General features: G+C 66.3%; 850 protein-coding genes, 9 tRNA genes, 4 pseudogenes and 2 riboswitches (2 of these 865 cut by a window edge). Of the genes and pseudogenes, 417 read left to right on the forward strand and 446 right to left on the reverse strand.

Annotated features, from left to right (window positions below):
• Both DFR24_RS02975 and DFR24_RS02980 read right to left on the reverse strand, forming a co-directional pair.
• On the reverse strand, positions 1-91 hold the 5' portion of the coding sequence (locus DFR24_RS02975) for a hypothetical protein (RefSeq protein ID WP_133879852.1). 839 nt of this gene lie to the left of the window's left edge; 91 of the gene's 930 nt are visible here — the first part of the coding sequence; its start codon is at positions 89-91; its stop codon lies beyond the left edge, outside the window.
• Positions 92-2494 carry a cyclic nucleotide-binding domain-containing protein gene (locus DFR24_RS02980; RefSeq protein ID WP_133879853.1) on the reverse strand — a complete coding sequence of 801 codons (2403 nt, stop codon included), beginning with the start codon at positions 2492-2494 and terminating at the stop codon, positions 92-94.
• Between the two features lie 196 nt (positions 2495-2690).
• On the opposite strand from DFR24_RS02980, the gene DFR24_RS02985 reads away from it, so the two are divergent.
• The 13 genes from DFR24_RS02985 (at position 2691) to DFR24_RS03045 (ending at position 17480) form a co-directional block, all read left to right on the forward strand.
• Positions 2691-4001 (forward strand): multiheme c-type cytochrome, encoded by a 1311-nt coding sequence (locus DFR24_RS02985; RefSeq protein ID WP_133879854.1) that lies wholly within the window; start codon positions 2691-2693, stop codon positions 3999-4001.
• A gap of 123 nt (positions 4002-4124) precedes the next feature.
• The gene (gene gyrA, locus DFR24_RS02990; RefSeq protein ID WP_133879855.1) at positions 4125-6899 is read left to right on the forward strand and encodes a DNA gyrase subunit A; all 2775 of its coding nucleotides are present in this window, start codon (positions 4125-4127) and stop codon (positions 6897-6899) included.
• A gap of 174 nt (positions 6900-7073) precedes the next feature.
• Positions 7074-7505 carry a nuclear transport factor 2 family protein gene (locus tag DFR24_RS02995; protein WP_133879856.1) on the forward strand — a complete coding sequence of 144 codons (432 nt, stop codon included), beginning with the start codon at positions 7074-7076 and terminating at the stop codon, positions 7503-7505.
• A gap of 119 nt (positions 7506-7624) precedes the next feature.
• Positions 7625-7870 (forward strand): ribbon-helix-helix domain-containing protein, encoded by a 246-nt coding sequence (locus DFR24_RS03000; protein ID WP_133879857.1) that lies wholly within the window; start codon positions 7625-7627, stop codon positions 7868-7870.
• Positions 7867-8277 carry a type II toxin-antitoxin system VapC family toxin gene (locus DFR24_RS03005; RefSeq protein WP_133879858.1) on the forward strand — a complete coding sequence of 137 codons (411 nt, stop codon included), beginning with the start codon at positions 7867-7869 and terminating at the stop codon, positions 8275-8277. Before DFR24_RS03000 ends, DFR24_RS03005 begins: the two co-directional genes overlap by 4 nt.
• A 43-nt stretch (positions 8278-8320) precedes the next feature.
• The gene (gene serC, locus DFR24_RS03010) at positions 8321-9403 is read left to right on the forward strand and encodes a 3-phosphoserine/phosphohydroxythreonine transaminase (RefSeq protein WP_133879859.1); all 1083 of its coding nucleotides are present in this window, start codon (positions 8321-8323) and stop codon (positions 9401-9403) included.
• Between the two features lie 105 nt (positions 9404-9508).
• Positions 9509-10681 carry a phosphoglycerate dehydrogenase gene (locus DFR24_RS03015; protein ID WP_133879860.1) on the forward strand — a complete coding sequence of 391 codons (1173 nt, stop codon included), beginning with the start codon at positions 9509-9511 and terminating at the stop codon, positions 10679-10681.
• Between the two features lie 70 nt (positions 10682-10751).
• Positions 10752-11849, forward strand: coding sequence for a prephenate dehydratase (pheA, locus tag DFR24_RS03020; RefSeq protein WP_133879861.1), 1098 nt, complete (start codon positions 10752-10754; stop codon positions 11847-11849).
• Between the two features lie 29 nt (positions 11850-11878).
• Complete coding sequence (gene hisC, locus DFR24_RS03025) at positions 11879-13027, forward strand: histidinol-phosphate transaminase (RefSeq protein WP_133879862.1); 1149 nt, start codon at positions 11879-11881, stop codon at positions 13025-13027.
• Positions 13024-13887 carry a prephenate dehydrogenase gene (locus DFR24_RS03030; protein WP_133879863.1) on the forward strand — a complete coding sequence of 288 codons (864 nt, stop codon included), beginning with the start codon at positions 13024-13026 and terminating at the stop codon, positions 13885-13887. Before hisC ends, DFR24_RS03030 begins: the two co-directional genes overlap by 4 nt.
• 11 nt (positions 13888-13898) lie before the next feature.
• A complete protein-coding gene (locus tag DFR24_RS03035) occupies positions 13899-14654 on the forward strand; it encodes a TerC family protein (protein ID WP_133879864.1) in 756 nt (251 codons plus the stop codon).
• The gene (gene aroA, locus DFR24_RS03040; RefSeq protein ID WP_133879865.1) at positions 14651-15976 is read left to right on the forward strand and encodes a 3-phosphoshikimate 1-carboxyvinyltransferase; all 1326 of its coding nucleotides are present in this window, start codon (positions 14651-14653) and stop codon (positions 15974-15976) included. The genes DFR24_RS03035 and aroA overlap by 4 nt, the downstream gene beginning before the upstream one ends.
• Positions 15977-16115: 139 nt before the next feature.
• Entirely contained in the window at positions 16116-17480 is a 1365-nt protein-coding gene (locus DFR24_RS03045; RefSeq protein WP_133879866.1) for a GNAT family N-acetyltransferase, read from the forward strand.
• Between the two features lie 39 nt (positions 17481-17519).
• Here the strand turns inward: DFR24_RS03045 and DFR24_RS03050 are convergent, their stop codons facing one another.
• Positions 17520-19082: a phosphoethanolamine transferase gene (locus tag DFR24_RS03050; protein WP_162851004.1), complete on the reverse strand. Its 1563-nt coding sequence runs from the start codon at positions 19080-19082 to the stop codon at positions 17520-17522.
• A gap of 319 nt (positions 19083-19401) precedes the next feature.
• On the opposite strand from DFR24_RS03050, the gene DFR24_RS03055 reads away from it, so the two are divergent.
• On the forward strand, positions 19402-20463 hold the full coding sequence (locus tag DFR24_RS03055; protein ID WP_133879868.1) for an SDR family oxidoreductase: 1062 nt from the start codon (positions 19402-19404) through the stop codon (positions 20461-20463).
• Between the two features lie 79 nt (positions 20464-20542).
• On the opposite strand, the gene DFR24_RS03060 is transcribed toward DFR24_RS03055, so the two are convergent.
• Complete coding sequence (locus DFR24_RS03060) at positions 20543-22033, reverse strand: flavin-containing monooxygenase (protein WP_133879869.1); 1491 nt, start codon at positions 22031-22033, stop codon at positions 20543-20545.
• Between the two features lie 146 nt (positions 22034-22179).
• Between DFR24_RS03060 and DFR24_RS03065 the strand changes: the two genes are divergently transcribed.
• The 13 genes from DFR24_RS03065 (at position 22180) to DFR24_RS03125 (ending at position 41317) form a co-directional block, all read left to right on the forward strand.
• Positions 22180-23208, forward strand: a complete 1029-nt coding sequence (locus DFR24_RS03065; RefSeq protein ID WP_133879870.1) for an AraC family transcriptional regulator — start codon at positions 22180-22182, stop codon at positions 23206-23208.
• Between the two features lie 111 nt (positions 23209-23319).
• Positions 23320-24006: a (d)CMP kinase gene (gene cmk / locus DFR24_RS03070; RefSeq protein WP_133879871.1), complete on the forward strand. Its 687-nt coding sequence runs from the start codon at positions 23320-23322 to the stop codon at positions 24004-24006.
• Positions 24007-24152: 146 nt separating this feature from the next.
• On the forward strand, positions 24153-25832 hold the full coding sequence (gene rpsA / locus DFR24_RS03075) for a 30S ribosomal protein S1 (RefSeq protein ID WP_133879872.1): 1680 nt from the start codon (positions 24153-24155) through the stop codon (positions 25830-25832).
• Positions 25833-25964: 132 nt separating this feature from the next.
• Positions 25965-26300 (forward strand): integration host factor subunit beta, encoded by a 336-nt coding sequence (locus tag DFR24_RS03080; RefSeq protein WP_133879873.1) that lies wholly within the window; start codon positions 25965-25967, stop codon positions 26298-26300.
• 6 nt (positions 26301-26306) lie between these two features.
• A complete protein-coding gene (locus DFR24_RS03085) occupies positions 26307-26630 on the forward strand; it encodes a LapA family protein (RefSeq protein ID WP_133879874.1) in 324 nt (107 codons plus the stop codon).
• Entirely contained in the window at positions 26630-27817 is a 1188-nt protein-coding gene (locus DFR24_RS03090; protein WP_133879875.1) for a hypothetical protein, read from the forward strand. Before DFR24_RS03085 ends, DFR24_RS03090 begins: the two co-directional genes overlap by 1 nt.
• 15 nt (positions 27818-27832) lie before the next feature.
• Entirely contained in the window at positions 27833-28468 is a 636-nt protein-coding gene (locus DFR24_RS03095; protein ID WP_133879876.1) for a DsbA family protein, read from the forward strand.
• 214 nt (positions 28469-28682) lie between these two features.
• Positions 28683-34481 carry an alpha-2-macroglobulin family protein gene (locus DFR24_RS03100; protein WP_211346576.1) on the forward strand — a complete coding sequence of 1933 codons (5799 nt, stop codon included), beginning with the start codon at positions 28683-28685 and terminating at the stop codon, positions 34479-34481.
• A complete protein-coding gene (gene pbpC / locus DFR24_RS03105; RefSeq protein WP_133879877.1) occupies positions 34481-36625 on the forward strand; it encodes a penicillin-binding protein 1C in 2145 nt (714 codons plus the stop codon). Before DFR24_RS03100 ends, pbpC begins: the two co-directional genes overlap by 1 nt.
• A gap of 221 nt (positions 36626-36846) precedes the next feature.
• Positions 36847-38367, forward strand: a complete 1521-nt coding sequence (locus DFR24_RS03110) for an aldehyde dehydrogenase family protein (RefSeq protein ID WP_133879878.1) — start codon at positions 36847-36849, stop codon at positions 38365-38367.
• A 490-nt stretch (positions 38368-38857) separates the two neighbouring features.
• Complete coding sequence (locus tag DFR24_RS03115) at positions 38858-39235, forward strand: hypothetical protein (RefSeq protein WP_133879879.1); 378 nt, start codon at positions 38858-38860, stop codon at positions 39233-39235.
• A gap of 187 nt (positions 39236-39422) precedes the next feature.
• On the forward strand, positions 39423-40445 hold the full coding sequence (locus DFR24_RS03120; RefSeq protein WP_162851005.1) for an alpha/beta hydrolase: 1023 nt from the start codon (positions 39423-39425) through the stop codon (positions 40443-40445).
• 44 nt (positions 40446-40489) lie between these two features.
• Positions 40490-41317, forward strand: a complete 828-nt coding sequence (locus DFR24_RS03125; protein WP_133879881.1) for a putative RNA methyltransferase — start codon at positions 40490-40492, stop codon at positions 41315-41317.
• Here the strand turns inward: DFR24_RS03125 and DFR24_RS03130 are convergent.
• Entirely contained in the window at positions 41289-43196 is a 1908-nt protein-coding gene (locus DFR24_RS03130; protein ID WP_133879882.1) for a B12-binding domain-containing radical SAM protein, read from the reverse strand. The genes DFR24_RS03125 and DFR24_RS03130 overlap by 29 nt on opposite strands.
• 177 nt (positions 43197-43373) lie before the next feature.
• Here DFR24_RS03130 and DFR24_RS03135 point away from each other — a divergent pair, with 177 nt between their 5' ends.
• From DFR24_RS03135 to DFR24_RS03150, 4 genes are all read left to right on the forward strand, one after another.
• Complete coding sequence (locus DFR24_RS03135; RefSeq protein ID WP_133879883.1) at positions 43374-44609, forward strand: NAD(P)/FAD-dependent oxidoreductase; 1236 nt, start codon at positions 43374-43376, stop codon at positions 44607-44609.
• A gap of 96 nt (positions 44610-44705) precedes the next feature.
• Positions 44706-46013, forward strand: coding sequence for a chromate efflux transporter (gene chrA / locus DFR24_RS03140; RefSeq protein WP_133879884.1), 1308 nt, complete (start codon positions 44706-44708; stop codon positions 46011-46013).
• A 168-nt stretch (positions 46014-46181) separates the two neighbouring features.
• Positions 46182-47285 carry an amidohydrolase family protein gene (locus DFR24_RS03145; RefSeq protein WP_133879885.1) on the forward strand — a complete coding sequence of 368 codons (1104 nt, stop codon included), beginning with the start codon at positions 46182-46184 and terminating at the stop codon, positions 47283-47285.
• A 222-nt stretch (positions 47286-47507) separates the two neighbouring features.
• Complete coding sequence (locus DFR24_RS03150) at positions 47508-50033, forward strand: CaiB/BaiF CoA transferase family protein (RefSeq protein WP_133879886.1); 2526 nt, start codon at positions 47508-47510, stop codon at positions 50031-50033.
• Between the two features lie 88 nt (positions 50034-50121).
• Here DFR24_RS03150 and DFR24_RS03155 read toward each other — a convergent pair whose 3' ends face one another.
• Entirely contained in the window at positions 50122-51297 is a 1176-nt protein-coding gene (locus tag DFR24_RS03155) for an alkane 1-monooxygenase (protein ID WP_133879887.1), read from the reverse strand.
• A gap of 72 nt (positions 51298-51369) precedes the next feature.
• Here DFR24_RS03155 and DFR24_RS03160 point away from each other — a divergent pair, with 72 nt between their 5' ends.
• The 3 genes from DFR24_RS03160 (at position 51370) to DFR24_RS03170 (ending at position 54868) form a co-directional block, all read left to right on the forward strand.
• Positions 51370-52446 carry an AraC family transcriptional regulator gene (locus tag DFR24_RS03160; protein ID WP_133879888.1) on the forward strand — a complete coding sequence of 359 codons (1077 nt, stop codon included), beginning with the start codon at positions 51370-51372 and terminating at the stop codon, positions 52444-52446.
• A 169-nt stretch (positions 52447-52615) separates the two neighbouring features.
• On the forward strand, positions 52616-54439 hold the full coding sequence (locus tag DFR24_RS03165) for a virginiamycin B lyase family protein (protein ID WP_133879889.1): 1824 nt from the start codon (positions 52616-52618) through the stop codon (positions 54437-54439).
• A gap of 39 nt (positions 54440-54478) precedes the next feature.
• The gene (locus DFR24_RS03170; RefSeq protein ID WP_133879890.1) at positions 54479-54868 is read left to right on the forward strand and encodes a c-type cytochrome; all 390 of its coding nucleotides are present in this window, start codon (positions 54479-54481) and stop codon (positions 54866-54868) included.
• A 66-nt stretch (positions 54869-54934) separates the two neighbouring features.
• Here the strand turns inward: DFR24_RS03170 and DFR24_RS03175 are convergent, their stop codons facing one another.
• Together DFR24_RS03175 and DFR24_RS03180 are read right to left on the reverse strand one after the other, a co-directional pair.
• Positions 54935-55732, reverse strand: a complete 798-nt coding sequence (locus tag DFR24_RS03175) for a class I SAM-dependent methyltransferase (protein WP_133879891.1) — start codon at positions 55730-55732, stop codon at positions 54935-54937.
• A 47-nt stretch (positions 55733-55779) separates the two neighbouring features.
• Positions 55780-56721 (reverse strand): fatty acid desaturase family protein, encoded by a 942-nt coding sequence (locus DFR24_RS03180; RefSeq protein WP_162851006.1) that lies wholly within the window; start codon positions 56719-56721, stop codon positions 55780-55782.
• 370 nt (positions 56722-57091) lie between these two features.
• On the opposite strand from DFR24_RS03180, the gene DFR24_RS03185 reads away from it, so the two are divergent.
• Complete coding sequence (locus DFR24_RS03185; RefSeq protein WP_162851007.1) at positions 57092-57994, forward strand: N-acyl homoserine lactonase family protein; 903 nt, start codon at positions 57092-57094, stop codon at positions 57992-57994.
• Positions 57995-58122: 128 nt separating this feature from the next.
• Here DFR24_RS03185 and DFR24_RS03190 read toward each other — a convergent pair whose 3' ends face one another.
• The 3 genes from DFR24_RS03190 to DFR24_RS03200 form a co-directional block, all read right to left on the reverse strand.
• Complete coding sequence (locus tag DFR24_RS03190; RefSeq protein ID WP_133879894.1) at positions 58123-59301, reverse strand: GAF domain-containing sensor histidine kinase; 1179 nt, start codon at positions 59299-59301, stop codon at positions 58123-58125.
• A gap of 220 nt (positions 59302-59521) precedes the next feature.
• Complete coding sequence (locus DFR24_RS03195; protein ID WP_133879895.1) at positions 59522-60163, reverse strand: outer membrane beta-barrel protein; 642 nt, start codon at positions 60161-60163, stop codon at positions 59522-59524.
• Positions 60164-60434: 271 nt separating this feature from the next.
• The gene (locus DFR24_RS03200) at positions 60435-61208 is read right to left on the reverse strand and encodes an SDR family NAD(P)-dependent oxidoreductase (RefSeq protein ID WP_162851008.1); all 774 of its coding nucleotides are present in this window, start codon (positions 61206-61208) and stop codon (positions 60435-60437) included.
• 298 nt (positions 61209-61506) lie between these two features.
• Between DFR24_RS03200 and DFR24_RS03205 the strand changes: the two genes are divergently transcribed.
• Positions 61507-62715 carry an acyl-CoA dehydrogenase family protein gene (locus DFR24_RS03205; RefSeq protein WP_210772493.1) on the forward strand — a complete coding sequence of 403 codons (1209 nt, stop codon included), beginning with the start codon at positions 61507-61509 and terminating at the stop codon, positions 62713-62715.
• A gap of 56 nt (positions 62716-62771) precedes the next feature.
• Positions 62772-63611 (forward strand): hypothetical protein, encoded by an 840-nt coding sequence (locus DFR24_RS03210; protein WP_210772494.1) that lies wholly within the window; start codon positions 62772-62774, stop codon positions 63609-63611.
• A 32-nt stretch (positions 63612-63643) separates the two neighbouring features.
• Here DFR24_RS03210 and DFR24_RS03215 read toward each other — a convergent pair whose 3' ends face one another.
• The 3 genes from DFR24_RS03215 to DFR24_RS03225 all read right to left on the reverse strand — a co-directional run bounded on the left by DFR24_RS03215 (position 63644) and on the right by DFR24_RS03225 (position 67505).
• Positions 63644-63838, reverse strand: a complete 195-nt coding sequence (locus DFR24_RS03215) for a hypothetical protein (protein ID WP_133879897.1) — start codon at positions 63836-63838, stop codon at positions 63644-63646.
• Between the two features lie 105 nt (positions 63839-63943).
• A complete protein-coding gene (locus DFR24_RS03220; RefSeq protein ID WP_162851009.1) occupies positions 63944-66121 on the reverse strand; it encodes an FUSC family protein in 2178 nt (725 codons plus the stop codon).
• 103 nt (positions 66122-66224) lie between these two features.
• Positions 66225-67505, reverse strand: coding sequence for an alpha/beta hydrolase family esterase (locus DFR24_RS03225; RefSeq protein WP_133879899.1), 1281 nt, complete (start codon positions 67503-67505; stop codon positions 66225-66227).
• 218 nt (positions 67506-67723) lie between these two features.
• On the opposite strand from DFR24_RS03225, the gene DFR24_RS24305 reads away from it, so the two are divergent.
• From DFR24_RS24305 to DFR24_RS03280, 14 genes are all read left to right on the forward strand, one after another.
• Entirely contained in the window at positions 67724-67897 is a 174-nt protein-coding gene (locus tag DFR24_RS24305; protein ID WP_162851010.1) for a hypothetical protein, read from the forward strand.
• 564 nt (positions 67898-68461) lie between these two features.
• Complete coding sequence (locus tag DFR24_RS03230) at positions 68462-70096, forward strand: flavin-containing monooxygenase (RefSeq protein ID WP_133879900.1); 1635 nt, start codon at positions 68462-68464, stop codon at positions 70094-70096.
• A 561-nt stretch (positions 70097-70657) separates the two neighbouring features.
• Entirely contained in the window at positions 70658-71887 is a 1230-nt protein-coding gene (locus tag DFR24_RS03235) for a tyrosine-type recombinase/integrase (RefSeq protein WP_133879901.1), read from the forward strand.
• Between the two features lie 550 nt (positions 71888-72437).
• Positions 72438-72905 (forward strand): hypothetical protein, encoded by a 468-nt coding sequence (locus DFR24_RS03240; RefSeq protein WP_133879902.1) that lies wholly within the window; start codon positions 72438-72440, stop codon positions 72903-72905.
• A gap of 325 nt (positions 72906-73230) precedes the next feature.
• Positions 73231-73953 carry a hypothetical protein gene (locus DFR24_RS03245; RefSeq protein ID WP_133879903.1) on the forward strand — a complete coding sequence of 241 codons (723 nt, stop codon included), beginning with the start codon at positions 73231-73233 and terminating at the stop codon, positions 73951-73953.
• Between the two features lie 116 nt (positions 73954-74069).
• On the forward strand, positions 74070-74294 hold the full coding sequence (locus DFR24_RS03250) for a helix-turn-helix domain-containing protein (RefSeq protein ID WP_210772500.1): 225 nt from the start codon (positions 74070-74072) through the stop codon (positions 74292-74294).
• On the forward strand, positions 74291-74479 hold the full coding sequence (locus tag DFR24_RS24655; protein ID WP_162850940.1) for a hypothetical protein: 189 nt from the start codon (positions 74291-74293) through the stop codon (positions 74477-74479). Before DFR24_RS03250 ends, DFR24_RS24655 begins: the two co-directional genes overlap by 4 nt.
• Positions 74476-74664, forward strand: a complete 189-nt coding sequence (locus DFR24_RS03255) for a hypothetical protein (protein ID WP_133879904.1) — start codon at positions 74476-74478, stop codon at positions 74662-74664. The genes DFR24_RS24655 and DFR24_RS03255 overlap by 4 nt, the downstream gene beginning before the upstream one ends.
• Positions 74665-75645: 981 nt before the next feature.
• Complete coding sequence (locus DFR24_RS03260) at positions 75646-75915, forward strand: hypothetical protein (protein WP_133879905.1); 270 nt, start codon at positions 75646-75648, stop codon at positions 75913-75915.
• A gap of 776 nt (positions 75916-76691) precedes the next feature.
• The gene (locus tag DFR24_RS03265) at positions 76692-77756 is read left to right on the forward strand and encodes a phage major capsid protein (RefSeq protein ID WP_162851011.1); all 1065 of its coding nucleotides are present in this window, start codon (positions 76692-76694) and stop codon (positions 77754-77756) included.
• On the forward strand, positions 77753-78595 hold the full coding sequence (locus DFR24_RS03270) for an HK97 family phage prohead protease (protein ID WP_162851012.1): 843 nt from the start codon (positions 77753-77755) through the stop codon (positions 78593-78595). Before DFR24_RS03265 ends, DFR24_RS03270 begins: the two co-directional genes overlap by 4 nt.
• Positions 78592-78810 (forward strand): hypothetical protein, encoded by a 219-nt coding sequence (locus tag DFR24_RS03275; RefSeq protein WP_133879908.1) that lies wholly within the window; start codon positions 78592-78594, stop codon positions 78808-78810. Before DFR24_RS03270 ends, DFR24_RS03275 begins: the two co-directional genes overlap by 4 nt.
• Positions 78811-78972: 162 nt before the next feature.
• Positions 78973-79146 (forward strand): hypothetical protein, encoded by a 174-nt coding sequence (locus tag DFR24_RS24315; RefSeq protein WP_162851013.1) that lies wholly within the window; start codon positions 78973-78975, stop codon positions 79144-79146.
• Positions 79143-79751 carry a hypothetical protein gene (locus tag DFR24_RS03280; RefSeq protein WP_133879909.1) on the forward strand — a complete coding sequence of 203 codons (609 nt, stop codon included), beginning with the start codon at positions 79143-79145 and terminating at the stop codon, positions 79749-79751. The genes DFR24_RS24315 and DFR24_RS03280 overlap by 4 nt, the downstream gene beginning before the upstream one ends.
• A 22-nt stretch (positions 79752-79773) precedes the next feature.
• Here the strand turns inward: DFR24_RS03280 and DFR24_RS25255 are convergent, their stop codons facing one another.
• Complete coding sequence (locus tag DFR24_RS25255) at positions 79774-80412, reverse strand: DUF4124 domain-containing protein (protein ID WP_133879910.1); 639 nt, start codon at positions 80410-80412, stop codon at positions 79774-79776.
• Between the two features lie 39 nt (positions 80413-80451).
• Between DFR24_RS25255 and DFR24_RS03290 the strand changes: the two genes are divergently transcribed.
• The gene (locus DFR24_RS03290; RefSeq protein WP_133879911.1) at positions 80452-80754 is read left to right on the forward strand and encodes a hypothetical protein; all 303 of its coding nucleotides are present in this window, start codon (positions 80452-80454) and stop codon (positions 80752-80754) included.
• 140 nt (positions 80755-80894) lie between these two features.
• On the opposite strand, the gene DFR24_RS03295 is transcribed toward DFR24_RS03290, so the two are convergent.
• The 9 genes and pseudogenes from DFR24_RS03295 to DFR24_RS03335 form a co-directional block, all read right to left on the reverse strand.
• Positions 80895-80970: transfer RNA gene (locus tag DFR24_RS03295), tRNA-Phe, on the reverse strand.
• 70 nt (positions 80971-81040) lie between these two features.
• The gene (locus DFR24_RS03300; RefSeq protein WP_133879912.1) at positions 81041-81325 is read right to left on the reverse strand and encodes an oxidative damage protection protein; all 285 of its coding nucleotides are present in this window, start codon (positions 81323-81325) and stop codon (positions 81041-81043) included.
• A 56-nt stretch (positions 81326-81381) separates the two neighbouring features.
• Positions 81382-82428: pseudogene (gene mutY, locus DFR24_RS03305) on the reverse strand (A/G-specific adenine glycosylase); the annotation flags it as partial.
• Positions 82425-83006 (reverse strand): SRPBCC family protein, encoded by a 582-nt coding sequence (locus tag DFR24_RS03310; protein ID WP_133879913.1) that lies wholly within the window; start codon positions 83004-83006, stop codon positions 82425-82427. The gene DFR24_RS03310 and the pseudogene mutY, both read right to left, overlap by 4 nt.
• Positions 83003-85582: an AsmA family protein gene (locus DFR24_RS03315; protein ID WP_133879914.1), complete on the reverse strand. Its 2580-nt coding sequence runs from the start codon at positions 85580-85582 to the stop codon at positions 83003-83005. Before DFR24_RS03315 ends, DFR24_RS03310 begins: the two co-directional genes overlap by 4 nt.
• An 89-nt stretch (positions 85583-85671) precedes the next feature.
• Positions 85672-87216: a GAF domain-containing protein gene (locus DFR24_RS03320; protein WP_133879915.1), complete on the reverse strand. Its 1545-nt coding sequence runs from the start codon at positions 87214-87216 to the stop codon at positions 85672-85674.
• Positions 87217-87223: 7 nt separating this feature from the next.
• On the reverse strand, positions 87224-88162 hold the full coding sequence (locus DFR24_RS03325) for an alpha/beta fold hydrolase (RefSeq protein ID WP_133879916.1): 939 nt from the start codon (positions 88160-88162) through the stop codon (positions 87224-87226).
• Positions 88163-88187: 25 nt separating this feature from the next.
• A complete protein-coding gene (locus tag DFR24_RS03330; protein WP_133879917.1) occupies positions 88188-88628 on the reverse strand; it encodes an SRPBCC family protein in 441 nt (146 codons plus the stop codon).
• Positions 88629-88660: 32 nt separating this feature from the next.
• Positions 88661-89272 carry an NUDIX hydrolase gene (locus DFR24_RS03335; RefSeq protein WP_133879918.1) on the reverse strand — a complete coding sequence of 204 codons (612 nt, stop codon included), beginning with the start codon at positions 89270-89272 and terminating at the stop codon, positions 88661-88663.
• A gap of 139 nt (positions 89273-89411) precedes the next feature.
• Between DFR24_RS03335 and DFR24_RS24320 the strand changes: the two genes are divergently transcribed.
• The 8 genes from DFR24_RS24320 to DFR24_RS03380 all read left to right on the forward strand — a co-directional run bounded on the left by DFR24_RS24320 (position 89412) and on the right by DFR24_RS03380 (position 97252).
• A complete protein-coding gene (locus tag DFR24_RS24320; protein WP_162851015.1) occupies positions 89412-90263 on the forward strand; it encodes a hypothetical protein in 852 nt (283 codons plus the stop codon).
• 67 nt (positions 90264-90330) lie between these two features.
• Positions 90331-90933, forward strand: coding sequence for a DUF938 domain-containing protein (locus tag DFR24_RS03350; protein WP_133879920.1), 603 nt, complete (start codon positions 90331-90333; stop codon positions 90931-90933).
• Positions 90934-91066: 133 nt separating this feature from the next.
• Positions 91067-91154: transfer RNA gene (locus DFR24_RS03355), tRNA-Leu, on the forward strand.
• A gap of 44 nt (positions 91155-91198) precedes the next feature.
• Complete coding sequence (queA, locus tag DFR24_RS03360; protein ID WP_133879921.1) at positions 91199-92224, forward strand: tRNA preQ1(34) S-adenosylmethionine ribosyltransferase-isomerase QueA; 1026 nt, start codon at positions 91199-91201, stop codon at positions 92222-92224.
• A gap of 112 nt (positions 92225-92336) precedes the next feature.
• The gene (gene guaA / locus DFR24_RS03365; RefSeq protein ID WP_133879922.1) at positions 92337-93908 is read left to right on the forward strand and encodes a glutamine-hydrolyzing GMP synthase; all 1572 of its coding nucleotides are present in this window, start codon (positions 92337-92339) and stop codon (positions 93906-93908) included.
• 219 nt (positions 93909-94127) lie between these two features.
• Positions 94128-94673, forward strand: coding sequence for a LemA family protein (locus tag DFR24_RS03370; protein WP_133879923.1), 546 nt, complete (start codon positions 94128-94130; stop codon positions 94671-94673).
• On the forward strand, positions 94670-96610 hold the full coding sequence (locus tag DFR24_RS03375) for a DUF2207 domain-containing protein (protein ID WP_133879924.1): 1941 nt from the start codon (positions 94670-94672) through the stop codon (positions 96608-96610). The genes DFR24_RS03370 and DFR24_RS03375 overlap by 4 nt, the downstream gene beginning before the upstream one ends.
• A gap of 54 nt (positions 96611-96664) precedes the next feature.
• Positions 96665-97252 carry a LemA family protein gene (locus tag DFR24_RS03380; RefSeq protein WP_133879925.1) on the forward strand — a complete coding sequence of 196 codons (588 nt, stop codon included), beginning with the start codon at positions 96665-96667 and terminating at the stop codon, positions 97250-97252.
• A 51-nt stretch (positions 97253-97303) separates the two neighbouring features.
• Here the strand turns inward: DFR24_RS03380 and DFR24_RS03385 are convergent, their stop codons facing one another.
• Positions 97304-98341 carry a DUF72 domain-containing protein gene (locus DFR24_RS03385; protein WP_133879926.1) on the reverse strand — a complete coding sequence of 346 codons (1038 nt, stop codon included), beginning with the start codon at positions 98339-98341 and terminating at the stop codon, positions 97304-97306.
• A 199-nt stretch (positions 98342-98540) separates the two neighbouring features.
• Here DFR24_RS03385 and tadA point away from each other — a divergent pair, with 199 nt between their 5' ends.
• The 6 genes from tadA (at position 98541) to DFR24_RS03415 (ending at position 102072) form a co-directional block, all read left to right on the forward strand.
• Positions 98541-99005 carry a tRNA adenosine(34) deaminase TadA gene (gene tadA, locus DFR24_RS03390; RefSeq protein ID WP_246051497.1) on the forward strand — a complete coding sequence of 155 codons (465 nt, stop codon included), beginning with the start codon at positions 98541-98543 and terminating at the stop codon, positions 99003-99005.
• A gap of 36 nt (positions 99006-99041) precedes the next feature.
• A complete protein-coding gene (locus DFR24_RS03395) occupies positions 99042-99491 on the forward strand; it encodes a MaoC family dehydratase (protein ID WP_133879927.1) in 450 nt (149 codons plus the stop codon).
• Positions 99492-99581: 90 nt separating this feature from the next.
• Positions 99582-99656: transfer RNA gene (locus DFR24_RS03400), tRNA-Val, on the forward strand.
• A 282-nt stretch (positions 99657-99938) separates the two neighbouring features.
• Positions 99939-100151 (forward strand): cold-shock protein, encoded by a 213-nt coding sequence (locus tag DFR24_RS03405; protein WP_133879928.1) that lies wholly within the window; start codon positions 99939-99941, stop codon positions 100149-100151.
• A gap of 110 nt (positions 100152-100261) precedes the next feature.
• Positions 100262-101428 (forward strand): acyl-CoA desaturase, encoded by a 1167-nt coding sequence (locus DFR24_RS03410; RefSeq protein WP_133879929.1) that lies wholly within the window; start codon positions 100262-100264, stop codon positions 101426-101428.
• 158 nt (positions 101429-101586) lie between these two features.
• Entirely contained in the window at positions 101587-102072 is a 486-nt protein-coding gene (locus DFR24_RS03415; protein ID WP_133879930.1) for a hypothetical protein, read from the forward strand.
• Positions 102073-102120: 48 nt separating this feature from the next.
• Here the strand turns inward: DFR24_RS03415 and DFR24_RS03420 are convergent, their stop codons facing one another.
• A complete protein-coding gene (locus DFR24_RS03420) occupies positions 102121-104286 on the reverse strand; it encodes a molybdopterin-dependent oxidoreductase (RefSeq protein WP_133879931.1) in 2166 nt (721 codons plus the stop codon).
• Positions 104287-104356: 70 nt separating this feature from the next.
• Here DFR24_RS03420 and DFR24_RS03425 point away from each other — a divergent pair, with 70 nt between their 5' ends.
• Complete coding sequence (locus DFR24_RS03425) at positions 104357-104821, forward strand: acyl-CoA thioesterase (RefSeq protein ID WP_211346580.1); 465 nt, start codon at positions 104357-104359, stop codon at positions 104819-104821.
• 30 nt (positions 104822-104851) lie between these two features.
• Here the strand turns inward: DFR24_RS03425 and DFR24_RS03430 are convergent, their stop codons facing one another.
• Positions 104852-105322: an SET domain-containing protein gene (locus DFR24_RS03430; protein WP_133879932.1), complete on the reverse strand. Its 471-nt coding sequence runs from the start codon at positions 105320-105322 to the stop codon at positions 104852-104854.
• Between the two features lie 85 nt (positions 105323-105407).
• Positions 105408-105866: a flavodoxin family protein gene (locus tag DFR24_RS03435; RefSeq protein ID WP_133879933.1), complete on the reverse strand. Its 459-nt coding sequence runs from the start codon at positions 105864-105866 to the stop codon at positions 105408-105410.
• Positions 105867-105993: 127 nt separating this feature from the next.
• Between DFR24_RS03435 and apbC the strand changes: the two genes are divergently transcribed.
• Positions 105994-107076 (forward strand): iron-sulfur cluster carrier protein ApbC, encoded by a 1083-nt coding sequence (gene apbC, locus DFR24_RS03440; RefSeq protein WP_133879934.1) that lies wholly within the window; start codon positions 105994-105996, stop codon positions 107074-107076.
• A gap of 86 nt (positions 107077-107162) precedes the next feature.
• On the opposite strand, the gene DFR24_RS03445 is transcribed toward apbC, so the two are convergent.
• Positions 107163-107984 (reverse strand): hypothetical protein, encoded by an 822-nt coding sequence (locus DFR24_RS03445; protein ID WP_133879935.1) that lies wholly within the window; start codon positions 107982-107984, stop codon positions 107163-107165.
• A gap of 173 nt (positions 107985-108157) precedes the next feature.
• On the opposite strand from DFR24_RS03445, the gene DFR24_RS03450 reads away from it, so the two are divergent.
• The 3 genes from DFR24_RS03450 to DFR24_RS03460 all read left to right on the forward strand — a co-directional run bounded on the left by DFR24_RS03450 (position 108158) and on the right by DFR24_RS03460 (position 109625).
• Entirely contained in the window at positions 108158-108592 is a 435-nt protein-coding gene (locus tag DFR24_RS03450) for a rod shape-determining protein (protein ID WP_162851016.1), read from the forward strand.
• Positions 108593-108597: 5 nt separating this feature from the next.
• Positions 108598-109164, forward strand: coding sequence for a dCTP deaminase (gene dcd, locus DFR24_RS03455; RefSeq protein WP_133879937.1), 567 nt, complete (start codon positions 108598-108600; stop codon positions 109162-109164).
• A gap of 77 nt (positions 109165-109241) precedes the next feature.
• Positions 109242-109625: a glycine zipper family protein gene (locus DFR24_RS03460; RefSeq protein ID WP_133879938.1), complete on the forward strand. Its 384-nt coding sequence runs from the start codon at positions 109242-109244 to the stop codon at positions 109623-109625.
• An 87-nt stretch (positions 109626-109712) separates the two neighbouring features.
• Here the strand turns inward: DFR24_RS03460 and DFR24_RS03465 are convergent, their stop codons facing one another.
• Both DFR24_RS03465 and msrA (DFR24_RS03470) read right to left on the reverse strand, forming a co-directional pair.
• A complete protein-coding gene (locus DFR24_RS03465; protein WP_133879939.1) occupies positions 109713-110642 on the reverse strand; it encodes an ROK family protein in 930 nt (309 codons plus the stop codon).
• 55 nt (positions 110643-110697) lie between these two features.
• Positions 110698-111447 carry a peptide-methionine (S)-S-oxide reductase MsrA gene (msrA, locus tag DFR24_RS03470; RefSeq protein ID WP_133879940.1) on the reverse strand — a complete coding sequence of 250 codons (750 nt, stop codon included), beginning with the start codon at positions 111445-111447 and terminating at the stop codon, positions 110698-110700.
• A gap of 333 nt (positions 111448-111780) precedes the next feature.
• On the opposite strand from msrA (DFR24_RS03470), the gene DFR24_RS03475 reads away from it, so the two are divergent.
• On the forward strand, positions 111781-112992 hold the full coding sequence (locus DFR24_RS03475) for a GGDEF domain-containing protein (protein ID WP_133879941.1): 1212 nt from the start codon (positions 111781-111783) through the stop codon (positions 112990-112992).
• Positions 112993-113072: 80 nt separating this feature from the next.
• Here DFR24_RS03475 and DFR24_RS03480 read toward each other — a convergent pair whose 3' ends face one another.
• Both DFR24_RS03480 and DFR24_RS03485 read right to left on the reverse strand, forming a co-directional pair.
• Positions 113073-113756, reverse strand: coding sequence for a histidine phosphatase family protein (locus tag DFR24_RS03480; protein ID WP_133879942.1), 684 nt, complete (start codon positions 113754-113756; stop codon positions 113073-113075).
• Between the two features lie 11 nt (positions 113757-113767).
• Positions 113768-114997 carry an acyl-CoA dehydrogenase family protein gene (locus tag DFR24_RS03485; protein ID WP_133879943.1) on the reverse strand — a complete coding sequence of 410 codons (1230 nt, stop codon included), beginning with the start codon at positions 114995-114997 and terminating at the stop codon, positions 113768-113770.
• Positions 114998-115073: 76 nt separating this feature from the next.
• Here DFR24_RS03485 and DFR24_RS03490 point away from each other — a divergent pair, with 76 nt between their 5' ends.
• Positions 115074-115985 (forward strand): LysR family transcriptional regulator, encoded by a 912-nt coding sequence (locus DFR24_RS03490; protein ID WP_133879944.1) that lies wholly within the window; start codon positions 115074-115076, stop codon positions 115983-115985.
• On the opposite strand, the gene DFR24_RS24325 is transcribed toward DFR24_RS03490, so the two are convergent.
• The 3 genes from DFR24_RS24325 to DFR24_RS03500 all read right to left on the reverse strand — a co-directional run bounded on the left by DFR24_RS24325 (position 115972) and on the right by DFR24_RS03500 (position 118309).
• Positions 115972-116133: a hypothetical protein gene (locus DFR24_RS24325; protein WP_162851017.1), complete on the reverse strand. Its 162-nt coding sequence runs from the start codon at positions 116131-116133 to the stop codon at positions 115972-115974. The genes DFR24_RS03490 and DFR24_RS24325 overlap by 14 nt on opposite strands.
• A 208-nt stretch (positions 116134-116341) precedes the next feature.
• On the reverse strand, positions 116342-116644 hold the full coding sequence (locus tag DFR24_RS03495; protein WP_133879945.1) for a BON domain-containing protein: 303 nt from the start codon (positions 116642-116644) through the stop codon (positions 116342-116344).
• A gap of 273 nt (positions 116645-116917) precedes the next feature.
• Positions 116918-118309: an OmpA family protein gene (locus DFR24_RS03500; RefSeq protein ID WP_246051498.1), complete on the reverse strand. Its 1392-nt coding sequence runs from the start codon at positions 118307-118309 to the stop codon at positions 116918-116920.
• A 709-nt stretch (positions 118310-119018) separates the two neighbouring features.
• Here DFR24_RS03500 and DFR24_RS03505 point away from each other — a divergent pair.
• The 6 genes from DFR24_RS03505 (at position 119019) to DFR24_RS03530 (ending at position 123763) form a co-directional block, all read left to right on the forward strand.
• Positions 119019-120110 carry a DUF3034 family protein gene (locus DFR24_RS03505; RefSeq protein ID WP_133879947.1) on the forward strand — a complete coding sequence of 364 codons (1092 nt, stop codon included), beginning with the start codon at positions 119019-119021 and terminating at the stop codon, positions 120108-120110.
• A 64-nt stretch (positions 120111-120174) separates the two neighbouring features.
• On the forward strand, positions 120175-120645 hold the full coding sequence (locus DFR24_RS03510; RefSeq protein WP_133879948.1) for a group I truncated hemoglobin: 471 nt from the start codon (positions 120175-120177) through the stop codon (positions 120643-120645).
• A 264-nt stretch (positions 120646-120909) separates the two neighbouring features.
• Entirely contained in the window at positions 120910-121467 is a 558-nt protein-coding gene (locus tag DFR24_RS03515) for an FMN-binding protein (protein WP_133879949.1), read from the forward strand.
• 5 nt (positions 121468-121472) lie between these two features.
• Entirely contained in the window at positions 121473-122333 is an 861-nt protein-coding gene (locus DFR24_RS03520; protein ID WP_246051499.1) for a PepSY-associated TM helix domain-containing protein, read from the forward strand.
• A 64-nt stretch (positions 122334-122397) separates the two neighbouring features.
• Positions 122398-122670: an EF-hand domain-containing protein gene (locus DFR24_RS03525; RefSeq protein WP_162851018.1), complete on the forward strand. Its 273-nt coding sequence runs from the start codon at positions 122398-122400 to the stop codon at positions 122668-122670.
• A 91-nt stretch (positions 122671-122761) separates the two neighbouring features.
• On the forward strand, positions 122762-123763 hold the full coding sequence (locus DFR24_RS03530; RefSeq protein WP_246051500.1) for an FAD:protein FMN transferase: 1002 nt from the start codon (positions 122762-122764) through the stop codon (positions 123761-123763).
• A gap of 221 nt (positions 123764-123984) precedes the next feature.
• Here DFR24_RS03530 and DFR24_RS03535 read toward each other — a convergent pair whose 3' ends face one another.
• The 7 genes from DFR24_RS03535 to DFR24_RS03560 form a co-directional block, all read right to left on the reverse strand.
• Positions 123985-124287 (reverse strand): hypothetical protein, encoded by a 303-nt coding sequence (locus DFR24_RS03535; RefSeq protein ID WP_133879951.1) that lies wholly within the window; start codon positions 124285-124287, stop codon positions 123985-123987.
• 80 nt (positions 124288-124367) lie between these two features.
• Positions 124368-124682, reverse strand: coding sequence for a hypothetical protein (locus DFR24_RS03540; protein WP_133879952.1), 315 nt, complete (start codon positions 124680-124682; stop codon positions 124368-124370).
• Complete coding sequence (locus DFR24_RS03545; RefSeq protein WP_133879953.1) at positions 124679-125359, reverse strand: tetratricopeptide repeat protein; 681 nt, start codon at positions 125357-125359, stop codon at positions 124679-124681. Before DFR24_RS03545 ends, DFR24_RS03540 begins: the two co-directional genes overlap by 4 nt.
• Positions 125346-128192, reverse strand: a complete 2847-nt coding sequence (locus tag DFR24_RS03550) for a tetratricopeptide repeat protein (protein WP_162851019.1) — start codon at positions 128190-128192, stop codon at positions 125346-125348. Before DFR24_RS03550 ends, DFR24_RS03545 begins: the two co-directional genes overlap by 14 nt.
• Entirely contained in the window at positions 128189-129955 is a 1767-nt protein-coding gene (locus DFR24_RS24330; protein WP_162851020.1) for a hypothetical protein, read from the reverse strand. Before DFR24_RS24330 ends, DFR24_RS03550 begins: the two co-directional genes overlap by 4 nt.
• 235 nt (positions 129956-130190) lie before the next feature.
• Entirely contained in the window at positions 130191-131405 is a 1215-nt protein-coding gene (locus DFR24_RS03555) for an ABC transporter substrate-binding protein (protein ID WP_133879955.1), read from the reverse strand.
• Positions 131402-131995 (reverse strand): ANTAR domain-containing response regulator, encoded by a 594-nt coding sequence (locus tag DFR24_RS03560; protein ID WP_133879956.1) that lies wholly within the window; start codon positions 131993-131995, stop codon positions 131402-131404. The genes DFR24_RS03555 and DFR24_RS03560 overlap by 4 nt, the downstream gene beginning before the upstream one ends.
• Positions 131996-132373: 378 nt before the next feature.
• Here DFR24_RS03560 and DFR24_RS03565 point away from each other — a divergent pair, with 378 nt between their 5' ends.
• The 8 genes from DFR24_RS03565 to DFR24_RS03600 all read left to right on the forward strand — a co-directional run bounded on the left by DFR24_RS03565 (position 132374) and on the right by DFR24_RS03600 (position 144208).
• A complete protein-coding gene (locus tag DFR24_RS03565) occupies positions 132374-132943 on the forward strand; it encodes an ANTAR domain-containing response regulator (protein WP_210772640.1) in 570 nt (189 codons plus the stop codon).
• Entirely contained in the window at positions 132940-134022 is a 1083-nt protein-coding gene (locus DFR24_RS03570) for a CmpA/NrtA family ABC transporter substrate-binding protein (protein WP_133879957.1), read from the forward strand. Before DFR24_RS03565 ends, DFR24_RS03570 begins: the two co-directional genes overlap by 4 nt.
• Before the next feature lie 241 nt (positions 134023-134263).
• Positions 134264-135568 carry an alginate export family protein gene (locus DFR24_RS03575; protein ID WP_246051607.1) on the forward strand — a complete coding sequence of 435 codons (1305 nt, stop codon included), beginning with the start codon at positions 134264-134266 and terminating at the stop codon, positions 135566-135568.
• Positions 135569-135888: 320 nt separating this feature from the next.
• A complete protein-coding gene (locus tag DFR24_RS03580; RefSeq protein ID WP_133879959.1) occupies positions 135889-137238 on the forward strand; it encodes an MFS transporter in 1350 nt (449 codons plus the stop codon).
• Between the two features lie 64 nt (positions 137239-137302).
• Positions 137303-139873: a nitrite reductase large subunit NirB gene (nirB, locus tag DFR24_RS03585; protein WP_133879960.1), complete on the forward strand. Its 2571-nt coding sequence runs from the start codon at positions 137303-137305 to the stop codon at positions 139871-139873.
• The gene (nirD, locus tag DFR24_RS03590; protein ID WP_133879961.1) at positions 139870-140223 is read left to right on the forward strand and encodes a nitrite reductase small subunit NirD; all 354 of its coding nucleotides are present in this window, start codon (positions 139870-139872) and stop codon (positions 140221-140223) included. Before nirB ends, nirD begins: the two co-directional genes overlap by 4 nt.
• The gene (locus tag DFR24_RS03595; protein ID WP_133879962.1) at positions 140220-141464 is read left to right on the forward strand and encodes an NAD(P)/FAD-dependent oxidoreductase; all 1245 of its coding nucleotides are present in this window, start codon (positions 140220-140222) and stop codon (positions 141462-141464) included. The genes nirD and DFR24_RS03595 overlap by 4 nt, the downstream gene beginning before the upstream one ends.
• Positions 141464-144208 carry a nitrate reductase gene (locus DFR24_RS03600; RefSeq protein ID WP_133881449.1) on the forward strand — a complete coding sequence of 915 codons (2745 nt, stop codon included), beginning with the start codon at positions 141464-141466 and terminating at the stop codon, positions 144206-144208. Before DFR24_RS03595 ends, DFR24_RS03600 begins: the two co-directional genes overlap by 1 nt.
• A 123-nt stretch (positions 144209-144331) precedes the next feature.
• Here DFR24_RS03600 and djlA read toward each other — a convergent pair whose 3' ends face one another.
• The 3 genes from djlA to DFR24_RS03615 form a co-directional block, all read right to left on the reverse strand.
• Positions 144332-145075 carry a co-chaperone DjlA gene (gene djlA, locus DFR24_RS03605; RefSeq protein WP_133879963.1) on the reverse strand — a complete coding sequence of 248 codons (744 nt, stop codon included), beginning with the start codon at positions 145073-145075 and terminating at the stop codon, positions 144332-144334.
• A 183-nt stretch (positions 145076-145258) separates the two neighbouring features.
• Positions 145259-147112 (reverse strand): TIGR01777 family oxidoreductase, encoded by a 1854-nt coding sequence (locus tag DFR24_RS03610; protein WP_133879964.1) that lies wholly within the window; start codon positions 147110-147112, stop codon positions 145259-145261.
• Positions 147109-147777, reverse strand: coding sequence for a DUF4166 domain-containing protein (locus tag DFR24_RS03615; RefSeq protein WP_210772641.1), 669 nt, complete (start codon positions 147775-147777; stop codon positions 147109-147111). Before DFR24_RS03615 ends, DFR24_RS03610 begins: the two co-directional genes overlap by 4 nt.
• Before the next feature lie 171 nt (positions 147778-147948).
• Between DFR24_RS03615 and DFR24_RS03620 the strand changes: the two genes are divergently transcribed.
• The 9 genes from DFR24_RS03620 to DFR24_RS03660 all read left to right on the forward strand — a co-directional run bounded on the left by DFR24_RS03620 (position 147949) and on the right by DFR24_RS03660 (position 156270).
• Positions 147949-149787, forward strand: a complete 1839-nt coding sequence (locus DFR24_RS03620) for a sensor histidine kinase (protein ID WP_133879965.1) — start codon at positions 147949-147951, stop codon at positions 149785-149787.
• The gene (locus tag DFR24_RS03625; protein WP_133879966.1) at positions 149784-151184 is read left to right on the forward strand and encodes a sigma-54-dependent transcriptional regulator; all 1401 of its coding nucleotides are present in this window, start codon (positions 149784-149786) and stop codon (positions 151182-151184) included. Before DFR24_RS03620 ends, DFR24_RS03625 begins: the two co-directional genes overlap by 4 nt.
• Positions 151181-151777 carry a molybdenum cofactor guanylyltransferase MobA gene (gene mobA, locus DFR24_RS03630; RefSeq protein WP_133879967.1) on the forward strand — a complete coding sequence of 199 codons (597 nt, stop codon included), beginning with the start codon at positions 151181-151183 and terminating at the stop codon, positions 151775-151777. The genes DFR24_RS03625 and mobA overlap by 4 nt, the downstream gene beginning before the upstream one ends.
• Complete coding sequence (moaA, locus tag DFR24_RS03635) at positions 151774-152805, forward strand: GTP 3',8-cyclase MoaA (RefSeq protein WP_246051501.1); 1032 nt, start codon at positions 151774-151776, stop codon at positions 152803-152805. The genes mobA and moaA overlap by 4 nt, the downstream gene beginning before the upstream one ends.
• A 9-nt stretch (positions 152806-152814) precedes the next feature.
• Positions 152815-153057, forward strand: coding sequence for a MoaD/ThiS family protein (locus tag DFR24_RS03640; protein WP_133879968.1), 243 nt, complete (start codon positions 152815-152817; stop codon positions 153055-153057).
• Between the two features lie 21 nt (positions 153058-153078).
• Positions 153079-153552 carry a molybdenum cofactor biosynthesis protein MoaE gene (locus DFR24_RS03645; protein ID WP_133879969.1) on the forward strand — a complete coding sequence of 158 codons (474 nt, stop codon included), beginning with the start codon at positions 153079-153081 and terminating at the stop codon, positions 153550-153552.
• Positions 153553-153671: 119 nt separating this feature from the next.
• Complete coding sequence (moaCB, locus tag DFR24_RS03650; RefSeq protein WP_133879970.1) at positions 153672-154598, forward strand: bifunctional molybdenum cofactor biosynthesis protein MoaC/MoaB; 927 nt, start codon at positions 153672-153674, stop codon at positions 154596-154598.
• Positions 154595-155806: a molybdopterin molybdotransferase MoeA gene (locus DFR24_RS03655; RefSeq protein ID WP_133879971.1), complete on the forward strand. Its 1212-nt coding sequence runs from the start codon at positions 154595-154597 to the stop codon at positions 155804-155806. The genes moaCB and DFR24_RS03655 overlap by 4 nt, the downstream gene beginning before the upstream one ends.
• A 29-nt stretch (positions 155807-155835) precedes the next feature.
• Positions 155836-156270 carry a hypothetical protein gene (locus tag DFR24_RS03660; protein WP_133879972.1) on the forward strand — a complete coding sequence of 145 codons (435 nt, stop codon included), beginning with the start codon at positions 155836-155838 and terminating at the stop codon, positions 156268-156270.
• Positions 156271-156342: 72 nt separating this feature from the next.
• Here DFR24_RS03660 and DFR24_RS03665 read toward each other — a convergent pair whose 3' ends face one another.
• Genes DFR24_RS03665 through DFR24_RS24340 form a run of 4 tightly spaced genes read right to left on the reverse strand, consistent with a single transcriptional unit; the run spans position 156343 to position 159515 of the window.
• Positions 156343-157119 carry a glutathione S-transferase family protein gene (locus DFR24_RS03665; RefSeq protein WP_133879973.1) on the reverse strand — a complete coding sequence of 259 codons (777 nt, stop codon included), beginning with the start codon at positions 157117-157119 and terminating at the stop codon, positions 156343-156345.
• A gap of 23 nt (positions 157120-157142) precedes the next feature.
• Complete coding sequence (locus DFR24_RS03670) at positions 157143-157829, reverse strand: VOC family protein (protein WP_133879974.1); 687 nt, start codon at positions 157827-157829, stop codon at positions 157143-157145.
• A gap of 4 nt (positions 157830-157833) precedes the next feature.
• Positions 157834-158910 (reverse strand): phosphotransferase, encoded by a 1077-nt coding sequence (locus DFR24_RS24335; RefSeq protein WP_162851022.1) that lies wholly within the window; start codon positions 158908-158910, stop codon positions 157834-157836.
• Positions 158911-158939: 29 nt separating this feature from the next.
• Positions 158940-159515: a carboxymuconolactone decarboxylase family protein gene (locus DFR24_RS24340; protein WP_162851023.1), complete on the reverse strand. Its 576-nt coding sequence runs from the start codon at positions 159513-159515 to the stop codon at positions 158940-158942.
• Between the two features lie 175 nt (positions 159516-159690).
• On the opposite strand from DFR24_RS24340, the gene DFR24_RS03680 reads away from it, so the two are divergent.
• Positions 159691-160674 carry a helix-turn-helix domain-containing protein gene (locus tag DFR24_RS03680; protein ID WP_133879976.1) on the forward strand — a complete coding sequence of 328 codons (984 nt, stop codon included), beginning with the start codon at positions 159691-159693 and terminating at the stop codon, positions 160672-160674.
• Between the two features lie 59 nt (positions 160675-160733).
• Here DFR24_RS03680 and rsmA read toward each other — a convergent pair whose 3' ends face one another.
• The 4 genes from rsmA to DFR24_RS03700 form a co-directional block, all read right to left on the reverse strand.
• Positions 160734-161579 carry a 16S rRNA (adenine(1518)-N(6)/adenine(1519)-N(6))-dimethyltransferase RsmA gene (gene rsmA, locus DFR24_RS03685; protein WP_133879977.1) on the reverse strand — a complete coding sequence of 282 codons (846 nt, stop codon included), beginning with the start codon at positions 161577-161579 and terminating at the stop codon, positions 160734-160736.
• Positions 161576-162589 (reverse strand): 4-hydroxythreonine-4-phosphate dehydrogenase PdxA, encoded by a 1014-nt coding sequence (pdxA, locus tag DFR24_RS03690; protein ID WP_133879978.1) that lies wholly within the window; start codon positions 162587-162589, stop codon positions 161576-161578. Before pdxA ends, rsmA begins: the two co-directional genes overlap by 4 nt.
• A 64-nt stretch (positions 162590-162653) precedes the next feature.
• Positions 162654-164003, reverse strand: a complete 1350-nt coding sequence (locus tag DFR24_RS03695; RefSeq protein ID WP_133879979.1) for a peptidylprolyl isomerase — start codon at positions 164001-164003, stop codon at positions 162654-162656.
• 127 nt (positions 164004-164130) lie between these two features.
• Complete coding sequence (locus DFR24_RS03700) at positions 164131-166338, reverse strand: LPS-assembly protein LptD (protein ID WP_133879980.1); 2208 nt, start codon at positions 166336-166338, stop codon at positions 164131-164133.
• Between the two features lie 132 nt (positions 166339-166470).
• Between DFR24_RS03700 and DFR24_RS03705 the strand changes: the two genes are divergently transcribed.
• The 9 genes from DFR24_RS03705 to DFR24_RS03745 all read left to right on the forward strand — a co-directional run bounded on the left by DFR24_RS03705 (position 166471) and on the right by DFR24_RS03745 (position 175068).
• Positions 166471-167460 carry an aminoglycoside phosphotransferase family protein gene (locus DFR24_RS03705; RefSeq protein WP_281280138.1) on the forward strand — a complete coding sequence of 330 codons (990 nt, stop codon included), beginning with the start codon at positions 166471-166473 and terminating at the stop codon, positions 167458-167460.
• A complete protein-coding gene (gene murU / locus DFR24_RS03710; RefSeq protein WP_246051502.1) occupies positions 167457-168188 on the forward strand; it encodes an N-acetylmuramate alpha-1-phosphate uridylyltransferase MurU in 732 nt (243 codons plus the stop codon). The genes DFR24_RS03705 and murU overlap by 4 nt, the downstream gene beginning before the upstream one ends.
• A gap of 4 nt (positions 168189-168192) precedes the next feature.
• Positions 168193-168579, forward strand: coding sequence for an OsmC family protein (locus DFR24_RS03715; protein ID WP_133879982.1), 387 nt, complete (start codon positions 168193-168195; stop codon positions 168577-168579).
• Entirely contained in the window at positions 168576-170459 is a 1884-nt protein-coding gene (locus tag DFR24_RS03720) for an ATP-binding cassette domain-containing protein (RefSeq protein WP_133879983.1), read from the forward strand. The genes DFR24_RS03715 and DFR24_RS03720 overlap by 4 nt, the downstream gene beginning before the upstream one ends.
• 43 nt (positions 170460-170502) lie before the next feature.
• A complete protein-coding gene (gene msrB / locus DFR24_RS03725) occupies positions 170503-171012 on the forward strand; it encodes a peptide-methionine (R)-S-oxide reductase MsrB (RefSeq protein WP_133879984.1) in 510 nt (169 codons plus the stop codon).
• Positions 171009-171602: a peptide-methionine (S)-S-oxide reductase MsrA gene (gene msrA, locus DFR24_RS03730; protein ID WP_210772642.1), complete on the forward strand. Its 594-nt coding sequence runs from the start codon at positions 171009-171011 to the stop codon at positions 171600-171602. The genes msrB and msrA (DFR24_RS03730) overlap by 4 nt, the downstream gene beginning before the upstream one ends.
• A gap of 193 nt (positions 171603-171795) precedes the next feature.
• Positions 171796-173184, forward strand: coding sequence for an undecaprenyl-phosphate glucose phosphotransferase (locus DFR24_RS03735; RefSeq protein WP_133879985.1), 1389 nt, complete (start codon positions 171796-171798; stop codon positions 173182-173184).
• A 50-nt stretch (positions 173185-173234) separates the two neighbouring features.
• The gene (locus DFR24_RS03740) at positions 173235-174434 is read left to right on the forward strand and encodes a hypothetical protein (RefSeq protein ID WP_133879986.1); all 1200 of its coding nucleotides are present in this window, start codon (positions 173235-173237) and stop codon (positions 174432-174434) included.
• Positions 174435-174447: 13 nt separating this feature from the next.
• Positions 174448-175068 carry a carbonic anhydrase gene (locus DFR24_RS03745; RefSeq protein ID WP_133879987.1) on the forward strand — a complete coding sequence of 207 codons (621 nt, stop codon included), beginning with the start codon at positions 174448-174450 and terminating at the stop codon, positions 175066-175068.
• A 29-nt stretch (positions 175069-175097) separates the two neighbouring features.
• Here DFR24_RS03745 and folD read toward each other — a convergent pair whose 3' ends face one another.
• From folD to DFR24_RS03770, 5 genes are all read right to left on the reverse strand, one after another.
• Positions 175098-175952, reverse strand: a complete 855-nt coding sequence (gene folD, locus DFR24_RS03750; protein ID WP_133879988.1) for a bifunctional methylenetetrahydrofolate dehydrogenase/methenyltetrahydrofolate cyclohydrolase FolD — start codon at positions 175950-175952, stop codon at positions 175098-175100.
• A gap of 97 nt (positions 175953-176049) precedes the next feature.
• On the reverse strand, positions 176050-176493 hold the full coding sequence (locus tag DFR24_RS03755; protein ID WP_211346582.1) for a hypothetical protein: 444 nt from the start codon (positions 176491-176493) through the stop codon (positions 176050-176052).
• Between the two features lie 219 nt (positions 176494-176712).
• Positions 176713-177159: a VOC family protein gene (locus DFR24_RS03760; RefSeq protein ID WP_133879990.1), complete on the reverse strand. Its 447-nt coding sequence runs from the start codon at positions 177157-177159 to the stop codon at positions 176713-176715.
• A 27-nt stretch (positions 177160-177186) separates the two neighbouring features.
• A complete protein-coding gene (locus tag DFR24_RS03765; protein ID WP_133879991.1) occupies positions 177187-177654 on the reverse strand; it encodes a hypothetical protein in 468 nt (155 codons plus the stop codon).
• Positions 177655-177660: 6 nt separating this feature from the next.
• On the reverse strand, positions 177661-178683 hold the full coding sequence (locus DFR24_RS03770) for an NAD-dependent epimerase (RefSeq protein WP_133879992.1): 1023 nt from the start codon (positions 178681-178683) through the stop codon (positions 177661-177663).
• Positions 178684-178916: 233 nt separating this feature from the next.
• Between DFR24_RS03770 and DFR24_RS03775 the strand changes: the two genes are divergently transcribed.
• The 4 genes from DFR24_RS03775 (at position 178917) to DFR24_RS03790 (ending at position 182316) form a co-directional block, all read left to right on the forward strand.
• Complete coding sequence (locus DFR24_RS03775; RefSeq protein WP_133879993.1) at positions 178917-180041, forward strand: hypothetical protein; 1125 nt, start codon at positions 178917-178919, stop codon at positions 180039-180041.
• Positions 180042-180074: 33 nt separating this feature from the next.
• Positions 180075-181109 carry an AI-2E family transporter gene (locus DFR24_RS03780; protein WP_133879994.1) on the forward strand — a complete coding sequence of 345 codons (1035 nt, stop codon included), beginning with the start codon at positions 180075-180077 and terminating at the stop codon, positions 181107-181109.
• A gap of 61 nt (positions 181110-181170) precedes the next feature.
• Entirely contained in the window at positions 181171-181830 is a 660-nt protein-coding gene (locus tag DFR24_RS03785) for a glutathione S-transferase family protein (protein ID WP_133879995.1), read from the forward strand.
• 21 nt (positions 181831-181851) lie between these two features.
• On the forward strand, positions 181852-182316 hold the full coding sequence (locus tag DFR24_RS03790) for a cupin domain-containing protein (protein WP_133879996.1): 465 nt from the start codon (positions 181852-181854) through the stop codon (positions 182314-182316).
• Positions 182317-182405: 89 nt separating this feature from the next.
• Here the strand turns inward: DFR24_RS03790 and DFR24_RS03795 are convergent, their stop codons facing one another.
• On the reverse strand, positions 182406-183746 hold the full coding sequence (locus DFR24_RS03795) for a class II 3-deoxy-7-phosphoheptulonate synthase (protein WP_133879997.1): 1341 nt from the start codon (positions 183744-183746) through the stop codon (positions 182406-182408).
• Positions 183747-183862: 116 nt separating this feature from the next.
• Here DFR24_RS03795 and DFR24_RS03800 point away from each other — a divergent pair, with 116 nt between their 5' ends.
• Positions 183863-184741, forward strand: coding sequence for a sulfurtransferase (locus DFR24_RS03800; RefSeq protein ID WP_133879998.1), 879 nt, complete (start codon positions 183863-183865; stop codon positions 184739-184741).
• A gap of 38 nt (positions 184742-184779) precedes the next feature.
• On the opposite strand, the gene DFR24_RS03805 is transcribed toward DFR24_RS03800, so the two are convergent.
• On the reverse strand, positions 184780-185499 hold the full coding sequence (locus tag DFR24_RS03805; RefSeq protein ID WP_210772643.1) for a hypothetical protein: 720 nt from the start codon (positions 185497-185499) through the stop codon (positions 184780-184782).
• Positions 185500-185734: 235 nt separating this feature from the next.
• On the opposite strand from DFR24_RS03805, the gene DFR24_RS03810 reads away from it, so the two are divergent.
• Both DFR24_RS03810 and DFR24_RS03815 read left to right on the forward strand, forming a co-directional pair.
• A complete protein-coding gene (locus DFR24_RS03810; protein ID WP_133879999.1) occupies positions 185735-186049 on the forward strand; it encodes a hypothetical protein in 315 nt (104 codons plus the stop codon).
• 62 nt (positions 186050-186111) lie between these two features.
• Positions 186112-187122, forward strand: a complete 1011-nt coding sequence (locus DFR24_RS03815; protein ID WP_133880000.1) for a sterol desaturase family protein — start codon at positions 186112-186114, stop codon at positions 187120-187122.
• Between the two features lie 210 nt (positions 187123-187332).
• On the opposite strand, the gene DFR24_RS03820 is transcribed toward DFR24_RS03815, so the two are convergent.
• On the reverse strand, positions 187333-188076 hold the full coding sequence (locus tag DFR24_RS03820; RefSeq protein ID WP_133880001.1) for a ribonuclease T2 family protein: 744 nt from the start codon (positions 188074-188076) through the stop codon (positions 187333-187335).
• A gap of 4 nt (positions 188077-188080) precedes the next feature.
• On the reverse strand, positions 188081-190420 hold the full coding sequence (ppsA, locus tag DFR24_RS03825) for a phosphoenolpyruvate synthase (protein ID WP_407075114.1): 2340 nt from the start codon (positions 190418-190420) through the stop codon (positions 188081-188083).
• Positions 190421-190820: 400 nt separating this feature from the next.
• Between ppsA and DFR24_RS03830 the strand changes: the two genes are divergently transcribed.
• Positions 190821-192494, forward strand: coding sequence for a cation:proton antiporter domain-containing protein (locus DFR24_RS03830; RefSeq protein WP_133880003.1), 1674 nt, complete (start codon positions 190821-190823; stop codon positions 192492-192494).
• The gene (gene ppsR, locus DFR24_RS03835; RefSeq protein WP_133880004.1) at positions 192491-193309 is read left to right on the forward strand and encodes a posphoenolpyruvate synthetase regulatory kinase/phosphorylase PpsR; all 819 of its coding nucleotides are present in this window, start codon (positions 192491-192493) and stop codon (positions 193307-193309) included. The genes DFR24_RS03830 and ppsR overlap by 4 nt, the downstream gene beginning before the upstream one ends.
• 54 nt (positions 193310-193363) lie before the next feature.
• Here ppsR and DFR24_RS03840 read toward each other — a convergent pair whose 3' ends face one another.
• Positions 193364-193732 (reverse strand): VOC family protein, encoded by a 369-nt coding sequence (locus DFR24_RS03840; protein ID WP_133880005.1) that lies wholly within the window; start codon positions 193730-193732, stop codon positions 193364-193366.
• 166 nt (positions 193733-193898) lie between these two features.
• Between DFR24_RS03840 and DFR24_RS03845 the strand changes: the two genes are divergently transcribed.
• Entirely contained in the window at positions 193899-194600 is a 702-nt protein-coding gene (locus DFR24_RS03845; protein ID WP_133880006.1) for a hypothetical protein, read from the forward strand.
• A gap of 51 nt (positions 194601-194651) precedes the next feature.
• Here DFR24_RS03845 and DFR24_RS03850 read toward each other — a convergent pair whose 3' ends face one another.
• Both DFR24_RS03850 and DFR24_RS03855 read right to left on the reverse strand, forming a co-directional pair.
• Entirely contained in the window at positions 194652-195737 is a 1086-nt protein-coding gene (locus tag DFR24_RS03850) for an LLM class flavin-dependent oxidoreductase (RefSeq protein WP_133880007.1), read from the reverse strand.
• A 37-nt stretch (positions 195738-195774) separates the two neighbouring features.
• Entirely contained in the window at positions 195775-196152 is a 378-nt protein-coding gene (locus DFR24_RS03855; protein WP_162851024.1) for a limonene-1,2-epoxide hydrolase family protein, read from the reverse strand.
• Between the two features lie 198 nt (positions 196153-196350).
• Here DFR24_RS03855 and DFR24_RS03860 point away from each other — a divergent pair, with 198 nt between their 5' ends.
• Positions 196351-199644 (forward strand): penicillin acylase family protein, encoded by a 3294-nt coding sequence (locus DFR24_RS03860; RefSeq protein ID WP_162851025.1) that lies wholly within the window; start codon positions 196351-196353, stop codon positions 199642-199644.
• Positions 199645-199742: 98 nt separating this feature from the next.
• On the opposite strand, the gene DFR24_RS03865 is transcribed toward DFR24_RS03860, so the two are convergent.
• Entirely contained in the window at positions 199743-200285 is a 543-nt protein-coding gene (locus DFR24_RS03865) for an HD domain-containing protein (RefSeq protein WP_133880010.1), read from the reverse strand.
• Positions 200286-200448: 163 nt separating this feature from the next.
• Here DFR24_RS03865 and DFR24_RS03870 point away from each other — a divergent pair, with 163 nt between their 5' ends.
• The 10 genes from DFR24_RS03870 to DFR24_RS03915 all read left to right on the forward strand — a co-directional run bounded on the left by DFR24_RS03870 (position 200449) and on the right by DFR24_RS03915 (position 207320).
• Positions 200449-201075, forward strand: coding sequence for a hypothetical protein (locus DFR24_RS03870; protein ID WP_133880011.1), 627 nt, complete (start codon positions 200449-200451; stop codon positions 201073-201075).
• A 46-nt stretch (positions 201076-201121) separates the two neighbouring features.
• Positions 201122-202066, forward strand: coding sequence for a DUF808 domain-containing protein (locus DFR24_RS03875; RefSeq protein ID WP_133880012.1), 945 nt, complete (start codon positions 201122-201124; stop codon positions 202064-202066).
• A 170-nt stretch (positions 202067-202236) separates the two neighbouring features.
• Positions 202237-203037, forward strand: coding sequence for a metallophosphoesterase family protein (locus DFR24_RS03880; protein ID WP_133880013.1), 801 nt, complete (start codon positions 202237-202239; stop codon positions 203035-203037).
• Between the two features lie 121 nt (positions 203038-203158).
• Positions 203159-203234: transfer RNA gene (locus DFR24_RS03885), tRNA-Asn, on the forward strand.
• Positions 203235-203434: 200 nt separating this feature from the next.
• Positions 203435-204034: an RNA polymerase sigma factor gene (locus tag DFR24_RS03890; RefSeq protein ID WP_133880014.1), complete on the forward strand. Its 600-nt coding sequence runs from the start codon at positions 203435-203437 to the stop codon at positions 204032-204034.
• A gap of 4 nt (positions 204035-204038) precedes the next feature.
• Positions 204039-204740: an anti-sigma factor family protein gene (locus DFR24_RS03895; RefSeq protein ID WP_162851026.1), complete on the forward strand. Its 702-nt coding sequence runs from the start codon at positions 204039-204041 to the stop codon at positions 204738-204740.
• A gap of 65 nt (positions 204741-204805) precedes the next feature.
• Positions 204806-205126, forward strand: a complete 321-nt coding sequence (locus DFR24_RS03900; protein ID WP_136249414.1) for a hypothetical protein — start codon at positions 204806-204808, stop codon at positions 205124-205126.
• Positions 205123-205497, forward strand: coding sequence for a hypothetical protein (locus tag DFR24_RS03905; RefSeq protein ID WP_133880017.1), 375 nt, complete (start codon positions 205123-205125; stop codon positions 205495-205497). The genes DFR24_RS03900 and DFR24_RS03905 overlap by 4 nt, the downstream gene beginning before the upstream one ends.
• Before the next feature lie 69 nt (positions 205498-205566).
• Positions 205567-206832: a tetratricopeptide repeat protein gene (locus DFR24_RS03910; protein WP_133880018.1), complete on the forward strand. Its 1266-nt coding sequence runs from the start codon at positions 205567-205569 to the stop codon at positions 206830-206832.
• A gap of 140 nt (positions 206833-206972) precedes the next feature.
• Positions 206973-207320, forward strand: a complete 348-nt coding sequence (locus DFR24_RS03915; RefSeq protein WP_133880019.1) for a hypothetical protein — start codon at positions 206973-206975, stop codon at positions 207318-207320.
• A gap of 74 nt (positions 207321-207394) precedes the next feature.
• Here DFR24_RS03915 and DFR24_RS03920 read toward each other — a convergent pair whose 3' ends face one another.
• Positions 207395-208171, reverse strand: a complete 777-nt coding sequence (locus tag DFR24_RS03920; protein ID WP_133880020.1) for a ferredoxin--NADP reductase — start codon at positions 208169-208171, stop codon at positions 207395-207397.
• A 78-nt stretch (positions 208172-208249) separates the two neighbouring features.
• Positions 208250-209431: a pyridoxal phosphate-dependent aminotransferase gene (locus DFR24_RS03925; RefSeq protein ID WP_133880021.1), complete on the reverse strand. Its 1182-nt coding sequence runs from the start codon at positions 209429-209431 to the stop codon at positions 208250-208252.
• A 1-nt stretch (position 209432) separates the two neighbouring features.
• On the opposite strand from DFR24_RS03925, the gene DFR24_RS03930 reads away from it, so the two are divergent.
• The gene (locus DFR24_RS03930; protein WP_133880022.1) at positions 209433-210326 is read left to right on the forward strand and encodes a hypothetical protein; all 894 of its coding nucleotides are present in this window, start codon (positions 209433-209435) and stop codon (positions 210324-210326) included.
• Positions 210327-210424: 98 nt separating this feature from the next.
• Here DFR24_RS03930 and DFR24_RS03935 read toward each other — a convergent pair whose 3' ends face one another.
• On the reverse strand, positions 210425-211042 hold the full coding sequence (locus tag DFR24_RS03935) for a TetR/AcrR family transcriptional regulator (RefSeq protein ID WP_246051505.1): 618 nt from the start codon (positions 211040-211042) through the stop codon (positions 210425-210427).
• Positions 211043-211127: 85 nt separating this feature from the next.
• Here DFR24_RS03935 and DFR24_RS03940 point away from each other — a divergent pair, with 85 nt between their 5' ends.
• The 5 genes from DFR24_RS03940 (at position 211128) to DFR24_RS03960 (ending at position 216519) form a co-directional block, all read left to right on the forward strand.
• Positions 211128-211898 carry an SDR family oxidoreductase gene (locus tag DFR24_RS03940; RefSeq protein WP_133881455.1) on the forward strand — a complete coding sequence of 257 codons (771 nt, stop codon included), beginning with the start codon at positions 211128-211130 and terminating at the stop codon, positions 211896-211898.
• A 42-nt stretch (positions 211899-211940) separates the two neighbouring features.
• Positions 211941-213011, forward strand: coding sequence for an alkene reductase (locus DFR24_RS03945; RefSeq protein ID WP_133880024.1), 1071 nt, complete (start codon positions 211941-211943; stop codon positions 213009-213011).
• Positions 213012-213187: 176 nt separating this feature from the next.
• Positions 213188-215248: an excinuclease ABC subunit UvrB gene (gene uvrB / locus DFR24_RS03950; protein ID WP_133880025.1), complete on the forward strand. Its 2061-nt coding sequence runs from the start codon at positions 213188-213190 to the stop codon at positions 215246-215248.
• Positions 215248-216387 (forward strand): cellulose synthase complex periplasmic endoglucanase BcsZ, encoded by a 1140-nt coding sequence (bcsZ, locus tag DFR24_RS03955; RefSeq protein WP_133880026.1) that lies wholly within the window; start codon positions 215248-215250, stop codon positions 216385-216387. Before uvrB ends, bcsZ begins: the two co-directional genes overlap by 1 nt.
• A 55-nt stretch (positions 216388-216442) precedes the next feature.
• Positions 216443-216519 (forward strand) — tRNA-Val (locus DFR24_RS03960).
• 79 nt (positions 216520-216598) lie between these two features.
• Here the strand turns inward: DFR24_RS03960 and DFR24_RS03965 are convergent.
• A complete protein-coding gene (locus tag DFR24_RS03965) occupies positions 216599-217564 on the reverse strand; it encodes a LysR family transcriptional regulator (RefSeq protein ID WP_133880027.1) in 966 nt (321 codons plus the stop codon).
• 104 nt (positions 217565-217668) lie between these two features.
• Here DFR24_RS03965 and DFR24_RS03970 point away from each other — a divergent pair, with 104 nt between their 5' ends.
• The 4 genes from DFR24_RS03970 (at position 217669) to DFR24_RS03985 (ending at position 222086) form a co-directional block, all read left to right on the forward strand.
• On the forward strand, positions 217669-218865 hold the full coding sequence (locus tag DFR24_RS03970; RefSeq protein WP_133880028.1) for an alkane 1-monooxygenase: 1197 nt from the start codon (positions 217669-217671) through the stop codon (positions 218863-218865).
• Positions 218862-219056 carry a rubredoxin gene (locus tag DFR24_RS03975; RefSeq protein WP_133880029.1) on the forward strand — a complete coding sequence of 65 codons (195 nt, stop codon included), beginning with the start codon at positions 218862-218864 and terminating at the stop codon, positions 219054-219056. The genes DFR24_RS03970 and DFR24_RS03975 overlap by 4 nt, the downstream gene beginning before the upstream one ends.
• 328 nt (positions 219057-219384) lie before the next feature.
• The gene (gene ilvB / locus DFR24_RS03980; RefSeq protein WP_133880030.1) at positions 219385-221043 is read left to right on the forward strand and encodes a biosynthetic-type acetolactate synthase large subunit; all 1659 of its coding nucleotides are present in this window, start codon (positions 219385-219387) and stop codon (positions 221041-221043) included.
• Complete coding sequence (locus DFR24_RS03985) at positions 221040-222086, forward strand: aminotransferase class IV (protein ID WP_133880031.1); 1047 nt, start codon at positions 221040-221042, stop codon at positions 222084-222086. Before ilvB ends, DFR24_RS03985 begins: the two co-directional genes overlap by 4 nt.
• 84 nt (positions 222087-222170) lie before the next feature.
• On the opposite strand, the gene DFR24_RS03990 is transcribed toward DFR24_RS03985, so the two are convergent.
• Positions 222171-223667 (reverse strand): flavin-containing monooxygenase, encoded by a 1497-nt coding sequence (locus DFR24_RS03990; RefSeq protein WP_210772462.1) that lies wholly within the window; start codon positions 223665-223667, stop codon positions 222171-222173.
• 166 nt (positions 223668-223833) lie between these two features.
• Between DFR24_RS03990 and DFR24_RS03995 the strand changes: the two genes are divergently transcribed.
• Positions 223834-224730, forward strand: coding sequence for an Imm72 family immunity protein (locus tag DFR24_RS03995; RefSeq protein ID WP_162851027.1), 897 nt, complete (start codon positions 223834-223836; stop codon positions 224728-224730).
• Positions 224731-224778: 48 nt separating this feature from the next.
• Here DFR24_RS03995 and DFR24_RS04000 read toward each other — a convergent pair whose 3' ends face one another.
• A complete protein-coding gene (locus tag DFR24_RS04000; RefSeq protein WP_133880034.1) occupies positions 224779-226209 on the reverse strand; it encodes an amidase in 1431 nt (476 codons plus the stop codon).
• An 8-nt stretch (positions 226210-226217) separates the two neighbouring features.
• Positions 226218-227144, reverse strand: a complete 927-nt coding sequence (locus DFR24_RS04005) for an oxidoreductase (RefSeq protein ID WP_133880035.1) — start codon at positions 227142-227144, stop codon at positions 226218-226220.
• Between the two features lie 186 nt (positions 227145-227330).
• Between DFR24_RS04005 and DFR24_RS04010 the strand changes: the two genes are divergently transcribed.
• From DFR24_RS04010 to DFR24_RS04020, 3 genes are read left to right on the forward strand one after another with little or no spacing between them, the layout of a single operon-like run.
• The gene (locus tag DFR24_RS04010) at positions 227331-229007 is read left to right on the forward strand and encodes an AMP-binding protein (RefSeq protein WP_133880036.1); all 1677 of its coding nucleotides are present in this window, start codon (positions 227331-227333) and stop codon (positions 229005-229007) included.
• 21 nt (positions 229008-229028) lie between these two features.
• Positions 229029-230264, forward strand: a complete 1236-nt coding sequence (locus DFR24_RS04015) for an alpha/beta fold hydrolase (protein WP_133880037.1) — start codon at positions 229029-229031, stop codon at positions 230262-230264.
• A 60-nt stretch (positions 230265-230324) separates the two neighbouring features.
• Positions 230325-230750 (forward strand): SRPBCC family protein, encoded by a 426-nt coding sequence (locus tag DFR24_RS04020; RefSeq protein WP_133880038.1) that lies wholly within the window; start codon positions 230325-230327, stop codon positions 230748-230750.
• 100 nt (positions 230751-230850) lie between these two features.
• Here the strand turns inward: DFR24_RS04020 and DFR24_RS04025 are convergent, their stop codons facing one another.
• From DFR24_RS04025 to DFR24_RS04045, 5 genes are all read right to left on the reverse strand, one after another.
• Positions 230851-231348 (reverse strand): Mpo1 family 2-hydroxy fatty acid dioxygenase, encoded by a 498-nt coding sequence (locus DFR24_RS04025; RefSeq protein WP_133880039.1) that lies wholly within the window; start codon positions 231346-231348, stop codon positions 230851-230853.
• Positions 231349-231546: 198 nt separating this feature from the next.
• A complete protein-coding gene (locus DFR24_RS04030; RefSeq protein WP_133880040.1) occupies positions 231547-232269 on the reverse strand; it encodes an alpha/beta fold hydrolase in 723 nt (240 codons plus the stop codon).
• Positions 232270-232392: 123 nt separating this feature from the next.
• Positions 232393-234552, reverse strand: a complete 2160-nt coding sequence (locus DFR24_RS04035) for a 3-hydroxyacyl-CoA dehydrogenase NAD-binding domain-containing protein (protein WP_133880041.1) — start codon at positions 234550-234552, stop codon at positions 232393-232395.
• A 43-nt stretch (positions 234553-234595) separates the two neighbouring features.
• Complete coding sequence (locus DFR24_RS04040; RefSeq protein ID WP_133880042.1) at positions 234596-235471, reverse strand: alpha/beta fold hydrolase; 876 nt, start codon at positions 235469-235471, stop codon at positions 234596-234598.
• A gap of 20 nt (positions 235472-235491) precedes the next feature.
• Positions 235492-236697 carry an acetyl-CoA C-acetyltransferase gene (locus DFR24_RS04045; protein ID WP_133880043.1) on the reverse strand — a complete coding sequence of 402 codons (1206 nt, stop codon included), beginning with the start codon at positions 236695-236697 and terminating at the stop codon, positions 235492-235494.
• Between the two features lie 237 nt (positions 236698-236934).
• Between DFR24_RS04045 and DFR24_RS04050 the strand changes: the two genes are divergently transcribed.
• Positions 236935-237558 carry a TetR/AcrR family transcriptional regulator gene (locus DFR24_RS04050; RefSeq protein WP_133880044.1) on the forward strand — a complete coding sequence of 208 codons (624 nt, stop codon included), beginning with the start codon at positions 236935-236937 and terminating at the stop codon, positions 237556-237558.
• An 82-nt stretch (positions 237559-237640) separates the two neighbouring features.
• On the opposite strand, the gene DFR24_RS04055 is transcribed toward DFR24_RS04050, so the two are convergent.
• The 8 genes from DFR24_RS04055 to DFR24_RS04090 all read right to left on the reverse strand — a co-directional run bounded on the left by DFR24_RS04055 (position 237641) and on the right by DFR24_RS04090 (position 244202).
• Positions 237641-238492 carry a DUF6929 family protein gene (locus tag DFR24_RS04055; protein ID WP_133880045.1) on the reverse strand — a complete coding sequence of 284 codons (852 nt, stop codon included), beginning with the start codon at positions 238490-238492 and terminating at the stop codon, positions 237641-237643.
• Positions 238479-239180 (reverse strand): ion channel, encoded by a 702-nt coding sequence (locus tag DFR24_RS04060; protein WP_210772461.1) that lies wholly within the window; start codon positions 239178-239180, stop codon positions 238479-238481. The genes DFR24_RS04055 and DFR24_RS04060 overlap by 14 nt, the downstream gene beginning before the upstream one ends.
• 59 nt (positions 239181-239239) lie before the next feature.
• Positions 239240-239872: a LysE family transporter gene (locus tag DFR24_RS04065; protein ID WP_162851028.1), complete on the reverse strand. Its 633-nt coding sequence runs from the start codon at positions 239870-239872 to the stop codon at positions 239240-239242.
• 125 nt (positions 239873-239997) lie between these two features.
• Positions 239998-240540 (reverse strand): GNAT family N-acetyltransferase, encoded by a 543-nt coding sequence (locus DFR24_RS04070; RefSeq protein ID WP_133880047.1) that lies wholly within the window; start codon positions 240538-240540, stop codon positions 239998-240000.
• 42 nt (positions 240541-240582) lie between these two features.
• On the reverse strand, positions 240583-241353 hold the full coding sequence (locus DFR24_RS04075) for a glutathione S-transferase N-terminal domain-containing protein (protein ID WP_133880048.1): 771 nt from the start codon (positions 241351-241353) through the stop codon (positions 240583-240585).
• Between the two features lie 122 nt (positions 241354-241475).
• Positions 241476-243092, reverse strand: coding sequence for a hypothetical protein (locus tag DFR24_RS04080; RefSeq protein WP_133880049.1), 1617 nt, complete (start codon positions 243090-243092; stop codon positions 241476-241478).
• Between the two features lie 70 nt (positions 243093-243162).
• Positions 243163-243432, reverse strand: a complete 270-nt coding sequence (locus DFR24_RS04085) for a YcgL domain-containing protein (protein WP_133880050.1) — start codon at positions 243430-243432, stop codon at positions 243163-243165.
• The gene (locus DFR24_RS04090) at positions 243429-244202 is read right to left on the reverse strand and encodes an ion transporter (protein ID WP_246051507.1); all 774 of its coding nucleotides are present in this window, start codon (positions 244200-244202) and stop codon (positions 243429-243431) included. Before DFR24_RS04090 ends, DFR24_RS04085 begins: the two co-directional genes overlap by 4 nt.
• A 75-nt stretch (positions 244203-244277) precedes the next feature.
• On the opposite strand from DFR24_RS04090, the gene DFR24_RS04095 reads away from it, so the two are divergent.
• Both DFR24_RS04095 and DFR24_RS04100 read left to right on the forward strand, forming a co-directional pair.
• Positions 244278-244577 carry a hypothetical protein gene (locus tag DFR24_RS04095; RefSeq protein WP_133880051.1) on the forward strand — a complete coding sequence of 100 codons (300 nt, stop codon included), beginning with the start codon at positions 244278-244280 and terminating at the stop codon, positions 244575-244577.
• Positions 244578-244667: 90 nt separating this feature from the next.
• Positions 244668-246023: an MBL fold metallo-hydrolase gene (locus DFR24_RS04100; protein WP_133880052.1), complete on the forward strand. Its 1356-nt coding sequence runs from the start codon at positions 244668-244670 to the stop codon at positions 246021-246023.
• Positions 246024-246169: 146 nt separating this feature from the next.
• On the opposite strand, the gene DFR24_RS04105 is transcribed toward DFR24_RS04100, so the two are convergent.
• The 3 genes from DFR24_RS04105 to purM are packed head-to-tail and all read right to left on the reverse strand — an operon-like array spanning position 246170 to position 248602.
• Positions 246170-246910 (reverse strand): DUF3108 domain-containing protein, encoded by a 741-nt coding sequence (locus tag DFR24_RS04105; protein WP_133880053.1) that lies wholly within the window; start codon positions 246908-246910, stop codon positions 246170-246172.
• A complete protein-coding gene (gene purN, locus DFR24_RS04110; RefSeq protein WP_366518899.1) occupies positions 246907-247557 on the reverse strand; it encodes a phosphoribosylglycinamide formyltransferase in 651 nt (216 codons plus the stop codon). The genes DFR24_RS04105 and purN overlap by 4 nt, the downstream gene beginning before the upstream one ends.
• A gap of 13 nt (positions 247558-247570) precedes the next feature.
• A complete protein-coding gene (purM, locus tag DFR24_RS04115) occupies positions 247571-248602 on the reverse strand; it encodes a phosphoribosylformylglycinamidine cyclo-ligase (RefSeq protein ID WP_133880055.1) in 1032 nt (343 codons plus the stop codon).
• A gap of 203 nt (positions 248603-248805) precedes the next feature.
• Here purM and DFR24_RS04120 point away from each other — a divergent pair, with 203 nt between their 5' ends.
• From DFR24_RS04120 to DFR24_RS04130, 3 genes are read left to right on the forward strand one after another with little or no spacing between them, the layout of a single operon-like run.
• A complete protein-coding gene (locus tag DFR24_RS04120) occupies positions 248806-249348 on the forward strand; it encodes a DUF2066 domain-containing protein (RefSeq protein ID WP_162851029.1) in 543 nt (180 codons plus the stop codon).
• Entirely contained in the window at positions 249335-250516 is a 1182-nt protein-coding gene (locus DFR24_RS04125; RefSeq protein ID WP_246051509.1) for an AI-2E family transporter, read from the forward strand. Before DFR24_RS04120 ends, DFR24_RS04125 begins: the two co-directional genes overlap by 14 nt.
• Positions 250513-251211 carry an HdaA/DnaA family protein gene (locus tag DFR24_RS04130; RefSeq protein ID WP_133880058.1) on the forward strand — a complete coding sequence of 233 codons (699 nt, stop codon included), beginning with the start codon at positions 250513-250515 and terminating at the stop codon, positions 251209-251211. Before DFR24_RS04125 ends, DFR24_RS04130 begins: the two co-directional genes overlap by 4 nt.
• Here the strand turns inward: DFR24_RS04130 and DFR24_RS04135 are convergent.
• Both DFR24_RS04135 and wrbA read right to left on the reverse strand, forming a co-directional pair.
• Positions 251132-251512, reverse strand: coding sequence for a DUF2069 domain-containing protein (locus DFR24_RS04135; protein WP_133880059.1), 381 nt, complete (start codon positions 251510-251512; stop codon positions 251132-251134). The two genes, DFR24_RS04130 and DFR24_RS04135, sit on opposite strands and share 80 nt — an antisense overlap.
• Complete coding sequence (gene wrbA / locus DFR24_RS04140; RefSeq protein WP_133880060.1) at positions 251512-252105, reverse strand: NAD(P)H:quinone oxidoreductase; 594 nt, start codon at positions 252103-252105, stop codon at positions 251512-251514. The genes DFR24_RS04135 and wrbA overlap by 1 nt, the downstream gene beginning before the upstream one ends.
• Before the next feature lie 172 nt (positions 252106-252277).
• On the opposite strand from wrbA, the gene DFR24_RS04145 reads away from it, so the two are divergent.
• Positions 252278-253042, forward strand: coding sequence for a hypothetical protein (locus DFR24_RS04145; protein ID WP_133880061.1), 765 nt, complete (start codon positions 252278-252280; stop codon positions 253040-253042).
• A gap of 130 nt (positions 253043-253172) precedes the next feature.
• Positions 253173-253961 (forward strand): LysM peptidoglycan-binding domain-containing protein, encoded by a 789-nt coding sequence (locus tag DFR24_RS04150; protein ID WP_133880062.1) that lies wholly within the window; start codon positions 253173-253175, stop codon positions 253959-253961.
• 105 nt (positions 253962-254066) lie between these two features.
• Here the strand turns inward: DFR24_RS04150 and DFR24_RS04155 are convergent, their stop codons facing one another.
• The 3 genes from DFR24_RS04155 to DFR24_RS24345 all read right to left on the reverse strand — a co-directional run bounded on the left by DFR24_RS04155 (position 254067) and on the right by DFR24_RS24345 (position 256910).
• Positions 254067-254654, reverse strand: coding sequence for a lytic transglycosylase domain-containing protein (locus tag DFR24_RS04155; protein WP_246051510.1), 588 nt, complete (start codon positions 254652-254654; stop codon positions 254067-254069).
• A gap of 34 nt (positions 254655-254688) precedes the next feature.
• A complete protein-coding gene (locus DFR24_RS04160) occupies positions 254689-256392 on the reverse strand; it encodes a proline--tRNA ligase (protein ID WP_133880063.1) in 1704 nt (567 codons plus the stop codon).
• Between the two features lie 98 nt (positions 256393-256490).
• Positions 256491-256910 (reverse strand): MAPEG family protein, encoded by a 420-nt coding sequence (locus DFR24_RS24345; RefSeq protein ID WP_162851030.1) that lies wholly within the window; start codon positions 256908-256910, stop codon positions 256491-256493.
• A 406-nt stretch (positions 256911-257316) separates the two neighbouring features.
• Here DFR24_RS24345 and DFR24_RS04170 point away from each other — a divergent pair, with 406 nt between their 5' ends.
• The 5 genes from DFR24_RS04170 (at position 257317) to DFR24_RS04190 (ending at position 263485) form a co-directional block, all read left to right on the forward strand.
• A complete protein-coding gene (locus DFR24_RS04170; protein WP_133880065.1) occupies positions 257317-258708 on the forward strand; it encodes an FAD-dependent oxidoreductase in 1392 nt (463 codons plus the stop codon).
• 128 nt (positions 258709-258836) lie between these two features.
• A complete protein-coding gene (locus DFR24_RS04175; RefSeq protein WP_133880066.1) occupies positions 258837-260114 on the forward strand; it encodes a sensor histidine kinase in 1278 nt (425 codons plus the stop codon).
• On the forward strand, positions 260111-260761 hold the full coding sequence (locus DFR24_RS04180) for a response regulator transcription factor (protein WP_133880067.1): 651 nt from the start codon (positions 260111-260113) through the stop codon (positions 260759-260761). The genes DFR24_RS04175 and DFR24_RS04180 overlap by 4 nt, the downstream gene beginning before the upstream one ends.
• Positions 260762-261140: 379 nt before the next feature.
• Positions 261141-262397, forward strand: a complete 1257-nt coding sequence (locus tag DFR24_RS04185) for an acyl-CoA dehydrogenase family protein (RefSeq protein WP_162851031.1) — start codon at positions 261141-261143, stop codon at positions 262395-262397.
• 5 nt (positions 262398-262402) lie between these two features.
• Entirely contained in the window at positions 262403-263485 is a 1083-nt protein-coding gene (locus DFR24_RS04190; RefSeq protein WP_133880069.1) for an acyl-CoA dehydrogenase family protein, read from the forward strand.
• 155 nt (positions 263486-263640) lie between these two features.
• On the opposite strand, the gene DFR24_RS04195 is transcribed toward DFR24_RS04190, so the two are convergent.
• Positions 263641-264954 carry an OmpP1/FadL family transporter gene (locus tag DFR24_RS04195; RefSeq protein WP_162851032.1) on the reverse strand — a complete coding sequence of 438 codons (1314 nt, stop codon included), beginning with the start codon at positions 264952-264954 and terminating at the stop codon, positions 263641-263643.
• Positions 264955-265091: 137 nt separating this feature from the next.
• Between DFR24_RS04195 and DFR24_RS04200 the strand changes: the two genes are divergently transcribed.
• The gene (locus tag DFR24_RS04200) at positions 265092-265619 is read left to right on the forward strand and encodes a MarR family winged helix-turn-helix transcriptional regulator (protein WP_133880071.1); all 528 of its coding nucleotides are present in this window, start codon (positions 265092-265094) and stop codon (positions 265617-265619) included.
• Positions 265620-265850: 231 nt separating this feature from the next.
• Here the strand turns inward: DFR24_RS04200 and dinB are convergent, their stop codons facing one another.
• From dinB to serA, 5 genes are all read right to left on the reverse strand, one after another.
• The gene (gene dinB / locus DFR24_RS04205; RefSeq protein WP_133880072.1) at positions 265851-266936 is read right to left on the reverse strand and encodes a DNA polymerase IV; all 1086 of its coding nucleotides are present in this window, start codon (positions 266934-266936) and stop codon (positions 265851-265853) included.
• A 112-nt stretch (positions 266937-267048) separates the two neighbouring features.
• On the reverse strand, positions 267049-267405 hold the full coding sequence (locus DFR24_RS04210) for a BON domain-containing protein (protein WP_133880073.1): 357 nt from the start codon (positions 267403-267405) through the stop codon (positions 267049-267051).
• A gap of 130 nt (positions 267406-267535) precedes the next feature.
• Positions 267536-267826: a CsbD family protein gene (locus tag DFR24_RS25490; RefSeq protein ID WP_133880074.1), complete on the reverse strand. Its 291-nt coding sequence runs from the start codon at positions 267824-267826 to the stop codon at positions 267536-267538.
• Between the two features lie 121 nt (positions 267827-267947).
• On the reverse strand, positions 267948-268742 hold the full coding sequence (locus tag DFR24_RS04220; RefSeq protein WP_162851033.1) for an acyl-CoA thioesterase: 795 nt from the start codon (positions 268740-268742) through the stop codon (positions 267948-267950).
• A 22-nt stretch (positions 268743-268764) separates the two neighbouring features.
• Entirely contained in the window at positions 268765-270000 is a 1236-nt protein-coding gene (gene serA / locus DFR24_RS04225) for a phosphoglycerate dehydrogenase (RefSeq protein WP_133880076.1), read from the reverse strand.
• Positions 270001-270169: 169 nt separating this feature from the next.
• Between serA and DFR24_RS04230 the strand changes: the two genes are divergently transcribed.
• Positions 270170-270397: a hypothetical protein gene (locus DFR24_RS04230; protein WP_133880077.1), complete on the forward strand. Its 228-nt coding sequence runs from the start codon at positions 270170-270172 to the stop codon at positions 270395-270397.
• A 92-nt stretch (positions 270398-270489) separates the two neighbouring features.
• Here the strand turns inward: DFR24_RS04230 and mutS are convergent, their stop codons facing one another.
• Positions 270490-273042 carry a DNA mismatch repair protein MutS gene (mutS, locus tag DFR24_RS04235; protein WP_210772460.1) on the reverse strand — a complete coding sequence of 851 codons (2553 nt, stop codon included), beginning with the start codon at positions 273040-273042 and terminating at the stop codon, positions 270490-270492.
• Positions 273043-273215: 173 nt separating this feature from the next.
• Here mutS and cysS point away from each other — a divergent pair, with 173 nt between their 5' ends.
• Complete coding sequence (gene cysS, locus DFR24_RS04240) at positions 273216-274595, forward strand: cysteine--tRNA ligase (protein WP_133880078.1); 1380 nt, start codon at positions 273216-273218, stop codon at positions 274593-274595.
• Between the two features lie 78 nt (positions 274596-274673).
• Here cysS and DFR24_RS04245 read toward each other — a convergent pair whose 3' ends face one another.
• On the reverse strand, positions 274674-275174 hold the full coding sequence (locus DFR24_RS04245; RefSeq protein WP_162851034.1) for a DUF4864 domain-containing protein: 501 nt from the start codon (positions 275172-275174) through the stop codon (positions 274674-274676).
• Between the two features lie 117 nt (positions 275175-275291).
• On the opposite strand from DFR24_RS04245, the gene DFR24_RS04250 reads away from it, so the two are divergent.
• Positions 275292-276074: a M48 family metallopeptidase gene (locus DFR24_RS04250; protein WP_133880080.1), complete on the forward strand. Its 783-nt coding sequence runs from the start codon at positions 275292-275294 to the stop codon at positions 276072-276074.
• Positions 276075-276128: 54 nt separating this feature from the next.
• On the opposite strand, the gene DFR24_RS04255 is transcribed toward DFR24_RS04250, so the two are convergent.
• The 3 genes from DFR24_RS04255 to DFR24_RS04265 form a co-directional block, all read right to left on the reverse strand.
• Positions 276129-277118, reverse strand: coding sequence for an ABC transporter ATP-binding protein (locus DFR24_RS04255; RefSeq protein ID WP_133880081.1), 990 nt, complete (start codon positions 277116-277118; stop codon positions 276129-276131).
• Between the two features lie 7 nt (positions 277119-277125).
• On the reverse strand, positions 277126-277614 hold the full coding sequence (locus DFR24_RS04260; protein WP_133880082.1) for a Dps family protein: 489 nt from the start codon (positions 277612-277614) through the stop codon (positions 277126-277128).
• 110 nt (positions 277615-277724) lie between these two features.
• Positions 277725-278636 carry a helix-turn-helix transcriptional regulator gene (locus DFR24_RS04265; protein WP_133880083.1) on the reverse strand — a complete coding sequence of 304 codons (912 nt, stop codon included), beginning with the start codon at positions 278634-278636 and terminating at the stop codon, positions 277725-277727.
• Positions 278637-278824: 188 nt separating this feature from the next.
• On the opposite strand from DFR24_RS04265, the gene DFR24_RS04270 reads away from it, so the two are divergent.
• Genes DFR24_RS04270 through DFR24_RS04280 form a run of 3 tightly spaced genes read left to right on the forward strand, consistent with a single transcriptional unit; the run spans position 278825 to position 280902 of the window.
• Positions 278825-279241, forward strand: coding sequence for a nuclear transport factor 2 family protein (locus tag DFR24_RS04270; protein WP_162851035.1), 417 nt, complete (start codon positions 278825-278827; stop codon positions 279239-279241).
• Between the two features lie 43 nt (positions 279242-279284).
• On the forward strand, positions 279285-280571 hold the full coding sequence (locus tag DFR24_RS04275) for a cytochrome P450 (protein WP_133880085.1): 1287 nt from the start codon (positions 279285-279287) through the stop codon (positions 280569-280571).
• Positions 280572-280581: 10 nt separating this feature from the next.
• On the forward strand, positions 280582-280902 hold the full coding sequence (locus DFR24_RS04280; RefSeq protein WP_133880086.1) for a 2Fe-2S iron-sulfur cluster-binding family protein: 321 nt from the start codon (positions 280582-280584) through the stop codon (positions 280900-280902).
• 92 nt (positions 280903-280994) lie between these two features.
• Here DFR24_RS04280 and DFR24_RS04285 read toward each other — a convergent pair whose 3' ends face one another.
• From DFR24_RS04285 to DFR24_RS04365, 17 genes are all read right to left on the reverse strand, one after another.
• Complete coding sequence (locus DFR24_RS04285) at positions 280995-281975, reverse strand: SDR family oxidoreductase (RefSeq protein ID WP_133880087.1); 981 nt, start codon at positions 281973-281975, stop codon at positions 280995-280997.
• Entirely contained in the window at positions 281975-282826 is an 852-nt protein-coding gene (locus tag DFR24_RS04290) for a lysophospholipid acyltransferase family protein (protein WP_133880088.1), read from the reverse strand. Before DFR24_RS04290 ends, DFR24_RS04285 begins: the two co-directional genes overlap by 1 nt.
• A 196-nt stretch (positions 282827-283022) precedes the next feature.
• A complete protein-coding gene (locus DFR24_RS04295; protein WP_133880089.1) occupies positions 283023-284375 on the reverse strand; it encodes a DUF1329 domain-containing protein in 1353 nt (450 codons plus the stop codon).
• Between the two features lie 32 nt (positions 284376-284407).
• The gene (locus DFR24_RS04300; protein WP_133880090.1) at positions 284408-286249 is read right to left on the reverse strand and encodes a DUF1302 domain-containing protein; all 1842 of its coding nucleotides are present in this window, start codon (positions 286247-286249) and stop codon (positions 284408-284410) included.
• A gap of 153 nt (positions 286250-286402) precedes the next feature.
• A complete protein-coding gene (locus DFR24_RS04305; protein WP_133880091.1) occupies positions 286403-288226 on the reverse strand; it encodes an ABCB family ABC transporter ATP-binding protein/permease in 1824 nt (607 codons plus the stop codon).
• Positions 288227-288308: 82 nt separating this feature from the next.
• Entirely contained in the window at positions 288309-290474 is a 2166-nt protein-coding gene (locus tag DFR24_RS04310; RefSeq protein ID WP_133880092.1) for a RelA/SpoT family protein, read from the reverse strand.
• A gap of 141 nt (positions 290475-290615) precedes the next feature.
• Positions 290616-291551: a carbohydrate kinase family protein gene (locus DFR24_RS04315; RefSeq protein WP_133880093.1), complete on the reverse strand. Its 936-nt coding sequence runs from the start codon at positions 291549-291551 to the stop codon at positions 290616-290618.
• Between the two features lie 81 nt (positions 291552-291632).
• Positions 291633-293162: an aminomethyl-transferring glycine dehydrogenase subunit GcvPB gene (gene gcvPB, locus DFR24_RS04320; protein ID WP_133880094.1), complete on the reverse strand. Its 1530-nt coding sequence runs from the start codon at positions 293160-293162 to the stop codon at positions 291633-291635.
• 127 nt (positions 293163-293289) lie between these two features.
• Complete coding sequence (tpx, locus tag DFR24_RS04325; RefSeq protein ID WP_133880095.1) at positions 293290-293790, reverse strand: thiol peroxidase; 501 nt, start codon at positions 293788-293790, stop codon at positions 293290-293292.
• Between the two features lie 28 nt (positions 293791-293818).
• Complete coding sequence (gene gcvPA, locus DFR24_RS04330; protein WP_133880096.1) at positions 293819-295171, reverse strand: aminomethyl-transferring glycine dehydrogenase subunit GcvPA; 1353 nt, start codon at positions 295169-295171, stop codon at positions 293819-293821.
• 42 nt (positions 295172-295213) lie between these two features.
• Complete coding sequence (gene gcvH / locus DFR24_RS04335; RefSeq protein ID WP_133880097.1) at positions 295214-295603, reverse strand: glycine cleavage system protein GcvH; 390 nt, start codon at positions 295601-295603, stop codon at positions 295214-295216.
• 49 nt (positions 295604-295652) lie between these two features.
• Positions 295653-296732 (reverse strand): glycine cleavage system aminomethyltransferase GcvT, encoded by a 1080-nt coding sequence (gene gcvT / locus DFR24_RS04340; RefSeq protein WP_133880098.1) that lies wholly within the window; start codon positions 296730-296732, stop codon positions 295653-295655.
• Positions 296733-296771: 39 nt separating this feature from the next.
• Positions 296772-296887: riboswitch (glycine riboswitch) on the reverse strand.
• A 14-nt stretch (positions 296888-296901) separates the two neighbouring features.
• Positions 296902-297000, reverse strand: a riboswitch (glycine riboswitch).
• Between the two features lie 146 nt (positions 297001-297146).
• Positions 297147-298187 carry an alpha/beta fold hydrolase gene (locus DFR24_RS04345; RefSeq protein WP_133880099.1) on the reverse strand — a complete coding sequence of 347 codons (1041 nt, stop codon included), beginning with the start codon at positions 298185-298187 and terminating at the stop codon, positions 297147-297149.
• Between the two features lie 220 nt (positions 298188-298407).
• Positions 298408-299595, reverse strand: coding sequence for a UbiH/UbiF/VisC/COQ6 family ubiquinone biosynthesis hydroxylase (locus DFR24_RS04350; RefSeq protein ID WP_133880100.1), 1188 nt, complete (start codon positions 299593-299595; stop codon positions 298408-298410).
• Positions 299592-300824 carry a 2-octaprenyl-6-methoxyphenyl hydroxylase gene (gene ubiH / locus DFR24_RS04355; protein ID WP_133880101.1) on the reverse strand — a complete coding sequence of 411 codons (1233 nt, stop codon included), beginning with the start codon at positions 300822-300824 and terminating at the stop codon, positions 299592-299594. Before ubiH ends, DFR24_RS04350 begins: the two co-directional genes overlap by 4 nt.
• 36 nt (positions 300825-300860) lie before the next feature.
• A complete protein-coding gene (gene pepP / locus DFR24_RS04360; protein WP_133880102.1) occupies positions 300861-302183 on the reverse strand; it encodes a Xaa-Pro aminopeptidase in 1323 nt (440 codons plus the stop codon).
• A complete protein-coding gene (locus DFR24_RS04365) occupies positions 302183-302770 on the reverse strand; it encodes a UPF0149 family protein (RefSeq protein WP_162851036.1) in 588 nt (195 codons plus the stop codon). Before DFR24_RS04365 ends, pepP begins: the two co-directional genes overlap by 1 nt.
• A gap of 136 nt (positions 302771-302906) precedes the next feature.
• On the opposite strand from DFR24_RS04365, the gene argA reads away from it, so the two are divergent.
• The 6 genes from argA to DFR24_RS04395 all read left to right on the forward strand — a co-directional run bounded on the left by argA (position 302907) and on the right by DFR24_RS04395 (position 310484).
• Positions 302907-304229: an amino-acid N-acetyltransferase gene (argA, locus tag DFR24_RS04370; protein WP_133880104.1), complete on the forward strand. Its 1323-nt coding sequence runs from the start codon at positions 302907-302909 to the stop codon at positions 304227-304229.
• A 110-nt stretch (positions 304230-304339) separates the two neighbouring features.
• Positions 304340-305740: an adenosylmethionine--8-amino-7-oxononanoate transaminase gene (locus tag DFR24_RS04375; RefSeq protein ID WP_210772459.1), complete on the forward strand. Its 1401-nt coding sequence runs from the start codon at positions 304340-304342 to the stop codon at positions 305738-305740.
• Positions 305741-305773: 33 nt separating this feature from the next.
• Positions 305774-306505 (forward strand): 16S rRNA (uracil(1498)-N(3))-methyltransferase, encoded by a 732-nt coding sequence (locus DFR24_RS04380; protein WP_133880106.1) that lies wholly within the window; start codon positions 305774-305776, stop codon positions 306503-306505.
• Between the two features lie 153 nt (positions 306506-306658).
• Positions 306659-307987 (forward strand): dihydroorotase, encoded by a 1329-nt coding sequence (locus DFR24_RS04385; RefSeq protein WP_133880107.1) that lies wholly within the window; start codon positions 306659-306661, stop codon positions 307985-307987.
• Positions 307988-307998: 11 nt separating this feature from the next.
• Positions 307999-308586, forward strand: a complete 588-nt coding sequence (locus tag DFR24_RS04390; RefSeq protein WP_133880108.1) for a DNA-3-methyladenine glycosylase I — start codon at positions 307999-308001, stop codon at positions 308584-308586.
• A gap of 95 nt (positions 308587-308681) precedes the next feature.
• On the forward strand, positions 308682-310484 hold the full coding sequence (locus tag DFR24_RS04395) for a metallophosphoesterase family protein (RefSeq protein WP_133880109.1): 1803 nt from the start codon (positions 308682-308684) through the stop codon (positions 310482-310484).
• A gap of 91 nt (positions 310485-310575) precedes the next feature.
• Here the strand turns inward: DFR24_RS04395 and DFR24_RS04400 are convergent, their stop codons facing one another.
• The gene (locus DFR24_RS04400) at positions 310576-311403 is read right to left on the reverse strand and encodes an SDR family oxidoreductase (protein WP_133880110.1); all 828 of its coding nucleotides are present in this window, start codon (positions 311401-311403) and stop codon (positions 310576-310578) included.
• A 115-nt stretch (positions 311404-311518) separates the two neighbouring features.
• On the opposite strand from DFR24_RS04400, the gene DFR24_RS04405 reads away from it, so the two are divergent.
• Genes DFR24_RS04405 through DFR24_RS04470 form a run of 14 tightly spaced genes read left to right on the forward strand, consistent with a single transcriptional unit; the run spans position 311519 to position 322390 of the window.
• Positions 311519-311953 (forward strand): helix-turn-helix domain-containing protein, encoded by a 435-nt coding sequence (locus DFR24_RS04405; RefSeq protein ID WP_133880111.1) that lies wholly within the window; start codon positions 311519-311521, stop codon positions 311951-311953.
• A complete protein-coding gene (locus DFR24_RS04410; protein WP_133880112.1) occupies positions 311950-314289 on the forward strand; it encodes a VIT domain-containing protein in 2340 nt (779 codons plus the stop codon). Before DFR24_RS04405 ends, DFR24_RS04410 begins: the two co-directional genes overlap by 4 nt.
• A 56-nt stretch (positions 314290-314345) precedes the next feature.
• Positions 314346-315785, forward strand: a complete 1440-nt coding sequence (gene tldD / locus DFR24_RS04415) for a metalloprotease TldD (protein ID WP_133880113.1) — start codon at positions 314346-314348, stop codon at positions 315783-315785.
• On the forward strand, positions 315785-316252 hold the full coding sequence (locus tag DFR24_RS04420) for a hypothetical protein (protein ID WP_133880114.1): 468 nt from the start codon (positions 315785-315787) through the stop codon (positions 316250-316252). Before tldD ends, DFR24_RS04420 begins: the two co-directional genes overlap by 1 nt.
• Positions 316249-316821, forward strand: coding sequence for a 16S rRNA (guanine(966)-N(2))-methyltransferase RsmD (rsmD, locus tag DFR24_RS04425; RefSeq protein ID WP_133880115.1), 573 nt, complete (start codon positions 316249-316251; stop codon positions 316819-316821). The genes DFR24_RS04420 and rsmD overlap by 4 nt, the downstream gene beginning before the upstream one ends.
• A complete protein-coding gene (locus DFR24_RS24660) occupies positions 316818-316991 on the forward strand; it encodes a hypothetical protein (protein ID WP_210772458.1) in 174 nt (57 codons plus the stop codon). The genes rsmD and DFR24_RS24660 overlap by 4 nt, the downstream gene beginning before the upstream one ends.
• Positions 316988-317482, forward strand: coding sequence for a pantetheine-phosphate adenylyltransferase (gene coaD, locus DFR24_RS04435; RefSeq protein WP_133880116.1), 495 nt, complete (start codon positions 316988-316990; stop codon positions 317480-317482). The genes DFR24_RS24660 and coaD overlap by 4 nt, the downstream gene beginning before the upstream one ends.
• A 7-nt stretch (positions 317483-317489) precedes the next feature.
• Complete coding sequence (locus DFR24_RS04440; RefSeq protein ID WP_133880117.1) at positions 317490-318263, forward strand: ABC transporter substrate-binding protein; 774 nt, start codon at positions 317490-317492, stop codon at positions 318261-318263.
• Between the two features lie 58 nt (positions 318264-318321).
• On the forward strand, positions 318322-318579 hold the full coding sequence (locus DFR24_RS04445; protein ID WP_133880118.1) for a YfhL family 4Fe-4S dicluster ferredoxin: 258 nt from the start codon (positions 318322-318324) through the stop codon (positions 318577-318579).
• Positions 318576-320258, forward strand: a complete 1683-nt coding sequence (gene ggt / locus DFR24_RS04450; protein ID WP_133880119.1) for a gamma-glutamyltransferase — start codon at positions 318576-318578, stop codon at positions 320256-320258. Before DFR24_RS04445 ends, ggt begins: the two co-directional genes overlap by 4 nt.
• A gap of 7 nt (positions 320259-320265) precedes the next feature.
• Positions 320266-320892: a MotA/TolQ/ExbB proton channel family protein gene (locus DFR24_RS04455; RefSeq protein ID WP_210772457.1), complete on the forward strand. Its 627-nt coding sequence runs from the start codon at positions 320266-320268 to the stop codon at positions 320890-320892.
• Positions 320893-320895: 3 nt separating this feature from the next.
• A complete protein-coding gene (locus tag DFR24_RS04460; RefSeq protein ID WP_133880121.1) occupies positions 320896-321306 on the forward strand; it encodes an ExbD/TolR family protein in 411 nt (136 codons plus the stop codon).
• A complete protein-coding gene (locus DFR24_RS04465) occupies positions 321303-321713 on the forward strand; it encodes an ExbD/TolR family protein (protein ID WP_133880122.1) in 411 nt (136 codons plus the stop codon). Before DFR24_RS04460 ends, DFR24_RS04465 begins: the two co-directional genes overlap by 4 nt.
• Positions 321710-322390, forward strand: coding sequence for an energy transducer TonB (locus DFR24_RS04470; protein ID WP_133880123.1), 681 nt, complete (start codon positions 321710-321712; stop codon positions 322388-322390). Before DFR24_RS04465 ends, DFR24_RS04470 begins: the two co-directional genes overlap by 4 nt.
• A gap of 91 nt (positions 322391-322481) precedes the next feature.
• On the opposite strand, the gene DFR24_RS04475 is transcribed toward DFR24_RS04470, so the two are convergent.
• The 4 genes from DFR24_RS04475 to DFR24_RS25265 all read right to left on the reverse strand — a co-directional run bounded on the left by DFR24_RS04475 (position 322482) and on the right by DFR24_RS25265 (position 326200).
• Positions 322482-323498, reverse strand: a complete 1017-nt coding sequence (locus DFR24_RS04475; RefSeq protein ID WP_133880124.1) for a hypothetical protein — start codon at positions 323496-323498, stop codon at positions 322482-322484.
• A gap of 144 nt (positions 323499-323642) precedes the next feature.
• Complete coding sequence (gene xth / locus DFR24_RS04480) at positions 323643-324413, reverse strand: exodeoxyribonuclease III (protein ID WP_133880125.1); 771 nt, start codon at positions 324411-324413, stop codon at positions 323643-323645.
• A gap of 82 nt (positions 324414-324495) precedes the next feature.
• Positions 324496-326037: a cryptochrome/photolyase family protein gene (locus DFR24_RS04485; protein ID WP_133880126.1), complete on the reverse strand. Its 1542-nt coding sequence runs from the start codon at positions 326035-326037 to the stop codon at positions 324496-324498.
• Positions 326030-326200, reverse strand: coding sequence for a DUF2256 domain-containing protein (locus DFR24_RS25265; protein WP_133881460.1), 171 nt, complete (start codon positions 326198-326200; stop codon positions 326030-326032). Before DFR24_RS25265 ends, DFR24_RS04485 begins: the two co-directional genes overlap by 8 nt.
• 223 nt (positions 326201-326423) lie before the next feature.
• Between DFR24_RS25265 and DFR24_RS04495 the strand changes: the two genes are divergently transcribed.
• Positions 326424-327359, forward strand: coding sequence for an acyl-CoA thioesterase (locus tag DFR24_RS04495; RefSeq protein WP_246051512.1), 936 nt, complete (start codon positions 326424-326426; stop codon positions 327357-327359).
• Between the two features lie 7 nt (positions 327360-327366).
• The gene (locus DFR24_RS04500) at positions 327367-329151 is read left to right on the forward strand and encodes a patatin-like phospholipase family protein (RefSeq protein WP_133880127.1); all 1785 of its coding nucleotides are present in this window, start codon (positions 327367-327369) and stop codon (positions 329149-329151) included.
• 34 nt (positions 329152-329185) lie between these two features.
• Here DFR24_RS04500 and DFR24_RS04505 read toward each other — a convergent pair whose 3' ends face one another.
• From DFR24_RS04505 to DFR24_RS04585, 17 genes are all read right to left on the reverse strand, one after another.
• Entirely contained in the window at positions 329186-329530 is a 345-nt protein-coding gene (locus tag DFR24_RS04505) for a DUF4870 domain-containing protein (protein WP_133880128.1), read from the reverse strand.
• Between the two features lie 80 nt (positions 329531-329610).
• Positions 329611-330447 carry an enoyl-CoA hydratase-related protein gene (locus DFR24_RS04510; protein WP_210772456.1) on the reverse strand — a complete coding sequence of 279 codons (837 nt, stop codon included), beginning with the start codon at positions 330445-330447 and terminating at the stop codon, positions 329611-329613.
• 103 nt (positions 330448-330550) lie between these two features.
• Positions 330551-331753 (reverse strand): cyclin family protein, encoded by a 1203-nt coding sequence (locus DFR24_RS04515; RefSeq protein ID WP_133880129.1) that lies wholly within the window; start codon positions 331751-331753, stop codon positions 330551-330553.
• Positions 331750-331977 carry a hypothetical protein gene (locus tag DFR24_RS04520; protein WP_133880130.1) on the reverse strand — a complete coding sequence of 76 codons (228 nt, stop codon included), beginning with the start codon at positions 331975-331977 and terminating at the stop codon, positions 331750-331752. The genes DFR24_RS04515 and DFR24_RS04520 overlap by 4 nt, the downstream gene beginning before the upstream one ends.
• Positions 331978-332095: 118 nt before the next feature.
• On the reverse strand, positions 332096-332809 hold the full coding sequence (locus DFR24_RS04525) for a hypothetical protein (protein ID WP_133880131.1): 714 nt from the start codon (positions 332807-332809) through the stop codon (positions 332096-332098).
• Between the two features lie 108 nt (positions 332810-332917).
• Entirely contained in the window at positions 332918-333352 is a 435-nt protein-coding gene (locus tag DFR24_RS04530) for a DUF3429 domain-containing protein (protein ID WP_133880132.1), read from the reverse strand.
• Positions 333353-333397: 45 nt separating this feature from the next.
• On the reverse strand, positions 333398-334075 hold the full coding sequence (locus tag DFR24_RS04535) for a hypothetical protein (protein WP_133880133.1): 678 nt from the start codon (positions 334073-334075) through the stop codon (positions 333398-333400).
• Positions 334072-334686 (reverse strand): hypothetical protein, encoded by a 615-nt coding sequence (locus tag DFR24_RS04540; RefSeq protein WP_133880134.1) that lies wholly within the window; start codon positions 334684-334686, stop codon positions 334072-334074. The genes DFR24_RS04535 and DFR24_RS04540 overlap by 4 nt, the downstream gene beginning before the upstream one ends.
• A gap of 120 nt (positions 334687-334806) precedes the next feature.
• Complete coding sequence (locus DFR24_RS04545) at positions 334807-335808, reverse strand: VWA domain-containing protein (protein ID WP_133880135.1); 1002 nt, start codon at positions 335806-335808, stop codon at positions 334807-334809.
• 3 nt (positions 335809-335811) lie between these two features.
• Entirely contained in the window at positions 335812-336891 is a 1080-nt protein-coding gene (locus DFR24_RS04550; RefSeq protein ID WP_133880136.1) for a vWA domain-containing protein, read from the reverse strand.
• Positions 336888-338168: an FHA domain-containing protein gene (locus DFR24_RS04555; protein ID WP_133880137.1), complete on the reverse strand. Its 1281-nt coding sequence runs from the start codon at positions 338166-338168 to the stop codon at positions 336888-336890. The genes DFR24_RS04550 and DFR24_RS04555 overlap by 4 nt, the downstream gene beginning before the upstream one ends.
• Positions 338169-338193: 25 nt before the next feature.
• The gene (locus DFR24_RS04560) at positions 338194-339006 is read right to left on the reverse strand and encodes a MotA/TolQ/ExbB proton channel family protein (protein ID WP_133880138.1); all 813 of its coding nucleotides are present in this window, start codon (positions 339004-339006) and stop codon (positions 338194-338196) included.
• 11 nt (positions 339007-339017) lie between these two features.
• Positions 339018-339260, reverse strand: coding sequence for a hypothetical protein (locus DFR24_RS04565; protein ID WP_133880139.1), 243 nt, complete (start codon positions 339258-339260; stop codon positions 339018-339020).
• Positions 339261-339269: 9 nt separating this feature from the next.
• On the reverse strand, positions 339270-341336 hold the full coding sequence (locus DFR24_RS04570) for a PEGA domain-containing protein (protein WP_133880140.1): 2067 nt from the start codon (positions 341334-341336) through the stop codon (positions 339270-339272).
• On the reverse strand, positions 341333-342895 hold the full coding sequence (locus DFR24_RS04575; protein ID WP_133880141.1) for a hypothetical protein: 1563 nt from the start codon (positions 342893-342895) through the stop codon (positions 341333-341335). The genes DFR24_RS04570 and DFR24_RS04575 overlap by 4 nt, the downstream gene beginning before the upstream one ends.
• 89 nt (positions 342896-342984) lie before the next feature.
• Positions 342985-344175: a hypothetical protein gene (locus DFR24_RS04580; protein WP_133880142.1), complete on the reverse strand. Its 1191-nt coding sequence runs from the start codon at positions 344173-344175 to the stop codon at positions 342985-342987.
• Positions 344176-344184: 9 nt separating this feature from the next.
• Positions 344185-344616: a hypothetical protein gene (locus DFR24_RS04585; RefSeq protein ID WP_133880143.1), complete on the reverse strand. Its 432-nt coding sequence runs from the start codon at positions 344614-344616 to the stop codon at positions 344185-344187.
• Positions 344617-344698: 82 nt separating this feature from the next.
• Between DFR24_RS04585 and DFR24_RS04590 the strand changes: the two genes are divergently transcribed.
• Complete coding sequence (locus DFR24_RS04590) at positions 344699-345112, forward strand: hypothetical protein (protein WP_133880144.1); 414 nt, start codon at positions 344699-344701, stop codon at positions 345110-345112.
• Between the two features lie 13 nt (positions 345113-345125).
• Here DFR24_RS04590 and DFR24_RS04595 read toward each other — a convergent pair whose 3' ends face one another.
• A complete protein-coding gene (locus DFR24_RS04595; protein WP_133880145.1) occupies positions 345126-346442 on the reverse strand; it encodes a tetratricopeptide repeat protein in 1317 nt (438 codons plus the stop codon).
• A gap of 135 nt (positions 346443-346577) precedes the next feature.
• Positions 346578-346835, reverse strand: coding sequence for a YkgJ family cysteine cluster protein (locus tag DFR24_RS04600; RefSeq protein ID WP_133880146.1), 258 nt, complete (start codon positions 346833-346835; stop codon positions 346578-346580).
• A 125-nt stretch (positions 346836-346960) separates the two neighbouring features.
• Between DFR24_RS04600 and DFR24_RS04605 the strand changes: the two genes are divergently transcribed.
• Positions 346961-348760, forward strand: a complete 1800-nt coding sequence (locus tag DFR24_RS04605; protein WP_133880147.1) for an acyl-CoA dehydrogenase C-terminal domain-containing protein — start codon at positions 346961-346963, stop codon at positions 348758-348760.
• 66 nt (positions 348761-348826) lie between these two features.
• Here the strand turns inward: DFR24_RS04605 and DFR24_RS04610 are convergent, their stop codons facing one another.
• From DFR24_RS04610 to mnmA, 4 genes are all read right to left on the reverse strand, one after another.
• Positions 348827-349168: an EF-hand domain-containing protein gene (locus DFR24_RS04610; protein ID WP_133881463.1), complete on the reverse strand. Its 342-nt coding sequence runs from the start codon at positions 349166-349168 to the stop codon at positions 348827-348829.
• An 81-nt stretch (positions 349169-349249) separates the two neighbouring features.
• Positions 349250-350023 carry an SDR family oxidoreductase gene (locus DFR24_RS04615; protein ID WP_133880148.1) on the reverse strand — a complete coding sequence of 258 codons (774 nt, stop codon included), beginning with the start codon at positions 350021-350023 and terminating at the stop codon, positions 349250-349252.
• A complete protein-coding gene (locus DFR24_RS04620; protein WP_210772455.1) occupies positions 350020-350940 on the reverse strand; it encodes an alpha/beta hydrolase in 921 nt (306 codons plus the stop codon). Before DFR24_RS04620 ends, DFR24_RS04615 begins: the two co-directional genes overlap by 4 nt.
• A gap of 128 nt (positions 350941-351068) precedes the next feature.
• Positions 351069-352160 (reverse strand): tRNA 2-thiouridine(34) synthase MnmA, encoded by a 1092-nt coding sequence (gene mnmA / locus DFR24_RS04625; RefSeq protein ID WP_133880150.1) that lies wholly within the window; start codon positions 352158-352160, stop codon positions 351069-351071.
• Positions 352161-352230: 70 nt separating this feature from the next.
• Here mnmA and DFR24_RS04630 point away from each other — a divergent pair, with 70 nt between their 5' ends.
• Positions 352231-353652: a DUF2868 domain-containing protein gene (locus DFR24_RS04630; RefSeq protein ID WP_133880151.1), complete on the forward strand. Its 1422-nt coding sequence runs from the start codon at positions 352231-352233 to the stop codon at positions 353650-353652.
• Positions 353649-355031 carry a GTPase/DUF3482 domain-containing protein gene (locus tag DFR24_RS04635; protein ID WP_133880152.1) on the forward strand — a complete coding sequence of 461 codons (1383 nt, stop codon included), beginning with the start codon at positions 353649-353651 and terminating at the stop codon, positions 355029-355031. The genes DFR24_RS04630 and DFR24_RS04635 overlap by 4 nt, the downstream gene beginning before the upstream one ends.
• Positions 355032-355083: 52 nt before the next feature.
• Here DFR24_RS04635 and DFR24_RS04640 read toward each other — a convergent pair whose 3' ends face one another.
• The 9 genes from DFR24_RS04640 to gspG all read right to left on the reverse strand — a co-directional run bounded on the left by DFR24_RS04640 (position 355084) and on the right by gspG (position 361531).
• Positions 355084-355545, reverse strand: coding sequence for an NUDIX hydrolase (locus DFR24_RS04640; protein ID WP_133880153.1), 462 nt, complete (start codon positions 355543-355545; stop codon positions 355084-355086).
• Positions 355542-356336, reverse strand: coding sequence for a type II secretion system protein N (locus DFR24_RS04645; RefSeq protein WP_133880154.1), 795 nt, complete (start codon positions 356334-356336; stop codon positions 355542-355544). Before DFR24_RS04645 ends, DFR24_RS04640 begins: the two co-directional genes overlap by 4 nt.
• Positions 356333-356860, reverse strand: coding sequence for a type II secretion system protein GspM (gspM, locus tag DFR24_RS04650; RefSeq protein ID WP_133880155.1), 528 nt, complete (start codon positions 356858-356860; stop codon positions 356333-356335). The genes DFR24_RS04645 and gspM overlap by 4 nt, the downstream gene beginning before the upstream one ends.
• Positions 356857-358062 (reverse strand): type II secretion system protein GspL, encoded by a 1206-nt coding sequence (gene gspL / locus DFR24_RS04655; RefSeq protein WP_133880156.1) that lies wholly within the window; start codon positions 358060-358062, stop codon positions 356857-356859. Before gspL ends, gspM begins: the two co-directional genes overlap by 4 nt.
• 39 nt (positions 358063-358101) lie before the next feature.
• Entirely contained in the window at positions 358102-359118 is a 1017-nt protein-coding gene (gene gspK / locus DFR24_RS04660) for a type II secretion system minor pseudopilin GspK (RefSeq protein ID WP_162851038.1), read from the reverse strand.
• 5 nt (positions 359119-359123) lie between these two features.
• Entirely contained in the window at positions 359124-359963 is an 840-nt protein-coding gene (gene gspJ, locus DFR24_RS04665; RefSeq protein ID WP_133880158.1) for a type II secretion system minor pseudopilin GspJ, read from the reverse strand.
• Entirely contained in the window at positions 359963-360382 is a 420-nt protein-coding gene (gspI, locus tag DFR24_RS04670; RefSeq protein WP_133880159.1) for a type II secretion system minor pseudopilin GspI, read from the reverse strand. Before gspI ends, gspJ begins: the two co-directional genes overlap by 1 nt.
• On the reverse strand, positions 360379-360966 hold the full coding sequence (locus DFR24_RS04675) for a pilus assembly FimT family protein (RefSeq protein ID WP_162851040.1): 588 nt from the start codon (positions 360964-360966) through the stop codon (positions 360379-360381). The genes gspI and DFR24_RS04675 overlap by 4 nt, the downstream gene beginning before the upstream one ends.
• 118 nt (positions 360967-361084) lie before the next feature.
• Positions 361085-361531, reverse strand: a complete 447-nt coding sequence (gspG, locus tag DFR24_RS04680; RefSeq protein WP_133880161.1) for a type II secretion system major pseudopilin GspG — start codon at positions 361529-361531, stop codon at positions 361085-361087.
• An 87-nt stretch (positions 361532-361618) separates the two neighbouring features.
• On the opposite strand from gspG, the gene rrtA reads away from it, so the two are divergent.
• The 11 genes from rrtA (at position 361619) to DFR24_RS04735 (ending at position 370638) form a co-directional block, all read left to right on the forward strand.
• Complete coding sequence (rrtA, locus tag DFR24_RS04685; protein ID WP_246051513.1) at positions 361619-362173, forward strand: rhombosortase; 555 nt, start codon at positions 361619-361621, stop codon at positions 362171-362173.
• Complete coding sequence (fabD, locus tag DFR24_RS04690; RefSeq protein ID WP_133880163.1) at positions 362170-363096, forward strand: ACP S-malonyltransferase; 927 nt, start codon at positions 362170-362172, stop codon at positions 363094-363096. The genes rrtA and fabD overlap by 4 nt, the downstream gene beginning before the upstream one ends.
• A gap of 9 nt (positions 363097-363105) precedes the next feature.
• Entirely contained in the window at positions 363106-363843 is a 738-nt protein-coding gene (gene fabG / locus DFR24_RS04695) for a 3-oxoacyl-ACP reductase FabG (protein ID WP_133880164.1), read from the forward strand.
• Between the two features lie 104 nt (positions 363844-363947).
• Entirely contained in the window at positions 363948-364190 is a 243-nt protein-coding gene (gene acpP / locus DFR24_RS04700) for an acyl carrier protein (RefSeq protein WP_133880165.1), read from the forward strand.
• Between the two features lie 28 nt (positions 364191-364218).
• Positions 364219-365466 carry a beta-ketoacyl-ACP synthase II gene (fabF, locus tag DFR24_RS04705; RefSeq protein WP_133880166.1) on the forward strand — a complete coding sequence of 416 codons (1248 nt, stop codon included), beginning with the start codon at positions 364219-364221 and terminating at the stop codon, positions 365464-365466.
• A 13-nt stretch (positions 365467-365479) separates the two neighbouring features.
• Positions 365480-366784, forward strand: a complete 1305-nt coding sequence (locus DFR24_RS04710; protein WP_133880167.1) for an aminodeoxychorismate synthase component I — start codon at positions 365480-365482, stop codon at positions 366782-366784.
• Positions 366784-367593 carry an aminodeoxychorismate lyase gene (pabC, locus tag DFR24_RS04715; protein WP_133880168.1) on the forward strand — a complete coding sequence of 270 codons (810 nt, stop codon included), beginning with the start codon at positions 366784-366786 and terminating at the stop codon, positions 367591-367593. Before DFR24_RS04710 ends, pabC begins: the two co-directional genes overlap by 1 nt.
• Positions 367590-368618, forward strand: a complete 1029-nt coding sequence (gene mltG, locus DFR24_RS04720) for an endolytic transglycosylase MltG (protein ID WP_133880169.1) — start codon at positions 367590-367592, stop codon at positions 368616-368618. The genes pabC and mltG overlap by 4 nt, the downstream gene beginning before the upstream one ends.
• On the forward strand, positions 368615-369241 hold the full coding sequence (tmk, locus tag DFR24_RS04725; RefSeq protein ID WP_133880170.1) for a dTMP kinase: 627 nt from the start codon (positions 368615-368617) through the stop codon (positions 369239-369241). Before mltG ends, tmk begins: the two co-directional genes overlap by 4 nt.
• On the forward strand, positions 369238-370242 hold the full coding sequence (gene holB, locus DFR24_RS04730) for a DNA polymerase III subunit delta' (protein WP_133880171.1): 1005 nt from the start codon (positions 369238-369240) through the stop codon (positions 370240-370242). The genes tmk and holB overlap by 4 nt, the downstream gene beginning before the upstream one ends.
• Positions 370243-370272: 30 nt before the next feature.
• Positions 370273-370638: a PilZ domain-containing protein gene (locus DFR24_RS04735; RefSeq protein WP_133880172.1), complete on the forward strand. Its 366-nt coding sequence runs from the start codon at positions 370273-370275 to the stop codon at positions 370636-370638.
• Positions 370639-370658: 20 nt separating this feature from the next.
• Here the strand turns inward: DFR24_RS04735 and DFR24_RS04740 are convergent, their stop codons facing one another.
• On the reverse strand, positions 370659-371675 hold the full coding sequence (locus DFR24_RS04740; RefSeq protein WP_162851042.1) for a cyclic nucleotide-binding domain-containing protein: 1017 nt from the start codon (positions 371673-371675) through the stop codon (positions 370659-370661).
• A 210-nt stretch (positions 371676-371885) separates the two neighbouring features.
• Between DFR24_RS04740 and dksA the strand changes: the two genes are divergently transcribed.
• Positions 371886-372695 carry an RNA polymerase-binding protein DksA gene (gene dksA / locus DFR24_RS25120; protein WP_281280139.1) on the forward strand — a complete coding sequence of 270 codons (810 nt, stop codon included), beginning with the start codon at positions 371886-371888 and terminating at the stop codon, positions 372693-372695.
• Between the two features lie 303 nt (positions 372696-372998).
• Here dksA and DFR24_RS04755 read toward each other — a convergent pair whose 3' ends face one another.
• The 5 genes from DFR24_RS04755 to DFR24_RS24675 all read right to left on the reverse strand — a co-directional run bounded on the left by DFR24_RS04755 (position 372999) and on the right by DFR24_RS24675 (position 376873).
• A complete protein-coding gene (locus DFR24_RS04755) occupies positions 372999-373433 on the reverse strand; it encodes a helix-turn-helix transcriptional regulator (protein ID WP_133880175.1) in 435 nt (144 codons plus the stop codon).
• 1500 nt (positions 373434-374933) lie between these two features.
• A complete protein-coding gene (locus DFR24_RS04760) occupies positions 374934-375134 on the reverse strand; it encodes a hypothetical protein (protein WP_210772454.1) in 201 nt (66 codons plus the stop codon).
• A 585-nt stretch (positions 375135-375719) separates the two neighbouring features.
• The gene (locus DFR24_RS04765; RefSeq protein WP_133880176.1) at positions 375720-376193 is read right to left on the reverse strand and encodes a hypothetical protein; all 474 of its coding nucleotides are present in this window, start codon (positions 376191-376193) and stop codon (positions 375720-375722) included.
• A 39-nt stretch (positions 376194-376232) separates the two neighbouring features.
• Entirely contained in the window at positions 376233-376484 is a 252-nt protein-coding gene (locus tag DFR24_RS25270; protein WP_210772453.1) for an antitoxin Xre/MbcA/ParS toxin-binding domain-containing protein, read from the reverse strand.
• Positions 376481-376873 (reverse strand): hypothetical protein, encoded by a 393-nt coding sequence (locus tag DFR24_RS24675; protein ID WP_210772452.1) that lies wholly within the window; start codon positions 376871-376873, stop codon positions 376481-376483. The genes DFR24_RS25270 and DFR24_RS24675 overlap by 4 nt, the downstream gene beginning before the upstream one ends.
• Before the next feature lie 180 nt (positions 376874-377053).
• Here DFR24_RS24675 and DFR24_RS25275 point away from each other — a divergent pair, with 180 nt between their 5' ends.
• A complete protein-coding gene (locus DFR24_RS25275; protein WP_133880177.1) occupies positions 377054-377281 on the forward strand; it encodes a helix-turn-helix domain-containing protein in 228 nt (75 codons plus the stop codon).
• Here the strand turns inward: DFR24_RS25275 and DFR24_RS04780 are convergent.
• Entirely contained in the window at positions 377264-378163 is a 900-nt protein-coding gene (locus DFR24_RS04780) for a DNA-binding protein (RefSeq protein ID WP_133880178.1), read from the reverse strand. The genes DFR24_RS25275 and DFR24_RS04780 overlap by 18 nt on opposite strands.
• 125 nt (positions 378164-378288) lie before the next feature.
• Between DFR24_RS04780 and DFR24_RS04785 the strand changes: the two genes are divergently transcribed.
• Entirely contained in the window at positions 378289-379395 is a 1107-nt protein-coding gene (locus DFR24_RS04785; protein ID WP_133880179.1) for a site-specific integrase, read from the forward strand.
• Between the two features lies 1 nt (position 379396).
• On the opposite strand, the gene DFR24_RS04790 is transcribed toward DFR24_RS04785, so the two are convergent.
• The gene (locus DFR24_RS04790; protein WP_133880180.1) at positions 379397-379807 is read right to left on the reverse strand and encodes a TIR domain-containing protein; all 411 of its coding nucleotides are present in this window, start codon (positions 379805-379807) and stop codon (positions 379397-379399) included.
• Between the two features lie 9 nt (positions 379808-379816).
• A complete protein-coding gene (locus tag DFR24_RS04795) occupies positions 379817-380221 on the reverse strand; it encodes a hypothetical protein (RefSeq protein ID WP_133880181.1) in 405 nt (134 codons plus the stop codon).
• A gap of 220 nt (positions 380222-380441) precedes the next feature.
• Here DFR24_RS04795 and DFR24_RS25125 point away from each other — a divergent pair, with 220 nt between their 5' ends.
• Positions 380442-381413, forward strand: coding sequence for an RHS repeat-associated core domain-containing protein (locus DFR24_RS25125; RefSeq protein ID WP_133880182.1), 972 nt, complete (start codon positions 380442-380444; stop codon positions 381411-381413).
• Positions 381410-381685 (forward strand): DUF6980 family protein, encoded by a 276-nt coding sequence (locus DFR24_RS04805; protein WP_133880183.1) that lies wholly within the window; start codon positions 381410-381412, stop codon positions 381683-381685. The genes DFR24_RS25125 and DFR24_RS04805 overlap by 4 nt, the downstream gene beginning before the upstream one ends.
• Before the next feature lie 1502 nt (positions 381686-383187).
• Here the strand turns inward: DFR24_RS04805 and DFR24_RS04810 are convergent.
• A complete protein-coding gene (locus DFR24_RS04810) occupies positions 383188-385980 on the reverse strand; it encodes a LuxR C-terminal-related transcriptional regulator (RefSeq protein WP_133880184.1) in 2793 nt (930 codons plus the stop codon).
• Positions 385981-386214: 234 nt separating this feature from the next.
• Between DFR24_RS04810 and DFR24_RS04815 the strand changes: the two genes are divergently transcribed.
• From DFR24_RS04815 to DFR24_RS04830, 4 genes are all read left to right on the forward strand, one after another.
• On the forward strand, positions 386215-387402 hold the full coding sequence (locus tag DFR24_RS04815; protein WP_133880185.1) for an alkane 1-monooxygenase: 1188 nt from the start codon (positions 386215-386217) through the stop codon (positions 387400-387402).
• A gap of 2 nt (positions 387403-387404) precedes the next feature.
• Positions 387405-387584, forward strand: a complete 180-nt coding sequence (locus DFR24_RS04820; protein WP_133880186.1) for a rubredoxin — start codon at positions 387405-387407, stop codon at positions 387582-387584.
• 73 nt (positions 387585-387657) lie between these two features.
• Positions 387658-387822, forward strand: coding sequence for a rubredoxin (locus tag DFR24_RS04825; RefSeq protein ID WP_133880187.1), 165 nt, complete (start codon positions 387658-387660; stop codon positions 387820-387822).
• A gap of 124 nt (positions 387823-387946) precedes the next feature.
• Positions 387947-388966, forward strand: coding sequence for a helix-turn-helix domain-containing protein (locus DFR24_RS04830; RefSeq protein WP_162851044.1), 1020 nt, complete (start codon positions 387947-387949; stop codon positions 388964-388966).
• A 522-nt stretch (positions 388967-389488) separates the two neighbouring features.
• On the opposite strand, the gene DFR24_RS04835 is transcribed toward DFR24_RS04830, so the two are convergent.
• From DFR24_RS04835 to DFR24_RS04910, 16 genes are all read right to left on the reverse strand, one after another.
• Positions 389489-390463, reverse strand: a complete 975-nt coding sequence (locus tag DFR24_RS04835) for a LysR family transcriptional regulator (RefSeq protein ID WP_133880189.1) — start codon at positions 390461-390463, stop codon at positions 389489-389491.
• Positions 390460-391392 (reverse strand): FAD-dependent monooxygenase, encoded by a 933-nt coding sequence (locus DFR24_RS25525; RefSeq protein WP_162851045.1) that lies wholly within the window; start codon positions 391390-391392, stop codon positions 390460-390462. Before DFR24_RS25525 ends, DFR24_RS04835 begins: the two co-directional genes overlap by 4 nt.
• A 182-nt stretch (positions 391393-391574) precedes the next feature.
• Positions 391575-392210 (reverse strand): hypothetical protein, encoded by a 636-nt coding sequence (locus DFR24_RS04845; RefSeq protein ID WP_133880191.1) that lies wholly within the window; start codon positions 392208-392210, stop codon positions 391575-391577.
• Between the two features lie 192 nt (positions 392211-392402).
• Entirely contained in the window at positions 392403-392717 is a 315-nt protein-coding gene (locus tag DFR24_RS04850; protein ID WP_133880192.1) for a non-heme iron oxygenase ferredoxin subunit, read from the reverse strand.
• A gap of 76 nt (positions 392718-392793) precedes the next feature.
• A complete protein-coding gene (gene hcaB, locus DFR24_RS04855) occupies positions 392794-393609 on the reverse strand; it encodes a 3-(cis-5,6-dihydroxycyclohexa-1,3-dien-1-yl)propanoate dehydrogenase (RefSeq protein WP_133880193.1) in 816 nt (271 codons plus the stop codon).
• A gap of 13 nt (positions 393610-393622) precedes the next feature.
• On the reverse strand, positions 393623-394219 hold the full coding sequence (locus tag DFR24_RS04860; RefSeq protein WP_133880194.1) for an aromatic-ring-hydroxylating dioxygenase subunit beta: 597 nt from the start codon (positions 394217-394219) through the stop codon (positions 393623-393625).
• Between the two features lie 13 nt (positions 394220-394232).
• A complete protein-coding gene (locus tag DFR24_RS04865; RefSeq protein ID WP_133880195.1) occupies positions 394233-395591 on the reverse strand; it encodes an aromatic ring-hydroxylating dioxygenase subunit alpha in 1359 nt (452 codons plus the stop codon).
• Positions 395588-396217 (reverse strand): 2-hydroxychromene-2-carboxylate isomerase, encoded by a 630-nt coding sequence (locus tag DFR24_RS04870; RefSeq protein WP_281280140.1) that lies wholly within the window; start codon positions 396215-396217, stop codon positions 395588-395590. The genes DFR24_RS04865 and DFR24_RS04870 overlap by 4 nt, the downstream gene beginning before the upstream one ends.
• 2 nt (positions 396218-396219) lie before the next feature.
• Entirely contained in the window at positions 396220-397050 is an 831-nt protein-coding gene (locus tag DFR24_RS04875) for a DODA-type extradiol aromatic ring-opening family dioxygenase (RefSeq protein ID WP_133880197.1), read from the reverse strand.
• Between the two features lie 25 nt (positions 397051-397075).
• Positions 397076-397348 (reverse strand): hypothetical protein, encoded by a 273-nt coding sequence (locus DFR24_RS04880; protein WP_133880198.1) that lies wholly within the window; start codon positions 397346-397348, stop codon positions 397076-397078.
• A gap of 31 nt (positions 397349-397379) precedes the next feature.
• On the reverse strand, positions 397380-398315 hold the full coding sequence (locus DFR24_RS04885; protein WP_133881466.1) for a dihydrodipicolinate synthase family protein: 936 nt from the start codon (positions 398313-398315) through the stop codon (positions 397380-397382).
• Between the two features lie 109 nt (positions 398316-398424).
• A complete protein-coding gene (locus tag DFR24_RS04890; protein WP_133880199.1) occupies positions 398425-399876 on the reverse strand; it encodes an aldehyde dehydrogenase in 1452 nt (483 codons plus the stop codon).
• Positions 399877-400062: 186 nt separating this feature from the next.
• A complete protein-coding gene (locus DFR24_RS04895) occupies positions 400063-401058 on the reverse strand; it encodes a PdxA family dehydrogenase (RefSeq protein ID WP_210772451.1) in 996 nt (331 codons plus the stop codon).
• A 5-nt stretch (positions 401059-401063) separates the two neighbouring features.
• On the reverse strand, positions 401064-401576 hold the full coding sequence (locus tag DFR24_RS04900) for an aromatic-ring-hydroxylating dioxygenase subunit beta (protein WP_133880200.1): 513 nt from the start codon (positions 401574-401576) through the stop codon (positions 401064-401066).
• Positions 401576-402910, reverse strand: a complete 1335-nt coding sequence (locus DFR24_RS04905; RefSeq protein WP_133880201.1) for a Rieske 2Fe-2S domain-containing protein — start codon at positions 402908-402910, stop codon at positions 401576-401578. Before DFR24_RS04905 ends, DFR24_RS04900 begins: the two co-directional genes overlap by 1 nt.
• 16 nt (positions 402911-402926) lie before the next feature.
• Positions 402927-404063, reverse strand: a complete 1137-nt coding sequence (locus tag DFR24_RS04910) for an alkane 1-monooxygenase (protein WP_281280141.1) — start codon at positions 404061-404063, stop codon at positions 402927-402929.
• A gap of 273 nt (positions 404064-404336) precedes the next feature.
• On the opposite strand from DFR24_RS04910, the gene DFR24_RS04915 reads away from it, so the two are divergent.
• Complete coding sequence (locus tag DFR24_RS04915; protein ID WP_407075110.1) at positions 404337-405272, forward strand: LysR substrate-binding domain-containing protein; 936 nt, start codon at positions 404337-404339, stop codon at positions 405270-405272.
• A gap of 121 nt (positions 405273-405393) precedes the next feature.
• Here the strand turns inward: DFR24_RS04915 and DFR24_RS04920 are convergent, their stop codons facing one another.
• Complete coding sequence (locus tag DFR24_RS04920; protein ID WP_133880203.1) at positions 405394-405909, reverse strand: winged helix-turn-helix transcriptional regulator; 516 nt, start codon at positions 405907-405909, stop codon at positions 405394-405396.
• 103 nt (positions 405910-406012) lie between these two features.
• Between DFR24_RS04920 and DFR24_RS04925 the strand changes: the two genes are divergently transcribed.
• The gene (locus DFR24_RS04925; RefSeq protein ID WP_133880204.1) at positions 406013-407353 is read left to right on the forward strand and encodes an OmpP1/FadL family transporter; all 1341 of its coding nucleotides are present in this window, start codon (positions 406013-406015) and stop codon (positions 407351-407353) included.
• Between the two features lie 212 nt (positions 407354-407565).
• Here DFR24_RS04925 and DFR24_RS04930 read toward each other — a convergent pair whose 3' ends face one another.
• Complete coding sequence (locus DFR24_RS04930) at positions 407566-408342, reverse strand: SDR family NAD(P)-dependent oxidoreductase (protein ID WP_133880205.1); 777 nt, start codon at positions 408340-408342, stop codon at positions 407566-407568.
• A gap of 17 nt (positions 408343-408359) precedes the next feature.
• Positions 408360-408509 carry a hypothetical protein gene (locus DFR24_RS24685; RefSeq protein WP_210772450.1) on the reverse strand — a complete coding sequence of 50 codons (150 nt, stop codon included), beginning with the start codon at positions 408507-408509 and terminating at the stop codon, positions 408360-408362.
• On the opposite strand from DFR24_RS24685, the gene DFR24_RS25290 reads away from it, so the two are divergent.
• Entirely contained in the window at positions 408487-408639 is a 153-nt protein-coding gene (locus tag DFR24_RS25290; RefSeq protein ID WP_366518901.1) for a helix-turn-helix domain-containing protein, read from the forward strand. The genes DFR24_RS24685 and DFR24_RS25290 overlap by 23 nt on opposite strands.
• Before the next feature lie 144 nt (positions 408640-408783).
• Here DFR24_RS25290 and DFR24_RS04940 read toward each other — a convergent pair whose 3' ends face one another.
• Complete coding sequence (locus DFR24_RS04940) at positions 408784-409149, reverse strand: hypothetical protein (RefSeq protein ID WP_133880207.1); 366 nt, start codon at positions 409147-409149, stop codon at positions 408784-408786.
• Positions 409150-409541: 392 nt separating this feature from the next.
• Here DFR24_RS04940 and DFR24_RS04945 point away from each other — a divergent pair, with 392 nt between their 5' ends.
• The 4 genes from DFR24_RS04945 (at position 409542) to DFR24_RS04960 (ending at position 414544) form a co-directional block, all read left to right on the forward strand.
• On the forward strand, positions 409542-411050 hold the full coding sequence (locus DFR24_RS04945) for a PAS domain-containing sensor histidine kinase (protein WP_133880208.1): 1509 nt from the start codon (positions 409542-409544) through the stop codon (positions 411048-411050).
• A complete protein-coding gene (locus tag DFR24_RS04950; protein ID WP_133880209.1) occupies positions 411047-411670 on the forward strand; it encodes a response regulator transcription factor in 624 nt (207 codons plus the stop codon). Before DFR24_RS04945 ends, DFR24_RS04950 begins: the two co-directional genes overlap by 4 nt.
• Positions 411671-411821: 151 nt before the next feature.
• Positions 411822-413591 carry a putative bifunctional diguanylate cyclase/phosphodiesterase gene (locus DFR24_RS04955; RefSeq protein WP_133880210.1) on the forward strand — a complete coding sequence of 590 codons (1770 nt, stop codon included), beginning with the start codon at positions 411822-411824 and terminating at the stop codon, positions 413589-413591.
• Positions 413592-413839: 248 nt separating this feature from the next.
• A complete protein-coding gene (locus tag DFR24_RS04960; protein WP_162851046.1) occupies positions 413840-414544 on the forward strand; it encodes a Crp/Fnr family transcriptional regulator in 705 nt (234 codons plus the stop codon).
• A 108-nt stretch (positions 414545-414652) separates the two neighbouring features.
• Here DFR24_RS04960 and DFR24_RS04965 read toward each other — a convergent pair whose 3' ends face one another.
• From DFR24_RS04965 to hemN, 3 genes are read right to left on the reverse strand one after another with little or no spacing between them, the layout of a single operon-like run.
• Positions 414653-415630 carry a universal stress protein gene (locus DFR24_RS04965; protein ID WP_162851047.1) on the reverse strand — a complete coding sequence of 326 codons (978 nt, stop codon included), beginning with the start codon at positions 415628-415630 and terminating at the stop codon, positions 414653-414655.
• A 60-nt stretch (positions 415631-415690) separates the two neighbouring features.
• On the reverse strand, positions 415691-417121 hold the full coding sequence (locus DFR24_RS04970; RefSeq protein WP_162851048.1) for a sensor domain-containing diguanylate cyclase: 1431 nt from the start codon (positions 417119-417121) through the stop codon (positions 415691-415693).
• A 55-nt stretch (positions 417122-417176) separates the two neighbouring features.
• Complete coding sequence (gene hemN / locus DFR24_RS04975; RefSeq protein ID WP_133880214.1) at positions 417177-418589, reverse strand: oxygen-independent coproporphyrinogen III oxidase; 1413 nt, start codon at positions 418587-418589, stop codon at positions 417177-417179.
• Between the two features lie 274 nt (positions 418590-418863).
• Between hemN and DFR24_RS04980 the strand changes: the two genes are divergently transcribed.
• Positions 418864-419349, forward strand: coding sequence for a TraR/DksA C4-type zinc finger protein (locus DFR24_RS04980; RefSeq protein ID WP_133880215.1), 486 nt, complete (start codon positions 418864-418866; stop codon positions 419347-419349).
• Positions 419350-419401: 52 nt separating this feature from the next.
• Here the strand turns inward: DFR24_RS04980 and DFR24_RS04985 are convergent, their stop codons facing one another.
• Both DFR24_RS04985 and DFR24_RS24350 read right to left on the reverse strand, forming a co-directional pair.
• A complete protein-coding gene (locus DFR24_RS04985; RefSeq protein WP_133880216.1) occupies positions 419402-420040 on the reverse strand; it encodes a sulfite exporter TauE/SafE family protein in 639 nt (212 codons plus the stop codon).
• A gap of 46 nt (positions 420041-420086) precedes the next feature.
• A complete protein-coding gene (locus DFR24_RS24350; protein ID WP_162851049.1) occupies positions 420087-420251 on the reverse strand; it encodes a hypothetical protein in 165 nt (54 codons plus the stop codon).
• A gap of 242 nt (positions 420252-420493) precedes the next feature.
• Here DFR24_RS24350 and DFR24_RS04990 point away from each other — a divergent pair, with 242 nt between their 5' ends.
• Positions 420494-420964, forward strand: coding sequence for a potassium channel family protein (locus DFR24_RS04990; protein ID WP_133880217.1), 471 nt, complete (start codon positions 420494-420496; stop codon positions 420962-420964).
• Between the two features lie 232 nt (positions 420965-421196).
• On the opposite strand, the gene DFR24_RS04995 is transcribed toward DFR24_RS04990, so the two are convergent.
• The 10 genes from DFR24_RS04995 to DFR24_RS05040 form a co-directional block, all read right to left on the reverse strand.
• Entirely contained in the window at positions 421197-421334 is a 138-nt protein-coding gene (locus DFR24_RS04995; RefSeq protein ID WP_133880218.1) for a cbb3-type cytochrome oxidase assembly protein, read from the reverse strand.
• Positions 421334-423511, reverse strand: a complete 2178-nt coding sequence (locus DFR24_RS05000; RefSeq protein WP_133880219.1) for a heavy metal translocating P-type ATPase — start codon at positions 423509-423511, stop codon at positions 421334-421336. Before DFR24_RS05000 ends, DFR24_RS04995 begins: the two co-directional genes overlap by 1 nt.
• Positions 423508-423726, reverse strand: a complete 219-nt coding sequence (locus tag DFR24_RS05005; protein WP_133880220.1) for a hypothetical protein — start codon at positions 423724-423726, stop codon at positions 423508-423510. Before DFR24_RS05005 ends, DFR24_RS05000 begins: the two co-directional genes overlap by 4 nt.
• Positions 423727-423739: 13 nt before the next feature.
• Entirely contained in the window at positions 423740-425125 is a 1386-nt protein-coding gene (ccoG, locus tag DFR24_RS05010; protein WP_246051518.1) for a cytochrome c oxidase accessory protein CcoG, read from the reverse strand.
• Positions 425115-425405, reverse strand: a complete 291-nt coding sequence (locus DFR24_RS05015) for a hypothetical protein (protein WP_133880221.1) — start codon at positions 425403-425405, stop codon at positions 425115-425117. Before DFR24_RS05015 ends, ccoG begins: the two co-directional genes overlap by 11 nt.
• The gene (gene ccoP, locus DFR24_RS05020) at positions 425402-426307 is read right to left on the reverse strand and encodes a cytochrome-c oxidase, cbb3-type subunit III (RefSeq protein ID WP_246051519.1); all 906 of its coding nucleotides are present in this window, start codon (positions 426305-426307) and stop codon (positions 425402-425404) included. The genes DFR24_RS05015 and ccoP overlap by 4 nt, the downstream gene beginning before the upstream one ends.
• A gap of 35 nt (positions 426308-426342) precedes the next feature.
• Positions 426343-426489, reverse strand: a complete 147-nt coding sequence (locus DFR24_RS05025) for a cbb3-type cytochrome oxidase subunit 3 (protein ID WP_133880223.1) — start codon at positions 426487-426489, stop codon at positions 426343-426345.
• A complete protein-coding gene (gene ccoO, locus DFR24_RS05030; protein ID WP_133880224.1) occupies positions 426486-427142 on the reverse strand; it encodes a cytochrome-c oxidase, cbb3-type subunit II in 657 nt (218 codons plus the stop codon). The genes DFR24_RS05025 and ccoO overlap by 4 nt, the downstream gene beginning before the upstream one ends.
• Positions 427139-428512, reverse strand: a complete 1374-nt coding sequence (gene ccoN, locus DFR24_RS05035) for a cytochrome-c oxidase, cbb3-type subunit I (protein WP_246051611.1) — start codon at positions 428510-428512, stop codon at positions 427139-427141. The genes ccoO and ccoN overlap by 4 nt, the downstream gene beginning before the upstream one ends.
• Positions 428513-428660: 148 nt before the next feature.
• Complete coding sequence (locus DFR24_RS05040) at positions 428661-429176, reverse strand: hypothetical protein (protein ID WP_133880226.1); 516 nt, start codon at positions 429174-429176, stop codon at positions 428661-428663.
• 201 nt (positions 429177-429377) lie between these two features.
• Between DFR24_RS05040 and DFR24_RS05045 the strand changes: the two genes are divergently transcribed.
• Entirely contained in the window at positions 429378-430358 is a 981-nt protein-coding gene (locus tag DFR24_RS05045; protein ID WP_162851050.1) for a universal stress protein, read from the forward strand.
• Positions 430359-431074: 716 nt separating this feature from the next.
• On the opposite strand, the gene DFR24_RS05050 is transcribed toward DFR24_RS05045, so the two are convergent.
• From DFR24_RS05050 to DFR24_RS05070, 5 genes are all read right to left on the reverse strand, one after another.
• The gene (locus tag DFR24_RS05050; RefSeq protein ID WP_246051520.1) at positions 431075-431680 is read right to left on the reverse strand and encodes an OmpW/AlkL family protein; all 606 of its coding nucleotides are present in this window, start codon (positions 431678-431680) and stop codon (positions 431075-431077) included.
• 119 nt (positions 431681-431799) lie between these two features.
• Positions 431800-432696 (reverse strand): ribose-phosphate diphosphokinase, encoded by an 897-nt coding sequence (locus DFR24_RS05055; RefSeq protein ID WP_133880228.1) that lies wholly within the window; start codon positions 432694-432696, stop codon positions 431800-431802.
• On the reverse strand, positions 432693-434204 hold the full coding sequence (locus tag DFR24_RS05060; RefSeq protein WP_133880229.1) for a thymidine phosphorylase family protein: 1512 nt from the start codon (positions 434202-434204) through the stop codon (positions 432693-432695). Before DFR24_RS05060 ends, DFR24_RS05055 begins: the two co-directional genes overlap by 4 nt.
• Positions 434204-435562: an MBL fold metallo-hydrolase gene (locus DFR24_RS05065; RefSeq protein ID WP_133880230.1), complete on the reverse strand. Its 1359-nt coding sequence runs from the start codon at positions 435560-435562 to the stop codon at positions 434204-434206. Before DFR24_RS05065 ends, DFR24_RS05060 begins: the two co-directional genes overlap by 1 nt.
• A 17-nt stretch (positions 435563-435579) precedes the next feature.
• A complete protein-coding gene (locus tag DFR24_RS05070) occupies positions 435580-435852 on the reverse strand; it encodes a hypothetical protein (protein WP_133880231.1) in 273 nt (90 codons plus the stop codon).
• A 163-nt stretch (positions 435853-436015) separates the two neighbouring features.
• On the opposite strand from DFR24_RS05070, the gene DFR24_RS05075 reads away from it, so the two are divergent.
• The 3 genes from DFR24_RS05075 (at position 436016) to DFR24_RS05085 (ending at position 437805) form a co-directional block, all read left to right on the forward strand.
• Positions 436016-436669: a BON domain-containing protein gene (locus DFR24_RS05075; RefSeq protein WP_162851051.1), complete on the forward strand. Its 654-nt coding sequence runs from the start codon at positions 436016-436018 to the stop codon at positions 436667-436669.
• A 62-nt stretch (positions 436670-436731) separates the two neighbouring features.
• Entirely contained in the window at positions 436732-437313 is a 582-nt protein-coding gene (locus tag DFR24_RS05080; RefSeq protein ID WP_133880233.1) for an NAD(P)H-dependent oxidoreductase, read from the forward strand.
• 60 nt (positions 437314-437373) lie between these two features.
• Entirely contained in the window at positions 437374-437805 is a 432-nt protein-coding gene (locus DFR24_RS05085; protein ID WP_133880234.1) for a universal stress protein, read from the forward strand.
• A gap of 198 nt (positions 437806-438003) precedes the next feature.
• Here DFR24_RS05085 and DFR24_RS05090 read toward each other — a convergent pair whose 3' ends face one another.
• Together DFR24_RS05090 and DFR24_RS05095 are read right to left on the reverse strand one after the other, a co-directional pair.
• Positions 438004-439146 carry an acetate/propionate family kinase gene (locus tag DFR24_RS05090; RefSeq protein ID WP_133880235.1) on the reverse strand — a complete coding sequence of 381 codons (1143 nt, stop codon included), beginning with the start codon at positions 439144-439146 and terminating at the stop codon, positions 438004-438006.
• A complete protein-coding gene (locus tag DFR24_RS05095; RefSeq protein ID WP_133881471.1) occupies positions 439128-441500 on the reverse strand; it encodes a phosphoketolase family protein in 2373 nt (790 codons plus the stop codon). Before DFR24_RS05095 ends, DFR24_RS05090 begins: the two co-directional genes overlap by 19 nt.
• A gap of 208 nt (positions 441501-441708) precedes the next feature.
• Between DFR24_RS05095 and DFR24_RS25295 the strand changes: the two genes are divergently transcribed.
• Positions 441709-442008 (forward strand): TraR/DksA C4-type zinc finger protein, encoded by a 300-nt coding sequence (locus DFR24_RS25295; RefSeq protein WP_366518887.1) that lies wholly within the window; start codon positions 441709-441711, stop codon positions 442006-442008.
• Here the strand turns inward: DFR24_RS25295 and DFR24_RS05100 are convergent.
• The 3 genes from DFR24_RS05100 to DFR24_RS05110 are packed head-to-tail and all read right to left on the reverse strand — an operon-like array spanning position 441942 to position 446413.
• Entirely contained in the window at positions 441942-443168 is a 1227-nt protein-coding gene (locus DFR24_RS05100) for an MgtC/SapB family protein (protein ID WP_162851052.1), read from the reverse strand. The genes DFR24_RS25295 and DFR24_RS05100 overlap by 67 nt on opposite strands.
• Positions 443168-445474 carry a GNAT family N-acetyltransferase gene (locus DFR24_RS05105; protein ID WP_133880237.1) on the reverse strand — a complete coding sequence of 769 codons (2307 nt, stop codon included), beginning with the start codon at positions 445472-445474 and terminating at the stop codon, positions 443168-443170. The genes DFR24_RS05100 and DFR24_RS05105 overlap by 1 nt, the downstream gene beginning before the upstream one ends.
• A 6-nt stretch (positions 445475-445480) precedes the next feature.
• Entirely contained in the window at positions 445481-446413 is a 933-nt protein-coding gene (locus DFR24_RS05110; RefSeq protein ID WP_133880238.1) for a histone deacetylase family protein, read from the reverse strand.
• A 153-nt stretch (positions 446414-446566) separates the two neighbouring features.
• On the opposite strand from DFR24_RS05110, the gene DFR24_RS05115 reads away from it, so the two are divergent.
• The 3 genes from DFR24_RS05115 (at position 446567) to DFR24_RS05125 (ending at position 450876) form a co-directional block, all read left to right on the forward strand.
• Positions 446567-448591, forward strand: a complete 2025-nt coding sequence (locus DFR24_RS05115; RefSeq protein ID WP_133880239.1) for a L,D-transpeptidase family protein — start codon at positions 446567-446569, stop codon at positions 448589-448591.
• 110 nt (positions 448592-448701) lie between these two features.
• The gene (locus DFR24_RS05120) at positions 448702-450174 is read left to right on the forward strand and encodes a phospholipase D-like domain-containing protein (RefSeq protein WP_211346585.1); all 1473 of its coding nucleotides are present in this window, start codon (positions 448702-448704) and stop codon (positions 450172-450174) included.
• Positions 450175-450447: 273 nt separating this feature from the next.
• On the forward strand, positions 450448-450876 hold the full coding sequence (locus DFR24_RS05125) for a universal stress protein (RefSeq protein WP_133880240.1): 429 nt from the start codon (positions 450448-450450) through the stop codon (positions 450874-450876).
• A gap of 194 nt (positions 450877-451070) precedes the next feature.
• Here DFR24_RS05125 and DFR24_RS05130 read toward each other — a convergent pair whose 3' ends face one another.
• Both DFR24_RS05130 and DFR24_RS05135 read right to left on the reverse strand, forming a co-directional pair.
• Entirely contained in the window at positions 451071-451559 is a 489-nt protein-coding gene (locus tag DFR24_RS05130; protein WP_133880241.1) for a hypothetical protein, read from the reverse strand.
• A gap of 180 nt (positions 451560-451739) precedes the next feature.
• Positions 451740-452645 carry an AraC family transcriptional regulator gene (locus DFR24_RS05135; protein WP_133880242.1) on the reverse strand — a complete coding sequence of 302 codons (906 nt, stop codon included), beginning with the start codon at positions 452643-452645 and terminating at the stop codon, positions 451740-451742.
• Between the two features lie 175 nt (positions 452646-452820).
• Between DFR24_RS05135 and DFR24_RS05140 the strand changes: the two genes are divergently transcribed.
• Positions 452821-453573: an SDR family NAD(P)-dependent oxidoreductase gene (locus tag DFR24_RS05140; RefSeq protein ID WP_133880243.1), complete on the forward strand. Its 753-nt coding sequence runs from the start codon at positions 452821-452823 to the stop codon at positions 453571-453573.
• Between the two features lie 253 nt (positions 453574-453826).
• Here the strand turns inward: DFR24_RS05140 and DFR24_RS05145 are convergent, their stop codons facing one another.
• Entirely contained in the window at positions 453827-454714 is an 888-nt protein-coding gene (locus DFR24_RS05145) for a fatty acid desaturase (protein ID WP_133880244.1), read from the reverse strand.
• A 157-nt stretch (positions 454715-454871) separates the two neighbouring features.
• Between DFR24_RS05145 and DFR24_RS05150 the strand changes: the two genes are divergently transcribed.
• A complete protein-coding gene (locus DFR24_RS05150) occupies positions 454872-455885 on the forward strand; it encodes an AraC family transcriptional regulator (RefSeq protein ID WP_133880245.1) in 1014 nt (337 codons plus the stop codon).
• Positions 455886-455950: 65 nt separating this feature from the next.
• Here the strand turns inward: DFR24_RS05150 and DFR24_RS05155 are convergent, their stop codons facing one another.
• From DFR24_RS05155 to DFR24_RS05185, 7 genes are read right to left on the reverse strand one after another with little or no spacing between them, the layout of a single operon-like run.
• Complete coding sequence (locus DFR24_RS05155; RefSeq protein WP_133880246.1) at positions 455951-457564, reverse strand: flavin-containing monooxygenase; 1614 nt, start codon at positions 457562-457564, stop codon at positions 455951-455953.
• 37 nt (positions 457565-457601) lie between these two features.
• The gene (locus DFR24_RS05160; RefSeq protein WP_133880247.1) at positions 457602-458849 is read right to left on the reverse strand and encodes a cytochrome P450; all 1248 of its coding nucleotides are present in this window, start codon (positions 458847-458849) and stop codon (positions 457602-457604) included.
• Between the two features lie 21 nt (positions 458850-458870).
• Positions 458871-460478, reverse strand: a complete 1608-nt coding sequence (locus DFR24_RS05165) for a GMC family oxidoreductase (RefSeq protein ID WP_133880248.1) — start codon at positions 460476-460478, stop codon at positions 458871-458873.
• A gap of 40 nt (positions 460479-460518) precedes the next feature.
• Entirely contained in the window at positions 460519-461997 is a 1479-nt protein-coding gene (locus DFR24_RS05170) for an aldehyde dehydrogenase family protein (RefSeq protein ID WP_133880249.1), read from the reverse strand.
• Between the two features lie 37 nt (positions 461998-462034).
• Positions 462035-463240, reverse strand: a complete 1206-nt coding sequence (locus tag DFR24_RS05175) for a CaiB/BaiF CoA transferase family protein (RefSeq protein ID WP_210772446.1) — start codon at positions 463238-463240, stop codon at positions 462035-462037.
• Positions 463237-463674, reverse strand: a complete 438-nt coding sequence (locus tag DFR24_RS05180) for a Zn-ribbon domain-containing OB-fold protein (protein WP_133880250.1) — start codon at positions 463672-463674, stop codon at positions 463237-463239. Before DFR24_RS05180 ends, DFR24_RS05175 begins: the two co-directional genes overlap by 4 nt.
• On the reverse strand, positions 463671-464858 hold the full coding sequence (locus tag DFR24_RS05185; RefSeq protein WP_133880251.1) for a thiolase C-terminal domain-containing protein: 1188 nt from the start codon (positions 464856-464858) through the stop codon (positions 463671-463673). The genes DFR24_RS05180 and DFR24_RS05185 overlap by 4 nt, the downstream gene beginning before the upstream one ends.
• Positions 464859-464962: 104 nt before the next feature.
• Here DFR24_RS05185 and DFR24_RS05190 point away from each other — a divergent pair, with 104 nt between their 5' ends.
• Positions 464963-465955, forward strand: a complete 993-nt coding sequence (locus DFR24_RS05190; RefSeq protein WP_162851053.1) for a LysR family transcriptional regulator — start codon at positions 464963-464965, stop codon at positions 465953-465955.
• A 565-nt stretch (positions 465956-466520) separates the two neighbouring features.
• Complete coding sequence (locus DFR24_RS05195) at positions 466521-468470, forward strand: DUF349 domain-containing protein (RefSeq protein ID WP_210772445.1); 1950 nt, start codon at positions 466521-466523, stop codon at positions 468468-468470.
• Positions 468471-468607: 137 nt separating this feature from the next.
• On the opposite strand, the gene DFR24_RS24355 is transcribed toward DFR24_RS05195, so the two are convergent.
• Positions 468608-468769, reverse strand: a complete 162-nt coding sequence (locus DFR24_RS24355; RefSeq protein ID WP_162851055.1) for a hypothetical protein — start codon at positions 468767-468769, stop codon at positions 468608-468610.
• 515 nt (positions 468770-469284) lie between these two features.
• Here DFR24_RS24355 and DFR24_RS05200 point away from each other — a divergent pair.
• Entirely contained in the window at positions 469285-470169 is an 885-nt protein-coding gene (locus DFR24_RS05200) for a TIGR03619 family F420-dependent LLM class oxidoreductase (RefSeq protein WP_133880254.1), read from the forward strand.
• 103 nt (positions 470170-470272) lie between these two features.
• Here the strand turns inward: DFR24_RS05200 and DFR24_RS05205 are convergent, their stop codons facing one another.
• Positions 470273-470560, reverse strand: a complete 288-nt coding sequence (locus DFR24_RS05205; protein WP_133880255.1) for a DUF1330 domain-containing protein — start codon at positions 470558-470560, stop codon at positions 470273-470275.
• 94 nt (positions 470561-470654) lie between these two features.
• Positions 470655-471914 carry an acyl-CoA dehydrogenase family protein gene (locus tag DFR24_RS05210; protein WP_133880256.1) on the reverse strand — a complete coding sequence of 420 codons (1260 nt, stop codon included), beginning with the start codon at positions 471912-471914 and terminating at the stop codon, positions 470655-470657.
• 546 nt (positions 471915-472460) lie between these two features.
• Between DFR24_RS05210 and DFR24_RS05215 the strand changes: the two genes are divergently transcribed.
• Positions 472461-474155: an AMP-binding protein gene (locus DFR24_RS05215; protein WP_133880257.1), complete on the forward strand. Its 1695-nt coding sequence runs from the start codon at positions 472461-472463 to the stop codon at positions 474153-474155.
• Between the two features lie 138 nt (positions 474156-474293).
• Here DFR24_RS05215 and DFR24_RS25300 read toward each other — a convergent pair whose 3' ends face one another.
• Both DFR24_RS25300 and DFR24_RS05225 read right to left on the reverse strand, forming a co-directional pair.
• The gene (locus tag DFR24_RS25300; RefSeq protein ID WP_133880258.1) at positions 474294-474638 is read right to left on the reverse strand and encodes a helix-turn-helix domain-containing protein; all 345 of its coding nucleotides are present in this window, start codon (positions 474636-474638) and stop codon (positions 474294-474296) included.
• A gap of 56 nt (positions 474639-474694) precedes the next feature.
• The gene (locus tag DFR24_RS05225) at positions 474695-476074 is read right to left on the reverse strand and encodes a DUF1329 domain-containing protein (protein ID WP_133880259.1); all 1380 of its coding nucleotides are present in this window, start codon (positions 476072-476074) and stop codon (positions 474695-474697) included.
• 683 nt (positions 476075-476757) lie between these two features.
• Here DFR24_RS05225 and DFR24_RS05230 point away from each other — a divergent pair.
• Positions 476758-477783, forward strand: coding sequence for an AraC-like ligand-binding domain-containing protein (locus DFR24_RS05230; RefSeq protein ID WP_133880260.1), 1026 nt, complete (start codon positions 476758-476760; stop codon positions 477781-477783).
• 325 nt (positions 477784-478108) lie between these two features.
• Here DFR24_RS05230 and DFR24_RS05240 read toward each other — a convergent pair whose 3' ends face one another.
• From DFR24_RS05240 to DFR24_RS25130, 5 genes are all read right to left on the reverse strand, one after another.
• Positions 478109-479329: a tetratricopeptide repeat protein gene (locus tag DFR24_RS05240; protein WP_246051522.1), complete on the reverse strand. Its 1221-nt coding sequence runs from the start codon at positions 479327-479329 to the stop codon at positions 478109-478111.
• 21 nt (positions 479330-479350) lie between these two features.
• Complete coding sequence (locus tag DFR24_RS05245; protein ID WP_133880261.1) at positions 479351-479779, reverse strand: ExbD/TolR family protein; 429 nt, start codon at positions 479777-479779, stop codon at positions 479351-479353.
• Positions 479780-479782: 3 nt separating this feature from the next.
• Positions 479783-480208: an ExbD/TolR family protein gene (locus tag DFR24_RS05250; protein WP_133880262.1), complete on the reverse strand. Its 426-nt coding sequence runs from the start codon at positions 480206-480208 to the stop codon at positions 479783-479785.
• Between the two features lie 34 nt (positions 480209-480242).
• Complete coding sequence (locus tag DFR24_RS05255) at positions 480243-481154, reverse strand: MotA/TolQ/ExbB proton channel family protein (RefSeq protein ID WP_133880263.1); 912 nt, start codon at positions 481152-481154, stop codon at positions 480243-480245.
• A 74-nt stretch (positions 481155-481228) separates the two neighbouring features.
• Entirely contained in the window at positions 481229-481861 is a 633-nt protein-coding gene (locus DFR24_RS25130; RefSeq protein ID WP_281280143.1) for an energy transducer TonB, read from the reverse strand.
• A 649-nt stretch (positions 481862-482510) separates the two neighbouring features.
• On the opposite strand from DFR24_RS25130, the gene DFR24_RS05265 reads away from it, so the two are divergent.
• The 5 genes from DFR24_RS05265 (at position 482511) to DFR24_RS05285 (ending at position 488606) form a co-directional block, all read left to right on the forward strand.
• The gene (locus DFR24_RS05265; protein ID WP_210772444.1) at positions 482511-483566 is read left to right on the forward strand and encodes an ABC transporter substrate-binding protein; all 1056 of its coding nucleotides are present in this window, start codon (positions 482511-482513) and stop codon (positions 483564-483566) included.
• 351 nt (positions 483567-483917) lie between these two features.
• Positions 483918-485045 carry a sigma-54 interaction domain-containing protein gene (locus DFR24_RS05270; RefSeq protein WP_133880265.1) on the forward strand — a complete coding sequence of 376 codons (1128 nt, stop codon included), beginning with the start codon at positions 483918-483920 and terminating at the stop codon, positions 485043-485045.
• 115 nt (positions 485046-485160) lie between these two features.
• Complete coding sequence (locus tag DFR24_RS05275) at positions 485161-485760, forward strand: nitroreductase family protein (protein WP_133880266.1); 600 nt, start codon at positions 485161-485163, stop codon at positions 485758-485760.
• A gap of 43 nt (positions 485761-485803) precedes the next feature.
• Positions 485804-487570: an ABC transporter ATP-binding protein gene (locus tag DFR24_RS05280; protein WP_133880267.1), complete on the forward strand. Its 1767-nt coding sequence runs from the start codon at positions 485804-485806 to the stop codon at positions 487568-487570.
• 118 nt (positions 487571-487688) lie between these two features.
• Positions 487689-488606, forward strand: a complete 918-nt coding sequence (locus DFR24_RS05285) for a dienelactone hydrolase family protein (RefSeq protein WP_133880268.1) — start codon at positions 487689-487691, stop codon at positions 488604-488606.
• A gap of 78 nt (positions 488607-488684) precedes the next feature.
• Here the strand turns inward: DFR24_RS05285 and DFR24_RS05290 are convergent, their stop codons facing one another.
• Positions 488685-489272, reverse strand: coding sequence for a malonic semialdehyde reductase (locus DFR24_RS05290; protein WP_133880269.1), 588 nt, complete (start codon positions 489270-489272; stop codon positions 488685-488687).
• Between the two features lie 529 nt (positions 489273-489801).
• On the opposite strand from DFR24_RS05290, the gene DFR24_RS05295 reads away from it, so the two are divergent.
• The 4 genes from DFR24_RS05295 (at position 489802) to DFR24_RS05310 (ending at position 495361) form a co-directional block, all read left to right on the forward strand.
• A complete protein-coding gene (locus DFR24_RS05295) occupies positions 489802-490848 on the forward strand; it encodes an ABC transporter substrate-binding protein (RefSeq protein WP_133880270.1) in 1047 nt (348 codons plus the stop codon).
• Positions 490849-491072: 224 nt separating this feature from the next.
• The gene (locus tag DFR24_RS05300; protein ID WP_162851056.1) at positions 491073-492281 is read left to right on the forward strand and encodes an MFS transporter; all 1209 of its coding nucleotides are present in this window, start codon (positions 491073-491075) and stop codon (positions 492279-492281) included.
• 342 nt (positions 492282-492623) lie between these two features.
• On the forward strand, positions 492624-493712 hold the full coding sequence (locus tag DFR24_RS05305; RefSeq protein WP_133880272.1) for an ABC transporter substrate-binding protein: 1089 nt from the start codon (positions 492624-492626) through the stop codon (positions 493710-493712).
• Between the two features lie 239 nt (positions 493713-493951).
• Positions 493952-495361: an aldehyde dehydrogenase family protein gene (locus DFR24_RS05310; protein WP_133881476.1), complete on the forward strand. Its 1410-nt coding sequence runs from the start codon at positions 493952-493954 to the stop codon at positions 495359-495361.
• A gap of 160 nt (positions 495362-495521) precedes the next feature.
• Here DFR24_RS05310 and DFR24_RS24855 read toward each other — a convergent pair whose 3' ends face one another.
• From DFR24_RS24855 to DFR24_RS05360, 10 genes are all read right to left on the reverse strand, one after another.
• Positions 495522-496601 (reverse strand): LLM class flavin-dependent oxidoreductase, encoded by a 1080-nt coding sequence (locus DFR24_RS24855; RefSeq protein WP_246051613.1) that lies wholly within the window; start codon positions 496599-496601, stop codon positions 495522-495524.
• Positions 496487-498661: an ABC transporter ATP-binding protein gene (locus tag DFR24_RS05320; RefSeq protein ID WP_210772443.1), complete on the reverse strand. Its 2175-nt coding sequence runs from the start codon at positions 498659-498661 to the stop codon at positions 496487-496489. Before DFR24_RS05320 ends, DFR24_RS24855 begins: the two co-directional genes overlap by 115 nt.
• A gap of 52 nt (positions 498662-498713) precedes the next feature.
• Positions 498714-500552, reverse strand: a complete 1839-nt coding sequence (locus DFR24_RS05325) for a dipeptide ABC transporter ATP-binding protein (protein WP_133880274.1) — start codon at positions 500550-500552, stop codon at positions 498714-498716.
• Positions 500552-501403, reverse strand: coding sequence for an ABC transporter permease (locus DFR24_RS05330; RefSeq protein WP_133880275.1), 852 nt, complete (start codon positions 501401-501403; stop codon positions 500552-500554). The genes DFR24_RS05325 and DFR24_RS05330 overlap by 1 nt, the downstream gene beginning before the upstream one ends.
• Positions 501400-502161, reverse strand: coding sequence for a dienelactone hydrolase family protein (locus DFR24_RS05335; RefSeq protein WP_133880276.1), 762 nt, complete (start codon positions 502159-502161; stop codon positions 501400-501402). The genes DFR24_RS05330 and DFR24_RS05335 overlap by 4 nt, the downstream gene beginning before the upstream one ends.
• A gap of 13 nt (positions 502162-502174) precedes the next feature.
• The gene (locus DFR24_RS05340; RefSeq protein WP_210772442.1) at positions 502175-503257 is read right to left on the reverse strand and encodes an ABC transporter permease; all 1083 of its coding nucleotides are present in this window, start codon (positions 503255-503257) and stop codon (positions 502175-502177) included.
• Positions 503258-503349: 92 nt separating this feature from the next.
• Positions 503350-504558: an LLM class flavin-dependent oxidoreductase gene (locus DFR24_RS05345; protein ID WP_133880277.1), complete on the reverse strand. Its 1209-nt coding sequence runs from the start codon at positions 504556-504558 to the stop codon at positions 503350-503352.
• A 109-nt stretch (positions 504559-504667) separates the two neighbouring features.
• The gene (locus DFR24_RS05350; RefSeq protein WP_133880278.1) at positions 504668-506266 is read right to left on the reverse strand and encodes an ABC transporter substrate-binding protein; all 1599 of its coding nucleotides are present in this window, start codon (positions 506264-506266) and stop codon (positions 504668-504670) included.
• Between the two features lie 3 nt (positions 506267-506269).
• A complete protein-coding gene (locus tag DFR24_RS05355; RefSeq protein WP_133880279.1) occupies positions 506270-507484 on the reverse strand; it encodes an LLM class flavin-dependent oxidoreductase in 1215 nt (404 codons plus the stop codon).
• 25 nt (positions 507485-507509) lie between these two features.
• Positions 507510-510242, reverse strand: coding sequence for a TonB-dependent receptor plug domain-containing protein (locus DFR24_RS05360; RefSeq protein ID WP_162851057.1), 2733 nt, complete (start codon positions 510240-510242; stop codon positions 507510-507512).
• 503 nt (positions 510243-510745) lie between these two features.
• Between DFR24_RS05360 and DFR24_RS05365 the strand changes: the two genes are divergently transcribed.
• Together DFR24_RS05365 and DFR24_RS24360 are read left to right on the forward strand one after the other, a co-directional pair.
• Positions 510746-511432, forward strand: coding sequence for a class II aldolase/adducin family protein (locus DFR24_RS05365; protein WP_133880281.1), 687 nt, complete (start codon positions 510746-510748; stop codon positions 511430-511432).
• Between the two features lie 169 nt (positions 511433-511601).
• The gene (locus DFR24_RS24360) at positions 511602-511739 is read left to right on the forward strand and encodes a hypothetical protein (RefSeq protein WP_162851058.1); all 138 of its coding nucleotides are present in this window, start codon (positions 511602-511604) and stop codon (positions 511737-511739) included.
• On the opposite strand, the gene DFR24_RS05370 is transcribed toward DFR24_RS24360, so the two are convergent.
• The 3 genes from DFR24_RS05370 to DFR24_RS05380 all read right to left on the reverse strand — a co-directional run bounded on the left by DFR24_RS05370 (position 511736) and on the right by DFR24_RS05380 (position 515489).
• Positions 511736-513850 (reverse strand): PQQ-dependent dehydrogenase, methanol/ethanol family, encoded by a 2115-nt coding sequence (locus DFR24_RS05370; protein ID WP_210772440.1) that lies wholly within the window; start codon positions 513848-513850, stop codon positions 511736-511738. The two genes, DFR24_RS24360 and DFR24_RS05370, sit on opposite strands and share 4 nt — an antisense overlap.
• Positions 513851-514052: 202 nt before the next feature.
• Complete coding sequence (locus DFR24_RS05375) at positions 514053-514691, reverse strand: glutathione S-transferase family protein (RefSeq protein WP_133880282.1); 639 nt, start codon at positions 514689-514691, stop codon at positions 514053-514055.
• A gap of 18 nt (positions 514692-514709) precedes the next feature.
• A complete protein-coding gene (locus DFR24_RS05380) occupies positions 514710-515489 on the reverse strand; it encodes an enoyl-CoA hydratase/isomerase family protein (protein WP_133880283.1) in 780 nt (259 codons plus the stop codon).
• A 237-nt stretch (positions 515490-515726) separates the two neighbouring features.
• Between DFR24_RS05380 and DFR24_RS05385 the strand changes: the two genes are divergently transcribed.
• A complete protein-coding gene (locus DFR24_RS05385) occupies positions 515727-516665 on the forward strand; it encodes a LysR family transcriptional regulator (protein ID WP_133880284.1) in 939 nt (312 codons plus the stop codon).
• A gap of 147 nt (positions 516666-516812) precedes the next feature.
• On the opposite strand, the gene DFR24_RS05390 is transcribed toward DFR24_RS05385, so the two are convergent.
• The 5 genes from DFR24_RS05390 to DFR24_RS05410 form a co-directional block, all read right to left on the reverse strand.
• Complete coding sequence (locus DFR24_RS05390) at positions 516813-517949, reverse strand: HPP family protein (RefSeq protein WP_133881479.1); 1137 nt, start codon at positions 517947-517949, stop codon at positions 516813-516815.
• Between the two features lie 681 nt (positions 517950-518630).
• A complete protein-coding gene (gene gdhA, locus DFR24_RS05395; RefSeq protein WP_133880285.1) occupies positions 518631-519977 on the reverse strand; it encodes an NADP-specific glutamate dehydrogenase in 1347 nt (448 codons plus the stop codon).
• Positions 519978-520001: 24 nt separating this feature from the next.
• The gene (locus tag DFR24_RS05400; protein ID WP_133880286.1) at positions 520002-520232 is read right to left on the reverse strand and encodes a hypothetical protein; all 231 of its coding nucleotides are present in this window, start codon (positions 520230-520232) and stop codon (positions 520002-520004) included.
• Between the two features lie 143 nt (positions 520233-520375).
• Positions 520376-520837, reverse strand: a complete 462-nt coding sequence (locus DFR24_RS05405) for a GreA/GreB family elongation factor (RefSeq protein WP_133880287.1) — start codon at positions 520835-520837, stop codon at positions 520376-520378.
• Positions 520838-521118: 281 nt separating this feature from the next.
• The gene (locus DFR24_RS05410; RefSeq protein ID WP_133880288.1) at positions 521119-521538 is read right to left on the reverse strand and encodes a hypothetical protein; all 420 of its coding nucleotides are present in this window, start codon (positions 521536-521538) and stop codon (positions 521119-521121) included.
• Positions 521539-521671: 133 nt separating this feature from the next.
• On the opposite strand from DFR24_RS05410, the gene DFR24_RS05415 reads away from it, so the two are divergent.
• Positions 521672-524815 carry an adenylate/guanylate cyclase domain-containing protein gene (locus tag DFR24_RS05415; RefSeq protein WP_162851059.1) on the forward strand — a complete coding sequence of 1048 codons (3144 nt, stop codon included), beginning with the start codon at positions 521672-521674 and terminating at the stop codon, positions 524813-524815.
• A 132-nt stretch (positions 524816-524947) separates the two neighbouring features.
• Here the strand turns inward: DFR24_RS05415 and DFR24_RS05420 are convergent, their stop codons facing one another.
• A complete protein-coding gene (locus DFR24_RS05420; protein WP_162851060.1) occupies positions 524948-525835 on the reverse strand; it encodes a LysR family transcriptional regulator in 888 nt (295 codons plus the stop codon).
• 95 nt (positions 525836-525930) lie between these two features.
• Between DFR24_RS05420 and DFR24_RS05425 the strand changes: the two genes are divergently transcribed.
• Both DFR24_RS05425 and DFR24_RS05430 read left to right on the forward strand, forming a co-directional pair.
• Positions 525931-526266 (forward strand): DUF1330 domain-containing protein, encoded by a 336-nt coding sequence (locus DFR24_RS05425; RefSeq protein WP_133880290.1) that lies wholly within the window; start codon positions 525931-525933, stop codon positions 526264-526266.
• Between the two features lie 328 nt (positions 526267-526594).
• Positions 526595-527872 carry a CmcJ/NvfI family oxidoreductase gene (locus tag DFR24_RS05430; RefSeq protein WP_133880291.1) on the forward strand — a complete coding sequence of 426 codons (1278 nt, stop codon included), beginning with the start codon at positions 526595-526597 and terminating at the stop codon, positions 527870-527872.
• Here DFR24_RS05430 and DFR24_RS25135 read toward each other — a convergent pair.
• The 3 genes from DFR24_RS25135 to DFR24_RS05440 form a co-directional block, all read right to left on the reverse strand.
• The gene (locus tag DFR24_RS25135) at positions 527869-527994 is read right to left on the reverse strand and encodes a hypothetical protein (protein ID WP_281280144.1); all 126 of its coding nucleotides are present in this window, start codon (positions 527992-527994) and stop codon (positions 527869-527871) included. The two genes, DFR24_RS05430 and DFR24_RS25135, sit on opposite strands and share 4 nt — an antisense overlap.
• Positions 527991-528782, reverse strand: a complete 792-nt coding sequence (locus DFR24_RS05435) for a crotonase/enoyl-CoA hydratase family protein (RefSeq protein ID WP_133880292.1) — start codon at positions 528780-528782, stop codon at positions 527991-527993. Before DFR24_RS05435 ends, DFR24_RS25135 begins: the two co-directional genes overlap by 4 nt.
• A 148-nt stretch (positions 528783-528930) precedes the next feature.
• Positions 528931-529716: an ADYC domain-containing protein gene (locus DFR24_RS05440; RefSeq protein WP_133880293.1), complete on the reverse strand. Its 786-nt coding sequence runs from the start codon at positions 529714-529716 to the stop codon at positions 528931-528933.
• Between the two features lie 353 nt (positions 529717-530069).
• Between DFR24_RS05440 and DFR24_RS05445 the strand changes: the two genes are divergently transcribed.
• On the forward strand, positions 530070-530903 hold the full coding sequence (locus DFR24_RS05445) for a class I SAM-dependent methyltransferase (RefSeq protein WP_133880294.1): 834 nt from the start codon (positions 530070-530072) through the stop codon (positions 530901-530903).
• 107 nt (positions 530904-531010) lie between these two features.
• On the opposite strand, the gene DFR24_RS05450 is transcribed toward DFR24_RS05445, so the two are convergent.
• Positions 531011-531385 carry a nuclear transport factor 2 family protein gene (locus DFR24_RS05450; protein WP_133880295.1) on the reverse strand — a complete coding sequence of 125 codons (375 nt, stop codon included), beginning with the start codon at positions 531383-531385 and terminating at the stop codon, positions 531011-531013.
• A gap of 197 nt (positions 531386-531582) precedes the next feature.
• Positions 531583-531906, reverse strand: coding sequence for a hypothetical protein (locus tag DFR24_RS24860; RefSeq protein ID WP_246051629.1), 324 nt, complete (start codon positions 531904-531906; stop codon positions 531583-531585).
• Between DFR24_RS24860 and DFR24_RS05455 the strand changes: the two are divergent.
• Positions 531820-532501: pseudogene (locus DFR24_RS05455) on the forward strand (alpha/beta hydrolase). The gene DFR24_RS24860 and the pseudogene DFR24_RS05455 sit on opposite strands and share 87 nt — an antisense overlap.
• Positions 532502-532622: 121 nt before the next feature.
• On the opposite strand, the gene DFR24_RS05460 reads toward DFR24_RS05455, so the two are convergent.
• Entirely contained in the window at positions 532623-533873 is a 1251-nt protein-coding gene (locus tag DFR24_RS05460; RefSeq protein WP_133880297.1) for a CaiB/BaiF CoA transferase family protein, read from the reverse strand.
• A 254-nt stretch (positions 533874-534127) separates the two neighbouring features.
• On the opposite strand from DFR24_RS05460, the gene DFR24_RS05465 reads away from it, so the two are divergent.
• On the forward strand, positions 534128-535177 hold the full coding sequence (locus DFR24_RS05465) for a zinc-dependent alcohol dehydrogenase (RefSeq protein WP_133880298.1): 1050 nt from the start codon (positions 534128-534130) through the stop codon (positions 535175-535177).
• Between the two features lie 15 nt (positions 535178-535192).
• On the opposite strand, the gene DFR24_RS05470 is transcribed toward DFR24_RS05465, so the two are convergent.
• The 3 genes from DFR24_RS05470 to DFR24_RS05480 all read right to left on the reverse strand — a co-directional run bounded on the left by DFR24_RS05470 (position 535193) and on the right by DFR24_RS05480 (position 538235).
• Positions 535193-536386, reverse strand: coding sequence for an acyl-CoA dehydrogenase family protein (locus DFR24_RS05470; protein ID WP_133880299.1), 1194 nt, complete (start codon positions 536384-536386; stop codon positions 535193-535195).
• Positions 536387-536459: 73 nt separating this feature from the next.
• Positions 536460-537449: an alpha/beta hydrolase gene (locus tag DFR24_RS05475; RefSeq protein WP_133880300.1), complete on the reverse strand. Its 990-nt coding sequence runs from the start codon at positions 537447-537449 to the stop codon at positions 536460-536462.
• Positions 537450-537542: 93 nt separating this feature from the next.
• Complete coding sequence (locus tag DFR24_RS05480; protein ID WP_162851062.1) at positions 537543-538235, reverse strand: TetR/AcrR family transcriptional regulator; 693 nt, start codon at positions 538233-538235, stop codon at positions 537543-537545.
• A gap of 163 nt (positions 538236-538398) precedes the next feature.
• Here DFR24_RS05480 and DFR24_RS05485 point away from each other — a divergent pair, with 163 nt between their 5' ends.
• From DFR24_RS05485 to DFR24_RS25310, 4 genes are all read left to right on the forward strand, one after another.
• A complete protein-coding gene (locus DFR24_RS05485) occupies positions 538399-539691 on the forward strand; it encodes an aromatic ring-hydroxylating oxygenase subunit alpha (protein WP_162851063.1) in 1293 nt (430 codons plus the stop codon).
• Positions 539688-540050: a hypothetical protein gene (locus tag DFR24_RS05490; RefSeq protein ID WP_133880303.1), complete on the forward strand. Its 363-nt coding sequence runs from the start codon at positions 539688-539690 to the stop codon at positions 540048-540050. Before DFR24_RS05485 ends, DFR24_RS05490 begins: the two co-directional genes overlap by 4 nt.
• 22 nt (positions 540051-540072) lie before the next feature.
• Entirely contained in the window at positions 540073-540387 is a 315-nt protein-coding gene (locus DFR24_RS05495) for a 2Fe-2S iron-sulfur cluster-binding protein (RefSeq protein WP_133880304.1), read from the forward strand.
• 85 nt (positions 540388-540472) lie between these two features.
• Positions 540473-540643 (forward strand): transporter, encoded by a 171-nt coding sequence (locus DFR24_RS25310; protein ID WP_133880305.1) that lies wholly within the window; start codon positions 540473-540475, stop codon positions 540641-540643.
• A 163-nt stretch (positions 540644-540806) separates the two neighbouring features.
• Here DFR24_RS25310 and DFR24_RS05505 read toward each other — a convergent pair whose 3' ends face one another.
• Positions 540807-543605, reverse strand: a complete 2799-nt coding sequence (locus tag DFR24_RS05505) for a PAS domain-containing protein (protein WP_133880306.1) — start codon at positions 543603-543605, stop codon at positions 540807-540809.
• 485 nt (positions 543606-544090) lie between these two features.
• Between DFR24_RS05505 and DFR24_RS05510 the strand changes: the two genes are divergently transcribed.
• Complete coding sequence (locus tag DFR24_RS05510) at positions 544091-544681, forward strand: hypothetical protein (protein ID WP_133880307.1); 591 nt, start codon at positions 544091-544093, stop codon at positions 544679-544681.
• Between the two features lie 120 nt (positions 544682-544801).
• Here the strand turns inward: DFR24_RS05510 and DFR24_RS05515 are convergent, their stop codons facing one another.
• The 7 genes from DFR24_RS05515 to DFR24_RS05545 all read right to left on the reverse strand — a co-directional run bounded on the left by DFR24_RS05515 (position 544802) and on the right by DFR24_RS05545 (position 551037).
• Positions 544802-545926 carry an alkane 1-monooxygenase gene (locus DFR24_RS05515; protein ID WP_162851064.1) on the reverse strand — a complete coding sequence of 375 codons (1125 nt, stop codon included), beginning with the start codon at positions 545924-545926 and terminating at the stop codon, positions 544802-544804.
• A gap of 97 nt (positions 545927-546023) precedes the next feature.
• Positions 546024-547139 (reverse strand): hypothetical protein, encoded by a 1116-nt coding sequence (locus DFR24_RS05520; RefSeq protein WP_133880309.1) that lies wholly within the window; start codon positions 547137-547139, stop codon positions 546024-546026.
• 22 nt (positions 547140-547161) lie between these two features.
• A complete protein-coding gene (locus DFR24_RS05525) occupies positions 547162-547632 on the reverse strand; it encodes a hypothetical protein (protein ID WP_133880310.1) in 471 nt (156 codons plus the stop codon).
• Positions 547629-548690, reverse strand: a complete 1062-nt coding sequence (locus DFR24_RS05530; protein WP_133880311.1) for a phosphotransferase family protein — start codon at positions 548688-548690, stop codon at positions 547629-547631. The genes DFR24_RS05525 and DFR24_RS05530 overlap by 4 nt, the downstream gene beginning before the upstream one ends.
• Before the next feature lie 6 nt (positions 548691-548696).
• Entirely contained in the window at positions 548697-549599 is a 903-nt protein-coding gene (locus DFR24_RS05535) for an SDR family oxidoreductase (protein ID WP_133880312.1), read from the reverse strand.
• Between the two features lie 29 nt (positions 549600-549628).
• Positions 549629-550441: an enoyl-CoA hydratase/isomerase family protein gene (locus DFR24_RS05540; protein ID WP_133880313.1), complete on the reverse strand. Its 813-nt coding sequence runs from the start codon at positions 550439-550441 to the stop codon at positions 549629-549631.
• 68 nt (positions 550442-550509) lie between these two features.
• The gene (locus DFR24_RS05545; RefSeq protein WP_162851065.1) at positions 550510-551037 is read right to left on the reverse strand and encodes a MarR family winged helix-turn-helix transcriptional regulator; all 528 of its coding nucleotides are present in this window, start codon (positions 551035-551037) and stop codon (positions 550510-550512) included.
• A 194-nt stretch (positions 551038-551231) separates the two neighbouring features.
• Between DFR24_RS05545 and DFR24_RS05550 the strand changes: the two genes are divergently transcribed.
• The 6 genes from DFR24_RS05550 to DFR24_RS05575 all read left to right on the forward strand — a co-directional run bounded on the left by DFR24_RS05550 (position 551232) and on the right by DFR24_RS05575 (position 557428).
• Positions 551232-551759: a MarR family winged helix-turn-helix transcriptional regulator gene (locus tag DFR24_RS05550; RefSeq protein WP_133880315.1), complete on the forward strand. Its 528-nt coding sequence runs from the start codon at positions 551232-551234 to the stop codon at positions 551757-551759.
• Between the two features lie 12 nt (positions 551760-551771).
• A complete protein-coding gene (locus DFR24_RS05555; protein WP_133880316.1) occupies positions 551772-552938 on the forward strand; it encodes an acyl-CoA dehydrogenase family protein in 1167 nt (388 codons plus the stop codon).
• Between the two features lie 44 nt (positions 552939-552982).
• The gene (locus DFR24_RS05560; RefSeq protein WP_133880317.1) at positions 552983-554113 is read left to right on the forward strand and encodes an alkane 1-monooxygenase; all 1131 of its coding nucleotides are present in this window, start codon (positions 552983-552985) and stop codon (positions 554111-554113) included.
• An 86-nt stretch (positions 554114-554199) separates the two neighbouring features.
• Entirely contained in the window at positions 554200-555015 is an 816-nt protein-coding gene (locus tag DFR24_RS05565) for an enoyl-CoA hydratase/isomerase family protein (RefSeq protein ID WP_133880318.1), read from the forward strand.
• Positions 555016-555039: 24 nt separating this feature from the next.
• A complete protein-coding gene (locus DFR24_RS05570; protein WP_133880319.1) occupies positions 555040-555816 on the forward strand; it encodes an SDR family NAD(P)-dependent oxidoreductase in 777 nt (258 codons plus the stop codon).
• A 43-nt stretch (positions 555817-555859) separates the two neighbouring features.
• Positions 555860-557428: a class I adenylate-forming enzyme family protein gene (locus DFR24_RS05575; protein ID WP_133880320.1), complete on the forward strand. Its 1569-nt coding sequence runs from the start codon at positions 555860-555862 to the stop codon at positions 557426-557428.
• 153 nt (positions 557429-557581) lie between these two features.
• On the opposite strand, the gene DFR24_RS05580 is transcribed toward DFR24_RS05575, so the two are convergent.
• Positions 557582-558364, reverse strand: a complete 783-nt coding sequence (locus DFR24_RS05580; RefSeq protein ID WP_133880321.1) for an NADPH-dependent FMN reductase family protein — start codon at positions 558362-558364, stop codon at positions 557582-557584.
• Positions 558365-558530: 166 nt separating this feature from the next.
• Here DFR24_RS05580 and DFR24_RS05585 point away from each other — a divergent pair, with 166 nt between their 5' ends.
• Positions 558531-558866: a GIY-YIG nuclease family protein gene (locus DFR24_RS05585; protein ID WP_133880322.1), complete on the forward strand. Its 336-nt coding sequence runs from the start codon at positions 558531-558533 to the stop codon at positions 558864-558866.
• Between the two features lie 21 nt (positions 558867-558887).
• Here DFR24_RS05585 and DFR24_RS05590 read toward each other — a convergent pair whose 3' ends face one another.
• Both DFR24_RS05590 and DFR24_RS05595 read right to left on the reverse strand, forming a co-directional pair.
• On the reverse strand, positions 558888-559814 hold the full coding sequence (locus DFR24_RS05590) for a diguanylate cyclase (RefSeq protein ID WP_133880323.1): 927 nt from the start codon (positions 559812-559814) through the stop codon (positions 558888-558890).
• Positions 559815-559913: 99 nt separating this feature from the next.
• Positions 559914-561593 (reverse strand): flavin-containing monooxygenase, encoded by a 1680-nt coding sequence (locus tag DFR24_RS05595; protein ID WP_133880324.1) that lies wholly within the window; start codon positions 561591-561593, stop codon positions 559914-559916.
• Positions 561594-561767: 174 nt separating this feature from the next.
• Here DFR24_RS05595 and DFR24_RS05600 point away from each other — a divergent pair, with 174 nt between their 5' ends.
• Complete coding sequence (locus DFR24_RS05600) at positions 561768-562922, forward strand: LLM class flavin-dependent oxidoreductase (protein WP_162851066.1); 1155 nt, start codon at positions 561768-561770, stop codon at positions 562920-562922.
• 15 nt (positions 562923-562937) lie between these two features.
• On the opposite strand, the gene DFR24_RS05605 is transcribed toward DFR24_RS05600, so the two are convergent.
• Positions 562938-563777: an AraC family transcriptional regulator gene (locus DFR24_RS05605; protein ID WP_133880326.1), complete on the reverse strand. Its 840-nt coding sequence runs from the start codon at positions 563775-563777 to the stop codon at positions 562938-562940.
• Positions 563778-563888: 111 nt separating this feature from the next.
• Here DFR24_RS05605 and DFR24_RS05610 point away from each other — a divergent pair, with 111 nt between their 5' ends.
• From DFR24_RS05610 to DFR24_RS05625, 4 genes are all read left to right on the forward strand, one after another.
• A complete protein-coding gene (locus tag DFR24_RS05610; RefSeq protein WP_133880327.1) occupies positions 563889-564314 on the forward strand; it encodes an organic hydroperoxide resistance protein in 426 nt (141 codons plus the stop codon).
• Between the two features lie 40 nt (positions 564315-564354).
• Positions 564355-565368 (forward strand): alpha/beta hydrolase, encoded by a 1014-nt coding sequence (locus DFR24_RS05615; protein ID WP_133880328.1) that lies wholly within the window; start codon positions 564355-564357, stop codon positions 565366-565368.
• Between the two features lie 116 nt (positions 565369-565484).
• Positions 565485-566561 carry an alkene reductase gene (locus DFR24_RS05620; RefSeq protein WP_133880329.1) on the forward strand — a complete coding sequence of 359 codons (1077 nt, stop codon included), beginning with the start codon at positions 565485-565487 and terminating at the stop codon, positions 566559-566561.
• A 62-nt stretch (positions 566562-566623) separates the two neighbouring features.
• A complete protein-coding gene (locus DFR24_RS05625) occupies positions 566624-566809 on the forward strand; it encodes a cupin domain-containing protein (protein WP_133880330.1) in 186 nt (61 codons plus the stop codon).
• Positions 566810-566928: 119 nt separating this feature from the next.
• Here the strand turns inward: DFR24_RS05625 and DFR24_RS05630 are convergent, their stop codons facing one another.
• A complete protein-coding gene (locus DFR24_RS05630; RefSeq protein WP_133880331.1) occupies positions 566929-570558 on the reverse strand; it encodes a beta strand repeat-containing protein in 3630 nt (1209 codons plus the stop codon).
• A 435-nt stretch (positions 570559-570993) separates the two neighbouring features.
• On the opposite strand from DFR24_RS05630, the gene DFR24_RS05635 reads away from it, so the two are divergent.
• On the forward strand, positions 570994-571413 hold the full coding sequence (locus DFR24_RS05635; RefSeq protein ID WP_133880332.1) for a VOC family protein: 420 nt from the start codon (positions 570994-570996) through the stop codon (positions 571411-571413).
• Positions 571414-571614: 201 nt separating this feature from the next.
• Here the strand turns inward: DFR24_RS05635 and DFR24_RS05640 are convergent, their stop codons facing one another.
• Positions 571615-572868 (reverse strand): LLM class flavin-dependent oxidoreductase, encoded by a 1254-nt coding sequence (locus DFR24_RS05640; RefSeq protein ID WP_133880333.1) that lies wholly within the window; start codon positions 572866-572868, stop codon positions 571615-571617.
• 236 nt (positions 572869-573104) lie between these two features.
• On the opposite strand from DFR24_RS05640, the gene DFR24_RS05645 reads away from it, so the two are divergent.
• Complete coding sequence (locus DFR24_RS05645) at positions 573105-574343, forward strand: thiolase family protein (RefSeq protein ID WP_133880334.1); 1239 nt, start codon at positions 573105-573107, stop codon at positions 574341-574343.
• Between the two features lie 234 nt (positions 574344-574577).
• Complete coding sequence (locus tag DFR24_RS05650) at positions 574578-575333, forward strand: SDR family NAD(P)-dependent oxidoreductase (RefSeq protein WP_133880335.1); 756 nt, start codon at positions 574578-574580, stop codon at positions 575331-575333.
• On the opposite strand, the gene DFR24_RS05655 is transcribed toward DFR24_RS05650, so the two are convergent.
• The 5 genes from DFR24_RS05655 to DFR24_RS05675 all read right to left on the reverse strand — a co-directional run bounded on the left by DFR24_RS05655 (position 575320) and on the right by DFR24_RS05675 (position 581671).
• Entirely contained in the window at positions 575320-576444 is a 1125-nt protein-coding gene (locus tag DFR24_RS05655; protein WP_133880336.1) for a YheT family hydrolase, read from the reverse strand. The two genes, DFR24_RS05650 and DFR24_RS05655, sit on opposite strands and share 14 nt — an antisense overlap.
• Positions 576445-576537: 93 nt before the next feature.
• The gene (locus DFR24_RS05660) at positions 576538-577695 is read right to left on the reverse strand and encodes an OmpP1/FadL family transporter (RefSeq protein WP_162851067.1); all 1158 of its coding nucleotides are present in this window, start codon (positions 577693-577695) and stop codon (positions 576538-576540) included.
• A 256-nt stretch (positions 577696-577951) separates the two neighbouring features.
• Positions 577952-579088, reverse strand: a complete 1137-nt coding sequence (gene tal / locus DFR24_RS05665; RefSeq protein ID WP_133880338.1) for a transaldolase — start codon at positions 579086-579088, stop codon at positions 577952-577954.
• Between the two features lie 93 nt (positions 579089-579181).
• Positions 579182-580834: an acyl-CoA synthetase gene (locus DFR24_RS05670; RefSeq protein ID WP_133880339.1), complete on the reverse strand. Its 1653-nt coding sequence runs from the start codon at positions 580832-580834 to the stop codon at positions 579182-579184.
• A 69-nt stretch (positions 580835-580903) separates the two neighbouring features.
• On the reverse strand, positions 580904-581671 hold the full coding sequence (locus tag DFR24_RS05675; protein WP_133880340.1) for an SDR family NAD(P)-dependent oxidoreductase: 768 nt from the start codon (positions 581669-581671) through the stop codon (positions 580904-580906).
• A gap of 209 nt (positions 581672-581880) precedes the next feature.
• Between DFR24_RS05675 and DFR24_RS05680 the strand changes: the two genes are divergently transcribed.
• Positions 581881-582795, forward strand: a complete 915-nt coding sequence (locus tag DFR24_RS05680; protein ID WP_133880341.1) for a bestrophin family protein — start codon at positions 581881-581883, stop codon at positions 582793-582795.
• 133 nt (positions 582796-582928) lie between these two features.
• On the opposite strand, the gene DFR24_RS05685 is transcribed toward DFR24_RS05680, so the two are convergent.
• Positions 582929-584218 carry an MFS transporter gene (locus tag DFR24_RS05685; protein WP_133880342.1) on the reverse strand — a complete coding sequence of 430 codons (1290 nt, stop codon included), beginning with the start codon at positions 584216-584218 and terminating at the stop codon, positions 582929-582931.
• 59 nt (positions 584219-584277) lie between these two features.
• On the opposite strand from DFR24_RS05685, the gene DFR24_RS05690 reads away from it, so the two are divergent.
• Positions 584278-585159 (forward strand): AraC family transcriptional regulator, encoded by an 882-nt coding sequence (locus DFR24_RS05690; protein WP_211346586.1) that lies wholly within the window; start codon positions 584278-584280, stop codon positions 585157-585159.
• 78 nt (positions 585160-585237) lie between these two features.
• Here the strand turns inward: DFR24_RS05690 and DFR24_RS05695 are convergent, their stop codons facing one another.
• Positions 585238-585609 carry a hypothetical protein gene (locus tag DFR24_RS05695; RefSeq protein WP_133880344.1) on the reverse strand — a complete coding sequence of 124 codons (372 nt, stop codon included), beginning with the start codon at positions 585607-585609 and terminating at the stop codon, positions 585238-585240.
• Between the two features lie 148 nt (positions 585610-585757).
• Between DFR24_RS05695 and DFR24_RS05700 the strand changes: the two genes are divergently transcribed.
• Positions 585758-586732: a hypothetical protein gene (locus tag DFR24_RS05700; RefSeq protein WP_133880345.1), complete on the forward strand. Its 975-nt coding sequence runs from the start codon at positions 585758-585760 to the stop codon at positions 586730-586732.
• An 88-nt stretch (positions 586733-586820) separates the two neighbouring features.
• Here DFR24_RS05700 and bfr read toward each other — a convergent pair whose 3' ends face one another.
• On the reverse strand, positions 586821-587288 hold the full coding sequence (bfr, locus tag DFR24_RS05705; protein WP_133880346.1) for a bacterioferritin: 468 nt from the start codon (positions 587286-587288) through the stop codon (positions 586821-586823).
• A 283-nt stretch (positions 587289-587571) separates the two neighbouring features.
• On the opposite strand from bfr, the gene DFR24_RS05710 reads away from it, so the two are divergent.
• Positions 587572-589692 carry a catalase gene (locus tag DFR24_RS05710; RefSeq protein ID WP_133880347.1) on the forward strand — a complete coding sequence of 707 codons (2121 nt, stop codon included), beginning with the start codon at positions 587572-587574 and terminating at the stop codon, positions 589690-589692.
• Positions 589693-589758: 66 nt separating this feature from the next.
• Here the strand turns inward: DFR24_RS05710 and DFR24_RS05715 are convergent, their stop codons facing one another.
• Complete coding sequence (locus tag DFR24_RS05715; RefSeq protein ID WP_246051524.1) at positions 589759-590316, reverse strand: DUF4142 domain-containing protein; 558 nt, start codon at positions 590314-590316, stop codon at positions 589759-589761.
• A 295-nt stretch (positions 590317-590611) separates the two neighbouring features.
• Here DFR24_RS05715 and DFR24_RS05720 point away from each other — a divergent pair, with 295 nt between their 5' ends.
• The 4 genes from DFR24_RS05720 (at position 590612) to DFR24_RS05735 (ending at position 593058) form a co-directional block, all read left to right on the forward strand.
• On the forward strand, positions 590612-590983 hold the full coding sequence (locus DFR24_RS05720; RefSeq protein ID WP_133880348.1) for a hypothetical protein: 372 nt from the start codon (positions 590612-590614) through the stop codon (positions 590981-590983).
• Positions 590984-591109: 126 nt separating this feature from the next.
• Positions 591110-591988 carry an alpha/beta fold hydrolase gene (locus tag DFR24_RS05725; RefSeq protein WP_133880349.1) on the forward strand — a complete coding sequence of 293 codons (879 nt, stop codon included), beginning with the start codon at positions 591110-591112 and terminating at the stop codon, positions 591986-591988.
• Between the two features lie 49 nt (positions 591989-592037).
• Positions 592038-592664, forward strand: coding sequence for a pyridoxamine 5'-phosphate oxidase family protein (locus DFR24_RS05730; RefSeq protein ID WP_407075115.1), 627 nt, complete (start codon positions 592038-592040; stop codon positions 592662-592664).
• Positions 592665-592845: 181 nt separating this feature from the next.
• Positions 592846-593058, forward strand: a complete 213-nt coding sequence (locus DFR24_RS05735) for a dodecin (protein WP_210772436.1) — start codon at positions 592846-592848, stop codon at positions 593056-593058.
• A gap of 52 nt (positions 593059-593110) precedes the next feature.
• On the opposite strand, the gene DFR24_RS05740 is transcribed toward DFR24_RS05735, so the two are convergent.
• Positions 593111-594127, reverse strand: coding sequence for an LLM class flavin-dependent oxidoreductase (locus tag DFR24_RS05740; protein ID WP_162851068.1), 1017 nt, complete (start codon positions 594125-594127; stop codon positions 593111-593113).
• Between the two features lie 175 nt (positions 594128-594302).
• On the opposite strand from DFR24_RS05740, the gene DFR24_RS05745 reads away from it, so the two are divergent.
• Positions 594303-594797 carry a nitroreductase family deazaflavin-dependent oxidoreductase gene (locus DFR24_RS05745; RefSeq protein WP_133880353.1) on the forward strand — a complete coding sequence of 165 codons (495 nt, stop codon included), beginning with the start codon at positions 594303-594305 and terminating at the stop codon, positions 594795-594797.
• Between the two features lie 11 nt (positions 594798-594808).
• On the opposite strand, the gene cofD is transcribed toward DFR24_RS05745, so the two are convergent.
• From cofD to DFR24_RS05790, 9 genes are all read right to left on the reverse strand, one after another.
• Complete coding sequence (cofD, locus tag DFR24_RS05750) at positions 594809-595756, reverse strand: 2-phospho-L-lactate transferase (RefSeq protein ID WP_133880354.1); 948 nt, start codon at positions 595754-595756, stop codon at positions 594809-594811.
• The gene (gene cofE, locus DFR24_RS05755; protein ID WP_133880355.1) at positions 595753-596535 is read right to left on the reverse strand and encodes a coenzyme F420-0:L-glutamate ligase; all 783 of its coding nucleotides are present in this window, start codon (positions 596533-596535) and stop codon (positions 595753-595755) included. The genes cofD and cofE overlap by 4 nt, the downstream gene beginning before the upstream one ends.
• Positions 596532-598958: a 5-amino-6-(D-ribitylamino)uracil--L-tyrosine 4-hydroxyphenyl transferase CofH gene (gene cofH / locus DFR24_RS05760; protein WP_210772435.1), complete on the reverse strand. Its 2427-nt coding sequence runs from the start codon at positions 598956-598958 to the stop codon at positions 596532-596534. The genes cofE and cofH overlap by 4 nt, the downstream gene beginning before the upstream one ends.
• Positions 598955-599605, reverse strand: a complete 651-nt coding sequence (cofC, locus tag DFR24_RS05765) for a 2-phospho-L-lactate guanylyltransferase (RefSeq protein ID WP_133880356.1) — start codon at positions 599603-599605, stop codon at positions 598955-598957. Before cofC ends, cofH begins: the two co-directional genes overlap by 4 nt.
• 4 nt (positions 599606-599609) lie before the next feature.
• Positions 599610-600587, reverse strand: a complete 978-nt coding sequence (gene gnd / locus DFR24_RS05770; protein WP_133880357.1) for a phosphogluconate dehydrogenase (NAD(+)-dependent, decarboxylating) — start codon at positions 600585-600587, stop codon at positions 599610-599612.
• Positions 600588-600701: 114 nt separating this feature from the next.
• Complete coding sequence (gene fgd / locus DFR24_RS05775; RefSeq protein ID WP_133880358.1) at positions 600702-601712, reverse strand: glucose-6-phosphate dehydrogenase (coenzyme-F420); 1011 nt, start codon at positions 601710-601712, stop codon at positions 600702-600704.
• Between the two features lie 22 nt (positions 601713-601734).
• Complete coding sequence (locus DFR24_RS05780) at positions 601735-602706, reverse strand: LLM class flavin-dependent oxidoreductase (RefSeq protein WP_133880359.1); 972 nt, start codon at positions 602704-602706, stop codon at positions 601735-601737.
• 223 nt (positions 602707-602929) lie between these two features.
• The gene (locus DFR24_RS05785; protein ID WP_133880360.1) at positions 602930-604003 is read right to left on the reverse strand and encodes an LLM class flavin-dependent oxidoreductase; all 1074 of its coding nucleotides are present in this window, start codon (positions 604001-604003) and stop codon (positions 602930-602932) included.
• A 91-nt stretch (positions 604004-604094) separates the two neighbouring features.
• A complete protein-coding gene (locus DFR24_RS05790; RefSeq protein ID WP_133880361.1) occupies positions 604095-604349 on the reverse strand; it encodes a hypothetical protein in 255 nt (84 codons plus the stop codon).
• Positions 604350-604628: 279 nt separating this feature from the next.
• Between DFR24_RS05790 and DFR24_RS05795 the strand changes: the two genes are divergently transcribed.
• The 4 genes from DFR24_RS05795 to DFR24_RS05810 all read left to right on the forward strand — a co-directional run bounded on the left by DFR24_RS05795 (position 604629) and on the right by DFR24_RS05810 (position 608368).
• Complete coding sequence (locus tag DFR24_RS05795; protein WP_407075116.1) at positions 604629-605897, forward strand: ATP-binding protein; 1269 nt, start codon at positions 604629-604631, stop codon at positions 605895-605897.
• Positions 605894-606832, forward strand: a complete 939-nt coding sequence (locus DFR24_RS05800; protein WP_133880363.1) for a response regulator — start codon at positions 605894-605896, stop codon at positions 606830-606832. The genes DFR24_RS05795 and DFR24_RS05800 overlap by 4 nt, the downstream gene beginning before the upstream one ends.
• Positions 606833-607007: 175 nt before the next feature.
• On the forward strand, positions 607008-607310 hold the full coding sequence (locus tag DFR24_RS05805; RefSeq protein WP_133880364.1) for a hypothetical protein: 303 nt from the start codon (positions 607008-607010) through the stop codon (positions 607308-607310).
• Positions 607311-607336: 26 nt separating this feature from the next.
• Positions 607337-608368: a GGDEF domain-containing protein gene (locus DFR24_RS05810; RefSeq protein ID WP_162851069.1), complete on the forward strand. Its 1032-nt coding sequence runs from the start codon at positions 607337-607339 to the stop codon at positions 608366-608368.
• A gap of 61 nt (positions 608369-608429) precedes the next feature.
• Here DFR24_RS05810 and DFR24_RS05815 read toward each other — a convergent pair whose 3' ends face one another.
• Together DFR24_RS05815 and DFR24_RS05820 are read right to left on the reverse strand one after the other, a co-directional pair.
• Positions 608430-609320, reverse strand: a complete 891-nt coding sequence (locus DFR24_RS05815) for a polysaccharide lyase family 7 protein (RefSeq protein WP_133880366.1) — start codon at positions 609318-609320, stop codon at positions 608430-608432.
• 141 nt (positions 609321-609461) lie between these two features.
• A complete protein-coding gene (locus DFR24_RS05820) occupies positions 609462-609680 on the reverse strand; it encodes a hypothetical protein (protein ID WP_133880367.1) in 219 nt (72 codons plus the stop codon).
• Positions 609681-610069: 389 nt separating this feature from the next.
• Here DFR24_RS05820 and DFR24_RS05825 point away from each other — a divergent pair, with 389 nt between their 5' ends.
• Complete coding sequence (locus tag DFR24_RS05825) at positions 610070-611743, forward strand: Na+/H+ antiporter (RefSeq protein WP_133880368.1); 1674 nt, start codon at positions 610070-610072, stop codon at positions 611741-611743.
• 172 nt (positions 611744-611915) lie between these two features.
• Positions 611916-613103: a GGDEF domain-containing protein gene (locus DFR24_RS05830; RefSeq protein ID WP_133880369.1), complete on the forward strand. Its 1188-nt coding sequence runs from the start codon at positions 611916-611918 to the stop codon at positions 613101-613103.
• 141 nt (positions 613104-613244) lie between these two features.
• Here DFR24_RS05830 and DFR24_RS05835 read toward each other — a convergent pair whose 3' ends face one another.
• The 5 genes from DFR24_RS05835 to DFR24_RS05855 form a co-directional block, all read right to left on the reverse strand.
• A complete protein-coding gene (locus DFR24_RS05835; protein ID WP_133880370.1) occupies positions 613245-614348 on the reverse strand; it encodes a hypothetical protein in 1104 nt (367 codons plus the stop codon).
• A complete protein-coding gene (locus DFR24_RS05840) occupies positions 614345-614971 on the reverse strand; it encodes an RBBP9/YdeN family alpha/beta hydrolase (RefSeq protein WP_133880371.1) in 627 nt (208 codons plus the stop codon). Before DFR24_RS05840 ends, DFR24_RS05835 begins: the two co-directional genes overlap by 4 nt.
• A gap of 135 nt (positions 614972-615106) precedes the next feature.
• Positions 615107-616501 (reverse strand): efflux transporter outer membrane subunit, encoded by a 1395-nt coding sequence (locus tag DFR24_RS05845; protein WP_133880372.1) that lies wholly within the window; start codon positions 616499-616501, stop codon positions 615107-615109.
• Between the two features lie 24 nt (positions 616502-616525).
• On the reverse strand, positions 616526-619714 hold the full coding sequence (locus DFR24_RS05850; protein ID WP_133880373.1) for an efflux RND transporter permease subunit: 3189 nt from the start codon (positions 619712-619714) through the stop codon (positions 616526-616528).
• A gap of 46 nt (positions 619715-619760) precedes the next feature.
• Positions 619761-621011: an efflux RND transporter periplasmic adaptor subunit gene (locus tag DFR24_RS05855; RefSeq protein WP_133880374.1), complete on the reverse strand. Its 1251-nt coding sequence runs from the start codon at positions 621009-621011 to the stop codon at positions 619761-619763.
• Positions 621012-621279: 268 nt separating this feature from the next.
• Here DFR24_RS05855 and DFR24_RS05860 point away from each other — a divergent pair, with 268 nt between their 5' ends.
• Positions 621280-621834, forward strand: a complete 555-nt coding sequence (locus DFR24_RS05860; RefSeq protein WP_246051525.1) for a TetR/AcrR family transcriptional regulator — start codon at positions 621280-621282, stop codon at positions 621832-621834.
• A gap of 101 nt (positions 621835-621935) precedes the next feature.
• Here DFR24_RS05860 and DFR24_RS05865 read toward each other — a convergent pair whose 3' ends face one another.
• Complete coding sequence (locus DFR24_RS05865; RefSeq protein WP_133881483.1) at positions 621936-622826, reverse strand: dihydrodipicolinate synthase family protein; 891 nt, start codon at positions 622824-622826, stop codon at positions 621936-621938.
• A 270-nt stretch (positions 622827-623096) separates the two neighbouring features.
• Here DFR24_RS05865 and DFR24_RS05870 point away from each other — a divergent pair, with 270 nt between their 5' ends.
• On the forward strand, positions 623097-624245 hold the full coding sequence (locus tag DFR24_RS05870) for a metallophosphoesterase (RefSeq protein ID WP_133880376.1): 1149 nt from the start codon (positions 623097-623099) through the stop codon (positions 624243-624245).
• 66 nt (positions 624246-624311) lie between these two features.
• The gene (locus tag DFR24_RS05875) at positions 624312-624725 is read left to right on the forward strand and encodes a hypothetical protein (protein ID WP_133880377.1); all 414 of its coding nucleotides are present in this window, start codon (positions 624312-624314) and stop codon (positions 624723-624725) included.
• 80 nt (positions 624726-624805) lie between these two features.
• On the opposite strand, the gene ilvD is transcribed toward DFR24_RS05875, so the two are convergent.
• On the reverse strand, positions 624806-626647 hold the full coding sequence (gene ilvD, locus DFR24_RS05880; protein ID WP_133880378.1) for a dihydroxy-acid dehydratase: 1842 nt from the start codon (positions 626645-626647) through the stop codon (positions 624806-624808).
• A gap of 112 nt (positions 626648-626759) precedes the next feature.
• Here ilvD and DFR24_RS05885 point away from each other — a divergent pair, with 112 nt between their 5' ends.
• Together DFR24_RS05885 and DFR24_RS05890 are read left to right on the forward strand one after the other, a co-directional pair.
• Positions 626760-627665 (forward strand): LysR family transcriptional regulator, encoded by a 906-nt coding sequence (locus DFR24_RS05885; protein ID WP_133880379.1) that lies wholly within the window; start codon positions 626760-626762, stop codon positions 627663-627665.
• Between the two features lie 265 nt (positions 627666-627930).
• On the forward strand, positions 627931-628500 hold the full coding sequence (locus DFR24_RS05890; protein WP_210772432.1) for an SRPBCC family protein: 570 nt from the start codon (positions 627931-627933) through the stop codon (positions 628498-628500).
• A 280-nt stretch (positions 628501-628780) separates the two neighbouring features.
• On the opposite strand, the gene DFR24_RS05895 is transcribed toward DFR24_RS05890, so the two are convergent.
• The 3 genes from DFR24_RS05895 to DFR24_RS05905 form a co-directional block, all read right to left on the reverse strand.
• On the reverse strand, positions 628781-629719 hold the full coding sequence (locus DFR24_RS05895; protein WP_133880380.1) for an alpha/beta hydrolase: 939 nt from the start codon (positions 629717-629719) through the stop codon (positions 628781-628783).
• Between the two features lie 100 nt (positions 629720-629819).
• Complete coding sequence (locus tag DFR24_RS05900; RefSeq protein WP_133880381.1) at positions 629820-630197, reverse strand: nuclear transport factor 2 family protein; 378 nt, start codon at positions 630195-630197, stop codon at positions 629820-629822.
• 248 nt (positions 630198-630445) lie between these two features.
• Positions 630446-631468: a methyltransferase gene (locus tag DFR24_RS05905; protein WP_133880382.1), complete on the reverse strand. Its 1023-nt coding sequence runs from the start codon at positions 631466-631468 to the stop codon at positions 630446-630448.
• 301 nt (positions 631469-631769) lie between these two features.
• On the opposite strand from DFR24_RS05905, the gene DFR24_RS05910 reads away from it, so the two are divergent.
• Positions 631770-632462, forward strand: a complete 693-nt coding sequence (locus DFR24_RS05910) for an SET domain-containing protein-lysine N-methyltransferase (RefSeq protein WP_133880383.1) — start codon at positions 631770-631772, stop codon at positions 632460-632462.
• A gap of 91 nt (positions 632463-632553) precedes the next feature.
• Here the strand turns inward: DFR24_RS05910 and DFR24_RS05915 are convergent, their stop codons facing one another.
• A complete protein-coding gene (locus DFR24_RS05915; protein WP_133880384.1) occupies positions 632554-632994 on the reverse strand; it encodes a hypothetical protein in 441 nt (146 codons plus the stop codon).
• 117 nt (positions 632995-633111) lie between these two features.
• Positions 633112-633354, reverse strand: a complete 243-nt coding sequence (locus tag DFR24_RS05920; RefSeq protein ID WP_136249373.1) for a hypothetical protein — start codon at positions 633352-633354, stop codon at positions 633112-633114.
• Between the two features lie 131 nt (positions 633355-633485).
• On the opposite strand from DFR24_RS05920, the gene DFR24_RS05925 reads away from it, so the two are divergent.
• Positions 633486-634319 carry an HAD family hydrolase gene (locus DFR24_RS05925; RefSeq protein WP_133880386.1) on the forward strand — a complete coding sequence of 278 codons (834 nt, stop codon included), beginning with the start codon at positions 633486-633488 and terminating at the stop codon, positions 634317-634319.
• On the opposite strand, the gene DFR24_RS05930 is transcribed toward DFR24_RS05925, so the two are convergent.
• Positions 634291-635310 (reverse strand): AraC family transcriptional regulator, encoded by a 1020-nt coding sequence (locus DFR24_RS05930; protein WP_162851071.1) that lies wholly within the window; start codon positions 635308-635310, stop codon positions 634291-634293. The two genes, DFR24_RS05925 and DFR24_RS05930, sit on opposite strands and share 29 nt — an antisense overlap.
• A gap of 118 nt (positions 635311-635428) precedes the next feature.
• Between DFR24_RS05930 and DFR24_RS05935 the strand changes: the two genes are divergently transcribed.
• Positions 635429-637045 (forward strand): flavin-containing monooxygenase, encoded by a 1617-nt coding sequence (locus DFR24_RS05935; RefSeq protein WP_133880388.1) that lies wholly within the window; start codon positions 635429-635431, stop codon positions 637043-637045.
• Positions 637046-637171: 126 nt separating this feature from the next.
• Here DFR24_RS05935 and DFR24_RS05940 read toward each other — a convergent pair whose 3' ends face one another.
• From DFR24_RS05940 to DFR24_RS05955, 4 genes are all read right to left on the reverse strand, one after another.
• Positions 637172-638071 carry a DMT family transporter gene (locus tag DFR24_RS05940; RefSeq protein WP_210772431.1) on the reverse strand — a complete coding sequence of 300 codons (900 nt, stop codon included), beginning with the start codon at positions 638069-638071 and terminating at the stop codon, positions 637172-637174.
• 235 nt (positions 638072-638306) lie between these two features.
• The gene (locus tag DFR24_RS05945; RefSeq protein WP_133880389.1) at positions 638307-638654 is read right to left on the reverse strand and encodes a carboxymuconolactone decarboxylase family protein; all 348 of its coding nucleotides are present in this window, start codon (positions 638652-638654) and stop codon (positions 638307-638309) included.
• A 28-nt stretch (positions 638655-638682) separates the two neighbouring features.
• A complete protein-coding gene (locus DFR24_RS05950) occupies positions 638683-639225 on the reverse strand; it encodes a cupin domain-containing protein (RefSeq protein ID WP_133880390.1) in 543 nt (180 codons plus the stop codon).
• 138 nt (positions 639226-639363) lie between these two features.
• On the reverse strand, positions 639364-640233 hold the full coding sequence (locus DFR24_RS05955) for a metal-dependent hydrolase (RefSeq protein ID WP_133880391.1): 870 nt from the start codon (positions 640231-640233) through the stop codon (positions 639364-639366).
• A 180-nt stretch (positions 640234-640413) separates the two neighbouring features.
• Here DFR24_RS05955 and DFR24_RS05960 point away from each other — a divergent pair, with 180 nt between their 5' ends.
• The 5 genes and pseudogenes from DFR24_RS05960 to DFR24_RS25315 all read left to right on the forward strand — a co-directional run.
• Complete coding sequence (locus DFR24_RS05960) at positions 640414-640626, forward strand: DUF3565 domain-containing protein (protein WP_133880392.1); 213 nt, start codon at positions 640414-640416, stop codon at positions 640624-640626.
• A 194-nt stretch (positions 640627-640820) separates the two neighbouring features.
• The gene (locus tag DFR24_RS05965) at positions 640821-642224 is read left to right on the forward strand and encodes an MFS transporter (RefSeq protein ID WP_246051526.1); all 1404 of its coding nucleotides are present in this window, start codon (positions 640821-640823) and stop codon (positions 642222-642224) included.
• A 32-nt stretch (positions 642225-642256) separates the two neighbouring features.
• Positions 642257-642508, forward strand: coding sequence for a hypothetical protein (locus DFR24_RS05970; RefSeq protein ID WP_133880394.1), 252 nt, complete (start codon positions 642257-642259; stop codon positions 642506-642508).
• A 53-nt stretch (positions 642509-642561) separates the two neighbouring features.
• A complete protein-coding gene (locus DFR24_RS05975) occupies positions 642562-642840 on the forward strand; it encodes a hypothetical protein (RefSeq protein WP_133880395.1) in 279 nt (92 codons plus the stop codon).
• A 28-nt stretch (positions 642841-642868) separates the two neighbouring features.
• Positions 642869-643054 (forward strand): annotated as a pseudogene (locus tag DFR24_RS25315) (hypothetical protein); the annotation flags it as partial.
• A 168-nt stretch (positions 643055-643222) separates the two neighbouring features.
• On the opposite strand, the gene DFR24_RS05985 reads toward DFR24_RS25315, so the two are convergent.
• The 3 genes from DFR24_RS05985 to metE form a co-directional block, all read right to left on the reverse strand.
• Positions 643223-643537 carry a hypothetical protein gene (locus tag DFR24_RS05985; RefSeq protein WP_133880396.1) on the reverse strand — a complete coding sequence of 105 codons (315 nt, stop codon included), beginning with the start codon at positions 643535-643537 and terminating at the stop codon, positions 643223-643225.
• A 113-nt stretch (positions 643538-643650) separates the two neighbouring features.
• Positions 643651-643836, reverse strand: coding sequence for a hypothetical protein (locus DFR24_RS05990; RefSeq protein WP_133880397.1), 186 nt, complete (start codon positions 643834-643836; stop codon positions 643651-643653).
• Positions 643833-646100: a 5-methyltetrahydropteroyltriglutamate--homocysteine S-methyltransferase gene (gene metE, locus DFR24_RS05995; RefSeq protein ID WP_133881486.1), complete on the reverse strand. Its 2268-nt coding sequence runs from the start codon at positions 646098-646100 to the stop codon at positions 643833-643835. The genes DFR24_RS05990 and metE overlap by 4 nt, the downstream gene beginning before the upstream one ends.
• 92 nt (positions 646101-646192) lie before the next feature.
• Between metE and DFR24_RS06000 the strand changes: the two genes are divergently transcribed.
• Positions 646193-647098, forward strand: a complete 906-nt coding sequence (locus DFR24_RS06000) for a LysR family transcriptional regulator (RefSeq protein WP_133880398.1) — start codon at positions 646193-646195, stop codon at positions 647096-647098.
• Positions 647099-647352: 254 nt separating this feature from the next.
• Here DFR24_RS06000 and DFR24_RS06005 read toward each other — a convergent pair whose 3' ends face one another.
• A complete protein-coding gene (locus DFR24_RS06005) occupies positions 647353-648039 on the reverse strand; it encodes a formyltransferase family protein (RefSeq protein WP_133880399.1) in 687 nt (228 codons plus the stop codon).
• A gap of 391 nt (positions 648040-648430) precedes the next feature.
• Between DFR24_RS06005 and DFR24_RS06010 the strand changes: the two genes are divergently transcribed.
• A complete protein-coding gene (locus DFR24_RS06010) occupies positions 648431-649555 on the forward strand; it encodes an RMD1 family protein (RefSeq protein WP_133880400.1) in 1125 nt (374 codons plus the stop codon).
• A gap of 24 nt (positions 649556-649579) precedes the next feature.
• Here DFR24_RS06010 and DFR24_RS06015 read toward each other — a convergent pair whose 3' ends face one another.
• A complete protein-coding gene (locus DFR24_RS06015) occupies positions 649580-650473 on the reverse strand; it encodes a LysR family transcriptional regulator (protein ID WP_133880401.1) in 894 nt (297 codons plus the stop codon).
• Positions 650474-650617: 144 nt separating this feature from the next.
• Here DFR24_RS06015 and DFR24_RS06020 point away from each other — a divergent pair, with 144 nt between their 5' ends.
• The 4 genes from DFR24_RS06020 to DFR24_RS06035 all read left to right on the forward strand — a co-directional run bounded on the left by DFR24_RS06020 (position 650618) and on the right by DFR24_RS06035 (position 653295).
• Positions 650618-651460, forward strand: coding sequence for an alpha/beta fold hydrolase (locus DFR24_RS06020; RefSeq protein ID WP_133880402.1), 843 nt, complete (start codon positions 650618-650620; stop codon positions 651458-651460).
• Positions 651461-651486: 26 nt separating this feature from the next.
• Entirely contained in the window at positions 651487-652122 is a 636-nt protein-coding gene (locus DFR24_RS06025; RefSeq protein WP_133880403.1) for an SDR family NAD(P)-dependent oxidoreductase, read from the forward strand.
• Positions 652123-652152: 30 nt separating this feature from the next.
• Positions 652153-652653 carry a hypothetical protein gene (locus DFR24_RS06030; RefSeq protein ID WP_133880404.1) on the forward strand — a complete coding sequence of 167 codons (501 nt, stop codon included), beginning with the start codon at positions 652153-652155 and terminating at the stop codon, positions 652651-652653.
• 432 nt (positions 652654-653085) lie between these two features.
• Entirely contained in the window at positions 653086-653295 is a 210-nt protein-coding gene (locus tag DFR24_RS06035) for a KTSC domain-containing protein (protein ID WP_246051616.1), read from the forward strand.
• 149 nt (positions 653296-653444) lie between these two features.
• On the opposite strand, the gene DFR24_RS06040 is transcribed toward DFR24_RS06035, so the two are convergent.
• Both DFR24_RS06040 and DFR24_RS06045 read right to left on the reverse strand, forming a co-directional pair.
• A complete protein-coding gene (locus DFR24_RS06040) occupies positions 653445-654329 on the reverse strand; it encodes a CHAD domain-containing protein (protein WP_162851073.1) in 885 nt (294 codons plus the stop codon).
• 244 nt (positions 654330-654573) lie between these two features.
• Complete coding sequence (locus DFR24_RS06045; RefSeq protein ID WP_133880407.1) at positions 654574-655461, reverse strand: LysR family transcriptional regulator; 888 nt, start codon at positions 655459-655461, stop codon at positions 654574-654576.
• Between the two features lie 117 nt (positions 655462-655578).
• On the opposite strand from DFR24_RS06045, the gene DFR24_RS06050 reads away from it, so the two are divergent.
• From DFR24_RS06050 to DFR24_RS06085, 8 genes are all read left to right on the forward strand, one after another.
• Positions 655579-656289: a pirin family protein gene (locus tag DFR24_RS06050; RefSeq protein ID WP_133880408.1), complete on the forward strand. Its 711-nt coding sequence runs from the start codon at positions 655579-655581 to the stop codon at positions 656287-656289.
• A gap of 33 nt (positions 656290-656322) precedes the next feature.
• Complete coding sequence (locus DFR24_RS06055) at positions 656323-656757, forward strand: helix-turn-helix domain-containing protein (protein WP_133880409.1); 435 nt, start codon at positions 656323-656325, stop codon at positions 656755-656757.
• Positions 656758-656864: 107 nt separating this feature from the next.
• A complete protein-coding gene (locus DFR24_RS06060) occupies positions 656865-657563 on the forward strand; it encodes a hydrolase (protein WP_133880410.1) in 699 nt (232 codons plus the stop codon).
• Between the two features lie 199 nt (positions 657564-657762).
• A complete protein-coding gene (locus DFR24_RS06065; protein ID WP_133880411.1) occupies positions 657763-658044 on the forward strand; it encodes a XapX domain-containing protein in 282 nt (93 codons plus the stop codon).
• Between the two features lie 10 nt (positions 658045-658054).
• A complete protein-coding gene (locus DFR24_RS06070; RefSeq protein ID WP_246051528.1) occupies positions 658055-660019 on the forward strand; it encodes an amidohydrolase in 1965 nt (654 codons plus the stop codon).
• A gap of 2 nt (positions 660020-660021) precedes the next feature.
• Positions 660022-660438 carry a DoxX family protein gene (locus DFR24_RS06075; protein ID WP_210772429.1) on the forward strand — a complete coding sequence of 139 codons (417 nt, stop codon included), beginning with the start codon at positions 660022-660024 and terminating at the stop codon, positions 660436-660438.
• Positions 660422-661684 (forward strand): alginate export family protein, encoded by a 1263-nt coding sequence (locus DFR24_RS06080; protein ID WP_133880412.1) that lies wholly within the window; start codon positions 660422-660424, stop codon positions 661682-661684. Before DFR24_RS06075 ends, DFR24_RS06080 begins: the two co-directional genes overlap by 17 nt.
• A gap of 70 nt (positions 661685-661754) precedes the next feature.
• Positions 661755-663383 (forward strand): MFS transporter, encoded by a 1629-nt coding sequence (locus DFR24_RS06085; protein WP_133880413.1) that lies wholly within the window; start codon positions 661755-661757, stop codon positions 663381-663383.
• 284 nt (positions 663384-663667) lie between these two features.
• Here DFR24_RS06085 and DFR24_RS06090 read toward each other — a convergent pair whose 3' ends face one another.
• The 4 genes from DFR24_RS06090 to DFR24_RS06105 form a co-directional block, all read right to left on the reverse strand.
• Complete coding sequence (locus DFR24_RS06090) at positions 663668-664306, reverse strand: uracil-DNA glycosylase (protein WP_133880414.1); 639 nt, start codon at positions 664304-664306, stop codon at positions 663668-663670.
• A gap of 77 nt (positions 664307-664383) precedes the next feature.
• The gene (locus DFR24_RS06095) at positions 664384-664665 is read right to left on the reverse strand and encodes an antibiotic biosynthesis monooxygenase (protein WP_133880415.1); all 282 of its coding nucleotides are present in this window, start codon (positions 664663-664665) and stop codon (positions 664384-664386) included.
• Between the two features lie 11 nt (positions 664666-664676).
• Entirely contained in the window at positions 664677-665210 is a 534-nt protein-coding gene (locus DFR24_RS06100; protein ID WP_162851074.1) for a GNAT family N-acetyltransferase, read from the reverse strand.
• On the reverse strand, positions 665207-665698 hold the full coding sequence (locus DFR24_RS06105; RefSeq protein WP_133880417.1) for a cupin domain-containing protein: 492 nt from the start codon (positions 665696-665698) through the stop codon (positions 665207-665209). The genes DFR24_RS06100 and DFR24_RS06105 overlap by 4 nt, the downstream gene beginning before the upstream one ends.
• Here DFR24_RS06105 and DFR24_RS24700 point away from each other — a divergent pair.
• Positions 665697-666215, forward strand: a complete 519-nt coding sequence (locus tag DFR24_RS24700) for a type 1 glutamine amidotransferase family protein (RefSeq protein WP_210772428.1) — start codon at positions 665697-665699, stop codon at positions 666213-666215. The two genes, DFR24_RS06105 and DFR24_RS24700, sit on opposite strands and share 2 nt — an antisense overlap.
• Positions 666216-666770: a GlxA family transcriptional regulator gene (locus DFR24_RS24705; protein ID WP_210772427.1), complete on the forward strand. Its 555-nt coding sequence runs from the start codon at positions 666216-666218 to the stop codon at positions 666768-666770. It abuts the gene before it with no gap.
• A gap of 7 nt (positions 666771-666777) precedes the next feature.
• Here DFR24_RS24705 and DFR24_RS06115 read toward each other — a convergent pair whose 3' ends face one another.
• From DFR24_RS06115 to DFR24_RS06150, 8 genes are all read right to left on the reverse strand, one after another.
• Positions 666778-667491 carry a molybdopterin-dependent oxidoreductase gene (locus DFR24_RS06115; protein ID WP_133880418.1) on the reverse strand — a complete coding sequence of 238 codons (714 nt, stop codon included), beginning with the start codon at positions 667489-667491 and terminating at the stop codon, positions 666778-666780.
• 131 nt (positions 667492-667622) lie between these two features.
• Positions 667623-669878 (reverse strand): family 2A encapsulin nanocompartment cargo protein cysteine desulfurase, encoded by a 2256-nt coding sequence (locus DFR24_RS06120; protein ID WP_407075111.1) that lies wholly within the window; start codon positions 669876-669878, stop codon positions 667623-667625.
• Positions 669853-670779, reverse strand: a complete 927-nt coding sequence (locus DFR24_RS06125) for a family 2A encapsulin nanocompartment shell protein (RefSeq protein WP_133880419.1) — start codon at positions 670777-670779, stop codon at positions 669853-669855. Before DFR24_RS06125 ends, DFR24_RS06120 begins: the two co-directional genes overlap by 26 nt.
• A 102-nt stretch (positions 670780-670881) precedes the next feature.
• On the reverse strand, positions 670882-671097 hold the full coding sequence (locus DFR24_RS06130) for a helix-turn-helix domain-containing protein (protein WP_246051530.1): 216 nt from the start codon (positions 671095-671097) through the stop codon (positions 670882-670884).
• Entirely contained in the window at positions 671094-672038 is a 945-nt protein-coding gene (gene epsC, locus DFR24_RS06135) for a serine O-acetyltransferase EpsC (protein WP_246051531.1), read from the reverse strand. Before epsC ends, DFR24_RS06130 begins: the two co-directional genes overlap by 4 nt.
• 24 nt (positions 672039-672062) lie before the next feature.
• Positions 672063-672578: a rhodanese-like domain-containing protein gene (locus DFR24_RS06140; protein ID WP_133880421.1), complete on the reverse strand. Its 516-nt coding sequence runs from the start codon at positions 672576-672578 to the stop codon at positions 672063-672065.
• Positions 672579-672997: 419 nt separating this feature from the next.
• Positions 672998-674701 carry an ABC transporter ATP-binding protein gene (locus DFR24_RS06145; RefSeq protein ID WP_210772426.1) on the reverse strand — a complete coding sequence of 568 codons (1704 nt, stop codon included), beginning with the start codon at positions 674699-674701 and terminating at the stop codon, positions 672998-673000.
• Positions 674702-674736: 35 nt separating this feature from the next.
• Positions 674737-675660: a glycosyltransferase family protein gene (locus DFR24_RS06150; protein ID WP_133880422.1), complete on the reverse strand. Its 924-nt coding sequence runs from the start codon at positions 675658-675660 to the stop codon at positions 674737-674739.
• A 189-nt stretch (positions 675661-675849) separates the two neighbouring features.
• On the opposite strand from DFR24_RS06150, the gene DFR24_RS06155 reads away from it, so the two are divergent.
• The 3 genes from DFR24_RS06155 to DFR24_RS06165 all read left to right on the forward strand — a co-directional run bounded on the left by DFR24_RS06155 (position 675850) and on the right by DFR24_RS06165 (position 678436).
• On the forward strand, positions 675850-676476 hold the full coding sequence (locus DFR24_RS06155) for a hypothetical protein (RefSeq protein ID WP_133880423.1): 627 nt from the start codon (positions 675850-675852) through the stop codon (positions 676474-676476).
• 74 nt (positions 676477-676550) lie between these two features.
• Positions 676551-677318, forward strand: a complete 768-nt coding sequence (locus DFR24_RS06160; RefSeq protein WP_133880424.1) for a hypothetical protein — start codon at positions 676551-676553, stop codon at positions 677316-677318.
• Positions 677315-678436: an acyltransferase family protein gene (locus tag DFR24_RS06165; RefSeq protein ID WP_133880425.1), complete on the forward strand. Its 1122-nt coding sequence runs from the start codon at positions 677315-677317 to the stop codon at positions 678434-678436. Before DFR24_RS06160 ends, DFR24_RS06165 begins: the two co-directional genes overlap by 4 nt.
• Positions 678437-678508: 72 nt before the next feature.
• On the opposite strand, the gene DFR24_RS06170 is transcribed toward DFR24_RS06165, so the two are convergent.
• The 4 genes from DFR24_RS06170 to DFR24_RS06185 all read right to left on the reverse strand — a co-directional run bounded on the left by DFR24_RS06170 (position 678509) and on the right by DFR24_RS06185 (position 682634).
• A complete protein-coding gene (locus DFR24_RS06170; RefSeq protein WP_133880426.1) occupies positions 678509-679855 on the reverse strand; it encodes an NAD(P)/FAD-dependent oxidoreductase in 1347 nt (448 codons plus the stop codon).
• 53 nt (positions 679856-679908) lie between these two features.
• Positions 679909-680388 carry a styrene-oxide isomerase StyC gene (gene styC, locus DFR24_RS06175; RefSeq protein WP_133880427.1) on the reverse strand — a complete coding sequence of 160 codons (480 nt, stop codon included), beginning with the start codon at positions 680386-680388 and terminating at the stop codon, positions 679909-679911.
• A gap of 368 nt (positions 680389-680756) precedes the next feature.
• Positions 680757-681404, reverse strand: a complete 648-nt coding sequence (locus DFR24_RS06180) for a Vgb family protein (protein ID WP_133880428.1) — start codon at positions 681402-681404, stop codon at positions 680757-680759.
• A gap of 9 nt (positions 681405-681413) precedes the next feature.
• On the reverse strand, positions 681414-682634 hold the full coding sequence (locus DFR24_RS06185) for a helix-turn-helix domain-containing protein (protein ID WP_133880429.1): 1221 nt from the start codon (positions 682632-682634) through the stop codon (positions 681414-681416).
• A 124-nt stretch (positions 682635-682758) separates the two neighbouring features.
• Here DFR24_RS06185 and DFR24_RS06190 point away from each other — a divergent pair, with 124 nt between their 5' ends.
• From DFR24_RS06190 to DFR24_RS06200, 3 genes are all read left to right on the forward strand, one after another.
• Entirely contained in the window at positions 682759-683526 is a 768-nt protein-coding gene (locus tag DFR24_RS06190; protein WP_133880430.1) for a DUF899 domain-containing protein, read from the forward strand.
• Positions 683527-683540: 14 nt separating this feature from the next.
• Positions 683541-684371: a DUF2182 domain-containing protein gene (locus DFR24_RS06195; RefSeq protein ID WP_210772424.1), complete on the forward strand. Its 831-nt coding sequence runs from the start codon at positions 683541-683543 to the stop codon at positions 684369-684371.
• A gap of 306 nt (positions 684372-684677) precedes the next feature.
• Positions 684678-687209 carry a glycogen/starch/alpha-glucan phosphorylase gene (locus DFR24_RS06200; RefSeq protein ID WP_133880431.1) on the forward strand — a complete coding sequence of 844 codons (2532 nt, stop codon included), beginning with the start codon at positions 684678-684680 and terminating at the stop codon, positions 687207-687209.
• 221 nt (positions 687210-687430) lie between these two features.
• Here DFR24_RS06200 and DFR24_RS06205 read toward each other — a convergent pair whose 3' ends face one another.
• Together DFR24_RS06205 and edd are read right to left on the reverse strand one after the other, a co-directional pair.
• Positions 687431-688057 carry a bifunctional 4-hydroxy-2-oxoglutarate aldolase/2-dehydro-3-deoxy-phosphogluconate aldolase gene (locus DFR24_RS06205; protein WP_133880432.1) on the reverse strand — a complete coding sequence of 209 codons (627 nt, stop codon included), beginning with the start codon at positions 688055-688057 and terminating at the stop codon, positions 687431-687433.
• Positions 688058-688092: 35 nt separating this feature from the next.
• Positions 688093-689973, reverse strand: coding sequence for a phosphogluconate dehydratase (edd, locus tag DFR24_RS06210; RefSeq protein ID WP_133880433.1), 1881 nt, complete (start codon positions 689971-689973; stop codon positions 688093-688095).
• A gap of 125 nt (positions 689974-690098) precedes the next feature.
• Here edd and zwf point away from each other — a divergent pair, with 125 nt between their 5' ends.
• From zwf to DFR24_RS06260, 10 genes are all read left to right on the forward strand, one after another.
• Positions 690099-691559, forward strand: a complete 1461-nt coding sequence (gene zwf, locus DFR24_RS06215) for a glucose-6-phosphate dehydrogenase (RefSeq protein WP_133880434.1) — start codon at positions 690099-690101, stop codon at positions 691557-691559.
• On the forward strand, positions 691556-692311 hold the full coding sequence (gene pgl / locus DFR24_RS06220; RefSeq protein WP_210772368.1) for a 6-phosphogluconolactonase: 756 nt from the start codon (positions 691556-691558) through the stop codon (positions 692309-692311). Before zwf ends, pgl begins: the two co-directional genes overlap by 4 nt.
• A 53-nt stretch (positions 692312-692364) precedes the next feature.
• Positions 692365-695079 carry a phosphoenolpyruvate carboxylase gene (gene ppc / locus DFR24_RS06225; protein ID WP_133880435.1) on the forward strand — a complete coding sequence of 905 codons (2715 nt, stop codon included), beginning with the start codon at positions 692365-692367 and terminating at the stop codon, positions 695077-695079.
• 78 nt (positions 695080-695157) lie between these two features.
• A complete protein-coding gene (gene glgC / locus DFR24_RS06230; RefSeq protein WP_133880436.1) occupies positions 695158-696465 on the forward strand; it encodes a glucose-1-phosphate adenylyltransferase in 1308 nt (435 codons plus the stop codon).
• Between the two features lie 355 nt (positions 696466-696820).
• Positions 696821-697735, forward strand: a complete 915-nt coding sequence (locus tag DFR24_RS06235) for a DMT family transporter (protein ID WP_133880437.1) — start codon at positions 696821-696823, stop codon at positions 697733-697735.
• A gap of 101 nt (positions 697736-697836) precedes the next feature.
• Positions 697837-698214 (forward strand): cupin domain-containing protein, encoded by a 378-nt coding sequence (locus tag DFR24_RS06240; RefSeq protein ID WP_133880438.1) that lies wholly within the window; start codon positions 697837-697839, stop codon positions 698212-698214.
• A gap of 89 nt (positions 698215-698303) precedes the next feature.
• Entirely contained in the window at positions 698304-699488 is a 1185-nt protein-coding gene (locus DFR24_RS06245) for a CaiB/BaiF CoA transferase family protein (protein ID WP_133880439.1), read from the forward strand.
• A 94-nt stretch (positions 699489-699582) separates the two neighbouring features.
• A complete protein-coding gene (locus DFR24_RS06250) occupies positions 699583-700884 on the forward strand; it encodes a sugar MFS transporter (protein WP_246051533.1) in 1302 nt (433 codons plus the stop codon).
• Positions 700885-701030: 146 nt separating this feature from the next.
• The gene (gene bglX, locus DFR24_RS06255) at positions 701031-703187 is read left to right on the forward strand and encodes a beta-glucosidase BglX (RefSeq protein WP_366518904.1); all 2157 of its coding nucleotides are present in this window, start codon (positions 701031-701033) and stop codon (positions 703185-703187) included.
• Positions 703188-703490: 303 nt separating this feature from the next.
• A complete protein-coding gene (locus tag DFR24_RS06260) occupies positions 703491-703772 on the forward strand; it encodes a hypothetical protein (RefSeq protein WP_133880441.1) in 282 nt (93 codons plus the stop codon).
• 219 nt (positions 703773-703991) lie between these two features.
• Here DFR24_RS06260 and DFR24_RS06265 read toward each other — a convergent pair whose 3' ends face one another.
• Both DFR24_RS06265 and DFR24_RS06270 read right to left on the reverse strand, forming a co-directional pair.
• The gene (locus DFR24_RS06265; protein ID WP_133880442.1) at positions 703992-704822 is read right to left on the reverse strand and encodes a hypothetical protein; all 831 of its coding nucleotides are present in this window, start codon (positions 704820-704822) and stop codon (positions 703992-703994) included.
• Positions 704823-705129: 307 nt separating this feature from the next.
• The gene (locus DFR24_RS06270) at positions 705130-706023 is read right to left on the reverse strand and encodes an alpha/beta hydrolase (RefSeq protein ID WP_133880443.1); all 894 of its coding nucleotides are present in this window, start codon (positions 706021-706023) and stop codon (positions 705130-705132) included.
• 319 nt (positions 706024-706342) lie between these two features.
• Here DFR24_RS06270 and DFR24_RS06275 point away from each other — a divergent pair, with 319 nt between their 5' ends.
• The 12 genes from DFR24_RS06275 to DFR24_RS06330 all read left to right on the forward strand — a co-directional run bounded on the left by DFR24_RS06275 (position 706343) and on the right by DFR24_RS06330 (position 717854).
• Positions 706343-707053, forward strand: a complete 711-nt coding sequence (locus tag DFR24_RS06275; protein WP_162851075.1) for a GntR family transcriptional regulator — start codon at positions 706343-706345, stop codon at positions 707051-707053.
• A 5-nt stretch (positions 707054-707058) separates the two neighbouring features.
• Positions 707059-708279 (forward strand): CaiB/BaiF CoA transferase family protein, encoded by a 1221-nt coding sequence (locus DFR24_RS06280; RefSeq protein ID WP_162851076.1) that lies wholly within the window; start codon positions 707059-707061, stop codon positions 708277-708279.
• Positions 708280-708311: 32 nt separating this feature from the next.
• Positions 708312-709472 carry an acyl-CoA dehydrogenase family protein gene (locus DFR24_RS06285; RefSeq protein WP_133880446.1) on the forward strand — a complete coding sequence of 387 codons (1161 nt, stop codon included), beginning with the start codon at positions 708312-708314 and terminating at the stop codon, positions 709470-709472.
• 13 nt (positions 709473-709485) lie between these two features.
• Complete coding sequence (locus DFR24_RS06290; protein WP_133880447.1) at positions 709486-710298, forward strand: enoyl-CoA hydratase/isomerase family protein; 813 nt, start codon at positions 709486-709488, stop codon at positions 710296-710298.
• 28 nt (positions 710299-710326) lie between these two features.
• Entirely contained in the window at positions 710327-711259 is a 933-nt protein-coding gene (locus tag DFR24_RS06295) for a hydroxymethylglutaryl-CoA lyase (RefSeq protein ID WP_133880448.1), read from the forward strand.
• Between the two features lie 24 nt (positions 711260-711283).
• A complete protein-coding gene (locus tag DFR24_RS06300; RefSeq protein ID WP_133880449.1) occupies positions 711284-712636 on the forward strand; it encodes an MmgE/PrpD family protein in 1353 nt (450 codons plus the stop codon).
• Positions 712637-712670: 34 nt separating this feature from the next.
• Positions 712671-714152, forward strand: a complete 1482-nt coding sequence (locus tag DFR24_RS06305) for an aldehyde dehydrogenase (protein WP_133880450.1) — start codon at positions 712671-712673, stop codon at positions 714150-714152.
• A gap of 92 nt (positions 714153-714244) precedes the next feature.
• Positions 714245-715297, forward strand: coding sequence for a zinc-dependent alcohol dehydrogenase family protein (locus tag DFR24_RS06310; protein ID WP_133880451.1), 1053 nt, complete (start codon positions 714245-714247; stop codon positions 715295-715297).
• A gap of 291 nt (positions 715298-715588) precedes the next feature.
• Positions 715589-716032, forward strand: coding sequence for a nuclear transport factor 2 family protein (locus DFR24_RS06315; protein WP_133880452.1), 444 nt, complete (start codon positions 715589-715591; stop codon positions 716030-716032).
• A 216-nt stretch (positions 716033-716248) separates the two neighbouring features.
• A complete protein-coding gene (locus DFR24_RS06320) occupies positions 716249-716950 on the forward strand; it encodes a hypothetical protein (RefSeq protein WP_133880453.1) in 702 nt (233 codons plus the stop codon).
• A complete protein-coding gene (locus tag DFR24_RS06325; protein WP_133880454.1) occupies positions 716947-717543 on the forward strand; it encodes a cytochrome c oxidase subunit 3 in 597 nt (198 codons plus the stop codon). Before DFR24_RS06320 ends, DFR24_RS06325 begins: the two co-directional genes overlap by 4 nt.
• Positions 717544-717560: 17 nt before the next feature.
• Positions 717561-717854 carry a cytochrome C oxidase subunit IV family protein gene (locus DFR24_RS06330; protein WP_133880455.1) on the forward strand — a complete coding sequence of 98 codons (294 nt, stop codon included), beginning with the start codon at positions 717561-717563 and terminating at the stop codon, positions 717852-717854.
• A 3-nt stretch (positions 717855-717857) separates the two neighbouring features.
• On the opposite strand, the gene DFR24_RS06335 is transcribed toward DFR24_RS06330, so the two are convergent.
• Together DFR24_RS06335 and DFR24_RS06340 are read right to left on the reverse strand one after the other, a co-directional pair.
• Positions 717858-718187 carry a hypothetical protein gene (locus DFR24_RS06335; protein WP_133880456.1) on the reverse strand — a complete coding sequence of 110 codons (330 nt, stop codon included), beginning with the start codon at positions 718185-718187 and terminating at the stop codon, positions 717858-717860.
• 153 nt (positions 718188-718340) lie between these two features.
• Positions 718341-719705 carry a TrpB-like pyridoxal phosphate-dependent enzyme gene (locus DFR24_RS06340; protein ID WP_133880457.1) on the reverse strand — a complete coding sequence of 455 codons (1365 nt, stop codon included), beginning with the start codon at positions 719703-719705 and terminating at the stop codon, positions 718341-718343.
• Between the two features lie 237 nt (positions 719706-719942).
• Here DFR24_RS06340 and DFR24_RS06345 point away from each other — a divergent pair, with 237 nt between their 5' ends.
• Both DFR24_RS06345 and DFR24_RS06350 read left to right on the forward strand, forming a co-directional pair.
• Positions 719943-721085 (forward strand): epoxide hydrolase family protein, encoded by a 1143-nt coding sequence (locus DFR24_RS06345; RefSeq protein WP_133880458.1) that lies wholly within the window; start codon positions 719943-719945, stop codon positions 721083-721085.
• A gap of 40 nt (positions 721086-721125) precedes the next feature.
• Positions 721126-721851, forward strand: coding sequence for an SDR family oxidoreductase (locus tag DFR24_RS06350; protein ID WP_133880459.1), 726 nt, complete (start codon positions 721126-721128; stop codon positions 721849-721851).
• Positions 721852-721945: 94 nt separating this feature from the next.
• Here the strand turns inward: DFR24_RS06350 and DFR24_RS06355 are convergent, their stop codons facing one another.
• Both DFR24_RS06355 and DFR24_RS06360 read right to left on the reverse strand, forming a co-directional pair.
• Entirely contained in the window at positions 721946-722674 is a 729-nt protein-coding gene (locus tag DFR24_RS06355) for a phytochelatin synthase family protein (RefSeq protein ID WP_133880460.1), read from the reverse strand.
• Between the two features lie 160 nt (positions 722675-722834).
• Complete coding sequence (locus DFR24_RS06360) at positions 722835-723518, reverse strand: glutathione S-transferase family protein (RefSeq protein ID WP_133880461.1); 684 nt, start codon at positions 723516-723518, stop codon at positions 722835-722837.
• Positions 723519-723787: 269 nt separating this feature from the next.
• On the opposite strand from DFR24_RS06360, the gene DFR24_RS06365 reads away from it, so the two are divergent.
• The 14 genes from DFR24_RS06365 (at position 723788) to DFR24_RS06430 (ending at position 735991) form a co-directional block, all read left to right on the forward strand.
• Positions 723788-724687 (forward strand): acetaldehyde dehydrogenase (acetylating), encoded by a 900-nt coding sequence (locus DFR24_RS06365; RefSeq protein WP_133880462.1) that lies wholly within the window; start codon positions 723788-723790, stop codon positions 724685-724687.
• Between the two features lie 13 nt (positions 724688-724700).
• On the forward strand, positions 724701-725744 hold the full coding sequence (dmpG, locus tag DFR24_RS06370) for a 4-hydroxy-2-oxovalerate aldolase (protein WP_133880463.1): 1044 nt from the start codon (positions 724701-724703) through the stop codon (positions 725742-725744).
• A 48-nt stretch (positions 725745-725792) separates the two neighbouring features.
• On the forward strand, positions 725793-727493 hold the full coding sequence (locus DFR24_RS06375) for an AMP-binding protein (RefSeq protein WP_133880464.1): 1701 nt from the start codon (positions 725793-725795) through the stop codon (positions 727491-727493).
• A 111-nt stretch (positions 727494-727604) separates the two neighbouring features.
• Positions 727605-727859, forward strand: coding sequence for a hypothetical protein (locus DFR24_RS06380; RefSeq protein WP_133880465.1), 255 nt, complete (start codon positions 727605-727607; stop codon positions 727857-727859).
• Positions 727860-727880: 21 nt separating this feature from the next.
• The gene (locus tag DFR24_RS06385; protein WP_210772369.1) at positions 727881-729170 is read left to right on the forward strand and encodes an aromatic ring-hydroxylating oxygenase subunit alpha; all 1290 of its coding nucleotides are present in this window, start codon (positions 727881-727883) and stop codon (positions 729168-729170) included.
• Positions 729170-729664, forward strand: a complete 495-nt coding sequence (locus tag DFR24_RS06390) for an aromatic-ring-hydroxylating dioxygenase subunit beta (protein ID WP_133880466.1) — start codon at positions 729170-729172, stop codon at positions 729662-729664. Before DFR24_RS06385 ends, DFR24_RS06390 begins: the two co-directional genes overlap by 1 nt.
• 13 nt (positions 729665-729677) lie before the next feature.
• Positions 729678-730652, forward strand: a complete 975-nt coding sequence (locus DFR24_RS06395; protein WP_133880467.1) for a VOC family protein — start codon at positions 729678-729680, stop codon at positions 730650-730652.
• Complete coding sequence (locus tag DFR24_RS06400) at positions 730649-731407, forward strand: SDR family NAD(P)-dependent oxidoreductase (protein ID WP_133880468.1); 759 nt, start codon at positions 730649-730651, stop codon at positions 731405-731407. Before DFR24_RS06395 ends, DFR24_RS06400 begins: the two co-directional genes overlap by 4 nt.
• Before the next feature lie 10 nt (positions 731408-731417).
• Positions 731418-731732 carry a Rieske (2Fe-2S) protein gene (locus DFR24_RS06405; RefSeq protein WP_133880469.1) on the forward strand — a complete coding sequence of 105 codons (315 nt, stop codon included), beginning with the start codon at positions 731418-731420 and terminating at the stop codon, positions 731730-731732.
• Positions 731719-732402, forward strand: a complete 684-nt coding sequence (locus tag DFR24_RS06410; RefSeq protein WP_133880470.1) for a TetR/AcrR family transcriptional regulator — start codon at positions 731719-731721, stop codon at positions 732400-732402. The genes DFR24_RS06405 and DFR24_RS06410 overlap by 14 nt, the downstream gene beginning before the upstream one ends.
• On the forward strand, positions 732399-733262 hold the full coding sequence (locus tag DFR24_RS06415; RefSeq protein ID WP_133880471.1) for an alpha/beta fold hydrolase: 864 nt from the start codon (positions 732399-732401) through the stop codon (positions 733260-733262). Before DFR24_RS06410 ends, DFR24_RS06415 begins: the two co-directional genes overlap by 4 nt.
• A gap of 19 nt (positions 733263-733281) precedes the next feature.
• Positions 733282-734100 carry a fumarylacetoacetate hydrolase family protein gene (locus DFR24_RS06420; protein WP_133880472.1) on the forward strand — a complete coding sequence of 273 codons (819 nt, stop codon included), beginning with the start codon at positions 733282-733284 and terminating at the stop codon, positions 734098-734100.
• A 129-nt stretch (positions 734101-734229) separates the two neighbouring features.
• Entirely contained in the window at positions 734230-735456 is a 1227-nt protein-coding gene (locus DFR24_RS06425; protein ID WP_133880473.1) for a phosphotransferase family protein, read from the forward strand.
• Position 735457: 1 nt separating this feature from the next.
• Positions 735458-735991: a hypothetical protein gene (locus DFR24_RS06430; protein ID WP_133880474.1), complete on the forward strand. Its 534-nt coding sequence runs from the start codon at positions 735458-735460 to the stop codon at positions 735989-735991.
• Between the two features lie 36 nt (positions 735992-736027).
• Here the strand turns inward: DFR24_RS06430 and pncB are convergent, their stop codons facing one another.
• The 6 genes from pncB to DFR24_RS06460 form a co-directional block, all read right to left on the reverse strand.
• Complete coding sequence (gene pncB, locus DFR24_RS06435) at positions 736028-737233, reverse strand: nicotinate phosphoribosyltransferase (RefSeq protein ID WP_133880475.1); 1206 nt, start codon at positions 737231-737233, stop codon at positions 736028-736030.
• Positions 737230-738033, reverse strand: a complete 804-nt coding sequence (locus DFR24_RS06440; protein WP_210772370.1) for a cysteine hydrolase family protein — start codon at positions 738031-738033, stop codon at positions 737230-737232. Before DFR24_RS06440 ends, pncB begins: the two co-directional genes overlap by 4 nt.
• Positions 738034-738133: 100 nt before the next feature.
• Positions 738134-738745, reverse strand: a complete 612-nt coding sequence (locus tag DFR24_RS06445; RefSeq protein ID WP_133880477.1) for a hypothetical protein — start codon at positions 738743-738745, stop codon at positions 738134-738136.
• A 126-nt stretch (positions 738746-738871) separates the two neighbouring features.
• Positions 738872-739948: a phosphotransferase gene (locus DFR24_RS06450; RefSeq protein WP_133880478.1), complete on the reverse strand. Its 1077-nt coding sequence runs from the start codon at positions 739946-739948 to the stop codon at positions 738872-738874.
• An 82-nt stretch (positions 739949-740030) separates the two neighbouring features.
• Positions 740031-740840: an enoyl-CoA hydratase/isomerase family protein gene (locus DFR24_RS06455; RefSeq protein ID WP_133880479.1), complete on the reverse strand. Its 810-nt coding sequence runs from the start codon at positions 740838-740840 to the stop codon at positions 740031-740033.
• A gap of 147 nt (positions 740841-740987) precedes the next feature.
• Positions 740988-741968, reverse strand: coding sequence for a helix-turn-helix domain-containing protein (locus DFR24_RS06460; protein WP_162851077.1), 981 nt, complete (start codon positions 741966-741968; stop codon positions 740988-740990).
• A 313-nt stretch (positions 741969-742281) separates the two neighbouring features.
• On the opposite strand from DFR24_RS06460, the gene DFR24_RS06465 reads away from it, so the two are divergent.
• Complete coding sequence (locus DFR24_RS06465) at positions 742282-743076, forward strand: SDR family NAD(P)-dependent oxidoreductase (RefSeq protein WP_133880481.1); 795 nt, start codon at positions 742282-742284, stop codon at positions 743074-743076.
• A gap of 61 nt (positions 743077-743137) precedes the next feature.
• On the opposite strand, the gene DFR24_RS06470 is transcribed toward DFR24_RS06465, so the two are convergent.
• The 4 genes from DFR24_RS06470 to DFR24_RS06485 all read right to left on the reverse strand — a co-directional run bounded on the left by DFR24_RS06470 (position 743138) and on the right by DFR24_RS06485 (position 747452).
• A complete protein-coding gene (locus DFR24_RS06470; protein ID WP_133880482.1) occupies positions 743138-743605 on the reverse strand; it encodes a 2,4'-dihydroxyacetophenone dioxygenase family protein in 468 nt (155 codons plus the stop codon).
• Between the two features lie 222 nt (positions 743606-743827).
• Positions 743828-745198 (reverse strand): LLM class flavin-dependent oxidoreductase, encoded by a 1371-nt coding sequence (locus DFR24_RS06475; protein ID WP_133880483.1) that lies wholly within the window; start codon positions 745196-745198, stop codon positions 743828-743830.
• 25 nt (positions 745199-745223) lie between these two features.
• Positions 745224-746474 carry an acyl-CoA dehydrogenase family protein gene (locus DFR24_RS06480; RefSeq protein WP_407075112.1) on the reverse strand — a complete coding sequence of 417 codons (1251 nt, stop codon included), beginning with the start codon at positions 746472-746474 and terminating at the stop codon, positions 745224-745226.
• Positions 746475-746648: 174 nt separating this feature from the next.
• Positions 746649-747452: an enoyl-CoA hydratase-related protein gene (locus DFR24_RS06485; protein ID WP_133880485.1), complete on the reverse strand. Its 804-nt coding sequence runs from the start codon at positions 747450-747452 to the stop codon at positions 746649-746651.
• A 261-nt stretch (positions 747453-747713) separates the two neighbouring features.
• Between DFR24_RS06485 and DFR24_RS06490 the strand changes: the two genes are divergently transcribed.
• The 8 genes from DFR24_RS06490 to DFR24_RS06525 all read left to right on the forward strand — a co-directional run bounded on the left by DFR24_RS06490 (position 747714) and on the right by DFR24_RS06525 (position 755532).
• Positions 747714-748529, forward strand: coding sequence for an alpha/beta fold hydrolase (locus DFR24_RS06490; protein ID WP_133880486.1), 816 nt, complete (start codon positions 747714-747716; stop codon positions 748527-748529).
• A 125-nt stretch (positions 748530-748654) separates the two neighbouring features.
• Positions 748655-749740, forward strand: a complete 1086-nt coding sequence (locus tag DFR24_RS06495) for a phosphotransferase (protein ID WP_133880487.1) — start codon at positions 748655-748657, stop codon at positions 749738-749740.
• 100 nt (positions 749741-749840) lie between these two features.
• Positions 749841-750719 (forward strand): metallophosphoesterase, encoded by an 879-nt coding sequence (locus tag DFR24_RS06500; protein ID WP_162851078.1) that lies wholly within the window; start codon positions 749841-749843, stop codon positions 750717-750719.
• Between the two features lie 352 nt (positions 750720-751071).
• Positions 751072-751530 carry a hemerythrin domain-containing protein gene (locus DFR24_RS06505; protein WP_133880489.1) on the forward strand — a complete coding sequence of 153 codons (459 nt, stop codon included), beginning with the start codon at positions 751072-751074 and terminating at the stop codon, positions 751528-751530.
• Positions 751531-751579: 49 nt separating this feature from the next.
• A complete protein-coding gene (locus DFR24_RS06510) occupies positions 751580-751735 on the forward strand; it encodes a DUF3309 domain-containing protein (protein WP_133880490.1) in 156 nt (51 codons plus the stop codon).
• A 47-nt stretch (positions 751736-751782) separates the two neighbouring features.
• Entirely contained in the window at positions 751783-753009 is a 1227-nt protein-coding gene (locus DFR24_RS06515) for an AI-2E family transporter (RefSeq protein WP_133880491.1), read from the forward strand.
• 132 nt (positions 753010-753141) lie between these two features.
• Positions 753142-754314, forward strand: coding sequence for an acyl-CoA dehydrogenase family protein (locus DFR24_RS06520; RefSeq protein ID WP_133880492.1), 1173 nt, complete (start codon positions 753142-753144; stop codon positions 754312-754314).
• An 81-nt stretch (positions 754315-754395) separates the two neighbouring features.
• Entirely contained in the window at positions 754396-755532 is a 1137-nt protein-coding gene (locus DFR24_RS06525; RefSeq protein WP_133880493.1) for an LLM class flavin-dependent oxidoreductase, read from the forward strand.
• A 195-nt stretch (positions 755533-755727) separates the two neighbouring features.
• On the opposite strand, the gene DFR24_RS06530 is transcribed toward DFR24_RS06525, so the two are convergent.
• Positions 755728-756174: a nuclear transport factor 2 family protein gene (locus DFR24_RS06530; RefSeq protein ID WP_133880494.1), complete on the reverse strand. Its 447-nt coding sequence runs from the start codon at positions 756172-756174 to the stop codon at positions 755728-755730.
• Positions 756175-756228: 54 nt separating this feature from the next.
• The gene (locus tag DFR24_RS06535; protein ID WP_133880495.1) at positions 756229-757374 is read right to left on the reverse strand and encodes a zinc-binding dehydrogenase; all 1146 of its coding nucleotides are present in this window, start codon (positions 757372-757374) and stop codon (positions 756229-756231) included.
• Positions 757375-757574: 200 nt separating this feature from the next.
• On the opposite strand from DFR24_RS06535, the gene DFR24_RS06540 reads away from it, so the two are divergent.
• The 5 genes from DFR24_RS06540 (at position 757575) to DFR24_RS06560 (ending at position 761878) form a co-directional block, all read left to right on the forward strand.
• Entirely contained in the window at positions 757575-758105 is a 531-nt protein-coding gene (locus DFR24_RS06540) for a cupin domain-containing protein (RefSeq protein WP_133880496.1), read from the forward strand.
• 13 nt (positions 758106-758118) lie between these two features.
• Entirely contained in the window at positions 758119-758715 is a 597-nt protein-coding gene (locus tag DFR24_RS06545; RefSeq protein WP_133880497.1) for a hypothetical protein, read from the forward strand.
• Between the two features lie 71 nt (positions 758716-758786).
• On the forward strand, positions 758787-759038 hold the full coding sequence (locus DFR24_RS06550) for a hypothetical protein (RefSeq protein WP_133880498.1): 252 nt from the start codon (positions 758787-758789) through the stop codon (positions 759036-759038).
• Between the two features lie 181 nt (positions 759039-759219).
• Positions 759220-760845, forward strand: coding sequence for a flavin-containing monooxygenase (locus tag DFR24_RS06555; protein WP_133880499.1), 1626 nt, complete (start codon positions 759220-759222; stop codon positions 760843-760845).
• A 115-nt stretch (positions 760846-760960) separates the two neighbouring features.
• Entirely contained in the window at positions 760961-761878 is a 918-nt protein-coding gene (locus tag DFR24_RS06560; RefSeq protein WP_133880500.1) for an aspartyl protease family protein, read from the forward strand.
• Between the two features lie 148 nt (positions 761879-762026).
• Here the strand turns inward: DFR24_RS06560 and DFR24_RS06565 are convergent, their stop codons facing one another.
• The 8 genes from DFR24_RS06565 to DFR24_RS06600 form a co-directional block, all read right to left on the reverse strand.
• Entirely contained in the window at positions 762027-762275 is a 249-nt protein-coding gene (locus tag DFR24_RS06565) for a DUF1272 domain-containing protein (RefSeq protein WP_133880501.1), read from the reverse strand.
• Between the two features lie 171 nt (positions 762276-762446).
• A complete protein-coding gene (locus tag DFR24_RS06570) occupies positions 762447-763577 on the reverse strand; it encodes an acyl-CoA dehydrogenase family protein (RefSeq protein WP_133880502.1) in 1131 nt (376 codons plus the stop codon).
• Positions 763578-763593: 16 nt separating this feature from the next.
• Positions 763594-764382 (reverse strand): enoyl-CoA hydratase/isomerase family protein, encoded by a 789-nt coding sequence (locus DFR24_RS06575; RefSeq protein ID WP_133880503.1) that lies wholly within the window; start codon positions 764380-764382, stop codon positions 763594-763596.
• Between the two features lie 198 nt (positions 764383-764580).
• The gene (locus DFR24_RS06580) at positions 764581-765657 is read right to left on the reverse strand and encodes a 2Fe-2S iron-sulfur cluster-binding protein (protein WP_133880504.1); all 1077 of its coding nucleotides are present in this window, start codon (positions 765655-765657) and stop codon (positions 764581-764583) included.
• Positions 765658-765665: 8 nt separating this feature from the next.
• Positions 765666-766811, reverse strand: a complete 1146-nt coding sequence (locus DFR24_RS06585) for a fatty acid desaturase (RefSeq protein ID WP_133880505.1) — start codon at positions 766809-766811, stop codon at positions 765666-765668.
• A gap of 182 nt (positions 766812-766993) precedes the next feature.
• Positions 766994-769759, reverse strand: coding sequence for a LuxR C-terminal-related transcriptional regulator (locus DFR24_RS06590; protein ID WP_133880506.1), 2766 nt, complete (start codon positions 769757-769759; stop codon positions 766994-766996).
• A 141-nt stretch (positions 769760-769900) separates the two neighbouring features.
• On the reverse strand, positions 769901-771556 hold the full coding sequence (locus tag DFR24_RS06595) for a flavin-containing monooxygenase (RefSeq protein WP_133880507.1): 1656 nt from the start codon (positions 771554-771556) through the stop codon (positions 769901-769903).
• 236 nt (positions 771557-771792) lie between these two features.
• Positions 771793-773013: an acyl-CoA dehydrogenase family protein gene (locus DFR24_RS06600; protein ID WP_133880508.1), complete on the reverse strand. Its 1221-nt coding sequence runs from the start codon at positions 773011-773013 to the stop codon at positions 771793-771795.
• 170 nt (positions 773014-773183) lie between these two features.
• On the opposite strand from DFR24_RS06600, the gene DFR24_RS06605 reads away from it, so the two are divergent.
• Positions 773184-773259: transfer RNA gene (locus DFR24_RS06605), tRNA-Lys, on the forward strand.
• A gap of 41 nt (positions 773260-773300) precedes the next feature.
• Here DFR24_RS06605 and queC read toward each other — a convergent pair.
• The 17 genes from queC to DFR24_RS06690 all read right to left on the reverse strand — a co-directional run bounded on the left by queC (position 773301) and on the right by DFR24_RS06690 (position 787322).
• Complete coding sequence (gene queC / locus DFR24_RS06610; protein ID WP_246051534.1) at positions 773301-773993, reverse strand: 7-cyano-7-deazaguanine synthase QueC; 693 nt, start codon at positions 773991-773993, stop codon at positions 773301-773303.
• A 12-nt stretch (positions 773994-774005) separates the two neighbouring features.
• Positions 774006-774701, reverse strand: a complete 696-nt coding sequence (queE, locus tag DFR24_RS06615; protein WP_133880509.1) for a 7-carboxy-7-deazaguanine synthase QueE — start codon at positions 774699-774701, stop codon at positions 774006-774008.
• A 7-nt stretch (positions 774702-774708) separates the two neighbouring features.
• Positions 774709-775539 (reverse strand): tol-pal system protein YbgF, encoded by an 831-nt coding sequence (gene ybgF / locus DFR24_RS06620; RefSeq protein WP_133880510.1) that lies wholly within the window; start codon positions 775537-775539, stop codon positions 774709-774711.
• Positions 775540-775567: 28 nt separating this feature from the next.
• Entirely contained in the window at positions 775568-776089 is a 522-nt protein-coding gene (gene pal / locus DFR24_RS06625) for a peptidoglycan-associated lipoprotein Pal (protein WP_133880511.1), read from the reverse strand.
• Between the two features lie 43 nt (positions 776090-776132).
• Positions 776133-777437: a Tol-Pal system beta propeller repeat protein TolB gene (gene tolB, locus DFR24_RS06630; protein WP_246051535.1), complete on the reverse strand. Its 1305-nt coding sequence runs from the start codon at positions 777435-777437 to the stop codon at positions 776133-776135.
• 19 nt (positions 777438-777456) lie between these two features.
• Positions 777457-778347: a cell envelope integrity protein TolA gene (gene tolA, locus DFR24_RS06635; protein ID WP_133880512.1), complete on the reverse strand. Its 891-nt coding sequence runs from the start codon at positions 778345-778347 to the stop codon at positions 777457-777459.
• A 5-nt stretch (positions 778348-778352) separates the two neighbouring features.
• Positions 778353-778820 (reverse strand): protein TolR, encoded by a 468-nt coding sequence (tolR, locus tag DFR24_RS06640; RefSeq protein ID WP_133880513.1) that lies wholly within the window; start codon positions 778818-778820, stop codon positions 778353-778355.
• Positions 778821-778822: 2 nt separating this feature from the next.
• Entirely contained in the window at positions 778823-779506 is a 684-nt protein-coding gene (gene tolQ / locus DFR24_RS06645; protein WP_133880514.1) for a protein TolQ, read from the reverse strand.
• A gap of 116 nt (positions 779507-779622) precedes the next feature.
• Entirely contained in the window at positions 779623-780018 is a 396-nt protein-coding gene (gene ybgC / locus DFR24_RS06650) for a tol-pal system-associated acyl-CoA thioesterase (RefSeq protein ID WP_133880515.1), read from the reverse strand.
• Positions 780015-781043 carry a Holliday junction branch migration DNA helicase RuvB gene (ruvB, locus tag DFR24_RS06655; RefSeq protein ID WP_133880516.1) on the reverse strand — a complete coding sequence of 343 codons (1029 nt, stop codon included), beginning with the start codon at positions 781041-781043 and terminating at the stop codon, positions 780015-780017. Before ruvB ends, ybgC begins: the two co-directional genes overlap by 4 nt.
• A gap of 4 nt (positions 781044-781047) precedes the next feature.
• Positions 781048-781638 carry a Holliday junction branch migration protein RuvA gene (ruvA, locus tag DFR24_RS06660; RefSeq protein WP_133880517.1) on the reverse strand — a complete coding sequence of 197 codons (591 nt, stop codon included), beginning with the start codon at positions 781636-781638 and terminating at the stop codon, positions 781048-781050.
• A 2-nt stretch (positions 781639-781640) separates the two neighbouring features.
• Entirely contained in the window at positions 781641-782159 is a 519-nt protein-coding gene (gene ruvC, locus DFR24_RS06665) for a crossover junction endodeoxyribonuclease RuvC (RefSeq protein ID WP_133880518.1), read from the reverse strand.
• Entirely contained in the window at positions 782156-782869 is a 714-nt protein-coding gene (locus tag DFR24_RS06670; protein ID WP_133880519.1) for a YebC/PmpR family DNA-binding transcriptional regulator, read from the reverse strand. Before DFR24_RS06670 ends, ruvC begins: the two co-directional genes overlap by 4 nt.
• Positions 782870-782975: 106 nt before the next feature.
• Positions 782976-783578: a YfaZ family outer membrane protein gene (locus DFR24_RS06675; RefSeq protein ID WP_133880520.1), complete on the reverse strand. Its 603-nt coding sequence runs from the start codon at positions 783576-783578 to the stop codon at positions 782976-782978.
• A 1-nt stretch (position 783579) separates the two neighbouring features.
• Positions 783580-785019: a dihydrolipoyl dehydrogenase gene (gene lpdA, locus DFR24_RS06680; RefSeq protein ID WP_133880521.1), complete on the reverse strand. Its 1440-nt coding sequence runs from the start codon at positions 785017-785019 to the stop codon at positions 783580-783582.
• A gap of 173 nt (positions 785020-785192) precedes the next feature.
• Positions 785193-786059 (reverse strand): metal-dependent hydrolase, encoded by an 867-nt coding sequence (locus tag DFR24_RS06685; protein WP_133880522.1) that lies wholly within the window; start codon positions 786057-786059, stop codon positions 785193-785195.
• 234 nt (positions 786060-786293) lie between these two features.
• The gene (locus DFR24_RS06690) at positions 786294-787322 is read right to left on the reverse strand and encodes a helix-turn-helix transcriptional regulator (RefSeq protein ID WP_162851079.1); all 1029 of its coding nucleotides are present in this window, start codon (positions 787320-787322) and stop codon (positions 786294-786296) included.
• 82 nt (positions 787323-787404) lie between these two features.
• Between DFR24_RS06690 and DFR24_RS06695 the strand changes: the two genes are divergently transcribed.
• The gene (locus DFR24_RS06695; RefSeq protein ID WP_133880524.1) at positions 787405-788769 is read left to right on the forward strand and encodes a cytochrome P450; all 1365 of its coding nucleotides are present in this window, start codon (positions 787405-787407) and stop codon (positions 788767-788769) included.
• 136 nt (positions 788770-788905) lie between these two features.
• Here the strand turns inward: DFR24_RS06695 and odhB are convergent, their stop codons facing one another.
• From odhB to ccmA, 16 genes are all read right to left on the reverse strand, one after another.
• Positions 788906-790114, reverse strand: a complete 1209-nt coding sequence (odhB, locus tag DFR24_RS06700) for a 2-oxoglutarate dehydrogenase complex dihydrolipoyllysine-residue succinyltransferase (protein WP_133880525.1) — start codon at positions 790112-790114, stop codon at positions 788906-788908.
• A 45-nt stretch (positions 790115-790159) separates the two neighbouring features.
• On the reverse strand, positions 790160-793024 hold the full coding sequence (locus DFR24_RS06705) for a 2-oxoglutarate dehydrogenase E1 component (protein ID WP_133880526.1): 2865 nt from the start codon (positions 793022-793024) through the stop codon (positions 790160-790162).
• 94 nt (positions 793025-793118) lie between these two features.
• Complete coding sequence (galU, locus tag DFR24_RS06710; RefSeq protein WP_133880527.1) at positions 793119-794024, reverse strand: UTP--glucose-1-phosphate uridylyltransferase GalU; 906 nt, start codon at positions 794022-794024, stop codon at positions 793119-793121.
• A 119-nt stretch (positions 794025-794143) separates the two neighbouring features.
• A complete protein-coding gene (locus tag DFR24_RS06715; RefSeq protein ID WP_133880528.1) occupies positions 794144-797455 on the reverse strand; it encodes an efflux RND transporter permease subunit in 3312 nt (1103 codons plus the stop codon).
• 36 nt (positions 797456-797491) lie between these two features.
• Positions 797492-798562: an efflux RND transporter periplasmic adaptor subunit gene (locus DFR24_RS06720; RefSeq protein ID WP_162851080.1), complete on the reverse strand. Its 1071-nt coding sequence runs from the start codon at positions 798560-798562 to the stop codon at positions 797492-797494.
• Positions 798563-798666: 104 nt separating this feature from the next.
• A complete protein-coding gene (locus tag DFR24_RS06725) occupies positions 798667-799194 on the reverse strand; it encodes a MarR family winged helix-turn-helix transcriptional regulator (protein WP_133880530.1) in 528 nt (175 codons plus the stop codon).
• Between the two features lie 274 nt (positions 799195-799468).
• Complete coding sequence (locus tag DFR24_RS06730) at positions 799469-800326, reverse strand: MaoC family dehydratase (RefSeq protein ID WP_133880531.1); 858 nt, start codon at positions 800324-800326, stop codon at positions 799469-799471.
• A gap of 24 nt (positions 800327-800350) precedes the next feature.
• Entirely contained in the window at positions 800351-801610 is a 1260-nt protein-coding gene (gene ccmI, locus DFR24_RS06735; RefSeq protein ID WP_133880532.1) for a c-type cytochrome biogenesis protein CcmI, read from the reverse strand.
• A complete protein-coding gene (locus tag DFR24_RS06740) occupies positions 801610-802065 on the reverse strand; it encodes a cytochrome c-type biogenesis protein (RefSeq protein WP_133880533.1) in 456 nt (151 codons plus the stop codon). Before DFR24_RS06740 ends, ccmI begins: the two co-directional genes overlap by 1 nt.
• Position 802066: 1 nt before the next feature.
• A complete protein-coding gene (locus DFR24_RS06745; protein ID WP_133880534.1) occupies positions 802067-802591 on the reverse strand; it encodes a DsbE family thiol:disulfide interchange protein in 525 nt (174 codons plus the stop codon).
• Complete coding sequence (locus DFR24_RS06750) at positions 802591-804573, reverse strand: heme lyase CcmF/NrfE family subunit (RefSeq protein ID WP_133880535.1); 1983 nt, start codon at positions 804571-804573, stop codon at positions 802591-802593. The genes DFR24_RS06745 and DFR24_RS06750 overlap by 1 nt, the downstream gene beginning before the upstream one ends.
• Positions 804570-805043 (reverse strand): cytochrome c maturation protein CcmE, encoded by a 474-nt coding sequence (gene ccmE, locus DFR24_RS06755; RefSeq protein ID WP_133880536.1) that lies wholly within the window; start codon positions 805041-805043, stop codon positions 804570-804572. The genes DFR24_RS06750 and ccmE overlap by 4 nt, the downstream gene beginning before the upstream one ends.
• Positions 805040-805207 carry a heme exporter protein CcmD gene (gene ccmD / locus DFR24_RS06760; protein ID WP_246051617.1) on the reverse strand — a complete coding sequence of 56 codons (168 nt, stop codon included), beginning with the start codon at positions 805205-805207 and terminating at the stop codon, positions 805040-805042. Before ccmD ends, ccmE begins: the two co-directional genes overlap by 4 nt.
• A 37-nt stretch (positions 805208-805244) precedes the next feature.
• Complete coding sequence (ccmC, locus tag DFR24_RS06765; protein ID WP_133880537.1) at positions 805245-805979, reverse strand: heme ABC transporter permease CcmC; 735 nt, start codon at positions 805977-805979, stop codon at positions 805245-805247.
• A gap of 7 nt (positions 805980-805986) precedes the next feature.
• A complete protein-coding gene (gene ccmB / locus DFR24_RS06770) occupies positions 805987-806655 on the reverse strand; it encodes a heme exporter protein CcmB (RefSeq protein ID WP_133880538.1) in 669 nt (222 codons plus the stop codon).
• A complete protein-coding gene (gene ccmA / locus DFR24_RS06775) occupies positions 806652-807239 on the reverse strand; it encodes a heme ABC exporter ATP-binding protein CcmA (RefSeq protein WP_246051537.1) in 588 nt (195 codons plus the stop codon). The genes ccmB and ccmA overlap by 4 nt, the downstream gene beginning before the upstream one ends.
• A gap of 567 nt (positions 807240-807806) precedes the next feature.
• Between ccmA and DFR24_RS06780 the strand changes: the two genes are divergently transcribed.
• On the forward strand, positions 807807-808193 hold the full coding sequence (locus tag DFR24_RS06780; RefSeq protein ID WP_133880539.1) for a hypothetical protein: 387 nt from the start codon (positions 807807-807809) through the stop codon (positions 808191-808193).
• A gap of 5 nt (positions 808194-808198) precedes the next feature.
• On the opposite strand, the gene DFR24_RS06785 is transcribed toward DFR24_RS06780, so the two are convergent.
• The 11 genes from DFR24_RS06785 to DFR24_RS06835 form a co-directional block, all read right to left on the reverse strand.
• Positions 808199-808285 (reverse strand) — tRNA-Leu (locus DFR24_RS06785).
• Positions 808286-808332: 47 nt separating this feature from the next.
• Positions 808333-808406: transfer RNA gene (locus tag DFR24_RS06790), tRNA-Cys, on the reverse strand.
• A gap of 68 nt (positions 808407-808474) precedes the next feature.
• A tRNA-Gly gene (locus DFR24_RS06795) sits at positions 808475-808550 on the reverse strand.
• Between the two features lie 258 nt (positions 808551-808808).
• Positions 808809-809399, reverse strand: coding sequence for a CDP-diacylglycerol--glycerol-3-phosphate 3-phosphatidyltransferase (pgsA, locus tag DFR24_RS06800; protein WP_133880540.1), 591 nt, complete (start codon positions 809397-809399; stop codon positions 808809-808811).
• A gap of 61 nt (positions 809400-809460) precedes the next feature.
• Positions 809461-811431, reverse strand: coding sequence for an excinuclease ABC subunit UvrC (gene uvrC / locus DFR24_RS06805; protein WP_133880541.1), 1971 nt, complete (start codon positions 811429-811431; stop codon positions 809461-809463).
• Positions 811428-812447, reverse strand: coding sequence for an SRPBCC family protein (locus tag DFR24_RS06810; protein ID WP_133880542.1), 1020 nt, complete (start codon positions 812445-812447; stop codon positions 811428-811430). The genes uvrC and DFR24_RS06810 overlap by 4 nt, the downstream gene beginning before the upstream one ends.
• A 168-nt stretch (positions 812448-812615) precedes the next feature.
• Entirely contained in the window at positions 812616-814289 is a 1674-nt protein-coding gene (locus tag DFR24_RS06815) for a tetratricopeptide repeat protein (RefSeq protein ID WP_133880543.1), read from the reverse strand.
• A gap of 105 nt (positions 814290-814394) precedes the next feature.
• Positions 814395-816815 (reverse strand): efflux RND transporter permease subunit, encoded by a 2421-nt coding sequence (locus DFR24_RS06820; protein WP_133880544.1) that lies wholly within the window; start codon positions 816813-816815, stop codon positions 814395-814397.
• Between the two features lie 162 nt (positions 816816-816977).
• Positions 816978-819341: a bifunctional acetate--CoA ligase family protein/GNAT family N-acetyltransferase gene (locus tag DFR24_RS06825; RefSeq protein ID WP_133880545.1), complete on the reverse strand. Its 2364-nt coding sequence runs from the start codon at positions 819339-819341 to the stop codon at positions 816978-816980.
• 24 nt (positions 819342-819365) lie between these two features.
• Positions 819366-820286, reverse strand: coding sequence for a histone deacetylase family protein (locus DFR24_RS06830; RefSeq protein WP_246051538.1), 921 nt, complete (start codon positions 820284-820286; stop codon positions 819366-819368).
• Between the two features lie 189 nt (positions 820287-820475).
• Positions 820476-822176 (reverse strand): tetratricopeptide repeat protein, encoded by a 1701-nt coding sequence (locus DFR24_RS06835; RefSeq protein ID WP_162851081.1) that lies wholly within the window; start codon positions 822174-822176, stop codon positions 820476-820478.
• Positions 822177-822308: 132 nt separating this feature from the next.
• Between DFR24_RS06835 and DFR24_RS06840 the strand changes: the two genes are divergently transcribed.
• The gene (locus DFR24_RS06840; protein ID WP_162851082.1) at positions 822309-823766 is read left to right on the forward strand and encodes a glycosyltransferase family 2 protein; all 1458 of its coding nucleotides are present in this window, start codon (positions 822309-822311) and stop codon (positions 823764-823766) included.
• Complete coding sequence (locus DFR24_RS06845; RefSeq protein ID WP_133880548.1) at positions 823763-824944, forward strand: YaiO family outer membrane beta-barrel protein; 1182 nt, start codon at positions 823763-823765, stop codon at positions 824942-824944. Before DFR24_RS06840 ends, DFR24_RS06845 begins: the two co-directional genes overlap by 4 nt.
• A 157-nt stretch (positions 824945-825101) precedes the next feature.
• Here the strand turns inward: DFR24_RS06845 and aceA are convergent, their stop codons facing one another.
• Together aceA and aceB are read right to left on the reverse strand one after the other, a co-directional pair.
• On the reverse strand, positions 825102-826412 hold the full coding sequence (gene aceA, locus DFR24_RS06850) for an isocitrate lyase (RefSeq protein WP_133880549.1): 1311 nt from the start codon (positions 826410-826412) through the stop codon (positions 825102-825104).
• A gap of 111 nt (positions 826413-826523) precedes the next feature.
• Positions 826524-828104, reverse strand: a complete 1581-nt coding sequence (gene aceB / locus DFR24_RS06855; protein ID WP_133880550.1) for a malate synthase A — start codon at positions 828102-828104, stop codon at positions 826524-826526.
• A gap of 338 nt (positions 828105-828442) precedes the next feature.
• Here aceB and DFR24_RS06860 point away from each other — a divergent pair, with 338 nt between their 5' ends.
• Positions 828443-829309 carry a bile acid:sodium symporter family protein gene (locus DFR24_RS06860; RefSeq protein ID WP_162851083.1) on the forward strand — a complete coding sequence of 289 codons (867 nt, stop codon included), beginning with the start codon at positions 828443-828445 and terminating at the stop codon, positions 829307-829309.
• A 59-nt stretch (positions 829310-829368) separates the two neighbouring features.
• Here DFR24_RS06860 and rraA read toward each other — a convergent pair whose 3' ends face one another.
• Positions 829369-829851: a ribonuclease E activity regulator RraA gene (gene rraA, locus DFR24_RS06865; protein WP_133880552.1), complete on the reverse strand. Its 483-nt coding sequence runs from the start codon at positions 829849-829851 to the stop codon at positions 829369-829371.
• Positions 829852-829873: 22 nt separating this feature from the next.
• Positions 829874-830398 carry a disulfide bond formation protein B gene (locus DFR24_RS06870; RefSeq protein WP_133880553.1) on the reverse strand — a complete coding sequence of 175 codons (525 nt, stop codon included), beginning with the start codon at positions 830396-830398 and terminating at the stop codon, positions 829874-829876.
• Between the two features lie 171 nt (positions 830399-830569).
• On the opposite strand from DFR24_RS06870, the gene DFR24_RS06875 reads away from it, so the two are divergent.
• From DFR24_RS06875 to DFR24_RS06955, 18 genes are all read left to right on the forward strand, one after another.
• On the forward strand, positions 830570-831571 hold the full coding sequence (locus tag DFR24_RS06875) for an FAD:protein FMN transferase (RefSeq protein WP_133880554.1): 1002 nt from the start codon (positions 830570-830572) through the stop codon (positions 831569-831571).
• Between the two features lie 179 nt (positions 831572-831750).
• Positions 831751-832206, forward strand: a complete 456-nt coding sequence (locus tag DFR24_RS06880; RefSeq protein ID WP_133880555.1) for a TolB-like translocation protein — start codon at positions 831751-831753, stop codon at positions 832204-832206.
• A 60-nt stretch (positions 832207-832266) separates the two neighbouring features.
• Positions 832267-834582: an HzsA-related protein gene (locus DFR24_RS06885; RefSeq protein WP_133880556.1), complete on the forward strand. Its 2316-nt coding sequence runs from the start codon at positions 832267-832269 to the stop codon at positions 834580-834582.
• The gene (locus DFR24_RS06890) at positions 834579-835115 is read left to right on the forward strand and encodes a hypothetical protein (RefSeq protein ID WP_133880557.1); all 537 of its coding nucleotides are present in this window, start codon (positions 834579-834581) and stop codon (positions 835113-835115) included. The genes DFR24_RS06885 and DFR24_RS06890 overlap by 4 nt, the downstream gene beginning before the upstream one ends.
• Complete coding sequence (locus DFR24_RS06895; protein ID WP_162851084.1) at positions 835105-835890, forward strand: SH3 domain-containing protein; 786 nt, start codon at positions 835105-835107, stop codon at positions 835888-835890. Before DFR24_RS06890 ends, DFR24_RS06895 begins: the two co-directional genes overlap by 11 nt.
• Before the next feature lie 16 nt (positions 835891-835906).
• The gene (locus tag DFR24_RS06900; RefSeq protein ID WP_133880559.1) at positions 835907-836617 is read left to right on the forward strand and encodes an outer membrane beta-barrel domain-containing protein; all 711 of its coding nucleotides are present in this window, start codon (positions 835907-835909) and stop codon (positions 836615-836617) included.
• Between the two features lie 13 nt (positions 836618-836630).
• The gene (locus DFR24_RS06905; protein ID WP_246051539.1) at positions 836631-837134 is read left to right on the forward strand and encodes a TlpA family protein disulfide reductase; all 504 of its coding nucleotides are present in this window, start codon (positions 836631-836633) and stop codon (positions 837132-837134) included.
• 13 nt (positions 837135-837147) lie between these two features.
• Complete coding sequence (locus DFR24_RS06910; RefSeq protein WP_133881502.1) at positions 837148-837372, forward strand: DUF4266 domain-containing protein; 225 nt, start codon at positions 837148-837150, stop codon at positions 837370-837372.
• Positions 837363-838490 carry a DUF3570 domain-containing protein gene (locus tag DFR24_RS06915; protein WP_133880560.1) on the forward strand — a complete coding sequence of 376 codons (1128 nt, stop codon included), beginning with the start codon at positions 837363-837365 and terminating at the stop codon, positions 838488-838490. Before DFR24_RS06910 ends, DFR24_RS06915 begins: the two co-directional genes overlap by 10 nt.
• 2 nt (positions 838491-838492) lie before the next feature.
• The gene (locus tag DFR24_RS06920) at positions 838493-839014 is read left to right on the forward strand and encodes an AraC family transcriptional regulator (protein WP_210772350.1); all 522 of its coding nucleotides are present in this window, start codon (positions 838493-838495) and stop codon (positions 839012-839014) included.
• 1 nt (position 839015) lies between these two features.
• Entirely contained in the window at positions 839016-840887 is a 1872-nt protein-coding gene (locus DFR24_RS24365) for a tetratricopeptide repeat protein (protein ID WP_162851085.1), read from the forward strand.
• Positions 840884-844045, forward strand: a complete 3162-nt coding sequence (locus tag DFR24_RS06925; protein WP_162851086.1) for a tetratricopeptide repeat protein — start codon at positions 840884-840886, stop codon at positions 844043-844045. The genes DFR24_RS24365 and DFR24_RS06925 overlap by 4 nt, the downstream gene beginning before the upstream one ends.
• Positions 844046-844116: 71 nt before the next feature.
• Positions 844117-844605, forward strand: coding sequence for a hypothetical protein (locus DFR24_RS06930; RefSeq protein ID WP_133880562.1), 489 nt, complete (start codon positions 844117-844119; stop codon positions 844603-844605).
• A gap of 13 nt (positions 844606-844618) precedes the next feature.
• On the forward strand, positions 844619-845329 hold the full coding sequence (locus DFR24_RS06935; RefSeq protein WP_133880563.1) for a MotA/TolQ/ExbB proton channel family protein: 711 nt from the start codon (positions 844619-844621) through the stop codon (positions 845327-845329).
• Between the two features lie 40 nt (positions 845330-845369).
• Positions 845370-845876 carry an ExbD/TolR family protein gene (locus tag DFR24_RS06940; protein WP_162851087.1) on the forward strand — a complete coding sequence of 169 codons (507 nt, stop codon included), beginning with the start codon at positions 845370-845372 and terminating at the stop codon, positions 845874-845876.
• 1 nt (position 845877) lies between these two features.
• Complete coding sequence (locus DFR24_RS06945) at positions 845878-846438, forward strand: ExbD/TolR family protein (RefSeq protein WP_133880565.1); 561 nt, start codon at positions 845878-845880, stop codon at positions 846436-846438.
• On the forward strand, positions 846435-847538 hold the full coding sequence (locus DFR24_RS06950; protein ID WP_133880566.1) for an AgmX/PglI C-terminal domain-containing protein: 1104 nt from the start codon (positions 846435-846437) through the stop codon (positions 847536-847538). Before DFR24_RS06945 ends, DFR24_RS06950 begins: the two co-directional genes overlap by 4 nt.
• Positions 847539-847893: 355 nt before the next feature.
• Complete coding sequence (locus DFR24_RS06955; RefSeq protein WP_133880567.1) at positions 847894-849144, forward strand: dicarboxylate/amino acid:cation symporter; 1251 nt, start codon at positions 847894-847896, stop codon at positions 849142-849144.
• 10 nt (positions 849145-849154) lie between these two features.
• Here the strand turns inward: DFR24_RS06955 and DFR24_RS06960 are convergent, their stop codons facing one another.
• From DFR24_RS06960 to DFR24_RS07005, 11 genes are all read right to left on the reverse strand, one after another.
• Positions 849155-849475 (reverse strand): hypothetical protein, encoded by a 321-nt coding sequence (locus DFR24_RS06960; RefSeq protein ID WP_133880568.1) that lies wholly within the window; start codon positions 849473-849475, stop codon positions 849155-849157.
• Between the two features lie 5 nt (positions 849476-849480).
• Positions 849481-849648, reverse strand: coding sequence for a hypothetical protein (locus DFR24_RS24370; protein ID WP_162851088.1), 168 nt, complete (start codon positions 849646-849648; stop codon positions 849481-849483).
• A 146-nt stretch (positions 849649-849794) separates the two neighbouring features.
• Positions 849795-850604 (reverse strand): class I SAM-dependent methyltransferase, encoded by an 810-nt coding sequence (locus DFR24_RS06965; RefSeq protein ID WP_133880569.1) that lies wholly within the window; start codon positions 850602-850604, stop codon positions 849795-849797.
• Positions 850605-850692: 88 nt separating this feature from the next.
• Positions 850693-852225: a fumarate hydratase gene (locus tag DFR24_RS06970; protein WP_133880570.1), complete on the reverse strand. Its 1533-nt coding sequence runs from the start codon at positions 852223-852225 to the stop codon at positions 850693-850695.
• Positions 852226-852540: 315 nt separating this feature from the next.
• Positions 852541-852801, reverse strand: a complete 261-nt coding sequence (locus DFR24_RS06975) for a hypothetical protein (RefSeq protein ID WP_133880571.1) — start codon at positions 852799-852801, stop codon at positions 852541-852543.
• A gap of 14 nt (positions 852802-852815) precedes the next feature.
• On the reverse strand, positions 852816-853667 hold the full coding sequence (locus DFR24_RS06980) for an MBL fold metallo-hydrolase (protein WP_210772349.1): 852 nt from the start codon (positions 853665-853667) through the stop codon (positions 852816-852818).
• Entirely contained in the window at positions 853667-854974 is a 1308-nt protein-coding gene (locus DFR24_RS06985) for an adenylate/guanylate cyclase domain-containing protein (RefSeq protein WP_133880572.1), read from the reverse strand. The genes DFR24_RS06980 and DFR24_RS06985 overlap by 1 nt, the downstream gene beginning before the upstream one ends.
• A 19-nt stretch (positions 854975-854993) precedes the next feature.
• On the reverse strand, positions 854994-856289 hold the full coding sequence (locus DFR24_RS06990) for an adenylate/guanylate cyclase domain-containing protein (protein ID WP_133880573.1): 1296 nt from the start codon (positions 856287-856289) through the stop codon (positions 854994-854996).
• A gap of 241 nt (positions 856290-856530) precedes the next feature.
• Positions 856531-857922 (reverse strand): adenylate/guanylate cyclase domain-containing protein, encoded by a 1392-nt coding sequence (locus DFR24_RS06995; RefSeq protein ID WP_133880574.1) that lies wholly within the window; start codon positions 857920-857922, stop codon positions 856531-856533.
• Between the two features lie 34 nt (positions 857923-857956).
• Positions 857957-859504, reverse strand: coding sequence for a 4-hydroxyphenylacetate 3-hydroxylase family protein (locus tag DFR24_RS07000; RefSeq protein ID WP_133880575.1), 1548 nt, complete (start codon positions 859502-859504; stop codon positions 857957-857959).
• Positions 859505-859544: 40 nt separating this feature from the next.
• On the reverse strand, positions 859545-860972 hold the full coding sequence (locus DFR24_RS07005; RefSeq protein ID WP_133880576.1) for a class II fumarate hydratase: 1428 nt from the start codon (positions 860970-860972) through the stop codon (positions 859545-859547).
• 94 nt (positions 860973-861066) lie between these two features.
• On the opposite strand from DFR24_RS07005, the gene purB reads away from it, so the two are divergent.
• The 3 genes from purB (at position 861067) to DFR24_RS07020 (ending at position 863452) form a co-directional block, all read left to right on the forward strand.
• A complete protein-coding gene (purB, locus tag DFR24_RS07010) occupies positions 861067-862443 on the forward strand; it encodes an adenylosuccinate lyase (protein ID WP_133880577.1) in 1377 nt (458 codons plus the stop codon).
• Positions 862440-862958 carry a DUF7931 domain-containing protein gene (locus DFR24_RS07015; protein WP_133880578.1) on the forward strand — a complete coding sequence of 173 codons (519 nt, stop codon included), beginning with the start codon at positions 862440-862442 and terminating at the stop codon, positions 862956-862958. Before purB ends, DFR24_RS07015 begins: the two co-directional genes overlap by 4 nt.
• 74 nt (positions 862959-863032) lie before the next feature.
• Positions 863033-863452, forward strand: coding sequence for an MAPEG family protein (locus tag DFR24_RS07020; protein ID WP_133880579.1), 420 nt, complete (start codon positions 863033-863035; stop codon positions 863450-863452).
• Between the two features lie 89 nt (positions 863453-863541).
• On the opposite strand, the gene DFR24_RS25140 is transcribed toward DFR24_RS07020, so the two are convergent.
• A complete protein-coding gene (locus tag DFR24_RS25140) occupies positions 863542-864702 on the reverse strand; it encodes an OmpA family protein (RefSeq protein ID WP_162851089.1) in 1161 nt (386 codons plus the stop codon).
• A 301-nt stretch (positions 864703-865003) separates the two neighbouring features.
• Between DFR24_RS25140 and DFR24_RS07030 the strand changes: the two genes are divergently transcribed.
• The 5 genes from DFR24_RS07030 to DFR24_RS07045 all read left to right on the forward strand — a co-directional run bounded on the left by DFR24_RS07030 (position 865004) and on the right by DFR24_RS07045 (position 872645).
• Positions 865004-866419, forward strand: a complete 1416-nt coding sequence (locus DFR24_RS07030) for a TolC family outer membrane protein (RefSeq protein ID WP_133880581.1) — start codon at positions 865004-865006, stop codon at positions 866417-866419.
• A gap of 5 nt (positions 866420-866424) precedes the next feature.
• Positions 866425-868770, forward strand: a complete 2346-nt coding sequence (locus DFR24_RS07035; RefSeq protein WP_133880582.1) for an HlyD family secretion protein — start codon at positions 866425-866427, stop codon at positions 868768-868770.
• Entirely contained in the window at positions 868752-870239 is a 1488-nt protein-coding gene (locus tag DFR24_RS24375; RefSeq protein WP_162851090.1) for a hypothetical protein, read from the forward strand. Before DFR24_RS07035 ends, DFR24_RS24375 begins: the two co-directional genes overlap by 19 nt.
• Positions 870236-871150 carry a sulfotransferase gene (locus DFR24_RS24380; RefSeq protein ID WP_162851091.1) on the forward strand — a complete coding sequence of 305 codons (915 nt, stop codon included), beginning with the start codon at positions 870236-870238 and terminating at the stop codon, positions 871148-871150. The genes DFR24_RS24375 and DFR24_RS24380 overlap by 4 nt, the downstream gene beginning before the upstream one ends.
• A 220-nt stretch (positions 871151-871370) precedes the next feature.
• A complete protein-coding gene (locus tag DFR24_RS07045) occupies positions 871371-872645 on the forward strand; it encodes an OmpA family protein (RefSeq protein WP_133880584.1) in 1275 nt (424 codons plus the stop codon).
• 319 nt (positions 872646-872964) lie between these two features.
• Here DFR24_RS07045 and DFR24_RS07050 read toward each other — a convergent pair whose 3' ends face one another.
• The 16 genes from DFR24_RS07050 to DFR24_RS07125 form a co-directional block, all read right to left on the reverse strand.
• Positions 872965-874293 carry a hypothetical protein gene (locus DFR24_RS07050; protein ID WP_133880585.1) on the reverse strand — a complete coding sequence of 443 codons (1329 nt, stop codon included), beginning with the start codon at positions 874291-874293 and terminating at the stop codon, positions 872965-872967.
• Positions 874294-874301: 8 nt separating this feature from the next.
• Positions 874302-875246 carry an extracellular catalytic domain type 1 short-chain-length polyhydroxyalkanoate depolymerase gene (locus tag DFR24_RS07055; RefSeq protein ID WP_133880586.1) on the reverse strand — a complete coding sequence of 315 codons (945 nt, stop codon included), beginning with the start codon at positions 875244-875246 and terminating at the stop codon, positions 874302-874304.
• The gene (locus DFR24_RS07060; RefSeq protein ID WP_133880587.1) at positions 875243-876109 is read right to left on the reverse strand and encodes an alpha/beta fold hydrolase; all 867 of its coding nucleotides are present in this window, start codon (positions 876107-876109) and stop codon (positions 875243-875245) included. The genes DFR24_RS07055 and DFR24_RS07060 overlap by 4 nt, the downstream gene beginning before the upstream one ends.
• A gap of 8 nt (positions 876110-876117) precedes the next feature.
• On the reverse strand, positions 876118-876402 hold the full coding sequence (locus tag DFR24_RS07065; protein WP_133880588.1) for an acyl carrier protein: 285 nt from the start codon (positions 876400-876402) through the stop codon (positions 876118-876120).
• Between the two features lie 10 nt (positions 876403-876412).
• Complete coding sequence (locus DFR24_RS25145; protein ID WP_281280145.1) at positions 876413-877204, reverse strand: CatB-related O-acetyltransferase; 792 nt, start codon at positions 877202-877204, stop codon at positions 876413-876415.
• A 23-nt stretch (positions 877205-877227) separates the two neighbouring features.
• Positions 877228-878829, reverse strand: a complete 1602-nt coding sequence (locus DFR24_RS07075; protein WP_133880589.1) for an alkaline phosphatase family protein — start codon at positions 878827-878829, stop codon at positions 877228-877230.
• A gap of 12 nt (positions 878830-878841) precedes the next feature.
• Positions 878842-883677 (reverse strand): type I polyketide synthase, encoded by a 4836-nt coding sequence (locus DFR24_RS07080; protein WP_133880590.1) that lies wholly within the window; start codon positions 883675-883677, stop codon positions 878842-878844.
• Positions 883674-891776 carry a type I polyketide synthase gene (locus DFR24_RS07085; RefSeq protein ID WP_246051540.1) on the reverse strand — a complete coding sequence of 2701 codons (8103 nt, stop codon included), beginning with the start codon at positions 891774-891776 and terminating at the stop codon, positions 883674-883676. The genes DFR24_RS07080 and DFR24_RS07085 overlap by 4 nt, the downstream gene beginning before the upstream one ends.
• Before the next feature lie 47 nt (positions 891777-891823).
• The gene (locus DFR24_RS07090; RefSeq protein WP_133880592.1) at positions 891824-892642 is read right to left on the reverse strand and encodes a sulfatase-like hydrolase/transferase; all 819 of its coding nucleotides are present in this window, start codon (positions 892640-892642) and stop codon (positions 891824-891826) included.
• 373 nt (positions 892643-893015) lie between these two features.
• A complete protein-coding gene (locus DFR24_RS07095) occupies positions 893016-893450 on the reverse strand; it encodes an acyl-CoA thioesterase (RefSeq protein ID WP_133880593.1) in 435 nt (144 codons plus the stop codon).
• Positions 893447-893662 (reverse strand): DUF1289 domain-containing protein, encoded by a 216-nt coding sequence (locus tag DFR24_RS07100; RefSeq protein ID WP_133880594.1) that lies wholly within the window; start codon positions 893660-893662, stop codon positions 893447-893449. Before DFR24_RS07100 ends, DFR24_RS07095 begins: the two co-directional genes overlap by 4 nt.
• Before the next feature lie 10 nt (positions 893663-893672).
• A complete protein-coding gene (locus tag DFR24_RS07105; RefSeq protein WP_133880595.1) occupies positions 893673-894863 on the reverse strand; it encodes an OmpA family protein in 1191 nt (396 codons plus the stop codon).
• A gap of 76 nt (positions 894864-894939) precedes the next feature.
• Positions 894940-895962, reverse strand: coding sequence for a quinone-dependent dihydroorotate dehydrogenase (locus tag DFR24_RS07110; RefSeq protein ID WP_133880596.1), 1023 nt, complete (start codon positions 895960-895962; stop codon positions 894940-894942).
• A complete protein-coding gene (locus tag DFR24_RS07115) occupies positions 895959-898145 on the reverse strand; it encodes an AarF/UbiB family protein (protein WP_246051541.1) in 2187 nt (728 codons plus the stop codon). The genes DFR24_RS07110 and DFR24_RS07115 overlap by 4 nt, the downstream gene beginning before the upstream one ends.
• Entirely contained in the window at positions 898142-898735 is a 594-nt protein-coding gene (gene ribA / locus DFR24_RS07120) for a GTP cyclohydrolase II (protein ID WP_133880597.1), read from the reverse strand. The genes DFR24_RS07115 and ribA overlap by 4 nt, the downstream gene beginning before the upstream one ends.
• Positions 898736-898877: 142 nt before the next feature.
• On the reverse strand, positions 898878-900278 hold the full coding sequence (locus DFR24_RS07125) for a 3-oxoacyl-ACP reductase (protein WP_133880598.1): 1401 nt from the start codon (positions 900276-900278) through the stop codon (positions 898878-898880).
• Positions 900279-900520: 242 nt separating this feature from the next.
• Between DFR24_RS07125 and DFR24_RS24710 the strand changes: the two genes are divergently transcribed.
• The 3 genes from DFR24_RS24710 to DFR24_RS07140 all read left to right on the forward strand — a co-directional run bounded on the left by DFR24_RS24710 (position 900521) and on the right by DFR24_RS07140 (position 904151).
• Positions 900521-901720 (forward strand): hypothetical protein, encoded by a 1200-nt coding sequence (locus DFR24_RS24710; protein ID WP_133880599.1) that lies wholly within the window; start codon positions 900521-900523, stop codon positions 901718-901720.
• A gap of 35 nt (positions 901721-901755) precedes the next feature.
• Positions 901756-902520 (forward strand): SDR family oxidoreductase, encoded by a 765-nt coding sequence (locus DFR24_RS07135; protein WP_133880600.1) that lies wholly within the window; start codon positions 901756-901758, stop codon positions 902518-902520.
• A gap of 104 nt (positions 902521-902624) precedes the next feature.
• Positions 902625-904151: a M48 family metalloprotease gene (locus DFR24_RS07140; protein WP_246051542.1), complete on the forward strand. Its 1527-nt coding sequence runs from the start codon at positions 902625-902627 to the stop codon at positions 904149-904151.
• 9 nt (positions 904152-904160) lie between these two features.
• On the opposite strand, the pseudogene DFR24_RS07145 reads toward DFR24_RS07140, so the two are convergent.
• Positions 904161-905219, reverse strand: a pseudogene (locus tag DFR24_RS07145) (NAD(P)/FAD-dependent oxidoreductase); the annotation flags it as partial.
• A 110-nt stretch (positions 905220-905329) separates the two neighbouring features.
• Here DFR24_RS07145 and DFR24_RS07150 point away from each other — a divergent pair.
• The 8 genes from DFR24_RS07150 (at position 905330) to DFR24_RS07185 (ending at position 914812) form a co-directional block, all read left to right on the forward strand.
• The gene (locus DFR24_RS07150) at positions 905330-905917 is read left to right on the forward strand and encodes a GspH/FimT family pseudopilin (protein WP_133881508.1); all 588 of its coding nucleotides are present in this window, start codon (positions 905330-905332) and stop codon (positions 905915-905917) included.
• Positions 905914-906528, forward strand: a complete 615-nt coding sequence (pilV, locus tag DFR24_RS07155; RefSeq protein ID WP_162851092.1) for a type IV pilus modification protein PilV — start codon at positions 905914-905916, stop codon at positions 906526-906528. The genes DFR24_RS07150 and pilV overlap by 4 nt, the downstream gene beginning before the upstream one ends.
• Positions 906518-907666, forward strand: coding sequence for a PilW family protein (locus DFR24_RS07160; RefSeq protein WP_162851169.1), 1149 nt, complete (start codon positions 906518-906520; stop codon positions 907664-907666). Before pilV ends, DFR24_RS07160 begins: the two co-directional genes overlap by 11 nt.
• A complete protein-coding gene (locus DFR24_RS07165; RefSeq protein ID WP_133880604.1) occupies positions 907666-908298 on the forward strand; it encodes a pilus assembly PilX family protein in 633 nt (210 codons plus the stop codon). Before DFR24_RS07160 ends, DFR24_RS07165 begins: the two co-directional genes overlap by 1 nt.
• Before the next feature lie 5 nt (positions 908299-908303).
• On the forward strand, positions 908304-912056 hold the full coding sequence (locus DFR24_RS24880; protein ID WP_133880605.1) for a pilus assembly protein: 3753 nt from the start codon (positions 908304-908306) through the stop codon (positions 912054-912056).
• Positions 912053-912562: a type IV pilin protein gene (locus DFR24_RS24890; protein WP_162851093.1), complete on the forward strand. Its 510-nt coding sequence runs from the start codon at positions 912053-912055 to the stop codon at positions 912560-912562. Before DFR24_RS24880 ends, DFR24_RS24890 begins: the two co-directional genes overlap by 4 nt.
• 36 nt (positions 912563-912598) lie before the next feature.
• Positions 912599-913114 (forward strand): DUF6896 domain-containing protein, encoded by a 516-nt coding sequence (locus DFR24_RS07180; RefSeq protein WP_133880606.1) that lies wholly within the window; start codon positions 912599-912601, stop codon positions 913112-913114.
• Positions 913115-913207: 93 nt separating this feature from the next.
• Complete coding sequence (locus DFR24_RS07185; RefSeq protein WP_133880607.1) at positions 913208-914812, forward strand: acyl-CoA synthetase; 1605 nt, start codon at positions 913208-913210, stop codon at positions 914810-914812.
• 15 nt (positions 914813-914827) lie between these two features.
• Here the strand turns inward: DFR24_RS07185 and DFR24_RS07190 are convergent, their stop codons facing one another.
• Positions 914828-915880, reverse strand: coding sequence for a hypothetical protein (locus tag DFR24_RS07190; protein WP_133880608.1), 1053 nt, complete (start codon positions 915878-915880; stop codon positions 914828-914830).
• A gap of 246 nt (positions 915881-916126) precedes the next feature.
• Between DFR24_RS07190 and DFR24_RS07195 the strand changes: the two genes are divergently transcribed.
• Together DFR24_RS07195 and DFR24_RS07200 are read left to right on the forward strand one after the other, a co-directional pair.
• The gene (locus tag DFR24_RS07195) at positions 916127-916630 is read left to right on the forward strand and encodes a DNA-deoxyinosine glycosylase (RefSeq protein WP_133880609.1); all 504 of its coding nucleotides are present in this window, start codon (positions 916127-916129) and stop codon (positions 916628-916630) included.
• Positions 916631-916698: 68 nt separating this feature from the next.
• A complete protein-coding gene (locus DFR24_RS07200) occupies positions 916699-917190 on the forward strand; it encodes a hypothetical protein (RefSeq protein ID WP_133880610.1) in 492 nt (163 codons plus the stop codon).
• A 4-nt stretch (positions 917191-917194) separates the two neighbouring features.
• On the opposite strand, the gene lpxB is transcribed toward DFR24_RS07200, so the two are convergent.
• Positions 917195-918373 (reverse strand): lipid-A-disaccharide synthase, encoded by a 1179-nt coding sequence (lpxB, locus tag DFR24_RS07205; protein ID WP_133880611.1) that lies wholly within the window; start codon positions 918371-918373, stop codon positions 917195-917197.
• 188 nt (positions 918374-918561) lie between these two features.
• Between lpxB and DFR24_RS07210 the strand changes: the two genes are divergently transcribed.
• Positions 918562-918945, forward strand: the start of a protein-coding gene (locus DFR24_RS07210; protein ID WP_133880612.1) for an efflux RND transporter periplasmic adaptor subunit. It continues 723 nt past the right edge of the window; the window shows 384 of its 1107 coding nt (coding positions 1-384); its start codon is at positions 918562-918564; the stop codon falls past the right edge of the window.

Consider the following 918945-nt stretch of genomic DNA (forward strand, 5'->3'; position numbering starts at 1 on the left):
GCAGCAACGACAGCGCGCACAGGATCAGACCGATCTTGAGATAGCGATAGCGGTGATGTCGCAGGAAGCCAACATGGGCGGGAGTCTCCACTCAGGACTCCCAGCGTCCGTGCGAGACCTTGAGGAATTTCTCGGGGCTCACGCGCAGCGCCGCGCCGGTGGGGCATGCGCGCACGCAGGCCGGTCCACCACTGATGTTCTTGCACATGTCGCACTTGGCGGCTTTCTTGATGCCCTTCTCGTGCGAGTCGCCGTGGCCGGGTTCATCGCCGCCGAACATCATCCAGCGCCACAGGCTGGGTTCGTTCTTGCTCTCGACGCCCATCTGGATCACGCCATACGGGCAGTTGCGCTGACAGTTGCCGCAGCCGATGCAGGCATCCGAGATGTAGACCTCTCCGCCCGGCGAGCGACGGATCGCGTCGGGTGGGCAGTCCTTCATGCAGTGCGGATGCTCGCAGTGACGGCACGACGTCGGCACATGCAGGTTGTCGTAGGTCGGGCCTGCCTCGCGATCCAGACGCGACAGGTTGCCATGCGTCGACGCGCAGGCTTTCTCGCACTGATCACAACGCACGCACAGTGATTCGTCGATCAGCAGGACGTCGGTGGCCTCGCCGAGTCCCTGCTTCATCAGGAACGATATGACGCCGCTGCGCTCGGGCTCGACGTTCTGCTCCACATTGCTGGCGATGCGCGAGCGGTGGATCTTGCGCACGCGGCGCGCGAGCTGCGGATAGCGCTCCATCACCTTGGCGAAGACGGCGCCATCGAGCCGGATCGCTTCGGTGCGGACAGCCGCCTTCACGGTCGCCGTGCGCGGCGTGTCCGAGATCAGGGCCATTTCGCCGATGTACTGTCCGGCGGGTACGTAGGCCAGCACCACTTCGCGACCGCCGACGGTGTGCGAGACCATCACCGAACCGCTGCGGATCAGGTACAGCCCATCGCCCGGATCGCCTTCGCTGAACACCACCTGGTTGGCGTCATAAGAGTGCACGGTGGCGCTGCCCGCGAGCATCTTCAGATCTGCCGGAGACACGCCCTTGGCGAGCTGCGTCTCGATGGCGCGCAGCAGGAACGTCTCGTCGATGACCCGGCGCACGGCCGCGACGCTGTTGATCAGCTTGAGCGTCGTGCGGCGCGGCGACTCGATCAGCACGCAGGCTTCGTCGGCGAGCACCGTGTGCGTGCGACGCCGGCCCGAGATCAGGCTCATCTCGCCGAAGAACTCGCCTGGCTTGATGGCGATGCGCTTGGTCGCATCGTCCGGATCGATCTCGATTTGCGCGCCGCCGCCGAGCAGCGAATAGAAGCTGTCGCTGTAATCGTTGCGCTTGAAGATGGCTTCACCCTTCTTGGGCACGCGCACGTTGGAGTCGAGCAGGAACTCGCGCAGCTGCAGCGACGTCAGCGACGCCAGCAGCGGCATGCGCTCCTTGATCGAAGCCAGCGCGTTGTCGACGTCGCCCTTGAAGCCGGGGAGGGCGGCGAACTTCGCCCTGAGCAGGGGCGCGTCGGCCGGCTCGATCTTGCGGCCTTCGATGGTCTCGATGACCTCGTAGCCCTGATTCATCGCCTGCTTGATCAGCGGAAAACCCGCCAGCGCGCCGACGATGTACAGGCCCGGCACATTCGATTCGTAGACGCCGGACACGGCCGGAACGCTGTTCGGATCCTTGCTCGGGAACTGTACGCCGCAGGATTCGACGAATGCGCGAGGAGGTGTGGCGCCTAGGCGAGCGATCACGCGGTCCACCGGGATCACCGCGGTGCCTTCGGCAGTCTTCAAGGCCAGTTCCGCCAGACGCGGTCCCTGCGGCGTGAGCCGGGCTTCCGATATCGAGCAGTTGTAGTAGCAGCGGATCTTGCCGGTCTCGATGGCCTTGAGGATGTCGGCCTCGTTGGCGTCCTTGGCGCGATTGAATTCCGCGCCGCGGTTGATGATCGTCACCTGGTTGGCGGCCGACAGCGCGATCGCGTTTTCGATGGCCGCATCGCCAGCGCCGACGACGACGATGGCCTCGCGTGAATAGGCGTCGGGATCGTCGAGTTGATACTGGACGAAGTCGAGGTCTTCACCCGGCGCGCCGAGCTTGCGCAGGTTTCCCTGCAGCCCGATGGCGAGGACCACGGTTTCGGCGGTCACGCGCTCGCCGCCGGGTATTTCCAGGACGAACGCGCCGCGCTCGCCCTTGATGCTCTTTACCGGCGCGCCGTGCCGGACATTGACCTTGAGGCGCGTGGAGCCCTCATTCCAGGCATCGAGGATCGTTTCCCGCTTTCCGGCCTCGAACGGCACCGCCGCGCGCAGCGGCAGCACGCCCGGCTCGGCCATGACGTGCTTTCCCTTCTGGTAGCGGTAGATCGTGTTCGAGAGATGCTGCTCGGCTTCGAGCAACACATGCGAGACGCCGAGTTCAGCCGCTCTCGCAGCGGCTGAAAGGCCCGCAGGGCCGCTTCCCACGACGGCGATCTTGAATGCACTGGTCACGATTGCTGGCCTTCCCCGGGCTGGCGCGTCGTATCGTGGCCGCGTGTCGGTACTTCGGCAAGCTCGTTTGAGAACTCGCGCACACTTTTTTGAAAGAGTTCTCGACTTCGCTTCGCACGCGGCCTACATTCGTCGCGGGACAGTTCTCGCCAGAAAGGCGGGAGCAGGCACGTCGAAGGGGGAGTCGTCGCACCCAATGTCCAGGGGAATCACTGCGTTGATGGGGGTGGTGTTCGCGCTGCTGGCCGGTCGCGCGTTCGGTGCGGACGCGCGCGTAGAAGGCGGCCATCTCGGAGTGGCCACCTGTGCCGGATCCACCTGCCACGGTGCGGTCAAGACGATCGGCACGCATGCGATCCGGCAGGACGAATACTTCATCTGGCAGCGCAAGGACGCCCACGCGGGCGCCTACAACCGTCTGCTCGAGCCGCGCTCCAACCTGATGTCCCGCCGGCTCGGATGGGGTGACGCCGCACGGGCGGAAGGCTGCCTCACTTGTCACGCGGACACGGTAGAACCTGCCGCGCGTGGCGAGAAGTGGATGGTCACGGACGGCGTGGGCTGCGAGGCCTGTCACGGCGGGGCCAGCAAGTGGATCGGCAGCCACGTGCAGGGCTACAAGACCCGCGACGACGCCAAGGCCGACGGCCTGTATCCGACCTGGGAACCCGCAGCTCGGGGACAGATGTGCCTGTCCTGCCATCAGGGTTCGCGCGAACGGCCGATGACGCACGCGATCATGGCCGCAGGCCATCCGCCCCTGCTGTTCGAACTCGACACCTTCGGCACTCTGGAGCCGTATCACCACGAGGTCGACGCCGACTACGTGCAGCGCAAGGGTGCGCAAGACCCGGCGCGAGCCTGGGCCGTCGGACAGGCGATGGCGGCGGACAACCTGTTGCAATCCCTTGCCGAAGGGCGCCACGCGGACGGGCTGATGCCCGAACTGGCGTTCTTCGACTGCGATGCCTGCCACCACTCGATGAAGGCGGGCCGCAACGAGCCCGGCCGCACGGCCGCGCGTGCGCCCGGCACGGTGCCTCTGGCGGATAGCTCGGTGGTCCTGCTGGGCCTCTGGCTGCAGTCGGTCGACCCGGCAATGGCGAAGGAATGGCAGGCGGGCTGGGCGCGGCTCTACGACAAGGGCTTCTCGGGCGACGACGCGCTGCGGCGCGAGGCGCAGGGCCTGCGGGATGTCCTGAGGGCCGTCGTGCTGGGGCGTGTGCAGGCCGCGAGCCTGGACGGCCCTCAGATTCGCAAGGTTCTGGGCGCGATCCTGGCCAGTGCCTCCGGTGCGCACGCGGGCGACTACCGGTTCGCCGAGCAGGCTGCGATGGCGTCGCTCGTGCTCGGATCGGCCTTGGGCGAGCGCGACGGGCAGGGTTTCAGCACCGCTGAGAAGTCCGCGATCGATGCGCTCTACGAGTCGGTGAAGGAGCGCGACCGCTTCAATCCGCCGGCCTATCGGGCCGCTCTGGTCAAGCTGCGGGCCAGCCTCGCGAACTGAGGCGGGCAGAGGGTTCGGAAAAGGCCCGGTAGTGAGGGCCTATCTGTTAGAATTCCCTCGCTTTTAGTCCCCTCGAATAATTCTTGACCCGACCATGTTTTTAGTGGCCGGAAGGGCTTGTTGATGACCGATTTTGCAAAGGAAGTTCTCAGCGTCAATCTTGAGGACGAGATGCGCCGTTCCTACCTCGATTACGCGATGAGCGTGATCGTCGGCCGAGCTCTCCCGGATGCGCGTGACGGACTCAAGCCGGTGCACCGGCGAATCCTGTACGCGATGAGCCAGCTCAACAACACCTGGAACCGTCCGTACATCAAGTGCGCGCGTGTCGTCGGTGATGTCATCGGCAAATACCACCCGCACGGCGACAACGCGGCTTACGACGCGCTGGTCCGCATGGCGCAGGACTTTTCGCTGCGCTATCCACTGGTGGACGGACAGGGCAACTTCGGTAGCGTCGACGGTGATCCGCCGGCGGCGATGCGCTACACCGAGTGCCGCATGTCACGGCTCACCTCGGAACTGCTCGCCGACATCGACTCCGACACCGTCGACTTCATCCCGAACTACGACGAGAAGGACATCGAGCCGGTCGTCCTTCCGACGCGCATTCCGCAGCTGCTGGTCAACGGCTCGGCCGGCATCGCGGTCGGCCTGGCCACGAACATCCCGCCGCACAACCTGTCCGAGGTCATCGACGGCTGCGTGGCGCTGGTCGACAACCCGGACATCGACATCGCCGGGCTCATGAAGCTGATCCCGGCACCGGACTTCCCGACCGCCGGCCTGCTGCTCGACGCGCACGGTCTGGTCGACGCCTACAACACGGGTCGCGGTCGCATCGTGCTGCGCGCGCGCACGCACTTCGAGGACGTCAGCAACGACAAGCAGGCGATCATCGTCACCGAGCTGCCGTACCAGGTGAACAAGGCGCGCCTGCAGGAGCGCATCGCCGAACTCGTCAAGGAAAAGAAGCTCGAGGGCATCTCGGAGATCCGCGATGAGTCGGACCGCGACGGCATGCGCGTGTTCATCGAGCTCAAGCGAAACGAGAACGCCGAGGTCGTGCTGAACAACCTGTTCCAGCAGACGGGCATGCAGGTGACGTTCGGCATCAACATCGTTGCGCTCGAAGGCGGTCAGCCCAAGACGATGAATCTCAAGCAGCTGCTCGAGATCTTCGTGCGACATCGCCGCGAGGTGGTGACGCGTCGCACGCGCTATCTGCTGCGCGAGGCACGCAAGAAGGCGCACATCCTCGAAGGTCTGGCCGTCGCGCTGGCCAACATCGACGAGATGATCGAGCTGATCAAGCGCGCGCCGAACTCTGCGGACGCCAAGGTTGGCCTGATGGGGCGGACCTGGGACGCGGGCCTGGTCACGACCCTGCTCGCGCGCGCGGATTCCAGCGCTTCTCGGCCGGAAGATCTCGCGGCAGAGTTCGGGCTGGTCGAAGATGGCTACCGGCTCAGCGAAGCGCAGGCGCAGGCGATCCTGGACATGCGCCTGTCCAAGCTCACGGCGCTCGAGCAGGACAAGATCCACGAGGAGTTCAAGGAACTGCTCGAAGCGATTCTCGACTACCTCGACATCCTGGGTTCCGAAGCCCGCCTGCTGTCGGTGATCCGCGGCGAGCTGCTGGCGATCAAGGAGCAGTACGGAGACGAGCGCCGCACCGAAATCACGGAGCTGGCGCTGAACATCGCGCGCGAGGACCTGATCCCGCCGCAGGAAATGGTCGTCACGCTCTCGCACGAGGGCTACGTGAAGTCCGTGCCGCTGGTCGAGTACCAGGCGCAAAAGCGCGGCGGTCGCGGCAAGCAGGCGGCGAGCACCAAGGACGAGGACTTCGTCGACCGCCTATGGTCGGCGCATTCGCATGACTGGCTGCTGTGTTTCGGCAGCACCGGCAAGGTCTACAAGCTGCGCGTGTTCGAGCTGCCCGTGGGCTCGCGCGGTTCGCGCGGTCGGCCGTTCGTGAACCTGCTGCCGCTGGAGCCCGGCGAGAAGATCAGTGCGGTTCTGCCGATCCAGTCCTTTGGGGTCACCGAGGCGATCGAGGCCGAGGCGGTGCCGTCGGTCGAGGGCGCCGTCGATACGGCGGAAACGGCGGAAGGGATCACGGCCAGCGGTCCGTTCGTGTTCATGGCGACGCGACTCGGCACCGTGAAGAAGACGCCCCTTTCCGCGTTCGCCAACATCCGCTCGAACGGCATCATCGCTGTGGACTTGCGGGTCGACGATGCGCTGGTGGGTGTCGCGATCACGAACGGGACCAGCGACGTCCTGCTGTTCAGCGACGCCGGTCGCGTCATCCGCTTCAACGAGAACGACGTGCGCAGCATGGGCCGTAACGCCACTGGCGTGCGCGGCATGCGCCTGATCAAGCGTGGTGAACCTGCGGGCGACGAAGCCGTTGCCGATGAAAGCGTGGAGGCCATCGAAGGTGCAGACGCCGCCGATGAGGGTGTTGCAGTGGCTGCTGCGGAAAGCGCGAAGATCATCGCGCTACTCGTGGCCGACGGCGACGACATCCTCACTGTTTCCGAATATGGCTACGGCAAGCGCACTCCTGTCGATCAGTTCCCGCTGCGTGGCCGCGGCGGCCAGGGTGTGATCGCGCAGGCGCTATCGGACAAGACCGGCAATCTCGTCGGCGCCATCGAAGTCCACGACGGCCACGAGGTGATGCTGATCTCCGAGGCCGGCATCCTGATCCGCTTCAAGACCACCGATGTGCGCACGATGAGCCGCAATACGCAGGGCGTGCGACTGATGCGGCCGGTGGACGACGATCGTCTGGTCGGCATCGATCGCGTTGAGAGCGAGCCGGAGCCCGAGGTAGATGACGGTGGTGCGGTATCCGCGCCAGATGTCGAGGGCGAGCCCGAGGCCTGAGGAATCGCGCCGTCGCGCTCTGCGGCGGCGCCCGTCCGGATCTGTTGACGTCGCGCGATAGCCGGTTCGCGCGATATCCGGAGTTACCTCGTCGGTAATTGTCCGGCTGCACTCCTGAGCCGAATCTGCACGGAGCCGCGCGTCGCGGTGTCACGTTGCAGACAGGAGAATCCGATGACCGTTTCCAACCCGGTACGCGCGCCCCGTTCGTCGCCGGCCGCTCGCCGTTTCGATCCGCCCGGCTGGTCGGTGGAGCGCTTTGCCCAGTTCTGGTCGAATCCCTCGGCCGATGATGTTCCAGATCTGGTGACGGACGATGTCGTCGGGTGGTGGCCCGGCTCCGAGGTGCCCGTCCGAGGCGTGCAGGCGTATACGCAGGCTCTGGCCGACATCCTTCAACTGTTGCCCGACATGCGTCTGCGGGTAGCGGAACACGCCACCAACGGCGATACCGTGTTCGTGCGCTGGATCATGAGAGCCACCGGCAAGAAGGGACCGTTCGAGTTCACCGGTATCGACCGGATCCGCATGCGCGATGGGCTTGTCGCCGAAAACGTCATCCGCTTCGATTCGGCGCATCTCCAGCAGCTCGCCGGACTGATCTGAGTGGACCCGTGGCCCGGGCTACCTCCGTACACCGAGCGCAACCCCGGGCTTCGACCGCGCTACGGTTGCGACGGTGTTGAGGGCGTGACTAACAGGTGCTGTTATGTCCTAATGCGCGCATGAACTTCAGCGTGCATTTCGATGCCCAGACCGTCGCCCGCCTCAGTGCCGCGGTCGAGCGGGTAGGCCTGACGCGCAACCGCATCATCGTGCGGGCCGTGCAGGAGTGGCTGGTGAAGAACGAGGCAGAGGAATGGCCCGAGGATCTTCGCGATCACTGGCGCAATCCGGCTCCCGAGCTGAGCGCCGGGCCCGTCGAATTCGAACCCTGGCGGCCGGCGGCCGACGTCTCTCCCACGCGATGAAATACCTGCTGGACGCCGGCACCCTGTCGGCCGCCCTGCGCGGGCGTCTTCCGGTCGTGCTCAAGCTGGCCGAACTCGGTCCCGGCGAAATCGCGATGTCGGTCCTCAGTCGGATGCAGGTGGAGATCGGACTTCGTACCAAGCCGCGTGCGCAGGCCCGCTACGCCCGCCTCCTGCGGACGATGGCGGAGACTGTTCGGACGCTCGAATTCGGCGAAGCCGAGGCTCAGCAGGCTGCCACGCTCGGGGCCTACCTGGAGTCGGGCGGCGAGCGCATCGGGCCGATGGAATTGATGCTCGCGGCGCAGGCCATGACCCATCGCTACACGCTGGTGGCGGAGGATCTGACGCCGTATCGGATGGTCAACGGCTTGAACGTGGAAAACTGGATCGGCAAGACGCCCTGATCCAGATACAAAAAACTTTAAATTTGTTCATCAGGATATTGATATGAAAAGAATTATCAACTTCAGCGCGGGCCCGGCCACGCTTCCCCTGACGGTTCTGCAGCAGGTCCAGGAAGAGCTCCTGGACTGGCGTGGCAGCGGCATGTCGGTGATGGAAATGTCCCATCGCGACAAGGAGTTCATGAGCATTGCTGCAGAAGCCGAGAAAGACCTGCGCGAAGTTGCTGGAATTCCTGCGAATTACAAGGTTCTGTTCATGCAGGGCGGCGCCACGGCGCAGTTCTCGCTGATCCCGCTGAACCTGCTGCGCGGCAAGGCCGGCGCGGACTACGTGCTCACTGGCGACTGGGGCAAGAAGGCGGCCAAGGAGTGCGGCAAGTACGGCAAGGCCAATGTCGCGGCTTCTTCGGAAAGCGAAAAGTTCACGAAGGTCCCGGACCGGGCTTCGTGGAAGCTGGACCCGGATGCGGCCTACGTGCACATCACCACCAACGAGACGATCCACGGCGTGCAGTTTCAGGACACGCCGGATACCGGCGGCGTGCCGCTAGTGGCCGACATGTCCTCGGACATCCTGTCGCGCCCCATCGACATCTCGAAGTTCGGGCTGATCTACGGCGGTGCGCAGAAGAACATCGGCCCCGCGGGCGTCACGATCGTGATCGTGCGCGATGATCTGATCGGGCAGGCGGCTGCGATGACCCCTGGCGTGTTCGACTACAAGGCCGTGGCTGACAACGAGTCGATGCTCAACACCCCGGCCTGCTTCTCGTGGTACGTGTCGGGCCTGGTCTTCAAGTGGATCAAGAATGAAGGCGGCTTGGCCGCGATCGGCGCGCGCAACCAGCGCAAGTCGTCGCTGCTGTACGACTACATCGACGCTCAGGATTTCTACAAGAACCCGGTCGCGAAGAAGGATCGTTCGTGGATGAACGTGCCGTTCACGCTGCCGAATCCGGAACTGGATGCGGAGTTCCTGAAGGGCGCCAAGGCCGCGAGCCTGAGCGGCCTCAAGGGCCATCGCGCGGTGGGCGGCATGCGTGCGTCGTTGTACAACGCAATGACCGAGGCGGGCGTCGCGACCCTGGTCGACTACATGAAAGAGTTCGTGCGGACGCGCGGCTGAGAAAGCCGGGAATCGGGACTGGGGAATCGTAGAAGCCGACCTCATACCGACCTGCCCCGCTTCTACGATTCCCCATTCCCGATTCTCCATTCCCGGCCTTTCCCCATGTTCAAGATTCAGACTCTCAACAACATCTCCATCCTCGGCCTCGAGCGCCTGCCGCGCGAGCGCTATGAAGTGGCCAGCGAGATGAACCACCCGGACGCGGTGATGGTGCGTTCGGCCGACATGCACAAGACGGAGATTTCGGCCTCGATCAAGGCGATCGGCCGCGCCGGCGCAGGCACCAACAACATTCCGGTCGCGGCGATGAGCAAGCGCGGCGTGCCGGTGTTCAACGCCCCGGGCGCCAACGCCAACGCGGTCAAGGAACTGGTGCTGGCGGGCATGCTGCTGGCGGCGCGCAACATCGGTTCGGCGCTGGACTTCGTGAAGAAGCTGGACGGCGACGACAAGGCGATGCACGAGGCCGTCGAGGCCGGCAAGAAGAAGTTCGTCGGTTTCGAACTGCCGGGCCGCAGTCTGGGCGTCATCGGCCTGGGCGCCATCGGCGTCAAGGTGGCGAACACGGCCATCGAGCTGGGCATGGAAGTCTGGGGCTTCGACCCTGCGATGACGGTCCAGAACGCCTGGAAGCTGGATGCGCGCGTGCGACAGGCCTTGTCGGTCGACGACCTGATGGCGCGCTCGCAGTTCCTTTCCGTGCACGTGCCGCTGCTCGACGCCACGCGCAATCTGGTCAACACCGACCGGCTCAAGCTGCTTAAAAAGCAGGGCGTCGTGTTGAATTTCGCGCGCGAAGCCATCGTCGACGAAAAGGCGGTGCTGGCCGCGCTGGACAGCGGCAGCCTGCACGCCTACGTCTGCGATTTCCCGTCGAACACGCTCAAGGGCCATCCGCGCGTCATCGCCACGCCGCATCTGGGTGCATCCACCAACGAGGCGGAAGACAACTGCGCGGTGATGGTCGCCGACCAGCTTCGCGAGTTCCTGGAGCGCGGCAACATCACCAATTCGGTGAATTTCCCGGAAGCGGTTCTGCCGTTGCTGCCCGGCAAGACGCGCCTGGCCATCTCCAACGCCAACGTTCCCAACATGGTCGGCCAGATTTCCACGACCCTGGCCAACCACAAGCTCAACATCGCCGACCTGCTCAACAAGTCGCGCGGGGACATCGCGTACACGCTGGTGGACGTCGATTCGGGGATTCCGCAGGGGGCGGTGGACGAGATCGCCGCGATCCAGGGCGTTCTCAACATTCGCGTGATCGTCGGCTGAAGTCGGTCTCGCGCGGCATCGCGCGCCGGTTTTGTTGGACAATGGCGCTTTCACCGGGGCTTTTGGACCGATGCCGGAACTTACACTTCAAGATGCACGCGTCAAGATCGATGCGCTGGACGACCAGATCCAGCGCCTGATTTCTGCGCGTGCGCGCGTCGCGCAGGAAGTTGCGCGCATCAAGCAGCGCCAGGGCGACACCGGGGATCACTACCGGCCATCGCGCGAGGCCGAGGTGCTGCGCCGCGCGATGGCACGCAACAGCGGTGCGGATGGCGGCCCGCTGACCGACGAGGTCATCGCGCGGCTCATGCGCGAGATCATGTCGGCCTGCCTGTCGCTGGAATCACCGCTGACGGTGGCCTACCTGGGGCCCGAGGGCACCTACACCCAGGCCGCTGCGCTCAAGCATTTCGGCGACTCGGTGACCGTGCGTCCGCTGGGCGCCGTCGACGAGATTTTCCGCGATGTCGAATCGGGAGCCGCCGACTACGGCGTGGTGCCGGTCGAGAACTCTATCGGCGGCGTCGTCACGCACACGCTCGACGCGCTGGTGCACACCAAGCTGCGCATCTGCGGCGAAGTGATGCTGCCGGTGCATCACCACCTGCTGTCGCGCGAAACCTCGCTGGCGTCGGTGGGTACGGTCTACGCGCACCCGCAGTCCTTCGCGCAGACGCGCAAGTGGCTGGATGCGCGCATGGGCAAGGCCGAGCGCGAGGTCGTGTCGAGCAACGGAGAGGCTGCGCGCATCGCGTCGGAAAAAGGCGGGGCGGCCATTGCCGGCTTGCCGGCCGCGCGCCTGTACGGCCTGAACATCCTGGCCTCGAACATCGAGGACGATCCGGGCAACACGACGCGCTTCCTGATCATCGGCAAGCAGGACCCGAGTGCCACCGGTGAGGACGTCACGTCGCTGGTCGCCACGGCGCATCGCAATCAGCCGGGCGCGCTGTTCACCTTGCTCAAGCCGCTGGCCGATGCGCAGATCGACATGACGCGCATCGAGTCGCGGCCGGTGCGCGGTTCGCCGGTGCCCGATTTCTACTTCTTCATCGACTTCGGCGGGCATGCCAGCGACGCGAAGTCGCGTGCAGTGCTCGACCAGGTCCGCGCGAACGCCGCCTTCTTCAAGATCCTGGGGTCGTATCCCAAGGCCGTGATCTGACCTGACCCAGGTCATTCCAGACGTCTCCCATGCCGAACCAAGACAACGCCCTGACCCGCAACGCCCTGCCCGGAATCCTCGGGCTGGAGGCGTACACCCCCGGCATGCCGATCGACGAGCTGCAGCGTCGCCTAGGCCTCGCCGACGTCATCAAGCTCGCCTCCAACGAGAATCCGCTGGGCATGAGCCCACGCGCCCGCGAGGCGCTGGCCGCGACCATCGCCAAGGACAATCTCGCGCTGTACCCGGACGGCAGCGGCTACCGGCTGAAGAAGAAGATCGGCGAGTACCACGGCATCGAACCGGGACGCGTGACGCTCGGCAACGGCTCGAACGACATCCTCGAATTCCTGGCGCGCATCTATGCGGGTCCGGGCCGCGCGGTGATGTTCTCGGACTACGCCTTCGCGGTGTACCCGATCGCCACCGAGGCGCAGAACGCCGAAGCGGTGAAAGTGCCCGCCTACGCGGCCGATCACGCCACGATGCCTTACGGCCATGACATGAAGGCCTTCGCGCGCTGCCTGCGCGAACGTCCGGACGTGAGCCTGGTGTTCGTCGCTAACCCGAACAATCCGACCGGGACCTGGGTGGCGCCGGCCGACATCCTGGGCTTTCTCGAGCAGGTACCGCCGCATGTGATCGTTGCGCTCGACGAGGCCTACTGGGACTACCAGGACGTGGCCCTGCGCCCGGACGCGCGCCCCTGGCTCGACCGTTTCCCGAATCTGGTCGTTACGCGCACGTTCTCGAAGATCTACGGCATCGCCGGCCTTCGCGCGGGTTACGCGTTGTCGCACGCGACGGTGGCGGACCTGCTCAATCGCGTGCGCCAGCCGTTCAACAACAACAGCCTTGCGCTGCTGGCGGCGGAACTTGCACTCGACGATCAGGACTTCGTGCGCCAGTCAGTGGAGCTCAACACGACGGAGCGCGCGCGGCTCGTACGCGAACTGACCGCGATGAAGCTGAGTGTGCTGCCGTCGCAGGCCAACTTCGTCACGATCGGTTTCGGGCGCGACGCCACGCCGATCCATCAGGGTCTGCTGGAGCGCGGCATCATCGTGCGGCCGATGGGCTCCTACGGTCTGCCGGAATACCTGCGCGTCACGGTCGGTACCGAGCGCGAGAACACGCGCTTCCTCGAAGCGGTGAAGGACATCCTGAAGGCGTCGTGAAACGGATCGCCGTCATCGGGCTGGGCCTGATCGGCGGTTCGCTGGCGCGCGCCGTACGCCAGGCAGCGCAGGCCGACGTCATCGTCGGCTACGACCCGGATCCCGAGCAGGGCCGGCGTGCCATCGAACTCGGCGTGGTCGACATCGCGGCCGCGAGTGCTGCCGAGGCGGCCGCCGGCGCAGAACTGATCGTGTTGTCGGTGCCCGTCCTGCACACGGCCGAAGCCTTGCGCTCGGTGCGAGGAGCGCTGGGCGCCGACACGATCGTCACCGACGTGGGCAGCACGAAGTCCTCGGTGCTGGCCGACGTCCTGAGTGTGTTCGGCGAACTGCCGCCGCGCTTCGTGGCGGGCCATCCCATCGCGGGGACCGAGAAGAGCGGGGTGGCGGCATCCAAGGGCGAACTGTTTCGCGGTCGCCGTGTCGTGCTGACGCCGCATCCGAACCAGGATCCGTCCGCGTTGCAGACCGTGCGCGCGCTCTGGGAATCCGTGGGCAGTCGCGTGGTCGAGATGGACGCGGCGCGTCACGACGCCATCTTCGCGGCCACGTCGCACCTGCCACACGTGCTGGCCTATGCCTTCGTCGACCTTCTGGCACGCATGGACACGGCCGACGAGATCTTCCCGAACGCCGGTGGCGGCTTCCGCGATTTCACGCGTATCGCCAGCTCCAGTCCGGAGATGTGGCACGACATCGTGCGCGCCAATCACGTCCAGGTCTCGCGCCTGCTCGAGCAGCAGATCGGCGAGTTGCAGGAGCTTCTGGCGATGATGAAAGGCGGACGCTGGTCCGACCTCAGAGACCGCTTCGAACGCGCCCGCGCCGCTCGCGAGCGTCATCTTTCGCAGATCGAATAGACCGCAAGCCGATGATGGAATTGCTGGCCAGTCCGGACGCGTGGATCGCGTTCGTCACGCTGACGATGCTCGAGCTGATCCTGGGCATCGACAACATCGTGTTCATCACGATCCTGGTGGACAAGCTGCCGGCGCACCAGCGCGACCTGGCGAGGCGGCTGGGCCTGGGTGCTGCGATGGTGATGCGCATCGGCCTGCTGTTCGTGCTCACCTGGATCATCGGTCTGACGCAGCCCTGGTTCGCAATCATGGGGCACGGCATCTCGGGCCGAGATCTCGTGCTGATCCTCGGCGGTCTGTTCCTGCTGTGGAAGGCGACGATGGAGATCCACGAACTCCTCGAAGGCGTCGAGGGGCACGCGTCGTCGAAGGTGGCGCCGACCTTCACCGCGGTGATCCTGCAGATCATGCTTATCGACATGGTCTTCTCGCTCGATTCGATCATCACGGCGGTCGGCATGGTCGACCAGATCGAGATCATGATCGCGGCCGTCATCGCTTCGGTGACGTTGATGATGCTGTTCGCCGGCCCCATCGGCCGCTTCGTTTCGGCGCGTCCGACGATCAAGATGCTCGCGCTGTCATTCCTGTTCCTGATCGGCGCCGTGCTGATTGCCGGCGGCTTCGATCACGACGTGCCGAAGGGCTACATTTATTTCGCGATGGCGTTTTCGATCGTCGTCGAAATGCTCAATATCCAGCTGCGCAAGCGTGCCGCACCGGTGCAACTGCATCAGCGCTACTCGAACAAGGACGAAACCCCGTGACCCCCGCTTCCGAACGCTTCGATTGGACCGTTTCACCTGGTGGCAAGCCCGCGGGTCAGGTGCGCGTTCCGGGCGACAAGTCGATTTCGCATCGCTCGGTGATGCTCGGGTCGCTCGCGACCGGCCGCACCGATGTCACCGGTTTCCTCGACGGAGAGGATTGCCTGTGCACGATGAAGGCGTTCCAGGCCATGGGCGTGTCGATCGAACGCCTGAGCGACACGAGCCTGCGTGTCGACGGTGTGGGTCTGCATGGATTGACCGCGCCCGCGCATGATCTGGATCTGGGTAATTCGGGCACCTCGATGCGCCTGATGTCGGGCCTGCTCGCTGCGCAGAAATTTCCGTCCACGCTGGTCGGCGACGCCTCGCTGTCGCGCCGCCCGATGCGTCGCGTCATCGATCCGCTGGCGCGCATGGGCGCGCACATCGATTCGCAGGACGGCAAGGCGCCGCTCCACATCCGTCCGGTTGCCGGACTTCAGGGCATCGCGCACGCCTCCAAGGTCGCCAGCGCCCAGGTGAAGTCCTGCATCCTGCTCGCGGGCCTGTACGCACAGGGGGAGACCTCGGTGACCGAACCAGAAGCGTCGCGCGACCACACCGAGCGCATGCTGCAGGCATTCGGCGTCCAGCTAGAAGCCAGTCACGGCCGCGCCGCGCTCCGCGGCGGGCAGCAACTCGTCGGCACTGCGATTCCGGTGCCGGCGGACATCTCGTCGGCTGCATTCTTCATGCTCGCTGCGGCGATCGTGCCGGGTTCGGAGATCGTGCTGCGCGACGTCGGCATCAATCCGACGCGGACCGGTGTCATCGACATCCTTCGTGCGATGGGCGCCGAGATCGAATTGCTCGATCCGCGGACGTTCGGCGGCGAGCCGGTCAGCGATATCCGAGTGCGCGGCCGCGGCCTGCGCGGCATCGCCGTGGATCCGGCACTGGTGGCGTCCGCGATCGATGAGTTCCCGGCCGTCTTCGTCGCCGCGGCCTGCGCCGAAGGGGAAACCCTGATCTCTGGCGCCGAAGAGCTGCGAGTGAAGGAGTCCGATCGCATCCAGACGATGGTCGACGGCCTGGTGTCGCTCGGCATCGATGCGGTCGCGACGCCCGACGGTGCGCGGATCCGCGGCGGGCAACTCCGTGGCGGCGAGATCAACTCGCACGGCGATCATCGCGTGGCGATGTCGTTTGCGATGGGTGCGCTTCGGTCGAGCGGGCCGATCCGAATCCTGGACGTCGCCAACGTCAACACCTCATTTCCGCGGTTTGCCGAAAAGGCGCAGGCTATGGGTCTGGCGATCGCCCCGCATAGGGCCACCTGAGGGCAACAGGGTGGTCACTCCGAGAGGGTGCCTGTACAAAGTCGTTCTGAAGCGAGGCTGATCAAGATTCACGGAGGCCCTCATCCGACTCAGCAGCTGGTTCCAGGGCAGCATCAAACGGATCGCCAGGATCGGCGCGATGCTGGCTGGAGCGTTCGTTGCCGGCCTGCTGTTGCTGGGTGTGGCGGTGCAACGAAGTCATGCGAGCGACCGGGAGCAACGACGTGTCTCAGCCAATTCCCCGATTCGCGCAAAAGGTCTCAAGGAATTTTCTGGCGCCGCACACGAAGTCGAAGACGAAAGCCCCGAACCGCAAGACATGGGCTCCATGCTCTCCATTGAAACGATAACGGAGGCGGCAGCTCTTGAAGGTCTGGCCCGGGAGTGGGAGATCCTGGAATCAGGAATCGAACCGCGAACGCCGTTTCGGTCGGTCCAGTGGCATATTTTCTGGTGGAAGCATTTTGGCGACGACTCCACCGCCGTTCGCGACGAGCTGCGGATAGTCGTTCTGCGCGACGAGGCGAATCGCCTCGTCGGTATCGCTCCGATGATGCGGACTTGTCGTCCTGGGCGTCCTCCGCATCTGGTGCGTGAACTCCAGTTCTTCGGGTCGGATCCATACGTGACCGAAGTCCGGGGTCCGATCTGCAGGGTTCCGGACCAGGCGCGCGTCTTGGAGGCGCTCGACAAGGAGTTCCAGTCCCGTCGCTCGGAATGGGACTGGATCCAGTGGTGCGGCATCAACCGCGCGGGCGGCGGACGGCAGGTGCTCGAGCGATCGGGGTCGATGGTCTGGCGCGAATCCGTCGAAGAGTTTCATTTGAAGATGCCGCAGAGCTGGGAAGAATTTCGTTTCACTCTTTCGCGGAACACGAAAGAGTCGATCCGCAAGTGCTACAACTCGTTGAAGCGGGACGGGCACGAATTCACTTTCCGTGTCGTCACGGACCCCTCGCAGTCGGGGGATGCGCTTGATCGCTTCCTCGATCTCCATGAGCGGCGTTCGCGGGCCAAGGGAATGGTTCGCCACGCCAACGTGTTCGCCAGCACCGTGGCTCGAGCATTTCTGCTGGACTACGGTGGGTACATGGCCGCGCGAGGAGGGCTCTGCGTTTTCGAGGTGCTGATCGCGGATCGTGTGATCGCGACACGCGTCGGGTTCAAGATGGGTGACTCGATCTTCCTGTATTTTTCCGGCTATGCACCCGAATGGTCGAAGTACAGCGTGATGACGACCGTGGTCGTCGAAACCTTGCGGTGGTGCATCGATCAAGGCATCAAGACCGTGCATCTCTCCACGGGGCGCGATCTGTCCAAGCTTCGATGGGGTCCGGTCGTGAGCATTCGCGATAACGGTATTCAATTTTCGCGAGGCTGGTGGAGCGCATGGCGCTTTCGTCTGTTCAGTGCGGCAAAGACATACAGTCGAGGAGCGACCCCTCTCAGCCGCCTTCTCGGCCGGATGCGGAGAAACAGACTGGGTGAATCGCCGCGCGAGTGAAGGGACCTTCTCTGCGTCGACGGCGCGATCCTTCACCTCTCAAGGCGACATGATCGCCGCCGACGTCCCCGCAAGCCGCGTCGTCCCGGATGGGTGGTAGACGCTGCCATCGTGGAGCCGTCGCTCATGCGGCCGGTAGGTATCGGCCAGCAGCAGATTCTCCGGCCGATCCTGGCGGGTGCGGACCTTGAGCAAGTCCAGCAGCGTCCAGTCGAGAACGTCGGTCTGGTAGGGCCGGCGCTCGAGTTCTGCCTTGCGCTGGGGAGAAAACGCCTCGGGCGTCCACAGCATGAAGGGGATCACCTGGCCGGCTTCGTCCGGTGAGTGCCCGGTGAAGTCACGCGTGTGCCCGACTTCCTCGGCGTGATCGGAGGTGTAGAGCCATGCCGAGCTGCTCGATCCGACCGCGTCCTTGAAATCGCTCAGCAGCCGGCTGATGACCCAGTCCTGGTAGAGCATCGCGTCGTCGTACTGGTCGCGCTTAACGCGCACCCATTCCGGTCGGCCCTTGGCTTCGAGATCACGGTCGACGTCGTCGACGCTTTCCTCGAAGTGGCGCAGGTGATCGGGGCAGCGCAGGTCGTAGTGCGCGTGTGCGCCCATCAGGTGCGCGATGATCAGCTTGCGCGGTGCGGGATCCTCCAGCGCGGCCTTCCATTCCGGGAGGATGCGTTCGTCGAGGTTGCGCTCGGCGACGGTGCCGCCCTTGTTGAGCATGTGCTGGACATCGGCTTCCTCGGCGAAGCGCGTGCTGATGTAGCGATCGTGCTGATTGCTGATCCAGAAGATCTTGTAGCCCGCCGCGCGAGCCAGCATCAGCACGCTGGGCAGCGCTTCTTCGTTGCGCGGATCCTGGATCGTCCGCGGCGTCAGCATCTGGCGGAACGACGACACGGTGCTCGACGCCGCGGACAGCACGTCGCGGAAGACCACGAGCTTGTCATCCGCCTGCTTGACCAGTTCCGGCGTGGTGTTGCGCGAGTAGCCGTAGAGCTGCCAGTTCCAGCGATTGGTGCTCTCGCCGATGACCAGGCCCACCGTGTGCTTCTCGGGGCCGGCGTAAGTGGGCATCCAGTCGCCGAGACCGGCCAGCGCGTTCTCGCGCTTGGTCCGCAGCGTGTCCACATTGGCGCGGAATTCTTCGACGGTCGCAGCCTGCACCGGCCAGAACACCAGCGGATTGGCGCGACGCACGCCCGGATGCAGGTGGAGCAGCGCAAAAACGGCCGTTGCCACGACGACGCTGCGTCGGCGCGAGCTGCTGTGTCCTGGGTCGGGCCGCGTGGCGACGAACAACAGCACCAGCAGCACCGAGAGCTGCAGCGTGTAGGTCCCGAGCAGCCGCCAGTAGTTCATCAGGAACTCGGCGGACTCGTCGCTGTTGGTGTTCGAAATGGCTTCGATGACCAGCGCGGCATCCGGCCGGCTCTTGTAGACCGTCATCAGAAAGGCTTTCACGCCGAGGTCGACGACGAAGGCCAGATTCCAGGTCAGCGGCAACCAGCGGCTGCTGGGGCTGCCACGGCCGAGCACGCCGAGGATGTGCGCCCCAAGGCAATAGACCAGGGCGGCCTCGGCGGTGTCGCGCCAGCCGAGATTCATCAGGCCGTAGCCGCAGGCGACGAGCAGGGTCCCGGTTACCGCGGGGTGGCGGCGCAGCGCCGCCGCACATGCCCGGAGTGCCGCGTGTGCCGCGGCTTCGCTTCGGGTCGGGGTGTTCGTTCCGCTCGAAGCGGTTGTCTCTTCTGACTGGCGCATCGAGCCAAGCGTCCGTCGTTTTTCAGTTCGTGGAAGTGGGCCCTCGCGTGCCCGCCGTCCTATTTTAAATACGTCGAACCGGTGAACGTCGCATGAATTTTTCGAGAAACGAAATGGCAGAATGTGGCGCCGTCAGCCTGGACGGCCCCTGCACCGAGGTCGCATGACTCTCATCGATCGCAATGCCCCCGTCCTCGTCACCGGTGCCAGCGGCTACATCGCGAGCTGGATCGTCCGATATCTGCTCGAGGAGGGACGCACGGTGCATGCGACGGTGCGCGATCCCTCGAAGAAATCGAGCGTCGGACATCTCGAAGCGATCGCGGCCAAGTCGGGTGGCAAGCTGAAATTCTTCAAGGCCGAACTGCTCGAGCAGGGCAGCTACGACGCGGCGGCGCAGGGCTGCGAGCTGGTGATGCACACGGCTTCGCCTTTCATCATCGGGGGATTTACCGACGCCAACGAGGCGCTGGTGCGCCCCGCCGTGGAAGGCACGCGCAACGTGCTGGAGACCTGCAACCGCACCGCGAGCGTCAAGCGCGTCGTGCTGACCACCAGCATTGCCGCCGTGTTCGGCGACAACCAGGATCTGCGCAAGATCCCGGGCGGCGTGTTCAACGAAGAGCACTGGAACACGTCCAGTTCCGTGGACCACCAGCCGTATTCGTATTCCAAGGTCGCCGCCGAGCGCGAAGCCTGGAAGATGGCCAAGGCGCAGACGCGCTGGGACCTGGTCTGCATCAATCCCGCCTTCGTGCTCGGACCCTCGCTGACCAAGGTCAGTGCCTCGACCAGCATCGAGACGATCCAGAACCTGGGCAGCGGCAAGCTGCGCACGGGCGTCCCCCGTCTGATGTTCAGTCTGGTCGATGTGCGCGACGTGGCGAAGGCTCACATCCTGGCGGGCGATATCCCGGCGGCGAACGGCCGTCACATCATCGCGGCGGGCGAGGCTTCGCTGCTCGACATGGCGAAGATGCTGGCGCCGAAATTTCCGAAGTATCCGTTCCCGAAGATGGAGATCCCGAAGGCAGCGGCCTGGCTGTTCGGGCCGCTGACGGCCGGCATTTCGCGCAAGTTCGTCAGCACCAATGTCGGCTGGCCGCTGAAGCTGGACAACGCACGCAGCAAGCGGGAACTCGGGCTGCAGTATCGGCCGATCCAAACCACGCTGACGGAGCACTTCCAGCAGCTCATCGACGATGGGCTGCTGAAGCGTCGCTAGGTCCGTAGCCCGGGTGAAACCCGGGGTTCCGCTCGTTGATCGAGAAAACCCCCGGGTTTCACCCGGGCTACGGTGAGTGCTACGCCGCCGCGGCGAGCGGCGCCGCCTTGGCGGCGTCGGCACCGAACTGCAGCACGCCGTCATCGATCGGCTCGTCTAGCAGCATCGGACGGTCGAGTTCGAGATTGTGCGTGACCGCCCACGGCGCCTTGGCGCCCTGGCGCATGATCTTCTGCTTGCCGCGCTGCACGTAGCCCGAACGCAGCGAGCCGAAGATCGATTCGTCGAGCGTGAGGTTCTCGCGATCGATCGGCGTTGCGACTTCGAGACCCTTCTGGTCGAGATGCTTGATCAGGCGGCAGACGTAGGCCGAGGCCAGGTCCGCCTTCATCGTCCAGCTCAGGTTCGTGTAGCCGACGATCGCCGCCATGTTCGGCAGGTCCTCGAGCAGCACGGCCTTGTACATCTTCTTGTCCTCGACACGCTGCACGACGCCGTCGACGCGTACTTCCATGCCGCCGAAGGTCTGAAGTTGCAGGCCGGTCGCCGTGATGATGATGTCGGCTTTGAGTTCCTGGCCGGAGACCAGGCGAATGCCGTCGGGCGTGAACGTATCGATGTGATCGGTGACGACCGAGGCCTTGCCTGCGCGCAGGACCTTGAACAGGTCACCGTCGGGCACGGCGCAGAGGCGCTCGTCCCAGGGGTTGTAGCTGGGCGTGAAGTGCTTCATGTCGAAGTCGGGCCCGAGCTGCTTGGCGACTCCGCCCTGCAGCAGCTTGCGCATGGCCTTGGGCCAGCGCTGCGCCGCCTTGTAGCTCCAGCGGTAGAACTTGATGTTGCGCAGGCGCGTCAGGCGGTGCGTCCACTTCTCGGGCAGGAATTTCTGCAGCACCTCGGTGATCTTGTCGTAGTTGGGCAGGCTGAAAACGTAGGACGGCGAACGCTGCAGCATCGTCACATGCGCGGCCTTGTCGGCCATCGACGGCACCAGCGTGACGGCGGTGGCGCCGCTGCCGATGACGACGACGCGCTTGCCGGCGTAGTCGAGATTCTCGGGCCAGAACTGCGGGTGGATGCGCGTGCCCTTGAACTGCTCGACACCCGGGAATTCCGGCAGGTATCCGCCGTCGTAGTTGTAGTACCCGGTGCCCATGACGACGAAGCGTGCCGTGACCTCGCGGACCTGGCCGCTGGCTTCGTGCAGCGCGGTGATCGTCCAGCGGCGACGGGCGCTCGACCAGTCGGCGCGCTGCACCTTGAGTCCGTACTGGATCTTCTTCTCCACGCCGAATTCGCGTGCGGTATCGCCGATGTACTGGCGGATCGACGGACCGTCGGCGAGAACCTTCAGGCTGCGCCAGGGACGAAAGCCGAAGCCGAACGTGAACATGTCGGAATCCGAGCGGATGCCGGGGTAGCGGAACAGGTCCCACGTGCCGCCCAGCGATTCACGCCGTTCGAGGATCGTGATGCGCTTGTCGGGGCACTCGCGGCTGAGCTGGCAGGCCATGCCGACGCCGGAAAGGCCGGCACCGATGATCAGCACGTCGTAGTGGGGTAGATCCATGGTCCGTCTCTCCTCGGGTTTTCGCTGCTGGAAGTAGGGAGCGGCGGTCCCGCTTCCTCGATGACGCATCCTGCGCCTCTGGGGACGGGGCGACTTGATCGAACACGCGGAATATTTGACTCTGCGCGCGGAACCCGGAGGCAGGCATGGCCGGCTACTACGTTCGCAGCGCGATTCTCGTCGGATCCATTCCGCTGCTCGCGGAGCGGGGAGCCGACGCCCGGGAGCTGGCCCGCTCGATCGGCATCGACGCGGCGGCCCTGACTGATCCGGATATCCCGGTGCCCGCGGCGCAGATCCTCGATTTCTACGAACGCGCCGCGCGGGTGGCCGACTGTCCGACGTTCGGTCTGCGCATGGCCGCACGCACCGGCATCGCGGTGGTCGGGCCGCTGTGGATCCTGCTGCGCCAGGCGCAGACGCTCCAGCAGATGGGCGAGGACCTCGCGGCGCATTTCGAACTGTACACACGTGCGGCGATCGTGAAACTGCGTCGCGTCGGCAACGACGCGCTGCTGACCTGGGGCATGGCCGGCGACGTCGACCGCACGGAAGTGCAACTCGCGGAATTCTCGCTGGCCGTGCTGTGCGCCGAACTGCGGCGACATGCGCCTTCGGGCTGGGAGCCGCCTTCGGTGCGCTTCCGGCACGCTGCGCCGCGCGATCGCGCGCCGCTGCGCCGCGTATTCGGCGCCAATCTGAGTTTCGACCAGACCGAGAACGGCATCCTGATCGAGCGCCGCGTGCTCGATCAGCCGCTGCGGGCTGCGGGTTCGCGCACGCGCACCTTGCTCAGCCACGTGCTGCGCCAAGGCGAGGCCTCGGCCGATCCCGGTCTGTTGTCGCGAGCGGATGCCGCGGTGCGCGCGATGCTCCCGTACGGCCGCTGCACGCTGGAGGACCTGAGCCGCGCGCTCGCCATGGCGCCGCGGACCTTGCAGGAGCACCTCAAGGCGCAGGGCAGCAGCTTCCAGCAGATCCGCGATGCCGCGCGCGCGGATCTCGCCGGCCGCTACCTGCGCGAATCGCGGATGAGCCTGTCCCAGGTCGCTGACGTGCTGGGTTTCGCCGAACTGAGCGTGTTCAGCCGCTGTTTCCGGCGCTGGCACGGTGTCAGCGCGCGGCAGTGGCGCAGTGCGGCGCGGGCTCGCGACGAGGCCGTCGCCACGAGCTGATCGTGCCGGGGGTCTGGGGCTGCAGATGTTCTCTTCCGCGAGTGGCTGCCAGCCGACGTTCGGGCGCGTATGCTGCGCGCCCTTCAACGCCGGACAGTCGCAACGGGAAGGATGGAACAGCGCGCACAGGTGATTGCCGTCGACGGGCCCTCGGGAGTGGGGAAGGGTATGGTCGTGCGCGGTCTTGCATCACGACTGGGCTGGCATCGACTCGACAGTGGCGCGCTGTACCGGATCCTCGCCTTGGCCGCGCAGGCCGCATCCATTGACCTCGCGGATACGGACCGGGTCGCGGCGCTGGCCGCCAAGCTCGACATACGCTTCGACGGCGACACCGAGGAGGACGAGCGCATCCTCGTCAACGGCACCGACGTGGTGAAGGAAGTCCGCTCCGAGACCACCGGCGGGCTCGCTTCCCAGATCGCGACGGCTCCGGCGGTGCGCGCGGCGCTTCTGCAACGCCAGCGGGACTTTCGTGTCGCGCCGGGCCTGATTGCGGATGGTCGCGACATGGGCACCGTGGTGTTCCCGGATGCCGGGCTCAAGATCTTCCTCACCGCGAGTGCCGAAGAACGCGCCAAACGGCGTGCAAATCAGTTGAGCGCACGCGGTCAGGTGGTTAGACTCGCCGACCTTTCAGCGGAGATCCGCGCGCGTGATGAACGCGATCGGACTCGGGCAGTGGCACCACTGGTGCCGGCACCCGACGCCGTCGAGATCGACACCAGTTTATTGAATCCAGCTCAAGTATTTGAACGGATTGACGAACTTCTGAAGACCCGTGGCTTCCTCCGCTGACGCCGACCCGCAAGGGAAGGCGTCAGTTTCGTTTTGGCGGTCGAGAAAAGATTCAAAAGCGGTACGGGGGCTGCACCGGAGCAGCCTCATACATCTACCCGTTCTGCCCGATCCGGTGCGCGGCAGTCAGTTCCTGTGAGTTCTTAATGATCGAAAGTTTTGCTGAGCTTTTTGAAGCAAGCGTCAAGGGTGGCCAGTCGATGCAGCCTGGCACCATCGTCAACGCCATCGTGCTGGCCGTGAAACCCGACGTGGTCATCGTCGACGCCGGCCTCAAATCCGAAGGCGTGATCCCCCTCTCCGAATTCATGGTCGATGGCGAGATCAAGGTCGCCGTGGGCGATCAGGTCGAAGTCGCCCTGGAAACCGTCGAAGACGGCTTCGGCGAAACCAAATTCAGCAAGGAAAAGGCCGAGCGGATCAAGACCTGGGAACGCCTGAACAAGGCTTTCGAGGGCAAGGAAACCGTCATCGGCATCATGACCGGCAAGGTCAAGGGCGGCTTCACGGTCGACATCGGCACCGTCCGCGCATTCCTTCCCGGCTCGCTGGTCGACGTGCGCCCCGTGCGCGACACGTCCTACCTCGAAGGCAAGCCGCTCGAGTTCAAGGTCATCAAGCTCGACCGCCTGCGCAACAACGTCGTCGTCAGCCGCCGCGAAGTGCTCGAAGCCGAGTACAGCGCCGAGCGTGACAGCCTCCTCCAGAACCTGCAGGAAGGCGTGGTGCTCAAGGGCGTGGTCAAGAACCTCGTCGAGTACGGCGCGTTCGTCGACCTGGGCGGCATCGACGGCCTGCTGCACATCACCGACATGACCTGGAAGCGCATCAAGGATCCTTCCGAAGTCGTGCAGGTGGGTGCGGAAATCGAAGTCAAGGTCCTCAAGTACGATCGCGAGCGTCGCCGCGTGTCGCTGGGTCTCAAGCAGCTCGGCGCCGACCCCTGGGTCGACATCGCTCGCCGCTACCCCGAGAAGACCCGCATGTTCGGCAAGGTCACGAACATCACCGACTACGGTGCGTTCGTCGAGATCGAGCCGGGCGTGGAAGGCCTGGTCCACGTGTCGGAAATGGACTGGACCAACAAGAACATCAACCCGGGCAAGGCGGTCGTCATTGGCCAGGAAGTCGAGGTGATGATCCTCGACATCGACGAGGAGCGTCGCCGCATCTCGCTGGGCATGAAGCAGTGCGTGCCGAATCCCTGGGAAGAGTTCGCGCAGAACTTCCAGAAGGGCGACAAGGTGCACGGCCAGATCAAGTCGATCACCGATTTCGGCATCTTCATCGGCCTCAACGGCGGCATCGACGGCCTCGTGCACCTTTCGGACCTCGACTGGAACGACGACGGCGCCAACGCCGTGCGCCGCTACTCGAAGGGCATGGAAGTGGACGCGGTGGTGCTGGCGATCGACGCGGCCCGCGAGCGCATCTCGCTGGGCGTCAAGCAGGTGGCCCAGGATCCGCTCACGCAGTTCATGGCCGAGAACCAGAAGGGCGTCATCGTCAAGGGCATCGTCAAGACCGTCGAGCAGCGTGGTGCGGTCATCGATCTGGGCAACGGCGTCGAGGGCTACATCAAGGCCAACGACCTGTCGCGCGAGAAGCTGGAAGACGCGCGCACGGTGCTCAAGGATGGCGACACGCTGGAAGCCCGCTTCATCGGTGTGGATCGCAAGAACCGCATCGTGTCGCTGAGCGTCCGCGAGAAGGAGATCCAGGAAGAAGCCGAGGTGGTGGCCGAGTACAGCCGCAACGCCTCGACCGGCCGTACCAGCCTGGGCGACATCCTCAAGCAGCAGATCGGCGGCGGCGACTCGAACTGAGTCCCGTCCGCTGCATCTCTTTAGATTGCTGGCGTATCCGCTAGAAACTAAAGAGAAAAAACGAAGGGCCGCGCTTGCGCGGCCCTTTTTTTTGGCCTATCGTCCCTGGCATTCCCGGGTGGGTGAGAGCACATGACGAAGTCGGAACTCATCGAGCGGTTGGCAGCACGCCAGACGCATCTCATGCAGAAGGACGTCGAGCTGGCGGTCAAGCAGATCCTCGATCGCATCAGCCTGGCGCTGGCCCGGCAGGATCGGGTCGAGATCCGCGGCTTCGGCAGCTTCGCGCTTCACCACCGGCCGAGCCGCGTCGGGCGCAATCCCAAGACCGGCGAGCCGGTCACGATTCCCGCCAAGCACGTGCCGCATTTCAAGCCGGGCAAGGAAATGCGGGAGCGTGTCAACGCGGGCGCGGCCACCCATCCGATCGTGGTGTCGACTTCGGTCGACGCCGACAACGATGACTGAGGCCGCGTGCTGCGCATCTTCGTCATCGTCGCGCTGATCCTGTTTCTCGTCCTCGGCGCTTCGATCGGGTACTTCAACGCGCAGGAAGTCGAGTTCGACTACCTCGCCGGCACCGTCAAGCTTCCGCTCATCGCCCTGGTCATCGGCGAGTTCGTACTGGCCGTGATGCTGACGCTCCTGATCTGCCTGGGACGCATGCTGGGCCTGAAGACGGAGATCCGCCGTCTGCGCAAGCAGGTCCAGAGCTCCGAATCCGAACTCAAATCGCTGCGTGAACTGCCGATTCGCGAAACACCGCCCGGCGACATCGTGGCCGCCAAAGAGGCCTGATGCTGGATAGCACCCTGGGCGGGCTGCTGTTCCCATTGGGCGTGGCGCTGGGCTGGTATCTCGCGCGGCGTCTGCCCGGCTCGCGATCCGCCGGTCCACAGTCCGGCCCGGACACGCACAGCCCGATCGCCGGCATCAGCACGCTGGTCCACGATGACCCGGACCAGGCCGTCGCCGCACTGCTCAACACCGAGCATCTCACCGAGGAAGCGGTCGAACTGCACCTGACGATGGGTGGCCTGTTCCGGCGGCGAGGGCAGGTGGATCGCGCGCTGCGCGTCCACGAAGCGCTGCTGTCGCGCACGACGCTGACACAAGCGCAACGCAATCGCACCGAGTACGAGCTGGCCGAGGATTACCTCAAGGCCGGCGTCTTCGACCGCGCCGAGCAGATCTATTCGTCGCTGGCCGATCGCGGCTTCAAGCTGCTGGCCTGTCTGGAAGCGGTGATCTCGATCCACGAGAGCTCGCACGACTGGCCGGGCGCCATCGCAGTCAGCCGCCGCCTGGAGGCCGCCAGTGGCAACTCGCGGCGGTCCATCACGGCGCAGTACCAGTGCGAGATGTCCGAAGAGGCCCGGCGTGCCAAGAACGACGACGAGGCCCTGGTGCAGGCCCGCCGCGCCCTGAGCACCGACAACACCTCGGCCCGCGCGCATCTGGTCGTCGGACGGCTGGCGCAGGCGCGCAGCGACTGGTCCGAAGCCACCACGGCCTACGCGAAGGTCGCTGAACTCGAGCCCAAGCTGATGCCCGAGATCGTGCGTCCGTTGTGGGAGTGCTGTCGCGACTGGGGCCGCCCCGAGTACTTCGTGCACTGGATGGAAGACCTGCCCGAAGACCAGCGCATCGGGATCATCGACGTGGTGCGGGCCGAACTGCTGAACGAGACCGGCATGGATCCCTCCGGTTTCCTGCTCGAGGCCTTCGAGTCCCGTCCAAGCTGGAGCGTGCTCGAACAGGTGACGCGACTCGAGACGCCCGAGAACCCGGAATTGCTCGGCCGCGTGTCCGGCGCCATGCGCAGCGCGCTCAAGACGCTCAGTTCCGAGCGGCAGAAGTACCAGTGCCAGAGTTGCGGCATGAAGCCCGCGCAACTCTTCTGGCATTGCCCGAGCTGCAAGCAATGGGGAACGGTGTTCCCCCTCGAAGACCGGCTGCAGGTTCGCAACAGCCCGCTGCCCTGACAGGAGGATAGGCGCGTGGACACGCAAGTCGAGAAGGAACTGATCTACGTCGCAGACCCCATGTGCTCGTGGTGCTGGGGCTTCTCTCCGGTGATCGAGCAGCTCGCCCGGATGCTGCAGGGCCGCGCCACGATCCGCGTGCTGCCCGGTGGTTTGAGGCCCGACGTGCGCGAGCCGCTGTCGGAGCACGAGGTCGGCTACATCATGGCCGAGTGGCGCAAGATCGCGCAGCAGACCGGGCAGCCCTTCGATTTCGAACAGCCGCTCGATACGACCTACGTCTACAACACCGAGCCGAGCTGCCGCGCGCTGTCGGTGATGATCCGCGAGCGCCCGGCCTGCGGGCTGGACTACCTCAAGAGCCTGCAGCAGGCGTTCTACGTCGGCCGCCGCGACCTGAAGGATCCCGAGGTGCTGGCGGATTACGCGCAAAGCTTCGGCGTGCCGCGTGCGGTGTTTCTCGACAAGCTGGATCAGCCCGCGGCCGTCGAGGCGTTCAACGAAGACGTCGGCTTTGCGCGCCGTTGCGGCATCGAAGGTTTTCCGTCGGTGCTGCTGCGCAGCGGACTGCGCATCCAGCGCCTGACGGTGGGCTACCAGCCCATCGAAGTCCTGCAGCCGCACATCCTGCGCTGGCTCGAAGCCGCGTAACCCCGTAGCCCGGACGAAGTCCGGGATCCCCCTCGAAATCAGAGCGCCCCCCGGACTTCGTCCGGGCTACGGGTTTGACGGTTGACGACCGCGTTCCTGCTCGTCACCGTTCCATGGCGCAGGCCTGCATAAAAAATTCACGGAAATTCTTGGGGACCGGCCCTTGATGTCCGTGGCAGGCTGGGACATGGGGCCGGATCAGAACGAGGGAAGCATGCAGACGACGACTGTCACGAAGTGGGGTGCCCGTTCGATTGCGGGCCGGGCTGGCGTCTTGCGGTCGCTGTCGATGAGCGGCGCACTTGCGCTGCTGCTGCTGACGCTCGTCCCATTCGTGGCGCAAGCCGCCACGGTGACCAGCTTCTCGCCGCAGGGCGCGGTGCGCGATGTGCGCCAGGTGACGGCGCGCTTCTCCGATGCGGTCGTGAAGTTCGGCGATCCGCGCCTGCCCGATCCGTTCACCGTCGAATGCGCGGCCAAGGGCAAGGGACGCTGGGCGGATGCGCGCAACTGGGTCTACGACTTCGAGTCCGATCTCGTCGCCGGCGAGACCTGCACGTTCAAGCTCGTCGAGGGCCTGAAAGACTTGGCCGGCAGCGCGATCACCGGAACATCCGCGTTCTCCTTCGCCACCGGCGGTCCGGCGATCCGCGCGTCGATGCCGTACGAAGGCGCCACCGTCGACGAGAACCAGGTCTTCGCACTGGGACTGGATGCCGCGGCCACCGATGCCTCGGTGGCCGCGAACGCGTACTGCGCGATCGAGGGCGTCGAAGAGCGCATCCCGCTGGTCGTGCTCACCGGCAAGGAACGCGAAGAGATCCTCGCGCAGCGTCGTGTGCTGGGCTACGCCTACTACGCCGTGCTGTGGAAGGACGGCGACACCGGCGGCGTCCAGGTGACGCACGACGCGCTGAAGAAGGCGGAGAAGAATCTCGTCGTGGCGCGCTGCTCGCGCCCGCTGCCGAACGCGGTGGCCTTGAAGCTGGTCTGGGGCAAGGGCGTGGCGACGCAGAGCGGCCTGCAGACCGTCGAAGACCAGGTGCTGGGTTTCCGCGTGCGCGACGCGTTCACCGCACGCTTCAGCTGCGATCGCGTCAACGCGAGCGCACCCTGCGTTCCGGTGCTGCCGATGTCGGTCTACTTCTCGGCGCCGGTGTCGCGCGAACAGGCCGCCGCGATCCGCCTGGTCGGAAAGGAGACGCGCAAGCCGAACCTGGGCACCGGCGAAGACAAGTTCGTCGAGAGCGTGACCTTCGACGCGCCGTTCCCGACCGCGCAATCGTTCGAGCTGCGCCTGCCCGATGATTTTCGCGACGACGCCGGACGCGCCATTGAGAACCGCAGCAGCTATCCGCTGACGGTGGCCACCGACGAGGCGCCGCCGCTGGCCAAGTTCAACGGCGAGTTCGGCATCCTCGAGCGATCCGAAGGCGGCGTGCTGCCGATCACGATCCGCGATCTGGAAGACCACCCGACGAATCGCAGGATCGGCGGCCAGTCGAAGCGCATCGAGACCGAGGCCGAGATCCTCGACTGGATGAAGCGCGTGCGCACGGCGATGAACTCGCGCTGGGACGACAGCACCTTCATCCAGCCGGGCATCGACTCGGTGTTCTCGGACGAGGATCAGGGCACCGAGTTCGAGTTGCCCGCGCGCGAAGGCGGCAAGGCCTTCGAGGTGATCGGCATTCCGCTCAAGGAGCCGGGCTTCCACGTCGTCGAGATCGCGAGTCCGCGCCTGGGCGCCGCGCTGCTCGGCGAGGATCGTCCGCGTTACGTGGCGACCACCGCGCTGGTGACCAATCTCGCGGTGCACTTCAAGTGGGGCAAGGAAGGCTCGCTGGTGTTCGTGTCGACGCTCGACGGCGCCAAGCCGGTGGCCGATGCGGTGATCCACATTGTCGATGGTTGCGATGCCAAGGCGATCTGGGAAGGCCGCACCGGCGCCGACGGCACCGTCCGCATCGAGAGCGGACTGCCGAAGCCGAAGAGCTGGTCGAGCTGCTCGAACGACGACTCGCATCCGGTGATGGTCAGCGCCCGCAAGGACGACGACCTGTCGTTCACGATGAGCGACTGGAACCAGGGCATCACGCCCAGCGACTTCCAGCTCGAAACCGGCTTGTGGGATTCGCCGCTGATCGCGCACAGCGTGTTCGACCGCTCGCTGTTCCGCGCCGGCGAGACCGTGTCGATGAAGCACTTCTGGCGCCAGCAGACGGCGAAGGGACTGTCGATTCCGGCAGAGTCGCCCAAGGAACTGGTCATCGAACACCAGGGCAGCGGCTCCACGGTGACGTTGCCGTTGAGCTTCGACGCCAACGGCATCGCCGAATCGCAGTGGGCCATTCCCAAGGAAGCGCGCCTGGGCGAGTACCAGGTGCGCGTCACCGGCACGGATCTGTCGCAGCCGTCCGGCAGCTTCCGCGTCGAGCAGTACCGCATCCCGCAGATGCGCGCCGTGATCACGCCGCCGGCCGAACCCGCGGTGGCGGTGACCTCGCTGCCGCTGGATCTCTATGTCGGCTATTTCTCCGGCGGTGCCGCCGCGAAGCTGCCGGTGAAGCTGCGCACGCAGGTGCGCCCGCGCGTGGTGACGTTCCCGCAGTACGACGGCTTCAGCTTCGGCGGTGCGCCGATCAAGGCCGGCATCGTCGAGGGCGGCGACGGCGGTTACTTCCCGGACGACGAGCAGGAACAGGAAGCGGCGCGACCGATGCCGGCGCAGACGCTGCCGCTGACGCTGGACGCCAACGGCTCGGCGCGCACGACGGTGCCGGACCTGCCGGCCTCCGCCGAGGCGCAGGAAGTCTTCTCGGAACTCGAGTACCCGGATGCCAACGGCGAGCTCACCAGCGTGCGCTCGACGGTGCCGCTATGGCCCGCGAAGCTGATCGTCGGCCTGTCGGGCGACGACTGGGCCGGCAAGAGCGAGTCGCTCAAGTTCCAGGCCGTCGTGCTGGATCTCAAGGGCAAGCCGGTGGCCTCGCAGCGCGTCAACGTGCAGCTCTGGTCCAACGTCACGCATTCGTATCGCAAGCGTCTGGTCGGTGGCTTCTACGCCTACTCGCACAGCCAGGAGACGAAGAAGCTGTCGGCGACCTGCCGCGAGAAGACCAACGCGCAGGGCATCGTGAGCTGCACGGTGGAGCCCGGCGCGAGCGGGGAAGTCCTGCTGGAAGCCACGACCGAAGATGCCGACGGCCGCACCTCGCGTGCCGTGGCCTCGCGCTACGTCGCCGGCAAGGATGACTGGTGGTTCGCGCAGGCCAACAACGATCGTATGGACCTGATCCCGGAATTGCGTGAAGTAGAGCCGGGCGCCGTCGCGCGCGTGCAGGTGCGCATGCCGTTCCGCGAGGCGACCGCGCTGGTGACGGTGGAGCGCGAAGGCGTGCTGCGCTCGTTCGTCACGCAGATCTCGGGCAAGGCGCCGGTCATCGAGGTGCCGATCGACGGCGCCGATTCTCCGAATGTCTACATTTCGGTGCTCGCGATGCGCGGGCGCGTCAGCAATTTCCGCTCGCGCTTCTACGACTTCCTGCGCTGGCTGCACCTGGATCGCTGGTTCAAGCTCGACGGCGGTAGTCCAACTGCGATGGTCGATCTGTCGAAGCCCGCATACCGGCTGGGCATGACGCGGCTCGACGTGGGCTGGAGCGCGCATCGGCTGAAGGTCGAAGTGAAGCCCGCGCAGGAGTCGTACAAGACGCGCGGCAAGGCCATGGTGCAGGTGCAGGTCACGCCGGCAGGTGGTGGCGCGATGCCGGCCGACGCGGAGATCGCGTTCACGGCCGTCGACGAGGCGCTGCTCGATCTGCACGTGAACACCTCAGTGAACGTGCTCGAGCAGATGATGCAGCGGCGCGGGGTTTCGGTGATCACGTCGACCGCGCAGATGCAGGTCGTCGGCAAGCGACACTTCGGCCGAAAGTCCTTGCCGCCGGGCGGCGGTGGCGGTCGCGGCGCGGTGCGCGAACTGCTCGACAGCCTGCTGCTGTGGAAAGCACGCGTGCCGCTCGACGCGAAGGGGCAGGCCACGATCGAAGTCCCGTTGAACGATGCGCTGAGTTCGTTCCGGCTGACGGCGGTGGCCAGCGCAGGGCCGGATCGCTTCGGCACCGGCAACGCGAGCATCCGCACGACGCAGGACATCCAGCTCATCTCCGGCGTGCCGCCGCTGGTGCGCGAGAACGATCGCTTCGAGGCGATCTTCACGGTGCGCAACACGACGGCCGACGCCAAGGAGATCGAAGTGGAGGCCGAGGCCATCGCGCCGGGCGTGAAGGAGCCGCTGGTGCACGCCACGCAGGTGCTCAAGGTTCCGGCGGGCGAGGCCTTGCCCGCACGCTTCGAGCTGACTGCGCCGTTCGACGTCGCGCAGGTAACCTGGACGGTGCGCGCCGAAGGCAAGGGTGGCGAGCCGCTGGATGCGCTGAAGATCGTGCAGGACGTCGTGCCCGCGTTCCCGGTGCGCGTCTACCAGGCCACGCTCTCGCAGCTCGAAGGCGCGACGGAAATGCCGGTCGAACGGCCGGCCGACGCCATCGCCGGGCGCGGCGGCATCCGTGTGAACCTGCAGTCTTCGCTGACGGCGTCGCTGGACCCGGTGCGCGACTGGATGCGCCTGTACGCGTACACCTGCTACGAGCAGGTCGCGTCGAAGGCGGTCGTGCTCGAGGACCGCGCGATGTGGGATCTGCAGATGGCGCGCCTGTCTTCGTACCTGGACGGCGAGGGGCTGGTCCGTTATTTCCCGTCGCAGATGCTCGAAGGCAGCGACACGCTGACGGCCTACCTGCTGGCGATCGCGCACGAAGCCGGCCTGCCGATTCCGGAATCCGACCGCAACCTGATGGTCCAGGGCCTGACCGGCTTCGTCGAAGGCCGCGTGCAGCGCGGCTCGCAGATCCGGATCGCAGACCAGACCGAGCGCAAGCTCGCGGCCATCGAGGCGCTGTCGCGTTACGGACTGGGCAAGGCCGCGTGGGTGACGTCGCTGACCGTCGATCCCAACCTCTGGCATACCTCGGCGGTCATCGACTGGATCGGCATCCTGCAGCGCGTCCACGACATCCCCGAGCGCGATCGTCTGCTCGGCGAGGCCAAGACCATTCTGCGCGCGCGCCTGAATTTCCAGGGCACGACGATGGGCTTCTCGGCGGAGCAGGACGATGCGCTGTGGTGGCTGATGATCTCGGCCGACGTCAACGCCAACCGCGTGATCCTCGCGCTGCTCGACGACGCCGACTGGCGCGAAGACCTGCCGCGCATGATGCGCGGCTCGATCGGGCGCCAGCAGAAGGGTCACTGGAATCTCACGACCGCCAACGCCTGGGGCGTGCTCGCGACGCGCAAGTTCGCGGCCGCGTTCGAGCGCGATCCGGTGGGTGGTGTGACCACCGCGTCGCTCGGCCCGGTACAGCAGACCAAGGACTGGAAGGACCCGGCGGCGGCGACGCTGGACCTGCCGTGGCCGGAAGGCGCCGGTGTGCTCAAGCTGGCCCATGCCGGTTCGGGCAAGCCGTGGAGCATCGTGCAGAGCCGCGCCGCGCTGCCGCTCAAGGAGCCGTTCTCGTCGGGCTATCGCATCAAGCGCACGGTGACGCCGATCGAGCAGGTCGCGCCGGGCAAATGGACGCGCGGCGACACCGCGCGCATCAAGCTGGAGATCGACGCGCAGTCCGACATGACCTGGGTCGTCGTCGAAGATCCGGTGCCGGGCGGCTCGACGATTCTCGGCGGCGGCCTCGGACGTGATTCGCAGCTGCTCGCCGAGGGCGAGGAGCGGGAAGGCGAGGCCTGGCCGGCGTTCGAGGAGCGGCGTTTCGACTTCTACCGCGCCTACTACGCCTTCGTGCCCAAGGGCGGGTTCAGCCTCGAATACACGGTGCGCTACAACAACGGTGGCCGCTTCATGATGCCGGCGACGCGCGTAGAGGCGATGTACTCGCCCGAGATGCTGGGCGAATTGCCGAACGCGCCGATGCAGGTGGAAGCCGCGCCCTGATGCGCCGGCGTCGCGCCCTCGGGCCGGTCACCGCGGCGAGCGTGCTCGCCGGGATGATCGGCTGCGCGTGGGTGGGGCATGCGACGCGCCCGCCGGCGATGCCCTCGTTCGCCGACGTCCACGATCGCTACCAGGCGTCCGAGTCGATGCTGCTGGACCGGCAGGGTCGCGAACTGCAGCGTCTGCGCGTGGACTTCAGCTCGCGGCGGCTGGACTGGACGCCGCTGGCGCAGATGTCGCCCGCGCTGCCGATCGCCGTGATCGGATCGGAGGACCAGCGTTTTCGTTCGCACGGAGGCGTCGATGTCGTGGCGCTGCTCGGCGCTGCGCGCGATCGTCTTGCCGATGTGTCGCGACGCGGCGCCAGCACGCTGGAGATGCAGCTCGTCGCGTTGCTGGATCCTGCCTTGCGCGCCAAAGGCGGCCGACGTGGCGTCGTCGAAAAGCTGAGGCAGATGCGCGCCGCCCGTGCGCTCGCGTCTTCGTGGAGCAAGGACGAGACGCTCGAAGCCTATCTGAACCTGGTCGGCTTTCGTGGAGAGAGCGAGGGCATCGCGGCAGCGGCACAGGCCTTGTTCGACAAGTCGCCGTCGGGACTGACGGCCGACGAATCGCGAATCCTTGCCGCACTGCTGCCAGCGCCGCGCGCGTCCTCGCAGCAGGTCGCGCGACGCGCCTGCGCCGCTGGCGGCCTGCAGGGCAGGGACTGCGACGCGCTGCGATCGATCGCTTTCGCGGCGCTCGACAACCCGCGTGCGACGACGCTCGAAACCGGTCTGGCGCCACACTTGGCGAGGCGCTTGCTGCGCACGCCGGGCGAGCGCGTCCGCACGACGCTGGATCGCGATGTGCAGGCGCTCGCGCATCACGCGCTCCAATCACAGTTGCGGCGCCTGGATGCGCTGCAGGTGCGCGACGGCGCCGCCGTGGTCGTCGACAACCGCTCGGGCGACGTACTTGCCTATGTCGGCTCCGCCGGCCCGGCGAGCCGCGCCGCGCAGGTCGACGGTGCGCGCGCGCAGCGCCAGGCCGGCTCCACGCTCAAACCCTTCCTGTACGCGATGGCGATCGAGCGCGGCTGGCTCACCGCCGCGTCGCTGCTCGATGATGCACCGGTGGCGCTCGAAGCCGGCCCGGGCCTGTATCTGCCGCAGAACTACGAGCACGACTACAAGGGCCTGGTCAGCGTGCGCACCGCGCTCGCAGGGTCGCTCAACATTCCGGCCGTGCGCACTCTGATCATCACCGGCATCGAGCCGTTCCGCGAACGCCTCAACCAGCTCGGCTATGTCGGCGGACTCACCGAGTCCGGCGAGTATTACGGCTATTCGCTGGCGCTCGGATCGAGCGAGGTCAGCCTGCTCGAACAGGTCAACGCCTACCGCACGCTCGCCAACGGCGGCCGCTACACGCCGCTGCGACTGTCGCCGGACGAGCCGGTGGCGGACGCAAGGCCGGTGATCTCGGAAGGCGCCGCGTGGATCGTGTCGGACATCCTGGCGGATCGTGCCGCGCGTGCCGTGACCTTCGATTTCGACGGTCCGCTGTCGACGTCGTACTGGTCGGCCGTCAAGACTGGCACCAGCAAGGATCTGCGTGACAACTGGTGCATCGGCTACACCTCGCGCTACACGGTGGCGGTCTGGGTCGGCAATTTCGAGGGCGACCCGATGCGCACGGTCTCGGGCATCACCGGTGCGGCGCCCGCGTGGCGCGAGATCCTCGACGGGCTGCAGTCCGGCACCGCCGCTGCGCCGCGCACGCCGCCCGAGGGCCTGACGCACCAGCGCGTGCAGTTCACCGCCAGGACCGAGGGCGACCGCGACGAGTGGTTCCTGGCGGGCACGCAGATGACGCAGATCACGCCGGCCGTGCGTCGCGCCCCGCGCGCCCGGCTGGCATCGCCGGCCAACGGCAGCCTGATCGCGCTGGATCCGGATATCCCGCTGGATCGCCAGCACATCGTGCTGCGCGCCGATCCGGCCTCGGCCCGCCTGCACCTGCGCCTGAACCAGCGCGACCTCGGTTCGGCCGCCCAGGCGCGCTTCTGGACGCCGATGCCGGGCGATCACCTGCTCGAGCTGATCGATGCCGACGGCCGCTCGCTCGATGCCGTGAGTTTCACCGTCCGGCCACCGGCCTGACACACAAACAGGGGGTCCGTCCTCACTTGTGATTTTTGTGCGGTGCGATCGGCAGATCACCGGCTCCTGCCCCCCCACGCACCCCCTCTCGCCCACTCCTGCGAGTAGCTTGCGCTCACCTGCAAACAGTGTTTTTCTGGCGGTTCTGGTACCGCCGGAAGTACATGCGGCGGACCGCGGTTTTTATAGACGCCGACCACGTCGGCACATGAGGAGAAGCAATGGACGGAGATCGTGGTTTGACGGCACTGCTGCCGTCGGTGAAGGCATTCATCGGCTCGCCGCGCAAGGTTCTGATCGACGGCAAGTGGGTGTCGGCGAAGAACGGCAAGACCTTTGAAGTGTTCAATCCGGCGACGGGACAGGTGATCGGTCACGCAGCCGCTTGCGAGAAGGCCGACGTCGATGACGCGGTGAAGGCTGCGCGCAAGGCGTTCGACACCGGTCCCTGGACCAAGATGACGCCGTCCGAGCGTGGTCGGATCATCTGGAAGGTGGGCGATCTGATCCTCAAGTACACCGAGGAACTCGCGCAGCTCGAGTCGATCGACAACGGCAAGCCGATCTCCATCGCGCGCGCTGCCGACGTCGTGCTCGCTGCCGACATCTTCCATTACATGGCCGGCTGGGCGACCAAGATCGAGGGCAACTCGCTCTCGCTGTCGGTTCCCTACACCCCGGGTGTCGAGTATCAGGCGTTCACGCGCAAGGAGCCGGTCGGCGTCGTCGCGCAGATCATTCCCTGGAACTTCCCGCTGCTGATGGCCGCGTGGAAGCTGGCGCCGGTGCTGGCGTCGGGTTGCGTGGTCGTCATGAAGCTGGCCGAAGAGACCCCGATGTCGGGTCTGCGTCTGGCCGAGATCATGCAGGAAGCCGGCGTGCCGGACGGCGTGGTCAACATGCTGACGGGCTTCGGTGAGACCTGCGGCGCGCCGCTGGCCGGCCACCCGAACGTCGACAAGGTCGCGTTCACGGGTTCGACGGAAGTCGGCAAGCTGATCGTCAAGGCCGCGTCCAACGATCTGAAGAAGGTCACGCTGGAACTGGGTGGCAAGTCGCCCAACATCATTCTCGACGACGCGGATCTCGATGTTGCGATCCCTGGCGCCGCGATGGGCATCTTCTTCAACCATGGCCAGGCCTGCTGCGCGGGTTCGCGCCTGTTCGTCCAGGAAAAGATCTTCGACAAGGTCGTGCAGGGCATCGCCGACATCGGCAAGAAGATCAAGCTCGGGCCGGGCCTCGACCCGACCACCGAAATGGGTCCGATGGTCTCGCAGACCCAGTACGAGCGCGTCTCGGGCTTCCTGACCTCCGGCAACGAGCAGGGCGCCAAGGCCCTGTGCGGCGGCAAGCCGGTTTCCGGCAATGGCTACTTCATCGAGCCGACCGTGCTCGTCAACACCAACGACCAGATGAAGGTCGTGCAGGAAGAGATCTTCGGACCCGTTCTGACGGCCATGCCGTTCAAGAACGTCGATGAAGAGCTGATCCGTCGCGCGAACGACAGCCTGTACGGTTTGGCCGGTGGCGTGTTCAGCACGAACATCAGCCTCGCGCACAAGATCGCCAACCGCTTGAAGGCGGGCACGGTCTGGGTCAACTGCTACAACATCTTCGACGCCTCGATGCCGTTCGGCGGCTACAAGCAGTCGGGCTGGGGTCGCGAGATGGGCCACGAGGTGCTGAAGAACTACCTCGAGACCAAGTCGGTCTGCGTGTCGCTCGGCGGCAAGCTGTAAGCAGCACGATTCTTTCGAGTCGTACCGAAGGCCGCCCCGAGAGGGGCGGCCTTTTTCGTTTCCGTCGTCCGAGTGTCGAACGGTGCGGGAAGACCCCGGGGTGTCGCAGGCAACGGAGCGATGGAGGCGGGCCAAAATATTTTTTGCAGATCCGGCGCCGTGTGGAATTCAATTTCTGGTGCAAGCGATCGCCGCGTCGTGCGACGACGTGCACTTGGATGAGTCATCGGGCGCCGCGATGCACACGCACTGGGCGCCTTCGGACGATGGATGCACGCGCACCGAGCGCAACGAATGGGCGGCGCTCCGAAATGCAACTTTCGAGCTTCTTTTGAGGGCATTTCGCGTAGCGACAGCCTGACGCGACGACGGTCCGGAACGTGCAACCTTTGCGCGAGACGCTCCGTTTTTGCGAACGAGCGATCTGCTTCGTCGACATGCTCGCGACGGAGATCGTGTCATCTCACTCACGCGCCCTGGAGATTTTTTCATGCGACGTCACACGCTGTTTGCTGCTGCTGCCCTCCTTGCCCTTTCTGCGCCCGCGCATGCCGCGCCGCCCGCCCTGAACCTGCAGGCGCTCCATCTCGACGGCGTGATTCGCGATGTCGTCTTGCCGGTCGCCTTGCCGTTGGTGGGCAACCTGGTCGCCGACCTGGCCTCGTTGCACGCGCTCGATGCTCTGCATGGCCTCAACGGCCTTGTTCCTGGCCTTCTTTCCGGTGCGGCGCTGCCCCTGGCTGGCGCACTCACGCAAAACGGCTTGCCCGCACTGCCCGCACTCGATGGACTCGGCGGTGTGGTCAACGTCGTCGTTTCCGATGTGGCGTTGCCGGCGGTGGGCCAGGTCGTTCTGATCATCCGCTGATCTCGCGCTGAACCGATCGCCCGGCATGCGCCGGGCGATCTTGTCGTATGCGAATGCGAGGACTGCGCAGCGCGACGGATGCCGGATATTCCCGAGGCGACGAGTGCCTCGATCGAACCGGATAGGCGCGCCGGCCCGCGCTGCCCCACACTGCGCCCTGAACATCCGAACCCTGGGTCCGCAGCACTTGAGCATCCATCACAAGCAGATCCACATCAGCCGGCGCTCGCGCATCTGGACCACCCTCTTTCGCTGGTTCCTGAAGCCGATGCTGCGGCACATGATCCACGGCAGCTTCGAGAAGATCGCGCGTCAGCAGTTGCGTCTTGCCGGGATGTCCTGCCGCGATACGGCCGGGCTCGCGCAGGGCTATCGCATCGTCAATCGCGTGCCGGGCATGACCGTCGGCAACTTCGACGACCGCAGCAAGCCGCTGATCCTGTGGCTGCACGGCGGCGCGTTCATCCTGCCTGCGGTGCCGGCCGTGCACCTGCGACTGCTGGCGCTGCTGTGCAAGGAACTCGGCGCGGTCGGGTTCATGCCGGATTACCGGCTCGCGCCGTTCAACCGCTTCCCGGCGGCGCTCGATGATTGCGAGCGCGCGTACAGCGGCGTCATCGATCTCGGCTTCGATCCGGCGCGCATCGCCATCGGCGGCGACTCCGCCGGCGGCAACCTGCTGCTGGGCGTGCTGCAACGCGCGCGGCGCAAGGGCATTCCGATGCCGGCCTGCGTGCTGCCGGTGTCGCCGGCGACCGAGCTCGGACGCATCCACGGGCCGCCATCGCGCTATCAGCAGCGCCGTCGCGACGCCATCCTGCCCATCACCGCGCTGCAACGCGTCGACGATCTCTACGCCGGCGACTGGGACGCCTCGGACCCCGAACTCTCGCCGCTGTATGCGGATTACCGCGGGTTTCCGCCGATGCATTTCATCGTCGGCGCGGAAGAAGTCCTGGCCGATGATTCGATCATGGCCGCACAGCAGGCCGAAGCCGCGGGAGTCGACGTGCGCTGCGACGTCTGGCCGGTGCTGCCGCACGCCTTTCCGCTGTTCGAGCAGGTCTTCGCGGAGACCGCGGTGGTGCGCGCCGACATGGTCGAATTCCTCGGACGCCATCTGCGGCCTGCGCCGGTAGTGACGGCGCCGCCGGATCTGGACCTCGACCGCACCGTGATGGTGACAGCGAAGGATCTCGCCAAGCGCTAGCGATACGCGGGCAGGGTCGTCGCGCCTTCATGCATCATCCCGCGATGACTGCGGCCTTCCTCGTCTGCCCGCTCTGCGCAGGCCCGTTCGATATCCAGAACGGCGTCTGGCGCTGCACGGCAGGTCACACGTTCGACGTCGCCCGCGAGGGCTACGTCAATCTGCTGCCGGCGCACCACAAGCACAGCAAGGACCCCGGCGACCGGCCGGAGTCGCTGCAGGCGCGCCGCGCGTTCCTCGATGCGGGTCATTACGCGCCGCTGCGCGCCGCCCTCGTCGAGCGGCTCTCGGCCTTGCGGCCGACGGGCCTGCTCGATATCGGCTGCGGCGAGGGTTACTACACCGCGGCGATGGCGGCGCAGGCATCGACCACCGTCGGCCTGGATATCGCCAAGCCTGCGATCCGGCTCGCGGCCAAACGCCATTCCGGGATCACCTGGGTGGTCGGCAGCGGTGCGCGCCTGCCGGTGGCGAGCGAATCCGTCGACGTGATCTGCACGCTGTTCACGCCGCTGCACGAGGCCGAGATGGCGCGCGTGCTGCGCCCGGGCGGACGGGTGCTGATGGTGACGCCGGACGCGGCGCACCTGCATGACCTGCGGGCGGCGCTGTTCGATGTCGTCGAGCCGCACGAGCCGGAAAAATTCCGCAAAGGCTTCGAGCCGCTGTTCGAATTCGTGGATCAGCAGGCGGTCCGTTACCCGCTCGCGCTGTCGCCGCGCGACGTGAACCTGCTGCTGGAGATGACGCCCTACGCGTGGAAGGCGCGGCCGGAGCGGCGCGTCGAGCTCGAAGCGCGCGAAGCGGGGCTGCAGACCGAGGCCGCGTTCTCGATGCTGGAATTCACGAAGACGCCAGCGCCCGCTCGATGAACTGACGCGGCACCTTGGTCCGCGGCACGCGTTGCTCGAACCAGCCACGCACGTCCTGATCGAGCCCGAGCCCGTGCATGTAGTTGTAGAGCGCCTTGTTCAGCGCAACGCCCAGCGACGCGTGATCCACGCCACTCGGGTCGACGAAGTCGATGTCGTTCTTCGCGAATCGTCCGTCGGGCGGCGGTACCAGCGAGATGCCGTACTCCTGCGGCTCGCGTCCGACCGGCGAATGGACGGTGCAGGAAAAGCGATGGAAATACCCGGACTGGATGCAGCCCGCTTCGAACAGCTGGCGGACGTATTCGAGCGCATCGACCGTGTCCTGCACCGTCTGCGTCGGAAAGCCGTACATCAGGTACGCGTGCACCAGGATGCCGGCGTCGGAGAACGCACGCGTCACGCGCGCCACCTGGTCCACCGACACGCCCTTCTTCATCAGCTTGAGCAGCCGGTCCGAGGCGACTTCGAGCCCGCCCGAGATCGCGATGCAGCCGCTGTCGGCGAGTTCCTGGCACAGCGCCGGTGTGAATGATTTCTCGAAGCGGATGTTGCCCCACCAGGAGATCGAGACCTGCCGGCGGACCAGTTCGGCGGCCAGCGACTTCAGTCCTTTCGGTGGCGCGGCCTCGTCGACGAAGTGGAAGCCGGTCTGCCCGGTTTCGGCGACCACGGCCTGGATGCGATCGACCAGCGTCGTGGCGCTGGCGAGGTCATAGCGCGAGATGTAGTCGAGGCTGACGTCGCAGAAGCTGCACTTCTTCCAGTAGCAGCCGTGCGCCACCGTGAGCTTGTTCCAGCGCCCGTCCGACCACAGGCGGTGCATCGGGTTGAGCATGTCGAGCAGCGACAGGTACCGGTCCAGCGGCAGTCCGTCCCAGGTCGGCGTCCCGACATCGTTGAACGGCACGTCCAGCTCGCCGCAGTCGATGTAGCGCACGGCACCTGTCTCGTCCCGAAGAAACGTGCGGGACAGGCGCTCGCGCGGACGCTGTTCGCGCAGATGCTCGAGCAGCGACAGCAGCGGGCGCTCGCCGGCGTCGAGCGTCACGTAGTCGAAGTAATCGAACACGCGTGGTTCGGCCAGCTCGCGCAGCTCGGTGTTGACGTAGCCGCCGCCGAGCACGGTGACGATCCGCGGGTCATGCGCCTTGAGACTCTGCGCGATCCGGAATGCCGCGTAGACCGCGCCGGGGAAGGGTACCGAGATCAGCACGAGGTCCGGCGCATGGCGAGAGACCGCCTCGAGCGTCAGCGTGTGCAGCGTCTGGTCGACCAGCGTGGGAGGCGCGGCGAGCGCCTGCGCCATCGGTTCGAAGTGGGGCTGACTTTGCGCCAGCGATTCCGCGTAACGCACGAACTCGAAGCGCGGATCGACGGTGTCGCGCAGCACGTCGGCCAGGTTGTTGAGATAGAGCGTGGCCAGGTGCCGCGCCCGGTCTTGCGCACCCAGCGCGCCGAAGGCCCAGGCCAGCGGATCGCCGCCGTCTTCGTCGACATAGATGTCGAGCGAGGCGAAGCGCGGACCTTCGGGCAGGAAGCGGCGGCTGCAGATGCGATGGGCGATGGTCGGATCGCGCGTCTGCAGGAAGGCCAGCGTGACCGGCAAGGTCGCGCGATAGCGCTCGAAGGCGTCCAGGAAATGCTGGACGCCGGGGCTGCGCTTGCGCTCGGCCTGCGCGAGCGCTGCCGTCCGGATCTGTTCCAGGCCGTCCGGCGAGAACAGTCGCAGCACCAGCGCGAGCGCCAGGTCTTCCTGGTGCGCATCGACACCCCGCGAGCGCAGGAAGCCGGTCAGGTAGGCGGTGGACGGGTAGGGCGTGTTGAGCTGCGTCATCGGCGGGATGACGGACAGGACACGCGGAGACGCGAAGGGCATGGCGCGCATCCTGCCATTCCTGCGCACCAAAGTAGCTGTAGCCCGGACGAAGTCCGGGGTCCTGCTTGCGGATGGGAGCCCCCCGGACTTCGTCCGGGCTACGAGGGCATCGGTGCCGCGGCCCGTTAGAATGCGGGCCCCTTTCGCATTCCCCGCCGCCCCGAGGCGGCTCATTCCATGACCGAGTCCGCAACTCCCGAGAGTGTCGTCATCGTCGGTGCCGGCCAGGCCGGTGGCGAGACCGCCGCCGAACTGCGCCGCCAGGGCTACACGGGGCGCATCACCATCGTCGGCGAAGAGCCGCACGTGCCGTACAAGCGCCCGCCGCTGTCGAAGACCTACCTCTCCGGCGCCGCCACCAAGGAATCGCTGTATGTGCTGTCGGCGGCGGCCATGGAGAAGGCCACCATCGAGTTCATCGGCGGCGTGCGCGCCATCGCGATCGACCGCGCCGGCAAGACGCTGACCTTGTCGGACGGCCGCAAGCTGCCTTACGGCAAGCTGATGCTGGCCACCGGTGGCCGGCCGCGCCTGCTGACGATTCCGGGCGCCGACCTGCCCAACATCCACGTCGTGCGCGGCATCGCCGATGTCGACGCCATCCGCGAGCAATTCGTCGCCGGCAAGCGCCTGGTGATCGTCGGCGGTGGCTACATCGGACTGGAAGTGGCTGCGGTCGCGACCAAGGCCGGCCTGAAGGTCACCGTGCTGGAGAGCATGCCGCGCGTGCTGCAGCGCGTGACAGCGCCGGAGATGTCGGCCTTCTACGAGAAGGTGCACCGCGAAGCCGGCGTCGACGTGCGCACCGGCGTGCAGCTCGCCGGTTTCGAACAACAGGGCGACGCGATCCACGTGAAGCTGGTCGGTGGTGACGTCGAGGGCGATCTGGTGATCGTCGGCATCGGCCTGATCGCCAACACCGAGCTGGCGGCGGACGCCGGGCTCGAGGTGGACAACGGCATCGTCGTCGACGAGTTCACGCGCACGGCCGATCCAGATATCCACGCCGCCGGCGACTGCACGGTGCATCCGAGCGAATTCCTCGGCCGCCGCGTGCGCCTCGAGTCGGTGCAGAACGCGATGGAGCAGGGTCGCGCCGGCGCATCGAACATGCTGGGCAAGGCCACCAAGTACACCAACGTGCCCTGGTTCTGGTCCGACCAGTACGACCTCAAGCTGCAGATGGTCGGCATGTCGACGGGCTACGACCAGGTCGTGCTGCGCGGCGACCCGGCCAAGCGCAGCTTCGGCGCGTTCTATCTCAAGGATGGCCACCTGATTGCCGTGGACACCGTCAGCCGTCCGCAGGAATTCATGCTGGCGAAGAAGATGGTGGCGCTGAAGGTCAAGGTCGATCCGGCGAAGCTGGCCGACGAGACGATTCCGATGAAGGACCTCGTACCAGCCGCCTGACCGTAGCCCGGGTGAAACCCGGGGTTGCGCTCCGTATGTGAGGGGAATCCCGGGTTTCACCCGGGCTACGAGGAAGTCACACGGGAAGGGACGCGCATGACCGATGCCCCTCAGCCGACTGCACCGGCCGCGGTCTCGTTCCCCGAGGCCCTGCGCTGGTGGTTCAAGCTCGGCTGCATCAGCTTCGGCGGGCCGGCCGGACAGATCGCGATCATGCATCGCGAACTCGTCGAGACGCGTCGCTGGATCTCCGAAAACCGGTTCCTGCACGCGCTGAACTACTGCATGTTGTTGCCGGGCCCCGAGGCGCAGCAGCTGGCGACGTACATCGGCTGGCTGATGCACGGCGTGCGCGGCGGCATCGCCGCGGGCGCGCTGTTCGTGCTGCCCTCGCTGATCCTGCTGATCGCTTTGTCCGTCGCCTACGTGAATCTCGGGGCGCCGCTCGCGGCGGACCTGCTGTACGGCATCCGGCCAGCGGTGGTGGCGATCATCGCGTTCGCCGCGTGGCGCATCGGCTCCAAGGTGCTGCGACAGAAATGGCTGTGGCCGGTGCCGGTCGCGGCGTTCGTTGCGCTGTACACGCATGTCCCGTTTCCCGCCGTCATCGTGGCAGCGGCCTTGTACGGCTGGCTGTTGCGCGAGCGGCTCGGCAGCGCGGCGGCGCAGCACGCGGCGACGGCTGCGCATCGGCCCGCGCTGATCGACGACGACACGCCGACACCCCCGCACGTGGCTTACTCGTCGTCGCGGCTCGTCGTGATCCTGCTGTTCGGCGTGCTGCTGGCCGGCACCGTGTACGCGTCGCTCGCCGCGCTGTACGGCTTCGACTCGCTGTTCAACGCGATGGGCCTGTTCTTCGGCAAGGCGGCGCTGGTGACCTTCGGCGGTGCCTACGCCGTGATGCCCTACGTGTTCCAGGGCGCGGTCGTGGGCCATGGCTGGCTGAGTGCGACGCAGATGATGGACGGCCTGGCGCTCGGCGAGACGACGCCGGGGCCGCTGATCATGGTGGTCGCCTTCGTGGGCTTCATGGGCGGCTGGAACGGCATGCCCGCCGAACCGCTCGCGGCAGGGCTGATGGGCGCCTGCGTCGCCAGCTTCTTCACGTTCCTGCCGTCCTTCATCTTCATCTTCGCCGGCGCCCCCTGGGTCGAGCGCACGCGCGGAAGTTTCCGGCTCGCGGGTCCGATGAGCGCGATCACCGCGGCGGTCGTCGGCGCGATCTTGTCGCTCGCGCTGTTCTTCGCGGCGCACGTGTTCTGGCCGCAGCCGGGTGTCGATGTCGTGGCGATGGCGATCGCCGTCGTCGGCTGGGTCGCGCTGTGGCGCAACTGGCTCGGAATGATTCCGCTGATCGTGCTCAGCGCGGCGGTGGGCGCGGCGTATCGGCTCCTGGGTTGATCCTCGATCGGAGTGACCATCCCGGACTTCGTCCGGGCTACGGGGGCCGCCATCCGCACGACTCACCCATTTGCAGCATGTAGTGCTGTTCCCCGCTGTCTAGTCTGCGATCTGTCCGGACGTCCGCCCTGCACAAGGGAGCGGACGCATAACCAGGAGTGAGGATCGATGGGTGCAGCGCTGGCCGAGGAACGCCTGGTGTCGGTGGACTCGCACGTGCATTTCACCGACGAGTGGGTGAAGGCGCGCCTGCGCAAGCCGATGCACGCGGTGTGGGACGAGGCCAATGCGAAGGCCGAGGTCCATGCCGCGAAAGTGTTGCGCGGTGGACAGAAGCAGCTCGAGCTCGAGGACTTCGTCGATCCCGAAGCCGCGCGCGATCCGGGCCACTTCACGCCGGAAGGAAAGCTCGCGGCGATGGATCGCGACGGCGTCTTCGCCGAGGTGATCTTCCCGGAACTGGCCGGCGCCAAGATCGTGAATCCCGCGTTGATGGGCGACGACTGGAAGGAAGTCTTCCGCGGCTACAACGAGGCGATGGCCGACTTCGCGTCGCATGATCCGAAGCGGCTGATGACGGCGTATCAGTTGCCGCTGTACGACATCGATTTCGCGGTCGAGGAAGTGGAGCGGCTGGCGCGCGACAAGCAGGCTCGCTGTGTGCAGCTCACGCCGTTCCCGGCGGACCTGGGCCTTCCTGACGTCTATCACGAGCGCTACGAGCCGCTGTGGAAGATCATCGAAGAGACGGGTCTCACGGTCCTGAACCATCTCGACCTGAAGAAGGAACTCTGGGACGTGTTCCGCCGTGATCCGACGCCACAGAAGGGCATCTTCACGGGCCTTGCGTGGGCGCCGCTGGCGGAAGCGATCTGCATGTGGATCCTCACCGGCACGCTCGAGAAGTATCCGAAGATGAAGGTGCTGTTCGTCGAGCCGGGCCTGGGCTGGCTGCCGTGGTTCTTCCAGGCGCTGCTCGACCCGCGCATGCACCAGCACTACGAATTCCCGGGCGTGAAGCGGCCGCCGTCGGAGACGTTCAAGGCGCAATGCGGCGCGACGTTCATGTACGAACCGCAGGGCCTGAAAGCCTGCTACGACTACTTCGGACCAGACTGCCTGTACTGGTCCACCGACTTTCCGCATCCCGCGACCTGCTGGCCGAACTCGCGCAGCCAGGTGGTCAGCCAGTTCGCGGAAGCGGGCATCCCGCAGGCGGATCGCGTGAAGATCACGTCGGGGAACGCGATGCGGACGTTTGGGTTGGGCTAAGGGTTTTCATCCCCGAGTCAGGTTTTCACCGCAAAGGCGCAAAGGGAAAAGAAAGGGCACAAAGGAAAGAAAAGATTGATGGAGCGAAGAAAAAGTCGAGGATTGAGAGCAGATTCGAGATGTTCGGGCACCGTTCTCTTCACCTCTAGAGTTTTTCTTTGCGTCCTTTCTTTTCCCTTTGCGCTCTTGCGTTGAATATTTTTGCTATTCAGGAGCATCGCAATGGCTGGCGTACTTGACGGACTCAAGGTCCTCGATCTCACCTCCGGCATCGCCGGCCCGATGGCCACGATGCTGCTCGGCGACAACGGCGCCGACGTCATCAAGATCGAACCGCCGGGTGGTGATCCCGCCCGAAAAACCGAAGGCCCGCATCGGCTCGGCTACACGGTCTGGCAGCGCGGCAAGCGCAGCGCGTTCCTGGATCTGACCCACGTCGAGGACAAGAAGGCTTTCCTCGCGCTCGCGAGCACGGCCGACATCCTCGTCGAGTCCTCCGTGCCTGGAGAAACCGCGAAGCTCGGCATCGACTACGCGACGTTGAGCGCCGCGAATCCGCGCCTCGTCTACTGCTCGATCACCGGCTACGGTCGCGACACCGCGCATAGCCAGCGACCCGCGGTCGATGCGTTGGTGCAGGCGCGTACCGGCCTGATGTTCGAGCAGCGCGGTTGGGCCGAGGGCGCGCTCAATCACATGAACGGGCTGCCGGATCCGTTTCCGGATCTCGAGATTCCGCAGGACCAGGTCCAGGGCGCGCCGCGTCCCGGTCCGCTGTTCGTCGCCTCGCAGTGGCCGAGCCTGGGCGCGTTCTTCACGGCGAGCCTCGGCATCGCCGCCGCGCTGCGGGCGCGCGAGCAGACCGGTCGCGGCCAGTGGGTCGAGACCTCGCTGATGCAGGGCGCCTTCGCCGGCGCCGCGGGTGTGTGGCAGCGCGCGGAGAAAGTGGACGCCGCCGGCTTCGACACCTGGATCCTGAATTCGAAGTCGTCCAAGGGCCACTTCCAGGCCAAGGACGGCAAGTGGCTGCACAACTGGGTGCCCAATCCGCGCTTCATCCTGCAGGCCGCGGAAGGCGACACGTTGAACGCGTCGCCGGACCTGACGGTGCAGAACGATCCGGATCGCTTCGGCACCGGCCCCGAGGAAATTCTCGTGATGTCGCACTACCAGCCGATCCTCGCCGAGGCCGTCGCCAAGTTCCCGGTGAAGGACTGGATCGAGGCCGCGGCCGTCGCCGAGATGACGATGCAGCCGGTGCGCAGCATCGAAGAGTCGCTCGCTGATCCGGCCTTCCTCGAAGACGGCTGCGTGCGCGAAGTGAACGATGCCGAACTGGGCACGATCCGCACGGTGGGCAACGCGTTCAACATGAGCCTGACGCAGGGCAAGCCCGGCGCCGCGCCAGTGAAGCCGGGTGCGAACACCGCCGAGGTGAAAGCGGAGGCCGCGAAGATCATCGCCGAAGCGAAGGCCGCCAAACCCGCCCGCGACAAGAAGATCAAGGCGCCGCTCGACGGCATCGTCGTGCTGGATCTGGGCCTGGCGATCGCCGGTCCGTTCGGCACGCAGCTGCTGAGCGATCTGGGCGCGACGGTGATCAAGATCAACGGCCTGTTCGACCTGTTCTGGCATCGCGTGCACATCGCGTACATGGCCAACCGCGGCAAGAAGTCGATCACGCTGAACCTGAAAGATCCGCGTGCGATGAAGATCCTGCTGGATCTCGTCGCCAAGGCCGACGTCGTGCAGCACAACATGCGCTACGACGCGGGAGAGCGACTGAAGATCGACTACGAGTCGCTGAAGAAGCTCAATCCGAAACTGATCTACGCGCACTCGCGCGGCTTCGAGCGCGGCGTGCGTGCGGGCCTGCCCGGCAACGACCAGACCGGCGCCTGCCTGTCCGGCATCCAGTTCGAGGATGGCGGCATGGGACGAGGCGAGGGCGGCCACCCGATGTGGAGCTTCACCAGCTTCGGCGATACCGGCAACGGCTTCCTGTCCGCGACGGCGATCTGCAACGCGATCTATCACCGCGACCGCACCGGCGAAGGCCAGTTCGTCGATACCTCGATCATCAACGCCGCGCTGCTCAACACCAGCTATGCCGTGGCCAAGCCCGATGGCAGCGGCTTCGCGCGTCCGCGCATCGACGGCATGCAGCTCGGCTTCTCCGCGGGGCATCGGCTGTACGAAACCGCCGACGGATGGATCTGCGTGGCGCTGAGCACCGATGCGCACTGGAGCGCGCTGATCGGTGTACTCGGTTTGTCGGCCGATCTGCGCAAGCAGGACGACGCAGCGCAGGCACGGCTCATTGGCGACGCCATCCATCCGCTGAGCGTCAGCGCGGCATTCGAGAAGCTCGATGCGGCCAAGGTACCGGTCGAGATCGTCGATCCGGAATTCTCGCGTCGCCTGCACGATGACGCCGAGTTCTCGCAGCGTCGCTGGACCGTGTCCTATCCGCACCCGGTCGTCGGCAAGCTCGACCAGATCGGCCTGCTGTTCGATCTCTCCGATACCCCCGGCGTGATCCAGGGACGCCCGCTGCTGGTCGGTGAGCACACCAAGGAGATCCTGGGCGGCCTGGGTTACGACGAGGAACAGATCAAGACGATGGAAGAGCAGATGGCGATCGGTTTCGCCGGCATGCCGCGCATGCCGCCGCGACCTGCGGCGGCGCAGGCCGGGGCGCCCAAGCCCGGCATGGCGAGCCTGCTGGAAAAGGAAGCGAAGAAGTAGTTGGTGGGGCCAGCGTAGCCCGGACGAAGTCCGGGGTTACGTTCTGCAAAGCGAGACCCCGGACTTCGTCCGGGCTACTTCGAGTGCCTCAGCTTGCGACAGCGTCGGCCGGCGGCGGATAGCGCTTCAGCAGCGCCTCGCGCTTCGACGGGTGCAGGTTGGCGAGCCGCAGATCCCCGCGATAGTGGGCGACGACGCGCTTGTCCATCAGCCAGAACCACAGGAACGGGAAGTAGGCGATCGGGATCAGCGTGGCGTAGCCGGACGGCAGCTGCGGGCTCTCGTCGAAATGGCGCAGCGACTGGTAGCGGCGCGTCGGGTTGGCGTGGTGATCCGAGTGACGCTGGAGCTGGTACAGCAGCAGGTTGGTGACGGTGTTGTTGCTGTTCCAGGAATGCGTGGGCTGCACGCGCTCGTAGCGTCCGTCCGCCGTCTTCTGCCGCAGCAGGCCGTAGTGCTCGAGGTAGTTCACGACTTCCAGCAGCGCCAGTCCGAACAGGGCCTGCGCAATCAGGAACGGCAGCACCGCCCAGCCGAGCCAGACCGTCAGCGCGCCGAACAGCAGCACCGTCATGCTCCAGGCCTGCAGGTTGTGATTGCTCCAGTGCCAGACGGACTTGCCGTCGCGTTCCAGGCGCTGCGCTTCCAGTTCCCAGGCCGAACGCAGGCTGCCCATCACGGTGCGCGGCAGGAAGGCCCAGAAGGTCTCGCCCATGCGGGAGCTGGCAGCGTCTTCCGGCGTGGCGGCGCGCACGTGGTGGCCGCGGTTGTGCTCGACGAAGAAATGTCCGTACGCGACCGGCGCGAGCGTCAGCTTCGCCAGCCAGCGCTCGAGCGCTTCCTTCTTGTGCCCCAGCTCGTGCGCGGTGTTGATGCCGACGCCGTTGATGATGCCGATGGTCGTCACGAGACCCGCGATTTCCCACCAGGCCAGCGTACCGCTGACCGCGACCCAAGCGCCCAGCACCGTCGCGGCCCACTGCAGCGGGATGTACGCGTAGACGATCCAGCGGTAGTACGGGCGCGACTCGAGCTGCGCGACGATAGCCTCCGGCGGGTTGCTGGTGTCGTCGCCGATCAGTGCGTCGAACACCGGGATGACGCCGTAGAACACGACCGGGCCGAGCCACCACAGCCAGCCGAAGCCGGTGAGCTGGGTCAGTCCGAAGAAGATGAAGGGCAGGCTGGGCGCGAGCAGCCCCAGCATCCACAGCGGCTTCTTGCTGTCGGTCCAGTTTGGTGTATCGAGGGTCGCGGTCGTCATGTGTGCTCTCCAGTTCGCCGTGCGCAAGGCAGGTTCGATGGACAGATAGTGGACGCGCGGAGCCGACGCCCCTTGTCATTTTCCGTCGATGTGTTGTCCTATTCCGCCATGTCGACCGCGTCCCCCTATCTGCCGGCCCGCTACTACGCCCTGCTGCTGACGCGGCTGGTGCAGTGGGGCGTCGACGTTCCGGCCTTGCTGCGGGACGCCCAGATCGACCCGGCCACGCTGGCCTCGCCGGATGGCCGCTTCCGGCCCGAGCAGGTCGACCGGCTCGTGGTGCTGGCCACCGAGCGCTCGGGGCGCACCGACCTGGGTTTCGAATTGGGACGCCTGCTCAAGCTCAGTTCTCACGACATCCTGGGCTACGGCATGTTGAGCAGCCCCACGGTGGACCAGGCCCTCAAGCTGGTCTCGCGCTATTTCAGCCTGATCACGCCGACCTACACGCTGCGTTACCGCTGCGACGACAAGATCGCCGAGGCGCTGGTGCTGCCGCAGCTGGCGCTCAGCGCACGGGTGCGCGAGGTGCATCTCGAGGCGATCGCCGTGGCGTTCTACGAGCACGTGCGCAGCCTGCTGTCGGGGGATCTGCCGGCCTGCAACATCTACCTGTCGTTCGAGGCGCCCGCGCACGTCGCGCGCTACCGCGAACTCGGCGCCGCGGTGGTGCATTTCGGCCAGCAGAATCTTCCGGGCGCGCGCATCGTGCTCGAGCGCGACGTCGTCATGCGGCCGCTGGCGATGGCGGACGACAACGCGCTGCGCCTGGCCCGCAGTCGCTGCGATGCCCTGCTGAGCCAGATCACGCAGGGCGCGCGCTTGTCGGACTGGGTGCAGATGATGTTGCGCGAGGCTGCCGACGGCCAGCCCAAGCTCGAAGAACTGGCGCAGATCCTCAATCTGTCCGCGCGCACGCTCGAACGCCGCCTGGCCGATGAACAGAGCAGCTTCCGCGATCTGGGCCGGCGCGCGCGCTACGAGCGCGCCTGCGAGCTGTTGCGTGGCGGCCGACTGAGCATCACGCAGATCGCCTATCAGCTCGGGTACACCGACGTGGCGAATTTCACGCGTGCGTTCCGCCGGGAGGCGGGGATGTCGCCGAGCGCGTTCGTCACGGGCGCGGAGCTCTCTTCGTCGATCCCGTAGCCCGGACGCAGTCCGGGATCCCCCTCGAATACGGAGCGCGACCCCGGACTGCGTCCGGGCTACGTTGCTCGATCGGAGGGCCGCGCCGCCTCGTTCAAGTGATTCCCGCGCGCGGCCGGCCTGTCTATCGTGGACGATCCAAAAAACCAGAACCTAGGGAGGAACGCCAATGCGCCCCACCGATCTCTTGCGACGCTGCCTGCTGGCCTTCGGCCTGCTGATGACCTGCGCCGTTCATGGCGCCGAGTTCTCGGGTCGCGTGGTGAGCGTCGGTGACGGCCGGGGGATCGCCCAGGCGATGGTCACGCTGTCCTTCCCCGACGGCTACCGCGGGCCCGCGGCGATCACGGTGTTCAGCGGCGCCGACGGCAGCTACCGCATCTCGAGCGACAGCCTGCCCGACGCGGGCAAGCTCAGGCTGCGTGCGAGCAAGCCCGGCTTTCACCAGGTCGAGCCCGCGGACGGCGTGCCTCAGATGAAGTCGCGCAAGGCGGGCGAGGCGCCGACGGCGGCGATCTACCTGCAGTCCAGCGACAACATCGCCGCCGAGGTTCCGGCGTCGGCCTGGTTCGCCGGCATGCCGGCGGGCGACGAGCGCAACCTCACGATCACGAGCTGCTCGAGCTGCCACCAGATGGCCAGCCCGCGTGCGCGCGAATACGCGGCCAAGATCGAAGCGGTCAGCAATGGTCCGGGCGGCGACAAGAAGGCGGTGGAGGAGTGGCGCAAGATCGTTCGCCACGAGGCCTGGCGCACCGTCGTCAAGTACATGCGCTCGAAGCACTACTCGGTCTTTCCGCTGGAAAGCCCGGTGAATCTCGACGCCATCGACTGGGCGACGGCGCAGAACGCCGACTACAACTTCTTCAACGGCCCCCAGGGTGAAGTGATCGCGAAGTACCTGGCGGATCATTTCCCGAAGCAGACCGTGTATCTGTCGCGTGACGATTACAGCTACGGCGCGCCGCTGGGCGTCACCGACAAGACCGTGATCCGCGAGTTCTCGTTTCCGAAGGATGCGCTGGTGCGCGAAATGGTCCCGGCTCCGGGATCGCCGTATTACTGGGGTGCGGATGTGCGGCGCAACTTCGTCGTGCGCCTGGATCCGTCCAACGGCGAGACCAAGTGGTTCGCACCGGACTTCAAGGGATCCACCGGGCCGCACACGATCGCGCCCGACGACGACGGCAACCTGTGGGTGTCGATGATCGACAACGACCAGTTCGGGCGCTTCGATCCCAAGACCGAGAAGTGGAAGCTGTGGACGCTGCGCCCCACCAACCTGCCGGACACCGCGGCCATGGCCGGCGGCGCCATCGTCCACGACTTCTCGATCGATTCGAAAGGGCACATGGCGCGGGACAAGTACGGCAACCTCTGGGTGACACTGGTGGGATCCAACCAGATGGGATCCCTCAATCCGGACACCGGCGAGGTCGCGTTCTACGACACCAACAAGGTCGAAGGCCTGAGCGCCATCAATCACCTGATCTATGGGACGGTGCTGCCGGCCGACGGCAAGTGCGCCTGGTACTCGCAGCTCAATGGCAACGTCGGCTGCATCAACACCAAGACCCACAAGATCGACCATGTCGTTCCGTTCCCCGCGGGCGTGGGGCCGCGGCGCATGACCCGCGACAACCAGGGCAACCTGTGGGTCGCGCTGTTCGGCAGCGGACAGGTTGCGAGGATCGACATGGCGACCGCCAAGGTGACGGCGACCTTCGATCTTCCAGACCGCGCCTCCGCCCCGTACGCGGTGAGCTGGGACGAGCGTCGCAAGACGATCTGGGTGGCCAATGCGAACAGCGACGTGGTCTATCGCCTGGATCCGAAGACCGGTGCGAGCCAGGTCTTCCCGCTGCCGCGCCCGCTGGCCTATCTGCGGCAGATCGCGGTCGACGGCAAGACCGGCAAGCTGATCGCGTCGTACGGCAACTACCCCGAAGGCTCAGGCCCTTCGATGGGCGTCGTGATCGATCCGGGCGATTGACCGTCCGCTCGAACAGAAGACCCAGAACAGGAATTCGATATGACGACGCTCATCACCCGATCCCCATTTCACGGCTTGGCCGCAGCCACGCTGCTGGCCGCCTTTTCGTTCTCCTTCGCCGCGCATGCGGAGGCTGAACTCGATGCGGCGCAGGCCAAGAAGCTGTTCAACGCGCGGGGCTGCAACGCCTGCCACGGTGCGGAAGAGCAGCGCATCGGCCCGTCCTACCAGGTGATCGCCATGCGGTACTCCGGCGAGTACGCGACCGACGCCGTGGGCCTGGTCGAAAAGCTCGCGACCAAGATCCGCTATGGCGGTACGGGCGCGTGGGGCATGGTTCCAATGATCAGCAATCCGACGATCTCGCAGGTGGAAGCCGAGTCGATCAGCCGCTGGATCCTGAGCCTCAAGCCGCCGGCTCCGCAGTAGCCCGGGCGAAGCCCGGGACGGCGCTGGATATTCAAAGAGAACCCCGGGTTTCACGCGGGCTGCTTTCTATTTCTTGATCGCGCGCGTCATCAGGAACGACTGGTGTACGCGGTTGCCGCGGTAGTACTGCGAAACGATGGCCTCGACCTTCGCGCGAAACTCCGCGAGCTTGGCCGGTTGGTCGGCCAGGACCTGCGCGAGCTTCACGAACGGCGCCGCGGTGAGTTCCATGTTGGTGCGGTAGTGCCGCACGCTCAGCGCCGGGATCGTCATCTCTTCGCGGCCGAACTCGATTCCGGTGACGGCATCGCCGAGCCGCTCGCGCACGGTCTCCACGTTGCCCCAGGCGGTCGACGGCGGCACGCCGGCCGGAGGCGGCAGGTAGGAACCGACGAGATCGAATAGCCGGCCGATCGCGAGCTCCGGCGGCCAGGTCGAGAAGGCGATGCGTCCGCCCGGCCTGAGCACGCGCAGCATCTCGCGCGTCACGACCTCGGGCCGCGGCGCGAACATGTGACCGAACTGGCTGAGCACGACGTCGAAGCAGGCGTCGGGATAGGGCAGGGCTTCGGCGTCGCCCTCGACGAAGTCGATGTCGGCTTCGATGAGCGCCGCGTTGCGCCGGGCGTCCACCAGCAGTGCGGGCGACAGGTCCAGGCCTCGCACCCGCGCTCCCGTTCTCGCCGCCGTGATCGCCACCACCCCCGTGCCGCAGGCGACGTCGAGCACCTCCTGTCCGGATTTCACGTCCGCGAAATCCACGAGCATGGCCGCGGCCGGTGTCGTGAAAGCCGCCAGCGGCGAGAACAGGCCCCAGCCCTCTCGCTGCGCGGCCTTGAGCGGGGCGAATGGATCGGTGCTCATGTGCAGGCTCCTCCGCGCGGCTGGAAACCGGTGCGCGTGGGTACAGCCTACGCCTTGAGCGGGATCGCCTGAATCATCGGTTCGGGTTGCGGGATGCGGACCGTGCCGACCGGCGGATGCACCAGCGCCAGCCGTGCTTCCGATTCGGGTCCCTTCACGAAGGCGTTCCAGCACACCTGCGTGTAGCTCTTGTCGACGACCGCGCCCAGCGCCTCGATCTCGGGTTCGAGCCGGCGATGCAGGTCGACGAGGTTGTACCAGGGCACGCGCGGGTAGACGTGATGCCCGATGTGCCAGTTGATGTTGTTCCAGAAGTAGCTGTGCAGGCGGTTGGACGTGATCGTGCGCGTGCCCATCAGGTTGCCGCGATTCCACGGCGTCTCGTAATGCTCGGCGATGAACCGGAACGAGTTGAACAGCGAGAAGAACAGCAGCGGGAACAGCCACACCGCCAGGAACTCGCCGAGCACGTCGTGCGAACGGGCCCAGAAGATCAGGCTGATGTAGAGGGCGGCCTTGAGCCCGTTCTCGAACAGGTGGATCGCCCACTGGCGCAGGCCGAACGCCTTGATCGGGTAGATCAGCGTGAAGTGGAGGGCCGTGAGCAGGCCGCCGATGAAGAAGTACAGGTAGAACACCGCGAAGTCGGCGATCCCGCGCTGGCCCATCGTGAAGGCGTCGGGGTCCTTCGGCGAGCGGTTGTGCCGGTGGTGCTGGAGATGGTCTTCCTTGAACGCGATGAACGACACCATCAGGGGCAGCATCGCGACCGTCCCGAAGACCTGGTTCTGCCAGCGGCGCGGGAACAGCGAATCGTGGGTGGCGTCGTGCATGAACGTGACCACGCTCATCCACAGGTAGCCCAGCGCCACGTAGATCGGCCAGTCCACATAGAGCGACTCGCTGTGCCAGGCCAGCCAGGTCAGCAGGACCATCAGGCAGACGAACCACGTGAACTTCACCACGCTCACGAGCGGCCGGAGCCTCATGAACTGCTGAAGCTCCTCGCGGGAGAGGTGTGGACGCGGCGGTGTGGACATAGGACGTGTCGGCAAAATGCAGACAAGCGTCCGCGTCTCTGCAATATACAGGTTCCGTGCCCGTTCCTTTCAAAGAGCTTTCAGCGCCGATTTCGAGCCTGTCCCGCAGCTCGGGTTCGAAGTCGTGCTTCAGACCGGAGCGGCGATCGCGGCCTCGCCGTCTGCCGATGGATCAGCACCGCACGGAAGTGGGGCACACGGGGCTGCCCGCATGGACATCGGGTTCGATCGCAGCCCAGGATGGGTCAGGCTCCACCGGCGTCCTTGCGAACGACGACGGCGGGCCCCGCGATCCATACGAACGAAGGGAGAAAAGCTCATGAAGCGTCAGGGATTCAAATTTTTGGCGGTGCTGGGCGTGGCGCTGTGCTCGATGACGGCTATCGCCGCCGACGCCACCCCCGCTGCCGCCGTGCCCGCCGCGGCCCCGGCGGCTTCCGGGCCGCTCGCGGTGACAAGTCCCCGGCTGTACGCGCTCGATTGCGGCGCGATCAAGGTCGGCGACATGGCCGGCTTCTCCGACATCGGCGATCAGGACGGGCAGGTGAAGAATTTCGTCGTCCCGTGCTTCGTCATCGCCCATCCCAAGGGCATCCTGGTCTGGGATGCCGGCCTGAACGACGGACTGGCGGAGCAGAAGGGCGGCGTCGATCACGGTGTTTTCCATCTCAGCGTGAAGACCACGTTGGCCAGCCAGCTCAAGACGATGGGACTGGCGCCCACCGACGTGACGTATCTGGCGTTCTCGCACATGCACTTCGATCACACCGGCAACGCAGGGATGTTCACGGCCTCGACGACCTGGCTGATGAATCGCGGCGAGCTGGCGTGGGCCTTGAGCGACCCGGCGCCGTTCGGCGTGAGCGCTGAAAACCTGGCGGCCGCCAAGACCGTGAAATCCGAGATGTTCGTCGGCGATCGCGATGTGTTCGGTGACGGCTCGGTCCGCATTCTGTCCTCGCCGGGTCACACGCCGGGCAGCGCGGTGCTGATGCTTCAGCTCAAGAAGGCGGGCCCGGTGATCCTGTCCGGCGACCTGTACCACACGCTTCACAATCTCGAGAAGCACCGCGTGCCGTCGTTCAACACCAGCCGCGCCGAAACGGTGGCTTCATTCGATCGCGTGGATTCGATCGTCCGCAACAAGAAGGCGCGACTCGTCGTGCAGCATTCGCCGGAGCACTTCGCGAAGCTGCCCAAATTCCCGGCCTACCTGGATTGAGACGAACGAGGATCGGCGTGCCGATGCTCTGGCAGGACGAAAAAACGAGGGCGGGGGGCGCATCCACGCGCCGCCCTCGTGGTTTCCGCGCGCCATGAGCCCGGAATCCGGCCGCAGCGTTTCTCGGATCAGCCGACGACGAGGGGCATGCTGAACCTGAATTGCGTTCGGCCTTCCGCGCTGGACAGTTCGATCTTCCCGCCGTGGCTGCGTGCGATCTCGGCGGCGATGTAGAGCCCCAGCCCCAGTCCGCTCTGGTTGCGCTGCGGATCGCCACGAACGAACGGCTCGAAAATCCTCCGCTGCAACTCCACCGGGATCGGCATGCCGTGATTGCTGACCGACAGGGCCAGCATGTCGTCCGCCACGCGTGCCGTGACCTGGACCGGCGAACCTGGCTCGCCGTGCGTCATCGCGTTGGATACCAGGTTGCCGAGCAGCTGCGCGATGCGCGGCGCGTCGCAGCGCACGAGCCCGGGCAGATTGATCGACACGTCGAGTGGACGGGTCGGGTGATTGAGCTGGATTTCGGTCGTGACCTGCCGCAGCAGACCGGCGAGCAGATCGGTGTTCTCCATCGACAACGGAATGCCCGTTCCGAGCTTGCCGCGCGCGAAATCGATGACGTCATCGACCAGGCTGGCCATGCGATTGCAGCTACGCCGGATCACCGAGATCATCGTGCGCGCCTTGGGATCGGTGGCGCTGGCCTCGAGGACTTCGGCGCTGATGCCGATCGAGTTCAGCGGATTGCGCAGATCGTGTCCGAGAACGGCGACGAAGCGGTCGCGCAGCAAGGCGTCCTCGCGCGCGGCATCGAGTTCCCGCGTCCTGCGCCCGATGGTGTCGTCGGCATCGAGATGGGCGGCAATCAGCTGAGCGAACAGCGTGAGCGTGCGGATCGTCGGGGGATCCTCGACGGGACGCGGCTGCGGATCCAGGCCGCACAGCGTGCCGAAGAATGAGCCATCCGCTCGCACGATCGGCAGCGAGACATAGCTCTCGAAGCCGTAGAGCCGGGGCGTCGCGTGCTGACAGAACTCGGGATGCTGGCTGGCGTGGCCGAAGATGATCGCCTGCTGCTGCTGACGCACCTCGTTGCAGAGCGTCGTGTGCAACGGCAGTTCCTGCCCGGGCTCGAGGCCGAACGCCAGCTGATCGTTGACGGCGCAGGCCGTCCACGTGGTGTCGGTGACGCGGGCCACGGCTGCAAAACGCATACCGGTCAGCGTGATCATCAGCTCGAGGATCGTCGGCACGACGCAGATGCGGCGGATCGCCTGGATGTCGAGGGTGACGTCGCTCATGACGTGATCTTACCGTCGACGGATGATCCCCAGCGTCATGCGCCTGCCGAGCGTGCGCCTGGTGCCCTTGGCGCCGCTCAATACGATCTGAAGACGCTTCTCTCCGGTTGGCCTGATCAGGGATCGGTCGGCGCCTGGTGTCTTTTCCAGGCCCGGAATGTGGCGGCGCCGATGCTCTGATGAAAAGCGACGGCGCCGGGACGCCGTCACCCGCTGGGGTTCAGAACCCCATCCGCAGTCCGATGCGAAGATCTTCCAGCTTTTCGTCGGCATCGACGTGATCCAGCTCCAGATCCGTCACGCGGTACTCGATGAAGCCGCCGACCATTCCAGGCTGGATGCTGACGCCGACCTTGTATTCCATGCCGTCGAGGTCATCGAGATCGACACGCCCGATCTCGGCATAGCCGCGAAACATGCCGGTCCCGATCATGCCGCCGGCGTGGATGCCGAAGCCATCCTGCTCGTCCGAGCCGCCATCGACATCGTCGATCTCGAGATCAGCATCGAAGTTGACGTACTCGGCACGAAGCCAGGCGCCGGCGTTGCGCTCGTTGAGGAAACGATAGCCCAGACCGACGCGGAAGCTGCGGGTGTCGGCATCGGCGTCGAAGCCGCCGATGTTGCCGTCCAGCTTGTTCGACTGGATCTCGCCGGTGAACAGGCCGATCTCGTTGCCCAGCCAGAATGCCAGGCCACCACCGCCGCCATCGATGCTGGCCTTGTCACCCCCGGATTCGACTTCGAAGTCGAGGCTCGAGAAGTACAGATCCATGTGGTTGCCCAGAGGATCTTTCGTTTCCGCGGCCGATGCTCCCTGTGCCACGCAAAGCGCCACGACCGCGTACGCGATTCTTTTCATCGATTGCTCCCCCTTGGTGTTTTTAGCGAAGTGAGCCCGTGCAAGTGCCGTCATCCGCGACGGCCCACGCACGTGCTGTGGTTTCCGATCATTGTCCCTGATCCCCTGAAGTTCGATTCGCTCGACGCGAAGAACCTCCCGTCTGCAGGTCTGCTGCCTGTCGTGAGATCAAGCCGCGGCCCTCGATTCACGTTGTACTCCCGCCGCCGAGTCGTTGCCAAGCCTCCGATGTGGGCGGGACCCCGGCTCGATCGAAACGAGGCACTGTCGCCTACTGACGAGCCGTCGTGCCTCCGTCGATCGTCAGCACCGTGCCGTTGCAGTACGAGGATTCGTCGCTCGCGAGATACAGGCAGCCATAGGCCATCTCGAGCGCGGTGCCGGGCCGCTTCATCGGCGTGATGCGGTCGGCCACTGCGGGATCGTCGAACAGGTTCAACACCGAGGCGACCATCGGCGTGGCGATGAAGCCGGGCGCAATGCAGTTCGCGCGAATGCCTTGAGCGGCGTACGCGACGCAGAGCGATCGCGTCAGGTTGATCATGCCGGCCTTGGCGGCGGTGTAGGTGTGCGCACCCGCCAGGCCCACGTATCCGGAGATGCTCGAGACGTTCACGATCGTGCCGTGACCCTGCCGGATGAATTCCGGAATCACGTGGCGGCACATGTAGAAGCAGGCGTCGAGGTTGATGGCCATCACCTCTTCCCATGCCTGCGGCGACGTGTTGAGGACATCGCCCATCGTTCCGGGACTCTTCTCGGCCCAGCTGTAGCCGACGCCTGCGGAATGCACCAGGCAATCGATGCGTCCATATCGATCGATCGCGGTCTTGACGACGTGGCGGCAGGCGTCGTCGCTCGAAAGATCAGCGGCGAGAATCGAACCTCGGCCGCCTGCCTGTTCGACTTGCGCCAGCGTCTGTTCGAGATTGACCTGCGTTCGCGACACACCGAGGACCGTGGCGCCCTCTTTCGCAAACAGCACCATCGCCGCTTGCCCGACACCGGTGCCGGCGCCAGTGATGATGACCACCTTGCCGCTCATCCTGCCCATGTCGTCGACTCTCGCTCAGAAAGAACGTGAGACCCGATGATGGGTGACGCTGCGACGCGCAACAAGACGCGTGCCCGTAGCCCGGACGAAGTCCGGGGTTGCCCTCGCGTACGGCGCGCAACCCCGGACTTCGTCCGGGCTACGGTGCTGCAGACGTAAGGGCCCGCCCGCTTGCGGCGGCGCGGCGCGGTCTGTTGTCATTTCCATGCTCCAGGGCAGGGCGACACGGCGGTCTCTCCGACGTGACGACAACCGGCCCGCAGCACGATCGCCACATGGAGGGAAGCGCATGTCTGCACCGGTGCATGTCGTCGAAATGACCGAGAGCGAGCGGAACCACGCGTTCTCGGTGTGCCGCGAACTGGCGAATGAATTCCGCGCCGTCGGCCCGCGTCACGACGCGGAGAATTCATTTCCGCACGAGATGGCCGCACGGCTGCGCGCGCTGCGCCTACCGGGGCTCAATATTCCGAAGCGTTTCGGCGGCTGGGGTGCAGACATTGCCACCACGGCGCGATGCGTCGAGCTTCTGGCCTACGGCGACCCCGCTATTGCGCTGGGCTTCAACATGCACTTCGGCGTGATCGGATTCTTTCGCGGCATGTGGAGCGAACAACACCAGGCGCGATTCTTCCCGGGCGTGGCGCAGACCGGCCATCTGTTCGATGGCGTCTACAGCGAGACGCGCGCGGGCGTGATGGGTCTGGCCGACACTCGCGCCGTACCGGTCAGCGGAGGTTTTCGCGTGAGCGGACGCAAGAGCTGGGGCACGCTGTCGCTGGCGACGGATTTCCATACGTTCAACGCGACGATCACGAATCCGGACGGCCAGTTGCCGACTGATCATGCCCAGAGGGCGGCAAGGGAAGTCATGTTCGTCTGTCCCGCCACGGCCAATGGCGTGCGCATCGAGAAGACCTGGGATGCCCTCGGCATGCGGGCATCGGGAACCGAGACCGTCGTCTTCGAGGAGGTGTTTGTGCCCGAGGCCGATCTGGTTTCGTCCGCGTTTCGCTCCGGTCTTTTCGCCAATCTCGAATGGCAGACGCTGAGCTTCGCGTCGGTCTATCTCGGGCTTGCGCGGCGTGCGTACGACGAGACGCTCGCCATCATCCGCGGCAAGCGCCTGGGCGCAGTATCCGAGGCCGCCGATGTGAAGGTGAGCGAGCAACAGCTGGTGCAGGTCGGTGTCGGCGAGATGTGCGTGCTGATCGAGTCGGCCGCCAACTGCATCGAAGTCGCGGCCGCACGTCTGAATGAAGGCAGGGATCTGCCGGAGGATCCGTCGCGGCGCCTGGGCTGGCTCGAGATTCCCAAGGTGGTGTCGACGGAGAACGCGATCCGCGTGGTCGACATCGCGATGCGTCTGGTCGGTGGCGGGGCGTTCCGGCGCGGGCATGTCCTCGAGAAGCTGTATCGCGATGCGCGCAGCGGTCCGTTCCATCCGCTGACCACCGACCAGTTGATGCAGCATCTCGGCCGTGCGGAACTCGGCTGACGCGGCGATCGGCGCAGCTGCTTGAAGGGCTTGCTCCGAGCCTGCCGATTCCGACGATGCTCGATCCCCTGACACAGGAACGTTATCGCGACCTTGCCACCTGGATGGCGGGCCGCAAGCGTGACACGCGTCGCCCGACGTTCGGCATCAATGGTGCGCAGGGATCCGGCAAAAGCACCGCCGCCGCGTTTCTGAAGGACGAGCTCGCGAACACGCACGGGCTGCGCACCGTGGTGGTGTCGCTGGACGATTTCTATCTTCCCCGCGCCGCAAGGCGATCGCTTGCGGCCACGCTGCATCCCTTGTTCGCGACGCGTGGCGTCCCTGGCACGCACGACGTGGAACTGGGTATCGGCGTTCTGGAGAAACTGGCGGCCCTCCCGCCGCGGGAGCGGTTGGCGCTGCCCTGCTTCTCCAAAGCCGAAGACGACCGGATGCCAAGAGTCGACTGGCCGCTCGTGGAGGGACCGGTGGACGTGATCCTGTTCGAAGGATGGTGCGTCGGCACGCCGCCGCAGACGGACAGCGAGGTGGATGTCGCAATCAACGACCTTGAAGCCGGAGAGGATGCCGACGGGCGCTGGCGCCGCATCGTCAACGATCGCCTGCGGACGTCCTATGCCGACTGGTTTGCGCGGCTCGACGCGCAGATTTTCATCGCCGTTCCGGATTTTGCGTGTGTGGCCGGCTGGCGATGGCAACAAGAGCAGGACACCGCGCGTGCAGCCGGTGCTTCAGCGGGCCATCTGCAGTCCCGCGGACAACTCGACCGCTTCATCCAGCACTACGAGCGTCTGACCCGTCACGCGTTGCGCACGATGCCGAAGCAAGCGGATGTCGTGCTGACGCTGCGCGAAGATCACAGCGTGGGCGAGATCCGGTTTCGGCGACGCTAGCAAAACCGCGGAACGTCGATCCGGCAGACCACTTATTTGCGCGACGCCTTCTCGAGGTAATGCGGTACTTCGGACTTCTTCAACGGCAAGGTCCCGCCGAGATCCTGCACCATCAGGTCCTCCGGCCCGCCGGAAACCGATTCCGACGTATCGACACCCTGCGGCAACGGCGCCAGGGTCTTGCTCTCCGTGCCCCTGGTGCGGACATCCGGCTTCTGCATGTTCATGGTGGCTCCTGTTGATCTGGAATGGGCGATCGAACTCTCGACACGCAACCGTGAACGCAGCAAGCGATGATCCCGAGCGGCGCTCGACGAGCGAGACGACCGACATCAGATCGCGTTGGAACGGGACGGCTCTTCCGTCGATCGCGCCGCGCGCTCCAGAACTCTCGCCGCCGTCCCAAGGTTCGTGGCCGAATCCTCGGCCAGCCCGAGACGCCGCCGCAGCCAGGGCATCAGCGCCGCGGAAGGCGCGTGCTCGGGGACCGCGCGCTCGGCGATCAGGACGGCGGTCTGTCCTTCGGACGGCGCCTCCACTGGCGGCGATACGCGATGGGTCGGTGTGAGCCGCGCGCGAATGCCTTGCGCCCCGTGCGACAGCACCTGCTCGATGAGCTGCGGATCCAGCCGTTCGCGCCGGCGGGACAGCAGTACGCGCACCGACGCCAGATGCGACATCAACGCGTAGCTGTGGGCGAGAACGGACGCGTAGGCCTGTGTCGGCACGCGCGCCGTGCGCGGTTCCGCACGACTGCGCTGGGCAGCGCCGGCGAGGCTGCCGAGCGCTTCGTAGACGGCGCGACGCGCCATGCGGACCGCGACCTCGGAGCCGGCCTTCTCCGGCAGCCGTACGGCCTGAGCCGCGAGATCGTCGAGCGCCTGCAGCAGGCGCGCGAGCATGTCGGGCAATCCACGGCGCTCCCAGGACGGCAGCAGGTAGCACGCGGCCCAGGCGATGGCGGCGCCGATCAGCGTGTCCGACAGCCGCTCGTAGACGGCAAAGCCGAGATCGGGATTGACCATGTTCGCCTGCAGCAAGGCCATCACCGTCGCCGCGGTGGCGGTGACGAAATACGCGGAGAGCGCGAATGCATGGGCCAGCCCGGTTGCCGCCAGGAATACCAGCGTCGACAGCCACGGCGTGGCCACGAACGACAGCGCCAGCACAATGCCGCAACCGGCGGCCGTACCGGCTACGCGCAGGTTGCGACGCGTCAGCGTCTGATCGAGCGTGCCGCGCAGCACCACGGCGACGCTCAGCACCATCCAGTGCGGATGGGCCGCCCACGGCAGCGATACCCCGATGGCGTAGGCAGCACCGAAGGCGGCGCCGGCGCGCAGCGCATGTCGCAGCACCGGTGAGCCCAGCACCAGATGCGGGCGCAACGCCGCCAGTGGCCATCCCTCCACGCTGACGAACAGGCGCAGTTCGGATCGCGAGAACGGTCGTGGCAAATCGTCCTTGCGCAGCAGCACCTGCATGCGCAGCAGGTCGTCGAGCATGTGCCCGGTGCGATCCGTGACGCCGGCGAGCAGGCGGCGACGACGGCCGTCGTCGCCGAACACGTTGGCCGCGTCGAGCGCGCGCAGTGCCGCCCCGACGTCTGCGGCATCGTCCAGCGGCAAGCCGTGCCGGATCGACCGGCCCAAGGCATCCAGCCGATCGGCGATCGCGCGATACGTCGTCGCCAATGCCTGCCAGGCGTGCACGCCGGCCTCGTCGTCGCCCAGCAGATCGAGATCGAGCTGGCTCAGCAGCAGGCCGTCGCGCAGTTCGATGGCTCGCAGCAGCAGCGCGGTCTGCAGACGCGCGTGCGCCGTGTCGGGTGCGGCGAAGAGGATGTCGCGCGCCGCCTGGAGGCGTTCGTCGAGCTGGGTTTCCTGCGCCAGGAAACGCTGCAAGCGAGTGCCGACGTCCGCGTCGAGCGCAGGCGCCAGCAAGACGGCGGCGCGCGCCCGCAACAGACTTGCGAGGGCATCGAAGACGGCAACGAGCGCGAGCGCGCGATAGCGGGGCTGCAGCAGAGCGCACGTCAGGGCCGCCCAGGCCAGATACAGCCCCGCGCCGAAGGCGACCCAGGCGATACGGATCAGCAATTCCGTTGCGCCGTGCGCGGGATGCGCCGCGTAGGTGAAGACGAAGGCCATCGTGCCGACGAAGGACAGCGGCCCTACGCGCGGCCCCCAGGCCTGGGACAGGCCGGAGAAGAATCCGATCGCGACGACCACGGCACCGAGCGCGATCACGTTGTCCCGCAGCGTCGCCACGAGCGTCGAGATCAGCGTGCCGATGATTCCGGCGAGCAGCACGCGGCGCCATGCGCGGGCCGGTGCGTTCGGCTGGTCGGCGAGACTGGCGTAAACGGCGCCTGCCGCTGCCGTGAGCGAGCCGATGACGCCGCCGAGGGGGTGTGCGGACAGGTAGGCGAGGGTGACGCCGAGCGAGACCGTCACCCCGTTGAGGACGTTGGCCGGCAGGGCCAGCAGGGGACGCAGGAGCAGATTCATCGACGCATTATCGGGCGCGCCGGGTGGATCGGCCTCCTGGAAATGCGAGACGGCGCGAGGAAGGCGAAAGCCAGCGGCTTCGCGCTGGCTCGCCGGTGACGGATTACTTCGTGTGGCGCCTGAAGAATTGCCAGGCCAGCACTGCCGATTCGACGTCGTTGTTCTGCTTGCCGAACGTCGCCTCCACCGCCACGCCGGCATAGGTCAGGACCGAGGGTTCGAGATGCCCGCCACCCGTGATGACGCAGTCCTGGATCCGGACGTCACTTGGCGTCGCCGGCACGAGCTGGCCGCCGACCACCAGAGGTGACGGGCCGTCGAATGCCAGAGCGCTCAGGTGCTGCACGCAGGAAAGGCTCGTCGCATCGATCGCCACTGACACAGGGCGGGCGCTGACGGCCTTCGGGTAGATCGCCTTCGGGGGCACCCGCCCCGCGGCGTCGGAGGCGAGCGTCGGGCCGGACTTGCTTTTCCATGCCGCAATCGTCTCGGCATGTCCGAGCCGGCAGGTCGTCGCCAGCAGGCCGGGCAGCGTGGCGCAGCTGTTGGCATAGGGCACGTACGCATCGGCGGTGCCATGCACGATGAGCGCCGGCCGACGCGCCGGGACACCGTCCGCCGTTTCGACGCACTCGTCGTTCACGGGTTGCGGATCGACACCGGAGATGGCCGCTATCGCGGCGATGACATCGCCGGCCTCGCGGCCCAGACGCAGCACCATCGTGGCGCCGTTCGACATGCCGTAGGCATACACCCTCGACGTATCGATCTTGTCTCCCATCTGTGCCACCACCGCCTTTGCGAACGCGACGTCATTGGCGGTGGAAAGGTTGTTGACGCGCTCGGCGTCGCAATCGTTCCAGCTTCCGATGGCCTGCGTGCCGCTGCCGAGCCTGGCCGGTGTCGCGCCGTTGAGGAACGCAACGTAGAACGGTCCCGTGGTCGCCATGACCAGACGGTCCGGGACGAGGTTGTCCGCCATCAGCCGCCAGACCTGACCACTGGCGCTATTGGCCATCTGCTGGGCATTCTGGCTGTAGCCGTGGAACACCAGAACCAGCGGCAGCTTCTGGCCTGTAGCGGCTGCCGGGGTGTGCAGCAGGTAGTGACGGACCGCGGAGCCGTCTGCCGCAACGATGACCTGCTCGGCGACGAGCGCCCCGGCGGGCGGAGGCAGATTGGATTGCGTCCCCAGTACCGGCAGCGGAGCCAGAGGCGGCAGGGGAGCCAACGGGGGTAGCGGTGTTGGCGGCGGTGCAGGTGCAGGCGTGATGATCGCTGCCACGATCTGCTTGAGCGGCAGCAACGTTGCCATACCCGGATTGGAAAGCAGCGCCAACGACGCGGCCCCGAGCAGCACGGCCAACGGCCTGAACTGGTTCATTTCCCATCCTCCCTGTATCGCGGCCTGTTCCGAACAGGTCGAGTCCCGCAATGAATCCAACGAGGGTGCGACTGGATCAACATATGGAAGCAGTCGGGTACCTTATAAACGAATCTCGAGAGAACAAGACTCGTCGCATCCATCGTTCGGATGGCTGATCGGGCTTGGTGGGTGGCGCGCAAGCAGCTCCTGCGCTCCTCGGATCCGAGGGCGTTCCGATGAGCTGGCGCAAGGGCCGGGCCGCGGAATTCCCCTGGAATTCGTGGGACGCGCTGCGTACCGAGCTCGCAGTGCTGGTGGAAAATTCCCTCGCGCTGTTGCCGTTCACAGGCCGTGAACCTTGCGGCTGGACCGCTCCAATGACTCACCGGCGGGTCAGTAAATTTATGTGACCAACATCACGTTACGGCGCAGTAATTCGTGGCGATGCGCTGGCGGAGGCGTCGCCGGTTTCTGATGAGCTGCATCACTTTTTCAGATCCAGGAAGGTCATTTCCGATCGCCCGATCTTGTTGACCGCCCAGCAGGGATAGCGCTCGCGACAATGGGCTTCGGTGGGTGCGTCCGGGTCCGCGTGACGTTGGCGACGGAAAGAAGTCTGCGACGGTCGGTGGCGCCGTTGGGGTCGTGAGGATCGAGCGGCCTCAGGACGTCACCGGGCCCAATGGAAAAGCGCCCGAGCATCAGCCCGGGCGCTTCAGATCCAGGTCCTGGCTGGCATCGCTGGCCTGTCCTTGCGGAAGGTGACAATCGCGGGCGCGAACGCTGTGGCGGGGTCGCCGGAAGCTCCGCAGCGGCTTGAGCCCGACATTCGAAGGTGGTGGCAGGCAGGGCGTGGCACTGGCGAACGGCGTTGGGCGCAAGCCCCCCTATGCAGCCCCCCGCCGAAGGGGTTCCGTCGCGTTTGCGACGATGCCTATCATCGGGGTCTTATCAATATTCCTTGCCCGCCACCCATGTCAGCTTCGTCCAAGTCCTCTGCCGCTCCCGCTGTCCAGGTTGATGCCGTCGTCGTCGGCGCCGGCATCGCCGGCATGTACCAGCTCCATCGCCTGCGCGAGCTGGGGCTCAAGGTCCAGGGTGTGGAGGCTGGGAGCGATGTCGGCGGTACCTGGTACTGGAACCGTTATCCAGGCGCCCGGCTCGATTCGCAGGGCGAGGTCTACCAGTACTGGTTCTCCGAAGACCTCTACAAGGACTGGCCGGTGCGCGAGCGTTTCTCGGCGCAGGCCGATGTCGAAGCCTGGCTCCACTACGTGGCTGACAAGCTGGACCTGCGCCCGCATTTCCGTTTCAACACGCGCGTGGAGTCTGCTCGTTTCGACGAGTCGACCCAGCGCTGGAAGGTGACGACGGACGCCGGCGATGAATTCGACGCACAGTTTCTGGTGACCTGCGCCGGAATGCTCTCGGCGCCGCTGGCCGATCTCTTCCCGGGGCAGAAGACCTTCAAGGGCCGTGTGTTCCACACCGCGCGCTGGCCCAAGGAGAAGATCGACTTCAAGGGCAAGCGCGTCGGTGTGGTCGGCATTGGCGCCACGGGCATCCAGGTGATCCAGACGCTGGCGCCCGAGGTTGCGCACATGAAGGTGTTCGTGCGCACACCGCAGTACACCATCCGCATGAAGAACCCGTCCTACAGCGACGCCGATCGCGCCGAGTTCAATCGACGCTTCGGCGAGTTCAAGGAGACCGTCCAGGACACCTTTGGCGGTTTTCATTACAACTTCGACAACGGCAGCTGGCACGACGCCACTCCTGAGCAGCGGCAAGCGGTCTACGAGCGCTGCTGGAACGAGGGTTCGCTACGTCTGTGGCTCGCCGCCTACCCGGAGATCTTCAGCGAGCAGGCCGCCAGCGACGAAATATCCGAGTTCGCGCGCGAGAAGCTTCGCGCACAACTCAAGCACGATCCGAAGCTGTGCGATCTGCTGGTGCCCAAGGACTACGGCTTCGGCACGCACCGCGTGCCGCTGGAGAACGGATACCTTGAAGCCTTCCTGCGGCCCAATGTCGAGGCGGTCGACGTCAAGAAGAACAAGATCGTCGAGGTCGTCCCCGAAGGTGTGAAGCTCGCCGACGGCACCGTGCACGAGATTGATGTCCTGATCCTTGCGACCGGTTTCGACGCCGGCACCGGGGCACTGACACGCATAGACATCCAGGGGCGCGCGGGCCGCAAGCTCGCCGACGACTGGGGCCGCGACATCCGCACGACGATGGGGCTGCAGGTTCACGGCTACCCCAATCTGTTCACCGTCGGTGCGCCGCTCGCACCTGCGGCCGCCCTGTGCAACATGACCACGTGCTTGCAGCAGCAGGCGGGTTGGATCGCCGATGCGATCGGCTACGTGCGAGCCAAGGGTCTCAAGGTCATGGAACCTACGGCGGAGAAGGAGGCGCAGTGGGTGCAGCACCACGATGACGTTGCCAATGCCACGCTGCTGACCAAGACGGATTCCTGGTACATGGGCTCCAACATCCCGGGTAAGCCGCGCCGGCTGCTCAGTTACGCAGGCGGTGTGAACATCTACAAGCAAGCCTGTGAGGACGTGAAGTCGAGCGGGTACGCGGGATTCGACCTGGCCTGAAAAGCCTGCGGTGCAGCGCGATGGGATCGCGCTGCAGCCCAGCGATGGCCGCGCCGGGCGGGAGCGCCACAAAGCGTGGGTCGATCAGTTCGTGACGGGCTTTCTACCCGTGAAGCCGTTCGATAGCGATCCTGAAGACTGGAAGCCCGCGCCACCGTTCTGGATGCGCCATGGGCGAGTGCCGCGGAAGTAACGCGCGCGGTGAGCCGGGTAGGGGCTGGGTGATCGTGGACCGCATCGATCGCCCATTGATCAACGCGAAGGACGTTCCATCGCCGGGACGGAGCCGGATGACCGGAGGCAGGACGGACACAGGATCCCGGTTATCCCCGTGAATCCTGCAACACCTCGATCTAATGGTGGCCGGGGACGGAATCGAACCGCCGACACGGGGATTTTCAATCCTAAGCAGGCCGCCCTTCTGAGTTTGACGACGTCCTACACAGTTTGATGAGTCGCTATAAAACATGGTGTTACGTCGGTTTATCGTCCTATTGTCTTTGACGGTGTTTGCTGCATACTGCCTACATAGTGCCTACACGGGACTTTGGAGCGCAGGGAATGCCGGTCATTTCTATCAGCAAAAAGTCGGTTGAGAAGGAGCTGTTTTCGGCGAAGCCGAGGCTGCTTTACGACGAAGACCTGAAGGGTTTTGGCGTCCGGATCACTGCGACGAACAAGGCGTATTTCGCCGAGGCGAGGGTCGGAGGAAAGACCCGACGCGTGAAGCTGGGCAATCACGGTTCCATTGCCGCCGAGCAAGCCCGCAGACAGGCCAAGGTGCAGCTTGGGCTGATGGCAAAGGGCGAAGACCCCGCCATCAAGCGCCTGCGTGAGAAGGCCCTTGCCGTGACCGTGGAAGACGCCTTTGATGCGTTCCTGGCCGAGCGCCGGAACCTAAAGCCAACGACCGTGGACGACATGCGCAAGGCCCTGCGCACGCTCGCTTGGGATTCCAAGCGCATCGCCACGATCACCCCGGATATGTGTCTCAAGCGCCACGGCGAACTCGGAAAGGCTTCGCCGGCCCGCGCCAACCTCGCGTTCCGATATCTGCGCGCCATCCTGAACTTCGCCGCCGAGAAGTACCTGCAATCGGACGGCACGCCAGTGCTCGCTCACAACCCGGTGCGCAGCCTTTCAAAGCGGAAGGCGTGGTACGAGGTCAGCCGACGCCGGACGCTGATCGCCGATCCTGACCTGCGCGCCTGGTTCGGTGCCGTCGACGGCCTGCAGAACCGAGACGCGCGCGATTACCTGCTGCTGGTGCTGCTCACCGGACTGCGGCGGACCGAGGCGCTAGACCTGACCTGGAATGACGTGGATCTGCGCGGCGGGACGCTGACCATTCCTGACCCGAAGAATCGTCGCCCCCATCAGTTGCCGCTGTCCGACTACGTGCTCGAGATCCTGAAGGCACGCGATAAGGCGAAGGCCAGCGAGTTCGTATTCGGCACAGCACGCGGTCGGCTGTCCAATCTCCGGTATGCGTTGGCCGAGGTGGAGAAGGGTGCAGGCGTGGAGTTCTGCGTCCATGACCTGCGACGCACTTTCGCGACTGTGGCCGAGAAGATCGACACTCCCGGCTATGCCCTGAAGCGTCTGCTGAATCACAAGAACGCGGGCGACGTGACGGAGGGCTACATCGGCCTCGACGTCGAGCGCCTGCGGAAGCCCATGCAGGCCGTTACGGATTACATCCTGTCTGCGGCGGGCGTGAAGCCGCGCGGGACTGTCGTCGGCATACAGACTGGCAAGGGCCGAAAGAGCATGAAGCAAACGGCTGCCTGACCGTCTCAGGCAAAGCGCCGGACCCGGGTGTTAGTGGCACCCGGACCGGCTAACCATCAACGACCTGATTGGAGATCACCAATGGCTGGAAGGAGTTTAGTACCCCAAAAGATTCGTCCTGCAAAACGTCGGCCCGGCAGCGCCTTGGTCAAGCCGAGTCGCCCTGAGGCTGTCCCAGGGACATTCGATTTTCGCGCCATCGTGCACACCGGAAACAGCACACTGGTGGATCCGCTCCCGGAGGCCGTGCAGTCCGCCATTGATCGCCGAGCCTGGGATTTGTCGCGCGAAGCATACGAGGCGTGCAGGACCTTCCTAGCGCGACGCGTGGCCTATCAAGCGGTTTGCGGCAATCCGCGAGTTGTGCAGCCCAAACGGGCCATTCAGGTCATCGCGCATACGACGCTCAATCAGGCCATGGGACCGGTCCACGCGAATGCTCTTGGACAGATGGAGACGTTTATCCAGATGGTCGCGACTACCGCAGCAGACACCGCCGCTGCGATTCGTCGCGAGCTGGGTCGAGGGGATGCGACGCCGGAGGTGTCAAATGGATAAGTCATCGGATGAAATGGTCATGGCGTGGAATGGGAAAACGAACGTGCCCACGCCCGCGCGTGACGTTGTACAGATCCGGCACGCGGGAATCGCGATCGATATGGATCACGGAACCCTCGTCACCCCACGACTGCAAAGGGCGCTTTTCTGCCAAGGCGTCGATCGGCTGCCGTGCAAACTTCTGAAGATCGAGCCCCCCGGCACTCTGCGGCTGAAGACCGTTCTCAAGGAACGTCCGGACGGGACCCGGTTCTACGCCGAGGAGCTTGTCCCACTGAAGCACTGGCACTTGGAGCTTGAGTATCCGGAGCCGTGCATCAGAACGCTGGCAGGCCCGGTCTCGGTCTGGCCGGTCGCAGTGGTGAACGAGTCGGACGCGCGCGATCCGTACTTCGCGGATCTGCCCGTAGCTGACCGCGAAGCAATCCTGGCCGCAGTCGCAGGAGGCGCTAATGGCTAGGGGAACGAAGGCCCCGCTGTATCTCCGGCCGGCACGGGGTCTTGCCCCGCCGGGGTACGCATGGACAGAGATGGTCTGCGCCGACGAGCGCGCAGCGACACGGGAGTTTGAAGAGTTCTCGAATATGGCCCTCGCCTACCAGAGCCTTCTACGGGCACAAGTCGCCATCGAAATGGCTCGCGAGAACACCGCAGCGTAACCACTACGCCCCGTCAGCAATGGCGGGGCTTTCTCGTTGTACCGCTACACCTAGGCTGATCCCCGAAAAGACCGATCCTTCACGGTCCTGGTGCGGCGTCTGTTGAAGGGCGCAGGAAGGTGCGCTATGTCCGATTCTTCCCCCAGCTTTTCTCCAATTCGAAACTTTCCCGTCCTACCGCGAGACTGGGACGTCGTCGAGGCAGTGCCAGCGTTATGGACTATGTGGGTCGAGGCTGCGCTGCTTTTTGCCCCTGATATGAAGGAGCGTGATCCTGACCATTTCGTTGCGGCAAGGGTCGCGGAAGCAGATTTCTCGGAAGCATTAGATCTTCTTAATGCTCTGTCACGAGAGACCGAACCTGACGATGTCGTGCACAACGGAGTCAACCTCATAGATCGTCTCGATCGCAAGTACGATTCGGAACCAGACGATGTGTTGACGCTATCAACGAAGAGCGGACGAAAACTCGGAATGGTAGAGCTCTACAGCGTTATGGCAATGACGACCGTCGATAGTGCCGCCGATTGTTATCTCCAGTCCGATATGGACGGCATCGTGCGCCATCTAACCGATGCTTCAAAGATTATGACTTTGCGTGAGGTCGAGTTGTCGCTTGAGATGGGAAACGATGAGATGAAGAAGCTAGCGCGCTTGCGGCACTCAAAGGACCCGAAGCAAGTCGATAAGAAAAAGGTTAGAGAGTGCTGGGAACTTTGGAAAGCAGACTCCTCGCGATACAAAGGTAAAGCAGAGTTTGCCCGCGACATGCTCCAGAAATTCGATTCTCTCAAGAGCGCTAGAGTCATCGAGGATTGGTGCAGAGAGTGGGAGTCATCCGCCAAGTAATTGGAACCCTGCGCGCAGACTTCGGAACCTTGCGCGCAGGCTGCGGATGAGGGGTGGACCCAACGATTTTCGTGCTACAGCATGCAGGCCGTCACAACCACAGCATGGACGGCAGCATGGAATCCCAGCAGCACAAAGGCCCCGCCACGCGGGTGCTCAATACTCCTGAAGCGGCGTCGTATCTGAAGCTTCGAACCCCGACCCTTGAGACATGGCGGTCGCGTGGTGGCGGTCCCCGGTTCTCGAAACTCGGATCGCGCGTCGTCTACCGGATCGAAGATCTCGACGCATTCCTCGAGGCAGGGTCGCGGACGTCTACGTCTGATCGGGCGGCGGCATGAACGGCGAACGCACAGCCCGGCGCGAGTTCAATGCAACCGTGCGCGACAGACGCGATAAGGCGTCTCGCGATGCTCATGCGCTAAGGCTTCAGCAGGCCGATGTTCTGATGATTGAGCTTGGCTTCGTGAAGCGCACCAATCCTGATGGAACCGTGTACTTCGTTCGCGTCGGAGTCGAGCCATGAGCGCTGACTCCGCACAGGCGCTCTCACAGCGCCGCCGGGACTTCGAAGACGCGATGCGCGCTCTAGGCATCCCCGATCACCACAAGCTCGCATTGCGGGCCGCTGCAAGCGCCTTGGCGAAGGCGTACACCATTGACGCGCTGCGCACCTTCGCTCAGTCCGTCAAAGGTTCGGCGGCGCGCTAGTGTCTCGCACGCGCGTCAAAGAGAAGGGCCGCGCCGACGATGGCGGCAAATCCAAGTTCGTGAAGCTCGAGCATTGGATGATGGACACGGCCGCATGGAAGGATCTCGATCCGGTGGCTCGGTGCGCGTACATCGAAGTCCGCCGGATCTACCGAGGACCTGGCAGCAACAACGGACGAATTGGCGTCGGCGTCCGCAATCTCTCGGACAACCTGGGCGTATCCAAAGACACCGCCGCTCGCGCTCTCAGGAGCCTTCAGGAGCACGGATTCCTGGTGGCGACGACGAAGGGATCGTTCAGCAGAAAGATTCGCCACGCGACCGAATACAGACTCACGGACGAGGGGTGCGACGTAACGAACGCCCTTGCCACCAAAGAATTTGCCCGTTGGAAAAAAAACACGGTCCCTGTGGTGAGACTGACAGTCCCTGTAGTCGGACCGATCGGTCCCTGTGGTGAGACAAGGGTGCCCTCGGAACCACCCCAAAACACCCCTTACGGTCCCTCAGATCGGACCGTCACCGACTCTATCGGTCCCTCTCCTGATACACATATAGGTTTGCCATCCCCAGCGTCTTCCGCTGTTGCTGTTGCCTCTGCTGGAAGCTTCAGAGGTAAGCGGCCCAAATTGGGCGCAGACGGGAAGGTGGCTCATGTTCGGTGAGCGAACTGTGCTGCAAGCATGCGATCTGCATCGGGCTAGCACCGGGCTGACCCCCTTGAGGCGTCCGTCCCACGGGGGGCCATCAGCATCTGCGAGGCGTTGCCGCAGACAGCCGCGCTCGAAACCGTTCTTTGCTACCCGGCAACAATCTCACGAGGACCCAATGCCTAGACGTTCCGTTGCATCCCTGACCACCCCTGGCGCGCTCCCCATCCGGAGGCGCCTCGAACCGCCCGACCACCTGACTGTCGACCAGTCGCTGCGGTGGACCGTTATCACCGCGACCAAGCCCTCAGATTGGTTTACGGAGGACTCTTTGGGGCTGCTCACCGAACTGGTGAGAGCGGAGTCGGAATCGGCGCGGATCGCTGACGAACTGACGATGCTGCAGTCGGCTGACCTCCGAACGCGGGAAGGCATGAGCCGCTACACGCAGCTCGCGAAGAATGCGGACCTCTGGAGCAAGGCGCAGGTGAACCTCTGTCGCGCGCTCCGGTTGACGCCCCACTCGCAGATCGGTCCTAAGTCTGCTGCGACATCAAGCCGGCGGGCGGGCGGCGCGAAGCCTTGGGACTTCACTGCCTGAGAGGCTGCGGCCGATGCCCTGCGCTCACTGCCCGCATTGCCAATCTCAGACCGCTGCAGATCCGGGGGCGGACGTGCGTCGCTCGTGCTACGAGGCTGCCCGTCGTGTGGCCTTCCAGACCGACCCCTCCCCGCCCTGGGATGGGGGGCGGTGGTTCCGATCTGGCGATGCGTCGCCTTGTAGACCGTCCTCCAAGGCTTTTTCGTGTTTCCGCAGAATTCCGTTTCTCGGGACCGCGAAAGGAATTCTGGAGAGATGCGAAAAAGGTTGGGAGAACGGTCTACAGCGACGCGTCTCAAGGTTTGGTGGATGCCCGCCCCGGGGGGCGGTTCCAGCCTCAAAGGGAAGTGCAATCCCTGACCACGGTCCATCTCACGCACAGATTTTTTTCCCTTTTTGAATTAATCAAATTTCAAATCAGCAAATGATCGACCGCGAATCCCGCGTTGCCGCAACCAGGGCACGGCTCTACGAGGCGTCTATCTCGCTGGGGTGCTGGATGTCCGGCGATGGCCGAGTCGGTGAAGGAGATCTCGCTCAGATCATCGGTTGGTCGCCCGACAGTCTCCGGAACGCTAGGGCCGAAGGTAAAGGCCCTACTTGGTATCGGCTCGGCGGCGCCGGGCACAAGGTGACTTACCTGCTCGCCGATGTCGCGTTGTGGATCGAGACCCACTGCGAAAGTCACTGAACCCAACCGCATCCAACCGCACCTAACCCCATGGTTCGGGCGACCGAGTAAATCCAATCTGCAGACTCACACACCGGAGTCTCAGATGTCAGTTTCCCTACTTCCCCGCGGCACCACGTTTGCCCGCTACTGCGCGTCGATAGCACGGTGCGGTGGCAACATTCAGAAGGCCGCAGGCGACGCTGGCAGCCGCTACGGCGACAACTCTGCACCCGCGATGATCTTGCGCGGCGCTGTCGGCGCCGGCAGCACCCGGCCGGATGGCTCTTGGGGATCGGCGCTCGCCGATTTCAACCTGGCAGCCGCGGAGTTCTTCGGGCTGGTCCGCGAATCCTCGCTGCTCGGCCGCATGTCCGGTCTGCGTCGCATGCCGCTGGGGGTCCAGGTGTTGCGGTCCACTGCAGGCGCGTCTGCATACTGGGTCGCGTCCGGCAAATCGAAGCCAGTGACGCGCATGTCGTTCGCTCGAGACGCTCTGCCGCCCCTGAAGATCGCTTCACTGAGCGTGCTGACGAAGGAGCTGCTCTTCAACGCCGATCCGGCGTCGGAGCGATACATCCTGGCGGACATGGTCGCAGCTGCTCGCGAGGTGCAGGACCTTGCCTTCGTCGATCCCGCGAACTCCGGCGTCGCTGAGGAAAGACCCGCTAGCGTCACCAATGGCGCCACGACAATTGCTGCGACGGGAGATCCTGCCGCTGACATTGCCGCGCTGATCGCTGCGTTTCCCGGAGACCTCGCGAGCGCCTATTTCGTGATGCATCCGACCACGGCAGCCGGCATCGGCCTGTCGCGGGATTCCGGCGGCTCGTTCCAATTCGCCGACGTCGGACCGCGCGGTGGCGCGATCTTGGGGATTCCCGTCCTTACATCGCGCATGGTCCCGATCGACAGCAATGGCGGAATCATTGCGCTGATCGATGCGTCTGGCATCGCCTTCGGTGAGGGCGGCTCAGAGGTTCGCAGTTCGGACCAAGCCTCTATCGAGATGAGCGACACACCGGGCGGCGATTCAGTGACGCCAACGGGTTCCTCGATGGTTTCTCTTTACCAAACGAATTCGACGGCGCTGCTCATCGAGTTCGAAACAAACTGGGACCGCGTTCGCCCGGGCAGCGTCGCGCTGATCGAGGGAGCGGCCTACGCGTGAGCACCAGCGGACACCTTGTTGTAAAGCTGCTGGCGGCTCCCACAGACGGCAAGCGAATCATTACCGGGTGGGCGTCGACAGATGACGTCGACCTCGTCGGAGATATCTGCGAACCCGCTGGATGCATCGCGAAGACCCCTCTTCCGTTGCTATTCGGGCACAACCACGAGTCGATCATTGGCAGCGTGACGTCGGTTGTCATCGAAGCCACGCGCGTCCGCATCGAGGCCACGATTGTCGAGGGAACGGCCAAGGCGGACGAAGCTTGGACGCTGATACGCGCGGGCGCGCTGACATCCTTCAGCGTGGGATTTATTGGGCACAAGTCGACGGCGATCAGTACAGGCGGGCGCAGATGGACGTCGTGGACCCTGACCGAGGTTTCTGCAGTGGCGGTGCCTGCAAATCCCTTCGCAAAAATCACAGGGTCGAGCAACGCGAAGGAGCTAGCGAGTCCGCATGCTGCAACGCGCGAGATTCTCCAGCAGAACTTGGCCACCGCGCGGTCCCTGGCCAATAAGCGCGCCGTCAAGAAAGGGCTTTCGAAAGTCCGGGAGTCCAGCGTTTCATGGACGTTCCACCAACTGAATTTCGTTTCTGCCATGAAGCGCATTGCGTCTCTGGAACGACGACTGGCGGACAGTCCGAAGTATTTGGGCATCTTCAATCGCACTGCGGTCTACAGCCGCGGCGATGTTGTGAGCCACGGAGGAAGCGCCTTCTATTGCGTGCGCGATGGCGTATCCAGTGCACCAACGCATGAGGGGTCAGACGCGGTTTCGGCGGATTGGCAGATCTTTGTGCGGCGCGGCCGCGATGCGCGAGGTGACTCACGATGAACGATGAACTCCGAGATCAATTGCGCGCGGCAGCCGCACGACGCGAGCCCGCATTGTTGTGCAGAGAGACCGTTGCTGCCCTGGGCCTGAACAGCGACAACGTCGTTTTGGACGTGGAAGCCGGCCTGATCTATTTCGAGCTCGATGGCGGCTCGTGGTCTGTCTCGCGCGTCAGTGCCGAGGGCTTGGCCGCATTGGGAATGAAGGTGCACTGATATGCCGAAACTACGACAGCAGCCGACCGTCCCGACCGCGAAGGCCCGCAAGCACCTTCGAGATCTTCAACGTCTGCGCGAGCAGGCTGCAGGGCGCAGTCGGTGGAATAGTCCGCTGCGGTCCGAAACGCAGTGACCACGTAACTTACTCAGGAGATCAAAATGTCTGGAACATTTCAGCTCGCCGGAACGATCATCGGCAGCCAGTTCGGGCCGATTGGCATGTACATCGGAAGTCAGGTCGGTGCCTGCATTGGGCCGGAAATCTTCGGAGCATCGGCCGAGGCTGCCGTCGAGTCGCCCATGGTCGAGCCCTCGGAGGATGATGCGTCGTGACAATCTTGAACTGGCACTGCAGCAAGACTTCAGCGATTGTCCTTGCGGACACGATGGGCAAATTCCCTGACGGTAAATTGTCGCCGATAAGCAAGGTGCTCTACCTGCCGCATTCCAACCTGGTCGTTGGCGGCAGGGGCATATCGGAACTGCAGCAGCACGTCGGGAACAAGCTGAGCTGGGCTGCGCAGGACTACGACGAGGCGCTCACCATTCTGCCAACGGTGATCGCCGAGGTCGTCACCCAGTTCAGGCAGTTGCCCGCGTGGCAAGACAATGAGCATTTGCGCGCCGAGCCGACGGCCGTCGTTGTCATCGGCTACTCGCAGAAGGATTCGAGATTCCGTGCGACCTTCGCGAAAGCCGACAGCCTCGAGAGTCCATTCTCATTTCGCGTCGAGGACAGCTGCACCGCGCCGCCGCAGGACGATACCGGTTCGCCCCCGGAGGTGAACGGAGACACGCCCTCGAAGATGTTGTCCATCGCCCGCCGCCAGTACGCTCGGGCGTCCGAGAAATATCCAGGCGAGTCGTTCGGCGGTCAGTTCATCGTCGCGGAGATGACCGTAAACGGAACGCGGTTCTCGCGACGGCCTATCGCCTGAGACCAACGGTTTTTCGACCGGATTAGTTGCATGTCTCGAAGCCGTCGAAGATCGCGCAATTCATCCGTCCTCGGGGGTACCACTCTCCCTCCTCGACCTCCAAGCCGGTCGGCGCTATGTATTTCTTTCTTACCGGCTTCGGAACAGGCTGTTTGTACCCTCGCTGATCACATACGAAGCTCACCTTCTTACGTCGTTGCGATTCGACGCGCCACTGATGCTCGCAAGTTTGATAGCGCCTTCGATCCTCCGCATCGTTCGAACGGTCTGAAGCAGAACTTCCAGAATTATCGTCTCTTCGCTGTGCGTCTCGGCTCTTGGCCTCAACGCCCTGGCGCGCGGGAGGTGACTGGCTCTGCGGCGGCGGCGCGTTTAAATCGGCTGTCGAATTGTCATAGACCCTCGGAGCAATCCGAGTCGACTTCTGCTCTCCGCTGCACGGTCGATCCTGATAATTGACGGCGCCGTCGGCGTCGGTGCACTTGAATAACCCTGCGTGAACTTGGGCGACGAAAAGAAATAGCGGAGCCACGCAAAGTTTCGCCGTGCCTCTCATCGGATGACCTCGCGAACAGCGACGTGAATCGGGGGCTGCCATCATGTCTCTCTTGACCATACAGTGCCTCCATACTGTACGTTCATACAGTACATGGCCCACCATCGAGACTATCCCAGCACGGCAAGCGAGGAGCGCAACCTCATGGCCGACGCGTATGTGCTGATCGAGCGGTACACCCTGCGGAACGATCCCACGCGCGCGCTCACTGCGGAGCAGCGGAAAGCTTGGGCCGCGGAGGCGGCAACGGTGCTCGGCGCGCTTCGCACAGCTCTGTCACGTCGGCTGGAGCCAAACGACGACCGAGCCGAGAGGGAGCGGCGCAAAGCATGGGTCCATCAGTTCGTGACGGGGTTCCGTCCAGTGAAGCCGCTGGATAGCGACCCCGAGTCGTGGAGGCCCGAGCCACCGTTCTGGATGCGCAACGGGCGAGAGCCGAAGAAGTAGCGCGAAGGATTGCCGGCGGTTATCGCCGGGTGCCCGTGACGAAGAATTCGCCTATGAGCAGTGTAGGGCGCTCTACTGCCTACATAGTGCCTACACGAGTTAGACGACGTTTTGATTCAGCGTCTAACTCGTTGATCTAATGGTGGCCGGGGACGGAATCGAACCGCCGACACGGGGATTTTCAATCCCCTGCTCTACCGACTGAGCTACCCGGCCACGGGTGCAGCGGCGAATAACATCCAAGGCCGCGTGAGGCCGCGCATTAGAGCCGCGGCAAGGAGGAGTGTCAAGAATCCAGAGCGTTCTTCGGAGGTGTGTACGAGGTCTGCGCGAGTTCGCCGCCTCCGAAGAAGAATTTCTCCATCTCGGCCGCGAGGAATTTGCGCGCACTGGCGTCCGAAAGCGCGAGACGGTACTCGTTGATCAGTCGCGTCTGGTGCTGGAGCCAGAGCTGCCAGGCTTCCTTCGAGACGTTGTCGAAGAGGCGCTGGCCGAGCGCGCCGGGGTAGGGCGCGCGGTCGAGCCCTTCGGCTTGCTTGTCGAGCTTGACGCAGTGGAGGGTGCGGGACATGGCGACGTTTCTTGGGAAGAGTTCTTTGCGGAGTCCGGAAGGCCGGTCGGCGGGTCCAGGCTTTCGAGAAGTTTTCGGACCGGTGCGGGCAGGCCGGGCCAGGAGCCGGGGTCGGAGAGCTTAATCCACACGCGCTCGTCGCTCTCGGCGATGCCGGGTTTCGCAGCCTGCCCATCGGCATCCAGCAGCAGCGGCTGCAATTCCAGATCGAAGTGCGTGAACGCGTGGTGGATCGGCGGAAGGCCCTGCGCCGTTTGCGGGCGCCCGCCCGCGTCGTCGATGGCGGTTTCGAGCGAGTCACCCTCGGCAACCAGCGGCGGACAGTACAGGCCGCCCCAGATCCCCACCGGCGGGCGTCGCCGGACGAGGATCTGCCCCTGGGCATCACGGATCAGCAGGATCTGCGTGCTGCGCTGCTTGCGCGCTCGGGTGGGCTTGGGCGAAGGCAGGGCCGAGACAAGATCCTCGCGCCGCGCAACGCAGTCTTCGCCGACCGGGCAGAGCAGGCACAGCGGCGCGCGCGATCGGCACACCGAATTTCCCAAATCCATCGTCGCCTGCGTGTAGTCCGCCAGCCGCAGCTGCGGCAGGTGCTGCTCGGCGATGTCCCAGAGTTGCGCCTGCACGCGTGGCTGGCCCGGCCAGCCCGCGATGCCGGCGTGGCGCGCCAGCACGCGGCGCACGTTGCCGTCGAGAATCGCGATGCGCTGTCCGTGTGCCTGCGCCAGGATCGCTCCCGCGGTGGAACGACCGATACCGGGCAGCTCGCTGACGGCGTCGTAGTGATCCGGGAACCTGCCGCCGTGCTGCGTAGCGATCTGCTTGGCGGCCGCGTGGAGATTGCGTGCACGCGCGTAGTAGCCGAGTCCCGCCCAGTGGCGCAGCACCTCGTCCTGCGGTGCTTCGGCGAGGCTCGTGACCGTCGGGAAGCGCGCCATGAAGCGCTCGAAGTAGGGGATCACCGTGGCGACCTGCGTCTGCTGCAGCATCACTTCGCTGATCCACACGCGATAGGCCTCGCGCGGGTGCTGCCACGGCAGATCATGACGGCCATGGCGGTCGAACCAGTCGAGCAGGCGGTCGGCGAAAGGGAGCGTGGTCACGGCACGATGCTGGGGGCGCGCGCCAGTCTTTCGAGGCCCTTGCTGGTTTCGACGGCTTCTTCGTGCAGCTTGCGCTTGATCAGCCAGGGGCCGATCAGCGGCGGCACCCAGAACGCAGGCTCGAGCTCCGCATCGAAGTCCAGGCAGGTGCGGCCTTCGCAGTCGCGAAAATCCCAGTTCGCATCGCCGTATCGAAAGTCGCTGCGCTCCGGCAGCACCTGCGCGCGGACGCGTCCACCGTTGCCGCGCGGCTCGAAACGCATGTCCTGCACCTGCTTCAAGTGACGGCAGTAGAGGCTGACGCAGGCGCGTACTTCGGTGAAGACGCGCCGCGCATCGTTGGGCAATGCCTCCAGCACGCGCACCTCGCGCACGGCCGGATTGACCTCGCGAAGGCGCGGCAGGTCGGCGAAGACCGCGTAGGTCGCGGCCGCGGGGGCGTCGAGCGTCACCCGCATCGAGATGCGGTAACGCGCCTGGTCATGCTGCACGTCGACCGAATGGATCTCGACGGCCTGGCTCGTCGTGGCGGCGAACGTCGTCGCCAGCGCCAGCGCGAGACCTGCGAATCGACTCAAGGCGTGGCGGGTTCTGCGGGTGCGGCTTCTGCCGGGGCCGTCGGCGCCGGGGCGGCTTCCGCAGGCGCGGCTTCGGTGCTCGGCTCGGCGGCGGGCTGCTCTTTCTTCTTCTTGCCGCCGAACAGCTTGTCGAGGCCGCGGCCGATTTCCTTGTTGAGCTTCTCGCCGGCCTTCTGCTTGACCTCGGCGTCGGTCATCGGCGCGCTGCTGTCGCCGCCGAGCACCTTGTCGGCCAGCTTGCCGCGCAGCTCGTCGCCAGCCTTCTGCTTGAGTGCGGTCTGCAGGTCGATCTTGTACTTGGGTGCGTAGAGGCTGCCGGTCAGGCGGATCGGAAGCGTCAGGCCGGAGAGTTCTTCCAGGCCCTTGCCGCCCTGGCCCTTGCTGGTGGCCACGACGGTGGGCGACACGAGGTAGTTGAGCGTCTCGTCCACCAGGTTGATCTGGCCGCTGCCGCCGAGCCGGAACAGCGGGCTCAGCGCGTTGAGCTGGTCGGACTTCAGGATGCCGTCGACGATCTTCGCGGCAAACGTGATGGTCGTGAAGTCGGTCTGCTTGGGTTCGTTGTCCGTGACCGTCGTGCCCTTGAGCAGGGCCTGGCCCTGGCGGACGATCTGCGCGAGGTTGAAGCCTTTGACGGCGCCGTTCTCGAAACTCAGCGAAATATCGCCGTTGAGCGACTGGCGCACGTCGCCGACGGTCTTGCCGCCGGAGGTCAGGTTCAGCTTGATGTTGCCCAGGCCGGACACGATGTCCTTGCCCCAGAAGTTCTGCAGCATCGGCGCGAGCTGCATCGTGTTGAGGGATGTGTTGAGCGCGTAGTCGGGCCGGGCGCCGGGCACGATGCGCGTGTTGGTGGAGACCTGCCCGCCGTAGGCGTTGGCGTCGAGCTTCACGACCTTGGGCGAGCCTTTCGGGCCGTCGATCTTCAACTGCACGTTCTTGAGCGTGGCGCCCTTGAGCTTGAGCTCGCCGGCGTCGAGCGTGCCGCTGGCGTTGAGCTTCTCGAGCGCGTCGATGGGCAGCTCGGTGGCGTTGAGCTGCTGCGTGCTGCCCGCCGCGGCGGGCTTGGCAACCGGCTTCTCGGCGGGCGCCATGTAGCGGTCCGCGTCGATGCGATCGAGCTTGAGCGCGAACTCGATGGCCTGCGTGGCGAAGTCGCGCACCGCCAACGTGCCGGTGATGTTGCTCTCGTCCAGCTGCAGTTTCAGGTCCTCGAAGCGCGCCGACTTGAAGCTGCCGCTGTAGCGCGTCGACAGGCTGGCCGTGCTCAGGACTTTCGGATCGGTGGTCTTGACGTCGGCCTGACCCAGCGTCTTGAGCAGGCTGCGCGGATTGAACGGCGCAATCGAGATCGGGCCGGAGAGGCGCGGCGAATCGCCCGAGAGGCCTTCGCCGGCAATGGCCGTCGTGATCGCCAGACCGGCTGCGTCGATCTTGCCGTTCGTGAAATTCATCGACCCCTTGGCGCCGTCGTAGGCGAGGTTGCCGGTGAGCTTCACGTTCTGCTTGCCGCCGGGCAGATCCTTGCCCGAAGCATCCGCGGTCAGGCTCAGGCCGGAGACCTTGTATTGCTTGGACTCGAGCGCGGCCTGCAGCTTGCCGGACACGACGCCCTGCGCCCCGATCGTCGGTGTCTTTGCCTTGTAGTCGAGCTTGAGTCCTTCGACATCCACCGTCTGCTTGGCCCCCATGTCGGCCAGCACCTTGCCCACGAGCTTGCCCTCGGCGCTGAGGTCCTTCATCGCGGTCTTGAAGTCGAGCGTCAGGCCTTCGACGCTGACCACCTTGGTCTGCAGATTGGCGGCGATGTCGCCCGCGAGCTTGACCGCGGCGTCGAGGCCTTCGCCCTTGGCCTTGACGTCGAGCTTGAGCTTGTCGACGGTGGCCTTCTGCGCGACGAGATCGGCCAGCACCGTGGCGGAGAACGACAGATCCGCCGACATCTTCTTCACGTCGTCGAACGCCGACAGCGAGGCTTCGATATCGGTGGGTTTGCCGGGCTTGAGCGTGCCGGTCTCGAGATTGACCTTCTCGAGGCGATAGCTCTGCTTGGCCTGCGCGTCGCGGTAGGTGATGAAGGCGTCGCGCAACGTCACGCCGGCGATGTCGATGCTCTCGACCTTGAAGCCTTCGCCATCCTTGGGCTTGGCTTCGGCGGTGTTTTCGCCCTTGGGCTTGATCAGATCATCCCAGTTGGTCTTGCCGCTGGCGTCCTTGGCGAGGTCCAGCTTCAGGCCATCGAGCGTCACCGTGCTCACCTGGACCTGACGATCGAGCAGCAGCGGCAGCAGCTGCACGCCGACCTGCGCTTCCTTGACCTGCGCCATGGGGCCATCACCGAAACCCGGCGCATTGCTGAAGCTGACGTCGGCGAGGCGCACCTTCAGCCAGGGGAAGACGTTGAGCTTGATGTCGCCCAGCGTCAGGGTCCGGCCGGTCTGCTTCTTGACCGTCTCGGTGATCTTGTCGCGATAGTCGTTGGGATCGAACAGGGCCGCTGCAGCGAACACCGCCACCACGACCACCAGCAGCAGGACGCCGATGACGGCAAGAACGATCTTGATCGGCTTGGCCATGAGAAACGAACTCGTAGAAGGACGCCGGGCGAGTTTAACGGCTGGGGCTGAACGTCAAGCGACTGAGGGGCGCATCGAAGGACCCCAGCTCAGCCGCTACCGGGATGCCGGTCCAGCAGCCCGTCGAGGTTCAGCGCCAGCAGCGGCAACACCTGGCGCAGGAACTCTTCCTCGCGCGAATCGAGCAGGCGCAGGAACGCCAGTTCGAGGACGCCCACGGTCCGTCCATGGACCCAGAGGGGCAGGACACGAAGGTCCGCGGGCGGACCGTCGCCCAGTCCGGCGCTGACGTCGAGATAACCGGGGGGCGGCGGGCGCATGCGCTGTTCCTCGCGCGTGCGGATCGATTCGCCGACCAGTCCCTCGCCCGGTGCGAACTCGCGCAGTTCGAAGCGATCCGGCAGGCCGAATCCGGCGATGGGCCGTGCGCGCCCGTCCTGCAATGCGTAGACGCAGGCCGCCGCCAGATTCAGCGTCGGCGCCAGTTCGGCGAGCAGCGCCGTGCCGAAGCTCTTCAGATCGCGGGCTGCGTGGATCTTCAGGCTGAGCTGGTAGATGTGATCCTGGATCCACGAACGCAGCTCGTTGGACGAGGAGCGTTCTTCGAGCAAGGTGCGCTCGCGGCGTTCGGCGGCGGCGGAACGCAGGCGGGTTTGTGCCAGCAGCGCGCTGCCGATCGCGGAGATCAGCAGGATCACGACCATCGGCAGCCACAACTCGACGGGCAGACGGGAGGGCAGCAGTTCGGCGGGCGTGCGCGACACCAGATCGAATACCGGGCTGGGGCTCACCAGACCTTCGGCCGCCAGCTTGCGGAGAGGCTCGATGCGACGATGCACGTACAGCGATCCATCGACCATCAGCACGCCCGGGCCGTGCTCGAGTTCCGCGGCCAGCGCGGGCAGGCGCTGCTTCACGTTCCGCGAGGGGTCGAGCTGCCGGCCCCAGGCCATGCGCGGGTCCGGATGCATCAGCCAGTAGCCGTCGATGTCCAGCAGCCAGACTTCACCTTCGGAAGTGGAGACGAAATCCCGCAATCCCTTGAGAACGACCGCGCCGCGCAGGCTGGCCACCAGCGCGTAATCCACGTGCTGCTGTCCGGCGCTGACGCGCATGGCCAGGCGCAGCACCGGCCGGTGCGGCACTTCCACCACGTCGTGCTCGATGTTGAGCTCCATGCGGGACACCCAGGTCTGGCGTGCCAGCAGATTCAAGGTCTCGACGGCGTCGCCGCGTCCGCTCTTGTCCTGCAGCGCTTCGACCGGAATCGCCTGCGCGCCTTCGGGCGCGCGGTTCACGCGCACGCGCTCCATGCCTTTGCTGTCGAGCAGGCGCAGCTGATCGTAGGCCCAGTCTTCGCGAACGTAGGAAGCGAACAGCGCCTCGGCATTGGCGCGCGACTGCGGCTGCCCGGGATCGAAGTCCCGGATGGCCGGTGCGCTGGAGATCACGCGCAGGTCCACGACCGCGTCGGTGAAGGTCTCGACCAGTCGCTGGCCCGCCATTCGCAGGCGCACCTGCTCGGCCTCGATCAGCGCGTCCATCTGATGCTGTGATTCGACCCTCGCGTAGAACGCGAACACCGCGACCACGATCGCGGCGATTGGCAGGAAGATCCTGGCCCAGGCCCTCATCGGCGCCTCAGAGCCGGTAGTGCTTGCGGAACGCGAGGTAGTCGAGCGCGGTTTCCTTGGGTGCCTCGAGCATCGGCATGTGGCCGATGCCCGGGAGGATGGTGCGGTCCGACTGCGGCAGCAGGCCCATCAGCACGTCGACCGACTGCACGTGTACCGCACGATCGATTTCGCCCCAGAGCACGTGCGTCGGAATCGGCAGACCGCTGAGCCGTTCCTCCAGCGTCGAAGCCTCGCGCACGATCTGGGAGAACTGCCTGGCGCGCAGATCGTGGACGGCCACGGCGCGTGCGGCCATCACGTCGATCACGCCCGCAGGAATCCACGGCGGGCGCGCCATCACCCAGGGCATCAGCTCGCGATACTCCTCGACGGTGGCGGGGACCAGCGCATTCTTTCCGGTATCCGCGATGCGTTGGCGCAGTTCGCTCGGCGGTGCGCGATTCATGCCGGAATTGGCCACCAGCCAGAGGCTGCCGACCTCGTTTGGATACTTCGCGGCGTAAGTGGCCACGACGTTGCCGCCCATCGAGTGGCCGCCAAGGCTCACATGCGTGAGCCCGAGCTTCTGGATGAAGGCATGCAGGCGCTCGACCTGTTCGGCGATCGTGTACACGCCATCGGGCGGAGAATCGCTTTCACCGAATCCGGGCAGGTCCAGCGCGATCACGCGCAGCGAGCCGTGCAGGTAGCGGGCCGTACGCGTCCAGTTGTCCTTGTCGCCGCCAAATCCGTGGACCAGGACCAGCGGGGCGCCGGTGCCGCCGCTGTCGAGATAGACGATGTGGAATCCGCTCGCATCGATCTCGTGGCGTTGCAGCCCGGAGGCCCAGCGTTCGGTTGCGATCGCACCGCGCACGAACAGCGGGGGCGCCAGCAGATAGGTGCCGAGGATGGCGATCACCGCGAGCACCGCAGCCAGCGACAGGACCTTGAGGATTCTCATGCAGGAGGTGAGCGCAGGCGCTGGATCAGGAACCGGAGATGGCCTCGACCGCGCGCGACACGCTGCGGCGCCACGAGGCGCACAGCGAGCCGGCCACGAGATTCCCGGCGAACGGAATGCGCGATTCGAAGGTGATCGTGTAGTCGAGCCGGGTGCCGCCGGCGACCGACTCGAAGCTCAGGCGTCCCAGGTGATTGCGCACCGGCCAGCCCTGGGTCACGCGGTACTCGATGCAGCCTGGCCGCTCGAAGCGCGTGACCGTCTCTTCCAGCCGCACGAGTCCGATCCTGACTTCGCGTACCGAGCCCAGACCGTTCGGATCGGTGGGATCTTTCGAATCGCGGATGCGCCGCACCCGACCCGGGAACAGCTTTTCGAAATTCTCGTGCCGCGAGAACCACGTGAACACCTGCTCGCGCGGTGCGGCAAAGAACTGCTCGAAGCGGACGGATTGCGGTGTCGTCACGATTGCACGCTACACGCCGTCGCCAACGAGGGCTATTCGACCGGCTGGCCGGGCAGCGGATCGCCTTCGCTCACTTCGCGATCCCGCGGGCGACGCGGCTTTGAACTCAGGTCGAGCGTGTGGATGCGCGCGACCCCCTCGGCACGATCGGCGTAGAAGAACCGCAGGCTGTGCAGCACCGTGGGGAACGCGATCTCGTCCCACGGGATTTCCGATTCGGTCATCAGGCGGGTCTCGCTGCTCTCGGGCGTGGGCCCGTGATGCGGCGTTCGCATACGCCCTCGGTGCACAACGTATAGCTGAGAGACGTAAGGCACGTTGATCATGGCGAGCAGCTCGCCGACTTCGACATCGGCCTGCGACTCTTCCATGGACTCGCGCGCCGCACCCTGGCCGCTGGTTTCGCCCAGTTCCATGAAGCCCGCCGGGAAGGTCCACAGGCCCAGGCGCGGCTCGATGTTGCGACGGCACATCAGGATGCGGCCGTCCTCCCATTCGGGAATGCAGCCCACGATCACGCGCGGATTGAAGTACTGGATGTTGTCGCAGCGCGGGCAGATGTGCCGCGGCAGGTGGTCGCCCGCCGGCACGCGGTACTCCACCTGCGCGCCGCAGGCATTGCAGTATTTGACCTCGTTCATCATGTGCCGGGAAAAGGTGTGCGGCGATGTGGCAAAGCTTACGCGCAATGAGTGGCGGTGCTGCAATCAGCATCGGCCCTCGGGGCTCATTACAATCGGTTGCCGGCGGGCTCGACCGGAACAATATTAGGGAGAGAGAACAATGAAGAATCGGATGGCGTGGGTCTGGTTGCTTGCGTTCATGGCGCTCCCCGCTGCGGCCCAGGACGAGGCAGCTCCCGCCGAAGCGGCCGCCCCCGCGGCCGAGGAAGCCGCCCCGGCAACCGATGAAGCCGCTCCCGTTGCTGAAGAAGCCGCCGCTCCCGCCGATGCCGGCACCGGCGACACGGCCGCCGCAGCCGACAGCGGTTCGGGCTCCGAGGCCAGCAGCGACGCGAGCGCGGCCGAGGCGATCACGGGCGGTGATTCGGCGACCGATACGTCGTCCGCCGATGCAGCACCGGCCGAGGACACCGCCAGCGCCGACGACAGCTCGGACTCGTCGGGTGATTCGGATTCGGGAGAGGGCCTCAAGCTGTATGTGGGCCTGGAGTACGACCAGACCACGATCGACATCAACGACGACGCCAAGGAAGCGGCGCTGGGCCGTCACCGTTTCGATTCGGATTTCTACAAGCTGCGTCTGGGCGTGCGCGTGTTCGAAGCCGTGGCCGTGGAATTCCACGCCGGCTTCCCGGCCAACAAGAGCAGCGACAACGAGCTGGAGACCAAGCAGTTCTATGGTCTCTACCTGGTCCCGACCGGTGTCCTGCTCGACACCATCGAGGTCTCCGCGCGGCTGGGCTATGCCTACACCGAGGTGAAGGCCGATGGCGGCGCCAAGGAAGATCAGGACGGAGCCTCGTTCGGTCTGGCCTTCGAACTGCCGCTGCGCCTGTTCGGCGAGAGCATGCCCAACCTGCGCATCGGCGCCGGTGGTACGGTCTACCAGGAAGAGCGCGAGAGCCGCATCTTCGGCTGGCACGGCGGCATCCGCTACGACTTCACCCTCTGATCCCGCCGGGTCGACGTCACGACAAGGGGCGGCCTCGTGCCGCCCTTTTCTTTTTGCGAGCACCACGATGCACGACAAGCCCTTTTCACCGAGTTCCGAGCGCAACCGCGAGCCGATCCTGGCGATCCTGCGAGACGCGTTCTCGGACCGTCAGCGCGTGCTCGAGATCGGCAGCGGCACCGGACAGCACGCCGTGCACTTCGCGGGCGCACTCCCGCACCTGAGCTGGCAGACCTCGGACCGCGTCGAGAATCACGACGGCATCCAGGCCTGGCTGGCTGACGCGGCGCTGCCGAACACGCTGCCACCGCTGACGCTCGACGTGAACCAGACCCGCTGGCCGCGTGCGCGCTTCGACGCCGTGTTCACCGCCAACACGCTGCACATCATGGGTTGGGAAGAGGTTCAGACCCTGTTCCGCCGACTGCCCGAGGTGCTCGAAGACGAGGCTTGCCTGGCCGTCTATGGTCCCTTCAACTACGGCGGCAAGTTCACCAGCGACAGCAACGCCGCGTTCGATCTGAGGCTCAAGGGAGATGATCCCAGGCGCGGCATCCGCGATTTCGAGGCGGTGGATGCGCTGGCGCGGGGGATCGGATTTGCGCTGGCTGCCGATCACCAGATGCCGGCCAACAACCGCTGCCTGGTCTGGCATCGGACCACGCCGTAGCCCGGGTGAAACCCGGGATCGCGCTCCGTAAGCGAGGGGATTCCCGGGTTTCACCCGGGCTACGCGAGGCACCGGATCAAACCTCGTTCCGGCCCACCCAATCCGCGATCGCCTCCGTATAATCGCGCCCCGCGCCTGAGTGGCGGAATCGGTAGACGCAGGGGACTCAAAATCCCCCGAGGCAACCCCTCGTGAAGGTTCGAGTCCTTTCTCAGGCACCACCGTTGTAAGAATTGCCGGGCCACCGCCAGGCCTGGTTTTTCGCATGAAGACCTCGGACTTCCACTACGAGCTGCCGCCCGAACTGATCGCGCAGCTTCCCGCGGCCGAGCGCAGCGCGAGCCGGTTGCTGCACGTCGGCAGCGAGTTGCGCGATCTGCGGATGACGCAGCTTCCGGACCTGCTGCGTGCCGGCGACCTGCTGGTCTTCAACGATACGCGCGTGCTCAAGGCGCGCCTGCAGGGGCGCAAGGACACCGGCGGACGCGTCGAGATCCTCGTCGAACGCGTGCTCGGCGAGCGCGAGATGCGGGCCCAGCTCGGCGTGTCGAAGACACCGAAGCCCGGCGCGTTCCTGCATGTCGACGGGGAGGCCGGCCGGCTCGAGGTACTGGGTCGCGACGAGTCCTTTTTCCATCTGCGGCTGGAGGGAGACGGGACACTGCACGAACTGCTCGAGCGCGCAGGTCGCCTTCCGCTGCCGCCCTACATCCGCCACGACCCGGATGCCGACGACGCCGAGCGCTACCAGACGGTGTTCGCGCGCGAGCCCGGCGCCGTCGCGGCACCGACGGCGGGGCTGCATTTCGACACACCGTTGCTGGCCGCCCTCGAGCATCGAGGGGTCCGGACGGCAACGCTGACGCTTCACGTGGGCGCCGGAACCTTCCAGCCGGTGCGCGTGGACGACCTGTCCGAGCACCGGATGCACGCCGAGCGCTACCGGATCGGGCAGGACCTGGCGACGCGCATCGCGGATACGCGCGCCGTCGGTGGCCGCATCGTGGCAGTGGGCACCACCAGCGTGCGCGCGCTCGAATCCGCCGCCGAAGCGGACGGAAGCCTGCGGGTGGGCGAGGGCGAAACGCGCATTTTCATCACGCCGGGCTACCGCTTCAGGGCCGTGGACGCACTGGTGACCAACTTCCACCTGCCCGAGAGCACGCTGCTGATGCTGGTCAGCGCCTTCGGCGGCATTGAGCGGATGCGGGCGGCCTATCGCCACGCCGTGGAACAGCGCTATCGCTTCTTCAGCTATGGCGATGCGATGCTCATCGAGCCCTCGGCCTGAGGCTCGTCGCGCAGTCCGGACCCGCAGTGCGGAGGCGAACGGACGAGGCGGGTGAGGGCGGACGGACGCGCGGGGCCGTAGAATTCGCGCCCAGATCTTCGCCGAGCGCGATGTGAACATCCACGCCGACCGCATCCTCATCCTCGACTTCGGGTCCCAGTACACCCAGTTGATCGCGCGCCGCGTGCGCGAACTGGGCGTGTACTGCGAGCTCTACCCCTGGGACGTCGACGAAAAGCACATCGCGGACTTCGCGCCGCGCGGCGTGATCCTGTCCGGTGGCCCCGAATCGGTGATCGAGGCCGGGTCGCCGCGCGCCCCGGAACTCGTCTGGAAGCTCGGCGTGCCGGTGCTGGGCATCTGCTACGGCATGCAGACGATGGCGCACCAGTTCGGCGGCAAGGTGGAGGCGCACGCGAGCAAGGAGTTCGGTTACGCCGAGGTGCGCGCGCGCAATCACTCCACCTTGCTGATCAACATCGACGACCGCGTCAACGCCGACGGTCATGGCCTGCTCGACGTCTGGATGAGCCACGGTGACCGCGTCACCGCGCTGCCCGAGGGCTTCAAGCTGATCGCCTCGACCAGCGACGTGCCGATTGCCGGCATGGGTGACGAGGAGCGCCACTACTACGGCCTGCAGTTCCATCCCGAGGTCACGCACACGCCGCAGGGCACGCGCATCTACGAGCGCTTCGTGCACGAGATCTGCGGCTGCGGCCGTGCGTGGACGCCGGTCAACATCATCGAGGACGCCGCCGAGCGCGTGCGCGAGCAGGTCGGCGATGCTCATGTGCTGCTGGGTCTGTCCGGCGGCGTCGATTCCTCGGTGGTCGCGGCGCTGCTGCATCGCGCGATCGGATCGCGCCTGACCTGCGTGTTCGTCGACACCGGCCTGCTGCGCCTCGAAGAGGGCGATCAGGTGATGCGCGTGTTCGACAAGCACCTGGGCGTGCGCGTGATCCGCGTGAACGCCGAGCAGCGCTTTCTCGATGCGCTCGCCGGTGTCGCGGACCCGGAGGCCAAGCGCAAGGTCATCGGCCGGCTGTTCGTGGAGGTCTTCGACGAGGAGGCTTCGAAGCTGTCGAACGTGCGCTTCCTGGCACAGGGGACGATCTATCCCGACGTCATCGAATCGGCCGGCGCGAAGACGGGCAAGGCGCATGTCATCAAGAGTCACCACAACGTCGGCGGCCTGCCCGAGCACATGAAGCTCAAGCTGGTGGAGCCGCTGCGCGAGCTGTTCAAGGACGAAGTGCGCGCCATCGGTCTGGAGCTGGGCCTGCCGCGCGAGATGGTGTTCCGCCACCCGTTCCCTGGTCCGGGCCTGGGCGTTCGTATCCTCGGCGAGGTCACCAAGACGGCCGCCGACACGCTGCGCCGCGCCGATCACATCTTCATCGAGGAACTGCGACGTGCCGGCTGGTACGACCAGACCTCGCAGGCCTTCGCGGTGTTCCTGCCGGTCAAGAGCGTCGGCGTCACCGGCGACGGCCGCCGCTATGAACCCGTCATCGCGTTGCGCGCCGTGCAGACCATCGACTTCATGACGGCGCGCTGGGCGCACCTGCCGTACGAACTGCTCGACGTGGTGTCGCGCCGGATCTGCAACGAGATCTCGGGTGTGTCGCGCGTCGTCTACGACGTCTCCGGAAAGCCGCCGGCGACGATCGAGTGGGAGTAGTCGCCGTTCGGGCGCCCGCGTTCGAGTAACGCGGACCGCGCGTTTTGCGCGCGGAGTCGGCCCCCAGCGGCACTGCGATCCCTCGCACGCCACGGCTCGAGGCCTGAGGTTGAGCCGCAAGCCCGTCGCGTGGATGATCGGCGCAGGGGCGAGGGGCGCCGCATCAGCACGATGTTGACGGATGCCGGGCGCGGGTGGATCGAAGGGGAGCACCGGACGATGGGATGGCTAGTCACCGCCGTTGTCGTGGCCGCGGCCGGTCTGGGCGTATGGCTGTTCAATCGCCTGGTCAGCGATCGCAACCAGGTCGGGGCCTCGTGGAGCGATGTCGATGTGCAGCTCCAGCGGCGCCACGATCTGATCCCGAATCTCGTCGAGATCGTGAAGGGCTATGCCGGGCATGAACGCACGGTGCTCGAGCGGGTGGTGGCCGAGCGAAACGCGATGCACGAGGCCCAGCGCATCACCGACAAGGGCGCGCACGAGCCGGCGTTGAAGAAGTCGCTTTCGGGACTGGTGGCGCTCGCCGAGGCCTACCCCGACCTCAAGGCGAGTACCCATTTCATGCAGCTCTCCGCGCAGCTCGCGGAGGTGGAGAACAATCTCCAGTACGCGCGGCGCTTCTACAACGGGTCGGTGCGGCAGTACAACACGCGTCGCGACCAGTTCCCCGACCTGTTGGTCGCGCGTCTGTTCTCGTTCCAGCAGGGCGAGTTCTTCGCCGCGGAGGCGGATTCGCGCAGCGCACCGGGGGTGATGCGGTGATTCTCCTGCAGCGCTTCCTGCTGCTCTGGCTGTGGTGTGCGCTGGCAGGCGGCGTGGCGCACGCCGAGGAGCACATCCTGTCGTACGACGCGCAGGTGGCGATCGCGCAGGACGGCAGCCTGGATGTGGTCGAGACCATCCGGGTTCGCGCCGAGGGCGACCGGATCCGGCGCGGCATCTATCGCGACTTTCCCACCGACTATCACGACGCGAGCGGGCATCGCTATCGCGTCGGATTCACGCTCGTCGGCATCAGCCGCGACGGCCAGCCCGAGCCGTATCACACGGAATCGATGCCCAACGGCGTGCGCATCTATATCGGCAGCGCCGACGTGTTCCTCGAGCCCGGCGAGTACGCGTACGAGCTGCATTACCGCACGACCCGGCAGCTCGGGTTCTTCGCCGATCACGACGAGCTCTACTGGAATGTCACCGGCAATGGCTGGGTCTTTCCGATCTCGTCGGCGCGCGCGACGCTGCGATTGCCGGCTGCCGTGCCGATCGCCCAGTTGCGGGCATCCGGTTTCACCGGATCGCAAGGTTCGATGCAACGGGATCTGACGGCGAGACCCTTCGACGGTGGCGCCACCTACGGCACGACGCACATGCTGGAGCCCAATGAAGGTCTGAGCGTGGTGCTGGAATTTCCGAAAGGTGTGATTCGCGCACCCGATGCAAAGCAGAAGCTCGTGTGGTTCCTGGGCGACAACCTCCACCTGGTCATCGGTCTGTGCGGTCTTGTGCTGCTGTGGGGGTTCTACCTGTACCGCTGGCACGTGCTCGGGCGCGATCCGGACCGTGGAGTGCGCATCCCGCTCTACCAGCCGCCGGCCGGTTACTCGGCTGCATCGCTGCGTTTCGTGCGCCGCATGGGTTACGACGACGAATGCCTCGCGGTGGCGATGCTGGACCTCGCGTCCAGGGGCGCGCTGAAAATCCGGCGCGACGACGAGAAGACCTTCACGCTCATGCGGCCCGCGACGGGGTTTGCCGCGCTGGGGCAAAGCGCGCCTGCGTCGAACGCCGATGTCACGCCGGGCGAAGCCGCGCTGATTCAAGCTCTGTTCCCGGGCAGCTCGACGTCCTTCACGATGAAGTCGAGTGCGTCGACGGCTTCGCGGATGAGCGCCGCCAAGATGGCCCTGCAGCGGTCGCTGATACGAGATTACGAGAAGAAATATTTCGTGACCAACGGCCAGACCGTAACCGTTGGCGTCGGCCTTTCGCTGGTCACTCAGATCGCGGCCTCGCTGGCGGCGCCAGGCGATCCGGTCGCGGTGCTGGTCATGTCGGTCTTCATGAGCGCGACGGCCTTCCTGACCTATGCGCTGGCGGTGCTGGCCACGAATTCGCGGATCGTGTCGCGGATCATCGCGCTGTTCGTCGCGATCTTTCCGGTGATGCTGGCGGGAGGCGTGGCGTCCGTCGCCGGCATAGGCATGCCCATCGTCATCGGCGCGCTGCTGGCGACGAACATCGCATTCTACCACTGGATGAAGGCGCCGACGCGCGACGGTGCGCGCCTGCTCGGCCAGATCGACGGATTCCGCTGGTACCTGGGCGTCGCCGAGAAGCAGGAACTCGACAGCCGTTACAAGCCGGAGTCGAGGCCAGAAGTGTTCGCGCAGTTCCTTCCCTATGCGCTGGCGCTGGACGTCGAGCAGGCCTGGGCCAAGCGTTTCGCGGACGCGCTTCCACCCGATCAGTTCGAGCGCGCGCAGCCGGATTGGTACCGGAGTTCGGCGATGGGCTCGGGCGGACGATCGTCATTCTCGCCAGGCGACTTCGCAGGCAGCTTCACCCGTTCCATCTCGTCGGCATCGGTTGCGCCCGGGTCGAGTTCGGGTGGAAGTTCGGGGAGCGGGAGCAGCGGCGGATCGGGAGGTGGCGGCGGATCCGGGGGAGGCGGCGGTGGCGGTGGGGGTGGCGGCTGGTAGTTTGCGGCGGCCGTCGTTCTGGTAGCGGCGATGGATGTGAACGGAGAAATCGGAATGCTGGGACTGACCCTGTTGGGCGTGTTCGTCGTCGTGGGGCTCTGGCTCATGACCGTCTACAACCGGCTCGTTGCGAGCCGCAACGGCTACAAGAACGCGTTCTCGCAGATCGACGTGCAGTTGCAGCGCCGGCATGACCTGATTCCGAATCTGGTGGAAACGGCCAAGAGCTACATGAAGCATGAGCGCGAGACGCTGGAGGCGGTGATCGCCGCCAGGAATTCCGCGTCCGGTGCGCTGCGCGCCGTGCAGGCCGACCCGACCCATCCGGCCGGGATGCAGAAGCTCAATGCCGCCGAAGGCGTGCTGGGCGGCTTGATGAGCCGGTTCATGGCGACGGTCGAGGCCTATCCCGATCTGAAAGCCAACCAGAACATGATCCAGCTCTCGTCCGAACTCTCGCAGACCGAGGACCAGATCGCAGGGGCGCGTCTGACCTACAACGACGCGGTCCTGAGCTACAACAATCTGCGCGAGGTGTTCCCGAACAACCTGGTGGCCGGAGCCTTCTCGTTCTCCGGTGCGGAGTTCCTGAAACTGGACGACGAGGCGGCGCGCAAGCCGGTGAAGGTCAGCTTCAACTGAGCGGCGCGCCACCGCGGCGGATGGGACGGCGGCAGCCGGTACGCAGCCGCATCAACGCGCCCGCAAGCGATCGCGCACGACCTGCGCGAGTTGAACCGCCGACAACGGAGCCGAGCCTTCGGCCTTGTTGCCCAGCGTGACGTAGGCCGGATAGCAGGCATCGGTCGTCGCCGCGATGACCTTGGCCAGCGCTGCGTGGGTCTCCGGATCGGCATCGACGATGCGATCGAACGCGCCATACAACCGTTTGGCCTCCTCGTAGCCATAGGCGCCGTGGCGCCGATGCAGGTTCCAGCGGCACACGAGCGGTCCGGGCCACAGCGCGCGCAGCATCGGAAGCTGTTCCTCGATCGGCGGCATCTTCGCGTGCAGGCCCAGGCAGTAGGTCGCGCCGCATTCGCGCAGCATCCGGGCGAACGCGGGAGTCAGGAACGCGGCGTCGCGGACCTCCACGGCGATCACGCCGTCCGGCGCGGTCGGCTGCAGCGAGGGCAGGGCGCGCAGCATCGCGCCGATCCGGCGAATGATCTGCGGGATGTCGGCGAGCATCGGCGCCGGCAGCGGGCTGAGCTGGAACACGAGCGCGCCGACCCGGTGCCGCAGACCTTCCAGCGCGGGCTGCGCGAAGGTGCGAAGCGCGAGGTCGGGGTCGAGGAACATCGCGTTCGGTTCCATGCCGCGCCCGTTCTCGCTGCGCACCATCGCGTCGGCGCCCAGGCTCGGTGCCTTGACCACGAAGCGGAAGTCGTCGGGCACCTGCGCGGCATAGGCCGCGTATTGCTCGACGCTCAGCGGCCGGTAGAACGCGCGATCCAGGCTCACCGTGCGGAACAGCGGATGCCGGGCGTAGGCGCTCAGGCCCTGCTTCGAGAGCTTTGTTTCCGGGTAGTCGCGATCCCAGACCAAACCGGCCCAGCCCGGATAGTTCCAGGACGAGGTCCCCACGCGCAGCCTCGGCGGAAGCGCGCGGGCCAACGCAACGAGCGCGTCGTCCGTCGAGGCGGGCTGGACGCCCTTGGCACGACGCGCGCGCGGTGCCTCGGGGATGGGCTCCGGCTCGTCGGCGTCGCTGAAGAGCGTGTCCTGCATGTGACGAAGGAGGCGGGCTTGCCGGTGACCGTAGCGGCCGGCACGGGGAACTGGCAAGCGCTCGGTGAGGGCGCGACCGGCTGGTCGGCAACGCGTGCGAAAATGGGATCCCTTCGCAGCGTTTGCGGCTCCTGCCCGACATGGATTGGAACATCTTCGCCACGGTCTCCGGCACCGTCATTCCGACCGGGCTCGCGGCATGAGCGCCGTCCCGCTCCCGGACGACGAACGCTTCATGACGCAGGCGATCGGCCTGGCGCGGCAGGCTGCCGACGCGGGCGAGGTGCCGGTGGGCGCCATCCTGGTCAGGGACGGGCAGATCATCGGGCAGGGCTGGAATCGGCCGATCGGGACGCACGATCCCAGCGCGCACGCCGAAATGATCGCGCTGCGCGAAGCGGCCACGCACAGTGCCAACTACCGCCTTCCGGGCACGACGCTCTACGTCACGCTCGAGCCCTGTGCGATGTGTGCCGGCGCCATCATCCACGCGCGGGTGCAGCGGCTCGTGTTCGGCGCCGCCGATCCGAAGGCCGGCGCCGTGCATTCGCTGTACGACCTGATCTCGCTGCCTCGCCTCAACCACGCCGTCGCCTGGCAGGGCGGTGTCCTGGAAGCCGAATGCGGCGAGCTGCTGCGCGCCTTCTTTCGCGCGCGCCGCTGACAGGCCCTGATCCCCCGTTCTTCCCGGAGCTGTTTCATGAGCCGTTTGTATTTCGAAGACTTCCATCCCGGCCAGGTCATCGAGCTGGGTACGCGCACCGTCACCGAGGCCGAGATTCTGGATTTCGCGCGGCAGTTCGACCCGCAGCTGTTCCATGTCGATCGCGATGCCGCCGCGGCGTCGCATTTCGGGGGGATCGTCGCCAGCGGTTGGCACACCTGCTCGCTGCTGATGCGCCAGATCGTCGACGAACTGCTGTCCCGATCGGTCAGCCACGGCTCGCCGGGCGTGGACGAGATCCGCTGGCTCAAGCCGGTGCGGCCGGGCGACACGCTGCGCATGTCGATGCGCGTGACCGAGGCGATTCCGTCGAAATCCAGGCCGGATCGCGGGGTATTGAAGTGCGAGTACCAGGGCGTGAACCAGCACGGCGAGGCGGTGGTGACGATGAAGACACTCGGGATGTTCGGCCGCCGCCCGCAATAGGCCGGTCACGGAAGCCCCGAGGCGCAAGTCGAGGAATTGACGACCCTCATACCCGGTCACTACCATGCGCGCCCCTGTTTCACGGGGCACGGATGGTTAGCTCAGCGGTAGAGCATCGCCTTCACACGGCGGGGGCCACAGGTTCGATCCCTGTACCATCCACCAATCGCTCCCCAAGGCCCGGCTGTCGCCGGGCCTTCTCGTTCCGGGGACCGGCCTGCGAAGCTGCCGGAACACTGCTCGTAGGGCTCCTGAAGCGCGTTAGACAAACGCGCAAAGGTGGGCTAACGTGCGGCCCGCAGTCGTTTCAAGCAGTGCTTGCTCCGCGATCTTCTGTGCCCCGTTACACCTCCCGGGGACGCTCCAGCTCCCCGGCAACGTTTCTTGAACGGATGCACCGTGCGGGTGGTTTACTCGCATTTCATCAACTGTTCAGAGGAACGTTTCATGTCGAATGTATCGACCGGTGTGGTCAAGTGGTTCAATGACGCCAAGGGCTTTGGATTCATCACGCCGGAAGGCGGCGGTGAAGACCTTTTCGCCCATTTCAAGGAAATCCAGGGCACCGGCTTCAAGACCCTCAAGGAAGGCCAGCGCGTGCAGTACATCGCTCAGCGCGGTCAGAAGGGTATGCAGGCCACCCAGATCAAGGCGCTCTGATCGACCCTTATTCGATGTTGCAGTAATCGAAAGCCGCGACCATTTGGTCGCGGCTTTCTTTTTTGTACGCTATCCCCATCTTCTCTCTCAACGTCATTTCCAGCACGTCGATGAGCAATCAGTCCGCTGACCCTTCCACGACGGCGCAAGCGCCGATCAACGTTCCCGCGGCTGTCCTTTTCTCGATCAGTACCTTGATGGTGCTGACGGTGTTCCCCCTCTACGCATGGCACCACGATTTCTCCGGTGCGGCGTGGCTGTGGTTCTTCATCTTCCTGTTCGCCAGCGGCCTGTCGATCACCGGCGGTTATCACCGCCTGTGGGCGCATCGCGCCTACGAGGCACGTCTGCCACTGCGCATCTTCTACATGCTGTTCGGCGCCCAGTCGCTGGAAAACAGCATCCTGGTGTGGTGCTCGATGCATCGCGTGCACCACAAGAACGTGGATCACGTCGACGACGATCCGTACTCGATCAAGCGTGGCTTCTGGTACGCCCACATGGGCTGGATGCTGCGGGACCGTCCCTGCCATGCGGTCGATCTGTCCAACGTGCAGGACCTGCAGCGCGATCCGGTCGTGATGTTCCAGCACAAGCACTACCTGGGGCTGGCGCTGTTCATGAACATCGGCCTGCCGGGTCTCATCGGCATGCTCTACGGCGAGCCGGGCGCTTTCCTGATGCTGGCCGGCCTGCTGCGTCTGGTGGTGAACCACCACTTCACGTTCTTCATCAACTCGCTCGCGCACATGTGGGGTCGCCGTCCCTACACCGAGGAGAACACCGCGCGGGACAACGACCTGATCGCGCTGTTCACCTACGGCGAGGGCTATCACAACTACCACCACCTGTTCTCCTGGGACTATCGCAACGGCGTGCGCTGGTGGAACGTCGATCTGACGAAGTGGTGGATCGCGATGTTGTCGTGGGTGGGCCAGTCGCACAGCCTGCGCCGCGTGCCCGAGTTCAAGATCCGCCGCGCGATGATCGAGCGCCAGTTCGCGCGCGCGCAGCAGAAACTCGCCAGCGCAGCACCGACGACGCGCCTCGAGCACGTCAAGCAGCTGCTGGAGCATGAGATGGAGGCCTTCAAGGCGACCGTCAACGAGTGGACGCGCCTGCAGACCGAGAAGATCGAGGCGGCCAAGAAGCAGGTCATGGACCGTGTCGCCGAGCGCTGGGAACACAGCGAAGCTCGCCGCCAGCTGCAGGTCCTCGAAGAGGCGCTGCATCTCCAGTACCGGCGCGTCCGGCTGCTGCATATGCAGACGGCCTGACAGCAAAGCGGTCGGCCCTTCGACGGGGTCGACAGCCACGACCGTATCCGGGAATGCCGGCAGGCCCACCTGCCGGCATTTTTATTTCGAGGCGAGGTTGAACGCGGCGGCCGGCCGGCGTTCCAATGCGCCGATCGCCATCACGCAGCGTTCCCGCCATGAAGACCGCCCTGACGCCGTTTGCCCTGCTCCTGCTGGCTGCCACCCTGCTCGCCGGTTGCGGCAGCGCGCCGCTGGTGCCGTCGGCCGAAAGCTTCGAGGGACGGCCCGAGAAGGCGGCACTGGCCGTCCTTCGCAACGTGGAGGCCAATGACGAGCAGCGCGCGAAGATCCTCGCGGCGTTCGACCGCGACAATCCGAAGATGCTCAAGCTGGACCAGGAGTGGGAAGAGATCACGCGGCAGTGGAAGGAACTCAACCGCGCCGATCCCAAGTTCCTGGCCGATGCCGAGGCCTTGTCGGCGCGCCGCATGGACGTGGCCAAGCAGCAGATCGTCGTCGGTGCCGCGTTCGAGCACGAAGTGGCGTCGGTGCTCACGCCGGATCAGTGGAAGGACTGGAAGGAGCTGTGGGCGCTCGTCGGAGAGGGCAACGCCTGCGGGCCCGGTTGGCGCGGCGGCGGTGGCGGTGGCCATCGCCGATAGTCTCGTGCTGTGCGCCAACTCCGGCGCCTGAACGCGCTCGACGCCCGCTCAGGCGGCCAGCCGCTCCACGACGACCTCGACGCCGCTCAACGAGGCATTCCCCGACAGCGTATCGACGAGGAATTCGTCGGTGAGATCGTTGACGCTCACGCCGGCATGCGCGTTGGCGACACGCAGGTTCACGCCCTCGCGCGCATGACCCCAGCCATGCGGCAGCGACACCACGCCCGGCATCATTTCGTCGGTGAGATGCACGGTGACCTCGAGTGCGCCGACGCGCGAACGCACCGTCGCCATCGTGCCGTCCGCGAGGCTGCGGGCCGAGCCGTCGCCGGGATTCATCAACAGCAGGCAGCGGTCCTTGCCCTTCACCAGCCGCTCGGAATTGTGCATCCACGAGTTGTTGCTGCGGACATGGCGACGGCCGATCAGCCGTAGGCCCTCGGCCGCACCGATGCCGATCTGCCGGCGCGCACGTTCGACGTCGCCGATCAGCTCCGGGATATCGCAGCGGATGCGCTTGCCCGGGGTGAACAGGCGCTGCGGCAGGCAAGGCTGCAGCGGCCCCAGATCGATACCGTGCGGATGCTGCTTGAGCTTGCGCAGGGTCAGGCCCTCGCGCTTGCGCTTCCACGAGCCGTAAGGCCCCAGGCGCAGTCCCAGGTCGATCAGCTGGTCCGGACGCAGGTGCTGCCTGGCCAGGCCCGGCAGCTTGCGCAGGCGTGCGCCCAGCGGCTGCGGGCGATCGCCCTCGACACGTTCGCGATAGGCGCGGGCGAGGCCGTTGAAGATCTCCCAGTCGTGCCGCGTGCCCTCGGGCTTGTCGACCAGCGGAGCGGACCACCGCGCGGTGTTGCGCACCGCGAAGTGATGGAAGATCAGGTCGTAGTGGTCGTGCTCGACACCGCAGGTGGGCGGCAGGATCAGGTGCGCGTGCCGCGTGGTCTCGTTGACGTAGAAGTCGATCGACACCATGAAGTCCAGCGAGGCCAGCGCGCGATCGAGTTGCTGGCCGTTGGGCGTGGACAGCACCGGGTTGCCGGCGATCGTCACCAGCGCGCGGACCTGGCCCTCGCCGGGCGTCAGGATCTCCTCGGCGAGCGCCACGACCGGAAGTTCGCCGCCGAACTCCGGAAGGCCGCGCACGCGGCTCTGCCAGGCGTTGTAGTGGCCGGCCTTCGACTGGCCCTGCAGCAGATCCACCGCGGGTAGCGGAAACATCGCGCCGCCCGGCGCATCGAGCCGTCCCGTGAGCAGGTTCAGCAGGTTGATGGCCCATTGGCAGATGCTGCCGAAGGCCTGCGTGGAGACGCCCATGCGCCCGTAGGCGACGGCGGCTGTCGCGTCCGCGAAGTCGAGGGCTAGGCGGCGGATCGTGGCGGCGTCGATGCCGGTCACGCTCGCGGCCGCCTCGGCCGTGAACGGCGCCACCGCATCACGCACGCCGTCGACGCCATCGACGAATGCCGTCGCCGCACCCAGGTTCACGCGGTCCTCGTCGAACAGCACGTGGATCATCGCCAGCAGCAGCGCCGCGTCGGTGCCGGGGCGGATGAAATGATGCTCGTCCGCGACGTCCGCGGTCTCGCTGCGGCGTGGGTCGATCACGACCATCCTGCCGCCGCGCGCCTTGAGCTCCTTCAGGCGCCCGCGGAAATCCGGCACTGTCATCAGGCTTCCGTTGGAGGCCATCGGATTGGCGCCCAGCACGAGGAAATACTGCGTGCGATCGATGTCCGGGATCGGCAGCAGCAGCTGGTGTCCGAACATCCAGTACGCGACGAGCTGGTGGGGAAGCTGGTCCACCGAGGTCGCGGAAAAACGATTGCGGCTCTTGAGCTGCCCGAGGAAGTTCTGGCCGTGCGTGAGATTGCCGTAGTTGTGGACGCTCGGATTGCCCTGGTAGACCGCCACGCTGTTGGTGCCGTGGGCCTTGCGTAGCGCCACCAGGCGATCCGCGACCTCCGCATACGCCTGGTCCCAGCCGATCTCCTGCCAGCCGTTCGCGGTACGCCGCGCCGGCTTGCGCAGGCGGTCCGGGTCCTCGTGCAGGTCCTTGAGCGCCACGGCCTTGGGGCAGACATGGCCGCGCGAGAACGGATCGGCATCGTCCCCACGCACCGACAGGATGTGGCCGTCCTGCACCTTGAATTCGAGGCCGCAGATCGCCTCGCAAAGATTGCAGGCGCCGTAGTGCGTGCTGGGTTCGCCCATCGTGTTCGTCCCTGGCTTTGGCTGCGATGCTACGCGCCGGGGTTTGGTCTCACAATGACGCATCCACCCCATGCCTTCGACGCCGATGAGCCAGCCGTTCCGCTATTACCTGCGCGTCCGTTACGGCGAGTGCGATGCGCAGAAAGTCGTGTTCAACGCCCGCTACGGCGAGTACATCGACTTGGCCATCACCGAGTTCCTGCGGGCGCTTGGCTACGGCGAGCAGATGGTGACCGCGGAACTGGATTTCCAGCTCGTGCGCCAGACGACGCAATGGCGTGCCCCGGCCCGCTACGACAACGTGCTGGAAGGCTCGGTCACGACGATGGGGATCGGCAATACCTCGTTCACGCTGCGCGTCGAATTCCGGGTCGCCGGCAACCCGATGGTGATCTGTGAATCGGAGACGGTCTACGTACTGGTCGATCACGCCACGCTGACCAAGCGTCCGGTTGCCGCGGATATGCGCGAACGGCTCGAGCGTGGTGCGCCCGGACGGATGATCGATCACGCGGGCTATTTGTCAGCCGCGTGATCACCGCGCAGGGCTGGCCGTTGTTCGAACCTAGCGGCCCTTGGGCTTCAGCATCGTCCCGATGCAGCTGGTCATGCCGCAGCGGCAGGCCCACAGCTTGCGCATGCGCGCGGTGTGCCGCACGTCCAGTTTGATGCCGTAGTCGTACGTCAGCTCTTCACCCTTGCGGATCGGGCGGCGCGCCTCGATGAAGATGCGGTCGCGGGCCGTGCCGTGGGTCTTGGCCTCGTAGATCACGGCCTCGCAGTTCGGATCGCAACTGTGATTGATCCACTTGGCGTCGTTGCCACGACGATTGGCATCGATGATGTAGTCGTCGTTGAGCGTGAACAGGAACGTGTGTCCGGTTTCCGCGGTTCCTGCGTAGATGTCGTCGGCTTCGTCGTGCGTGCAGAGGCGGCCGCGATATTCGATGACGGTGTGTCCGGCGGGCAGATTGCGGGCCGCGAAAACGCCGTTGCCGTGGATGGGCGAGCGACGTACGGTGATGGTGCGAACCATGGATCTTCGTTGCAGCGGTGTCTGAGGGGACGCGATTGTCCAGCACTCCGCGTGCCAGTGCACACGAAGGCGGGCAACGCGGTGCTCAGAACACGCCGAAGGCGATGCCGGCCGCGAGTGTCTGCCCGAGTTCGCGTGCGGCCGCCAGGGCCTCGTCGTCGAGTTCGCCCTTGTGCACCAGCGGCTCGCTGACGCGCTTCCACTGGTAGCCGGCGGCGATGCGGTCGAGCGCCCGCACCGCGCCGCTGCCGTCGTTGCCGGTCGAGACCAGCATCGCGTAGGCAAGGCCGATGGTCTTGCCCTCGGCCGGGTAGTAGGTGCGGTCCAGGAAGTCCTTCACGGCGCCCGAGAGATAGCCGAAATTCTCGGGTGAACCGATCAGCAGGCCGTCCGCCCACAGCAGGTCGTCGAGGCCGGCATCGCCGGCGCGCAGCGTGCGCACCTCGACCTCGTCGGCGAGTTCCAGCGCACCCTCGCGGGCGGCCATCACGAGCTGGCGCGTGCGTCCGGTCTGGGTGCTGTAGACGATGAGCAGATGTTTCATGCGCGGGTCCGGCCGCATCGCAGTGTGCGTGCCGCCTCACGCCCTGGGGCGCTGGTCTTGCCGGGCAGAATGACAGACTCCGCCGCTATACACTCGCGGCCCGTTCCGCAGACTTCGCGACGCCGACATGCCTGTCCTTTCCGAAGAATCCCTCCGCCAGGCGCTGGCCGCCTACGTCGATCCCGTGCTCGGCTGCGGCCTGATCGAGGCCGACGTGGTGCGCGAGGTCTCGGTGCGCAATGGCCGCGCGCAGGTCGGCATCGAACTGGGTTTCCCCTGCGACGGCTACAAGAACGAGTTCGCCGCCAACCTGAAGGCCGCGCTGCGAAAGTCCCTGGATGCCGACGTCGATGTCGCCGTCGGCTGGGTCGTGCGCAGCCACGCGGTGCAGGCCAAGCTCGCCGCGCTGCCCAACGTGAAGAACATCATCGCCGTGGCCTCGGGCAAGGGCGGCGTGGGCAAGTCGACGGTGGCCGTGAACCTGGCGCTGGCGCTGCGCGCGGAGGGCGCGAGCGTCGGCGTGCTCGACGCCGACATCTACGGCCCGAGCCAGCCGCGCATGCTCGGAACCAGCGAGAAGCCGACGTCGCCCGACGGCAAGAGCATGAACCCGATCGAGGCGCTGGGCCTGCAGGCGATGAGCATCGGATTCCTGATCGACGAGGATCAGCCGATGGTCTGGCGCGGCCCGATGGCGACGCAGGCGCTGATGCAGTTGCTCAACGAGACACACTGGAAGGCGCTGGACTACCTGGTCATCGATCTGCCACCGGGCACCGGTGACATCCAGCTCACGCTGTCGCAGCGCATTCCGGTGTCGGGCGCCGTCGTCGTGACCACGCCGCAGGACATCGCGCTGATCGATGCGAAGAAGGGCCTGCAGATGTTCCGCAAGGTCGAGGTGCCCATCCTCGGCCTGATCGAGAACATGAGCTTCTACTGCTGTCCGAACTGCGGACACCGTGCCGAGATCTTCGGGTCGGGTGGTGGCGAGCGCATGAGCGAACAGTTCGACGTGGCCTTGCTGGGCCGCATTCCGCTGGATGCGCGCATCCGCGCGCAGGCCGACGGCGGCAAGCCCACCGTGGCGGCGGACCCGGAGTCGGATCTGGCGAAGATCTACCGCGACATCGCGCGCCGCGCGGCGGCGCGCCTCGCGCATGGCGGGCTGGAATCGGATTTCCCCGATATCCAGGTCAGCGACGATTGAATTGCTCGACGTAGCCCGGACGAAGTCCGGGAGGGCACCCGAATCAACGCAGCGTCGTCCCGGACTTCGTCCGGGCTACGGACAGCTCACTTCTGCACGCACCGCTGCAGCGCCGCGACATCGCCTTTCGCATTCTTGACGCAAGCCATCTGCGCGAACGCATCGGCGAGGGCTGGGTCGTACGCAGGCGCAGCCGGAGCCTGATCCGCCTGGGCCGACGGCATCGGCGTATGCGGCAGCCGCGCCAGGTTGCAGGCCGGAACGCCGGGCGAGGTCGAGAAGCTGTCGAGGCGGCACAGTCCGCGGCCGTCGATCGCCATCGCGTACATCGCGCCCTGCGGATCCTGCTGGCCTCGCGTGGCGAAACTGAGACGCCACGCCAGGCCCGCTTCGCCGAACGAGGGCTCGAGCCTGGCGCTGACGAAGCGGGCGGCGCGATCGGCGCGGGCGAGCGCTTCGGCCAGCCGCTCGGGCTGGACCTGATCGATGTCGAAAGGGATCCATCCGGAGATGTCTTCGTACAGGGCCTGGCGGATGTCGCGGAGCGGCTCGCCACGGCGCCCGGTACGCACGAAGCGCTCGCGAGGGACGCCGATGCCGGTCTTGCCGGTCGGGAGCGCAATCGAGACCTCGCCCCAGCGGTTGATGCCGACGCCAACGACGGGTGCGTCGCGATCCGCGCTGCGGCGAAACGCTTCGAGCGCCGCGGCCAGCGCCGTGCCGTCGAGGGCAGCCGCGCGTTCGGATGCGCCGGGCTCGGGCCGGGGCTTGCAGCTGTTGCGCGTCGTGCCCGACCCGTACGCACAGGCGCTTCGCAGAGTGCCGCTCGAGAACAGCCAGAACAGCGTGCCCGCCGCCGCCGTCACGACGAGCAGGCAGACGGCGAGAATCAGGGCGCGGGTCGGCATCGCGGCATCCTGGGGTTGCGCCTCGTCGGTCGCAAGCACCGGTGCCGCCCCCGCAATGATGCGAAAATCACCGGCTACGACGGGCGGGAACGGCGACAGGGAATCCAAGGCACTCGATGGTCCTGCTGAATTGGCTGACGGCCACGTATTACGTGCGCATCTGTGCCGACCGCGTGCGCATCCGCGACGTCGGGCGTGGGCACTCGCTGGACGCGCCCGCGGTGGTCGCCATCGAGGACGACGGCAGGCGCCGGCAGGTGATCGCGGTCGGGCAGGGGGCGCTCGGTGCGCCCGCCCGTCCGGGCCTCGTGCTGGCGCATCCGTTCCGGCATCCGCGCGTGCCGGTCGGGGATTTCGTCGTGGCGGACGCCCTTCTTGCCGGTCTGGTGCGAAGCTTCGCCAAGAGCATTCACGGATTTCCGCGGCCGCTGCTGCGGGTGCTGATTCATCCACAGCACGAGCTCGAAGGCGGATTGACGCCGATCGAGCGGCGCGCCTTCGAGGAACTCGCGAACAATTGCGGGGCCCGGAGGATCGCGGTCTACGAAGGACCCGAGCTCGCCGACCGTGACATCAACGACGCGCTTTTCAGCAAATTGAGAAACTGATCTTCATGAGCATCAAGTCCGACAAGTGGATCCGCCGCATGGCGGCGCAGGGAATGATCGAACCGTTCGAGCCGGGGCAGGTGCGCGTCGCGCCGGACGGGCACCGGATCGTCAGCTACGGAACGTCCAGCTACGGCTACGACGTGCGCTGCGCCGACGAGTTCAAGATCTTCACGAACATCAATTCGACGATCGTCGATCCGAAGAACTTCGACGCGCGCAGCTTCGTCGACGTGAAATCGGACGTCTGCATCATTCCGCCGAATTCCTTCGCACTCGCGCGCACCGTCGAATACTTCCGCATTCCGCGTTCGACGCTGGTGATCTGCCTGGGCAAGAGCACCTACGCCCGCTGCGGCATCATCGTCAACGTCACGCCGCTGGAACCGGAGTGGGAAGGACACGTCACGCTCGAGTTCTCCAACACGACGCCGCTGCCGGCGAAGATCTACGCCAACGAGGGCGTCGCACAGATGCTGTTCTACGAATCCGACGAAGTCTGCGAGACCTCGTACAAGGACCGGGGCGGCAAGTACCAGGGGCAGAAGGGCGTGACGCTGCCCAAGACCTGAGCGGCGTGACCCGGCGCACAGCGCATGCCGGGGCGGTCGGAGTAACCTAGGTCCCAAGTCTCGAACCAGATTCCGTCATGAAAGCCTCGCTCATTGTCCTGTCGGTACTCGTGCTCGGCCTCGCCGGGTGTGCCAACAACCAGGTGATCGTCGATACCAAGGGCGTGGACATGTCGCGGTATCAGCAGGACCGTCGCGAGTGCGAGGGTTATGTCGAACAGGTGTCCTCGGGCGGCACCATCGCCAAGAGTGCTGGCCTGGGCGCTGTGATCGGTGCGGTCGTCGGCGGCGCAGCCGGCGCGATCTTCGGAGACAGCACGGCAGCAGCGCGCGGTGCGGCTGTCGGTGGCGTCACCGGCGGCGCACAGGGCAGCGTGAGCGGCATCGCGAAGGGCGAGAACAGCAAGGAACAGGTGCTGCGCAACTGCCTGAGCGGTCGCGGTTACCGGGTGCTGAATTAGCAAACCGTAGCCCGGACGAAGTCCGGGTTTCCGGCGAACAACGAAGCAGGATCCCGGACTTCGTCCGGGCTACGGTGGCGTCGCGGTTCAGGCGCCGCCATCGGGCCATAGCCGTGCTGCACCCCGCACGCCGCTCGAATCGCCATGCAGCGCCGGCACCAGCCGCGTGTCGACGCGATCGCTGAACACCCACGACGGCCACAACGCCGGGACGTTTCGGTAAAGCCGCTCGATGCGGGACAGCCCGCCGCCGAGCACGATGACATCGGGATCGATCAGGTTGATCACCGTCGCCAGCGCGCGGGCCAGCCGGTCCTCGTAACGATCCAGCGTGGCGGCGCAGGCCGTGTCGCCGCCCAGGGCTCTGTCGACGACCGCCTCGCCCGCGAGCTCGGCACCCGTGACGCGCAGGTGATCGGCCGCCAGGCCCGGCCCCGACAGCCAGGCTTCGATCGGCCCGTGGCGTCCGTCCCAGTGCAGCGGGCCCGGTATTTCGCCCCAGTCGGGCCGTGGCCAGGGCAGGGGGTTGTGGCCCCATTCGCCGGCGATCGCGTTGGGTCCGGCGAGCAGCCGGCCGCCGATGCAGATGCCGCCGCCGACGCCGGTGCCCAGGATCACGGCGAAGACGCAGGACGCACCGGCTGCCGCGCCGTCCGACTGCTCGCTGGCGGCCAGGCAATCGGCGTCGTTGGCCATGCGCACCGGCCGGTCCAGCATCGCTTCCACGTCGGCCTGCAGCGGCCGTCCGTTGAGACAGACGGAGTTCGCGTTCTTGATCAGCCCCGTGGCGGGCGACACGGCGCCCGGATGTCCGATGCCGACGCGCAGGCCGCTGTGTCCGCTATCGCGTTCCAGCTGCGCGACCAGATCCGCGATGGCGCGGACCTGGCCGGCATAGTCGCCGCGCGGTGTGGCGACGCGCAGCCGGTGCGAGATCCGCGATCCCGGCTGCATGACGATGCCTTCGATCTTGGTGCCGCCAAGGTCGATGCCGATCCGGGGCTCGTGCGCGGTCATGTCGAAGCAGGTGGAGGACGGGCCTCCATTCTGGCTCGTCGCCCATTTCCAGCCGCTACTTTGCCGCCGCTACCGCCGATACGAGCACGGGTTTGGCCCGGTACGCCTCCGGAAATACGCGCCGCAACTCGGCGACCTTGGGCAGGTCGTGAATCACGATGTACGGGTGGCTCGGATTGCGGGCCAGGAAATCCTGGTGATAGGCCTCGGCCGGGTAGAAGGTCTTGCCCGGCTCGATGCGCGTCGCGATAGGAGCGCCGTAGACGTGCGCCTGGTTGAGTTGCGCGATGTAGCCCTTTGCGATCTGGCCCTGCTCCTGGGTTGTCGGAAAGATCGCCGAGCGGTACTGCGTGCCGCGATCCGGACCCTGGCGGTTGACCTGTGTCGGATCGTGGGCGACCGAAAAATAGATCTGCAGCAAGCGGCCGTAGGTGATGCGCTGGGGGTCGTAGGTGATCTGCACGGCTTCCGCATGCCCGGTGTTGCCAGAGCCCACGTCATCGTAGTGCGCCGATGAAGCCGCGCCGCCGGCGTAGCCGGACACCGCGTTGAGCACGCCGTCGACGTGCTGGAAGACGCCCTGGACACCCCAGAAGCATCCGCCGGCGAATACGGCCGTCGCGCTTGGCCCCTCGAGCCCGGTCTCGTCCGCGGCCGGCGCGGGGATGACGGGGGCGGGCTCCGCCCGGAGCTGCGGCAGCGTCAGGATCAGGGCGGCCAGCACGGCGAGGGCGGCGAGCACGCGCAGTCCGGGACGGCGTACGGCGGAGGACCCGATGTGTGCGGCGAGGGGCGGTCGATTCATTTCGCGAGGCTCCGGTTCAACGAAAACGGCGAAAGCAGCCAGGCAGGTACCAGCAAATCCAGTGGCGCGAGCACGCCGCAACGGAACGTCGGACAGAGGCGCAGCCTGCGCTCGCGGTTCCGGGCCCGGTATCTCCCTGCATCCGGACCTTGTGACGCTTCGTTCGCGGAATAGTGCCCACGGAGGTGTCGATCCGGATCCGGAGCTCACGTCATTCGACGCTGCACCCCCGGGGTTGCCCCACGTTCCGTATCCGACCGCGGAATACCGTGATCGCTACAATGTCCATTCAAAGAAAGAACGACGAGGCGGTTCCAGGCAGCTCCTGGTCGAATGTCGGACCCCAACCTGCCGTCTCTGAGCTCGGAAGTCCGCGCTGCCCACGAGCTGGCGAGACTCCGCTTTGCCCACGACGAGGAAGCGCAGTTCCGGATCGACTACGAGGCGGCGGCCGTCTCGCCGCGGATGACGTTGTGCATGCTCGGCGTCGTGATGGTGGGAATGACGCCGCTCTACGACGGTGTTCTGCTGCGGATGCCCGAGAGCTTTGCCGGCTTCGCGCGAGCGATGCAGTTCGGCGTGCAGATCCCGGCGATCCTGCTCGCAATGCTGATGACCTGGGCGTACCGGCTGCGCCGCTGGTCCGCGCCCGCGACCGTTCTTGCGATGATGCTCACGGTCATGGGGCTGACGTTCCAGCAGGTGATCGGACCGGCCCACGGGTTTCATGTCCCGCACGACTTCGCCGTGCTCGCCATCTCGGGAACCTGCCTGCTCGGTCGTTTGCGATTGAGTTATCTGCTGCCCTGGGCGACGTCGCTGATGCTGATCGTCAGCCTGATGCAGCTGCACGGATTCGGGTACAGCTCCGGTGCGCTGTACGACGTGATCTCGATGTGGATGTTGTTCGTGCTGTCCACCATCGCGACCTACATGCTCGAGTACTCGGCGCGCGAGAACTGGCGGCAGCGGCGCAAGCTCGAGGAGCAGGCGGCACATGACGCGCTGACCGGCCTGCCGAACCGCCGCTACTTCGATGCGATGTTCGTGCACCTGATCCGGCAGGCGGCACGCGAGCGCAAGAACATCGCGCTGATGATCCTGGATGTGGATCACTTCAAGTACTACAACGATCGCTACGGACACCCTGCTGGCGACGACTGCCTGCGCCGCGTCGGCCACTGGCTCAAGGAGGCGATGCGGCGCCCGCAGGACTTCTGCGCGCGCATCGGCGGCGAGGAATTCGCGGCGGTCTGGTTCGATGCGCAGATCGCGGTGGGTCCGTCGCTGGCGGAGAAGGTCCGCGGCGGCATCAGCGAGCTTCGGATTCCCCACGCCGCGTCGCCGACGAGTGCCGTGGTCAGCGCATCGGGCGGGTTGGTCCAGCTCGCCTGTCCTTCGCAGGAAGATGCGTCGACCGAGATCGCCACCGACATGATTCTTCGCGCGGACCGCGCCCTGTACCAGGCCAAGCGCAGCGGACGCGACCGGCTGATCGACGCGGACGATTCGCGGCTCTCGATTCCGGTGATGCCGCCGATCTGACCCGATGTAGCCCGGACGAAGTCCTGGGATTTCTCCCGTCAACAAAGCGGGATCCCGGACTTCGTCCGGGCTACGGCGAGCTAGCGGTACGTCAGGAACTTCGCGTGCGCGCCTTCGAAGTGACCGTGCTCGTTGAGCGTCGCCAGAAAGCGGCCGCTCTTGCCGCACACGATCTTGCTGATCCCGGCGTTCGCCAGGCGCCAGTTGAACGGCGCGTAACGTGATTGCGGAAAATCGAGCAGGCTCTGCGCGATCGCCGCGATGACACCCCCGGACGTGAACACCAGGGCCGTCTGCGAGCCCGACAGTGCGGTCTCGACCCGGTCCAGCGCAGCCAGGCAGCGGTCGCGGTAGGCCGACCAGGTCTCGCGGTATTCACCGTCGTAGGCGCCGGACTGCCAGCGGTTCATGCCCTGCGAGAACAGGTCCTCGAACGCGCGCATGCGATCGGACGCGGCGTTCAGCGCCGCGCCCATCGCCGCGCGGTCCATGAAGCGATCGACGATGTCGACGTGATCGTATTCGTCGAAGCCGCCATCCCCGAGCAAGGTCTGCTCGGGGAATCCCATGGCGTCGAGGCACACGCGGGCCGTATGCGTCTGCCGTTGCATGTTGCCGCTGATCACGGCGTGCACGACCGGCACGCGCGTGCGCAGCGCCTCGCCGGCGATCCGCGCCTGCTCGATGCCCAGCGGCGAGAGCCGGTCGTAATCCGCCGAGCCGAAGTTCGCCTGGCCGTGGCGGACGAGATAGATCGCGCTCATGGGCCTGGCTTTCAGCCGGCCCTGCGCTTGGCCATCTCGATGCGCGCGATGACGGCGCGATGCACCTCGTCCGGTCCGTCGGCCAGGCGCAGCATGCGCGCCTGTGCGAAGAAGCCGGACAGCGCGAAGTCACGCGACACGCCGCCGGCGCCGTGGATCTGCATCGCCATGTCGACGACCTGTTGCAGCATCAGCGGCGCGGCGACCTTGATCGTCGAGATCTCGGTCATCGCGGCCAGCGCGCCGACCTTGTCCATCTTCCAGGCCGCGTACAGCGTCAACAGCCGGCACTGGTCGATCGCGATGCGCGCGTCGGCGATGCGTTCGCGGTTGCCGCCCAGGTCGATCAGCGGCTTGCCGAACGCCACGCGCCTGGTGCCGCGGTCGATCGCCAGATCAAGCGACTGCTCGGCCGCGCCGATGGCGCGCATGCAGTGATGAATGCGCCCCGGCCCCAGACGCCCCTGCGCGATCTCGAAGCCCATGCCCGGGCCCTTGACGATGGCGGACAACGGCAGCCGCACGTTCTTGAAGTGGACTTCGCCGTGGCCGTGCGGCTCGTCGAAATCACCGAGCACCGGCAGCATGCGCTGGATCTCCACGCCCGGCGTGTCGAGCGGCACGAGGACCTGCGAGTGCTGGTGCTTGCGGTCGCGGTTGGCGTCCTCGGTGCGTCCCATGAAGATCGCGACTTTGCAGCGCGGATCGCCGATGCCGCTGCTCCACCACTTCTTGCCGTTGAGGACGACCGTGTCGCCCTCGACGGTGGCGGTGGCCTGCATGTTGGTGGCGTCGCTCGAGGCCACGTCCGGCTCGGTCATGCAGAAGACGGAGCGGATCTCGCCTTCGAGCAGCGGCTTGAGCCAGCGCTGCTTCTGTTCGTCGGAGCCGTAGCGCCAGATCACTTCCATGTTGCCGGTGTCGGGCGCCGAGCAGTTGAAGATCTCGGGCGCCATCAGGCTGCGGCCGGTTTCCTCGGCGACCTGCGCGTACTCGAGGATCGACAGGCCGGCGCCCCATTCGGCATCCGGCAGGAACATGTTCCACAGACCCTGTGCCTTGGCTTTGGCCTTGAGCGCCTCCACGCGGGGCGGAATCTTCCACTCGCGCCAGTCGCCGCCGTGGCGGGCGTCGTGGATCTCGGCCCAGTGCTGTTTCTCCACCGGGAAGATGTGTTCCTGCATGAAGGCGCGGACGCGCTTCACGTAATCCTTGGCGCGCGGGCTGGGTTCGAAATCCATGGTCGTTCTCCTGGTGAGACCGACATCCTACGGGGGCCGGTACAATTCAAGAACTGATTGTTCTGCATCCATGACCATGAGCCGAATTCATGATGGGCATGCGCTTCGGCGCACCGACCTGAGCCTGCTGGCGGTGTTCGACGTGATCTACCGTGAGCGCAATCTCACGCGTGCCGCGCAGCTGCTGGCGCTGTCCCAGTCCGCCGTCAGCCATTCGCTGGCGAGGCTGCGGGTGCGCATGGACGACCCGCTGTTCGTGCGCAAGGGACGCGGCGTGGTGCCGACGCCGCGGGCCGAACAGCTGGCGCCCGGCGTGCAGAACGCGCTCGCACGGCTCGAGGAGGCCTTGCGGCCGGGCGTGGCCTTCGATCCGGCCCGCGACCTGCGGCGCGTGACGCTGGCGATGCCCGACGAGCTCGAACCGATGGTCCTGCCGGCATTGGCGCGCGCGCTGCGGGAGACCGCGCCGCAGGCCTTGCTGGCGAGCGTGCGGCTGGATCGTGCGGCGCTGAGGACGGACCTGGCCGCCGGCCGCATCGACTTGTGCATCGACGTGGCGCGGCCCACGGAGGCCGACGTCGTGCACGAACCCTGGCGGCAGCATCGCCTGTGCGTGGTGTCGTCGAAGGCGCGGCGCCTGAGCATGGCCAGTTACATGGCCGCGGATCACGTCGCCGTGTCGTCGCGCAGGACGGGACCGACGATGGAGGAATTCCTGCTCGGGCGCCTGGGCCTGCAGCGGCGCGTGGCGCTGCGCTGCCAGAACTACGAGGCCGCGTGCCGCGTCGTGGCGGAAACCGAGATGCTGCTGACGATGCCGCGCGAGCACGCCCAGCTGCTGCGGCCCGCACTGGGTTTCCGGATCCTGTCGCTACCGATGGAACTGCCGCCCATCGACCTGCACCTGTACTGGCATCGCCAGGGTCAGGATCTGCCCGTGCAGCGATGGCTGCGCGAGCGGCTGCAGGGAGACGTCACTCGGATGTGAGCGCGCGCTTCGACGCGGTGCGCGGCGTGCGGCTGCTGGTGCGACCGGACGAGGGCAGGGGAATGAGCACCGGGATTGCGCAGAGCACCAGGATGGCAATGACGCGCACCGCGGTGTCGAGAAACGGAAACAGCATTGGATCGGGCATGTCGGCTCCTGAAACTTCATCTGATCAGGGCGGACAGCAGTGGCCGCGGGGAGCGGGGTCGGCGCAGACCCTCGCAGGGATCAAAGGGCAATGTTCGTGCCGCTGAAAAGACGGCGGCGCACCGGAATCGGAAAGTCGATTCCTGGGTGCACCGCCGTCCTGCAGCGTCGTTGTGTCGCGCTACGCGACGCGCGGGCCCGATACCGGGTCAGGGCGCATCAAGTCGGTGCGAATCGACTTCCCTGACACCGTCCACATTGCGCGCCGTTTCGACGGCGCGGTAGACCATCGAAGCGGACTCGGCTTCGCCGATAAGCTCGACGACGCCGGCACGCGTGCGCACTTGCAGCGGCTCACGCACCTGCAGACGCTTGTCGGCTGCCAGCGCCGCCTGCACGTTGGCAGTGATCGTCTCGTCGGTGGACGCACCGCCTTCAGCGGCAAGGCTCGGAGCGGCGGCGAACAGGGACAGGGCCGCCAACGGAATCAACAGAACGCGATCGAGTTTCATGGGGCACTCCTAGGGTGGGAAACGATCCGCTTTGCGGAGGGCCGGCAACATTGCCGGGGTCCGGCACTACCGGACCGAGTCGAGAAGCGCCGTTGGTTCCCTGCTCGTGCACTACTTTACGCCGGCTCTGCCCCTTTGGATTCGCGTCAGCCCTGTTGCAGTGCACCAGAATCAGGCCCGTGAAGGGACCCATAAATAGAAAAGGCCCGCCAGCGGGAAGCTGGCGGGCCAAGGGAGGCCCTCTAGGAGAGGGAGAGAAACGTTTCAGCGCATCTACTGCACGACAATGGTTCCGGTCATGGAGGGATGGATGCTGCATTCGTACGTGTAGCTGCCGGCTGCGGTGAAGGTGCGGGTGTAGGTCGCGCCCTTCTTCAACCGCTCGCTACCCGCATCGGTGAACTTCACGAAGTGATTCGAGCCGTCCTGGTTCGTCCACGTCACCGTCGTGCCGACCGCAACCGTGAGCGTCGCCGGCGAGAATGCGAAGTTCTCGATGACCACCGAACTGCCGCCGGCTGCTGCCGCCGATTCCGGTGCAGGCGCATCAGCGGCCGGAGGCGGTGCGACTGTCGCGTCCACGGGCACCGGAGGCGCAACCGACACACCGCCACCCGAAGACTCGGTCACCTTGAGCTCGACACGACGGTTCAGCTCGCGTCCTTCGTCGGTGTCGTTGGTCGCCACGGGCATCGACTCGCCGTAACCCTTCGTGGTCATGCGCGACGTCGCGATGCCCTTCTTGGTCAGGTAATCCTTGACCGACTTCGAACGACGATCCGACAGCGCCTCGTTGTACGAGTCGGAGCCCTTGCCGTCGGTGTGTCCGCCGAGCTCGACCTTGATGTCGGGACGCGATTCGAGCGCCGTCGCAACCCCGTCGAGGATGCTCTTGGCGTTGACGGTGAGCGTGGCCTTGTCGAAGTCGAAGTTCACGCCGCGCAGCACGATGACGTCGCCGACGCCGCAACCGTCGAGGCTGATCGCCTGGCCCGGAATCGGCGGTGCGCACTTCGGTGCCGGATCGGTTTCATCGCCGTCGTCGGCCGAACTGCATCCCTTGTCCGCCGGGAAATCGATGAGGCCGTCGCCGTCGTTGTCCAGGCCGTCGCTGCAGACCGGCGGCGGCGGTGGTTCCGCGACCACTGCCATCACCGGGGCCGGAGCCGGCGGCTCGGGCGCCTTTCCGAACGGAATACGCAGGCCCAGGTTGAACAGCGGCTCCTTGTACTCGTCGTGGCTGTCGTCCGTGGAGTTGGACTGCGAGTGATACAGCGCCTCGGCGCGGATTCCGAACGCGTTCTTGAACAGGAAATCCCAGCCCAGGCCCACGTTGAACAGCGTCTCGTCCCCGCCCATCACGTCCAGGTGCAGGTAGGGACCGCCGGATCCCTTCAGGAAGGCATTTGCACCAAAGCCGACGCCCTTGATCTTGCTGCTCTCGCCGTCGTCGTCGCCCTTGTACTTGAGATACGTGCCACGCAGCTCGAACTCCACGCTCTTCGACAGCCGCGTGCCGAGCGCCAGCGTGCCGCCGAGCGCATCGTCCGCATCGCGATCCTTGTCCGACAGCACGTACGTCGCCATCGGCGCGATGTAGAACCGGTTGTCGTCCTGCGCGAGCGCGGTACCGGATCCGAAAGTTGCGAGAACCGCCAGCGCCATCAGGCCTGGTCGAAATCCCGAGCGGACCCCTATTCCGAAATTGTTCATGAATTCCCTTTATGAGTTCTTGAGGAAAACTTGCTACGCACCGCGACGAATCGCGGGACAAAAAAAATCCACCCGCTCCTGCGAGCGGATGGACGTCGATGTCCTGCGGGTTGGCAAGGCGACTCTGACTCGCTGCACCCACCGCTCCGAAATACACGGGAACGGCATGCGCCAAAGGCAGCAACACCCATGCCAATCGAGATCTTCCGGAGGGGCTGTGTCCCGAGAGAACGCTGCTGCCCTGTGTTGGAACTGCGGCACTGAAACGGGGCGAAGGGCAGGGCCGGCAACCCCCAGATAAAACGAACCGCCCGCGCGCGCTCGTGATCCTTATGGTGGGTCACCTCCGGTAGCGACGACTCCGATTGCTGCGACAGGCCTCTTCGGGGTTCATGCGGTGCTGCAGCAAAGTTGGCATAGCGTTTGCTGCCACTGTTCCGTGATTCCGCACAGGGGGATCACGGCGGTAACCGATCCAGCAGTGTTGCCGGATCAGCCGGACACCAACGTCCACGTTGTTGGCTTGAAACAGGCCAATGCGTGGACGTTTTTTTTTGATTTTTTCGCGCGCCTGACAAGGGAGTCAGTCGATCTGCTCGCGGAAGGGTTGAAGTGCTTTTCTTTTCTACTTCTAGAGATCTAAGACCAAGGAGTTGGGGCGATGAAACGTAACGAGCGAGCGGCACGAACCGGAAGCTTCCTGAAGGCTGCGGCGATCCTCGCTGCAGGCCTGTTCAGCGGGAACGCTGCGGCGGGTTTCTACAACGACGGCAAGGTGCTGCTGACGGGTGGCGTAGCCACGATCGATGGCGCGGGCGGTGGCGGTATCACCCCCTGGGCCGTGATCAACGGCTATGGCACGCGTGACGGCATCAACGGCAGCTTGCACTACACCTACGCGTATCTGCCCAACTACAGCCTCAATTCCTACGGCGCTTCGGTTGGCCTTTACGATCGTCTCGAGCTGTCGTTCACGCGCAGCACGCTGCCCACCGGCAGTACGTTCGACACCGTCGGCCTGATCGCGGGTATTTTGCCAGGCGTCGTGGGGGACACCGGTATCGAGCCGTTCAACACGACGATCGAGATGGACGTGTTCGGCGCCAAGCTTCGCCTGTTCGGCGATGCGGTCTACACCTCCGACAGCCTGATTCCGCAGGTGTCGATCGGCGGCTTCTACAAGGACAACAAGAACAAGGATCTGTTGACCACGCTGCAGGCCGCGAAGAGGAAGGACTGGGAAGCCTATGTCAGCGTCACGAAGGTCTACTTTCCGTTCAGCACGCTGGTCAACCTGACCGGTCGCTACACCTCGGCCAACCAGACGGGTCTGACGGGCTTTGGCTACAAGGACCGAACGAACGGCGGAAGCGGCAAGAAGGATGACAAGAAGGAGATGCGTCTCGAGGTGTCCATCGCAACCCTGGTGGCGAAGAACACTGCCTTTGGTGCGGAGTACGCGCAGCACGGAACGAGTCTGGACAACGTCGGCGTCAACCTCAACGGCATCGGCACCGGTCAGCTCGTGGGTGCCATCACCGACGCTCTGGGTCCGGTGACGGACGTCGCAGGAGTCAGCCTCGACCACCTCGACGACACGCTCACGCAGCACGAGGACGACTGGTACGACCTGTTCTTCGCCTACGCACCGAACAAGCGCATCTCGTTCGTCGTGGCCTACGCGATGCTCGGGAACATCACGCTGACGCCTGACCAGCACGGCTTCTACCTGTCGACCCACCTCACGTTCTAAGTCGGACATGAGGCCGGATCCCCGATCACGCTGCACGGCTGTAACACCACCACGGAGAGTCACAATGAATCGCAAGAGTGTCACCGCAACCCTTCTGGCTGCCGCCCTGTTGTCGGGCGTGGCCATGCAGTCGGCTTTCGCGGCCGAAGAGAAAACCAACCCGATCCCGGGCATTCCTTCCAATTCGCTCGAGATGTGGGGCGGAAAGGACGGCGTGCACGAGTGGGCTGTCGCGCTGTTCCACTACATCATGCTCGACACGCGCATCAACTTCCTGTTCAAGGAATTCGGCAATCCCGAGCGCCAGATTTTCCTCAACACGCAGCTCGAAACGATGGTCCTCGGCGGTCCCAACGAGTACCAGGGCGCCAGCATGACGGCCGCCCATGCCGACTTGAACATCAACATGGAGCAGTTCAACGCGGTCGTGGAAGCGGCGTACAACGCGTGCGAGCGCATCAACCTGCATTACTGGGCGTGCAACCAGGTGATCGCGGCACTCGCGCCGTTCACCGACGACATCGTCACGCGTTAAGCGTCCGTTGAGCAGGCTTCACCCATAACGACGTCGGTGGGACCAGCGTGAAATCCGGAGCTCCAGGGAACACAGGGATGGCGGTTGCGTCGCCGTGCCTCTGGAGCTTCGTTTCAGCGTGGCGCGCGAGATTGCGCAGTCAGGCCCTTATCCGACGCGAACAGGCCCAAACGAGAGAATCCAATAAACATGAAGACGAAATCGAACAGCTTTCGCCCCGATCTGGATGTTGAGGTGGATGCGGGGTACACGAATCGCGCTGAAATGAACGCTCCCGAATCGCACATCGTGCGTAGCACCTCCAGGCGCTCGGTATTGCGCGCACTGATGATGCTTCCCTTCGGTGCATTCGCCGGCCGCAGTGCGGCCGCAGGACTCGAGCAGTTCTACAAATTCAACATCAAGCCTGAAGTCTTCCTCGAGGAAGTCTTCGGCGCTGAAGTTCCGGTCGCCCAATCGGTCGCCGTGGGTGCTGCACCGGTTCAGCTCATCCAGCCGCTGCCGCAGCGCATGCGCTATTGGCGTGCGAACGGCAAGACGGTGTGGATCTTCGACGAATTGGGCAAGGACGGCTATCTGCCGACGACCTGCGCATTCGTCGTCAAGGATGCATCGATCGAACGCGCCAAGGTGCTCATCTATCGCGAGTCGCGCGGTGAGCAGATCGGGCAGCCGTCGTTCCTGCAGCAGCTCGTGGGTGCCAAGGCGGCCGGTGCCGGTATCGACAAAAACGTCGACAACATCTCGGGCGCCACGTACTCGGTGAAGATGATGCAGCGCATGGCGCGGACCGCGCTGGCGCTCGACCAGCTTGCGGTGTGAGTCCGGTGGGCGACTCCAATCCGCTGCTGGCAAAGGCGGGCGCCATGGAGGCGGGACCCGTGGCGGCCGTCAAGCCGGCGCCGCGCCAGTCCCCGTTGCCGGTCAAGCCGCGCCGTAATCTCACGATCTTCCTGCGTGACTGGCACAAGCGCGCAGGACTGTTCGCTTTCGTGTTCATGGGATGGCTGGGATTCAGTGGAATCCTGATCAACCAGAGCCCGAGCTGGGGTTACGACACGGATCGCATCTACTGGGCTCCGGTGATGTGGCTGTACGGGCTCAAACCGGAACCGCCGGAATCGGGTTTCGGTGCCAATGGCCACTGGCTGGCCGTGACACCCGAAGGAACGGTACTCGACGCCAAACCGGTGCTGCCGCCCGTCAAGGCTCCGCTGGGTCTGGTCGCTGGCGGAACCGAAAAGGAGCCGCTGCTGTTCCTGGCCAACCAGGAGCACGTAGCGGTCGTCACGCTGGACGGCAAGCGCTACGACGAGTTGCGCTCTCCGATTCTTCCGATCAGCGAAGTGCGCCGTATCGGTACCGTCAAGGACGTGCCCGGCAGCATTGCCGTGCAGGAACTCGATGCGTTCCAGAGCAGCGACGGCGGCACGAGCTGGAAGCCGGTGGATCCGGCGCAGGTGGAGTGGTCGACGGCAACCGAGTTGCCGGCGCCCGAACGCGACAAGCTGATGCCGTTCTCGCGTCCGTACGTGACCCTCGAGCATGTCCTGGTGGATGCGCACAGCGGCGCAATCTTCGGACGGGGGGGCGTGTACGTGATCAACACGGTCGGACTCGCGGCGATCTTCCTCGCGATCAGCGGCGTATGGATGTGGTGGCGGACCAGCCGCAAGCGCAGGTCCTGAGCGGGTGGCAGGCGCGGCTGTGATGTTTTTCAGGGGTGATTTTCATTCTTCCAGGAGTCTGACGATGAACAGCTTCAAATTTAAAGGGGCGTCGACGTTTCTGATCGCGGTGGCCATGACGGTTGTGGCCGGCACCGTGGTTGCGCAGGACAGCGAGACGACGTACTCCGGCGGGGACGACAAGTCGCGCGTCAAGGTGCCGGCGGTCGACAAGAATGGTGACGGCTGCATCGACAAGACCGAAGTGACGCCGGGTGGCCAGCTCGAGAAGCGTTTCGCGACGCGCGACGCCAATGGCGATGGCAAATTGTGCAAGGACGAGTACTACACGCCCTGAATACGGTTTTGAGGTAATGCTGTCCCTGCGCGCCACGTTGGTCGCGCCCCGCACCGCCGCGGGTTCTGCGAAACCGCTGCGAGAACTCGCGATGAAGATGTGGCGTACGCGCCTGTCGCCCCTGGTGAAGTTGGGTTTCTTCGCCATGGGTACACAGGTTTCCATCACGGTGTCGGCCGCAGGCCATCGGGGCCGGCGGGAAGATGCCGTGGCGGCAATTGCCGACGTCGAACGCCTGATGCAGGAGTTCGGCAGGCACTGGTGGGCGTGGGGCGACGGGGCACTGGCGTCCATCAACGCGCAGCTCGCCGCAGGGCGGGTCGCGGAGATTCCGCCCCCGATGCGGGCCTTGTTCGCCCGCGCATGGGCGGTTCGGCAGGCGACGGGTGGGTTGTTCGACCCCAGAGTGGCATCACTGGTGAAGCTCTGGGGTTTTCATGACATGGCGGCATTGCGGGACGAGCCGCCGCCGCCCGAGAAAGTCGAAATGGCCTTGCGCGCCATGCGCAACGCGCCGAACTACGACGGCGGCGGCGCTTATGGCCCGGCTCCCGGCGTGGGCTGGGATTTCGGGGGTATCGGCAAGGGCTGGATCGTCGACATCTGCCTGGAACGTTTGCGTGCGCTGGGTTTCCCCGACGCGATCGTGGATGCCGGTGGAAACCTTGCGGTACGCGGTGCGCGTGGCGACCGGCCCTGGCGCATCGGCATCCGGAATCCTCGGAGCACCGAAGAGCAGCCCAACCTGCTGGCGTCGATGGTGGCGCGCGACGAAGCCGTGAACACGCACGGCGACGACCAGCGATTTTTCGAACACGACGGGCAGCGCTACTCGCACATTCTCGACCCTGCCGTCGGCTGGCCCGCACAGGGACTGCGATCGATCACCATCGTTCACCCGGACGGCACGCTGGCCGAGGCCGGTGGTGCAGCGCTCTACGTCGCCGGACGCGATGGCTGGCGGCGCCTGGCACGCAAGCTCGGTCTCAACCAGGTGATGGTGGTGACCGCGGACGGCGAGGTTCAGGCCACGGCGGCGCTGGCGGCGCGCATCAAGCCGGAAGGTGACGTTGCGGTGAAGATCGTCAACTGAGTCCGCGGTGCGGATTCGCTTGCTCGCGCCGGTAGCGCAGACCCGCTTTCATGCAAACCCGATGAGGCGTGGAGCGCTGCTCATGGCCGGCGCCCGCGCGTGACGGCCCGTGGCGTGTCGAGGCCAGGAACCGTGCAGCCCCGATCACACGACAGGACTCACCACGGCACGAGCCGTGGCAAGGCACTCCGGATGAAAGGAACGCAGGCGGTGAGCCGCGGCTATTCCGACGGCTTGGCAGAAGCCGGCACCGGGCCGCCCTCGGCGCGTTCCAGGTAGATCACTTCGCGCGTTCCATCGAAGAACGCGACCTGGATCATCCGCCAACCGTCCATGTAGAGCTGCGCGAGCGTGGCGTCGAACAATCCGTTCTTCCACTCGCAGTTGATCGGATCCGTCGGCGTGATCGCCGCTTTCTCCTTGGTTCCGCAGGCGAGGATGTCGACACCCCCGGCCGCGTGGGCCGAGCCGGCGGTCGCGAGGAACAGCAGGAAACCGGCAACGCGTCTGGAAGTGGATCGCATGGGTCGCTTTATGGTTTGGAGTGATTTAGCGGAAAGGAAGCTCGGCACGATCCGTCGCGCCGCAAATGGAATGAGCAGGCTCAGCGATTGCGCTGCAGGCGTTCGGCGCGATAGGCGCGACCGGTCTGGTAATACGTGGTGGTACGGGCGAAGCCGTCCGGATCCACCGGGGCAAGGCCAGGATCCTGCAGGCCGGGCGGGCGTCCGAGATCGGCGCGCTCTTCTTCCTTCCACGGCGCCAGGAACAGGCCGAGCGCCGAATCGCGATCGCCCATGATCGTGACACCGGCCTGCGGCTGCACCGGCGCGACGTCCGCGGCGTGAACGGCCGGCGACGACAGCAGGACGCACGCCGGAATCGAAACGGCGATCAGCTTGCGGGCCAGGTGTTTCACGGCATCCGTCCTTCGACGGCGGCCGTGCGCACCGGCGCTTCCTGCGGCTGCATCCGCGATTCGAGATCGCGAATCCACGCGGCGACGATCAGGTCATCCGCCCCCATCAGGCGCTGATAGTCGCGATAGGAGGCCACGGCTTCGCGCGGACGGTGCAGCGCGACGTCGTAGAGGATCGCCAGATTCAGATGCGCCTGCGCGTAGTTGGGCCGGGCCTCGATGGCCTTGCGATACGACTGCTCGGCACGGACGAAATCGCCGGCCTCGCGGTGCAAGGTGCCCAGCCAGTTGTGCGCGATGGCGTTCCCGGGATTCGCGTTGACCGCGCGGGTCAGGCTCGCCACCGCCAGTTCGCGCTGGTGGCTCTGCGCGTACAGGATGCCCAGGTCCGTCAGCGGGCCGGAGAACGTCGGGTAGTCGCGCGACAACGCGATGAACGCCGCCTGCGCTTCGGGAAACTTGCGCGCCTTCATCAGCGCCAGCGCTTCCTGGAAGCGTTGATCCGGGTCGCCTTTCGACGCGCTGTCGCTGCTCGTCTCGGCGGCCGTCGTGCTGCTGACGGCGCCGCCGCTGCGGATCGTCGGCTTGCGCGGGGAGGGCGATCCGCAGGCCGCCAGCGTGAGGACCAGCAGTCCGAGCAGCGCCGCACGCGGCGCAGAAAAATCAGTGAAGTTCATCGTAGGTTGCCTCGCGTTTTTCCTGCTTGCCGTATTTGCCGGGGGACAGCTCGCCGAGCGCCGTGACGCTGCGGCTGATGCCGTCGTTCCAGATGCCGCTGCGCAGGCGGCCCAGATTGATCTCGTGCGCCTTGATCGCCTTTTCCTCGAACGGGAAGGCCTGCTCTTCGAGCAGCAACCCGTATTGTTCGAGCGCTTCGCCAGACAACTTGGCCGGCCGCTCCGATCGCATCAGCGCGTTGCCCAGGTCGGCGTAGACCGCCGCCAGCTCGTAGGTCGCGGCGCTCGTGATGTCGGCATAGCCGTAGGCCGCGGCACGTTCCAGCGCCGCCACCGAGACTTCGGTCGCACCGCGGCGGCGCGCCAGGCTCTGCTCGAGCGGCGCGTCGATCCGCATCGTGCGTGCGGTCATCGCGTCCATGCGGCCGACGTCGAGGCTCGCCTGCGCGGCCAGACGCTTCGAGACTTCGCTGCGGCTGTTGCCGGCGGCGCGGTCGGCGGCGACGATCTCGTCGAGCCAGTGACGCTGCGCCGCAGGATCCTTCTGCACCGAGATCGCCATGTCGGCCAGTCGCTGGCGGGCCTGCATCGCCGGATCGAGCGGCTGCGGATACGTGGAGACGTAGTACATCAGCGCGCGACGGCTCTGCTCCGGCTGCTTGGCCTTGTCGTAGAGCTCGGCGGACGTCCATGCCGCGACGCGACGCGTCTCGGACGCTTCGCCTTCGCGAATCGCCACGCGCGAGAGCACCTCGGCGGCGCGTGCGGGCTGGTCGCCCTTCTCGTAGGCCAGCGCCAGTTTCTTGTCCGCGTCCGGCACCAGCTTGTGATCCGGATGCATGCGGCGGAAGGCTTCGAGCGCCGGTGCGGCGCGCGTCCAGTCCTCGAGCGTGAACAGCGCCGAGGCGCCGTCGTAGTCGGCCGACGTGCGGATCTCCGATTGCGGCGCGACGCGCGCGACGCGCTCGAAGTGCGAGGCGGCGAGCTTCAGGTCGCCGGCTTCGCGTGCGGCTTCGGCCTGCCGATAGACGCTGGTGGCGAGCTGTTCGATGGCGAGCCGGCGCTTCTCCTCGCTCGGCGCCGGCAACTGCACCAGTTGCTGGTACGCGACCTCGGCGTCGGCGTAACGCTTCTGCGCATAGCGCGCATCGGCGATGACGCCCAGCGCACCGCGGAGCAATTCGGCGTTGGGGTTGGACGCCAATACGCGCTCGGCCGAGGCGACGGCGGTGTCGAGATCGCCCAGCTCGTACTGATCCTCTGCCGCCGCCATCAGCACCTGCGTGCGCTGCGGATGCGCAGGAAAGGTGTCGCCGAGTTTCAGCGCGGCGGCGATCGACGCGCGCTGCGCATCGGTCTTCACCGTGCCGGCGCTGTCGCGCTTGAGCCGCTGCCAGGCCTGGACGGCCGCGAGCGCGGCGACCGGCGATCCGGCGTGCTGCGGAATGTCGTACGCGGTCAGTTCGTATTCCTGCGCCGCTTCACGAACCTTGCCGCCTTCGAGCAGCGCATCGGCGTACAGCAGATGCGTTCGGGGAGCGGCGGCGTCCTGCGGGAACAGGTCGAGCGTGCGCTTGTACCAGGTCGACGCCACCAGATAGCCGGCACGGCGCGTCGCCGGATCGGCGCTGCCCTGTGCGCCGGCCTGATGGAAGCGCGCCAGCTCGTCGAGATGCTTGCGCACTTCGGCCATCACGATCGGATCGGCGGTGCGGGTCTTCCAGTAATTGGAATCCGGCGCATAGCTCGCCACATAGGCTTCCTGCGCTTTCATCGCCTGATCGGCGAAGCCGCCGCGACGCAGCGCTTCGATCGCGCGCGTCGAGAATTCCGGCGCACGCACGTGATCAGGGTGCCGGTCGACCAGCGCCGTGTAGGTGCCTGCGGCTTCGGTGTAGCGCTCCTTCTCGAGCAGCGCGGAGCCGAGCGCCGCGTACATCAGGGTTTCCATGCGCGACGCCTGCGGAGCGCGGGCGAAGTGATCGCTCAGCGCCTTGCCGCCGCCGAGCGAGGCGAACGACAGCGCGGCCACGCGAATCGATTCCCGCGCGCGTTCGGCCTTGTCGCGCTTGACGCCGGCGAGCGCCTCGTCGGCGTCCTGCAGCGTGCCCGCCGGCAGATCGCGGTCGAGAATCGCGAGGAACACCGTCGCCGCCTCGTCGTACGAGGCCTGCTTGTACAGCGACCAGCCGTACTTGTACTGCGCGTACTCGTAGTAGGGCGCTTCGGGACCCTGCGCCAGCAGGCCCGCGTAGGCCGGAGCGGCCTCGTCGAAGCGGCCGCGCGCGAACAGCATTTCGCCGGCGCGGAAATTCGCGTCGGCCGCGCGGGCCGACTGCGGATAATCCTTGCCCAGTTCACGCAGCGCGGCGATGGCCGGATCGGTTTCGTCGACCAGCTGATGGGCGCGCGCGAGCTGGTAGAGCACGCGGTCGTTGTTGACGTGACCCGGGTAGTCGGCGAGCACGCGGCGGTAGCCGGCGATCGCGCGTCGGACGTCACCGACGTTGAGCGCCTCGCCGGTGGAGCTCGCCGCGTCGGCAAGCTGGACGCGCAGATCCGCTGCGCGACGCAGGGATTCGGCGCGCGTGGCGGCGTCCGGGTTCAGCGCGAGCAGGCGATCGTACTGGTCGATCGCGGCTCTCGGGTTGGGCGGTATCGCATCCCAGGTTTCGATCTTCAGGACTGTGGGCGTGCGCACCTGCAGGTAGCCGTTTTCCGAAAGGCCGTTGCTCGCTGCGACGCTGCCGACGGTGGGCGGCTGGTTGTTCGCCGCCTGCGCGGCGCAGCAGGCCAGTGCAGCGGCGAGCGCGAACGTGAGGCGGCCGTTCATGACGGGTCTCCGTTCGACGACGAGCCGCGCTTGAGTTCGGTCTCCGGCGGCGGCGCGCTGTCGTAGTGACGGGCGATCGCGAAGCGTGCTTCGACCAGATAACGCTCCGTCTGCAGCCGGCGCGCGCGCAGCAGGTCCAGCGCACGGCGCTCGAAGGCCATGCGCGACACTTTCTCGGAGGCCTGCGCGCGAACCATCGCGGCCTGTACCGCGCTCGACAGCGCCTCGCTGGCCGGCACGGCCTCGAGACGCTTCTCGCAACGGGCGAGTTCGTCGCTGAGCAGGCGTGCGCTGCGGTACTGATCGAGCACGGCGACGAAGCCGTCGTCGGCGAGCAGGTACTTCAGATAGCCGGTGTCGTCGGCGTAGGGCAGGTCGGCCAGCCATACGCGCCAGCCGCTGGAATCGTCGTTCTGGCCGGTGGCCACGGCATTCGCGGCGCGTCCGCTGCCGACATGCGCCATCGCTTCCTCGAGCTGGGCGCGGGCGAGTTCGAGCTGCTTGGCCGCACGTTCGTAGTACGTGTGCGCCTGGGCGCCGGTGCCGAGCTGGTCGAGCGCCCAGGCCAGCGCAAGGGCGCCTTCCTGCGCGTCGATGTCCAGCGGATCGCGACCGATCAGTTCGGTCCACGGCACGAGTGCGCGCTCGAGCGCCTTCTTGCGATCCTTGTCCGGCCCCTTGTTGATGACGCGACGTTCGATCGCCGTGATGAAGACCGGGCGGCCGTCGAACGCGGGTGACATCGGGCGCGTTCCGGTCGGGGCGCCGGACTCGGGAACCAGGAAGGACCAGCCGAAGCCGAGCAGAGCGGCATTACCGTAGGGGCCCGGGCTGCGCACGCGGGAGAACGCATCGATCGCCGACGGGCCGTTGCCGCCGCGCAGATACGCGTAGCCGAGCAGCAGGTTGGCGTGATCGCGCATCGTCCAGTCGGCCGGCGTCTTGGCCTTCTGCTGCCCGATGGCTTCGAGAGCGACCAGATTCTGGCCGTCGCCGGATCCGCCGACGGCGGCGTTGAAGCTGGCCAGCGACGCAGCGGGAATCGAGGTGCTGACGCCTTGTCCGGAGAGTCGCGCGAGGCTTTCGGAGAGCAGCCCCCCGCCGTCCTGCGAGCCGTAACCGCGAGACTGCAGGCGAGTGAGCAGCCGCGCCGCGGCATAAGGGCGATCGGCGTCGAGCCAGAACCGCGCCGCGCGCTGCCACATGCCCGAGCCGTCGGCGCCGTTGACCTGGCGCACGCCCAGCGAACTCTTGCCGAAGCGCTGCTGCGCCATCGTGATTTCCATCAGCGTCTGGCCGGCCGGAATCTCGATGGCCTGGTCCAGACGCTCGACGGCACGCGGGTCGGTGGGGCCGGCATCGAGGGTGCGGGCAAACAGTTCGAGCCGCAGACGATGCGTGCCGGGTTCGAGCGGCGCCAGCAGGGCAGGGTGCAGGCCGCCGGTGGCGATGGCGTTCCACTCGGCCTCGCCATATTCGTAGATCGTGGGTTCGTGATCGTCGATCCGCAGCGAGACCTTGCGAAGACGAAGTTCGTTGGGCTCGCTGCCGATGAAGATGCCGAGTTCGGCGGCAGGTCCTTCGTTGCGCTCGATCTGACTGATCTGGGAATCGAGCGAGAGCACCTGCATCGGCAGCAGCGCATCGGCTGCAACCGTCGGGCGGGCGCTGAGCAGGGAGAGCAGGATGAGGGCAGCGACGCCGGAGTTCCTGGCGATGCGCTTGCGTGACGACAACCAGAGCATGGAGATTCGGTTCTTCATCGAACGGCCGGGAGGACAGGGCGGTTCGTGCGACAGGGACGTGTGTCGTTCGTCCCCGGCGTACGGACTGCCGGGATGCGGACGACCTTGGCCGCGGTGTAGAGGGTCAGCGCTGACCCCGACACGATCGAGGCAAGCCTCGTGCCATTGCAGTCTCCGAATGGTGCGTCCCGCACCGTATTGAGGAATCCGGAAGAACGGGCTCGTGCGCGATGAGCCGCGCATGAGCCTGTTTTCAGCCTGAAATCACGGCTTGCGCCACGTCGGCGAGCCATCCGCGTGACGTGAGGTAGGCGGCGGGATTCTCCGGATCGAGTTGCTCGCCGGAGATGAAACGTGACTCGATGGTCGTCCCGTCGAGGCCCAACTCGACCTCGCCGCCGCCTTCGCGGACGGTGTCGTACGCCGGCAACGGGAAGTGCAGCGCCGCGGCCGCGTCGGCGAACGCCGCGCCGTCGCACACCTGCGCGCTGAGTGCGGCCAGCGGAAAGGGTTTGGCCCACTGTCGCCATCGCAGCATCTGCAAGGCGCACCACATCATCTGCGAGCGGCGCGGGAAGGCGGTCAGTCCGTGCGCGAAACGCGGCGGACTGATGGACTCGGGGCCGTGGAATGCCGCCTCGATCCAGGCCTCGGGCACCGACAACACCTTGCGCTTGAGCAGCAGTCCGGTCATTTCGCGTACGACGTCGCGCGTGGCCAGGTCCCGCAGCGCCAGCATGACGGCCGCGATCAGCGCGCGATGCGTCTGCGGATGCGTGGCTGCCCATTCCTGGGTGACGCCGAGCACCTTGTCGACGTTGCCCTCCCAGATGGCACTGGTGGGCGTCACGATGACGCCCAGGTTTCCGCGCATCGCCGCCATGTTCCAGGGCTCGCCGACGCAGAACCCGTCTACCGCACCGCTTTCGAGCAGCCGCACCATTTGAGGAGGCGGTGCGACGCGGAACTCGATGGCTTCCGAATCCAGATCGACGCCGCCCAAGGCGAGCCAGTCGCGCAGAAGATAGTGGTGCATCGAGAACGCGAACACGTGCGCCAATCGGAGGCGTCCGCCGGTCTGCACGAAGCGGCCGACGGCGCGCGCGCTCTCCACCGGGTTCATGCCCGGCGTGATGCCCAGGCGGTGGGCGATGCTGCGCGACAGCGTGATCGCCGAGCCGCCGTGCGACAGGCACAGGGCGGTGACGATGGGAACGCCGACACCGTCGGCGCCCAGCGACGCCGCCACCGGCATCGGCGCCAGGCACTGCGCGGCGTCGAGCGCGCCATAGGCGAGGCGATCGCGCAGCGAGGCCCACGACACCTCGCGCACCAGGTTCACGCTCAGTCCGGCGTCGTGGAAATACCCGCGGTGCGCGGCCCACAGCAGAGGCGCCGAATCCAGCAGCGGCATGTAGCCCACTGTCAGCTGGCCGGTCTCCGGCCTGAAGCGCAGCCCGGCCTTCATGACTCGCCTGGCGTGTCGAATAGTTCCGCGGCGGCGAGCATGGTGCGGGCGGCTTCACCGATGGTGATGCGCCGCGCCATCGCGCTGCGTCGAAGCAGGGCGTAGGCGGCCGCTTCGTCGAGCTTGCGCAGCTTGGCGAGCATGGCCTTGGCGCGTTCCACGTCACGGCGGTCCGCCAGACGGGTGCGCATCTCCTCGAGCTCGTCACGCAGCTTCTGATGCTCGCGAAAGCGAGCGATCGCCACGTCCAGGATCGGCTTGAGACGAGGTTCGCTCAGGCCGTCGACGATGTAGGCGGTGACGCCGGCGCGCACCGCTTCGGCGATGGTGTCCGGGTCTGAGTTGCGTGCGAAGAAGACGATGGGTCGCGGCACTTGTTGGGTGACCGCGGCGCAGTTGTCGAGAACGTCCCTGGCCGGGTTGTCCATATCGACCAGCACCACGTCCGGCTGCACGCGACGCACGGCGGCCAGCAGATCCTCGGTGGAGGACAGCCTTGCGACCACGTCGTTGCCGGTCGCCAGCAGCGCTTGCGTGACGAACGCCGTACGCGCGTCGTCATCATCCACCAGCATCACGCGCAGACTCACGGCCTGCCTGCGTGCTGCCGGCGTCCGCGACTGGGTGTTGCCCCGCACCCTTTCATTGCAGATCGACATTGGTCATGTTTTCCCTCATTGGTCGGTCCCGCAGCGTTATCGCCGTCTCCTCCAGAAACACTGAAGCCCCCACTGCTCACGCAGAGGACGCTCGCTGTCCTGTGGACCTACCTGTAAGTGCGAGCTGTCCCTTTCGGGTCCTCGCGGAGCGGGGCGGCGCTGCCCCACCTGATCCGCCGTTACAGCAGCCAAAGGCGTGCCATGTTGTAGGACAGTGCAGCGGACGCCCGATGCCGTGCACCGCACTAAGCGGGGGCATGCTTATTGCCTCAAACGGGAGCAACACGAAACCGGAATTCCAAGACCGCAGTGCGAGTCATCCTTGTCGACGACGACCCCAACCGCATGAGCCTGCTCGATTCGGCGCTGAGCGCGGCAGGTCACGAAGTGGTGGGCAGACTGTTCGATACCGACGACATCCTCCGCGCCGTGGACCGGCTGGCGCCCGACATCGTGCTGCTGGACGTGGACAGCCCCACGCGCGACACGCTCGAGTCGCTCGGCCAGATCTCCCGTGACCGCCCGCGGCCGATCGTCCTGTTCGCGCAGAAGTCGGATTCCGAAACCATCCGGCGCGCGATGCGGGCCGGCGTGTCGGCCTACGTGGTCGACGGCATGAACCCGAACCGCCTGCAGCCGGTGATCGAAGTGGCGATCGCGCGCTTCGAGGAATTCCAGGGCATGCGGCGCGAGCTGGAGAACGCGAAGATCAAGCTGGCCGATCGTCGCGACGTCGAGAAGGCCAAGGGCCTGCTGATGAAACGAAGAGGGGTGAACGAGGACGTGGCCTACGAACTGATGCGCAAGATGGCGATGGACCGCAACATCCGGCTCGGCGAGATTGCGCGCTCGCTGATCGCGGCGGCGGAACTGCTGTGAACGCCACGCCGGTGAAACGCGCGCGTCTGCGTATCGGCATGCTGCCGCTCGCCGATGCCGTGCCGCTGCTGGTGGCGCGCGACATGGGTTTCTTCGCCGGGCAGGGACTCGACGTGACGCTGTCCCTGGAGGGCTCCTGGGCGGGCATTCGCGACAAGCTCGCCGCCGGCATGCTCGACGCTGCCCAGCTGCTGGCGCCCATGCCCCTGGCGGCCAATCTGGGCGCGGATCGTCTCGGTGTTCCGATGGAAGCGGCGATCGTGCTGTCGCGCAACGGCAGCAGCATCACCGTCTCCAACGAACTCTTCCTGGCGATGGGCTCGCCACCGCCCGATCCGGTGGCGGCAGGACAGGCGCTGTGGCGGGTCATCGAAGCGGATCGCGTCGCGGGCCGTCCGCGCCGGACCTTCGCCCACGTGTTCCCCTTTTCGGCACACCACTATCTGTTGCGGGACTGGCTCGACGCCGCCGGCATCGAGCCGGACCGCGACGTCGACGTCGTCGTCATCCCGCCGCCGCTGATGCTCGAGCACCTGCGCAGCGGGCGCGTGGACGGGTACTGCGTCGGCGCGCCCTGGGGCATGGCGGCGGAAATCGAAGGGGTGGGACGGCGTCTGATGCCGACGCACCTGCTGCGGATGGACTGCGCCGACAAGGTGCTCGGCGTGACGCGCGAATGGGCGATGCTCAACGCGCAGACGCATTTGTCGTTGATCGCCGCGCTGATCGAAGCCGGCCGCTGGCTCGAGCAGGCGGACCACCGCGAACAGGCCGCGCAGATGCTGGTCGACTCCCGGCTGATCGCGGCGCCGCACGAGTCGCTGCTGCGTGCGCTCACCGACGAAGGCGACGGTGTCTACGCGCCGAGATTCGTTTTCGGCGTCGGTGATTCGGCGAAGCCGCGCCACGAGGACGCGCGCTGGTTCCTGTCGCAGATGCGGCGCTGGGACCAGGTCAACGGGCCGATCGACGTCGATGCGCTGGTCCAGTCGAGCCACCGGCTGGGACTGTACGAGCAGGCGGAGTCGCTGGCCCGCGCCCCGGCCGCCGGTGACGTCGTGGCTCGCTGTTTGCATTAGCCGGACCTGCTGCACCTAGCGTCGCGCGCGAGCGCTGGCCTTCCTGCGAAGGCCAGCCGGTCAAGACAGGCCGAATCGCGTCGACAGCGGCAGCAACGAACGGGCAAGGACGCCATCCCCCACAGCCAGCCATGGCTGGCGGGGATGGCGTCCTTTTTTGTGCCCGCGATCCGTGATTCGAGCCAATGGAGCCTTGAAGATGAATGCCTGCGGGAGGAGGGGCCGACGACGCCCCGTGTCGATGTGGATTTGTGCGTGGAGGGGCCACGCGGCACGCGATGCCGCCCGGTTGCTCGCCTGCGCTGCGGCGTTGTCGCCGGTGCTGGCCTGGGCGGCCGACTCCGCCGGGCAACTCGGCCGGAACATTTCGGGCGGCAAGCCCAACGTGGAGCTGCGCGTGCGTTCCGAGACCGTCGAGCAGGACAGTTTCGACCACGACGGCGAGGCGCTGACGGTACGCGCCCGCGTCGGCTACACGACCGCGAAGTGGAACGCGCTCGACGCGCAGATGGAGTACGAGGGCGCCCGCTCGATCGGCAGCGACGAACACTACAACAGCAGCGAGAACGGTCATGTCGACCGTCCGATGGTGGCCGATCCGGACTTCGACGAGCTCAACCAGGCCTGGTTGCGCTGGACCGGGCTGCCGCAGACCACGCTCAAGTACGGTCGCCAACGCATCGTGTTCGACAACGCGCGTTTCGTCGGCAACGTCGGATGGAGGCAGAACGAGACGACGTTCGATGCCGCGCTGCTGAGCACGCAGCTCCTGCCGCGCACGACGCTGACCTATGCCTGGGTGAGCAATGTCGATTCGTCCCGCTACTTCGATCTGGATCCGGGTCCGGCGGTGAAACTCGCCAACGATCTGAACGTCGGCGCGCATCTGGTCAACGCCTCGGTCGCCGTCGTCGATCGCCGTCTGCAGCTCACCGGCTACGGCTATCTGCTGGATTTCCACGACGCGCCGGTCGGCCCGGCGACGCGCCTCTACGGTGACACGCAGACTTACGGACTGCGTGCAACCGGCGCGGCCCCGGTGCAGGCGATGACCGTATCGTATGCGGCGGAATTCGCATCGCAGGACGGCTACGCGGACGCCGTTCACAGCCCTTCGCTGCATTACTCGCTGCTGGAGCTGGTGCTGGTCCGCGGCATCTTCAAGGCGACGGTAGGGCGTGAGCAGCTCGACGGCGACGGCGCGATCAGTTTCCAGACGCCGCTCGCCACGGCGCACATGCACCAGGGCTGGGCGGACCAGTTCCTGATCACGCCGCCGGGAGGGCTCGAGCGCTGCTACGTCGGCCTGAGCGCGAACCTGCGCAAGCTGGGTTTGTCGCTGCTGTTGCACGACTTCGAGTCGGCGAAGGGCAATGCCGACTACGGCGACGAGGTCGACGTGCTGGTGAGCTATGCGCTGGTCGAGAACCTGAATCTGAGCGCAAAGCTCGCGCGTTACTCGGCGGATGAATATCCGGTCGCGGGCACGCCGGAGCGGACCTTCGATACGACGAAGAGCTGGGTGTACGCGGAGTACAAATTCTAGGGAGCGCCTGCGATTCCTCGCTCCCGTTTCGGCATTTCGTAGCCCGGACGAAGTCCGGGTTTTCTCTTGCCGGCATGGCGGAACCCCGGACTTCGTCCGGGCTACGGGACTCGCGATTCCGGGTGGATGCATGCAGCGCACCGAGTGAGTGCGATTCGGCAGCCCGATGTTCCAGCCTGGGGCGCGAATCCCCCCGAATCGGGCCTGATCCAGTCGGCACAGTGCTTGCTCGGAAAACTCCGCGTGGTTAACGGCGATCACGCGAATCTTGTCCGCGGGCAATGGCGACCGCACCCACTTGCAGTTCCCCGGGAGCCGTCATGTCCGTTTCGCCAGCCGCCACGCTTGAAAAAGCGACGCGTATCACGTTGCCCAGTCTCGCAACGCCACAGATGCGTGCGTTCCACCTGACCTGGATGGCGTTCTTCGTCTGCTTCTTCGCCTGGTTCGCCTGTGCCCCGCTGATGCCGGTGATCAAGGGCCAGTTCGGGTTGACCAAGGACCAGATTGCCAACATCAACATCGCCGCGGTCGCCGTGACGATCCTCGTGCGCTTGATCATCGGGCCGCTGTGCGACCGCTACGGACCGCGCAAGGCCTACACCGGACTGCTGCTGATCGGCGCGATTCCGGTGTTCGGTGTCGCCGCGTCGCAGAGCTACGAGAGCTTCCTGTTCTTCCGTCTGCTGATCGGCGCGATCGGCGCGAGCTTCGTCATCACGCAGTACCACACGAGCGTGATGTTCGCGCCCAATGTCGTGGGCACCGCGAACGCCGCCGCAGCGGGCTGGGGCAACGCCGGTGGTGGCGCCACGCAGGCGCTGATGCCGCTGTTGCTGGCAGCCGTCATCACGGCCGGCGCGGACGCCGCGTTCGGCTGGCGCATCGCGCTGATGGTGCCGGGTGTCCTGATGATCATCGTCGGTGTCCTGTACTGGAAGTACACGCAGGACTGCCCGGCCGGCAATTTCGACACGTTGCGTGCGACGGGCCTGATGCCGGATACCGGCAAGAAGGTGGGCTGGGTCAGCTTCAAGAAGGCCTGTGCGAACTATCGCGTGTGGCTGCTGTTCGTCACCTACGCCGCCTGCTTCGGTGTCGAGATCTTCATCCACAACGTCGCGGCCAGCTATTACGTCGACAAGTTCGGTCTGTCGCTGAAGGCGGCAGGCTTCGCGGCGGGCACGTTCGGTCTGCTCGCGCTGTTCGCGCGCGCGCTGGGCGGCATCGTGTCGGACCGCATCGCGCGAAGCCGGGGCCTGGACGGACGCACCTTGCTGCTGTTCGTGCTGATTCTGGGCGAAGGCCTTGGGCTGCTGTGGTTCTCGCAGATGGAAAGCGTCGTGTTCGCCATCATCGCGATGGTCAGTTTCGGACTGTTCGTGCACATGGCCTGCGGAGCGACCTACGCGCTCGTGCCGTTCATCGATCGGCAGGCGCTGGGCGGCGTCGCCGGGATCATCGGCGCCGGTGGCAACGTCGGCGCGGTCGCCGCCGGCTTCCTGATGAAGGCCACGGCCACGCCGCAGCAGGCGTTCTTCATCCTCGGCGGATTCGTGACCTTGTCCGCCGCCTGCGCCATCGCCGTGCGGTTCTCGGCGGAACACAAGACACGCGAACAGGCCTTGTACGAAAAAGCGGTAGCGGAACGAACCGCGATGACCGCCTGAGAGGAATGCAACGCACGCACGTTGTTCCTCCACATATAACGAAACACCTCTAGGAGCCACCAACATGAAGTTGGTCGTCATTGGTAACGGCATGGTCGGGCACAAGCTGCTCGAACAGATCGCCGATCGACCCGATCTGGACGTCACCGTCCTTTGCGAGGAACCGCGGCCGGCGTACGACCGCGTGCACCTTTCGGAATTCTTCAGCGGCAAGACCGCGGAGGACCTGTCGCTGGTCGCGCCCGGCTTCTTCGATCGCGAAGGCCTGAACCTGAAGCTCAACGCGAAGGCGGTCGGCATCGATCGCACGGCGAAGCTGGTGAAGCTGGCGGACGGAACGACCGTTCCGTACGACAAGCTGGTGCTCGCCACCGGCTCCTATCCGTTCGTGCCGCCGGTGCCGGGGCGTGAGCGTCCCGGTTGCCTGGTCTATCGCACGATCGAGGATCTCGAGGCGATGCGCGAGTGGGGCGCCAAGTCCAAGATCGGTGTCGTCGTCGGCGGTGGCCTGCTCGGGCTGGAATGCGCGAAGGCGCTCAAGGACATGGGCCTGGCCACGCACGTCGTCGAGTTCGCACCGCGCTTGATGACGGTGCAGGTCGACGACATGGGCGGCCGTCTGCTGCGCCGCAAGATCGAGGCGCTCGGCGTCACGGTCCACACGCAGAAGAACACCAGCGAGATCGTCGAAGGCCCGGGCATGGGTGTCGGCGGTCGTCACAAGATGGTGTTCGCCGACGGCGGTGCGCTGGAGACCGACATGATCGTGTTCTCCGCCGGCATCCGTCCGCGCGACGAACTCGCCCGTTCGAGCGGCATCACGATGGGCGAGCGCGGCGGTATCCAGATCGACAACCACTGCCGCACGTCGGACCCCGACATCTACGCGATCGGCGAATGCGCGCTGTGGGGCGGCAAGATCTTTGGTCTCGTGGCGCCTGGCTACGACATGGCGCGCGTGGTGGCGGCGCAATTGAAGACCCTCTCCCTCGGGGAGAGCGTGGCGGCGCAGCCGCAGGGTGAGGGGAGCACGGCGCTGCAGTTCACCGGCGCCGACATGAGCACCAAGCTCAAGCTGCTGGGCGTCGACGTCGCCAGCATCGGCGACGCGCAGGGCGCGACGCCGGGTTCGCTCAACTATCTGTTCAGCGACGAAGTCGCCGGCCACTACAAGAAGCTCGTGGTCAGTGCCGACAACAAGACGCTGCTCGGTGCGGTGCTCGTCGGCGAGGCCGAGGATTACGGCTCGCTGCTGCAGTTCGCGCTGAACGCGATTCCGCTGCCGGCGCATCCGGAGGAACTGATCCTGCCGGCACGCGAAGGCGGAGCCAAGACCGGCATGGGCGTGGACCTGCTGCCCGACGCGGCGATGATCTGTTCCTGCAACAACGTCACCAAGGGCGCGCTGTGCGGTGCGATCGCCGAAGGATCGACCACGATCGCTGCGCTGAAGAAGTGCACTAAGGCCGCGACGAGCTGCGGTGGCTGCGGGCCGCTGGTCAAGCAGGTGCTCGATGCCGAGCTGAAGAAGGCGGGCGTCACGGTGCTCAATCATCTGTGCGAGCACTTCGCGTACTCGCGCCAGGAAATGTTCCATCTGGTGAAGGTCGGACAGCTCAAGACGTTCGACGCGGTGCTGCTGGCGCACGGCAAGGGCCGCGGCTGCGACATCTGCAAGCCGGCCGTCGGCAGCATCCTGGCCAGCGCCTGGAACGAGCACGTGCTCAAGCCCAAGCACCAGAGCGTGCAGGACACCAACGACTACTACCTCGCCAACCTGCAGAAGGACGGCACGTACTCGGTGGTGCCGCGCATTCCGGGCGGCGAGATCACGCCGGAAAAGCTCATCGTCATCGGTCGCGTCGCGCAGCGCTTCGGCCTGTACACCAAGATCACCGGGGGCCAGCGCATCGATCTGTTCGGTGCGCGCGTCGAACAGCTTCCGCTGATCTGGAAGGATCTCGTGGACGCCGGTTTCGAATCCGGTCACGCCTACGGCAAGGCGCTGCGCACCGTGAAGTCCTGCGTCGGCAGCACCTGGTGCCGTTACGGCGTGCAGGACTCGGTGCACATGGCGATCTTCATCGAGGAGCGCTATCGCGGCCTGCGGTCCCCGCACAAGATCAAGATGGCGGTCTCCGGTTGCACGCGCGAATGTGCCGAGGCGCAGGGCAAGGACGTGGGCGTCATCGCCACGGAGAAGGGATGGAATCTGTACGTCGGCGGCAACGGCGGCATGAAGCCGCGCCACGCCGATCTGCTGGCGACCGACCTGGATGACCAGACGCTGGTGCGGTACATCGACCGCTTCCTGATGCTCTACATCCGCACCGGTGATCGCCTGCAGCGCACCTCGACGTGGATGGACAACATCGAAGGCGGGCTGGAGTACGTGAAGAAGGCCGTGTGCGAAGACTCGCTCGGAATCGCGGCCGAACTCGAAGCCGAAATGCAGAAGCTCGTGGATACCTACGAATGCGAATGGAAAAAGGCGATCAACACACCGGAAACGCTGAAGCGCTTCCGCCACTTCGTGAACTCCCAGGAGCCGGACAAGAACATCCAGTTCGTCGACGAGCGCGGCCAGATCCGTCCGCTGAGCAAGCTGGAGAAGAATCCGGAGTCCGTGTCGTGACGCTGGCTCCGCGCTGGACGTACGTATGCCGCGTCGCGGACATCGTCCCGAACACCGGTGTCTGCGCCAAGGTCGGTGTCAACCAGGTCGCCGTGTTCCGGCTGGTATCGCCGGGCGGCGAGGATGAAGGCGTGTACGCAATCGACAACTTCGAGCCGCGTTCGGCGGCCAACGTGCTGTCGCGCGGCATCGTCGGCGACTCCTCGGGCGAGATCGTCGTGGCGTCTCCGGTCTACAAGAATCATTTCTGCCTGAAGACGGGCCGTTGCCTCGAGGACGAAACCTGGTCGGTGCGTCCCTACGAGGTCCGCGTTTCGGAGGATGGGCTGATCCTCGTCAGAGAGCCATGAGCCCGATCCGCCAACGACTGGTCGTCGTCGGCAATGGCATGGCCGGGATGCGCACGGTCGAGGAACTGCTGAAGCTCGACGCGCAGCGCTTCGAGATCACGGTGTTCGGCTCCGAGCCTCACGGCAACTACAACCGCATCCTGCTGTCGCCGGTGCTGGCGGGCGAGAAGAAGCTCGCCGACATCATGCTCAACACGCGCGAGTGGTACGCGCAGAACGGCATCACCCTGCACGCGGGCGATCCGGTGGTCGCCATCGACCGGACGCGCCGCATCGTGAAGTCGCAGCGCGGACAGGAAGTCGGTTACGACCGCCTGCTACTCGCCACCGGCTCCAAGCCCTTCGTCATCCCGGTACCGGGCCACCAGTTGCCGGGTGTCATCTCGTTCCGCGACATCCAGGACGTGGAGCACATGCTGGCCGCGGCGCGCGACTACAAGCGCGCAGTCGTCATCGGTGGTGGCCTGCTCGGGCTCGAGGCGGCCAACGGGCTGCTGCGTCAGGGCATGGAGGTCACCGTCGTCCACGTCATGGACACGTTGATGGAGCGACAGCTCGACAAGCCTGCCGCGCGCCTGCTGCGGACGGCGCTAGAGCAGCGCGGCATGCGCTTCCTGCTGCAGGCCAACACGGAATCGATTCTCGGCGAGAGCCGCGTCACCGGCATCCGCTTCAAGGACGGCACCGAGGTGGACACGGACCTGATCGTGATGGCCGTCGGTGTCCGTCCGAATTTCGACGTCGCGAAAGCGGCGGGACTGCATTGCGAGCGCGCGATCGTCGTCGACGACACGCTGCAGAGCCTGTCCGATCCGCGCGTGTATGCGGTCGGCGAATGCGTGCAGCACCGCAAGGCGGTGTACGGGCTCGTCGCGCCGCTGTGGGAACAGGCGGCCGTCTGCGCGGCGCACCTGGCCGGACTCGGGCATCAGCGCTATCCCGGATCGGTGACGTCCACCAAGCTCAAGGTCACCGGGATCGACCTGTTCTCGGCGGGTGATTTCATCGGCGGCCCGGATAGCGAGGACCTGCTGTTCCGCGATCCGCGGCGCGGCGTCTACAAGCGCCTGGTGCTCAAGGACTCGCGCGTGATCGGCGCCGTGCTGTACGGCGAGGTCAAGGACGGACCCTGGTATTTCGAGCTGATGCAGAAACGCGTGGACATCACGCCGTTCCGCTCGCGCCTGCTGTTCGGCCGCGCGTACTGCCAGCCGGCGAGCAACGCGGAGCAGGCGGCGTGATGGACGGCTCGTCGCCCCATTCGGTGGTCGTCAAGACGACCTGTCCGTACTGCGGCACCGGCTGTGGCGTCGACGTGCGCGTCAGCGGCACAACCGTCGAGGTCAGCGGCGATCCGGTGCATCCGACCAATGCGGGCCGGCTCTGCGTGAAGGGTTCCGCGCTCGGCGACACCGTGGGGCCGCAGGGCCGCCTGCTGTACCCGGCGATCCGCCGCCAGGACGGCGACCAGTCGATGGAGCGCGTCTCCTGGGATGCGGCGCTGGACCATGTCGCCCAGGGTTTCCGCCGCATCATCGAAGCGCATGGACCCGATGCCGTGGCTTGGTACGTGTCGGGTCAGTTGCTGACGGAGGACTATTACGTCGCCAACAAGCTCGCGAAGGGTTTCGTCGGCACCGCCAACATCGATACGAATTCGCGCCTGTGCATGTCGTCCGCGGTGGCCGGGCACAAGCGCGCATTCGGCGAAGACATCGTGCCGGTCGCCTACGACGACCTCGAGCTAGCCGATCTCGTCGTGCTGGTCGGTTCCAACACCGCGTGGTGCCACCCGATCCTGTTCCAGCGCATCGTCAAGGAGAAGGAGCGGCGCCCGGAGATGAAGCTGGTCGTCATCGATCCCCGGCGCACGGCCACGACCGAGATGGCGGACCTGCACCTGCCGTTGCGGCCGGGGACGGACGTCTGGCTGTTCAACGGTCTGCTGTCGTTCCTGCACCAGCATGGCGTCGTCGACACCGCGTTCGTCGAAGACCACACGACGGGGCTCGCGCGTGCCATGGCGATCGCCGACAACACTGCCGGCGATCTGCGCTCGGTGGCCGCGCAGTGCAAGCTGCAGGAGAGCGCGCTGTCGGAGTTCTACCGGCTGTTCGCGCGCACCGACAAGGTCATCACGGCCTTTTCGATGGGCGTGAACCAGTCCAGCGCGGGCACCGACAAGGTCAACGCGATCATCAACTGCCACCTGCTCAGCGGGCGCATCGGCAAGCCGGGCGCAGGCCCGTTCTCGATCACGGGCCAGCCCAATGCGATGGGCGGACGCGAGGTCGGCGGCCTGTCGAACATGCTCGCCGCGCACATGGACATCGAGAACGCGCAGCACCGCAGTCTCGTGCGCGAGTTCTGGCAGAGCCCGACGATGGCCGACAAGCCCGGCCTGAAGGCGGTGGATCTGTTCGACGCCATCGACGAGGGCAGGGTCAAGGCGGTCTGGATCATGGCGACCAACCCGGTGGTCAGCATGCCGGACGCCGACAAGATCAAGCGCGCGCTGTCACGCTGCGAACTGGTCGTGGTGTCGGACGTGATGGCGCAGACCGACACCACCGCCTTCGCCCACGTCGTGCTGCCCGCCCAGGGCTGGGGCGAGAAGAGCGGTACCGTTACCAACTCGGAGCGCTGCATCTCGCGCCTGCGTTCCTTCCTGCCGCCGATCGGCGAGGCGCGGCCCGACTGGTGGGCGCTGTCGGAAGTGGCCCGGCGCTGGGGTCATGCCGAGCACTTCGCGTACACGGCCGAGCACGAAGTGTTCGACGAGCACTGCCGCCTGACGGCAGCCGGGAATCGGGAATCGGGAGTCGGGGATCGTGACAGCGGAGGCGAAGGCATCCCGCGATTCCTCAACCTGTCCGGGCTCGTCGGCATGGACAAGGACGCGTACGACGGCTTGCGGCCGGTCCGCTGGCCCGTTCTGGCGATTCCCGATTCCCGATTGCCGATTCCCGAAGTCTTCAGCGACGGCCGCTTCTACACGCCCGACCGTCGCGCCCGCTTCGTGCCGACGGCGCCGCACATGCCGGTCAAGCTGGTGGACGAGGACTATCCGCTGGTGCTGAACACCGGGCGCGTGCGCGACCACTGGCACACGATGACGCGCACCGGTTTGTCGCCGCGTCTGGCGTCGCATGTCGCCGAGCCCTTCGTGGACCTTCATCCGCAGGACGCGTTGCTGTGTGGCGTGCGCGAAGATCAGCTCGCGCGCATCAGCTCGCGCTGGGGAAGCTGCGTGGCGCGCGTGCGCCTGTCCGGCGAGATGCAGCGCAAGAGCGTGTTCGTTCCGATCCACTGGAACGCGCAGTTCGCGTCCGATGGTCGCGTCGGATCGCTGGTGAATCCGGTCGTCGATCCGGTTTCCGGAGAACCCGAGTTCAAGCACACGCCGGTGCGCGTCGAGCCGTTCATGGTGGCGTGGCACGGATTCGCGTTGAGCCGCGACGATCTGCCGATGGCGGACGCGGCGTGGTGGACACGTATCACCGGCAGCGGATTCACGCGTTATGAACTGGCGGGCCGCAAGCAGGACGGCGAGTGGACCGCGCGTGCGCGCGCCATGCTCGGCGTCACGGACCCCGACGCGGACTGGCTCGAGTACGAGGATCGCAGCGCGGGCGTGTATCGCGGCGCGTTGATCGTGGATGACCGCATCGCCGCCTGCGTGTTCGTGTCGCCGCGCCCGGATCTTCCTTCGCGCGCGTGGCTGTCCGGTCTGTTCACGAAAGACCGGATCGAGGACGTGGATCGCATGGGCCTGCTCGTCGGCGAGCCCTTCGAGCGCGGCGAGGACACCGGCGTCACCGTGTGCTCGTGCTTCGGTGTCGGGCGCAAGACGATCGAGCGGGCGATCCGCGGCGGATGCCACACGCCCAAGGCACTGGGCGCCAAACTCAAGTGCGGCACCAACTGCGGGTCCTGCGTGCCCGAACTGAAGTCGATCATTGCGCAGACGCTGGTGCCGGGCTGAGATCGAGTTCGGGTCATCGATCCCGACGTAGCCCGGGTGGAACCCGGGGTTTCGTCTCGTTTCCGGCAAGAAGTCCCGGGTTGCACCCGGGCTACGGTGTCGCCATCCGGAGATCGACCTCGTTCAGGCCAGCCCGCGCGCTGCCTTGATCAGGTCGTAGGCCGCGGTGATGTCACGGGTTCGTTCCTCCGCCATCTCGCGCATGCTGTCCGGCATTCCGCGCGCCGCCAGCTTGTCCGGATGGTGCTCGCTCATCAGGCGGCGATACGCTTTCTTGAGATCGACGTCGCTGACCTGGGTGTCGACGCCCATCACCGCGTAGGCATCGTCCAGCTTGTGCTGCGACGAGTTGTTGTGGATGCGCAGATTCGCTTCCAGCCGCTGCAGCTCGGCTTCCGGCAAGCCCAGCCCGCGCGCGATGCTCAGAAACAGGCGGTGTTCCTCTGGACTGACTTTTCCATCGGCCGCCAGCGCCGCGAGCTGCACCTGCAGGAACATCTCGACCAGCGGCCGCTGCCCGCGACAGGCCTTCGCGAACGTCGAGACCTCGGCATCCAGATCGAAGTTTGGCCCCTTGCCACGATTGAACGCGGCGCGTGCCGTGGCCCTGCCTTCGGCGGACAGGTGCAGGCGCGCGAACAAGGCCTCGGCCACGCGGATCTCGTCCTCCGAGACGTGGCCATCGGCCTTGCACACGGCCCCCATGACCGCGAAGGTCGAATCCAGGAAGCGCGTCTGCACCGCACGGGCCAGCGTCTTGCGCAGCAGCAGACCCAGCCCGTAACCGATCAGGGCACCCCAGAACAGACCCGACCATCCCCCCGCGATCGATCCGATGATCGCGCCCAGCCAGACAAAGATATTCATCACGCCATCTTATCCGGCGAGCCGGTGACGGCGTCTCGTTCGAGGGTTGCGGTGGCGGCGCTGAGGACGATCGCCGCGAAGCCCGGTTGCGTTCCGCTCCACCGTAGCCCGGACGCAGTCCGGGATCCCGCTTCGTCGATCGGCGAAATCCTGGACGGAGCGCGACCCCGGACTGCGTCCGGGCTACGGTTGGTGCGTCACGGTGACTGAAGGTGTGCTGGCGGCTGCGCGACGGCGATTCCAGGCGTCGAGCGCAGGCGCGAGCACGAGGTCGTAGATCAGATCCGCGAGCTGTCGGAAGCCCGGTAGGCCGGAGACCCACGCCAGCCATCGCAAGCTTGGCAGGTCGCGCCAGATCGCACGCATCGCGTCCATGCCGCTGCGCAGACGACCATCCGAGGTGTAGACGAACAGCCGGCGGCGCAGATCGTCCGCCTTCAGGCCATAAGCCGGCAGGCCCGGGAATCCGAAGTCGATCGAGCAGAACGTGATGCTGCGATGTTCGCGCTGCGACTCGGCGCGATAACGATCCATCTCCGCATGGCACACCGGGCAGGCGTCGTTGACGTAGACCGCGACCGTCGTGGCCTTCGACGGCGCGGGCACGAGGATGGCGCGCAGGGCGCCGTCCAGTCGCGGATGCCGGAAGCGGAAGTCCTGCGCCAGCGCCACGCGCGGCTCGATGCGCTGGCTGCCCAGGAAGAGCTCGGACATGCCGCCGGGCAAGGCGTGCAGGAATCGCGCGGGCACTCGCAGCCACGCGGGACGGTGCAGCGTCTCGGCAAGACGCTGCGTGAACACCCGCTGCGTGACCGCTTCAGGCGCGACGGCGTTGATCGCGCCGCGCATCGAGGTGCGATCCATCGCATGCAGCAGCAGGCGCACGAGATCATCGAGATGGATCCAGGACTGCCACTGGCGGCCGTCGCCGAGGACCGTCGCGGCGCCGAAGCGCGCTGCGAGTGCCAGCGGTTGGAGCAGGCCGCCGCCCGGCCCGAGTACCAGGCCGATGCGTATGCGGCAGACCCTGACGCCCCGTGTGCCCGCACGCTCGGCCGCAGCCTCCCATTGGCCACAGACCTCGGCGAGGAAGCCGGAGCCGGGCGTGTCGTCCTCGCCCAAGGTCGCGTCGGCACGATCCCCGTAGTACCCGATCGCCGACGCATTGATCAGGACTTCCGGCGCACGCTCCAGCCGCGCGATCAGGGCACCGACCCGTGCCGCCATCGCGACACGGCTGTCGACCAGGCGCTGCTTGCGTCGCCGCGTCCACGGTCCACCCGCGATCGGCTCGCCGGCAAGATTGAAGAGGGTGTCGATGCGACGCGAGCTGGCGAGCCGCGCAAGATCATCGACGACTTCGACGTGCGGTCCAAACTGGTCGCGCGCGATCTCCGGATGACGGCTCAGCGCGATCACGCGCTCGCCGCGCTCGACCAGGGCCCGCACCAGCGCGCGTCCGACGAAGCCGGTCGCACCGGTGACCAGCACTTCGCGCGCCGATGCCTTGTGCTGCGCGCGGACCGGATCGCGCTGCCACTGCGGCACACCGAGCCGCGCGACCGCGAACAGGTTGCGCAGGCCCCAGGCCAGCACGCCGCAACCGAACAGCGTCATCAGCCACGACCACCCGCCGTAATCGACCGGGCTGATCGCCGTGGGCGCGTGAGACCATTCCTGTAGCGGCGCTGCCAGCAGCACGAGCAGCACGCCGTAGTTGATCGACAGCAGCGTGTGCAGCACGCGCTCGAACGGGGGCAGGGGACGCGACCGATCCTCCTCGATGAAATCCCACAGCGTGATGACGACCTCCGTGACGAGCAGCGCGATCAGCAGCCACACCCACGTCCCGTTCCAGGACCACCACGCGATCCCGATGTAGATCAGGCCGTAGATCAGCTCGCGCACGCTGTGCAGCGCCAGCTCCTTGCGCGCACCGGGCTGGCTCGGCAGTCGCGCCTGCAGTTCGTGGTGCCAGAGATTGTCGAGACCGCCCATCACGCTCTGGAGGGTGAGAAAGATCATCAGCGTGATCATCGGAGGGCTCCGATGCTCTGCGCGTCTTCCACGACGTCATGGAAGACGCCGTCCTGGTGGAACAGCGTGCCGAACAGCGCGTGATGGATCGTCATCGTGAAGTGGAAGCGGCCGTCGCCGAGATCGCGATGGATCACGTGCGCGGTGCCCGGTGACAGCAGGTGCGGAATCGACAGGTAACGTCCGCCGATGCGGCAGAAATAGCGCAGGCTCAGGAAATGCAGGTCGCCGTTGGCTTCGAACACGGCCAGCCGCATGCCCAGGCCCAGTCCGACGCACTCGAGCAGCGAGCCTTCCGGCCCACCGCGTTTGGTCGATTGCACGCGCGCCGGCGCGCGTCCGGCGAAGTGGTATTCGCGCTGCCAGATCACGCCGCCGCAGCCGTCGTCGACCAGGCGGATGTCGGTCGGCACGTCGCGGCCGCGATGCAGCGCGAACGGGGTGCCGATCAGCCGGCACAGCTGGGCGAGCAGCCAGCCGAAGAACGAGCACTCGACCTTTTCCATGACGCCGCGATAGCGGATGTCGCGATCGGCGTCCGGCTTGTCCGTGAATCGGCGGCGGATCTCGCCGCGCAGGCGGCGCCAGCCGCCGGCGCCGACCAGGGCTTCGAAGTCGGTGGCGCCGTTGCGGGCGAAGGCCTCTGGATCGGTCAGTGCGTTCACAGGATGTCCGGTGGGAGTTCGCTACCGAGGTCCCAAGCTCCGTGCCGTTTCTTGCCGCCTTCACAACGGCATGAACGATAACGGATAAGCCGAATTTCGAGAGCAGCGCCATGTCAACGACGTTGACGTTTTCGATTGCTGCCCTGTAAACCAAGTTGATATGTTCGCGCCATGTCACCGCTGGCCGTCCACATCGCACTGACGCTGACCTTCGTCGAGAGCATCGGCCTGGGCCTGCTGCTGCTGCGGGTGCGTGGCGTACCGGGACTCCGCCTGCTGGTGGGCTTCCTGTTCGGGGTCGCGGTGTGGGTGCTGAGCTGCGAGCTGCCAGTGTGGATCGGGCCCTCCGGCAGGCCGCTCGGCGAGGCGCTGATCGGTGTCTCGGCGCTCACCTCGTCGGTGTTCGTCCACTTCGTGCTGGTGCTCTGCGACGTGCTGCGCACGAGGCTCCGCCTGGCGCTGGTCTACGGCGTCGGCGGCGCCACCTGCCTGGTCGCGATGCTGCTCGGCACCGGCAGCTACCAGCCGTGGCTGGGCTTCGAGTCCTTCTTCTTCGTCGACACGGTCGGCTGGGTCGTCGGCATCGTGTGGGCGCTGATGGGTCTGGCCGGCCACCTGGTGATGGCCTGGGCCTGGTGGCAGCGCCGCGGACCGCCGCGCGGCCAACTCATGGCGATGTGCCTGGCCAGCGGCTGGGGCCTGGTGTGCATGTCCGGCTACGCGTTCGCGCCGGTGGGGATCCAGGTCTATCCGTTCCCGCTGCTGTTGCTGCCGGCGTATCCGCTGATCCTGGTCTACGGGATCCTGCGCTACGAGCTGATGATCGTGAACGCCTGGGCGCGGCGTGGCCTGGCCTGGGCGCTGGTCGTCGGCATCGGGTCGGCGCTGGTGATCGCGGTGGCGACCTTGCCGCTGCCGTTCGGCCGGCCGTCGTCGGGCTGGGAGCTGTGGCTGATCAGCGTGATCACGCTGCTCGCGGCCGGCCTGCTGCTCGACCCGTTCCGACGGCTGGCGACGTGCCTGGTGTATCCGGGTTCGCAACTGGGCGAGGGCGTTGTCGATGACTGGCGCGAGCAGTTGTCGACGGCGGAGTCGCGGGAAGCCCTCGCGCTCATCGCGGAGCGCGAGATCTCCCGCCAGCTGCGTCTGGATATCCGCGTCCTGCTCGGTGATGCCGCGCGATCGGCCGCGGAGCGCACCCCGACGCTGCACTGCGTGAAGCACGGCAATCGATGGAAGTGCGAACTGCTGGGCTGGGAAGCCGCGCCGCCGGGACCGCGCTACGTCGCGCAGATCTTCGGCACCGTGCTGGCCGACGCGATGCACGGACTCGAACAGGCGGTGGCCTTCGCCGATCGCGAGCGCGAGCGGCAGAAGCAGGAACGTCTGGCCGAACTCGGCGCGCTGGCGGCGACGGTGGCGCACGACATCCGCAATCCGCTGAACATCATCGGCATGGCCGCCGCGATGGCGCCGCCGGCCATCCGCGAGGAGATCGCGACGCAGACGGCGCGCATCTCGCAGCTCGCCACCGACCTGCTCGACTACGCGAAGTCCTGGCAGGTCGAGAAGCGGCCGCTGGATCTGGCCGACCAGCTGCGCGCGATGCTCGGTTCGTCGGCAGGCGTCGAACTCGACGCGGGTCTGCAGGATGGACTGCGGGTCGATGGCGACTCGCGCCGCCTGCAGCAGGCGCTGATCAATCTCGTCGACAACGCGCGCGATGCGGTGCGCGACGTCGACGGCGGCCGCGTGCGCATCGAGGCTTCGCGCGACGCCGACGGCTCGGTATGCGTGTACGTCTGCGACAACGGACGCGGCGTGCCGGCCGAGATCCGCGACACGCTGTTCCAGCCCTTCGTGTCGCGCCGCCCGGGCGGCACCGGCCTGGGCCTGGCCATCGTCGCCAAGATCATGCTGGCGCACGGCGGCAGCGCGACGCTCGACGCGCGTGAGCCCTGGGCCACGTGTTTCACCCTTCGATTTCCGCCGCCGGTGATTTCGCCATGAACCCCTACAGCGGCCACATCCTGCTGGTCGACGACGAGCCCGCGTTCCAGCGCCTGGGCGCGGCCTGGCTGCAGGGCCTGGGCTTTCGCGTGACGCTCGCCGGCGATGTCGACAGCGCGCTGCAGAGCTTTCGCGAGGCGCGGCCCGACGTCGTGCTGCTCGACCTGGTGATGCCGCCGAGCCTGAAGCCGGAGGCGGGCCTGTCGCTGCTCGAGGCGTTTCGCGAAGTGCCGGTGATCGTCATCACCGGCCATGCCGACCACGCGCTGGCGCTCGAGGCCACCGAACGTGGGGCCTGGGATTTCATCGCCAAGCCGGTCGATCCGGAACTGCTGCGGCTGATCGTCGGGCGCGCGGTGCAGAAGGCGCGGCTCGAGCAGGAGGTGCAGGCGCTCAAGGCCGCGGCCAGCGTCGACGAGGACTACGGCATCGTCGGCCACGCCGCGCCGGTGCGGGCGCTGCGGGACATGATCCGGCGCGTCGGGCCCACGCGCCTGAGCGTCGTCATCCTCGGCCCCACCGGAACCGGCAAGGAGCTGGTGGCGCGGGCGCTGCACAAGACCGGCGCCCGCAACGGTGCGCCGTTCGTGGCCGTGCACTGCGGCGCGGTGCCGGCGGAGCTGCTGGAAAGCGAGCTGTTCGGACACCTGAAGGGCAGCTTCACCGGCGCGCATCGCGATCAGCCGGGCCTGCTGGCGAGCGCCGACGGCGGCACCTTGTTCCTCGACGAGGTCGGCGAGATGCCCGCGCCGATGCAGGTCAAGCTGCTGCGCTTCCTGCAGGAGGGCACCTACCTGCCGGTCGGCGGCCGCGAACTCAAGCGCGCCGACGTGCGCGTCGTCGCCGCGACGCATCGCGACCTGCCGGGCATGGTGGCCGACGGCAGCTTCCGCGAAGACCTGTTCTATCGCCTCAAGGGCATCGTGCTGCGCACGCCGCCGCTGGACGAGCGCCGCGACGACGTTCCGCTGCTCGCCACGCTGTTCCTGAAGCGGGCAGTGGGTGCGAGGCGCCGTGCGCAACTCGCTCCCGACGCCGCGGCCTGGCTGGCGGGTCAGCCCTGGCCGGGCAACGTGCGCGAACTGCAGTCGCTGATGGACTGCGCGGCCGCGCTGGCCGAACCCAACGCACGCGGGGAGGTGGTCGTGGGGCTGGACGCGCTGCTGTTCGCCCAGGGCAGCGGCGACGGCAGTGCGAAACCGGAGCCCGAGCCGCGCCGGCAGGGCCTGGACGAGGCCATCGCCGAACTCGAGGTGCGGATGATCACGGCCGCGCTGAACGCGACGAACAACAATCGCTCCGAGAGCGCCCGCCTGCTCGGCATCTCGCGCGTGGGCCTGCTCAAGAAGCTGGACCGGCTCGGCCTGCGCCAGGACCACCCGGCCGCCGAGCGATGAGCGCGCCAGGCCCGTCGCCCGCCTGCAGCGCCGGCATCCTGGCCGGCGGCGCCAGCACGCGCTTCGGCGGCCAGGACAAGGGCTGGATCGAGCTGCGCGGACGGCCGCTGATCGAATGGACCTTGGAGGCGGTGCGACCGCAGGCGCAGCAGATTCTGGTGTCCGCCAACCGCAACCTCGAGCGCTACCGCGCCCTCGGCGTGACGGTGGTCAGCGATCCCGGTACGGACGCCGAGCGCTTCGACGGCCCGCTCGCCGGCCTTGCGCGGCTGCTGGGCGCCGCCGACCAGGAGTGGCTGCTCTGCGTGCCCTGCGATGCGGTCCAGCTGCCGGCCGACCTGGCTCGCCAGTTCGCCACGGCAGCCAGCGTGTCGCAGGCGGACATCGCGGTGCTGGCAGACGCCCAGGGCCTGCACCCGACGTTCTGCTACGTACGCACGGCCCTGGCGGCCGATGCGCAACGCTGTTTCGACGACGGGGAGCGGGCGCCCCGGCGCTGGTTCGAACGCCACCGTGTGGCGCGCGTCGAGGGCCCGACGCCGATCAATCTGAATACTCCCGAGGCACTGCGCGCGTTAGAGTTACGGCTGTGAATCAGCCTCTCGTCCACCCACCGGAATTCGGCACGCTGCGCGACGCCCGCGGACGCCACAAGCGCAAGCTGCGGCTGTCGCTGACGGACCGGTGCAACCTGCAGTGCCTGTACTGCATGCCGGAGCACCCGAAATGGCTGCCGCGCGAGCAGATCCTGCGGCGCGACGAGCTGGTGCGGATGGTCCGGCTGTTCGTCACCGAGCTGGGAATCCGCGAGATCCGCCTCACCGGTGGTGAGCCGCTGCTGCGCCGCGACGTCGTCGAGATCGTCTCCGAACTCGACCAGCTGCGCGGCCTGGGCCTGGAACGCATCGCGATGACCAGCAACGCGGTGCGGCTGGCGCCGGTGGCGCAGGCCCTGAAGGGCGCCGGTCTCGACGACCTGAACATCAGCATCGACAGCATCACGCCCGAGCGCTTCAACGCGATGACGCGCGGGCAGGTGGCGCCGGTGCTCCAGGGGATCTCCGCGGCGCGTGACGCCGGCATCAGCGTGAAACTCAACAGCGTCGTCATTCGCGGCTACAACGAGGACGAGGTGCTGCCGCTGGTGCGCTGGGCGTACGCGGAGAACCTGTCGTTGCGCTTCATCGAATTCATGCCGCTGGACGGGCGCGGCTTCTGGACACAGGAAAAGGTGATCAGCGAGGACGAGATCCTGCGCGAGGTCGCCACCGAATTCTCGGTGCGACGCCTGCCGCGCACGCCCGAGCCGGCCGAATACTTCCTGCTCGGACCGAAAGACGTGAAGGGTGACGGCACGTTTCGTCTGGGCGTGATCCCGACGATCTCGCGACCGTTCTGCTCGACCTGCGATCGCGTGCGGCTGTCGGCAACCGGCGAGCTGTACTCCTGCCTGTTCTCGGAGAAGGGACGCGACCTGAAGACGCCGCTGCGTGCGGGCGCCGACGACGCAGCGCTGATGCGCGAGATCCGCGAGCACGTCTGGCACAAGGAAGCGGGCTACGCGGCGCGGCCGCAGGGCTACGTCGAGCGCACCGTCACGATGCATCGGCTGGGCGGATAGGCAAGGCGCATGCGAATCGAGGTGAGCTTCTGGGGCGTGATGCGCAGGCACGCAGGTGCCGAACGCCGCGTGCTGGAAGTGGGCGAGGGCGCGGACGTGGGCACGCTGGTGGCGGCGATCGACGGCGGCGCGGCGATGGCCAGCGAACTCGAGCGTTGCGCATTCGCGATCGGCACGACGCTGGTGCCGCGCAGTCACATCCTCAGCGAAGGCGACGAAGTCGCCGTGTTGCCACCGGTCAGCGGCGGCTGACGAACACACATCATCCGGATCATGGGACAGCAGACACCCGAACTCCTGGCGGCACGCGTGCAATCGAGCGCCCTGTCGCTCGATCTGCTGCTGTCGGACACCGAGCGCGACGACTGCGGCGCACTCGCGATCTTTTCCGGGACCGTGCGCAATCATCACGAAGGACGCGCCGTCACCGGCCTCGAGTACACCTCGCACGTGCCGCTGGCCGAGCGGATCATCGAAGAGATCGAGGCCGAGACGCGCGAGCGCTTCGGCGTGCCGGTGTGCCGGGTGCAGCACCGCATCGGGCGTCTGGGCATCGGCGAGAGCGCGATCATCGCCGTCGTGCGTTCGGCGCATCGAGCCGAAGCTTTCGCCGCGCTGCGCTACGCGGTGGACGCGACCAAGGCGCGCGCGCCGATCTGGAAGGAAGAGTTCTATCCGGACGGGTCGAGCAGTTTCGTGCAGGGCTGCTGCATCGCGCCGGACCAGGAAGCAGCGGGAGATGCGTGACATCGGTCGCTCTGCCCTGACGACGTCCGGGGCTTTTTCCACATTCATCCCGCCGCCGTGCGGGGTGACGATCCCGGACTTCGTCCGGGCTACGGGTCTGGATCGAGAAGTGAAACCGAATGCGTGACATCAGCCTCAAGCCGACGACGCTGCGCACCGCGCGCGCCGCCGGTTTCGTGAAACTTCCGCCCGAGGCCCTGGCGCGCGTCATCGAAGGCAGCGTGCAGAAGGGCGACGTTCGCGAAGCAGCACGCATCGCCGGTCTGATGGCGGTCAAGCGCACGCCGGATCTGCTGCCGCACTGTCATCCGATCGGCGTGCTGCGCGCCGAGGTCAAGGCGACGATCGCCGAGGACGGCATCAACATCGAGGCCGAGGTCGAGACCGTTTCGGCCACCGGTGTCGAGATGGAGGCGCTGACGGCGGTGTCGGTCGCCGCGCTCACCGTCTACGACATGCTCAAGGCGCATGCGAGCGCCGAGCAGATGAAGATCGGCAACATCCATCTCGTGCAGAAGAAGGGTGGCAAGTCGCAGTACGCACGCAAGGCGCGCGGCATGAAGGCGGCGGTGCTGGTGATGTCCGACACCGTCGCTGCCGGCAAGAAGCCGGACACCGCCGGCGCCTCGGTGCGCGATCGCCTCGGCGAGGCGGGCTTCGAAGTCGTCGCGTTCGAAGTGATGCCGGACGATCGCGAACAGATCCGCTCGCGCGTCGAACATTTCGTCGCCAGCAAGACCGACTGCGTGATCACCGTCGGCGGCACCGGCCTGGGGCCGAAGGACTACACGGTCGACGTCGTCGAGCCGCTGCTGACGACGCCGCTGCCCGGATTCATGGAAGCGGCCCGCAGCTTCGGCCAGTCGCGCACGCCGTACGCGATGTTGTCGCGTGGCGTGGCGGGCCTGGTCGGGAACACGTTCGTCGCGACATTCCCGGGCTCGCGCCGCGGCGCCGAAGAAACGTTGGCCGCCGTCCTGCCCGGCCTGATCCACCTGCTCGACGTCTGCCGCACGCTGCGCCCTCACGAGGGCGGATACGAGTGAGCCATCTGAGCGTCGAAGCGGCATTCGCGAAGCTCGACGAGGCCATCGCCGCGTTGCCGGTTATGCAGCTGCCGCTCGGGCAGGCGCTCAACCGCGTGACGGCCGCACCGCTCGCGGCGTACTGCGACCTGCCGCCGTTCGACCAGAGCGCGATGGACGGTTACGCGCTGCGCGTCGCCGATGCCACGCCTTCGCCGGTATCTCTGCCGTTGTCGACGACCGTTGCAGCGGGGCCGCACGACACGCTGCCGGTGCTGCCGGCCGGACACGCTTGCCGCATCTACACCGGCGGCCTGATTCCGCAGGGCGCCGATGCCGTGGTGCGCCAGGAATGGACGGCGCGCGACGGCGAGACCGTGATCATCCAGCGGCCCACACCGCTCGGACAGGACATCCGTCGCCAGGGCGAGGAATTGCGCCGCGGCACCGAACTGATCGAAGCCGGACGACGGCTCAACGCCGGACACATCGCGATGCTCTCGATGGCCGGCGTGGCCGATGCCGCCGTGCGCCGCGCGCCGCGCATTCGCGTGCTGGTCAGCGGCGACGAGGTCGTCGATGCCGGTCGCGCGCTCAGGCCGGGCGAGGTCTACAACGCCAACGGGCCGCTGATCCAGGCGTGGCTGGCGCAGGCCGGTTACGCCGACGTCAGCGTCGCTGCCGTGGGCGATACCGAGCAGGCCGTGCGCGAGGCGCTGCAGCAGGCGTTTGCGCAGTCCGACCTGGTGCTGACCACCGGCGGCGTCTCGGTCGGCGACAAGGACCTGATCGCGCCGGAAGCAGAGAAGCTCGGCGCCCGGCGCGTGCTGTGGAAGGTCGCGCAGAAGCCCGGCAAGCCGCTGTACGTGGCGCGACATGGCGCTGCGCTGCTGATCGGCCTGCCCGGAAATCCGGCGTCGGTGCTGGTGAATCTCGCCACGTTCGTGCGTCGCGCACTCGACCGGCTCGAAGACGTGAAGACCGTGGCGCCGCATCTGCAGGCTGGCGTGCTGGCGAGCCCCATCAAGGCGGATTCAGAGCGCGAGTCCTGGGTGCGCGTGCGCATCGAGGTGGACGCGCAAGGCCTCACCCGCGTGCTGCCGCAGACGCACCAGGCTTCGCACATGCTGAGCAATCTCTCGGCGGCCGATGCGCTGGCCTGGGTTCCCGTGAGCGATGCGCCGATCCCGGCGGGCCACACGGTGCGATGGCTGAGCCTGGGCCTGTAGTAGCGAAGTCCGCGCGGGGCATCGCGATCGTGACCGCCGCGGTCGTGCTGCTCGATGGACTCGGCAAGATCTGGAACCTGCCGAACACGATCCTGGGTCTGTCGCTGGGCGTGCTGACGCTGCCGTTTGGCGGGCGCTTGGGCTTCGGGCACAACGCCGTCGAGTTCATGGAGTGTCCGCTGATGGATCGATTCGCGCCGTGCGGCGCGATCACGCTGGGCAACGTGATCCTGTACGGCCGTCACGCGTACGGACTCGCCGAGCACGAGCGTGTGCACACGCTGCAGGGGCAGTTCATCGGTCCGGCTTATCTGCCGCTCAATGTGATCGGCATGGCGCTGTCGCTTTTGAGCTGGCCGGTGAAGCGACTGCGCAGGCCCGGCTGCGGACCGTTCCACGGACGCCTCAACTTCATGGAAGGGCATCCCGCAAAGGACGGCCTGTATCCGGGTCGAAGGCCGTAGCCCGGGCGAAGCCCGGGGGGCCGTTCGATCTGCCAGCGCAACCCAGGGCTCCGCCCGGGCTACGTCTGCGTTTCAGAGATCGACCGGCAGCTCCAGGTATTCGCGATAGATGAAATCGCGATGGTCCATCAGGATCTTCGACGTCGCCTTCTTCAGGATCGGATCGACGTTGGTGTAGACGTCGCGGAACATGTCCGGCATCGGGCACTGATCGTTGCCCAGCGGCTCGAGCATGGCGGCGACACAGGCCCAGTAGATGTCGAGCGCCGTGAGCGTCTGGCCGATCAGGAAGCGGCTTCCGCGCGCCTTCTGCGATTCGAGCTGTTTCGTGAACCGGTCGAGGATCTCGGCACAACGGTGTGACGCGGCCACGCCGGCTTCGTCGCTGTACCAGTATTTCTTTCCGAGCGCGGCGTAGACGGCCCGCGTCTGCTCGTCGCGATCCGGCCGCGTGAAATCACGGACCATGATGTGACGGCGATTCCACGTGAAGCCGTTCTCTCCGGCGAGTTCGTTGGCCAGACCGAACATCAGGATGCGATCGTCCCAGTCCTCCGGAATCAGCCTCGGCGTCGGGGCGAGGCGTTCGAACAGGAACAGCTGCTCGATCCACGTGGAGCGCGGCGGCTCGTCGTTCCAGCAGGCCACCGGCGCGGTGGTCTGCGCCGTCCAGCGCAACAGGTCGGGATTCGGACCCAGGATGTCCTGGCGCGCCTTCACGTACTTGAGCTTCTTGACGTGCAGGATGCCTTTCGCGGCTTCGCTGAAAGGGCCGGGCACCATCGGCGTGAGCACCACGCGCAGGCCTGGCATCTTGATGGCGTCGGCAACCTCGACGTACTGGGCCATGCGGACTCCCGGGGTTGACCTGCTTACTGGTTCTTGGGCGGCGCGATGCCGGTCAGCGACGTGCGCGCCGACATCTCGATCCAGTTGCCGTCCGGGTCCTTGACGAAGCCGTAGCGCGCGACGTTGCCGAAGCTGACCGCCTCGCGCGCGATCTGCCCGCCCCGCGCGACGATGTCCGCCATCGCCTGGTCGGCGTCGAAGATCTGCACCGTGAGATAGCGATAGCCCGGTGCGATGAAATCCTCGGTCTGGCCGCCGCCCGGACCCTGCTCGACGAACAGCAGCGTGTCGCCGCAGCGCGCGGTGCTGTCGTCCACGCGATCGAACTCCATCGCGCGCGTGTAGAAGGTCATCATCCGCGCGACATCGGGCGTGCGCACCGTGATGCCGATGCGCGTCACGCCGTGGGTTCCCGGCGGAACGGTACGAACCATGCCGCCGTCCGGATGGCGGCCTTCCCAGGCCGGCATGTCCGGCCGCGCGATCGTGAGCCCGACGTAGCCGGTGGGCGGCAACGCAGGCAGATCGTCGGACCAGTGATTCACCTTCACGACCGAGTTGTGGGCATCGAAACGGTGCTGCACCCAGCCCTTCTTCAGCTCCAGTTCGTGGTCCAGGCGCAGACCCACGGTGCCACCCCAGAACTCGCGGTGGTTGCCGATCTGGCGCGTGAACAGTCCGATATCGAGATGGGGCTTGGCGAGTTTCATGGCGTCAACCGGGCAGGGCGTCGAGCGCGTTGTTGTCCAGCGCCTGCAGTGCACCGCCGAGCGCCATGTGCATCAGCATCTTGTCGCCGCGCTCGGTGCGCTTGACGATCAGCGTCGCTGCAATCGCGACGGCGATCACCGCGAAGCTGTAGTGCGCGTAATCGCGCATCAGGTGATCGAAGCTGTAGTCCTTCACGCCGAACGCGAGCAGATCCTCGTGGTAGCCCTTCAGCAGCGCTCGCTCGTTGGCCTTGCGCGTGTCGCGATCGAAGATGCCGCTGAGGAAATACGCGACGTCCATGCCGGTGCCGAGGAAGTTGCTGGTCTGCCAGTCGACCACGCAGATGCGATCGTTCGGGCCGCCGAACAGCATGTTGTCGGGCCTGAAATCGCAGTGCGAGAACGTCTTCGGAAAGTCGCGCGGCCGATTCCAGTACGCGTGGTTCTTCACGTACTTGTCGCCGACCAGCTTGAACTCCGGCGTCAGGTAATCGGTGTAGTGCTTGTTGATGTGATCCCACGACCGCTCGATCAGCTCGGTGGTGTAGAAGCCCTGCGCACCTTCGGGCACGTACAGCCAGGGCTGCGCCATGAGTTCCTTGTCGTTCCAGAAGGTGGCGTGCAGCATCGCCGCCTCCTTGAGCGCCTTGCGTGCGTCCTCGAGCGTGCAGCCCTTGAACTGGTCGCCCTGCCGCGCCGGCGCCATGTCCTCGAACAGCAGCGTGAAGTCGTTGGCCTTGTCGATCTCCGCGACATAGAGCTTCGGCGTGCGGATCTTCGCGCGGTGTGCGAGCTGCTGGTAGAACATGACCTCCGAGCGATAGAAGCCCATCGTCTTGCCGGATTCCGCGGCCGTTGCATTGGCCGACGGAAATTTTCCGACCAGGGACTTCGGCGCGCCCGGCGCGGGCGTGCCGTCGTACTCGAGGTGGAAGCGGCGCGTCTCGCCCAGCTGTCCGGTGCCGACCTGTTCCATCCTCAGGCTGCGGACCTTGGCGTCGATCTCGCGGCCCGCCAGCGCCTGCGTCATCCATTCGGGCGTGACCTGCTCGGGTGTGACGACGGCGATGCTCTGCGGCATTCGGATTTTCTCCAGGTATCGGTTGGGGGTCAGGCGGCCTTGGACTTGGTCCACTCGACGGCGGACGGCTCCGGCAGCGGGCAGGTCTCGCTGACGAGCTGCGTCACCTTCAGGATGCGGCCCAGGCCCAGGGCCATGGCGCTCCACATCAGCAGCTCGGTGATCTGCTCGTCGGTGAAGTGCTTCTTGAGTTCGACGAAGTGTCCTTCGTTGATCTCGTGGTGATTGTTGCCGAACGCGGTGGCGAAACGCACGACGGCGCGCTCCTTGTCGTTGAGCGTCTTGGAATCGACGCCGGGGATGGCCGTGATGTCCTGCTCGCCGACTTCCGGCGTGTAGCGCACGGCCTGGCACAGCTGGCACTGCGTGCCCTGGGCGATGGCCAGGCGCGCCAGCTCGGTGATGCGGGGGCCGAGCTTGTTGTCGAACCAGATGCTGAAGTAATACGGGAAAAAGGTTTCGCAGTGCTTGGGGATGTTCCCGAGCAGGCCCATGTACTCCTGGAAGTGCGGCAGGAATGCCGGATCGACCTTCGGATACAGGTCGTCGGCGATGTTGCGCATGTACGGCGTCAGGTCCTTGTGTGCGACGGTTCCGACCAGCATGGCGTTCTCCTCGGGTTCTGGCAGCAGGTAAGACGATGCTAGACACGCCCGGCGTGGCGAAATTGGCCTCAACTGACATGGGAGTGGGCCTGACCGGACCCCGGGGCGCGCCCGGATTCAGCCGGGAGGCGTGCGGCGCCCATAATCGGGACACAAGGACCTGGAGGAGAACGCCATGGCCCCCCCCCAGATGGCGCTGGTCGATCATTGGAACGACCAGGAAGCCTGGACCACCGCTCGCGTCGCACCCGACAGGCAGTTCGACTGCTGGCGGGATTTCGTGGTCGACGCCCACATGCACTGGGCCATCAAGCCCGTGCGTTGCGATCATTTCCCGGCTTTCATCCGCCAAGGACGCTTCGACGGCTTTCGTGTCACGCACCTGACCTCGCTGCTCGGCGGCATCGTCGGCGTCCGCGGTTCGCGCGAGATCGCGCAGGATGCCGAGGCGCTCTACAACCTGATCTACATCGCCGACGGCTCGATCGAACTCGCGATCGGGGGCGATGCCATCGCGCTGACGCCGGGCACGTTCGCGCTGTGGGACACGACGCGCCCGATGACCTTCACGACGGGCCAGAACCTGCGGCAGGTCACGTTCGCGGTGCCGCAGGCGCAGTTGCGGCGCGTGCTGCCGCGGGCCGACGACTACGTGGGCCGCAAGCTCGAGGCCACGGCCGGCGTCAGCCGCCTGTTCATCGATCACCTGTTGTCGCTCGACGACAGCTTCGGCGCGCTGCCGCGCAACACCGCGGGCCACGTGCTCAATGCCACGATGGAACTGCTGGCCGCGACGCTCACCGCCAAGGTGCCGCTGCCCGAGCACGGCGGCTCGTCGACGCTGCTGCGCCAGATCGTCGACTACACGCTGCGCCATCTCGAGCAGCCCGACCTGAGCACGCGCCAGATCGCAGCAGCCAACGGCATCAGCGAGCGGCATCTGCATCGTCTGTTCGAGCCGCTGCAGGCGACGCCGGCGGTCTGGATCCGCCAGCAGCGTCTGGAGCGCTGCCGGCGCGAACTGCGCGACGCGACGCACCTGAGCATCACGGACATCGCCTATCGCTGGGGTTTTCGCGATTCGGGGACGTTCAGCAAGATCTTCCGGCGCGAGTTCGGGGTGTGTCCGCGAGAGTTGAGGGCAGGGCGTCTCTCGTAGCCCGGACGAAGTCCGGGACTTCCTTCGTAGACGGAGCGCAACCCCGGACTTCGTCCGGGCTACGGGTGCTCGATGGGCCGTCGTGCGATGAGGTTGGCGACGCGGGCGAAATCCTCTGCCGACAAACGCTCCGCCCGTTCGCGCGGGTCGATGCCGGCCTGCACGAATTCTTCCGGCGTCACCATCGTCCGCAGGCTGTTGCCGAGTTGCTTGCGGCGCTGCCCGAAGGCGGCGGCCACGACCTTGTCGAACACGCGGATATCCACGATCTCGAACGCCGGCGGTCGCGGCACCAGGTACACGATCGCCGAATCCACCTGCGGCGGTGGATTGAAGGCGCCGGGGCCGACGTTGAACAGGTGCGTCACTTCGGCGCGCGCCGCCAGGGCCACCGACAGCCGTCCGTAGGCGTCTTCGCCGGGCGCGGCCGCCATGCGATCGACGACTTCCTTCTGCAGCATGAACAGCATGTCCTTCACGACATGCGCCTGCTCCAGGAGATGGAACAGCAGCGGCGTGGAGATGTTGTACGGCAGGTTGCCGATCAGACGCAGCAACTCGCCGGGACGGGCGAGGGCGGCGAAGTCGAACTCCAGCGCATCCGCCATGTGGATCGTCAGGCCGTCCGAATGGCCGCAGGCTTCGCGCAGCGGCTCGATGACATCGCGATCGATCTCCACCACTTCGAGCTGGCCGATGCGGGCGAGCAGCGGCGCGGTCAGTGCGCCGCGTCCGGGGCCGATCTCGATGATGCGATCCGCGGGTTTCGGATCGAGTGCATTCAGGATGCGCGCGATGATGCGGCCGTCGTGCAGGAAATGCTGGCCGAAGCGCTTCTTGGCGTATGCGCCTTCACGCGTCGCGTATTGCGACGCTCCCGGACCTTCCGACGATCCGCGGCTCATCCGATGGGCTTGTCGTCGCGGGTCGCCGCGATCCGGAGCTGGCAGAGCTGGATGGCGAGATCGATCGCCGCCTGCAGGCTGCCTTCGTCGGCCTTGCCGGTGCCGGCGAGATCCAGCGCCGTGCCGTGATCCACCGAGGTCCGCACGATCGGCAGGCCCAGCGTGACATTGACGGCCTCTCCGAAGCCCGCGTGCTTGAGCACCGGCAGGCCCTGGTCGTGGTACATGGCCAGCACGGCGTCGGCACCGGCCAGGCGCGCCGGCACGAACAGCGTGTCTGCCGGCAGCGGGCCGATCAGGTCCATGCCGTTGCCGCGCAGGTCCTCGATCACCGGCTCGATGACGTCGATCTCCTCGCGTCCCAGGTGTCCACCTTCGCCGGCGTGCGGGTTCAGGCCGCAGACGAGGATGCGCGGGTTGGCGCAGCCGAACTTGTCGCGCAGGTCCTCGTGCAGCACGCGCAAGGTGCTCGTCAGCCGGCGCTTGGTGATGGCCTTGGGAACCGACGACAGCGGCAGGTGCGTGGTCACCAGTGCGACGCGAAGCTGGTTGGCCACCAGCATCATCACCGGCGTGCGCACGCGCAGCAGGTCGGCGAGGAATTCGGTGTGGCCGCTGAACGCGAAGCCGGCGTCGTTGATGACGCTCTTCTGTACCGGACCGGTGACCAGCGCCTGCGCGTCGCCGCCGCGACAGGCCGCAACGGCGACACGCAGGGTTTCGAGCACGTAGCCGGCGTTGGCCGGATCCAGCTTGCCGGGCTCGCAGGGTGCGGCCATCGACACCGGCAGCACGGTCAGGAACCCGGCTTCGTTGGCCTCGGCAGGCGCCGAGAGATCGGCATCTTCCAGCGCGATCGCCAGGCCCAGCTCGAGTGCGCGAGCACGCAGCAGCTGAGGATCACAGACGGCGACGAGCTCCGCTCCCCAGGATTCCTGCGCCAGGCGCAGGATCAGATCGGGCCCGATACCGGCAGGTTCGCCAGGCGTGATCAGGATGCGGGGAATCATCAGGGCCTGTGACTACCGGGTGGATCGATGCGACCGGGGCGGGGATGCCCCGATGCGGGCAAGCTCAGGACGTTTCCTTCTCTTCCGCCTTCTTCTCGATCGGCTCGTCGATCTTCTCGACCTTGCCGTCCGGACCGCGGAATTCCACGTAGGCCTCTGCGCGCAGGCGGCGCAGCCAGGTTTCGTACTCGTCGGCCGCCTTGCGGTTCTGGATGGCGCCGCGTGCGCGGGCGCGCTGCGATTCCACCGTGATGTCTCGCGTACGGCGCTCGAGCACCTGCGGGATGTGCCAGCCGTACTGCGTGCGGAACGGCTCGCCCAGTTCGTTGGGCTTGAGCGCGTCGAGCGCGGCTTGGAACTCCTTCACGAAGACGCCCGGCGGCTGCCAGCCGAGATCGCCACCGCCGCCCTTGGAGCCGGTGTCGTCGGAGAACTCGGACGCGAGCTTGGCGAAGTCTTCGCCCTTGGCGAGCCGGTCGTGCAGGTCGCGCGCCTGCAGGCGGGCCTGGTCTTCGGTTCGCAGCGCGTTGGCCTGGATCAGGATGTGACGGGCGTGCGTCTCGTTGACGGTCTTGGCCTCGGATCCGATGCGCGTGTCGACCAGCTTGATGATGTGGTACCCGCCGGCGGTCTCCAGGACCGGGCTGGATTCGCCGTTCTTCAGCTTGCGCGCCGATTGCAGGAACAGCAGCGGGAGGGCGTCGCCCTTGCGCCAGTCGAGGTCGCCGCCCTGCAGCGCCTGCTGACCATCGGAGTTGGCGGCCGCCAGGGCGGCAAAGTCCTCGCCCTTCTTGACTCTTGCGGCGAGCGAGTCGGCCTTGGCGCGCGCCTCGGTGCGCTGCTCGGGCGACGCGCCGTCGGGAATCGTGACCAGGATGTGCGAGAGGCGGTACTCGGTCTCGTCGGCCTCGGGCTGGTTGGCCAGGAACAGGTCGATGTCCTGGTCGGTGACGACCACGCGGTTGTCGACTTCACGCTGGCGCAGACGCGTGATGAGCACTTCGTCGCGGATCTGTTCGCGGATGGCCAGGTAGTCGCTGCCATCGCTGCGCAGGGCCTCGGCGAACTGCGCGAGCGTCATCTTGTTCTGGCGCGCGATGCCGGTGAGCACTTCGTTGAGCTCGCGGTCGTCGACGCGGATGCCGGCCTGCTGTGCCCGCTGGGTCTGCACGCGCGTGAGCACCAGCTTGTCCAGCACCTGGGAGCGCAGTACCGAAGCGTCCGGCGGCGTGATGTCGCGGGCCTTCATCTGCTCGTTGGCCATCATCAGCTCGCGATCGACGTCGCTTTGCAGCAGCACACCGTCGTTGATCACGGCGACGATGCGGTCGAGAACCTCTGCCCGGGCAGGATTGACCCCCGAAGCACACAGCGCAAGGACGAACAGGGCCAGGGTACGGGGCGAGAACGACATAGGGGACGTTGACCGGGTTTCGAAGGCGCGAAGGGTATCACGCGACCGTCATCGGACCGCTCCGGCGGCGCGAGGTTCGCCCTGATTTTTCAGGCGCTGTCCGGACCCCGCGCAAGCCGTGCCAGGACTACTGTGGACGCTCGCCGTCGATCTCGGAATCCGGCAGCAACGTGGCGCCGCCGGCGCCGAGGCTGGCCAGTCCCTTGAGCTGCAGCTGGAGGTACACGCCGCTGTCGAAGTCGCCGGTGGCGTCGCCGATGAAACGGCGGTACGAGACCCGGGCCGCCCAGCAGCAGGTGCTGTATTCGACGCCCGCGAAGTTCTCGCGGCTCTCGTTGTCCTGCAGCGAAAACCGGGTCCGGGCCGCGAATTTCCAGGCGCCGCCGATGGGCGTCAGGAAGCTCAGGTCGGCCTGCTCGAGGATGTCGCGGCGGTAGCGGTACGACAGGTCGAGCTGGCTGCGGCGGTCGGGCGCCCGGTAGCGGAAGCCCACCTGGGTGCGGTCGAACTCACGCTGCTCGGGCGACCACTGGCCGGCCACTACGGCCCGCCAGGACCGCGAGATCCGGTAGTCGAACTGGGTGATGAACTCGGTGGCGCCGCGCTCGGGCGGCGGGTCGTCCGGCAGGCCGACTCGGGGCGCCTCGATGCGGTAGAGCTGGCCGATGGAGGCGCTCCAGCGGGATTCGCCGGTACCGGGGTCCAGCTCGCGCAGCGTCGCCGCACCGGCGATGTGGCGCGCGTCGGCAAGGCGGTCGTCTCCCGAGAAACGATTGCGCGCGAACAGCTGGACGAAGTCGAAATCCGGCTCGCCGGTGTCGAACAGCGGCAAGTCGTCCTGGTTGTCATACGGGACATAGAGCAGGAAACCCCGCGGCGTCAGCGTCTGCAGGCGCCCCTTGTCGGTGACGCGCTCGAAGCGCAGCCCGGCCTCCGCGCTGACGATGGGCAAGGTGCGGTCCGGCGACTTGCGCTGGCCGGGATCGGTCTCGGTCAGTTCGTAATGCGTATGGTGAAGGTCGGCCTGTCCGGTCACGTACCAGGCCGCGGACTGGCGATCGAACTGCACGTAGGGGTCCAGTACGAAGCGGCCGCCTTCGACCGAGTTGTCACGGGCGAAGTTGACGTACTCGGACTCGATCCCGACGCGCGTGTCGTACAGCGGCTGCGAGCGCGTGCGAAAGCGGATCTGCGGCAGCCGCTTGTAGGGATCGTCGATATCCGTGAGCGTCGTGGCGATCGGCTGGAAGTTCTGCACCAGCGCGGTGATCTGGTACGAGGCCGGAGCCTGGTACGTGAGCCGGGCGGTCTGCTCGAGATGCGTGATCGACGAACTGGACAGCGTGCCGCCCAGATCCTCGAAGTAGTTGCGATCGCTGGTCTCCGCGTACGTGGCTTCCACGCCGAGCCGTTCGTTGATCAGGCTGTGGTGGTCGAAGCGGAACAGGCTGCGGTCTTCACCGAACTTGCGATCGTCGAGGTACTCGTAGCGCGCGCTGCCTTCGCCCTTCTCCATCAGGTAGCGGAAATCCAGGCCGGACTGGATGCCGCGCTCGCTCAGGAAGCGCGGGGTCACCGTGGCGTCGTAGTTGGGCGCCAGGTTGATGTAGACCGGCCAGCGAAAATCGACGCCGGAGCCGCTGAACTGGCCGACCGTGGGATAGAGCAGTCCGGTGCGGCGACGGCTGTCGATCGGGAACTGGAAATAGGGCAGGTAGATGATCGGCACGCCCATGAAGCGCACCTTGGTGTTGCGCGCGGTGCCGAGCCCTTCGTCCTGGTCCAGACGGATGTCGCTGGCCTGCAGGTACCAGGCGTTCGAGCCCATCGCACAGGTCGTGTACGACGCATCGGTGAGGCGCACCTGGCGATCGGAATTGACGTCGATGCGCTTGGCGTCGCCGCGAGCGGAGCGGCTGGGCAATGTGAATTCGGTGTCGAAGAACGAGCCGCTCTCGCCCTTGAGGTCGAACTGCGCCTCCTGGCTCTTGATGATGACGCTGCTGTTGCGGAACAGCGATTCGGTCTTGACGGTCACCACCTGCGTGGTGTCGTCGAAGTTCATCTGCTCGGCGGAGAACACCTTGTCGCCCTGGCGCACCGTGACGCCGCCGAGCAGGTCGGACAGGCCGCCCTTTTCGAGCAGCGCCTTGTCGGCGTTCAGGCGAATGCGGTCGTCGAGGACGATTTCGGGCTGCGCGTACGGGAACATCAGCTGCGCGCAGCCGATCTCCTCCTTGGGGGCGCGGATGTCGACGTCTTCGGCCGTCGCGCTGACGCTGAGCAGACACGCCAGCAAAGCGCAGGGCGCGGAGCGATGGAATCCGAACGGCACGAGGCTGGGCGTGATGGGAGTGCGACAGGTTCTGGAGAAGGCGTCAGGCGCCTCGCGATCACGGCAGTATCCTTTTTTGCTCGCGCAGGGCGCAATCGCTACCCTTGCTTCGGTGCCATTGGTCTATTTCTCGTGAACGATTCATCGCCGGTGCTGGACACGCGCGCCGCCGCTGCGCGCGAATGGGCCCTGTCCTGCCTGGGCCTGCAGGATGCCGGGTTCGCGCCGGCCTCGGCCGATGCCAGTTTCCGGCGCTATTTCCGCGTCACGCAGGCCGGATCGGCCGCGACCTGGGTGGTCATGGATGCGCCGCCCGAGCGCGAGAACTGCGAGCCCTTCATCCGCATCGCGGAGCTGTTCGCGGATGCCGGCCTGCACGTGCCGCGGATCCTGCATCGCGATCTCGAGCGCGGGTTCCTGCTGCTCGACGACCTGGGCCGCAAGACCTTCCTGCACGTCATCGACGCCGACAATGCCGACGCCCTGTTCGAGGACGCCATCGCGGCGCTCGTGCAGCTGCAGAAGGCATCGAAGCCGGACGTGCTGCCGCCCTACGATCGCGCGCTGCTGGCGCGTGAGCTGGCGCTGTTTCCCGAATGGTTCGTGGAACGTCACCTGTCCCGCCGCTTCGAGCCGGCGCAGCAGCAGGCCTGGGACTCGACCTGCGAAGTGCTGATCGCATCGGCGCTGGATCAGCCGCGCGTCTACGTTCACCGCGACTACATGCCGCGAAACCTGATGCAGTCGCAGCCCAATCCCGGCGTGCTGGATTTCCAGGATGCGGTGTACGGGCCGGTGACCTACGACGTCGTCTGCCTGTTCAAGGATGCCTTCCTGTCATGGCCGGCCGATCGCGTGGCCGGCTGGGTGGCCCGCTATCGCGAACTCGCCGCCCGGGCCGGGCTGGCGCAGCCGCAGGACTTCCAGCGCGCCTTCGACCTGATGGGCCTGCAGCGCCATCTGAAGGTGCTCGGCATCTTCGCGCGCATCCGCCATCGTGACGGCAAGCCGCAGTACCTCGAAGACGCACCGCGCTTCATCCGCTACGTACGCGACGTGGCGTCGCGTCACGCGGATCTGGCGCCGTTGCTGGGCCTGTTCGACGAACTGGGCCTGACATGAGCGGGGCGGACGCCATGGCGGAACGCGCGCCAAAGGCCATGATTCTCGCGGCGGGCCGCGGCGAGCGCATGCGGCCGCTGACCGATCACCTGCCCAAGCCGCTGATCAGCGTCGACGGCACGCCGATGATCGAATACGCGGTGCGCAGGCTGGTCGACGCCGGCGTGACGAACCTGGTCGTGAACCTGGGCTACCGCGGCGCGCAGATCCGCGAGCACCTCGGACAGGGCGAGGCTTTCGGCGCGAACATCGCGTACTCCGACGAGGGCGATCCTCCGCTGGAGACCGGGGGCGGCGTCTTCCGCGCCCTCGACCTGCTCGGCGACGCACCGTTCCTGCTGGTCAACGCCGATGTCTATGCCGATTACGATTTCGCACCGCTGGTCCGGCGCGCGCTCGATTTTCCGCAGCGGGACCTCGCGCACCTGGTGCTCGTGCCGAACCCCGAACATCGGCGCGAAGGGGATTTCGGGCTCGAGCAGGGCAGGGCCCGCAACGATGGCGCACCGCGGCTGACCTTCAGCGGAATCTCGATTCTGCGACCCGAGTTGTTCGTGAACTGCGAAGATGGGCGCTTCCCGCTGGCACCCTTGCTGCGGCAGGCCGCGGCCTGCGATCAGCTCGGCGGCGAGCGCTTCGATGGTTCCTGGTCGGACGTCGGTACGCCGCAGCGCCTGTCGGAACTCGAATCCCTGTTGAGGCAGCGCGGCCGCCGGTCGCAGGAGTAGCCAGATGGTCAAGGTTCACAAGGCGGCGGACGGCAAGCTCAAGCAGACCATCGAGGTCGGCGGCAACACGTTCGTCGCGGATGCGCCGGTCGCGGCCGGCGGCGACGGCGCCGGCCCGGAGCCGCATGACCTGCTCGACGCCGCGCTCGGCGCCTGCACCGCGCTGACCATCACGATGGTGGCGCGGCGCAAGCAGATGCCGCTCGAGGATGTGCGGGTCGAAGTGACGCGCGAGGAAGCGGGCGGCTTGTACAAGCTGTTCCGCCGCATCGAACTGGTCGGCGCGCTCGACGCCACGCAACGCGAGTACCTGCTGGGTATCGCCAACAAATGTCCCATCCACAAGGCCCTCACCGGGCGCTTTGAAATTTCGACGGAGCTTTTCAACTGACTTTGCTCACCTTGCGCGCGCTCGACCTCCGGTTGGGCACGACGGTACTGCTGGAAAACGTCAATCTCGTTGTCGGCCGCGGCGAACGCGTGGCCGTTCTGGGCCGCAACGGCACCGGCAAATCCACGTTGATGCGCGTCATCGAAGGCGAAGCCGTCGATGCGGGCGAGGTCGTGCGCGCGCAGAGCCTGCGCATCGCACGCCTGGTGCAGGACGTGCCCGCCAACCTGACCGGGACGGTGTTCGACGTGGTCGCCGAAGGGCTGGGCGAAGCGGGCAGGGTGCTGGCGCGCTACCAGCACCTGGTCGACGAACACCCGGACAACGTGGACGAGATGGGCCGCCTGCAGGCGCGCATCGAGGCGCTCGGCGGCTGGTCGCTCGACGCCAAGGTGCGAGAAGCGATCTCGCGCGTCGAGGCGGTCGAAACGGCGGCGTTCGAGACCTTGTCCGGCGGACTCAAGCGACGCGTGCTGCTGGCGCAGGCCCTGGTCCGCGAACCCGACCTGATGCTGCTCGACGAGCCGACCAACCATCTCGACATCGATTCGATCTCCTGGCTCGAAGGCTTCCTGAAGAACTTCCCGGGCGCGATCCTGTTCGTCACGCACGACCGTGCCTTCCTGAAGAATCTCGCGACGCGGATCGTCGAGCTCGATCGCGGATCGCTGACCGACTGGCCCGGCGATTACGAGAATTTCCTGCGGCGCAAGGAAGAGCGTGCGCACGCCGAATCGCAGGAACGCAAGCTGTTCGACAAACGCCTGGCCCAGGAAGAAGCCTGGATCCGTCAGGGCATCGAGGCACGGCGTACGCGCAACATGGGACGCGTCGACCGCCTGATGAAGATGCGAGACCAGTTCGACGCGCGGCGCAATGCGCCGGGCAAGGCGAACATGGAAATTGCGGAGGCCGAGAACTCCGGCAAGCGCGTATGCGAGGCCAAGGCCATCTCCTACGAGATCGGCGGGCAGGTGCTGGTACGCAATTTTTCCTGCTCGATCCTGCGCGGCGATCGCGTCGGCCTGATCGGCCGCAACGGCGTGGGCAAGACCACGCTGATCCGGCTCATGCTGGGCCAGCTCGAGCCCACCGCGGGCGAGGTGACGCTCGGCACCAACCTGCAGATCGCCTATTTCGACCAGCTTCGCGGTGGGCTCGACGAGAACGCGCCGGTGTTCGAGGCCCTCGGCGAAGGACGCGATTTCGTCGAGGTCGCGGGCCAGCGCAAGCACGTCATGGGCTATCTGCAGGACTTCCTGTTCACGCCCGATCGCGCGCGCAGCCCGGTGCGCTCGTTGTCCGGCGGTGAGCGCAATCGCCTGCTGCTCGCCCGCCTGTTCGCCAAGCCCTCGAACCTGCTGGTGCTCGACGAGCCGACCAACGATCTCGATCTCGAGACCTTGGAACTGCTCGAAGAGCTGCTGCTCGACTACGCCGGCACCGTGCTCGTGGTGTCGCACGATCGTGCATTCCTCGACGCCGTGGTCACGCGCAGCCTGGTGTTCGAGGGCGGAGCGCGCATCGCCGAGACGGTCGGCGGATATTCGGACTACCTGCGCCAGCGCGGTGCGCCTGCTCCGACGCCCAAGGCCTCGTCCGGCGCCGCGATCCGGCCGACGTCCGCCGCTGCGAGCGCCGTGAAAAGCGCTGCGCTGACCGGCAAGGAGCGACGCGAGCTCGACGAGCTGCCGGCGCGCATCGAGAAGCTCGAGGCCGAGCAGGCCGCGCTGGCGGAATCGATCAGTTCGTCCGCGTTGTATGACCAAAACCGCGCCAAGGCGATCGAAGTGCAGACTCGCTTGTCGGAGATGGCGCAGAGTCTGGCCACGGCGTACGAGCGCTGGGAGCTGTTGGAAGCCCGCCGCTCGGGATCGTGACGCCGGACCTTGCGTCCGACCTCTCCACCTGGATGGCGCTTCGATGATCCGTCGACATTTCCTCACCGGCCTTGCGGCCGTCTTCTTCCTCGGCATGACGCGCCAGCTGGAGGCCGCCACGGCGCCGGCTGCCGAGTTCGCTCCGCTGAAGAAGTCCAAGGAGCAGTGGAAGAAGCTGCTTTCTGCGGAGGCCTACGACGTGCTGTTCGAGGAAGGAACCGAGCGGCCCCACAGCAGCCCGCTGAACGCGGTGAAGGCGCCGGGCACCTTCATCTGCGCGGCGTGTTATCTGCCGTTGTTCGAATCAAAAACCAAGTACGAGTCGGGAACCGGCTGGCCGAGCTTCTGGCAGCCGATGAAGGGGCGGATCGCCACCAAGACGGACGTCCTGCTCGTGATCCCGCGCACCGAGTACCACTGCGCACGCTGCGGCGGGCACCAGGGGCACGTCTTCGACGACGGCCCGAGGCCGACCGGCCTGCGCTACTGCAACAACGGCGTTGCGCTGAAGTTCGTGCCCGAGCCCGACAAGCTGCCTGCGCTGCGCGCGTGAAGCGGCCGCGCGGCGCGGTACTGCTCGCCGCCTTCCTGCTGGGCCTGGGTCTGTCGGCGGGCGCGCAGGCGGCGCGGGCGATCTTCGCGACCGGCTGTTTCTGGAGCGCCGAATCCGACTTCGAGGACCTGCCGGGCGTCACGTCGGTGGTCTCGGGCTACATCGGCGGGTATGTCCCGAATCCCAGCTACGAGCAGGTCGCCAGCGGCATGACCGGCCATGCGGAGGCCATCGAGGTCGTCTACGACCCGGCCCGGATCACGTACGCGGAGCTGCTCGCGCACTTCTGGCGCACGCACGATCCGTTCGACGGGGACGGCCAGTTCTGCGACCAGGGCACGATGTACCGGCCGGCGATCTTCTATCTCGACGCTGTCCAACGAGCCGCCGCGCAGGCGAGTCGCGACGCCGTGCAGAAACGCTTCGGACAGCCCGTCCTCACGCACATTTCCCGCGCCGACCGCTTCTGGCCGGCCGAGGCCGTGCATCAGGACTTCCGCAAGCGCAACACGGCGCGATACGCGGAATACCGGGAGGGCTGCCGACGCGATGCCCGCCTGCGGGAAGTCTGGGGAGACCCGCGTCACTAGGCGGCGAATTCGTCGATGCTAGAGTACGTCGCGTATCGGCTTGCGCCTTACGACTCGCGGCCGGCTTCGCCGTGAGGTCAGCGACCGTTCAAGCGGCCAAGGCCGCGGACCTTGCCCACCGTTCTGCCTGTAATTTTGATCCGATGACGCCATTCGCAGCGCCCAAGAGCGCACAGGGCCCTTGTTCTCGCGCATGAGGCGCGCCAGCCAATCCCAGGCCCAGGGCGTCCAGGGCGTGATGTATGCGCTCGCGATCGTCGGCAACGTGTGGGTGATCGCGACGCTCATGGAGCTCGAGTTCACGATCCCGTACCAGGTCATGGCCATGCTGATGGGCGCCTTCGGCTTCCTGATGCTGCGCCGCTACGACCTGCTGACGCCCTGGATGCCGGGGCGTCAGGGATCGGTTGGCACCCGCATGTACTGGAGCTGGGTGGGGCTGGTGGGTGCGCTGCTGCTGATCGGCTATCTCACGAAGTATTCGGATTACTTCTCGCGCAAGGTCCTGCTGATCTGGTTCGTGACCACGCCGGTGGTCCTGCTGGCGCTGCACAAGCTGTCGGTCGCGGTGGCGGGCCGCCTGCTGCCTCACGCGGTGAGACGTCGCACCTGCGTCGTCGTGTTCGTCAACGACTCGGCGCGCAGCCTTGCGCGCAATCTGCGCAAGTCGCAAAGCTACGAGCTGGTCGGATTCTTCGAAGACCGCGACATGGATCGCACCGGCGGGCCGCTGGAGGGCATGCCGTACCTGGGCAAGGCGCGCAGCGTTGCCCAGTACGTGCGCGATCACAACATCGACGTCGTCTTCGTCGTGCTGCCCGACGACGGTGGCCGCCGTTCGCTGAATCTGCTGGATGATCTGGGCGACACGACCGCTTCGGTCTACTACGTGCCCGATTTTTTGATCATCAATCTCTTCGAAGCGCAGGTGCGGGAGGTCGAGGGCATCACCGTGCTGGAGATCGCCGAGACGCCGTTCTACGGCGCGGACGGCATGCTCAAGCAGCTTTTCGACATGGTGTTCTCGTTCACGGTGCTGGTCGTGCTCTCGCCGCTGATGATCACGGTGGCGTTGATCATCAAGCTGACGTCCGCAGGGCCGGTGATCTTCAAGCAGAAGCGATATGGACTGAACGGTCAGCGGTTCTGGGTCTACAAGTTCCGCTCGATGCACACCGGCGCCATCAATCCCAGATCGGACGTCCAGCAGGCGTCGCGCAACGACCCGCGTGTCACGCCGATCGGCCGCTTCATCCGGCGAACGTCGATCGACGAGTTGCCTCAGTTCGTCAATGTGCTCAAGGGCGAGATGAGTGTCGTCGGGCCGCGCCCGCATACCGTCGCGCACAACGAGTACTACAGGAAGGCCGTGAAGCGATATATGGTGCGGCACAAGGTCAAGCCGGGCTTGACGGGCTGGGCACAGGTCAACGGCCTGCGTGGCGAAACGGCGCAACTCGAACGCATGGAAGAGCGTATCCGCTACGATCTGGAGTACATCAAGAACTGGTCTCCGATGCTCGATCTGCGCATCGTCGTGATGACCGTCCTGATGATTTTCAGAGACCGAAACGCGTACTAGCGGCAGTCCTTGGGGACTCGCATCAGTCGGCTGGTAAAAGGGAGTCCGCAATGTCGATCGATCGAAACTGGAAGATGGCACTGGCGCTCGCTTTTGGCGTGGCGCCCGGCGTCGGGTACGCGAAGCTCGAGCTGGTGCCCTATGTTGCCGTGGAAGCACAGCACGACGACAACGTCTTTCGTGATCGCGACGCAGACGAGGCCGAGGCCGTGCGAGGCGACCGCCAGCGTGCGGACACTTTGCTCCGCTACGAAGGGGGCGTGAATTCTCTCTATTCGGTGGGCCTTCAGACGTTCAATCTGAACGCGGCGGTCAACAAGGTCGAGTACGACCGTTTCTCGGAGCTGGACTACAAAGGTCACAACATCGACGGCGGCATGAAATGGCAGATCGGGTCGCTGGTGAAAGGCGATCTGAAGTTGTCGGACCGGCGCGAACTTCAGGATTTCAACGACACCAACGGCAGCGACGAGCGCAGTCTGCGGGACGATACCGAAGGCAGCCTGTCGATCAACATCAAGGTGCTGAGCGATTTCGAACTGCGTCCCCGGGGAGGCGCCAGGCGCACGCGGTATTCGCGTGGCAACTCGCGGCAGCAGGATCTCGATGAAGAGAACTACGGCCTGGGAATCAGCTACGTCGGGCGCGGCACCATGGCAATCGGCGTGGAAGGCGTGATCCGGGAGGGCGAATTCATCCGCCGCGATCCGGCACCCGGACAGGTCGAGGAGTACGAGGAGACGACGATCCAGCTCGTCGGACGCTGGTCACCGGGCGAGGCGACGTCGCTGGACTACGCGATCGGATCGTCGCGGCGCGACAATGAGGGCGTCGATGTGAAGAACGATTCCACGGTTGTCGGCATGCTCAACGTATCGCGGGTCATCTCGGTGAAGACCAACGTCTACGCCGGCCTGTACCGGGCGATCTCGAGCGCCGACCGCGAGGGCGAAAGTTCGACGATCGGCACCGGCGTCAACGCGGGCGGAACCTGGAAACCGACCCAGCTGATCAGCATCAACGCGTATTCGTTCTATCAGCGGGAGGACTTCCAGAATTCGACGTTGATCAACGCGGATCGCGAAGACAAGCTCAAGGGCATCCATCTCTCGGCGGTGTATTCGCCGCGCGAATGGGTCAACGTGACCCCGAGTGTCGGCTGGGAGGACCGCAAGTCCGAACTCGCCAGCGAGGAATACGAATCCTTCATCGCCGGCTTGCAGCTGAAGCTGCTCTTCCCGATCCGCTGAGCGTGGAGCCGACGTGATACCCGCACCCGAATCCCTCGACCGTCTGCGCGACGGCAACCGGCGCTTCGTGCTCGGCCAGAAGAATCCCGGCACGGTCGCCGCGCCGCGCCAGCTGGCGCATCTCGTCGGCGGACAGCACCCCTTCGCGGTGGTGCTGGGCTGCTCGGACTCGCGTGTGCCGGTGGAAATCGTGTTCGACCAGGGCCTCGGCGATCTTTTCGTCATCCGCAACGCCGGCAACATCGTCGCGCCCTCGGTGGTCGGCAGCGTCGAGTTCGCGGTCGATCGTTTCGAGACGCGCCTGGTGGTCGTGATGGGCCATTCGCGTTGCGGCGCGGTGGGCGCGACGATCGAAGCGCTGCAATCGCAGAGCTCGCCGCCATCGCCCAACGTGAATTCGATCGTGGAGCGGATCCGGCCCGCGGTGCTCGAACTGATGTCGACGCCGCTGCGCGACGATCCTTCGGCGCTTTACCATCACGCCGTCAGGGCCAACGTCCGCGCTTCGGCGAATCAACTGCGGCACGGCTCGGCGATGCTCGAGCGGATGATCGACGACGGCTCGCTGATGATCGTCGGCGCCGAGTATTCGCTCGAGACCGGCCTCGTCGACTTCTTCGACGGCGCAGCCTGAGGCCCGACGGGGCAGGGCGCCCGACCGCGTCAGGCGGCGCGCGACTCCGCGGCCTTGAGCGTGTTGGACATCAGCATCGTCACCGTCATCGGTCCGACGCCGCCCGGGACCGGCGTGATCCACGCGGCGCGTTCCGCGGCGGGCGCAAACTCGACGTCGCCGCTCAGCGACCCGTCGGCGTTCCTGTTCATGCCGACGTCGATCACCGTGGCTCCCGGTGCAATCCACTCGCCCCGCACCAGGCCGGGCTTGCCGACCGCGACCACGACGATCTCGGCACGCGCCACTTCGGCTGCGAGATCGCGCGTGAAGCGGTGGCATACGGTGGTGGTGCAGCCGGCCAGCAGCAGTTCGAGACCCATCGGCCGGCCCACGATGTTGCTCGCGCCCACGACGACCGCGCGCTTTCCGTGAAAGCTCTCGCCGGTGGAGCGCAGCAGCTCGATCACGCCGTAGGGCGTGCAGGGGCGCAGCGTCGGCAGCCGCTGCGCCAGCCGGCCGAGGTTGTAGGGATGAAAACCATCGACGTCCTTGTCCGGACGGATGCGCTCGATGACGGTCGTGGCATCGAGCTGACGCGGCAGCGGCAACTGCACCAGGATGCCGTCCACCGAGTCGTCGGCATTGAGCCGATCGATGGTGGCCAGCAATTCGGCGTTGTCGATCCCGGCGTCGAGATGGATCGGGACCGACCGGATGCCCAGGGTCTCGCAGGTGCGCCGCTTGTTGCGGACATAGATCTGCGACGCGGGGTCCTCTCCGACCAGCACGGTGGCCAGCGCGGGCGCTTTCAGGCCGCGGGAGGCGCGTTCCGCGATACGGGCCTGCAGTCCGACCTGGATCGTCTGCGCCACCGCCTTGCCGTCGATCAGGCGCGCGCTCACGTGTTGCAGGTCCGCTGGCAGGACCGATAAGCGTCGGATTTCAAGGGAAGCGCAGGTGGGGGCGATGGACCGGAATTGTAGCGCCCCCGATGCGCCGCTATTGGAAACGCAGGCTGCCGAGCACCGCCGTGAACCCCTTGCGATCGCCCTTCCACTCGGTGGTCGGCATCGCGAGATAGAAGATCCGGTAGCTGTCGCCGTGCTGGGCCACCAGCTGCAGCACGTGTCGCTGCTGCCGATTGGTCCGGCGGGGCTCGACGAAAACCTTCACCAGCCCGTTCCAGCCCTCGCCGTCGAGCGGGAACTGCTCGTTGGTGTCTTCGTAGTCCGCGCCGATGCAGGCGATCATGCCCGCGCTCTTGCTGATCTTCTCCAGGGTCAGCACGCCCTTGGGAGGCAGATCCGACTCCGACAGCGATGCGCCGCTGGGGCTGGCCAGCATGTAGTCCGGGTGGGCCAGCCGCCAGGACGCGGGCGCCTCGAAGTTGTAGCCCTTCCGGATGTTCGGAAACAGCTCTGCCGATGCGGACGGTGCCACCACGAGAGTCACGACAAGCAACAACACACGGCGCAGACGCATGGCGATCGATGCAGTAAAGGTGGTGAAGATTATCCCGACTCAGGTTTCAGCTCTTGGCAGGCACGCGCTGAATTGCCTCATCTGGCCGATTTGCGGTAGGCCCGCCCCGGGCGATGGGACAGTGGAGTGCGACGACAGCCTGTTGGCCTTTGCTCCTGCAAGCAGCTCGCCAACGCCGGATCAGTCGAACATCGCGGTGTAGCGGCGTTGCATCTCGTCGACGGGAACATCCTCGATCGAGTGCCCGATCATCCAGTCGTGACCGAACGGATCGCGGATCGTGCAGGAGCGCTCGCCGTAGAACTGGTCTGCCGGCGCGCGCAGCATCGTCGCGCCTGCGGCGACCGCGCGGGCCGCCAGCGCTTCGGCGTCGTCCACGTGCAGGTGCAGCGCGAAGCCGGTCGGATCCGGCCGGCGCGGCGCCTGGATGTCGTACTCGGGGTATTCCTCCGACACCATCAGGGTGATGGCGCCCAGTTCGAGCTCGGCATGGCCGATGCGGCCCGAGGGCTCGACGAGCCGGAATTTCTCGCGCGCGCCGAACACGTCGCAATAGAACGCGATCGCCGTGTCGGCGCCTTTGACGCGCAGATACGGGAACACCTCGTGCAGCGTGGATCGAGCCATGTGCAGGTTCTCCGGCAGCGGTTCTGATCAGCCTGTTTCGCCGGATTCAGAGCTGTCATCGGGCGAAGCGGGGGCGGCCTTGCCGGCAGCGGGCGCTGCGTCGTCGTCAGCCTTGCGGCCCGCGGCGGGAGCCGTGACCGGCGCGTGCCCGATGGACTTCAGTTCGGGCGGGAGCGTCCACTCGGAGAGGTCGTAGCCCGCCCCCAGCATCGCCTTGGCGATCTTCTCGAGCTGGCGCTCGTTGCCGCGCGTGGCCTGGATGCTGCCCGGGCGCGACACCAGCACGGTGAACTGATCGAGGAAGCGTGCGCGATCCGTGAGCAGGTTGGAGCTGGGCAAGCGCGACTGCGCCCATTTCTGTGCGCCGGTCAGTTCCTGCATGAAGACGATCGAGGCGCCGCCGCCGTCCATGACGATGCAGGCGACCTCACCCTGGCGCAGCACGCGACCTCGCGAGGTCGCCGCCTCGAACAGGTTGCGCGGCTGCGTCGCCATGCCGGCTCAGCTCCGGTGGTAGTCGCGAAACCAGCGCACGAAATGTCCGAGGCCGGTTTCCAGCGGGGTGGCCGGCGCGAAGTCGACATCGCGCTGCAAGGCCTCGACATCGGCATACGTGGCCTGCACGTCGCCCGGCTGCATCGGCAGCAGCTTCTTCACGGCTTTCACGCCGAGCAGGTTCTCGAGCGTCTCGATGAACTGCATCAGCGAGACCGGGCTGTGATTGCCGATGTTGTAGACGCGCCAGGGTGCGCGGCTCGACGAAGGATCCGGATCCAGCGCATTCCAGTCGGGATTTCCGGCGGGCGGTCGATCCAGCAGCCGCACCATCGCATCGACGATGTCGTCGATGTACGTGAAGTCGCGCTGCATGTCGCCGTGGTTGAAGACCTCGATCGGCTTGCCGGCGACCATCGCCTGCGCGAACTTGTAGTACGCCATGTCGGGCCGGCCCCAGGGGCCGTAGACCGTGAAGAAGCGCAGCCCGGTACAGGGCAGCCCGTATAGGTGCGCGTAGCTGTGGGCCATCAGCTCGTTGGACTTCTTGGTGGCCGCGTACAGCGAAACCGGGTGATCGACATTGTCCTCGGCCGACCACGGCAGCTTCTCGTTGGCGCCGTAGACCGACGATGAAGAGGCGTACAGCAGGTGCGGCGTCTTCTGCGCGCGACAGCCTTCGAGGATGTGCGCGAAGCCGACGAGGTTGCTGTGGATGTACTCGAGCGGCTTTTCCAGCGAATAGCGGACGCCGGCCTGGGCGCCCAGGTGGACGACGCGATCGAACCTGGTTTCGGCGAACACGCGCTCCATCGCCTCGCGGTCCGAAAGATCGGCCTTCACGAAGCGGAAGCCCTTGCGCGGCTGCGTCAGCGCGAGCCGCGCGTGCTTCAGCGCTGGATCGTAGTAGCTGTTGAGGTTGTCCAGGCCGGTGACCTCGTGCCCGGCGTCGAGCAGGCGCTGGCTGAGGTGATGGCCCACGAAACCGGCAGCGCCGGTGACGAGGATGCGGGAAGGTGGTGTCGACATGGTCCGGCATTATGGCAAGCCCGCCCGCGACTGCCTCGCTCGGTCGCGTGCCGTCTGCACGGAGGCATCCCTGGCGGCGGTCCGGCCGCGCCGGCAGCCACCCTCCCATCTGGTGGGTGATGCGGGTCGACCCTGCAGAGCACGATGCGGCTGTCGTGAAATAATTGGGCCCCGCTTCGCAATGCCGATGCCGCGGGTCCGCCGGACCCGGCTCTGCGCCCATGAACTCCCTGATGAATCTGCTTCCGCTCCTGGCGACGCTTGCGGCCCTGCTATCCGGGCCGCTGCTCTATGGCCTTGCGCGCCCGCGGCCCGCGTTGCTGGCGTTTCTCGACGGCTTCGTCCTCGTGAGCATCGCCGGACTGGTGTTGCTCGAGGTTGTGCCCGGCGCGTTCGGAGACGGCGGACCGTGGAGCTTCGCGTTCCTCGCGCTCGGGGCGATCGGCCCCAGCCTGGTCGAGCACGGCCTTCAGCATGCGCGACGCGAGGCGCACCTGGCGACGCTCGCGCTGGCGGTGCTGGGTCTGCTGCTGCACAGCCTGGCCGACGGCGCGGCCCTGACACCCGCGCAGGGTCTGCACGAAGGGCATGGCCATGCGCGCGAGGCGCTGGCGATCGCCATCGTGGTCCACAGCGTCCCGGTCGGGCTGATGGTGTGGTGGGTCATGGCGCCGGTGTTCGGCCGCACCTTGCCGGCCGCGACCATCGCGATGATGTGCGCGGGCACGGTCGCCGGCTATCTGTTCGGGCTGGAACTGAACTCGGTGCTGGGGGCGCGCGCCTTCGCCTGGTTCGAGGCCCTGGTGGCCGGGTCGATTCTTCACGTCGTGTTCGGGCGGCCGCATCTGGACGAGCAGTCGGACCACCGCGATCCGCAGCCTCCGTTCGAGGGCCTGGGCAATCTCGCGGCGCTGCTGGGCCTGATCGCGCTTGCGCGGCTCGATCCGCATGCCGGCACGCTGCAGGGCGTCGGCGCGGCGATGGTGCTGCTGGTCGTGGCGATCGCACCGGCACTGCTGCTGGGCTACGCGGTCGCGGGCCTGGTGACGGCCTTGCGCACGCCGCCCGATGCGCGGCCGTCCCGCTGGACCCGTGCCTGGCAGATGGCCGTGATCGGCGCCGTCGACGCGTCCGCCGCGCGCCTGCTCGCCTTGCTGCTGTGCCTGGCCGCGCTCGACATGGTGCTGTCGTCGCACGGCGTGCAGTTGAGCGCGTACTGGATCGGGATGGGAACGATCCCGGTGTGGCCGGCCATCGTGCTGGCCTTGCTGTACCTGGGTTCGCTGCTGCGGCGCGGCGGCCGTCGCTGGCTGTCGAGCGTGGTCGGCGCGAACGCTCACGAGGCCCACGTGCATTGAAGAACCGGCGGCTGCTTCTGGCATGCTGATGGAATGAACGTGAACCAGGCTCTGGTGCTGTCCAAGTCCGTCCCGCGGCTCGACCTCGTCGCGTGGATCCTGATGGGGATCGGCCTGTTCCTGGTGCTCCATCTGCACCTGCTGCCGGCGCTGCTGGGCGGGCTGCTGGTGTTCGAGCTGGTGCGGATCCTGACGCCATTGGTTCGTCGCGCGGAGATCAGTCGCGACTGGGCCAGCATCATCGTGGTGGTCGCGATCTCGATCCTGGTCGTGACCTTCCTGATCCTGCTGATCTTCGGCGCCATCACGTACTTCCGCAGCGACGCCGGCAACCTCTCCGCGTTGATGCGCAAGCTGGCCGAGATCATCGACCAGTCGCGCAACCGGCTGCCGGGCTGGGTGCTCGCCTACGTTCCGGAGACTGCCGAGGAGCTGCGTACGGCCACCACGACCTGGCTGCGCGAGCATTCGGCCGCGCTGCAGGGCGTCGGCAAGGACTTTGCCCGCGCGTTGGTGCACATCCTGATCGGCATGGTGGTGGGTTCGCTGCTGGCCTTGAGCGAGGCGACCACGGTGGTCGGCAGGCGCCCGCTGGCCACGGCCCTGGTGGAACGCACCGAGCGCCTGAGCCGGTCCTTTCGCCGCGTGGTGTTCGCGCAGTTCTGGATCGCGGGTGTCAATGCGACGCTCACCGGCCTTTATCTGGCCGTGCTGCTACCGCTGACCGGCGTCGATCTGCCGCTGACCAAGACGCTGATCGCCGTCACCTTCGTCTGCGGCCTGTTGCCCGTCGTCGGCAACCTGATTTCGAACGCCGTCATCGTCGTGGTCAGTCTGAGCAATTCGCTGTTCGTCGCGATCGGCTCGCTGACCTACCTGGTGGTGATCCACAAGCTCGAATACTTCCTCAACGCCCGCATCATCGGTTCCCGCATCCGCGCCAAGGCGTGGGAGATGCTGATCGCGATGCTCGTCATGGAATCGGCATTCGGCATCGCGGGCCTGATCGCGGCGCCGATCTACTACGCGTATCTGAAGGACGAATTGCAGGACAAGGCGCTCGTCTGAGTGCCGAGGTTCGCGTCACGAAAAGCGGTTCATAAAACGGTTGGAATACAAGGAGAGAGACGTGCTCAAGGTGCATCACCTCAGTAACTCGCGTTCGCAGCGAGTCCTCTGGCTGGTCGAGGAACTCGGCGTTGCGTACGAACTGGTCAAGCACATGCGCGATCCGGTCACGGTCCGCTCGCCACCGTCGCTGTTCAAGATCCATCCGCTGGGCAAGGGGCCGACCATCGAACACGATGGCAAGGCGCTCACCGAATCCGGCGCGATCCTCGACTACATCACGCGCCGCGTGGCGGGCGGCAAGCTCAGCATTCCAGAGTCCTCGCCCGAATTTGCCGACTACTGCTTCTGGCTGCACTACGCCGAAGGCTCGGCGATGGGTCCGGTGGTGTTCGACCTGCTCAACGGCATGACTGGCAACGGCTGCGGCGACGCCCTGCGCGGGTTCTTCATGAACGAGCTCCAGAACAGCTTCGCGTACATCTCGGATGTGCTGTCGAAGCGGGAATTCCTGCTCGAGAGTGGTTTCTCGGCGGCCGACATCAACATGACCTGGGTGCTGGAACTGGCCGAGCCGCTGGGCCACATCGAGACCCGTCCCATCCTTGCGGCCTACCTCAAGCGCATGCAGTCACGCCCGGCGTACAAGCGCGCGATGGAGAAGGGCGGTGAGCAGGACCTGCAGATGTTTCGTCCCAAGGCGGCGCTGCCGCTGACCTGAACCCGCAAGGAAGACCCCGCCATGACCGCACCCAGCAAGGCCCCCACGCCGTTCGCTTTCGACGATCGCAACATCCAGTGGCAGCCGCTCGGCGAGCTGCAGCACTTCGTCGCCAAGATCTACCGCGTCGACGAGGTCGCCAAGGCGGTCGACTTCATCGTGAAGTTCGATCCGCTCGAGACGATCGTGCCGCACCGGCACGTCGCGCCCACCAACACCTTCGTCGTGCAGGGCGAGCATCGCCTGTACGAACTGGACGGCAGCCCGAAGGAGATCCGGCCCTGCGGGACGTTCACCGCCACGCCCGCCGGCACACCGGGTCACCTCGAATGCGGTGGCGACGAAGGCGCGATCGTGCTGTACCACATGTGGACGGAGGACGGCTCCGAAGAGCTGTTCGAGATCCAGGACAACGACGGCAAGGTGATCGGCACGCTCGGGTTCAAGGATTTCGTCGCGGCGAAGGCGGCAGCGGAAGCCGCCTGACCTCACCGTGGCCCGGGTGAAACCCGGGGCTTTCGTCTCCCTTGATGGAAAAAGCCCCGGGTTTCACCCGGGCTACGAAAGCGGCTCCCTCAATGCGGCGTCACGCCGCGCGACGACGCCATCTGCAGCGATAGCTCCAGCGCCTGTTCGTAATTGAGGCGCGGGTCGACCTGCGAACGGTAAGCGCGCTCGAGATCCTTCTCCGACAGGTCGCGCGCGCCGCCCAGGCATTCCGTCACGTCCTCGCCGGTCAGCTCGAGGTGCACGCCGCCCAGTCGCGAGCCGCAGTCGGCGTGGATGGCGAAGGCCTGCCGGACTTCCGAGGCGATGTCATCGAAGCGGCGCGTCTTCACCCCGCTGGCGAGCGTCTGCGTGTTGCCGTGCATCGGGTCGCAGATCCACAGCGCGCGATGGCCGGCCTTCTTCACGCATTCGATCAGGCGCGGCAGGTGATCGGCGATCTTGCCGGCGCCCATGCGATGGATCAGCACCAGCCGCCCTGCCTCGTTGTCGGGATTGAGCGTACGGCACAGCCCGAGCAGCCAGTCGTCGGTGATCGACGGGCCGATCTTCACGCCGATCGGATTGCGGATGCCGCGGCAATACTCGACGTGCGCGCCGTCCAGATCCGCGGTGCGCATGCCGATCCACGGAAAGTGCGTGGACAGGTTGTACCAGCCGGGCTTGCGCGGGACCTGGCGCGTCTGCGCCTGCTCGTACCAGAGCACCAGCGCCTCGTGGCTGGTGTGGAAGTCGATGCGATTGAACTCGTGCAGGTCGGTGCCGGCAAGGCGCTCCATGAAACGCAGCGAGTTGCCGATGGTGTCGACACGCAACTGGTATTCGGTGGCCAGCGGCGAGCGTTTCGCCCAGGCCAGATCCCAGTACTCCGGGTGATGCAGATCGGCGAAGCCGCCGTCGATCAGGCCGCGCACGAAATTGATCGTCATCGCCGAATGCATGTGCCCGCGCAGCAGCCGCCGCGGATCGGGAATGCGGGCCTCGGGCGTGAATTCCGGAGCGTTGACGATGTCGCCGCGATAGGCGGGCAAGGTGACGCCGTTGCGGGTTTCGCTGTCGGCCGAACGCGGCTTGGCGTACTGGCCGGCGAAGCGGCCGATGCGCGTGACGCGGGTCTGCATCCCGTGCACGAGCACCAGCGACATCTGCAGCAGAACCTTGAGACGGTTCGTGATGATCTCGGCGCGGCAGTCCGCGAACGACTCGGCGCAGTCTCCGCCCTGCAGCACGAAGCGCTTGCCCGCTTCGGCTTCGGCGAGCTGGTTGCGCAGCGCCTCGACCTCCCAGGACGTCACCAGCGGCGGAAGCGTGCGCAGCTCGTCCAGCGCGTGACCGAGCGCCGCCGCATCCGGATAGGCCGGCTGCTGTACCGCGGGTTTCTGTTGCCAGCTATCGGGCTGCCAGGTCATGCGCACCTCGTCGACGAAAAAACCGGCGACGACGTGTCCGCCGGTAGGGACAGCCCGATCCTGCGGCTCGCCCACAGGTCGTGCAAGCTCGGGGTTCGAACAGAAGGAGCTGCGACGTGGACTATGCCCATCCCGAGTACCTGACCGAGACCGACTGGTTGGAGGCCCATCTGGGCGACCCGGATCTGCGCGTCATCGACTGCACCCATTACCTGCCGAACTATTTCGACGAAAGCGCCGGGCGGCGTATCGAGATGGTCAGCGGACGCAGCCACTACGAGGCCGGGCACATTCCCGGCAGCGCCTTCGTCGATCTGCGCGAAGATCTTTGCGACCGCAACAATCCGCGCTTCATGTATCCGATGCCACCGGCCGCGCAGTTCGAGGCGGTGATGTCGCGTCTGGGCGTGGGTCCCGGTACGCGTGTCGTGCTGTACGACGACATGCTCAACCTCTGGGCCGCGCGCGTGTGGTGGATGATGCGCAGCTTCGGGTTCGACGGTGCCGCCGTGCTCAACGGCGGCTGGAAGAAGTGGGTGGCCGAGAACCGTCCGGTGTCGCAGGCGTCGAGCACGTATCCGGCGTCGAGTTTCGTGGCGCGCACGCGACCGGAGCGGATCGCGAAGCGGGACGAGGTGAAAGCCGCCATCGGAGATGGGGCCACGTGTCTCCTGAACGCGCTGGATCCCGAGGAGTTCGCCGGCCGCGGCCCGGTCCGCTACAAGCGGCCAGGGCACATCCCGTCGAGCGTGAACGTGTCGTTCCTCGGCCTGTTGAAGCCGGATACGCAGATCTACCTCGACGCCGACACGCTGCGAGCGCAGTTCGGACATGCCGGGGCGACCGGCGCCGACCGCGTCATCGCGTACTGCGGCGGCGCCATCGCGGCGAGCAGCGCGGCCTTCGCGCTCAGCCTGATCGGCGTGGAGAACGTGGCCTTGTACGACGGCTCGATGACCGAATGGGCAGCGGATCCGAGCCTGCCGCTGGTGTGACCGGCGACGCCTGAGGAAGACGGCCGGATTGCGCTGTTTCAGGACGCAGGAGGCTCGCCGCCGCCGATGCTGTCGAGGATCATGATCTTCTGCCAGATCTTCTGGGAGAGTCCGTCGGTCAGGGTCTCCACGTCGTTGACGGCGTCCAGCACCATGCTGTCGTTGAGGTACTGCGCGTAGACCGCCGCGAGCTTGCTGGTGATCGACAGCATCTCGGAGCAGTAGTCCAGGTAGCGCGACAGCTCGAAGCGGCTCATCACGCGCTGCGGCGACGACGCGGTGTCCATGCGTCGCGTCAGTGCATGCTCCGGGTCCTTGGTGAGCTGATGCATGTCGATGATGTGCGCGATGCTGCGCAATTCGTGCAGCGCGGCCAGGGCGGCCTTGCGCTTGGGTCGCGACTCGAACGTCACGAGGAACCAGACCGCGATCGCGACGAACACCAGGTTGTTGATGCCGGCTTCGAGTCCCTGCATCAGGTCGATGATGCCGCCGACCTCGTCCTTGACCTGCACGAACACGGGTGCGACGACGGCGATGCCCACCAGCGCCAGCACCGCGGTCCAGGCGCCGATGCGAAGGCCCCAGTGCGGACTGCGCAGCGCCTCGATGCGCGACTGCGTTTCCTGCGCGATCGCGACCAGTTCGCGCGCGACGTGGCTGAGCCCCGAGCCGGTGAAGCGTTCGGAAATGCGCCGCTCGAGCATCGACGCGGTGTCGTGGATCTGCTTGGGGTCGAGCTGGCGGTAGATCGGCACGGAAGTGCGGCGCGGTCGCGGCGTCGAGGGGACGGTCCATGGTAGCGGGCCCGCGGGCCGGGCTGTGACGCGGCATGCGCTCCGCCCGGGTGCCGTGGCGAAGGGGCAGGAAGGCTGAAACCGGGCTGACACGAAGTTTCCGCCCCATGAACGACGCCGGACATGGCCGATGCGTAGCCTGGATTCCGTCGAACACATCCTTCTTCGCAACCCACTTCAACCTCTGGAGCTACCCATGAAAACCTCGAAATCCTTCTTCCGCCTGATCGCCGTTGCCGCGCTGCTGTCGGCCGCCGCCGCAGCTCCCGCCCACGCCGCCCGCTTCAACAACGGCACGGAATTCAACGGCCGCTTCAACAACGGCATCGAGCGCAACGGCCGGTTCAACAATGGCGTTCAGTACAACGGTCGCTTCAACAACGGCCTCCAGCTCAACGGTCGTTTCAACAACGGCCGCTTCAACAACGGCGTGATGCTGCAGGGTCGCTCGCCCGACGGTGTGCAGGTCGGCCAGCCCGTCGCCGTGACGCTGCCCGCGTCGGCCCGCTGAGCCTCGTCGCCGGCTCCGGCCTCGCGCCGGGGCCGGCGCTTCCTCGACCGGCCTCCATTCCCATGAACCTTCGTCCGACGCTTGCCACGCTGACGTCTTCTGCGCGCAGCCTGCTGCTCGCGCTGGGAACGGCGCTGGGGTTCGCGTTCGTACTGAAGGCGCTGCTGCTGATCGTCAGTGGAGAATTCGGGCTCGACACGCCGGGCGTGATCGTTCGGGGATTCCTGCATCCCGGTCTGGCGGTGTTCGGCGGCGGCCTGCTTGCCGCGCTGGCCATCGAGCTCGTGCTGACCGGCTGGGCCGCGTCCTCGCTGCGACGCCTGCTGATCGCCCCCTCGGATTCCGCTCGAAGCGACCTGTTCTATCTCTTTCTCGCGCTGTCCGGCGGCATCGCCGCGTCGGCGACGCTGATCTCGGCCGGCCTGGTCGACGCCGCGGTGGCCCTGCTGGATGCCCGCAGCCATCACGGTCCGCTGGTGGACGCGCCGATCTGGATGGCCGCACCGCTGCTGTACCTGGGCATGACGTTCTTCAACTACTGGAACCACCGCCTGCTGCACACGCGCGCGCTGTGGCGCCTCCACGCCGTACATCACTCCGCCACGGAATTCACGATCGGTACCGCTGCGCGGATCTCGCCGATGGAAGCCGTGCTGATCGCCGTTCCGCAGGCGATCCCGGCAGCGCTGCTGGGGGCCTCGCCCGACGCGATCCTGATCGCCTCGATGGTCGCCTCGTTCGAGAGCCTGTGGACGCACAGCAACCTGCGCGGGCTGGGCTGGCTCGAACGCATCGGCATTTCGAGTCCGCGTGCGCACAAGATTCATCACGCGCGCGATGCCCGTTTCCACGATCACAACTTCGGCGACCTCGTGCTGATCTGGGACCGGCTGTTCGGCACCTACATGGATTCGCGCAACGCACCCGCGGATCTTGTGCTCGGTGTCGACGGCATGGGTGATCGCTACGACTCGCGCCAGCCGCTGCGCGATTTTCTGCAGGTGCACGTCGACTGGGTCAGAGATCTGATCACGCGCGTTCGTCCGCGTCCGCTGCCTGCGACCACGAGCTGAATCTTCTTGATCAGCGGCGGGTCTGCGCACCGTGCGCGTCACGTCTTCGTAGGGTGCGCCTCGCGCACCGATTCCGTTTCCAACGAAAGCGGCTTGGTGCGCGGAGCGCACCCTACGAACTGACCGTGCTCACGCATTGGAGTGGCGCCGTCACCGTTCCACGCGCATGCCGTGCATGCAGATCATCTGACGGCATTCGCGGCCGCGAACTCAGCGCGCCGCCGCGCGCACCGTCAGCGGCTTGGATCCGCAACCCTCGTGCACGTCGCGGCCACAGGCGCGCGGCGCGAGCGCAAGGTCCAGGCAGATGCGTACTTCGCGCAGGGAATTGCCCTTGCACTCGAACGTGATCGCGTCCGGCGTCAAGCGCGGATTGGCTTCGATGAAAGCGCGCTCGAGATCCTGTCGCTTCACCGGCCGGTCGGACGCCGCTGCCAGCGCGGCGCTGGGAACGACCACCGAGCGTCCGGCATGTTCGAGCGCCTCGAAATACGCCTCGGGCGTCATGCCGCTGCAGCTGCCGTGTTTTTTCCACTGGTGGAACACGAGGCCGCGATCGGGAACCAGTTCCGCGAGATCGTCTGCAGTGCGCTCGCTGACACGCGCGTGCGTGTCGCAGGACGCGGGGTAGCCACGCTCGTATTGCGGCCACAGGCCGTGGACGATGAACTCGTGGGGTTGCGAGCACTGCCGCGAGTTCGGGCGCGCCTCGCTGGAGGCGCAGAACTCGGGCGACCACGACAGCGCCAGCACCCAGTAGTCGAAGCTCGCGCGGGCGGGTGCGTGCGGAGTCGGGGCTTCGGCGGGAGCCGACGTGTTCCCCGGCAATTCGAGGCGCGGCGTCGAGAAAGCCGGATCGTCGGCCGGGGCCGGCGGAGCGTCACCCGGCTGGCATGCGCTCAGCCCGGCGACGACCCACAACGCGCGCAGTCCCCGTTGCAGGACCGCGCGCATCTCTTCAGGCCTTGACGCCGCCTGCGAGGAACAGCCAGGTCTCGACGACCGTGTCCGGATTCAGCGACATGCTCTCGATGCCTTCCTCGAGCAGCCACTTCGCCAGTTCCGGGTGATCGCTGGGTCCCTGGCCGCAGATGCCGACGTACTTGTTGCGCTTGCGGCAGGCCTGGATGGCCATGTGCAGCATCGCCTTCACGGCATCGTTGCGCTCGTCGAACAGGTGCGCGATCAGACCGGAATCGCGATCCAGCCCGAGCGTGAGCTGGGTCATGTCGTTGGAACCGATCGAGAAGCCGTCGAAGTGATCGAGGAACTGGTCGGCCAGCACCGCGTTGCTCGGCAGCTCGCACATCATGATCAGCTCGAGGCCGTTGTCGCCACGCTTGAGGCCGTTCTCCGCCAGGATCTCGTTGACGCGCTTGGCTTCGCCGATCGTGCGCACGAACGGGATCATGATCTTGATGTTCGTCAGACCCATCTCGTTGCGCACGAAGCGCATCGCCTCGCACTCCATGTCGAAGCACGGACGGAACGAGGGCGCGATGTAGCGCGAGGCGCCACGGAATCCGAGCATCGGATTCTCCTCGTGCGGCTCGTACTTCTTGCCGCCGACGAGGTTGGCGTACTCGTTGGACTTGAAGTCCGACATGCGCACGATCACCGGTTCGGGCGCGAACGCCGCGGCGATGGTCGCGATGCCTTCGGCCAGACGCTTGACGAAGTAGTCGCGCGGGCTGGCATAGGCCGAGATCATCGCGTTGATCTGGCGACGCACGTCGGGCGGCTGGCGTTCGAGCTCGAGCAGCGCCTGCGGGTGGATGCCGATCTGGCGGTTGACGATGAACTCGAGTCGGGCCAGACCCACGCCGCGATGGGGCAGGGCGGCGAAGTCGAACGCCTGCTCCGGCGTGCCGACATTCATCATGATCTTGACCGGGATGTCCGGCATCTTGTCGAGCGCGACCTCGTCGACCGCGAAGTCGATGTGGCCGTCGTAGATCTTGCCGGTGTCGCCCTCGGCGCAGGAGACCGTGACGCTCTGGCCATCCTTCAACAGGTCGGTGGCGTTGCCGCAGCCGACGACGGCCGGGATGCCCAGTTCGCGCGCGATGATCGCGGCGTGGCAGGTACGGCCACCGCGGTTGGTGATGATCGCGCTGGCGCGCTTCATCACCGGCTCCCAATCGGGATCCGTCATGTCGGTGACGAGCACGTCGCCGTTCTGCACCTTCGACATCTGGTCGAGGCCCTTCATCAGCCGCACGGTGCCGGCGCCGATCTTCTGGCCGATCGCGCGGCCTTCGAGCAGCACCTTGCCGTGGTCCTTGAGCTTGTAGCGGCGCAGCACGTTGGCCGAGGCGCGGCTCTGCACGGTTTCGGGACGCGCCTGCAGGATGTAGATCTGGCCGTCGACGCCGTCCTTGCCCCACTCGATGTCCATCGGACGCTGGTAGTGGTCCTCGATGGTCTGCGCCTGCTTGGCCAGTTCGGTGACGTCCGCGTCGGTCAGGCAGAACTTGCCGCGTTCGTCGTTGGCCACCGGCACGAACTCGACGGTGCGGCCGAGCTTGCGTTCGGTCGAATACACCATCTTCTTGGCCTTCTCGCCCAGGCCACGCTTGAGGATGGCGGGACGACCGGCCTTCAGGGCCGGCTTGTAGACGTAGAACTCATCCGGGTTGACCGCGCCCTGGACCACCGCTTCGCCCAGGCCGTAGGAGGCCGTGATGAAGATGGCGTCGCGAAAGCCCGACTCGGTGTCCATCGTGAACATGACGCCCGATGCACCCTTGTCCGAGCGGACCATGCGCTGCACGCCAGCCGACAGGGCGACGTGCTCGTGCGCGAAGCCGTGATGCACGCGGTAGCTGATGGCGCGGTCGTTGAACAGCGACGCGAAGACTTCCTTGATCGCGTGCAGGACGTTGTCGATGCCGCTGACGTTGAGGAAGGTCTCCTGCTGTCCGGCGAACGAAGCGTCAGGAAGATCCTCGGCGGTGGCCGAGGAGCGCACGGCCACCGAGATCTCGGTGCCCGATTCCTTGACCAGCTCGTGGTACGCGGCGCGGATCTCCTTTTCGAGCTGCGCCGGGAACGGTGCCTTGGAAACGGCGTCGCGGATCGACTTGCCGGTGGCGGCCAGCGCCTGCACGTCGTCGACGTTCAGGGCCTTGAGCTGCCCGTTGATCTTCTCGTCGAGGCCCTCGTGGCGGAGGAACTCGCGGTACGCATCGGCCGTGGTCGCGAAGCCGTTGGGCACTTTCACGCCGGAGGCGGCGAGGTTGGAGATCATCTCGCCCAGGGAGGCGTTCTTGCCGCCGACGGTTTCGACGTCGTGCATGCGCAGTCGCGAGTACCAGAGTACGTGTGAGCTCACTCTTTGAATTTCCTGGATGTGGGAGGGGCGCGCGGCGGGCCGCGTGCGCCGCGATTCTAACCGCCCGGAAGATCCGATTTGGCGTTTCCTGCGCCCTGCAAGCCGGTTCGACCGGCCCTTTGCAGATCGCAAAAGAGGAGTGTCATGGGGTTTTTATGCGGGAAGTTCCGCGCCGGCCGGCTTGCCGCGAGGGTCTGCGCGGCCGTGGCTCGCGGCCCCACCAAGGCCCCGGACTGGATTCGATCACGAGGAACCCTGAAACTGTCGGCAATGTTCCAGCACCGCGTCCGGCGCTCGTCGGAACGCGAAAGAGACCCGAGCCGATCCAGTTTATCGTCACCCAGCGCAGGAGCCAGACAGCACGATGACCGTCGAACACGACCTGCCCCTGATCGGAACCGTTTCAATGGGGCTGGGCATCGCCTTCATCGCGGGCCTTGCGGCTTCGCGGGTGGGCTTGCCGCCGCTGGTCGGTTATCTGCTGGCAGGCGTGGTCGTCGGGCCGTTCACTCCCGGCATCGTTGCGGATTCGAGCATCGCGTCGGAACTGGCCGAAATAGGCGTGATCCTGCTGATGTTCGGCGTCGGTACGCATTTCTCCATCCGTGATCTCTGGGCCGTGCGCCGCATCGCGCTGCCGGGCGCCGTCGTCCAGATCGCCGTGGCCACCGGCCTGGGCGTGCTGGCCGCGCGGGTCTGGGGCTGGTCGATCGGGGCGGCGCTGGTCTTCGGCCTGGCGCTTTCTGTCGCCAGTACCGTGGTGATGCTGCGCGCATTGCAGGAACGCGGACTGGTCGACAGCGTGAAGGGCCGGATCGCGGTGGGCTGGCTGGTGGTCGAGGACCTGGTGATGGTGCTCGCGCTGATCCTGCTGCCGGCGTTCGCCGGCTTCCTCGGCGGCACGCCCGGCCACGCGCCGGGTGTCGGCGAATCGCTGGCCGTGACGGTCGCGCTGACGTTCCTGAAGATCGCGATCTTCTTCGCGCTGATGTACGTCATCGGCCTGCGCCTGTTCCCGTGGCTGTCCGCGCAGTTGACCCGATCAGGCTCCGCGGAACTGGCGACGCTCTTCGTGACCGCGGTGGCGATCAGCCTGGCCTATGGCGCCGCCGTGGGATTCGGCGTGTCGTTCGCGCTCGGCGCCTTCCTCGCTGGCGTGGTGGTCAACGAAGCCGGCCTGACGCATCGGTTCTCCAGCCAGGTGCAGGTGCTTGAACACGTCTTCGCGGTGCTGTTCTTCGTCTCGGTCGGCATGCTGCTGGATCCGGCGATCCTGTGGACCGAGCCCCTCAAGGTCCTGATGGTGCTGGCCATCATCATGATCGGAAAAACGCTGGCCGCGATGGCGCTGGTGCTGCTGCTGCGGCATCCGCTGCGCACGGCGCTGACGGTGTCGGCGAGCCTGGCCCAGATCGGCGAGTTCTCGTTCATCCTCGCTGGCCTCGGGCTGAGCCTGGGCCTGCTGCCTCCGGAAGGGCGCGATCTGATTCTCGCCGGCGCGATCCTGTCGATCACGCTCAATCCGGTCGTCTTTCGTCTCAGTGACTGGATCGCCAGCCGGCAGGCCGACGACGTGCCTGCCACGCCGGTGACGTCAGCCGATTCGCTGCTCGTCGAAACCAGGCAGGTCGTGCTCGTGGGTTATGGACGCGTCGGTCGCACCGTCGGCAAGGATCTGGCGAAGGCGGGCATTCCGTTCACGGTGGTCGAGCAGAACCGGGATACCGTCGAACGCCTGCGCAAGCGCGGCATCCACGTGATTTCCGGCGACGCCTCGACGGCCGACCTGATCACGCAGGCGCCGCTGGATCGCACGCGCCTGGTCGTGCTGGCCATCCCCAACATCCACGAGGCGCGCCGTGTGTTCGATCTGATCAAGGCGGCCAACCCAACGATCGACATCGTCGTGCGCGCCGACGACGAGGTGGAGAGCGAATACTTCCGCGACAACGGTGCGCTCGAAGTCCTGATCGCCGAGAACGAACTGGGCCACGCGATGAGCCGCCTGGTGACGCGCGATTCCCGGGTCTCCGCATGAACGCTTCCCCCACGCGAACCGTCTTCTTTCTCTCCGATGGCACCGGCATCACCGCGGAGACGCTCGGTGCCAGCCTGTTGACGCAATTCGACGGCGTGGATTTCAAGAAGATCACGCTGCCGTTCATCAACACGGTCGAAAAGGCGCGCAGCACCGTCGAGTACATCGATTTCATCGCGTCCAGCGGCTTGCGCCCGATGGTGTTCTCGACCACCGTCAACGAGGAGGTGCGCGCGATCCTGCGCACGTCGAAGGCCTTGTTCGCCGATCTGTTCGACACCTACATCCACGCGATCGAGTCCGAGTTGGGATTGAAGTCGACGCATGCGCAGGGCAGGGCGCACGGCGCGCATGACCAGCGGCGCTACAACGCGCGCATCGATGCGATGAACTTCGCGATGGAACACGACGACGGCCAGTCGACCCGCGACATGTCGGCCGCCCAGGTGATCCTCATCGCGCCTTCGCGTTGCGGCAAGACGCCGACCACGCTGTATCTGGCGCTGCAGCACGGCATCTTCGCGACCAATTTTCCGATCACCGAAGACGATCTCGAACAGCAGAAGCTACCGAAGTCACTCGACGGCCTGGCGGATCGCTGCTTCGGATTCACGTCGGACCCGGAGCGCCTGCACCAGGTGCGCAACGAGCGCCGGCCGGGATCGAAATACGCGTCGCTCGCCCAGTGCTCGTTCGAACTGCGCGAGGCCGAGCGGCTCTACCAGCGCCACAACATTCCGTACGTCAGTACGGCGACCCGGTCGATCGAGGAGATCGCGGCGGTGGTGATCCAGGAGAAGGAGCTGCAGCGCTGAGCCGCACCTGCAAGGCGGATCGCGTGCCATCGAGCACGCGATCCGCTGCTCGGTTCAGGTAGGGCAGAACAGGTTCAGCTTGTTGCCGTCCAGATCCCGGAAATAGCCGATGTAGAACGCCGGGCCGCGCTGTCCCGGGGCGCCTTCGTCGGTGCCGCCCAGTTCGAGCGCCTTCTTGTAGAGCTGGTCGACCTGTTCCTTGCTGCTGGCGCCAAGCGACACCATCGTGCCGTTGCCGCTGTTGGCGGGCTTGCCGTCGAAGGGCGTGCAGACACCGAGCATCGGCGCGTTCGGCGCGGTGGCCCAGATGATCATGCGATCGAATTCCATGGCGCGCTTCGCGCCGAGGGCGCCGAGCAGCGCGTCGTAGAACTTGGCCGAGCGCTGCAGGTCGTTGGTACCGAGGGTGGCGTACGCGATCATCTTTCTCTCTCCGGTTGGGTGTCGCAGGTGATGGGGTTCTTATGCCGCGAAGTGTAAGTCGATATGCAAATCGCGACTTGATGCCGGAGGTAATGGTCTCGCGCCGTCTTGGCTTCACCCGGCTGTACGCGGGAGGATGCGCAGGCCCGTCCTGCGGAGGTCCGTCATGCGCCTGCTCATCGCCTTTGGCCTGTTCGCGTATTCGCTGGTGGCACTTGCGTCGGGGCTGGTCGGGATCTGGCGCGGAACGCTGGACGGCGAGGCGCTCGTCATCGAGTTGAAGGCGGACGGCACTGGGACGCTCGACGGCGATCCGATCCGGTACCAGCAGATGGGCCAGATGCTGATGGTCGAACTCGACGGCGAGACGATGGCCTACGCGATCCAGCAGAACGGCGATCGGATGATCGTCAGCGGCGGCGATCTCGACGCAGCCGTCACGCTCGATCGAGGCGCCAGGTCGAAGGCGGCCGCCGCACCTGCGTCACGATCCGCCGCCGCAGCGGGCAAAGGAGGGATCGATGCCTCGATGGCTGGCCGCTGGTGCCACGTCGCCAGCTTCAACGCCGTGTCGGGCGGCGGCAGCCAGTCCAGCCGCTGCTTCGAACTGGGGAGCGACGGGCGCTATCGCTATCAATCCGACAGCAGCATGAGCGCCTACGCGCCGGGTGCCTGGGGTGGCACCAACGGCAGCAGCACCGACGCGGGGCGCTGGTCGGTGGCGGGCGGGGTGATCACGGCGACCTCCGATTCCGGGGCCGTGAGTCGTTATCCGCTGGAGAAGCGCAATCATCCAAAGACCCGCGACCCAATGCTCTGCCTGGATGGCGACTGCTACGTCACCCAGTTCCAGAAGCCGTCGTGGTGAAGCGATGGCGGGCCGCGCGTCCGCGTCGCCCGCCCCAGGCGTGAAGTCCGCCTATTTCGGCACGAGGTGCTTGAGTCGCGGCATCACTTCCTGCGACAGCAACTGCAGCGAGCGCTGGTAGGCACGCGGGTTCTCGACGTAGTCGAAGCCGAACACCAGCAGCGTGCCGAAGCCGCCGGTCTCGTGGTAGATCTCCTCGATGCGCCGCGTGACGGTGTCGGGCGAACCGATGATCCAGTTGTGCTTGGCGCAGTACTCGGCCGTGACGTCGCTGTTGGGGACGTTGGCGTCGTGCTTGAAGTACTGCAGCGCGTCGAAGGAGCCGAACAGCTTCAGGAAGTACTCGCGCATCATCCGGCCCATCGGACCGTTGACCGACAGTTCCCAGGCTTCCTTGTCGGTATCGGCGACGAACACCTCGCGCACCATGCGCCAGTCGCGACGGCTCGGCGTGCGGCCCGTGCGTGCGGCGCCGATCTCCACTGACTCCCAATGGCTGGCGACGTACGCCGGATTGAGGTTCAGGCTCATCGGGATGTAACCGCGCTCGCCGGCGAGCTTGAGTGTGTCGGAGCCCTTGGAGAGGCCCGCAACGGCGATCGGCGGATGCGGCGCCTGCACCGGCTTGAGGTGCGGCTTGAGCACGTCGAACATCGTGCCCGGCTTGTTGACCTTCCAGAACTTGCCTTCGTACGTGAACGGCTCGTCCTCGGTCCAGAGCTTGAGAATGATCTCGAGGGCTTCGCGCGTCATGTCGCGGTTCTGCCCCGACATGCCGTCCACGTTGAACAGGTGCCAGTCGCTGGGCAGGCCACTGGCCGCGACGCCGAAGTTCAGACGGCCTTCGGACAGGTGGTCGAGCATCGCGACGCGGTTCGCCAGTTCCGCGGGGTGGTGATACGGCAGCAGGAAGCCGCCGGGTCCGAGCCGGATGTTCTTGGTCTGCAGGAAGGCCTGCGCGAGCAGCAGATCGGGCGTGGGATTGGGCTCCCACGGCGCGGTGTGGTGTTCGCCGACCCAGCCTTCGGTGAAACCGTATTCGTCGCACCAGCGCAGGACCTGCAGGTCCCAGTCGTGCCCGGCCTTGAGGCCGCGCTCGGGCGGGTGGGAAGGCATCGTGAAGTGACCGATCTGCATGCGCGTGCTCCAGCGAAAGGGTGGGCGGTCGTTCGTATTATCCCGGCTTCAGTGCGGCCGAATCGAAGTAGTCGCGCCACGCACTGATGCGTCCGCCCTTGAGTTCGAACGTGCCGCTGACGCGCAGGCTGGCGAGGCGGCGTCCGGTGCCGTCGAACAGGTGATCGACGCGCTCGGTCAGCACCAGGTCGCCGTCGGCCACGATGCAGCGCATGTCGACGGTCAGGCTGGCGAAGCCGAGCTGCTGCGCGAAGGCGTCGAGGAATCCGAGCGCCTCGGTCGGGCCCGTCGTCAGCGACAGGCCCACGTTCTCGTAGACGCAATCGGACGTGAAGTACTCGGGGATCGCGGTCTTGTATCCGTTGGTGGGGCCCCAGGCGGCGAAGAAGCGGTTCACGACGTCGATGGATTTCATCGGTTCTCTCTCCATGAATGATTGATGGTTCCGTGACGCTGCCTCGTCCGGACCGATGAACCGGAATCCGTCGGGGCAGCAGCAAAATTGGCCCTACGTCTGGCGATGAACTCGCGCGCCGGTTCGAATAGAACGACAGAAGCCATTCGCCGACCACCGATGCAACGTGGCGGCGGTGGCTCACCGGAGGATAGAACCATGTGCTTGACCCATCTTCTTCGCCGCCGCGGCGTGGATGCAACCCGGCTGCTCGCGGTCGTCGGCCTGGCCGTGACCCTCGCTGCCTGCGAGGGAAGTGGAGGCGACCCTTTCCCGGGAAGCCGGGTGGGCGCGGGGTCGGGCGATGGCGGCGACAGTGGCGGCGATGGCATCACGCCGGATGCGCCAGGTGCCAACGTGTTCATGAGCATCGTGCCGCCGGGCAGCACTGGAAATTCCATCGGCGGCATCGGAGGCCCAATCCCCGGCCAGCCGCAGATTTCCTATGGTCCGAACTACCGCGACCAGCTCGACATGTACGAGAACCTCGCGCATGCCCGCACGCCGCTGAAGGCCGATACCTGTGTGCCGCCGCCGAACATCGCCGCGCATCAGAAGCGTTCGGACCAGGCCTGCAACTACTTCAAGCCTGCAGGCCTGACGATCACGGCGGCCGAGGCGGTCTCCACGCGGACGCTGACCGCGCCCAATGGAAAGACCGCGACCTTGCGTCGCGACGGCTGGGGCGTGCCCTACATTGACGCGCAGGATCGCGCGTCGGCCGAGTTCGGAATGGGTTTCGCCGCCGCGCAGGACCGGCTGTGGCTGTTCGACCTGCTGCGTTTCCTCGGACGTGGCCGCGCCAGCGAGAAGCTGGGACCGGCGCCGATGACGTACGGGCTGGACCTGGAGTTCGCGTCGGACTCGGCCTACAGCGAGGCCGAACTCGCCGGCATCGTCGACAACGCGGTGGCGAAACTCGGTCCGCTCGGCCCGATGTTTCTCAGCGACACGCAGATGTTCGTCGCGGGCATGAACGCCTACATCACGTATCTCTCCACGGTGGAGGGCCTTCTGGAAGTCCCGAAGGAGTACATGACCCTGGGCCTGGGTGTCGGCAGCCGCGCGACGTTTCCGCCGGCGCCGTTCACGGTGACCGACATCGTCGCCAACGCCGTGCTGATCCAGTCCGCGCTGGGACTGGGAGGTGGCGGCGAGGCGCGCAACGTGCAGCTGCTGCAGGCACTCGATCCGGGCATCACCGGTGGTGCGACGATGCTGCCCAAGGCTGCCTGCGAGATGTGGCGCGACCTGCGCCACGCGGACACCAGCGACACGCCGCACACGACGCGGCAACGTTTCGCGACGCAGTCGCCGGGCACGCTCGACGAGAGCTGCCCGATGAATCTGCCGGCGGGCGTCGCGATCTGGGACACTGGAAGTTTTCGCGGTCACGTGCTCGAATCGCACGTCGGTCTGACCGGTATCGTCGAATCGCTGCTCACGACCGTGGTGCCCGGCGCGCTGTTGGACAAGTTGGGAGAGGCCGGCCTGAGTGCGCTGCCCGGCTTTCCCACGGCGGCGCGCGATCAGGCGCATCCGCCGATGCTGGCCGCCGTGAACGCGGGCAAGGGCACGCTGCGTGTGTCGGCCGATGCGGGCGCGAGTCGCCATGCCTTCCTCGAAAAAATCGGCATGCCGCAGACCACGTCGAACTGGATCGCCGCGGCGGGCAGCGAAACCAAGAGTGGTCATCCGATCCTCGTCGGCGGTCCGCAGACGGGCTACTACGCACCGCAGCTGCTGTGGGAATCCGCGGTGGTCAGTCGTGGCGGCACGCCGTATGAGTTCGCAGCGCGCGGCATCACGACGGTGAATCTTCCGTACGTCGTGATCGGACACGGGCTCGACTTTGCATGGACGCCGACCTCCGCGGGATCGGACTTCACGGACACGCGCGTATCGAAGCTCTGCAACCTGGATGGTTCACCGCCTTCGCGTGATGACGCCGACGGCGATGGCTTCGTCGATGCCGACGGCTATCTCTACAAGGGAACCTGCGTGCGCCTCTACCGCCGTCTGGATACCTGGATGGCGAATCCAACCGTGGCGAGCATCGCGCTCGGCGGTCTGCCGTTACCCGAGACCGTCAGCCGCTACGTGCTCAGGACGCACTACGGTCCGGTATCGGGAACCGCCACCGTCAACGGCGAGCCGGTCGTGATCTCGCGTCAGCGTTCGAGCTTCCTTGCCGACGTCGATACGGCCGCGCCGTTCGCACTGCTGACGACCACCGGCCTGCAGATGGATCACCAGCGCTTCAAGAAGCTGTTCAACAGCATGACGGCGACATTCAACTGGCTGTACGTCGACAAGAACGACATCGCCTTCTTCCAGTCGGGCCTGTATCCGAAGCGTCATCCGCAGCACAACCCCGAACTGCCGGTCTGGGGCGATGGCAACTTCGAGTGGGTCGTCGACCAATCCTTGCCAGCGAGCTTCTTCACGACCTACGGCGGCAATGCCGCGAACGGCGCACTGCCGTATCCGAGCCGCGCGTATCCAACGGTGGTCGACACGGACGGCTACTACGACTGGCCGGGCTTCCTGCCGCTGGAAGCGCACATCCAGGACGTGAATCCGCCCGAGGGATACATGGCGAACTGGAACAACTCCGGCGCGCCCGGCTGGTGGGCGGCGGATGGCAACGGCACCTACGGACCGACGCATCGGGTCGAGAGCCTGCGCAAGCGTCTGGCGGCATTCAAGGCTTCGGGGCGCAAGCACGATCTGGCCAGCATGATCGAGGTGGCGGGCGATGCAGCGTTCACCGACCTGCGCGGATTCGATGTGCTGCCGCTGATCCTGCAGCTCGCGCGACAAGGCACGCTGAGCGCCGATCAGGGCGCCGCGCTGGCGTTGATGGATGCCTGGGTCGGCGAAGGTTCGGCGAACTGGATTGACGAAACCTCGGGGCTGGGTGCTTTCCGGCGCGATCGCGATGACGATGGTCACTACGATCACGAGGCCGCCGTGGTGCTGATGGACGCGTGGTACCTGCGCCTGATGGAAACGGTGACGCCGCAGCTCTCGGCGATCGAAGCCGATGGCGCCTCGGTGCTGGCGGCACGTTATGACGCACCGCGCGCGCAGGGCTCTGCGTATCAGGAAGGCTGGTTCCAGCACATGAAGCGGCTGATGCAGACGGCCCTCGGCACGTCGGGCCGCGTCGACTATCGCGCGCTCAAGTGCGCCAACTCGAGAGACCCGGCGGTCTGTCGCGCTGCCGTGCTGACCGCGCTCGACCAGGCGCTCGCCGATCTGGGCGGTGTTTCGAATCAGGCGGCATGGGACGGTCGCCAGCTCGTCTATGCCAAAGGAGCGGATTGTGGCGTCGTCGAGGATTGCGATGCGGTGGAGCACACCTCGTTCGCATTCCAGCCGCCGCCGATCATTCACTGGATCAACCGGCCGACGTTCCACCAGGCCGCGGAGATCCGCGAAAGTCGCTAGCGACGCGCCCCCGTAGCCCGGACGAAGTCCGGGTTTGTCTCTTCGTGCTGTTGAACGAGATCCCGGACTTCGTCCGGGCTACGGATTCGCTGCTTTCGTCAGAACCGCATCATCGGCATCGGGCGCAGCGGGTCGGTGCGGAGCTGACGCCCGGCTGCACGCATCAGCAGCTTGTGGAAGCCCGCGTTCGGGAATGTCGTGCGCACTTCGGAAACGAATGCGGACGGCAGACCGAACTTGAGCAGGCCGAGCGACACGTCGATCCAGTCCGCCTTGCGGAACGGCTCGACCAGCGGGCCGGCGCTCGCACCCGCACCGCGGATCTTGTGGTGCTCGACGACCATCGCTTCGATCTCCGGCGCCCATTCGGACTTGCCGATGTCCGAAAGATATTTCTGCGCGAAATCGCGTGAAGGCTCGAGGTAATCGAGGGTCTTGTGCGTCCACACGCCGATGTCGTGGAACGCGCACGCGATGCCGATCTTCTCGAGTTGCTCGTCACTGACGCCGCCGGCCAGCTCGACACAGAAATTGGCGACGCGGTAGTTGTGGTTGCGATACGGGACCAGGTCGGCGCCGAAAAGGTCGGAACGCGTTTCCAGCAACTGGTCCAGGATGGGGATGGATGTGACGACGGCCATGATCACTCCTCAGTGAAGGCAAGCTCATTGTAGGCGGCGGCTGCGACCGGAGACGGTTCGGGTTGCATCCGCCCTCGGCTCGATCCGGCGGTGATCGAAACAAGGGGTGGCACAATCGAGGCCCCCATGCGCGCCGCGAACGCGGCTCGGAGCAATCGATCCCGTGAAGTCCGTCACCGTTCGATACGGCCTGCTCGGCCTGCTGCTGTGTTCGCTCGCCGCGTGTCAGAAAGCGGATGAATCGTCTTCGGGTCCGGTGTCCGGCGCATCGCCCGCAGCGGAGAGCGCTCCGGTCCCGGCCGCGGAACCGGCGGTCACGCAGGCGCCGCCTCCGGTGACGGAGGTGACGCGCTTCGACGGATTCGGGCCCGCCCGCTTCGGCGAGGCCGAGGAGTCCGTCCGCATCGCCTGGGGCAGACCGCTGGAGGCCGCAGGTTCCGAGGACTGCCGTCAGTTGTTCGCCGAACCGCTCGCCACACGCGCACAGGGCAAGGGCGTGTCGTTCATGCTGGTCGACGGCAAGTTCGCGCGCTACGACATCGGCACCGCGAACTATCCGGCGCCGGGCGGCGCCGTGGTGGGCGATCCGATGGCCCGGGTGATCGAGCAGCACGGCACCCGGGTCGAGCTGCAGCCGCACAAATATGTCGAAGGCGCCAAGACGCTGATCGTCACGCCCGAAGGCGGCGGTGACGCGCGGCTGGTGTTCGAAACCTCGCCCGACGGTACGATCACGCGATGGCGCATCGGCGTGCCGCCGGCGATCTTCTTCGTCGAAGGCTGCTCCTGAGTCCCGCCAGATTCGCCCGTTCTCCCCACCTCACTGCCTGAACCCGATGGCCGCCTCCAGTCTTCTGACTCTGATCGACGACATCGCCACGATCCTCGACGACGTGGCGGTGATGACCAAGGTGGCGGCCAAGAAGACCGCGGGCGTGCTGGGCGACGACCTCGCGCTGAACGCACAGCAGGTCACCGGCGTGAAGGCGGATCGCGAGCTGCCGGTGGTGTGGGCCGTGGCCAAGGGTTCGGCGATCAACAAGCTGATCTTGGTGCCGGCCGCGCTCGGGATCAGCGCCATCGCACCCTGGGCGATCATCCCGCTGCTGATGCTCGGCGGCGCGTTTCTCTGCTACGAGGGCTTCCACAAGATCGTGCACTCGTTTCTGCACTCGAAGGCCGAGGACCAGGCTCACCATCAGGAGCTGGTCGAGGCCGTGGTCGATCCGGCGGTGGACATGGTGGCGTTCGAGCGCGACAAGGTGAAGGGCGCGGTGCGCACCGACTTCATCCTCTCGGCGGAAATCGTCGTGATCTCGCTGGGCACCGTCGCCGACGCGACCTTCATGCGCCAGGTGCTGGTGCTCGGCGGCATCTCCGTGATCATGACCGTGGGTGTCTATGGCCTGGTCGCCGGCATCGTGAAGCTCGACGACCTGGGGATGCACCTGATCCAGACCGCGAGCGCGGCCAAGCGCAAGCTCGGGCAGGGCATCCTGAAGTTCGCGCCGGTGCTGATGAGGACCTTGTCCGTCGTCGGTACGGCCGCGATGTTCATGGTGGGCGGCGGCATCCTGGTGCACGGCGTGCCGGCGCTGCATCACGGTGTGGAGCACACCACCGAAATCGTCGCTGCGTGGCCCGGCGTTGGCGGCGTGCTGGCCGCTCTGACACCAACCTTGCTCGGTGCCCTTGTCGGCATCGTGGCGGGCGGTCTGATCGTGCTGGTGCTGACGGTGGGGCAACGGCTGTTCAAGCGCGGGACGCCGGCGGCGGTGTGACGTCAGCGGCGTTGCCGCCCTGGCGCCAGCGGATCCGATCGGATGATTTCTGCGACGCGGGCCGTGCGAGTCGAGCCATCCGTGGATGAATCCGGGACGGAATTCGCCGGACATCCGGGCCCGGCCTCACTTCTTCAACGTATCGAAAACAGGTCGCGGAGATGCTGCTGATGAAGCTGGGAGTGGTGTCCGATCTGCACCTGAGCATGGCGCCCTTCGAGCCGCCACGCAGCGATGCCGATCTGATCGTGCTGGCCGGCGACATCGCGCGGCCGGATGCCGCGATGAGCTTCGCCAAGGGCATCGGCAAGCCGGTGCTCTACGTTGCCGGCAACCATGAGTTCTACGGCGGCAGCCTCGTCGGAACGATACGCCGGCTCAAGGAGCTGGCGAGCGGAAGCAATGTGATCGTGCTGGACAACGAAACGACCGTGATCGGCGGCGTGCGATTCGTCGGCAGCACGCTCTGGACCGATTTTGCTTCGTTCGACGTGACCGCGGATGCGGAGGCGTGCGCAACCGCCGAGCGGCTCGCGATCAAACTGGTCCGTGATTTCTCGCGCATACGCATCGACGACGACTCCACGGCCTTGTTCACGCCCACCGTGAGCGCCGAGCACTACGCGCGCAACGCCGCCTGGATCAAATCGGTTCTGGACGTGCCCTTCGACGGGACGACCGTGGTGATCACGCATCACGCGCCGTGCCTGCGCAGCATCCACCCGAAGTACGAGGGCTCGCCGCTCAATGCCTGTTTCGTGTCCGACGCCGAGTCGCTGATGGGCGAGGACCGCGTCGCGCTGTGGATCCATGGCCACATGCACGATTCGTTCGACTATCACGTCCGTGGTACGCGCGTCGTCTGCAATCCGCGTGGCTATCGCAAGGACGGAGCCAACGAGAACCGGGATTTCGAGCCGGGGTTTGTCGTCGACGTGCCACGACAGAAGGCCGCCGCGCGGGCGCACTGAGGGAGCCACTGGAGCCCGCAGGCTCCCCGCGGAGAACCCGGATCCGGGCGAGCGCGATGGATCGAATCGAAATTCGCGTTGCACGTCCCGGGATCGGACACTAGAATCGCGGCCCCACCGTTCCGTGATAGCTCAGTCGGTAGAGCAAGTGACTGTTAATCACTGGGTCCCAGGTTCGAGTCCTGGTCACGGAGCCATTAACAACGAGCACTTGAAGGTCCAGCCTTCAGGTGCTTTTTGTTTTCCGGGGTCCTCGTCGCCGCACCGTCGTCGTCAGGCGCAGGTTTTCCGCTGCCTTGGCCGCGCCTCCTGGCCGTGTCCGGGTCCTCTCCGGTGATGGCCGGATCAGGTCGTTTCGACCGCCACTGGGAGTTCGCCGCCGCGCTAAAGTGCCTCCATGACGGAGTTTCTCAATCGATGGAGGTCGAAGCGGCCGAAGGCGTCGTTCGAGACGCTGCTCGCGCCGCATGTCGATCACCTCTATCGGCTTGCGTACCGGTTCACTGGCAGCGCGCACTCCGCCGAGGACCTCGTGCAGGACGTGCTGGTGAAGCTCTTCCGGATGCAGGGCGAGATCGCCCGGCTCGATAAACCGCGACCCTGGCTTGCGCGCGTGCTGTACCACGAGTACGTGGATCGATGGCGACGCGAGCGTCTTGCCCCGGTGAACCTGTCCACCCTCGATTCGGGAGAGGCGGAGTTCGGCGAACACGAGCCGGACCCCAATCCCGAGGCGGACCCGGAGCGGCAGGCCATCGGCATGCAATTGCGGGAGCAGTTGCTGGCCGCCATCGCCCAGCTCAACGAGGACCAGCGCACCGTCATCCTGTTTCACGATGTCGAGGGCTACACCCTCGAGGAGCTGTCGGTGGTTCTGTCGCAGCCTTTGGGGACGCTCAAGTCCCGCGTCCACCGGGCCCGGACCCGGTTGCGCGAAATTCTGACTCGGGGCGACGAAACCATTTCGGCCTCCAATGCGTTATCCCTGCTGGGATAGCTCTATGAACTGCGCACTCTTCAAAACCTCGCTGCACGATTGGCTCGACGGTGGCCGGGACGCCGATGGCGTCGCGGCGCTCGAGAGCCACGCGGGTGGCTGCCCGGCGTGCCGGGCCCTGCTGGCGGAGGAGCGGCTGCGACGCAGCGCGCTGCGCCAGCTGCCGGTTCCGCCGGCCCGGCCGCGGTTCGCCAGCGAGGCCCTGCAGGTTGCGCGTCTGGCCGACCGGAGCTGGCGGCGCCAATTGCGCCGTCACGACATGCAGATCGCGGCCGTGGCGGCTTCGGCGGCGCTCGCGGTCGTGGCCTTCGTCCTGTTGCGGCAGGAACCGGGGATCCCGGCTGGCCAGATCGTCGCGGTGGCGCCGCCCGCGATCGAGACGTATGCGCTGACCACCGGCCAGGTGCAGTCACTCCGCCTGCGCATCGAGGCGCCGCGCGATTTCGAAGGGGTCCGCTTCAGCGTCGAACTGCCGGACCATGTTTCCCTCGTAGGTCAGCCGGGTATTCGCGCGATGACCTGGGAAGGCAGCCTGCGCAAGGGGCCGAATGTCCTTGAGCTGCCGCTGCTGGCGCAGGCGGGCGCTGCCGGCCGCATGGCCACGCGGGTGTCGTGGGGTACGTTCGAGCGGCATCTCGAGGCCAGTCTGGTCAGCGTTCCGCCGACGCCTGGCGTGGCCTCGCACAAGCGGGACGCCGAGGCATGATTTTGCTCCTGCCGGGCAGGGCGAATGGGCGGCCATGGCGGCACACGGCGCTGGCGCTGGTCACGATGATGACGGGCGTGCCCGGCATGTCGACGTACGCAATCGCGGCGGACGCCGCGTCGATCCTCGAAGAGCCGATGCAGCCGATCGCCAAGGACAGCCCGAAGATCCGGGTGTGCAAGGCCTGCTCGCTGACGGAAATGCAGGACGGCAGCAGCCAGCGCGTGGCCGAGCGGGCCGCTCCCGAGTATTCGGCGCCACGCGATGCCGGGCAGATGATGATGCCGCGCGACGACGGGGCGGGTTCGGCAACCGACCCCTATGCCGGGACGACGATTTCGGTGCCCGGAGCCGCCACCCTCATGCTGCCGGTCGTGATTCAGTGACGCGCGGCTTCGTCCTTCTCGCGCTGGGGCTCGGGCTACCGGTGGCCCAGGCGAACGATGCGTCGGGCCTCGACCTGACCATCGACGTGCTGGGCAGAAACGACAGCATCGACGAGCGCATCGTCAACCGGATCGCGATTCCCGGTGTGGCGCTGGAGCGTGCTCCGGTCGAGCGGCGCCCACTGGCCGCGGTGGGCGGGGCGGTCGGTGGGGTACTCGGGGGCGTGGGCGGAGTCGTCGGGGGCGTCGTCGAACGTGTGGCGCCCGCGCTGCCGCTGCTACGCTACGAGGAATGGGTCGAACAGCGAAAAGAAGCCGAGCAGGATCGTCGGAGAGACGTTCGGGAACGAGCGCGCGAGCGACGCGAGTAGTCCCCTGAGCGCGTCGATCGGGCTCGGTGCAGGCGCCCGCACGACGCAATCGGCAGGACACGGAATCCTTTGGCGACGGGCATGAGCGGGGCGTGGGTCGCCGCCTGCATCGGATCGCTGGCGGTCGGGCTCTGGTCCCTCCCATTGGCTGCCGAAGCGGCACCGGCGCCCTTCGAACATTCCTTTGAAGCCGGCGTGGCCCTGACGCGCGCGGGGCGCTACGACGAAGCGCTCATTCAATTCCTGGCCGCCGAGAAAGCCGGTGACCAGAGCGCACGCCTGTACTTCAATCTGGGTGTCGTCAATTACCGTTTGCAGCGCTACGAGGCCGCGCGCGCGGCTTTTGCGCTGGCGGCCGAGGACCCGGAGACGGCCGACCTGGCGCGGTACAACAGCGGGCTGGTGGCGCTGGCGGATGGCGACAACGAAGAAGCTGCGCGCTGGTTTCGCCGAGTCTCGGACCAGGCAGGTGACGCGGGCCTGCGGGCGCTGGCGAGGCGCGCGCTGGACCGCGCGGCGGGCGAGACGTCGCCAGCCGACACGGTGGCGGCGCAGGGATCGCTGTCGGTGCTGCGCGGCTGGGACAGCAATGTCGTGGTGCCGGTCGGTTCGATCAGCGATCTGCCGTCGTCGCGACGCGACCAGTTCACCGAAGCGCGCCTGGCATGGGCGGGTGCGCTCGGCGATGCGGTACCGGGCCTGGGCTATCGCCTCACTGGATTGGCGATCGAATACGACGACATCCAGCCCGGCGACATCGCCGCGCTGGAGGCCGGCGTAGATTGGCGCGGGCCGATCCTGATCGACGCAGGGGTCGGCGTCCTCGCGGTCGGGGACAACGGATACCAGAGCAGCCTCGACATTCGCTTGCAGGCCCCGGTGATCGACGCGGACGGCGTGCGTGTGAACGTCGATGGCGGCTGGAGCCGGCTCGAGCCGATGGACGATCGCGCCAACGGTCTGGAGGGCTCGCGCTACAGCTTCGGGGGCTCGGTGGACGCTGGAATCAGGCCGTTGAGCGTCAATTTCGGGTATCGGCACCTGATCAACGACCGCTTCGCGGCAAGCCTGTCCCCGAAGCAGGACCGCTATTCGCTGCGGCTGCGACTCGCGCTCGGCCGCTGGGTCGTTCGGGCCTGGGGCCGCTATATCGAAAGCGATTACCCCACGCAGCGGCAGGACGAAGCGCGGGATATCGGTATCGATACGGCGTTCCGGCTGCACTCCCGCTGGGAGCTGCTGGTGGAGGCCAACCGCTTGCAGAACCGGTCGAGTGATTCACGTTTCAACTACACCACCGAACGGCTCTATTCCGGGCTGCGCTTCTACTTTTGAGGGGTTCTCGAAATTTCGTACGTACGGAGGGAACCCTTTCTGGACGCCAACCGTTTAAAATCCGCAGTGAGGTCGATCATTTGGTATAGGGACCTGATTAGATCGTCACGTATTTCCAAACAATAGATAGGAGAAAAAAGATGCGCCTTCGTGTTCTTTCTGCCGCTGCTCTGCTGCTCGTCTCCGCACATGCTTCCGCTGCGGGTCCGGTGGGTCTCAATGGTCTGCTGGCTCCCGTTGATCGTCTGGTGAGCTCGGTCGTCACCGGCCTGCTGGGCACCAACCATGGTCAGCTCCTGGTCCTGCCGGCGCTGCCTGCGGTCGCCCTCCCGGGTCTGGTCCCGCTGCCGGCGGTGCCGATTCCGGCCACGCAGATCCTGGCAGGTCTCGACGCCATCCCGACGACGGTGAAGCTGATGCAGGCCTTCGCGCCGCTCGCGACGGCTGTCTACATCCCGGTGGTCACTCCGATCTTCCTGAACTTCTAAGTTCGGATCGGTCGTAAAAAAATCGCCCGGCTTGGCCGGGCGATTTTTTTTGTGCGTGTTGCCGCGATCCGGCGCTACTTCTCGACGAAGGCGCGTTCGATCACGTAGTCGCCGGGCGAACCGATGTGCGGCGAGATCTGGAAGCCACGGCTGTCGAGCAGGGCGGCGGTGTCCTTGAGCATTGCCGGCGAGCCGCACAGCATCGCGCGATCGGTTTCCGGATTCAGATCGGGCAGGCCGATGTCGCGCGTCAGCTTGCCGCTCTCGAACAGCTCCGTCAGGCGTCCGTTGTTGCGGAACGGCTCGCGCGTGGCGGTCGGGTAATAGATCAGCTTCTTGCTGACTTCCTCGCCGAGGATCTCGTGCTTCGGCAGATCCTGCGAAAGATGATCGTGATAGGCGAAATCGTCGACCTGGCGGACACCGTGGACGAGCACGACCTTCTCGAAGCGCTCGTAGGTCTCGGGATCCTTCACCAGCGATAGGAACGGCGCGAGGCCCGTGCCGGTGGCCAGCATGTACAGGTGCCGGCCGGGCTTGAGGTCATGCAGAATCAGCGTGCCGGTGGGCTTGCGGCTGACCAGCACGTCGTCGCCGACCTTGATGTGCTGCAGGCGCGACGTCAGCGGGCCGTTCTCGACCTTGATGCTGAAGAACTCCAGGTTCTCCTCGTAGTTGGCGCTGGCGATGCTGTACGCACGCAGTAGCGGCCGGCCATCGACCTGCAGCCCCATCATCACGAAATGGCCATTCTCGAAACGCAGCGCCGGATCGCGCGTCGTCGTGAACGAGAACAGCGTGTCGTTCCAATGGTGAATGGAAAGAACCTTCTCGGTACCGATGGCAGCCACATCAACCCCTGAATCGAATGAAGACGGATGAAGTTTCGACGCGGGGGCGGCTTCGTGCCGTCCCCCGCATGGACGAGATCAGGCGGCGATCTTGCGCAGGCGCGCGACCGACTCCTGCAGCACCTTGTCGCTCGTCGCGAAGCTCAGACGCACGTGACCGGGTGTGCCGAAGGCCGAGCCCGGAACCAGTGCGACCAACGCTTCCTTGAGCAGCTTGTCGGACAGTTCGAGATCGTCCTTCACGCCCAACTTTGCGATGAGTCCTTCGACATTAGGAAAGACGTAAAAGGTGCCGTCGCCGGAGGCGCAGGAAATTCCCGGCACCGAGTTCAGGTCGGCCACGAGGCGATCGTGCCGGCCCTTGAAGGCCTTGCACATCTCGGTGACGCAGGTCTGGTCGCCGTTGAGTGCGACTTCGGCCGCCACCTGGGAGATCGAGGTCGGGTTCGACGTCGACTGGCTCTGGATGTCGGCCATCGCCGTGATGATCTTCTGCGGGCCGGCCGCAAAGCCCAGGCGCCAGCCGGTCATCGAATACGTCTTCGAGACCGCGTGGATCACGACGGTGCGGTCGTACAGGTCCGGGCAGACGTTGATGATGTTCGCGAACGGTTCCGCCGCCCAGAGGATCTTCTCGTACATGTCGTCGGTCGCGATGACGATCTGCGGATGCTTGCGCAGCACCGCACCGATCTCGGCGAGTTCGGCCCGCGTGTAGGCCATGCCCGACGGGTTGGACGGCGAGTTGATCCAGACCATGCGCGTGCGCGGCGTGATGGCGCGCTCGAGCTGCTCGGCGGTGATCTTGAAGCGCGCGGCCTGCGTCGTCGGGATGATCACCGGCGTGGCGTCAGCGAGCAGCACCATGTCCGGATAGCTGACCCAGAACGGCGCGGGGATCAGCACCTCGTCACCGGCGTTGAGCACGGCCATGCACAGGTTGTAGCAGCTCTGCTTGCCGCCACAGGACGCGAGGATCTGGCCCGGCTTGTACTCGAGCTGGTTGTCGCGCTTGAGCTTGTCGATGATCGCCTTCTTCAGCGAAGGCGTGCCGCCGACCGGCGTGTACTTGGTGAAGCCGCGCTTGATCGCGTCGATCGCCGCGGCCTTGATGTGCTCGGGCGTGTCGAAGTCCGGCTCGCCGGCGCCCAATGACAGCACGTCGAGACCCTGGGCCTTCAGTTCACCGGCCTTGGCCGTGACTGCAAGGGTGGGAGAAGGCTTGATGCGGCCCATGCGCTGGGCCAGAGGCAGTTCCACGATGACACCCCAAGTGAAGGGAGAAAAACGGCGCGCAATGGTAATGGATGTAGGCGCCGAGGCCTACCTCTGCGCCGAGATCGGGCGGCATTTCGGCGGCACGGGCCGCTGCCGTGCCGGTGGTCGCAATGCGCGGGACGAGTCGATCTGCGCGGGCACGGCTGCGACAATGATGGGCGGCATCCCGCCATCGAATCGCCATTCTCTCCCCCGCATGGACCCGACCCAGACTGCGATCGTCTTCGCCGACGCCAAGACGGGCGCGCCGTTCCTCTTCGTGCTGTCGCTCGGCCTGCTGCTGGCCGGCGGCCTTTTCCTGCTGCGGCCGTGGCCGCCCAGGTTGGCGCGAGGACTCATGTTCGCGCTGGTGCTGGTGATCTGCGGCGCCGGAGTGTTCTACGCACTGCTGGATCGCAAGCTCGTCGTCGATCGCTCCACGCAAGAGGTCGCGCAGTCGGCTCGAATCCTCGGGCTGGGTCGCAGGCAGGCATGGAAATTTGGCGAATTCCAGACGGTGCGCGTCGAATACCGGCCGATCCGCGTGAACCGGGAGTCGGGGATGTCGCGCTCGAATCCCGGGAATGCCGAGCGTCACGACAACTACGTCGTCGAACTGGTGGGTCCCGGCGCTACGGTCTACGTGCGGTCGTACGACGAGGCTTCGGAGGCCGAACGGGTTGCGGCCAATGTCGCGCGCGCGGGTTCCTGGCAGGCGCGGCGACTCGGCTATCGGGTGCGGACCGGCAGCGGACAACCGGGCGAGGGGATTGCGGCCGGGGAGTTGCAGTCGTTCGAGACGCCGTCGGGCCAACAAGGGATCGGCATGAGCTTGGAGGCCTGGACGCAGATCCAGATCGAGAGCGGGGCTGAATCGGTGATCGAAGTGTCGCCCTGAGTCCGCAGAAATTGCGGATCAACCCGCTCGTAGCCCGGGCGAAGCCCGGGGTTGCGCTCTGCATGTGAGGGGAATCCCGGGCTTCGCCCGGGCTACGTTTACGCGCGCGGAGCAGCGTCGATTAACGCCTGCGCAGCGCGCAGCAGATTCGCAGCGGGCCCGTTGGCGCCCAGAGTGATCCGCGAAACACAGGCGCCATCCATCAACAGATGCAACGAGTCCGCGAGGATTTCCGCATCCCGCGCGCCCAACTGGCTGCACAGTTCGTGCAGCCGGCGACGCTTCTCACGGTTGTAGTCGAGCACCACTTCGCGCGCCGGGTGGGCGTCGTCGGTGAGTTCGATCGCCGCGTTTGCAATCGGGCAACCGCGATCGTTCTGCGCCTTCTGCTTGCGTGTCTGCGCCTCGAACAGCGCGAGCAAGGCTGCGCGCGGATCGTCGGCGTGCGGTGCGACGGTGGCATCCCACCAGCGCCAGAACTCCTCACGCGATTCGCGCAGGCACTCCGCAACCAGCTCGTCCTTGCCCTCGAAGGCCCGATAGAGGCTCATCTTGGTCGCGCCGGCTTCGTGCGCGATGGAATCGACGCCGACCGCACGAATGCCCTGTCGATAGAACAGTTCACGCGCGGCGTCGAAGATGCGGTCGCGCGCACTGGGCCGCGCCGCCGTCTCCGGTGATTTTTTCTCCCGACTTGAACGGGTTGTGACCACCATGACCCAATTCCTCTGCATCAGCCCTTGAAAGGATACCGTCCCGGTCGCACTGTCCGTTCATGATACCGCTCGGTATCATCTCATGATGGTGTCCGTCCTGGACCATTCAATCGAATTGGAGACGAAAGTGGAAAGAAAACTGGCATTGGTGACAGGCGGCAACAAGGGCATCGGACTGGAGACGGCGCGTCAGCTCGCGAAGGGCGGCGTGCAGGTGATTCTGGCCAGCCGTGACGGCGCGCGCGGAGAAGCCGCGGCGCAGGTCCTGGTCAAGGAAGGGCTTCCGGTAGAGCACGTGCAGCTCGATGTGAACGACTCGGCCAGCATCCAGCGCGCCGCCTCGGAAATCGAAGGCCGGCACGGCCGCCTCGACATCCTGATCAACAACGCCGGCACCGTGCTCGACGCCCTGGACAAGCCGCCTTCGGCGCAGACGCTGGAGACCTGGCGCAAGACCTTCGATACCAACGTCTTCGGACTGGTCGAAACGACGCTGGCCTTCCTGCCGCTGCTGAAGAAATCCAAGGCCGGACGCATCGTCAACGTGTCCAGCCGCCTGGGCTCGATCAACGATCAGGCTGATCCGACGAGTCCGTACTACGACTTCAAGGTTCCCGCGTACAACGTCAGCAAGGCCGCGGTGAACGCCTGGACCGTGCAGCTCGCGCATGAACTGCGCAGCACCTCCGTCAAGGTCAATTCCATCCATCCCGGGCATGTGAAGACCGACATGGGCGGTGCCTCGGCCCCAATGGAAATCGTCGACGGCGCGAAGACCTCGGTCGAACTCGCGCTGATTCCCGCCGATGGGCCCAATGGCGGTTTCTTCCACCTCGGCGAACGCCTGCCCTGGTAATCCTCTCCACCCCATTCAACCCACGAAACGAACGAGATCGACATGCCTACCCTGCAAGAACCCGTACAGGTCGGTGACCTGAAGCTGAAGAACCGCGTCGTCATGGCGGCGCTGACGCGCACCCGCGCCGGCACCACGCACGTGCCCAACGAGCTGATGGCCGAGTACTACGCCCAGCGCGCCAGCGGCGGCCTGATGTTCACCGAGGCCACGATGGTGGATCCGCAGGCCAGCGCGTTCATCGGCGAGGGCGGCCTCTACTCGCCCGAGCATGCGCTCGGCTGGAAGAAGGTGACCGACGCGGTCCACGCCAAGGGCGGTCTGATCCAGGTGCAGCTCTGGCACCCGGGCCGCGCGACGCATCAGGACATCAACAACGGCGTGCAGCCGATCTCCTCGACGCCGCGTGCGATCCGCGACTCGAGCACGCACACGCCGACCGGCAAGCACGCGTATCCGGTTCCGCGCGCACTGACCACCGCCGAGGTCCCCGGCATCGTCGAGATGTTCCGGCAGGCTTCGCTGCACGCCAAGGCGGCAGGCTTCGACGGCGTGCAGATGCACGGTGCGCACGGCTATCTGCTCGATCAGTTCCTGCGCGACGGCGCCAACGATCGCACCGATGTCTACGGTGGCTCGCTGCAGAATCGCGCGCGCCTGCTATTCGATGTCATCGATGCCGCGATCGGCGTCTGGGGTGCGGGCAAGGTCGGTCTGCGCATCTCGCCGCTGGTGGGCTTCAACGACATGGTCGACTCCAACCCGCGTGAGCTCGTCGCCTACGTGGCCGAACAGGCCCAGGCCCGCAAGCTGGGCCATTTCGAACTGCGCCACGACCAGTGGGATCGTCCCGAAGAGCTGGAACTGCAGAAGATCGCGCGCCGCGCCTTCCGCGGAGCGCTGTTGCTCAACGGCGGCTTCGACGGCGCTTCGGGTGAAGCGGCGGTGGCAGAAGGCCGCGCCGATGCCATCGTCTACGGCAAGTGGTACCTGTCGAATCCGGATCTGCCGGAGCGCATCGCGAAGAAGGCCGAGCTGAACGCCTTCGACCCGGCGACGTTCTACGCCCCGGGCCCTGAGGGTTACACCGACTACCCGCGCCTGGCCGCCTAGCGCGCAGGGCAGGGCCGTCACCGGCGGTCCGATCGCGTGATCGGCCGCCGGATTTCGGTGGGCTTCGAAGGTGGATCGTTTTCCGCGATGGAGTTGTCTATCGTGGGAGCGACCCCACCTTCGGACTCCCGCCACGCTTCCTTCGTGGCCCAGGCCGATTCCGACGCCGACCGTCCATGAAAGAAGCTCCTCGCGACAATCTCAAGGTCGTCCGCCTCAAGCACCGGCGTGACGCGCTGTTCAAGCTCAAGAGCGAATGGCCGCCGGCGGGCGACCAGCCGGCCGCGATCGCGGGGATGGTCGAGAATCTCGAGGCCGGCGTCGCGCACCAGACGCTGCTCGGCGTCACCGGATCCGGCAAGACGTATTCGATCGCCAACGTGATCCACCAGGTGCAGCGCCCGACGCTGGTGCTGGCGCCCAACAAGACGCTCGCCGCGCAGCTCTACGGCGAGTTCAAGGAATTCTTCCCCGACAACTCCGTCGAGTACTTCGTCTCGTACTACGACTACTATCAGCCGGAAGCCTACGTTCCGAGCACGGACACGTTCATCGAGAAGGACAGCTCGATCAACGAGCACATCGAGCAGATGCGTCTGTCGGCCACCAAGGCGCTGATGGAACGTCGCGACTCGATCATCGTGGCCAGCGTCTCCGCCATCTACGGCCTCGGCGACCCCGAGAGCTACTTCAAGATGGTGATGCACATGAAGGTCGGTGATCAGATCGATCAGCGCAGCCTGATCCGCCAGCTCGCCTCGATGCAGTACACGCGCAACGACATGGATCTCGCGCGCGGCACCTACCGTGTGCGCGGAGACCTGATCGACATCCACCCGGCCGAAACCGACGACGAGGCCGTGCGCGTCGAGCTGTTCGACGACGTCGTCGAATCGGTGTCGATCTTCGATCCGCTCACCGGCGAAGTGCGCCAGCGCGTGCCGCGCTACACGATCTATCCGAAGTCGCACTACGTGACGCCGCGCGAGAAAGTGCTGGGCATGTTCGACGTCATCAAGGACGAGATGCGTGAGCGCCTGAAGTATTTCCAGTCGGCGGGAAAGCTGCTGGAAGCGCAGCGCCTCGAGCAGCGCACGACCTTCGACCTGGAGATGATCCAGGAAGTCGGATTCTGCTCGGGCATCGAGAACTACAGCCGCTATCTCTCGGGCCGCAATCCGGGCGAGCCGCCGCCGTGCCTGCTGGACTACCTGCCGCCGGACGCGCTGGTGGTCGTCGATGAAAGCCACGTCACCGTTCCGCAGCTCGGCGCCATGTACAAGGGCGATCGCGCGCGCAAGGAAACGCTGGTCGAGTACGGATTCCGTCTGCCCAGCGCGATGGACAACCGGCCGCTGAAGTTCGAAGAATTCCAGCGACTCGTGCCGCAGACGATCTACGTCAGCGCCACACCCGGTCCGTACGAGGTGGAGAAGTCGGGTTCGAGCGTCGTCGAGCAGGTGGTGCGTCCCACCGGGCTGGTCGATCCTCAGGTCGAGATCCGGCCGGCGCGCACGCAGGTCGACGACGTGCTCGGCGAGATCCGCATCCGCGCCGAGAAGCACGAGCGCGTGCTGATCACCGTGCTGACCAAGCGCATGGCAGAGGACCTCACGGACTATCTGCACGAGAACGGCGTCAAGGTGCGCTACATGCACTCCGACGTGGATACCGTCGAGCGCGCCGAGATCATCCGCGACCTGCGCCTGGGTGTCTTCGATGTCCTGGTCGGCATCAACCTGCTACGCGAAGGTCTCGATCTTCCGGAGGTTTCGCTGGTCGCGATCCTCGATGCCGACAAGGAAGGCTTCCTGCGTTCGGATCGTTCGCTGATCCAGACGATCGGACGCGCGGCGCGTCACCTCGAGGGCAGGGCGATCCTGTACGCCGACCAGGTCACCGACTCGATGCGTCGCTCGATCGGCGAGACCGATCGTCGTCGTGCCAAGCAGCAGGCCTTCAATCTCGAACACGGCATCACGCCGCGCGGCGTGACCAAGCGTATCGCCGACCTGATGCGCTACGGATATGCCGACGGCTCGGGCGCGCTGCCCAAGGCGGCGGAGCCCAAGGCCGGCTACGAGGCGCGGCTGACGTCCGAGCAGATGGCCAAGAAGATCGCGAAGATCGAGAAGGAAATGCGCGTCGCCGCGCAGAACCTGGAATTCGAGAAGGCGGCGAAGCTGCGCGACGACGTCCGGCGCCTGCGCGAACAGTTGCTGGTGCACGCGGCCTGATGCGGCATGGGTGGCGCCACATCGCGGTCTGCGCCGCGTTGCTGATGGCCGTGCTGTCGTCGGCAGCGGCGCGCGCGGACTGCAGTCCCTGGCCGGCCTGGGAGGCGTTCAAGTCCGGCTACATCAGCGGCGACGGCCGCGTCATCGATCCGATGCACGCGGACCAGCGAACGGTTTCGGAAGGCCAGGCCTACGCGATGATGTTCGCGCTGATCGCCGACGACCGCGCGAGCTTCGATCGCCTGCTCGCATGGACGACCAACAACCTGTCGCGAGGGGACCTGGCGGAGAACCTGCCGGCCTGGCTCTGGGGCAGGCGCGAGGACGGCCAGGCGTGGGGCGTGCTCGATCCCAATGCCGCCACCGACGCCGACGTCTGGCTGGCTTACGCCTTGCTCGAAGCGGGCCGGCTGTGGGCGGAGCCGAAGTACGAACGGCTGGCGGACGCGCTGATCGCCAATATCGCGAAACACGAGGTGATCGACCTGCCGGGTCTGGGCCCGACCCTGGTGCCGGCGCCGCACGGTTTCGTGTTCAAGGACTACGCGCGCCTCAACCCCAGCTATCTCGCGCTGCAGCCGCTGCGCCGCATCGGCGGACACACCGGCGATCCGTTGTGGAACGCAGTCACGTGGTCATCGCGTCGCGTGCTGCTGGAGGGCGCCTCGCGGGGCGTGGCGGGCGACTGGATCGAGTGGCGCCCGCGGGAAGGCTTCGTTCCGGACACCAAGACGCAGGGGCTGGGCAGCTACGACGCAATCCGGGTGTATCTGTGGATCGGCATGCTCGACGCGCAGGACCCGGACCGGGGCGAGCTGCTGGCGCGGTATGCACCGGTCGCCGGTCTGTTCTCGGCGGATGGCCGGCCCCCGACCTACATCGACATCGCCTCGGGTCGTACGCGCGGCCTGGCCTCCGGCGGATTCTCCGCTTCCTTCCTTCCGTTCTTCACGGCACAGGGCAATTTCGGCGCGGTGGCGCAGCAGAGTCTGCACCTCGCGGTGCAGACGGCGAGCGACGCGACGTTCTACTACGACCAGGTCCTGCGCTTGTGGGGCGGCGGCTGGAGCGCAGGCCGCTACCGGTTCGCTGCCGATGGCGGCCTCGTCCCCGCGTGGTCGGGATGCGCGACGCGTTGATTCCATTTGCGTCGCCGGGGATGCGCCGTTAATCTTCGCGCCCCTGCGGTTCGGCAGGCGCGTAGCTCAGTTGGTTAGAGCACCACCTTGACATGGTGGGGGTCGGAGGTTCGAGTCCTCTCGCGCCTACCACTCGGTACCTTCGGTGCCAGTGGTAGCAGGTCGATGCGGGCACTGCGCCCGGCATTTTTTTGCATCTGCCGCTCCCGTTTCACCCGGCATCCCGCGCCGCTCGGCGCGACTTCCTTGGCGGCAGGATGGAGATCCGGATGCGCTCGATCTCCTCGACGATCTGCTCGATGAAGGCCGCGGTCGCCGCAGGGATCGGCCGTCCGGACAAGGTCGCGACGATCACCGGCGCGCGCACATGCGACAGATCGGCGATGTCGAGCATCGCGAACTCGTCGCGTGACAGCTCGGCCGGGAATACGCCGATCACGCCTGCGGTGATCGCATCCGTCTGGTGGACGATGTGGCGGATGACCGTGAAGTCCTCGGCCTGCAGGAACAGGTCGTGCAGTTCTTCCGAGGACTTGCCGCCGCCGTAATGCTCCATGAGCCAGGACAGGTACCAGCGCGGCAGCTTCGGCACCAGCAGCGGGTAGGGCAGGACGTCGCGGATCTTGATCTTCGGCAGCCGGGTCAGCGGATGATCGCGCCGGCACAGGATCACGGGCGAGGACATCGCGAAGGTGCGCGCGTCGATGCCCGGATCCAGCGCATCGAAAGGCGAGCCCACGTAGACGTCGACGCGGCGCGCGAGCAGTTCGTTCTGGAGTTCGTCCCAGCCCTGCGTGCGCAGGCGGAAGCGCAGCTTCGGATGCTTGCGCAGCAGGCGCGACAGCGCCGGCGCCACGATGATGTCCGCCATCCACGGATCGGACCCGATGATCACCTTGCCCGAATCCAGATTGCGCAGCAGTTCGATCTCGCGGCGCGCCTCGTCGAGCGCCGCGGTGCTCTCGCGTGCCACGCGCAGCACGACGTCGCCGTACTCGGTCGGCGTCACGCCGCTCTGGTCGCGCACGAACAGCTGCACGCCGTAGTCCTCCTCGATGCGACGGATGCTCACGGACAGGGCCGACTGCGTCAGATGCAGGGCCTCGGCGGCGCGACGGTAATTGCGGTGCTCGTTGAGGGCGAGCACGTGACGCAGCTGACGCAGGGATTCGGACATGACAGAAATCGATCGATTGCCGAAGAATAATGAATTGGACGAGCATTCGGCGCCCTCGTCAATATCGTCCCTGTGCGTTGGACCACGCGAGGAGACCCATAGAAATGAGCATCGAAGCCCTGTCAGCAGACGGCCGCTCCGTCCGTTACACCGATCGCCGACGCTGGTTGTGGTCGCTGTCCCTGGCCTGGCCGCTGCTGCCGGTGGGCTCGTGCCTGCTGGCGATCCAGACCGGTCACGCGGCCTGGTACTGGGCGACGCTGGTGATCTGGTACCTGATCGTTCCCGTCATCGACCACCTGCTGCCGCCCGACGCCAGCAATCCGCCTCCCGAGGTGGTGCCGCAACTCGACGCCGACCGCTACTACCGGTACCTGACGTATCTGACGGTCCCGATCCACTACCTGACGCTCGTGTATTCGGCCTACGTGGTCGGCACGCAGGACCTGGCCTGGTATTCGATCCTTGGCCTGGCGCTGTCGGTGGGCGTGGTCAACGGACTGGCGATCAACACGGGTCACGAACTCGGCCACAAGACGACGACGCCGGAGCGCTGGCTGGCCAAGACCGTCCTGGCCGTCGTCGGCTACGGGCACTTCTTCATCGAGCACAACAAGGGGCATCACAAGGACGTGGCCACGCCCGAGGACCCGGCCTCGTCGCGCATGGGCGAAAACATCTACCGATTCGCCTGCCGCGAGATTCCCGGTGCGATGCGCCGCGCCTGGAGTTCGGAGAAAACGCGGCTGGCGCGGTGCGAAAGCGGACCGTGGACGCTGAAGAACGAGGTGTTGCAGCCCTTGCTGCTCACGGTGCCCCTGTACGCGGCGCTGATCTACGCTTTCGGCTGGGTGATGCTGCCGTTCCTGTTCATCCAGGCGTTCTGGGGCTGGTTCGGCATCCTGAGCAGCGCCAACTACATCGAGCACTACGGACTGATGCGCCAGAGGCTCGCGAACGGGCGCTACGAGCCCTGCCAGCCGTACCACTCGTGGAATTCGAACCACGTGATGTCGAACCTGATCCTGTTCAATCTGCAGCGTCATTCGGATCATCACGCCAACCCGACGCGCCGCTACCAGAGCCTGCGCGCCTTCGACAAGCTGCCGGAATTCCCGAGCGGGTACCCGCTGATGTTCATGATCGCGCTGCTGCCGCCGCTGTGGTTCGCGCTGATGGATCGCCGCGTCATGGCTTGGGCGGGCGGTGACTTCAGCCGCATCAACGTGCTGGCCGAAAAGCGCGCGAAGCTGGCGGCGCGTCATGCCGGCGCCGGGGAGCAGGTCCCCGTCGCCCGATGACGGCCTACCGCCGTTATCGATGTCCCGGCTGCTCGTACGTGTTCGACGAGCGGACCGGGGACGCACACGAAGGGTTCAAGCCCGGCACGCGCTGGGAGGCGGTTCCGGACGACTGGGCCTGCCCGCAGTGCGCCGTGCGCGAGAAGCCCGACTTCGAGCCGCTTCCCGCTGGCGAGAACCCCGTTCCCTAGCCGGGATGCGCCGACTCGGCCCGATTGCCGCAAGGGGGGCGGATCGCCGCGCACGGGTAGGCAGATCGCGGCGAATGTTTTACGCTTCCTCCCGTTCCGCATGAGCGCGACGCCGTCGCCGCCCTGCCGAAGACATCGCAAGCCCGCAATGCACCTCCGCAACAAAGCCATCGTCCTCGCCGTACTGGTCGTCGTTACCGACGCGCCGTAGGGGACGCTGCACGCAACAATCCAACCCCGCCGGCGCAACATCCGGCGGGGTTTTTCGTTGTAGGGGTTGCAGGATTCGCCGGATGTTCCGCCCAAGGGGTTCCAACCTGGAACCTTCATGGACATCACTGGCGCACAACTCATCACCCGCTTCCTGGAACGGCGCGGCACGCCCTTCGTCACCGGCGTGCCTGGCGGCGCCGTCCTGCCGCTCTACCGCGCGCTGGACGACTCGCAACTGCCGCACGTGCTGGCGCGCAACGAACAGGGCGCCGCCTTCATCGCGCAGGGTTATGCGCGCGTCGCCGGCCGGGCCGGCGTGGCCATCGCCACGTCCGGACCCGGCGTGACGAACACCGTCACGGCGCTGGCCGATGCCAAGTCGGATTCGGTGCCGCTGGTGCTGCTGGCCGGGCAGGTGCCGCGCGCGCTCAAGGGCACCGACGCGTTCCAGGAAGCGCCGACCGGGTTCATCGTGGATCGCATCACCAAGGCGCATTTCGAGATCGGCTCGGCAGCCGAACTCGCCGAACTGCTGCCCGAGGCCTTCCGCATCGCCGAGAGCGGCCGCCCCGGCCCGGTGCTGCTCGATATTCCCAAGGACGTCCAGACCGAACGCATCACGCTCGACGGGCTTCCGGACCCGGTGAGCCCGACGGCTGCGCCGGTCCCCAACCCGAACCAGATCGCGCGTGCGGCGGGCCTCATCGAGCGCTCGCAGCGTCCGCTGCTCTATCTCGGTGGCGGGGTGCGGATCTCGCGAGCCTTCGCCGATGCGCAGCGCCTGGCCGAGACCGCGAGCCTGCCGACGGTGACCACGCTGATGGCGCTCGGTACCTTGCCGCCGGAGCATCCGCTCGCGCTGGGGATGCTCGGCATGCACGGCGCGCAGCATGCGAATCGGGCGATCGACGAGTGCGACCTGCTGATCGCCATCGGCGCACGCTTCGACGATCGCGCCACCGGCAAGCTCGCCGCGTTCGCTCCGAATGCGCGCGTGATCCACATCGATGCGGACCCGCGCGAACTCGGCAAGCTGCGACGAACGGACCTCGCGATCCATGCCGACGCCGGTGCCGCGTTGCGTGGGCTCTGCGCAATGTTGCGACCGACCTTGCGCACCGAATGGCTCGCGCGCGTGGGCGAGCTTCGCCGGACGTATCCGGCGCCCATCGCGGACCCGCATTCGCTGGCGCGTCCGCAAGGCTTGATCGCGCAGATTGCGCGACTCGCCGGACCGGATCGCGCGGTGACCACAGACGTGGGCCAGCACCAGATGTGGATGGCGCAGGAATATCCGATCCGCAATCCGGCGCGATGGCTCACGTCGGGCGGCCTGGGCACGATGGGGTTCGGAATTCCCGCTGCGATCGGCGCTGCGCTCGCTTCACCGGAGACCGGCGCCCTGTGCGTGACCGGCGACGGCAGCCTGCTGATGAACGTGCAGGAGCTCGCGACGCTCGCCGATCTGCAGCTCGACGTGAAGATCGTGGTGTTCGACAACGGCGGCCTGGGCATGGTGCGCCAGCAGCAGAGCCTGTTCTACGAGCGGCGCTTCACAGCCTCCGGCTATCCGCGCGGCACTTCGATCTGCGCGCTCGCGGAAGCCTTCGGCATTCCGTCGATCGATCTCGGACGGGCACGCGATGCGCAGGCGGCATTGCGCCGCGCATTCGCCGAGCCCGGACCGGTGCTGGTCCGCGCGCCGATCCACGCCGATGAACAAGTGCTGCCGATGGTGGCGCCGGGACAGTCCAACCTCGAGGTGATCGCATGAGCTCCATGACCGAATACGCGCTGGCGCGTCGACCTGCCGATTGGCCGCAACCCGAGCAACTCGGTTTCGGACAGAAGCTCGCGCCGTGGGTGGTCAGCGCCGAGCACCGCGACGGCGAAGGCTGGTCGGCGTTGCACGCGATGCCGTTGTCCGAAGCGCGCAGTCCGATGGCCAGCGGCGGGCTGCAGTACGGACTGTCCGTGTTCGAAGGGCTCAAGGCCTATCGCGGGCCGCGCGGCGATGCGCACCTGTTCCGACCGCGGGAGCACGCCGCGCGCCTGACGAGCAGCGCCCGTCGCCTTCGCATGCCGCATGTCCCCGAATCCCTGTTCATCGAGGCCTGCCGGCTGGCGGCGCGGCTGCACGAGGACTTCCTGCCGCCGCAGGGACGCGGATCGCTCTACCTGCGGCCGACGCTGTTCGCGGACGAGGAGGCTCTGGGATTTCGCGTGGCGCATACGCACCGCCTGGCGCTGATCGTGACGCCGAGCAGCGATCCGTTGCCGAAGACGGTGAACCTCTGGGCGGAATCCGAACTCGCTCGTGCCGCGATCGGCGGCACCGGCGCGGCCAAGACCGGCGGCAACTACGCCGCCGGACTGCTGGGCCTGGTGCGGGCGCGCGAGCGCGGCTGCGACGACGTGGCCTGGCTCGACGCGGCGCGCACGCGCCTGTCCGAGGCGGGCACGATGAACCTGTTCGTGAAGATCGACGACACGTGGTGCACGCCGCCGCTGGATGGAACGATCCTCCCGGGCATCACGCGCGACAGCCTGATGACGCTGATGCGCGAGCAGGGCGTCGACGTGCAGGAACGCGGACTCGACCTGCGTGAGCTCGCAACGCTCGAACGCGAAGGACGGCTCGGTGCGGCGTTCGGTTGCGGAACCGCCGCGAGGATCGTGCGCATCGCGTCGATCCGCAGCGAATCCTCGACGGTGTCGTTTCCGGATGATCCGCAGGTCGCGGTTCTGCGCGATCGGCTGAAGCGATGTCAGGAAGGGACTGAGTCCGGCTTCTCGACGTGGGCCTGTGCGATCTGAGTATCCGATCGCATAGGCCGCGCCAGGCCTCGGCATGAGCCGCACGCACCGCGACACGGTGCGTGCGGCGCGCAGGTCGTGTTCTCAAGTCCGTACGCGAAAGTGCGACATCGACGGCCGTCGCAGCCGACGCGCGTACTCGCTCATGTAGCCGACCCAGTTGTTCGTGTTGCGGCCGCCGACGAGATACCAGCTGCTGCAGCCGCCGGTGTAGGCCGAGTTCCCGCTGCGTGCTGCCATCTCCTCGTTGAACGCCTGCTGCGCCGCCGGTTCGACGTCGACCGTGGCGAGCCTGCGCTGCGTCATCTCGCGTACCCACTGCGTGATGTAACGCTGCTGGCGTTCGAGCATGAAGATGATCGAGCCGGCGCCGAGATTGGAGTTGGGGCCGTACAGCATGAACAGGTTCGGGAAATCCGAGACGGCGACGCCCAGGTAGCCCTGCGCGCCATCCTTCCAGCGTTGCCGAAGCGAGGCCCCGCCCAGGCCGCGAAAATCCATCGGCGCCAGGAACTGTGTGGCCGAGAAGCCGGTGCCGAACACCAGGGCATCGATCTCGCGGGTGACGCCGTCGGCGGCGCGGATGCTGGACGCGCCGACTTCGAGCACCGGCTCGGTGACGACCTCGACGTTGGGCCGCGCCAGTGCGGGCAGCCATTCGTTGGACAGCAGGATGCGCTTGCAGCCCAGCGGCGTGTCGGGCGTGAGCCGCGCGCGCAGCGCGGGATCCTTCACCTGCGCCTTCATCAGCGCACGCGCCGCGAAGCGCAGCAGCGGACGAGAGAGCCGGCCGAGCAGCGAGCCGTTCTGCAAGGCCGCGGAAAGAAACTCGTACCACCAGTAGATGCGCCAGCGGTCCAGCGTGTGCAGGAACGGCAGCTTCGTCAGCAGCCAGCGTTCGACACGCGTGTAACTGCCGTCGAACTTGGGCAGCGTCCAGCTCGTGGAGCGCTGGAACACGACCAGCTTGTCGACCTCGGCGGCGAGCGCCGGTACGAACTGCACGGCGCTGGGGCCGGTGCCGATGACCGCGACGCGCTTGCCGCGAAAATCGTAGTCGTGCTCCCAGCGCGCCGAATGGAAAACGCGACCGGTGAAGCGCTCGATGCCTTCGACGTTCGGTGTCTGCGGAAGGTTGAGCTGGCCCACCGCCGTGATCACCACCTGCGCTTCGTGCGTGCTGCCGTCAGTGAAGCGCAGCGTCCACAGCGAACGCGATTCATCGAAGTCCGCGCTCGCCACCTCGGTTGCGAAACGGATGTGCCGGCGCAGGTCGTACTTGTCGGCGACGTGCCGCAGGTACGCATGGATTTCGGCCTGCGGCCCGTAGCGGCGCGACCAGGCGTAGTGGGGCTCGAACGAAAACGAGTACAGGTGCGAGGCGACGTCGCAGGCCGCGCCGGGATAGGTGTTGTCGCGCCAGACACCGCCCACGTCCTGCGCTTTCTCGAAGATCGTGAACGATTCGATGCCTGCCTTTTTCAGCGCGTACGCCATGCCCAGGCCGCCGAAGCCGGTGCCGATGATGGCGATGCTGGGGCTCGCGGCCGTGTTTCGCGTCGGTTCTTCGTGTGTTCCCACCCACCGCTCCTGCGCTGCTGAAGGGAGCGACCTTAGCGCAGGGCTGCGCGATATCGGGATTACTGTGCTTTGATGCCGGATGACGCGTTCGTCGGGTGCGACAAAAGCGCCTTGGCGGGCCGACAATCGATCGCGTACCGCACCAGGCCGGACGGGGGATGGCGACATGGAAGACGACGAAGAGCCGGAGATCATCTACGAGGCTGCCCCCACGATCGTCGAACTCGATGGGAACGAGCCGGGCCCGGACGCTGCCACGCTCGCGCAGATGGGCTGGTTGCTGCGTCGCTATACCTCGCGCACCTATATCGCCCGCGCACGGGATCTGTTCGCCGGCCTGATCCGCGCCTTCCTCGAGTGGAGCGATGCTGACGAGGTTCTGTCGCCGGAAGTTGCGAAGGAGTGGGCGCTGGCTCTGCACCAGCGCCTGGCCTCGTTCCAGCGCGCGCTCGATGCGCTCGACAAAGGTGACGCCGCCCGGGCGTACCCGGCGCTGCGCGAGGCCGTGAGCGGCCTGGAGCCGGCGGATGCCCGCGACGAGTTTCGCTTCTCGCTGACGCAACTGATCGATGCGATCGGACCCGCCGCGCGGCCCTGGGGCGAGAGTGCCGTCGCGATGATGGATCGCATCGAGCGCACGCTGGAGGGTTGCTGGGCCTGTGAGACGATCCTGGCCGACCGCTTGTCGCTGCGCATGCGCCCGCGAAGCTTTCCGGAGAAGCTGGACGCGCTGCCGCTGCCCGATCCACGCTCGCCGAAGCTCAAGACGGGCAAGAAGATCCCCGTGACCGGCATCTGGATTGCCACCACGACCTTGAATGCCTGTCCCAACTTCCTGGTCGCGGGCCAGCCGGCGCCGGAGCTGCGTCGTCCCTGCGAGCGCCTCGACTACGAGGCGACGCCGGCGGCAGGCGGTGAGCCGGCACGCGATGCCTGGAGCGACTACGAGTTCGCCGACGAAGCCACGGTGTGGCAGCTCGTGTGGACCGACACGCGGTATCGCGGTGCGGAGAGCGAGGACGAGAGCGCGATGCTGGACGAGGACAACGCGCTGCCGGGGTAACGGGATCGATCACCGGGCGCCCTAGCCCGGGTTTCACCCGGGCTACGACTACGACGGCGGCATCACCCAGCCGCCGAACTGCTTCTCTAGCGCCCGCGCCACGGCGATGGTCTGTGCGTCGCGCCCGGGCGCGCCGACCACCTGAACGCCGAGCGGCAGGCCCTGTTCATTGAGACCCAGCGGCACCTGCGTCGACGGAAAGCCCAGCACGTTGAAGATGCCGCAGTAGGCGAAATCGAACGGCGTGAGCAGCGGATGGTTGTGAAGCGGCGCCACGCGCGTGTACGGCGGGTAGAGCAGCACGCCGTCGTCACCCAGGGTTTCGATCAGCTCCTCTCGCAAGGCCTTGCCCATCTCTACGTAGCGACGGGTCGGCAGCGGCAGCGTCTCGATCAGCGCGAGCACCAGCGCCGGCAGGGTGTGCGGCGTGAGACCCAGCGGCCACTTGGCGAGTTCGAGGAACGTCGAGATGCGCCGGCCTTCGCCGAGCTGGACGGCGAAAGGCTCCGGTTCGGCGGCGTGCATCAGCGCGGCCCATATGTCGAAGGCCTTGCGCAGCGCCGGCGGCTGCAGCCACGTGAGCTTCTGCGACGACTGTGAGCCCAGCCATTCCGCCGCGCGCGCCTGCGCGGCCGACAGGTCGGCGGCGACCTTGCGCTTGCCGTCGTCGCGGATCGCGAAGATGCGCAGCTTGTCGAGCTTCACGCGACGCGGGTCACCGCGCAGTGCGCCGGCCGTGCAGACCGGATCGACGCCATCGGGTCCGGCGAGAATCTTGAGCAGTGGCCACAGGTCGTCCGCGCGCCGCGCGATCGGTCCGGTCACGCAATTGCGGTTCATGTCACCGGTCGGCTCGGGATACTGCCCGGTGTTGGGCACGATGCCCGGCGTCGGCTTGTGGCCGAAGACGCCGTTGAAGAACGCCGGGAAGCGGATCGAGCCGCCGACATCCGCGCCCAGGCCGAACGGCGATGCACCCGCACCGATCAACGCGCCTTCGCCGCCGCTGGAGCCGCCCGCGATGCGGCGATGGTCGTAGGGATTGCCGGTGCGTCCGTAGACGCGGTTCGCGGTCTCCATCCACATGCACAGCTCGGGCGTGTTGGAGAAACCCAGCACGATCGCGCCGGCAGCGCGCAGGCGCGACACGGCCGGCGCCTCGACGGTGGCGATCGCCTTGCGCCTCGACACCATCCCGGAGACTTGAGGAAAGCCGGGAAACGCGAAGTTTTCCTTGATGGTGCAGGGCACGCCGAGCAGCGGCGGCAGGGTGTCGCGGCTCTCATCGCTGGCGAGGCGTGCGTCCGCCGCATCGGCCTCGACGCGGGCCTCGTCGAAGCGGAACTGCACCATGGCGTTGATGCGCCGGTTCACGGCGACGACCCGCGCGATGTGCGCGTCCACCAGTGCGCGGGACGTCAGGCGCCGCGCGCGCAGCGCGGCGGCCATCTCCATGGCGGAGGCGGTCAGCGGATTCATCAGGCGGTTCAGCTCAGGAAGTGCACTCCCGTCAGATTCTCCGCCATCGTCCACAATCGCGCCGCAACGGCGGTGTCCTTCGAGGCCCGCGTACTGTCGACGAGGCGCGGCGAGCCGCGCAGTTCGAACCATCCGCCGGGTCCGTAATACGCGCCACCGGCCGCCGTCGGCGAGGTCGCCGCGAGCAGGATCGGCATCGCCCCGGTTTCGGCGCTCTGCCCGAGCAGCCGGTCGCCCAGACGCACCATCGCGTTGCCGATGCGCGACTTGCCCAGCGAATTGTTCGCGCTGATGTTGGTGGCGGCGTAGCCCGGATGCGCAGCGATGCTGGTGGCCTCGATGCCGGCGCCGACGAAGCGGCGTTGCAGTTCGAACGCGAACATCAGGTTCGCCAGCTTGCTCTGCCCGTAGGCCGCCATGTCCTGGTAGCGACGGGTTCTGAAATGCGGGTCATCGAAATCGATGCGGCCGAAGCGGTGCGCGATGCTCGCCGTATGCACCACGCGCGCTCCTGGCGTTGCGCGCAGCGTCGGCAGCAGATGCCCGGTCAGCGCGAAGTGGCCGAGGAAGTTCGTGCCGAATTGCAGCTCGAATCCGTGACGCGTGTGCGACAACGGCGGCAAGGCGAGCCCGGCGTTGTTGCACAGCAGGTGCAGCGCATCGTGGTTGTGCGCGTAGCGCTGCCCGAACGCCTTCACGGAATCCAGGTCCGCGACGTCCAGCTCCATGACCTCGACCTGGCCGGCGGGGATCGCTGCGAGCAGCCGGTCTCGCGAAGCCATCGCCCGTTCGGCCGACCGGCAGGCCATGACGACCGCGGCGCCGCGGCGGGCCAGGTGCAACGCGGTCCAGTAGCCCAGGCCGCTGTTGGCGCCGGTCACGATGGCGCGCTTTCCCGTCAGATCGGGAATGTCGTCGAAGGTCCAGGTTTTCATGCAGGCCGATCCATCCTGTCGAAGCGCGATCATCGCCAGCCGGGTCGATCGGCGAATCATCCGAAAGGCGCATGTGCTCCACGCCAGGCCATCGCGTGCGAGCGGCCACGTCCGGCCTGCGCCTCGTTCTGCAAGAATCGCGGCAGGCGGAGAGCCGATTCACCTCAAACAGAAAAGAGACGCGAGATGGCAAGCGCAGAGCCCAAGCAGACCTTGCTCGACTGGTTTCATCACTGGGAGCTGACGCAGCCCCAGGCGGTGTACCTGACGCAGCCCAACGGGCACCAGGTCACCGATTACACCTGGGCCGAGGTCGGCGACCAGGCCCGGCGGATGGCCGCGCACCTCAAGTCGCTGAAGCTGGCGCCGCGCAGCAACATCGGCCTGCTGTCGAAGAACTGCGCGCACTGGATCATCGCGGACCTCGCGATCTGGATGGCCGGGCACGTCAGCGTTCCGCTGTATCCGACGCTCAACACCGAGACCGCCTCGTTCATCCTCGAGCACGCCGAGGTCAAGCTGCTGTTCCTCGGCAAGCTGGAGAAGTCGGACTGGGATTCGATCCGCTCCGCGCTGCCGGCCGATCTTCCCTGCGTCGCGCTGCCGCTGGCCCATCCCAACGACTATCCGCGCTGGGAAGACCTGGTCGCCAAGACGCGGCCGGCCAAGACGGCGCTGCGACGCAAGGCCCAGGAACTGGCGACGATCGTCTACACCTCGGGCAGCACCGGCAAGCCCAAGGGCGTGATGATCAGTTTCGGCGCGATGCTGCGCTGCGCGGAGGGTGCGCGGACGCTGGTCGAGCCCACGCCCGAGGACCGCATGATTTCCTACCTGCCGCTGGCGCACGCGGCCGAGCGCGCGGTGGTGGAATCGCCGTCGTTGCGCAGCGGCTGCCGCGTGTACTTCGCGGATTCGCTGACGACCTTCCTCGACGACATGCGCCGCGCACGGCCGACCCTGTTCCTGTCGGTGCCGCGCCTGTGGACCAAGTTCTATCTCGGCATCCAGCAGAAGCTGCCGCTGAAGCGGCAGAAGGTGCTGTTCCGGATGCCGGTGGTGGGCGGCATCGTCAAGCGCAAGCTGCTGCACGAACTGGGCCTGGACTACACGCGCTACGCACTCACCGGCGCTGCGCCGCTGCCGCCGCACATCCTCGAGTGGTACCGCGAGATCGGTCTGGAACTGATCGAGGGCTACGGCATGTCGGAGAACTTCGCCTACTCGCACTCCAACCGCACGGGCCAGGTGCGCGTCGGTTATGTCGGGCAGCCGATGCCCGGCGCGCAGTGCCGCATCGCCGAGAACGGCGAGATCCTGGTGAAGAGTCCCTGCAACATGATGGGCTACTACCGCGACGAGGAACGCACCCGGGAAGCTCTCGACGCCGAGGGCTGGCTGCATACGGGCGATCGCGGCGAGATCGACGACAAGGGTCGCCTGCGCATCACCGGTCGCGTGAAGGAGCTGTTCAAGACCAGCAAGGGCAAGTACGTGGCGCCGTCGCCGATCGAGAATCGGCTGATGCGGCACCCGAAGATAGAGGCTGTGTGCGTGGCCGGCGCGGGCATGCCGCAGCCTTACGCGCTGGTGATGCTGAGCCTGGACGCACAGGCGCAGATCGGCGATGCCGCAGCGCGCGCCGAGCTGGACCATGAATTGTCCGACCTGCTCGACGAGGTCAACAGCGAGCTCGAGCCGCACGAGGTCCTGGATTTCATCGCCGTCGTCAAGGAACAGTGGACCATCGAGAACGGGTTCCTGACCCCGACGATGAAGATCAAGCGCGACATCGTCGAGAAGCGCTACGAACCGGAGATCGAGGCCTGGGCCTCGCGTCGCCGCAAGATCGTCTGGGGCTAGGCTAGGGCACGGAGAACCCGCATGGACATCGTCAACCAGTTGCTGGACCAGGCGCTCGCGATCAATCACCGCGTCGTCGATGTCGCCAACAACGCCTTCGATCGCATCTTCCTGCCGGGCACGATGGTGCGGTCGGAGCAGACGCCGCACGAGATCGTCCATACGTACGGCATCACCTCGGTTCGCTACTACCCGCCGCTCGAGGAAGACGAGATCGAGCTGGCCGGCGGCGCGAGGATGACGGCGCTAGGCGAGACGCACGGCGTGCCGCTGGTGTTCGTGCCGCCGCTCGCGGCGCGGCCGACGATCTTCGACCTGATGCCCAATCGCAGCCTCGTGAAGTATTTCGTGGCGCGCGGTTACCGCGTGTACCTGATCGACTGGGGCGAGCCCGGTCGCGAACAGGCCAACTTCGGCCTTGGCGATTATGTCGACGACCTGATGCCGGTGGCGCTCAAGCGCATCCGCGAGCACGCGCAGGTGCAGGACCTGAGCCTGTTCGGCTGGTGTCTGGGCGGCTTGTTCTGCCTGATGTACGCGGGTCTGTCGCACGACGCCCACCTTCGCAACATCGTCACGGTGGCCAGCCCCATCGACATGCGCGAGGGCAGCATCATGGGCCAGCTCACGGCGGCGCTGATGAAGCCCGCGGAGATCGTGCGCAAGCTCACTTCGTTCCGCTTGCATGACCTTGCGCCGGAGAAGATGAGCATCCCGGGGTGGATGAATTCGCTCGCGTTCAAGCTGACCAATCCGATCGGCAGCATCACGACATACTGGGACCTGGTGCTGCGCTTGTGGGACCGCGAGTTCGTCGAGAGCCACACCACGACGTCGAGCTTCCTCAACAACATGCTCGCGTATCCCGGACGCCTGATCCAGGACATGTTCGTGAAGTTCGCCATCGACAACGATCTGTCGAGGGGCAGCTTCGAGCTCGACGGGAAGTCCGTGAAGTTCGATCGCATCTCGTCGTCGGTGCTGGTGTTCGCGGGCGAGACCGACAACCTCGTCACGCCCGACGCCGCCAGAAAGAGCCTCGAGCTGGTCGCCTCGGAGGACAAGCAGTATCTCGTTGCGCCCGGCGGTCACATGGGCGTGCTGTCGGGCGCCAAGGCGCAGGCCGCGGTCTGGGAAGTGGCGGCGGACTGGCTGGAATCGCGCTCGTCGATCGAGATCGCGCGCGCACCCGAGAAAGTCGAGACCGAGCGCAAGATCCGCCGCCGCAAACGGCTATCGGACGATCCGGGTTTCTAAGATCGCGTATCGGGTGCAGACTCGGCTTCCGCAACACGATGCGATGCGAGGAGAGAACCGATGGGCTATTCAGCGCTGGTGGAACGCACGATCAAACTGTCCCCGAAGCGGACGTACTCGATCCTGGTCGATGATTTCGGCGGTATCGGCAAGCTGCTGCCGGAAGACGTCGAATCCGTGTCGATGCGCGGCTCGGGCATCGGTGGCGTGCGCGTGGTGCGACTCAAGGGCACGTCGTCGGACCTCGAGGAGCGGCTCGAAGCCGCGTTCGACGGGCGGCTGATGTCCTATTCGCTGATCAAGAACGACGTGCTGCCGCTGACGGCTTACCACGCAGTGGTCGAACTGGCCGATGCGCCGGGTGGCGGGACCACGATTCGCTGGTGCAGCAACTGGATCGCGAAAGGCGCGCCCGAAGCCGAGGTCAAGCCGATGCTGGAAGGCCTCTACAACAAGATCATCGACGTCATCGCGAAGCAGAGCTGAGGCTCAGCATCGCTGACGTAGCCCGGGTGCAACGCAACCCGGGGCTTTTCTTCCCAGAGTGAGAAGAGGCCCCGGGTTGCACCCGGGCTACGGTCGTTCCTCAGCGCGTTTTGGTTTGCATCGAGCCGGTCGTCACCCATCGCTGCAGCTTCTGCTGCACGAACAGCGGGCCGATCAGCAGGAACAGGATGTCGTCCGCGAACGAGGGTTTCGCGCCCTCGACGTGATGCCCGTAGAACTGAGCGATCCAGGCCACGACCCAGACCGTGGCGGCGATCGCGAACAGGGGCAGGTGGGCGTGCCGGATCGCCAGGATCAGCAGCACGCTGAGCACCGTCCAGATGACACCGACCAGGAAACTGCCGAACGACAGGCTCAGGTAGAACACGCCGGCCAACGGCATGAGCAAGGTGGCGAGGTTGATCCAGGCCGCGACCTCGGCCGGCAGGCCCGGAACGAAGCGACCCACCGGCACCAGCCACAGCAGCGCGAGAGTCGCGAAGAAGATCGCCGGTACGCAGATCACGTGGATGACCTGGTTCAACGGGTTCCGATGGCTGACGGCGTAGGCGTCGAGGTACTGGTCGAGGGTGCGCATGGATTCGGGCTCGGGCTGTGCGACACAGCATGCGCCTGCGCATCGCCAACGGCGTGCCCGGAGGCAAATCTCCCATCTGGAAGATTTAGCCCACGCCGGTATGGCCCGGAACCAAATCTGAAGTGACGCGACCCCGTAGCCCGGACGAAGTCCGGGGGCGCGGTCCTCGGCAGAGGGGCAACCCGGACTTCGTCCGGGCTACGCCTTCGCGATTCCTTTCAGGATTTCCGCGACCCGATCCGGCGCCGCAAGGAACGGCGAATGCCCGGTCTCCAGCGTGTGCACCTTCACGCATCCGCTGCGACCCGGCATCGTCCGCTGCGCGCCGATCGAGACCGCCATGTCTTGCGTGCATTCGACATAGCTGCGCGGCACGCGACCCCAGCGTTCCGCGCTGACGCGCAGCGTCGCCCCGAGCGGCGCCGGCGACTGCGGAACGAGCAACGACTGCGCCAGCGCGAGGTCTTCGTCCGGGCAGTCGGCGTAGAACGAACCGCGGATGGTTTCGGGCTTGAGCGTGATGCTCTTGCGATCCGCCGCGAAGACCATCGTTTTGCCCAGACGATCGTCCGGATCGGCGCGGGCGAGCTGCAGCACCGACTGCCCGTCACCCGGTGCGAAAGCCGCGATGTAGACCAGGTGCCGTACGCGTTCGGGCCGCTCCTCGGTTGCCTGCGTCACCACTGCGCCGCCCATGCTGTGTCCGACCAGCACGACCGGCTCCTCGGCGGCATCCAGCTCCTGCGTGATGCGCTCGACGTACGCCGCCATCGTGACCTCGGCGATGGGCGTGCGATCCAGGCCGTGGCCCGGAAGATCGGGACAGAGGACGACATGGCCGGCAGCGCGAAGACGCGCCGCGAGCTTGTACCAGCACCAGCCGCCGTGCCAAGCGCCGTGAACGAGGATGAATGTGCTCATCGCCTATCGTCGCCTTCGTGCTGCGGCCGGTCCAGTTCCACCCCGTAGCCCGGACGAAGTCCGGGGTGCCGCCCTGATGGCGAACGCACCCCCGGGCTGCGTCCGGGCTACGGGGTGCGCTGCTCAGTCCTGGTACGTCTTGCCGGCCTTCGCCATCTCGATGAGCGACTTCGGCGGCGCGAAGCGCGCGCCGAACTTCGCCGCCAGCGACTGCGCACGCGCGACGAACTTGCCCGGCCCGTAGGCGTTGATGAACTGCAGCGCGCCGCCCTGGTGCGGCGCAAAGCCCCAGCCGAAGATCGAACCGATGTTGGTATCGGCCACCGTCGTCACGACGCGCTCCTCGAAGCAGCGCGCGGCATCGACGGCCTGCACGAACATCATCCGGTCGATCAGCTCCTGCTGCTCGGGCTGGTTCTTCGCGAGCGGGAAGGCTTCGGCCAGTCCCTTCCACAGCGTCTTCTCGCCCTTGGTGCCCGCCGCCGGATAGTCGTAGAAGCCCTTGCCGGCCTTCTTGCCCGGACGATCCAGCGTCCTGCACATCTTCTCGATGACGGTGTCCGCCGAACGCGCTTCGAGCACCTTGCCCTCGGCCGCGTAGTCCTTGCGGGTCTGCTCGAGCACGTGGAGTGCCAGCGAGATCGAGACTTCGTCGCTGAGGGCCAGCGGTCCGACCGGCATGCCGGCCTGCAGACCCGCCACCTCGATCGAACGCGGATGCGCGCCCTCGGCGAGCAGCGCCATGCCCTCGCTGATGTACGTGCCGAACACGCGCGAGGTGTAGAAGCCGCGCGAGTCGTTGACGACGATCGGCGTCTTCCTGATCTGCTGCACGTAGTCGAAGCCCTTCGCCAGCGTCTCCTTCGACGTTTTCTCGCCCATGATGATTTCGACGAGCGGCATCTTGTCGACCGGCGAGAAGAAGTGCAGGCCGATGAAGTTCTCGGCCTTCGAATGCGCCTTGGCGAGGCCGGTGATCGGCAGCGTGGAGGTGTTGGAGGCGAACACGACGTTGGCGCCGAGGACGGCTTCGGTCTTCTTCGTCACGTCGGCCTTGATCGCGCGGTCCTCGAACACCGCTTCGATGATCAGGTCGCAACCGGCCAGATCCTCAAACTTCGTCGTCGCCAGGATCTGCGACAGGAAGGCTTCCTTGTCGGTCGGCAGCAGCTTGCCCTTCTTGATGTCCTTGTCGAGCAGGCCGGCGGAGTAGGCCTTGCCCTTGTCCGCGGACTCCTGCGCGGTGTCCAGCAGCACGACCTGCATGCCGACCTTGGCGGACACGTAGGCGATGCCGGCGCCCATCATGCCGGCGCCCAGGATGCCGACTTTCTGCGTCTTGGTCTTCTCGATGCCGGCCGGGCGCGACTTGCCCTTGTTGATGCCGTTGAGCTGGAACCACAGCGTGCCGATCATGTTCTTCGACACCTGCGACACCACGAGCTCGGCGAAGTAGCGCGACTCGATGCGGCAGCCGGTATCGAAGTCGACGATGCCGCCTTCGTAGATCGCAGACAGGATGTTGCGCGGGGCAGGGTAGTTGCCCTGCGTCTTGGCGTTGGCCATCGACGGCGCGATCGCGAGCACCTGCACGACGGCCGGGTGCTTCGAATCGCCACCGGGGAACTTGAACTTCTTGTCGTCCCAGGGCTGGATCGGCTTCGGATTCGCAAGGCACCAGGCCTTGGCCTTGGCCAGCAGTTCGGCGCGATCCTTCGCGAGGTCATGGATGAGCCCCTGCTGCTTGGCGGCAGCGGGATTCAGTTCCTTGCCTTCGAGCAGCAGCGGCGCCGAGGCCTGGATACCGATCAGGCGCGGCAGGCGCTGCGTGCCGCCGCCGCCCGGCAGCAGGCCCAGCTTCACTTCCGGCAGACCGATCTTGGTCTTGGCGTCGTCGATGGCGATGCGGTGGTGGCAGGCCAGTGCGATCTCGAGACCGCCGCCGAGCGTCGTGCCGTTCATGGCCGCGACGAAGGGCTTGCCGCACAGCTCGATCTTGCGCAGCTGCTTCTTCAGGTCCTCGGCCAGGTCGAACGCGATCTTCGGCTCGGTGATGCTGAACACGAAGTCGATATCGGCGCCGGCGATGAAGTCCTTCTTGCCCGACGTCAGGATCGCGCCCTTGATCGCAGCATCGCTGGCGACGCGGCCGATGGCCTCGACCAGCGGTTGCATCAGGTTCTCGTTGATGACGTTCATCGGACGGCCCGGCAGGTCCAGGCTGATCGTGGCGATGCCGTCGGCGTCGACGTCGAAAGTCACGGCGGAAGTCGAGGTGGTCATGTTGTTCCCGAAAGAATGAAAAGAAGGAGGGAGTGCGGTGCGCTCAATGCACGGCCGCGGAACGCAGCAGCGCGGCGAATCGCGCCGGCTGCTCGAGGTTGGGGAAGTGGCCGCAGCCTTCGAAGCGATGAAGCTCGGCATGCGGGACCAGCGATTGCAGCGAATCCGGCGGCGTGTGGCGATGCGATCGATCCGCGTCGCCCCAGGCCAGCACGACCGGCGCGGTGACGCCCGCCACCAGCGAAGCATCCGAAGCGACGAGGCCCTGGCAGACGCCGGCGAGGCAGAAGCAGGCGCCATCGTGCAGCGCCGCGTCGGTCACGCGCTTCATCGGTGCGGGATCGGCGCCACGCGGAACCGCGATGTCGAACCAGCCCGCTGCCGTCTTGCGGACGCGGGAACGCACCAGCGCCTGGCCGACGACCGGAACGAGCAGCGGACGCGGGATCACGCGCGTGACCCAGCGCTGCATTGCGTCGAGCGACGGCGTCTGCGCCAGCACGAGCCGATCGAAGCGCATCGGTGCGAGCTTCGCCGCCGCCAGCGCGTAGAACCCGTTGGCACAGGACAGCGACAGCGTGGCGCGCTGAACGTCGAGCGCATCCATGACCGCGAGAATCGCCTGCGCGCCCTGTTCGAGCCGATGTGCATAGCCGAAGCGCGGATACGAGTAGCCGAACCCGGGCTGGTCGAAGCAGATCACGCGAAAGTCGGACGCCAGCGTGTCGATCAGTTCGGCATGGTGCTCGATGACGCAAGGGCCGTCCGGTGTCATCAGCAGCGCCGGCTTGTCGCCGCCGGTGTCACGGGCGCGGATGCGGCCGACCGCCGTGTCCAGCAGGCGCGTGTCCGCGCTCCAGCGCCCGGCGTCGGGACGACGCAGGACGTGGATCGCGGAATCGAACCAGTGCCCGAGCATGGCGTGGACTCTCGTAGCGCTCAGACGCGCTCGATGATCGTCGCGATGCCCATGCCGGCGCCGACGCACAGCGAAGCCAGCGCGGTGCTCTTGCCGGTACGCTCGAGTTCGTCCAGCGCGGTGCCCAGGATGATGCAGCCGGTGGCGCCCAGCGGATGGCCCATCGCGATCGAGCCGCCGTTGACGTTGATCTTGTCCATGCCGATGTCCAGATCGCGCGCGGCACGCATGACCACGGCGGCGAAGGCCTCGTTGATCTCGAACAGGTCGATGTCGCTGACCGACATGCCCGCCTTCTTCAGCGCCTTCTTAGAGGCCGGGCCGATGCCGGTCAGCATGATCGTCGGCTCGCTGCCGGTGACCGCGACCTGGCGGATGCGCGCACGCGGCTTAAGGCCCAGGGCCGCGCCCTTTTCCTTGCTGCCGATCAGCATCAGCGCGGCGCCGTCGACGATGCCCGACGAGTTGCCGGCGTGGTGCACGTGCTCGATCTTCTCGACCGTCGTGTACTTGCGCAGCGCGGTGGCGTCGAAGCCCATCTGGCCCATCATCTCGAAGCTGGGCTTGAGCGTGGAGAGCGAGTCCGCCGTGGTGTCGCCACGCACGGTCTCGTCGTGATCGAGCACGACCATGCCGTTGATGTCCTTCACCGGGATGATGCTCTTGGAGAACTTGTTCGCGGCCTTGGCGGCGGCGGCGCGGCGCTGCGATTCGGCGGCGAAGGAATCCACGTCACGACGCGAGAAGCCTTCGAGCGAGGCGACGAGGTCGGCGCTGATGCCCTGCGGAATGAACGCGAGCTTGTCGTTGACGCGCGGGTCCATCGCCCATGCGCCGCCATCCGAGCCCATCGGCCAGCGGCTCATCGACTCGACGCCACCAGCGACGACTAGGTCTTCCTGGCCCGACATCACCTTCATCGCGGCGATGTTCACGGACTCCAGGCCCGAGGCGCAGAAGCGGCTCTGCGTGACGCCGGCGACGCTCTGGTCCCAGCCCGCGTACAGCACGGCGACACGCGCGATGTCCGCGCCCTGTTCGCCGACCGGCGTCACGCAGCCGAGCACGACGTCGTCGACCTGCGAGGTATCGAGGCCGTTGCGATCCTGCAGCGCCCAGAAGAGGTTGCCGAGAAGATGGATCGGCGTGACCTCGTGAAGGCTGCCGTCCCGCTTGCCCTTGCCGCGCGGTGTGCGAACGGCGTCGAAGATGTATGCGTCGGTCATGGAACAGGCTCCAGTGGAAAGCGTGGGTAATGGGGCTTACGGGTCGCGCGTGGCGGGCCACCGCGGCGAGGACGGGTCGATGCGCGGGCGTTGCGGCCGGCGCCGACGGAAGAGTCGATCGGAAAGCAGGCCCGCAGCTTAGGGACAGCGAGGGTCGGGGGTCAATGCGCGAATCGGTGCGGGCCTTTGGTCCCCGACTTTCGTATAGTAAAGATCGTTACCCATTCACTTGATGCGATGAACAAACCCGAAGCGGCCGCCCTGCGGCTTCCGGACCTGGCCCAGCTCGACCCCGCGACGCGCGAGCGCATCGAGCAAGCGGTGCTCGATATCTTCAGCCAGCGTGAATTCCACCGCGTCGGCCTGATCGAGATCGCCCGCGGCGGCAATGTCTCGCTGCAGACGATCTACAAATACTACGGCAGCAAGGAAGCGCTGCTGTTCTCGACGCTCGACTCCGAATTGCAGCGGCTGGCGGCGCGGATGATCGATCACCTGCAGGGCATCGAGAACTACAAGGAGCGCCTGCGCAAGACGTTCTGGGTCTCGCTGGATTTCTTCGAGAAGAATCCGCGCGTGCTGCAGATCCTGATGAGTTCGGTCTACATCAACACCTGGCGGCGTTCGGGCGCCTACGAGCACCGGCCTTTGTTCAGCACCTTCATCAAGGTGCTGGCCGAAGGCCGTGCGAGCGGTGTGCTGACCAGCGAAGTGGACGAAAAGACGCTGCTCGATTTCATCTACGGCGTGGTCCAGCGCACCGTGCAGGCCTGGGTCGTGCGAGGCATGAAGGATCCGCCGACGCGACAGGCCAACGTGCTGTTCGAGATGCTGTGGCGGAGCATCGCCAAGCCGGAGTAATGCAACGACCGTAGCCCGGGTGAAACCCGGGGTCTTATTTCGATCAACGGACCGAAGCCCCGGGTTGCACCCGGGCTACGGGTCAGCGCGGCAGTCGCAGCTCGTAGAGTTTCGCGCGCAGGCCCGGATCGTCCGCATCGGTCACCACTGCCCAGCTGTTGTCGCGCACGCTGCGACCGAGAAACGCCAGGCCCTCGGCCTTCACATCGGGCCGCAGGCGGGCAGTCGGTAGCGCGGAACCCTTCGTCAGCCGTCCGATGACGCTGCCGCGACAGGCACCGTCGAGATAGGGATCGTCGGTGTCTTCGGCGGCGGCCAGGTAGTGCAGCGTACCGTCGGCATCGGTGGCGAGATCCGTGAACGCCAGCGCGACGCCGTCGATCTGGCCTAGCGCCACCGGCCGGATCTCGATCAGCCCTGCTGCGGTCCAGCTCGACGGACGCCGCGCGAGCAGCTTCGATGCGTCGAGGCGCACCAGGCAGCTGGCGTCGCTCTTGCCGACACCGCGATGCGCCAGCACGAGTTCGAAGCCCACTCGTGCCGCGCCTTCGATGTTCAGGTTGGGAAGATCCTGACGCAGGCGCGCGTACAGCGGCGACAGGTCGATCTCCTGGACACCGTCTGCGCCGATCCTGAAGCCGCGCTCACGATTCGCGCGAGAACCCGATCCGAGCGCCAGCAGGCTGCCATCGCCGAGGTCGACCAGGGCTTCGAGATCGGGCTTGTCGGGTTTGGCGAGCACGGCGTCGGCGTCGGCGTCGCCGGGAATCAGGGCGATCGGTGCCAGCGGCGTGCCGTCCACGAACAGGAACCGGTCCAGCGCACCGCGATCGTCGCCCATCACGTGGACGATGCCGTCGCGCAGCACGATGCCGCTCGCCGCGCTGAGCGTCAGCGTGAAGCGCGCGTCGAGCTGGCCGTCAGGAAGCGTCATCGTGACGGCGGGGCGGATGCTTGGGCGCGGAAGCCAGCGCGATCAGTCGCGACACCACCAGCGCGATGTACATGACGCCCGTCAATTCCTCGAGCATCACCAGCGCGCGCGCCATCGGCGTCAGCGGAATGATGTCGCCCAGGCCCACGCCGGAGAGCACGGTGAAGCTCAGGAACAGCAGTTCCATCCAGCTGCGCGCTGCCTCGGGATCGACCATCGCGCCGAAGCTGCCGGGCAGGAGCGCCTGGCAGACGTTGTAGAGATGCGCGTAGGCCCAGGCGAGCAGGGTGAACGTAGCGCCCGCCGCGAAGAATTCGTCGGCGCTCGCGGTCAGGTCCTGCAGCATGTAGGCGATCAGCGAGCCCGCCGCGTAGAAGTAGAACGCGGCCAGCACCGCTGCCGCCGCGATATCCAGATGCGTGCTCGGCCACAGCATGTTGAGGCCGAGCAGCAGAACGACGACCAGCGCGAGCAGGCCGCCCAGCCAGGTCATGAACGCACTGCTGCGCACGACTTGCAGGGCGGCGCCCAGCACCACGAGGCCGAAACCGGCCAGCACCGCACGTCCGCCGGGCACATGCTCCATCAGTGCGTAGAGCAGAACGCCGGCCAGTTGTACCGCCAGCAGCACCGCCGAAGGATGGTGCTTCACGAGCACGACACGGCGCAGAAACCAGATGCTGGCCAAGAGGGGTTGATCCTGCGAAAAGCGAGAACGTGGCGGAGCTTGCCACCGATGCGCGCCGCCTAGAAGCCGAACGCGATCGCCAGCGCCAATCCGATCAGCAGCGCGCCCATCGCGCGATCGATCCGGTGTGCGTGGGCCAGCAGTCTTCGTCGCACGGCGGGATGGCCGACGGTCCAGGCCACGAAGCTGAAATACGCGGCGGTGGCCACCACCATCCACAGCCCGAGCACGACCCGCAGCAAGGCCGGCGTGCCGGCCGTCACGACGCTCGAGCACAGCGCGACGAAGAACAGGAACGCCTTGGCGTTGAGCAGATTGGTGGCCAGCCCCAGGCCGTAGGCGCGGGCGGCGGAAGGTGCCGGCGCCGCGGCGGGCGCTAGCTCGCCCGAGCGCGCGAGCATCGGCTGAGAGCGCAAGGCCTTGAGTCCGATCCACAGCAGGACGGCCGCGCCGCCGTAACGCAGCCCATCGAGCAGTCCCGGGAACCGTTCGACGGCCCATCCCAGGCCGAACATGCCCCAGCTCACGTGGAACAGGATGCCGCTGCCGATGCCCAGTGCGGTCGCCACGCCGATGCCGCGTCCATGCGCCAGCGTCTGCCGGACGATCACGGCGAAGTCGGGTCCCGGGCTCGACACGCCGAGTGCGTGGGCGAGCGCGACCGCGCCGAAGATCGCCCAGGCTTCGGTCATGGCGTTGCGCGTCCGGGAACCGTACGCGGCTTCGAAGCCCGCTCGCGGTGCGACCCGTAGCCCGGACGAAGTCCGGGATGCGTTCGCCATCCGGGCCGCGTGGTGGAGAGCACTCCCCTGAATTCCTAACGAGCGCCGGGCCAGGGACCGTCCGGCGCACCGGGGTCGGCTCGCTCCACGGTCTCCTCGCGGTACAGCCGCAGACCGCGGGCCCGGTAGTTGGCCAGCGCGGCCGGGCCATCGAGCGTGCAGGTATGAACCCATACGCGCCGCGCCTGCATCGCCCACGCTTTGTGGATGCCGACCGTCAGCAGATGTCCGCCGAGGCCGCGACCGATGAAACGCGGGATCAGGCCGAAGTACGCGATCTCGACGTCGTCGCCCGCCTGTCTCTCCAGCTCGACGTAACCGGCGGTGGTGCCGCGGTCGTACAGCACCCAGGTCTGCACCTCGGGCCGGTCCAGCCACTGCAGCCAGTCCGCGTACGACCAGGCGAGCCGGTCGCGCCAGTACCAGTCGCCGCCCACTGCCGTGTAGAGAAAGCGGTTGAGTTCGGGCAGCGGCACGCAGGCCTGCTCGATGTGTGGTTCAGGCTCGGGTGTCCGCGCGGGTACCAGCTGATCCGGCGCGGTCATCTCCAGGTAATGCGTCGTCAGCGCGTAGCTCATCCGCGCGCACTCGCGGCGCGCATCGCCGCATCGCGGGCGGCTTCACAGCGCGTAGGCCTGCTCCAGGTAGCGCAGGATGTCGCTCGACTCGTACATCGCGGTCCCGGTGTTCGGGTCGATGAGATAGGGCACCTGGGAACGCCCGGTCAGTTCCTTCATGCGGATGCGATTCGGACTGGTCAGCGGCGCGTCCGGGAAGAACTTTCCGCGCACGGCAGGCGGCCCCATCTCTTCCCAGCGCGACTTCGCGAAGTTGCGCAGCCGGTAGGGCAGCTGGAGTTCGGTCATGAGTTCGCGCACCGGGCGCGAATACGGACTGGCCTCGAAGCTGTACAGCTCCAGCGGTTGTTCCGGCGCGCGCGACGGACGTGCGCGCATGCCGCGGATGCGCCCAATCGCGCGCGACACGGTGGCCGCATAGGAGCCGACGATGCCGAGCTGCCGGCCGAGACCACGCGATGCGGGCTTGCCGTTGCCGTAGGCCAGTCGCAGGTGATCGACGATGTCCGCGGACTCGTACAGCTTGTCGCCGGTGTTCGGATCCACCAGAAAAGGAAACTGCTGCTTGCCGCCGAGCTCCTGCACGCGCGGACGGAAGCGTGTTCCTTCGGCCGGGCAGGGATAGATCATCGCGTCGATGTCCAGCTCGCTGAGCACTTCGCGCACCAAGCGGCAGTAGGGGCTGGCCTCGATGTCGTACAGCTCGAGCAGTTTTTCCGGTTGCCGCGTGGCGGGTGTGAACGAGGCCGCGCCGCGCCAGCCGCGACAGGAACTGGCGATCAGGGACGTCGTGAGGTCGAAGGCAGAGGCCATGCGTCTCAGGGTTGGATAACGGGCGGCCATTGTGGCGCAGGGCCGCCTCCGTAGCCCGGACGAAGTCCGGGAGCTTTTTGTCGCCATCCGAAGTGCCACTCCCGGACTTCGTCCGGACTACGTCAGGTGGGCGGCGGAGCGGCAACGGGCGTCGTCGCTTCGACGGGAACGGTCGGCGGCATGTCGGGCGGGAGCGCGTTGACCCGCGCGGTCAGCAACTGGCGGCAGCTGGCGCACGCGCTGCGGGCGACGAGATCGTTCAGGCGCTGCCGCTTTCCAGCGACTTCCTCCTCGGCGTCGAGGATGTGCTCGACGGCGCGCTCGTAGACGGGCTTGAGCAGGTTCTCGAGCTGCGCGTCGAGACTGGTCAGCGGCTCCATGCTGTCGGGATCCAGCGAACGCAGTTCACCGGCCGACATCAACTGGCGCAGGCGCGTGAGCTCGCGCTCGGCATCGCGCAGCGCGGGCGCTTCGGGATCTGCGCTGCCGGCGAGCGCCGTCGCCCACGTGGGATACGACTGCGAACGTACGAACAGCCCGATCGCCTGGTCCCAGATCGCGGCGTACTGCGACTGTCCGCGCGATGCGGCGCTGCGGATGCAGGCTTCGACCTGCTGCGCGCTGGAGCGGTAGTGCTCGATCCAGTACGCATCGTTGGGTGTCGGCAGCGATGCGGCCTGCTGGGCGTACTGCAGCAGTCGCCCGCCGCGACGCCAGGCCGGCGCCTCGGTGTTGGCGCGTCGCACCGTCAACAGCAGTTCGCCGCGGGTCAGCAGGTGACGCTCGTACTCGGTCTGCAGGCGCGCAAGTTGTCCGGAAGCGAGCAGCGCGCGGTAGTCGGCCCAGACACGCTCGTCGGCCTCGCAGGAAATCGCGCTGCCGATGAAGTCCTTCACCGAGCGGTAATCGACGACGTCGAGCTCGAAGCGCACGTAGGCCTCGGCCGGCATCCAGGGCTTGCCCTTGGCGTCGCACAGGCCGGTCGGCGACTGGCCGCGCTCGCAGCGGCGCAGGTTGGGCGCCGGCGCTTCGAGTTCGACGCCGGTGGAATTGAGCATCACGACGAACTGGCGGCCGTCGAGCGCCGACACACCCTCGTCGGAGCGCAGTCCGAGCAGCGTCTTCTCTTCCCAGGGCTTCTTCTCGGTCTTGATCTCGTCGCTGAGCATCTCGCCGAGCTTCGAACTCAATCCGCTGACGACCTGGCCGCCGGGCACGAAGCCCATGCCGAACTTCATCACTGGTTCGCCGGTGGCGATCTCGAGCAGGTTGGTCACCCACTTCGCCTTGTCCTTGGGCACACCGCGCACGACGATCTGCAGGTGCGGCGACTTCGACAGCGACTCGGGGTCCACCAGCAGGCCTTCGGTCAGCAGCGCGTTGTCGACGATCGCGCTCACCGTCTTGCCCTCCTGCACGTCGTACAGCAGCACCGGGATCTCGGGCTCGGTGTTGGTCGAGAAGCTCGCGACCGTACCCTTCCCGAACTTGGCGGATATCAGCAGCATCGCCGGCCGCTGGGATTCCGGTCCGAAATCGAGCGCGCGGCCGTTGGTGTCGAGATTGGAGCTGACGAAGATGCGCAGATAACCGTCGGCGTACTTCGAGGGATTGGGCGTGGCCGTTTCCTGGTTCACCGACGTGGCGACCGGTTTGACGAAGCGTCCGCCGGAGCCGCAGGCGGCCAGCAGGGCGCCGAGCAGGATCAGCGGCAGCGTATTGCGGAGAAGCTGGGGCATCGTGTGCAGGGGAGTGGGACGACGGTTCCGACAGCAAGAAATGAGCAAGGTTTCGCCGACGATGCAGAGATCAGTCGCCGAAATGCAGTGACACGTGCATCTTGCCGTCGGGCGGAAGCTGCAGGTACCAGCCGCGCTTCTCGAGCCCTTCGAGGACCTGCTGGATGTCCACGCGCGCCAGTTTGCGCCGCGGTCCGAGGTCGAGATCCATCACGCGCGCCATGCGCGACGCGCGTTGCTGGAGTTCGGGCGGCAGCGCGGTCAGGTCCAGGCCTTCCCGCAGGTAGACGTAGGTTCCATCCTGGCTGCCGACCCGGTAGATCGTGCATTTCATCGTCATCCGTCCCGGCTTTCCGCGTTGGCTTCCACCGAAGCACGGATCTGTTGCAGGTTCTCGCGCAGCACGTCGGCGATCAGCTCGTCCGTGCGCGGATCGAGCAACACCTGTTCGACGACGCGCAACGCAAGGTCGATGAAGGTCTCGCTGAGATCCTTGGCAAACGGCAGCTTCGACAGCCGGCCAGTCTGCGGGTCATTGCGCAACTTCTCGGCGATCATCGCACGCAGCTGCGGCTGGTTCTCTTCCAGCGCCCGCGCGATGTTGCGCGCGTACTGGCCCTTGGCCAGAACCTCGCTGACCTCGTCGAGCACGGCGACCGTCACCGCGCCGCTGATCGATTCGACGATCGCGTTCTTGAACCGATTGACCAGGCGGTAGGTGAACTCGTCGCCCAGCGCACGATCGGCGGCCCTGCCGAAACGCGACAGCAGGATCAGGATGCGCAGCGCGCGGAACAGCCGGAAGCCGCGCAGCGCCGGATGCTGCAGCGGGATCATGCCCAGCACCTCGTACCAGTTGCGCTTGACGTACTCCAGCTTCCAGCCGGCCTGGCGCCAGCGCCAGCCAAACTCCGCGGCGAAGATCGCGCAGATTGCATAGTCCGCGGCGAAGATCAGCTGCGTGGTCTGAGGACTCAGCGTCGCCAGCATTTCCCAGACGAGCAGGCCCACCGAGACCAGGGCCAGGACCAGCATCAGCCAGTCGAGCAGGCCGACCCGCCGTGCGGCGTCGGCCATCTCCAGGTGCAAGGCTTGTTCGGGGCGGCTCATCGCGCGACGCTACGCAGGCGCTGTACGAGGGGTCAAGCGCGACCAGGTCCTGCAGTCAACCGCGGAGGGCGGCAGATGAAGAATCGACGGGTGCGAAGCTGGATGCGAAACCTGGGAATCGGCGCGATTTGCGGCACGCTGCTGCTGGCGGGCTGCTCGCGCGTGACGGCGGAGAGCTACGCCAAGCTGAACGTGGGCATGCCGCGCGCCGAGGTGTACGGCATCCTCGGCGATCCGGACGAGGTCTCGGGTGGCGCCATCGGACCGCTGAATTTCTCCGCTGAAACCTGGAAAGGATCCGATCAGACCATCCACGTCACGTTCGGCGGCGACAAGGTGGCGCTCAAGTCGATCCAGAAGAATCCCGCCGATTAGCGTCCCCGTCGTGACGTCTAGGTAGTTGCATCCATCGCGGTGCGGGGCTGGCGCGCCTACACTGCCCGTTCATCTTTCGTGCGGGTTTCCATGGCCGAATCCCCGATTCGCGAAGCGGTCACTGCCGTGCTGCATCACGGCGACGAAATCCTGATGGTGCGGCGTCACCCGGCGCTCGCGGCGTTCCCGGGCTACTGGGCGTTTCCGGGCGGCAAGGTCGACAAGGCCGATTCGGACGCGCCGCATCGCACCACCCCGTGGTGCGCAGCGGTCGAACCGCGGCTGGTCGAGGCGCTGGCGCGCGAGCTGCGCGAAGAGATCGGCTTCGATCTCGATGCAGCCTGCGAGGCCGGCGACGTCGAGGCGGTCCACCTGTTCGGGAATGCGCTGACGCCGCCGATCCTGCCGGTGCGCTTCAACACGCTGTTCTATCGAATCGATCTGAAGCATCGGCCGAAGATCACGCTCGACATGGGCGAGGTCGATCAGCTCCGATGGGCCAGGCCTGAGGACCTGCACGCCGAATACCTCGACGGCCAGTTGCTGCTGGCGCCGCCGACGTCGGCCTCGGTGGCCTTGTTCGCCGCGGGCGGCGGGACCGAGCCGGCCAACGTGGCGCTCGAGGAGTTCCACAAGGAGCGCCTGCCGATCATCCAGGCCGTGCACGGCCTGCGGAAGATTCCGGTGCGCTCGAACACGCTGCCGCCGGCGTTCCACACCAACTGCTTCCTGATCGGCGACGAGGGATCGAATGTGATCCTCGTCGATCCGTCGCCATGGAACGACGACGAACTGGACGCGCTGACCGAACGCATGCGCCCATTCGGCATCAACGAGATCTTCTTCACGCATCACCATCCGGACCACAACGAACGCGCGGACGTGCTGGCGCGACGACTGGGTGTCGGCATCGCGTTGAGTGCGGATACCTCGGCGCGCATCTCGGAGCGCTCGCCCAAGTTCTTCTCGGGGCTCACGCAGCGTCTGGTCAACGATGGCGACATCGTGACGTACTGGAAGGGCCGTCCGGTGCGCGCCATCGCCGTGCCGGGGCACGACGAGGGGCAGCTCGCGCTGATGTCCGCGGATCGCGCCTGGTGCATCGTCGGCGACCTGATCCAGGGCGTCGGCACCGTGGTGATCCACAAGCCCGAAGGCAACATGCGGCGCTACTTCGAGTCGCTGGAACGCATCATCGAACTCGATCCCAAGGTGATCCTGCCCTCGCATGGCCTGGCCATGGGGACCACGTTCCGTCTGCAGGAGACGCTGCGGCACCGCCGGCTGCGCGAGAGCTCGGTGCTCGAGCTGCATCGAGCGGGACGCTCGATCAGCGAGATGCTGGACGTGATCTACAAGGATCTGGATCCGCGCCTGCTGCCGCTGGCGCGCGACAATATCGAGTCGCACCTGGACAAGCTGCGGGAAGAGGGCGCGCTGGTTTGAGCCGGAACCCCGGCTCTTTCGCTTCGCGAAATTCAACGTCCGGGCGCCGGGATACCCGGCAGAACGCGTAGCCCGGGTGAAACCCGGGGTCGCGTTCCGTATTCGAGGGGAACCCCGGGTTTCACCCGGGCTACGGGATGGCGCCGCTAGTTCTTCAGCACCATCTTGATCTGCTCGTCGCCATCCTTGGTCTGCTGCACGCGAACGGCCATGTAGCCCTTGGCCGGCGCCAGCCAGAACACTGTCGACTTCTTCTTGTCGTTGACGCGCTCCACGCGCACGGTGTCGAAGTTCCCGGCCGGGGTCTGCACGGCTTCGCGCGCCATGATGCGGAAGCGATAGGTCTTGGCGCGTTCGTCCTCGACCTTGGTGACCGAGAACTCCTCGGGACCGGGCTGGCCGGCCCGCGACACCACCCAGTTCTGCACGGCGATCTGCATCGCGAGGCGATCGACCATGCCGGTCTCGAGCGGCCGCATTTCACCCGCGCTTGAGCGCACGACGCCGTCGGTCCAGTTGAAGCGAAGGCTGAAGTCGTCCTTGGGCTTGTCCGCGCGCTTGAAGTCGAAGCTCTGCGACAAAACCTTGCCGTCGGCCATGCAGAAGTCCGACCGCTCGGTCACTTCGCCGATGAACAGGCGCGCCAGGCCGGACGGCTTGGCACGGTACTCGTAACGCCAGCAGTTCGGATCCGTCTGCTGCGTGAGCTGAAAACGCGCCTCGCCCAGCGTCATCACGCCACGCGTGAGCAGGTAGGTGGCATCGCTCGGAGACGGCGCCGGCGTTGCGGCCTGCGTGAGCGGGCCCGCCGTCGCGATGGCGACGAGCAGCAGCAGACGCCAGCGACGAACGCGCTTCATCACGTCGAATACGCTGCGAAGGGTCATCGGAATCGCTCGTCGAGGTCCGCGAGCTGAAGCGGCGTCTCGATCGCCTCGCCGCGCAGCAGGGCCCGCGTATCGCCCAGCGACAGCGCGCCCTCGGCCATCCAGGCGACGGTCTGCGGCAGGATTCGGATTTCCACTTCGTTCATCACTCGGCTGGCCAAAATCTCAGGGCTATCTTCGGCCTGGACGCTGACACGGCCCTGAATGACGGGCGCGCCGCCATCCAGTTGCCCGGTGACGAAGTGCACCGTGGCGCCGTGCTCGGCGTCACCGGCCTCCAGCGCGCGCTGGTGCGTGCGCAGCCCCGGGTAGCGCGGCAGCAGCGAGGGATGGATGTTGATCATGCGGCCCGTGTAGCGCTGCACGAAGGCGTCGCCGAGCACGCGCATGAAGCCGCCGAGCACGACGATGCCGGGTTCGAACGCGTCGATGCTGGCCGCCAGGGCGGTGTCGAAGGCCTCGCGGTCGGGGTAGTCGTCGTGTGGCACGACTCGCGTGGCGATGCCGGCGGCCTGGGCCCGCGCCAGAGCCGGTGCGGCCGCGCGGTTGCTCAGCACGCCGACCAGATCACCCGCGATGTGCCCGGCCGAGCATGCGTCGATCAGCGCCTGAAGGTTGCGGCCTTGGCCGGAGACCAGGGCCACGATCCGGGCGCGGGGCTCAGGCAAACCGGACGTCCTGCTTTCCCTTGACGACTTCGCCGACGACCCAGGGCTTGAGCTTGGCCTTGCGCAGCTGCGCGAGCGCGCCATCGACCTGCTTGCGCGGAATCACCATCGCGAAGCCGATGCCGCAGTTGAAGACGCGCCGCATCTCGTCCTCCTCGACCGCGCCTTCGGCTTGCAGCCAGTCGAAGATCGCCGGGCGCTTCCAGCTGCTGGTGTCGACCATCGCGCCGACGCCCTTGGGGAAGCAGCGCGTCAGGTTGCCGGTGACGCCGCCGCCGGTGATGTGGGCCATGCCGCGTACGTCGACGCCGGACTCGACCAGCTTGAGCACCGGCTTGACGTAGATCTGCGTCGGCGCGAGCAAGGCATCGCCGAGCGTGCCGTTCTCGAAAACCTGGTCGACCGAATGACCGCCCACCGACAGGATCTTGCGCACCAGCGAATAGCCGTTGGAATGCGGACCGCTGGAGGGCAGGGCGACGATCACATCGCCCTTGGAAATCTTCGAGCCATCGATGATCTTCGACTTCTCGACCACGGCGACGCAGAACCCCGCGAGGTCGAAGTCGTCCGCGTTGTAGAGACCTGGCATTTCGGCGGTCTCGCCGCCGACCAGCGCGCAGCCCGCCTGCTTGCAGCCGGTGGCGATGCCACGGATCACCAGGCCGGCGGTGCGGTTGTCGAGCTTTCCGGTCGCGTAGTAATCGAGGAAGAACAGTGGCTCGGCGCCGGAGACCAGCACGTCGTTGACGCACATGGCGACCAGATCGATGCCCAGCCCTTCGACCTGACCCGACTCGATGCCCAGCCGCAGCTTGGTGCCGACGCCGTCGGTGCCGCTGACGAGGATCGGCTTCTTGTATTTCTTCGGCAGCGAGACGAGCGCGCCGAACCCGCCGACACCGGCGAGGACTTCCGCGCGGTGCGTGGAGCGGACGATCTTCTTGATGTCATCGACCAGCGCATCACCGGCTTCGATATCGACGCCAGCGTCTCGGTACGACAGGGATTTACGGGTACTCATCGGAGAGAGAAGCGGGAACGTGCGGATGTGCAATGCATTTTACAGACCGCGCCGCGATAATCCCCTGCATGCATCGCATCTTTCCCCCGATCGTGTCGCGCGCCTGCCGATCCGTCGCCCTGATCGGCGCGCTCGCGGCCGGCTTCAGCCCTGTTTGTCAGGCCCAGACGCCGCTCAAAGGCAGTCCCGGGGCCGCGGTTCCGATGACCCAGCCGCTGCCCGGAAACCCGTACGGGGCCATCGTGCCGGTCCAGGATGAATCGCAGAAGTCGCGCGATACCGGGCTGCGCATGGCCCTGATCCAGGTCCTGAAGGGCGCGGTGGGCGGATACGACGACCGCACCTCGTCCATCCTGGCGCTGGCGCCGCGCCTGGTGCAGCAGTACAGCTTCGTACGCGACGAATCGGGCGAAGGGCTGATGTTCCGCGCCGTATTCGATCCCGCGGCGGTGGATGCCGCGTTGCGCGCACAGGGGCTGCCGGTATTCGGCATCAACTCCAGCCTCGTCGAGAACTGGGTGGTCGAGGTGCACGGCCTGCGCACGACATCGGACTACTCGAAGGTTCTGCGCCATTTCACGCGCATCAAGGGCGTCAGGACGGTCGATGTCGACGAGCTGCACGACAGCACGCTACGGCTGCGAATGGTCGTCGAGGGCGGTATCCAGATGGCGGCCGAGCGCGCGGAAGCCGGTGACCTGATCAGTCGTGACCAGGCGGGGAACTATGTCCTTGCCCGACGCTGATCTGTCCGTGGCGCCTGCCGACGCCGGATCGGGATCCGCGCTCGATCGGCTGCGCGTGCGCGAAACCTGGCCTTGGCTGGTGGCGCTGGGCATTTTTGTCCTGTTCTGCTGGTTGCTGTCGCCGATCCTGACGCCGTTCGTGCTCGGCGCCGGCCTGGCCTACGCCGGCGATCCCATCGTCGATCGCCTGCAGCGCTGGCATCTGTCGCGCACGGCGGGTGTCTGCGTGGTGTTTCTCGTCATCACGCTGGCGGGGCTGGCCGGCCTGGTGCTGCTGTTGCCGATGCTGACCGACCAGTTGCGCGTGCTGCTGCAGAACATCCCCGAGTGGCTGGCGTGGCTGCAGAACCACGGTCTGCAGCGCATCGGCGTGAGCTTGCCAGACGGGTTGAGGCTGGATGCGGCCGGTTTCAAGGTGATCATCGCCGAGCACTGGTCCGAAGCCAGCGGGATGCTCAAGACGGTCTGGACGCACGTCTCGGCCTCGGGTGGTGCGCTGTTCACGGCGATCGCGAACCTGCTGCTGGTGCCCGTCGTGACGTTCTATCTGCTGCGCGACTGGGACGAACTCGTGGCCTGGATCCGCGGCGTCGTTCCGCCGCGTGCGCTGCCCAAGATCGGCGGCATGGCGCGCGAGACCGACGAAGTCCTCGGGGCCTTCATCCGCGGACAGCTCACGGTGATGGCCGCGTTGACGGTCTATTACTGGATCGCGTTGTGGATCGCGGGCCTGAATCTCGCGCTGCTGGTGGGCCTGATCGTTGGGCTGATCAGCTTCGTGCCCTACCTGGGCGCGATCGTCGGCGTGCTCACGGCCGTCATCGCGATGCTCGTGCAGACCCAGGAACTGCTGCCTTTCGTCTGGCTCGCCGTGGTGTTCGGCATCGGCCAGATCCTGGAGAGCAACGTTCTGACGCCGCTGCTGGTGGGCGACAAGATCGGCCTGCATCCGGTCGCCGTGATCTTCGCCGTCATGGCGGGTGGCCAGCTGTTCGGCTTCGTCGGCGTGATGCTCGCGCTGCCGGTGGCCGCGGTGATCGCCGTCGTCCTGCGTGAAACCAAGAAGCAGTGGCTGCAAAGCCGCATGTACAGCCATGGCGCGCCGGCCCCTGCGCAGGCTGAAGCCGTCGCCACTGCAGGGGAGGGCGCAGCGACGCCTCCTCCATGAAGGGAGCGCAGCTCGCGCTGCCGGTGCAGCTGTCCCAGGCGCCGGTCTTCGATAATTTCTTCGCGGGACCCAACAGCGAACTCGTGGCGTCCCTGCACGCCATGTCGACCGGCCAGGGTCTGCCGGCAACCTGGCTCTACGGCGCTGCGGCGTCGGGCAAGACGCATCTGCTGCGCGCCGTCGTCGCCATGGCGGGCGCGCGAGCGCTCTATGCGATGAAACCCTACGAGGCCTCGGCGCTGGAAGACTGGAAGGACGCCCGGCTTCTCGCGCTGGACGATGCCGATGCGCTCGCGGGTGATGCGGACAGCGCCATCGCGCTGCTGCGGTTGGTCGACCATCGGCGCCAGCATCGCTTGCCACTGCTGCTCGCCGCCGGCGTGCCGCCTGCGCGCCTCGTCGATCCGCTGCCGGATCTGCGAACGCGGCTGGAGGCCATGGCACTGCTCGGGCTCAAGCCGCTGCGCGAAGACGATCGGCGGGAACTGCTGCGCCTGCACGCAACGCAACGGGGACTGGCGCTGGCCGAGGAGGTCGTGGCCTGGCTGCTGGCCCGGCTGCGTCGCGATGCGGGAACGCTGATCGCGGCGCTCGATCAGATCGACCGCGCCTGTCTCAGTGCGAAGCGCCGTCCGACGCTGCCGTTCGTTCAGCAGGTGCTGATGCCCTTGCTGCAGCCGTCTCTCTTGCCCTGAAGCGCACGAACATCATCAGCGCGACGTAATCGAGCGCCGCGACGCTGGCGATCGCGAACGCCGTCAGCCGCGTCTCGGGTCGCGCATAACCCTCGGCGAGATATCCGGCCACGAAGAACGCGACCAGCATCGAGGCCCAGGCAAAGGTGTAGGTCTTGCCGCGCCACATGCCGAGCAGCGGCAGGCACAGCACCAGCGCGAGCAGAACGCTCAGCGGCGAGGGATTGCGCACGCAGACCCCGAGGATCAGCAATCCGTGCGCCGTCAGCGCGGTGCGCTGGGCAAAGGTCGAGGGCAGCATCAGCGGGCGAGCCGGATCGCGGTTTCGGCGACGCGCTTGCCCAGGGCCAGGCACAGCGTCGTCTCGTCCTTCGACAAGGGGATGGGTTCGGTTCCGACGCCGGAGACATGCGAGGCGCCGTAAGGCGTGCCGCCGGTTTTCGTCGCCGACAGTTCGGGCAGCGTGTACGGCAGGCCCAGCAGCATCATTCCGTGGTGCATCAGCGGCAGCATCATCGTCAGCAGCGTGGTTTCCTGGCCGCCGTGCATCGTGCCGGTCGACGTGAATACTGCGGCCGGTTTGCCGACCATCGCGCCGGAGAGCCACAGGCCCGAGGTTCCATCGAGGAAATACTTCAGAGGCGCCGCCATGTTGCCGAAGCGCGTCGGGCTGCCCAGAACCAGGGCTGCGCATTCGGTGAGGTCGCGCGCCTCGGCGTAGGGCGAGCCTTCCGAGGGGACCGACGGCGCACTGGCCTCGCAGTCGGCCGAAACCGCCGGAACCGTGCGCAGGCGCGCGACGGCACCTGCGCTCTCCACGCCGCGGGCGATCTGTCGTGCCATCGCGAGCGTGGCGCCCTTGCGCGAGTAGTAGAGGACCAGGACTTCGACCATGCGATGCGGGATTCGTGAACGAAACGGAGCGGCATTCTAGAGGGAGCCAGCGACCGCGACCGGCGATCCGTTCGGTTCGCGTTCAGCTACCCGCCGAAAGACCCGTCGCGCCGTTCAGGATCGGCTCACCTGTCCGGAGTGAGATGGGGGCGTCGTCAAAGGAGAGAGTCGCATGAACACCAAAACCTATTCGGGTATCCGTCAATCCATTGCCGGTGTCGCCATCGCTGCCGGCGCTCTTGCCGCCATTCCCGCCGCGATGGCGGATGACTACGGCAGGCCGTACTACGATCCGGTACGTGACGTGATGGTGACGCCGCGCGTCTCGTCGCCGACCGCGGTACAGGGTTCGGGCACGTCGCAGACCTACGCAACGCCGGCACGTCAGCCAATGTATGGCACGTACTACACCCCGCCGCGCCCGGCGCCGTATGCCTCCGCGGCCATCGTGCAGTCGTCGCCCGGCGCCGTCGGCAGGGCTTCGGCCGTCGTCGCGACGTCCGCCGATCAGGGCCACTCGCGCCCGGTCGCGGCGAGCAGCGCCCAGCCTTACTACGATCGCTCGCGCGACGTCATGGTCACGCCCAGCCAGTCGGGAACGGTTCCGTACGTGGGTTCGTCGACGCGCCAGGCCGGTAATGCGGCGCCGGCGTCGACGTTCGAACTGGTGGTGCGCAACGGTCGGCTGGTCGACGGCCCCGCCGCGATCGTCGTCGATCACGGCAGCCAGGTGACGATGGTCGTCGACTCGGACAGCCCGGAGGCCCTTCGCGTCGACGGCTACAACCTCGTCGCGCCGGTGACCGCGGGCCAGCCCTTGCTGTTGACCTTCGTGGCCGAACAGCCGGGCCGCTTCGCGTATCGCCTGGGCTCGGGCCGTGAGATCGGCGTGCTCGAGGTCGGTCCGCCGGCGCCGATGCGAGTCGGCATGCGCTAAGGCATCAGGCGCCCGGTCCGCAGTTCGCGGCCGGGCGTGAAGGTGGCGCTCGTCGATCGAAGCGCTCGCGCAGGGATGCATCGAAGGCGGTCGTATCGGATGATCCCGATTCGACATCCTTCGAGTTCCCATGTCGCGAGCGCTTTTTCTGTGGGTGATCTGCCTGGGCTGCACGTCCTGCGCGAGTGGCGGCTGGCTGGATCGCCTGGGCACGCGCGAAGCTGCCGCCCCTGAATTCCCCTCCCAGGTTGCGCCGGTGCGCGCTGCTGCACCGGTGGCGGAGCGCAGCGCACGGACGCGGCTCGATGAGGCCGAGGCCATCACCACCCAGACGCGCCAGCTTCTCGGAAACTGGAACGGCGCCGACGTGGATCTCGCGGCCGCGCGGGCTTCGCTGGGAGCGGGAGACTGGAATGCCTCGCTCGCGGCCTCCGACGAAGCGCTGGCGCGCGCGGAGCAGGCGATTTCGGATCACTACGCGCGACTCGCCAACGCCGAGCTTGCGCGCTCGTACGGCTTCGCCGGTCTCGACGACGGCCAGGTGCTGCAGCTACGCGCCGCCGAAGAGATCCTCGTCACCGGCAACAGCCGGCTCGCCTACGGCCGCCTGCGTACGCTCAACCAGCAGCTGGAGAAGCGCATGAAGACGTACACCGTGCGCTCGGGCGACAGCCTGTGGGTCATCGCGGGACGTCCGGAGGTCTATGCGAACTCGCTGCTGTGGCCGCTGATCTGGCAGGCCAACGTCGCCGTCATTCCGAATCCGGATCGCTTGCGGCGCGGGCAGGTGCTCAAGGTGCGTCCGCATCCGGACGTGAACGCGATCGCCGAGGCCGTGGATGTCGCGCGCGGCAAGCGTCGTGAAATGCCGGGCATCACGCCCAGCATCGGCGAGATCCGCGAAGCCGGGCCGGAGTAAGCGTCTGCGTAGCCCGGGTGAAACCCGGGCTCGTTCTTTACGGCACCGTTGCTGTTCTCTGCGTCCTTTGCGTTGGCCGTTGCCGTGATCCGCGCAAATCAACGGTCACCCGCGATACCAACGCCGGTTCAGCGCACGCAGCACCAGGTTCGGATACGCGGGTTTGCCGTAGCTGCCGTTGTATCGCGCCAGCGCACCGACGAGGTTTCCGCGTTCCTTGTCGAGGTAGAACCGCAGGATCGTGCAGCCCATGCGCAGGTTGGTCTTGGCATGGAACAGGTTCTCCTCCGGACCGGCAATCTCCTTGAGCCAGAACGGCATGATCTGCATGTAGCCCTGCGCACCGGCGCTGGAGAGGGCATAGCGATCGAAGCGGCTCTCGACCTCTATCACCGCGAGCGCCAGTTCCGGCGGGATGCGCGCGTGCTGCGCCTCGGTGTGCAGGATGCGCAGGAATTCGAGGCGTTCCTTGTCGTCCTCGATGAAGCGCTGCAGGCGGCCCGACATGTCGGTGAGCCAGACCTCGGCATCGAAGCGGTGCTCGAAGCTTTCGGATTCGTGGATCGCTTGGTCGAGCAGCTTGCGCAGCTCGGGTTCCATCTCGCCGGTCGGGCCGGCGTGGCCGGCGCCCGGGAAACCGAGCGCCAGCATCAGCAGCGCGATGCCGGTGAATCGCAGCCCGGCGCGTTTCATCGACAGGCTGCAACCATGGGCGGGAAGCGTCGGCTCAGGCGTTCAAGCGCTCGAGCACCGCGGCGACGCTGGCGTCGATCATGTCGGCCTTCTCGGCGCCGCGCTTCTTGTACTCGTACTGGTTCGCCGCCAGGCCCTTCTCGCCGATGACGACGCGATGCGGGATACCGACGAGGTCGGCGTCCGCGAACATCGGACCGGGACGCAGCCCGCGATCGTCGAGCAGCGCATCGACGCCGGCGGCGAGCAGGTCGGCGTAGAGCTGTTCGGCGACGGCCTTCACGCGCTCCGACTTGTCGGTGCCGATCGGGCAGATCAGCACGCGGAACGGCGCGATGGCGTCGGGCCAGCGCATGCCGTCCTTGTCGTGGCGCTGCTCGATGACGGCCGCGGCGAGGCGCGACACGCCGATGCCGTAGCAGCCCATTTCCGGCGTGACGGCCTTGCCCTGTTCGTCGAGCACGGTGAACGACATCGCCTCGGTGTACTTGCGGCCGAGCTGGAAGATGTGGCCGCCCTCGATGCCGCGGTAGAACTTGATCTCGCCCTGGCCGTCGGGGCTGGCATCGCCCTCGCAGATCTTGCGCAGGTCGTAGCCGGGGGCGACGTCGCAGTCGCGGCCCCAGTTCACGCCCTTCAGGTGATGGTCGTTGACGTTGGCGCCGCAGACGAAGTCCGCGATCTCGAGCGCCGCGTGATCCGCGATCACCGGCACGGGGCATTTCACCGGCCCCAGATATCCGACCTCGCACCCGAACGCGGCCTGCACGTCCTCGATCTTCGCCATCTCGAACGGGCTGGCGATCAGCGGATGCTTGGCGGCCTTGACCTCGTTGAGCTCGTGATCACCGCGCAGCGCGATGGCCACCAGGCCGCCTTCGCGGCCCTTGGCCACCAGCAGTTTCACCTTCGCGGTCAGTGCCACCGACAGGAATTTCGAGACCTGCTCGCAGGTCTTCTGGCCCGGCGTGGAGACCTGCTCCAGCGCCTGCGACGCGGCAGGACGCGGCTTGCCCGACGGCGGGCAGGCGGCGGCTTCCATGTTGGCGGCGTAGCTGCCGACGGTGGACACCGCCAGCAGGTCTTCGCCGGAGCCGGCGAGGATGTGGAATTCCTCGGACTTGGCGCCGCCGATGTTGCCGCTGTCGGCCTGCACGATGCGGAAGTCCGCGCCGATGCGCTCGAAGACCTTGGCGTAGGCGACGCGCATGTTCTGGTACTCGCGGTCGAGATCGGCCGCGTCCATGTGGAACGAGTACGCGTCCTTCATCAGGAACTCGCGCGCGCGCATCAGGCCGAAGCGCGGGCGGCGTTCGTCGCGGAACTTGGTCTGCACCTGGTACCAGTTGAACGGCAGCTGGCGGTAGCTGCGCACGTCCTGCTTGGCGTGGTGGACGATCACTTCCTCGTGCGTCGGGCCGTAGCAGTAGTCGTTCTGGTGGCGGTCCTTGATGCGCAGCATCTCGGCGCCCATCAGCTTCCAGCGACCGGATTCCTGCCACAGCTCCGCAGGCTGGATCGAGGGCATCAGCAGCTCGGCGGCGCCGGCGCGGTCCATCTCCTCGCGCACGATGGTCTCGATGCGGCGCAGCACGCGCAGGCCCATCGGCATCCAGGTGTAGAGGCCGGCGCCGAGCTTGCGGATGAAGCCGGCGCGCAGCAGCAGCTGGTGCGAAACCACTTCGGCGTCGGCCGGGGTTTCCTTGGTCGTGGACAGCGGAAAGCGGGACAGGCGCATTGCGACGGAAGATCGAAGAAGGAGTTGCGGATTGTAGCCGCCCAAACGAAACCGCCCCCTGTGCCTTGCGGCGCAGGGGGCGGTCGGGACCGCTGACCTCAGGCGGCGACGACCGGCTGCGTGAGCTGGAAGGCCATGTAGGCAATGATTCCGATCTGGACCACGAACAGCGTGGCGCGTACCAGCACCAACAGGGTGTTGGTGCCGATCAGGTGGACCACGGTCTGACCGATGCGCGCGTACAGGACCCAGCAGGCCAGACCGTCGACGACCCCGTTGCGGCCCAGGGCGGCGGCGGCGAGCACGACGGCGGCGAACAGCGCGACGTTCTCGACCAGGTTGGCGTGCGCGTGCTGGGCACGGACGAAGAACGGAAGGTCGTCGGTGACGTTGCCACGGGTCCAGTAATTGCCCGGCTTCTTGCCGATCAGCATCAGCGGAACGCGGTGTCCGACATACATCAGCAGCACCACGATCATCCACAGCACGTAGTACATCAGCGCTTCGATACCCGTCATTTCTCTCCCCCCAGTTGTTGTGATGTCGCGCCGCGAGGGCGCCGGCTGATTATGCGCTGGCGAGGTGGGGGAAGGGCCATTACTTCCGGGGTCATCCCATCGGAGCCCCGAGGAGTACCTCGGCTTTGAATTCGAGGAAAGGGAAACTGCGGCGCAGAGGTCGCAAAGTGCTGGACGGCGAAACCGTTCCTGCTCTGCGACCTCTGCGCCTTTGCGTTGAAAGTTTTTCGATCTGGGACACCCTCGGTGCCAGACCCTGCTGCCGGGCTGACGGCGGAATGCCCCCGTGCACCCGAATGGGCGCGGTGGCAGACGCATCCTGGTGATTCCGGGAGCAGGCGCGCGCTCTTACTGTTCCGGTCACGGCCTCGCCCCAATCCGCAAACCACCGCCAGGAACGACATCGATGAAACACGCGATACCGGAAGACCGGCGCCTGGGCGGCTTCGGCGGCGGGCACGCCGTCGTGATCGGCGCGAGCACGACCGGGCTGGTGGCGACGGCCGCTGCGGCCCGGCATTTCCGCACGGTCACCAACCTGGAACGCGACCAGTTGCCGGACGAGCCGGTCTGGCGCCGGGGAGTGCCGCAGGGGCGCCACGTCCACTCGCTGCTCACCGGCGGCCAGAACGTGCTGAACCACTACTTCCCCGGTCTGACGTCCGACATGGTCGCGGCGGGCGCCGTCGAGGTGGACCTGGGCAACGACATCGTCTGGCACCACTCGGGCGGCTGGAAGCAGCGATTCCCCAGCGGCGTGCGGATGCAGTGCCAGAGCAAGGGATACCTGGAGTGGTACGCGCGCCAGCGGCTGCTGCGCTGGCCCAGCGTGAGCTTCCGTCCCGGGAGCTCGGTGTCGGGGCTGCTGATGCGCGGGGCGCGCGTCGGCGGCGTGCGCCTGGCCGACGGCAGCGAGATCGAGGCGGATCTGGTCATCGATGCGAGCGGGCGCAGCTCGAACACGCCGCTGTTCCTCGAACAGCTCGGCTTGCCCCGGCCGGCGATCACCGAACTGCCGGTGGACATCGGGTACTCGTCGCAGATCTTCCGGCCCGGCCCGGGCTCGCGCGACTGGAAGGGCATGCTGATCCACTCGAGCCCGCCGGCGACGCGGACCGCGGCGCTGATGCCGCTCGAAGGCGGCCGCTGGATCGTGACCCTGGTCGGCTGGAATGGCGACCAGCCCGGCGGCAATCCCGAGAGCTTCCTGGAATGGGCGCGAGGTCTGCCAGCGCCGGATCTCCACCGCGCGATCGTGGATGCCGAGCCGCTCGAGCGCGTCTGGCGCTGGCGCTTTCCGTCGAACCTGCGGCGTCACTACGAGCGAATGACACGCCTGCCGGACGGGCTGGTGGTCGTGGGCGACGCCAACACCTCGCTCAATCCGATCTATGCGCAGGGCATGTCGCAGGGCGCCATCGGCGCGAGCCTGCTCGACGCCTGCCTGGACCAGCAGCGACGCGAGCGCGGGAAGGCGGATCTGTCCGGGCTTTCGCTGCGATTCCACCGCACTTACGGCCGATTCATCGACGAATGCTGGATGACGTCGACCGCCGAGGACTACGGCGTTCTGGGCACCGCGAAGCAGAGGGCCTGGCATGCGCCGCTGCTCGCGCGCTACCTGCATCGTTTCACCGAGCTCACCTGGCACGACCCGCAGGCTGCGCGCGCGTTTCTCGACGTGATGAATCTGCAGAAGGCGCCGACGTCCTTGCTCCGGCCGGGATTGCTGTGGAAAGCCCTGGCCGGGACGCGTAGAGCGCCGTTGGCGCAGGCGCCTGCTTGCGGCTCCCAGTAGCCCGGGTGAAACCCGGGATTCCCCTCGCATACGGAGCGCAATCCCGGGTTTCACCCGGGCTACGGGACGACGGGACCCCGTCCGGGCTGGCCGATAATCCCTTGCGACATCGCCGCGACGAGAACCCGATGCTGAAGACAGGGCTGAACTTCGTGCAGCAGGCTTTCGGACGCGATCGGCGGGATCCGGCCGAGATCGCGCAGGACGATGCCCGCCTGCACGAGGCGGAGAAGGATGTCCGCTGGCTGCGCAACCTCGGCATCTTCGGATGGTTCTTCGTCCTCGTCGGACGCGGCTACGAACTGGGGCCGAGCCCGGTCTGGATCGCGTACCTGGTCTGCGCGGCCGCGGCGGCCTGGACCCACGTGGCGGTCGGCCGCTCCACGAACATCCGCCGGACGGCCGCGATCACGACATTCCTGGATCCTCTGCTCGGCGCCTCGATCTGCCTGGTGACCGGCGGCATCGAGTCGGTGTTCTTTCCGTTCCTGTACTTCACGCTGATGTCCGTGGCCATCCGCTTCGGCGTCGTCGAAGCCATCGGCCAGGCGCTGTTCAACGCGCTGCTCGCGCTGCTGCTGTTCTTCGTCGAGCCGCTCTACAGCGGTGCCGGCGAAGGCCCGGCGCTGTCGGAGCTGGGATCGACGTTGTTCCTGCTGCTGTTCGCGGCGTGCCTGGGCGTGGTGGTCGCGGCGTGGGCGCGCCAGCGCTCGGATCTGGTCATGGCGCATGCGCGCACGCTGCGGGAGTCCGGTGAGCGCTACCAGGCCTTCGTGCGACGGTTCGCGCAGGTGCAGGAGGAGGAGCGCCAGAACATCTCGGCGGAGCTGCACGACCGCATGAGCAGTCACCTGTTTCTTCTGCGGCGCGGCATCGAGCACTGCATGGACGGCCCGCTGACGCAGGGGCAGCTCGATGAACGTCTGGGCGTGCTGTCGTCCCGCGTCGGCGACTGCACGCAGGACGTGCGTTCGATCATGAACGAGCTGCGCCCGACCGTGCTCGACGAGCTCGGCTTCTTCGAGGCCGCCAGCGAGTTCCTGGCCCGGCATGCCGAGACGACGTCCTATCGGCTGGTCTGCTGGTTCGATCCGGCCTTGAAGCACTGGCGTTCGCCGAACGACGCCATGCTGTTCCGGCTGCTCAAGGAAGCCCTGCTGAACGTGCAGAAGCATGCGGGTGCGTCGAACGTGGAGGTCACGCTCGCCGACGGCGCAACGCACGTGGAGCTGATCGTCGCCGACGACGGCACCGGGTTCGACCCGCACAATATTCCGGTGGGGCACTACGGGATCATGACCATGCGCGAGCGGGCGGCGGGAGCGGGCGGCGAACTGCTCATCGACAGCGAACCCGGACGGGACGGCACGCGCATCCGGGTGCTGCTGGCGAAGGCCTCGTCATGACGCGTCCCATCGGCGTCTACCTGATCGACGATCACCACGTCCTGCGCCAGGCCATCGCCGACATGCTCGATGGACAGGACGATCTTCGCGTCGTCGGCCAGGCCGGTGACGCGAAGTCCGGCATCGGCGAAATGGAAACGCTGCTGCCGTATCCCGACGTCGTCGTCATCGATCTGAAGATGCCGGGCCAGAGCGGCAGCAGCGCCATCGCGCAGATCGCGCAATCGCATCCGCAGACGAAGATCCTGGTCTTCACGATGTACGACAACCCGGCCTACGTGTGGAGCACGATGAACGCCGGTGCGTCGGGCTACCTGCTGAAGAGCGCTTCGCGTGCGGACCTGCTGCGTGCGGTGAGATCGGTGGCCGGCGGCGGTGGTTACCTGCAGGCCGAAGTCACGATGCCGCTGGTCAAGCGCCTGATCCAGGAAGCGCGCGTGGCCGGTGATCGTGGAACGCTGTCGGTGCGCGAGATGCACATCCTCGAAGCGCTGGCCGACGGACAGAGCAACAAGATGATCGCCAAGTCGCTGCTGCTGGCCGAGGACACCGTGAAGTCCCATCTGCGCCGCATCTACGAAAAGCTCGGTGCGTCCGATCGCGCGCACGCGGTGGCCATCGCGCTGCGCCAGCAGCTGATCGGGTGAGCGCGCGGTCCCGTATCCGCCGTGCTGGGCGTTCGCCCCGTAGATGGAATTGAACCGCAAAGGCGCAAAGGGAAAAGAAAGGACGCAAAGGTTCTGTCATGGATCCGGTTCGCCCATCGGTGGTATCGGCCGGGGAGGACAAAAACGACGAAGTGCGCGCCACCCGTAGCCCGGGCGAAGCCCGGGGTTGCGCTCCGAGCGCGAGGGGAACCCCGGGCTTCGTCCGGGCTACGAGTCCCGAGCGGCGTTCATCCGCGAAATCCGTGAGGTTCACCCGACCGGGTGACGGCGCTGCCCTGATCGCGTGATGTCCCCGAGGGGCGCGCACCCGGACAATCGGCACCCGGAACAAGGGGGAGCAGCGGTGGGGGCGAGCGGGTTGGAGATCGACGACAGACTGGATCACGGCGAGAAGATCGATGATCCGGCCGTAGAGCGCGCGGCTGCGGCCGCCTCATTCGATGCCAGCGCCTTCCGGCAGGAGGTGCGCCGTTTCTGCCGCGAATGCATGCCGGCGGACATCGCGGCGATGGCGAGCAAGAACCAGTACTTCGACCGCGAGCAGCGCGTGCGCTGGCAGCGCCTGCTCGCCGATACAGGCTGGTTCACGGCGCACTGGCCGCGGGCTCATGGAGGGCAGGACTGGGGACACCTGCAACGCTTGATCCTGATCGAGGAACTGGAGCGCGCGGGCACGCCGTGGATCGCGCACTTCGGTGTCTCGTTCATCGGCCCGGTGCTGATCGAGTTCGGTTCGCCCGAACAGCAGCAGCACTATCTGCCCGGCGTCATCAACTCGGACACTTGGTGGGCGCAGGGTTTCTCCGAGCCGGGCGCCGGATCGGATCTGGGCTCGCTGGCGACGCGCGCCGTCCGCGAGGCCGGCGGCTATCGCGTCAACGGCCAGAAGACCTGGACGACGATGGCGCAGTGGGCGGACATGATGTTCTGCCTGGTGCGTACCGAGCAGACGCAGCGCCGCAGCGACGGCATCTCGATGCTGCTGATCGATCTGAAAAGCCCTGGCGTCACCGTGCGGCCCATCGAAACCTACGATGCCTGCCATCACGTGAACGAGGTCTTCCTCGAGGATGTGTTCGTGCCGGCCGAGAATCTCGTCGGCACCGAGGGGCAGGGCTGGGCGATGGCCCGCTTCATCGTCGAACGCGAGCGACTGCTGGTCACCGAGATCGGTCGCGCGCACCGGTTCCTGCACGAGCTGCACGCGCTGGCCGCGAAAGTATGCGATGGCGGCAAGCCGGTTTCGCAGAGCCCGTCGTTCCGGCGCCGCGCCGCGCAGCTCGAAGTCCGCTATCAGGCGCTTCGCGCCACCGTCTACGCGGCTGCCATCGCGGCCGACGAGGGACGCCATCATCCGGTCGATCCCTCGCTGCTGAAGATCCGTGGCTCCGAACTGCAGCAGGAGATCCTCGACGCCGTGATCGAACTGATCGAGCGCAGCGGCCTGGCGTACCAGTCCACGGCGCTGTTCGGCGACATCGACGGCGGAAGCCGGGGTGGGGCGCACATCCCCGGCCTGATCTTCGATCACCTGCACAGCCGCCTGACCAGCATCTACGGCGGCAGCAATGAAATTCAGCGCGGCATCATCGCCAAGGCGCTGCTCCAGGTTTGAGAGTGATGGATACCGATCTGCTGCGGCTGTTCGAGGATTCCCTGGCGCGCTTCAACCGCGAGCGCTATTCACCGGCGCAACTCGTCGCGCGGTCGCGCGAAACGACGGGCACGGGATTGCTCTCCGAGATGGCGGACATGGGCTGGTTCGAGCTGCTTCGGGGAGAAGCCGACGACGAGCCCGCAGCCTCATCGGTCGTGCGGCTGCTGCCCGTTTTTCGCGCTGCTGGTGAAGGCGCGTGGCGTGAACCGCTGGCCTGCGTGCTGGGCGCGCCGGCCGTGATCGCGGCACGCACCGATGCGACCGCGCAACGGGAATCCCTGGTGGAGGGCCTGATCTCGGCGAGCGCGCCGCTGGCCTACGCGGCGCGCGAGGCCGACGACGGATGGCATCGCATCGGCATCACCACGGTCGCGCGCGGCGACGCGGGCGGCCACGTGCTGGATGGCCACAAGATCGCCGTGATGGATGTCGCTTCCTGCGCCGCGATCATCGTGCTCGCCGTCGATGCCCAGACCCGACGACCGGGGTACTTCCTGGTGGCCCGCGACGCCGCCGGTCTCGAGCGCGGCGATGCGTCGTCGATCGACGGCCATGGCCTGTCCGACCTGAAGCTGACTGGGGTTCGTGCGGAGTATCTGTGCGCAGGCGATCACGCCGCGCGCGCAGAAGCCTGGGACGCCATCCTCGGCGCGGCAGAAGCGGTGGGCATCATGCGCGGTGCCAATCGCGACACGTCCGCCTACCTGCGCGAGCGGCGCCAGTTCGGGCGACCGCTGCTGGATTTCCAGGTGCTGCAACACCGCTTGGTCGAGATGCACCTGCTCGAGCGCGAGACCGACGCGCTGCTGGAGAGCACGGCGGAAGCCTTCGACGCCAACGCGCCCGGCCTCGAACGCCGTCTGCTGGTGCTGCGTGCCCAGGCTTCGCGCGCCCTGCGGCAGGTCACGCGCGAGGCCGTGCAGATGCACGGCGGCATGGGCGTGACGCAGGAGACTCGCGTCAGTCACTACTACCGTCGCGCGCTGATGCTGGACGGCCTGCATGGGTCCGAAGAAGCGGCGCTGGAGAGATTGGCCGCGGCCTGATCGCAACCGAGGTGATCGGCGGGTGTATGCCAGGAGCAGTCTTTCTTGGGCGTCTGCCATCGCGGAGCGAAGCTGCTCGCCTCTGTGACGGCCTCGGCTCGATCGGCGCTACCTATCCATAGCGCACACGGACGTCCGAACACCGCGGCGAAGGCTCACTGGCCGAATCCCCAACCTATCGAGATTCCGTAGGATTGGCCGCGGTAGGAGGTGTCCACTTCGCCGCCGCCAAAGCTCGGCGCCACCGAGTTTCGACCTCGTATGGTTTCACCCGGGAAATAGGCCGCGAAGCCGGAGAGGTCCCAGCGACCAAAGTTCCACGTGGCCCCGGCGGTGTAGTGCTCCGTGGTGTTGCAGGGGCTCAAGCTATCGAACAACGTCTCGGTCTCTCGTGTCGTGCGGGTCGAGTGAATGTAGCCCGCGCGAAGCGTCAGGGCCGTCGCCGCCCGCCAGATCGCGCCGAACTTGTAGGCAGACGTGTCCCTGAGCCCGAATCCAGGCCCGTTTTTGCTGCCGAGGAGATTGCCGTCCGAAAGCTTGCCGATCCGGTTGCCGAATCCCCGTTCTCCAGCGAATTCGAAACGCTGGTAGTCGAACGCCAGCGTCAGGGCCGGGGTGGGCGTCCATGCCAGACCCCCACCCCAGATGGCCGGAAGCTCCAGACTCCCTCCATCCGGAAGCAATCCCCGGTAATCGCGATGTCGTTGAGTCCAGGTCTTGGTCCGGTACGAGAGCCCGGCGCTGAGCGACGAAGTAACGCTCCCTTGCCAACCGATTGCAGCGCCCATGCTGAGTGACCCGTCGAATCCCCTGTCAGTGATGCGGTCAGGCTTTACCGACACGCGGGTCTCAGGCGTATTTCCGCTCAGAAAATCCAAGCCTGTCGCCCGGAGCATCTGGTAACCGGGATTGATCGAGACACCTACCGCCTGGGACGGTGTCGGCTTCCAGGCGAGCGTCCACGCCGTCGCGGTCGAGACCAAAGTGACGGTCGTTCGAGGCGCGCTGCCAAATCGGACAAATGGGCTGCTGGTGTAATCGGGCCCCAGACCCGCCGTGTATAGCGACAAGCCCATGGAGACCGTTGGAGTGAGTTGGCGGATCAATCCCCCTTGTGGGATGGGATACACATCCTGACCATCGGAATCGAAACGCTCGTCCGGTCCCAGGCTGTTGCCTCGATATCGCATCTGCGGTTCGGGCAGGAAGATGCTGATGCCGACGTCGTTCCGATTCCCCAGTACCGCAGTCAGGGCGGGGTTCGAAGAGATTGGATTGGCATCCTCTCCGAACGCGAAGCTGACACCGCCAGCCCCCTGCGATTTGATGCCTGGACCATGTTCGAAGATCCCAAGAGACGCTTGCGCGCTTGAAGTCGCGGTGGCCACGATAACCAGGGCGATGAGTCGAAACGCAGCGGTCAACGCTCTTGTTCGCCAACTCAAGGTTGTCTTGCATACCTTGTTCATGGGCTGGGGCTTCGGGCAGTCTGATGGGCGGCACCGGGCATGGCGTGAACGCAACGTCTGGTGCAAGGACTGCAGTCCGATCCGCATAGACTGCAGGTACGCTGATATTACATTGATGTAGTAACTCTTCAAGCCGCATGAAAACCCGAGACCGTCTCAACGCAGTTGACGCCAGCGCCCGCGGCTGGAGCGAGGGCCTGCCAGGGCTCGACGCAGAGCACATCATGCTGATGCGTTTGATACGCGTCGCGAGCCAAGGGATTTCAGCGATTACGGATCCTGTTCTGCGTCCGTCGGGATTGACGGAGAGTTCTTGGCATACCCTCGTTGTTGTCGTTGCGAGCGGACAAGCCGGCTCGACGCCATCGGTGCTATGCCATCAGGTTGGCCAAGCCAACGCGAACATGACGCGGATTCTTTTCGTGCTCGAGAAGGAAAAACTGATCCGTATCGGCTCGGACAAGCGTGACGCCCGGCGCAGGCGAGCGATCGCCACGCCGGCGGGACGAGAGTTGGTGAAGACATACTCTTCGCAACTCGGACCCTACTTCAACGCCACCTTCCGGACACTGAGTCGGGATGACTGCGCTTCGCTTCAGCGAATCTTGCGCGAAGTGATTTCATCGATGGACTCCGCCGAGACGCTGATCGCGGGCGGCGGATAGCTGTTTCCACGCTGAGGGCAATAGCGCTGAGGCAAGGATCCATCAGCCGCTCGCGCAACTTCAGCTGCATGCACTGAGCAGGCAAGAAAAAACCACTGGTGCCATCGACGTCCGCTATGAGTCTGTCTGCTCGCGAACGCAACAGACTGCAAAGGACTGGCACGCGCCGATCGCGAGGAACGTTGCCCGGGTGACCCGCAGGCCCGGGCTCGCTTGCGGCGCCAGCCCGTCTCAGTCCTCCGGCGACGCGTCCTGTTCCGAGAAGAGCCCTGGCTGCAACGGCGCTTCGCTCGGTGCCTCGAAGCCGGACAGACCCACGCCGACCAGTCGATAACGAACCGAGTCGGGAAGCTCCACGCGCGCCAGCAGGCCGACGGCGCGGTCGGCCAGCGTCTGCTCGGAGTCCGCGGCGGTCGTCAGCGTGATGCTGCGCGTGAGGATGCGGAACTCGGAGGTCTTCAGCTTCAGGACAACGGTGCGGGCGGCACGATCCATCTTGCGCGCAGCCTGCCAAGTGCGCGCCGCCATGCGACGGATGTGGGGCTCGAGTTCGGACAGCGGCAGGTCGTTCTCGAACGTGTCTTCGGCGGAGACGGAGATGCGCGCGCGATCGCTGCTCACCGGGTTTTCGTCGATGCCGTGCGCCAGTTCGTGCAGGCGCTTGCCGTAGCGTCCGAAGTGGCGATGCAACTGGTCCGGCTCCGCGACCGCGAGGTCGCCGATGCGCACCAATCCCAGCGTGGCCAGACGCCTTTCCATCACCTGACCCACGCCCGGCACGCGGCCCACCGGCAGCGGCGCGATCAGCGCCTGCGCCTGCTCGGGGCGGATCACGAAGAGGCCGTCTGGCTTCTTCCAGTCCGAGGCGAGCTTCGCGAGAAACTTGTTGGGCGCCACGCCGGCAGACGCCGTCAACTGCAACTCTTCGCGGATCTCGGCGCGGATCGTCTGCGCCACGGCGGTGGCGCTGGGCAGGCCCGTCAGGTTCTCGGTGACATCGAGATAGGCCTCGTCGAGCGACAACGGTTCGACGTGCTCGGTATGGCGCAGGAAGATTTCCCGGACCGCGCGGGACACGGCGCGGTAGCGCGTGAAGTCGGGCGGCACGAACACCGCGTCCGGGCACAATCGTTCGGCACGCACAGCTGGCATCGCCGATCGGATTCCGAACTTGCGCGCCTCGTACGACGCGGCGCAGACCACGGAACGATTGCCACGCCAGGCCACGACGACGGGCCGTCCGCGCAGCGAAGGATCGTCGCGCTGTTCGACCGACGCATAGAACGCGTCCATGTCCACATGGATGATCTTTCGCATGGTCCCGTCGTGCGGGGTGGCCGGCGCAGGGAAGGGTGTGCGAATGATAGGCGCACCCCAACAAAAAGCCCGCCGGGTATTCCCGGCGGGCCTTGGGCGCAGCTCGAACTGCTTACGACTTCGTCTTCAGCTCGAGCTTGTTGTGAACGTCCTTGACGCCGACGACCGCCTTGGTCGCGGCACCCGCCTGTTCGATGGACGCCTCGTTCGGCACCTTGCCGGACAGCGTCACGACGCCATCGGTCGATTCCACATTGATGCCGAGCGACTTCAGGTTCTTCTCGGCGACCAGTGCGGTCTTGACCTTGGCCGTCAGCGCGGAATCGGACAGGTATTCGCCAGTCTTGTCGGCGGCGGTCTCGATCTTCGCGCCGGCCGTTGCGCCTTCTGCGAACGCCATCGGCGTGGCACAGGTGAGGCCGAGAAGGGCAGCGGCAAACAGCGTCTTGCGGGTAGAGGTGTATTTCATGGGGTCAATCTCCTGGATGAGCCGACCGGCGCGCGAAGGCGCTAACGGGCGACGATTGTTGCGATCGAGTCGGGTCGATTTCGATTCCGCTCCGAGCGCCGCATGCGGCATGCCCGGAAGAGGCGAATAGCTACAAACCCGCCGCCGCGCGTTCGCGAGCGGTGACGTCCGAGATCGAGCGGCGCGGCATTGGGCGCGCTCTCTTCTTCGGCTTGTTCTCCGCTTCGATTCGCGTCATGAAGCTGCGGATCTGCTCCTCGGCGGCTTCGCGTGCGACGCCGTAGCGCTCTTCGATGGAGCCAGCCAGGCGATCGAAATCGCCTTCGATGCGTAGCCAATCGTCCTGGGTGAGCTCGGCCCATTCCTGCTTGGCCTTGCCGGTTAACTGTTTCAGCTGACCCTTCAGGGTGGTGCTGTTCATGTGCGTTCTCCTGGGATGTCAGACGTGACGGTTTGTCACGAATTCATCCTGGAAAGAAGCGATGAACTTGCGGTTAACGTGCGGAACGCAGCGGCTCCATGCACACCGCAAAGCGGCGTTTTCAGCCGAAAACGACGGCGCTCTGGCGGGATAGCGCGATGGCCTGGCCGTCCGCACTCCACATCGTCGCGGTCTGGAACGCATAACCGTCGCGCGCCGCGGTGGCCTCGGCATCCACCAGCCAAAAGTCGCTGCCGCTGCGCGGCCAGTGATCGCTCAGCAATTCCAGCGTCCAGCTCAGCGAACTCGCGGGAGCGAACGAATGAAGCATCGAGATCGCCGGCGAGGGAATCGTGTCCGCCATCGCGATGACCAGCGACTCGTCGACTTCAGGTTCGTTCTTGTATCGCACGTAGATCTGCGTACGCGGTTCGGCGCCGCCACAGAACGGGAACGCGCCGGAAGCCCAGCGCTGCTCGACGTGCTGCGTGAATTTGGGCGGGGCATCGCCGGCCCAGGGCATCGGCTTCGAGTGTTCCGCATCGAGCGGAACCACCGGATGCGGCGGCGTGATGACCAGCGTCGACTCGCGCGCGCGACCGAAGACAGCCAGCGCCGTGCAGAGCACCTGGTCGCCGTCGAGGATGCGCCCTTCGACATGCACAGCCGACTTGCCCACGCGCAACACGCTGCATCGAATGACCAGCCGCCCTGCGAAGACAGGGCCGACGAAGGTCGTCTGCAGGGTTCTCAGCGGCAGGCCGGGCTCCACTCGCGAGCGCATCGCGTGAACCAGCAGTGCGGCCTGCAAGCCGCCGAACAGCGTGCGGCCCTGCGTCCAGTCCTGCGGCACATCGTCGAGGACGTGCGCATTACCATCGATACGCAGCGAAGCAACCAGTTCGGTCAGCAGCATGCGAAACGGGCCGCAAAAGCCATCAGTTGAGCAGACGCGTCCGCAGCGTGCCGGCGATGGCCGCGAGGCGATCGCGCAACACGCGGCCCTGGTCCTCGGTGGCATCGACGTCGATCACGACGTAGCCGACCTGGCCGGCCGTCTGCAGGTATTGGGCATCGATGTTGACGCCGGTTTCCGAGAACACGTTGTTGATCTGCGTGAGCACACCCGGGCGGTTCTCGTGGATGTGCAGCAGGCGCCGGCTGCCGGTGTGTTCCGGCAGCGAGACTTCCGGAAAATTCACGGCGGAGAGCGTCGAGCCGTTGTCGCTGTAACGCAGCAGCTTGGCCGCCACCTCGATGCCGATGTTCTCCTGCGCCTCGAGCGTGCTGCCGCCGACGTGCGGCGTCAGGATGACGTTGTCCATGCCGACGAGCTCGGACACGAACTTGTCGTCGTTGCCCTTGGGCTCCACCGGAAAGACGTCCACCGCCGCACCGGCGATGTGCTTGCTCTTGAGTGCAGCGGCGAGCGCGGGGATGTCGACGACCGTTCCGCGCGACGCGTTGATGAAAACGGCGCCTTTCTTCATGCGCGAGAATTCCTCGGCGCCGATCATGTTCTTGGTCGAGGGCGTTTCGGGCACGTGCATCGAGACGATATCCGAGCGCTCCAGCAGGTCGGACAGATTCGCCGCCGGGCTGGCATTGCCGAGCGCGAGCTTGGTCTCGACGTCGTGGAAGATCACGCGCATGCCCAGGCTCTCGGCGAGCACGCCGATCTGCGTGCCGATGTGGCCGTAGCCGACGATGCCCAGCGTCTTGCCGCGTACCTCGTAGCTGCCCGCCGCCGACTTCGACCAGCCGCCGCGATGGCACTCCATGTTCTTCTCGGGGATCCGGCGCATCAGCAGGATCGCCTCGGCCAGGACCAGCTCGGCGACGCTGCGCGTATTCGAGTACGGCGCGTTGAACACCGGGATGCCGCGCGCCTGGGCCGCGTTGAGCGCGACCTGGTTGGTGCCGATGCAGAAGCAGCCCACGGCCATCAGGCGGCGCGAGTTCTGGAACATCTCGGCCGTGAGGTTGCTGCGCGAGCGGATGCCGACGATGTGCGCCTCTGCCACGCGTTCGGCGAGCTGCGCTTCGGGCAGCGACTTCTCGTGGAACTCGATCTGCGTGTAGCCCGCCGCCCTGAAACTCTTGACCGCGGTCTGGCTGACGCCTTCCAGCAGCAGGACCCGGATATCGCCGCGGGGGAACGAATTCTTGTTCATGGCTGTAAAGGAGGCGCGAGCCGGCGTTTTTGGGGGCGCGGACTATGCCATAGGGGATGCCCCGTGATCAGCACGTGTTCAGCTTTCCTGCCTAGGGTTCGTCATCCCCGGTGATGTAAGCGTGATGTCAGTTGCCGGGCCATACGATGCCGTTCCAAGGAGAGTAACCATGAATATTCGTAACGCCGCTTTGCTGGCCGTACTCAGTCTCGGTCTCGCCGTTTCCGCCTGCCAGAAGAAGGACGAGAGCGCGACCGAGAAGGTGACGGACGCCATCGGCGACGCGACCAACTCGCGCGACCACGAGAAGATGAAGGACGCGGGCGAGGACGCCAAGGATGCCGTCGACAACGCCGCCGAAGGCGTCAAGGACGCCGTCCAGGGGGAGAACAAGTAACTGGCCGTACGGCGCGGGCCGCGCAGGCCCGCGCCACCCAGGAACCGCCGGGGCTTCCGGCGGTTCTTCCGTTTCACGCCCCAGATCGCCCCTCAGCGTTCGCGCTTGAGCCGGTAGAGCCAGTCAAGCGCATCGCGCGGGCTCAGTGCATCCGGATCGATCGAGTCGAGCAGTCGCAGTGCCGGCGAGGGCGGGGCTTCGAACAGCGACATCTGCGGCTTGGCTTCGGCCACGGGCGTTGCCTGTGCCGGTTGTGGCGTGCGTTCCAGTTCCGCCAGATAGGTGCGCGCGGCGGACACGACCGAGGCCGGCACGCCAGCGAGGGCCGCGACCTGCAAGCCGTAGCTCCGGTTCGCCGGGCCTTCCTTGACCGTGTGCAGGAAGACCAGGCGCTCGCCGTACTCGGCGGCGTCCAGGTGGATGTTGGCCACGCCCGGTACCGCGTCGGCCAGGCGAGTCAGCTCGAAATAGTGCGTGGCGAACAAGGTCAGCGCGCGCGTCTGGCGCGCGAGGTGCTCGGCACAGGCGCGCGCCAGCGACAGGCCGTCATAGGTCGAGGTGCCTCGGCCGATCTCGTCCATCAGCACCAGCGACGACGCCGTGGCGTTGTGCAGGATGTTGGCGGTCTCGGTCATCTCGACCATGAAGGTCGACTGCCCCGACGCGAGATCGTCGCGTGAACCGATGCGCGTGAAGATGCGGTCGACCGGGCCGATCCGCGCCGCATCCGCCGGCACGAAACTGCCGGCGTGCGCCATCAGCACGATCAGCGCGACCTGTCGCATGTACGTGGACTTGCCGCCCATGTTCGGGCCGGTGATCACCAGCAGGCGGCGATCGGCGTCGAGCTGCAGATCATTGGGGACGAACGGCGCATCGGACTGGCGCTCGACCACGAGGTGGCGGCCGGCGCGGATGTCGATGCCGGTCCCGCCATCGAGTTGCGGTCGCGATAGATTCAGCCGCTGCGCCGCGTCGGCGAGGTTGGCCAGCACATCGAGATCGGCCAGCGCCTGCGCGGCCGATTGCAGCGCGCCGAGCTGGGTGAGCAGCCGATCCAGCAGGCCCTCGTACAACTCCTTCTCGCGCGCCAGTGCCCGGTCCTTGGCCGACAGCACCTGGTCCTCGAAGCGCTTGAGCTCCTCGGTGATGTAGCGCTCGTAGTTGGTCAGCGTCTGGCGGCGCGTGTACTCCGCGGGAACCTTGGCCGTGTGCGTCTTGCCGATCTCGATGTAGAAGCCGTGCACGCGGTTGTAGCCGACCTTCAGGGATTCGATGCCGGAGCGGGCCCGCTCGCGAGCTTCGAGTTCCAGCAGGAAGCCGTCGGCGTTCGTGGACAGCTTGCGCAGATCGTCGAGCGTCGCGTCGTAGCCTTCTCGGAACACGCCGCCGTCCCGCGCGGTCAGCGGCGGCGCATCGGCCAGCGCGCCGGCCAGCAGTTCGGCGAGTTCGTCGTGCTGGCCGAGCCGATCGTGCAGCTGCGCGATGCGGGCGCCGTCGATGCGCGCCAGCTGGGCACGCAGGCCGGGCAGGGCCGCGAGCGTGTCGCGCAGGCCGGTGAGATCGCGCGGCCGGGCGCTGCGCAATGCCACGCGCGCCAGGATGCGTTCGAGATCGGAGACGTTGCGCAGCGGCTTGCGCAGCGCGGCGCTAGCACCGTCGAGCATCAGCGCGTCGATGGCGTCGTAGCGCGCCACCAGTTCCTCGCGATCCCGGATCGGACGCAGCAGCGCGCGGCTCAGCGCGCGCGAGCCCATCGGCGTGGCGCAGTCGTCCAGCACCGCCAGCAGCGTGTGTTCGGTTTCGCCGGCCAGCGTGCGGTCGATCTCGAGATTGCGGCGCGTCGCCGGATCCAGGATCAGCGTATCTTCCGGCGCCTCGACGCGCAGGCCGGCGATGTGGGCGAGCTGCGCCTTCTGCGTTTCCTGCACGTACTGCAGCAGCGCACCGGCCGCACCGATGGCCGCCGTGAGTCCCTCGCAGCCGAAGCCGCGCAGGTTGGGCGTGCCGAACTGGGTGCAGAGCAGGCGCTGTGCGGAGGCCGGATCGAACTGCCAGGCCGGGCGCGTGGTGCGGGACAACTCGCCGACCGGAAGCCCGGCGTCCTCGGCGATCAGCATCTCGCTGGGCGCCACGCGCGACAGCTCGGCGGCGAAGTCGCGCGGCGAGGCGGTCTCGCTGACGGCGAAGCGCCCGGACGACAGCTCCAGCCAGGCCAGGCCGTAGCGATCGCCGAGCGCACAAGCAGCAGCCAGGACACTGGCGCGGCGCGGGTCGAGCAGCACCTCGTCGGTCGCAGTACCCGGCGTGACGATGCGCACGATCTCGCGGCGCACCGGACCCTTGTCGACGCCGACTTCGCCGACCTGCTCGGCGATGGCCGCCGATTCGCCCAGCCGGATCAGGCGCGCGAGGTAGGTGTCGAGCTGGTGGTAGGGCACGCCGGCCATCACCACCGGGGCGCCGCCCGACTCGCCGCGCTTGGTCAGCGTGATGTTGAGCAGCCGTGCCGCCTTGCGCGCGTCGTCGTGGAAGACCTCGTAGAAGTCGCCCATGCGGAACAGCAGCAACAGCCCCGGGACCTGGGCCTTGAGCGCCAAGTACTGCTGCATCATCGGGGTGTGCGCGGCGGAGGGTGCCGACATACGAAAGGCAGATCGAGGGACGTCGCGGGAGCGCGAATCTTACCGGCAAGCCGGCCGGAGTCGGCCTCCGGTGGCGGCCGGTCGAGGCCGCCGGGGACGGCGGGTCACGCGCCGCTGCGGAACAAGTGACAGGTCGGTATCCTTGCGCGGCTTTTTTCGCCAGTCGAGGGCCGATGCACCTGCACAACACCCTGAGCGGCCGCAAGGAACGCTTCGAACCGCTGAATCCCGATCGCGTGACGATGTACGTCTGCGGTCCGACCGTCTACAGCTTCGCGCACATCGGCAACGCACGGCCGGCGGTGGTGTTCGACGTGCTGTCGCGCGTATTGCGGCGCAAGCATCCGAACGTCGTGTACGCGCGCAACATCACGGACATCGACGACAAGATCAACAAGGCGGCGGTCGAGCAGGGTGTCGACATCGGCGTGATCAGTTCGCGCTACGCGGCGGCCTATCACGAGGACATGTCGGCGCTGGGCGTCGTGGCGCCGGACCACGAGCCGCGCGTCACGCAGCATCTGCCGCAGATCATCGACATGATTTCGCGGCTCGTGTCGTCGGAAAACGCCTACGTCGCCGAAGGGCACGTGCTGTTCCATACGCCCAGCTACGCGGACTACGGAAAGCTGTCAAAGCGCGATTCGCAGGCGTTGATGGCCGGTGCGCGCGTGGAAGTGGCGCCCTACAAGCAGAGCGCCGGCGATTTCGTGCTGTGGAAGCCTTCCTCGCCGGACCAGCCGGGCTGGGACTCGCCCTGGGGGCGTGGACGTCCGGGCTGGCACATCGAGTGCTCGGCCATGGCCGAGACGATCCTGGGCGAGACCATCGACATCCACGGCGGCGGGCACGACCTGATCTTCCCGCACCACGAGAACGAGATCGCGCAGTCGGTGTGCGCGCACGGCGGCAAGCCGTTCTCGCGCTTCTGGCTGCACAACGGCTTTCTCAATGTGGAAAGCACGAAGATGTCGAAGTCCATCGGCAACGTGCTGCTGGTGCGCGAACTGCTCAAGCAGGCGCCGGGCGAGGCCATCCGCCTGCTGCTGCTGACGGCGCACTACCGCCAGCCGCTGGACTGGACGGCCGAAGGCCTGCAGGAGGCGCGCAAGAAGCTCGACCGCCTGTACGGCTCGCTGCGCGAACTGGCCGACGTCGAGGTGCAGCCGGAGGAGGGCGAGTTCCTGCCCTTCGTCCAGGAACTCGAGGACGACCTCAATACCCCCGGCGCGCTGGCGCAGCTGTTCGACCTGGGCCATCAGGCGCACAAGGCCGGCGACAACGTCTACGAGCGGCGCCGGATCAAGACCCAGCTGTTGAAGGCCGGTGCGCTGCTGGGTCTGCTGCAGCAGTCGCCCGAAGCCTGGTTCGGCTGGGCGCCGCCGCGCGACGACCTGATGAGTGCCGGCGAGATCGACGCCGTGATCGCGCAGCGCATCGAAGCGCGAAAGGCGAAGAACTGGGCGGAATCGGATCGCCTGCGCGATCTGCTGAAGGAACGCGGCGTGCTGGTCGAGGATTCGAAGGACGGCCAGCGCTGGCGCTACGCCTGAAGCGCTAACTAGCCCGGGCGAAGCCCGGGGGGTCGCTCGCAATTCGAGGAAAACCCCGGGCTTCGCCCAGGCTACGGGTTATGCCCCGTATTCGGGCGCTGCTTCCGGAGCCGCATCGGGGCCCTCTTCCATCTCGTCGGGGCTGAACACGGCGTCGGTCATCCAGCAGCCCTTGCAGCCCGGAATGGTCTGCTTCGAGAGCAGGAACACATAGCGGTGTGGCTGATCGTCGCTGCCGACGATCTCGACGGGCATCATCGCCCGCTCGCCGTCGATCAGCGGAACGCCGGCGCGGGCAGCGCGGTGTCCCAGCAGATCCGGAAAACCTTCGCGGATGAGTTCGCGGAAGCTCGCCAACGGTCCGGTCTTCTCGCGATTCTTCGGCGACGAGAACTTGTAGAGCTCCGCGATGCCCTGGTCGTTGCCCTTCTTGAGCGCCATCAGCATGGCTTCCACGACCTGCGGCGGATCGAGATCGGGCGCAGGACCCTTGATCGGGGCCCCCGGAGCCGGCGCCGCCTGAACCGAAAGCGCCAGCAACAGACCGCTCAACAGCGCAACGAGGGGCGAACGGGTCATCGTGGATTCTCGGACGGATCGTGCGATGACATACGCGTTCATCGCGGGTCTGGTTTCAGGAGCAGTAACATACAGGCGTCAGCGGCACCTTACGCCGGTATTACCAGGACTTCATCCATGCGCCGTCTTGCCGTTTTCGCTGTTGCCGCCGCACTTGCGGCCTGTGCCACGTCACCGCTCGGGCGCAAGCAGTTCATCCTGATCTCCGACGATTCGATCAGCCAGCAGGGTGTTGCCTCCTTCCAGCAGATGCAGAAGGAGATGCCGCAGTCCAAGGACGCGCGCAAGACGCAGTACGTGCGCTGCATTGCCGACAACATCACGGCCCAGATTCCGAACCTGCGCGAGAAGGGCCAGCTGTCGGTGCCCGGGGCGTGGGAGGTCTCGGTCTTCGAGAGCGAGGACGTCAACGCCTTCGCGTTGCCCGGCGGCAAGATCGGCGTGTTCACCGGCCTGCTGAAGGTCGCCAACACGCAGGACCAGCTCGCGGCCGTCATCGGGCACGAGGTGTCGCACGTGCTGGCGCGCCATTCCGCTGAACGTGCGTCGGCGGACATTCCGGCGCAGATCGGCGGCGCGTTCGCTTCGGCCTACGGTGTCGGGCAGTTGTACGGCATGGGCGTCAACGCGCTGTTCCTGCTGCCGTACTCGCGTGGCCACGAATCCGAGGCCGATCTGCTGGGTCTGGACCTGATGGCCTCGGCCGGATTCGATCCGCGCGCCGCCGTCACGCTGTGGCAGAACATGGCCAGGGCCAGCGGCGGGCAGAAGCCGCCGGAGATTCTCTCGACCCATCCGTCGGACGAAACACGCATGCACGATCTGAACGCCCGCATGAAGACCGCGCTCGACCTGTACGTCACGGCCAAGGGGCAGGGTCGCAATCCGAAGTGCGGTTGAGGCCGTAACAGCGGGACGGGTTACGGCGCTGCGCGCCTGACCCGCCCTCCCAGATCACGCGGCGCTGACGGCAGCCGTGAAGTGGCAGGCGGAAAATCCGCCATGCACCGCGCGCACGAGGGTCGGCGGATGGCGCACGCAGTGCGTATCCGCGATCGGACACCGCGTCACGAAGACGCAGCCCTGCGGGGGATCGGCCGGGCTCGGGATTTCGCCTTCGAGCGGTTGCCGATGCACCCCGGTTCCCGGAACAGCCGCCAGCAGCGCGCGCGTGTACGGATGAACCGGCGACGCGAACAAGGCTTCGCGCGTGGCCTGCTCCATCACCTTGCCCAGGTACATCACCATCACGCGACGGCTGATGTGACGCACCACGGCGAGGTCGTGTGCGATGAAGATCATCGACAGGCCGGATTCGGCCTGAAGGTCCGCCAGCAGATTGACGATCTGGGCCTGGATCGAGACATCGAGCGCCGACACCGGCTCGTCGCAGATCAGCACGCGCGGACGCACGACCAGCGCGCGGGCGATGCCGACGCGCTGGCACTGCCCGCCGGAGAATTCGTGCGGATAGCGGTTCACCAGCGAAGCCGAAAGCCCGACTTTCTCGAGCATCGCCAGCACGCGTGACGCGCGCTCGGCCCGGCCGATTTCCGGGTACAGCGCCTCCAGCGGCTCGGCGATGCTGGCGCCGATGGTCATGCGCGGATCCAGGCTGGCCAGCGGATCCTGGAACACCATCTGGATCTCGCGACGCAGCGGCCGCCAGCCGTTCTCGTCGAGGCGCGTGATGTTGCGGCCCGCGAACTCGATACCGCCCGAGGTGACGGCCTGCAGGCCGGCGAGCGCGCGGGCCAAGGTCGACTTGCCGCAGCCCGACTCGCCGACGATCCCCAGGGTCTCGCCTGGCGCGAGATTGAAGTCGACGCCGTCCACGGCCTTGAGCCAGCCGGGCCGGCCCCAGGGCAGGGCGGCCGGCAGCTTGTAGTGGACCTTGAGTCGCCGGACGGCCAGCAGCGCCGCGGCGGCCGGAACCGCATTCACGCCGCGATCACTCCAGCAGCGAGCGCAGCATCCACGCGGTCTTCTCGTGCACCTGCAGGCGCTGGGTCAGCAGGTCGGCCGTCGGTTCGTCGTTCGCCGAATCGGCGAGCGGGAACAGCGAGCGCGCCGTGCGGGCACAGGCTTCATGGCCTTTCACCAGCAGGCGCACCATCTCCATGGCTTCGGGCTGGCCATCGGTCTCCTCGATCGAGGACAGCGCGGCGTACTGCTTGTACGTACCCGGCGCCGGGAAGCCCAGCGCGCGGATGCGCTCGGCCACCAGGTCCACCGCGAGCGCGGCCTCGGTGTAGTGGGTTTCGAACATCAGGTGCAGCGTGTTGAACATCGGACCCGTGACGTTCCAGTGGAAGTTGTGGGTCTTGAGATACAGCGTGTACTCGTCGGCGAGCAGGCGCGACAGGCCGTCGGCGATGCCCTTGCGCTGGTTCTTCTCGATGCCGATGTCGATCTTCGCGGCTTTTTCTTTCTTGGCCATGATCACGCTCCTGGATTGCGGTGAGCGAACCTTATGCGGCCGCGAGCCGATTTGAAAATGAATCGTCGCGATGAGGTCCATCCGATCCGCTTATGGACCGGCCAATCCTCTCATTGCAGCTCGAGCCGGTAGCGTCCCGGCGTGGTTCCGGTGGCCTGGCGGAACGACTGCGAGAAGTGCGCCTGGTTCGAGAACCCGCATTGCAGCGCGATGTCGGCCAGCGCCAGGCTGGTGTGCTGCAGCAGCGTCTGCGCACGAGCGATGCGCCGCTGCGTCAGGTACCGGTGCGGTGACAGGCCAGTCGCCTTCTGGAACGCCTCGGCGAAGTAGGTGCGGCTCAGGCCCGCGTGCGCGGCCAGCGCCTGCAGCGTGATGCCGCTCTCGACGCGCTCTTCGAGCAGGTCCAGGCTGCGGCGAAGCTGCGAGCGCGACAGGCCGCCCCGAACCTCGGGTCGTTCCGGCAGCGCGGTGGGGTTGCGCAGCAGGTGCAGGGCCAGCATGTCGGAGATGGCGTCCGCGTACAGCGATCCGCGCTGCGCGGGCCCGCTCAGTTCTTCGGCCAGCGCCGTGATCGATGCGGCCAGCAGCGGGTCGACCACGCCGCTCTGGAAGCGCAGGGGCTCGCGCGCAGGGGCGTTGCCGGCGACGTTGGAGAAGAAGTCGCTGCCCAGGTGCACCGAATAGGAGTGCACGTCGCCGCCGCAGATGTCCCAGTCCACGGGCGTGCCGGCCGGGATGATCGTGACCAGGCCCGGGCGGCTGTGCTGGCTCCAGCCACGGCCGTTGCGAACCTTGACCAGCGACGCGCCGCCGGTGTGATAGACCAGCGCAGGCTCGGGCAGCGGCTCGAAGTGGGCCTCGTTGCAGCGGCCGCGCCACGCGAACAGCGCGAGGCTGTTCCAGCCCGCCGTACTGCTCGACAGCGAGGGCAGGAATCCGATGGCGCGCCCCACGGCCTCTCCGGAGGCGGCAAGGCCCGCCGCTTTCGCGCCGGGGCGGGCGGTCGATGCGCGGGTAAGCATGTTTCATCCTCCAGCAACCGGCCTTTGCGGCCGTGTTATCGCTCTTGTGTACACCCCGGTCCGGACCCCCGCAAGACCGGGCGACGCCCCTTGGGGCCGAACATTTCGATCAAGGGCCGACGAAGTCGAAAGATCGTGCCGCGCCGGGGGCGTCCAATCGGAGGTACGAGATCAGGATGGAGCGGGCGATGAACATGGACTGGGCGCACACGTGGCTGGAAAAGACCTTCAACCAGCGCGACATGGCGGGCATGGAGGCGCTGTACGACCCGAACGTGAAGTTCGCCGACGTGCCGCTGGGCGTCGACGCCAACGGATGGAACGGCGGCCTCAAGGCGTTCTTCGCCGGTTTCTTCGATCCGGCCTCGGGCTCGCACAAGTTCCTGCCGGATTCCTACCTGGGCAACGCGCGCGAAGGCGTCTGCGAGTGGACCTGGCACGGCACGATGGGCGATGCCGACCTGTTCCAGCTCGGAAAGTCCGTGAAGGGCAAGACCTTCACGGTGCGTGGCAACTCGGTGTTTCGTTTCGACGCCACCGGCAAGGTCGTCGAGGAACGCGACTACTGGGATCTTTCCACGGTGTTGCGACAGCTCAACGGCTGACGCGGCGCGCCCGTTCCCAGGATCAACCCAGGACATCCCCACGATGAACGCTCCCACGCCTCCGCCGACCGCGGACGTCAACGCCCTCTACGCCGCCTACGATCACCTGGATCCGCCGATCGGCCCGGACGGCACGCCCTGCGCGTACTTCGAGGAGTTCCGCGACGCGCAGATCGCCACCAAGCAACCGGTCGGCCGCAGCGAGAAGCACGGCGGGTTCTGGGTCGTCACCGGCTTCCCGGAATGCGAGCAGATCATCAAGGACGTCGATGGCTTCTCGAGCGCCGGCGTGATCTTCCCGAAGTACGCCGTGACCGAGCCGCTGATGCTCGCCGAGCAGGACGAGCCCGATCACATGCGCGCGCGCAGGCTGGTGAACGTGTCGTTCATGCCGCGCAGCGTGCAGCAGTACGGTGACGAGATGATGCGCAGCGTCCACGAGCTCATGGACGGCTTCATCGAGGACGGCAAGGCCGACGTCGGCCGCATCCTGGCCGATCCGATTCCCGCCATCGTCACGGCGCTGATCATGGGTCTGCCGGCCGAAGACGGCCCGATGTTCGACTACTGGACGACGGCGATCACGCACGAATTCCTGAACGATCCGAAGGCCGCGCAGCCGAAGATCGAACAGATGTACGCGTACTTCGACAAGAACATCGCGCGCCGCAAGATCGAGGGTGGCACCGACGTACTTTCTTCGGTTATCAACGCCGAAGTCGACGGCGACCGGCTCACGCACCGCGAGCTGCTCGGCTTCTCGACGGTGCTGCTGATCGGCGGCATCGAGAACTCCGCCAAGCTGATCGGCAGCGCGCTGTGGCGCCTGGGCTGGGACGTGGAACTGCGCCGCCGCCTGATCCGCCATCCCGAACGCATGGCCACGACGGTGGACGAACTGCTGCGCTACTACAGCCCGGGCACCATTGGCCGCATCGTGCGCCGCGAAACGACCATCGCCGGTCACACGATGAAGCCGGGCGACCAGGTCATGCTGGCCCTGCCGATCGCCAACCGCGATCCGCGCGAGTTCCCGAACCCGGACGCGTTCATCACCGACCGCACCAACAACCGCCATCTGGCGCTCGGCACCGGGCTGCACGTCTGCCTCGGCGGTCACCTGATCCGCATGGAAGCGCGGCTGGTGATCAGCGAGTTCCTGAAGCGCATTCCCGAGTACGAGATCGATTCGAACGCGCCGCTGAAGTGGACGACCGGGCAGGTCGGCGGCATGTCGCGCGTGCCGATCCGGTTCAAGCCGGGCAAGCCGCGCGGCACCGAGCGCGGCAAGGGCGTCGACGCCTGGCTGCGCCACGCCACGCGACCCTGACGAGTCCGCCATGCCGAAGGTGATCTTCATCGACCCCGAGGGGATCGAGCATCGCGTGGACGCGACCGTGGGTCAGAGCCTGATGCGGGCCGCGGTCGATTCGCAGGTCCCGGGGATCGAGGCGATGTGCGGAGGCAATTGCATCTGCGCGACCTGCCATGCCTACATCGAGGACGAGCGGCTCGCCACGCTCGCGCCACCGGATGCAACCGAACGCGACATGCTCGAGTGCACGTCGGAACCGCGCGCGAACAGCCGGTTGTGTTGCCAGGTTCCGATGACCGAAGCGCTCGACGGCCTGATCGTCCGGGTCGCCGCCTCGCAGCATTGACGAGCCCATAGCCCGGGCGAAGCCCGGGATTTTCCTCGTTGACAGACGGGCACCCCGGACTTCGTCCGGGCTACGGCTCGGCGTCGGCGTCGTTACGCTCCTACCGACTTCTGCTTGCGGTAGTAGCCGAAGATGTCATTGAGGCTGCGCCGTGGCTTCCAGCCGAAGGTTTCGCGGAACAGGCGTCCGTCGATGACCACCGGGTACTTGAAGAAGTTGACCATGTACGGCGGGAAGAAGGCGTTCCAGTTCAGCAGCCGGCTCCATAGCCTGGGCAGCGCCGGCGGGATCGACGGGATGGGCAGCCTCCCGCAGCCGCACTGTTCGACCGCCACCTGGTAGGCGACGTAATCCTCGGCCGCGACGTTGTAGATGCCCGGCTTGTTCTTCTCGAACGCCAGCACCAGGGCCTCGGCCATGTCGTCGACGTGCAGGAACTGCATCATCGGCGAGAAGCCCACCAGCACCGGCACCAGCTTGCGCGACAGCAGGACCGACATCGTGTTGCGTACGCCGGGGCCCAGCACGTTGCAGGGCCGCAGGATCGTGATGTTCAGCTCGGGATGCTTCCACAGATAGATCGTGGCCAGCGCCTCGATCTCCACCGAATCCACGAGGTCGTGCGTCGCCTCGCTGCCCTTGAGCGGATGATCCTCGTCGAGCAGCGCCGGGTTGTACGGCGAGGCGCCGTAGACCATGTATGTCGAATGGATCAAAACCTGCCCGACGCCGTATTTCTGCGACAGCTCGAGCAGCTTCTTGGTCCCCAGCACATTGGCGTTGTAACGGCGGCTGCGGTCGGATTCGTGCGCGAAAATGCGGCCCAGATGCAGCACGGCGTCGATCTTGTGTTCGCGGAAGATGTCCTCGAAGCCGCGCTTGTGGATCTCGACCTTGTAGCTGGGGATGCCGGCGTCGGTCTCCACTTGGCGCCGGAAATCCACGGCGATCACCTTGTAGCGTCCGTGCAGGCGGCTGATCACGCGCTTGGCCAGCGATCCGGCGGCGCCGGTGACCAGCACGGTCTTCTTCGCTGCGTCGGCTTTGCGGGTCCTGCTGCTCGTAGCGTCCATCAGTAGATCCGGGTGCGTTCGGCGAGGCCCTTGTCGATCAGGCTGCGGATCTCGTCCTTGACCATCTCGACGCGTTCGGTGACGTCCGCCTCGCTTTCGACATCGCCCTCGAAATGGATCGGCTTGCCGAAATTCAGGAAGACGCGCGCCGGCAGCGGAAACAGCGTCGGCACGAGCGGGACGTACGGGATGCCCAGCAGCCGGGCCAGAGGATCGATGCTGCCCAGCGAGGGCATCGTCTCCTCGCAGCCGACGATGCCGACCGGGACGATGGGCGCCTTGTGGTTCATCGCGAGGTGGACGAAACCGTTGCCGAAGCGCTGGAGCTGGTAGCGCTTCCGATACGGTTTGCCGGAACCGCGGATGCCCTCGGGGAAGACGATGATGGTTTCTTCGGCTTCCAGCATCTTTGCGCAGTTCAGCGGATCGCCGATCACCGCGCCCAGTCCATTCAGCAGGTTTCCGAGGAAAGGCACCGTCGGGAAGAAGCGCTCGATCATCGCGCGCGCGGCGCGCGGCGAGTGCGCGTTGCTCAGCAGCGCGTAGCCGACGAGCACCCCATCCATCGGGAACTGGCCGCTGTGATTGCCCACGACCAGCAGCCGGCCATCGGGAGGGATGTTCTCCAGGCCATGGGCCGTGACACGGAAATAGCGCTCGTAGAGCAGCTTCATGATCCCCGCGGCGAACTTCACGCGGTTCTCGTCGTAGCCCCAGGCGTCGTAGCCGAAGCTGCCGGTGCGCTTGGAAATGCTCGCGATCATCGCCTCGATCTCGGGCGTGACGACGCGACGCTGCACTTCGTCGCGCAGGCTGAAGTCCTTGAAGGCGGACGGGCCGGGGAATCTCATGGTCGCTGGGCGCCGGTTCCGGCCGGTCTGGGTATGTGCGGCAAAGCTAGATCAAAGCAGCGAAGGCGGGAAGGGCCGGTGCGCCAGCGACTCATGACGTAGCCCGGACGAAGTCCGGGGTTTCCGCCCGATGAGCGAGGAAACCCCGGACTTCGTCCGGGCTACGGGTTGCGGCTTGGCGTGATCCGCGACCGGACTAGCGCGTGCCCTTGCTGCGCAGCGCGTCGGGTGTGAAGTCGGCCGGCGTCAACGGAACGCGGTCGTAGACCTTGGTCTCCTCGTTGCGGATGGACAGCGCGAGGTAACGACCCGACTGCAGGTCGTGCTTCACCTCCAGGCCCGCCGCCAGGAACGGGACGTCGTAGTACTGCGTCGTGTGCAGCTCGTCGACGCGCCAGAGCTGGTCGCGGTTGTCGTACTTGTCCTGCGCGAGAATGATCCAGGAGTCCTCGTCGATGTAGAACACGCGTTTCTTGTAGAGGTGCGACGTGCCCGACTTCAGGTTGGCCTCGAGTTCCCACACGCGGTGCAGCTCGTAGCGCGCCGGATCCGCATTGACGTGGCCTGCCTTGAGCACGTCCTTGACCTTCAGTGTCGGTCCGTTGATGACGTAGCTGTTGTACGGGACGAACATTTCCTTCTTGCCGACGATCTTCCAGTCGTAGCGATCGGTCGCGCCGTTGAACATGAAGAAGTCGTCGTTCGTGCGCAGGCCGTCGGCCGCCGTGCCCGGGTTGTCGTACGACACGCTAGGCGCCAGGCGCACGCGGCGCTGGCCCGGGTTGTAGGTCCAGGCCTTGCGCGGCTGCGTGACCTGATCGGCGAACTCGTGCACCAGCAGCACCGATCCGGCCAGGCGCGGCGGCTGCTTGATGAGCTGCAGGAAGTAGAACAGCAGGTTGGGCTCTCGCTGCTCGGGCTTCTTCTTCTGGTTGGAGTAGACGAAGTCGTACTCGTAATCGAAGTTCACCAGGTTGTAGTCGCCGCCGGCCGTCACCGGCGCCTGCGACCACGAGGTGCGATAGGTGTCGCCCTTGTACGAGGTGATGTGATTCCAGATCAGTTCGAGTCCGCTCTTGGGAATCGGGAACGGCGTGCCGCCGGAAGTGCCGGTGAACCCGTTGCCGCTCTCCACGAGCTTCACCTTGGTCGCGTTGGCCAGGGTCTCGTCGTAGATGCCTTGCGGATAGCCGGCGCTGCGACGCGTCGGATAGACGTTCATCTTCCAGTCGGAATAGCGCTTGAGCAGCGCCATCTGGCCCGGTGAGAGCTGGTCCTTGTACTTCTCCATGTTCGACGCGTCGATCGTGAACTGGACCTTGTCGTCGGCGTACGGGTCGGGGTAATGCCCGCCGGTCTTGAACGAGGCGATGGGCGTCGTCAGGCCGCCGGTCCACGCGGGAATGGTGCCCGCCTTGTTGGCGGCTTTCTCGGCACCGATGGGGGTCAGCGTGTTGCCCAGCGTCGCCGCTTCATCGGCGGTGACCGCGGCTTGCGCGGATGCTGCGAACAGAGCGGCGACGGCCGCTGCGAGGATCTTCTTTTTCATGTTGGCTCCAGGAGCTTCCGGTGACGTTGGCTTCAGAACGCGTAGGAAACGCTGACCGCAAGGAAGTCGCGATCCTTGAGGGGATTCGCACTGGTGGAGAAGTCGGCCGACTGGTTGGCGCTTCCGGCCAGCGGGGTCGGGGGCGTGGTGGGCAGCACGGCGCCCGGCGGGAACGGATCGGTGCCGGAGTACGTGCGGCCGCCGAAGAATGCCGTGTAGCCGATATCCGCCTGCCAGCGCTGTAGGTAGTTGAAGCCCACCCCGAAGGTCATCGCCTTGGTGTCCTCGTTGAACGCCGGACCCACGCCGTTGACGTCGTGCGCGAACACGATGCGCGGCGACACCTGCATGGCCCCGATCAGGTTCTCGAAATCCATGCGCGAGACCAGCCGATAACCCCAGGAGGTGCCGTCCGCGAAGCCACGGGCGTCCTGGCAGGAGCCGTTGCCGACCGCGGTGATGATCGAGGCCGGATTGCGGCAGGACGGCAGGGTCACTGTGCCCGGGCCCGAATACAGCAGGTCCTTGTCCAGTTCGAGCTTGGTGACGCCCACTTCGCCGAGCAGCGTGAACTGCTGCGCACCCAGCGTCGGACCGAAGGCCTTGGTGCCGGTCATCTGCGCCTGGTGCGCGTGCACGCGCCGATAACCGCTGGCGAGCGTCGGCGCAGTGGCGAAGTAGGTGGGTCCCACCTCCGCGTCGATCTGGTTGGGCAGGCGCAGCGCCGCGAGCAGGGCTTCCACGCCGGCCAGCTGGATCGGCAAGTTGGGACGATACGAATACTCGCCCTGCAGCGCGATGCCGAGCGGCCCGTCGGTGTTGAACGAAAGGCCGTAGAGCTCGATGTCTTCCGGGTACTCGGCGAAATAGCGCGCCGAGGCCGCACGCGCAGGCGTGCTGGTGGTGTCGGTGGCACGCAGTCCGGAGAACAGCGGGACGCGGCTGTGGTACTTCAGGTAATACAGCCCGATCTCCGTGGAATTGAGCCAATCCGCGAAATAGCGAAGAGCGACGCCGTACTGCTTGGTTTCGTGCTGCGGGCGATCGTCACTGGTGCGTGCGATCGAGACGGCGGCCGTGCCGACCGACAGCGGCTCGGTGTTGTGCTGGTCGTTGCGGCGGCCGCTGCCGGCATACGCGGCGCGCCCGTCGTCCGACAGGAAGTCGTTGGTGGAGAAATAGCTGCCGGACGGGTCGATCTGCGTTTCCTGGAACGACCAGAGCCACACGGTCTCCAGGCTCAGGCTGTTGGTGAGCGACGTCGACGCCCAGAACATCGGGATTGGCAGCAGGGCTTCCTTGAGCTCGGAGCCCGGCGCGCGTAGCCGCGTCACGTCGACCGGATTGATCGTGTTGATGCTGTTGGTGATGAACGTGCTCTCGCCCCAGTTCACCACCTGCTTGCCCAGGCGCACCGACGAGTTGCGTCCGCCGATCTTGAAGTTCGCGTAGACGAAGGCGTCGAGGAAATCGATTTCGGATTTGAGCCGGTCGTCGCCGCGCTTGCCGAAGTATTCGTCGTCGTCGTGCGCCTGGAAGTCGTAGAACGCCGAGATGCGGTTGAACAGGCCGACGTCGCCGTACTTGACCTCGAAATCGTTGGTCGCCTTGACGATCGAGGAGACGACGTCGCCCTTCTTGTAGTTGAGATTGCCGTCGTCGTCGTTGATCGATCGCGACTTGCCGCCGTTGGCCGCGGCGATCAGATCATCGTCCTGTTTCTGCATGCGCCAGGTGGCGCCGGCGGAGAGCGTGGTGTCGAAGCTCGCCTTGGCGCCTCCGACGTCGAAGTCGAATGCCTGGAGGCTGAGGGGAAGGCCCAGGGCGATCCCCCCGAGGCCGACGCGCGCAAGGACCTTGAGCTTCGCTCTCATGTGCTTCCTCCTGAGGTTTGACTCCGCGGTGGATCCCGCGTCGCCTAATAGTTATGGCCCGATTCTCTGCGCCGAACGCAGGATGCGCAACACCGCGCGACACGAAGTTTTCCCCTCAAAAAAGCAGGGAACCAATCGATACGCGAATTCGTGTCAGACCGGATGCACGGCCGCTTCACGCGGGCCGGTGGCGCGTTCGCGAAGCTGGAGATTCCATAGCGCGGCGTAGGCGCCGTTGCGTTGCAGCAGCTCGTCGTGCGAGCCGCGTTCGCTGATCCTGCCGTGATCCAGGACCAGGATTTCGTCCGCATCGGTGATCGTCGACAGCCGGTGTGCGATCACCAGCGTCGTGCGGTGTTCCGCCGCTTCACGCAGGGCCACCAGGATGGCGCGTTCGGATGCGGAGTCGAGCGACGAGGTCGCCTCGTCGAAGATCAGCAGCTTCGGATTCTTGAGCAGCGCGCGGGCGATGGCCACGCGCTGCTTCTCGCCGCCGGACAGCTTCAGGCCGCGCTCTCCGACCTGCGTCTGCAGCCCTTCGGGCAGCGTCGCGACGAAGCGGTCGAGATGCGCGGTGCGGATCGCCGCATCCAGTTCCTCGGCGCTCGCCTGCGGCGCACCGTACTGCAGGTTGTACGCCAGCGTGTCGTTGAACAGCACGGTGTCCTGCGGAACCACGCCGATGCGCGAGCGCAGGCTCGCCTGCGTGACGCGGCGGATGTCGGTGCCGTCGATCGTCACGCGTCCGCCCTGCGGGTCGTAGAAGCGCAGCAGCAGGCGCGCCAGCGTCGATTTGCCGGCGCCACTGGCGCCGACCACCGCGAGCTTGCGCCCCGGCGCGATGTCGAAGCTCACGCGATCCAGGATCGGCCGGTCCGCGCGATACGCGAAGCTCACGTCCTCGAAGCGCACGTGCCCGCGTTCCAGCGCGAGCCGCTGCGCGTCCGGGGCGTCGGCGACCTTGGGCTCGTCCGCCACCAGGTCGAACATGCGCTGCATGTCGACCAGCGCCCGGCGGATTTCGCGATAGACGAAGCCGAGGAAATTGAGCGGGATGAAGAGCTGGATCATGTAGGCGTTGATCGCCACGAAATCGCCCAAGGTCATGCCGCCGCCGGCCACGCCACGCGCCGCCAGGATCATCATCCACGTCATGCCGCCGGCCACGATCACGGCCTGTCCCAGGTTGAGCGCCGCCAGCGACACGCGGTTCTGCTGCTGCGCGCGCTCCCATTCCTCGAGGAAGCGATCGTACTCGGCGGCCTCGCGTTCCTCGGCGCCGAACAGCTTCACCGTCTCGTAGTTGAGCAGCGAATCCACCGAACGCTGGCTGGCCCGCGAATCGAGCCGGTTCGCTTCGCGGACGAACTTGGTCCGCCACTCGGTGACCGACACCGAGAACAGCACGTAGCCGCCCACTGACAGCGCCGTGATCGTCGCGAAACTCGCGCCGTACTCGAACAGCAGGATGGCGGCAACCAGCCCCAGCTCGAGCAGCGTCGGAAGGATGTTGAACAGCATGAAGCGCAGCAGGAAGCTGATGCCGGCCACACCACGTTCGATGTCGCGCGCCACGCCGCCGGTACGACGCCCCAGGTGGAACTCCATGTCCTGGCGATGCAGGTGCCGGAAAACATCCAGCGAGGCGCGACGCATCGCCCGCTCGGAGACGCGACCGAAGACCACGTCGCGCAGCTCGCCGAGAATCACGTTGGCGAAGCGCAGCAGTCCATAGAACAGCAGCAGCGCGATCGGCACGACCAGCACCGCGTGCTTGCCGGCGTCGAGATCGTCGACGATGTGCTTGAGCACCAGCGGCATCGCCACCGTGCCCAGCTTGGCCAGCACCAGGCAGGCGGCGGCGATGAAGACGCGGCCGGGGAATTCCTTGAGATAGGGCAGCAGGCTGCCGACGACGCGGAAGCTGGGCTTCGGCTCGACGGTGCCTGGGTAGCTCGATTCCGCGCGCGGTCGCATCAGACGCCGTCAGGATCCTGGGTGGACCGTCCGCAGACGAATGTCGCCGAGGTCGGCTGGAGACGGATCTGCGGCACTTCGATCAGGTTCTCGCGACCCGCTCGACGCCGTCGATCAGGCGCAGGCGCCGCATCACGCGCGCCAGGTGCGTGCGGTTCTTCACGGCCAGCAGGAAGCGCATCTCGACGGCCTCGCCGCCTGCGCGATCCGGCATCTGCACGTTCTCGATGCTGGCCTCCGCGCTGGCGATCTCGGCGGTGACTTCGGCCAGCAGGCCGCGCTTGTTCTCGGCGCGCAGCAGGAGCTGGCACAGGAAGTCGCCCTGCACGGTCTCGGACCAGACCAGCGGCACCCAGTCTTCCGGGCGCGCCTTGGCGTGATGGCAGTCCGTGCGGTGAACGACGATGCCGCGGCCGATGCTCACGTTGCCGCGGATCTCGTCGCCGGGGATCGGACGGCAGCAGCGCCCGTAGTCCAGCACGAGACCCTCCGTGCCTTCGATGGCCAGCACGCTGGCTTCGCCGGATCGATTCGGGGCCTCGCCTGCGGCCGACTCCGGCAGCAGGCGTCGCGCCACCAGCGGCGCCAGGCGCTCGCCGGTGCCGATGGTGGCGTACAGCTCCTCGACATCCTGCAGGCCCAGGCTCTTGAGCAGGGCTTCGGCGCGTTCTTCGCGCAGCACGGAAATCGGCACCTTGAGATCGCGCAGCGCGATCTCGAGCAGGCGACGGCCCAGTCGCACCGCCTCGTCCTCGCGCTGGTTCTTCAGGAAGGTGCGGATATGGCTGCGCGCCTTGGCCGTCTTCACGAAATGCAGCCAAGCGGCGTTGGGTCGCGCGTGCCGCGCCGTGATGACCTCGATGGTCTGGCCCGAGCGCATCGGCGTGTTCAGCGGCTCCAGGCTGCCATCGATGCGCGCAGCGACGCAGCGATCGCCCAGTTCCGAGTGCACCGAATACGCGAAGTCGATCGGCGTGGCGCCTTTGGGAAGCTGGCGGATGTCGCCCTTGGGCGTGAAGACGTAGACCTCGTCCGGGAACAGGTCGACCTTCACGCCCTCCATGAAATCGGTCGACGCTTCCGAGCCGAACACGTCGAACAGATTCTTCAGCCATTCGCGCGCACGAAGCTGGGGAGCGACCTGCGCCTTGCTGTCGCCGAGCTTGTACTGCCAGTGCGCCGCGATGCCGGCCTCGGCCACGTGGTGCATCTCGCGCGTGCGGATCTGCACTTCGATCTTGTGACCGCCGGGCGCCACGCAGGTGGTGTGCAGGCTCTGGTAGCCGTTGCCCTTGGAGTTGGCGATGTAGTCGTCGAAATAACCGGGCACCGGCTTGTAGACGTGATGCACCACGCCCAGCGCGCGATAGCAGTCGTCGACCTTCGACACGATCAGGCGGAAGCCCAGCAGGTCCATGACCTTCAGCAGGCGCAGCTTCTTGGCCCGCATCTTCTGGTAGACGCTGTAGATGTTCTTGTCGCGGCCGACGACGGTGGCGCCGATGCCCTCGTCGCGCAGATGCTTGGACAGCCGCGTCTCGACGTCCTTGACCAGCTTCTTGGCGTCGCCCATCTGCCGGGCCACGTTCTGCGCAAGCGTGGCGTAGCGCTTGGGGTACAGGTGCGCGAACGCAAGGTCCTCGAGTTCCACGCGAATCGTGTGGATGCCCAAGCGCTGTGCGATCGGCGCGTAGATGTCGAGCGTCTCGCTGGCGATGCGGCGGCGCTTCTCCGGCGTCATCGCGTTGAGCGTGCGCAGGTTGTGCAGGCGGTCGGCGAGCTTGATCAGGATGACGCGCAGATCCTGCGTCATCGCCAGCAGCAACTTGCGGAAGCTCTCGGCCTGGCGCTCGGCGCGCGTCATGCCTTCGATCTTGTCGATCTTGGACACGCCGTCGACCAGCGCCGCCACGTCCTTGCCGAAGCGCGTGGCCACTTCGTCCTTGGACACGCCGGTGTCTTCGATGACGTCGTGCAGGATCGCCGCGATCAAGGTCGTGGCATCCATCCGCATCTCGGCCAGGATGCGGGCCACCGCGAGCGGGTGAAAGATGTACGGCTCGCCGGAGGTGCGGCTCTGTCCTGCGTGTTCCTGTGCGCCGAACTCGTAGGCCCGGCGCACATCGGCGATCAGGTCCTGCGGCAGATATTCCGCCAGCAATTTCGCCAGTGGCTCCATGCCGTACTCGCGCGCGACCCGCTGCGTGCGCAGCGCTTGGCCGATTCGCTGGATGACAGGGAGTTCCATGGCCTCAGTGTCGGGGTTAAGTCCGGGCTATTCCAGTGCCAGGGACGTTTTTCTTTCTTGCACAACACGCACCGTAGCCCGGACGAAGTCCGGGATTCCCCTCGAATAAGGAGCGCAGCCCCGGACTGCGTCCGGGCTACCTCAGCCGTCGAGGCTGCGACGGAATTCCAGACGGAAGCGCTCGCGGAAGGCGGCGGGATCGATGCGATGGTTCTGCGGGCCGACACGCTCGATCTTGATGGCACCGATCAGGCTGGCGACGCGGCCGGTGGTCTCCCAGTCCATGCCGTTCAGCAGGCCGTACAGCAGGCCGCCGCGATAGGCATCGCCGCAGCCGGTGGGATCGGCCAGCGATTCGGCCTTCGCGCAGGGGATTTCGAGCACCTTGCCCTTGTTGAAGATGTGCGAGCCCTTGCCGCCGCGCGTCACGATCAGGGCTTCGACCCGCTCGGCGATCTGCTTGAGCGTCAGGCCGGTGCGGTCGGTCAGCATCTCGGCTTCGTAGTCGTTCACCGCGACATAGGCGGCCTGCTCGATGAACGCGCGCAGTTCCTCTCCGTTGAACATCGGCATGCCCTGGCCCGGATCGAACAGGAACGGGATGCCCGCTTCGGCGAACTGGCGGGCGTGCAGCAGCATGCCGTCGCGCCCGTCGGGAGAAACGGTGCCGAACTTCACGCCCTTCGTCGCGATGTCCTGCGTGTGCGAAAAGCTCATCGCGCCCGGATGGAAGGCGGTGATCTGGTTGTCGTCCAGATCGGTCGTGATGTAGGCCTGCGCGGTGTAGGCGTCCGCCACGGTCTTCACGTGCGTGCGCTTGACGCCGAGCTTGTCCATCCAGGCGGCGTAGGTATCGAAATCCTTGCCGACCGCTCCCATCGGCAACGCATCTCCGCCGAGCAGGTGCAGGTTGTACGCGATGTTGCCGGCGCAACCGCCGAACTCGCGGCGCAGCTGCGGCACCAGGAACGACACGTTCAGGATATGGACCTTGTCCGGAAGGATCTCGTTCTTGAAGTAGCCCGGGTACACCATGATGGTGTCGTAGGCGAACGATCCGCAGATGAGTGCTGACATCGGTTTTCTCAGGGTCGGGGAAGGCGCGTCACGACCCTCGGGTCGATCGGCGTGAGGATGAGGGGCGGCCCGGCAACGTCGCTAGGGGGCGGGTTGCCAGCGAAGGTCGAGCTGGCGGGCGCAGCGCACGTCGTCGAGCCGGCGCACCGGCAAGGTCCACGGCGCGCCCTTGAGCTTGGGCATGTCGCTGCGGGCCTCGTTCCAGATCGAGGTCATGGCGTCGACGAAGGCATCGAGCGTCTGCAGGTCCTCGGTCTCGGTGGGCTCGATCAGCAGGCACTCGGGCACCAGCAGCGGGAAGTACACCGTCGGCGCGTGGTAGCCATGATCCAGCAGGCGCTTGGCGACATCGGTGGCCGTCAGGTCCAGCTCCTGCTTCTGCTTCTTGAGCGTGATGATGAACTCGTGGCTCGCGCGCCGCGTCGGGTAGGCCAGATCGAAGCCCACGGCCTTCAGGCGTGCCGACAGGTAGTTCGCATTGAGCGCGGCGAACTCGGCCACGCGATGCATGCCCTCTCGGCCCAGTAGCCGGGCGTAGACATAGGCGCGCATCAGCACGCCGGCGTTGCCCATGAACGCGGAGAGCCGGCCGATGCTCTGGGGCAGGTCGTTCTCGTCGAGCCAGCGGTAAGAACGGGAATCGGGAGTCGAGAATCGGGAGTCGTTCGAAGCAAGCGATCCGAGATCGCCCTTTTCCCGATTCTCGCGGCCGTCGGCGACGCCGACGACCGGAATCGGCATGAACGGGCGCAGGCGCTCCGAGACGCCCACTGCGCCGGCACCTGGCCCGCCGCCGCCATGCGGCGTCGAGAAGGTCTTGTGCAGGTTCATGTGGATGACGTCGAAGCCCATGTCGCCGGGCCGCACCTTGCCCAGGATCGCGTTGAGATTCGCGCCGTCGTAGTAGAGCAGGCCGCCAGCCGTGTGCACGATGCCGGCAATCTCCTTGATGCGCCGCTCGAAGACGCCGAGCGTGCTCGGGTTGGTCAGCATGATGCCCGCGGTCTGCGGGCCCACAGCCGCCTTGAGCTTCTCGATGTCGACGTCGCCCTGCGCGTCGGTGGGAATCTCGCGCGCCACGTAGCCGAGCATCGTCGCCGTCGCAGGATTGGTGCCGTGCGCCGCGTCCGGGACCAGGATCTCGCGGCGCGCCGTGTCGCCGCGCGCGTGGTGGTAGGCGCGGATCATCGCCACGCCGGCGAATTCACCCTGCGCGCCGGCCATCGGCGTCAGCGATACCGCCGCCATGCCGGTGACGTCGCGCAGCATCTCCTGCAGTTCGTACAGGCAGGCCAGATAGCCCTGCGAGTGCGATTCCGGCGCCAGCGGATGACGCCCGAGGAACTCCGGCAGCATCGCGAGCTTGTTACAGGCGCGCGGGTTGTACTTCATCGTGCACGACCCGAGCGGATAGAACTGCGTGTCGATGCTGAAATTGAGACGCGACAGTCGCGTGTAATGACGCACGGCCTGGAGTTCCGACACCTCGGGCAAGCGCGGCGGCTCCTTCCTGCGCAGCGCTTCCGGGATGGCCGAAAGATCGGCCGCCACCGGCGGATGCTGGGCGGCGGCGCCACGACCAGGGGAGGAGAGCTCGAAGATCAGTTCCATGAAGGCCGGGAATCGGGAATGGAGAATCGGGAATCGTCAGAAGCCGGGGAAATCGGGGAACGGGAATCGAGAATAAAAAGAAGCCGGGGCATGGCTGCTTTTACGACTCCCGATTCCCGGCTTCTCCTCAGCCCAGCGACTTGATGGCCGCGTCGTAGTTGGGCTCGTCGGCGATCTCGGTGACGAGTTCGGAATGCAGCACCTTGTTGTTGCTGTCGACGACGACCACGGCGCGCGCGGTCAGGCCGGCCAGCGGACCGTTCTCGATCAGCACGCCGTAGTCCTTGGCAAACCCGTCGCCGCGCATCAGCGACAGGTTCTGCACGTTCTTGATGCCTTCGGCGCCGCAGAAGCGCGACTGCGCGAACGGCAGATCCGCCGAGATGCACAGCACGACGGTATCCGTCAGGCCGGCCGCCTTTTCGTTGAACTTGCGCACCGAGGTGGCGCAGGTGGGCGTGTCGACCGACGGGAAGATGTTGAGGACCTTCCGCTTGCCGACGAAGTCGTGCAGCGCCACGTCCTTGAGGTCACCGCCGACGAGCCGGAATCCGGGCGCGTCGCTGCCGACCTTCGGGAGGTCGCCATTGGTCTGGATCGGATTTCCGCGCAGCGTGATGTTGGCCATCTGTCTCTCTCCTTTTTTGCGGTACAGGTCAGGCCGCCAGCAGGCGGCCGAGGGTTTCGGCGTAAAGCCGGATATCGGAATCGGTGCGGGTCTCGGTGGCGCAGACCAGCAGCGCGTGACCCAGCTCCGGGAAATGCGTCGATAGATCAAAGCCGCCGAAGATGCCGGCCTCGGCCAGTCCGCGCAGCAGCGGCGCCACCGGACGCGGCAGGCTCAGCACCGCCTCGTGGAAGCGCGGGCCGGTGAAGCCTTCGCCGACGCCCTTGAGATCGCTGAGCGCGTTGACGAGCTTGCGCGTGTTGGCCATCGATGCGGTTGCGACCTTGGCCAGGCCCTGCGGGCCGACCATCGACAGGTAGATCGTCGCCGCCGTCACCAGCAGACCCTGGTTGGTGCAGATGTTCGACGTCGCCTTGGCGCGGCGGATGTGCTGCTCGCGCGCCTGCAGGGTCAACGCGAAGCCCTGCTTGCCGTCGAGGTCGACCGTGCGGCCGACGATGCGGCCCGGCATCTGCCGCACGATCGCCTTGCGCGCGGTGAGGAAGCCGAAGTACGGACCGCCGCTGGCCAGCGGTGCACCCAGCGGCTGGCCTTCGCCGCAGACGATGTCGGCGCCGCGGGCGCCCCAGGTGCCCGGCGGCTTGAGCACCGCCAGCGACGTCGGATTCACCAATGCGATCACCAGCGCGCCCTGGGCGTGAGCCCAGTCGGTCAGGGCATCCACGTCTTCGAGGACGCCGAAGAAGTTGGGCTGCGCGATGACCACCGCCGTCGGCGCAACGGAATCCGCGTTGTCCGGCTTCGTGCGGCCGGTAGCCGCATCGAACGGCATCACCTGCGTCACCAGACCCTGCGCCGACGTGCAGCTCGTCACGACCTCGGCGTAATACGGATGCAGCGCGCGCGGCAGCAGAACCTTCAGCGAGTTGTTGGCATCGTTGGCGCGCGCCGCCATCAGGATCGCTTCGGCCAGCGCCGTGGCGCCGTCGTAGAGCGAGGCGTTGGAGACTTCCATGCCGGTGAGTTCCGACATCATCGTCTGGAACTCGTACAGCAGCTGCAGCGTGCCCTGGCTGGCCTCGGCCTGGTACGGCGTGTAGGCCGAATAGAACTCGCCGCGCGTCGTGATCTCCCAGACCGCCGCGGGGATGTGGTGCTCGTAGGCGCCGGCACCGCAGAAGTTCAGCAGACGTCCGTCCTGCGCCGCGCGCTCCGACATCAGGCGCGTGATCTCCATTTCCGACAGGCCTTCGGGTACGCCCCTGAGCTTGCCGCAGCGCAGGTCGGCCGGGATCTCGTCGAACAGCGCGTCGATGCTGGGAGCGCCGATGGTTCCGAGCATCTGCCTGACGTCGGAATCGGTGTGCGGAATGAAGGGCATTCGGATCGAAGGAATTAGGAGGGCGGGGCGGTGGATCCGGACTCAGGCGTCCGCGACGCTCTTCTCGTAGCCGGCCGCATCGAGCAGGCCGTTCACGTCGGCCGCGTTGGCCGGCTTCATCTTCCACATCCAGCCGGCGCCGTAAGGGTCGGTGTTGAGGATCTCGGGGGCGTCGGACAGCGCGGCATTCGCGGCGATCACCTCGCCGGCGATCGGCGCGTAGACGTCGGACGCGGCCTTCACCGATTCGACGACCGCGCAGGACTCACCCGCCGCGAGCTTGCGCCCGAGCTTCGGTGCCTCGACGAACACCAGGTCACCGAGCGCGTTCTGCGCGTGGTCGGTGATGCCGATGGTGACCGTGCCGTCCGCCTCGACGCGCACCCACTCGTGCGACTTGGCGTACTTCAATTCCTTGGGCGTGTTGCTCATGTGCGGCTCCGATGTTGATTTGGTTTGTTGTCTGTCGAGGAGGCGCTGATCAGATCAGCGCTTTGCCGTTGCGTGCGAACGGCGGCTTGAGCACCCGGGCAGGTTGCCACTCGCCGCGGATCTGGACCTCGCACTTTGTCTCGTCGGTGGGCGCCACGCGCGCCAGCGCGATCGATCGCTTCAGAGTCGGGCCGAAGCCGCCGCTGGTGATCTCGCCGGTGGCGCCGGAGGCGAATCGCACCGGCATGTGGGCGCGCAGCACGCCGCGGCCTTCGAGCAGCAGGCCGACCTGGCGCGAATGCGCGGTCCGCTGCTGCTGCTCGAGCGCGGCGCGTCCGATGAAATCGCGACCCGGCGTCAGTGCGAGCGTCCACGCCAGGCCCGATTCGAGCGGCGTCACCGACTCGTCCATGTCCTGTCCGTAGAGATTCATGCCGGCCTCGAGACGCAGCGTGTCGCGTGCGCCCAGGCCGCAGGGCTTCACGCCGGCGGCGAGCAGCTGTTCCCACAGGTTCACGAGGCGCGCGTGCGGCGCGACAATCTCGTAGCCGTCTTCACCGGTATAGCCGGTGCGGGCCACGAACAGCTCCCCGATCTCGCAGGCGTTGAAGTTCCCGAGCGCTGCCGCGTCGGCGGCCAGCATCGGCGGCAGCAGGCCTTCGACGATCGCGCGCGCCTGCGGCCCTTGCACCGCGAGGATGCCGAGATCGTCGCGACGCTTCACGGTGACGTCGAACGCACCGGCGTGCTGCGCGATCCAGGCGCAGTCCTTGTCCGCGGTTCCGGCGTTCACGACCAGGCGGAAATAGGATTCGTCGCGGTAGTAGACGATCAGGTCGTCGAGCACCTTGCCGTCTTCGCGCAGCAGGCAGGAATACAGCGCCTTGCCCGGCGTCTTGAGTTTCGCCACGTCGTTGGCGAGCAGATGCGACAGGAATTCCCGGGTGCGGGCGCCGTGCAGATCGACGACCACCATGTGCGCGACGTCGAACATGCCCGCGTGCGTTCGCACCGCGTGGTGTTCGTCGAGCTGAGAGGCGTACTGGATCGGCATTTCCCAGCCGGCAAAATCCACGAGGCGGGCCCCGAGCTTCTGGTGCTGGTCGTGGAGGGCGGTTTTTTTTAGCATGCGATCCCGTACGAAAGAGCCGTAACGACGACAGTCGGTGATCGCTCCCCTGTCTTTCCGGTGGACCACCCGGACCTGAGAGTTCAGGTGCGATTGTCGCCGCACCATGCCCCATCGGTGGTCCGCTTGCGCGGACGCTCTCCAGAGTCGGTACGCCGGCCTTTCGACCGGCACCCACGCGCTCCGTTTGCCTGAGCGATTGACGAGCGAATTGCGCCTTCGGCGCCGGCCCGCCCAGAAGCGGTCCGGTCTCTCGCGCGTGGATTGATACCGTGGACGGATCATAGCCGCTGAGGGAGCGGGCAGGAACCCTGAAATGAACCGTAGCCCGGACGAAGTCCGGGGTGCCCGCTGGGAGCCGGACCTAATCGCGCACCGAGGTCCGCTTCCCGGACTTCGTCCGGGCTACGGTTGCTATGCCGGCAAGCTGCCCAGGAATTCCAGCAGCGCCGCGTTGGTCTCCTCGGGCCGCTCCTGCTGCGTCCAGTGCCCGCAACCGGCGAACACCTTGGTGCCGGTGAAATTCGGCATGCGCTCGGCCGCGCGCGCGATGGTCTCCAGCCCCCAGCCGCGGCAGACATCGAATTCGCCGGTGAGGTACAGCGCAGGAACGGTCATCGGCTTGCCGGACTGGCTTTCCAGCTCGTTCCAGCTCGCGGTCATCTCGCGGTAGTAGCTCAGCGGGCCGCTGACGCCGGAGCGCTCGAACTCGCCGACATAGAAATCCAGGTCGGATTCGGAGAACCACGCGGGCTGTCGCGGTGGCGACATGAAGCGTTCCTTCATCCGGTGGCCGTGCGGCACGCACATCGCGCTGCCGCGGATGATGTCGATCGGGTTCATCGTGTCGAGGTTGATGCCGATGCTGCCCAGTGCGTCGCCCGAGAGCGACCACACGCCGTCGCGCAGCCAGCCGCGCAGATCGGATTCGAATTCATCGACCACCGGCCCGAGCGTGCCGAAATAGTCCTGGTAGAAATCCTGGCCGGGTCCTGCCAGCTCCTTGTGCACGACTTCCGGCGAGCGCTCGCCGAACGGACAGCCCGGCAGCCCCACGAGACCGCGATCGGAGAACGGCACGCTCATGCCGACGACGCCGCGGAAAATCTCCGGATGCAGCCAGGCGCTCACCCAGGCCACGGGGCCGCCCCAGTCATGCCCCACGATCACGGCGTTCTTCTCGCCGAGCGCATGGACGACGCCGACCGCGTCGGCCACCAGCGCGCGGATGCGATACGACTCCGGCGTCCAGAACTTCGACGAGCGTCCGTAGCCGCGCTGATCGATCGCGACCGCCCGATATCCGGCGGCCGCCAGAGCGCTGAGCTGGTGGCGCCAGGAGTACCAGGACTCCGGAAACCCGTGGATCATCAGCACCAGCGGACCACTGCCTTCTTCGACCGCATGGATGCGGGTGCCGCGGATGTCGAGCAAGTGATGCTTTCGCGGGGTCATCGGGTTTCCAGGGTCAACGTTCAAAAGGGGTCGGATTCTGCCTGATGCGGCAATGGCCTCGCACCCCAAACGCGTTCATCGCAAAGGCGCAAAGAAAGGCAAAGAGGAGGACGCAAAGAAAAGCGAAAGGAAAATGGCTGGAATGGAGCGCTTGCCCTTCCGGATTCCCTTTGCGCCTTTGCGGTAAAGACCCCAGAGGTCCGACGAAAACCGTCCGGCTCTAAGCGGAGCGTGCCGCCCGTGCCGCGAGGCCATTCTTCAGGGGCGCCATGCGGTCGACCGCGCGCAAACCCAGGCTGAGCAGCCGGCGCCAGCCCGGGAAGTCGAGCGAGAAGGCGCGACCCAGTGCGTCGGTCAGCGCGAGCATTTCGAGATTCTCGGCCTGGCGCGTGCGTTCGTAGCGCTGCAGCGTGCGCAGCGCACTCCAGTCACGTTTCGCCCGTTTGGCGGTATCCAGATCCGCGCAGAGCTGCGCGACGTCCGCGAGGCCCAGATTCAGTCCCTGCCCAGCGAGTGGATGGATGACGTGCGCGCTGTCTCCGACCAGCGCGCAGCGAGGTGCGACGTAGCGTTGCGCGTGCAGCAGGCGCAGCGGGAACGACAGGCGACGCGTCGGCGCCGACAGATCGCCCGCGGCGGACTGCATCGCCTCCTGCAGGTGTTCGGCGAAGGTTGCGTCGTCCAGCGCGAGCAGGGCCTGCGCGTCGGCTTCTGTCGTCGACCACACCAGCGAGCGCCGGCCGTCGGCCAGCGGCAGCAGCGCGACGGGGCCGGACGGCAGGAAGCGTTGCAAAGCGGCGCCACGATGCGGCTCGCTGCAGGCGATGTGGCACACCACCGCGGTCGACGCGTAGCTCCAGCCGGCGGCGTCGATGCCGGCGGCCTCGCGGATCGACGAATCGGCGCCCTCGGCGCCGATGACGAGCTGCGCCGAAAGCGAGCTTCCGTCGGACAGCTCGAGCCGCACGGGCAGCGCGGGGTCGGGATCGAAACGAGGAGTCTGCAGACCGACACCGGTCCGCGCGCAGCCAGCGGGCAGGGCGGCCCACAGCGTCCGCACGAGCACGCGATGCTCGACGATCCAGCCGAGGCTGGGAGCGCCGGCATCGGCGGCGTCGAAGCGCAGCGAGCGCGCGGGATCGCGATCCCAGACCTGCATGCGCTGGATCGGCTCGGCACGTCCGGCGGCAATCGTGTCCCACAGGCCGAGATCTTCGAGAAGCGCGTTCGACCCGGCGGAGATCGCGTAGACCCGAGGGTCATAATCGACGGCGTCGGTCATCGCAGGTGCTGCGCCCCGCTCGACCAGCCGGACATCGAATCCGGCGCGCGACAATGCACATGCAGCGGCGCTGCCGACGATGCCGCCGCCGATGATCGCGATCTCGCAGGGCTCCGGCGCGCTCACGCCCGGCCTCCGGCCCGCGCCATCGCGGGCACCGGCCCGCCCAAGCCGAGGTTCTGGCGCAGCACCGCGTCGCGCGCCGGCGTGTCGAGTTCGAGGAACAGCAGGCCGAGGTGACGCAGGCCGCGCAGGCCCGGCACGGTGTTCGAGAACAGGCGCACGAGGCGGTCGGTGAAATCGGCGACACGCTCGCGATCACGTTCGCGGCGCGTCACGTACTCGGCGAGCAGCGAGGGCGCGCCGGGATCCGCCTGCGTCTGCAGCAACTCGGCCAGCGTCGCGATGTCGCGCAGGCCCAGGTTGAAGCCCTGCGCGGCCACCGGATGCAGGCTCTGCGCAGCGTTGCCGACGAACAGCGTGCGCGGCGCGCTGAGCTGCCCGCTCATGACGCGCGACAGCGGATAACTCTGGCGGCGTCCCACGGCGGTGAAGCGGCCGAGGCGCTCGCCGAACTGATCCATCGCGCGGGCGAGAAAGGCCTCGTCGTCGAGTCCCTCGAACTCGGCCAGTTGCGCCGTCGGCACCGTCCACACCAGCGAACAGGCGTGGCCGTCGGCATCGCGCGGCTTGGGCAGCACGGCCAGCGGGCCGGTCGGCAGGAAGCGTTCGTAGGCGACGCCGGCGTGCGCGTACTTCGGACGGATGGCGGTGACGATGGCGGACTGTTCGTAATCGCGCGTCTCGGCCGCAAGGCCCAGCGCGTCGCGCACCGCGGAGCGGGCGCCGTCGGCCGCGACGACCAGTCTTGCCGTCAGCGAGGTCGGCGCCTCGTCGGGATTCGATTGCAGGCGCAGCACGACGCGATCCGCGAGCGTGTCCATGCCGGCCAGGCGCGCAGGACAACGCACGTCGACGCCGGCTGCGTGTGCGCGCTGCCACAGGCCGCCGTTGATCGCGCGCAGCGGCGTGTTGTAGCCCAGCGCCGGCAAGCCCGCCTGTTCGGCGGTGAAGCGCGCGGCGCCGAAGCGGCCGCGCTCGGAGATGTGCGTCGACAGGATCGGCTCGGCGCTGTCTTCGAGTGCATCCCAGACGCCGATGGCCTCGAGGATGCGGCGCGAGGCGGCGTTGAGCGCGATGCAGCGTTCGTCCCAGACCGCAGGAGCGTCGCGCGAAGGCACGGCCTCGATCAGCACGATGCGCCGTTGCTGACGCGACAGCGCGACGGCCAGGCTGCAGCCGACCAGCCCGCCGCCGACGATGGCGACGTCGAAGGGTTCGGCCAGGACCGTCATGTGCGAGTCGTCAGGCGCGTGTGGCGAGGGCGGACGTCACGCCGCCGCCATCAGCCGCTCGATGTCGCGCACGGACTTGGGCACGTCGCTGGTCAGGATCTCGTGGCCATCTGCAGTGATCAGCACGTCGTCCTCGATGCGGATACCGATGCCCCAGAACTTGCGGTTCACGCCCTTGGTACCGGGCGCGATGTAGAGCCCCGGTTCGACCGTCATCACCATGCCGGGCTCGAACGGGCGATAGCGCCCGTTGATGCGATAGCGGCCGACGTCGTGCACGTCCATGCCCAGCCAGTGGCCGGTGCCGTGCATGTAGAACGCGCGGTGCTTCTCGGCCTTGATCAGTGCCTCGGGCCGGCCCTTCAGCAGGCCCAGCTCGACCATGCCCTCGGTCAGCACGCGCGTGGCGGCCTCGTGCGGCTTGCCGGACGACACGCCGGGACGCATCTGCCGCAGCGCGGCCTTCTGCGCTTCGAGCACGACTTCGTAGACCGCTTTCTGCTCCGGGCTGAACTTGCCGTTCACGGGGAAGGTGCGCGTGATGTCGGCGGTGTAGCCGGACAGCTCGCCACCGGCGTCGATCAGCAGCAGGTCGCCGTCGCGCAGCTTCGCGTCGTTCTCGACGTAATGAAGGATGCAGGCGTTCTCGCCGCCGCCGACGATGGAGTTGTAGCCGGGCTGCATGTCATGGGCGTCGAACTCGGAATGGATCTCCGAGGCGACCTGCCACTCGTAGCGACCGGGCTTGGTGGCGCGCATCGCACGCACGTGCGCGGCGGCCGAGATCCGGCCGGCCTTGCGCAGCAGGTCGATTTCGGCCGGGCGCTTGAACAGGCGCATCTCGTGCAGCGTGGTCTCCAGCGCGACGACCGTGGTCGGCGCGGCGCCGCCGCGGCGCGAGACCTCGCGCAGATGGCGCACGAGCCGCGAGACGCGCGTGTCCATGTCCGGGAATTCGCCGAGCGTGTAGTGCAGCACTTCGCGGCCGGCGAGCAGGCCGGGCAGGCGCTCGTCGAACTCGTCGAGGTTGAACGCCTGGTCGGCACCGAAGCTGCGTCGTGCGCCTTCGGGTCCGGCGCGACGGCCATCCCAGATCTCGCGCACCTTGTCCTTGGGCCGCACGAACAGCACGAACTCGCCGTCGCCGCGGCCCGGGATCAGCACCGCGATGGACTCGGGTTCCTGGAATCCGGTCAGGTAGGCGAAATCGCTGTTCTGGCGGAAGCGGTAGTGCGTGTCACGCGCGCGGATGACCTCGTGCGAGGCCGGGACGATGGCGACACCGTGCTTGCCGATCTGCCGCATCAGTTCGCGGCGGCGCGCGGCGTGTTCCTGGCGCTGGGCGGGAGTGAGTTTCATCAGTGCACCGTCGAGGGGGACTCTTCGGCCGCTGCCGGCGGCCGGGGACGCAGTTCGAGATAGAGCAGCTGCGCGCCGACGCGCACGTACTCGACCACCTCGGCGTAGGCGTTCTCTTCGGTTTCGGGATCGCCCTCCGGATCGAAGCCGGCCTGCGTGAACTGGGTGAGGTCCTTGAGCGTCTCGCGGGCTTCCTCGGACATGCCGCGGATATCGAGCGTGCGCCGGCTCGACAGGCCGAACAGGAAGCCGCCGCACCAGTCGGCCAGCGCGTCGACGCGCGTGCCCAGCGGGAAGGCGTCGGCCGGCAGCAGCGGCTCGAAGCCCATCTCGGTGGAGAGCAGGTCGGCGCAGCTCACGTCGCGCAGGCGCACCAGCGCGCGGTGGTCCGCGGCCTCCGGCTCGGTGGCGCCCTCTTCGAGCAGTTCGACCACGTCGAGTTTCTCCGCGTCGACGACGCACAGCGCGCCGCACAGGGCACCGTGGAAGTGGGCAGCGGATTCGGTATAGCCCAGCCGGGACAGGAGGGCCGCGAGTTCATCGTGATCAGGCGCTTCGGGCGCCGGGTCGTAGGAAATATCCGTCATGTGGAGAGTATAGGCGGGGGCTGGCATAGCTCGGACGAAGCCCGGGATCGCGCGTCGCTAACGGACGGCTTCCCCGGCTCTTTCGCTTCGCGAAATTCAACGTCCGGGCTACGGTTGGGTCCTTCTATAATCGCGCATGCTCCCCGCCGACTTCGTTGCCGCCCTGCGCGCTGCCGCCCCCTATGTCCACGCCCACAACGGCCGCGTGTTTGTGGTGGCGTTCGGCGGCGAGGTGGCGGATCGGGCCGATTTCGAGACCTTCGTCTATGACCTGGCGCTGCTGCACAGCCTCGGGGTCAAGCTGGTGCTGGTCCACGGTGCGCGGCCGCAGATCGATCGCGCGCTAGCCGATCGCAGCCTGTCGGCGCGCTACTGCGGCGAGTTCCGGGTCACCGACATGGCCGCCCTGGAATGCGTCAAGGCGGCCGTCGGCAGCCTGCGCATGGACCTGGAGGCCAAGCTGTCGACGTCCCTGGTCAGCACGCCGATGGGCGGCGCCCGCATCCGCGTGGCCAGCGGCAACTGGGTGACGGCGCGGCCGGTCGGCATCCGCAACGGCGTCGATTTCCAGCACACCGGCGAAGTGCGCCGGATCGACACCGAGACGATCCGCGCCGTGCTCGAGCAGGACCGCATCGCGCTGGTGTCTCCCGTCGGTTATTCGCCGACCGGCGAGATCTTCAATCTGCGCGCGGCCGACGTCGCGACCGCGATGGCCGTGGCGCTGCGCGCCGACAAGCTGGTGTTCGTCTCGAACTCCGATCCCGACACCTGGAAGCTGGCGGACGACACTGGCGACGCCGGCCAGCTCTCGCTGGCGAACGGCGAACGTCTGCTGGCCGCGGCCAACGGCATCGGCGAACAGGACCGCCTGTACCTCGGTGCGGCGCTTGCCGCAGGGCGCGGCGGCGTCAAGCGCGTGCACCTGGTCGGCGCCGAAGCCGAAGGTGCCCTGCTGCGCGAGCTGTACACGCGCGACGGCGTCGGCCTGATGCTCTATGCCGATGAACATTACGAGGCCGTTCGCGAAGCCAGCATCGAGGACGTCGGCGGCATCCTGGCGCTGATCAAGCCGCTCGAGGACGCCGGCGTGCTGGTGCCGCGCTCGCGCGAGCAGCTGGAACTGGAGATCGGCCTGTTCGACGTGATGGTGCGCGACGGCCTGGTCGTGGCGTGCTGCGCGCTGTTCCCGTTTGCGAAGAACAGCATGGCCGAATTCTCCTGCGTGGCCGTGCACCCGGAATATCGGCGCTCCGGTCGTGCGGCGGCGCTGCTCGCCCGCTCCGAGGAGACGGCGCGCAAGCTGGGCATCAAGAAGATCTTTTCGCTGACGACGCACACGCCGCACTGGTTCCTGGAGCACGGCTTCGCGCCTGCCAAGCTCGAGGACCTGCCGGTGCAGCGCCAGCAGATGTACAACTGGCAGCGCAATTCGGCGGTGCTGATCAAGACGCTGTAGGCGTCCCATTGGTAGCCCGGACGCAGTCCGGGACAGGTCTCTTCGGGACCGAGGAATCCCGGGCCTCGCCCGGGCTACGAAGAACCGCTTTCCCCAGGATGACGATTCCGATGTCCGAGACCCCGACCTCCCAGAACACGGCCATCACGGAACGCAGCCTCGCGCACGTCTGGCATCCGTGCACGCAGATGAGCGATCACGCCGGCGGCGCCGACGCGGCGATTCCGCTGATCCCGATCCGCAAGGCCGAAGGCATCTGGCTCGAGGACCACGACGGCCGTCGCTACATCGATGCCGTGAGCTCCTGGTGGACCAACATCTTCGGCCATCGCCATCCGCACATCGTGTCGTCGCTGAAGGATCAGCTCGACACGCTCGATCACGTGATCTTCGCCGGCTTCACGCACGAACCCGCGGTGCAGCTGGCCGAACGCCTGTGCAAGCTCGCGCCCAAGGGACTGGATCGCTGCTTCTACGTCGACAACGGCTCGGCCGCCGTCGAAGCGGCGCTCAAGATGAGCTTCCATTACTGGCGCAACGTCGGGAAGCCGCAGAAGACGCGCTACATCGCGCTCACCGGCGGCTACCACGGCGAGACGCTGGGCGCGCTCGCGGTCGGCCACACCGGCATCTATCGCGACACGTATGCGCCGCTGCTGCTCAAGCCCATCCACGTCGCCTCGCCGGACTGCTACGAGCGCGCGCCGGGCACGTCGTGGGAGGACCACACGCGCCGGATGTTCGCCGACATGGAACTGGCGCTGGAGCACCACGCGCACGAGGTCTGCGCGGTGATCCTCGAGCCGCTGGTGCAGTGCGCCGGCGGCATGCGCATGTATCACCCGGTGTACCTGAGCCTGCTGCGCGAGGCCTGCAACCGTCACGGCGTGCACCTGATCGCCGACGAGATCGCCGTGGGATTCGGCCGCACCGGGATGATGTTCGCCTGCGAATGGGCCGGCATCTCGCCGGATTTCATGTGCCTGTCGAAGGGCCTCACCGGCGGCACGCTGCCGCTGGCCTGCGTGCTCACCGGCGATGCGATCTACCAGGCGTTCTATGCGGAGTACCGCGCCGGAAAAGCCTTCCTGCACTCGCATTCGTACACCGGCAATCCGCTGGCCTGCCGTGCCGCGCTGGCCACGCTCGACGTGTTCGCGGAGCAGGACTGGATCGCGCGCACGCGGCTGCTCGGACAGTTCCTGTGGTCGTCGACGGCGCCGCTGCGCTCGCATCGCTACGTCGCGGACGTGCGCCAGCAGGGCCTGATCCTGGCGATCGAACTGGCGAAGAGCACGCGCAACCGCGAGCCGTTCCCGGCATCGGACCGTCGTGGTCTGCGGGCGTACCGCCACGCGCTGAAGTCGCACAAGGACTTCGGCGTGCTGCTGCGGCCGCTCGGCGACGTCATCTATTTCATGCCGCCTTACGTGATCGAGCCGCGCGAAGTCGAGGCGATGGTCAAGATCGCGATCGAGGCGATCGACGTGGCAACCCACCCCGAAAAGTGAACGGCTACTTTTCGGGGGCCCCGGGGGCACGCGATGAGTGAGTCGCGGATCCACCTCGACGCAGCGCTCGCCGAGGGCGCGCTCGTCGAGTTGCCGGAAGGGCCGTTCCGTCATCTGGTGCAGGTGCTGCGCATGCAGGCCGGCGAGTCGCTGGTGGTGTTCGACGGGCGCGGGGGCGAGTACGCCGCCGTTCTGGAGACGGTGGCCAAGCGCAGCGCGAGCCTGCGCGTCGGCAGCTTCCGCGACGTCAATCGCGAATCGCCGCTGCACCTGACGCTCGTGCAGGGCATCTCCAAGGGCGAGCGGATGGACTGGACGGTGCAGAAAGCGGTCGAGCTGGGTGTCAGCGCGATCGTTCCGGTCCTCACCGAGCGTTGCAATGTGCATCTCGATCGCGAGCGCGAGGCCAAGCGGCTCGATCACTGGCGTGCGGTGATCAGCTCGGCCTGCGAACAGAGTGGCCGCACGCGGGTCCCGGATTTGCTGCCGATGGTGAAGTTCGGCGACTGGCTCGGGCAGACAGCGACCGGGCCGCGCCTCGTTCTCGATCCGCTCGCCGCCCAAGGCTTGGCGGGGCTGGGCGCCATCAGCGAACCCTTGAGTCTGGTCGTGGGGCCGGAAGGCGGCCTGAGCCCGGACGAGTTGCAGCTTGCGACGAAGGCCGGTTGCCGGGGCGTGCGCATCGGTCCGCGCGTGCTGCGTACCGAGACGGCGGGCGTCGCGGCGCTGGCAATCCTGCAAGGCGTCGCCGGCGATCTCGTGTAGCCCGGGCGAAGCCCGGGAGTTTTCTTCCTGTATCGGGATTCCGTCGTTCTCGGGGCCTCCATCCCGGGCTTCGCCCGGGCTACGGGGCGACGCGATATCGCGCTTTGCGACGACTTACACTGGACGCCTTCACGCACCACCGGAATTTCGTCCGTGTCCAATGTCCTGATCGTCAACGCCCGCATCGTCAACGAAGGCACCACGACTCACGGGGATGTCCTCGTCGTCGACGGAAGAATCCGCAAGATCGGCGGCAGCATTCCCGCGCAGGTCGGGATCCCGGTCTTCGATGCCCAGGGCAAGATGCTGTTGCCCGGCATGATCGACGACCAGGTGCATTTCCGTGAGCCGGGCCTGACGCACAAGGGCGATCTGGCGAGCGAATCGTCCGCGGCGGTTGCGGGCGGCATCACCTCGGTCATGGACATGCCCAACAACGTGCCGGCGATCACGACGCGCGCGCTGCTGGCCAAGAAATACGCCGACGCCGCAGGTCGTGTGCACACCAACTACGGCTTCTATTTCGGCGGTGCCAACGACAACCTCGAGGAGATCGCGGCGCTGCAGAAGGACGAGGCCTGCGCGCTCAAGGTTTTCATGGGCGCATCGACCGGCAACATGCTGGTCGATGACCCGAAGACCCTCGACGGCATCTTCGCCCGCTGCAAGATCATGGTGGTCACGCATTGCGAGGACACGCCGACGATCCAGCGCAACGAAGCCAAGGCGCGCGAGAAGTTCGGCGACGCGGTGCCCTGGTCCGAGCATCCGCACATCCGTTCGGCGGAAGCCTGCTACACGTCGACCGAGCTCGCGACCAACCTGGCAAAGAAACACAACGCGCGGCTGCACGTGCTGCACCTGACGACCGCGCGGGAACTGTCGTTCTTCGACCCGGGTCCGATCGCCGGCAAGCGCATCACGGTGGAGGCCTGCATCCATCACCTGTTCATGGACGAGTCGGATTATGCGACGCGCGGCAGCCTGATCAAGTGCAATCCGGCGATCAAGACGGCGGCCGATCGTGCGGCCCTGGTGCGCGCCGTGATGGAGGATCGCATCGACGTGATCGCCACCGATCACGCGCCGCACACGCTCGAGGAGAAGGGCCGCGAGTACTTCAAGGCGCCCTCGGGACTGCCGCTGGTGCAGCACGCACTGCAGATGGGCCTGGAACTCGTGCGCCGCAAGGAAATGGATCTGCACACGCTGGTGCGCAAGACCAGCCACGCCGTGGCCGAGCTGTTCCAGGTCATCGATCGCGGCTACATCCGCGAGGGCTACTGGGCCGACCTGACTCTGGTGGACGACACGCAGACCACGCTCGTGCGCAACGAGGATGTCCTCTACAAGGTGGGCTGGACGCCGCTCGACGGGATGGTGCTGCCTGGCCGCATCGCTGCGACCTGGGTCAACGGGGAGCTGGCCTGGGATGGAGTGAAGGTCGGCCCGCCGAAGGGCGAGCGTCTGCGCTTCGCCTGAGCGGCCCGCCCGTGGCGGTCGAAAAAGTGCGTTGTGGCTGGTGCCTGGGCTCGGACGCGTACAAGGCCTATCACGACGAGGAGTGGGGACGCGCGCAGCACGACGACGGCGTGCTGTTCGAATTCCTGATCCTCGAAGGCGCGCAGGCCGGCCTGTCGTGGAGCACCATCCTGGGCAAGCGCGATGGCTATCGGCGGGTGTTCGCGAAGTTCGACGCGACCAAGCTCGCACGCTGGGACGACGATTGCCTGGAGAAGGCGCTGCTCGACACCGGCATCGTGCGCAACCGCCTCAAGGTCTGGTCGGTGCGCACCAATGCGCGCGCCTTCCTCGCCGTGCAGAAGGAGTTCGGCAGCTTCGACCGGTACCTGTGGAACTGGGTCGACGGGAAGCCCGTTCTGAATGCGCGGAAGGATCTGAAGGAAGTCCCGGCGCGGACCGAACTGTCGGACCGCATCAGCAAGGACCTGCTCAAGCGCGGGTTCAAGTTCGTGGGCAGCACCATCATCTACGCCTATCTGCAGGCGATGGGCGTGGTCAACGATCACGTGGTCGACTGTCACCGGTATCCGCGCAAGGCGGCACGGGCCGCGGGCTGAGACGACGCGGGGCATCCCGGCTTCCTCCGATCCTTCATCGTCGGCGCAGTACGATCCGGGAATGTGAGCGGTGGGGCGGAGCAGGGGAGAGAAATATGAGAACCACTCAAGACATCGGCTTCGTCGGCCGTCTTTCGGGCCTCGCGCTCGCCGTCGTCGTGCTGGGCCTCGCGGCCTGCGACTCGGGGTCGTCGTATCTGAAGGGAGGCTCCTCCGCACGCGCGGATGGGCCGGCGCGCTGCGCCGCGCTGATCGACGAGGCCGCCGTCACGCGCCAGGAACTTGCTGCCGGTGCGCGCTCGTCGTCGTCCCGGCTGATGCTGCGGTTCGTCCACCTCACCGACGATCACATCATCGACGACGACGGGCAGGGCGTGATCGGCGCATCGGTGATCGATCCGCTCTCGGTGCAGTTCGAATCCGCGATGCGCTTCCAGGAAGAGTATTCGGACGAGGTCCTGAACGATCTCGAGGGGCGTATCAATGCCTGCGTCGCCGAGTATCCCGCCGAGTTCAGCATCGTCACCGGCGACAGCGCGGACCTGACGACGGTCGGCGAGATCCGCCGCTTCATCGACAACCTGGACGGCACCTATGACCAGATGAGCCGCTTCGAGCAGATCTGCCGCGCCTCGCAGCCCGAGGGCACGCCGGAGTCGGTGCTCGCGCTGAACTGCACGCGCTTCACGGGCCGCGGCGTCGCCGACACCCAGACACCCGATCCGGATCCGGAGAACCTGCTGTTCCAGCCGCTGGTGACGCGCACCGTGCTGCAGCTCACGGCCACGCAGACCTCGTCGATTCTCGGTCGCGCCAGCGATGGCTCCACCGACCTTGCGCGCCAGACGGCGACGCGCGCGCCGGGTATGCCCGAGATCCTGCGCTGCAATGCGGGCGCACCGGGTTGCATCAACACCCGCCTGTCCACGCCCTGGTACGTCGTCTTCGGCAACCACGACGGCTATGTGCGCGGCACGCTGCCGCTGGAGCTGGGCATCAACGAGGCGGCGCTCGCGTTCGGCCGCCACTTCATGGTCCGCCAGTCCGAGTTCGTGCGGGAATTCTTCAACTCGTCCGCCACGCCGGGCCCGATCGGGCACGGCTTCGGTTTCGTCGAGCCGGCGCGCCTGAACGACGACAACGATCGCAACGACGGCTACTACGCGTTCAACGCCGGTGGCGGGAAGTTCCGCATGATCGTGCTCAACAGCATCATCGACGGCGTCGATCCGCGGCTGCCCACCGAGCTGCTGCGCAACCCGGCGGCGCTCGCCGATGGCGGCCTGGATCGCGCGCAGTTCACGTGGCTGCAGGCGCAGTTGCAGGATGCCTACGCCCGCAAGCAGCTGGTGATGGTGTTCACGCACCACCCGGACCTGACGTTCGCCGAGTACGGCACGTTCGCGGCGCTGGTGCCGATCGACGTGACGGCGGTGGAGCTGGACGGGCTGCTGGCCAGCTATCCGAACCTGATCGCCTGGGTGGCCGGGCATACGCACCGGCATCGCGTGCGGCCGTTCAAGGTCACCGGCGAGACGGGAACCAACGGCGTCGTCACGGCGCCGGTCGCCTGCAAGGCGGCGGGCGCCTGCACCGGCTTCTGGCAGATCGAGAGCGCGTCGCTGATCGACTTCCCGCAGGAGCAGCGCCTGATCGAGGTGTTCGACAACGGCGATGGCACCGGCACGATCCGCGGCCCGATCTTCGGACACGGCGTCGAGAACTCACGGCGCCTGGCCATCGCCGACGATCGTTGCGCGCTGTATCTCGCCGATCCGGCCTCGCTGGTGGACGCTCTCACCGAGGCGGATCTCGGCGTGCTGTGTTCGCAGGGCGGCACGCGCCAGGGCGAAGCCGCCGATCGCAATGTCGAGCTGACGTTCCGGATGCCGTTCTAGCGTCACCGTAGCCCGGACGAAGTCCGGGGTTCCCCTCGGATGAGAGAGAGGCGCCCCGGACTTCGTCCGGGCTACGGGTGCGGCATGCGTCTCAGCCCTTCTCGAACGGCTTCAGGCTGCCCGGGACCTGCGTCAATCCCTTGCCCAGCGTCTGCGCGCCGCCCAGGCTCCAGCCGCCGTCGACCGGCAGCACGACGCCGCTGACATACGACGCCATCGGGCTGGACAGCCACAGGCAGGCATCGGCGATGTTGTCGACGGTGCCGAGCCGCTTGATCGGCACGCTGTCGATCGCCAGCTGGATCGCGGCGGGTGTCGGCGCGAGGCGGCGCATGCCTTCGGTGTTGTCGATCGGTCCCGGCACGACGGAGTTCACGCGGATTCCGGCGGGACCCCATTCGAGCGCGGCGACGCGCGTGATCATGTCGACACCAGCCTTCGCGGCGCAGACGTGCATCTGGAATTCCATCGGCAGGAACGCCTGCGGCGCCGAGATGTTGATCAGGCTGGCGCCCGGCTTGGTCAGGTACGGGAACGCCGCGCGCAGCACGTGGAAAGTTCCCATCAGGTCGATGTCGACCACCGACTTGAAGCCGTTGGGCGAGATGCCCAGCGCCGGCGCGGGGAAGTTGCCCGCCGCGCCCGACACCAGCACGTCGATGGTGCCGAACCGGGCCTGCGTCGCCTTGAACGCTTCTTCGACCTTGGCGTACTCGCGCACGTCGAGCGAAAAACCTGCCGCCTCACCGCCATGCGCCTGGAGCGCTTCGACCGCCGCGCTGACCTTCTCGGCCGAGCGCGAGGCCACGGTGACCTTGGCACCTGCGCGCGCGAACGCGTGAGCCACCCCGAGGTTGATGCCGCTGGTGCCCCCGGAGATGAAAACGTTCTTGCCGGAGAAATCGAAGGCTGAGGACACGGGCTGCTCCTGGGGCGTTGGGTAGGGGAATGACGAAGGTGTCGATTATCGGCTGGCGTGACGGATCTCACGCAACTGGCCTTGCATTTCCATAAAGCCAGTTTATATTGACAGTATGACTGTCACTAAAGAAACGACGCCCAATCGCGGTTATTCCCTGGACGAACTCAGCGCCCTGGTAGAGCTGCCGCGCCGGACGGTGCGCTATTACATCCAGCTCGGACTGGTCGATCGGCCCGAAGGCGAAACCCGCGCGGCGCGCTACACCGCGTCGCACGTCGACCAGTTGCTGATGGTCAAGAAATGGACGCTCGCCGGCCTGTCGCTCGAGCGCATCCGCGAAATGAAGGAAGCCGGCCCGGAGCCGTCGCTTCCGCTTCCCACGCGTCGGCCCGGCTCGGTCGAAGTGTGGAGCCACCTCTTGATCGACGAGGGCGTGGAGCTGCTGATCGAGCCGACACGGGCAGGGCTTGCTCCCGAGCAGGTCCGCCAACTTTTGCGCCGAACCATCGAGGCGCTGCAACACATCAAGAAGGACTCATCGAAATGAACACCACTACCGCCGCCCTGCGCGCGCCCTCCCTGAAAACGCTGCAGGGGCAGATCGTGCCGCTGCAGGCCCTCGACATTTCCGGCCAGCTCGAAGGCGCGCTCGCGCGCATCGGCCTGACGCAGACGTTCCGCAACACCGAAGAGGTCAATGTCGAGGCCGTCTACACGTTCCCGCTGCCGGTCCAGGCCGTGCTGCTGGAACTCAAGGTCACCATCGCGGATCGCACGCTGGTGGGCCGGGTCGCCTCGCGCCAGCAGGCCGAGGCCCGGTACGAGGAGGCGCTGTCGGAAGGGCACACGGCCGTCATGCTCGAACAGGTAGAGCCGGGCCTGTACACGCTCAACCTCGGGAATCTGCTTGCCGGCGAGCGCGCTCAGATCCATCTCCACTACGCGCTGCCGATGCGCTGGGAGGGCGACGCGCTGCGCCTGTCGCTGCCCACGACCCTGGCCCCGCGCTACGGCGACGCCACGCACGCTGGCGTGCAGCCGCACCAGGCGCCGCACACCGATCCGCTCGCGGAGTATCCGTATCGGCTGGCTTTGACGATTGGCGGCGCCCTGTCGCTGGCGATGCTGTCGTCGCCGACGCATGCGATCGTCACCGAGCGCGAGGGAAGCGCGCTGAGCGTTCGAATTGCCGACGCGCGTGTGTTCGCCGACCGCGACTTCGTGCTGAACCTGAAGGCCGCCGGAGCGGGGCAATCGAGTCTCGCGCTGGCAGCGGATGGCGAAGGCCACGCCGCACACGCTGTCTTCCGCATTCCCGAGCGCAAGGCGGATCAGCCGATCTGCCTGAAGCTGCTCGTTGACTGCTCGGGTTCGATGGCCGGCGATTCGATGGCTCTGGCCAAGGCGCTGGCGATGCGTGCGCTCGACAGCCTCGGCGCCCGGGACCGCTTCTCGCTGACCGCCTTCGGCAGCCAGCACCAGCATCACGCGAACGGCAAGGTTTGCGACGCCGGTTCCGGCGCGGCGCTGGTGGCGGGCCGCAGCTTCGTCGGCGGGCTCGACGCCAACCTGGGTGGCACCGAGATGCTGTCGGCGCTCCAGGCGGTGTTCGCATCCACGCGCGGCCGGGGCGACGACAAGGCGGCCGACGTGCTGCTGATCACCGACGGCGAGACCTGGGATCGCGATGCGATCGTCGCGGCCGCTCGCGCGTCGGGGCATCGCATCTTCGTGATCGGCGTCGGCAGCAGTCCGTCGGAGATCCTGGCTCGCGGCATCGCCGAGGCCACCGGCGGATTCGCGAGCTTCGTTGCGCCGCGCGAGGACGTGGTGCCGGTCATCGAACGCCATCTCGCGCGCATGCGGCTGCCGCGCGTCGTCGAGGCAAAGCTCAAGCTGCCGGGCAAGACGCTCTGGCAGTGCCCGGCGCATCTCGAGGCGGCGACGTTCGCCGGCGACACCCTGCATGTCTTCGCGGGTCTCGCCGCAGTGAAGGCCTCTGCCGACGCGCACCTCGACATCCGGTACGCGGACGGCAGCATCGTCACCGTCAGCGCCTCGTCGTCGGGACCTGCCGAGGCGCGCACCGACGACGCACTGCCGCGGATCGGCGCGGCGCAGCGGCTCTGGTGGGCGGGCGCCGGGCTGGTGGATTCCAGCGAGCAGGAGCTGACCGAACTCGCCCTGCGCTATCAGCTGATGAGCGCGTTCACCAACTACATCCTCGTGCACGAGCGCGGTGAGGACGCGGCGACGACGCTGCCGGAACTGCGCTCGGTGCCGGGCATGCTGGCGGCCGGGTGGGGCGGTGCAGGATCGGTGCTGCCGCAGGAGGTGCAGGCTTGCGTGATGAGCGCGCCCGCGCCCATGCCTGAATCGCGCGAGAGGTCGAAGCTCAGCCGCAAGGCCATGGGCAAGCCGGGCGCAGGTCTCCAGGCTCCGGCCTGTGCGCCGATGGGAATGTCGATCGAAGAGTGTGGCGACGCACGGATGATCGATCGCAACGTCATCGATACGCCGCGACACTTCATCGAGCGCCTCAACGACTCGTTCGGTCTGCTGCATCCGGAGCGCAAGCTGTTGCGCACGTTCGCCGAGCTCGAACTCGCGGGGCTTCCGCAGGGTGTCCTCGATGCCTTGCAGGCGCTGGAGCGCGAAGGCCACGCGGAGGAAGCGATCGTCCTTGCCTTCTGGAAGGCCCTCCTGGAATCGCCGGCCGGAGCCATCTTCGGACGGATGCACCGGCGCGGAATCCTGGCGGCGGTCAAGGCTGCTCGATTGCCCGATGCGCTGACCTCGAAACTGGGCAGCGTTTTGCAAGGCACGGAACTGGATCGCTGGTGCTGGAACCCGGTGCCGGCGGAGGCTGCCGCGACGGTCTGAACGGCGCGGTCTGATAGGCTGCTACGGCACTCTTCGAATGTCGTAGCAGCCTCTTCATGACCGACGCACTCGCCACTGCCCGCCGCCAGTTTCTCGACCCCGCCGGTCTCGACGAAGGTCACCTCGATCGCGTGCTGGGCGAAACCCTGTCGACCGGCGCCGAGGATGCGGACCTGTACTTCCAGTACTCGCGCACCGAGCACTGGTCGCTGGAAGAAGGCATCGTCAAATCGGGCAGCCATTCGGTGGAGCAGGGCGTCGGCGTGCGCGCCATTTCCGGCGAGAAGCAGGGTCTGGCGTATTCGGAAGACATCCAGCTCGACGCGCTGATCGAAGCGGCCAGCGCATCGCGCGCGATCGTCGCGGATGTCCGCGGCACGCAGATCGCGCCGCAGCGCATCGTGCAGGGCCGCTCGCTGTACCCGGCGGTGGATCCTCCGGCGTCTGCCGACGCACCCGCCAAGCTTGCGCTGCTGCGTCGCGCCGATGCCGCCGCGCGCGCGGCCGATCCGCGGGTCAAGCAGGTGATGTGCGCGCTCGCCGCCCAATACGAGGTGGTGATGGTGGTACGTGCCGACGGCCGCCGCGCCGCGGACGTGCGGCCGCTGGTGCGCATGGACGTCACCGTCATCGTCGAGCAGAACGGTCGGCGCGAGCAGGCCCATGTCGGCGGCGGTGCGCGCGCGGAACTCGACTATTTCACGAAGGATCTTCCGGAAACCTACGCCAAGGAAGCCGTGCGCCAGGCGCTGGTGCTGCTGGATTCGGTGCCCGCTCCGGCGGGTTCGATGACGGTGGTGCTCGGGCCGGGCTGGCCCGGCATCCTGCTGCACGAGGCCGTCGGCCACGGGCTGGAAGGCGACTTCAATCGCAAGGGCACGTCGGCGTTCTCCGGCCGCGTCGGCCAGAAAGTGGCGTCGCCGCTGTGCACCGTCGTCGACGACGGCACCTTGCCCGGTCGTCGCGGCTCGCTGAACCTCGACGACGAGGGCAACCAGAGCAACTGCACGCGCCTGATCGAGGACGGCATCCTCGCGGGTTACATCCAGGATTCGCTCAATGCGCGGCTGATGAAAGCCAAGACCACCGGCAATGGCCGTCGCGAATCGTTCGCCAGCCTGGTGATGCCGCGCATGACCAACACCTACATGCTCGCCGGTCCGCACGATCCGGAAGAGATCATCGCCTCCGTGCCGCGCGGCATCTACGCCGTGAGCTTCGGTGGCGGACAGGTCGACATCACGTCCGGCAACTTCGTGTTCTCCGCGTCCGAGGCCTACCTGATCGAGGACGGCAAGATCACGCGTCCGGTGAAGGGTGCGACCTTGGTCGGCAACGGCCCCGAGGTGCTCAACCGCGTGTCGATGGTCGGCACCGACCTGAAGCTCGACGCCGGCATCGGCATCTGCGGCAAGGACGGTCAGAGCGTGCCGGTGGGCGTGGGTCAGCCGAGCCTGCGCATCGACGGCCTCACGGTGGGAGGCACGCAGGGTTGATGTCGCCGCTGCGTTTTGAAAGCCGCCTGACGGCTGCCGCGCCCACCGTCTGGGCCGAGGTCTCGACGATGGGCGGAGTCAACGCCGAATTGTTGCCGCTGATGCGCATGACGCATCCCGCTCACGCACACCGCCTCGAATCCGCCGACGCGAAGCCCGGCGCCGTGCTGTTCCGCAGTTGGCTGCTGGCGTTTGGCGTGCTGCCGATCGATCGGCATGCGCTATCACTTGAACGCCTGTATCCCGGTGAGGGCTTCGACGAGCGCTCGTCTTCGTGGATGCAGCGCGTCTGGATCCATCGCCGTCGCATCACCGCGCTCGATGGCAGCACCTGCCTTGTCACCGACGAGGTTGCCTTCGAACCGCGCGTGCCGCTGGCAGCGGCTCTGCTGCGGCGCATCGTCGGCGGCCTGTTCCATCACCGGCACCGGCGTCTGCGGCGCCGCTTCGGCGAGGTGATGTCATGACGGTCCGCAAGCTCGGGGAGCTGCGCATCATCGGTGGCCAGTGGCGTAGCCGGCTGGTCGGCTTCTCCGCCAAGGACGGCGTGCGACCGACGCCGGATCGCGTTCGCCAGACCGTGTTCGACTGGCTCGCGCCGCGCATCGAGGGCGCGCAGTGCCTGGACCTGTTCGCCGGCAGCGGTGCACTGGGTCTCGAAGCACTGTCGCGTGGCGCCGGCCGGGTTCGTTTCATCGAGACCGGGCGCGAGCAGGTCGCGAAGATTTCCGCAGCGGTTGCGCAGCTCGGCGGCAGTGATCGTGCCGATGTCCGGCTGGCCGATGCGATGGTCGAGCTGGCGCATCCGAAGGATGCGTTCGACATCGTCTTCGTCGATCCGCCGTATTCGAGTGGATTGCTGCAAAAGGCGTTGCCGCTGTTGCCGGGTCTGCTCAAGCCCGAAGCGCGCATCTATGTCGAGTGGCCCGGAGAAGAGCGTCCGCCGATACCGGAGGGCTATAGCTGGCTCCGGGAAAAGAGCGCCGGTCGGGTAAGCTTCGGGCTCCTCACGTATACGCAGGAAGGCAGCGCATGAGCAGCATCGTCGCCGCGTACTCCGGAAGCTTCGACCCGATCACGCTCGGGCACAACGACATCATGCATCGGGCGGCCCCAAGGTGTGCCCCGAAGCTGATCATGTGCGAGGGCGAGGAGCGGTTTTTTTCAGTGACGATTCACCCGGTGCGTGCAGGGGGGCGTTCGTGAGCATCGTCGCCGCGTATTCCGGAAGCTTCGACCCGATCACGCTCGGGCACAACGACATCATGCATCGGGCGGCCCGGATGTTCCCGAAGCTGATCATCGCGGTCGGTCACAACGTTGCAAAGAATCCGAAATTCACGCTCGAAGAGCGCGTGATGCTGATCGAGGAAGCCACGCGCGATCTCAAGAACGTCGAGGTCAAGGGCTTCAGCGGGCTGGTCGTCGACTTCGCGCGCGACAACGGCGTGACGGTGCTGGTGCGCGGCGTGCGCACCGTCGGCGACGTCGATTACGAAAAGCAGATGGCCGTCATGAACCGCGATCTCTACGCGGTCCTCGACACGGTGATGCTGACGCCGGCGCCCGAATACGCGCATCTCTCGTCGAGCCTGGTCCGCGAGCTCGCGAGCCTGGGGGCGCCGGTCGAGAAGCTGGTGCCTCCGGCCGTGATCCCGTTGCTGCTCGAACGATTCGGGCGCAAGAAGTCCGGCTGAGGCGGCGGTGCGCGTCGTCTCCCACACCTGCTCGAACACCGAGATCGTCTGCGCGCTCGGCTGCGCACACATGCTGGTCGGCGTCGACGAGGATTCCGATTTTCCGGTTGCCGTCGTCGAGCCGCTGCCCAAGCTCGGACGCGACCTGTCGCTCGACGTGCCGCGCGTGCAGGAGCTGAAGCCCGACCTGGTGCTGACCTCGCTCACGCTGCCCGGGCACGAGAAGATCGTCGCCGAACTCGAAGCGGTCGGCCTGCGCAGCCTGGTCTGCGAACCTCTGACGCTCGAGGATGTGTACGGCGACATCGCGCGCATCGCCGATGCGCTGGGCGTGCCCGAGCGCGGTGGGGCCTTGATCGCCTCGATGCGCGCCGAGATGCCGCCGATCACGCCGGCGGCTGATGCGCCGCGCGTGCTGATCGAGTGGTGGCCCAAGCCGGTGATCGCGCCGACGCGCGATTCCTGGGCCAGCGACCTGATCGAGCTGGCAGGGGGCGTCAATCCCTGGCGCTCGCTGGAGGGCAAGAGCAAGCCGCTGACCGACGAACAGATCCTCGAGCAGCATCCGGACATCGTCGTGATGGCCTGGTGCGGCGTGCCGCTGCAGAACTATCGCGCCGACATCGTGCGGCGGCGTCCGGGCTGGGAGGCGGTTCCTGCGGTGCGCGACGATCGCATCCACGCGGTGACGGAAGCCTTCCTGGGACGACCGGGTCCGCGCCTGGTCGACGGCTATCGGGCACTTCGCACGCTGATCGAAGACGCTCGCGGCCCGCACTGAGTCGACGCGCGGTGCGACGCGGTTCGCGATGGCTGCCCCGACAGGCGAAAATGCCGGCATGGCCCTGAAGATCACCGACGACTGCATCAACTGCGACGTCTGCGAGCCGGTGTGTCCGAATCAGGCCATCTTCCAGGGCATCGAGATCTACCAGATCCACCCGTCGCGCTGTACCGAGTGCGTTGGCCATTTCGACCAGCCACAGTGCGTCGAGGTCTGCCCGGTACATTGCATCCCGCTCGATCTCGAGCACCCCGAGACGCCGGAGCAGCTGCAGGAAAAGTACCGGCGTCTCACCGAGGAAAAGACCGTATGAGGCCGTTGTTCTCGCAGTCGCTGGTTTCGCTGTCGCTGCTGTTCTTCGCGGCATTCGCCAACGCCGCCAAGCCGGGTTCGAACGCCGTGGCCAGCGCGCATCCGCTGGCGACCGAGGCAGGTCTGGAGATGCTGGCGGCCGGAGGCAATGCGTTCGACGCCGCGGTTGCGGTCAGCAGCACGCTGGCGGTGGTCGAGCCCACGGGGTCGGGCCTGGGCGGCGGCGGGTTCTGGCTGCTGCATCGCGCAGAGGATGGGATGGAAGTCTTCGTCGACGGTCGCGAGACCGCGCCGTCCGCGGCGCGCGAGAACATGTACCTGGATGCCAAGGGCAACGCGGTCGACAAGCTTTCGCGCGACGGTTCGCTCGCGGCCGGAATTCCCGGTGAGCCGGCGGCACTCGCCCATCTGTCGCGCCGCTACGGAAAACTGCCGCTGGCACAGGCGCTCGCGCCGGCGATCCGCGCCGCCAAGGCCGGATTCATCTGCGACGAAAAGCTCGCCGACGCGTTCGCCGGCCAATGGGGCCGGCTGGCGGGCGAGGGGCAACGCGTCTTCGCGATCGAAGGACGCGCGCCGCGCAAGGGCGATCGGATCCTGCAGCCGGATCTGGCACGCACGCTGGAGCGCATCGCGCAGTCGGGTGCACCGGGCTTCTACGAAGGCGAGACTGCGGCGGCGCTGATCGCGGGGGTCGTTGCGGGCGGGGGCATCTGGACCGCCGACGACTTGCGCCATTACCGCGTCGTCGAGCGTCCGCCCACCGTGAGTTATTTCCGCGGCCTGCGCGTCGTCTCCGCGCCGCCGCCGTCGGCGGGTGGCATCGCGCTGGGTACCACGCTCGGGCAACTGGAGGCGCTGGGATGGAGTGCCAAGGCCGGCGTGCAGTCGAAGCATCTGCTGATCGAATCGCTGCGTCGCGCGTATCGCGATCGCGCCGCCTTTCTCGGCGATCCGGATTTCGTGAGCGTGCCGACGTGGTCGCTGCTCTCCACCGGGTATGCGCGCTCGCTGGCCGCGACGATCGATCCGAAGAAGGCCACGCCGAGCGCGAGCCTGCCGCCGGCGCAGCCGCCGCCGCAGGGACCGCAGACGACGCATTTCTCCGTCCTGGATGCCGACGGCAACCGCGTGGCGGCGACCTTGTCGATCAACCTGCCGTTCGGATCGGGCGCGATGGCCGCGGGAACCGGCGTGCTGCTCAACGACGAGATGGACGATTTCTCGGCCAGCGTCACGGCGTCGAATGCCTACGGCCTGATCGGCTCGGTGCCCAATCGCGTACAGCCTGGCAAGCGCCCGTTATCGTCGATGAGCCCGACGTTCGTCGAAGGTCCGCGCGGTCTGCTGGTGCTCGGAACACCCGGCGGCAGCCGCATCATCACGATGGTGCTGCTGGGCATGCTGGCCTGGGATTCGGGTGCCGATGCGGCGTCGATCGTCGCGCTGCCGAGATTTCATCATCAGTATCTGCCGGATGTCGTGCAGTTCGAGCCCGGCGCGTTCTCTGCGGAAGAACAGGGGCAGCTCGCGGCGATGGGGCACACGCTCAAGCTGCTCGGCTCGACCTACGGGAACCTGCAGGCGGTGACCTGGGACCCGGTGAGCGGCAAGGTCGATGCGGCGTCGGATCCGCGCGGCGTCGGCGCGGCCCGCGTCGTCGCAGCGCCGGCGCGTTGAGATCTCCGTGAGCGGATTGATCGAATGGCTGCGCCTCGGCGGACCGGCGATGCTGCTGCTGGTGCTGCTGTCGATCACTGCGCTCACCCTGGTGATCATCAAGCTCTGGGAATTCTCCGAACGGCGCATCGGCGAGCGCGGGTTCGTCGCCACGGCATTCGCCGCGTGGGATCGTGGCCAGGCGGATCAGGCGATCGCCGCGATGTCCGGCACGCCGTCGCCATTGGCCGCCGTGCTGTCGCAGGCGATGCAGACCTTGCGTGACGCGGCGCTGACCGATGCGCAGGCGCGCGAACGGATCGAGCGTTCCGCGATCGAACAACTCGACTCGGCACGCGGCCATCTGCGCACGCTCGACCTGATCGGGAATCTGGCGCCGCTGCTGGGCCTGCTCGGAACCGTGCTGGGCATGATCGACGCGTTCCAGGCGCTGCAGGCGGCAGGCGATCGCGTCGAGCCGTCGATTCTTTCCGGCGGCATCTGGAAGGCGCTGCTGACGACGGCGGTGGGTCTGGGCATCGCCATCTCGGCGGTTGCAGCGGTCGGTTATTTCGATCGCCGCATCGAGTTGCTGCAGCAAGCGATGGAAAGCGCGCTGACGCGTTTGCTGACGACACCACGGCGACCGGGCTGAGGCATGCGCATCGCGCTCGCGCCAGTTCGTCGCTCGCGCATACCGTTGACCTCGCTGGTCGACGTCATCTTCATTCTGCTGTTCTTCTTCATGCTCGCGGCGCACGACGTCGATTGGCGCGCGCTGCGGGTCGATCTCGCCAAGCCTGCCGCGGCGCCTGCGCAACAGACCGCGACGAAGCCAGTCGACGCGCTGAGAATTGTCATGCTCGCGAACGGCGAGTTGCACATGCGGGGCCGCAGTGCGAGCAAGGCCGAGGTGCTGGACGAGATCACGAAAGGTCCCATCGATCGCACGGTCGTGTTGGTCCCCGGACGCGGCGTCGATGTCCAGGCCCTGGTGGACCTGCTCGACGCGATCACGCCGACCCGTGTGAACGTGCTGCTCGGCAGTGCCGGAAATACGCCGTCGTGAAACTGCCTGCCGCCGCCCCGCGTACCGTTGCAGGCGCCGGCAACTCGATGCTGCCGCTGATCAACGTCGTCTTCCTGTTGATGGTGTTCTTCATGCTGGTCGGCTCGCTGTCCGTGCGCGACGTGCTGGAGATCGAACCGGCACGGGCGCGGCAGCTTGCGCCGGCGGACGCCGGTAGCGGGACGCTCGTGATCGCAGCAGACGGTCGTCTCGGTTGGGGCCGGCGGATCTTCGCGCTCGATCAGCTCAAGGCGCAGGCCGCTGCGTGGCAGGCGCGCCACGCGGGTCAGACGCTGGAAGTGAAGGCGGATGCTGCTCTCGAGGCGCGGGCAGTCGTCGATATTCTCGGAGTGCTGCGCGACGCGGGGATCGTGCAGGTCAAGCTGCTCGCCGCCAACGTTCGATGAAGCTTGCGCCGCGCACTGCGGTGTCGCTGTACGTCGCGCTGGCGATGCATGCCTTGCTGTTGCTGAGCCTGGCCCTGCGGCCGCCGTCGCAGAACCCGGTGGGGTCCGGTCTGGGATTGAGCCTTCCGGGGGCAGGACTGGATGAGGCCGAGCGCCTGCTCGCGACAGCGCCTCCGATGGCGGGAACGGAAACGTCGACGCCGCGTGATGTCGTCCCGACGGCGAGGATCGTTGATTCCCTGGAATCCGAAGTCGCTGATGCGCCGGTTCGACGCAAGGCCCCGGTTCACCCGCCTGCAGCGACGAAGCGTCCCGATTACGCCGAAGACGTCAAAGCGACTGCGCTCGACGAGAAGCGGACCCGTGCGTCTGCGCCGCTGATCGCGCAGGCCGGAGGCGGTGGCAGTGGAAATTCGTACTACGTGCGCCTGAGGACGCACCTCGCGGGCTTCCGGCGCGAACTGCCTGCCGGCTTGCCGCCGGGCAGTGCGCGTGTGCGTTTCCGAGTTTCGCCGGAGGGATGGATCAGCGAGCTGGAACTGGTGCAGAGCTCGGGTGTGCCGAGCCTGGATGCCGAAGCGCTGGACCTGTTCCGCCGTGCCGCGCCATTGCCGCCGCCGCCCGATGCACGTGAACTCAGATTGATCGTGCCCGTCTCGATCGACGGGCCGGGCTGAGAGTCCGCCACGTAGCCCGGACGAAGTCCGGGATCACCGTACGATTTGCGAGGGGAACCCGGACTTCGTCCGGGCTACGGTTATCGCGGAGTCAAGCCAGCGCGACCTGGGAAATCTCCAGTTCGTTCGTCACGTTCTTTTTCTTCTTCGCCGGCTTGATGCCCAGCAGCCGGCGCAGCACGGTGGCATCCACCGCCTGCGGGCGCTTCGAAAGTTTGTGGAACTGGCTCTTCTTGCCCAGGCGCGCAATCAACGCGAGATGACGCTGGATCTGCTCGACGTAGGGATTGCGGCCACCGAAATGCTTTTCCATGTAGCGATGGACCGAGCCGAAGTAACCATCGAGACGGTCTTCCCACAAATGCCGGTTGAAGTCCGGCGTCGTCGACAGCAGCGATTCGACGGTCGGATAACGCGGATCCTCGGCGCCGGGTCGCGGGCTGCCGGCCATGCCACAGATCTCGAACTCGCGGAACAGGTAGTCGCGGCACTTCTCGAGGTAACAGCGATCCGCGGTCTGCGCCAGGATGTCCGCCGTGCCGAGCATGAAACCCAGCATGCGGTCCTTCGGATGCTCCACGCGGATCTGGTCCAGCGCGATCTCGTAGCCGGTGAAGTGGACGACCTGGCGTGTGAGCGAGGCGTCCGCCGCGTAGCCGACCTGCGGCAGGAAGTCCGTCAGGAATTCGCCGCTGCGGTGAACGTGGCTGAGGGTGTATTCCGCGCCGTTGCGGGCGCCATCTTCGACGCGGCGGATGTAACCGGCATCATGGAACAGCGCAATGATCACGCCGAGCAGGCCGCGATGCGGACCCAGGCGGTTGGCTTCGTCCATGCTGCGCTCGTAGCCGTCCAGCAGGCGCGTCATCGCCAGCGAGCAGTCGAGGCTGTGCTGCGCGTCGTGATACCAGGTGTCGCAACCCAGGTAGCCGGGCAGCGTGCCGGCGTAGAGCTGGGCGAACGTGTCGTACGCGCGGCGAATCGGCTCGAGATCGTGACCGGGGTAGAGCGCGGCGAGAATCGTGGTGACGGCCGACGCGACATCGCCAGGATGCGAGATGCGCACCCTGTCCGTCACGTCGTAATGATTGCGCCGCTTGCGAGCCATTGAAGATCCTACGCAGGCTCCCCGTGAATGAGCGAATGTTCTTGTGGACCCAATATAGGCCGTCGAAGGGGACTTCGATAGCCATAAATTGGGCCCTCGGCCCCCCTGCTCCTGTGCGCTACGTCACAGCCGCCCGGCGGTCGGTCAGGCCAGGGCGAACGAGGCGACCACCGGGGCATGGTCGGAGGGCTTCTCGAGGCGGCGGGGTTCGAGATGGATACGGGTTTCGCGCAGGCCGGAGGTCAGGGCCGGCGACGCCAGGACGTGGTCGATCCGCAGGCCCATGTCCCGCCGGAACGCCGCCTGGCGGTAGTCCCACCACGTGAAGCGGGTCCCGGTCGGGGGCTGGAGGGCCAGGCAGTCGCCGAGGCCCAGGCCCAGCAGGTCGCGAAAATGCGCCCTTTCGGGCTCGCTGCAGAGGATTCCGCCCTCCCAGACCGCCGGATCGTGGGTGTCCTCGATCGCCGGGGCGATGTTGTAGTCGCCGACGACGGCCAGGCGCGGATGGGCCTGGACCTGGTTGAAGACGTAGTCGCGCAGCGCGGCCAGCCAGCGCATCTTGTATTCGTACTTCTCGGACCCGACGGCCTGGCCGTTGACCACGTAGACGCAGACCACGCGCACGCCGCCGATGGTGGCCGCGATGACCCGCTTCTGCTCGTCGGCGAAGCCCGGCATGTCCCGGCTCACGTCCTCGATCGGCAGCCGCGACAGGATCGCCACGCCGTTGTAGGTCTTCTGCCCGTTGGTGACGAGCTTCCAGCCCGCCGCCTCCAGCGCTTCCCGCGGGACCTGCTCGTCGAGGCACTTGATCTCCTGCAGCCCCAGCACGTCGACCGGGTCGGTCGCCAGCCAATCCAGCAGGTGAGGCAGGCGCACCCGCAGGGAGTTCACGTTCCAGGTTCCGATTCTCAAGGTGATCCCAGGTTGCTGCGTTCGTTGAAATTATCAACCACCTGCTTGCCCCGTGGTGCGCTGGTGATCGCGTCGCTCGCGTTCAGGCCACCCCGCCGGACCGAATCGCTGCCGCACGTTCCTGAATGGCTTGCTTCTCCTCATCGTTGAGGCGCGCCACGTTCTTCACCTGGAGCGCCATGCGCGGATTGGCGGACAGCCTGGCTTCGTGGCGCATCAGGAAGTCCCAGTACAGGGTCGTATACGGGCAGGCGCGGTCCCCCGTGCGCTTCGCCGGGTCGTAGCGACAGCCGCGGCAGTAAGGGCTCATGCGGTGGATATATTTGCCGGTGGCGATGTAGGGCTTGCTGGCCATCAGGCCTCCATCGGCGTATTGGCTCATGCCCAGTGTGTTGGGCAGTTCGACCCATTCCACGGCATCGACATAGACCGCCAAGTACCAGACATGGACCTGCTGTGGCTTCACGCCGTACAGCAGCGCGAACAGGCCGGTGACCATCAGGCGCTGGATGTGGTGGGCGTAGCCGTACTGCAGCGTCTGCGTGATGGCGTCGCGCAGGCAGGCCATATCGGTGCGGCCGGTCCAGTACCACGCGGGAAGATCCTCGTTCGCGTCGAGCGCGTTGTGCTCGGCGTAGCCGGGCATGCGCGTCCAGTAGATGCCGCGCACATACTCGCGCCAGCCAAGAATCTGCCGCACGAAGCCCTCCACGCTGGCCAACGGCGCTGCGCCCGCGTGGTACGCGGCCACCGCCGCGTCGACCGCCTCGCGGGGATGAAGCAACTTCAGGTTCAACGCTGCTGCCAGGTGTGCGTGGTGCAGCCAAGGCTCGCCAGGCCACATCGCGTCCTGGTAGCGGCCGAAGAGGGGCAGACGCTCTGCGATGAAACGCTGCAGGGCGACCAGCCCCTGCTCGCGCGTCACCGGCCAGGCGAAATCCTCCGTCCGGCCGGGATGAGTCGCGAAGTGCGACTCGACCAACGCGATCACGTCACGTGTTATCGCATCAGGCTCGAACACCGCACGCTCAGACACGGGGCCCGGGCCAGCAGTCCCGAAGGCCTCGCGATTGTCTTCATCGAAATTCCACTGGCCGCCTTCGGGCAGATCGGCGTTCATCAGGACGCCGTGACGCTTGCGCATCTCGCGGTAGAAGTACTCCATGCGGAGCGAGTTGTGGCCACGGGCGTGGGCTGCGAACTCGCGCACCGTGCAGTAGAAATGACGATCTTCACGGATCACCAACGGCAGACCCTGTGCCTGCGCCACGCCTTTGATCACCTGCAGCACGCGCCAGTCTCCCGGTGCGGTCATCACGAGGACGGCAGGACGGAGGCGGTCGACGTCAGCATCCAACTGCGCTTGAAGGCTGCCCTGGTTGGCTGCATCGCTCAATAGGGTGTAGTGCAACGTCCTGCCAGCCGCGCACAAGGCGTCCGCGAAGTGACGCATTGCCGCGAGAAACATCACCGTGCGCGGCTTGCTGGACCATACGTGCGTGGCTTCCCCGGCCACCTCCGCCATCCACACCGCGTCGCGTGCCGCGTCGAAGCCATCGAAGGCAGCGGCGTCCAGGTCGAGCTGGTCGCCGAGCACCAAGACGAGATTGCGCGGCTCAGCCACCGGTGACGACCTTGGCCCGTCGACAGGCCTCGGAGCAGAATTTCACCTCGTCCCAGCAACGGGCCCACCGGCGGCGCCAGGTCATGGGTCGGCCACAGGTCGCGCAGGGCTTGCTGGGCAGGGCTGCCTTGTTGCCGCGGAACGAGGAAGAAGAGGGCGACATGGGCGGCCTGTCTGCGTGGGGTCGCGGATCGACCGGGCTGGCAACGACGAATGCAATCCTGAGACCGGCCGAGGCCGCGTAGAGGAGCAGGCCGAGGCGGTTGAGGAGGAAGTATCGGTCACCCGAGAGGGTACTGCGGAGTGATCGGATCCAGTGGCCGTCATGATCCGCCGTATAGGCGTCCTGCGCCGATTCCCGCCGGCGCAGGACCGGACGCGGGGTCATGCCGCACAATCCCGGCATGGATCGCCTACTGCAAGACCTCGTCGAACTGATGAGCCTGGAACGGCTCGAACTCAACCTCTTCCGCGGGCCTTCGCGAAACCTGGGTGGCCGCAGCACCTACGGCGGCCAGATCGTCGGGCAGGCGATGGTGGCGGCCAGCCACACGGTGGAAGGGCGCGAGCCGCACTCGCTGCACGCCTACTTCCTGCTGCCGGGCGACATGAACCTGCCGGTGGTCTACGAGGTCGATCGCCTGCGCGACGGCGGTTCGTTCTCTTCGCGCCAGGTGCAGGCGATTCAGCACGGCCGTCCGATCCTCTCGATGATGGCCTCGTTCCACAAGACCGAGGATGGTTTCGAGCACCAGGCGTCGATGCCGGACGTTCCGCCGCCGGAAGCGCTGCGGCCCTGGCACGAACTGGTCGACGAGTGGATCGACAAGGCGCCGGACATCTCGGCCGAGGCGCGCGCCGCGCTCAGGGCCGACTTCTTCATCGAGTTCCGGCCGGTCGACCCGATGAATCCGCTGGAGCCCTACAAGCGCGGCACGCGCGGCGAGATGTGGTTTCGCGCGAAGGGCCGTCTGCCGGACGACCCCTGGCTGCATCGCTGCGTGCTGGCCTATGCCAGCGACTGGGGACTGCTGGGTGCCGCGCTGCGGCCGTACGGCCGGCGCTGGTTCGAAAGCAACATGATGGTGGCGAGCATCGACCACGCGCTGTGGTTCCATCGACAGGCGCGTGCCGACGAGTGGCTGCTCTACGTCACGGATTCACACGCCGCGCAGTCGGCGCGCGGCCTGTCACGCGGAATGATCTTCGATGCCTCCGGCCGCCTGATCGCGAGTGCGGCGCAGGAAGGCCTGATGCGGCCGATGGAATCGCGCGACACCTGGGCGCGTTCGATCGCGCCCGATTCGGTACCCAAGGCCTAGTCGGAAAGTGGACGCCGCGAACATCCTGGGCCAGTCCCCGTTGTTCGCGGCGCTGTCGGAAGCCGAGCTGCGCCGGCTCGCGGAACTGGCCGAGCGCCAGGATCTGCACAGCGGCCAGCGTCTGTACGGCGAGAACGAATCGCCGGCTTATTTCTACATCGTCGTCAGCGGCCGCCTGCGCGTCAGCGTCGGCGGCGATCTGCTGGGCTACGTCGGTCGCGGCGAGCCGGTCGGCGAGATGGGCGTGATCACCGGCGAAGCGCGCACATCGAGCGTGCACGCACTGCGCGATTCGGTGCTGTTGCGCATCGCCAGCATCCCGTTCCTGGATCTGCTCAACCGCGAAGCCCCGACCCTGATGGCGGTGACGCGGCTGATGCTCGGCCGCCTGCGCCAGTACCAGCGCAGCCGCCGTCGCGCCTCGACGCGCGCGCAGGGTGCACTGGCGGTGATCCCGGCCTCGTCCAGCGTGCCGGTGCAGGTATTGGCCGAGGCCCTGGTGCGGCGCCTGGGCGGATGGCCCGGTGCACGGCTCATCACGGCCGCGCATGTGGATGCGGCGCTGGGCGCCGGCGCGGCGCAGACCTCGTTCGACGACATCGAAGGCTGCTCGCGCCTGCGCGCCTGGCTCAACCAGCTCGAGAGCCGACATCCCTATCTCGTGCTCGCCGCGCACAGCGATCGCGATACCTGGGCCGCGCGCTGCCTGCGCCAGGCCGACCGCGTGCTCGTCATGGCCGAGGCGGGCGCCCGGCCGGTGCCGATCCCGGCGCTCGACACGCTTCCCGAGGGCAAGCTGCTGGCGCCGCTCGAACTGCTGCTGTTGCGCCCCGAGGGCGATCCATCGCCCTACACGCGCGAGTGGTGCGACGTCGTCGGCGCGCGGGCGCATTACTTCGTGCATCCCTGGTCGGACGAGGACCTGTCGGCGCTTGCGCGACAGATCACCGGGCGCGGCGTCGGGCTCGTGCTGGGCGGCGGTGGCGCGCGCGGCTTCGCGCACATCGGACTGGTGCGGGCGCTCCACCAGCTGCAGATCCCGGTCGACATCACCGGTGGCACCAGCATGGGCGCGTTCGTCGCCGCGATGGTGGCCTGCGGCTTCGATCCGGTGGAGATGAGCCACGTCGCGCGCGAGACTTTCGTCAACAACAACTTCCTCAACGACTACGTGCTGCCACGCGTGTCGCTGATCCGCGGCCGGCGTTTCTTCAACCGCCTGGTCGACATCTTCGGCGAGCGCCGCATCGAAGAGCTGCGCCGCAGCTTCTATTGCATCTCGACCAATCTCACGTCCGGCGCAACGGTGGTGCACGACCACGGCCTGCTCGCAGCGTGGGTGGGCACCAGCATGGCGGTGCCCGGAGTGGCGCCGCCGGTGGCCTGGGAAGGCGACCTGCTCTGTGACGGCGGTATCGTCGACAACCTGCCCACCGACGTCATGCAGGCGCTGGAGCGCGGCTCGATCATCGCCTGCAACGTCAGCCAGGCCGGCGACATCCGCGCGCCGGGTCGCGGCAAGGGCATTCCGGAGCCCGGCGCGCTGCTCGAGAAATGGATAGGCGAGGGCGTCCGTCCGCGCTTTTCCGAGATCCTGCTGCGCACCGCGACGCTGACGGCCGATACGCTGTTCCGCAAGGACGCCATCGATCGCGCCGACGTGGACATCCACATGCCGGTCCAGGACGTCGGCATGTTCGCGTGGAAGCGGCTCGACGAACTGGTCGAGCGCGGTTACGACCACGGCATGGAGCGCCTGGCTCCGTTGCGCGAGCAGCTACTGGGAATCTGACGCCACCGTAGCCCGGGCGAAGCCCCGGAGCCGCCTACTTAACGAGCCGCAACGTCAACGGATAGCGGTAATGCTCGCCCTTGGACGCCGACACCGCGGCGATGATGCACAGGATCAGGTTCGCCAGAACCAGCACCGGGAACATCAGGAACCCGATCAGGATCAGCGTGAGCATCGACGACACGATCCACGCGAGCGCGATCGTGATCTGGAAATTCAGCGCCTCGACCGCTTCCTTGGCGACGAACGCCGAGTCGTCCTTCTTGACCAGCCAGATCACCAGCGCACCGACGAAGCTGGTGAAGATGCCGAGCAGGTGCGCGAGCATCGCCAGGTTGCAGTCGTCCTTGCTCGGCGTGGTCGTAACGATGTCGTTCATTGGAGCTCCCCGTGGCGGAATCGCCGTAGCCCGGGTCGAGCGTAACGAAGAAACCTGCCGAATCGAAGTCCTGCCCCGTCTCAGCCTCTGGGCGGAAAGCGCGGCTCGCGTTTCTCGAGAAAGGACAGCACGCCCTCTTCGAATTCCTCGGTCGCGAGCAGCTCGGCCTGCCGGTCCGCCTCGTAGTCGAGCTGCGCCGCGAGGTCCTGTTCTTCCGCGTGCTTGAAGGCGCGCCGAAGCTCGACGGCCGCATGTGCCGGTGCCTTCGCGACCCGCGCGACGAGCGCCTGCGCCTCGTCCATCAGCGCCGCGTCGTCGACGCAGCGCCAGATCAGTCCCCATTCCGCGGCCTGCGCGGCTGGCAGGCGATCACCGATCAACGACAGCGCCATCGCGCGAGCGGAGCCGACCAGCCGCGGCAGGAACCAGGTCGCGCCCATGTCGGGAACGATGCCCAGTCTCGGCATGAACGGAAACAGGAAGAAGCTCGAGCGCGCCGCGATGACCACGTCGCAAGCCAGCGCGAGGCTCGCGCCGGCGCCGGCAGCGCTGCCGTTGACCGCCGCGATCGTCGGGAACGGCAGCGCCTGCAGGTCGGTCACGATCGGATTGATCCATTCGCGCTGTTGGCGCGAGCCTTCCTTGGCGCGCGAGGTTCGATCGCCGCCCGCCTGCAGCGACAGATCGGCGCCGGCGCAGAAGCTCGCGCCCTTGCCCGTCAGCAGCAAGGCACGAACGTCGCGCCGTGAGGCGAGCTCCGCCAAGGCCGCACGAATCTCCTGCATCAGGTCGGGGCTGAACGCGTTGCGCGATGCGGGACGGTTGAGGGTCAGCGTCGCGACGCCGGATTCGATCTCGAGCAGGAGGGTCTTGTAGGTCATGTCGTAGAAATGGGTTGCGCCGATTTGAGGAGACAAGAGGGTGTTCGCTGAATCGTAGCCCGGGGGGTGAAACCCGGGATGCCCCTCGCATACGGGGCGCTACCCCGGGGTTCACCCAGGCTACGAACGGGGAAATCGATCAGGCGAGGGCGGCTGCGGTCGCGGATTCCGCCTCGAACGCATGACCAAACCCGAGTTCGCCAGCGCGTCGCGCGATGCGCTCAAGCAGGTCGGGGTCGACCTCACCGTAGCCCTTCACGATGGCGGCCCATGCCCGCTGACGAGGTTCCGGGATGCGCCGCGCGATGTCCAGCAGCGCCTCCCAATGCTCGCCGAGCAGGGCTGCGTCGGCGGCCCCGTCGAGCGCATCGGTGGGAAGGTTCTCGGCGAATCGCGCGACCGCGATGCGCATCGGTTCGTCCATGTAGCGGACCAGCGGAAGCACGTCGCCCCATAGCGCGTCACGATGGGCCGCATCCAGGATGCTGACGAGAACCGCCGGCTCCTCGCGCAGGATCGGAAGATTCACGACCTTGTGCTGCGCGTTCTCCGACAGCACCGAGATCGCCGGCAGCAGGTCGGTCCACAGCTGCTGCGCGTGTGCGGCTTCCACGACGCGATCGAGCACTGCCTCGTCCTGCGCGGCCGCCAGGTCGCCGAGTTCGCGCTTGAGGGCGTAGCTGACGTGGATGATCAGCGACATGACCTCGGTCAGCAGGTCGCGCGATTCGTCGACGGCCAGCAGGATCGCCTGACGCAGGCGTTCGGCCGGCATCAGGTGCACGACGTGATCGAGCCGGTTCGGTGATTCCACGAAGAACGAGATGCGCAGCAGCATCTCGTCGTTCTCGATGTGTTCGAGTACCGCGCGAATCGCCTCGTCGGGCAGGAAGTCGACGAAGCGGCCGGTTGTGATCCAGTCGCGGCGTCGCAGCAGTTCCAGCGCGATCGGCAGGATCGCGGCGGTAGGCAACGCATGGATCAGGTCGTGCGCGCAACGCGGGTCGAGGTACAGGCACACGTCGGCGACGAAGGCGGGCGGCAGTCGCTGCGCCATGCGGGCGGCCTGCTTCGCCGGCAGATCGCCGGCGACACGGGCCGTCAGCAGCGGCCCCGCCATTCGGGCCATCCACGCTCCGACCCAGAAAGGCAGTCGCCGGAACGCGCGAGTGACGCGATCGAACAGCTTGCGATCGAACAGGAAGAAGCGGTCGTACACCGCGCGGCGCAGCTCGCGGACCTGCTCGGCAGGAAGGCGTTCGAGAAAGCAGAGCTGTTCGGGATCCGCGCCCAGCGTACGGCACAGCTTCAGGACCTCGGCCCTCGCGGCCAATCGCGTCATCGTCGCAGCCAGCGCAGGACGGGACCGCGCAGCAGCCAGGGGATCAGGCGAAGCAGGGCGTGATCGATCGCGGTGCGTCGCTGTGCGAGTGCCGCATCAAGACAGGACAGCAGCGCCGCCTGCTCGGCCGGACTCAGCTCGGCATAGGCACGCAGGCTCGCCGCGGGCCGGTTGAGCCGCTGTGACAAGGCCTGCAGATCCGGCCCCGACTCCGTTGTGACCACGGCTCACTCCCCGGCGCGAATGCAGAGAGTGTAGCGCTCGCCGTCCCCGTAGCCCGGGCGAAGCCCGGGGTTGCGCTCCGTGTACGAAGAGAACCCCGGGCTTCGACCGGGCTACGGGCTAAACGCGTATCGGTGCCGGCTGTCGCGTCGGAAACACGTCCTCGGCCAGCCGTCTCAGCCCGATGCGAAAGTGCTCGAAGCGTTCGGCAAGACGCCGGAACACATCGCCCAGTCCGAACTCCTGTGCCTGCACGCTACCGGCCGCACTGGCGTAATGGCTGCAGCCCATGCGCTTGTAGAACTCCAGCGAGACCGGCCTGCGCTTGAAGTCGCGGCGGTGCTCGACCCAGGGCGCGCAGATGCCGGACAGATAGAGCGCGTAGTTGCCGATGTGTGCGTTGACCAGGAAGCGGCGCTCCGGACCGGACTCGAGTCCTTCCCGGACCAGGTCCGCCAGGTATTCGTAACGCGCCGTGTCGTCGTGCTGCAGCCGATAGACGCGCTCGGTGCGCGAGAACAGTCCGAGCATGTTGGCCAGGTAATGGATGGCCTGGCGATCGAGGCGATCGCGTGGGCCGGGAATGGCCCGCCGCAGCATCACGTCGAAGAACAACTGCGGAGAGACGTCGAGGCATTGCGCGCGCTGGTCCATCAGCGCCGCGTGCACGTAGTTGGATTCGAGGATGGACTCGAGCATCAACGGGTTCTCGTGCACCCGCTGCACCGCTTCGACCGGATCCACGCCAGCGACCGGAAAGTGCTCGAACAGGAAGAGCAGATCCTTCTGCTGGAAATGCTGCAAGCCCACTGCTGCGAAATCTGGCGACTGCATGATCGACACCTCGCGAGAGACCTGACTTGCTTCAAGCAAAGTCTGGGCCTGTTTCAGGTGAGATAGCCAGTCAGCACTCCCGCTACATCGCTGCCAATTCCCGATGCGCTACGCGGAAATCGAGTAGCGCCAGCTCATCGCGATCAGCACGCCGACCGTCAGCGTCGCGCGCAACGAGAAATAACCGCCGACGGATCCGAGCGCGCGCTCACGCCAGAAGTCGGCGGCCAGTTGCAGCAGGAAGGTCACGGCGAGCACCGCCAGCGCCGGCCGCAGCGGCAGCGCGGTGGCAAACCACGTGAGCAGCATCAGCGCCATCGCGATCAGCAGTCCTGCCTTGCCGGCCGCGCCTTCGCAGGCGGGCAGCATGAAGCCCCACAGGGAACCGGCCATGAAGGCGGCGACCAGCGCGCAGTAGCTGAGCCACACCGTGTCCAGCCAGTCCGGCGTCGTGGCGGGTGACATCGAGAGCCACGCCGGACCCAGCAGGAAGGGCACCAGGCCGGCGTAGCCGAACAGCGAAACGATCGTAGGAAGGCGCATGGAAAGGTCCGGGAAACGTGGAGCGGGGGTCGCGTGAACGGTGTGTCAGATCTTCGGCTTGGCCAGAGGCGCCGGCGGTGTCAGCAGCTCGCCGATCTGCCCGGCCACACCATCGCAGGCAGCAGCCTCGGTCCTGGCGATCAACGGAATCGGGATGATCAGCGCCGGCAGGTAGGAGGTGCCGCTCGCGTTGACGCTGACCTTGCCCACTGAGCTTCGCGTCTGCACGTCCCACACCGACACTTCGTACTTCGATTCCTTCTCCCACCAGCCGAATCCGAGACACGCGGCTGCCGGCGGCAGGATGCCGCAACTCACGCTGCCACCGCCGTCGATCTTGTCGGTCTCGCCGTCGATCCAGACCATGAAGCGCACGCCGGTGTCGCGCACCCGTTGCGCGATGACCGGATCGTCGAGCAGCGCGGCGAGGGCGTCGGATGACATCGGCGCGGTACGCGGCTCCAGCCACGGGAACATCGCGTCGACAAAAGATTGCTCCGCATATACCGGCAGCTTGCGGCCGGTCAGCGATTTGGAGACGCACTTGTTGAAGCTCTGCTCGGTTTCGCGATCGCCGCGATGCCGCCGTCCGAGGATCACGACGGACTCGCCTGCGCTCATCGTCACGCTGCGGCCGCTCTGGCGGATCTGCTCGACCTTGGACGTCACGCAGGCGCTCGCCAGCACGGCGGCGACGAAGAGCAAGACGCGCGACGCGCTCATGGTGCCGCCGCCGAGGCCTGCGGTGGCGGTGGCGGCACCGGCGCGGCGAGTCGCGCACGAAACGCATTGCCGTCGCGAAAGATCAGCGCCATGCCGGCGGCGGCATCGCGCATGGCCTCGCGCACCGCGGCCGTCAGGCCCGAGTTCGTACCGCCGACCTTGGCGCCGCGCTGCTTGCCGTAGGCGGCCAGGTCCCAGGCCGTGATCTCCTGCCCCTGGGGTGTCAGCAGACGCAGGCGGTACTTGATCCAGGCCTCGTGGAATTGATCCTTCTCGGCCTTGGGGCTGGCGATCTGCACGTCCTGCACGATGGGCTGCAGCACCGCCTGCACGCCGGGCGCCACGCTCTGCGCACCTGGCGCCTGCGTAACCGTGAGCAGCGTCGCGAACTGCGCGCTCAGGAACTCGCTGAAGATCGCGCGCGAAGCAGGTCCGACCGAGACATCCTGCTGGACGCCGGGCGCGGGCTGGTCGTGATGGACGTAGCTGACGAACGCGTCGTCCATGTACAGGCCCATCGCGACGGGAATCTTGCGCAGGACCGGCTTCGGGAATTCGTTCGAGGGCACGACCGGCTTGGCGGTGCATCCGCCCAGCAGGGCCAACGCCACGAGGCACGCGAGGGCGCGAACGCGACGGCGCCATGACGCCCGCGGGCCGCCTGTTCGCGCATGGATAGAAGCTCCCGCCAAGACCGCCTCCGCCCTGTGGGCGGCGTCGCGTGCTTCGAATCAGCTGTTGCTGATGAGGCCCACGAATGCGCCGCCATTCTCCCGGCACATGATACGCATCAGGTTCGCGAAGCGGATGCCGCTGGGCGTCACGCCACCGTTCAGATGCTGCGTGGGAAAGCCGATGGCGTGGATGCGGGCCAGAGGAACGCCGCTCGCATCCTTGGGATTGACGCGGCGGATGCGTTTGAGTGCCGCGGCCACCGATGCGCCGGTGAAGTCGTCGCCCATCACGTAGACGCTGATCTTCTTGTCGGGCGCGGCGAAGGTCTTGATCGCGGCCTCGATGCCCTCGACCGGACTGGAATCGGAGAACGCCTGCCAGTGGCGCATCGCCTCGAGCGTGGCCTTGCGGCGCGCAGGTGAATCCGGGATCCACTGGCCGCGATAGGAGCTGAACAAGTAACCGCCTTCGTCGCTCAGCACCTGGATGCCCTTCACGCGCGGATAGATGTCGAGGATCTCCGACATCGTCTTGATCATCGCGCTCCAGGCGAAGCGCTGCATCGAGCCCGAGGTGTCGACGACGAACACGATGTACTCGCTGTCCACCGGGATGCCACCAACCGGCGCATCGTTGCGCTGCTTCACGCCCTGCGACATCAGGCGGCGCATCTCCTCGGTGAGCGTCTGCTTGGCGACGGTCAGCTGCGTCTCGATGGTGGCGAGCGTCTTGGTGTCGAGCTGGGCGTCGGTGGTCTTGTTCTCGAGCGAGTTGGAGGTGGTGCGCAAGCGGATCAGTTCGCGTTCGGCCTCGCGCTGGCTGTCGCGGCTCGAGGCGAGCGCTTCTTCGAGTCCCTTGAGCTCACCCGCGGTCTTCTCGCCCAGCAGTCGAAGTTCCTCGGACTGGCCCTTGCCCGGTTGAGTGACCGGCTCCGAGATCGGAGGCGGCTTGGACTGGCTCAGCACCAGCAGCAGGATCATCGCGCCGAAGCCGCAGCAGATGCAGTCGATGAACGACATCGAGAACACCTGCACCTCGTGTCGGCGCTTGATGGCCATCGATCAGGGCCAGTCGGCCGAAGGATTGAAGTACGACCCGCCGGTGTTGCGCGCGAGTTCCCAGTACGCGGCTGCCGCCTTGGGATCGCCTTCCATCGGCATCAGCACGACGCTGATGGGCAGATTGTTGGGCAGCCGCGCCGTCGCCGAGTTGAAGTAGCGCACGCGATCCTTGCCGCTGGCCAGCCCACTCGCCCCACCACGATCGGTCGTCGGCAGACCGTCGGTGACGAGATACACATGATCAGGCGCGGGGTTGAGCGACGAGATCACGGCGAAGGCATTGGCCAGACTGGTACCGCCACCCGGAGGCGTCATGCGGATCGCCTTCACGGCCGCGGCCAGCTTGTCGCCGCGATTGGGCAGCCACTTGCCCGCCGAATCCGCCAGCGCGGGCTTGGCTGTGTCGTTGAACCCGTAGATCTGGAACTGCCCGCTCGCCGGCATCTGCGCGGCGATCCACTCCACGGCTGCGACGCTGCGGCGCCACTTGGTCGATGCGGTCTTGGTCGCGTCGTCCATGTTGCGGCGCCGGATCGCTTCGACGATCGTCTCGGCCAGCATGCTCGCCGAGGTGTCGACGAGGATCAGGATGCGATTGCCCTCGACGGACAGCCCCGACAGGTACTCGCGTCGCGCCTCGCCGGAGGTCTGCAGCACCGCATCCTTGCCGGCGTCCGCCGCAGCCGCGCGCATTTCCTTGACCTTGGATTCGAGCACCTTGAGGTCGTTCTCGAGAATCAGCACGCGCGCGCGGCCGTCTTCCTTGCCCGGATTCTGTTGGAGCATCGCGGAGCGCGCGTCTTCGATCTTCTTGCTCAGGCGCTCGGCTTCCTTCGACGCGAGCTGCTGCGCCTTCTCCGAATCCTCGAGCGCGGCGCGCAGCACCAGCAGCCGATGGCGATCGTCGAGCAGCTTGTCCTCTTCGCCGCTGACCTGCGCCTGCGTCACGCTGGCCGCGGCGTCCGGCACCGGGGCCGAGTGCTTCATCAGCATGAAGACCAGCACGGTGGCGCCGAAGCCACAGGAAATGCAGTCCAGGAACGACATGTTGAAGATCTGCAGTTCCTGGCGACGCTTCACGGCATGACCTCGATCAGGCGCAGCACCACGCCGGAAAAGTCGATGCGATCACCCAGGCCCACACGCACCGGCAGCCGCACGGGCTTGCCGTTGAGCAGCGGGCCCGCCTCCTGCGAGCCATCGAGCCAGAGACGACCTTCGATCCTGCGCAGGCTGCCCGGCAGGCCCGGGCGCAGGCGTTCCAGCGCCAGCGCAGGATCGGCGTCGTTGCGGGGCAGGGCGACCGCGTAGTCGCCGATCAGCACATGTGTCGGACCCACCGCTTCGTGTGCCGAATCGGCGCCACGCGGAATTCCCGGCAGGCGCGTGACGTAGGCCAGACCCGCGCCGGGGACCGCGATGCGTACCGAATGCGCGCGGGCGCCACGTGCCGGCGCGAGCGCGTCCAGGCGAAGCGCCGCGATACCGGTGACATGCTCGATGTGCTCGACCAGTCCGGGCACTGCGGCGGCGCGCGCGCTGAGCATCAGGGTCGCTGGCCGCGGACGACCGTGCTGGTCGATCGCGGCCGCGATGTCCTCGAAGGGTTCCTGCAGGCTCTTCACGAGATCGTCGCGCGACACGCTGGCGCGGTGCGTGCGGGCGCCCGAGGCCAGCTCCAGCACCGCGCTCGGCGCACCGCCGAGCAGGTTCAGCCAGGCCGGCAGCGCGTCGAACATCGTCTGCTCGGTGCCGGCGGTGTGCAGCGGATCGAAGCGCGTCTGCTGGACGAAGGCGAGGGCCGCCACGCGCGAGAGTGCATCCCAGACTTTCGTCAGGCCGGGTTTCGAGATCTCTTCGACACGCACGCGCGACAGCGACGCGCCGCCTTCGATCACGGTCAGCACGAAGCGGTGCAGCTCGACGTCGAGGTGCAGGCAGGTCGCGTCGGTCTCGACCTGGGACGCGGCGGCGACTGCGGTGTCGACCAGTCCTTCGGCCTTCAGGCCGCTGGCGTCGACCAGGCCCAGCAGGATGCTCAGCTGCTCGCGCGTCAGGCTGCCCGGCACGGCGAGCATCAGCGGCAGGCCGCCGGCAGCGTCGCGCAGCGATTGCAGTTGTGCGTACGCAAGGTCGGCGTGCGAGCGGGCACCGGCGACCGGCGCCGGCAGCATCGTTTCGAGCTGGTACCAGTAGCGGTTGAACGTGCGGCGCGGATCCAGGCGGCTGCGCGCGCGCGCGATGGCGCCGACCTGCAGCGTCTTGCCATCGAGTGCGGCGAAGCCGGGACTTTCGGCGAGGACCTGCGTGCCGTTGCTCAGCAGCAGGCCGGTGTCGTTGATCTCGAGAACGTTCATGAGCGCGGCACGTGAGCAGCGGGGATCAGGCCGGCGCCTGCAGGTTCTGGATCAGCTTGCGCTCGCAATCCTGGTGCGCGTCCAGCACCAGGCGCTCCTGCACGAGTTGCAACTGGTAGAGCAGGAAGACCGTGATCAGGCTCAGCAGCAGCGCGACCAGCGTGGAGTTGAACGCGACGCCCAGCGCCTCGGTGACGCCGGTCATGTCGCCTTGCAGCACCGCCTGCGCGTGGCCCAGCGAGTCGCCGATACCGCGCACGGTGCCGACGAAGCCGATCGAGGGAATCGCCCAGCAGATGTAGCGGACGATCGCGAGTTCGGCGTCGAGCCGATCGTTGGCCGACTCCGCGACCCGTCGCGCTTCATCCGAAGCGTCCTGCACGCTGCGCGTGATGCGGAAACGGTTGAGCGCGTTCTGGTAGAGCCGCGGCAGCAGACGATCACGACTATCCAGCGGCATCGATTCGATGGCGCGCGAATGGGCGCGCGCGTCCTCCGGCAGGATGCTCTCGCCCTCGGCCACGCTGACCATGTCAATGTCGAACAGCCGTCGTTCGGCGCCGACATTGCGGAACTTGTAGCCCATGATCGCGAAGGCCCACAGCGCGAAGATGATCGCGAGTTCCTGCTCGGGTCCCTTGACGATGACGAAGATGTTGGGCTGCATCGCCACGTACTTGCCGGTGCCCGCCGCGGCCTCGACCTTCTGCGCCAGGTCGTCCAGCACCGCACGCGCCTGCGGCCGGATCACCGCGGTGTAGATCGCGTGGACGACGACGGCGGAAATCACCAGCGCGAAGACCTGGTAGACGAACTCGACGGGAAATTGCTTGCGCATGGTCTGGGTGTTCAAAGATCAGCAGGGAAATCCACTTCCTGGTCCGGCGAGACTTCTTCCGAAGGCCTGAACTCGCGGGTCGATGCGTTGGCCTTCGGAGCGGGTCGGGCGGCCGGCTCCGCCGGGGCAGCAGCTTCCTCCTTCTTCGGCGCCGCGTCCTGCTTCGCGGGGGCCTCGGCCGGAGGCTGCGCGAACAGCGGCAACGCCATCGTCGCTGCGGAGAAGACCACCAGCCATCGCGATCGGGATGTCATCGGCTTGGGCTACTCGGCGTAGCGCGCGACGCGAAAGCCCAGATCGGGCCGCTCGTCGTGGCCCATGTCGCGGAAGGCCAGCCGCAGTTCGACCAGCCGCCCGTGCAGCCAGCTCGATCCGCGGATCACGTGGTCCGTTCCAGTCGCGGCACCGAACGGATCGACGGCCTCCGGCGGATTGATCGGCAACGTGGCGTCGTAGAGATCGTGCATCCACTCGGCGACGTTGCCGCCGAGGTCGAACAGGCCGAGCGCATTGGCGGGGTAGGTGGCGACCGGACTGGCGGCGGCGTAGCCGTCCTCGTAGCCGTCGAGCACCTGCGGCGCGACCGACTCCGCGGTCGGGTCGGCGAAGTTGCCGGACTTCGGGGGCGGCGGGAATCCGCTGCCCCAGGAATAGCGCTGCGCGCTGTTGCCACCGGCGTGGCGTGCGGCCCATTCCCACTCGGCTTCGCTGGGCAAGCGGTATCCGGTGGTCAGCGGTTGCACGAGCTGCATCGTGGCGCCGTCCTCGCGGTACGCTGCCGGCAGCCCATCCTGTTGCGAGAGCCAGTTGCAGTAGCGTGCCGCCTCCATCCAGGTCACGCGCGCCACCGGCTGGCGCTCGTTGTCGAGCGTCTCGCGGCGGATGATTCCCGAGGAGTGCGCGGCAGCGAAACGGCGGAACTGCTGGTTGGTGATCTCGGTGGTCGACAGGTAGTACGCGCGCGACAATTTCACAGGTCGCTGCGCTTCATTGGACTGGCGACCCTGCTCGCCGCGCGGCGTGCCCATCACGTACGAGCCGGGCTGCACGAGCACCAGGTTGGGGCCACCCTTGCTGGTGAGCTTCGCGGGATTGCGCGCCGCACGCGCCTCGGCCTCGCTGTTGAGCCGGATCTCCACGCGCTGCTCCAGACCCGGCCGCGGCGTCACGCTGCCGGACCACGGCGCGTATCCGGATTTGGTGGCTTCGATCGTGTGCGCGACCGTCACCAGATCGAGTCGCGTCGTGCCGGCTGCAACCGGACGACCATCGATCTTCACGGCGGCATCCGCAGGCTGCACGTCCAGCGCGATCGAACCCAGGATCGGTTCGAGCGCGAGATTCAGGCTCTGGCTGTCGTCGGCGCTGACTTCGACGCTGCGTTCGGCCGCCTTGTGTCCCGGCGCCGAGAGCTGGATCAGGTGCGTCTTGCCGGGCGCGAGCCGCAGCTCGATCGGCGTCTGCCCGCGGAAGTCCTTGCCGACGCGCACCGATGCGCCGCTCGGCGTGCTGCTGAGCCGCACGACCCCCTCGGCGGGCAGCAGCCTGGCCTCGGCCAGGTTCAGCGGCTGGTTCGCGGTGACGGTGATCGAGTCCCGCCACGTCGCGTAACCGGCCAGCTGAAGGCTGATGGCGTGGACGCCCGCGCCGAGCTCCAGCGTCTGCGGCGTGAGTCCCTGCGGCTGGCCATCGACCAGGATGGCCGCGCCGGACGGTTTCGATCGCAGCGAGACCGGCGCCCAGCCGGGCACGAGATCGATCTTCAGCGTCTGCGCCACGCCGCCGCCTTCGATCTTCAGTTCGGCCTGATGCGCCTGGTAGCGCGGCGCTCGCAGCAGGAGCTGGTGCGTGCCGGCTGCCAGTTCCAGCGCAGGCATCGGCGTGGATCCGCGCGGATTGCCGTCGATGAAGACTTCTGCCGCGGGCTCGGTGATCAGGGTCAGCGAACCGGGAAGACGCGTCATCTCGAAGCGCAGCTTCTGCTGCGGCTCGTCGCCGATCACGACATCGGCGGCCAGATCCTCGTATCCGTCGGCCTTCGCGCGCAGCCTGGCTTCGCCCGGCAGCACCAGATAACCGGAACCCATGGAGATGCCGACGCCGCCATCGAGGCTCAGGCGGGCGCCGGCCGGCACGATCTCGAACTGCACCGAGCGCGCGAAGAAGAAGAACGCACCGACGAGCGCGGCGAACAACAACAGCCCGCCGAGCAGGACCGGCAACAGGGGAAAGCCATTGCGGCTCCGCGCCGGAGCCGCGCTCCCGGGCGGGCGATACGGGACTGCCGCGATGCGGCCGTCTGCGGCATCACGACGCTGCGGATCGCTCACAGCGCCTCCTCGCAACGAACCTCGACGCTCACGTTCGCCGCGCCGGAGGCGACGTCGAACTCGTGCCGCACGTCGCGATATCCGGCGCGACTGCCGATCGCGACGTAATGGCCGGGCTTGAGCTGCAGCTTGTGCGTCGTGAAGCGCCCCAACGATCCGACCTTGTAGAGCGTGACCTCGGTCTTGCCGTCGGACTGGATCTGCACGTCCACCGGGGTTGCGGCGCCGGCGATGGCCCGCTCGGCTGCAGCGATCTGTGCCCCCAGCCGCGGGCCTGGCGAGGCGATGGCGCGCGCCTGCGCAAGGCTGCGCTCGGCGTCGGCCGCGATGCTCGCGGTCGACAGGCGTTCGGGACGATCGACGATGTCCTGCAGACGCTGCGACAACCCGGCGCGCGGTTCGGCCTGGACCAGGCCATCGCGAGCAAACGCCACCGTGCTGTCGATCTGCAGCGCGGCGCGATAACTCGCGATCGCCGCCGTCCAGTCCTCGGCGTTCGCCTGCGCGGACGCTTCCTTCTCCAGCGCGGCGAGTTTCTGGCTGCGACGCGCATCGGCCAGTCGCGCGCTGGCCTGCTGCACGCCGGCGTCGTTGGCGCGCAGCGCCCGCGCCCGGGCCAGTCGTTTCTCGGCGAGCTCGTAGTTGCCGCGATCGAGCGCGTCCAACGTCTCACCGAGCGCGCGCCGGAACTCCGCGTCGCCGGCCTGTGCATCGAGACGGGCGAGGGCGTCGCGCGCGCTCTGGGTGTCGGCGTCGAGCGCGAGCGCCTGTTTCCAGGCCGCCCTGGCGCCGACGACATCACCGGCCTGTTCGAGCCGACGTGCCGTATCGACCTGCGCACGAACGGCGTCGAGGCTGGCGACGCGCTCGAGCCCGCGCGCGGCGGCCTTGTTGTCCGGCTCGAACATCCGGGCACGTTCGTAGGCCTGCTGTGCCGCGACCTTTTCCGAGGCTTCGAGCGCGGACGCGCCGGCCGTGAGCGCGGCAGAAAGCTGCGGTGGAATCTGCGCAAGCAAGGCCGCGGTGCTCGAAGCCGCGGCTTGGTACGAGGTCCGCGAGGCCGGGAAATCGCGACCGGCAAAAGCGCTGGCGCCGGCCGCCGCCTGCGATTGCGCCTGCGCCAGCGGCGAGGCCGCCCAGGTCTGCGCGCCGCGGGATTGCAGGACGGCGACCTGTTCTTCGTACTGGTTTCGGGCCGTCTGTGCCGCGGCGCGGGCGTCGAGCAGCGCCGCATCGTCGAAGACCTGCGAGGTCGACGCGGCCGTTGGCGGCGTCGGCGGAGCGGCTGCGGCTTCCTCCGTTGGGGGCGCGGTGGCAGCAGGCTCTGCTGGCGCGGGCGTCTGCGTCGTGCCCGACACGAGTTTCGGCAGCACGAGGAACACGAGCGCCGCGATCACGGCCAGTGCGATCGCGGCGATCCAGAACGAGGTGGCGGAAATGCGCGCCGCGGCATCGGCTGAAACGGCGGTGCGCGTGCCCGGCGTCTCCAGTCCGGCCGGCCGGCGCGCAACGATGCGCTCGAAATCCGCCTGCGGCGGTGCCTCCGATTCGGGCCTCATGTCGCGGACGCGGATGCTGCGTCGCAAGACCGCGAAAGAGAAGGAGGGGGCATCGCGCGAAACGGGCGAACGGATTCCGGGCGCATGGCTCAGGGCGTTCCGACCTCGGCCGAGTAGCGCTCGTGCAGCAGCTTGCGCCACTGGTCGTACTGTTCCTTCGCGGAGCCGGTCAACGTCACCGTCTTGCCTTCGAGCTCGACGACGCGCGGCGCGACATCGGCGTTGATCGAGGCGTTGAGTTCCTTCAGCGAGTCGGCGTGCACCTTGGCTTCCTGCCCCTTCTGCATGCCGCTGGCGAAGATGCCGACACCCGCGACGACGCCGACCTGGCCGAGGACGCTGCCGGCGGCGCTATCGGACGTAATCACCGCGGCGACGCCGGCGATGGCTGCGGCCGCGCCCGCGACCTTGCGCCACAGGGCCTGGCGTTCGAGTTCGTTCAGGGCGACCGTTTCGGTGTAGCTCGCACGCCGCCATTCCTGGTAGGCCGGCTGCATGTTCTGCCGGAACACCGCGTAGTGACCGTCGAGCGTGTCGACGAGAACGTCGTCGCGGGCACGCACGCTGGCGATGCGCTTGACGATCGGATCGTTCTCCGGCGGCAGGCGCTGGATCGTCGTGCGGCCGGACTTGTCGGTCTTCAGATAGCCCTCGAAGCGCGCGGGCGCCAGATCGGCGGCGAATTTCAGATCCGCGACGCGGCGCACTTCCAGCATCTTGGCGGCGTCGAGCTTCTTGCGTTCCTTGAGCAGGTCGTTGGCGACGCGGCTGTAGAGATCCTGGAACGGGTCGGTGGTGTTGGCCGACTTCTCCGTGTACGAGATCTCGGCCGCCACTTCCTCGTAATCACGATCGAGCCATTCGCGACCCGTCGTGTCCTTCGCATTGATGTGCAGCTTCAGCTTCTCGCCATCCGAGTGCAGGATCTTGCCGCCGATGATCAGCATCGAACCGGGCGGCGCCTCCGGCAACACGCGAACCGTGCCCCAGTAGCCGGTGCCGTCGAGCGCCTGTCGCAGCACCTGCGGAAGGTAGTTCGCCTCGGCCTGGCGCACCGCGGGCAGGACGCCCTGGTCCTGCTGTTCCTTGATCTTCTCCGGGATGCCCGGATCGAAGGCGACGATCGTGACGTCGAGCAACTGTTCGAGCGGCAGCTCCTGATTGGCCTGCGTCGCCTTGACCTCGTTGACGCGCTTGACCTGCGTCGACACGCAGCCGGCTGCGGTCAGCGCGAACAGGCCAGTGACGAAGAAGCGGGCGAGGAGGTTCGGGGTCGTCATCGTTGCGGGTTACTTGCGCGCCTTGTACTTGCGGTATTCCTGCCAGAGCCGCTCGCGCAGTTCCGGATCCTTTTCGCTCTCCGCCGCCTCGCGCAACTGGCGCGCGACGACATCGTCGTCGACACCGGTCGGCGTGCCTTCGGGTGGGGGGAATTTCGGGCCGCTGCTGCTGGGCTGGCCGGCGCCACCGCCGGGGCCTCCGGTCGTTTCGCCTGCCGCGCCGGACTGGCCACCGGCGACTTCCTGCGGCGTACCGCTGCCGCCGTCGGCGCCGGTACCGGCGCCTTCGCTGGACGAACTGCCCGTGCCGCGGCCGTTGCCGGCCGCCGCCGTGCGCTGCTTCTCGATCTCGGACTGTTCCTTCGATAGGCGTTTGTCGAACTCGCCCAGCGAACCGTAGAACTGCTCGTCCCAGGCGGCGTTCTTCTCGGCGTCGGTCATGCCGCCGCCGGCTCCTGCATCGCCCGTCTTGCCGGCAGCCGCGCCGCTACCGGCAGGCGCAGATCCGCCGGCAGCGCCTGCCTTGGTGCCGGCGGGCGAACCGGCCGCGCCACTGCTGCCCGCCGTTTTTTGTCCACTCGCCGTGCTGCCCGCGCTCGAGGGCTTCTGCGTTCCGGAACTGGACGGAGAGCTGCTGCCGGAGCTGGAGCTTTGCGGCCCTTGCGAGGACGACGATCCCTGGGACGGAGAGCCCTTCTGCGAAGACGAGGGCTTCGACGGTGCTGACGACGGCGACGAGGGGGAAGAAGGCGAGCCCGATGTCGAGGGCGGCGGGGGCGGCGCCGGCGTGGAGGGCGACGCCGATTTCGTCGCGCAGCCCGCGGACAGCAGAAGCGCAGCCCCGAGGACGAGGGCGGTGCCCGCCTGGCGGACATCGTCGATATTCATGAAAGGCATGCCTCGATTGTGGCGACGTGACTTGGACGTGCGCGCGTGATGCGGAGTTTCCTTCATGGACCTGAACCGCCACGGACTGCCAGTCGATAGCGTACCGCGGTGCTCGCGACCGGCTTGCCGTTCGAGATCTGTGGCCGCAGGCGGGCCTGCCGCAGCGCGGCGACCAGGCTGCTGCCGACCGTGGCAGGGAGCGTCGCCGGTTGCGATTCGACGATGCGCACGTCGCGCGTGTCGCCGTCCGTTTCCACGCCGAATTCCGCCAGCACGAACCCTGCGCCTTCCGGCAGCGGCGCCGGCCGCGGTACGCGAAAGCTGATGAAGGAGGGCTGCGCGAACGGCGGCTCCCGACCCTCCGGCGCCAGCACGGCGGCCGCCTTCGACCAGGCGCGCAGGGCCTGGTCGCGCCGGCCGATCAGGAAGTGGACGTCGCCGATGCGGACCAGCGTCGCGGCGCGCTCGATCGCGGTACCGTCGGTGCGCGCCGCGGCGAGCCGTTCGGCCTGGGCCAGCGCGGCACCGGGCTGGGGGATGCCCGGAGTCGGCAGTTCGTCGGGGTCACGGCGGCGCTCGCTGCCGCTGAGCGCGATCTCGATCAGCGGCTCGATCAGGCGAGGGTCGTTCTTGTCCTTCTGCTGAAGAATGGCCATGGCCAGGCCGTGCAGGTGGACGGATTGCGCGTACTGCCCCGAGCCGCGGAACCACCGGCCGCCGGAGACGAACAGCTTGGCCAGATCCGGCGATTCGGGACCGAACACATGCTGGCCGACGTCCATGCGCCGCATCTGGACCTGGTCCGCGTCCTCGGTCTTGCCATTGGCGCGCAGGGCCAGCGCAAGCGCGTGCAGCACGTCGAGCTGCTCCGCGCTGTACAGGCCCTGGTTCATGCGATGGAGCTGCAACGCATTGGCCAGGGCATCGGAGGCCGCGCGGTAATTGCCGGCGTAGAGGCTTGCGTACCCCATGCCGTACCAGGCGTCGAACAGCCGGCCATCGCGCGGGCCGCCGGTGGCCTCGATCAGGTCGATGGCGGACTGGTAGTCGCGCAAGGCGCCCTGCACGTCGCCGGCGCGCTGTTTCGCGGTTGCCAGATTCACCAACGGCGCACTCAGCCGCGAATCACGCGGACCGTAGGCCGTGCTGCTCGCCGCTGCGGCCTTGGCGGCCAGCGTGCTGCCCGCCGCGCTGCCGTCCTCGGCGGAGATGGCGTCGATCGCGGCGGCAGTGGGGGCGTCGGCCGGCCGGAACGGATCCTCCTGCAAGCGCGGGGCGAACGCCGCCTCGCCCTGGCTCGTGGGTTCGGGCAGTTCGAAGGCGGCCAGGGTCGCGGCCGTTGCCAGCAACAGCGGGAGCGCGAGCAGGAATCTCGTCATCTTCGGCACGAAAGCAGGGGGCGTCGTTGGCATCGGCGGGCCAGGAGCGCAGTGAACGTCATCTTAGTGGCGGATACAGACACCGGCCGCTTGCGGATGCGTAAACCCGTGGCGGACATCACGCTCGTCCGCGATTCAGCCCGGCGTGGTCAGGGATTCGAGTTGCGCCAGGAAGTGGAGGGCGTGCTCGCGTGTCTGTCCGCACATCTCGGGTCCCGGTCGCAGGCTCGAGCAGACCGTGGGGCGCTCCGGTTGCCCGAAAATGCGGCAGCGGCCGGCCTCGTCGAGCTGCACGCAAGGGACGCCGGCCGGCTTGCCGTGGGGCATTCCGGGAATCGGTGACGAGATCGAAGGAGCGATGCAGCAGGCTGCACATTGCGGACGGCATTGCATCGGACCAGATTAGCGCCTCGCGCTGTTCGCGATGCCCGCAGAGGCGGCGCTGCGGCCAAGGGCGAACGAATGGCATACGCTAGAGTACGGCTGAACTTTTTCCTCGCACTGAACCGGAGTCATCGATGCCGACCTATACCCCCCCGTTGCGTGACATGCAGTTCGTCCTGCACGAACTGCTGAACGTCTCAGAGGGCCTGCGCAAGCTGCCGCAGCACGCCGACATCGATCGCGACACGATCGACTCGATCCTCGAGGAAGGCGGCAAGTTCTGCGCCGAGGTGCTCTTCCCGCTCAACCAGGTCGGCGATCGCGAAGGCTGCACGTACAAGGGTGACGGTGTCGTCACGACGCCGACCGGATTCAAGGAGGCCTACCAGCAGTTCGTCGAAGCCGGCTGGGGTGCACTGGGCATGGATCCCGACTTCGGCGGCCAGGGCCTGCCGCACGTGATCCACAGCGCGTTCATGGAAATGATGAACAGCGCGAATCAGGCCTGGACCATGTATCCCGGCCTGAGCCACGGCGCCTACAACGCGCTGCATGCGTTCGGAACGCCCGAGCAGAAGAAGGTCTATCTGACCAAGCTGGTGTCGGGCGAGTGGACCGGCACGATGTGTCTCACCGAATCGCACGCCGGAACCGACCTCGGCATTCTCAAGACCAAGGCCGAGCCGAACGCAGACGGCTCCTACTCGATCACCGGCACCAAGATCTTCATCTCGGCCGGCGAGCACGACATGTCGAAGAACATCGTGCACCTGGTTCTCGCACGACTGCCCGATGCACCGGCTGGCACCAAGGGCATCTCGCTGTTCATCGTGCCCAAGTTCATCCCGGATGCCGAAGGCGTTCTGGGTGCGCGCAACACGTTCAAGTGCGGCTCCATCGAACACAAGATGGGCATCCACGGCAATGCGACCTGCGTGATGAACTTCGACGGTGCCCAGGGCTGGCTCGTGGGTGCGCCGAACAAGGGCCTCAATGCCATGTTCGTGATGATGAACAGCGCGCGCCTTGGCGTCGGCATGCAGTCGGTGGGACTGGCCGAAGTCGCGTACCAGAACTCGCTGGCCTACGCGAAGGACCGCATCCAGGGCCGCTCGCTGACCGGGCCCAAGGCCAAGGAGAAGGCGGCCGACCCGATCATCGTGCACCCCGACGTGCGCCGCATGCTGCTCACGCAGAAGGCCTACGTCGAAGCGGCGCGCGCCTTCAGCTACTGGGCGGGTCTGGCGATCGACCGCGAGCACAAGCATCCGGACGAGAAGGTGCGCAAGGAGAACGCCGACCTCGTGGCGCTGCTCACGCCGGTGATCAAGGGCTTCATCACCGACAACGGGTATGAATGCACGACGCTGGCGATGCAGGTGCTCGGCGGTCACGGCTACATCGCGGAGTGGGGCCTCGAGCAGCACGTGCGCGATGCGCGCATCAACATGATCTACGAGGGCACCAACAGCATTCAGGCGCTCGACCTGCTGGGCCGCAAGGTGCTGGGCGACATGGGCGCCAAGCTGATGAAGTTCGGTCGTGCGGTGCAGGAGACGATCAAGCCGTTCACCGAGAATCCTGCGATGCAGGAATTCATCGCGCCGCTGAACTCGCTGCAGAGCGAAGTGCAGAAGATGACGATGGAGATCGGCCAGAAGGCGATGAAGAATCCGGACGAAGTCGGTGCGGCCGCGGTGCCGTATCTGCGACTGCTCGGCCATCTCGTGTTCTCGTTCGCCTGGTGCATCTCGGCGGGCGTGGCGATGCGCCGGCTGGCCGAAGGCGCGAGCGGCGACGAGGCGTTCTACAAGTCCAAGCTCAGCACCGCGCGGTTCTACTTCGCGAAGCTCTATCCGGAAACCGCAGCGCTGATGCAGCAGGCGCGAGCGGGATCGTCGTCGCTGATGGAGCTGGAAGAAGTGAACTTCTGAAGCAGCGACACGCAGCAAGAAACGGGGCCGCAATGCGCGGCCCCGTTTCGTTGGGGGAGTCCGGAATCAGTTGTTGTAGCGCCGAAGCTGCGCGAACTCGGCGAGGTCGAGCGTGCCGTCGTGGCTCGCGTCGAGACGTTTGAACGCCATCGCGACATTCTGGTTGCGATCCGCTTCGCTCGGCGTCAGCGCGCCGTCCTTGTCGCGATCCAGATCGGCGAAGCTCTCGCTCATCGTCGGAAGCGGCGCGGCGCCACTCGCGCCGGTGGACGCCTGCGGTGGCGGCAGCATGTCCTGCGCGCTCGATTCCGGCGGCACCGCCTGCGCGATTGCAGAACCGCCGGACGCGAGCAGGAGCGTCGCACCCAGGATGGCGGACGCGACGTTCGAAACCTTCATTCTCATCATGGTGACCTCCTTGCCCTGAAGCGGGCTGTTCCAAGTTCCACGTTTTCAGCTCAACTGAAACCTGCGCTGAACACGTCCCGATCAGTGCGCCGACAATCTCGCGGTGACGGCTCGATTGAGGCGATCAGGGAAGAAACAGATGGCGCGGTACATCGCATGCGTCTGCGCCCCGACCAGCCAATGCACGCGGTGCCCGCGATGGTGGGCTGCTTTCCAGATCGTGTTCGCGACATCGTCGGCCGTGAGACGAACGCCCATCGACCGGATCGATGGCAGGCTCAGGCCTTCGACCATCTTCGTCTTCACGAACAGCGGCCAGATGTCGCAGACCCGGATGCCTTGCTGGCGCCACTCCAGATCCAGCGCTTCGGTCAGGCCCCGTACGGCGAACTTCGTCGACGAATAGCTCGCCAGATCCGCCGCGCCGTAGATGGCGGATGCCGAGGCCAGATTGATCAGCCGCGATTCCGGGGTGCGTCGCAGGAACGGATGACCTGCGTGTGCGCCATTGATGACGCCCTTGAGATTCACATCGACGATCGCGTGATGCGTAGCCAGCGGAATTTCGGTGAACGCGCCGGACGTCGCGATGCCGGCGTTGTTGAGCAGGACGTCGAGACGTCCACCGGCAGCGTCCCAGAACGCTTCGAGCGCAGGTGTCCATGCCGATGCATCACGCACGTCGAGAACACCGGTCGTGCAACGGTCGCTTCCGAGCTGTTCACGCAACGCGGCGAGCCCGCTTTCTTCGATGTCGTGAAGTCCGACGAACCAGCCGTCGCGCGCGAAGCGCTCCGCGGTCGCCCGGCCGATGCCCTGCGCGGCGCCCGTGATGAAGATCGATCGACGTGTCATGCGAGAACCCGCGTGTAGGTGGGAACGGCCCAGGTTTCCTGCAGGAAGCCGGCGATGCGACCGATCGCCGCGTCGGACGCATCGAGCATCCCGGCGTGAACCTGGAAGTCGTGCCAGTAGCCGTCTTCGACTTCGAGTTGCGCGCGCAGGCCTATGGCGTGGGCCTTCGCGACGAGTCGGCGTGAATCGTCGAGCAGGATTTCGTCGCTTCCCACCTGGATCAGCATCGGCGGCAATCCGTCGAGCGCTGCGTTGAGCGGCGAGACGCGCGAATCAGTGGCGGCCAGATCACCGCGATAGGCGTCGCCGGCTCGTTGCAGCCAGGCCCGGCCCAGCATCGGATCGACGACGTCGAGTGAGTCGATCGTGCTGCCGGACAGGCTCATGTCCGTCCACGGCGAGAGCAGGATCAGCGAAGCCGGCATCGGCAGGCCGGCTTCGCGCAAGGCAATGGCCGTGCAGAGCGCCAGGCCGCCACCGGCCGAATCGCCGGCGAGCGCGATGCTGCCGGGCAGATAGCGATCCAGCAGCGAACGATAGGCGGACAGCGCGTCTTCGAGTGCCGCTGGGTACGGATGCTCCGGGGCGAGACGATAGTCCGGCACCAGCACCTGGCAGCGCGCAGCGGCGGCCAGATGCGATGTCAGTGACTTGTGCGTCTTCGGCGAACCCAGCGTGTAACCGCCGCCGTGCAGGTAGAGGACGATGCGCCGGTCGTCACTGTCGCGGTGACGAACCCAGACTCCGGGCACGCCCCAGTGGCCTTGCTCGCTGGTCGTTCCCGAGGCGCGCAGCGTGATCGACGTGACGAAGAGCATCCATGCGCGCTGGAATTTCTCCGGAATCGGCCGGCCGATGACGCTCTTGAACAGCAATCGCAGCGAGGCGCGCAGCAGACCGCGCAACAGATCCTGCATCCGGAACTCCCTTGGCCACGCGGGCCGCAACATTCGAAGGTCCGCGTGGGCGCATGTGAATGCGCTTTCGCAGCCCCTGGCTTCGTATTGTCACGCAGTCGGCGCAGCGATCGTGCGCCGCGTCGGTATCAGCTTGCTGCCGGGAACGAGAGGTCGATCTCGCCACCGCCCAGGCAGCGCTCGCCCTCGTAGAGCACGCAGTACTGTCCAGGCGAGAGCGCCCGTTGGGCATCGGTGAAGCGAACATGCACGCGGCCGTCGGCGAGCGATTCGATTCGGCAGTCCTGCAAGGCCTGGCGATGGCGTACCCGCGCCTGCAGCGGTGCATCCGGACGTGAGGGCGCGCCCAGCCACGAGAACGATGCCGTCTCGAGCTGACCGCTCATCAGCAGCGGATGCTGCGAATCCTGCGAGACGACCAGCGTGTTGGTGGCCGTCTGCTTGGCGGCGACGTACCACGGCGCTTCGAGCGCGCCGCGACGGCCGCCGATGTTCAGGCCGCGCCGCTGGCCGAGCGTGTAGAACATCAGGCCCTGATGCTCGCCAATCGGCGCGCCGCGATCGTCGACGATCGGTCCAGGATCCGGCTTGAGGTATTGCTGCAGGAATTCCCGGAAAGGCCGCTCGCCGATGAAGCAGATCCCGGTGGAATCCTTGCGGCGGTGATTCGGCAGGCCGGCGGTCCGCGCGAGTTCGCGCACCTGCGGCTTGGTCAGGTCGCCGATCGGAAACAGCACGCGTTCGAAATGTGCGCGCGCCACCAGCGCCAGAAAATAGGTCTGATCCTTGTCCTCGGTCACCGATCGCGCCAGCACGGGGCCGTCGGAAGCCGCTTCGAGGCGAGCGTAGTGGCCGGTGGCGACGAAGTCCGCGCCCAGGCGCAGGGCGTGTTCGCGGAACGGCTGGAATTTCACTTCCCGGTTGCACAGCAGATCCGGATTCGGCGTGCGTCCGGCGCGATAGTCGTCGAGGAAATGCCGGAACACACGCTCTCGATACTCGGCCGAGAAATCGACGCGATGCAGCGGAATGCCGAGCTCGTCGGCGACCATGCGCGCGGACTGGAAATCCTCCGCCGCGCTGCAGTAAGCCGACTCGTCTTCGGTCCAGTTCTGCATGAACAGGCCGGAGACGCGATACCCCTGATCCTTGAGGCGCCATGCGGCGACGGCGGAATCGACGCCGCCGGAGAGGCCGACGATGACGTGGGGCGTGCTCATGGGGCGCGCATGATCGGCGATCCGCGACAAGAAAGCAGCGCGGAGGCGCGACGGTATAGTTCGGACCGATATGAATTCTCCGGTCACCGCGTCCCCTCGCGCCGAGCGCCTGCTCGTCGAGATCCTGTGCCGGCGCGACGAGGCGGCCGGCCATCCGCTCGACAGCGCGGCCGCCGATCTCGGCGCCATCCGTGCCGGCGGCGACCTGGCGCAACGGATCCGCACGCGCGCGCTGCGACTGCCAGGATCGGATCAGTCGCTGGCGCAGATCGATCGCGTGCTGCTGGTGGGACGCGCGCTGGTCGTCGCGCTGCTGGTGATCGCGGCGATCGCCGGCGTGGCGGCGGCCAGCGTCGCACTCGGTGACGGGCGCGACCTGAGCATCCCGATGGTCCTGCTGGCGCTGGTCGGACTGAACCTGTTCATGCTGCTGGTGTGGACGGCGATGCAGGTCACGCCGCTGCGAGCCCCGGAGTGGCTGGTGATGCTGTGGAGCGGGCTGGTTCGGGCCATCAGCGGGGTGACGTCGGCTTCCCCGTCGAGTGCCGGCGTGGAGGCGATCCGCGTCCTTTCGCAAGGCCCGGGTGCGCGCTGGCGATTCGGCGCCGTGCTGCATGGCGCCTGGCTCGCGTACACGGTGGCCGGCCTGCTGACGCTGGTGGTATTGCTGGTCGTGCGGCGCTACGAACTGACGTGGCAGACGACGCTGCTCAGCGCAGAGGGGCTACGCGAACTCGCCGAGCTGTTGTCGGTGGTGCCGCGCCTGCTCGGTGCGTCGGGGCCCGAGCAACTTTCCTTGAGCGGTATCACGAGCATCGAGGATCACCGCGGCTGGGCGCGATGGCTCCTGCTCGCGGTGCTGGTCTACGGCGTCGTGCCCCGGCTGATCGCGCTGATTGCGTGCATGGCGCTCGCGCTGCGCACCGAACCGCGCTGGCAACGAGAACTGGCGCGTCCGGGCTATGCGCGGCTGCGCGACCGCCTGATGCCGGATCATCGCGAGCAGGTCGTGGTCGACGCGGCTGCTCCGGCAAGCATCTCGACAGCAAGGCCTGAGGCCACGACCGAGTTGCCCTCAGAAGCGGGGCTCCACGGCGTGATGCTGGAATGGCCTGATGCGCTGCCCGGATGGCCGTCGTCGACATGGCGCTGGTTCGGTACGGCCGATGATCTGGAGAGCCGTGCGGCAGTCCTTGCGCGGCTGCGCGCGGGCCCGGTCGCCGGTCTCGTCGTCGTCGTGCGTGCGATCGCGACACCGGATCGCGGCCTGCAGCGATTCGTCGCGGACCTCGCGCAGGCCGCCGGCGCGACGACCTGGATCGCGCTCGGACACCTGGAAGGACTGGAGGCGCGGGGCGATGGTGCCAAGCATCGCCGCATCGACGACTGGCGCAACCTCGCTGCGAACGCCGGCGCATCGGGCGGCGTGCTCGCGTGGGACGCGCAACGCGGCACGGCGCGCGCGCTGGATCTCCGGAACGACGCCCGATGAGCGAATCACCGATCGAGATCGTCGTCGTCGGGCACACCAACACCGGGAAGACCTCGCTGCTGCGAACGCTCACGCGTGACGCGGGATTCGGAGAAGTGTCGGATCGTCCTTCGACGACGCGCGACGTTTCGCGGGTGGAGTTGCTCGTCGACGGCCAGGCCTTGATCCGGCTTTACGACACCCCCGGCCTCGAGGATCCGTTCGGGTTGGCGCAGTGGTTTGCCGACGACGGCGTGCCGCGCGCCGATCCGGTCGCCGCTGTCGACGCCTTCCTGGCCGGCGATCACGGAAGCGGACGCTTCGAACAGGAGGCCAAGGTGCTGCGTCAGCTTCGCCGCAGCGATGCGGCGCTGGTGGTGATCGACGCGCGCGAGCCGATGCTGCCCAGGCACCGCGAAGAATTGCGCTTGCTGGCGCAGTGCGGTCGGCCGCTGATGCCAGTGCTCAATTTCGTCGCCGATCCTGCAGCGCGAACGCCGGAGTGGCGTGAAGGACTGGCGCGGGTCGGTCTGCACGTGCTCGCCGATTTCGACACCGTGGTGTTCGACCATCACGCCGAGCGCCTGTTGTTCGAAAAGCTGATGCTTCCGCTCGAGGCGCGCACGGTGGAATTGCGCAGCTTCATCGCCAGCCGCGAAGCGCACCGCGCGCAGTTGATCGACGCGTCGTGCCGCGCGATCGCGGAGCTGCTGATCGATGCGGCGGGTCTGCAGCTCAGGACTTCGGCGGAAGGCGACGCGGCGGAGCAGGCGGATCAGATGCAGCAACTCGTGCGCATGGCCGAACAGCAGTGCGTGAACAGCCTGCTCGCACTGTTCCGCTTCGAGTTGAGCGCCTTCGCGCCGCCGAAGCTTCCGCTGGACAGCGGGCGCTGGGAGCTCGATCCGTTCGATCCTGAAGCCCTGCGCGTGCTGGGCATCCGTACCGGGTCCGCGGTGGCCGCAGGCGCGGTGGCGGGGCTGTCGATCGACGCGATGCTGGGAGGCGCGAGCCTCGGTGCGGGTGCGCTGATCGGTGCCGGCGCCGGCACCGCCTGGAGCCTGTATCAGTCCTGGGGACGACGCTGGGCCGACAACCTGCGTGGCTTTCGCACGCTCGCTTCTGAGGAACCGACGCTGGCCGTTCTGGCGGCAAGGCAGACGGCGCTGTTGCGCGCGCTGCTTCGACGCGGACATGCCGCGACGCAATCCGTGACCATCGGCGCCATCAGCGGGTGGCCGAGCGCGTCGGTGCGCGAAGCCGTGCTGCGGGCGCGATCGCATCCCGAGTGGTCGAGCCTCAATGGAATCGGCTTGGGGCGAGCGGAGGTCGCCGTCACGCCGCTCGTGGCCGCCCTACGCGATGCGGTGGAATCGCCGATGACGAAGGAATCGGAATGATGGGCTCCGCGTGCTGCGACGCCGGCAACGGCGCGCACTGCAGGCCGGCCCGTCAGCGTGCTTCGACCTGCTCGCGGACCAGATCGAGCGGATATCGGCGTCCCGCCTGATAGTCCTCGATGCACTGGATCACCGAGGGACTGCGCCACTCGCCGCGCCTTGCGCGAAGCTCTTCGGGCGTCAGCCAGAGCGCGCGTACGATGCCCTGATCGAGCTTGCGATCCGGGTGATGGCGAATCGCATCCGCGATGAAGGCGAAGCGGACGAACGGGTAGGGCAGCGAGTTCGGATGCCAGATGTAGGTGCCCAGAAACGCGCGCGGCTCGATCTCCCAGGCCGCTTCTTCCAGCGTCTCGCGTTTAACGGCGTCGAGCAGGGTCTCGCCCTGTTCCCAATGTCCGGCCGGCTGGTTGAGGCGCAGCTCGCCGTTGATGAATTCCTCGACGATCAGGTAGCGGCCGTCACGCTCGACGAGCGCAGCGACCACGACATGTGGCTGCCACGCGTCGCTCATGAAGCCGGTGGCGCGGGTGCTGCAGCGGCGGGAGCAAGACTGCCTTGCCGGCGCAGGTGGTACCAGCCCTGGCTGTCGGGCTGTCCGAGATTGCGCACGAGATTGCCCACCATCGGCGGCGCATTGGGCTTCGGCCGCATCTGCAGGTTCATCTCGTAGCTGCGATCGCTGCCGAAATGCGCTTCTCCGGTGACTTCGAGTGTACCGGTGAGACTGCGGATGTCGGCCTTCACGCCCGCCGTCTCGTTGTCGAGCACCGCTTCGAAGTCGCCGAGCAACACCGGCTCGCGTCCGAGCTTCCAGCCCAGCGCCTTGAGCGTGAGAGTGCCCTGGGCTTTCTCGGGCCATCCCTTGCGCAGCTTGAGCGTGCCCAGGTCCAGCCCGAGCTGACCTTCCACCGGCATGTACGGATAGCCCGCCGCCGACAGCGCTTCCGTCAGCGGTGTGACCAGCTTGAAATCCGACAACGTGAGCGTGCCCGAGGGCACGACCGAGGCGACTCCGTCGATGAGCTGACCATCCCGACCGCCTGACAGCGTGAAGCTGGCGCGACCGAGCAGCAAGGGCAGCTTGCGCAAGGTCCAGGCGAGGTCGCGCACGAGCGGGCGGTTCTGCAGGCTGATCTCGGTGGCCTGTCCTGCCGACAACGTGCCTTCCACCCCCTGAAGCTGGATGCCGGACGCGGTCAGCGAGTTCGCCGCCCACCCGTACAGCCGCGGTGCGGGCGTGTGGAAAATCAGCGTGCCTACGAAGATCAGCAGGCCCAGGATGATCAGCGAACTGCGTTTCATGAGGCCCGCACCAGCGACAGACGCACATTGACCTTGCCGGGCGTGGCCTGCGGCTCCACCTCGAGTGTCTGTACCGCGACGCCGTAGCGGGTCTGAAGATCGGACAACCAGCGCACCAGCGAGTCGAAGGAGACGTCCTCGAACCAGACGCGTACTTCGCGATCGCCTTCCGGCTGGATGCGCGTGGGCTCCTTGCCCAGTGAACCCTGCTTGCTGGCCTGATCGACGGCCGCCATCAGCGACAGGCCACGTCCGGCAGTGGCCGCAGGATTGCGACCGGCCGATGTCTGCAGCTTGGCCGCGGCTTCTTCCAGCCGGATCGCCGTCGAGCGCGCGGATGCCAGCGCGGCCTCACGTTGCACGTGCGCCTTGGTCAGCGGCTCCCACACCGCGAGATAGAGCACGACGAACAGCATGACGACGGCGCCCACGCCGACGATCCAGCGCTCGCGGACCTGCAGCGCCAGAAATCGCGCCCGCGCCCGTGCCGACTGCGCCTGGAAACTCTGAAGGGCGCGCTTCATGCGCGGCTCAGGCGGGCGCGGATCTGCACCGCACCCGACTCCGCGTTGGCCGATTGAACCTCGAGCGCGATGCCAGGACGGCTCGAGAACCAGTTGCGCAGACTTTCGAGCACCTGCAGATCCGTTGCCGTGAACGAAAGGAACAGTGAGCCCTCGCGGTACTGCAGGCCGGTGAGCTTGAGGCCGGGACTTGCGACCAAGGCCTGTGCCAGCGGTTCGAACAAGGGCAGCGGACCGCTGGTGCCGGCGCCAGCAGTCAGCGCGCGCATCTGCTGGTCGAGCTGCGCCGAAAGATCGACGACACGCGTCTGATCGGGAAAGAGCTGCTGGAAGCGGGCAATGTTGGCTTCATCCTGTCGCCGCAGTTCCGATGCGAGGCTCCAGCCGTCGACGATGTAGGCAACGGCGCCCACGACGATCCACGACACCAGCAGCGCGGCGGCCAGGCGCCAGGGTTTCCACAGGCGTTCGATGTCGCGGCTCTGCGCGTACGTGCCCTGCAGCAGGTTGATCGCGTGCTCGGGCTTGAGATTCGACGCCAGCGCCGTCAGCGCACTCGGCTGCGGAAGCAGCGTGACGGGCCATTCCAGGCGAGACCAATCCACCTGCGCATCGCCCGCGACTTGAAGCCGAAGCGGGTGCGCCTTGTCCGCGTCCGCCATGCCCAGGTAGCTGGCGAGGTCTTCCGCGGTGCAGGAGAAGCCCGACCAGTCGCCACTGCGTACGACGACCTGCTCGCCGTCGGCCAATCCCGACCACGCGTGTTCGGCAGACGGAGGCGGTAGCGCCAGCGTCTCGGGCACCACCATATCGGGCTGCAGTCCGCGTGCGCGCAACAAGGCGAGGACACGAGTCAATCGGGCGCGCGAAATGATGGCAACCGGATGACTGCCGTCGTCGCGCCGGGTGCCGATCGCGAAGTGCAGGCTTTCGACATCCTCGGCGACCTGTTCTTCGAGCGCGTAGCGCACGGCCTGCAGAACCTTCGAGGGTTGCTTGACCGGTACCTTGACCGCCGCCAGACGTACATCCGAGGCGGGCAGGAACACGATGACGCGCCGGCCCGTGAAATGGCTGCGCTCGGTGGCCTGTTCGAAGCTGCCGCGTTGCGCGCGCAATGAGCGCGGGTCCGCCGCGGCACTGCCGTATTCGCAAGCGGATTCCGGCGTTTCGCCGAGTCGCAGGTAGAAGGTTTCGCGCACGCCCGGCGACCGTTGTCGAGTATCGAAAAAAGACTAAATTTATTCGGAATCCGTGCTGCGCTGAAGCACCACGGGCACGCCCTGGGAGGGCCTGAAAATCAGGCTATATAGTGCCACACGTCCTTGGCCGACCACTGCCTGCAGTCGCAACTGGAAAAGACGGCTCGAGATGCCGACCAGCTTCGGGTCGGACATCTCCGCGGACAGATCGAGCTGTGTAGCGACATCATTGTCGTTGGTCAGCGGCTTCTGCTTGCGGCTTTGCACGAACTCCGCGAGTTTGGAATTGCCCTGACCTTGCGAGTCCAGCGCGAGCAGCAGCGCGGGATCCGCGGTGTTCACGTTGATCGGCGTGACGCCGTCCACCGGAAGCGCGGTCACGTACGGCAACAGCAGCTTGTAGATCTTGCGCGCGTCGTCGCTGCGCGCGTCGTACATCGAGTCCAGGATCAGGCGCAGCTCGGTGACGCTGGACATCGGCCGGTTCGCGGTGCGGCGGGGCGGCACGAGCGTCGCGTAGTCGCTGTCTTCGCGGCCGCCACCGGTGGGGATCTGATCTTCGTCGATCCAGTCGCGGATCGATTCCGCCAGCTGTTCGGGGCTCGTGACGAGTTCCCGCGCACCTTCGATGTTCTCGATCAGGCGAGTGAAGATGCCGAGCTGCTGGCGGTAGGCCGTCGTCTTCTGTTCACCGCTGCCGATCGGAGTCTGGTTGTCCGACACGCCGAGATTGTTGAGGTTGAAGCGCGCCGTCGCGTCGACAATGACGCCGCTGATGGCGCCGTTCTCGACCGGCAAGGTCTGCGGCTCCGACCAGGGTTCGTCGAGCCCGTCGTAGCGATTGTCCTTCTGGTCGCGGTCCAGCACAGTGCGGACCCAGTCCTCGGCGCCCGCGGCGTATCCCCAGGCCCGCTCGGAATCCAGCAGCGTGGCGGTGCGCTGGATCGCGAAGTGGCCGCTGTCGAGCACCGACGTGGCAGCGATCACGGCCAGGGACACCACCAGGACGGCGGTGATCAGCGCGATGCCACGCTGGCGGCTGGGGGAAGTCGTCACGCGCGCTAGTCCGAGTTCGACGGAATGCCGGGATCGGAGGGTCCGTCCGGGGGCGGCTCCACGATGGGATCGGAAGACGGATCGCGCGTTGGGGGCTGATCCGGTTGATTCACCGCGCGGCCTGATGTGCCGACATCCGCCGCCGAGGCGGGCAGCAGCCCTTCCCGCATGGACCGACCCGAGCTCGTGGAAAATCCTCCTGAGGCAGCCAGGGCTGCCTGAGGCGTGCGGAACAGAAAGCGTAGTTCGCCCCAGTCCTTGGTCACCAAAGTGATTTCAACCGCGATCGGCGGAGGAAAGGCAGCGGGGTTACTTGATTGACCTGCTTCCGAGCGAGGCCACTCGGCCTGCCATTCATGGCCGTTGTCCATGAAGCGCCAGCGAAGCTCCTGAACCTCCTTGAGCAGTGCGAGTTCGGTCGGCTCCGCCTTGTCCGGCAGATCCAGCGCAGGCCAGGTCGAGCGCAGCAGCACGTGATCCTTCACCCGATAGCTGACGCGTTCCAGGCTCGAGCGGCTCGAACCCATCGGATTGCGCATTCCGCCGCGCACGAGGGTCAGGATCTCGTCGCGATTGAACGACAGCGGTGCACGCGCATCGCCGAATTGGTCGCGTGCCGGGCGATCACGCACGTTCTGGAAGTCCTGGCGCAGTCGCATGAAGGCGCGTTGCAGATCGGCGGTGCGCTGCATCGAATCTTCCACGCCACGGCGAAGCTTCAGGACGCTGTTGAGGCCGCCATAGGCCATGGCCGCCATGACGGAAAACACCAGCAGGACCACGATGATCTCGATCAGCGTGAAGCCGCGCGGGTGAAGGCGAGACAAAGGGGAGGGCGTGCTCATTACTGCGCCAGAAACCCGGTGACCTGCGCGAGCGCGCCTTCCTTCTCGGTCTGCGTCGGACTGCGCACCTCGATGTCGACACGAAGCAGGCGCGAATCCTGGGTCTTGACGATGGCCATGTCCCAGCGCCATTCAATCCCGCTCATCTCGGCCTTCCCATCGGAACGGCCGGTGTCCGGCGGCTCGGTCTGCAGCTGCAGTTCGGCCAGCCGGTTATGTGCAACCCACATCGCCACGGTCTTCTGCTTGAGATAGCCGGCATTGCTCGCCTGCCGCGCCATCGCGCCGATGACCGCAGCCATCGCGATGGCCAGCACCGCCACGGCGACGAGCACTTCGATCAGCGTGAAGCCGGCGTCACGACGCCGTACGACGAGCCAGAGCGAGGAGCGAGCGGCGCGGCGCTTGCGCAGACTCATTTGCTCTTGTCGTCCGCGATGTTGAGCCGCTTCGAAGTGATTTCGCCCATCGCGTTGGCTTCGAGCCGGTAGTAGGTCGGCAGATCCTTGAGCTTCAGGTCCAGCGTGAACGCCGTCATCTCGCCGGACGACAGGATCAGCACCTGTGGCTCGATCACCTTGTCGTCATCGTCGTTGAGCTTGAGCGCCGCCGAGGACTTCTTCTTGCCCTCTCCGTCCTCGCCCTTGGTTTCGACCGGTGCCGGCTGCGCAGGTTTCACCAGACGCCCGTCGATGCGCAGTTCCAGATAGAACGGAGGGGGGATGGCGCGCCGGCGAAACGTGGGTTCCTCGACCAGCTTCCATTCGCCTGTCACGGTATCCGGCGTCAGGAACTCGAAGCCCGGGATCGTATGGCGAAAGCCGATCTCGAGACCCAGCGCCTGCGCCTCGTCCGACGCCATGCGCAGGAGTTGTTCGAGACGCCGGGATTCGGCCTGCATGCGATCGTCGACGGCACGCCCCTTGATGCTCAGACTCACCATCGTGGCCAGCACGCCGATGATGACCATCACGATCAGGATCTCGATGAGCGTGAAGCCCACGGCCCGCGGACGGGCACGATGAGCCTGCGCCCGCCGTTCGACGTCGCGGTACGACAGAAAAGCGGAGGGGCCTGCGAAGCCGCGGTCTAGCATTCAGGCGGCATGCCGAGCGCGGGTCTCAGCCGCCCAGATCCCAGTTGCCGATGTCGGCAGCCGAACCTTCACCGCCCGGGCGGTTGTCAGAGCCGAGCGAGAAGATGTCCATCGCCCCCTTCACGCCGGGGGAGAGGTACTGGTACGGATTGCCCCAGGGATCCTTCGGCATCTGTCCGAGGTAACCGCCAGCCTTCCAGTTCTTGGCGGGCGGTTCGCCCGACGGCTGGGTGACCAGCGCTTCGAGACCCTGCTGGGTGCTTGGGTAGACGAAGTTGTCGAGGTTGTAGAGGTTGAGCGCGCCCTCGATAGAGCGGATGTCCTGCTTGGCGCGCACGATGCGGGCGTCGTCCGGGCGGTTCATGATGCGGGGCACGACAACGGCGGCGAGGATTCCGAGAATCACGACGACGACCATGATTTCGATCAGCGTGAAGCCGAGGTTCGCGCGAGGGCGCAGCTGCTTTTTCATGTTGCGTAAGGCGATGTGGCCGCGGAAATGCGTACGAGAATGATAACAGCGCCCTTGTTGCAGAGTTCCGTACGAGCTTGGCTGCCGGTGCTGGTGATCGCGCTGGTAGCGACGATTCTGGAGGGATTTGGCGACTCGGCTCGCCGCCTTCTCTCCTTCGATCGTGCGGGGCTCGCATCCTGGGAGTGGTGGCGCCTGCTGACCGGCCACTTCGTTCATCTGGGCGGGTACCACCTGGGCTTGAACCTGCTCGGCCTGCTCGCGCTGCAAGTCTTGTGTCCGAAGCCCGTGCGTGCGCGCGAATGGGTCCTGAGGGTGATCTGGCTGGCGCTGTTCGTCAGCATTGCGCTGTATGCGGCGGCGCCCACGGTGGGCAATTACGTCGGTTTTTCGGGCGTGCTGCATGGCTTGTTCGTCCTCGGCCTGGTTCCGATGGCGCGGGAGGGCGACCGCATTGCGCTCGTCTGCCTGCTCTATCTGATCGGCAAGATCGTGTGGGAACAGGTCATGGGCGCACCGGTGTCCGACGAGCATGCGATCGGGGGACATGTAGTGACGCTGGCACACTTGTTCGGCACACTCGCCGCCCTCGTATATGGATTCGCATTCGGAACGTTCCGAACGGGAGTGAAGACGCAGTGAAGTACGCCTTGTTGTTTCCGGGCCAGGGTTCGCAGTCCGTTGGAATGCTCGCCGCGCTCGGCGTGCCTGAAATTGCGCAGACGTTCGGCGAGGCATCCGACGTGCTCGGCTGGGATCTCGCCAAACTGGTGAAGGAAGGCCCCGCCGAAGAGCTCAATCGCACCGAGAAGACGCAGCCCGCATTGCTTGCGGCGGGTGTTGCGGCGTGGCGCCACTGGAAGAGCCTGGGCCTCGCGGCCCCGGCCGCGATGGCCGGTCACAGCCTCGGCGAGTACGCCGCACTGGTGGCGGCAGGAAGCCTCGATTTCGCGGATGCCCTGAAGCTCGTCGAGCTGCGGGGTCAGTTGATGCAGGCAGCGGTACCGGCCGGTACGGGCGGCATGACCGCCATCGTGGGCATGGAAGACGCCGCCGTCGATGCGCTTTGCGCGTCCTGCCCGGATGGCGTGCTCGAGCCGGCCAATTTCAATGCGCCGGGACAGGTGGTCGTGGCGGGCGAGATCCGCGCGCTGGACTGGCTCGACGCCAATGGCAAGAGCAAGGGCGCGCGCATGGTCAAGCGCCTTGCGATGTCGGTGCCGTCGCACTGCTCGCTGATGCGCGGCGCCTCCGACAAGCTGGCCGAGGCACTGGCGAAGATCGTCGTGAAGACGCCGTCGGTTCCGGTGCCGCACAACCTCGATGCGACGAGCCGCTCGGACGCCGACGGTATCCGTGCCGCGCTGGCGGCTCAGCTCTACCAGCCGGTTCGCTGGACGCAGACGGTGCAAGGCCTGCAGGCGCAGGGCATCACCCATCTGTTCGAATGCGGACCGGGCAAGGTGCTCGTGGGCCTGAACAAGCGCATCGCCGATGGACTGACGTCCATCGCGCTGGAAGATCCCGCCGGACTCGCGCAGGCTGCGCAGCTCGTCCGCGGCTAGGAGAACGACATGAAGCTGCAGGGTGAGATTGCGCTGGTCACGGGCGCGAGCCGCGGCATCGGCCGCGCGATCGCGGAACGTCTGGCCGCCGAAGGCGCGAAGGTGGTCGGTACGGCAACCAGCGAAGCCGGTCGCGCGGCGATCTCGGCGTGGCTCGAGCCGATGGGCGGGCAGGCGCGCGTCCTGAACGTCACCGACGCGGCGGCGAGCGAGGCCCTGGTCGAGGAAGTGGGCAAATCCCTGGGCCCGATCACCGTGCTCGTGAATAACGCCGGCGTCACGCGCGACACCTTGCTGCTGCGGATGAAGGACGAAGATTGGGATGCCGTGCTCGCCACGGATCTCACGTCGGTGTTCCGGCTGTCGCGCCTCGTGCTGCGCGGCATGATGAAAGCGAAGAAGGGACGCATCGTGTCGATCGGTTCGGTCGTCGGCTCGATGGGCAACCCGGGGCAGGCCAATTACTGCGCCGCCAAGGCGGGCGTCATCGGCTTTTCGAAGTCGCTGGCGCGCGAGATCGGTTCGCGCGGAATCACGGTCAACGTCGTGGCTCCCGGCTTCATCGACACGGACATGACCAAGGATCTCGGCGAGGCCGCGCGCACCGCCTTGCTCGGCCAGGTGCCGATCGGCCGCCTGGGCTCTCCGGCGGACATCGCTTCGGCCGTGGCGTTTCTTGCATCACCCGAAGCGGGCTACATCACGGGTGAGACACTGCACGTCAATGGTGGTATGCACATGGGCTGACGCCCATACGTGCGCGTCTTCATCTGGAATGTGATTTGCTGGCCTTGCCCTAGGTCGGCCCGTACAATACCGCGGCTTAAACCAACCCCCAGGGGAGTTTTTACATGAGCAGTCTCGACGAGAAGGTCAAGAAAATCATTGCGGAGCAGCTGTCGGTCGCGGAAGACCAGATCACCCCGAACGCGTCGTTCGTGGAAGATCTCGGTGCCGACTCGCTGGATACCGTAGAGCTGGTGATGGCACTCGAGGAAGAGTTCGAAATCGATATTCCTGACGAGGAAGCCGAGAAGATCGTGACCTTCCAGGACGTGTTGAATTACATCAAGACTCACACCAACCAGGCCTGAGCGCCTGCACGAGGATTTCAGCCGACACATGAGCAGCCGCCGGCGCGTCGTCATCACCGGTCTGGGCATCGTGTCCCCGGTCGGGTCCAGTCTCGACCTGGCTTGGTCGAACATCCTTGCCGGCAAGTCCGGCATCGTTCCCATCACCAAGTACGATGTCTCTCTGTACACCACCCGGTTCGCCGGGCTGGTGTCCGAAGACTTCAAGCCGGAATCGGCGATGGGGCCGAAGGAACTTCGGAAAACCGATCCCTTCATCCACTACGGGGTTGCCGCCTGCAAGCAGGCGCTGGCGGATGCGGGAATCGAGATCACCGAGGCGAACCGCGAGCGCATTGGTGTGCTCGTGGGTTCGGGTATCGGCGGTATCGGCAAGATCGAAGATGAGGTGGAATCGCTGCACAAGGGTGGACCCAAAAAGGTCTCACCCTTTTTCGTGCCCGGTTCAATCATCAACATGGTGTCGGGCTACGCCTCGATCGAGATGGGGATCGCGGGGCCGAGTTTCGCCACCGTCAGCGCGTGCACGACGGCTGCGCACAGCATTGGCGTGGCCGCTCGCCTGATCCAGGCGGGCGACTGCGACATTTGTCTGGCCGGCGGCGCCGAGGCGGGCTCGAGTCCGGCTGGCATGGCGGGCTTCTGCCAGGCGCGCGCGTTGTCGACGCGCAATGACGATCCGCAGCGTGCGAGTCGTCCGTGGGACAAGGATCGTGACGGCTTCGTGCTGGGGGATGGCGCAGGCGTCCTGGTCCTCGAGGATTACGAACAGGCGACTGCACGTGGCGCCCGCATCTACGCGGAGCTGATCGGTTTTGGCATGTCCAGCGACGCGTACCACATCACGCTGCCGCCGGACGATGGCAATGGTGCGAGGCGCGCCATGGTCAACACGCTGAAAGATGCCCGGATCAATCCCGAGCAGGTCGACTACGTCAATGCCCACGGTACTTCGACGCCGGCGGGCGATATCGCAGAAACGATGGCGATGAAGGGCGCGTTCGGTGATCACGCCCGCAAGCTTGCGGTCAGCTCCACCAAGTCGATGACGGGGCACCTGCTCGGCGCCGCGGGCGGAATCGAGGCGGTGTTCTGCTGCCTGGCGCTGCGCGACCAGGTCATTCCTCCGACGATCAATCTCGATAACCCGGGTGAGGGATGCGACCTCGACTACGTGCCGCATACGGCACGCCAAGCCAAGCTCGACATCGTGCTTTCGAACTCCTTCGGGTTCGGCGGGACCAACGGAAGCCTCGCGTTCGCGAAGTTGAAGTAACTCCTCAACGCGCATGAACTTGCGCGTTGAAGTATCTGGGCCTGTTGATCTTTTAGAAGTTCACCGTCGAGACCCCAAGACCTTTCCCTATCTGCTGGAGAGCGCTGCCGCGCACCCGCAGGCCGGGCGTTACGACATCCTTTTCGGGTTTCCGGGCGAACGGCTGTCGGGGGAGGCCGGCTTCCGGGAAATGTCCAGTGCGTTCATGGACTTGGAGAAAGAACCTCGAAACGATCTGCCTTTTGTGGGCGGCTGGTTCCTGTTGCTGGGATACGAGTCGGCCCGCTGGATCGAGCCGTCACTGCGGCTGCCGAAATCGCCGTTCCTTTTGCCCGATTTTCTGGCGGTGCGCTGCTCCGGCGCGATCATCAACGACCGCGAACGAGGCGTGACGGTGCTCGTTTCGGAAGGCTCGCATGAGTTGATAAACTACATGAAGAATATTATTCATGTAGATGATAGTTATGCAAAACAGCTTGAAGAAAAACTGGTCGACCGTATCGTCGAAGACGATGACGCGCCTTTCCTGGACGGAGTCGAGCGGATCCATCGCTATCTGCTCGCGGGCGACATTTTCCAGGTCAATCTGTCGCGGGCGTGGCGTGCGGATTTGCGCCGCGACCGCAGCTACCTCGACGTCTACCAGCGACTGCGACGGCACAACCCGTCTCCGTTCGCAGGCTTGGCCGTCGAGGACGGCGTGGCGGTCCTGAGTTCTTCACCAGAGCGGCTCGTGCAGTCCGAGAACGGCTGGGTGCAGACACGGCCGATCGCCGGCACCCGGCCGCGTGTCGCCGGCGAAGACGACGCCGCGATGCGGGCGCAATTGATCGGGAGCCTCAAGGAGCGCGCCGAGCACGTGATGCTGATCGATCTCGAGCGCAACGATCTGGGGCGGGTCTGCGAACCGGGCAGCATCGAGGTCAGCGAACTGATGGCGCTCGAGTCCTACGCCCATGTTCATCACATCGTGTCCAACGTTCGCGGGCGGCTTCGCGCCGACGTCACGTCGGGCGACATCCTGCGCGCCGTGTTCCCGGGAGGCACGATCACCGGATGTCCGAAGGTGAGGGCGATGGAGATCATCGCCGAGCTTGAAGGCGTCGGCCGCGGCCCTTACACCGGTGCAATGGGATATCTCTCGCGCAGTGGCCGGCTCGATACCAACATCCTGATCCGCAGCCTCGTGGTGCAGGATCGGCAGGTGAGCTTTCGGGCGGGCGCCGGCATCGTCGCGGATTCGCAACCGCGGGCCGAGTTGGCGGAGACGCGCGCAAAGGCACGCGGGATGCTGTTGGCCCTGGGCGAGGGACACTGATGCTGTTGTTCAACGGCGAGAAGACCGAAGGGCCTTGGACCGGGACGCGTGCGCTCCATTACGGGGACGGCGTCTTCCGGACCGGCCTCGTGCTCGACGGCAAGTTGATCGATCGCGAACACCATCTCCGCAAGCTCGCCGTCGATGCCGAACGCCTCGACCTGGAAGTCTCGAGCGAGCTGGCCGGCGAGATCGATCGCACATGCGCGGCGACGCCGGACGGTGTTCTGAAGATCGTGCTGAGCCGGAGCGACTCCGGGCGGGGATATCGGCCCGCGGGCAAGGCTTGCGACCGCATCCTGCAGATCGGGCCGCTGCCGGATCAGTCGCATGGACTCTGGGAGCAGGGAATCGATCTGGGCTGGAGCAAGGTGTTGCTGGGAATCCAGCCGCGCCTTGCCGGCATCAAGCACCTCAACCGCCTGGAGCAGGTCCTCGCGAGTCGCGAATGCCCGGCCGATCGGCACGAAGTCATCCTCTGCGACGCCGAAGGGCGTGTGAGCGGAGGAACCCGCACGAACCTGTTCTTCGTCATCGACGGAATCCTGGTGACGCCCGATGTCTCGACGGCCGGTGTCGCGGGCATGATGCGGGACAAGGTCATCGAACTTGCGCGAAGCACCGGCGTGGGCTGCGACGTCGGCCTGATCTCGCCCGACGAGATCCGCCACGCCAGCGAAGGCTTCGTCACCAACAGCCTCGTCGGAATCTGGCCGGTCCGTCGAATCGGAAGCATCGAACTGGAATCGCCGGCCCCGATCACCCGTGATCTGCGCGAGCGACTGCAACATCCGTGGAGCGGACGATGAAGCGGCACCTGATGAAACTGTTCTTCACCGCGCTGCTGCTTGCGGTTGCCGCCGGACTCGTCCTGATGGATGCGCGGCGCGAGCTGCTCAGCCCGCTTGCGATCGCGGAGCACCAGACCCTGGAGCTGCGCCCTGGGAGCAGGCTGCGCGAAGCGGTCGTGATCATGCGCGAGCGCGGCCTGTTCACCACGTCCAGACAGGGTCTTTATCTCGAGTTCTGGGCGCGTGCGAACGGGCAGGCGGCTCTGATCAAGGCAGGCGAGTACGCACTGGATCCGGGGCTTTCGAGTCTCGACGTGCTGTCGCTGCTCATCGGGGGCAAGACGCTGATGCATGAACTGCGGATCGTCGAGGGCCTGCGCTTCGATCAGGCGATGAAATTGATCGCCGATCATCCAGTCCTCGTGCACACGCTGACGGACACGCGGCCAGAGACCGTGATGATCGCCATGGGGCAGGCCAAGATGCATCCGGAAGGTCGGTTCTTCCCGGATACGTACCGGTTCCCCAAGGGCACGACCGATGTCGTTATCCTCAAGCAGGCGTTCGACGCGATGAATCGCGTGCTCCAGGAGAGCTGGGCGAAGCGGGCGCCAGATCTTCCTTATGCGCGGGCGGACGATGCGTTGACGATGGCTTCGATCGTGGAAAAGGAAACAGGTCTTGGCGAAGAACGCGGTCGCATCGCGGGCGTGTTCGTGCGCCGGCTGAAGATGGGGATGCGCCTGCAGACGGATCCGACGGTGATCTATGGCATCGGCGAGACCTTTGACGGGAATCTGCGCAAGCGCGATCTGCTCGCCGATGGTCCGTACAACACCTACATGCGCGTCGGCCTGCCGCCGACTCCGATCTGCCTGCCCGGGCGGGCCGCGATCGAGGCATCAATGAACCCAGCCGCGGGGACGGAGTTGTTCTTCGTCGCGCGCGGCGACGGCTCGCACCAGTTTTCGGCGACGCTGGCCGAACACGACGCGGCCGTTCGCCAGTTCCAGTTGCGTGGCGTGTCTGGATCGGGCGAATGAACGTTCGCGGCCGATTCGTCACGCTGGAAGGCGGCGAGGGTGCCGGCAAGTCCACGCACCTCCAGTACATCGCGGCTTGGCTCGAACAGCGCGGTCGCATCGTGGTGCAGACGCGCGAGCCCGGCGGCTCGCCGCTCGCGGAGGCCGTTCGCGGCATCGTCCTGGGTGACTGGGCCGAAGGCGTGAATGCGCAGACCGAGCTGCTGCTGATGTTCGCGGCACGCGCGGCGCATGTCGCCTATCGCATCGAACCCGCATTGATTCGTGGTGAAGACGTGATCTGCGATCGCTTCGTGGATGCTAGTTGGGCCTACCAGGGCGCAGGGCGGGGGATCGAGGCCGAACACTTGGTCGCTCTCGAAAAGCTCGCGCTACAGGGCGTCCGACCGGACCTCACCATCGTGTTCGATCTGTCGCCCGAAATCGGACTGGCGCGCGCGAAGAATCGGGGTGATGCCAATCGGTTTGAAGAAGAGAGCATGGCCTTCATGTCGCGTGTACGCGCGGCGTACCTGGAACGCGCGAAGGCGGATCCCGGTCGATACGCCGTCATCGATGCTTCGCGCCCGTTGGTCGACGTGCAGATCGAACTGGCTCGCCTGCTCGAGCTGCGACTCGCATGACTGTGATGAGCGACGAATTGCCGTGGCAGGCGGAGCTGTGGAGCCGCATCAACGAGGCACGCCGCGGAGGACGCCTTGGCCACGCGCTGCTGCTCGCGGGTCCTGCCGGCGTCGGTAAACGGAGCTTCGCGCGACGTTTGTCGGCCAGCCTGATGTGCGAGGCGCGTGCCGAAGACGGTCGTGCTTGTGGCGCCTGTCGCGGTTGCGTGCAGGTGGCGGCAGGCTCGCATCCCAACCTGACGTGGATGACGCGCGAGTACAACGAGAAGACCGAAAAGGAAAAGCGCGACATCTCGATGGATCAGCTCCGCACGATGATGGAGCGCCTGAGTCTCGCGAGTCACTACGGACAGGCGAGGGTGGTCGTCATCGACCCGGCGGACGCGCTCAACGTCAACGGCGTGAATGCCGTGCTCAAGACGGTCGAGGAACCGCCGGCCGGGCTGCACATCCTGCTGATATCGGAGCGGCCTATGGCGCTGGCGCCGACGCTCCGGAGTCGATGCCAGCGGCTCACGTTCCAGATTCCGCCGGCAGACGAGGCGCAAGCCTGGCTTCGCGCCCAGGTATCCAATATCGATGCGGCGGCTGCACTGCACGAAGCGAATGGCGCTCCGCTGTCAGCGCTCGAAGCACGCGAGTCGGGGGCTTCGGAGCTGCATCGCACCTGGCGCGACCAGTTGCTGGCCGTTGCGAACCAGAAGTCCGACCCCTTGGTGACGGCTGGCAGATTGGCGCCGGCCGGCAGCAAGCTGTCCGCCGACATGGTTCAGGACTGGTTGCGGCAGTTCCAGCGCACGCTGCATCAACTGCTGCGTTCACTCGCTGGCGTCAGTGACGAGCGCACGTTTGCGACGGTGGCGACGCGCCTGGGTCCCGGCCACATCGAGCAGCTGCTGGTCGAGATCATCGAGAGCCAGCGTCGCGTCCATGGCAATGCCAATCCGCAACTCGCGGTCGAATCTCTTATGATTTCCTGGTGGCGCCGCAATGCGCCTTGACCCGCCGGTTTTGCGAAGGATCCACAGCGCATGAGTACCCCCCCCCCGCGGCCAGGCGGTGCTCAGCCCGGCATCCTGACCTTGAACATCAAGGACAAGAGCGCGCTGTTCGCCGCGTACATGCCGTTCATTCGCAATGGGGGGCTGTTCATTCCGACCAGCAAGGAATACCGGCTGGGCGACGAGGTATTCATCCTGCTCACGTTGATGGACAGCGCGGAGCGCCTGCCCGTCGCAGGGAAGGTGGTCTGGGTGACGCCGCGCGCAGCGCAAGGCAAGAGAGTGCAGGGCATCGGCGTGCAGTTCAGCCTGCAGGATGGCGGCACGACCCAGCAGAAGATCGAATCGCAGCTTGCCGGTACCGCCGGCTTCGACCGCCCGACGCAGACGATGTGATCTGCGTCCTTCGGCGCCCCCTAAGAGGCGTCGTTGAGTCCTGGCGACAGCATGTATGCCTCGTAGCCCTTGTGGGTCAGCACGAACGACGCCACCGAGCTGCGCCGGCCGGTGTCGCAGATGCAGATGACGCTCTTGTCCTGCGGCAACTGCGACAGGCGCATGCGTAGCATGTAGAGCGGAATGTTGATGGCGCCGCCGATGCTGCCGTTCTGGAATTCGCTGGGAAGGCGCACGTCGAGGTAGCAGCCGCCCTTGTTCTTGATCAGGGCGTCGGCTTCCGCGCGGGACAGGCGGCGTGTCAGCGGCTCGTTCAGCAGTTTCCGAAAATCTTCCTTGGCCAGGCGCATCAGCGAGCCGCGCGTCAGCATCGTGACGGTGGCATTTCTGGGCGCGTCCGAAATCAACGCTTCTTCGCCGAAGCAGGAGCCCGTCTCCAGCTCGGCCAGGCGCACCGCCTTCTGGCCGGGCTGCTCGCGGGTCACGATGCAGCGCCCTTCGGTGATCACATAGAAGAAGTCGCCGGTCTGGCCCTGCGAGACGATCGTCTGGCCGGGTACCGTGTTGACCTTCTCCATGCGCATGAAGATCGCCTGCAGGTTCGCAGGCGGCACCTGCTGGAACGCCGGCGTATGCAACAGGCGGGTCATCCAGTCGTCCGAATCGCTGGTGGAAGTCGAATCGACTTCCCCGACCTCGAGCGCATCCGTCTGGTCCCACGTCAGCATCACGTCGAGCAGATGGTTGTCGACGGCCACGCAGCGGACATCGGTTACGCAATAAGCGTCGTTTTTACGGGGGGACTGATGAGGCAGGCGGTGCTGGGCTTGTACGGTCTCACCCACCAGCCGGCTGAGAACCTCACCTGTAGGGCTCCGGATCTCGATCTGGCCTTCGAGCAGATAGAGCGCATGCTCCGCGGGGTCGCCAGTCCGAAACAAGAAGTCGCCCGCTTTTGCGTCCACCAACATGGCGTTACGGGCGAGGTCGCGCTTGCTCTCCGGCCTCAGGGCGCCCATGGGGATGAGCTTGGCCAACAGTTCCGAAGTAAGGGTTGGAGCAGGGGTCATGCAGTTGCTCTCGCGGCAGACGACTTGTGCCAGAATCCCGTTTTCGCCTGCCGTGCAGCGCGGTGGCGTTCTTGTTCCGTGACGATACACCACGAACGGCTAGGGCGAAATTGTTGGGAGAAACTGGCAAGAAGCCAGCAGATCAATATCGATAAGGAGCCGGTCCGGAGACACCCCATGGCCAAGAGCACGCCCAAGAAGAAGGCCGCGCCAGCGGCGAAACGTCCGGCTCCCAAACCTGTCGCGAAGAAGGCCGCCGCCAAGCCGAAGCCGGCTGCCAAGAAGGTGGCTCCGGCCAAGAAGGTGGCTTCGAAGCCAGCCCCAAAGGCGAAACCGGTCGCCAAGGCAAAGCCTGCTCCGAAGCCAGTCCCAAAAGCCAAGCCGGTCGCCAAGGCCAAGCCGGCGAAGCCTGTCGCGAAGCCGAAGAGCACGCAAATGGTGGCGCCCAAACCCGCTGCCAAACGACCTGTTGCGGTAAGTCATCGGCCTCAGGCCAGTGCCGTTGCGGTTCAGGCGCGGCCGACGAAACCCGCTGCCACCCCGGTACGCCAACGTTCGGTCGAGTTGCCGAGTGGAGTTTCTCTGTCCGAAGACCAGATCCGCCGGGCGCCGGAGTCCGCGTACATGAACGACAACCAGTTGTCGTTCTTCCAGGAGCGGCTGCTGCAGATGCGGGGTGAAGTCCTGGCGCGCGAGTTGGACGTCAAGGAGCGGCTCCACCAGCGTGAGGTGTTTGCCGATCCCGCAGACCGCGCTAGCGCTGAAGAAGAACACTGGCTGGACCTGCGCCTGCGTGAACGCGAGTCCTTGTTGCTGAAGAAGATTGATGACGCGCTTCGCCGGATCCGGGATCGTGAATACGGGTACTGCGAGAAGACCGGCGAGGCGATCGGCATCGCCAGACTGCTTGCGCGTCCCACGGCGACCGTTTGCGTGGATATCAAGGGCCAGGACGAACGAGCCGAATCCCAGTATCGGGATCGCTAGGCGCTTCAGGCGGCAGCAATGCTCCGCGTCGGCGTACGCGTAGACGTCCTAGGCGCGCGTCGCTCCAGTCCGCCCGGGCTCCGTGCCATCGAGGTGTAGACGCGTTCACGTGCTTCTGAGCGCACAAATTTCCAGGCGCTCGACAGTGCCAGTGGTGGAGAGTCTCAGCGCATCTGGCTGTAGCCGCGTCTGCGACGCGCGAAGTCTTGGGGCCGTCCGTATTTCATCTGGCGTCGTTTGCAGCAGTTAGATTTTAATTGGACGCATTGAATAGATCAGATAAAGATTGACCGTTCATACGATTCAGTATCCTCCAGTTGAGTACTTCCGTTTCTTCGAAGAGTGCGCCCAGTCGTTGTAACTATCTGGAATAAAAGGCCATTGGCCGAGTCCGACCATCAGCCAGAAGTGCCTGGACTGCCGGTTTTTCGCGTTATCGGCCATCGCATGGGCGAGGGCGGTGAAAGGCTGCGTGTCCAACAGCCGGGCGAGCCGTACAGCAGATTCTGGCGTTAGCCGTCGACGTCCCTTTCGCACGTCGCTGAGGCGCTGAGGGGTGATGTGCAGCTCGCGCGCTGTGGCCCAGTCGGACCCCGTTTTCCCCTTTGCTTGGTCCAGCCGGATGTTTGCCAATCGCTGCAGGTGCTGCCGGCGTTTTTCGAGCAGCTGCGCTCTCAGCACTAGCTCCATGAGCTGGCTTGGCGTGTACGCCCGCCGCTTGGCGTCTAGAGGGATCATGGCGCCATCTCCGAAGCCTTCCCGGGGGTGTGGGGCGGAAGCCCCACGGATGGCCTGGCTGCTAGCTCATAACCGTCGCTTATCCCGCGGGCGGGGCCTTTGGGCTGCGCTAGCTCTGCTCGCGCCTCGGTGACGTTCTTGGCTTCTTCAGGGGCCAGCTCGAGATCGGGGGCAAGGAGGGTCCCGACCTTCTCGAGAGCTGGCCCCTGTTCCGCTGCCTTCCCGGCTTCAAAAGGGGTGGGGTCCGCCGAGGACGCGGAAGCGAGGCACGAGCGCACGCGCCCGCAGGTGGCCCCGCCTTCTTGGCTGTGCAGGTCCCTAGTATTACCTGCACAAAGTACCAATGAGTGTGACTCTCGGGCCTCGTTGGCAGGGGGTCCTGAGGCGTCCGGGTCCCTAGTATTACCCGGACAAATGCTCACCGATAAGCAATTCGGAGCTATCGCCCTCGGTTCTATCCCACGGGCTTTGAGCTTCCGCACCTGCTTCGCCCAGGTCGATTTCGGGGTCATCTCCTTCACCCGTTCGTACCCTAAGACCTCGATCGATTTTTGGAATCCGACGCTGGATCTCCATCCCGTGTATGCGGTGGGTGCTTTCGGCAGCTCGGAGGCCTTGTCTCCATTCGGGCCGACCGTTCGATATCGCTTTTTTAGTTCGGCGAATCGGTGTTTCCAGAACACCGATTCTTCGGTCGTCCGGCTGTTCTCGATGAGCACCTGGACGACTCCAACCCACCAGTGTTTGTCGAGCAGCTCGCTTAGGCGCGCTGCGTGGTACACGCGCATCGGACAGCTTCCGTCGCGGATTTTCGACAGCGTGCTTTGGCAGATTCCTAGATCTTGCGAGATCTGTAGATCAGTCCCGGCAAGGGCCTTTGCAGCGTTCAGGAGACGCACGCCGATGCTCATGGCGTGTCCTCCGGGTCAGTCCGAACTAGCGCCTCAAAAACGCCCGTTGCCAGCGTGGTTTCGATCACGCTGCGTGTCTTTGCCGTCATCGTTTCCCGATCCCCGAGCTGGATCACCTTCAAGAGCCTTGATGCTGCTGCGCTCAGCTCGTTGGACGCGTAACCAATCTGCCGTCGTGCTTCTGAGCGTGCCGTCGACGGCAGGGCCTCGATGGCTGCATCAAACGATCGTGAATAGGCGGCGTACGCCCGTCGTGTTTGGCGCTCCAAAAGGTCCGCTGGCCAATCCTGCGTCGATGTTTCCCACGTCAGTTCTGGACGGTCTGTTCGGAGTCGCGCGCGCCTCGGTCCTTTCTGCTTCGCATTGGACGCATTGAATATTATGTTAAATATAAAATCATCAGCAATTGGACTGCTCCGCGACTTGGTTGTGTACCTCGTGTCGGCGCATCTTCTTTGAAGGCGCCGTTTGCTAGTTAATGACGCAGCCGCCCTGCGTCATCTTTAAGTAGACGCCGACCCCGACCGTTTCTTGAGTCGATTCAGGCGCTTTATCTCTAAAGGCGACGCAGGCTTCGCCCTGCGCGGACTTATCTTGGCTTCCGCCCCAGCTTGCTGGCGATCAAATCGTTCAGCGACGCCTTCTTCGCTTGCTCCAGCAGCGTACCGAGGTGCATATCGCTACGGACCCCGAAGTCGCGGCTGTATTTCTGTTCGATCGTGCCTACGCGCACGTCGTCCCGTTTGTCCCTGAGCTGGCCTGACTTGTTCCTCGCGCGGATCCCGCGCATTCCAGGAGCGTCCTTGGTGTCGGTCTCGGCTGTTTCCCCGCGCATTCAAGGACGCAAACTTGCCAAAGCGCTGCGCAGTGAAATGGGCGGTGCCTTGAAGCCGGAAAGGCGTTGATCGTCAAACAAGTTTGGACATACCCACGCGCAAGCCATTCGATGCCAGCGGCCCGCCAGACCTTCGTCCCTGAGGTCTAATCGCGCCTCGGCGTCGCGGCGCAGTGCCTGAATGGGCTCTTTCCGCCACGCGAATTCGCGCCTTTTTTTGTCGCGCAGGCCCGCGCGCCTCGATCTGCGGCAAGCCACTCCTCGTAGAAAGTTGATCGCGTGCCTCTTTCGGCCTAATCGGCGCACACACAGTTGGTCTGATGCGCAAACGACCGCGCGAACCGACGCATGCTTTGGCCTGGACACAGACGCCGAGGGGCTATCGCACAGCTATTCCGCTCCAGCACCGTGCGGATGTTTTCGAAGCGAGCCTCAATGTCACCCTTCGGAAAGCTAATCGTGTCCAGTTGGCGTAACGCCGACGAACTGGCGGTCGTCCCTGCCACCCGGCGTAGGCAGCCGTCCGTACACAACGCCCGCTCATTGAACTGTGTCTGAAGCGCGTGCTTCGAACGGCCCGACCGGCCGAATGCGGAAAATGCGCTTCAGCCTCGTCAGTTCACCTGATGTCGAACCGACCGCGGGTTGGACGTAGCGTCGGCCGAGGCCGATCAGAAAGATCCAGCCTACCTCTCCGCTGGCCTCGTCTACCCCCTCCAGAACTTCCTCCAACGGTTCCATCATCCAATCTGCGGTGCCGTTGAGCCATCCGGGACTGACGAGGCGCACATCGATCAGGCGCAGCGTGTCACCGCGGGCCTCTTGCGGCAGATGAACCCAGTTCGAGACGTGGGAAGCGAAGACGACGCGAGTGTCGCTCCCGACACCCACTCGTACGTGGAACCACGGGATGTCGATGGGTTGAAGCACGTAAGCCCACGACTGAGAACCCGCCGCTTCATAGTGCCGAAACGGCGGCGACGTCAGTTCGGCACCCTCGAGCGTTTGGAACATGGATCTCTTGCTGTTTGGCTAGTAGTTCTGCTCTTCGCTTCAAGGCGGTATGCCATGCTCGATCGCTGCGAGCGCCTTCAACACCTGGCGGAAGCCGTATCGATCGTTCAGTAAATCCAGAGGAATCGCGAGACCGAGCACCAAGCTGGGCGACGAGAGCCACTGCCGTGCCACATCTGGATCCTCGAAGACTTCTTCGGCTCGCCTCAGAGCAAGTTGATGCGCGCCATCAGAACCCGATCCGCTTCCCCAGCCAGTCGATGTATCAGACCCATTGGCCCTCTCACTCACGTGGGCGCCTCCGGGTCGGAGCCTTTCACATCGACCCGATTGCTGCTTCCTCCATATCCTTTCCGTTTCCGGTACTCCTCTGCATGACGGCCCAGGAACGTGGTCATTGCGTCGCGGAACTGCAGAACTTGCGCTGGAATCTGGAGAGATAGCTCCCTCGCGATCGCTACCGCGTACTTCACCTGTTTCTCGGTCGGTGGAAGCTCGGTCCCTGCGACGACCATGGCGATCCCCTCCGCAATTCGATTCGCCAGGTCTGCGCGCGCCTGATCTGGAGGCACGTAGCACTCCGCCCGCCGAATAAGTTCTATCAGGCGTTCCTCGATGTGCTCATCAAAAGGCAGCGGGAGAAGAATTTCTCGGTCGCCAAAAACCAGTTCGAATGACACGCTCCGTCCTTGAGCTAAAAGGGTGGCCAATAATCGACCGCATCCTCGGACGTCCCTCGCGATCTCGGACTGACCGCTAATCGCAGCGAAGGACGCACACCCTTCCGCTGGGAGCGCCGGCCTCTCGATTATTAACGAGTGTAAATAGACAGTAAAGGCGGCCGAACCAAGCCTGTGCGGATGGTTCGACCGCGCAGATTGACTTCCCGACAAGTGCTGGCAGCCAACGTGCGCCAGGAACGGGCACGCGTTCAGTGGTCACAAGAAGAGCTCGGTAGCCGCGCTCGAATCAGCCAAACCTACGTCAGCCAGGTGGAGTCAGGTCAGCGAGCGGTATCGATCGACGTGCTCGACCAGCTCGCAGACGCCTTCAGTCTGGATCCCTCGCAACTACTGAGGCGGCGCTGAAGGCTTTTTGAGGGGCCGAGGGTGGCCGCCCCTGGGCGAGGTAGGACGAAGCCTTGAGACGACCGCCCTGGTTGCGGCATGGGCCGCTTCTGCACGGAGCCTGGCCTCTCGTTCTTTCTGCAACGAGCGATCGATTCGTGCGAGCTCGGTCTGCAGGGTGCCTTTTTCTTTCAGACTGGCCGCTAAAGACTGATCGGCAAGTCTCAGCCGCTCCTGGAGAGTTCTGACCTCCTTCTCGTGTTGCGCGCGCGCCCGTTTAGCCTCATCGCGAAGGTGGTCGATCTCCTTGAGCCAGCGGGTTTCGTTGCCTTCCCATTGGGCGCGGATCCGCTGAACCTCAGCCATGTGTTGAGACTGAAGGGTGGTGAGAGTGGCTTTATCTGCCTGTGAGCTGGCCTCTGCGCGCCGATTGGCCGCGTTCAGTTCGGCAATCTGGGCCTGCAATTGGGCCCTCTCCTCCACGAGTTCCTCCGTTCGGGCCCGCAGCGCTGAGATCTCCTGCATAAACTTGTCAGAAGCCGATGAAACCGCGGCTCGCTCGACGACGACTGCGGATAACTGAGCCTCGAGTTCGCGCCGATCGGTTTCTAAGCGGCTCTCGATCTCGCTCGCAACGCGTCTGGCCTCGACTGCAGCCTGGTCACGCATTCCCTCGTACAGCTGCCGGCAGAGGTTGACGAGGGGCGGTGGCAACGATTCAGCGCTCTTACCGCGGATACGGTCCGACAGGGCCGCCCACCACGCGTCAAGATGGCGATTCACGGTATTCGGCGAGCCCCGACCTAATTCTTGTCGCACGCGCTCGATAGTCGGCCGTTCGCCCCGTCCCAGCAGAGCGTCCGCCGCCTCGAACACGTCTTGATCCGATATGCCTCGCGCCATCTTCCTTCTCCGATAGTCGGTCCCCTGCCCTTGCTTACCGTACCGACGATAAGTGATGCTTATCGTGACTATGACTGTCTTTGTGATATATTTACTACAGTATACATATCGAATAGGTGCGATTCGTGACGACCCAGCGACTGGCGAAACGGACGAAATCTCGGGCAATAGCTCCGCAGCCGGGCAACACCCCTCCCCTGTCTCCGACCGAACTCGGCGACCAGGCCCGGAAAGCCGCCGAGGAAATCCTCATCGCCGGCGAATCGGAGAACACGCGGCGGACCTACCGAAGTGCGATGCGCTACTGGTGCGCCTGGGCTATGGCGCGATACGGCAAGCCGCTCGCCCTGCCCGTTCCGGTAACGGTCGTGGTGCAGTTCATCGTCGATCACACCGGACGACTGAAAGCCGGCGTACTTGTCATGGAGCTGCCTGCGGCAATCGATGAGCAGCTGGTCATGGCTGGGTTCAAGGCGTTCCAGGGGCCGCTGAAGATGGCGACCATCACGAACCGTATATCTGTGCTGTCGAAGCTGCATCAGTTACGGCACCAAGCGAACCCCTGTGAGGATGCAGAAGTTCGACACCTGATCTCGAGGGCCAAGCGCGCTGCAGCGAAGCGCGGGGAAACGCCGAGAAAGAAAACCGCAGCCACGCGAGAGCCACTCGAGGCCATGCTGGCCACCTGCGACGACAGTCTTGAAGGAGTCCGCGACCGCGCGCTGCTGCTTTTTGCGTGGGCCAGCGGCGGGCGGCGGCGATCGGAAGTGTCTGCGGCGACTATGGATCAGCTGCGCAAAGTCGATGACGACACGTATATGTTCCGGCTTGACCACTCCAAAACGAATCAGGCCGGCAGCCATGCTGGAACGACGCGACCTGACAAGCCAATCCGAGGTGTGGCCGCAATCGCGATGACCACATGGCTGATTCAGGCAAGGATCGTCGATGGGCCGCTCTTCAGGCGACTTTGGAAGGGTACGGTAGGTCCTGGCTTGGCGCCCTCTTCCGTAGCGTCAATCGTGAAGCGACGTGCCGCCCTTGCTGGAATCGAGGGTGATTGGGCAGGTCACAGCCTGAGGTCGGGATTTGTGACAGAAGCAGGCCGCCGCAAAGTGCCTCTTGGAGACATCATGGCAATGACCGAGCACCGACAAGCCGCAACCGTCATGGGCTATTATCGGACGGGAGAGCTATTCGAGAGCGAAGCAGCCAGGCTGCTGGATCTCTAGCCTAAGTTCGCAGTGAGTGATGGCGAATCGCACCGACAATGCTCCCTTCGCTCCAGCCGACAATATCGCAGGCCGCATGTTGGATCATCGCGGGCAATTGCACATTTCCTCGAGGCATCACGCCGATGACGGGGAGACCAATGCGGCGCGCAAAGGCTACCTCCCAAATCATTGAGTCACTCCTTGCCGAATACATCCCGGCGAGAGCAAGCATGACTTCGGCGGGGCGAATCTGATCGCGAAGATTCTTTTGCAACATCTGATCGTTTTCCAGCGGATCATGCTCCGGAACGCTGAGATTCTTCCAAACGAAGTTCGGCGCTCGGTTCAGAAAGTTGCAGACCCCGTGATAGTGATCACTGTACTCCCAGTCATGGCAGATAAAGACGCTGTATGTACGAAGGGACGGCATATGGTGAAGTCAAAGCACGAACTTTGAGTCTTCGTGCAAGAGCAGGAAGCCACGCAACTCCTGGTAGACGATCCGTTCCGCCTCGCTCATAAGTCTTTGCTTCTCAGGAGCACTATCAGCTTGGTCTAGCAGCCGCAGAAGGCGCTTAAGATTTGCCCGGTAGTGTGAGTAACGTTCGATCTCTCGACCAGGCTGCAGGCCCTCTTCGAACGCTCGTCCAGCCATCATCGTGATGGCAAGCCAAACGATGAGTACCTCAAGGAAATGACCGACCTCGTGGCCGACAATGAGAGAGAACGCGATCCAAAGGTGTAGGCCAAACATGCCAGCGATCGACGACATCGCCAGCCGACTTAGAATTTTGAACCGGGCAGCCGCGGCGGACGGCAATACCTGAGCGTCATCGCGCAGCATGCAGTTTGCGTATTGGATTTGATGGTCGAACCTTAGTAGACGGTATGCAGCAATAACCGCATCGGTGTTCGGTCCGACGGCCGTGGTGCCGACCGCTGAGTCCGTTAGCAGAGAGCATTCACTCTCATCACTGTCGTCGAGGATTGGCTACGACGCGACCGGGAACCGAACGACGTACAACCAGGGTCAGCGCAGCTACACGTACAACGCCGATGGGAAATTGGCCTCGTACACCGCGACAGGAAAGCTTGCTGCTTACTTGTACGACGGTCTGGGTCAGCGCGTGCAGAAGACTGTCAACGGGGTGGCTCGCAGGTTTGCCTACGATCTCGACGGGAAGCTGGTCGCCGAGTTCAATCAGACCCATGGCATCGTCGCCGAGATCGTGTACCTGGGCACCATGCCGGTTTCGATGATCGCCGCCAACCAGATTTACGCCATCCACTCCGACTGGCGAGACGCACCTCGACAGATCGACGGCCCAAACCAGGTTCCTGTCTGGGCCTGGGACCCGGCACCGTTTGGGGGCGGCGCGCCGTATGACCGTCCTGCCGGACAGTTGGTGAAATTTGTCTTCAACCTGCGCTATCCCGGGCAGTACTACGACGATGAATCGGACCTGTTTTACAACCACGCCCGGTATTACGACCCCAGCCTGGGCAGATACCTGGAGTCGGATCCGATTGGGCTGGATGGAGGGATCAACACCTACGCCTATGTCGGAGGGAATCCGATCTCCTACGTTGACCCCAGTGGTTTACAGGCTGTGGTGGGTGTCTTGCCAGGAGCTTCTGGTGGAGTGGCGATCGCCGGCGGGATTGCTGGCAACCCTAATCCCGAGCATCAGCAGATTCATCCGATTCCAGATGACGTTTTGAACGTTGTGTGTTTGATGAATCCGTTGTGCAATGGAGCCCGCATCTTGATGTCGGATATGGACGCCGACGCTGTTGGCGATTCGTGCATGTTGAACGAAGGAAAGCAGGGCGATTTTTGGAAGGGCCTAAAGCCGTACCGTGGGAAAACAAAGACCAATGGTAAGACCGGAAAAGAGCGGAGATTCTACGAATGGGACCATACGCATGGAGACATTGAAACCTATGATCCCAGAGGGCGCCATCTCGGCTCCGCTAATCCGGAGACAGGCGCGATGACTAAGCCGCCAGCCCCTGGCAGGAAGATTGACCTATGAGTGAACAATGCTGCGCGGCGATGAGCGATGCAATTGCTGATCCGCAAAATCCGGTCGTGTACATTCCGAAATTTCGAGAATTCGGACTAAGAATCCTCGACGGCGGTACGAGCACGAGCGAAATTGCATATTGCCCATGGTGCGGAGCGAGGTTACCAACCTCGCTGAGGGACGCATGGTTCGATGAGCTGGAGAAACTGGGAATTGATATTTCTTCCGATGTCGATGTGCCAGCACGATATCGTGGCGCCGATTGGTATCAGCAGAAATGAATGGCCTCCACTTAACCCTCTCCACGGCTCGTCGGAAGTCCTCAACGCTGTTGGAACCGCAGATCGATTTCAATGGTCGAAGAATCTGGCCGAAAGGCCCAATAGAGCAAAATAAGTGAGCCGCGTTCAAGCCATCCTTACGTGAGCTTCGAAGGAACTGCGCTCTGGAGAAAGATAGACGGCGCCATTATTGAGCTAGTCTGAGAACCACCCGCGAATTTCCTTTTTTAGGAAGATTCGCGCCGCCACGGGATGCCGCGTCCCCTCGCCCGTCCGCAATCCCTGATCGCATTAGCGGGAAACGTGCCTCGACGGCTGCACGGTTAGGGGATTAGCGCTCGGCCCCGAATTGGCAGTGCTCGAGGAAACTTCGAGTTCGGCTACTCCCTCGACCTACTCGGAAATCGCCCTTCTCGGCGGGATGTGCAAATGAACAAATCTCCACGTACTCAATTTCATATGTCCATGATGGTAACGGTGATGGGCAGCTTGATACTGATGTTCATCATCGCCGAGACCCAGTCGCGGTTAGCACTCGCTCTTCTGGCTGTTTGGGTGATCGGCGCGTGGATAGTGATGATTCGGATCACGTGTCCCCAGTGTGGAACGCCTGTTGCCTTTAGGGGCTCGGTTCTGGGCATACCTACCTTTGGTGGATTCCCAGGCAAAATCTGTCGGCACTGTGGGCATAAGTTGGACTAAGCGGCAGCGTCGGCGTCCGATTGAGGGACGCTCCACGCGCGTTACGGCCCCCGAAAGGGGGCCTTTTGTTGGGTCCAGCTCCAGACATCGCTCCGCGGGTTGGGTTGGCGCCGTTCGGCGCTGCTTGCGCCCACTGCGTTCGCGTCAAGCCCTGACTCGAGCCGACGAACGACACCAACCGCCGTGCCGTGTCGACGCCTCGATTCACCGCCTGCAGCGGCAAGGGGCCTGACCCGCACTTGGAGCTCCAGCTTCGGTAGCTATGCAAGTAGCGGCGCTAGGACCACCCCACTTGATGACCCTTCCAGTTGATGCTGGACGTTAGGCCGCCCATAAGCGGCCAACCGTCATGGTCCGGTATTGGCACGTCCGAGACAATCGCCGTCCCTTCCCTACCCTCGATAAGGGGCGATTGTCGTCTCCCCCTGCCCGCCCCCGAGACGGACACTCACAAGATTCGGCGGACCGACTGAGTTGTGCCAGGAGCCGTCGCCCGCCAGTGACCGCAAGGTGGGTGAAGCTTTAAGGGGACGACAGGGATACGGAGATCGGCGCTGGCACTCGCCCCTCATGCCGAAGCCGGCGGCCGATGCGACGGATTTCGGCTTGACCCTGCCAGGACGGAGACTCACCGTAATCGGGTGCGGCATCTGTGCGATGACGAACATAGCCCACCCCGCGGCGCCGTCTCCGCTGGGACGCGGCCGACGGAATCCCGAAGTAGCTGACGATTTGTCCGGGTGACCGTTGCGCAGGTAGCTGCGTCGGGATGCGGCCAGTTGTCGGGCATGGCACTGGTGTCAGCGCGACGTATCAGAGAGCAATCCCATGCGAAGCGCCGTCGCCAAGGCGGCACCTCTGTTTCCCACGCCCAGCTTGCTGTAGACGTTATGCAGGTGCCATTTGATGGTCGGAACAGAGACCAGCAGGGCGTCTGCCAGCTTCCGATTTGTCAGTCCAGCGTGTAGCAAGCGAAGCAATTCGATCTCTCTAGCGGTCAGGGGCTCCACATGACTTGAAACGGATGCGATGGCGGGAGCATCGTCCGCGTTTCGCGTTGCGGCATCCCCACGAAGGGTCGACATCAGGAAAGTTTGCAGATCAAGCAAGGGCTGCAGGCCTTCTGCTGGGGCAGCGGAGCGTCTGTCACACACGAATGCCAGCGCGGGCAGCAGGGAACGCCCCGCTGACGAAATGGGATAGGCATGGAACTCGGGGGCCGCAGATACCAACGCCCGATTGAGCTGCCGGGCGGCATCGCTCTCCTGCCCCATATCCCACAGCGCCACTGCGCGATGCGTCGTGACCGTAAGGAAGAATCCTCCCGCGCTTTCCGCGCCGCGCGACTGCTGAAGCGTGGTCAGAAGCCGCACGGCCGATTTGGCGTCTCCGAAGGCGAGCTTGAAACGCGCGTCGATGAGCTTCAGCGCATCACGCTGTGCGCGCGACACACCACCATTCCCGGTCTCGACATCCAGCAATCGCGTTCGACGGGCCGTGGCCGCCGCGCCCGTGACGTCCCCCGCCGTCAGTTGGAGCGACGCTTCCTCGAGCGCGAGTGAGAGATACAGCCTGCGATGCTGTTCCCGCAGTGCGGCATCCTGCCCCTCCTGGAGAACCTGCACCGCCAGGTCCAGCCTATTGTGGAAGGCATGTAGGCGAGCCTCGTTGCGCAAGGCGACAAGCTGAGGTTCCACCGGCCCAAAGATTTCCTTGAAAGCGCGTCCGATGTCGATGGAGGACATCGCACGCTCGAAATCGCACCGCTGGACCGCGATCTCCGCATCGAGCAGCGCGGACAGGCCGCCCACGTAGCTCTTCTGACCCAGGCCGAGCCCCCGCGAATCCCGCTGGACGCGATGCCCAAGGTTGCTTGCTGCACGCAACTGACCGAGTTCAACGTCGACGAGGCCATGGAGGAAGTCGCCCCAGGCGGACAGGTAGGAAGCGTCCGCCCCATGGCCGTGCTCATGGGCGAGGAGCGCGTACTTGCGGCTTCGTTCGAAGTCTCGCAGTGCGAAGTACCCGTAGCTGAGACAGTTGGACAGCGTCGCGCTCAGGAACGGCTCATCCCTCGGAACCTGCGGAAACAGGGACGTCGATCGCGCGATGCAGTCGTCGATGTCGTCCGAACATGCCTTGGTCGCCGCCTGTACGGTGTGCGCCCACAACAGCCATCGTTCGCGCTCTTCCGCAGACAGACCCCACCCTGCCGCCGCCCCGGAAGCCAGCATATCAATGGCTTTCTGGGACACTTCCATGGCGTGTCGCGTGTCGCGGGAGAATGCGCACGACCACGCGTGGCTCAGCAGAATCTCCGGATGCCGGGAATGAAACTCGGCCGGCAGATTTCGCATCCAGTCGCGGACGGTGTAGTGATCCCCGCGGAACAATGACGCCCGCATCGCGTGCCGTGCGATGAGATCGGCTGCTTGCTCGAAGTGCGCCGCGTCGAGCGCGTAGCGGATGGCTTCGGACGGATGCCCATTGCTTTCGCACCACTTCGCGGCCCTGAAGCAGGCATCCCGATATCCCTTGGCGTCGCTTCTTCGAAATTCGTTTTGCAGGAACTCCGCAAAGAGGTGGTGGTAGCGGTACCACTCGCCATCACGATCGAGCGCGATCAGGAAAAGGTTCGCGTCTCCAATGAAATCGAGCATGGAGCGCGCATCATCCTGCTGCGTCGTCGCGGCGCAGAGTTCCGCGCACATGCGTCGCAACGGCGAGGTCTGCAGCAGAAAGGTCCGGACGTTGTCGGGTTGGGCACGGATGACCGATTCAACCAGGTAGCGCGTCAGGTCGCGATCGCGGCCTGAAAAGGTCCGGATGAGGTCAGCCGCGGGTCCCTGATGGCGGCGCAACGCCAGTGCCGCCAGCTGAATACCGGTGGGCCAGCCCTCGGTCGACTCGAGAAGCGATTGCAGGTCACTGCGCGACAACCGGAGTTGATGGTATCGATTGAGAAACAGTTCGACTTCGGCGCCGCTGAAGTTGAGATCCTCCTGCCCGATCTCGATGACCCGGCCGGACACCCGCAACTTCGCGACCTCTAGCGAGAGACGATGCCGGCTGGCCACCACGACCGACATGCTCGATGGGAAGTGCGTGATGAGGCGATTGAGGAACCGGAGGATGCGGGGATCCGAGATGTGCTGGAAGTCGTCCAGGAAGATGGCCGATGGCAAGGCGCTTCCGCCCAGCCGATGGCGCAGGCTATCGAAGAGCGAATCGAAATCCCGGACGGGATTCGCCCGCAGGGCGGTCAGTTCATCATGGGCGAATCCAGGATGGATCTGCTGCAGCGCACTGATGAAATAGAGCGCGAAAGTCGCGGGATCGTTGTCTTCGGCATCCAGGCCCAGCCAGGTCGCCGACACCTGCCGTTCGGTAAAAACTGCGTACAGCTCCGTCATCAAGCTCGATTTGCCCGAACCCGCCGGCGCGACGATCGTCACGAGCTTGCTCTGCGGGAGGTCTTCTATTGCTTTGGCAACAAACACCGAACGGGATATGGCGCGGGCGTCCTGGACGGGCGGCACCAGCTTGCTGCGGATCAATCCGTCTTTGCGCAAGCCGGTTTCCTGGTCCGTCATCGGCCTTCTTCAAGATCCCGTGGTGGCCTGCAACTGCGTCTGTCAGCGACGTCATTGTCGCCGTCATCGGCGGTCAGGATACCCATCCTAGGATCGGGTTTTCGACGACAGGAGCGGCTTACGCTGTGTCATGACCATTGCGTCACGGCGAGCGATTGGCAGCCGTAGGCGGATCGGCAGGTGTCCCGGGCTGTCGCCACGGGGCATGACCTCAGGACTGGTTGGAGATCCGAGATGAGCAATTCCCCCGCCGCTGCACCTGCGGAACTCACCAGCTATCGCGACGACAAACGTCACTGGTGGTGGCTACCCCTCTTTGTCGCCATCTCCCCCGTGCTCGGGATCTATCTGACAGCGGTCACCGATCGCCCCAGCTGGTTGTGGATCACCCCCGTTCTTTGGTACGTCGTGCTGCCGATCGCCGACTGGTTGGTCGGGCGCGACAGCCGCAATCCGCCGGATGTTGCGGTACCGAACCTAGAATCGGACGGGTACTACAAGTTCTTGGTCTACGCCTCCATCCCTCTGTTCTATCTGACGTGGCTCGTGGGCGCCTGGGCTGTCGCGACTCAGGCCTACAGCTGGGTCGGATATTTGGGCGTGAGCCTCGCGGTGGCGTTGACCAACGGCTTGGCACTGGTCGTGGGCCACGAGATCGGCCACAAGACCACGCGCTTCGAGAAGCGCCTTGCCCAGATCGTGCTCGCGGTGCCCGCCTACGGCCACTTTTCCGCCGAGCACAACCGTGGGCACCACAAGGATGTCGCGACCCCCGATGACCCGGCTTCTTCCCGTTTCGGCGAGACGCTGTACGGGTTCGTCTTGCGCGAAATTCCAGGCGCACTCGGGCGCGCTTGGCACGACGAGAAGGTTCGTCTCCATCGCCAGGGCAAAGGTGCCTGGAGTCCCTCCAATGAACTGCTGCAGTCCTTCGCGATCACGGCGGTGCTCTACGGGACAGCCCTCGCGCTTTGGGGTGTCGTCTTGATCCCGTTCCTGCTGATCTCGACGTTCTGGGGCTGGCAATTCCTGTCGACGTCGAACTACATCGAACACTACGGCCTGCTGCGCCAGAAGCTCCCCGACGGACGGTTCGAGCGCTGCCGCGCCGAACACTCATGGAACGCAGACCACGCCATCTCCAATCTGATGCTGTACCACTTGCAGCGTCACTCGGACCATCACGCGCGTCCCACGCGCTGCTACCAAGCTCTCCGCAGTGACAAGGCGCCCGAACTGCCCTCGGGCTACCCACTGTGTTTCACCCTGGCGTATTTCCCGCCACTGTGGCGCGCCGTGATGGACAAGCGCGTGCTCGAGGTCTACGGCGGTGACATCACCCGCGTCAACATTCAGCCCAGCAAGCGCGCCGAGATCCTCGCCAAGTACGGGGCCGCCAACATCAGTGCGGTCGGCGCCTAATCATGGCTCGGTATCGTTGTCCGAGTTGCGGTTATGAGTACGACGAGCAAAAGGGTGACGCTCACGAAGGGTTTGCACCGGGCACGCGATGGGATCAGGTGCCCACTGACTGGGCATGCGCCGATTGCGCCGTACGTGACAAGGCCGATTTCCTGAAGGTCGAAGAGGCGACGAGGACCTAGCCTCGCTCCTCTGAAGGTGTCGCCGACAAGCTCGACCGCGCACCGAACCGAACAGACCGAGGTTATACGTCGTATGAAGAAATGGCAGTGCGTGGTGTGCGACTTCGTCTTCGACGAAGCTCTCGGCGTGCCGGACGAAGGGATCCCCGCAGGGACGCGCTGGGAAGATGTTCCGGAGTCATGGACCTGCCGTGATTGCGGTGCGCCGAAGTCTGATTTTCAGATGGTCGAACTCTAGCGGCACTGTCAGGAACGAATAGATCGTCACCTCGTCGTCCTTCTCGCAATGAGGAGGAGATTAAGTGACGATGCCAAGGGTTGCCAACGAGCAACTCGAGCGAGCAGTAGGAAGGAGGTGGAGGATGGATACTGCGACGGGACCGCGTTGCCAAATCGACCCGCGCGCGCATCGAGACGCATTGACCGTCCCGGGACCTCAAAAGCTCGAAGGCTTTTCAGTCTGGAAGGATTTCGTTCACGATCACTTCCCTTGGCTCGAACATCGCAATCACTGCAGCGGGCGCTTCAGCGCTCGTGTCACTACCCACCGCGTTTGCTCATTCGAGTTCGCCACGATTCAAGCGAGTGCCAGCGAGGTGATCAGAACGCGACATCTTGCGGAGGCGGCCGAGAACGGCTTCGTCAAGCTTCTTTGGCAGAAGTCGGGAGCTCTCTTTCTTGAGCAGGACGGCAAGCACTGCTCGCTCGAACCCGGAGAGTTTGCGGTGTGCGACACCGTCAGGCCCTATCGAGTAGGGCTCAGCGACGCAGCCACGTTCGCCGTGCTCATGCTACCGCACGACTCGATCTCGGGATGGCATTACCTCAGCTCGAAAGTATGCGGAACGAAATTGACCGACGTTGCTCGTCCCAAAGTTGCATTCGAAGCGCTGACGACGCTGGTTGGGCTTCCGTCGGAGACGATACGGGATGAAGGCGAGTCCGTCTTGCAAGCAGTGCAATCGCTACTGTCGGCTTCCATCCAACAGGCCGGCGGGGTCTCAAGCGATGCATCAGCCAGAGACGCCAGACTCCATAAGGCCAGACGCCACATCGTCGAGAACATCGGCAATCCAGGCCTTGGCCCCGACGACCTGGCGACGACGCTCTGCATGTCGAGACGTGCCCTCTACCTGCTTTTCAAGGGGCACCAGATAACGCCGGCAAAGATGATTCACGATATCCGTCTCGAGCGCGCCCATTGTTGCATCGATGACGAGCGTAACGACCATCGGAAAATGACCGATATCGCGCTCGATCTCGGATTTTCCGACTACGCGACCTTCTCCCGACTGTTCCGCGCACGTTTCGGCGTGACCCCGAGCGAGCATCGGATGCGTAGGCGGTTCGCAAAGAGTCCCCCCGTCGTCCCAAACGGGTAACTGTCTGACGTAAGATCGTGGAATTGAGAAGTTGGTCTCGCTGCGAGTCACCTGGTTTACGGTAGGCGACCGCTTCCCGCTGGCGGCATAGAGCTAGATCGGCGGCCGTCCGTCCCCGCTGACTAGCGAGTCAAGTTCACAAAGTTCTGCCTCATGATGGCAGATGTGGTTCATGCGCTACTCCACTGGATCACGCCCCGCTGTAGGTTGGTGTCAATGGCGAGATTGAGCAGCACACTCACCTAGCCGCTTCGCGTCCTGAAGCTCGTTCGAATCGCCCTACTGCCCCTAAATCGCAGTACTGCTTCCAGACCGATCAGCTTTCCTTTGTTCTACGACCCATGGGTTCGCGAGGCATTGACTACTTTCGATGACATCTCTAGCGACAAGTGAAAACGCAGCATGTTCTGGAACGGACGGCCTAGGTGGAATTGACGGGCGTGTCGACGGATACTCTTTTTTACTCGCGAATAATAGGTATGGAGCGGAACCAGCTGCCTCGGTGTCTCCGGCGGATGCGCGTCAACGCAAGCCAGACGGACTGGATTCTTCCTTCTCGTCCATCACCTCTCGGAGGATGGCCCTCATCCAGGTGAGATCCTGATGGTCGGATCGATTCTTGTGCCAGATCATCGCGACGTCCAGAGAGGGAATGAAATATGGAATCGCGAAGATCTCGATGTCGAACCAGGCCTGGTGATGCTCGGCGAGCCGCCTGGGCACGACACCGAGCAGGTCGGACCCCTGGACGATCTCCGGAATCAGCGTGAAGTACGGGATGTAGTACTTCGTTTTCTGGACCAGCCCCTGCTCGGCGAGCGCTTCCTGCTCGACGGTCGGCGTACCGTCCGTCCGGCAGTACATGACGTGCGAACGGGACAGGTACTCCTCGAGTCCTATCGTGGTGGAACCATTTTCGACCTGCCGCGCCCGGATCCCCACCAGATGGTCCCGCATCAAGGGCTGAAAGCAGAAGTCAGGATCCAGATGATCGATGCCGCATGCCAGCAGGTTGGCGTGCCGGGTGGGACAGATGATCAGATCGAGGGAGCCGAAACGAAGCTCTTTCCCGGACGTGCCCGGCGTAGGCAACATCGACACGCTCACCGACGGTGCGATCCGCAACAACTTTCTCGACAGCTTGTTCGTCACCATCACGGCAACGTAGTCCGCCGTCGCGATCCTGAATCGACTCTCGGCCTTGCTCGGATCGAACGCAATCCCGCTGACCATCTGATCCGTGAGCCTGACGATCTGAGCGACCTCGGCGGTCAACCGATGCGCTTTCTCGGTGAGCACCATCGTGCGACCGCTCCGAACCAGCAGTTCGTCCTTGAACAGGATGCGGAGTTGGCCCAGCGATCCGCTGACGGTGGACTGGGTCAGGTGCAGGCGGCGGGCGGTCTCCGACACGCTCGCGCAGTGGAGCAGCTCATACAGGATCGGAATCAGGTTCAGATTCAGCGAGCGGAGGGTGTGCAATGCATCTGCCGTCATCGGTCACCTCGTCCCGCTAGGAGCACTCGCGCGACCTTATCCCAGCCCCCAGGTGCGGGGGAATACGCCCGAGAGCATCGGAGGCACCGGGCGTCGGCACTCATCCGGCTCGGGTCACTCCACGGCACCGCGACTTCGGGGCAGATAACGGCTAAACCAGTTCGCCGACGCAGAAAAGCGCCATGTGCTTCGCCGCAAGCCTGGAGTGGTAATCGCCGAACTTCGCTGTCGCGTCGTTGCCGGCGTACATGCGCGCCACGAAGGGCCCACCGGGGTGGCGGTCCTTCCGCTGGCTGAAGTCGTAGACCTTGCCGCGGATGATGATCCAGCAGTCCTCGAAGCTGGCGTGCTGCGCCACTTCCCTCGCGCGTGATCTTGCGATCGCCCTTGAGCGAAACCGGCAGCAGCCACAGGTTCTGCGCGATGTCCTTGCGGGTCTGCAGCGATCCCGAGCGCGAGCGGAAATCCCAGGGCCCTAGCTTTCGCGCGGGCAGCTTGTCGCCGATGTTCCGCGCGTCGAAAGCGTAGATCCAGTTCATGTCGTTGCAGGCGCGCTGCTCGTGGCTGAAGAACGGGTAGTCGCGCTCGTCGACGGTCGCGAGGATCGCCCGGCGTGCAGAGGAATCGTCGGGCTCCAGGTGCTTGAACAGGAACTTGGAGCCGAACTGGAAACGCGTGGCGCGGTAGTGGCGCACGCGCTCGTAATGCAGCAGTGCGGAGTACGCGTCCTCGCGGTGTGGCTGGAAAGCCGTGCTCAGCGCGGCACCGTCCTCGAAGCTCGGCGTGGCGGCCTGGCTCATCGTCGGCAGCGTCGGGTGTGCGGCGTCACCGAGCAAGCAGATGCGGCCGTCGGTCCAGTGCTCGAAAGCATCGCGGTCGTAAAGGCCCCACTTGGTCGGCTTCTCGATGCCGCCGACCACGGCCAGCACAACGTCCAGGTGCACGTCACCGGCAAACGCGGAACCCATGCGTTCCTGCATCCCGGCAGGATCGGCCGCAAACACCAGTCGCCCTCGTCACCCTCGAACTCGGCCTAGTCGGGTTCGTAGTAGGCCGACCAGCTGTTGAGCAGTTCGCCGCCGCGTACCCAGTAGGTGAGCGCCGAGGCTCGCTAGGTCTTGCGCACGTCCATGCTGAAGCTGTCGATGGGATTGTGGTCCATCGGACTGCCGTCGGCCTTGCGCAGGCGGGCGACCTCGGCGCGCGGGATCAGGCCGCAATAGCAGGTCACCCGGTCCAGCGACGCTTCGAGTTGTTGGGCCACACCTGCTTGACCACTTCGGAGTTGATGCCGTCGGCACCGATCAGAAGTCTCCGGTGGCCACGCTGCCGTCGGCGAAACGGGCGGTGACGGTGCCGGCGCCTGGCTCAGGCCCGTCAGACGCTGGTTCATGTGCACGCGGATCGGGCAGCCCACTCCTGAGTCGGGCCCCAGTTCCAGCACCCGCTTGTACAGGGACATCAGCAGATCCATCCGGTGCATGTGATGGAAGCCCGCACTGTCGTCGGCGGCGGTGTTGCGATCGATGGGCTTCCGCAACACCGTGCCGTCGGAAAAGATCGCGCGTCGTGCGTCGAGGATCGCGGCGCGGCCTCCGTCGATGGCGCCCTGCGGACCCTTGGGGTCGCCACCATCCAGATCGATGCCGAGCCACTTGCACAGCCGCGCACCATTGGGCGCGATGTTGACGCCGGCCCGGCCGTGCTCGGCACTCGGGTTTGCGTAGACATCGATGCAAGTGAGCACTCCAGCTTCGCGCAGCTCGATCGCTGCGAAAAGCCCCCAATGCCTCCGCCAACGATCAGCGTTCGCATCTCACTCTCCGTTCGTGTGCAGCTCCATGGGCCATCTCGCGGCTGTAAACATCCACGCAAAAGCCAGAAAGGCGAAAAACGCGAACTGGATTGCGCGGTCTCTCGTTCACCAGTCTCTCTCGCGTTATTCGATATCGACGTAAAGATCTTCACCGACGGCCGTGACGGGATAGGTCCGCAGGGGCGTCTTGCAGGGGAACTCCAGCGCGGCTCCCGTGCGGACATTGAAGCAGCCCCCGTGCAGAGGACATTCGACCACATCGTCTTCGAAGAATCCGTCCGTGAGGATGGCGAACTGGTGCGTGCACAGGTTGCTGGTGCAATGGATCTCGCCGTCGATGTTGAATGCGGCCAGCGGCGGAACGCCCGCGATATCGACGCGCAGCATCTGTCCCGGTTCCACGTCGCCGCGTGCACACAACCGGACTCGACTGCTCATTCCGATGACTCCACGACGTTCGTAGTGCGCCTAGAGGCCCTCGGGGAAGCGGCGCCTGACCGATCGAGAAACGACATCAGAGCGCCTCCCCTCCCCGCACGTTCACGATGCCGCGCACGCCCAGGCCGCCGTCGGTCTGGATGATCGCGCCCGTGATCGGTCCGGCATCCGCAGCGGACGCCAGCAGCACGTAGGGCCCGCAGTAATCCTCGGGTTTCGGAGCGATCTGCAGCGGCGTGATGTCGCGCAGCATCTGGTCGAGGCCGTCGATGTCCGCAAGCGACTGAGAGTGGGTGCCGTTCGACTGCAGACCGCTCAGGTTGGTCTTCATGCCACCCGGCGCCACGCCATTCACACGCACCTTGGGCGCCAGCTCGTGGGCGAGTTGCTTCACCACACCGACCAGCGCGTGCTTGGATGCGGTGTAGATCGGGCCGCCGCCGCCGGGGTAGAAGCCGGCGTTCGAGATCGTGAAGATGATGCTGCCGCGGCTTTTCACCAGTTCGGCCAACGCCGCGCGCGCGCCGAGCAGGCCGCCCTTGACGTTGACTGCGAGCAGTTCGTCGAACGCGGCTCCCAGCCGATCGCCGTCGTACTGGGACAGCGGCTGGAAGAAGTCGAAGATGCCCGCGTTGGCGATGAAGGTATCCAGGCGTCCGAAGCGCGCGACGGCTTGCTCCACCGCACGCGCGTTGTCCGCATAGACCGTGACGTCTCCGACGATCACTTCGATCGCCCGGCCGAAATCGGATCGCAGGGTCTCGGCACGCGCGGCGCTCGATTCGAGCACCGCCACCCTCGCACCTTCGCTCAAGAAACGCTGGACCAGCGCGCGACCCAGACCGGAACCTCCACCGGTGACCAGGACCACCGCTTCCTTCAATCCGCTCATCGCTCGACTCCGTTCAGAGGAACAGCAGCAGGTTGCGGCCCGCGATCGAGCGCTCGTCGAAATCGACGCGGCGATCCACCAATCGCAAGCTGCCGGCGGAGCAACGACGCACGCGGTCTTCGCGGCAGCAGGTGAACTGGTCGATCTCGTAGGCACGGCGGCTGCGCTGCACCAGGACGTTGGAGCGCACCAGGCGTTCGTCGTTCCTGCCGGTCAGGAAGACCTCGATGTTCGTGACGAGCCGCCGGTAACGTTCCGGCGGATCGGTACGCCACTGCATGCCGGAGTTGAACTGGTCGACTCTTGCCTTCAGGAAGGTGAAGTCGTCATTGAAGATGAACATCTCGCTGGGAGCGTTGTAGCGGCGTTCCTTGCGATAGCGCAGTTCGCGGCTGGCGACCACGTAGCGGATACCGGGATCGAGGACCTGTTCCAGCCATTCGGAGAACTGCTCGGTGTCCAGCAACCGCGCCTCGCGGTGCAGCAGGCGCTCGACCTCGCGGCACGCCGCGTCCTCGAGGCAGACTTCGAGCTTGCCGAAGTCGATCGGCGCGGGAACGCTGCGCGAAGCGGCTGCGGGAGAATCCGTCGCCAAGATGTGGTTTCCCATGTTGCGATCCTCCTCAGGCTGCGACCGGTTCGCCGATCAGCCCGGAGCCGGCCTCGGTCAGTTCTCGCTTCCAGCCGGCATCACCTTTTTTCATGTCGGCCCAGGTCGCGGCGTTCATCGTCTCCTGGTAGAACCGGAAGTAGCCGCGGTACGAGGTCTCGCCGATGGCTGATTCCCCGACCACTCCCGGAAGCTCGGGATCCTCGCGATCGCCGCCGATCCCCATCTGCGCATTCAGCGAGCCCTGCCGCGTCATGTAACCGCGCGACAGCTGGGACTCCGATTCCATGTTGTCGTTGTCGTCGGCCTCCCAGTATCCGGCGACCCCGAACGTGCGATGCATCGAGTCCGCGATGCGCTGTTTCAGTTCCGTCGGCATGTCCTTCTCGACGATCGCCCACGTGAAGCATTCCGTGCGGTTCGGACCGTGTGGTTGCCAGACCTTGAAGAGATTGGAGCCCCACAGGTACGTCGTGTTCGGGAATACCGAACCGTTGATGTGCGAGCCGTAATAGCGAGCGCGCAATGCGCCGTACGCCTTTTCGATCGCTGGCCGTTTCTTCGCCTGCCAGGCGAGGATCTCCTGGGCCAGCGGCATGTCGTGAGAGCCCGGGTTGGTGTCATAGAGGATTCCCAGCCCGTGACCGTAGCGCGTCGTCACCTGCAACCCCGCGCCCTCGGGTGGCAGGCCCGCGTTGCCCGACATCGGCGCCAGCATGCCGCCGCCCGCCTTCAGAGCCGCGGCGTGCGTCCATCCGACGTGATACGCATCGCCGACGAAGTTCTCGCTCGGCGCTTTCCAGTTGCAGTGAACCATGGAGCGGCTCGGAGGGCCGAGCAGCTCGACACCGCCGTTGGCCTCCATCCAGATATCCAGATACCACCGCGCATCACCGAGATAATCGGTCAGGCTCGGCGCGGCTGCATCGAAGCAGCCGTAGACGAAGCCGTGATACGAGGACACGCGCGCCACCTCGCGCAGCCCGTGCGTGGACTTGTCGAGCCGGCCCTTGTACAGCTCCTTCTCGAAGGGGACCGAGGTGAGCGCGCCGTCCGTCCCGTAAGACCAGCCGTGATAGTTGCAGACGAAGCTGCGCGCATTGCCGGCTTCCACCGGGCAGACGCGGGCGCCACGGTGGCGGCAGACATTGAGGAATGCCTTGATGCTCTTGTCCTTCTGCCGCACCACGATCACCTCGTCCTGCCCCATGCGCGCGGTGACGAAGTCGCCGGGATTGGGGATGGCGGCCTCGTGGGTCAGGAACAACCAGCAGCGCGCGAAGATGCGCTCCATCTCCGCGTCGAACACATCGCGGTCGTGATAGATGCGTGCGCTCTGCAGGCCACGCTGAACGTCGATCAGCGGTTTCATTCTCGTTCTCCTCCATCGTTCCGGGTTGCCGCCAAGTGTTCCTCCAGGAACCCCAGCCGGTCGTTTCCCCACCACATCTGTTCGTCGAGCATCATCGTTGGGGCGCCGAAGACGCCCCGTGCATGCGCGTCGCGGTTATCCAGCGCATAGCGTTCGCGTGCTTCCGTCGATGCGGTGAAGGCGAGGAACGCGGCTGCGTTCCAGCCCATCGCACGCGCGACAGCAGAGATCAGCGCCTCGTCGCCCATGTCGCCGCCCTGGCCCCAGGTCGGCAGCCACGCGGCGCGCAGGTATTCCGCTTCGGATCCGCGATCGGCGGCGTAGTAAAGGCCCAGGTTCAGCCGCTCGGATTTCAGCGTCTTTGGAAACACGAGTGGCACGCCGTAACGGCGCGCCCATCGCTTCATGTCGGTCACCAGGTATCGCAACTTCACCGGGATGCTGACGTTCGGCGGCGCGGTGTTGCCCGCGGCCAGCTTCGCTGCCGGCAGATCGATCGCGTGGTAGGCGATCCGAAGACCGTGTCGATCGGCCAGGGCTGGGAGCTGCGTGTGCGCGAGGTAAGCGAACGGGCTCATGAAATCGAAGTAGAAATCGATGAAACGAGAGGGATGCGCGTGCTCCACGGTCAGTGCACCCGCTTGAGTTCCATGAACCCGAGACCACTGACCCATTCCGGCACGGACTCGTAGGCGATCGTCTCGCCGCGGACATCGCGCATCGCGCCCATCGCGCACAGGAAGTTCTTGATCTCGAGCCCTCCGTTACCTCCGTCCCGCATGATGTCCTCGTCGCTCAGCGCGAGCAGCGCATCGACATCGCCGTTCTCCACCAGGGCCATCACCATCCGGTCCCAGGATTCATTGATCCGCCCCATCTGCGGCGTGCCCGGCCAGTGGCTGATCCCACCGGTTCCGTAGATCGCGACGCGTTCGTTCCCTTTCCATGTGGACACGGCGTCGCCGATGAGCCGGCCGATGTCGTACGCGCGGCGGCTCGGGATGACGGGTTCCATGCCCGAGTTGATGTAGACGGGGATCGTGCGGACGCCATCGACGGGCCGAACGGCGTAGTGCACGGGAATCATGATCGAGTGATCCGCCAGCAGCGTCCTCGACACGCTCCAGTCCACGCCGCCCTTGATGCCGGCGTCGAGGATGTGTCGCGCCAGCGGCTCGTTGTTCTCGACCCTGGCCCGCGGCATGCCGAGCCAGGACTCCTTCGGGCCTACGACGTCGCCGATCGCGATCATGGCCGTGGGCATGCATGAGGGTCCATTGACCGTCGCGTGGTCGTCGCCGATCACGATGACGGTATCGACGTTGGCGGCGCGAATCCTGCCGGCGATCTCCTCGAACGCTCCGAGGCAGGCGTCCCGTTTCGCAGAGGGTGCGGCCATCGTAATCGCGCTGATCAGCGGATCGTGCGGCATCAGGAATCCACAGACGAGTTCTGCCATGACGGCTCCTTGGTCGTTGACGTTTCTAGGTGGTCGCCGGTGAAGGCGTGTTCATGCGTCGCATGTACTCGCCCACCTGGTCGAAGCCGCTCAGCGCGATCCAGCTGACGAACAGCAGCATCTGGTCGGCGCCGCGATCCGCCATCGCGCGAACGTCGAGCGACTTCACCAGCTGCTGTTCGTCCGGGGTCAAGGGGTAGTCCTTCAGCGCCAGGTCCGGATCGCTGCGAAAGCGGTCGGCGCGCAGCGGATCGTGGTGCATGTCCCACAAGGCGCTTTCCATCGCGTGCGTGCTCATCGGTGTTTCGCTCCTCGACGTCTTCGAAGGGTCAGGGCTGCTGGCCGTACTTCACATGGAGGTCCGCCCAGGCCTGGCCGGAGGCCATGGCGCCGTCCAGGTACGCAGCAGGAACCAGGTGATACGGAGGACGGCAGGGACCTGCGTGCAACCAGCCCGCCTGGTTCATGCGCGCCTTTTCGATGCCGATGTTGTATTTCGAGAACTCGGAGAAGTCGCCGCGCGGGAACAGCGTCGAGTCCGCCTGACGCATGTCGTCCGAGATCCGCTTGGCGAGCGACCAGTCGCCCGAACGCTTCGCGCTCGCCACGGCGTCGCGCAGCGCGATGGCGGTGGCAGGCCCGCACATGGCGCCGCTCGACCAGAACGCCGTCATGCGCTCCGGTGCGATGCGCGCAGCGGCGTAGTAGTCGTCTTCGTGCGGCAGAAAGCGGATCGAAGGAGCGAGCGCCAGATCCAGATCGAGCATGCCGATACCGAGATACTTGGCCGTCACGACCTGCGGGATCCGAGACACCTGCGCCCAGAAAGGACGAGGAAAGTCGTACTTGAAAGCCTCCGGATTCGCGTACACAGCGATCGCGATGTCGGGGCAGGCCTCTGCGACATCCTTGTAGAACTGCACCGCTCCCGGAGTCTCCATGCGGCACCACATGGGGACGCCGAGCATGGTTCCCGAGACGCCCATGTCGTGTGCGGCGCGGGTCTGTCGCACGACCTCGCGCGTATTCAGTGCTGTCGTGCCGCAGAAGTACGGCACTCGCCCCCTGGCGACCTCGACGATGGTCGCCATGAACGAGCGCTTCTCGTCCCAGGTCAGCGTGGCGCATTCGCCGAACGTGCCGTTGCTCAGAATGCCGTTGACGCCCGCCTGGATCAGGCGCTCGACGATCCTCGCGGTCTCGTCCAGGTCCACCGTGTTCTCCGCGCGCCAGTCATCGGCGTTCGGCGTGGCGGGCGTGGGCATGATCACCCACGCGCCGTTGATGTCGTCTGCTTGGATCCGGGCTTTCAAGTGGGTTCGTCCGAATGAAAAGGCGTCGCGATAAGGAAAGGAGAAGCGGCGGGCGCGCCGCCTAGAACGGATACGGCTGGTTCGATGGCTCGATCGTCAGCCACTTCAGCTCCGTGAATTCGTCGATCACGGCCCGACCGTCGAAACGGCCATAGCCGCTGTCCTTCATTCCACCGAACGGTGCCTGCGCCTCGTTCTGCACGGTCGCACCGTTGATGTGGCAACTGCCGCTCTGGAGCTGCATCGCCACTTCGATCGCGCCGGTCACGTCGTGGCTGAAAACCGAGGCCGCGAGGCCATATGCCGTGTCGTTCGCGATGCGGACGGCGTCGGCGGTGTCACGAGCCCGGATCATCACCGTGATCGGACCGAAGGTCTCCGCGTCGTAGATCGCCATGTCGGCGGTGACGTGGTCGAGCACCGTCGCTGGCATCGTCGCGCCGTCGGCGCGACCGCCCACGATGAGTTCGGCGCCCTTGGCAAGAGCATCTTCGATCAGCGCATTGATGCGCGCGCCGCTCTCACGAAAGGCCATGGGACCGATCACGCACGAGGGGTTCTGCGCCGGATCGCCGCATGGCAGCGCACGCACCTGCTCGGAGAGCCTGGCTGCGACCTGATCCGCGACCGCGGCATCCACGACGATGCGTTCGGTCGACATGCAGATCTGGCCTTGATAAAGAAATGATCCGAACACTGCGGCGCGGACCGCGCCGTCGATATCGGCGTCCTTCAGGATGATCAGCGGAGACTTGCCGCCGAGTTCGAGCAGGCATCGCTTGAGATGAACCGCCGCCTTCTGGGCAATGATGCGTCCGACGCGCGTCGACCCGGTGAAATTGATCCGCCGGATGGCAGGATGACCGATCAGTTCATCGATGACGTCGGGCGCATCCGAAGGCGCGGTGGTGATCAGGTTGAGCGCACCCGCCGGAAGGCCGGCAGCGTGAAGGATCTCGACGAGCAGCGCATGCGTCCGCGGACTCGTCTCGGAGGCGCGGAACACCACGGTGTTGCCGCAGACCAGCGGATACGCGAGGGCTCGCGCAGCGAGCACGACGGGCCCGTTCCAGGGTGCGATGCTCAGGATGACGCCGACCGGTTGACGGATGGTCATCGACAGCGCGCCAGGCTTGTCGGTGGGAATGGTCTCGCCCTGGATCTGCGTCGCCAGGCTCGCTGCTTCGCGGAAGAGGTTCGCGGTCAGACCCACGTTGAAGCGCGACCATAGCTCCGAGGCGCCGACTTCCAGTGCCATCGTGCTCACGAACTCGTTGGCTTTCTCCTCCACCAGATCGGCCGCGCGAAGAAGGATGCGCCGACGCGCGGTGGGTCCCGTCTGCGACCACGTCGCGAAGGCGCGGCTCGCGGAGTCGGCGGCGGCTCGTGCGTCGGCAATCGTCGCCGCCGCGATCGTCGTGATCAGGCGGTCGTCCGTCGGGTGGCGCCGCGCGAAGGTCTTGCCTCCGCCCGCTGCCCGGGCCGCGTTATCGACGAAGAGCAAAGTTTCCATGGGCGCGTATCGGTGAAAAAGCCGGTCTGCGCTGGATCATATTCCCGGATCCAACGTACGAATAACAGTTCCTTCTGATGGGAACCATCGGCGACGCCGATGGACCGATGCGAGTATCGAGAGCGCGATCGACATCAAGATCGGAGCGGCGTCGCCACTGCAGTCGGACACCATCGGACGGTCGCTCTATCGGGGTACGCGGTCTTGCTCGATCATCGCGAAGCCCTTTCCGATGGCCAGGCTCGCCGCGTCCGCGATGGCGTTGAACATCATCGAAGCATCCGCCGTACCGGTGCCCACGATATCGTGCGCCGTGCCGTGCGCGACGCTGGTGTGGACGTACGACGGTCCGAGGAACAGCACGCAGTTGCCGGAGAAGCCCCAGGTCTTGATCGGGATATGGCCCTGATCGTGATACATCGCCACGACCGCGTCGTAGTGGCCTTCGATGCACTGGCGGAAGACGCTGTCCGGACTGACCGGGCCTTCCACCGAGATGCCCTCGCCGCGTGCACGCGAGACGGCAGGTGCGATCGAAGACGTCTCCTCGTCGCCGGCCGCGTGGGGATTGAATCCCGCCACGGCGATTCGCCCCGCGCCCACGCCCCACGCGTGCAGCGAGCGCGACAGACAGACGATCAGGCGATGGACCGCTTCGGCGGTGATGGCCGCGGACACGTCGCGCAGCGGCATGTGATCCGTCAGGTGCGCGATGACCAACCTTCCGGATCGCAACAGCAGATAGGCCGGGTCGTGGGGGCTGTAACTCGGCACCGAGCCGAGCGTGCCGGCCAACTGCATCGCCTTGCCGCTGATGGGACCCATCACGCAGGCGTCGAGCTTTCCGTCGCGCGCGAGGCGGTCGAGGTGATCGATCCACGCGCCTGTAGCCGCGCCGCCCACCGCGAGGTCGCCGCGGTAGCAGGTGGGGTCGCCGTCGTAAGCGGCAGACTCGAGCACGTCGATGACGCGCTCGTCCGGGTCGGTGTCGTGAGGACCGGCCGCGGATCTGACCGCGAGCCCCGGCGCCGCCACGCGCACCGCCTGCTCGACCACGGCGCGACTGCCGACGATCAGCGGTCGGCAACGCGACTTCAGGCGCCCCGAGGCCAACGCCTTGATCGTCACTTCCGGTCCGATCCCGTTGGGATCGCCCGTCATGATTCCGACGGTGGGCAGCACGGGCTTCAAATGCTGTAGATGTCCAGCACCGTCGGGATCAGGTCGTTGAGCACGAGGATCTTCTTGCGGCGGATTTTCCAGCCGGTCGAACCCGGGGCGAGCACGTACTCGGCGTGACCGAAGAACTGCGTCTGCTCGCCCTTGCGGAACAGGTGGACCACCCAGCGCGTGCGGGCGATCACGGTGCCGTCGGCCTGCGGCAGCACACGGATGTTGCTGACCATGTGGCAGGTGCGCGGCAGCGGCGTGGAGGCCGAGGAGCGGCCCGTACGCAGACGGAACACGCGGTCCTCGAGTCCGGCGCGGCCGTTGTAGTAGATCAGCGACATCTCGCACTGCGGGTCGGACGTGGTCTCGTACTCGGAGTCCCATGCGGGCACCCAGTACTCCACGGTCTCCTCGTGCAGGCCCAGCCACGTGTCCCAGTCGCGATCGTCGACCGCCTGCGCCTCGCACGCGAGAAAGTCGGTGACGTCGCTTCGCAGTGCGACCAGGTCCAGGGGCGGTGCGCCGTCCATCAAGCGATCCCGGCCAGCGCCGGTGCCATCAGCTCAGCCCAGCGACGGTGCTGCGCGAGGAAGATGCCCTCGTCCTCGACGCGCGCACCGGAGCGCGACGGGTTGATGCCGAGCGCGCGGGCACGCTCATCGGGACCAGCGGTCTCGTGCGCCGCGCCGCGACTCATCTCGCTCCAGCGGATCACGCTGCCGTGCCGGCTGCCGCCGTGCGATTCCTCGAACTCGGTGAGGTCGTCGGGCGTCGCCATGCCGCTGGCGTTGAAGAAGTCCTCGTACTGGCGGATGCGATGCGCGCGTGCAGACCGCTCTTCGCCGATCGGTGCGAAGCAGAAGATCGTGACCTCCGTCCTGTCCACCGCCAGCGGCCGGAACATGCGGATCTGGCTGCTCATCTGGTCCATCAGGAACACGTTGGGATAGAGCAGCATGTTGCGCAGCCGGCCTACCGTCCACGCCGCGCGCTCCGCGCCCATGTCGCGGGCGAGCTCCTCGCGCCGTGGCCACAGCGGGCGCGCTTCCGGGTTGCTCCAGTCAGACCAGATCATCGTGTGGCCGTTGCCGAGTTCGTAGAAGCCGCCCGCGGAGTTGGGGATTCCGCCCGCGTTCATCGCCCGGGTCTTCTCGCCCGCGGTCTTGGAGCGCGCACGCTGCTTCATCGTCGCGACGTAGTTCGCGTGCACCGATCCGACGTGATAGCCATCGACGCCGTTCTCGGCCTGCAGTTTCCAGTTGCCGGCGTAGGTGTACGTGGAGCGTCCCTTGAGGATCTCCACGCCGTTCGGTGCCTGGTCGACGACCATGTCGATGAAGGCCTTGGCGTCGGCGAGGTAATCGACCAGTGCAGGCGCAGCCTCGTTGAGCGTGCCGAACAGGAACCCGCGGTAGTTCTCGATGCGGACCTTGCGCAGGCCGAGCTTCTTCTTGTCGAAGCCGGGCGGATAGCCCGCACCGTTCTCCGCCATCGGCGCGGCCAGGTTTCCATCCAGGTCGAACGACCAGCCGTGGAACGGGCAGTTGTAGTCGCGTGCGCTCCCCTTGGACATGCGGCACAACGTCGCCCCACGGTGCGTGCAGATGTTCACCAGGCAGTTCAACTGCCCGGACTCGTTGCGATTGACGATGACCGGGACGCGGCCGATCCAGCCCGTGATGTAGTCGCGCGGCTTCGCGAGCTGGCTCTCGTGTGCGAGGTACACCCACACCTTCTCCCAGATGTGCTTGAACTCCTGCTCGAAGAGTTGGGGACAGGTGAAGATGCGCCGGTCCACCAGGCGCACGCCGCCCTCGCCTTCGACGACGAGTGGGTCGGACTCGATGGAGCGCAGATCGTTCATGCACGGCTCCGCTGGGTCAGGCGCGCGCCGTGACGGATGCGGTCGCGGCGCCGCCGTCCTCGAGCCAGAGCGGCCATCCGGCGCGCGCATTGGCGGCCATCGCGAGCTTGCGCTCGGCCGGCGTCGCGAAACGGCGGTCCCAATCGCGCAGCCGAGGCTTTGCGACCCATGCGAACCAAAGCGGCGGCACCAGTCCCAGCAGGAAGCACAGGAACAGCGAAGGCATCTGCGGCGCCTGCGGTTCCGGTGGCAGCTCGTAGAACCGTCGATAACTGTCCAGATGGTGGTGGATGTGGTTCGTGATCTCCACGCCCAGCGGACGCACGACCGGCCCCAGGTGATTCCACGCGTGATGCAGCTGCACCGGCGCCCCTTCGACGCGCAGCAGGCCGTAGTGCTGGAAGTAGTTGAATCCCTCGACGAGCGCCTTGCCGATGAACATCGCGCCCATGCAGATCAAGGCCGCCACCGGCCCCGCGAAGACCGCGCACAAGCCGGGTGGCAGTGCGAGCAGCGCGAGTTGCTGCCACAAGCGATTGCGCAAGCTCCATGCGCTGCGACCGCTGCGACGCAGATTACCGGCCTCGCAGCGCACGGCATCCGCGTAGGAGCCGAAAGTGGCGCGCCACACGAAGGTGTAGAGGATCTCGCCCCGATACGGTGTATCGCAGTCGCGCGGCGTATCCAGGTGGATGTGATGCGTCAGCACGTGGCCGACGTCACGGTTCGGATCACCGTAGAACGTGCTCGCAAGCTGGGCCATGCGGCGCGGAAACCAGTGGCGCCGATGCATCAGCTCATGCGCCACCGGCAGGTTGGGTACCGCACTGAGCCAACCGAGCGACAGCAGGCTGCCGACGATCTGCGATGCGGCGCCCGGGCCGGTCAGCGGGTTCAGTCCGCGTTGGACGGAGGCAGCGAACGCAGCGTAGAGCGCAACGATCAGCGCCACGTGCAAATACAGCGCGAGATCCGCCAGGAATGGAACGACGCGGTGCCGCCGCGCCTCGTCGCGTGGGAGTACCACGTCGAACAGCAGCAGCACCGGAAACGTCGCGAGTCCCAGCCACACCGCGTTGCCGCCGATCAGGAACCCGATCACTCCGCACAGCGTCGTCGCCGGGACCAGGTAGTAGCGCAGGGTATCCAGCATCGTGCCTCCAGGGCCGCGTGTTCTTCGTTGTCGTCGCACAGCGACCACAGGCATCGATGTGCCCTGTGATTCGCCAAGCTTGCGCACGCTGGATAGACAGCTCAACGAGAAGCGATGCTGCCGATCCAGGCGTCCCGACGTCCGCTGCGTCATGGCGTGATCAGAATGGTGCTGCACCCTTGGAGGGTCCAATACTATTTATCCGGCCCCACCGATACTGATGTAGCATCGCCGCCGAAATGAGCGACTGCCCAGGGTGATCCGGCGATGCGCGTGAACGCCATCGAGATGCGTCTTCTGCGCGATTTCGTCGCCGTCGTCGAGCAGAAAAGTTTTCGCGGGGCCGCGTTGAAGCTGCATGTCTCGCAGCCTCCGCTCACCCGACACATCCAGCAGCTCGAAGAGGCCTTGGGCACGAAGCTGCTCATCCGCAACGCGCGCGGCGTCGAGCTGACCGATGCCGGCGCGATTTACTACGAAGACGCCAAGAACATCCTGGCGCTCAATGCGCAGGCCGCGGAACGGGCACTTCTCGCGGGACAAGGACAGGTGGGGCGTATCGACATCGGCGTGTTCGGATCCGCGATGTTCGACACCATCCCGAGGATCATCCGGGCGTTTCGCGCGCGCCATCCTCGTGTCGAAGTCGCGATGCACAACCTGGATCGGGACAGTCAGACCCGGGCGCTGAGGGATCGACGAATCTCGGTCGCGTTCAATCGTCTCTTCGCCGATGAACCCGACCTTCGGCGGGAAGTCGTCCAGACGGAGCGGCTTCATTTCGCGCTGCCGGCTCATCATCCGCTGGCAGCCCGCGCGGAACTGGGCCTGAAGGATGTGGTGGATCAGACCCTGATCCTTTATCCGCACATTTCCAGACCGAGCTTCGCCGACTACGTGCTGCGATTGTTCCACCAGCTTGGAATCCAGCCCGGCACCATCCACGAGGTCGACGACCTGATGACGGCGCTTTCGATGGTTGCAAGTGGATTCGGCGTCACGCTGGCAACCGATTCGGCGTGCAACCTGAGGCTGCCTGGCATTCACTACGCTCCGATCCGCAAGGCGGACAAAGCGGAGTTGGATCTCACGATCGTCTACCGCGCGGGCGACTCTTCGACGTTGCTCGCAGCCTTCCTCGAAGTGGTGCGCGGGCTCTCCGCGGAGCAGCGCTCATCGGCGAGACGATCCCGTCGAAAATTCAGATAGGACTGATCGCAGGCGCCGCAGTACTGCTCGCCCTGTCGGCGAACATCGGACCCGGTCGCTTCCTCGAGGTGCAAGCTGTCCACAGGGCGGAACTGACCACCGCTCGAATTGCGCGCGATCCCTAGCGCTGCGTCCCGCTGCCCGGACGAGCGGCTCGCATCTGCCCGTCCGTCACAGGAGCTGGCCGGTTTCCTTTCGTGTTCTGCTTCTGCCTGCTCGCGAGGACCCGGTGCAAGTTGATCTCGATCCAATCCGCCAGCGAGCGGACCTTCACCGCAGCTTCCACTCCGAGGTCGGTCAGGCTGTACTCGACATGCGGTGGAACGACGTTGAAAGCCACGCGATGTATCAGGCCGTCGGTCTCAAGCCACTGCAAGGTCTGCGTCAACATCCGCTCGCTGACGCCGCCGACGGAGCGGCGCAGTTCGCTGAATCGATGAGTTCTGCCTTGCAGGACGATGAGAATGAGAACGCCCCAGCGACTGGTCACGTGTTTGAGAACTTCCTGCGAGGGACACTCCTGAGACAACACGTGGCCGCGTTGCGCGGAGAGCACGGTGCCCGGCCGTGATTGTTTTCGGGCGAGGTATGGGGAGGCAGAAGGTAGGACGGATTTAGAGCTGGTACTTACTTTCATGTACGTACTTCCGAAAAGTGCGTGCCGATCGTAGATTCCGCGCCGCACCCAGTGCAACGCGAAACACGGGGCATCCTTTCCGACAAACCTCTCCGTATCCGACATGAGCAGCAATGCGCGATTCCTTGGCCGCACCGTCGTCGTTGCTTCACTGCTCGTCAGTGTCTTGATCTCGCGCCCCGTAAATGCGGGCGGTGGCTACTTCATCCTGGGATACGGTCCGATGGCGGGCCAGTCGGCCGGGACATCGACGGCGATCGGCTTCGACAGCTTCGCGGGCGCCAGCAATCCCGCCAAGTTGTCGATGACGAACGATCGGCTGGATCTTGACGTCATCCTGTTCAATCCTTATCGCCGGATCTCGCGTTCCGGAGCGGAGGATGCCGATTACGACTTCACGGCCACCAGCAAGAACTCGCTCTTCGTCCTGCCCGAAGCAGGCTATTCCCATCGGCTCAATGACCGCCTCAGCTTGGGTATCTCGCTGTACGGCAACGGCGGTCTGAACACCGAGTACCACGGTGACACCGGCGTGCCGGGCAGCAACCGGAATCCTGACGCGTGCGGCGAGCAGCCGGGCAATTTCTTCGGCGGCTGCGGAAGGCTCGGCTTCGATCTGTCTCAGGTCATTCTCGCGCCGACGCTCGCCTGGACGATCTCGGACCGATACAGCTTTGGCATCACCCCGCTGCTGGCGTTCCAGCAATTCAAGGCGTACGGCCTGCAGGCATTCCAGGCGATCTCCGCCAGTCCAACCCACGTGACCAACCAGGGCTACGCTCGTTCATTCGGCGCCGGCGCGCGCGTGGGCCTGTTCGGACGCGTGACGCCTTGGCTGGACGTCGGAGCCGCGTATTCCACCAAGGTATTTTTTCAGGACTTCGACGAATACCGCGGCCTGATCGCGGACTACGGTTCCTTCGATATTCCTGCGAACTTCAGCGTCGGCTTCGGGCTCAGGCCGGGGGGCGGCGTGACCATCGGCGGTGACGTGCAGCGCATTTTCTTCAACAACATTCCGGCGCTCGCCAATGGTGTGTCCAACTCGGTGAGCGACCCGCCCAACGATCCCTTCGGTTCCCGCAATGGCACCGGCTTTCACTGGGACAATGTCACCACCTATCGCTTGGCATTTGCGTGGACTGCCACCGAGCGGTTGACGCTGCGGTTCGGCGGTGCGTTCGGGCATCACCCCACCAACGGAAATGATGCGAATTCGACCAGCCTCAATCTCTTCGCACCAAACGCAAAATGGCAGGGGACCGTGGGCGGAAGTTGGGCGCTCTCGGCGTCTAGCGAAGTCCACGCCGCGTATGGCCGGTACATGGTCAGCGACATCGACGGAGATTCAGCTACAGCCGCACTCGGCATTGGCGGCAAGGAGTCGATCGACCCTCACGTCAACACGCTCCTCATTGGGTATTCCCATCACATTAGAAAATAGCAGCGAGGCAATTTCCACGGCGCAGCGATTAGGAACCGGCCCTGGACCAAACGGGTGATTTCCGCCCGCGACGCGCAGGCGAAGGGGTCGACGGCTGGAACGGACTGATTTCCGCTGTTGTCTACTTTCGATAAGGGCAAGTTATCGAGCATCCACGCGGCGTCGCTGACCTAAATCTGCGTCGAAGACAGGCAGCGGTACAGCACCTGTCCTCAGGTCAGCAGCACGACATGCGCGGCATCGACTGGCAACACTGCGCCGTTGATGTAGGACGACGCGCCGCTCGCGAGGAGCAGTAGCGCGCCGTCCAATTCGTCGACGTTCCCCGCCCGCTTCGGCGGCAGGCCAGCCTGGATCGCCTTGCCTGCGTCAGTTGCAAACACGTCGGCCGACATCTCGGTGTGAAAGTAGCCGGGCGCGATCGCGTTGCATCGGATCCCGTGATCGAGCAAGTCAGCCGCCGTCTGCTTCGTGAGGTGGTTGAGGGCTGCCTTGACGCATCCGTAGGGTGTAAGGCCTCGCATCACGCCCATGCCCGTGATGGAGCTGATGTTGACGATGACGCCCGGCTTCTTCGCCTCGATGAGGCGCCGACTGAACTCCTGCGTCATCCGCATCGTCCCGGTCATGTTGACGTTGATCAGGTTCTGCCAACTGTCCTCGTCGATCGTCGGAATGGTTTCGAAGCTCAGCTGACCCGCGTTGTTGATCAGCACGTCAATCAGGCCAAATGCCTTAGTTGCGGCCTCGAACCCTTCGGTCACGCTCTTGCGATCGGCGATGTCGATCTGGACGGCTGATGCATGTCCTCCCTTGCCGCGGATGTCGGTGGCGACCTTCTCGATTCGATCGATACGTCGCGCCGCGCAGATCACTTTCGCGCCGGCCTTAGCCAACGTGCGGGCGAAGCGATCTCCCATCCCTGACGCGGCGCCGGTCACCAGCGCCACGCGTCCCTTCATCGAGAACAACTCGGCAATCTCATTCATTGGAACGGTTCCTCTAGTTACTCGATGCCGCGGCGGGTGACGGAGTCGGCACGGGCACGCAGGACTTGCTGCCGCTGTTCGGCGGACACCTTGGGTGTCGAGAGCAGCAGGTGCTGTCGCACGTCGGAGACCTTGACCCGCTTGATGGTCGGTATCGGAGTGGTCACCGACGTCGCATTCGCCTTCGGCTTTAACGACCTTTCCCACTTCAGCCGCGTATTCAAAAAAGCCTTCACCGTCTCGCCGCAGAGATTCGCTGCGGACGTACGCTCGAGGATCTCCCGTCCAGAGCACTAGCAGCGCGACGAAACGACGCTGGGCGTATCCGGAGCGGCCGAGCACGCCATCGATGTGGCTGTAACCGACCCCCCAAAAAAAGGACGGCCGATCGGGTGGCGACCGGCCGCAGAGTCCGATGGAGGCAGACTAAAAACGTAAGACTCAGACCGCTCCGAGGCGCGCGATGGCCGCCTGAGTCAGGAAGGTGTCATACACATTCTTCTCGCCGCCCTCAGCCTCGGATACTTCGTAACGGCTCTTGTAGCCACCCGAGATCTGTTTGACCTGATGGAATGCGGACATGCGGTTGGCCTGATAGTCGTAAAGGTGAACCTGCGTCCAGCTCCAATGCGGCTTTCCTTTGCGATCCAGATTGCTGACATCGCCTTGCACCTGAGGGCCAAAGCACGGATCGATCTGCTTCCACAGCTGGCCGGCCGTCGCCCCGGTCCGATCTGTTGCGCAACGCGGCTGCGACGCGGTACCAACAGCAGATATTCCAGCCAGGCCGGCTGCGCTCGCCACCATGCCTCCCCATCAAGCGTGAGAGCCACTGACTCCCGGTCGCCGTCCTGGAAGCGCTTCAGTCGGTCCGTCTGCGACAGCCGAGTGATCGCGCCGTGCAGATCCGGCGCCCGTATTCCGTATTCGCTCCAGCGACGTTCGATAGCCCTGACATCGACCCGGCAGTCCACTGAAGCGTCCAATTGACGCAGGACGTTGACCACCGCTAGTTCAGCACGGGTTTCCGACGCGTTCACGGTCTTCCTCTGTGGGCGGAGCCCAGGATTGGTTTTCGTGAACGAGGATTGCGGTTGCGCTCCGGCCCCGCATTGACGCAGGTCAAGACGCAGGTCAATCGGCCAAAACCGGTGACCGCAGCTTGCCAACCACGGCGACTGAAACGATAGACTCATACCGTGACTGCACACACCGATTCCATTGGAGCCGATCGCCTCGACGCGCTGCTGGACGCCGCGGTCGACGCGATGATCCTGATCGATCGCAAGGGCACCATCACCCGGTTCAATCCCGCCGCTGAAAGACTCTTCGGATACGCCGAAGCGGAGATAGTAGGCAGCAACGTGCGCATGCTGATGCCACAGCCCTACCGGGACGAACACGATGGATACCTGTCGCGTTATCTGGATACCGGCGAGAAACGGATCATCGGGATCGGACGCGAGGTGATGGCCAGCCGCCGTGACGGCAGCCAGTTTCCGATCGGATTGTCGGTGGGCGAATTCCGCGTCGGCGTCGAGAGCGGATTCGTCGGCATCCTACGCGACGATTCAGAGCGCCACGCGCAGGAATCGCGACTGCGGCGCAAGGCCGAACAGCTGCGCTTGCTGCTGGAACATGCGCCGACGCCTGTCGTCGTTACGGATCCGGAAGGGCGTATCCAGAATGCCAACGCGGCCTGCGTCAACCTGCTGGGATACGACATCGAATCCCTTCGACAGATGCGCCTATACGAACTCGTGGAGTCAAACGATCGCGACCAGATCCTGACCGACTTCGAACAGGCTCGTGCGGGGGGCGAAACACGCCAGCACGAAGTTTCCCTGCGTCATCGAAAAGGACACTCTCTGCCGGTGCTGTTCTATTCGGGCTGCGGACGTGACGAGGCCGGCCGTCCGCTGCTGTTCATCGCCGAGCTGATCGACCGCACTGCCCTGCAGCAGGCCACGCACGAAGCCGATCGCCTTCGCGACCGACTCGCCCACGCCGCGCGTCTGGGGATGCTCGGTGAAATGGTCAGCGGCATCGCCCACGAGGTCAATCAGCCGCTCACCGCAATCAGCAACTACGCCAGTGCCTGCCGCCGCATGCTCAACGCCGGACAGACCACACCGGCCGAACTGATCGAGGTGCTCGAGAAGATCAGCCGCCAGGCGGAGCGAGCGGGACAGGTGATCCGGGGACTGCGGGCCATGGTCCGCCAGCGCGAGCACGAACGCGAACTGCTCTATCTGAATCCCTTGGTCGAGGAAGTGATCCAACTCGCCGAGATCGATCTGCACGGGACGAGTCACCGACTCGAATTCGATCTCGCGCCACACCTTCCCCATTTTCTCGGAGATGGCGTGCAGATCCAGCAGGTGCTGATGAACTTGATCCGCAACGCGGCCGAGGCGATGCGCGAAGCCGGCAGTGGCGAGGAAATTCGCGTGGCGACCGGCATGGGCAAGGACGGAATGCTCGAACTTTGCGTCTCCGATCAAGGACCCGGCGTAGCGACCGCCATCGAGGGACGGTTGTTCGATCCCTTCCTCACGACCAAGCCGCAAGGGATGGGGCTGGGACTGTCGATCTGCAAGTCGATCGTACAGGCGCACGCGGGAGACCTGACCTATTCCACCGCGAGCACAGGCGGCGCTCGATTCCTGGTCCGCCTTCCGGTCGCGCCGTCGGAGGAAACCGAATGACCGATGCCATCGTCCACATCGTCGACGACGAAGAACCGATCCGCGACAGCATCGCGCTGTTGCTGCGATCCGCTGGCCTGGGCTCGCGCCAGTACCAGGACGCACATGCCTTTCTTGCGACCTACCAGCCGGGCGAAACCGGGTGCCTGGTGCTCGATGTCCGCATGCCGCGCATGACTGGTCTGGAGCTCCAGCAGGAACTCAACCGGCGTGGATGGACGCTTCCCGTGATCTTCGTGACCGGCCACGGCGACGTGCCGATGGCTGTCGAGGCGATGCGCGAAGGGGCACTGGACTTCCTGCAGAAACCGTTCAATGACGAGGAACTCATCCGGCGCGTGCATCGGGCAATCGAGCAAGACCAGCGCGTTCGTCACCATTCCGGCGACCGTGACGCTACCCGGCAGCGTCTCGAGACCCTCACACCGCGGGAACGGGAGATCGCCGAACGCATCGTCGTGGGTCAGGCGAACAAGGTGATCGCGATGGACCTGTCGTTGTCCGAACGCACCGTCGAACTGCACCGTGCGCGCGTGATGCAGAAGATGGGGGTACGCGGCGTGGCGCAGCTGGTGCAACTCTGGATCGCGCTGGAACTCATCGGCAAGCACGCGCCCTGAGCGGGCTGCACCCGCGCAGACACGCGAGCGGTTTCGCGCTCGGACCTGCGGATCCCGCCCCGTCGCATCGAACCTTGATCCAGGTCAACGCGACGCTGCGCCGCCCGGTCCATCTTCCGTTGCCGTCCATACGACGGCAGGAGGATCAGATTTGGAAATCCGGGAGATTCCCGCCGCCGTTTCGGTTGAGCCTGCCGAGCCTGTCGAAGCAGGTCTCCTGCGGCCTGAGCTGATGGAACGGGCCCTGCACGTCGCGGCCAACGCAATGTTCATCGCCGACCGAAACGGTCGGATCCGTTGGGTCAATGCTGCGTTCACTCGGCTTTACGGCTTCGCGGCCGAGGAAGTCCTTGGATCGACGCCCCGCGTATTGAAGTCTGGGAGACAGACCAGCGCGTTCTATCGCGAACTCTGGACCACCGTCCGCGCCGGTAAAGTCTGGCGCGGGCACCTGAGCAACCGACACAAGAATGGCGAGGTGCTCGACGTCGACCAGACCATCACGCCCGTCTGCGACGAGCACGGCAAGCCGACGCACTACTACGTGGTGTACGAGGACATCACCGAACGGCTTCGCAGCGAACAACAGCTCACGCAGCTTGCGATGTTCGACAGCCTGACCGGATTGCCGAATCGCAACCAGTTCCACATACGGCTCTCGGAAGCTTTCGCCCGCAGCCGCCGCAGCGCCAAACCCATGGCCGTGCTGTTGCTGGATCTGGATCACTTCAAGAACGTCAACGACACGCTGGGCCATGCCGGGGGCGACGAACTGCTGGCCAAGGTCGGTCGCTGCCTGACCTCGGCGCTGCGCGACACCGATGTGGTGGCCCGCCTTTCCGGCGACGAATTCGCCGTGCTCGTCGAAGATCTCGCGCGCCCCGACCAAGCCATCGATTCCGCGCGTCGCCTGCTCGACGTGCTCTCGTCGTCATACAAAGTACTCGGCGCGACCATCCAGGTAGGCGCAAGCATCGGCATCGCATTATCCGGCGACCTCGAAGACACGCCGGAACGGCTTCTCCGAAATGCCGACCTGGCGATGTACCGGGCCAAGTCACGCGGGCGCAATTGCTTCCAGTTCTTCGATGCAGCCATGGACCTCGCAGCGCGCAAGCGGTATGACCTGCGCGATGCGTTGCGTACGGCCCTTCGAAAAGACGAATTCAAGCTGTGCTTCCAGCCGCAAGTTGACATGCGCACCGGCATGCCGGTGGGCGCCGAGGCCTTGCTTCGGTGGAACGATCCCCATCGCGGTCTGGTCACGGCGAGCGAATTCATCGGCGTCGCCGAACAGGACGGGATGATCTCGGCACTGAATGACTGGGTCCTGCGGGCTGGGTTCGCCGAAGTGGCGCGGCTGCACCGCGTCGTGCCGTCGATGGTGCCGGTGTCGATCAACGTCTCCGCGGGCCAGTTCGACCGCACCGACCTCGCGCCCACCATCGAGTCACTGCTACGCGAACACGACCTGCCCGCCACGGCCATCCGGCTCGAGATCACCGAGACGGTGATGTTGCGCTCCAGCCTCGCCGTGCACGAGAACATCCGGCAGCTGGGGCGGCTAGGCGTCACGATCAGCGTCGACGATTTCGGCACCGGCTACTCCTCGCTTCCCGCACTGCGCGAATTCCCGATCGGCACGATCAAGCTCGACATGAGCTACGTGCGCGGAATCGGCCGGAGCGCCCGTGACGAGCTGCTTCTGTGCGCGATCATTGGCATCGCGCGGATGCTCAAGCTCGGCGTCGTCGCCGAAGGTGTCGAAACCGCGGCACAACGAGACTTTCTCATTCGCGAAGGGTGTTTCCAGGCGCAAGGGCACCTGTACCAGCGCGCACTTCCGGCGGAAGAATTCGCCGCCTGGATGCGGTTCCAGCAGAGATCGATCTGCGCCGCGAGCATGGCCAGCGCGGGGTGAGTCGCGCGATCGATTGCCCGCCGGATCTCCCGGCCGCGCGCGTGCGGCACGTTTGGCAGTTCGGCCAAGGAGTTCCGAAGACCGAACTGGCCGACTTCCGGCGTTCACCTCGTTTTCCGGCCGGGCTTCACCTCGGTCACGGCCCAAAGCGGCATACGTAGTTCCCGCAGCGACTCTTGCGGGTATCCCGGATGTTGCCGCCTCAGCCGTCCCGGCACGCTGTCTCCACGTTCACAGGAGACATCGGCATGGCCTTCGACATCGCCCCGCAGCACCGCATTGCCCCCAACTGCCACGTCTGCCCGGTGCAGAATTGCGCCTCGCGTTGCCCGGACAAGGCGGTCACTTGGCGGGCGGCCGTAAGCCTGCTGCCGCCGCAGATCCCGGGTTGCGGCAACTTGGTGAACGCCGGCATGCCCGTTCCCGGCCTGTTCACCGTCCGGGCCGGCTGCATCAAGTCCTACACCCTCGACTCGCTGGGCAACGAACACGTGCGCGCCTTCCACTTTCCCGGTGACATCGTCGGCCTGGATGCGCTGGGGGACGAACAGTCGGCATCTGCGGCATCGGCGGTGTCGCCTTCGCAGGTCTGCGCGATTTCCCTAAACGACCTGGGTCACCAGATGGAAGTCGACCCGTTCATGTCCACTCACCTGCTGAAGAAGACCCGCGAGGCCCTGCGCCGCGCCATGGCGCTCTCGGGCGAATTCAGCGCTGACCAGCGGGTCGCCGCCTTCCTGCTTTTCGTCCACTCCCGCATCGGCTCGGGCGACGTAGTCCGCCTGCCGATGACCCGCCGCGAGATGGGCAGCTACCTGCGACTTGCGACCGAAACGGTCTGCCGGGTTCTGGCCCGCTTCGAAAAGAATGGCTGGGTTGCCTGCTCGGACAAGCGCATCACGCTGATGAATCGCCCCTCGCTCACCAAACTGGCCGAACCCGTCGCCCTTTGATCGCGCACGTCAGGCCGGGCCGAAGGAGATTCGGCCCGGCCTTCCTTGTTGGGTCATTCGCTGTGGCGGATCCGTCCTGCATTCGGAAAAATGCTGTTGCCTTGCCGGCTAAACCGCCGTCCTAGCGGCTTCGTGCCGCTCGAGTGCCTCGAGCGCGCGATGCCGAGTCAACTCCCGGCCGAAGTCTTCGGGCCGCACGACGAGCAGATCGCAGGTCGCCTGGGAGACCAGGGCCTCGGCGTTGCTGCCCAGGATGAAGCGATCCAGACCGCTCCGATAGCGGCTGCCGATCACGAGCAGGCCGATCCCCGCAGTCTCGGTGTGACGCAGCGTCTCCGTCACCGGGTCGCCGCCGAGCAACATGCGTTGCTCCTGGGGGACGCTGTTCCGGTCGGCGAATCGGTTGAACGCGAGACGGTCTTCCTCGCGCAGTTCGCCGATCAGCTCGTCCATCTTCGCGGCCATCCCTTCATCCTCACGGCGATAGGGAAAGACGTGTAGCAGTTCGAGCGAAGCGCCGCAGGTCATGGCGATCGGCAGCGCGGTCTTCACCACGCGGTCGTCCAGCCCGGCAGGATGCGCCTCCGGATGGGTCGGATTCACCGCCGCCGCGATGCGAGATGGCAGCAACGGTGCGTCCGCCTGGACCAGCATCACCGGCACCGGGCACAGGCGAGTCAGGCGCCAGTCGGAACTGCGGATGGCGCTCCAACGATGCAGTACCGAATCGCGCCGAAGGTCCTTGACCACCAAGTCGACACCGATTTCGAGCACCTTGCCGATCACGGCTTCGTACTCTTTGCGCGCCCAGGTCACCTCGCACGTCGCACGCAGCCCCTGCGACACGAGGTCGGCCGTCCATTGGGCAAGCCACCGCAGCCGAATGTCGATGAACTGCTGACGCGCGAGCTGCTCGACTTCGGGATCGACCAGCTCGGCCGTCGCATCAATGCGCGGGTTGAAGGTCGGCATGAAAAGATGTACGCGGGCACCGCTGCGCCGCGCCAGTTCAATCGCGCGACGGGCGCCCGGGGTGACGTGCATCGCGGGATCGACGACGGCAAGGATCAGTTTGGCAAGGCTCATGGCGGCTCCTGGTGACTCATCCATTGGAGCGCGCCGGGGACCTGCACGCGTTGATCCGTGTCAATCGGCCTGCATCTCCATGTAGCGGCGCGCGGGCGCCATCGGCTCTGCACCCAGCGACCGGTCTGCGGCCAGCAGCAGCGCCTCGACGGTGTCGCCGTCCGCCGGCGATCGCGCGCGACCGATACGCAGGTCGATACCGGAAATCTCTCCGATCAGTGGGTAGGGTTCGCGGAGATCGTGCATCAATGTCTCCACGAGCCGGTCGGCATTCTCGGCATCCTCGGGAAGATCCACCAGGTATTCACCGGCCGACATGCGAGCGGCGCGTTCGGCTCCCAGCGTCTCCAGCAAGCGGGACTGGATCTCGGACTGGAACGTCTCGAAGGCGTCGCCGCCCAGTCCCTCGATCGCAGCCAGACGGCGCGCGGCAATCACCCCGATGGAGACAGGCTGACGTCTCGAAAGTCGTTCCGAAAGGCAGTGCTCGAGCGCCGCACGATGCATCAGTCCCGTCAGCGCGTCGCGCGTCGAACACAGCTCACGACGGACCTCTTCCGCCTTCTTGCGGCTGACGTCGTCGTAGACGGCGAGATAGTGAGTCACGCGCCCTTCCGTGCCAAACGGGCTGATTGTCTGGTTGGCGGTGAACGCTGCCCCGGAACGGTCGCGGTCAACGGTCTCGCCGCGCCATATCTCGCCGCTGCGAATCGTATTCCAGAGCCCCCGGTAATGGCGCACGCCATGGCGGCCCGAACTCAGGAAGCGGGGATTTCTCCCGATCACGTCCTCTCGCGAATAGCCCGTCAAATCACAGAAGGACGCGTTGCACCACGTGATGCGCCCTTCGATATCGGCGATGAAGGCGGCGTTGCCGGCGCCGCTCAGGGCCGTTGCGAGCAGTGTGCGCCGGGCGAGAAGACGGCTCGCGGCAATCACGCGCGCGCAGGCCGCTGCCACCAACAAGGCATCGTCCTCGTCGCAGGCCCAGGCCGGTGACAGGCGCGACGCACACAACATCAGCACCCATCCCGGCTCCTCGAACTCCAGCGGGCGGGCGCAGACGCGGACGATGCCGTCGCGCATCGCGGCCTCTCGCCACGGACTGAAGCCCGGCTCGTCCACGTTCACGGCTACGGTTTCCCGGGTCTGAAGAGCGCGCGAACCGGGGCCGTTCCCGACGATCGTGCCGTCGCAGCGCTCCGGCAGCCGCGTCAACTCCGCCCACAGCAGCGTCTCGCGGGAGGTCGCTTCGATCTCGAGCGCGCCGCCGTCGTGACGTCGCAGCAAAGCCACCAGCGGCAACCCGTGAGAATCCGCGATGCCCTGGCAAAGGTTGCGAAGCACATCCGACCGCGGACGCTCCTCGACCATCTCTCGGTAGGCGCGGTCGACGGCGCGTTCGAACCGGCCCTGGGATACCTCGTGCACCGGCTCAGGAGCGGTCAGCGTGGGGGCACTTCGGGTGGAAAAGGTCGGGAGCAGTTTCATGACGTGTATCGTGTCGCGTGCGAGCGTGCACGGCATTGACCGGGGTCAACGAGATTCACTGCACGTTCGGCGCCGTGCCTGCGACGAGCCGCTTGCGTGCTGCTTCCGGAGCACTGGCCGGATTCGCGTAGGCGTCGAATGGCATCGCCAGAGCGCGCAGGAAATGGCGACCGCGCGCGGTGATCGACAGCCGACCCGGTTGAAGTTCGACGAGGCCATCCCGTTGGGCGGTAGCAATCCGATCCAGTGCCTCCCGGAAATGGTGCCGGGCGTCGATGCCGAAGCGTGCATGCAGCGGCCCGTAGTGCACGTCGCGACCGCAGAGGATCCGCTCGATCACGGCCGCACGCAGTTGGTCCTCGCGTGTCAGCACTGCGCCCCGCTCCGTCGCAAGGAGACCGGATTCGATCGCCTGGAGATAAGCCGTCAAGCCGCGCGCGTTCTGGGTGTACGCGTCGCCGATGCGGCTGATGCTGCTCATGCCCACGCCGACGAGGTCCAGGCCCGCGCGGGTGGAGTAGCCCTGGAAATTGCGCTGCAAGCGATGGTCGCGCAACGCGGTCACCAACTCGTCGCCGGGCAGCGCGAAGTGGTCCATGCCGATGTGGACGTAACCAGCGGCGCCGAGCCGCCCCGTTGCCAGCTGCATCAGCCGCAGCCGCAGGGGCGCATCCGGAAGTTCGTCTGTCCGAATCCGGCGCTGCGCCTTGAACATGGCGGGCAGGTGCGCGTAACCATAGATCGCGACGCGATCGGGCCGTAACGCGGCTACCCGCTCCAGCGTGTGAGAGAACCTCTCCGGCGTCTGCCGGGGCAAGCCGTAGATCAGGTCGAACGAAACCGAGCGCATGTTCAGACGCCGCGCCTCGTGCACGAGCGACTCGACCATTTCCGGCGCCTGGATCCGGTTGACCGCAGCCTGCACCGAGGGATCGAAATCCTGCACGCCCAGCGAGATGCGGTTGAAGCCCATTGCGGCCAAGCGGCCGAGCCGCGCCGCATCGACAGTCCGAGGATCGATCTCGATGGAGAACTCGCGGCGCGAGTTCGGCACGAACCCGAAATCGCGCCGGATCTGCTCCAGCACCGCCAGGAGCTGGAGATCATCGTAGTAGGTGGGCGTTCCGCCGCCGAAGTGGAGTTGCTCCACCGCACGCGTGGCGCCGAACAGCCGGCCTTGCATCCCGATCTCTCGTCGCAGCGCGTGCAGGTAGCGGTTCATCGATCCCTGGTCGCGCGTGATGACGCGCGTACAGCCGCAGTAGAAGCAGGGGCTCGCGCAGAACGGGGCATGCACGTACAGCGACAGCGGCGTCCCCGGCGCGAGCTGGTTGCTGCGCATGACGGCCTTCTCGTGGTCGTCCGACGAGAGCGGCGCGAAGTGCTGCGCAGTCGGATAGGACGTATAGCGCGGCGCCGCAACGTCGTAGCGGCGCAAGAGGTCTAGGTCGAACGAGGTGTCGGTCATGGCGCGAGTCCGGGCAGCGGCGGGCGCCATCCTGTTGTCGTGGCCCCTCGACGGCATTGACGGGCGTCAACACGAGCTCGCGAACGATCATGTTCGCTTCGGAGCGCGTCGACATCTGCACGCAGGCTGCAACACATACGAAACGCGCTGCATTCCGCGACCGAATCGCCGCAGTGGCCCTCGTTCATGGGAGGCGATCGCCGGCGACGTTGACCCAGGTCAACGATTACCACCACGCCGCGTACGACGCTGAGGACTCTCAAAGGAGTCCGACATGAAGTCGATCACCGCGCGCCGCAGCGCACTGAAGAAAAGACGCAAGGAAGTCCACGATCAACTCCGACGTCTGCGGGTCGAGCGTACGCGCGATCCGGATTCTCCAGGGCCCGAGTCCGTAGACCGCGCGTTCGAGGCGTCGACCCACGCGGTGCTCGAGCGACTGGAGAACAGCGCCCTGGCGGAACTGGGGCGGATCGAGCACGCGATCTCCCACATCGAACGGGGCCGAGGAAATTCCTGCGAATGTTGCCGGAAGACCATCGATCAAAAACGCTTGCAGGCGGTGGTCCACGCGACGCAATGCAGGGCCTGCGCGAGGGCCTTTCGGGGCGTCCTGGACACTCAGCCCCTCGACGCTGCGCCCATGCCGCCGACGCGGGACGGTCTCGATTGCCGGCATTCACCGGTACACCCCATCCTTTCTGTCGTCCCGCCCGCTACACGCGATCACGCGGGAGTCGACGCTCCGCTCCCGCTTTGATCCTGCCGCGCGTGAATGGCCTTCCGCTTCGGGCCGGTGTCGATCCAGCGGGTCAGGACAGGCACCACGGCGCGGAGCGGGCCAGCGCCAGCCACATCAGCAGCGCTGCCGTGCTGGTCACGAGACCGACCAGTAGCGGGACATTCCTCAGCGCCTGTTTCCTGCCTGCTTGCCCCGCCCGCGCCCACGCCCACGCGCCTGCCTGTACCGGAGGGATCGTGCCGATCCCGAAAGCCAGCAGCAGTAGCGCCCCACTGGCAGCGGAAGCCGAAAGCACCGCGTAACCCGCGGCGGCGTACAACGGTACGCAGGGCACCAGGCCGGTCACGAGGCCTGCCATCGCCTGCCGTGGCAGCCCGCTCCGGCTCGGCGGGACACAACACGCCGCAGGTGCGCGACGTTGCGATCGCAGGAGCAGGAGGAGCAGCAAGATCGGAAGCAACGCTGTCCGGAGGCCTTCGCCGAAGGGCAGCCACGACGCCGATCGGAGCAGCCACTGCCCTGCCCCGCCCGCGATCGCGCCGAGCAACACGTATGCCCCTAGCCGGCCGAGATGCCGCGCGATCGCTGCCGCACCCGATTGTCTTGCCTGCAGCAGGCCGCACATCACCGCGCAATGCGCGCCCGACGAGAGGCCGGCGCCCATCATCGCGGGCACGCTCAGGCTGGCAAGTGCGAGGCTGTTGTTCATGGCGTGTGCGCGGACGTCCGGCGATCCGGTCCTTCGCCGACCTGCATCAATGGCCGGGAAGCTCGATGACAGCAGGCTCTCCGAGAGCCGTGAATCCGAATTCGGATACCACGCGGATCATCGCCGCGGCCACCAGGATGGCGACAGGCACGATCAGGACCAGAAACAGCGCATCGCTGGAACGAGGCTGCCGACCAGTTGGAACGGACATGGGAGTTCAACCGAGATTGCGTGTCCTCACTATGGACAGGAGCGCTCCGTGCCACGTTGACCTGCATCAATTTTCGCGGCGCAACCGGCTGCGGGTTGCCGCAACCGGTTGTTGACGCCCGTCAATGCGGGTGCGCTCCTTCAAGGCGAGTCTGCAAACACGGTTCCGTCGTCGACACGCCGCCGTTCCCCGGCGCAGGAAACCGTGAAGTCCACAACCCGTCCTGACCGATTCCGCGTGACATGAATCCCGACGTCCTTCCGCTGCTGACGACTCCGGCATCGACTCACGTCGGCGTGGCAGCGCTGACGGCCGGACTGATGGCACTCGCGGCGTTCGTGCACTTCGAGGCGCTGGAACGGCTGAACTACACGATGCCGCACCTTCGTCTGCAGTCCCGCGCGCGCATTCTGTTCCTGATCGTCGCGATCATGCTGCTGCACATGATCGAGATCGGCATCTTCGGCGTGGGCATCTACTTCGCCGTGCAGCTCGCCGGCGTCGGGCACATCGCCGGCGCCAATCCGCTGCCGCTCGTGGACGCGATCTACATGTCGTCCATGACCTACACCACCGTCGGATACGGCGACCTGACGCCGGTGGGGCCGATCCGCCTGATCCTGGGCTGCGAGGCCCTGGCGGGGTTCGTCCTGCTCACCTGGTCGGCCTCGTTCACGTTTCTCGAGATGCAACGGTACTGGCGCGCGCGCTGATGCGCAGACCTCGGGCGGCGCAGCAGGGAAAGGGCTACGGGCCGCCAGCCACCGATGATGGTTGTGTCACGAGACCTTGTCCGGGCGATGCGCCGGAGGCGATCGCGAAGGCCATTGCCAGTGCCGGCGCCTCGACACCGACGGTGATGCCAGCGAGGACGTTGCGTGCCCAGTGTTCCCTGCTCGCGATGATGCAGGTCATACCGCGCGCAAGGTTTGCGCTGGATAGGAATTACTCGTCGTCCGGCAGCTCGAGCTGCTGGCGGTCAAGCTCCTCGAACTGGCCGTTCAGGGCCGCGGCGATGAAGATCCCGGCGAATCCCACCACTGTGACGACGCCAAGCGGAATCAACAGGTAGAGGCTTTCCATCACTTTTTCTCCGGCAGGCGCAGGCGCATCGCGTTGGCCACGACCACGAGCGACGACAGGGACATGCCGGCCGCGGCGAGCCACGGCGGGAGCCAGCCCACCATCGCCAAGGGCAGAACCGACAGGTTGTAGAGCGCTGCCCACGCCAGGTTCTGGCGGATGCGCTTGCGCACCTGCCGCGCCACGTCGATCGCAAGCGGCAGGCCGTCGAGACGGTCGCTGACCAGCACGAAATCCGCGCGTGCCTGAGCCACCGCCGATCCCCCGGGCATGGCGAACGATGCGTCCGCCGCCGCCAAGAACGGTGCGTCGTTCAGTCCGTCGCCCACGCACAGCACGACGCCCCCTTGCGCCTGCAGCGCACGCAGCCGTGCCAGCTTGTCTTCCGGGGTCTGCCCGGCGGCGAACTTCGGGATGCGCAGGGCGCTGGCAATGCGTCGTGCCGGCGCAGTGGTATCGCCGGTCAGCAGTTCGACACGAAGGCCAAGACGGTCGAGGCGGTCGATCGTTTCGAAAGCTTCGTCGCGGACCGGCGCCGACAGACCGAAATGGGCCAGCGACCCTTGCTCGTCGGACAGCGTGATCCAGGTCAGCGCGTCATCCTGGCCGGCGATGCGTTCCGTTGCGGGCCCGATGCGGTACCGACGTCCGTCCACGAAGCCTTCAACGCCACGACCCGCTTCGACACGGACCTGGGTCGCGGCGCTGCCGCTCGCGGCAGCGAAAAAAGCCAGCGCGATTGGATGGCGCAGACCGGATTCGAGGCTGCTGGCGATGCGCAGTACCTGTTGCGCGGTCGCACCGCGCAAAGGGTCGATCCGGTCGAGGTGCAGCCGCGCGTGCGTGAGCGTACCGGTCTTGTCGAGCAGCGCCGTATCGGCCTGGGCGAGCTTCAGCAGCCGGTCTGCACGCGTCACCAGAACGCCGTGGGCCGCCAGGCGCGAGGTGGCCGCTGCCAGGCAGGCAGGCACCGCAAGCGACAGCGCACAGGGACAACTCGCGACCAGGACTGCAAGTGCCACCGACAGCGCGGCGTCTGCGCCGGAACGAGCGGCGAGTGCGGCACCCGCGGCGGCGAGCACCAGCACCGCCAAGGTGAACCAGCCGGCCACCTGGTCGGCTCGTTGCTGGACCGCAGGCTTGCGGGCCGCCGCGCGACGCAGCAGATGCAGGATCTCCGAAGAGCGCGTGCGACCGACACCAGCGAGCGTTCGCAGCACGATCGGCGATGCGCCGACGTTCAGGCTCCCGGCGAAGGCGGTGTCGCCCCGCGCGCGCGTGACCGGGCGGGATTCGCCGGTCAGCAGCGACTCATCGAATTCCGCAGGCTGCTCGACCTGGCCATCGACGGGCAGCGCCTCGCCGGGCGCGACGCTGACCCGGTCGCCAGGCGACAGCAACAGCGTTTTCACGATGCAGATCTCATCGCCTTCGATCCGGCGCGCTGTCGCAGGCGGCCCCTCGGCCAGCTGGCGCAGGCGCTGCGTAGCCTGTGCACGGGTGGCGCTTTCAAAGTGCCGGCCCGTCAGCAGTAGCGCGACAAACATCGTCGCGGTATCGAAATAGAGGGGTCCGCTTCCGTCGAACGTTCGCCACGCCGACACCGCGGTCGCCATCACCAAGGACAGCGCAACCGGCACATCCATCGTCAGGGTGCGCGCACGCAATGTGCGCGCCGCGCCGGCGAGGAACGGCCATCCTGCGTAGGCCACGACCGGGATCGCCACGGCGAACTGCGCCCACCGCATCAAGCTGGCGATGGTCGGGTCCGGGACACCATCGAAATAGCTCGGCCAAGCGAACATCATCACCTGCATCGCCCCGATGATGGCGACGCCGATGCGGGCCATGTCGCGTCGCCGCGCAGGACGCATCGTGACCACCGGATCGTCCTCGCCCAGTACGCGTGGCTCGAAGCCCGCGTTCTTCAATTCCAGAAGCAGTTGCGCGAGCGATGGTCCTCCGGCGCGCGGCGTCAGCGCCGCGGTCCGGGAGACGAGATCCAGTTCGAGCGTCGCAATCCGTCCGCCAATCAGGTCACGCAGACGGTTTTCGCAGCGCGCGCAATGAACGCCGTCCAGCGCGAGATGGACGGCGGAAGGCGGCGCCGATTTATCCCGATCCGTCGCAAGGCTCGCCTCCAGCGCGGCCACCTGCGCTGCGCCCTCGGCATTCAAGGCGGTGTCGCCGCCGGTTCAGCGATTTCGGTGAATCCCGACTTCGACGCGACGTGCAGATAGCCGATCAGGGCGATCACCGTTGCGACGGGGATGGCCAATGCCAGCCACAGCTCGAAGATGCGCAACGGGGATTTTTTTGGATCCGGCATGTCGGGTTCGGTAGCGACGGGTGGGACGACGACGACTCTGCTCCGCTCGGCAACCTCCGGCATTGATCCTCGTCAACTAGCTTCCGTCCGAAGTGACGAAACGTACGTCGCGACTGACAGCCATCGAGGGAGCTTCGTCCGCCGTCGCCCGCACGCTCACTTCGACGACGGTCGCAAGCCGCGCCTTTTGTGGTGGCAGCCGCAAGGTCACCGGCGTGGCGGTCGTCAGGCCGCTCCCGACCGAAATCTCTGCCGGAATGGCCTCCATCACGGTGCCGTCATCCAAGCGCGCGTCGATACGAAACCGGTGCACACGATCGTCCTCGTTGGTGAACTTGAACGTGTACAGGTTCTCGAGCGCGCCATTCGCGCGTTCGCGCACCAGGGTGTGACGGTCACGCAGGACGTCGAACTTGATGGGCGATCGCAGCCAAAGCATGACGCACAGCCCGGCCAGGGACGCGAGCCAGACCGTCGCGTAGCCGATCGAGCGCGGACGCAACCAGCGATGCGGCTTCCCTTCCGACTGGTTCTCGGAGGTATAGCGGATCAGTCCACGCGGCTTCCCTACGGTGTCCATGACCCCGTCGCAGACGTCCACGCAGGCCGCGCAGGCAATGCACTCGTACTGCAGGCCTTTCCGGATGTCGATGCCGACGGGGCAGACCTGGACGCACAGCGAGCAGTCAATGCAGTCACCGGGCGACGCGCCCTGCTTCTTCGCCATGGTCTTGCGCGGCTCTCCGCGCGCTGGGATGTAGGCGATGATCTGCGTGTCGCGGTCGAACATCGCCGATTGGAAACGGGCGTACGGGCACATGTACTTGCATACCTGTTCGCGCATGAAGCCCGCGTTGCCCCATGTCGTGAATCCATAGAACAGCGACCAGAACAAGGTCCAGCCGCCGAGCTGGAACTGCAGCGCAGCGGGAAAGATTTCGCGCGCCGGAACGAAGTAGGCGACAAAGGACAGCCCCGTGAACAGCCCGAAGATCGCCCACAGCAGGTGCTTGCTGCCGCGACGCAGAAGCTTGCGCGCATTCCACCGCTGCCGATCCAGCTGCAGCCGCGCATGGCGATCGCCTTCGCACAGCTGTTCCATCCAGAGGAAGGCCTCGGTCCATACTGTCTGCGGACAGGCGAAGCCACACCACACGCGGCCGAGAATGTTGGTGAACAGGAACAGGGTCATGGCTGCGACCAGCAGCAGGATCGACAGCAGGATCAGGTCCTGCGGCACCAGGGTCAGTCCGCCCAGGTGAAAGCGCCGGTGCGGCAGGTCGAGCCAGACCAGCGGATGCCCGCTCCACTGCAGCCAGGGAACGAGGTAGAACAGACCCAGGAGCGTCGTCATCGACAGCGCGCGCAGCGTCTGGAAACGGCCCTTCGCGCGGCGCGGCTGGATCCGTGCACCCGATTCGTACATCGAGACCAGTTTCTCGGGGGCCGGATCAGCGCGCACGGGAGCCTCCGGACGCGTCGCAATCGCAGAGCAGCGCCTGGCAAGTCGCCGGGACCAGCGCGAGGACCAGGCAGATCCCGAACGCCGCGGCGAGCCTGGCCATCGACATCGGCGGTTCGAGCCAGTCCGCGGGCAGCATCAGCCACACGAGCAAGGCAAGGCTCGCACCCAGGAACGTCGACCAGCCGACGGTCGCGACCTGGCGCAGTGTCGGGCTGCGGCCGAGATCCGCGTGCGCACGTCCGGTCAGTGTCGCGTCGGTACGCTTTCTGCGGCTCACGGGAGAGCCGCCGTCCGTTGCTGCGACGGGGGCGCCGGGGGAGTCTGCAAAACCTCCGCGCCCGACTGCTTCTCCGACAGCGACTTGATATAGCCCGCGACCAGCCGTTGCTCGTCAGGCGAGATCAACGTGTCGTGCGCCGGCATGTGGCTCTCGCGACCCCACAGGATCGAATTGCGTACGCGCTCCTGCGATCCGCCGAACAACCATACGTCGTCCGTGAGGTTGGGCGCTCCCAGGGTCACGTTGCCCTTGCCTTCCGCACCATGGCAAGCGGCGCACATTCCGGCGAACGCGGCCATGCCCACTTCGCGCGCATGGGGATCCAGCTCCTTGTCCGACCAGAAGGGAACGAAGTTGACCAGGGCCTGGAGCTGCTCGGGGGACAGGGCGCCGTTGAATGCCGGCATTTTGGAAGTGCGCCCCGACTTGATGGTCGCGAGCAGGGTCTCCGCGTCACCGCCATAGAGCCAATCCTGATCGGTGAGATCCGGGAAGCCGATCGCGCCGCGCGCGTCGGGACCGTGGCATCCGGCGCAGTTGCTCAGGAACACCGCGCGACCCATCGATCGCGCGCCGGCGTCCTGCGCCAGCTGGTCCACCGAGTAGCTGACGTAGCGCGCGTACTGGGCGGTGCGCTGCTCAGTCAGCTTTGCCAAGCCCTCCTCCATCTCCTGAGTGGAGGTCCACCCGAGGCGGCCCGCGAGGTTACCGAGCCCCGGATAGAAGGCGAGGTATCCCACGGCAAAGACGACGGTCAGGACGAACAGATTGAACCACCATCGCGGCAGAGGGTTGTTGTACTCGGAAAGATCGTCGTCCCAGACATGTCCTGTCGTGTCGCCGGACTTTCCCTTGCGGTTGGCCAGCAGCAGCCATACGCAGCCGACGATGCTGGCCACGACGATCACCACGATCCACAGGTGCCAGAACGTGGTCACTTCCCTGCTCCGGTCGCAATGTCATCGGCGAGCGGAAGGCGCGAAGCATCGGCGAACCGCTCGCGGTTCCGGCGCGACCATGCCCAGACCGCGATGCCGACATAGGAGAGGAACGCGACGATGGTGAAGATTCCGCTGATCATGAGATTTTTCCGGCTGGATTGGCCGCCACTGGCGCGGGGGCGGTGGAAGACGGAGGTGCGACAGGAGCGCGCAGCGTCTGCAGGTAGGCGATCAGGGCATCGAGCTTGGTTTTGTAGCTGACCGCTTCATCGGCCCCGGCAATGTCGGCATCGGTATATGGAACGCCGACGCGGCGCAGCGCCTTCATCATGTCGGCGACCTCACCCGGATCGAAGTGCTGCTCGTCCAGCCACCGGTATCCCGGCATGTTGGATTCGGGCACCACGTCCTGCGGATGCAGCAGGTGGATGCGGTGCCAAGCGTCGCTGTAGCGACCCCCGATACGCGAGAGATCCGGGCCGGTGCGCTTGGAACCCCATTGGAACGGATGGTCGTAGACCGACTCACCCGCATTCGCGGCGGGGCCGTAACGCAGGACTTCTTCGGCCAGCGATCGCACCTGCTGCGAGTGGCAGCCGTAGCACCCCTCGCGGACATAGACGTCGCGGCCGGCGGTCTCGAGCGCATTGCGCAGGTGCAGACCCGGCGAAGGTTCAGTCGCCGCCTTCTGGTTCATCAGCGGAATGATCTCGACCAGACCACCGAAGGAGATCGCGATGACGATCAGGATCGACATCAGGCCGATGTTCTTCTCCAGCGTTTCGTGTTTCATGACGCGCCCCCGGTCAGAGCCACGGCTTCATGGGTGGCGACCGGCGCCTTCACGGTGCGCCACACATTCCAGGCCATCAGCAGCATGCCGCTGAAGAAAATCACACCGCCCACCAGGCGCATCGCATAGAAGGGATGGGTGGCTTTCAGCGACTCGACGAAGCTGTAGGTCAGCGTGCCGTCGGCCTCCGTCGCGCGCCACATCAGACCCTGCATCACGCCCGCGATCCACATTGCGACGATGTAAATGACGGTACCGACCGTCGCCAGCCAGAAGTGGACGTTTATCGCCGCGACGCTGTGCATCGTCGGCTTGCCGACCAGGCGCGGGATCAGCATGTAGATCGATCCGAACGAGATCATCGCGACCCAGCCCAGCGCGCCGGCATGGACGTGGCCGATGGTCCAGTCGGTGTAGTGCGAGAGCGCGTTGACCGTCTTGATGGACATCATCGGTCCCTCGAACGTGCTCATGCCGTAGAACGACAGCGAGACGATGAGGAACTTCAGGATCGGGTCGTCGCGCAGTTTGTGCCACGCCCCCGAGAGGGTCATCATCCCGTTGATCATGCCGCCCCACGATGGCGCGAGCAGGATCAGCGAGAACACCATGCCCAGCGACTGCACCCAGTCGGGCAGCGAGGTGTACATCAGGTGATGCGGACCCGCCCACATGTACACGCTGATCAGTGCCCAGAAATGCACAATCGACAGTCGGTACGAGTAGATCGGCCGGCCGACCTGCTTGGGCACGAAGTAATACATCATCCCGAGGAAGCCCGCGGTGAGGAAGAAGCCGACGGCGTTGTGGCCGTACCACCACTGCACCATCGCGTCGACGGCACCGGGATAGGCGCTGTAGGAACTGGTCAGCGAGATCGGGATCGCGGCGCTGTTGACGATGTGCAGGACCGCGACGGTCAGGATGAAGGCACCGTAGAACCAGTTGGCGACATAGATGTGCCCGACCGTGCGCTTCATGATCGTCCCGAAGAAGACGATGGCGTAGGCGACCCACACCACCGCCAGCAGGAGGTCGATCGGCCACTCGAGCTCGGCGTACTCCTTGGACTGGGTGATGCCCAGCGGCAGCGTCAGTGCAGCGAGCACGATCACGGCCTGGTAGCCCCAGAACGTGAACCGCGCCAGGTTCGGCGCGAACAGCGTGGCGCGGCAGGTCCGTTGCACGACCCAGTACGAGGTCGCAAACAGCGCGCAGCCGCCGAACGCGAAGATCACCGCATTGGTATGCAATGGCCGCAGCCGGCTGTAGGTCAGCCACGGCGTATCGAAGTTGAGCGCCGGCCACAGCAGCTCCGCGGCGATCCACACCCCGACGAGCATGCCCACCACGCCCCAGGCCACGGTCATGATGGAGAAGCCCAGCACGACATCGTCCTGGTAGCGGACCGGTGCGGATGGGGGCACAACGCTTGTCTCGGACGTACTCACCTGGATTCCTTGGTTCTTCGACTCGGCGAGTGCGATCTTCGGCAGGGCCGGTACGCCGAGCATTGATTCAGGTCAACCGTTTGATTGCGGGTTGCCGCAACGAATCTCGACCGGGTTGGGAGCCGCCCCGTGCCGGCGCGGCGCGTCGTTCACGAGCCCTCGTGGCGCCTCCCGGCAGCCGACGGGTTCGACAGGGCGGTCGATCGCGCGTGCCACGCGGCTGTCCGTCGCCTGCCCGGCGATCCAGCCCGCGCAGTTCGCGCCAGAACTTCAACGCGCCGACCAGTCGACCGAGTCGTCGTGGCAGGATCGCGAGCGATTCGATCAGCCCGATCACCGAGTACGCGGACCGGTGTCCCATGTCGGTGAGCACGAGAAACTGGTGTCCCCGCACGCGATCGACCTCGATGAATCCCATCGATTCGAGACGCTCCAGACTGCGGCCGAGATCCCGTCTGCGCAGACCGTAACGGCTCCACTGCGCGCGCAGCTCGCGAAGCTCCACCCGCTCCTGCGCAGCCAGGTGCGCGGATCTCAGGAAACTCATCACTGCCAGATTGGCGCGAAAGATGGGGAAGTACATGGCCAGGGCCCGGACGTAGGTTCGGCACCACCCTGTGCGTATCCCGCCGCCCGCGCATTGACGCAGAGCAATGCGACGCGGCGGGCGTCGCCGACATGGGCAAGCGAATAACAGCTCGTGTCCCTGCCCGGTGTTTGACCTGGATCAACGCGGACCGATCCCCGCGACGGCAGGCTGCATTCGTCCCTGGAGATGAACGTAATGAAGACGATCCGTCGCATCCTGCTGATCCTCGACGCCTCCCTGTCCCGCACCCCGGCCGTCGAACGGGCCGTGGCCTTTTCCCGGAAGACCGGCGCCTCTCTTTGGGTGGGCCTGTTCGATCGTGGACCGCGCCTGGGCGTGCTGGGCATTCTCGATCGTGCGGATGCGCGTCACATCGAGAACATGATGCGTGACCAGATGAGCACGAAACTGGATGATCTGAAGCGGCAGCTGTCGGAGGACGGCCTCACCGTCCACACGATCGACGACCGCGAAGCCCCTTCGGTCGAGAACATTCTCCGGCAGGTGGCAGAGGCGCAGATTGACCTGATCGTCAAGGATGTCGGCCACGAGTCGGCATTGCGCCGCCTGGTGTTCCTGCCTCTCGACTGGGAGCTGCTGCGCAATTCTCCTGTCCCGATGTGGATGGTCGGCGCGCAAGCGCGCCCGGGGCTGCTTCCCCAGCGAATAGTCGCCGCGGTCGATCCGCTGAACCCCGAACACGGCGCGGGACCGCTGAACGATCGTCTTCTCGACATCGCCGGCAGCTTCGCTGCGGCCGGGTCGGGTCACGTCCGTGTCTTCACCGCGTTCGGTGGCCTACCCGCGGCCCTGCGGGGGCTGGATCCGAACGGCTTGTCGATCAGTCAATCCTACGAAGAGTTATATGACCGCCTGCGCAAGGAGCACCGGCAACAGTTCGACGCATTGCTCAAGCGTCATGCCATGACCAACGATGACGCCGTCGTGCTTTTTGGGCCTGCCGCTCCGACCCTGCTCGATGCCCTGGAGGACTACCAAGCTGACGCCCTGGTGGTGGGCACGATCCGCCGGCGCGGTATCGACCGGTTGCTCATGGGCAGCACCGTGGAGCGGCTGATCGGCGAAGCGCCATGCGACCTCGTCGCCGTGCCGGCCGTTGCGCAAACCGTTACCGTGATGCCGCCATGCAAAGAGGAGCCATTCGCGGTGATGTGATCCGGTTCGCGCCCGCGTCGACCTGGATTGACCTCCCGCGAACGTCCCCGTCCGGCTACAGCCGGTTCCACTCGTCGAGTCCAAAGTCTATGAGCGGACGCCCCGAGCACCTCTGCCGTCGACTGAGTCGGAGATTCTGCATCTGCGGCGATCCGCGCTTCCGGGAGACGCGATGTGCGGAATCCCAGCGCCATTCTGGAGTATGGCCACGGAAGGACAGCTGCAGAGAGAGACACTGATCGACGATCGCAGGAACGTTGCCGTTGGGATCGAAGGTCCGATAGGCGACGGGATGCCGATGCCACTGCTTGATATTGGCCGGCATCACGCGGTGCGGGATTCCCGGTTGTTCGACGAATGCCGGCGCCTTGGCCCGTTGTTCGCCGACAAGATGTGGAGGTCGACCACGTCGCGCCCTGCCTAGCGCCTTGTGCATGATCCCTCGGCGGCGACGACCCTGCTCGCGACGATCACTCGCATCGCTCATGCCTCGCGGCACTTGCGGGTCTGGCGCGACGGTGTGTCCTCGATCCGTCGCACGAGACCATCGTGGAGGGGCGACATCGCGTGCGCGGTGTTGCGGTCCAGGGTGATGCGGTGCGCACGGGAGATGCCCGCAGGATTTGGTTCTGCGGCTTGCCGATTGCGCGGACGAACCCCGGGACTGCCGCCCAGTGGAAGCAGGCCCGCGAGCGCATCTACCGACGGGGTCGAGTTCAGAAGCGGTAGCCGACCGAGATCCCGAACCCGATAGGATCGATCTTGACCTTGCCGATCGATGTTCCGTCCAGGTGCGCCTTCGCGTCGATGTCGATGTAGCGCACGTCGAAGCTCAGTGACAGCGGTGGTGCGATGTCGATGTCCAGGCCAGCAACGGCAGCCACGCCGAACGAATCGTCGAGCTTGAGCTTGGCGCCATCCAGTGCCCCCTGGGTCTTCTCCTGGAAGAACGTCGTGTAGTTCAGGCCGGCGCCCACGAACGGGTGCCATGTCTTGGCGACGTCCGGGTACCACACGAGGGACAGTGTCGGCGGAAGATGCTGTGTGCTGGCGACCTTGTCGTCGGTCGAATTGAGCGTGATGTCGTGCTCGAATGGAAACGCGACCAGCAGATCCACCGCAAGCGTCGGCGCGACAAAATAGGAGGCGCTCGCAGTGATTCCGCCCGTGCCCTCGACACCGACGACGTCGTGATTGTGATTCTTCGGCTCGACCCAATGCGCACCGAGGCGCGTGATCCAGTCTCCGGTCTCGTAGGCCATCGCAGTCGGACAGAGCACGGCCGCCAGAATACCGGCGGCGATGCGAATACGGGTTTCCACGATTTTTCTCCCAAGGTGATCGGCATGATTGCCGCACCCAATGTGCGATCAGGCCAGCGCGGCGGCGTTGATCGGGATCAGCCTCGCAGGGCGCCAAACCTCTTCGCGAATGATCCAGGTCAGTGCGCCGTCGCGAGGAGCTCGCTCACCGCCGTTGCGACGTCTTGCAGAACATCGATGCGGTTGCTGGCGTGCGTCACGGTGTTGCAACTGACGATGGTCCGTGCGCCCGCTTCGGTCACGACGCTCCAGGCATCGCCCGCGAAAAGGCCGTGCACGCAGATGCAAACGGGCGCCGGATGACCATGTCGTTGCAGCAGAGCGATCGCAGCGGCCTGTGTGCGCCCTGTCGCGACGATGTCGTCGACCAGCACGGCGCGATGACCTGCACCGACCTGCAGCGCGTTCGCCTCGACTGTCACGTCGCGATCTCCGTAACGATGCTTGGTCAGCATGCGATAAGGGCAATCGACCAGCGTCGCGATGGCCGACACCCATTGCTCGCTTTCGGCATCGGGACCGATGAGCAGCGGATCGAGGACTTCGGACCGTATCCAGCGCGCGATCGCGGGAGCAGCGGGCACGACGCGGATCGGAATCGGGTACACCTGCTCGAGCAGAGGAATGCGATGAAGATGGGGATCCACCGTCACCAACCCGTCGAAGCAGCTTGAGAGCAATGACGCGACATGGCGCGCACTGATGCCCTCGCCCTGCGCGAACACCGTGTCCTGACGCATGTAGGGAAGATAGGGCGCGACCAGAAGCACGCGCGCGGCGCCCATGTCGTGGAGGGTCCGCGCCGCCAGGAACAGTTTGACCAGCTTGTCGTCGGGCCGGTCCAGGGTGCAGGCCACGACCACCGTCTTGTGCAGCACGGGTGACAGGAAGCGCACGTACGTTTCGCCATCCGCGAATGCCCGGAACACGCATTCGCCGCGTTCGACTCCGGCATGCAGGCACAGCGCTTCGACCAGGGCTTCGTTGCCCGGAACACCGAAGATCACCGCGGTCATGGCGATCCAATCTCCAGAATCTTCGGATTGCGCAGTGCGTAGGCTGCCGCGTACTCGAGTTCACCAGGGCTTTGCGCGTGGATCGTGTAGAGCGGCTGTCCGACGACGACAGCTTGTCCAAGCTGCGCCTGCAGGACCAGGCCGGCCGACGGTGACGCGGGCGCACCCGCAAGCTTGGCGACTCGTCCGAGCCGGCGGTTGTCGATCGCCTGGACCGCGCCGGCCTGAGTGGCGACGATATCCTTGCGGTAGTTCGCTCGACGGGGTTCGCGACGGCCGCCCTGCGCGTCGCAGATCGATTCGAACTTTCGTGCCGCCGCCCCGGACGCGAGCAGATGGGCGGCCCTGGCCGGCCCCTCACCGGCGACGCAACGGCCGCCGATCTCCAGCATGCGCGCCGCGATCTGCAGCGCGCGTGCTCGCAGGAGCGCGCAGGCGGTGGGTGCGTTGTGCAGCACGTCGAGGACGTCCAGCGCCTCGAGCGCGGGCCCTATGCCGAATCCGACCGGTTGGCTGCCGTCCGTGAACAAGCACTCCACCCGCAGGTCGAACGCGCCGCCCAGCGACGTAAGAGTCCGGGCCAGGCGGGCTGCTGCCTCATGACTGCGCAGCTTCGCGGTAGGACCCACCGGGATGTCGACCACCAGGTGGGTGGAACCCGCCGCAACCTTCTTGGAGATGACTGAGGCCGCAAGCTGGGCGTCGCTGTCGAAATCGAGTGGACGTTCGACCTGGATCAGCAGATCGTCTGCGGGACTCAGGGCGATTGCGCCGCCCCACACCACGCAGCCTCCCTCCCGCTCTACAACCCGGCGCATGTGTTCGAGCGTCAGCGTCACGGGTGCCAGCACTTCCATGGCATCGGCCGTCCCGGCGGGCGACGTGATCGCCCTTGACGAAGTCTTCGGAACGGTCAGTCCGCCGGCAGCGGCGATGGCAACCACGATCGGCGTCGTGCGATTGCCCGGCAGTCCGCCCACGCAGTGCTTGTCCATCACCGGACGCTGGTGCCAAGCCAGTCGCGTGCCCGCGTCGACCATGGCCCGGGTCAACTGCAGGGTCTCCGCCGGACTCATGCGATCGCCCGCACACGCCGTGACGAAGGCTGCGGTCTCTACGGAAGAATAGTGTCCGGCACTGAGGTCGCGCACGATCGCGTCCAGCTCGGCGCCCGTGAAGCGTCCACCGTAGATCTTCCGTCGTACCGCGGAGAAGGACTCGACCGCCTCCGGATGGGACAGGCTCACGGTGTCGCCGGCAGCAGCGCCCAATGCCACCCAGGCCGACTCAGACAGGCCAGCCTGGCGATCACCAATCAGGTCACCGTGAACGATGTTGAGCGAGGCGACGATTTCGCGCTGCCCGCAGGCCACGCGCACGCGCGACAGTGCGCGCAGGCCTTCTGCCCGGCAGACGGTGCTTTCCGAGCGGAGGAAGACGACGTATTCCCGGTAGGTATCGATGCCCAGGCGCCGGGCGAAGAGTTCGGCAGGGCCCTGGATCGTCATCAGACTTCGACGCTCTCCAGGTACTCGGGAATCGTGCAGTCCCAGCCGAGGGATTCCTGGATCCGCAGCCTCAGTGCATCGGCCGCGGCAGGCTCCCCATGGGTCAGGTAAGTCTTGCCCGGTGGCGAACTCGTGGTCTCGAGCCATCGGATCATCTCGGCGTAGTCGGCGTGAGCGGACAGGTTGCTGATCGAGACCACTTCGGCCCGAACCGGCACGTGTTCTCCGTGAATCTTCAAGGTGTCAGCGCCCGCCAGCAGGGCAGCACCGCGCGTGCCTCCAGCCTGAAAGCCCGTCAGCACGATCGCGTTCGCCGGGTCGGGTGCGAATGCGCGCAGGTGATGGATCACGCGTCCTCCGGTGGCCATGCCACTTCCCGCGATCAGGATCATCGGATCCCGTCGCAGGTTCAGCGCCCGCGACTCCTCGACCGTGTTGACCATCCGCGCCACGCCGCACATCTGCGCGCACTGATCCGCGCTGAGTCGATGCTCGCGGTGATGGCGTCGATAGATCGCCGTCGCATCGATCGCCATCGGACTGTTCAGGTAGATCGGAATCGCACGCGGAATCCCGCCGTTTTCGCGCAGGCAATGCAGGTACCAGAGAAGGGTCTGCGCCCGTCCGACCGAGAAGGCCGGCACGACCACGACACCGCCACGATCTGCCACCCTGCGCACGACCTGCCCCAAAGCGACCTGGGGATCCGCGGGGTCGTGCAGACGATCTCCGTAGGTGGATTCGAGGATGAGCACGTCCGCCGAGGGGGGACGTGAAGGCTCGCGCATGATCGCGTCGCCTGGCCGTCCGACGTCGCCGCTGAACAGAACGCGCCGATGGCCGTCGTCGATGAGAATCATGGCGCTGCCGAGCAGGTGACCGGCCGGCAGCATCCGCACATTCAGGCCGGGCAAGGGTTCGAAGTCGGCATCCATGTCGCGCACGACGAATTGCTCGAGGACGCGCACGGCGTCGGCCTCGGTGTACAGCGGCTTGGCGGGCGAGTGCTTCGAGTAATGCCGGCGATTCGCCCGCTCCGCGTCTTCTTCCTGGATGCGTCCGCTGTCGGGCAGCAGGATCCTGCAAAGGTCTCGCGTAGCTTTGGAGCACAGGATCGGTCCGGCGAACCCACGGCGCATCAGGAGCGGCAAGTAGCCCGAGTGGTCCAGGTGCGCGTGGGTGAGCAGCACTGCCTCGATTGCGGCGGGATCGAACGGCGGCCGAGCCCAGTTGCGCAGTCGCAGCTGTTTGTAGCCCTGGAAAAGGCCACAATCGACCAGCAGGCGCCGATCGCGATGCGTGAGCACGTAACGGGAACCGGTGACGGTTCCCGTTGCGCCGCAGAACTGGATCTTCATGGCCCGTCAGTTCGCGCTCACAGGGCGCGCACCGCCTCGCGCAGGTCACGGTAGGTCTTGCGCAGGACCTCCGCCGTCAGGCTCGCGGCCGCCCCGAGTTCGGCACGCGATTTTCCCGCCGCCGCACGAACCGCAAGGACCTCGTCCTCGATGTCGTGCCAGCGCGCTTCGGCCTCGTTCCAGCGATCGGCCATCTCCGCCTTGAACAGGTGTGCCTGCAAGCGCAATTCGTCGCGCAAGCCCGCAAGTGAGTCGACATCGAATACGGATCGGGAATGTGCATTTGTCATGGAGCGATCTCCGGTGGGGAGACTCCACTCTGGTTCCGGCCACGATCCGGAGCATTGACCTGGATCAAGGATTCATGCCGTGACGGACGGCATGCTGGACTCGTTCGAATCGACTGCGATTCCCCGCGGAATCTTCCGAATCCATCCAGCAGAGGGCCACGACATGAATGATCTTCAACTCAAGCAGGCGGTCATGGACGAACTGGAGTTCGATCCTGCGATCGATGCCGCGCACGTCACCGCCTTTGTCCACGACGGCGTCGTAACCTTGGCCGGATACGTTGGCGACTACACCCAGAAGCACGCGGCCGAGACCGCCGCGCGCCGGATAAAGGGCGTCAGGGCGATCGCACAGGAGATCGAGGTTCGACTCCCGACCGACCGGAAGATCGCGGACGACGAGATCGCCGATCGCGCGACGCGCATCCTGGACTGGGACCTGCGCCTGCCACGCGACGCGATCCAGGTCATGGTGGAAAAGGGCGTGGTGGTCCTGCGGGGAACGGTCGCTTGGGAATTCCTGCGTCGCGAAGCCGAGGCCGATGTCCGCAAGCTGGGCGGCGTGCTGGGTGTCAGCAATCATATCTGCGTCGTCTCGCCGGCCCGTCTGGGCAGCGTCCAGAAAAAGATTCATGCCGCATTCGAGCGATCGGCGGAGCTGCAGGCCGAGAAAGTGACGGTGCACTTCGACGAGGAAGGGATCGTCAAGCTGGGCGGTCAGCTGCATTCGATGCTCGAGCGGGCCGCCGCTGAGAACGCGGCGTGGTCGGCGCCCGGCGTCAGCAAGGTGATCAACCAGATCGAGATCGGTTACTAGGTCTGCGACAGGCCGCCCTTCCGATCGGACCGTGTATCCAGACCCGACCTCGTGCATCGACCGTGACGCATCGCATCGCCGTCATTCAAGGCCACCCGGACGTCTCGCCGTGTCATCTGGGACACGCCCTGGCCGATGCCTATATTTCGGGCGCCATCGAGAAGGGGCACCAGGTACGGGAAGTCGTCGTCGCCGAGATCGACTTTCCCATCGTGCGCAGCAAGGCCGAGTGGGAGCTGGACGACGTGCCGGAATCGATCCGCCTGGCACAGGACACGATCCGCTGGGCCAGCCACGTGCTGATCCTGCATCCCTTGTGGCTGGGTTCGATGCCCGCTCTGCTCAAGGCCTTCCTGGAGCAGGTCTTCCGACCTGGCTTCGCCCTCACGCGCCGCGACGGCCGGTGGGAGCGCCTGCTACGGGGCCGCTCCGCGCACGTCGTGGTCACGATGGGCATGCCGGCCCTGGTTTTCCGCTGGTTCTTCTTCGCGCACGGCGTGCGCAGCCTGGTTCGCAACGTCCTGCGGATCTCCGGCTTTTCGCCGGTTCGAACGACCCTCGTCGGCAGCGTGGAGAACGCCGGGAATCGACATCGCCAAAAGTGGCTCACACGCATGCGTCGCGAAGGGCAGTTCGCCCGCTGAGATCGGACAGGCGACGGCTTTCACTTCACCCACCCACACAGCACATCTCAAGAACACTCAATGGACAAAGTGATGATCCCCTACGACGGCTCGGATGCCTCCAACCGGGCAGTGAATTTCGTCATCGACCAGCCCGCCGGCCAGCGCCCGCACCGGATTCACGTGCTCAATGTGCAGACCTGGCCCATCGCCTACGGCGAATACCTCAGCCCCGGCATCGATATCCGCGAGCTGCGCGAAGCGCAGCTCGCGCAGGGTCGCGCCACACTGGAGCGCGTGGAGCATGTGCTGAGCGGCAGCGGCATTTCCTTCGAATCGCACATCGTGTTCGGCACCATCGACGAGGTCATCGTGGACCAGACCGAACAGCTCGGCTGCGACCAGATCGTGATGGGAACGCGGGGATCGGGGGCCTTCAAAGGCTTGTTCCTCGGCAGTGTCGCAACCAAGGTGGTGCATCGGGCACAAGTACCGGTCACTCTGGTGAAGTAGCGTCCGCAGGCGGCTTCGCGCCGCCCGGCAGCGGACGTCCACGGTTTCGAGTTCACAAATAGTGCCGCCGTCACAGGCGCCCGGCACAGCGACATGTCGACGTGACGGCTGCCCGCCCGCTGTGCCGCGATGACCCCTTCAGAACCGGAAAAAAAAGACCTGTGCGACGGCGGACTTCGCCCAATCAGCTGAGCGCGGTCAGCGCGCACCCGCCTTCGAGCGGTCCGCGAGCTGGTGCAGCACGTGCTCCCGGATCACCATGTCTTCGCGGCACCGGATCATCAGGGCCTCGACCGCGGCGTCCGGCAAGGACAGCAGGCGATCCACCTCGTTCTCGCAATCGACCCTTTCATTAAGCCGGCAGCCGGGAATGGCCGCCGCGACGGCCGAGCGCACCCAGTCGTGGTGCTCTCCCACGCCGCCCGTGAACACCACTGCGTCGGTCCCGCCCAGGACACCGACCATCGAGCCGACGGCACGGAGCAAGGACCAGATGAAGTGCTCGAGTGCGTGCGTCGCGTCGATGTCGCCGGCAAGCGACGCCGCGCGAAGGCGACCGACGTCGCCGCTGATTCCCGACATGCCGAGCAGGCCGCTGCGCTGCTCGAGCACCTCGCGCAGTTCGATCGCGCTGATGCCATGGGCAATCTGAAGTTCCAGCAGCAGGCCCGGATCCAGCGATCCGCTGCGCGTGGCCATGACCGGGCCCTCGATCGGCGTGTAGCCCATGGTCGTGTCGAGCGACCGTCCGTCGCGGACCGCGGTCACCGAGCATCCGCTGCCCAGGTGACAGACCACCAGGCGCGAGGGCATCCGCCCCAGAATCTCTCGCGCACGCTTCACCGCCCACTCGACGCTGAGGCCGTGGAAGCCGAAGCGGCGCAGGCCCCAGCGCCGGGTCCATTCGAGCGGAATGGCGTACGCCGCCGCCGCGTCCGGAATCGTCGTATGAAAGGTCGTGTCGAAGCACGCGAATTGAGGAACGTCCGGAAGCGAATCCTGCACGACCTCGATCGCATGCAGCGCCATCGGCAGATGCAAGGGTGCCAGTGGGACGAGGGCTTTCAATCCACCCTGGACCTGAGGATCGATGCGGACGGCCTGGCGGTAACGATTGCCCCCATGGACCAGACGATGGCCGATCGCATCCGAGGGCACAAAGCTTCTCAGCAGCAATCGGAGCTGTCTGCGCCGGTCGTCCGCCGCTTCCGATGCCCAGCTCAGGCTGCCGCTCTCGACGACCTCTCCGCCGGCGCCGAACGCCGTCCACTTGAAAGTCGACGAGCCTGCGTTGAGCGTCAGGACGCGCATGCGCGATCGCATCAGCGAGTCCACTGCCATTTACGGATCTCGGGAAGGTCTTCGCCGTGCTGCCGGATGTAGGTCGCGTGTTCGGCCAGCCGCGCTTCGAGCATCGCCCTGAGTGCCGGTGCGCGCTTTGCGAGGCGGGGTACCCGGCTGACGGCATTCATCGCAAGGTGGAAGCGATCGAGGCGGTTGAGCACCGCCATGTCGAAAGGCGTCGTCGTGGTGCCCTGCTCCATGAACCCGTGCACATGGAAGTGCGCATGGTTCGCACGGCTGTAGACCAGCCGATGGATCAGCGAGGGGTAGCCATGGAACGCGAAGATCACCGGCCGGCGTCGCGTGAAGAGACCGATGAACGCGCGCCCGCCGAGGCCGTGTGGATGCCGGTCGACCGATTCGAGACGCATCAGGTCGACCACGTTGACGACACGTATCTTCAGGTCCGGCGCCATCTGCCGGAGCAGCTGCACGGCCGCCAGCGTCTCGAGCGTCGGGACGTCGCCGCAGCACGCCATCACCACGTCCGGTTCGCCCGGATCACTGGCCCAATCCCAAACGCCCGCGCCCGCGGCGCAGTGGGCCCGAGCCTGCTCCATCGACAGCCACTGCGGCGCCGGCTGCTTGCCGGCGACCACCGCGTTGATCAGCCCGCGCGAACGCAGACAGTGGTCGGTGATGCACAGCAGCGTGTTCGCGTCCGGCGGCAGGTACAAGCGCACCACGTCCGCGGACTTGGACGCCAGCATGTCCAGCACGCCCGGGTCCTGGTGGCTGAAGCCATTGTGGTCCTGACGCCAGACATGCGAGGTGAGCAACAGGTTGAGTGAGGCCACCGGGACCCGCCAGGGCAGCTCGCGCGACACCTTCAGCCACTTGGCGTGCTGGATGAGCATCGAGGCCACCACGTGGATGAAGGCTTCGTAGCAGGAAAAGAATCCATGACGACCGCTGAGCAGGTACCCCTCCAGCCAGCCTTCACACTGGTGCTCGCTGAGCACCTCCATGACACGACCGGACGGCGAAAGATGGTCGTCGGTCGGCTCGATCCGGCCCATGAAGCAACGGTCCGTGACTTCGAGAACGGCACCCCAGCGATTCGACGCGGTCTCGTCCGGACTGAACACGCGAAAACAGTCCATGTTCCTGCGCACGACCTCGCGGATGAATCCACCCTGCACGCGCGTCGCCTCCGCGGTGACGCTTCCGGGCCGGTCGACGGCAACGGCGTGATCCCTCACGTCGGGCAGATCGAGTGCGCGCAGCAGGCGCCCTCCATTGGCGTGCGGATTGGCGCTCATGCGGCGCCCACCCTGCGGCGCAAGCGCGAGCAGGTCGGCGCCGGGGCGGCCGGTGCCGTCGAAAAGTTCCTCGGGCCGGTAGCTGCGCATCCAGGCGTCCAGGCATTCGAGATGGCCCGGCGCATCGAAATCCGACAACGGCACCTGGTGCGAACGCCAGGAGTCTTCGACGCGCAGTCCGTCGACCGTGGCAGGTCCGGTCCATCCCTTGGGACTGACCAGTACGATCATCGGCCAGTGCGGCCGCGCGCGATCCGATGTGCCGCGCGCGCGCTGCTGGAACTGGCGGATCATGTCCATCGCCTGGTCGAGCACGGCGGCCATCTGGCTGTGCATGCCTGCCCTGTCGCCGGCGTCGACGTACATCGGCTCCCAGCCATAACCGCGGAACAGCTGCGTCAGCTCCTCGCGCGGGATGCGCGAGAGCACCGTCGGCCCCGCGATCTTGTAGCCGTTCAGGTGCAGGATCGGCAGCACGGCGCCATCGCGCGAGGGATCCAGGAACTTGTTCGAGTGCCAAGCCGTCGCCAGCGGGCCGGTCTCGGCTTCACCGTCGCCGACCACGCAGGCCACCACGAGGTCCGGGTTGTCGAAGGCTGCGCCGAACGCGTGGGACAGCGCGTAACCGAGTTCGCCACCCTCGTGGATCGATCCCGGCGTGTCCGGTGACGCATGGCTGGGAATCCCGCCGGGAAAAGAGAACTGGCGAAACAGGCGGCGCACGCCCTGCGCGTCCTGCGTGACGGCCGGATAGATCTCGCTGTACGTCCCTTCGAGCCACGCGTTGGCCACCACGGCCGGGCCACCGTGCCCGGGGCCGGCCATGAAGATCAGGTTGGCATCCCGCTGCCGGATGACCCGGTTCAGATGCGCGTACACGAAGTTCAACCCGGGTGTCGTACCCCAGTGGCCGAGCAGGCGCGGCTTGATGTCGTCGCGCCAAATGGGGCGCTCGAGAAGCGGATTGTCGAGCAGGTAGATCTGCCCGACCGAAAGATAGTTGGCCGCGCGCCACCAGCGGTCGACGGCCCGCAGATCCGGCCTGGCAGGTTCGACATCGGAAGGAACCTGCGACGGCCCGTCGGGCATCGCGATGGAACCGGGTACATCGTTGCGGGACGTGAACGCATTCATGGTGACTGGCTCGGCGAAAGACGGCTGCAGCATCGCAGCGCAGCGATCTCCGGTCGTTGACGTGAATCAACGGTGAGGTTCCCGCACCGCATCGGCGTTGACTCAGGTCATCGACCTCGCCTTGGCTTCGGACCAGGCTTCGACAGGAAAAAGGAGCCACACCATGTCCGCCTCTCCCGTGAATGCGACACGCCGCACGCCCACCGCCGAACGTGACGCGCCTCGGCATAAAGGGACGCCGCTTCCCGACGGCATCCCGACTCCCGCTTATCTCGCCGCGATCCGCGCCAGCGTCCCATCGCGCACCTGCGCTGTCTGTGGAGACGCCATCGGTGCCGCACGCCTGACGCTGCAGCCTCAGGCGACGACCTGCGCCTGGTGCGCGCCCCCTCGCGATCAGGCGAACGCGATACCGAAGAGCAGTCCCGCTGCGATGAGCGCGAACGGACCGATGAGCCGCTGAGCCAGCGGCCGGCCCGCGACGACGGCGATCATGCCGAACTTGAAGGCGAGGCTCGCGATGTAGGCAATCACCATCGCGATCGCCAGCGAGGCGGGGGTCAAGGTTCCCGCGGCGACCATGTGCATCGTGGACAGTCCGATCGCATCGAGGTCGATCAGGCCGGACACGGCAGCGGCGAGATAGACACCCTGCGTTCCGATCCGATCGTTGAGCCAGGCGACAACCAGAATCACGATCGCATACAGCGCAGCGAAACCCAGCGCAGCCAGCATCTCGCCCGGATTGCTCACGCCCAAGTCGTGGCGCGACCCGTTCCGCAGGTAGCTGCGACCGGCCGCGATCGCACCCGGCGCCAGTCCGGCGCCAAGGACCGGCAGCATGGACCGCAGCGCACCCGGACACACGACCGCGGTGAAGGCCGCCAGCCGCAGCAGTACGACCAGGTTGGCGAGCAGGATGACGACCTGCGCGCTATCCGCTTGCTCGCGATCCTCACGGACCTGGCGCGCGAAGGTCAGGCTTGTCGCAGTGCTCGACACCAGCCCCCCGAGCACGCCCACAAACAAGGCGCCGCGGCCCGATCCGAGCAATTGCAGCAACAGGTACCCGGTGAGGCCGATGCCGGATATCAGCACCACCATCCACCAGATCCGGTAAGGGTTGAGCGAATCGTAGGGACCGTATCCGGCATCCGGCAGGAGTGGCAGCACGAGCAGGCTGACCGCGGCGAATCTCAGGATGCTGCGCACATCGGCCGGCTTCAGGCGCGTCGCGAATCCTTCAAGCTCGGGCTTGAAGTGCAGCAGGGCCGTGGCGGCCAAGCCCAGCAGCACCGGCGGCAACACGGGGCCGATCCAGATGGCGGCGCCGAGGCAGAAGCACAGCATCACTGCCACGGTCGACGTGGTGCCGGCATCGTGGCTGGCGTCCCTGCCGTGCAGCGCCGCGATCATCATGGCGCCCAGCATCACCAGACCCGCCGGCAACAGCCATTGGACCCCATGATCGATCAACATTGCGCCGACCGATCCCAGCATCGCAACCAGTGCGTACGTGCGCACGCCGGCTTGCGTTCCGGGGTTGCGTTCGCGCACGAGTCCCATCAGAAAGCCGACGCCCACGCTCGCGGAAAGACGCGACAGTGATTCGGACAGCTCCATCATTGCCCTCCCAGCCGCAACTCGACGCGCCGGCAGTACGCTTCGTCCGGGTCGGGGGAATCCGAAAATCCCAGGCGCGCCGCCAGGCCGAGCATCGCCTCGTTCTCCTGCAGCACGAGGCCCCAGATCGTTCCTATCTCCCGCGCACGGGCCAGATCGATCAGGCGCTGGAGCAGGTATCGTCCCAGTCCCTGGCGTGCGCAGTCCTGGTGGACCAACAGCGCGAACTCCGCGGCGCGTCCGTCGGGATCGGCGATCAGTGTGCCCAGCGCTCGCATGCGCCCGGTGCCGCCTTCCTCGTAAACCACCAGCGCGAGCTCGCGGTCGTAATCGATCTGCGTCATCCGCGCCGCCATCGCGTGGCTGAAATGGCGCAGGCAGGCGAAGAAGCGAAGGCGGACCGTTTGCGGGTCGAGGCTTTCCAGCAACGAGATCAGCGCCGGCTCATCCTCCGGCCGGATCGCACGCACCGCGACGCGCCGCTGGTCCGATAAAGCGAGGTGTGCTGATAGAGCCGCCGGGAACGGCGCGAGCGCGAACCGATCGCGGTCCTGCAGCGACGTCGGCGTCAGCCGGATGCGGGCGTCGCGCACCACCATCATCTGGTCGCCACGACGCGCGAACCGCACATCGAGGGACGCTACTCTGGGCTGGTCCATCGCAAGCCGGGAGAGCTGCAGCAAGGCGCGCCGGACCTCGTTACGATCTTGATGGATCTTGGCGGCCTCGCCTTCCGCAGCGTCGAGCAGGCGGTCGGCGAGCAGATCGTCGAGCGGAAGAATGCCGTACGCGATCTGCGTGCCGGGCGCCATCCGCTGCACGCGCAGGTACATGCCGACCTCCGCATGGCAGTCGAGCCGCACTCGCAGCTCCGGTGACTCCGAAGACCAGCGCGGCACAAGCTGCAGGCCATAGGCCGTCAGCAGGTCCAACGCCGCATCGGAACCCGCATCGGTTGCGCCGGCCGCATGTCGACGCAACATGGCCGCCACCGACGCGGCATCGGCCGGGACCAAGCCGCTGGCCGAAGGCGTTCGGGTGAGCAGCTCGCGGTTCCTGGCGTAATCCCGGCGATACCGGATGGCGCGGCAGGCGGCCTGAGGGGAGGTGAAGGTCGCCTGCCCGGCTTCGGACGAGATGCGGCGCGCGGGGGCTGCGGTTTCGAGGCCCAGCCACACGCACATCAGGCGCGCCCCCAGCGCTGCCTGCTTGATCGCGAGCGCCACCGGCTCATGCGGTTGTCCGACGGCCGGGCTGCGCACGAACAACAGCGCGTCGAGCGAAGGCGCATCGAGCAACTCGCGGATCGCGGCCACGGTCTGCACCTCGTCCGTCTCGCCAATGTCGATCGTGCCGGAACCGAAGCGCAGGCTCGGCAACTGCCCGACAAGAGCTGCGCGGCGGGTACGGTCGATTTCGGCCAAGGTCAGTCCTTCGCGAAGAACCGCGTCAGCGGTCAACGCGCAGATCGCGGCGCCGTTGGCCACGACCAGCACCCGTGCCTGCTGCATGACCGGCAGGCGTTCCAGCGCGGCAATCGAGTCGAACAGTCCCGGCAGATCCGCGACTTCCACCATGCCTGCGCGCGCGAATGCTGCCGAGCGCACAGGATCGGCGCCCGCTGCCGCGTGGTCGGCGAGACGTGTCTGCAGGATCACGGTGGGCTTGACGCGTGCACAAGCACGCGCCGCAGACATGAACTTGCGACCGCTTCGGATGCGACCGATCTCGACCGCCACCGACCGCGTGTTCCTATCATTGGCCGCGTAGTCGAGCAGATCGGCAACGTCGACATCACCTTCGCCGCCAGTCGTGGCGATCCACGAGAATCCGATCCGTCGGCCTGCAGCCCAGTCCGCCGCCGCCGCGGCCACCGAGCGCGACTGCACGATCAACGCCAATGAGCCCGGCAGCGGCGATTGCGCGAGCATCGATACGTCGGGACCGCCCCCGCGGGCGAAGCCGATGCTGCGCGGACCCAGCAGGCGGACCCTGTTGCGTCGCGCTGCCTCGAGGACTGCGGGCGTCGGCGCGTCCGGTTGCATCCAGAGCACTGCCCGGCAATCCAGATCGACGAGGCGCCGCATCGTCGCCGCATCGGCGAAGCGCGGATCGCCCAAGATCGCCAGCAGCGGACGTTCAGCCGAGCAATTTTCCGGCACGCCGTTGGGCCATCGGTGAAGCTGAAGCCGGGCCGACCCCGCCGCCAGCTTGTCCAACAGTCCTTGCTGCACCGGGTTGGCAGGAACACCGACCCATGCGGCCGACCGCGGGCCCAACAGCGCGTCGAGATTCCGGACCGTCATCGCCGTTCAGAGACCCAGGAAGGGCTGCAGGAAGAATTCGACGCTTCGCGCCAGCGCATGCAGATCGTAGCCGCCTTCGAGGGTCGCCACTACGCGCCCCTGGCAGAACTGCGCAGCCACGTCGCGGATCACCGTTCCGATCCAGCGGAAGTCGTCGTAGCCCAGGCGCAGGTCGCCGAGCGGATCCTGCGCGTGGGCGTCGAAGCCGGCAGACACCAGGATCAGTTCCGGCTGCTGACGCTCCAGGGCGGGAAGCCAGAATGTCGTGACAGCCGTACGAAATGCTTTGCTTCCACTCCGGGCGGCCAGCGGAACGTCGATCAGGTGAGGTGAACGCGGCGCACCCGCCCACTGCGGGTAGAGCGGATGCTGGTAGGTCGAGTACAGCCAGACTCGTGGATCGTCGAGAAAGATGTCGGCGGTGCCATTGCCGTAATGCAGGTCGAAATCCAGAACCGCCACCCGCTCGATTCCATTCGCAAGCGCGTGGGCCGCGCCGACCGCCACGTTGTTGAAGAGACAGAAGCCCATCGCGCGATCGCGCTCCGCGTGATGACCTGGCGGTCGCACCGCGCAGAAGGCCAGGCCCGCGCGATCCGACAGCATCATGTCCACCGCTCGCACCGCGGCGCCGGTCGCCCGAAGCGCGGCTGGCTTGCTGTGCTGCATGAATACCGTGTCGCCGTCTATCACCCGCGCCTCGCCCTCGTGATGGCCTGAAAGCATCCAGTCCACCAGACGTCGGCTATGCACGCGCAGGAGTTGCTCCTGTTCGGCCTCCGGCGCGGATTCGCGCACCATGAAGTCCATCAGTCCGCTCGCGATCAGGCGATCCTCGATGGCCGCGATCCGCGAAGAACTTTCCGGGTGACCGGCACCCATGTCGTGCCTCGAGCACGCCGGATGGGTGATCCACGCAACGGGCTTCACGACGCTCATGGGGCTTCCTGCTCGGGTGGCTGAACTTTGTGCGGGAGCCGGCCGGGGTGCGCTGACCTGGGTCAATCGACGGGCACGTCGCCGCGGCGTTGATCCAGATCAAGGAGTGCCCGTGGTCCGCCTGAGATCCTGCCGGCACGAAAAGGAACCCAGATGACGTTGATTGCGACACGGCTGAATCTTCTACGGCAGGCGCGCTCGGAATTTCGAGATCGCCGGGATCGGCTGCGGCACGACCTGACGAGACCCGATGGCTCAGTCGACGAGGACTTCGCCAGGCAGGCGACGCGGGGCGAGCACGCGATCGCCCGCGTCGAACGCGTCCAGGGAGCCGAATGCGAATGCTGTGGCAGGCTGATCTTGCGCAAGCGCTTAGGAGCCCTGCTCCCTGCCCCGCTATCGGCGCGCCGCAGAACCGTGATCTCGATCCATCCCCCGGTACTGCCGATCCGCCGGTTCGGCAGCCTGTGCATCGACGCCAGTTCGCGCATGTCGCTGCGGACTCGGCTTCTGGGCACGGTCCCGCCGGTGACGCCTGGGGCCAATCGGGCCGGCGGCAGCAGCGGTCGCTTCGCGTTGGCCGTGCTCATAGGGCTTTGGGTTCACGCCAGCGTGGTGGCAGCGGCGCAAACGGACGCGACCCGCGACGTGCTGGCACTCCGTGTCGATCGCGAGCATGCGGCAGTTGTCACGGGCGGCTCGGTGGCAGGACCCACGGTACTGGAAAGCGCCATCGCCACCTTCTACGAGCGCAGGGACGCCGCGCCGGCGTGGCTCGGACAAGCCGATCGCCTGTCCGCATTGCGCAGGAACCTCCAGGGACTACGCTTCGACGGCCTCTCGCCAGATTCCTACGGCCTCGCGCTGCTCGATGATGCGGCGCTGCGCCCACCTGTCGACCCGACGGCGCGAGCCGAGCTCGACTGGTCCATCACGGAAGGCTTTCTGAAGAGCCTGCTGCATCTGTACCGCGGAAAGCTGGACCCGCGAGCGCTCAGCTCGATCTGGAACGTCGAACGCCGGCAGATCGATATCCAGCAAGGACTGGCATCGGCCATCAGCAGTGTCGAGGAAGGCACCCTCGACGCCGTGTACGCAGAGGCGAGACCCGAGCACCGAATCTATCGCGACCTTCGCGACGGGCTGAAGCGTCTTGTCCAGATCGCCGACCACGGCGGATGGCCCACCATTCCCGGCGGTCCGACGATCGACGCAGGCCACTCCGATGTCCGCGTTCCCGCGCTGCGTCGGCGGCTGGCGCTCGGCGGCTACGACACCGGGCCCGCCGATGCGGCCAGCGAGATCTTTGACCCCGCGCTGGAATCTGCACTGCGCTCGTTCCAGAAGGAGCAGTATCTCGACGTCGACGGTCGACTCGGCTCCAGAACTCGCGCGGCCCTCAATATTTCCACGCAGACCCGGATCGAGCAGATTCGCGCGAATCTCGAGCGCGCGCGCTGGCTGCTGCACGACCTGCCCGGCGATTTCGTCCTGGTCGACATCGCCGGATTCCGCGTGCGCTACATTCGCAACGGCGAGGTGATCTTCACGTCGCGCATTCAGGTCGGACAGCCCGACAGGCGCACCCCGATATTCCGTGCCGAAATCACCGAGCTAACCATCAACCCGCATTGGATCGTGCCGCCGACGATCCTGGAACACGACGTGCTGCCGGCCCTGAGTCGCGAGCCGGACTACTTGCGCAACCACCACCTGCGTGCGTTCGACGGACGTGGCGCCGAAGTCGACGCCGGCCACGTTGACTGGCGCCACGCCGGCGACGTGATCCTGCGCCAGGACGCGGGACCCGACGGCGCGCTGGGCCGCATCGCGATCCGCTTTCCGAACCGCTTCGCCGTCTATCTGCACGAGACGCCGCATACCGAGCTGTTCTCGTCGGCACGACGCGCCTTCAGTTCCGGCTGCATTCGCGTCGAACATCCCTTCGATCTGGCCGCGATCCTGATGGAGAACGATCAGCACTGGACCCGTGAGGCGCTGGACGATGCAGCCGCCACAGGCACCACGATGTCGATTCCCCTGCCTCGGTCGATCCCGATCCTGCTGATGTATTGGACCGTGGACGTTCACGCCGACGGGCGCGTCTCGTACAAGCCCGACGTATACGGGCTCGACAGACTCACGCTGGGAGCAATCGACGCGCGTATCGGAGGCTGATGCGGCGTGCCCGTGCCGCGCGGTATGAAGCTTGTGCGTGGGCGCTCGGCACCGTCCTGGCTTCGGGTCGATGATTGCGCCGGCCAGCGGCGCGCAGGCAAGGTGACGGCGTGACCGGACCTTTCGACCCCACTACGCTGGAGGCACTCGGAGCGGGACTCCATGTCCTGCTGGCCGGCTCGGTGGCGGCCCATGCCTTGCTGCACAAGCATGATCCACGCTCCGCCTGGGCGTGGATTCTCGCGTGCCTGCTGGTCCCGGTGATCGGAACGCTTTTGTATTTCTGGTTCGGCGTCAATCGCGTCGAGCGCAGAGCGCGGGTGGAACGCGGCGTGCCGGCCCCTTCCGCTGCGCTGCCGGCGGACGATCCGCTACCGCCCATGTCGGACTCCATCGCTGAGGAAGTCAGAGAGCTGATGCGGATCGGCCGCTCGGTCACGCGGCGCCCGCTCGTCGGCGGCAACCGGATCACACCGCTGCACAACGGCGAGGCGGCCTATCCCGCGATGCTAGAGGCGATCGACGAGGCCCGCACGCGCGTCTGGCTGATGAGCTACATCTTCGACAACGGCCGTATCGGGCAGCGCTTTGCCGAAGCGCTCGCGGCCGCGCGCCGCCGCGGCGTACAGGTCAGCGTGCTGCTGGACGGCATCGGCGACCTCGGCTTGTCCCGCGGCAGCCGGATCTTGCGGCACTACGGGATCCCGGTCGGGATGTTCATGCCGCCCCGGCTGCTGCCGCCGCTGTGGCACGTGAACTTGCGCAATCATCGCAAGCTGCTGTGTGTCGACGGGGCGCTCGCCTTCGTCGGTGGCATGAACATCGGTGACCATCACCTGCTTCCTAGTACGCTCGAAGGCTGGACCGGCTACCGCCGGCGTCGCGGGTATGCGGAAGATCTGCACTTCCGCATCGAAGGCCCGGTGGTGAAGCAATTCGACCAAGTGTTTACCGACGATTGGCAGATCACCACTGGCGAGCACTTGCCTAGTGGCGACGCCATTGACGCCATTGACGCCAGAGCGGCCGACGGCGGCGCAGCCTGTCGCGTCATCACGGATGGCCCGAACGAAGATTTCGGCCGGCTACAGGTCCTGCTGCTAGGCGCCTTGGCCAACGCGCACCACGCCGTGCGGATCATGACGCCGTACTTCGTGCCGACGCCGGAGCTGTCGAGCGCGCTCGGGGTGGCGGCGCGCAGAGGAGTCGAGGTGTCACTGCTGCTGCCCCGGCGTGGCAATCACTGGTGGCTCGACGCGGCAACCCGCCGCTGGCTGATGCAGTTCGACGCGACGCCGATTCAAGTCTACTTGCGACCCGCGCCGTTCGCGCACAGCAAGCTGTTCCTGGTCGACGACTATTACGCCGTGATCGGATCGGCAAACCTCGACCCGCGCAGCCTGCGCCTCAATTTCGAACTGACGCTCGAAACCTACGACATCGGATTCGCATCGCGCTTGCGGACGCACTTCGATTCGGTTCTCGCCACCAGCCAGCTGCTCGATATCGAAGACCTGCGCCGTCGCCCGCTGCTCGCGCGCTTGTGGGATTCGGCGTTCTGGCTGTTCTCGCCATATCTCTGATCGCGCGTGATGCGGACTCCAGGTTCCGGCCAGGTGCAAAGCGGATTCCACGCCGAAAAAGCAAGCCAAGCCAGCGAGCCGCGGAGGCGTCCCGACGAACCGGACGTGCCCGGACCGCAACAGGGCCTGGCGCTCGAACTTCGGACGAACGACGTGCCGAAGGGCCTGCGGCCAGTGCAAACGAGGATGGGGTCATCTCACGATTGACCCGCGTCAATGCGACGGAACACGAGACGCGCGAATGTCCCGCAACCCCATCCGCGAGAAGTTGCCATGCAAAAGGTGTTGGTTGCATTCGATGGTTCGGAATCGTCGATCCGCGCGCTTCGATTCGTGGTTGAACAGCCGAAGGCTGCGCGCCCGTCCGAACTCCATCTCCTCAATGTGCAGGACTACCCGATCGTCATCAGCGAATACGTGACCAGCTCGATGATCGAGGCGATCCGCAGGGGCCAGACGGAGCACAGCCGGGAAGTGCTGGCCCGAGGAGTCGCGCTGCTGGAATCCAGCGGGATTCCGCACCACGAACACGTCGTCATCGGATTTCCGGGAACGGCCATCACCGAACAGGCTGCCGCACTCGGATGTGGGCAGATCGTGATGGGCACCCGTGGACTGGGGATGGTCAAGGGCCTCGTCCTGGGTAGCGTGGCGCAGAGGGTGATCCACCTTTCACCTGTCCCCGTGACGCTCGTGAAGTAAGTTTTCGAGACGCGCCCTGCTCGCGTGCCGCCCGAAATCCCCCCTCTGCTATTTCGAGCGGCTCGTGTGCGGAATAGCGCAATCCAGGCGGAAGCGCGCCATCCGCGGTCGGTCCACGGGACGGGCGCGAGCGCAAGAAGCGGCAGACCGTCGCAGATGCCCGCGACGGTCTTGCCTTGGCAGCTCGGACGACTTCAAGCGCGGCTGCGTTGCGTCGAGTGTTCGTTCGCGCCTGGTGTCGCGGACGCGATGATGTCGAACCGGACATCCCGCTGCACCGGCGCGCCGACGCCGTACACGAGCATGGCGGTTCGCACCGTTCGGGTCACCTCCGAGAGCACGTCGCCCGACACACCGAACTGGCGTGCAAAGGCAATCTGACGTGCATACCCGTCGACGTTGCCGCCCAGGATCACGCGCACAACGGAGCGGATCGCGGCGAGCCGCCAGTGGTTCGGAACGTCCGTCGTGACGCAAAACGGCGGGACCGTGCCTGCCGGCAATTTCAGCTCGGCGTAGAGACTCGCCTGCTCCGGTCCGCTCAGCGACGAATCGGCGCCGAACAGTCCGCTCGATGCAAACATGCCACGAAGGAACGCGCGGGAGAGCCCTGTCGCGCTCAGGATGTTGTGACCCGATTCAAAGGTGCTGCGCACCGACGACGTCTTGCGATGCAGATTCATTTCCGTGTCTCCGACTGTGCTTTGAAGGAGACCCATCTTCGCGTCCGGACGTCGGCCCGGCACTCCGGTTCTTGGCATCGCGTTCGCGTCCCGCAGCGTGTCGCCAATGAACGCGCTCGAGCTCGATCAGCTTGTGATCGCGGACTCACACGGGGAAAGTGGAACGCGCGCCAGGGCGATTCAGTTCGACGCGTTGTTGAGCCGCCGCGTCCTTGTCCGGGCTTCTCTGACATCACGCGCCGGAGGATTCCCGAACATCCGCGCGTATTCCCGGGTGAACTGGGGAATGCTTTCATATCCCACACCGTAGGCAGCGTGTGCGATGGGCGTGCCCTCTGCCAGCATCGATCGCCGCGCTTCGATCAACCTGAGTTGCTTCTGATATTGCAACGGCGTGAGTGACGTGAAAGCACGAAAGTGCGTGTAGAACGTCGAGACGCTCATGCCGGCGGCTTCGGCGAGACGCTCCATGGGCAGCGGCTTGACGTACTCGGCGCGGATCAGCGACACCGCACGCCCGACCCGTCTCGCATAGCTATCGGTGACGCCCAGCGCTCGAATCGCGCCTCCATGCCGTCCGGCCAGCAGCCAGAAGTGAAGCTCCCGCATCAATTGCTCCTGCAGCATCGGAACCGACGCGGGGCGATCGAGCAGATGAAGCAGACGAAACGCGGCATCCCGGACTTCGGTCTCGGTGGACTCGACCTTCACCGGTGCTCCGACGACGAATGGCGCGGTCCCCATCTCCACCACCAATGCTTCGACCAGGGCCAGATCAAGTTCGAGGACCAGCGAGTAATACGGCGCGCCCGAAGTCGCCAGCGTTATCTGACTGATGGTGGGAACTTCCGCAGTGATCAGAAGCGATTGACCGGCACCGAAATCGACCGTGTTCCCGCCGACCGTGACGCGCTTGGCTCCCTGAAGCACCATCGCCACCAGCGGCTTGTTGACGCAGTAATTCAGGGGAGTGGGTGCAGCTTCACGAAACAGCACGAAGCCGGGAAAGGGCGTCCGTGCGACGCCATCGACGTCGACGTGCGCATCCGCGAATCGCCGTGCGGCTTCGAGAAGATCGTGTGTCATTGCCAGGTCAGATTCGCCAAGGGCAATCGCAGCATAGAAGCAAGCCCAATTCGACGAAAGCGGTGGACACCGAGCCGGCCGCAAGAATAGGCAAGAACGAACGCAAGATCAGGCAACCCGCGATTCGCTGATCGACCGACAGTAGCCGTTCCCAAGGACTTATCAGGAGACTCCAATGACGGTATCGCTCGTAACCGGTGGCAACCGGGGCCTGGGCCGCAACACGGCCATCAGCATTGCGCGGCACGGCGGGGACGTCATCCTCACCTACCGCAACGGGCAGGACGAAGCGAAGTCCACGGTTGCACAAATCCAGTCCTTGGGTCGCAAAGCCGAGGCCCTGAAGCTGGACGTATCCGACGTGTCCAGCTTCAAAGCCTTTGCATCCACGGTGCGCTCCGTTCTTTCGAAGACCTGGGACCGACAATCCGTGGATCACTTGATCAACAACGCGGGTCAGGGCGAGATGGCCAGCATCGCCGAGACGACAGAAGCCCAGTTCGATGCCTTGTTCGATACGCACGTCAAGGGCCCGTTCTTCCTGACGCAGGCGCTGCTGTCGACGATCGCGGATGGCGGACGAATAGTGAACATCTCTTCAGGCTTGACGCGCGTGTCGGTAGCGGGATTTTCGGCCTACGCCGCCGCAAAAGGCGCCATCGAGGTCCTCACGGTCTACATGGCGAAGGAGCTGGGTGCGAGGGGCATCACCGCGAACTCCGTAGCGCCCGGCGCGATCGAAACAGACTTCCTGGGCGGCGCCGTGCGTGACGTCCAGGATCTGAACAAGCAATTCGCGGACATGACGGCGCTAGGTCGTGTCGGTGTCCCGGACGATATCGGACCCATGATCGCGTCGCTCCTGAACCCCGACAACCGGTGGATCAACGCTCAGCGGATCGAAGTGTCTGGCGGCCAGGCCATCTGATGAGGCGTGCTTGGCGACGCTCGCGACTGCCGCCCCACTCCCTCCGGCCCCAGACGCGGCCGTCGTCATCTCGTTTCACGGAAAATGGGGCGGCAGATGAGCGTCGCGCGATGGCGCCGTAAACCGCGATGCGGAATTCGGCCAAGCGCTTTCACCGCGCGCACGATTTGCTCAGCCGCTCTGCTCCGGCAGAAGAACGCGCGCGGTGTTCCGGCGTTCTCCAGGCACGAGACCTCGTCCGCTTCTCATCGCCTCAGGCGGACACCACCGGCTGCCGGTCGAAGATGCCGAGCACCGGTGCCCCATGCGCCCGCATGATCGGCTCGATCTGCCGGAACAGGGCGTGGTACTTGTAGAAAGGCACCCGCGGGAAAGCGTGGTGGATCGAGTGCAGGTTCTGGCCCAGCCAGAACCACTCGAGAGGCTTCATCCAGACCGGCATGATCAGGCTGTTGGTGTTGCGATAGCGCGCGGAGTCCTCGTAGGGATGGTGCGGGCGGAAGGCAAACCAGTAGGTGGTGAAGATCACGCCGACCACGTAGGCGCCGACGAGCAGCACCAGGCCCGGCAGCAGCGGCAGCACGCTCAGCAACAGGGCCCGCCAGGAAATCGCCATGCCGACCTCGGCACAGAAGATCAGCTTCTCGCGACGCGGCGCCGTTTCCCAGTAGCCATGAAACAGGAACGTGATCTGCGTCCACAGGAAGCGGGCCACGCCGACGACGAAGGCCTGCGGACTATCCGTCATCCCTTTCAGGATGGCATCCGGGTCCTTGCCGGGCTGGTTGGTGTAGCGGTGATGGGTGAAGTGTTCCACCGTGTGCGTGGAATAAGGAATCATGATGATCTGCGCGCACAGGTAGCCGCACAGGTCGTTGACCCACTTGCGCCCGGCATGGTCGCCGTGGATGTTGCCATGCGCCGCCTCATGCACCGGGGTGTAGGACAGGTAGGTGGTGGCGGCGAAAATCACGAACGCGGCCCACAGCGGCATGACACCGGCAGCGAACAGGGCGATATTGCCGATGAAGACCACGAGCACGGCCGCCGACAGCGCGACGGTTCCCCAGCCGAAATGCCCCATGTACTGCCTCGCGGCCTGTATGGCCTCCCGGTTCAGTGCGCTGAGATTCTGTTCCATGTCGCTCCCCTGTCGGCGTTCTGCCATCTGTGATCAGTGGGTCACAGCCTAGGGACCGGGTCCCCCGACGTTGAGGGCCGACATGGCCATCCGCCGCGCATTTCTGGCCAGGGGCGGCCCGTTCGGTCACAGTCTTCGCTCACATCCGGGGAGCACGATGTCCGCCGAGCCTGTCCTGCACAGCCTGACCATCAGCCAGGTCATCCTGAATTTCGCGATCGATCATGGGATCGACGCCGACACCTGCCTGGCCGGCACGGGAATCACCCGGGCGATGCTGCAGGACCCGAACCAGCTGGCCACCCCCGAGCAGGAAATGCGGCTGATCGAGAACCTGGTCCTCGCGCTGCCGGACCAAGCGGCGCCCGGTTTCGAGCTGGGCCTGCGCTACAGCGTGTCGACCTTCGGTACCTGGGGCTTCACGCTGCGCACCAGCCGGTCCCTGCGCGAGGCGATCGAGCGCGCCCTGCGCTATATCGCGTTGAGCACGGCTTATTGCGCGTTCTCGTCCGCCGTCGAGGGCGATCGCTTCATCGTGTGCGCCGACCCGTCCGAAATCCCTCTCCCGCTGCGGCAGTTCTTGCTGGAACGTGACATGGGCACGGCCTTGAATCTGATGCGCGAACTGCAGCTGACCGGCCGCGTCGTCCGGCACCTGGAGTTCACCGGCCGCGACGGCGAGGCCGCCGACCGCATCCGCCAGCTTTCCGGCCTGCCGGTCTGCTGCGCGGCGCCTCGCAACGCGGTGGTCATGGATCTCGAGGTGGCCACGACGCCCCTGCCCACGTTCGATGAGCACCTGGTGCGCGTGCTCGAGGATCAGTGCCGACAGCTGCTGGAACGACGCCAGATCGCGGGAATCGCCGGACGGGTCCGCCAGCAGCTGCTCCGCGGACTGGGCCAGGTCTGCGGCCTGGACGAGGTCGCGCGGGCCTTGCACCTGTCGTCGCGCAGCCTGCGTCGACGGCTGGATGAGGAAGGCACCAGCTTCCGCGACCTGGTCGAGGACACGCGCCGCCAGCTCGCCGAACAGATGCTGGGAACGACCGACATGAAGCTGGACGAACTGGCCGTGCACTTGGGTTATGCGGACACGGCCAGCTTCACGAGGGCCTTCCGCCGCTGGCATGGCGTTTCCCCGGGCCAGTACCGCCCGCAAAGAAGCGGCTGAACCGCCCAGACTCCGGACGCCTCATGGAGTGCTCGTCGCGCTCCATGAGGCGTCCGGAGAGGCGATCACGAAATGTCGAAGCCCTCGTAGCCCTTGGCCGCACTTTCATCGCAGCGTTGCCGGTAGGCCGGGGCGCCGCCGAAATAGGCGAGGAACGCCCGCTTCTTGCCCGGAATATTGCTGCCCATGAACCATGAGTCGGTCTGGGCGATGAGCATGTGCTCGACCTGCTCGTTGACGTGCTCGGTCCAGGCGGCTGCCGCATCCGTCTTCGGCTCGATCGATCGGTGGCCTGTCTTGCGGACATGGGCGATGGCCTCGCACACCCACTCCACGTTCTGTTCGATACATCGCGGGATGTTGCAGAAGGCCGCGGCGTTGTGCGGACCCACGATCGTGAACATGTTGGGAAAGCCGGCACCCTGGAGGCCGAACAAGGTCTGCGGTCCGTCAGCCCACTTGTCCTTCAACAGCACGCCGTCCTTGCCCCGGATCTGCATCCGCGCGAAGGATCCCGTCACCGCATCGAAGCCAGTGGCGAAGATGATGACGTCGAACTCGTACGCCTTCTCAGAGGTTTCGAGGCCGGTCTGCGTGATGCGGCGGATCGCATGCTTCTTGAGATCGACGAGCTCGACGTTGGGCCGATTGAAGGCCTCGTAATAACCGCTTTCGAGCGGCACGCGCTTGGTACCGAACGGATGGTCGCGCGGAGTGAGCATCTCCGCGACCTTCGGATCGTTGACGCGCTGGCGAATCTTTTCACGCACGAACTCCGAGACCACTTCGGCCGCCTCGCGATTCATGAACGTGTCCAGGAAGTTTCCGAGCCAGAAGCCAAACCCGGGTTCGTTCCACAACTGTTCGAGATGCTGACGGCGAGCCTCCGGTTCGAGATCGAAGATCGAACGCGGATCGATGTCGTGGAGAAAGGCGCCGAACGTCTGCTTGCAGCGCTGGAACATTTCGGGATAGCTCGCCTTGAGCGCGGCCTGCTCCTCGTCGCGGATCGCCTGGTTACGCAGCGGTTTGGTGTAGTTGGCCGTTCGCTGGAAGATCGTCAGATGCCCGATGTTCTTGGAGATCTCGGTGATGAGCTGGACCGCCGTGGCGCCGGTGCCGATCACCGCGACCCGTTGATGGCTCAGGTCGACCGCTTCCTTGGGCCAATGCGACGTATGCCAGCTGCGTCCCTTGAATGTTTCGCGTCCCGGGATGGCAGGGATGTGCGGAGCGGACAGGATGCCAATGGCGGTGATCAGGAATTGCGACCGCACCTTCGCTCCGTCCTCGGTCGTCGTGACCCAGCTGCGGTCCTCGGCGTGATACTCGGCCGCCGCGACTCGCGAGTTGAACTGGATGTCGCGACGAAGATCGTATTTCTCGGCCACATGCCGCAGATACCGGTGCGTTTCGGGCTGCGCAGCGAAGTGTTCGCTCCAGTTCCACTCTTGAAGCAGATCCGCATCGAACGAGTAGGCGTAGCTGTAGCTCTCGGAATCGAAGCGCGCACCGGGATACCGGTTCCAATACCAGGTGCCTCCCACATCGGTGCCGGCCTCGAAGACGCGGACGCTGAATCCCAGGGCCCGCAGCCGGATCAACGCGTACATGCCAGCGATCCCGGCGCCGATGACGACCACGTCGAAAGTTGGCATTTCGCCTGTCTGCTTGTTCATATCGAGTTCTCCTGGCCCCAGCTTGTTGTCCGTTGATTCACGACGATCGCGCGGTGATCCACAACTCGCGCTGCACGCGGCTGACGATCGAAGACAGCCACTGGCCGTCCGGATCGACCAGCTGCAGGTGCGGCAGCGTGTCGAGCATTTCGGCGAAGAAGATGCGCAGTTCGAGCCGCGCCAGCGACATGCCCAGACACAGGTGGACGCCGGTGCCGAAGGCAATGTGACGTTGCGCATTGGGTCGACCGATGTCGAAGCGCGCGGGATCCTCGAACATCGCAGGATCGCGATTGGCGGACAGCGGTGACAGGAACACTCGCTGCCCGGCACGCAATTGCTGCCCATGCCACTCGAAATCCTCGCCCACGATCCGCACCGTGGCCTTGGTGTGGGACTCCCACCGAAGGATCTCCTCGACGGCCGCGTTGATCCGCGTCGGATCGGCGCGAAGCAGTGCAACCTGTTCGGGATGCGATGCCAGCGCTCGCACGCCGTTGGCGATCATGCAGGAGGTGGTTCGATTGCCGGCGAACAACAGGAGGATGCCGCTCGCGATCACCTCGCTGCGCGACAGCCGTTCACCATCCGCCTCGGCCGCCACGAGTTGAGCCATGAGGTTGCCCTCGCCGCCCCGATCCTGAGCGATGACCGTCGTCAGGTACGCCTCGAGCGACGTCACCGCCGCGTGTGTCTTCTCGTAGCGTTCCGGGTCGTCGGCAAAGCCGCCGATGACGCTCGAGACCTCCTCGGTCCAGGCGATGAACTGGTATCGGTCCTCGGGCGGGACGCCGAGCATCTTGCAGATGATCGGCCCGGGAATTTCGTAGGCGATCTCGTTGAGCAGATCGATCGGCTTGCCGGGCTCTTGCTGCAGGCGCCGACGCAGCAACGCGACCTGTTCGCGCGCGAGCGCGCGGATGTCGTCCTCGAGACGCAGCACCACCTGCGGCGTGAACGCCTTCTGCACGACGCTGCGCACGCGCTTGTGATCAGGATTGTCCTGGAAGACCATCCAGTCCTCGAGCAGCCTCAAGGTCCGTCCCACCGTCGCCTGCTTGTCCGGCGCCAGGCTCTCGCGCAGCTTCTTCATCCGGTTGGACAGCAGCTTCGGATTGCGCAGGCCTTCGGATACCGCGGCATGGCTCGTGATCAGCCAGGCGCGATGCCGGGCATTCCAGTGCACCGGCTCGTGCGAGCGCAACGCATCGAAATACGCGTACGGCGACTGCGTACAGACGTCGCCCAGAATGTCGGTCACGTCCTCGGTTTGCACAGGGTCCACGATTCGATTCCGTTCCGGCTGCTATGGGGCGGCGCCCAGGAGATCCGCGCCTTTTTCCGCGATCATCATCGTCGCCGCGGCCGTGTTGGCCGAGATCAGCGTCGGCATGACCGAGGCGTCCATGACGTAGAGACCGTCGTGTCCGTGCACCTTGAGTTGCGCATCGACGACGGCACGCGCATCGCTCGCGACGCCCATCTTGCAGGTCCCTACCGGGTGGTAGCCCGTGCTCCCGTACTGGCGCGCGTAGTGCAGCCATTCATCGTCGCTCTGAACGTCGCTTCCGGGCAGCATTTCGGATTCGACCAGTCGCTGCATCGGGACCGAGTGCATGATCGCGCGCGCACACTTGAGCGCCGCGACGACGACGCCGCGATCGGTTTCATGGGCGAGGAAGTTGGGCTGGATGACCGGCGCCTCCAGGTCCGATGCGGATTGCACCCGCACGTAGCCCTGGCTCTCCGGACGCAACTGAAACCCGCCGCACGTCAGGCCCGGCTTGTCGTCGAGGTGACCGATCATTCCGAGTTTGTAGCTCGCCGGAAAATACGACAGCGCGATGTCGGGACGCGTGAGTTCGGGTCTGGATTTCCAGAACCCGTAGATCAGGACCGGGCTGATGGCCAGCACGCTGGGGCGGCCGCTCGCCCATGCGAATAGCTCCTGCAGCAACGCCATCCCCTTGACGCGTTCGTTGACGCTGGTGACATGCGGGCGAGCGCGCACGATCACGCGCGGCACGAAGTGATCACGCAGGTTCTCTCCCACGCCTTCGAGCGCACTTCGAACCACAATGCCTGCTGCCTGGAGCACGTGCGCCGGGCCGATGCCCGAGAGCTGCAGCAGCTTGGGGCTGCCGATGGCGCCGGCGCACGACACCACGGCCCGGGTGGCGGCAAGGGAGCGAGTCCGGGATTCGCCTTCGCGGCGGAACTCGACGCCGGTTGCGCGCTTGCCCTCGAGGACGATGCGCGTGACCGTGGCCTGCGTCAGGACCTGCACGTTGAAGTGACGCCGTGCCGGATGCAGGAACGCGTGCGCCGTACTCCAGCGCCGATTGCGCAGGATGTTCCCCTGCGTGTAATTGACGCCGGTCTGCGTCTCGCCGTTGTAGTCGGCACTTTCGGGAATGCCGATCGAACGGGCGCCTTCCAGGAACGTTTCACCGACGGGCGTTCGCCAGGAGATCGGGCTCACCGGCATCGCGCCTTCGCGTCCGCGGTAGCGATCATCCCCGATGCCGTACAGGTGTTCGCTCTTTCGAAAATACGGAAGGACATCCGCGTAGCTCCACCCGGGATTGCCGAGTTCGGCCCACGTATCGAAGTCCTCCTTCTGGCCACGGTTGTAGACCGCGCCGTTGACGGCACTCGATCCGCCCAGCACCTTGCCCTGGACCAGCGGCGTGACGCGACCCAGCGTGCCGTCCGATCCCTGGTACTGGAGCTGCCACGTCACCCGGGGATCCTTGAGTGTCTTGAACCACCCCACGGGCATTCGGATGTAGGGGTTGCGGTCTTCGGGACCCGCCTCCACGACGCAGACCGAACGGCCCTGCTCGCCCAGACGGTAGGCGAGGATTCCCGCTGCGGTTCCGCCGCCGACGATCACGTAGTCGAAAGTGTCCATCCCCTCCCCCTTTTGCGTCCGGCTCCGGACCGGCGCTGCTTCATTGGACCGAGATCAGCACGGACTTCGTATGGAGGAATTCCTCCACGTGCTCGAGGCCGGATTCGCGTCCGTATCCGCTCATCTTGTAGCCGCCGAACGGGACGGCGACGTCGAGCAGGTTGTAGCAATTGACCCACACGGTCCCGTTCCTGAGACGTCGCATGACCCGGTGCGCCGTGTGGATGTTGAGTGTCCAGATGCCGCAGCCCAGTCCGTACGAGGTGGCATTGGCCCTTCGGATCACCTCGTCCTCGGTGTCGAAGGGCAGAGCACAGATCACCGGACCAAAGATCTCCTCGCGAGCGATGGCCATCCCGTCGTCGACGTCCGCGAAGACAGTCGGCTGGATGAAGTAGCCGTTCGCGTGCGCGCTGTCATCGAGGCGCTTGCCCCCGACGAGGAGGCGCGCGCCGGCGGCACGTCCCTTGTCGATGTAGTCACAGACGCGCGTCATCTGGTGGTGTGAAACCACCGGTCCCAACTGCGTCTCTGGAACCAGCGGGTCACCGACACGCAACGCCCGGGTGAACGCCGCGAGGCGTTCGAGGAATTGGTCGTAGATCGGACGCTGGACGAAGAGCCGCGAACCGGCCAGGCAGTTTTGCCCCGAGTTGGCGAAGACGGCCATCGCGGCAGCCGGCACCGCGCGATCCAGATCGGCATCTGCGAAGACGATGTTCGGCGACTTCCCGCCGAGTTCGAGCGACACCCGTTTCACGTTGCCCGCGCTGGCGCGGATGATCGACTGGCCGACTTCGGTCGAACCCGTGAAGGCGATCTTGTCGACGTCGCGATGCTCGGCCAGGGCCGCACCTGCCGCGCGATGTCCCGGCACCACGTTGACCACGCCCGGCGGCACGCCGGCTTCGAGGCACAGCGCGCCGAAACGCAGCGGCGCCAGAGGCGCCTGCTCGGCGGGCTTGAGGACGATGGCGCATCCGGTCGCCAGTGCCGGCGCAATCTTCCAGATCGAGAGAACCAGCGGACTGTTCCATGGGTTGATCGCACCGACCACGCCCACGGGTTCCTTGATCGTGTAGGTCATCACCTCGCCGGGAAGCGAGTTCTCGATGGTCTGTCCATGCAGCGTCACGGCGAGGCTTGCGTAGTAGCGCAGCATCGCCACGGCCCGCGTCCTGCGCGGCGCCAGCGTGCCGATCGGCACGCCCATGTCCAGGATGTCCAGCAGCACGAGGTCGTCGAAGTGGGCTTCGACGAGGTCGGCCAGGCGCAGCAGCACGCGTTGCCGGTCGATCGGCTTGAACCGGGACCATGGACCTTCGAGCGCGCGTCGTGCGGCGGCTACCGCCCGATCGATGTCGGCAGCGTCACCGTCTGCGACCTGCCCGAGCACTTTGCCTGTGGCCGGATCGATCGTCTCGAACGTGCGCCCCGAGACGGCGGGGACGGACTCTCCATCGATCAGCAGCAGACCGGGAAGCGATCGGCCTCTGAGCACATCGTCATGCGTTTTCATCGACGAGCTCCGCGTCCCGGATGAATGGGGAGCGGACTCATATGACGCCCGCCTTTCGGAGTCGATCGATCTCGCCGCCGGGCAGCTCCAGCAGCTCGTGCAGAATCGCGTCCGTGTCCTGTCCCAGGTCGGGCGCCGCTCGCAACGGCCCGGCCGGCGTGGCGCTCATTCGCGGCTGTGGCGCCGGCATCTTCAAATCGCCCAGGAGCCGGGTGGCGACGGTCGCAATCGTTTCGCGCGCGGCGTAGTGCGGGTCCCCGGCGATGTCGGCCGCCGAATACACCAGCGAGTACGCCAGTCCGTGGCGGTCGAGCCGCGCGCAGACGTCGAGAACCGGCTGGCTGGCGATCCAGCGGGCGACGTGTTCGTTGATCTCGTCGATGTGTTGCCAGCGCAGCGCGTGCGAACCGAATCGGTGATCGCTCAGGAGGTCGGGCTGCTCCATCGCGTCGCACAGGCGGCGAAAAACGCCATCGTTCGAGACGGTCAATACGAGGAAACGTCCGTCCTGGGTGGCGAAGTGATTTCCCGGTGCCGCAGCGAAATGCAGGTTGCCCCGTCGGTGCCGGACGACGCCGAGCTTGTCGTAGGCCGTTATCAGCACATCGGAAAAGCGGAACACCGCTTCGAAGAGCGCCAGATCGATGTATTGACCCGGACCACCGCGCGCGTCTCGATGGTAGAGCGCCAGCATGACCGCGAAGGCGCCCATCAGCGCACCCAGGTAATCCGCCACGGCCGTGCCGGGCCGCAGCGGCGGGCCTTCGGCTTCGCCCGTGATGTGCAGGAATCCTGCGAACGCCAGCGCGATGCGGTCGTAGGCGGCACGCTGTGCATTGGGTCCTGTCTGTCCGTAGCCCGAGACGCTGAGCATCACCAGCCGTGGATTGAGGGCCTGCAGTGCGGGATATCCGAGTCCCCAGCGATCCAGCGTGCCCGGACGGAAATTCTCGACCAGGACATCCGCCTTGCCGGCGAGCTGTCGCAGCAGCGCCTGCCCTTCGGGCAGGCGAAGATCGAGCGTGATGGAGCGCTTGTTGCGGCCCTCGACGTTCCACCACAGGCTCTGGCCTTCAACGATCGGCCCGTTGCTGCGGATCGTGTCGCCGCCCTGGGGCTGCTCGACCTTGATCACGTCGGCGCCGAAATCCGCGAGCAGCGTCGCGGCCACCGGACCGGCGATCATCGTGCCCAGATCGAGTACCCGTATCCCCGACAGCAGGCCTGCAGGCGGCGCGCTCACGAGGACGCTTCTCTTTCGAGTGGTGCGAACCGGGGCAGATACTGGCCGTCGCCGATATCGTCCCACCACAGCCTGACCGGCATTCCGATCCGCACGCGACCCGGATCGCAATCCGTCAGGTTGGTGACCAGGCGCACTCCGCTCAGCCCCGCGAAGCTCACGACGGCGGCCACGTACGGCAGTCGATCCTTTACCGCCGCGTGGGCGGCGTAATGGATGACGGTGTACGTGTAGACCTCGGCGTGCGCTGGCGCCTCTCGCCATTGCGTCGCGCTGCTGCGGCAAACCGGACAGATCGGAGTCGGCGGATGGCGCGCCGTGGAACATCCGGCGCAATGCTGAAACAGCAGACGCCGCTCCGCGCAACCCTCCCAGAACGCGGCGTCGTCCATGTGGGGCACTGGCCGCGGCATGTCGTCGGCAAACCAGCTCATCCGTTTCTCCCGAGGATCATTGCGCTCGACGGCGCGACGCCCAGCCCACCCGTGACCAGGCAGGTCTTCGCATCGGCAACCTGCGACGTCGACGTGCCGCGCATCTGGCGAACGCCCTCGACGACGAGGTTCATGCCGTGCACGTAGGCTTCCGAGAGCTGGCCGCCCGACGTATTGATCGGCAGCTCGCCGTCGGGCCAGCGCAGGGCGCCGGATGCGACGAACGCACCGCTCTCGCCCTTGCCGCAGAACCCGAGATCCTCGAGCGCCATCAGGACCATGCCGCTGAAGTGGTCGTAGATCTGCGCCACATCGATGTCGCCCGGCGTCAGGCCCGCGGAGCCGAACAGTTCCGCGGCCAGCGCGCGGCAGTTGGTGGAAGCGTAGTCGGCGTCGGGCATGTTGTGACCGGACAGCGCGCCGCTGCCCCAGCCCGGTCCGCTGCCCTGTACCGCCGACAGGATCTCGACCGGCCGTGACCTGGCATCCCGCGCACGCGCCGCCGACGTGATCACGACGGCGGCGGCGCCATCGGTTTCCAGGCAGCAGTCGTACAGCCGCAGCGGCTCGGCGATCCAGCGTGCGGCGAAGTAATCCTCGCGCGTCAGCGCCCGGTCGTGCATCACGGCGAACGGGTTCCGGTTGGCATTGGCCCGCGCATTGAGCGCGACTTCCGCCAGGTGTTCGGCGGTGATCGGATACAGATGCATGAAGCGCTGGACGATCATCGCCAGCATCTGCGGCGGCGCCATGAGGCCGAACGGGTCGACGAAGTTGCCGTTGACCCGGCCCTGCCCATGTCGCCCGAAGCGCTTGCCCTGCCCCTGGCACAGGCCGCGATACGCCACGACGACATCGGCGCGCCCGGATTCGATTGCCGAGCAGGCCAGCGAGATGGAACCGCAGGTTCCGCCGCCGGCGCCGCTCCAGACCATCGATGCCAGACGCAGCTTCGGAATGCCGAGCGCCACCTGCATCAGGTTGGCCTCGTTGCTGTCGTTGGAGAACGACGACAGGCCATCGACGTCCTCGGGACGCAGCCCGGCATCGTCCAGCGCCGACAGGATGGCCTCTGCGGTCACCTGGAACTGGCTGCGATCCTTGATGCCGCCCCACCTGGTGTATTCGCTTTGACCGATGCCGACGATGCAGCAACGGCTTCTCGCGCCTCTGACGACCGTCATGCTTGCTCCAGGGAGGCACCCACGTCATTCCAATCTTGCATAACTGGAATGCCGAGTTGATATTAGGTCGGACCCGCACTGGAAGTGCTTGCCCCATGGGCACCATGACGAGCAAAACCCGTCCCCGTCGACGCGCGGCCTCCGCCACGCAACAAGGCCCCTCGACCCAGATCCTCGATTCCCGCCGGCTTCTCTACTTCTACTACGTGGCCAAGACCGGTCGCTTCGTCGGAGCGGAAGCCGCGCTTGGCGTCGCGCAATCGGCCATGAGCCGGCAGATCCAGCAACTCGAATCCGAGCTCGGACTCCAGCTCCTGGAGCGCACCGGACACGGCGTGACGCTCACGCCCTTCGGCGAGATCCTGTATCGCGACGCCGAAGACATCCTGCAACGGATGTCGAGCACGATCACCGAACTCCGGGACGCCGCGAGCCGAAACGCGCAGAGCGTCAGCATCGCCGCTCCGCCGACGTTCACGAACGTATACATGGCCGACATCATCCTGCGGCTCCAGGCCCGGCATCCGACGCTGCGAGTCCGCGCGGTGGAGGCTTCCAGCGGATCGGTGATGAATCAGCTCACCGGCGGCGAAGTCGACTGCGCCATCGTGTCGCTGGCCAATCCCCCGCGCCGGATCGTGCAACGTCCGCTGCTCACCGAGCCGGTCACGGTCATCTGCTCCCCCTCGCATCCGGTCGCAAAGCAGAAAGACGTCCCGCGCAGCCAGTTGCACGAACTCGATCTCGTTCTGCCGGCCGCGCTGAACGGTTCTCGAGCCCTGCTTCGCGAATATTTCTCGGTCGAGGACGTTCCGCTGAGATCACTGATCGAAGCGGACAGCCTCGCCTTGTCCCGCCAGCTGGTCATGCAGAGACGGTTGTGCACGATTCTTCCGACGAGTTCGTGCGAAGAGCAGATTGCAGCCGGTGATCTGGTAGCGGTTGCACTCAACCCGCCGCTGGCCCGCACGCTCTACATCGCGCGCCTGCGCGATCATTCACCTGCCGATGCGGTGAGAGTCCTGATGGACGTCACCGAGGAAGTGGTTCAGCGAAAACAAGGTCGAACCCGACGTCCCGGAAAGCGTTCCCGATGAAATAGGCGCACGCGATCCACCGTGACCCCGCCGTTGGCTACGACGGGGTCCGGAGTCGTGGCCGCGACACAACCGACACGCCCGGATTCCATCCGGATGGCATCGAAGCCCGGGCCAACCGGATGAAGCAGGTTCCAGCGCAGGTAGACTGCGCGGCCGACACCAACGTCAGCCGTGCAGGTCAACAATGTCGTTCTTCTCGCGCTTGTTCCGCAAAGCGCCACCGGTTTCGCCCGTTCCCGCTCCTGTGCGCCGACCGGCGCCGTCCACAAAGTCCGACAAGGCGCCTCCCAAAGCGGGCGCGGCGGATCGCGCGCTGCCCGCTGCCGCAGAGGACAGCGCCTTGCAGGCGGCCATCGATGGCCGGGACGTCCAGGCGGTCGCCCGGCTGGTCGTTGCGGGGACATCGACCCGGGTTCGCCAGTCGGCGGCACACGCGATCGACGATCCGGATGTGCTCCGGCAACTCATCCGCGATACCCGCGGTGGCAATGACAAGGGCGTCTACAAGATCCTGACGTCCAAGCGCGATCTGCTGATCGAGCAGACCCGCAAGTTCGAGCAGTTGCAGGCCCAGATCACGGCGGCCTCGCGGGATCTCGAACGTCACAGCCAGCGCGGCTACGACGCCTCGTACGGCGCGACGCTGGATCAGTTCGAAAGTCACTGGGAAACCGTCGCCGAGCACGCGGACACGCAGCTGCGCGGCAGCGTCCAGCAATGGATCGACCGTTCGCGCCAGGTCATTGCAGAACACTTGCACCAGGCAGCGGCCCAGGCAGCGCGCGAGCTGGCTGCCGCCAACGAGGCTGCAGAAGCGCAGCGTCTGCGCGAACAGCAGAGACAGGCATCCGCGGCCGCTGCAGCAGAGCAGCAACAGGTTCTCGAGGAGCAGAACCGTGCGCGGGCCGAAAAGCAGCAGGCCGAGCAGCAGGCCCTTCGCCAGATCGGCGAGCTGATCCGCAAGGCACGCGGTGCGCTGAACGTCGGCAGCAGTTCCCGCGCGGCCAGCGTGCGGCGGTCCATCGAGGAGAACCTGGCCGGCGCTCCGCCCCTGCCTGCCGCTCTGGCCAGCCAGCTGCAGCAGCTCGACAAGCAGCTCGACGAGTTGAAGGACTGGAAGAGTTTCTCGGTGACGCCGAAGCGCGCCGAGCTGATCGAAGAAATGGAGTCGCTCGTCGGCGAGACGCTCGATCCTCCCGAGCTCGCCGAGAGGATCAAGAGCCTGCAGGAGGAGTGGCGCAACCTGGGCAAGGACGCTGGCGAGAATCTCGAAGCCGATGCGCAACGCTTCAAGGAAGCCGGCCGCAAGGCGTACCAGCCGTGCGCGGAATATTTTGCCGCCCAGGCCCTCATCCTCGAGGAGAACCTGCGACGTCGCGACGCGTTGCTCGATAAGCTGGCCGCGTTCGAGGCGGGATACCCCTGGGAGCAAGCTGACTGGCGCACCGTCATCAGCACGCTGCGCGAAACCAAGGAGGCGTGGCGTCTCTGCTCCCCGGTCGATCGCCGCGCTGGCAAGCAGCAACAGGAAAACTTCGTCGCCGTCACCGCCCGCCTGCAAAGCCGGGTGGACGCCGAGCACGCCCGCAACCTGAATCAGAAGGCGTTGCTGATCGAGCGTTCCCGGCAGTTGCTCGCGAGCGACGATGTTCGCAAGGCGATCGAGGGGATCAAGAAGCTGCAACAGGAGTGGCAGGGCGTCGGACCCGTGCCGCGCGAGATGGATCAGCGTCTCTGGGGGGAGTTCCGCCAGCACTGCGACGCCGTGTTCCAGAAGCGCCAGCAGGAATCGGCCACGCACACGGCCGGACTCGAGAACAACAAGGCGCAGGCGGTTGCCTTGTGCGAACAACTCGAGAAGCTCGCCGCGCTCGAACCACCCGCAGTGCTGGAGCGCGCGGCGCTGGTCGATTTGCGGACCGCTTTCGAGGCGATCGGCGAGTTTCCGCGAGCGGATACGCGCGAGCTCCTCAGCCGGTTCGATCGAGGTTTGAAGCGCTGCGAGGCGGCCATCGCGAGCCAGCATGCACGCGCCGCGGAGCGCGGTTGGAGCGATCTGTTCGAGGCCGCCAACCTCGTGCGCACCTACAGGCTCGCCATGGCTCGCAGTGAAGAGACGGCGCAGCTCGACACTTTGAAAAGGAATGCCGAAACCTGCATCGCCTCCGCCCAGCGTTGGCCCAGGAACGGGCTGTCCGCCCTCAAGCAGGCGCTGGCGGGCGAACGTTCCGAAGATCTCGTCGCGAATGAGACGGCGCTGAGGCTGCTCTGCATCCGAGCCGAGATACTGACCGACACGCCGACGCCGCCCGAGGATCAAACGCTGCGTCGCGACTACCAGCTGCAACGCCTGGTGCAGAACATGGGCCAGGGCGCCAGGGCGGATGAGGCGAACCTGGACGCGATGGCGATCGAGTGGGTCGGTGTCGGCCCGGTGGAGGAAGCGGCATACCAGCCGCTGCTGCAGAGATTCCGACGCTGTCGCGAGCGGGGCAACTCCAGGGCGCCATAGCCCGCACGCGACGACTTCGAACGGCAGCGATCAGGCCTGATCGCTGCCTTCCCTGCTGGATGACGGCGGGCTGTCGTGAGTGCCCTCGCCGCCTTCACGCTCCGCGACGTGGCGTGATCGACCCGCCATCAGGTGTGTCATCCGGCCTTGCGCTGCTCCGGTTCGGCGTGATCTCCACGCTCCCTTCGAGCGTCTTGCCGATTCCAGATGCCATTGCCGAAAAGGGCAAGCAAGAACGAGGCGCAACCGATCACGATCAGAATGAACGCAACGCCCGCGATGAGAGCCAAGCTTTTCATGGCGCCTCCGCGGGCCAGATGAAGACAGTCAGCGTTGCGAGCTGGATCATTTCTTGTGAGAGCCCCGCGATTTGCAGTCGATCGTGCGGAGCAGAACCATCGAATCCGCTTCAGGACGCTGCAGCTTCGAGGAAGCAGCGCATCCGCCTCGCGCTGCGTCAGTGGACGGGCGACGCATGCGGGCGGGGTCATCCCCAACGCAAGGCGGGTTGAGCGAGACGTGACGCGAATCGCCGGTCGGTGCGAATGAGGACATGGGCACATCCTAATGACCCAAGCTTTCAACCGGCTTTCGTCGTCGGTCCTCGGAACGTCCGGAAGACGGGACCGTCGTCTCAGGTTCGCGGTCGCCATCCTGGCGCCGGCGTTCGCTTCGACTGGCAGAGCCTTATCGTCGATATCGACATCGGCGCCGAGGAGCACGGGCCGATGGGGCCGACGTGCGGCCGAGCAAAGGCAGACACCCTGACGCACACTCCCGCCACCGTCGCGTCAAAAAAGAAGAGGAGAGAGAGATGGCAAAGAAAACCAAGCAGGGTCTCAGTGTCGGGGTTTTCCAGATCATGTCGGACATGGAAAACGGCGATCCCGCCATCATCGCGAAGTGCGCCGAGGATCTTGGCTTCACTTCCTATTGGGTGCCCGAGCACACCGTGATTCCGGAAGGATCGACCGACCTGTACGTCGGCAAGAAGCCCGGCGAGCCTTCACCCGATTACCTGTTCAAGATGCCCGACCCGTTGATCGCGCTTGCACGCGCGTCCGTGACGACGCGCACCATCAGCCTGGGCACCGGCGTGTCGCTGATTCCCGAACGCAATCCGCTGCTCACCGCCAAGGAAGTGGCGAGCCTCGATCACTATTCCGGCGGGCGCGTGCTGTTCGGCATCGGCGGCGGCTGGAACGAGCCCGAATGCCGCGTGATGGGCGGTGACTTCGCTCATCGCTGGACCCAGACGACGGAGTCCATCGCCGTCATGAAGAAGCTGTGGACCGGCGAGTACGTCGAACACCAGGGGCGGTATTACAACTTCCCGCCGGTGATCTGCCTGCCGCGTCCCGCGCGGCGCCCTCACCCGCCGATCCTGCTCGGCTCCGTGGGCTCGCCTCTGGTCTTCAAGCGCACCGTGGAATGGGGCGATGGCTGGTTGCCGTTCACCGCCGATCTGCAGTCGATGGCACACGGCCGGGCCGAGATCACACGGCTGGCCAAGGCTGCCGGGCGCGATCCGGCCAGCATCGACGTCACGCTGTTCTCGCCCACGGGCTATTTCCGCACGGCGGCCGAGCTGGCCGAGCTGGCGAAGACCGGCGCGAACGGCGGCGTGATCTGGCTGCAGGGAACCACCGAGGCGGCCCTTATTGACGAGCTCAAGGAACTGGCAGCCGCCGTGTTCTGAGTGATCGACGCCGTCCGGTCGAGGAAGAGCGGTGCATCCACTTCAGTGGATGTGTCGCGCCTCCTCGACCGGGCCGCGAGATCGGGTACCGAGGCGATCGATCTCAGGCTTCGTAGATCACGATATCGATCGAAGCCGCTCTCTCCCGGATCGGGATCAGCGCCTGATACGCGGCCGAGGCGTACCAGTCGTTCGCGGCATCGAGCGTGGGAAACCGGATGACGACGATATCCGTGTGCGCATTTGCTCCCGCCAGAACCCCGGCCTTCTTGCCACGGAACACCAGTTCCGCATTCCAGGGGGCGATGGTTCCGGGAACCTTGCCGCGATATTCGTCCCACGCCGCCGGATCCTTCACGGTGATGTGTCCAACCACGTATGCGTGACTCATGCGCCGACTCCAGTGATGTCGTGACGACGGGGGTACGAGCGCAGTCCTGCTCGTTCACGCCGATCCGATCGGGTCGGCGTCCCGAGCTTATCGCCTAGCGGCTTTGTGCTCGACCGTGCGCCGCCGCCATCGGGTCATACCCAGGCGTCTGGAAGATCCGATGCAACTGCCGGCGTCGCACGCCCATGTTGCCGCCATCGTAGAGCGGGAAGCAGAGCGCATCCTGCAGCAGGCCCGCGAGTGGCGTCAGTTCCGTGTAGCTGTCGACGCCGACCAGGCGCATCGCGTCGTAGACCGCCTGCACGCAGAGTTCCGAACTGTAGACCTTCGTCATGATCGCCAGCTCGTCACCCGCACGTTCGGTCGTATCCAGGTAGTGGCAGGCCTTCCAGGTCAGGTAACGCGCCGCTTCGATCTTCATCTTCAGATCCGCCAGCATGTAGCCGACGTTCTGGTATTCGATGATGGGCACGCTGCCCGAACGCTTGTCGCTCTTGGCGAACTTGAGCGCGTAATCGAACGCCGTCCGCATCACGCCGACGCAGGCGGCGCCGATGATGGCGGCCGTCCAGCTGAAGGTCTTGCTGCAGATCCTGATGCCGTCTCCCGGCCTGCCGATGATGTTGGACGCCGGCACCCGCACGTTGTCGAAGTGCATGATCGGGGACACCACGGCTCGGTGACCGGACGTGTCCAGATAGCCCTTGGTCTCGACGCCAGGCGTGTTGCCGGGGACGACGATCACGGCAAGCGACTCCGTCGGCGATTTCTTCGGGTCCGTGCGACAGACCACGGAGATCAGGTGCGCGCCCTTCCCGTCCCAGCCACATCCATTGGTCGTGTAGTGCTTCTTGCCATTGATCACCCAGTGATCGCCCTCGAGACGGGCGATCGTCTGCACGCCCGCGTTGGGATCGGGGTTGTCGAAGTTCGCGCCACCGGTGACTTCCGTGAACGCGAAGGCGGCCAGCCGATCGCCGGGCTTCTCGAGGATCTCCCCCAGGAACCTGCGCTTCTGCTCTTCGGTGCCGAAATTCATGATCGGCTCCAGCCCGAGGCCCGTTCCCAGCAGCGTGCTCGCGACATTGACGTCGACCGCCGCCATCTCCTCGGCGGCAAGCGCGAAGTCGAGCGCCGACATGCCGGTGCCGCCGTATTCCTTCGGAACCAGCGCGTGGACGAAGCCTGCCTTCGCCATCTCCACGTAGAAAGGCTTGGTGGCAAAGAAGCGCTGCTCCGGCCTCGACAACGGAGCGATCGCGGCGTTCACGCCGCACAGGCATTCCTTGGCGAACGCCCGCGCACCGGCCTGGAGCTGCTGTTGTTCAGGGCTGAGGGTGAAGTCGATGGACATGAGGTTCTCCTGGAGCGGCCTGGGAATGATGTTTCGAAAGCTTGCTCGACGAGCTGTCTGCGCTCTTGCCGATTCAGGAACGATGAATTGACGAATCGCGCACGTCGTAGACCCGTCACGACGCGCAAGCTCGGTTGTCAACTGGGAACAGGCAGATCGCCGGCTGATGCCCCTGATCGCACCGAAGTGTTCCTCGTCCCGGCGCCAATCGAGCGCAGTGGAGCCGATCCGTGCGCGAAATGCGAAAAGACCGCGCGTGGAATGCGAATGGCGCCAGGCCGTGCGCGCTCGGTCAATTCGGCGTTCTCTTTTGGCCAATTCGACGGAGGAAGCCGGAATGATCATGCGCGCCGCGCTTCATGGGGCTGGAGCGTTCGAATCAGCCCAGGGCCCGGAGTCGCGCTTTTCGAAAGCTGCGACGAGCGCCGCGATGCACCGAGCTCCGACTCCGATGCCGCCCGTCTCGGCGGGCCCCTCCGCGGGCCGTTGGAGCAACGCAGTGGAGCGGCTGCATGCCAACAAGAACTCGCCAAGGAAGACTCGCCGATGACCACGCCCTCTGCCTCGCTCGCATCGTTTCGAGCTGCACGAGACCTGCTGACAGCCAGTCGCGAGGACTACGCGAAGGCCTGCGCAACGTTCCGGTGGCCGCAGATGGAAATGTTCAACTGGGCCCTGGACCACTTCGACGATCTGGCACTCGATAATCAACAGTGCGCCCTCTGGATCGTCGACGACTCCGGCGCCGAAGTACGGCGCACGTTCGACGAACTGCGCGCCGCCTCCAATCGCGCCGCCAATTTTCTTCGGGACCTCGGCATCCGCCGCGGGGACCGTGTTCTGGTCATGCTCCCCAACCGTGTCGAACTGTGGGAGCTGATGCTGGCGGCGATCAAGCTCGGCGCGGTGTTGAGCCCGGCCACGATGTTGCTGTCCGAGGCGGACCTGAAAGATCGCATCGAACGAGGTCGCATGCGCGCGGTCGTGGTCGACGGAAGCGTCCTGCGCAAGTTCGACGGTATCGCGGACGACTGCGTCCGTGTGGTGTGCGGAACCGATCCCGGCGGATGGACAGATTACGGTCGAAGCGCGACGTCGTTGGAGAACTTCATACCCGATGGCCCCACGAAGCCCGACGACCCGTGCGTCCTGTACTTCACCTCCGGCACCACCAGCAAACCCAAGATGGTGCTGCACACGCAGCGCAGCTACCCGGTGGGACATCTGAGCACGCTGTACTGGCTGGGACTCGCCGAAGGCGATGTTCACCTCAACATCAGCACGCCAGGCTGGGCCAAGCATGCCTGGAGCTGCTTCTTCGTTCCCTGGACCGTGGGCGCCACGATCTTCATCTACAACCAGGGGCGCTTCGACGCCGCACGAACCCTCGCGACACTCCAGCGCTGCCGCGTCACCACGCTATGTGCCCCACCCACCGCCTGGCGGTCCCTGATTCTCGAAGACCTGGCGCGCTTCAAGATGTCGTTGCGTGAACTCACCAGCGCCGGGGAGCCCCTCAATCCCGAGGTCATCGAACAGGTGAAGGCAGCCTGGGGCATCACCATCCGGGAAGGCTTCGGGCAGACCGAGTCGACAGCGATGCTCGGAAATCCGCCCGGACTGCCGGTTCGATACGGGTCGATGGGTCGCCCATTACCCGGATACCAGATCGAAACGCTGGACATCGAGGGCAATCCGGCCTCCGAAGGCGAGGTTTCCGTGCGGATGGATCCGCGGCCCGCAGGCCTCATGGCCGGCTACGCGGAAGATCCGGAACGAACGCGCAAGGCCTTGGGCGGGACGCACTACGGCACCGCCGACGTGGCGTCCGTCGATGCGGAGGGTTACTACTGGTATGTCGGCCGCACGGACGATGTCTTCAAGAGTTCCGACTACCGGATTTCCCCGTTCGAACTCGAGAGCGCCCTCCTCGAGCACGATGCAGTGGCCGAAGCCGCCGTGATCGAAAGCCCGGATGCCAGGCGGCTCTTCGTGCCCAAGGCCTGTGTCGTCCTCAAGCCGGGAATCATCCCGGACCGCGCCGTCGCTCGATCGATCCTGGCGTTCGCACGTTCGCGCCTCGCGCCCTACCAGAAGATCCGGGTCATCCAGTTTTGCGAGTTGCCCAAGACGGTGTCGGGAAAGATCCGGCGTGCAGAGCTTCGAGCCGAAGAAGCCGAGCGGCGCGCACGCGACGAACGGGCGCCAGCGGAGTTCTTCGAAACCGACTTCACCGATTAGGCGATCGGCACCAGGCGTCGGCGATACCCGAATCCCGGTACCGGGCTCGCCCTGCCCTGCTCGCCCCCTCGAACCTCGGGCGGCTCGATCATCACAAAAAGTCGGCGGCCGTGCGTTCGGCCGCCGCAAACGCGTTCGTTACGCCGAACACGTGGAGGAATGATGCGCAGCGATCGAGGGCGGCTCTCCGCGCCCGGATGCGGTGGATCTGTCTGTGGCATCCATCGCTCCACGACGACGGGATCGGATCCCCAGCTTTCGATACACCTGCTTGAGATGAAACTTAACGGTGTTGCGTGTCACAAACATACGACGCGCGATCTCGTCGTTCGTCAGCCCTTTCCGGAGCATCTTGAAGATTTCGGCTTCCTTTGGAGTCAGTCGAACCGGAACGAAGAAAGCGGACGCCGGATCACCAGCGCCCGCATGTACCCCCGATGCGGAAGCCCCGCACATGGGGCAAACGGGCATGTCGCGTTCCATCCTTTCCTCTCGCCAGAGTCAGATCGTGGACTGACGCTTCATGCCCCGCGCGCTCCCTACCGCCCCAGCCGTGTCAGCGACTGCGTGGTGAGATAAAGGTTGTAGGCATCCCCGTTCGGGTCGGAAAACGTGGTCTTCAATCCGCCCGTGGCCTGGTTGATGTGATTGAGCAGCGACATGCGATTGTTCTGAATGTCGTGGCTCAGCACGTGTACCCACGACCAGGCCGGATAGCCGTTGGGCTCCTTGAACACGACGTCGCCATCCTTGAACTGGGACATGCCCGGCTCGAAGGACTTCCACAACGCACCGCGCCGATCGTAGGTGACGTAGCCGCAGAACTGGCCGTTGCGGGCGTCGATGTAGACGACCTTCTTGCTCACCGGCGCACGGGGATAACCGGTCGGGTTGGCTTCGAGCACGATGACTTCGGGGACGAGCTGCATGTAGGTCTCGAAGAAGGTCTTGCCCTTCGCACCGCCATGACGCTGCTTCTCCCAGTTCTTGCGCGAGCCACCGAGCCAGTTGTTCGACGTGGCCGCAAGGTGCGGGCCGCGCGACACGATCTTGTAGTTGCCCCAGGTCAGCATCGGGTCGCCGGCGCCCCACGCATCGGTCAGGAAGAACGTGATGCCGGGTGCCAGCGGTTCGAAGCGCTGGTTGGTCGGGAACTGGCGCACGCGCTTGAAAGCGGGGAAATAGCCGTAAAGGTCGGGATACTTGCGCTGGTCGGCATACCAGACGCTGAGGAACGAGCTTCCCTTGCTGTCGTTCGGCGCCGTGAACCAGACGTTCTGGTTGCGCAGCAAGTCCTTGCGTCCACCGAAGATCTGTCCGTCCAGCCGTCCCGTGACGTTCTGCTCGGCCCACATGTAGTCGTACTGGTAGGCGTCTTCGCCGTCTGGACCCAGATCCCAATCGCGGATCGCGTACAGCGCGAAATCGTGGCGACCCCAGCTCAGCGTGATGTTGGCCGCGGCTTCGAGACCGCTCTTGGGTTCGGGAAACGGCAGACCACCGATCCACACGGAGCCATCGTCGGTGAACACATTGCCGACGTCATCCAGCTTGGCGCGGCCCTTGTTCTTGAGGGAGGCCTGAAGGTAATCGTGCGGAAAGAGGACCGAGGGATCCTTGCTCGTCGGAACGATGTTGATGACACGTCCCATCGTCTTGACCTGCTGGTAGCAGATCGGATCCAGCAGATCCTTCACGATCTCGACGTTGGCGGCAGTGATCTTGTCGCCGGTCTTGATCTTCCCTTTCGTGAACATCTCGATCGACGTCAGCTCGTCGGGATAGGCCTTTGTGATGTCGGCGCCATTTCCGATCATGGGCCAGAGGCTGCCCAGAACCCCGGCTGCTCCTGCACCTTTCACGACTTTTTCCATCAAGGCCCGTCGGCCGTAATCAAAATCATATTTCCTGATGCGCATTGAGAACTCCAAAGCTCGTTAACGGAGATGGAACACGCTCAGGTCATTGCAGCGCGCTGTGCTGGATGACCTGAACGCTGTTGGCTTGCTCTCTTCAACTTGTCCCGCTGCAGAGCACGCTTGCGAAAGTACTGCCTGTGAGCGCACTCGGACTCGCTACTGCACGGCGTGCAAAGCGGCGATGCGTCCGTTGCAAATTTGCAGGCTCAGGATTTCGCGTCCGCGACTTTTCCAGCGAGCGGTTCTCGAATCGCCTTTCGATCGAGGCCATATCTCTGGCTCCACGATTCGCAGGCCAGCTTCTTGGGTCCGTGTGGACAGGCCTGTACGAGTGCGTCGTGGGTTCCGACCAGGGACCTGCCGGTTGACGGCCGATTCAACTTTGCGATCCGTGCACGCTCACTTCGCACGGAGCGCACGTCACCCGCTCGCAAACCGGAGATGCTCGGACACCGACCGGAACGGCGAAGTATCATGACCTCTGAAAATTCCCCTCCGGCTCATGACGTTAATCAGAGCCGCCACAGCGCGAATTTGCGCCACAGGTCGATACCGCTGGTGCACGCTTTGCAGGTGACGGCAGGAGCAGGCTGGCGCGGTCTTTGCGCTCCGGATAATTAGGATGTGTAACTACCCCTCTCCTGATCGGAGTTCCCGGTGACCAAGGGTCGAGGACGGCACTGATGAAGACCTGGACGACGACCGACCGCCCCAAAGCGGAGCAGTATCCCTACTGGCGCGAGGTCCTCTGCGAGGCATTCACCGCGCTCAACCCGATTGCGGAAGCGACGGAGTCTTTCGCGAGCACCGTGCATCAGAAGTCGTTGCTCGGGATCTCGGTGACCGACGTCGAGTCGAAGGCGCAATCGGTTTATCGGGGCGCGCACGAGATCGTGAGGAATCCCGGCGAGTTCTTCTTTCTCAACATGCAGCTAGAAGGGAACTGCCTCGTTCGTCAGGACGGGCGCGAGGCACTCATACGCCCCAACGAACTCTCGATCGTCGATTCCACCCGTTGCTACGACCTGATCTTCGAGGACTGGAGAACGCTTTCGATCCGGCTTCCGCGCCAACTGCTCCTGCCCCGGCTCACGGCGCCGAACGCCTCGACGGCCGTGCGAATCTACGACGATGGCTCTCTCGGGACCGTTGCGTTGTCGTTCATGCGCTCGTTTCTTCAATGCCCCGAGACGATTCCCGCTGAAGCGCAACGGACGCTGATCGACACGCTCGCAACTCTTCTCGCACTTGCGCTGGGCGCCACGGCTGAGACCAAGGACCGCAGCCAGGCGGCCGTGCGGCAGGCGTTGCGCAACTCGATCATCAGTCACGTGCGCGCCAACATCTCCAGCCCTGATCTCCGGATCGCCGGCGTCGCCAAACGTTTCCGGATTTCACCGCGCTATCTGCACAAGCTTTTCGAGGAGAGCGATCGCAGCTTTTCCCAAACGGTTCTGGACACCCGTCTGAACCGATGCGCGGGTGATCTGGTCGACCCGACGTTTGCATCACGCTCGATCGCGGAGATCGCTTACAAGTGGGGGTTCGTCAACATACCCAGCTTCTGTCGCGTGTTCAATCAGCGTTATGGAATGACCGCAAGGGAGTACCGGAACAGCCGGGGGCCGCGCGAGAAGCCGGTGCCGACCACATCGACGAGCGACGGGTCATCCGCATCTGCCGGAGCGTCCCGAATTCTGCTCAGCTAGAAGAGCGGACAGGAGTCGCCTCATCGCTGCGCGTGCCGGCGTCAGGAAGCTGGTACGACGGGAAAACACGACAGGTCGACTCGAAAAGCTCTCGGAGACGCTTTGCAGCGCCCGCGTCGGTATCGGGGAGATCAGCGATATCGTCGAAGCCGTTCTGTATCTCGATGGGGCCAAGAACGTGACGGGCGTTACGCTGAACGTGGACGGTGGTCAGGTTGCGGGTCGGTGGTGAGCTTTGCTCGTCGGGAGCACGCTTCCCGTGCCTTCATGACGCCTTACGAAACTCCACCTGTCGCTCGCTCACGAACCGCAAACGCAGGCCTCCTCAGGTACTGCCGACCTGCACCAGCCACAACGCGCTCAGATCCGCCGCGCCACCCGAACCCTGGATCGACTGGAAGGTACGAATCGCTTCCTGCTTCTTGCCTGCGCGCAGATACGCGTAGCCGAGGTGCAAGCGCGACACGCTTTCCTGCGTGAGCTGGCCCTTGGCCAGGCCCTGCTCGATCAGCGGAATGCCGCGGTCGAACTGACCGTAGCCGACATAGTTCAGGCCGGTCGCGACCAGCGCATCGCCACTGGCCTTCGCGGCCGCTGCCGTTTCGCCCTCGGCAAAAGTCTGCTGGTCCTCCGCCACGCGTTTGGCCACGAGGTCGGACAGACGCTTGTGCCGATCGACATCGGTGGCGGCGCCGGTACCCAGCAGGCCGCGCCGGTAACCGGCGTCGAGGAACTGTTTCGCCTCTCCCGGCAGGCCCGCTTGCAGCGCGAGCTGCGTCGCCTCGAGATACTCCCCCGCCTTGTCCAGCGTTCCGGTCCTGGATCGGAGCCGGTAGAGATCCAGCGCAAGCCGGTCGGAGAACCCGGGCTGGTTCGCGGTACGCGCGATCAGGTCCTGCCAGTAGCTGTCCTTCGGATAATGCGTGACGAGTTTCTCCAGTGCCGCCCGATAGCCCGCGTCGTCGCCTCGCTTGAGCGCGATGCTGCCGAGCAGCTGCAACTGCGCTTCGCCGGGCGCCTTGCCTGCTTTCTCCGACGCGGCGATCTGCGCGCTCAGTTCGCGCGCGGCTTCGACGTGCCGATCGGCGAGATACAGCGCCTGCGGCAGCAAGCGCAGCGTCTCGACGCTATCTCCGCCCGCGGTGCGGTAGTCCTGGATGGCCGTCGCCGCCTTGCCGTACTGCTTGCCCGCATAGGCAAGCCGGCCGATGGCGTCGAGCACGTGCAGGCGCTCGGCGTCCGGCAGCTCCGTCGAGGCCAGCGCCTGCTCGTAAGCACGCACGGCGCCGATGTAGTCGCCGGCACCGGTGGCCGCGGCGGCGCGCAGCCGCTCGACCAGATAGCGCTCGTGCGCGTCGAGGCCGGCGACTCGGGCTGCTTTCTCGATGCGGTCCAGCGCTTCGCGATACTTCTTGCCCTGCAGCAGAAGCTGCGCCTCCTGCAGCGGCTGGCCGACTTCGGGGCGGACGGCCTGCGCCGCAGCGGCCAAGCCGATGCTCGAGCCCAGCAGCGCCGCCAGCAGCGCGAGGTGAACGACGTTCTTCATCTGGAATTCCTCTGCAACGCGTTAGTTCAGGAACTGCTCGTTGCCGACGAGCCCGATGCTGCGGATGCCGAGGCGTTGGGCCGAGGCCAGCACGCCCGCCACGTAGCGGTACTCCACGAGCTTGTTCGCCCGGATGTGGAACTCCGGAGGGCGGACCAGCCGCGCTTCCTGCCGGAAGCGTTCCTCGAGCTCGGCGTGATCGGCCAGCGCGGCGCCGTTCCACAGCACGGTTCCATCGAAGTCGACTTCCAGGTTCACGACCGGCGGCGGCTCGACCTGCGTCGGCGGCGTGTCGGTGCGCGGCATGTCCAGCTTCACCGCGTGCGTCTGGATCGGGATCGTGATGATCAGCATGATCAGCAGCACCAGCATCACGTCGATCAGCGGCGTGGTGTTGATGTCGATCATCACTTCGTCGACGGCCGACGAAGGACCGATATTCATGGCCATGGTCTATCCCCTCGGAGGCGGTTGCGTGATGAAACCCACTTTGGCGATGCCCGCACGCTGACAAGCAACCACGACCTCGCCGACCGACTGGTAGCGGACATGCTGGTCACCACGGATGTGCACCTCCGGCTGCGGCACCTTCACGGCTTCTTCCTTCAGCCGCTCCAGCAAGGCTGCGCGATCGGGCAAGCGACGCGTGTTCCAGTACACCTGCCCGTCGCGGTCCACCGCAATGACGATGTTCTCCGGCTTGGTCTGCAGCGGCTGGTTGCGCTCATCCGGCAGGCTCAGCGGCACGGTCTGCGTCACCACCGGAATGGTGATCAGGAAGATGATCAGCAGCACCAACATCACGTCGACCAGCGGCGTGGTGTTGATGGAGGAGACGACCTCGTCCTCCGGCTGCGCGGCTCCGATCTGGATGGCCATGTTCGTGGTGTGTCGAGTAGCGAAAGGGAGCGACTCAGGCGGCCTTGCGCACCGGCACGTCGACGGGCGGATTCGAGGCCTGGTTCGCCGCGTCATTGACGCGCTCGCCGGCCCGCAGCCCCGACAGCAGCACGCTGTGCAGGTCCGAGGCGAACGCGCGGACCTTGTCCAACGCTTCCTTGTTTCGGCGGACCAGCCAGTTGTAGCCGAGCACCGCCGGCACGGCGACGGCCAGGCCCAGCGCCGTCATGATCAGGGCTTCGCCGACGGGACCAGCGACCTTGTCGATGCTCGCCTGCCCCGAGATGCCGATCGCCGTCAGGGCGTGATAGATGCCCCACACGGTGCCGAACAGTCCCACGAAAGGCGCCGTCGAACCCACTGTCGCCAGCACCGCGAGTCCCTTCTGCAGGTGACTCTGGATTTCATCGACGGCGCGATTGATGCTCAGCGTGATCCACGTCGAGCGATCGATCTGGTCGACCAGCGCGCCCTGCTGGTGCTGGCGGTCGGCGTTGATGCCGCGACCCGCCACGTACGCGATCGGGCTCTTCTGCGGCAAGGCCTCTGCCGACTTCGCGATGCTCGGATGGCTCCAGAAGCTGCGCTCCGCCTGCCGCGCCTGGCTCAGCAGGCGATGCTGCTCGAACAGCTTGACGATCAGCAGGTACCACGTCGCCGCGGACATGATCCCGAGAATCACGAACGCGCCCTTGGACACGAAGTCGCCCTGGTTCCACGCCGCGGAAAGGCCGTACGGATTCTCGGCGGCCGTCGATGCAACCGGCGCTTCAATCGATGCGCCCGCCTCGGACGGCGCGGCGAGTTCTGTGGCGGCGGCAGGAACTGCATCTCCCTGCGCGTGCGCCACGAGTGCGAACGGAAGCAACAGCGCGCCCACCCACGCGGCAACGAACGAACGGCGGCGGTTTGAAATCGGCGACATGTGATTCTCCGTGAGAGTGGCGCTGGCCACGCCTGGGTTTCGGGAAATGGAAAGGGGAAAAGGAAGAGAGACGTTCATCGCGCGCCCCGGAACGTGTATCGAATCTGGGCCCACGCGGACTCGGGTACGCCGTCGACGCTGCCCGGCGTGAAGCGGCAGCGGCTCAGGCCGGCGACTGCGGCTTCATCGAGGCGAGGGAATCCGCTGGAACGCTCGACGCGGCTTTCCTTGACCTTGCCGTCGGTACCGACGAGCAGCGCGAGCCGCACGGAGCCGGTTTCGCCAAGACGCTGCGACGCAGCCGGGTACTCCGGCTCGGCGCAGTTCTTTGCGCGCACTTCCGGCGCCACGCGAGCAACCTGTCGCTGAGGTGCTGCAGCGACCGGCTCCGGTGTCGGCGGTGGCGGCTCCTCGGCAACGACGGTGATCGCAGCCGGTGCCGGTGGCGGCGTCGCGATGAAGATTTCTGGCGGCGGAATGAACGGCGGCGGTGGCACCTCGAGCTTGGGCGGCGGAGGTGGCGGCGCCTCGTCGGGCACCACGCGCTCTTCGATGATCCGCGTCTCGATCGGCAGCGGCAGCAACTCCACGACCTGACGCGCCAGGCCACTGGCTAGGCCCCAGATCACCAGCAGATGCAGAACCACGACGCTGCCAATGCCGACGAGACGACGTTGCGGATCCGATTCGGCGAATTGGCCGAACACCGCGGACGGCCCCAATTCCGGCGGCGCGAACTTCAGCGGAACCTGGGGTCCCGGTGGTCGATATGCATATTCCATTTGGGTTTAAAAATGAATTGCGTAAGTCTCGATGAGGGTCGGAGCACAGGACATGCCAACCACCACAAGAGCGCGCGTAATGCGCATCGCGACGCAGTCAGTAGTGGCTCATGGCGACTGCAAAAGCACTGCAACGGCCGGATAAACCGAGACGTCCGTCATCGCGTCGGAGCACGACGCCCGAGCGTGCAGATCGTTGGCCACGCAACTGCACGAGCACGTCGACGCTCGTTCGCTGCGCCGAGCGCAACAGTTCGTCGAATCACGATGGTGAAATTCGAGCAGCGCTGTTGCGGTGCTGCAGCGCCCGCGCGCCCGGTGTCCGGACAACTTCATCGCTTTGAACGCGTGAGACGCTCTCGAACGTCGTCCTTACAGAGCCTTAGCGCATTGCGACGGGCTCACGGCCTGCGTGGGCGGTCATGGCATGCATTGTGTGTCTCGCCTCCGAACGTGCGCTGCAGCGCCGCGCGCACGTGTCACGATCGACGAGAGAAAAAGCAAGCGTGAAGAACATATCGATGGATCACCGCAGTCGTTCGATGCTCGGGCTTTGTCGACGCGGACGCCGCTCGTGAACGATCGGACCGATCTCGCCTGGACCGGCGGTCCGGTGCACACGCTCTGGTATGCACGCAGCCCGGTGCCCACGCCGCTGGGCCTCGCCGCGCAGCTCGGCGCCTTCCTCGAGGAATTCCAGGACGACGGCATTGCGGTGTACGCCCTCGAGGAATCGGACGATCCGCAGTTGCGCGCGTCGTACTTCGATCACCATCTCGCCAACTCGATCCGGCAAGGCGGCAGTGTTCCTGCGATCTGGGCGCGCTCGCAGGGTCGCGACACGCGGGTCATCGGACTCAACTGGATCGACGAATACCAGGGCATCCTGACCCTGCCGCGTTCCGGCATTCGCGTGCCGGCGGATCTGCGAGGGGCCAGGCTCGCCCTGCCCCACCAGAGCGCCAGCATCGTTCCTGCACGCGCGGGCGCGTTGCGCGGGTTCTCGGTCGCGCTGGAGCTCGCGGGTATCGCGGAACACCAGGTCGAGTTCGTCGATCTCGGACCGCAGCGCTTCGGCTACCTGCGTCTGGCCGCGCCGCGACGACCCGAAGATCTCTACGAACACGAGGTCGCCGCGCTGCTGCGTGGAGACGTGGACGCGGTGTACGTCAAGGGCGCCACCGGACGACGCCTGGCCGCGGAACTGTCCGCGCACGAAGTCTTCGACGTGCGGCATCACCCCGATCCGCGCGCGCGCGCCAACAACGGCGCGCCGCGACCGATCACCGTCGACGCCGCGCTGCTGCGCGAGCATCCGGATCTGGTGGCGCGCCTGCTGTCGCGCATCGTCGCCGTCGGCGATTGGGCTGCCGCGCATCCGTTGGAGACCGTCGGATACATCGCGCGCGAAACGCAGTCGGGCGATGCCTGGGTTCGCCGTGCGTACGGCGCCGACGTCCACCTGCATCAGTACACCGATCTCGAGGAGCGTTCGATCGACGCGCTGGAGGCCTACAAGAATTTCCTGCTGCGTCACCGCTTCATTCCGGCGGACTTCGATGTGCGGAACTGGATCGATCCTGAGCCGCTGCACCATGTATTGCGGAACCGGCGCGACCGCGCCGCGTAGCCCGGACGAAGTCCGGGGCTTTCTCCGCGTCAACGGAGCGGAATCCCGGACTTCGTCCGGGCTACGACATGGCGCTCGCGCACCGACGGTCTTTCGATAAACCAAAGTCGTCACGTCGCTTGCGCATTCTCTCGACTCGCGGATCCGATGCGCTGCCGCTTGTAGACATCAGCCGCTCGCGTCACCTGTTGAGCGTGCAGCAGACTGCTGAGATTTGCGCATAAGAATTCTTTTTCTAATTTCACACGTGAAGAACGATAGGCGTCGTAAGTATTGGTTGCGGCGCAACACGATGAATACAGTTCTCCCATCGTGAGCAGACCACCTGCCGGCTCACACGAAGGAACCGTCATGTCCTCTGAATCGCCACATCACGCCACGCTGATCTCGCTCGAAGGCAAGGAAGCGCAGCCGACCTCCATCCGCGCAAAGGCGCTGGTGTTCGCCGATCCCTCGTCGCAGGAGTTGCTGAAATACCTGGAACGCGTCGCGCCCAGCGAGGCGCCCGTGCTGATCATCGGCGAGACCGGCACCGGCAAGGAGCTGGTCGCCCGCCAGGTGCATCTTCTGAGCGGACGACGCGGGCCCTTCGTCGCCGTCAATTGCGGTGCCATCAGCGAACAGCTCGCCGAGAGCGAACTGTTCGGCCACGAGCAGGGCGCGTTCACGGGTGCCAGTTCGCGGCGTGAAGGCTGGTTCGAGGCCGCCAACGGCGGCACGCTGTTCCTCGACGAAGTCGGCGATCTGCCGCTTCCGCTGCAGGTGAAACTGCTGCGCGTTCTCCAGGAGCGCGAAGTCGTGCGCATCGGATCCCGCAAGACGATCCCGGTGGACATCCGGCTGATCACCGCCACGAACGTGGACCTGAGCGAAGCCGTGACGGCCGGGCACTTCCGCCTCGATCTTTATTACCGCCTCAACATCGCGCAGGTGCAGCTGCCGCCGCTGCGCGACCGGCGTGGCGACATCCGCCCGCTGGCCGAGTACTTCCTGCGAACCTATTGCCAGCGACTCAAGCTGCCGCTGCCGGTACTGGGCGAAGCCGCATGCAAGGCGCTGGAACGTCATCCCTGGCCCGGCAACATCCGCGAGCTGGAGAACGTCATCCACTTCGCGCTGCTGGTGGCCTCGGGTCACGAGATCAAGCCCGAGCATCTCAAGCTCACCGGTGCGCCGGGCGTGGCCGCCGCGGCCTCCGACGGTGGGGCCCGTGATGGCGCGCCCAAGGAGCGCATCGCGCAGGCGCTGCAGAAGCTGCTCGAATCGCCGGGCGACAACCTGTTCAACGATCTCGAGAAGCTGATCGTCGAGCAGGCCTACCTGCACAGCCGCTACAACCAGGTGCGTACCGCCGCGCTGCTCGGCATCTCGCGCAACGTGCTGCGCACCTTGCTGAAGAAGCACGGCTACCTCGGTGACACCGGTGCGGCCGACGACAGTCGCGACTGGGGGCACACGGGCGCCGCTGCCAGCGCCTGAGTCTCTTCGCGGACTCGCAGAAATCGGTCGCGGCGCCGGCTGATCGAGCCGGCGCCCGAGCGCGTGCACGCCGACGCGCCACTCTCCTTCCCTTCAGATCACCGCAGCCTTTCGCATGAGTCTTTCCGCCCGCAATCCCGAGTACCCGATCGATCCCCTGTTCGTCGAACGCTGGTCGCCGCGCGCCTTCACCGGCGAGCCGATCGACGAACCGACGCTGTTCTCGCTGTTCGAGGCTGCACGCTGGGCGCCATCGGCCAACAACGCGCAGCCCTGGCGTTTCGTCTACGCGCGATCCGGAACCGCCGCGTGGGAGTCGTTCTTCGGCCTGCTCAACGAGAACAATCGCGTGTGGGCCGCCAAGGCGTCGGCGCTCGTGGTGCTGGTGTCGCGCAAGACGAACCTGCGCAAGGGCGACACCGTGCCCACGCCGCTGCGCACGCATTCGCTGGACGCAGGCGCCGCGTGGGCGAGCCTTTCGTTCCAGGCGCTGCGCTCGGGCTGGCACACGCATGCGATCGGCGGCTTCGATCGCGAGAAGGCGGCGCTGGTACTCGATGTGCCGGAGGGCTACCACGTCGAAGTCGCGATCGCGATCGGCCGCCAGGGCGATCCCGCCACGCTGACGCCCGATCTGCTGGCGCGCGAACGACCGACCGAACGCCTGCCGCTGAAGGCGATCGTCGCCGAGGGTCGCTTCGCGTTCGAAGCTTGAGACGGATGAAAGCCGGGACGAACGGCAAGGTCATGCCCGTCACATGAAGAACATCTGGCGCGTCATCCGCTTCATTCCCGAATACCGCGGCCGCGTGGCCGGCGTGCTGCTGGTCGGGGCGGTGATGGGTCTGCTCGGTACGGCGACACCGTATCTGTACAAGGCGATCGTCGACGTCATCTCGAAGCTGCTGTCCGGCGCCGTCACGCAGGCGCATGCGACGTCGGCGGTGCTGCTGCTGACGGGCGTGTTCATTGCGCTGCGCATCGCCACCGTCCTGTTCAACGCCCTGCAGGACAAGCAGGCCGACGACCTGTGGCTGGAAACCGTCAGCACGTTCCGCCAGCGCGTATTCGACAACATGACGCGCAAGTCCATCGACTACTTCGAGCGCACGCGCGCCGGCGAGATCATGGATCGCTTCGGCACGATCACGACGATCACGATGTGGCTGTCCAACCTCACGGAAGGAACGCTCGGCAACATCCTGCAGATGCTGTTCATCGTCGCCGTGCTGCTGTGGAAGCTGCCGCTCGTGGGCGTGCTGATGGCGGGCGTGCTGCTGTTCAACTTCTGGATCTCGTGGCGCACGATGCGCAGCACGCAGCCGTATCGCCGCGGCTGGCAGGCGCAGGCCGGACGCATGGCCGGCCTGCTCGCCGAGATGATCGGCAACATCGCCACCGTGCGCAGCTTCGGCGGTGAGTCGGTCGTCAAGCGCCGCTACGACGACACCCAGGCGGAGTGGAAGGTGACGCGCGGCATGCTGCACACGCTGGAATGGCGCTCGGCGCTGACCTTGAACGTCGCAAACACGGCCGCCGTCACGATCGCCGTGATCCTGGTCGTCCACGGTGCGCTCCAGGGCCGCTTCACGCCGGGCGACATCCTGCTCGTGCTGACCTTGTCGCAGAACCTGATCAACACGATCCAGCCGGTCGCGCGCCTGTTCAACCAGACCGGCGACATCGAGAGCGCCGCCGAACGCCTGGCCCAGCTGCTGGACGTGGAGTCCGAGGTTGCCGACGCCGCTGATGCGGTCGACCTCGACGAGATCCGCAGCATCGAGTTCGAGAACGTGAGTTTCGCGTACCCGGGCAAGAACGCGCCGGTGCTGCACGAGATCTCGTTCCGGCTGGACGCGGGATGCAATCTCGCCCTCGTGGGCCCCAGCGGCAGCGGCAAGACCACGCTGGTGAAACTGCTGATGCGCTTCTACGACCCGACGGCCGGCCGCATCCTCGTCAACGGCCGCGACCTGCGCGAGTACCGGCAGCGTTCCGTGCGCTCGCGCCTCGGCGTCGTGCTGCAGGACGTTGCGCTGTTCAACGACAGCATCGGCGAGAACATCGCGTTCGCGCGGCCCGGTGCCGGCGAGCAGGAAGTGCAGGCTGCGGCGGTCGCGGCGCATGCCGATGCCTTCATCCGCACGCTGCCGGCGCAGTACGCCACCGTCGTCGGCGAGCGCGGCATCAAGCTCTCCGGCGGCGAGAAGCAGCGCATCGCGATCGCCCGCGCCATTCTCAAGGATCCGCAACTCGTGATTCTCGACGAGGCCACCAGCGCGCTCGATTCCGAATCCGAGCAGGCGGTCCAGCGCGGTCTGGACTGCCTGCTCGAAGGCCGCAGCGCGGTGGTCATCGCGCACCGGCTGAGCACGGTGATGAACGCCGACCAGATCCTGGTGATCCAGCACGGTCGTGTCGTCGAGCGCGGCCGTCATGCGACGCTGGTCGCCAAGTCCGGAGGTGTCTACGCGCGGCTGTTCGCCTTGCACAGTCACGGACGGCTGCTCGAGATGCGCGCATGACCGCGTAGTCCGGGTGTAGTCCGGGGATTTTCCTCTTTCCTGAAAGGAGAAGCCCCGGGTTGCACCCGGGCTACGCGGTACGCATCCTCGATCTGTCCTTCGATTCCGCCACATCACGATGACCGACGCCAATTCTCCTCTACGCAGCGCCAAGGACTTCGATCCCGAGGTATTGAGCCTGTTCGACCGCTACGTCCACGGCCTGATCACGCGCCGCGAGTTCCTGTCCGGTGCTGCGCGCTACGCCACCGGCACGCTCGGCGCGGTGGGCCTGCTCAGCGCACTGAGTCCGCAGTTCGCACAGGCGCAGCAGGTGGCGCCTACCGACGCGCGCCTGCAGGCCGGCTACGTCGAGTTCGAGTCACCGAAGGGCTACGGGAAGGGCCGCGCCTACCGCGTGCGTCCTGCCGGCACGACGGGTCCGCTGCCGACCGTGCTCGTCGTGCACGAGAATCGCGGACTGAACCCGCACATCGAGGACATCGCGCGGCGGCTCGCGCTGGAGAACTTCATCGCGCTGGCGCCGGACGCGCTGTTCCCGCTCGGGGGATATCCGGGCGACGAGGACGCCGCGCGCGAGCGCTTCTCGAAACTCGACCAGGACAAGACGCAGCAGGACTTCATCGCCGCTGCAACGTTCCTCAAGGCCTCGAAGGATGGCAACGGCCATCTCGGCGTCGTCGGTTTCTGCTACGGCGGGCGCATTGCCAACCTGCTGGCCACGCGCCTCGGGGATGGGCTCGACGTCGCCGTGCCCTTCTACGGCAGCGGCGCGCCGCTCGAAGAGGTTCCTGCGATCAAGGCCGAGCTGCTGCTGCACTTCGCCGAGACCGACGAGCGCATCAACGCAGGATGGCCCGCGTACGAGGCGGCGCTGAAGACGGCCGGCATCCGCTACGAGGCGCACCGCTACGCCGGAACGCAGCACGGATTCAACAACGACACGACGCCGCGGCACGATGCAGCCGCTGCCAAGCTCGCGTGGCAGCGCACGCTGGCGCTGTTCAATCGCAGGTTGCGCGTCGAGCAGGGTTAGGCAGCGGGCGGGCGGTCGGAGCTGACGCCCCTCATGCAGATCGCGCCGTTGCAGGAGGCGCGTCAGCCCCGACCCGACTCACAGGATCCGCGCCGCGTCGTCGAACGACAGCCGCGGACCGCGCGGCGTGATCGGGCTCTCCTCGGCAAAGCCCAGGTTGGCGAGCAGCAACGCACGCCAGCGGCCGTCCGGAAAGAATGCCTGGTCGATCAGCTCCGGCTTGAAGCCGGACATCGGTCCGACGCCGAGCCCCAACGCGCGAGCTGCCAGGAACAGGTACGCCGCCTGAAGGGTCGCGTTGGTACGTGCCGTCGGCTCGATCCACTCGGGTGACTTCTCGAAGAAGCCGCGCGCGTCGTACGACGGGAATTGCGTCGTCAGGTGTTCGTGGAAGCGCGAGTCCCACGCGATCACGACATTCAGCGGCGCCGCCAGCGTCTTGTCGCGATTGCCCGAGGACAGCGCCGGCGCGAGTTTCGCCTTGGCCTCGGCGGAGCGGATGAACAGGTATCGCGCGGGCTGCGCATTGAACCCGGTCGGGCCCAGGCGCAGCGCGTCGTAGATGCGGTGGATCAGCGCATCGCCGATCGTTTCGGGCAGGAAGCGATGCGTGGTGCGCGCGTCGACGAACAGCGCGGATAGCAGGTCGGGACGAGCGGCGGTCATCTTCTTCTTCCAGGGGGCTTGTCTCGTCCGAGCAGAGACTGTGCCAGCGGGTCTCCCCACTCGAAATGACCCGGCCCTCACGGCGGCGCGTAGCCCGGACGAAGTCCGGAAGCTTTCTCTTTGATACGTGCGATCCCGGACTTCGTCCGGGCTACGGGTGGCCTGTTGTATCGAAGCCAGCACAACGTCCCTCGCCTTGCTGCGATCGCAGCACGCGTGATGCGACGACGCTCGCATTCGTTTCTGCTACCGCTCGCGACGATCGCATCCAGATCCGGCGTGAAGCGCGCGTTTCACGAGTCGATGCGCCCACGCACGAGAACGACGCCCCGCATGGCACGCATTTCGCTCCCGCCGCCGCCATGCATCTGCGTTCGTTCCTTCGATCTGCTGTTCCGCTGCTCGCGTTGATGTTGCTCCCATCACCGCGGCACACGACGTCGCGGACACAGATGCACCTGCCATCCCTTCGACACCGCGCTTCCGCGCACGGTCGTCGCTCACCGACGTATCCCTCAAGGAGAGACACATGACCCAAGCATCGAACGATTCATCGCTGAAGGAGCTCTGGTACACACGTTGCTCCGTGCCCACGCCGCTGGGCGTGGCCTCGCAGCTCGGCTGGATCAGCGACGAGTTCAAGGCCGACGGCATCACGATCAAGACGCTGCAGGACAGCACCGATCCCGCGCTGCTGGAGTCGCACTACGATCACCATATCGCCAACTCGTTCCGCTACGGCGGCAACGTGCCCGCGATCTGGGCGCGTTCGCGCGGTCGCCAGACGCGCGTGATCGGCCTGAACTGGGTGGACGAGTACCAGGCGATCCTGGTGAAGCCAGGCTCCGACATCCGCGAGCCGAAGGACTTGAAGGGCAAGCGCCTCGCGCTGCCGCGCCACGAAGAAGACAGCATCGACCATCGCCGCGCCAGCACGCTGCGCGCGTTCGAAGCGGCGCTGCAGGTGGGCCGTCTCGCCGAGTCCGACGTGACGTTCGTCGAGTTCGTCGGTCGTCCTCGTGAGGGTCAGCGCCTGGTTCGCGCGCAGCCCGGCCGGCACGAGTTCGGGCCGGTGCTCGAAGCGCTGAGCGAAGGCACGGTGGACGTGATCTTCATCAAGGGTTCGCGCGGCGCGCAGATCGCGGCCGAGCACAACCTGCAGCTGGTCTACGACTTCGGCAAGCATCCCGATCCGCTGGTGCGGGCGAGCAACGCGGCGCCGCGCACGCTGACGGTCGACCAGGGCTTGCTCGATCACCACCCCGCCATCGCCGAGCGATTGCTGGCCCGCGTGCACGACGTCGGCGACTGGGCTCGCGCCCATCCGGCCGAGACCGTGTCACTGATCGGCAAGGAGACCGGCACGGCGGACCAGTGGGTGCGCGCTGCCTATGGCGACCTGTACCAGCACCAGCAGACCACGCTCGACGAGATCTCCGTGAAGGGCCTGCAGGCCTTCACCGATTTCCTGCATCGGCGCGAGTTCATCCCGAACGCGGTGAACGTGCGCGAGTGGATCGACGCGCGACCGCTCGAGCAGGTGCTGCAGCGCCGCGCCTCTCGCAACGCGGCCTGAGACCCAGGCGGATGCGAACGAACCCCCGGCAGATGCCGGGGGTTCTTTTTCTGGGTTCTTCGCTGATTTCCGAAAACATCCAAAACTGCGTCTGGCACCGACTTCGCGGCCGAACGCCGATCGACCCGGTTCGTAGCCCGGGATTTCCCTCGAGCACGGAGCGCAACCCCGGGCTGCGCCCGGGCTACGAGCACGTGCGGCGCACACGCGATGCAACGCACACCATGACCACCGATTCGATCCCCTCGGCGAACGACCTCGCCGCCCGCCGCTTCCTGTCCGGCTTCATTCCGCTGGCGCTGCTGTCCGGCATCGCCGTGGGCATGACCAAGGTGCTGGGCACGTTGATGGGCATCCATCTCGGCGTCTCGCACTGGCAGCTCGGCGTCATTGGCGGCGCGGAGACCATCGCGATGGCGGCCGGCATGCTGCCGGCCGGCTGGCTGCTGAGCCGCGGCAATCCGCGCAAGCTCTACGCGGCGGTGAGCCTGTTCCTCACGGGATTGATGCTGGTGCTGCCGCACCTGCGCTCCTGGCAGTTCGTCGCATTCGCGATGTTCGCGCTGGGCCTGTGCATGTCGGTGCGCATCGTCGCGATGAGCACCGCGTTCATGCTGCAGCTGCCGACGATCGGACAGAGCCGCGCCGGCTGGTACAAGGGCACGCTGACGCTCGGTGTGCAGTTCTGCGGACCGTTGCTCGGCAACGAACTGGTGGCGCGACTTGGACTGAGCTGGGGCTTCGCCGCGAGCGGCGCCCTGTTCATCGTGCTCGCGCTGATCGGCTGGGGCGTGCTGCCACCGCAAGGACGCCGCGACGGACCGGCCGCATCGCCGCTGCCCGGATCGCTGCGCGAGCTGCTGCGCATTCCCGACGTGCGCCGCAGTTGCGCGTTCGAAGTGCTCGGCAACATGACCGCCATCAGCTACTCCACGTTCGCGATCCTGCTCGCGGTGGAAGTGCTCGGCTGGGAACTGCGTTACGGCGTCTGGCTGCTGGTCTCGCAGGGCCTGGCGACCGTCGCGGTGCTGCTCGGTGGCGGCCGACTGCTGCTGGATCCGGCACGGATCGATTTCCACCAGCGCTGCGGGCACGTGCTGATCCTCGCCGGCCTGTTGCTGCTCGGCACGATGCACTGGGCGCCGGCGTTCATTGCGGCTTCGGTCTTTCTCGGGCTGGGGCTGGGCGTCAACGGACTGGTCAACTACAGCCGCATCGCGCAGGCGCCGGTCAACAAGGCACGCGCGTCGGCGCAGCTCGCGCTGTCCGGCACGATGGGCAGCGCGATCGCGGCCGTGACGGCGGGTGCCATCGGCCACGTGTTCGGCCTGCAGAACATCTACCTGGTCTGGCTGCTGCCGTGGCTGCTGCTGATGCTGGACTGGCGTCGTCTCGGGCGCTGGGTCGTCGCGCGCCAGGTTCCTGCGGCCTGAGCGCCTTTCGGTCGCTCGTGAGACCGATGCTGCTCGCGCAACACGCGTCTGGCCATTGTGGTGGCCAGACAACAAGCGGGTCGCGGTGCCAGGTCTTCACGGATTCCCGAGCGGTCCTTTTCGCGCGGATCAATCGTTGGATAGAACGCCGAAATAGCGCTTGTTTTCAGCCTCCAAAAGAGCTGCGTCATCGCGCCTAAACCCACTCGTCATCACCGGCGCCCAAGGCGGCACAGGCCTTGCGATCCCGTCGCGCCCGCCGTGAAAGATCCGCTTCCGACGGCGACTCCAGCAGGTCCTGGGACCTGCGCTTGTTCAATCTCCACACAGGATGAAATCTTCATGAGCACCACGCACAAGGATTCGAAGCTCGACAGCATCTGGTACACGCGATGCGCCGGTGGCGGTCGCGGCGGCGTGCCGACGGCCTTCGGCATCGCCCATCACCTCGGTTACCTGCAGGAGGAGTTCAAGAACGACGGACTCAAGCTGCTGTCGCTGCAGGAAGACGCCGGCCCCGAACTTCGCCACAACCACTACGACCACCAGCTGCCGAACCTGATCCGCGAAGGCGGGAACCTGTTCTCGATCCCGGCCAAGGCGCAGGGCGCGAACACGCGCCTGATCGGCCTGACCTGGATCGACGAGGCGCAGTCCATCCTCGTTCGCCCGGACTCCGACATCCGCACGCCAGCGCAGCTCAAGGGCCGTCGCCTCGGCCTGCCGGTCTATCGCAGCGCCGACATCGCCGAGAACCGCCGCGGCCGCACGATCACGCGCCTGAGCAGCCTGCACGGCTTCAAGGGCGCGCTCGCGTCGGCCAACCTCACGCTCGACGACGTCACGCTCGTCGAAGTCGGTGAGCCCAATGCCGATACGCATCCCGACGTGAAGCTCAACTTCGGCGGCTGGTGGCAGAGCCTCGAAGCGCTTGCGTCCGGCAAGGTGGATGCGATCTACGTCAAGGGTGCCGCGGCGCAGGACGGCGCGCGTCATCACGGCCTGCGCGTCGGCATCGATCTCGACAAGCTGCCGTCCAAGCGCTTCCGCGTGAACAACGGCACGCCGCGTCCGGTCACCGTGCATCAGGACTTCCTCGACAACCACTACGACCTGCTGGTGCGCTTCCTGCACCAGACGCTGCGTGCGGCGGACTGGGCGAAGACCAACCTGAAGGGCGTGCACCAGTTCCTGCAGGCCGAGACCGCGGCGTCGGCGGACGGCGTTGCAGCCGCCTATCGCGACGGCTTCCATCTGTCGCTGGCACCGGACCTGTCGGACGAGCGCGTCGAGCTGTTCCGCCAGCAGAAGACCTTCCTGCTGAACCACCAGATTCTCGATCGCGACTTCGACTTCGATCAGTGGATCGATCGTCGTCCGCTCGAGGACGCCGTCAAGCGTCTGCAGGGCGACCTGCGCGCCGCAGCCTGATTTTCTGAGGTGGTCTTGCGCGCTCCGTACCGTGACTGGCGGTGCGGAGCGCGTTTTTTGGCCTTCTCGTAGTCCGGACGAAGTCCGGGAGGAGTCTCTCGATGCGCGATCCGGTCGGCTTCGAAGAGCCCTCCCGGACTTCGTCCGGGCTACGAGCGGGATGAATCCCCGGCAGAACGTGCAACCGCCGCCGGGCGGTCCCACTGATGGCCGAAAAAACTTTTTCGATCCTGGACCTCATGAAGACCTATCCGCTGCTCATCGATGGTGAGCTGGTCGTCACCGCCACCACCGACGCCGTCTTCGATCCCGCCACCGAACAAGTCGTGGGCCATGCCAGTCGCGCCGACGCTGCGCTGATCGATCGTGCCGTCAGCGCTGCGCTGCGCGCGTTTCCGGCCTGGTCGGCTGACACGGCGCTGCGCCAGCGCACGCTGCGCGCGGCCGCCGTCGTGCTGCGCGAGCACGCCTCGGAGATCAGCCGGCTGATCACGCTCGAGCAGGGCCGTCCGCTGAAGAACACCGCCGCCGAACCCCTCAATGCCGCTGCGACGCTCGAGCAGTTCGCGGACTACGCGCCGGAGGCCGCCGCGCCGTTCGAGGAAGGCGGCAAGCAGATCCGCATCATTCGCAAACCTTTCGGTGTCGTCGCCGCGATCACGCCGTGGAACGTGCCGGTCGGCATCCTGTTCACGAAGATCACGCCGGCGCTGCGAGCCGGCAACACCGTCGTCGCGAAGCCTTCCGAGCACACGCCGTTGTCCACACTGCGCATAGCCGAACTGCTGCGCGACGTATTCCCGCCCGGTGTGCTCAACATCGTCGCCGGCGCTGGTGAGGTCGGCGCCGCCATTGCGCGTGATCCGCGCGTCGGCAAGATCACGTTCACCGGCAGCGTCGCCACCGGTCGTCGCATCTTCGAAACTGCGGCGCGTGACATCAAGCGCCTGACCTTGGAACTGGGTGGCAACGATGCAGCGATCGTGCTCGACGACGTCGATCCGGAAACCGTCGCCGAGAAGCTGTTCTGGGTCGCGTTCCGCAACAGCGGCCAGGTCTGCTTCGCCGTGAAACGCCTGTTCGTGCAGCGCGGGGTGTTCGACGCGATCGTCGACGCCCTCGCCCGCCGTGCCGAGCGTACGCGTGTCGGCAACGGCCTGGAGGCCGATACCGAGCTCGGGCCGCTGACGTCGCGTACGCAGTACGAGCGCGTCGCCGAACTCGTCGACGATGCCAGGGCGCACGGCGCGCGCATCCATAGTGGCGGTGCGCCGCTCGAAGGGCCGGGCTGGTTCTATCCGCCGACCATCGTCAGCGGCATCGGACCGGGTTCGCGCCTGGTCGACGAGGAGCAGTTCGGGCCGGCGTTGCCGGTGATTCCGTTCGACGATGTGGAGGAAGCGATCGCGCTGGCCAACGCGACGCCGTTCGGTCTCGGCGCGTCGATCTGGACCGGCAATGTCGAGCGCGCGCTGCCGCTGATCGAGCAGCTGGATGCCGGCATGGTGTGGATCAACCGCCATGCCGAGGGATCGAAGCAGGCGCCGAAGGGCGGCCACAAGTCGAGTGGTCTGGGTGTCGAGGGAGGTGGCGCGTGGGGGTACGAGCATTACGTGCAGGTGCAGGTCGTCAGCGTCGCCGCTCCGTAACCTGGGTGAACCCAGGGGTTGCGACCCGTCACCGTAGCCCGGACGCAGTCCGGGGTTTTCTTCGAACACAGAACGCAATCCCGGACTTCGTCCGGGCTACGGATTTACGCTGCCGTGGTGACGCCGCCGTAGCCCGGGTGAATCCCGGGTTTCACCCGGGCTACGCCGCCGCGGCCACGCGCCGGATCTCCTTCTGCCCCTGCGCCGCACGCTGCTGATCCCGCTTGCGCACTTCCTCGCGCACCGCCGAGATGATGTAACGGCCGTAATCGACGGCGTCGTACAACGGGTCATACCCGCGGCTCAGGAACGTGGTGACGCCGATGTCGTAGTAGGCGAGCAGCGCAGCGATGATCGTGTCCGGCGTTCCCACCAGCGACGTGGAGTCGTGGCTGCCCTCGACCGCTGTCGCGGTGCCGAACCACAGCGCCGTGTCGTGACGCTCGCCCTTCTCGGCGACCGCGAGCAGGCGCTCGGCGCCACCGCTGCGACCGATGCGCGGCGCGACCTTGTAGTTCTTCTCCAGCGTCGCGGCGATGCCGCGCGCCTTCTGCCAGGCCAGCTCCTCGGTGGCGCCGATGATCAGGCGCACCGACATGCTGACGCGCGGCGCCGGCACGCCCTCGATGTCGGCGAAGGACTTGAGCGTGGCGATGCGCGTCGCGACATCGGCCAGCGGCTCGGCCCACAGCGCGTAGAGATCCGCGTACTTCACGGCGATGCGGTAGGCGCCATCCGAGGATCCGCCGACCGAGATCGGCACGTGCGGCGCCTGATAGGGCCGGATCGGCGACTTCGCGTTCTTCACCTGGAAATACTTGCCGTCGTAGTCGAACGGCTCGTCGGAGGTCCAGGTGCGGCGCACGATGTCCAGGTACTCACCGGCGCGCTCGTAGCGCGAGGCTTTGTCGATCTCGGTCTCGCCGTACTCGGGCTCGGCCGCGTAACCGGTGACCGCGTGCAGGCGGATGCGGCCCTTCGTCGTCTGGTCCAGCGTCGCGTACGTGCGCGCGGCCCACACCGGCGCCACCAGCGCAGGACGATGCGCGAGCATGAAGCCGAGCTTCTCGGTCTGCGCCGCCGCGTAGGCCGCGAGGATGATCGGATCACCGCCGCCGTTGGCGATCAGCACGCGATCGAAGTCCGCCTGTTCGTGGGCGCGCGCGAGATCGCGCAGGTAATCGAGATCGATCGTCGCGCCATAGGCGGCGCGCGGCGCGAGCTGGTTGCGGGGGAACAGTCCACCGACGAATTCGACTGGCATTGCGGGCTCCGGAAATGAGGTCTGGTGGTGTCGTATGGCAAGGCATGTGCCATGGCGTGGCGACGAGCGAAAATCGTTGTGCGCCCTTCCCTTGCGCGAGATCGGCTGCTGAATGACGAGGTCTGCGCGTGTTGTGCTTCCAGCAGATCGGCTGGCGTGCTGCGCGCTTTCGCGCATCGGGGCGGACGTGCCATCCACGAACGCTCCACCTGCATCGGGGCCTCGTCCTCCGTGCTATCCGGAAGAAACCCATCGGCCTGCCGGCTCCACAAGCGGTGATACGCGCCACGTCGCGCGATCAGCTCCGCATGCGAGCCGTCCTCGACGATGCGCCCACGATCGAACACGAGAATCCGGTCCAGGTGTGCGATCGTCGACAGCCGGTGCGCGACGACGATCACCGTCTTGCCGCGCATCGCATGGTCGAGCGTCTCCTGGATCGCCTTCTCGGTGATCGAGTCGAGCGCCGACGTCGCCTCGTCGAGAATCAGCACCGGCGCGTTCTTCAGGATCACGCGCGCGATCACCAGGCGCTGCCGCTGGCCGCCGGAGAGCTTGACGCCGCGCTCGCCGACCATCGCGTCATAGCCGCGATCCATCTGCGAGATGAACTCGTGCGCATGGGCGCGACGAGCCGCGTCGATCACTTCGTCCGCGTCGGCATCGATGCGGCCGTAGCGGATGTTCTCGCGCAGGCTGCGGTGAAACAGATTGGGTTCCTGCGGGATCAGGCCGATCTGCGCGTGCAACGACTTCTGCGACATGCGGCGGATGTCGAGGCCATCGATCAGCACCGCCCCGCCGCGCACGTCGAACAGGCGCAGGATCAGGTTCACGAACGTCGACTTGCCCGATCCCGACACGCCGACGAGCCCGACGCGCTGGCCAGCTGCGATGCTGACACTGAGGTTTTCGAACACCGGCCGCTCGCGGCCGTAGCCGAAGTCGACGTCGCGGAACTCGATCCGGCCGCCCAGGATCGGCCACGACTGCGCGTCCGGGGCATCCACGATCTCGTGCGGCCGCACGATGGCGCCGACGGCATTGGCGATGTTGCCGACGTGCTCGAAGAAGTCGAGAAAGCGACGGCTCAGGTTGCGCGCCTCGTTGATGATCAGCAGCGACAGGCTGATCGCCATGACGAACTCCGGCAGCCCGATACGGTCCTGCGCCCACAGATGCAGCGCGTAGATCAGCGTGCCACTCTTGAGCACCGCCGCGGCCGAGAACTGGAACCAGCGCACGCGCTCCGAGTAGCGCAGCGAACGTTGCACGGCGATGCGCTCGTGCTCCTGGCAACGCTGCAGGTAGGCACGCTCGTGCTCCATGCGCGCGAACAGCCGCACGCTGGCGATGTTGGTCACCGAGTCGACGATCACGCCAGTGGTGTCGCTGCGCGCCGCAGACGACAACAGCGCATGGGGCCGACAGCGCATCGCCAGCCAGAACGAGATCGCGATGAACCCGATGCCCCACAGGCCGACCCACAGTGCGAGACCCGGATCGGCACGGACGAACAGCAGCACCATCGAGACCGAGAACACGATCACGATCGGCCAGAACTCCAGGATCACCGACCACGCGGTCTGCATCACGCCCATTGCGGCTTCGTTGACGCGATGGGCGAGCGAGCCGGCGAACGCATCGCTGAAGTAGCGGTGCGAGTGGTGCTGCAGGTGATGGAACAGCGCGCGGGTGACGCTCTGCCGCTGCCGTGGGCCGATACGCCACTGGATCGATCCGGTGAGCCGTCCGAACACGACCTCGGCCGCGGCGAAGCCGATGAACAGCAGGATCGGACCACGCAGCGCTTCGAGCACCGCCTGCGAAGGCTGCTGCGCCACCGAGATCGCCTTGACGATCAGGCTCAGCGCGTACGGGATCAGGATGCCGCAGGTCGCACTGACGGCCTCGAGCGCCAGCATCGCCAGGTACCAGCCGCGGTAATGCGCCAGCGAATACAGCATGAAGCGGAACGTCGTCGCGGGCAGGCGCGGGATTTCCGCCGCCCGCGGCGGCAGGGAGCCTCCGTCCATGCTCAGCCCCGCCGCGTCGTGCGGCGCAGCGCGCACCGATGAGCGGACCGCATCAGGATGCCGCCCGCAGCGGCTGCGGCGGCGCGCGCGATGCGCGCAACAGGCTCGGCGAGTCGTGCACGAGAGTTCGGGTGTAGAGATTGGCCGGGCGGTCGAGCACGGCGTCCGCTGCTCCGGCCTCGACGATGCGACCCTCGCGCAGCACGACGATGCGATCCGCCACCGCACGCACGACGCCGAGGTTGTGCGTGACGAACAGGATCGCCAGGCCCTCGCGCTGCAGCTGGCCCAGCAGTTCCAGCACGGTCGCCTGCACCGACACGTCGAGCGCGGACGTGACCTCGTCGCAGATCAGCACGCGCGGCTCGCAGATCAGCGCGCGGGCGATGGCGACGCGCTGGCGCTCGCCGCCCGAAAGATCTCCCGGGTACAGCGCCAGCGTCTCGGGCGGCAATGCCACGCGTTGGAGCGCAAGGACGGCGCGGCGCAGTCCTTCCGCGCGATCCACGTCGAAGAAGTGATGCACCGCGTCGCCGATGATGCGGCCGACCGTCTTGCGCGGATTGAGCGCGCGGTAAGGGTTCTGGAACACGTACTGGATCTGGCGGCGCAGCGCGGCGTCGCGCTCGCGTGCATTCAGAGGCAGATCCTGTCCCTCGTAGCGGACTTGCCCCTGCGCATGATCGCCCAGGCCGGCCAGCGCACGCGCGAGCGTGGTCTTGCCCGAACCGGATTCGCCGACCAGCGCGAGGCACTCCCCCGCCTGCAGCGAAAATGAAACCCCGAACAGCACCTGGCGCGGACCGTAGGCGGCGTCGATGCCGTCGACTTCCAGCAGTGCGGGCACGGCGTCGCGTACCGGCGTCGGCACGGCAGCGGCGACCGCCCTGCCCGCACCCCTGCGCGTCAGCGGATGCCAGCAGGCGACCTGCTGGCCGTCCCCGGACGGACTCAGCGCCGGCGCGCGCTCGGTGCACGTCGTGCTGCGCTGGCGGCATCGCGGCGCGAACGCGCAGCCCTGGGGTCGCGCCTGCGGCGCCGGCGCCAGACCCGGGATCGGGCGCAGCGACGTGCGCAACGCAACGTCGGGAATCGCGCCCAGCAGGCCTTCGCTGTACGGGTGCGCAGGGGCATCGAACAGCGCGTCGCGGCTCGCGGCTTCCACGATGCGGCCGGCGTACAGCACGATGACGCGATCGGCCAGATGCCGGACCACTGCGAGATCGTGCGAGACATAGACGGCAGCGACGCCGTGGCTGCGGCACAACGCAGAGATCGTCTCCAGGATCTTGGCCTGCGTCGTGACGTCGAGCGCCGTGGTGGGCTCGTCGAGCACGATCAGCGTCGGCCGCAGCATGAACGCCAGCGCCAGCAGCACGCGCTGCTGCTGGCCACCGGACAGCTCGTGCGGGAAGCGCCGCAGGAACGCGTCGTCTGACGGCAGGCCGACGTCGCGCAAGGTCTGCGCGATGCGATCCGCACGCGCCGCGCGAACCAGCGCAGGCTCGTGCACGACCAGCGTCTCGTGCAGCTGCGTGCCGATGCGCAGCACCGGGCTCAGCGCCATTGCCGGATCCTGCGGCACGTAGCTGACGCGACGTCCGCGCCAGCGCGCGAGCTCCGCTGCCGGCAGCGCGAGCAGGTCGGTGCCGTCGATCCAGACGCTGCCGCCGACGATGCGTGCACCCGCTCGCGCGTGCGCCAGCAGCGCCGACGCGATCGTCGTCTTGCCCGAGCCCGATTCGCCGACGAGTCCGACGACCTCCCCGGCCGCGACCGAGAAATGGATGTCGGAGACCACGTCGCTGCCGTCGCGCAGTTCGACGCGCAGTCCCTCGACGCGCAGCACGGCCTTCGCGGTGACCGGATCGCGGGATGGCAGCGCGCTCATCATCGGTCCTCGATCCGCGCCGCCAGGCGCCCCACGCCCTCGGCCAGCAGGTTGGTCCCCAGCGCGAGCAGCGCGATCAGCAGCACCGGCACGAGCACCGCCCAGGGCTGGATCTGCAGGCCCATGCTGTTCTCGTTGACCATCAGGCCCCAGTCGGCCGCCGGCGGCGCGATGCCGTAGCCCAGGTAGCTCAGGCCGGACAGGATGCCGACGGCCCACGACAGCATCGTGCCCAGGTGCACGAGCAGCGGCGTCAGCAGGTTCGGCAGGATCTCGCCGACCAGGATGCGCCAGCGCGCGAAGCCGAGCATCTCCGCGGCCTCCACGAACTCGCGGCTCGCCAGTCCCACCGTCAGGCCGCGCACGAGGCGCACGACGCCGGGAATGAAGGCGACCGATGCGACCAGCACGATCAGCCACGGCTCTCGTCCGAGCATCGACACCACGAGCAGCACGAGGATCAGGTTGGGAAACGCGAGCAGCACGTCGGCCCACCAGACGATCACCGGGTCGAGCACGCGTCTCGAATACCCGGCGACCAGGCCCAGTGCCGTGCCGACCACCAGCGCGATGCCGGCCGTGGCCAGCGACATCCACACCAGCGAAGCACCGCCGGCCAGCACGCGCGACACCACGTCGTGACCGATGTAGTCGTAGCCCAGCAGCGCATCGCGCTGCGGTGCGCCGTAGATGCCGCCGAGCAGCGCCTGCGGATCCTGCGGCGTCAGCCACGGACCGACCAGCGCGAACAGCAGCACGACCACCGTCGTCGCCAGACCCAGGCGCACCTGCCACTCGCGCAACGCCTTGCCCAGTCCGACGGTCGCGCGTCGCACGCTGGCCGAGCTCATCGCGCGGCTCCGAGCGTGGCGGCAAACAGGTCCTGCAGCCGTTTCCAATGCAGCTCCGTGGCGGCCGCGCTGTACTCCGGCTTGTCGCTGACCGCGAAGCCGTGGAGCGCGTCGTGGTGGTCCGACGTGAACGCGACGCCGGCCGACGTCAGCGCCGCTTCGAGCTGCGCGATGCGCTCGTCCGGCATCGACTTGTCCTGCCTGGCGTAGCCCAGCACCAGGCGTGCACGGATCGCGGAGGCGCGCAGATGCGGACCGTCCGCATCGTCGCTGGCCAGCCGCCCGCCGTGGAACGAGGCCGCGGCGACGACGCGATCCGGGAAGTCCGCCGCGGTACGCAACGCGATGGCGCCACTCATGCAGTAGCCGACGATGCCGATCGCCCCACCCCGCACTTCCGGCTGATGGTCGAGCCAGTCCAGCAGCGCAACGTGATCGCGATGCGTGCCGTCGGTGCTCACGCTCTCGCGCAGCTTGCCTAGCTGTGCGCGCTGCGCCTCGTCGTGCAGCGACAGCGAGGGATCGATGTCGGTGATGCGCAGCGCGCGGTGATACAGGTTGGGCAGCAACACCGCGTGGCCGAGTGCCGCGAGCCGGCGGGCCGTTTCCTCGAACGCCGGCCGCACGCCCTTGATGTCGGTGTGGACGATGACGGCTGGCCACGGCCCGGCGCCCAGCGGATGCAGCCACCAGCCGTCGATGACGCCGTCGGCGGACGCGATATCGACAGGACGGATGACGACGGGAGTGTTCGACATGGAATCGATTTATTCAGGAATGGGTTTTCACGAGCCGCGCGTTCTGCGCGTCGCGGAATACGCGTCGCGTGCGCCGCACGTTCAGGCGCACGCCGCCCGCGGTGCGAAGGCGCGGGGTCAGCAATACGGTGAGCAGGTCGGCGACCAGGTTGATGGCCACGACGCCCGCCGTGACGATCAGCACGACGGCCTGGATCACCGGCAGGTCGCGCACCTGCACGGCGGCGTTCAGCGTGCTGCCGATGCCCGGATACGTGAAGACGACTTCGACGATCAGGGTGCCGCCGAACAGCACGCTGAGCATCAGCGCGATGCCCTGGATCGCCGGGATCAGCGCGTTGGGCAGCGCATGGCGCCAGACCACGCGGCGCTCCGGCACACCGCGCAGGCGCGCCAGCGTCACGTACTCCGCTTCCAGCGCCTCGATCATCGAGCCGCGCACGAGTCGCGTCAGGTACGGCAGCCCGGACAGCACCAATGTCAGCGTCGGCAGCACCAGGTACTGGAGCTGCGACAGCGGCGAGCGCTCGGGGTCGAGCAGCGACACCGCCGGCAGCAGGCTGAACACCGACGTCGACAGCAGGCTGATCAGGCCGATCGCCAGCGCGAACGATGGCAGCGCCTTGAGCAGCACCAGCACGGTGACCGCGGCACGATCCAGCCGGCTGTCGCGACGCAGCGCCAGCGCGACACCGATCGCGAGCGACAGCGGAATCGAGAACAGCGCCACGAGGCCCAGCAGCACCAGCGTGTTGCCGAAGCGCGCACTGATCAGGTCCGTCACCGGCACCTGCGAGTCCAGCGAGTGACCCAGACCGCCGCGCAGCAGCCGGCCGAGCCAGTCCGCGTACTGCACCGCGACCGGTCGATCGAGACCCAGCTGCCGCTGCAGGAGGTGGATGCTCTCCTCCGAGGCCTCGGGCCCGAGGATCACGCGCGCCGGATCGGACGGCAGCGCCTGCGTCGCCATGAAGACGATGACGCTCGACGCCAGCACGGCGCCCAGTCCCGACAGCAGCCGTTTCAGGAACCACGGCAGCCAACCCGGAATGCCGCGTCCCTTGAGCACCGGCGCATCGGTTTCGGCGGCGCTCACGGCGGCGCCCCGGAGGGCCAGACGCGGACGCGGGAACGCAGCCGGCGAAACCTGCGGTCGATCATGCACGGGCAATTCGGCGGCACCGGCGCTCAAGCGGCGGCCGGCACGACGATGCGCGGCCGGTAGCGTCCGCGCGTGACGCGCGGCACGTCGAAGCCGTGATCCAGGTCCAGCAGCGGGAACACGAGATCGGCGAAGCGATGCGCCTCGTCGATCAGCGGCCAGCCCGAGAGGATGAAAGCGCTGGTGCCTTGCGCCGCGAATTCGCGGATGCGCGCGGCGACATTCTCGGCGCTACCGACCAGCGTCGTGCCGGACAGCGGACCCAGCACGTTGAAGCCGTGCAGCGCCGGGCCGGTCCAGACGTTGGGATAGATCTCGTAGTCGCGCGCCGGTGGCAGTCGCCCTGCGCGGATCGTCTCCAGATTCTTCTGCACCTGCGCATCGGGGCTGCGATAGGTCTCGAAGATCTCGCCCGGCGGCAACTGCCGTCGGATCGATTCGATCGCGTAGTCCACCGAGGTGCGGTCGACCAGCCACTGCGCGTAGTCCCAGGCTTCCTGCTCGGTCTCGCGCACGATCACCTGCAGGCGCGTGCCGTACTGCAGGCTGCGGCCGAGCTTGCGCGCCTCGTCGCCGACGCGGCGGAACTTGTCGCCGAGCCGCTGCGGCGTGTCGGCGAAGCTCAGGTAGGTGTCGAGCGCCCGCACGGAATGAGCGATGCCCGGCGGCGACGAGCCGGCGCCCCACAGCGGAATGCCGCCGGCCTGCACGGGTTCGAGCCAGTTGCCGTTCGCGGTGCGTCGATACGATCCACCGCCGATGTTGGGCCGCGCCGCGAGCTGGAGGTACTTGCCTTCGAAAGCCTCGCGCTTGCCCAGGTACGCATGCCGGAAGGCCTGCCAGTATTCGAGGCTGTAGTCGTAACGCTCGTCATGTCCGAAGTGCATGCCGAACGACTGCTGAGTCGCGTCGTTGCCGTTGACGGCGTTGATCAGCAGGCGGCCGCCGGAGAAGTGGTCGATGGTCAGCGCGATCTGAGCGAGCTTCACCGGCGACAGCAGTCCCGGATGGATCGCGGCCAGGAACTTCATGCGTCGGGTCGAGGGCGCCGTGGCCGTCGTCAGCGTCAGCACTTCATTGCTACCGGTGGCCAGCAGCGCGCCGTAGTAGCCGAGCTTGTCGATCGTCGTCGCCAGCCGCTGCAGATGCTCGAAGCCGGTGTCCCAGCGACCTTCCGGCTCCCAGGGAACCGGGCCGTCAGGCGCCGTCAGGTACCACAGGATCTTCACGCCCATCGCTCTATCGTCCTCAGGCTTTCGACGCAAAGACGCAAAGGAAGAACCGACGAAGGCTTGCACCCTCTGCGTCCTTTGCGTCTCTGCGTTGCGGGTGATGGCATCTCGCTCATGCCGTGGTGGCGGGCTGCGCGTCGCGCAGCCAGAAGTTCTCGAAGCGCCATGTCGAGAAATGCGAATGCTCCGGCGAGATGCCGCCGACGCGCGGCGACACGCCGTCGAGCACGTTCGAATACGCCCAGATCAGCAGACCGCCGCGCTCGTGCTGGATCTGCTGCATCTCGTGCGCGAGCGGCACGCGGGCCTGCACGTCCGTGCGCTGGACCGCGGTGCGGAACAGCTCGTCGAATCGCTCATCCGAGAAGTTGGTGCGATTGGACGCGGAGATCGGACCATCGGTACGCGCGGCCGTCGACAGGTAGGACTCGCCCATGCCCTCGTAGGTGCTGATCTGCCAGTCGCGCATCTGCGGACCGTTGAACGTCGCGAGATCCACCTGCCGGATCTTCAGCTCGACGCCGGCGCGGCGCGCCTGCTCGGCGAATGCGACCGCCGCCGCAGAGCCTGCCGCGCTCGCGACGAGTTCCAGCGACAGGCGCTCGTGCCCGGCCTCGCGCAGCAGCGCCTTGGCGCGATCGAGGTCCTGATGCCGCTGCGGCAGGGTTGCGAGAAACGTGGGATCGCGCGGCGAGTACAAATCGTTGGCGAGCCGTCCCTGCCCGTTGAGCACGCGGCGGATCAGTTCCTCACGGTCTGCAATCAGGCGAAAGGCCTGGCGCACGCGCACGTCGTCGAACGGCGTCTTCTTGAGATTCAGGCTGAAGCCCTGCCAGCGATGCGCCTCGGACACCTGCAGCGACGCACGCGGATTGTTGCGGAACAACGCGGTCTGCTCGGGCGCAAGACCGTAGACGAGATCGACCTGCCCGCCAACCAGCGCGGCGTAGCGCGACGTCTGGTCCTTGAATTCGATGATCTCGAGTTCGTCGGTGTAGGGCTTGCTCGGCTTGTAGTAGTTCTCGAAGCGCGTCAGCAGCGCCCGCTGTCCCGGCTTGAAATCCTTGATGCGGTACGGACCGGCGCCGACCGGGTTGATGACCGGGTGGTAATCCGGCGGCACGATGCCCCCGAAATTCACCCAGGCATCGGCGAGCGGCAGGAAGCCATGCCCTTCCTTCATGTTGATGCGCACCGTACGCTCGTCGAGCTTCTCGATGCGGCTGCGATCGATGCCGCTGACCAGATGCCGGTACGGCGACGCCAGCTCGGGATCCGTCAGGCGCAGCGTGGAGAAGATGACGTCGTCGGCGGTGATGGTCTTGCCGTTGTGGAACTCCAGGCCCTTGCGCAGCCGGATCGTCCAGGTGGTGGCATCGGCATTGGTCTCGGCCTCCTCGGCCAGCGCCAGCCGCGGCGTCATCTCCTCGCTCCACTCCCAGAGCTTGCTGTAGATCGCAAAGCCGCGAATCGTGCTGCCGATGCCGGCCGGCTTGTGCGCGTCGAGGTTGCCGCTCAGATCACCGTCGATGATGCCGAAGCGCAGCCGTCCGCCGTGGCGTGGCGTCGGGTCCTTCGCAGCGGCCGTTGCGGTCCCGGCAGCGGCATCGCGTTCGCCGCAACCGAGCAATCCGCCGCCCAGGATCAGGCCACCACCGACGGCGGTGGCTGCACGCAGGAACTCACGGCGCGAACGATCGGTCGTGGACATGGCTCAGGCCGCCTTCGCGCGCGCGGCGTGGTCGCCGCGATAGCGCCCGCTGTTGAGCAGCGGGACGTCGAAGCCGTGATCCAGATCCAGCAGCGGGAACAGCAGGTCGGCGACGCGATGCGCCTCTTCGATCAGCGGCCAGCCCGACAGGATGAAGGCGCTGGTGCCTTGTGCCTCGAACTCGCGGATGCGCGCCGCGACGTTCTCGGCGCTGCCGACCAGCGTCGTTCCCGAGAGCGGCGCCAGCACGTTGAAGCCGTGCAGCGCCGGCCCGGTCCACAGGTTGGGATGGATCTCGTAGTCGCGCGCCGACGGCAGGCGGCCGGCGCGGATCGCGTCGAGATTGCGCTGCACCTGCGGGTTCGGACTGCGATAAGTCTCCAGCGTCTCGCCCGGCGGCAACTGCCGCTGGATCGACTGGATCGCGTAATCGACCGAGGTGCGATCGACCAGCCACTGCGCGTAGTCCCAGGCCTCTTCCTCGGTCTCGCGCACGATGATCTGCAGGCGCGTGCCGAAGCGCAGCTTGCGCCCGAGTTTGGCGGCCTCGGCACCGACGCGACGGAACTTGTCGCCGAGGCGCTGCGGCGTGTCTGCGAAGCTCAGGTACACGTCGAGCAGTTCGACCGAATGCGCGACGCCGGCCGACGAGGTGCCGGCGCCCCACAGCTCGAGTCCGTTCTTCTGCGTCGGCGCCAGAGCGCCCGACGCGTAACCGCTGCGCCGCGGATCGGGCAGCGGCGGACGCGCGGCCTGGTGGATGTACTTGCCCTGGTAGGCCTGCTGCTGGCCCAGGTAGGACGCCTGGAACGCCTGCCAGTACTCCGCGCTGTATTCGTAGCGCTCGTCGTGCTCGAAGTGGACGCCCAGCGACGGCAGGATCGTGTCGCGTCCATTGACCGCGTTGAACAGCAGGCGGCCGCCGGAGAACTTGTCGATCGTCAGCGCGATGCGTGCGAGCTTGGCCGGCGTCATCAGGCCCGGATGGATCGCCGCGAGAAACTTCATGCGCTGCGTCACCGGGAACGTCGCGGCCGCCACGGCGAGCACGTCGTCGTGATCGAAGCCGGTCGCCAGCAGCGCGCCGTAGTAGCCGAGCTTGTCGATCGCGGCGGCCAGCTCCTGCAGATGGTCGAAGCCGGTTTCCCAGCGACCTTCCGGCTCCCAGGGAACGGGGCCGTCGGGCGCCGTCAGGTACCACAGGATTTTCACAGCCATTGGCTTGTCCCTCGTCGATGATTCTTCAGAAGCGCAACGTCACCTGGCCGAGCACCGAGAACGGGCGCATCGGCTGCAGGAACTCGGGAGCCGTCGCGCCCGCCAGCGCGTTGACGAAGTTCTCTTCGTCGGTGAGGTTGGAAAGCAGCACGCCCACTTCCCAGGCCGGCTGGCGGTAGCTCAGGTTGAGATCCACGTTGAACGACGACGGCACCTTCACGCGGTGATCCAGATGCGTGTACCAGTCGCTCGTCCACCAGCCGGACAACTCGCCGCCGAAGCCGGAGTCGTGGCGATAGCTCACGAAGGCCGACGTCGAGTACTCCGGAAGTCCGGCCGCCTTGAAGTCGCCGGCCGGGCGCTGGTTGAGCACGTTGCTGTCGCCGAATACGGTGGCGTTGTCCGGGACGAAGCCGACCGGCGAGAAGCTGAAGCTGGTCACGCCGTTGATTTTCGCTTCTACCTTCGACAGGTTCAGGCCGGCCGCGATCTGGCGCGTCGGCTGGTAGCGCAGCGAGGCCTCGTAGCCTTCGAACTTGAAGCGGTTGATCAGCGTCTCGCCCGCCGCGTTCTGGCTGGCGATGTCGCGTTGCTGCTTGTAGCCGGCGAGCGTGGCGAACAGCTGGTTCGGAATCACGTCGTACTTGATCCCGACTTCCTGCATCTCGGTGTCGTTCTTGAAGTTGTTGGCGTTCAACTTCCAGACCCCGCCTGCCGTCCCTGCGGCCGCGCCGGTCGGCACCGCCGGCGTCGTGCTGTTGCCGGTGCTGAACGTCAGCGTGTTGTCCGACGTGAAATACAGCGTCACGTTGGACACCGGCTTCCAGTACGGGCTGACCTGGAACGCGGTAAGGCGGAAGCGGCCGCTGTCGGAGCGCTCGGTGTTGGCCACGCCGTCCGGATGCAGCGGGTTCTCCGCCTTGGCGCTGACGAAGCTGCGGCTGCCGCCGACATTCAGGCCGAACTGTTCGCCCAGCGTGAAGTTGTGCTGCGTGAACAGGCTGGTCGTTTCGGTTTCATAGGCGTAGCTGCGGCCGGGCAGCAGTTCCGCGTACAGGTTCTCGCGCACCGGGTACGCCGGCGGCAGGTTGACGTAGCCGAAGTACGGCGAGTTCTGCGGCACGCCGGGCGTGCCTCTCCAGGCACCGGATCCACCCGCGGCATTGGCATTGGGGTTCTGGCCCGGCGCCGTGCCGCGCTGGTTGAACAAGCCGTAGATGTAGCCGGGATACTTGTTGTCCGGGTCCTGGGTGAGGTCGAACATGTTGATCAGGAAGTTCACGTTCGAGCTGAGTCGGTTCTCGTCCTCGCGACGCCACGACCCACCGGTGTTGCTGCCGTGCTGCACCGGCTGTCCGAACAGCGTGAACTCGCGGCGCAGGCGCGCCTCGAGCCGGTGCTCGAAGATGCTCGTGTCCCACGAACCCAGGAACGTGCCGACCGAGTTCAGATAATCGTGGTTGTCCTGGAGCAGCGTGGAGTTGACCAGCGAGAACGTCGGCGAGACGTCCCAGGCCACGTTCAACTGCGTGCTGAGACGTCGTGCGGCGTTCTTGTCGGCGGCACGCCCCGACTCGTTCGGATCGATCGACGCCAGCCCGTTGCCCTGCAGCGAGGGGTCGTAGACGAAGCCCAGCAGCGTTCCGGCGGTCGCCGCGGTCGCGCCGGGGCGCGTGGCGAGGGGCTGGATCGGGCCGGCCGTGTACTGCGTGTACGCATAGCGGCCGTCGGTGTTGCGCACCGGCGTGCGGACCTGCCAGCCGGTCACCGGCGACGTCGGATCGCCGGACTGGAACACCGGTGACCAGGTCACCGTTCCACCGTTGCCGTCGGGACCGCGCAGGATCGGCGTCGCGCGGCCGGCCGAGTAATCCTGGCCGTAGCTGTCGACCAGGTCCTGCGTCTGGCGATTCCAGCCGTGCGTGACGTTGAAGTTGTAGTAGTCGTCGTAGCTGCCGTTCCATTCGACGCGAACGTTGGACTTCGGCACCCAGCTCACGGCGGCGAAGAACGCGTCGAAATTGTTCTTGACGTTGTCGTAGTAGTCGTCGGCCTTCTGCCGCGTGACGCTCAGTCGATACGCGAGCTTGTCGTTGATCGGACCGGTCGTGTCGAACGTCAGCCGGCTGGTGTCGTGCGAGCCGCCACCGGGCACCCAGGTACCGATCTGGCTCGTGAACTCCGAGTGCGAATCCCGGAAGTCCGGCTTCTTCGTCACGTAGTTGATGTAGCCGCCGGCGCCGCCGACCGGGCCGAACACGACCGACGAGGGACCGGCGACGATGTCGGCGCCCTCGTAGGCGTTGAGATTGGTCGGGCGTCGTTCGCTGTAGATGCGCTGGCCGTTCTGGAACAGCTCGGAGTTCTGTCCACGGATCTGCGGCGTCAGCGAGACGTTCTGGCCGCCGCCGCGCGTCAGGCCCGGCGCGTACTTCACCAGGTCGTCGGCGGAACGGATGAGATCGGTGGTGAGTTGTTCCTCGTTGATCTGCGAGATCGAACGCGGCGTATCCAGAATGCTGGCGTCGATGCCGTAGATTGACGGTGTCGGGGCCGTCGGAATGCGCGACGTCCGCGCATCGAGATTGCCTTCGACGATGATGTTCGCGACGTCGGCGTCCGCGTCATCCGTCTGCGCGTTCTGCTCCGCGACCGGCTCGACGGGCGCTTGGCTCTTTGCAGACTCCGGATAGCTCACGGACGTGACGACAGCCAAGGAGACGGCGGCGAAGCCCGTCCAAGTGGATTGCCCAGACATGTTGTTGTTCGACTCCCAGTGGTGAGGGACATCGAAGACCGATTGGCCTTCGTCTGTCCGTCGCCGCTCGGGTGCACCATCCATGCCAAACGGATGCGCCTTTTCGTTTGGCTACTGGAGCTGCGTTTTATGCTGGATTTCAGCCTTTTTGCCGGTTTCCGCGCAGCGTTCGCTCTCGGGTCTGCTGCGGAATCATCACCGCATAAAGTCATTCCAGAAACTGCTTGAGCGATCGCGTTTCGCGGCGTCGCGAAGTCGCAGGACGGTGTTGAGAAAGCAACAGTGCGGCACGCCTGCGACTCCAACCTGCGCGCTGGCAAGCAATGCGAAAGATGTTGTCGATCGTTGAGCGTCGTTCGCGCTTCGTGGCATGCCGGTTGCGAGGGCCGAGTCCGGCACGTCGGACGAACCTGCATTGCGTCCGCAACGCGCGGCGATGTCGAGCCACCTGTCGATCGCTTCGATGCCGCGACCTACTTCACCTTCATCACCGGACCCGACTCATGAACCAATTGACCCAGCCGCAACTCGATCTCGCCACCTACGTCGACGAGGCGCGCAGCGACGCCGTGCACGCCTTCAACTTCCTGAAAGAATCGCAGACGCTGTCTGCCAGCCTGACCTTCTCGGTCGTCCATCGCGTCCCGGGCACCGACACCTTGCTGACCGTGCGCTTCCCGCAGCCGTGGGCGAGGAATCACGAACCGAAGATCAGCTTCTCCAGTTTCTCGGAGCAGAAGGATCACATCCTGCACGAGGCTCGTTTGGAGGCTGACACCTTCATTCACGCGCACACGCCGTATCTGTCGGCGTGGTCGCTGGCGCAGAAGCCCTTCCCCATCCTCTACGTCGCCGCGCAGCGTCATCTGCTCGCCCGCGAGATCCCGAATCATCTCGACAGGACGCGCAGCGTTCTGGACACGGTTCGCGAACGGCTCGACAAGTGGCCCGATCTGGCGCCGCCGCCGGGACAGCTCGAATCCAACGGAGGCGGGAATTTCTGGGGCAAGGGCATCCTCTGGACCGCCCAGCTCATCCTGCTGATCGAAGAAGCCGCCCGATACCAGGCCATCGCCGAGCAGATCGGCGGCGCCAAGTTCTACACACCCGGCGCGTTGAACGTGCAGTGGAGCCGCACGGGCCTGGCCGAAAAGGCGAAGGCCTTTCCGCGCGACTACGCTCCGGTCTGACGGCATCGCGCGGTGAGGCGAGGTCCGTGACGTCTTGCCGGACCTGCACGCCACAAGACGGGACTGCCGGGCGCAGTCCCGTCTCGACCGCCGAGTGCTTGCGTTCGTGTGGTTGTGGAACGTGCCACTGAACTGACGACGGCTGATGCTTTCCGGCGGAGGCGGCGCCATGGCGAAGCTGGAAAGCAGGAAGCGCTGTCACTGCGGCAGCGGGAAGAAGTCCTCCCCGCGTGCCGGCGACTCGCTTGGCCGAGATGCCTGCATCCGTGATATCAACACCGAACGCAGCCAGAACGTCAGCGCCTAATCGGCCGCTGCCTTGTCAGTCTCTTTGGTTCCGATTTCCGCCCGCTGGCGAATGAAGTTCTGCAGGGCGTTCAGATCCTCGTCGCGCAAGTCCGAGAACTTCGGCATTCCGTACGGCTGCACTTTCGCGCCTCCGACGACCACGGCTTTGAACGCATCGAAAGAAAGCGGAATGGGTGACGCGCGAAGGTCGGGTGCATAACCACCGGATACGGCGCCGGACCCATGGCACCACACGCACTGTCCGACGTAGAGATCGCGTCCACGGTCCGCGAGTTTCGCATCCGGCTTGACGTCTGGCGGCACGAGCGGCTTGGGAATCAAGGGGTCGCCGACCTTGGGCATCGGCGCTTTGGCATCCAACGCGAATGTATAGAGCTGGCGCGTCTGAGCGCCATAACTCCAACCGAATTGAGCCATTGCCGAGCCACCGGCAACCGATGAGCCGGCCCCACCAAATCCGACCAGCAGCGACACGTACTGCTTGCCGCCGACCTCGTAGGTGATCGGCGGCGCGCTGATCCCGCTGCCGACGTTCACACTCCACAGCTTGGTCCCATTACGCGCGTCGTAAGCGGCGAACTCGCCGGTGACACCGCCCTGGAAAACAACGTCGCCCGCCGTAACCATCGTCCCGGCATTCAGAAATTCCTGCTGCGGCACTTCCCAGGCCTTGGACTGCTTGACCGGGTCCCATGCCAGCAAGCTCGAGTGGGCGACATTCCTGGGTACGTCGTCCCCGAATCCCACGCCGACACCGGGATCGAAATTGAAATACGGCGAACGCCAGTCGACCATGCGGACTTCCTTGTCGTTGTACAACGCCGGCATCTCCTGCTTGGGGATGTACACGAATCCCGTGCGCGGGCTGTACGACATGGCGTGCCAGCTGTGCGCACCAAACGGGCTGGGATAGATCAGCTCTTCGCCATCTTCGTACCGTGCGCCCGGAGCTTCGATGGGTCGGCCGGTCTTCGGATCTATCCCGGTCGCCCAGTTCGCCTGGGCGAACTTCTCGGCGGTGAGCAGCTTGCCGTTCGCTCGATTCAGCACGTAGAAGAAGCCATTCTTCGGCGCATGCAACGCCGCTTTGACTTTCTTGCCGTTGAGGTCGAGGTCTGCGAGCACGATGTCCATGCTCGAGTTGTAGTCCCAGGTCTCGCCTGGTGTGGTCTGGTAATGCCACTTGTACTTCCCCGTGTCGGCGTCCAGCGCGACGACCGAGCACAGGAACAGGTTGTCGCCGCCGCCGGGACTGCGCACCTTCCGATTCCACGGTGAGCCATTCCCGGTTCCGAACAACACCTGGTTGAACTCGGGATCGTAGGTGATGCCATTCCATACGTTGCCGCCGCCGCCGAACTTCCACCACTCCCCTGTCCAGGTCCTGGCGGCCATTTCCTGCGAGGGATCCTCGAACCCATCGGCCGGATTGCCGGGCACGACGTACCAGCGCCAGGCCAGCTTCCCGGTCGTGATGTGATAGGCGCTGACATATCCACGTGCGGCGCCGTGTTCCGTTCCGCCATTTCCAACGAACACGAGGCCGCGAAAGACCTTGGGGTGACCGGAAATGTAGAGCGGCTTGCCCGGATCGGTGGTCTGCGTGGACCAGCGCATCTTTCCGGTCTTGGCATCCAGCGCGATCAGCCGGCCATCGACCGTGGCGATCACGACGACGCCCTTCCAGTACGCCAGACCGCGACTGGAGTCCCACATGTTTCGCAGACGCTCGCCGGCATGCTCGATCGCCTTTGGATCGAACTCCCACAACAGCTTGCCGGTCTTCGCGTCGACGGCGCGCGCCACGCTCCAGCTGCCGGTGAAGTACAGGACGCCGTCGACCACCAACGGCGTACTCAGCAGGGAATGGTCCCGAGGCAATGCCATTGACCACTCGAGACCGAGCCTTCTTGCCGAGTCGGTGTTGACCTGCGTCAGCGGGCTGTAGCGCTGTTCATAGAAATTGCGGCCGTACGCAAGCCAGTTCTTCCCCTGCGATTGATCGCTCAGTGCCTTGGCGTCCACCACCGTGGCAGATGGGACGGCCGGTGATGCCAGCGACATCAAGAGCCCCAGGCCTGCGAACAACGCACGTACGATCGTTTTCATATCTCCTCCAGAGATGAATCCGCTGGCGCCTCCGCGGCGCCAGCCGGATGGGTGTGCTTGATCCAGAGAAGGCGACGTGTGCCGTCAAGCGGCGTCGGCGCGCACCGGTTTCCCCGTCGCGCAACGGCGTCCGTCCGGATCGCGCAGCCGCGAGGTCGCGTACTGCCCGAAGCATTCCCGGACCCTCTCCTACGGCACGCCGTCAGCGACTTGCGACAGCGCTGGGGCGCGCAGACACCTGTGCATGCCACCGCTCGAGCGATGTGCAGGCGGGGGGAATCTCGAAACCGTTGAATGTGGCGAAATCGACTGCGCAGAGGGCGGTGATGTCGGCAACGGTGAAACGCGGCCCGGCAACCCAAGTCGTCTCTTGAAGCTGGCGATCGAACTTGCTGAAGAATCGGGCGACGCGTCCCTTTCCGCGATCGATCAGCTGAGGTATCTGGGGAACGGTCTCCAGCGTGCCGGGAAGGCCGCGATCGACGAAGTCGGGATGCGAATTCCGAAAGACCTCGGCGACGCCGATCATGCCTTCGTCGTAGGCCCGTCGCTCCCACATCTCGATGGTTCCCTTCTCGAGAGCGTTGCGACCCATCAGGTTCGACTCGGGATACTGGTCCTCGAGATAGCGACAGATCGCCATCGCCTCGCCGATGCGGGCGCCGTCATCGGTCTCCAGCATGGGGACCATGGCATGGGGCCACGTATCGACGTAGGACGGTGTCAGCTTCAATCCATCGCCGATGACTTCTTCGATGCTGGGAAGGTCCAGGCCTTTCTCGAGCACGAACATGCGGACGCGACGGCAGTTCGGCGCGAACTGCCAGTTGTAGAGCTTCATACGCTGACCTCCGAGGGGCTACTTCGAGGACTGTCGACGTGCGAGATCGACAGCGGTAAGACCCTCCAAGGCCAAACCGTGACCGAGGCCTTCCAGAAGGAGTCGTTTGAGACGCTGGGTGAGGGCTTGGCGGGTGTACCGGAGATTGAGCGTGGGTTGGCTGGCGAGGTGCTTCGCGACCGCTGCGGCCCGTCCGTCGAGATCCTGTTGCGCCACCAGTTCATGAACGACACCCAGCGACTGGGCGGTCTCGGCCGCCATGACTTCCTGCATCCACAGGAAATAGCGTGCGCGCGATGCGCCCAGCGCCTCGGTCCAAAGGACATGCATGCCGTCGCCCGGCACGATCCCGAACGCCAGGTGCGGTCGATCGCAGAACGACACCTGGGGCGTTGCCAGGACAATGTCGTGGGTGAGGATCCATTCCGAATGCAGATGCGCAGGCCCGTTTACGGCGCTGACGATCGGCATGTCGAGGTCCAGCATCGAGACCAATGCCTTGCGGACGTTCCGCGATACGGCGTCCCAGCGATTCGGGTTCCCGACATCGCCAAAGCTGGCGAAGTCCGGCCCGCTCATCCATTCGGTACCCGTCCCGGTCCAAATCAGCACGCGGTTGTCGGGATCGCTGCCGATCCGGTGCAGCGCCTCGACGCATTGCGCCACGAACGGCAGGCTGAATACGCAGGGACCTCCGCGTGTATGCATGCGGACGGTCAGGACGCCGTCCGACTCGTCGCGATCGATCTTCAGCTGATCGAAGGCATCGAAATACTCGGGCCGTTGCTTGTTCGTCACATCTGTCTCCCCTTTGGTCTGCTTCAGTAGGTCCAAGCTTCGGTAAACGGTCTCAGCGCGATCTCATTGCTCCACACCACTGGGGCTGCTGGGGTCGCTTGATCGCGCTCTTCCTTTCGTTATTTTTCTTGTCGACGACTTTGCGAGTCGATTGTGACCCTGCAACCGTCTCGGGTGAGAGAGGCGTACGCAAGAAGCGCGCTTGCGTTTGTGCAAGCCGTTTGGCAGCTTAGATCCATGGACTGGAACGACCTTCGATTCGTACTGGCGATCGCACAAGGCGGGAGCCTCGCCGCCGGTGCCCGCCTCCTGGACATGAATATCTCGAGCGTCTATCGACGGCTTGAGGGGATCGAGCAAACGCTCGGGGTCAAGCTCTTCGATCGATTACGTGATCGCTACCGCCTGACTTCGGCCGGCCAGGCACTCGCCGAAGCTGCAGAACGGATGGATGCAGAAGCCAGGGAGGCGGCGCGACGAGTCCGCGGTGCCGACGAGCGACTGGAAGGACCGCTGCGTCTGAGCACCGGCGGCGGTGTCGCCTTCCATCTGCTCCCGCGTCACCTCGCCGCCTTCACGGCCGAGTATCCGGGCATCGCGCTCGAGGTCGGAGTCACCGACGAGATCGTCGATCTCGCCCGGCGCGATGTGGATGTCGTGATCCGCGACTCGCCCCGGGCTCCCGAGCATCTGGTGGGCCGCAAGGTCGCCCGCCTCGGAATGGCTGCGTACGCGACGCACAGTGTCCTGGCGCGATGGGGTCAAGAAGCTCCGCTGGACGCGCTTCCGTGGTTGTCGCTGGAATGTGGATTCGCTCGCCTACCCGAAGTCAAAGCTCAACTGCGTCGCGCTTCGACATCCAGGATCAAGCTCCGCTTCGACAGCGTGGAAGCGATGCGCGCGGCGGTCGTCGAAGGCGTCGGGGTCGGGGTACTGCCCTGTTTCATCGGCGACGCGGACGTCCGGCTCGAGCGTGTGCCAGGTACCTATGCGCCGACCGATATGCACCTTTGGGTCCTGGCGCATCCCGATCTTCGACGCAGCGCACGAGTACGTGCCTTCCTCCAGTTCTTCGGGGAGCGGCTGCAAGGCGAGCGGGATCGAATTCTCGGCGTCGCGACCAAACCTCAGGCCGCGCCTCCTCGAGCGCGGAAACCCGTGCGCAGCCTGGCTTGAAGGGCGGTTTTCGGAAGCGTCCCCGAAACGCCGAAGTCATCCGTTTTTTCTGATCGACCCACCCGCACGGTCGGCGACGCAGGCAGCGGGGATTCGCGGCTACGGAAGGATCGGCATCTCATCAGGACGACATCCGGAACGGAAATCCTAGAGCGCCCGTGCGAGCGCTCGAACGACATCCGACTGCGTGATCATTCCAACCGCCTTGCCCTGAAGGTCGACGACGGGAAGGTGGTGATGCCCCTCTTCGGAAAACGCAGCGATGAGATCGACGACGTGCCGGTCTTCGCGCGCCACGCGGACACGTCGCGTCATGATCTGCCCCACTGCAGCCGGTCTTCCGGGCCGCTGTGGCGCGCCGGCGCCCGCCATCATTCTTGCGTTGACGCCTGTCCCTTCCAGAGGATCGACACCCGTTTCCCGGAGGAAGTCGGCACGGGTCACGATTCCGGCGATGGCCCCCGTTCGATCGACCACTGGCAATGCTTTGACGTGATATCGCTGCATGGCTTCCCACGCCTGCGCGATCGAAGTGGCGGGACGCACCGTCTGCAGATCGCGGGACATGATGTCGGAGCAGCGCAAGTCGCCGACGCGTCGCCGATACGAACTGACGCCCGCCTGCTGCAAGAGCCCGAGCAGGTCGTCGCGACTGACATCGAGGACGCCGTCGTAGTGGGCCAACGCAGCGTCGAAGTCCGCCGCTGTGAACCTCGAGCCGATCTCCACCCTCGTCGTGAGTTGACCGTGCGGATAGCGGTGTCCTGTGGCCCGATGCCAAGCGCACGCTGCAAGCACCACGAGCGTCGTCGTGACAAACACCGGAAAGAACGCAAATTGGAATGAGGTCGCGTGGAGCAACACGGCCGTCACGGCGACGGCGCCTCCCGGGGGATGCAGGCATCGGAGGATCAGCATGAAAGCAACCGCAAGGCCGGTAGCGGCTCCCGCAGCCAACGCGATATCGCCGATCAGTCGAGCGCACACGACACCCGCCACCGCCGAGACCGTATTGCCCACGATCGCGGCCCAGGGTTGTCCCATCGGGCTCGCTGGCGCCGCGAAGATGATGACGGCCGTCGCGCCGATGGGCGCCACGAGGTAGGGCGTCAGACTCCACGGCGCGGCCATCCATCGGCTCAGCAACGCAACCGCCGCGATGCCCAGCAGTGCTCCCAGCATGGCTTTGGCTCGCTCTCGACCCGAAAGCGTGACAGGCGCGGGCGCAAGCAGATCGACAACGTGGCGTGCCCTTTCGGCACCGGGAAGCCAGCGCGAGAGCATGTCCACTCTGGCGAATCCCGAAGGCCGCGTGCGCAACGACGGACGGCGTCTTGGCGCTTTCATCGCTGCGCGCCGGAAACACGTGCGATGACGTCGAGATCGACCGGGAGCGGCAGGCCGACGTCGCCTCCGGCATCAACGCCTTGATCGAGGCGTCGTGCGAACGACGCACTCGGTCCCGAACCCGCCCTGGTAGCCAGGGCGACGGGCTTCGTCATGCTCATCAGAGAACTTGAGTCAGCAGCCGTGCGAAGACGGCGGCAGCGGCGTCACGACCATGCTGCGCCGGGCCATCTCCCATCGCCTCGACGGACCTGAAGCCGGTCTGTCCACCGGGAAACAGGCGATTTCGGATGCGGGGGGACGCAGGAATGAACAGCGATGCTTCATTGAAGATGCCTGCCGAAGAGCAGTGCGGCATGGAGCCGAGTCGAAACGGTCGATGAGCCGGATCCTCCGCAGCATCTGCGAAAGACCGGTCTATCGACGGGGTCGGCGATCATAACGTACCGGCCTGCCCGCTCGTCCTGCATTTGGCGAGACGCGGACAGCAGCCGCGGCGGATTCCAAGGCTGGATCACCCGCTCGCGCCTGCCGACTCAATCCGCCATTCAGACCGCTGCATGCGCGAACGCGCCACGCGGAAGCCGGCCTCGGCGCCTTGACCGATCCCGCCTTCGCTCAGATGACGCCCAAGGCCCGCATGGATTCGGCCACGCGAACGAAGCCGGCGATGTTCGCCCCGAGAACGTAGTCGCCTGGCGCGCCGTAAGACTCCGCCGTCTGCGCGCAGCGATCGTGGATGCCGCGCATGATCGCCGCGAGTCGGGCCTCCGTCTGCTCGAAGGTCCAGCTGTCGCGCGAGGCGTTCTGCTGCATCTCGAGGGCCGAGGTCGCCACGCCTCCCGCATTGGCGGCCTTGCCCGGTGCATAGAGCACTCCCGCCGCCTGGAAAGCCCGCACCGCCTCCGGCGTGCAGGGCATGTTGGCGCCCTCGCCCACCGCGACCACACCGTTCTTCACCAAGGTCATCGCATCCTTGCCGGTGAGCTCGTTCTGGGTCGCCGATGGCATGGCGATCTCGCAGGGCACATCCCAGATCGATCCGCCCTCGATATAGCGCACCGGGCCGCCCTTGAGCTCGGCGTAGTCCGAGATGCGTGCACGGCGGACTTCCTTGACCTCCTTGAGCAGGCCAAGGTCGATGCCGCGCTCGTCGTAGATGTATCCGTTCGAGTCGGAGCAGGCGACGATCCTCGCGCCCAGCTGCTGCAGTTTCTCGATGGTGTAGATCGCGACGTTGCCCGAGCCCGATACCGCGGCGCGGCGTCCATCGATCTTCTGCTTGCGCGTCGCCAGCATGCTCTCGACGAAATACACCGCGCCGTAGCCGGTGGCCTCGCGCCGGGCCTGCGATCCACCGTAGGTCAGGCCTTTGCCGGTGAGAACGCCAGCCTCGTATCGATTGGTCAGCCGCTTGTACTGGCCGAACATGTACCCGACTTCGCGCCCGCCCACGCCGATGTCTCCCGCCGGCACGTCGGTATGCTCACCGACATGGCGATGCAGTTCGGTCATGAAGGACTGGCAGAACCGCATGATCTCGCCGTCCGAGCGTCCGCGGGGATTGAAGTCGGAGCCACCCTTGCCGCCGCCAATCGGCATTCCGGTCAGCGCGTTCTTGAAGGTCTGCTCGAAGCCAAGGAACTTGATGATTCCGAGGTTCACCGAAGGGTGGAAACGGATCCCGCCTTTGTAAGGGCCCAGCGCCGAGTTGAACTGGACGCGAAAGCCCCGGTTGATTTGAACGCGCCCACGGTCGTCGACCCAGGGCACACGGAAAATGATCTGCCGCTCGGGCTCGCAAATTCGCTCGATGAGCGCATCGTCGGCGTAGTCCGGATGCTTCGCGACGACGCGCCCAAGACTTTCCAGTACCTCGCGCACCGCCTGGTGGAACTCGGGCTCACCTGCGTTGCGGCTGAGCACCGCCGCCAGGATGGGTTGCAGCTTCTCGTCGATATTCATCAGTCGTATGGTCGATTACAAGATTCATGAGCCGCTGCCGAAGCGGGCGGACGCACTCCGTCGTTCGGACAGGGTTCGCGCAGGTGCTGCTTTTCCATCGCCGTCGTGGGTCTGCGTTTGCCGGTTCAAGGCCAGCACGTCCGAGAGGAAGATTTCGGGCCAGTCGAACCCGCCGGGTTCGTGCGCCGTGATCCAGTTGGTGACGCCGAACATGAGTACGGTGGTCACCACCCGGAATGCCCGACGCGTCGTCATTCTCTTCTCGCGGTTTCCCGCTTCCGAGCGTGCGGGTGCGGCTGTATCCGACACGCCGGCCCGCGCCACCGCGGGGTTGCGACCATACGTGCAGGCAGGGAATGCGACAAGCCCCGGCGTGACGCTGCCCCGCGCGGCTGCGCCTACAGCGCCGCGCAAACGCGCAGAACGTCCACGACGTGCTGGCGGTCGCCGAGTTCCCATTTGATCTGCTGGCCCTGACGCAGTCCGATGAGCGCCGTCCCGATCTTGCTGAGCACCGATACCCGCAGCTTGCGTTCGTCCGCCTCATTCGGCGGAACCAGCCGGATCGTGTTGATCGCGCCGGTGAATTGCACCTGATAGGTGACGAACGACCCGATGCGTACGACGTCGGCGGGAACATCCGACTCCGCAACGATCTCGGCACGCTCGACTTCGCCCAGCAAACGCTCCGCCACGTCGGGCAATCGCGACATCGCAGCGCGGGCGATATCCCGCAGAACGACCTCGCTGCCGTCACCGATCAGCAACGGGGGATCACAACAGGCGGAACTCTGTTCCATGGAAGCCTCATCGAAAAAACACGGCAGGACATGCGCCGCCGCAAACGGGCCGACGCGCATTCGGTCTTGGTTACGTCCGCGGCCCCGAGCAGCGCATCACGCTGATGCGTGTGCCGCCCAGGGCTCTCTACCGCTGGAGCAGCGGTCCCCGGTTCGTCGGGCGATGGCGGATGTCGATGAGCATTGAAAGTCATGGTCGGCCGCAATCGATTCCCTGTCAATGACGAACGGCCCCAGCGTGCCGGCCCCGCGCAACGTGCGCATCGACGTTCGGCACGACCTGGTGTCCGCATGAACGGTTCATCCGCAATGGCCTTGATGAACGAGCGTGAGAAGATATTTCAGGGAATCTCTACGACCCCTTCGACGCCGAGCGGTTTGCCGCTCGCGAACCTGCGGGCAATCTCTTCGGCTTGCCCAATGCATCGGCCCAATCGGAACAGGCGCTCCGCGGGAAGCTTCCGGAAGACTTGTTCGCTGCCGGTAGCGATACCGTCTTGATGCAGACACCATGCTTCTGCGATCACGGTGCGAGCATCGAACGGGGTCGGCGCGTGTTCTTCCATTTCAACTGCGCCGTCCTGGAAGCCTGTCGCGTCATCATCGGTGACGCCAACTGGCGAGGTCTGACCCTCGCGCTCTTGTCCACCGCAACCGTTCGACACCCTCGGTGCATCGCCAGGGCGAGTCAACGACGCGAGCCTCTCCAGCCCGGGCCCGAAGCGGTCCGGGCTTTCGTCGTTGCCGGGCGCCAGACCCATCCGCCACGAGCCCCCTGCCGTCCTGGGCCGCCAATTCCGCCACCACGGCCGGGCGGATACACTGCAATCGAACTCTTTCGAGTTCGCCGTCTCCCAGGAACAACGCATTGGGGCACCTTGCGGCCGGAGCATCGTGGACGATTCAAAACGACCCGCGTTCCACCCTCAAGAGGCCGAACGCCGGCATCTCTCCATCGTGTTCTGCGACCTGGTGGGTTCCACCGCCATGTCCGAGCAACTCGATCCGGAAGTCCTGCACGAGACCATGCTCGCGTATCAGGACTGCGCCGAGGCGGTCGTTCAGCGGCACGAAGGACTGCTGGCGCATGTCATGGGAGACGGCCTGCTGATCTTCTTTGGTTATCCCTCCGCGCGTGACGACGACGCCGAAAGAGCGGTGCGCTGCGCATGCGACCTGCTGATCGCACTGTCCGCGCTCGAGTCGCCTCTGCCGCTGAAAGCCCGAATCGGCATCCACTCGGGGCCGGTGGTGGTGGGCCAGATGCGATCGTCCAGCGGCCACAGGGGAATCAACGCGACGGGGCTCACCACCAATGTCGCCGCACGGATCCAGTCGGCCGCCGAGCCCGGCGCGATCGTCATCAGCGCTGCGACGCAGAGGCTCGTGTCGGGACTCTTCATCGTTCGCGCACTGGAATTGCTTCCGCTCAAAGGGATCGAAAAGCCGCTGCAGCTCTACGAAGTGATCCGGCCCAGCGGCGTGCGCAGCCGGCTGGATGCCGCGCACCGCCTCACTGCGCTGGCGGGTCGCCAGACCGAGCTCGCCGATGCACTCGAACGGTGGGCGCTTGCGCAACAAGGGCAAGGACAAGGGATCCTGATCGTCGCCGATCCTGGTCTGGGCAAATCCCGCATGTTGCTGACCCTGCGCGAGCAGGTCCGGGACACGTCCCATACCTGGCTGGAATGCCGCGCATCCGCGACGACTCGCAACAGTGCCTATGGTCCGATCGTCGAACTGCTGCAGCGCGGCCTGGCATTCAAGGACGACGATAGCGAGCGCATCAGGATCGAGCGCCTGAAGACAGGCCTGGACGGTGCGGGTCTGCTCAGCGTGGAGGCTTTGCAGTTGCTGGCTCCCCTGCTGAACCTGGAACTCGCCGAAGGCCGGCTCCCCTATGGTTCCGAGCTGATCCGTCGCAAGACGATCGATGTCCTCTGTGCCTGGTTCATCGCGCTGGCGAGGCAGCAGCCGCTGCTGCTGGCTATCGAGGATCTGCACTGGGTGGATGCCACCACGCTCGAACTGCTGTCCCGGCTGCTGGAGCGGATGGCCGATGCAAGCCTGATGGTGGTGATGACCGCCCGGCCCGAATTCAAGCCGCCCTGGCCGGCGGCGGCCCACCTTTCCACGCACGGCTTGCCGCCGCTCGACGATGTCCATGCCGGCGAGATGCTGTCCGATCTCGCGGGGCAGCGTCGGTTGCCGCCCGAGCTGATCCGCAAGGTCCAGCGTCACGCCAACGGTGTCCCGCTGTTCATCGAGGAAATCGCCAAGCAGTTGCTCGAATCCGGCCAACTGGTGATGGGCGACGAGGCGCTCGACCTGACGGGCACGCTCGACACGCTCACGATTCCAGAGACCTTGCAGGATTCCCTGATGGCGCGCCTCGACCGTCTTGGCCGGGCGAAGCGCCTCGCGCAGGTCGCGGCAGTCATCGGGCGGGAATGCGACTTCGCGCTGCTCGCCGAAGTGGCCGGCTTCGACGATCAGGATCTGCGCGACCTGCTTCACCGCCTGGTCGACGCGGAGCTCCTTTACCAGAACGGTGAGCCGCCGCAGGCCCGTTACCAGTTCAAGCATGCCTTGATCCAGGATGCGGCCTACAACTCGCTGCTCAATACGAGCAAGCAGAGGCTTCACGGCACCATTGCCGCGACGCTCCATGCGCATCACCCCGATCGCTGCAAGGCGGCACCCGCCGAAGTGGCGCAGCACTTCGAACGCGCCGGGCAGATCCTGCTGGCCGTCGAATACTTCAAGCGCGCCGCCGACGCGTCTCTGAGGAGCTCGGCCGATCACGAAGCGCTCGCGTATACGCTGCGTGCGAGGGCGCTGCTGGAGCAGTTCCCTGACGGCGACGAACGCAACCGGATCGAATTGGCATTGCTGCTCGTCCTGGTGCCTTGCCTGTACACGACCCGGGGATACGCCCATGCGGATGTCGTGCAGGTCCTGCGCCGGCTTCGTGAGCTGCAGCCGCAGGTTCCAGACGCCGAACTGCGGGTGCAATCGCTGCTCCATCTGGCCTTCTCCAACGGCTATCGCGGCGATTTCGAGTCAGCGGTGGACGCGAGCCAGACCCTCGCCGAGCTGGGACGCACGATCGGCAGCAGCGCCGCCGAAGGAACCGGCGTCGGCTGGATCGGCGTGTGCGAAATCTGGCGAGGCCGTTATCTCGAAGCGTCGAGGCTGGCATCCGACGCGGCGACCATCCTGGAGACCGCTGCTCCCGCCGCGCGCCGCCAGCTGCATCGGCGTGACCCGCTGACGAATGCCCTGACGGTGATGGTGTGGACGCGCTGGAGCATGGGCTATCCGGACCAGGCGCTTGCGCTGGCCAAGGAGGTGGTCGCCAACGCGCAGGCCACGGGACAGCCGTTCGTGATCTGCGTCGCGGAAAGCCTGGTCCTGACCAGCGTGCTGCTGATGCGACGCGAAGCTGAGCCGCTGCTCGATGCCTGCGATGCGGCGATCGCAAGCACGCAGCGCTACAACGACGTGCAGTACCAGATGTGGGCCCGAACCATCCTTCCGCTGGCGCAGCTGATGCGCAACCCTGATTCCGAAGAGCACTTCCAGGAATTCGCCCGCTACCAGGCGGCCTGGCAGTCGACCGGCGTGGTCACCTGGGATCCGTTTCACTACGTCATGATCGCGGAACGGCAACTGGCCGCCGGCAGGCTCGCGCAAGCCGGCGTCTCGCTCGACGGTGCGTTCACCGCCGCGCAGCGCGATCTCAAGTTGTGGCTGGCCGAGAGTCATCGCGTCCGGGGCCAGTGGTGGCTCGCGACGCACGCCGACCACCACGACCAGGCGGAGAAAAGTTTTCTGGAAGCCATCGCGATCGCGCGGGCTCAACAGACGAAGTCCTTCGAACTGCGTGCGACCACCCGCCTCGCCCGCCTGTGGCAGCAGCAGGACCGACGGACGCGGGCACGCGATCTCCTGCAACCTGTCTACGAATGGTTCGTCGAAGGTTTCGACACGCCGGATCTGAAGGAAGCCCGCGCATTGCTGAACGAGCTGGAATAGCCGGCCGGATCGGACGGTCCACCTTGGCGCCGCGGCACGTCGACGCTCGTCGAGCGTCCAGGAAACAGGCGCTACTTTTCGTGACGCCGTCTTCGCCGGGAACGGTTCGGCGATGTTTCAGGCAGCATGGCCTCAGGTTCCGAATCGCTCCATCAGGAAGTCGATCGCGCTCCGGAGCTTGGCGGTCGGCCGGCGATCCTGTGTGTAGGCGAGGTACATCGGCGATGGGGCCAGTGACCATGCCGGCAGCACCGGCACAAGGCGGCCCGTCGCAAGATCGTTCGCCAATGTCGCTTCGGGCTGCAAGGCGATGCCCAGACCCTGGACCGCAGCGGCCCGCACCGCTTCGCCGTGGTTCGCAGTCAAACGCCCCCGTACCGGCACATCGCATATCTCACCTCGGGGGCCGACCAAGCGCCAGCGATCACGGCGCTGCCAGTAGGTCAGTCCCAGACATTCGTGGTCGGCGAGTTGCTCCGGGCGTTTGGGCACACCATGGCGCTTCAGATAACCGGGAGCGGCTGCCAGCGTCCGGCGGTACGGTTTGAGCGGACGGACCACGATCCCCGGCGCATCGACTTCACCAATGTGGATGACGAGCTCGTAATTGCCCTTCGAAAACCTGGGCGTCGCGTTATCCAGCGTGAGATCGACGCGAACATCCGCGTGGGCCGCCATGTAATCGGCCAACGCCGGGACGAGGCAATAGCTCCCAAAACTCACGGGGGCAGCGATACGCAACAGCCCTCTGGGCGTCGACTGCAATTCGGACACGGAGCTCTCGGCAACGGCAGCATCTCTCAATAACTGCTTGCTTCGTTCGTAATAGAGCTGCCCCGCTTCCGACAACTGCTGGCGTCGTGTCGTCCTGTGAAGAAGGCGTGCGCCCAATCGCTGCTCGATGTTGCGAATGCGCTTGGCCACCATCGTGGCCGACACGCTGCTCGCGTCGGCCGCGGCTGCGAAGCTGCCGCACTCGACGACCCGAACGAACATCTCCATATCGGCGAGAAGATTCACGATTCCAAACCCACAGGTTCTGAGTCTTTGGAATTATCGCATCGTTATTCGCGCGCACGTTCGGCGCATCCTGTCGGGGTCATCTGATCACCGCAATGGCGATCGACGGCCCCTTTTCCAACCATCAAGGAAATTCAATCATGGCTGCTTACTTCATCGGATTCGCGAAGGTCCAGGACGCCGGCAAGGCACAGGAGTATTCAGCGAAGGCCGGACCCACGATCGGGCCCGCCGGCGGCAGCGTCGTCGGCCGCGGCAAGCTTGCGGAAGTCCTCGCCGGCGCGGTCGATGCCCACTCGTGCCTTATCGTGAAGTTCGCTTCGGTCGATGCTGCCAAGGCCTGGTACAACTCGCCCGCCTACCAGGCGCTGATCCCGCTCCGGGACGAAGCCATCCATTCGACCTTCGTTCTGATCGAAGAGCCGAACTGAGGCAGGTCAGCTAATCGTCGCGCAGGTCTGCGGAGCGACGACTCCACGATCATCGTGGAGCCGTTGCGAAGCCGGAACGGGCGGCCTGCGAGCGGCTATCGTCGACGCTCGATCTTCCGCTCTGGATTCTTTGGCGGCTCGTCCTTCGCCGTGCAAACGACCCCCGGTTCGAGCCGGGAGCCGCGGCTTGGGGAAATCCGCTTCCGGCCGCACTTGGGCCCACCTGCGTCCTGCATCGGCCTAACGATATTCCCGCGGCTTGCTGGTCGAGCGAAGGGCTTGAATGCAATCTGGCGTCACCGACGGACAAGCCAATCGGAATTTCGCCATGACCCTCGCTGACGCGCACGAAGCTGCAGTCTCGGACAGCCGGACCTCGCGGCAACCCTTTGTCCCGCCGCTCGAGCGCACCGCCGGGCAGCCTGCGCCGATCGCGGCGCACGGCGGCCTGTCCTACATGGCCTTCGACCGTAACGGAGACGCCGGAACCACGCTGGCGCTCCAGGATGCTCTCGCCGAGATCGCGGGAGACGAAGAGCGGCGTCTGATCGAGCAGATCGACAAGGCGCCTCCCGGCCCGATCGAGACTCGCTGGGGTCTGGGATTTCGCGATTACGACGAATGCCTCCGGCATATCAGGGCCAGCGGACTCAAGGTCCCCGACGGCGGAGTGGCAGTGCCGCTGCGTTACTCCATCCATGAGCGCCCGGGCTACAGCGTCGTTCCGTCGAATGCGGTCTGGCGAGACCCGTCGCGGGCCGACGTGGCGGCGATCCTGGGGACGCGCGACGAGCTCAACAAGCCCCGACCGGAGCTCTACTTTCCGCAGGTCCTGCGTGACGCACGACGCATCGGCGAGTACTACCCGGGACTCTCTCCAAACAGCCCCGCGTGCATGGATCGGCTTGGCGTCTCGCTCGCTCACCTCGAATCGAAGTGTTCGAATTTCTACGACGCGGCCGAGGTCGAGCGGGTGTACTACCCCGAGATCGAGAAGCTGCTGCTCGACTTCTTTCCGGGCGCGACCGATGCGCTGGTCTACAACCACGATTGCTTCGACAAGGACTACACCGGCGATCGCACGGAAGACCAGGACAACAAGAATCCGGGTGTGCAAGCCCGATACGCCAACATCGTTCACAACGACCTCAACGACAACAGCGGGCGTGTGCGATGCCGGGAATTGCTCACGCGGAACCTGCGCAACTTCGGGCGCACGCAGCATTACACCGCCGCAGAAGCGGACAGGAAGATGTCGCGGCGATTCATGTCGATCAATCTCGCCAAGCCGATGGAGACCGTCGAACAGTTTCCGTTCGTGCTGTGTGCCTGGCCCTCGTTCGCAGACCAGCCGTATATCACCAGCTACCGCATCTACGACGATCGGGTCGGTGAGACCACGCTCTTCACCCATCGTCCTACGCACGAGTGGTATTGGCTGCCCCGGCAGAAGCGCAATGAAGTCTCGATGCTCAAGTGCTACGACTCGGTGACCGATGGTTCCGTCTCGCGCTGGTCGTTTCACACGGCGTGTACCGACCCCACCGCGCCCGCCGATGCCCGGTGCCGCAAGAACGTCGTCGTCCGGTCCTTCGTGTTCTTCTAGGCCTGTACGCGATCGAGGCTCGCCGGTGCCCTCTGATGCGATGTGGCGCCGAGCACGCGGAAGCTGGCGCTCATCAGCGTGGAGCGATCCGGAACATTCAGCGGGCCCGGAGCGCCGTTCAATCGCGAAAGTCCGGCGCCCGCTTGGCCATTCCCGCAGCCACCGCCTCTGCATGGTTGGCGCTGGCGAACATCGCGAGCTGCTCACGGGCTTCCGCACGCAGGATCCGGCCATCGAGCTCGTCGTTACCGATCCGCATCAGGCGCTTGGCGGCTCGCACGGCGTCCGGGCTGCGCCCGGCGATCTCGCGGGCCATGTCCAGCGCGGCCTTGACCGGATCCTCCGCGAGGCGCGTCGCGATGCCGATGGCGAGCGCCTCGCGTCCATCGAACACCCGTGCCGTGTAGAGCAGGTCCGCGAGCACATCGGGTCGCAGCATCGGCTTGAGCAAGGCCATACCGCCCATGTCCGGGATCAGGCCCCACTTGAGTTCCATCAGCGACAGCTTGGTGTCGGGATGCACGATCCGCATGTCGGTCGCCAGCGGCAGCTGAAAGCCGCCGCCGAATGCGAAGCCATGGATCGCAGCGATCACCGGCACCGGCGCGTCGCGCCACTGCGTCACCGCGTACTGCGCAAGATTGGCGGCACCGCGAATCGGAGTGGCGATGTCGATGGGAAACTTCTCGCCCGGCTTGATCGCCAGCGTGCTGGTGTCGATGCCCGAGCAGAACCCGCGCCCTTCGCCGGACAGCACGATCGCACGCAGGCCCGGCAGGCCGGCGACGCGATCGCCCGTTTCGACGAGCTGTTCCAGCAGCACGACGTCGATGGCGTTGAGGCGCTCCGGGCGTACCAGCCGAACGTGGGCGACGTGATCGAGAAAGTCGACGGCGACTCGGGTATCCATGCGGGGCTGTCATTGGTCTGGGTGAAATGCGGGACGGATTCTCGCATTCACCCAGCCGTCGCGAGCAAACCGTCGCGCATACGATTGAAGGCGTCGCGTGAAGGCGTCGCGAGGTGTCGCGCTGGCCCCCATCTGCCCTAGGGCTACCTCATCGACCTACCCGTGGCGACACCCGCGACGCGCTGAAGATCAATGCGCCGTCCGCCTTCGCGGACGCCTCCGTGCACACCACCGACCGTCGCGCGAGGTCCGGGCTGCTGGCCAGGATCGTCTCCCGCGTGCCGTATTCGGGCCAGCGGACATGCGCCACGCACACCGCGCCATCCGGCGACCAGCCGGCCTCGAAGACGTAATCCGCTGACGGTGCTGCCTCCTGTTGCCAGCGAACGGCGGCGTCGTGGAATTTGATGAAGGTGCCGGGCTTGGTGTGCGGCGAGCCGTCACCGGCATAGTCGGCGCGGATCATGCGGACACAGGCTGCGAAGTAAGGCGCGAGATTCTCGCCGTTGTGGCCAAGACCCCAGGGCTTGTAGCCGTAGCGGATGCACTTGGCGATGGCGCCGGAAGAGCAGGTCAGGCTGACCGCGCCCGTATGGCTCGCCTGCCCTGCGCCTGGGCCGACCGGGATTCCCCAGGTCTCACCTTCGAAATTGGGCTCGCAGGCGCTGTGCCACTGCCCGCTCACGTCCCTGCGTTCGAACTCGTGACGAAGGATTTCGGTGTCGTCAGGGTCAGGCGAAATCCGCACCAGGCGTACCGCCTCGGCCTTGCCGCCGATCACGACGTTCACGGTCATGCCCTGCAGTTCGACGCCTTTCAGCGGTCGCTGATCCGGACGTTGCAGGACGAAGGCGGTGCCCTCGACCGTCAGACCGGGCGTCGCCACCAGATCGTCCGCACTCACGGCGCCGGTGGCAGTCGCGAACAGCACCATGAGCGCCCGGCCACTGGTCGGTGCACTCCGAGCCCGTGCGGCACGTCTTTCGTGCGCGCCGCTCACGCTGCTTCGCTCATTTGAAAAGAGCCTCCCCGGGCCCGGATCCGTTCACCTGAGCCTATCAGGCGATCGAGCGGGAATGGTCGCGGAAAAGCCGCTTGAAAAAACGCGCTCGATACCCCCGCAAGCGGGACGGGTCCGTCCACGAGCAGACGCGCCTCCCGTGCCGGCTCGCCGCGCGGGATCAGCCAGCACCTGGCCCTGTCCCGATGCAGGCCCACGCCTGAGGTACATCGACCGGCGCTCTCGAATCAGACCGCTTAGGCTTGCGCACCCTTTCGAGATTCCCCATGCACAAGCCCGGATGGCCGTTGTTGACACTGCCTGTTTACGACGCGCTGGTGAAGGCGCGCGACGCAGGGCACGAACGGCTGGACGTGTCCCTCGACCTCGGACGTTCGATGCATCCGGTGCGCGTCGACCCGGACCGTTGGCACGCCGATGGGGCGCCCTACCCGTTCCCGCAGCGATGCAAGGACCGCACGATCTATCACTGGGATGGCGAATCCTTCGAGGTGGTCTCCCGTTTCGGCACGTCGCTGCTCAAACTGGTGCCGACCGATTGGGGGCCGCCGACGTTCGAGATCGACGGCATCAAGATGTTGCCGACATCGAAGATCTCGCCCTTCGAAGACGCCGCCGCGAAAGTGCGGCTGATCGAGCCGCGCGGGAAGACCGTGCTCGACACTTGCGGCGGACTGGGCTACTTCGCGCACTGGTGCCTGGCCGGCGACGCCGAGCGCGTACAGTCCTTCGAGAAGAATCCGGACGTGCTGTGGCTTCGCACCGTCAATCCATGGTCTCCGGGGTCCGATGATCCACGACTGGATCTGCGGCTCGGCGACGTGTCCGAAAGCATTGCGACGCTGCCCGCTGCCTCGGTCGATGCGGTTCTGCACGACCCGCCGCGCTTCGGGATTGCGGGTGAACTGTATTCGCAGGCGTTCTATGACCACGTGGCGCGGGTTCTTCGCCCGCGTGGCCGATTGTTTCACTACACCGGTTCACCGAATCGGCTGACCAGCGGGCGCGATGTGCCGCAGGAAGTCAGCGTCCGTCTGAAACGGGCCGGATTCACGACCGAGGTGATCGGCGACGGCGTGCTGGCGCGCCTGGGTCGATGAACGGAATCTCCGTCGAAGGGCTTGCTCGGGCGAGCGCGAGGATGTCCGGTCCGGAGGATCTCCCGATCGAGGAATCGCGATCAGGTCATCGTCGCGCGATCAAGCACTCAGTGCCGTACGTCCGTCCTGAACACTTTCTGGACGACGGTCCATTGCCCTTCGATCTTCAGGAACGACAGGTAATCGGTGAAGAACGATGGCGGGATCGCGCAGTTTAGTTTTACGAACGCCATTCCTTCGGACGCGATATCGATCTGGAGAATCGAATCGTGTCGCGCCAGCCCTCTCTCGGCGGGGGACTTGCGTGCCCTGACGTCGCTGAGCCATTGATCGCGGGGAAGGATCTGGAGTGCGCCCCCCTTCTCGTACGTCAACGCGCTGGTGGGATGAAACACGCTGGCGAGCTTCTCCGCGTCACCATGGTGAAGGCCATCGAGATACGTCCACACGGCTTTCGTTATCGCGCTCTCGTCCTCTGACATGAATCGCTCTCCGGTCGTCGATCATCGTTGATGACGGACGGATCGTAACGGCTTCTTCCCGAGAGCCCCAATCCCCGGTCACGCACCGGCCGCTGACGGCGCATCGCAGCCGACAGGTCGAGCCAAGACGCAGCGGGGCTTGCTTGGGAGATTCGGGCTTCGCCGTGACGCGGAATCGACCTCGCGTCGCAGAGCCCCTATCGCACCGGCCGCCGGAGCCCGACATGTCGCAACAGCAGCTCGACGTCATCATCAACGACCTGCAGGCTGTCTTCAGCACCTGGGGCGACGTGTCCCTGGCGCAGATGCGGCGCGAATGGGACGAGGTGTTCTCGAAGAGCCGCTGCGACGTCGGCGCGAAAATCGAGAAGATCGATGCGGGCGGTGTCCCCGCCCTGCGTGTCACCGCCAAAGGCGCCCAAACGAACCGCGTGGTGCTGTACTACCACGGAGGCGGCTATATCTTCGGATCCCCGACGTCGCACCAGGATCTCGGCGAATACCTTTCGCAGGCCGCGCAATCGCCGGTCATCCTGCTGGACTATCGATTGGCGCCGGAGAATCCGTTCCCCGCTAGACGATGCTCGCGCCGCCTACCGCTGGCTCCTGGATTCGGGTTTCAAGCCGGAGCAGATCGCCATTGCGGGCGACTCCGCGGGAGGCAATCTCGTGTTCACCTCCCTTTTCTCGATTCGCCAGCACCAGTTGCCGTTACCGGCCTGCGCGGTCCCGCTATCGCCGTGGACGGACATGGAATGCACCGGCGAGACCTTCATCACGAAGGCGGATGTGGATCCGATGGTCCACAAGGCGTTCACGCGCAAGCTTTCGGATCTCTACGCACCGGGCGCGAACCTGCGAGATCCGCTCGTGTCACCGCTGTACGGCGACCTGAAGGGTTTGCCGCCCTTGCTGATCCAGGTGGGCGACCGCGAGACCTTGCTCGATGACAGCCGACGCATCGCGGAGCGGGCCAGGCAAGCCGGCGTCGACGTGACGCTGGAAATCGAACCCGGGCAGGTGCACGTCTTCCAGATCTTCGCGGCGCGTCTCGACGAAGGGCGAGCAGCGATCGTCAGGATGGGAGACTTCATCCGCAAGCACACGCACGGCTGATGCGGGCTCGCGAAAACGAAGGGAGCCTCGTGCTCCCTTCGTTCGTCGTGTCACTCGACGACGCGCACGCGAGTGCTGCGCGCAGGCAGCACATCTCGTCGCCGATGACGCCGTGCGTCGCTCACGCTGTTCCCCGGTCCGTCACCGCGCCCGATCGCATCAGCGCCTCCACCTCGTCGCGGCCGATGCCGAGCCAGTCTTCCAGAACCTCGATCGTGTGCTCGCCCAGGCGAGGCGGCATCCGCGAGAAGCGAGAGGGCGTTCGCGACAAGGCGCCGGGATAGGACACGGACGGGATCCTGACGCCGTCTTCTCTTACGAAATGATGGACCGTGCCGCGCGCGGCGATCATCGGCTCGGAGAACGCCTGGGCCACCGTGTTGACCGGTCCGCACGGAACGTTGCGGCCCGACAGCGTGGACACCAGCTCGGCCACGGTCCGCTTGCGGATGACGTCGCCCAGCGCGTCCACCAGCGCTTCCCGGTTGATCACGCGCAGGCGATTCGTCAGAAAGCGCGCGTCCTGCGCAAAGCCGTCCATTCCGAGCGCGGAACACAGCGCAACGAACTGCGTGTTGTTGCCCACCGCGACGACGACCGGTCCGTCGCTGGCATCGAACACCTGGTACGGCACGACCGCGGGATGGGTATTTCCCATGCGGCCGGGGGACGCCCCGCTGACCAGATAACTCAGCCCCTGGTTGGCCAGCATCGTGATCTGCGTGTCGAACAACGAGCAGTCGATGTGCTGCCCCTCGCCCGTGCGCTCGGCGTGACGCAAGGCGACCAGAATGCTGACCGCGGCGTACATCCCGGTCGACAGATCCGCCATCGCCACGCCGGGCTTGGTCGGCGGCCCGTCCTTCTCGCCGGTGACGCTCATCATTCCGCCCATCGCCTGGGCGATGAAGTCGTAGCCCGGCCGATCGGAGTTGGGGCCGCTCTGGCCAAAGCCCGTGATCGAGCAATAGACGAGGCGCGGATTCACGCGCTTCAGGTCTTCGTAGGCCAGGCCGTACTTCTTCAGGCCGCCGGCCTTGAAGTTCTCCACGACCACGTCGGCATGCGCCGCAAGACGCCGGATGAGATCGGCCCCTTCCTGTGTCGCCAGATTGATGACGGCGGATCGCTTGTTCCGGTTGCACGACAGGTAATAGGCGCTCTCGCCGACGCCGTCCTGGCCGTCTTCGCCCGGAAGATTCGGCGGCCCCCATGTGCGCGTGTCGTCGCCGCTGCCGGGCGGCTCCACCTTGAGGATGTCCGCGCCGAAGTCGCCGAGGATCTGCGTGCACCAGGGTCCGGCGAGCACGCGCGACAGATCCAGGACCTTGATGCCGGCCAGCGCCTGGACTCCCTGTCCGTCACTTCTCATCGCGTCCCATCCATCGCTTCCTGCTTCTGCTCGGAGATTCGTTGCATCGCGCGCGTACTCGGGATGCCCGGAATCCGGCGCCTCTTTGATTGCCCGTCCGCCCCGTGTACCACGACTCGGTATCGGGAAGAGCGCGATCTGCTGCAGCGGGTCGGCCCCTTCGGAATCCTCCTAATGGTTTCGATGGATGGCGGTGGTGTAAACCGGCAACGAGTGGCCGACGATTCGGCGTCTGGCGAAAGAAGGAGCGTTCCATGAAGGCAGTGATCTACGGCGGCAAGGGCAAGATCAACGTCGAGAACATCGACGAGCCGAAGCTGCGCAACGATACCGACGTCCTGGTGCGGGTGAAGGCGGCGTCGATCTGCGGAACCGACGTGCGCCTCTACTGGGGCACGATGAACGACATGTTCGGCTACGAGGCCGGCGACGCGATGGGGCACGAATTCGCCGGCGTCGTCGAGGAAGTCGGCAAGGCGGTGCACAATTTCAAGAAGGGACAGCGTGTCGTGTCGCCGTTCTCCACGCATTGCGGCCACTGCTACTACTGCGAGCGCGACCACATCACGCATTGCGAGAAGCTCACGGCCTTCGGTCTGGGCAAGCACTGGGGATCGCTGGGCGGTGGCCAGGCCGAGTTGGTCTGCGTGCCGAACGCCGATCGCACGCTGCTCGCACTCGACGATCGCGTCTCCGACGAACACGCCACCGTGCTGCCCGACGTCCTGACCGGCGTCTTCGCCAGCTTCGAAGGCATGCGTGGCGGCTCGTCGGTGGCGATCCTGGGCTGCGGTCCGGTGGGACTGGCTTCCGTGATGTGCGCGCGACTGCTTGGCGCCGGGCCGATCTTCGCGATCGATCACCACGAGAACCGGCTCGCCATTGCGGCCAAACTCGGCGCGATCCCGATCAACTTCGACCAGCAGGATCCGGTCGACGCGGTGAAGTCGCAGACGGGCGGTCGCGGCGCCGACATCGCCACCGACACCGTCGGCAAAATCGGATCGGTCAACCTGGCCTATCCGCTGGTGCGCCCGCGCGGCGTGCTGAAGATGCTCGGCTACATCGATCCGAAGGAACAGATTCCGATCGGCCCTGCCTCGCTCGCGCACATCACGCTCGAGCCCTGCTTGGTGCCGCCGATCCGTCGATATCAGCCGCGCGTGATGAAGCTGATCGCCGACGGCAAACTCGACCCGACGCCGCTGCTGAGCCACACGATGCCGCTGTCCGAAGCACCGCTGGCCTACAAGATGATGGGCGAGCGGCTCGATGGTGCGATCAAGATCGTGCTCAAGCCCTGAATCTATAGGGGCCCCTCACAGCGGATTCTGCGATGGCAGGCCGAGCGCGATGCGTCCGGTCTGCTCGGTGATGCGATCGACGTGCCCGAGGATATGCAGCGGCATCGCCTGGAAATCCCGGTAGCGCCGCTCGAACACCGTGCCTTCGCGCAGGCCGTTGCCGCCCAGGACGCGCAGGATCAGCTTCATGGCTTCCTCGCACATCGTGACGGCCTGCATGCCGGCGCCGGTCTGCCGGAAGTAATCGGCTTCCGTCGGCGGTACGCCCGCTTCGATACGGGCGTCGGTCTCCCTCATTGCGGCATACGCCGTGTCGATCGCCGCGTTGACGAGTGCACGGGCGCGTCCGAGGTTGACGTGAATCGTCGGGCGATCGGCCATTTTGGTGCCGAAGATGGCGATGCGATCCCGGATCGCGGATGCCGTCTCGCCCAGCGATGCCTCCGCCACTCCGGCCGCCATGGCGCCGAGGAACATCACCGTCAGACCCACCCAGTCCTCGCGATAGCGTGCACCGACCACCGGGTAATTTGGATCGCGCAGATGCTCTCGATGGCGCAGCGGCCAGGGCGCGACCCGCGTGGCGGGAACCTGCAGCTCTTCGTAATGGATGTCGTCCGTGGCGGAGGCACGCAGGCTCATGCCGTTCCAGGTCTCGTCGATGCGAACCTGCGGTTGGTGCAGATCGGCCACCGTGAATCGGAACGTCTCCTGGCCCGGCGTCGCGAAGACGACGCCCGCCCAGTCCGCGTAGCGTCCGCCCGATCCGAACGCAGCCTTGCCCTTGAGGGTGACCGTGCCATCGCTCTCAAGCCCCACGACTTCCGACGACGCGCCGGCCGGGAAGCAGAACCACTGCCGCCTGGAGACGGCTTCCCGCAGGAATCCGAGATGAGCGGGGCCCAGCAGGCCGGCGAAATGGTGGAACGTCACCAGGTGATTCCACAGGCACCATGCCGTCGAGCCGCAGCGCGGAGCGATCGCGCGAAGCTCGTCGGCGATCTTCACGATGCTCCCGTTCAGCCCGCCGATCTCCGGGCTCGCCGACAGACGCATGATGTCGTTCTGCTTGATCCGGGCGATCAGACCGGGAGCCAGGGATCGCGTCCTGTCCGCCTCGGCCGCCTGCGCGGCGATCTCCTGCAGCAGCGGCGCAATGTAGGTGGGCTCTGCGTGAACCTGGCCCAGCGTGCTCGAAATGTCGGTCATGGCTGAACTCCGCGTGCGGGTGACGGAACGGTGCGTTGATCTGACGCGCGGCCCGCGCCGCACGCCAGGCCGATCAGGTCACGGCAAACGCCCGCTGGAGTGCGGATATGCGCTCGTTCGACATGCGACGCGTGCTGGGAGCTCCAGGGTTGAACATGTCGCTCGCGTGATAACACCCAGGATGGACGTGGAGCTCGCAGGGGACGCCTGCCTTCAGCAGGCGGCTGGCGTAGTCGATGCATTCATCCCGGAACACTTCGAGCTCGCCCACCTGCATCAAGGCCGGCGGCAGGCCGCTGAGGTCGGTCGCCCTGGCGGGCGCTGCGTGATACGGAACGTCCGCCGTCCCCGCACGCGCGCCGAGAACAGCCTTCCATGCAGCGATGTTCATGCGACCTCCCCAACTGGGGACGTCCGCGAATTCGACGGCCGACGGGGTGAGGTTGCGGTCGTCGAGCATCGGGTAGATCAGGAGCTGGTAGCAGATCGCGGGGCCGCCGCGGTCCCGCGCGATCAGCACCGTGGCCGCTGCCAGGATGCCGCCGCCGCTGCGCCCGCCGACCGCGATTCGAGCGGGATCCACGCCGACCGAGGCCGCTGCGCCCGCAAGCCACTTCAAGCCTTGGTAGCAATCTTCCACGCCTTCCGGATACGGATGCTCCGGGGCCAGCCGATACTCGACCGAGACGACGATGCAGTTCAGCTCCCGCGCGTAGTGGGAACAGTCGGGATCGTCATAACGCGTGGCGCCGACCACCATTCCGCCGCCGTGGATCCAGTACAGGCACGGCAGCAATCCCTGCGCGGACTTCGGGTGATAGAGCCGAAGCTTCAGCGCGCCCTGCCCGTCCGTCGACTCGACGGTGCGCTCGGTGATGGCGATGTCGTCGTATCGCGGAGCCGCAGCTACTCCCGCTTCGAAGTACGGGTCGAGATGGGCGCGGATGGCATCCATGCTGCCGCGATCGAAATCACGGATGACGCCGAAAGCGATCTTGAAGAAGTCGAGACCGGGCTGAAGTTCCGGCAGCACACGGCTCTCGAACGTTTTCTTTGGCGTCATCTTCGTTTCTCCGTCGAATGCCTCGAAGTCTGCGCCACCTGACGTAAAGAACTTGTCAGGACTGGTCGCGATCCGCGGCACGGCGCGATCTCCTTACGCGTCCGGCGCACCCTCGAATGCGCGCAGCTCCCGATGCGCCTTGCGCAGCTCCTTCATCAGCCGCTCGCGTTCCGGTGGATCTCCCAGAGCCAGGAGCCGCAGCAGGATTCCATAGCGGACCTGCACACCGAAGCGCTCGTCGCTCAGTTCCTTCTGCACCCACAGGTCGAGTACGCCGGCAAAGAAGATCTGGTATTCCCGGGCGAGGTCGAACAGTCCGATCCCCTTGGGAAGGCGCTTCGCATCCTCCAGCGCTTTCAGCCGGCCGGCCCAGAACTTCAGTGCCCGGTTCATCAGCAACGGCCGATGCTCCGGTTCGAATACGCCGAGCTCGAATCGCCACAGCGGGCGCAGGTAGTCCGAGTCGCTGGTGTACACCCGCGCCACCGCTTCGGCCGCAGCGAGCGCCTGGCCGTACGGCCCCTCCGCGAGGGGCACGCGCGTCGCGGCTTCGAGCTGATCCATCGTCCGGTTCAGCAGCGCGTACAGGATCGTCCCTTTCGAACCGATCAGGTTGTAGAGCGTCGCCACGCTGACGTCGGCGCGCAGCGCGAGCATGCCGACCGAGAAATCCGTCGATCCCGTTTCCCGGACGAGCGCTTCCGCGGCCGTGAGGATCGCTTCGCGCCGCCCCTCCTTCTGCTGCTCGCGCGCAGCTGGCCAAACCACCGGTGTTTGCTTCGACATGGTCCTCGGGCACGACCGCCCTGGGTGGGCGCCAGCGCGAAGCTTGCCGCATTCGCCCGCCGACGGGCGGCCGTTGCCATGCTCTATAAGCCGTTTTAGCATGCGTTCTAATTATACGGATGCCGGCACGTTGCCGATCACCCGAACGAAGAACGGAGGAGTCATGCGTACGAACTTCACACAGGCGGCGGGCCTGGGCACGGAGCCGCTCTCGTTCGAGCCCTACCGCTCGCAGGCGTACTTCGAGCTGGAACGCGAGAAGATCTTCCGGCGGACCTGGCTGATCATGGGGCGCGTCGAAGACCTGCCCAACGCCGGCGACTACATCGTCAAGGAAGTGGAGATCTGCAACGCGTCGATCCTGATCACGCGGCAGGCCAGTGGCGCTGTCCGCGCCTTCCACAACATCTGCTCGCATCGCGGCAACCAGGTGGTCTGGGACTCCAAAGGTTCGCGCAAGACGATGTTCCGCTGCCCGTACCACAACTGGACGTACGGCAACGACGGCAAGCTGCTGGCCATCAGCGACGAGAAGATGTTCTTCGGCGTCGACAAGAAGAAGTGCGGCCTGGACACGGTGCACTGCGATGTCTGGGACGGCTGGATCTTCATCAATCTCAACCCCGAGAACCGCATGACGCTGCGCGAGTATCTCGGGTCGATGGGCAATTTCCTGTCCGGCATTCCATATCCGAACGCACATCGCTCGATCAAGATCCAGGCCCACCTGAAGTGCAACTGGAAGTTTCTGATCGACGCGTTCAGCGAGGCGTATCACATCCCCGTGCTGCACTCGAAGACGATCGGCCCGACGTTCTCGAACAAGAGCAACCCGCTGGCGCATCTGCAGAACGCCGAGTTCTTCGGGCCGCACCAGTCCATCTCGCTGTTCGGTAATCCGGACTACAAACCCGAAGAAGCCGCGCTGGTCGAGAAGCTCGCCTACTCGGGCATGGTGTCCGAGAACGTGCTGGCGGCCAACCAGAGCGAGGACACGGCCGACCTGCGTTCGCATCGCAGCGTCAACCCGGGCAAGTCCCCGACCTGGTCGATGGACATCAACGAGATCTTTCCGAACTTCCACCTCGACGTGGCCGGCGGCGGCTTCTGGACGCACGAGATCTGGCCGATCACGCAGGACAGTTCGCGCTACGAGATGCGCTTCTTCGTGCCAGAGCCGAAGACGGTGCGCGAAGCGTTCCACCAGGAGCACTACATCGCGCGCTTGGCCGACGTCGTTCTGGAAGATCTTGCGAACGTCGAGCGGACGCACAAGGGCGTCGCGGCACGCGTGAAGAACGAGATGGTGCTGCAGGAGCACGAGGTGCTCATCCGGCGGATGCTCAAGGTGCACGAGGAGTTCGAGCAGTCCGAGACGCTGGAGGAAGCGATGAAGCGCTGTGCGTGGGCTGACAGCGACACCGTGCCCGAGCCGGCGCTGGAGAACTGCGCATGAGGAACGTCGCGACCGTGCCACCGGGCGAGCGAGCCCTGCCCGCCGGCTTCGAGGACATCGAGCCCTTCGTGTCCTACTGGGCCGTGGCGGGACAGAACGAGCGCCGCTACCAGCGCTGCGACACCACGTTCGACGAGGTCCGCCGCTTCTACGATGCGATGCTGCCGCGCGCCGACGATGCGATGAAACACCTCGCCGACTTCCCGTTGCGCGACATGCCCGGTCCGGAAGCCCGCCTGATGCGCCTGGTGCTGTCGCTGGCCCAGGCCTCGATGGCCGTGGAAGTCCAGGGAGGGGCTCGCGTACCCAACGCCCCCTGGCCGGACACGGTCCGGATTCTCACCGAAGAGACCCTCTGAATCTCCGGCCGGGGTCTGCGCGATGCCTGTGATTCACGTGACCAACCGCAAGGGCGTGTCATCCACGCTCGAAGCGGAAGTCGGAGTACCGCTGATGGAAGCGCTTCGCGAACACGGCGACGTCGAGGCCCTGTGCGGCGGCAACTGCGCCTGCGCGACCTGCCATGTGCACATCGACGAACGCTGGATCGAACGAGTCGGGTCCGCGGGACCCGACGAGATGACGCTGCTGGACTACAGCATGGAGAAGCGTCCCACCTCGCGCTTGAGCTGCCAGGTGCAGATGGTCGAGGCGTTCGATGGCCTGCAGCTTCACATCGCGGCGAGCGAAGGTTGATGCCCGCGGTACGTAGACGTTCGTGACCGAGCGTCCGAAGAGAGGCTAACGCAAAGGCGCAAGCCCGCCCGTTCGATGCAAGACGGTGCAAGTCGAGGACGACCGACCGTCAGGTCGGGTCATCGAAGACCGCAGGACGCGCAAGTTCGCCATCGGGCCGAAGCTCGGCTACTGGCCGAGTCCTACCGTCGCGGTGTATGCGCAGATCCAGAAAGAATACGACGTACGAAATGCGCCTCGTGGCGAGTATTACTGACTGATGTTCGCGTGCCCTCTCGGCGGCTGAACTTTCTGCGAGCCCGGAAGCAGTCCGGCTGAGAGCGATCCGCGCCGCACGAGCCGGAGCGATCCGCCAACGGCGGCGTCTTCGGTCACGCGCATCTCGCAGGGCGCTCCATTGCTGCGAACGCCCCCGTGCTTCAGCTCGGCTCCGAAGGTGAACGGTCTCCGAGGCGGCCTTCTGCCAGCGCCGTGGCATCGGTCTTCAAGTCGATCGTGAGATGGGCGATCGGCGTCGGCGTCACGATCACGGGTTCGGTCGCAGGCTCGGCATGCGCAGAATCCGTGTTCGGCCCTGTCACCGTACGCAGCAGGTCCACGAGTTCTTCGTACTGTGGCGGCTTCACGAAGTGCGCGTTGAAACCTGCGTCCTCGGTCTTGCGGCGGTCTTCGGCCTGGCCCCAACCGGTGAGCGCGATGATGAGCATGCCGCCTCCAAAAGGCTGCGCACGCAGCTGGCGGCAGGTCTCGAAGCCGTCCATGCGCGGCATGCCGATATCCAGGATCGCGGCCACCGGATGATGGAGCGCAGCCGCTTCGAGCGCCTGCTGCCCGTCGAGCGCGACCACCACGCGATGGCCTTCCAGGCGCAACAGCACAGCCAGGCTCTCGGCTGCGTCTTCGTTGTCGTCGGCAACCAGCACGCAGGCCTGGGATTGCTCGGGCGTCTGGCGATCGTTTACCTCGACTGCCTTGAGGTGTCTCGCGGGAGCCATCGGGAGGCGCACGCGAAACACGCTGCCCTTGCCGGCACCCCGGCTCTCTGCGCTGATGGTGCCGCCGTGCAATTCGATGATGCTGCGTACCAGCGACAGACCGATGCCCAGACCGCGGCGAGCGTGCGCGGCCTGAGCGGGTGCCTGCCAGAACAGATCGAACAGCATCGGCATCTGTTCGGAGGTGATGCCAAGGCCGCTGTCCTCCACTTCCGCTTCGACCTGGAAGCCCACCCTGCGCAGGCTCACGCGAATCTTCTGGCCGCGGGCGCTGAACTTGGCCGCGTTGTTCAGAAGATTGGCGAAGACCTGCGCAAGACGGAACAGGTCGCCGTGCACCTCGAGCGTGGGATCCGCGCCTTCGATCACCAGGCTCTGACCCGCGTTGATGACGAAGGCCTCGACCATTTCCTGAGCCAGATCGAGTGCGGTCGACAAGCTCATGCGCTGGCGGTTGAGTTCGAGCTTGCCGTGCTGGATCCGCGAGATGTCGAGCAGATCATCGAGCAGCCGGCTCACATGACCCAGCTGGCGATCCATCATCGCCTGCGTGCGACCCCAGCCCGGATCCGGAATGTTCAGACGCTTGAGCACTTCGAGACCGTTGCGCAGCGGCGCCAGCGGATTGCGCAGCTCGTGCGCCAGCGTGGCGAGGAAGGCGTCCTTTCGCTGATCTTCCTCGCGTCGCTGCGCCTCGAGCGCGACCTGACTCGCGATGTCCGTGTGAGTGCCGAACCACTGCAGCACCTCGCCCTTGTCGTCCGTCAGCGGAACGACCTTCATCAGGAAGGGACGAAAGGCGCCGTCGCGTCCGCGCAGCGAAAAGACCAGTTCGATCTCGCCGGTCTGCCGAAGTCCGGAAGACCAGGTCTGGAGCAACGAGGATAACTGTGCGGGCTCGACGACCAGCTGCCAGCCGTTGTCGGCGAAGTCCTTCGAGGTGATGCCGGTGTAGTCGAGCCAGCGCCGGTTGAACCAATCCACCGTTCCATCGCGGCGCGCCGTCCAGGCCAGCTGCGGAATGGAGTCCGCCATCTTGTGGAAGCGCGATTCGCTGTCCTTGAGCTCGCGTTCGACGCGCACACGAGTCGTGACGTCGAGCGACACACCGCCCACCAGGGGCTTGCCGCTCGCGTCGTGAACCGGAAACTTGTAGGTGAGGAAGGTCTTGTCCTTTCCGGGCGGTCCCTGCGTCTCGTAGAACTCCGTCGTCTTTCCGGTGGCCAGAACCTGCAGATCGTTCGTCCGCAAATGAGCCGCATGCTCGGCGCCCAGCAGGTCGGCATCGCGCAGGCCGACGATCTGCCCGGCGCTCATGCCGAACCTCTCCTCGACAGCGGTATTGACGAAGACGTAACGACCTTCGTCGTCCTTGATGTACGCCGCAGCCGGGAAGTGGCGCATGAACGCTTCGAAGCGCTCCTGCACCACCCGGATCGCCTGCTCGGCCTGCAGGCGATCCGAGATGTCCACGGCCGATCCCGTCAGGTGACGCACGCCGCTTTCGGGATTAGTGCGAACGTGTGCCCGACTCATCAGCCAGCGCGTGCGGCCATCGCGCGACTGCATGCGGAACTGGTGTTCATAGCCCGTACCGCTGTCGATCGCGCTCCGGATGGCGGATTCGACGCCCGCGCGATCGTCGGGATGCACCAGATCGTAGAAGCGCTCGATCGGGTCCCTGTCGAGGCCATAGGAGGACTTCGCACCTTGGGAACGTACGATCTGGTTGGACTGGAGATCCCAGTCCCAGGCGATCATCTTGCCCGCCTCGAGAGCCAACTCGAATCGCTGGTGCAGGTCGGCCATCGCCTGCTGCGCCAGCCGGGCTTCGGCAGCCCGCTGCCGCTCGTTCGCCTGGGCGCGGTGCATCGCCGCACAAACCCCGCAGACGGCGAGCGCCGGCACCGCGAAGAGCGACAGCCGGACCAGGTCCACCGGTGTCGAGAAGATGGTGTTGGTGGCCGGGATGACCGGGATCCAGTGAAAAACGCAGCCGGTGACCACACCCGTGATGACGCCTGCCACCCCGCCACGTGCCCAGGCGGCGATCAGCACACCCAGCAACGCAGGAACGAAAGTCGGACGGTTCTCGAGCGCAGGGACCAGCGCGGCGTGCAGCGCCACGGCGGCGCCCGTCGACGCAAGGATCACCGCCACGGTCACCAGCAGCGATCGTGGCCCGCCTGGTTCCGAAACCTTCCTGCCAACCGCGTCGCCCATGCAGCGCTTTCCCGTTTGAATGTTCAGAAGATCGACGTCCCACGCGGATCAGGAAGCGGGCGCCAATCGTGTGTCGAACGGCGGGACATGCCGGCGGCATGGGAGATAGTGCCAAAGCCGGAGCAGTCGCTCCACTGGCGCGAGCCGCTATTTTTCTGGTGCAGGCCCACCTCATTTCTCGGCGACGATGCGACGGCCCGACCATACGTGGAAGCACGTCGGCTTCCGCGGATGGAAACGCCAGCAAGGACGAGCAGTAGACGATCGGAAGACGGATGCGCAAGGCAATTTGCGATCCATCCTTTCAGTTTGCATGGTGGCCTTTTCTGACGATCGGCGACGTCGTCGTGGCGTCGAGCGTTCGCGACCGTCGTGGCACGAATGTTCGGGGGCCTCCACACCCGGTACTCGTATTCGCTCCCGGCAGCGCGGCACGGATGCTGCTACCACCGCGCGAAGCGGCTCATCGAGCGAGAGACATCCGCATGCGACAGATTCTCAACTTCGCGGCCGTCACCATCATCTCTCCCGTTTGCTTCCTGTTTTTTCGAGAGGCACTCGGATTGCCGTCGTCCTCCGCAATTCCGCTCTGCCTCGTTGCGGGCATGACGGCATTCCATGCCCTTGCCAATCACGTGGGTTTGCAGCGAGCGTCGTTGCGTCTGTATCGGGCGTTGCGACGCCGGCGCTGCCAGTTGCGAACTTCGGAAGCGTCGTCCGCCATGCTGATGTGGGGCACCTACGCCGCGCTCGCGCTGATGACCGTCGGACAGATCATGTCGCCGGAGAGCGTGGAGCTGCCGGGCCGCGACGTCGGACCGAAAGCGGCAAGCAGCAGGAATGCCATCCACGTGGCGTCGAACGCGGCGCTCGCCGACGGCATGTCGCCAGCGACCCCGCTTGCGATCGATCGCGCGGCGGGGTCGCGGGGAATGAACGCCGCTCGGCGGCTTCAACGCCCGGCCACAGCTCCGCCTGGACCCGAACAGGAGTCTGCTTTTTGCCCCCGATGCCGCGACTGGTTGAAGACGTTCCTCACGGCCATCTCGGCACCCGGATCTTCACGCGATATGTGAGGAACACCCCGCAGGATTCCTTGCGGGGAAAAGACGGCTCGCTCGCGGATCAGCAGCGGATGCGCTTTTCGTTGTTGTCCGACGTTCCCGGTATTCCAGGCGCGTTGTCGGCTTTGGCGATCAGCAGCCCACCGTCGCCGCCTTGCCCGCCTTGTCGCCCGCTTCGCCGATCCAGTCGGGCCATCCGGCGCGCTTGTTCTGTTCGCGCGCCAGCGTGCGTTCTTCGGCGGTGGCGTACTCGAGATCCCAGCGTTTGAGCGCCGGCATGATGATCCGGCGGTGCCAGAGCGGCGGGATCAACGCGACGAAGAAGCACGTGAACAGGCTCGGCATCGGAATCGCTTCGGGATGTGGCACGAGCTTGTTGTAGGGCATGTACGAATCCTGGTGATGCCCGGCGTGATTCGTGATCTCGAACGATACGATGCGCGACAGCTCGCTCATGTGATTCCAGACGTGGCGGTTGCCGATGCGCGAGCCTTCGACGCGGATCAGGCCGTAATGCTGGAAATAGTTGAACGACTCGATCCACAGGCGCGCGGCGAGCATGCCGGTGACCGTGAGTGCCACACCCGCCCAGCCGCCGACGAGGAAGATCAGGCCCTGGAAGACGAGCATGACACCGACCCACGACCAGGTCCGGTTGCGCCAGTTCCAGAACGACAGGCCGCGCTTGTTGAGCGCCCTCTTCTCGAGCCGGAAGCCGATGCTGAAGCTCACGTACAGCTCGTGCAGCGCGAACCAGTACAGCGTCTGCCCGCGCGGCGCGGTGTCGCCATCCTCCGGCGTGCAGACGTCGATGTGGTGGCCGACGATGTGGCCGATGTCGCGGATGCCGTCGAACATGCAGATCTGCGAGATCTGTCCGAGCACGCGCGAAGCCTTGTGCCGGCGATGCCACAACTCGTGCGCGGCGGGCCCGCCGGGAACCACCGAGATCCACATCAGCGAAGCGATGCTGCCGACGATCTGCATCGTCGTCAGCTCGTTGTTGGCGATGTGGTGTGCCGCGAAGAAGTAGATCGCGAGCGATCCGATCGCCGCCATCCACACGGGTGCCGTCGCCAGGAAGTTGTTGGTCATGCGCCGCGGCCGCATGTTGCGCGGCAGCAGCGCGTCGATCGCGGCCAGGATCGGGAATGTGGCGATGCCGAGCCACACCCAGTCGCCACCCAGCACGAATCCCGCGATGCCGGCGGCGACCAGACCGTTGGGAATTAGCCAGAACTTCAGATAGTCCGTCATGACACGTCTCCTCTTGTGCTCACTTGGTGGCGAAAAGCCACCCGCGCCCCACCGTGCGCATCCGCGCAGGGCCTCGCCCTCGCGGTGCGCGACGACTTCATATCGGCGGGTGCTGCTGTACCTGCTCGTACTTGGCGTAACCCGTGCCGACGCCGTACTCCATGATCCCGTAGCCCACTTCATCGCCGATGCGGACTTCGATGACGTGGTCGGCCAGCGTGCGGGCCAGCTTGCGGGTTGCCGGGTCTTCGAGATTCCAGCACTCGTGCTCGACGTGAACCCCCTTCCCCTTGTCGTCGCCCTGGAACCATCCGTTCAGTCCGCCGTAGAGGCCCGCTTTCAGGAAGTAGCGCGCCGGTAGCGTGCGGATATTCATCGTGTGGCGGCTGCCGTCGTCGAGGCTCACGTCAAAGACCGCCGATTCCACCGTCTGCCCGTGCGGATCGTTCGCCCATTGCACGTCGTGGCTCACACCGCTCATGCGCCGGGCCGGGTTCGGCTTGGTCCCGATCGGTGTCACTTCCTCGCCCGACAGATAGATGAACTCGCCCGGCGCACGTTCCTTGAAGAAGACGTGGAGCCCGCGATTGGCGAACTGGACCGTCGTCCAGGCGTAGAAAAACGGTGGATAGAACGTGACCGGCGGATGCGCCTCGTCGGTTCGCATCTCGGCGCGGATCCCCCACGAATGATCGCGCTGGCCCAGCCAGCCCTGCGGTTCGACCGCCCGGCGCTTGCCGTCGACTTCGAGCCAGCCTCGATACGCGCCGAGCTGCTGGCCGCGCGCCATGTGCTCGGTGACGCGGCCGTTGCGGCGACGGAAGTGCGGCTCTTCCTCATGCGCGTTCATCGTGCCGAGGAATTCGATCTCGAAGCTCAGGCCCGACTCGTTCGGCGCCAGGCTCAGCCGATGCCGGCGCAGGCCCTCGACGACCTCGATCTTCAGCGGGCCGACCGTGGTCTCGAGCGGATTCGGACGCAGCCGGCGCGAGGCGCGGAAATTGTGTTGTGTCGTGCCAATGGTCACGCCGGCGAACGCGTCCATGACGTTGCGGTTGGGGTGATAACCCAGGCCGATGTCGAAGATCACGTCGCCCGACTTCGGATGGCCCGTGTACCAGAGGCGTTCCATCCACGACGGATCGCTGTTGCCGACGTGATCGAACGTGGTTGGAAGCTGGTGACCGATGAGGTCGTCTTGCGCGGTGAGCATGTCGTTCCCTTTGTTCTATTCGTTATTCCGATCCGCTCGACATCTCGGCGAACATCGGCTTAGCCGAGGTCTGCAGTTCGTGCTTGAGCTGACGATCCATGTAGGTTCGAAACTGCAGTTCGATGGCGGCTGCGCGTTGTGCGTCGAGATTCGCGCTGCCGTGCCATTCGACGAGAGCGCAGATGCGGCCTTCGTTGTCGTCGCGAAGCGATTCCAGCGCCTGGACGTCGAGGCCCGGCGATCCTTCCCGCGGCAGCGCCGGTGCATCGATCCCCGCAAGCAGGGGCGCTAGCGCGTCGCGCAAGGCGATCTGCGCTGCGATCTGCTCGCCCACGAACGCCGGCGACCAGGCCGCTCGCAGCCCGATGCTGTTGAGCATGTAGATGACGCCGAAGGCCTGTCCGCGCGCGAATTCGGTTCCGATGTGCGGGATCACCTCGTTGCGCAACGTGGCGGCCATCCCTTCGATCATTCGCTTGAGCGAGTTGTTCACGAGACCTCCGCGGCCGGCAGCATCTTGGAGATCTGGCGCAGCACCGGCGCGATCTGCGTTCCCATTGCCGGCATGCGCATGTCGTTGAAGCGACCGTCCTCGTAGCAGCGCACGGCCGCCATATGCGTGACCGCGAGCTTGACCAGCGAGAACACCAGGTAGAACTGCAGCGAGGCCGGATCGACGTTGAACCCGGCTTCGCGCTCGTACCGCGCGATGAAGTCTTCTTTCGCGAGCAGCCGGCAGATCAGGCCGGAGCCGCCGGTGTATTGCGGAAGGAACGCCCAGCCCAGGTCCTCGTGCGGATCGCCCAGGTGCACGAGCTCCCAGTCGAGGATCGCCGTGATGCGGCCGTCGTGTTCGAGAAAATTGCCGAGGCGGTAGTCGCCGTGCACGAGGCTGACGCGCGGCGCCACCGGCAGGTTCTGCCGCAGCCAGCGAAACGCCCAGGTCAACATGGGATAGGGCTTGAGCGTCCAGCGCGCGAAGTTGCGCTCCCATTCCTCCACCTGTCGTAGCGCGGCGTTCTCACGCGTCACGCCGCCGTCGTGCTCGAAGCCCGGCTTTCCCCGCCACTCGGCGGTGTGCAGCCCTGCGAGCGCGCGGACGAATTGCGCGCCGATGCCGAGCCGATAGCCTTCCTCGAAACCGGAATTGCTACCGCTGACCCAGGGCACGGGCGCGGAGCCGGCCACTCTTTCGCTGACGAAGAACGGCGCGCCGAGGATCGAGGCGTCGTCGCTCCACCAGTAGGAACACGGCACCGGCACGTTCGTGGCTTCCAGCGCCTTCAGCGCCGCGTGCTGCGGCAGCGCGCTGTAGGGAGCGAACAGGCCGTAAGGTGGGCCCAGCCTCAGGATCAGGCCGCGCTCGCCCTCGACGCCTTCTTCCTTCGCGGTAAAACCGTAGGTGATCCACGAGAAGCCGACCGCGTAGCGCGTAAAGGCGCCCAGCGTCCAGCGGCGGCTCGTCTGCGCCTGCAGGTAGTCGGCAAGGCGCGCATGGATGTATGCCTCGTCGGACAACGGATCAGCGACCTGGGCGGCTGCGGCGGACATTCGGACTCAGCTCTTCTTCACGCGCGAAGAGTGCTTCTTCGGGCCTTCAACGAGCACCGTCGGCGGCGCCTCGAGGTGAAAGCCGTCGAAGGCTTCGGAATTGCATTCCTGCCGCAGCGGGCCCCAGCAGACGCGCGCATTCGGAGAGCCGCCGTCGATGCGGATGCAGGCGCCGGTGATATAGGCAGCGCCGGGCGACAGCAGGTAGACGATGGCGCTCGAAATCTCCGACGCGTTGCCCCAGCGCTGCAGCGGGATCGTCTTCGGGATGTCGCGGAAGAACTGCTGGGCTTCGGGCTCGTAGGTGTCGAGGCCGCTGCTGGCGATGCAGCCGGGCGCCACGGCGTTCACGCGCACGCCGTAGCTCGCCCACTCTGACGACACGCTCTCGGTCAGCGTCCACATGCCGCCGCGCGCCGACGCGGAATGCGCGTAGTTGGGCCAGCCGTGCCAGATGTCCGCGATCATGTTCACGATCGATCCGCCATTGGCCTTCATCCAGCGCTTGTAGGTCTCGCGCATGAAGATGAAGCCACCGATGAGGTTGTTGCGCACCACGGCCTCGAAGCCCTTGGTGCTGATGTCCTCTGCCGGCATGCGGTACTGGCCGCCTGCGTTGTTGACCAGGCCGTCGATCCGGCCGTGGAGTTCGAGCACCTTGTCGATGGTCGCGCCGACCTGGGCTTCCTCGCGGATATCACAGACGTGGGTCGTGACCTTGCCGCCCACCGCCTCGATCTCCGCCTTCACGGCGTCGAGCTTCTCGATCTTGCGGCCGACGATGGCCACCGTGGCGCCGAGCGAGGCCAGCTCGTGCGCCGTGCAGCGGCCGATGCCACTGCCGCCGCCGGTGACGATGAACACCTGGCTTTCGAACAGATCGGCGCGGTAGATGGAGTGGTAACCCATGAAGATCGATTTCCTGGAGACGAGTGGGATCAGAGTGAACTGGCGGTTGCGCCGGCGCGACCCTTGTCGGCCTTGTCGAAGAACTGCTGCGAGCGTTCCATCACCGTCTGGTTGCCCCCGCAGAGTGCGTAACCCCACATCGCCTCGACGCGGAGCTGGTCGTGCAGCGGACGTCCGATCACTTCGAGCAGCGTTTCCTTGGCGGACTCGGTCGCGGCGCGATCGCAGCGTAGGATGCGCGCGACCAAGTCCTCGGTCGCCGCCATCAGGTCGTCGTGCGGCACGACCTTGTTGACCATGTTGTGCATCAGCGCGCGCTGGGCCGAGAACGGCTCGCCGGTGAGGATCATCTCCATCGTGATGCCGACTCCGCAGGCGTTGAGCATGCGCACGATGCCGCCGTCGGCCGAGTGCATGCCGCGACGCACTTCGAAGGTGCCGAACTGGGCTTTCTCGGAGGCCACGCGGATGTCGCAGGCCATCGACAGCTCGATGCCGTGACCCAGGCACCAGCCGTTGATGGCGGCCACGATCGGCTTGGTGATGCGCGACAGCGGCCCGCGCGTGATACCGGACAGGCCGTCTTCCATGCGCTCGCGACCGACCATCGGCCCCACCTTCTGCCACTCCGGCGCGTGGGTCTTGAGATCGGCTCCCGCGGTGAACGCATCGCCCGCGCCGGTGAGGATCGCGACGCGCAGCTTCGGATCGTCGCGGAAGTCCTTCCACGCGTCGCACAGCAGCAGATGGGTTTCGTAGTCGACCGCGTTCTTGCACTCGGGGCGGTTGAGCGTGACGTAGGCGACCTCGCCTTTCTTCTCGTACAGGACTTTCTTCGACATGGAGACTTCCTCCCGGAAATCGTTTGCGGCCGCTCTTTCGAGCAGGCGTTATGAGTTGGGCACGAGCATCAGGCCGCGGCGCGCAGCGAACGCGGGCTCTTGTCCAGCGAAACGATCAGCTTGCGCAGCACGCTCTCGAGCAGGGCGAACTCCTTGGCGCTCAGATCGGAGAAGGCGGTCTCGATGGGGTCGCGCAGCTGCGGCGCGGCGTCGAGCGCTTTGGCTCGGCCTTCGGGCGTGATGCTGATGACGTGCCGGCGGGCATCGCGCGGATCGATGCTGCGTGCAACGTGTCCGTCTTCGATGAGTGCTTCGAGCAGCCGCGTCATGTTGGCGCGGCTCGTCCCCACCATTTCACTGAGTTCGCCGGGCGACGCCGTTCCGCTCTCGTTGGAGACCAGCAGGCACAGCACGTGGAACGTGTTCTCCGTCAGGCCCATCGAACGGAAGACCGGCTCGAAGAAGTTGCTGAGCCCGAATTCGGTGATGCGCAGCAGTCGGACCATCACCGTCCCCGGCATCGGCAGGTCCGGCAGGGCACGCGCCATCAGCGGCGTGCTGATCGCGACTTGGGTCAGTCGTTCGGATCCTTTCATGATCATTACGATAATGGTTCACATGTGAACGGTATGGAGCCACATAGAGTGCGAGTAACGCAATACCGTTCGTCGGCATCGGCAAGTTCTGCGTATTGGCAACTCGCAACCAGCCGCAGAAACAGGAATACCCGCTTGTGCGGTACGCCTTCCCATGCAACGATAGTTCATCGACGAACTATCGGAGTATCGATGTGAAAGGCAGCCAGCGCCTGCGACACGTGGACAGCAGTACTCCCCGGATGGAGCGCGCCCTGCCCGATCTGCCGATGGCCAGCACCGTGATGGTCCGTCTGCTGCGCATCAGCGTGTTCGGCATGAGTGATTTCTTCGAGCCGGTGTTTCGCGCTGTCGGGCTCACCGACAACTCCTTCCACGTGCTGTGCCTGCTCGTCGCCGCCGAGAGCGGCTCGGATTCGCCGAGTGAGCTCAGCGAGATGGTCGGTACCAGCCGCGCGAACATGACGCGCATCCTCGACGAGCTCGTCGAGGATGGATTCGTGACGCGCGCGACCGCGCCGCGCGATGGCCGCCGGCAGATCGTCACGATCACCGCGGCCGGCCGCAAGAAAGTGCGCGATACCGTCCCGCGCGTCGCCGGTCCGCTGCAGATCGGCTTCTCCGAACTCGACGACAAGGAGATGGCGCAGCTCGACCTGCTGCTGCGCAAGCTCACCGTGTCCTTCGACAAGAGCGCGCACGCTATGCGCGCGGCCGCCTGATCGAAGAGCGCGATGATCCCCAACGAAGACCAGCTGCTGTTGCAGGAAGCCGCGAGGCGCTTCTCGCGCGGAAAGCTGCTGCCGGGCTACCAGCAGCGCGAGCGTGATGGACGCATGGATCGCGCGCTGCTGCGCGAGATGGGGACGCTGGGCCTGCTGGGCGCCGACATCTCCACCGAGCATGGCGGCCTGGGCACCGACGGTGTCACCACCGGCCTGATCGTGGAAGAGCTGGCCTACGGCGACTTCAACATCGCAGCCGTGACGCTGGTGATGTCGCTATGCGGCGCGATCATCGCGCGCAACGCCACACCCGCAGTCGCCGCCCAATGGCTGCCCCGCATTCCGCGCGGCGACGCCATCCTCGCGCTGTCGATCACCGAGCCACATTGCGGTTCCGATGCCGGAGCGCTCCAGCTCAAGGCGCGGCGCGATGGAGACTTCTACGTCCTCAACGGCGAGAAGACCTCGACGACGTACTGCGACTGCGCCGACGCCTTCATCGTGTTCGCGCGCACGGGGAGCGTCGAGAGCGGCGCGCGCGGGGTCACGGCCTTCCTGGTCCCGTCGGACTCAAAAGGCTTGCAGGTCACGCGCTTCCAGGATCTGGGCAGCCATTGCTCGGGGCGTGGATCGGTGTTCTTCGACGACGTCCGGGTCCCGGCCGGTCACCGACTGGGCGCCGAGAACAAGGGCTTCACGCAGGTCATGGCGGGCTTCGACTACAGCCGTGCGCTGATCGCGCTGCAATGCCTGGGAGCCGCGCAGGCGTCGCTCGACGAGGCCTGGGCCTACGTCAAGGAACGCGAAGCCTTCGGCGGGCCGATCGCGCGATTCCAGGGCGTGAGCTTTCCGCTCGTCGAAGGCGAAACCCTGGTGGCGGCGGCGCGCCAGCTTTCGTACCACGCGCTCGCGCTGCGCGACGCCGGGAAGCCGCACACGGTCGAGGCCGCGCAGGTGAAGGGGCTCGCACCCAAGACCGCGTTCGACGTCATCCATCAGTGCGCGCTGACGCTGGGCCATTACGGCTGGTCGATGGACCTGCCGCACCAGCAGCGCATGCGCGACGTGATGGGCCTGGAGATCGGTGACGGCACGGCTGGAATCATGAAGCTCATCGTGGCCCGCGCGCGCGCGGGACGCGAAGCCACGGAAGAACGCGGATCGACGTCCGCGTAGGGAACACCGTTTCAGCCGACGCAGATCGGCGATGGAGGAACCGCATGCTCGACTACCTGAAGTACTGGACCGGTGTCGCCGTCCTGGCCGTGGCCTACGCCGGCATGATCGTCGGTGGCGACTGGGTATGGGCCGGCTTCGTGATGTTTCCCCTGCTCTCGCTGCTGGACTCCTTCCTTCCTCGCGATTACGCGCCGCGGCGCATGACGCGCGAATGGCTGGCGGATATCCCGCTATGGATCTGCGCCATCGGCCCGCTGCTGCTGTATCTCGTGTTCGCGTGGCGATTCGCAGAGGGCGCCTACGTCGACGTCTGGCAGCTGGTCGGCGCGGTGTTGAGCCTGGCCTGGACCTCGATCGTGCCACTCGCGCCGGCTGCGCACGAGCTGTATCACAAGCGCACCATCATCGGCCGCACGATCGGTCGCTACGCGCAGATGTGCCAGTTCGATCCGATGCGTGACATCGCGCACGTCGTCGGCCATCACATCGACGTGGCCACGGTGAAGGACGGCGACACCGCGCGCCGTGGCACCACGCTGTACCGCTTCGTGATCATGGCGGTGTGGGAGCAGACCGTGTGGGACGTGACCACCGAGTCCGCGGCCCTGCAGAAGCGCGGCTACAGCAGATGGAACTGGCGGCATCGCGGCTGGCGCGCGCTCGGCTCGCAGGTGCTGTTCCAGGGCGCGGTGTGGATCATCGGCGGCTGGCAGGCCGCCGCGATCACGACGGGAGCGATGCTGCTGACGCGCGTCTGGGCGGAATCGTTCAACTACTTCCAGCACTACGGCCTCGTGCGCGCGATCGGCGCCCCGATCGGTCGCCGCCACCTGTGGAATCACCTGCGCTGGCTGTCGCGTGTGCTGTCGTTCGACATCACCAACCACGCGGACCATCACCTCAACTCGTACAAGCGCTACTACCAGCTGGTGCCGCATCGCGACTCGATCCCGATGCCGAGCCTGTTCGTCTGCTTCTTCGCGTCGCTGATTCCGCCGATCTGGCACGAGTTGATCGCCAAGCCTGCGCTCAGGCGATGGGACCTCGAATACGCCACGCCCGAGGAGCAGACGCTGGCCCGCGAGCAGAACCGCGCCGCCGGCTGGGAGGACTGGCTCGGCCAAGTCGGGCAGCAGCCTCTTGCGACGCGGCCCGCGACGGTCGGCTGCTGAGTCCGGATTTCTCTCATCACGGCGACGACGCCTGCTTCCGCACATTCACAACGCGCCGACGCATCCGGCGCTTCATCGAGGCTCGCATGACCCGCGAAAAGATCCGCTACGAAAAGAAGGCCGATATCGCCTACATCACGTTCAACCGCCCCGAGCGCAAGAACGCCATCGACCTCGAGATGCACCACCGCCTCGGCGAGATCTGGCGCGATTTTCGTGACGACGACGCGCTGCGCGTCGCGATCATCACCGGCACCGGAGACGCCTTCTGCGCCGGTGCCGATCTGAAGACCCACGTGCCGGAATGGGACGGCGTGGGTCCGAGCCTGGGTCGCGACAAGCTGTCCGACGGCTTCGCCGGGGGCATCACGCGTGGCGTGCATCGCATCTACAAGCCGATCATCGCGGCCTGCAATGGCTGGGTTCTCGGCGGAGGACTGGAACTGGCGATGGCCTGCGACATCCGCATCGCGTCCGAGCGCGCGCAGTTCGGCTCGTTCGAACTGCGCCGCGGCATGCACCCCGCCGACGGCGGCATCGTGCGGCTCGTGAATACCTGCGGCACCGGCATCGCGCTGGAGATGGAGCTCACCGGCGAGCCGATCGATGCGCAGCGCGCGTTCTACGCCAACATGGTCTCGAAGGTCGTCCCGCACGACCAGTTGATGGCCACCGCCGAGGACTACGCCAAGAAGATCCTGCGCAACGATCGCCGCGCGGTCGAGAGCGCGAAGGAGACGATCTTCGAGGTCGTGGGCCGCACGCTCGACGAACAGCTCAAGGTGGAGTGCCTGTACGGCTACGCGCTATGCGGCGGCAATCCGGAACTGGTGCGCCGTTCGCAGGAATTCCTCGACAAGAAGGACAAAGGCCGCGTCGGCGTCAACGCGACATCTCTCTGAACCCACACAGCTACGAGGTAGATCATGAGCAGCAAGCCGATTTCAGGATGCGGTGTCGTGTTGCTGGGCGGCACGGCCGGTGTCGGCCTCGAGGCCGCTTCGCAGTTCGCCGAACAAGGTGCGCGCGTGCTGCTGCTGGGCCGCAACGCCGAGCGTGGCGCCGCCGCCTGTGCGGCCGTGAAAGCTCGCGTGCCGAGTGCCGACGTCGGCTTCGTCAAGGTGGACGCCACCGATCCGGCCGATGCCGTACGCGCCGAAGCCGAGTGCCGCGAGCGGCTCGGCGCCATCGACGTGATCGTCACCAGCACCGGGCCGAGTGAACCGCCGCGGCTGATGCACAACATCCCGATCCAGAGCGTAAGGCCGCTCATCGAGGAGATCATGCTGCCGCCGTTGCACCTGATCCATGCCGCCCTGCCCGCCATGCGCAAGCAGAAGAGCGGCTCGATCGTCGTCGTTGCCTCGGATGCCGGCAAGATTCCGACGCCGGGCGAGACGCTGGTCGGATCGGCCATGGGCGCGATCCTGATGTACTGCAAGGCGGCGGCGCTGGAGGTCAAGCGCGAGAACGTGCGCATCAACCTTCTGACGCCGTCACTGATCTCCGGCACGCCGGGCGCTGCGCTGATCTTCAACGAGCCGTTCAGCGCCAAGATGTTCGAGAAGGCCTCCGCGATGGCGCACCTCGGCGTCGCGGATGCGGCGGATCAGGCCGCGATGATCCTGTACCTGGCGGGTCCGGCGGCGAAGCGCATGACCGGCCAGGCCATCAGCATCAACGGCGGCATCTCGATCGCCTGAAGCCTGACGGCGGCCTCGGGCCTCGCGCGGAGGAGAAGCACCCATGTGGCTGTTTTCCGAAATTCGCACCATCGGCGACATCCCGAAACACTACGCGCGTGTCACGCCGCAGAAGCCGGCGCTGATCGACGCCTCGGGCGCGCTGTCGTTCGCGCAACTCGATGCCAACGCCAACAGGGCCGCGCACGCCTTGCGCGGCCTGGGCGTGAACCCCCTGGATCGCGTCGCGATCCTGTCGAAGAACACGCCGCGATACTTCGAGGTGCTGTTCGGCGCCAATCGCCTCGACGCGGCGCTGCTGCCCCTGAACTGGCGGCTCGCGGCGGCCGAGCTCTCGGCCATTCTCGAAGACGCGACGTCCACCGTGCTGGTGACGGACCGCGAATACGAACAGACGGCGCAGAAGGCGGTAGCGAGCAGCGGCAAGCCCTGCCGCATCGTGGTGTTCGATTCGGTCGATGCCGGCGCGAAGACCGAATGGAAGTCCCTGTGCGAGCAAGCCGGCACCGATGATCCCGGCGTCGACGTGAACCCGCTGCACACGTCGATCCTGATGTACACCTCGGGGACGACGGGCCGTCCCAAGGGCGTCCAGTTCTCGCACCAGGGCCAGCTGTTCCTGCGGCTTTGCGAGCACCTGGAGCCTTCGTTCCGCTACGCCGCGGACGACGTGATGCTCACGGTGATGCCGCTGTTCCACGCCATGGGCATCAGCTTGTCGACGCAGGCGCTGTACAGCGGCGTCGCGGTTGCGGTGTATCCCATGCCCGATCCGGGCGAACTGATGCGCCTGATCGCGAAGAACCGGCCGACGGTGCTGCCGCTGGTGCCCACGGTGATCCAGATGCTGCTGGACCATCCCGATGCGGCGAGCGCTGATTACTCGTCGGTGCGGGCGGTCATCTACGCCGGTTCGGGCATCGGCAGGCATCTGCTGAGCCGCGCGATGCAGGCGATCGGCTGCGACTTCATCCAGTTCTACGGCGCCACCGAGACCGCCTGCGGCGTGACGTTCCTGCGGCCGGCCGATCATCGCCTCGACGACGAGGCCGCGCTGGCGTCCTGCGGCAGTCCGCTACCCCTGATCGAGATCAAGGTCATGGATACCGAAGGACGCGAGGTGCCCGACGGGGCCGTTGGCGAGTTCTGGATCCGCTCGCCGTCGCTGAGCACCGGCTATTACGGGCAGCCCGAGCTGACGGCAGCTGCATTCAAGGACGGCTGGTACCGATCGGGCGATGGCGGTTTCCGCGATTCGCGCGGACTGCTGACGATCGTCGATCGCGTGAAGGACATGATCATCAGCGGCGGCGAGAACGTGTATTCCACCGAGGTCGAGCAGGCGTTGCAGAAACTGAAGGGCGTGCAGATGTGCGCCGCCGTGGGATTGCCCGATCCGAAGTGGGGCGAACGCGTGGTCGCGGCGATCGTCGCCGATCCCGCTGCAGGCCTCACCACGGAGCAGGTCGTCGCGCACTGCCGCGAACGGATCGCGGGCTACAAGGTGCCCAAGCAGGTCGTGTTCCGCGCCGCGCTGCCGATGACGGCCAGCGGCAAGGTGCAGAAACGCGCGCTTCGCGACGAGTTGGTGTCCGAGGAGATCAAACGCTGACGCCGAAACCTTGGATGATTCAGGCGCCGCTTCGTCGATTCACATGCCGACACGAAGCTCACCGGACATCGGGGTCGCGCGAGGGACAGGCCAGTTTTGTTTGCTGGCGCGTCCCTTCGTCTCCCGAGTCCGGATGGGCGACCCCGACCGGCCCTACTTCCCTTCGCGCAGCACGTGCGAAATCAGGTTCTTCAGCACGACGGCGCCTTCGAAGAAATTGATCTCGCAGTTGTGAAATGCCGTCTTGGAGCCGACGAAGCTGACGTTCGACGACCGGACATTGATCGTGCACTTCGAGAGCTGCACGTCCCACAGCACGGTGCGATCCAGTTCGATCGTCTGGCCCGAGATCGGGCCGGTCAGCACGCGGTGGTTGGCGCCGCCGGACTGGAGCACGGCCTTGGCGATATCCGTCTCCGTTTCCGACATCTTGTTGACGAGGCCGAATGCACCGAAGCCGCTCAGGCCGAACACCGCCTTCAGGCCGGGGCCGGCCTTCTCGTCGGCGCTGCCCGCCTTTGCTTCGAATTCCGTGCGGCCGCCGATGTCGTAGAACTTTCCGGCGATCGTCGTCACGAAGGTTTCCGGCGCGCCGTCGGCCAGCCGCTGGGATTCGGTGGACACCTTCAGGATCGCGGTGCCCGCCGCGTCGCGAATCTCGTAGCCCGAGTGACCCGTGACGACCTTCGAACACTCCCGGGTGTTGACCTCCAGCACGTTGCGGACGAGCCGGAACAGGACCTTGCCTTCGGCGTCGAGGAAATTCCCGGTCAGCACGGGATGAATCGACTCGTCGCGAGGCTCTGCGCCCACCAGGAAGAAATCGTCGGCCGAACCGACGTCACCCAGGGCGAAGGTATTGCAAGCGTTTCCGCCGATCAGGTAGCTGTGGAAACGGCCCGGGATCATCGAGCTGCGAACGGTGGTGTTAGGCATCACTCTCTCAAGGTTGGCCCCGTCGTGGGGTGGACGCGGAGTCTAGCGTTCTGCCACCGGGTCAGTGCGTGAGCAGACCCGGGCTTAAAATCCTCGAAAGGACGGGAGATGCAGCGGCGTGGTCCATCGTGCGTCGAAGCGACAGAAAGCGGCAGAGGAGACGCCGGTGCAGGAACCGACGCCCCGCGTGGACGCGCGGCCGTGGTTCGTCTACCTGTTGCTGTGTCGCGGTGATCGCCTCTACGCGGGCGTTACGCCGGAACTCGCGATGCGGATGCGCAAGCACTGCTCGGGGACCGGCGCCCGGTTCACACGCAGCCATCCGCCGGAGCGCCTGCTGGCGGCAAAAAGCTTCGCCTCGAAGGCCGTTGCGCAATCGATGGAGCACCAGGTCAAGCAATTGAGTGCCGCGCAGAAACGTGAGCTGGCGTCGGTGTGGGCTCAGGAATTCGCGATCGAAGATCTTCCGGAAATCCTGGCGGCAATGACGCCGAAGCCGTGACGGGTGCCGCTCCAGGACGCCCTACGCCTCGCACTCCGAAGACTCTGCCCCACATACACGATTCCGCCCTTCCCGCTTGGCCCGGTACAGCTCCGCATCGGCACGCGCCAGCAACGTCGCGGAATCCTGACCGGCGGCAGGCAAGCAGGCATGGCATCCGATGCTGACGCTCAGTCCGCCGAACTGGGCGCCCAGCCGTTCGACGTCGGCCCGCAGGTCTTCCGCGACCCGACGCACACCCTCGATGCTGGTATTCGGCAACAGGATCACGAGCTCTTCGCCGCCATACCGCGCAGCCAGATCGGCGGGACGCGCCGCGGCGCGCTGCAATCGCTGCGCCACCTGGCGGAGGATCTCGTCTCCTGCGCCGTGACCGTAGGTGTCGTTGTAGCGCTTGAAATGATCGATGTCGGCGAACAGCAAGCCCACCGGCTCGCCGGCACGCAGCGCGCGGGCCCATTCATGCTGGAGTGTCTGGTCGAAGCACCGGCGATTGGCAAGACCGGTGAGGCCGTCGAACGACGCCAGCGTTTCGTACATCAACGCCTGGCGTCGCACGTTCACATGCGTGCGCACCCGCGCCAGCAGGATCGAGACCGATAAGGGCCGCGTGATGTAGTCGACCGCGCCCAGGTCGATACCGAACGTCTCGTCGGACTCGGAGTCGTTGGACGTCACGAACATCACCGGGATGTTGCGGGTGCTGTCGAGCGCCTTGAGTCTCCTGCAGACCTCGTGACCATCCGGAGCCGGCATCGTCACGTCGAGCAGGATCAGATGAGGTGCAGGTTCTGCCTGCGCCAGCTCGATGCCGCGGGTGCCGTCGGTCGCGGATATCACGTCGTAGACGTCGCCCAGGATCGAGACCAGCATCTCGATGTTCATCGGCACGTCGTCGATGACGAGGATGCGAGCGCGTGCCGCCAGCGGGTTGGTCGGATTGTCCATGGGTGAAAACCTCGCTGGCCGCGGCCGGGCGGAGCGCCTCTCCGGTGGACTCTACTGCGCCGGAGGACTTGAGCGGGGCTGTGCGCTGCAGGCCCGATGTCAGCCGCGTCGCGGCGCGGCGACCGCAGCCTCCGCTGTCGGCGCGTGCGAATCGATCGAGAAGCCCTCGTAGCCGGAATCCGCCGCCGCGTCGATCTCACGGAAATACTTGGGCGCGCCGCCGAAATAGAACAGCGGACCAGTGGCCTTGCCCGGAATGTTGGCGCCCACGTAATAGGAACCGACCGCTTCGGCGCCGGGCAGCAACGTGGCGTTGAACAGCGTCGTCAGGCGCTCGCTCCATCGCTCCATCGTGCCGGGGCGCGGCTCGATGCGGTCTTTGCCCTGCGCACGCAGATGCTCCAGCGTCCGTCCGATCCACTGCGCCTTGTGCTCGATGAGCACCGGGAAGTTGAGGATCGGCGAATGCGGGCCCGCCATGATGAACAGGTTCGGATACCCCTCGACGGCCAGACCGAGATACGTGCGCGCGCCGGACGCCCACTCCGCGTCGAGACAGCGCCCGTCGCGACCGCGGATCCCCATGTTCGTCAGCGCGCCGGTGCCTGCGTCGAAGCCGAGGGCGAGGATCAGCATGTCGAGCTCATGCTCGGTCCCATCCGCGAGCCGCACACCGCGTGCCGTGAATTCCTGGATCGGGTTGTCCCTGACCGAAACCAGCTCGACGTTCGGGCGGTTGTACGTTTCGTAGTAGTGATGCCCGAGCGGGATGCGCTTGGCGCCGATCGGATGATCTTTCGGGCACAGCAGTTCGGCTGTCGCGGGATCATCGACGATCGTGCGGATCTTGTTGCGCACGAACTCGGCCGCCACCGCGTTCGACTGTGCGTCCGCCGTCAGGTCGTCGAGTGTCTCGAAGATGAAGCGAAAGCCGCCCCGTTCCCATCCGGCCTCGAGGATGCGCTGATGCTCCTCTTGCGTGACGTTGTCGATCTTGCGTCCCGACCGCTCGATCGGAAAAGCGAAGACCTGCCTGCGGCACAGCTTCCAGATGTCGTCGTAGTTCGCCTTGATCGCCGCGCGCTGGTGCGCCTCGAGAGGGTGATTGCGGCTCGGAATCACGTAGGTCGGTGTGCGCTGGAACACCGTCAGGTGAGCGGCCGTGTGCGCGACTTCCGGGATGATCTGCACGGCGGTGGCACCGGTGCCGATGACGCCGACGCGCTTTCCGGCGAGCGACACCGGCACATGCGGCCAGCGCTGGCTGTGAATGATCTGGCCGCCGAAGCGTTCGCGGCCGGGAAACGGCGGGTCGTAAGGCACGGAAAAATTGCCGGTCGCCGACACGAGGAAGATGCACTGCAGTCGCCGGCCATCTTCCGTCGTGACCCGCCAGCGGTTGGACGCCTCGTCGTAGTCGGCCGCCATCACGCGGGTGTTGAGCTCGATGTCCCGTCGCAGGTCGAATCGCTCGGCCACATGGCGCAGATACGCGTGCACTTCCGGCTGGGACGGAAAGCGGGCCGGCCAGTCCCACTCCTGCTGCAGCTTCTCGTCGAAGGAGAAGCAGTACACCCACGCCTCGCTATCGGTGCGAGCACCGGGATAACGGTTCCAGTACCACGTGCCGCCGACATCGCTGCCCGCTTCGAGAACCCGCACGGAGAAGCCGCGCCCACGCAGTTCGTACAGGAGGCGCAGGCCACCGAAGCCCGCTCCGATCACGAGAACGTCGTACTCGGGAACAACCGTTTCGTCTGCGACGACGCTGTGACTCACGTTTTCTCCTGGCGTGCTTGCATTGACTTGTCACGTGCTTGCGTGGCCTTGTCGATCGACTTTACAGGCTGTCGAATGAGCCGCCCAATTTGCCGCGCGATCGGGGCGCGGCTACGCTCCGGCAGCGGTATGACGCAGCTCCATCGAGTGGCTGCGCGACGACGAGGAGGAACCATGAACGATTACGTCCCCAGTCTGCTGCTGGTCATGGGGCACATGCATGAAGGCATGAGCGATCACGACTTCATGCACGCCGAGATGGACATGGCCATCAAGGCCGAGGGCATGGGGTATTCGGCCGTGTGGTGCGTCGAGCACCACTTCGATCGCGTCTACTCGATGTGCCCCGACAACTTCGTGTATCTCACCTACCTCGCCGCGAAGACCGAGCGGATCAAGATCGGCATCGGCGCGTGCATCCTGCCGTGGAACGATCCGCTGCGCGTGATCGAGAAGGTCAATCTTCTCGACATCATGAGCAAGGGCCGTCTGCTGCTCGGGCTCGGCCGCGGGCTGTCACGCATGGAGTACGGCGGATTCGGCATCGACATGAGCGAGGCGCGTGATCGCTGGAGCGAGTCCTACGCGATGATCAGCGCGGCGCAGAAGACCGGATTCATCGAAGGAAATGGCGCGTTCTGGAAGCAGCCGCGCACCGAGATCGCGCCGTTCTCCGGCATCCCGCTCGAGGGACGGACGACCGAGATCGCGATGTCGTCGGAGTCGCAGATCCTGGCCGCGAAGCTGGGGCTCAAGATGGCGACGTTCGTCGTCAGCCCGATGGACGTCATGGCGCCACAGCTCCACAAGTACCGCGAGGTCTTCGAGGAAACGCATGGAACACCGGCGCCGCCGCCGATGGTCTGCGACATGATCACGATCCACGAGGACGAGGAAGAGGCGCTGCGACTGCATCGCGAGGCGGTCGGCGCGTACTTCTTCTCGCTGATCAAGCATTACGAGCTGGCGGGCAACCACTTCAAGGACATCAAGGGCTACGAGTCCTACGATGCGATGGCCGGCATGTTCAAGGCCGCCGGCATGGACCGCGCCGCCGAGGCCTACGTGCAGTCCAACCTGTACGGCACGCCGAAGACGATCGTCGAGAAGATCCGCGCGAACCTGGAAGTCGCGGGCGACTACGACATGTCGACGATCTTCTCGATCGGTGCGCGTCCCTACCCGCAGGTCGAGTCGATGATGCGCATGTTCGCGGAGCGGGTCACGCCGGAGATCGTGAAGATGCGGACGAAGCGTTTCGCGTCCACGCCGCAGCGGTCGATGCGTGGAGCGAACGCGGGATCTTCGATGCCGGTCACCGCCGCGTAATTTCGCGGCGACGTTTCAGCGGCTCAACGACTGCTGCCATTCGCGCGGCGACAATCGGCACTGCGCCTTGAACGCGCGGGATAGCGCCGCCTCGCTGCCGTAACCCACCTCCAGCGCGATCAGTTTCAGCGGCCGTCCCTTGCGCAAGGCGGCCTGCGTCAGCCGCACCCGCCAGGCCTGCAGGTAGTCGCCCGGCGTGCTGCCGACGACATCGTGGAACGCATTGGCGAACGCGCTGCGCGACATGCCGGCGACCTCCGCGAGCGCATCGAGCGACCACTTCCGCTCCGGCTGTTCGTGCACCGCCACCAGTGCCTTGCGCAGCTTGGGGTGCGACATCCCGCCGAGCATGCCGCCTTGCAGCCCGCATGATTCCATCAGGTGGCGCAGCACCTGGATCAGCACCACCTCGAACAGCCGGTCGATCATTTCCCGACGGCCGCAGTTGCTGCTGGCAGCCTCCTCGATCAGCAGTGACAGCGAGCGATCGATGCCGTCGATGTTCGCCAGCGGAAGGCAGGTCACGTCTGGCAGCGCACTGGCGATCGGATTGCTCGCGCCGCCTTCGAAGCGCAGCTCGGCGCAGGTGGTGACGGCCTCGTCGCGCACGTCCGACACGAAGCGGCGGGCCACCGGCCGCGGGTACAGCAGCAGGCTCGGCTCGGCGATCTTCAGCGGCGCCGATCCCGGGTGGATGACCTCGAGCGTTCCCGAGCGGACCAGGTGCAGCTGGCCGCGCTCGGCCGGTGCGTCGAAGTCGGTGATGCCGCACAGCGTGCCGGAGCGGAACAGCTGGGCCCGCACCGGGAAATGGGTCAGCAGGGCGTCGAGGCGGTCGGTGCAGGCTTCGGTCATGAATGTACGATCTATCAAGTAAACGATGTTTTTGATGATCTACCGTACTCCTGTCTGCGTAAAGTGGCTCCTGCCAAGCGGCACTCATCCACCCAACGAAGGAGTCACACCATGTCCATCCAGAACGTGCTGTACCGGGCCCAGGCCACCGCCACCGGCGGTCGCGAAGGCAGCGCCGAATCGTCCGACGGCGTCCTCAGCGTGAAGCTGTCGACCCCGCGCGAACTCGGCGGCGGCGGCGGTCCCGGCACCAATCCCGAGCAGCTCTTCGCGGCCGGCTATTCGGCCTGCTTCCTCGGCGCGCTGAAGTTCGTCGCCGCGAAGCAGAAGCAGGTCCTGCCGGCCGACACCCGCGTCACCGGCACCGTGGGCATCGGCGCGATTCCGACCGGCTTCGGGATCGAGGCCGAACTGCTGATCTCCATTCCGGGCCTGGACCGCGACACGGCGCAGGCCCTGGTCGATGCAGCCCACATCGTCTGCCCGTACTCCAACGCCACGCGCAACAACATCGACGTGCGGCTGACGCTCGCCTGAGCGCAGACCCGACGACGTCGAACGAATCCGGAGAGAACCCATGAAACTCAAAACCACATTGATCGCGGCCGCAACGGCCGCCGTCTTTTCCAACGCGGTGTTCGCTGCCGGCAGCGCCGGCGTCGAGTACCACACGCAGGCCTTCCTCGAAGCCCTCGCCGCGGGCGGCGGCAAACCGCTGGAGACGCTGCCTGTCACCGACGCCCGCCAGGTACTGGTCGACGCGCAGAAAGGCGCCGCCCTGCCCGCGGCCGATGTCAGCGAGAAGTCGATCGTCGTCGACGGCAAGACGCTGAAGCTCACGATCGTGCGGCCCGCGGGGGCCAAGGGCGTGCTGCCGGCCTTCATGTTCTTCCACGGCGGCGGCTGGATCCTCGGCGACTATCCGACGCACGAACGCCTGGTGCGCGACCTGGTGTCGGAGTCCGGAGCGACGGCGATCTTCGTGAACTACACGCCCTCGCCGGAAGCGCACTACCCGGTCGCGATCAACCAGGCCTACGCCGCGACGAAGTGGGTCGCCGGGAACGGCGCGCAGATCCAGGTCGACGGCAAGCGGCTCGCCGTCGTCGGCAACAGCGTCGGCGGCAACATGGCGGCAGTGGTCGCGCTGATGGCCAAGGACAAGGGCGGACCGGCGCTTCGTTCGCAGATCCTGTTGTGGCCGGTGACCAACGCCAGCTTCGAGGATGGCTCGTACGATGCCTACGCCGAAGGGCATTTCCTGACGCGCAACATGATGAAGTGGTTCTGGGACGCGTACACCACCGATCCGCGCGAACGTCAGCATCGCTACGCATCCCCGCTGCTCGCCACGCAAGAACAGCTCACCGGCCTGCCGCCGGCCTTGATCCAGACCGCGGAGAAAGACGTGCTGCGCGACGAGGGCGAGGCGTATGGCCGCAAGCTCGACGACGCCCGCGTGCCGGTGGTCGTCACGCGCTACAACGGCCTGATCCACGACTACGGTCTGCTCAACGCATTGTCGGAAGTCCCGGCGACACGCGCTGCGCTGCACCAGGCGACCGAGGAGTTGAAGGCCCGCCTTCGATGAGGACGAAAGGCCGCACCGAAGGCGGCGTGCCCTTCGGTGCGGCACTGGCAGGTTTGCCCTGACGACGGGACATCCGGGGCCTCGCTATCCTCCCCTTCCATTTTCCGGAGTTCCGCATGACGTCCCTGTTCGATCCCATCCGCGTCGGCGCCATCGACTGTCCCAACCGCATCTGGATGGCACCGCTCACCCGCGGACGCGGTACGCGCGAGCACGTTCCTACCGACCTGATGGTCACCTACTACACGCAGCGCGCGTCGGCCGGCCTGATCATTTCGGAGGCCACCGGCATCAGCGAGGAAGGCAGCGGCTGGCCCTATGCGCCCGGCCTGTGGAGTACGGAGCAGGCGACCCAGTGGAAGAAGGTGACGGACTCGGTACATGCCGCCGGCGGCCGCATCTTCGCGCAGCTCTGGCACATGGGACGCGTGGTGCACCCGTCGCTGCACGGCGTTCACCCGGTTTCGTCGAGTGCGACCGTGGCGCCGGGCAAGGCGCACACGTACGAAGGCCGGCAGCCCTATGTCGAGGCGCGTCCCCTCGCCCTCGACGAGATTCCGCGCCTGCTCGGCGACTACGCGAACGCCGCGCGCCAGGCGCTTGCCGCCGGTTTCGACGGTGTGCAGCTGCACGCCGCCAACGGCTATCTGATCGACCAGTTCCTGCGGGACGGCGCCAACAAGCGCACCGACGCGTACGGCGGCCCGGTCGAGAACCGCGTGCGCCTGCTGCGCGAGGTGGTGCAGACGCTGATCGACGTCGTCGGCGCGGATCGCACCGCGGTGCGCCTGTCGCCCAACGGCGATTCGCAGGGCGTCGACGACAGTGACCAGGACACGCTGTTTCCCGCCGCAGCGGTGGAACTGTCCAAGCTGAAGATCGCGTTTCTCGAACTGCGCGAGCCCGGCCCGAACGGCACGTTCGGAAAATCGGATCGGCCGGCGGTAGCGCCAAAGATCCGCAAGGCGTTCGACGGGCCGTTGATCCTGAACTCCGACTACGACTTCGACTCGGGCGCCAAGGCACTGGCGAGCGGTGTCGCGGACGCGATCTCCTACGGCCGGCCATTCCTCGCGAACCCGGATCTGCCGACGCGCTTTGCGAAGGGCCTGCCGCTCAATCAGGACGAGATGGCGACGTGGTATTCGCAGGGAGAGAAGGGTTACATCGACTATCCGACGGCGTCCGCGTAACCGACACCGGAAGGCGCCGACGACGCTGGCACGTCGCGCCGAGCCGCCAGTTCGTCATCGCGATGCGCGGCTCGCTGGACGTCGAGAGCACCGACGGGGTGATCAAGCGGTTCTCGCCGGGCGACCTGTTCATGGCCGATGACCGTCAAGGCCAAGGTCACAGGACCCGCGTCGTCGCAAACCATTCGCTGCTGATGTTCCTGAACGTCGCCGAAGACTTCGATGTGGAGCGCCGGGCGGTCACGTAGCCGCCTCCCGCGCCCTGCCTCCCGATGAGCCGCTCGACGAGCGGATGAGCGCAGGCCCCGGACGCAGACAAAAAAAGGGGGCTCCGATGAGCCCCCTTTTCAATACCCGTCCGCTACCGCTACAGCGCCGGCAGCCCCACCGTGCTGCAGGCCTGAAGGACGTTCACCGTCTGCAGCGTGTTTTCCAGCAGTCCCAGCGTCGCCAGGCCCGACACGAAGGTCAGACGCAGCCCGTCGAACGGCAGGGTCGGCACGATCGAGACCAATCCGCGCTCGCCACCATCGCCCAGGACGGACAAGCCGAGCAGATCGGCACGCAGCGGAACCAGGGGCTGACCCGAGGTCTGCTGGACCACGCCACCCAGCAACGTCGACACCTGGATCTGCGAGAGCACCGCCGCCTGCAGCAACTGGCCCACCGGACGCGAGATCAGGAAGCCCGCCGGGGCTCCTGGCGCGAACGGCGCCTGATTGGAGGAGACCGTCACCGACGCCGTCGCATTGAGCAGACCCAGCGGCACGTTGATCGTGCCGAAGGTCGAATTCGATGCGTCGATCACGTTGGGCGTGTTGCTGACGCTGCACAGCAGGCACAGCAGGCTCGAACTGTCGGCGACCGTTGCGGGCGGCGCCTGGATCGGCGAGCTGCACACGTTGGCCACGACCGTCACGGTCGCGCCGGAGCTGCGTCCGGCCACAAGGCCAGGCGCGACACCCGTCTTCAGCGTTGCGATGATCGACGCGCTACCCGGCGCGACGCCGGTCACCAGGCCGTTGGCATTGACCGTTGCCACACCCGTCGTGCCGGACGTCCAGTCGATGTCGGCGTCGGGAATCGGCGCCTCGGTGCCGTTGCTGTACGTGCCGATCAGCACTGCGCCCGTCGTTCCGCCCACCGTCAGGCTGCTGGTTGCCAGCTCGACGCGGGCAAGCGCGGTCAGCGTGGCCACCGGTGCCGGCGGTTCAGCGGTGGCGCAGGCCTGGAAGATCTGCACCGCCGACAACGCGGAGGCCGTGCCCGAATTCACCGTGAGCCGGATGGCGTCGTAGTCCACCGTGGTGCCGATGCTCACCAGCGCCGTGTCGAACCCGCCGAGCAGCTGCAAGCCCAGCAGATCGAGGCGCAGCGGCGTGACACCGGTGGACGAAGTCTCCACCACCACACCATTGCGCAGCGTGCTGACCTGGATCTGCGACAGCACTTCCGCCGTCAACAGGGTTCCCGCCGGCTTGCCGATGATGAAGCCGGCATTCTTCCCGGCAGGGAACGGCACCGCGTACGGCGGCGTCGGCCCCGGCGCGACGGTGACGCCCACGTTGGCGCCGAGCAGGCCGACCGTCGTGGTCGCGGTGGCGTAGTTCAGGAGATTCGCGTCGATGATGTTGCCTTCGCTGTCGACCGAGCAGCCGACGCAGAGATCCGACGAGAACTCGACGGCGGTGGCGCCCTCGGACTGCAGCAACGGCGTCGTGCAGACCGAGCCGGTAACCGTCAGCGTCGCGGTCGCGGTGTCGGTCGGATCCGTCTTGCGCGCGGCCGTGATCGTGACCGCACCCAGGCTCACGCCCGTTGCCTGTCCCGCTGCATTGACCGTGGCGATGGCAGTGTCGCTGCTGGTCCAGTTGACCTGATCGTCGATCGCGCCTTCGCTGTTGTCGGAGAAGCGGCCGATGGCAGTGAAATCGAAGGAGCGGCCCACCGTCACGCGTTCCGTGGGCGGCTCGATGCGCAGCAGGTCGGTCAATGTGACGCCGGTCACCGTCAGGACGGCCTGACCGGTGATGACCTGGTTCAGCGCATTGGTCGTGCTCGCCACGATGTTGGTCTGGCCCAGAGAGACGCCGGTGGCCATCGTGAAGGCGCCGCTGGCGGGTGCGACCGTGGCGACGGCGGGAGCCGAGGACGACCAGTCCGCGACGATCGGGCCCGTCGAGCCGTCGGTGAAGACGGCCGTCACATCGAATCGCCGCGAGGCACCGATGGCCGTCGACCCGGTAGCCGGCGTGACGACCAGCGAGCTGATCACGGTCGGCGTGACGTTGAACGCGGCAGAGCCGACGACGGTTCCGGACGTGGCGGTGACCTGCGTCGAACCGACGATGAGGCCCCGCGCAACGCCGGTCGTGGCGTCGATGGTTGCGACAGCGGGCGCCGAGACGGCCCATACGACGCCGGTCGGTGCGCAGGGCGCGGTCGTTGCCGAGAACGGCGCGGTGGTGCACTCGCCGGACGCGATGAACTGCAGCGGCTGACCCACGGGCGCGGTACCCGGGCTTGGGGTGACCGAGATGGAGACCAGCAGCGGCGCGAAGGGCCCGACCGTGAGCTGCGCGGTCCCCTGCACGGCGCCGACTGCGGCCGTGATCGTCGTGGTGCCGGTGGCGACCGACGTGGCGGTGGTCGTCGTGGCGGGACCCGGCAGAACGGTCGCGACGGCCTGGTTGGAGGACGTCCAGGTCGCGGAGACGGTACCCGTCGTGCCGTCGGCAAACGTGCCGGTGGCGGTGTAGAGCTGGGTTGCACCCAGCGGGATCGTCGCCGTGGGCGGCGCGATGGAAATCGAAACCAGGGCGGGTCCGGCGGCCGGTCCGACCGTGAGGCTGGCCGTTCCCTGCACCGATCCGACCGTGGCCGTGATCGTGGCGGTGCCCTCCGCGACCGATGTGGCGGTCGTCGTCGTGGCGGGGCCCGCGAGTACCGTCGCGGTGGCCTGGTTGGAGGACGTCCAGGTGGCGGAGACGCTGCCCGTCGTGCCATCGGAGAACGTGCCGGTGGCAGTGAAGACCTGCGTCGCGCCCAGCGCAATCGTCGCCGTCGGCGGATCGATTGCAATCGAAACCAGCGACGGACCAGAAGGTCCGACCGTGAGCACCGCGGTCGCCTGCAGCGTTCCGACCGTGGCGGTGATCGTGCTGGTGCCGGTGGCCACCGACGTGGCGGTGGTCGTCGTCGACGGGCCTGCCAGAACGGTCGCGGTGGCCTGGTTCGAGGACGTCCAGGTCGCGGAGACGTTACCCGTCGTGCCGTCGGAGAAGGTTCCGGTGGCCGTGAAGACCTGCGTGGTGCCCAGCGGAATCGTCGCCGTGGCCGGGTCGATCGTGATCGAGACCGGGACCGGAGTCGGCGGCCCGACCGTGAGCTGCGCGGTGGCCTGAGCGGTTCCGACCGTGGCCGTGATCGTGGTGACGCCGGTCGCAACGGAAGTGGCGGTCGTCGAAGCCGACGGGCCCGGTACCACGGTGGCGACTGCCGTGTCGGAAGACGTCCAGGTCGCGGACACGGGCGTCGTGGTGCCGTCCGAGAACGTGCCGGTGACGCTGAAGACCTGCACGTCGCCAAGCGGAATCGTGACCGTCAGCGGATTGATCGCGATCGAGTCGAGCGTCGCGGGGCTGATCGTCAACGTTGCAGGAGCGGCGTCGATGCCGTGCGCGCGGGCGCCGATCTGCGTCGTGCCGGCCACCAGCCCGGTCGCAAGACCGTCGCCGTCGATGCTGGCGTTGGTGTTGTCGACCGTCCACTCGACATTGTCGACCACGCGCTCCTGGCTCGTTTCATCCGAACCCGGGGGTGTCGTGTACGTGCCGATGGCCTGGAACTGCACCGTGCCACCGATCGGGGCCGTCGCAACCAGCGGAACAATCCGCAGCGTCTGCAGAACCGGCGAGAAGTCGGGGCTCGAAATGCCGCCGCAACCCGCCGCGATCAGTGCGAACAATCCGATGAGGATCGTCTGGAAAAACTTCATGGCCCCTGCTCCCTAGTCCGAGAATATTGCCAACCGCAGATACATATACGCGACGCTTGGGCGTCGACTACCCCCATCATAAGCTTCATTCGCTGCAACGTTGAATGGCACTTTGCATGGAGAGGACGACGGAAGGCGTCGAGCAGCCGACGCCGGGCTGATCGTATCGATGATCCTCGAAGCATTCGGAACCGCGAGCCAGGACGTCGGGCGCCTGGAATCAGCAGGGGGCCATGCTTGCGTCTGTCGGGAGATGGCGCCGCCGTGCGGAGCCTCGGCTCGCGGACGGCCCGAGGTGAACGCACCGTCATGAGAAGGGCGCAGGACCGGCCGAATCAAAAAATCGTCCCCTGCTGTCGAAATCACGCTGCGCCATTCGTCGAACGGAAGACAACGCCGAAGACTGTCCCTGTCGAACGCACTGGACGAACCGCCATGCCCAAGATGATCTACATCAGCCTGCCCGTCACCGACCTCAAGGCGTCGATGACCTTCTATGAAGCCCTCGGTTTTTCGAACCAACCTCGCTTCACGGACGCGACCGCCGCCTGCATGGCCTGGAGCGAGGCCATCAACGTCATGCTGCTGACCCACGCGAAGTGGCGCACCTTCACGACGCGCCCCATTCCGCCGCCGACCTCGAGCGAGGTGGCGCTCAACCTGTCTTGCGACAGCCGCGAGGCGGTCGACGCCATGAGCGATGCGGCGGCCGCGAACGGCGGAACGGCCGACATCAACCCGCCTCAGGAGCACGGCTTCATGTACGGGCGAGACATGGCGGACCCCGAGGGCCACATCCTGGGTGCGATGTGGATGGACCCCGCAGGAATCCCATCGAACGATCAAGGCCCCTGAAGGTGATTGCACGGGGCCGGACGTCCGCTTCCGGATAATTCACACCCGGGCCGGGTCGCGTTCCTGCGGCTGGCCGGGTCGACGAGGCGTCCCGGGCATCAGCCCGGGCGCCGCAACGCCCCCGGTTTCGTCAATGACGGATCCGCGACGCGGCGCGGACGGGATTCATCCGCGGCCGGAATCGCTCCGGCGAGAGGACCGTCATCCGCGCTTCTCCGTCATCGAGACCGACGCAACGGACGCCTGCACAACCGGAATCTCGACGTCCGTCAGCGGCTTCATCTTCTTCTTGCGCGCCATCGCCGCGGCGATATACGGCGCCAGCTCCGCCGCTTTTCGCTCGACCCTCAGCGCCGCACGCGCGCGGGCGCGCGGCAACACGGTCTTCCCCAGCAGTGCCAGCGACTCGCAGATCTCGTGGTGCGGATTGCGGCCTGCCTGCTGCAGCAGCACCAACTGGTCGACGCCCGCCTCCTCGAACTGTCCGACGTGCTTCTCGAAATCCTCGGGCGTGCCGATGCCGGGCGAGTTCAGGAACAGGTCCGCCGTCTCGTTGCTCGCCGCCGCGAGCTGCTTCGAGCCGCGATCGCCACGCTTGAGCTGGTAGTCCTCCCACAGCCGGCTGCGGCCCGGCACCGCGTCCTGGGTCACGAGCGCCGAGATGGCGTACGTGAAGAACTCGAAGTTCTCCTGCCCACGACGCACGGCCTCCGCGCGATCGGGATGGATCGAGAACGGGGACACCATCGCGATGTTGGCGTTCACGCTGTGACCCAGCGGCACGCACTGCTCGCTCCTGATCGTGTCGTAGTAGATGCGACTCCAGGTCTTCGCCTCTTCCGGATCGACGAAGGAGAACGCGAGCGCCCCCAGACCATGGCTGGCGGCGACGCGAATGGTGTCGCGGTTGGTGCAGGCCATCCACATCGGCGGATGGGGCTGCTGCACGGGCTTGGGCAGCACATCGCGGCACGGCATCGAGAAAGACGCGCCCTTGAACCCCGGGTACGGCGACATCACCATCATGTTCGCGATCTGCTCGGCGGCCTCGAGCGACATCGCGCGCTTCTGCTTGGCCGGAATGTTGAAGCCCTGAAGCTCCAGCCGCGTGGCGCCCTCGCCGATCCCGAACTCGACACGCCCGCCCGACACCAGGTCGAGCATCGCGATGCCCTCGGCCGTGCGCGCCGGATGGTTGTAGTTGGCGATGACCTGGCGGATGCCATGGCCGATGCGGATGCGCTGGGTGCGTGCGGCAGCTGCCGCAAGGAACACCTCCGGCGACGAGCAATGCGAATACTCCTCGAGGAAATGGTGCTCGACGGCCCACATGTAGTCGATGCCGATGCGATCCGCGAGCACGACCTGGTCGAGTGCGTTGTGCACGAGATTCTGCTCGTCGCCCGGTTTCCACGGACGAGGTAGCTGAAGCTCGAAGAAGATGCCGAATCGCATGAAGCTCCTCCTGTCGTCGATCTCGCGGCGTTCGCGCCGCAACGCAGCGCCGACCCGCCGGCTGCGTCACGATGGCATCACCGGGGCGAACTTCCAGCAGCGGGCGCGCCCTTAGGATTCGACCCTGATCGACCCGCGATCCCGGTCCGCGCCAGTTCGTACGACGACTCATGGAACGACGTCCATCCGTCCGATACGCTGGACCCGTTTGCGCACAGGCGTCGTGAGGACCTGAAATGAAACCCGTATTCGTCGTAGGCGTTGGCATGACCCGCTTCGGCCAGCATCTGGATCTGAGCTACAAGGCCCTCGCCCGCCAGGCCCTGGAGCTGGCGCTGGCCGATGCGGGCGCGTCCAGCGGACAGCTCGAACAGGCCTACTTCTCGTCCTGCGTCATCGGGCAGTTGCACGGGCAACACATGATTCCGGGTCAGGTCGCGCTGCGCGAAGCGGGTGTGCAAGGCATTCCGGTCTTCAACGTCGAGAGCGCATGCGCATCGGCCTCGGCCGCGTTTCATCTGGCCGTGCAGGCGGTGCAGGCAGGCGCCTGCGACGTGGCCCTGGCCATCGGCGTCGAGAAGATGGTGATGACCGACAAGGCGCTGATGTTCGCGGCGTTCGACTCGGCTTGGAATGTCGAAACGGCGGACGCGAACCGGGCGCGGCTGGTCGCCATGGGCGCGGGCGTGGAGCCGCCGCCGGGGTCGCAGTCGCCGAAGCCCTACAGCCTGTTCATGGACGTGTACGCCGGCTTCTGCCGACAGCACATGAGAACGTTCGGGACGACGCAGCGCCAGATCGCGGCGGTCGCGGCGAAGAATCATCAGCACAGCGTGCACAACCCTCTGGCCCAGTATCAGAAGCCGTTCACGATCGACGAGGTGCTGGCGGCGGCACCGATCACCTACCCGCTGACGCTCCCGATGTGTTCACCGATCTCGGACGGCGCCGCTGCCGCGGTGGTGTGCTCGGCCGCGGGCCTGGAGCGTCTGCAGGGCGCGAAGAGCCGGGCGATCCGCGTGCTCGCCAGTGTCGTACGCTCGGGTAGCAACCGCGCCGACGGCGACCACGCGAATCACCTGACGGCCCTCGCCGCGCGCCAGCTCTATGAGCGGGCCGGCATCGGGCCCGACGCCGTCGACGTCGCCGAAGTCCACGACGCAACGGCCATGGGCGAGATCATCCAGGTCGAGAACCTTCAGCTCGCGCCCTTCGGCGAAGGCGGACCGCGCGCGGAACGCGGCGAATTCACGATCGGCGGACGGATCCCGGTCAACCCGTCCGGCGGACTGGAATCCAAGGGACATCCCATCGGCGCGACCGGGCTGGGCCAGGTCCACGAACTCGTCACCCAGTTGCGCGGTGAAGCCGGACTTCGGCAAGTGGCGGGCGCGAGGATCGCGCTGCAGGAAAACGGCGGCGGCATCATCGGCTGCGAAGAGGCCGCGGCCGTTCTGAATCTCTTCGGCCGGTAGTTCGCATGCGCCGAAGCGCCAGCGCACGGCGCTGTCGCCTGCTGCTACGGCCTCGGACTTGATGGCGCGGAATTCCACCACCTGATCATTTGGCGACTCCGCGCCACGCGTCACGGGTGGACGCCGGGGCGCCATCGGCCCCTCTTCTTCGGGCAAACTTGTTCCGAGGCCTGATTTCGCTCGTGTGCATCCAAGCCGTCGCGCGCATGTGGGTCATTCAACCGAGGAAAGCGCATGTCGACAGCAACCCAAGTCGCGATCGTCACCGGGGGCTCGGCCGGCATCGGCCGTGCAACGGCGCTCGCATTTGCCGACAGCGGCGTGGCGGTCTCGCTGGGCGACCTCAACGAAGAGCGCGGATCGCTCGTCGTGAAGGAGATCCGCGAACGAGGTGGGCGCGCGATTTTCACGAAGACCGACGTCGCCCAGGCCGCGGACTGCTCACGCCTGGTCGACGAGACGGTGCGGCAGCTCGGACGCCTCGACATCGCGTTCAACAACGCCGGCATTCCTGGCGATCCGCGCTTGACCGCCGATTACGGCCTGGCCAACTGGCAGCGCGTGATCGACGTCAATCTCACGGGCGTATTCAACTGCATGACCTATCAGCTGCCGGCGATGATCGCGCGCGGCGGCGCGATCGTGAACACCGCTTCCATCTTCGGATTGGTGGGAGCGCCGGGAAACTCGGCGTATTGCGCCGCGAAGCACGGCGTCATCGGCCTGACCAAGGCGGCAGCGCTCGAATACGGCCGTTATCGCATCCGCGTCAACGCGGTCTGTCCGGGCTACATCTCGACGGACATGACGGTGGGCCCCGACACCCGCTTCACCGAGGAAAAGATCAACAAGTGCCTGTCGACCAACGCGCTGCGACGCATGGCGGCTCCTGAGGAGGTCGCGAATCTCGTGATCTGGCTTGCGTCGGACAAGGCTTCGTACGTGTCCGGCGCGCACTACACCGTCGACGGCGGCATCACGGCGTCGTAGGCAATCGGGATCCGGACAATTCGCCGTCGGCGGCGACGAGGTATCCGGCGATCAGCCGGTTCGCCCACGACCGCGCCACCCAGCCTTCGAAGAACGCGCAGTGACTGCCGCGTGCCGCGCGCACCAGCAGCGCGTCCGGAACGGCCTTGATCGCCTCCAGGTGATCCAGCGCGTTTTCGATGACGCAGACCGGATCGTCGTCGGCATTCAGGATCATCATCGGAACGGTGATCCGGTCGAACACGCCCATCGGGTTGGATCGTTGCAGGTAGTCGCCGACGCTCGCGCATCCCGCCATCTCGTAAAGATTCTCGTGAAACTCGCTCAGATCGCGCGCGGCCAGGCAGGCGTCGTAGCTCGCCAGGTGCGCGAACGCCTGCGGATGCGGCTCCAGGAAATGCCGGACCAGGCGCCTGGCCATCGCGCGGCTGTAGAACGGTTGCGTGCGCGTCCACGCGACGCCGATGTCGTAACCCGGGCAGTACGCGACGCTGGCGCTGATCAGTGAGCGCGGACCTTCTTCTCCGAGATAGCGCACCAGCAGACCCGAACCGGCCGAGACGCCGACGGCATACAGCGGCGACTGCGGGAATTCGTCATGGATGCGGCTCAACTGCTCGCGCAGATCGTCGGTGGAGCCCATCGTGTCGACCAGCGGCGCCGTCAGCGGCAAGCCGCCATGACCGCGGCGCGTGCACAGCACGACCCGCCAGCCGGTGGCCTTGCGCAGGTCGCTCGCGGTGACGCGCATGGTCTGCGCATCGCCGGTGACGGTGTGCAGCAGCACGAGCGTCGGCGCGTTCGGCGCCGCGTCGAGGCCGAGCCAGTCCAGCGCCGTCGTGCCGCCGTCGCGCATCGTCAGGATGTCGCGGCGCTCGTAGCGCAGCCACGGTGCGACGGCTTCGCTCGACAGAAGCCAGAGCAGTTGCAGATGCGGGTTGTAGAGCCAGGGTGTGGGGCGATAGGGCTGACGCAGCTGATCGAGCCGATCGACGATGGCGCGATTGAAGTCCGAGGGATGGAAGTCGAGCCGTGGCCGGCGCACGGCACTCAGCCGGTAATGCGCGAACCACAGGATCAGCAGCAGGCCGACGACGATCAGGATGCTCATCGGCCGGGTTTCACGAGTTCCACATCGTTCGCGCGTCGCACATGCCGATCAGCCTAGCGAAGCGCATCGCGCCTGGGCGAATCTCGCCAGCGCCTAGAACCGGCGCCCGAGCGAGAAGCCTCCCGAAAAGAATTCGTTCTTGACGATGGCCTCTCCTCCGCCGAACGCCGCCGGAATCGAGTTTTCACCATCGACCTCCTGACGTGGGCAGTAGGTCAGAGCGCCCGTGAGCTCCCATTGCCTCCAGATATAGGTGACGCCGCCGGTGTAGTGCGTGGTCATGGTCGCAGGAGCCATCTTCGAGAACAGCGTGTCGGATTCCTGGATGATCTGATCCGCGTGCACATACCCGGCCCTGAGAGCGAGATCGGGGCGAACGTCCCAGGTCACGCCGATCTTGAACGCGTTCTGGTTTTCCCATCCGAAACCCGGACCACTGGAAGAGCCCAGCAGGTGTCCTGCCGACAGTTCGGTGATCGAGTTGCGGAATGCTCTTTCCGATTCGTACTGGTAGCGCTGCCACTCGACGGCGACGGTCCAGGGCGCCGCGACCTTCCACGAAAGGCCGGCGCCGTAGGCGGCGGGCAACTCCAGCGATCCATTGTCGGGAAGCAGGCCACGATAGTCGTCGAGCTTCTGCGTCCACGATTTCGAGCGATACCCGATGCCCGCGGAGACGCTCGGAGAAAGCTCGCCGGTCCAGCCCAGCGTGTAGCCGATACTGAACGCACCGTCCTTGCCCTGGTTCGTCACCTTGTCCGGATGCCGGGAGACCCGCGACTGCGGATCGGTCGACGTCAGGAACTGCAGGCCCTTCACGTCGAGAAACTGGTAGCCGAGGACCAGGCCCGCGCCAAAGCTCTGCGTCGGTGTCGCGCGCCACGCCAGCGCCGGCACGATGCTTCCGGATCCCAGCGACAGCGATGCACGCTGCGCGCCTCCGAAGCGCACGTACGGGCTCTGCGGATAATCAGGACCCAGGCCGGCCTGGAGCATCGTGATGCCGAACGTCCACCGATCGTTCAGCGGCAGGGACAGTCCTGCCTGCGGAATGAAATACCACCGCCGCCCGTCCGACGGCGAGCGGGAATCAGGTCCGGCGGCGTTGCCCTCGATGCGCGAATCCGGGTGCAGCATCAGGACATCGAGACCCACGTCGTAGCGCCGTCCGAGCCCCGACATCAGCGCCGGATTCGCCGACAGTGCCGTCGTCTCCTGTGCACCGACGTAGGAGACACCGCCCGCCCCCATCGACTTGATTCCCGCGCCGTGTTCGAAGGGGCCGAGCGATGCGTTCGCGCCGGTCGCCAGTGACAGGACAGCGGTTGAGAAAATCAGAACGCGTGGGCAAACGTGGAGCATTGTTTTTCCTTCTTCTTCTTGGGAATGAGAGAGGCGTCGCGAACCGACAGGCACCGCCCCGCGAGGAGTCCGGCGGGCCCGCGGCTCGACGTTCCGGTGCGACAGGCTCCCCGCCGGTCGCACCCGGATGCGACGACGGCGATGACTACCCGGCGAGAAACGCGTCGCGCTTCTTCGATACCGCCGAAAGCAGCATGTCCGCCGCGTCGGTGAACTGCTTGGCGCCTTCGGTCACCAGCTCCGTCGTCACCCCGTCGAGATCGAGGTTCAGGCGCTGTGCCTCGGACAGCACCGTCCGCGCACCCTCCACGTCGTCGCGGATCGTGTCGGGCTTGACGGTGCCGTGGTCCCGCGCCGCGTCCATCGTCTTGGGCGGCATCGTGTTGACCGTATCGCGGCCGATCAGCGTGTCGACGTACAGCGTGTCGGGGTACGCCGGGTTCTTGGTGCCGGTCGAGGCCCACAGCAGACGCTGCACGCGCGCGCCCTTCGCGGCCAGCGCTTTCCAGCGCGCGCCGGCAATGAGCTGTTCGTAGTCTTGATACGCGAGCTTGGCGTTGGCGATCGCCACCTTTCCGAGCAGCCCGCGCAACGCGGCCTCGTCGGCGCCGGCGCCTGCCTTGAGCCGCGCTTCGATCTTCGCGTCGATCTTCGAGTCGATGCGGCTGACGAAGAAGCTGGCGACGCTGGCGAGGCGGCTCACGTCCTGCCCCGCCTTCACGCGCTGCTCGAGTCCGGCGAGGTAGGCCTCGGCGACGGCGAGATAAGCCTGGCGCGAGAACAGCAGCGTGATGTTGACGTTGATGCCTTCGGCGATCAGCTGGCGGATCGCCGGGGTCCCGGCGTCGGTGCCGGGAATCTTGATCATCAGGTTGGGGCGGTCGACCATCGCCCACAGCCGTCGCGCCTCGGCCAGCGAACCCTCGGTATCGAACGCCAGGTACGGAGACACTTCGAGGCTGACATAGCCGTCGCGCGCGTCGAGGCGGTCGTACACCGGTCGCAGGACGTCGCAGGCGTTGCGGATGTCCTCGACGGCCAGATGCTCGTAGAGATCCACCGTCTCGGTGTGTCCTTCGGCGAGCAGGCGACGCAGGCTCCCGTCGTAATCGGAGCCGTAACCCATGGCCTTCTCGAAGATCGAGGGATTCGACGTGACGCCGGTCAGGCCGTCCGCCGTGACCAGTTCCTGCAATTCCTTCCGGTTCAGAAAATCCCGGCTCACGAAATCGAGCCACACGGCCTGCCCGGCGTTGCCGAGCTGCTTCAAACGATCCGACATCCACTTCTCCTGTGCGCGCGGTGCACCGCCTGGCGCCGCCGTTCCCGCATTGTCCCCGGAGCGCACGCCGACGGCCAATCGGCCGGCTCGATGTCACGCACGATCCGCGCGCCGCTTGATCTCCATTTCCCGCAGATCGCGTCGCCTGATCTTGCCGGTGACCGTCGTCGGCATCTCGTCGACGTACTCGATCTCGCGCGGATATTCGTGAACCGCCAGCACCGAGCGGACGTGTTCCTGGATGCGCGCGGTCAGGTCCGGCGAGGGAAGAATGTCCGGCATGACCTTGATGAAGGCCTTGATCGACTCTCCCACCCGGTCATCCGGGACGCCGATGACGGCACACGAGGACACGCCCGGCACCGCGATGATGGCCGCCTCGATCTCGCCGGGTCCGACGCGATAGCCCGAGGTCTTGATGACATCGTCGATGCGGCCCTTGAAGTACAGGTAGCCCTGCTCGTCCGCCCATCCGGTGTCGCCGGTGAGATACCAGTCACCGGCGAAGCGCTCGGCGAAAGCCTGGGGATTGTTGAAATATCCCGCCATCAACACCGGGTCGGACTTGTGCAGCGCGATGTTTCCGGTGGCGCCGACCGGAAGCGGAACGCCGTCTTCGTCGACGATCCTGACGTCGTGACCGGGAATGGCCTTGCCGAGCGCTTCCGCCGGCGCCGGCTCCAGGGCGCGGCAGGTTCCGATCAGGTAATTCGCTTCGGTCTGGCCGTAGCCGACGTTGAGTTCGCTTCCCAACTCTTCCTGCGCCCATCGGCGCAGCTCGGGGCTCACGGATTCACCGCCCGAGAAGACACACCGCAGGCGAAGGTCGCGGAAACGCTCCCTGACCTCGGGAAGCTCCCGAAGTCGTTTGAGCGCGGTCGGCGCGTACAGACCGCAGGTCGCGCTGTGGCGTTCGACCATTCTCAAGGTTCGTTCCGGATCGAAGCGCGCGTTGCTCGCGAGGATCGGGACGCCGAACGGCCAGATCGCGAGCAGCCCATCGGCCAGACCGCCGACCCACGCCCAGTCCGCCGAACTGAAGTAGAGATCGCCCGGCCGGAAGAAGTTGAGGATGTAGTCGCCGCCGTTGTGTGCGATCAGCGCACGCGCGTGATGGACGACGGCCTTGGGGTCTCCGGTCGTGCCCGACGTGAACATCAGCAGAAACGGGTCTTCGGACATCGGCGGCCGGTCGGCAGCGAACGACGACGAACCCTTGGCCATCAGGCCGTCGAACGAGGTGCGCGGATCCTCGCCGTCGACGACGACGAACGCGGCGAGGTCCGGCAAGCCCTTGAGAACGTCGGCGAATCGCTCGGCGACTTCGGCTTCCGCGACGAACACCTTGGCTTTGACGTGCGAGAGGCGGTATCGCACGGCGTCGGGGGCGAAGAGCTTGGAGATCGGCAGCGACAGCGCGCCGAGCCGGTACGCAGCGAAGTGCGCGATCGCGTTCTCGGGCCGCTGCGGAAGATAGATCGCGACGATGTCGCCACGGCGTACGCCCAGAGCCCGCAGCGCGTTGGCGAAACGATTCACGGCCTCGAGCATCTGTCCCCAGCTCCAGCGCTGAACGCGCTCCTGCTCGTCTTCGAATATCAGGCAGGGGTCGTCGGCGCGCTCCTGGTGCCGCAGCAGGCAATCGGCGACGACGCTGTAGTCGTGCGGAATGTTCCAGCGGTGCCGTGCGCGCGCATCGTTCAGATCGATGGCATCCCGCACGCTCTGGTCGCGTAGTCCGATCATGCTGCTACCTCTCTGAGATTGGTGCGGCCTTGCCGGGACACCGAAGCCGCCGTCGTGCCCGATCGCGCCTTAGAAGATGGAGTACGCCCCGTCGACGACGATCTCGTCGCCGGTCTGGAAACCGCCGACACCACAGGCGAGGTAGACCGCCAGCCGCGCGAAATCCCCGGGCTCGCCCCAGCGGCGCTGCGGCATCCGCTTCATCACGTTGCGGCCGAACGCCTCTGTGTGGAAAAGAGCCGATGTCATCGGCGTCTCCACCCAGCCCGGGATGATCGCGTGCGCGTTGATCCGGTATCGCGCGAGTTCCACGGCACATCCCCGGATCATCGCGGCGAGTCCGGCCTTGCTGGCACCGTAGGACTGCTGCGTCGGCGCGCCATGGATAGACGAGACACTCGAGGTACCGACGAGGACGCCGCCGCCACCGCGCTCGACCATGTGTCGCGCGGCCCCTCGAAGCGTCAGGAACGCGCCTTCCAGGTTGACCCGCGTGACCTTTCGAAAATCCTCGAGCGACGATTCCAGGAACGAGGTACCTGCGCCGAAGACGCCCGCGTTCGCGAAGCAGCTGTCGATTCGACCGAAGCGCTTCAGTGTCTCGGCAAACGCACGCTCGACGGAAGCTTCGTCGCCAACGTCGCAATGCACGGCGTCGACCTTGCCTCCATGAGCCTTCAAGGATTCAACCGCCGCCGCGTTGCGCTCGGCATGCGTGCCCCAGATGCAGACAGCCGCACCGGCCTGCGCCAGGCCCTTCGCCATGCCGAGGCCGATTCCCGAGTTGCCGCCCGTGATCAGCGCGACATGACCTTCGAGATCGAACAGTCCTTTCATGGGGCTCCTTTCGGATCGAGTCGGTGGACCAGCGATCCGAATCATGCGCATCGCCGCCGGACCGCAGAAGGCGGGCCTGCCCTATGTCTGCGGGAACGAATCCGCTGCGGGATCCGATGAGTTCCGACGGATTGAAAATCACGCATCGCGAATTGCAGTGACAGCGCCACGCTGCGCGATAATTCGTATTCCCCTGGCGAGACCCCGAGATGATCGTCCGACCGCGTCTGCACTGGTTTCGCATGCTGCTGGTATGGCGAGGGTCGGTCCTCGGCAGGATTCTTCCGCAGTTGCTGACCATGACCGGCGTCGCGCTGGTCGTCGTCGTCGTTCACAAGCAGCACCCCACGCTGCTGCCGGATCTCACGCCCATCCCCTTCACGCTGCTGGGCATCGCCCTCGCCATCTTCCTGGGCTTCCGCAACTCGGTCAGCTACGACCGGTTCTGGGAGGCGCGCAGGCTGTGGGGTGCCGTGCTCAACGACACCCGCTCATTGGCGCGCCAGGTGGTGACCTTGACCGACGCCGACGCGGATTCGCAAAGGACGTTCGTTCACGGCCTGATCGCCTTCGCGCATGCCCTGAAGGCGCAACTGCGCGGAGCGGATGCGACGCCCGCCCTTCGCGGTCTGCTGCCGGATGACGTTCGTGCCGACGTCGCTCGCGCCCGGTTCAAGCCCGCGCTGTTGCTTCGACGATCAGGCGATCAGCTGCTGGCGCTGCGCCGGCGAGGACAATTGGAGCCCGTCCTTCATGCGGCGATGGATCGTCATCTCGGATCGCTGACGGATTCGCTGGGCGGATGCGAACGCATTGCCAGCACGCCGATCCCGTTCGCGTACTCGGTCCTGCTGCACCGGACCGCGTACCTGTACAGCTTCATGCTGCCGCTCGGCCTCGTGGCGACCGTGGGCGCCGCGACCCCTGTCGTCGTCGCGCTGGCGTCGTACACGTTCTTCGCGCTGGAGGCGCTGGCAGAAGAGCTGCAGGATCCCTTCGGCATCGAGCCCAACGATCTTCCGCTCGATTCCATCACCTGGATGATCGAGGCCACGCTGCGGGAGACGATCGGCGAGCCGGTCTTGTCCGACGAACCTGTCGCGGTTCAGCACGTGTTGAGATAAACCCGATTCCCGAAGCAAGCCGAAGCTGACGAAGCTCGATCTTCGAAACAGCCAAGAGCGATCGCACCCCGTAGCCCGGGTGAAACCCGGGGCTCCCCTCGCATACGGAGCGCAACCCCGGGTTTCACCCGGGCTACGGTCGCGTCGAACTCGCCCGTACGCCGCCTTCTTGCCTGCCGGAGGCCGAAGCGCGAACCTTCCGCGGCAACAGGATGGCGACCAGCCCCAGCAGCGGCAGGTACGCGATGGCCTGGTACACGAACGCAATGCTCGTGCGATCTGCGAACAGGCCGAGAACCGCGGCGCCCAGTCCGCCCATGCCGAAGGCAAAGCCGAAGAACAGGCCCGACACCATCCCGACTTTTCCGGGAATGAGTTCCTGCGCGTACACCAGGATGGCCGAGAACGCCGACGACAACACGAGCCCGATGACGATCGTCAGCGTCGTCGTCCAGAACAGATCGGCGTGCGGCAACAGCATCGTGAACGGCGCCACGCCCAGGATCGACACCCAGATCACCGGCTTGCGGCCGATGCGATCGCCGATCGGACCACCGACGACCGTGCCCACCGCCGAAGCGAACAGAAAATAGAACAGGTGCAGCTGCGCGTTCTGCACCGTCATCCCGAAACGTTCGATCAGATAGAAGGTGTAGAAGCTGCTGAGCCCCGCCATGTAGAAATACTTGGAGAAGATCAGCGCGAGCAGCACGGCGACGGCGCCGATCACGACCTTGCGCGGATACGGAGCCGCCACGAGCGCCTTCGTGCGGCCTGCTCCCACGATGGGATGGGTCGCATACCAGCGGCCCACCTGCAGCAGGACGACAATCCCGAGCAGCGCGGCCAGGCCGAACCACGCCACGCTGCGCTGACCGAACGGCACGATCACGGCCGCTGCCAGCAGAGGCCCCAACGCCGTTCCCGCATTGCCACCCACCTGGAACACCGACTGCGCGTATCCATGCTGTCCGCCCGAGGCCAGGCGCGCGATGCGCGACGACTCCGGGTGAAAGATCGACGAGCCGATCCCCACGAACGCTGCCGCCAACAGCACGACGGCGAAGCTCGGCGCGAAGGCCAGCAGCATCAGTCCGGTCAACGTGCACGTCATCCCGAATGGAAGCGAGTAGCGCTGTGGCCGGCTGTCGGTGAACAGGCCCACCAGCGGCTGGAGCAAGGAGGCGGTGAGCTGGTAGGTCAGCGTGATCAGGCCGATCTGCACGAAGCTCAGCGAGAACTCGCCTTTCAGGATCGGGTACATCGCCAGGATCAGCGACTGCATCATGTCGTTGACCATGTGCATGCTGCTGATGGCGCCCAGGACGCGGAATGCCGGCTTCGTCGACGGAACGGTCGTGGCGTCGACGTCGACGGCGGACACTCCGTCGGCATCGAGGGCTGCTGTTGCGGAAGGACTCATACAAGGACTTTCAATCGGAAGAAGCGGTGCGGTGTCGGGCGCGACTCGCCCGGCTACCGGTGGCGCGGGTCAGGCGTGCCACAATTATCGAAATTGACTCGACGCCTGTCGTGCGCCAATCCACCAGGAACCCTCGCAAAAAGGACACAGGCTCCTCGCGCAAGCCGCAGGACCTGTCGCTCGTCCTCAAGGAAATCGACGCAGCCTCGTCACCGGTGACGGCACGGGCCACGGATTTTCCGGCCGGTTGGTACATCGAGCCGCACAACCCTGCCAAGCATCAGCTCATCTACGCCGTGCAGGGCGTGATGGTGGTGCAGGCCGAGGCCGGACGCTGGGTCGTCCCTCCCACGCGCGGTATCTGGATGCGGGCCGGCATGACGCACGAAATTCGCTGCGTCGGTGAAGTCCACATGCGCAGCCTGACGGTGACGCCCGACGCCGCCCCGAACCTGCTGGACCGCACGCGGGCCGTGGGGATATCGCCGTTGTTGCGCGAACTCATCCGCGCCGCCATGGATGTGCCGCAATCCTATGTGCCCGGCACCCGCGACGGCCGGGTCATGCGCCTGATCCTCGACGAGCTACGCGCGCTGCCGGTGTTGCCGCTGCACCTGCAGATGCCGAAGGACCCGCGACTCGTCCGGATCTGCGGCTTGCTGCAACTGCATCTGCACGACGCCTCGACGATGAGCGACTGGGCGAAGCGCCTGAAGGTGGATGTGAAGACCATCCAGCGCCTGTTCGTGAAGGAAACCGGCATGACCTTCGGCCAGTGGCGACAGCAGGCCCGCCTGCTGCGCGCGCTGGAGCTGCTGGCCACCGGTGAGCGGGTCATCGATGTTGCGATGGCGCTGGGATACGAGAGTCCGAGCGCCTTCGCCACGATGTTCCGCAAGCAGTTCGACCAAACCCCCAGCCAGTTCTTCGCCGAAGCCTGAGGCGCCTGCAGCCCACGCCGGCCACAAAAAAAAGCCGACGGCACGAAGCCGTCGGCGCTCACACCTTGTCAGTCAGGTTCAGGCAACAGGCGGATAGTCGTACCCGCGGCGCACGTAGTCGCGGTCGCGAGCGTAGTCACCGGGATAGTCACGCTGCACACGCGTCTCCACATCGTTGCTCCACGTTGCGCCGAATTGGCTTCGTGCGCCGTGGCCATAGCGAAATGCGGGTTCCATCTCGTCATAGGACGGACGCGTGATGACGCCGGCAGCCTGCTGTTTGCCCCCCGCCTGCTTCACCGTGTCCGCAGCGCTCTGCTGCAGATCGCGCGCCTTGTCGGATCCGAGATCGTGCTTGGTCTGCTCCCAGTCGCGACGGAACGCGGCCTTCACCAGATCCCAGCGGCTGTCGTGTTCCTGCGTCCACCAGGTTGGATTCTTCGAGGCCATTGTCATGCTCCTTGCTCAAGTACGGCAGATGCCGCGGACTTGAGAGTCAGCATCTGGCGTACCCGCGATCGGAACTACCGCTCGACCCGGCGGCGACACCGCGCCCACACGCTATCCTCGGCCGGCCATCGGTACGGGAGATTCGGGGATGTCGATACTGCTGAACGTGCTGCTCTACCTGCTGCTGGCGTCGCTCGTGGGCCTGATCGCGACGTTCATGAAAACGCCCCGATTCGGCCCCGAAGGCCCCGTCGGCGTATGGCTGGTGTTCGTGCCGAGCCTTGCACTGGCGCTTCTTTTTCTCGCCATCGGGAGCCTGTCCGGGCACTTCGCCTGGATCCTGGACAACCGCTTCGTCTGGCTGATGCTGTCGGTCGGCATCCTGGTCTGCCTGGGCATGGCGCTGTTCTCGCTGCTCGATCGTGGCGCGTCACGCGCGCTGGGCATCGCCATGTCGGGGGTCGTCGGCGCGGCGTGCCTGCTTTCGCTTCATCCGGATGGGGGCGCGACCCGTCGCATCGCCGCCCTTGTGCTGTTCGGCCTGCCTGCCCTCGCCGGCCTTGCCTTGCTGCTGAAAGCCCTCGTCGACACCGCGCTGCGTCGCAAAAGGCGATTCGAGGCGGACGAGCGCGCGTTCGAGGAAGCCCGTAAGCAGCGCGCCCAGTGGGACATCGACAACTTCGCGACCCTTCCGGTGGACGCGCCGTTCTTCGCCGTGAGCCAGTACCTGTGGTCGCCCACCGAATCGGTGCAGGCCGAAGCACGCGCACGTCTCGCGGCGCGGCCCGATCTCGAAGCGCAGATGATCGAGTGCCTCGGCGTGGACGGCGCCGACGCAGCGGTGGCCGGCTACATCGCGTACGTCGAGCCGCGGCCCTCGCCGACGCTGGCGCCCGCCTACGCCGCGTTTCTGGACCGCCAGCTCGCATCGTGGAAAAGCACGCGCCTGATCGGCTCCAATCCTGCGCAATGGGAGCCGAATCTCTCCTCATGGTTCGATGCAGCCGAGCGCCTTCAGGCAGCGGGCGGGGACCTGCGGCCGTCGCTGACGGCCTGGCGCGAGGCGCTCGCCGTCATTCCGGGGTTCGAGGGATTGACGCAGAGAATCGGCCAGATCCGCTGAAGCACTGGCCAACGCTGGGGCGGATCGGCTGCCGCTGCTCCGGGGACCGCCGGTCTGCGGCGGTGTCGTTCCGGGTTCGCGGCCTGTCCTAGGCGGAGCGCGCCTGCTGGTAGTTCTCGAGCCCCATCAAGCGGATCAGGCCCAACTGCTGCTCGAGCCAGTGCGCGTGATCTTCCTCCGTATCGACGAGCTGCGGCAGCAGCAGGTCCCTGGAGACGAAGTCGCGCTCTTGCTCGCACAGCGCAACGGCAGCCTGCAGCCGGCCCCGCACTTCGTATTCGGTGGCCAGATCCTTGGCCAGCATTTCCTCGACGTCCTTGCCGGCCACGAAGGGCAAGGGATGCATGTCCGGCTCGCCGCCGAGAAACAGGATGCGCCGCAGCAGAACATCGGCGTGCTGGGTCTCCTCCTGCATCTCGTGATCGATGCGCCGGTACAGCGCCATCAGCCCGACGTGCGCGTAGCGTCTGGAGTGGACGAAGTACTGGTCGCGCGCGCTCAGTTCGCCACGCAGAAGTTCCTTGAGACATTCAACAACCGCGACCTTGCCTTGCATCCCGCGTACTCGGACGAATGAGCCACCAGTATGGCGGGTCGCGGAAGGCGGCGGAGAAACGACAAACGCAGCGAGGCGTGTTCGCGGGGGTGTTGCAGGTTCCCGCCGCTCGCCACGGTCCGTGAGCACAACGATGCCCGGCACGCCGGAGCAGGGACACAAGCTTTCCGGGTAGAAGGGCGCGCCGAGTTCCGGCGCCTTCAACTCCTTTTCGTCATGGCCGCCGTCCCGGGCGTGAGACTTGCGACGACGCCGGCCCTCGTTCCGCCGCGCAGAGAGCCTCATGCCCAACAAGAAGCCCAGCAAGCCCAAGCCCCGATCCCAGGATTTCGACGTCGCCACCGGAGCCGGTGGCGAGACGCACCAGCACGTTCCGCATGAGGGCCCTCATCATGCCGACGGCCACCTGTCGACCAACCAGGGCATCCGCGTCTCGGACAATCAGAACAGCCTGAAGTCCGGCAGCCGGGGGCCGGCCCTGCTCGAGGACTTCGTCCTTCGGGAAAAGATCTTTCACTTCGATCACGAACGGATTCCCGAGCGCATCGTGCACGCCCGTGGCTCCGGCGCGCACGGCTACTTCGAGGTGACGCGCAGCCTGTCCGACGTCTCGAAGGCCAACCTCTTCCAGAAGAAAGGACAGAAGACCCCGGTATTCGTGCGCTTCTCGACCGTCGCCGGAGGCGCGGGCTCGGTCGATACGCCACGCGACGTGCGCGGATTCGCCGTCAAGTTCTACACGCAGGAAGGCAACTGGGACCTCGTCGGCAACAACATCCCGGTCTTCTTCATCCAGGACGCCATGAAGTTTCCAGACCTCGTGCATGCCGTGAAGATGGAGGCCGACCGCGCGTTCCCGCAGGCCGGCAGCGCCCACGACACGTTCTGGGATTTCGCCTCGCTGATGCCGGAGACCACGCACATGCTGATGTGGGCGATGTCGGATCGGACCATCCCGCGGTCGCTGCGGATGATCGAAGGATTCGGCGTCCACACTTTCAAGCTCGTCGACGCGAAGGGCAAGGTCACGTTCTGCAAATTCCACTGGAAGCCGCGTCTGGGTCTGCAGTCCACGGTGTGGGAGGAGGCGGTCAAGCTCCAATCCGCGGACAACGACTATCACCGCCGTGATCTCTGGGAATCCATCGTCAACGGCAACTTCCCCGAGTGGGATCTGGGCGTCCAGCTCTTCGACCAGGCCTTTGCCGACGCCCAAACCTACGACGTACTGGATGCGACGAAGATCGTTCCGGAAGACGACATCCCGGTGCGCATCGTCGGCCGCATGGTGCTGGACCGGAATCCGGACAACTTCTTCGCCGAGACCGAACAGGTTGCGTTCTGTCCCGCGAACATCGTTCCGGGCATCGACTTCACCGACGACCCGCTGCTGCAGGGACGCCTGTTCTCCTACCTCGATACGCAGAAGTCGCGTCTGGGGACCGCCAACTTCCACCAGCTGCCGATCAACGCGCCGAAGTGTCCGTACCTGAACTTCCAGCGCGACGGCCAGATGCAGATGAACGTCCCCAAGGGGCGCGCCAACTACGAACCGAACTCGCTGAAGGAGCACGGCGAGATCGGCGGTCCGCGCGAATGTCCGGTCACCGGTTTTGCGAGCACGTCCGACCTGGGCAAGAACGTGTCGGGCGACAAGCTGCGCGTGCGCGCGGAGCTGTTCGCGGATCATTACAGCCAGGCCCGCCTGTTCTTCCTGTCGCAGACCGAAAACGAACAGGCACACATCGCGTCGTCGTTCGTGTTCGAACTCTCGAAAGTGCAACTGGAAGGCATTCCGGCCCGCATGGTGGCGAACCTGCGCAACGTGGACGAAGGGTTGGCGAAGCGCGTCGCCGCCGGTATCGGGATCGATCTGCCGGCCAAGGCCAAGGCAGCTCGCCGTTCCGTCGAAATGACGCCGAGCGATGCGCTATCGATCCAGAAGAACATGAAGAAGACGCTGGAAGGCCGCACCGTGGGCGTGCTGGTGGCGGATGGCACCGACGGTGCGGAACTGAAGAAACTGCGCGCTGGCATCGAGGCGGCGGGCGGCGCGGTGAAAGTGGTCGCGCCCAAGGTCGCGAAGGTGGCATTGGCCGACGGCTCGACGATCAGCGCCGATGGACAGCTCGCCGGCACACCCTCGCAGCTGTTCGACGCCATCGCGGTCGTGATCTCCGCAGACGGTTGCGCCGCCCTGCTGAAGGAGTCGGCCGCGGTGCAGTTCGTGATGGATGCCTACGGCCATCTCAAGGCGGTGGGTTCGAGCGATGCGGCCGCGCCCTTGCTGAAGAAGGCGGGTGTCGAACCGGGAAGTGGTGTCACGAAGCTGGGCAACGCGTTCGTCGAGGCGGCCAAGTCGCGATACTTCGAACGCGAACCGGCGGTGAGAACGCTGGCCTGATCAGGTGCCGGTGACGCCACCCTCGCCCGCCGAAGCGTCGCTTCGGCGGGCGCATGACGAGTCGCGTTACTTGATCTTCTGATCCAGATCCTTGGCCATCGCACCGTGATGCTGGAGCGTCGGCAGCGTCTTGGCGGCCCAGGCCTTCACCTCGGGATTCTTGCTGTCGGTCGAGGCCTTGCTGAAGAGCGTCACCGCCTCCTTGTGGGCGACCACCTGCGTGTTCTGGTACGCGCTGTCGAAATCCTTGCCCGGCTTTTCGTCCTTCAGATGGTCGTACATCATCTGGTGATGCTTCGACATCGCCGTCGGCAGCGCGACGCTTCGGCTGGCGGCCAGGGCCTTCAATTCTGCGTCGGCCTTGGTGTGATCCTCGACCATCTGCTTGGCGAAGGCTTTGACGTCCGCGTTCTGCGAGGTCTGGAGCGCGAGCTTGGACGTCTCGATTTCCAGCATGCCGGCCGAGGCGGCAGCCGGGAAGAAGTCCTTGTCGTCAGCCGACATCACCATCTTGCCGACGGCGGAGGGTTTCATTGGTTCCGCCGGCGCGTCGGCCGCGACGGCGACAAACGGAGTGGCACTGCACAGGGCAGCAGAGAGATAGAGCGAGATCAGGGGGCGCATGTTGTCTTGTCCTTTCAGAGGTGGGGCAGCGACGCGGCATCAGCACGGGGCGTTCCCATCTCTTCCGAAATTCCGAACTCGTTGGCATCGCTCGAAATAAACTTCCAGCACGAGAGCCGCAGGCGGTCGGTTGCAACGGATGGCGGCGTCGGCCCGTCCGTTCTTGGTCCTCGTGCGTTGTCGCCAACGACGTAGAAGCTCCTATCGACGGACGACTGTGTGAGCGCGGAAACCCGGGGCACGATAATCGCGGAGGGCTGTGCACACGATCGTGTCCATCACTCAGGAGCCAGCCATGAAATCCACCCCTACCCCCACACGTCGCCGCTCACCCTCGCAGGGTCGCCGCCGGACGACGGCCAAGACAACCGCGACAAAAGGACGCTCACGCGCCGTCGCGCCGCTGATCGAGGAAGGCGCAGCAATCGCCGAGGCCGCGCTGCAGCACAGCCGCTTCGCAGCGCTCGCCCGCTTCGCGCCATCGGTCGTCGTGGCTGTCGGCGGTTATGCGCGCCGCAAGCCGGTCAAGGCCGCCGGCCTCGCGCTGGGACTCGGCGGACTGCTGTATCTGACCCGGACGTTGTGGGCAAAAGACCCTGCCGCTTCCGCGTCTCGCACGGCGCGAAAAGCATCGCGAACGGCCACGCCTGCAAGCGCGGCTGCGTGATTCGGCGAGGGAGCGGTCGGGAGCCGGCATTACGTCCTGAGTAATTGCTGGCACCCCTTCGTCTGAATACGGTGCGCTCGGCGGAAGAGTCCTGTTCCAAGGCCGAGATCACGCACCGAGTCCCTCATGACACCCCAGCAATTCAGGAAGGCCCAGCAACGCGTCGACACCCGTTCCGGAACCATCGCCTGCTTCGAACAGGGAAGCGGTCCGGAGACACTTTTCCTGCACGGCCTGCCGCTGTGCAGCTACCAGTGGCGTGACGTCATCGAGCGCCTCGCGCCGCATCGGCGATGCATCGCCCCGGACCTGATGGGCCTCGGCTATTCCGATGTGCCGGCCGGCCAGGACATTTCGTTCGCGTCGCAGGCCAGCATGGTGGCGGCGCTGCTGGACGCGCTCGACATCCAGACCGTCGATCTGGTGGGCAGCGACACCGGTGGCGGCATCGCCCAGATCTTCGCCGCGACGCATCCGTCGCGTGTGCGCAGCCTGACGCTGGCCAATTGCGAGGTGCTCGATCTCTGGCCGAACGCGCTCCTGACCGGGTTCTACAAAGCCGTCGTCGCCGGCGACATCACGGCGGCGATGCGCGTGATGCTGACCGACACCGCCTTCGGGCAGCAGCAGCTCGGAGCGCTGGTCTACGAGAACGTCGCGACGTTCAGTACCGGGAACATCCAGCTTTATCTCGAACCTCTGCTGGCCTCGGAGAAACGGATCGAGCAGTTCAAGAAGCTCGCCGACTGGGCGACCAACCGATCGCAGCTGATGGCCGCGGCACCGCAACTGAAGGCGTCGAAGATTCCCTCGCAGGTCATCTGGGGCGACGGCGACGTGGTGTTCGACACCGCACCGTCGCTTGCATGGCTGCGCGAAAATCTCGGTGGGCTGCAGCAGATCAGCGTGATCCCGGGAGGAAAGCTGTTCTTCCCCGAGGAACATCCCGAGCGGGTGGCCTCGATCCTCGCGCAGTTCTGGACGATGGCCGCCGGCCCGGATTGAGCGTCAGCCCCAACGAAGGTGCTGACGAGGCAGCCGCGCGACGGGCAGAATCCGCTCCATGGACGAGTTCTCCAGCGACGTCGCCTTCACGCCCGCGGTCAAGAGGATCCAGGAAGAACGCGGCTCGCGGCGAGGCTTTCGCGAGATGGAGGACGACGGCGGGTGGCGCACGACGATCACCCCCGGCCTCGCGGACTACCTGGCGGCGCGAGACAGTTTCTACCTGGGCAGCGCCAGCCGCGACGGCCAGCCGTACATCCAGCATCGCGGCGGACCGCCCGGCTTCATCCGCGTCCTCAAACCTTCGCTGCTCGGCTTCATCGACTTTGCGGGAAACCGGCAATACATCAGCACCGGCAATTTCTCGGAGAACCCGCGGGCGATCCTGTTCCTGATGGACTACGCGAACCGGCGCCGCGTGAAGATCTGGGGCCGTGCCCGGGTCATCGCGCTCAACGATCGCGTCCGCGAGCGGTTCATGCCGCCCGATTACCGCGCACGCCCGGAGCAGGCCATCCTGTTTCGCGTGAAGGCCTGGGACACCAACTGCCAGCAGCACATCCCGCGCAAGTACGACGCGAAGACGGTCGACACCACGGTCCAGGCCTTGCGCGAACGGATCGAGGCGCTGGAAGCGGAGAACCGCGAACTTCGCGAACGTCCCGGACCGGCTTAGGACCCTCTGCGCAGATCCTGTCGGGCTGACGCCCCTGCTACATGCATCTCGACCCTGTCGGAGGGGCGTCAGCCTCGACTGCCCGTCCGGAGATGCCCGTCGTGAGGACGCCATTCAGGCACCCGTCATGCTGGCTCCCGAGCATCGATCCTTCCTCACTCCGAACAGAAGGAAGCATCTCGTGGAAGACCATCACGTCTACAAAACGCTGGAACTGACCGGCTCTTCGCCGAAGAGCATCGAGGACGCGATCGAGACGGCGATCGGCCGTGCTTCGAAGACCATTCGCAACATCAAGTGGGTCGAGGTGCTGCAGCAGCGTGCCCATGTCGAGAACGGCAAGATCGCGCACTGGCAGGTGACGATGAAGGTGGGCTTCACGCTCGATGCGTGATGCAGCGGCGTCCGGCACCTGACCGGGTGCCGGACGTCGACGACTCGCAGGCTCAGGCCGTCATCGCCCGCCTGATCGCCATGACCGGACGATGCGCGTCGCAGAGATTCGCGGCGCCGGCGCCACCGACGTTGAGATAGATCACTTCGTCGATCAGCCCCTCGTAGGCCTTCAGGCGCTGCGCGCACTGCGCCGATGTGCCGACGAAGGCCAGGCGGTCCGCCACCGCGTCGTCCATCTGATCCACCGCGGCCTGGATCTTTCCCTGTGGACCGAAGCGCGCGCAGGCATCGGCGGCTTTCGAGAACCCCTGCTCGCGCAGCAGGAAGTCGTAGTAAGGGTGCGGAATCGGATCGAAGAAACTGCAGATCGTCGCCTTGATGGTGGCGCGCGCACGATCGAGATTCTCATCCACCGCGATCAGGCCGCCCATCGGCACCTGCAGCTTCGTCGCCTCACGTCCTGCTGCGCTCGCCGCCTCGACGATCGAAGGCCGGATCTTGTCGCGCACGTACTCGGGCGACATCAGCACGCCCAGCGCGACGCCGTCGGCCACGGATGCGGCCACGCGGATCATCTTGGGACCGATGGCCGCCAGCCACACCGGGATGCTGGCGCGCACCGGCGCCACCCGTGGCTCCCACTGCATCTGGTGGATCTGCCCTTCATAACGAACGGCGCGCCCTAGCGGCGCCCGCACGATCTGCTGCAGCAGCTCGACGTATTCGCGCATCTTCGTCAGCGGACGCCCGGTCTCCAGGCCCTGGAAGCGTCGATTGATGTGCACGTTGCCAGGCCCGACGCCCAGGATCAGGCGTCCGCCCGAGAGCTCGTCGAGATCGACGGCGCTCAGGCCCGCGATGTACGGCGTGCGGGCGTAGGCGTTGAGGATGTAGGGCCCGAGGGCGATCCGCGTGGTGGCGGCGGCGATGGCCGCGAGTGGCACGAAGCCGCTGCGATAGGCCTCGACGCAATACACCGCGTCCATGCCCTCGGCCTCCGCCACGCGAGCCGTCTCGACGATCTGGCTCAGCGGCGCTCCGCCGGTGAACAGCAATCCCTGGCGCATCGCGATCTCCCTGGACCTGCGCGGCGCCGCCCCTGCTGCGCCCCGGCCCCAGAGGCTGGGGTCATCGAAGGGCGGCGGAAATCGGGGCAAACCCTCAACAGGTCCGATCGATCCGGGCTCGCCGTAAACTCGGGGCCACGCGATCCCCCTTTCCGTGCATCCCGAGGAGCAGCTCATGAGCGACGAGCGCAAGCCAGAACCCCCGATCCTGACGGAGTTCCATGAAAAGGCGAAGCAACACGTGGTGCCGGACTGGATCGTCCAGCACCTCGAGGAATACGACCGTGATCCCGAGGCTGCGCACTACTGGGACGGCAGCGCTTTCGGCGGTCACCAGAAGACGCCGACCCTGCTGCTGACCACGCGCGGCCGCAAGACCGGCCGCCTGATCACGATGCCGCTGATCTACGGAGAGGACGGCGCGAACTACGTCATCGTCGGTTCCAAGGGCGGCGCCCCGCAGAACCCGGCGTGGGTCTTCAACCTCGAGGCCGATCCGAAGGTCCAGGTGCAGGTCGTCCGCGATCGCTTCGACGCGGTCGCGCGCATCGCTGGCGGCGAAGAGCGCAAGCGCTTGTGGGAAATGATGGTCGGCGTCTATCCGCCGTATCGCGATTACCAGAAGCGCACCGAACGCGAGATCCCGGTCGTCGTCCTGACGCGGGCCTGAGGCTCGCCGCGCTAACCCTTCCGTTGTCGCGCCAGGTCCAGGCAGGCCTGGGCCAGCGCGAAGCGGTCGTCGTCGTTGCGCATCCACGTCGGCGCAACGGCGAATCGCGGATCACCGGCCACGCGTGATGCGTCGCAGGTGTCGACCACCACGCAATCGACGAAGTCCGCGTAGAGCTCGGCGATCACGGTCGCCGTCGGCTCCACGCCGAGCTCGCGCATGATCTTCGCCGTGGGTCCCTTCACCGCTTCGCCGCCGATGATCGGCGACACCGCGATCACCGGCGCGTGCGTGACGCGCAATGCCGTACGCAGCGCCGGGATGGCCAGCATCGGCGCCACGCTCAGGTAGGGATTCGACGGACACACGATGATGGCCGAGAGCGCGGGATCGGCCAGCACCTCGGCAAGGCCCGGTGACAGCGTCGCCTCCTCGGCGCCCTCGAACGTCAGCGCGCGCACGGCCGGCTGGCAACGCCGGCGCACGAAGTAATCCTGAAAGCCGAGTTCGCCGTCGGCGACGGTGTGAACACGGGTGCGCAGGCGCGCGTCCGTCACCGGCACGATGCGATGTGACACGTCCAGGCGACGCGAAAGATCCTGCGTCACCTCGCTCAGCGACCGACCCTGCGCCAGAAGCTGTCGACGCACGAGGTGCAGCGCGAGGTCGCGATCGCCCAGCAGGAACCAGTCCTCGCCACCCAGGCTGCGCATCGCATCGAGCGTGTGCCAGGTCTCCTGGTCGCGTCCCCATCCCTGCCCGCGATGCACGACACCGCCCAGCGTGTACAGGACGGTGTCCAGGTCCGGACAGATCGTCAGGCCCAGGTGCTCGAAATCGTCGCCGACATTCACGGCGATGGTCAGGGCTTCGGGCGCCAGCACGCGCGCAAGTCCTGCTGCGAGTCGCGCGCCGCCGACGCCGCCGGACAACGCGAGCACGCGCGGACTCGACGTCATCGAAACAGGTCTTCGGCGGACGATCGGACGAGCACGCGCGCGGCGCGCGGGTTCTGCAGGTAACGCTGAGGCACGCCGCGCACACGCACCACCGGCCGGCCTTCAGCTGCTTCGCCGAGCACCATCGACGCTGCGGCGCACAGCTGATCGGCGATCGCCAGCTGCGTGACCTGAAGTGACCGGCCCTGCCGGTCCAACTGGCCGCGCAGATCCACCAGGGCTTCGAGGCCTGCGCAACCGATGCACACGCCGCAGACGCCCAGGCGCCACGGACGACCGAAACTGTCCGCGATCAGCACCGCGATCTTCACGCCGAAGCGCGCATGAACCGCGTCGACCAGGCGCTGCGCACTCAGGTCAGGGTCGACCGGAAGGAGCAGCACGCGCTCGTCGCCGTCGGGAACGTTGGACTGGTCGATGGCGGCGTTGGCCACGACGAAGCCGAGCCGGTGACGGGCGATCAGCACGTTCGGCGCCACGCGCACGATCTCGCTGGACTCGCGCAGCACCAGTTCCACCAGCCGCGGATCCTTGCCGCATCGTGCTGCCAGCGACAGCGCCTCGGCGCGCGGCTCGACGGTGTCGAGCGACACGAACCGGTTTTCCGACTTGGAGACGATCTTCTGCGCCAGCACCAGCACGTCGCCGTCGGCCAGAGGAGCCGGCGCGGCAGGCCGATCCAGCGCCTCGGCGAGCAAGGCCGCGAGGTCGTCGCCGGCGCGCACCTCGGGCAGACCATCGACGGCCTCGAACGTCAGCGCATGCGAAGGAACGCTCACGCCGAAATCGATGATCGTCCGGTGACCGGGGCGTTGTGTACGGCCAGCAGCGGAAGTGCCGATCGCCCCGCCTGCATGCGCGCTTCGTCGACGGTCCCGTACAGGGTCGTGCGTTGTCGCGAAGGGCGGCCGATGTCGCCTGCGAGCGCTTCCATCTGCTCCGGCGAGAACTCCTGGCCGTGTGCGGCGCCCGCGGCGCGGCTGATGGATTCGTTCATCAGCGTGCCGCCCAGATCATTCGCACCCGACTGCAGGCAGCGCTGCGCCCACTGCGGGCCGAGCTTGACCCACGAGGCCTGGATGTTGGGGATCAGCGGATGCAGCGCCAGGCGCGCCACCGCGTGCATCAGCAGCGCTTCGCGCAGGGTCGGGCCCTTGCGAGCGCGGCCGCGCAGGTACATCGGCGCCTCCATGTGCACGAACGGCAGCGGTACGAATTCGGTGAGCCCGCCGGTCTCCGCCTGCAGCGCACGCAGGCGCAACAGGTGTCGAGCCCAGTGCCGATAGCCTTCGATGTGCCCGTACATGATCGTCGAGGTCGTGCGCAGGCCCACGCGATGCGCCTGGCGGATCACGTCGAGCCAGCCGTCGGTATCCAGCTTGTCCGGCGCGATCTGGCGCCGGATCTCGTCGTCGAGAATCTCGGCGGCGGTTCCGGGCAGTGACCCGAGACCAGCGGCACGCAAGGCCTGCAGGAATTCGGTGACCGACACGCCGAGCGTGCGCGCGCCGTGGCTGACTTCGAGCGGAGAAAAAGCATGCACGTGCATCTGGGGCACGGCGGCTTTCGCGGTGCGGCAGATATCCAGGTAGGTCTGGCCGGTGAAAGCGGGATGGATGCCGCCCTGCATGCAGACCTCGGTTGCGCCGCGGTCCCAGGCCTCGCGCACGCGGCGCGCAATCTCGTCGTGATCGATCAGGTACGGACGGCCGCGCAGCGCCTCGTGGGCGCGGCCTTTCGAGAAGGCGCAGAAGCCGCATTTGTAGAGGCACACGTTGGTGTAGTTGATGTTGCGCACCACCGCGTACGTCACCACGTCTCCGACCGTCTCGGCGCGCAAGGCATCGGCCGCCGTGCAGACGCGCGTGAAGTCTTCTCCGCGAGCCGAGAACAGGGCTTCGATCTGCGTCTCGTCGAGCGTGTCGCCCCGGCGTGCCGCGGACAGGATCGGTTCGAGGGCGGAACTACGGCGCGGCGGCATCAATGCCACATCACGCAGATCGTCGACGTTGCCGTCGCCCGGAACGCCGGCGGCCCACTGCCCCACTCTGGCCAGGCCGGTTCCATCCGACCAGCGCAGAACCGGCCCGTGCAGCGATTCCGCGATCCACGTGTCACGGTCCTGCACGTAGGACGGATATGCCGTGAGCCGCTCGACCAGGTTCGCGCCCGCCCGTGCCGTGTCGTCGGCCAGTCGATCCAGATGCGGCCACGGCGCCTCGGGGTTCACGTGATCGGGCGTCACCGGCGAGACGCCACCCCAGTCGTTGATGCCGGCTTGCACCAAGTCGACGAGATCGCCCGGATACAGATTCGGCGGCGCCTGCAGACTCATCTGCGGACCGAAGATCAGGCGCGCCGCAGCCACCGTCCAGCACAGCTCGTCCGCGCTGGGTTCCGGCGCGTCGTGCATCGCGGTGCCGGGCTTGGCGCGGAAGTTCTGGACGATCACTTCCTGCAGGTGCCCGTATCGCTGGGCCAGCTCGCGCAGCGCCAGCAGCGAGGCGATGCGCTCTTCACGCGTCTCGCCGATGCCGATCAGGATGCCGCTGGTCATCGGCACCTTCGCCTCGCCCGCCCAGCGCAAGGTCTCCAGGCGTCGTGCCGGCACCTTGTCCGGCGATCCGAAGTGCGGCCCGCCGCGTTCACACAGGCGCTCGGACACCGATTCGAGCATCAGCCCCATCGACGGCGCGACCTTGCGCAACTGCGCGATGTCGTCGGCCGAGAGCACGCCCGCGTTGATGTGCGGCAGCAGCCCGGTCTCTTTCAGCACGAGCCCCGCGACGTGAGCGAGGTAATCCACGGTCCGCGTGAAGCCGAGTTCGGCCAGCGCCTCACGCGCCCGCGCGTATCGCAGCTCCGGCTGGTCGCCGAGCGTGAACAGCACTTCCTTGCAGCCCATCGCCGCACCGGCACGCGCGATGCGCAGCACGTCATCCGGCAGCAGGTACGGCTTCTCCAGCCGACGCGGTGTCTTGGCGAACGTGCAGTAGTGGCAGACGTCGCGGCAGAGCTGCGTCAGCGGCACGAACACCTTTCGCGAATATGTGACCGTCGAACCGAAGCCAGCGTCGCGAAGCGCAGCGGCACGCGGTGCGAGCTCGCGCCAGTCGGCGATCTTCGCCAGCGCATAGGCGTCGGCGTCCGTGAGCAAGGCGGTAGGACTCTGCGGAGGCGTCGGCAGCATCGGAGCGTTCATGCGGCCGTTGTCGCCGGTTCGAGTCGCGCGCGCAGAACCGGCAGACCCTCGACGGCAACACGCGACTGCAGCCGCAGATGTTCGAGATCGGCAGGCACGTCGATGTCGAACGCGAGTTCGTCCAGCGACAGCGTGCAGTGCGTGCGCTTCGCAGCCCGCGCGGCGGCGAGATGACGTGAATAGCTGTCGGGACCGAAGCACGGCGCGATGGCGTCCGGCGGCGAACAGGCCAGCACATTGGTCCCGGCCCGGAATCGATCCGGCACGATGACGACGTCGTGCCGCGTCGACGCATCGACGACGACCTCGAGCGCGCGCGACGACACCAGCGGCAGATCGCCCGCCACCATCAGCACGCGGCGCAATGCGTGGGGACGCAGTTGTTCGATGGCCGACGCGAAGGCCTGTGCGGTTCCCGCTTCGACCGCCTCCTGCAGCACCCGCGCGCCGAGGCGTCGCGCAAAGGCCGCGACCTCCTCATCCGCCGTGATCACGGCTACGCGCTCGACGCCGCGCGTGGCCTTCAGTGCATTGATGGCCCGCTGTGCCAGTTCGAAGAAGTACGCCCTGCGATCGTCCGGCGACAGCACCGCAGCGAGGCGGGACTTCGCGAGATGCGGCGACTTCAGTGGCACGATGGCCCACATGGGATCAGGCCGGCTTCTCGACGTGACCGCCAAACTTGTAGCGCATCGCCGACAGCAGCTTCTCGGCGAACGTGTGGTCCTGCCGCGAGCGAAACCGGGCGAACAGCGCGGCGGTGAGCACTTCGGCCGGCACGGCCTCGTCGATGGCGGCCTGAACCGTCCAGCGGCCTTCACCCGAATCCTCGACCACGCCCGAGAAGCGGGACAGGGTCGGATTCTCGGCCAGCGCCTCGGCGGTGAGATCCAGCAACCAGGACGACACCACGCTGCCGCGGCGCCAGAGTTCGGCGACATCGGCGAGCGGGAAATCGTAGCGATGCCCTTCCGGCAGGCTGGATTTTCCAGCGTTGCGCAGGATGTCGAAGCCTTCCGCCATCGCCTGCATCATTCCGTACTCGATCCCGTTATGGATCATCTTGACGAAGTGACCCGCGCCCGCCGGTCCGCAGTACAGGTAACCCTGCTCCGCTCGCCGGTCGAAACCTTCGCGAGAGCCAGTGGCGGGAATGTCGCCGCGGCCGGGAGCCAGCGTCGAGAAGATCGGGTCCAGCCTCTCGAACGCGGAGGCATCTCCGCCCACCATCAGGCAGTAGCCGCGCTCGAGTCCGTGCACGCCGCCACTGGTGCCCACGTCGAGATAGCGGATGCCGCGCTCGGCCAACTGCGCGGCGCGGCGCACGTCGTCGTGAAAATGGCTGTTGCCGCCGTCGATCAGGATGTCGTCGCGCTGCAGTCGCTGCGCAATGAACTGCAGGCTGTTCTCGGTATTGTCGCCGTGCGGCAGCATCAGCCAGATGGCGCGCGGCGGCGCCAGGCGGGCAATCAGTTCATCCAGGCTCGTCACACCCACCGCGCCGTCCTGCGCCAGCGCGTTCACGGCACCGGTGTTGATGTCAAACGCCACGACCTCATGCCCCGCGCGCATCAGGCGTCGCGAAAGATTCGCGCCCATGCGTCCGAGACCCACCATGCCGATCTGCATCACCGTCTCCCTGCCGATTGCCTGATCGTCATACCTTCCCACGACGAGGCACGCAGCAACAGGTGCCCGGACGAGCAGTCTTGCCGAGAACCGCGTCGTGGCGGTCCATGAGCGTCAACCGAAGGCCCGGCGCAGAGGCTCGGCGAGGCGTTCGCCGAACAGCTTGAGAAAGCGCGCCTGGTCCGGACCCGGCGCGTGAAACACCAGGTGGTTGAAGCCCAGATCGACATACGGCCGCACCTTCTCGATCACCTCGTCGACGTCGTCGCTGACGATCCAGCGCGAGGCCGCGCGCTCGATGGGCAGCGCATCCGCCAGCCGCTCCATCTCGCAAGGATCCTCGACGTTCATCTTCTCTTCCGGCGACAGCGACAGCGGCGCCCAGAAGCGCGTGTCGTCGCGCGCCCGGTTGCGATCGGTGTCGAACGAAAGCTTCATCTCGATCAGGCGATCGATGCCATCGGATGGCTTGCCGGCCTTGGCCAGCCCGGCCTCGACGTTCGGCAGCAGCGTCTCCGAGTACAAAGGCCAGGGCTTGCCGCTGGTGCAGATGAAGCCGTCCGCCTGCTCGCCGGCCAGCTTGGCCATGTACGGGCCCGCGCCGGCGACGTAGATCGGCACCGGCTCGGCCGGCCGGTCGTAGATCGTCGCGTTGTGCGTCTTGTAGAACTTGCCCTCGTAGCTCAGCCGCTCTTCGCGCCACAGGCGGCGGATGAGATCGAGCGCTTCCTTGAAGCGCGCGGTCCGCTCGGATTGCTCGGGCCAGGCCAGGCCGCTCGAAGGGACTTCGTTGAGCGATTCACCGGTGCCGATGCCCAGCGCCACGCGGCCCGGGAACAGCGCGCCCAGCGTGCCGAAGGCCTGCGCGACGATCGACGGGTGATAGCGGAACGTCGGCGTCAGCACGCTGGTGCCGAGCAGCACGCGATCGGTTCGCGCACCGAGCGCACCGAGCCACGCCAGCGAGAACGGTGCATGGCCGCCGACATGCCGCCAGGGCTGGAAATGATCGCTGATCCAGACCGAATCGAACCCGCTGTTCTCGGCGAGCACCGAGAATTCGAGCAGTTCGCGAGGGCCGAACTGCTCGGCCGACGCCTTGTAACCCAGCTTGAGTGCCGTCATGGCGCGAAGGATCGCATCGTGGTCAGCCCTGCATCATCTTGGCGAAGGCCTCGAGCTCGCGCGGAATGTCCGGACCCGCGGGCTGGAAGGCGACCTCCGTCGCGCCCTTGGCCTCCAGCGCGGCCAGACGCTCGCGCCAGGCGTCGCGGCTCATCGACATGTTGTTGCGCGCCAGCAGGTCACCGGTGATGTACGGCGCGTCCTGCGCGTTGACGCCGACGAGATGGCCATCGTGCATGGCGAGGTGACGCTTGTTGGCTGGCACGTTGTCGTACGCGTGCGCCCAGACTTCGCCGCCGGGAATCTGGTCGAGCATGTGGTGTTCGAGGAAGTAATGCAGCAGCACGCTGCCGCCGTGTCCTGCCGCGGCCATCGCGCGCGCGGAATCGGGCGATTCGCCCTTGTCCAGCACGGTGCCGAACAGCAGCACGACGCTCCAGTCGAATCCGGCCTGCGGTTCGAAGACGCCGAAGACGCCCTGCCCGAGTTCCTTGGCGATAGCGGCACCCTTGGGCCCGCCGGCGGCCACGACGAACGGCACGTCGATCGGCCGCTTCGCGCCGTAGCCGTCCCACTGCAGCATGCGCGTCATCGCGCCTTCCCACTCGACGTCCTCGCCTCGCAGCAGCCCGCGCAACGCGACCATGTATTCCGCGACGAAGCGCCACGTCAGCGGTCGCTGGCCCATGCTGACGCGCGCCGTGAATCCGGATCCGATGCCGACGACGACGCGATCCTGGCCCGCCGCCGACACCAGCGTGGCGATCGCTGCCGCCGTGACCATCGGGTGACGCAGATGGGGCACCAGCACGCCGGTCCCCAGCGAGATCCGCTTCGTGCGGTCGGCGGCGCGGCAAAGCTGCACCCAGACGTCCGGATACAGCGCGGGGGAATCGTAGAACCACGCCCGCTCGTAGCCGAGTTCTTCGGCGATACGAGCGTGTTCGTGGCTGGATTCCGACGTTGCGAATGCACAGGCCAGCTTGAGCGCCATGGCGAGCGTCCTCCTGAGTCACAAGGGAGCCGGCCGTGGCCGGCGGCGGTGGGGTCGAGTGTCGCGCCAGCGTGGAGCGCGGCCCATCCGGGTGCGTCCTAGGGACGACCTGCGTGGGTCCTGTCGGGGCTGACGCCCCTCCTCCAGGGTCGAGACATCTATAGGAGGGGCGTCAGCCCCGACCGCTTGGCTGGACGCGCCCGTCTTTACGTGAACCTGATGCCTATTTCGTCTGGAAACTCGGCATCACTTCCTTGGCGAACAGTTCCAGCGCGCGCGTCGCCTTGACCGGATCGGCGCCGGGCATCTGCGTTCCCATGACGAAGTGCGAGCAGTCGTATTCCTTGCGGAACTTCTCCATCTTGCGCGCCACCTCGTCCGGCGTGCCGATCATCATGCCCTCGGCGTACGGCGAGTAACGCAGCTTCTCCGGCGACGGGATCTCGCTCATCGCGCTGTCGCCTTCGGCGTCGTTGGCTTCCGACAACCAGTCGCCGTACAGCTTCAGCATGTGGTGCAGGTGCGGGGCGGTTTCTTCCCAGGCCTGGTCGGTCGTCTTCGCCGTGTAGACCATGCGCAGCTGCGCGATGTTGAAGGCGCTCGGGTCGCGGCCGGCTTCCTTGAGCGCGGCGCGGTACGACGGCGCCGGGTCCGGGCCGATCGTGGCCATCATGTGGAAGCCCATTCGGGCTGCGCGTGCCGTCGCCTTCTCGGTGCGGCAACCGATCCAGATCGGCGGCGACGGCTGCTGCACCGGGCGCGGATAGATCGTCATGTTCTCGACCTGCGTGAAGCGGCCGTCGAACGTGACGTTCTCTTCGGTGAACAGGCGCTGGACCAGCTCGATGCCCTCGGCCATGCGCGGCGCACGTTCGCGGCGTGGAATCTTCAGCGCCGAGAACTCGCCAGCGCGGTAACCCTGACCGACGCCGAGGTCGAACCGGCCGTTCGACAGGATGTCGATGCTCGTGACGTCCTCGGCGAGTCGCACCGGGTTGTGGAACGGCATCAGCAGCACGAAGGTGCCGATGCGAATGCGGCTGGTGCGAGCGGCGATCGCGGCGGCGACCGGCAAGGTCGCGGGGTTGTAGCCGTCCTCGACGAAGTGGTGCTCGGTGAGCCAGCAGTTGTCGAAACCGAGCTCTTCCATCCGCACGATCTCGTCGAGCTGCGATTTATAGAACTCCGGGTTGGGCTTGCGCCAGGGCTTCGGGTTCCGGAAATCGAACATCACGCCCATCTTCATGGTGCAGTCTCTCCCCTGGTCGGTGGCGAACGACAGCTGTGCGTCGTTCACCACCTTGGTTCGCAGACCTGCACCCAGCAATTAGGGCGACACCGGATGGGGGCTTGCCCAAGCGCCCCCGCTCACCCGGGTACCGCTGCCCTCACTTCTTGCAGGGAGAGAAGCTCACGCCGCCATCGGCACAGCGATAGACCGGGCTGGTGGTGTGGCTCTTGGCCTGGACATGCACGGCCGCTTTTTTTGCCGAGGCATCGGAAGCCGAGCTGACGATGTGCGCGGCAGCGAGCGAACCGATGAGCAGAAATCCGACACCCAGGCTGATCCAGAGCGTCGAGTCGGAACTCGAACCAAAAGGCTTGTCCATTGCGGCGCTCTGTGCCGACTGCTCCTGCGACATGAAATGACTCCATCGGGTGGGGGTCCGCGAATCGTCGCGGCAGCTCGTGCCAATGGTGCACGGAGTCCGACGTAAGGACCGTCACGGCAGCCGAACGTGACGCACGAATCGCCGGGCACGCCGTCGTGCCCACCCTCCACGCCAACGGCGTCGCATTCCGTTCACGTGCCCGCAACCGGAACTTCATGTCCGTCGACCTAGACTCGTTCGATGGACGACGCCCCACCTCGACGGCTGACGTCGCCGTCGACAACGGCGGAGGGCGACATCCGTCCTCTGATGCGCGCCGTCGGCCCCGTCGGGCCCCGCGCCACGATCGAACAGGCCGCGGATCTGTTCCTTGCTCCCGAGTTGTCCGGACTGCTGTGCCTGCCCGTCGTCGAAGGCGACCAGCTGGTCGGGACCATCAGCCGGCACCAGCTCAACGGGATCTTCCTTCGCCGTTTCGGCCGCGAACTCTACGGACCGCGCCCGGTCGAGCGGGTCACGAACCGCGCGCCGCTGGTGGTCGACATCGGGGTGAGCCTGGAGCAGGCGGCGGACTACGTCACCGGCCGCATGGGCAGCCCGATCACGGAGGACTTCGTCATCGTCGAGGGCGGTCGCTACCTCGGCATGGGCCTGGTGATGGACCTGCTCGGCGCGCTGCGCAGCCGCGTCAAGGCGGACACGCGCAAGCTGTCGGCGGCCTATCGGGAACTGAAGGCCTCGCAGGCGCAGCTCGTGCAGTCGGAGAAGATGGCGTCGCTCGGCCAGATGGTCGCGGGCGTGGCGCACGAGATCAACACACCGCTCGGCTATGTCCGCAACAACGTCGAGATGATGCGCGAGACCTTCGTGCAGTTGGGCGAAGTGGCGGCAGACGCCGACGGCATCGTCGAGGCCGCGCAGGTCGAGGGCGCAAGCCGGGTCGTCGATCGTTCCGCCCATGAACACCTGCGGGACCGGATCGAGATGCTGCGCGAATCCGGCGTGCTCGAAGATGCGGCAACGCTGTTCGACGACACGCTGCACGGCCTGGATTCGATCAAGGAGCTGGTGCTGGGCCTGCGCAACTTCTCGCGGCTGGATCAGGTGCACCAGGACGAAGTCTCGCTCAACGATTGCGTCGACCAGACGCTGGTCATCGCCCACAACCTCCTCAAGTCCAAGGTCGAGATCGTCCGGCGTTACGGCGAGATCCCGAAGGTCCGGTGCAGCCCGTCGCAGATCAACCAGATCCTGCTCAACCTGGTGACCAACGCGGCGCAGTCGATCGAGCACTCGAACGGCAAGCTGCTGCTGCGCACCGACAGCAACGAGCGCTGGGTGCGCGTGCACGTGCAGGACAACGGCAAGGGCATCGATCCGGACGTCCTGCCGCGCATCTTCGATCCGTTCTTCACCACCAAACCCGTCGGCCAGGGCACCGGGCTGGGGCTGTCGATCAGCTACCAGATCGCGCAGGCCCACGGCGGGCGCATCGACGTGGTGTCCGAAAAGGGACGCGGCACGAAGTTCGTGCTGAGCCTGCCGCTCCAGCCCACCACTCCAGCCGAGGCTTCGTGACGACCGCCGCTGCCAAGCCGACCCTGCTGCTGGTCGACGACGAGGAGCGCATCCTGCGTTCGCTCGCGATGATGTTCCGGCCCCACTTCCGCGTCCTGGCAACCACCGAACCCCGGCTCGCCATCGACTGCGTGCGGCGCGAGCGCGTCGACGTGATCGTTTCGGACCAGCGCATGCCCCAGATGTTGGGCGCCGAACTGCTGCGGGAAATCCGCGCGATCTCGCCCAACACGATGCGCATCCTGCTGACCGGCTATTCGGAACTCGATGCGGTCGTGGCCAGCGTCAACGAAGGCGAGATCTTCCGCTTCGTCAACAAGCCCTGGGACGTCCAGGACCTGCGCACGTCGGTGCAGCAGGCCTCCTTGATCGCCGAGGGCCTGTTCGCCGCGCATCTGAATCCTCACGTGCCGGAGACCAGCGCAGCGGCCATCCTGGTGATCGACGCCGATCCCTCGGTGACGCTCGCCGTGCGCGAACTGGCGCCGCCGTCTCGACGCATCATCGGCACGACGTCGATCGAGGCGGCGCTCGAGGAACTCGCCCGGCAGGAGATCGGCGTGATCGTCTCGGAGCTGCAGGTCGGCTCGCAGTCGGTCGTGCCCTTGCTCAAGTTGCTCAAGGCGCAACACCCGCAGGTCGTCACGCTGGTGATGACGCCGTTTCGAGATATCAACGTCCTGGTCGGCCTGATCAACCAGGGCCAGGTGTTCCGCTTCCTGCCCAAGCCGCTGCGGCGGAATCTGCTGTCGACGAGCCTGGTCGCCGCGATGGCACGTCATTCCGCGATGGTGGCGACACCTGCCTTGCGCGCTGCGCACCAGGTCGAATCCATCAAGGAGGCCTCGGAGGTTTCGATGGCGTCCCGCATCAGCGCTTTCATGGCGCGCCTCCGGGGTCGGATCAGCCCTGGGCTCGAGCCGGGACGGGCCTGAGACTGGAGCGGGAAAGTCCCGCGAAAACGAGACGTCTGGCAGCTTGCATGGCAACGTCCGCCCGCTCGCCGCGCCTTGCAAGCGTGGCTCGATCGAACGTTCATACGTTTCAATATCTTGGCGACGGTACGGTCGATGCAATGCTCGAGCGATCCCTACTCGTGCCGAGCATCACATGCGCATTCCTTCCCATTGGCCGCTGCTGTTGATGCAGGTGCCGCTGGCCTTCCTGTTCTGCCATGAGGTGCTGGGTTACGACCTCTGGCTGTCGGCCTTCCTGACCGCTCTCACGCTCAATCCGCTGACCCTGATGATTCCGGCGCTGATCACGCTTCACGCGATGGTCAACGCGCCGAGCACGATGGACAGCGTCACGCTGCTGATTCCGGTCGCCGCCATCGGCACGATCGCCTGGTTGGCGCGGACACCGCTTCCGCCACGGGCCGTCGATGGCCCGACCTTGCCGATCGCCTCCTGACAATGGCGTTCGACAGCAAAGCAGCGGTGGTCCCCCGCCCTGTTACCGGATATCGCGCCGCGCCGCACCGCTCCAACCTGCTGCCACCGCTGCGCAAAGCGGCCGGCGGCATCGTGATCGACGAGCATCTCGACAGCGTCGTACGCCTGCTCGCCACGGCGTCCGGCATCCCGCTCGCCGCCTACTTCGCGCTCGACGAAGGAAAGCTGGTCTGCAGGGCGTCCTCCGGGGCGGTCGGCCCGGACTTCGTGCTGTTGGCAGGACTTTGGCACCACGCGCTGGACACCGATGGCCTGGTGAAGATCGAGGACGTGCTCGAGCAGGAATGTCTTGCCGAGCAGGTGCGATTTCTTCCCGAGACCCGTCTGCGTTCGTACGCCGCTTTGCGCGTGAAAGCTCCCGATGGCGCGCCGATTGGCGTGCTCTGCCTGCTGGGGGCGACGCCGCAGCAGTTCTCGTCCCGCGCCTGCACCGCACTGGATGACGCACGCCGCCTGCTCGAGCGGGATCTTGCGCTCCGCCACCAGGCCGAGCGTGATCCGCTGACCGGCCTGTCGAACCGCCGGCGCATCGACGACGTGCTGACGCGCGAATGGAAACTCGCGGTCCGTGACCGGACCTGCCTGAGCGTTCTGGCGATCGACATCGACCACTTCAAGCTCATCAACGATCGCCATGGGCACGCCGCCGGCGACCAGGCGCTGCACGCGCTCGCACAGATCCTTCCCGCCGTTTTCCGGCGGCCCGGCGATTGCGCGAGCCGCATCGGAGGCGATGAATTCATCGTCTGCCTGCCGCGCACCGATTCCGCTGCGGCCGTCACGCTCGCGCAGCGCCTGCGACAGGCGCTCGCCGACATCTGCTTGACCCCGACCGGGACCGAGCCCGTCCGTCTGACGCTGAGCATCGGCGTCGCCACGGCCGAACCCCAGGCCGGGATGCCTCGCACGCTGGGCGGACTGCTCGCCGCAGCGGACGCTGCGCTGTATGCGGCCAAGGAAGCCGGGCGCGACTGCGTCAGCGTCGACGACTGCAGCAGGTCCTGGCGCAACCCATAGCGTCGAGTCGCTCCGGTTTGCGCCGGCACGGAAAATCCGCGCCAGACGGCAGCGGCCGTGCTCAGTGCGATGCCTGGATGGCGAACAACGTCGCCTGCGCGTAGTCCGTGCTGTCGCCCGTGTTGTTCTGGTTGTAGACGCCGGCCTTGAAATACAGGTCCAGGCCTTCGTACAGCGGATCGATGGTCTGGTTGAACACGGCGACTTCCCCCCGCGGACGCCGGATCGTGACCTTGAGCTGCAAACCATGAAGGTCGATCTCGTACCCAAAGGGCTCGCCCAGACCGATCCCGTTTCCGTCCTTGTTGGAGACGATGTCCGCCGACAACGTGCTGTCGCCCGACCGGACCCGATCGGTTCCGACGTAGAGGCGGCCGGTTCGCTCGTGCGGCTCCTTGTCGAAATAGAGCCTGACGACCTCGGTATCCGGTCCGTGTATCTGACCGATGACCACCCGACCCCGCTTTCCGGAATCCCCGGTCGCGGATACGGCGTCCACCTGCAACGCCACCTTGAGCCGTCCACCGGTGGAGGTCGTCCAGTTGTTCGCGGAATCCGATGCCGAGCCGTCGGGCTTTCGCATCTCCCGGAATTCGCAGCGCGGATACTTGCTGCCGCGGGTGTGTCCCGCGATATTCGGACTGCGCATGACCAGTCCGCCGTTGTACGGGTCGGTGTAGAAGACGTTGGCCAACTGGTAGCCCTGCTGCAGCTGCCGGCTCGAGATCTCGTCGCCGCTGGGCAACGTGAGTTTCCAATGCGTCAGATCGAAGTTTTCGTGCGGCGCCTTGACCGTCGATCCTCCGTAGGCGGGCTCCGGAAGCTCGGGTTGCGATCCCTGGGCGACCTCGCCCGGATCGCTGGAAGCGTCTTCCTGGCAGCTCGCGGCGAAGACGATCATCGTGATTCCCGCGAAGATCAGGACAAGCCGCACTGCTGGATTCGCCGTCATACGATTCCTCTGCCGTCCGGATGACGGCGTGCCGGTGGCGCTGGCGGTCGGCGACTCAGGGTCACGAACCGTCTTCGCTTGGATGAGCACGTCGGGAGCGAGCGTGATCACCTGAAATGAACGGACAGCATCGGGTCCCGCTCAGCGGGGCCGGTCGATGTCCTTGCGTAGCGCGAGCTTCCTGCTTCCTGACAGCAGGCTGTCGCGCACTGTCAGGAAATTGAAAGCCAGGCCAAGCTCGTGGCAGAGATCGTGCCGGGCGGACAAATCTCCGGCCAACCGGGAGATTCCGGTTGATTTCGATCGGGCCGTCGACCGTGCGATCGCGTGGAAACCGGCATTTGTCGCCGCAAACTGCATGGAATCCGGAACGCGAAACCGGATATCGCACGTTCGCGATGGCCGTCAGTCCCGCCCGCAGATTCGTCCGGAATCCTCTCCTTCGCCGGTGCGCGGTGTCGATCCGAGGCCGCTACGAGACCCGGTGCCTGACGATGATCCCGTCCGTGCGCGATAATTTCTCCAAGCCGAAAGGTCGATCACCTGCTCCTGAGCGCAAGTGCTCGTCCGCTTTCCGCCGGATCTGCCGGGCAGCGCCAGCGCCCAGCTCGCATCGGCACCACCCGCTCGCAGATGCATCAAGGAATGGACGAGATCGTCCTTCTCCCGCCCGTCGGCGCCGCCAGCGTCCCCGCAACGATCAGAACAATGTCTTCCCGAATCACCGTGACCTTCAGGAGCGCCCCGCGATGAGCGCCGTCATGGTCGTGCTCGCGCTGTTGCTCTGCGTCGCGGCCTCGGCCGTCGTCGTGCGCGTGTCGCGGCTGCCGCTTCCGCTCACGCAGATCGTGCTCGGGGCGGCCGTGAGCGTTCCGGATTTCGGTTTGCACGTGGAGCTGGAGCCGCACCTGTTCATGTTGCTGTTCGTGCCGCCGCTGCTGTTTGCCGACGGCTGGCGGATGCCCAAGCGCGAATTCTTCCAGCTGCGCGAGCGCATCCTGGCGCTGGCGTTCGGCCTGGTGCTGGTCACCGTCGTCGTCGTGGGTTACCTGCTGCACTGGATGATCCCCGCGATGCCGCTGGCGGTGGCGTTCGCCCTCGCGGCCGTGTTGTCACCGACCGACGCAGTGGCGGTCACGGCGCTTGCCGGCGGGATCGGCGTTCCCAAACGGCTGATGTACATTCTCGAAGGCGAGGCGCTGATGAACGACGCCTCGGGCCTGACCGCGTTCAAGTTCGCGATCGCCGCAGCCGCCACCGGCGCGTTTTCGCTGACCCAGGCCTCCGTGGCCTTCCTGCTCGTTTCGATCGGCGGCCTGCTGGTCGGCATCGCGATGGGCTGGGGAATGGCGGTGTTTCAGCGCTGGCTCGGCGGCTGGACGCGCATCCAGGCGCAGGGCGCGGTCGTGCTCACGCTGCTGTTGCCTTTTGCGGCCTACCTGCTCGCCGAACGCATCGGCACCTCGGGCATCCTAGCGGCGGTGGCCGCCGGCATGACGCTGAATCTGCGCAGCGCCGCACTCGAAACGGATCCCGAAACGCGCATCGCCACCACGCATATCTGGGCGATGCTGCAGTACGTGCTGACCGGCCTGATCTTCGTGCTGCTCGGGCTGCAGTTGCCGGACATCATCGGCAAGGCGCTGCACGAGGAATTCCACGACGACGGCCTCGCCGGTGCCAGCCGCCTGCTCGGCTATGCGGCGGCCACGTCCGCGGCGTTGATCGCGGTCCGCCTGATCTGGGTGTGGGCCCTGTTCCGCATCACCCATATCTATGCCCGCTGGCGCGATGGCGTGCATCGACGGATGCCGCACCTGCGTCTGTTGCTGGCGACCGCACTGGCCGGCGTGCGTGGCGCCATCACCCTGGCGGCGGTTCTGTCGGTCCCGCTGCTGCTGGGCGACGGCACGCCGTTTCCCGCGCGCAACCTGATGATCTTCATCGCCACGGCCGTGATCCTGCTGTCGCTGATCGTTGCGGCCGTCGGACTGCCACCGCTGTTGCGCGGCATCGCGCTCGGCGAGGACCGCGAGGTGCAGGAAGAGCAGCTCGCAAGAGTGCGTGCCTGCGAAGCGGGCATGGCGGCCGTTGCCGACGAGGCACGCCGCTTGAGCGGCACCGTCGGCAACAGCAGCGCAGTGACGCCGCAACTCGCGGCCGCCTCGCAGATCATCGACACCTACCAGCAACGACTCTCGGGCCTGAACGGAGACGAGAGCACGCGTCAGACGGCCACCGAGCAGGCCGCTCTGTTGCTGACGCTGCGGCTGCGCGCGCTGCGTGCGGAGCGGGCCGAGATCCTGCGCATGCACCGCCGCGACGAGATCAACGACATCGTGTTCAACCAGCTGATCTACGAGATCGACGTACGCGAAGCGGCATTCAAGCCCCGCGCGGGTCGAACCGAAGCGCACGGCTGATGCGGGACCGCGACTCCCTTCACGTGACCTCCCTCTGGAACGCCCCAAGCGCCCGGCGCGCGGGCGTGAACCGGTTCAACCCGGGAGGCTCGGATCGCCGTTCGGCGAGCGTTCGTACCACGGCTCGCATCCGCGCGGGCACGCCTGCCCCGCGTCCGGCCGGGGAGCGTCCGTGCCGCTAGATCCGCCGAGCGTGCTGGTTGCGCTGCTCGCCATGCATTCGCTGTACATGGTGCTGGAGCTCGGCATGTGGCTGCGCCGCCGGGATGACGATGCCCTCGCCTTCTGGGCGTTCGCGAATGCACTGGCCGCCACCTCCGCGTTGTGCTTCGGCATGCGCTACGCCTGGCCCTACGTCGTCACCGTGAGTCTCGGAAACGCCGTGCTGCTCGGCGCGTGGATGGCGATCTGGGCCGGCATGCGCCGCTTCTCGCAGCGCCGCGTCCCGCTGTTCGCGGTCATCGCGCTCCCCTTGTTGCTGGGCGCCGTGCTGCAGTTCACACCGGGGCTCCATGACAACTATGTGGCGCGCGTGGTCATCGTCACGGTGGCCTGGGTGGCCGGACTGCTATTGATCGTCTTCGAATGTGCCCGTGCCGAGCGGGTCGAGCGCCTGGTGATGCGCCGCGCGTTGATGGTTGCGTTCCTGGTGCTCGCCTGCTTCGTCCTCGTCCGTGCCGGCCTGACGTTGCGGGGTCCTCCGGCCGAAGACCGGATGCTGGTCGGTCAACTGGCCCTCGTGACCTTCTTCGTCAACATGCTCATCGGCATGACCTGGAATCTGGGCCTCCTGATGATGGTCAACGAGCAGCTCGAAGCGCGCCTGCGATGGACGGCGGATCGCGATGGCCTGACGAACCTGCTCAATCGTCGCGGCTTCCAGGAATGGAGCCAGCGCGTACTGCAACGCGCCCGGCGTGATGGCGCGCCGGTGTCGCTGCTGGTGATGGATCTGGACCACTTCAAGACCATCAACGACCAGTACGGCCACGACATCGGCGACGATGTGCTGTGCGTGTTCTCGAACATCGCGCAACAGGCCCTCCGCCCCACCGACATTCTGGCGCGCCACGGTGGCGAGGAATTCTGCGCACTGCTCCCGAACGCCTCCGAGGACGAAGCCCTGGCGGTGGCCGAGCGTCTGCGGTGCGACTTCGCGAAGACGCCGATCCCGTTCGAGGGACAGGTCTTCAGTGCCACCGTCAGCATCGGGGCCGTCGAGATCGGCGCGGATGAAGACATCGGCCAGGCGCTCCGGCGAGCAGATGCGGCGCTGTATCAGGCCAAGACCAACGGGCGGGATCGCGTCGAGACGCAGGCGATCACATCCCGCATCACGATGCCCGCCGTCGCCGGCTAGCCGGGCCGGCGACGCGCTCACGCTGCCTTCGCGGCGGCGTCCCTCACGGCCGATCGCAGTGACATCGTCGGCGCTGCGCCCACGCAACGCAGGTCCGTCGTGGATTCGCCGGCTCCCGGCGACCGCTTCGACGTGCTCCGGCTACAGCACGTAGTCGAGCTTCGGCGACTCGAGCGGCCCGACGCCGGCCGCCAGGTAGACCTCGTTCATGCGTCGATGCGCCGGCGTCGCGACCGGAGCCAGGCTTCGCGCACGCACGTTCGCGCCGAGCTTGACCAGCGAGATCATTGCGGTCGTCAGGCTGCCGACGACGTCCACGTCTTCGAGGAACGGCGCGAGGATCTCGACCGGAATGCGATGCGGAATCTCGGCGCAGCCGGCCAGCTCGCGCGGCAGCGGTGTTCCGTTCGAGCGCGGGTGCCGCTTCACCGCGACCGCGTGGCCTGCGTCGAGATGGCGGCGCACGGTCCCCTTGAGCGCCTCGAACAGCTCGGGATGCGCACGCAGGAAAGCGTCGTGAGGCAGCAGGAGCAGCATCCGCAACGTGCCGATGTGCGTGGCGTCCACGCCCGCCATTTCCATCGCACGCGCGTAGACCGCGCGTGCAGGCGGCGAGCGAAACCAGGCCGGCTCCAGCCGCTGCACATGCTTGCCCGCCAGTCCTTCATGAACCTGGTACGGCAGCATCACCCAGGCATCGCGGACGGCATCCGATCCGCCGACATGGCGCGGCTGCTCGGCGTCCACGCCGTAGATGAGCCGGCGCGCGCGCTCGGACAGCCACGTCAGCCAGGCTCCGCGCGACGGCAGGGGCATCGGCACGTAACTGAACAGGCCATCGTCGACATAGGCACCGACCCCGGCGCCGAGATCATGCAGCGCAGCGTAGAACTCGGCACGGCGATCGTTGCCCGCGACGACCACGGCAGGTTCGATGCGAGCCGACAGCGCGCGCACCTGCTCCATCACGCGGCGGGCGCCGCGCAGCTTGTCGATGGGACGCTTTCCGATGCGGCCGAAGCGATGGAACTCGGCGATCGACTCGAAGCCGATCGCCCTGGCCGCTTCGACGATGTAATCCACCTCGCCCGGCCGTTGATCGATCAAGGCCAGTACGTTTCGCGAGCCGGCGAACGGCCCCGCGGCCAGGCCGATGGACCAGAAACTGTGCAGCGGCGTCGACGGCAGGAACAGGGCGCCGGCCGCCGCACCGGAGCGCGACGCCGAATCCGTCGTCGATGTCACGAGCGTGCGGCCTGTTGCGGGCCTGCTGTCGACGAACGGGTGGGATGACGAAGGACATCGGCATGCGTCGAGTCGACGAGGTCGCTCAACAACGCGAGGCCTTCGGACCAGGGGCCGTATCCACTCTCCGCGTTGACGTGACCGGCAAGCCCGAGGTCGTGCAGGCGGCTGGACCAGCGCTGCGCCAACTCGCCGGCATCTCCAAAGCCCAGCCAGGGATCGTTGCGGCTTGCGACCAGCAGCGAAGGAACGTCGATCGGGCCCAGGCCATCGAAGCGGATATCGAATTTCGCCGGGCTGGCCGGTGCAACCAGCATCACGGCACGCAGATGGGTCAGCAGCCGCGGCGCCGCGTGGACGGCCGCCAGGCAACCGAAGCTGTGCGCAACGAGCACGAGGTCGCGCGGACCGCGCAGGGCGACCTCGACGATCCGCTCACTCCACGACGCCAGGTCCGCACGGTGGCAATCGTGCTGCACGACCCGTCCGGCGCCCAGAGACTGTTCCCAATGACTCTGCCAATGGCTCGGACCGCTGTCGTGCAGACCCGGAACGAGCAGCAGCTCCGGCGAGCCGGCGGCCCGGAACGAGTTCTTCAACGACTGTTTTGCCGCGTTTCCCATGAACGTGCTTCTGCTGACCTGATGACTTCAGCCTAAGCGACGATCGAGCGTCGTCAAAAGAACAACTGTCTATCCTGTTATGAATTCATCGCGCAGTGATTCCGCACTCGTTAGATGAGTTTCAGCGAACGCGGCTCAGGATTGCCCCAGCCCACCCAGGGCCTTGTAGATCGCCGTCACGCTCACATTCACGGCGGCCTCGGCCTGGGCCACGGCGTCCTCGGCTTCGAGCTGAGTGCGCTGCGCGTCGAGCAGAACCAGGAAGTCGGTGACGCCCTCGCGATACTGGATCGCGGCCAGTTCCGCCGCGATGCGTGAAGCGGCCGCCTGCTCGCTCAGGCTTTTGAGCCGCGCCTGCTGGCTGGCGTAGGCGACGAAGCGGTTCTCGGTATCTTCGAGCGCGCTCAGCACCGCCTTCTCATAGTTGGTGGCGGCCACATCGGACAACGCCTCGCTGGCACGCAGACGCGCCCGTACCGATCCCATGTCCAGGGCAGCCCAGCGCACCGTTGGCGCCACCGACCACGCTCTTGCGTCGTTGCCACCCGTGTCGAAGAGCTGGCCAATGTCGCCGGACAGGAAGCCGACGAAGCCGGTGATGCTCACTTTCGGGAACAGGTCGGCCGTGGCGACGCCCACTCTGGCCGTCGCCGCCGCGAGTTCACGCTCCGCGGCACGGACGTCCGGCCGGCGACGCAACACGTCCGACAGATCGCCGACGGCGACGGCCTTCGCGTAGGCGGGCGCAGCGACCGCGGCGAGTTCGGCGTCGAGCGCTCCGGGCCGTTCACCGAGCAGCACGGCGAGCCGGTAGTAGCCCTGCTTCTGCGCGGCATCGAGCAAGGGGATGCTGGCCTCGACCGATTTGAGGCGCGCTCGGCTGCGCTGAACGTCGAGTGCGGTGACTCTTCCAGCATCGAAGCGCAGCTGCGTGAGTTCGAGCGTCTTGGCTTCGCTGTCCAGATCACGACGTGCGATGGCCACGCGTTTCTGGACGCCGCGAAGTTCGAAGTAGTTGCGTGCGACTTCTGCCGCAACGGTGATCTGGACATCGCGCAGCAAGGCTTCCTGCACGCCGACGTCTGCCTGTGCAGCTTCGATCGAGCGCCGCACGTGGCCGAACAGATCCAGCTCCCAGCTGGCGTCGAATCCGAGGCGCGCACTTTCCGAATCGACACGCGTGGAGCCCAGGCCCGGCTGCTGCTGATCGCTGCGCGAGTAACCCGCCTCGATCGGCACGTGCGGTCCCAGGTCGTACTGACGTTCGCCGAAGACGGCACGCGCCGCGCGAACACGATCCAGCGCGATACGCAGATCCAGGTTCGCGCTCAACGCCGTGGTGACGAGCCGGTTCAGCGTGGCGTCGTCGAACTGGCTCCACCAGGCCGCTTCCGGGCTCTGCGTGACGAACGCCGGGTATGACGCGTTGAGCATCACGGCCGGCGCGGTATCGGGCTCACGGTAATCAGGCCCCACCGCGCAGGCGGAGAGAAGAAGAGCGGTCCATCCGTAGAGAAGGATATTTTTCATGACGTGGAATTCCTTGGAACGCGCTCAGTGCGCAGCCGCGATGGGCTGGTCGCCAGGGGCCGCCTCGATCGCCTTGCGGGCGCGTCGCGCGCCCGTCGCCTTGCGCACCAGCAGATAGAACAGCGGCGTCAGCAGCAGGCCGAAGAAGGTCACGCCGAGCATTCCGGAGAACACCGCGACGCCCATCGCGTGACGCATCTCGGCACCTGCACCGCTGGCGAACACCAGCGGCACGACACCCATGATGAACGCCAGCGACGTCATCAGGATCGGACGAAGGCGCAGCTTCGCCGCGTCGAGAACGGCGCGCAGCGGACGTTCGCCCTGGATCTCGCGCTCGCGTGCGAACTCCACGATCAGGATCGCGTTCTTGCTGGCCAGACCCACCAGGACGATCAGGCCGATCTGCGTGAAGATGTTGTTGTCGCCGCCGGAGATCTTCACGCCGAGGATCGCGGACAGCAGCACCATCGGCATGATCAGGATCACAGCCAACGGCAACCCGAGACTCTCGTACTGCGCGGCGAGCACCAGGAACACCAGCAATACGACCAGCGGGAACACCAGCACCGCGGTGTTGCCGGCGAGGATCTGCTGGTAGGTCAGCTCGGTCCACTCGAAGCTCATCCCGTTCGGCAGTTCCTGCTGCGCCAGGCGCTCCATCGCCGCTTGTGCCTGGCCCGAGCTGTAGCCGTTCGCGGGGCCGCCGTTGATCTCGGCGGTCGGATAGCCGTTGTAGTGCATCACGCGATCCGGCCCCGACGTGCTCTTCACGGTCACGAAGGAACCCAGCGGAATCATGTCGCCAGAGGCATTGCGCGTCTTGAGCTTCACGATGTCCTCGGGCTGCAGACGGAACGCCGGCTCGGCTTGGGCGTTGACCTGATAGGTGCGGCCGAACAGGTTGAAGTCGTTGACGTACAGCGAGCCCAGGTACACCTGCAACGTGTCGAAGAGATCCTGCAGCGCCACGCCCTGCGACTGCGCCTTCTCGCGATCCACGTCGGCGTCGACCTGCGGCACGTTCACCTGGTAGCCCGAGAACAGGTGCTGCAGTTCCGGGCTCGCGTTGCCCTTCGCGATCAGGTTCTGCGTCTGCTTGAACAGCTCTTCGAAACCGACGCCGCCGCGATCCTCGATCTGCATGCGAAAGCCGCCGATCGTGCCCAGCCCGATCACCGGGGGCGGTGGGAACACCGCGACGAAGGCTTCCTGGATCTTGCCGTACTGCTGGCCGAGCGCACTCGCGATGGCCTGCGCCGACAGCGACGGATCCTTGCGCTGCTCGAACGGATCGAGCGTGACGAAGACGATGCCCGAGCTGGAACTGTTGGTGAACCCGTTGATGTTCAGACCGGGGAACGCCACCGCGCTCTCGGTGCCAGGCTGCGCGAGAGCCAGTTCGCTCATGCGACGGATCACCGCCTCGGTGCGGTCCAAGGTCGCGGCATCCGGCAACTGCGCGAAGGCCACCAGGTATTGCTTGTCCTGCGGCGGCACGAACCCCGTCGGCGTCTTCGCAAATCCGAACGCCGTCAGCGCGATCAGGCCGCCGTAGACGAACAGCGCGATGCCGCCTGCGCGCAGCACGCGCCCCACACCTTTCACGTAACCCTTGGATGCACGCTCGAAGAAGCGGTTGAACGGACGGAAGAACCAGCCAAACGTCGCGTTGATGCCGCGCGTGAGTCGATCCGGCGCCGCGCCGTGTTCCTTGAGCAGCAGCGCGGACAGCGCCGGCGACAGCGTCAGCGAATTGATCGCCGAGATCACCGTGCTGATGGCGATCGTCAGCGCGAACTGCTTGTAGAACTGGCCGGTCAGTCCGCTGATGAACGCTGTCGGGATGAACACCGCCGACAGCACCAGCGCGGTGGCGACGATCGGGCCGGTGACCTCGCGCATGGCTTGCCGCGTGGCCTCCACCGGCTTCAGGCCCTTGCTGATATTCCGCTCGACGTTCTCCACGACGACGATCGCGTCGTCCACGACGATGCCGATGGCGAGCACAAGGCCGAACAGTGACAGCGCGTTGAGCGAGAAGCCCAGCAGATACATCACGGCGAAGGTGCCGACCAGCGACACCGGCACCGCGATCAGCGGAATGATCGAGGCGCGCCAGGTCTGCAGGAACACGATGACGACCAGCACCACGAGCAGGATCGCCTCGATCAGCGTGTGCACGACCGCCTCGATGGAGCCGCGCACGAACACGGTCGGGTCATAGACGATGCGATAGTCCACGCCCTGCGGGAAATCCTTCTTCAACTCCGTCATGCGCGCACGCACGCGCTCGGAAATCTCGATGGCGTTGCTGCCCGGCCGCTGGAAGATCGGGATGGCGGCAGCAGCCTGGTTGTCGAGAAGAGCGCGCAGCGCGTAGGTATCCGCGCCCAGTTCCAGGCGCGCCACGTCGCCGAGCCGCGTCACCTGCCCGAGTTCGCCGGTCTTCAGGATGATGTTGCGAAAATCATCCTCGCTGACAAGGCGACCCTTGGTGTTGATCGAGAGCTGGAACGAGGTGCCGCTCGCCTTGGGCGGCGCGCCGAGCTGGCCGGCCGCCACCTGCACGTTCTGCGCGCGGATGGCGCGCACCACGTCGCTCGCCGTCATGCCGCGGCTGGCGATCTTTTCAGGGTCCAGCCACACACGCATCGAGTAGTTGCCGGCGCCGAACACCTGGACGTCGCCCACGCCATCCAGACGCGCGAGTTCGTCCTTCACGCGCAGCAGCGCGTAGTTGGCGAGATACAGCGTGTCGTAGCGATCGTCGGGCGACACGAGGTGCACGACCATCGTCAGATCGGGCGATGCCTTGTTGGTGGTCACGCCCAGGCGCTGGACGACTTCCGGCAATTTGGGCAGCGTCTGCGCCACGCGGTTCTGCACCTGGACCTGCGCCTGGTCGATGTTCGTGCCCAGCGCGAACGTCACGGTGAGCGTCATCACGCCGTCGGCCGTCGCCTGAGAGGACTGGTAGAGCATGTCCTCCACGCCATTGATGGCCTGCTCCAGCGGACTCGCGACGGTCTCGCCGATGACCTTGGGATTGGCGCCCGGAAAGACCGCGCGAACGACAACGGTCGGTGGCACCACTTCCGGGTATTCGCTGATCGGCAGCTGCGGCAGCGCGAGCAGACCCGCGAGAAAGATCAAGGCTGAAAGCACGCCCGCGAAGATCGGCCGGCTGATGAAGAACTGCGAGAGTTTCATGGTGCGTGCTTCCTGTAATGCGGCAGCGAACGGATACCGGCGTTACTTAGCGCTGCGAGCGCAACGTGGCGCCTTCGACGCTGCTGGCGGCGATCCGGGTGGACGGCGAGACGCTGGCGACCTGGCGCAGGCCCGCTGCCTGCTCGTTCATCGCGACGCGCGTCGGCGCCACGACATCGCCCGGCTTCACGTGTTGCAGACCGTTGACGACGACCACGTCATCGGCACCAAGGCCTTCGCGCACGACCCGCAGGCCGTCGATCTGAGGACCGAGTTCGATGAAACGCGACGCCAGCCGGTTGTCGGGGCCGAGCACGAGCACGAACTTGCGGCCCAGGTCGGTGCCCACCGCGCGGTCTTCGATCAGCACCGTGTCGCGGTTCTCTCCACCCACCAGGCGAATGCGCGCGAACAGTCCCGGCGTGTAGCGGCCGTCCGGATTGGCGAACACTGCGCGGGCGCGGATCGTGCCCGTCGTCGGGTCGACCTGGTTGTCGACGAAGTCCAGCCGTCCTTCGTGCGGATAGCCGGTCTCGTCGACCAGGCCCATGAACACGCCGCGCGCCGCGTCGCCCTCACCGGAACGTGCGAGCTGCGCGTACCGCAGGTAAGTGCGTTCGTCGGCGTCGAAGTACGCATGGACGGCGTCGTCGGAGACCAGCGTGGTCAGCAGGCTCTGGCTGGTGACGAGGTTGCCGGCGGTGATCAGTGCACGGGACACGCGGCCGTCGAGCGGCGCGCGCACCTCGGTGAACTCGCGGTTGAGTCGGGCCGACTCCAGCGCGGCGGTCGTTGCGTCGAGTTGCCCTCGCGCCGACGACACCCCGGCACCGAGACGGTCGTACTCCTCGCGCGAGATGGCGTTGGCGACGATCAGGCGCTCGGCGCGTGCCTGGTTCGCGCGGGCCAGATCGAGATCGGATTCCGCCCGGGCCAGTTCGCCCTTCAGGCGATCGGTCTCGGCCTGGAACGGCCGCGGGTCGATGACGAACAGAAGCTGGCCCTTCTTGACGCGCGCTCCGTCCGGAAACGCGACGCGGTCGACGTAGCCGGCCACGCGCGGACGGACTTCCACTGTGTTCACGGCCTGCAGGCGGCCGGTGAACTCCTGCCATTCGTGCAGCGGGCGATGAATCACCGGCGCGACGGTGACTTCGGTCGGTGCCGGCGCCGCGGTCTCCGGCTGCGCCTGGCTCTGGTGGATCGTGGCGGCGGCCGCGATGGCGGCCAGGACCGGGAGCGCCGACAGCAGGGCGCGGCGGGTGAATGTGCGGGCTTCAATCTTTGCGATGGACATCTGACGACTCCTGGACTCGTTGCGACCCGGCGTCGCGAGTTGCGGCGCCACCGACTTCCCTTTCCGCTGCCGAGGCCCCTGATCAGCGGCCTTGACAGCGGTTGGCAACGAACCGACTCTAGGCGTCGGGTGTTACCGGTCAGTCACTCTTGAATGACAAGTTAGTGACCGGTCAGTAACACGTCAAGCGGAGATTCTCATGAATCCAGGTAAAAGCAGGCAAGCTGAGGCGGCAGAACGAGTTATTCCCGGATCGCCGAAGCCGCGAGTGCGGGATCGCATCTTTCAGACGGCGCGCGAGCTGTTCTACCGGCAGGGCATCCGGGCGGTCGGGGTCGACACGATCGCCAACGAAGCCGGCACCAACAAGATGAGCTTCTACCGCAGCTTCACGTCGAAGGACGAGCTCGTGGCGGAATATCTGCGCGACCAGGAAAAGCAGGGCTGGGAGTGGTGGGACGAGGTCATCGCGGTGCACGCCGGCAACCCGCGCGCACAGGTCGAAGCCCTGTTCGACGCCCATGTCAGCCGCACCTGTGAATGCGATTCGCGCGGCTGCGCGCTGGCCAACGCCGCAGTCGAGATTCCGGAAGAAGGTCATCCCGCCCGCGAGGTGGTCGAGCAGTACAAGGCCGAGATGCGGCGTCGCTTTCGCAGCCTTGCCCACCAGATGGGCGTGCGCGAACCCGACGAGCTCGGCGATTCGCTGATGCTGCTGTGGGAAGGCAGCTATCTCACACGACTGACCTTCTCGGCCACGAACGGACCGGCGCAGGGCGCGGCCAATGCGGCCAGGATGCTGATCCGGGCCCACTCGGCCTGAGACGACTGCAACGCGGGCCGCTAGCCGGCCCGCCATACGTCACCTGCAATGGAGTGGCGTGCGTCTTTGAAGAGAGCGCCGTCATGCGCCCTCCCCCATCCTCAAACCAGCTTCAACTCCGCGAGCACGCTCCCGAGATGTACGCGCGCGGCGCCGTCCAGCGATCGGATCGGCAACGGCAGGCTCGGACGATCCGCCAACCCCAGAAGCTCCGCCGCCGTCGCGATCACGCGAAGTCCGCCGTACTGACGAAACAAGGCCCAGAGCGGCTGCAGGCGCTCGGATCGCCGCACAGCCTCTTGCGCCTCGCCCGCTTGCGCCGCGCGAACGATGTGCAGCGCGGCTTGCGGAAACAGGCCACCGACAACCGAGTACCAGTTGTCGCATCCCGCGTTGAGCCCGTCCGCGCCCGCCCAGTCACCGCTGACGCCGATCGCGACCCGGGAAGGAACCAAGGCGCGCAGCCGTTCGACGCGAGCCCTGGCTGCATCGCGATCCGCGGACACGGGAGGAATCTTGATGGCGCGGACCTGCGGAAGCTGGGCGATCCGGCCATGCAGCTCGTCACTGAATTCGAAATGGGTCGTGCCCGGGTTGTCGTAGATGCAAAGCGGCACCGACAGCGTCCGGGTCACGGCCTCGTAGAGACCGAAGACCTCCTCGGCCGTGAGCTTCTGGTACGACACGGGCGCGAGCAGCACCGCGCTCGCCCCGGCTTTCTGGGCGTCCTGCGCAAGATCGATCACATCGCGCAGGCGCAGCGCGCCGATCCCGACCATCACCGGCACATTGCCGGCGTTCTCCACGGCGAGCTGCGCGACGCGCAAGCGCTCGGCCCGCGCGAGATAGGGATAGCTGCCCGTCGATCCCAGCGCGCCGATCGAATCGACGCCGGCCGACGCCAGGCGTTCGATCAGCCGAACGAACGCGGGCTCGTCGACGCCGGCCTCGTTCATCGGCGTCAGCGGGAAAGCGCTCAGCCCGGAGAACATGGCGCATCGCTCCCGATGGAATTCGCCGCCGCAGGTTTCGGCCCCGCTGGCGACGGCTCGCCGTAGCGCAGTTGCGGCGTGCAGCCCGCGATCCCCGGCGCGACCCATACCCACCGCCACTGCGTCGTTCGAGTCGTCGGGTTCACGGTTGCCATCAGCAGATTCTTCCATTCCGGCGCCTTGGGTGCATCTGACCGGCGACGGCGCTGCGCCAACGAATCATCCGGCCGCCACTTGAAAAGCCCCGCGCGCCATTCATTGATAGAACTCATGCGCCGTCGGCCCATTCCCACTCTGCTGGTCGTCAGCTTGCTGCTGCATGCTCTGATCGCCTGGCGCCTGCTGCCCGCTCTCGATGGCGGTGCCTGGGTCGTCGCGATCGGAAGTGTGGCTTTCGGGCTGTCCGCGGTCCTCGTGCCGGCGCCCTTGCTGGTCCGCCTTGCGGGCCTGCCGCGAAAGGCGGGCGACGTGCTCGCCTGGGCCGGCTATCTGGCGATGGGCCTGTTCTCGACGTTGTTCGTCGCCACCCTGCTGCGCGAACTGGTGCTGGCGGCCGTGCTGATCGGAAGTGTCGTTGCGTCGGCGCCGGTCGACTTCGACGTCTGGCGCACGATGACAGCACGCTTCGTCGTCGCACTGGCCGCCACCGTCAGCCTGCTCGGCCTGTTCAACGCGCGTCGCACGGCGCGCGTCGTGCGCATCGACATCCCGCTCGCCGATCTTCCGTCGGCGCTGCAGGGCTTCACGATCGCGCAACTCTCCGACGTGCACGTGGGGCCGACGATCAAGCGTGGTTTTCTCGAAGCGATCGTGCGACGCGTCAACGCGCTGGATGCCGACGCCGTGGCCATCACCGGCGATCTGGTGGACGGCACGGTGGCGCGGCTGCGCGATCATGTCGCTCCGCTGGCCGATCTTCGTTCGCGTCACGGCACGTTCGCGGTGACCGGCAATCACGAGCACTACCACGGTGCGGAGGCCTGGGTGACCGAGTGGCGCCGTCTGGGACTGCAGGTGCTCGACGATCGCAACGTGGTGCTCGAGCACGCCGGCGCCCGCTTGCTGATCGGCGGTGTCACCGACTATTCGATGCATCGCGGCGAAGATCATCGACGCGCCGCGGTCCAGGCTGCGCAATCCGCGAATGCGGTCTCCGCCAAGGTGCTGCTCGCACACCAGCCGCGTTCCGCCGACGCCGCGTCGGCGGCGGGTTTCGATCTGCAGCTGTCCGGTCACACGCACGGTGGGCAGTTCTGGCCATGGAACCTGTTCGTGCCGCTGCAACAGCCGTTCGTGGCGGGACGGCATCGGCTGAAGCAACTCTGGGTCTATGTCAGTCGCGGGACCGGCTACTGGGGACCGCCGTTGCGATTCGGCGCGCCGTCCGAGATCACCTTCATCCGCCTGCTTGCCGCCTGAAGGCTCGCCAACGCCGCTTTCTCTCTGGTACTGTATATCCATACAGTGTCCGTCTGGAGCAGCGAAATGACCTCGACAACCGCAGCAACAAGCCGATCCTTCATCCGGTATGGCATCGCCACCGCCTTGATCCTGGCCGCCGCCGCTTGGCCGGCGCATGCCGATGCCTTCCTGGTGGGCGCCGGCATTCTGCTGGGCTTGTCGATGGCGGTCCGGCTGAGTTCGCGCGACCGCAGACGATCGATGACGATGCAGGATTGCCCGCTCGATGCGCTGCCGCCCCACTTCGCGACCGACAGCACGGCCTCGACTTCTGCATACCGCCATCACGCGTGGCGCAACGAGCTCACCGGCGAGCTGCTCGAACGATCACGACGGCGACTCACGTCCTCCGCCGGTCGCAGGCACGGCGCACGCCCTTCGGCTCCACGGACCTCGATGACGTATGTCCGCATCGGAGCGGCCGACGGCATCCGCTGAGACTTCGCCTGGTGCAGCGCGTCGTAGGCCTCTGACGACGCGAGCCCATCCCGCTTCGAATCGGGGAAGGGCCGTGCCGGTCACGCATCCAGCAACGCGCAATTCCTGACCGCGCCCCTGTCGGCGCTGGTGGTCAAAGCGGCGTAAGCCTTGAGCGCCATGCTGACCTTGCGCTGGCGCGCGCTCTGCGGCTTCCAGCCTCTGGCGATCTGCGAAGACCGACGCTGCGCCAGCACCGCGTCGTCGACCTCCACGTGGATGATCCGACGCGGAATGTCGATCACGATCACGTCTCCGGTCTCGATCAGCGCGATGTTGCCGCCCTCGGCTGCCTCGGGCGACACGTGGCCGATCGAGAGTCCGGAGGATCCGCCGGAGAAGCGGCCGTCCGTGATCAGCGCGCAGTGCTCAGCCAGGGCCTTGGACTTCAGGTAGCTCGTCGGATAGAGCATCTCCTGCATGCCGGGACCTCCGCGCGGTCCCTCGTAGCGGATGATCAGCGCGTCGCCACGATTCACGTTGCCGGCCAGGATCGCTTCCACGGCCGCGTCCTGACTCTCGAAGATCACCGCGGCGCCCCGGAACACCCGTAGCCGATCCGCGACGCCGGCCGTCTTCACGATGCATCCGCGCTCGGCCAGATTTCCGAAGAGCACGGCGAGCCCGCCATCGGCGCTGAACGCCGCATGTTGCGCACGCACGCAGCCCTTCGTCCGATCGAGATCCAGAGCCGGATAACGGCAGGCCTGCGAGAACGCACGCTGGCTCGGCACCCCCGCGGGGCCGGCACGATAGAACGCATGCACCGCCGCATCCTCGGTGCGCATCACGTCCCAGTTATCCAATGCTTCGGCCAGCGTCGCCGAATGAACCGTCGGCGTCGACGTGTCGAGCAGCCCGGCCCGGTCCAGTTCGCCGAGGATGGCCATCACGCCGCCGGCGCGATGCACGTCTTCCAGATGATGAGGCCCCGACGGCGCGACCTTGCACAGCGTCGGCACGCGTCGTGACAGCCGGTCGATGTCCCGCATCTCGAACGCGATGTCGCCTTCCTGCGCCGCGGCCAGCAGGTGCAGCACGGTGTTGCTCGAACCGCCCATCGCGATATCCAGCGACATCGCATTCTCGAAGGCGGCCTTGCAGGCGATGTTGCGGGGCAACGCTCGCGCGTCGTCATCGCGGTAGTACCGAAGGGCGAGTTCGACGATCCGGCGACCGGCTTCGCGGAACAGCGTCTCGCGATCGGCGTGCGTCGCCAGAAGTGACCCGTTGCCGGGCAAGGCAAGGCCCAGCGCCTCGGTCAGGCAATTCATCGAATTGGCGGTGAACATGCCGGAGCACGACCCGCAGGTCGGGCATGCCGAGCGCTCGATGGCATTCACGTCCGCGTCCGACACGCGTTCGTCCGCCGCCGCCACCATCGCGTCGATCAGGTCCAGCGCCACCGGCTTTCCCGCGAGCTGCGTGCGTCCCGCTTCCATCGGGCCGCCGGACACGAAGATCACCGGGATGTTCAAGCGCAGCGCGGCCATCAGCATGCCCGGTGTGATCTTGTCGCAGTTCGAGATGCACACCAGCGCATCGGCGGTGTGCGCATTGCACATGAACTCGACGCTGTCCGCGATCAGGTCGCGGGACGGCAGGCTGTAGAGCATGCCGTCGTGACCCATGGCGATGCCGTCGTCGACGGCGATGGTGTTGAACTCCTTGCCGACGCCGCCGGCCTTCTGGATTTCCTCGATCACGAGTTGTCCCAGGTCCTTGAGATGCACGTGGCCGGGCACGAACTGCGTGAACGAATTGGCGACGGCGATGATGGGCTTGCCGAAGTCGCCGTCCTTCATGCCGGTAGCACGCCACAGGGCGCGTGCGCCGGCCATGTTGCGGCCGGACGTGCTGGTGCGCGATCGAAGTGCGGGCATGGGTTTGTGGCCTTTGCGTGCGGAGTCGGTGTCCGCGATGGCCGGATTGTGGTCGTCACCTTCCATACTTCCCAATACAATCTTCTGCACCCCGGTATACGGATCGCGAATAGTGGACCTCAGGCAACTCCGGTATTTCATCGCGGTGGCGGAAGAGCGCAGCTTCTCGCGCGCCTCACTGCGGCTGCACGTGTCGCAGCCGCCGCTGTCCACCCAGCTCAAGGCACTCGAGGACGAACTGGGCGTGCGGCTGCTCGATCGCAGCAACCGGGGCGTGACCCTGACCACCGCCGGGCAGGTGTTCTTCGACGAGACGCGGGCGGTGCTGGCCCGGCTCGAACGGGGCAAGGTCAAGGCGCGAAATGCGGGACGCGGAGATGTCGGCACGCTGTCGATCGGCTTCGTGTCGATCGCCGACTACGGCATCCTGCCGCCGGCATTGAAGGAGTTTCGGACCCTGTATCCGGGCGTCGAAGTGCATCTGCACGAACTGACCACCGACACGCAGATCCGCGAGATCCGCGCGTCGCGGCTCGATCTGGGCATCGGCCTGGGACCGGTCGAGGGGACCGATCTGCTGTTCGAACCGGTCATCCAGGAAAAGCTCGTGCTGGCCGCACCGACCGGACATCGCCTGATCCGCGGCAGCAAGGCAGTGGACCTGAAGACGCTTTCGAACGAGAGCTTCGTCATTCCGCCGCGGGACATCGCACCCGGCCTGTTCGATCTGGTCATCGGCCGTTGTCGTGCCGCCGGCTTCGCGCCGCGGATCACGCAGCAGGCCCGGCAGATGCAGACGGTGATCAGCCTGGTTTCCTGCGGCATGGGCTTCGCGCTGGTCCCGGCGTCGGTTCAGAACCTGCGCCGCAAGGGCGTCCAGTACCGGCCGTTGCGCGGAGCGGCCACTGCCATCGACATCGGCGTCCTGAGATCACGCGACAGCGACGAGGCGCTGAGCGGGCACTTCGTCTCGACCTTGCTGCGCGTGGCCCGGGCATCGGAGCCGCGGAGCCGTTGAATGCGCCCGTCTCGCCCGCCGTCGAGCACGCGGATCAGGGTCGCGGGTCGTCGATGGCGACGCGTCCGGTCACATCGGCACATTCCGATGCGCCTGCCCGTTCGAGTAGGTCCGATTCGCACCGCGGTCGATCATCCTCGCCGTGGAAGCCGGCATCGGGTTCGTCCCGATGCCGTGGACACGCCAACGGCGTCATCGCCATGCGAGACTTCCGCGCCGCGGCGAACAGACCGCAGCAATACATTTGACCAGACAGGAGATCGCAATGATTCAGAAGTGGCTGCCGATGCTGTGCGCGGGGATGCTGATGGTGGCGTGCTCGAAGAAGGAAGGCGACGCCGCGGCGCCGGCCGAGGCTGCACCGGCGATGACAGCCGAAGCGCCGGCGGCACCGGCCGCTGCCGAGACGCTGACCGTCACCAAGGAAATCGTGCTGCCGATCGCGCCAGCGGCACTGTGGGCCAAGGTGGGCGATTTCAACGGCCTCAACACCTGGCACCCGGCGATCGCCAAGTCGGAGATCGTGTCCGGCACCAACAACGAAGTCGGCGCCCATCGCAAGCTGACCCTGGCCGACGGCGCCGTCGTGGTCGAGGAACTGGCGGCTCGCGATGATGCGGGCCACAGCCTGGCCTACACGATCGTCGAATCGCCGCTGCCGGTCACGGACTACCGCTCCACGCTCTCCGTCGCCGCGGAAGGCGAAGGCAGCAAGCTGACCTGGAGTGGCACGTTCAAGCCTGCCGCAGGCGTCGAGCCGGCCAAGGCCACCGAGATCATCGGCGGAATCTACCAGGCCGGCATCGACACCCTGGCCAAGCCCGCCGGCGGCTGATCCCCGCGTCGAGGCGCCCGACGGCAGCTCGAATCGAGCTGCCGTTTTTGTTCGTGCGCCAGGCAAAGGCCACGAGCGGTCCGTCGCGGGCGAGTCCGGTTGCGATTCCGGGCTTTCCTAATTTCTTCCTGCTCAACGACCACGACGGGCCAGTCGGCGATTCGCCGAGACGATGGCCACTCCACCGCTGGAGGCGTTCGAGAAAGCCTAGCCCGGGATTCCCGCTCTCAACGGGGAGAAGGTCCCGGGTTTCACCGGGCTGCGGAATGGAGTAGCGGCGTCAGCTTCGCAGCGTCTCCCGCAACCACTCGATCGCCCGATCCATCATGCGACGCCCCGGCTCGAGCATCGCGTAGAGCCCGAAGGAGCCGTGAATCGTGCCGTCGTATCGCTCGACGACCGTCCGCACACCCGCCGATTGCAGCGCTCGTCCGTAGGCTTCGCCCTCATCCCGAAGCGGATCGTATTCGCAGGTCTGCACGAGCGCGGGTGCGAGCCCTGAAAGATCCGAAGCCAGGATCGGAGAGGCATCGACGTTGAAACCATCGGCATCGGAGGAGAGGTAAAGCGAGCGGAACCAGTCCATGTCCGCGCGTTCCAGCCGATAGCCCACCGCGTTCTCGACCATCGATGGCATCACCACGTCGTCGAGTCGCGTCGTCGGATAGACCAGGAGCTGAGCCGCGATCCGCGTGCCCTCGTCACGCATCCTGCGTGCGACGACTGCCGCGAAATTGCCTCCGGCGCTGTCGCCACCCACAGCGACTCGCGCAGGGTCGCCTCCGAAAGTCGCCGCAGAGGCGCACGCCCATCGCGTCATCGCGACGGCGTCGTCGATGCCGGCGGGGAACCTGTGTTCGGGCGCGAGCCGATAGTCCACCGAGACGACGATGACGCCCGCCCCGCTCGCGAGTTCGCGGCAGACGTTGTCGTGCGAATCGAGATCGCCGATGACGAAGCCGCCACCGTGGAAGAACACGAGGACCGGGAATGGCCCCTCGCCTTGCGGCGTATAGATCCGGACTTTCACCGGGAGCGACGAGGCGCCCTCGACACCGCGATCCTCCACTTTTGCCAGAGGCCGCGTGCAGGGCGGCAGTGAACGCAGCACCCGGCTGTAGGCGGCACGGCATTCCGTCACGCCGAGCTCGCGGAACGACCAGCCTCCCGCGGCCGCGACGCGCTTCAGGAACTCCTCGACTTGCGGGTGTAGCGCCATGGCGGACTCTCAGCAGAACGGCCGGATCAGGTGGAGCAGCATGTCCGCAGATTGGACCGGAGAATTCCCCCGGGCAATCCGGCGGCGCCCGCTCCGGCTCTCAGCCAAAGTCCTTCCACTCGACCAGCAGCCCCGCGTCGTCGAATCTCAGGATGCTGCAGATCGTGATGCCGATCCTGTCCCCTGCACTGCCGAATCCCGGAATGTCCGCCCGAGCCGTACCGCCCCAGCTCGCGACCCGCACGATGACATCGCCATCCACCACGGAACGCTCCAGCTTGCCCATCTGCCGATCCGGCATCAGCTCCCCGGCGAACATCTGCAGGACTGCGATCAGATCGTCCCGCTTGCTGTACGAGAAACCGCGATTGACGTGGGAGAAATCGAGGTCCGGATGGACGAGCGACTTCAGCGTGTCGAAATCCTTCGCGTTGTACGCGGCAACGATGCGGTTCGACAGGGCGACGAGATCTTTCACGGAAGATGTTCCTCTGGATCGGGCGACAGGTGAGGAAGCGCTGCGGCAAGGCCACAGCAGGATGCTTCAGGACCGTCGAACTGTAACGGCGAACCGTCACGCGAGTCCGGCATGTCGACACAAGACGCACGCACGGTATGCCGGCCCCACGACAGCGGCAGATGCCGCGAACCTCGCATTGCCGGCGACGCGACGGCGATCACGGCGCTACGCCGCGATCTTCTCCAAAGCGAAAGAGCCCGGTTCGGCTACTTGTACGCCACGCCGGCGCTGGCCGCTCCGGCGAGCGGAATCACTTCGGTTCTGCTGAAGCCCACCTCGCGGCACCAGCGGGACAGGTCGGCGCCCGTGAAGTCGAACGCGTCGCCGAACTCGATCAGCATGTTGAGCGACATCATCAATCCGAACGCGTTGTCGCGCCTTGCATCGTCGATCAGATTCTCGACGACGATGAGCGCGCCGCCCTGCGGCAAGGCGTCGTAGGCGGCCCGGATGAGATGCATCTTCTTCTCCAGATTCCAGTCGTGGAGAATCAGGCCCATCGTGATGACGTCGGCCTTGGGCATCGGGTCGGCGAAGAAGTCGAGCGGCTGCGCCGTGACTCTGTCGCCAAGGCCCGCCGCCGCAATCTTCTTCTGCGCAATCGCGGTCGCTGCCGGCAGATCCGCCGATATGCAGCGAAGGTGCGGATGCTTCTGCGCGACGAGCATCGAGAGCAATCCCGATGCCCCCCCGACATCGCAGAGCGTGCGATAGGGCGAGAAATCGAACCGGTCGGCCAGCGCCTGGAAATTGCCGGTGGAGATTCCGCTCATCGCGTCCATGAACTGCTGGAGACGCTCGGGCTCGCTGTACAGCTCCGCGAACATCGACTGGCCCGTCTGCTTGATCTCGTTCTGCGGACGGCCGGTGCGCAGCGCCTCGGTCAGCTCGCCCCAGAACCGATAAAGGCGCGCATTGGCCATTTCCAGGAAACCGCCGATGAACTGCGGTTTGTTCCGATCGAGGAACGTCCCGGTCTCCCCGGTATTGCGATAGCGCGCGCCGGGGCCGTCGCCGTCCCGTTCGAGAAAATGGAGCGCAACCAGCGTGTCGAAGAAGTCGGGATTGGCCCTGGCGCTCAGCTTCAGGGCCGCCTGCAACTCGGCGCCCGTCATCGCCCTGGCGCCAAGTTCCGTGAAGAGGCCGAGTTCGATTGCGGAAAGAAGGACCTTGGCCGGCCAGAAGGCCATGCCGACCTCCATGATGCGAGACGGAGAGACTGGGTTCATGACGGGCACTCGCGAAGAACGAAGGAGGAGGGACTGCCGTATTCAGCGCTCACTTCAGCTCGGCTCGATGGGCGTGCCCGCAAAGTCATTTCGTCGTGACCTCAGGGCAGCACGCTGCCGATGTTCTGGTGACCAATATAGCTCCGATGCCGGTACCCGGCACGGCCATTTTCTTCGCTCCGGCCGATGCCGCCTTCGCCGTCGATGCGGCGCCATCGAACCGGAAAGATAGACTTCCGCGGACCCCCATCCTGCCAGCGGAAAGCCGCCGAATGTCCTTGCCCGAAGAGGCCGTGCCCGAATGACGCCGACGGGTTCCTACACCCCCCTGGCCAGGATGTCCGGCTGGGGTGGCGAAGCGCAGCTCGTCGCCACCGCGGACGTCGAAGCCGGCGTCCTGCTCATCGGCGAGTACCCGATCGCCTTCGCGGAAACGCGCGAGGGGGAAGACGAAGCCGGTCCGTGGCTGCTGCTCGAAACCATCCTGTGTTCACCCGAGATGTTCGAGCGCGTGAGCGCCCAGGATCTGAAGATGACCAAATGGCCGCTGTCGGCCGGCGATCACCAGACGCTGGATCGTCTCGCTCGCAAGTACGGGCGCAACACGAAGAAGCTGACACAGCTCTATCACCGTGTCGCCGCCAACAACGTGCGCTACACGCAGGCCGGCGTGACCGGTTACGGCATCTGGCCGATCATCAGCCGATCGAATCATTCCTGTGATCCGAACGCGCGGCTGCGCGCGAGCGCACCCCATCCCCTGGCGGAGCTGCTGCTGGCGACGCGCCCCATCTCCAAGGACACGGCCATCTGCTGGAACTATTTTTCCGACGATTCGTTCCTCGCGCTGGACTGGCTCGGCCGCAATGCGCAGCTGCAGCGGCACTTCCAGTTCCTGTGCCGTTGCACGCGATGCGAGGCGGAGCGCCCTGCGCAGATCTCTGCCATGTCGAACGCCGAACGGGTGGCGTTTCTCCAGCGCTCGGGACGCTAGGCGCATTTCGCGCCCTGTACGGTGACTCCCTCTCCCGCCCTCCGGCGAACGAGGAAGCAACGCAGCGTCTTGCGTGATCATCTCCGATCCATCAGGCGCGACGACGGCTACGCCAGACCGGCAGCCAGAGTTCCGTCAGCAACGCGACTCCCACCAGCATCGGCAACACGAACAGCACGACCGGTGTCCCGATGCCGACGCTGCCCTCGCCGACGTCCATCAGCATCGGAATGGCCACGACGCCGGCCGCGAGGACGGCGGCAGACAGCAGACCGGTGAGCAGGCGACGTTCCTTCGGAGACGGGTTCGGCAGCAGGACGACGGCGAGCAATATCCAGACGGGACCGGTCACCCCCGCGCTACACACCAGCACCATCAGCAGGCCCAGCGCGGCATCCGCCCATTCGCCCTTGGACAGTCCTGCCGCGAGCACGACGAGACTGGTCAACAGTCCGAAGAACGCGAGGATGGCGCCACCGACGGAACCGACGGCCAGCAGCAGGTAAAGACCCTTTCGCAGTCTGAGGAACATGGGCTCCGCCTCAGCTGCGTCCCGCTGATCGATCGGCGAGACGCAGCGTTACTGATGTTCCGTGCCCGGAGGAAAATCCGGACGAACGTCTCCCGGGGCGCCCTGCCCGCGCAAGGATCAGCCCTTCGCGACCCTGGGTGCGATGTCGGCCCGCAGAGCGCGCAGCGGCTTGCTCGGATCGAGCCCGGCATGCATGCACAGGTTCATGCCGACCTTCGGCCCCACCCGGAACACCTCGCCCGCGAACAGCCACGCCGGATAATTGTTCATGCCGGTGTGTGCCATCTGCGCAGCACTGAAGAGGAGATGTCGCACCCGGTCGGGGTTCATCCCTTCGTAGTCGCCCAGTCCCGGATCCACCCAGTCAACCATTCCGCGCCCCCGTGGGAGTGCCCATTTCGCAACGATGGTACGCCGCCCACCGAAGTTTGCATCCTCGGGGTGTCCCCAGGTCTGGAAGCGTTCAGGGCCGGGATGGCACAGTCGACCGCATGAACACGATCTCGTTCCGGCTCGTGGCCCCTTCGCCACGCGTGATCCTCTTCGACTGGCACGCCACCCTGGCCGACACGATGGACGCGATGTACTACGCGCTCGACGAAGTGATCCCCAGGCTGGCCACGCTGGGCCTGATCGATCACCTGGTTCCACCGGGACAGTCCAAGACGCCCGAGGACGACAAGCTGGTGCAGTACGTTCGCCAGAACTCCGCGCTCCATCCGAAGATCAAGGCGCAGCGCAAGATCTCCCGCACCGACATCTTCGAGTTGCTGTTCGGCGAGGACGAGCAAGCCAAGAAGGTCGCGCACCGTGAATTCGACCAGAGCTACGAGTGCTACTTCGGTCCCGTGAAGCCGATGGAAGCCGACGCCCGGAGCCGTCTCGAAGCCCTGCGTGCACGCGGCATCAAGATCGGGGTGCTGTCCAATCGCGCGCGCCGCTTCATGGCGCACGAGATCTACACCATGGAAGGCACCGGCTGGCAGGACCTGTTCGACACGATCGTGTGCGGCGACGACGTGCAGCGACGCAAGCCCTTCCCCGACCTGATCGAAAAGGCGCTAGCGGACATCGGCGAGCCGGTGGACACGCGGTGCTGGTATGTCGGCGACAGCGTGGCGGACGTCGCTGCCGGGAAAAGCGCCGGCGTGACGACGATCTTCTACAACGGCGCCGCGTGGAACCCCGACTGGATCGCCAAGATCTTTCCCGGCACGAAGAAGTATCCGTATCGGCCGGACGGTGTCGTCGCGGATCTGAAGGAGCTGGCGGAGCTGTTGCCACCTGGGGCCACGATCACCCGCCCTGCCCGCCCCTCGCCCTGACCTTCCTCAAGTTCTGTCCATTCCAGCGCCGGAACGAACGGCTGAACGAGGTCAGGTCGGCGTATCCGAGAATCTCCGCGATCGCGCTCGCACTCAGCTCCGAGTAGCGCAGATACTTCGACGCCAGGTCAGCGCGCACGGCATCGCGGATGCGCGTGAAGCTGGTCTGTTCCTGCTGCAGCCGCAGTTGCAGCGTCCGCGGCGCCACATCCAGCGCGTAGCTGACGTCCTCGATCGTGCACGGCGCATACGGCATCAGCGAGCGCACGACCGCTTCGACGTGATTGGGCAGCTGCTTGCCCGGCCGCTCCCCGTCGAGACGGATGACGCGATTGGCCAGAGCGCGCGCCGCCGCTCCACGGCCCTTCATCGGCGCATCGAGGGTCGCCCGATCGAGTAGCAGTGCGTTGCGTTCCTGGTTGAAGCGCACGTCGTTGCCGAAGGTCGCGCGGTGCAGCGCCAGTCCACCCGCCGGCCGGGCATGCCGGAACAGCACGGCGGACGGCATCCATCGCGGGTGCAGGTGAGTGCGAATCTCCTTGGCGAATACGCAGAGCGCGAATTCCGCCATCTGCACCTCGCTGTCGTGCTGCCCTGCCGTCGTGGACCAGTTCAGCAGCGCCCCACCACCGGCGACCGCCTCCATGCCGACCACCGCTGCATCGGTGTAGAGATCGAAATTCTCGGCGAGCTCGTCGCACATCTGGCGAATGCTGCGCGCGTTGCGCAGCAGCAGCCACGTCGGTCCCAGCACGGTGGCGAGGCGACCGCCTCGCGCCATCGTCAGCCCCCAGGTGGGCATCCGGCAAGCTTCCGCCGCCAGTTCGAAGAAGCGCAGCACGGCCGCCGCCGACACGAGCAGATCGGGATCCTTGAGCGCGGCGCCCGCCAAGCCGGCACGACGTGTCACCGGCGCGGACCGCACGCCTTTCGAGCGCATCAGCTCGGTGGCGCCGTCGAGAATCACGCTGCGAATCAGATAGCCGGCCACGGAAAACCCCTCGGAGTGGTTTGCGCATGATGCCAACTCCGATGCGCCTGAGGCCAACTCGATCGGACGGTCGGGAGGCATGCTGGGTCATTAGACCTACATAACTCGAGGAGACAACATGACCGCTTCCGTTCAAGCAGGCGAAACGCTGGACGCCCTCATCATCGGCGCCGGCTTCACCGGCCTCTATCAGCTCTGGTCCTTGCGCAAGCTCGGCCTGAAGGTGCAGGTACTCGAAACCGCACCCGACGTGGGCGGCACCTGGTACTGGAACTGCTATCCCGGCGCCCGCACGGATTCACCGTCCAACATCTACCAGTACTGGTTCTCCGACGATCTGCTCGACGAGTGGAACTGGAACGAACGCTACGCGGGTCGCGCCGAATCGCATGCCTACTTCCGGCACGTGGCCGACCGCTTCGAGCTGCGCAAGGACATCCGCTTCAATACCCGCGTGGACGCCGCCCACTGGGACGAGGCAACGAGCCGCTGGAACCTGCGCACGCAGGACGGCACGACCTTGAGCGCGCGCTTCCTGATCACGGCGCTGGGTCCGCTCAGCGCGCCGCTGGTGCCGCCGTTCAAGGGACATGAGACGTTCAAGGGCCAGCTCGTGCACACCGCGCGCTGGCCGCGCGAAGGCATTGACCTGAAGGGCAAGCGCGTCGGCGTCATCGGCACCGGGGCGACCGGCATCCAGGTGATCCAGAGCATCGCAGCCGAGGTGTCGCACCTGACCGTGTTCCAGCGCACCGCGAACTACGCGGTACCGATGCACAACAAGCGCTACACCGATGCCGATCGCGCGGCGATCCGTGCGCGTTATCCCGAGACGCGCGAGGCGATCTGGACGACCTTCGTCGGCTTCGACGAGCCCAGCGTTCCGCATGCCTACTTCGATCTGCCGCCGGCCGAGCGCCGAGCGACGCTCGAGAAGCTGTGGGCCGACGGCTCGCTGAAGATCTGGGTCGCCGGGTTCATGGAAATCTTCTTCGATCTCGCGGCCAGCCAGGAGATCTCCGAGTTCGTGCGCGAGAAGATCCGCGCGCGCATCCATGACTCGAAGGTCGCCGCCAAGCTGGTGCCGCAGGATCACGGCTTCGGCACGCGCCGCGTGCCGCTCGAAAACGGCTACTTCGAGATCTACAACCGTGACAACGTGTCGCTCGTGGATCTGCACGAAGCCCCGATCGAATGTTTCACGCCCAAGGGCATCCGCACGTCGGCCGGCGAGATCGAGCTGGACGTGATCATCCTGGCCACCGGCTTCGATGCGGGCACCGGCGGACTGACGGCGATCGACATCCGCGGCCGTGACGGCGTGTCGCTGCGCCAGCAATGGAAGAGCGACGTGCGCACGACGATGGGCCTGCAGATCCACGGCTATCCGAATCTCTTCACGACCAGCGCCCCGTACGCGCCGGCCGCGGCGTTCTGCAATGCGCCGACCTGCCTGCAGCACCAGGTGCAGTGGATCACCGACTGCATCGCCTACCTGGGCAAGCACGGCCGCACCGTCATTGAGCCCTCGGCGGACACCGAAAGCGCGTGGCTGGCCCATCACGACGAACTCGCCGGCGCGACGCTGGTGGCCAAGACGCGCTCCTGGTACACGGGCGGCAACATCGAGGGAAAACCCAATCGGCTGCTCAGCTACATCGGCGGCGTGCCGGCGTACCGCGAGGCCTGCGAGAAGGTGAAGGAAAAGGACTACGAGGGCTTCGAGCTGGCCTGAAGCAGCGGGTTCCTCTGGCCGGTTCGCAGGGGCAGTGCCTTGGGCACTCGGACGACGGGCCGCAGTTGCCTGCGACAGGCCGCTGAGTGGAGAGCGACCTTCGTAGCGGCGAGCCGCTTGCCCGGCTCAGGGCTCCATGTCGACAGCCGCCGCGGCCTTGCGTCGCGCGCGGTGCGATTTGACGCTCACTGCGATTCCGCAGGCGGCCACCACCGACATCCCGAGGATGGCCAGTCCGTCCGGAATGTGGCTGAACACGAGCCATCCGAGCAGGCCCGCCCAGACGAGCTGCACGTACATCAGCGGCGCCAGCGCGGACGCCGGGGCCTGGCGATAGGCCGCCGTGAACAGGAAATGGCCGAGTCCTCCTGACGCACCGACCACCAGGAACAGCAGCAGATGCTCTGGCGGTGGCAAGGGCCCGTCCCAGTACCAGGGCAGCGTCAGGCCGAAGACCACGGAGCCGAACAGCGCCGAGTAGAACAGCATCGAGATCGTGCGCTCGGTGGTCGCCAGCACGCGCGACAGGATCTGGTAAGCCGCCATCACGCAGATCGCGCCCAGCGCGAACAGGATGCCGGTCAGATCCACGACGCCACCGGGACGCGCAATGAGCAGGATGCCCGCGCAGCCGACCACGGCTCCGACCCAGTCGCTGAGGGCGACCTTCTCGCCGAGCAAGGGGCCCGCGAGCAGCACCACCACCAGCGGGGAGAGAAAGACGATGGCCGTCGTTTCCGCGAGCGGCATCGTCGTGAGCGCCATTCCCATGCAGATCGTCGCGCCCGCGAGGCAGGCCGCCCGGACCAGGACCCAGCCCGTCCGCGTGGTCTGCAGCAGTTGCCGGCCTTGCGTCGGCGCCAGCAGCGCCAGCATCAGCAGGGCGTGGACGATGTAGCGCAGCGCCGCGATCACCGGCACCGGGTAGAACGCCGTGAGGTATTTGACGGTGGTGTCCATGCAGGCGAACAGGAACAGTCCGCAAACGAAGAGCAGGACACCACCAAGAGGATGCTGCGTCGTCACGATGTCCTTGGATACGGCCGCCTGACGATCCCTGTCACTACGGGCATGTGCGTCGTGGCCACCGTCGTTCGTGGGTCAGGATCGGCACGAATCCGAGCACCGATCAGGGCGCGCATGGTAGCGGGCGATACCCGGCCCCACACCTCGCAGCGACGACATCGGCGAGACCAAAAAGGTAGAACGATAGGCGTCTGCCATCGGGCGGACGTCCGTCCCCGTTGTCGATCGTGCCGCGTCAGCCTCCGCTGCGCTTCGCAGCGCGTTCCTGAAAGACCTCGTTCGCGATCCGCGCCGCGCTGATCGCACACGGAAAGCCGGCGTAGATCGCCAGGTGCGTGACGATCTCCTCGATCTCGGCCTGCGTGACGCCGTTGTCGAGCGCGCGACCCATGTGGGCCGGGAGCTGCTCGAGGCGGCCCATCGCGATCAGTGCAGACACGGTGACGACGCTGCGGTCGCGCTTCGATAGCGCTTTGCGCTCCCAGACATCGTCGAACACGACGGTCTCGGTGAGTTCGGCGAGCTTGGGCGCGACGTCGCCGAAGATGCCACGGAGCGAATCGCGGAGTTCCTTGCTGGGCATGAACGATGTCTTCCGAAGGTGAAGGCGTTCAGCGGCCGCGGCGGGCGCCGATGACGCTGAACACGACGCGGCAGTTGTCCGCACCTGGGTTGTACCAACGATGGCGCGTGCCGTTCTGGATGACGCTGTCGCCCGGGCCCAGCGTCTTCTTCACGCCATCGTCGAGTTCGAGCTCGACCTGACCCGACACGACGAAGCCGTAATCGATCGTCATCGACGCATGCATGCCCGGCGCGTCCTCTTCCATCGTTCCGCCGAGGCCCGGAAAGGCCTCGAAGAATTCGCGCGTGGCCTCGACGGGATCGACGCCGCGCCGTGCGGCGTCCTGTGCGAACGAATCCGGCAGGAAGTCGACATACAGGAAGCGGCTTCCGCCGGCTGCCGGGAAATATGGCTGCAGGGATGTGCTGGGATCACCCGGCGGCACCGGGATCGACGCCGTCTCCTCGGTGGACCACAGGATTCCGATGCCATATCCGCCGGCCTTGTTGGCGAAGTAGCGCGGTGCCTCGCCATCGCTGACGAAAACCGCACGTCCTTTCGAATCGTGACCCGTAACGACGCGGCGCATGAGGATCTCCTGCCGTACGACTCCGAAGATCGATTGTTCTCCGATGGCGCGTGTCCGGGTATCAGGACTCGCCCGATGCGGAGATTGCCGTGCCCGCCCCCGCCGGGCGCCTGCGATCTCCGCGTCGTGCGCTCCGCATCACGCCACGGCACGCAGGGGTTCGGCAGCGGCTGCGCTTGCGTTGTCGGGCGAGCCATTCAAGCGCTCAACCAGGCGCTCCATCTCCTCGAGCAACTCGCCGTTGTCATGATCCCAGGGATGGAATTCCGGCTTGAAATATTCCAGCCAGGGCCCGGCGAGTCGCCGCACCAGGCCCGAGCGCGGCGACAGCATCACCTTCAGGAACGAACGCACGCCCTTGCGGGCGCCGGCTCGCTGATCCGCGATCATCATCCGGCCCTGGCACCACAGCACCATCAGCAGGAAGCCGGCGGTCGTCGTCAGCATGCTGGTCGTGCGCAGCGCGTACGCCGGCAGGCTGCGGCCCACGGATGTTTCGTACACGTCGAAGGCCACCGCCTTGTGTTCGATCTCTTCGAGTGCGTGCCACCGCCACAGCGCCGCGAGGCGCGGGTCGGCACCGGCGATCAACGCAGGATCGCGCAACAGGGCTTCAGCGACGATCGCCGTGAAATGCTCCTGCGCGATCGTGATCGACAACTGCGCCGCGGGCGGCAGCCAGGCTTTGAGCGCCTTGAAGAAGCTCGTCACCTCGGCCTCGATCTCCTCGGCTGGCAAGCCGACCTGTGACAGCAGCGCGTTGTATTCGGCATGCTCGCGGCCATGCATCGCTTCCTGCCCGATGAAGGCGGTGACGGCTTCCTGCAGAAGGGGATCCTCGATCCGGTCGCGGTAATGGCGCAACGTATGGATGAAGAAGCGCTCGCCCTCCGGAAACGTCAGCGACATCGCATTGATGAAGTGCGTCAGGACGGCGCCTTCGTGGTGCCAGTGAGAGGCCGCCTCGAGCGGGAGATGGAATTTCAGGTCACGTCGAGTGGGAATCATGGCGGCACGCTCCAGGAATGATTTTTTGTGCGTCGCAGCAGACGTGCCGGGCTGCGTGTTTCCCGGTTCGCCACGTCCTCGCGTGCGAAATATCGACGTGCGATGTCGCGAGTCCGGTTCGTGCGGAGGGACAACTGCAGCATGTGCCGCGTCACACGCCGCGTTCTGCAGGGCACGCGCGTGAGAAGGAAGATCGTCGGCTTTGACGAAGACGACCACGGCGACTGGGTGGCGCGGCTCGCGTGCGGCCATCAGCAGCACGTGCGCCATCGACCGCCGTGGATCAATCGCCCATGGGTCGAAACGGTCGAGGGGCGCAGCGCGGCGCTGAATGAAGAACTGGAATGCAGGTCATGCGACACGCAAGTGCCTCCCGATTCCGCGGCTCCGTAGCAGCCGCGCCATGACCGCAAACCCGGCGCGTTTCGAGCGGCAGGAAGCTTGCGATGCGCTCGATCCGCGCATCCTCCCTCTCGACGACGCCTCGTCCCCGGGTTGAAGCCCACCAACGGCGCCCGCTACGCTGACCCGCAATGCCTTCCGAACCTGCTGGACCTCTTCCGTTGCCGAGCTCGAGTTCGCGCACCGTGCCGCTGATCGTCGCGTGCGCGCTGTTCATGGAGAATCTCGACGCCACCGTCATCAGCACGGCGCTGCCGGCCATCGCGAAAGACCTCGGGGAAGATCCTCTCCATCTGTCGCTCGCCATCACTTCGTACCTGCTGAGCCTGTCGATCTTCATCCCGCTCTCGGGGTGGCTCGCGGATCGCTACGGTGCGCGCGCGGTGTTCCGCAACGCGATCCTCATCTTCGTGCTCGGCTCTGTCGCCTGCGCCGCCGCGGATGACGTCGGCGGACTGGTCGCGGCCCGGATGCTCCAGGGTCTCGGGGGCGCGCTGATGGTCCCGGTCGGGCGCCTCGTGCTGTTGCGCCAGGTGCCGAAGGCCGAGCTCATCGCGGCGATGTCCTTCGTCACCGTCCCCGCCCTCACGGCACCGATCTTCGGCCCGCCGCTGGGCGGTCTGATCGTCACCTACTCGTCGTGGGAATGGATCTTCCTGATCAACGTGCCGATCGGCGTGCTCGGCTGGATCCTGGTCACGCGCTACATCCGTGACACACGCGAAGAACTGCGTGCGCCGCTCGATCTCGCCGGCTGGTGGGTGCTCGGCGGCGCGATGGCCGGCCTCGTCTTCGGCCTCGAAAGCCTGGGCAAGCACGTGGTCAGCCCGGGCGCGACCTATCTTTCGCTGTCGATCGGCGTGCTGCTGCTGATGCTGTACGTGCGCCACGCGCGGACCGACGACGCGCCGATCCTGCGACTGTCGCTGCTGCGTCTGCAGAGCTTCCGCGCTTCGGTGACTGGAGGCTCGCTGTTTCGCATCGGGCTCGGCGGCTCGACGTTGCTGCTGCCGATGATGCTGCAGCTGGGCTACGGACTGTCGCCGCTCCACTCCGGCCTGCTGACCTTTGCGACGGCCGTCGGCGCGTTGTCGATGAAGATCGTGGCGCCCGGCATCACCCGACGATTCGGATTCCGCTCGATCCTGGTCTACAACACGGCGATCTGCGCGCTCGGACTGATGGTCTGCGGCTGGCTGTCCCCGACGTGGCCGGTCGGCATCGCGCTGGCGGTGTTGCTGCTCACCGGGTTCTTCCGCTCGCTGCAGTTCACCTGCATCAACGCGCTGGCCTTTGCGGATGTCCCCAACCCGGACATGAGCCAGGCGACGAGTTTTTCCAGCACGGCCCAGCAACTCGCGCTGTCCGTCGGCGTGGGCCTGAGTTCGCAGGTGCTCAACGTGAGCATGGCCCTGCGCGGCGCAACGGCCCTGTCCATCACCGACTTCACGAACGCGTTCTGCTTCATGGCCCTGGTCTCGCTGTCGGCCATCTTCGCGTTCCGCCAGCTCGGCGCGGACGCCGGCAACGTCGTCAGCGGACACCGGCTCGTGCTGGCGCACGGATCCTCGGCGAAGGACGTCGACTGAGCGAGCGTCAGCTCGGCGGGAATCGGGCTTGAATGATCTTCGTCAACGCTGTGTCGCCGAGATTCGCGACGTTGCGTTCCGAATCGCATTTCGCATGGCCCGCCTTGCAAGCCCGCGCCGACAGACGAGCCGCGGCCCTGGCAACAGCGATGCAGTTTGAATTCGACGCGGTCGAACGAATTGCAGTTCGCGTCGCATCGTTCATCGAGAAGCCCGAAAAACGTCGCGCCGCGCACGCTTCTTCCTCCAACAGTCGTCTTCTCACCGCCCGGCGACGATCCTGATCCCCGCGCCCGCTCGGCACGCTTGTTGGATTGTCGGAGAGGTCGGGCGCGTGATGAACATCGCGCCCATCGCCACTCAACGAGGAGCGGCCATGATTGACCTGTTACATCTGGAGACGTCGTTCGGTTGGGCGCAGACCGGTACCCCTCCCGCTTCACCGGAAGACGCCTCGAATTCGGAAGATCCCGAGATACGACGCACCGCCCGCTGGCATCAGGCCTCGCCCCCGGCGCTTCCCCTGCGCGGGCCGGTTCAACTGGGCGAGATGAACTCGAGGCGCCCTCGACAATTCGGTGAATTCGAATGCGGCTTCGACGACCGCGTGCGCTGACGCTCGACGACGCGGACAGGGAATCGGCTTGACCACGCCGCTGGATAAACCGCTACGCCGCGAAGTGACGGTCGACGGGCTTGCCTACACGCTCACGATAGACCCCGACGGCTTCCGTCTCGTCGAGAAGGGACGCCGCAACGGCCACGAACTGCGATGGAAGGACCTGCTCAGCGGCGACGCCGCGCTGGCCCAGGGGCTCTACGCATCGCTGACGGCGACGCCGGCGGCGAAATCCGCCGCCAAGGCGAAGGCCAAGCGATCAACGCATCGACCTGCGCCTGCGACACCTCGATCGAGTGCGCCTGTTGCTCGCCGACCTTCCCATCGTCGCCGCTCGCGTTGACGAAGCGGCTCCCGAACGAATGCCCCGGCGCAGACCTCAGGGATTCGCCGGCGAAGTCTGGAACGGCAGCGAATCATCCGATGACGACGGAGCGGCCGCAGCCGGCGCCTTGCCGTCGCAGACTTCGCTGACCAGGGCCGCCAGCGGCGTATCGCCGGCGTAGCCGCAATGCCGGTCATCACGAACGCACTGCAGGATCTTCTTGACGCCGTTGTCGCACTTCACGGAGTAGACCAGCGCGCCGTGCTTGTCGGCCTCTCCCAGCGGCGTGATCGACGGCGCTGCCGATGCGCCAACCACGGGAAGGACGGCGACGGAAAACAGCGCGAGGCGGATCAGGCGGACGTTCATGTTCGGATGGGGTCTGCGACGACAGGGGCCTGAGCGATCTTAGCGCGCCGTCGGCGTGCTCATTCATCGCTCCGAAGGCGTCCAGCGCGACGCCTTGCCGGCCGCCTCCTGACTCATTCTTCGCCGACCCTGCAGACGCAGCACGCGCCATGGCGATGAGTGGCCTCGACGTCGCGATAGTCGGGCCCCGCTTCATCGGATACGGCGTCGCGATCGCTCGACCGGACGCCGAATTCCTCGGTTTCCCTGCGCGCCAGCAGGTAGGGGACATGGCGGGCCCGCGCGGATCCGGCGTTCACCGGGTCAGCGCCGCCCGCGCCTCGCGCGCCGTGCCGACCATCAATCTCAGGGCCGCCTCCGTCTCAGGCCACGCGCGCGTCTTCAGCCCGCAGTCCGGATTCACCCAGAGCCGCTCCATCGGCACGACGCAAAGCGCCCGGTCGAGCAACGTCTTCATCTCGTCCGCGGACGGCACGCGCGGCGAATGGATGTCGTAGAGACCCGGACCGATGTCGTTCGGGTAGCGGAAATCGGCGAAGGCATCGAGCAGCTTCATCCGCGAGCGCGACGTTTCGATGGTGATGACGTCGGCGTCCATCGCGGCGATCGACGGCAGGATGTCGTTGAACTCCGAGTAGCACATGTGGGTGTGGATCTGCGTGTCGTCGCGCACGCCCGAGGCGCAGACACGAAAGGCGCGGACAGCCCAGTCGAGATACGCCGGCCAGTCCGCCTTCTTCAGCGGCAGGCCTTCGCGGATCGCCGGTTCGTCGATCTGGATCACGCGGATGCCGGCCGCTTCCAGGTCGCAGACCTCGTCGCGCAGGGCCAGCGCCAGTTGCAGCGCGACGTCGCGCCGCGGCAGATCGTCGCGCACGAAGCTCCAGAACAGCATCGTGATCGGCCCGCTGAGCATGCCCTTCATCGGCTTGACCGTCAGGCTCTGCGCATAGCGCGCCCACGCCACCGTCATCGGCCGCGGCCGCGCGACGTCGCCGTAGATGATCGGCGGTTTCACGCAGCGCGAGCCGTAGCTCTGCACCCAGCCGTTTTCGGTGAAGCAGTAACCGTCGAGCTGCTCGCCGAAGTACTCGACCATGTCGTTGCGCTCGGCCTCGCCGTGGACCAGAACGTCCAGCCCCAGCTCTTCCTGCTTGTCGACGGCGAAGCGGATCTCGGCCTGCATGGCCTCGAGATAAGCGGCTTCGTCGAGCTTCCCGGTCTTGAACGCGGCGCGTGCGGCGCGAATCTGCGCCGTCTGCGGAAAGGAGCCGATCGTCGTCGTCGGCAGCGGCGGCAGCTTGAGCACGTCCTGTTGCCGGACGACGCGCGCCGGGAACGGCGTGGAGCGCGTCGCGTCGGCTTCGCTCAGCGAGGCGACGCGGTCGCGCACCGCCGCGATCCTTGTCGTTGTCGCCTGCCGACGGGCCTGCGCGATCCGCGCGGACTCGTGCAGCGCCTGCCAGACCGAGGCCTCGCCGTCGCGCAGCGCGCGCTTGAGCACGCCCAGCTCGTCGAGCTTCTGCGCGGCGAATGCCATCCAGCTGCGCAGATCCGCATCGAGCCGATGCTCGTGCGCCAGGTCGGTCGGCACGTGCAGCAGGGAGCACGACGCCGAGATCCACAGGCGCTCACCGAGAACCGCGTGCGCCCTGTGCAGCCCGCCCAGCGCCTCGACCAGCGACGTGCGCCAGAGGTTGCGCCCATCGACGACGCCCAGCGACAGCACCTTGTCCTGCGGCCACTGCGCGAGAAACGTCTCGAGCTGCTCCGGCGCGCGCACCAGGTCCAGATGCAGGCCGTGGACGGGAAGCGATGCCAGCAGCGGTGCATGCGCCTGCACGCTGCCGAAATACGTGGCGAGCAGGATCGGCGGGCCGGCGCTCGCGAGTTCGCGATAGACCACGGGCAATGCGGCAATCCATTCCGGCGGCAGGTCGAGCGCGAGGATCGGCTCGTCGATCTGGACCCACTGCACGCCCAGCGCCTTGAGTTCGCCGAGCAGCACGAAGTAGACGTTGAGCAGCAGCGACAGCAGCGACAGTCGATCGAACCCGGGCTCGGCCGACGCCAGCCACAACCAGGTCAGCGGACTCGGCAGCACGACCTTGACCTTGTGTCCCAGCGCCAGCGCCTCGCGGACCTCGGGCAACAGCCAGTCGCGGTTCGGCGAGAAGCGCGTCGTCGGACCGACCTCCGGAACGAGGTAGTGATAGTTCGTGTCGAACCACTTCTTCATCGCCAGCGCGGGCTGCTCGCGCGTTCCACGCGCCATCGCGAAGTAGCCGGCCAGATCGACCGTGCCGCCGAGCCCGAAGCGCTCCGGCGCGGCGGAAAACAGCGCCGTCGCGGTATGCAGGTGGTCGTACCAGGCGAAGTCGCCGACGGTCACCCAGTCCAGTCCGGCGACACGCTGCAACTCCCAGTGCCGGGCCCGCAGCTCGCGGCCGGTCCGGCGCAGTCCGGCGTCGTCGAGATCGCCTTTCCAGTGCGCTTCGAGGGCGATCTTGAGTTCGCGGCGCGAGCCGATACGGGGGAAACCGAGGATGTGGGCAACGGGCATGACGGTGAGCCGGTGGAGATCGATCGTCATGGTCATCGGCGGTCGCACATGATTCAATCTCAGCGTTTTCATGAATTCACTGAATTTCATTCATGTCCCAATCGCCGCTCGAAATCCGCCATCTGCAGACCCTGATGGCCCTGGCGGACACCGGCTCGCTCGGCAAGGCGGCCGAACGCGTCTTCGTTTCGCAGTCCGCGCTTTCCCACCAGCTCAAGGCGCTGGAGGTCCGCTACGGCGCGCCGCTGTTCGAGCGCAACACCAAGCCGCTGCGCTTCACGCAGGCCGGCGCGCGGCTCGTCACGCTCGCCCGCGAGGTCCTGGCGATGACGGCGCAGGCCGAGCGCGAGGTCGCGCAATGGGTGTCCGGCCGCGGCGGGCAGCTGCGCGTGGCCGTCGAGTGCCACACCTGCTTCGACTGGCTGATGCCGGCGATGGACGCTTTCCGCGATCACTGGCCGGATGTCGAGCTCGATCTGGTGGGCGGATTCCAGATCGATCCGATGGCGTTGATCGAATCCGGAGCCGCGGACTTCGCCGTCATCCACGACCAGCCGCCCGCGCGGACCGGCATCGCGATCGAGCCGCTGTTCAGTTACGAGACGATGGCGATCCTGTCGCCGCGCCACGCCCTCGCACGCAAGGCGTACCTGACGCCCGCGGATTTCGCTGACCAGACGCTGATCAGCTATCCGGTCGACGAGGACATGCTCGATGTCGTCCGCCATTTCCTCGCGCCGGCCGGCGTCACCGCGAAACGGCGCAAGGTCGAACTCACGGTCGCGATCCTGCAGCTCGTGGCCAGCGGCCGCGGCATCGCGGCGCTACCCGAGTGGAGCGTCGCCGGGTATCTCGAACGGGGCTACGTCGTCGGCAAGCCGCTGGGCGAGGAAGGCTTGCGATGCGAGTTGTATGCGGCCATTCCGGAGAGCCTGGCCGCCAAACCCTTCATGGCGGATTTCATCGCCAAGGTGCGTCGCTGTTCGAGCACAGCCTGATCCGCGGCCTGAGTCGCGGCCCGGATTTCAGGCCGTGATGCCGCGCCTTCGCCGTGATCGGAACAACGGATCGGGTTCGAGTCTCTCGCGGCGGCCAGACTCTCCCTCACCCCCGGCCCCTCTCCCTGCGGGAGAGGGGAGCATGCGGTTCCTTCTCCCTTAGGGAGAAGGTGCCCCGAAGGGGCGGATGAGGGAGCGTCCGGCCCGAACGCCCGGCTCCCCTCCGCCGCGCGCAGTACGCATCGTCCCTCTCCTCAGGCCGGAAGATCGTCGAAGTAAGGCGGGGCGATGATCGCCCGCGGATGGTTCAGGAAGATCCGCTCCTGGCGCGCGGCATGATCCGGCGCAAGTCGCGCGAACCATTTGCCCATCTCCTCGATCGGCGTGTGCCGGTTCGTCGGATGCCATTGCTCGTCGATCGGGGTGAAGCATTTCGTGCCCACGTTCGCGCCGGCGATGCGCTCGCAGACGACCTCCAGCACGCGCAGGCAATCGCCGACGCTTCGTTCGAAGACATCCTGGATCGTGTAGCGCGCCGGAACCTCCCAGCGTTCGGCGAGATAGATCGGACCATGATCGATCTGCTCGTCGACCTCGTGCACCGTCGTGCCGTGATGCGTGCGCGTCTGTCGATTGACGACGGGCTGGCACCAGCAGCCCCAGCAGCCACCGTGTTCGGGTGGCGAGGGATGAATGTTGATCGCGCCGTACGTGGCGCGCCGCAGGTGATGCGGCTTGAGGATGATGCCGTTCACGTACGAGATGATGAGGTTGTAGTCCGTGGCCTCGATCTGCGCGAGCACGTCGGGCTTCGTCGACGCATTCCCCATCTCCCAGAAAATGACGGTGGGATCGGCGAAGTGCCGTTTCGCGATGGCGGCTGTCTGGGCTTCCGAACCGGGCACCGACGTGAGCAACAGGACGCGGTAGTCGCTGTTCATATCTTTCCTGGGCGCGAGCGGCCTGTTGAGATTTTCAAACCACGAGACAAAAAGATACCTCTCCCCTTGGGAGAGGTCGGCGCGAAAGCGGTTGGGTCCCAGCGCGGGAGTGACTCAATGTCACTCCCGCGTAAACCCAACCGGGGTGAGGGCCGCGCGGAGCGCGGTCGAGCAGCGCCATCAGAGCGCCTCTGCCGCGCTCCGCGCGCCCTCACCCCGTTTCAGGTTCAGGAGTGACTCGATGTCACTCCTGAACCTGAAACGCCTCTCCCAAAGGGAGAGGGAGTTAGAGACCGCTGAGAGCAGACCCTCATGCCGGACCCCTGTCCCGTTGACCTTTCGCCGGCCTGACACATCGGCGGCCCAAGCTGCGCGGTCAGAGGATTCCCACATGACATCACCCGCCCTGGTCGTACGATCCGGCTCGATCATCGCGCTGCGCCTTTTCGACATCGCCTACGCCATCGATCTGCCGCAGGTCGAACGCCTGTGGTCCGCCCACTCGCAGGTGACGACGAGCCGCGGACAACTGGCCTACACCCCCTCGAAAGCCGTGGCTTTCGACGTGCCGCCGGTGTCGCTGACGCTCGACAGCACACTGCTGGACCTGGGAACGGGCACGCCGCTGACGGCCCTGGTCAGCGCCCGCATCTACGATTTCGGCGTCGTCTCGCTGTCGGTCCGCGTCCCGGTGGAGCACACCCATTGGAGCGAGTTCGCGCGGCTCGTCACGGCCACGAACCAGACCGTCGGGCCCGGCGCACCGGACGCCTTCTGGACAGACCTGCTGAGCCGCATCACCGCGCCGCTGGCGCCGGCCTTCGTGCGACAGAACCGGTCGGGTTTGCAGGAGGACTACCTGTTCGCCGTCGTCAAGCAATGGGACGAGCCGGTCTCGGCCGACCAGTTGATGGAGCGCGTGGACCTTGCGGCGCTGCTCACCGACGAGAGCCGCCCGCTGTCGGAAGGCGCGCGTCGCGACCTGCTGCGCCAGCGCTTCTCGTACTACACCGACGATCTCGTCGTCATGACCTGGGACCGCGCCTTCATCGTCGAGCCGCGCGGCGACTCCGACGTCATCGACGTGCTCGAAGTCGCCAACGCGCAGTTGCTCGAGATGCGCTACTACGACGAGCTGCTCGACGACGAACTCCCGCGCATGAACGAGTGGGTCCGCGACGTGCGTACCGGCTCGCTGCTGCGCAGTCCGCGCCGGTACGCCTCGCTGGCCCGCCGGCTCTACGGGCTCGTGGCGGAAGTCACCGAGCTGACCGAACGCGTCGACAACGCCCTGCAGGTGACCGAGGACGTGTACCTGGCCCGTGTCTACGCGTCAGCGCTGGACCTGATGCGCGTTCCCAAGCTGAGCGCCGCCGTGGATCGCAAGCTCGCGATCATCCGCGACACGTACACGGCCTTGTACGACGAGGCCTCGGCGCGGCGTTCCGAGCTGCTGGAAATGACGATCGTCCTGCTGATCGTGCTGGAGATCGTGCTGGCCTTGTTCCACGTCTGAGACGCTGCGCCGTCACGCGACCGATCAGACCGGACCCGACAGGCTCGCGGCATCCGCGACGAACGCCTGGTGCAGCCAGTCGCCGACCGCGTTGAAGCGCTTGATCCGCGCCGCGTCGCGATGACTCAGCAGCCACAGGTCGCGTCGCACCTCGGGCTTCGTGCTCAAGCGCCGAAGGCCCGGCGAGTCGCCGAGCAGCCACGGCAGCAGCGCGAGACCCAGGCCCGCCTCGCAGGCCTCGATCAACGTGGTGACATTGCTCACCTGCAGCACACGGCGCGGCTCCGGTTGCAGGCGGGACAGCCACTGCATCTCCGGCAATCCCGACAGGTCGTCCCGATACGACAGCCACGGCTGCTCGCCCCACTGCGCCGGTGAAACACCGGCGAAGCGCGGCGCGCCGTAGACGCCGAACCCGATATCGCCGAGGCGCCGCATCACCAGCGCTGCGTCTTCGGTGGGCTGCGCAAGACGCAGCGCGAAATCGGCCTCGCGACGCGTGAACGACAGGTTGGAGTTGTCGGTGAGCAGTTCGATGCGCAGGTGGGGATAGGCCTCGACCAGCGCCGGGACATGGCGCATCAGCCAGCGGTCGAACAGGGCATTCACGCCGGTGATCCGCACCGGGCCGCTGATGCCCTCGGCCTCGGCGCGCGTCTCGGTCAGCATCGCGCGCACTTCCCCGATGACGTTCCCGGCCCGCGCCATGAACACCGCACCCGCATCGGTGGGCTCGTAGCCACGGTTGCTGCGAATGAACAGCCGCGTCTGCAGCACCGCCTCCACGGCGGCGACGCGACGACTGATCGTGGAGACGTCGACGCCGAGTTCGCGTGCGGCCGAACTCATGCTGCCGGCACGGGCCAGCGACAGCATCAGCGGGATGTCGTTCCAGTCCAGCTCCGGCGTGGGGCTCATCGGCTCTTTCCTGCGTCGGGTTTCTGCTTTGCAGATTCTGCAAAGGCACCTTGCCAGTGTAGTGATTCCGCCCGCAACGCCCGGCGCGCAATCTGTTCCTGCCGGCACCGAGCCGCGACCGAAACCACTTCGCAGGGGAACCACATGAACAGCACGACCACGCAGGGCACCACGATCACCACCCGCGACGGCACGCGGATCTTCTACAAGGACTGGGGCAAGGGCCAGCCGGTGCTCTTCAGCCATGGCTGGCCGCTGTCGGCCGATGCCTGGGACGCGCAGATGGTGTTCTTCGGCAACCATGGCTACCGCGTCATCGCCCACGATCGCCGCAGCCACGGCCGCTCGCAGCAGACCTGGCACGGCAACGACATGAACACCTATGCCGACGACCTCGCGACCTTGATCGACACGCTCGACCTGAAGGACCTGGTCATGGTCGGGCACTCCACCGGCGGCGGCGAAGTGGCGTACTACCTGGGCCGTCACGGCACCAAGCGCGTCGCCAAGGCCGTGCTCGTCGGCGCAGTTCCGCCACTGATGCTCAAGACGGCCGCCAATCCGGGCGGCCTGCCGCTCGAGGTGTTCGACAGCATCCGCAAGGGCACCTACGACGACCGCTCGCAGTTCTTCAAGGATCTGACGATGCCGTTCTACGGTTACAACCGGCCGGGCGCGAAGGTGTCGGAAGGCGTGCGCGAATCGTTCTGGCTGCAAGGAATGATGGGCGGCATCAAGGGCCAGCTCGACTGCATCCACGAATTCTCCGAGGTGGATTACACCGAGGACCTCAAGAAGATCGACGTCCCGACCCTGTTCATCCACGGCGACGACGACCAGATCGTCCCGATCGGCGCCTCGGCCCTGCTCGCCTCGAAGCTCGTCCGCAACGCCACGCTGAAGATCTACGAAGGCGCCGACCACGGCCTGACGGTGACGCAGCAGGACCGGTTCAACGCCGACCTGCTCGCGTTCGTGCAGTCCTGAGCGACGTGTCAGCCGGAGATCGCGCCATGTCCGCGCCCTTCCCTCGCGCCGAAGCAACCGGTCGCCTGACCGACACGCGCCAGGCAGGCGGTGTCGTCATGCACGACGTCGACCTGCACGGCGCTGCGATGGTGACCGGCGCGGCCCGCGGCATCGGCGCCCTGTACGCCGAACGGTTCGCCCTGCGCGGCCGCGACCTGATCCTCGTCGCCGGGGATCGGGCGGCCCTCGAGGACATGGCCGAACGCCTGCGTCCTCGCCGCGTTCGCATCGAACTCGTCGTGGCCGACCTGGCGCAGGCCGAAGATCTCGCCGCGGTGGAAACGCAGTTGCGCGGAGACGATCGCATCGCGCTGCTGGTCAACGATGGTCAGGCCGGCGCACGTGGCGGCGACGCGTCATCGGCCTCCAGGCTTCGCACGGATGGCGCGATGGCCGCGCGCCTAGCCCGTGCTGCCGCCGAAGGATTCGTCGCACAGCGCCACGGCACCATTCTCAACGTGGCACTGGCCACCGACGGCGACCGCGGCTCGCTCGCGGGATTCATCGCGTTCAGCCGGTCGCTCTGCGAAGAGCTTCGTCCGCACGGCGTGCACGTCAAGGCACGCGTTCACCGCATGCCGTTTCCCGATTCTTCCCTGCCGCGCATTGCGTCGGCTTGATCCTCACTCACTTTCATCCTGGAGATTCCCATGTTCGACCTTCAAACCTTCACGCTCATCCACGTCCTGATCAGCATCGCCGCCTTCGTCACCGGCATCCCGCTGCTGATGGCGTTCGCCCGCGGCAACGCGCGGCCTTCGCTCGCAACGGCCACGATCGTCCTGCTGGTGCTCACCAGCGCCACCGGCTTCGCCTTCCCGTTCACGAAGATCCTGCCGTCGCACGTGTTCGGCGTGCTCTCGCTCGCGGTGCTGGCCGTCACGTACTGGGCGCGCTGGAAGGCTTCGCTCGCGGGCGGATGGCGCAAGGCCTACATCGTGACGCTCGCCGTCGCGATCTATCTCGATGCGTTCGTGTTCGTGGTGCAGGCTTTCCTGAAGGTGCCGGCGCTCACGGCCATCGCTCCGACCCAGCAATCGCCGGGCTTCGCGATTGCCCAAGGCGTGTTGCTGGTGATCTTCGTGGGGCTGGGTTATGCCGGTCTGCGGGGCTTGGGTCGTGCCGCTCCGGCCGTCGCGGTCGTGCGCTGAACACTCGGGGCTGACGCCGGTACGACGTCCGCATCACGTGATGAGCAGGTCTCCCTCTCCCCGTGCGCTGTTCACGGGGAGAGGGCCGGGGTGAGGGGCAGTCTTTTGAAATGCGTGAACCGTTCGCTTCGAGAACGTCGCGTGGAGCGCATTCCTGGACCGCAACCAGGGAAACACTTGGCGGTCTTTATGTGTCCGGCGGCACTTCAGGGAAGGAAAGGCCGAGTACCACGAGTAGCCACCATATTGCACCGAGTCCAACAAGTGCCTTATTCCATCCCGAGAAGCGCGCATTGCGATCGTGATCTGGAGCGGCCGCTGCGTTCAATTGATTTGCGTAGTACTGCGCCGGTATCAGCCAACCAAACGAGAGCGTCGACACGAGCCAGTACGGATCGGGAACCACATTGAATTTGAGGAGAGCATATGAATATGGTCCCAGTTTCATCGTCCAATCTAAGCGCAGTCGGTTATGACGCAACGACTCAAACGCTCCGCGTTTCTTTCGTCGACGGCGGCCTTTATGACTACTCTGGTGTACCAGCGTCGGTTCACGCGAGCCTTATGTCTGCCAGTTCGCATGGCGCGTACTTCGACGCTCACATTAAGAAAGGCCCTTATCGTTATCGCAAGATTGGATAGTGTGATCGCCCAGAAGATCGCTCAAGTGGACGGCCCCACCTTCGGCGGGCCGTCCGCTTAGCTGGGGCTCTGCGCTTAGCTGGGGCTCTGAACGCCCGCTAGTCGCAGATTCCAGAATCTACGACCGATGCACGCTGCCGCCCCTCGACTCAGGTTTCGGCCGAAGCGTCTTCGAGCAAGCCATGAAGAAAACGCCCCGGCTTGTGCTTATAAGCCCGATCCCCGTGATGAACCGCCCGCCGCTGCAACTTGCTCCGCCGATGCGCAACCGTCGCGGCGAGCGCCTGCTTCGCATCGTCTGCCAGCGGTTCGGCGTTTTCGCCATTCGCGATCGCCATCAGCGCCGCCAGGTCATGATCCTCGCCGAGCAGGTCCGCGATCTTGCCGGCCCTGCGCAACAGCTTTTCCGCGCGCCGCCCGAGTTCCGCCTGGACGGCTTCGACGGCGTTGAGCAGGTACTTCACCTGCTTGCGCCATTCGTGCAGCGCCTCCGGCGTTCCAGCCTGCGTGGCAGCGATGAACATCTTGCGGCCCTTGCGGTAGATCTTCTTCAAGGCCATCGCGTCGAGCGTCAGTCCCGTCGGCAACGCGCCGCGGCTGCGTTCGCGATGGATCTGGATCAGGTCGATGCACGCCAGCACCGGCACGGACGGCGGACGCATCGTGCGCCGGACGCTGACCAACTCGAGTTCCAGCGCTCGCTTCAGCGGCTCTAGATCGAAACCCTTAAGCCGATCGGCGAACCGCGTCGTCAGGGCTTCGAATGTCTCCAGCGCCGCCTTGGCATCGCGCAGTGGCGACAGGTGCCGGCCCGCGTCGCGCAGGCTCACGTTCTCGAGTCGATAGCTTCGTTCGCCGAGCGCGGGCCGAAGGACCCGCAGCGCCGCCCTGGCCTTCTTCAGCGCGCGACGCGCCTGATGGATCCGGTGATCGGTGATCCGCTTCGTCTGCAGCTTGGACAGTGCCTCGTCCACGGCCGACACGAGCTGTCGCGTCGCGGGATGCTCGCGTGACACCGGCGTGCGGGGCGTCATCGGGAGGCTGCCGGTTGGATCAGCCGGCGGGGTGAGCATTTGCGAGCGTGCATGTTGTCGATGTCGTGGGTGTCGTTTGCGTGCGCGGCTGCGAAGACCGCTGCTCGTCCGCCCGGAGCGCGAAACGGCGCCCGGGGCCGACGCACACCGCTAGACCGCGCCGGGCTGGGCCGGATTCGATCCTCGACACCGCCGTCGAATGATCCGACAGCTTCATGACACTCCGGCGCGCCCTACCCGGATATCAACCGCGCCGCGGCGGCACATGCCGCTGGAAACACTCCACCGCCGCCCGCGTCGCCGGCCCGGCGAGTTCCGGGCGCACGACGACGAGATAGAGATCCAGCGACCGCGTGCCGCCGGTGGCGAGCGGCAACGCGCGCACCTTTCCCTCCTGCAGCGGCTGCTCGACGAGATGGTCCGGCAGCCACGCATAGCCCAGGCCGGCACTCACCGTCGCCAGCGAGGCTTCGAGGCTGCTCACGGTGCAGCGGCGGTCCTCGCCCAGCCAGCCCTCGTCACGCGGTTTGCGCTGGCCCGAGTCGCGCACCACCACGTGGACGTGCCGCGCGAGGTCGTCGACCGTCAGCGCGTGTTCCTGCGCGAACAGCGCGTGATCGGGGCTCGCCACGGCGATGAAGGGGATGCTCATCAGGTAGTCGCCGAGAAAGCCCGGCGGCACGCGCGTGCTGAGCACGATGTCCGCGCTGTGCTGCTCGATGGCTTCCTCGGCGCCGGAGAGCACCGCGTCGGCGAGCTGGAGCTGCGTGTCCGGACACATGCCCTGCAGCTCGCCGATCACGCGCAGCAGCCGGGCGCGGGCGAACGCGACATCGACGACCAGGCGTAGCTGCGCCTCCCAGCCCTGCTTGAGCTTGCGGGCGAGCTGCTCGAGCGTCTCGTGGTCGCGCAGCAGCGCCCTGGCCCGCTGCAGCAAGGTCCGCCCGTGCTCGGTCAGCACGGCCTTGCGGCCCTCGACGACCAGCAGCTTCACGTCCAGCGCTTCCTGTAGCCGCGCGACGGCATAACTCACCGCCGGCTGGCTCTTGTGCAGCTTCTCGGCCGCCTGGGCGTAGCCGCCGTGATCGACGACCGCGGCGAGCGCCGCCCAGTGCTCCAGGTCCGTTTTCATGCGATGCCGGCCTTATTCATCCGATTTGTTGATTGTTTTGATCCGAACATCGAGCTTTTTCATCCGCTTTCCTGAGCTTATTGTGGTTCCAGGCAAACAACAAACAGGAGCAACGTCATGAACCAGATCCGACTCGGCAACGACCGTGGCCACGCCGACCACGGCTGGCTGAACTCCCACCACAGCTTTTCCTTCGGCGACTACTTCGATGCCGAGCACGTCGAATTCGGCCCGCTGCGCGTGATCAACGAGGACCGCGTGGTCCCGGGCGCCGGCTTCGGTGCCCACGGCCATCGCGACATGGAGATCATCAGCTACGTGCTGTCGGGCGAGCTGGCGCACAAGGACTCGATCGGCAACGGCTCGGTGATCCGGCCGGGTGACGTGCAGCGCATGAGCGCGGGCACCGGCATCCGTCACAGCGAGTTCAACGCGTCGAACAGCAATCCCGTCCACTTCCTGCAGATCTGGATCCAGCCGGGCGAGCGCGGCATCGCGCCCAGCTACGAGGAGAAGCACTTCGACGATGCGGACAAGCGCGGCCGGCTGCGCCTGGTCGCGGCGCCCGAAGGCGCCGAAGGCTCGGTGACGCTGCATCAGGACGTGCGGCTCTATGCCGGGCTGTTCGACGGCACGGAAGGCGCGACGCTGACGCTTGCGGCCGGACGGCGCGGTTACGTGCACGTGGCCCGCGGCGCGATCACCGCCGACGGCGTGCGCCTGCAGGCCGGTGACGCGCTCAAGGTCGAGGACGTCCAGGCGCTGAAGCTCGAACAGGGGCAGGACGCCGAGGTGCTGGTGTTCGACCTGCCGGGCGCGGCGGCCTGAGCGCGGCGACGACGAAGGACGGGAGTTCGATCCGTGAACCTTCCACTCCACGGTACGGCGTGCAACGAGGACGGAGCGGCCACCCCGCTCCGTCACTCGAAGTCCGGGCGCTTGCCACGGGCGGTGACAGGCGGTCTCGCGGACTCCGTTCTCCGCGGCGTGCTCGATCACATCGACACCCATCTGCACGAAGGCATCACCGTGCAGAACCTCGCGGCGCTGGCGCAACTGTCGGCACCGCACTTCTCGCGAGCCTTCAGCCGCAGCACCGGCATCTCGCCGCATCGCTATCTGATGCGACTGCGCCTGCAGCACGCGACCTGCCTGTTGCGGAACACGCAGCGCACCGCATCGGAGATCGCGCTGCTCGTCGGATTCTCCGATCAGAGCCATTTCATCCGCTGCTTCGTGCGCCACACGGGCAAGACACCGCGGGTCTATCGACGCGAGGTCGAGGAACCCGCGTAACGACGCTCGCCTGATTTCTCACGCATCACATTCATCCAATCCCTGGCCACCAGCCGGCGGCCATCATCGCGACGCCTTTGCCTCGACCACCACCGGAGTCTCTACCCATGTCTCAAATCCGCAACCTTGCCAAGCGCAGCGAAAAAGGCCTGCTCACGCCCGACAACTGCGTGCTGGCCATGATCGACCTGCAGCCGCAGATGCTGTTCGGCGTCTCCAACTTCGACCGCCAGAGCGTCATCAACAACAACGTGATGCTGAGCAAGGCCGCGCAGGTGTTCGGCGTGCCGGTCGTGCTTTCGTCGGTGGAGACCAAGGCGTTCAGCGGCAACACCTGGCCTCAGATCCTGGCCGCGCTGCCCGGCGTCGAGCCGATCGAACGCAGCTCGATGAATTCCTGGGACGACAAGAATTTCGTCGCCGCCATCGAGAAGACCGGCAAGAAGAAGATCGTGCTCACCGGCCTGTGGACCGAAACCTGCGTGGCGCTGCCCACCATCCAGGCCATCCACGACGGCTACGAGGTTTACGTGGTCGAGGACTGCTGCGGCGACGTCAGCCAGCTTGCGCACGACAACGCGATGAAGCGCGTGATCCAGGCCGGCGCCAAGCCCGTCACCGCGCTGTCGACGATGCTCGAGTGGCAGCGCGACTGGGCACAGCGCGAAACCTACGACGCCGTGATGGACATCGTGAAGACGCACTGCGGTGCATACGGCATGGGCGTGGAGTACGCGTACACGATGGTGCACGGCGCACCGGCGACGCAGCTTCCCGCGTACGTGGTGCCGGCCGCGCACAAGTAGACCGCGGCATTCGCGTGCGCGGGGCGCACCCTACGGGATGTGTCGTGAGCCAACGTAGGGTGCGCTCCGCGCACCGGGGCACCGCATGCGAATTCGTAGGGTGCGCCCTGCGCACGCGAGCACCCCGATGCGCGGAGCGCACCCTACGACACGCGAGCGACCCCGTGCGCGGGGCGTACCCTACGACGAGGTGCATCGCATGACTCCGAAGTTCTATCTGTTCTCTTTTGGCGCGGGCCTGCTGGTCGGCGTCGTCTACAGCCTGCTGCAGGTCCGCTCCCCCGCCCCACCGGTGATCGCACTGGTCGGCCTGCTCGGGATTCTTCTCGGCGAGCAGGCGGTGCCGCTGATCAAGCGCGTGATGCAGCGCGAGGCAATCACGCTCGGCTGGGTGCGCCAGCAATGCGGCGAACACGTGCTCGGCGAGCTGCCCAAGGCATCCGCCACGACCGATGGCACGCAACGCGCGACACGAACCTGAAACGCCGACGATGGAAAACCCCGATGCCGGACGCCGCCGCACCCTGCAGGGTCTGGCTGCGCTCGGCGCCACTCCCTGGATCAGCCGCCTCGACGCGGCCGGAACGCAGCCCATGAACGCCAGCCTCATCCTGCACAACGCCCGCATCACGACGCTCGACCGGCAGGCCCCTCAGGCCACGGCGGTCGCGATCGAGAACGGTCGCTTCGTCGCCGTCGGCAGCGACGCGGACATCCTGCCGATGGCCACCGCCAAGACACGCGTCGTGGATCTCAAGCAGCGGCGCGTGATTCCCGGCCTCATCGATTCGCACATCCACGTGATCCGCGGCGGCCTCAACTACAACCTGGAACTGCGCTGGGACGGCGTGCCCTCGCTCGCCGATGGCATGCGCATGCTCAAGGCCCAGGTCGATCGCACACCCGCGCCGCAGTGGGTGCGCGTAGTCGGCGGCTTCAGCGAATCGCAGTTCGCCGAGAAGCGCCTGCCGACGCTCGACGAACTCAACGCCGTGGCGCCCGACACACCGGTCTTCATCCTGCACCTCTACGACCGCGCGCTGCTCAACCGTGCGGCCCTGCGCGCCGCCGGCTACACGCGCGACACGCCCAATCCGCCGGGCGGCCTGATCGCGCGCGACTCCTCGGGCGAGCCCACCGGGCTGCTGCTCGCGGAGCCCAACGCGCTGTTGCTGTACACGGCGCTGTCCAAGGGCCCGAAGCTGCCGATCGAGTACCAGGCCAACTCCACGCGCCACTTCATGCGCGAGCTCAATCGCCTCGGCGTGACCAGCGTCGTCGACGCAGGCGGCGGCTTCCAGAATTATCCAGACGACTACCAGGTCATCGAGAAGCTGCACGCGGCCGGACAGCTCACGCTGCGCATCGCGTACAACCTGTTCACGCAGAAGCCCAAGGAAGAGGTCGCGGATTTCACGCGCTGGGCCGGCATCGTCAAGCCCGGACAGGGTGACCCGATGTACCGCCACAACGGCGCCGGCGAGATGCTGGTGTTCAGTGCCGCGGACTTCGAGGACTTCCGCATGCCGCGGCCCGAGATGCCGCCGAACATGGAATCGGAACTCGAAGCGGTGACGCGAGTGCTGTCGCAGAACCGGTGGCCGTGGCGCCTGCATGCCACGTACGACGAGACCATCACGCGCGCGCTCGACGTGTTCGAGAAGGTCAACCGCGACGTTCCGTTCAAGGACCTGCACTGGTTCTTCGATCACGCCGAGACCGTCAGCGACCGTAATCTCGAGCGCATCGCCAAGCTCGGAGGCGGCGTAGCGATCCAGCACCGCATGAGCTACCAGGGCGAGTTCTTCGTGCAGCGTTACGGCAAGAAGGCGGTGGAACGCACGCCGCCCTACAAGCGCATGCTCAAGATGGGCGTGAACGTCGGCTGCGGCACCGACGCCACGCGCGTGGCCTCGTACGATCCCTGGAATGCGCTGTACTGGCTGAGCACCGGCAAGACGCTCGGCGGTATGGCGATGTATCCCTCGGCCAACCTCGTCGATCGCCAGACCGCATTGGCGATGTATACGCAGCACAACGCCTGGTTCTCCAACGAGGAAGGCCTCAAGGGCCAGATCCGCACGGGCCAGTACGCGGACCTTGCGGTGCTGTCCGAGGATTATTTCTCGGTGCCGGAGGATCGCATCCGTCAGCTTCGCTCGGTGATGACCGTCGTCGACGGCCGCATCGTGTACGCCGACGAGGATTATCGCGATCTCGACCCCGCGATTCCGCCGGCGATGCCGGACTGGTCGCCGGTGAATCACGGCTCGCGCTACTGGAAGGCCGAGCGCAACCAGGCCGCGATGCACGCACTCGCGGCGAGCGCCTGCGGCTGCGCAACCGCCTGCGGCGTGCATGGCCACGCGCATGGACGCGCACAGAGCGGTGCGGTCGCCGACGAGTCGCAGTCGATGTTCTGGGGCGCGTTCGGCTGTTCGTGCTGGGCGGCCTGAGCGTGGGCGCTTTCACCGTCGCACCGTTGCCGCCCGTCGTGTTCCGGCTCGCGTGTGCGGCGTTGTGTACGGCCTACGTCGCCAGCGGCGTCACCAAGCTGCTCGACTTCGACGCGGCGCTCGGCGAGGCCGTGCACTTCGGGCTGCAACCGCCCGCGCTGTTCGCGATCGGCGTGATCCTCACGCAGCTCGTCGGCTCGGCGCTCACGGTCTTCGCGTCCGGCCGCTGGCAGGCGCTGGGGGCCGCGGCGCTCGCGGGCTTCACCATCGTGGCGACCCTCATCGGTCACCCGTTCTGGACGATGGAGGGGATGGACCGCTTCCACAACCGCAACAGCTTCCTGGAGCACATCGGTCTCGTCGGCGGCTTCCTGCTGGTGGGCGCGCTCGCCTGGCCGCGCCGTGGCGCGGCGGCCTGAGTGCGCGACGCTCGTCGCTGGCGTGCTGGCGGCGACACTTGCTGCGCCGGCATGCGCATTCGACGGCAAGGTCGGCGGCAGCCTGCGCGAGCAGGTCGAGATCATCTCCGACGATGGGCTTGGCTCGGGTGGGCAGAGCGATCGCGTGCTGCTGCATCGCCTGTTGCTGCGGTTGGACGGCAGCGTCTCGCCGACGCTGCGCGGCACGCTCGAATTCGACGCCTCCGCCCAGGGTGGCCGCAACGGCGGATCGAGCCCGGTCGACGAGAGCGAGCCGGATCTGCACCAGAGCATTCTCGAATGGGATCTGCCGGTCGCCGCGACACAGCTTCGCGTCGGCCGGCAGGAATGGACGCTGGGCAGCGGCCGGCTGGTCTCGGTACGCGATGGTCCGAACATCCGCCGCGCCTTCGACGCCGTGCAGCTGCGCGGACGCATCGGCGCCACGCCCTGGCGCGCATTCCTGGGTCGTCCGGTGCGCAACCGGGACGGCAGCTTCGACGATCGCGAAGACCGCAGCCAGCATCTCGGGGGATTCGAGATGTCGCTGCCGCTGTCGACGGCCGCCGGCACGCTCGAGCTCTACGCGCTCGACTACCGGCACGACGACGCGGAATTCTCGTCCGGCAATGCACGCGAACGCCGGCGCTCGGTCGGCGCGCGCTGGCATGCCCGCGGACCGGTGTTCGACTTCAACACCGAAGCGGTCGTGCAAGACGGCGAATGGGGCGATGCAAGCATCCGCGCCTGGACGCTCGCGAGCGATGCGGGATGGCAGGTGCCGCTGGGCTCGCGTCACGCGCGCGTCGGCTTGAAAGCGGACGTCGCGAGTGGCGACGGCGATCCGGACGACTCTCGCCTGCAGACCTTCAACGCGCTGTACCCGAATCCCAGCTACTTCAGCGATGCCGCGTTGATCGCGCCGGCCAACCTGATCGATCTGCAGCCCAACGTCGGCCTGCCGCTATCCGAATCGATGCGCCTGTACGCGGGCTGGAACCTGCTCTGGAAGCATCGCCGCGCGGACGCCGTTTACACCACGCCGGTGCCGTTGACGCCGGTCGCGGGCAGCGCGGGTCGCGCACGCTGGATCGGGCAACAGGCGCAGTGTTCAGCACAATGGACGCCGCGCGAATTCGTGTCGGTCGAGGCGAGCTATGTGCATTTTCGACCCGGACGCGCGCTGTCGTCGTTGCAGGAGCAGCCGATCGATTTCCTGCAGCTCGTTCTCACGCTGTCGTTCTGAATCCCGCACTGCACATGCGGGTCTCGTTGATTCTCTGATTCACCGTCACCTGGATTTTCTACTGACCTCCATGACAACGTCCGCGTCCACCGAACCCTCGGCTTTCGCGCCGCTGCGCGAACGCGCCTTCCTGGTCCTGTGGGTCGCCACCGTGATGGGCAACACCGGCACGTGGATGCGCGACACCGCATCGGGCTGGCTGATGACGTCGCTGTCGCCCTCGCCCACCTTGGTGGCAATGGTGCAGGCCGCCACGACGTTGCCGATCTTCCTGCTCGCGCTGCCGGCGGGTGCACTGTCGGACATCGTCGATCGGCGCCGCCTGATGCTCGGTATCCAGTTCGGGCTGGCCTTGGTCAGCGTCGCGCTGTGCCTGCTGAGCTGGCGCAACGGCATGACGCCGTCGATCCTGCTGGGCCTGACGTTCTGCGGCGGCATCGGCGCCGCGCTGGTGGCACCGGCCTGGCAGAGCATCGTGCCGCAGCTCGTGCCGCGTCCGCTGATGCGCCCCGCCATTGCGCTCAACAGCCTGGGCGTGAACATCGCCCGCGCCATCGGTCCGGCGGTCGGCGGCCTGCTGATCGCCACGCTCGGCATCGCCGCGGCGTATGCGGTCGACGTCTTCAGCTATGCGTTGATCATCGCCGCGCTGTGGTGGTGGAAGCCCGCTGTGCGGCCCGCACAGGATCCCGAACATCTCGTTCAGGCCATGCGCAGCGGTCTGCGCTTCGCGCTGTTCGACGCCGATCTTCGGCGCGTACTGCTGCGCGCCTTCCTGTTCTTCATCGCGGGAAGCAGCTACTGGGCGCTGCTGCCGCTGATCGTGCGCACCCAGTTGAACGGCGGCGCCACCGTGTACGGACTCGCGATGGCGTCGATCGGCCTGGGCGCGATCCTCGGTGCGCTGCTGTTGCCGCGCCTGCGCCGTCGACTGTCGGCGAACGCGACGGTGCTGCTCGGCGCGCTCGTCACGGGCGCTGCCAGCGCGACGCTCGCGCTCGCCCACGCGCCGGCCGAGGGCATCGTGGTGCTGCTGTTCGCCGGTGCGGCGTGGATCGCCGTGCTCACGACGCTCAATGCGACGGCGCAGGCCGTCCTTCCCGATTGGGTGCGTGGCCGCGGCCTGGCGCTGTATCTGACGGTGTTCTTCGGCGGCATGACCCTGGGCAGCCTCGGCTGGGGTGCGCTGGCGAGCGCGATCGGCGTCCCGTCGACGCTCGGCACCGCCGCCGTCGCGGTCGTCCTGATCGGGTTGCTGGCCCATCGATGGACCTTGCCCGCCGGCGATGCGGACCTGACGCCGTCGATGCACTGGCCGGAGCCCGCCGTCTCCGAAGAGGCCCACACGCGAGGTGGGCCGGTGATGGTGCGCATCGTCTATCGCGTGCCGCCGGCCGAACACGTCGCGTTCCACGAAGCGATCCGTCCGCTCGCGCGTATCCGGCGTCGCGACGGCGCCTATGCCTGGGGTGTCGTCTTCAACCTGGAACATCCGGACATCGTCACCGAGTGGTTTCTCGTCACGAGCTGGGAAGAACATCTGCGTCAGCATCGGCGCGTGTCCGCCGCGGACCGGATCGTCCAGGACCAGGTGATCGCGTTGCATCGCGGCGAAGCGCCGCCGCGGGTCGAGCATGAATTGGCGTTGGGTCAGCAGGCGGCGGCGGGCCACGCGCATCCGTCGCACGACGAGCCCTGAAGCGGCCGTTCCACTTACGGCGTAGCCCGGGTGAAACCCGGGGCTTTTCGCCTGGATTCGAGAAAAGCGCCCCGGGTTTCACCCGGGCTACGGTACAGCGGCCTCCTGTGCTCAGCCGACGAGGGCCGACAGACCGCCAGCGAACAACGTGGCACCACCGCGTGACGGCCGACCGCCACGATGCGCGCACGCGGAAAGTCCCGTAGCCCGGACGAAGTCCGGGGCTTTCCTCGCATCCCGAGCGGAACCCCGGACTTCGTCCGGGCTACGGTGACGTGCCCTGCTCAGCCGACGAGCGCCGACAGCCCGCTGGCGAACAAGGTCGCACCGCCGCGAGCCGGATGTCGCACATCGTGGATCGATCGCGAGGTGAGCGTTCGCAACCGCATCCCGGCGTGACGGCCGACCGCCACGATGCGCGCACGCGGAAAGGCTTCCAGCAATCCGGCCAACGCTGCCTTCCCCGCCTCGAACTCCGCCGGCGTGGGCGTGCGATTGGTCCACGGCTTTCCCTGCAGGTGGGGATGCAACGGCAAGGTGTTCCACAACACGGCGCGCTGCTCCATCCCCATCGCGTGAAGCTGGCGCCACACGATGGTGGCCGACGGCTCGCTGAAGGGCAGTTCCCTGGACGTCAGCCGGCCCGTCGATTCGATGCGGGGAATCGCGCCCGCCGACAGCAGCTTCTCCGAGGTGAACGCAATGCCGGAGTAGCGGCATCCCTGATAGCCGCACGCCTCGCCAATCAGAATCAATCGCGGCGAGCAGTCGAGGTGTTCGCCGAGGCGCTCGAGCCGCTGCGCGGCTGCGTCCGGCAGCAGATCGTGCTCGCATCGCGAGCGCCAGGGATTGAACAGGCCGGCGCTGGTTTCAGGCAGCGTGCGTACCAGGCGGCGCGCGAGGTCGATACCGCGGATCTGCATGGGAACATCCGGACCGGAGAAGTCGACCAGCGTAGCGCGAGGCGACGCCGCGATGCTCACCCGAACCGCTCCGCGCGTCAGAGCTGGCCTTCCTCCAGCTTCTGCAGATAGTTGAACTCCGGCGCTTCCACGCCCGCCTGCCGACGGATCTCGACCAGCCGCGGCGATTCGAAGAAAGCCCTCGCGTCCACAACCGACGTCCACTGCGAAAAATGGACGATCCGGTTCGCTTCCGCGGCATCGCGCAGCACGATGTAGCTGCGCTCGCCCGCAGCTTTCCGGATCGGAGCGGCCTCGTCGAAGATCTTCTTCCAGGCGGCGTAGTCCTTGACGGCGTGGACGATCAGTACGTGATCCATCGTGATTCTCTCTAAGGGGAAGGAGGCAAGGGCTTGTCGAGCGTCTCGACCGTCAGCCCGTTCACGAGCGGCGTCCCGACGCCACTCGCGATCGGATAATCCGACACGGCGCCGACCGTCCGGTAGCCGCGCCGGACATAGAACGCCATCAGCTCCGGACGCTGCGACAAGACCGCGATGCGAACCGTCCGACAATTCATCGTCTCGGATGCGTGGGCTTCGGCATGTGACAGTAGCTGCTTTCCGACGTCCTGCCCCTGACGTTCGGGGTCGACCGCCAGCAAGCCGAGGTGACAGATCTCCGCCGCCTTCTGCAGCTGCACGCAGGCGACGATGCCGTCGCCCGATCTTGCGACGAGGATGACGGTGCTCGCTTGCTGCAGAGCATCGAGAATCTGAGCTGCCGTCACGCGCGGACCACCGACGATCGCGCCCTCGTGCGTCCAGCCCGCCGCGCCGGAACCCGGTCGGTAGGCCGCGTTGACGAGGCGCGCAATGTCCTCGGCGTCGTCGTGGCGAGCCGGACGGACGTCGTCGGGATTCACGGCGCACTGCCGCTGGAATACGGCACTCCGCTCTTGTCGGTGAACTGCCATCGGCCGTCGATCAAAACCGCCTTGAGATCATCGTCCGGGTACTCGGCGCTGTCTCCCGGCGTGCGATCGCCCACCTCGAGATAGAGCACGTCCTCCGCTGTCTCGTTGATCAGGCAGTGCGCGTCTCCGCCTCCCGCCTTGAATCCGGCGCACATATCCGGCGTGAGCGTTGTTCGTCCCGCATTGGTGAGCAGCGTTGCGCTGCCTTGCAGAACGTAGACGAACTCGTCCTGCCGGCTGTGCGCGTGACGCAGCGCCGAGACCGCGCCGGGCAGCAGCCGGCAGAGATTAACGCCGAAGTTCGACAGGCCGAAGACCTCGCCGAGCTGGCGTTTCTCGCGTCCGGCCATTCGCGCCGCGAACAACGGCGGGTAGATGGACGGCTTCAGTCGAAGGGGGACGCTGTTCGAATCGATCGCGACGGGACGGCTGGACATGGAGGCTTCGACGGTCGAAGTGGTGCGCCCTATTAAACCGCCAGGACGGATTCACGGCGAGTGTCCGATCCGACATGTTTCATGCAGTATCCGCCACATGCACGATTTCACGATCCTCGTCGCCCCGGGCGCATTCGCCTCGGCGGTCGCCGTCACCGTCGACCTGCTCTCGGCGGCCGCGGCCATCGCACCTCGTCTGAAGATGTCGCCGCCAACATGGAAGCTGCGCGCGCTGGCTCCCGGCCCGGTGCAACTGAGCAACGGCCTGTCGATCGCCGCCCCGCCCCTTGCGCGAAGCAGAGGACCGGATCGTTCGATCTGGGTCGTTCCCGGACTCTCGACCCATACGACGACGGCGGTCGATCATCGCCTCGCGCAGGCCGATGTGATCGCCGCCCTCCCGCTGCTCCGATACCACGTGAACAAGGGCGGCACCGTGGCGGCCTCGTGCTCCGGCGTCTTCCTGCTGCAGGAAGCGGGGCTGCTCGTCGACAGAAAGGTCACCACGTCGTGGTGATTGGCGGCCCATCTGAAAGCGCGCGAGCCGCGCTGCGTCGTCGACGCGAACCGCCTGATCGTCCGTGACGGCACGATCTGGACGGCAGGCGCGGCCCTCGCCCACACCGACCTGATGCTCCAGCTGCTGCGTGCGCGCTGCGGCGCGGCTCTCGCGGACGGCGTGTCTCGGGTGCTGCTGATTGACGGCCGCGAAGCGCAGGCCCCCTTCATCGTGCCGGCGATGCTCGCCAGCGGGAACAACCTCGTCGCCGAGATCTCCGCGCAGATCGAAGCCGCACTGCCGGGCCCGCCCAGCGTCGCGGAACTGGCGCGGACCCGCGGCATGTCGGAACGAACGCTGGCACGTCAGCTCAAGACCGCAAGCGGCAAGAATCCTTCGGCCCTGATCCAGTTCGTGCGGCTCAAGCGCGCAAGGCTGCTGCTGGAAACGAGCCGGCTGTCGATCGATCAGATCGCGGAACGGGTCGGATACCGCGACGCCACTGCGCTGCGTCGGCTGATGAGAAAGACGTTCGGCGCGACCCCGAGCCAGTTCCGAAAGCGGATCGGGTGAGATCACGTCACCGCTGGCGCCCGCTCAATCTGCGTGCGCGATACCTCGCCAACGCCCGCTCGAAATTCCACACCGAGAACGGAATGAGCAGCCGATAGAGATGACGCAGCATCCACGACGGGAAGAAACGCCCCCGCTCCTCGAACGCCACGCGTGCCCGCGGGTGATCCATGAACGCGGGATACGGAAACGGGAACCGGTAACGGCGCCGGTCTTTCCAGAACTCGATGGACACGAGGTGCTTCACGTTCTTGTAGCCGTAGTGGGCCGGCGCCACGAGCCGCAGCGGCGCGCCGTGCGCCACGTCCAGCGGCTGATCGTCGAGGCGGTCGGCCAGAATGACGTCCGGATGCAGCAGATCCTCGAGCGGCAGGCAGGAGCAGTAACCGTCCTCGCCTCGCAGCACCACCAGCTCTGCGCCCGGAAGCGGCTTGGCGAGCGGCAGCGCGATCTGCTCGTAGAAATCCAGGAAACGGACGCCGCCCCAGCGCACGCCACGGACCGACCACGTGGTCACGCAGTGGAAATCGCTTTGTTGCTCGATGCGCGGCAGGGACTGGAACTCGTTGCCGATCCGCATCTCCCGGCCCACATCGCCGCGGATGCCCAGCATGAGGCGGTCCGGATCAGCGGGAAAGCGACGCGCGAACTTCCCCAGTCCGAAACGGGGAAACTGCTGACGCTCGATCTGCCCGGGAGGCAGCGCTGGAATGTCGGCCATGGCAAGTCGGGCGTGACGAGGATCGGGAAGTGGCGGCGGCTCCCGCGATCTTCCTGCTCAGGCCGTTGCCAGGCAAATGCCTGCTCGACTATCGGTGACGACGGCGCCTCGCCGTCGTCACCGAGTCGCGATCAGTGCCGCTGCGCGACCAGCCGGCGCAGCGCCGCGATCATCACGTCGATTTCCTCGAACGTGTTGTAGAACGCAACCGATGGCCGCACGGTGGTCTCGACGCCGAAGCGACGCAGGATCGGCTGCGCGCAGTGGTGGCCGGCGCGTACCGCGACGCCTTCCTGGTTGAGCGCCTTGCCGACTTCCTCGGTCTTCCATCCCTGCAACGTGAAGGACATGACGCTGGTCTTGTCCTTGGCGGTGCCGATCAGGCGTAGGCCGGGAATCGTGCGCAGGCAGTGCATGCCGTACTCGAGCAGTTCGTGCTCGTAGCGCGCGATGTTCTCGAGCCCCACGCGATCCACGTAGTCGAGCGCAGCGCCCAGGCCCGCGGCGTCGGCGATGTTGCCGGTGCCGGCCTCGAAACGCATCGGCGGTCCGTGGTAACGGGTCTGCTCGAACGTGACGTCCTCGATCATGTTGCCGCCGCCCTGGTACGGCGGCATGTCCTCGAGCACTTCGCGCTTGCCGTAGACGACGCCGATGCCGGTGGGACCGAAGATCTTGTGACCGGAGAACACGTAGAAGTCCGCATCGAGCGACTGCACGTTCACACGCAGATGCGACACCGCCTGCGCGCCGTCGATCAGCACGCGCGCGCCGGCGCGATGCGCCAGCTCGATGATGTCCTTGAGCGGCACCACGGTGCCCAGCGCGTTGGACACCTGCGTCACGGCGACGATCTTCGTGCGGTCGTTGAGCAGCTTCTGATATTCGTCCAGCCGCACCTGCCCGCTGTCGTCCACCGGAATCACGCGCAGCTTCGCGCCCTTCTCGGAGGCCAGCATCTGCCAAGGGACGATGTTGGCGTGGTGCTCGAGGTGCGACACGATGATCTCGTCGCCCTCGTGGACGTTCTTCTTGCCCCACGAGAACGCAACGAGGTTGATCGCCTCGGTGGCGCCACGCACGAAGATGATCTCCTCGGCGGAGCTGGCACCCAGGAACTTCGCGACCTTGTTGCGCGCCGATTCGTAGGCGTCCGTCGCGCGCGCGGCCAGCTCGTGCGCGGCGCGATGGATGTTGGAATTCTCGTGCGCATAGAAGTGCGCGAGACGGTCGATCACCGACTGCGGCTTCTGCGTGGTGGCTGCGTTGTCGAACCACACCAGCGGACGGCCGTTGACGCGCTCGCGCAGGATCGGGAAATCCTTGCGCACCGCGTTGACGTCGAACGCGCCGCGGCCGGCGGGAACCTGCGGTACATCGGCGTCACGCGAAGGCTGCGCCGCGGCAGGCGCTCGCGACAGGTCGGTGAAGTAATAGGCCGGCGTCGCATCCGATCGCGAACCCGCCTCGCGGCGAGGTTCGGGAGCAGGCGCCGTCACCGGCCCCGGCGCGGGAATCGCACCATTGCGCGAATCGGCAGAGGTGCGCGAAGCCGAGGCCTCGCGCGAATCGTGAACCGGACGGGATGAACCGTTTCGCTCATCGTGCGACGGCTGGATCGGCTTGGCCGCAGCCGGATAGCCGCTGGATTCGCCGATGAAGTAATACGGCGTCGATGGGGCCGGCGTATTCGCGGGTGCAGGCGCGCCAGCGAAACTCGGCAGCGAAGGCTCGAGCGCAGGACGCGACTCGCGCGAAGACTGAGACGTGCTCTCACGACCCGGCGCCGAACGCTCACCCGTCGTCGAGGCGCCCCGGGTCTGGGGCGCACCGCTGGTGGTGTCGAGGAAATAGAACGGGCTGCTGCCACCGGCCAGCGAGCTGGGCGCGGCATCGAACGTCGACGGAACGGTGGCATCGGCCAGGCCGGGAATCGGCGCGGCTGCAGGCGCGTTCGCGGCATAACCTTCCGGTACGGCCTGCGCCGGTCCCGACGCACGACCGAGCGCCGGCACCGCCGTGGCAGACGCGGCGCCAGCATCTGGTGTCTGCGCCATCGTCGGCACCACGCGCGGCGTGATCACGCTCGGCGGCGCGAGATGCTGCGCCACCGCGGACTGCGTGACCGGCAACGGCGGCGTCACCGGCAGCGAAGTCGGATGCGGGATCAGGTTCGCACTACCGAGCGTCGGCAGGCCCGGCACCGGCGGCGGCCCGAAGCTCACCGGTCGTGTCGGCGCACCGGGCAGCGTGCTGCCGAGCGGACCGCCGCCCGGCAGCTGCTGGAACATCTCGTTCGCGAGCGCCGTCAGCGATGCGAGGTCGGGCAGTCCTGCCGGCTTGGGCACGGTCCCGCCCGCATCACTTGTACGTGTCGGGATAGTCATGGAACTTGTTGACTTCCACGTCCTCGAGCACCGCGAGCGCGTCGTCGGTCAGCACGGCCAACGAGCAATACAGCGTGATCAGGTACGAGGCGATCGCGAAGTCGTCGATGCCCATCAGGCGCACCGACAGGCCGGGGCTCTGCTCGCCCGGCAGGCCGGGCTGGAACAGGCCGACGACACCCTGGCGCTTCTCGCCCACGCGGATCAGCAGCACCTTGGACTTTCCGTCCGCCACCGGCACCTTGTCGCTGGGAATCAGCGGCACGCCGCGCCACGTCAGGAACTGCGAACCGAACAGGCTCACCGTCGGCGGCGGCACGCCGCGACGCGTGCACTCGCGTCCGAACGCCGCGATGACCAGCGGATGCGTCAGGAAGAACGCCGGCTCCTTCCAGACCTTGGTCAGCAGTTCGTCGAGATCGTCCGGCGTCGGCGCACCGGTCAGCGGGAACACGCGCTGGCTCTCGGCGACGTTGGCCAGCAGGCCGTAGTCCGGGTTGTTGATCAGCTCGCTTTCCTGCCGCTCCTTGATCGTCTCGATGATCAGCCGGAGCTGTTCCTTGATCTGATCGTGCGGGCTCGAATACAGATCCGAGACGCGCGTGTGGATGTTGAGCTTGGTCGCGACCTGCTTGAGCCAGTACTCGCGCGGCGCCGGGTCGTAGTCGACGAAGGAGTTCGGCAGCGCGCCGAGATCGGTGACCTGGCAGGCGGTGCGGATGTCCGCCGGGTTGAGCACCTTGTTGACGCGGAACACGCCGGCTTCCACCGGCAACCACTGCAGCAGATGCACCAGCCAACGCGGCGTGATGATCTCGAGCTGTGCCGGCGTCTTGGTGGTATTGGCAAGTTGATGTGCAGCGAGGTCGCCCAAGGTGGGCGGGGATCCGACTTCACCCATGAGTTCTATCTCCCGTCATAACGAAAAGGCATGACCTTATATTCACGTCCTTCTTTGCATGATGCCACCGGCTATCACCGGCAGATTGCATGCCACGAAGGGTCAGTCGCGTTCGCAGTGGCTGAAGAGCACGGAGAGGCTCAGGCGCAGTGCTTCCGCAAGCTTTGCGACCGTGACCAGCGAGGCCGCGACTTCGCCGCGTTCGATCTCGCCGAGGTAGCTGCGATTCAGATGCGCCGCCTCGGCCAGACGTTCCTGCGACCAGCCTTTCTGCGCGCGCTGTTCGCGGATGACGCGGCCGAAACGCTGCTCGATCACGGGGCGGCGCCAGGGCCCGGCGGCGCTTCCGCCAGCGCGTGCTCGAGCCGGCCCTGCGACACCTGGCTGCCCGCGGGCACGCTGCGGGTCAGCCAGACGTTGCCGCCGATGCTGGATCCCTGCCCGATCGTGATGCGGCCCAGGATCGTCGCACCGGCGTAGATCACCACGTCGTCCTCGACGATCGGATGGCGCGGCTGGCCTTTCTGCAACGCGCCGTCGGCACCGGTCTCGAAGCGTTTCGCGCCCAGGGTCACGGCCTGGTAGATGCGGACGCGCTCGCCGATCCGGGCGGTCTCGCCGATCACCACGCCGGTGCCATGGTCGATGAAGAAATGAGGACCGATCTCGGCGCCCGGATGGATGTCGATGCCGGTCTCGGAGTGCGCCAGTTCCGCCACGATGCGGGCCACCAGCGGCACGCCGAGCCGGTACAGCTCGTGCGCGATGCGATGGTGGATCAGGGCCAGCACGCCCGGGTAGCAGAGCAACACCTCGTCCACGCTCTGCGCCGCCGGATCGCCGCGATAGGCGGCCTCCACGTCGGTATCGAGCAGCCGGCGCAGGGCCGGCAAGCTCGCCGCGAGTTCCGCGACGATGCGACGGGCGTGCTGCGGCACGCCCTCACGCGAGGCCGCGCCTTCGTCGTGACGCAGACGCCAGGCCAGTTCGAGCCGAACCTGTGAATACAGATGGTCGAGCGCGGCATCCAGCGCGTGGCCGACGTAGAAATCCTCGCCGTCGCGGGTCAGGTCCGGCGGACCCAGGCGCAGCGGAAACAGTGCGCCGCGAAATTTGAGCATGAGATCGCGCACGATCTCGCGCGAAGGAAATTCATGCGTGGCGGCATCGCTGCGACGCGATTGCGCTTCGCGCCATTCACGGCGCGCGTCGCGCAGTCCCGCCACGATGCCGGCCAGGTCCCAGTCCGGCGTCCCCATCCCCGAATCCCCCATAAGCGCGCGTCAGTCCTGGGTCCAGGGGAGGCCGTGGAAGCGCCAGCCGTCGCCGTGCCCACGTTGCTGCCGGGCATCCAGCTCGCCTTCGAATCCTTCGAGGATGTTGAACACCTTGCGGAAACCCGCTTTGGTGGCCGCTTCGGCGGCGAGCACCGAGCGCTTGCCGCTACGGCACAGCAGCAGGACGACGTCGTCCTTGCCGACCTTGTTCTCGAGTTCGCGGACGAAACGCGGATTGCGCGTCAGCGCCGTTCCCTGCGCCCACGGCACGTGCAGGGTTTCCGGAACCTGACCGACGAACTTGCGCTCTTCGGCGGTACGCACGTCCACCAGCTGCGCCTGACCCGAAGAGAACAGCGCCCAGGCCTCGGCAGGCAACACGCCGCCGGCGTACGCCAGGCCGCGCTGCGTCGCCTCGGCGCGCGCACGGACCAGGCTGGCGGGTTCGTCCGAGACAGCGGACGCCAAGGCTCCCAGCAGCTCGGGGCCTCGGGACAGGGCCTGCGGGTCAGGACCGAACATCGTCGTCTCCTTATAGGGTCGGGTCAGGCGCTCGATGCGCCTTACCTCTTCAGAACCTACTGTAAGGGTCGACCGGTCGCTTTAGAACGAAGTTGATGGCCTTTGGTCAGGCGCGAACGTCATAAGAACCCTCAGGTCGGCCCGACGCGCCCGTCCGCCCGAGCCCATCGCCCCTCCGTAGCCCGGGTGAAACCCGGGATCGCGCTCCGCCGCCGAAAGGAACCCGGTTTCACCCGGGCTAGGGGTCTCGTACCGACAGATACCTCCCCCTTTGGAAGAGGTCGGCGCGAAACGCCGGGTGAGGGCCGCGCCGGAGCGCGGTCGAGCAGCGTCCTCAGAGCGTCTCTGCCGTGCTCCGCGCGCCCGCACCCCACCCCACCCTCTCTCAAAGGGAGAGGGTGCCGGGGATCGTCATCCCTTCAGGAATGACGAATGGACGCGAGCAGACGACCTTTTTCCAGACGTTCGACACGGGAAGCCACCGCCAGCCAGGCGGGATGGTGGGTGACCGAGATGACGGTGAGGCGCTCGCTGACGGCGAGGTCCGCGACATTTCGAACGATCAGCGCCTCGCTCTCCGGGTCCAGCGCACTGGTGGCCTCGTCCAGGATCAGCAGCCGGGGACGATGGACCAGGGCCCGCGCGAGGGCGATCCGCTGGCGCTGGCCGCCCGACAGCGCACCGCCCCGCTCGCCCACGACGGTCTGCACGCCCTCCGGCAAGCGCTGCACGAAGTCCCAGGCCCCGGCCTGGCGAATGGCGTGCTCGATGTCGGCGTCGGAGAACCGGGGATCACCCAGGCTGACGTTGCCCGCGACGGTGTCGTGAAACAGGTTCAGCTCCTGCGGGACGTAGCCGATCATCGTGCGCCACTGCGAGAGGTCGATCTCGCCCAGCGGAACGCCGTCGACGACGATGTCGCCCGATTGCGGCCGATGGAATCCGAGCAGCAGATCGATCAGCGTCGTCTTGCCCGCGCCGGAGGGGCCCGTCAGCGCGATCAGATCGCCGACGCCGATCCGCAGGTTCACGCCGTCGATCGTGCGATGCGCCGCGTGACCGAAGACGACGTCGCGGAATTCGACGCTCTGCGCAAACGTCGGCGCCTTGCCGGCGCGCAGGTCTTCCTGCGCCGCGCGGGCTTCGAGGATCGCCCCGTGAACGGATTCGAAACCGCCGCCGTGCGAATGCAGGTTGTGCAGTTCCTGCTGTGCCTTGCCGACCGTCGAGACGATCTTCACCAGCAGCAGGCTGAGCATGATCACTTCGCCGATCGGCATCTGCAGGGTCTTCAGGGCCACGTACAGCCCCGCGACCAGGAAGATGCCGAGGATCGGCTCCTGCAGGACCTTGTTCAGATGCTTGGCGAACACCTGGCGCCGCGAGGCCTTCTTCATCACGGCCAGATCGCGCTGGAACAGGAGGCTGAAGCGGGCTTGTCGCGACATCGCCTTCATCGGCTTGATGCCGATCAGCACGTCGGTGAGCCGCGCCAGCAAGCCGCGCAGCATGCGCATCTGGGTGCGCGCGTTCTGCTTGGCGCTGACCAGCAGGCGGTTGAGCGAGGCGATCATCACGCCGCTGATCAGGATCGCCACCAGCGCGAGCTTCCAGGACGCCAGGAGCGCGACCATCAGATAGACGAGAGCCTGCAGCGCCTGCGACAGCATCTGCGTCGCCGCGTTGTACGCCTCGCCGGCTTTCGTGGCCTCGCTGGACAGCGCGCTGTTGAGACGTCCGATGGGCTGTCGGACGTAGTAGCTCCATCTCGCGTGGATCAGCGATCCGATCAGGTCCGTGCGCAGGCTGTTCGCGACGTCGGCGACGGCATGACCGACCTGGCGTAGCGCCACCAGCATCATCACGGCCTTGAGCAGCATGCCGGCCACGACGATGGCCAGCAGCACCCGCGGGTCGTGGGACAGGCCGATGCGACCCAGCGCGTCGAGGATCGATCGGCTGATGCCGCTCGCACTCGACGGATCCTCGCCCAGCACGGCGATCAGCGGCAGCAAGGTCGCCAGGCCGAATCCTTCGAAGATGCTCGCCAGCACCACGCAGCCGGCCACCGCGAGGTTGCGTCGCAGCGGAATGATGCCGACGAGCGCGCGCAGCGATTTCAAGTCCTCTCGCGAAAGCGGCCTGCGATCCTCCTTCTTCATGCCGACGCCATGCGCGGCGTACTCGTCCTCGATCGGGCGCTTTCCAGCAATTGCAGCGCGTCGCGGCGCAACTCCTGGCGGGCGATGGCCTGCTCGAGCATGGGCACCGTCACCAGATTTTTCTCGACGCACTCCGCGAGCAGCGCGAAGAACAACTGCTCCTGTGCAGGGTCGGGGTGACGCCGGTACGTCGACGGCGTCCGGCCATCCGGCTTTCCTCTGACGCGACGCCAGAACCGCTGCAGCCACGAGCGCTCCGGTCCTTTGCGATGCACGACGAAGTCGACGGGAAGGCCGGTCTTCCAGGGCTGCGTGACGCGGCGCGTGTTGTGCAGCAGCCCGGTTTGCGCCGACAGGTGATCGAAGTCGTTCCACTCCGGTTCGAGCGGCGCGATCCCCGCGCTTGCTTCGAGTTCGAGCTGCATCCAGGCGCGATAGTCGCGCTCGCCGGAGAACAGCTCGCCAAAGTCCTTCTCGAGATTCCAGTGCCGCAGGCGGCCGCAATCGAGCAGCATCACGCTCGACGCAAACCGCACCGGCTCGCCCGGCTCGTGCAGCGGCCGAGCGCCGATGGCGGCGCCACCGAGATCTCGCGTCAGCAGCGGCCGCACGTCCCGCACCGCGAAGACGTCGGGATCGATCACCAGCGCGCGTCCTGCGTAGCCCATCAACGACGGCACCGCGAATCTCAGCGGCGTGAACGATTGCAGATCGTCGTTGCGCCACGCCTCGCGAACGCCGTTGCGCAGCAGCCACTCGCCTTCACGGCGCGCGAGCACCGGGAAGTCGGTGGTCACGATGACGTGCACTTCGATCGGATCCTCCGGCGATCCATGCCGCGTCAGCGCATGCGCGGCCACGCGTGCCGCAACGAGCTGCTTCGGATTGGTGGGAATGAAAACTGCGGTCGCCGCGCTCATACGGGGAATTCGTTTCCTTTCACTCAGCTTTCGTTCTTCCGATGAGGTCCGATTTACATGAGCCGTCCGAGCCTGCTCGATCGAATGCGTACGCGTCTTACCGTCTGTCATCCCGTGCTGGATGCAACGAACGGTCCGTGTCTGGTGCTGGGCTCTGCACCCGATCCCGTTCTGCCGGCCGGACATGCCGTGCACTGGACTTTCGTCAGTGTGAACGCGTCGCAGGCGGGCGCTGCGAAAGCCGGCATACAGCGCATTCCCGATCTCACCGTGATGAGCGGGCAGATGCTCGGCATCAAGCCTGAAAATCTCGCGGGGCAGGAAGCCTTGCGCGATGGCTGCACGACCCAGCTGCTGCTGGTCGAGCGCGGCGTTTCCGCGCGGCAGGCGCGACCTGCATTGCGCGCGCTGAACTATCGATACGGCGCGCTGCGAACGATGGATCACTGGCAGCGCGCCAGCCTGACCTATCGGCTGCTCGGGGAACATCTGGCGACGGGATCGGGCGAATCGAAGATCTCGACCGGCGTCTTCGCCGCGCTGCTCGCCGCGTCGCTCGGCTACGGCCCGATCGTGATGTGCGGCTTTTCGCTCTCCCACGACGGGCATTCGTACAACCCGCTGGGGCATCGACGGCAGCATCGTGAGGTCGACGCGCATGCATTACGCATGTTCGGCGAGAAGCGTCTTGCAGTTTTCACGAGCGATCCCGCGTTCGCGAAGAGCAGCGGACTGCCGCTGTGGGACGGATCACATCGACCGACGGTACGCTCCGGCCCGATATGGTCCGACCCCTCGCCATCCCTGCAGACGTAGTTGCGCCCGTTCAAGCTCTGAACACGTCGCGGCGGTTTGCGGTCGTCACCACCTGCCATGCGGCGGGCTATGACGTGTACGGCCGAACCATGCTCGAGACCTTCGACCGGCATTGGCCGCCTGATGTCCGGGTCCACTTCTACGCGGAGGCCTTCGACACCGGGCCGCTGCCATCGCGCGTGCTGGTGAAGGACCTGCTCGAGGCGGTGCCGGAACTCGTGGCGTTCAAGGCCCGGCATCGGAACCACCGTCGCGCGCACGGCGAACAACGGCGTCCGCGGATGTCGCTGCGGGTGTGGCCATTCCGCCTGAAGTTCAGGCCGCGTTGGGGGCTGGGGTTTCGCTGGGACGCCGTGCGCTTCTCGCACAAGAGTTTCGCCTTGCTGCACGCGGCCGCGCATACCGACGCCGATGTACTGATCTGGGTCGACAGCGACACACGATTCTTCGCGGACGTCACCCGGGCGACCCTGGAAAGCTTCGCACCGCCGGAGTGCTTCGTCGGTTGCCTGCGCAGAAAGCGCATGTGGACCGAGACCGGTTTCGTCGCCTACAACCTTCGCGATCCGATGACGGCCCGATTCTTCGACGCCTACCGAAAGCTGTACGTCGACGACGAGCTCTTCGCGCAGCGCGAGTATCACGATGCCTATCTGTTCGACCGCGTCCGCGAGCGCGTCGAAGCGCAGGGCGCGCGCAGTCACGACATCGCGCAGGGCGCCGGCGATCACGCCCGGCACGTGCTGGTGAATTCATCCCTCGGCGGCTTCATGGATCACATGAAAGGCAACCGCAAGGTGGAAGGCGCGAGCCGCGACGCCGATCGCGTGCCGGCGGGATGACGATCGAACATCCCCCGGCCGCCGTGCGCCATCTGCCGGTGCTGGAAATCACCCGCGGGCTGGCCTGCGCGATCGTCGTCCTGTTCCATTGCTTCAACGCGCTGTACAAGGCCAAGGGCATCGACATCACGGGCTGGCCCGAACGCCTGATGTACGTGGCGGCGTCCACCGTCGACGTCTTCTTCGTCATCAGTGGTTTCATCATGGTGTACGTGTCGCACGGCGACTTCGGCCGTCCTGGCGCGACACTCAACTTCGCCGTGCGTCGCGGGATCCGCATCCTGCCGATGTACTGGCTCTTCACGGCCGGCTACGCGTTGATCCTGCTCGACCGGGCGTCAGAGCGGGCGGATCCGGAAACGCTGCCGCTGATCCTCAGCTCCTTCGTGTTCTGGCCGTGGTGGCATCCGGATGGCTTTCCGAAGGTGGCGCCGCTGCTTCCGCAGGGATGGACCCTGCTGTTCGAGGTCTATTTCTACTTCCTGTTCACGCTGTTCATTGCCTGGGGTTCGCTGAGATCGATCACGCGCTGGCTGCCGGTGGTGTTCGGCGGCGTGATCGCGGTCGCGTGGCTGCTCCCGCCCGGCGGACCGCGGGCCATGCTGATCAATCCGATCGTGTTCGATTTCTGGTTCGGGGTCGTGTTGTGTCAGGTGCATCTGTCGGGGTGGCGACCCTCGCGAGGGCAGCGTCTGGTGTTCGTTGCGATCGCCATCGTCGGCGTGATCGCATTCAGTCCGGTGGCCCACTACTCCGTGTTTCGGCCGTTGATGTGGGGAATTCCGGCGATGTTGCTGCTGGCGGCAACGCTGGATCTTTCGGGAGGACGCTCGCGCCTGGCGCGCGGCGGCGTCGCGCTGGGCACGATGTCCTACTCGCTGTACCTCGCGCACATGCTGGTCGTCGAACCGATCGCGCACTCGTTCCGAAAGGGCGCCTATGCGCTGCCCATTCCGCTGCTCGCATTGACGATGTTCGGGCTGTGCCTGCTCGGCGGAGCGCTCTTCTATTACGCGGTCGAGCGGCCGGTGACGCGTGGGCTCAATCGGAAATGGAGCGAGCACAAGGCGCGGCGTGCGGCGGCGCGCCCCTCAACCAGGCCGGTCGCGCCCGTGTAGCCCGGGTGAAACCCGGGATTGCGCTGCCTAGCCGAGGGAAATCCCGGGTCTCACCCGGGCTACGGGAAACGATCAGCCTGCCTCGTTCGCGACGCCGGCCAGGATCCGGTCGACGGATTCCGTCGCCGCCGGCATGCGGCGATACAGCGTCGCGGCGCCGGTCACGTACCGATACAGCGATTCGTGGTGCATCAGATTCAGGCGACTGCGGCGCAACCACCAGGGCATGTGCCTGTTGGCGTTCAGCAGATTGCGGAAGCTGGCCATCATGCAGGCCGGATGATCGCGCTTGTATTCCGGATGCGGCACCACCTCGCACATCGCGTTTCTCGCCGTGTCGTCGAGGTCCAGCAATTCCATCCGCGCGAGGATCGCGGCGCTGAAGACCTGCTGGCACATGAAGATGGATTGCAGCGTGATCTTCCCGGGTGCGAACAGCGCTTGCGGCGGCTTTCGCGCCAGGCCATTGGCCGTGCAGTCCACGTGCAGCGTGCCGGCGTCGGTCGGGATGCTGCCGCCGTCCAGTTCGATCTGCTGCGCGGTGATGCGCCTGATCCGTCCCATGCGCACAACGTTGCGGATGCGACGCAACGCCGCGACTTCTTCCTTCGACACCGTTGCACAGCGCCACTTCGTCGGCAGCCTTTCGGGATCGACCCGGCAGAGACTGCCGCTGCGTTCGAGCTGCAGAAAGACGTCGTCGAGGTTCTTCGCCTGGATCAGGCTGTCGAGATGGCGCATGAACTCCGCCAGCGCGAGACCCGGTTGCACCTTGTCCCGCAGCCACAGCCACGCGTCGTTGGGAACGATCCAGCGGATGCGCTCCGGATCGACGCCGGCATCCAGCAGGAAGACGATCGCATCGATGGCCGTCTTGCCGCCGCCGGCCACGACATAGCGTTGCCAGGCATTCGCGACGCGCGGCAACGCGTTCGGCGGAACCAGGGTGACGCCGGCCTCCACGACGAACTTCGGCGGACAGACCGCGGGCACCTCGACGTTCATGAATCCGCCGTCGACGATCCTGCGTCTGGCCTTGACGTCGATGACCTGGCCGCCATCCACCGTCGACACGATGCGGCCATCGCCGTGATGCTCGGTCATCGGCAGAAACTGGACCCTGCCGCTGTCGGTGAAGCGCTTCATCAGCAGGTGGTAGTACGCGACGATCTCGGGACCCGACGCCAGGTCGGTGCCGCCTTGCCCGAGTTGCATCGAATTGACGCCGTAGAACGCCGCAGGCTGATGCAGCGCGACGTACGGGTATGCGTCGGTCCAGTGTCCGCCCGGACGATGCCGGCGATCCACGATGACCATCTTCGCCTGCGGCTGCTCGTGAAAGATCACGTCCGCGAAAGCCATGCTCATGGCTCCCGCTCCGACGATCAGGTAATCGGTTTCGATCTGCGTGATGGGCACTGCGGAGTCCTCATGAAGTTCCAGTCAGGTCGCCAGCGGCGCTGCAGAACAATCTAGGTGGACTCGGACTCGGAGAAGCCGTTGCGGATCAGGATCACCATCGCGAACATCGCGATGATCGCGAAGACCAGAGCGGGCGCGAAGCCGAGCATGCCCGCGATGTTGGTCTCGCCCAGGCGGTTGTCGCCGAACGTCAACGCGCGACTGGGCGCGAACAAGGCGCCCCAGTAGAACACCGTGTTGGCGTAGCCGGTTCCAACCAGCATCCAGTAGATCTGCGAAGCGGCGCGGCTCGGCAGCGCCATGGTGTGCGCGACCAGAGCACCCGCGATGACCAGCAGGCCGTTGAGAATTCCACCGACGTGCGTACGGGCCCACGCGCGCGCGTCACCCGGGATTTCGAACGAGATGATCGTGCCCGGAAAGATTTCGAAACCGCCGATCAGGCTCATGACCAGCCCGAAACCGGATGCCAGCGCGATCAGGATGATCACGGCACCGTGCGCAATCATCTTTCTCTGTTGAGTCTTCATCTGCTTTCCCCTGTTCTTTTTTGTTGGCGCCCGTTCGACCACGGGTTCGCGTCTGTCCGTGAATGAACACCACGGATCAGCGCGACAGTAACTCAGAAGAAGGGTTCGAGGTGGACTCGTTCGAGGGAGGAAGCCCGAACGCGTGGCGCGCGTGGATCGCGACCCGCCCGTGAACGACAAGCCGGAGCAAGATCTTTGCGCGGCAATCGGAACGCAACGGCAGCGTCGCCGACAGGTTAGCCGAGGGATCGGAATTCGAACCCGAGCGGTCGTGAACGGCAATTGCCGGACGCAACTCGTTCGTAGGGTGCGCTCAGCGCACGCGGTTGTTCGTGCCGAGAGAGCGAACCCGGTGCGCGGAGCGCACCCTACGGATGTCGCGATCGCTTCGGACGGCGCACTGCCCGCACCTTCCCGCTGCCACCGCCCCCGCAGAAGAACCGATCTCCACCGTCGGACTCGAGTCCCGAGATGCCGACGCCGGCCGGCATGTCGAGCTGCTCGATCACCTCGCCCGTTCGCGGATCGATCCGGCGCAGATCGCTCTGATCGCCTTCCCAGGTGGCGTGCCACATCTCGCCGTCGACCCAGGTGACGCCGGTGACGAAGCGATTGGATTCGAGGGTGCGCAGGATCGCGCCCGTCTCGGGATCGATCTGGTGGATCTTGCGTTCGCGGTACTGGCCCACCCACAGCGTTCCTTCGGCCCACGCGAGTCCCGAATCACCGCCATCACCGGGCGCCGGGATCGTCGCCAACACGCGGCCGGTCTCGGGATCGATCTTGCGGATCTGCTTTTCGGAAATCTGGAAAAGGTGTCGACCATCGAACGCCGTTCCCGCATGCGCGGCGACGTCGATGGAGCGAACGGTCTCGCCGCTGCCCGGGTCGAGCGCATTCAGGCGATCCCCCGATGCGAACCACACCTGCTCGCCGTCATGCGTGACGCCATGCACGGCCTCGACACCCGGAAAGGGACCATATTCACGCAGGATTTCGGCTTCGGATCGGTTCATGCGTCCATCCTAGTCACTCGCCAACGAAGCCGGGAGTAACAAGCTTGTCGGGAATCCCGGGACGGTCGGCGTCATCCAGCGACGCACTCTTCCCCGACCGAACGAGCTGACCTTGCCGGCGGCGGCAAGCGCATCGAGCGCCCTCTGCACGGTGCGCTGGCTCGCACCCAGCGCGAGCGCCAGGGCCGAGCTCGACCACGACTCGCCGTCCGACAGGACGGCGAGCACCGTCGCGTGCGCTTCCTCCTCGGGATGCGTCAGCACGACGATCTCGCGCTTCATCCGCGGCACCAGCACGAATCCCTGCGTCGTTGCATCGATGCCGGCCAGCGGCCGCAACAGCGCGCGTAGCCGTCCGATCTCCACCCGCAGACGCGCGCGATACGACTCGTCGGCGTGCCGCGCACGAAAAGCCTTCAGCACGAGCACGTCGCGCGACGCGTCTTGAGGCCAGGCCTCGCCCAGCAAGCGCGCGAGCGTGAACAAGACAGGACGGCCTTCGAGCGGGATCACGGTGCGCGCATCGCGCACGACGTGACGGCAGGCATCGACGACGAGCGCCTTCGAGGCGAACAGGGCTTCGACATCGTCGAGCAACAGCAGGTGCGCTTCGCCTCGCACGATCGATCTCGCCGCGGGCGTGTCCAGAACCTGCGCCGCCCTGTCGACCTCGACCATCAGTGCTGGAATGCGCGCCTGCTGCGCGCATCTCCGGGCGCGATCCAGCGCCGCGCGTGCGGCCTTCGTCTTCAACCGTCGCATCGCAATACCCGCAACGACCAGTTCGAGCGAAGCTCGTGACGACACCGCCAAAGGTTCGGGATCGAACGCAGCGAGCTTTTGTTCCGCCTCGTCGAGACGGCCGATCAGCAGCAGTCGGCGGATATCGAGATATTGCGCGTGCGCTGCATTTCTGAGATCGCCGTGCGCCAGGAGTGCGGTCGATGCCGCATCGAGCGCCTGCGCGGGCCACGCCAGGTCCCGCGATACGAGGGCGATCTCGGCTTCGGCGATGACGCATCGCGCGCGGGCCGCGGCCTCCCTGGGCCCGAACGCACGCGCCGCACTGCGCAGCAGGGCCTTGGCGCGCACCAGATCGCCGAGCTGCGCCATCGCGATGCCGCGTAACGCGAACGCGGGCGCGTCGTCGCGCAGGGCGATCCGGTTCAGCGCGCCGAACGGATCGCCCGCTGCCAATGCCTGCGCCGCCGCGGTGATCAGGGAGTCCATTCGAATCCCGCCAAACTTGTCACTCCCTGCTGTCGGTGCCGGTTCCTAATCTATCTCACGACAACCCACCCACCTGCCGTCTCCCGAAACGGGCAGCCGGCGAAGGGCATCCAGGAGACACCCCGTGACGACACACATCACCGGAACGCGCGAAGAATGGCTGGCCGCGCGCATCGAACTGCTCGCAGCGGAGAAGGACCTGACGCGACGCAGCGACGAACTCGCACGCCGGCGCCAGCAATTCCCATGGGTGCGGATCGACAAGGCCTACCGTTTCGAGACCGACGTCGGCGACGTGTCGCTGATCGACCTGTTCAAGGGCCGCTCACAGCTTCTGGTCTATCACTTCATGTTCGGCCCCGACTACAAGGCCGGCTGCCCGTCGTGCTCGATGATCGCCGACGGCTTCGAGGGTTTCGCCGTCCACCTCGCCCATCACGACGTCACGCTGGCCGCGGTCTCGCGGGCGCCGCTGCCGAAGCTGCAGGCCTACAGGAAGCGCATGGGATGGACGTTCGACTGGGCGTCGTCGTTCGGCGGCGACTTCAATTTCGACTTCAACATCTCGTTCACCGAGGCGCAGCAGCGCGAAGGGTCGATCGAATACAACTACCACCGCGGGGGGCACGCGATGGACGAGACCACCGTGGTTCCGCCGCCGGTCGCGCAGTTCGCCGCGACCTGCGGAACCGATGCGCCGACTTACACGCGCGACCGGCCCGGCATGAGCACGTTCGTGCTCGAGGACGGCGTCGTCCATCACGTCTACTCGACATACGCGCGTGGGCTGGACAGCCTCTGGGGTGCGTACCAGTGGCTCGACCGGGCTCCCAGGGGTCGCAACGAGCAGGGTCCCTGGTGGCGTCGTCACGACGAGTACGGGCCGCGCTGAGAGTGGTGGCCGTCATGACGATCACCTGCATGCGCGTCGGCGATCCGCCAAGCGCCGACAGCGGCCCCGTCCCTGGACGCACCTTTCTCGGCGTCAGCGCCTTCCTGTTTGCGGCCAGCGCCGCGACGACGATCGCCTGGTGCGCGTCCATGTCGTCGATGAGCGAAGTCCCGATGCCCGGCGGCGGGTCGATATCGATGACCTGGCTGCCGCTGTGCGGCGGCACCTGGCTCGATACCGGCGCCTCGTTCATCGGCATGTGGACCTTGATGATGGTGGCGATGATGCTGCCATCCCTGGTCCCGACACTCGGGCGTTACCGCAGCGCCGTGAGTCCGGCGGGCCGGATGTCGCTCGACGGGCTGACCGCGATCGTGGCCACGGCCTACTTCGGCGTCTGGATCCTGTTCGGTGCGGGCGCCTTCGCGCTCGGCGCCGCGCTGGTCCTGCTGCAGCTCCAGATGCCCGCGCTGGCCCAGGCGGCGCCGCTGGCCGCGGGCCTGATCGTCGTCGTGGCCGGCGTCGCCCAGTGCACGGCGTGGAAGGCCCGCCACCTCGCCTGCTGCCGGGGCATGCCGAATCGCGGTGCACCGCTGGCAGCCGATGCCCGCACGGCCTGGCGGCACGGGCTGCAGCTCGGACGCCATTGCGTCCCCTGCTGCGCCGGGCTCACGGCAGTCCTGCTGATCCTCGGCGTCATGGACCTGGCCGCGATGGCCGTGATCTCGCTGGCCATCTGGATCGAACGCCTGGTCCCGGCCGGTGAGCGCGCGGTGCAGGTCATCGGCGTCGGCGTTGTCGCGACCGGACTGTTCCTGGTCGGACGGGCGATCGGGCTCGGCTGAGACCCTCGTTGGCCGGGACCGATCACCGGTCGGTGCCTTTTCTTGGTGCCGGTACCGCTTCATTTTGAAAAGCCTTCAACGCAAAGGCGCAAAGTTCGCAACGACAGGACGGCGAAACAGTTGCGACTTTGCGTCCTTTGCGCCTTTGCGTTGGCCTGTCAGCCTTGTGACGCCCGCCGGGCCACCACCGGACGCCGCCGCATGGCGATTTGCAGGCTTCCGCAGTCCCGCAAGCCACGTTCCTTGCAAATTCCAGCACGAGAATTGCTTGATGCCCTCTGGACCAGCCCAAGCCAGACGGAGTCGATGGTGAACCAGCCGCAGGTCGTGTCACCGAACAGCGGACGTGGCCCGGACGATGAGCCGGACTCGCCGACGCGACGGCTGCGCCACGCCTTCCTTCACCATTTGTTCTACACGCAGGGCAAGTTCCCGGCGCTGGCGACGAAGACCGACTACTACCTGGCCCTCGCCCACACGGTGCGCGACCGCCTGCTGCAGCGCTGGATCTCGACGGCCAACGAGTACACCAAGAACGGCTCGCGCACCGTCGCGTACCTGTCCGCCGAATTCCTGATGGGGCCGCACCTGGGCAACAACCTAATCAATCTCGGGCTGTTCGACGACGCCCGCAAATCGATGAGCGAGCTGGGGCTGAATCTCGACGACCTGCTGTACGAGGAAGAGGAGCCGGGCCTGGGCAACGGGGGTCTGGGCCGGCTGGCCGCCTGCTTCATCGATTCGCTGGCCACCCTGGAGATTCCCGCGGTCGGCTACGGCATCCGCTACGAGTTCGGCATCTTCCACCAGACGCTGGTCGATGGCTGGCAGGTCGAGAAGACCGACAAGTGGCTGCGCTACGGCAACCCCTGGGAGCTGGCGCGACCGGAGTGGTCGGTCACCGTGAAGCTGGGCGGCCACACCGAGCGCATGCAGGACAACAGCGGCCAGCTGCACGTGCGCTGGGTTCCGAACCGCACGGTGTTGGGCGTGCCCTACGACACGCCGATCCTGGGCTACCGGAACAACACGGCGAACACCTTGCGGCTGTGGAAGGCCGAAGCGCCCGAGGCCTTCGATTTCGCGGTGTTCAACCGCGGCGACTACCAGGGCGCCGTCAATCAGAAGGTGGTGTCGGAGAACCTGAGCAAGGTGCTCTATCCGAACGACGAGCACGTCGAAGGCAAGGAACTGCGGCTCGCCCAGCAGTACTTCTTCGTCTCCTGCTCGCTGCAGGACATGCTGCGGATCATGAAGACGCAGCACGTTCCGCTGCACGAATTCCACGAGAAGTTCGCCGTCCAGCTCAACGACACGCACCCGGCCATCGGCGTCGCCGAGCTGATGCGCCTGCTGACCGATGAACACCAGATGCACTGGAACCAGGCCTGGGACATCACGCGCAAGACGTTCGGCTACACCAATCACACCTTGCTGCCCGAGGCGCTGGAACGCTGGCCGCTGGAACTGTTCAAGCGCGTCCTGCCGCGCCACCTGGAGATCATCTACGAGATCAACGCGCGCTTTCTCGACGAGGTGCGCCAGCGCTACTTCGGCGACGAGGCCCGCGTCACGCGCATGTCGCTGATCGAGGAGACCGGCGAGCGCTACGTACGCATGGCCCACCTCGCCTGCGTCGGCAGCCACGCCATCAACGGCGTCGCCGAGCTGCACTCCGAGCTGCTCAAGCAGGACGTGCTCAAGGATTTCCACGAGATGTGGCCGGCGAAGTTCGGCAACAAGACGAACGGCGTGACGCCGCGCCGATGGATCGCGTTGGCCAATCCACGCCTGACGCGCCTGATCAGCGGCGCCATCGGCGAAGGCTGGATCAAGCGTCTGGAAGAGCTGCGGCAGCTCGAACCATTCGCGCTGGACCCCAACTTCCGCGCGGGCTGGCGCGAGATAAAGCGCGCCAACAAGCGCGACCTGTCCGACGTGATCCGCAAGCGCTGCGGCGTCGCCGTCGATCCTTCGTCGATGTTCGACGTGCAGGTCAAGCGCATCCACGAGTACAAGCGCCAGCACCTGAGCGCGCTGCACATCATCGGGCTGTATCACCGGCTGAAGACGAACCCGAACCTGGAGATGACGCCGCGCACGTTCATCTTCGGCGGCAAGGCCGCGCCCGGCTACTGGATGGCCAAGCTCATCATCCGGCTCATCACCAGCATCGGCGAGGTCGTCAATCGCGATCCGGCGGTGCGCGACAAGCTGCGCGTCGTCTTCCTGCCCAATTTCAGTGTCACCAACGGCCAGCGGATCTATCCGGCGGCTGATCTCTCCGAGCAGATATCAACGGCAGGCAAGGAAGCCTCCGGCACCGGCAACATGAAGTTCGCGATGAACGGCGCGCTGACGATCGGCACGATGGACGGCGCCAACATCGAGATCCGCGAGCAGGTGGGCGCGGAGAATTTCTTCCTGTTCGGGCTGACGGCGCACGAGGTCGCGACGGTGCGCGGGAACGGCTACCGGCCGCAGGACTATCTCGACGGCAACGCCGAGCTGCGCGAAGTGATCTCGCTGATCCGGCATGGCTACTTCTCGCGCGGAGACGGCGAGCTGTTCCGTCCGCTGGTCGACAGCCTGGTGAATCACGATCCCTACTGCCTGTTCGCCGATTACCAGAGTTACGCCGATGCGCACGAGCGCGTCGGCACCGCTTATCGGGACAGCGAGGACTGGACGCGGATGTCGATCCTCAACAGTGCGCGCTCGGGCCTGTTCTCATCGGATCGCACGATCGCGGAATACTGCAGGGACATCTGGAACGTGCAGCCGGTGCAGGTGCCGATCCTGTCGCACGAGGACGTTCGGGTCGAGCTGATGGTGTAGCCAAACGTAGCCCGGGTGAAACCCGGGGTTACGCTCGCATACAGAGCGCGACCCCGGGTTTCACCCGGGCTACGGAACCGGAAGGCGCAGATCGTGAGACGCCGATCCTGTGGCACGAAGACGTTCGGGTGGAGTTGATGGTGTAGACGCCGCCAAACGTAGCCCGGCCGAAGCCCGGGGTTCCCCTCGCATACGGAGCGCAACCCCGGGCTTCGGCCGGGCTACGGGGCGCGCAACGCCGCCGCGGCCCGCGCCAGGCCTTCGATCTCCGCCCACTTCTCCGCCGCAACCAGCGCCGGCGGCGCCAGCCACGACCCGCCGACGCAACCCACGTTGGGCAGCTTGAGGAATTCCGGCGCCGAGGCCGCATCGATCCCGCCGGTCGGACAGAACAGCGCATCGCCGAAGACCGAACCCAGCGCCTTGAGCATCCCCACCCCGCCCGCCTGTTGCGCCGGGAACAACTTCATCGCGTTGAATCCCGCCTCGCGCGTCGCCAGCACGTCCGACGGCGTCATCGTCCCCGGCAGGAACGGCAGCCCGGACTGGATCACCTCGGCGAGCAAGCGCGGCGACGCCCCCGGACTCACGCCGAACTGCGCGCCTGCCGCGATCGCGGCTTCGAGGTCGGTTGCGCGGGTGACGGTGCCAACACCGACGATCGCGTCCGGCACCTGCGCGCGGATGGCCCGCACGGCGTCCAGCGCCTGCGGCGTGCGCATCGTGACTTCGAGAACACGGATCCCGCCCGCGAGCAATGCGCGGGCGAGCGGAACGGCGTGCCGCACGTCGTGCAGCACGATGACCGGCATCACCGGGCAGGCTTTCATGATCTCGATGATGTGCACGCCGGGGTTTCCTTTGGTTCGGGTTTCCGCGGATGTCATTCCGCCGCGAGATTCTGACGGACCGCCGTCTTCACCGGCGCGGCCGCCACGCGTTCGACCACGCCGAACGACATCGCACCTTCCTCCGCGCCGCTGACCATCGCACGGGCGCCGGCGAACAGTTCGCGGCCCATGCCGACGTGGCTGCCGGCGAGATCCGGAACCGTCACGCTGCGCTGCGCCCACTCCGCCGCATCGACGAGCGCCTCGAGCACACCGGCCTCGGCATCGAGCCGGATGACGTCGCCGTCGCGCACCTTGGCGAGTTCGCCGCCGGCCAGGCATTCCGGCGTGATGTGGATCGCCGCCGGGACCTTGCCCGATGCGCCCGACATGCGCCCGTCCGTCACCAGCGCGACGTGGAAACCCTCGTCCTGGAGAACGCCGAGCGGCGGCGTGAGCTTGTGCAGTTCCGGCATGCCGTTCGCGCGCGGACCCTGGTAGCGCACCACGGCAACGAAGTCGCGCCGCAGCTCGCCGCGCTTGAACGCGGCCTGGACGGCTTCCTGTGAATCGAACACGAGCGCGGGCGCTTCGACGATGCGATGTTCGGGCTTGACCGCCGAGGTCTTGATGACGGCGCGGCCGAGGTTGCCGTGCAGGCGTCGCAGTCCGCCGTCGGCCGCGAATGGCGCGCTCGCCGGGCGCAGCACCGAGGGATCGAGACTGGTCTCGGCCGCCGGCCGCCAGGCCAGCGCGGAACCCTGCGGCAGGTAAGGCTCCTCCGCGTAGGCGGCAAGGCCCTGCCCCACGACGGTCTTCACGTCCGGATGCAGCAGTCCCGCCGCCAGCAGTTCGCGGATCAGGAATCCCATGCCGCCGGCCGCGTGGAAGTGGTTCACGTCCGCGCTGCCGTTGGGATAGATGCGGGTCAGCAGCGGCGCCGCCGAGGACAGCGCATCGAAGTCGTCCCAGTCGATGAGGATGCCGGCGGCCCGCGCGATCGCGATCAGGTGGATCGTGTGATTGGTGGACCCGCCGGTGGCGTGCAGCCCGACGATGCCGTTGACGATGGCGCGTTCGTCGATGACGTCGCACAGCGGCGTGTACTGCGTGCCCAGCGACGTGATCGCCGCGACGCGCTTGGCGGCCGCGGCCGTCAGCGCGTCCCGCAGCGGCGTGTTCGGATTGACGAAGGCCGCACCGGGCAGGTGCAGGCCCATGACCTCCATCAGCATCTGGTTGCTGTTGGCGGTGCCGTAGAACGTGCAGGTGCCAGGCCCGTGATAGGACTGCGCCTCGGATTCGAGCAGGGCCTCGCGCCCCACCTTGCCCTGCGCGAACAGCTGGCGGACCTTGGCCTTGTCGCTGTTGGGCAGGCCCGACGTCATCGGCCCTGCGGGCACGAAGATCGTCGGCAGGTGACCGAACGACAGCGCGCCGATCAGCAGGCCCGGAACGATCTTGTCGCAGACGCCCAGGCACAGCACGGCGTCGAAGGTGTCGTGTGACAGCGCGATGGCGGTGGCCATGGCGATGACGTCGCGCGAGAACAGGCTCAGCTCCATGCCCGGTTCGCCCTGCGTCACGCCGTCGCACATCGCCGGGACGCCGCCCGCGAACTGGGCCACCGCGAAGGCCTCGCGAGCCGCCTGCTTGATGATGGCCGGATAGCGCTCCAGCGGCTGGTGCGCGGAGAGCATGTCGTTGTAGGCCGAGACGATGCCGATGTTCGGCCAGCGGTTGCCGCGCAGCTCGGCCTTGTCCACCGCGTCCGATGCGGCAAACGCGTGGGCGAGATTGGTGCACCCCATCCGGCCCCGCGTCGTTCCCGCGCTGCGAGCCGCCGCCATGTGTTGCAGGTACAGTCCGCGCGACGGTGCACTGCGCTCCCGAATCCGCGCAGTCACCGTGGCGACGATCGTATTGAGTGTCATAAGGCTCCAGCCGGCCTGCGCACGCAGACTGGCTTGAAAGGCGCTAGGAAAACCGGGCAGAACCTTCAGCAGCTCGATAACACTGCAAAAAAGATGCGCGGCCTGACTCGACCGGGATGACGAAGATGGTTCAACCGCAAAGCTTCGACCTGATCTTCTTCGGCGGCACGGGCGATCTCGCCTTGCGCAAGTTGCTGCCGGCGCTCTATTACCGGCATCGCGACACCCAGGACTGCAGCGGCTGGCGGATCATCGCGGTGTCCCGCCAGGAGCTCGATCGCGAGGCCTACATCGAGCGTGTGCATGCCGCCTGCCTGGAATTCATTCCGGCGCGCGACTTCGACGAGACCACCTGGAGCCGGTTTGCGACCCGGCTCGAATACCTGCAGCTCGACGGCAACGACCCGGCGGGTTATTTCGAATTGACGCGCTGGCTGGCGGACTCGTCCGATCGCATCCGTGTCTTCTACCTGTCGACGGCCGCCAGCCTGTTCGCGACGATCTGCGGGAACCTGGCCGCCGCGGGGCTGGTGACGCCGCTGTCGCGCGTGGTGCTGGAGAAGCCGCTGGGCTTCAGCCTGGCGTCGGCCACGGCGATCAACGAGGCCGTCGCGAAGATCTTCCAGGAACACCAGATCTTCCGCATCGATCATTACCTGGGCAAGGAGGCCGTGCAGAACCTCATGGCCCTGCGCTTCGGCAATTCGATTTTCGAGCCGCTGTGGCATCGCATCGCCGTGCGTGACGTGCAGATCACGCTGGCCGAGCAGGTCGGCGTCGGCGAGCGCGGCGAGTACTACGACAAGTACGGCGCGCTGCGCGACATGGTGCAGAACCACGCCCTGCAGCTGCTGTGCATCCTGGCGATGGAACCGCCGTCGAGCATCGATCCAAACCGGGTGCGCGACGAGAAGCTCAAGGTGCTGCGTGCCCTGCGCCCGTTCACGCCCGAGGACGTGCGCCACAAGATCGTGCGCGGGCAGTACCGGGCCGGCGCCATTCGCGGCAAGGCGGTGCCAGGCTATCTCGACGAGACCGGCATCCCGGAGGGCAGCACGACCGAGACCTTCGTTGCGCTGCGCGTCGAGGTCGACAACTGGCGCTGGGCGCGCGTCCCGTTCTACCTGCGCACCGGCAAGCGCATGCAGGACCGCATGGCCGAGATCGTCATCAATTTCCGGCCGGTGCCGCACGCGATCCTGCCCGGCAACGATACGGGCGACGTCAATCGGCTGGTGATCCGCCTGCAGCCGGACGAGGGCATCGAGCTGCACGTGCTGGCCAAGGTGCCGGGCGCCGACATGCGCGTGAAGCCGGTGAAGCTGGATTTCGAGTTCGGCGAGACCTTCAAGACGCGCCAGTGGGACGCCTACGAGCGCTTGCTGATGGACGTCATCAGCGGCAACCTCACGCTCTTCATGCGACGCGACGAACTCGACGCCGCCTGGCAGTGGATCGATCCGATCCACGCGGCCTGGGCGGCACAGGGCGACGCACCAAAAGGTTACAGCGCCGGCACCTGGGGACCGACCGCGTCGAGCGCGCTGATCGTTCGCGACGGGCTGAGCTGGAGAGAGGAAGGATGATGGAGTGGGCGGTACGAAGAAAAGTCGACGAGCGTCCGTTCGCCGACCCCCAGTCGGCGGCCGAGGCGCTGGCCAAGGACGTGGCGGTCCGGCTGCGCTTCGGCATTGCCGAGCACGGGCACGCCTCGCTGGTGGTGTCCGGCGGCAAGAGTCCGCTGCCTTTCTTCGCGGCCCTGCGAAAGCAGCGGGTGGACTGGCCGAATGTCTGGATCACGCTGGCCGACGAGCGCTGGGTCGACCCGACATCGCCCGACAGCAACGAAGCCCTGCTGCGCGAGCACCTGTTGCGTGACGGTGTCGAGGCAGCCCGGTTCGTCGGCTTGAAGAACGCAGCGAATACTCCGGAGGCGGGCCTCGCCGCCTGCGGCGAAGCACTTGCGCAGATCCCGACACCTTTCGACGTGGTCGTCCTCGGAATGGGCGCCGACGGTCACACCGCATCGCTGTTCCCCGCCATGGACGGCTTGGCCGAAGCGCTCGATCCCGCGGCCGTCGCCGGACCGGTGGCCGCCATCGCGCCGGTGGAGCCGACGGCGCGGATCAGCCTGAACCTGGCCGCCCTGCTGAACTCCCGGCAGATCTACCTGCCGATCCAGGGCGTGACCAAGCGGGCCGTCTACCACTCCGCCCGCGGCGGCGGGATCTCGGCCAAGGTCCGGATCACCGAAGCGTTTCTGCAGCGGCAGTTCCCGGTCGCCGCGCTCTTCATCCAGGAGCGCGTCCCGGTCACGGTGCAGATCATCGACGACTGACGGCTGCACCGCTGCGGGGCGCGATCAGGCACCGCCTTTGCGTGGGAACTCGAATGGACCAGCCTTCGCATCCCCCCCAGCCCGCGCGGAACGCCGCCAGCGAACCGCTGCGCGACGACATCCGCCGCATCGGGACGATGGTCGGCGAGATGCTGGCCGAACAGCACGGTGCCGCGTTCCTGGAGATCGTCGAGAAGGTCCGGCGCACGGCGATCCAGCGCCGTCGCGGCGAAGGCGACCGCGAAACGCTGTCCCACCTGCTGTCGGGCCTGCCGGTGGCGCAGGCCGAAATCCTGACGCGCGCCTTCGCGACCTACTTTCACGCGGTCAACGTCACCGAACGCGTGCACCGCATCCGGCGTCGCCGGGATTACCAGCGTGAAGACGGCCCGCCCCAGCCCGACAGTCTCGAGGCGGCACTCACCTCGCTGAAGGCCGCCGGCGTCAGTTCGCGCGAGTTGCTGCTGTGGCTCGGCCGGCTCGACATCGAGCCGGTATTCACCGCACATCCGACCGAGGCCGTGCGCGGATCGATCCTCGAGAAGGAACAGGAGATCGTGCGCTGCCTGGTCAACGAGTTCGATCCCTCGCTGACAGCGCCGGAGCGTGCGGCCGACTGGGGACGCCTGCGCATGGCGCTGACCGCGACATGGCAGACCCGCGAGACCGCATCGGTGCGGCCCAGCGTGCGCGACGAATGCGAGCACGTCGGCTTCTATCTGGGCGGTCCGATCTACGGCATCGTGCCGGCGTTCTACGAGGCGTTCGAAAACGCCGTGCGCACCGTCTACGGCAACGAAGTCGAGATGCCGCGCATGCTGCGCTTCGGCTCCTGGGTCGGCGGCGACATGGACGGCAACCCGAACGTCGGCGCCGAGACCATCGCCGAAACGCTGCAGGTGCAGCGCGAACGCATCCTCGAGCGCTATGCCGCCGAGGTCGGTGAATTGTCCGGCCTGCTCAGCCAGACCGCGGATCGCGTCGACATGGCGGGCGAGCTGATACGCCGCATCGAGTCGTACCGCACCTTGCTGCCCAAGACCGCGGCCACCATCCGGCCGCGCCACGAGGACATGCCGTACCGCGTGTTCATGATCCTGGTGCGGGCGCGCCTTCGCGCGACGTCCCGCGAGATCGAGGGCGCCTACGATTCGGCCGCCGACTTCGTCGCGGACATCGAGCTGGTCGCCGAAAGCCTGCTCGCCGGAAAGGGACTGAACGCAGGCTGGTATGCCGTGCGCCGCCTGCTGTGGCGGGCGCGCAGCTTCGGCTTCCATCTCGCGCGGCTGGATTGCCGGCAGGACTCGCGTGTCCACGCCCGCGCCATCGCGGCGCTGATCGGCGACGCCGGCTGGCCCGAGCTGGACGCGGCGACGCAGAGCGAACGCCTGCGTCCCTACGCCGGGCACAGCCTGGTGTTCGACAAGACCGACGACGCGACCGCGCAGCGTTGCGCGGCCGTGTTCAAGACCTTGTGCGATTCCATCGAGCGATACGGCGATGAAGCCGTCGGCCTCTACATCATCAGCATGGCGCAGCGCGCCGCGGACGTTCTGGCCGTTCTCGCGCTGGCGCGCTACGGCGGCCTGATCGACCGGCGCGGCCGCGTGCCGCTGGATATCGCGCCGCTGTTCGAGACCGTCGACGATCTGCGACAGGGCCCGGACACGCTGCGCACGCTGCTCGCCGACCCGGTCTACCGCCAGCACCTGGCAGCGCGCGGCAATCGCCAGATGGTGATGCTCGGATATTCCGACAGCGGCAAGGACGGCGGCACCGTCGCGTCACGCTGGGGCCTGCAGCGGGCCCAGGTCGAACTGCTCGAAGTGGCGCAGGCCGCCGGCATCAAGCTCGCGTTCTTCCACGGTCGCGGTGGCTCCGCGAGTCGCGGCGGCGGCAAGATCGCGCCGGCGCTGATGTCGAGTCCGCGCGGATCGGTCGCCGGCAGCCTGCGCGTCACCGAGCAGGGCGAAGTGATCCATCGCAAGTACGGCATTCGCGCGCTGGCGCTGCGCAGCCTCGAACAGATGGTGGGCGCCACGTTGCGCGCATCGCTGCGGCCACGGCTGCCGGAGACGCGCGAAGCGGACTGGCGCGAGGCGATGAACGCGGTCGCCGGACACAGTCGCACCGCGTATCGCGCGTTCGTCGACGCTCCCGATTTCGTCGACTACTTCCGCACGGCGACGCCGATCGACGTGATCGAGAAGATGACCTTGGGCTCGCGCCCCTCGCGGCGCGGCACGATGGTCGGCGTCGAATCCCTGCGCGCGATTCCCTGGGTCTTCGCGTGGACGCAGTGCCGTGCGGTGCTCACGGCCTGGTACGGACTGGGCAGCGGCCTGCAGCGCGTGGCCGATGCGAGCGGTGATGCGCCGCTGCTGGAGATGGCGCGCGACTGGGCGTTCTTCCGTGTGATGCTCGATGACGTCGACATGGTGCTGGCCAAGTGCGATCTGGATATCGCCGAGCGCTTCTCGCGCTTGTCCGGGCCGCTGCACGAGCGCTTCTTCCCGAAGGTCGTCGCCGAATTCGAGCTGACCCGGCACTGGGTGCTGCGACTGCGCGGCCAGGAATCGCTGCTGGCCGGCGAACCGCGGCTCGGTGAATCGATCCGACGGCGCAACCCCTACATCGATCCGATCAGCTTCCTGCAACTGGACCTGCTGCAGCGCTGGCGTGCCTCCGGCGGGCAGGACGAGAACCTGCTGCACGCGCTGGTGGCCACCGTCAACGGCGTCGCGCAGGGACTTCAGAACACCGGATGAACACGCTCCGCCACGCCGCCCGCAACACGCACCGATCGACGCGTCCCGTGTCCGCTCTGCTTTTTCTCCGGTAACCCCGTGCAGCCCACCGCTCCCGCCTGGAACGAAGCGCCTCCCGAGACGCGCCACATCAGCCGCCTCACGCGTGAAACGCTGGGGCTGATCCTGGCCGGTGGCCGCGGATCGCGCCTCGCCGCCCTCACCGACTGGCGCGCGAAACCCGCGGTGCCCTTCGGCGGCAAGTTCCGCATCATCGATTTCCCGTTGTCCAACTGCGTGAACTCCGGCGTGCGCCGCATCGGCGTGCTCACGCAGTACAAATCGCACTCGCTGATCCGGCATGTCCAGCGCGGCTGGGGGCTGCTGCACGCCGAGTTCAACGAGTTCGTCGAACTGCTGCCCGCACAGCAGCGCATGGACGAGCACTCCTGGTATGCCGGCACCGCGGACGCGGTGTACCAGAACATCGACATCATCCGGCACCACGCGCCCAAGTACGTGCTGATCCTCGCCGGCGACCACATCTACAAGATGGACTACGGCCCGATGATCGCGGCGCACGTCGAGACGCAGGCCGACATCACCGTGGGCTGCATCGAGGTGCCGCTGGACCAAGCGAGCGCGTTCGGCGTCATGGAGATCGACGAACAGGCGCGCATCGTCAAGTTCGTCGAGAAGCCGCCGAATCCCGAGCCGATGCTCGGACGCGCCGACGTCGCGCTCGCCTCGATGGGCATCTACGTGTTCAGCACCAAGTTCCTGCTCAGCGCGCTGATCCGCGATGCGGGCCGGCACGGCTCGAGTCACGACTTCGGAAAGGACCTGATCCCGGGAGCCATCGGCCGCCACGCGATCTACGCGTACCCGTTCCAGGACACCCAGCGCGACAAGCAGGGTTATTGGCGCGACGTCGGCACGGTGGACGCGTACTGGGAAGCGAACATGGAACTGGTCCAGGTGGCGCCGCCGCTCAACCTGTACGACCGCGACTGGCCGATCTGGACGTCGCAGGAACAGCTGCCGCCGGCGAAGTTCGTGTTCGACGACGACGACCGGCGCGGCATGGCCGTGGATTCGATGGTGTCCGGCGGCTGCATCATCGCCGGCGCGCAGCTGCGCAGGACGCTGCTGTTCTCCAACGTGCGCGTCGAGAGCGGCACCGTCATGGAAGACTCGGTCGTGCTGCCCGACGTCAGCGTGGGGCACGACTGCAGAATCCGGCACGCGGTGATCGACAAGGGCTGCGTCCTTCCGGACGGAACCGTCATCGGCTACGACCCCGAGCACGACCGCAAGCGTTTCCACGTCACCGAGAAAGGCCGCGTGCTGGTGACGCCGGACATGCTCGGGCAACCGCTGCATACGGGCGAGCAGACACCGGGCTGATCGTCCGGGAGCAAAGTCCGTAGCCCGGGCGAAGCCCGGGGTTCCCCTTCGATAACGGAACGCAGCCCCGGGCTTCGCCCGGATTCCGGGTCGTCATCCTGATGGATAACCGACGGCGTAGGCTGGGATGGAGCGCAGCGAATCCCAGCGTCGCGTTTGCAACTCACCTAGCTGCTGGGATTCGCTGCGCTCCATCCCAGCCTACGGAATCTCAAGGTCGTTCCATCGGGGCTTCGCCCGGGCTACGGACCGCGAACGCCTTATGCTGTCGGTCCTGAATGCGATGCCTCGACAGCGGCGTTGCCCACTTTGACCCGCAAGGCGATGCGCTCCATGTCTAGGCTGTTTTTCGGCGATGTCTGATGTCGCCGGTGCTCATCATCCGTTCCGCGGTGTCGTGCTGTTCTTCTGCGCGCTGTTCCTGTTCGCGTGCATGGACACCACGACGAAGTACCTCGTGGCGTACTACGAAGTGCCGCTGGTGGTGGCGATCCGCTACATCGTCCAGTGCCTGTTGATGGTGGTGCTGCTCGCGCCCAGCCAGGGACGACGCCTGGTGCAGACGCAGCGCACCGCCCTGGTCTGGGTCCGCGCGGCCTGCCTGGCGGTCGCATCGCTGAGCGTGGGCATGGCGTTCCAGCGGATGCCGGTGGCGGAGACCACGGCGATCCTGTTCCTGTCGCCGATGCTCGTCGTGCTGATCGCGGGGCCGCTGCTGCACGAGCGCGTGAGCATCGTGGACTGGATCGCGGCGTCCACCGGGATGCTCGGCATCGTGCTGATCGCCCGTCCCGGCGGCGATCTGGATCCGGCCGGCATCGCCTATGCGCTCGGCGCGGTCGGCCTGCTGGCGAGCTACCAGCTGCTCTCGAGAGTCCTGATCCGCACCGAGCGCACCGTTGCGCTGATCTTCTACATGGCGCTGGTCGGCTCGATCCTCTTCGGCATCGGCCTGCCCTGGTACTGGAGCGGCGCAGCGCCGTCGACGATGCAGGTCCTGCTGTTCCTGAGCCTGGGCGTCACCGGCGGACTCGGCCACTTCCTGTTCACGACGGCGCACCGGCACGCGCCGGCCTCGCTGCTGGCGCCCACGATGTACGTGCAACTCGTCTGGGCCGGCCTGTTGGGCTGGGTCGTGTTCGACCACGTGCCCGACCGGCTCAGCATCCTGGGAATGGGAGTGGTCGCGGCGGGCGGCGTGCTGGTGGCGCTGAACTCCCGTCGCACGCGCGTCGTGACGCCGGCGGATGCGTCTGTACAGGAAGTCTGAGGCGATTTGTCGGCATCCCGGACTTCGTCCGGGCTACGCCAGCGGTCTCGGTGAAGACTATTCTTCGGCTGATTGCGCAATCGGAGAGAGGACGGATCGACGTGAAGGAAGCCATCCGGCGCGCGGATACGAACGCCGAGTTCTATACCGATGAGCGCTGCTTCATCACCGAGGTGTCCAATTTCGACGGCGACCCCGCCGTCTCCATCGCCCGCGCCCGGGTCGAACCTGGGCAGACGACGCGATGGCATCGGCTGCGTGACACCGTCGAGCGTTACTTCATCCTCTCGGGGCGTGGCCGCGCGGACGTCGGCGATCTCGGACCGCAGAATGTCGAGCCGGGCGATGTCGTGCTGATCCCTGCCGGGTGCCGGCAGCGCATCACCTGCGTCGGCGGCCAGACGCTGGTGTTCCTTGCGATCTGTTCGCCGCGCTTCCGGCCCGAGGCTTACGAGGACATCGACGAGACGGGTGGCTGAGGTCTGCGAGCGAGCGGGGTCGGCACCGGACGTGCGCCGCGGGACAATCGGCGACAAGATCCGCCCTCGTCCTCGCCTCATCATTCCGCATGGATTCCACCGCTGCCCCGTCGACCCCGCTCCCGCTCCAGGGCATTCGTGTTCTCGAACTCGGCGCGCTGATCGCCGGCCCCTACGCGAGCTCGCTGTTCGCCCAGTTCGGGGCGGAGGTGATCAAGATCGAGCCGCCGAAGACCGGCGATCCGTTGCGCAAGTGGCGCAAGCTGCACGAGGGCACGTCGCTGTGGTGGTACGTGCAGAGCCGCAACAAGAAGTCGGTCGTGCTGGACCTGAAGACGGACCAGGGCCGCGACGTCGTCCGCCAGCTCGTCGCCGAGTGCGACATCGTCATCGAGAACTTCCGGCCCGGAACGCTCGAGGAATGGGGACTGGGTTGGGAGCCGCTTTCCGCCATCAATCCGAAGCTGATCATGGTGCGCATCTCCGGCTACGGACAGACCGGGCCGCGTCGCGATCTTCCCGGCTTCGCCGCCATCGCCGAGGCGATGGGCGGGCTGCGTTACGTGACCGGTTTTCCGGATCGCCCGCCGGTGCGGGCCGGCATCAGCATCGGGGACACGCTGTCCGCGCTGTACGGCGCGTTCGGCGCGATGACGGCGCTGCATCACCTGAAGAACAACGGCGGCAAGGGACAGGTCGTCGACGTGGCGCTGTACGAGTCGGTGTTCGCCGTCATGGAAAGCCTGATCCCCGAATTCTCCGGACTCGGCTTCACGCGCGAACGGTCCGGCGCGAGCATGCCGGGCATCTCGCCGTCGAACACCTACGAATGCCGATGCGGGCAGCACGTCGTGATCGCCGGCAACGGCGATGCGCTGTTCAAGCGCCTGATGACGGCGATCGGACGACAGGACCTTGCGATCGATCCTGCGCTCGCGCAGAACGACGGGCGCGTCCTGCGCAACGACGAGATCGACGCCGCGATCAGCCACTGGACGCTGGCGCGCGACATCGACGAGGTCATCACGGCGCTGGAAGCGGCCGAGGTTCCGGTCGGCAAGATCTACACGGCGGGCGACATCTGCGCCGACCCGCACTACGCGGCACGTGGAATGCTCGAGGAACACCTGACGCCGACCGGCCTGCGCATGCAGATCCCCGGCATCGTTCCCAAGCTCAGCGCGACACCCGGACGCACGCGATGGCTCGGCCCCGCGCTGGGCGAGCACACGGCCGAAGTGCTGGCGGCGCTGCAGAGCAAATCGCGGACCTGAGGCCGGGTCGCCGGACGTCGACGAAAATGTCGTAATACGCGACCCGTCGCCGGCACCCGCGCCGACGCGACGGCCGTGACTCGAGGAGAACCCGATGCAGGTTTCATCGCAGGCCCCTGCTGTGCCCGTCGGCGGCGAGAAGCCGCACGGCGGCGTCACCGCGATGATCATCGGGCTGTTCTTCGTCTGGGGCTTCTGCACGGTGCTGGTCGACAGCCTCGTGCCCAAGCTCAAGGGCCTGTTCTCGCTGACGTATGCCGAGGCGATGCTGTCGCAGTTCGCGTTCTTCCTCGCTTATCTGGTGATCTCGATACCGGCGGGGCTGCTACTGGCCCGCATCGGCTACCTGCATTCGATCGTTGTCGGCTTGGGCGTGATGGCAGCGGGTTGTCTGCTGTTCACGCCGGCCGCGAGCATCGGCCTGTTTCCGCTGTTCCTGCTCGCGCTGTTCGTGCTCGCCAGCGGCATCACGCTGCTGCAGGTGGCGGCCAATCCGCTGATCGCGAACCTCGGCGATCCACGTCGATCGCACGTGCGCCTGATCCTCGCGCAGGCGTTCAACTCGCTCGGCACGACGGTGGGACCGTGGCTGGGCGCGGCCTTCATCCTCGCTGGCGGCGTTGAGCTGCCGGGTGACCCTTCGGCGCTGTCGCCCGAGGCGCTGTCCGCACTGCGCAGCGAGGAGGCCGGCGTCGTCATGGTGCCGTTCCTCGGCATCGCGACCGTGCTCGGCCTGCTGGCGCTGACGTTCTGGTGGCTGCGCCAACAACGCGGGATGCCCGCGGTTCCGCACCAGGTCAGCGGCGCGGCCGTGTTCGCGCCGCTGCGACACCCTCGCCTCGCGCTGGCCGCGCTGTCGATCTTTCTGTACGTCGGCGCCGAAGTTTCCATCGGCAGCGTCCTGGTCAATTACCTGATGCTGCCCGGCACGCTCGGCGAAACCGCGCTGCGCGCCGGACAGCTCGTGTCGCTGTACTGGGGCGGCGCGATGGCCGGCCGCTTCGTCGGCTCGCTGCTGCTGCGCAGCATCGGCGCCGCAACGCTGCTGGGCCTCTGCGCGCTCGGCGCCGCGACGCTGGCCATGGTGTCGAGCCTGTCGACCGGCTCGATCGCGGCCGTCGCGATCCTGTCGATCGGCCTGTTCAACTCGGTGATGTTTCCCGGCATCTTCTCGCTGGGCATCGAGAAGCTCGGCGACGAGACGCCGCAGGGATCGGCGCTGCTGTGCCTGGCCATCGTCGGCGGTGCCGTGGTCCCGGTGATCACCGGAGCTGCTGCGGATCGCTTCGGCTTGTTGTCGGCGCTCGTCGTGCCGGCCATCTGCTACGCCGGCATCGCCGTCTTCGCGTTCCTGACGCGCGCCGGCATCCTCGACCGCGCTGCTCCTTGGGCATGACGGAGGCGTCGGGCCCGAAGACGTCGCGACGCGCCTTCCTGGCGGGCGCCTCGTCGCTCGCCCTGCTCGCCATCGCGCAGCGCGTCGCCGGGCAATCGCTTGCCCAAGAGAACGATGAGGCGGCCATCGAGGCGCTGATCGGCCGCATGACGCTGGAAGAGAAGGCCGGCCAGCTCAGCCTCTTCGCCGACCCGATCCGCATCGGCACGCAGAACCGGATCAACCCGGACGCAGGTCCGCGCATCGACGAAGGTCTTGCGCAGCGCATCCGCGAAGGACGTCTCGTCGGGCTGTTCAACGGCACTGGCGCCGCGGCAGGCCGTGAACTCCAGCGCCTGGCGGTCGAGGAATCGCGCCTGAAGATCCCGCTGCTGTTCGGCGCCGACGTGCTGCACGGCCTGCGCACGGTCTTTCCGATTCCGCTCGGCGAAGCGGCGAGCTTCGATCCCGCGCTGGCCGAGCGCACGGCGCGCGCCGCGGCCGTGGAGGCCACGGCCCACGGCATCCACTGGACGTTCGCACCGATGGTCGACATCGGCCGCGATCAGCGCTGGGGCCGCGTCGCCGAAGGCGCCGGCGAAGATCCCTACCTCGGCTCGCTGTTCGCGGCGGCACGCGTGCGCGGCTTCCAGGGACGACGCCTGTCGGACGCGGACAGCCTGCTCGCCTGCCCCAAGCATTTCGTCGGCTACGGCGCTGCCGTCGGCGGCATGGAATACAACAGCGTCGAGATGTCGGAGCAGACGCTGCACGACGTCTACCTGCCGCCGTTCAAGGCCGCGTTCGATGCGGGCGCGATGTCGTCGATGAGCGGGTTCAACGATCTCAACGGCGTGCCGTTGACGGCGCATCGCCCGCTGCTCAGCGGCCTGCTGCGCGATCAGTGGAAGTTCCGCGGCGTCGTGGTGTCCGACTACACCGCCGATCGCGAACTGGTCATGCACGGCGTCGCCACCGACGATCGCGACGCCACGCGCCAGGCGATCCTGGCCGGCGTGGACATCAGCATGCAGAGCGATCTCTACAACCAGCATCTGCCCTCGCTGGTGAGCAGCGGCGAGCTGCCGCTCGCCGTCGTCGACGAGGCCGTGCGACGCGTGCTGCGCGTCAAGCAGCTGCTCGGCCTGTTCGACGATCCCTATCGTTCGCTCGATCCTGCCGTGCAGAAGCGCGACACGCAGACGGCCGCCGCGCGCGACCTGGCTCGCGAGAGCGCACGCGCTTCGATCGTGCTGCTGAAGAACAAGGACGACGTTCTTCCGTTGCGGAAGTCCGGCCAGAAGATCGCGCTGATCGGGCCGTTCGGCGCCGACGTGGCGAATCTTGCCGGACCCTGGGCGCCGTTCGCCGACATGAAGGACGCCGTGAGCGTCGAGCAGGGCCTGCGCAAGGCGCTGCTCGATCCCGCGCTGCTGAAGACGGTGAAAGGCTGCGATCCCGAGCGCGAGATTCGCGGCGGCTTCGACAAGGCCGTGGCCGCTGCCAGGGCCGCCGACGTGGTGCTGCTGGCCATCGGCGAGACGCAGGACATGTCCGGCGAGGCGGCGTCGCAGACCGACATCCTGCTGCCGATCGTCCAGCAGAAACTCGCCGAGGCCGTCATCGGTACCGGGACGCCGGTGGTCGTGCTGCTGCGCAACGGACGCGCGCTGGCGCTCGAAGGCGCGGTGCGCGATGCCCGCGCCTTGCTGGTCACCTGGTTCCTCGGCGTCGAGACCGGCAACGCCATCGCCGACATCGTGTTCGGCGATCACTCGCCGTCAGGCCGTCTGCCGGTGAGCTTTCCGCAGGCCGCGGGACAGCAACCCTTCTCGTACGCACACCGTCCCACCGGCCGCCCGCAGGTCGCGGCCGAGGACCCGTTCTGGAAAGCCCGCTATCGCCACGTCACCAACGCGGCCTTGTTCGCGTTCGGGCACGGACTCACCTACTCGCGTTTCGAGTACGGCGAGCCGGACGTCGGCGGCGGCACGATGGCCTGGGACGGCTCGCTGACGGTCCGTGTGAAGCTGACGAACACCGGATCTCGCGAGGCCGAGGAAACGGTGCAGCTCTACGTCCACGACCGGGTCGCGAGCCTGTCCAGGCCTGTGCGTGAGCTCAAGGGCGTCCGAAAAGTCCGGCTCGCGGCGGGAGCGTCCGGGGTGGTGGCGTTCACGCTGAACCGCGAGCAGCTGAGCTTCCACGACGCCCGGATGAACCTCGTCGCCGAGCCGGGGGAATTCGAGGTTTGGCTCGCGCCGTCGGCGACGTCGGGTGTCGCGGGAATCTTCGTGCTTGAACCGCCGGCGCCCGGCGGCTAGCGAAGCCCGGCGCAGCCACGCGTGAGAGCAGGACATCGGTAGGGTGCGCCGCGCGCACCGATCCCGTCCGCACCGGAGCACCCGCGTGCGCGAAGCGCACCCTACCGCCTGAGACCTCCGGGGCGCCGATCAGCCGTCCCCGCAAGTAGCTGACTTACGGCGACAAAATCGAGGTGTGAAAGACGTGTGAAAAGAGTGTCGATTTCGTGAAGACCTGCGGGTGGGATCGGTAGAAAGTCCCTCCATCGACGGGGCCGAACCCGCCGGAACATTCCCAAATCGCAGCTCTCCCGGAGATTCCAGATGAAGACCTTCCAGACCCTCGCCCTGATCGCCGCCCTCGCAACCGGCGCCTTCGCGGCTCCCGCGTTCGCCGCCAGCCCGAACGGCCCGAGCATCGACGGCTACGCGGCAGCCAGCCTGTCCGCCGCCTCGGCCGGCAGCGTCGAAATGCTCTCCGCCCCGGCCCGAAAGGGCTGCGCCATCCGCAACACCTGCGACCTGATGGATCCGGTCGCGCTCGACGCCGAGTTCGGTGACGATCCGCAGGCGGTGCAGCAGATGCCCGAGTCCGATCGTCCGTAACCCGATGGCGCTTCCGGGCCGACAGCCTGCAGCGCGCTTTGTCGATCCCACCCTTCCTGTCAGCCTCCCGTCGTCCCGGTTGCCGCGTCACGTCTTTTCGCGGTGAGGCGCCTCGAAGAACACACCTGCGGGTTCAGAACATGACCGGCAGGATCCTCGAACCGGTTTGCTGCTGGACGAGCGTCTCCGAGGCGCCCGGCGCGACCACGACGAGCAGGTTCATCGGCCGGCCTGCCGGTGAACGAGGCGGAACCAGCTGCGCCGCAACGGGTGCATCTGCGGAAGTTCGAAGGCCGGGCGATCCATCTCGACGACGAGGTCGACGTAGCGGCGAACATGTGGTGTCGACGGGCGCATGCTGACCGAGTGGATCGCCTGCGGACCATTGACGAAGCCGATGAACGCGTTGGCCGCGTATCGCGCCGTCACCTCGTGTATCACGCCATTGCGCGGCGCCCGATGCGCATCGAAGCGAAGTCCCTCGAGGCCGCGATACAACCGCAGGTCGCCACCGGCGGCGGCGTCCGCCGCATCCCGCAGCGTGAGCAGTCCGGTCCAGAGCCGGGTCGCAGGGTCGACGTGGGGTTTGTCCTGGGAGGACGCCAGACCGGTGGCGCCGGTGTTCACGACGAGGTCGCATCCGAGGTAGACGTCGCCGGGCTCGCCCGAACCGAGCCTGGCGACACGCCAGCGTTTCATCGGGCGTCCCATCCGGCGTTCGATCTGCTGAAACCCCGCGTGCAGCTGCGGCCCGAAGGTCTCGAGAATCTGCAACCAGAACGCCTGCGCGGTGTGCTGCTCGACGAACCATTTCCACGCCTCGCTGAAGCCGGGTTCGGCGAGCACCCGCGAAGACGGAATGCGCAAGACCGCGCGATCGGCCGCGCTCCCGTTCTGCGGGAAACACGCGATTTCCGGAAACGTCGCGGACAAGGTTTCGTACTGATCTTCGGGCAGGCAGGACGAGGACTGCACGTTGGCGAACGGGAACGTGCTGAACGCATAAGCCCCGTAAGGCCTGAGCACGCGCCGGTGCGGATCGAACTCCATGGTGGGGCGCCGGCGGATTTATCGCGACACGGAGCCAGCGCCGGGCGCGCCAAGCTTCTGCCTGGCATCGGCATGAACGAAAACGGAACGCTGCCCCATCGCGATGTCGCTGTGCGCCCCCTGCGTCGATGGGGCGGATGCTACAGAGCCAAGCTTACGTGGCACTTTCAAAACGGCCGGAGCGGGGCCTCCCGACCGAATTCCATATAACTTACGTTCGCCTGTCGGCGAACGATACGCACCAGCACGATGACCCCGCCTGCGGGCAAGGGCTGCATTCGCGCCCGGTGCGTATCCGGCTTCCGCGTCAGAGGTGCTTCACGAAGAAGTCGCGGGCCGCGGCGCTGGTTCCGTCGAAGCCTTCGAGGTACGAGGCGTAGTGATCGGCCTTGATGACGTACAGCTCCTTGGGCTCGCGCGCACGCTGGAACATCTCCAGCGCCAGATCGGTCGGCGTCGACGTGTCGTTGTTGGACACGATCATCAGCAGCGGCGATGGCGCGATCAGTTCCATGTAGCCGGTCACGTCGTAGTCGAGCAGGTATTCGAGCGAACGGATCGTGACCTTGTTCTCCCATTTCATGCCGGGAACCGACTTCACGTACTTGTCGAAATAGTTGTGGGTGCGGCGACCGGGGAACGCGCAGGGCTCGCCGTCCTTGTCGCTGGTCACCGGCACGTACTGCGAGGGCTCGCCCTTCATGCGGCGTGCGCGATCGTCGTCGATCATCTTCATGAACTCGGGGATTTCCGCGAGCCGCAGGAACTGCTGGATGTTCTTCGGCCCGTGCACGAACGGCACCTGGCTCACGACCGCCTTCACGCGCTTGTCCAGCGCCGCGACGCCGAGCACGGCGCCACCGGTATAGCTGGTGCCCCAGATGCCGATGCGCTCGGGATCGGCCTCCGGCTGCTGCTGGGCAAAAGTGATCGCGCAGCGGTAGTCACGGCGCTGCGCCACCGGATCGATATCGTGGCGCGGCGAGCCGTCGCTCTCGCCCAGGCAGCGGTTGTCGTACACCAGCACCGCCATGCCGCCCTTGCAGAACACTTCGGCATACTGGTCCAGCGTCATCTCCTTGACCGCCGTGAAGCCGTGGGCCATGACGATGGTCGGGAACTTTCCGCTCTTGTGATCGGGAACGTAGAACCAACCACGCAGCGTGACGCCATCGGCGTTGAACTCGACATTGCGACGCATCGGACTTTTCCTGGTCGGATGAAGCGTCCGGTCGATATTCCGGGCGCGAAATAGGGGCTGGCAGGTAATCGCGTTCCGCGTGCTCCGGCTATACGGGCGAGCCCCATGTGACGTGCCCGCATGCCTGAAACATCCGGTTGCGTGGCTCCACCCGCCTGACTAAGCTGCTTGTACGTACAAGCGGACAAGAAGGCGCGACCGAGCTCGAAGCGCGTTCTGGTGATCGATCCGTACCGCGCCGCCTCCCCGCTCGCCCGACGCCCCGCCCCGCCCCATGGAACGCAAAGCGGCCGCTTCCGCATCGACGATCAAGCATCGCATGATCTCCGACGTTCTCAGCGGCGAAATCCAGGGCGGCAAGTTCAAGGTTGGCGACCTGCTGCCGTCGGAGCCGGATCTGAGCGAGCGCTTCGGCGTCAGCCGGCACACCGTGCGCGCCGCGCTGCGATCACTCCATGGCCTGGGACTGGTGACGAGCCGTCGTGGCGTCGGCACCTCGGTGAAGGGCAATCGCCTTGCGGCGCGCTACAGCCATGAATTCGGATCGGCCGATGATCTGTTCCAGTATGCGACGAGCACGAGGGTGCGCCTGCTCGAGCACGACGAAGTGGTCGTGACGGCGTCGATGGCGGCGCTGCTCCATTGCAAGGCCGGCGAGCGCTGGTGGCGCATCCGCACGGTGCGACAGGAGCCTTCGAACAACGCGGTCGTCGCCTACTCTGAGATCCATCTGCCGCTCGCGTACGGCTCGGTCATCCGCCAAGCGAAGAAGAGCCGCCAGCCGTTCTTCTCGCTGATCGAGACGCTGTTCCACGAGAAGATCACCGACATCCAGCAGGAGATCAGTTGCGTCGCGCGTCTACCCGCGGCCGAAGCAGCCCACCTGCAACTGCCGAAGGCCTCGCCGGGTCTGCAGATCACGCGCCGCTATGTCGGTAGCGGCGGACACACGCTGGAGTTCGCGCGATCGGTGCACCCTGCGGAACTCTTCAAGTACGCCATGCGCCTGCAGCTGCGCCACGGAGCATGAATCGAATGTCGACCGAACCCGCAGCAGGCGTCGCGATGGAGCAGGTCCTCAAAGGCCTGCGCGTCCTCGACCTGACCCAGAACGTGGCCGGGCCCTATTGCACGCAGATCCTCGGCGACATGGGCGCCGAGATCATCAAGGTGGAGCGGCCGGGCTCCGGCGACGACACGCGGGCCTGGATGCCGCCGGCCTGGGGCGAACAATCACCGGTGTACCTCGCCTTCAACCGCAACAAGAAGAGCATCTGCATCGATCTGGATGCGCCGGAAGGCCAAGAGGCGGTGGCGCGACTCGCGCGCAGCGCCGACATCGTCGTCCACTCGATGAAGCCCGGCAGCGCCGAATCGCGCGGCCTGGGCTTCGAGTCGCTCCGGCAGGACAACCGCAAGCTCGTCTACTGCGCCATCAGCGCCTTCGGACAATCCGGGCCCATGAGCGGGCTGCCGGGTTACGACCCGCTGATGCAGGCCTTCACCGGCGTCATGAGCGTCACCGGCAACGACGGCGAGGCGCCCGTGAGGGTCAGCGTCTCGCTGATCGACATGGGCTCCGGCATGTGGGCGGCGATGGGCATCCTCGCGGCGCTGCGCGAGCTCGAGCGCACCGGCGAAGGAAGCTGCGTCAACACCAGCCTGCTGGAGACCGGCATCGCGTGGATGTCGGTGTTCATCGCCAACTTCCGCGCATCCGGCACGTTGCCGCGCAAGCTCGGATCGGCGATGACGATGTTGGCGCCGTACGAACTGTTCGCCGCCGCCGACGGCTGGGTGTTCATCGCAGCCGGCAACGACCGCCTGTTCACCCAGGTCTGCAAGGCGCTGGGGATCGACCATGCTGCGTCCGACCCCAAATTCGCGAAGAACGCCGACCGCGTGAAGCACCGCGTCGAGCTGCATCGCATCATCGAGGACGCGATGGTGCAGATGCCGGCCGCCGAAGCCGTGAGGCGCCTGCGCGCTTGCGGCGCTCCGTGCAGCATTCTCAACGACGTCGGCCAGATGCTGACCGACGAGCAGGTCGTCTCCGCCGGCATCGTGCAGCCGCTACAGGTCAGCGAAGGCGACGATCATCGCGTGGTCGGCATCCCGTTCACGCTCAACGGTCGGCGCAAGACCGAACACGTGGCGCCGCCGACACTGGGCGCTCACACGCACGCACTCCTGGCGGAGGCCGGCTACGACGATGCGGCGATCCGCCGGATGATCGAGCACCGCTTCGTCGGCTGACGCATTCCATCCGATCCACTTCCCGAGACGTCATGGACTTTTCCTATACCGACACCCAGCGCGAGATTCGCGACGCGGTCGCCGCGCTCTGCACGCGCTTCGACGACGCCTACTGGCGCGATTGCGAAGTGGAAAAGAACTATCCGCACGCCTTCGTCGATGCCGTCACCGAGGCCGGCTGGTTGTCGGCGCTGATTCCGGAGGCCTACGGCGGGTCCGGCCTGAGCCTGCTCGATGCCTGTGTGATCCTGGAGGCGATCAACCACAGCGGCGGCAATGGCGCGGCGTGTCACGCGCAGATGTACACGATGGCCAGCGTGCTCGAGCACGGCAGCGAGGCGCAGAAACGCGCGATCCTGCCGCGCATCGCATCGGGCGACCTGCGCCTGCAGGCGTTCGGCGTCACCGAGCCCGACGCGGGCTCCAACACGCTGCGCATCAAGACTTTCGCGCGCAAGGTCAACGGCGGCTACGTCATCGACGGCCAGAAGATCTGGACCTCGCGCTATCGCCAGTCGGACATGTACCTGCTGCTCGCACGCACGACGCCGTACGAAGAGGTCAAGCGCAAGACCGATGGACTGAGTTTGTTCCTGATCGACATCGCGAAGGCCGGGAAATCGCTGCAGGCGCGCACGATCGACACGATGCTCAACCACCACACCAACGAGGTCTTCATCGAGAACCTCGAAGTCGGTGACGACGCGCGCATCGGCGAAGAGGGCAAGGGATTCTCGTACCTGCTCAGCTCGCTCAACGCCGAACGCCTGCTGGTCTCCAGCGAGTGCCTGGGCGATGGCCGCTGGTTCGTCGATCGCGCGCGGCGCTACGCCAGCGAGCGCATCGTGTTCGACAAACCGATCGGCGCCAACCAGGGTGTGGCCTTCCCCATCGCCAAGTCGCACGCGGCGCTGTGCGCAGCCGAACTGATGCGCAACAAGGCCGCCACCCTGTTCGACGCCGGCAAGCCCTGCGGCGGCGAAGCCAACATGGCGAAGTACCTGTGCAGCGAAGCCTCGTGGGAAGCCGCCGAGGCGGCGATGACGACCTTCGGCGGCTACGGGTTCGCCACCGAATACGGAATCGAGCGAAAGTGGAAGGAGACGCGCCTGTTCCGCACCGCGCCGATCTCGAACAACCTGGTGCTCGCCTTCATCGCGCAGCACTTGTTGGAGATGCCGCGGTCGTACTGATCCAGGAACGAACATGAACGAACCCCAACCCACGTACAGCGCCTACGAGACGATCCGCCTGGATCGGGTGGACGAGCACGTGCTGCACGTGCAACTGAACCGTCCCGCGGTGGGAAACGCCATCGACACGCAGATGGGCCGGGACCTGCTGGATCTGTGGACGCGGCTCACCGAGGACGCCGATGGCGTGCGTTGCATCGTGCTCTCTGGATCCGGCGACAAGATCTTCTGTGCCGGTGGCGACCTCAAGCAGCGCGACGGCATGAGCAAGGCGCAGTGGCAGGCGCAGCACGAGATCTTCGAGCGCATGTTCTGGGCGCTGGCCGACCTGCCGATCCCGGTGATCGCGGCCGTCAACGGTCACGCCTACGCCGGCGGCCTCGAACTCGCGCTGCACTGCGACTTCATCTACGCCAGCAGCGCGGCGCGCATGGCGCTCACCGAGGTCAAGCTCGGCATCATCCCGGGCGGCGGCGGCACGCAGAACCTGCCCCGCGCCGTCGGCGACCGCCGCGCCAAGGAGATCCTGATGACCGGCTCGCCGTTCACCGCGCAGCAGGGCGTCGACTGGGGACTCGTCAATCGCATCCTCGAACCGGGCCAGGTCCTCGCCGTCGCATTCGAAACCGCGGCGACGATCGCCGCCAACGCACCGCTGGCCACCCGCCAGATCAAGAAATCGGTCCGCTACGGCAGCCAGATGGAACTGCGCACCGCATACCGATTCGAGATCGAGGCCTACAACCACCTGATCGACACCGAAGACCGGCTCGAAGGCGTGCGCGCCTTCAACGAGAAGCGCAAGCCGGTCTTCCGCAGCCGTTGATCGACACGCACCACCCGGAGCCCACGCCATGCCCACCGCCATCATCGTCAGGGAAGTCGGCTTGCGCGACGGTCTGCAGATCCATCCCACGTTCATGCCCACCGCGGACAAGCTGGCGTGGATCAGCGCAGCTGCCGCGGCCGGCATCCGCGAGATCGAAGTCACGTCCTACGTTCCGCCCAAGCTGATCCCGCAGTTCACGGATGCCGCCGAGGTCACGCGCGGCGCGCTCGAGATCCCGGGGCTGAAATCGTCGGCGCTGGTGCCCAATCTCAAGGGCGCCGAGCGCGGCCTGGAGCTGGGCGTGCCGATGCTGAACTTCGTCGTGTCGGTGAGCCGCACGCACAACTTGAAGAACGTGCGACGCGAACCTTCGGAGTCGGTGGCGGACTTCCGCGAGATCGTCCGGCGCGTGCGCACCGAGAGCGCCGCGCGGCGCACGATCATCAGCGCCGGTCTGTCGACGGCGCTGGGCTGCTCGTACGAAGGACGCATCCCGGTGGACGACGTCGTGCGCCTGGCGGTCGAGCTGGCCGATGCCGGCGCGGATGAGCTGATGATCGCCGACACCGTCGGCTACGCCGACCCGGCACAGGTTCGCCGCGTGTTCAGGGCCGTGCAGCAGGAAGTGAAGACGGTGCCGCTGCGCGCCCATTTCCACGACACGCGCGGCACGGGCCTGGCCAACGCGAGCGCGGCGCTGGATTGCGACATCACCCGCTTCGATGCCTCGCTGGGCGGCCTCGGCGGCTGCCCGTACGCGCCAGGCGCCAGCGGCAACATCGTGCTCGAAGACCTGGTGTTCATGTTCGACTCGATGGGTCTGGATACCGGCATCGACATCGGCAAGCTGCTGGCCGTGCGCGAACAAGTGAAGGCCGCCCTGCCCGACATGCCGATGCACGGCGCGCTGTGGCGCGCCGGCTTGCCGCGCCATTACGTCAGCGCCGCGACGCGCTGAGCTGCGTCGATCGCGGACGAGCCGATGCCGACCCCGCTCACGCAGGCGCTCGCCGAGTTCGTCGCGAACCCACGCATCGAGCGTTCGCTGCCCGCTGCGATGCGGATCGCGAAGATCGGCCTGATCGACACCGTCGCCACTGCGCTGGCGGGCTGTGCCGAGCCTGCCGTCCGCATCCTCCTCGAACACCTCACCGCGCAGGGCGGCACGCCCGAGGCGCCGTTGCTGTTCACCGGCACGCGGCTGTCCACGGCGCATGCCGCCCTCGTCAACGCCGTCGCGGGCCACGCGCTGGACTACGACGACGTCTCGCTGTCCGCGCACACCAGCACGGTGCTGATCCCTACCCTGCTCGCCGAAGGCCATCGGCTCGGCGCCTCGGGATCCGACGTGCTGCGCGCCTACGCCGTCGGCTACGAAGTCTGGGCCGACCTGCACACGCGCGAACCCGACCCGCTCCATCTGAAGGGCTGGCATCCGACCAGCGTCTTCGGCACCGTCGCCGCTGCGGCAGCCGTGGCGCATCTGGCGAAGCTGCCGGCGCACACGGTGCAGACCGCGCTGGCCCTCGCCGCGAGCCTGTCGTCGGGACTGGTCGCGAACTTCGGGACGATGACCAAGCCGCTGCACGCGGGCAAGGCGGCCTCGCACGCGATCGAGGCCGTTCGCTTGGCCGAGCGCGGGCTCACGGCGGCGCCAGATGCGCTCGAACATCGCGCAGGTTTTCTCGCGGCACTGTCACCGGCCTCACGCGTCGACCTCGCGCGGCCTTTCGAAGTCGATCCCGATCGGCTGCGACTCGAATCGATCGGCCTGTCGGTGAAACGCTACCCCGTCTGCTATTCCTGCCACCGCGTCATCGACGGCGCCATCGCGCTGATCGAACAGCACGACTTGGCGCCCGCGGACGTCGCCTCGGTGCAGGTCCGCATCGGCGTCGCCCAAGCCTCGATGCTGCGCAATCCGCGACCCGTCACGGGCCTGGAAGCGCGCTTCAGCATCGAATTCGCCGTCGCCGCAGCGCTGGTCGCACGACGCGTCGGCCTGGCAGAGTCAAGCGATGCGTTCGTCACGCAATCCGCGGTGCAGGCGCAGTTCGCGAAGGTGAAGGTCGACACCTGCGACCGTCCTTCCGAGGATTCCGCGTTCGGCTATGCGGATCGCGTGTCGATCACCTGCACCGACGGCCGCGCATTCGACTCGGGCGACATCCGCTTCGCACGCGGCAACGCCCGCAACCCACTCGATCCGGCGGAGCTGCGCCAGAAATTCATCGACTGCGTGGCCTACGGCGGGTCGGGTCGCAACGCGGGTGCGCTGTACGAGCGGCTCGCGGCGTTCGAGGACATCGACGATGTGCGCGGGCTGTTCGGTTGAAACTCAACAGAAGAATCCGGAAGGAGAAGCAGACGTGAAGACGTACAACCAGTTCATCAACGGCCGTTACGTGGAACCCGCGAGCGGCCGCTGGCTGGACAGCATCGACCCGTATCGGGGCCAGGCCTGGGCGCGCATTCCCCAGGGCTGCGCCAAGGACGTGGATGCCGCAGCGGCCGCCGCGAACGCCGCGATGAAGTCCGGGCCCTGGGCGACGATGACGGCGACGCAGCGCGGCAAGCTGATGTTCAAGCTCGCCGACCTGATCGCGCTGAATTCCGACCGGCTCGCCGAGATCGAGGTCCGCGACAACGGCAAGCTGCTGGCCGAGATGCGCGGCCAGGTCGCCTATCTGCCCGAGTGGTGGCGCTACTTCGGCGGCCTCGCCGACAAGATCGAAGGCGCGGTGATGCCGCTCGACAAGCCCGACATGATGGGCTTCACGCGTCACGAGCCGGTCGGCGTCGTCGCGGCGCTCACCGCGTGGAACTCGCCGCTGCTGTTCGTCGCGTGGAAGTGCGCGGCCGCCATCGCGGCCGGATGCGCGGTGATCGTCAAGCCGTCCGAGTTCGCGTCGGTATCGACGTTGGAGTTTGCGGCGCTGACCAAGGAAGCCGGCTTTCCCGACGGCGTGTTCAACGTCGTCACCGGGCTGGGCCAGGAAGCGGGCTCGGCGCTGGTCGATCATCCCGGCGTGGCCAAGGTCACGTTCACGGGTTCCGACGTCACCGGCGCGAAGATCTACGCGCAGGCGGCGCGCAGCATGAAACGCGTGTCGCTGGAGCTGGGCGGAAAGTCGCCGAACATCGTGTTCGACGATTGTGATCTCGACAAGGCGGCTTCCGGCGTCATCTCCGGCATCTTCGCGGCAACCGGGCAGACCTGCATCGCCGGTTCGCGTCTGCTGGTGCAGAACTCGATCCGCGAAGCCTTCACGGAGAAAGTGGCGGCGCTCGGACGCTCGGCGCGCAAGGGCAATCCGATGGACGCCGACACCAACATCGGGCCCGTGACGACGGCGGCGCAGTACAAGAAGGTGCTCGACTACATCGACATCGCCAAGGCCGAAGGCGCGCGCTGCATTCTCGGCGGCGGTCCCGCGACCGGCCCCACGCTGACAGGCGGCCAGTTCGTGGAGCCGACGATCTTCGTCGACGTGAAACCGGACATGCGCATCGCGCGCGAGGAAGTGTTCGGCCCGGTGCTGTCGATCATCGGCTTCGAAGACGAGGCCGACGCCATCCGCATCGGCAACGACACGATCTACGGCCTGGCCGCGGGCGTGTGGACGCGCGACATGGGCCGGGCGCTGCGCGTCTCCGCCGCCATCAAGGCCGGCACCGTCTGGGTCAATACGTACCGCGCCGTGAGCTACATGATGCCGTTCGGGGGCATGAAGCATTCCGGCATCGGCCGCGAGAGCGGTCTCGAATCGATCCGGCAGTTCCTGGAAACCAAGAGCGTGTGGCTGTCGTACGCGGACAACGCGCCGTTGAATCCCTTCGTGCTGCGCTAACCGTAGCCCGGACGAAGTCCGGGGATATGGTCCGTCGAAGAGGGAAAGCCCCGGACTTCGTCCGGGCTACAAAAGAGAGAAAGGAGATCTCCATGAAAGGCATCGTCTTCGAAGGCGACCGCAAGGTCGCGATCGAATCCTTCGACGACCCTACGCCGGGACCCGGCGAGGTCGTGCTGGAGATCAGGGCCTCCGGTATGTGCGGCAGCGATCTGAAGTTCTATCGCGCTCCGCCGGGTCAGGCGATGAAGGCGCTCGGCTTCAGCAGCGACAAGAGGGTCATCGCCGGCCATGAGCCCTGCGGCGTCGTCGTGGCGGTCGGATCGCACGTGAATCCCAAGCAGGCCAGGGTCGGGCAACGCGTCATGGTCCACCACTACAAGGGATGCGGCGCCTGCCCGCACTGCTCCACCGGCTGGCAGCAACTCTGCGTCGAAGGCGTCGCCGAGGTCTACGGCGTCACCGGTCACGGCGCCCATGCGCGCTACATGAAGTGCCCGGCGAACACCTGCGTGAACCTGCCGGAATCGCTGTCCTTCGAAACCGGCGCGGCGATCTCCTGCGGCACCGGCACCGCCTGGGGCGCGATCCAGCGTCTCGAACTCAAGGGCGACCAGACGCTGGTGATCTTCGGCCAGGGGCCGGTCGGCCTGTCGACGACGCAGCTTGCCGCCGCGCTCGGCGCGCGTGTCATCGCACTCGACGTCAGTCCCGCCCGGCTGGCGCGCGCGAAATCCTTCGGCGCACACGAACTCATCGATCCGTCGAAGGTCGACGCGGTGGCCGCCATCCGCGAACTCACCGGCGGACTGGGCGCGCACGCGTCGCTCGACGCCTCCTCGTCACCCGATGCCCGGCGGCAAGCCGTGCAATGCCTGCGCACCTGGGGCAAGGCCTGCTTCGTCGGCGAAGGCGGACAGCTCACGCTCGATGTCAGCCCGGATCTGCTCCGCCGCCAGATCACGGTGATCGGTCACTGGACGTTCTCGACGGTCGGCCAGGCGGAATGCGCGAAGTTCATCGCCGACCGGAACATCGACGTCGACAGCCTGTTCACCGAACGCTGGACGCTCGATCAGGCCGACGAGGCGTACAAGCTGTTCGACGGGGCTTCGAGCGGCAAGGGCGTGTTCGTGTTTCATTGAGCCGACGCGCCGCCGGGTCGATCGTGTCGGTTTTGAACTTGGGGAAAAGGCTTTTAGCGCAAAGGGCGCAAAGGAAAAGAAAGGACGCAAAGAAAAGAAAGACGAAATGTTGGGAACAGCGCTTCGCCCGCGCCGTTACTCGCCTTCCTTTGCGTCCTTTCTTTTCCTTTGCGCCCTTTGCGTTGAACGCTTCTACCGGCCCATCAGAAGCCAACCTTCCGCCCAGTGGCGCTGAGCGCTTTTCCCACTCCATCAGAACCGGCTCGCGCAACCCTCAGCAGGAGACCCCGCATGAACATCGAAGACCGCCTCGCGATCCTGGAGACGATCGCCAACTACTCGTACCGCTACGACGCCCAGGATCCGGTCGGCTTCTCGGAGCTCTTCGTCGAGGACGCGCTGTGGGAGGCCTACGCCGCGAATGCGCAGAAGCCCGAGCTGCAGCTCTCCGGCCGCGCCGGCATCCGCGAATGGGCCGCCGCACGGCTGGCCAGGCGCGCGGGCAAGTTCACGAGCCGGCATCACCAGTCCGGCACCGTCTTCGAGAGCTGGACCGCGGACGGCGCGAAGACGCGCACGATGGTGTTGGTCACGCACCAGGGCACGGATGAAGCCGCGCCCTCGCCGACCTTGTCCGGCGTCTACCACGACGTGTGGCGCCGTACGCCGCAGGGGTGGCGGTTCGCGCATCGCGCGTTGCATCACGACCGGCATGGTGTTCACGTGCAGAGCTGAATCGAATCCGTAGCCCGGACGAAGTCCGGGGTTCCCCTCGCACACGGAGCGCAACCCCGGACTTCGTCCGGGCTACGTTTCGCCTACTCGACCTGCACGCTTCATCCTTGTGTCCACTCGCTGCCGTCTCCCGGCCCGGATGATCACCCTCGCTTGCCGACTCGCACCCGTAATGATTTGATCGGCTGATACATAAGACGAATCAGGGGAGCGGGCATGAATGGTCAGCGTTGGTGTGCACTGGGCGGACCCGCCTTCGTGCTGTTGTTCAGCGTCGGTTTCATCTTCTGCGCCGGCTTCATGCCCGCGCCCGCGCCGACGATGCCGGCGGACGAACTCGCGGCGATGTACCGCGACAACTCGGTGATGATCCGCGTCGGCTGCGCACTGATGATGTTCGCCACCGGTCTGCTGCTGCCCTGGCTGTCGCTGATCTCCGCGCAGATGAGCCGGATCAAGACCTGCAGTCCCGCTCTGGCCAACACGCAGCTGACGACGGGTACCGCGGTGGTCGCGTTCCTGATGCTGCCGGTCCTGCTCTGGGCCGTCACCGCCTTTCGTCCGGAACGCGACCCGGCAATGACCCAGCTGTTCAACGACCTGGCCTGGCTCTGCCTGGTGACGCCGGTGAGCATCGCGGTGCTGCAGGTGGTGGCGCTCGGCGTTGCGATCCTCGGCGATCGCGCTGCGCAGCCGGTGTTCCCGCGCTGGGCTGGCTACTACAACCTGTGGACCGGTTTCATCTTCGTTCCCGGTGTCGCAGCGATGTTCGCGCGCTCCGGTCCGTTCGCGTGGAACGGCCTGCTGCCGTACTGGATTCCGTTCGCGTTCTTCGGCGCGTGGTTCCTGGTGATGTACGTGCTGCTGCTGGGCGCGATCCGTCAGCAGGAGCAGCAGCAGGCCGGGACCGCGGCATGACGGCACCCGCCGTCGTATCCGAGGCGCCGAAGACGAGCAACGGCCACATCCCCGGCGAAACCGGGATCTGGGTCTTCGTGCTCGGCGACATGACGGTGTTCGCGATGCTGTTCGCGGGCTTCGTCTTCTATCGCGCCGAGCAGCTTGGTCTTTATCTGGAGTCCCAGGCCGCGCTCAACCAGACGTTCGGCGCCATCAACACGCTGCTGCTGCTGAGCAGCTCGTGGTTCGTCGTCATGGGCACGGACGCCGCGCGTCGCGATGCCCGTGCGCTGGCACAGCGGCTTTTCGCGGCCGCGTTCCTGTGCGGCGCCGGGTTCGGGCTCGTGAAGTTCTTCGAGTACCGCGAGAAGGTGCTGCAGGGCCTGACGCCGGTCGCCAACGAGTTCTACTCGTTCTACTACATGCTCACCGGACTGCACCTGCTGCATGTGCTGATCGGCATGATCGTGCTGGGGTTCGTGTTCCTCAGGGCCCGCGCCGGCATCCGCACGGCATCCGACCGGATGTTTCTCGAAGGCAGCGCCACGTACTGGCACATGGTCGATCTGCTGTGGATCGTGCTGTTTCCGCTGCTGTACCTGATGAAGTAAATCCGCCCTCGATCGTCATGATTTCCTTGCTGCGTCACCCCGCCACGATCGTGTGGCTGATTCTCGCCGGCGTCACCGTCTTCTCGTGGTGGCTGGGCACCGACCACGGCAGCGGCGCTCCGCTGCAGGCGCACGTGAACATCACCACCGGCGTGATCCTGCTGTCGCTGGTGAAGGTCCGGCTGATCCTGTTCCACTTCATGGAAGTCCGCGAAGCGCCGTGGCAGCTCAAGCGCGTCTGCGATGCGTGGATCGTCGTCGTCGGGCTGGTGCTGATCGGGCTGTATCGGTTCGCGACGCCGGGGAACTGATTCCTACAGGTTGGCGAACTGCAGGATCTCTTCGCCCATCAGGGCGCAGGTATCGCCCGGCAACTGCGCGTAGATGAAGTGCATGCGGTACTCGCCCTTGTAGAACGAGCCCCAGACTTCGAGCACGTCGAACATCTGCTTCGGGTTCTTCGGATTGCGCAGCGGCGCGAGCGGCTTGACGGTGTCGCCGACGTTGATCCCCGCGTCCTCGCCCAGGTGGAACGCCAGCAGTTCCTTGGCGCGCGTGATCGCGGCCTGCGAGCACTTCGGGTCGGAAGCGGCGTTGACGAGACCGGGGACGAAGGACAGCGCGAGCAGCAAGGCGAACTTCACGGAATGCTCCTGGGCAGGATCTCTACTTTCATCGGACAACCGTAGCCCGGGTGAAACCCGGGGCTCCCTTCGCATACGGAGCGCCACCCCGGGTTTCACCCGGGCTACGGGGGTGATCGGAGTCACGGTGGCAACCGGAGTCACGGGTTTGCATCAACCTACTTGTGGCAGGTGTTTCAACGAAGCCCGGATCGCCTCCACCGGGTACTCGTAATCCTCGAGCTGCCCCGACAGGTAACGATCGAACGATCCCATGTCGAAATGACCGTGACCGGTGAGGTTGAACAGGATCGTCTTGGGTTCGCCGGTCGCCTTGCATCGAAGCGCCTCGTCGATCACCGCGCGGATCGCGTGGCAGGACTCCGGCGCCGGGATGATGCCCTCGGCGCGCGCGAAGTCCACGCCGGCGGCAAACGTCGCCACTTGCGGAACCGCCAGCGCCTCGAGCAGCTTCTCGTGCACCAGCTGCGACACCAGCGGCGAGTCGCCGTGATAGCGCAGACCACCGGCGTGGATGCCCGGCGGCATGAAGTCGTGACCGAGCGTGTACATCTTCATGATCGGCGTGTAGCCCGAGACGTCGCCGAAATCGTAGGCGTACGCGCCTTTCGTCAACGTCGGGCAGGACGTCGGTTCCACGGCCACGCAACGCAGCTTCTCGGCGCGCTTGTCGCCGGCGATCTTGTCCGAGAGGAACGGGAACGCGATGCCGCCGAAGCTCGATCCGCCGCCGCAGGGGCCGATGATGACGTCCGGATACAGGCCCACCTTCTCGAGCTGCTTCTTGGCTTCCAGGCCGATCACCGTCTGGTGCAGCAGCACGTGATTCAGCACCGAGCCGAGCGTGTAGCAGACCCCGGGATCGGCGGCCGCCTCTTCCACCGCCTCTGAAATCGCCAGCCCGAGTGAGCCTGGTGACTCGGGATCGGCCGCCAGCGCCGTGCGTCCCGCCTGCGTGCGATCGGTCGGGCTCGCGAACACCTCCGCGCCCCAGGTCTGCATCATCGATCGGCGGAACGGCTTCTGCTGGTAGCTGACCTTCACCATGTAGACGCGCACCGGCAACCCGAACATCTGGCCCGCGTACGCGATCGACGAGCCCCACTGCCCCGCCCCGGTCTCGGTGGTCAGGCGCTTCGTGCCGGCGAGCTTGTTGTAGTAGGCCTGCGGCACCGCCGAGTTCGGCTTGTGCGAGCCGGCCGGCGACACGCCCTCGTACTTGTAGAAGATCTTCGCCGGCGTCCCCAGGCTCTGCTCCAGCCGCAATGCGCGGCACAGCGGCGACGGACGCCACTGCGCGTAGATCTGCCGCACTTCCTGCGGAATGGGGATCCAGCGCTGGGCCGACATCTCCTGCTCGAGGATCGGGCCGGGGAAGATGGCCGACATCGCGTCCGGTGTGACGGGCTTGCCGTCCCTGCCCAGCGGCGGCAGCGGTGCATTCGGCATGTCCGCGACGATGTTGTACCAATGCGTCGGGATGTCGTTGGCTTCAAGGTTGATGCGAAGCGGCGTCATGATCTCGGGTCTCCTCGTTGCCTGTGCCGGCAACTGTCCACAGTCTATCGGGGTGGGCGATCCCGCAGGACGCGCGGCCGGCCGCGTTCGAGCCCGGGACGCGCAAGGTGCCGCGTCCGCGTCACGGCACGAGCGCTCATCGAAGCCTCTTGCGTGAGCGCGACTTGCCCGCGAGCGGAGGATGGGCGACGTTTCGCGTTTCCTCCCTCTCCATTGCTGCCAAGTCCCTGCCGATCCATGAGCACCGCCATCACGCCGTTCCGCGTCAACGTCCCGCAATCCGATCTCGATGATCTGAAACTCCGGCTGAGCCGCACGCGCTGGCCCGAGCACGAAACCGTCAACGACTGGAGCCAGGGCGTTCCGCTGAAGGATGCCCAGGCGCTGGTCGAGTACTGGTCCACGCAATACGACTGGCGTCGCTGCGAGGCCGCGCTCAACCAGTACGAGCAGTTCACGACCGAGATCGACGGCCTTTCGATCCACTTCCTGCACGTGCGCTCGAAGCACGCGAACGCCAGGCCCATGCTGCTGACGCACGGATGGCCGGGCGCGATCCTGGAGTTCATGAATGTCATCGAGCCGCTGACGAATCCGACGGCACACGGGGCGACGGCCGACGATGCGTTTCATCTGGTGATCCCGACCTTGCCGGGCTTCGGCTTCTCCGGCCGGCCATCCGCCAAGGGCTGGTCGATTCCGAAGATTGCCGGGGCATGGGCGGAGCTGATGAAGCGGCTCGGCTATTCCGAATATCTGGCCCAGGGCGGCGACTGGGGCGCCGCGGTGACGACCGCACTCGGCGCGTTCCGTCCCGCCGGATTGCAGGCGATTCACGTGAACATGCCGCTGGTGATGCCGCGCAATCCGGGCACCGACCTGTCGCCGGACGAGGCCGCGATGCTCGCCAAGATGCACGAATACGCCGAGTGGGACTCGGGCTATTCGCATCAGCAGTCGACGCGGCCGCAGACGCTGGGCTACGGGCTGGCGGATTCTCCGGCCGGCCAGGCGATGTGGATCTTCGAGAAGTTCTGGCGCTGGACCGACTGCGACGGAGACCCGCAGAACGCGCTGAGCTATGACCAGATCCTCGACGTCATCACGCTCTACTGGCTCACCAACAGCGGCGCATCCTCCGGCCGCCTGTACTGGGAGAGCTACAAGAACGGCTTCTTCGCCGTTCCGCTCGAACTGCCCGTGGGCTGCAGCATCTTTCCGAAAGAGATCTACCGCGCGCCGCGGACCTGGGCCGACAAATGCATGTCGCAGATCGTGTACTGGGGCGAGCCGGCGAAGGGCGGTCATTTCGCGGCCTTCGAGCAGCCGGCCTTGTTCGTCGGCGAGGTGCGGAGCTGGGCACGCTGCGTGCCGCGTTGACCCTTGCGGGACGATCCGCAAGGCCAGGAGCAGCGGCGCAATGAAACGTCTCGCAGGCAAGGTCGCCATCGTCACCGGCGGGGGTGGCGGCATCGGCAAGGGCATCGTGGAGCGCTTCCGCGAGGAAGGCGCGTGCGTCGCGGTCCTTGATCGCAAGGCGACGCGCTCGCGCGCGAAGAGCCGCCTGCATTTCCTGAGCTGCGATGTCTCCGACGAAGCGCAGGTGGCGCTGGCCATCGCGGCCGTCGTCGAATGGGCGGGCCGCCTCGACATCGTCGTGAACAACGCCGCGATCGCCGATCCGCACAGTGGGCCGCCGGAAGATCTCGGCCTGCAGGACTGGCAGCGCGTGATCGACACGAATCTCACAGGGCCGTTCCTCGTCGCCAAGCATGCGATCCCGCATCTGCGCCGGCACAAGGGCACGATCATCAATCTGTCGTCGACGCGCGCGCTGATGTCCGAGCCCGACACGCTCGCGTATGCCGCCGCCAAGGGCGGCATCACGGCGCTGACCCACGCGCTGGCGATCAGCCTGGGCCCGGACATCCGGGTGAACGCGATCGCGCCGGGCTGGATCGCCACCGGCCCCGTGAAGAAACTGCGCAAGCTCGATCACGAGCAGCACCCGGTCGGGCGTGTGGGACGACCCGACGATGTCGCGGGACTCGCGGTCTATCTCGCGTCGCCGGAGGCGGGCTTCATCACCGGGCAATGCTTCGTCATCGACGGGGGGATGACGCGGAAGATGATCTACGCGGAGTGAGCGGCGGCGCGAGCGTGCACGCTCGTCAGCAGCGCGCGATAGAGATCAGCCTTGGGTGCATCGCGATCGATGAGGAGACCAGCGTCGAAACTCATCACTTCGTCCGGGCGCGGACGATGACGTAGCCGCGCGTCTTTCCGGCGCTGGAATCGAGCGTATCCATGGCTTTCCACAGTGCACCGACGGGCACCCAGGTCGGCGCGTACTTGTACGACGCCACGTCCAGGACCAGCACGCGATCGCTCGTCGCGTCGTAAGCGCCCAAAGGCGAGATGTGTCCCGACGCGGGCTGGCCGAGCATCGCGCGCTCGTAATTGACGATCACGTAGTCGTCCGGCGTCTCGAGGTTCTGTCGCAGCACGGAACGAAACGCGTCAGCCGACGAATCCGAAGCGTAGACGCGCGCGGTGTCGACATCGTGCGCCTTCAGCAGACCTTCGAGCTCGGCCAGGTTCATGCCGCCGAACGTCACCTTCAGCGGATGCCTCACCCGTCGCGCGGAATCAGTGAAGAACGTGGACTGCGTCCACGCAGGCTGTGCCGCGGCCGGCATCGCATTCAGCACCGTGACGGCGCTCGCCACGCCGCAGTAGGCCGGTCGCGATTGGGTCTCGAAATGGCGGACGAGCGCATCGAGATCCGCCTTGGATCCCGCTTCGGCGAGCAACTTCTCGCCGGCAGGCGACTCCAGCGAGATCAGGCCCTCGGGCATCGGAAGACGGCCGCCGCCCGGGGCGCGGAACACAGCGTTCCAGGTCGCGAGCGCGGCGAGCAACAGCAGCAGACAGAACGCGGCGCCGAGAAGGCGACCCCATCGCTTCATGGCCGGGCCTCATGCGGTGCCGTGGTGTTTCGTTGCATGCGGAGATTCTGCGCCGGGGCGGGTTTGGGCGCGACCGGGGACCCGTCGCCCTCGTAGCCCGGACGAAGTCCGGGTCCACTTCATCCGAACAACCGCCCCGGACTTCGTCCGGGCTACGGGGTTAATCCACCTTGCGGTTGAACAGGATCTTGCGGGCCTCGTCGGTGATGACGGCCGGCTGCGGCACCTTGGCGTTCTTCAGCGCCTCGCGAACCGCAGGCCGCGCTTCGATACGCCGGAACCAGCGCGCCAGGTTCGGAAAGTCGTCCAGTTCGAAACCATGATGGTGGCGGAAAAGGATCCACGGCCAGCAAATGATGTCGGCAATCGAGTAATCGCCGCAGAGGTAGTCACGTCCCTCGAGCGTGGCATCCAGCAGCTTGTACGAACGTCGCGCGTCGTTGCCGAAGCGCTCGATGCCGTACGGAATCTTCTCCGGCGCGTAATTCCGGAAGTGCCCGTACTGGCCGATCATCGGACCCTGGTAGGACATCTGCCACATGACCCATTGCATCACCGCGGCGCGGGCGCGCGGTTCGGTCGGCAGCAGCTTGCCGCTCTTCTCGGCGAGATAAATCAGGATCGCGCCCGACTCGGCGACGCTGATCGGCTCGCCACCACCGACCGGATCGATGTCGACGATGGCCGGGATGCGGTTGTTGGGGCTGATCGCCAGGAACGCCGGCTCGAACTGTTCGCCCTTGAAGATGTTCACCGGGATCCACTCGCTCTCGAGCCCCATCTCGGCGATCGCGATCGTGACCTTGTAGACGTTCGGGGTCTCGCCGTAATAGACCTTGATCACGTGATGTCCCCCGGTTGTTCCGTCGCTCCCCCTTGAGTGTCGTCGCACCCGTCTCTAGCGTCTTGTCTTCATCGGCCGCCCCGGTCGTGCTCTACCCCACTCTGCCAAGGCGCTGTCGCACAAGGGTATCCGCGGGTGCCGCCTGAACCGCGGAGAATATTTGCAATCCATTCAGCCTGTTTTTACAAGCTGTACAGCTTGAATGTTGCACGAGCCCCAGGACACCGCTACGGTTCGGCTCATTCGGAATTCGGATGGGGTCCTGCGGGATGGAAAAAGTTCGCTGCGCACTGATCGGGCCGGGCAACATCGGCACCGACCTGCTCTACAAGCTCAAGCGCAGCCCGGTGCTGGAGCCGGTCTGGATGGTCGGCATCGATCCGGCGTCCGAGGGTCTGGCCCGTGCCCGCGAGATGGGCCTGAAGACGACGGACCAGGGCGTGGACGGGCTGCTGCCGCATGTGCACGCGGACGGCATCCAGATCGCCTTCGACTCCACGTCGGCCTACGTCCACGCCGAGAACGCGCGCAAGCTGGGTGAACTCGGCGTGCTGATGATCGACCTGACGCCTGCGGCCATCGGGCCCTACTGCATCCCGCCGGTGAACCTCGCCGAGCAGCTCGAACGCGGCGCCACCAACGTCAACATGGTCACCTGCGGTGGCCAGGCCACGATCCCGATGGTGGCCGCGGTCTCGCGCGTGCAGGCCGTCGAGTACGGCGAGATCATCGCCACCGTCTCGTCGAAGTCGGTGGGACCGGGGACGCGCAAGAACATCGACGAGTTCACGCGGACCACCGCCGGTGCGGTGCGCGACGTCGGCGGCGCGAAGAAGGGCAAGGCCATCATCATCATCAACCCGGCCGAGCCGCCGCTGATGATGCGCGACACGGTGCATTGCCTCACCGTCGAGACGCCGGACCAGGCGGCGATCACGGCCTCGGTGCACCGCATGATCGCGGAGGTGCAGAAGTACGTCCCGGGCTACCGCCTGAAGAACGGCCCGGTGTTCGAGGGTCGTCGCGTGTCGATCTTCCTCGAGGTCGAGGGCCTGGGTGATTACCTGCCGAAGTACGCCGGCAACCTCGACATCATGACCGCCGCCGCGGCGCGCACCGGCGAGATGTTCGCCCGCCGGCTGCAGTCGCCCGGCGCCGTCGCCGCATGAACCGGAATCCACGATGAGCGCCACCACCCGCCTCAAGGGCCGCAAGATCGCCGTGCATGACATGTCGCTGCGCGACGGCATGCACCCCAAGCGTCACCAGATCAGCGTCGAGCAGATGAAGACCGTCGCCGTCGGCCTGGACCAGGCCGGCGTGCCGCTGATCGAAGTCACGCACGGCGATGGCCTGGGCGGCGCCTCCGTCAACTACGGTTTCGCCGCGGCCTCCGACGAGGACTACCTGCGCGCCGTCGTGCCGCTGATGAAGCGGGCGAAGATCTCTGCGCTGCTGCTGCCGGGCATCGGTACCGTCGACGAGCTGCGCATGGCAGCCGATTGCGGCATCGCCTGCATCCGCGTGGCCACGCACTGCACCGAAGCCGACGTCTCCGAGCAGCACATCGCGCTGGGCCGCAAGCTCGGGCTCGACACCGTCGGCTTCCTGATGATGTCGCACATGGCCGACCCGTCGAAGATCCTCGAACAGGCACGGCTGATGGAGAGCTACGGCGCCAATTGCATCTACACCACCGACTCGGCCGGCTACATGCTGCCCGAGGATGTCGCCGAGAGAGTCGATGCGCTGCGCCAGGGCCTGAAGCCCGAGACCGAGATCGGATTTCACGGCCACCACAACCTGGCGATGGGCGTGGCCAATTCCATCGCCGCCGTCACGGCGGGCGCGTCGCGCATCGACTGCGCCTGCGGCGGCATGGGCGCCGGCGCCGGCAACACGCCGATGGAGGTCTTCATCGCGGTGGCCGAGCGCATGGGCATCGAGACCGGCGTGGACACGTTCAGGATCATGGACGTGGCCGAAGACCTGGTGACCCCGATGATGGATTTCCCGGTCCGCATCGATCGCAACTCGCTGACGCTGGGCTACGCCGGAACCTATTCGTCGTTCCTGCTGTTCGCCAAGCGCGCCGAGAAGCAGTACGGCGTCCCGGCGCGCGACATCCTGGTGGAGATGGGTCGCCGCAAGACGGTCGGCGGTCAGGAAGACATGATCGAGGACGTTGCGCTGGACCTGCTGAAGAATCGGAGCGTCGCGGTATAAACCCTCCGCGTCACTTCGATCCAAAAACATTTAGAGAGGAGAACACCGATGACCGCCCTGGCCGCCTACCGTGCCGCGCGCGACCTGCTGATCCGTCACCGCGAGGACTACACCGCGGCGATGACCGACTTCCGCTGGCCCGAGATGCCCGAATTCAACTGGGCGCTCGATCACTTCGACGACCTGGCGCGCGGCAACAAGCGCGCGGCGCTGCGGATCGTCGACGAATCGGGGACCGAGGTCAGCCGCAGCTTCGAGGAGCTGCGCGTGGCCAGCGATCGTGCCGCCAACTTCCTGCGCAGGCTGGGCGTCGGGCGTGGCGATCGCCTGCTGGTGATGCTGCCCAACCGCGTCGAACTGTGGGAACTGATGCTGGCGGCGATGAAGCTGGGCGCCGTGCTGAGCCCGGCGACGATGCTGCTGTCGGAAGCCGACCTGAAAGACCGCATCGAGCGCGGACAGATGCGTGCGGTGATCGTGGATGCGGCGAACGTCTCCAAGTTCGCCGGCATCGCCGACGGCTGCGTGCGCGTTTCGGTGGGCAAGGCCGAAGGCTGGTCGAACTACCAGCAGGCAGCCGACGCCTCGAAGGACTTCAAGCCGGATGGCGTCACCCGCGCCGACGATCCCTGCGTCCTGTACTTCACGTCGGGCACGACCTCGAAGCCCAAGATGGTCCTGCACACACAGCGCAGCTACCCGGTGGGTCACCTGAGCACGATGTACTGGCTGGGGCTGCGCGAGGACGACGTGCACCTGAACATCAGCTCGCCGGGCTGGGCCAAGCATGCGTGGAGCTGCTTCTTCGCGCCCTGGACCATCGGTGCCACCGTCTTCGTCTACAACCAGGGCCGTTTCGACGCCGACAAGACGCTGGCGACGCTGGCGCGCTGCGGCGTGACGACGCTGTGCGCACCGCCGACGGCCTGGCGTGCGCTGATCCTCGAAGACCTGACCAAGTACAAGCTCAAGCTGCGCGAGCTGGTCAGCGCCGGCGAGCCGCTGAATCCCGAGGTCATCGAACGCGTGAAGGCCGCTTGGGGCCACGTCATCCGCGAGGGCTACGGCCAGACCGAATCCACGGCGATGCTCGGCAATCCGCCGGGACAGCCGGTGCGCTACGGCTCGATGGGCCGTCCCCTGCCCGGCTATCGACTCGATCTGCTCGACAGCGACGGCAAGCCGGTCGACGAGGGCGAAGTGTCCGTTTCGCTCGATCCTCGCCCGGCCGGTGTCATGGCCGGTTACGCGGGCGACGAGGAGAAGTCGAAGAAGGCGCTCGGCGGTACGCACTACGGCACCGGTGACGTCGCCTCGCGCGACGCGGACGGCTTCTTCTGGTTCGTCGGACGCACCGACGACGTGTTCAAGAGCTCCGACTACCGCATCTCGCCGTTCGAGCTCGAAAGCGCGCTGATCGAGCACGAGGCCGTCGCCGAAGCGGCGGTCGTCGAGAGCCCGGATCCGAAACGGCTGTGCGTGCCCAAGGCCTGCGTGATCCTGAAGCCGGGGTTCGCACCGGATCGCGAAACCGCGAAGTCCATCCTGAGCTTCACGCGTACGCGCCTGGCGCCGTACCAGAAGATCCGCATCATCGAGTTCTGCGACCTGCCCAAGACGGTGTCGGGAAAGATCCGCCGCACCGAGCTGCGCGCCAGCGAAGCGGAGCGACGCAAATCCGGCCAGCGTGGCGAGAACGAATTCTTCGAGACGGATTTTCCGGAGCTGCTCGATAGCGCGAGAACGTAGAGGAATTCTTGCGCGGGGCTCAGCCCCGACAGGACCTTCGCAGATCGTCATTGAAGTCAGCACAACGTCTCTCCCTGCTCTTTTGCAAGGAGAGAGAGCCAGAGAACGCAGATGCCCAGCCCCATCGACACCATGACAGCAAGGCCGATCGACACCGAAGCATCAGCCGGCAAGGCGATCACGCCGTCCCGCCTCTGCGTCATGCACGTCCGCGTCGAGCCTGCACAGGTCTGGTTCGACTGCCCGCGCTGCGGCGTGGAGCTCGAGGGCTATTACAGCGACCCCCGTGGCCAGACCGACGTCGCCTGCGAGGACTGCGGCACCGTCTTCGACATTCCTTCCAGCGCCAGCCTGGTCATCACCTGACCCATTCTGCGAGCCAACGCCATGAACATGCCTCTCACGCCCGAACAGCCTGCGGTCTGGAACGACCCCGAGCACCACATCTTCAAGGTCTCGCGTCGCAGCTTCACGGACACGCAGGTGTTCCGTGACGAGTACAACCGCATCTTCGACAAGTGCTGGCTGTACCTGGGGCACGAATCCGAGCTGGTGAAGCCCGGCGATTTCGTCGCGCGCATCGTGGCCAAGCGCAGCATCCTGTTCACGCGCGATGCGCAGAACAAGGTCAATGCGTTCTTCAACGCCTGCCCGCACCGCGGCGCGCAAGTGTGCCGCGAGCGCAAGGGCAACGCGAAGAGCTTCCAGTGCTTCTACCACGGGTGGGTGTTCGGAGCCGACGGCACGCTCAAGAGCCAGCCCGGCAGCGAGTGCTACCCCGCCGATTTCAACGCCAACGGTGCCGCCAACCTGGTGCCGGTCCCGCGCCTGGATTCGTATCGCGGCTTCTGGTTCCTCTGCTTCGACCGCAACGTGCAGTCGCTGAGCGACTACCTGGCCAACGCCAAGGAGTGGATCGACATCATCGCGGACCAGTCCGAGGTCGGCATGACCCTGGTCGGCGGCACGCAGGAGTACCAGATCCGCGCGAACTGGAAACTGCTCACCGAGAATTCGATCGACGGTTATCACGCGATCAACACGCACGCGACCTACGTCGACTATCTGAAAAACATGCAGGGCAGCATGTCGCCGGTGCCCTTCGAGGGCACCGGATACGACCTGGGCAACGGCCACGCCGTCATCGAATACAAGGCGCCGTGGGGACGCCCGGTCGCGCAGTGGATTCCGCTGTGGGGCGAGGAAGGCAAGATCGAACTCGCCAAGGTTCGCGCACGCCTGGTGGAACGCTTCGGCGAAGCGCGCGCCGATCGCATCGCCACGCTCAACCGCAACATGTTCATCTTCCCGAACCTGGTGCTCAACGACATCATGGCGATCACGGTGCGCACGTACTTCCCGACCGCGCCGGACGCGATGCAGATCTCGGCCTGGGCGCTGGCGCCGAAGGATGAGAGCGCCTGGGCGCGCAAGTTCCGCCTGTCCAATTTCCTCGAATTCCTCGGCCCCGGCGGCTTCGCGACACCCGACGACGTCGAGGCGCTCGAGCAGTGCCAGCGCGGCTACGAGGCGATGAAGGAAGCCCCGTGGAACGACATGTCCAAGGGCATGATCAAGGAGAAGGTCAACTACGACGACGAGCTGCAGATGCGCGTGTTCTGGAACGAATGGCAGCGCCGCACGCAGGCGACCGCGCTGGGCAAGGGAGACGCCTGATGCTCACCATCGACACCGTGACCCGCGAGCAGGTCGAGGACTTCATGTTCCTCGAAGCCGAGATGCTCGACGAATGGCGGCTCAAGGAATGGCTGACTTTGTTCACCGCCGACGGCAGCTACTACGTGCCGACGACGGACACGCCGGCCAACGCCTCGCCGGACAACGCGCTGTTCTACGTCGCGGACGATCGCTTCCGTCTCGAGCAGCGCGTCGAGCGCCTGCTCAAGCGCACCGCGCACGCCGAGTTCCCGAAGTCCAAGACGCGGCACCTCGTCAGCAACGTGCGCATCCGGGCGCGCCACGACGACGAGCTGGACGTGGGCGCCGCGGTACTGACCTATCGCACGAAGATGGGCCTCACGGAGACCTACATCGGCAGCTATCGCTACCGCATCGCCGTGACGCCGGAAGGGCTGCGCATCCGCGAGAAGCGCTGCATCCTCGACATGGAAGGCCTGAAACCCAACGGCCGCATCAGCATCATCCTCTGAGGTGAACTCCTCGATGAACGTCCCCTTCCGCTACAAGCGTCTCGGTTACGTGGCGCTCAACGTCACGGATCTCGCGAAGAGCACCGCGTTCTACCGCGACATCGTAGGGCTGGCGGTCACCGAATCCGGCGACGATCTCGCCGCGCTGCGCTGCTCGCAGGATCACCACAACATGCTGCTGTACCCGGCTGCCCAGCCTGGCCTCAAGCGCATCGGCTTCGAACTGGAGAGCGGCCACGACCTCGACCTTGCGCGCGACTACGTGCGCGGCCTGGGCCTGGCGATCGAGGACGTGTCGGCCGACGAACTCAAGCGCCTGCGCACCGTCGCGGCGTTCCGCTTCCGCATTCCGGGCAGCGGCCTGTGCCTCGAATACTTCGTGCAGATGATGCATCTCGCGCAGCCCTACGTGCCGACCGTCGCGAAGATCGAGCGCCTGGGCCACGTCGTGCTCAACGTCGCCGACTTCGACAATGCACTGCAGTGGCTGACTGAAAAACTGGGCTTCGTCGTCTCCGATTTCGTGCCGGGCTTCGCGGCATTCCTGCGCTGCTTCCCCAACCCGCTGCATCACTCGATGGCGATCCTGACCGGGACCGAAGATCACCTGAACCACGTGAACTTCATGGTCACCGACATCGACGACATCGGCCGCGGCATGAACCGCATGAAGAATAACGACATCGAGATCGTGTTCGGACCGGGGCGACATCAGCCCTCGGAGAGCATCTTTCTCTACTGGCTCGATCCGGATCGCATGACGGTCGAATACAGCTTCGGCATGGAAACGTTTCCCGAGACGAATGCGCGCGAGGCGCGGCTGCTCGAACCGGTGCCCGGCACGCTCGACACCTGGGGCAGCGTGCCGACGCCGGCGTTCGGGAAGATCGGCGTCATCGAACAGGCGACCGCGGCCTCTTCGGCAGTCGCCGGTGATTCGACGTCGCCGATCCGCATCTCGTCCTCGCAGAGCGGAGCCCTGGCATGAGCCAGCGCCTGAAGGATCGCGTCGCCGTCGTCACCGGTGCCGGACGCGGCATCGGCTACGCGATCGCCGAACGCTTCGCCGCCGAAGGCGCGAAGCTGGTTCTCGCGGACCTCGACCCGAAGACGCTCGAAGAAGCCGCCACGCGCTTGCGCGCGACCGGCGCAGAAGTGGTGACGGAAGCCGGCGATCTCGCGAAGCAGGACGTCGCCGAGCGCACGATCCAGGCCGCCGTGAAGCACTTCGGCACGCTGGACATCCTCGCCAACAACGCCGGCGGCGGCATCCTGCGGCCGTTCCTCGATCACACGCCGGACACGCTGCGCACGACGATCGACCGCAACCTGTGGACCTGCATCTGGTGCTGCTGGTACGCGCTGCCGATCATGAAGGCCAAGGGCTACGGCCGCATCGTGAACCTCGGTGCGGACTCGGTGCGCAACGGCCTGTTCGACCACGCGGCCTACAACGCGGCCAAGGGCGGCATGCACGGCATGACCACGGGCCTTGCACGCGAATTCGCACGCGACGGCATCACGGTGAATACCGTTGCGCCCTGCGTCGTGAATACGCCGCAGCTCGCCGAAGTCGCGGCGGTGAATCCCGAACTCGTGCGCAAGGTCATCGACGTCGTTCCGATGGGGCGCCCCGGCGAGATGCACGAAATCGCCTCGATGGTCGCCTACCTCGCCACCCCCGAAGCCGCCTTCGTGACCGGACAGGTCATCAGCGTCAACGGCGGCACCACGATGCTCTAGGGCCCTAGCCATGTCCAACCTGCACCCCCTGATCCCCGCTGTCGACCTCTTCGAAGGCGAGATGAAAAACGCGACGCTGCCCGACGGCACGCGTGTGGCGCTCTACAACCTCAACGGCGCGTACTACGTCACCGACGACACCTGCACGCACGAGAACGCCTCGCTGTCCGACGAGGGCATGATCGAAGGCAGCAACGTGATCTGCGGCTGGCACTTCTGCGGTTTCGACATCGCCAGCGGCGCGGCCACCGCCTCGCCGTGCAGCGAGCCGCTGCGCACGTATGCGGTCACGCTCGTCGAAGGAGTGATCCATGTCGAGCTCTGAGGCGGGCCTGGTCTCTGCGGGTGCGACACGTCGCGCCGTTCCCAAGCGACGCACGCCCAAGCGCCGGACACAGGCCGAGCGTTCGGACGAGATGCGCGGCCGCGTGCTCGAAGCCGCCGCCACCGTGCTGCGCCGCAAGGGCTACGCCGGACTTCGCACCGACGAGGTGGCGCGCGTGGCCAAGGTGTCGCGCGGCGCCCAGCAGTACCACTTCCCGACCAAGGACAGCCTGGTGCTGGCCACGGCCGAGTACCTGCTGCGCGACGGCCTGGGCCGCGGCGAAGCGCGTGCGCAGGCGGCCCGCTCCGGCGGCGATGTCGTCGAGGCGATCATCCAGGACTGCATGGATTTCTTCCTGGGTCCCGACTTCGCGACGATCCTCGATCTGGTGCTCGCCGGCAGCAAGGACCGCGGCCTGCGCGACCAGATCTATGCCTACACGCGCGGCAGCCGCCTGGGCGTCGAAGCCGCGTGGCTGGAAGTGCTGTGCGAACAAGGCATCCCGCGCGCGAAGGCCGAAAAGATCCTGTGGCTGACGATCAGCATCGTGCGCGGATTCTCCGTGCGCGCGCTGTGGCAGCGTGACGACCAGCTGTTTCGCAGCATCCTCGACGAGTGGAAGCTGATCCTCACGGGGCATCTCAAGAATCTGAAGGGAGACAATCGATGAGCTTGTGGATCGACATGGTGGGCACCGAGATCCGGACCGTGAACACGCCGACGTTCGGCCGCATCCGCATCGCGGAAGCCGGCCCGAAGGACGCGCCTGCGATCCTGTTCCAGCACGGGATCGGCGGCCACCTGGAGGCCTACAGCAAGAACCTCGTGCCGCTGTCGGACGAGTTCCGCTGCATCGCGTTCGACTACGTCGGCCACGCGATGTCGAACCGCAAGGCGATGGAATACACGCCACCCGTGCTCGCCGAGCAGGTCGCCGAGCTGATGGATGCGCTGGAGCTGAAGAAGGCACACCTGTCGGGCGAGTCGCTGGGCGGCTGGGTGTCGGGCTTCTTCTCGGTGATCCATCCCGAGCGCGTGGATCGCCTGATGCTGAACACCGGCGCCGGCATTCCGATCGTCAGCGACAAGGGTCGCGCCGACATGCTCGACCTGATGGAGCGCTCGAAGAAGGCCGCGGGCCTGGCGCCGACGTTCGAGAGCGTCAAGCACCGCATCGCGTGGCTGATCCACCCGAAGAACCAGCACCTCGTCACCGACGAACTGGTGAACCTGCGCCTGAAGTTCTACCTGATGGCCGAAGGCCGTGAAGTGACGCCGATGGTCAATCGCATGCTCGGGCGTCACGACGAGTTCCTGCTGCCGCTGGAGCAGATCCGCCACGAGACGATGCTGCTGTGGACGCGCGACAACCCGATCCACGACCTGGAGTGCGCGCAGGCCGCGGTCAAGCGGATCCGCAACAGCAGCCTGTACGTGATGAAGGCCGACGGCGCGCACTGGCCGCAGTACGAAGATCCCGAGGAGTTCAACCGGGTGGCGCGTGCGTTCTTCGCCGGTCGTCCGCTCTGACGCAAGAAGGAACCGACACATGACCGCCCGCAGTCGCCAGGCCACGCAGACGGCCGCTCCCAGCCCCGACACGCTCACCGCGCTGTCGCTGCGGGAGGCCTATCGCACCGGGATTCCCTGCGCGCCGATCCGCGACCTCGTCGAAGCCGGTGACGTGCAGGCCGCCTACGGCATCCAGGAGATCAATACGCAGCACTGGCTGGCCGCGGGGCGCCGCCTCGTCGGCCGCAAGATCGGCCTGACCTCGCTGGCCGTGCAGCAGCAGCTGGGCGTCGATCAGCCCGACTTCGGCATGCTGTTCGCCGACATGGCCGCCTGCGACGGCGACCCGATTCCGGCGGGCGCCGTGCTGCAGCCCAAGGCCGAGGCCGAGATCGCCTTCGTGCTCGAACGCGACCTGTCCATCGAGCAGCCGACGATGGCCGACGTGATCCGCGCCGTCGCCTATGCGACCGTCGCCATCGAAGTGGTCGGCAGCCGCATCGCCAACTGGGACATCAAGCTGGTCGACACCGTCGCCGACAACGCATCGAGCGGCATGTTCGTGCTCGGCAACACGCCGTTCGCACTCAACGGCCTGGACCTGCGCGACTGCCGGATGCAGATGCTGCGCACCGGCGGCGACGTGATCTCCACCGGCGTCGGTCACGCCTGCCTCGGCCATCCGCTCAACGCCACGCTGTGGCTGGCACGCAAGATGATCGAAGTCGGGCGCCCGCTGAAAGCCGGCGACGTCATCCTGTCCGGCGCGCTGGGTCCGATGGTGGCCGCCAAACCCGGCGACGTCTTCGAGGCGCAGGTCACCGGTCTGGGTTCGGTGCGCGCCGCGTTCGCATGACGCTCAGACAGCTCTCCGGCTGAGCGCTCGTATCTTTCGACAACACGTGCCGGCGCTCGATTGCAGTTCGCGCGGGTCGCGGCGATGCTCGTCCGCCTTCGCCGTCTCCATCACCTTCGGAACCACGACATGACCTCACGGCCGGACTGGAAGCAAGGGCTGGGACCGATCGACAAGGACCGTCCCTCGCCCGCCTGGATCGCGGCATTGCGTGCCCGCTTCACGACCGAGCGCACGATCGATCGCGTGCTGACGCGCAAGCTCGAACAGCGCGCCGACCGGCCCTACCGTCAGACGACACTCGAGCAGCTCGGCGCCGGCGTCGAGTCGCTGCTACGTGCGAACATCGGCGCCGACTTCGCCATCCGCGAGACGCGCTGGCTGTCGGGCGGCGCGTCCAAGCTGCAGATGGCGTTCACGCTCGACTGGACACGGCCCGGCGCCGGTCGCGAGCAGACGCCGCTGGTGCTGCGCATGGAGCCTGCCGAGTCCATCGTCGAGACCAGCCGCCTGCGCGAGTTCCAGCTCATCAAGGCCATGGAAGGCGTGGTGCCGGTTCCGCCCGTCTTCTGGTGCGACGAGAACGGTGACCACCTGCCGTATCCCGCGCTGATCTACGGCTTCGCGCGCGGTGTCGCCAAGCCGAGCGCGAGCAGCAGCGGACCATCGGGTGTCGGCACCACGCTGCCGCCGGCGTTGCGGGAACGGATCGCGCCGCAGTTCGTCGAGTGCCTTGCGCGCATCCACGCCTTCGATTTTTCGAAGGCGGACCTGAGCGCGTTCGACAATCCCGGCACCGGCACGCAGTGCGCGGCCTGGGGCCTGGACTGGTGGCAACGCGTCTGGGAAGAAGACAGCGGCGAAGACGTGCCGCTGATGCGGCTGGCCGTCGTCTGGCTGCGGAAGAACCTGCCGGTGCTGGATCGCCCGGTGATCGTCCACGCCGACTACCGCCTCGGCAACTTCCTGTTCACCGAGGACGATGCCCGCATCAGCGCGTGGCTCGACTGGGAGCTCGGCCGCATCGGCGACCGCCACCAGGATCTCGCGTGGACGACCAACCACGCCTTCTCGTCGATGGACGCCGACGGCAAGACGCCGCTGGTCTGCGGGCTGCTGCCGGAGTCCGCGTTCTTCGAGGCCTACGAACGGGTGTCCGGCTTCCACATCGATGCGAAGACGCTGCACTGGTACAAGGTCTACAACGCCTACAGCCTCGCGGTCATCGCACTGGCCACCGGCTACCGCATCTCGCGCAACGCCAAGACGCACCAGGACGTGCTCGTCGCGTGGCTGATCGGCATCGGATCCTCGGTGCTCGAAGAACTGCGCCAACACCTCGAGGCAGGAGCCTGACATGCAGATGCGCAGCGACATCCAGCTCACCGCGCTGATCCGCGCGATGAAGGACGTGGTGATCCCCGCGATCGATCCGGCGAACCGCCTCGCGATCGAGCAGAGCCAGCTGGTGCTGGGCATGCTCGCGCTGATGCAGAAGCAGTTGCCGATGCAGTTCCGCTTCGATCGCGACGAGCTGTCGCGCCTGCTGCGCACGGCGGACCGCCTCGCCGAAGCCTGCGCGGCCGAACCGGGCTTGAGCGAAACGATCCGTGCGCTGGCCGATGTGCAGCAGCCCGCGCGACAGCGGTTCGCGGCGGCCACCGTGGATCCGTCCGAACTCTACGGCGACGTGGTCGGACTGCGCGAAGCGATCGGTGCGCTGGTGACGCGCGCAGGCGACGCCGCCTCGCCGGCACTGATGTCGCAGATCGAGCGGCATGTGCTCGACCTGTCGCGCGAGCAACTGCTGCGCGACCGCGCACTGATGGCACCGCAGGGCTGGGAGCCGGGCTTGCCGGCAGTCGAGACGCTGCTGGAGGCCGTGCGCTAGCCGCGAGCCCAGCGAGCAGGCGGATCGAGCGGCCGATCAGGCCGCGGCAGGATGCCCGAACACCTGCCCCAGGTAGCGCACGAACGTCTCGTCGTCGCACAGCGTCTTGCCCGGCGTATCCGACAGCTTCGCCACCGGTGAGCCGTTGCAGCGCACGAGCTTCATGACGATGTTCAGCGGCTTCGGGCCCAGATCGTTCATCAGGTGCGTGCCGATGCCGAAGCCCGTCATCATGCGATCGGCGAAGTGCCGCCACAGCGAGATCGCGGTATCGAAGTCCAGGCCATCGGAGAACACCAGGCGCTTGGCGCTCGAGTCGATGCGCAGCGTGCGGTAGTGGCGGATGACCTTCTCGCCCCACTCCACCGGATCGCCGGAGTCGTGGCGCAGGCCGTCGAACAGCAGCGCGAAGTAGCGATCGAAGTCGCGCAGGAACGCATCGATGCCGACGACGTCCGTCAGCGCCGTTCCCAGGTCGCCGCGATATTCCTGGACCCAGGTTTCCAGCGCCTGCTTCTGGAATTTCGACAGGCGCACGCCGGTGGCCTGGTGCATCTGCAGGAACTCGTGCGCCATCGTGCCGATCGCCGTGATGCCCAGGTCCATCGCGATCTTCACGTTGCTGGTGCCCTTGAAATACTCCGGCACCTCGGCCAGCAGGCGCGCCGCCACCTGCTGCTGCCACGCGCCGCTGTAGCGGCGACGCAGCCCGAAATCGAAGAACTCGAACGGATTGCGCCGCGCAGGACCGTCCTTCAGCGCCTTGAGCTTCGCGATCTTCGCCGTGAGCCTGCGCTCGCCTTCGATGGTGGGATCCCCGCCGCTGCGCTGCCGCAGCTCGCGGAAATACAGCTCGTTGACCATCGACAGCACCGGGATCTCGAAGCCGGTGGTGTGGATGATCGGACCATTGGCGACGATGCTCAGGGCGCCCTGCTCGTTCTGCGCGGTGATGAAGCGCCGCTGGAACCGGAACAGGTGCAGCCAGTCGACGAAATCGGGCTTCATGAATCGCAGGCCCGAGACGTAGTCCAGTTCCGCTTGCGTGAACTTCAGCTCGCACAGTGCGTCGAGCTCGCGATTCACGGCATCCGCGAGGTCGCCGAGCGGAAATTCCGTTGCGTTGCGGCAGACGAAGCGGTACTCGGCCTGCGTCGCCGGGTTCTGATGCAGCATCGGCTGCCACATCGTCAGCTTGTAGAGGTCGGTCTCCAGCAGGCTGGTGATGATCGGGTCGTTCATGCGGCGCGATGCCAGGTGACGGTGGTGGCCAGGCGTACGCCCGCAGCGCTCATGGCGTGGACAAAGGCCTCTGCCTGCGCCTCGAACCCGGGGACCGCACTCATCGCATCGGTGAGCAGCGACACCTTGCCCGCGTCGCGCGGATCCATCGCGGCGATCACGTCCTCGACGGTCGCCTTGACGCAGTGACTCAGGGCTTCGCCGGCGACGAGCAGTCGGTCGGCCTTCAACAGCACGTCCAGCAAGGCCTGGTTGGTGTCCGTGTGCGGGTCCTGCGGATCGACGACTTCCGCGCGCACGGCCGAGTAGTGCTCCGTGAACCGGTTGAGCCCCTTGAGCACCCGCACCACCGGACGACCGGTGCCGGCCTCCCAGGCGTTGCAGGCGTCGAGAATTTCGGGATGAAGGTTGTGGCCCTGCGTGCCGATCTGGCAGTGCACGGGCCAGATCATGTGCCGGTAGCGGCCCTGCGCTTCGAGCTTCAGAAGATAGGCCAGCACGCGCGGCAGGTGCGACGGATCGGCAGGCACGAGGCGCCCCGCGGCGACGTCGGCGTGACTCGCCTGCGTGAACGGCGGCGGCGGCGCGCCTTCGGGCGTACGCCAGAAACCGGGATGGCCGATGTCGAGCAGCTCGTGGCTGTCGAACGTCAGCGTGATGCCGTCGATGGCCCGTCCGTTGACGCGGATGAACGCCGCGAGGCGGCGCATGTCCGCGTCGGCGCCACGAACCGGCAGCGAGGCGCCCGGCAGATCCATGAAGTCGATCTGCGGGTCGATGATCAGCAGGTGGGTACTCAAGAGGGCACTCCGGAAGGCACGCCGCATCTTCGCCCACATCGGACGAGGACGACCACGCCGTCCGGAATTCCGGCCGCGACGAGCGCCGTGATCGGCCGGTCTACTTGGCCTGCGGCAGCTTCTTCAGATCCGCGATCCGGGGAATGCCCTTCCAGCCCATCAGCTCGGCTTCCGTCGTGGCGCCGTTGGCCTCGAGCCACTTGCCGATCGTGGCTCCCACCTCGGGACCGGTGCCGTACACGCGGTGCGAACGCACGACGATGACGCCGACTCCGTCGACGAGCACGAAGCGGGCGAACGCGGCTTCCCGAACGCCCTCGGCACCGAGCAGCGCGGCGACGAAGTGTTCGGCCTCCTGCTTGTCGGTGCGCGGCTTGGAATTCGTCTGCAGGATCTTGCCGCTCGCCTGATAGTTGCCGAGGACGGCGTTCGCCAGTTCCGCGAGCTGGTCGCCGGTGGCCACCTTCGGATGCACGTTGATGGTGACCATGTCGGTCCAGCGCGAAAGATCGGACTGCTCCCTGGGCGTGAATTCGTTCTGATCGTCCTTCGACCATCGATGCAGGTACTCGGTGCCGCCGAAGCTGAGCGCCATTCCCTTTCCTGCGGCCGCTGCCGCCTTGTCCGCCGCCTGTGCGACGCCCATCGTCATGCCGATCAGGACGCCGAGCGCACCGGCCAGTCGCCAAGCTTGAATGGATCCACGTTTCACGAAATCTCTCCCCAGAGTGATCGCCGGATCGAACCCGATGTTGTTTCAGCGGCGATGCGTACGGAGCATGCACCGCAACGGCTCAGGACGCGACCCAAGCGGCAGCCGCTTGCCCGTTGGCGCCGGTCAGGCCGGGAAATCGTCGAGCGCCCGGTTGTCGATGGCCTGCTGCGCCCCACCCGTCACCATCTGCATCAGCATGCGATCCCCCCGTTCGGTGCGCTTGACGATCAAGGTCGCGGCGAGCCCCACGGCGATCACCGCGAAACTGTAGTGCGCGTAATCCCGCAGCAGGCGATCGAAGCCGTAATCGCGAACGCCGTGCGACATCAGCGCCTCGTGGTATTCCCTGAGCAAGCCCTGTTCGTGCTGGCGCCGCGTCTGACGGTCGAAAGCCCCGCCCAGAAAATAGGCGACGTCCATCCCTGCTCCGAGAAAGCTCGCCGTCTGCCAGTCGACGACGGCGACGCGTCCGTCCGCGCCGCCGAACATCATGTTGTCCTGCCTGAAATCGTTGTGCGAAAAACACTTCGGCCGTTCGCGCGGCCGGTTCCACCAGGCGTGATGACGCACGTAACGATCACAGACCTGCTGCACTTCCGCACTCAGCAAGCCGGTGTAGTGCTGTCGCACGTGATGCCAGGACCGCTCGATGAGATCGGTGCTGTAGAAATCCTGCGAACCCTCCGGCACCCGCACCCAGGCGTTCTTCAGCAGTTCCTGGTCGTCCCAGAACGCGGAGTGAAGCAGCGCGCCCTCGCGAAGAACCTGGCGCGCTTCGTCCAGGGTGCAACCATGCATCTGGTCGCCCTGCCGGGCGGGTGCAAGATCCTCGAACAGCAGCGCGAAGCGGTCCGCCTCGTCGATCTCGGCCACGTACACCTTCGGCGTGCGGATCTGCGTGCGCATGGCCAGCTCCCGATAGAACATGACCTCGGTGCGATAGATGCCGAGATCGCGTCCCGTCTGCGCCGATACCGCGTCGGCGGAGGGGAATTTTCCGACCAGCGACGTCGGGGCATCCGCCGGCGGCGTGCCGGCATACGAGAGCTGGAAGCGGCGCGTCTCTCCGAGTTGCCCGGTTCCGACGGACTGCATCGTGATGCCCTCGACGCGGGCGTCGAGGCCGTGGCTGGCCAGCGCCTGGGTCATCCACCCCGGCGTGATCATCTCCGGCGTCACCACCGGAATCGCTTGCTTCATGTCTCCTCCGGAGCCGATCGGTGCCGGCCCATCTTCAGTTTTCGTTGCGTGTCGAGAAGCCTTGCGAGGTTCGCACGCCGCCTCACTGATCCGAGTAGACCGGCGCACGCTTCTCCTTGAACGCGGACACGGCCTCTCGATGATCGGCGGTCTCCAGCAGGATCACCTGCTGGCGATCCTCGAGCATCAGGCCCGCATCGAGACTGCCGGCGTCGATCGTCGCGTTGAGCGTCTCCTTGGTCAGCCGCAGTCCCATTGGCGAGGCTTTCAGCATGTCCTCGGCCAGGCTCAGCCCCGTCGATAGCAGCTCTTCGGGTGCGACGATCTCACTGACCAGGCCGATCGCCTGCGCGCGCTGGGCGCCGATGAAGCGACCCGACATCAGGAATTCCGACGCGATCGAAAGACCGACCAGACGCGGCAGCAGATAGCCCGCGCCCATGTCGCAACCGCCCAGTCCGACGCGCAGGTAGGCCGCGTTCATCTTCGCGTCGGGTGTGGCGTATCGCACGTCGGACGCCAGCGCGAGCGAAAACCCCGCCCCGCAGGCCGCGCCCTGGACCAGCGTGATGATCGGCTGGGGACAAGCGCGCATGTGCCGGATGATTCCCGAGTACAGGCGCTGCGATGCGAGCTGCCGCTGCGGACGTCCGGCGCCGCCCGGTGCGAACGCCAGTGAATCCAGATCCGCCCCTGCACAGAACGTCTTGCCTTCCGAACGCAGCACGACGACGCGCACGTCGAGCCGCGATCCGAGCCCGAGGAAATAGTCGTGCAGCGATTCGGCCATCGCGATGTCGACCGCGTTCAACCTGGCGGGCCGGTCCAGCGTGACGATCTCGATGGCGCCGCGGCGCTCGATGCGCAGCGAGGAAGACGATGGCTTGGACATGATGGATCTCCGGCGCCTGCAGGAAGGATCGACGCCGGAACGAATAGTGGACCAGTCGGATCGATGACGACATCGCCATCGACGCCACGCCGATGGCGTGCGCCGTGGCAGCATCGAACCGGCGCCGCGGTTCGACGCTGCCGCGCTTCAGGCCCTCAGCCGATCGCTCGCGCCGTAGCTGCGCAGCCGGAATTCCATCGGCGTCTCGCCGTACTCGGCCTTGAAGCGTCGCGAGAAGTGCGTGGAGCTCAGAAAGCCCGACGACAGCGCGATGTCAGCGACGGTGCGCCGCGCCATCTGCGGGTTTGCCAGCGCGCGGCGGCTCAGCGCGAGGCGTTCCTGCATCAGGTAGCTCGACACCGTGGCGTCAGTCGGCGCGAACAGCCAGTGCAGGTAACGCACCGAGATGCGGCAGCCCGCCGCGATCGTCGTCGGACCCAGTTCCGGGTCGTCGAGGTGGCCCTTCACGTACGCCTTCACGCGCTGCATCTGCGCGTCGCGCAGCGACTCCGGCGGCAACTGCCGCGCGTCGTCGCCGAGCGCGTTGACGATCAGGCCGATGGTGGCTTCCACCAGCCCATCCGGGTTGTTCAGGCTGCCGGACAGGAAATCCGGGCGGATCGCGGCGACGTAGTTGGACAGCAGGCGCGCCCCCATCGAACCCGCCTCGATCTTGCCCTCCACCGCGCGCCAGTTCCCCGGCATCCAGTGCTGAAGGCGGCTCAACGGGATCATCGTCGAGATCTTGTGCAGCGGCTCAATGACCTTGAAGGACATCGGCTTGGTGGTGTCCCAGATCAGCACGTCGCCACGGCCCAGCATCATGCGGCGATCGTCGATGCAGAACTCCTCGCGCCCTTCGAGCACCCACTGCAGCGCCAGCACCATCTCGTCCTGGCTCTTCGTCGCATCGCGCGAGTAGCGCACGGCGCCGCAAGGGTCGCAGCGGCAATCCACGATCTGGAAACCGCTGGCCTTGCGATGCTCGATCGTGGCGTTGAATGCCGTGCCGGGATCCCGCTGGGAGTGCCAGACCCCGTAGACCTCGTTGAGCTTCTGGTCCCAGGCCTCGTAGCGCTCACGGGGCGCGTACTGGTCGGTGGTCCAGCTATGGGCATGGCTGTTCATCGCTTCCTCCATCTCACGTGCGCAGTCTCAGCGGATCGACGCCGTCTGTAGTGCAGGGCCACGATAGCGGCGCAGGCCGCAAAAAGCAGCAACACCGTAGCCCGGGCGTTGAATTTCGCGAAGCGAAAGAGGCGGGACTCCCTCTCGAGCCAGCAAAAGCCCCGGGTTTCACCCGGGCTACTCGACCGCAGCCGCCGCAAGCCCGGCCGTTGCGCCGAGAGTTCAACCACCTTGCGCCGCCGGGACAGGGCCGATTAAGGCCGCGCGTATCCTCGGGTGCCGCCCCGCCCACCCGCGACACCGGAGAATCCCCATGCGCCTCAAGGACAAAGTAGCCATCATCACCGGTGGCAGTTCCGGCTTCGGTCGCGCCATCGCGATCGCCTATGCGCGCGAAGGCGCGAAGATCGTCGTCGGCGATCTCCGGGCCGAGCCGCTGTCCGGCGGCTTCGAGGACAGCCTGACGACGACCACCGTCGACGAGATCGTGCGAGCCGGCGGCGCCGCCACGTTCGTGCGCTGCGACGTGACCAAACGTGACGACGTGCGCGCGCTCGTGCGGGCGGCGGTCGACACCTACGGCCGTCTCGACATCATGTTCAACAACGCCGGCATCTATCGCGGCGGCAAGCTGTTCCACGAGTTCACCGACGACGAGCTCGACGCCTGCCTGAACGTCAACGTGAAGGGCACGTGGCTGGGATCGCAGGAGGCCGTCAAGCAGTTCCTGGCGCAGGGCAAGGGCGGCAACATCATCAACCTGGTGTCCACCGCCGGCCTGCAGGGCCATCCGCGGCAGTCGGTCTACAACATCTCCAAGGGCGCGCAGGCCAACCTGACGCGATGCCTGGCCATCGAGTACGGCAAGCAGGGCATCCGCGTGAACGGGATCTGCCCCACGTACGCGAAGACCGCGCTGACGCGCGAGCTGTTCGACAACAAGGATTTCGACAAGTACTTCACCGACAGCATCCCGCTGGGACGCTGGGGCGAGGCCAAGGACGTGGCCGACCTCGCGGTGTTCCTGGCGTCGGAAGAATCCAGCTACATCCACGGCGACCTGATCCGCCTGGACGGCGGCGAGACGCTCTGCCGCTACTCGGTCTGACGTAACAACAAACGTCCGGAAGGAACCTGCCTCGCGGATCGCGAGGCAGGTTCCGGCGTGATCAGGCGGCCTTCTTCACCGAGGCCTGCGAATCGAGGAACGCCTGCCAGGCGCCCTGCACTTCCTTCCAGCCGATCGCGACGATCGGCGAGCCGTCTTCATTGATGAAGACCAGCGGCCCGAGGAAGCTCATGTAGAACTCGCTGTCGACCGGGAAGTTGGTGAGGTCATGGCGCGCGCCGGCCGACTCGTAGCCGTAGCCGGGGGCGACCGCGGTATCACCGCCGTTGTCCCTGCCGCCACGCACGTCCATGCGTCCCTTGGTCAGCACGTACTCGCCGGGGCCCTGGTGGACATGGGCATTGAAGGCCGATCCGGCCGGGCAACCGAAGTAGGCGGTCCAGGCGCCCATCTCGGGGCCCACGTGCAGCAGCTTCCAGCGGATACCGCCCTTCGACAGCGCCTCGGGAAACGGCGCCCAGGGCATCTGGTCGATCTGCTGATATTCCTCGGCAACGGCGGGCTTCATACGATGCTCCTCTGCAATGAAATGGGGTCGTGCGGCGTCATCAAGGACGCCTGATCCAGCCCTTGCAGCGTATCGCCCGCGAAGGTCCGCGAACGGCCCGACGGTGCCACGTCGATGGCCTCGCCGTGCAAGACCGTAGCCCGGGTGAAACCCGGGGTTACGGTCCGTATGCGAGGGGAATCCCGCCTCTTTCGCTTCGCGAAATTCAACACCCGGGCTACGTCAGGCGACCTTGCTGGCTTCCGGCGTGCGCTGCCGCGCAATCGGCTCGAGGCTCGCCTTGCCCAGGCCCAGGTGATCGCGCAGCTGCTTGCCCTCGTATTCCTTGCGGAACAGTCCGCGCCGCTGCAGTTCGGGGACGACGAGGTCGACGAACTCCTCGAACGCGCCGGGCGACCACGCCGCCGAAATCATGAAGCCGTCGCATTCCTCGGCGCTCCACGCGGCCTCGAGCTGGTCGGCCACCTGCGTCGGCGTGCCGACGAACTGCGGCAGGATGATGCCCTGCGCGTAGAGCTTGCCGACGTCGCGCAAGGTCAGGTCGTTCTTGACGCTCAGCGCACGCGCCACCGCGAACAGCCCCTGCGAACCTGGCGCCTTGATGTCGCCCACCGGCGCATCCAGCGGATAGCGCGAGAAGTCGTGATCCGTGTGCGCGGACAGCGTGATCAGGCCGGAGATCGGGTCGGCCAGCTCGTTGTGGAAGGCCTGCTTTTCGCGCGCTTCGGCCTCGGTGCGTCCGACGAAGGGCATCACCGCCGGGAAGATCTTGATCTTCGACGGGTCGCGGCCGAAGTTCGAGGCACGCGCCTTCACGTCCACGTAGTACGCGCGGCGGCTGTCCGGCGAAGGATCGATCTCGAAGATCGCCTCGGCCCAGCGTGCCGCGTAATCCTTGCCGCGACCCGACGATCCCGCCTGGATGATGACGGGTCGCGACTGCGGCGAGTGCGAGACGTTGAGCGGGCCGCGCACCTTGAAGTGCGGGCCCACGTGGTGGATCTCGTGGACTTTCGCCGGATCGGCGAAGAAACCGGATGCGCGGTCGCGCACGATGGCATCTTCCTGCCAGCTGTTCCACAGCTTGTAGGCGACCTCGAGGAATTCGTCCGCGCGGTCGTAGCGCAGGTCGTGGTCCAGCATCTCGTCGCGGCCGAAGTTCTGGCCCTCGGCCTGGTTGAGCGAGGTCACGACGTTCCAGCCCACGCGTCCGCCCGACAGGTGATCGAGGCTCGCGAACGAGCGCGCGATGTCGTACGGCGAGAAGTACGTGACCGACTTGGTGACGGCCAGGCCCAGCTTCTCGGTGGCGCCGGCCAGCGCCGCGGCGACCATCATCGGGTCCAGGCCGACGGCGCCCTGCGTGCCGCGGCGCAGCGTGTCGGCGATGTCGTCACCGTAGCGGCGCGGGATCGCGAGCACGTCGGCGAAGAACATGAAGTCGAACTTGCCGCGCTCCAAGGTGCGCGCGATGTTCGCGTAGTAGTCCAGCCCCAGGAAATCGCCGGTCGTCTTCGGGTGGCGCCAACCCGGATGGCTGTGCGTGACGGCGCCGGCGATCTGGAAGCCGGCGAGATGGAAGGATCGTTTCAAGGTGTGGACTCCGTCGGGCGGATTTTCAGAAGTAGCCGTTGAACGGCAGCGGCTCGTCATTGACGAGGAACTTGCCGATGGACAGGGCCTTGTAGAGCGTCGGGTTGTGCAGGCTCAGCGTGCGGATCGCGCGCCAGTGCCGGTCCAGGTTCTTGCGGCGCGTGGCGGCCGATGCGCTGCCGACGTCGAAGAGCTGGTTGGCCGCGCGTGCCGCCAGCGCATCGACGTGCACCTTGGCCTGCGCCGCACGCAGCGACGCGCGCTGCGCCAGCGTCGCATCCGGTACACCGTTCTGCAGCGAGGCGTAGGCCTGGTCGATGGCGTCGGCCGCGGCCAGCACGGTGCTCTCGGCCGCGAACGCGGACGCCGACAGCTCGCCGACGATCTGCTGCAGCAGCGGATCGTCCGCCGGGCGCTCGGCCGGTGCATGCGAGAACGAGCGGTCGCGTGTCTTCAGCAGCTTGACCGCATCACCGACGACGTTGCGCAGGATGCCGGCCATGATCGCCTGCAGGTAGAGCTGCAGGAACGCGAACTCGAACGTGGGCTGCGGCTCCGCATCGAGCCGGATGTGCCCGAGGATCTCGTCGGCTCGCACCTGCACGCCTTCGAAGCGCGTCGTTCCCGACCCGGTCTTGCGCGCGCCCATGCCGTCCCAGTCGTCCAGCATCGTGATGCCGGCACGCGTCGTCGGGATGATCAGCGACGCCAGCGCGTTCTCGCCCTGCGCCGCCCACACGTTCACGTAATCCGAGAACATCGTACCGGTGCAGTAGACCTTGGTGCCGTTCACGACGAAGCCGTCGCCCTCGGGTGTCAGCGTCGTTGCGTAGCGAAGACTGCCGACGGCGGCGGCGCCCAGCTCGCTCGTGGCATTTCCGAAGAGCTTTCCGGCCGCGATCTCGCCGATCCAGTGCCGGCGCGCATCCGAGTCGGACGAACGCAGCCGCTCTTCGACGAACCAGTAGTGGGTGCGGATGATGTGCGCGACCACCGGATCCGCCTCGGCCAGGTCGATCACCGCCGCGAACATCTCGCGCACCGAATAGCCCGCTCCGCCCAGCGCGATCGGCAGGCGCAGCGCACCGATGCGCGCGGCGCGGACCAGGTCGATCGCCTCGAACGGATTCTCGTCGTTCAGCTCGCGACGGCCCGCTTCACGCGCAATCTCGCGCAGGACGGCCGGCAGATCGGTCGGGTCCACGGCTTGGGTAGACGCGGACGCGGCTGCGCCAGCCGCGGCGGGACGCGAGGTGATCACACTCGACATAGGCATGGAGTCCGTAAGATTGAAATCGCATGATGCCGACGCGGAAGTCGGATATGCGTTTTCAGAAAGTGTTCGTCCGACGTTATTCCATCGAGGAAGAACAGGGTCAACCCGGTGCTGACCCGCTCTGCGTCGAGAGGGTTCCGCGGCATCGGGTTCTCCGACGCATGCTGCGCTGCGTCAATTCCCTGCGGATCCGGTCTGCCACCTCGGCGTCCGCTTCTCGGCGAAAGCGCGAGGGCCTTCGCGCTTGTCCTCGGACTTCAGCCAGGCCTCGAACTTCGGATAGGTGGCCTGCTTGCGGATCGCGTCGGCAAGGCTCGCCTCGTCGAGACCACGGTGCAGCGTCTGCTTCGAGGCTTCGATGGCGATCGGGGAACCGGCCAGGATCTGATCGATCCATCGCTGCGTGGCCGCCGCCAGTTCAGCGGCCGGCACGACCTCGTTGACGAAGCCGAGCCGCAGGCCCTCGGCGGCGGACACGGCGCGCGCCGACAGCACCATGCCCATCGCCTGCTTCAGGCCGATCTGCCGCGCGAGCCGGTGTACGCCGCCACCGAGCGCAACGGCGCCGACGCGCGGCTCGGGCAGACCGAAGCGCGCGGTATCGGCCGCGATGATCAGGTCGCAGGCCAGCGCGATCTCGAATCCACCGCCCATCGCGATACCGTTGACGGCGGCGATCAGCGGCTTGTCGAGATCGAAGCGCTCGACGATTCCCGCGTACCCGCTCTTCGGGTACGAGCCCAGCGAATCCTGCGCCGCGGCGATCTTCAAATCGCTGCCGGCGCAGAACGCGCGCTCGCCGGCGCCGGTCAGCACGCAGATGCGCTGCGTGGCGTCGGCCGCGAAGGCATCGAGCGCCTGTTCGAGCTCCTCGTGCATCGGCGTGTGCAGCGCGTTCATGACCTCGGGCCGGTTCATGACGACGGTCGTGACGCTGGCGGTTTGCGTGACGCTGAGGAAGCGATAGCCGGTTTTCATCGGGAAAGATCGGGCAGCGGGTGTTGCGGAAAAGTGTGCACGAGTTCGATCGCGGTTCGGGCGCCGTGTGCATAGGGCCTTGTCGCGGCTGACGCCCAAACGTCCCCGTAGCCCGGACGAAGTCCGGGATTGCGTTCCGGATGCGAAGGGAACCCCGGACTTCGTCCGGGCTACGCATGCTGTAGGAGGGGCGTCAGCCCCGACGGCCCCTCTGGAACGCGCGCCATCACGCCGCGCGACCGCCACCGGCAGAATGCCCGCATGCCGACGCTCCGCATCAACGACTACGACCTCGCCTATGCCGAGACCGGCAACGGCCGGCCGCTGCTGATGATCCACGGCTCGCTGTGCGACTACCGCTACTGGACACCGCAGATGGCGCCGCTTGGCGCAGCGCAGCGCGCGATCGCCGTCAGCCTGCGACGCTGCTGGCCCGAGAACTGGGACGGTCAGGGTGAGGGTTACGACATCGACACGCATGTCGACGATCTGGCCGGATTCATCGAAGCGCTCGACGCCGGGCCGGTCGACCTGATGGGGCATTCACGCGGCGGATACGTCGCGTTCCGGCTGGCGCGTCGCGCGCCACAGCTCTTGAGACGATTGATCCTGGCCGAACCCGGCGGCATGCCGGATGCCTCGTTCGGAGCTGTCGACGGCATCGATCGCGAACAGGCCACCACGCGGATGCGCGAAGCGGCGCGGCGCATCGAGATCGGCGACATCGATGGCGGGCTCGCGCTGTTCATCGACGGCGTCAGCGGCACGCCGATCTGGTCGCACACCGTGTCCGGCTTCAAGCGCATGGCGCGTGACAATGCGCGCACCTTGCTCGGGCAGCTCCGCGAAGCCCGCATGACGTTCTCGCGCACCGACCTCGAGAGCCTGGCGATACCCACGCTGCTGATCGGCGGCGCATCGACGCCCTCGCCGTTCCCGCAACTGCTCGACCTGCTGCAGGCCCACCTGCCCCAGGTGCAGCGCGTGACGATCCCGGGTGTGCGCCACGCAATGAATCTCGCCGCGCCCTGCCGTTCAACCGGGCGGTGCTGGAGTTTCTCGCATGAACCGGCGTGACCGGTCCGCCCACGGCGTGTTCACACAAGACGGCTTCGCGTCCTGACGCCAGCATCCGCGATTGCGCTTCCTCTTCTTCCGATGGGACGCGTTATGGTCGAGGCCTGGAGACTGGAGCCGTCCGCATGAATTCGTTTGAACCCGTTGTGCCCGTCGAAGCCGTCACGGCCGAATGGCTCACCACGGCCCTGCGCCAGGCCGGACGGCTCGAAGGCGCGAAGGTCGTCGATGTCAGCTACCAGACCTGCGGCACCGGCCAGCTCGGCGATTCCTATCGCTTCACGCTGACCTACGACAAACCGTCGGCAGGACCGGCGACGGTCGTGGGCAAGTTCGCATCGAAGGATCCGACGAGCCGCGAATTCGGGACGCGCTCCGGCTTCTATCGCAGCGAGATCGGCTTCTATCGCGAGATCGCGCCGAATCTCCCGGTCTCCATTCCCAAGGCGCTGCACGCGTCGCTGGCGAGCAACAACACGGACTTCGTGCTGCTGATGGAAGACCTTGCACCCGCACGCCAGGTCGACCAGCTCCTCGGCTGCAGCGCGGACGAATCCGCGCGCGTGCTGGAGCAGGCTGCCGCACTGCATGCCGCGACCTGGCACGACAGCCGCCTCGCCTCGCAGGACTGGCTCCAGGGACCGGTCGGAATCTTCACGCAGGTCACCGACAACTTCGCGGACGTCGTCAAGACTTTCCCCGAGCTGTGCGCCGACCTCGTCCCCGAGCAGGACCTGGTCGAGGCGGCGCGCCTGGTCGATCACGCCGATGCCTGGAAGCGCACGTTCAGCGATCCGCAATGCCTCTGGCACATGGACCTGCGCGCGGACAACGTGCTGTTCGATGCGCACGGCGGCAGCCGTCCGGTCGTGATCCTCGACTGGCAGGGCCTGGGCTTCGGCCGCGGCACCATCGACGTCGCGTACTGGATGGGCACGAGCATGGCCGTGGAGAACCGTCGCGCGCATGAACGCGATCTGGTGGCGCACTACCATGAGGCCCTGGTCGGACATGGCGTGAAGGACTACGACGCTGCGCGCTGCTGGGACGACTACCGCCTTCACGCGATCCATGGCCTGCAGGTCGGCGTCTTCGGTGTGGGCGCCGTCAAGCGCACACCGCGCGGGGACCAGATGTGGAAGCTGTGGATCGAACGCACGGCGGCGCAGGTGCGTGATCTGGAGAGTTTCGGGGTTCTGGCGCGGGTTTAGCTATCGCGCAGGAACCCGCGGAGAGGAAGCCCATCTTCTTTGTCCCGAACCCGAGGGCGATCCCTCTCCGGCTCCCTCTCCATCCTGTTTAAGATCGGGGATGAGCGCCCACCCGCTGCATCGCCAGGTTCCTGCCAACCCGAACGGGCGCGACTTCGTCGTCGGCGATCTGCACGGCCAGCAAGCCATGCTCGATTGCCTGCTGCAGCACGTCTCGTTTGAGGAACGGAGCGACCGCCTGTTCTCGCTCGGCGACCTCGTGGATCGCGGACCCGACAACGATGCGCTGATGCATCGCTTCGCCACCCGTCCCGGCCACTTCGCCATCCGCGGCAACCACGAAGCGCTCCTGCAGGCGGCGCGGCACAGCAGCCTGTACCTCAGGGTGTGGGAGCGAAACGGCGGACTGTGGGCGCGCGACCTGCCGCCGGGCCGGCTCGAAGAGATCGAGGCCTTCATCGACACGCTGCCCTATGCCATCGAACTGTCGCTGCAGGACGGCCGTCGCATCGGCCTGATCCACGCCGAAGTGAAGCCCGGCGCCGGCTGGCAGGACATTCGTGATCTCGATGCGCGGTTCGAGGACACGATCGACGACGGCGGATCGACGGTGGCGGCCAGTGCGCTGTGGGGACGCCAGCGCTATCGCATCGCCGACTTCATCTCCAACGAACCCGCAGGCGCGACCTTGGCGCCGGAGGAACGCGCGGCGCTTTGCGCGAGGCTGCGCCCGGTCGACGGCATCGATCTGGTGTACGTCGGACACACGATCATCGGGAACCGGAAGCCCTTGCGCGTGGGCAACACCGTGTTCGTCGACACCGGCGCCTACCTCGCCACCGGCCGGCTCACGTTGATCGAACCGCTGCAGGATCACTACTGGCAGGTCACCGCCGGCGCAGAGCCCAAGCTGGTCAAGGGCGGCCCGCGAAAGCTGCCGGATGCGCTGCTGATTCCGCCGGCTTACGCAAGCGCGTAACGCGCGCACGCGCGGCGCGCAAACACGCCGCGAACGCTGTTGGCAATTTGCCCGAAGGCATCTCGCCGGGCTCGCATTCCGACCTGCCCGAACGCCGGCATCCCTGCGTGCGACGCCGCTCGACGGGCGCGGACGCCGTCGCGCGGCGCCTCGTTCCAGGCGCGTAATTCCCGCCAAAAACCGATGATTCCGCTCGCGCCAGCCAGCCGCATCCGCACGCCGCGGCTCGTGGCATCCATCGTGCACCCGGATACAGCCAAGGCTTGCGTCGTCGCGCAGCCGCCCGGCGTTCACGACTCCGCACCGATACGCGGGGCGAACGCGTCGCCCCGTCATCCTCCACAGAACTCGCATGACCGACAACATCTACGACGCCCTGCGCGAGAGTCACGAGTTGCAACGTTCGCTGTGCCGCGCACTGCTGCGTTCCAAGCCACACACCGAACAGCGCATCGCCACCTTCACGGCGCTGCGCATCGAACTCGCCGCGCACGCCGCGGCGGAAGAGCGCTTTCTCTACGCGCCGATCCTGATGGAAGACGCGGGCCTGTCCTCGGCGCGGCACGCGCTGCACGAGCACCACCAGATGGACGAACTGGTCGAGGACCTGCAGGTGCGCGACCACTCCGGCGCGTCGTGGCTGGCCACCGCCAGGAAGCTCTCGCACAAGGTGCATCACCATCTGCGCGAAGAAGAGAAGAAGTTCTTCCAGGTGTCCGGAAAGCTGTTGTCGAAAGCCGAAAAGGTCCGTGCCGCAAAGCGGTATCGCAAGGATTACGCGCGCATGCAGAAGACGCTGAAGAGCGCCTGACCTGCCTCTACATTTCTGCAGTCAACCACGCTGACGGAGCACATTGCCCATGCTGTCCACGGTCCTGATCGTCGTGCTCATCGTCGTCCTGATCGGCGCGTTGCCGACCTGGCCGCACAGTCGCCAGTGGGGCTACTACCCCAGCGGCGCGGCAGGCTTGGTCGCGGCCATCCTGCTGATCCTGTTCTTCCTCGGCTACCTGTGAAGAACGTCCCGCCCGCGCCGCGCGTCGCCTGCGGGACATAACACTCCATGCCCAACGACGCCGCCGATGTGATCGCCGACGAGCCGCGCGCGGTCACAGCGACCCCGCGCGGTGCGCAGGCGATCCGTAGCGCCTCGATCGGCATCGTGGCGCTCGTCGCCGTCGTCCTCGGGCTCAAGTTCGCAAAAGATGCGCTGATCCCGATCACTCTCGCCGTCTTCCTCGGCTACGCGCTGATGCCGATGGTGATGTGGCTCAAGAAGCGCGCTCGCATTCCGCTGCCGATCGGCGCCGCACTGGCGCTTTCGCTGGCGGTCGGCGGCACCGGAGCCGGAATCCTCGCGGTGCAGCCGCAGGTCAACCAGTTGATCGATTCGGTGCCGCAGGCCACGCAGAAGCTCAAGGCGCTGCTGCACCGCACGTCGCTCGATCGCAACAGCGCGGTGCGGCGCCTGACGATCGCCGCCGACGAGATCCAGAAGGCCACGGCTCCTTCTCCACCCGGCTCGAAGGCGACAGGCAAGGCCCCTGCCGAGTCGCCGCTCAAGCTGCGCGACTACGTCTGGTCGGGCGCACTGCAGCTGTTCAACGGAATCGGACAGACCATCATCGTCCTTGCGTTGAGTTTCTTCCTGCTGATTTCCGGACACGACTTCAAACGCAAACTGGTGCGCATCAGCGGCCAGACGCTGAGCCAGAAGAAGCTGACCGTCCAGATCCTCGAAGAGATCGAGGCGCAGATCCAGCGTTATCTGCTCATCCAGTTCGCGACCAGCGCGCTGGTCGGCGTGGCCACCGGCATCGTCTTCGCCGTCCTCGGGCTCGAGAACGCGATGTTCTGGGCATTCGCCGCCGGCGCCTTCCACCTGATCCCGTACATCGGCACGGCGCTGGTCATCGGCGCGGCCTCGGTATTCGCCTACTTGCAGTTCGACGACCCGCACGCGGTGCTGGTCGTCGCGGCCAGTGCATTCGCCGTCGCCGGCGTCATCGGCCTGGGCCTGGTGCCCTGGCTGACACAGCGCATGGCGCGCATGAACGCCGTCGCCACGTTCGTCTCGCTGATCGTCTGGAACTGGCTGTGGGGCGTGCCCGGCCTGCTGCTGGGCATCCCGATCATGATGGTCGTCATGGCGATCTGCGAACGCATCGAACACCTGAGCCCGGTTGCGGAACTGCTCGCATCCGAGGCGCCGCGATCGCCGGTCACGGCGCCACTCGCGCCCGCCCCGTGCGCCGAGCCGGAACGCTGCCTCGCGCCCTCCGATAGCTGAACGCGCCATCGGTTCCGAGGATGGCCACCCGTATCCGCCCGGATTCTCGGCGCCGGCGGGCTTTGCTAGGTTCGTCGCCCCATCCCCTGCGGCCACGAGCCGCGGCACGAGCCTCCTTCCCAAGACGGGCACATGACCTCTCACGATCCCTCGGACTTCAAGCCCACTTTGCCGTTCTTCAGGCACGAGCACGAGCTGCTGCGCGACACGATCCGCCGATTCATCGCCGACCGCGTGCTGCCGCAGGCCGACGCCTGGGAGGAAGCCGGATTCGTTCCCCGCGAGATCCTGCGCGAGATGGGCGAACTGGGATTGCTCGGCATCCGCTACGACAGCCGTCACGGCGGCAGCGAACTCGACACGCTCGCCACCGTCGTGCTCGCCGAGGAGCTGGGCCGTTCGACCTACGGCGGATTCGCAGTCACGGTGCTGGTGCACACCGACATGGCGAGCCCGCACCTGTTCCACGCGGGAACACCCGAGCAGATCGACCGCTACATGCCCGACCTGATCGCCGGCAAGAAGATCGCAGCCGTGGCGATGACCGAGGCCGGCGCCGGTTCGGACCTGGCGAGCATGCGCATGACGGCGCGTCGCGACGGCAACGAGTGGGTCCTCAACGGCTCCAAGATGTTCATCACCAACGGCATCCACGCGGATCTGTATTTCGTGGCCGCCAAGACCGGCGCACCGGGGCGCAATCGCGACATCTCGATGTTCATCGTCGAGAAGGGAACGCCGGGTTTCAGCGTCGCGCGGCCGCTGAAGAAGCACGGCTGGCTGTCCAGCGACACCGCGGAACTTTCGTTCATCGATTGCCGCATTCCGGCCGAAAATCTGCTCGGCCAGGAAGGAAAAGGTTTCTACGCGTTGACGCGCAACCTGCAGAACGAGCGCATCGTGCTCGGCGCGCAGGCCATGGGCGAAGCCTCCCGCGCGATCGAACTCGCCGTGGAATGGGCGACGCAGCGCCAGGCCTTCGGGGCCGCGCTGTGGGAGAAGCAGACGATCCGTCATCGGCTCGCGACGCGCCTTGCGCAGGTCGAAGCTGCGCGCAGCCTCGTCTACAGCTGCGCGTGGCGAGATGCGCAGGGCCAGCAGGTGGTCAAGGAAGTCTCGATGGTCAAGGCGCTGTGCGGAGACCTCGTCAACCAGGTCATGTACGACTGCCTGCAGTTCCACGGCGGCATGGGCTTCATCCGCGAGACCGCCATCGAACGCATGACGCGCGATGCGCGCGTGCAGTCCATCGGCGGCGGCGCCACCGAGGTCATGCTCGAAGAGATCGCGAAGCGGATGGTCTAGCGCCAAGCCGATGCAAGACCCGCTCGGCGCGATCGCGTGATATGAGCGAATCCGCCACCAGATGATCCAAGGAGACTCGACGTGAAGCGAACGTCACCTGATGCACAGACCGCGAGCCGTTCCTCGCTCGCGCTGTTCGACCCGCGACAGAAACTCAAGCTCGGATTGTTCAGCTTCAATGTCAGCGGCGGCATGATGGCGACGTCGGTCCCGACGACGTACGAGCTGTCGTGGAAACACACACGCGCGATCGCACAGAAAGCCGAGGCGATGGGCTTCGAGGCGCTGGTTCCGGTCGGCCGCTGGCGCGGCTTCGGCGGTGAGACCAATTTCGCCGGCGAGTCCTTCGAGACCTACACCTGGGCCGCGGGCCTGGCCGAGGCCACCGAGCGCATCATGGTGTTTGCCACCTCGCACGTGCCCACGGTGCATCCGATCCTCGCGGCCAAGCAGGCGGCGACGATCGACCACATCTCCGGCGGTCGCTTCGGACTGAACCTCGTGATGGGATGGTTCACCGCCGAGATGGAGATGTTCGGCGGCAAGCAGAAAGAGCACGACGAGCGCTATCGCTTCGGCTCCGAGTGGGTCGAGATCGTCAAGCGGCTGTGGAGCGAAGAGGAAGCGGTCGATTTCGACGGCACGTTCTTCCAGATCAAGCAGGCCATCGCGCGTCCGCGCCCGGTGCAGAACCCGCATCCGGTTCTCGTCAACGCCGGCAGTTCCCCTCCGGGCCTGGATTTCTCCGCGAAGTACTGCGACATCAACTTCGTCGGCATGGGTTCGTTCGAGATGGGACAGGCCGCAGCCAGCGCCGTACGCAAGCGCGCGCGGGACGTCTACCAGCGCGACATCTCGACGATGACCTACGCGACCGTCGTCTGTCGCGACACCGAGGCGGAAGCCAAGCGCGACTACGACGCGATGGTCGCGGGCATCGACTGGGGTGCGATCGACAACTTGGTGCGCGTGTTCGGCCTCGAAGGCCAGTCCTACGGCGACGCCGAGGCCGTGCGCCAGCTGCGCACGCAGTTCGCGATGGGATGGGGCGGCATGACCTTCGTCGGCACGCCCGAGCAGATCGTCGAGAAGCTCGCGAAGACGTCCGAGATCGGCATCGGCGGCATCGTGCTCGGGTTCAACGACTACGTCGTCGAACTCGATCATTTCGATCGCAAGGTGATGCCGTTGTTGCGACAGGCGGGGTTGAGGAGCTAGACCGAGGTCCCTTCATATACGCCCTCGCAACACCGCAGCTTCCGTAGGCTGGGATGGAGCGAAGCGAATCCCAGCGTCGCGTCCGCAAGTCACCTTGCTGCTGGGATTCGCTTCGCTCCATCCCAGCCTACGCCGTCTAATCCGAATCCCGGGGTTCCTCTCGCATACGGAACGCAACCCCGGGCGAAGCCCGGGCTACGGATCCTTTCGACCGAGACCGCCTGGGCTCACGTGCGCCACCGCACCCGCCAGGCCCGGCCACCGGGTCGGCTCGAGGTACGTGCGATCGGTCGCGATGCGTCCGTCACGCACCGTGAGAATCGTGCAGAACGGCGAGTAGAACTCGGGCTGCGCCAGGTCCAGGATCGCGGCCTCGAGGATCACGGTGTCGACGCCGCTGAAGTGGACGTGATCGACGCGCATGCGCCGCGTCGGGCAGGCACCGAACACACCCTCGCAGACGCGCAGCAACTGCTCATGCCCGCGCACTTCGGCGCTGTTGAAACACAGGTGCGCATCCGGGGCATAACACTCGCGCACGAGCCGCCCCACGTCCGTGTTGTAGGTCTGCTCCCAGTGACGCACCAGCCGCAACTGTTCGCGCTGGGCCTCGTTCTGCGGCTCCACTTGGTCGATACGCATGCCGTGCTCTCCTCCCTGTCCGACTTTTTTATTGCGCCGCTCGCACGCGTCGCATCAACCCTTCTTGTGCGGCGTGATCAGATATTTCGTGCCGGTGGCCTGCTTGCCGTACACCGCGATCTCGTCGAGCTGCAGCGCCTCGGCGAGCGTGACCTGCTTGGTGTAATGGCTGGCGAACGTAGTCTTCAATTCGGATGCGACACGCGCCTTGAGCTGGGCGGTGCCCTCCGGTCCGACTTTCTGCAGGAAGCCGAACAGCAGCCAGCCGCCCAGGCTCCAGGTCATGCCGAAGCTGCGGACGAGTTCGGTCGGCGAGCGGTCGAGGCCGCCGTAGATGTAGACCTGCTTGTGCACCGAGGATCCGTATCGGCTGTACTCGGGCGCACTCCGGTTCACCGCCGCTTCCATGCAGCTCAGGATCTGGCCCGCGAGCTTGCCGCCGCCGATCGCATCGAAGGCGATCGTCGCTCCGGTTGCGACCAGCGCATCGGTGAGGTCCTTCATGAACGTCGGCGCGCTGGAGTCGCAGATGTATTTCGCGCCGATCTCGCGCAGCACGGCCGCCTGCTCCGGCTTGCGCACGATGTTCACCAGGGGAACGTTCTCCTGCAGGCAGACGCGATTGAGCATCTGCCCGAGATTGGAGGCGGCCGCGGTGTGCACGAGCGCCTTGTGACCTTCGCGCCGCATCGTGTCGACCATGCCCAGCACCGTCAGCGGATTCACGAAGGCCGACGCGCCGTCCGACGCGCGCGTGCCTTCCGGCAGAACCAGGCACTGCGCTGCCTTGATGCCGCGGTGCTGCGCGTACATCGCACCACCGAGCATCGCGACGGTGCGCCCCATCAACGCCTGCGCGGCTGCCGAGGAACCGGCGGCGACGACGGTGCCGGCGCCTTCGTTGCCGACCGGCATCGACTGGTCGACGCGACCGGCCATGGCCCTGAGCCCCGCGGGAGGAACGGCGGCCGTCACGATCGGACGGTCCGCAGAACCTGTGGCCTTCGCCGTGGTGAGGTCGGCGGCACCGAACAGCAATCCGAGATCGGAGGGATTCAACGGCGAAGCCTCGACCCGCACGATCACTTCGTCGTCGGCGGGCGACGGCAGATCGATCTCGACCAGCGACAACTCGAGTTCACCCGCCGCCTTGATCAGCGAACGCAGTTGTAGGGTCTTGCCGGGTACGCCTGCGCTCATGTCCGTTCCTGTCGTCGATAAAGGGGGATGCCGCGGTCGAGTGTGCCACTCCCTGCCCCTGCCATCGTTCCCTCGATCGAGGGGCTTCGGATTTCGACGCCCGGATGACCCGGTGGCCGTTGGTATAGTCGAGCCACGACGACGCCGCATGCAGAGCGCGGCGTTGGGCTCCCGTCGATTCAGCCTCGAGGAGAAGCACGATGCTGCAGAAGATCCGGCGTGTGGTCACCGGCCACGACGCGCAAGGTCGCTCCACGATCCTGTTCGACGGCCCCGCGCCCACCGTCAAGGAAATGGATTCGATGCCGGGCCTGGGGCTCACCGACCTGTGGGAAACCAGCGGGGCTCCCGCCGACAACACGTCCGCGGAAGATGCTGCGCGGCGTCCGGTGCGACTGACGCCGCCGTCGACCGGCTCGCTGTTCCGCATCGTCGAATTTCCTCCCGATGCGGCGTGGCGCAGCACCGTGGACGCATCCGCCGCGTTCGATTCGATCGGCGCGGGCACCGCGCGCGATCATCACTCCGACGATCCGCTGCGTCACAAGACCGCGACCATCGACTACATCGTCGTGCTCAAGGGCGAGATCCACGCGATCGTCGACACCGGTGAGGTCCTGCTCAAGACCGGCGACGTGCTGATCCAGCGCGGCACGATGCACTCGTGGAGCGTGCGCGGAACCGAGTCCTGCCTGATCGCCGTGATCCTGGTCGGCGCCACGCCGGTCTGAGCACGTCGCCCCCATGACCGTTCGCCTCGTCGTGTTCCCGATCCTTGCCGCACTGGCGATTGCGCCCTGCTGGGCCGCCGCACCCGGCGCGGGCTGCGACGCGATTTCCGCGAAGGCAGAAACCGAGCAGGCGCACATGCGACCGGTCCAGAACCTGCGCGTCGTCGGCAGGGACCGGCTGCATTTCCACAAGGCGCCCGACGCGGCCTGCGCGACCAAGACCTATGTCGTCACCGGCGACGCCCTGCTCGGCTACTCGGAATGGAACGGCTGGTATTCGGTCCAGTACACGCATCCGAAGACCGGCGCGGTGCACAGCGGATGGATTCGTGGCGAGCGCGTCGAAGTGGTCGGCAGCATGGGATTGGTCGGCGACGATGCTGCGGCCAAGTCCGGCCTGCCCGCCGACGTGACGGCCTTCGTCGAACGCGCCGAAATGTGCGAGCACTTCGCCGGCGAGTTCAACGGCGACCAGTCGGAGCACGACCGCGAGGTCAACGCCACGATGACGAAGCTGCGCTGCGATGCCCTCGACGCGGATCGCGCCGGTCTGCGCAAGAAATATCGATCCAGCGAAAGCGTGCGCGATGCACTCGCGGAAGAACCGTAACGTTGCCGGCGTCGTTCACCTCGCCTGCCGATTGCATAATCGCGGCTGACACCTCCACCGCGAGACGCACGATGAGCGGGCCCTCTTCCCAGGTCGGTCGTTACTACCGCGTGCGGCGTTCGTTCGACGCGATGCGCGACAACTTCGTCGAAGGCGAACTGCTGATCTACGAGAGCAGCGCGTACAGCCGTTACGACGGCATCGCGGGCTACTTCTTCAAGCAGGTCGACCAGGTCGGCAGTCGCTGGTGGGATGTTCCCGACGACCAGCCGGCCGATCTGTGGCTCGAACTGTTCGAGGCCATGGACCCTCCGCCGGCATAGCTCGCACGAAGACGAGCGTCCGTCGCGCCACCGACTCGTGAATTTCGAATTCATCCGGACCGCAACGGGATGTGCCGTTCATACCTAGAGAGACGCCCTCTATCCCGGCGCGCCGACTTCGCCGTCCTGCTCGCCTAAAATTGTAGGACAACAGCGCGCATTGGAAGGAGCGAACACCATCATGTCAGCGAGTCAGAAGAGCACGGGCGCCAGAGCCGGAGTCGTGGATGCCGTCGTCATCGGAGCCGGCTTCGCCGGCCTCTACACCGTCTACCGCCTGCGCGAGATGGGCATTTCCTACCGCGCCTTCGAGCAGGGCGGCGGCGTCGGCGGCACCTGGTACTGGAACCGCTATCCCGGCGCGAGTTCGGATTCCGAGAGCTGGGTCTATTCGTTCACGTTCTCCAAGGAGCTCGAACAGGAGTGGACCTGGAGCTGCCGCTTCCCGGAACAGCCGGAGATCCTGCGCTACCTCGAGCATGTGGCCGATCGCTTCGACCTGAAGTCGCAATTCGACTTCGACACGCGGGTCAGCGGCGCGACCTACGACGAGGCCGGCGCGTGCTGGGTCGTCCAGACCAGCAGCGGCGAGACGGTGAAGGCGAAGTATCTGATCACCGCGGTGGGCTGCCTGTCCGCGGCGCAGGTTCCGAAGATTCCCGGCCTGGATCAATTCAAGGGCAAGTGGTACCACACGGGCCAGTGGCCTCACGAGGGCGTGGACTTCACCGGCAAGACGGTGGGCGTGGTCGGCACCGGCTCGTCCGGCATCCAGTCCATCCCGATCATCGCCAAGCAGGCCAGGCACCTGACGGTGTTCCAGCGCACGGCCAACTTCAGCGTGCCGGCGCGCAACGCCCCGCTGTCGAAGGATCGTGTCGATCAGCTCAAGCGCGACATCGGACAGATCCGCGAGACCTGCCGCTGGGCCAATATCGGCCAGCCCTACGATTTCCGTGATGCCGAGGCGCTCAAGGTGCCCGCCGCGGAACGCCAGCAGCAGTTCGAGGCCGACTGGCAGAAGGGCGGCTTCGAGTGGATGTTCGGCAGCTACAAGGACCTGCTCGCCGACCGCAATGCCAACGAGCTGGCCGCCGACTTCGTCCGCGACAAGATCCGCAGCATCGTCAAGAACCCCGACGTCGCGAACAAGCTGATCCCGAAGGGCTACCCGATCGGCACCAAGCGCCTGCCGCTGGACCAGAACTATTTCGAGACCTACAACCGCGACAACGTGGATCTCGTCGACGTGCGTGCGAATCCGATCGAAGCGATCGTCGCCGACGGCATCCGCACGAAGGACCAGACCTACAAGCTCGACGCCATCGTCTTCGCCACCGGCTTCGATGCGATGACCGGCCCGCTGACGCGCATCGGCATCCGCGGCCGCGGCGGCCAGAAGCTCGAGGACAAGTGGTCGCACGGTCCGCAGACGTATCTCGGTGTGGCGACACTCGGCTTTCCCAACATGTTCATGATCACCGGCCCGGGCAGTCCGTCGGTGCTCGGCAACATGCCGACGTCCATCGAGCAGCACGTCGAGTGGATCTGCGGCTGCATCTCGCACATCCAGAAGCAGGGCGCCTCGACGATCGAACCGACGCAGTCGGCCGAAGAGCACTGGGGCCAGCACGTCAAGGAACTCGCGGACGCCACGCTCTTCCCGCAGACCGACTCCTGGTACATGGGCGCGAACATTCCGGGCAAGCCGCGTGTGTTCCTTCCGTACATCGGCGGCTTCGGGACCTACCGCAAGCTCTGCAACGAGATCGCGGAAAAGGGGTACGAGGGGTTTTCGATCCGGTAGCGGCACGCATATCTTGGCTCCCTCTCTCCATGCGGCGTCATCGCATGGGAGAGGGAGACCAGCAAAGGCGTCGGGGGCATCACATCCAGGCCCGTCACGTGCGACAGTGCCTGGCATGAACGCCGCTCTTCCCACGATGCTGCTGGCCGGCCTGTTGACGGCCCTGCCCGCCCTGTCAGCGCCACCGCGCGCGAAGCCCGTCTCGATTCCGTTCGATCTCGAGGAAGGCAACATCGTCGTCCAGGTGGAACTGACGCCGGGGCGGCCATTGCCCTTCATCTTCGACAGCGGCCTGTCGGATGGAAACATCGTCTCGGCGGATGCGGCGCAGACGCTGCACCTGAAGATCACCGGCGAGGTCAACCTGCACGATGCCAGCGGCACGCCCAACGCGGCCAAGCTGACGACGATCCCGAGCGTGCGCGTCGGCGGCGCCGTCTTGCGCGACCAGACCTACGCGATCATCGACATCCCCGACGAGGTCACGGAACGTGACGAAGGCGAGGCGCCGATCGCAGGGTTTCTCGGCGCGCCGCTGATGCAGGACGCCGTCGTCTGCGTCGACTACCAGAAGAAGACGATGCAGCGCTGGAAGCGCGCGGACTTCGACGGCTCGACGCTCACCGCGGTGCCGATGCGGCTGCAGCACGGCCTGCCGGTGATTCGCGTGGGTATCGACGGGCGTTTCGCGACGCTGGCCGTCGACAGCGGGAACAACGGCGGCGTGCAGCTCTTCCCGTCCTTCGCCGACGAGAGCCTGCTGCGCAGCCGTTATCCGGACATGAAGATCCGCGAAGGCATGAGCGGCAGCGGCCAGCGCGTCCTGATCGTCAGCGGTGAGGCCGACGTGGTCGAAGTCGCGCCGGGCGTGGCCTTGCACAAGGTGCCACTGTCGTCGATGGCGCAGTCGTTCGATCCCGAATGGGAGATCGACGGACTCGTCGGCTCCGAATTCCTGTCGAGGCTGGATCCCTGCCTGGATCGGGACGGACAGCGGCTGCTGTGGGACGCCAGGAAGACCGCCCGCAACTGACGGCGCCGCGCCGACCGGGGCTTCCGGTGCGACGCGTTCCGGGCCAGCCGGATGCTGACGCAAGACGAACCCCTCGAACGACGGCGAGCCGGTCGTCGTCGCGACGAGCCGCCTTCACCGCCTCCGCAGGACCTGGCCGTGACCGGTCCTATGCGGCCTGGGGGCAACCGCCTGCCTTGATCACGCGCTCGGTCGAGGGCGGGTACTGCCCCAGCAGCGCGGCGGGACGCCTCGGCCGCACCAGCAATTCGCCGCCGCAGTTGGGGCAGCGGCCGCCGAGCACGCCGATCGCGCAATCGGCGCAGAACGTGCACTCGAAGGAACACATCCGCGCGTCGGCCGAGTCCGGCGGAAGGTCGGCATCGCAGCATTCGCAGTTCGGTCTGAGCTGAAGCATCTCGATCTCCTGGGTCATCGAATCAATCCGTGCCCGTCGCATCGCAGAGCCTTCCCGCATTCCGTCGCGGCTCCGTTGGCGGGGCGGCCGTGACGATGCGCCCCGGCCCTCGCGGGTTCAACTACCTGCAAGGTCAAGCGCGGCCCGCCCGCCTTTCACGACACGACGCCCTCAGGCCGAGAGGCTGCGCCCGATGATGATCTTCTGGATATCCGACGTGCCCTCGTAGATCTGGCACACGCGCACGTCACGATAGATGCGCTCCACCGGAAAGTCCTCGACATAGCCGTAGCCGCCGAACGTCTGGATCGCGGCCGAACACACCGCCTCGGCCGCCTCCGACGCGAACAGCTTGGCCATGCAGGCCTGGTCGAGGCAGGGCACGCCAGCATCCTTCATGCGCGCGGCCGAGAACACGAGTTGCCGTGCGGCCTCGAGCCGCGTCTTCGCATCGACGAGCCGGAAGCTCACGGCCTGGTGCTCGAGCAGGGACTTGCCGAAGGACTTCCGCTCCGCCGCGTAGCGGACCGCGGCATCGAGCGCGGCTTGCGCCATGCCCACGCTCTGCGACGCGATGCCGATGCGCCCGATCTCCAGGCTCGACAGCGCGATGCGATAGCCCTCGCCTTCCGCGCCGATCAGGTTCTCGGCGGAAACCTCGAGGTCGTCGAAGTTCAGCGAGCAGGTGTCGGATGCCTTCTGGCCGAGCTTGTGCTCGATCTTCGAAACGCTGTAGCCCTTCGCATCCGTCGGCACCAGGAATGCGGAGATGCCGCGCTTCGGGTTCTGCGGATCGGTGACGGCGAACACGATCACGTACTTGCCGATCTTGCCGCTGGTGATGAACTGCTTGGAGCCGTTGATGACGTAGCCGCCGGACTTCGCCACCGCCCGCGTGCGCAGAGCGCTGGCATCGGAACCCGCGTGGCTCTCGGTCAGCGCGAAAGCGCCGATGAATTCGCCGCGCGCGCCCGGGCGCAGCACCGCGTCCTTCTGTGCAGGCGAGCCGTAGCGTTCGAGGATCGCGCAGAACGGCGCGTTGTGGACGCTCATCACCGTCGACACTGCGCCGTCGCCCTCGGCCACCGCCATCAGCGCAGCGGCGTACGACACGTAATCCGCGCCGGCGCCGTCCCAGTCCGGCGACACCGTCATCCCGAGCAGGCCCATGCCGGCCAGGCCCTCGAACACTTCGGGTTCGATCGCCTGCGCCTTCTCGCGCGCGGCGGCGCCGGGAGCGAGCACTTCACGCGAGTAGCGCTGCGCGGTTTCGGAAATGAGTTGCTGGTCTTGGTTGAGCATGGTCCGGTGGGTGTCTTCAGCGGCCGCTGAACGTTGCGGGCCGCTTGGCAAGGAAAGCGCTGGCGCCTTCGCGGAAGTCCTCGGTCTTCGTCGCGGCCTTGAACGCCGCACGCTCGGCTTCGAGCTGGTCGTGCAGATCACGTTCGAACGCACGGTCCGCGAGCCGCTTGTACTGGCCGAACGCCCGCGTCGGGCCATTGGCGATCTTGCGCGCGAGCGCCTCGGCGGTGGCCGCGAGTTGGTCCGGCGCGACGACCTGGTTCACCAGACCCGCCTGCAAGGCGGCTTCCGCGTCCAGCGTCTCGCTGAGAAACAGGAACTGTGCGGCGCGGCGCATGCCGAGCACGCGAGGCAGGAAATACGTGCCGCCGAAATCCGGCGCGGCGCCGACGCGGTCGTACGCCATCAGGAAGCGCGTGCCGGTCGCGGCAACGACAAGATCGCAACTGCACATCAGCGAAAGCCCGGCACCGGCGACGGCGCCGTGCACGGCGGCGACCACCGGCGCATCGATGGCGCGCAGCGTCTCGGCCACCGGGTGCAGCGCATCCAGCAATTCGTCCGCGACATCGGCCGCCTTGTCGAAATCATCGGCGAAGCGCGACAGGTCGCCGCCCGCGACGAACGCGCGGCCCGCGCCGCGCAGGATCACGCAGCGTACGCGGGCATCGCCGCGCAGCGGCACGATGGCCGCATTCATCGCCTGCGCGAGCGGCACGTCGATGGCGTTGAGGACTTCGGGCCGGTTCATCGTGATCGTCACGATGCCGGTGCTGGGTTCGAGTTGGGATTCGACGAGGCTCATCTCGAAATTCTACGTTGCCCTGCAAGAGTGAGTGGGTTAGCTCGTGGCTTTGTCGCGACACTCAGGCGTTTTCACCGCAAAGGCGCAAAAGAAAAAGAAAGGACGCAAAGGTTTTACACAGAGCTTTCTCTGCGACCTCTCTTTTTCTTTTGCGCCTTTGCGGTGAAATTCTCCGTGCTCGAGACTCGGTAGCGAGGATCAGGGCGTCCCCGAAGGAACGAACTTGTCGGCATGGATGCGATCCGGCTGCACCCCCAGCGCGACGAGACACTTCTCCACCGCTTCGACCATCGCGAGGTTGCCGCACAGGAAGGCCGCGACATCACCGAAGTCCACGCCCAGCTTCTCGCCCAGCGCCGCCGTGACCAGGCCGCGCGGGCCGGTCCACGCGGAATCGGCGGGCTCGTGAGAAAGAATCGTCACGAGGCGCACACGATCGGGATAAGCCGCGAGGAGCTGATCGAGACGATCGTTGGCGAACATGTCCCCGGACGTGCGCACGCCGAACACGATCGTGAAACGCGCGACGCGGGACTTTTTCAGCCGGTCGCCGACGATCGACAGGATCGGCGCCAACCCGGTGCCGCCGGCCACGCACAGGCCGTCGCGGTCCGGGTCGTCGACGCCCATGATCCCGAACGGGCCTTCGATCCAGAACTTGCAGCCGGTGCGATCCTTCTCGAACAGCCATTCCGAGAATTGGCCACCGGGCAATCGCTTGACGAGGAATCCGACTTCTCCCGCGGGGGCACCTTCCTCGGGCGGCACGTCGTAGTACGAGTAGCTGCGCCGCGTGAACGAGCCGGACTCGGCGATCGTGCAGTACTGCCCGGCGTTGAAGTGCACCGGCGCATCGAGGGCCAGGCGCAGGTCGATCACGTCGCCTGCCAGCCGCTGCCAGCGGACCACGCGCGACGCCACGGTGCGCACCGGCAGCAGCGCGTGGCGGCCGAGCTTGGCTTCCACCACCAGCGATTCACGGACCTTGGCCTGGCAGGCCAGCACGTAACCCGCCTCGATCTCTTGGTTGGTCAGCGGCGAGAGCGCGAGGTCGACCATCGGGCTGACGCGGCCGGATAGCACGCGGGTCTTGCACGATCCGCACACGCCGACGCGGCAGTTGTGCGGATAGTCGACGCCCTGCTCGATCGCCGCCTTCAGCAGCAGATCGTTGCGCCTGATGTCGAAGATTTCCTCGCTGCCGTCCTTGCCACGCACGGTGACGCGGCACAGGTCGGCACGGGCGGGCGCCGTCGCAGCTCGTTCCTTGATCATCGCGTCGATCAGGCGGCGATGCGGGCTGCCGTCATGTTCCAGACGTCGGCCGGCAGGTCGCGCGCCGGATCGGGCGAGTTCAGTTCATGCCATCCGGCGCGCTCGTTCTCGCGGCGCGCGATCTCGCGCTCCTGCGGCGAGGCGTAGTGCGTGTCCCAGTGCTTGAGCAGCGGCTTGATCATCATGAAGAACAGCGGTGGCACCAGCGCGAGCAGGACCACCAGCAGGAACTGCGGCTGCACCGGTCCGTTGGTGTCGGGCTCGAGCTTGTAGAACGGCTTGTAGCTGTCCTCGTGATGCCCGGCGTGGTTGGTGATCTCCAGCGCCAGGATGCGCACCATCGGCGTGATGTGATTCCACGTCTGGTGTTTTTCGAAGCGGCCCGGCGTCGCCGAGATCAGGCCGTAGTGGTTCACGTAGTTGAACACCTCGAGCAGCATGCGCGGTCCGAGCAGCAAGGTCAGGATCGCGAGCAGGGCGCCCATTAAGCCGCCGAGCGCATAGAGGATGGCGGTGAACGCGACCAAGGTGGCCGCCTTGTAGACCCAGGCGTTTCGCGGGTCGTACCACTGGCGTCCGCGCTTGGTCCACATCATCTTCTCGAGGTGATACGCCTCCTTCCACTGCCCCGGGAAGGTGCGCAGGATGTGGCCATAGACGGTGTCGCCGCGACGTGCGTAATCCGGGTCGTCGGGCGTGGCCACGCGCATGTGGTGCGTCACCACGTGCGTGATCTCGCGCCAGGGATCGTAGATCAGGCACTGGCCGATACGGCCGAGCCAGCGCAGCACGAATTCCTCGCGATGGAACAGCTCGTGCACCGGCGGCGCGCCGATCACGAAGCCGATGAACAGCGTGCCGACGAAGGCGCCGACCGACGCCGAGGTGGTGGCGAAGTGGCCCTGCCCGACCAACCAGCTGAAGAAGAAGATGTTGACGAAGCTGGCGATCACGGTCATCGCGCAGATGACGTCGTAGATGCGCACGTAACGCTGGTCGCGCATCGAGTAGTCGCGCGGCAGGTAGGCGTCGATGAAGAGCACGCCGAGCAGGACGGCCATGCCCAGCCAGACGTAGTTTCCGCCCAGCCACAGCCCGTAGGCGTGGACGGCGAGGATGGCGGGGGACAGCAGGTATTTCGTGTAGTCCAGCATGGGTCGCCTCCTGCGGATCGGCCTTCGTTCGGGCCTTCGTCAGCGTGGATCCTGACCCGGACTCGTATCCGGCGACCCAACCCATAGTCTGGCGCTGCGCAGCCCCGTAGCCCGGGTGCAACCCGGGAGCGGCTCGATTGGCGAGGGGAACCCCGGGTTGCACCCGGGCTACGGGGGCCGGATCAGCGGGCCAGCATGTTCAGGGATTTGGCGCGGGCCAGGGCGGCCGATCGGCTGGACACGCCGAGCTTCGTGTAGAGGTTGTAGAGGTGCCATTTCACGGTGGCCACCGAGACGCTGAGCCGGTCCGCAAGCTGCTGGTTGGACAGGCCCGCTTCGATCAGGCTCAGCAGTTCCAGTTCACGTGCGGTCGGGGTCTCCAGCAGCGGCTTATCCCCCTGCGAAGGATCCATCTGGCCCAGCAACCCCGAATGACCGATCGGCAGGCCTCGGCAGATCTGCGCGAAGAAACGCCGCTCCTCCTCGTGCGCGAAACCCCAGGCCTGCGGCTTGGTGTCGTTGACCAGGCCGGCGATCAGGTCGCTGCGATCGCGAAACGGCCGCAGGATCCCGCGTCGCGCCGCCAGGCTCACGGCGCGCGCGAGATGCTTGGTGGCGGACTGCGGACGATGGGAACACAGCGCGATGGCGGTCTCCGACAGCGCGAGCTCCGTCAGCCGTGCGATACGCCCTTCCTTCTTGGCCAGTCGCGTCTCGTCGGCGATCAGGACCTCGGCCTGCTTGAGCTGGCCGCCGGCGATCAGCAGGTCGATCTCCGCCGCCGTCCACGCCTCGCGGACACGGGCCGTGTCGAGACCCTCGACCATCGCGCGGCGCTCGGACCCGGCTCCCGGCAATCCGATCTGCGTGGCCTCCGCACGCGCGTCCTCGAGACGGCCCAGACGCACGAGGCGCTGCACCAGCATGCAGGACAGCATCAGGCCCATTCGCGGCGCATAGCCGCTCGCGATCTCGCGCAGCTGCGCAATGGAAATGCCGTCGTCGTCGCGACCCGACCACAGCTTGACCGCCGCATCGAGGCCCACCGCCGCGGTGTCGACGATGCCGTGCGTGTGGGTCCAGCGCAGGCCTTGCGACAACAGGCCACGCGCCTCGTCGTCGAGGCCCATCTCGACCGCGCACTTCGCGGCGGCCAGCGCGATCGTGCCGGTGATGGCGGCGCTGTCGCCGAGCGTGGCGCGCGAGCGTGAAAGTGACGCGAGCAGGTCGTTGTGGACCCCCGCGTAGTCGCCCTCGTATACCGACACGATGGCGTTGAGCAGCGATACCCAGCCCATGCCGTACGCGCTGCTGGCCTGCGCGATGGCGGCCTGCGCGATGCGCATCGCCTGCCGCGCCTCGACGAAACGATGTTCGCTGCACAGCGAAATGCCGTGCGCGCAGGCCACCGTCGCCGTATTGAACGGATCGTCGGCGCCGCGCGCGGCCATCCAGCGCGTGGCCAGTTCGAGGGCGTCGGCGAGACGATCGGTGTACGTGTCGATGCAGATGCGGATCACCTCGACGCGACGCTTCAGGTCAGCCAGCTGCGTGGCATCGCGGCCCGCCTGTTGCTGCTGGGCGATGCGTCGGGCGAGGCGTTCGTTCTGCTGTCGCGCGGTGTCGTAGCGCCGGTGGAACACCAGCGCCCAGACGTACCAGAAGTCGGCCTCCCAGCCGATCTCGTGACCGTCGCCACGCAGCTTCTCGACCCACTCGATGTAGCGCCGCAGGTCGCCGCGATCGCGCACGAACATCGCGGCGACGCGCTCGAGCATCGCGCTCGCCAGGTCCGCCGACTCCGCGCGTAGCGCGTAATCGATGGCGTCTTCCCACAGGCCATTGCGCTCGCACCACTCGGCCGCGCGCTCCAGCACCTGGCGGCGTCGCGCCGCGTCGAGCGATCGCTGGCCTTCCTCGATCAGGAATTCGCGGAACAGGCCGTGCAACCGATACCAGCTCCGCTTGCGATCCAGCGGGATCATGAAGACGTTGCGATTCAGCAGCACCCCGAGATGGCGCGCGGCCTCCTCGTCTCCGGTTGCATGGCGGCACAAATCCGAACAGAAACTGCGCAGCGGTCCGATCTCGACCAGGAAGCGCCGCGCCTCGGGCGCGAAGCCCGCGAGCGCCTGCCGATTGAGCAGTCCGGAAAGGTCTTCGTCGGCGCCGGAAAAACGGGCGAGCGCCTCGAGCGGCCGCTCGGACGAACTCAGGATGATCTGCGCCAGCCGCACGGCCGCCGGCCAGCCCTCGGTCTGTTCGAGGATGGTCTCCACCGCGCCATCGCCGAGTTGCCCGCACAGCTCCGCACCGAACAGGTCACGCACGTCCTGTGCATGCAGGCTCAGTTCCGCAAAACGGATGTCGCGCAGACGGCCCTCGAGCTTGGCGCGCGCCAGGTTCATCGGCACTTCCGAAGTGCTCGAGAACAGGAAGCTCACCGACGACGGCGTGCGGAACACGAGCCGGTCCAGCAGATACCCGAGCGTCTCGTCGGTGCAGTAACCCAGATTGTCGATCAGGATCAGCGAGGGATCCGGCAGATGCGCCATCGCGTCGAGCAGATGCGCGACGCGGTTCTCCATCGGCTCGTCACCGCGGATCAGCGCCTGCGTGGGGTGCACCTGCGCCTGCGGGTCTCCGAGCCCGGCCTCGAGCAGGCTCAGCAGGCGCTCGACGGAATCGTCGCGATCGTCGAGTGCAATCCAGTAGCTGCGCACGCCCTGGGCCTTCAGCGCCGCGAACACGGCCGACGCGAACACCGTCTTGCCGTAGCCGGTGGGGGCGACCAGCGTCGTGAGCTTCGCGGGCGGACGCGGCTCGCGCGTCAGCGTGTCCAGCAGCGCCGTGCGGACCAGCGGAAACGAGAAACCGGGTGGTTCTGCCCCGCCCTCGCGCGTCTCCTGCAAACGTGCCTGGGCGGTCTTCGCGAGGTCTTTACCCATCCGGACCTGCCCTGCCTTGGGGAAGCGCGATTGTATGCGCTTGCGACGCCGCCCTTCGCGCGCCCGTAGCCGGGGCCAAGCCCGGGGTTTTCCTCGCAAACCGGAACGCGACCCCGGACTTCGTCCGGGCTACGGTGGGGCTCAGGCGGCGACGGCGCTGCGCGTGCGCGTCAGCCGGAACTTCTGGTAGCCATTGGCCGCCGCGTTCTCACAGGTGTCCCGGTAGGCCGGGAACCCGCCCATGTAGATCAGCACGCGACGCGGCTTGCCGGGAATGTTGTCGCCCATGTACCAGGTGTTCGATCGCGACAGCAGGGTCATCGCGCCGATCTCGTCGGCATGCGCGCCCCACTCCTCCTCGGCTTCCGAGGTCACGTCGATGCAGTCGGCGCCGTGGCTGGCCATGAAGTCCAGGCAGCGCTCGATCCAGGCGGCCTGATATTCCGCGAGCTGGATCGGGGCGAAGACGGCGCTCGGACTGCCCGGACCGTTCATGTAGATCATGTTCGGGAAACCGCTGCTCATCAGACCTGCAAACGTGCGAAGCCCGTCGGCCCAGTGCTGGCGGATGGTCTCACCGCCACGACCGCGGATGTCGATGCGGTCCAGGGCGCCGGTCAGCGCATCGAAGCCGGTGGCGTAGACGATGACGTCGCATCGATGGAGCGCACCGTCCTGCATCCGGATTCCATCGGGCGCGATGCCGGCGATGCCGGTCTCGCGCAGATCGACCAGGCGAACGTTGTCGCGGTTGTAGGTCTCGTAATAGCCGGTGTCCGCGCACAGACGCTTGGTCAGGATCGGATACGTCCGGGGCGTGAGCTTCTCCGCGAGTTCGGGATCGCGCACGCGCTCGCGGATCTTGCCGCGGACATATTCGGCGCAGCTCTCGTTGGAGGCGGCGTCGGTGAGCAGATCCTTGTAGGCGTTGTAGAACGACAGCCCGCCCGCCGCCCAGCGCCGGTCGTATTCGGCCCGACGCTCCGCGTCGCTGACCTCCATGGCGCCCTGGGTCGGATTCGGCTTGTCGAGAAAATGCAGGCCGACGAATCCTGCCAGCGATTCGCTCTCGACCTTGCGCAGGCCCGCGTAATCCGCCTTGATGCGTCGCTGGTGATCGTCGTCCATTGGCGCATTGCGTGCCGGGATGGCGAAGACCGGCGTGCGCTGGAACACCGTCAGATGCGCCGCGACCTTGGCGATTTCCGGGATGCACTGAACGGCGGAAGACCCGGTGCCGATCACGCAGACGCGCTTGCCTTCGAGCTCCACGCCTTCCTTGGGCCACAGGCCCGTCTGCACCTGCAGACCGCGGAAGCTCTCGGCGCCTTCGAAGTAGGGACGATTGGGCGCGGACAGCAGGCCGGTGGCCATGATGCAGAAGCGCGCGCTGACCTTCTCGCCGGCTTCGGTGGTCACGTCCCAGCGATGCGATTCCTCGTCGAAGATCGCCGAGACGATGCGCGCGTTGAAGCGGATGTGCGGCCGCAGGTTGAACTTGTCGGTGACGTATTCAGCGTAACGCTGCAGTTCCGGCTGCGCCGCGTAGCGCTCCGACCAGCGCCACTCCTGCTCCACCTCACTGGAAAACGAGAACGAATACTCGAGGCTCTCCAGATCGACACGCGCACCGGGATACCGGTTCCAGTACCAGGTGCCGCCGACGGCGCTGCCGGCCTCGTAGAGGCGGACCGATCGTCCTTTCTGCAGCGAACTATGGAGCATCTGCAGACCGGCGAAGCCGGCGCCGACGATCAACACTTCGAGCTCTTGCGCAGCCTTCTGGGAATCCGCCATGTCTCTTCCTCCACGCACACGATCATGAGGTTCGTGACCGGATCGGATGACCGTCGTGACCCGGTTCGGCGCGGGCAGCGCAGAAGCCCCTGCCCGTCGCTCGCGGTCGAGTATGTTGGCGTCGCTCGGCACGCGGGTATGAGGATGGGCCCCTATCGGCGACCCCCATCCGGGGGATCGTCCCGCTTCGAACGTTGCGGAGTTTTTACGGCCAGGCAGGCGATCCCCGCACGCCGCTAGCCCGTCATGTCGCGGCCGAAGATGTGCCGCGCGATGACCCAGTTCTGGATCTCGTTGGCGCCTTCGTAGATCTCGCCGATCTTCGCGTCGCGGTAGATCGACTCCAGCGGGAAGTTCTGTCCCGGACCGGACAGCGTCTTGACGAAGCCGTAAGCGCCGCAGACCTGGATGGCATCGCGTGCCACGTCGCAGGCCAGCCGCGAGCCGGCGATCTTGGCCATCGCGGCCTCGATGTCGGCGCCGCCTTCCTTGTCGTAGCGCATTGCGGCTTTCTGATAGAGCCCGCGCGCCATCTCGATCTGCAGCGCGTGCTCGGCGAAGCGGAACTGCCAGATCTGGAAGCGCGCGAGTTCCTTGCCGAAGACCTTGCGCTGCGTCATGTAGTGCGTCGAAAAATCGAACGCCGCCTGCGCCATCGCCACGCCGATCGCGCCGATTCCCATGCGACCGAGCACGAGCGCACCGATGGCGGTTCGCAGGCCGCCGCCTTCCTTGCCGACGACGTGATCGTCCGCGACGAACACGTCCTTGAAATCGACGTCCGCCGTGAGCTGCACGTGGTTGCCCATCTTCAGGTCCGGCGCCGACACGCTGACACCCGGATCGTGCATGTCGGCGAGCAGCATCGTCAGCGTCTCGCCGGTACGACACAGCACGACGATCAGATCGCCGACCGGCGAGTTCGTGATCCAGCGCTTCTTCCCGTTGATGCGATAGCCGCCGTCGACCTTGGTCGCGATCGTCTGCACCGACTTCACGGACAGATCCGTGCTCGCTTCAGGCTCGCTCGTGGCGAAGCAGCCGACGAACTCGCCCTTGATCAGCTTCGGCAGGTACAGATTGCGCAGCGCCGGCTGCGCCCGTTCGAGCGTCTTGCCAACGAGAATCGCCTGGCCGTCGTACAGCGCCGAGGCCAGGCTCGGCGAGTAGTAGCCGAGTTCTTCGAGCACGGTCGCCGTGGCGAGCGTCGGGAACTCGAGCCCGAGTCCGCCGACGTCGGCCGGATACGGAATCTTGTACAAGCCGGCCTTGGCCATCGCGTCGAATTCGGCGCGGGCAAAGCTCTCCTTCGACTCCGGCGTGGTGTTGAGCCGATGCGCGACCGGGCGCACGACGTCGTCGCAGAACTGCCGCACTTCCTTGCGTACGCGACGCGTCTCTTCGGGGACGAAGAAATCGCTGTAGAGCGCATCGGCACGGCGGGGCGGGCAATTCATGACGGAGTTCTCGAGGGAAGTCTCGTCACCCTAGCGGCCGGGCACGGTCGGGCAACCCGACTTTCGACGGGCGGCGTGCGAAGGTTTGCCCGTCACGCCAAAAAACCGCGGAAACCTTCCGGTATCATTCGCGTCCGCCCGGCGCCCCGTCGCTCGCGGCGGACCCTTGGGGGTCGTTAGCTCAGTCGGTAGAGCAGTTGGCTTTTAACCAATTGGTCGATGGTTCGAATCCATCACGACCCACCATCCAGATTCTTTTCGCTGCTCCCCGCAGCGCGCCGTGGGTCTCAGGCGTATCGCGTAGGGTCTGCGATGCCGGCGGCGATGAAGCCTTCGACGCGCAAGCGGCAGGAATCGCAGCGACCACAGGCACGGCCTTCGTCGTCGGCGCTGTAGCACGACACCGTCTGCGCGAAGTCCACGCCCAGTTCGGTGCCTTTCTCGACGATCTGCTTCTTGCTCCAGTACTGCAACGGAGCGTGGATCCGAAAGCCCCTGCCCTCCACGCCCGCCCGCGTCGCCAGATCGGCCAGACGTTCGAAAGCCTGAATGAATTCAGGCCGGCAATCCGGGTAGCCGGAGTAGTCGACGGCATTGACGCCAATGAACAGGTCGGACGCGCCGAGCACCTCGGCCCAGCCGAGCGCGAGCGACAGGAACAAGGTGTTGCGCGCCGGCACGTAGGTGACCGGAATGCCGGTAGAAGGCGACTGCGGGACCGCGATGTTCCGATCGGTCAGCGCGGAACCCCCGACGACGTCCAAATCGACGTGCATGACCTGATGTGCGCTGGCGCCCAGTTGAGTGGCCACACGCGCAGCGGCTTCGAGTTCGATCAGGTGACGCTGGCCGTAGGCGACCGACAAGGCGTAAGCATCGAAACCCTGCGTCTTCGCAATGGCCAGCACGGTGGCTGAATCCAGCCCTCCCGATAGCAGCACCACGGCTCTTGGCTTGGCGCCCGACATGACCGTACTCATCGTCCTCTGGCCTCAATATCCTGCGACGTTGCCCCACAGGATCTTGTGGAGCTGCATCTGGAAGCGGACCGGGAGGCGATCCTCGACGATCCACCTGGCCAGCTCTGCGGGCTCGATCTGGCCGTGGCTGGGCGACAGCAGCACGGTGCATCGCTGCGCCAGCGCGCGGGCCGCGATCAGCTCGCGCGCCCATTCGTAATCGGCGCGGCTGCAGACGACGAACTTGATCTCGTCGGCCGGCGTCAGCAGATCGAGATTGCCCAGCAGGTTGCGCAACGCTTCGCCAGAGCCCGGAGTCTTGACGTCGACGATGCGCGACACGCGCGGATCGACCCGAGAGACGTCGAGCGCCCCACTGGTTTCGAGTGAAACGGAGAGGCCCCTGTCGCACAAGGCGCGAAGCAGATCGAGGCAGGTGCGTTGGGCAAGCGGCTCGCCGCCGGTGACGCAGACATGCCGCACACCGTAGCTTTCAACTTCCGCCAGGACCTCATCCAGGTCCCGCGACTGTCCGCCGTGGAAGGCGTACGCGGTGTCGCAGTAGCTGCACCGCAACGGACAGCCGGTGAGGCGCACAAATACAGAGGGCAAACCGACGCGCGTCGATTCGCCCTGAAGGGAAACAAAGATTTCGGTGATCCGCAGCCGCCGGGACTGGGTACCCGCCTCGCGACCCGTCGCCGCAGGCGCAGGGGCCGCGTCGTCCATGCCCGCGTTAACCGCCGAGCTGGTCGAGCTTCTGCTTGGCCAGGTTTGCCGCGTTGGCGCTCGGGTATTCGCGAATCACACGCTGCAAGGCAGCTTTCGCTTCAACCGGACGCTTGAGTTCGACCTGCGCCAGGCCCAGCTTGTAGAGGCCATCTGCAACCTTGGGGCTCGACGGGAAACCGGACACCAGTGACTGGAAGCTGTTGGCGGCACCGGCGAAGTCCTTCTTCACCATCTGCGCCTCACCCATCCAGTACCAGCCGTTGTCGGCATATCGACCCTGGGGCCACTGGTCGAGCATTCCGCGGAAGCCTCTGACGGCTTCGTCGTACTTGCCGTTCTTCAGCTGATCGAACGTACCGAGATAGGCACGCTCTTCTTCAGGCGTGGCAACGGTGGCCTTCGGCGTCGCCGCCGGAGCCAGCGTACCCGGCGAACTGGTCGCCATCGTTCCCGAAGCGCCTGCGGGCGCGGCAGCGGCAGCCGCGCCACCCGCCTCGATCTGGCCAAGACGGCGATCGAGGTTTGCGAACAATTCCTTGGTGCTGCGATCCCGGTTATCCAGATCGAAGCGGATCTTCTCGATGTCACCCCGCAGGAACCGGACCTCGTCCCGGATACGGGTGAGGTCCTGGTCGGTCTGCGACTGGTTCATCGAATCCATCCGGCGCACCAGCTGCGCCGTCTTGGTTTCAACGTCCTGCAGCCGGCGTTCGGCCGGCGACAGGGCGGTGCTATTGGAGCTGCTGATCGGTCCGCCGAAATCCGAAGCACATCCGCTCGCCGTGAAGGCCAGACCGATGGCAAGGGTAATTCCGGAAATTCGACGAACCGTCATGGCAGAAGTCTCCTGGGGAGCCGGTCGATCAGAGCTGCACGATCTCGACGCGGCGATTCTTCGCCCAGGCCGACTCGTCGTGGCCCGGATCGGCAGCACGCTCTTCGCCGTAGCTCACGATGTTGATCTGGGCAGCCGAGGCGCCGCCGCTGATCAGAGCAGCCGACACCGCGTTGGCGCGACGCTCACCGAGGCCCACGTTGTACTCGCGCGTGCCGCGCTCGTCAGCGTGACCTTCCAGACGCAGCTTGGCGGTCGGATGGCTCGCCAGATACTTGGCGAAGCGCGAGACGATGGCCTGGCCCGGGCCGTCGATATCGCTGCTGTCGAACGCGAAGTACACCGTGCGGTCGGCCAGCGAGAGGCCGGACGTGTCGTCGGTGCCCACCGCCGAGCCGCTGCCCGACAGGTCGCTCGTGCCGCCCGTACCCAGGCTGCTTCCGCTCGAACCGGCACCGGCCGTGCTCGCATTCTTGTTGGACTTGCTGGCGCAGCCAGCCCCGATAAGACCAAACGCCACGACTGCGCTGAGAACAACCTGCTTAAACATCGAGAACTCCTTGATTTGTCTGAAATACAACTATTGTTTGGGCTTATCGCTGCAGTGGCGACCACGCCGGCTCACGGACATCTCCCGTTTGTCGCAGCCGTTGACGTACACGTCCATCGGTGCTCACCGTTGCGAGCTCCGCACCTTTGGGTCCCTGCGTGGCGTAAATCACCGTCGCACCGTTGGGAGCGAAGCTAGGACCCTCATCGAACCGCCCATCACTAAGCAGCCGCATCGAGCCCGAAGCCACATCGAGTAGCGCAATACGATAACGATTATCGTCGAGGTTGACTAGCGCTATGTTCTTGCCGTCAGGCGAATAACTGGCCCGAAGGTTCTGCCGGCCCTGGAAAGAGATGCGGGTGGGGCTCCCACCGTCGGCGGTCATGCGGTAAATCTGCGGCGGGCCGCCTCGTTCAGAGGTAAAAACGATGGATTGCCCATCCGGCGACCAGGCGGCCTCGGTATCGATGCCTTCGGTCTGCGTCAGCCTGCGCTTTGCACCGGTGGCGACGTCGACCACATAGATATCCGGATTCGATTCGTACGAAAGCGTCACGGCGAGCTTCGTCCCGTCAGGAGACCAGGCGGGCGATCCGTTGATGCCCTTCTCGGAGACCAGCTTGCGCACCTTGCCGCTCGCCACGTCGTGCACATAGATCGACGAGCGTCCGCGTTCGTAACCGACGTAAGCCAAACGCTTGCGGTCCGGCGCCCATTGCGGCGACATCAGCGGTTCGCGAGACGTCGCGACCGTGCGGGGATTCTCGCCGTCCCAGTCCGAGATCATCAGCGCGTACTTGCGGTCCAGGCCGTAGCCCTGCGACGCCACGTACGCGATCTTGGTATTGAACACACCGGGGATTCCGACCAGCTTCTCAAAGATCAGATCCGCGATCTGATGCGCCGTGTAGCGGAGCTGAGAGGGCTCGGCGGCCGGCATCTCGAATCCAAGACGCTGCTCACCGCGCAACACGTCGAACAGGTAGAACCGCACCGCCACACGATCGGACCCAGGATCGCGACGGACGCTGCCGATCACGATGTTGTCCATGTTCACCGCCTTCCAGTTGCGGTGATCGATCTGCTTGGGTTCGGTGGGCTTCTCGAGCATGTCCGTCCGCGGAAGCGCGAAGAACAGGCCACTGCGCACCAGGTCGCCCTCGATGACCTGCGCGATATCCATCACGCCGTCGTTGGCGCCGAATGGAACGATGGCGATGGGCTGGGCGCCAGTGGAACCACCGGTGACTTCGAACTGCAGCTGGGCGTGAGCTGGCGAGAGAACGACCAGCAACACCGCAGCAGTAAGTATGCGTAGCAATTGTGTCATGGAGAGAATTTCCAAATCGGGAGACGAAAGGCCGTCAACGGCTCATCTGATCTAGGCTTTCTGGCGTGAACTCAGGCTGAAGCTGACGCTGGAAGGCTTTCGGATCGGAAGGCAGAGGCAGCGGACTGGACTTGTAGATCGCATTCTCGACCGACGCATCAAACGCGGCGTTTCCGGAACCGCGGATGATCTTCACCGAGATCACCTCGCCGTTGGGCAGGATATCGATCTGGGCCACGCACCGCAGGCCGGAGGGCAATCCGGGCGGACGCAGCCAACGCTGCGCGATGTGCTCGCCCAGCATCTGACCCCAGGTCTTCTGGACTTCACCGATGCGAGCGGCCTCCGCCCGGTCCTTGGCCTCGTTGCTCAAGGACTCTTCCATCATCTGCTTCAGGCGGCGCTGCTCTTCTTCCTTCTGCTTGCGCTCTTCTTCGAGCTTGCGCTTCTCGTCCTCGATGCGCTTGCGCTCTTCTTCCTTCTTCTTCTTTTCCTCTTCTTCCTTCTTGCGCTTGACCTCGAGTTCTTCCTGCTTCTTCTTCTCGTCCTCTTCCTTCTTGCGCTGAATATCCGCCTGGAGCTTGATCTCCTGCTCGCGCTTGATCTTCTCCTGCTCGATCTTCTTCTTCTCGATCTCAGGATCCGGCTTCGGAGGTTCCGGTTTCGGCGGCTCGGGCTTGGGCGGCTCCGGCGGCGGCGGCGGCGGTTCCGGCTTGGGCGGCTCCGGCGTGGGTTCCTCGACCTTTTCCGCCGGCGGCGGCTCGGTGACGAGTTCGCCTGCCTTGTTGTGGCCCGTGATGACCAGAGCCTCGATCACCGGCGGGGGCTCTGGCAGCCGCGTGCACTGGACCCCGAGGATCAGGAACGCGAACAGCAACAGGTGAAAGCCTGTTGCGATCAGGACGTGTCGTGAACGAAAAGGCATCGGGACTACTTGGTGCCCTTGGCTGGGATGTCCACCGGATCCGTGACGAAACCGATCTTCTTGATGCCGGCGGTCTGCAGCAGCGTCATGGCCTTGGCGACGTACTTGTAGTCGGCCTGACCATCACCCTCCACCAGCACCATCTGACCCTTGTCGCTCTTCGCGTTTCGGGCAATGGCGCCGGCGATGCGCACCACCTCCTCGTCGGTCAGCGGCGCGTCGATCTTCTCGCCGCGGTTGAGATACATCTCCCCGTTGCGATTCACCGACAGCGTGAGGGGTTCGTCGTCGATCACCAGCGGTGCGGCTTCGGTCTGCGGCAGCTCCACGTCCACGCCCTGCGTGAGCAAGGGTGCGGTGACCATGAAGATGATGAGCAGCACGAGCATCACGTCGATGTACGGTACGACGTTGATCTCGGCATTCATGCGGCGCTTGCCGCCCCCGCGGCCGCCGCCAACGGATGCGCCCATGCTCAGCTCTTCCCGGTGCGCAGACCGCGCTCGATGATGCCGATCATTTCCTCGGAGAACGTGTGGTACTGCGTTTCGAGGCTCTCGACTGAGCGGGTGAAGAAGTTGAATGCGATGACGGCCGGGATGGCGGCGAACAGGCCCATGGCCGTTGCGATCAGCGCCTCGGCGATGCCAGGCGCAACGACCGCGAGGCTTGCCTGCTTCATGTTTCCGATACCGATGAAGGCATTCATGATGCCCCACACCGTTCCGAACAGACCCACGTAGGGGCTGGTCGAGCCGATCGTGGCCAGCAGCGCCAGGCCGCCCTCGAGCTTCTCGACTTCACGCACCTGGGTCACGCGCATCTGGCGCTGGACCGCGGCGATGGCGTCGTCGCTGTCGACGGCGGGACCCGCGCCCTGCTGGCGCTTGTACTCCTCGAACCCGGCCGAGAAGATCGGCACCAGGCCTCCCTCATCCTTGTTGCGGGCGACCGATTCGTAGAGGTCGGCCAGATTGCCGCCGGACCAGAAGCGCTCTTCGAACTTCTCCGAGGCCTGGCGCGTGCGCGACAGCAACTGGCGCTTGGAGACGATGACCGCCCATGAGACCACCGAGGCGAGGATCAGCACGCCCATGATGATTTGCACCAGGACACTGGCCTGCGCGATCAGATGGGCAATCGAGAGTTCGGCATTCATGTTCGGTAGAAACGTGGATCCGCAGCGGATGGGGTTGACCGGCCGCAAGGTGCTGGGCACCCGCGGCCACAAAAATCGATTTTATGCGAAGCGCGGGGTCTTGAGGCGTATCAGTTTCATTTAAACCCCATGGACGGCAGTGGCACCGGGCGGAACGTCGCGGCATCCACGCACCCCGCCCGGACGCTGGCCTGCGCAAGGACCTCTCCCGACCCCGCCCGCCGAAGCTGCTGGCGAAAACTCAGGCTCGCGCGCCGCAGTTCCGAGATCTCGACGGTGGCCTCGAGGGCGTCGTCCAGCCTCGCAGGCCGGATGAAGCGGATTTCCAGGTTGGCTACCGTGAACGCGATGCCCTGCTTGACCCGCATCGACTCCTGGTCGTGGCCCAGGGACCGCAGCCATTCCGACCGGGCTCTCTCGAAATAGCGGAGGTAGTTGGCGTGGTAGACCACGCCCGAGGCATCCGTGTCTTCCCAGTAGATGCGCACCGGCCAGATGAAAGGCTCGCTCATTCGAAGAGATCCGGAATACCCGTGCGCTCGGGCGGCTTGAGTCCGTAATGCTGGTAGGCCAGCTTCCCGGCAATGCGTCCGCGCGGCGTGCGCATCAGGTATCCCTGCTGGATGAGGTAGGGCTCGATGACGTCTTCGATCGTGTCGCGAGCTTCCCCGATCGCGGCGGCCAGGTTGTCGATGCCGGCCGGACCTCCGTCGAAGCGCTCGATCAGGGCCATCAGCAGCTTGCGGTCCATCAGGTCGAATCCGTTGGAATCGACGTCGAGCATCTTGAGCGCGGCCTGCGCCAGGTCGGCGCTGATCGTACCGTCGCCGCGGACCTCGGCGAAGTCGCGCACACGGCGAAGCAGGCGATTGGCGATACGCGGAGTGCCGCGTGCGCGCCGTGCAATCTCCCCTGCGCCGGCGGCGTCGATCGGCGCTTTCAGGATCCCCGCGGACCGCGTCACGATCCTGCTGAGGTCTTCCACGGAGTAGAACTCCAGCCGCTGCACGATCCCGAAACGGTCCCGAAGCGGGCTGGTCAGCGCGCCGGCGCGCGTGGTGGCGCCCACCAGCGTGAACGGTGGCAGGTCGAGCCGGATCGACCGGGCGGCCGGACCTTCGCCGATCATGATGTCGAGTTGATAGTCCTCCATCGCCGGATACAGGACTTCCTCGACGACCGGCGACAGCCGATGGATTTCGTCGACGAACAGGATGTCGCGCGGCTCGAGGTTGGTCAGGAGCGCCGCAAGATCGCCGGCCTTCTCCAGCACCGGCCCCGAGGTCTGGCGCAGATTCACGCCCATTTCGGCGGCAAGAATGTGCGCCAGCGTCGTCTTGCCCAGACCCGGAGGCCCGAAGATCAGCACGTGGTCCAGTGCTTCGCCGCGCTTGCGCGCCGCCTCGATGGCAATGCTCATCTGCTCGCGCACGACGGGCTGCCCGACATATTCGGCCAGACGATGCGGACGGATGGCGCGCTCGACGCGCTCTTCGTCGCTGGCACCTTGGGCGGACACGAGACGGGCTTCGGTCATCGTCTCAGCGTACCGCACGCTTCAGCGCTTCTCGAATGATGTGCTCGGCGCTCAGGCCCTCGCCCTTCACGGCGTCGGCCATGCGCTGCGCGTCGACCGGCCGGTAGCCGAGCGCCTCGAGCGCCGAGCGCGCCTCCTGCAGCGGGGTGAGCGGCAGGTCCGAGGCGGAGGATCCCGGAAGCGCCTCGCCTCCCGCACCGGCACGATCCCGCAGTTCGACGACGAGGCGTTCGGCCGTCTTCTTGCCGATGCCCGGCACCTTGGTCAGACGGCCGACCTGCGACTCGCGCACGGTGGCCCAGAATTCTTCGACGCTGACACCCGACAGGATCGCGAGCGCGATCTTGGGGCCCACGCCGGAGACCTTGATCAGCTCGCGGAACAGCAGCTTTTCCTGGTTGCTCGCGAACGCGAACAGCAGATGCGCGTCCTCGCGCACCGTCAGATGCGTCTGCAACGTCACCGTCTCGCCAATCGAGGGCAGCTTGTAGAACGTGGACATCGGGGCCTCGCATTCGTAGCCCACGCCCCCCACGTCCAGGACCAGCAGCGGCGGCTGCTTGAGCACCAGTCGTCCCGTCAGTCGTCCGATCATGCTCAGCCCCAGGCCCGCTTGAGTGCATCACCGGTGCGCAGGCGCGTGATGCGCACGTGCGCGTGCGTGAGCGCCACGGCGAGCGCATCCGACGCGTCGGCAGCGAGCGCTTCTCGCGTGTTGAGCAGGATGCGAACCATGTGTGCGACCTGCTCCTTGTCGGCGCGTCCGTTTCCAGCGATGGCGAGTTTCACCTGCGCGGCCGCGTACTCGGAGACCGGCAGACCGGCCTGCGCGCACGCGCAGATGGCGGCGCCGCGCGCCTGGCCGAGCACCAGCGCGCTCGCGGCATTGACGCGATTGACGAAGGTCTCTTCGACGGCGGATTCCTGCGGCTGGTACTCGCGAATCACGTCCGCAAGTCCGTTGAGGACACCCAGCAGGCGATCGGCCATCGTGCCCTCACGCACGTCCAGGCGGCCTGCCGCGATCAGACGGCTGCGTCCAGCCTCGTTCTCGATCACCCCGAAGCCCGTGAAGCGCGAGCCCGGATCGACGCCGAGAATGCGGACTCGGCTCAAGGCAGCTCGGCGTTGTGGAACACGTCCTGGACGTCGTCGAGCTCTTCGAGCTTTTCGAGCAGTTTTCGAATATCGGCAGCTGCCTCGGCGGCAACCGGCACGATGTTGGCGGGGCGCATCGTGACCCGGGCCTGATCGGCCGCGAAGCCTGCATCGGCGAGGGCCTTGCGGACCTGCTCGAACGAACCCGGCGCCGTCAGCACCTCGCACCAGCCCTCGCTTCCTTGCACGTCGTCAGCACCCGCATCGAGCGCGAGTTCGAGAATCCGGTCTTCCTGCGCCGAATCCTTCAATTCGAACCAGAGCTGCCCGACCTGTGCGAACTGGAAGGCGACCGAGCCGCTGGTTCCCATGCTGCCGCCGGCCTTCGAGAACGCATGCCGAACGTCGGCCACGGTCCGCGTCGGATTGTCGGTGACGCAGTCCACCAGAACTGCAACGCCGCCCGGGGCGTAACCCTCGTAGCGCACTTCGGTGGAAGCATCCGCACCCTCGCCGCTGGCGCGCTTGATGGCGGCCTCGACGCGGTCGCGGGTCATGTTCGCGTCCATCGCGCGAACCACTGCCAGACGCAGCCGCGAATTGGCGGCAGGATCCGGCCCGCCCTGCTTGGCGGCCAGCGAGATCTCGCGAATCAGCTTGGTGAAGACCTTCGCCTTCTGCGCGTCGGCGACACCCTTGCGGCCTTCGATACTTGGTCCACGACCCATGAAAATTTACCTCGCCACGCCCGTCACTCGACTCTGGCCGACACGGCAAGAGCGAAAAAGGAAACCGTCTGCACCGCGGACAACGGGTTGAGGGCGCGAGCCCTCATCAGAACTCCAAGCGGATTCCGATGTGCGCGCCATCCTCCAGGTCGACGTCCGGACCGCCGTCGATCCCGACCTCGATCTTGCGATAGCCGATGTAGATCTCGGCATCCCGCAGCAACTCGTACCCGATCGAAACACCGTATTCGATGAATTCGTCGATGTCGCCGAACGACGCCGGATCAGGGCCGTACCAGAGATTCGCGTTGAATCGCAGGCGATCGGCGTTCAGCAGCTTGAGACGCAGGTTGCCGCCCAGCGCCAGTGCTCCGCCGTTCTCGTGATCCGCATTCACGTACTGCAGGCGCGCACCCAGACCGCCGCTGAACTTGGCGCCATCGGTGGCTCCGGCGTCGCCCGTCAGCGTGGCGCCGGCGTGCAGCGACAGGAAGTGCTCGCTGTCGAAATCCTCGATGTCACCGTAGACACCACCGACGTCGTACTCGCCCTTGTCCACCGCGAACAGGCGCGACAACGGCCCATTCACGCCAAGGCGCAGGCTGTCCTCGCCGATCGCCGCATCGAACACCTCGGCGCGTGCGGGCGCGGAGGCAAGAAGACAGGCCAGGCCGAGGCCCGCAAGAAAACGCACGTTCAGTCCCGCCATCTCAGGAGACCTTCTTCTTGTTGATTGCGTGAATGGCGCGACCGTCGACGGCCAGATAGGCCTCGTGCAGCGCCTCGGCCAGCGTCGGGTGCCCGTGCATCGTCAGTTGCAGATCGGCCGTGGTGGCGCCGAACTCGAGCGCGACGACGACGGACTGCAGGATCTCCGAAACGTAGGGGCCGATCATGTGCACGCCGAGAATGCGGTCGGTCTTGGCGTCCGAGATGACCTTCACCGAACCGGTAGCCGCCTCGAGCGCCTTGGCGCGACCGTTGGCCGCGAACGGGCTCGCGCCGATCTTGACCTCGTGCCCGGCCGCCTTCGCCTGCTCTTCGGTCAGACCCACCCACGCCACTTCCGGCGTCGTGTAGATGACGCTCGGCACCGCGTTGTAGTTGACCTCGGTCTTCTCGCCGTGAAGCTGCTCGACCAGAGCCACTCCCTCTTCGATGGCCTTGTGCGCGAGCATCAGGCCGCCGATGACGTCGCCGGTGGCGTACACGCCTGCCAGATTGGTCTTATAGTTCTTGTCGACCTTCACGAAGCCGCGCGGGTCGAGTTCCAGGCCGACGCCCTCGGCGTTCAGGCCCTTGGTGTACGGACGGCGGCCGACGGCGACGATCAGCTTGTCGAACGTCTCGGACTTCTTGGCGCCCTCCGATTCGTACTCGACGACCGCTTCCTTGCCGTTGCTCTTGGCGCTGATCACCTTGGCGCCCAGGCGGATATCCAGCCCTTGCTTGGTGAACTGCCGCTGCGCGTCCTTGGCGATGGTCTGGTCGACCATCGGCAGGAAGGTGGGCAGAGCTTCGAGGATCGTGACCTTGGAACCCAGGCGCGCCCAGACGCTGCCCAGTTCCACGCCGATCACGCCGGCGCCGATGATGCCCAGGCGACCCGGGACTTCGGTGAAGTCGAGCGCGTCCCAGGAGTCACAGATCTGCTTGTGATCGAACGGCGCGATCTTGAGCTCGACCGGCTCCGAGCCGGTGGCCACGATGATGTGCTTGCCTTCGAGCACCTTCTTCTCGCCGCTGTGCGAGGTGTACTCGACCTTGCCCTTGCCCATCAGCCGCGCCGTACCTTCCAGGCCGGTCACGCCGTTGGCCTTGAACAGGGCGCCGATGCCGCCGGTCAGGCTGGACGTGATCTTGGACTTGCGGGCCTGCATCGCAACGAGATCGAGCGTCGGCGCATTGACCTTGACGCCGTGCGTGGCCAGTTCATGGCCGGCGCGATGGAACATCTCGGAAGATTCGAGCAGGGCCTTGGAAGGGATGCAGCCCGCGTTGAGGCAGGTGCCGCCGTAGGCCGGCTTGTTGTCGCGATTCAGCCAGGCGTTGATGCAGACCGCCTTCATGCCGAGCTGGCCGGCACGGATGGCCGCAGGATAGCCACCGGTGCCGCCACCGATGACGATGAGATCGTAGGTGTCGCTCATGAGCGGATGCTGGCCTCGGGTCACGTGGAGGAAGGCCGACATTGTAACCGGCGTCCGTGCGACGCCGGGCCCGCCTGCTCATCAGGACAGGGCGCAAGACTCTCATCCCGAGCGGGGCGGGACCCGCGGAGAACGGCGGCCCGTATCCGGCCGCCGCTGTCAGAGCGCGATCCTCAGGCCGGATGCAGTGCGTTGGCCGCGGCGATGGCGTCGCCGTTGACTTCGAACACCCGGCGCCAGGTCGCGTAGGTCTCCATCTGGCCTCCATCCCAAGGATGGAAGCCGGGCTTGAAGTACGCGAGGTAGTGCGGCAACAGGCGTGTCATCACGCCGCGAGGCCCGTAGAGCCAGGCCAGGCCCCGCATCCAGGTTCCGAATCCATTCTTCACGCCGTCGACCTTGAGCATGTGGCTCAGAATCAGGAAGGTGTGCAGCGGGAAGACGACGGACAGGTACAGCATGCCGGCCATGCGGGTGAAGTAGCCGACCTTGCCGACCTTCTGCATCACGTCGAAGGCCACGGCCTTGTGCTCGATCTCCTCCACGGCGTGCCAGACGTACAGCGCGCGCATGCGCGGGTCGGCTTCGCGGAACATCTCCCTGTTGGCCATGAAGCTGTGCGCCATGATCGCCGTCATGTGTTCTGCCGCGGCGGTCTGTGCGATGCGCAGCGAGGTCGGGAAACTCTTGCGCTGCCAGGCCAGGATCTTCTTCATCCGCGTCTCGATCTGGTCGACCGCCACGCCCTGCGCCGCCACGCGCTGGTTGTAGGCGTCGTGGACCATCCCGTGCTGGCCTTCCTGGTAGATGAAGTCCTTCACGTTCGCCTGCATCTGCGGATCCGTGATGCGATCGCGGTAATCGCGTACGCACTGGATGAAGAACTTCTCGCCCTCCGGAAAGAGCAGCGACATGGCGTCGAAGAACCGCGTCTTGAACGCGTCGCCGCCGAACCAGTGGCGGGGAATGTCGCCGTCCAGGCCGAAATCCGGGCCCTTGCGGGGGACGATCTGTTGCATCGGGGGCATCGAGCCGTCCATCGCGCTTCTCCTCGTTCTGATGAGACCGACTCTAGGGAGGCCCGAGGGAACCGGATATGACAGTCGACGACGCAAGGGAACAATTCGCGACAGATACTCGGGTTTGCAAGAGCGACCCCATGTCGCTCCTCCCGGATCACCGCCTGAGGCGTCCTCGCCGAGGAGACCAGGGTCTGCGAGAACGACGACTCGACGTCGTGCCGTCACCGGAGCCCCAACCCGCAACCGAACCCGTCACCCTCGCGAAGGACGCTTCCTGAATTCGCTCGGCGTCCTGCCCGTCCATCGTGCGAAGGCTCGCGTGAAGCTGCGGCGGTCCGCGAAGCCCAGGCGCTCGGAGATCGACTCGATATCCAGGGCGGGATCCGATAGCCAGACTTTCGCCAGCTTCAGTCGCAGGGTCACTTGAAGCTCCGCATAACGCAGCTGCTCGAGCGCGAGACGGCGCTGCAGCGTGCGCGGCTGCAACCCCAGTTCCCTGGCGGCCTGTTCGATGCCCTGCCCCAACAGGGCCGGCTTGCGCTCCATCGCGTGCTCGAGCTGCACCGCGATGCTCGGCGGTGCGGGACGCTCTGACAGCCGCTGCACGACCAGGTGCTCGGCTTGCCGGTGCAGCGACTCGAAGGCCCCTTCGAGCTTGAGGTCCAGCAGGCGCCGGTCGAGTTCCAGCGCGTTGTGCGCCTGGCCGTAGAGCACCGGCACCCGCAGCAGCTCCCGCGCCTCGGTCGCGTACGCTGGACGCTCGCTCTGGAACGTCGCGCGCCGGAAATCACCGCGGCCCTGCATCAATGCCCGTCCGAACTTGAGCACCGACACGAAGGTCGCCTCGACGAACCACTGGAAGATCTGCGGGGCCTCACGACCCTGCCAGTCGAGGCGCAGGCTGGCGATCTCGGGGCCCTCGTGCACCTGCATGCGCAGGTGTGGATTGATGAGCAGCCGCAGCCATTCGAACACCCGCGCCGATTCGCGCAGGGTCTGACTCGTCGTGAGGAAGGTCTCGAGCTCCGGCAGGTACTCGAACGCGAAGGTCTCGCCGAGCGCGAACGGGAAATGCCGGCGCCGGGACCGCGCCACGCAGGCGGCCATCGTGCGATCCATCTCCGACGCCGAAATCGTCGCGCGATCGGCGTGCAGCAGGTCCACCTCGACGCCGAGTTCGTCGAACACCTCGCCGATGCTGAAGCCGCAGGCCGCCGCCGCCTTGACCCAGTTGGGCAGCGTGATCAGCGGAACCCGTTCCTCGGCGGCGTCGGCGCGCATGCTGGAAGTATGCCGCGCAAGCGCTTGAAAAAGCGGCCTCCCCGAACCAAAATAAACCGATCGCTCAATTCCAGGGTGCAGCATGCGCGGACTGCTTTCCAACTACACGCGACAGCGCAACCTGCCGGCCAGCGCCCTCAGCCACATCCCGGGCAACGATGGCCGCTTCCTGGTGGGTCACTCGCTGGATTTCCTCGCCGATCCGCTGGGCTTCGCGCGCAAGACGCTGGCCGAGCACGGGCCGATCTCGCGCACCAACTTCCTTTTCCAGCGCCGCATCAGCCTGATCTCGGCCGAGGCCAACGAATTCGTGCTGCTCGATCGTGCCGGCAATTTCTCGGCCTACCTGGGATGGGAGCCAGTGTTGGGCTCGCTGTTCCCGCGCGGACTGATGCTGCGCGACGGCGACGACCACCGCTATCACCGCCGCCTGATGCAGCCGGCGTTCCGGAAGGAAGCGCTTGCCGGCTATCTCGCGCGCATGAACCGGCTGATCGGTCCCGTCGTCTCGGATTGGCTGGCGCGACGCCAGCTCAAGTTCTATCCGAGCGTGAAGCGCCTGACGCTGGAGATCGCCGCCGACATCTTTCTCGACGTGCAGCTCAAGTCCGAGATCGATCAGGTCGGCCAGGCCTTCTTCGATCTCGTCGAAGCCTCGAACGCGATCAACCGCATCCCGGTGATCGGCCGGCTGTTCGAACGCGGACTGGCCGGACGACGGCGGCTCGCGAGCCTGATCGAACAACGGATTCCGTCACGTCGCGATGGCGAAGGAACGGACCTGCTCAGCCAGCTCTGCCGCGCGCAGGACGAGAACGGCCAGCGCTATTCCGACACCGAGATCGTCGATCACCTGATCTTCCTGATGATGGCGGCGCACGACACGACGACGAGCGCGCTGACGACCATCGTCTACGCACTGACGCAGCACCCGCAGTGGCAGGAACGTCTGCGAACGCTCGCAGGCTCAGTCGGCCTGCCCGAGCTGGTCCACGAAGACCTCGGCAAGCTCGAGGAAATCGACTGGGTCCTGCGCGAATCGCTGCGCCTCTACCCGCCGCTGACGATCATCCAGCGCACGGCCGTGAAGGACTGCGAATTCCAGGGCGTCCACATTCCGGCCGGCACACCCGTGACGGTGTATCCGGTGGCGACGCAGCGAATGGCGCAGTGGTGGACCGACCCGGACACGTTCGACCCGGAGCGCTTTTCTCCGGCACGCGCCGAACATCGCCGACATGCGTTTGCGTGGGCGCCGTTCGGCGGAGGCGCGCACATGTGCCTCGGATTGCACTTCGCCGAGATGCAGGTCAAAGCGGTACTGCTGCCGCTGCTGCGAGCGGCGAAGCTGTCGGTCGCGCCCGGCTACCAGATGCCGTACCAGCTCGCGCCCATCGTCAGGCCTCGTGACGGACTGCCGCTGCGCCTGAGTCCGACGCAGTCGTAGCACGGGTGAAACCCGGGATTGCTGCTCGAATTGCGAACGGAACCCCGGGCGAGGCCCGGGCTACGGGACGCCGGATACCGAACCCAGCAACGAAAAACGCCCCGTCTCCGGGGCGTTTTTCCAAGCTCTTTTCGACTCAGAGATTCAGCAGCAACCGCGCCGGATCCTCGAGGCTGTCCTTGATCATGCGCAGGAACAGCACCGCTTCGCGACCGTCGATCAGACGGTGATCGTAGGTCAGCGCGAGATACATCATCGGGCGGATCTTGACCTCGCCGTTGACGGCGATCGGGCGATCGAAGATGCCGTGCATGCCCAGAATCGCGGCCTGCGGCGGGTTGAGGATCGGCGTGGACATCATCGAACCGAACACGCCGCCATTGGTGATGGAGAACGTGCCGCCCGTGAGGTCATCCATCGTCAGCTTGTTGTTGCGGGCCTTCACGCCGAGGTCGGAGATCGACTTCTCGATGTCGCCGAAGGACAGCGTGTCCGCATCGCGCAGGATCGGAACGACCAGGCCACGCTCGGTGGAGACCGCGACGCCCACGTCGTAGTAGCTGTGGTAGACCACGTCAGTGCCGTCGATCGACGCGTTGACGGCCGGATACTTCTTCAACGCCTCGATGGCAGCGCGCACGAAGAAGCTCATGAAGCCCAGCTTCACGCCGTGCGCCTTCTCGAATCCGTCCTTGTACTTGCTGCGCAAGTCGCCAACGGCCTTCAGATCGACTTCGTTGAACGTCGTCAGCATCGCGGCCGTGGCCTGCGCCTCGACCAGACGCTCGGCGATGCGCGCGCGGATGCGCGTCATCGGAACGCGCTGTTCTTCGCGCGATCCGGAGACACGGCGAGCGGCCGGCGTGGCGGGTTCGGCAGCCTTGGGCGCCGTCGACGTCGCGGCGACCGGCGCGGCCTTCTGCTTCTCCGACGCCGCCTTCACGTCCTCCACCGTCAGGCGACCACCCTTGCCGCTGCCGGTGATCGTCCCCGCCGACAGATTCAGTTCGGCGAGCAGCTTGCGCACGGCCGGGCTCTGGCCGTCGTCGCTCGTGGCGGCGGCCTTCGGCGCCTCGCTCTTGGCGGCGGGGGCTGCTGCGGCTTCGCCTTCCTCGAGGATGCCGATGATGTCGCCGGCCTTCACGGTGGCGCCGGACGCGATGCGCACTTCCTTGAGGATGCCGTCGGCGATCGCCGGCACTTCGAGCATGACCTTGTCCGTCTCGAGGTCGACGAGGTTCTGTTCGCGCTTCACCGCGTCGCCGGCCTTCAAGTGCCAGGTCGCGACCGTCGCGGATTGAACGGATTCGGGAAGATTCGGGACCTTGATTTCGATGATGCTCATGTTGTTGTTCTCGTTGTCACTCGTGCGTTCGTGCTGTTCGTTCGATCAACCGCCCTTGACGGGCTTGCCACCCGCGAGCGCCTCGCGGATCAATTCTTCCTGCTCTTTGTTGTGCACCTTGAGATATCCGCCCGCGGTCGTCGCCATGCCGGGACGCGTCGCGTAGAACATCTGGTGCTGCGGCTGCAGGTAGATCTGCAGACGATGCTTGATCTGATACCAGGCACCCTGGTTCTCGGGCTCTTCCTGGCACCAGCAGACTTCCTTGGCGTTCGGGAACATCGCCAGCGCAGCCTCGTAGTCGGCGCGCGGGAACGGATAGAGCTGCTCGATGCGGATCAGGGCGACGTCGGACATCTTCTCCTTCGCGCGTGCCTGGGCGAGGTCGAAGTAGACCTTGCCCGAGCAGAACACGAGACGGCGCACCTTCTGCTTGTCGAGCTGCTCGGTGTCGTGGATCAGCGGCTGGAAGCGGCCCTTCACCAGATCGTCCATCGACGACACCGACATCGGATGACGCAGCAGCGACTTGGGCGTCATCACGATCAGCGGCAGGCGCAGCGAGCGCTTCATCTGGCGACGCAGCATGTGGAACATCTGGGCCGGCGTGGACGGCACGACGACCTGCTGATTGTTGCCGGCGCACAACTGCAGCCAGCGCTCCAGTCGGCCCGAAGAATGCTCGGGGCCCTGCCCTTCGTAGCCGTGCGGCAGGAAGATCGTCAGGCCGCAGAAACGGCCCCACTTCGCAAAACCGCTGGCGATGAACTGGTCGAACACCACCTGCGCGCCGTTGGCGAAGTCGCCGAACTGCGCTTCCCAGATCACCAGCGTGTCGGGGTCGGTCGTCGAGTAGCCGTATTCGAAGCCGAGCACGCCCTCTTCCGAAAGCAGCGTGTCGTTGACGATGAAGCGATTGCGATCGGCGTCGAGGTGGCGCAGCGGCGTGTGGCGCTTGCCGTCCTTGGCGTCGTGCACGGTCGCATGGCGGTGGAAGAACGTTCCGCGGCGCGCGTCCTGACCAGACAGGCGCACCGAGAACCCTTCGTTGACCAGCGTGGCGTAGGCCAGCGTCTCGGCGAAGCCCCAGTCCATCGGCAGCTCGCCGGCGGCCATCTTCGCGCGGTCCTCGTAGAGCTTCTGCACGCGCGCGTGCAGCGTGAAGCCATCCGGGAGTTTCGACACGCGCTCGTACAGCGAGCGCAGCAGGTCGATCTTGGCCGAGGTGTCGGACGGCGTGTCCCACTCGCCCTTGCCGTAGTTGCTCCAGTTGACCGTGTGCTTGTTGCCGACCAGGCCCAGCGTCGTGCGCGCGATGTTCTCGCCCTGGTCGAGGCCGGAGCGGTACTTCTTGACCAGCTCTTCGGCCTCGCCCTTCGCGATCGCGCCTTCTTCTTCGAGCTTCTTGGCGTAGAGCGTCAGCGTGGTCGGGTGCTTCTTGATCTTCTCGTACATCACCGGGCTGGTGACCGAGGGCTCGTCGGCCTCGTTGTGCCCCAGGCGGCGGTAGCAGCAGATGTCGACGATGACGTCCTTGTGGAATTCGTTGCGGAAGTCCATGGCCAGACGCGTGACGAAGACCACCGCTTCCGGATCGTCGCCGTTCACGTGGAACACCGGGCACTCGAGCATCTTGGCGATGTCGGTGCAGTAGCGCGACGTACGCGCTTCCTTGCTCGGCTGCGCCTCGATCGGATTCGGCGTCGTGAAACCGATCTGGTTGTTGACGATGATGTGCACCGTGCCGCCGGTGCCGTAACCCTTGGCCTCGGACAGCTGCATCGTTTCCATGACGACGCCCTGGCCGGCGAACGCGGCGTCGCCGTGGATCAGCACCGGCACCACGCGCTCGCCCTTCTTGTCGTGGCGGCGCATCTGGCGCGCCTTGACGCTGCCCTCGACGACCGGGTTCACGATCTCGAGATGCGAGGGATTGAAGGCCAGCACCATGTGCAGGCGCTTCGCGGACACTTCGATGTCCGCCGAGAAGCCCATGTGGTACTTCACGTCGCCCGAGCGCGACAGCGACTCGGCGGAATACTTGCCCTCGAACTCGGCGAACAGATCCTTCGGCGATTTGCCGAGCACGTTCACCAGCATGTTCAGACGGCCGCGATGGGCCATGCCGATCAGCACTTCCTCGACGTCGCGCTCGGCGCAGGCCCGCAGCACCTCGTCCATCGCCGGCACCAACGCATCGCCGCCTTCGAGCGAGAAGCGCTTCTGGCCGACGTACTTGTTGTGCAGGTAACGCTCGAGACCTTCGGCCGCGACGAGCTGCAGCAGCGTGGACTTCTTGCGATCGAGCGCCAGCTTGGGCTTGAACGCCGTGCCTTCGAGGCGCTTCTGGATCCAGCGCTTCTCGGTGGTCTCGGTGATGTACATGTACTCGACACCGATGGTGTCGGTGTACACCGCCTTGAGCAGCTTGAGGATCTCGCGCAGCGGCAGGCGATCGGTCGTCGCCAGCGACCCGGTGTTGAACACCGTGTCCATGTCGGCGCCCGACAGGCCGTGGAACGCCGGATCGAGGTCGGGAATCAGGTCGGTGGGCGCCAGGCCCAGCGGATCCAGGCGCGCCACCTGGTGACCGCGCACGCGGTAGTAGTTGATCAGGCGCAGCACCGCGGCCTGCTTCTCGGCGGCGCGCGCGTCGAACCCGGCGTCGGCGACCACCACCGTGCCCGGGCGCTTGTCACGACCCAGGGCCTCGAACTTGGCGACGACGTCGCTGTGCGCGACCTCGCGCTCGGCGTTCTGATCCTGGATGTTGCGGAAATAGGCGCGCCAGCTCGGCTCGACCGATTCCGGGTCTTCGAGGAATTGTTCGTAGTAGCTCTCGACGAAGGCGGCGTTCTGCCCGCCGATCGAGGAGGAGGCGATGAAGCTTTGGTACTTGCTGTTCGTCATGGATGTGTTCCGGTTGCCTTGCCAGCTTCCAATGCGCTCGCGACGTCCAGATGAAGCCCTGGCACTTCGCGGCGGGTCCCCGGCAGGCTCTGAATTACGTTCCCGTTCTCAACGGGCGCTCGCGCGCCCAGTCCGCCGTCAAGCCACCGAGGTAGTCGCGGAATTCTTCCGCCAGCTCCGGGTGCTTGAGGCCGTATTCGACATTGGCCTTGAGGTAGCCGAGCTTGGAGCCGCAGTCGTAACGCGTGCCCTCGAACTCGTAGGCCAGGACGGTCTGCTCCTGGATCATGGCCTGGATGGCGTCCGTGAGCTGGATCTCGCCGCCCTTGCCGCGCGGCGTGCGCTCCAGCAGCTTGAAGATCCGCGGCGTCAGGATGTAGCGCCCGACGACCGCCAGATTGCTCGGCGCCTCTTCTGGCCGGGGCTTCTCGACGATCGCACGGATCTCGCCCAGGCCCGGCCCGACCGGGTGGATGTCCACGCAGCCGTAGCCCGAGATCTCTTCCTTGGGCACACGCTCGCAAGCGATGACGCTGGTGCCGTATTCCTGGTAGACCCGCTGCATCTGCGCGAGGCACGGACGCAGGCGTCCGTCGATGAGATCGTCGGCCAGGATCACCGAGAAATCCTCGTCGCCCACGGCCGGCCAGGCGCACAGCACGGCGTGACCCAGACCCAGGGCTTCGGCCTGGCGGATGAAGATGCAGGTGATGCCCGGCGGCAGGATTTCCTGGACCAGCTGCAGCAGCTTGTCCTTGCCGCGCTGCGCCAGCTCGGCCTCGAGTTCGTAGGCCTTGTCGAAGTGATCCATGATCGAATTCTTCGAACGGCCGGTGATGAAGATCAGCTCTTCGGCGCCTGCGCTGATGGCTTCCTGCACGGCGTACTGGATCAGGGGTTTGTCGACGACCGGCAGCATTTCCTTCGCGCTCGCCTTGGTGGCGGGCAGGAATCGCGTGCCCATGCCGGCGACCGGGAAAACCGCTTTACGGATACGCATTCGGGCGTCCTGAACAGTCTCGAATCCGCTGCTCGGGCGTCCCCCGCGACTGGGGCGCACAGCGAGGCGGCTAAGTGGACGCATAGTCTAGGCGCTGAAGCCCTCGATTGCAGCGGGTGCTAGTGCTGTCCCTCTGGCATTCCGTGCAGGCCCGGCGTGTCGGAACCGCGGGCTTGCACCCATTCGGGGCGCGACTTCGCCAGCCGGTAATACAAGGGCGGCAGCGCGAGCAGGGTCAGCACCGTGGACGCGATCGTCCCGAACAGCAGCGAAGTGGCCAGCCCGATGAAGAGCGGGTCGCGGAACAGCACCAGCACGCCCAGGATCATCGCCGCCGAGGTCAGCAGGATCGGACGCAGGCGCACCGCGCCGGCAAGCTGGACGGCCTCGCGCAGGCCATGGCCCTCGCGCTGGTGGTCGTGGATGAAATCGATGATCAGCAGCGAATTGCGGACCACCAGCCCGGCCAGCGCCACGACCCCGATCATCGAGGTCATGCTGAACTTGATGCCGACCAGCCAATGCCCGGGGAACACGCCGATCATCCCCAGCGGGATCGCCGTCATGCCGACCAGCGGCAGCGTGAAGGACCGGTAGTTGGCGACCAGCACCAGGAAGATAAGCACCACGACGACGCCCAGGATCTGGCTCATGTCGCGGAACACGTCCAAGGTCACCCGGATCTCGCCGTCCCACAGCAGCTGGTAGCCGTCGACGGTGTTCGGGATCTGCGGCTCCAGGGTCAGATTCCCGGTCGTGAGTCTCTCGCCGTTCACTTCGAGACCGTCCAGCCGCCGGTCCATGTCCAGGATCGCGTAGGCCGGCGCCGAGATGTCGATGACGTTGCCGCCGACGTAGCTGACCGGTTCGTTGTCCTTGCGCAGCAGCGGCCGGTCGACACGCGCCTTCACCAGATGCGTGAGTTCCGACACCGGCACCGCGTCGCCATTACGGTTGCGCACAAGCGTGCGGTCCAGCAGCGCCGGATCCACCTCGAACTGCCGGGGCACCCGGATTCGCAGCGGCACCGGATTCTTCTCGCCCGGGATCTGCACCTCGGCCACGACCACGCCGGCCATCAGCGCGCGGATCGTCTGCTCGATGTCGGCGGTGGTCACGCCCGACAGCACGGCCTTCTCCTTGTCGACGACGATGTCGAACTGCTCGGCGTCCGCGACTTCGCTGTCGTAGACGTCGACCATGCCGTACGTCTTCTGGAATTCCTGCTTCACACGAGCCGAGAACGCGCGCAGCACCTCGGGATCCGGCCCGTGGATGTTGGCCAGCACCGTCGCCACCGTGGGCGGCCCCGGCGGGGCTTCGAAGAACCGCAATTCCAGTCCGGGATGACGGGCGAGCAGCGGTTCGGCGGCGACGCGCAACTCGTCCAGCACCGCACGCGAGCCGGTCTTGCGCGCCGCCTTGTCAATCAGGTTGATGCGGATCTCCGCCTGGTTCGCCCCGACGCGCGCGCCGGCGCCGTTGACCTGCCCGGCGAAATCCAGCACGCCGGGCATGCCGACGTAGCTCAGGTAGTTCGTGACCATCGGATGCCGGCCGACGAGCTTGCCGAACTCGCGTGCCACGCGGTCCGTGACCTCGATCGGCGTCGACTCGGGCATGTCCAGCGTGGCGCTGAAGGTGTTGTGGTTCTCCACCGGCATGATCGCCAAACCCACGCCGCCGAACGACAGCGGACCGCTGATTCCCGCAGGCCGGATGAACTGCCAGGCCGGCATCATCAGCGACGCGACCAGCGCCAGCCCCACTCCGACGAACAGCCATCGGCGCCGGCGCGAGTCGTCGAGGAAGGGCGTGATGATGCGGATGTACAGGCGCTGCATCGGACTGTGACCGGTCGCAGCGTGCACCGGCGCGTGCCGCGAGCGCGGCAGCCAGCGCTGGCTGGCCCAGGGCACCACCAGGAAGGCCAGCAGCAGCGACAGGCCCACCGCGACCGACACGTTCACGCTCACCGACTTGAAGAACGCGCCGTTCATGCCGCTGAGCTGGCTCAGCGAGGCGAAGGCCAGCACGATCGTGATCGTCGCCATCGTCGTCGGCGTGCCGATCTCGTGCGTTGCCAGCACCGCCGAGCGCAGCCGGTCGGTCGTCCCCTGCTCGTAGTGCCGATGGATGTTCTCCATCACGACGATCGCATCGTCGACCAGCATGCCCAGCGACATGATCAGCGCGAACAGCGAAATGCGATTGATCGTGAAGCCCGTGAGCATGTCGATGGTCAAGGTCAGGCCGAGCACCAGCGGCACCGCCAGGCACACGATCATCGCCTGGCGCAGACCCAGGAACGGAATCAGCACCAGCATCACGGCGGCGACGGCAATCGCCAGTTCGAAGATCAGCGAGTTCACCGTGTGATCGGCGATCTGCCCGTCGTCGCGCGTCGTCACCACCTCGACGCCGGCCGGCACGAACTGCGCCTTCATCTTGGCGACCTGCTCGAGGATGTCGCGGCTCACGCGGACCGAATTGGTGTGCGGCTTCTTGGCCACCGACACCGTCACCGACGCCATCTCGCCGACGCTGTCGTCCGCCGAATAGCGTGGGTCTCCGGGGCCGAATGCCAGGCGCGTCAGCGCGTCACGCTCGGGGACCGGCCCGTCGACGACGTCGCCGATGTCCTCGAGATAGATCAGCTGCCCACGATGCGCGCCCAGCGGCAGCCGGCGGATCTCCTCGAGCGACGGCAGGCGCCCCCTGAGATACACGCTGCGGCGCTGGCCGTCGCCTACCAGGTCTCCCACGACGGCCGAGACGTTGCTGGCCGCGACCATCGCGATGCCCTCGTTCATCGTCACGCCGAAGGCCTGCAGCCGGGCCGGATCGAGGTTGACGCGAATCTCCCGTTCGCGGCCGCCGTGGATCTGCGTCACCGACACTTCCTCGATCGTGTTCAGACGTTCGCCGATGCGCTCGGCAAGACGGCGCAGCGCGTAGTCGTCGTAGCGGTTCGACGCCAGCGTCACCGTCACGATGGCGACGTCGTCCGCGTCCACCTGCTGGATCAGCGGCTCCTTGGTTGCGGCGGGCAGCAGATGTCGTCCCTCCGCCACCTTCTGCCGCACGCGGTTGATCGCGGCGTCCTTGTCGGTGCCCACGAAGAACTGCAGCTGGATCCGCCCCATTCCGGGCATCGCCGCCGCGTAGCTGTGCTCGATGCCCTCGATCTCGCGCAGCCGCGCTTCCATCGGCGCCACGATGAGACGCTCGACCTCCGTCGACGTGGCGCCCGGCAGTTCGAACGTCACCTGCGCACCGGGCACCAGGATCTGGGGATTCTCTTCGCGCGGCGTATTGAGCGCGGCGAACAGCGCCAGCAGCAGGATCGCCACCACGAACAGCGGCGTCAGCTTCGAGTCGACGAAGGTCCGGGCGATGATGCCCGCAGAATTGAGCCGGGGTTCAGACACGGATGCGGCCGGAAGCAACGCACGCCGGCCGCGTCATCACGGCGTTGCACCAGCAGCCGCGATGCGATCGCCCTCGCGCATCCTGGAGGTGGGCGCCACGATCACGCGTTCGTTGGGCTCCAGCCCCGCGAGCACGACGAAGCCATCCGCCGCGCCGTGTTCGGTGCGAAGCCAGCGAAAATTCAGACGCTGCCCGGCATCCACGACGTAGACGCCGGTGAGCCCGCCCCGGTCCACCAGTGTCGAGGCCGGAACCACCAGCGCCTGCTTCTTGCCGATCGTGAACTGCCCGCGGCCGAACATGCCCGGCAGCAGTCCCTGCGTCGGCGGGATCGAGACCTTCACCTGGAAGCCGCGCGTCACCGGATCACCGGAAGCCACGAGGCGCAGCACCTCGCCGCGTATCGGCGCGCGCAAGGCGTCGATCTGCACGTCGACCGGATCGCCGATGCGGATATCCGTCACGCGTTGTTCGACCGCATGCGTTTCGAACAGCAGCGCGGTGTCCGATTCGACGGTCACCAGCGGCGTACCCGGCGACGCGAGGTCACCGGCGCGCTGGTGCCGCGCGACGACCACGCCGGCAACGGGGCTGAGGATGCGCGTGTACTGGCGTTCGGACAGCGCACGCGCCAGCGCCGCCTCCGCGCCCTGCAGTGATTCGTCCGCGGACTGCTGCAGCAGCAGCGCCTTGCGCCGATGCGCCTGCGCGACCATGCCCTTGGCCAGCAGCTTCTCGCTGTCCTCGAGATCTCGCCGGGCATCGGCGCTGGCCGCCAGAGCCTTGTCGCGTTCGGCCTGCGCCATGCGCACATCGGCCTCGATGTCCTGGCTGTCGAGCGTCGCCAGCAGTTGCCCGAGCTGCACCCGCTCGCCCTCGCGCACGTTCACGGTCCGCACGTAGGCGGCCGTGCGCGAGCTGATCTCCACGCGCTCGTCCGACACCACGGTGCCGGTGGTGGTGTAGATCACCGGGATTTCGCGCGTCGCGACCACGGTCGTGGCGGCCTCGAATACCCGCGCTTCCGGCGGCGCGTTCGGCTTCGGATCTCCACCGCAGGCCGACAGCAGCAGGCTCAGCGCAGCTATGCCGCAGGCGGTGCACACGTGCCGGAAACGAGAGTCGACAGCAGCACTGCGCCCGCGGTCACGTCGCGTCTGGACTCCCGATTCCGAAGCCCTTTGGACGAAGCCGCGGCGGCGCAGGCGGTTCACGCGTTCCTGCTCACGATCCGCTCGGCCTTGTCCATCGAGGCGATGACTGCGCGCAACAGATGTTCCAGCGTCTGCTTGTCCTTCGGGCTCAGGGCACCAAAGGATTCGGCCACGATCGGCGCGAAGCGGCTCGCATAGGTCTTGACTCGCTTGCGTCCGGCAGCGGTGATCGTCACCCGCTTGCGTCGTGCATCGCGCTCGTGCACGTCGACCCGCACCAGCTTGTCGGACAGCAGCAAGTCGAGGATGCGGGTCATGTTGGCCCGGTTCTGCCCCACCTGTTCGCACAGCGACGTCGGCGTGATGCCCGCTTTGCCACTGGCCACAATGACGACCAGCGTGTGGAACGAGCTCTCGGTCAGCCCTGCCGGTCGCAGCATCGGATCCGTGAACGCCGTGATCCCCTGGCTGGCCACGCGGATCAGGCGCATCAGGGTCACGTCCTGCTGCGGAACGTCAGGGACGCTTTCGCGCCAGCCGGGGCCGCTGGAGTCGATCGCGAGAAGGCGGTCGTTGGTTTTCATGCGCGACGTTGATAGTACATTAACGTACTAGTTTGTCGACGCGCGTACCCGTAGCCCGGACGAAGTCCGGGGTTGCCACTCGACCTGCGGGGAAAAGCCCCGGGTTTCACCCGGGCTACGACCGGTGACCAGCCCAACCGTCCGGTGAAGTGCACCTTGTCCGAGGTGCGCGACGACAACGCGAAGGCCTTGGCCCTCAACCGTAGCCCGGGTGAAACCCGGGACGTCGCTCGCAAATCGGGGGGAATCCCGGACTTCGTCCGGGCTACGAGGGCTAACCCAGCCTTCCGGTGAAGTGCACCTTGTCCGACGTGCGCGACAGCAGCGCGAAATCGCTGCCAGATCCTGCATTGGTGAACTTGAGCGCCACCTTGCCCGGCAGCAGCAGCGGCTGGCGGAACTGCACGCTCAGCGTGCGAGCCGCCTTGCCACGCGAGGTTTCGACCAGCGCCGCGGCGCGGGCCAGCGACCACATGCCGTGTGCGATCGCACGCGGAAAACCGAAGGCCTTGGCCGTCAGCGCGTACAGGTGGATCGGATTGAAGTCGCCGCCGATCGGGGCGTAGCGTCGACCGATGTCGGAGGGCACGTCGAAACTGCGGTACTCGGACAGCGACGGCGCAGGGGCGGCGGGCTTCGGCCGCAGCGGAGGGCCATCGGTCTTCATCCGGTAAAGGACCGTCATCAGCGCGCGGTACACGATCTGCCCTGCCCCGTCGGCGTACTCGGTCACCAGATCGATCTCGTAGCCCTGGTGCGTACGGCGTCCGTCTGCCAGCGCCGCACGCACGTCATAGGCCATCTCGGCCGTCATCGGCGCGAGCATCTCGAAACTGTTGCGGATGTGCACCAGCCCCATCAACGGTGCCGGGAACTCCGGGCGCAGCATCAGCCACATGTGCAGCGGCGCGGCCTGGACTTGCGGGAACGTGATCGGCAGTTCGTCGGGGGCCAGTTCGAAACCGCAGATCTCGCGGTAGGCGGCCAGACGCGACGGTGTCGGTTGAACCGCAGGCACGCGGACCTCGATCTGAGGAACACGGATGTTCTTGCCGGGCTTGCGTCGCGCCGTGCCCAGGGCCTTGACGTACAGGCCGCGGGCGGCGGGCATCTGGAGCAGGGTGTCGGTCATATCGGTGCCGTCAGTGGGATGCGATCACGGTACGACCGTGTCGATCGTCAGCACCAGCGCCGGTTTGCCGAGGTCACTGCGCGCAGCGGTCAGGCTGCCCTGCAGGTCACCGCTCACCGCCAGTGCCTGCCCTGCGCGACTGATGCGCGCGGTGACGGTCCAGCGATCGAACTGCGTCAGCTTGGCCGCCGGCGTCATCGCCATGCTGTCGTCCAGACGGATCTCGCGCGGCAGTTGGCCGACGTTGCCGCGGGACACCGCCAGCGGCATCGGTGGGCCTTCCTGCGCCTTGGCGAACACGAACAGCGTCGCGTCCGGCGGGATCCGCGACTGCAGCTCCGGCGCCACGCTCACGCGGACCAGCAGCGCGTCGGCGGACGGCGCTGGGCTCTTCGACTCTGCGGCATCCGGCGGCGGCGAAGGCGTCGACGGAACCGCAGTCTCGGCCGTCGGCGCAACGCCCAGTTCGACCAGACGCTCGTCGAGCACGGTGCGCAGCTCCGTCGGCAGATCCTGCTTCGACAGCTCCGCCCAGCGCGCCTTGGCCGTCGCCGAATCGCCGTCCTGCATCGCCGCCATGCCCGCGTACCACAGGGCTTTGCCGTTGGTGGGCGCAATCGCCAGCGCCGCTTCGAACAACTGTTGCGGGCGTCCACGCAGATCGCGATCCGGCGAAGAAAGCCCGAGCGACTCGCCTTCGTTCACCAGCAGGTCCGGCTCGCGATGCTCGGTCAGCTCGTTGGCGCGCGCGTACGCCGCGGCGGCGCCGTCGTAGCGCTGCATCACGAAGTACGAGCGGCCCAGCAAGGCCCAGCCCTGAGGATCGCCAGGCTCCTTCTCGAGACGCGCCGCGAGCTTCGCCACCATCTCGTCGACCGATCCCGGCGACTGCGGCTCCTCGCCCGCCGCAGGCGCGCTCGCGATCTGCTGATCGACCTTCCAGCTACCGTCCTGGAAATAACCGGCTACGGCGACACCGAGCACGAACACCGCGACCAGCGCCGTCAGCGCCAGGCTGCGCGTGCTCGTCGTCGGCGCGGGAGCTTCCGCGCCGTCGGTATCCAGCAGCAGGCGGGCATCGAGTTCGTCACGCAGGCCGGTCGCGGTTTCAGCATCCACGAGGCCCGCCGCGGCGTCGGCCTCGACTTCGGCCAGGCGCTGGCGATACACCACGACGTTGGCCGCGCGACGGCGCTGGCCGGCATTCACGCCGCCACGCCACAACGGGCGCGTCATCCACGCGATGGCGGCAACGAACAGCAGTCCCATCAGCCCCAGCAGCATCAGCGTTCCTCTTCGTCCAGCAAGCGGCGCAGGCGTTCGGTGTCGGCGGTCGGTGCCGGCGTCGCGACCGCGCGCGGCCGACGCAGCATGCGCAGCGCGATCAGCACGCCCAGCGCGACCAGCAGGAACGGTCCGATCCAGAGCACCGCGGTGCGCGCCGTCATCGGCGGCTTGTAGAGCACGAACTCGCCGTAACGATCGGTGACGTAGCGGCGGACCTCGTCGTCGGTGGCCCCGGCCGCGATGTGCGTGTGGACTTCGCGACGCAGATCGGCCGCCAGATCCGCGTTCGAATCCGCGATCGTCTGGTTCTGGCAGACCAGACAGCGCAGCTCGTGGATCAGCGTGCGATAGCGGGCTTCCTGCTCGGGATCGAGCGCGCCCTCCTGCGGCGTCAGCGCGAAGGCGCCGCCGGCGAACACGAACAGCAGCGCGGCCAGGATGAGCGTCCGCATCTCAGCGCGCTCCAACCAGCAGCGGGCGGATGTCGCGCTCCCAGGCCTGCGGCGTCACCGGCCCGATCTGCTTGAACAGGATCGTCCCGTCGGGTCCGAGCACGTAGGTTTCCGGCACGCCGTAGACACCCCAGTCCAGCCCGGCCTGCCCGACGCGGTCGATCGCGACCTGCCGGTACGGATTGCCGTGCCGCTGCAGCCAGCGGCGCACGTCCGCGGGTTCATCCTTGTAATCCATGCCGATGATCTCGACGCCCTGCTTCGAGAGTTCCATCAGCAAGGGATGCTCCACCTGGCATCCGGCGCACCAGCTCGCGAAGAAATTCACCAGCACCGGACGGCCACCGAGCGCCTTGGGCGTCAGCGATTGGCCCTCGGGTTCCAGCAGCGGCAGTTCGAACGCGGGCGCCGCCTTGCCGACCAGCGGGCTCGGCACTTCGCGCGGATCGAGCGCCAGGCCGCGGTAGAACAGGAAGATCAGCAGCAGCAGGATGACGACCGGCACCGTGTAGCGGACGTAACGCATCAGGCAGCGGCCGCTCCATCGGGAATGCTCGCGCTGGCGCGTTGCGCCAGCCGGTAGCGGCGATCGGTCGCCGCCAGGATCCCGCCGAAGAACATCAACACGCCGCCGAACCACACCAGCCGCATCATCGGCTTGTAGTACAGGCGCAGCGCCCAATCGCCGTTGGCGTCGTTCTTGTCGATGGGCTCGCCCATCGCCACGTACAGGTCACGCAGCGGGTTGTGGTCCACCGCCGCCTCGGTCATCACGCTGCCCTGCGACGGGTACAGACGTTTTTCCGGATTGAGCGTCGCGATCTCGCGACCGCGGTACGACACGACGACGTGACCGGTGTCCGACTTGAAGTTGGGCCCTTCGACATGCGTGACGCCGTCGAACCGGAATTCGTAGCGACCGATGTCCGCGCTCTGGCCGCTGCCGAGCCGCACATCCTTCTCGACGTTGAACGTGGACGCGAAGGCCACGCCCATCGTCCAGACGCCCAGGCCGATGTGCGCGAGCGTCATGCCCCAGGCGCCTCGCGGAACCGACCGCAGACCCGCGGCGAGCGAAGGCTTCGCGCGAACCCGTCGCCAGACTTCCTGCACCGAGGTCACCAGCACCCACACCGCCAGCACCGCGCCGGCCGAGGCCGCCACCGAGCCCTGTCCCTGCGTGACGAACGGCAGAGCAATGCCGAGCACGACGGCAACGAGCGCGAGCAGGCGCAGCGGCTTGAACGATTCGACGAGGTTGGCGCGCTTCCACGACACCACGCCGGCGAAGCCGACCAGCACCGCCAGCGGCGCCATCAGCAGGAAGAACATCCGGTTGAAGTACGGCGGACCCACGGAGTACTTGCCCAGGTCCAGCGCGTCCATCAGCAGCGGGAACAAGGTGCCGAACAGCACCATCGCCGCGGTCACGACCAGAAAGACGTTGTTGAAGAGCAGCAGGCCTTCGCGCGACGCGAGCTGCATCTCGCCCTGGCGAACCAGCTTGGGCGCACGGATCGCGTACAGCAGCAGGCCACCGCCGACGACGACGCCGAGGAACGCGAGGATGAAGACGCCGCGCGCAGGATCGGTCGCGAACGCATGCACCGACACCAGCACGCCGGAACGCACCAGGAACGTGCCGAGCAGCGACAGCGAGAACGCGACGATCGACAGCAGCAAGGTCCAGGACTGCAGCAGGCCGCGCTTCTCGGTGACCGCCAGCGAATGGATCAGCGCGGTGCCGACCAGCCAGGGCATGAACGAGGCGTTCTCGACCGGATCCCAGAACCACCAGCCGCCCCAGCCCAGTTCGTTGTAGGCCCACCACGAACCCAGCGTGATGCCCATCGTCAGGAACAGCCAGGCGGTCGTCGTCCACGGACGCGCCCAGCGCGCCCAGGCCGAATCCATGCGCCCGGTCACCAGCGCCGCGATGGCGAACGCGAAGGCCACCGAGAATCCGACGTAGCCCATGTAGAGCATCGGCGGATGGATGATCAGCCCCGGATCCTGCAGCAGCGGATTGAGATCACGTCCTTCCAGCGGAATCGGGAACGCCCGATCGAACGGGTTGGACGTCAGCAGCATGAACAGCAGGAAGCCCACGCTGACCGCACCCAGCGCCGCGAGCACGAGGCTCGAGATGTCGGCCGGCAGCCGGCGGTTGAAGATCGAGACCGCGAAGGCCCAGCCGCTCAGCATCAGCAGCCACAGCAGCAGCGAGCCCTCGTGCGCACCCCAGACCGCGGAGAGCCGGTAGATCAGCGGCAGCGCGCTGTGCGAATTGGCGGCCACGTAGGCCACCGAGAAATCGTTCTGGCGGAACGCCTCGCTCAGGCAAAGATACGACACGACGACGAGCAGGAACTGCACCTGCGACGCCGCGCCGGCGATCGACATCCAGCGCAGGTTGCGCCGTGCATAGCCCACCGTCGGGACGATGGCCTGCACCAGGCCCACCGCCAGCGCGAGCCACAGCGCGAAATGACCGAGTTCGGGTATCACGATGCCAACGCCGTCACCGGCTTCTCGACCGGCTTGAACGGCATGCACGAATGCCCGCCTTCGGTCTTCAGCGAATCCGCGAGTTCGGGCGGCATGTAGTTCTCGTCGTGCTTGGCCAGCACTTCCGACGCCACGAACTTGCCGTCCTCGACATGCCCGGTGGCGACGATGCCCTGCCCCTCGCGGAACAGGTCGGGAAGAATTCCCTCGTATTTCACGCCGACCTTCTGCGCGCAGTCGGCCAACGTGAAGCTCACCAGCAGTCCTTCGCCGCGTGACACGCTGCCGCGTTCCACCAGGCCGCCGAGGCGCATCTTGGCGTGCGCCGGCGCCTTGCCCGAGACCACGTCGGTCGGCGTGTAGAAATACATCAGGTTCTTGCTCATGGCCGTGAAGCCCAGCCAGGCCGCCAGCGCGAGGCCGGCGATCAGGCTGCCGACGGCCAGCATCCGGTTCTGTCGACGGGTCACGAGGCGTCTCCGCTGCTTTCTTCGTCGCCTTCGGCCAGGCGCGCCAGCACCGCGCGCCGCTGCAGCGACGGAGCGACCAGGTTCCAGGCGTACACGGCCACGCCGAGCAGCACGCTGCCCCAGACGTACACCTCGTAGCCACCCATCTTGAACATCTCGCCCATGGTCACCTTGTCGTTCGTCAGCGCACGAGCAGACCGCCTAGACGGCCGTCAGTTCGCGAACCCAGCCCGCGCGTCGTTCGCGCAGCAACACCTCATTCTGCATCCGCCGCAGCGCGGCCATTCCCGCCAGCAGGTACGCCCCCAGCAACGAGGCATACAGCGGAATCGCCATCTCGGCGGTGATCGTCGGCTTGCCGAACTTCAGAATGGTCGAGGCCTGGTGCAGGCTGTTCCACCACTCCACCGAATACTTGACGATCGGCACGTTCACGGCCCCGACGATCGCCAGCAGCGCACAGGCACGCGCCGCGGCCCGACGATCCAGGAACGCCTGGTCCAGCCCGATCACGCCCAGGTACAGGAACAGCAGCACCAGCTCCGAGGTCAGGCGCGCATCCCAGACCCAGTAGGCGCCCCACATCGGCTTGCCCCAGAGCATGCCGGTGACCAGCGCCAGCGCCGTGAAGCTCGCGCCGATCGGGGCCAGCGCCACGATCGCGCACTCGGCCAGCTTGATGCGCCAGATCAGCGCGACGACGCCGGCGATCGCCATGCCGGTGTACAGCGACAGCGACAAGGCCGCCGCCGGCACGTGCACGTAGATGATCCGGAAGGCATCGCCCTGCTGGTAATCCTTGGGCGCGATCCAGAGCCCGGCGAACAGTCCGTAGCCGAGCAGCAGCAGGGCCGCCACCGCGAGCCAGGGCGCAACCCGGTCGGCGAAACGGTAGAAGCTCGGCGGTGACGCCAGGCGGTGAAACCAGGTCCACATGTTGGGTTCAGTCGAAAGCGGATCGAAGCGCGGCCGTAGCGGCCCACGGAAGCAAGGTCAGCGAAAGAACCAGCAGAAAGGCCAAAAAGTATATCGGACCGCTGGCATCCAACCCCGCCTGCGCGGCGCGCGCGGCACCGCTGCCGAAGATGACGACCGGCGCCAGCAGCGGCAGCACCAGCACCGGCAGCAACAGGCCCGCACGCGGCAGGGAGACCGTCAGCGCCGCGGCGAAACCGCCGACGATGCTCAGCAGCGGCGTCCCCATCAGCAGGCCCAGCAGCAGCCATCCGAGCGGCGCGCCGGACGGGAATCCAAGCTGCAGCGCCAGCGGCGCCGCCAGCAGCAGCAGCGGCAGCCCCGTCAGCAGCCAGTGCGCGGCGAACTTGCCCAGCACCATGCCGACCGGCGACGCGGGCGCGATGAAGACCTGTTCGAGCCAGCCGTCGTCCAGGTCGCCGCGGAACAGCCGGTCCAGCGTCAGCAGCGCCGCCAGCAGCGCGCCGACCCACAGCACCGACGGCGCCACGGCCGCCAGCTGCGGATCGCCTGGCTTGCCACCGAGCGCGAACAGCGTGACGACGATCGCGAAGAACAGCGGCGGCATCAGCAGCGAGGCCTTGTTCCGCGCCGCGATCCTGAGCTCGCGCGCCACCGTGACGAGGAAGGCGCTCATCCGAGGTCGATGATGGTGACGCGCGGCAGGCGGCCGGGCAGCGACTGGTGACTGGTGACGACGATGCCGCCGTCGCCCGCGACATGCTCGTTCATCAGCTGCCCGAGCAGCGCGAGCCCCTCGCCGTCCAGGCCGCTCAGCGGTTCGTCGAGCAGCCACAGCGGGCGCTGCGCCAGCAGCAGGCGCGTCAGCGCCGCCCGGCGCTTCTGGCCGGCCGACAGCGTGCGCACCTGGCGGTGTCGCAGGCGCGCAAGGCCGGTGCGTTCCAGCGCCGCCGCGATGCCGGACGCCGCAACGCCGTTGAGCGCGCACCAGCCTTCGAGATTCTCGCGCACGCCGAGGTCGGAATTGAGCGCGTTGCGATGCCCGATCCAGTGGAACTGGTCCGCCGCCGGACGCTTCAGCGTTCCCCCACGCGCCGGACGCAGACCGACCAGCACCTCGATCAGCGAGGACTTGCCCGCCCCGTTGCGGCCGCGCAGGTGCAGTACGTCGCCCGGCGAGATCGACAGGTTCAGGCCGCTCAGCAGCGTGCGGTCGCCGCGACCGATGGACAGGTCGCTGGCCGAGAGAAATGGGATCAAGGCTCGGGGTTGCGCGATGGGGCAGCCGCGGAGCACGGCTGCCGGGCGCGCATTCTACCGGCGGCTCCCGGGCCGCGACCGGCTCACAGTGCGCACCCGCTGACCGGGCAACTGCCGGGGAACGATGCGAGTCGCTCCCGCACCGCGGCCTGGCCGTCGGCCGCGGCCGGATCGGGCACCGAGCGCCAGCAGCTCGCGGACGCGGTCCAGCTTCCCGGCGTCCGCGGCAGCCATCAGCACTGTCGGCCGGTTCCCCCGGGCGGCACGGATATCCAGGTCCGTGCCCTTCGCCGGCATCGCGGCCCGTGCGCGGCCATCGAGGATCGAATCGCACCGCGCCAGGTACCCGGCGGGCTGCAACTGAGCGCCGAGGTTCTCTTCCTTGAAGGTGCTGACGTAGCGATCGCGGCCCATGGCTGCGACCCCGGCGGGAGGGCGTGCGAGAGATGTGAATGAAGTTTGAATCTTGTTGCCCTGCGGGGAGGATGTCCGGGAAGTCGACGAGCAAAGTAGCGTCCATCGAAGGGACGATCTCTTCGGCCAACTACCCCGCTCAGGAGATTCCCGATGAACCTCGTCAAGACCCTCAAGTCCGCCGCCGCCATCTCTGCCGTCGCCCTGTCGTTCGTGTCGGCCCCGTCGTTCGCAACGGTCGGCCTCCACGCCGACGCGTCGCTGGGCGTCAAGACGTGCCGGAACGGAAGTGAATGCACCGATCCCAACGGTCCGAGCCTCGACGGCTTCGCCGGCACCGCCTCCCAGGCGCCGTCGATCCGCACCTGCACGAAGACCACCGCGGAGTGCGCGGACCCGAACGGCCCCAGCCTGGATGGTCTCGTCGACCCCAAGCTGGGCACGGTCATCTCGGCCACCGATCCCGTGCCCCGATCTCGGCGCATGAAAAAGCCCGCACTTTCTGCGGGCTCAATGATCTCTCGTGGCCCCGTTGGATGACTAAATGGTGCCCAAAGCCGGACTCGAACCGGCACGACCCGAAAGTCAGGGGATTTTAAGTCCCCGGCGTCTACCGATTCCGCCATTCGGGCACTGCCTCGAGAGGCGGCCATGCTAGCCGAGGATGCGAGGCGAGGAATGGAGGCTGGGGTCGGAATTGAACCGGCGTACGCGGATTTGCAGTCCGCTGCATAACCACTCTGCCACCCAGCCGGGCGCCGTGATTCTAACGGCTAAGCAGAAGCGAAAAACCCCGGTGGAACCGGGGCCTTTCACGAATCTGGAGCGGGAAACGAGGTTCGAACTCGCGACCTCAACCTTGGCAAGGTTGCGCTCTACCAACTGAGCTATTCCCGCTTGGGGACGCGCATTTTAGCCGCTGATCTTTCGGAGTCAATGGAAGACGCAGGGCGGACGGCAAATTAGTTTCACGATCGTGTCGCCGCGCCCCGCACGAAATCTGCAAGACATGAGCCGCCCGCAACTCGTCGGTCCTTCAGCTGACGGTGTTCCTTCATGAAAGGCCAGGCTGCGCGCAGGTCCGGTACCGACACGGTGCCGCGAAGCGTGGGTGCGGGAGGTGCCGGCGTACCTGCGCGACCTGCCAGCAGATCGTCAGCCCTTGAGCTGATGATCTTCCTTCATGAAGGGCCAGGCCGCGCGCAGGTACACCACCATCGAATACACCGTCAGCACCGCCGCGACGAACAGCAGTCCGAACCCCAGGTCGTAGATCGGCAATCCGAAGGTGTCGTCGCGCCACAGCATCATGCCGATCGCGGTCATCTGGAAGCCGGTCTTGATCTTGCCGACGGTGCCCACCGCCACGCTGGTGCGCGCGCCGAGTTCCGCCATCCATTCGCGCAGCGCCGAGATCGTGATCTCGCGGCCGATGATCACCGCCACCAGCAAGGACAGCAGGCCTGCGGTGCTGCCGTTGGCCTGCGCGTCGTGCAGCAGCATCACGAGCGACACCGCCACCAGCAGCTTGTCCGCCACCGGGTCGAGGAAAGCGCCGAACTTCGACGTCTGGCCGAGCTGGCGCGCAAGCCAGCCATCGAACCAGTCGGTGATTGCGGCGATCGCGAACAGGATGCAGGCGGCCTGATGCGCGTAGGGCCAGTTCTTCAGATAGAACATCCCGAGCACGAGCGGGATGATCGCGAGTCGCAGCAGCGTCAGAACGTTGGGAATCGTCAGCGGCATGAGTCAGTGTCGGGGTTCCGCGCCACAGTTTCCACTGCGACGCCAAGGTCCGCTGTTCTCCTCAGCGGAAATGAGCATGGATGCGCGCCGCCAGCGTCGCGTTGACCCCCTCCACTTTCGCGATTTCGTCGACGCTCGCGCGCTTGAGCTGTGCCAGACCACCGAAGGCCTTGAGCAAGGCGCGACGACGCGTCGGCCCCAGCCCTTCGATCGACTCCAGGTCCGACGTCAGCCGCGCCTTTTCGCGCCGGCCGCGGTGCCCGGTGATCGCAAACCGGTGCGCTTCGTCGCGGATGCGCTGGATCAGGTGCAGTGCCGGCGAATCCGGCGGCAGGCGCAGCGGCAGTTCGCGCTCGGGAAGGATCAACTCTTCGAGGCCCGGCTTGCGCGTCGGGCCCTTTGCAATGGCGACGACGCGCAGGTTCTCGATGCCCAGTTCGTCCAGCGCTTCCAGCGCGGCGTTGAGCTGACCGAGGCCACCGTCGATGAACAGCACGTCGGGCTGCGGCGCTTCGCCGGTCTTGGCGCGCGCGAAGCGGCGCTTCACGGCCTGGTGAATGGCGGCGTAATCGTCGCCGGCGACGATCGCCGCACGCGGATCCTCACCCTCCGGCACGATGCCGACGTCGCCTGCGACGTCGACCGCCTCGATCCGCCCACCGGCACCCGAGGCCGCGTCCGGGTCGATGATCGCCGCGTCGCGGCTTTCGATATTGAATTTCCGGTACGCACTCTTCAGCGGCCCGTCCTGGTTGAAGACCACGCAGGACGCCACCGTGCGCTCGCCGCGCGTATGCGAGATGTCGAAGCACTCCATGCGCGTCGGCGGCTTGTCGAGGTCCAGCGCCTGCTGAAGCTCGAGCAGGCGCGCGTCCATGCTCGCCGACTCGACCAGTCGCGCCGACAGGGCCTGCGCAGCCGTGCTCTGCGCCATCTCCATCAGGCGCACTTTGATGCCGCGCTGCGGCTTGCGGATGGCGACGTTGCGCTTGGCGACCCGCGCGATCGCCTGCTCCAGCCACTCGCAATCCTCGGGCGGATGACTGACGAGGATCTCCGGCGGCGGCGGTTGATCGAGGTAGTGCTGGCTCAGGAAGCTCTCGATCAGCTCCTCGGGCGGCGCGTGCGCGGAATGCTTCGGAAAATGACTGCGATGACCCAGGTTCAAGCCATCGCGCACACTCATCACCACCACGCAGCTTCCCGAGGCGTGCGGCGCGCAAGCGATGACGTCGAGATCGTCGGCGCCACCGGTGATCGCGCGGTTCTCGCGTACGCGCTTGAGCGCGGCGATCTGGTCGCGCAGTCGCGCCGCGCGCTCGAACTCCAGCACTTCGGCGGCACGGTCCATTTCCACCGCGAGCTCGCTCGCCAGCTCGTCCGCCTTGCCCTCGAGCAGGCGCGAGGCGTTGCGCAGGTCGTGCGCGTAATCCTCCTTCGTCACCAGTCCGACGCAGGGCGCGGAGCAGCGCTTGATCTGGTGCTGCAGGCAGGGCCGCTGGCGGTTGGCGAAGAACGTGTCGCGGCAGGGGCGAAGCTTGAACAGCTTCTGCAACGTGTAGAGCGTCTCGCGCACGGCGCTGGCGCTGGGGAACGGCCCGAAGTAGCGATCCTTGCCGGACTTCGCGCCGCGGTAGTAGCCGATGCGCGGAAACTCGTGCGACGTGAAGCGCACGTACGGATAACTCTTGTCGTCGCGATAGACGATGTTGTACTTCGGCGACAGTTCCTTGATCAGGTTCGACTCGAGGATCAGCGCCTCATCCTCGGTGTGCGTGATCGTCACCTCGACGCGGATCACCTGCGAGACCATGGCCTCGATGCGAGGATCGCCGGAGGCGCGCAGGAAGTAGCTGCTGACGCGCTTGCGCAGGTTGCGCGCCTTGCCCACGTACAGCAGCTCCCCGCCGGGCCCGTACATGCGATAGACGCCGGGCTCGAGCGTGAGCTGCGACAGGAATGCCCGCGCGTCGAACCCGCCGTCCTTGGGACTCCCGGAAGACGCCTGCTGCGGCACGTCCACCGCCGTCATCGCACCGGAACGTAGGTCTCGGTGACCTGGCCCGCGCCGGAGGTGCTCGCGTTGGAGACGTACACGTCCCAGGGCGGACCATTGGTCTCGAAGCCCACCGCCTGCTTGTAGGCCATAAGCTTCTGCAGATGGGTCGACAGGCCGTCGTGCGGCCCGCGGTGGACCGAGCGCAGCGCGAGGCCCGCGTAGGACTGGCCGATCTTCACGTTGCGATCGGTGCGCGGCTGGGCGGTGCCGGCCGGAACCGGAATGGCGGCGTCGAATTCGTAGACCCCCTTCTCCGCGTCCCATTTCCTGCCGATGGCCAGCGGCGGACCCGAAGGCTTCACGCCATCGCGCGACAGGGCCGCCGTGATCTGCGCGTAGGCACGCTCATAGGCCTGCGCGATGGCGACCGGCTGGGTGCCGCTGCGGCCCGAGATATAGGCGATCGGCTTGGCGACCAGGTCGACCCGCTCCACCGGGAGGTCGGCGAAATCCGCGTCCGGCAGGCTCTCGACATGGGCCTTGAGCTGGGCCAGCCCGCGCTCGTAATCGGGGCCGACCATGCGCTCGAGCATCAGGCCGAAGTAGCGGGCCAGCAGGCTGGAGCCGAACGTCGACTCGTGCTGCCACAGCACCCGGGTGCCCGTACCTTCAGGCGTCAGTTCGAACTGCGTGGTGTTCTGAGCGTCCATGCCGGAGAACACCACGTGCACGCTCACGCGACTGTACGGAACGGACTCGATGATCTCCTGGCTGCCCGAACCCACCGACTCGATCTCGCTGGTCCAGACGAAACGGGCGCCGACTCCGTTGATCGGACCTTCCAGCTTCGTCTTCATGTCGGGATCGAGCTTGGCCCAGGGCGACCAGGCTTCGAGATGCCGGAAACCATCGAGCACGGTGAACACCGTGGCCGGCGGACGCTCGATGACGATGCTGCGCTCGAGGCGCGCACTGTCCGGCAGCATGAAGCCGATCGCGACGATCGCGACGACGAGCGCGGCAAAGCCGATCAGCAGCCCGTGAAACACCTTCTGGGGATTCAGATGCGAACTCCTGAAACGGTCGATACCCCGGAAGTCTCCGGCCTCATGGCATCGACGCACCCCGGGATCGTCCCCGGGCGATGCGATAGACGCGCCGCGATGCTACACCGTGGATCGGACCGCGCGGAGCCATGCCGGTTCCGGCGAAGCGGCCTAGAAACGCGCCGCCGTCAGCTTCACGTCCGCATGTTTCCACGCGGCCTGCAGCCGGGCCCGCGCTTCCTCGCTGGGCCGGCGCTGGACCTCCAGTGCGGACACCAGCCCGAACAGCGACCAGCCGTTCTCCTCGTTGCGCCGAAGGTCTTCCTCGAACACCGCCTGCGCCTGCTCGGCATGACCGGCCTCGAGCAACGCGGCACCCAAGGCCTGGCGGACCGGCATGTACCAGGCCGAGGGCTCGTCGTAGCTCAGCGCATCCTCGCGCTCGACCGCGGTCTGCAGCGCCGCGATGGCGGCGTCGTGGTTCCCGCGGGCCAGCGCGATCTCGCCGGCGAACTGGCGTTCCGCCACACCCAGCAGCGTGGCGAAACTGTTGATGCCCCAGACGCTCTGCTGCTCGAGGTCCGGATGCGCTGCGATCGTCGCCAGACCCTCGAAGCTTCGCTGGGCTTCCGCGATGCGTCCACCGCGCAGCAGCGCCATGCCGTGCGCGTAATGCCAGACCGCGGTCGGGTACGGCAGGTCGGCTGGCGGCGGTGGCTCCGCGAGCAGTTCGGTCCAGTGACCGAAACGCACCCGGGCGAGATATCGCGTGACCCAGTAGTGCTGCAGCGCGACGTATCCCGGCTGGCGCGAACGCTCCAGATCCATCGTCCGGGCCACTTCGTCGGCCGCCGCGATCGCGCGCGCACTCGAGCCCTCCATCATGCTGCTGGCGTAGAGGAAGTGATGGTTGTGCGGCACGTAGCCCTGCGGATACGTGCCCGAAGCCGCTCGACAGAGGTCGAGGTAGCGCGTATCGGCCTCGATGGCCCGCAGATTGGCCTCGGTCGCCTCGTGGTAGTGCCCGGTGCGCATGTAGATGTGCGAGGACATGTGCACGAGATGGCCCGCTCCCGGCGCGAGGTTCTGCAGACGCCGGGCCGCGTCCAGTCCGCGCCCGGGCGCGCGGGACGCCTCGATGGCGTGAATGTAGAAATGATTGGCGCCCGGATGATCGGGCTTCTCGCGCAGCACCTGTTCGAGCAGGGACACGATCTCGCCGGTCCAGGGCCGCGGCTCGCCGGAACGGTCGTACAGATCCCAGGGATGCAGGTCCATCAGGGCTTCTGCCAGCAGCGTCCGGGCATCGGCGTCCCCCGGATACCGGGCCACCAGTTCGCGCATGGCGCGGGCGTACGCCTCGTCGAGAAGGCCACGGTCCATCGGCGCAGGTTCCGCGTAGCGCGCCGCCAGCGCGTTGATGAAAGCACGCTCACGCGTGCGCATCCGTGGTGCCAGCAACTGCGCCTGCTGCAGCCGCATCCATGCGCGCGGCGCATTTTCGGCGGCCATGCCGGCATTCAGATGCGGACCGAGCACCATCGCGGCGCCCCACCAGCACATGCCGCAATCCGGATCGAGTTCGGCACCCTTGAGAAAAGCCCGTCCCGCGGCGTCGTGATTGAATCCGTACGCCAGGACCAGGCCCTGGTCGAACCAGCGGCGCGCATCGGCATCGCCGATGCCGGCGTCCATGTGATAGGTCCCGAGGCCGGGCAGCAGCTCGGCGGACGAGGCATCCGCGGTGGCCTTCGACGTCCGGTCGGGCCTTTGCAGCAGTCCGTACACGAACACGCCCAGCGTGAAGCTCACGACCGCCAACGCGGTGATGCGGCTTCGGCTCATCGTCGAGCGGCGCGTTCGACCCATCCCGGCGCCCCGAGCAAAGCGCTGCCCGACCGCATCCGGACACGCGCCGTCGCGACCCGTGCGACGGCGGCGAATCCCGGATCAGGCCGGCGACTGCTGATCGGTGAGCAGCGACAGGTCGACACCCTCACCCACCAGCAAATCCTTGCGCCCGACGAATTTGGGCTTCACGTACCAGACCAGCAACGGCAGCACGAGCAGCGCCATCACCATGTTGATCGACATGATCACGACCAGCAGCAGACCCATGTCCGCCAGGAACTTGAGGCCCGACATGAAGTACCAGGGCAGCACGCCGACAGTCATGATCGTGGCGGTGAACATGATCGCCTTGCCGGTGGTGCGCAGGGCCGCCGTGATCGCCTGGCCCCAGTCCTCTCCCTGCGCGTGGTACTCCTCGCAGATGCGCGACAGCAGGTAGATGCCGTAGTCGATGCCCACGCCCACGCCGATGGCCGCGACGATCAGCGAGTTCACGTCCAGGCCCACGCCCATCAGGTGCATCGACGCGATCATCACCTGGTTCGACAGGTTCACCGGCACCAGCAGGATCAGGCCAGCCACGAACGAGCGATAGGCATAACTGCACAGCAGGAAGATCGACACGTTCAGCAGACCGATCATCACCCAGTGGAAGCGGTCGACGACGCGATTCACCGCTTCCTGCAGCGCGATGATTCCGGTGGCGAGCCGAATGCGGAAGAACTCGTGCTCCTGCCCCACTTCCGCCACCGCCTTGCGGGCCGCGGCGAGCGCCGCATCCACGGTTTCCTGCTTGTTGTCCTTGTACCAGAGCGACACCGTTCCATGCTGCATGGTGTCGTCGATGACATGGCCGTAGTTCTTGGCGCTCGAACCCATCATCACGCCGATGGCGGCGGCGTTGATGGCGCGGTCACGGTTGTCCAGTTCGAGCCATTTCGGGCTGCCGCCCTGGAACAGACGATTCGACTCGCGCAGGTAGTCGTTGAACGACAGCGTGGCGCGCGGCGGATCCTCGCCCTTCTCCATGATGTTCTGAAGCTTGAGCATCGACATCACGGTTTCGGCCCGCGTGACGTTCCACTCTTCGGCCTCCGGCGTCTTGCTCTCGAAGACCAGCTCGAGCGTGTTGACGCCCGGGAAATGGCGGTTGATGGCGCGCACCGCACCGTTGAAGTCGGAGTCTTCCCAAAGCAGATTGGTACCTTCGACGGGATTGCCGATCTTGATCTGCAGCGAGGTCCAGGTCGCCGCCGCGGAGAACAAGATCACCACCGCCGCCGTGTAGCGGGCGCGGCTTCCGTACGTGAGTCTTGCGATGCCCGTCAGCAGCGCCTGGAACCGGCGATGCACGCCCGAGACCTCGCCATGTCCGATGAGCTTCTCGACGTTGTCCGGCGTGGGCAACGCAGCCAGCAGCAGCGAGATGAGGAACACGCCGGTGGGGATGAGCCACACCGCCCACATGCCGCAGAACAGCGCGTGACGCCACATCGCCGGGATGGGCGCCGCGGCGACCACCGCGATGCCGATGATGTCCGTGATGATGCCCAGGATCGACGGCGCCATCATCACGCCCATCGTGATCTCGGCCGCCTTGGCGCGATCCTTCACATGCGCATAGACCTCGTAGTAGCGCTCGGTGAACTGCACCGAGTGCGAGAACGATCGTGCAGTCAACAGCAGCGGCACCACCATCAGCAGCGGTTCGATCGACACATCGAGCCAGCCGACCAGTCCGAACGCCCAGATCGCGGCGACGGCGCTCGTGATGATCGGCGTCAGGATGCCCACGGCGTTGCGCATGTACAGGATCAGCGCCAGCAGCAGCGCGCCCACCGTCACGGCGAAGATCAGCAGCATCTGCGTCGTGTACTGGTAGACCCAGCCGATCAGGATCGGCTGGCCGGTGACGTAGACCTCGTGGTGCTCGTCGCGCGCATCCGCCGCCAGCTTCTGCACGAAATCGAACACCTCGCCGTACTCGACGCTGTGCTCGATGAAGGTCGCCGTGATCAGCGTCGCCGTGTCGTCGCCGGAGATCAGGAACACCTTGGTGTTGGGCGACTTGTAGACGCGCTCCTTGAACAGCGCCACCTCTTCGGGTGTGCTCGGCGCGATGTCGCCCATCAGCGGGCGCATGTCGATGCCGTACGGCGTGGCCTCCGTGTAACGCGCCTTGCCGGTCGTCACCGACAGGATCAGGTCGTGATCCACGCCCGGCGTCAGGTCGATGTCCCGCGTGAACTTCCAGACTTTCGCGATGGTTTCGGGGTTGTAGATGTCCCCGTCCTTGCGCTTGATCATCACCGCCACGGTCAGCGGATTGCCGAAATTCGGATGGTCCTTGAACGTCTGTACGAACGGATCGTCCGACGGCAACAGGTCCGAGAAGATCGTGCGCAGCTGGACCTTGGGCAGGCCGGCGATGAAGAACGCCGTCACCAGCGCGAAGAACAGCCAGGAAATTTTCTGGTGCGCGAGTACCCAGCGAGCAATGCGAAACCGCAGTGAATACATGTTCGGATGGCTTGTGTCCCGTCTTCTTCCAGCGGTTGGGCCGGAGGCGCGGGAGGTTCGAGTATCCGGCCGTCGAGCCGGTGCATGAGATCAAGTATGCCAGCGTTGCCGCTGGCGTCGGGTGCGGACAAATCTCCGCGTTCCGGTCCTTCCCGAGACCGCTCAGGGCACGAAGGCGGGCAGGCCCGGCTCGCTGACAGGGGTCTGCGCGGCACCGAGCACCAGCTCCACGCGGCGGCAGGTCGCGTCGTCCGGATCCAGGAAGCGATGGAATCCCATCGCGCGTGCCAGCTCCAGCATGGCCGTGTTCTCGGCCAGCACGATGCCCCAGACACGGCCGATGCCGCGACGCCGCGCGTGCTCGATCAGGGCGCCGAGCAAGGCCCGGCCCAAGCCCAGGCGACCGCAGTCCTGCCGCACCAGCAGCGCGAACTCGGCCGCCGCCCCATCGGGGTCCGCGATCAGCGTGCCGATCGCGCGAAGCGCCTCCGGTGCGTCGACCGCGTGGGCGACCAGCGCCAGCTCGCGGTCGTAGTCGATCTGCGTCATGCGCGCCGCCATCGCGTGACTGAAGTGACGGATGTGCGCGAAGAAGCGCAAGCGCACCGTCTCGGAATCCAGGCTCTGGAGAAGCTCGATTACCGAGGGTTCGTCTTCCGGGCGCACCGGCCTGAGTTCGTGTTCCTTGCGATCGCGCAGCCGCACGCGCTGACTCAGCGCGGCCGGATACGGCGCCAGCGCCAGCCGCTCGCGTTCGGGCGCCGGCCCGGGAGTCAGCAGCAGCCGCGCGTCGGCAGCGGCCCGCGCGCGGCCCTCGTGCACGACCAGGCGCAGGCTCACGCCCTCCACGTGCGGCTGGTTCATCGCGATCTGCGACAGGGCGATCAACGCCGCCTTCGCCGCGTCCACGTCGCGCCGGTCGAGCGTCGGTCCCGCTTCGAGTCCCGCCGAGGCCAGCAGCCGATCGGCCAGCAGCGCGTCGAGCGGCACGAAGCCGTAGGCCATCGCGTTGGCGATGCCCCGGCCCTCCACGCGCAGCCCCAGATGCATGCCCAGCTCCGGATGCCGCTCCAGCGACAGCTGCAGGATCAGCGAACCCGGCTTGATCCGTGACTGCGAGTCGATTCCATACGCGCGAAGCAATTCGAGCGCGGCGTCGGGTCGCGTGTCGGTTCCGGCACCGAGGTATTCGAGCAGGCGCTGTGTGACCTTCGCCGGATCCAGCTTCGAGGGCCGGATCCGCGGCGGCGTCTGCGTCAGCAACTCGCGGTTGCGCGTGTATTCCCAGCGATAGCGGACCGCACGAGCCGCCGCGTCCGGCGACGTGAACGTGGACTGTCCCGCCTCCGCGCTCAGCCGTCGCGATGGCAATGCGGATTCGAGTCCGAGCCAGACGGTGAGCAGCCGTGGCCCGAGATTCGCCTTGGCGAGCGATCGCGCCACCGGCTCGTGCGGGTGGCCCGCAACCGGACTGCGCACGTAGATCAGCACGTCCGCGGCGGCCGCCGCGAGCAGGAGCTGCAGCACGGCCACGCCGTCCTCGACCGAAGGGTCGCCGATGTCGACCGCTCCCGGCCGGAAACGCGCCGTCGGCAGTCGCGCCGTCACCTGTCGCTGCAGGGCGTCGGCCCATTCGACGATCAACAGCCCGTTGCGGATCACGGCGTCGACGGTGAGCGCGCACAGCGCCGCACCGTTGGCCACCACGAGCACGCGCGGCTGACTCAAGGCCGGCAGGCGCTGCAAGGCGGCCAGCGCGTCGAACAGTCCCGGCAGGCTCGGCACCTCGACCAGACCTGCGCGCGCGAACGCGGCCGACCGCACCGGGTCGGCGCCGGCGGCGGCGCGATCGGCCAACCGCGTCTGCAGGATCACCGTGGGCTTGGCGCGCGCACAGGCACGCGCCGCCGACATGAATTTGCGGGCGCCGCGGATCAGGCCCACTTCGACGGCGACGCTGCGCGTGGAATCGTCCAGCGCGGCGTAATCGAGCAGGTCCGCGACGTCGATGTCGCTCTCGCCTCCCGTCACCGCGACCCAGGAGAATCCGATGCGGCGCCCGGCGGCCCAATCGACGGCTGCCGCGGCGACGGTCTGGGACTGCACGATCAGCGCCTGCGATCCCGATGCCGTCTTCTGCGGCAGGATCGACGCATCGAAGCCGCTGGAGTGGGACAGGCCGACGCTGCGCGGACCGAGAATGCGCAGCGTGTATGCACGCGCCGCTTCGAGCACCGCGCGCGACGGCGGCTCGTGCAACGGCCACACGAGCGCGCGGCATCCGAGTTCGCCCAGACGCTCCACGGTCGCGGCGTTGGCGTGGCGCTCCTGCAGGATCACGCCCAGCGTCCGCTCGCTGGACGGCACGAGGGGGAGCACGAAATCGGCCACCTCCAGCGCCTCGCTCATCGTCACGCCCGACGCACGCACCTTCTCGAGCACGATCCGCTGGCCATCGTTCAACGGCTCACCGAGCCACAGCACGCGCTGCGGACGGAACAGCACGTCGAGATTGCGGATGGTCACGAGGCAACCACCGTCGTCATGCGATCAGAGTCCGAGGAACGGGTGCGTGAACGACTCGACGCTGCGCGCCAGCGCATGCAGGTCGTAACCGCCTTCCAGCGTCGCAACGACCCTGCCCTCGCAGCATTCCGCTGCGACATCGCGCAGCACTGCGCCGATCCAGTGGTAGTCGTCGTAGGTGAGTCGCAGATCGGCGAGCGGATCGCGCTCGTGCGCATCGAAACCGGCCGACACGATGATGAGCTGCGGCTGCTGGCGCTCCATCGCCGGCAGCCAGTGCTCGGTGACCGCGGCCCGGAAGGATTCGCTGCCGGCGCGCGCGTGCAGCGGTGCGTCGATGAGATTGGGCGCGTCCTTCGCACCCGGCCAGTGCGGATACAAAGGATCCTGGTAGGTCGAATACATGCAGATGCGCGGGTCGCGCCGGATGATGTCGGCGGTGCCGTTGCCGTAGTGGACGTCGAAGTCGATGACGGCGACGCGTTCGAGACCCTGGGCCAGCGCGTGCGCCGCGCCCACCGCCGCGTTGTTGAAGAAGCAGAAACCCATCGCGCGGTCGCGTTCCGCGTGATGCCCCGGCGGGCGCACTGCGCAGAACGCGAAGCTCGCGTGGCCCGCCATCACCTGCTCGACGCCGTGGACGACCGCGCCGGCGGCACGCAATGCCGCCTCGAGCGTCTCCTCGGTCTGGATCGTGTCGCCGTCGATCACCCGGGCGCCGCGCAGCATCGCACCCAGGTGCGCCTCGCCATGCACGCGCAATAGCTGCTCGTGCGTGGCCAGCGGCGCCAGCTCGCGGCGGAAGAAATCCATCGTGCCGCAGGCGCGCAGCCGATCCTCGATCGCGGCCAGGCGATCCGGACTTTCGGGATGACCGCGCCCCATGTCGTGGCGCAGGCAGGCCTCGTGCGTGATCCACAGCGGCGTCGTGGCGGCGATGCTCACGGCGAGATGCGAAGAGAAGCGACCGGACGCGAAGCGCGAACGAGGCGCAGGCCTCCCCGCTCCCGGACTTCATCCGGGCTACGGCGGGGATGGATCACGATCCCGGCTTCGACGTTCACGATGCGCTCCTGCCCAAAGCGCGACATTGCCGTCCATCGACGCGTCGAAGCAACCCCGGCCCTCCGCGTTTCAGAGGCGCGACGACTCCAGCTTGACGTCGGCATGCGCCCAGGCCTTGCCGAAACGCTCGTCGACCGCCTTGGCCTCGTCGTTGCGCTTCTGCGCGCGCAGCGACTGCGCCAGCCCGAACAGCGACCATCCGTTCTCGCGATTACGTTCCAGATCCTTACGGTACGTCGCTTCCGCGGCGTCGGGCTTGCCTGCCGCGATCTGCACGGCGCCCAAGGTCTGGCGCACCGGCTGATGCCACACCGGGGGCTCGTAATACACGAGCTGGTCCTCCATCTGGACCGCCGACTCGAGCGCCGTCAGCGCGGCCGGAAAATCCTTCGCCGCGGCGGCGACTTCACCGGCGAGCACACGCTCCGCGATGCGCAGCGAACCCGACAGCGGATGCAGCGGACCGATGAAGGCCTTCTCCCAGATCGGATCGGCGCTCGCCTTCGCCAGCTCGGCAAGATGCTGCTTCGCATCGTCCAGCCGCGCCTGTCGCACGGCCGCCATCCCCCGCGCGTAATGCCAGAACGCGGTCGGGTACGCGAGGTCGGATTCGGGTTTGGGCATCGCCACGATCTCGTCCCAGCGGCCGAGCTGCGTTCGCGCCTTGATCGGCGTGATCATGAAGTCTTGCAGGAAGATGAAGTCCGGGAGACGCAGCAGTTCGGGGACGCTCGCACGCCGCGACGTTTCGTCGGCCGCCGCGATGGCGGCTGCGCTGGCGCCTTCCATCGACGATGCCCACCACAGGAAGTGGTGGTTGTGCGGCACGTAGGCGAGCGGATACACCGCGATGCCGGGCTTGCACGTCGCCAGATACGAATCATCCGCCGCGATCGCCTTCTGGTTGGCGACCACCGCATCGTGGTACCGGCCGACGCGGGTATAGATGTGCGCCGGCATGTGCACCAGATGGCCCGAGCCGGGCAACAGGTCGGCGAGACGATCCGCGGCAACGGCACCGCGATCCGGATTCTTCGACGCCTCGACTGCATGGATGTAGAGATGCAGCGCGCCGGCGTGGTCCGGATTGCGCTTCATCACCGATTCGAGGGCGGCAACCAGTTCCGCCGTGTGATCCTTCTCGTCGCCCTTGGCGTCGTAGTAATCCCAGGGATGCAGATCCATCAGCGCTTCGGCGTGAAAGACCGCCGCGTCGAGATCGTCGGGCATGGCCTTGACCAGTTCTCCGGTCGACGCTGCATAGGCTTCATCGAGTGCGCGGCGGTCGGTGCCGGGCTTCTCGGCGTAACGCGCCGACAGCGCCTTGATGAAGGCCTGCTCGCGAGGCGTCGTCGTTGCGGCCAGCTCTTGCGCCTTGACGATGCGCGTCCACGCCTTGCCGTTGTTGCCCGGGTCCATTGGCGCGTTGACGTGCGGACCGAGCACCAGCGCCGCGCCCCACCAGCACATCGCGCATCCGGGATCGAGTTCGGCCGCTTTCAGGAATGATCGCTCTGCCGCGTCGTGGTTGAACCCGTAGGTGAGCGCGAGACCCTGGTCGAACCACTTCTGGACCTCGGGGCGGGTGCTGGTCACGGCGAACGTGTAGTCGCCCAGACCCGGCAGCAGCGTGGCGCCGACCGGCGCCTGCGGCGTGACGGCAACAACGGCGTCGGTCGCCGGCGATGCCGCGTGACGGTGCTGATACACGTACCCGACGCCGACCAGAAACCCCAACAGCGCAACGATTCCGATGACCGTCCGGTTCATGACGCCTCTCCCGTTGTTCTTGTCGGCACCTTGTCATACGCCCGCGACGGGGGCGGTGCAAGCGAAACCGGCGAGCCGCCGCCCGCTGTCTCCGAATCAACTGCCTCCGCACCGTCACGCATCTTTCTTACGGTGCCGCTTTCGCGTCCCGGAAACGCCGTCCTGTCGCCCTGCCCACCCATTCCCGTCCTGCCCGAACTGGGACTGCCCGGCCGCATCCCGGTGGCGCGGCTGTTCCGCCGGCACGGGCTGTTCGGGCTGGTCGCGACCTGCTGGGCGACGGCGAGCCTGAGTCCGCTCGCCAGCGAAGAGCTCGTGAGCTGGTCCGCCGGACTGCTCTACATCGCGTACGACACCTGGCTGCTCGGCTTCGTCGGCTGGAAGACGCGCCATCTTTCGGCCGAAGCGTTGCCGGTGACGACGAACGCATTGCCGCTGGCGATCCTGGTCGCGGCACGCAACGAAGAACGGGTGCTGGCGGCCTGCATCGACACGGTGCTCGACCAGCAGGGACCGGACGACGAGATCTGGATCGTCGACGACGGCTCCAGCGACGGCACCGCCGCCCTGCTGCATGACCGCTACGCGATTCCGCCCGAACCCGCGATCGGGGTGTCGTCCTCGCTGCGCCATCCTGGGCTGGGCGTGCTGCGCAAGCCGCACAGCGGCAAGGCGGACTCGCTCAATCGCGCCTGGCCGCTGGTGGGCCCAAGCGTGATCCTGACGCTCGACGCCGATACCGTGCTGCACCCGCGCGCGCTCGATGCGATCCGTCACGCGTTCGCTCGCAATCCTTCGCTGGCAGCGGCCTGCGGCGTGCTGACGCCGCACTGCGCACCGGCCCCGCTGGGCACCGTGTTCGAGGGCTTCCAGCGCTTCGAGTACCTGCGTGCGTTTCTCGCACGCGCCGCCTGGGAGCGGCTCGACGCGCTGCTGCTCGTATCCGGCGCCTTCGCCGCCTACCGCGTCGACGTGCTCGCGCGCATCGGCGGCTACCAGCCGCGCAGCCTGGTCGAGGACTACGAGCTGATCCATCGCCTGCAGCGCCATCGCCACGATCACGGCCTGGACTGGCAGGTGCGCGTGATCGCCGCCGCACAGGCGCACACCGACGCGCCGGCCGGCCTGCAGGCCTTCCTGCGCCAGCGGCAGCGCTGGTTCGCCGGCTTCCTGGAAACCCAGTTCGCCAACGGCGATCTGGTTGGCAATCCGCGCTATGGCGCGCTCGGCCGCTGGATGCTGCCGATCAAGTCCGTCGACACGCTGCAGCCGCTGTTCGGACTCACCGCCTTCGTGTTGCTGGTCGATCTGCTGACCGACTGGCGCAGCGCGACGACCGCGGTGCTGTGGGTGATCGGCGCCAAGCTGCTGGTGGATTTCGGCTACCACCTGTGGGCGCTGGATCGCTATCACCGCTGGATCGGGCAGCGTCCCGGCGCGGCGCTCTGGGCCGGGTCCGTCGTCGCCACGCTGGCTGAACCGTTCTGCTTCCAGCTGATCCGTCACCTCGGAGCGCTGCGCGGCTGGTTCAACTTCCTGACCGGGCGCGTGGAGTGGTTTCCGCAACGCCGCCCCGGAGCACCTTCATGATCCGCGCGCTCTTCTTCCTCTGCGCTGCATTGCCCGTGCTGGCCACGGCGATGAGTCTCGACGAAGCCCGCCGCCTCAAGCGCGAGCAGAAGCTGGCCGAAGCCGAGACCGCGTTCGTCGAATTGCTGCACGAACATCCGGACGACGCCGCGCTGCTGGCCGAACTCGCGACCGTGCAGGGCTGGCAGGGTCACCACGATGACGCCATCGGCACCTGGCAGCGCGCGATCGCGTCGGATCCGCAGGCGCTCGATCACCGGCTGGGGCTGGCGCGCGTGCTGTACTGGAGCGGCCTGCGCACCGAATCGCTGGCGCAGATCGACACCGTGCTGCAGGCACGACCCGATCACTACGATGCGCTGCTGCTGCGTGGCGACGTGCTGATCGCGCAGAACGATCAGCGCGGCGCGCGGGACAGCTATCTGCGGGCACGCGCGCTTCCACGCGGCGACGATGATCGCGATCTCGCGGCCCTGCTGGCGCGCACCGAGGTCGCGCCGCGCTGGCGTCTCGATGCCGGGCATGCGTTCGAGGATTTCAGCAATGCACGCGGCACCGAGTCCGGCAGCTTCCTGCAGATCGGTCGTCGCGTGTCGGATCGCACCAGCGTCTACGCGCGCTGGGACCGGCTGAACCAGTTCGAGCAGTTCGACAACCAGATCCTGGCCGGCGCGTACTGGTTGCCGACACCCCGCTGGCTGATCTGGGTCGAGGCCGGCGGAACGCCGCACGCGGACTTCCGGCCCGAGCAGCAGGGACAGGTCTTCGTCGAATGGCTGGTCGAAGGCGGCGTGCAGCCGCTGCTCGGCTATCGCCACCTCGTGTACGGAGACGGCGAGGTGCGAACCCTGATTCCGGGTGTTCGCCTGACTGCACTGGGGCCGGGCGATCTCGAGCTGCGCTACGCGCTGAGCGAGAACATCGATGACTCGCACACCGCGGTGGCGTCGGCGCGCTACGGCGCCAGCATCGGCCGCTTCAGCCCGTACCTCGCGTACTACGACGGCGAAGAAGCCCTGCCCCCACAGGCGGAAGCCGAGTTCCGGACCTGGGCCATCGGCAGCGGCATGCGCCTGGGTCCGCGCTCGGCGGCACGACTCGACTACGCGTTCGAGGATCGCGAGGCGTTCTACGAACATCACACGCTGAGCCTGGGCCTCACGCGCCACTTCCAGTGAGCAGACTTCGGGCGGGTGGTCGGGGCTGACGCCCCTCCTGCAGGGTCGAGACGTATGTAGGGGGGCGTCAGCCCCGACAAGGCCCGCGCAGATCGTCGCAAAGCAGAAGGGCCGCTTTCGCGGCCCTTCCGTTGATGCATGACGACCTACTGCAACCTCAGTGGAACTGCTCTTCCTCGGTCGACCCCGTCAGCGCCTTGACGCTCGACGAGCCGCCCTGGATCACCGTGGTGACGTCGTCGAAGTAGCCCGCGCCCACTTCCTGCTGGTGCGACACGAAGGTGTAGCCGCGGTCGCGCGCTGCGAACTCGGGCTCCTGCACCATCTGGGTGTAATGCTTCATGCCTTCACCGCGCGCATAGGCATGCGCGAACTGGAAGGTGTTGAACCAGTTGATGTGGATGCCGGCCAGCGTGATGAACTGGTACTTGTAGCCCAGCGCCGAGAGATCGTCCTGGAACGAGGCGATCTGCTTGTCGTTGAGGTTCTTCTTCCAGTTGAACGAGGGCGAGCAGTTGTACGACAGCAGCTTGCCCGGGCAGGCCTTGAGCACGGCCTGCGCGAATTCACGCGCGAAGCCGATGTCGGGCACGCCCGTCTCGCACCACACCAGGTCCGCATACGGCGCGTAGGCGACGCCACGGCTGATGGCCTGCTCGAGGCCGTTCTTCACTCGGTAGAAACCTTCCTGCGTGCGCTCGCCGGTGAGGAACGGCTTGTCGTTGGCGTCGTGATCGGACGTGATCAGGTTGGCCGCTTCGGCGTCCGTACGGGCCAGCACGATGGTCGGCACGCCCATGACGTCGGCAGCGAAGCGCGCCGAGATCAGCTTCTCGCAGGCTTCCTGCGTCGGCACCAGCACCTTGCCACCCATGTGACCGCACTTCTTGACCGCAGCGAGCTGGTCTTCGAAGTGAACGCCGGCGGCGCCGGCAGCGATCATGTTCTTCATCAGCTCGAAGGCGTTCAGCACGCCGCCGAAACCGGCTTCCGCGTCAGCGACGATCGGCAGGAAGTAGTCGATGAATTCCTTGTTGCCCGGCTCGATGCCGCGCGACCACTGGATCTCGTCCGCACGCTTGAACGTGTTGTTGATGCGACGAACCATCGTGGGGACCGAGTCGTACGCGTACAGCGACTGGTCGGGGTACATCGTCTCGGAGGTGTTGCCGTCGGCAGCGACCTGCCAGCCCGACAGGTACACGGCCTCGAGGCCGGCCTTCGCCTGCTGCATGGCCTGGCCGGCGGTGATGGCACCGAAGGCGTTGACGTAGCCCTTCTTGGCGCCGCCGTTGACCTTGGCCCAGAGCGTTTCCGCGCCGCGCTTGGCGAGCGTGTACTCGATCTGCTGGCTACCACGGAGGCGGACGACGTCGGCGGCGGAATAACCGCGCTTGACGCCCTTCCAGCGGGGGTTGGTTGCCCAGTCTTTCTCGAGGGCCTTGATCTGCTCGTCGCGGGTGCTCATTGCTGCTTGACCTCAGGGAGTTTTGAAACGGTGAACGGTGGAAACCGGCGGCTGCCGGGGAATCGGGACGAAGGCTCACGGTTCACCGCGCGCGCCGACCTCCCGCAATAATCAATCGAGGTAGTCGTAGCTCGGCAAGGTCAGGAAGTCCGCGACCTTGTTGGCCGTGGACATGCGCGCCACCAGGCCCGCGGCTTCGATCATGCGGCTGGCGGCGTACTTCTCCGCGCCGAGCTGCTTCTTGATCGTCGCGAGTTCCTCGTCGATGACCTGGTTGACCAGCGCCGGCGTGACCTTGCGACCGTCGCTGAGCGTCACGCCGTAACGCTGCCACTGCCAGATCTGCGTGCGCGAGATCTCGGCGGTCGCCGCGTCTTCCATCAGGTTGTGCAGCGGCACGCAGCCGTTGCCGCGCAGCCAAGCCTCGGTGTACTGCACCGACACGTTGATGTTGTTGCGCAGGCCGGCCTCGGTCATCGCACCCTCGGGCCTGACCAGCAGATCCTTGGCCTTGATGCCGTACTTGAGCTGCTTGGAGACCTGGTTGGGTTCCGGCATGTGCTCGTCGAACACCTTGAGCGCCACCGGCACGAGGCCCGGATGCGCCACCCACGTTCCGTCGTGGCCGTTCTTCACTTCGCGCAGCTTGTCGGTCGTGACCTTGCCGAACACGATCTCGTTCTGCGCCGCATCCTTGGTCGGGATGAAGGCGGCCATGCCGCCCATCGCGTGCGCGCCGCGACGATGGCAGGTCTCGCATAGCAGCTTGGAATAGCTGTCCAGGAAGTGGCGATCCATGCCCACGGCCAGGCGGTCCGGCACCATCCAGTCGCCGTGTGCGTTGAGCGTCTTGATGCAGCTGAAGATGTAGTCCCAGCGGCCGCAGTTCAGGCCCACGATGTGGTTGCGCAGTTCGTACAGGATCTCGTCCATCTCGAACGCGGCCCACAGCGTTTCGATCAGCACCGTGACCTTGATCGTCTTCTGCGGGAGGCCCAGTTCCTTCTGCGCGTCGACGAAGATCGCGTTCCACAAACGCGCCTCGAGATGCGACTGCATCTTGGGCAGGTAGAAATACGGGCCGGTGCCGCGCTTGAGCTGTTCCTTCACGTTGTGGAAGAAGAACAGGCCGAAGTCGACGATGCCGCCCGGTGCGGGCTTGCCGTCGATCAGGATGTGCTTCTCGACCAGATGCCAGCCGCGCGGACGCACGATCAGCGTCGCGATCTGGTCGTTGAGCGCGTATTCCTTGCCGGCTTCGTTGGTGAAGCTGATCTTGCGGCGCACCGCGTCGGCCAGGTTGATCTGGCCCGTCATCATCAGGTCCCAGGTCGGGCTGGCGGAATCTTCGAAATCCGCCATGAAGCACTTCGCGCCGGAGTTCAGCGCGTTGATGACCATCTTGCGGTCGACCGGACCGGTGATCTCGACGCGACGATCCTGCAGATCGGCCGGCGTGCCGGCGATCTTCCACTTCCCGTCACGAATCTTCTTGGTCTCTTTCAGGAAACCCGGAACCTTGCCGGCGTCGATGAGAGCCTGGCGTTCCTTGCGGTAGGCGAGCAGCTTTTCGCGCGTGGGCCCGTGCTTGCGAACCAGCTTGGCGACGAAGGCCAAGGCAGCCGGGGTCAGAATCTTCTTGTACGCGGGCGACAGCGAGCCCAGCACTTCCACGCCTTTGACACCACTCATCCGAAAACTCCTGCCTGTTCTTGGGACGATTTGAAATGGGGAGTGACCAAATTTCACTCCCCATTTCAAATCGCGCAGCGCGACGAGGTCAGGGCGCGGCGCCAGCCCCACAAAATTGGGGCGCGAAGTCTAGCCAATGGCCCTTGACGCTGCAATGCAACAATTCGGCACAGGCCCACTCGCAAAGGTCGTTGGAACACGGCGATTTGGCGCCGGCAACAGCGCTGTGCGGCGAGATCCCGGCACGGTCATGGGATGCGCCTGCATCGCCCGCCCCGGTCATTTCCGGCAGGCTCGTCGCGTTGTGCCGACCGACCTCCGATCGCGAGCCGCCCCCGATGACCAGCAGCTTCTTCGCCACCACCCTGCTTCCGCTGGCCCTGTTCGTGATCATGACGGGCCTCGGCCTGTCGCTGACGATGGCCGATTTCAGGCGCGTGCTGGTCTATCCGCGCGGCATGGTGATCGGGCTCGGGAATCTTCTGCTGATCTCGCCGCTGCTCGCCTTCCTGGCGGCCGTGGTGTTCCGGCTGCCGCCGGAGCTTGCTGTCGGCATGGTCCTGCTGGGCGCGGCACCCGGCGGCACGACGGCCAACCTGCTGACCCACCTCGCCCGCGGCGACACGGCGCTGTCGGTCACGATCACGGCCGTCAGCAGCCTGGCGGCCGTGATCACGACGCCGCTGTTCCTGGGCCTCGCGACCTGGCACTTCCTGGGCGAGCAGACCGAAGCCCAGATCGACATGACGCGCATCGTGCTGCGCGTGCTGACCATCACGATCGTGCCGCTGGTCTTCGGCATGCTGGTACGCGCCTGGGCGCCGGGCTTCGCCAAGGGCGCCGAACCCTGGGTCAAGCGGGTGGCACTGGTGTTCTTCGTGATCGTCGTCGGCGGCGCGATCTACGAGGCGCGCAACGAGGGACTGAACATGCTCGTCGCCGTCGGCGCCGCCACGTTGACGCTCAATCTCTGCGCGATGTCGCTGAGCTGGTTCATCGCGCGGCGCGCGAAGCTCGACCTTCGGCAATCGACCGCCATCGCCATCGAGCTGGGCGTGCACAACACGACGCTGACGATGGCCGTGGGCGCGATGATCGCGCCGGTGTACATGATTCCCGGCGCCGTCTACGGCATCCAGATGATCCTGACCGCGAGCGTGTTCGTGTGGATGATCGGCCGCAGGAACGCCGCGGAAACCCCGTAGCCCGGGTGAAACCCGGGATTGCGTTCACCCGTCGAGAGACCCCCCGGGTTGCACCCGGGCTACGCGTGGATCGGCTTGTCGCTGACGACGATGCCGTCGGCATCCGCGTACAGCCAGGCGCCCGGCGTGAACGTCGCGCCGGCGAACTTCACGACGCGATCCGCCTGCGCGCTGTGCAAGCCCTTCTCGCTCTTGCGCGGATGCTTGCCCAGCGCCTTGAGTCCGAATGCCTGCTGCGAGATCTCGCCGCTGTCGCGGATCAGGCCGTATACGACCACACCGGCCCAGGCGTTCTTCACGGCGAGCACGCCGAGATTGCCGCCGAACAAGGCGCAGCGCGTCGAGCCGCCGCCGTCCACCACCAGCACGCGGTTCTCGCCCGGGGTTTCGAGCGTGGCGCGCACCTGCGCGTTGTCCTCGAACACCTTCAGCGTCTTGATCGGGCCGAAGAACGTGGTGCGGCCGCCGAAGTCGCTGAAGACCGGGTCGCAGGTCTGGGCTTCGGGATGGGCGTCGGAGAGATCGGTCGTGGCGTAGGACATGGGAACGGTTCGGTTCGAATGTTCAGGATCGGGTAGCGGAAGCGGCGGCGCGGCGTTCGGCGATCGTCGGCAATGCTGCAGCGAGCATCGCCCAGAAGCTCAGGCCGATGAACGTGATCATCGTCCACATCGGCAGCGACAGGCCCAGCCACTGCGCATCGATCTTGGCGCAGTTGCCGTCGCCCTTGAGCACCATCTGCACGACTTCCATCACCGGCAGCATGCCCAGCAGATAGTCCAGCGTCGGCCCGCAAGCCGGTACCTGGTCCGCCGGCAGTCCCTGCAGCCAGACGTGGCGCGCCGCAATGATCACGCCGGCGATCGCGCACAGGTCGGCCAGCACCGCGTAGGCCCAGCGCCCGCCGCCCTTGGGGTTGTGCAGGGCGCCGATCAGGAAGAACAGGCCGGCGCCGGCCATCGCCACGCGCTGGAAGATGCACATCGGGCAGGGTTCGAAGCCCTTGAAGTGCTGCAGGTAGAGCGCGAACGCGAGTCCGCCGACGCAGCCGAGGAAGCCCAACAGGCACAGCGAGCGATAAGAGAGCATTGCGGCGAGGGTCGGCAGCGAGTTCGGGCCGTGATTATCCCGCAAGCCCCGGGCCGACGGGAATCGCCCGGGCCCGCCAGGACCACGCTCGGGCATCGACTCGTCACCCCCCGCGACACTGCTTGCCCGAGAGGTTTGCGCCCCCCGGCAGCGGCCGCCTATCTTCGTCCGATGATCTTCAGGTCCGGCGCCCGCGACGCGGGCTCGCGCAAGCAGGGCGGCTCCGGCGCGGCCCAGGCCAGCGCACCCGGCTGGCATCGGCTCGAAGAACCGCTGATGGGCACCGAGGTTTCGGTGGAGCTCTGGCACGAGGACAACGGGCACGCCGCCGCCGCGGCCGCGGCGGTCATCGCCGAGTACCACCGCATCAACGTCCTGATGAGCACCTACCGCGAGGACAGCGAGATCTCGCGACTCAACCGCGAGGCCGCGCAGGGTCCCTGCCTCGTCGGCGCCGAACTCTTCGACCTGATCCGCCGATCGCTCGACCTCGCCCGCCTCAGCGGCGGATGCTTCGACATCACCTACGACGGCATCGGCCAGCTCTACGATCTGCGCGCCGGCGTCGCGCCGCAACCGGCGGCGGTGCGCGACCGTCTTTCGCTGATCGACTGGCGTGCGGTCGAACTGGACGCCGCCACCCGCTCGATCCGCTTCCGCCGCCCCGGCATGCGCATCAATCTTGGTGGTATCGCCAAGGGCTACGCGGTGGAACGCGGTGCGAGCTTGCTGCGCGAGCGCGGCATCCGTCACGCACTGCTCAACGCCGGCGGCGACAGCCGTGTGATCGGCGATCGCCGCGGCGAGCCATGGATCATCGGCATTCGCGATCCGCGTGTGGAGAATGGCGTGATCGCACGCCTGCCCCTCATCGACGAAGCGATCTCCACAGCCGGCGACTACGAACGCTACTTCGACCGACCCGATGGCGAACGCGTCCACCACATCCTCGACCCGACGACGGGGTTGCCGTCGAAGGGCATGCGCAGCGTCACGGTCATCGGACCCGACGCCACGCTGACCGACGGGCTCGACACCGCGATGTTCGTCATGGGTGTCGACAAGGGCATGGCGATGCTGGCCCAGTTGCCTGGATACGAAGCCGTGATGGTCGATGGAGAGGGCCGGCTCTGGTACTCGCCAGGGCTGCAGCAGCCCGCCACCGGCAGGTAAGGCTCGGTCGGAACACCGGGGGCGACGCATCCGCGTGCCGTGCGCGCTCGGCTCGAGAAGGCCGCCGCTGGTCGGAGATCCCGACGCGCTGGAGCGCGGATTTCGTGCAAGCTGCACTTATCGTGGTTTCCGCACGGACGCGGCCGGTCGGGGGCGCTCCGAACGCCAGGGGGCGGGACGTGATCAACACACCATTCTTCGGATCTGCGGTCCGCCTGCTGGCGGCCGCAGCCGTCGCTGCGGGCACGTTCGGCCTTGGCGCCTGCAGCTCGCCCAACAACGACTCGGTGGCCATCGAGGGCAACTACCCCATCGTCTTCGCCAAGCGCAATTCGGAGGCGCTGGGCAGTCCCACCGACGCCATCGAGTTCGAAGCCGGCGGCGATTTGATGATGATGAATCTGGCCTCGCCCAGCGCCGGCATGGAGAACCTGACCGCTGTCTACACGCAGGGCGAAGGCGACGTCGCCGAGCCGGAGATCTCGTACGACGGCAAACGCCTGCTGTTCTCGATGCGCGGACCGGACGACAACTCGTTCCACATCTTCGAGATGGACCTGGGCACGCGTGCGCTGCGCCGGGTCATCGCGGACGACGCGGTGGCCGACGAAGGCGACGATCTGGGCGCGCACTAACTGCCGGACGGGCGCATCGTCTTCAGTTCCAACCGCCAGACGCGCAGCAAGGAACTGCTGGTGGCCGAGGGCACGGAACCCTACGCCCACCTCGACGAGTACGAACGCGAGCGCGCCACGCTGCTGCACGTGATGAACGCGGACGGCACCGCCATCCACCAGATCTCGTTCAACCAGAGCCACGACCGCAATCCCACCGTGCTGCGTTCCGGCGAGATCATGTTCGCGCGCTGGGACCACGTGGGTGATCGCAACCACTTCCCGATCTTCTTCGCCAACCCGGACGGCACCAGCATCTTCGTGCGCTATGGCGCGTTCTCGCCGGGCAACAGTTTCCTGCAGCCTCGCGAGATGCCGGACGGCAAGGTCATGACCAGCCTGATGCCGCTGTCCGGGACGAACCTGGGCGGCGCACTGATGAGCGTCGACATCCAGAACTTCTCCGAGAACGACCAGCCCGCCGCAGTCGAGACCACCGGCGTCGGCCAGAAACAGCTCAGCGTCGACAACGTGAACTTCGACGATCGCGACGAGCCGGCCACCTTCGGCCGCTACACCTCGCCCTACCCGCTGTACGACGGCACGAACCGCGCGCTGGTGAGCTGGTCGCCGTCGCGCCCGGTGAACGAGACCGACCCGCTCACCGGTGAAGTCGAGCGCGTCGAGGGCCTGCCGCTGTACGGCGTCTACATGTTCGACATCGGCAAGCAGACCCTGCGGCCGATCGCCATTCCGCCGGAAGGCTGGTCCTACGTGGATGCGGTCGCGGTGGCGCCCCGCCCGTTCCCCAACGTCATTCCGGACAAGCCGCTCAATGCCGACCTCGCGGCGCGCGGCCTGGGGCTGCTGAACATCAAGAGCGTCTACGACACCGACGACCAGGACCTGATGGGCGACAGTGTGCTCGCACCGGGCGAAGTCATTCCCAAGACCGCGGCACCGGCCGGACATCACCACGCCACGGTGCCCGACCTTGCGAAGCTCAAGGACCCCGCACAGACCACGGCGGCTCAGCGCCCCGGCCGCTTCCTGCGCGTGACCAAGGCGGTCCCCACGCCGCCCGGCCTGTCGCGCGAGTCGATCGGCGAAACCGAGATGGAGATGCAGCAGATCGTCGGCTACACCGAAGTGGAACCCGACGGTTCCGCGCGACTGCTGGTGCCTTCGGATACGCCGCTGACGCTGGCCGTCGTCGACAGCAACGGCATGGCCTTCCAGACGCACACCAACTGGTTGCAGGTCCGCCCCGGCGAGACGCGAACCTGTGACGGCTGCCACTCGCCGCGTCGCGGCGTGGCGCTCAACGTCACGCCGATCGCTGGCAACCATCCGAACACGCAGACCGTGCTCGCGCCGCAGCCGGGCGAGTCGATGGCCGAAACCCGCACGCGCCTGAACCCGCTGCAGATGAACCTGAAGCCGGATATGACGTACATCGACGTCTGGACCGATCCGGTCGCCGCCGGCCGCCCCGCGGACGCGCCGCTGGCCCTGACCTATTTGGGCCTGACCACGGCCACGCCGGTCAACGGCGTCATCAATTTCCCCGATCACATCGCGCCGCTGTTCACGAATCCGGCGCGCCTGCTCAACACCTGCACCAACTGCCACAACAACGCCAACGCGGACGACCCGGTGTCCGCCGGCCTGGACCTGCGCAGCGTCGTCTCGGGGACCGGCCGCCTGACGTCGTACGAATCGCTGACGCTGGGCAAGGTGCAGTTCGATCCGGACACCGGCCTGCCGATCGTGCGCGAGGACGACGGCGAGATCGAAGTGGTGCGCGACGATCCCATCGTCAAGACCGGCGGCAGCCGCGATTCCTCGCGCAGTTCGCCGCTGTTCGAGAAGCTGCTCGAGCGCGAACTGACGGCCTCCGCGCCGCTGCCGGCGCGCACCGTCAACCACGCCGGCATGATGAATCCGGGCGAGCTGCGCCTGCTCGCCGAATGGGCCGACGTCGGCGCCCAGTACTACAACGACCCGTTCAACGGCTTGCCGCGCACGCTGGCGAACACGCGCGGGGTGAAGGGACTCGACGAGACGATCTTCGAAGAGGACGTGCACCCGATCCTGCTGGAGCGTTGCAGCATGTGCCACCAGCCAGTCGGCAACGGCGGTGGTGACCCGGGATCGTTCGAGCGCAACCAGTTCGTGCTCACCGGCGACACCGAGGGCGACTACAACGTCACGCTGACGATGGTGAACAACGTCTGCAACCCGCCGGCCAATCCGCTGCTGATGCGCCCGACGTCGAACGACCTGGGCGCCCATCCGCATCCGCAGATCGGCACGCCGCCACGGCCGGTGATGTCGCCGCTGGAAGCCGACTACACGACAATCCGCGACTGGATCGCCTCCGGCGACTGCCTGTGAAGCGAGGCCTGGCGATGCGCGCGTCGGCCGGATCCATCGTTCTCGCGGCGGGCCTGCTGCTCGGTGGCTGCGACAACACGGTGAACCCGCAGCCGGTCGAGGCCAGCGGCTCGACGCTCTGCGTCGTCGACTACGAGGTCTGCGTGAATCCGATCTTCGATGCGGCGCTCAACGGCCGCACCGGCGTCGCGACCTGCTCTTCCGGCGGCTGCCACTCACAGGCTTCGGGCTCCGGCGGCGCATTCAAGATCCATCCGGGTGCCACCACCGGCTCTGCCGAGATGATGGCCAACTACTTCTCGGCGCGATCCTTCGCCAACCTCGACGATCCGCCGGGCAGCCGCCTGCTGCAGAAGCCCACGGCCGGCCGTTCGGCCGCCATCGGCGGACACGCCGGCGGCGACATCTTTCCCGGCACCACTGACGAATGCCACGCGGTGATCCAGAACTGGATCGCGACGCGCGTGGACGATGCCAATGCGAGCGTCTGCGGCAGCTGCGTGCCGGTGGATGTGTCGACCTGTGGCTATTGATCCGGCGCGGGCCGGCACGCGCACGTCGCTTGCGGCGACGTTCCTGCTCGCGACCGCCCTGCTCTTCCATCAAGGCGTTCGCGCCGCGGAGCCGTCCGAACCGCAGGTCCAGGTGACGGTCGCCGAAGCGCTGATGGAACTACGCACCGGCCCTGGTCGCGGCTACCCGATCTACTACGTCGCCGAGCGCGGCGAGACCGTCACGGTCCTCAAGCGGCGCACGTCCTGGTTCAAGGTACGCACCGCGCGCGGCAAGGACGGCTGGGTCGGCATCGAACAGATGCGGGCTGCCGTGATGGCGGACGGCGTCTCCGCGTCGCTGCGTGAAGCCGTGCTCGCCGATTTCGAGACGCAGACGCTGGAAGTCGGGTTCGCGGCCGGACAGTTCGACGGCGACCCGATCGTGAGCTTTCGCGCCGGCTATCACTTCGTCGAGGGGCTGGCCGGCGAGCTCAGCCTGTCGCAGATCTCCGGCGCCTACTCCGGATCGCAGTTGCTGTTCGGCAGCCTGCTGGTGGAACACCCGATCGGCGCGCGCTTCGCGCCGTTCCTCGGCATCGGCGGTGGCTATTTCCGCAACCGCAACCGCGCCACGCTGGTCGGCGAGATCGACACGAAGTCCTCGACGATGCTCGGCGCACGCGCCGGCATGCGCGTCTATCTGACGCGCAATTTCCTCGTGCGCGCCGACTACTCCCGCTACCTCGCTCTGACCAGCGAGGACCAGAACGATCGCTTCGACGAGGTGCAGCTTGGCTTCTCGTTCTTCTTCTGACGCTCCAGGAATTTCCTTGACCTACCGTCCTGCGCTCCCACACCTCGCCGTCGTCCTGCTGTTGTCGTTCTCGGTGAGCGGCTGCGCACTATGGAGCCGCATGTGGGCGCCCAAGGACGAGCCGGTCGACGAAGAGCCGGTGAAGCAGGAACCGGTGATCAGCAGCGAAGGGACGCTGGATCCGGTGATCGATCCGGACGTGGCGCGCCGCGAAGTCATCGTCCCGCGCATCGACACGGAGAACTACGAGGTGGGCACGTTCCTGGGCGTGCTCAGCGTCGAGGATCTCGAATCGCACCCGATCTACGGCGTGCGCGCCGCCTACCATCTCTCCGAGGACTTCTTCGTCGAGGCCGAGTACGGGCGTTCCGAAGCCTCCGACCAGATCCGCCGCACGATCGGTCAGCCGTTCTTTCCCAAGAAGACGGTCTCGCTGGACACCTATGGCGTGAACATCGGCTACAACCTGCTGCCGGGCGAGTTGTTCCTCGGCTCCAGCCGCGCGATCTCCGCAACGATGTACGTGCTCGGCGGCGCCGGCGACACGCAGTTCAACAACGAGCACTACCTCACCTACAACGCCGGCATGGGCCTGAAGCTGCTGCCCACGGACTGGCTGAGCCTGCGACTCGAGATGCGCGATCGCATGTGGGAGTCGGATCTCCTGGGCAAGGACAAATTCACCCACAATTTCGAAGCCACGCTCGGCGTGGCGGCGTTCTTCTGAGCGGAGCCCCCCGATGCATCGACTTCGCGTGATCCTCACGCTGATGATCGGTCTGCTGGTCTGCACACCGCAGGCGCCGGCCAGCGCCGACATGACCGGAAAGCCGGCGCCCGATTTCGCGCTGCGCAGTCTCGACGGCAAGAACCGCCGGCTTTCCGAGATGCGCGGCGAGGTCGTGATGATCAACTTCTGGGCGACGTGGTGCGGACCCTGTCGCGAAGAGATGCCGCTGCTCGATCGCATCTACCAGCAGTACCAGCCGGTGGGATTCCAGGTGCTCGGCGTCAACGTCGACGAAGCCGGCGGCCGCGCCGCCGAGATGGCGAAGACGCTCGGCGTGTCGTTCCCGGTGCTGTTCGACGACGACAAGTCGGTGAGCAAGCTCTACGACATCGGCTCGATGCCGATGACGGTGCTGATCGCCCGAGACGGCACCGTGCGTTACCTGCACAAGGGTTACCAGCCGGGCGTCGAGCGCGACTACCTCGACCAGATCCGCCTGCTGCTGAAGGACTAGGACGCCCATCGTGATGAAGACCGTCGTCTCCAGCCTGCTGCTCGCCGCCCTGCTCTCGGGCTGCGCCGAGTTCGCCTACAAGCCCGTCATGCCGTACGAACGCGAACGGCTCGCCGATCCGCTGATGTCGCTGTCGCGCGATCCGGTTTCCGATGCGCACCTGCAGCACGTGCAGGAGACGCGCGAAGGTGCGCGCGGCGGCGCCGGCACCGGCGGTGGAGGCTGCGGATGCAACTGATCGCGTCCGGCTTCTGGCATAAGCTGCGCGACCGCCTCGCCATCGGCATCCCGGCGCTGCTGGCGCTGCTGCCTGGCCAACGTGCCGCGGCGGCAGTGCTGCCCGAAGAACGCGCCGACACGCTGTACCACCTCTACGACGGCGGCGGACAGACCGTGCAGGGCCCCGCCCTGCTGGTCCGGAAGAACTTCGCGGAACGCGTGTCGGTGACCGGCGGCTACTACGTGGACCGCATCAGCGGCGCGTCGATCGACGTCGTCACCAACGCCAGCAAGTACACCGAGGAACGCACCGAGTACAGCGCCGGCGCCGAGCTGCTGCATCACGACACCAGCCTGAGCGTTTCGTACACCGACAGCGACGAGAACGACTACCAGGCCAGGACGCTGCGGCTCGGCGTCTCGCAGGACCTGTTCCAGAGCCGCACCACGGTCGCACTCGGATATTCGAGCGGTCGTGACGACGTCGGCCGCGTGCACACGCCGTTCTCCGAGAAGGCCAACCGCGACGTCTACAGCCTGTCGGTGACGCAGGTCATCAACCCGACGTTCCTCGGCAACTTCGCCTACGAGATCACGGCGGACGATGGCTACCTGCAGAACCCCTACCGCTCTGCACGTGTGCAGGGCGGAACGGTGCCGGAGATCTATCCGGGCACACGCACCGGGCACGCGCTGTCCGCCCGTCTCGTGAAGTCCTGGTCGGAGTCGTGGTCCTCGCGGCTCGAAGGCCGCTACTACCACGACACCTGGGAAGTCGACGCCTTCAACATCGGCGTCGGCGCCACCCACCGACTCCCGCGCGGCTGGATCGTCGACGCCTCGTACCGCTTCTACGTGCAGGGCGCGGCCTCGTTCTACAGCGACGACTTCGACCAGCCGATGAATTTCATGGCGCGCGACAAGGAGCTGGCCAGCTTCACCGGCCACACGCTCGGCGCGAAGCTCACGTTGCCGCTGGCGCGCTGGGAGAGCGGGCATGTCCTCAACGGCATCGACCTGAGCACCGCGGGTTATCTGATGCGCCTGCAGTACAGCGATTTCACCGATGTGCGTGACGGCGGCGATTACAGTTTCAACGCCGTCATCGCGCAGGCCTTCCTCACCATCCGGTACTGAACGTGAACTTCCCGAAGTCCCTGAGCGCGCTCGCACTGCTGTGCTGCAGCGTCGCCGCGCCCGGCGCCGAAGCCCCTTCCGCAGGCCTGGACCAGGATCTACAGAACCTGAAGAAGGATGTGCTCGACATCAACCGCGACCTCTTCGTGCTGCAGGAGGACCTCCTGTTCCCTGCCAACACGCAGGTCGCGGTGTTCGTGTCGATGGACGTCGGCCTGTTCTTCGCGCTGGACTCGGTGAAGCTGTCGATCGACGGCGTGGAGCTGGCCCACTACCTCTACACCGAGCGTGAGGCCGAAGCCCTGCTCAAGGGCGGCGTGCAACGGCTCTACGTGGGCAACCTGAAGGTCGGCAAGCACGAGCTGGTCGCGGTGTTCAACGGCAAGGGCACGCACGAGCGCGACTACCGTCGCGGCACCACGCTCGAGATCGACAAGGGCATCGGCGCGCAGTTCGTCGAGCTGAAGATCTCCGACCTGCAGCGCAAGCAGCAGCCCGAATTCGTCACCCGGATCTGGGAGTAGCGTGCGACGTCTGCTCGCCTTCGCGATCGCGCTGCTGCTTTCGGGCGGCGCTGCGCTCGCGGCTGCGGACAAGCCGAAACCCGGCGTGCTGCGCGAAGGACGACAGATCCGCGACCTGCACTACGGCGACGTGCTGTTTCATTTCTACCAGGACGATTTCTTCAACGCGATCGTCGGCTTCACCGCCGCGCGCCAGATGGGCCGTGCCGAGCCGCACGCCGCCGATGGCGAACTGCTGCTGGGCGGCATGCTGCTCAGCTACGGCCAGCACCAGCAGGCCTCGCAGATCTTCCAGGCCCTGCTCGATAGCGGCGCCAAGCAGGAGATCCGCGATCGCGCCTGGTTCTTCCTGTCACGGGTGTCGTTCGACCGCGGTTCGGTGGACCGGGCCCAGGATTCGATCGGCCGCATCACCGGCAAGCTGCCGGGCCGCCTCGAGGACGAACGCCGCCTGCTCGAGGCGCAGGTGCTGATGGGGCAGCAGCGCTACGCGGAAGCCGCGGCGCAACTCGCCGACTGGAAAGGCGGTGAGGACTGGGCCGGCTACGCACGCTTCAACGAGGGCGTCGCGCTGGTGCGTGCCGAGCGCATCGACGAAGGCCTGAAGGTGTTGGAGATCGCCGGCACGACCGGTGGCAGCAGCGAGGAGGACCGGGCGATCCGTGATCGCGCCAACCTCGCGCTGGGTTTCGCCGCGGTCCAGACCGAACGGCACGAGGCGGCGCGCACGGCGTTTCGCCGCGTGCGTCTCGAAGGTCCGTGGTCGAACCAGGCGCTGCTCGGACTGGGCTGGGCCGAGTCGGCGATGGGCCACTATCGCGAGGCCCTGGTGCCCTGGATGGAGTTGCAACAACGCGACCTGCTCGATCCTTCGGTGCAGGAATCGATGCTCGCCATTCCGTACGCGATGATGGGCCTGAAGGCCTACGGCCAGGCCGCCCAGCGCTACGAAAAAGCGATCGCGTCGTTCGATGTCGAGAGCCGCAATCTCGACCGCAGCATCCAGCGCATCCACAGCGGCGCGATGCTCGACGAGCTGTTTGCCGACGACAATCCGAACAGCCTCGGCGGCAACTGGCAGATCGACCGGCTGCCGGCGACCGAAGAGACCCGTTACCTCGTGCGCCTGATGTCGACCCGCGGGTTCCAGGAAGGCCTGAAGAACTACCGCGACCTTCGTTTCGTCCACGCCAATCTGCAGCGCTGGTCACGCGACCTGGGCACGTTCAGCGACATGCTCGCCACGCGGAAGATGCGCTACGAGGAACATCTTCCCGCGGTGCGCCAGGCGATGGAGCGCAACGCGATCGACGTGGCGATGGAGCGTCGCGCAGCACTGGTCGCGCGCCTCTCGACGGTCGAGCAGACGCGCGATCCGATCAGCCTGGCCAGCGCCCGGGAAGCCGCGCAATGGGCGCAGCTGCAGCGGGTCTCGCAGCGGATCTCGCAGCTCGCGCCCGGTCCACAGGCCGACGCCCTGCGCGACCGTGCCCGCGTGCTGCAGGGCGTGCTGCGATGGAACCTCAGTCACGACTATGCGGTTCGTCTGTGGCAGACGCGAACCGAACTGGCGCGCGTCGACAAGGCGCTGGCCGAAGCACGGACACTGCGCACGTCGGTGGTCGAGGCACAGTCCAGCGAGCCCTCGCGGCTCGCCGGCTTCGGCAAGCGCATCGACGCCCAGGGCCCGCGTGTCGCGGCCCTGCTCGTGCGCACCGACGCGCTGCTCGCCCGCCAGCGGCAGGAGCTGCAACAGATCGCGGCCGACGAGCTGACGCTCTACAAGGAGCGACTCGCCGGCTATTCCTCCGAAGCGCATTTCGCGCTCGCGCAGGTCTACGACCGCGCTGCGGTCAAGGCGCCTGCGCCATGAGCCACAGCTTGCATCGCATCGCGATCACACTGGCCTGCCTGCTGACGGTGACGAGCGCATTGGCGGCCAAGAAGGACAAGGAACCCAAGACGCTCGAGAGCCTGTCGAGCCAGAGCATCGAGCTGCCGCCCGATGCGCCGCTGACCGGCGTCGACGCCGGCGCACGCGACCATTACCGCAAGTACCTGGAGACGCCGAGCGCGGATCCCGAGCGTTCCGCCGAGGCGATGCGCCGGCTGGGCGATCTCGAACTCGAGGACGGCGAGGCCGCGGCGCTCGACGCCGACGATGCGCGACTTCCCGCCTCGGCCTACACCGCCGCCATCGCGCGTTACCGCGAGCTGCTGGAACGCTATCCCGACGATCCGCGCAACGACGCGGTGCTCTATCAACTGGCGCGCGCACAGGACAGCGGCGGCGATTCGCTGGGCGCCCTGTCCTCGCTCGACACGCTGGTGTCACGCTATCCGAAGGCCGCGAATCTCGACGAGGTGCAGTTTCGCCGCGGCGAGCTGCTGTTCGGTCACAAGCGCTTCGCCGAGGCGCAGCGTGCCTACGAGGCCGTGCTCGCGCTGCCGAACAAGCCCACGTTCCGGGAGCCCGCCCGCTACAAGCTGGGCTGGTCGCTGTTCCGCCAGGATCGGCACGACGCGTCGGTGCGCGCCTTCCTGTCGCTGCTCGACGCGCGTTTCGAGGGCGTTGCGCCGGCATCGGTCGATGGCGTCGTCGCGAGCATGCCGGTGGCGGTCCGCGAACTCGTCGACGACAGCCTGCGCGCGACATCGCTGTCCTTCTCGTTCGAGCAAGGCCTTCGCAGCCTCCAGCAGGCCATGTCGGAGCGTGCGAAGAACGGTGGCGCCGCTCCCTACGAGCACCTCGTGTACCTGAGTCTCGCGGACCAGTATCTCGAGCAGAAGCGATGGTCCGATGCGGCCGGCGTGTTCTCCGGCTACGTCGAAAGCCATCCGCTCGATGCACGCTCGCAGGGTCTCCAGCAACGCGCCATCGCGGCACTCGACCAGGGCAATTTCCCGGATCAGGCGATCGCCGCACGCGCGGTGTACGTCGAGCACTTCGGGCCGGACCAGCCGTACTGGAAAGCGCAGAAGGCGCCGCCGGATGCGTCGACGCTCGCGGTCCTGCGCGATTCGACGTGGAAGGTCTCGCAACAGCACCACGCGCTCGCCCAATCGAAGTCCTTGTCGGCTGAAGACCGCAGGCGCGAGTACGCCTCGGCGGCCGACGGCTACCGACGGTACCGCGCGTATTTCCCGAAGGACGCCCGAATCCCGGAAGCCCAGTTCCTGCTCGGCGAAGTGCTGTACGACGAGGGCGACTACGCCCAGGCCTTGCTCGCCTACGAATCCTCGGCCTACGAATTTCCGCCTCACGCACACAGCGCGGAGGCGGGGTACGCCGCGCTGCTCGCCTACGAGAAGAACGAAGCCAAGCTGTCCGGCGACGACGCGAAGGCCTGGCATCGCCGTCGCCTCGACGCCGGCCTGCGCTTCGCCGCGGCCTTCCCCGCTCACCAGCAAGCCGCCGCTGCCCGGCTGGGCGCCGCCGAAGGTCTGCTCGCCGGCGGTGCCGCCACCGACGCCGCGAACGCCGCCACCGCCGTCACGACGTCGGCATCCGCGACACCCGATCAGCGCCGCGCGGCCTGGCGCGTGCTCGGCCATGCACGCGTCGATGCCAAGGACTACGCAGGCGCCGAGAAGGCCTACCTGGAAGCCACCCGCCTGGACCTGGCGGCCAATCGCAAGGATCCCGAGCTGCGCGAGCACCTGGCGGCGGCGATCTACCTGCAGGGCGAGAAGGCGCGTGAGGCCGGCGAGGTCGACGAGGCCGCCGCCGCCTTCCTGCGCGTCGGTCGCATCACGCCCGACTCGCCGACGGTGGCCACCGCCGACTACGAGGCCGCGCAGACCTACCTCGCCGCCGGTCGCGCAGCCGACGCCGTACCGATCCTGCAGCGCTTCGCGTCGGCGCATCGCGACAGTCCGCTCGCGTCCGCGGCCACCGCGCGCCTGGCGCTGGCCTACATCGAAACCAGGGACGAAGGTTCTGCCGCCAAGGCCTTCGAGGACATCGCCAACGACAAGGCCACGCCGCGCGCCGAGCAGCAGGAAGCCCTGCAGCAAGCCGCGAAGCTGTACGCGTCGCGCAAGGACGAGGCCGGCCAGACGCGCCTGCTGACGCAGTTCATCACCCGCTTTCCGGACAACTTCGGTGGCGTGCTCGAAGCCCGTCATCGCCTGCTCGGGCTCGCCGTGGCGCGTCACGACGCCACCGCCGCAAAGCAACTGGCCGAACGCCAGATCGCCGACGACGCGGCCGCCGGCACCCAGCGCAACGACCGTTCGCGCTGGCTCGCCGCACAGGCGGCGCTGCGGCTGGCCGATCCGCTGCGCGAAGCGTTCACGGCCACGCGCCTGACGCTACCGCTGGACAAGAGCCTGAAGCGCAAGAAGGCGCAGATGGAGACCGCCCTCGCCGCCTACGGGCGCGCCGCCGACTACGGCGTGGCCGACGCGCTCACCGAATCCACGTTCCGGCTCGGCGAGATCTACCAGGCGCTCGCCCAGTCGCTGTACGACTCCGAGCGACCGAAGAAGCTCGATGCGCAGGCGCTCGCCGAATACGATCTGATCGTGCAGGAGCAGGCATTTCCGTTCGAGGAAAAAGCCATCGAGCTGCACGAGGCCAACGCTCGTCGCGCACGCAGCGGGCTGTACGACGCCTGGGTGCGCAACAGCTACACGAGCCTGGCGTCGCTGGTGCCGGGCCGCTACGCGCGACCGCCGCGTGGACCGTCGCCGTCCCAGACACGCGCAGCACTCGAGGCCCTGGCTACGCAGAACCCCACGTCCGCGCCGGCCCAGTTCCAGCTCGGCCAGGCGCTCGCGGCCGAGGGACGTTTCACCGACGCCGACGCGGCGTTCGCACGGGCTCAGGCCGCCGACGGCAAGTACGCACGCGCGTTCTACGACCGCGCCGTGCTCAACGAGCTCTATCTCGAACAGCCCGCCGAGGCGATCCGCAACTACGAATCCTTCCAGGCTCTGCTCGATCAGTCCGATCCGCAGGTGAAGAGCTGGATCGATGCACTGCGCAAGCGCGCGGCCGCCGTGAGTTCGAAGGGGGCCGGATCATGAGGGCGAGTGGAACAACGGAACGGCGAGCGCAAAGGCGCAAAGAAAAGAAAGAAAGGACGCAAAGACTGTTCGTGATCAGCCTGTCGCGAAGAGATGGCCCTTCTCTTTCCTCTTCTTTGCGTCCTTTCTTTTCCCTTTGCGCCTTTGCGTTAGCCGTTCTGGCGCAAACAAGACGGCCAACAACGACAGTCGCACGAACGGCGCCGCGCATCGGCTGGCTCGCCCTGGCTCTCGGCGTTCTGTCGCTGAATGTCCACGCTGCCGAGGCGCCGCCGGCCAAGCCCGCAACGAAGCAGGACACGAGGCCCGCGCAGATTCAGAAGGATCCGCTGCCGCTGGACACGACGACGATCAAGGGACAACAGGGCCTGCCCAAGGTGCTGAACATCGTGCCGTGGAAGCGGCCCGACAAGAGCGGCATGCCGGGACGGCCCTCGATGTCGCTGGTGGACGAGGCGCTGTCACCGCTGGACCGCGGCGAGACGCGACGGCAACTGCGTTACGAAAACGACTTGCAGGCGACAGCGGCTCCCGCTGCCGCGACAACCGAATCGAAGTGAAGGAGTAGATGCGATGGAATTCTTTGGCGGGATCCTGCGGTTCTTCCAGAACGGGGGCATCTTCATGTTTCCGATTGCCGCGACGGCCGCTTTCGGCATCGCGGTGACCGTCGAACGCTGGCTGTATCTGAAGCGGACGATCGCGAAGAACACGGCGCTGTGGCAGCGCGTCGCGCCGCAGTTGATCGACGGCAACCTCGACGGCGCCGATCGTTCGGCCCAGGGTTCCGAGGCCGCCCTCGCCGGCCTGCTGCGCTACGGCATCGGCCGCATCCGCCAGGGCTGGCCGCGCGACGATCTGCAGCGCAGCCTCGACGGCAGCGTCGCCGACACGATCTCGATGGTCGAGAAGCGCACGCACTACCTCTCGATGCTCGCCAACGTGGCCACGCTGCTCGGCCTGCTCGGCACGATCATGGGCCTGGTGCACGCCTTCGCCGCGGTCGGCCAGGTCAGCGCTGCCGAGAAGGCGGGGCTGCTGTCGTCCTCGATCTCGGAAGCCCTGAACTGCACGGCGTTCGGCCTGCTCGTCGCGATCCCGCTGATGGTCGTCCACTCGTTCCTGCAGTCGCGATCCAGCGAGATCGTCGACATCCTCGACTCGGCCTCGTCGAAGCTCCTCGATGCGGCAGCCGAGCGCAGCCTCTCCACTGGCAAGGTCCCGGGCACCGCGGCACCGCGCGCCGCGGACGAATCCGGCGCCGCGACGCTGGTACCAGCGTGAGCGGATCGCGACACGACGACAGCACTTCCCGAGCACGCGAATGAGTGTCCGCCGCGCACGCCACAAGATCCAAGGCACCGAGCTTCAGCTCACCGCCTTCATCAACCCGATGGTCGTACTCGTCACGTTCCTGCTGGTGAACGTGGCGTTCTCGCATGCCTCGGTGCTGGACCTGCGCCTTCCAGGTCCCGCCGCGGGCAGCGCATCGGCGCCGACACCGGCCGAGAAGCTGCTGCTGCTGGAAGTCACGGTGCGTCAGGGCTCGATCGAGATCGGTGATCGCAACCGTGGTTCGATCGCGAAGATCCCGAACGTCGGCGATGCGCCGGACCTTGGACGCCTCTCCGCCGAATTGATCGCGCTCAAGACGCAGTACCCCGACGAAAACGAAGCCAGCGTGCTGCTCGATCCCGACGTCTCCTACGATCGCCTGGTGCAGATCATGGACGTCGTGCGCGCGCAGCCGATGCCGGCGATCTTCGGCGAGGCGCCGCCCGAACTGTTCCCGCGCATCGCCATCGGCGACGCGGCTGCCCTCGCCCGCTGACATGCACGTCGCCGCCGCCACGCCGTCGTCGTCGGGCCGTCGCCGCCGCAACAAGCCGCGGCCGATGCACCTGAACATCATCTCGCTGATCGACATCTTCACGGTGCTGGTCTTCTTCCTGCTGCTGAACCTGACGCAGACCGAGAAGCTGCCGGAGTCGAAAGACGTGAGGCTGCCCGAGTCGTCAGCGCTGGCCGAGACGCGCGATGCGGTGATCGTCTCGATCAGCCGCGACGAGATCCTGGTGCAAGGCACGCCGGTGGCGAAGGTGGCCGACGTTCTCGCGTCGACCGAGCCGCTGATCGCCTCGCTGCACAGCGCGCTCGACGCCCTGCCGCAGGCGGATCCAGCCGTCGTCGTGGCCAGCCCGGCGACGGCCGAACCCGCGCCCCGCGAACTGACGGTGATGGGCGATCGCGAGATTCCCTACCAGTTGCTGCGCAAGGTGCTGGCGACCTGCGCTGATGCCGGGTTCGAAGGGATCTCGCTGGCCGTGCTGCAGCGCGCGACGCCGGTGGCCATGTCCTCTTCGCAACCGGTCGTGAGCCTCGCGCCCCGATGAGCAGCGCCGTCGCCCTGCCCTCGTTCGCGATGGAACTGCCCTGGGACCAGTGGGCGCAGCAGGATCGACGCTTCCGCCGCATCCAGCTCACGGTGCTCGCGCTGGTGCTGATCCTCAGTGCGCTGATCGCGTGGCTGCCGGCGCCGTCGATGTTGCGTCCGCAGATCGCGCCGCCACCGCTGCCGATCCAGCTCCTGCTCAAACCCAGGCCGCCGGTGACGATCGCGCCCAAGCCCGTCACCGCGCCTTCGCCTGCGCAGGCGCCATCGGTGACGCCGCCCAGGCCGGTTGCTCCGCCCACGCAGAAGCCGCCGCCGGTCCAGAAGGAGACCCGCACGGCCGAGCGCTCCGGCTCGCCGACGCCGGGACCGACGGCGCGCGAACGCGCCAACGCCGCCGGCATCGGCAACCTCGCGAGCCAGCTGTCCTCGCTGCGCGATTCGTCGGTCGCCTCCAAGGCCATCACCGGCCGGCCCGACCTCACCGGCACGCCGCGTCCCGACCGCACGGCGGAGTTCGATGGCGGCAACGCACCCGGGGCCGGCTCGGAGCGCGCGCTGATCACGGCCAAGGCCGGTCAGTCGAGCGGTGGCATCAACACGGCGGCGCTGAGTCGCGGCACCGGCGGCGGCGGCCTGGCCGGTCGCGGCACGACGCAGGTCGCTGGCTACGGCGGCGGTGGCAACGGCGCCGGTCCGGGCATCGGCAACGGCCGTGCCGGTGGCGCGGGCGGTGGCAGTGGTACCGGCAGCGGCGGCACGGGCACCGGCCCGGGTTCGGGCGCCGGCCCGGGTTCGGGCGCCGGCTCCGGGGCGCGCAGCCGCGAGGAGATCGAGATGATCTTCGACCAGAACAAGGGGGCGATCTACGCGCTCTACAACCGCGCGCTGCGCGGCGACCCCGGCCTGCAGGGCAAGCTGGTGCTCGAACTCACGATCCAGCCCAACGGCACCGTGACGGCCTGCCGCGTCGTGTCCATGGAATTCGAGGCCGCCGAGTTCAAGGCGCAACTGGTCAAGCGCGTGATGATGTTCCGCTTCGAGGATCGCAACGTCGCACCGGTGACCACGACCAAGCCGATCGATTTCTTCCCGAGCTGACGGCCGCCGCGCCGATGGCGGGTGCGAAGACCGATTCACTCTCCACTCGATTCAGGGTGGGTTCGCGGGCCCGCGAGCAGAGTGATCGTGCCCAGGCCTTCTTCCTCCCGAAAGCGGCACCGTCCTGCTCGTGGACTCCTACGCCCTTGCCACCGGTGGCAAGGCCTACCGCTGCGACTCGATCGACCCAAGACGCATCGCGTCGTAACCCGTAGGGTGCGCCCCGCGCACCAAAACTTTGTGCTGCCGGTTAATCCTTCCACGGCACGCCAACCACCCGCCATAAAGCCACCGCTCAGCCGCGCGTGGTTTATCTTCCGACAGGCATTGGCCGCCAACGGGAACGTACACACTCATGCAGGGATCCCGCTTCTACCTCTGGGTCCTCGCGGCGATCATCGTCGGCGGGCTGATCGGACACTACGCCCCCGACGTCGGCGTTTCGCTCAAGCCGCTGGGCGACGGCTTCATCTCGCTGGTGAAGATGCTGATCGGCCCGGTGATCTTCCTGACCGTCGTGCTCGGCATCGCCGGTGTGTCGGACGTCAAGAAAGTGGGCCGCGTCGGTGCCAAGGCGATCCTCTATTTCGAAGTGGTGTCGACGATCGCGCTGGTGATCGGGCTGGTCGTCGTCAACGTGCTCAAGCCGGGCGCCGGCTTCGATGCAGACCCGGCGACGCTCGATGCGGGCGCCGTCGCGCAGTACGCGGCCAAGGCCGAGCAGCAGTCGACGGTCCATTTCCTGCTCGACATCATCCCGGCGACCTTCAGCGACGCGTTCACGGCCAACGGACACCTGCTGCAGGTGCTGCTGGTGGCGGTGCTGTTCGGCTTCGCGCTGATCCAGGTCGGCGAGAAGGGCAAGCCGGTGGTCGCCTTCTGCGAATCCGCCGCGCAGGTGTTCTTCCGGATGATCGGCATGGTGATGAAGCTCGCGCCGATCGGCGCCGGCGGCGCGATGGCCTTCACGATCGGCAAGTACGGCGTCGACAGTCTCGGGCCGCTGGCCAAGCTGATGGGCGGCTTCTATTTCACCTGCCTGCTGTTCATCCTGGTGGTGCTGGGCACGATCGCGAAGCTCACCGGCTTTTCGATCCTGCGCTTCATCCGCTACATCAAGGAAGAACTGCTGCTCGTGCTCGGCACCTCGTCGTCGGAGTCGGCGCTGGTGCCGCTGATGCAGAAGCTCGAGCGCATGGGTTGTTCACGCTCGGTCGTGGGCCTGGTCGTACCGAGCGGATACTCGTTCAACCTGGACGGCACCAATATCTACCTGACGATGGCCGCGATCTTCGTGGCGCAGGCGCTCAACGTGGAGCTCACGCTGATGCAGGAACTCACGCTGCTGGGCGTGGCGATGCTCACGTCCAAGGGCGCCGCGGGCGTGACGGGCTCGGGCTTCATCACGCTGGCGGCGACGATGTCGGTGGTGCCGACCGTGCCGGTCGCGGGCCTGGCGCTGATCCTGGGCATCGATCGCTTCATGAGCGAGGCGCGTGCGCTGACCAACTTCATCGGCAACGGCGTGGCCTGCGTGGTCGTGGCGCGCTGGGAGAACGAACTGGATCGCGGGAAGATGACCGAGGTTCTCGGCGCACCCGCGTGAGGCGTCGACGCTACGGCGCTGCGGGAGCCCGGCGATACACGTTGTACGGCTTCTCCGGGTGCCAGCCCGAGACGTCGTTCAGGCGGAACTCCGACTCCGAGACGATCCTGCCGGCGAGGCCTCCGCCGGAGTCGATCGTCAGCAACTCGCCATCGACCGTGTACTTGCCCGTCTCTTCGTAATAGCTGGTCCAGGTCTTCGACCACTTCGAGAACGTATAGAAGCGCGAAGGATCAGTGACGTCGACGTAGGTTCCGGAAAGCGGCTGGCCGCAGCCCGTGAGCGATGCCAGCAGGATCAGCGCAACGGCGAGTCTCCCGATCGGCGGCATGATCGTCAGTCCCGTTTCTGCGTCTTGCTGATGCCACCCATCACGCCCAGGCCCAGCGCCACGGCCGCGCCGATGAGCACCCACTGCGTGTCGATCCCCGCCAGGTGCGCGCCGTAGGCCAGCGCGCCGACGACGATGAACACGCCCACCAGGTAGATCAGGAAATTGCGCATGCGGAGTCCGGGTGGTCGGGAGTGGAAACGAGTGTGGCAAATATCGCGTCGGCAGCGGAAGGGTTCCGTAGCCCGGACGAAGTCCGGGGTTCCGCTTCATCGGCGAGAAAAAACCCCGGACTTCGTCCGGGCTACGGTGGCGACGGTCAGCGCGGCTTGCGACCGCTGGACAGCACCGACGGCATCGGCAGCGCGTAGCCGTCCGCGGTCTTGAAGGCCGTCATCTCCTGCTCGATGGCGCCGCGGATGGCTTCGAGCGCCTGCGGCGTCTGCGCCTTGAGCAGCGCAGCCGTGCGGACCGTGCCGGCCATCATCGTGTCGAACAGGTCCGACGACTTGGTGAAGCGCCAGGTCTGCGGAATCGTGATGACGCGCGTATCGCTCAGGCCGGCCGTCTCCAGCGCCTTCTTCGACACCGCGGCATCGCTGAACTGGAAGAACGGAGGCCCCGGGGGCAGCGGCACGTCCGCCTTGCCGCAACGCGCCACGGCGCCCAGCACGATGCGGAAAGCCGCGGTCTGCTCGGGCGGCGCCCACACCGTGAAGGCGAAGCGCCCGCCGGGAGCCAGCACACGCGCGGCTTCGGCGATCGCGCGGTCCGGATGATCCAGGTGCAGCACGCCGAAGTTCATCGTCACCGCATCGAAGCTGCCGTCGGCCTGCTTCAGCGACTCGGCATCGCCTTCGACGAACTCGAGGCCGGGATTCAGCCGCGCGGCGATGGCGAGCATCGAGGCCGAGAAATCCAGGCCCAGCACCTTGGCGCCACGCTTGGCCGCTTCGGCCGTGACATAGCCGGGACCGCAGGCCAGATCCAGCAGGCGCACACCCGGGCCGGCCTCGACCGCCTTGAGCATCTCCGGCACCGACTGGCTCGTGAGCCGCGCGAACGCGCCGTCGTACTCGTTGGCGGCCGCGTTCCAGCCCTGGTGCTCGAGATCGCGAAAAGCGCTCATCCGTCCTTCTCCTCGTTGTAGGGCCGATCCCGTCGAGGGGATCGGCCTGAATGATCTTCTGCGCGCCGCCGCAAACGCGGCCCGCCCGTTACGCCATGACGACCGGAATCTTGCCGATCTTCGCCTGCCACTTCTTCGGCCCGGTCTCGTGCACGGATTCGCCGGTGGCGTCCACCGCGACCGTCACCGGCATGTCCTGCACCGTGAATTCGTAGATGGCTTCCATGCCCAGGTCCGCGAAGCCGACGACCTTGGCTTCCTTGATCGCCTTGCTGACCAGGTACGCGGCGCCGCCGACAGCCATCAGGTACGCGGCCTTGTGCTTCTTGATCGCCTCGATGCCGGTGGGCCCGCGCTCGGACTTGCCGATCATCGCGATCAGGCCGGTCTTGGCCAGCATCATCTCGGTGAACTTGTCCATGCGCGTGGCCGTCGTCGGGCCCGCGGGGCCCACGACCTCGTCGCGCACCGGGTCGACCGGGCCGACGTAGTAGATCGTGCGATTGGTGAAATCCACCGGCAGCTGCTCGCCCTTGGCGAGCATGTCCTGGATGCGCTTGTGGGCAGCGTCGCGGCCGGTGAGCATCTTGCCGTTGAGCAGCAGCGTCTGACCCGGCTTCCAGCTCTGCACCTCGGCCGGCGTCAGCGTGTCGAGATTCACGCGCGTGGAGGTCTTGAGGTCGGCTTTCCAGGTGACCTGCGGCCAGTCCTCGAGCTTCGGGGCTTCGAGCTTCGCGGGACCGCTACCGTCGAGTTCGAAATGCACGTGCCGCGTCGCGGCGCAATTCGGGATCATCGCCACCGGCAGGCTGGCGGCGTGCGTCGGGTAGTCGATGATCTTGACGTCGAGCACCGTGGTCAGACCGCCGAGGCCCTGCGCGCCGATGCCCAGCGCGTTGACCTTCTCCAGCAGTTCCAGGCGCATCGCCTCGATGTTCGTCAGCGTCTCGCCGCGCGCCTGCTTGGCCTTCACCAGGTGGATGTCGACCGGCGCCATGATCGCTTCCTTGGCCATGACGGTCGCCTTCTCCGGCGTGCCGCCGATGCCGATGCCGAGAATGCCCGGCGGGCACCAGCCGGCGCCCATCGTCGGCACCGTCTTGAGCACCCAGTCGACGATCGAGTCCGAAGGATTCAGGCAGACCATCTTCGACTTGTTCTCGGAGCCACCGCCCTTGGCGGCGCAGGTCACCTCGACATGGTCGCCGGCGACGATCTCGTAGTGGATGACGGCCGGGGTGTTGTCCTTGGTGTTCTTGCGGGCGCCGGCGGGGTCGGAGAGCACCGAGGCGCGCAGCATGTTCTCGGGATTGGTGTAGGCGCGGCGCACGCCCTCATCGACCATCTGCTGCACCGTGAGCGTGGAATCCCAGCGCACGTTCATGCCCACCTTGAGAAACACCACGCAGATGCCCGTGTCCTGGCAGATCGGACGCTTGCCCTCGGCGCTCATGCGCGAGTTGGTGAGGATCTGCGCGATCGAGTCCTTGGCCGCGGGCGATTCCTCGCGTTCGTAGGCCTCGCCCAGCGCCTGGATGTAGTCCAGCGGGTGGTAGTAGCTGATGTACTGGAAGGCGTCGGCGATCGACTGGATGAAGTCGTCCTGGCGGATGGTCGTCATGACTCGGCTCGGAGAGCGGCTGGGAAGGGGCTGGCCGGCATTATCGGCCATCCACAGCGGCCGGTGCGGCGGCGCTACTCGTCCGGGCAGGCCTCGGGACCGTGTAACGGAACGCAACCCCGCTCTTTCGCTTCGCGAAATTCAACACCCGGGCTACGGTGACGAGGGCTTCTCGGGGAAATCGACGGCTCGCGGTTCGACGTTCAGGCCCTGAGAACCGAGACGCAGAGGCCGATCTCTGATTCCGACTTCGTAGCCCGGACGAAGTCCGGGGTTCCCCTCGAATACGGGGCGCAACCCCGGACTTCGTCCGGGCTACGGTGACGAAGGAACCTCGAACAACCGTTCCTCGGCTTCCTCGCTCATGAAGAACAGCCGGTGCTCGCGAACCGCGAAGTCGTCGACGATCATCATCCGCGTCTGGTCCGCACGCTGCGGCAGCTCGACCTTGTATTTCATCGGCGGCGTGCGCTCGGTCGCGTAGAAGCGGTCCCAGTACGCGCGGGTCCATCCGCCCTCTTCGCGGCCGTATTCGAAATACACGGACTCGAACTGCGCCTTGCTGACGTCCTGCACGAGGCGCGCCGTGCTCAGTGCCGGTGGCGGATCAGTTCGACCGGATCGTGCGCGCAGAAGATGTCGATCTCGCCGCCGTGTTGCGCCTTGAGTTCGCGCAGGCGCCGCTGGTTGTTGAGACGCTGCGGGCCGTTCATCTGCATGATGCTCTGGAACGCCATCAGGCCGATCGGACAGTGCGCCGGCGTCTCGACTTCGCCGCGGAAGAAGTAGGCGTCGCCGCAATGGATCATCCACCGGTCGCCCGTTTTCACCGCGACACCGCAGTGGCCGCGCGTGTGCCCCGTCAGCGGCACCAGCAGCACGTCCGGATCCAGCCCCGGAATGGCGCGCAGGGCTTCGAAACCGAACCAGCTTTCGCCTTCCAGCTTGTGCCTCACCCAGTCCGGTCCGTGCGCCCACTGAGCGGAGACGTAGCGCATCTTCTCGCGCAGGCTCGGCGCCATCGCGGCTTCGATCTCGGTGTCGAACACGTGCACCTTGGCGTCGGGAAAATCCGCGATGCCGCCCGCGTGGTCGAGGTCCAGGTGCGTGAGCACGATGTGGCGCACGTCTTCCTGCTTGAATCCGAGCGCGAGCACCTGCGCCAGCGCCGTCTCTTCCTGTCGTAGCTGCGGCCGCACCGTCGCAAGGAACGGACGGCCGAGACGACGCGGATTGCGCACGTCGTCGGTGCCAAGGCCCGAGTCGACCAGCACCAGGCCCTGGGCAGTCTCGATCAGCAGGCAGTGGCAACACATCTCATAGGTGTCGAGAAGTCCGCCCTCGCCCGCCATCAAGCGCCGGCCGTAGGGACACATCGTTCCGCAGTTCAGATGATGAATGCGGATGCCGGATGTCCCCTTCGATTGCGTCGTTGCGCCCATCACAACACCTCGTACGTCATCACCGGTCTCTGGATGCCTTTCAGCGTCGTCTCGCCTTTCTGCTGGCAGGGAATCTGGTCATGGATCAGCAGCTGGGTCGAATGGCTGATCAGCACCTTGCCCGGTTCGCACATGGCCTGGAGACGCGCCGCGAGATTCACATGCTTGCCCAGCGCAGCGTACTTCATGCGCCCGGAGGATCCGAAATTCCCGATCGTGGCCACGCCCGTGTTGATGCCCATGCGCACTCTGAAGATCTCGTCGATGCCATCGGCGCCCCATTTGGCGTTCAGCCTATCGACGGCCGCCTGCATCTGCACCGCCATGCGCACCGCGCGCAGCGCGTGGTCGGCATCGTTGGTCGCCTGCGGCGCGCCGAACAGGATCAGGATGGCATCGCCCATCAGTTCGTCGATGGTGCCGTTGTGGCGGTCCGCGATCGCGGTCATCTCGGTGAAGTATTCGTTGAGGATCCGCGACAGATCCTCCGGCTCCATGCGCTCGCTGATCTCGGTGAATCCGACGAGGTCGGAGAAGAACAGCGTGAGCTTGCGGCGCTCGTGACCGGCGACGGTCTCGGTCTGGCTGTTAGCGATCGCGTCGACGACCTGCGCGGGCACGTAGCGGCGCAACAAGTTGTTGTTCCGCTCGAGCTGGCGTGTCTGCTCGCTGAGCTTGGCGTGCGCATCCTGCAGCAACCGGCTCTGCCTCCTTCTCGCCATCACCACGAGCACGCTGAAGGCGAAACAGAAGACGAAGATGCCCATCACCGTGGAGATCAGGCCCACGATCCAGCCGGCGGAGCGCTGCGCATCGACCGTCCTGTCGACGAGCACCGGCGCGTACGGCAGCACACCCACGACTTCCATCAGGCCGACGGCGCTGATCGACAGCAGGCCGTAGAGAAACGCGAACCAGCCGACGCGGATGTCGTCGTAATAGAGCACGCACAGGATCACCACCAGCGGGAAGATCGCGATCATCGGCGAGCTCCAGGTACCCAGACCGTGGATCGCCGAGAGCAGGCAGGTGCCGTAGCACAGGATGTAGAAATACGCCGTCCAGCGCGCCTCCTTGCCACTGCGTGCGGCCAGCAGGCTGATCGCGAAGTTCGCCGCGATCACCAGGACGAACACGCCCATGAGCTGATCGACCAGCGGCATGTTCATCTTCGCCGTCGATGCGTAGGCGAAGTGCGCGATCGTCGAAGCCCCGATCTGCGCCACCAGGCCAAAGCCGGAGAGCAGCGCGGTCTTGCGGCTCGCGGTCCAGCTGTTGACCTCGATGAAGCGGTCGACCAGCGTCATCGGTTCCACGCTCGTGCGCTCATGCTGCCTCCGGGCTCAGTTCGTACACCTGCACGGGCCGCGCGATGCCCTTCAAGGTCGCCTCGCCGTGCGGAACGGTTCCGATCTCGTCCTGGATCAGCAGCCAGGTCGAGTGACTGACCAGCACTTTTCCCGGCTCGCAGATCGACCGGATCCGCGAGGCGAGATTGACCTGCTTGCCGAGCACCGCGTACTTCATGCGGCCCGAGGAACCGAAGTTCCCGATCGTGACCAGCCCGGTGTTCAAGCCCATGCGCGCCTCGAACGTGGCGTCGATGCCGGCGCGCGCCCATGTCTGGTTGAGCGTCCCCACAGCCCGCTGCATCTCGAGCGCCATGCGCGCGGCGCGCAATGCATGGTCCTTGTCGGTGGTGGCGGTCGGCGCGCCGAAGAAGATCAGGATGGCATCGCCGCTCAGTTCGTCGACCGTTCCGCCGTGCCGGTCCGCGATCTGCGTCATCTCGGAAAAATACTGGTTGAGCATCTGCGCGAGATCCTCGGGGTCGAGGTCCTCGGCGATGGCCGTGAAGCCGACGAGATCCGAGAAGAACACCGTCAGCTTGACGCGTGCAGGACGAAAATCATCGTCGTGGTCGCCGCGGATGATCCGTTCCGCGACCTGCGAGGGCACGTAGCGGCTGATCAGGCGGTTGCTCAGCTCGACCTTCTCGCGCGCCTCGCGAAGCTGCACCGTCTGCAGGCGGCGCGCCGCGAGCACCAGCAGGCTGAGCGTGAAGCAGAAGCCGAAGAACACCAGGATCGGCGCGACCACCCCGCCCGCCCACGACGGCGTCTGCTGTGAATCCATGTTGCGGTCGATGATCGCGGGGGCGTACGGCAGCAGATCGCTCCACTGCAGCCCGGCGATCAGCGACAGCCACAGCAGGCCGAGCACGAACGTGAAGGCGCCGATGCGCTCGTCGAACCACAGCGTCAGCACGATCACGCCGATCGGATACCAGGAGAAGAACGGCGTGCTCCAGTTGCCGGCGGTCTGGATCACGGCGATGACGTAGGCACCGTAGAGCACGCCCACCAGATAGCCGGTCCAGCGCCCCTCGCGCCCGAGCCAGGCCATCACGCCGCCGGCAAGCAGGCAGATGACCAGCACGATCGCGCCGAACGCCACGACGGCGTGGACGACGACCATGTCCACGACCTGGGTGTCGACTTGTGCGGCGATCAGCACGGCCCAGCCCAGTAGGTGGGCCGGCAAGGTGATCGCCATCAGCAGGACGGTCTTGCGGCTCGTGGGCCAGGCGTTGACCTCGATGAAGCGCTCGACCAGCTTCATGCGATCGGTCCGGGTGCGCCGCAGGGGGACGTGGCAGCGCCGACGACGGGCGCCGTCCTCTCCACTGGCTCCACGCAGTTCCCAGGCGCCGCCGCCATGCGCATTCCCCGATGCTCCGCCCGATGCTAGCCCTGCGGCCCGGGTCGGACCAGACCGCTACCGTGCGCCGCGTCTCACTTCGGAAGGCCGCTCGGCGGCGACGCGCTACCGCAACGAGCCCCGTGCCGCAGGGCGGCGGCGGTCAATGCGGGCCGATCACCTGGTAGGTCGTGACCGGCCGTTGCAGGCCCTTGAGCTGCACGTCGCCGCGCGACGCGCACTCCATCCGGTCGTTCACGAGCAGCCAGGTGGCCTGGCTGATCAGGATCTGGGCCGGTTCGCAGATCGCCTGGAGCCTCGCGGCGACGTTCACGTGCGTCCCCAGTGCGGTGTACTTCATGCGATCCGGCGAACCGAAGTGCCCGATGGTCACCACGCCGCTGTTGATGCCCATGCGCACACAGAAGGCCACGTCGATGCCGTCGGCCGCCCATCTCGCATTGAGTACCCTGACCGCCTCCTGCATCTGCAGCGCGGTGCGCACCGAACGCAGCGCGTGATCGCGGTCGTTGGTGAAACGCGGGGCGCCAAAGAGCACCAGGATGGCGTCACCGCTGAGTTCGTCGACGGTGCCGCCGTTGCGCTCGGCGATGGCCGTCATCTCGGAGAAGTACTCGTTGATGATGCGCGACAGATCCTCGGGATCCAGACGTTCCGCGATCTCGGTGAAGCCGACGAGATCGGAGAAGAAGATGGTCAGGCGCCGACGCTCGTTGTCGCCGGTGGCCTGCGCCCCACCGGCGAGAATGTCGTCCGCGATCTGCGTGGGCACATAGCGGCGGATCAGGCGCATGCTGCGGTCGAGCAGCGCATTGGCCTGCCGCAGGCGCGTCTCCTGGACCCGTCGCACGGACAGCGCGAGCCACTGCAGCAGGAAGCTCAGGCTGAGCAGCACCACGGTCACCAACACGTGCGCCGACAGCCAGCCCAGATTGCGCTGCGCATCCACGGTACGGTCCAGCAGCAGCGGCGCGTAGTCGATGACACCCTGCACTTCCAGGACTCCCACCAGCACGATCCACACGAAGAGATAGGCGGCGCTGAACACGCCCACGCGTTCGTCGAAGTAGATCGCCCACAGCGTGATCACCGCCGGGTACCACAGCATGTGCGGGCTGCTCATCGTGCCGAACAGGTGCAGCATCCAGACGATGAACAGCGAATAGACCGCCACCCAGGCGTAAGGGACGGCGCGCCAGTCGCGCGCCGTGTAGACCAGCCACAGGCTCAGCGCGAAGAAGCCAGCGACCGCCCCGCTCCACCATCCCAGGAACGTATCCAGCCGCGCAAGATCGATGTTGGCGCTGGCATCGAAACCGAAATGGGCGACCGTGGATCCCACCAGGTGGGCGAGCAGGACCGGCCCGGTCAGCAGGGCCAGCTTGCGGCTGGCGGGCCAGGTGTTGAACGCGATGAAGCGCTCGACCAGCCGCGTGCGCAGATCAGGAGGCCGTCCATCGTTGGCGGCATCCACGAGTCCGCGTGGATCGGTGTTCGCGGGCACGACGTCGCCCGGCGCCATCGCACCGCGCACCGAAGACTCGGGGGCGCCGGCCGGAATGACGGCGTCAGCCCTGCGAAAGCTTGAATACGCGTCCGAAGTAGCCGCCCAACTCTTCCACGACTTCTTCAGGATTCAGCTCCGGCGTGATGCCGGCCAGCGCCTTGGCCAGGCGCTTCTTGTATTCGAGCTGCATCGCGCGACCGATCTCGATGCGCTGGGCCTGCGGACTGCCAGCGCCGTGCATCGATTCGGTCAGATACCCCACCGCGTTGCGGCCCAGCGTCATGTTCTCGATCAGGCGCAGCATGCGCATGCGCTCCTCGGTCGAGAACGTCGAACGCCCGGCGAGATACTTCTTCAGAAGCTCGCCGATCTCGGGATGGCGGAAATCCTGCTCACTGGGCAAGGTCGCGACCAGCCCGCCGGCAAGATCCTGAGCAATGCGGCCGAGGTCGTACGGCAGCTTGGTGACGTGATGCTTGCAGACGTTGGCGAGCATGTCGTCGGCGAGAAATGCGCCCGACTTCGTCGCGAAGCCCTGGTGGCTGGCGGCGATGCCGGTGCCGTAGATCGTCTCGTTGAGATGCGTCATCTCGACCAGCTTGTCCTTCACGTGACTGGCTGCGTCGGCACCGTTCATTTCTGCGATACTCGCCGCCGCCCCGATCAGCACGTCGCCGACGCCGCTCTTGCAGACGTAGGAACGGCGGTGGTACGCCGTGAAACGCTGCACCAGCATCGCCGCGAAATCGGTCTCGCCGTCCATGAAGACGAGTTCGTTGGGAATGAACACGTCGTCGAAGATCACCATCGCCTCCTGGCCGCCATACATCACGTTGCCCGGGTCGATGCTGCCGCCTTCCATCGCCCGCGTATCGCAGGACTGGCGGCCGTAGATGTAGGTGATGCCCGGCGCATCCACCGGCACTGCACCGACGACGGCCCAGTCGCGGTCCTTCGGGCCGAGCCGCATCGTCGGCATCACCAGCATCCAGTGCGAATTGATGCAGCCGGTCTGATGCGCCTTGGCACCGCGAATCCAGATGCCGTCGGCACTGCGCCGCACGATGCGCACGAACAGGTCCGGATCGGTCTGCTCGTGCGGGGCCTTGCCGCGGTCGCCCTTCACGTCCGTCATCGCGCCACCGACGACGTAGTTGCCGCGATGCATGTCGGTGAGGAAAGCATTCAGCCGCGCGTGGTACGGCGTGGCGTACTGCTCGTCGATCTCGAAGGTGACCGAGTACAGCGCGTTGAACGCGTCCTGCCCGACGCAACGCTGGAAACACGTGCCGGTGAGCTGACCCAGGCGGCGCTGCATCTTGTTCTGCGCGACCAGGTCCGGCGCCGACGTGCAGATGTGCAGGAAGCGGCTGACGCGCTCACCGGTGAACGGCGACACGACGGACGCCAGATCCGGATGTTCCACCGCGAGGTCGTAGGTGCGCGCCAGCGCGTTGATCGAAGGCCGGATGATCGGATGATCCACCGGCTCCTCGACCTTCTCGCCGAACAGCCAGATCGTCAGCCCGCGACCGCGCAGGCTCTCGATGTACTCGGCGCCGTTCGCGATCTTCTTGCGCGCGAGAGGGGGCGTGGAAATATCGTTCATGGCGGCTTCCGAAAAGGGGGCTGCCGCGATGATACGCCGCTCAATCTCCGCCCTTGCGCGCACCGCGGACACCGCCGCGTGTCAGCGCCGCCGGATCCAGCAGGCGTTTCAGACGCGCCTCGGACAGGCCGCTTTCCTCGCGCGCCACGTCCATCACCGGGCGTCCTTCGCGATACGCCTTCTTCGCGATCGCCGCGCCTTTCTCGTAGCCGATCACGCTGTTCGCGGCGGTGATCAGCACCGGATTTCGCGACAGCGGCTCGGCGATGCGCGACTCGCGCACCGTGAAGCCGGCGATGGCCTTGTCGGCCAGCAGCCGCGAGACGTTGGCGAGCATGCCGATCGATTGCAGCAGGTCGTGCGCGATCAGCGGCAGCATCACGTTGAGTTGGAAACTGCCGGACTGCGCGGCGATCGTGATGGTCGCGTCGTTGCCGATCACCTTGGCCGCGACCATGCAGACCGCCTCGGGGATCACCGGATTGACCTTGCCCGGCATGATGCTCGAGCCCGGCTGCAGCGTCGGCAGCTCGATCTCTCCCAGGCCCGCGAGCGGACCCGAGTTCATCCAACGCAGGTCGTTCGCGATCTTGGTCAGCGACACGGCGATCACGCGCAGCGCGCCCGACAGTTCGCATGCGGCGTCCTGGCTGGCGAGGCTCTCGAAGAAATTCGGGCTGGGCACGAAGCGCGGCCCGGCCAGCTTCGACAGGCAGCGCGCGAACAGGGCCGCGAAACGCGGATCGGCGTTGATGCCGGTGCCGACTGCGGTACCGCCCTGCGCGATGCGCAGCACGCGCGGCGTCGCGGCCTCCAGGCGATCGATCCCGTTGCGGATCTGCTGGGCCCAGGCCGAGAGCTCCTGGTCGAAGCGCAGCGGCATCGCGTCCATCAGGTGCGTGCGGCCGGTCTTGACCACGCCGCGCAGCTCGCGCCCGCGACGCTCGATGGTCGTGGCCAGGTGCTGCAGCGCCGGCGTCAGCCGCTCGCGCAGTTCCAGCGCGGCCGCGACGTGGATGGCCGTCGGGATCGTGTCGTTGGAGGACTGCCCGAGGTTGACGTCGTCGTTGGGGTGCACCGCACGGCGAAGGCTGGCCGTGGCCAGGCGCGCGACGACCTCGTTCGCGTTCATGTTGCTCGAGGTACCCGACCCGGTCTGGAACACGTCGATCGGGAATTGCGCGTCGTGCTGGCCGTCGGCCACCGCCAGCGCCGCGCGCTGGATGGCCTTGGCCTTGGGCGCGTCGAGCAGCTTCAGACCGGCGTTGGCCTGGGCCGCCGCAGCCTTGATCAGGCCCAGCGCGCGGATGAAGGCACGCGGCATGCGCAGGCCGGATACGGGGAAATTGTCGACCGCACGCTGGGTCTGGGCGCCCCACAGGGCGTCGGCGGGGACCGCGACCGGGCCGAGGCTGTCGCGCTCGGTGCGGAAAGCGGGCTTCTCGGGTCTGGCGGATCGTCGGGGCATGGGATCTCCGGTGTCGTGGCCTAGCAGTCGGCACGGCCTCATCCTTTACACTTTGTCAGCAATGAATCCCCTGCGTTCCCCGGCTTGACGCTTAATGAACCTGTCTTCCCTCTCCGCCATTTCCCCCATCGACGGCCGCTACGCCGAGAAGACCGTCGGCCTGCGCTCGATCTTCAGCGAATACGGCCTGATGCGGTACCGCGTGATCGCCGAAGTGCGCTGGTTGATCCAGCTCGCCTCGCATCCGGGTATTCCCGAGGTGCCGTCGCTGTCCGCCACCGCGCGCGAGCGGCTCGACCACATCGCCAGCGGCTTCGCCATCGAGGATGCCCAGCGCATCAAGACGATCGAGGCGACCACCAATCACGACGTCAAGGCCGTCGAATATTTCCTCAAGGAAAAGATCGGCACCCACGCCGAGCTCGGCGCGGTCAAGGAGTTCATCCACTTCGCTTGCACGTCGGAAGACATGAACAACGTCAGCCACGCGCTGATGCTGCGTGATGCACGACGCGACGTGATCCTGCCGCAGGTCGACAAGCTGATCGGCATGATCTCCGCGCTCGCGGTGCGCTACGGCGAACAGCCGATGCTGGCGCGCACGCACGGCCAGCCGGCCTCGCCGACGACGCTGGGCAAGGAGATGGGCGTGTTCGCGCAGCGCCTGAAGCGCGCGCGCGAACAGTTCGCCGAGATCGAGTGCCTGGCCAAGATCAACGGCGCGGTCGGCAACTACAGCGCCCACTACGCCGCCTACCCGGACGTCGACTGGCCGACGCTTGCCGAGGAATACATCACCGGCCTTGGCCTCAAGCGCAGCCCGGCGACGACGCAGATCGAGCCGCACGACTGGATCGCCGAGTACTTCCACGCATCGTCGCGCATCAACACGATCCTGGTCGGCTTCTGCCGCGACGTCTGGGGCTACATCTCGCTCGGCTACTTCCGCCAGAAGACGGTGGACGGCGAAGTCGGTTCGTCGACGATGCCGCACAAGGTCAACCCGATCGACTTCGAGAACGGCGAAGGCAACCTGGGCATGGCCAACGCCGTGATGCAGCACCTCGCCGAGAAGCTGCCGATCTCGCGCTGGCAGCGCGACCTCACCGATTCCACCGTGCTGCGCAACCTCGGCGTCGGCGTGGCCCACCAGCTCGTGGGCCTCGAATCCGTCGCCAAGGGCATCCGCAAGCTCGAGGCCGACGCTTGGCGCATGGGCCGCGATCTCGAGGACAACTGGGAAGTCCTGGGCGAAGCGATCCAGACCGTGATGCGCCGCTACGGCCTTCCGGAACCCTACGAGCAGCTCAAGCGCCTCACGCGCGGACAGAAGGTCGGCCGCGATGCGCTGCGCGAGTTCGTGCAGCAGCTCGCCATCCCGGACGCCGACAAGCAGCGCCTGATGTCGATGACGCCGGCCGATTACGTCGGCAACGCGCCCGAACAGGCCCGGCAGAACGGCAACGCATGAACGGAGGCAGGCCGCGCGAACCCGGCAATCCACCCGCGATGGAACTCGCGGCGGTCACCGGCTCTGCGGCATTCGCCGACGCCGCGCTCGAGGTCGTCGGGGTCGCGCGTCACGAGCTCGCGCTGATCAGCGTCGATCTGGATCGCAGGCTGTTCGGCACCGAAGCCTTCACCGACAAGCTGCGCAGTTTCATCCTGGCGCACCGGCGTGCCCGATTGCGGGTGCTCGTGCACGATCCCGTGGCGGCGGTGCGCAACAGCATCCGGCTGGTGCAGTTCGGGCGCCTGCTGTCGAGCCGCATCGAGTTCCGCGCCGTCCCCGAGGAACGCCGCAAGCTGCGCGAGGAATTCCTGATCGCCGACGAGCGCGCGGTGCTGTACCGCAGTTCGCCGGATCAGCTGGAAGCCAAGCATTACGCCGACGCGCCGATGGTGGCGCGCAGTCACCTGCGTGAATTCGAGGCCCTGTGGAACGAGGCCGTCGTCGCTCGCGAGATGTCCACGCTCGGAATCTGAGGCCTGATCCGCCGCGCTGGCGGGCGCTGACGTGAAATTCGCTTGAACCGCGGCACCACCCCGGAGTCCTGTCCTTGAACGCACCCGGCATCCTGCTTCCGCTGCTGGCCCTGATCGGCTGGACCTTGCTGGTGCTGCTGCTGATCCCGTTCCACCGCGTGCGCGCCGGGATGGCGGGACGCATCCAGGTCAATGACTTCCTGTACGGCGAATCGACGCGGGTGCCGCCCGATGTCGCCATCCCGAACCGGGCCTACATGAACCTGCTCGAGGCGCCGGTGCTGTTCTATGCCGTCGGCCTGATGCTGTTCGTCACGCAGACGGCAGATTCGACGGCGACGACGCTGGCCTGGGCTTACGTCGGCCTGCGGATCGTCCACAGCCTGATCCACCTGACCTACAACCACGTCCTGCATCGGCTGGCGGCGTTCGCCCTGAGCAATGCCGTGCTGCTCCTGTTGTGGCTGAAGTTGGCGCTGTCGCTTCTGGGCTGATCGCCGCCGCCGGTCTGGAGGGGAGTCCCGGACTTCGTCCGGGCTACGGGGGGCACGATCTCACAACCGTGCCCACCTACCTGCCCGCCTCAGGAACTGCTGATGCTCAGGATGAACTCGATGCGCCGGTTCTTCTCGCGATTTTCCGACGTGTCGTTCGGCACCATCGGCTCGGTCTCGCCGAATCCCTTGGCACTGAGCCGGCTCGAAGGCACGGATTTCTGGATCAGGTACTGGCGCACCGAACCGGCACGCTGCTCGGAGAGCAGCTGATTGAACGACGCCACGCCCTCGTCGTCGGTGTGCCCGCGAATCTGCGTGAAGAGATTGGTCTGGCCCCGCAGCGTACGCGCCAGGCCGTCGAGAACCGTCTTCGCGCCCGGCGTGAGCAGCGCCGAACCCGTGTCGAAGCGGATGCTCTCGATGGTCACCGTCTGCTGCACTACGCAGCCCTTGGCGTCGACCGTGAGCGCCGGCGCCGTCGTCGGGCACTGGTCGGATACATCGGGCACGCCATCGCCATCCTGGTCGGCGACCGCGGAGGTATCGATGTTGGCCGGGCAGCCGCGCGCATCGACCGGCGCGCCGCGCGGCGTCTGCGGGCAGATGTCGGCTTCGTCGACCACGCCGTCGCGATCCGAATCGGTCGAGCAGATCTCGCGACCGGAAACCGGATCATAGAAGGACGATTCGCAGCGCGGCGTTCCCGACACTTTTTCCGGCGGCAGTTCCGGCGCCGAGCTCTCGAAACTCGGGGCCCGCCAGACCCCGATCGGCACCTGCAACAGGACGCGTGCCTGATAGTCGATCAGCGTGTCGTGATCCGGCACGCTGTCGTTGTTGAGCTGAAGTTGAGCGCGCGCCTCGGTGCGAAGCAGCCAGCCTTCGATCGGCAACTCGAAGCGCAGCCCCGCTCCCGCATCGACACCCGGGTGCAGATGGTCGCGCCCGCGGACGTCTTCGCGGATGCCGCCGCCGCCGAGCAGAACGTAGGGCGTGGCGTCGAGGATGATGTACTTCGCCTCGAAGGCTTTCAGCCAGTTCACGAACACGGACTGCTGATAGTCGCTGCGCCCGTCCACGTCCCGATCGCGCTCGACGCCAGTGACCGAAATCTCGATCGCTTCGCCGGGACGATTCTCGAGCAGGAAGCCGACGCCCAGATCGAGTCCGAGGCCGTGGTCGGAATGGCGGTTTGAATCACCCATCTCGACGAAGCCTCCGCCGATCAGGTAATTCCCCTGCGGCATCGGCGCCGCCCCTGCCGTCAGGGACGCGGCCAGCAGAGCGCTGGCGGCAACACAACGCGACCACGTCCTCATCTTTGTTGTTTGTCGTCCGAACGAGTCACGAAGGGCCCGACTGTAGCGGAGCCCTGCGCGCGGCGGCAACGCAGCGCGAATCGATCCGGCGTCCTGTTTCGGGTCGAAGCAACTGATGAACGTAGCGTCAGGCGCGCCCGAGGCCGCAGCGCGTGGACATGGCCGCGGGTAAACTCGACGTCTTGGGGGACCGGAATCGGGCCGGTCACTGCAACAAGCCAACTTCCACATGAATCGAAGCGCACCGGCGCGGTCGCTCGCGTCACACCTCGGCTGGCTGTGGGCCTCCGCTCTGGCGGGACTGGCGCTGCCTCTGGCGGCGGTCTCGGCGCAGGTCGACACGGAAAGGCAAGCGCTCGACTCGACATCGCTGCTGACCACGTACACCGAAGCACTGACGCACAACGCGGCCTACCGGGCCCAGCTCTCCGCCACCCGCGCGGTCGCCGAACTCGAACGTGCGGCGGTTGGACGCCTGCTGCCCCAGGTCGGCCTGGGTGCGAGCTACGACTACGGCTACCAGGAAGTCAAAGGCGACTACTACAGCGTCGCCAACGTGCGCGCCGACGACGATTACGGAAAGGGACTGGCGGGGGTCAAGCTGTCCCAGCCGCTCTATCAGCCCGACCTCTGGATCTCGCGCGATCAGGCCGGACTGAAACTGAGCCAGGCCCGCTTCGCGCTCGAAAAAGCCGAGGACGAGCTGCTGATCGACGTCGTCGGCGCCTATCTCGCCGTTCTCTCGGCGCAGGACGCACGACGCCTCGCGCAGGCGGAATCTGCGGCGGTGGAGCGACAGCTCAAGCAGATCCGGGCGCGCGGCGAAGCCGGCCTCGCACTGGAAGCGGATGTTCTGGCGGCGTCCGCGCAGCACTCGACCGCGCTGGCCAATCTGGTCCAGGCCGAAGGCCAGGTGGATATCGCAGGTTCGACGCTGGACCTCACGGTCGGCCGGCCCGTCCGCAACCTGCGGGCATTGCCCGAGGGCATGGTCCTGAGCCGGCCCGAGCCGGCGGATTCGCAGAGCTGGGTGGTACGCGCACGCAGCCAGAACCTGGACGTCGTCCAGGCCCGCATCGCCGCCCAGATCGCGGAGCTGGACGCCGAGAAGGCGCGTTATGCCCGCATGCCGAAGATCCAGGCGGTCGGTTCGGCCACGTACCTGGATCTGGACGGCGGCATCAGCGGCGAGCGCAGCGAGAAGGAAGCCCGCATCGGCGTGGACTTCGTGCTGCCGCTGTACTCGGGCGGCACGATCCAGGCCGCGATCGCCGCCGCGGAAGCCGGTGTCGAAGGCGCTCAAGCGTTGATCGAGGCCGCCGAAGGCAAGGCCGAGCGCGATGCGCGCCAGGCCTTCACCTCGCTGCTCAATTCGCTGAACAAGGTCCCCGCCCGCTGGGACGCGGTGCTCGCGGCGCGCGCCTCCGAAGAGGCGACGATGTCGGGCTTCGATGCAGGAACCCGCACCAACGCCGACGTGCTGCGCTCGCTCGAGGAACGCTTCGACGCCGAGCGCACCTACTCCGACGCGCGCTATCTCTACATTCTCGACAGCCTGCGTCTCAAGCTGGCCGCGGGCAATCTCGTCGCTGCCGATCTCGCACCCTTCGACCGCTTGCTGCGAACGGCATCGGAGTCGCCCTGAGCCCCATGTTCGGCTCGCGTTACCGGCGGTTCGACGCCACGGGCGAAACACTGCCGGCCGGCGATGTCCTGATTCCCGCCAATGGCTCGGCGGGCGCCACGCTGCTCTCGGGCGAGGACTACGAACTCGCCCGCCTGTTCGACGGCACGCGCAGCACCTTGTCCGTCCTGCAGGAAGCCCGTGACCGCCTCAAGCGGGCGCTGGCGGCCACGACGCTGGAAGGATTCGTCGCCGATCTGGCGGTACGCGGACTGATCCACCCGGGTAGCCACGAACCCCTGCCGCCTCCCGCGCACACCGACGAAGAGCGGCAGGCGCTGGGATGGGCCGGCGGTCCGCAGACGCGCCCTTCCTACTCCGGCAGTGCCTCGCACCCGCCGTCGACGATGCCGGGCTCGCTGGTGCAGCCGGCATTGCTGGGTTCGTTGACGGGAACCACCGGCGCCCGGCTCGGTGATCCGGCGCGCATCGACTTCGAGTTGTCGCCCGGGCCCTTCGTCGGCTTCGGGCGCTGGCTGATCTGGCCGCTGCAATCGCGCGTGCACCTCGCGGGTCTGTTCGCGCTGTGCCTGTTCGCGCTGATCCTGCTGTTTGCGCACCGCAACGCCTGGCTGGTGTTCGGTATCCAGTACCTGTCCGGCTGGCGCATCGTCCTCGCCATCGTGACGGCGTCCTGGCTGGTCAATCTCTTTTCGATGTCGGCGCGCGCGGCCGCGGTCGTGCGTTACACCGCCGAGACGCCCCGGATCGGCATCTCGTTCAACTTCCGCATCTTTCCGTACCTGCTGACCGACAGCGCCGGCGCGGCCGAACGGGCCGGCAAGCGCGATCGCCTGCGCGTCGTCGGCGCGGGCCTGGTCGGGACCGCGGCGCTGATGGTGCTGGGTGTGTTCGTGTGGTTCCTGACCAGCCCGATCACGCCGGTCATCGCCGGAGCGGCCACGTCCGCCGCCATGGCCTCGGCAATCTCACTGCTTCTGCGCTTGAATCCACTGTCGGTTCGCGACGGGTATTTCCTGCTCGCCAATCGTCTGGGCATCCTCGACCTGCGCCGTCAGTCGGTCGCGGCCCTGATGGGTTACGAACGCCCCTGGATGACGCAGACGCGCAAGCTGTCGCGCGGGTTCCTGGTGATCTATGCGGTCCTGGTCCTGCTGTTCTCGATTGCGTCGGTCGCGATCGTCGCGTGGTTGCTCGGAGGCGCGCTCGAGCGTCGCCTCCAGGGCACCGGTATCGTCATCCTGTTGGCGGTTTGGGGAGTCCTGATGGTCAAGCAGTATTCGCGCGTCTCGGTCGAGCGCACCACGTTGGGCCAGTTGAAGAAGAAGCCGTGGCGTCCGACGCGCAAGCAGATGATCGTCGCCGCCGTGGTGGCACTGGCCTGCCTGATTCCCTATCCCTACGCACCGGGCGGCGGCTTCGAGGTCCTGCCACGCAATCGTGCGGACGTGCGGGCGCTGACCACCGGTGACGTGCGTGAAGTGCTCGCCAAGGAAGGCGACACGGTCAAGGCCGGCCAGGCGATCGTGCGCATCGACGACACTGCGCAGCGCGCCAAGGTGGCGGCGAGCGAGGCCTCCCTTGCCAGCCTGAAAGCGGACCTCGCGCTGACGCGCAAGGGCGCCAAGACCGAAGAGATCGAGGTTGCGCGCCAGCGCGTGGCGACCGCCAAGACCACGTCGCAGGTCGCAAGCGCGGCGTTCCAGCGCATCGCCAACGCCTACAAGGGCAAGTCGGTCACGCCGCAGGAATACGACCGCGCGCGCGGCACCGCCGACGTCGCCCGCCTCGAGCTGAGCGAAGCGCAGAGCGCGCTGACCCTGGTCAGCAGCCCGGCGCAGGACGAGCGGATCCAGAGCATCGAAGCCGATCTGCGCAGGGTGCAGGCGGAACTGGATCTGGCCAAGGAAGAGCTGGCGGCGACCCACGTGGCGTCGCCGATCGAAGGCCGTGTCGTCGCACCGCGCCTGATGTTCGCGCAGGGCAACTATCTGGAACGCGGCGAGCTGCTCGCCACGATCGAAGACACCGCCGAGCTGATCGCCGAGATCCGCCTGCCCGAATCCTCGGTCGGCGCCATCGAGATCGGCGCCAAGGTGTCGGCCAAGTTCTGGGCCTACCCCAACTCGAGCTTCAAGGGCACCGTGCGCACGGTGGCGCCCAACGCCGAAGACGGCGAGTACGGCCGCATCGTGCGCGTCCAGGTCGTCCTGCTGGATCCGGACCAGCGCCTGAAGGCAGGCCTGACGGGCAACGCCAAGATCCGCGCAGGCTGGAAGCCGGTGATCGTCGTCTTCAGCCGCGCGCTGGTGCGCTTCTTCATGGTCGAGTTGTGGTCCTGGATTCCGTAAACGCGGCCGGCACGGGCCGGTCGCTCGCGGAATCGGACTTCCGGCTGATCTGCCTCAACGGATTCGGCGACGGCTGGAACCACTACGCCCACAGCATGTGCTGGTTCGACGGGCGCATCTTCGTCGGCACGTCGCGCGCGAACTTCGCGGCGCTGCGCCTGGCCGGCGAGCGTCCCGGCATCAATCCCTGGCCGATCGAGTGCCCGAAGGATCTCTACGACCTGGACCGCCGCGCCCAGATCTGGGAGTACACGCCGGCGACCGACACCTGGCGCCTGGCGTTCCGCTCGCCAGTCGTCCATGGCAACAACGGCCGCGACGACGTGCCCAGCTACATCGGCTTTCGCGGCATGGCGGTGATCCAGGCCGATGGTGATCCGAAACCCTGCCTGTACGTGTCGGCCTGGTCGCCGCACACCGCGCACTCTCCGGACGTCCTGCGCAGCGAGGACGGCGTCACGTTCCGCCCGATCAAGCGGCCAAAGTTCGGGCCGGCGGTGCGCACCTGCCGCGCACTCGAACTGTTCGATGGCCGCGTGCACCTGAGCCCGACCGGCTCGGGCACCAGCAAGGGCTTCATCCAGGACATCGGTTCCGAGGCCATCGTCTACGCCAACGCTGATCTCACGCAGGAAACCTGGGTGGCGGCCAGCGAAGAAGGATTCGGCAATCCGGACAACGCCACGGTGTTCGAACTCGCGCAGTTCGACGGGCACCTCTACGGCGGCACCGTCAATCCCGCCACCGGCACCGAAGTCTGGAAGACCCGCGGCGGCACCCCACCCTATCGCTGGACCAAGGTGTACGACCGCGGCGCGGGCCGCGGTCGCAACAACGAAGGCTCCGGCGCGATGTGCGAGTTCAAGGGTGCGCTGTACATCGGCTGCGGAATCATCAACGGCGGCTTTCATCGCAGCGCCGGCATCGGACCGGCAGCCGCCGAACTGATCCGCGTGTGGCCCGACGATTCCTGGGACCTGATCGTCGGCGACCCGCGCAGTACCGAGCAGGGCCTGAAGTTTCCGCTGTCCGGACTGGGGGCGGGTTTCGACAGCCTGTTCAACGGCTACATCTGGCGCCTGTGCGAGCACGACGGCTGGCTCTACGCCGGCACGTACTGCTGGCTCAATCTGCTGCCGTACATGGCGATCAACGCCTGGCCCGAAGACATGGTCACGCTGATCCGTCGCTGGGGCCTCGAAGAACTCGTGTCGCGTCAGGGCGGCAGCGAACTGTGGCGCACGCCCGACGGCGTGCACTGGGAAGCGGTCACCCGCAACGGCTTCGGCAACAAGTACAACTGGGGCATCCGCAACATCGTGTCGACGCCGCATGGACTGTTCGTGGCCACGGCGAATCCGTTCGGGCCGAAGATCGCGCTCAAGCGCAATGGGGAGTGGGAGTACGTTCCCAATCCGCGCGGCGGCTGCGAAGTGTGGCTGGGCCAACCCGGCGGCAACCCGGCGTGAGCACGCCCGTCGCCGCGCCGATCTGGATTCTCGCCGCGCCCTTCAGTGGCGCGTCCTGGCTCGCCGGTTGCCTGGGGCGCCATCCGGGCTTGTTCGCTACACCCGAACTCAATCTGTTCTTGGCGCCCACCGTCGGCGAACTCTTGGACATCTTCGACATCGGGCAGGGCGCGCATGCGCATGGCCTGCTGCGCGCGCTCGCCGAACTCGAATTCGGCAATCAGAGCGATGCCGCCATCGCGTGCGCCCGCGAGTGGCTCGAACAGCGCATCGACCTGCCCACCGGCCAGGTCGCGCTGCATCTGGCGGCGCGGGCCGCACCGCGACGGCTCGTGGTTCCCGACAGCGAATCGCCGCTGCGTCCGATGGATCTGCAGCGGCTCAGCGAGCAGATCCCCGACGTCAGCATCGTCCATCTCGTGCGACATCCCTGGGAACAGGGCTGTCTGCTGGCCGCCTGGGCGCGCGAGCGTCTGTTCGTTCCGCAGGACTACAAGGACCATGCGTTTCGCCCGCCGCAGGTCGAGCCGCAGATTCCCTGGCTGCGCTCGAACACCAATATCGAACGGCTGTTGCAACGACTGCCCGCCGGACAGCATCGGCGTCTGCGCGACGAAGATCTGTCGGAGCCGTCTGCGCAGAGCCTGGCCGATCTGTGCCGCTGGCTGGACCTGCAAAACGACGAAACCACGCTGCGGTCGATGTCGGATCCGCACGAGTGGACCTTCGCGGGCTACGGTCCGGGCACGGCGCCCTACGGGCTGGAGCCCGAAGTTCTCGAGCCGTTCAGCGACGAGGATCTCCGACTCGCAGCGCTGACCACGCTTTCGGGTCCGATGCCCTGGCAGGCAGAGCCGGAAGGGCTGGATGCGCAGGTCGTGCATCTCGCACAGCGATACGGATACGCCTGAGACGTTCGTCCGCTGATCCGCCTGCGATCACCGCGCGCAAGATTTCCCGGGATGCGCCGCGTCGATGGCAGGACATGCGCGCGTCATGCTAGATAGCGCGATGAGCCTCGATGGTCCGGACGAAGATGCGATCGTCCTGCTGTGCCTGGCTTCAACAAGAGTCGTGATCAGCGGCTCATAAACTCAAAAAACCAGACTCACTTTCAAGGGATTTTTTCAGATGGCGAGAGACAGATTCAGCGCGCTGCGCAAGTTCGCGCTCGTGGGTGCGGCCTGTTCGGCGGCACCCTTCGCAGTACAGGCCGGGGAAGGTTTCTACATCGGCGCCTTCGGGGGTGTGAACGACCTCGAGAACCAGTCGTACGACATCAGCGACTACACGGGACCGGCGGGCCCCCTGGTTCCGGCGCCGGACGATGGCTCCACGCTCACCAGGATCCAGTCCGACCTCGGCTATCTCGCCGGCCTTCGCTTCGGCTACTCGATGGGCCCGTTCCGTCCGGAACTGGAGTTCGCCTATCGCACGAACGACGTCGACAAGCAGCGCGAGATCATCTACGGCCTGTTGGGCCCTCGCGAGCAGCGCGCGGTGTCGAAAGGTGACTCCACGCACGGCGTCACCGGCATGGCCAACCTGTGGATCGACTTCCTGAAGTCGAGCTCGTCGATCAACCCCTACGTCGGCGGCGGCGCAGGCATGATCGACTTCGAACTGAAGGACGCGACCTACAACGGCAACCGCCTCGGCAAGGACAACGACACGGTCTTCGCGTGGCAGCTCGGCGCCGGTGTGGCCTGGGCGCTCAGCGATCGTCTCGACCTGACACTCGACTACCGCTATCTGAAGAGCGACGACGCCCAGTTCGATCTGCTGCCCGGCACCGTCGGCAGCGTCGAGACCGAGTACGAATCGCACTCGGCGATGCTCGGCGTGCGCTTCTACTTCAGCGGCTCGAAGCAGGAAGCCGCGCCCGCAGAGACTCCGCCGCCGGAAGTCGGTGTCGTGCCCGTGCTGGAAGCCCCGCCCGTGCCGCCCCCGGCTCCTTCGCCGCCCTGCCACGGCCCGGATGGAGACAAGATGCTGAACCTGGAAGGCTGCAAGACCGGTGACACCATCGTGCTGCGCGGCGTGAACTTCGAGTTCAACAAGTCGTCGCTGACGATCAACGCCAAGACGATCCTCGATCAGGTGGCGGACGCGCTGGCCGCGCGCCCCGACATCAAGGTCGAGATCGACGGTCACACCGATGCCAGGGGTTCGGACAGCTACAACCAGCAGCTCTCCGAGAAGCGCGCATCGACGGTGACGCGTTACCTCGCGGGCAAGGGCATCGCCGGTTCGCGCATGACGTCCGTCGGCCTGGGCGAAGCCCAGCCGGTCGCCGACAACGAGACCGACGAAGGCCGCGAGCTGAATCGTCGCGTAGAGCTCAAGGTGCTGGAGAGCAACGGCGGCGTGACCACCGAAGCGCCGGCTGCCGACGCCGCGCCGTAAGCAGAAACGTCTGAGTCAAAAAGCACCGCCCGGTGATTCCGGGCGGGGCTTTTTTATGGCTCTTCGCCGATGGCGAGGATTCGGATTCTGATCGGCGGGCAAAAGCGTTCGGCGGGAAAAGCGTTCAGCGCAAAGGTCGCAAAGGAAAAGAAAGAACGCAAAGAAAAACACGAAGAAACGGAATGAACGGCGTCTTCACCTGCGCGTTTATCCACATTCCTTCGCCGTCGCAGCTTTAATCGCTGCTCCGTTGCGTCAAAAGCCTTTTCCCAACAAATCCGAAACTCGACGGGCCGTCCGGACCCGGCGCTACGAGCGCCTACTGCAGTACCCGTCGCGAGGCGTCGCAGGCCTCGAACGCCGCCGCGGGCCCCTCATCGACGGCTCCGGCGAACACGGCCTCGGAACAGTACGTCGCCCGTGGCATGTACACGCCCTTCTGCAAGGCGATCGGCAACAGCCCATCCAGGGCAACCGTGGATTGCAGATACGTTGGATGTGCCAACAGCTCGCGCTGCGTCACGACGCCGACGCGCTCGCTGCCGCGTCGCAGCCAGCTGAAGCCCGACGTTCCATCCAGCACGTCCGGTCGGCGCGAATCGGCCGTGACCACGATGGTGTAGTAGCCCTCGTCGTCGAGCGCCGTTTCCTCGTCCTTGGAGCAGGACACGACCTTCTGGCTGTTGAACTCCGCCGCGCACAGCGACCAGTACCGCACCTGCGGCGGCCGGATGCCATCCGGTTGCGTGGTGTAGCTCGGCGCCTTGCCGCGCACGACCAGGATCGGCGCGAAGCCTTCCGCGGTCTTGGCGTAGAGGAAGCCGTTGTGCTCGTTGTATCCGACGCCCTGCCCCAGCTCGCCGGTGCCGAGCAGGCCATCGAAGCGCCGGAACGTCGGCAGCAGCTGGGGAGGCGTCGGATCGAGCAGATTCGCCGATCCCTGCAGGCGTGCGCCGTCCCTGCGCAGGTTCGCCGCGATGCCGGCACAGACCTCCGCGTCCGCGTTGTTGCTCAGGCCGAATTCGCCAGCGGGCGTTTCCAGGCGAAGCCGCGGCAGCGGCGCGCCGCCCTGATCACCACCCTTGGGCAGATAGGTGCGATACGCGATCATCGTACGCTTGCCCAGATTGGTTTCCGCCAGACCCGCCGGCCGGTACATCGTGTTCTGCGGCGGATTCGCGGGCCGGGTTTCGTTGATGTTGACGTACGCGGTGTAGCGGCCGCCGGCAGCGGCGCCGGAGCGTCGCGTCTGGTCGAGGAAGGGATTGTCGCCGCTGCTCGCAACGAGCTGGTAGTCGGCGAGCGACGCAATCGCACGCAGGCCGCCGGTGTAGATGTGCAACGCCGAGTAGCGCGCATCTGGGAACTCGCCTTCGATGCGCAGTCGCGTTCCGTCCGGCACGTCGCCGGTCACCACCGCGATCCAGTAGCGCGCCCCGAGATCCGGAAATGCGCTGTTGCCGCCCGTGGTGTCGCCGTCGAAGATCAACGCCCAGTCGCAACCGCGTTCCAGCGCGCCGGCAAAGATCGGCGAAGGCGCATCGGGCTCTTCGTCTTCGTCGCCTTCAGCCACCTCGCTGGAACTGCAAGCCGCGATCAGCAGGGCCGCCGACAACCACAGCGCGGTGCGCAGCAACGAATCTTTCATGATCGATCTCAAGGTGTGCGACGTGCAGCGGAATCCGCTCGCTGGTGCTGATTGAAGAAGGTCCAGACCTTCTCGCTGGCATTGAAGGTCTCGGTGTTGGGGCCGAGCAGCCAGCGCATGTAGGTTTTTCCGCCCGCCCACTGGTGACCGACGGTGTCGAGCCGGCACCAGCTCACCTCGGTCCGGCCCTGGCAGGCCTCCCGCGTGCGGCATTCGAAGCCGGGCCCGCTCGAAGTGACCTTCTCCTTGTCGCTGCAGCCGTCGCGGGACGACAGCGAGGACACGAGCTCCTTCACCGACGGACGATAGGTGCCGTCGTAGGTGCCGCCGTCCCAGGGAATGTTCTTGTCCAGCAGCCCGCCGATCAGCAGCGCCGACACCGGCTGCTTCGAGGCGCACGAACCGGTCATCAGGCCGCCCGACACCGGCGCGATCGCCACGAAGACATCGGGCGCCTCACAGGCGATGCGGTGCGCCAGCATCGCGCCGTTCGAAAAGCCCGTGCCGTACACGCGTCCGGCATCGACGCTGTACTTGCGCCCGACCTCGCCCACCAGCGCCTTGATGAAGCCGACGTCGTCCACTTTTTCATTCATCGGCGGCCCGCAGCAGGTGCCGGCATTCCAGCCCCGCTTGTAGCCGTCCGGGTAGAGCGCAAGGAATCCGTTCTTCTCCGCCACCGCGTCGAGTCCGCTCTGCGACGCGAAGATCTCGCCGGTGCCCAGCCCGCCGTGCATGGCCACGACCAGCGGCGCGGGCTTCTGCGTGGAATAACCCGACGGGACGTACAGGCGGTAGGTGCGATCCATCCCGCCGATCTTCAGCGTGCCGCTGGCCACCGACCCGGCCGCCTGTGCCGGCAGCGGAACCAGCAGTGCGGCCAGCAGCAGCGCCAGGACGCCCAGCAGCGGCCGGACGGAATCGCGTCGGAAGTTTCGAAGGCGAATACTCATGCGGGCAACTCCAGCGGCGACTCGAGGAAGGCGCCAAGGTAACCGAGCGTCAGCTTAGGCTCGCTTAACGGAAAGAAATGACCTGCGCGTGGAATCTCCACCAGCCTGGCGTGCGGCATCAGGCGCGACAGCGCGCGCGCAGAAGGCCAGCAGCGCGAACGCTCGCCGTACATCAGCAGGGTCGGTACGCGCAGGGCGCCGATCTGCACCTCCGTCGCGCCGGGCAGGCAGAACTCTTCGCGCGCGCGCGTCTCGTCGAGCAGCCGGATCCAGGCATTGGCCGTCTTCGACGCGCCTCCGCCTTCGCCGAACGGGACGAAGTCGTCGCTGCCCGAGAACTCCTGTCCGGCCACCTTCTGGCGGGCGGCGGCCTCCAGGAAACGGAACCCGATCTGCGTTTCGCCCTCCAGCGGCGCGGGGCCGCCGGCGCGATCGAGAACGGCGATCTCGAACGGCGACAGCTCTCCCAGATCCTGCAGACGCATCTGCGGCTGAAGCTGCTGTACGCGCGTATCGAGCAAGGCCAGCCGGCCGACGCGCGACGGAGCGAGCACGGCCGCTTCGAGCGCGGCGCCGCCGCCGTAGCTGTGTCCGACGATGTCGGCGCTCGCGATGCCGAGCGCGTCCATAAGGCCCAGAAGATCACGCCCGATGTCCTGGCTCGCGTATCCCGACGCGGTGCGTTCGCTGTAGCCGTGGCCGCGCAGATCGAACAGCGTGATCCGGAATCGAGCCTTGAGCGCCATCGCGGCGGGGAACCAGAACGCGCGGCTGGCCGCCACGCCGTGCAGCAGGATCAGGTCGGGTCCCTCGCCCATCTGCTGCCAGGCGAGGCGTGCGCCGTTGACGACGGCGTATCCCATTGCGGGCCCTACCCGGCCTGGGCAGCGAGGTGATCCGCGATCTGGCCGACCGAGAGGTCGTCCACATAGCGACCCTCCTTCATCAACAGGCTGTCGAAGGGCACGTTGCGCTTCACGACTTCTTCCTGGATCGCGACGATGAGCTGGATGATGTCGATGGACTCGAAGCTCAGATCGGCGAACAGCCGCGTCTCGCGCGTGATGGGTTCGTCGGTCGCGCTGTCCCAGTCCTGGGTGAAATCCTTCAGCAGCGCCGACAACTGCTGCAGATAGCGGTCACTTGCAGAATTCATGTGTTCGTCTTCAGGCGAAGTAGAGCGGTCGGTCGAGCTGTTGAAGCTTCAGCCCTGCGTCCGATTGAGTGATCCGGTAGCTATCCGGCCGCAGCGGTTGGAGTTCGCCCAGCGACTTGCGCTCCTCGAAGAATGCCAGCGTGGCCTCCACTTTCGCGAAGTCCACGTGCTGCTTGAACGGCGCCAGATCGTAACGCCACCATTCGAGCGCGAGGAACCGCTCGACGATGCGGTCTTCGAAGCGCAGCCGGATGACGCGCGCCGGCGATCCGACCGCGATGGCGTAGGGCGGAACATCCCGCGTCACGACACTGCGCGCGCCGACGACCGCCCCGTCTCCGATGCGAACGCCCCGTTTGACGAAGCATCCGACGCCCACATACGCCTCGTGTCCGATGATCGTGTCGTTCGGCGCTTCCTCCGCGAACGATGGTGCATCCGACGCTTCGGGCGCCAGCCGCACGAACTCCGGCATCACGTACATGCTCGGCAGCAGGTTCGGCCGCGTGAACGCGAACGGGTGATTGCTGAACCAGTCGTAGGGATGCTCGGGCGGCCCGATCACCGACGACTCACCGATCTGGGAGTACCGACCAAACTGCACGCGGTACGCGCTGGTGAGGCCCGCCGCATTGAAGAACGTGAAGGCGCCCACCGAGCAGTTCTTCAGGCGGTGCCCGAAGATCCACGCCGGATTCTCGTAACGCAGCTCGCCCCGGATCCCCGGATCGCCGGCGGCGATCTGCAGACCGAGGCGCTGCAGCGTGGCAGCGTCGACGATGCGGGACTCGCGCGCGGACATGGCCAGGACGGGCGGCGAGTCGCTTATTCCATGTACCCGAGCATCTGCAGCTGCTCGAGGATCTGCTTCTTCTCGCCGGCGTCCATCTCCTGCTCGAGCTGACGGCGCGGCGACGGCCGCGTGCGCGCGCCCTGCTTCACCGGATGCGCGGCCATGTGCTCGGGCGTGAAGAAACTCGTCGGCACCTGTCCTTCGAAATCCGACGGCACCGCGACGCCTGCGCTGTACAGCAAGGTCGGCGCGACATCGACGATCTGGCGCAGGTCGACCATCCCGGCGGCGGGGATGCCCGGACCGCAGGCCATGAAGATGCCATCGGGATGATGTGTGCCGACCGCCAGCGGACGGTGCACGACCGAGGGCTCGTAATTGCGGATGGAGACGAACCCGTGATCGCGCAGCACCAGCGTCAGATCGCAGGCGCGCTTCATGTGCTGGCCCGGGAACCAGTCCTCGCGCTTGAGAACGTCGACGATGACCGGCTCGCCGTTGATCGGATCGCGCAGCGCGAGTAGATCGGCGATCAGCCTGTCGCGGAACTCGACATAGGATTCCGGCGGGATGCCCGGGTCGCCCGGCTTCTCGGCGACGCGAATGTGGATGCCGTTGCTCGAAGGCGTGCGGCAGTAGGCCGTCGTCCGCGTCCAGTCCAGGTTCGCGAAATCCGACGCCTCGCGTCGCACGGCCATGTCGCTGCCGTCGTTCTGCGCCCAGAACAGGTAGCCCTTCTCGCCCAGGAACGTGTTGATGCGCAGCACGAACGTCGACGCGGTGAAGCCGTGGTCGGAGGCGAAGAAGACCTGCGTGTCCGGACCCGCCATCGTCACCAGCTTCTCGATGTATCCGTCGAGGTTGCTGAAGTATTCGAGGCAGACCTGCCGCATTTCCTTGTCGTGGCCCTGCGGGTTGGCCGGCAGCAGGTCGAGGTCCAGCCACGGCCAGGCCTGGTGCTGGATCTTGTCGGTGCCGTCGAACATGACCGCCATCAACTCCGGCGCGTCCTTCGAGAGAATGAATTCGGCGACGCGGAACCACTGCTCCTCGCGCGGCAGGTGATAGCGAACCCACTTCGCGGTCTCGTCCGCGCTCAGGGATTCCATCGCCTGCTTTTCCTTGTCGAAATCCCAGGCCAGTTCCTTGGGATCGAAACCCGGAATCTCGGTCTTGATGCGCTCGAACAGTTCGCGCGGATGCGTGTTGCGCCGCAGATGCTTGGCCGGGATGAATCCGGGAACGATCGAGCCCTTGAGCTCTTCGGGCGCCGGCGCGGTCAGCGGAAAATTCAGCGCCGCGACGCTGCGATTCTTGCGCGAGCAGATCGACCAGATCGTCTCGGAGTCGATGTCGCGTGCGTCGTACAGCGTCCAGAACACTTCGCCGCCCTTGTCCTCGGCGCGGATGAAATCGAACACGCCGTGCTCGCCCGGATTCTTGCCGGTCATGATGCTGCACCAGGCCGGAGGCGTCAGCGGATTGGGCGTGGAGCGCAGCTTCGCGCGCACGCCACGCTCCATCAACGACTTCAGGAAGGGCATCGTCAGTCCCTCCCCCGGCAGCTCGCGCGTCATCTGATCGAGGACGGTGAACGTGCAGCCGTCCAAACCGATAAAGAGAGTTTTCGTCACGTCGTAGGTGTTCTAGGGAAAAGTCGGCAGAGACCGGGCCGGCAGCGGCTCGGCCGCCATGGTCACGCATAGCGCCACCACGGCGCCACCGTCCGGATCGAAGTGAAGTGCAACATCGTAGTCACGCCCTGCATGTCGCACGCGCGCAACCGTCGGATCGCCGGCACGCCGGTCGAGCCGCGCCGCCACGACGACCCAGGCCAACGGGCCGCCGGCGAGTCCGGTGCCCGCGGCTTTGGCCGCCGCTTCCTTGGACGCCCACAGCGCCGCGGCACGGCGCAGGTTCTCCGCGTCGTGCGACGCGTCGAGCCACTCGCGTTCCTCGGTGTTGAACGCGCCGCGGATCAGCGCATCCAGGCGCAGGTGTTCCAGCCGCTGGTAGTCGATACCGAGCGCAACGCCAGGATCGCCGGCGACCGCATAGGCATGACCGCGGCTGTGCGCGATCGAGATCGCCGGAGGGGGCGTCGCCACCGACGCGCAGTGGATGCGCGGGCGGCCGGCGGCATCGGAGATGATCTCCAGGTCGGCCGGCGCGAGCGATGCGTTGCCGCGCAAGCGATACCAGTCACGCGCGGCGTCCTTGGCGGCCAGGCGTCCCATCAGCCATTCCTCGCGACGGGCACCGCCGGCAGGAAGGGTTTCGAACTGCGCGAGTTCGCGCCGCGTCAGGCACATGTGTGCCACCACGCGCTTCCAGATGCCGCCGCCTTCGTCGAGCATTCCCGACGGTAGCGGTGCCACGTGACGCACGCACAGCTCCGCCGGCAGGCGCGTGGCCAGCGCCGGTTCGCTCAGCGGCGACGCCGACGGATTCGCACGGAACGCCGAGAATCGATCGGCCACTGCGAAGACGCGGTCTTCCCAACCCTCGGCCCGCATGATCACGCGGCCGTCCTCGTCGATCAGTTCCCAGCGCGCTTCGAGCTGGGTGTCGCCGTCCATGCGGATGCCGCCGCGGCAGGTCACGCGTGCACCCGCGGGCGGCGGCGGCGCGAACAGTTCCAGCGATCGCACGCGGAACGGAAAACAGTTGCGCACGTCCTCGTACCGTTCGCGCAGCCAGAAGCCGGCGAGCTGTCCTGCCGCATCGAGCAGCGCGGCATCGAACTGGAACCGCGGCGCGGGGCTCCCCGCGAAATAGTCGTGCGTGGGCAAGGTGCCCAGGTCGGCTTCCATGCCGCCGGCGCCCCAGCGCAACACCTTCTTGCAGCCCTGGAGCCGCGGGCCGTGGAACATGCCGTGCCGGTAGATCTGTCCGTCGACATGCCAGCGCGGTGGCTGGTTGTCCTCCGTTCGCCACGGCGTGGGCATCGGCGCTTCGGAATGCTGCGCAGCGAACCGCACCGTTCCTTCGAACACGAGCACGCCGTCCGGCAGCTTGGAATCGCCGGGGCAGAACACGCGACAGGTCACGACGTCGGCGCCGGGCGCGCGCTCGGCGACGATCCGCACGGTCACGCTGCCGTCGTCCAGCGAAAGCCAGCGGCTTCCGCGGGCGTTGTCGATGCCGACCAGCACCCGGTCCCTGCGATCCACGAGACGGGTTGCGGCCTCGGCGAGCAGTTCCATGCTGAACGTGAACGGGACCACCGAAAGCGGACGCAACGACGGATCGTGCGCGGAGGGCGTCGCGCCAATCGCGTGATCGAGCAGGAACAGATCGTTCGCCAGATCGAAGCGCCGCTCGATGACGATGCGATCGGCCTTGCGCTCGACGACGACGCCCAGCAACGGAAACTCAGGATCGAAGCTGTTCGTCACGGTGGCGACGATCGACGCCGGCACCGGAACGGATGCCGCGGTGGCAAGACCGAGGACGCGCGCCTGGCTGTCCAGGAATTCCCGCATCAGCGCGAAATGCGCGTGCATCACGGCGGCGCGCGGATCGGCCGACGCCAGCGCGGCGGCCGACGCGGCGTCTTCCTGTAGCGCGACGCCCGCAGCCGGCACGCTGGAGGCGACGCCGTTCGGAAGCGGCCTTGCGAAGCGCTCGGGCAGGCGCACCGTCGGCATCGACAGCGGCAAGGTCAGCATCGGACGGCCCGGCTTGCGCGGCGGCGCCTGCAGGTCGACCGACGCGATGCCGCGATGCGAATAGAGACGCCGCGGATCGAAGGCGTGTCCTGCGACGAACAGTTCGGCGAGCGCCGCGTGCAACTGGCTCGCTCCCGATTTGCGCCGGTTGTTGCTCGCCACTGCCAGCACGCCGCCCTGCCCGCGCAGGATGTCGGACACGAACGCGGTCAGGTTTCCGCTCGGACCGATTTCGACGAAAGCGCGATATCCGTCCGCATACAGGCGCTGAATCGTCTGCGTGAAGCGGACCGGGCTTTCCCATTGCCGCGCGGTGAGCGTGCAGATGCCCGCCGCGTCGCGCGGGAACGTCGCCACGCTGCAGGCGCTGTACAGCTCGACCTTCTCCAGCGGCGCAGGGATCTCGACGTTCGAGTAGTAATTGAGGATGGCGTCCGCCATCGGGCGGAACGCCGGCGTGTGGTAGGCGCGTCCGAACGGCAGGGCGACGCAGATCGCACCCTGGGCCGACAAGCGCTCCTGCACGGCGCTCGCGGTTTCCGCCGGACCGAACAGGACGACCTGGTTCGGACAGTTGTCCATTGCCAGCACCAGGCCGTTGCGCTCGGCCAGCAAGGCTTCGCGTGCGGCCGGTTTGAGACCGCCGACCGTCAGCAACGTGCCGGCCAGGATCTGTCCTTCGCGATCCAGCCGGCGGGAGATCGCACTCAACGTGCGGATACCGTCGAGCACGCGACCGCGATCACGATCGCCGCGTGTCCACGCCGCCAGCGCCGTGTGCTCGCCGGTGCTGTGCCCGAGCATCGCCGACGGCACGACTCCCAGATCCGTGAACAGCGAATAGAGGCCCAGGCTCGCTGCGAAGACGCTCTCCGAACCCACGTCCATGTCGAACAGGCGCTGCTCGATCTGCTTGCGTCGCGCCGCATCGATCATCGTCGGCGCCGGAAACAGGATCGCGGCCCTCGAATCGCCGCCGGATCCGAGCGCGTTCTGCTCGATGGTGTCGAACCAGTCGCGTACCTGCGGGAAGCTCATGTAGAGATCCGCAAGCATCTCTGAGTACTGGGAACCTTCGCCCGGGAACAGGAAGCAGAGTTTCCCGGCCGGTGCGCCGGCGCCGTAGTGGACGCCGTTGCGGGTGCGGAAAGGCGCCGGCGTCTCGAGCCGGCTGACCACGAGGTCGAGCTTGGCGGCGAGCTCCGCTGCATCCGCCGCGATGATCGCGAGGCGATGCGCGCCCTGATGCCAGAGACCCGCACAGGCCTGCGCGACTTCTTCGAGCGTGGGCGGCAGCTCGCTGCGCAGATGGACGAGGACCAGCTGGATGCGACGGATCAGCTCGGGCGCCGAATCGGCCGCGAGCGTGACCAGCTCCGAGCCACCCGGTGCATGCAGCACGGACACCTGCGTGGAACGCGCGGCGCCGCAATATTCCTCGAGGATCACGTGCGAATTGATGCCGCCGAAGCCGAAGGCGTTGACGCCGGCACGGCGCGGCGTCGCGTGTCCATGCACCCAGGGCCGTGCCTCGGTGTTCAGGTACAGCGGCGTCTTTTCGAGCTCGAGCTGCGGGTCCGGTTCGTCGCACAGCATCGGCGGCAGCACCTTGTGATGCAGCGCCAGCGCGGTCTTGATCAGTGCCGCCGAACCGCTGGCCGGCATGCAGTGACCGATCATGGACTTGACCGCCGACACGGCGATCTGCGGTCCCTTGCCGCGCCCTCCGAAAATCGTCGAGAGCGCTTCGATCTCGGTCTTGTCGCCAACGGCGGTGCCGGTGCCGTGCGCCTCGATCAGATCGACGGTGCGCGGATCGATGCCGCAACTCTCGTAGGCGCGCCGCAAGGCCAGGATCTCGCCTTCGACGCGCGGTGCGAGCAGGCCTTTGGCCTTTCCGTCCGATGCGGTGCCGATGCCCTGGATCACGGCGTAGATCCGATCGCCATCGCGCTCGGCATCGGCCAGGCGCTTGAGCACCATCAGGCCCACGCCCTCGCCCAGCAGCGTTCCATCCGCGCCTTTCTGGAACGGCCGGATGCGGTCGCGCGATAGAGCGTTGATCAGGCAGAACTGGATGAAGAGCTGCGGCGGCGTGTGAACGTGCGTGCCGCCCGCGAGCATCAGGTCGCAGCGTCCGGACGTGAGTTCATGGATCGCGGATTCGAGCGCCATCATCGTCGAGGCGCAGGCGGCGTCCACGATGAAGCTGGGACCCATCAGATCCAGGCGATTGGCGATCAGGCCCGCGATGACGTTCGGCGTCAGCACGCCGACGTGCTCGCCGGTGTGCGGAGGGAGCTGCTGCTTGAGCGCCACGCGCAGTTCGCGCATGTCGGTCTCGCTGAAATCGGGGCGCAGCTGCTGAACGATGTCCAGCATCTGGTCGAAGAAGAAACCCCGCGCGAGCATTCCGCCCAGCGCCCGGTTCCCGTAGGTCCCGCGGCCGATGATGACGCCCGCCTTCTCGCGATTGAACGGCCGAGTCAGGTAGCCGGCATCGGCCAGCGCATCGCGCGCGATCTTGAGCGTGATCAGGTGATCGGGATCGCTGCCCGCGGCGACACTGGGCATCACGCCGAACGATTGCGGATCGACCTTGGCGAGGCCGCGCAGGAAGCCGCCCTTGATCGTGTAGGTGCGATCGTCGGCCGTCGTGTCCTTCTCGAAGTAGGGACCGACCCATTCGGGATCGGCATCCGCGACCGCGTCGACCTTCGCCAGGATGTTGCGCCAGTACGTTCGCGCGTCGGGCGCGGCCGGATAGCAGCCGGCCAGCCCGACGATCGCGATCTGCAGCGGCTTGCTCACGGCCCTGCCGGGGCGATGCGCGTCGTGCTCGTGGATTGCGGACGCAGGATCACGGTCGCACGCGAGAGAACCTTGCGGCTTCCGCTCTGCACCAGTTCCACGGTCACGGCCTGAACGTCGGGTTCAGAGTGCGTCGCTGCACGCGCGCGCAGCTTGCCTCGCATCGTGGGCTGGGCCGGCAGACGGACATCGCGCAACTCGGCGACGTTCCAACCCGTCCAGGCCTGCGCGACGAACTGGGACATCGCATCCTTGAGCGCAGCACCGTCGGTTTCGCTTGCCGCGTCGTCGAGACGAAGCTCGGCGGTCACCGCGCCGCCCGCCACCACCTGCAGCGCGTCCAGTGACCAGCCACGACGACGATCCTCGGCGGCCGCTTCGCCCCAGGGGCCACGGCCCGCCACCAGCTCGACCTCGTGTCGCGGACCATGTTCGAGTTCGTCGCGGAACAAGCGCCGGCCGGCTGCAACCGGGATGGGTTCCATGCCGCGCTCGCGCAGCGCGCGCTTCACGCCTTCACTCGCCATGCCGGCGTCCCAGGGACCCCAGTTCACCGAGATCACGCGGGTGTGCGTCCACTCGCGGTGAAGCTGCCAGGCGAGCCGGTTCAGGGCTTCGTTTGCGGCGGCGTAGTCGGTCTGCCCCTGGTTGCCGTAACGGCCGGCGACCGAGGTGAAGAACGCCATCAGCTTGAGCGACGCGGGGCGCAGGCGCTTGGCGAGAATGTGCGCCGGATCCAGCTTGGTGCCGATCACGCGCTCGAACGATTCAGCGGTCTTGTCCGCCAGCCGCCGATCCTCGATCACGCCGGCGCCGTGGATCACGGCGTCGATGCGCTTGTAACGATCGTAGAGCCCTTCGATCAGCCCGCCGAACGAGCGCTCGTCGCGCACATCGCAGGACACGTAGTCGACTTCCGCACCGGTCGCCCGCAGGCGCTTGAGGTTGGCGCGGATCTCGCGATCCGTCAGCACCCTGCCGAGCGCGCGATCGATCTCGACCGGCCTGGGCTTCTCGCCGCGATGCCGTGCGGCCGCCAGCAGATGCCGGCGCACGTCCGCTTCACTCACCTGCGCGGCCAGGCCGACGTCTTCGGCACCCGGCTCGGGCGTGCGTCCGACCAGCACCAGCCGCATGCCGGGGCAGGCAAGCTCTTCGAGAATCTCCGCCGTGATGCCACGCGCACCGCCGGTGGCGAGCATCACCCATCCGCTCTGCGGCGTGACCGGCTGCGGAAACGGATTGGGCGTCAATGCCTCTTCGACCGTCACCGAACCGAAGCGCTCGGTGCCGATGTAGCCGGCCTCGGGCTCGGCGCTCTGCGTGAGCAGTTCGGCCACGAGCAGCGAGGCGATTTCCTCGTCGGTCTGGCCGTCGAAATCCACCGCGCGGGCGTGACAGCCCGGGAATTCCGAACGGACGCAATTGAGCATGCCGTTGACGCCGCCAGCGATGGCGCCGCCCTGCCCGACCGCATCGCGTCCGAACGTTCCGCCAAGGCGGCTGGCGGCGATCAGGCGAAGTTTGGGCAGCTCGGCGATGCACTGGAGCGCGTGGAACAGGCTCAGCAGGTCGCGGTGATACATCGACTGCCAGGCCGCGAGATCGGCGGCATCGCCGACCTCGAGTCCGTGGAGATGCAGCAGGCCGCGCGCAGGACCGTGCTGTTGCTGCGCACTCTCGATGGCGGCGCGCAGAGCCTGCGCGTCGGTGGTGTCGAGATGCACGGCGATGAGCTTGCGCGCCGTCAGGTCTTCGAGCACACGCCGGGAAATCGTTCCCTTGGGTCCGAGCAGCAGCACCAGACCATCGGGTCGTTCCTCGCCGTGCAGTCGCGGCGCGGAACGCGCCTTGACCACGAATCGAGGCAAGGGGGCCGCCGTTGCGTCCGCTTGTGCCGCGACGCTTTCCTGCACCGCGGACGTCGCCAGCGTATTTGACGACGAGGCCGAAGCCGCAGGGACCGCCGCTTCCGAATGCCGCAGCTCGGAGAGGAGCTGATTGAGCGTGCGTGCCTTGGTCAGCACTTCCATGCGCGACTGCAGGGCAGCGCCCTGCGCGCCCGGAAGGCTTTTCTTCAGCGCACCGAGAATCTCGACGCGCTTGATCGAATCGATGCCCAGGTCAGCTTCGAGATCCGCATCCATGCCGAGCATGTCGGCCGGGTAGCCGGTGCGCTCGGCGACGATACCGACCAGCAGGCTGTTCAGGTCGATCAACGCGGGAGCGTCCACGACGACCACTGCCGCAGGCACCGCATCGACGACCACCGTGGCGGCGATCGGCGCTGACGAAGAAGGCAGAAGCGCCAGGATCGAGCTCAGGCTGCGCGCCTTCGTGAGCGCCTCCATGCGCGACTGCAGGACTTCGGAAACGCCGGCGGGCAGAGACTTGCGCAATGCGCCGATGATCTCGACGCGCTTGATCGAATCGATGCCCAGGTCCGCTTCCAGATCGGCGTCGAGCCCCAGCATGTCCTGCGGGTATCCGGTGCGCTCGGCCACGATGCCCAGCAGCAGCGCCGAGAAATCCAGCGCGACGGCCGGCTGCGCCACGACGACCACCGCGGGTGCGGCCACCGCAGGCGCAGCGGACGCAACAGGTCCCAGCTCATTCAGGATCGCCTGCAGCGAACGCGCCTTGGTCAGCCGTTCCATCCGCGACTGGACGGTGCCGGCGGCTTCGGCGCCCAGCGCCTTGCGCAGCGCACCGATGATCTCGACCCGCTTGATCGAATCGATGCCCAGGTCGGCCTCGAGATCTGCGTCCATGCCGAGCATGTCGGCCGGATAGCCGGTGCGTTCGGACACGATGCCGAGCAGCAGAGCCGAAACGTCGAGCTGCGCAGCGACGACTGCGATCGGCGCGGGCTGTACGACCGGCACGGCGATCGACGTTGCAACGACCACGGGAGCGGCGACGCGCGCCACCACCGGTGCCGGTGCGGGAGCCGGCATCGCGGGCATCGACATGGCGTCCATCATCCCGGCGACCGGGACCGAGGGCGTCGCGCCGTTGAGATACTGGCTGACCACGCGCTCCTGCAACTGCAGGAACTGGCGCATCGTCTGCTGATAGGCGATCAGCGCCTCGCTGGTCAGCGATGCAGACGGCGCGACCGGCTGGCTCGACGGCGTCGCGCCGACGCCGGTCGCGGGAAGACTCGCGCGCACGCGCGCCTCGACGGCGGCGTCGATCGCTGCCCGCGCCGTTTCGGCATCGGCACGCGTGAGCGCGGGCTTCTTGCCGGTGCGGTGGACGGGATCATCGATGGCACGCGCGCAACCGCCGCTGACCATCCAGGTGTGGCGCGGCAGCGCACGCGGACGTGCGAAGTCGGCCAGACGCGACAGCTCGAGCCGTTCCAGCTCGCGGCCGGAGAACAGGCTCTGCACTTCGAAGTGCACGCCGGCGATGAACAGGTCCGCCAGCCCGAGCAACAGGCCGCGCAGACCGCCGCCCGATGCATCCAGAGACGTCGCCACGGCATCGCGACCCGCGAGGGTCTGACGCGCCATGTTCGAGCAGATGCCCTTCGGGCCGAGTTCGACGAACACGCGGCAACCGGCCGCATACATCGCTTCGATTTCGGTGACGAACTCGACACTGCTCAGCAGATGTCCGTCGAGCAGACGCTGCATCGCTTCGGGCTGGCGCGGATACGGCGCGCCGCTGGAATTCGAATACACGTCGATGCGCGCCTCGTTGAAACGCGTCGCATGGATCGCCTCGGTCAGCGGGCCACGGGCCGGCGCGACGAGTTCGGTATGGAAAGCACCGGACACCGGCAGCAGCGTGGCGCGAAGGCCGGCTGCTTCCAGCTTCTGAACCGCACGGTTCAGGGTTTCCCGCGGACCGGAAATCACCGACTGGTCCGGGGTGTTGTGATTGGCCACGCGAACACCGTCGAAACCACCGATCAGCGCCTGCACGCGCTCGCGACTGCCCTGCACCGCCGCCATGCCGCCAGGAACGGAGGACTCCGACGCCGCCGCCATGGCCGCGCCGCGAACCGCCGACAGTCGCAGGAAATCTTCCGTGGACAGCACGCCGGCCGCCATCAGCGCGGCGTATTCGCCATAACTGTGTCCGGCGCAGGCGCTGGCCTGCAGGCCCAGCCGACGGGCGAGCTTCAGATAACCGAGCGCGGCACTGCCGATGGCCGGCTGCGCGACGCGCGTATCGGTCAAGGCGGCGAGCTGCGCGGTCTCGGTCTGCGCGTCGAACGGCGACGGCGGGAACACGTAGCGCGAAAGCCCTTCCGGAATCGCGGTGCGAAGGCAGCGATCAGCGAGCTCGAAGGCCTCGCGCACTTCGGGGAAGAACAGTGCGGCCTCGCGGCCCATGTTCAGGTATTGCGCGCCCTGCCCGGGGAACAGGAACGCGACGACCGGCGACGCAGCCGGGACGTTGCGCGACAGCCGCACATTGCCAGGCAGCGGCCGCGTGCCGCCCTGCAGATGGGCGATCGCGGCAGCCAGATCGGCCGCCAGCGACTTGAGGTCGGTGGCGACGATCGCCAGCGCCAGCGCCTGGCCGAGGTTCGACTCCGCCTGGCGCGCGAGCGCGGCGGCGAGTTCGCCGGGGCGGATGCGCGATCCCGGCTGCACCTGCGGGACCAGACGTTCGAGTTGCGCCTGCAGCGACGCGACGTCGGGCGCACGGAACAGGAACAGCTCGGCCGGCCAGCGATTGCTGCCGGCGCTCGCCGCCGTGCCCTGGTATTCCTCGAGCACGGCGTGGAAATTGGTTCCGCCGAAACCGAATGCCGACGCGGCACCCCGGCGCGGATGATCCGGCGTGGACAACCACGGCCGGGCTTCCTTGAGCAGGTAGACCGGCGAACGCGCGTCGGAGAGCGTGTCGATCGGGCGCTCCACGCCGTAGTGCGCGGGCAGAACCCGGTGATGCAGCGCGAGTGCGACCTTGATCAGGCCGGAGACACCGGCTGCGGCCTTCGTATGGCCGAGCAGCGTCTTGACCGAACCCAGTGCCACGGTGCGCGGAGCGGCGCCATCGTCCAGCAGCGTCTGCGCAATCGTCTGTGCTTCGGTGCGATCGCCCACCGGCGTGCCGGTGCCATGCGCCTCGACCAGGCCCAGCGTCGAAGGCGAGAAGCCAGCCTTGCGATAGGCCCGCTTCAGCGCACGGATCTGTCCTTCGGTACGCGGAGCTGTCAGCCCCAGCGCACGACCGTCGGACGAACCGGCGGTCGCCTTGATGACGGCGTAGATGCGATCGCCATCGCGTTCGGCATCGGCCAGACGCTTGAGCGCGATCATCGCGACGCCTTCGGAGATTGCGATGCCGTCGGCGGACTGGTCGAAGGTTCGCGGCTTGCCGGTCGGCGACAAGGCCTGGGTCTTGGCGAACGCGGTGAACGCGTAGGCGGACTGCGTGGTGTCGAAACCGCCGGCGAGGACCAGCGAGCTGCGGCCGCTCTCGAGTTCGTTGACCGCCATGCCGATGGCGGCCAGCGACGATCCGCAGGCGGCGTCGATCGTGAAATTCAGGCCGCCGAAATCCAGACGGTTCGCGATGCGGCCGGCGGCGACGTTGAGCAAGGTTCCCGCGAAGGACTCCTCGGTCCATTCCGGCAGGCGATCCCACACTTCCGGTGAAGGGTTTTCGACGAAGCGCGGCAGTTCGGCGCGAAGCGCGTACTGCGCGCCCAGGTCACCTGCGCCACCGCCCGCACCCAGGATCACCGAGGTGTTCTCGCGATCGAACTGGCCGTCGGAATAACCGGCATCCGCCAGCGTGCGCGACGCGGTTTCGAGCGCCAGCAACTGGAACGGATCGATGGACTTCATCGACTTCGGCGGAATGCCGAAGCGCATCGGATCGATGGGGACTTCGTCGAGGAAGCCGCCCCACTTCGAGTAGACCTTGTCCGGCGCCTTCTGGTCGGCGTCGTAGAACTGTTCCCAGTCCCAGCGATCCTTCGGCGCCTCGCGGATCACGCTGATGCGATCCAGGATGATCTGCCAGTAATCGTCGGCCGAGTCCGCCTTGGGCAGCGTGACGCCGATACCGACGATGGCGATGTCCGAGGGCTTGGCCGCCTCGACGCGCTGCGCGCGGTCTTCGCGCGACTGCTCGAGCAGCTGCTGACCGCCGTTGCAGACCGCGCCGTGCAGTTCTTCGATCGACAGCACCGAATCCCTCAGCGTGGCGACCTGGCCGATCATGAACATGCCGTCGCGCTGCTGGCGCTCGGCGCTGATGTCCACCAGCTTGCCGTCGTGATCGCGACCGCGACCCTTGGAAGCCACGCGCAGACGACCCAGGTTCAGATCCTCGAGCTCGTCGCGGATTTCTTCGACGCTGCGACCTTCGCGCATCAGCCGTCGGCGGGTCTCGTGGAAATCGCGGGCGAATGCCGTATCCACGCAGCGCGTGGCGTGGCCCGGCCCGGATTCGAGATTGACCGTGCGGGCGCACTGCAGAGCGGCCTGCTGGAATCCCTCGACCACGGCACCGCTGGCGACGATCTCGCGCGTGAACAGATAGGCTGTTCCCATCAGCACGCCGACGCGCATGCCGCGATCGGCGAGCGGGGCCGCCAGGCTGGCGACCATGGCGCCGGACAGGCCGTCGTGCAGACCGCCGGCGAACAGCACGTGAATCTTCTTTTCCTCGCCCGCCGGAACATGGGCGAGCAATACCTCGATCATCTGCTCCCACAGCGGGAAGCTCGCAAGCGGCCCGACGTGTCCGCCGCACTCGCGGCCCTCGAACACGAAGCGGCGAGCGCCCTGTTCCAGGTACATCTTGAGCAGGGCGGGCGCCGGCGCGTGCAGGTACGTCGCGATGCCACGCTTCTCGAATTCTTCCGCCTGGTCGGGACGACCGCCCGCGATCAGCGCGAACGGCGGCTTGCACTTCCAGACTTCGGCGCACTGTTCGTCGCGCAGCGCCTGCGGCACGAAGCCGAGCAGGCCCACGCCCCAGGGCGCGTCACCCACCTGTTCGCGCGTCTGCGCGAGCAGCTGGGCCACTTCCGGGCCTCGCATCAGGGCAAGTGCCAGGAAAGGCAGCGCGCCGCCACGGGCCACTTCGCCCGCGAACGCGGCGTTGTCGGAAACGCGGGTCATCGGACCCTGCGCCACCGGGAAACGGGTGCGGTGCGACGCAGCAAGCGGGCCGCCTTCGTCGAGGAACGCGAGTTCGGCCGCCCGATCGATCTGCCGCAGCGACTGGCGACGCAGCGTCTGGACGAAGCGGACGACACTGCCGTGCGCGTCGCGCGCGCCCACCGCCAGACCGATGGCCTGACCCAGAGGGAGCGCCTTGTCGGCACTCCAACCACAGTTCGCCGCGATGCCGTGGACCCAGGCATCCCCGTCGATGGCACCGGACTCGGCCTCCCGGGCCAGGTCTTCGACCGCCTTGAGCGGCGCGCTGCCCGGACGCGCATAGGCGCGCAGCGGATGACCCAGCGACTCGCCGAAGACACGGCATTCCGTGCCGTTCAGCCGCGCCAGCTCGTTCCGCAGCGCCAGCGGCAGCGGCGACTCCGACAGCAGCATCAACGCATCGTCGACCACCACACCGGCGGCTCCGGCCGCGCGGCAGGCCGCAGCGCTGCGCACGCCGATGCCACCTTGTGCGAACAGCCGCTTGCGCAGCTTGCCGCGCAACTTCTGCAGCAGGATGAAGCTGCTGTCGTCGCCGACCCAGCCGCCTGCCTCGTTGCCGCGAGCGATCAGGCCGTCGCAGGCCGACTCCGCGATGGCGGCGTCGTCGGCGCGAAGAATTTCACCGAGAACGTCGTGGGGCACCGCGGACGCGACCTGGGCGCGCAGTTCCGCGTAGCTCTCGGCCGGCCCCGCCAGCACCAGGGTCAGGTGCCGGTTACCGGCCGACGCGAGGAGGCGTCGAGCCAGTGGCAGCGATCCTGCAGTGAAGCGCAATCCGACGCGCGATTCGGTCGTGGCTAGCAGGCGTTCGAAGTTCGCCGCGGCAAGGGTCTCGTCGCCGGCGAACTGCAGATCCAGGATTCCGATTCCACCGGCACGCGATACGGCCACCGCCAGCCCTGGATGGGACAGGTCGGCGGGAACGACACCCAGCACATCGAACACAGTCGGATTCACGGTCACACCCTCGTTTCCGTTGCTCCCCCGACGGTTATTTTCTTCTTTCAACGCTTCCGCCCCTCTAGGAAGGGCACTTCCATGACCTTCTCGTGCACGATCGGACCGTGTCCGAAGAAGCCGCCTTCGCCGAAGCACTCGCCGTGGTCGGCGGTGATGATGAAGTGAGTGTCGACCGGCGCCTTGGCGATCAGCGCATCCAGCACGCCGTCGACGTATTCCACGGTCTTGATCTGCTGCTGATGAAGATCGCGCATCTGCGATTCATCGAAGAAGCGGTCTTCGGTGGCCTGTCCGAGTTCGTCGTCCATGCGCTTGAAGACCCCGTGCACGCCCGAGATGTGCGGCAGTGATCCGGGCGGCAGCATGTAGGGGTAGTGCGTCTCGCCGAGGTTGCAGAACCAGAACTGCGGCTCGTCCTCGTCGAATTCGATCTGTTTGACGATACCGGCGAAATCGTTATGGTCCGGCATCAGCTTGTAATCGTCGAAATGACGATTGAGGTGGCTCGCCGGGTTGAGCACCGGCAGCGAGACACGGGCGGCCGTGCGATATCCGTGGACCTGCAGCACCTTGGGCAGCGACAGCTCGGGCACGAAGCTCTTGAACGACAGCCCGTCGATGCCCAGACGGTCGACCCACTTCTGGAACTCGCCCTTGTAGACCTCCGAGGCGAACACGCCCTGGGGGTTGGTGTGCGGGACCAGGCCCATCAGGTACGTGTAATGCGACGGCGAGGTCCAGGACGCGTAGGAGTAGCGGCGTTCGCCCTGGGCGATGCGGTCCATGTTCGGCGTACGCGCAGCGGCGTAGCTGTCGAAACGGCAGCTGTCGAGGACGAGGAAAACCAGATGACGGGCGCTCATGGAGTCGGTTCAAATTCACAGGCCGGCTGGCCGTTCGACCCTCTCCACGCGGACGTGCGCGGGAAAGCCCCCTCCCGTTCGTTCCGGGCAAGCTGCACTGCGCCCGGGATGACGACGGCAATCGGTAACGCTAACGCCTGAAATAAAGTTGAAATTATACCGTACACGTCGCCCCCCCGGCCCATGATTCATGGTGCACGAAGCCTGCCGTCCGATTCATGATTCGAGGCACCGGTGACGGTGCCAATCCCGCCCTTTGGTCGGCAGGCCGTGGTTCCAGACGGCCAATGGCATCGAATTCCGGATCGACGGTCGCCTCGGCTTCCCCCTGCAAAGCACCTCTGACGCCTCGCGCGTTTCTTGCCGGCGACCCCTATTCCGCCGGCTTCACGATCTCGAAATCGACCACGGACCGTCGTACCGATTCGGGAATCGGCATCGTCTTCTGCGTCTTGTAGTCGAACCAGACGACCACGCCCTGTGTACGCGAGTGGCAACGGTCGCCGACGAAGATGGCTCCCTGGGTCTCCATGCTCGACCGGCCGATGCGCGTGATGCGCATGCCGTAGTCAATCTGCGACGGATGACGCAGCTGCTGGAGGAAATCGCAGCAGATGCGCGCCAGGATGAAGTTGGGGCCGGTCAGGCCTGCCGCGGTCTGACGCTCCTCGATGTAGTCGGTACGGGCCTGTTCGTCGTAGGTGATGAACTTGGCGTTGTTGATGTGGCCCATGCTGTCGACGTCGCCCCAGCGCGTGTCGAGCCGGCAGAAATAGCGGAACTCCTCACGGCACGGCGGCGCGGTCATTCCGGGTATTTTCCTTCCGTTTCAAAGGCAAGCTGGCGCCGGGCCGCATCGCCCGCGATCTGGCGCCGGCGCATTTCGCTGGCGGCGGACCACTCGGCAATCTCGCCGATCAGCCGGCCGCAGCCGAAGCAGATCGAGCGCTGGTCGAGCTGGCAGATGCCGACGCAGGGCGACGCGACGGGCTCGCCTTCGGCGGTTGTTTCGTCGCCCACCCGGCCTTTCCTACTGGACGCTGACCTTGAACTCGACGCGACGGTTGGCCACGCGACCTTCTTCGCTGTCGTTGCCGGCCACCGGCTGGGTCTCGCCCATGCCGACGGCCACCAGGCGTTCGGCCGGAACGCCCTTGCCGATCAGGTATTGGCGAACCGCCTCGGCGCGCTGCTGCGACAAGGTCATGTTGTAGCCGTCATTGCCCGCATCGTCGGTGTGCCCGGAAATCTCGACCTTCAGGTTCGCCTGGTTCTTGATCGCCCGCGCGACCTCGTCCAGCGCGATGCGCGACGTCGACAGCAGCACCGCGGAGCCGGTCTGGAAATTGACCGAACGCAGGGTCACCGTCTGCTCCACCAGGCACCCGGTGGCGTCGACCACCATCCCTCCCGTCGAACCCGGGCAGGCGTCGACCGGGTCGAGCACGCCGTCACCATCCGAATCGGTCGCCCCGGCCGTCGTGCAGCCCTTGGCGTCCACCGCCGTGCCGCCGGGCGTTCCGGGGCACTGGTCCTGTCCGTCGGCAACGCCGTCGCGGTCGGAATCGGCGAAGCAGTCGACCCGGCCGCTGACCGGATCCACGACGCGGGTCGGGCACTCCGGCGCGGCTTCCACCGGAGGCGGGGAGGACTCGTGATCGAACGGGATCTGCAGACCCAGGCGGAGCTGGAAGTCGAGCAGGTAGTCCTCGTCGGGCACGGATTCGTCGTTGAGCTGAGCCTGCGCCACCGCTTCGGCACGCACCGCCCAGCCCCAGTTCAGCAGCGGAAATATCGCGCCCAGGCCGCCATCCACGCCGAAATGCACGTGATCCTCGCCGCGGACGTCTTCCTGGATGGCGCCCACACCGACCAGCACGAAGGGCTTGGCGTCGAGCGGCAGGTCGGTCAGGCCCAGGTCGCGGACCCAGTTCGCGAAGATCGCACGCTGCTTGTCGTCGCGGCCGTCTGCCTTGCGCTCGCGCTCGATGGCGCGGAACGAAAACTCCATGGACTCCCCCTCGCGATCGAGGAACGGCATCCCGATGCCGAGGTTCAGGCCCAGGCCGTCCTTGGAATCACGCTGCGAGTCGCCCAGCTCGTAGACCGCGCCGCCATATCCGTAGACACCTTCGTAGCCGTCGATGTGGATGGCGGACGCCGCTGCCGACCACACCAGCCCTACTACGAGGCCCCACGCATTTCTCAGGGTCCTTCCCATGGCTTCCCGTCGCAATCTGTCTTTTCGTAATAGCGCGACTGTACCGGCCACGCTGCAGCGCAGCAATCCAAACGGATCAATGGTCCGACAGCGCAGCGGCGCATCGATGGACCAGTGCAGGTCCCTCGTAGATGAAGCCCGAGTAGATCTGGACCAGATTCGCGCCGGCCTTGATCTTGGACTTGGCGTCCTCCGCCGATCCGATGCCCCCGACCCCGACCAGGACGAAATCGGTCCCCACCTTCGCCCGAAGAGCCGACAGCGTCGCGTCGGCCAGCGGACGGAGCAGCCGTCCGGACAGCCCCCCGGCCTGCGAAGCGAGCGGATGCGCCTCCAGACCCGGACGCGTGATGGTCGTATTGGTGGCGATCAGGCCGTCGACGCCGTGCTTGCGCGCCGCGACCGCCACGGACTCGATCTGCGCCTCGCCGATGTCCGGCGCGATCTTCACCAGCATCGGAACCCGCCGCCCGTCGCGCTGTGCCAGCGCCTCGCGCTCGGAGGCGAGCGTGCCGAGCAGCTGGTCGAGCTTCTGTTCGTCCTGCAGATCACGCAGGTTCTTGGTGTTGGGCGACGAGATGTTCACCGTGATGTAGCCGGCCAGCGGGTGCACCTTGCGCAGGCAGGCCACGTAGTCATCGGCGGCCTGTTCGATCGGCGTATCGGCGTTCTTGCCGATGTTGATGCCGAGCACCCCGCGATAGCGGCTTTCGCGGACGCGCTCGACGAGGTAGTCGACGCCCTTGTTGTTGAACCCCAGGCGGTTGATCAGCGAGCGATGCTCCGGCAGCCGGAACATGCGGGGCCGCGGATTGCCGGGCTGCGGGCGCGGGGTCACGGTGCCGATCTCGACGAATCCGAACCCGAGGCGCGACCAGGCCTCGAGGCACTCACCGTTCTTGTCCAGGCCCGCCGCCAGACCCACGCGATTGCGGAAGTGCAGCCCGAGCAGTTCCACCGGGTCGTCGACGGCCGAACCGGCGAACGGTGCCGTTGCCAGCTTCGGAAAGCGACTGAAGCTGTGCAGGGTCAGCTCGTGCGCCGTCTCCGCGTCGAGGCGAAACAGGGCACTGCGGGCGATTCGATACAGCCGGCTCATACGATGCGGGAGGCAGGCCGCGGCGCAGCCGGCGGCAGGATGATGGGTTGGGCCGCAGGCTTGCCGATGGGTCGGGCCTGCGCCCGCGGCGGCGGCGTCAGTCGTTTCTTCACGAAACCCGGCAACGGCAAAACACGCGCCAGGCGGCTGCGCCACGAACTGACCTCGTGGTGCAGCACGTCTTGCGTGACGTTGATCGGCAGGCGCAGGAAGGAGCGCACGACATCCCGCAGCATCAGGCGCTTCGAGGTGTCCTCGTACAGCGAGCCCAGGCTGCCGGCGGCGGCGAACAGCGCACGCGACAGGTGCAGGTAGTCGCGCTTGAGCACGACGCCGATCTGCTGGGTGTTCGACATCAGGTGGAGCACGGTCTGGCCGCGACGGTGCAGGCCCTCGAGCCCGCCCCTGCGCAACTCGACCAGGAAATTCATCGCCGTCAGCGGCGTCACGCCCTTCTTCATCAGCGTCTCGTCGAGCGTCGCCTTGATCTGTTCCCAGCGCTTGGCGTTCTCCTCGGGCTGCGTGGACATCGCCACCAGCGAGTCCGCGATCATCGACGTGTCGGCAAGAATCGCGGCGACGAGGTAATTCCAGACCGGACCGACCTTGCCCTCGAGCTGCACGACGTTGCCCCAGTCGATCAGGTGCAGGCCGCCGTCGGAACCGACCATCACGTTGCCCGGGTGAAGGTCGCCGTGGATCTCGTTGTAGACGAAGACGTGCTGCAGCACTGCGTACAGCAGGCGCTCGGAGACCTGTGACTGGAAGCGGCGTCGATCCCGCTTGGACATGCGGCCGAGCGCGCGCGTCAAGCTAGCCGCGTCCGACAGGTATTCCATTTCCAGGATGCGATGCGAGTGCCCGTACAGCTCCGGCACCTTCCACTGGCGCGTGCCCAGGCTGCGCTCGTAGAAACGCAGGTGGTTCTGCGCCTCGGCTTCGAAATCGAGTTCCTCGACGAAGCCGGCGACGAATTCGTCGACCTGCTCCTGCATCGCCCGCAGGAACGGCGTGAGCTTCGAATGCGGCGCCCAATACTGCGAGGACATGATCGCCAAGCCGAGCACCATCTTGCCGATGGCGAACTCGCGGTCGATGTTGTGGCGACCCACCTTGATGACGACCGGCTTCAACACTTCGCGCCCGTCCTCCATGAAAGGCTTCTTCGCGAAGTAGACGCTGCCGATCGAACCGGACTTCACCGGCTTCGACGGATCGAAATCGAGGAAGAGCTGGTGCGGCGGCTTGCCGTAGCACTCCATGAACGCCGCCAGTACCTCGTCCTCGCCCATCGCTGGCACGTCTTCATGGAAGACGGCGAGTTCCCGTGCGATCTCGTCGGGCAGGAACTCGGCGTTGGCGGCGGCGATCTGGGCCATCTTCACGAAGAAGGGGCCGAACTCGCCCACCATCTGCGCCACGATCTTGGCCTGCGCCGAGAAATCCCGCGGATCGGTCTGGAAGAAAGGCCGGATGTAGCGCAGCGCCTTGATCTGGCGGCGCATGATCGCGAGATCCTGGCGCACGATGCCGGCGCGCCGCATGACCTCGCGCACCTGCCATTCGTTGAAACGCCGGCCCGCCTTGAGGACGTTGACGACCTCCACCAGCAGCGGCTCGTAGGTGCGCAACACCAGCCGGACCATGTCCACCGTCAGCTCGCCCAGGCCCTTGAGTTCGGGCGAGGCGAACAGTTCGTCGAAGAAGTCCCAGAACTCGTTGACCAGGGCCTCGGGAATCGGCACCGGACTGCGCGACAGCACCTGGTCGACGATGTAGCGGATCAGCTCCTCGGTGGATTCCTCGTTCGGAATCAGCCCGCGTCCGCGAAGGTAGGACGTCAGCCGTCCGGTGCCCTTCATCAACGGATGCCGGTAGAAGCCCTCCACCGCCCTGTCGATGGCAAGGGCGAGTTCTTCGCGCGTGACGTCGTTTTCCGCCGTGATCAGCTTGACCAGCGATCCGAATCCGCGGGTCAGCTTGTAGGTCGACACCGAGAAGCGGCTGATCTCGTAGAAAACCCCACCCTTCTTGCGCGACGCCGGGGGCTGGCCCGCCGAGGCGGTCAGCGCGTCGACCTCCGGCGCGGGAGCTTGTCCATCCGCCGCTGGCTCGTCTGCGGACGCACGCGATGCGACTGCGCTCGCCTTTGCGTGCGGGGCAGCCGGACGGCGTGATTTCACGGAAGCGTCAGCCAGTGCCCGAGCTTGTCGGCCTTGGCTCGCAGATACGCTTCGTTGTGCGGATTGCGGCCGGATTGCAACGGAACGCGCTCGACGATCTCGATGCCGTCGCGCACCAGCGCGTCGTGCTTGCGCGGGTTGTTGGTCATCAGGCGGATGCGGGCCAGTCCAAGCTCCTTGAGGAGCTGCACCGCGAGGTCGTACTCGCGAGCATCGGCCGGGAACCCCAGCTGATGATTGGCCTCGACGGTATCGCTGCCCTGGTCCTGCAGCGCGTAGGCGCGGATCTTGTTGCCCAGCCCGATGCCACGCCCTTCCTGCTTCAGATACAGCACGGCGCCGCATCCCGCCTTGGCGATCGCCGCGAGCGCCGCTTCGAGCTGGAAACCGCAGTCACAGCGCAGCGAGAACAACGCATCGCCCGTCAGACACTCGGAATGGATGCGAACCAGGGGTGCGTCGCCGGTCTCGAGATCGCCGAGAGCCATGACCACGTGCTCCTTGCCGTCGGCAGAGCCGAACACTTGCACGCGAAATTCGGCGAATGGCGTCGGCAGTCGTGCCTCGGCGATGCGTTGCAGCACGCTCATGATGGGAATTTAGGGAGGGTTCAGACGTTCAGTTCGAGAATTTTAGGCGAGTTACGACCCGAGCGCCCTGCACCCTCGGACATCGCGGCGGTCGGCGGCGGCGGCCGACCACCGCGATGCGGCTCATGCCGGTGCCAAAAACTCAGGCGCCGATGAAACTCTGACCGCACACCCGCAGGGTCTGTCCGTTGACGCCGGTGGACAGCGACGAGGCGAAGAACGTCACCGCTTCCGCGATATCGATCGGCAGTCCGCCCTGCGACAGCGAATTGAGGCGGCGACCGACTTCGCGATTCATCAACGGCATTGCGGCCGTCATCTGGGTCTCGATGAAGCCGGGCGCCACCGCGTTGATCGCGCCACCCCGCTTCGCGAATTCCGGCGCCAGCGCATCGACGTAGCCGATGATGCCGGCCTTCGTCGCACCGTAATTCGTCTGGCCGACGTTGCCGGCGATGCCACCGATCGACGAGATGCACACGACCCGCGCGCCCGGCTTGAAGCCGTCGCCCGCCAGACGCTCGTTGATGCGCATGATCGAACCCAGGTTGATGTCGAGCACCATGTCCCAGAGGTGCGGCGCCATGTTGCGCAACATCTTGTCGCGCGTGACCCCGGCGTTGTGGACGATGACATCGAGCGGGCCGCACTCCGACAGGATGCGATCGCCAGCGTCCTTCGCGGTGACGTCCAGCGCCAGCCCGCGGCCGCCGATGCGGCCCATCGTCTCGCCGAGCGCACCTTCTTCCTGCGGACGATCCATGCCGATGACCTGCGCGCCCTCGCGCGCCAGTGTCTGGGCAATCGATGCGCCGATGCCGCGCGCCGCGCCAGTGACCAGCGCGAGCTTGCCGGCTAGCTGCCCCGAGTAGGCCTTCGCCACCAGCTGCGACGCCCCCACCTCGAGCACCTGTCCGGTCACGAATGCGGAGTGCTCGCTCAGGAAGAAGCGAAGCACGCCGGCGAGATTCGTCTCGCCGCCGCCGGCGACCACGAGCAGATTCACCGTCGATCCCTTGCGGCCGATCTCCTTGCCGAGCGATCGCACGAAACCGCGCAGCGCCGCCGCCGCGGTGCGCTCGCCGACGGAGCCGTCCGAACCCAAGGCCCGGGTGATGACGATCACGCGGCCATGCGCCGACAGCCGCGACACCCGCGGCTGCATGAAGTCGTACAGCGTGCGCAGGCCGCCCGCGGAATCGATGCCACTGGCATCGAACACCAGTGCATTCGGCGAAAAGCCCTCGCCGGAGTCGCCCTTCAGCACCAGTCCTTGCTCGTGGGCCGCCGCCTTCACTGGCGCCAGGCCCCCATGATCGGGCGCAACGAACAGTTCAGCTCCGGTTCCGCCTAACGCGCCGACTATCGGGTTGGCCATCGTGGCCGTCGGCGCCGTGCCGACCATCACCGCCCGACCTGCGAGCGGTTGCTCGGCGTAACCGCCGGTGGCGCGCCGCAGACGCGGAGGCGAAGGAAGACCGAGCAGACCGGACAACTGCTTGCCGAACGCGGTTTGCGAAAACTCGAGGAAGCGATCGCTCATCGATGAACCTGATGTGGTGAATGAAAGAAATTTCGTCGCGGCCTGGAGTGCCTGCGGCGGGATCGCGGAGCTTAAGTAGCGGCATTGAGGGTGCGCACTGACAAGAGCGCCGAACGTTGACGTCCGGCCAGCCCCTGCCGGATAGTTCCCAGCTGTTGCTGCCTGTTTGATGGAGAACGGGCATGACAATTGATGCACAGAAATACACAAACATTCGATTCTTTTAGATTGGGAGAGCGGTGATGACTTCGAAGGCCCTGGTCCTTGCGGCCGCAACCACCGGCGTGGCCGTCGTCACGATGGTCGCGCTGAATCTGGTTGCGCCGATTTCGCATGCTGCAGAAACGCACGGAAATACGTCGGGCGTCACCGCGGATCAGGTCTTCGCCGCCTCGATCTCCGAACCGGGCGCTTCGTCCCCCGCAGCGCAGCCGATGGAAGTCGCCGCACTGACTGACGCAGCGCCTGCCGCGGAAGCGGCACCCGCAGCCGCGCCGGCCGAAGCACCCGCCTCCTCGCCCGCTCCTTCGACGGCTGCCGTCGGCGGTGGCTCATGCGCGATGGGAACCAGCTCCGGTGGACCGGTGATCGTCGCGGCCGCAGGCGCTCCGGCCGCAAGTGCCGAATCGTCCTCGCAGCCGATGGAAGTGGCCCAGGCCACGCCGGCGCCTGAAGCTGCCGCTGCCCAGACGCCGGCCGAACCCGTGGCCGATGCCTCGTCCATGAGTTCCCCTGCGCCCGCCGCATCCGCTCCCACCGAAGCGGCCGGTGCCTGCTCCACGGGCATCGTGGATCCGAACCAGACCCCGGTCGTCGTGAAGGCCGGTGGCTATCCGGGCGATGCCTCGGCGCCCGCCGCGCCCACCGATATCGCGACGGCCGAGAACCAGGACGCGGCCGCCGCCGCTGCGATGCCGGAACCGGCCGCGCCGGTAGAATCCGCTCCGCCGCCGGCTCCGGAACCCGCGCCGGCTCCTGAGCCCGCCGCCGAACCGGCACCTGCGCCTGCTGCTGCAGCCGCCCCGGCGCCCAAGACCGAAGCCCCCAAGCCCGCGAAGCCGAAGTCGGATGCACCGGCCAAGCCTGCCAAGTCCGCCGCACCCAAGAAGGCACCGGCCGAGGCCAAGGTCGCCTGGTGGCCCGCCAAGGCCGACGGCAAGCTCAATGTCGTGTACGCCGGTGAAGCCAGCTTCACGAAGGCCATCGTGGTCCTGCTCGACGGACAGTTCGACAACGCCGACAGCGCCGACCAACACATCAAGGTGACGCCCAAGAAGGGCGGAGCCGTCAACGGCAAGTGGCTCGTGGCCAAGGGCAACCCGTCGATGCTGCTGCTCAACGTCGATCCGGGCCTGTACACGGTCGAGATCGGGTCGGGCCTGACGGACAAGGGCGGACGCGCAGTCAGCGCCGCCTCCAAGGGCTCCGTGTTCGTCAACTGACACGGCGCCCCTCAGGCCCGCCCACACGCCTACCGATGGCCACGACGCTGTTCGATCTTTCGGGCCGCGTCGCGCTCATCACGGGCGCGTCGCGCGGCATCGGTGAAGCCACGGCGCGCCTGCTGGCCGAACAAGGCGCGCACGTGGTCATCTCCAGCCGCAAGCAGGAGGACCTGGACGTGGTCGCCGCCAGCATCGAGGCGGCGGGCGGCAAGGCCACCGCCATCGCCGCGCACCAGGGCGACTCGGCAGCACTCAAGCATCTGATGGACCGCGTCACCGGCGAGATCGGACGCCTCGACATCCTGGTGAACAACGCGGCGACCAACCCCTACTTCGGACATATCTCCGATACCGACATGGGAATGGTCGACAAGACGTTGCAGGTCAACATCAAGGGCTACTTCGAGTTGTCCGCCCTCGCCTCCAAGGTGATGCGTGCGCAGGGCGGCGGCGCGATCGTCAACATCGCGAGCATCAACGGCGAGAAGCCGGCCCTGTTCCAGGGCATCTATTCGATCACCAAGGCTGCGGTCATCAACATGACGCAGGCCTTCGCCCGCGAATGCGGCCCGTGGAAGGTTCGCGTCAACGCGGTGCTGCCGGGGCTGACCGATACCAAGTTCGCATCGGCGCTGACCAAGAACGAACCGATCCGCAAATCCTTCACCGACCAGCTCCCGCTGCAGCGCATGGCGCAGCCGCAGGAGATCGCGCCCGCCGTGTTGTATCTGGCCAGCGACGCGGCCAGCTACGTCACCGGCACCACGCTGGTCGTCGACGGCGGCTACCTCGCCTAGCCGTCCGATCGCCCCTGATTTCGGGGCGATCCGTGTCGATGAACCATTCGAGCCGGCCGTACTCCAAGCGGCGTAAACTGGCGCGCGCTCCCGATTTCTCTCCCATGCTCCGAACCTTCGCACCGCTCGTCGTGACCGCGGGCCTGATCACCAGTGCATGGGGTGCCGCGCGCGCGCAGGACACTGTCATGTCCCGCCCGCCGAACGTCGTGGAGCTGCCGGAGTCGTCGACGCACGACCTCGACCTGCCACAGATCGGCAACCCGGCGGACACGGCGCTGTCGCCGGCCGAGGAAGCCCGACTCGGCGCTCGCGTCGTCTCCCAGCTGTACGCCTACGAGTACCTGCTGGAAGACCCGCAGATCACGGATTACCTGACCGCGACCGGCTGGAAACTTGCAGCGGCCAGCGGCGCACGGCCGCCGAAGCTCGAGTTCTTCATGGTCAAGGACCCGCGCATCAACGCCTTCGCGTTGCCCGGCGGCTTCATGGGCTTCAACGCCGGCCTGCTGACCGCCAGCAGCACCGAAAGCGAACTGGCCGGCGTCATGGCGCACGAGCTTGCGCACGTCACGCAGCGTCACATCGCCCGTAGCGCGGCCGAGAGCGGCGGCGTGGCGTCGATCGCAACCTGGCTCGCGGTACTCGCCGCGATCATTGCGGGCTCGGCCAATCCGGACATCGTGCTAGCCGCGCTGGCGGCTGGACAGGGGCTGGCCTATCAGCGGCAGGTTTCGTTCACGCGCGCGCACGAACTCGAGGCCGACCGCATCGGCATCCGGACCTTGTCGGAAGCCGGGTTCAATCCCGAGGGCATGGCTGCGTTCTTCCAGAAGCTCGAACAGCAATCGCGCCTGTACGGCAACGGCATGCCGGAGATCCTGCGCACGCACCCGGTCAACACCACGCGCGTTTCGGAAGCCCGTGCCCGCGCCGCGTCGATGCCGAAGAACGATGCGCCCGACTCGATCGAATACGGCCTCATGAAAGCGCGTACGCAGGTGTTCGCGTCGCGCCAGCCCAGCGATGCCGTCGACGCCTACGCAGCGCTCATCGCGGCGGGTCACGACACCGCGCCGTACCGCTACGGCCTGGCGTTTGCGCAGCACGAGCTCGGGCAGAACGACAAGGCCATGGCCACGCTCAAGCCCGTGCTCGACAAGTATCCGCGGCAACCCAATGTCGGCCTGCTGCAGGCGGCCATCCTCAGCGACGGCAAGGATCCGGCCAGTGGGCTGGTCGCCTACGAGAGCACGCTGCAGGCCAATCCCCGATTCGCCCCGGCGATCCTCGAGTACGCCGAAGCCTTGATCCACGCCGGCAAACCCGAGCAGGCGCGTGAGATCCTGGTGTCGCACGAGCAGGCCTTCGGCACGCGTCTGGATACGTATCGCCTGCTCGCACAGGCCGCTCGCGAGGTCGACAACAACGCCGAGGCGAGTTACCAGATGGCGAACTACCTCTATCTGCGGGGCGACGCCGGTGGCGCGCTGTCGCAGCTCGACGCCGGTCTGCGCATCGCGAGCCTCAGCCCGCAGGATCGTGCGCGCCTGAGTGCGCGACGTGCCGAGGTCCGTGAGGCGCTGCCGCGGAATTACGATCCCGAAGAGCGCGTCCGCCGGCGCCGGTAGCGATTGTTCTCAGGCTTTCGCGTCGAGAATCCTTCGAGCGGCCTCGCGCGCCGATCCCGGCGCCAGCGTGATGCCGAGCCGGTGATGCCCGCTGTTCACGAACAGTCCGCGCCGCTCTTCGCTCCAGCCGATCACCGGCGCCCTGCCCTGCGGAGCCGGGCGCAAGCCGGCCCAGTGCGCGATCACCGGCCGATCGGCCAGGGCGGGCGCCATCTGGCGCAGGCTCTTCAGCAGACTGTCGCGTGCGGCATCGGTCGTCGTGTCCGCGAAACCGACGTCTTCGAGCGTGCTGCCAACGAGAACCCGCCCATCGCGGCGCGGAATCAGATAGCGCCCCTCGCGAAGAACGATCGATTGCAGATCTCCCGGCTGCGCCTGCAGCAGCAGCATCTGGCCACGCACCGGACGAATCGGCAGCGCGGCGCCGAGCTGACCACTCCAGGCCCCGGCAGCCACGACGACGACCGCCGCATGGCGTGTTCCCTGCCCGGTCCGTACGCCGACGACCCGTTCGCCGCCCACGAGTTCATGGACGGCTTCGTTCTCGACGCATTCACCGCCGGCGGACCGGAAGGCCTGCAGCAGCGACTGCAGCAGTCGCGGACTGCGGACCTGTGCGACGTCGGGCAACGTCACCACGGGCGCCGATGCCGTTGCGTCACCCGTGATGGACGCCACCCGCAGGCCCCAGGCCTCGGCAGCCTGTGTCCACTGCATGGCGTCGGCCGGCGCCAGCACCTGCACGCCGCTGACGGTGTATTCCGGATCGACCCCGCCCAGGGCCTGGATGCCCGCGCACCAGTCGGCATAACCGGCAAGGCTGTTGCGCAGGATCGGGAGCGTCGCGTCGTCGACGCCGTCCGGCTCCAGCGGCGACAGGATGCCGCCGCCGGCCCACGACGCCGCACCGCGACCGACGGCCGTCCGTTCGAGCACGCAGACCCGCAATCCGGCCCGTCGCAACTCGAGTGCGGTGGACAGCCCGATCACGCCGGCGCCGATGACGAGGACATCGGCCGAACGGGTAGCCTGTGACATGGGCGAACGAAAGGCTGATGCGGAAGAGCAATTATCGACTCGACACCCGGATCACGCGAGACGCGGCCACTGGACCGCGTCGACTCGCCCGTCCATCCGGCCATGGTCGTGCAAAAAAAGGGGACTGATATAAACGCGCCATGACCCGGCACGAAGGATTCACTTTGCTCGAACTGATGGTGACGATCGTGATCGCCTCCATCCTGCTCGCGCTCGCAGTGCCGGAATTCACGCGCTTTGGCCTGGCCTCGGCGCGCGCAAAAGGCGCCACGGAACTGTTCGCCGCGCTCAGCGAAGCGCGTTCCGAGGCCGTGGCCCGCAACGCACCGGTGACCTTGTGCCGCCGCGACTGGTATTCGAGCGCCTCGTTCCCGCAATGCGCCACCAGCGGCGGCACCTGGGCGCAAGGATGGTTGGTCTACCAGGACGCCGATGGCGACTTCTCGGGATCCGAACCGGACAACGCCGCCGACCTGATCTCCGCATACGACCGCGTCGGCCAGACCTCGCCGACCCGCGACAAGGACGCTTTCGCAGTGCTGACGACGCTCGACGACCCGACCCACCTGAGCTTCCAGGCCAATGGGCGCACCGGGCAGCACGTGCAGTTCACGCTCTGCGAGAGCAAGCAGCTGCTCAGCGACGCCCGGCTGATCGACGTCGCGCTCAGTGGCCGCGTCAGCCTGGTTCCGCTCGACAAGGCCTCGCTGCCGGCGGCCTGCCCGTGAACGCGCGCCTGCGTCACGCCAGCGGATTCACGCTGATCGAAGTGCTGATCACGGTGTTCGTCGCCGGCATCGGCCTGCTCGCGGTGGCGGGCCTGCAAGCGATGTCGAAGAAATTCAATTACGACGCCGTGCAGCGCACCAGCGCCAGCGTGCTCGCGCAGTCGATGGTCGAGAGCATGCGCACCAATCCCGGGTATCTGGATTTCTACCTCACCAGCGACGCCTCGTCCGCCGCGTCCGCCGTCGACTGCGGCGCCGCCGGTGCGAAGTGCGCACCCGCCGAACTGGCGGCCTACGACCTGTACCGCTGGAGCCAGTCGCTGGCGGGCGCCGAAGCCAGGATCGACGGCGACAACGCCGGCGGCCTGGTCGACCCGACGGGCTGCATCCAGAAAGGCTCCGTCAGCGGGCTCTACACGGTGGCCGTCGCGTGGCGCGGAATCACCGGCATCGCGCCACCGGCCAACGACGACCCGGCCGACGATCCCGCACGCAATCCCTGCGGCCTCAACCTGCACCGCTATGACGATCCGCGCGAAGCCGGCGAAGACGACCGCATGCGCCGCGTCATCGTCCTGGACGCCTTCGTGGCCGATCCCAATGCGCCCTGAGTCGAAACGCCAGTCGGGCTTCACGCTGATCGAGCTGCTCGTCTCGACGACGCTGGGCCTGCTGCTGCTGGCCGGTATCGCCACGCTGTTCGTGTCGACCAATCGCAGCTATCGCGAGAACGACCTGATCGCCGGCATGCAGGACCAGGCGCGCTTCGCGATGGCGACGATCTCGCGCGATCTGACGATGGCCGGCTACTGGGGCGGCATGCTCGGCACCGGCAACCTGATTCCGAACTTCGAGAACACGTCGACCGACGACGACGACACGAGCGCGGTGCAGGGTCTGCTGCCGGCCCAGGATTGCGGGCCGCCCGACATCGCGTGGAGCTTCCTGGTGTCGTCGGCGGTGGAGTTCCGCAACCAGGACAGCGCAACTCCGATCACCTCGCAGTGGCGTTGCCTGGGCAACGTGCGCGCCGGCACCGACGCACTGGCCATCCGCCACGTCGCCGGACAGACCACCGCGTCGATGGCGCTGGGCGAAAGCGCGGTGACCCTGCGTCCGTACCACTTCTATCTGCAGACCAACGGCACCGCCGGAACGATGATCCGCTGGGGCAACAAGGCCACCGACAATCCGACCGCGCAGCCGCTGGCGCCCAACAGCTTCCAGCGCTACTACCCGCGCATCTACTTCGTCCGGGATTTTTCGCTGACGCCGGGCGACGGCGTCCCCGCGCTCTGCCGCAAGGAGCTCTGCCCGAGCGGCTACGTCGCCGATTCGAACCCGGAGCTGGCGAGCTGCGGAGCCGGCGCTGCCGGCGCGGCCGGGTTCTACTCGGAGTGCATCGCCGAAGGGGTCGAGGATCTGCAGGTCGTCTGGGGTCTGGACGATCCGAGCGACAACGACGACATCGTCGATCGCTACACCGCGACGCCGACGCCGGACGAGGTCAAGACGCAGGCGCGCTCGGTGCAGATCCACCTGCTGGTGCGCTCGCGCCGTTCGGACGCCTCCTACCTCGACGAGAAGACCTATCGCCTCGCCGACAAGGAGCCGTTCATACCCAGCGCCGTCGCCGACGCGGCTGGCACGCCCGCAACGCAGCAGACGCGCCACTTCTTCCGTCGCGCCTACAGCACGACGGTGCAGCTTCGTAACCTCGGCATCCAGGGCGGGACAGGAGTGAAGTGATGAACGAGCCGGCTTCCCTCGCATCGTTCCGCGCGCCGTGCGGATCCACGCAGCGTCAGGCGGGCGCCGCGCTCGCCACGGCGCTGTTCTTCCTGGTCGTCATCACGATCCTCGGGCTGGCCGCGATGAAGGCCGGCCAGACCGATCTGCGCCTCGCACTCAATGAAGAGAGCCGCATCACGGCCGTCCAGAGCGCGCAGTCGCTGCTCGAATCGCTGCTCGAAAGCAGCGCCTCCAACATGGTCGTCCAGCAGGGCTCCGGCTATGTGCAGAACTGCTACATCTCGGGCGAGCTCGACGCCGCTTCGCTGCGCACGCGGCAGAACTTCGACTGCCCGGCGGATCTGAATCCGGTCTCGGTGCTGCCCGACGGCACGCTCAAGCTGCATGCGTACACGATGATCCGGCGCGAGAGCGTCGGTGGCTCCGACTTCGCGCCGGTCTCGGCGTTGCGTCGCGGCGACAGCGGCGAGCGCTTCCGCCTGGCCAGCTTCACGGTGCTGGCGGGTTACGACCGCACCGCGGCCAGTCGTGCAGCCGGGGCCTCCGATTCGGGAAATTTCGGCGCCGCCGAAGTGAGCCAGGGCACCTTCGTCAAAGTCGACACCGTCGACGGCCTGGTGGTGGAGTGAACGCCGTGAAAAAACTCATGCAGCAACGGCTCGGTCTGCGCTCGCAAATCTTCGCGGTACTGCTCGGCCTGTTCCTCACGCTGCCGGCGGCCGTGCGTGCGGACGACATCGACATCTACAACAACCAGGCCGACAACCCGCTCAAGCCGCCGATGACGATCCTGGTCCTGGATCTGAACCTGCTCGGCATCTGCAACAACGTCATCACCAACGCGACCAATCCGAACAAGCCCGATGCGCCGCAGCTTTGCCTGGACGTGCGCAACAGCATGCTGCTGTCCGAACTCCTCGGCGGCGTCACCAGCAATCCGACGCAGTACCTGACCCAGTTGCTGCTCGGCACCGGCACGACCGATCGCGGTCGCGCGGCGGCGCTGTGCGACCTCTACGGCATTCTCGGCATCGCTTCGCCGGTGGTGCAGCTTCCCGCCGTCGGCCCCGTGCTCAAGCTGCTGCTCGGCAGCGTCTCCAGCCTGTCGTGCGGCACGCTGCAGTTCCTGACCGGGATCCCGCTGGTCGGCAGCATCCTCGATGGCCTCATGGGCGGGTTCGTCGGCCAGCTGGTGAGTGGCCTGGTCAATCCGCTGCTGACCACCGTCGTCGGACAGCTGCCTTCCACCGTGATGGGACTGCTCAACACCACGATCTCCGGCGTCATGAATCTGGGGCAGGTCGGCCTGATCTCGCTGCTCGAATCGATCCTCAACCAGCTCGTGAACTCTCGCGTCGCCATCGTGGTGTCGCACGCCGACCGGGCGACGGCAGCTGGCGCACCTGCGAGTGCCTGCGCCTTCGGCGACACCGCGTCGATACCCACCTCGCGCCGGGAGACGGTGAACTGCAGCAACGGCGCCTACTTCCTGGTCGGCTTCACACCGCTGGTCGACCAGGGCTCCGTCAACCAGTTGCTCACGCGCGTCACGACGCTGCTGACCAACACGCTCAACCCCACCAACCTGCTCAACTCGACGACCGCCCTGCTGGCGACGACGGTGACGACGCCGACCTCGCTGCTGCCTCCGTTCCAGGGCAAGGAGATCTACGCCGAGATCACGCATTACCTCGGCGGCGACACGATCCACAACGCACCGCTGGCGCGCTGGGATGGCCTCACCGGCCTGCTCACGCGCGACACCTCGATCGAAAGCGGCAGCCGCTACATCCAGCCGCCGGCGCAGTGCGACATCGTCAACGTGCTCAACGTGCAGCTGACCAACAGCGATCGCGAATCGGAGTCGGATGCGACGCTCAAGCAGTACTTCCCGAGCGCCGTCACCAACGGAACCATCAGCTTTCCGAACGTGGTCGCCAAGGCGCGCGATCCCGGCTTCAAGGACGTCAACGGCAACGACATTGCCCTGCGCTCGAGTTTCCTGATCCAGGACAATCTGTCGAGCCTCGCGGCGCTGACCAACGTCGGCGCCAACGTGACCGGCTACGCCAACAACCTCGGCCTGCTGAATCTGGGCAAGTCGACGGCCGAACTGCTCAAGCCGGTGCTGTCGGTGGATGCAAGCCTGCTCACGCCGAGCCTGGCCAGCAACCCGACGACGCCGGGACGCCTGGGCACGCCGGTCACGACGCCGGCTTTCCTGGGCATCTTCCGACCCGAGATCGACCAGAAGCCGCGCTGGCCGGGCAACCTCAAGAAGCTCAAGCTGCGCTCGGTCAACGGCAAGCTGAAGTACTACGACGCCAGCGGCAACGTGGCGATCGCCGCGGACGGACGCATCGACAAGAACGCCGTGACGTTCTGGACGCTGACCTCGCTGCTGGGGGCCGGAAAGATCGCCGACGGACGCGACGCCACGCTTGGCGGCGCCGGCCAGAAGATTCCGGGCTTCGCGCTGCTCGGCGGCGGCAATCCGGGCCGCACGAACACCACCGGCACCCGCAAGCTCTTCTACGACCGCTACACCGGCGCCAGCAAGGTGCCGAGCCTCGCCGCGCTCCATCCTGACGATGCGGCCGTGCGAACCGAACTGCTGAGCTCGCTCGGCGCTTCCGGCGATACGCAGGCCCAGGCGCTGCTGCTCTACGCGCGCGGCTACGAGGTCGGCTCCTCGGCGACGTCGCTGGGTGTCGGCTCGGGGCTCACCGGGCGCGCCTGGCTGCACGGCGCGGTCCTGCACTCGCGCCCCGTCGCCGTGAACTACGGCGCCCGCTCGGGCTACACGACGACCAATCCCGACATCCGGACGATCTACGGGTCCACCGATGGCTACCTGCGCATGGTCACCAACACCGCGGCAGGCGGCGCCGAGTCGGGCCTCGAGACCTGGGCGTTCATGCCGCGCGCGGTCATGGACCAGCAGAAGATCCTGCGCGACAACCAGCCCTCGGCGAAATTCCCGTATGGCGTGGACGGCGCCCCGACGGTGCTGCTGCGTGATCGCAGCCCCAGCGGCGGTAACGCCGACGGCAAGATCGAAACCAGCAACACCTACGATCGCGCCGCGGTCTACTTCGGCCTGCGCCGCGGTGGCTCGAACATTTACGCGCTCGACATCAAGAACCCCGACAGCCCGACGATGATGTGGCGCATCGGCACCGACGGGCTCTACAACTCGTCCGGGCTCGTCGCCGGCTCGGCGACGCAGTTCTCCGAAATGGCGCTGACGTTCTCCAGCCCGCAGGCCGGCCGCGTGCAGTACAAGGACGGCGCGACGGTCGTGACGCGCAGCGTCGTCCTGTTCGCCGGCGGCTACAACGGCGGGCGCGACAGCGCCAACGCCCGCATCGGCAAGGATGCCGCGCGCGGCAGCAAGGGCGTGCTGGGCACCGACGATGCCCGCGGCAACGCGATCTACATGGTCGACGCCGAAACCGGCGAGCTGATCTGGAAGGTCAAGAAGGGCACCTTCAGCACGGCCTCGCCGTACAGCAGCTCGACGCTCAGCTTCCAGCATCCGCTGATGGCGGACAGCATCGCGGCCGATCTGACGGTGGTCGACAGCAACGGCGATGGACTGCTCGATCGTCTCTACGCGGTGGACACCGGCGGCCGCCTATGGCGCGCGGATTTCGCCAGCGCCGACCGCAAGGACTGGACGGCCACGCCGCTGGCCAGCGTCGGGCGCCACTCGACGTCGAACGTCGCCAACGATCGCCGCTTCTTCCACGCACCGGACTACGTGCCGTTCAAGGATGCGCGCGGCGCCTACGACGCCATCGTGTTCGCCACCGGCGATCGCGAGGATCCGTTCAACGCCAGCACGCAGAACTATCTCTACATGTATCGCGACCGCGTGGTCGCGAGCGGCATGCTGCCCACGCAGGTGAAGACCTCGGAATCCGAACTCAAGAGCCACGACAACTTCGTCGACCTGACGTCGGCCTGTGCCAGCGGGTCGGCCAACTGCGGGGCCACGGCCGAAGGCGCGATCGGCTGGAAGATCAACCTTTCGCGACGCGGCGAGAAAGCCATGTCGCAGCCGCTCAGCAGCGGCGGCACGGTGTTCTTCACCAGCTACGTTCCGCAGGATCCGACGACGCGCACCTGCACGCCGGACGAAGGCAGCAACCGCCTGTACGGCGTATCGCTGGCGGACAGCCGGCCGGTGGTGCAGGACTTCATCGCGGATACCGACACCGACAAGCGCAGCACCGATGGCGGCGTGCCGGGCCTCGCAGGCGAGTTGAGCACCGTGGCCACCAGTGCAATCGCCGCCAACACGCATACGCTCGAAGCCCGGAGTCCTCGTTACTATCCGGTCTACTGGCGCGAACGGCGCGGCGACGACGAAACTCCTCCGTGAGCCCTCCCACGAGAACAGCATTCCCCCATGGCGGGACCAGCGGCTTCACGCTGATCGAACTGATGATCACGGTCGCCGTGGTCGCCATCCTCGCCACGATCGCGGTGCCGAGCTACCGGGTCTATGTCGAGCGCGCCAATCGCACCGTCGCCAAGACGGCGATGGTCGACGTCGTCTCGCGGCAGAACAGCTACTACGTCGACCGCAAGCGCTTCGCTACGACGCTCACGAAGCTGGGCCTGGGCGCCGACACGCTGTATCTCGGTCGCGAAGGAACGCTGTCCGCCAGCAACGGCGACGGTTCGATCTACGAGGTCAAGCTCGCCGGCAATGCGAACAACACCGCCTGCCCTGCCACCGGCAGCGCGACCGCGAGCGGATTCACGATCGTCGCCAAGCCGATCCGTGCCCAGGTGAGCGATACGCGCTGCGCGACGCTGTGTCTGAGTTCGTCCGGCATCAAGAGCGCAAGCGGGACCGACGCCGGGAATTGCTGGACGCGCTGAACGTACGGCGTGCCGCCGAACGCTGAAGATCCGCGAATGAACATCGAAATCGTCGTGCTGGCGATCGCCCTCGTCTTCGTGACAGGGGTACTGCTGTTCGTCGCCCACGCCCGGCGCACGGCCGAACCCACGCCGGTCCCACACGCGGTGCCGCAGCGCCTGCTCCGGCTGATCCGCTCGTACCTGCAGGCGACCAGCGAAGCCGTCGCCGCGCTCGAAGCCGCCGGCATCACGCGGCCCGCAAGCGCGCTGGGATGGTCGCTGGCGGGCATTCCGCACGAAGGCCACCTGATCGACGATCGGCGTTACCGGAAACATGGATTCGGCTGCACCGTCGAGCTGCCTTCGGTATCCATCGATTTCGACTTCGGGCCCGAGGGGCAGATCGACGGATTCGACGCGTCGCGTCTCGCGTTCTTCGCCACGGATCGGCTCGAACACTTCGGCTATGCATCGGCGGAGCAGATCGCGCTCGACATGCAAAGCGCGGTCCGCAGCGGCGCCGTCGTTCCCTACGAGGATTCGGCGCTGCTCCATCTGCGCGACGCCTGAGGCGTCGGGCCACGATCCGGCCGCGATCACGACCGCCCCCGAGGGATCGCGGATAAAATCGGACACAACCCCTTCTGGAAGAGATCCGATCCGATGAATGTGCCCGATAGTCCGCTCGACACCCTGATCGCCAGTGCGCGGCGTCACCGCCTCGGCGACCTGCTGTGGCGCAGCGCGGCGCGCACACCGCGCAAGACGGCGCTGGTCTACAAGGATCTTCGCCAGAGCTTCGCGGAACTCGACGAGGTCGTGAACCGCACGGCCAACGCGCTGGCCTCGCGCGGCGTCGCCAGGGGCGATCACATCGCGCTGCTGTCGCACAACAACCACGCCTTCGTCGTCATCCGCTTCGCGCTCGCGCGGCTGGGCGCCGTGATGGTGCCGATCAACTTCATGCTCAACGCAACCGAAGTGGCCTTCATCCTCGAGAACGCCGAGGCGCGCGGCGTGATTGTCGAGGATGCGCTGGCCGGCGTCGCCGATGCGGCCATCGCCGAAGCAGGCTCGAAGCTGAAGGTCCGCGGATCGATCCGCGAAAAACTCGAGCAGGCGCCTGCGGGCTGGGAATGCGTGCAGGACTGGATGCAGCATGCGGATGCCACGCTCCCCGACATCGCCATCGACGACGACGAGCCGGTGCAGATGCTCTACACCAGCGGCACCGAATCGCGGCCCAAGGGCGCGCTGCTGTCGGCCCGCTGCCTGTATTCGCATTACACGAGCTGCATCGCCGACGGCGAGATGAGCAGCGAGGACATCGACGTGCATTCGCTGCCGCTGTTCCACTGCGCGCAGCTCGACTGCTTCCTGACGCCGGATCTGTATCTGGGCGCGACCAGCATCGTGCTGCCGGCGCCCGACGCCACGGCGCTGCTCCAGACGGTTGCGGCCGAGCGGGCCACGAAGCTGTTCTGCCCGCCTACGATCTGGATCGCGTTGCTGCGGCATCCCGATTTCGATCGCACCGACCTGAGCTCGCTGAAGAAGGGCTACTACGGCGCCTCGATCATGCCGGTCGAGATCATCAAGGAGATCACCGCGCGGATTCCCGGCATCCGCCTGTTCAACTTCTACGGCCAGACCGAGATGTCGCCGGTGGCCACGGTCCTCAAACCCGAAGACCAGATGCGCAAGATCGGATCCGCGGGGCGCCCGGCCATCAACGTCGAGACGCGCGTCGTCGACGATGACGATCGCCCGGTCCCGGTCGGCACCGTCGGCGAGATCGTGCATCGCGGGCCGCACGTGACGCTGGGCTACTGGAAGAACCCGGAGAAGACCGCCGAGGCCTTCCGCAACGGCTGGTTCCACAGCGGCGATCTGGGCGTGATGGACGACGAGGGTTACCTGACGGTCGTCGATCGCAAGAAGGACATGATCAAGACCGGCGGCGAGAACGTGGCCAGCCGCGAAGTCGAGGAAATGGTCTTCACGCATCCGGCCGTTTCGGAAGTCGCGGTCTTCGGTGTTCCGCACCCGCGCTGGATCGAGGCCGTGATGGCAGTCGTCGTGCTGCGCGCGGGCCAGACGCTGTCACCGGACGAGCTGATGCGCTTCTGCCGCGAACGGATGGCCGGCTACAAGGCACCCAAGCTGGTCGAGGTCGTCGACCAGCTTCCGAAGAACGCGAGCGGCAAGATCCTGAAGCGCGAACTGCGGGACCGGTTCGCCGCCAAGGGGCAGGCGATGGGAAGCTGAAGCTGGCGCGGGGCGTCAGCCTCCGGCCGGAATCGTCACCACCGGGATCGGCTGCGAGCGCCCCGCCTGCGCGAGCGCGATCAGCGTCTGCACGACGCTGAACGCGAACTTCGAGTCGAAGTCGGTCTGCTCGATCCAGTAATCCCGCCGCTGGTGCTTGATACTGGCGTAGGCGTTATCCGGCATCTTCCCGCCGGTGTGCACGATGATCACCGGTCGTCGCTCGATGTCGAGGAAGCCGACCGTCGCCAGCGTCGCGCCGGAAGCCACATCTTCCGGCGGCACCTGGATCTGCGCGCCCACCTCGGTGAGCATGCCGATCACGGATCGGGTCACGATGCCCACCCGTGATCCGCTCTCGTCGGCCACGCCGTACAGCACCTCGATGTCGGTCGTGCCCGCCGGAACCGTGAGCAGCTCGCGCACCCGGGCGGCGTCGGCGCGGTCGTCGTCGCTGGCCTGCGCAGGCACTTCGATCGACATGAAGATGCGATTGCCCTGCGGCGAGCCCTCGAGGCGCATCGCGACGAAGCCCCCCAACTGCAGCCGCCGTAGCGCCTGCAGCAGTTCGAAGAATCCGTGGCTGCCGGCATTGTTGGCGCCGGAAAGCGCCGCGCTGTTCTGCAGCGATCCGATCGACTGCACCGCCAGGCGCAACAGCACGTCGATGGGAACGCCGCTCTGGACCAGTGGCAGGACCAGTGACGGTGCCAGCGGGCGTGAATAGGCGTTGGCGAAGTCCTCGCCGGTCAGCGGCGTGAACGTGAACGTCGGCCGCGTCGCGTAGCCGATGCCACCGCCGATCGAACCGGTGGTGGGCGCATTGTTCTGCGTGCTCAGCGCCGCGGCGGCGTTGGCAGAGCCGTCGAGCGAATACGCGGCGATGACCTGCGACACCGGCAGCACGACCGCGGGCTCCGCGTAACGAAGCCCCACGATATTGGCCAGCGTCTGGCGCTTCTGCGCGAACACCAGCGCCCGCGCGTAGTCGACCTGGTCGTCCTGCAGCAATCGCGTGCCGAACGGCATGCAGGCGCTGGTGGCGAGCGTCGTGGTCAGCGCAGCCATCTTGAAGAATCGAGAAACGCGCGGGTATCCCGGAACGGTCGGCATGGAAGACGAGGTATCGACGATCAGAATGGAAGCCCGACGAAATGCCAGCAGCGGCCTTGCCCCGCAAGGGTATCAACGCCGCGGGGTGATGCGCGATCCGGGCCGGTGCCCCTGCGCGACGCGCGCCGTGGCCGACGATCGCCCGCATCGCGGGCGATCCGCGAATGGACGCACCGCACGGCTTTGCGGATGCTGCTGCGCATGAGCACCGTTCGAAGCTTTCCTCCGATTGCCGATCCATCTGCGCGGACGCTGATCCTGGGCAGCATGCCGGGCGTGCAGTCGCTCGCGGCGAATCGCTACTACGCGCATCCGCGCAATGCGTTCTGGCCGATCATGGCCGCTCTGCTCGGCTTCGACATCGAATCAACGTACGAGCGTCGTGCGCAGGCGCTGACGCAGTCCGGCTTCGCGCTCTGGGATGTGCTCGAGGCCTGCGTGCGGCCCGGCAGCCTCGACAGCGCGATCCAGACCGGCTCCCGCGTGGCCAACGACTTCCAGACCTTTTTCGCCCGGCATCCTGCTCTCGAACGCGTGTGCTTCAACGGCGCCGAAGCGGAGCGAAGCTTTCGCGTGTTCGCGCTTCCCGGGCTGGAGGTTCCGGCCCTTCGTTTCGTCCGCCTTCCCTCGACCAGCCCCGCCTACACGTTGCCATTCCAGCAGAAGCTCGCGGCATGGCGCGCAGGCCTGATCGATCCGCGCTGAGCCCCCCCGCGCCGTGGCCGCGCTGCTACGCTCGTGCTCCCCGGATCCCGCAGCGCAATCCCTTCGCGATGAGCGTCCGACGTGAACTGCTGGCACAGGCGCAAACCTGGTCGGAGCTGCTGGCCTCGGCGATGAAGGCCTGGCAACACGACGGCGAGTCGACGTTCGACACGCTGTTCCCGATCGCCATCGACGGCAACGCAGACCGTGCGCCGTACAACGCCGGCACGCTGCTGGTGTACATGGATCCGGACTGCCATCACGACTGCCGCGAACTGCTCGCGCGCCTTCACCACTCGAAATGGTTCGGCCGCTACCGCGAGGTGGCGTTCTACCTGATGGTTCATTTCGGCAAGGAGCACCTGGTCCAGCAGGCAAAGGCCTTCATCGCCGAGCTGCCGGAAGCCGAACGCGAGGACTCGCGCCTGCGCACGCTGATCTACTGGATCTCGGGCTCGGCGGAAGAACTGATCATGCCGATGCACGCCTGGATGCGCGGCGACACCAGCGTGAAGGGCGCCGGCCCGGTGTTTCCGGACCCCACACCGCCCACGCCCTGAGGCATCAGCGGCGCACGGCGTCGCGCGCCAGCAATCCTGCGATCGCCTCGGTCGCGCGTTCGGCAGCATTGCAACGCAAATCCGCGCGCACGCCGTCGAAGGCCGCGAGCTGGCGCTGCCGATGCGCCGCATCATCGAGCAGCCGCTGCACCTCGGTGGCCAATGCCTCGGGCGACGCGGCGTCCTGCAGCAATTCGGTGACGGTGGGTTCCGGCGCCAGCAGATTCGGCAGGCTCACGTACGGCGTCTTGAGCAGGCCCAGGTCCAGCATCATCCAGGCCGTCAGTCTCGAAGTGCGATACGCCACGACCATCGGCCGCCCGAGCAGCAGGCATTCGAGCGTCGCGGTGCCCGAGGCGAGCATCACGACGTCGGCCGCCCGCATCGCCTCGCGCGATTGGCCCGTCAGCAAGGTCCAGCGGCATCGCGGGGCGTGCTGCGCGATCGCCGCGCGCAGCCCTGCCTCGAGCGAAGGCTTGGCGATCGGCGAGACGAACCGCACGCCGGGCAGCCGCTCGTTCAACAGCGCCGCGGCCCGCGCGAACGGCTCGGCCAGATACTTCAGCTCGCCGCCACGCGATCCGGGAAGGATCGCGATCACCGGTCCCTCGCCTTCCAAGCCCAGGTTCTTGCGCCCCTGCGCCGGCGTGATCTCGGCATCCAGCTCGTTGGCCAGCGGATGGCCGATGAACTGCGCGGTGACGCCGCTGCCCTCGTAGTGCTTCGGTTCGAAGGGGAACAGGCAGAGCATCAGGTCCACCGATCGTGCGATGCCCTTCACGCGACCCGGCCGCCAGGCCCAGATCGTCGGACTGACGACATGCGCGGTGCGCAGGCCGCGTTCGCGAAGACGTCGCGACAAGCCCAGGTTGAAGTCCGGCGCATCGATGCCGACGAAAATGTCCGGCCGGTCCGACGTGAACTCGTCGATGAGCCGCGCACGCAGGCGCAGCAGCCGCGGAATGGCGGGCAGCACCTCGGCCAGGCCCATCACCGAGAGCTCTTCGATGGACCCGATCGACTCGCAACCGCCCTCGACCATGCGCGGCCCGGCCACACCCCGGATGCGGGCCCCGGGGAAACGGGCCTTCAGGGCGCGAACGATCGCGCCGCCCAGCAGATCACCAGACAGTTCGCCGGCCACCAGGGCGATGCTGGGGGGGGGGCGCGCAGGCTCGGACATCCATCCACTCCGTTTCGAAGGCGCCATTCTGAGGGCTGCGGCGCTCACCGGCGCGACGCGCCGCGGGCCGGAAGCGCTGTCACGATCCTGTCGAAGGTCGCAGGGCTAGAATCCCTCGATCCGGGTCATTCCCGAACCATAGCGGGCCGTATGCGGTCCGAAGAGCACCTCGCCTCCCGACCTCCTTCGTGATCCCGTCCTCGCCCCTCGCGTTCCATCCCCTCGTTCTGCTGTTGATGATGACGCTGTCCGGCGTCGCCGCATGCTCCCGTTCCGACGCCGAACCCGCCAAGCGCACGGCGCCCGCCGGTGCCAGCGTGGAAGTCGCCGAAGTGCGCACCGGCGCCGTCGAGCGACGCTGGTCGGCGGTGGGATCGCTGAAGGCCAACGAGAGCGTGATCGTGCGACCGGAAATTGCCGGCCGCATCTCGCGCATCGGCTTCGAGGAAGGCCAGCGCGTGAACCGCGGCGTTGCGCTGTTCGAACTCGATGACTCGGTATTCCTCGCCGAGGTGGCGCGGGCACAGGCCAACCTCGTGCTGTCCGGCAGCAATGCGAAGCGCTCGAAGGAA

Source organism: Panacagrimonas perspica (assembly GCF_004364935.1).
GTDB classification, from domain to species: domain Bacteria; phylum Pseudomonadota; class Gammaproteobacteria; order Nevskiales; family Nevskiaceae; genus Panacagrimonas; species Panacagrimonas perspica.

Bases quoted from the DNA above. Each gene is read 5' to 3' on its own strand.
- DFR24_RS04420 (WP_133880114.1), top strand. From the start codon at position 315,785: ATGTCGCCGCTGCGTTTTGAAAGCCGCCTGACGGCTGCCGCGCCCACC.
- DFR24_RS06275 (WP_162851075.1), top strand. From the start codon at position 706,343: ATGATCTCCGACGTTCTCAGCGGCGAAATCCAGGGCGGCAAGTTCAAG.
- DFR24_RS06405 (WP_133880469.1), top strand. From the start codon at position 731,418: ATGTCCAACCTGCACCCCCTGATCCCCGCTGTCGACCTCTTCGAAGGC.
- DFR24_RS04090 (WP_246051507.1), bottom strand. From the start codon at position 244,202: ATGAGCCGCCCCGAACAAGCCTTGCACCTGGAGATGGCCGACGCCGCA.
- DFR24_RS05635 (WP_133880332.1), top strand. From the start codon at position 570,994: ATGCCCAAGATGATCTACATCAGCCTGCCCGTCACCGACCTCAAGGCG.
- ppc (WP_133880435.1), top strand. From the start codon at position 692,365: ATGGACCAGCCTTCGCATCCCCCCCAGCCCGCGCGGAACGCCGCCAGC.
- holB (WP_133880171.1), top strand. From the start codon at position 369,238: ATGACTGTGATGAGCGACGAATTGCCGTGGCAGGCGGAGCTGTGGAGC.
- DFR24_RS04135 (WP_133880059.1), bottom strand. From the start codon at position 251,512: ATGCTGCCCTCGACCTTTGCCCAGCGCACCGCGCTGACGGCGCACGGA.
- DFR24_RS05100 (WP_162851052.1), bottom strand. From the start codon at position 443,168: ATGGAGCTGTCCGAATCACTGTCGCGTCTTTCCGCGAGCGTGGGCGTC.
- DFR24_RS03580 (WP_133879959.1), top strand. From the start codon at position 135,889: ATGTCCGTTTCGCCAGCCGCCACGCTTGAAAAAGCGACGCGTATCACG.
- DFR24_RS05215 (WP_133880257.1), top strand. From the start codon at position 472,461: ATGACCACGCCCTCTGCCTCGCTCGCATCGTTTCGAGCTGCACGAGAC.
- msrB (WP_133879984.1), top strand. From the start codon at position 170,503: ATGATCCGTCGACATTTCCTCACCGGCCTTGCGGCCGTCTTCTTCCTC.
- bfr (WP_133880346.1), bottom strand. From the start codon at position 587,288: ATGCAAGGCAAGGTCGCGGTTGTTGAATGTCTCAAGGAACTTCTGCGT.
- DFR24_RS07090 (WP_133880592.1), bottom strand. From the start codon at position 892,642: ATGAGCGCCCGTCATCTGGTTTTCCTCGTCCTCGACAGCTGCCGTTTC.
- DFR24_RS06590 (WP_133880506.1), bottom strand. From the start codon at position 769,759: ATGGGTAAAGACCTCGCGAAGACCGCCCAGGCACGTTTGCAGGAGACG.
- DFR24_RS06380 (WP_133880465.1), top strand. From the start codon at position 727,605: ATGCCCAGCCCCATCGACACCATGACAGCAAGGCCGATCGACACCGAA.
- ruvA (WP_133880517.1), bottom strand. From the start codon at position 781,638: ATGATCGGACGACTGACGGGACGACTGGTGCTCAAGCAGCCGCCGCTG.
- DFR24_RS06450 (WP_133880478.1), bottom strand. From the start codon at position 739,948: ATGAAGCAAGCGATTCCGGTGGTGACGCCGGAGATGATCACGCCGGGG.
- DFR24_RS05565 (WP_133880318.1), top strand. From the start codon at position 554,200: ATGACCCGCGAAAAGATCCGCTACGAAAAGAAGGCCGATATCGCCTAC.
- DFR24_RS06870 (WP_133880553.1), bottom strand. From the start codon at position 830,398: ATGCTCTCTTATCGCTCGCTGTGCCTGTTGGGCTTCCTCGGCTGCGTC.
- DFR24_RS03200 (WP_162851008.1), bottom strand. From the start codon at position 61,208: ATGAGCGGCAAGGTGGTCATCATCACTGGCGCCGGCACCGGTGTCGGG.
- rraA (WP_133880552.1), bottom strand. From the start codon at position 829,851: ATGTCCTACGCCACGACCGATCTCTCCGACGCCCATCCCGAAGCCCAG.
- DFR24_RS05945 (WP_133880389.1), bottom strand. From the start codon at position 638,654: ATGCCCAGCAAGGAACTCCGCGATTCGCTCCGTGGCATCTTCGGCGAC.
- DFR24_RS05985 (WP_133880396.1), bottom strand. From the start codon at position 643,537: ATGAACGTCCGCCTGATCCGCCTCGCGCTGTTTTCCGTCGCCGTCCTT.
- DFR24_RS07060 (WP_133880587.1), bottom strand. From the start codon at position 876,109: ATGGGATACGCCGTCGTCAACGGCGCACGCCTCGCCTGGCAGCAGATG.
- DFR24_RS04910 (WP_281280141.1), bottom strand. From the start codon at position 404,063: ATGCTGGATACCCTGCGCTACTACCTGGTCCCGGCGACGACGCTGTGC.
- mltG (WP_133880169.1), top strand. From the start codon at position 367,590: ATGAAGCGGCACCTGATGAAACTGTTCTTCACCGCGCTGCTGCTTGCG.
- DFR24_RS06945 (WP_133880565.1), top strand. From the start codon at position 845,878: ATGCACGTCGCCGCCGCCACGCCGTCGTCGTCGGGCCGTCGCCGCCGC.
- DFR24_RS03935 (WP_246051505.1), bottom strand. From the start codon at position 211,042: ATGGTGGTCACAACCCGTTCAAGTCGGGAGAAAAAATCACCGGAGACG.
- DFR24_RS04270 (WP_162851035.1), top strand. From the start codon at position 278,825: ATGAACATGGACTGGGCGCACACGTGGCTGGAAAAGACCTTCAACCAG.
- DFR24_RS06025 (WP_133880403.1), top strand. From the start codon at position 651,487: ATGTCCGCGCCCTTCCCTCGCGCCGAAGCAACCGGTCGCCTGACCGAC.
- DFR24_RS07135 (WP_133880600.1), top strand. From the start codon at position 901,756: ATGGCCACGACGCTGTTCGATCTTTCGGGCCGCGTCGCGCTCATCACG.
- DFR24_RS03035 (WP_133879864.1), top strand. From the start codon at position 13,899: ATGATGGAATTGCTGGCCAGTCCGGACGCGTGGATCGCGTTCGTCACG.
- tal (WP_133880338.1), bottom strand. From the start codon at position 579,088: ATGTCGGATCGTTTGAAGCAGCTCGGCAACGCCGGGCAGGCCGTGTGG.
- DFR24_RS04035 (WP_133880041.1), bottom strand. From the start codon at position 234,552: ATGACCACCTCGACTTCCGCCGTGACTTTCGACGTCGACGCCGACGGC.
- rpsA (WP_133879872.1), top strand. From the start codon at position 24,153: ATGATCGAAAGTTTTGCTGAGCTTTTTGAAGCAAGCGTCAAGGGTGGC.
- DFR24_RS05245 (WP_133880261.1), bottom strand. From the start codon at position 479,779: ATGGCCATGAATATCGGTCCTTCGTCGGCCGTCGACGAAGTGATGATC.
- DFR24_RS05345 (WP_133880277.1), bottom strand. From the start codon at position 504,558: ATGGGCGTGAAGATCCTGTGGTACCTGACGGCGCCTGACGGCCCGGTT.
- DFR24_RS04290 (WP_133880088.1), bottom strand. From the start codon at position 282,826: ATGAGATTCCCCGGCCCGTCCGCCTTCAAGGACTTCAGCCTGCGCGAC.
- DFR24_RS05935 (WP_133880388.1), top strand. From the start codon at position 635,429: ATGACCGCTTCCGTTCAAGCAGGCGAAACGCTGGACGCCCTCATCATC.
- DFR24_RS03795 (WP_133879997.1), bottom strand. From the start codon at position 183,746: ATGACCTGGCAGCCCGATAGCTGGCAACAGAAACCCGCGGTACAGCAG.
- DFR24_RS06465 (WP_133880481.1), top strand. From the start codon at position 742,282: ATGCGCCTCAAGGACAAAGTAGCCATCATCACCGGTGGCAGTTCCGGC.
- DFR24_RS04260 (WP_133880082.1), bottom strand. From the start codon at position 277,614: ATGGCCAAGAAAGAAAAAGCCGCGAAGATCGACATCGGCATCGAGAAG.
- DFR24_RS05575 (WP_133880320.1), top strand. From the start codon at position 555,860: ATGTGGCTGTTTTCCGAAATTCGCACCATCGGCGACATCCCGAAACAC.
- DFR24_RS07105 (WP_133880595.1), bottom strand. From the start codon at position 894,863: ATGGGAAGGACCCTGAGAAATGCGTGGGGCCTCGTAGTAGGGCTGGTG.
- DFR24_RS06195 (WP_210772424.1), top strand. From the start codon at position 683,541: ATGACGATCACCTGCATGCGCGTCGGCGATCCGCCAAGCGCCGACAGC.
- DFR24_RS06290 (WP_133880447.1), top strand. From the start codon at position 709,486: ATGAACGAACCCCAACCCACGTACAGCGCCTACGAGACGATCCGCCTG.
- DFR24_RS24660 (WP_210772458.1), top strand. From the start codon at position 316,818: ATGAGCAGCATCGTCGCCGCGTACTCCGGAAGCTTCGACCCGATCACG.
- DFR24_RS05485 (WP_162851063.1), top strand. From the start codon at position 538,399: ATGCGTACGAACTTCACACAGGCGGCGGGCCTGGGCACGGAGCCGCTC.
- cysS (WP_133880078.1), top strand. From the start codon at position 273,216: ATGCACCTGCACAACACCCTGAGCGGCCGCAAGGAACGCTTCGAACCG.
- DFR24_RS06265 (WP_133880442.1), bottom strand. From the start codon at position 704,822: ATGGAGTTCGATCCGCACCGGCGCGTGCTCAGGCCTTACGGGGCTTAT.
- DFR24_RS06150 (WP_133880422.1), bottom strand. From the start codon at position 675,660: ATGAGCGCGGCGACCGCAGTTTTCATTCCCACCAATCCGAAGCAGCTC.
- DFR24_RS06485 (WP_133880485.1), bottom strand. From the start codon at position 747,452: ATGAAAACCGGCTATCGCTTCCTCAGCGTCACGCAAACCGCCAGCGTC.
- DFR24_RS04580 (WP_133880142.1), bottom strand. From the start codon at position 344,175: ATGACGACCCCGAACCTCCTCGCCCGCTTCTTCGTCACTGGCCTGTTC.
- DFR24_RS03175 (WP_133879891.1), bottom strand. From the start codon at position 55,732: ATGAGCACCGATCCATTCGCCCCGCTCAAGGCCGCGCAGCGAGAGGGC.
- DFR24_RS06320 (WP_133880453.1), top strand. From the start codon at position 716,249: ATGAATGGTCAGCGTTGGTGTGCACTGGGCGGACCCGCCTTCGTGCTG.
- DFR24_RS05225 (WP_133880259.1), bottom strand. From the start codon at position 476,074: ATGCGCATCAGGAAATATGATTTTGATTACGGCCGACGGGCCTTGATG.
- DFR24_RS04950 (WP_133880209.1), top strand. From the start codon at position 411,047: ATGACCGATGCCATCGTCCACATCGTCGACGACGAAGAACCGATCCGC.
- DFR24_RS06120 (WP_407075111.1), bottom strand. From the start codon at position 669,878: ATGACTATCCCGACACGTACAAGTGATGCGGGCGGGACCGTGCCCAAG.
- fgd (WP_133880358.1), bottom strand. From the start codon at position 601,712: ATGACGGCACTCAAGCTGGGTTACAAGGCGTCGGCCGAGCAGTTCGGC.
- DFR24_RS06555 (WP_133880499.1), top strand. From the start codon at position 759,220: ATGTCAGCGAGTCAGAAGAGCACGGGCGCCAGAGCCGGAGTCGTGGAT.
- DFR24_RS05075 (WP_162851051.1), top strand. From the start codon at position 436,016: ATGAATGATCTTCAACTCAAGCAGGCGGTCATGGACGAACTGGAGTTC.
- DFR24_RS06990 (WP_133880573.1), bottom strand. From the start codon at position 856,289: ATGAAGCTGGTCGAGCGCTTCATCGAGGTCAACGCCTGGCCCACGAGC.
- DFR24_RS04905 (WP_133880201.1), bottom strand. From the start codon at position 402,910: ATGAACGATCTGCGCTCCATCGAGTCCGACCCACTCGTCGTCGAAGGC.
- DFR24_RS03435 (WP_133879933.1), bottom strand. From the start codon at position 105,866: ATGAAACATCTGCTCATCGTCTACAGCACCCAGACCGGACGCACGCGC.
- DFR24_RS05070 (WP_133880231.1), bottom strand. From the start codon at position 435,852: ATGACAAATGCACATTCCCGATCCGTATTCGATGTCGACTCACTTGCG.
- DFR24_RS05675 (WP_133880340.1), bottom strand. From the start codon at position 581,671: ATGAAAGGACTGTTCGATCTCGAAGGTCATGTCGCGCTGATCACGGGC.
- DFR24_RS03535 (WP_133879951.1), bottom strand. From the start codon at position 124,287: ATGCGATCCACTTCCAGACGCGTTGCCGGTTTCCTGCTGTTCCTCGCG.
- DFR24_RS07065 (WP_133880588.1), bottom strand. From the start codon at position 876,402: ATGAATTCTGCAAGTGACCGCTATCTGCAGCAGTTGTCGGCGCTGCTG.
- DFR24_RS03060 (WP_133879869.1), bottom strand. From the start codon at position 22,033: ATGGATCTACCCCACTACGACGTGCTGATCATCGGTGCCGGCCTTTCC.
- DFR24_RS06740 (WP_133880533.1), bottom strand. From the start codon at position 802,065: ATGCGGACGCTCATCCTGGCCGCGCTGCTGTTCGTGTTCGCCGGCGGC.
- DFR24_RS24330 (WP_162851020.1), bottom strand. From the start codon at position 129,955: ATGAAGAACCGAATCTCCATGCTCTGGTTGTCGTCACGCAAGCGCATC.
- DFR24_RS03240 (WP_133879902.1), top strand. From the start codon at position 72,438: ATGGATAAGTCATCGGATGAAATGGTCATGGCGTGGAATGGGAAAACG.
- dinB (WP_133880072.1), bottom strand. From the start codon at position 266,936: ATGCGAAAGATCATCCATGTGGACATGGACGCGTTCTATGCGTCGGTC.
- argA (WP_133880104.1), top strand. From the start codon at position 302,907: ATGCTCCCCGCCGACTTCGTTGCCGCCCTGCGCGCTGCCGCCCCCTAT.
- DFR24_RS05240 (WP_246051522.1), bottom strand. From the start codon at position 479,329: ATGAAGAACGTCGTTCACCTCGCGCTGCTGGCGGCGCTGCTGGGCTCG.
- DFR24_RS03015 (WP_133879860.1), top strand. From the start codon at position 9,509: ATGTTCAAGATTCAGACTCTCAACAACATCTCCATCCTCGGCCTCGAG.
- rsmD (WP_133880115.1), top strand. From the start codon at position 316,249: ATGACGGTCCGCAAGCTCGGGGAGCTGCGCATCATCGGTGGCCAGTGG.
- DFR24_RS05975 (WP_133880395.1), top strand. From the start codon at position 642,562: ATGAACATCGCGCCCATCGCCACTCAACGAGGAGCGGCCATGATTGAC.
- DFR24_RS05905 (WP_133880382.1), bottom strand. From the start codon at position 631,468: ATGAACCCAGTCTCTCCGTCTCGCATCATGGAGGTCGGCATGGCCTTC.
- DFR24_RS25255 (WP_133879910.1), bottom strand. From the start codon at position 80,412: ATGGTGGGCCATGTACTGTATGAACGTACAGTATGGAGGCACTGTATG.
- DFR24_RS03045 (WP_133879866.1), top strand. From the start codon at position 16,116: ATGCTGGCTGGAGCGTTCGTTGCCGGCCTGCTGTTGCTGGGTGTGGCG.
- DFR24_RS06515 (WP_133880491.1), top strand. From the start codon at position 751,783: ATGCCCAACGACGCCGCCGATGTGATCGCCGACGAGCCGCGCGCGGTC.
- tolQ (WP_133880514.1), bottom strand. From the start codon at position 779,506: ATGAATGCCGAACTCTCGATTGCCCATCTGATCGCGCAGGCCAGTGTC.
- DFR24_RS05540 (WP_133880313.1), bottom strand. From the start codon at position 550,441: ATGTCGAAGAAAGTCCTGTACGAGAAGAAAGGCGAGGTCGCCTACGTC.
- DFR24_RS25490 (WP_133880074.1), bottom strand. From the start codon at position 267,826: ATGAACAGCACCACCCTGAAGGGTCAGCTGAAACAGTTAACCGGCAAG.
- DFR24_RS07185 (WP_133880607.1), top strand. From the start codon at position 913,208: ATGAATGTGCCCGATAGTCCGCTCGACACCCTGATCGCCAGTGCGCGG.
- DFR24_RS05520 (WP_133880309.1), bottom strand. From the start codon at position 547,139: ATGCTCACCGCGCAAGACGACCTCATCGGTCACCAGCTTCCAACCACG.
- DFR24_RS06105 (WP_133880417.1), bottom strand. From the start codon at position 665,698: ATGTCCAGCCGTCCCGTCGCGATCGATTCGAACAGCGTCCCCCTTCGA.
- DFR24_RS03975 (WP_133880029.1), top strand. From the start codon at position 218,862: ATGACGGCCTACCGCCGTTATCGATGTCCCGGCTGCTCGTACGTGTTC.
- DFR24_RS03600 (WP_133881449.1), top strand. From the start codon at position 141,464: ATGGACGGCTCGTCGCCCCATTCGGTGGTCGTCAAGACGACCTGTCCG.
- DFR24_RS04815 (WP_133880185.1), top strand. From the start codon at position 386,215: ATGAGCAATTCCCCCGCCGCTGCACCTGCGGAACTCACCAGCTATCGC.
- DFR24_RS04930 (WP_133880205.1), bottom strand. From the start codon at position 408,342: ATGAATGAGATTGCCGAGTTGTTCTCGATGAAGGGACGCGTGGCGCTG.
- DFR24_RS03915 (WP_133880019.1), top strand. From the start codon at position 206,973: ATGCGCCTTCGTGTTCTTTCTGCCGCTGCTCTGCTGCTCGTCTCCGCA.
- pgsA (WP_133880540.1), bottom strand. From the start codon at position 809,399: ATGCCGCTGACGATTCCCAACGTTCTGACGCTGCTGCGACTCGCGATC.
- DFR24_RS06875 (WP_133880554.1), top strand. From the start codon at position 830,570: ATGATCTTCAGGTCCGGCGCCCGCGACGCGGGCTCGCGCAAGCAGGGC.
- DFR24_RS03815 (WP_133880000.1), top strand. From the start codon at position 186,112: ATGAACCTTCGTCCGACGCTTGCCACGCTGACGTCTTCTGCGCGCAGC.
- DFR24_RS05660 (WP_162851067.1), bottom strand. From the start codon at position 577,695: ATGGGGGCGGGCGGTGTCTCCTACGTCGGTGCACAGGAGACGACGGCA.
- DFR24_RS06565 (WP_133880501.1), bottom strand. From the start codon at position 762,275: ATGCTTCAGCTCAGACCGAACTGCGAATGCTGCGATGCCGACCTTCCG.
- DFR24_RS04805 (WP_133880183.1), top strand. From the start codon at position 381,410: ATGAGTGAACAATGCTGCGCGGCGATGAGCGATGCAATTGCTGATCCG.
- DFR24_RS05640 (WP_133880333.1), bottom strand. From the start codon at position 572,868: ATGCGATTCGGCATCTTCTTCGAGCTTCAGCTACCTCGTCCGTGGAAA.
- gnd (WP_133880357.1), bottom strand. From the start codon at position 600,587: ATGCAGATCGGCATGGTGGGTCTCGGACGCATGGGCGCGAATCTTTCG.
- DFR24_RS03625 (WP_133879966.1), top strand. From the start codon at position 149,784: ATGAACCCCTACAGCGGCCACATCCTGCTGGTCGACGACGAGCCCGCG.
- DFR24_RS24700 (WP_210772428.1), top strand. From the start codon at position 665,697: ATGGAGGCTTCGACGGTCGAAGTGGTGCGCCCTATTAAACCGCCAGGA.
- DFR24_RS06540 (WP_133880496.1), top strand. From the start codon at position 757,575: ATGCTGCAGAAGATCCGGCGTGTGGTCACCGGCCACGACGCGCAAGGT.
- DFR24_RS05165 (WP_133880248.1), bottom strand. From the start codon at position 460,478: ATGGACACTTTCGACTACGTGATCGTCGGCGGCGGAACCGCAGCGGGA.
- gcvPB (WP_133880094.1), bottom strand. From the start codon at position 293,162: ATGGAACTGATCTTCGAGCTCTCCTCCCCTGGTCGTGGCGCCGCCGCC.
- DFR24_RS04545 (WP_133880135.1), bottom strand. From the start codon at position 335,808: ATGGCCATCAAGCGCCGACACGAGGTGCAGGTGTTCTCGATGTCGTTC.
- DFR24_RS05350 (WP_133880278.1), bottom strand. From the start codon at position 506,266: ATGTCCACGACCGATCGTTCGCGCCGTGAGTTCCTGCGTGCAGCCACC.
- DFR24_RS04575 (WP_133880141.1), bottom strand. From the start codon at position 342,895: ATGAGGCCCGAATCGGAGGCACCGCCGCAGGCGGATTTCGAGCGCATC.
- DFR24_RS05555 (WP_133880316.1), top strand. From the start codon at position 551,772: ATGATCCCCAACGAAGACCAGCTGCTGTTGCAGGAAGCCGCGAGGCGC.
- DFR24_RS04045 (WP_133880043.1), bottom strand. From the start codon at position 236,697: ATGACCGACGCATACATCTTCGACGCCGTTCGCACACCGCGCGGCAAG.
- DFR24_RS05545 (WP_162851065.1), bottom strand. From the start codon at position 551,037: ATGAAAGGATCCGAACGACTGACCCAAGTCGCGATCAGCACGCCGCTG.
- DFR24_RS06675 (WP_133880520.1), bottom strand. From the start codon at position 783,578: ATGGCGGGACTGAACGTGCGTTTTCTTGCGGGCCTCGGCCTGGCCTGT.
- DFR24_RS05205 (WP_133880255.1), bottom strand. From the start codon at position 470,560: ATGAGTCACGCATACGTGGTTGGACACATCACCGTGAAGGATCCGGCG.
- DFR24_RS04735 (WP_133880172.1), top strand. From the start codon at position 370,273: ATGAGTACCCCCCCCCCGCGGCCAGGCGGTGCTCAGCCCGGCATCCTG.
- DFR24_RS07005 (WP_133880576.1), bottom strand. From the start codon at position 860,972: ATGCCCCGACGATCCGCCAGACCCGAGAAGCCCGCTTTCCGCACCGAG.
- DFR24_RS05915 (WP_133880384.1), bottom strand. From the start codon at position 632,994: ATGTTCCTCAGACTGCGAAAGGGTCTTTACCTGCTGCTGGCCGTCGGT.
- DFR24_RS06780 (WP_133880539.1), top strand. From the start codon at position 807,807: ATGAACCTCGTCAAGACCCTCAAGTCCGCCGCCGCCATCTCTGCCGTC.
- DFR24_RS04010 (WP_133880036.1), top strand. From the start codon at position 227,331: ATGGCAAGCGCAGAGCCCAAGCAGACCTTGCTCGACTGGTTTCATCAC.
- bglX (WP_366518904.1), top strand. From the start codon at position 701,031: ATGACGCTGGAAGAGAAGGCCGGCCAGCTCAGCCTCTTCGCCGACCCG.
- moaCB (WP_133879970.1), top strand. From the start codon at position 153,672: ATGCGTGACATCAGCCTCAAGCCGACGACGCTGCGCACCGCGCGCGCC.
- DFR24_RS02985 (WP_133879854.1), top strand. From the start codon at position 2,691: ATGTCCAGGGGAATCACTGCGTTGATGGGGGTGGTGTTCGCGCTGCTG.
- DFR24_RS04105 (WP_133880053.1), bottom strand. From the start codon at position 246,910: ATGACCCTTCGCAGCGTATTCGACGTGATGAAGCGCGTTCGTCGCTGG.
- DFR24_RS04790 (WP_133880180.1), bottom strand. From the start codon at position 379,807: ATGCCGTCCCTTCGTACATACAGCGTCTTTATCTGCCATGACTGGGAG.
- mnmA (WP_133880150.1), bottom strand. From the start codon at position 352,160: ATGAGCACGCCCCACGTCATCGTCGGCCTCTCCGGCGGCGTCGATTCC.
- DFR24_RS06560 (WP_133880500.1), top strand. From the start codon at position 760,961: ATGAACGCCGCTCTTCCCACGATGCTGCTGGCCGGCCTGTTGACGGCC.
- DFR24_RS06955 (WP_133880567.1), top strand. From the start codon at position 847,894: ATGCAGGGATCCCGCTTCTACCTCTGGGTCCTCGCGGCGATCATCGTC.
- DFR24_RS07055 (WP_133880586.1), bottom strand. From the start codon at position 875,246: ATGAGTATTCGCCTTCGAAACTTCCGACGCGATTCCGTCCGGCCGCTG.
- DFR24_RS05310 (WP_133881476.1), top strand. From the start codon at position 493,952: ATGAAGACCTATCCGCTGCTCATCGATGGTGAGCTGGTCGTCACCGCC.
- DFR24_RS06500 (WP_162851078.1), top strand. From the start codon at position 749,841: ATGAGCGCCCACCCGCTGCATCGCCAGGTTCCTGCCAACCCGAACGGG.
- DFR24_RS05440 (WP_133880293.1), bottom strand. From the start codon at position 529,716: ATGGTGCTGTTCGCGACTGCCACCGGCGCCGTGAGTGCGGACGATCTG.
- DFR24_RS24355 (WP_162851055.1), bottom strand. From the start codon at position 468,769: ATGAAAAGCTTGGCTCTCATCGCGGGCGTTGCGTTCATTCTGATCGTG.
- DFR24_RS05025 (WP_133880223.1), bottom strand. From the start codon at position 426,489: ATGATCAGCGGAATCTTCACCATCGTCGCGTTCCTCTCCTATGTCGGC.
- DFR24_RS07110 (WP_133880596.1), bottom strand. From the start codon at position 895,962: ATGAGCCGGCTGTATCGAATCGCCCGCAGTGCCCTGTTTCGCCTCGAC.
- metE (WP_133881486.1), bottom strand. From the start codon at position 646,100: ATGCCCGTTGCCCACATCCTCGGTTTCCCCCGTATCGGCTCGCGCCGC.
- DFR24_RS03970 (WP_133880028.1), top strand. From the start codon at position 217,669: ATGAGCATCGAAGCCCTGTCAGCAGACGGCCGCTCCGTCCGTTACACC.
- DFR24_RS06390 (WP_133880466.1), top strand. From the start codon at position 729,170: ATGCTCACCATCGACACCGTGACCCGCGAGCAGGTCGAGGACTTCATG.
- DFR24_RS06115 (WP_133880418.1), bottom strand. From the start codon at position 667,491: ATGGCCGACATTCCAGCGCTGCCTCCCGGGCAGATCGAGCGTCAGCAG.
- DFR24_RS06520 (WP_133880492.1), top strand. From the start codon at position 753,142: ATGACCTCTCACGATCCCTCGGACTTCAAGCCCACTTTGCCGTTCTTC.
- DFR24_RS06970 (WP_133880570.1), bottom strand. From the start codon at position 852,225: ATGACGACCATCCGCCAGGACGACTTCATCCAGTCGATCGCCGACGCC.
- DFR24_RS03945 (WP_133880024.1), top strand. From the start codon at position 211,941: ATGCCTACCCTGCAAGAACCCGTACAGGTCGGTGACCTGAAGCTGAAG.
- DFR24_RS05060 (WP_133880229.1), bottom strand. From the start codon at position 434,204: ATGACGATCCAGGGCCCTGCCGAACTCTTCGCCCGGCGCCTGGGCATC.
- DFR24_RS06180 (WP_133880428.1), bottom strand. From the start codon at position 681,404: ATGAACCGATCCGAAGCCGAAATCCTGCGTGAATATGGTCCCTTTCCG.
- DFR24_RS03290 (WP_133879911.1), top strand. From the start codon at position 80,452: ATGGCCGACGCGTATGTGCTGATCGAGCGGTACACCCTGCGGAACGAT.
- DFR24_RS05180 (WP_133880250.1), bottom strand. From the start codon at position 463,674: ATGAGCTGGTTTGCCGACGACATGCCGCGGCCAGTGCCCCACATGGAC.
- DFR24_RS04040 (WP_133880042.1), bottom strand. From the start codon at position 235,471: ATGCTCGGGCACTGGTTCGATTCCGCGATCCACGTCCTGCGTCGTCCC.
- DFR24_RS04305 (WP_133880091.1), bottom strand. From the start codon at position 288,226: ATGCGACCGCGCGCGGAATCGAGCTACCCAGGCACCGTCGAGCCGAAG.
- DFR24_RS05720 (WP_133880348.1), top strand. From the start codon at position 590,612: ATGAAATCCACCCCTACCCCCACACGTCGCCGCTCACCCTCGCAGGGT.
- DFR24_RS06860 (WP_162851083.1), top strand. From the start codon at position 828,443: ATGACCAGCAGCTTCTTCGCCACCACCCTGCTTCCGCTGGCCCTGTTC.
- DFR24_RS04410 (WP_133880112.1), top strand. From the start codon at position 311,950: ATGAACACCACTACCGCCGCCCTGCGCGCGCCCTCCCTGAAAACGCTG.
- DFR24_RS04635 (WP_133880152.1), top strand. From the start codon at position 353,649: ATGAGCGAATCACCGATCGAGATCGTCGTCGTCGGGCACACCAACACC.
- DFR24_RS25275 (WP_133880177.1), top strand. From the start codon at position 377,054: ATGGTTCGACCGCGCAGATTGACTTCCCGACAAGTGCTGGCAGCCAAC.
- DFR24_RS25140 (WP_162851089.1), bottom strand. From the start codon at position 864,702: ATGCCGCAGGGGAATTACCTGATCGGCGGAGGCTTCGTCGAGATGGGT.
- DFR24_RS06280 (WP_162851076.1), top strand. From the start codon at position 707,059: ATGTCGACCGAACCCGCAGCAGGCGTCGCGATGGAGCAGGTCCTCAAA.
- DFR24_RS05895 (WP_133880380.1), bottom strand. From the start codon at position 629,719: ATGGCGCTACACCCGCAAGTCGAGGAGTTCCTGAAGCGCGTCGCGGCC.
- DFR24_RS03320 (WP_133879915.1), bottom strand. From the start codon at position 87,216: ATGAGGGCCTGGGCCAGGATCTTCCTGCCAATCGCCGCGATCGTGGTC.
- uvrB (WP_133880025.1), top strand. From the start codon at position 213,188: ATGAAAGAAGCTCCTCGCGACAATCTCAAGGTCGTCCGCCTCAAGCAC.
- DFR24_RS05405 (WP_133880287.1), bottom strand. From the start codon at position 520,837: ATGCGCGTCGGCCCGTTTGCGGCGGCGCATGTCCTGCCGTGTTTTTTC.
- DFR24_RS03065 (WP_133879870.1), top strand. From the start codon at position 22,180: ATGGCCGGCTACTACGTTCGCAGCGCGATTCTCGTCGGATCCATTCCG.
- DFR24_RS03415 (WP_133879930.1), top strand. From the start codon at position 101,587: ATGAAGACCGCCCTGACGCCGTTTGCCCTGCTCCTGCTGGCTGCCACC.
- DFR24_RS03555 (WP_133879955.1), bottom strand. From the start codon at position 131,405: ATGAAGGCCGGGCTGCGCTTCAGGCCGGAGACCGGCCAGCTGACAGTG.
- DFR24_RS03490 (WP_133879944.1), top strand. From the start codon at position 115,074: ATGAGCCGAATTCATGATGGGCATGCGCTTCGGCGCACCGACCTGAGC.
- ccoN (WP_246051611.1), bottom strand. From the start codon at position 428,512: ATGACCGTGGCCTGGGGCGTGGTGGGCATGCTCGTCGGGGTGTGGATC.
- DFR24_RS05355 (WP_133880279.1), bottom strand. From the start codon at position 507,484: ATGGCTGTGAAAATCCTGTGGTACCTGACGGCGCCCGACGGCCCCGTT.
- purB (WP_133880577.1), top strand. From the start codon at position 861,067: ATGAACCTGTCTTCCCTCTCCGCCATTTCCCCCATCGACGGCCGCTAC.
- DFR24_RS04615 (WP_133880148.1), bottom strand. From the start codon at position 350,023: ATGACACGTCGATCGATCTTCATCACGGGCGCCGCGCAGGGCATCGGC.
- DFR24_RS05185 (WP_133880251.1), bottom strand. From the start codon at position 464,858: ATGACGGTCGTCAGAGGCGCGAGAAGCCGTTGCTGCATCGTCGGCATC.
- gyrA (WP_133879855.1), top strand. From the start codon at position 4,125: ATGACCGATTTTGCAAAGGAAGTTCTCAGCGTCAATCTTGAGGACGAG.
- DFR24_RS04200 (WP_133880071.1), top strand. From the start codon at position 265,092: ATGAAAACCCGAGACCGTCTCAACGCAGTTGACGCCAGCGCCCGCGGC.
- DFR24_RS05890 (WP_210772432.1), top strand. From the start codon at position 627,931: ATGATTCAGAAGTGGCTGCCGATGCTGTGCGCGGGGATGCTGATGGTG.
- DFR24_RS06330 (WP_133880455.1), top strand. From the start codon at position 717,561: ATGATTTCCTTGCTGCGTCACCCCGCCACGATCGTGTGGCTGATTCTC.
- DFR24_RS05095 (WP_133881471.1), bottom strand. From the start codon at position 441,500: ATGCCCGACGGGCCGTCGCAGGTTCCTTCCGATGTCGAACCTGCCAGG.
- DFR24_RS04395 (WP_133880109.1), top strand. From the start codon at position 308,682: ATGAGAACCACTCAAGACATCGGCTTCGTCGGCCGTCTTTCGGGCCTC.
- DFR24_RS04585 (WP_133880143.1), bottom strand. From the start codon at position 344,616: ATGACCGACGCCGAGAAGAACGCCGCCTGGGACGAGCAGTTCTACGGT.
- DFR24_RS05055 (WP_133880228.1), bottom strand. From the start codon at position 432,696: ATGACCGCGGTGATCTTCGGTGTTCCGGGCAACGAAGCCCTGGTCGAA.
- gspJ (WP_133880158.1), bottom strand. From the start codon at position 359,963: ATGAGCACGCCCTCCCCTTTGTCTCGCCTTCACCCGCGCGGCTTCACG.
- DFR24_RS06510 (WP_133880490.1), top strand. From the start codon at position 751,580: ATGCTGTCCACGGTCCTGATCGTCGTGCTCATCGTCGTCCTGATCGGC.
- DFR24_RS04530 (WP_133880132.1), bottom strand. From the start codon at position 333,352: ATGCGCCTTCCTACGATCGTTTCGCTGTTCGGCTACGCCGGCCTGGTG.
- hemN (WP_133880214.1), bottom strand. From the start codon at position 418,589: ATGACCGACACCTCGTTCGACCTAGACCTCTTGCGCCGCTACGACGTT.
- DFR24_RS04850 (WP_133880192.1), bottom strand. From the start codon at position 392,717: ATGAGCAGTCGAGTCCGGTTGTGTGCACGCGGCGACGTGGAACCGGGA.
- ccoO (WP_133880224.1), bottom strand. From the start codon at position 427,142: ATGAAACACGAAACGCTGGAGAAGAACATCGGCCTGATGTCGATCCTG.
- mobA (WP_133879967.1), top strand. From the start codon at position 151,181: ATGAGCGCGCCAGGCCCGTCGCCCGCCTGCAGCGCCGGCATCCTGGCC.
- DFR24_RS05865 (WP_133881483.1), bottom strand. From the start codon at position 622,826: ATGTTCTCCGGGCTGAGCGCTTTCCCGCTGACGCCGATGAACGAGGCC.
- queE (WP_133880509.1), bottom strand. From the start codon at position 774,701: ATGGACGACGCGGCCCCTGCGCCTGCGGCGACGGGTCGCGAGGCGGGT.
- DFR24_RS03965 (WP_133880027.1), bottom strand. From the start codon at position 217,564: ATGTCCGAATCCCTGCGTCAGCTGCGTCACGTGCTCGCCCTCAACGAG.
- cofH (WP_210772435.1), bottom strand. From the start codon at position 598,958: ATGAACGCTCCGATGCTGCCGACGCCTCCGCAGAGTCCTACCGCCTTG.
- DFR24_RS05620 (WP_133880329.1), top strand. From the start codon at position 565,485: ATGACGTCCCTGTTCGATCCCATCCGCGTCGGCGCCATCGACTGTCCC.
- DFR24_RS03245 (WP_133879903.1), top strand. From the start codon at position 73,231: ATGTCCGATTCTTCCCCCAGCTTTTCTCCAATTCGAAACTTTCCCGTC.
- DFR24_RS04620 (WP_210772455.1), bottom strand. From the start codon at position 350,940: ATGCAGGATCTGTTGCGCGGTCTGCTGCGCGCCTCGCTGCGATTGCTG.
- cofD (WP_133880354.1), bottom strand. From the start codon at position 595,756: ATGACGTCGAGTCCGCGCGTGCTCGCGTTGTCCGGCGGCGTCGGCGGC.
- DFR24_RS05825 (WP_133880368.1), top strand. From the start codon at position 610,070: ATGAGCGCCGTCATGGTCGTGCTCGCGCTGTTGCTCTGCGTCGCGGCC.
- DFR24_RS04645 (WP_133880154.1), bottom strand. From the start codon at position 356,336: ATGAAACGCAGTTCGCTGATCATCCTGGGCCTGCTGATCTTCGTAGGC.
- DFR24_RS25290 (WP_366518901.1), top strand. From the start codon at position 408,487: ATGGTCGGTATCGGAGTGGTCACCGACGTCGCATTCGCCTTCGGCTTT.
- DFR24_RS03220 (WP_162851009.1), bottom strand. From the start codon at position 66,121: ATGAATCTGCTCCTGCGTCCCCTGCTGGCCCTGCCGGCCAACGTCCTC.
- gcvT (WP_133880098.1), bottom strand. From the start codon at position 296,732: ATGCTAAAAAAAACCGCCCTCCACGACCAGCACCAGAAGCTCGGGGCC.
- DFR24_RS07160 (WP_162851169.1), top strand. From the start codon at position 906,518: ATGCGCCCTGAGTCGAAACGCCAGTCGGGCTTCACGCTGATCGAGCTG.
- DFR24_RS04640 (WP_133880153.1), bottom strand. From the start codon at position 355,545: ATGAGCGACGCGTGGCAGCCACATGTCGTGGTCGCTGCGCTCGTCGAG.
- DFR24_RS03820 (WP_133880001.1), bottom strand. From the start codon at position 188,076: ATGCGCGCGGTCCTGCAACGGGGACTGCGCGCGTTGTGGGTCGTCGCC.
- DFR24_RS06250 (WP_246051533.1), top strand. From the start codon at position 699,583: ATGCAGGTTTCATCGCAGGCCCCTGCTGTGCCCGTCGGCGGCGAGAAG.
- cofC (WP_133880356.1), bottom strand. From the start codon at position 599,605: ATGTGGGCCATCGTGCCACTGAAGTCGCCGCATCTCGCGAAGTCCCGC.
- pgl (WP_210772368.1), top strand. From the start codon at position 691,556: ATGATGGAGTGGGCGGTACGAAGAAAAGTCGACGAGCGTCCGTTCGCC.
- DFR24_RS06350 (WP_133880459.1), top strand. From the start codon at position 721,126: ATGAAACGTCTCGCAGGCAAGGTCGCCATCGTCACCGGCGGGGGTGGC.
- DFR24_RS24320 (WP_162851015.1), top strand. From the start codon at position 89,412: ATGAAGAATCGGATGGCGTGGGTCTGGTTGCTTGCGTTCATGGCGCTC.
- DFR24_RS03680 (WP_133879976.1), top strand. From the start codon at position 159,691: ATGGCCCCCCCCCAGATGGCGCTGGTCGATCATTGGAACGACCAGGAA.
- DFR24_RS06595 (WP_133880507.1), bottom strand. From the start codon at position 771,556: ATGGCGGATTCCCAGAAGGCTGCGCAAGAGCTCGAAGTGTTGATCGTC.
- msrA (WP_133879940.1), bottom strand. From the start codon at position 111,447: ATGAATCGACCGCCCCTCGCCGCACACATCGGGTCCTCCGCCGTACGC.
- DFR24_RS07165 (WP_133880604.1), top strand. From the start codon at position 907,666: ATGAACGAGCCGGCTTCCCTCGCATCGTTCCGCGCGCCGTGCGGATCC.
- DFR24_RS04795 (WP_133880181.1), bottom strand. From the start codon at position 380,221: ATGCTGCGCGATGACGCTCAGGTATTGCCGTCCGCCGCGGCTGCCCGG.
- DFR24_RS05740 (WP_162851068.1), bottom strand. From the start codon at position 594,127: ATGCGCCAGGGATTGCTGTTCACCGGCGGAGCGCCGCTGAGCCAGATC.
- DFR24_RS03350 (WP_133879920.1), top strand. From the start codon at position 90,331: ATGCACGACAAGCCCTTTTCACCGAGTTCCGAGCGCAACCGCGAGCCG.
- DFR24_RS04460 (WP_133880121.1), top strand. From the start codon at position 320,896: ATGCGCATCGCGCTCGCGCCAGTTCGTCGCTCGCGCATACCGTTGACC.
- DFR24_RS06685 (WP_133880522.1), bottom strand. From the start codon at position 786,059: ATGGACGGCTCGATGCCCCCGATGCAACAGATCGTCCCCCGCAAGGGC.
- DFR24_RS03225 (WP_133879899.1), bottom strand. From the start codon at position 67,505: ATGAACCAGTTCAGGCCGTTGGCCGTGCTGCTCGGGGCCGCGTCGTTG.
- DFR24_RS06815 (WP_133880543.1), bottom strand. From the start codon at position 814,289: ATGAGCCGAAGCCGCATCACCGCGTTGGCGGTCGTGAGCTTCACGCTG.
- DFR24_RS24710 (WP_133880599.1), top strand. From the start codon at position 900,521: ATGACTTCGAAGGCCCTGGTCCTTGCGGCCGCAACCACCGGCGTGGCC.
- DFR24_RS05495 (WP_133880304.1), top strand. From the start codon at position 540,073: ATGCCTGTGATTCACGTGACCAACCGCAAGGGCGTGTCATCCACGCTC.
- ilvD (WP_133880378.1), bottom strand. From the start codon at position 626,647: ATGCCCGCACTTCGATCGCGCACCAGCACGTCCGGCCGCAACATGGCC.
- DFR24_RS04475 (WP_133880124.1), bottom strand. From the start codon at position 323,498: ATGGCTCGCAAGCGGCGCAATCATTACGACGTGACGGACAGGGTGCGC.
- DFR24_RS03940 (WP_133881455.1), top strand. From the start codon at position 211,128: ATGGTGTCCGTCCTGGACCATTCAATCGAATTGGAGACGAAAGTGGAA.
- DFR24_RS05125 (WP_133880240.1), top strand. From the start codon at position 450,448: ATGCAAAAGGTGTTGGTTGCATTCGATGGTTCGGAATCGTCGATCCGC.
- DFR24_RS03195 (WP_133879895.1), bottom strand. From the start codon at position 60,163: ATGAAAAGAATCGCGTACGCGGTCGTGGCGCTTTGCGTGGCACAGGGA.
- queC (WP_246051534.1), bottom strand. From the start codon at position 773,993: ATGAGTACGGTCATGTCGGGCGCCAAGCCAAGAGCCGTGGTGCTGCTA.
- DFR24_RS03165 (WP_133879889.1), top strand. From the start codon at position 52,616: ATGCGCCCCACCGATCTCTTGCGACGCTGCCTGCTGGCCTTCGGCCTG.
- hcaB (WP_133880193.1), bottom strand. From the start codon at position 393,609: ATGAGCGGATTGAAGGAAGCGGTGGTCCTGGTCACCGGTGGAGGTTCC.
- DFR24_RS06015 (WP_133880401.1), bottom strand. From the start codon at position 650,473: ATGAGCCCCACGCCGGAGCTGGACTGGAACGACATCCCGCTGATGCTG.
- DFR24_RS06420 (WP_133880472.1), top strand. From the start codon at position 733,282: ATGACCGCCCGCAGTCGCCAGGCCACGCAGACGGCCGCTCCCAGCCCC.
- DFR24_RS04055 (WP_133880045.1), bottom strand. From the start codon at position 238,492: ATGACGCTTCCTGACGGCCAGCTCGACGCGCGCTTCACGCTGACGCTC.
- DFR24_RS06570 (WP_133880502.1), bottom strand. From the start codon at position 763,577: ATGCTCAACCAAGACCAGCAACTCATTTCCGAAACCGCGCAGCGCTAC.
- DFR24_RS04860 (WP_133880194.1), bottom strand. From the start codon at position 394,219: ATGGGAAACCACATCTTGGCGACGGATTCTCCCGCAGCCGCTTCGCGC.
- DFR24_RS05605 (WP_133880326.1), bottom strand. From the start codon at position 563,777: ATGACCGAAGCCTGCACCGACCGCCTCGACGCCCTGCTGACCCATTTC.
- DFR24_RS05255 (WP_133880263.1), bottom strand. From the start codon at position 481,154: ATGTCGCCGATTTCAAACCGCCGCCGTTCGTTCGTTGCCGCGTGGGTG.
- DFR24_RS04365 (WP_162851036.1), bottom strand. From the start codon at position 302,770: ATGACGGATATTTCCTACGACCCGGCGCCCGAAGCGCCTGATCACGAT.
- DFR24_RS04295 (WP_133880089.1), bottom strand. From the start codon at position 284,375: ATGAAAAAGAAGATCCTCGCAGCGGCCGTCGCCGCTCTGTTCGCAGCA.
- DFR24_RS03840 (WP_133880005.1), bottom strand. From the start codon at position 193,732: ATGATCGCGTACGCCACCCTCGGTACCAACGACCTGCAGCGCTCGGCC.
- DFR24_RS04190 (WP_133880069.1), top strand. From the start codon at position 262,403: ATGGATACCGATCTGCTGCGGCTGTTCGAGGATTCCCTGGCGCGCTTC.
- DFR24_RS06385 (WP_210772369.1), top strand. From the start codon at position 727,881: ATGAACATGCCTCTCACGCCCGAACAGCCTGCGGTCTGGAACGACCCC.
- DFR24_RS04405 (WP_133880111.1), top strand. From the start codon at position 311,519: ATGACTGTCACTAAAGAAACGACGCCCAATCGCGGTTATTCCCTGGAC.
- DFR24_RS07095 (WP_133880593.1), bottom strand. From the start codon at position 893,450: ATGACCGCGCCGCCGTGCCGTGAGGAGTTCCGCTATTTCTGCCGGCTC.
- DFR24_RS05270 (WP_133880265.1), top strand. From the start codon at position 483,918: ATGTCCTCTGAATCGCCACATCACGCCACGCTGATCTCGCTCGAAGGC.
- DFR24_RS25295 (WP_366518887.1), top strand. From the start codon at position 441,709: ATGTCCGCCTCTCCCGTGAATGCGACACGCCGCACGCCCACCGCCGAA.
- DFR24_RS03465 (WP_133879939.1), bottom strand. From the start codon at position 110,642: ATGACCGCGCACGAGCCCCGGATCGGCATCGACCTTGGCGGCACCAAG.
- DFR24_RS06935 (WP_133880563.1), top strand. From the start codon at position 844,619: ATGGAATTCTTTGGCGGGATCCTGCGGTTCTTCCAGAACGGGGGCATC.
- DFR24_RS05295 (WP_133880270.1), top strand. From the start codon at position 489,802: ATGACCCAAGCATCGAACGATTCATCGCTGAAGGAGCTCTGGTACACA.
- DFR24_RS25145 (WP_281280145.1), bottom strand. From the start codon at position 877,204: ATGTCCGCGCGCGAGTCCCGCATCGTCGACGCTGCCACGCTGCAGCGC.
- DFR24_RS05490 (WP_133880303.1), top strand. From the start codon at position 539,688: ATGAGGAACGTCGCGACCGTGCCACCGGGCGAGCGAGCCCTGCCCGCC.
- DFR24_RS03790 (WP_133879996.1), top strand. From the start codon at position 181,852: ATGACCGCACCCAGCAAGGCCCCCACGCCGTTCGCTTTCGACGATCGC.
- DFR24_RS03405 (WP_133879928.1), top strand. From the start codon at position 99,939: ATGTCGAATGTATCGACCGGTGTGGTCAAGTGGTTCAATGACGCCAAG.
- DFR24_RS05190 (WP_162851053.1), top strand. From the start codon at position 464,963: ATGACGAGCAAAACCCGTCCCCGTCGACGCGCGGCCTCCGCCACGCAA.
- DFR24_RS03900 (WP_136249414.1), top strand. From the start codon at position 204,806: ATGATGACGGGCGTGCCCGGCATGTCGACGTACGCAATCGCGGCGGAC.
- pdxA (WP_133879978.1), bottom strand. From the start codon at position 162,589: ATGATTCCCCGCATCCTGATCACGCCTGGCGAACCTGCCGGTATCGGG.
- DFR24_RS07030 (WP_133880581.1), top strand. From the start codon at position 865,004: ATGAATCGAAGCGCACCGGCGCGGTCGCTCGCGTCACACCTCGGCTGG.
- DFR24_RS05510 (WP_133880307.1), top strand. From the start codon at position 544,091: ATGCGACAGATTCTCAACTTCGCGGCCGTCACCATCATCTCTCCCGTT.
- DFR24_RS06300 (WP_133880449.1), top strand. From the start codon at position 711,284: ATGCCGACCCCGCTCACGCAGGCGCTCGCCGAGTTCGTCGCGAACCCA.
- pbpC (WP_133879877.1), top strand. From the start codon at position 34,481: ATGCGCCGGCGTCGCGCCCTCGGGCCGGTCACCGCGGCGAGCGTGCTC.
- DFR24_RS04155 (WP_246051510.1), bottom strand. From the start codon at position 254,654: ATGAAACGCGCCGGGCTGCGATTCACCGGCATCGCGCTGCTGATGCTG.
- DFR24_RS04825 (WP_133880187.1), top strand. From the start codon at position 387,658: ATGAAGAAATGGCAGTGCGTGGTGTGCGACTTCGTCTTCGACGAAGCT.
- DFR24_RS04445 (WP_133880118.1), top strand. From the start codon at position 318,322: ATGGCCCTGAAGATCACCGACGACTGCATCAACTGCGACGTCTGCGAG.
- DFR24_RS04940 (WP_133880207.1), bottom strand. From the start codon at position 409,149: ATGGTGGCGAGCGCAGCCGGCCTGGCTGGAATATCTGCTGTTGGTACC.
- DFR24_RS03930 (WP_133880022.1), top strand. From the start codon at position 209,433: ATGACACCCCAAGTGAAGGGAGAAAAACGGCGCGCAATGGTAATGGAT.
- DFR24_RS04925 (WP_133880204.1), top strand. From the start codon at position 406,013: ATGAGCAGCAATGCGCGATTCCTTGGCCGCACCGTCGTCGTTGCTTCA.
- DFR24_RS06340 (WP_133880457.1), bottom strand. From the start codon at position 719,705: ATGACGCCGCTTCGCATCAACCTTGAAGCCAACGACATCCCGACGCAT.
- DFR24_RS04005 (WP_133880035.1), bottom strand. From the start codon at position 227,144: ATGAAAACCTGGACCTTCGACGACATTCCCGATCTGACGGGAAAGCGC.
- DFR24_RS05300 (WP_162851056.1), top strand. From the start codon at position 491,073: ATGACCACCGATTCGATCCCCTCGGCGAACGACCTCGCCGCCCGCCGC.
- DFR24_RS04630 (WP_133880151.1), top strand. From the start codon at position 352,231: ATGAATTCTCCGGTCACCGCGTCCCCTCGCGCCGAGCGCCTGCTCGTC.
- DFR24_RS04065 (WP_162851028.1), bottom strand. From the start codon at position 239,872: ATGACCGAAGCCTGGGCGATCTTCGGCGCGGTCGCGCTCGCCCACGCA.
- DFR24_RS07195 (WP_133880609.1), top strand. From the start codon at position 916,127: ATGAGCACCGTTCGAAGCTTTCCTCCGATTGCCGATCCATCTGCGCGG.
- DFR24_RS06010 (WP_133880400.1), top strand. From the start codon at position 648,431: ATGACATCACCCGCCCTGGTCGTACGATCCGGCTCGATCATCGCGCTG.
- DFR24_RS05045 (WP_162851050.1), top strand. From the start codon at position 429,378: ATGAAGACGATCCGTCGCATCCTGCTGATCCTCGACGCCTCCCTGTCC.
- DFR24_RS06040 (WP_162851073.1), bottom strand. From the start codon at position 654,329: ATGACGCCCCGCACGCCGGTGTCACGCGAGCATCCCGCGACGCGACAG.
- DFR24_RS03610 (WP_133879964.1), bottom strand. From the start codon at position 147,112: ATGATCACGCTGATGATCTTTCTCACCCTCCAGAGCGTGATGGGCGGT.
- DFR24_RS24345 (WP_162851030.1), bottom strand. From the start codon at position 256,910: ATGACGGGTATCGAAGCGCTGATGTACTACGTGCTGTGGATGATCGTG.
- DFR24_RS05250 (WP_133880262.1), bottom strand. From the start codon at position 480,208: ATGGCCATCCAGATCGGAGCCGCGCAGCCGGAGGACGAGGTCGTCTCC.
- DFR24_RS04000 (WP_133880034.1), bottom strand. From the start codon at position 226,209: ATGAATCCGCTGACCGCCTCCGCCATGGAGATGGCCGCCGCGCTGCGC.
- DFR24_RS03575 (WP_246051607.1), top strand. From the start codon at position 134,264: ATGTGGATTTGTGCGTGGAGGGGCCACGCGGCACGCGATGCCGCCCGG.
- DFR24_RS04780 (WP_133880178.1), bottom strand. From the start codon at position 378,163: ATGGCGCGAGGCATATCGGATCAAGACGTGTTCGAGGCGGCGGACGCT.
- DFR24_RS03640 (WP_133879968.1), top strand. From the start codon at position 152,815: ATGCGAATCGAGGTGAGCTTCTGGGGCGTGATGCGCAGGCACGCAGGT.
- DFR24_RS04875 (WP_133880197.1), bottom strand. From the start codon at position 397,050: ATGGCAGAACTCGTCTGTGGATTCCTGATGCCGCACGATCCGCTGATC.
- DFR24_RS04170 (WP_133880065.1), top strand. From the start codon at position 257,317: ATGAAACACGCGATACCGGAAGACCGGCGCCTGGGCGGCTTCGGCGGC.
- DFR24_RS05065 (WP_133880230.1), bottom strand. From the start codon at position 435,562: ATGAAGATCCAGTTCTGCGGCGCAACGGGAACCGTCACCGGTTCCCGT.
- DFR24_RS06065 (WP_133880411.1), top strand. From the start codon at position 657,763: ATGACTCCGAAGTTCTATCTGTTCTCTTTTGGCGCGGGCCTGCTGGTC.
- DFR24_RS06495 (WP_133880487.1), top strand. From the start codon at position 748,655: ATGAATTCGTTTGAACCCGTTGTGCCCGTCGAAGCCGTCACGGCCGAA.
- DFR24_RS05115 (WP_133880239.1), top strand. From the start codon at position 446,567: ATGACGTTGATTGCGACACGGCTGAATCTTCTACGGCAGGCGCGCTCG.
- DFR24_RS07050 (WP_133880585.1), bottom strand. From the start codon at position 874,293: ATGAAAGATTCGTTGCTGCGCACCGCGCTGTGGTTGTCGGCGGCCCTG.
- DFR24_RS06490 (WP_133880486.1), top strand. From the start codon at position 747,714: ATGCCGACGCTCCGCATCAACGACTACGACCTCGCCTATGCCGAGACC.
- DFR24_RS03130 (WP_133879882.1), bottom strand. From the start codon at position 43,196: ATGCCCTTCGCGTCTCCGCGTGTCCTGTCCGTCATCCCGCCGATGACG.
- DFR24_RS04020 (WP_133880038.1), top strand. From the start codon at position 230,325: ATGGGCTATTCAGCGCTGGTGGAACGCACGATCAAACTGTCCCCGAAG.
- DFR24_RS05805 (WP_133880364.1), top strand. From the start codon at position 607,008: ATGCGCATTCCTTCCCATTGGCCGCTGCTGTTGATGCAGGTGCCGCTG.
- DFR24_RS03215 (WP_133879897.1), bottom strand. From the start codon at position 63,838: ATGAACATGCAGAAGCCGGATGTCCGCACCAGGGGCACGGAGAGCAAG.
- DFR24_RS06365 (WP_133880462.1), top strand. From the start codon at position 723,788: ATGGAAAAAGTTCGCTGCGCACTGATCGGGCCGGGCAACATCGGCACC.
- DFR24_RS05410 (WP_133880288.1), bottom strand. From the start codon at position 521,538: ATGGGTCTGGCGCCCGGCAACGACGAAAGCCCGGACCGCTTCGGGCCC.
- DFR24_RS06730 (WP_133880531.1), bottom strand. From the start codon at position 800,326: ATGACCGACACCCTGCTCCAGATGCCCGCCGCCCGCGGCCTGTACGTC.
- DFR24_RS05005 (WP_133880220.1), bottom strand. From the start codon at position 423,726: ATGCCGGAGGTTGCCGAGCGGAGCAGAGTCGTCGTCGTCCCACCCGTC.
- DFR24_RS03325 (WP_133879916.1), bottom strand. From the start codon at position 88,162: ATGAGAATCCTCAAGGTCCTGTCGCTGGCTGCGGTGCTCGCGGTGATC.
- ilvB (WP_133880030.1), top strand. From the start codon at position 219,385: ATGGACATCACTGGCGCACAACTCATCACCCGCTTCCTGGAACGGCGC.
- DFR24_RS03410 (WP_133879929.1), top strand. From the start codon at position 100,262: ATGAGCAATCAGTCCGCTGACCCTTCCACGACGGCGCAAGCGCCGATC.
- DFR24_RS03150 (WP_133879886.1), top strand. From the start codon at position 47,508: ATGGCTGGCGTACTTGACGGACTCAAGGTCCTCGATCTCACCTCCGGC.
- DFR24_RS07140 (WP_246051542.1), top strand. From the start codon at position 902,625: ATGCTCCGAACCTTCGCACCGCTCGTCGTGACCGCGGGCCTGATCACC.
- DFR24_RS04180 (WP_133880067.1), top strand. From the start codon at position 260,111: ATGACGCGTCCCATCGGCGTCTACCTGATCGACGATCACCACGTCCTG.
- DFR24_RS03090 (WP_133879875.1), top strand. From the start codon at position 26,630: ATGCTGGATAGCACCCTGGGCGGGCTGCTGTTCCCATTGGGCGTGGCG.
- DFR24_RS06430 (WP_133880474.1), top strand. From the start codon at position 735,458: ATGCAGATGCGCAGCGACATCCAGCTCACCGCGCTGATCCGCGCGATG.
- DFR24_RS05275 (WP_133880266.1), top strand. From the start codon at position 485,161: ATGAGTCTTTCCGCCCGCAATCCCGAGTACCCGATCGATCCCCTGTTC.
- DFR24_RS06070 (WP_246051528.1), top strand. From the start codon at position 658,055: ATGGAAAACCCCGATGCCGGACGCCGCCGCACCCTGCAGGGTCTGGCT.
- fabG (WP_133880164.1), top strand. From the start codon at position 363,106: ATGAAGCTGCAGGGTGAGATTGCGCTGGTCACGGGCGCGAGCCGCGGC.
- DFR24_RS06050 (WP_133880408.1), top strand. From the start codon at position 655,579: ATGAACCAGATCCGACTCGGCAACGACCGTGGCCACGCCGACCACGGC.
- DFR24_RS03145 (WP_133879885.1), top strand. From the start codon at position 46,182: ATGGGTGCAGCGCTGGCCGAGGAACGCCTGGTGTCGGTGGACTCGCAC.
- DFR24_RS07190 (WP_133880608.1), bottom strand. From the start codon at position 915,880: ATGGCTGCGCTGACCACGACGCTCGCCACCAGCGCCTGCATGCCGTTC.
- DFR24_RS04250 (WP_133880080.1), top strand. From the start codon at position 275,292: ATGCGCCGTCTTGCCGTTTTCGCTGTTGCCGCCGCACTTGCGGCCTGT.
- mutS (WP_210772460.1), bottom strand. From the start codon at position 273,042: ATGTCGGCACCCTCCGCCGCGCACACCCCGATGATGCAGCAGTACTTG.
- DFR24_RS04230 (WP_133880077.1), top strand. From the start codon at position 270,170: ATGAATATTCGTAACGCCGCTTTGCTGGCCGTACTCAGTCTCGGTCTC.
- djlA (WP_133879963.1), bottom strand. From the start codon at position 145,075: ATGAATATCTTTGTCTGGCTGGGCGCGATCATCGGATCGATCGCGGGG.
- DFR24_RS05955 (WP_133880391.1), bottom strand. From the start codon at position 640,233: ATGATTCCCACTCGACGTGACCTGAAATTCCATCTCCCGCTCGAGGCG.
- DFR24_RS04015 (WP_133880037.1), top strand. From the start codon at position 229,029: ATGGACATCGTCAACCAGTTGCTGGACCAGGCGCTCGCGATCAATCAC.
- DFR24_RS03865 (WP_133880010.1), bottom strand. From the start codon at position 200,285: ATGGCCGTCGTCACATCCATCCCCATCCTGGACCAGTTGCTGGAAACG.
- DFR24_RS06085 (WP_133880413.1), top strand. From the start codon at position 661,755: ATGACAACGTCCGCGTCCACCGAACCCTCGGCTTTCGCGCCGCTGCGC.
- lpxB (WP_133880611.1), bottom strand. From the start codon at position 918,373: ATGTCCGAGCCTGCGCGCCCCCCCCCCAGCATCGCCCTGGTGGCCGGC.
- DFR24_RS05600 (WP_162851066.1), top strand. From the start codon at position 561,768: ATGAACGATTACGTCCCCAGTCTGCTGCTGGTCATGGGGCACATGCAT.
- chrA (WP_133879884.1), top strand. From the start codon at position 44,706: ATGACCGATGCCCCTCAGCCGACTGCACCGGCCGCGGTCTCGTTCCCC.
- DFR24_RS06545 (WP_133880497.1), top strand. From the start codon at position 758,119: ATGACCGTTCGCCTCGTCGTGTTCCCGATCCTTGCCGCACTGGCGATT.
- DFR24_RS05515 (WP_162851064.1), bottom strand. From the start codon at position 545,926: ATGACGGACTATCTGAAGTTCTGGCTAATTCCCAACGGTCTGGTCGCC.
- DFR24_RS05150 (WP_133880245.1), top strand. From the start codon at position 454,872: ATGTCCGCCGAGCCTGTCCTGCACAGCCTGACCATCAGCCAGGTCATC.
- DFR24_RS04965 (WP_162851047.1), bottom strand. From the start codon at position 415,630: ATGAGCCTTGCCAAACTGATCCTTGCCGTCGTCGATCCCGCGATGCAC.
- DFR24_RS03475 (WP_133879941.1), top strand. From the start codon at position 111,781: ATGTCGGACCCCAACCTGCCGTCTCTGAGCTCGGAAGTCCGCGCTGCC.
- DFR24_RS06535 (WP_133880495.1), bottom strand. From the start codon at position 757,374: ATGAGCGCAGGCGTACCCGGCAAGACCCTACAACTGCGTTCGCTGATC.
- DFR24_RS05790 (WP_133880361.1), bottom strand. From the start codon at position 604,349: ATGTCGCAGGAGCAGTCGGCACAGAGCGCCGCAATGGACAAGCCTTTT.
- dksA (WP_281280139.1), top strand. From the start codon at position 371,886: ATGGCCAAGAGCACGCCCAAGAAGAAGGCCGCGCCAGCGGCGAAACGT.
- DFR24_RS05135 (WP_133880242.1), bottom strand. From the start codon at position 452,645: ATGACACACGATCTTCTCGAAGCCGCACGGCGATTCGCGGATGCGCAC.
- DFR24_RS06480 (WP_407075112.1), bottom strand. From the start codon at position 746,474: ATGCCTATGTCGAGTGTGATCACCTCGCGTCCCGCCGCGGCTGGCGCA.
- DFR24_RS05290 (WP_133880269.1), bottom strand. From the start codon at position 489,272: ATGACCGCCGCTCGTCCCGACCTGCTATCCGCGCTGTTCGTCGACGCG.
- DFR24_RS05170 (WP_133880249.1), bottom strand. From the start codon at position 461,997: ATGAAAACGCATGACGATGTGCTCAGAGGCCGATCGCTTCCCGGTCTG.
- tmk (WP_133880170.1), top strand. From the start codon at position 368,615: ATGAACGTTCGCGGCCGATTCGTCACGCTGGAAGGCGGCGAGGGTGCC.
- DFR24_RS04820 (WP_133880186.1), top strand. From the start codon at position 387,405: ATGGCTCGGTATCGTTGTCCGAGTTGCGGTTATGAGTACGACGAGCAA.
- DFR24_RS03055 (WP_133879868.1), top strand. From the start codon at position 19,402: ATGACTCTCATCGATCGCAATGCCCCCGTCCTCGTCACCGGTGCCAGC.
- DFR24_RS06295 (WP_133880448.1), top strand. From the start codon at position 710,327: ATGCCCACCGCCATCATCGTCAGGGAAGTCGGCTTGCGCGACGGTCTG.
- gcvH (WP_133880097.1), bottom strand. From the start codon at position 295,603: ATGAGCAACACGCCCAAGGAATTGAAGTACGCCAAGTCGCACGAGTGG.
- DFR24_RS03430 (WP_133879932.1), bottom strand. From the start codon at position 105,322: ATGGTTCGCACCATCACCGTACGTCGCTCGCCCATCCACGGCAACGGC.
- uvrC (WP_133880541.1), bottom strand. From the start codon at position 811,431: ATGACGGCGGTGGACGTGCCGCAGCAGGCGTCTTCCGGGAGTCCCAAG.
- DFR24_RS03315 (WP_133879914.1), bottom strand. From the start codon at position 85,582: ATGGCCAAGCCGATCAAGATCGTTCTTGCCGTCATCGGCGTCCTGCTG.
- DFR24_RS24655 (WP_162850940.1), top strand. From the start codon at position 74,291: ATGAACGGCGAACGCACAGCCCGGCGCGAGTTCAATGCAACCGTGCGC.
- styC (WP_133880427.1), bottom strand. From the start codon at position 680,388: ATGAAGACTCAACAGAGAAAGATGATTGCGCACGGTGCCGTGATCATC.
- DFR24_RS06580 (WP_133880504.1), bottom strand. From the start codon at position 765,657: ATGATCAAGGAACGAGCTGCGACGGCGCCCGCCCGTGCCGACCTGTGC.
- DFR24_RS06905 (WP_246051539.1), top strand. From the start codon at position 836,631: ATGCATCGACTTCGCGTGATCCTCACGCTGATGATCGGTCTGCTGGTC.
- lpdA (WP_133880521.1), bottom strand. From the start codon at position 785,019: ATGAGCGACACCTACGATCTCATCGTCATCGGTGGCGGCACCGGTGGC.
- DFR24_RS06395 (WP_133880467.1), top strand. From the start codon at position 729,678: ATGAACGTCCCCTTCCGCTACAAGCGTCTCGGTTACGTGGCGCTCAAC.
- DFR24_RS03190 (WP_133879894.1), bottom strand. From the start codon at position 59,301: ATGAGCGACGTCACCCTCGACATCCAGGCGATCCGCCGCATCTGCGTC.
- DFR24_RS05430 (WP_133880291.1), top strand. From the start codon at position 526,595: ATGACCCTCGCTGACGCGCACGAAGCTGCAGTCTCGGACAGCCGGACC.
- DFR24_RS06960 (WP_133880568.1), bottom strand. From the start codon at position 849,475: ATGCCGCCGATCGGGAGACTCGCCGTTGCGCTGATCCTGCTGGCATCG.
- DFR24_RS06035 (WP_246051616.1), top strand. From the start codon at position 653,086: ATGGTCCCAGTTTCATCGTCCAATCTAAGCGCAGTCGGTTATGACGCA.
- DFR24_RS04980 (WP_133880215.1), top strand. From the start codon at position 418,864: ATGAAGTCGATCACCGCGCGCCGCAGCGCACTGAAGAAAAGACGCAAG.
- dcd (WP_133879937.1), top strand. From the start codon at position 108,598: ATGAGCATCAAGTCCGACAAGTGGATCCGCCGCATGGCGGCGCAGGGA.
- DFR24_RS03050 (WP_162851004.1), bottom strand. From the start codon at position 19,082: ATGAATCTCGGCTGGCGCGACACCGCCGAGGCCGCCCTGGTCTATTGC.
- DFR24_RS06670 (WP_133880519.1), bottom strand. From the start codon at position 782,869: ATGGGTCGTGGACCAAGTATCGAAGGCCGCAAGGGTGTCGCCGACGCG.
- DFR24_RS05840 (WP_133880371.1), bottom strand. From the start codon at position 614,971: ATGGGAAACGCGGCAAAACAGTCGTTGAAGAACTCGTTCCGGGCCGCC.
- DFR24_RS04145 (WP_133880061.1), top strand. From the start codon at position 252,278: ATGAACACCAAAACCTATTCGGGTATCCGTCAATCCATTGCCGGTGTC.
- aceA (WP_133880549.1), bottom strand. From the start codon at position 826,412: ATGAGCACCCGCGACGAGCAGATCAAGGCCCTCGAGAAAGACTGGGCA.
- fabF (WP_133880166.1), top strand. From the start codon at position 364,219: ATGAGCAGCCGCCGGCGCGTCGTCATCACCGGTCTGGGCATCGTGTCC.
- tldD (WP_133880113.1), top strand. From the start codon at position 314,346: ATGACCGACGCACTCGCCACTGCCCGCCGCCAGTTTCTCGACCCCGCC.
- DFR24_RS04900 (WP_133880200.1), bottom strand. From the start codon at position 401,576: ATGGACGGCGCACCGCCCCTGGACCTGGTCGCACTGCGAAGCGACGTC.
- DFR24_RS03100 (WP_211346576.1), top strand. From the start codon at position 28,683: ATGCAGACGACGACTGTCACGAAGTGGGGTGCCCGTTCGATTGCGGGC.
- DFR24_RS05645 (WP_133880334.1), top strand. From the start codon at position 573,105: ATGAAACCCGTATTCGTCGTAGGCGTTGGCATGACCCGCTTCGGCCAG.
- ubiH (WP_133880101.1), bottom strand. From the start codon at position 300,824: ATGACGGTCCTGGCCGAACCCTTCGACGTCGCCATCGTCGGCGGCGGG.
- DFR24_RS05130 (WP_133880241.1), bottom strand. From the start codon at position 451,559: ATGAATCTGCATCGCAAGACGTCGTCGGTGCGCAGCACCTTTGAATCG.
- DFR24_RS06845 (WP_133880548.1), top strand. From the start codon at position 823,763: ATGATCCGCGCGCTCTTCTTCCTCTGCGCTGCATTGCCCGTGCTGGCC.
- DFR24_RS05780 (WP_133880359.1), bottom strand. From the start codon at position 602,706: ATGGCGCTCAAGCTGGCCTGTGCATTCGCAACGTCGGAATCCAGCCAC.
- DFR24_RS04285 (WP_133880087.1), bottom strand. From the start codon at position 281,975: ATGGACGCTACGAGCAGCAGGACCCGCAAAGCCGACGCAGCGAAGAAG.
- DFR24_RS03235 (WP_133879901.1), top strand. From the start codon at position 70,658: ATGCCGGTCATTTCTATCAGCAAAAAGTCGGTTGAGAAGGAGCTGTTT.
- DFR24_RS24315 (WP_162851013.1), top strand. From the start codon at position 78,973: ATGTCTGGAACATTTCAGCTCGCCGGAACGATCATCGGCAGCCAGTTC.
- DFR24_RS05465 (WP_133880298.1), top strand. From the start codon at position 534,128: ATGAAGGCAGTGATCTACGGCGGCAAGGGCAAGATCAACGTCGAGAAC.
- DFR24_RS06705 (WP_133880526.1), bottom strand. From the start codon at position 793,024: ATGACGAACAGCAAGTACCAAAGCTTCATCGCCTCCTCCTCGATCGGC.
- DFR24_RS03445 (WP_133879935.1), bottom strand. From the start codon at position 107,984: ATGCCGACCCGCGCCCTGATTCTCGCCGTCTGCCTGCTCGTCGTGACG.
- DFR24_RS05200 (WP_133880254.1), top strand. From the start codon at position 469,285: ATGGCAAAGAAAACCAAGCAGGGTCTCAGTGTCGGGGTTTTCCAGATC.
- DFR24_RS06185 (WP_133880429.1), bottom strand. From the start codon at position 682,634: ATGGACTCCCTGATCACCGCGGCGGCGCAGGCATTGGCAGCGGGCGAT.
- DFR24_RS05325 (WP_133880274.1), bottom strand. From the start codon at position 500,552: ATGAGCGCGCTGCCATCCCGCGATCCGGTCACCGCGAAGGCCGTGCTG.
- DFR24_RS04885 (WP_133881466.1), bottom strand. From the start codon at position 398,315: ATGCCCACGCCCGCCACGCCGAACGCCGATGACTGGCGCGCGGAGAAC.
- DFR24_RS05360 (WP_162851057.1), bottom strand. From the start codon at position 510,242: ATGTCTGGGCAATCCACTTGGACGGGCTTCGCCGCCGTCTCCTTGGCT.
- DFR24_RS06345 (WP_133880458.1), top strand. From the start codon at position 719,943: ATGAGCACCGCCATCACGCCGTTCCGCGTCAACGTCCCGCAATCCGAT.
- DFR24_RS05570 (WP_133880319.1), top strand. From the start codon at position 555,040: ATGAGCAGCAAGCCGATTTCAGGATGCGGTGTCGTGTTGCTGGGCGGC.
- DFR24_RS03830 (WP_133880003.1), top strand. From the start codon at position 190,821: ATGACCGTCGAACACGACCTGCCCCTGATCGGAACCGTTTCAATGGGG.
- DFR24_RS05330 (WP_133880275.1), bottom strand. From the start codon at position 501,403: ATGAGCTCGGCCAGCGTGCGACGCGCGACCGTCGGACTGGGCAAGGCG.
- galU (WP_133880527.1), bottom strand. From the start codon at position 794,024: ATGCGTATCCGTAAAGCGGTTTTCCCGGTCGCCGGCATGGGCACGCGA.
- pncB (WP_133880475.1), bottom strand. From the start codon at position 737,233: ATGAACGACCCGATCATCACCAGCCTGCTGGAGACCGACCTCTACAAG.
- DFR24_RS03275 (WP_133879908.1), top strand. From the start codon at position 78,592: ATGAACGATGAACTCCGAGATCAATTGCGCGCGGCAGCCGCACGACGC.
- DFR24_RS04810 (WP_133880184.1), bottom strand. From the start codon at position 385,980: ATGACGGACCAGGAAACCGGCTTGCGCAAAGACGGATTGATCCGCAGC.
- aceB (WP_133880550.1), bottom strand. From the start codon at position 828,104: ATGAGTGGTGTCAAAGGCGTGGAAGTGCTGGGCTCGCTGTCGCCCGCG.
- DFR24_RS05610 (WP_133880327.1), top strand. From the start codon at position 563,889: ATGTCCATCCAGAACGTGCTGTACCGGGCCCAGGCCACCGCCACCGGC.
- DFR24_RS04880 (WP_133880198.1), bottom strand. From the start codon at position 397,348: ATGAGCACGCACGCGATGGAAAGCGCCTTGTGGGACATGCACCACGAT.
- pheA (WP_133879861.1), top strand. From the start codon at position 10,752: ATGCCGGAACTTACACTTCAAGATGCACGCGTCAAGATCGATGCGCTG.
- DFR24_RS04470 (WP_133880123.1), top strand. From the start codon at position 321,710: ATGAAGCTTGCGCCGCGCACTGCGGTGTCGCTGTACGTCGCGCTGGCG.
- DFR24_RS06000 (WP_133880398.1), top strand. From the start codon at position 646,193: ATGTCCCAATCGCCGCTCGAAATCCGCCATCTGCAGACCCTGATGGCC.
- DFR24_RS03995 (WP_162851027.1), top strand. From the start codon at position 223,834: ATGGAAGACGACGAAGAGCCGGAGATCATCTACGAGGCTGCCCCCACG.
- DFR24_RS06585 (WP_133880505.1), bottom strand. From the start codon at position 766,811: ATGCTGGACTACACGAAATACCTGCTGTCCCCCGCCATCCTCGCCGTC.
- DFR24_RS04565 (WP_133880139.1), bottom strand. From the start codon at position 339,260: ATGACATCCCGATCGCGATGGCTGGTGGTCTTCTCCGCAGCGACGATG.
- gcvPA (WP_133880096.1), bottom strand. From the start codon at position 295,171: ATGCCCTTCATTCCGCACACCGATTCCGACGTCAGGCAGATGCTCGGA.
- DFR24_RS05445 (WP_133880294.1), top strand. From the start codon at position 530,070: ATGCACAAGCCCGGATGGCCGTTGTTGACACTGCCTGTTTACGACGCG.
- DFR24_RS03850 (WP_133880007.1), bottom strand. From the start codon at position 195,737: ATGCAGATCGGTCACTTCACGATGCCTTCCCACCCGCCCGAGCGCGGC.
- DFR24_RS04610 (WP_133881463.1), bottom strand. From the start codon at position 349,168: ATGATGAGAATGAAGGTTTCGAACGTCGCGTCCGCCATCCTGGGTGCG.
- DFR24_RS04890 (WP_133880199.1), bottom strand. From the start codon at position 399,876: ATGGAAACTTTGCTCTTCGTCGATAACGCGGCCCGGGCAGCGGGCGGA.
- tadA (WP_246051497.1), top strand. From the start codon at position 98,541: ATGAGCGCCGTCCCGCTCCCGGACGACGAACGCTTCATGACGCAGGCG.
- purM (WP_133880055.1), bottom strand. From the start codon at position 248,602: ATGAGTACCCGTAAATCCCTGTCGTACCGAGACGCTGGCGTCGATATC.
- DFR24_RS03715 (WP_133879982.1), top strand. From the start codon at position 168,193: ATGGTCAAGGTTCACAAGGCGGCGGACGGCAAGCTCAAGCAGACCATC.
- edd (WP_133880433.1), bottom strand. From the start codon at position 689,973: ATGACACTCAATACGATCGTCGCCACGGTGACTGCGCGGATTCGGGAG.
- DFR24_RS03880 (WP_133880013.1), top strand. From the start codon at position 202,237: ATGAAGCTGGGAGTGGTGTCCGATCTGCACCTGAGCATGGCGCCCTTC.
- pal (WP_133880511.1), bottom strand. From the start codon at position 776,089: ATGTTTAAGCAGGTTGTTCTCAGCGCAGTCGTGGCGTTTGGTCTTATC.
- tpx (WP_133880095.1), bottom strand. From the start codon at position 293,790: ATGGCCAACATCACGCTGCGCGGAAATCCGATCCAGACCAATGGCGAC.
- DFR24_RS05950 (WP_133880390.1), bottom strand. From the start codon at position 639,225: ATGCGCCGCGTCGTTACGGGTCACGATTCGAAAGGACGTGCGGTTTTC.
- DFR24_RS04175 (WP_133880066.1), top strand. From the start codon at position 258,837: ATGCTGAAGACAGGGCTGAACTTCGTGCAGCAGGCTTTCGGACGCGAT.
- DFR24_RS03185 (WP_162851007.1), top strand. From the start codon at position 57,092: ATGAAGCGTCAGGGATTCAAATTTTTGGCGGTGCTGGGCGTGGCGCTG.
- DFR24_RS03205 (WP_210772493.1), top strand. From the start codon at position 61,507: ATGTCTGCACCGGTGCATGTCGTCGAAATGACCGAGAGCGAGCGGAAC.
- DFR24_RS03170 (WP_133879890.1), top strand. From the start codon at position 54,479: ATGACGACGCTCATCACCCGATCCCCATTTCACGGCTTGGCCGCAGCC.
- DFR24_RS04345 (WP_133880099.1), bottom strand. From the start codon at position 298,187: ATGACCCCGCGAAAGCATCACTTGCTCGACATCCGCGGCACCCGCATC.
- DFR24_RS03480 (WP_133879942.1), bottom strand. From the start codon at position 113,756: ATGAGCGCGATCTATCTCGTCCGCCACGGCCAGGCGAACTTCGGCTCG.
- DFR24_RS06030 (WP_133880404.1), top strand. From the start codon at position 652,153: ATGTTCGACCTTCAAACCTTCACGCTCATCCACGTCCTGATCAGCATC.
- DFR24_RS04985 (WP_133880216.1), bottom strand. From the start codon at position 420,040: ATGAACAACAGCCTCGCACTTGCCAGCCTGAGCGTGCCCGCGATGATG.
- DFR24_RS06325 (WP_133880454.1), top strand. From the start codon at position 716,947: ATGACGGCACCCGCCGTCGTATCCGAGGCGCCGAAGACGAGCAACGGC.
- odhB (WP_133880525.1), bottom strand. From the start codon at position 790,114: ATGAGCATCATCGAAATCAAGGTCCCGAATCTTCCCGAATCCGTTCAA.
- DFR24_RS03620 (WP_133879965.1), top strand. From the start codon at position 147,949: ATGTCACCGCTGGCCGTCCACATCGCACTGACGCTGACCTTCGTCGAG.
- DFR24_RS06285 (WP_133880446.1), top strand. From the start codon at position 708,312: ATGGACTTTTCCTATACCGACACCCAGCGCGAGATTCGCGACGCGGTC.
- DFR24_RS03385 (WP_133879926.1), bottom strand. From the start codon at position 98,341: ATGCAGGACACGCTCTTCAGCGACGCCGACGAGCCGGAGCCCATCCCC.
- DFR24_RS03670 (WP_133879974.1), bottom strand. From the start codon at position 157,829: ATGAAACTCGCCAAGCCCCATCTCGATATCGGACTGTTCACGCGCCAG.
- DFR24_RS05970 (WP_133880394.1), top strand. From the start codon at position 642,257: ATGATCTTCGTCAACGCTGTGTCGCCGAGATTCGCGACGTTGCGTTCC.
- DFR24_RS04970 (WP_162851048.1), bottom strand. From the start codon at position 417,121: ATGAAACTGCTCCCGACCTTTTCCACCCGAAGTGCCCCCACGCTGACC.
- DFR24_RS07015 (WP_133880578.1), top strand. From the start codon at position 862,440: ATGAACGGAGGCAGGCCGCGCGAACCCGGCAATCCACCCGCGATGGAA.
- DFR24_RS05680 (WP_133880341.1), top strand. From the start codon at position 581,881: ATGATCGTCCGACCGCGTCTGCACTGGTTTCGCATGCTGCTGGTATGG.
- DFR24_RS05480 (WP_162851062.1), bottom strand. From the start codon at position 538,235: ATGTCGAAGCAAACACCGGTGGTTTGGCCAGCTGCGCGCGAGCAGCAG.
- DFR24_RS05375 (WP_133880282.1), bottom strand. From the start codon at position 514,691: ATGAAGCTCTACAACTGGCAGTTCGCGCCGAACTGCCGTCGCGTCCGC.
- tolA (WP_133880512.1), bottom strand. From the start codon at position 778,347: ATGCCTTTTCGTTCACGACACGTCCTGATCGCAACAGGCTTTCACCTG.
- DFR24_RS04310 (WP_133880092.1), bottom strand. From the start codon at position 290,474: ATGGAACTCCCTGTCATCCAGCGAATCGGCCAAGCGCTGCGCACGCAG.
- DFR24_RS05140 (WP_133880243.1), top strand. From the start codon at position 452,821: ATGACGGTATCGCTCGTAACCGGTGGCAACCGGGGCCTGGGCCGCAAC.
- DFR24_RS05390 (WP_133881479.1), bottom strand. From the start codon at position 517,949: ATGCTCTCGCGCTGGCTTCCCGGTGCCGAAAGGGCACGCCACGTTGTC.
- gspM (WP_133880155.1), bottom strand. From the start codon at position 356,860: ATGAAGCGCGCCCTTCAGAGTTTCCAGGCGCAGTCGGCACGGGCGCGG.
- DFR24_RS04095 (WP_133880051.1), top strand. From the start codon at position 244,278: ATGAAGAATCGACGGGTGCGAAGCTGGATGCGAAACCTGGGAATCGGC.
- DFR24_RS02995 (WP_133879856.1), top strand. From the start codon at position 7,074: ATGACCGTTTCCAACCCGGTACGCGCGCCCCGTTCGTCGCCGGCCGCT.
- DFR24_RS03500 (WP_246051498.1), bottom strand. From the start codon at position 118,309: ATGGCGCTGGCGGTTCTCGCAACTTTCGGATCCGGTACCGCGCTCGCG.
- DFR24_RS24325 (WP_162851017.1), bottom strand. From the start codon at position 116,133: ATGCCCGATCCAATGCTGTTTCCGTTTCTCGACACCGCGGTGCGCGTC.
- DFR24_RS04210 (WP_133880073.1), bottom strand. From the start codon at position 267,405: ATGAAATACACCTCTACCCGCAAGACGCTGTTTGCCGCTGCCCTTCTC.
- DFR24_RS05725 (WP_133880349.1), top strand. From the start codon at position 591,110: ATGACACCCCAGCAATTCAGGAAGGCCCAGCAACGCGTCGACACCCGT.
- DFR24_RS04830 (WP_162851044.1), top strand. From the start codon at position 387,947: ATGGATACTGCGACGGGACCGCGTTGCCAAATCGACCCGCGCGCGCAT.
- DFR24_RS06530 (WP_133880494.1), bottom strand. From the start codon at position 756,174: ATGCGTATCGACCAAGTGGAGCCGCAGAACGAGGCCCAGCGCGAACAG.
- DFR24_RS03875 (WP_133880012.1), top strand. From the start codon at position 201,122: ATGGCCGCCTCCAGTCTTCTGACTCTGATCGACGACATCGCCACGATC.
- DFR24_RS03380 (WP_133879925.1), top strand. From the start codon at position 96,665: ATGCTGGGACTGACCCTGTTGGGCGTGTTCGTCGTCGTGGGGCTCTGG.
- DFR24_RS05110 (WP_133880238.1), bottom strand. From the start codon at position 446,413: ATGAGCGTCGTGAAGCCCGTTGCGTGGATCACCCATCCGGCGTGCTCG.
- DFR24_RS05820 (WP_133880367.1), bottom strand. From the start codon at position 609,680: ATGCAGTTTGCGGCGACAAATGCCGGTTTCCACGCGATCGCACGGTCG.
- DFR24_RS03485 (WP_133879943.1), bottom strand. From the start codon at position 114,997: ATGGATTTCGAACCCAGCCCGCGCGCCAAGGATTACGTGAAGCGCGTC.
- DFR24_RS04995 (WP_133880218.1), bottom strand. From the start codon at position 421,334: ATGGAAAGCCTCTACCTGTTGATTCCGCTTGGCGTCGTCACAGTGGTG.
- DFR24_RS06925 (WP_162851086.1), top strand. From the start codon at position 840,884: ATGAGCCACAGCTTGCATCGCATCGCGATCACACTGGCCTGCCTGCTG.
- DFR24_RS04030 (WP_133880040.1), bottom strand. From the start codon at position 232,269: ATGAGCACATTCATCCTCGTTCACGGCGCTTGGCACGGCGGCTGGTGC.
- tolR (WP_133880513.1), bottom strand. From the start codon at position 778,820: ATGGGCGCATCCGTTGGCGGCGGCCGCGGGGGCGGCAAGCGCCGCATG.
- DFR24_RS04555 (WP_133880137.1), bottom strand. From the start codon at position 338,168: ATGAACGTTCTCGAGATCAACGACACCGGCCTGCTGCTGAGCAACGGC.
- DFR24_RS05305 (WP_133880272.1), top strand. From the start codon at position 492,624: ATGAGCACCACGCACAAGGATTCGAAGCTCGACAGCATCTGGTACACG.
- ccmC (WP_133880537.1), bottom strand. From the start codon at position 805,979: ATGTGGACCTGGTTTCACCGCCTGGCGTCACCGCCGAGCTTCTACCGT.
- DFR24_RS04535 (WP_133880133.1), bottom strand. From the start codon at position 334,075: ATGAGCGCGTCGCGCGTCTTGCTCTTCGTCGCCGCCGTGCTGGCGAGC.
- DFR24_RS06090 (WP_133880414.1), bottom strand. From the start codon at position 664,306: ATGCAGATCCGCGGTATCGACCTCGCGCGCCGCCTGGTACGCACGCTG.
- DFR24_RS04245 (WP_162851034.1), bottom strand. From the start codon at position 275,174: ATGACCCGTTCGCCCCTCGTTGCGCTGTTGAGCGGTCTGTTGCTGGCG.
- DFR24_RS04130 (WP_133880058.1), top strand. From the start codon at position 250,513: ATGAAGGGAGCGCAGCTCGCGCTGCCGGTGCAGCTGTCCCAGGCGCCG.
- DFR24_RS04150 (WP_133880062.1), top strand. From the start codon at position 253,173: ATGTCGCGAGCGCTTTTTCTGTGGGTGATCTGCCTGGGCTGCACGTCC.
- DFR24_RS04380 (WP_133880106.1), top strand. From the start codon at position 305,774: ATGAGTGAGTCGCGGATCCACCTCGACGCAGCGCTCGCCGAGGGCGCG.
- DFR24_RS05670 (WP_133880339.1), bottom strand. From the start codon at position 580,834: ATGATCGGACTACGCGACCAGAGCGTGCGGGATGCCATCGATCTGAAC.
- DFR24_RS05580 (WP_133880321.1), bottom strand. From the start codon at position 558,364: ATGCCTAACACCACCGTTCGCAGCTCGATGATCCCGGGCCGTTTCCAC.
- nirB (WP_133879960.1), top strand. From the start codon at position 137,303: ATGAAGTTGGTCGTCATTGGTAACGGCATGGTCGGGCACAAGCTGCTC.
- DFR24_RS03155 (WP_133879887.1), bottom strand. From the start codon at position 51,297: ATGACGACCGCGACCCTCGATACACCAAACTGGACCGACAGCAAGAAG.
- DFR24_RS04495 (WP_246051512.1), top strand. From the start codon at position 326,424: ATGCCGCACAATCCCGGCATGGATCGCCTACTGCAAGACCTCGTCGAA.
- DFR24_RS06600 (WP_133880508.1), bottom strand. From the start codon at position 773,013: ATGAATTGCCCGCCCCGCCGTGCCGATGCGCTCTACAGCGATTTCTTC.
- DFR24_RS03370 (WP_133879923.1), top strand. From the start codon at position 94,128: ATGGGATGGCTAGTCACCGCCGTTGTCGTGGCCGCGGCCGGTCTGGGC.
- DFR24_RS04600 (WP_133880146.1), bottom strand. From the start codon at position 346,835: ATGCAATGCCGTCCGCAATGTGCAGCCTGCTGCATCGCTCCTTCGATC.
- ggt (WP_133880119.1), top strand. From the start codon at position 318,576: ATGAGGCCGTTGTTCTCGCAGTCGCTGGTTTCGCTGTCGCTGCTGTTC.
- DFR24_RS06125 (WP_133880419.1), bottom strand. From the start codon at position 670,779: ATGGGTGAAGTCGGATCCCCGCCCACCTTGGGCGACCTCGCTGCACAT.
- DFR24_RS03000 (WP_133879857.1), top strand. From the start codon at position 7,625: ATGAACTTCAGCGTGCATTTCGATGCCCAGACCGTCGCCCGCCTCAGT.
- DFR24_RS06415 (WP_133880471.1), top strand. From the start codon at position 732,399: ATGAGCTTGTGGATCGACATGGTGGGCACCGAGATCCGGACCGTGAAC.
- DFR24_RS03550 (WP_162851019.1), bottom strand. From the start codon at position 128,192: ATGAACGGCCGCCTCACGTTCGCGCTCGCCGCTGCACTGGCCTGCTGC.
- DFR24_RS05085 (WP_133880234.1), top strand. From the start codon at position 437,374: ATGGACAAAGTGATGATCCCCTACGACGGCTCGGATGCCTCCAACCGG.
- DFR24_RS04080 (WP_133880049.1), bottom strand. From the start codon at position 243,092: ATGCCCCAGCTTCTCCGCAATACGCTGCCGCTGATCCTGCTCGGCGCC.
- DFR24_RS03595 (WP_133879962.1), top strand. From the start codon at position 140,220: ATGAGCCCGATCCGCCAACGACTGGTCGTCGTCGGCAATGGCATGGCC.
- DFR24_RS03265 (WP_162851011.1), top strand. From the start codon at position 76,692: ATGTCAGTTTCCCTACTTCCCCGCGGCACCACGTTTGCCCGCTACTGC.
- DFR24_RS06915 (WP_133880560.1), top strand. From the start codon at position 837,363: ATGCAACTGATCGCGTCCGGCTTCTGGCATAAGCTGCGCGACCGCCTC.
- DFR24_RS06310 (WP_133880451.1), top strand. From the start codon at position 714,245: ATGAAAGGCATCGTCTTCGAAGGCGACCGCAAGGTCGCGATCGAATCC.
- ccmD (WP_246051617.1), bottom strand. From the start codon at position 805,207: ATGGGCGAGATGTTCAAGATGGGTGGCTACGAGGTGTACGTCTGGGGC.
- epsC (WP_246051531.1), bottom strand. From the start codon at position 672,038: ATGGGGACGCCGGACTGGGACCTGGCCGGCATCGTGGCGGGACTGCGC.
- DFR24_RS04280 (WP_133880086.1), top strand. From the start codon at position 280,582: ATGCCGAAGGTGATCTTCATCGACCCCGAGGGGATCGAGCATCGCGTG.
- DFR24_RS03135 (WP_133879883.1), top strand. From the start codon at position 43,374: ATGACCGAGTCCGCAACTCCCGAGAGTGTCGTCATCGTCGGTGCCGGC.
- DFR24_RS05280 (WP_133880267.1), top strand. From the start codon at position 485,804: ATGAAGAACATCTGGCGCGTCATCCGCTTCATTCCCGAATACCGCGGC.
- DFR24_RS04505 (WP_133880128.1), bottom strand. From the start codon at position 329,530: ATGAACGACATCGTTACGACCACGCCGAGCAAGGACGACTGCAACCTG.
- DFR24_RS06820 (WP_133880544.1), bottom strand. From the start codon at position 816,815: ATGTATTCACTGCGGTTTCGCATTGCTCGCTGGGTACTCGCGCACCAG.
- DFR24_RS07200 (WP_133880610.1), top strand. From the start codon at position 916,699: ATGAGCGTCCGACGTGAACTGCTGGCACAGGCGCAAACCTGGTCGGAG.
- DFR24_RS05460 (WP_133880297.1), bottom strand. From the start codon at position 533,873: ATGAGAAGTGACGGACAGGGAGTCCAGGCGCTGGCCGGCATCAAGGTC.
- DFR24_RS05285 (WP_133880268.1), top strand. From the start codon at position 487,689: ATGACCGACGCCAATTCTCCTCTACGCAGCGCCAAGGACTTCGATCCC.
- DFR24_RS03860 (WP_162851025.1), top strand. From the start codon at position 196,351: ATGTGCTTGACCCATCTTCTTCGCCGCCGCGGCGTGGATGCAACCCGG.
- DFR24_RS05365 (WP_133880281.1), top strand. From the start codon at position 510,746: ATGAACCAATTGACCCAGCCGCAACTCGATCTCGCCACCTACGTCGAC.
- DFR24_RS05475 (WP_133880300.1), bottom strand. From the start codon at position 537,449: ATGACGCCAAAGAAAACGTTCGAGAGCCGTGTGCTGCCGGAACTTCAG.
- DFR24_RS04595 (WP_133880145.1), bottom strand. From the start codon at position 346,442: ATGACGAGATTCCTGCTCGCGCTCCCGCTGTTGCTGGCAACGGCCGCG.
- DFR24_RS06260 (WP_133880441.1), top strand. From the start codon at position 703,491: ATGAAGACCTTCCAGACCCTCGCCCTGATCGCCGCCCTCGCAACCGGC.
- DFR24_RS03230 (WP_133879900.1), top strand. From the start codon at position 68,462: ATGTCAGCTTCGTCCAAGTCCTCTGCCGCTCCCGCTGTCCAGGTTGAT.
- DFR24_RS25300 (WP_133880258.1), bottom strand. From the start codon at position 474,638: ATGGAACGCGACATGCCCGTTTGCCCCATGTGCGGGGCTTCCGCATCG.
- DFR24_RS24335 (WP_162851022.1), bottom strand. From the start codon at position 158,910: ATGCCGCAGAGCATCGCCGTCGTCACACCCGAGCAGGTCACGCCCGAA.
- DFR24_RS06835 (WP_162851081.1), bottom strand. From the start codon at position 822,176: ATGAACCGGACGGTCATCGGAATCGTTGCGCTGTTGGGGTTTCTGGTC.
- murU (WP_246051502.1), top strand. From the start codon at position 167,457: ATGAGCGGGGCGGACGCCATGGCGGAACGCGCGCCAAAGGCCATGATT.
- DFR24_RS04835 (WP_133880189.1), bottom strand. From the start codon at position 390,463: ATGACGGCAGATGCATTGCACACCCTCCGCTCGCTGAATCTGAACCTG.
- DFR24_RS04525 (WP_133880131.1), bottom strand. From the start codon at position 332,809: ATGCAGTCGCCAGATTTCGCAGCAGTGGGCTTGCAGCATTTCCAGCAG.
- DFR24_RS05700 (WP_133880345.1), top strand. From the start codon at position 585,758: ATGTCGATACTGCTGAACGTGCTGCTCTACCTGCTGCTGGCGTCGCTC.
- DFR24_RS07000 (WP_133880575.1), bottom strand. From the start codon at position 859,504: ATGAACGATATTTCCACGCCCCCTCTCGCGCGCAAGAAGATCGCGAAC.
- DFR24_RS05590 (WP_133880323.1), bottom strand. From the start codon at position 559,814: ATGGACAATCCGACCAACCCGCTGGCGGCACGCGCTCGCATCCTCGTC.
- DFR24_RS04025 (WP_133880039.1), bottom strand. From the start codon at position 231,348: ATGCGCACCCTCGACCAGTACCTCGACGCCTACGCCGTCAGCCATCGG.
- apbC (WP_133879934.1), top strand. From the start codon at position 105,994: ATGCCTGTCCTTTCCGAAGAATCCCTCCGCCAGGCGCTGGCCGCCTAC.
- DFR24_RS06165 (WP_133880425.1), top strand. From the start codon at position 677,315: ATGACGATCGAACATCCCCCGGCCGCCGTGCGCCATCTGCCGGTGCTG.
- pabC (WP_133880168.1), top strand. From the start codon at position 366,784: ATGCTGTTGTTCAACGGCGAGAAGACCGAAGGGCCTTGGACCGGGACG.
- rsmA (WP_133879977.1), bottom strand. From the start codon at position 161,579: ATGAGCCGCGGATCGTCGGAAGGTCCGGGAGCGTCGCAATACGCGACG.
- DFR24_RS05630 (WP_133880331.1), bottom strand. From the start codon at position 570,558: ATGAAGTTTTTCCAGACGATCCTCATCGGATTGTTCGCACTGATCGCG.
- pepP (WP_133880102.1), bottom strand. From the start codon at position 302,183: ATGAAACTCACTCCCGCCCAGCGCCAGGAACACGCCGCGCGCCGCCGC.
- DFR24_RS05450 (WP_133880295.1), bottom strand. From the start codon at position 531,385: ATGTCAGAGGACGAGAGCGCGATAACGAAAGCCGTGTGGACGTATCTC.
- DFR24_RS24305 (WP_162851010.1), top strand. From the start codon at position 67,724: ATGAGCTGGCGCAAGGGCCGGGCCGCGGAATTCCCCTGGAATTCGTGG.
- DFR24_RS06060 (WP_133880410.1), top strand. From the start codon at position 656,865: ATGTCTCAAATCCGCAACCTTGCCAAGCGCAGCGAAAAAGGCCTGCTC.
- DFR24_RS04710 (WP_133880167.1), top strand. From the start codon at position 365,480: ATGAACTTGCGCGTTGAAGTATCTGGGCCTGTTGATCTTTTAGAAGTT.
- DFR24_RS06375 (WP_133880464.1), top strand. From the start codon at position 725,793: ATGACCGCCCTGGCCGCCTACCGTGCCGCGCGCGACCTGCTGATCCGT.
- DFR24_RS03735 (WP_133879985.1), top strand. From the start codon at position 171,796: ATGAGGCGCGCCAGCCAATCCCAGGCCCAGGGCGTCCAGGGCGTGATG.
- DFR24_RS06140 (WP_133880421.1), bottom strand. From the start codon at position 672,578: ATGTTCGGTCCTGACCCGCAGGCCCTGTCCCGAGGCCCCGAGCTGCTG.
- serA (WP_133880076.1), bottom strand. From the start codon at position 270,000: ATGAACAAGAATTCGTTCCCCCGCGGCGATATCCGGGTCCTGCTGCTG.
- DFR24_RS04265 (WP_133880083.1), bottom strand. From the start codon at position 278,636: ATGCTTACCCGCGCATCGACCGCCCGCCCCGGCGCGAAAGCGGCGGGC.
- hisC (WP_133879862.1), top strand. From the start codon at position 11,879: ATGCCGAACCAAGACAACGCCCTGACCCGCAACGCCCTGCCCGGAATC.
- DFR24_RS04100 (WP_133880052.1), top strand. From the start codon at position 244,668: ATGGCCGAATCCCCGATTCGCGAAGCGGTCACTGCCGTGCTGCATCAC.
- DFR24_RS03425 (WP_211346580.1), top strand. From the start codon at position 104,357: ATGCCTTCGACGCCGATGAGCCAGCCGTTCCGCTATTACCTGCGCGTC.
- DFR24_RS04050 (WP_133880044.1), top strand. From the start codon at position 236,935: ATGAACAAACCCGAAGCGGCCGCCCTGCGGCTTCCGGACCTGGCCCAG.
- DFR24_RS04075 (WP_133880048.1), bottom strand. From the start codon at position 241,353: ATGGCCTCTGCCTTCGACCTCACGACGTCCCTGATCGCCAGTTCCTGT.
- DFR24_RS05685 (WP_133880342.1), bottom strand. From the start codon at position 584,218: ATGAGTCCTTCCGCAACAGCAGCCCTCGATGCCGACGGAGTGTCCGCC.
- DFR24_RS03895 (WP_162851026.1), top strand. From the start codon at position 204,039: ATGAACTGCGCACTCTTCAAAACCTCGCTGCACGATTGGCTCGACGGT.
- DFR24_RS05925 (WP_133880386.1), top strand. From the start codon at position 633,486: ATGAACACGATCTCGTTCCGGCTCGTGGCCCCTTCGCCACGCGTGATC.
- DFR24_RS04120 (WP_162851029.1), top strand. From the start codon at position 248,806: ATGACCCAGCCGCTGCCCGGAAACCCGTACGGGGCCATCGTGCCGGTC.
- DFR24_RS05845 (WP_133880372.1), bottom strand. From the start codon at position 616,501: ATGAAAAATATCCTTCTCTACGGATGGACCGCTCTTCTTCTCTCCGCC.
- DFR24_RS06505 (WP_133880489.1), top strand. From the start codon at position 751,072: ATGACCGACAACATCTACGACGCCCTGCGCGAGAGTCACGAGTTGCAA.
- DFR24_RS04085 (WP_133880050.1), bottom strand. From the start codon at position 243,432: ATGACGATGAAATGCACGATCTACCGGGTCGGCAGCCAGGATGGAACC.
- DFR24_RS03780 (WP_133879994.1), top strand. From the start codon at position 180,075: ATGAACGTGAACCAGGCTCTGGTGCTGTCCAAGTCCGTCCCGCGGCTC.
- DFR24_RS03115 (WP_133879879.1), top strand. From the start codon at position 38,858: ATGCGACGTCACACGCTGTTTGCTGCTGCTGCCCTCCTTGCCCTTTCT.
- DFR24_RS05855 (WP_133880374.1), bottom strand. From the start codon at position 621,011: ATGTCCATCGCAAAGATTGAAGCCCGCACATTCACCCGCCGCGCCCTG.
- DFR24_RS03770 (WP_133879992.1), bottom strand. From the start codon at position 178,683: ATGTCGACACCACCTTCCCGCATCCTCGTCACCGGCGCTGCCGGTTTC.
- DFR24_RS04960 (WP_162851046.1), top strand. From the start codon at position 413,840: ATGGCCTTCGACATCGCCCCGCAGCACCGCATTGCCCCCAACTGCCAC.
- DFR24_RS03300 (WP_133879912.1), bottom strand. From the start codon at position 81,325: ATGTCCCGCACCCTCCACTGCGTCAAGCTCGACAAGCAAGCCGAAGGG.
- DFR24_RS03545 (WP_133879953.1), bottom strand. From the start codon at position 125,359: ATGAACTTCACTGATTTTTCTGCGCCGCGTGCGGCGCTGCTCGGACTG.
- DFR24_RS04560 (WP_133880138.1), bottom strand. From the start codon at position 339,006: ATGCGCAAGCAATTTCCCGTCGAGTTCGTCTACCAGGTCTTCGCGCTG.
- DFR24_RS03760 (WP_133879990.1), bottom strand. From the start codon at position 177,159: ATGGCTCGATCCACGCTGCACGAGGTGTTCCCGTATCTGCGCGTCAAA.
- dmpG (WP_133880463.1), top strand. From the start codon at position 724,701: ATGAGCGCCACCACCCGCCTCAAGGGCCGCAAGATCGCCGTGCATGAC.
- DFR24_RS24350 (WP_162851049.1), bottom strand. From the start codon at position 420,251: ATGTCCGTTCCAACTGGTCGGCAGCCTCGTTCCAGCGATGCGCTGTTT.
- DFR24_RS04920 (WP_133880203.1), bottom strand. From the start codon at position 405,909: ATGAAAGTAAGTACCAGCTCTAAATCCGTCCTACCTTCTGCCTCCCCA.
- DFR24_RS03110 (WP_133879878.1), top strand. From the start codon at position 36,847: ATGGACGGAGATCGTGGTTTGACGGCACTGCTGCCGTCGGTGAAGGCA.
- DFR24_RS03495 (WP_133879945.1), bottom strand. From the start codon at position 116,644: ATGAAACTCGATCGCGTTCTGTTGATTCCGTTGGCGGCCCTGTCCCTG.
- DFR24_RS03080 (WP_133879873.1), top strand. From the start codon at position 25,965: ATGACGAAGTCGGAACTCATCGAGCGGTTGGCAGCACGCCAGACGCAT.
- DFR24_RS06550 (WP_133880498.1), top strand. From the start codon at position 758,787: ATGAGCGGGCCCTCTTCCCAGGTCGGTCGTTACTACCGCGTGCGGCGT.
- acpP (WP_133880165.1), top strand. From the start codon at position 363,948: ATGAGCAGTCTCGACGAGAAGGTCAAGAAAATCATTGCGGAGCAGCTG.
- DFR24_RS05710 (WP_133880347.1), top strand. From the start codon at position 587,572: ATGCCCAACAAGAAGCCCAGCAAGCCCAAGCCCCGATCCCAGGATTTC.
- ybgF (WP_133880510.1), bottom strand. From the start codon at position 775,539: ATGACGGTTCGTCGAATTTCCGGAATTACCCTTGCCATCGGTCTGGCC.
- DFR24_RS06910 (WP_133881502.1), top strand. From the start codon at position 837,148: ATGAAGACCGTCGTCTCCAGCCTGCTGCTCGCCGCCCTGCTCTCGGGC.
- DFR24_RS05715 (WP_246051524.1), bottom strand. From the start codon at position 590,316: ATGCGCCCCCTGATCTCGCTCTATCTCTCTGCTGCCCTGTGCAGTGCC.
- DFR24_RS05875 (WP_133880377.1), top strand. From the start codon at position 624,312: ATGACCTCGACAACCGCAGCAACAAGCCGATCCTTCATCCGGTATGGC.
- DFR24_RS05625 (WP_133880330.1), top strand. From the start codon at position 566,624: ATGCGCGGCTCGCTGGACGTCGAGAGCACCGACGGGGTGATCAAGCGG.
- DFR24_RS06455 (WP_133880479.1), bottom strand. From the start codon at position 740,840: ATGTCCAAGCCATCGTCTTCCTCGCTGCGCATCGAGCGCCGCGGCGCC.
- DFR24_RS04315 (WP_133880093.1), bottom strand. From the start codon at position 291,551: ATGTCAGCACTCATCTGCGGATCGTTCGCCTACGACACCATCATGGTG.
- DFR24_RS05370 (WP_210772440.1), bottom strand. From the start codon at position 513,850: ATGAAAACGATCGTACGTGCGTTGTTCGCAGGCCTGGGGCTCTTGATG.
- DFR24_RS03395 (WP_133879927.1), top strand. From the start codon at position 99,042: ATGAGCCGTTTGTATTTCGAAGACTTCCATCCCGGCCAGGTCATCGAG.
- DFR24_RS04755 (WP_133880175.1), bottom strand. From the start codon at position 373,433: ATGATCCCTCTAGACGCCAAGCGGCGGGCGTACACGCCAAGCCAGCTC.
- DFR24_RS06005 (WP_133880399.1), bottom strand. From the start codon at position 648,039: ATGAACAGCGACTACCGCGTCCTGTTGCTCACGTCGGTGCCCGGTTCG.
- zwf (WP_133880434.1), top strand. From the start codon at position 690,099: ATGGTTCAACCGCAAAGCTTCGACCTGATCTTCTTCGGCGGCACGGGC.
- DFR24_RS03335 (WP_133879918.1), bottom strand. From the start codon at position 89,272: ATGATGAACGAGGTCAAATACTGCAATGCCTGCGGCGCGCAGGTGGAG.
- DFR24_RS06355 (WP_133880460.1), bottom strand. From the start codon at position 722,674: ATGAAGCGATGGGGTCGCCTTCTCGGCGCCGCGTTCTGTCTGCTGCTG.
- DFR24_RS05320 (WP_210772443.1), bottom strand. From the start codon at position 498,661: ATGGACGGAGGCTCCCTGCCGCCGCGGGCGGCGGAAATCCCGCGCCTG.
- DFR24_RS25265 (WP_133881460.1), bottom strand. From the start codon at position 326,200: ATGTCGCCCTCTTCTTCCTCGTTCCGCGGCAACAAGGCAGCCCTGCCC.
- DFR24_RS03005 (WP_133879858.1), top strand. From the start codon at position 7,867: ATGAAATACCTGCTGGACGCCGGCACCCTGTCGGCCGCCCTGCGCGGG.
- DFR24_RS05435 (WP_133880292.1), bottom strand. From the start codon at position 528,782: ATGGATACCCGAGTCGCCGTCGACTTTCTCGATCACGTCGCCCACGTT.
- DFR24_RS03460 (WP_133879938.1), top strand. From the start codon at position 109,242: ATGAAAGCCTCGCTCATTGTCCTGTCGGTACTCGTGCTCGGCCTCGCC.
- DFR24_RS03525 (WP_162851018.1), top strand. From the start codon at position 122,398: ATGAACAGCTTCAAATTTAAAGGGGCGTCGACGTTTCTGATCGCGGTG.
- ppsA (WP_407075114.1), bottom strand. From the start codon at position 190,420: ATGCACGACGTCGAAACCGTCGGCGGCAAGAACGCCTCCCTGGGCGAG.
- DFR24_RS03505 (WP_133879947.1), top strand. From the start codon at position 119,019: ATGAAACGTAACGAGCGAGCGGCACGAACCGGAAGCTTCCTGAAGGCT.
- DFR24_RS06575 (WP_133880503.1), bottom strand. From the start codon at position 764,382: ATGAGCCTCGTCGAATCCCAACTCGAACCCAGCACCGGCATCGTGACG.
- DFR24_RS03810 (WP_133879999.1), top strand. From the start codon at position 185,735: ATGAAAACCTCGAAATCCTTCTTCCGCCTGATCGCCGTTGCCGCGCTG.
- DFR24_RS05745 (WP_133880353.1), top strand. From the start codon at position 594,303: ATGAGCGACGAGCGCAAGCCAGAACCCCCGATCCTGACGGAGTTCCAT.
- DFR24_RS06980 (WP_210772349.1), bottom strand. From the start codon at position 853,667: ATGGGCGCAACGACGCAATCGAAGGGGACATCCGGCATCCGCATTCAT.
- DFR24_RS03125 (WP_133879881.1), top strand. From the start codon at position 40,490: ATGACTGCGGCCTTCCTCGTCTGCCCGCTCTGCGCAGGCCCGTTCGAT.
- DFR24_RS03250 (WP_210772500.1), top strand. From the start codon at position 74,070: ATGGAATCCCAGCAGCACAAAGGCCCCGCCACGCGGGTGCTCAATACT.
- DFR24_RS06725 (WP_133880530.1), bottom strand. From the start codon at position 799,194: ATGAAAACCAACGACCGCCTTCTCGCGATCGACTCCAGCGGCCCCGGC.
- DFR24_RS05535 (WP_133880312.1), bottom strand. From the start codon at position 549,599: ATGGGTTACCACTCCATCTACCGCGCCGATCTGTTCGAAAGCCAGGTG.
- DFR24_RS24360 (WP_162851058.1), top strand. From the start codon at position 511,602: ATGGCGAAGCTGGAAAGCAGGAAGCGCTGTCACTGCGGCAGCGGGAAG.
- DFR24_RS06235 (WP_133880437.1), top strand. From the start codon at position 696,821: ATGTCTGATGTCGCCGGTGCTCATCATCCGTTCCGCGGTGTCGTGCTG.
- ybgC (WP_133880515.1), bottom strand. From the start codon at position 780,018: ATGAGCGAGCCTTTCATCTGGCCGGTGCGCATCTACTGGGAAGACACG.
- DFR24_RS04765 (WP_133880176.1), bottom strand. From the start codon at position 376,193: ATGTTCCAAACGCTCGAGGGTGCCGAACTGACGTCGCCGCCGTTTCGG.
- DFR24_RS05040 (WP_133880226.1), bottom strand. From the start codon at position 429,176: ATGTACTTCCCCATCTTTCGCGCCAATCTGGCAGTGATGAGTTTCCTG.
- DFR24_RS04605 (WP_133880147.1), top strand. From the start codon at position 346,961: ATGCCGACCTATACCCCCCCGTTGCGTGACATGCAGTTCGTCCTGCAC.
- DFR24_RS05695 (WP_133880344.1), bottom strand. From the start codon at position 585,609: ATGGCCTCGAAGAATCCAACCTGGTGGACGCAGGAACACGACAGCCGC.
- DFR24_RS03765 (WP_133879991.1), bottom strand. From the start codon at position 177,654: ATGGCGACGCAGCCGCGCAACCTGTTCGAGGCGGCGACCTCGCGAGGT.
- DFR24_RS06410 (WP_133880470.1), top strand. From the start codon at position 731,719: ATGTCGAGCTCTGAGGCGGGCCTGGTCTCTGCGGGTGCGACACGTCGC.
- DFR24_RS24340 (WP_162851023.1), bottom strand. From the start codon at position 159,515: ATGCTGGTCGGAACCGTCGCACACAAGGACCTGACGCCGTACATGCGC.
- DFR24_RS04160 (WP_133880063.1), bottom strand. From the start codon at position 256,392: ATGCGCCTGTCCCGCTTTCCGCTGTCCACGACCAAGGAAACCCCGGCC.
- DFR24_RS05795 (WP_407075116.1), top strand. From the start codon at position 604,629: ATGCGCGCCGTCGGCCCCGTCGGGCCCCGCGCCACGATCGAACAGGCC.
- DFR24_RS05155 (WP_133880246.1), bottom strand. From the start codon at position 457,564: ATGAACAAGCAGACAGGCGAAATGCCAACTTTCGACGTGGTCGTCATC.
- DFR24_RS05655 (WP_133880336.1), bottom strand. From the start codon at position 576,444: ATGAGCATCCTGATCGTCGTCGGCCTGCTGCTGATCCTGTGGTTCGCG.
- DFR24_RS03180 (WP_162851006.1), bottom strand. From the start codon at position 56,721: ATGAGGCTCCGGCCGCTCGTGAGCGTGGTGAAGTTCACGTGGTTCGTC.
- DFR24_RS03510 (WP_133879948.1), top strand. From the start codon at position 120,175: ATGAATCGCAAGAGTGTCACCGCAACCCTTCTGGCTGCCGCCCTGTTG.
- DFR24_RS07045 (WP_133880584.1), top strand. From the start codon at position 871,371: ATGGCGAGAGACAGATTCAGCGCGCTGCGCAAGTTCGCGCTCGTGGGT.
- DFR24_RS05850 (WP_133880373.1), bottom strand. From the start codon at position 619,714: ATGAAACTCTCGCAGTTCTTCATCAGCCGGCCGATCTTCGCGGGCGTG.
- DFR24_RS03530 (WP_246051500.1), top strand. From the start codon at position 122,762: ATGAAGATGTGGCGTACGCGCCTGTCGCCCCTGGTGAAGTTGGGTTTC.
- gspG (WP_133880161.1), bottom strand. From the start codon at position 361,531: ATGAAAAAGCAGCTGCGCCCTCGCGCGAACCTCGGCTTCACGCTGATC.
- queA (WP_133879921.1), top strand. From the start codon at position 91,199: ATGAAGACCTCGGACTTCCACTACGAGCTGCCGCCCGAACTGATCGCG.
- DFR24_RS05145 (WP_133880244.1), bottom strand. From the start codon at position 454,714: ATGGAACAGAATCTCAGCGCACTGAACCGGGAGGCCATACAGGCCGCG.
- DFR24_RS06020 (WP_133880402.1), top strand. From the start codon at position 650,618: ATGAACAGCACGACCACGCAGGGCACCACGATCACCACCCGCGACGGC.
- DFR24_RS04070 (WP_133880047.1), bottom strand. From the start codon at position 240,540: ATGAGCTACGCGCTGACGACGCATTACCTGGAGATGACCGCGCCGGAT.
- DFR24_RS07035 (WP_133880582.1), top strand. From the start codon at position 866,425: ATGTTCGGCTCGCGTTACCGGCGGTTCGACGCCACGGGCGAAACACTG.
- DFR24_RS03695 (WP_133879979.1), bottom strand. From the start codon at position 164,003: ATGTCGTTCTCGCCCCGTACCCTGGCCCTGTTCGTCCTTGCGCTGTGT.
- ccmB (WP_133880538.1), bottom strand. From the start codon at position 806,655: ATGAGCGCCTTCCTCGTCACGGTGGCGCGCGAGCTCAGGATCGCGGCG.
- DFR24_RS07150 (WP_133881508.1), top strand. From the start codon at position 905,330: ATGACCCGGCACGAAGGATTCACTTTGCTCGAACTGATGGTGACGATC.
- DFR24_RS04220 (WP_162851033.1), bottom strand. From the start codon at position 268,742: ATGCTGCTGACCGAACTGGTTGCTTCGCTGCGTATCGATGGTAATGCG.
- DFR24_RS05815 (WP_133880366.1), bottom strand. From the start codon at position 609,320: ATGACGGCGAATCCAGCAGTGCGGCTTGTCCTGATCTTCGCGGGAATC.
- DFR24_RS04515 (WP_133880129.1), bottom strand. From the start codon at position 331,753: ATGACGCGATTGGCCGCGAGGGCCGAGGTCCTGAAGCTGTGCCGTACG.
- DFR24_RS05530 (WP_133880311.1), bottom strand. From the start codon at position 548,690: ATGTCCGCCGCAGCCGCCCAGGTCGCTGATCCGTTGTCCGACGAGGCA.
- DFR24_RS04760 (WP_210772454.1), bottom strand. From the start codon at position 375,134: ATGCGCGGGATCCGCGCGAGGAACAAGTCAGGCCAGCTCAGGGACAAA.
- DFR24_RS07125 (WP_133880598.1), bottom strand. From the start codon at position 900,278: ATGAGCGATCGCTTCCTCGAGTTTTCGCAAACCGCGTTCGGCAAGCAG.
- DFR24_RS06270 (WP_133880443.1), bottom strand. From the start codon at position 706,023: ATGCGTCGCAATGTCGAGTTCAACGCCGATGGCGTCACGCTGCGTGGT.
- DFR24_RS03985 (WP_133880031.1), top strand. From the start codon at position 221,040: ATGAGCTCCATGACCGAATACGCGCTGGCGCGTCGACCTGCCGATTGG.
- gdhA (WP_133880285.1), bottom strand. From the start codon at position 519,977: ATGAATATCGACGAGAAGCTGCAACCCATCCTGGCGGCGGTGCTCAGC.
- DFR24_RS05105 (WP_133880237.1), bottom strand. From the start codon at position 445,474: ATGACGGTCCGGAATCTCGACGCGCTGTTGGGCCCGCGGTCGGCCGCA.
- DFR24_RS06095 (WP_133880415.1), bottom strand. From the start codon at position 664,665: ATGGATCACGTACTGATCGTCCACGCCGTCAAGGACTACGCCGCCTGG.
- DFR24_RS03665 (WP_133879973.1), bottom strand. From the start codon at position 157,119: ATGGCCCAGTACGTCGAGGTTGCCGACGCCATCAAGATGCCAGGCCTG.
- DFR24_RS03515 (WP_133879949.1), top strand. From the start codon at position 120,910: ATGAACGCTCCCGAATCGCACATCGTGCGTAGCACCTCCAGGCGCTCG.
- bcsZ (WP_133880026.1), top strand. From the start codon at position 215,248: ATGCGGCATGGGTGGCGCCACATCGCGGTCTGCGCCGCGTTGCTGATG.
- DFR24_RS05090 (WP_133880235.1), bottom strand. From the start codon at position 439,146: ATGGCAGTGGACTCGCTGATGCGATCGCGCATGCGCGTCCTGACGCTC.
- DFR24_RS06245 (WP_133880439.1), top strand. From the start codon at position 698,304: ATGGATTCCACCGCTGCCCCGTCGACCCCGCTCCCGCTCCAGGGCATT.
- DFR24_RS06315 (WP_133880452.1), top strand. From the start codon at position 715,589: ATGAACATCGAAGACCGCCTCGCGATCCTGGAGACGATCGCCAACTAC.
- DFR24_RS03420 (WP_133879931.1), bottom strand. From the start codon at position 104,286: ATGGGCGAACCCAGCACGCACTACGGCGCCTGCAATCTTTGCGAGGCG.
- DFR24_RS04375 (WP_210772459.1), top strand. From the start codon at position 304,340: ATGTCCGAGACCCCGACCTCCCAGAACACGGCCATCACGGAACGCAGC.
- DFR24_RS06045 (WP_133880407.1), bottom strand. From the start codon at position 655,461: ATGAAAACGGACCTGGAGCACTGGGCGGCGCTCGCCGCGGTCGTCGAT.
- ccmI (WP_133880532.1), bottom strand. From the start codon at position 801,610: ATGCTGCTGGGGCTGATGGGACTGCTGTTCGTTGCCGCCATCGCGTGG.
- DFR24_RS03645 (WP_133879969.1), top strand. From the start codon at position 153,079: ATGGGACAGCAGACACCCGAACTCCTGGCGGCACGCGTGCAATCGAGC.
- DFR24_RS05400 (WP_133880286.1), bottom strand. From the start codon at position 520,232: ATGACGACGCGTCGGGCATTCCGGGTGGTGACCACCGTACTCATGTTC.
- DFR24_RS03210 (WP_210772494.1), top strand. From the start codon at position 62,772: ATGCTCGATCCCCTGACACAGGAACGTTATCGCGACCTTGCCACCTGG.
- DFR24_RS05470 (WP_133880299.1), bottom strand. From the start codon at position 536,386: ATGACCGACATTTCGAGCACGCTGGGCCAGGTTCACGCAGAGCCCACC.
- DFR24_RS03845 (WP_133880006.1), top strand. From the start codon at position 193,899: ATGCGCCTGCTCATCGCCTTTGGCCTGTTCGCGTATTCGCTGGTGGCA.
- DFR24_RS06985 (WP_133880572.1), bottom strand. From the start codon at position 854,974: ATGACGCTGGTCGACCGCTTCATCGAGGTCAACAGCTGGACCGCGAGC.
- ruvB (WP_133880516.1), bottom strand. From the start codon at position 781,043: ATGACCGAAGCCCGTCTCGTGTCCGCCCAAGGTGCCAGCGACGAAGAG.
- DFR24_RS06745 (WP_133880534.1), bottom strand. From the start codon at position 802,591: ATGCGTTACGTCCGCTACACGGTGCCGGTCGTCATCCTGCTGCTGCTG.
- DFR24_RS05385 (WP_133880284.1), top strand. From the start codon at position 515,727: ATGGACTGGAACGACCTTCGATTCGTACTGGCGATCGCACAAGGCGGG.
- DFR24_RS06940 (WP_162851087.1), top strand. From the start codon at position 845,370: ATGAGTGTCCGCCGCGCACGCCACAAGATCCAAGGCACCGAGCTTCAG.
- DFR24_RS06950 (WP_133880566.1), top strand. From the start codon at position 846,435: ATGAGCAGCGCCGTCGCCCTGCCCTCGTTCGCGATGGAACTGCCCTGG.
- DFR24_RS06400 (WP_133880468.1), top strand. From the start codon at position 730,649: ATGAGCCAGCGCCTGAAGGATCGCGTCGCCGTCGTCACCGGTGCCGGA.
- DFR24_RS06425 (WP_133880473.1), top strand. From the start codon at position 734,230: ATGACCTCACGGCCGGACTGGAAGCAAGGGCTGGGACCGATCGACAAG.
- DFR24_RS05910 (WP_133880383.1), top strand. From the start codon at position 631,770: ATGACGCCGACGGGTTCCTACACCCCCCTGGCCAGGATGTCCGGCTGG.
- DFR24_RS05650 (WP_133880335.1), top strand. From the start codon at position 574,578: ATGTCGACAGCAACCCAAGTCGCGATCGTCACCGGGGGCTCGGCCGGC.
- wrbA (WP_133880060.1), bottom strand. From the start codon at position 252,105: ATGGTCGAAGTCCTGGTCCTCTACTACTCGCGCAAGGGCGCCACGCTC.
- DFR24_RS07180 (WP_133880606.1), top strand. From the start codon at position 912,599: ATGAACATCGAAATCGTCGTGCTGGCGATCGCCCTCGTCTTCGTGACA.
- DFR24_RS03855 (WP_162851024.1), bottom strand. From the start codon at position 196,152: ATGAAATCCATCGACGTCGTGAACCGCTTCTTCGCCGCCTGGGGCCCC.
- DFR24_RS05335 (WP_133880276.1), bottom strand. From the start codon at position 502,161: ATGTCGAACACTCCCGTCGTCATCCGTCCTGTCGATATCGCGTCCGCC.
- serC (WP_133879859.1), top strand. From the start codon at position 8,321: ATGAAAAGAATTATCAACTTCAGCGCGGGCCCGGCCACGCTTCCCCTG.
- DFR24_RS06965 (WP_133880569.1), bottom strand. From the start codon at position 850,604: ATGAGCGCTTTTCGCGATCTCGAGCACCAGGGCTGGAACGCGGCCGCC.
- gspI (WP_133880159.1), bottom strand. From the start codon at position 360,382: ATGAGTCTGCGCAAGCGCCGCGCCGCTCGCTCCTCGCTCTGGCTCGTC.
- DFR24_RS24370 (WP_162851088.1), bottom strand. From the start codon at position 849,648: ATGCGCAATTTCCTGATCTACCTGGTGGGCGTGTTCATCGTCGTCGGC.
- DFR24_RS06470 (WP_133880482.1), bottom strand. From the start codon at position 743,605: ATGAAGCCCGCCGTTGCCGAGGAATATCAGCAGATCGACCAGATGCCC.
- DFR24_RS06695 (WP_133880524.1), top strand. From the start codon at position 787,405: ATGCGCGGACTGCTTTCCAACTACACGCGACAGCGCAACCTGCCGGCC.
- DFR24_RS04195 (WP_162851032.1), bottom strand. From the start codon at position 264,954: ATGAACAAGGTATGCAAGACAACCTTGAGTTGGCGAACAAGAGCGTTG.
- DFR24_RS05425 (WP_133880290.1), top strand. From the start codon at position 525,931: ATGGCGATCGACGGCCCCTTTTCCAACCATCAAGGAAATTCAATCATG.
- DFR24_RS04275 (WP_133880085.1), top strand. From the start codon at position 279,285: ATGAACGCTCCCACGCCTCCGCCGACCGCGGACGTCAACGCCCTCTAC.
- DFR24_RS03775 (WP_133879993.1), top strand. From the start codon at position 178,917: ATGAATCTGCTTCCGCTCCTGGCGACGCTTGCGGCCCTGCTATCCGGG.
- DFR24_RS04865 (WP_133880195.1), bottom strand. From the start codon at position 395,591: ATGAAACCGCTGATCGACGTTCAGCGTGGCCTGCAGAGCGCACGCATC.
- DFR24_RS06460 (WP_162851077.1), bottom strand. From the start codon at position 741,968: ATGAACAGCCATGCCCATAGCTGGACCACCGACCAGTACGCGCCCCGT.
- ppsR (WP_133880004.1), top strand. From the start codon at position 192,491: ATGAACGCTTCCCCCACGCGAACCGTCTTCTTTCTCTCCGATGGCACC.
- DFR24_RS03740 (WP_133879986.1), top strand. From the start codon at position 173,235: ATGTCGATCGATCGAAACTGGAAGATGGCACTGGCGCTCGCTTTTGGC.
- DFR24_RS04990 (WP_133880217.1), top strand. From the start codon at position 420,494: ATGAATCCCGACGTCCTTCCGCTGCTGACGACTCCGGCATCGACTCAC.
- DFR24_RS03255 (WP_133879904.1), top strand. From the start codon at position 74,476: ATGAGCGCTGACTCCGCACAGGCGCTCTCACAGCGCCGCCGGGACTTC.
- cmk (WP_133879871.1), top strand. From the start codon at position 23,320: ATGGAACAGCGCGCACAGGTGATTGCCGTCGACGGGCCCTCGGGAGTG.
- DFR24_RS03890 (WP_133880014.1), top strand. From the start codon at position 203,435: ATGACGGAGTTTCTCAATCGATGGAGGTCGAAGCGGCCGAAGGCGTCG.
- DFR24_RS05560 (WP_133880317.1), top strand. From the start codon at position 552,983: ATGCTCGACTACCTGAAGTACTGGACCGGTGTCGCCGTCCTGGCCGTG.
- DFR24_RS05210 (WP_133880256.1), bottom strand. From the start codon at position 471,914: ATGTCCATCGACTTCACCCTCAGCCCTGAACAACAGCAGCTCCAGGCC.
- DFR24_RS05230 (WP_133880260.1), top strand. From the start codon at position 476,758: ATGAAGACCTGGACGACGACCGACCGCCCCAAAGCGGAGCAGTATCCC.
- DFR24_RS06690 (WP_162851079.1), bottom strand. From the start codon at position 787,322: ATGCGCGCCGACGCCGCCGAGGAACGGGTTCCGCTGATCACGCTGCCC.
- DFR24_RS05615 (WP_133880328.1), top strand. From the start codon at position 564,355: ATGAAACTCAAAACCACATTGATCGCGGCCGCAACGGCCGCCGTCTTT.
- DFR24_RS06200 (WP_133880431.1), top strand. From the start codon at position 684,678: ATGGTGAACCAGCCGCAGGTCGTGTCACCGAACAGCGGACGTGGCCCG.
- ribA (WP_133880597.1), bottom strand. From the start codon at position 898,735: ATGAGCGTGCTGCAACGCATCGCCGAGGCACGACTGCCGACGCCATTC.
- DFR24_RS04300 (WP_133880090.1), bottom strand. From the start codon at position 286,249: ATGAGAGCGAAGCTCAAGGTCCTTGCGCGCGTCGGCCTCGGGGGGATC.
- DFR24_RS05505 (WP_133880306.1), bottom strand. From the start codon at position 543,605: ATGGGCGACGCGGTTGGCAGGAAGGTTTCGGAACCAGGCGGGCCACGA.
- DFR24_RS05870 (WP_133880376.1), top strand. From the start codon at position 623,097: ATGCGCCGTCGGCCCATTCCCACTCTGCTGGTCGTCAGCTTGCTGCTG.